The organism is Hydrogenophaga sp. R2, assembly GCF_049843595.1.
Taxonomy (GTDB): Bacteria; Pseudomonadota; Gammaproteobacteria; order Burkholderiales; family Burkholderiaceae_C; genus Hydrogenophaga.
Genome location: NZ_JBBHZN010000001.1, coordinates 897,208 through 1,718,215, shown reverse-complemented (window position 1 = coordinate 1,718,215; position 821,008 = coordinate 897,208). Strand labels below are relative to the sequence as shown.

Sequence of the window (821,008 nt, the reverse complement as noted above, 5' to 3'; positions counted from 1 at the left end):
GCTCGTGCTTTTGTTCTGGAACCCATCTGCCAACACCGCGCTCGTCGGGGCCGCGCTCGATGCAAAGTCCGGGGCACGGATCTGTTTCGAGCCCGGTCGCTCTGGGTTGATTTGGCATTAGGTGATTCCTTGCGGAGCAATCAGCCGGGACTGCATGGTCAAAGTCCGCCGCGCCCGCTTCTGTGAACTACGCGGCCAAGAATTCGCACATGTTCTATTGATGCTGCACCAACCTCAATCGTGGGATGCTGCGGATTGTCGGAGGTGATGCGAAGACCGCCGCCAGGCAATCGGAACAAGCGCTTCACCCGCTCGCCGCCGTCGTACCAGAGGGCATACACACGGCCGTCTTGCACCAAAGTCTGGGACGTGTCGATGAGCAGACTGTCCCCATCAAAGATGGCAGGCTCCATGCTGTCGCCGTCGGCAGTCATTGCAGCCAACTTACTCGGCTTGAGCTTTTGCTCTCGGATCCATTCGGCTCTGAATGCTTGCGGCATGGCCTTGGTGAACTCGATCTCGACTTGTTCATGACCGTTGCCTGCAGAAAGACGGACATCGAGTCTCGGGATCATCACGAACTCACCAGCGGGCAAGTCCTGCTCATGCTCCCAAGCCAGAATCGGGCGGAGCGATGAATCCGCGGATGAGGTTCTGGGCTGGGAGCGCCCCAATCCGTACATCACATCCCTTCCAACGAAGCTCTCCGCGTGTACTGGGTTGTCTGTCTCGTCGACCATGCCTTCGATGCTGGGAATCAACATAGTGCCGACTCCAGCGGTGATGAAGGCGGGACTGATGCCTAGCTTCTCTGCAAGCTTCACGACTCCCTGAGAAGACACGCCGCGCTGCTTCCAGTTGTTGACGGTCTGCTGGGATTCACCGAGGAGACGGCCCAACTCTCCTGATCCGATGTCAGGTGTCTTCGTCGCCAATCTGGCCGCTTCGAGCATGCGTGTGTAGCTGTCGTGCATGTTCAGATTGTTTAACAGCTTGTGAAAACATGCCGTTGACTCATGGCTACACATGGTGTGTAATAAAGGCATGGGTCACTTAAAACGCTATGTTTCTCAGCACGGGCTTACACCGCTGGCCTCGGCACTTTGCGTTTCGGTCCAGCGCTTGGCCAATTGGATCGAGCGAGGGGTGCCTGTCGACATGTGCGCAGCCGTCGAAAAGGGTACGTCCGGGGAGGTGATGCGCTGGCATCTGCGTCCGACCGACTGGCACCGCATCTGGCCTGAGCTTGTCGGGAGTGACGGTGCTCCGGAGATCGGAGAGACAGAGCAGGGGGTAGCCCATGGCTGAGGCACGCAAGTTGGACACCGCTGAAGTGCTTGCCGATTTGGCCGCTGAACTTTTCCTCATGGCAGGCAGCCATGTGAGGTGGCCAGCGTCAGCACTGGATGTTGCCGCCATGGGCGATACGGCCAAGGCCGGCTTGCTGGCAGCAGCCATATCGCTGCGGGAGCGTTTGACCAGGTCAGCTGATGGAAGGGAAGCCCTTCGCAATCTCGGCTTTGAGCAAATCCTTCAGGAGGTCGAACGTGACCGAACTGCCTGACTTCAAAACGTGGGCCTTGACCTTTGCCCATGTCCCATCGTTCTTGGCCGATTCGAGGAAATCGTGCCCCGCGAACGTCAACCGGCAGATGTACGCATCGATCGGTATGAACTGGCTTCGTGCCACCTGGGCCTCGACCAGTCCAGCCTCGACCATCAACTGCGCGTGTTCTGCGAACACACGTGGATCGACTCCCTCCAACTCCGAAAGCCCGCCGTCGGTCAGTGCTTCTGTGGCCAGCAGCATGCGCCGAATCAGGTCCATGTCTCGTTTCATGGGTCCGTCCTTCCTGAACGATGTGGGTGGGGACCACCATCGTAAGGGTCTGGACGGGCCCGCCCTTTCTCCCACCTGCTTGGCGCACGTCACGCGCTGGCCCGGCCGAGGCGCTGGCTTTTCCTCCCTGAGCCGCAAGGCGCTGGGTCGGGGCTGTGGGGTTTCTCTTCGTCATGGCTCCAGTGTGGGCCGAGCGGCGGCTGCGCGCCATCACCACGGCGGGGGTGTGCGGTGAGCGCCGTGCTCGATGCCGCGCACCAGCTGGTGCAGGCCTACCCTGGCGGCGCGGAGTCGCTGGCCCCGCGCATGGGCAAGAACGCCACCACCCTGCGGCACGAGGTGAACCGCACCGGCTCGGCCAAGCTGGGCCTGGCCGACGCGGTGTCCATGAGCGTGCTGACGCAAGACCTGCGGGTGCTCAACGCCTTCGCGGCAGAGTGCGGCTGCCTGGTGTTGCCCATGCCCACCTTGATTGGTGGCGACAGCGGGGCGATGTTGCGCGTGGCGGTGCTGGCCAAAGAGTTTGGCGAGGTGGTGGGCAGCGTGACCGAGGCAGCGGCGGACGGCCGGGTGTCGGCCAACGAGCTGCACCGGGTGCAGGAGGAGTGGTCGCAGCTGGTGGCGGCGGGGCAGCAGCTCATGTCGCACATGCAGGCCCAGTACGAGGCCGGCCGGCCCCCGGAGGTGAAGCCATGAGACCACCGGGAGAGATCCGACAAGCGCTGCTGGAAGCAGCCCGGCACCTTATGAAGCCGGACCAGGCGCCCACCGTGGCCGAGATGGCCCGCCACGCCAAGGTGGCGATGGGCGACGCCACCAACACGGTGAAGAACATGAAGCGCTACGGGGCGCTGTGCAAGGTGCGTGAGCGGCGGGTGCCGTACCGCAACCGGCCGGTGTTCGAGTACGCGCCCGCCGACATGGTGGACCAGAGCGCCGGCTTTGTTGACCTGGCGCAGGTCTTCAACGTGTGGGCGAACTGACCTAGGAGCAATCAACTTGCCAATGTGGAACCAGCTGCCGGTGGTGGAGACGCCGGCTGGGGCGAAGGCTTGCCACCCTTCGGGAGGCGGCGCATGACCGAGCGATCACCGCTGCCCCCCATCAACTTCAAGGCTCTGGCCGATGCACTGCTGTCTATGTCGGAAAGCATCGTGCCCGACTGGCTCAAGGGCGGCAAACGCAGCAACCAAGGCCACGGCCACGAATGGATCTGCGGATCCATACGGGGTGATGAGGGTAAGAGCTGCTCCGTCAACCTGAAGACGGGACGGTGGGCGGACTTTCACACCGAACACAAGGGCCCAGATCTGGTGAGCCTTTATGCCGCTATCAAAGGCTTGTCGATGGGCAAGGCTGCCGTGGAGTGCGCTCGTAAGTATGGGTTGGAGGATGTTGCGGGTGTGCAGCGCGATCCGAACTATGTAGCACCGGCCCGTCCACCCGCGCCGCCCCAGAAGTCAAAGCCCAAAGTCGAGGACGAGGGTTGGAAGACCGTCAGACCTGTCCCGGTTGGAACTCCACAGGCGAAGTTCCACCACTACCACCGCAATGAGGAGGACATCGAGCACGTGGCCGAGTACCGGCACGGTGCGGACCTGCATGGGTACGTGGTGCGCTTTCGTACCAGCGACGGTGGCAAGGACACGCTGCCGCGCACCTGGTGCGTGAGTGCGCGCGATGGCGCGGCCAAATGGCACTGGCGGCAGTTCGATGCACCCCGGCCGCTGTACTTCCCGGCGCACGAGCTGCCGGCAGGTCGCACGGTGGTGCTGGTGGAAGGCGAGAAGAAGGGCGACGCCCTGCAGCAGCTGCTGGACGCCACCACGCCCGGTGTGTATTGCGTGGCCAGCTGGCCAGGCGGGTGCAAGGCCTGGGACAAGGCCGACTGGTCGCCGTTGGCCGGCAGCCATGTGCTGCTCTGGCCGGACTGCGATGCGAAGCGCGAGAAGCTGACGCCGACCGAGCGCAAGGACAACCCGGACCCGGCCGCCCAGGCGGTGTTGCAGCAGGCCAAGCCGCTGCTCCCGCCCGAGAAGCAACCAGGAACTGAGGCGATGCTGCGCATCGGTCACCAGCTGGCCGATGCACACGGCTGCACGGTGCAGTGGCTGCCGATCCCGAAGCCAGGCGAGGTGGACGACGGCTGGGACTGTGGTGATGCCATCAACCGCGACGGTTGGGATGGCGAGCGCGTGCTCGCCTTCTTCTCGCAGGCCCATGGGTTGCCACCGCTGCCTGCAGACAAGGGCAAGGCCTCGGCCGACGATCACCCGGGTCCGCAGGCGGGTGGGGCGGGCTCAGCGCCGCCGCCAGCGCGCGATCCCCTCGCTGAAGCTGGTGACCAGGAGGATGCGTTCCAGGCGCACATCGACTTCCTGTGTGAGCAGGCGAAGTGCAAGCCGTGGGAGCTGGGGGTCAACCGGAAGATGGTGATCACCGCCCTGCGCAAGGCGCCGGCCCTGGCCGACTGCCTGGGCTTCAGCGAGCTGACCAACGCGCCCACCACCATGGTGCCCTGGCCCTGGCGCCCGAAGGCTGGACCCATGACGGACAGCGATGACCTGCGCCTGGGCGACTGGCTGTGCAGCACCTACAAGATCAAGCCGGCCAGCCGCGCGGCATTGGCCGAGGCCATCGACACTGTGGCGGATGCGAGGCGCTTCCACCCGATCCGCGACTGGCTTCGCAGCCTGGAGTGGGACGAGAAGCCTCGGCTTGGCAAGTGGCTGATGCATGTGCTGCAGATAGACCCTGCGACCCTGTCGGAGCGGCAGCGGAGGTATCTGGAGCTGATCGGCCGTTACATCCTGATGGGCCATGTGGCCCGGGTGATGCAGCCAGGCTGCAAGTTCGACTATTCGCCGGTGCTGGAAGGTGTTGCCGGTGTGGGCAAGTCCACGCTGGTGAAGGTGTTGGTGGGCGAGGAGTACTTCAGCGACACCCACTTCGACATCGGCAACGGCAAGGACGGCATGGAGCAGCTGGAGGGCCTGTGGGCCTATGAGCTGGCCGAGCTGACTGCCCTGCGCCGGGCCGACAGCGAACAGGTCAAGCAGTTCTTCTCGTCGACGGTGGACAGGTTCCGGGGCGCCTATGGTCGGTTCGTGCAGCCGCACCCGCGCCAGTGCGTGATCTGGTGTACGACGAACAAGCGCCAGTACCTGTACGACCTGACCGGCAACCGCCGCTTCTGGCCGGTGTGGGTGAGCAAGCCGGTGCGGACGGACTGGCTCAGGAAGTGGCGCGGCCAGCTGTTCGCTGAGGCCCTGACGCTGTTCCAGGCAGGCGAGCCCTACTACCCCACACGGGAAGAGGAGGTCGAGTTCTTCTATCCGGAGCAGGAAAAGCGCCTGGTGGAGACATCGGTCCAGGCCCGGTTGTACGAGCTGCTGACCCGTGAGGGATCGAACCAGGGCGAGGGCAGGGCGTCGAGCGAGCTGAACAGCCTCACCAACTTCGTGACGCTGCCCATGCTGGTGCGGGCGCTGGGCTCGGATGAGGCCAAGTCGACCAGCCTGCTCGAAGGGCAGATCCGTGGGTGGCTGGAGTCGCAGGGCTGGGAGTCCTGCAGGGAGTCCACCGGCCAGAGGCGCAGGGGTTACCGGCAGCCGAAGGAGTGGCCGCCCAAACCGGATGAGGGTGATGAGGTGCCTGCGAAGGCACCCGAACAAGGTCCAGCTGAGCCTGCGCGGGCTGCCGGCTGGGATGGAGGCGAGGACGATGAGCCGTTCTGACCAGGGATCGCAGCGCGCTGCTGCGGAAAAGGTCGTGGCTCTGGATACGCCGCGGTATCGATCGACGGCGGGAGGCGCGATTCGCGGCCGTCGGTGCGGTGCCGTGGTGGGGACGTCCTTGCATGCACCGATGACCTAGCAGCGCGGCCAGGGGTGCATGCGTGAGGACCGCCGTCCACACGTCCACGCATCCCATGGAGGCCACGGCAGGCAACGGTGAGCAGCACCAGGCCAGTCGGAGCCGCCGCATGGCCAGGCGGCAGATCACATCCCCATGAATGCGGGCAGGCGGATGTGGGCGCTCGTGTGCACACGCGTGCACGAGCTTTGTGTGTGTCTCATGAGATCAGTAGAAAGAGGTGGACGGATGGACGGGACAGCAGTGAAAGACGGCCGGGGTGTGGATGTCGGCGCCCGGATCGACGAGATCCGGAACGAGATGCCCGAGACCTACGCGGCCATCAAGCGCAAGGCCGACCAGATCGGCAACCTGGCATACCAGCTGGTGCGCGCCGGCATCAGGGGTCAGGCCAACAGCTTCTACGCCATCGAGCGGGGGTTTGTGGTCGGCACGCCCTTTGACCTGCCCAACGTGGAGGCCGAGCTTGCCAGGGTCATCCTTCAGTTCGGATGCCGCAGCCTGATCATGTGGGGCCCGCAGGCCCAGAAGGTGGTGACCGATGGCACGGATTGACTGGGTGCGCCAGCGGCTGATCCGCTGGGCTGCATGGCGAAGCCGCCGGGACATCGGCGGGCAGGGCTACCCGACACAGGCCGCCTTCACCCGGCTGGCGGTGGATGGTGGTGGGTTTCGGCCTGGTGCATCAGTGAACGTGGACGACGCCGAGGATGTGCTGACCGACAAGGCCGTCCAGTCGCTCAGGGCGGGCAAGCCGCATCTGCATCGCACCGTCGAGCTGGTCTACCTGGAAGACTCGGGCATCCGGCGGGCGGCTGTGGCGCTGTGCTGTGCCGAGTCCACCGTAAAGGCCAGGCTGGAACAGATCGACCACGACGTGGCCACCTGGTTGCGCAACCATGCCCAGGAGCGCGAGCAGGCTGCAGGGAGTTTTACACCTTAGACTTTTTGGGTAGAGTTCAGGCAACCTGCAGCGAGCGTGTCCCCTGACACCTCGCACATCGGCCAAACCCCACGAGCCTCCACCCTCGTGGGGTTTTTTTATGCCGGCATCTGCTCCAAAGCCCTGCACCCATCCTGGCTGCGGCCGCCTGGTGCGCGATGGCACAGGGCGATGCGACAAGCACCCCAAGCCCGACTGGCGGAAGAAGGTCGACGCGCCGAAGCGGATGACCGGACGAAAGCTGCAGGAAGCCCGCGCGCGCCTGTTCAGCGACAACCCGCTGTGTGTGCGCTGCTCGCAGCTCGGCCGCGTGACGCTGGCCACAGAGCGAGATCACGTCATCCCGCTGAGCGAGGGCGGCACCGACAACGACAGCAACGTGCAGGGCCTGTGCCACGACTGCCACGAGGAGAAGTCGCTCGGCGAGCGTCTGCGTGCCCAGCGCCGGGCCAGGGGGTGACCCCGGGGGGCGGTCAAAAGTCTGGGCCGACCAGGCGGAAACCGACCGCTTAGTCCTTTTTTTACGCGCGCAAGTTTCGGGAGGGGGGGTACCTCTCCCACCCACCACCCGAGGAAGTTCAACATGTCTGGAACCCGCGGGCCGCTGCCGAAGCCTTCAGCCCTCAAGCACCTGGAAGGCAATCCGGGAAAGCGTGCCCTGAACCTGGCCGATGGCGTCAACCCGCGCATCGAGGTGCCGCCGGCGCCCAGGCACCTGGGCAAGGAAGCGGCGAAGGAGTGGAAACGGATCACGCCGCACCTCCAAGAGCTGGGCCTGATCAGCTCGATCGACCGAGCCGCCCTTGCGCTGTACTGCCAGGCCTACGGCCGGCTGGCCGAGCTCGAGGAGGCGTTCAAGGGCAAGGTCGCCAAGATCCAGGCGGATGAGGGCGTCGACTACGCCGAGGCCGTGTACCGCGCCAGCCGCACGCAGACGCCCAGCGGTTACGAGCAGCAGAGCGTGATCGTCCAGCTGATCGGTAACCACCGCCTCCAGGTCCACCGCCACCTGATGCACTTCGGCCTGAGCCCGGCCGCCCGCGCGCGTGTGCAGCCGTCGAACTACCTGCAGCCTGACCTGCCGGGCTTCGAGCAGACGCCGACGAAGCCGACTGGCTTTGCCGCGTTTGCCGCCCCGACCTTGCAATGAACCGGTACGTCGAGGCCAGCCTCCAGTACGCGAGGTCGGTCATCGCCGGGAAGATCCCGGCATGCAAATGGGTTCGGCTGGCCTGCCAGCGCCAGCTCGATGACCTGGAGCGCAGCGTCTCTGACGACTGGCCCTGGGTGTTCGACCCGGCCCGGGCCGAGCGGCCCTGCGCCTTCATCGAGCTGTTGCCCCACATCAAGGGCAAGTGGGCGCGCGAAGGCCGCAAGCTGCAGCTGGAGCCGTGGCAGTGCTTCATCATCACCACGGTCTACGGCTGGGTACACCACGAGACCGGGCTGCGCCGCTTCCTGGAAGCCTACGAGGAAGAGCCGCGCAAGAACGGGAAGAGCGCGAAGGGCTCCGGGCTGCTGCTGTACATGCTGGCCGCCGATGGTGAGCACGGCGCCGAGTGCTACACGGCCGCCACCACCCGCGACCAGGCGCGCATCGTCTTCGACGACGCCAAGGCCATGGCGGCCCGGTCGCCCGGGCTGAGCACGCATCTCGGCGTGGCCATCCTGCAGCACACCCTGACCGTGGCCGCGACCGCCAGCAAGGCAGCGCCGCTGGCCGCCGAGGGCAGCACGCTGGACGGTCTGAACGTGCACTTTGCGCTGCTGGACGAGCTGCACGCCCACAAGACGCGGGCGGTGTACGACGTGATCGACACCGCGCGCGGTGCGCGTGAGCAGTCCCTGCTGTGGACCATCACCACCGCCGGCACCGACCGCAGCGGCATCTGCTACGAGCGGCGCACGCACATCACCAAGATCCTGGAAGGCGTGGTCCGCGACGACCGGGTGTTCGGGATCATCTTCACCATCGACGAGGGCGACGACTACTTCGACCCCGCCACCTGGGCCAAGGCCAACCCGAACTGGGGCGTCTCGGTCATGCCGGACGAGATGGCCGCCCAGGCCCGCAAGGCCGAGGCCATGCCCAGCGCGCTGAGCAACTTCCTGACGAAGCGGCTCAACGTGTGGGTGTCCGGTGAATCGCCCTGGATGGACATGCGCGCCTGGGAGCGCTGCGCCGACCCGGCGCTGCGCGATCTGCAGCAGTTCGCCGGCGCCCGCGCCTGGATCGGCCTGGACCTCGCCCAGAAGCGGGACTTCGCCGCGCTGTCGATCGCCTTCGAGAAAGAGGGCGTTTGGCATGTGTGCACACGTCTGTACTTGAACGAGCTGGCCATCCAGGAAAGCGGGAACGCCCACCTGACCGGCTGGGCCCGGCAGGGCTACGTGCAGGTCACCGATGGCGACCTGACCGACTTCGACGTGGTCGCCGATGACCTGCGCGAGCTGTGCCGGACCTTCGATGTGCAGGAGATCGCCTTCGACCCGGCGCTGTCCATGTACTTCGCCGGCAAGCTGATCGAGGAAGGTCTCCCGCTGGTGGAGATTGCGCAGCGCGCCATGTTCTTCACGCCGCCGCTGATCCAGGTCGAGAACCTGGTGCACGAGCGAAAGCTGCGGCACGACGGCAACCCGGTGATGGCCTGGATGGTCAGCAACCTGGTGGTGAAGGTCAGCAAGTTCAACGAGCTGCGGTCGCCCACCAAAGAGCGCCCGGAAAACAAGATCGACGGCCCGATCGCCATGCTGATGGCGCTCGGCCGAGCCCTGTCTGGTCAAGACACCGAACAATCCTTCTGGGAAACCGCCGAGTGAAGATCTTCAACTGGACGTTTGGTCGCCGCGCAAAGGAGCTGACCTATGACCAGATCGCGGGTCTCATCGACGACCGCATCGGGGGCATGGTCGCGGGCTATGCGGTCAGCGACAAGACAGCGCTGCAGGTGACGACGGTCTTGGCCTGCGTTCGCGCGATCGCGGATGGATGTGCCACCCCCAAGCTGCACGTCTACCGCGACACCGAGGACAGCCGGCGTCAGCTGGCCACCAACGTGCCCGAGTACCGGCTGCTGGCCCGTCGACCGAACGAGTGGCAGACCTCATTTGCATGGCGCCGGATGATGACCATCCATGCAGCGCTCTGCGGTGCAGGCCTCTCGATCAAGGTCCGCGGTGCCAATCGCAGAGTGCGGGAGCTCATCCCCGTCGAGCCCGGCAAGTGGGATGTGCATAAGGTGTCGCGCTACGAGCTGCGGTACCGCTGCTGGGACGAGTTCGGCCTGATCGGCGAGTTCGAGCCGGACGATGTGTTCGTGCTCAACAACCTCCAGTGGCAGTGGCACAAGCACCTGAACGCGGTCGCTCTGGCCAGGTCTGCCATCGGCCTGGCCATCGCCACGGAGCGCAGCCAGGAGAGCTTCCACGCTAACGCACTGCGGCCCAGCGGCGCCTGGAAGGTCGACAAGACGCTGACCCAGGAACAGCACGAAAAGCTGACCCGCTGGGTAAAGACCATGGCTACAAAGGAGAAGCACGGCGATCCGCTCATCCTGGACAACGGCGCCAGCTGGCAGCAGATCACCATGACCGGGGTCGATGCGCAGCACGTCGAGACGCGCCGCCTGCAGATCGAAGAGATCTGCAGAGCCTACGGTGTGTTTCCGATCATGGTCGGCCATTCGGACAAGTCGGCCACCTTCGCCAGCTCCGAAGCCTTCTTCGCCGCGCACCTGGTGCACACCCTGATGCCGTGGCACACCGCCTGGACGCAGCAGATCGACGAGTTTCTGCTCGACGGCAGTGGGCCGCTGTATGCCGAGTTCGACACGCGCTACCTGAGGGCCGGCGCCATGAAGGACCGCGCTCAGTACAACCGAACGATGACCGAGATGGGCATCTACACCCGCAACGAGATCCGGGACGAGGAAGGCAAAGACCCGCTGCCTGGCCTCGACGAGCCGTTGACACCGATGAACATGACCCAAGGAACACAAAATGCTCCGCAAGACCCACCGAGCGACCCCGCAGCTTGAGTTGCGTGAAGCCGGCGAGGGCCGGCAGATCCGGGCTTTCCCGCTGCAGATCAAGGCTGCTGGAGAAGACGGCACCGTCGAGGGCTACGGCTCGATGTTCGGTGTGCGCGATGCCTACGACGACGTCATCGCCGCTGGCGCCTTTGCCTCCAGCCTGGCTGCTCACAAGGCCGCCGGAACCATGCCCGCCATGCTTTGGCAGCACTCATCCAGCGAGCCCATCGGCGTCTGGACCGAGATGGTCGAAGACGCCAAGGGCCTGCGAATCAAGGGTCAGCTGGCCCTTGCTACCGCACGCGGCAAGGAAGCCCACGAGCTGCTCAAGATGGGCGCGCTCAACGGACTGTCGATCGGCTTCATGTCCAAGCAGTGGGCATATGACCGCGACACCGATGTGCGCACGTTGACCGAGGTGGATCTGTGGGAGGTGTCTCTCGTCACCTTCCCGGCCAACCAGGCGGCCCGCATCACCAACGTCAAGGCCGGCGACATCGCCGAGCTCAAGACCGTGCGCCAGCTGGAGCGCGCCCTGCGGGATGCGGGGCTCTCCGAAGGCGCAGCCAAGGCCTTCGTGGCCCAGGCCAAACGCATTGCTGCAGATGAGCGGGACGCTCAGGAAGCGGCGGCAGCACTCAAGGCAGCCAACCGGCTGCTGGCTTCTCTCTCCTCCTGACCCTCCTTCAAGGAACCCTCCACCATGAAAAAGACGATGCTGGCCATGATGGCCGCCCACTTCTGCGCGTTCCAGGCCCGGCTGGCCGTCTCGCCCGCCGGCTACGAGAAGCGCGAGGAACCCTCGATCAAGTCCATCGCCGACGCGCTGGACAAGATCAACACCGCCTTCACCGAGTACAAGTCGACCAACGACAAGCGACTCGACGCCCTCAAGGAAGGCAAGTCCACCGGCGACCTGGACGCCAAGCTGGCCAAGATGGACGCCGAGATGAATCGGCTCTCCGAGCTGAAGTCGGACCTCGAAAAGCTGCAGACCAAGATGTCGCGCCCGGGTGCCGCCGGTGGCAGCTCGGACAAGCCGGCCAGCCCGGAGGCCGAGGCCTACAAGACCGCCTTCCTGGGCTGGCTGCGCAACCCGGCAGACCCCGAGCGGCGGACCGCCCTGCAGCAACGCGCGAAGGATCTGCGCAAGGTGTCCGCCAAAGCCTTCGGTGACGACGATGGCTTCGAGACCCGTGCGGCCCAGACCGTGACCGGTACCGGCTCGGCGGGTGGCTTCGCCCTGCCGGAGCAGATCGAGCAGCAGATCGCCCGCCTGTCGGTGGACATCTCGCCGATTCGCCAGCTGGCCACCGTGCGTACCGTCGGCACCCCGGATTACAAGGAACTGTTCGACGTCAACGGTGCAGCCTTCGAGTGGGTCGGTGAAGCCGGTGCCCGCAACCAGACCAACACTCCGGACATGGCCGAGGTTGCCCCCACCTTCGGCATGGCCAGCGCCCGTCCGCAGGCCTCCGAAGAGTCCCTCGATGACCTGTTCTTCGACGTCGAGAACTGGCTGATTTCCTCGGCCGCAGAAGCCATCGCTCAGGGCGAGGGCGCAGCCTTCGTGGCTGGCAACGGCACCAACCGCCCCACCGGCTTCCTGTCCGGCCCGGCGCCGCTGGCCACCGCCGATGGTGCCCGCGCGTTCGGCACCCTGCAGTACGTCGCCAGCGGCCAGGCCGCAGCCATGCCGGCCAGCCTCGATGTGCTGCACGACCTGGTCTACAGCCTGCGTGCCCGGTACCGTGCCAACGCTGTCTGGATGGCCTCCAAGATCACGCTGTCGTCGCTGCGCAAGTACAAGGCCACCGATGGCCAGTACCTCTGGCAGCCCGCAGTCGTTGCTGGTCAGCCCGATGCCTTCATGGGCTACCGCGTGATCGAGGCGGAAGACATGCCGGTGGTCGCTGCCAACTCCTTCCCGCTGGCCTTCGGTGACTTCCGGGAGGGCTACCTCATCGCCGACCGCGTCGGCATGCGGATGACCCGCGACGAAATCACCACGCCCGGCTTCGTGAAGTTCTACGTGCGCAAGCGCGTGGGTGGCAAGCTGCGCAACACCCAGGCGATCAAGCTGCTGAAGATCGCGACCGCCTGATCTCCCTGAGCGGATTCCGACCCAAGGCCAGCCCGGCCAGCACCTGCTGGCTGGGCTTTTTCATTTTTCCCGGAGAACCTCATGGAGCTCAAAGTCATCAAGCCCTTCGACTGGGCGCACCAGGGTGTGCGTGTCGAGTCGTTTCAGAAGGACCAGGTCATCACCACCGAGGATGCTGACCTGATCCGCGTCGCGCTCGAAGAAAAGTGGGTGCAGAAGACCCGCGCAGCAGCCCAGACCCGTCCCGCTGGCGAGTCGGCCGACGCCAAAGGTGACCAGGAAGGCGCTGGCGGTGATACCGCCGGCGGCCAGCAACCTCTGTCCGGCACGGAGTGAGCTGACATGCGCGCAGTACGCACTCTCCTGGCGCTGGCCCTCGTCTGGGTTGCTGTCATACCGGCCCACGCCGGCGCCCTGACCGACTTCGCCGAGAACAAGCTTGTCGACGCCATGGTGCGCGGCCAGGCCATCGGCGCACCGGCCACCTGGCACATCGGCCTGGACACGGTCGCCTGCACCGAGACTGGCACCGGCACCGAGGTGGCCGGTGGTGGCTACGCCCGCGTGGCCGTAGCTGCTGGCCTGTCCACATGGGCCGGCACACAGGCGGCGGCCAGTACCACGGCCAGCTCAGGCACCAGCGGCACCACCAGCAACAACGGCGTCATCACCTTCCCGACACCCAGCGCGAGCTGGGGCACGGTGGTTTCCATGCGCTGGTGGGACGCGGCCAGCGGCGGCAACGCCTGGATCTGCCAGGCCCTGACGGTCAGCAAGACCATCAACAGCGGCGACACGGTCAGCTTCCCGGCCGGGTCGCTCACCTTCCAGATCGACAACTGAACGGCGTCACCTCCCATGGCCATCACCACCCGCGACCAGCTGATCAACGCCCTGAGCAACAACAACAGCCGCATCGTGTGGGACAAGGCCAGCATCGGCAGTGCGGTGGCGGGTCAGATCTTCAGTTTGTGGCGTGCCACCGGAACGCCGGGCCAGGGGGCCATTCCCGGAGCTGCATCCCTGGCCACCAGCGCCCGCACCGGGGCCATGGGCTTCACCAACCAGACCGCGCCGGCGACCAGCTATTACGCCTGGCAGACCATCGCAGCCGGCAACCCAGCCACCAGCGTGGAGATCCACGACCGGCTGGCCGACATGGGCGGCCTGTCGGGCATCGTGACCACGGCCCAGACGGTTGGCATCGACCTGGCGACCCTGGGCGGCGGCCTGCCAGCGGCCCGGCGTGGCGATGCCAACTACAGCGACGTGCAGTGGTGGCTGGAGTGGTACACCAGCACCGGCGCCACCGCATCGAACGCCACGGTCGCCGTGACCTACGACGACGGCAGCACCGGCAACCTGGCATTGGTCGCTGTGGGCGGTACGGTGGTGGCCAGCCGCATGATCCCGCTGGTGTCGGCCGTGCCAGGCCGCTTCATCCGCGCCGTGAACAGCGTGACGCTGTCGGCCAGCACCGGTACCGCCGGCAGCTTCGGGGTGACCGCAACCCGCCCGCGCACGGTGGTGAATGCCAACATCGCCAACAAGTACGAGCAGTTCGACTGGGCTCAGCTCGGCTTGCCCGAGATTCCGAACGATTCGTGCCTGATGATGGTCATGCTCTGCAGCACCACCACCACAGGCACTGTGCGAGGCCAGGGCAAGATCGCCCACGGGTAAGCCATGACCGTCAAGTTCGCCCAGACCGAACTGCCTGCGGGCGTTCGTGGTGGCAGTGACGTGTGGGACGCTGGCGAGGCCGGCATCCTGCTGACCGACGACTTCTTCACAGCTGCTGCGCCGCTTGGCGGCTCCGTCACCCTGGCCGCTGCAGCTCAAGCTGTTGCTGAGGGTGCTGCTGCTCTGACCCTGGCGAAGTCGCTGGCCTCTGCTGCCGTCGCCCAGGCGGCCGGCTCGGCCGCGCTGCAGAAGGCGGTGGCGCTGGCCTCGGCTGGTGGCGCTCAGGCCTCTGGCACTGCTGACCTGGTGCGCAGCGTGCAGCTGCAGTCGGCCGGGTTTGCCCAGGCGGGCGCCGGCGCCTCGTTGGCTCGTGCCGCACCGCTTGCTGCAGCCGCTGCTGCCACCGCCACGGCAGGTGCCCAGCTGGCCCTGGCGGTGACGCTGCAGGCCAGTGCTCTCGCGGTGGCTCAAGGCTCCGGTACCTTGTCGCTGCAGGTTCGGCTGGCTTCGGCTGGCGGTGGCCAGGCCGGGCCCACCAACGTGCCGCTGAGCGTGGCCAGCAACTCCGGTCTTGTAGCAGCGGCCAGCGCGCGCAGCGCCGCCAGCGCGGTGCTGTCACTCGATGTCCCGCTGAGTGCCTCGGCGCTGGCCAGGGCGCAGGCGCAGGGCTCTCTGAGTGTGGTGCTCGTGGTGGCTGCCAGTGCGGTGTCGATCGCGGGTGGCTCTGCCCAGCTGCGGCAGTCGGTGGAGCTCGTGTCGCACGGGAATGCCCTTGGCAGCGCCATGGCCGCGCTGGTGGTCACGCCAGCACAGACGCCGGCACCGGCTGGTCGCGGCTTTCGGCGAACACAGGCCGCGCCGCCTCGCAGCACCACAACGCCAGCAGCCGCTGGCCCGATCCGATCCAACCGCATGCCGCTGGCTGTGCGGCCCACTTCATCTTCATCCACCAGGCCACGCCGATGAATCCGTTCCCCCGCCGTGCCGGCCAACCGGTGGCCGAGCCGTTGACGTTGCCCGAAGTGCTCACGCACCTGCGTGAGGACGCCGGCGTGCAGGACGCCTACATCGCCGCGCTGATCTCGGTGGCCCGCGAAGCCTGCGAGGACCGCACCGAGCGCACCCTGATCGAGACGCCGCTGCTGCTCACGCTGGACGGTTTCCCGGAGGTGATCGAGCTGCGCCGCCCGCCGGTGCTGTCGGTCCAGAGCGTGAGCTACATCGACCCGGCCGGCGTGCAGCAGACGCTGGACCCGGCTGACTATCTGCTCGACCGGGTCAGCGAGCCGGGCTACCTGGTGCCGGCGCCTGGCAAGGCCTGGCCCGAGACGCAGGACCGCATTAACGCGGTCACGGTGACCTACAAGGCCGGCTACGGCGGCGCGGCGGCCGACGTGCCCCGGCCGCTGCGGCAGTGGATGCTGCTGGCCATCGGCGACATGTACGCCATGCGCAACGCCAGCTCCGACAAGCCGCGGGTGCCCAACGAGTTCGCCGACGCGCTGCTGTCGCCCTACCGCATCTGGGGGCTGTGATGGATCCAGGCGAACTCAACCGGCTCGGCCGGCTGCGGGTCTGGATCGACCAGCCCAACAACATGTTCGGGCTGGACCAGACCTTCGACGCCGGCGTGCAGCGCTGGGTCAAGCTCGATCCCATCCGTGGCCTGGTGGTCCGGCAGGGCGAGCAGATCGGCGAGCAGCCGACCCACTTCATCTGGATGCGCTACTCCGACCAGGTGCGCGCAGAGCTGATCAGCCAGACCCATGTGGTCGATGTGCTGGGCCGGCGCTTCCGGGTCATCGATGCGATCAACGTGGGCGACGCACGCGAGTGGGTTCGCCTGACCACCAAAGACATCGGGCCCACGACATGAGCCGCATGAACAAGGCCAGGTACGTCAGCGGCCAGGCGCTGGGCGGCCTGCAGGTCGAGGTCGGCCTGGAGTTCCACAAGGTTGTGGACTACGACCGCCGGCAGATGCGTGCCGCACTGAACACCGGTGCGGCGGCTGTGCGCAAAGAGGCCCGAAGGCTGTTGGCCCGGCGCTCGGTCTCGCGTCCAGGGGAAACCCCGGGCCGTCGCACGGGCAACCTGTCGCGCGCCATCGGCGTGGTCAGTCGCGGCAGCAATGGCGGCTGGGTGAAGGTGGCTCCACGTTCGATCAAGGGCAGGGTGTTCTACCCGGCCTTCCTGTTCTACGGCAGCAAAAAGACCGGCCTGGAGCCGCGCGCGAACTACATGGAGGAAGCCCTCCAGAACAAGGCCAGCACGGTTCGCGAGGAAGCGCGTGCCGCCCTCCGCAACGCCCTGGTGCCCCGATAGCCATGAACATCGATCTGATCATCAACCAGTTGCGGCAGCGCTGTCCGGCGCTCACCGGACGGGTGGCTGGTGCTGCGCAGTTTGCAGCGGTCACCGAAACCACCAACCTGCTCACCCCCTGTGCCTTTGTCATCCCGCTGGAAGACAGCCCGGAAGAGTCGCGGTCGCAGAACGGCATCCGCCAGCCGCTGGCCGAGTCTTTCGAGGTGGTGGTAGCCCTGGACAACCGCCAGGACGAGCGAGGGCAGGGATCCGGCAACGCGGTGCACAACATGCGCGCAGCCATCTGGAGCGCCCTGCTGGGCTGGCAGCCGGAGGAGCGTTACGACGCCATCACCTACGAGGGCGGCAACCTGCTGAGCATCGATCGCGCCCGGCTGTGGTGGCGGTTCGAGTTCACAACGGCCATGGAGATCGAGCCGTCCGACGGCTTTCAGGGCACCGCGCTGGCCGAGCTGCCCGACTTCCAGGGTGCCGACATGAAGTTCGACCTGGTCGAACCGGCGGCCGACCCGAACCTGAGCTACCCCGGCCCGGACGGCCGCATCGAGCACACCGTGCCGGTGCCGCCGACCGGCCGCCTGCCCTGATCCGTTCAACCGAAGGAGCCACCCATGTTTCTCGTTCCCGCCCAGGGCCGCCAGGTGGCGGACCCTGATCGTGGTGACCACCTGCCCGCCGAAGGGCGCGAGGTGGAGTTCACCCAGTACTGGCAGCGCCGCGTCGCCGATGGCGATGTGGTCGTGGGCCAGATTCCCGCAGCCGAGCCGTTCGCCAAGAAGAAGGGGTAATCCGCCATGTCGATCTCGTTCAACAACATCCCCGCCAACCTGCGCGTCCCGCTCTTCTATGCGGAGATGGACAACAGCCAGGCCGGGTATTTCACCCAGAACAAGCGCACCCTGCTGATCGGTCAGAAGCTGACCGCCGGCAGCGGCGCCTTCAATACCCCGCTGCTGGTGTCCTCCAGCGACCAGGCCAAGCAGCTCTTCGGCGTGGGCTCCATGCTGGCCCGCATGCACGAGATCTACCGCCAGCAGGACAGCACCGGCGAGGTCTGGTGCATTGCCGTGGCTGACGCCGGCGCCGGCGTGGCCGCCTCCGGCACCATCACCGTGACTGGCCCGGCCACGGCCGCCGGAACCATCAACCTGTACATCGCTGGCCAGCGCGTGCAGGTGGGTGTGGCTGCAGCCGACTCGGCCAACGCCATCGCCACCGCCATCAATGCGGCCATCAACGCCGCCACCGGCCTGCCGGTCACCAGCAGCGTCGCCACCAACGTGGTCACGGTCACCTGCCGCTGGAAGGGCCTGACCGGCAACGACATCCAGATCACCGACAGCTTCCGTGGTCAGGCGGGCGGCGAGCTGCTGCCCGCCGGTGTGGCCCTGGCCTACAGCGGCAGCGGTCTGCTCACCGGCGGCGCCACCAACCCGACGCTGACCGGCACGGTCATCACCGCGATGGGCGATGAAGAGTACGACTACATCATCCACCCCTACACCGACAGCGCCAGCCTGGACGCCCTGGACGCCGAGCTGAACGACACCACCGGCCGCTGGGCCTACAACCGGCAGATCTACGGCCACGCCTACACCGCGCAGCGCGGCAGCCTGGCCACCTTGCAGGCTGCGGGCGTCCTGCGCAACGGCCAGCACCACACCATCGCCGGTGTGGATGTGGACACGCCGAACCCGGTGTGGGAGTACGCGGCGGCCTACGGCGGCGTGAACGCGGCCGCGCTGAACGTGGACGTGGCCCGGCCCACCCAGACCCTGCAGCTCAACGGCATCCTGACGCCGCGCCCGGGCAAGCGCTTCATCTTCAACGAGCGCCAGACCCTGCTGAACAACGGCATTGCCACCAGCTATGTGGCCGGCGGTGTGCTGCGTGTGGAGCGGGCCATCACCACCTACCAGCGCAACACCTTCGGCCAGGCCGATCCGAGCTACCTGGACAGCGAGACCTTGCACACGTCTGCACACGTCATCCGCTACCTGCGCAGCCGCATCACCCAGAAGTACCCGCGCCATAAGCTGGCCAACGACGGCACCCGCTTTGGCGCCGGCCAGGCCATCGTCACGCCCAACGTGATCCGGGGCGAGCTGATCGCGGCCTACGCCGACCTGGAGCTCGACGGCATCGTCGAGAACGGCGAGGCCTTCCGCGCCAACCTGATCGTCGAGCGCAACAACAACAACCCGAACCGCCTGGACGTGCTGCTGCCGCCGGACTACGTGAACCAGCTGCGCATCTTCGCGGTGCTCAACCAGTTCCGCCTGCAGTACTGACCTCAACCCTGAAAGGACAACAACATGGCACGCGTTGCAGGCATCTGCTACATCAAGGTCGACGGCGAGCAGCTCGAAGTGCAGGGGGGCGTCGAGTGCCCCATCAGCGACGTCATGCGGGAAACCGTCATGGGCGTGGCGGGCCCGGCCGGCTTCAAGGAAACCGCCCAGCGGCCCTACGTCAAGGTCTCGGCCGTGCTGGTGCCGAACTTCCCGCGCGACAAGGTCAGCAAGGGCACCGACATGACGATCACGGCCGAGTTCCCCAACGGCTCGGTCTACACCCTCTCCGGTGCCTACCTGGAGGGTGAGCCGGTGGCCAAGGCCGACGACGGCCTCACCGAGCTGGAGTTCAGCGGTCGCAAGGGTCAGTGGCAATGAGCGTCACCGTCCAACTCAAGCGCCCGGTGAACGCCCACGGCGAGGAAGTCAGCGAGCTGACCCTGCGCGAGCCCACTACCAAGGACATCATGGAGATCGGCTTGCCGACCCTGCTGGTGCCCAGCACCGACGGCCAGTCGGTCGGCGTCGAGATCCGCCAGAAGGTGGTGGGCCGCTACGTCTCGCGCCTGGCGCAGATCCCCATGAGCAGCGTCGAGGCCCTCAACCCGGGCGACTTCGCCCGCTGCAGCGCGGCGGTGATGGGTTTTTTCGAGATGACCGATGGCGAGGAGACGACCGCGCCATCGAGCGACTGACCCGCGACGTCTTCGACCTCGCCTACTTCTGGCGCATGGACCCGGCCGCCGTGATGGCGCTGCCGGCGTCCGATTACCTGCTCTACCGCACCCAGGCCGAACGCATTGCGGCGGCCATCTCCCCACCTTGAGGGTTCACCATGGCTGACAAGTTCGCGCTGAAGGCGGTCATCTCCGCCTCGGCCAAGTCGCTGCTGTCCACGCTGAAGTCGGTCAACCTGGCCACCCGCACCACGCGCAAGCACTTGGCCGACATGGGCAGTGCGGCGGTCAACACCGCCACCTCCCTCGGTCTGCCGGTGGGCGTGCTGTCGGCCGCGCTGGCCGGCTTCTCGGTGGCCGGGCTGAAGCAGGCGGTGCTGGGCTTTGCCGAGGTCACCGGGCAGATCGACGACACCGCGCGCGGCATCGGCGTCACCGGGGTGGAATGGCAGCGCCTTGTGTACCTGTTCCAGATGGGTGGGGTGGCGGCTGACGCGGGCGCGGCCAGTATCGGTCGGCTCAACCAGGGCATCGCAGCGGCGGCCTCGGGCAAGAACAAGGAACTGGCCGGGCTGTTCCGCAAGGCCGGCATCAGCCTGCGCGACGCCAACGGCCAGCTGCGCAGCGGTGCCGACCTGCTGCCCGAGGTGGCAGACCTGTTCGCTCGCAACCGCAACGCCGCCGTGCAGGCCCGCATGGGCACGGCCCTGTTCGGCAAGAGCTGGCAGGCCCTGGCGCCGCTGCTCAATGACGGCCAGGAAGGCATCCAGAAGCTGACCGAGCGGTACCGCCAGCTCGGCCTGGGCATCGATGAGGACGCCATCCAGCGCGGCGCCGAGCTGGGCGACCAGCTCGACGACCTGCGCAACGTGGTCAACAGCTACAGCTACCAGATCACGGCCAAGCTGTTGCCGGTGCTCTCGCCCATGATCGAGCGGACCATCCAGTGGGCCGCTGCCAACCGCGAGCTGATCACCACCCGCGTGTCCACCTTCATCGCCCAGATGGGCGAGTCCATGGCCCGCATCGACTGGAACGCGGTGGCGCAGGGTGTGAACGGCCTGGTGACCGGCGTGCGCGACCTGGTGAACTTCTTTGGCGGTGCGCGCAACGCGCTGATCGCCCTGGTGCTGTTCATGAACGCGGGCGCCATCGCATCGGTGGTGGCGCTGACCGGCTCGGTCCTGCGTCTGACCTGGAGCCTGGGCGCCATGACGGTGGCGGCTATCCCATCGGCCGTGGTCTCGTTGAAGGCGCTGGGCGTGGCCATGGTCACGGCCGGGACGGCTGCCAATGTGCTGCTGGGTCTGCTGGGCAAGGTGGCGGCCGTCGGCGCGGCTGGCTTTGCTGGCTGGCAGATCGGCACCTGGCTGAACGAGAAGGCCATCAACCCACTGGCCCGCATGCTCTCCGGCGACAGCCAGGGCACCCTGGGCACCGCCCTTTACGACCTCTTCAACAAAGACCCCATGGCCCAGCCGCAGCGGCCCTCCATCGTCGCGCCGGCCAACGCTGGCCGGGTGCAGGGCGAGGTCAAGGTCAGCTTCGACAACATGCCCCAGGGCATGCGGGTGCAGCAGGCCACCAACGGCAACATCCCTCTGAACCTCGACGTGGGCTACAGCAGCGCAGCGCTGGGCCGACCCTTCTGACGCACCACCATGGCACTGAGCGAACAACTGCGGCCCGCCAGCTTCCGGGGTGTGGCCTTTGAGGTGGACTCCGGCGAGATCGAGGCCGGCCGTCGCACCCAGGTGCACGAGTACCCGCAGCGCGATCGGCCCTACCCGGAAGACCTGGGCCGGGCCACGCGCACCTTCACGGTGGCGGCCTATGTGATCGGGTCGGACTACGTCGCCCGGGCCAACCAGCTGCTGTCCGCCCTGGAAGAGCCCGGGCCTGGCACGCTGGTGCACCCGTGGCTGGGCAGCATGCGGGTGTCGCTCAGCGCGCCGGCCCGCATCAGCTTCGATAAGGAACTGGGCCTGGCCCGTGCCCAGCTGACCTTCGTCGAAGACGGTGAGCTGACTTTCCCCACGGCGGCCAGCGCCACGCCGGCGCAGTCCCGCCTGGCCGCGCAGGACCTGGAAGATGCGGCCGCCGAAGCCTTTGCCGCCAGCTTCACCGTGGACGACCAGCCGGACTTCGTGACGGCTGCAGCCGGTACCGAGATGGGGGCCGCGGTCGGCCTGATCGGCGCTGGCGCGCGCTTTCCTGGTGAGCAGGTGGTGAACTACGCCGGCGCGGCCAGCGGCCTGATCGCCCGCACCTCGGCTTTGCTGAGCAACCCCCGTCAGCTGGCTTACGAGGTGCTGGGCTTCCTGCGGCTGTCCGACCTGAGCGGTGGCCAGCAACGCTGGGGAGACATCGCCCGTTCGCTGCTGCGCCTGGCGCAGAGCCCTGGCCTGGCGCCGGGCGGTGCCATGGTGTTCACCACGCCGTCACGGCGGGCGGCCGACGCCAACACCCAGGCGGTCCGGGCGCTCATGCGCCAGGGCATCCTGGCCCAGGCGGTGGGGGCCTCCAGCTTTGTGGGTACTACGGCCGACGTCTCGCAGTCCCAGGCCTACCAGGACGTGGTGGGCATCCGCAACGACCTGGTGGCCGGCATCGACGCCGAGGCGCTGGCCACCAGCAACGACCGGGCCTTCGATGCCCTGCAGGCGGCCCGCAGCCGCGTCTGGGAAGACCTGACCACCCGCTCCCGCTCCAGTGCCCGGCTGACCACGCTGCGGCCGCCTGCTGCCCTGCCAGCCCTGGTGCTGGCTTACGACCTGTACGAGAACGCGGCACGCGACGGCGAGATCGTCGTGCGCAACCGCGTCAGCCATCCCGGCTTTGTGCCGCCCCGCGACATCCTGGTGCTCACCCGATGACCGAACCCAACAACCTGGTGAGCCTGCAGGTCAACGGCCTGGCGTTCGGTGGCTGGAAGGCGGTGCGCATCGAGGCCGGCATCGAGCGCCAGGCTCGGAGCTTCACCCTCACCATCACTGACCGCTGGCCAGGCTCCGACGGCCTGCAGCGCCGGGTTGTGCCGGGCGACGCCTGCGAGGTCCGGATCGGAGACGACTTGGTGCTGACCGGCTATGTGGATGCCACCCCCATCAGCTACGACGGCAGCAGCGTCTCGGTCAGCGTGCAGGGCCGCAGCAAGACGGCCGACCTGGTGGACTGCTGCCCCATCACCACCGGCCCGCTGGTGGCGCCGGCTTCCCGGTGGTCTGGCGGGGCAGGGCAGGGCGCCCGCAAGGCGGTCGCGGTGCCGGTGCAGGCGTCTGCACAGTGGCGCCGCCAGCGCGTGGAGACCATTGCCGCTGCCCTGGCCGCACCCTACGGTGTGCGGGTGTATGTGGATCCGGGCGTGAACACCGGCGCTCCGGTGGCCGAGCACCATGTGCAGGTGGGCGAGACGGTGTTCGAGTCCATCGACCGGCTGCTGCGCCTGCGCCAGCTGCTGTCCACCGACAACGCCACCGGCGACCTAGTGTTCATCGATGTTGGCTCGGCCGGCCGCGCCAGCACCGCACTGGAGCTGGGCAAGAACGTGCTGGAAGGTTCGGCCCAGCTGGACTTCAGCGGCGTGTTCTCCGAGTACATCTGCCGTGGCCAGCGCGCCGGCGACGACGACGCCTTCGGCAGCGAGACCAACGAAGAAGAAGCCACCGTCGAGGACGCTGGTGAGCAGTGGCAGACCGGCTCCGAGGCCCGTGTGCGCGATGCCATGGCCACCCGGCGCCGGGTGCTGTTGATCAAGCAGCACGGCCAGGCCAACGAGGGCAGCTGCCAGGACCGGGCCGACTACGAGCGCTCCAGCCGGCGTGGCAAGGCCCTGCAGGCCACCTACACCGTGGCGGGCTGGCGCCAGGCGGATGGGCAGCTCTGGCAACCCAACCAGATCGTGCAGGTGCGCGACCCGCTGATTGGCTTCGACACCGAGATGCTGGTGGCCGAGGTCACCTACCAGCTCGACGACAGCGGCGCGATCGCCCAGCTGCGCGTGGGGCCGGTGGATGGCTTCCGGCAGAAGGTGCCCAAGCCGACCAAGACCAAGACCGGTGGCAGCAACTGGTCCGACGTGAAGTGAACCCCCATGCCTGACAACAACATGCTCGCGCCGCTGGCCCGGCGGATCTCCAACCTGCTGGCCAGGGGCAGCGTGCTCGCCGCCAACTCGGCCAGCAAGCTGCAGTCGCTGCAGGTGCGGCTGCTGGCCAGCGAGGTCAAGGACGCCATCGAGCACCTGGAGCCCTTCGGCTTCACGGCCAAGCCCATGCCGGGCGCGGAGGTGGTGGCCGGCTTCATGGACGGCGACCGGTCGCACGGCGTGGTGCTGGTGGTGGCTGATCGCCGGTACCGGCTGCGCACCCTGGAAGACGGGGAGGTGGCCCTCTATGACGCGCTGGGCAATTACGTGCACTTCAAGAAAACAGGCACCCTGGCCATCAAGGCCACCACCAGCGTGGCCATCGAGGCGCCGCTGGTGACCATCACCGGCAACCTGCAGGTCACCGGAACCATCACCAGCCCGACCGACGTGGTCGGCGGTGGCAAGAGCCTCAAGACCCACACCCATTCCGGCGTGCAGCCGGGCGCCGGCTCCACCGGTCAGCCCAACTAGGAACCACCGTGATCGACGACCAACCACTGACCATCGTGCTCGATGGGCAGACGGCCCAGCTCGGCCTGGATTCGCCCGAGCCGCTGGTGCGTTCGGTGCTCATCAGCCTGTTCACCTGGCGCCGCGCCAACCCGGACGACCCGCTGCCGGCCGATGCCCGCCAGGGCTGGTGGGGCGACAGCTACCCCGTCGAGCCCAACGACCGCATCGGCAGCCGCCTGTGGCTGCTGGCCCGCTCCAAGCTCACCGAGGACACCGTGCGCCGCGCCCGCGAGTACGCCGAGGAGGCACTGGCCTGGCTGGTGCAGGACGGCGTGGCCGCCCGTGTGAGCGTGCAGGCCGAGCGCCGGGGCATCGATGCCCTGGCCCTGACCTGCCAGATCTACCGCCTCGACGGCCGCCTGGCGGCCGACGTTCGTTTCACCAATGCCTGGGGTTTCCTCAATGCCGTATAGCCGTCCCACGCTGGCCGAGCTGGTCAACCGCGTCCGCTCGGGCGTGATCTCGCGCCTGGCGCAGGACGAGGTGCTGCGCCGTGCCGATGCCGAGGTGTATGCCCGCGTGATGGCCGGCGTCACGCATGGCCTCTACGGCTTCATCGACTGGCTGTCGCGCCAGGTCATCTACGACACCGCCGAGGGCGAGATCCTGGAGCGCTGGGCGTCCATCTGGGGCGTCACCCGCAAGCCGGCAGCAGCAGCCACCGGCACCGTGACCCTCACCGGCCTCACCGGTGCCGTGGTGCCCGCCGGCAGCCCGCTGCAGGCCCTCGACGGCGTGCAGTACCTCACGGTGGCCGAGGTGACCTTCACCACCACCTCGGCCGTGGTCAGCGTGGCCGCCAGCGTGCCGGCGGCTGCCAGCAACCGGGCAACCGGCCAGACCCTGACCCTGGTCAACCCCGTGCCCGGTGTGCAGCCCGCCGGCGTGGCCTCCGCCCTGGTGGGTGGCTCCGACGAAGAGACGGACGATGCGCTGCGCACCCGCCTGATCGACCGCATCCAGACCCCGCCGCACGGCGGATCGAGCGCCGACTACCGCGCCTGGGCGCTGGAGGTTCCGGGCGTCACCCGCGCCTGGTGCTACCCGCTGGAACTGGGCCCCGGCACGGTGACGGTGCGCTTCATGCGCGACGACGACAGCGGCAGCGCCATCCCCGACGCCGGAGAGGTGGCGGCCGTGCAGACCTACATCAACAACCTGCGGCCGGTGACGGCCCAGGTCACGGTGGTGGCCCCGGTGGCCGCACCGCTCAACTTCACGATCGCGGTGTCGCCGAACACGGCCGCCGTCAAGGCAGCAGTCACGGCTGAGCTGGCCGACCTGATCCGCCGCGAAGCCGAGCCAGGCGGCACTCTGCTGCTGTCGCACATCCGCGCTGCCATCTCGGCCGCCGCCGGCGAGAACAACTACGTGATGACCGTGCCCTCGGCCGACGTGGCCAGCCCGGTCGGCACCATCACCACGCTGGGGACCATCACATGGGTCTGACGCCGGACGACTACCTGCAGCAGATCCAGTCCCTGCTGCCGCCGGGCCCGGCCTGGCCACGCGATGCCGATGCCTACGTGACCCGGCTGTTGCGCAGCCTGGCGGAGGAGTTCGCCCGCGTCGATGCACGCGCCAATGACCTGCTCGACGAAGCCGACCCGCGCACCACCGTGCAGCTGCTGCTGGACTGGGAGCGTATCGCCGGCCTGCCCGATGGTTGCGTGGTCGACAGTGGTGTCGAGCTGTCCACCGCGCAACGCCAGGCGGCGCTGGTGGGTCGCGTGACCATGGTGGGCGATCAGTCGGCGGCGTACTTCCAGCAGCTGGCCGCGAGCCTCGGCTACGCCGTACAGGTGACCGACTTCAGCCCATTCGATGTCACCGACCTGGTGTCAGAGCCCATCTACGGGGTCGCATGGGCCCATGCCTGGCAGGTGAGGGGAAGCCTCAACCAGCCAGTCGATTTCACCGCTGTGTCCACCGTGGCCGACGCCTTGTCGGCCTGGTCGAACGTGGTTCTCGAATGCGTGCTCCGCCGGTTTAAGCCGGCGCACAGCGTGCTCATCTTCAGCTACACCTAAAAAGGAGCATCCATGGACAGAGTGTTTGAGTCCGGCGCCGCAGGTCTCGCACCTGCAGCGCCGGCATCGCCGTCGAGCGGCTTCCCGACCGGGGGCAATCCCTCCGGCGGCGTGCCGGCCACCAAGCCTGGGCCGTACTGGTTCCATATGGTGACCGAGGAGATGCGCGCGGTGATCGTGGACGCGGGTCTCACGCCGGATCATTTGGCACTGAACCAGGTTCTCCTGGCGATCAAAGCACTTATCAACTCAGCTGGAGTGTCCACCTACAGCGCGACCCAAGTGCTGCCGGCTGCCGACGTCCGGAAGACGATCCTTTTTCTGGGCGGATCGGCGAACGCCACATTCACGCTGCCTGCCTTGTCATCGGTTCCTGTGGGTGGTTCCATCAGCATCAAGCACGCCACCACAGGTGTGTTCGTTCTCACTGTCCAGAGGGCCGGTACGGATGTGATTCTGCCGGGAAGCGGCTCGATCAATAGCTTCGCCATGCTGGTGGGGGACAGTGTGACGCTGGTGGCCACCGCAGGCGGTTGGCACATTGCGAACGGGAGCGTGGTGCTGGCCTACGCAAGTGGAGCCCCGCTGCTTGGTGTAAACCAATCCTGGCAAAACTTAACGGGCTCCCGCACCGCAGGCACCACCTACACGAACACCACTGGTCGGCCTATCGCCGTCTTTGCTGCTGGTCCTACCACCACTACGAGCAACGCTCTTGTGCTTTCAGTAGGCGGTGTGACCGCTGCCTCAATGGGTACGGCAGCTGCAGGTTCCTCGTTGTTCGTGACCGGAATCGTTCCGCCGGGTGCGACTTACTCGATCAGCGTATCAGGTGGTGTCTCGATCAACGCGTGGTCTGAGCTGCGATAAGGAATCCAGATGATCTACTTTAAACACCCATCCTCTGCTGAAGTCTTTGCGTATGAAACCGAGCAAGAGCGCAACGATTTCGGAGCGCCTGAGCTGGTACAGATGACAGCTGCTGAGGTCGAGTCTCACATCAACCAGCAACAGTCAAACCAGGGGCCTCGCGTGGTCACTATGCGTCAGGCCCGACGGGCGTTGCTGGAGGCCGGCCTGCTGCAGCAGGTCGACCTGGCCATCGACGCTCTTCCCGAGCCGCAGCGCAGCGCAGTGCGCATCGATTGGGAATACTCCAGCGAGGTCCACCGCGATCGCGCCTTCGTGCAGCAACTCGGCCAGGCGCTGGGCCTGAGCGACGAGCAGCTCGATGCGCTCTTCATCCAAGCGGCGGCACTGTGAAGCTGGCCTTCATCCACGCCAAGCCGGCCGACAAGATCTCGGCCCGCCTGACGCTCTGGTTCACCGGGTCCACGGCCTACCACTGTGGCCTGGTGGACGAGAGCGACGGGACGTTCTTCGACATGAGCCTGCTGCCCCGCAAGCTGCACTGGCCACGCTATCACCCGCCGAAGTGGGTGGTGCTCTACGACTTCCCCGCGCTCACCCGGGCGCAGTGCGAAGAGTTCCTCAAGCGCGACAGCACCATCACCTATGGGTGGCTGGACTACCTGCTGTTCGGCCTGCGGCCGCTGTACCACCTGGTGGGAAAGTCCACCCGCAACGCCGGCGGAATGATCTGCAGCGAGCTGTGCGCCAACTGGCTGGCCGAGGCGGGGTACAGCCCGCCGCTGCAGCTCGTGCCCAGTCCGGCCGACCTGGAGCGCTGGGCCCAGCAACAGACCACCGAACCCCGTGAACGGATCCACGATGCCTGAACCCACCTCGTCTTCCGCCGCCGGCGGCTTCGCGGCTTACAAGCTGGCCGTGGCCTTCGGCATCCCGGCCGGCCTGGCCGCCATCGTCGTCATGCTCTGGATCCAGCCCAAGACCAAACGCGAATGGACCATGGCGCTGATCTGCACCGTCATGTCCAGCACGTGTGGCGGGGCGCTGGCCATCGAGTACCTGAAGCTGCAGCACCTGGCCACCGGCGGCGTGAGCGGGCTCATGGGCATGGCCGGGATCATCTTCGCGTGCGGCCTGCCGGGCTGGGTGCTGGTGCGTGCGGCCTTCATCTGGCTGGACAAGCGCAAGTCGCTCGAACTGCCCGAGCTGGTGCGTGACGCCAAGGACGACGTGAAAGGAATCCTGCCGTGAAGCTGTCCCCCCACTTCAGCCTGGCTGAGCTGACCCGCAGCGGTATCGCGCAGCGCCTCAACCTGGACAACACGCCGCCGGCGGACGTGCTGATCGCCCTGCACACCACCGCCGACATGCTGGAGCGGATCCGCAGCACCCTGGGCGTGCCGGTGATCGTCACCAGCGGCTACCGCTCGCCCCAGGTGAATGCGGCTGTGGGCGGCGTGAGCAGCTCGGACCACCTGAGCGGCCAGGCGGCCGACATCGTGGCGCCGGCGTTCGGCACGCCGCACCTGGTGGCCACCACGCTGGCGCCGCTGATCAGCACCCTGGGCATCGGCCAGATCATTCTGGAAGGGATCCGGGGCAAGCAGTGGGTGCACGTGAGCACGCGCAAGCCGGTGAAGCCGGGCAACCGGGTGCTGACCATCACCGACGCCGGCGTGCGCGCCGGCATCCACGAGCTGAGGTCGGCATGAAGGCGCTGGCCGGCTTCTTCGAGCTGGTGCCGGGGTGGATGTGGGCGGTGCTCTGCGCCAGCGCCCTCGGCACCTCGTGCATCCACAGCCACAACTACCAGGTCGAGAAGGGCCGCCACGCCCAGACCCGGGCCGACCATGCCGAGCTGGAGGCCGAGCGCCTGCGCGAAGCCCTGCGGGAGGTCTCCCGCCTCGTCACCGTGACCAAGGAAACCCAGGATGTCTACAACCAGGAACGCAGCCAGGTGCTGGCCCTGCGCGATCGCCTGCGCGCTGCTGGCCAGCGGCTGCTCGACCAGCAAGCCGAACATGACGCCCGCATCGCGGCCGCCGGTGCCGACGGTCTACGTCGATATGCCACGACCGTCGGCGCAGATCTCGGCCGATGTCGAGCAGACGTTGAACGATTTGGACTTGAGGCGGCAGCGTGCTCTGCAGCTGCTCACGCCCTGAAGGCCAACCTGAACGCCGTGAACCAGGCGCCGTGAGCCTTTCGCCGTTGTCTCCGGGGTGAGGAATCACCCCTTTGTGCCCGCCATCCCTTCGGGGGTGGCGGGCTTTTTTATTGCCGCAAAAAAGCCCACCCCGCACGGCGAGGTGGGCTCAAGTCACTTGCGCGCTGACTTACTTACCCCGACCCCGTGGGGCGGGGGTGGGCTTCGCCGGTGTCCCGCGAGGCTCCACCACAGTGGTCCGCGGGTTGGCCCGTGCTTGGCTCACGGGGATGTACCGGCCGGTGCCGGCGTCGCGACCGATCAGGTCTTTGGTTTTGCTGGTCATGATGTCCCTTTCCGGACTAGGTAGAAAGACCGACTGCCAGAGCTCACCAAACCTGTGTACGATTCATCAGCGATGTGATCTTCACAGATCCAGCTTCCCCAAGTCGGCCAGATGAGGGGCTTCAAAGCCAGGGCTGCAACCCTGGCTTTGTCGTCTCTGGCGTGTTCACTATATCTGGGGTTGGTGCCACCCTCAAGCCACTACCTATGGTGTGTGGGTTGGGCGGATTCCTTCATGCGAAATTGGCAACACCACCTTTTCCCTCTGTGGGACGTAGCCAGCGTGACGATTTAGGTGTTGCCGTCCCAGGTGTAGCCGGGGTGCTTCTGTTGGGCGAGATGGTGTAGTTCTTGACGTCGTCGTCAGGGAACGTGCAGGCTGTCGATCAGGTTGCGCCAGACGCAGGCGGTTGGGCAACATGGTCTGGTCCCGGTGCCCAATAAGCACACCCCCACTGCGGCATCGAGTGCGCCACCTTGCCGTGCAGGCACCAGACCGCAGCCTGACCACCGATCCAATGGCCGAAGTGCTGGCAGGTCGAGCAGGGCCGCTCGCGGCCGTATCGGTGTGTGCCTTGAGGCTCATCCATTCCCGGTGATACCGATTTGATATCCACGTCGTCATTTCTCCTATGAAGGCGACCCATTGAACTATGGCGGCGAAGCAGGCGCGGATTGTATCGACGCCCTGTGGCCGCCTGCCCCGGCAGGCCGGGTCGCTGGTCGGGCCGCCGGCTCAGTCGAACTGCAGGGTGAAGATCAGGTCGAGGGCGTTTTCTTCGCCGGCGCGGGCTCGTACGGTGAAGCGCCGCGAGACGTCGTAGAAGATGGACATGGTGCCCACCGCGCCGGCCACACTGCGCTCGTAGCTGAGGTACAGGTCCTGGGTGAGGCGCTTGCCCAGGGTGACGGCGGTGGCCGGCGTGCCGTCCGGGTTGAGGCCGCTGCTGCCCACCGATATTTCGTCCAGGCCGAAGGCCTGCGCCAGCCCGCCGCGCCGGTCGCCACCGCCGGCGATCAGGGCAGCGGCGGCCTGCTGCAACACGGCCGCTTCGGCACCCGCGCCGCTGGCGGGGCGGCCCAGCACCAGCCAGGCCAGTTTCTCGCTGTCGGGCAGGTCGGGCTCCGAGAACAGCCGAACCCGCGGTGCGTTGGCCGAGCCGGTGATGATCACGCCCACCCGCTGGGCCGAATTGGGACGCACGGCGGTGATGTCCAGCGTGGGGTTGTCGAACGGGCCGTTGAAGCGCAGCACGCCGGTCTCGATGCTGAGCTGCTGGCCGTAGCTGCGGTAGCTGCCGCTGACAGTGCGCACCTCGCCCAGCAGGCGCGGTGCTGGCAGGGCCACGGTGCTGCGCAGGGTCAGGCGTCCTTCCAGCCGGGTGTCCAGGCCCTGTCCGCGCACCGTGAAGTCGCGCCCCAGGTCGAGGTCGATCTGCACGTCCGGCCGCACCCGTTGTCCGGCTGCCGGCTCGATGGCGCGTTCGGTGCCGCGCACCACCACGTCGCTGCCCAGGCTGGGCGCCAGTTCGTCGGGCAGGATGATCAGGGCGGAGTCGGTGCGCAGCGCGCCGCGCAGCTGCAGGTCGGGGCCGTTGAGGGTGGCCTGTACATCGCCCGAGAGGGTGAGTCGGCGGTCGGGGCGCGAGCTCACGCGCAGCTGGGTGGCGCGGGCCTGCAGCTGCAGGGCCGGCACCCGGCGGGTCTGGCCGTCGACGGTGGCCAGCGGAAACTCGGCCCGGCCGCTGGCGTCCAGCACGCCGCCCCGCTCGGCGCCGCCCCGGCCTTCGATGCGGAAGCGGTCGATGGTGATGCGGTCGCCCGCCAGTGTGGCCCGCAGCTGGCCGTTGACGAAAGCAATGCCGTCCACCAGCGAACGCACGGCCAGCTGGTCGGCCTGCAGGCTGCCATCGAAGCGGGGCTCGCCGCGCGTGCCGCCCACGGTGGCCTGTGCCGCCAGCGTGCCGCGCACCCGCCAGCCCGGCGGTGCCAGGGCTGACCACAGGCCGGCCTGCGGCAGGCTGGCCTGCAGCCGACCCTGCAGCGGGGCCGATGCGGGCCAGTGCCAGGCGCCGTGCTGGCTGTCGGGGGGCGCCAGCTGGGTCGACAGGTCGGCGCTGGCCTCGCCCAGGCGATCGGCCTGCCAGCGCAGACGGGCCTGCAGTTCGCGCCCTTGCCCGGTCAGGCGCAGCTCGGCCTGCCGTATGCCGGCGGTCAGGCGCTGCACGGTGGCGTTGTTCTCGTCGAAAGCCCCGTCGGTCTGCACCAGCAGGTCGCCGCTGCGCCGTGCCAGCTGCACATCGATCCGGGGCGGCTGGGTCGCCTGGGCCGGCAGGTCGATGTCCCAGCGGCCGTCGAAGGCCAGGTCACCGCCCAGGCCGGCACGGGCCAGCGGGCCGTTGCGGGCGCCGTCCACGGCGGTCAGCAGGTCGACCCAGGCCAGCGGCAGGCCGTCGAGCCGACCCCGTGTCTGCAGCGCGCCCTGGTTCCACACCAGCGTGTCCCAGCCCAGCTCGACCGACCCGGCGGTGCCGCCAGGCGCACCGGGCAGCCGGGGCTGAACCCGCCAGCGGGCCGGTTCGGCTTCGAGCCGAAGGCCGGGGGCGGACTGCCATCGCAGGCGCAGGGGCTGCAGGCTTTGCAGGGTCCCGCCCAGGGGCGGGGCGTCGCCCCGCTGCTGCGAGGCATCGACCACCACCCGTTCGAGCTGCAGGCGGCCGGCCTGCAGCAGCGGGCGCCCCGCCGATTCCACGCGACCCTGCATCTCGGCGCGCACGCTGCGCGCAGCGGGTGCGGGCTGTGTCAGCTGGGTCTGCAAGGCCAGGTCCAGCCGATCGGCCGGACCCTGCACCGTCACTTCGGTGGCGGCCACTTCCAGCCGGGTGCGCATGCCGTCCTCGTCTGGCGCCAGACCGAGCTGCAGCCGGCGGGTGGACAGGGTCAGGTCGACCGTGGGCACGCTGCCCTGCGGGGCCGATGCACCACCCGGCCAGCCCAGGGCGCCCAGCCCGCCTTGCCAGCGCAGCCGCGCCTGGCCAGCGCCGGCAGCTTCGATGTCGGGCAAGGCCCGGGCGATGGCAGGGCCGGCCAGCGGCAGCTCGCGCAGGCGCTGCAGCCAGGCCCGGGTGGCGGCGGCGTCGCTCAGGTCGAGCTGCACATCGCCGTCGCCGCGGTCGGCGGCCAGATCCACATCGCCCTGCAGCCGGGTGCCGGGCAGGGCCAGCGTCCACCGGGCCTCGGCGCGGCTGACCGGATGGACATAACGGCCCTGGCCCTGCAGCTGGGCGTCCAGCGCATCCAGCCGCAGGTCGGTCAGGTCCAGGGTGCCGCGGGTGCCACTGCCCGCCACCGGCTGCCAGCGGCCTTGGGCCTGCAGGCTGCGCAGCCGCAGCGCATCGGCAGCGCTGCGTGCAGGCTGGCGCCCGGCGGGCTGCACGGCCACCTGCCAGTCGATGGCGTCGCCTTCGTTGGCGGCGCTGTTGCGGCGGGTGCTGGCGCTGGCCCGCCCGTCCAGCGCGGCCGGGGCCAGCGTGCTCCACAGCAGCGCCGGGTTGATGGCGCTCAGCCGCGCTTCTCCGCTCCAGGCCATGGGCTGCTGCGGCGGCACGGCGGGCGCCCAGGTGCCGCTGGCCTGCAGCCGGCCGCCGCCCAGGCGGGCCTCCAGCCGCTCCAGGGTCCAGCCGGTGTCCTGCCACAGCGCCCGGGCGCTGAGCTGGTCCAGCGGCACCCGCTGTCGATCGGCCGGTCCCGGGCTGAGGTTCTGCAGGTCGGCCTGCACCGTCCAGGCCTGGTCCTGGGGGTGCACGCTCACCGTGCCGCCCAGTGTGGTGACCGGTGCGCCGGGCCACAGGCTGGCCAGATCGAGCCGGTGCAGGCGCACGTCGGCTTCGTCCAGCGGTTGCGATGCCCAGGGGCGGATGCGGGCCTTGGCGGCCAGCGTGGGGCTGGCCGGGTGGTTCTGCGCCGGCTGCAGGTGGGCGGTGAGCTGCAGCGCCGCATCGGCCCCGGCCAGCGTGCCGGCCACCTGGGCCTTGCCCCGCAGCACCAGGGGTTCGCCTCCGGGCACCTGGGTGTCGACCTCGGCCTGCAGGTCCAGCCGCAGCGGCATGGGCGCCTGGGCGCCCAGGGCGGCCTGCACCCGGTAGCGGCCGCCGGCGATGTGCAGCGTCTCGATCCGCAGACCGTGCACGTCCTGCACACCGGTGAGTTCGTGCGGCCCGAGCCGGCCATGGTCGGCCGCCGGAGCGTAGGCATAGCGCGCCTTCACCGGCCCCAGGCGCAGCGAGCGCACCCCGGTGAGCTCGATGTCGTCCACCGCCACCACGGCCGAGACCGGCAGCGGCAGCTCCAGCGACGACAGCGGCGTGACCGGCACCGGATCGGTCGGGGCGGGTCGCTGGTCGTCCACCTGCACCCGTTGTGCGCCCAGGTGTTCCAGCGCCACGCCCTGGCCCGTGAGCAGGTACAGCCAGAAGCCGTTGCCGGTGCGGATGTCCAGGTCGTGCACATCCACCCGCAGGCCGCCTTGCTGCCACTGCAGCCGGCCGATGCGGCCACCGTCGCGCACGCTGCCCTGCACCTGCTCGGCATCGAGCTGGCCCCACGGAGCGGGTGCTGTGGCACCGAATCCTTCGCCATGGCTGTAGCGCGATGTCCACTGCAGGGCCTGGGCCAGCGAGCCCTCCTGCGCGGCCCAGAACCAGCCGCCGGCCAGCAGGGCCGTGGCCAGCAGGCCGGTGCCGGCCAACGCAGCGGCTGCGCCCCGCAGCACGCGGGTCGGGAGCAGTGTGGTCGGGGTGGGCTCGCTCATGCGGATGTCAGAAGCTGAAGCCCACATTGAGGTGCAGCCGCAGCTCGCGGGTTTCCAGGCCGTAGGCCAGATCCACCTGCAGCGGCCCGACCGGGCTGTTGTAGCGCAGGCCGGTGCCCACGCCCCATTTCGGGCGCAGGTCGCCGGCGCGGTCGGCCACCGCACCGCCGTCGACGAACAGCACGTTCTCCCACGGCGAGCGCTGGCCGTTCTCGGCCCAGATGGGCCGCTGCCATTCCACGCTCATCACCGCCTTGTAGCGGCCGGCACGCACACCCCCGCCGGGCGAGGGCACGCCGATGTCGCGCAGGCCGTAGCCGCGCACCGTGTTGTCGCCACCGGTGAGGAAGAGCTGGGTTTCCGGCACCGGTGCGTTGTCGCGGGCGACCACCGCACCACCTTCCAGCCGCAGGGCCAGCCGGCCGCGGTTAGATGCCGCATCCTGGCCGTCCAGCGGCCACAGGCCCAGCCAGCGTGCCTGGGTGCGGGCAAAGGGCTGGCGGTCGGTGCCCAGCGTGGTGCCGGCGCCCAGCTCCACCGCCAGGCCGTGGCCGCTGCGCGGCGAGACCGGATCGTCGAAACGGCGGCGCGCCCAGGCGTAGTTGGCGGTGATGGACGACTCGGCGGCTTCGGGCAGCGGGAAAGGCAGGTACTGCACCACCCGGGCGCGGTCGTACTGCAGATAGACGCTGCGGTCCAGCGTTTCGCCGTCCTGGCCCTGGCCCCAGCGCAGGCGCTGGCTGGTGGTGCGGGTGAGGCTGTCGTCCAGGCGCGAGAGCTGCGCCTCGGTCAGCCACTGCCAGCCCTGCGGATCCACCGGCGAACGCCAGTCGGTGCGGGCGATCTGATCCTTCTGGTCCAGCCGGAGCTCGCTGCGGGCGCGCCAGCCGATGCCGGGCACGCGGTTGTGCAGGTGCTCGATGGACACGCGGGCGCCGCTGTCGGTGCTGGCGCCCACGCCCAGCACCAGCTTCTGGCGCCGGGCCTCGCGCAGCTGCACCTTCACCGGCAGCATGGCGGCCTGTTCGGTGGGCTCCACGTACACGAACACGGCGTCGAAGTAACCGCTGGCGGCCATGCGCTGCTGCGCAGCCTGCAGGCGCTCCAGGTCATATTCGGTGCCCGGTGTGAGGCCCGAGAGCCGGGCCAGGCGTTCGGTGATGGCGGGGTCGTAGCGTTCGGCGCCGACCACCTCGATGGCGCCGATGCGCTGCAGCGGACCGGAGTCGAGTTCGATGTAGAGGTTGGCGCGCTGGTTGGCCGCGTCGATGTCGGCCAGGCTGTTGCTGATGCGCCCGCCGGGAAAGCGCAGGGCGGTGAGCTGCCGCAGGGCCTGGTTCTTGGCACCGTCCCATTCCGACTGGGAGAAGGGCTGGTCGGCGCGGCGGGCGGCGGCGGCCTGGATGGCCTCGCGCTGGGCCTGGGCCTGGGGCAGGGTGGCGATCTCGCCCTGGAAGATGACCTGCACCGAGGCAATGCGGGTCTGCGGCCCGGGGTCCACCCGCATGCGCACCGTGCCCAGCGAGGGCGGCGCCCCGTCGTCATCGTCGTCGTCGTCGATGCGGGCAGCGTCGGTGCCGGCGTCGTTGGCCGGCGCCTGCAGCGGATCGACCTGGATCACCGGGCTGAAATGGCCCAGCGTGCCCAGCAGGTTGCGCAGGTTGTCCGGGGCCTGCAGCAGCAGGCGGTTGAGCTCGTTCACGTCCAGGCTGCGCAGGCGCCGGAAGCGTTGCAGGTCCATGTGGCGCAGCAGGGTGTCGCGCACCGCGTCGGGGGCGTCGAGCTCGATGTCGAAACGCGGTGGCACCGGGGCGCGCTGTGCCCGCGTGCGCGCAGACGAACGCGCCTCGCCCGGGGCCGCAGCCGGTGTGGAGGCGGTGGTCGGCGTGGTCAGCGTCGTCGGGGTCTGGGCGAGCGCGGCCACCGGCCACAGGAACAGCGGTAGGAGCCACAGGCCGGTCAGCAGCGGCCCGGCCCGAAGGAGAAAGGTCATGCGGGGTTCATTTCGACAGCATGCGCATCGCGTCTTCCAGGCCCTTCAAGGTCAGCGGGAACATGCGCTGGCTCACAAGCTGCTGGATGATGCTGATGCTCTGTCGATACTGCCACACGCCCTGCGGTTCCGGATTGATCCACGCAAACTTGGGGAAGGCGTGCGTGAGCCGCTGCAGCCACTCCGCGCCGGCCTCCTCGTTGTTGTATTCCACGCTGCCGCCGGGCTGCAGGATCTCGTAGGGGCTCATGGTGGCGTCGCCCACGAAGATCAGCTTGTAGTCCTTGTTGTACTTGCGGATGATGTCCCAGGTCGGGAACTTCTCGGCATAGCGGCGCCGGTTGTTCTTCCACATGAAGTCGTAGACGCAGTTGTGGAAGTAATAGAACTCCAGGTGCTTGAACTCGCCCTTGACCGCCGAGAACAGTTCCTCGACGCGCTGGATGTGTTCGTCCATGGTGCCGCCCACGTCCATGAGCAGCAGCACCTTCACATTGTTGTGCCGCTCCGGAATCATCTTGATGTCCAGCCAGCCGGCGTTGGCCGCGGTGCTGCGGATGGTGTCGGGCAGGTCGAGTTCGAGCTCGTTGCCCTCGCGCGCGAACTTGCGCAGCCGGCGCAACGCCACCTTGATGTTGCGCGTGCCGAGTTCCTGGGTGTCGTCGTAGTCGCGGTAGGCGCGCTGCTCCCACACCTTCACCGCACTCTTGCCACCGCCCTTGCCGCCAATCCTCACGCCCTGCGGGTTCTGGCCGCCGTTGCCGAAGGGTGACGTGCCGCCGGTGCCGATCCACTTGCTGCCGCCTTCGTGGCGCTCCTTCTGTTCTTCCAGCCGCTTCTTCAGCGTGTCCATCAACTCGTCCCAGTCGAGCTTGGGCGCGTTGGCCTTCTGCTCCTCCGACAGGATGCGCTCCATCTCCTGGCGCAGCCAGTCGGCCGGGATCGGCTTGGTGAAGTCCGCGATCATCTCCACGCCCTTGAAGTAGGCGGCAAAGGCACGGTCGAACTTGTCGAAGTGCTTCTCGTCCTTCACCAGCGCGGTGCGCGCCAGGAAGTAGAAGTCGTCCATGCTGCAGGCGTCCGGGTTGGTCGGCCCCACCACCTCGGCCTGCAGGGCTTCGAGCAGCGTGAGGTACTCGCGCACCGACACCGGCACCTTGGCGGCGCGCAGGGTGTAGAAGAAGTCGATCAGCATGGTGCTCTCCTTGCAGACACGGTCATGAGCCGGCCCAGTCTTCCACCTTCAGCCCCGCCACCCGCTTGAACTCGCGTGTGTTGCGGGTGACCATGATCAGGCCCAGGGCCTTGGCCTGTGCGGCCAGCCACAGGTCATTCGGGCCGATGGGGGTGCCTTTGGCGCGCAGGTCGGCGCGGATCTTTCCGTAGACCGGCGCCACGTCTTCGCCGATGGGCAGCACGCCGAAGAACTCCAGCAGGCGGCGGGCGCGCTGGTCCCGCAGACGGGAGACCGGTGCGTGCGAGACGCTGTAGAAGAATTCGCCGGTGGTGATGACCGACAGCGCTGCCTCGCCCCGCAGCAGCTTCTGCATGCGGCGGTTGATGCCCTCGTCCAGCCCCTTGACCATGAGCGAGAACACGTCCGAGTCGAGCAGGTACTTCGGCTTCATCGGATGGGCTCGTCCAGCGGCAGCAGATCGTCCACCTGGGCCATGGCGTGGTCCAGGGCGGCGGCGTCGCTGCCGGACAGCGGCGGCAGGTCGAGCAGTGCGTCGGCGGCAGTGTGCGCCAGCGGCCGCAGGACCAGCTGGTGCCCGTCCCGCACGATCTCCACCCGCTGGGCGTCGAGCTGGAATTCCTTGGGGATGCGCACCGCCTGGCTGTTGCCGGACTGGAACACGGTGGTCTCCATGACCTCCGGCGGACGCCGTGGGGTGTCGGTGTAGCGCTGGGTCATGACGTCACCTCGCGGTTGATGTATATACGTTGAGTGTATACGGGGAGATGTCGGCCGTCATGCTGGCGCAGCGCCGTCAGTCGCGCAGGGCCAGGCGGTAAAGCAGCTGCGCACGCACTTCCGGCCATTCGCCGGCGCGCAGGCTGTACATCACCGTGTCGCGGATGGTGCCGTCGCGGCGCAGGGCATGGCCGCGGATCACGCCGTCCTTCTTCGCACCCAGGCGCTCGATGGCGGCCTGCGAGGCGAAGTTGAAGTTGTCGGTGCGCCAGCCCACCACATGGCAACCCAGGGTGTCGAAGGCGTGGCCCATCATCAGCAGCTTGCAGGTGGTGTTGACGTGGGTGCGCTGCACACGCCGGGCGTACCAGGTGTAGCCGATCTCGACCCGCTTCACCTCGGGAAGGATGTCGTGGAAGCTGGTGCTGCCCAGCACGGTGCCGGTGGATTCCTCGATCACCGCAAAGGCGAAGCGGTGGCCGGCCTCGCGCATCTTCAGTGCGGTCTCGATGTAGGCGAGGGTGTGCTCGGGTTCCGGCACCGAGGTCACCCGGATGCGCCACAGCTCGCCGTCGGCAGCGGCAGCCTTCAGGCCTTGTTCGTGGGCCAGGGCCAGGGGTTCCAGGCGGATGCCTCGGTCGCGCAGGACGACGGGTTGCACGAAGGCCATGTTCACTCCTTGTCGGCGGTGGCACGGCGCCACGCGCGGGCCAGCTGCAGGCCGGCGCCGCCGCCCAGACCCACGGCCACGATGGCGCCGATACTGCCGGCGCCGTACCCCTCGGCGAACAGGTCGAAGCCCAGCCAGCGCGCCAGCCAGAAGCCGGCCAGTGCACCGCCGACGAAGCCCACCGCGTCGGACAGGCCCTCCTTCAGGAGGCGTGCGGCCTGGCTCATCGGTTTCTCTGGTTCATGAAGACCAGCTTCTCGAACAGGGTGGTGTCCTGCTCGTTCTTCAGCAGCGCGCCCACCAGCGGCGGGATCGACACCTTGTCATCGGCGCTCTGCAGGGCCTCCAGCGGGATATCCTCGGCCATGAGCAGCTTGAGCCAGTCCAGCAGCTCGCTGGTGCTGGGCTTTTTCTTCAGGCCAGGCAGGTTGCGCACGTCGTAGAAGGTCTTCATGGCGATCTTCAGCAGGTCCTTGCGCAGGGTCGGGAAGTGCACTGCGACGATCTTCTCCATGGTCTCGGCGTCGGGAAACTTGATGTAGTGGAAGAAGCAGCGGCGCAGGAAGGCGTCGGGCAGCTCCTTCTCGTTGTTGGAGGTGATGAACACCAGCGGCCGGTGCCTGGCCTTGATGAGTTCACGCGTCTCGTAGCAGTAGAACTCCATGCGGTCGAGTTCGCGCAGCAGGTCGTTGGGGAATTCGATGTCGGCCTTGTCGATCTCGTCGATCAGCAGCGCCACCGGCTGGTCGGCGGTGAAGGCCTGCCACAGCACGCCCTGCACGATGTAGTTGCGGATGTCGCCCACGCGCTGGGCGCTGTCGGCGGTGTTGAGCTGGCTGTCGCGCAGGCGGCTCACCGCGTCGTACTCGTACAGGCCTTGCTGGGCCTTGGTGGTGCTCTTGATGTGCCACTGCAGCAGCGGCATGCCCAGGGCCTGGGCCACTTCCTCGGCCAGCAGTGTCTTGCCGGTGCCGGGCTCGCCCTTGACCAGCAGCGGCCGCTTGAGGGTGATGGCCGCATTCACCGCCAGCATCAGGTCCTGGGTGGCGACATAGTTCTGGGTACCTTGGAATTTCATGGATGACCTGCAGCAGTGGTTGGCGGGGGATCGAGGCCCTGCGGGACGACTCTATAATCGCGGGTTGATCTATAGAACGCCCGGATCGGCGACCATTTCATTGTGCTAGCAAAATGAATCACCTGTTGACCACGATCGCCCGTACCTTTGTCGCCGCTGCGACGCTCGTTGCAGCCGCAGCCGCCCACGCCCAGGGCGCCACGGGCGACGTGGAAGCCGGTCGCAAGAAGGCCGAGATGTGTGTGGGTTGCCACGGCATCCCCGGCTACCAGAACAGCTTCCCCGAGGTCCACAAGGTCCCGATGATCTCCGGCCAGTCCGGCGCCTACATCGTGTCGGCCCTCAAGCAGTACCAGAAGGGCGAGCGCAAGCACCCCTCCATGCGCGGCATCGCCGGTTCGCTGTCCGAGCAGGACATGGCCGACCTGGGCGCCTTCTACGCCTCGCATGCCACCGCCACCGCGCCCGAAACCCCCAAGGCCGCCAGCCCCAAGGTGGCCGCCCTGATCGAGAAGGGTGCCTGCATCTCCTGCCACGGCGCCAACTTCAGCAAGCCGATCGACCCCAGCTACCCCAAGATCGGTGGCCAGCATGCCGACTACCTTTTCGTGGCCCTGAAGTCGTACACGGTGGAAGGCAACAACCTGATCGGCCGCAGCAACGGCATCATGGCCGGCATCGCCAAGCAGTATTCGCCGGCCGAGATGCGCGAGATCGCCAAGTACCTCGCCACCGTCGAAGGCGAACTCAAGGTGGTGCCGCAGTCGCGCTTCAAGTAAGCCGTCCGCACCCACACGAAAAAGCCGCCTTCGGGCGGCTTTTTTCATGGTCGGGCGGTGGCTCAGTCGGTGGTGGCGCGACGGCGCACCGCGTCGATGTAGGCCTGGCCATCGGGCGGCCGGCCGGCGCGCTGGCTTTCCCACAGCATGCGGCCCAGGCATTCCATGACCTCGTGGTGGGCGGCGTGCAGGTCGTCGCGCCGGGCGGCCAGCAGCTCCACCGCCTGCCGGATGCCCGGCGGCTGGTCGATGCTGCACTGCTCGCTGATGGACAGGTGCATGGACAGGTGCAGGAAGGGGTTCTCGCGCGCCGCATCGGGCTGGCTCAGGGCCGCCACGGCGGCGTCCACATCGGCCAGTTCGGCGTGGTACTCGGGGTGCTCGGCGATCCACTGGCCGGCCAGCACCTCGATGGCCTCCATGGGCTGCTGCGTGCCGAGCTTGGCATACACACCGCAGAAGAAACGGCGCACATCGGCCTGGGACGGGTTGAACATGGTGATCTCCGAAAACGGGGTCAGACGCGCCAGGCCGGCAGCTGCCAGTTGCGCCACAGGGCCAGGCCACGCAGGCCGGCCGTGACCAGCACGCAGCCCAGCAGGGCCATCCAGCCAGGGGTCTGCAGCGTCCACAGGCCCACATAGGTCCAGCCGCCGGCGAAGGCGCACACCGCATAGGGCCGGTGGTCGTGGAAGGCGGCAGGAATCTGGTTGCACACCACGTCGCGCAGCACGCCACCGGCCACGCCGGTGATCAGGCCCATGATGACCGCCACCACCGCCGGCAGCTGCTGCACCAGGGCCATGTGCACGCCGGTGGCCGCGAACAGGCCCAGGCCCAGTGCGTCGGGCCATTGCATGGCGCGTTCGGTGAGTTCGAAGTGGCGGTTGCGCAGGAAGGCCATGCAGGCCACGCACAGGGCCAGCACTCCCCACAGCAGGTCCACGTGTTCGACCCAGAAGAAGGGGCGGCGGTCCAGCAGCAGGTCGCGCAGGGTGCCGCCGCCGAAGGCCGCCAGAAAACCCACCACGCACACGCCCACCGCATCCATGCGGTGGCGGGCCGCTGCCAGCACGCCCGAGAGTGCAAAGGCGGCCGTGGCCGCCAGCTCGACCAGCAGGCGCAGCGTTTCCCCCCACAATGGAACGTTTTGCATCTGCCGATTGTCGCCGCCCGCCATGCCCGTCATCACCGATCCGTTTTTCTACCTGGTGGCCGTTCCGGCGGTGCTGCTGCTGGGCATCAGCAAGAGCGGGTTCGGGGCCGGTTTCGGCTCGCTGGCGGTGCCCATGATGGCGCTGGCGGTCACGGTGCCGCAGGCCGCTGCCATCCTCATGCCGGTGCTGCTGGTGATGGACCTGCTGGGCATGGCCGCCTTCCGCAAGGACCTGGACCGCAAGCTGCTCGCCTTCCTGCTGCCGTCGGGCCTGCTGGGCATCCTCATCGGCACGGCGCTGTTCAAGCTGCTCGATGCCCGCGTGGTGGCCGGCATCGTGGGCGGCTTCACCCTGCTGTTCCTGGCCCAGCGCCTGCTGTTCCCGCCCCGGCCCGACAGCCCGCCGCCGCCGCGCTGGGCCGGCTGGCTGCTGTCGGCCACCTCGGGGTTCACCAGCTTCATCGCCCATGCCGGCGGCCCGCCCATCAATGCCTACGTGATCCCGCTGCGGCTCTCGCCGGTGGTGTTCACCGGCACGCTGGCTTTCTTCTTTTTCTTCATCAACCTGGCCAAGTGGATTCCGTATGCCTGGCTGGGCCTGCTCGACATGCGCAACATGGCGACCTCGCTCGTGCTGCTGCCGCTGGCGCCGGTGGGGGTGTGGATCGGGGTGCGCATTGCGCACCGCATCCAGCCGGTGCTGTTCTACCGCTTCGTGTACGCCGGCATGCTGCTCACCGGCCTGAAGCTGGTGTGGGACGCCCTGGCTTGACCGGCCTGCCGGTGCTGGCGATACCATAGACCGTTCCCTCCTCGGGACAGAACAGGAGTCGCGATGCCGATCGTGGTGGTGGCCAATCCCAAAGGCGGCGTGGGCAAGTCCACGTTGTCCACCCATGTGGCGGGCTACTACGCCAGCCAGGGACATTCCGTCATGCTGGGCGACATCGACCGCCAGCAGTCATCGGCGCTGTGGCTGAGGCTGCGCCCGCCGCAGGCCCGGCCGATCAAGACCTGGGACATCTCCCACGACCTGATCGCCCGTCCCCCGCGCGACACCACCCATGTGGTGCTGGACACCCCGGCCGGCCTGCATGGCTGGCGTTTCAAGGATGTGCTCAAGATGGCCGACAAGGTGCTGGTGCCGCTGCAGCCCAGCATATTCGACATCTATGCCACGCGCGCCTTCCTGGACGAACTGCTCGAATCGCGCCGCGCCGAGCACCTGCAGATCGGCCTGGTGGGCATGCGGGTCGATCCCCGCACCATTGCGGCCGAGCAGCTGCAGACCTTCGTCTCCGGTCTGGGGCTGCCGGTGCTCACCCATCTGCGCGACACACAGAACTACATCCACCTGGCCGCCCGCGGGCTCACCCTGTTCGACGTGGCCCCCGGCCGCGTGGCCAAGGACCTGGAGCAGTGGCAGCCGATCTGCCAGTGGCTCGACCGCTGACCGCAACCCCACCCCCATCCCATGCGACATTTCAAGACCCTGGCCGAGCTGGCCGCCTGCGTCGGCCAGGAAGTGGCCAACAGCGACTGGACCACCATCACCCAGGAGCAGGTCAACCGTTTTGCCGAAGCCACCGGCGACCACCAGTGGATCCACGTGGATGTGGAACGGGCCAAGGCCGGCCCTTTCGGCGCGCCCATCGCCCATGGCTTCCTCACGCTGTCGCTGCTGCCGGTGTTCTTTGAATCGGCCATGTCCATCGAGCAGTCGGCCATGGGCGTGAACTACGGTCTGAACCGCGTGCGCTTCACCGGGCCGGTGCCGGTGGGCAGCCGCCTGCGGGCCCGTCTGACGCTGCTGGCGGCCGAGCCGGTGGCCGGCGACGGCCTGCAGATGACCTGGGGCGTGGCCATCGAGCGCGAGGGCGTCGACAAGCCGGTGTGCGTGGCCGAGTCCCTGGTGCGCCGTTACCCCTGAGCGCCCGCAAAGCCCTGCTGGCGCCAGGCTTCGAACACCGCCACCGCCACCGCGTTCGACAGGTTCAGGCTGCGTTGCCCGGCCCGCATGGGCAGGCGCAGCCGCTGCGGCAGGGCAAAGGTGTCGCGGATCTCGGGCGGCAGACCGGCCGTCTCGCAGCCGAACACCAGCCAGTCGCCGGGCGCAAACACCGCATCGAAGGCGTGGTGGCTGCCGCGTGAGGTGAAGGCGAACATGCGCGCGGCATCGGGCTGTTCGCTGGCCAGAAAGGCCGCCCAGTCGGCATGGCGGCGCACCTCGGCGTACTCGTGGTAGTCCAGCCCGGCGCGGCGCATCTGCTTGTCGTCCATCGAAAAACCCAGCGGCTCGATCAGGTGCAGCCGGCAGCCGGTGTTGGCGCACAGCCGGATCACGTTCCCGGTGTTGGGGGGAATCTCGGGGTGGACGAGCACGACGTTGAACATGGGCGGCGGATCATAGCGGCGTCAGGGGCGGCGCCCATGCCGGGGCCGGCGTGGCTGCCAGCACCAGTGCCGTCACCGAGGCCGCGCCGGCCTGGTGCAGGGCGGTGGCGGCCGCCTGCACGGTGGCGCCGGTGGTGACCACGTCGTCGATCAGCAGCAGATGCCGGCCGCTGACCGCGGCCCGTGCACGCGGGTGCACCAGGAACGCACCGTGCAGCTGCTGAAGCCGCGCGGCCCGGTCGAGGGTGCGCTGCGGCGGTCCCTCCAGGCAGCGCAGCAGGGCCTGGGGCAGGGCAGGGCGGTCGAGCCGGCGGGCCAGTTCCCAGGCCTGGTTGTAGCCCCGCTCGGCCAGCCGGCGCGGGCTCAGCGGCACCGGCACCAGCGCGTCGCACGAAGCCAGCAACCCGTCGTCTTGTGCCGCCAGGGCCATCAGCCGGGCCAGCGGACCGGCCCATCCGGGCTCGTCCTGGAACTTCAGCCGCGCCAGCAGCGTGGTCCAGGGGTAGCCGTAGCGCACCGCGGCCACGCACCGGACCAGCGGGCCAGGGGCCAGGCCATCGACCATCGGACGGGCACCGAAGCGGGCCAGGCAGTCGCGGCACACCGGCTGCGCGGGCCAGCGGCCGCACACCGCGCAGGTCGAGGGCAGGGCGGACCGGATCAGCGCCGTCGCCCAGGGAGGTCGGTGCACGGACATCGGGCCAATATACTGACGCCCCGCCATTCACGCGCCGCCGGTATCCGGCGGGTGCCGTGCCCACCGCTCTGCCCATGTCTTCCGTTTCAGCGGACCCCATCCCCCAGCCCGACGAACCGGTTCCCGGCATGGACCCGGTGGCCTGCACACGCTGGTGGCGCATGCCCCATGCGGCATCGCCCTGGCTGCACGAGGAGGTGGGCAGCCGCATGGCCGAGCGCCTGCAGTGGTTCCGCGAACCGCCCGCCAGCTGGCTGAACTGGGAACCGGTGTCCGGCGGTCTGGGTGTGCACCGCAAGCTGCGGCAGCGTTTGCCCCAGGCGGCCTGCTGGCTGCATGCAGCCCGGCCCGACCTGGCCCTGGCCGCCACCCGCGAGGCGTCTTCGTCCGGGGGCTGGACATCGTGGTGGCGCCGACGCGAACCTGCCGGCCCCTCGCTGGCCGGCGCCGACACCCGGGTCCGCATGCTCTGGGCCAACATGGTGCTGCATGCCGAGTCCAGCCCGCTCACGCTGATACGCCGCTGGCACCGCCATGTGGAGGTCGACGGCTTCCTGATGTTTTCCTGCCTGGGGCCGGACTCGCTGCGCGAGCTGCGCCAGCTCTACAGCGACCGGGGCTGGCCCGCGCCGGCCCACGATTTCACCGACATGCACGACTGGGGCGACATGCTGGTGCGGCAGGGCTTTGCCGAGCCGGTCATGGACATGGAGCGCATCACCCTGTCGTACAGCAGCGCATCGGCGTTGCTCGACGAGCTGCGCACCCTGGGGCGCAACCTGTCGTCCCGGCGACAGGCCGGCCTGCGTGGCCGGGGATGGCGCCGCCAGCTGGAGCGCGCCATCGAAAGCGAGCTGCCGCGCGGTCCGGATGGCCGGCTGCTGCTGACGTTCGAGGTCATTTACGGCCACGCCTTCAAGGCCCCGCCCCGGGTCCCCGTGGCCGCCAGCAGCACCGTGGGGGTGGACGACCTGCGCGCCATGTTGCGCAAGCCCCGGCCCTGAAGCTCTCTGCCCGGGGCGCCAAAGTGTCAATTGTCCGACCCCGATGTGACGTCATGTCAGCCGACCGGGGGGTGGACGCCGCTACAATCGCCCCCGGTTGAAATTCCCGGGGTATGTTCCCCTGCGCGAGGAGCGGCAAGCGCCGCTTCCACGTGATCCGGTGGTGGGTGTGTCTCAAGCCAGCAGTGTTTTCCGTTTCGCGACCCGTTCCGATGCCGGCATCGAATGGTCGCTGCGCAGGAACTGCTCGGTCACACCGGCCCAGCTGGGTGCCTTGTATGCATCGCTGTGTGTGGTGTCGCTGGGCGTGGCCGGTTTCTTCTGGAGCCAAGGCGCCACGCTGGTGCTGCCGTTTGCGGCGCTGGAGCTGCTGGCCGTGGCCGCGGCCTTCCTCATCTGGGCCCGGCACGCCACCGACAGCGAGCGCATCTGCCTGACCGAGGGCCGCCTGGTGGTGGAGCTGGAGTCCGGAGGTCGCCTGGAGCGCCGTGAATTTCCCCGGGACTGGGTGCGGGTCGATCCGCCACCGGGCTCGGGACAGTTGATCGAGGTGCGCGGTGCAGGTCAGTCGGTCCGGGTGGGCCGGTACCTGCGGGCGGATCTCAGGCCGGCGCTGGCGCGGGAAATCCGGCTGGCGTTGCGGGGTGCCTAGGCACCGAGGGATGAGCGGCATGTGGCCCCGAAAGGCCACCGGCCCGAAGTTTGTTGTAATCGGTATTGATATCAATCATTACTTATATTTGAGGCGCAAAAAGTGAGTACGACGAAGAAAACCGTGCAGTCCCTGCGGACCCGATGGCATTCGCTGCGCGATGCCGCCACCCTGCTGGCCCTGGGTGCGGGTGCCTGGACGTCGGTGATGGCCCAGAAGGTCAACGACCTGCCCGGCGGTCCTGCCGTCAACCAGCTCAACTTTGCGCCCCCGGTCACCAAGATCGCCGAGGAACAGCACTGGCTGCACTGGTTCATGATGGCCATCTGCGCCGTGATCTTCGTGATCGTGTTCGGCGTCATGTTCTATTCCATCCTCAAGCACCGCAAGTCGGTGGGCCACAAGTCGCAGGAACTGGCCGAGCCGATCTGGGTGGAACTGGGCTGGACCATCGTCCCGCTGCTGATCGTCATCGGCATGGCCCTGCCGGCCACCAAGGTGCTGGTCGCCCAGAAGGACACCACCAACGCCGACCTGACCATCAAGGCCACCGGCATGCAGTGGAAATGGGGCTACGACTACATCAAGGGCGAGGGCGAAGGCATCGGCTTCCTGTCCACCCTGGACAACAGCCACCGCGTCATGTCCGACAGCGGCAAGCTGACCCCGACCGACGACTACCTGCTCAAGGTCGACAACCCGATGGTGGTGCCCGTGGGCAAGAAGGTCCGCATCATCACCACCGCCAACGACGTGATCCACGCCTGGATGGTGCCGGCCTTCGGCGTCAAGCAGGACGCCATCCCCGGCTTCGTGCGCGACACCTGGTTCCGCGCCGAGAAGACCGGCGACTTCTACGGCCAGTGCGCCGAGCTGTGCGGCAAGGAACACGCCTACATGCCCATCCACGTGAAGGTGGTGACCGCCGAGGAATACACCGCCTGGGTGAACGAGCAGAAGAAGGCCATGGCCGCCAAGGCCGACGACCCGTCCAAGGTCTGGGCCCTGACCGACCTGGTCAAGCGGGGCGAGTCGGTGTACGCCGCCAACTGCGCCGCCTGCCACCAGGCCAACGGCAAGGGCGCCGGCCCGATCAAGGCCCTGGACGGCTCCGCGCTGGTGGTCGACGCCGACAAGGGCAAGATCATCAACGTGCTGCTGAACGGCCAGAACAATGGCGCCATGCCGGCCTGGAAACAGCTCTCCGACACCGAGCTGGCCGCCGTGATGACCTACGCCAAGAACAGCTGGTCCAACAAGACCGACCAGATCATCCAGCCCGCCGAAGTGCAGGCTGCCCGGAAGTGATCCGGCAACGTTTGACGATTGAGACCCCCTGAGGAAACGACCATGAGTGCAGTTCTCGACCACCACGACGCGCACGGACACGACCACGACCACCACGCCCCCACGGGCTGGCGCCGCTGGGTGTTCGCCACCAACCACAAGGACATCGGTACCCTGTACCTGCTGTTCTCCTTCGTCATGCTGATGATCGGCGGCGTGCTGGCCCTGGGCATCCGCGCCGAGCTGTTCCAGCCCGGCCTGCAGCTGGTGAACCCGCAGCTGTTCAACCAGCTCACCACCATGCACGGCCTGATCATGGTGTTCGGCGCCATCATGCCGGCCTTCGTGGGCTTCGCGAACTGGATGATCCCGCTGCAGATCGGCGCATCCGACATGGCCTTCGCCCGGATGAACAACTTCAGCTTCTGGCTGATGATCCCGGCCGCCCTGATGCTGGTCGCCTCGTTCTTCATGCCCGGTGGCGCACCCGCCGCCGGCTGGACGCTGTACGCCCCGCTGACCCTGCAGATGGGCCCCTCCATGGATGCCGGCATCTTTGCCATGCACATCCTGGGCGCCTCGTCCATCATGGGCTCGATCAACATCATCGTGACCATCCTCAACATGCGCGCCCCCGGCATGACGCTGATGAAGATGCCGATGTTCTGCTGGACCTGGCTGATCACCGCCTACCTGCTGATCGCCGTGATGCCCGTGCTGGCCGGTGCCATCACCATGACGCTGACCGACCGCCACTTCGGCACCAGCTTCTTCAACCCCGCCGGCGGCGGCGACCCGGTGATGTACCAGCACATCTTCTGGTTCTTCGGCCACCCCGAGGTCTACATCATGATCCTGCCGGCCTTCGGCATCGTGAGCCAGGTGGTGCCGGCGTTCGCCCGCAAGAAGCTGTTCGGCTACGCCTCCATGGTGTACGCCACCGGCTCGATCGCCATCCTGTCCTTCGTCGTGTGGGCCCACCACATGTTCACCACCGGCATGCCGGTGACCGGCCAGCTGTTCTTCATGTACAGCACCATGCTGATCGCCGTGCCGACCGGCGTGAAGATCTTCAACTGGATCGCCACCATGTGGAAGGGCTCGATGACCTTCGAGACCCCCATGCTGTGGGCCGTGGGTTTCATCTTCGTGTTCACCATGGGCGGCTTCACCGGCCTGATCCTGTCGGTGGCCCCGATCGACATCCAGATGCAGGACACCTACTACGTGGTGGCCCACTTCCACTACGTGCTGGTGGCCGGCTCGCTGTTCGCCATGTTCTCCGGCATCTACTACTGGCTGCCCAAGTGGACCGGCGTGATGTACAGCGAGACCCGCGGCAAGATCCACTTCTGGTGGTCGATGATCTCGTTCAACGTCACCTTCTTCCCGATGCACTTCCTGGGTCTGGCCGGCATGCCCCGTCGCTACGCCGACTACCCGATGCAGTTCGCCGACTTCAACATGATTGCGTCGGTCGGTGCCTTCTTCTTCGGTTTCGCCCAGGTCTACTTCTTCCTGGCCGTGGTCCTGCCCGCCATGCGCGGCAAGGGCCAGCCGGCCCCGCAGAAGCCCTGGGAAGGCGCTGAAGGCCTGGAGTGGGAAGTGCCGTCGCCGGCTCCTTTCCACACCTTCGAGAACCCGCCCAAGCTGGACGCCACCGCCACCAAGGTGATCGGCTGATTCCCCGGCCCGCACGAACATGACCCCTGAGCAGAAAAACCAGAACCGCCGCCTGGGCCTGATCCTGGCCTCGGTCGCTGTGGTCTTCTTCCTCGGCTTCGTGGCCAAGTTCGTGCTGCTGGGGCGCTGAGAGCGCCAACGGAACATCGACGTGGGACTGCGACGCGAAAACCTCAAGATCGTGGGCAAGCTCAGCGTGATCGCGCTGGGCATGTTTGCCTTCGGGTATGCGCTGGTGCCGATCTACCGACACATCTGCGAGGCGCTGGGCATCAATGTGCTGGCGGTGAGCGAGCGCCGCGTGCCCGGTGCCGCTCCCAGCCTGCCGGCCAACACCCAGGTCGACCGCACCCGGACCATCACGGTGGAATTCGACACCAACGTGCGCGGCCCCTGGGACTTCAAGCCGGCCGTGCGCTCGCTGCAGGTCCACCCGGGTGAGCTGACCACCGTGGTCTACGAGTTCCAGAACATCCAGAACCGGACCATGGCCGCCCAGGCCATCCCGAGCTATGCCCCCCGTCAGGCGGGCAACCATTTCAACAAGCTGGAGTGTTTCTGCTTCACGCAGTACACCCTGGCGCCGGGCGAGAAGAAGGAGTGGCCGGTGGCATTCGTCATCGATCCGCGCCTGCCCAAGGACGTGACCACCATCACCCTGTCCTACACCTTCTTCGAGGTGGGCGGCAAGGTGCCGGCAGCGCCGCAGGGCGGTCTGTCCCAGGTCGGCGCGCCCGCGCCCAAGGCCGCCGTGCCGGCGGCCAACCAGGGGGCTGTATGAGCACCCCGACGCAGCGTCCAGGCAGTGTCGCCGCCACGGTCAAGGCCGTGCTGTGGGGCTTCCTGGGCGTGCGCCGCCGTTCCGATTTCCAGGAAGACATTGCCCGACTCAACCCGCTGCACCTGATGGCAGTCGGCGTGGTGATGGCCTTCCTGTTCGTGGCGGGACTGATCCTGCTGGTGAACTGGGTCGCCGGCTGAAGCACCCGAACCACAACCCATAACAACCGATCCGCAAGACTTACAGGAGTGAGCATGTCAGCAGCAACCCACGGTTCGACGCCGTACTACTTTGTCCCCGGGCCCTCGCGGCATCCGGTGATGTCGTCCATCGGCCTCTTCTTCGTGATCCTGGGTGCCGGCCAGTGGGTCAACGGCGCGCAGTGGGGCGCCTACTCGCTGGCCTTCGGCCTGGCGTTCTGGCTGATCGTGCTGTTCCAGTGGTTCCGTGATTCGGTGCACGAGAGCGAGAGCGGTCTGTACGGTCGCAAGATCGACCTGTCGTACCGCTGGAGCATGAGCTGGTTCATCTTCTCTGAGGTGATGTTCTTCGGCGCCTTCTTCACCGCACTCTGGTGGGCACGCACCCACTCGGTGCCGGCCCTGGGCGGCATCGAGAACGCCCTGATCTGGCCCGACTTCTCGGCCGTGTGGCCCAGCGTGCAGGCCGGTGCCACCGCCTCGCCGGCCGGCATCGTGGAGCCCTTCCAGACCATGGGCCCGTTCTGGCTGCCCACCATCAACACCGCGCTGCTGCTCACCTCGGGCGTGACGCTGACCATCGCCCACCATGCGCTGCAGGCCGGCAACCGTGGCAAGACCATCGCCTTCATGTGGATGACGGTGCTGCTGGGTGTGATCTTCCTGTTCGTGCAGGGCTACGAGTACTACCACGCCTACACCGATCTGAACCTCAAGCTCAGCTCCGGCGTGTTCGGCTCCACCTTCTTCATGCTCACCGGCTTCCACGGCTTCCACGTGTTCGTCGGCATGCTGATGCTGCTGTTCATCACCCTGCGCCTGCAGAAGGGCCACTTCACCAAGGAGCGCCATTTCGGCTTCGAAGGCGCGGCCTGGTACTGGCACTTCGTGGACGTGGTGTGGCTGGGCCTGTACATCCTCGTCTACTGGATGTGAGGCAGAAGGCGCCCGGCGCCTTCTCCGGTCCCAGCCCTCATGAAAAAAGCGCCGCGAGGCGCTTTTTTTCCGTTCGGGTGGCTGTCCGTCAACGGGCCATGGGAACCCCGGTCGGCTGGATCCATCCCATGCGCCAACTCACCAGCACCACGATGAACAGCAGAATCGAGAAACCGACCCGGAAGGCCAGCGCACGGGCCATGTGGTTGGTGGGTGGCGGAGCGCCTTGCGGATCCTCTTCGGCATCGCTCGATCGGCCGCCCCGCATCATGAAGTACAGCGCTGCCGCCAGCGAACCGATGATGGCCACGAAGGCCACGATGACCAGATATTTCATGGACCGGATTATCGATCCCGGTCGGCGGCCGACCGCCGGGGTGGGACATGGCTGAAGCCTCACGCTCCCGGCGCCTGCGGTTCTGGATCGTCAGCGTGGTCACCCTGCTGGCGGTGCTGGCCACGGCCTCGCTGGGCCGCTGGCAGCTCGACCGGGCCGACCAGAAGCTGGCCCTGCAGGCCCGCATGACCGAGCGCGCTGCACTGCCGTCGTGGGACAACGCGGCGCTGCTGGGCGCGCTCACCGGACAGGACGCCGAGGCAGCCGCCCGGGCACACCACCGCGCCGTGGTGCTGACCGGTCGCTGGGTGCCGCAGGCCCAGGTGTTTCTGGACAACCGCCAGATGGCCGGGCGGGTGGGGTTCTTTCATGTGATGCCGCTGCGCATCGAGGGCAGCGAGCGGGTGGTGCTGGTGCAGCGGGGCTGGGCTCCGCGCGATTTCCAGGACCGCACCCGGGTGCCCGATGTGCCCACCCCCGACGGCACCGTGCGCATCGAAGGTCGGCTGGCCCCGCCGCCGGCCCAGCTTTACCAGCTCGGCGAGGCGGTGCCCGGGGTGATCCGGCAAAATATCGAGCTTTCCGGGTTCGCCCTGGAGACCGGTCTGAACCTGTTGCCGGTCTCGGTGCAGCAGACCAGCGACACCGATGACGGTCTGCTGCGCGACTGGCCGGCACCTGCGGTCGATGTCTCGCGCCACCACGGATACGCCTTCCAGTGGTTCTCGCTCAGCACGCTGCTAGTCCTGCTCTACCTCTGGTTCCAGATCCTTCTTCCCCGCCGACAACGCAACTCCCATGGCCCAGACGCCCGATGAACCCCTGACCATGACCGTGCACAGCCTGCCCACGCCGGACCAGGCGAGTGCCGTCTCGGCCGCCGCCACCCGGCGTGGCCGCTGGAAGATGATCGCGCTGCTGCTGGTGTGCGCCTCGCCGGTGATCGCGTCCTACCTCACCTACTACGTCATCCGCCCGGAAGGGCGCCGCAACTACGGCGAGCTGGTCCAGCCGCAGCGCGCCTTGCCCGCGTGGCAGGGCACGGACGTGCAGGGCCGGCCGGTGCCGCTGAGCTCGCTCAAGGACCAGTGGCTGCTGATCAGCGTGGCCGACACCGCCTGCAACGAGGCCTGCCAGAAACACCTGTACCTGCAGCGCCAGCTGCGCGAGACCCTGGGTCGCGAGAAGGACCGGCTGGACTGGGTCTGGCTGCGCACCGGCGATGCCCCGCTGGACCCGGCGCTGCAGCAGGCCACCGCCGCGGCCACCGTGCTCCAGGTGCCGGCCGACGAGCTCGCCCGCTGGCTGGAGCCGGCGCCGGGCCACCGGATCGAGGACCACCTGTATGTGGTCGATCCCATCGGCAACTGGATGATGCGTTTTCCGGCCGACATCGATCCGCAGAAGGCCAAGCGCGACCTGGACCGCCTGCTGCGGGCCTCGGCCTTCTGGGACCGCCCGGGGCGAGAGGACTGACATGGACCAGCCCCTGTACGACCTGGCACCGATCGCCCGCCTGATGCTGCTGGGCGTGGTGCTGGCCATCGGCCCGCTGGCCTGGGTGTGGCTGCGCAACCGGCACGCCGAGCCCGCCACCCGCCTGCGCAACCTGACCCTGGTCACCCTGTTCATCACCTTCGACCTGGTGCTGTTCGGCGCCTTCACCCGCCTCACCGATTCCGGTCTGGGCTGCCCCGACTGGCCGGGCTGCTACGGTGCGGCCAGCCCCATCGGCGCGCACGCCGACATCTCGGCCGCCCAGCAGGCCATGCCCACCGGCCCGGTCACCTTCTCCAAGGCCTGGATCGAGATGATCCACCGGTACCTCGCCACCACGGTGGGCGTGCTGATCATCGTGCTGGCGGCCGGCAGCTGGATGCAGCGCCGTCGCCTCGCGGTGCACTGGGTCTGGCCGGCCTTCACCCTGTTCTGGGTCTGTCTGCAGGGCGCGTTCGGTGCGCTCACCGTGACCATGAAGCTGTTCCCCGCCATCGTCACCCTGCACCTGCTGGGTGGCCTGGTGCTGCTGGCGCTGCTGCGGGCGCAGTCGGTCGCGTATTCGCTGGCCGATCCGGCCTCGAGCGGCCCGGTGGAGTTGCCGTCGCGGCTGCGTCTGGGCCTGATCGCGGCCTTTGCCCTCCTGTGGCTGCAGATCGCGCTGGGTGGCTGGGTCAGCACCAATTACGCGGTGCTGGCCTGCAACGAGTTCCCCACCTGCCAGGGCAGCTGGTGGCCGCCCATGGACTTCCGTTCGGGCTTCACCCTGTGGCGCGAGCTCGGCACCGAGCGTGACGGTGACACCATCACCTTTGCCGCCCTTACCGCCATCCACTATGTGCACCGACTGAGCGCCTGGGTGGTGTTTGCCGCGCTGCTGGGCGTGGCCTGGAAACTGTGGCGGGTGCCCGGCCTGCAGGGTTTCGCCCGTGGTGTCGTGGGCCTGTGTGCCCTTCAATTCCTCACCGGCCTGTCCAACGTGGTGCTGGACTGGCCGCTGCTGGCCGCCGTGAGCCACACCGGCGGTGCGGCTGCGCTGGTGGTGCTGTTCACCGGTGCCGTGGCCCGGACCCGTTCGCTGCCCGAGGTCGCCGCCGCTCCCCTGCACCTGTCCCGATCTGTCCGATGAGTTCTGCCTCTTCCCCCTCCGCCGCCGTGGCGCTGCCGTCGACCTGGCGGCAGTTCTATGCCCTCACCAAGCCGCGCGTGGTGCAGCTCATCGTGTTCTGTGCCCTCATCGGCATGGTGCTGGCCGTGCCGGGTGTGCCCAGCTGGGCACAGGTGCAGCTGGCGGCCGTGGCCTGCTTCGGCATCTGGCTCGTGGCCGGTGCCGCCGCGGCCTTCAACTGCGTGGTCGAGCAGCACATCGATGCCCGCATGAAGCGCACCGCCTGGCGCCCCACCGCCAAGGGCGAGCTCACCAACGTGCAGACGCTGAGCTTCTCGGCCGCGCTGTGCGGTGCCGGCTCGGCCCTGCTGTACTGGGCCGTCAACCCGCTGACCATGTGGCTGACCTTTGCCACCTTCGTGGGCTATGCGGTCATCTACACCGTGGTGCTCAAGCCGCTGACGCCGCAGAACATCGTCATCGGCGGCGCCTCGGGCGCCATGCCGCCGGTGCTGGGCTGGACCGCCATGACCAACGTGGTGGCGCCCGAGTCCCTGATCCTCTTCCTCATCATCTTCCTGTGGACGCCGCCGCACTTCTGGGCGCTGGCGCTGTACCGGGTGGAGGACTACCGCCGCTCCGGCCTGCCGATGCTGCCGGTCACCCACGGCTCGGACTTCACCCGCCTGCAGATCCTGCTCTACACCTTCGTGCTGTTCGCGGCCTGCCTCATGCCTTTCATGATGCGCATGAGCGGCTGGTTCTACCTGGTGGCCGCCGTGCTGCTCAACGCCGGTTTCTGTGCCTACGCCTGGAAGCTGTGGCGCGACTACTCCGACGCCCTGGCCCGCAAAACCTTCCGTTTCTCGTTGATCCACCTGTCGCTGCTGTTCGCGGCGCTGCTGATCGACCACTACCTGCCCCGAGGATTCTGATGAAAGACGCCAACCCCCGCGTCCACCCCCGTCGTCGCAGCCTGCTCGCGGCAGCCCTGGCCACCGGCGTGCTGGCCGCCTGTTCCGATGGCCAGCCGGCCGCGCCGTCGTTTGCCGGCATCGACATCACCGGCGCCGATTACGCCACCGGCTTCGATCTGGCGGACCAGTTCGGGCAGCGCCGCACGCTGGCGGACTTCAAGGGCAAGGTGGTGCTGGTGTTCTTCGGCTTCACCCAGTGCCCCGATGTCTGCCCCACCACCCTGACCGAGATCGCCCAGGTCAAGCAGGCCCTGGGTGCCGACGGCGAGCGGGTGCAGGGCATCTTCATCAGCGTCGATCCGGAGCGCGACACGCCCGAGATCATGAAGGAGTACATGGCCAGCTTCGACCCCAGCTTCCTGGCCCTGCAGGCCCCGCTGGATCAGCTCCCCGAGGTGGCGAAGAGCTTCAAGATCTACTACAAGAAGGTCGAGGGCAAGACGCCCACCAGCTACACCATGGACCACTCGGCCGGCACCTACGTGTATGACCCGCAGGGCCGCATCCGCCTCTACCACCGCTATGGCAGCGGTGTGCAGGGGCTGATCGCCGACGTGAAGCAGCTGCTGGCGGCCGCCTGATCAGGCCGGGGCGGCGGCCTTGTCGGCCGCGCTGGTGAACGAGTCGGCGTAGAACAGTTCTTCGGCCAGACCGGCCGCCACGTAGTCGCGCCGGGCCGACTCCACCACGATGGGTGCGCCGCAGGCATACACCTCGAAGCCGGCGAGATTCGGCTGGTCCTCCAGCACGGCCCGGTGCACGAAGCCGGTGCGGCCAGTCCAGCCGTCTTCCGGCAGCGCGTCCGACACCACCGGCACATAACGCAGGTTCGGCAGGGCGGCCAGCTGCGCCTCGATCCAGGCCTGCTGGTACAGGTCGGCCGGGCGGCGGCCACCCCAGTACAGCGTGGCCGGGCGCTGGATGCCCTTGAAGCGCATGTGCTCGATGATGGCCTTGATGGGCGCGAAACCCGTGCCCGAGGCCAGCAGCACCATGGGGCGGTCGCTCTCCTCACGCAGGAAGAAGCTGCCGAAGGGACCCTCGATGCGCAGGATCTCCTTCTCCTTCATGTTCGTGAACACATGGTCGGTGAACTTGCCGCCGGGCATGTGGCGCAGGTGCAGCTCCAGCACCGGCGCTTCGGCCTGGGTATGGGGCGCATTCGCCATGGAGTAGCTGCGGCGGTCACCGTCGCGCAGGATGAACTCCACATACTGGCCGGCGCGGTACTGGAAGGTGTCGCTGGCCGGCAGCTGCAGCTTGAGCACGATCACGTCGTGCGAGGCGCGTTCCAGGCTGCTCACGCGCGCCGGCATCTTCTTGATCGGGAAGGCGCCCACCTCGGTCACCTGGCGCGACTCGATCACCACGTCGCCCTGCGGCACACCGCAGCAGGTCAGGATGAAGCCGGCGGCTTCCTCGTCGGCCGACAGGGCCTTGCTCTGGTGCGGGCCATGCACCACCGTGCCCTCGACCAGCCTGCACTTGCAGGAGCCGCAGGCACCGTCCTTGCAGCCATAGGGCAGGCCGATGCCCTGGCGGATGCCGGCGGCCAGCAGGGTCTCCTGCTCCATCGCGTTGAACTGGCGCCCGCTGGGCTGCACGGTGACGGTGAATGTCATACTGACGGTCCTTCAAAAACAACCGCGCATTGTCGCAAATCCCGAATCCGCATGAGTCTGTACGGCGCATTGCCGGCCCGCTTCCGGCGCGAACGCATCCTCATCATCGGCTGTGGTGACGTGGGACAGCGGGTGGCCCGCGACCTGCAGGCCAGCCCGCTGCGCGTGCTGGCCCTGACCTCCAGCCCGCAGCGTCGCGATGGCCTGCGCCGGTTGGGCATCACGCCGCTGCTGGGCAACCTGGATGACCGCCGCACGCTGGGCCGTCTGGCCGGTCTGGCCACCCGTGTTCTGCACCTGGCCCCGCCCCCCGGCGAGGCGGGCGACTGGCGCCGCGACCCGCGCAGCCGCGAGCTGGTGCGGGCGCTGATGCAGCGCAGTGCGCCGACCGCGCTGGTGTACGGCTCCACCACCGGCGTCTACGGCGATCGGCAGGGCCGCTGGACCGACGAATCCACGCCGTGCGCACCGCTCACCCCGCGCGCCTGGCGCCGGGTGGATGCCGAGACCTCGGTGCACGGTTATGGCCGCATGACCGGTGCCCGCACCACCGTGCTGCGCATCCCTGGCATCTATGCGCCCGACCGCGAAGGCGGCACGCCCCGGGAGCGCCTCTTGCGCGGCACGCCGGTGCTGCAGCGCGAGGACGACGTGTTCACCAACCACATCCATGCCGACGACCTGGCCCGGGCCTGCCGGCTGGCGCTGTGGCGTGGACGGCCACAGCGCAACATCAATGTGGTGGACGACTCCGATCTGATGATGGGCGACTACTACGATCTGGCGGCCGATCTGTACGGCCTGCCGCGTCCACCCCGGGTGCCGCGCGACGCGGCCCGCGAGCAGCTGCCCTTGATGCTGCTGAGCTTCATGAGTGAGTCGCGGCGGCTGCGCAACGACCGCATGCGCACCGAACTGCGGCTGCGGCTGCGCCACCCCACGGTGCGCGAGGGACTCGCTGCCCGCTGAATCAGATGTGGTCGGTGAGCTTGTGCACCACGCGCCCGATCAGCAGGGCGCGTTCGTCAAAGGTCTTGCGCGGGAAACGGGCCTGATCGGAGTTGTCGGCATACATCCACCACAGCCCGCCGTCGCGCACCAGGCGGCGGAACACCAGTTCACCTTCGTAGTTGACGGCATAGACGCAGCCGTCCTGCGGATCGGTGTGCACCAGGCTGATGATGATGGTGTCGCCCTCGATCAGGCTGGGCTCCATGCCGGCCAGGTGCATGCGCATGGCCAGCAGGCGCCGGGCATCCAGCTGCCGCGCCTCCAGCCAGACCTTGGACAGGGCGATGGGCGAGGTGTCGGAGTCGTCGGTGTCGATGGACACCTGGGGTGACCCGCCGTGCAGCCGCAGCCGGACCCGGCTGATGGCCTGCACGTTGGAGCCTGGGGTGCCGACCAGGTAGGCCACCGGCAGTTCCCTGGTTTTCCAGGGGTTGCCGATGCCCAGCGACAGCCATTTGTGCTCTACGCCCAGTGCCTCGGCGATCTGGGGCAGGCTGCCCCGTGCCTGTCGCGCTCCGGACTCGATGTTGCCGATGGTTCCCTGGCTGAGGCCAGCCGCGACGGCCAGCTGGCTCTGCGTCCAGCCGCGTTGCTCGCGGGCGTATTTGACTCGTTGGGCTAAGGTTTTCACAGGCAGGATGGTGACAATGCTGCCGTGTTCCAAAAGGTCACGGCCGTGATCGGCTGGTCATCCGTTAGTGATCGAGAGGGGGAGTGCGTTCCGAGCGCCGACGCGGCTGTCGGGCTGGTGCCGGAGACCGGAATCGAACCGGTACGGTGTTTCCACCGGCAGATTTTGAGTCTGCTGCGTCTACCAATTTCGCCACTCCGGCAGAAGGGGCAACCGGAAATTATGGCACAGTGACACCATGCAATACCCCACCATCGAAGACGCCGTCGGTCGCACGCCGCTGGTAGCGCTGCAGCGCATGGGAGCCCGGGAGAACGCCGCCCGGGGCAACGTCATTCTGGGCAAGCTGGAGGGCAACAACCCGGCCGGATCGGTGAAGGATCGGCCGGCGCTGTCCATGATCCGCCGCGCCGAAGAGCGGGGCGACATCCGCCCCGGCGACACCCTGATCGAGGCCACGTCCGGCAACACCGGCATCGCCCTGGCCATGGCAGCGGCCATCAAGGGCTACCGCATGGTGCTGATCATGCCGGAGGACCTGTCCATCGAGCGGGCCCAGACCATGAAGGCGTTCGGCGCCGAACTCATCCTCACGCCCAAGAGCGGCGGCATGGAGTCGGCCCGCGATCTGGCCGAGCGCATGCAGGCCGAAGGCAAGGGGCGGGTGCTGGACCAGTTCGCCAATGCCGACAACCCCCGCGTGCACTTTGAAACCACCGGCCCCGAGATCTGGGAACAGACCGGCGGGCGCATCACCCACTTCGTCAGTGCCATGGGCACCACCGGCACCATCACCGGCGTGTCGCGCTTCCTGAAGGAAAAGAACCCGGCGATCCGCATCGTCGGCGCGCAGCCCAGCGAGGGATCGCGCATTCCCGGCATCCGCAAGTGGCCGCAGGAATACCTGCCCAGGGTCTACGACCCCAGCACGGTGGACGAGCTGGTCTATGTGACCCAGGCCGATGCCGAAGAGACAGCCCGGCGCATGGCGCGCGAAGAGGGCATCTTTGCCGGCATCTCGGCCGCGGGCGCCTGCTGGGTGGCCCAGCAGATCGCGGAGCGGGAAGAGAACGCGACCATCGTCTTCATCGTCTGCGACCGGGGCGACCGCTACCTGTCCACCGGCGTGTTCCCGGCCTGATGCCCATGGCCGGCGGCGCTGCGGAGTTCCGGTTCTGTCCGCTGTGCGCCGGGCCGCTGGCCGCATCGGCCCGGCAGGAGGACGGCGGGCTGGTCAGCCGGCTGCGTTGCGCGGCCTGCGGCTTCACCCACTGGAACAACCCCACCCCGGTGCTGGCCGCCATCGTCGAGCTCGATGGCCGGATCCTGCTGGCCCGCAACGCGGCCTGGCCGGGGCGCTTCTTCGGGCTCATCACCGGCTTCATGGAGGCCGGCGAGACACCCGAAGACGGTATCCGCCGCGAGATCGCCGAGGAGACCTCGCTGCAGGTCAGCCGGCTCGGCCTGGTCGGGGTACACGATTTTCAGCGCATGAACCAGGTGATCATCACGTACCACGCCGTGGCGCATGGCGAGGTGCGGCTGTCGCCCGAGCTGTCCGAGTACCGCCTGCTGCCGCCCGAGCAGGTGCGCTGCTGGCGCGCCGGCACCGGGCTGGCCCTGGCAGCGTGGCTGAAGTCACGCGGGATCGATCCGGTTTTCCTGGACGAAGCGCCGCGCGCCGAGCCAACGTAAAATTTGCATACTTCCTACCTGTATCCGAACACCCCACCCGATCCTGGCCATGACCGCTGACAAAGAACTCGACGCCCGGGGCCTGAACTGCCCGCTGCCCATCCTCAAGGCCAAGAAGGCGCTGGCCGACATGCTCAGCGGCCAGACGCTCAAGGTGGTGGCCACCGATGCGGGTTCGGTGCGCGACTTCCAGGCCTTTGCCAAGCAGACCGGCAACCTGCTGGTGCTGCAGGAAACCGTCAACGGCGAACACATCAGCGTCCTGAAACGCCGCTGATCGCGGCCTGCTCCCTGGCGCCATGGAAGTCCTGCTGGTCGATCCCCTGGTGCCCGAGGCCCTGGAGTGGCTGCGCCAGCGGCACGCGGTCACCTACATCCCCGAACTGGCCGACGACCCTGCCGGCCTCATGAAGGCCATGGCGCAGGCGCGCGCCGTGGTGCTCCCCACCCACGTGGTGGTCACCCGCCACATGCTGGACGCCGCACCCCGCCTCGAGGTGGTGGGGCGCCTGCAGATGTCCAGCGGCAACATCGATCTGGACGACTGCGCCCGCCGCAACATCCGCGTGCTGCAGGCGCGCAGTGCCACGGTGCGATCGAACGCCGAATACATCCTTTATGGCCTGCTCATGCTGTACCGGCGCGGCATGGTGAGTGCGCTGCTGGGCCGGCGGCTGTCGGAGGTGCGGCTGGGCCGCGAGATCGGGGGCAGCACCATCGGCCTGATGGGGCTGTCACCGGTGGCCCACGCGCTGGCGCCCATGCTGGGCTGTCTGGGCGTCAAGCTCATCGGCTACGACCCGGCGGTGCACCATGCCGCCGATGTGTGGGACCGCCTGGGGGTGGAGGCGGTGCCGGTGCAGGAGCTGCTGGAGCGCTCGGACGCGGTCACGCTGCAGATGATCCACGCACCGCGCTTCAACGGCTGGATCAACGAGCGGCTGCTCAACCACTGCAAGCCGGGTCAGCTGTGGGTGGGCATCAGCCGCGGCTCCTTGTTCGATGCCGAAGCCCTGGCGCTGGCCCTCACCGACGGCCGCATCGACGCCATGATGCTGGATGGCGCCGGCCCGCAGTTCGCGGCGCCGGGCAGCGTGCTGCACGGCATTGCGCACCTGCACCTCACGCCCCGGCTGGGCTCGCACACGCGGGAGGCCAAGATGCGGGCCAGCTGGTACCTGGTGCACCGCATCCACGAAACCCTGGCCCCGGAAGCGGCCCGCCGCGAACCCACGGTGAGCAGCGAATTCATGCCGCTGGACCGCGAGCGCTACCCCGGCGGCAGCGACCCCCAGAACCTGTCGCCCTCGCAGTGGGGCGCACTGGACATGCAGCTGCCCTGACCGTTCAGGGCAGCGTGCTGTGCTTCAACCCAGACGGGCCAGCTGTTCGCGCACCTTGGACAGGGTGCTGGTGAAGTCGGCCAGGCGCTGACGCTCCTGATCGATGACGGCGGCCGGTGCGCGGGCCACGAAGGACTCGTTGCCCAGCTTGCCCTGGGCCTTGGCGATCTCGCCCTCCAGGCGCGTGGCTTCCTTGCCCAGGCGCAGCTTCTCGGCCGCGACGTCGATTTCCATGAACAGGCACAGGCGGGTGTTGCCCACCACCGCGACCGGCGCCGACTGGGCCGCGGCAGCCCAGGTGGCCTCGTCGTCGAACACCTTCACCTCCGACAGCTTGGCCAGGGCCTGCAGCACCGGCGCGGCCTCGCGCATGAAGTCGGCATCGCCCACGGCGTACAGCGGCAGGCGCTGGGCCGGCGACACGCCCATCTCGCCGCGCAGGTTGCGGCAGGCATCCACCAGCGATTTCAGCCGGCCCACATGGGCGATGGCGGCCTCGTCGATCTTGGAGGGCTGGGCTTCGGGGTAGCGGGCCACGCTCACCGACACGCGGGCCGGGTCGGCATCGGCCGGCAGCACGCCGGCCACCGGGGCCACCTTCTGCCACAGCTCTTCGGTGATGAAGGGGATGATGGGGTGGGCCAGCCGCAGGATGGCTTCGAGCGTGCGGATCAGGGTGCGGCGGGTGGCGCGCTGCTGGGCCACGTCGCCGGTCTGGATCTGCACCTTGGCGATTTCCAGGTACCAGTCGCAGAACTCGTTCCACACGAAGTCGTAGATGGCGTTGGCCACGTGGTCCAGGCGGTACTCGGCAAAGCCCTTGGCCACTTCGGCCTCGGTCTTCTGCAGCAGCGAGGCGATCCAGCGGTCGGCCTGGGTGAAGCGCATGTAGCCGTGCGCCTTGCCGCCCACGGCGCAGTCGGCCTTGGTGTGCTCCATCAGGCCGCAGTCGTGGCCTTCGCAGTTCATGAGCACGAAGCGGGTGGCGTTCCAGAGCTTGTTGCAGAAGTTGCGGTAGCCCTCGCAGCGCTTGCTGTCGAAGTTGATGCTGCGGCCCAGCGAGGCCAGGGCGGCGAAGGTGAAGCGCAGGGCGTCGGCACCGTAGGCCGGGATGCCGTCGGGGAATTCCTTCTCGGTGTCCTTGCGCACGCGCGGGGCGGTCTCGGGCTTGCGCAGGCCGGTGGTGCGCTTGTCCAGCAGCGGGGCCAGGGCGATGCCGTCGATGAGGTCGACCGGGTCGAGCACGTTGCCTTCGCTCTTGCTCATCTTGCGGCCCTGGGCGTCGCGCACCAGGCCGTGGATGTAGACGTGGCGGAAGGGCACGCGGCCGGTGAAGTGGGTGGTCATCATGATCATCCGGGCCACCCAGAAGAAGATGATGTCGTAGCCGGTGACCAGCACCGTGCTGGGCAGGTAGAGGTCCTGGTCGCCGGTGCCGTCCGGGGCGGGTGCTGCGTCGGGCCAGCCCATGGTGCTGAAGGGGACCAGGGCGCTGGAGTACCAGGTGTCGAGCACGTCGGGGTCGCGCGTGAGCGTTTTGCCCGGGGCCTGGGCCTGGGCTTCGGCCTCGTTGCGGGCCACGATGACCTGGCCGTCCTCGGTGTACCAGGCCGGGATCTGGTGGCCCCACCAGAGCTGGCGGCTGATGCACCAGTCCTGGATGTTGTTCATCCACTGGTTGTAGGTGTTGACCCAGTTCTCGGGCACGAACTTCACCTCGCCGGACTGCACGGCGTCGATGGCTTTTTGCGCAATGCTCTTGCCGGTGGGGTCCTGCTCGCTGACTTTCGTCATGGCCACGAACCACTGATCGGTGAGCATGGGCTCGACCACCTGGCCGGTGCGGGCACAGCGCGGCACCATGAGCTTGTGCTTCTTGGTCTCGACCAGCAGGCCGGCGGCATCGAGGTCGGCCACCACCTGCTTGCGGGCCTTGAAACGGTCCAGGCCCCGGTAGGGTTCGGGGGCGTTGTCGTTGATGGTGGCGTCGAGTGCCAGCACGCCGATGACGGGCAGCTGGTGGCGCAGGCCCACGGCGTAGTCGTTGTGGTCGTGCGCCGGGGTGACCTTGACCACGCCGGTGCCGAAGGCGCGGTCCACGTAGTCGTCGGCAATCACGGGGATGGTGCGGTTGCACAAAGGCAGCACCACCTGCTGGCCGATGAGGTGGGTGTAGCGCTCGTCTTCCGGGTGGACCATGACGGCCACGTCGCCCAGCAGGGTTTCAGGCCGGGTGGTGGCCACGGTGAGAGCACCGCTGCCGTCGGCCAGCGGGTAGCTGATGTGCCAGAGGAAGCCGTCTTCCTCCTCGCTCTCCACCTCCAGGTCGCTCACCGCGGTTTTCAGCACCGGGTCCCAGTTGACCAGTCGCTTGCCGCGGTAGATGAGGCCCTGCTGGTACAGCCGCACGAAGGTCTCGGTGACCACGGACGAGAGCTTCTCGTCCATGGTGAAGTACTCGCGGCTCCAGTCCACGCTGTCGCCCATGCGGCGCATCTGGGTGGTGATGGTGTTGCCGCTCCTTTCCTTCCACTCCCACACCTTGGCGGTGAAGGCCTCGCGGCCGAGGTCGTGGCGGGTGATGCCCTGTTCCTGCAGCTGGCGCTCCACCACGATCTGGGTGGCGATGCCGGCGTGGTCGGTGCCCGGCACCCACACGGTGTTGGCGCCCAGCATGCGGTGGTAGCGGGTCAGGCTGTCCATGATGGTCTGGTTGAACGCATGACCCATGTGCAGCGTGCCGGTGACGTTGGGCGGCGGCAGCTGGATGGCAAAGCCCGGTGCGCCGGCCTGCGGCTGCCCGGTGCCCCGGTGACCGGCGCGGCCGTAGCCGCGCTGTTCCCATTCGGGGCCCCAGCGGGCTTCCAGCGGAGCGGGCTCGAACGATTTGGCCAGGGATGCCAGGCCGGGCTGGTTCACGGTGTCGGTCATGGGGGCGCCAGAGTGGCGACGGCATCCCGCAGGATGCCGTCGGTGGTGTTCGGGTAAGCGCCCGATTTTACGGTGCCCCCCGGTGTTCCCCTGGGCGGCCGGACTCGGGCAGCCTCAGCCCGGCAGGCGCGCCGCCTCGATGCAGGCGGCCAGCACGTCGCGCCGGCCGATCTGGTGCGCCAGCACCAGGATCAGGCGGGCATTGAGCAGGGCCGATGCCTCGGCGCTCAGGCCGGCGTGGGCATCGAGCAGCTGCTCGTAGAAGGTGTCGGCGTCTTCCCACTGCGGGGTGGCCGCCAGCGGGCTCAGGGCAGGGTGGTTCATGCGGATGCCTTGTTCTTGGGGCTTGACGTCACCGGTTCGCGCAGGCCCAGGGCCTGTTCCACCGCCTGCACCAGCGAGCCGTCGATGCGCTGTCCGGTGGCGGCCAGGTAGCCGTCGGGCCGCACCAGGGCCCAGGCGGGCGGGGCGGCGCCGTCGAGCATGCAGGTGGCGCGCAGGTGGCCCTTCGGATCGTGCACCTGTTCCACCGCGCCGCCCGCCTCGCGCGGGCCCAGCACCTGCACCGTGCGCAGCGGGGCATGGCCGGTCAGGCGGCGCAGGCGTTGCAGCGTGGCGGCCGGCTGCGGGCCGAACACCAGCAACAGCAGGTCGGCACCGGCCCAGTCCAGCAGGTCGTGCAGCTGGCCGGGTTGGCCGTTGGCCCACTGCAGCGCCACGTTCTGGGTGGAGCGGCCGGCGGCACTGCCGGGCCCGCCCAGCACGCAGCGGGAGCGGGTGTAGGGGTTGGCCACTGCCATGCGCCCGGTGTTGATCAGCGGACGCGCAAAGGCATGGTCGCGGGCCAGGCCGATGGCGGCGCTGCGGAAGGTGCGCTCGATGCCGTCGGCCGGCCGCAGGAAGCGGGCGGTGCGGCTGGTCACGCGCACGTTCTCCTGCGCGGCTTCCAGGCGTTCGTCGTTGAAGCTCTCCAGCAGGGCGGGGCTGGCGCGGCCCTGCAGCACCAGGGCCAGCTTCCAGGCCAGGTTGTCGGCATCGGCCACGCCGGTGTTGCCACCGCGCGCCCCGAAGGGGCTGACGATCTTGGCCGAGTCGCCCATGAAGAACACCCGGCCGTGGCGCATGGCGTGCACGCATTCGTTGCGGTAGGCGTAGGGGCCGACCCACACCACCTCCACCTGCGTGTCGGGGCCGAACTGGCGGGCCAGGCGCTCGCGCACCACGTCCTCGCGGCTCACGTGGGCGGCGTCGCTGTCGGGGGCCATCTGGTAGTCGATGCGCCACACGTCGTCGGCCATCAGGTGCTGCCACACGGCGCGGTTGTCGTTGAAGGGCGCTTCGATCCAGGTGTGGCGCTCCTGCGGCGGGCGGGTGGTGAAGCGCACGTCGGCAATGCACCAGCGGTCGTCACCGCGCTTGCCGGTGAAGGGCACGTCCAGCCAGCGGCGCAGCGGGCTGTGGGATCCGGTGGCGTCCACCACATGGCTGGCCTGCAGCGTGTAGGCGCCGTCGGGCGTTTCCACCGTCAGCACCGCGTGGTCGGCGTGCTGCTGAAAGCCGGTGAGCCGGTTGCGCCAGCGCAGGTCGACATGACCGAGCTCCTGGATGCGCTCGACCAGAAAGCCTTCGATGTAGAACTGCTGGATGTTGATGAAGGGCGGCTGCGCGCTCAGGCCGAAGCCGCCCTGCTGGCGCAGGTCGAAGCTGTAGACCTCGTGCTCGCCGGCAAAGGTGCGGCCCACGCTCCACTGCACGCCCTTGGCGGCGATGCGTTCGTAGATGCCCAGGCGGTCGAAGATCTCCAGCGACTTCTGCGTGTAGCAGATGCCGCGCGATGACGCACCCTTCACGCCCACGGTGTTGTCCTCGTCCAGCACCACGGCGGCCACGCCCAGGCGGGCCAGCGAGCAGGCCAGGGTGAGGCCGGTGATGCCTGCGCCCACGATCACCACCGCGTAGCGCCCGGGGGATGCGCCCTGCAGTTCGGGCGGCGGCACGAAGGGGTATTCGGGCAGGGTGTAGCCGCTGCCCTGGGTGAACTCGTAGCCGTTGGTGTGGGCCGGGTCGCGGTAGCTCATGGCGGGGTCCTCAGCCCTGGGCGCGGGCGGCCACTTCGGGCCGGTCGTTTTGCTGCGGCTTGAGCGGGGCGGTGGCCTGGCCGGCGGCGCGTTCGCGGCGCCACTGCTCCTTGCGGGCGTTCCATTCGGCCAGGCGGGCGTGGGCGGTCTTGCTCTCGGTGAGCATCTGGAACTCGTCGGCCAGCTGCGCGGTGAGTTCGAGCCGGATGCCGTTGGGGTCGAAGAAATAGATGCTCTTGAAGATGTGGTGGTCGGTCACCCCCAGCACCTCCACGCCGTGCGCCTGCAGCCGGGTCTTGGTGGCTTCGAGTTCTTCCACCGTGTTCACCCGGAAGCTGATGTGGTTGACCCACTTGGGTGTGTTGGGGCTGGGTTCGGCCGCCTGGTCGTCGCCGAGGTCGAAGAAGGCGATGAAGGAGCCGTCCTGCAGGCGGAAGAAGAAGTGGGTGTAGGGGCAGTACTCGCCGGTGCTGGGCACGAAGTCGCTCTGGATGATGTGGTAGAGCGGCAGGCCCAGGATGTCTTCGTAGAACTGGCGGGTTTCTTCCGCGTCGCGGGCGCGGTAGGCGTAGTGGTGCAGCTGCTGGATGGGGGCCGGTGGGGGCAGGCTGGCGGTGTGCATGGAGGTCTCCTGGCGGCAGATGCTGGAATTTACCATTGCGTAACGCATTCACCAAATCGAAATTCCTGATCGGGCCCGGATGGCAGGACCCGGGCCTCGGGCAAACGCCCTTCGCGATAATCGGTGCAACCCCGCTTACCCCCCACCGTTGCCATGCTGTTCCTGATCTCGCCGGCCAAGGCCCTCGACTACGACACCCCGCTGGGTGTCACCACCCACACCCAGCCGCTGTTCGTGAAGGAAGCCCAGGCGTTGATCGGCGTGCTGCGCGAGAAGTCGCCGCAGGAGATCGCCAGCCTGATGGACCTGTCGGACCCGCTGGCCGGCCTGAACGTGGCGCGTTACCAGGCCTGGCAACCCCGCTTCACCGCCAGCAATTCGCGCCAGGCGGTGCTGGCCTTCGACGGCGACGTGTATGGCGGTCTGGACGCCCGCTCCCTGCCCGAGGCCGACCTGCAATGGCTGCAGGAGCACCTGTGCATCCTGAGCGGCCTGTATGGCGTGCTGCGCCCGCTGGACTGGATGCAGCCCTACCGGCTGGAGATGGGCACCCGCCTCAAGACCGAGCGCGGCAGCAACCTCTACCAGTACTGGGGCGACCGCATAGCCCGTTACCTGAACGAGCGCGCCGCCGCCGACCGCACCCCGGTGGTCATCAACCTGGCCAGCGAGGAGTACTTCAAGGCCGTGGACCGCAAGGCCCTGGTGCCGCGCGTGGTGACCTGCGTGTTCGAGGAGCGCAAGGGCGACGGCTACAAGGTGATCAGCTTCATGGCCAAGCGCGCGCGCGGCCTGATGGTGCGCTGGGCCGTGACACACCGGGCCAGCCAGCCCGAGCAGCTGCAGGGCTTCGATCTGGAGGGCTACCGCTTCGTGCCGGCGGCCTCCGAGCCCGACCGCCTGGTGTTCCGCCGCGAGGCCAGGGCCTGAACCGGACCCCGCCCGTGCTGACGCAGCCCGTCACCCCCGAACTGCGCGAATGGCTGGTGGCCCAGCTGCGCGCCGGCTTCGACGAGCCCGAGGTGGTGGCCGCCATGCTGGCCTCCGGCTGGGACGAGGCGGTGGCGCGCCAGGCCCTGGCCAGCGTGCTGGCCACGCTGCCGGCCGAGCCGCCGGTGGCCGCCGTCCATGCCGTCACCGCCACCACGCCCGCCAGCCGCCTGCCCGCCATCGACCTCACCGGCTCGCCGCTGCGCGTGGATGCCGGCGACCGCTGGGTCGACATCGTGGTGAGCCTGAACCACCCGCAGGTGGTGGTGCTGGGCAACCTGCTGTCCGGCCGCGAATGCGACGCGCTGATCGAATCGGCCCGCCCTGCGCTGGCCCGCTCGCGCACCGTGGAAACGCGCACCGGTGGCGAGGAGGTGAACGCCGACCGCACCAGCAGCGGCATGTTCTTCCAGCGCGGCCAGACGCCCGAGGTGACGGCCCTCGAAGAGCGCATTGCGCGCCTGTGCCGGTGGCCGGTGTCGCACGGCGAGGGCATCCAGGTGCTGCACTACCGGCCCGGTGCCGAGTACAAGCCACACTACGACTACTTCGACCCCGACGAGCCCGGCACGCCCACCATCCTGCGCCGGGGCGGCCAGCGCCTGGCCACGCTGGTGATGTACCTCAACGAGCCCGCGCGCGGTGGCGCCACCACCTTCCCCGACGTGGGGCTGCAGGTGGCGCCGGTGCGCGGCAATGCGGTGTTCTTCAGCTACGACCGCCCGCACCCGTCCACCCGCACGCTGCATGGCGGCGCCCCGGTGATCGAGGGCGAAAAATGGGTGGCCACCAAGTGGCTGCGCGAACGCGAATTCACATGACCCTCGACCCCTCCCTTCCCACGCCCGAGCAGTCCCAGCTGGGCAAGGTCAGCACCTACGCCGACCGCTACGACCCCACGCTGCTGTTCCCGCTGCCGCGCGCCCCCAAGCGGCAGGAGATCGGCATCACCGGCGCCATCCCGTTCATGGGCTGCGACCTCTGGACCGCCTTCGAGCTCAGCTGGCTCAACCTGCGCGGCAAGCCGCAGGTGGCCATTGCCCACATCACGGTGCCGTGCGAGAGCACGCACATCGTGGAGAGCAAGTCGTTCAAGCTCTACCTCAACAGCTTCAACAACACGCCTTTCGAATCGGCCGACGCGGTGCGCGACACCATCCGGCGCGACATCAGCGCGGCGTTGTGGCAGGGCGGGCCGATGCAGGCATCGGCCGGCGTGCGGCTGGTGCTGCCGGAGCAGTTCGGCCGCGAGCCGGTGCAGGAGCTCGACGGCGTCAACCTCGACCGGCTCGATGTGGAGTGCACCCACGGCCAGCCCGCGCCCGAGCTGCTCAAGGCGGCACTCGACGAGAAGCCGGTGGAGGAAACCCTGGTCAGCCACCTGCTCAAGAGCAACTGCCTGGTGACCGGCCAGCCCGACTGGGGCAGCGTGCAGATCCGCTACAGCGGCCCGCAGATCGACCAGGAAGGCCTGCTGCGCTACATCGTGAGCTTCCGCAACCACAACGAATTCCACGAGCAGTGCGTGGAGCGCATCTACATGGACGTGATGCAGCGCTGCAAGCCGGCCCGCCTGACCGTGTACGCCCGCTACACCCGCCGCGGCGGGCTGGACATCAACCCCTGGCGCAGCAGCCACCCGCAGCAGCCGCCGGCCAACGTGCGCACCGCCCGGCAGTGAGGGCGGGGCCGGGAGGCCAGCGGCCTCGGATAAGTCAATAACAATATATTGACAGATATTTTGTTCATCGATAGAGTGACGCCATCCCACGCATCCCGCGTGGCGTCAATGCCCTGTCCGCATGAACACCCTTGCCCTCTCTGTTGACGACATGCAGGCCGCCGCCGGCGAGGCCTGCCGCCTGCTCAAGGTGCTGTCCAACCCGGACCGCCTGCTCATCCTGTGCCGTCTCGCCGAAGGCGAGATGAGCGTGGGCCAGCTCGAAGAGAGCCTGGGCATCCGCCAGCCCACGCTGTCGCAGCAGCTCACCGTGCTGCGCGAGGAAGCCCTGGTGGCCACGCGCCGCGAGGGCAAACACATCCACTACCGCATCGACAGCCCGCAGGCGCTGGCCGTGATGCAGGTGCTTCATCAGCAGTTCTGCCCCAAGGAGGCCTGAGCCATGACCATCGACTGGACCCACTTCACGCCCTGGACCTCGTTGGCGGGCGGCCTGCTGCTCGGCGTGGCCGCCGCGCTGTTCATCCTGCTCAATGGCCGGGTGCTGGGCATCAGCGGCATCCTGGGTGGCCTGCTGGCCCCGAAAAAAGGCGACACGGGCTGGCGCCTGAGCTTCGTGCTGGGCATGCTGGCCGCGCCCCTGGTGGCCGGCCTGCTGGCGCCCGAGGGCTTCCTGAAGGCGCCCCGCATCGATGCCGGCTACGGCCTGGTGGTGCTGGCCGGCCTGCTGGTGGGCGTGGGCACCCGCTACGGCTCGGGCTGCACCAGCGGCCACGGCGTGTGCGGGCTCTCGCGCCTGTCACCGCGTTCGTTGGTGGCCACGCTGGCCTTCATGGCCGCCGGCTTCCTGGTGGTCTTCCTGATCCGCCACGTCTTCTGAAAGGACCTGCCATGAACCGCCCCATGAACCGTATTTCTGAATTCCTGATCGGCCTGCTGTTCGGCCTGGGCCTGATCCTCTCGGGCATGACCGACCCGGGCAAGGTGCAGGGCTTCCTGGACCTGGCCGGTGTCTGGGACCCGTCGCTGGCCTTCGTCATGGGCGGTGCCATCGCCGTGGGCTTCTTCGCCTACGCGCTGGCCCGTCGCCGCACCACGGCCGTGCTGGGCGGCGCCATGCACCTGCCCAAGGCCACCCACATCGACCGCCGCCTGGTGCTGGGCAGCCTGACCTTCGGCGCCGGCTGGGGCCTGGCCGGCTTCTGCCCGGGCCCGGGCGTGGTGTCCATGGCCGCTGGCGAGCCCAAGGCGCTGGTCTTTGTGCTGGCCATGCTGGCCGGCATGGCGGTGTTCGAGCTGGCCGAACGCCTGGGTCGCCCGGCCGCACCGGCCACCCGCTGAGCCCGGAAGCCCCGCCATGCTCAACAGGGCCCTGCCGTTCTTCCCCATCCTGCAATGGGGACGCCGGTACGACCGGCAGGCCTTCGGCGGTGACGCGCTGGCCGCGCTCATCGTCACCGTCATGCTCATCCCGCAGAGCCTGGCCTACGCCCTGCTGGCCGGCCTGCCGCCCGAAGCCGGGCTGTATGCCAGCGTGGCGCCCTTGCTGGTGTACGCGGTGTTCGGCTCCAGCCGCGTGCTCGCCGTGGGCCCGGTGGCGGTGGTCTCGCTCATGACGGCGGCGGCCATTGCGCCCCATGCGCAGGCCGGCACCCATGCCTGGTGGGCCGTGGCCCTCACGCTGGCGTTCCTCTCCGGCCTCATGCTGCTGCTGATGGGCGTGCTGCGGCTGGGTTTTCTGGCGCAATTCCTCAGCCACCCGGTGATCGCCGGCTTCATTGCGGCATCGGGCCTGCTGATCGCGGCCAGCCAGCTGAAGACCCTGCTGGGCGTGAAGGCCGAAGGCCAGACGCTGCTGGAGCTGCTGCCCTCGCTGGTCTCGCAGCTGGGTCATTTGCATGGCCTCACGCTGGCGGTGGGCGTGGCCACGCTGGGGTTCCTTGTGTGGTCGCGCCAGCACCTCAAGCCGCTGTTGTTGCGCCAGGGCCTGTCCCCGCGCTGGGCCGACGGCCTGGCCAAGGCCGGCCCGGCGGCAGCGATTGCGGTCACCACCGCGTTGTCCTGGGCACTGGACTGGCAGGGCCAGGGCCTGCGCGTGGTCGGCACCGTGCCGCAGGGCCTGCCGCCGTTGTCGGCTCCGTCGTGGGATCTGTCGCTCTGGCAGTCGCTGCTGGTGCCGGCGCTGCTCATCAGCGTGGTGGGTTTTGTGGAATCGGTGTCGGTGGGCCAGACGCTGGCCGCACGCCGCCGCGAACGCATCGAGCCCGACCAGGAGCTCATCGCCCTGGGCGGCAGCAACCTGGCCTCGGCCTTCACCGGTGGCCTGCCGGTCACCGGGGGCTTTGCGAGATCGGTGGTGAATGCCGATGCCGGTGCGCAGACCCCCGCGGCCGGTGTCTTCACGGCTGGCGGCATCCTGCTGGTGTCGCTGTTCCTCACGCCGGCGTTGTTCCACCTGCCGCAGGCCACGCTGGCGGCCACCATCGTGGTGGCGGTGTTGTCGCTGGTGGACCTGTCGGTGCTGCGCCGCACCTGGGTGTATTCACGGGCCGACTTTGCCGCGGTGCTGGCCACCTTGCTGGTGACCTTGGGTGCGGGCGTGGAGGCCGGGCTGGTGACCGGTGTGGCCGTGTCGCTGGCGCTCTACCTGCACCGCAGCAGCCGCCCGCACATGGCCGAGGTGGGCCGCGTGCCCGGCACCGAGCACTACCGCAACGTGCAGCGCCACACCGTGGAGGTGGACCCCGCCGTGCTGGGCCTGCGGGTGGACGAAAGCCTGTTCTTTGCCAATGCCCGCGCGCTGGAAGACCGCATCAACGACGCCGTGGCCTCGCGCCCCGCGCTGCGCCACGTGGTGCTGCAGTGCTCGGCCATCAACCACATCGATGCCAGCGCACTGGAAAGCCTGGAGGCCATCGACCAGCGCCTGCGCCAGGCCGGCATGGCGCTGCACCTGTCGGAAGTCAAAGGCCCGGTCATGGACCGGCTGCAGCGGACCGATTTTCTGCAGCACCTGAGCGGGCGGGTCTTCCTCACCCACCACCAGGCGGTGCAGGCCCTGGCGGCCTGACCCTTGCTGGCAGGCCCCAGTTGCCTCAGCCGGGTCAGATCTGGCGCTGGATCAGCGCTCCCTTGAACAGCACCGGCCCGGTCGGACCGACTGCCTCCGGCACACCACCGCGCGGCTCCAGGCTGATGGCCAGGGTGGGCACGCCCTGCACCGCGGCGGGGTCGGCGGCCAGTTGCAGCAACCGTTCGCGGCTGAGCACACCGAGCGACTTCGGTCCGCTGCCCGGCGGCAGGGCCCAGAGCTGCAGCGACCGGTCTTCGGCTTCCTGGAAGCTGCCCACGCGCTGCAGGTGGAGCTGGCGCCGCTGCGGATCGAACGTGACCAGCACCGCCGCGCCCGCCTGGCTGTCGTTGAGCACGGCCACGTAGTCGGCACGCGGCATGGCGGCCAGTTGCTGCTGCAGCTGGGCATTCAGGCTGGCCTGGGTGACCAGGGCCTCGCTGCGGGCCTGAAGCTCGACCTGCGTCTGACCGAGCTGGCTGTTGAGCTGCAAGGCCACACCGACGGCCGCGACGGTGGCCAGCGCGCCAGCCAGCCCGAGTCCGGGCCACCAGCCTGCCAGCCATCCACGCGCCCGGGGCGCATCGGCCCGTGCGGTTCGAGCAGTCCGCACGGCTTGCTCTGCCTGTACCAGGTTGTCGATGCGCGTCCAGACGTGGGCGGCGGGTTGTACGGCGGGCTGCAGTTCGGTCATGCCGGTCATGCGTTCCTGCCAGAGCAGGGCGGCAGCGCGCACCGTCGGGTGTTCGCGCGCTGCCTGCTCGAAGCGCCGGCGCGCCCCTCCCTTGAGGGTGCCCAGTGCCCATGCGGCCGCCAGTCGGTCCAGCAGCTCGGGGTGTTGTGCGATGTTCATGGGCTTCTCCTCAGTGCCAGCGGGCCATGCACTGGCGCAGCTGGTCCAGACCGCGGCGGATCCAGGTCTTGACGGTGCCCAGCGGCAGGCCGAGCTGGGTGGCGAGCTCGGTGTGGCTCAGGTCGCGCAGGTAGGCCAGGGTGATCACCTCGCGCTGCTGGTGGTTCAGTTGCCCCAGGCATTGGTGCAGCGCCCAGGCTTGCTGGCTGGCCAGGGTGGTGTCCGAGGGGTCCGGTGCGTCGCCGGCCAGCGTGTCGGCCAGGTGGTCGTCGATGTCGTCGGTCTGCGACTGGCGCTGGGCCTGCGCCCGGCGCAGCAGATCGAGCGAGCGGCTGCGCACCATCATGCCCAGCCAGGCCATGGGCGGGCTCAGGCTGGCGCGGTAGTCGCCGGCCGAGCGCCAGACCTGCAGGAAGGTGTCCTGCAGGCAGTCTTCGGCCCATTCGGGCTTGCCCACCACCCGCAGCGCCAGACCGTAGAGCTTGGAGGCGGTGGCGTCGTAGAGCTGCCGCAAGGCGGCTTGGTCACGCGCTGCGACACGATCGATCAGGGACAGCAGGTGCATGTCGGGGTCGGAGTTCATGCCCGGATTGTTGCTGGAGAAGGCGTGATCCCCGACCCGTGCTTTCACCGCCTGCGCCGGGGCTGGATCGGGGTGTCCAGCTGCAATGCCGTGACCGGCGTCACCGTCACCGATCGTGGCGGTGCGTCCAGCAGCTGGTCCGGGTGCCACACGCGAACCACGGCCGGGCCTTCCGGCACGTTCTCCAGCGTGATGCGTCCCTGCGCGTCGGTGCGGGCCACCCAGGCCGAATCGGTGACGTAGATGGCGCCGCGCATCGAGCCGTGCAGATGGCACCCCAGCTGGATCGGCCCGGCCTGCGCCAGCAGTTCCTTGGCGGCGGGTGCCGGTCTGCCTTCGACCCGGCCGCCCAGCCGCAGCTCGAACCCTCCGGTGCTGGAGGCGGTCTGCAGCGCCTGCCCCATGGTGCCGCGCACATGGTGTTCGAACCGGTCCAGGTTCACGAACTCCACGGTCGACCCTGCCGGCACCACGGTGAGTGCCGGCACGAAAGCCAGCCCTTCCTGGCGCACCTGCACCTGCACCGGCGCCGGGGCCACCGGCGTGTGTCCGGTCGGCTCCACCCGCACCACCGCATCGGTCAGCGGCTGGCCATCGCGGGCCAGCACAGTGACCTGAACCGTGCCGGCCCAGGCCGACGCCGAAAGACACAGCGCCAGCAGCCCGGTCTTGCAGAAGGTCTTCATGGCCGGGTGATCACGTCGCGGTACATGGGAGCGAGCAGCGCCAGCATCTGGTTCTGCCGCGCGAACGGGATGCCGCGTGCGTTCATGCTGTCCTGCAGGACTTCCACCAGCGCATTGAAATGCGCCTTGGTGATGTCCATGTTGCGGTGGGCCAGCTTCATGTCGGGACCCTTGTAGGTGCAGGGTCCGCCGGAGAGCTGGCACAGCTGCAGCGTGAGCGACTGGGCCAGGGCGTCGGCGTTGGTGTCGCGGAACTGGTCGCCGATGCGGGCGTCGGCCTTGAGCCGCTTCACGAAGTCGTCCATCAGCGTGCGCAGGCCCTGCTGTTCGCCGAAGGCCTGGTACAGGCCGGGTGCAGGAGCGACGGGATAGGCGCTGGCGTCCGACGGTGCGGGGCGGGCGGCGGCGGTCTGGGCCAGGCAGGTGCCTGCAGCCAGCGCGGAGAGGGTCAGGGCAAACGATGCCATCAAGGTTTTCATGGGGATGTCCTGTGGGATGGGATCAGAAGGCGAACTGCGCCGAGACGTACACACCGCGCTGCTTGCGCTGGTTGGTGGTGGCCGGGACGATGGTCCCGAGGTCGACATAGGCTGCGGTCAGCGAGACGTTCTTGCTGGGGGCCCAGGCAATGAAGATGTCCTTCCAGTCACCGGCGCGCAGGCCTTCGCCCAGGCCCGCCGCGCGGCCGGCGGTCTGCAGCTTGTTGGGCATGCTGCGGTATTCCACGCCCACCGCCAGGTCGCGGCGCACCAGGTAGGCCACCGAGATCTCGGGGTGCAGCTCGTAACGGTTGTCGGCACCGCCCAGGGTGGCGCCAAAGCCCAGCAGGCCGCCCTGGTTGGCCTTGGTGGCGCGCAGCGTGCCGTTGACCAGGATGCCCTGGGCCAGGAACAGCTTGGTGGCGCTCACATACACATCCGCACCGCTGCGCTTGGCCCCCAGGGCCTGCAAGGTGCCGTCCAGCCCGGTGGAGCCCAGGTGCTTGAACTGCACGCCCACCGCGATCTGCGGCATGAGGCTGTCGCTGTCGAGCACGGCATCGCCCGCCACGCGGACCTTGGCGCCCAGGATGTCCTGCTTGAGGTGCAGGCCCGGCAGACCCAGGGCAGAGCCGGTGATGCCGGTGCGGAAGTCCTGGCGGGCGAGTGACAGCTCGAAGCGGTCGTCGATGGCCACGGCAGCGCCGTAGGCGTTGAGGGCGTAGTCATCGGTCACTGCACGGCTGGTGTGGATGGACACGCCCTTCTCGCCCTGGGTGGCCTGGGTGCCGATCACGGCCCAGGGGGTGAGCCCGCCGCCGGCCGGGCCTTCCACGGTGCTGACGCCGCCGGTGAGCACCAGCTTGCCGGTGTCGGCCAGGGCGGCTCCGGTCGAGAGCGTGGCCAGCAGGGCCAGGGCGAGGGCCCGGCCGGATGGGGATCGGAATGGGAATGGCGCAGTCGTCATGGTGTCTCCGTGTGGCTGGTCGGGAAAGCCCCCGCCGGCACCGGGCATGCATGCCCGATACCTGCCATACGCAGATCACCACCGCACTGGATTCAAACTCCGACGGATCAGCCCTGTTCGCTGAAACCCTTGAGCACCGTCAGCGGCGTGAAGTTCGCCGAGCGCTTGTCCTTCATGGCGCCGATGGCCTCGCGCACATGGGCATTGCTCCAGATGGCGCCCTGCAGCCAGCCCATCTGGCGCAGACTGTCTTCCACGCTGTGGTCGCGCGCGTAGTGCACCGCCTGCTTGGTGCCCCAGATGGCCACCGGCGGCTTGGATGCGATCTCTCGGGCGCACTGCAGCGCGGCGTCCACCGTGGCCTGGTGGCTGTCGAACACCTCGTTCACCAGGCCCAGCGCCTGCGCCCGGGCCGCGCCCAGCCGGCGGCCGGTGTAGGCCAGTTCCTTCACCACCGCCAGCGGCATCAGCTTGGGCAGGCGCTGCAGGGTGCCCACGTCGGCCACCATGCCGATGTTGATTTCCTGGATGCAGAAGAAGGCGTCGGCGCTGGCGTAGCGGATGCAGCCGGCCGTGACCATGTCCACCGCGCCGCCGATGCAGCCGCCCTGGATGGCAAAGATCACCGGGCACCGCAGGTTCTCCAGCCGGGTGAAGGTGGCCTGCATGTCGGTGAGCAGGTCGAAGATGGCGGCCCGACCCTCCGGGCTCTGGTCGTCCATCTCGATGGCGCCGGCAAAGGTCTCCAGCGCCATGCCGGCGCTGAAGTGCTTGCCGGTGCTGCTGATGACCAGGGCGCGGGCGGTGCCCTCGCGGTGCAGTTCCGCCAGCACCTCGTCGAGCTCGCGCCAGAAGGTCGGGTGCATGGTGTTCATGGCCTCGGGCCGGTCGAGCACCAGGTGCGCCACGTGGTCGGCGCCGATGGAGAGGTGAAAGCAGGTCAGGGTGTTCATGCGGGCCATTCTGCTCAGCGACCCGGGGGCAGCCAGTCGCACCTGAGACGCTGCTGCACATGGGCCCGGTGCCGCCAGCGCACATAAAAGCCTGGCAGCGACATGCCCAGCAGGCACAGGGGCACGGCCCACACGGCCTGGACCATCAGTGCCGGCATCCAGCCCATCCAGCCCATGATCCACAGCGTGAGCACGCCATCCCACAGGTGGCCTTCCAGGGGTTGCTCACGCCGATGGGCCAGATGCCACAGGCGGATGCGGTGCAGTTCGGCCAGGGTGAGTCGGGTCGGCATGGCGGGCTCCCGGTGGGGTATGGGTCGACTGTAAGAATCGAGTCAGGTTCCGTCAATCACCGATGGGAGCCACCCGACTGCCATGCGGGGTCGGCCCGCCGGCGCCGGTTCAGAACAGCCAGCCGGTCGCGGGCTCGGCCGCCGCCGGTACCGGCGCCTCGCCCGGGCGCGACAGCTTGCCCACCCGCACGCCCAGCAGCCGGATGCGCCGCGTCAGATCCACCCGCTTGAGGCACTGCCCGGCGGCCCGGCGGATGGTGGCGGCATCGGCCGTGGCCTGCTCGATGGTCAGGTCGCGGGTGACCTTGCTGAAGTCGGTGTAGGTCAGCTTGATGCCGATGGTGCGGCCCACGTAGCCCTTGCGCTGCAGGTCGGCCGCCACCTGCTCGCACAGCCGCGTGAAGATGGCACCCAGCTCGGCCCGGTCGCGCGCAGCATGCAGGTCGCGCTCGAAAGTGGTCTCGCGGCTCATGCTGACGGGCTCGCTCTCGGTCACCACCGGGCGGTCGTCGCGGCCCCAGGCGGCGTCGTGCAGCCAGGCGCCGTAGCTGCGGCCGAAGGTGGCCACCAGCCAGTCGCGTTCGCGCGCGGCCAGCTCGCCGATGGTGTGGATGCCGTGGGCCTTGAGCTTCTCGTCGGCCTTGGGCCCCACGCCATTGATCTTGCGGCAGGGCAGGGGCCAGATCAGCCGCTGCAGGTCGTCCGGCATGACGATGCTGATGCCCGCCGGCTTGTTGAATTCGCTGGCCATTTTGGCGATCAGCTTGTTCGGCGCCACGCCGATGGAGCAGGTCAGGCCGGTGGCCTGGTGGATGCTTTTCTGGATCAGCCGCGCCAGCACGCGCCCGCCTTCGCGCTGGCCGCCCGGCACGTGGGTGAAGTCGATGTAGACCTCGTCCACCCCCCGGTCCTCCATCACCGGCGCGATCTCGGTGATGGTGGCCTTGAACAGCCGCGAGATGCGCCGCACCTCGTCAAAGTCGACCGGCAGCAGGATGGCCTCCGGGCACAGGGCGGCGGCCTTCATCAGCCCCATGGCCGAGCCCACGCCCGACTGGCGTGCTTCGTAGGTGGCGGTGGTGGCCACGCCGCGGCCGGCATAGTCCTTCAGGCGTGGAAAGAAGTCGACCGGGATGCGGTCCAGCGTGTGTGGACCCCATTCCCGGTCGGGGTAGGTCTGGCGCAGCCGCGCCAGCAGGTCATCGACCCGGCGCCGCCCGCCCCCGATCACCACCGGCAGCCCGCGCAGCTGCGGGTAGCGCAGCAGCTCGACCGACGCGTAGAACGCGTCCATGTCGAGGTGCGCAATGCGACGGGGGGTATCGGGGCTCACCCCCCGAGGATAGCCAGACGCACGAAGGGCCTCAGGCCGTGGGGAAGGTGCCCGGCAGCAGGATGGACTGGTCCACCGTCTCGATGTTGGTGTGGCCGCAGAAGGCCATGGTGATGTCCAGCTCCTTGTGCAGGATCTGCAGGCACTTGGTCACGCCGGCCTCGCCCATGGCGCCCAGGCCGTAGAGCATGGGGCGGCCGATGTACACGCCGCGTGCGCCCAGGGCACGGGCTTTCAGCACGTCCTGGCCGCTGCGGATGCCGCCGTCCATGTGGATCTCGATGCGCTGGCCCACGGCATCCACGATGCCCGGCAGGGCCTCGATGCTGCTCTGCGCCCCGTCGAGCTGGCGCCCGCCGTGGTTGCTGACGATCAGCGCATCGGCACCGGAATCGGCGGCCAGCCTGGCGTCTTCCACGTCCTGGATGCCCTTGAGGATGAGCTTGCCGCCCCAGCGCTGCTTGATCCACTCCACGTCGCCCCAGTTGAGCGCCGGGTCGAACTGCTTGGCGGTCCATTCGCTCAGGCTGCCCATGTCGCCCACACCGCTCACATGGCCCACGATGTTGCCGAACTGCCGGCGCTTGGTGCCCAGCATGCCCAGCGCCCAGCGCGGCTTGCTGGCGATGTTGATCATGTTCTTGAGGGTCAGCTTGGGCGGTGCGGACAGGCCGTTCTTGAGGTCCTTGTGGCGCTGGCCCAGGATCTGCAGGTCCAGCGTGAGCACCAGGGCGCCGCAGCCGGCGGCCTTGGCCCGGTCGATCAGGCGCTCGATGAAGGCGCGGTCCTTCATCACGTACAGCTGGAACCAGAAGCCGCGCCCGGCGTGTTCGGCCACATCCTCGATGGAGCAGATGCTCATGGTGGACAGGGTGAACGGAATGCCGAACTTCTTCGCTGCGCGCGCCGCCAGGATCTCGCCGTCGGCGTGCTGCATGCCGGTCAGGCCGGTGGGGGCGATGGCCACCGGCATGGCGGTGTCCACGCCCACCATGGTGGTGCGGGTGCTGCGGTTCTCCATGTTCACGGCCACCCGCTGGCGCAGCTTGATCTTCTGGAAATCCTCGTTGTTGGCGCGGTAGGTGCCTTCGGTCCAGGAGCCGGAATCGGCGTAGTCGTAGAACATGCGGGGCACGCGCTTTTGCGCCAGCACGCGCAGGTCTTCCACGGTGGTGATCACGGTCATGTTGTCTCCAGAGGTCGGGGTCGGTGGGAGCCCGGGGCGGGTTCCGTCTGCCCGCATGGTAGTCAGGCCGGACAGTGACCGTTTGTGAAACCGGGTTCCCGGCTGTTGAAATTTTGTGCGTGAACGGCTGGAGACCGCCTGCTGAGCCCTGAGTGATAGAGCATGGTGATAACTGGCGTTGTTCATCACTGAATCGTTGTGCGTTCATCAAAATCGCACGAATGGCCCCTGCCTAGACTGTTCGGCCATGAACATTTCGACCCAATCGCTGATCCGGTCCCGGTGGCAGCACCCGGCGGATCCACCCGGCCCGGCCCGCTTTGTGCGCGAGCGCTTCGGTGTCCGCTTCCTGGAAGCCCGCGTCCTGGGGCTGCCCGCCCGCAGCATGGTGCGCCCTCGCCTGGTGGCGGTGCACGGGGCCGGCGCCGATTACACCCAGCTCAACCCGCTGCTGTATGGCCTGCAGCGGCGCGGCCTGGGCAGCCTGGCCATGAACCTTTCCGGCCACGGCGAGGCCACTGGCGGCGCTGCCGCCCACGCCAGTCTGGACGCCAATGCCCGCGAGGCCCTGCGTTTCGGCGAGCGGCTGCGCCCCGGGCTGCTGGCGATGCTGGCGGTCGACGTGGGTGCCATGGCGGGTCTGCGGCTGGCGCAGTCGCATGTGCAGACCATCCACCGGATGGTCTTTGTCGATCCCTGTCTGTACCCGGACGAGGCGGGCTCACGCCCGTTGTCCGTGGTGCTCAACGGCCCCCCGCTGCGCTGGAACCGGTCCAGCCTGCTGGGGTTCGTCAAGGGCTTTCTGGGGCATGTGATGGTCATCACCGGCGAAGACCTGCCGGTGCCGCTGCCGAGCCGGCGTGTGGAGCGTGTCGAGCCGGCCACGCCGGTCGAGGCCATCCTGCGCAGCGTGCATCCGCGCCGGGTGTCGCATCTGGTGGTGGAGGGCTGCACCGGCCCGGTGATGCCCTGGCTGCACCGGCACCCGGAGGCCGCCGATCGCAGCGCCGCCCGCCTGGCCGACTTCCTGGGGCCGATGTGATCGCTCAGGCCAGCCGCTGGCGGTGGCGGGCGATCTGATGGCGCACCTGGGCCGGCGCGGTGCCGCCCAGGGTGTTGCGGGCATCCAGCGAACCGCGCAGGCTCAGGCACTGGTAGACGTCCTGCTCGATGGCCGGGTGAAAGCCCTGCAGTGCGGCCAGCGGCAGCTCCGACAGGTCGCAACCCCGGCTGGTCGCGGCCTTGACCGCGTGGGCCACGGTCTCGTGCGCATCGCGGAACGGCAGACCCTTCTTCACCAGGTAGTCCGCCAGGTCGGTGGCGGTGGCGTAGCCCTTGCGGGCCGCCGCTTCCATGGCCTGGGCGTCCACCGTGATGCCGCCTTCCTTGGCGCCGGTGGCCGGATTCACCTGGCCGCCCACCATCTCGGCAAAGATGCGCAAGGTGTCCTTGAGCGTGTCGACCGTGTCGAACAGCGGCTCCTTGTCTTCCTGGTTGTCCTTGTTGTAGGCCAGCGGCTGGCCCTTCATGAGGGTGATCAGGCCCATCAGGTGGCCCACCACCCGGCCGGTCTTGCCACGCGCGAGCTCGGGCACGTCCGGGTTCTTCTTCTGCGGCATGATGGACGAGCCGGTGGTGAAGCGGTCGGCGATCTTCACGAAGCCGAAGTTCTGGCTCATCCACAGGATCAGTTCTTCGCTCAGGCGGCTGATGTGCACCATGCACAGCGAGGCAGCGGCGGTGAACTCGATGGCGAAGTCGCGGTCGCTCACGCCGTCCAGGCTGTTCTGGCACACCTGCGGCACACCGTGTTCGTCGACCATGCCCAGGGTGCGGGCCACGCGTTCGCGGTCCAGCGGGTAGGTGGTGCCGGCCAGCGCGGCACTGCCCAGGGGCAGGCGGTTGGTGCGGCGGCGCACGTCGGCGAACCGTTCGGCATCGCGCGCGAACATCTCCACATAGGCCAGCAGGTGGTGGGCAAAGCTCACCGGCTGGGCCACCTGCAGGTGGGTGAAGCCCGGCAGGATCACCTCCACGTGGCGGTCGGCCACGTCCACCAGCGCCTGCTGCAGTTCCTTGAGCAGGCCGACGATCAGGTCGATCTCGCTGCGCAGCCACAGGCGCACGTCGGTGGCCACCTGGTCGTTGCGGCTGCGCCCGGTGTGAAGGCGCTTGCCGGCATCGCCCACCAGCCGGGTCAGCCGGGCCTCGATGTTGAGGTGAACGTCTTCCAGGTCGAGCTGCCATTCGAAGGCCCCGGATTCGATCTCGCTGCGGATCTGCGCCATGCCGCGCTGGATGTCGGCCAGGTCGGCGGCCGAGAGGATACCCACGGCGTGCAGCATGTCGGCGTGTGCCAGACTCCCGGCGATATCGGCCTGCCACAGGCGTTTGTCGAAGAACACGCTGGCGGTGTATCGTTTGACGAGGTCGCTCATGGGTTCGGAGAACAGGGCGGACCAGGCTTCGGATTTCTTGTCGAATTGGTTGGTGGACATGGGGCGTGCCAGCGGCTGAGGTGGGAAGTCCGGGCCGCCGTGGCGCCCGTCGGGTGGGCTTGTCGGGTGGGCCGGTGGCCCGCGCATTCCCTGGAGGAACCGTCTCCCGTGAAAGATTCTCGAATTTTATCGACCTTCCAGGAGCTGCCCGGCAGCACGGCGGCCCGTCCGCTGGCCAGCATGCCCGAGCACCTGCGCGCCCGTGCCGAGGTGTTCGACGCGGTGCAGGTCGGTGTGGTGCTGCGGGCGGTCTGCTTCGTGCAGGCCATCGTCGCGGTGGCCGTCATGTTCCATTCCGCCCACTTTGCGGCGTGGCTGTACAACGCGGCGGTCATCACCGGTGCGGCCCTGCCGGCGCTGCTGATCTGGCTGCTGTCGGTCTTTGCCCTGCGTCGCGTCATGGCCCGCCTGCAGGAGTGGCAGCAATGGATGCTGGGTGCGGCCCTGGGCGCAGCGTCCGGCCTGTATGGCTGCGCGCTGCTGGTGTGGCTGGGCTTTGTCGATCACCGCCCCTGGTGGGCCAGTGCTGCCGCCGGCACGCTGGTGTCGCTGGTGCTCATGGCCGGGCTGATCTGGCGGGCGCGGGCCCGCATGCCGGCGGGCACCAAGGCCCAGCTGGCCGAACTGCAGGCGCGCATCCGCCCGCATTTCCTGTTCAACACGCTCAACAGCGCCATTGCCCTGGTGCGCGAGGAACCGGCCCTGGCCGAAGACCTGCTGGAGAACCTCAGCGAGCTGTTCCGCCATGCCCTGGCCGACACCAAGGAGGCGGTCACCCTGCGCCAGGAGCTGTCGCTGGCCGAGCACTACCTGGCCATCGAGCAGGTGCGTTTCGGCGAGCGGCTGCGGGTGGAATGGAGCGTGGACGAGACGTCGCTCGGCGCCCGCCTGCCACCGCTCATCCTGCAGCCTCTGGTGGAAAACGCGGTCAAGCACGGGGTGGAGCCCAGTCCCACCGGGGCGACGGTGCGCATCAGCACGCATCGGCGCGGGAGCATTGTGGTGATCAAGGTTACCAATACCGTGCCCGGTGGTACGGGCAAGCGCGGCAACGGGCTGGCACTGGACAACGTGCGCCAGCGCCTGGCGCTGCTGCACGACGTTCAGGGACGGTTCCAGAGCGCGCTGGTCGACGGCGTGTTCCAGGTCCGCCTGGAGATACCGGTATAACCGGCCTGCGGGCCGCACGACGGAGCAGAACATGACACTCAAGGTATTGATCGTTGACGACGAAACCCTCGCCCGGTCCCGGCTGCGCACCCTGCTGGGTGAGTGCACCGACCCCCGTGTCGACGTGCTGGGCGAGGCCGGCAATGCGGTGCAGGCCATGGAGCAGATCCAGCGTGGGCACATCGATCTGGTCCTGCTGGACATCCACATGCCGGGTGTGGACGGCATGGCGCTGGCATCCACCCTGCGCCAGATGACGGCCCCGCCCACGGTGGTGTTCGTCACCGCCTATGCCGAACACGCCGTGCAGGCCTTCGAACTGGAGGCGGCCGACTACCTGACCAAGCCGGTGCGCCGCGAGCGCCTGCAGCAGGCCCTGCAGAAGGTGGAGAAGCTGCGCGCCCCCAAGGACGGCACCGACAGCGCCATGCCCGAGTGCCTGATCATCCAGGAGCGCGGTCGCAGCGAGCGGGTGGCCCTGCAGGACGTCGTCTACCTCAAGGCCGAGCTGAAATACATCACGGTGCGCACCCGCGAGAAGGAACACATCTACGACGGCGCCCTGAGCGATCTGGAGTCCCGCTACTCGCACATGTTCGTGCGCATCCACCGCAACGCCCTGGTCTCGCGCCGCGCGGTGCGGGCCGTGGAAAAGCACAACGACCCCACCGAGGGCGAAGGCTGGACCGTGCGCCTGGACGGCGTGGAAGAGCGGCTGGCCGTGTCGCGCCGGCAGCTGGCGGCGGTGCGCGAATCGCTGATGGGCTGAGCCCGCTGCGGCAGGCCCCGGGGCTTCAGACCTCGGCGGCCTCCAGCAGGAAGCGCACCCGTCGCTGGCCCTGCCACTCGTCCGCGTCCAGGCGGAAGGCGATCTTCACCCGCTCCGGCAACGGATCGGTGTGACCGAACCAGATGCCGTCCACCGGCTCGCCCTGGTGCTTGAGCTTGAGTGCCAGGTGCTTCTCGCCCACCAGGCGCTGGCTGACCACCTGCACCTCCTCGCAGAACACCGGCGGCGCAAAGCCCTGGCCCCACACCACCGCGTGCAGCGTGTCCACCGTCTCGGGCCGGCGGAACGCCGGGTCCAGCGTGCCGTCGGCCTCGATGCGCCGTTGCAGCGTGGCGGCATCCAGCCATTCATGGGCGACCTGCTGCAGGGCCGCCTCGAAGGTGTCGATGTGGTCGGCGTCCACCGTGCAGCCGGCGGCCATGGCATGGCCCCCGAAGCGCAGCAGCACACCCGGGTGGCGTTTGGCCACCAGATCCAGCGCATCGCGCAGGTGGAAGCCGGGAATGGAGCGGCCCGAGCCTTTGAGCTCGTGTTCCTTGCCCTCGGCGCCACTCACGGCGAACACGAAGGTCGGCCGGTGCAGCCGGTCCTTCAGGCGCGAGGCCACGATGCCCACCACGCCTTCGTGGAAGTCGGGGTCGAACACCACCACCGCGGGCGGCGGCGTGTCCGATTCGTCGAACATGGATTCGGCGATCTCCATGGCCATCTCGCGCATGTCGCCCTCGATCACCTTGCGGTCGCGGTTGATGCCGTCCAGCGTGCGGGCGAGTTCGTCGGCGCGGGCCGCGTCGTCGGTGCACAGGCATTCGATGCCCAGGGTCATGTCGGCCAGGCGTCCGGCCGCATTGAGGCGGGGACCCAGCGCAAACCCGAAATCGAAGCTGGTCGCGGCCGACGCCTGCCGCCCCGCCACCGCAAACAGGGCGGCCATGCCCGGCGGCATGGCGCCGGACCGCACCCGCCGCAGCCCTTGTGAGACGAGGCGGCGGTTGTTGGCATCGAGCTTGACCACGTCGGCCACCGTGCCCAGCGCCACCAGCGGCAGCAGGGTGTCGATGCGGGGCTGGCTGGCGGCGTCGAACACGCCGCGGCGGCGCAGCTCGGCGCGCAGGGCCAGCAGCACGTAGAACATCACGCCCACGCCGGCCATGCTCTTGCTGGCAAAGCCGCAGCCGGGCTGGTTGGGGTTGACGATGATGCAGTCCTGCGGCAACACGATCTGCCCGTCCTGCTGGGCCGGCAGGTGGTGGTCGGTGACGATCACCTCCAGACCCAGGGCACGCGCTGCCCGCACGCCGTCCACGCTGGCGATGCCGTTGTCCACGGTGATCAGCACGTCGGCCCCGCGCTCCTTGACGCGGCGGGCGATGCTGGCGGTCAGGCCATAGCCGTCCACCACGCGGTCCGGCACCAGGTAGTCCACCTGGGTGGCGCCCAGCAGGCGCAGCCCGCGCAGCGCGGTGGCGCAGGCGGTGGCGCCGTCGCAGTCGTAATCGGCCACGATGCACAGCCGCTGGTGGGCGGCCATGGCGTCGGCCAGGGCCACGGCGGCCTGCTGGGCGCCGGTCAGCGACTCGGGCGGCAGCAGCTTGCCCAGCGCGTCGTCGAGTTCGTCCGGGCTGGCAATGCCGCGCGCGGCGAACAGCCGGGCCAGCAGGGGGTGGATGCCGCTTTGCTCCAGGGTCCAGGCGGCCCGGGGCGGCACGTCGCGGGTGATGATCTTCATAGGGATGCGAGCAGGTGGGCCGGGTGTTCGGCCCGGCGGAAGTGTCGGGTCCAGCCGGTGAGCCAGTGTCGGGGACGGGGGGCGAGTTCGATGGCGCGTCGCTCGCCGCACAGGATCAACCGCACCGATTCGCCGCGCCGGGTGCGTTCGAGCAGCCCGGCGAGCTCGGTGGCGTCCAGCCGTTCCCAGGCCTGGACCCAGGCCGACCAGTCGCCCTGCAGGGCCGCAGGGCGCAGGTCATCCGATGCGCGCGGGGCCGTTGCCCGAGGCCTGCCGGTCACGGCGCCTGCAGCGTCGGCCCAGAAGCCATTGACCGGCGCGAGTCCGGCCGCAGCCAGCGCATCGTTGGCCGGGTGTGTGTAGAACAGCATCTGCGCCTCGGATTGCAGGCGGCGCAGCCAGGGGGCCTGGGGCCCTCGCGGCTGCCAGGGCGCCACCGAGCGACCCCACACCCGGTCGAGGCTGGCGCACGAGAGCTGGCCCAGCCGCTCGCCACGGGCACGCCAGCGGTGGGCCGAGGTGAACGCCAGCTGCACCCCGTCCTCATGGCACAGCGGCGCCAGCGCATCGAAGAGCTGGCGCGAGCGGGTGTCGTCCAGCCAGGTGGCCGGCTGCAGTGCGACCTGGTCCATGCCCACCTGAAAGTGCACCGGGTGGAACCAGGCCTGGGGCTCGTCGGGCCGATCGCTGTCCAGCGCGGCCCAGGGCAGGGCACCGTCGTCGCCGGTCAGGCCCATGGCATCGGCCAGGGCGCGTTCGTGCGGCGGGGTGAAGCTCCATTCGTCCGATCCGAGGCTGCGCACCACCGCCAGCCGAGCCAGCAGCTCGGTCAGACGGGGCAGGCGCGCCGCGTTCAGGGCCTGCTGCGCTGCTGCGTCCAGGGCGCTGGCCCAGGGAACCAGCAGGCAGCGATCGGTGTCAGGGGCCAAGGACGGGTCAGGCATCCCGCGATTGTCGGGGATGCCACAATGCCCGCCCAAGCCTATGCAGATCCCCTACGAACTCATCCTGGGCTGGCGCTACACCCGCGCCGGCCGCGCCACCCGGCGCAATGGATTCATCTCCTTCATCTCGGGCGTGTCCATGCTGGGCATCGCGCTCGGGGTGGCTGCCCTGATCATCGTGCTGTCGGTCATGAACGGCTTCCAGAAGGAAGTGCGTGACCGCATGCTGGGCGTGCTCTCGCACATCGAGGTGCTGGACGCCAATGGCCAGGGCATTGCCGACCTGCCCGCCGTGCTGCAGACCATCGGCCGCCATCCTGCGGTGCTGGGTGCGGCGCCCTTCGTGGGCGCTCAGGCCCTGGTGGCGCGCGGCGAAGACATGAAGGGCGTGCTGGTGCGCGGCATCGACCCGGCGCTGGAGCCTTCGGTCACCGATCTGGCGGCCGATCTGTCGTCCACCGTGCTGCCGCGTCTGGTGCCCGGCGAGTTCGGCATCGTGCTGGGCGGTGAGCTGGCGCGCAGCCTGGGGGTGATGCAGGGCGATCCGGTGACGCTCATCTCGCCCAGCGGACAGGTCACGCCCGCCGGCATCGTGCCCCGGGTGCGCACCATGACGGTGGTCGGCATCTTCAACTCGGGCCATTTCGAATACGACTCCGCGCTGGCGCTGCTGCACCAGGACGATGCCGCCCGCATCTTCCGGCTGGAAGGCCCGACCGGCGTGCGCGTGAAGATCCGCGACCTGCACGCCGCGCGCGAGGTGGCGGTGGAGCTGGCCGCCAGCCTGCCGCCGGGCCTGGTGGTGCGCGACTGGACGCGCCAGAACCGCACCTGGTTTGCCGCCGTGCAGCTGGAGAAGCGGATGATGTTCATCATCCTCACGCTCATCGTGGCGGTGGCGGCCTTCAACCTGGTGTCCACGCTGGTCATGACCGTGACCGACAAGCGCGCCGACATCGCCATCCTGCGCACGCTGGGGGCCAGCCCGCGCAGCATCATGGGCGTGTTCGTGGTGCAGGGTGCCATGGTGGGCATCATCGGCACCGGCGTGGGGCTGCTGCTGGGCCTGGGTGTGGCCTTCAATATCGACACGCTGGTGCCGGCGCTGGAGCGGCTGCTGGGTGCCAGCTTCCTGCCGCAGGACATCTACCTCATCAGCCGCATGCCCAGCGATCCGCAGCAGGGCGACATCGTGCCGGTGGGCCTGATTTCCCTGGCGCTGGCCTTTGTGGCCACCCTCTACCCGAGCTGGCGCGCCAGCCGCGTGAACCCTGCCGAGGCCCTGCGTTATGAATGATGTGGTGATGCAGGCCGCCGGCCTGACCAAACGCTTCACCGAAGGCCGGCTGGACGTGACCGTGCTGCAGGGCGTGGACCTGCAGGTGCGCCGCGGCGAGACGGTGGCCATCGTCGGTGCCTCGGGCTCCGGCAAGAGCACCCTGCTGCACCTGCTGGGCGGGCTGGATGCGCCCAGCAGCGGCCGCGTGAACCTGATGGGCCAGGATCTGGCCGGGCTGGGCGCCGCGAGCCAGGGCGAGCTGCGCAACCGCCACCTGGGCTTCGTCTACCAGTTCCACCACCTGCTGCCGGAGTTCAGTGCGGTCGACAACGTGGCCATGCCCTTGTGGATCCGCCGCAGCGACCGCACCCAGGCTGCCCAGCGTGCCGCCGCCATGCTCACCCGCGTGGGGCTGGGTGAACGCCTGCAGCACCGGCCGGCCGAGCTGTCGGGCGGCGAGCGTCAGCGGGTGGCCATCGCCCGGGCTCTGGTCACGCAGCCGGCCTGCGTGCTGGCCGACGAGCCCACCGGCAACCTGGACCGCAGCACCGCCGACGGCGTGTTCGAGCTCATGGTGCAGCTGGCCCGTGAGCAGGGCACGGCCTTTGTGGTGGTCACGCACGATGAATCGCTGGCGGCGCGTTGCGACCGGCAGCTGCGGCTCACGCGCGGCGTGCTGGGCACCGGCCTCACACCTGCAGCTTGAGCCAGGCCGAGATGGAGGCCAGCTGCACCACCAGCAGGCCGTAGGCCTCGGCATCGGACACCGGCCGTTCGACCCGGATGGCCTGCCGGTGCAGCAGGTGGTAGGCCGCATGCAGCTCCACATCGAGCGCCAGCAGGGCCCGCATGAAACGCTTGCTGCGCCCACCTTCCAGTTCACGGATGAGCTGGGCCCTGGCCTTGAGTTCCAGCAGCTGCACCACCGCCTGGGTGGGCCAGCGCAGTGGATGGGCCGAGGTGTCGTGGGGTGAGGGCATGGAGGCTCCCGACAGGAAGACGAACGTGCTTCTTGGGAACACGGTTGCGGTGGAACGGTCCTCCGCCGATCTGTCGGTGTCGGACGCGTGTCGGCATGGATCGGTGAGATGTCGGGATCGAACGGCGGTTGGCCGTGACACACAGCCACCATGCAATCCATCACCGCATCCCACTGCCCTTCCCCGCGACCGACCACCCCTTCGGACGATCCACCGCCGCCAGGCCATCGCGTCGGCCCGGTGGGCTTTCATGGCCCGCCACCGGGTGCCGAACCGGGCCTGCGCGCCCAGGTCACACGCCAGCCGGCCACCGCCCCCACCGGCCGGTGCTGCTGGTCCCGTCTGCTCTGTTGCAGCCCTGATCCGGACCTGGACCCGCAGCCTGTCGAGGACCACCCCATGCCCAACTGGTCGCAGATCGGCGTCGAAAACCAGTATTCGATGGTGTCTGGAACCGCGTCGCATCTGTTGTTCAACGGGAATGAACTCGTCGCGCTGAATGAAGGTCTGAAAGACCTGTGGCTGCCCGGCGAGGAGGTGACCGGGCTGGCCCGCAGCGTGACCGATGCCCTGGAGGCGCTCACGCAGTTCAAACGCGACCTGTGGAACGATGCCGCCGGCATCTCTCGCCAGTCCATCGGCGCGCTGCTCGATCGGGCTGGACACCTGAGCACCGCGCTGAACAACCTGGATCGGTTTGCCAAGCAACAGGACAGGAGCCCCCGGTGTTCCCGGCTGCTGGCCTTGTGGTTGTGGCGGCCCGTCAGCGTCTCCCCGGATCGCCCCACCGGTGGCGCCGGCCCGGCCATCCTCACCCCCATGGACCAGATCCGTTCCAGCCTGTCGTTCGACATCCTGGCGCTGGAGTCGCTCAGGGCCCGCATCCCGGCCTGAGCGGGGACTCAGCGCACGCGGCTGAACCGCAGCGGTGGTTCCTGTCCCGAGAGGCGGATGCTCAGGCGACCGCCTTCCATCTCGAAGCCGGTGGCCTTTTGCAGGGCTGCGAGGTAGCGCCCCTCCTGCTCGGCGGCCGGACCGATGCAGGCCATGCGGGTCGATCCCATCTGGCTGAAGCTGATCTTCTGGCCGGTCTGGGTGTAGGTGCCGAAGAAGCGGTTGCACGAGGCATTGCCGGCCACCCGGCCGGATTCCGGGAAGTTCAGCGTGGCCTGGCTGGAGGCGGGCACGTCGCGCCCGCCCAGGCTCTCCAGCCGCCATTCGGTGCCCACCAGCACCGGGGCTGGCGCGGCAGAGATGCCGGCACAGCCGGCCGCCGCCAGCGGCAGGGCCAGCAGCAGGCGGCGGCCCAGGTTCAGAGGTCGGTTCATGGCGGTCTCCTGAGATACGGTGGGGTGTTGTGCCGATCATGCTAAGGCAGACCGCGCGGTCGCCGCACAATCAACCCCGCAGCCTGCAACCCGCACCATGTGGATCGACACCCACGCCCACCTTGACGCCCCCGAGCTCAGCCGCCACCCCGATGGTGTGGCAGCGCTGCGCCTGCGGGCCGCCGAGAAGGGTGTGGACCGTTGCGTGATTCCGGCCGTGCAGGCGGCCCACTTCGACACCGTGCGCCTGCTCGCGCACCAGCTGGGCGATGTGTACGCGCTGGGCATCCACCCGCTGTATGTGCCCGAGGCCCGGGAGGAAGACCTGCAGCGGCTGGACGACGCCCTGACCCGGCACCGCAGTGACCCGCGCCTGGTGGCGGTGGGCGAGATCGGGCTGGACTTCTTCGTGCCGGCACTCTGCACCCCCGACCTGCGCGAACGGCAGCAGCACTTCTATCGCGCGCAGCTGCGGCTGGCCCGCCGGCACGACCTGCCGGTCATCCTGCATGTGCGGCGCAGCGCCGATCTGCTGCTCAAGCACCTGCGCGAGGTGCCGGTGCAAGGCGGCATTGCCCATGCCTTCAACGGCAGCGAGCAGCAGGCCCGTGCCTTCATCGACCGGGGTTTCTGCCTGGGCTTCGGCGGTGCCGTCACCTTCGAGGCCGCCCGGCAGCTGCGGCGGCTGGCCACCGAGCTGCCCCTGGAGGCCCTGGTGCTGGAGACCGATTCGCCCGACATCCCGCCCCAGTGGCTCTACCGCACCGCCGCCGAACGGGCGGCGGGTGCGCCGCAGGGGCTCAACACCCCGGCCGAGCTGCCGCGCATCGGGGCGGTGCTGGCGGGGTTGCGGGGCCTGTCGCCCGCTGCCCTGGCCGAGGCAACGACGGCCAATGCGCGGCGGGTGCTGGCCCTGAGCCCGCGGGCGGCGGCCTGACCCCGCCCATAATCGTCCCATGCACCGTCCCGCCGCTTCGGCCACCCCACGTTCCGCTGCCCCCCTTCCCGAAGTCACCATCTCCGAAGACGGCGAGGTGCGTTTCCTCCACCTGGGCACCGAATGGATACAGGGCTCCATGCTGCTGGATGCGCCGTTCGACATCGAGCTGGATTACGTCCAGCGCATGATGGCCTGGCTGCTGTTCGTCGATCCCGACTCGGTGCCCCGGCGACAGGCCCTGCAGCTGGGGCTGGGGTCGGCGGCACTCACCAAGTTCTGCTTCAAGAAGCTGCGCATGGCCACCACGGCCATCGAGATCAATCCCCAGGTGGTGGCGGTGTGCCGGCAGTGGTTCAAGCTGCCGGCCGACAGCGCCCGGCTGCGGGTGCTGCTGGCCGATGCCGGGGCCGAGATCCGGCGGCCCGAACACCTGGGCCGTTTTGATGCGGTGCAGGTCGATCTGTACGACCACGAAGCCGCCGCCCCCGTGCTCGACAGCGCCGATTTCTATGCCGACTGCCGCCAGCTGCTCACCGACGAGGGCTGCCTGACCGTCAACCTGTTCGGGCGCGACGCCAGCTACGATCGTTCGCTGGCCAGCCTGTGCGAGGCTTTCGGCACGGATGCCGTCTGGGCGTTCCGGCCCACGCGCGAAGGCAACACCGTGGTGCTGGCGCAGCGTACGCCCTCGCGCCCCGGCCGCATGGAGTTGCTGGCCCGGGCCGAGGCGGTACAGACCCGCTGGGGTCTGCCGGCGGTGAAGTGGCTCAAGATGTTCAAGGCTGTGGAAGGGTGAAGCGCCATGGGTCCCAGGAAATCGGCTGAATCGGCGGTGCCAGCGGGGGCTTCGTTGCCGCCGGGCCAGCTGCTGGACTGGCGCACGCTGGTGGAGTGGCTGCGCGAGGACGGCGTGATCTCCGAGCAGGAGGCCGACCGCACCGTGGCCCGCTGCGCATCGGCCCACAGCGCCCAGCACCCGGTGCAGCGCCTGTCGGTGGTGGGCATGGCCCGCGCCGCCGACGGCCATGTGCTGGACGACCAGATGCTGACCGAATGGCTGGCCCAGCGCTGCGGCCTGAGTTACCAGCGCATCGACCCGCTCAAGGTGGACGTGGGCAAGGTGGCCGAGGTCATGAGCGCGGCCTATGCCGAGCGCCACAAGGTGCTGCCGGTGCAGGTGACCCCGACCGAGGTGGTGGTGGCCACGGCCGAACCCTTCGTGCGCGACTGGATGACCGAGGTGGAGCGCCAGACCCGCAAGAGCGTGCGCATGGTGCTTTCCAGCCCGCAGGACATTGCGCGCTACACGGCGGAGTTCTTTGCCCTGGCGCGCTCGGTGCGCGCGGCCAGCAAGAGCGGCGGCAACGGCAGCGCCATCAGCAGCTTCGAGCAGCTGGTGGAGCTGGGCAAGGGCAACAAGCAGCTCGATGCCAACGACCAGGGTGTGGTGCAGGTGGTGGACTGGCTCTGGCAGTACGCCTTCGACCAGCGCGCCAGCGACATCCACATGGAGCCCCGGCGCGACCAGGGCGTGATCCGGTTCCGCATCGACGGCGTGCTGCACCCGGTGTACCAGCTGCCGCTGGGCGTGATGAACGCCATGGTGGCCCGCATCAAGCTGCTGGGCCGCATGGACGTGGTGGAGCGCCGCCGCCCGCAGGACGGGCGCATCAAGACGCTCAAGCCCGCCGCTGCCAACGGCACCAAGGGCGACGAGGTGGAGATGCGCCTGTCCACGCTGCCCACGGCCTTCGGCGAGAAGCTGGTCATGCGCATCTTCGACCCGGAGTCCACGGTCAAGGACCTGGCGGCGCTGGGCTTCGTGCCGCACGACGCGCAGCGCTGGGAGGCGCTCACCCGCCGGCCCCACGGCATCATCCTGGTGACCGGCCCCACCGGGTCGGGCAAGACCACCACGCTGTACGCCACGCTCAAGCGCCTGGCCACCGAAGAGGTGAACGTGAGCACGGTGGAAGACCCCATCGAGATGATCGAGCCGGCCTTCAACCAGACCCAGGTGCAGCCGCACCTCGACCTCGACTTTGCGCAGGGCCTGCGCGCCCTCATGCGGCAGGACCCGGACATCATCATGGTGGGCGAGGTGCGCGACCTGGCCACCGCCGAGATGGCGGTGCAGGCCGCGCTCACCGGCCACCTGGTGTTCACCACCCTGCACACCAACGATGCGCCCTCGGCCATCATGCGGCTCATGGAGCTGGGCATCCCGCCCTACCTCATCAATGCCACCGTGCTGGGCGTGCTGGCCCAGCGCCTGGTGCGCACCCTGTGCCCGGCCTGCCGGGTGAAGGAAGACGACGAGACCACCGCCCGTTCGCGCCAGGCCCTGGCCGATCTGGTCAAACCCTGGCAGATCAGCGGCGGCTACCGGCCCTACCAGCCGGTGGGCTGCGTGGACTGCCGCATGACCGGCTTCAAGGGCCGCATGGGCCTGTACGAACTGCTCACCATGACCGAAGCCTTCAAGGACCGGGTCAGCCGCGAACCCCACATGGAAAGCCTGCGCCTGCAGGCGGTGAAGGACGGCATGCGCCCGCTGCGCCTGGCGGGTGCGGCCCGCATCGCCGAGGGCCTGACCACCATCGACGAGGTGCTGGCGACCACGCCACCGATACAGTGAGGGGGTATCTCCGAGGTGCCGATAATCGGGGCATGTCTTCCCCCACGCCGGGCACCCCGGCTTCTTCCCGACGACCGCCGCACCTCATCTCGGGCCTGATCCTGGCGGCGGCCGGCAGCATGGCCTTCTCGGGCAAGGCCATCATCGTCAAGCTGGCCTACCGCCATGGCGTGGACGCGGTCACGCTCATCATGTACCGCATGCTGTTTGCGCTGCCGCTGTTCCTGGCCCTGGCCTGGTGGGCCAGCCGGCCGCGCGACGGTGTGAAGCCGGTGCCGCTGACGCGCAAGGACTGGCTGGGCATCCTGGGCCTGGGGGTGACCGGTTACTACCTGGCGAGCTTTCTGGACTTCTGGGGGCTGCAGTACATCAGCGCCAGCCTGGAGCGGCTCATCCTCTACCTCAACCCCACGCTGGTGCTGCTGCTGGGCTGGCTCATCTACCGCCGCCGTGTGTCTCGCCTGCAGGCGGTGGCCATGGCGGTGAGTTATGCCGGCGTGCTGCTGGTGTTCGGGCACGAGGCCGGTTTTCAGGGGCCCGACGCGGTGCTGGGCACGGCGCTGGTGTTCGGCAGCGCGGTGAGCTACGCCATCTACCTGCTCTACAGCGGCGAGCTGGTGCAGCGGCTGGGCTCCATGCGGCTGGTGGGTCTGGCCACCAGCGTGGCCTGCCTGCTGTGCATTGCGCAGTTTGCAGTCCTGCGGCCGCTGTCGGCGGCCGAGGTGGCGCCCGAGGTGATCTGGCTGTCGGTGCTCAATGCCACGCTGTGCACCTTTGCGCCGGTGATCATGGTCATGATGGCGATCGAGCGCATCGGCTCGGGTCTGGCCGCACAGACCGGCATGATCGGCCCCATGTCGACGATTGCCATGGGCGTGTTCATCCTCGACGAACCCTTCAACGCCTGGATCATTGCCGGCACGGTGCTGGTGGTGGCGGGCGTGTTTCTGGTCACGCGCTTCGGCAGTCCGCAGGCGCGTTGAACCCGTTCTTTCATTTCAGGAGACTTTCATGGATCTGGGTATTGCGGGCCGCTGGGCCCTGGTGGGTGGTGCCAGCAAGGGGCTGGGCCTGGGCTGCGCCAAGGCGCTGGCCGCCGAAGGCGTGAACGTGGTGATGGTGGCGCGCGGCGCCGAAGCCCTGAATGCGTCGGCCACCGCCCTGCGCGCCGCGCACCCCGGTGTGCAGGTGCTGGCCGTGGCGGCCGACATCACCACCGCCGAAGGCCGTGCCGCCGTGTTCGCCGCACCGGGTGGCCCGGGCACGAGTTTCGACATCGTGGTCACCAATGCGGGCGGTCCGCCGCCGGGCGATTTCCGCACCTGGGACCGCGACGCCTGGATCCGCGCGGTCGACGCCAACATGCTGACCCCCATCGAGCTGATCAAGGCCACGGTGGACGGCATGGCGCAGCGCGGCTTCGGCCGCATCATCAACATCACCAGCAGTGCGGTGAAGGCGCCCATCGACATCCTGGGCCTGAGCAACGGCGCGCGCAGCGGCCTGACCGGTTTCGTGGCGGGCGTGGCGCGCAGCGGCATTGCGGCTCAGGGCGTGACCATCAACAACCTGCTGCCCGGCAAGTTCGACACCGACCGCCTGCAGGGCACGCTGGCCGGGGCTGCCGCCAAGACCGGCAAGTCGGTGGACGAGGTCCGTGCGGCCCAGATGGCGCAGGTGCCGGCCCGCCGCTTCGGCACGCCCGACGAGTTCGGCGCCATCTGCGCCTTCCTGTGCAGCCGCCATGCGGGCTACATCAACGGCCAGAACATCCTGCCCGACGGCGGTCTGTACCCCGGCACCTACTGACCGGGCAGGGCGCGCGGTGGGTCAGCGCCGCGAGCTGACCACGATGCCACCCACGATGAGCGCGAATCCCAGTGCGTGGTACGGCTGGGGATGCTCGCCCAGCAGGGCGGTCGACAGCAGCGCGGCAAACAGCGGCGTGAGGTTGGCAAAGAACCCGGCCACGGCCGGCCCCACGCGGGCCACGCCGGTGCCCCAGCAGCGGTAGGCCAGCAGCGACGGGCCCAGGGTGACGAACAGCAGGGCGGCGGCCAGCGGCCAGCCCCACTGCACATGCGACTGACCGGCCGGCAGGGCGGGCAGCAGCTGCCATTCCACCGCCGACAGCAGCCCCGACCAGGCCACACCCATCACCATCTGCGCCATCAGGAAGGCGGCCCAGTCGGCCTTGATGGCGGGCGGTTCGCTGCCCGGTGCCGGGCGGGCCAGCAGCCAGCTGTACCAGGCCCACAGGATGGCCGCCAGCAGCATGAGTGCATCGCCCGGCACCAGCCGCACCGCCAGCAGGCCGTGGATGTCGCCGCGCGAGAGCACGGCCATCACGCCGCACAGCGACAGCACCGCGCCCAGGGCAGCCCGGCCGCTCACCGGCACGCCATAGAACAGCCGGCCCAGCAGCAGCATCCACACCGGCGTGCTGGCGGCCACCAGGGTGACGTTCACCGGGGTGGAGGTCTTCAGGGCCAGGTACTGCAGCGCGTTGTAGCTGCCCACGCCCAGCATGCCCAGCAGCGCAAAGCGCCGCCAGTGGGGCCACAGGCCGCTGCCGCGCCGCAGCACCCAGCCCGCCAGCGGCAGCAGGATCACCACGGCCAGCGACCAGCGCAGCGTGTTCAGCAGGACGGGGGGCACCAGCCCGTTGACCATGCGCCCCACCACCGCATTGCCAGCCCACATGAGGGGCGGCATGAGCAGCAGCAGCACGGTGGTGGCAGAGAGGCGGGCAGTGAGCGCATTCGACATGGCCCGCACTGTATCAACCGGGTCATGCCCCGGCGGGCGTCATGGGCGGGACGCTGTCGCGCAGGCGCGGTGGTGGATTCGTGGCAGCATCGCTGCCGTGCAGCCCGGCATGTTGCCGGCCCCGACATCCGCACACCGCCACCCACAACACGAGGAGATTCCCCATGTCCGACACCACCAGCCGTGCCGTGCGCATCCATGCCACCGGCGGCCCCGAGCAGCTCGTCATCGACAACGTCACCGTCGGCGAGCCCGGCCCCGGCCAGGTGCGCATCCGCCACCATGCCATCGGCCTGAACTTCATCGACGTCTACCAGCGCACCGGCCTGTACCCCAACACCATGCCGCTGGCCCTGGGCATGGAAGGCGCCGGCGTGATCGAGGCGGTGGGCGAGGGCGTGACCCACCTCAAGGTGGGCGACCGCGCGGCCTATGCCGCCAACCCGCCCGGCAGCTACTGCGATGTGCGCGTCATGCCCGCCATGAACGTGTGCCGCCTGCCAGACGCCATCAGCTTCGAGACCGGCGCGGCCATGATGCTCAAGGGCCTGACCGCCCAGTACCTGCTCAAGCACTGCAAGCCGGTGGAAGGCCTGCAGGCCGGCGACTTCGTGCTGTTCCACGCTGCTGCCGGCGGTGTGGGCCTGATCGCCTGCCAGTGGGCCCGCGCCCTGGGCCTCAAGCTCATCGGCACCGCCGGCAGCGACGACAAGTGCCAGCTGGCCCTGGAGCACGGTGCCAGCCACGTCATCAACTACCGCACCGAAGACTTTGCCGCCCGCGTCAAGGAGATCACCGGCGGCAAGGGCGTGAAGGTGGTGTACGACTCGGTGGGCAAGGACACCTTCGACAAGTCGCTGGACTGCCTGATGCCCTTCGGCCTGATGGTGAGCTTCGGCAACGCCAGCGGTCCGGTGGCCCCGTTCGCCCCGGGCGCACTCGGCCCCAAGGGCTCGCTCTACCTGACCCGCCAGACCCTGTTCTCGCACATCACCACGCGCGAGCGCACCCAGGCCATGGCCGACGACCTGTTCCAGGCCGTCACCAGCGGCGCGGTGCACATCCGCATCGATCAGCGTTTTGCGCTGACCGACGTGCGCAAGGCCCACGAGTCGCTGGAAGCGCGCAGCACCACCGGCTGCACCGTGCTGCTGCCCTGACGGCAGCGCCGGCTCAGGCCGGCTGGGGTTGCGCCGGAGCAGCCACCGGCGCCACCTGCTGCAGTGCCCGCTCCAGGCGCTGCACCGTGGCCGGCACGTCGTGCCACTTGTCCAGGCCGAACAGGCCCAGGCGGAAGGTCCGGAAGTCCGGGCCTTCGTCGCATTGCAGCGGCACGCCGGCAGCGGTCTGCAGGCCCACGGCCAGAAATTTCTTGCTGGACTGGATGTCGGCGTCGGTGGTGTGGCTCACCACCACGCCCGGCGCCTGGAAGCCCGGCGCCGCCACGCTGGCAAAGCCGTGGCGCTCGGTGAGTGCCCGCACCGAACGCCCCAGGGCGATCTGCTCCTGGCGCACCCGCTCGAAGCCATAGGCCTCGGTCTCGGCCATGGTCTGCTGCAGCCGGGTGAGTGCGTCGGTGGGCAGGGTGGTGTGGTACGCGTGCCCGCCGCCTTCGTAGGTTTCCATGATCTGCAGCCACTTCTTCAGGTCCATGGCGAAGGTGGTGCTCTGGGTGGCGTCGATGGCGGCGCGGGCCCTTTCGCTCAGCATCACCATGGCGCAGCAGGGAGAGCTGCTCCAGCCCTTCTGCGGTGCGCTGATGAGCACGTCCACGCCGGTGGCGCGCATGTCGACCCACATGGCACCCGAGGCGATGCAGTCCAGCACGAACAGGCCGCCGGCGGCATGGGTGGCGTCGGCCACGGCGCGCAGGTAGTCGTCGGGCAGGATCATGCCGGCCGAGGTTTCCACGTGCGGGGCGAACACCACGGCGGGCTTCTCGCGGGCGATGGTGGCCACCACCTCGTCGATGGGGGCGGGCACCCACGGGGCCTGGGCATCGGTGCGGCCATCGGCCCGACGGGCCTTGAGCACGGTGTGGCTGGCCGGGATGGCGCCCATGTCGAAGATCTGGGTCCAGCGGTAGCTGAACCAGCCGTTGCGCAGCACCAGTGCGTGGCGGCCGGTGGCGAACTGGCGTGCCACCGATTCCATGCCGAAGGTGCCGCTGCCGGGCACCAGCACCGCCGAGTGCGCGCCGTACACCGACTTGAGCATGCGCCCGATGTCGGTCATGACGCGCTGGAAGCGCTGGGACATGTGGTTGAGGGCGCGGTCGGTGTAGACCACCGAGAACTCGTACAGGCCGTCGGGGTCGACGTCGGGCAGCAGGCCGGGCATGGCGTGTCTCCTGGCTGGGGTCAATCGGGGTGGGGGCCCCGTGCGGCTGCGTTGGCCGCGCGGCGGGAGGGGCAGGGTAGCACAGGCACCCTGCCGGCGCCATGTCAGCGCCCGCGCCGCACCCGCAGGATCTCGTCCAGGATCAGCGCGATGGCGCCGATGGTGATGGCCACGTCCGCGATGTTGAAGGACGGAAAGTGCCCGCCCCGGAACAGCGGGGAGAGGAAGTCGAAATGGAAGTCCAGCCAGTCCACCACATAGCCGTGGATCAGCCGGTCGATCACGTTGCCCACGGCACCGCCCAGGATGCACGACAGCGCGAAGGCGAACAGCTTCTGGCCCGGGTGCGAGCGCAGCATCCACACGATGAAGATCGTGGCCGCCACGCCGATGGCGGTGAAGAACCAGCGCTGCCAGCCACCCGCACCCGCCAGGAAGGAGAAGGCCGCACCGTGGTTGTGCACCCTCACCACATTGAAGAACGAGGTGATGCGCGTGCTGTCGCCGAGCTGGTAGTAGCCCAGGATCAGCACCTTGGTGAACTGGTCGACCAGGAAGAGGGCCAGGGCCAGGCCCAGCCAGGGCCACAGCCCGGCGCTGGATCCCTTGCCCGCCGCGCGTGCCATCAGGCCACCGTGCGGGTTTCGCCCGCGCCGAACAGGTTGCTGGTGCAGCGGCCGCAGATGCCGGGGTGCGCCGGGTCGTGGCCGACGTCGTCGCGGTAGTGCCAGCAGCGCTCGCATTTGGTGGCGGCCGACGGGGTGACCTCGATCACCACGCCCGAGCCTTCCTCGCGCACCAGCAGTGCCTTGGAGGTGATCAATACGAACTTCAGGTCGCCGCCCAGGCTGTGCAGCGCGTCGAACACCGGGCCCGAGGCCTTGACCACGATCTCGGCCTGCAGCGACGAACCCACCTCGCCGACCACACGGCGTTCCTCGATCTTCTTGTTGACCAGTTCGCGCACCTGCAGCACCTCGCCCCACTTGGCCAGCAGGGCTTCGTCGGGCTGGGGCAGATCGGCAAAGGTCTCGAAGAAGATCGAGCCCTGGTTCTTCGCGCCCGCCAGCACCGGCCAGGCTTCCTCGGCGGTGAAGCTCAGGAACGGCGCCATCCAGCGCAGCATGGCATGGGTGATGTGGTGCAGGGCGGTCTGCGCACTGCGACGGGCATGGCTGTCGGGTGCGGTGGTGTAGAGGCGGTCCTTGAGCACGTCCAGGTAGAAGGCGCCCAGGTCTTCCGAGCAGTACACCTGCAGCTTGGCCACCACCGGGTGGAACTCGTAGCGGTCGAAGTGCGAGCGCACCTCGGCCTGCATCTGCGCGGCGCGGGCCAGGGCGTAGCGGTCGATCTCCAGCAGCCGGTCCAGCGGCACGGCGTGGGTGGCGGCGTCGAAGTCGGACAGGTTGGCCAGCAGGAAGCGCAGCGTGTTGCGGATGCGGCGGTAGGCGTCCACCACGCGGGCCAGGATCTTGTCGTCGATGTTGAGGTCGCCCGAGTAGTCGGTCGAGGCCACCCACAGCCGCACGATCTCGGCGCCCAGCTTGCTGGTGACCGACTGCGGCTCCACCGTGTTGCCCAGGCTCTTGCTCATCTTGCGGCCCTGGCCGTCGGTGGCGAAGCCGTGGGTCAGCAGGCCCTTGTAGGGCGCGCGGTCGAACAGGGCGCAGCCCAGCAGCAGCGAGCTGTGGAACCAGCCGCGGTGCTGGTCGTGGCCTTCCAGGTACAGGTCGGCCTCGGGGCCTTGCGCGTGGGACGCCCCGTTTGGGTAGGCCTTGGCGTGCGAGCCGCGCAGCACGTGCCAAAAGGTGGAGCCGGAGTCGAACCACACTTCCAGGATGTCGGTGCTCTTGGTGTAGTGGGGTGCGTCGGCAGCACCCAGGATCTCTTCGGTGGTCACACGGCTCCAGGCCTCGATGCCGCCTTTCTCGACGATGTCGGCCGCCTGGTCGAGGATCTCCATGGTGCGCGGGTGCAGCTCGCCGCTGTCCTTGTGCAGGAAGAAGGGCACCGGCACGCCCCAGCTGCGCTGGCGCGAGATGCACCAGTCGGGCCGGTTGGCGATCATGTCGCGCAGTCGGGCGCGGCCGTTCTCGGGGTAGAAGTCGGTGCCGTCGATGGCGTCCAGCGCCAGCTGGCGCAGGGTGCGCGGCGCCTTGTCTTTCGTGAACACGCCTTCGCCTTCGTCCATGCGGATGAACCACTGCGCGGCGGCGCGGTAGATCACCGGCGTCTTGTGGCGCCAGCAGTGCGGGTAGCTGTGGGTGATGGCCTGCGTGGCCATGAGGCGGCCGTGCTCGCGCAGCGTCTCGATGATGACCGGGCAGGCCTTCCAGATGTGCTGGCCGCCGAACAGGGGCAGCTCGTCGGTGTAGACACCGTTGCCCTGCACCGGGTTGAGGATGTCGTCGTAGGCCATCCCGTGGGCCACGCAGCTGTTGAAGTCGTCCACGCCGTAGGCCGGGGACGAATGCACGATGCCGGTGCCGTCGCTGTCGCTCACGTACTCGGCCAGGAACAGCGGCGAGAGGCGGTGGTAGCTGTACTTGCTGCTGCCGCTGTCGATGTGGTGCAGCGGGTGGCGGAACACCTGACCGCGCAGGGCCTCGCCCTTGGCCGTGGCCAGCACCGTGCCTTCCAGGCCGTAGCGCTCCAGGCACTTCTCGACCAGGCTGGCACCCAGCAGCAGCACGCCGCGTGGCGTGTCCACCAGCGCGTATTCCAGCTCGGAGTGGGCATTGAGGGCCTGGTTGGCCGGGATGGTCCAGGCGGTGGTGGTCCAGATGACGGCAAAGGCCGGCTTGCCGGCGGGCAAGGCGCTCAGGCCGAAGGCCTGGGCCAGGCTGGCCGGGTCGTTGGACTCGAAGGCCACGTCCAGCGTGTCGCTCTTCTTGTCGGCGTATTCGATCTCGAACTCGGCCAGCGAACTGCCGCAGTCGAAGCACCAGTACACCGGCTTGAGGCCGCGGTACACGAAGCCGCGCTCGATGACCCGCTTGAAGGCGCGGATCTGCCCGGCCTCGTTGGCCGGGTCCATGGTGCGGTAGGGTCGCTCCCAGTCGCCCAGCACGCCCAGGCGCTTGAAGTCCTCGCGCTGCTGCGCGATCTGCTCGGTGGCGTAGGCGCGGCTTTTGGCCTGCATGTCGTCGCGGCCCAGGTTGCGGCCATGCAGCTTCTCGATGGCGTTCTCGATGGGCAGGCCGTGGCAGTCCCAGCCGGGGATGTACTGCGCATCGAAGCCTGCGAGCTGCTTGCTCTTGACGATCATGTCCTTGAGCACCTTGTTCAGCGCATGCCCGATGTGCAGCTTGCCGTTGGCATACGGCGGGCCGTCGTGCAGCACGAACAGCGGGGCCCCCTGGCGGGCATCGCGCAGGCGGCGGTAGAGGCCGCTCTCGTTCCACTCCTTCACCCAGCCGGGTTCGCGCTTGGGCAGGTCGCCCCGCATCGGGAAGGGCGTCTCCAGCAGGTTGACGGGGTAGGCGTTGGGGGTCGTGTCGGACATGGCGGGCGGCTCGGTGGGGGCTTCGACAGGCTCAGCCCGAACGGGTGTCGGGTACAGGGTGACGAGGGGAAGGGCTCCGTTCGCCCTGGGCCTGTCGAAGGGCGGCGACCGGTGAGGCGGACAGCCTCAAATTCGGTCGCGGGTGGTCTGCCGGTGGGTCTGCGTGTGCAGGGATGCAAAGAACGCACGGGCGTCATCGCAGTCGCGGGCAATGCCCCGGGTCAGGGCATCCAGACTGTCGTACTTGAGTTCGTCGTGCAGTTTGTGCAGCAGTTCCACGCGCACGATTTTACCGTAGGCCTCTGCGCCGGGCAGGCGACGGGCCAGCTCCGCCGGCCATTCCAGGCAATGGGTTTCGAGCAGCACGCGCCCGCCGTTCACATCGTCCGGGTCGAGCGAGGGCCGCACCCCCAGGTTGGCCACGCCGGGCAGCGGGGTGTCCCACAGGCCATGCACATGCACCGCAAAGATGCCGCTGGCCGCCGGCTTCCAGTGCGAGAAGCGCAGGTTCAGGGTGCGGAAGCCGTCGCGGGCGCCCGGTTGGGTTTCGCCCAGTTCACGGCCCAGCTTGCGGCCGTGCACCACGTGTCCGCTGATGGCATAGGGCCGGCCGAGCAGGGCGGCGGCGTCCTGCATGCGGCCTTCGGCCAGCGCCTCGCGCACCGCCGAGCTGGACACCCGCAGGCCGTGCACCTCGTAGCTCTGCATGCGGGCCACGTCGAAGCCCAGGCGGGAACCGGCCGCGTCCAGCATGGCGTAGTCGCCGGCGCGGCGCGCACCGAAGCGGAAGTCGTCGCCCACCAGCACATAGCGCACGCCCAGGGCGCCCACCAGCGTGTCTTCGATGAAGGCCTGCGGGCTCTGCGACGCCAGCCGCTCGTTGAAGGGCAGCACCACGCACTGGTCGACGCCGCAGCGGGCCAGCTCTTCGAGCTTGTCGCGCAGGGTGGCGATGCGGGCCGGTGCCAGTTCGGGCTTGCGCTGCATGGCGGCAAAGAAGTCGCGCGGGTGCGGCTCGAAGGTCATGACGCAGGTGGGCACGCCCCGGTGCCGGGCCTCGTTCTGCAGCAGGGCCAGCATGGCCTGATGCCCCCGGTGCACGCCGTCGAAGTTGCCGATGGTCAGGGCACAGGCACCGGGCAGGGCGGGCGCGCCGTTCGGGCGGTTCCAGAGACCGCGGATGATCTTCATGCAGTGAGGCGGGTATGTTCTGTGGGCAACGGCGAGCCGTCATCAAAGCTTGCTATATTGGCACAGGAAAACGCATGCCCCCGGGGGAAGTGCCTCCGGACCGGTTCGGTGACTCGTTGAACGAAGGAGCCCGTTTTGAAGGTCTTGAAGCTCTCCGCCCAAGGTCTGCCTCAGTCCTGGATCAGCCTGGAAGAGGCGGTGCTGCATTACGCGGCGGATGAGGTGCGCTGGGAAATGGGGGCCGAGATCGCGGTCTTCCATGGCGGGCACAACGCCATCACCGGGCGCCAGTCGATCATCACGGTCAACTCCATCATCGGCACCCAGGGCGTGCCGCGCATCAATCCCTTCGACCTGCGGCCCACGCTGACCAACAGCAAGCTGTTCTCGCGCGACCGCAACGTGTGCGCCTACTGCGGCGAGCATTTCCACGAGGACGACCTGACCCGCGAACACATCCAGCCGCTGGGCCAGAAGGGGCGGGACACCTGGATGAACGTGGTCACGGCCTGCAAGTCGTGCAACCACCGCAAGGGCAACCGCACGCCCGAACAGGCCCACATGCCGCTGCTGTATGCGCCGTATGTGCCCAGCCTGTGGGAGGACTTCATCCTGCGCAACCGCCGCATCCTGGCGGACCAGATGGAGTTCCTGATGTCCCACCTGCCCAAGACCTCCCGCCTGCACGCCTGAGCGCGCGGGCGGTGGCCCGGGGCGGTCAGGCGAACACGCCGGCGGTCTCGGTCATGCGGGCCGACACCTCGCCCAGGTGGTGCAGGGTGTCGCCGAAGGTCATCTCCAGCTGGGTCAGCTTCTTGAAGCAGTGGCTGACGATGTATTCGTCGGTCACGCCGATGCCGCCGTGCAGCTGCACCGCCTGCTGGCCCACGAAGCGCATCGACTGCCCCAGCTGCACCTTGGCCCGCGCCATGGCAGCGCGTCGCTCTTCGGTCGGTGCGTTGAGCTTGAGGCTGGCGTAGTAGCTCATGGAGCGGGCCAGTTCCAGTTGCATCTTCATGTCGGCCACGCGGTGGCGCAGGGCCTGGAAGGTGGCAATCGCCACACCGAACTGCTTGCGCGTGTTCATGTACTCCACGGTGATGGCCAGGGTCTTGTCCATCACGCCGACCGCTTCGGCACACACGGCGGCGGTGCCCACGTCCACGGCGTGCTCCAGCGCGGTCAGGCCGTCGCGGGTGATGAGCTGACCGGCCGCGCCGTCCAGATGCAGGTCACCCGCACGGCTGCCGTCCTGGGTGTGGTGACCGGTGGTGCGCACGCCGTTGGCGCCAGCTTCCACCAGGAACAGGGCGATGCTGCCGTCCAGTTCGGCCGGCACGATGAAGGCCTGCGCCTGATCGGCCACCGGCACCAGGTTCTTGGTGCCGCGCAGCGTGTAGCCGTTGCCCGACGCCGTGGCGGTGGTCTGGCAGCGGTCCAGGCGGTAACGTGCGCCGCGCTCCTGCTGCGCCAGCACCACCAGGGCCTCGCCACCGGCGATGCGCGGCAGCCAGGCCGACTGCAGGTCGGCACCGGCGTAGCCCTGCAGCACGGCGCTGGCGATCAACGTCTGGCCCAGGGGTTCGAGCACCATGCCGCGACCCAGCTCTTCCATCACCACCATGGCTTCCACCGGGCCCATCCCCAGGCCGCCGTGGTCGTCGCTCACATACAGGCCGGCCAGACCCAGGCCGGCCAGTTCGCCGTAGGCTTCGGCCGAGTAGCCGCCGGCAGCCACGATGGCGCGGCGGCGTTCGAAGTCGTAGCCCTTCTCGACCCATTTCTGCACGGCGTCGCGCAGCGCGACCTGGTCTTCGGAAAAATCGAAATCCATGGATGTCTCCTGATCAGCCGAGCACGGTCTGCGCGACGATGTTGCGCTGGACCTCGTTCGATCCGCCGTAGATCGTGGTCTTGCGCATGTTGAAGTAGGTGGAGGCCAGCGGGGCGTTGGCCAGCGTGCCGCCGGGGAAGTCGCCCTGCCAGCCGGCTTCCATGGCCTCGAAGATGAAGGGCAGGCTGTAGGGGCCGGCGGCCAGCATCATGAGTTCGGTGTATCGCTGCTGGATCTCGCTGCCGCGGATCTTGAGCAGGCCGGCGATGTCCAGCGAGCTCTTGCCGGACTTCTCGGCCGACAGCACGCGCAGCACCATCATCTCCAGCGCCACCACGTCCACCTCCAGCAGGGCGATCTGGTCGCGGAAGCGGCTGTCTTCCCACACGCCCTCGGCCTTGGCGATGCGCTTGAGGCGCTCCAGCTCGCGCTTGGCGCGGTTCACGTCGGCGATGTTGGTGCGCTCGTGGCCCAGCAGGTACTTGGCATAGGTCCAGCCCTGGTTCTCTTCGCCCACCAGGTTCTCGGCTGGCACCTCGACGTTGTCGAACCAGACCTCGTTGACCTCGCATTCGCCGTCCAGCAGCTTGATGGGACGCACCGTCACACCGGGCGACTTCATGTCGATCAGCAGGAAGCTGATGCCGGTCTGCGGCTTGCCTTCGGTGCTGGTGCGCACCAGGCAGAAGATCCATTCGCCGTACTGGCCCAGCGTGGTCCAGGTCTTCTGGCCATTGACGATGTACTTGTCGCCCTTGCGCTCGGCGCGGCACTTGAGCGAGGCCAGGTCCGAACCCGAACCCGGTTCGCTGTAGCCCTGGCTCCACCACACCTCGCCGCTGGCGATGCCGGGCAGGTGGCGTTCCTGCTGTTCCTTGTTGCCGAACGCCATGATGACCGGCGCGACCATGACGGGACCGAAGGGCACCACGCGCGGCGCACCGGCCAGGGCGCATTCCTCTTCGAACAGGTGGCGCTGCACCGCGTTCCAGCCCGGGCCGCCGAACTGCTTGGGCCAGTTCCAGCCCAGCCAGCCCTTCTTGCCCAGGATCCTGGCCCAGCGCTGCATGTCGTCGCGCGACAGGCGCAGGGCGTTGTGCACCTTGTGGGCGATGTCGGCGGGCAGGTTCTCCCTGACCCAGCCACGGATCTCTTCGCGAAACGCCTGCTCTTCGGGCGTGAAGGCCAAATCCATCGGATGTCTCCTGTTCAAGCCCCGCAGCATGGGGCGATCTGATACCGGGGGCAGTTTCGCACGGGCGTTCGATTCCGTCCTGTCCGGGCTGCGACAAAACCGACCCCCACCGCCGGCTTATTACACTCCCGGCCCATGTCTGCCGTCGACCAACCCATCGTCATCCTCATCTCGGGCAGCGGCTCGAACATGGCCGCCCTGGTCGAAGCCTCGAAGCAGCGCCGCTGGGCGCAGCGCTGGGGCGCTCAGGTGGTGGCGGTCATCAGCAACCGGCCCGATGCGGCCGGTCTGCTATGGGCGCGGGAGCAGGGCCTGGCCACCGCCGTGGTGGACCACCGCCAGCACGACGGCCGCGAAGCCTTTGACGCCGCCCTGATGCAGGCCATCGACGCCCACCGCCCGGCCCTGGTGCTGCTGGCCGGCTTCATGCGCATCCTCACGCCCGGTTTCGTGGCGCATTACGAGGGGCGGCTGATCAACATCCACCCCAGCCTGCTGCCGGCGTTTCCCGGCCTCAGGACGCACCAGCGCGCCATCGAGATGGGCTGCCGCTTTGCGGGTGCCACGGTGCACCGCGTCACCGCCGAACTCGACCACGGCGAGATCCTGGCCCAGGCGGTGGTGCCGGTGCTGCCCGGCGACACGCCCGAGGTGCTGGCCGAGCGCGTGCTCAGCCAGGAACACCGGATCTACCCCGAGGCGGTGGAGCGCCTGCTCAGCGCCTGACGGCGGTCACATCGACTTCGCGAACACCAGGCCGGCGTGTTCCCGCATGGCGTGGAACTTGATCTTCGGCCAGTTGGCTTCCACCGCGCGCAGCGTGGCCATGTGGTCCAGCAGCACGGTGGGCGCGTCCACCGCATCCAGCGCCACGCGGTGGGCGTTGGCGTCGATGAAGCGCTTGAGCTCCTGCTCGCCGCCATCCTCGGGGGCGCAGGTCACCCAGCGTGCCACGTTGTACGAGCTGCCGGTGATGCGCGCCTTCACGCCGTATTCGTGCTCCAGCCGGTGGGCCACCACCTCGAACTGCAGCTGACCGACCGCCCCCAGCAGCAGCACGCTGCCGGCCACCGGGCGGAACACCTGGATCGCGCCTTCCTCGCCCAGCTGGGTCAGGCCGGCGCGCAGCTGCTTGGTGCGCAGCGGATCGGCCACTTCCACGCTGCGGATGATCTCCGGTGCAAAGAAGGGCAGGCCGGTGAACTGCAGGCTCTCGCCCTCGGTGAGCGTGTCGCCCAGCTGCAGCACGCCGTGGTTGGGGATGCCGATGATGTCGCCGGCAAAGGCCTCGTCCAGCAGCTCGCGGCGCTGGCTCAGGAAGCTCACCACCGTGTTGGGGCGCAGTTCCTTGCCGCTGCGCACCACCTTCAGGCGCATGCCGCGCTCGAAGTGGCCGCTGGCCACGCGCACGAACGCGATGCGGTCGCGGTGCGCCGGGTCCATGTTGGCCTGGATCTTGAACACCACGCCGGTGAACTTGGGCTCCACCGGCTCCACCACGCGCTGGATGGCCGGGCGCTCGGCCGGCGGCGGCGCCAGATCCACCAGGGCGTCGAGCACCTCGCGCACGCCGAAGTTGTTGACGGCCGAGCCGAACAGCATGGGTGTCTGGGAGCCTGCGAGGAAGGCGTCCTTGTCGAAGGCCGGCGAGGCGCCTTCCACCAGCTCCAGCTCGTCCCTGGCGGTGCTCCATTCCATGCCGAAGCGCGCGGCGCTCTCGGCGTTGTCGAGTCCGGCCAGCACTTCCTCGTCGCCGCCGCGGCGGTCCTCGCCGGCGGCAAACACCCGCATCTGGTCCTCGCGGCGGTCGTACACGCCGCGGAAGGTCTTGCCCATGCCCACCGGCCAGGTGAAGGGCACCACCGTCATGCCGAGTTCGCGCTCGATCTCGTCCATCAGGTCCAGCGGCGCCTTGACCTCGCGGTCCATCTTGTTGATGAAGGTCAGGATGGGCGTGTTGCGCGCCCGGCAGACCTGCAGCAGGCGCCGGGTCTGGGGCTCCACGCCGTTGCCGGCGTCGATCACCATCAGGGCCGCGTCCACGGCGGTCAGCACGCGGTAGGTGTCTTCGGAGAAGTCCTGGTGGCCGGGGGTGTCGAGCAGGTTGATGACGCAGTCGCGGTACTCCATCTGCATCACCGAACTGGCCACCGAGATGCCGCGCTGCTTCTCGATCTCCATCCAGTCGGAGGTGGCGTGGCGCGCGGCCTTGCGGGCCTTGACCGAGCCGGCGATGTTGATGGCGCCCGAGAACAGCAGCAGCTTCTCGGTCAGCGTGGTCTTGCCGGCGTCGGGGTGGGAAATGATGGCGAAGGTGCGGCGGCGGCGCACCTGATCGGAAATGTCAGGCATAGCCCGCGATTATCGGTCCCGGCCCGTCTGTCCCCTGAGGGCCGACCGGGATGACGACAATACGGGGATGCATCCCAAAGCCCTCCTTGACGAATGCGCTGCCCTGATGGAGCAGGTGTTCCGTTTCGACCACCCGGCCGACGCCGTGCTGGCCCGCTTCTTCCGCGAGAACCGTTCGCTGGGTTCGCGCGAACGCGCCACCCTCTCCGACACCGTCTACGCCGCCCTGCGCGAGCGCCTGAAGTTCGAGTTTCTGGCCCGTTCCGGCAGCGGCTCCAAGTGGCGGCGCCTGGCCATCCTGGGTTTTCCGGGCGACCGCGACTTCCTCAAGAGCGCCTTGTCCGAGCCCGAAAAGGTGTGGCTCGACCAGTGCGCCACCGCCACCGACGCCGATTTCCTGCCCCAGCACCGCCACAACCTGCCCGAGTGGCTGGCCCAGGCGCTGCAGGCCCAGCTGGGTACCGAGTTCGATGCCCTGGCCGCCAGCCTGCTGCAGCCCGCGCCGCTGGACCTGCGGGTCAACAGCCATAAGGCGCGGCGCGAAGCCGTGCTGGCCTCGCTGGAGAAGACCGGCCTGCAGGGCCAGGCCACACCGTACTCGCCTTTGGGCATCCGGATGCAGGGCAAGCCTTCGCTGGCCCGCTGGGACGCCTTCACCCAGGGCGAGGTGGAGGTGCAGGACGAAGGCTCGCAGCTGCTGTCGCTGCTGGTGGCGCCCAAGCGCGGCGAGATGGTGGTGGACTTCTGCGCCGGTGCCGGCGGCAAGACGCTGGCGCTGGGTGCGGCCATGCGCAACAGCGGCCGGCTCTATGCCTTCGACACCTCGGCCCACCGGCTCGACGCGCTCAAGCCACGGCTGGCCCGCAGCGGGCTGTCCAACGTGCATCCCGTGGCCATTGCCCATGAGCGGGACGACCGGGTCAAGCGGCTGGCCGGCAAGATCGACCGGGTGCTGGTGGACGCGCCGTGTTCCGGCCTGGGCACCCTGCGCCGCAGCCCCGACCTGAAATGGCGCCAGACCCCCGAGACCGTGGCCGCCCAGGCCCGGCTGCAGCTGGCCATCCTGACCAGCGCCGCCCGCCTGCTCAAGCCGGGTGGCCGGCTGGTCTATGCCACCTGCAGCCTGCTGGTGGAGGAGAACGAGGCGGTGGCCGAGGCCTTCGGCCAGGCCCACCCGGACTTTTCGGTCCTGCCGGCCGCCCAGTGCCTGGCCTCGGCCCAGGTGCCGGGTCCGGACGCGCTGTGTGCAGGCGAAAGTGCTCAATGGCTGCGTTTGTGGCCTCATCGGCATGCAACCGACGGCTTCTTCGCTGCCGTCTGGCAGAAAAAGCCTTGAAAACCGGGGTTTGATCCCACATGACGGGAAGGGGGCGGATTCCGGCCTCTTTTCGGTTGGTGATTTGAACCCCCGCACCTAAAATCGGGTCCCATGCGAGCGCCCCTGTCCGGCGCTCCCGGCTCCTGCCTTGTTCCCTGGACAGTCTCTTAGGACTTCAATGATTGCTTCCGATTCCGGCTTGTTCACCACCCTCCACGACGGCCTGGTGAACTTCCTCAGCAACGGCATCACCGGCGCCAGCTGGTGGCAGGTGCTGATCGTGGCGCTGGTGTTCACCCACATCACCATCGCCAGCGTCACCATCTACCTGCACCGCCATTCGGCGCACCGCTCGCTGGACCTGCACCCGATTCCCTCCCACTTCTTCCGCTTCTGGCTGTGGCTGACGACCGGCATGGTGACCAAGGAGTGGACCGCCATCCACCGCAAGCACCACGCCAAGTGCGAACACGAAGGCGATCCCCACAGCCCGGTGGTGTTCGGCATCAAGAAGGTCTTCTTCGAAGGCGCCGAGCTGTACCGCGCCGAGGCCAAGAACCAGGAAACCCTGGACCGCTACGGCCACAACACCCCCAACGACTGGGTGGAGCGCCACATCTACACCGGCCGTTCGCGGCTGGGTGTGAGCCTGATGCTCATCATCAACGTCTCGCTGTTCGGTGCCCTGGGCCTGAGCGTGTGGGCGCTGCAGATGGCCTGGATCCCCATCACGGCAGCCGGCATCATCAACGGCATCGGCCACTGGTGGGGCTACCGCAACTTCGAGGCGGCCGACGCCAGCACCAACATCTCGCCCTGGGGCATCATCATCGGTGGCGAGGAACTGCACAACAACCACCACACCTACCCGACCTCGGCCAAGCTGTCGGTCAAGCCGTACGAGTTCGACATCGGCTGGATGTACATCAGCATCCTCAAGTCCATGGGTCTGGCCTCGGTCAAGAAGGTGGCCCCGCGCATGGCCTTCGGTGATGTGAAGCCGGTGGCCGACGAGAAGACGCTGGAGGCCATCATTGCCAACCGCTACGAAGTGATGGCCGGCTACGCCCGCGAGATGCGTGCCGCCTGCCAGCGCGAACTGGAGTCGCTGCAGTCCCGCAGCAGCGACACCGCGCTGGCCCAGGCCGCCCGCCGCTGGCTGCACCGCGACGACGACAAGGTGCCGGCCGAGGTCAAGCCGCAGCTGGCCCAGATCCGTGCCGAGCACCCGGTGCTCGACAAGATGGTCACCATGCGCGAGGAACTGCGCGCCCTGTGGTCCAGCACCACCGCCACCCGCGAGCAGCTGGCTGCCGACCTGCAGGCCTGGTGCCGCCGTGCCGAAGACAGCGGCATCGCTGCCCTGCGCGATTTCTCCATCCGCCTGCGTTCGGCCCACGCCTGACGCGCATGCGATGCCCGGGTGCGAGCCCGGGCAGGCAACAAAAAACCCGCTGGATCACAGCGGGTTTTTTTATTGGGGTCGGCCGAATCACTTCAGCTTGACTTCCTTGTAGTCGACGTGCTTGCGAGCGACCGGATCAAATTTCTTGATCAGCATCTTCTCGGGCGTGGTCTTCTTGTTCTTGTCGGTGGTGTAGAAGTGGCCGGTACCCGCAGTGGATTCCAGCTTGATCTTTTCGCGTCCGCCTTTGGCTGCCATGTCGGTTCTCCTTCAGCGATCAGGCCTGGCCGCGCGCGCGCAGATCCGCGAGCACAGCGTCGATACCGTTCTTGTCGATCAGGCGCAGGGCAGCGCCCGACACCCGGAGGCGAACCCAGCGGTTCTCGCTCTCGACCCAGAAACGGCGGTATTGCAGGTTCGGCAGGAACCGGCGCTTGGTCTTGTTGTTGGCGTGGGAAACATTGTTTCCCACCATGGGCTTCTTGCCCGTTACGTCGCAGACGCGTGCCATGAGGACACTCCGATCGATCAAACAGCCGGCACACAGGTGCATTGCGCATCGGTGCAGCGCCGGCCTCACCTCGCCATGAATGGGTGGCGGTAACCCATGAAGGCAGGCTTCAGCCCCCAGTGGAGCTTCCAGCTTGCCCTCGATCGCGAGTTCCCGGCAGGCCGGAAACTACAGCAAAGCCCGCGATTATAACCATGACCGGGCCGAAGTGCCCAACTGACCCGGGGAGCGGGCCGGATCAGCCGGCCTGCTGCTCCAGGTAACGCTGGGCGTCCAGGGCGGCCATGCAGCCGGTGCCGGCGCTGGTGATGGCCTGGCGGTAGACATGGTCCTGCACGTCGCCGGCGGCAAACACGCCGGGCACGCTGGTCATGGTGGCCATGCCCTGGAGGCCTGAGCGGGTGACGATGTATCCGTCCTTCATCTCCAGCTGGCCCTTGAAGATGTCGGTGTTGGGCTGGTGGCCGATGGCGATGAAGCAGCCCTTGACGGCCACCTCCTCGGTGGCGCCGGTCTGCACGTTGCGCAGGCGCATGCCGGTCACGCCGGTCTGGTCGCCCAGCACCTCGTCCAGGGTGCTGTGCAGCTTGAGCTCGATCTTGCCGGCCTTCACCTTGTCCATCAGCTTGTCGACCATGATGGCCTCGGCCTTGAAGGTGTCGCGGCGGTGCACCAGGTAGACCTTGCTGGCGATGTTGGAGAGGTACAGCGCTTCCTCGACGGCGGTGTTGCCGCCGCCCACCACGCTGCAGACCTCGTTGCGGTAGAAGAAACCGTCGCAGGTGGCGCAGCCGGACACGCCCTTGCCCATGAAGGCGGCCTCCGACGGCAGGCCCAGGTACTTGGCCGACGCACCGGTGGCGATGATCAGGGCATCGCAGCTGTATTCGCCGCTGTCGCCCTTGAGCACGAAGGGGCGGCGGGAGAAGTCGACCGCGTTGATGTGGTCGAACACCATCTCGGTCTTGAAGCGCTCGGCATGGGCCTGGAAGCGCTGCATCAGGTCGGGGCCCTGCACGCCATGGGCATCGGCCGGCCAGTTGTCCACGTCGGTGGTGGTCATGAGCTGGCCACCCTGGGCGATGCCGGTGATCAGCACCGGATTGAGGTTGGCGCGGGCGGCGTACACGGCGGCGGTGTAGCCGGCAGGGCCGGAACCCAGGATCAGGACTTTGGCGTGTTTCATATGGCACAAGCCCCAACAGGACGGCGGGGCATTTGGTTTAGAGTTGCTGGGGAGTCGATTGCTGGCGCCGAGCATGCGATGGTCGCGCGGTGCCACCCTGCGGAATTGTAGGGAAGCTGGCCCGGGCGTCGGGTCGTCAGCCGGAATACACGCATGTCCATCCTGTCCAATCTCGACCTCATCCGCCGCGTGCCCCTGTTCTCGTCCCTGACGCCCGCCCAGGCCGAGGCCATCGCCGATGCGGTGGTCAAGCGCCGTTTCAAGCGAGGCGAATGCATCGTGGAGCAGGGCAAGAAATCGAACTGCCTGGCCATCGTGCTGACCGGGCGGGCCAGGGTGGTGACCACCGACAGCCGCGGGCGTGAAGTGATCCTGGCCACCATGAACCCGGGCGACTACGTGGGCGAGATGAGCCTGATCGACAACCAGCCGCATTCGGCCACGGTGCGCTGCGAGGTGCAGACCGACGCGCTCATCCTGGGCCGGGCCGAGTTCGCCCGCTGCCTGCCGGAGAACTCGTCCATGGCCTACGCCGTCATGAAGGGGCTGGTGCAGCGCCTGCGCCATGCCGACCGCAAGATCGAGTCGCTGGCGCTGATGGACGTGTACGGCCGCGTGGCCCGCGCATTGCTCGAGTTCGCCCAGCCGGACAAGGACGGCCAGCTGGTCATCAAGGACCGGGTGTCGCGCCAGGACGTGGCCAAGATGATCGGCGCCTCGCGCGAGATGGTCAGCCGCGTCATGAAGGACCTGGAAGACCGTGGCTTCATCGAGGTCACCGAGACCGGAGCGACCATCGTCAAGGAACGCCTCACCGCCCTGGGCTGATGGCGCCTTGACGGTCGTTCCCGGGCTGGCGAGGGACCCTTGCTGCGGTAAGCTCGCCGCCCGCCTCCGATTCAGCGAATGACGTATTCACTCAACACCCTCAATGCCGAGCGTGCGCAGCAGGCGCCGTCGGGCCTGTCCCGTTTCACCCAGGAGATCGGTCTTGTGCTCGGTGCGGCAGGGTTGCTGTTCTGGCTGCTGGCCCTGCTGAGCCATTCCCTGGCCGACCCGGCCTGGAGCACCACCGGCCAGCACGCCACCGTGAGCAACTGGGCCGGCCGTGCCGGTGCCATCCTGGCCGATGCCAGCTATTACCTGTTCGGCTTTTCGGTGTGGGTGCTGTTTGCGGCCGGCGTGCGGGCCTGGCTCTCCTCCCTGGCGGACTGGCTGCGCAGCAGCCGCGACGAGCCCGTGCCGAGGGAGGTCGAGCCGTCCCGCTGGTGGCAGCGGCCTGTGGTCCGCCGTCTGGGTGGGTGGACCGCGCTGGTGCTGCTGCTGTGTGCCTGTGCCGTGCTGGAGTGGAGTCGCCTGCACCGCTGGGAATCCGCCTTGCCGGACCACGCGGGTGGCGTGATCGGCCTGACGCTGGGCCAGCCTGCGCTGCGCTGGCTCGGGTTCACCGGATCGGCGCTGGCCATGCTGGCGCTGGTGGTGATCTGCCTGCCGGTGGTGTTCCGTTTCTCCTGGGGCCACTGGGCCGAGCAGGTCGGTGCCACGCTGGAAGGCTGGTTCCAGGCCCGCCGCGAAAAGCGCGAGGCGGTGGAAGACCAGCGCATCGGCGAGAAGGCGGCCCGCGAACGGGAAGAGGTGGTCAAGGTCGAGCGGGTCGAGATCGAGGAGCACCATCCGGTGCCGGTGGTCATCGAGGCCATGCCGGTGGAGGTGCCGCAGAGCGACCGCGTGGCCAAGGAGCGGCAGAAGCCGCTGTTCACCGAGTTGCCCGACAGCAAGCTGCCGCAGGTGGACCTGCTGGACGCCGCACCGGGTCAGCAGGCCAGTGTCGATCCGCAGACGCTGGAGATGACCAGCCGCCTGATCGAGAAGAAGCTCAAGGACTTCGGCGTGGAGGTGCGGGTGGTGGCTGCGGCGCCGGGCCCGGTGATCACCCGTTACGAGATCGAACCGGCCACCGGCGTGAAGGGTTCCCAGATCGTCAACCTGGGCCGCGACCTGGCGCGTTCGCTGTCGCTGGTGTCGATCCGCGTGATCGAGACCATCCCCGGCAAGAACCTGATGGCGCTGGAGCTGCCCAACGCCAAGCGCCAGACCATCCGCCTCTCCGAGATCCTGGGGTCGTCGGTCTACAACGACGCGAAGAGCCTGCTCACCATGGGCCTGGGCAAGGACATCGGCGGCCAGCCGGTGGTGGCCGACCTGGCGAAGATGCCGCACTGCCTGGTGGCCGGCACCACCGGTTCGGGCAAGTCGGTGGGCATCAACGCCATGATCCTGTCGCTGCTCTACAAGGCCGACCCCAAGGATGTGCGCCTGCTGCTGATCGACCCCAAGATGCTGGAGATGAGCGTCTACGAGGGCATTCCGCACCTGCTGGCGCCGGTGGTGACCGACATGAAGCACGCCGCCAACGGCCTGAACTGGTGCGTGGCCGAAATGGAGAAGCGTTACAAGCTCATGAGCAAGATGGGCGTGCGCAACCTGGCCGGCTTCAACACCAAGATCGACGAGGCCAAGGCCCGGGGCGAGATCATCGGCAACCCGTTCAGCCTCACGCCGGAGCAGCCCGAGCCGCTGGAGCGCCTGCCCTACATCGTGGTGGTCATCGACGAACTGGCCGACCTGATGATGGTGGTGGGCAAGAAGATCGAGGAGCTGATCGCCCGCCTGGCGCAGAAGGCGCGTGCCGCCGGCATCCACCTCATCCTGGCCACACAGCGGCCCAGCGTGGACGTGATCACCGGCCTGATCAAGGCCAACATTCCCACCCGCATCTCGTTCCAGGTCAGCAGCAAGATCGACAGCCGCACCATCCTGGACCAGATGGGCGCCGAGAGCCTGCTGGGCATGGGCGACATGCTCTACATGCCCTCGGGCACCGGTTTCCCGGTGCGGGTGCACGGGGCTTTCGTGAGCGACGACGAGGTGCACCGCGTGGTGGCCTACCTCAAGGAACAGGGCGGCGAGCCCGACTACATCGAAGGCGTGCTGGATGGCGGCGCCGCCGATGGCGAAGGCGGGGATGTCTTCGGTGAAGGCGGCGGGGGGTCCTCCGGCGAGAAGGATCCGCTGTACGACCAGGCGGTGGAGATCGTTCTCAAGGACCGCAAGGCCAGCATCTCGTATGTGCAGCGCAAGCTCAAGATCGGCTACAACCGGGCCGCCCGGTTGCTGGAAGACATGGAGAACGCCGGCCTGGTCAGTGCCCTGACCAGCAGCGGCCAGCGCGACATCCTGGTGCCGTCGCGCAGCGAGTGAGACTGCCCCCGGCCTCCTGCTGCAACCAACCGGCCCGGTGCGGGTCTCACCCCCCATGAAATCCATCCTCAGCTTCCTGTTCGCCTCCCTGCTGGCCCTGGGCGCCCGCGCCGACAGCCTGCAGTCCCTCGATGCCTTCCTCAAGCAGGTGTCCAGCGGCCGCGCCGGTTTCACCCAGGTGGTCACGTCGCCACCGCGCAGCGGCGAGGCGAAGCCGCGCACCCGCACCTCCAGCGGCCGCTTCGAATTCCTGCGGCCGGACCGCTTCCGCTTCGAGTACGCAAAACCGTTTCCCCAGACCATCGTGGCCGATGGCCAGACGTTATGGCTGCACGATGTCGACCTGAACCAGGTGACCGCCCGCAACCAGAAGGCCGCGCTGGGCAGCACGCCGGCCGCGCTGGTGGCCGCCGGCGGCAACCTGCAGTCGCTCTCGGCGGCCTTCGACCTCAAGGCCGCGCCCGACGCCGACGGCCTGCAGTGGGTCGAGGCGCGCCCCAAGGCCACCGACGGCCAGTTGCGGCTGGTGCGCGTGGGCCTGCGCGGCCAGCAGCTGGCGGTGCTGGACATCGAGGACGGGCTGGGGCAACGCTCGGTCATCACCTTCGCCGACTGGCAGTCCGGTCCTGGCCTGAGCGGATCCGATTTCCGCTTTGTGCCGCCGCCCGGGGCCGACGTCATCCGCCCCTGAATTCATGAAGCCTGCCCAGCAGCCCCACGTTCCCCTGGCCGAGCGCCTGCGGCCCCGCAGCCTGGGCGAGGTGATCGGCCAGCAGCACCTGCTGGGCGAAGGCATGGCGCTGCGGCTGGCGTTCGAATCGGGCCAGCCGCACAGCTGCATCCTCTGGGGGCCGCCGGGTGTGGGCAAGACCACCATCGCGCGGCTGATGGCCGATGCCTTCGATGCCCAGTTCATCACCATCAGCGCCGTGCTGGGCGGCGTGAAGGACATCCGCGAGGCGGTGGAGCAGGCCCAGCTCGCGCGCGACGGGCTGGAGCAGCGCCGCACCATCGTCTTCGTGGACGAGGTGCACCGCTTCAACAAGAGCCAGCAGGATGCCTTCCTGCCGCATGTGGAGTCGGGGCTGTTCACCTTCATCGGCGCCACCACCGAGAACCCGTCGTTCGAGGTGAACTCGGCGCTGCTGTCGCGGGCGGCGGTCTATGTGCTGCAGCCGCTGTCGGAAGACGACCTGCGCCAGATCGTTCAGCGCGCCCAGGCCATCGGGGCCGTGCCGGCTGCACAAGCCGCGGCGGTCGACCGGCTGATCGCCTATGCCGACGGCGATGCCCGGCGCCTGCTCAACACCCTGGAAACGCTGGCCGTGGCCGCCGGCCGCGAGCAGCTGGCCGAGGTGACGGACGCCTGGCTGCTCAAGGTGCTGGGCGAGCGCATGCGCCGCTACGACAAGGGCGGCGAACAGTTCTACGACACCATCAGCGCGCTGCACAAGAGCGTGCGCGGCTCCGACCCCGATGCCGCCCTGTACTGGCTGGTGCGCATGCTGGATGGCGGCGCGGACCCGCGCTACATGGCGCGGCGGCTGGTCCGCATGGCGGCCGAGGACATCGGCCTGGCCGATCCGCGCGCCCTGCGCCTGGCCCTGGACGCGGCCGAGGTCTACGAGCGGCTGGGCAGCCCCGAAGGCGAGCTGGCGCTGGCCGAGTGTGTGGTGTACCTGGCCGTGGCGCCCAAATCGAACGCCGTCTACAAGGCCTACAACGAGGCGCGGGCCTTCGTGAAGAAGGATGGCACCCGTCCGGTGCCCATGCACCTTCGCAATGCACCGACCCAGCTCATGAAGGACCTCGACTACGGGCGCGGCTACCGTTATGCCCACGACGAGGAGGGCGGGTTTGCCGCCGGCGAGAACTACCTGCCCGAGGGCATGGCACCGCCCGGTTTCTACCGGCCGGTGGAGCGGGGGCTGGAGATCCGGATCGCCGATAAGCTGCGAGAACTGCAGCGGCTGAACAATCAGAAAAACTAATCCATCTCCAATCCCTCTTCTGATGCCCGGGAGGGTATAGGGTAAACCCTTGATTCCTCAGGGCAAACCCGCTCAGGTCCCCCAAAAATGGGTCGCTACAATCGCGCACCAACCCGCCCACGGCCTGTACCCAGGACGCCCATGGCGGGTTTTTTGCTAGGTTGAATCAGGGGGCTGCGCATCTTTGCGGCCCGTCCGGTCACAAACACGGAGAACCTTCATGGAAGTTTTGCTTCAGCAGATCATCAATGGTCTGGTGCTGGGCAGCATGTACGCGCTGGTCGCCCTGGGATACACCATGGTGTACGGCATCATCGGCCTCATCAACTTCGCCCACGGCGACGTGCTCATGGTGGGCGCACTCACCAGCTGGACCATCATCGGCATCATGCGTGATGCCTCGCCGGGCATGCCGGGCTGGATGGTGCTGATCATGGCCACCGTGATCGCCATGGTGGTGTGTGCCGCGCTCAACTACACGATCGAGAAGCTGGCCTACCGCCCGTTGCGCAGTGCGGCCCGACTCGCCCCCCTGATCACCGCCATCGGCATGTCGCTGCTGCTGCAGACGTTCGCGATGATCATCTGGAAGCCCAACCCCAAGTCGTACCCCAACCTGCTGTCCACCGAGCCGGTGGCCATCGGCGGTGCGGTGATCTCGATCACCCAGATCACCATCCTGGCCACCACCGTGATCACGCTGGCCTTCCTGATGTGGCTGGTCAACCGCACCAACCTGGGCCGCGCCATGCGCGCCACGGCCGAGAACCCGCGCGTGGCGGCCCTGATGGGCATCAAGCCGGACGTGGTGATCTCCGCCACCTTCATCATCGGCGCCATGCTGGCCGCCATTGCCGGCGTGATGTGGGCCTCCAACTACGGCAGCGTGCAGCACGCCATGGGCTTCATGCCCGGCCTCAAGGCCTTCGTGGCCGCGGTCATGGGCGGCATCGGCAACCTGGCCGGTGCCGTGGTGGGCGGTGTGGCCCTGGGCCTGATCGAGTCGCTGGGTGCCGGTTACCTCGGCAAGCTCACCGGCGGGGTGCTGGGCAGCCAGTACACCGACATCTTTGCCTTCATCGTGCTGGCCATCGTGCTGACCCTGCGCCCCTCGGGCCTGCTGGGCGAGCGTGTGGCCGACCGCGCCTGATCCGGAGGACTGATCATGATGAACAACCAAACCGGCAAGCTGGTCGTCTTCTTCATCGCCGCCGTGGCACTGCTGGCCCTGCCGCTGGTGCTGCAGGCCACCGGCAGCAACTCGTGGGTCCGCATCGTGGACATCGCGCTGCTGTACGTGCTGCTGGCCCTGGGCCTGAACATCGTGGTGGGCTACGCCGGCCTGCTCGACCTGGGCTACATCGCCTTCTTTGCGGTGGGCGCCTACCTGTTCGCGCTGCTGGGCTCGCCCCACCTGAGCGACACCTTCCCGGCCATCAAGGCCGCCTTCCCCAACGGCATCCACTACAACATCTGGCTGGTGATGCTGGTGGCCGCGGCGGTGGCGGGCATCGTCGGCATGATCCTGGGTGCGCCCACGCTCAAGCTGCGCGGTGACTACCTGGCCATCATCACCCTGGGATTTGGCGAGATCATCCGGATCTTCATGCTCAACATGGACCGTCCGGTGAACATCACCAACGGCCCCAAGGGCATCAGCCAGATCGACACCATCACGGTGTTCGGCGTCGACCTCGGCAAGCGGCTGGAGATCGACCTGTTCGGCTTCAGCTACACCTTCCAGCCGGTCACGCTGTATTACTACCTGTTCCTGTTCTTCGTGGTGCTGGCCATCGTGCTGTCGTACCGCCTGCAGGACTCGCGCATCGGCCGCGCCTGGATGGCCATCCGCGAAGACGAGATCGCTGCCAAGGCCATGGGCCTGAACACCCGCAACCTCAAGCTGCTGGCCTTCGGCATGGGCGCCACCTTCGGCGGCATCTCCGGTGTGCTGTTCGCCTCGTTCCAGCGCTTCGTGTCGCCCGAATCCTTCTCCCTGATGGAGTCGGTGATGGTGGTGGCCATGGTGGTGCTGGGTGGCATCGGCCACATCCCCGGCGTGGTGCTCGGCGCGCTGCTGCTGGCCGGTCTGCCGGAGCTGCTGCGCCATGTGGCGCACCCCCTGACTGCCATGACCGATGGCCGCCTGGCACCCGAGATCCTGCGCCAGCTGCTGATCGCGCTGGCCATGGTGGTCGTGATGCTGATCCGCCCGAAGGGCTTGTGGCCGGCCCCTGAGCACGGCAAGTCCCTGAACAAGTGAGCGGAGCACCTTCATGAGCGAGACGATTCTCAAAGTCGCCAATGTGTCCAAGCGCTTCGGTGGCCTGCAGGCCCTGAGCGATGTGGGCATCACCATCGAGCGCGGTCAGGTGTACGGCCTGATCGGCCCCAACGGCGCCGGCAAGACCACCTTCTTCAACGTGCTGACCGGCCTGTACACCCCGGACAGCGGCAGCTTCGAGCTGGCCGGCAAGCCTTACCAGCCCACGGCCGTGCACGAAGTGGCCAAGGCCGGCATCGCCCGCACCTTCCAGAACATCCGGCTGTTTGCCGAGATGACCGCGCTGGAAAACGTGATGGTGGGCCGCCATGTGCGCACCTCCTCCGGCCTGTTCGGTGCGGTGCTGCGCACCCCGGGCTTCAAGCGCGAGGAAAAGGCCATCACCGACCGCGCCCGCGAGCTGCTGGCCTATGTGGGCATCGAGCGTTTTGCCGACTACAAGTCGCGCACGCTGAGCTACGGTGACCAGCGCCGCCTGGAGATCGCGCGGGCCCTGGCCACCGACCCCCAGCTGATCGCACTCGACGAGCCGGCCGCCGGCATGAACGCCACCGAGAAGGTGCAGCTGCGCGAGCTGATCGACCGCATCCGCAACGACAACCGCACCATCCTGCTCATCGAGCACGACGTGAAGCTGGTGATGGGCCTGTGCGACCGCGTCACCGTGCTGGACTACGGCAAGCAGCTCTCGTCCGGCACGCCGGCCGAGGTGCAGAAGGACCCGAAAGTCATCGAGGCCTATCTGGGCACCGGCGGCCATTGATCGAGGAAGCAGACAACATGGCAAACACCCTCCTGAAAATCAAGGGTCTGAAGGTCTCGTATGGCGGCATCAAGGCCGTCAAGGGCATCGACATGGAAGTGCGCGAAGGCGAGCTGATCTCCCTGATCGGCTCCAACGGCGCCGGCAAGACCACCACCATGAAGGCGGTCACCGGCTCGCTGGCCTTCGAGGACGGCGACGTGGAATACCTGGGCCAGAGCATCAAGGGCAAGGGCGCCTGGGATCTGGTCAAGCAGGGCCTGGCCATGGTGCCGGAAGGCCGTGGCGTGTTCACCCGCATGTCCATCACCGAGAACCTGCAGATGGGCGCCTACATCCGCAAGGACAAGGCCGGCATCGCCGAGGACATCGAGCGCATGTTCGGCATCTTCCCGCGCCTGCGTGAACGCAAGGACCAGCTGGCCGGCACCATGTCGGGCGGCGAGCAGCAGATGCTGGCCATGGCCCGTGCCCTCATGAGCCAGCCCAAGGTGCTGCTGCTGGACGAGCCGTCCATGGGTCTGTCGCCCATCATGGTCGACAAGATCTTCGAGGTCGTGCGCGACGTCTCCAAGCAGGGCGTGACCATCGTGCTGGTGGAGCAGAACGCCCGCCGCGCGCTGCAGATCGCCGACCGTGGTTACGTGATGGACTCTGGCGAGATCATCATGACCGGCAACGGCCGCGACATGCTGGACGACCCCAAGGTCCGTGCCGCGTACCTCGGCGAGTGATCGCCGTGCCCCCACGCTCCGCCGCTGCGCGGGTCGCTGCCCCCCGAGGGGGCTGACCCGCCTTGGGGCGGCCCGGCGGCGGGTCGGCCCCCAAACTTACAATCAGGGGTTGGCACATCCAGTGCCCAACCCCTTTTTCATTCATGAGCCAAGCACCTTCCACCCCCGCCGCCGAGTCCGCCGCCCCCGCGGCGCACGATGAGAACCAGCTGATCGCCGAACGCCGCGAGAAGCTGCGGGCCCTGCGGGAAGCGCAGCAGCGCGGGGAAGGCGTGGCCTTCCCCAACGACCACAAGCCGGCCGACCGCGCCGAGGACCTGTTCGCGGCCCACGGCGGGACCAGCAAGGAAGACCTGGAGGCCAACCCGGTGCGCGCCAGCGTGGCCGGCCGCATGATGCTCAAGCGCGTCATGGGCAAGGCCAGCTTCGCCACCCTGCAGGACGCCTCCTTCGGCCCCAGCGGCGGCCGCATCCAGATCTACCTGAACAACGACAGCGTGGGCGAGGCGGTGCACAACGCCTTCAAGCACTGGGACATGGGCGACATCGTGGCGGCCGAGGGCGTGCTGTTCCGCACCCGCACCGGCGAACTCACCATCCACGCCGACCGCATCCGCCTCATCACCAAGAGCCTGCGCCCGCTGCCCGACAAGTTCCACGGCGTGCACGACCAGGAAATCAAGTACCGCCAGCGCTACGTCGACCTCATGACCGACGAGAGTGCCCGCGCCCGCTTCGTGGCCCGCAGCAAGGCCATCTCGGCACTGCGCAACTTCATGGTCGAGCACGGCTTCCTGGAAGTGGAGACGCCGATGCTGCACCCCATCCCCGGCGGTGCCAATGCGCGCCCCTTCAGCACGCACCACAACGCACTGGACCAGGAGATGTTCCTGCGCATCGCGCCCGAGCTCTACCTCAAGCGCCTGCTGGTGGGCGGATTCGAGCGGGTGTTCGAGATCAACCGGAACTTCCGCAACGAAGGCATCAGCGTGCGGCACAACCCGGAATTCACCATGATGGAGTTCTACGCGGCCTACTGGAACTACCGCGACCTCATGGACTTCAACGAGCAGCTCATCCGCCACCTGGTGAAGGTGGTGCGTGGTGAGGGCGAGCTGACCTACCAGGGCCGTGTGGTGGACGTGGACAGCCCGTTCGAGCGCCTCACCATCCGCGATGCCATCGTCAAGTACACCGAGGCCGGCGCCGGCGTTGACGACCGCGAATGGCTCATCCCGCAGCTGCGCAAGCTGGGCATGAGCGAGGAGAAGCACCAGCTCTCCACCCGCAGCCTGGCCGGCCTGCAGGTGCTGTATTTCGAGGAGAAGGTGGAGTCCCTGCTGTGGAACCCGACCTTCATCATGGACCACCCGACCGAGATCTCGCCGCTGGCCCGCGCCAACGACGCCAGGCCCGAGGTGACCGAGCGTTTCGAGCTCTACATCACCGGTCGGGAGTTCGGCAACGCGTTCTCGGAGCTGAACGACGCCGAAGACCAGGCCGCCCGTTTCCATGCCCAGGTGGCCGCCAAGGACGGCGGCGACGACGAGGCCATGCACTTCGACGCCGACTACATCCGTGCGCTGGAATACGGCATGCCGCCGGCCGGTGGCTGCGGCATCGGCATCGACCGCCTGATGATGCTGCTGACCGACAGCCCCAGCATCCGCGACGTCATCTTGTTCCCGGCGTTGCGCCGAGAGCACTGATCCGGAAGGTCGGGTTCGCTCAGGCGAATTCGGCCAGCGCCTTGCGCATCTTCTTCATGGCCGCCACCTCGATCTGGCGGATGCGCTCGGCGCTCACGCCGTACTCGGCGGCCAGTTCGTGCAGGGTCATGCCGCCCGAACCGTCGTCGTTCACCTTGAGCCAGCGCTCGGTGACGATGCGGCGGGAACGGTCGTCGAGCTCGCCCATGGCGCGGGCGATGCCTTCGGTGGCCAGCACGTCGCGCTGGGCCGACTCGATCATGGCGGTGGGCTCGTGGTGGGCGTCGGCCAGCCAGGCGATCGGACCGTAGGTGTCCTCGCCGTCATCGGCAGGCGAGGGGTCGAGCACCACGTCGCCGCCGGCCAGGCGGGTTTCCATCTCGCGCACCTCTTCGGGCTTGACGTTGAGGTCGCGTGCCACCACGTCGATCTCGCTGTCCGACAGCGCTTCGCGGTGGGTGTCGCCGTCGGCGGCGCCGGCCCGGAAGCCCTGCTTCATGGAGCGCAGGTTGAAGAACAGCTTGCGCTGGGCCTTGGTCGTGGCCAGCTTGACCATGCGCCAGTTCTTCAGGATGTATTCGTGGATCTCGGCCTTGATCCAGTGCATGGCGTAGCTGACCAGCCGCACGCCCTGGTCGGGGTCGAAGCGTTTGACGGCCTTCATCAGGCCGACGTTGCCTTCCTGGATCAGGTCGCCGTGCGGCAGGCCATAACCCAGGTACTGGCGCGAGATGGACACCACCAGGCGCAGGTGCGACATGACCAGCCGGCCGGCGGCGTCCAGGTCGTTGTGGTCGCGCAGGCGGCGCGCGGCGTCCTGCTCCTCTTCCAGGGTGAGCAGGGGCAGGCGGTTGACCGCCGAGATGTAGGCGTCGAGGTTGCCCAGCGGCGGCAGCGTGAGCGAACGGCTCCACGGGCTGGCCACGGCCAGGGCGGCGGGGGGTGCCACAGGGATCAGCGTTGCAGACATGGGACCTCCTCAAATCTGTTGAAATGTTAGCACTCTCTCGGAGTGAGTGCTAAAGCGGGAAGTTCCCGGCCTGAGGAGACTCCGGCGGAGGCACCGGCGGGCCGCTCAGTGGGCATGCCCGTGGTGGTCGTGTTCATCGGTGCCCGGGTCACCGGCCAGCTCGCGCCGGGCCTGTCGCAGCACGCTCCAGCCGCCTTGCAGGGCCAGACCGGCCATCAGGCTGGCCACCAGCAGGTCCGGCCAGGCCGAGCCGGTGCCGAACACGCCCACGGCGGCCAGCAGCACGGCCAGGTTGCCGATGGCGTCGTTGCGGGAGCACAGCCAGACGCTGCGCATGTTGGCATCCCCTTCGCGGAAGGCGTAGAGCATCCAGGCCACGACCACGTTGGCCACCAGCGCCACCACGGCCACCACGCCCATGGTCATGTGCTGCGGCACACCGCCTTGCCAGAGCGACCAGAGCGCGGCGCCCAGCACATACAGACCGAAGCCCATCATGGAGAGTGCCTTGACCAGGGCGGCCCGGGCGCGCCAGGCCAGGGCCGACGCCAGCACCGCCAGCGACACGCCGTAGTTCAGGGCGTCACCGGCAAAGTCGACCGCATCGGCCAGCAGCGACAGGGATCCGGACTGAAGCCCGGCGCCGATCTCCACCAGGAACATGGCGGCGTTGATGACCAGGGCGATCCACAGGATGCGCCGGTAGCGCGCCAGGTTGGCGATGGATTGGGCCGAGGGGGTGTCGTGGTGGCAGCAATGGGCGGACATGGTCTTTCCTTTCGATGCCGTATTGAAAACCCTGGAGCCGCTACAGTGTCAAGACACTTCACCCGACCGGGAGATACGCATGCAGATCAAGGAACTCGCCCGCGCCACCGGCGTGGACATCGAGACCATCCGTTACTACGAGAAGGCCGGATTGCTGCCCGCACCCGCCCGCCGCGACAACGGATACCGCGACTACGCGGAGACCCACCTCGAGCGCCTGTCCTTCATCCGGCATTGCCGCGCACTCGACATGCCGCTGGCCGAGGTGGCGCAGCTGCTGCAGTTTCTGGATGCCCCGCCGGACGACTGCAGCGACATCAACCGGCTGGTGGACGAGCAGCTGGCCCGGGTGAGGGCGCGCCTCAAAAGCATGCGGGCCCTGGAGAAACAGCTGCTCCAGCTGCGGGCCCGCTGCGCCGACACCCATTCGGGTCATTGCGGCATCCTGGACGAACTGGTGGCCGCCGCCCACGGCGAGGCCTGTGCCTGCCACGGGTCGCCACCGGTATAAGACGGCATGGCTGACCCATCTTCCGTTCCGTCGACGGTGCCCCAGGGCATCCAGATCCACCAGGCCGATCCGCAGCGGCAGCGTGCCGAGCTGGCGGCCGGGCTGCTCGCACCGCAGGCCAGCGTGTCGCCCAAGTTCTTCTACGACCGGCTCGGCTCGCACCTGTTCGACGCCATCACCGAGCTGCCCGAGTACTACCCCACCCGCACCGAGGCGGCCATCTTCCGGGATGCGCTGAGCGACATGGCGGCCCGCGTGCCGGCCGGCGCGGTGTGGATCGACCTGGGCGCCGGCAGTTGCGCCAAGGCGGCCAGCCTGTTCCGCGCGATGCGGCCGGCCGCCTATGTGCCGGTGGACATCTCGGCGGCTTACCTGACGCAGGCGCTGGCGCCGCTGCGGCGTGAGCACCCGGGCCTGCCGATGCTGGGCATCGGGCTCGATTTTTCCGGCGGCCTTGCCCTGCCGGCCGACGCCGTGCGCTGGCTCGCGGCGCAGCGCCTGCAGGCGGCACCGCGCTGCGTGTTCTACCCGGGTTCGAGCATCGGCAACTTTGCCCCTGAGGAGGCGCTGCGCCTGCTGCGCGAGTCGCACGCCGTGTGCCGGGAAGGGGGGGCCGGCTCGGGACTGCTGATCGGGGTGGACCGGGTGAAGGCCCGCGAGGTGCTGGAGCCGGCATACGACGACGCGCTGGGCGTCACGGCCGCCTTCAACCGCAACCTGCTGCTGCATGTGAACCGCCAGCTCGGCAGCGATTTCCAGCCCGCAGCCTGGGACCATGTGGCGTTCTTCCATGCACGGGAATCGCGCATCGAGATGCACCTGGCCGCCCGCCAGCCGCAGACCGTGAGCTGGCCTGGCGGTGGCCGCACGTTCGCGGCGGGCGAACGCATCCACACCGAGAACTCGTACAAGTGGGAGCCGCAGGCCTTTGCGGACCTGTTGCAGCAGGCCGGCTTTTGCATGCCGGTGCACTGGACCGACGCCCGGGGCTGGTTCAGCGTGTTCTGGGCACCAGCCTGAGCGGCGCCGGTCAGCGGACCGCGCTGCGGAAGCCGGCCAGGATGTCGTTGCGTTCCGCCGTGTAGAAGTTGCGGTAGGCCAGCTGCTGCATGCGGCGTGCGGTGGCCGGGCTGGCGCCCTTGAGCACCGGTCGGCCGTCGAACCAGGGGGCGGAATAGTCGCGGTAGGGGTGCGGCTCGAAGCCCGGGAAGGGCTCGAAGCGGGAGGCGGTCCATTCCCAGACCGTCATGCCCTGCCAGCCGCGCTGGTGGGCGGCGGCGGTCCATTCGGCCTCGGTGGGCAGGCGGCGGCCCGCCCAGCGGCACCAGGCTTCGGCCTCGTGGGCATTGAGGTGGACCGCCGGGTCGCGGGGCTGCACCGGACGCCACTCGCCCCAGCGGCGCTGGACCCACTGTCCGTCCCGTTGCTCCAGGTAGCGGGGGCGGCGGGCGCCGGTGCGGCACCGCCAGTCCCAGCCGGCGGCACTCCACCATCGGGCATCGAGATAGCCCCCGTCTTCCACGAAGGGCAGGAAGCGCGCCCAGCTCACCGGCGCGGCGTCGATCCGGAACGCCGGCAGGGCCACCCGGTGGGCGGCCCGTTCGTTGTCGAAGGCAAAACCGTCGCCGGCCCAGCCCAGCTCGACCTCGGTGGCGTCGACGGCCAGCGTCTGGCCGTCGGCCGCGGCCTCGGATGCCACGGCGCCGGCGAATGCGTGGGGCCCGATCGGGATGTCCAGCGTCTGCGCCATGTGCACCGCCGCCTCGGCGTGCATGTCCTCGTGGAAGAGCGCCAGACGGAAAAAGTAGAGGCCCTGGTCGGTCTCGTCCGCCCGCTCGAGCCAGCTCAGCGTGTCGTCCAGGCTGGCCTGCAGGTCGGCCAGCGTGTCATCCGGTGCGGGCAGCGGCAGTTGCCAGCGGGCGGCGTGGGCGACGGTGCTGGAGTTGTAGAGTGCATCGGCATCGATGCCTCGGGCCGCCTGGCGCGCGGGCCGGCGGGCTGCACACGGGTCGGCCTGCACACCCGCGTGGTGCTGTGGATGGCGGGCGATCCACCAGTCGGCAAACCAGCCGACATGACCCAGTTCCCACAGCGGCGGGTTGAGTTCCTCGCTCAGGGGCACCCGCAGGTCGGGCCCCAGCGCGCGCACGCAGTCGGCATGCAGGGCCAGGGTGCGCCGCCGGCTGTCCTGCAGGGCGGCCGCCAGCGACACCTTGTCGAGGCACCGACCCGGTGGCTGCACGCCCATGGCCGTTGCGCCTCAGCCGACGTGGATGGAGTACACGCCCCAGGGGCACCTGGCAAAGCGCTCCGGCAGGCTGAGCCGGGTCAGATCGGGGAAGCGGTCGGGCTCGTAGACCGCCCACATCGGACCCAGGCCGCCCAGGGCCAGGGGCTGGCCGTCGATGTGGGTGGCCACGATGAAGCCCAGGCGCTTGAGTTCGCCCAGGGTGAGTTCGGCGTTGTAACCGTCCACCGCCCGCAGGCCGACGGGGGTGCTGTCGGTGGCCACGGCACCGGCGGCCTCCAGCACCCGCGCCACGGTGGGGCCGCGCAGCGTGTGCTTCTGGCCGTCGTATTCCAGCGTGGGCCGGATCTCGATGGCCGGCAGGGCGGCGATGTCGGCAAAGCCGAAGGCAAACCCCTTGTCGAAGACCACGCCGTGCTTGGACATCATCTGGTCCAGCGCCTTGTTCAGCGGCGGGCGGTTGGCCTGGCGGATGGCGCCCGAGACGGTCAACAGCGCCGGCGCTGCCGATCGCGCGGGGCTGGCTGCACCGGCGGTGGCCGGCAGCAGGGTGGCGCCGGCGGCGGCCTGCAGGAAACGACGTTTGTCCATGGGGGCTCCGTGGGTGGGGTGTGATCAGTCTTCGAGCAGGCTGCGCAGCATCCAGGCGGTCTTCTCGTGCACGTCGATGCGCTGGGTCAGCACGTCGGCGGTGGGCTGGTCGTTGGCCGCGTCCACCACCGGGAACAGCGAACGGGCGGTGCGGGCGGTGGCTTCCTGCGCGGCCACGAGGTGGCGGACCATGTCGTCGGCCTTGGGCACGCCTTCGACTTCCTGGATGGAGGCCAGCTTGACGAACTCCTTGTAGGTGCCGGGCGCGGGGTAGCCCAGGGCGCGGATGCGCTCGGCAATGATGTCCAGCGCGTTCCACTGCTCGGTGTACTGGCCCATGAACATGGCGTGCAGGCTGTTGAACTGCGGACCGGTCACGTTCCAGTGGAAGTTGTGGGTCATCAGGTAGAGGGTGTAGCTGTCGGCCAGCAGCTTCGAGAGCCCGGCCGCGATCTTCTTGCGGTCTTTCTCCGGGATGCCGATGTCGATGGGAGGGATGCCGGATTTCTTGCTTGCCATGGTGATGCTCCTTGCCAAAACCGGTCATCGTAGCGGCTCGCCGTGGCGGTACCGGAAGCAGCAGATGTCCCCGATCAATCTATTGACAGATATATTGTTGTTCAATATATTCGTGTTGACTGATATTTAAGGGCCGACGACATGAACCTCCCGACCTCATCGCCCCAGCCGGTCCGGCCGGTGGTGGACCCGTTCTTCGATCCCCGCACCTGGACCGTGACCTACGTGGTGCACGCCGGCCCGGGCACGGCAGCGGTCGTGATCGATCCGGTGCTCGACTACGACCCCAAGTCCGGGCGCACCGCCACGGACTCGGCCGAGCGGGTGGCCGCGCATGTGCGCCAGCTGGGCCTGCAGCTGCAGTGGATCCTGGAAACGCATGCCCATGCCGACCACCTCTCGGCCGCGCCCTGGCTGCGCGCGCAGCTGGGCGGGCGCATCGGCATCGGCGAGCGCATCACCGACGTGCAGAAGGTGTTCGCCGGTGTGTTCCACCTGGAGGCGGGGTTCCGCACCGACGGCTCGCAGTTCGATCACCTGTTCCGTGACGGCGAGACCTTCGCGGTGGGTGACCTGCCGGTGGAGGTGATGCATGTGCCCGGCCACACGCCAGCCTGCGTGGCCTACCGGGTGGGCGATGCCGTCTTCGTGGGCGACACCCTGTTCATGCCCGACGTGGGCACCGCGCGTTGCGACTTTCCGGGCGGCAACGCGCATGCGCTGTACGCCTCGGTGCGCCGGCTGCTGGCCCTGCCACCCGAGACGCGCCTGTTCGTGTGCCACGACTACCCGCCGGCCGGCCGCGAGGTGCGTTTCGAGTCCACCGTGGCCGAGCAGCGGGCCCACAACATCCATGTACACGACGGCATCGGCGAAGACCGGTTCGTGGCGATGCGCACCCGCCGCGACGCCACGCTGGAGATGCCGGTCTTGATACTGCCGTCGGTACAGGTCAATATCCGGGCCGGACAGATGCCGCCCCCGGAAGCCAACGGCACGACCTACCTGAAGATCCCGGTCAACGCCCTCTGAGGCGGTCGGCCACGTCCCATCACATTCACATTCACTGGAGGGAAACCATGAAGAAGAACGTTGGCGGCATCGACCGCGCCCTGCGCATCACCATCGGCCTGGCCCTGGTGGCCGCCGCCTTTGCCGGCGTGCTGGGCCCCTGGGCGTACCTGGGGCTGTTGCCCCTGGCCACCGGCCTGATGGGCTGGTGCCCGCCTTACAGCCTGCTGGGCTGGAACACCTGCAAGGCACCGCAGTCCTGAGGCCGGCCGGAGCGCGCCTCAGCGCTCCAGCGGCACGAAGGGCGCCCGGGCCTCGTCGGCCAGGCCGTCGACCAGGGTCTTGAGCAGGCGCACCAGCTGCGCCTGGTCGTTGCTGTCCAGCGGCGACATCAGCCGCTTCGATGCCACCTCGGCCCGTTCCCGGGCCTGGGTGAGCAGCTGTTGTCCGGCGTCGGTCAACGCGAGCGTCTTCTGCCGCCCGCTGGCCACACGCTGCACCACGCCGCGCTCCTCCAGCCCGCGCAGCACCCGCATCACGGTGACCTTGTCGAAGGCCAGTGCCCGAGCCAGCCGCGTCTGGTCGATGCCGGGCTCGCTGTGCACGATGATCAGCACCCCGTACTGGGCGGTGGTGAGTCCCAGGTCGGCGCAGGCGTTCTCGAACACGGCGGCCGCAATCTGGTACATGCGGCGCAACAGAAAACCGGGACGCTGGTAGAGCTCGTTCGGTGTCATGGTGGGCGGCCTGCCCCCGGGAATTCACGGATGCCCGGACGAACAGGTGTCTCCTGATAATGGTTGGCATGCTAACAATCAGGAGACACGCGATGAACCCCGTTAATACCCTGAGTCGCCGCCGTGCCACGCTGGCCCTGGCCTGTGCCGTGGCCGCCGGACTGGCCGCTCCCCTGGCGCTGGCTCAGCCGCCGGCCGAAGGGCCGCTCAAGCTGATCGTGCCCTTCACGCCCGGCACCGGCATCGACCTGATCGCCCGCACCGTGGGGCCGCGCCTGTCTGAGCGCCTGAAGCGCCCGGTGGTGGTGGAGAACCGCGCCGGTGCGTCCGGCAACATCGGCACCGAGGCGGTGGTGCGTGCCCCGGCCGACGGCAGCACCCTGCTGGTGAGCGTGAACACCCTGGTGATGAACCGCAGCCTGTACCCGCAGCTGGGCTTCGACCCGGTCAAGGACCTGGCCCCGATTGCCCTGACCAGCTGGGGCCAGCTCATCCTGGTCACCCACCCGCGCAGCGGCATGACCAGCGCGACCGATCTGGTGGCCGCCGCCCGCAAGGCACCCGGCAAGCTCAACTACGCCTCGCCCGGCGTGGGCACGCCGCACCACCTGTCCATGGAGCTGTTCAAGACCACGGCCCAGGTGTTCCTCACCCACATTCCGTACCGCGGCACCGGCCCGGCCATGACCGACCTGCTGGGTGGCCAGGTGGACGCCATGTTCCTGCCCATCCATGTGGCCCTGCCGCAGGTGCGGGCCGGCAAGCTGGTGGCCCTGGGCATCGGCTCCGACAAGCGCCACCCGCTGCTGCCCGACGTGCCCACCCTGGCCGAGGCCAAGGCCGGCAACGTCAACGTGGACATGTGGTACGGCATCTTTGCCCCACGCAACATGCCGGCCGCGCAGGTGGCGCAGCTCAACCGCGAGATCAACGACATCCTGGGCAGCGAGGAAGTGCGCAAGGCCTTCAGCGCGCAGGGCATGGACCCGGCCACCGGCACACCCGAGGCCTTCGGCCAGCTGGTCGCGCGCGACGCCGACCGCTGGGCCGCCCTCATCAAGACCCAGGGCATCAAGGCGGAATGAGCATGCGCATAGCCGTTGTCGGAGGGGGCATCGCCGGTCTGGCGTTCGCCCTGGCCTTGCACCAGCGGGGTCTGGCCTGCGAGGTGTACGAGGGCGTGAGCGAGGTGCGCGAGCTGGGGGTGGGCATCACCCTGCTGCCGCACGGGGTGCGCGAACTCACCGCGCTGGGGCTGCTGGACGCCCTGCAGGCCTGCGCCATCGAGAACCGCGAGAGCGTGTTCTTCAACCGCTGGGGCCAGCGCGTGTACGGCGAGCCGCGCGGGCGCCATGCCGGTTACGAACTGCCGGAGCTGGGCATCCACCGCGGCCGCCTGCACGGCGTGCTGTGGCAGGCGGCGCTGGAGCGCATCGGCCGCGGGCACCTGCACACCGGTCACCGCTGCGTGCGCATCGAGCCTCTGGAGCGTGGCGCCCGCCTGCACTTCGACGAGGTCGAAGGCCACCGGCCGGACCCGGTGCAGGCCGACGTGGTGGTGGCCTGCGATGGCGTCAATTCCGCCGTGCGCCGCCACTTCTACCCGGCCGACCAGGTCTGCTACGGCGGCATCAACACCTGGCGCGGCACCACGGTGCACAAGCCCATCCTGGACGGCCGCAGCTACATCCGTGTGGGCTCCATCGACACCGGCAAGATGGTCATCTACCCGATCGCCGACAACGTGGACGGGCAGGGCAACCAGCTCATCAACTGGGTGGCCGAGATCCGCGACCCGCAGGCCCGCATGAACGACTGGAACCGGCCCGGCCGGCTGGAGGCCTTCCTGCCCACCTTCGCCGACTGGCGCTACGACTGGCTGGACGTGCCGGCCCTCATCACCGGGGCGCAGCAGATCTTCGAATACCCCATGGTCGACAAGGACCCGCTGCCGCGCTGGAGCTTCGGCGAGGTCACGCTCATGGGCGATGCCGCGCACCCCATGTATCCGCGCGGCTCGAACGGATCGGCGCAGGCCCTGATCGATGCCCGCACCCTGGCCGACGAACTGGCCGCCACGCCGGCCGATCCGGCCGGCGCGCTGGCCCGTTACGACGCGCTGCGCCGCCCGGCCACGGCCCGGGTGGTGGAGACCAACCGCACGCTGCCGCCGGACTTCATCATCATGAAGGTCGACGAGCTCAGCGGCGGACAGCCCTTCGACGACCTGGACCGGCTCATCAGCCAGGACGAGCTGCGCGCCATCTCGGAGCACTACAAGCAGGTGGCCGGCTTCTCGCTCAAGGCCCCGGCCTGAAGGCCGGCTGCGGGTTCAGGCCATGCCGTTGCGGCTGGCCAGTTCCACGAACAGCGCGGAATGGTCGAGGTCGGCCAGGCCATGGTCGGCCGCGTCGGCAAACAGCTGCTCGAACAGCGAGGTGATGGGGGCGGTGAAGCCCACCTCCTGCGCCGTCGCCAGGGCGTTGCGCATGTCCTTGAGCTGCACCGACACCGCGCCGCGCTTGGCGAAGTCGCGCTCGATCATGCGCTGGCCGTGCACCTGCAGGATGCGGCTGTCGGCAAAGCCGCCGGTGATGGCCTGCTTGACACGGGCCATGTCGGCGCCGCCCTTCTCGCACAGCAGCAGGGCTTCGGCCACCGCGCCGATGGTGATGCCCACGATCATCTGGTTGGCCAGCTTGGCGAGCTGACCCGCGCCGTGCGGCCCCACATGGGTGGCGCGGCCCAGCACCGCGATGATGGCCTGCACCCGCTCCACGTCGGCCGCCTTGCCGCCGGCCATGATGGCCAGCGTGCCTTGCTCGGCACCCAGCGTGCCGCCGGACACCGGGGCATCGATGTGGTGCACGCCCAGGGCGCCCAGGCGGGCGGCATGGTCACGCGCCTGCGCCGGCTGGATGGACGACATGTCCATCACGATGCTGCCCGGCCGCATGGCCTGCGCGGCACCCTGGCGGAACAGCACGTCCTCGACGATGCCGCCGTCCTCCAGCAGGGTGATGACCACATCGGCCTGGGCCACGGCCTCGGCCGGGGTGTCGGTCACGCGGGCGCCGAAGGGCAGCAGGCGCTCGGCCTTGGTGCGCGAACGGTTCCAGGCCGAGACCGTCAGGCCGGCCTCGCACAGGCGGCGCGCCATCGGAAAACCCATCATGCCGATGCCCAGCACGGCAACATGAACGGGCTGCGAGGAAGCAGGAGCGGGGGAGGTGGAAGACTGGGTCACGGCGGTGGGCTTTCAGAGGTCGGCGGATTGTAGGAGCGATGCACCACCCCGTACTGTTGCCGGACTGACAGCCCTGGCCGGCCCCGGGTGCCACAATCTTCGGCCACTGCCCTGCCGTTCAAACCCCATCCCTGCACGAGGACGGACCATGCCCACCACCCCTTCCTTCGACCCCGCCTGGCTCGACCGCGAATACAACAACCGCGCCCTGGTGCCGGAACACGGAGACATCTTTGCCCGCTGGGCGCGCGATTCGGCGCTGGCCCGCCAGGCCCCCGGTGCGCTGATCGATGTGGACTACGGCAGCGGTGCCGGCGAGCAGCTCGACATCTTTCCGGCCGAGGGTGGCGGGGCCGCTCCGGCGCCTGTGCTGTTCTTCATCCACGGCGGCTGGTGGCGCAGCCTGGACAAGGCCGATCATTCCTTCATCGCGCCGGCCTTCACCCGCCGCGGGGCCTGCGTGGTCATGCCCAACTACGCGCTGTGCCCGGCGGTGACCATTCCCCACATCACGCTGCAGATGGTGCAGGCCCTGGCCTGGACCTTCCGCCACATCGCCGCGCACGGCGGCGACCCGCGCCGCATCACCGTGGTGGGCCACTCGGCCGGCGGCCATCTGGCCAGCATGATGATGAACTGCGACTGGCCCCGGGTGGGCGCCGACCTGCCGGCCGATCTGCCCAGGAACGGCATGACCATCTCGGGCGTGCACGACCTGGAGCCGGTCATGCACACGCCGTTCGTGCAGCCCTCGCTGGGCATCACGCCGCAGCAGGTGGCCCAGGCCAGCCCGGCCCGGCTGCCGGCACCCAGGCTGCGCAAGGGCCGGGGAGCGATCGAGGCTTTTGCCGGCGGCATCGAGAGCAGCGAGTTCCGCCGCCAGACCCGCATCCTTCAGCAAGCCTGGGGCAGGAAGGTGGTGCCGGTGTGCGAGGAGCTGCCGGGCCTGAACCACTTCACCGTGGTGGATGCCCTGGCCGACCCGGCTCACCGCCTGCACGCCCGCGCCCTGGCCCTGCTGGGCCTCTGAACGCGGGCCGGCAGCGGCCTCACATCAGCAGGTGCTCGCCGGCGTTGTCGCCGCCCAGAATGACGTAGTTCACCCGGCGGATGTCCATCAGCCGGGTGCCGCCGGCGTAGCTGATGGAGCTCTGCAGGTCCTGCTCCATCTCGGTCAGGGTGTCGGCCAGCCGGCCCTTGATGGGCTCCAGGATGCGCTTGCCTTCCACGTGGCGGTACTCGCCCTTGTTGAAGTCGCTGGCCGAGCCGAAGTACTCCTTGAACTGCTCGCCGTCCACCTCCACGGTGCGGCCGGGCGATTCTTCATGCCCGGCGAACAGCGAACCGATCATGACCATGGTGGCGCCGAAGCGGATGCTCTTGGCGATGTCGCCATGGCAGCGGATGCCGCCGTCGGCCACGATGGGCTTGGTGGCCACGCGGGCACACCACTTCAGGGCCGAGAGCTGCCAGCCGCCGGTGCCGAAGCCGGTCTTCAGCCGCGTGATGCAGACCTTGCCCGGGCCCACGCCCACCTTGGTGGCGTCCGCCCCCCAGTTCTCCAGATCGATCACCGCCTCGGGCGTGGCCACGTTGCCCGCAATCACGAAGCTGGCCGGCAGCTTCTGCTTGATGTGGGCGATCATGTCGCGCACGCTGGTGGCGTGGCCGTGGGCGATGTCGATGGTGATGTACTCAGGCACCAGGCTTTCTGCGGCCAGCCGGTCCACGGTGGCCTTGTCGTGGTCCTTCACGCCCAGCGAGATGGAGGCGTACAGACCCTTCGCCTGCATGTCCCGCACGAACTGCAGGTTGTCGATGTCGAAGCGGTGCATGACATAGAAGTACCCGTTCTGGGCCATCCAGGCGCAGATGGTCTCGTCCACCACCGTCTTCATGTTGGCCGGCACCACCGGCAGGCGGAAGCGCCGCGCGCCCAGCTCCACGCTGGTGTCGCACTGCGAGCGGCTGTCCACGCGGCACTGGCGTGGCAGCAGCAGGATGTTGTCGTAATCGAAGATTTCCATGGAACCCGGCTCCTGTGATTGACTGAACGTGTGAGCGCTTGGTCTGGCCGGTTCCGCTGCGCCGCTGCTTGCGGGCAAAAAACCGGGCGCAAGAATCTTGGGCCCGGTGCGCGATTCTAGTCCGATGGCGCCCGGCGGTCTGGAGCGCCCTTTCTACAATCAACCGATGTTTCCCGAACACGCTTCCGCACCCGCCACGCTGGTGGCCGGCCTCAACGCCGAACAGGCCGCTGCCGTCACCCTGCCGGCCGAACACGCCCTCATCCTGGCCGGTGCCGGCTCCGGCAAGACCCGGGTGCTGACCACCCGCATCGCCTGGCTGCTGCAGACCGGCCAGGTCACACCCGGCGGCGTGATGGCCGTGACCTTCACCAACAAGGCCGCCAAGGAAATGATGACCCGCCTCTCGGCCATGCTGCCGGTGAACGTGCGGGGCATGTGGATCGGCACCTTCCACGGCCTGTGCAACCGCTTCCTGCGCGCCCACCATGCCACGGCCGGCCTGCCGGCCACCTTCCAGATCCTGGACACGCAGGACCAGCTCTCGGCCATCAAGCGGCTCTGCAAGCAGTTCAATGTGGACGACGAGCGCTTTCCGCCCAAGCAGCTGCAGTGGTTCATCGCCGGCTGCAAGGAAGACGGCCAGCGCCCGCGCGACGTGGTGGCCCGCGACGAGGACACCCGCCGCAAGGTCGAGCTGTATGCGCTGTACGAAGAGCAGTGCCAGCGCGAGGGCGTGGTCGATTTCGGCGAGCTGATGCTGCGCTCCTTCGAGGTGATGCGCGACAACGACGCCATCCGCGCCCATTACCAGCGCCGCTTCCGCCACATCCTGATCGACGAGTTCCAGGACACCAACCGGCTGCAGTACGCCTGGATCAAGATGTTCTCCAGCCCGCCCATCGAGGGGTTGCCGAGCGCGGGCAACGCGGTGTTCGCCGTGGGCGACGATGACCAGAGCATCTATGCCTTCCGGGGCGCCCGCGTGGGCAACATGGCCGACTTCGTGCGCGAGTTCCGGGTGCAGCACCAGATCAAGCTGGAGCAGAACTACCGCAGCGTGAGCAACATCCTCGATTCGGCCAACCACCTGATCGGCCACAACACCGGCCGCCTGGGCAAGAACCTGCGCACCGAGGCCGGTGCCGGCGAGCCGGTGCGGGTGCACGAGGCCACCAGCGACCTGGCCGAGGCGCAGTGGATGGTCGACGAGATCCGCCAGCTGGTGGCCGACGGCATGGCCCGCCACGAGGTGGCGGTGCTCTACCGCAGCAACGCGCAGAGCCGGGTGGTGGAGACGGCCCTCTTCAATGCCGGCATGCCCTACCGCGTGTACGGCGGCCTGCGCTTCTTCGAACGGGCCGAGATCAAGCACGCGCTGGCCTACCTGCGGCTGATCGAGAACCCGCACGACGACACCAGCTTCCTGCGGGTGGTCAATTTCCCGCCGCGCGGCATCGGCGCGCGCAGCATCGAGCAGCTGCAGGACGTGGCGCGGGCCAGCGGCTGCTCGCTGCACGACGCGGTGAGCGCCGTCACCGGCCGCGCGGGTGCCGCCATCGGTGGCTTCGTGGCGCTGATGGACGTGATGCGCGAGCAGAGCGAAGGCCGCAGCCTGCGCGAGACCATCGAGCTGGTGCTGGAGCACAGCGGCCTGGTGGAACACTTCAAGACCGAACGCGAAGGCCAGGACCGGGTGGAGAACCTGCAGGAACTGGTGGCCGCGGCCGACAGCTTCGTCATGCAGGAGGGCTTCGGGCGCGAGGCGGCAGCCCTCACCCAGAGCCCGGCGAGCCAGGGTCTGGACCCGGCGCTGCCGGTGCTGGACGAACCCCTGGCACCCACCGAGGGCGCACCCGGTGTGGACGCCGACACCGGCGAGACCCTCAGCCCGCTGGCGGCTTTCCTGTCGCATGCGGCGCTGGAGTCGGGCGACAACCAGGCCCAGGCCGGCCAGGACGCGGTGCAGCTCATGACGGTGCATGCCGCCAAGGGCCTGGAGTTCGATGCGGTGTTCATCACCGGGCTCGAAGAAGGCCTGTTCCCGCACGAGAACTCGCTGAGCGACCGCGACGGCCTGGAGGAGGAGCGCCGCCTCATGTATGTGGCCATCACCCGCGCGCGTCAGCGCCTCTACCTGAGCCACTCGCAGACGCGCATGCTGCACGGCCAGACCCGCTACAACCTGCGCAGCCGCTTCTTCGACGAGCTGCCCGAGGCCTGCCTGAAATGGCTCACGCCGCCGGCACCCACCGGCTGGACCGGGGCCGGCAGCGCCGGCTGGGGCGGGCACCGGGCCATGGGGCAGGCCGGCCGCGCGCCGCAGCCCGCCTGGTCCGAGGGCTTCACCCGGGCACCGGCCGCGCGCGAGCCCGAACCCGACCGGGGCACCGACATCCGCGCCGGCATGGCGGTGTTCCACAACAAGTTCGGTGAGGGCAAGGTGCTGTCGGTGGAAGGGGCCGGCGCCGATGCCCGGGCCCAGGTGAACTTCAACCGCCATGGCACCAAGTGGCTGGCCCTGAGTGTGGCCAGGCTCACCCCCATCACCTGAACCGTGACGCCGGCATGACAGCCGGCACAAATCCTGGCGGGTTTACAGACTGTGATGTGAGTCACGGAACTTTCACGGCGGGTGACGATGCTCCCGGTGTTTCCACTCCAACCCACGAGGACACACCATGGCCCATCACCCCGTCGACGACTGCAACGACGCCCCCAACGAACACTTCCAGGACGTGCTGGAGAAGGCCCGCCTGAACCGCCGCGACATCATCCGCGGCGGTTTCGGTCTGGCCGCCCTGTCCACCGTGCCGATGCTGGCCGCCTGCGGCGGCATGGGCGACGCCGAACTGCCCTCGCTGGGCTTCAACGCCGTGGGCAAGTCGCTCGCCGACGGCGTGGTGCTGCCCGACGGCTACACCTACACCGTGGTGCATGCCACCGGTGACCGCCTCTCCACCGACGTGGCCCCGTACTCCAACCAGGGTCTGGAGACCGACGACTGGTCGCTGCGCGTGGGCGATCACCACGACGGCATGGACATCTTCTTCATCGGCCGCAACGGCCGTTACAGCGAGAAGAGCACCGACCGCGCCGTGCTGGCCGTCAACCACGAAAGCTCCGCCGACTCGCACTTCTTCCATCCGCGTGGCCAGACCACCAACGGCGTGAACGGCAAGAAGTTCAACCAGTTCGGCGGCTGGGACCAGGGCAAGCGCCCCGAGCTGGAAGTGCTCAAGGAAATCAACCACCACGGCGTGTCGGTGGCCGAGATCGAGCGCGGCAAGGACGGCCGCTGGACCTACAAGACCACCTCGACCTACAACCGCCGCATCAACGGCCAGACCCGCATGCGCATCACCGGGCCGGCCGCCCACCTGCGCGACATCCAGCAGTTCATGGTCACCCGCTACGCGCCGGACGGCAAGTTCTCGCGCGGCACCCTGAACAACTGCGGCCACGGCAAGACCCCCTGGGGCACCTACCTGGCCTGTGAAGAGAACTGGGCCGCCTATTGGTACATGCCGCCCGGCTCGGCCGATGTGGACGAGCGCACCAAGGCCTCGCGCCAGCGTTACGGCGTGATCAATGCCCCGGTGGCTACCGGTGCCGCCGTGGGTTCGCAGGGCTGGGCCTCGGTGTCCGACACCGACGACCGCTTCGCCCGCTTCAACGTGTCGGCCCCGGCCGCCACCCCGGCCGGCGACTTCCGCAACGAGCCCAACACCTTCGGCTTCAACGTCGAGATCGACCCGCTGGACCGCAAGGCCGTGCCGGCCAAGCGCGTGGCCATGGGCCGCTTCGCCCACGAGGCCGCCGTGTGCGGTCTGCCCGAAAAGGGCCAGCCGCTGGCCTTCTACATGGGCTGCGACTCCACCAACGAGTACATTTACAAGTTCGTGTCCACTGCCAAGTGGGACCCGCGCGACGTGGGCGGCGGCATGGCAGCCGGCGACAAGTACCTCAACGAGGGCAAGCTGTACGTGGCCAAGTTCAACGCCGACGGCAGCGGCCAGTGGCTGGAGCTCGACATTGCCAAGCTGCCGCCGTCCTTCGTGGTGGGTGGCCGCACCTACACCTTTGCCAACCAGGCCGACGTGCTGGTCAATGCCCGCATCGCCGCCAGCGCGGCCGGTGCCACCCGCATGGACCGCCCGGAGTGGGGCGCGGTGAACCCGGTCAACGGCGAGGTGTACTTCACCCTCACCAACAACAGCGGCCGCACCGCCACCGGCACCGATGCCGCCAACCCGCGCTCGTACACCGACAGCGATGGTCGCCTGGACGGCCGCACGCCCGGCCGTGGCAACCCCAACGGCCACATCATCCGTTTCCGCGAAGCCGCCGGCGCCTCGAACGCCACCGAGTTCACCTGGGACATCTTCCTGTTCGGTGCCGAGGACAACTCGGACGCCACCAACGTCAACCTCTCGAAGCTGACCGCCGCCAACGACTTCTCGTCGCCCGACGGCCTGTGGTTCAGCAAGTCCACCGGCATCTGCTGGATCCAGACCGACGACGGTGCCTACACCGACGAGACCAACTGCATGCTGCTGGCCGCCATTCCGGGCGAAGTGGGCGACGGTGGCGAGGTGAGCATTACCAACGTGGGGGGCACCGTGCCGCAGAAGACCTTCCTGGGTGCCACCCTGGGCGAGGCCCGCCTGCGCCGCTTCCTGGTCGGCCCCAAGGGTTGCGAGATCACCGGCCTGACCGAAGCCGACGACGGCAAGACCCTGTTCGTCAACATCCAGCACCCGGGCGAGAACACCCCGGCCATCGGCACCAGCGCCGACTACACCTTCGAGAGCACCTGGCCCTCGAACGCCGGTTACGGCCCGGGCCAGCGCCCGCGCTCGGCCACCATTGCCATCCGCCGCAAGGACGGCAAGCCGATCGGCGTGTGACGACGCCCCTGCCCCTGGCGGGGCTGGGCAACAAAAAACCCGGATCGCTGACGCGGTCCGGGTTTTTTTCTGCCTTATCGGTTCAGCGGGGCATGGCGGCCGGGTGGGCCTCGGGCCCGCGCTGCTCCATGTAGCCCCGGCCGTCCTTCACACCCGTGCGGCCGGCCACCTGCCAGGCGGTGCGCTGGCCGATCAGGCTGGCGAGGAATTCGAGTTCCTCGTCGGTGTGGTTGAGTGCCGGTGCCGGCGTGATGAAGCGGCCTTCGCGCGGTCGCACTTCGCCCCAGAACGACTGGTGGTAACTGCTGATCGACTCCACCTGCTGGCCACGCGTGGCCAGATCGACCGTGCCGTAGCAGTTGCAGAAGTAGGTGCGGTTGGCCTCGTTGGCCATGACCTCGGTGTAGACGCCGGTGCCCCGGATGCCCACGGTGAGCGTGGGCGTGACGATCTGGCGGGACACACCGCTGCCGAAGGCGCTGCCCACGGCACCGGCCAGCAGCCGTATGCCGCTGACCGTGCTCAGCGAGTTGCCACGTTCCACCCGCAGGCGGGAGTTCTGCCGCACATGGAAGGCCGCATTGCCCAGCACGAAGGTCAGGCGCGAGGCCGGTCCGCTGACGATCTCGTCCCCGGTCTGCACCGACTGCCCGGCGACCAGGCGCGCGCCATTGAGCAGCACGTCTCCCACCAGTTCCACCACATTGGACCGCTGCTGCGCCGCCGCTGCCCCCCAGCCGCCCAGGGCGACCCAGGCCGCTGCGGCCTGCAAGGTCTGACGTCTGTGGAACCACGTGATCTCGGTTTCATCGCGGCCTTGCAGGACATGCTGGGTCATGGAGAGTCTCCGGATTCAGGAGGGGGTGGTGCGGACGGGTCGGGTGCATCGGCCTGGAAGCTGTCGCGCACCGAGAACCAGATGGAGGTGTGGAACATGGCGGCCATGAGCAGCACCAGCGGGTAGAGCACGGCAGACAGGCCGCCCCCCAGGGCGCCGCCCACCAGGCCCACCAGCAGGCCGGCGATCATGAACACCGCGCCCCAGCCGATGGCGTACAGGAACAGGGCGCCCTTGTTGGCCCAGCAGGCCATGAGGCTGAAGAACAGGCTCTTGCCCGGGCTCACGCCGCGCCAGTACACCAGGGCCGGTGCGTGCCAGAAGGCCATCATCACCGGCAGGTAGACCAGCATGGCCAGCCACAGGCCGGGTTCGCTCGCCATGGCCTGCACCATCTCGGGCGTGACCTCGCCGCTGCCGGCATCGGGCAGGGTGTCGGCCGTGCCGGCCAGCAGGGCTGCGGCCACCAGCACCACCAGCAGGCCGATGGCGTACAGGCCGCCCAGCATGACCATGGCACGGGTGCGTTGCGCACCGCCCCGGAAGGCCAGCACCAGCGTGGACGGCATGGGGAATCGGCCCTGTTCGGCCTCGCGGGTGGCGGCCATCAGGCCCAGCGTGGCGGCCGGCACCAGGCCCACCGACAGGGCGGTGCCCACCAGCGGCACCAGCGACAGCACCGACACGGCGGCCATGAACATGAAGAACAGGCCGCCCATGGCCAGCGGCTGGCGGAAAAAGGTGCGGATGCCTTGGCGCACCCAGGTCAGGCCGGTGCTGGCAGGAACGATGTTGAGTTTCATGCGGTCTCGCAGGCCGGATCGAGCAGGGCGCTGACGTCGGTCAGACCGCCGTCCAGACGGCCGCGCAGCACGCGTTCGAAGTGCCCGGGGTCGTGGGGCTTGAGCAGGGCGGCCTCGCGCGGCAGGTGCAGGTCCCACAGGCGCGACAGCCAGAAGCGCAGGGCGCCGGCGCGCAGCAGGGCCGGCAGCAGCTGGCGCTCGGCGGCGCTCAGCGGCCGCACCGACTGGTAGGCCGACAGCAGCGCGGCGGCACGAGCTGCGTCGTGCAGGCCGTCGCGGGACGGGTCGGCATCGTGCGAGACACACCAGTCGTTCAGGCAGACCGCGATGTCGAACAGGAAGGTGTCGCAGCCGGCGAAGTAGAAGTCGAAGAAGCCGCAGAGCTGTTCGCCGTCGAACATGACGTTGTCGCGGAACAGGTCGGCGTGGATGGGGCCGCGCGGCAGGGCCTGCCAGGCCGGCAGCGAGGCCACATGGTTCTGGTAGGCCAGCTCCGAGCGGATCAGGGCACTCTGCCCGGGCGTGAGGAAGGGCAGCACCACCGGCACCGTCTCGTTCCACCAGGACAGGCCCCGCAGGTTGGGCTGCTGCCGGTTGAAGTCGCGGCCGGCCAGGTGCATGCGGGCCAGCATGGCGCCCACGGCGGCGCAGTGCGACGCCTGGGGGGCGAGCTCGCTGCGGCCGGCGAGCCGGTCCACCACGGCCGCCGGCTTGCCCTGCACCGTGTGCAGGATCTCGCCCTTGGCATCGGCGGCGGGGTCGGGCACCGGGATACCGCGCGAGGCCAGGTGCTTCATGAGGTGCAGGTAGAACGGCAGCTGCTCGAAGCCCAGACGCTCGAACACGGTGAGCACATGCTGCAGGGTCTGCCCGTCGCGCTCGCTGGTGACGAAGTAGTTGGTGTTCTCGATGCCGCCCTGGATGCCCTTGAGCTCGGTCAGCACGCCCAGGTTCAGCCGCTGGACCAGCGCAGCGGCTTCGTCGAAGGCGACTTCGGTGTAGACGGCCATGGTGCAGCCGCCTTCAGAAGTTCAGCAAGCGCCAGCTGCTGCGGCCGGCATTGCCGGTGGGTTTGCCGCCGGTCTCGCCGGGCAGGGCGCCGGCCGGCTGGGGAGCGATCTGGTAGGCCGGAGCGCCGTTCTTGGGGGTCACGTCGATGCTCTGCGTCTGTCCGCCCACGCGCAGTTCCTGGATTTTCGTGAGGGCGTCCTCGTTGGTGATGCGCTCGATGCGGTCGCCCGGGGCGCTGGTGGCCGCAGATCGGGGAGCGTCAGGTGCCGGTGCCACGGTCTGGGCCCCGGCGGGCAAGGCCAGCAGGGCGCCGAGCAGGGCCGGCAGGAACAGGGCGGACGGGCGTTGGGCGGGGAGGTTCGGGCGCATGCCGCATTGTAGGCAGGCGGGGGCTTTCTGCGCCGGCGCCCGGGCGAGTTGGCCCACAATGCACGGATGTCTGAAAACGCCACCCTGCTGCTGATCGACGGCTCCAGCTACCTCTACCGCGCCTTCCATGCCATGCCCGACCTGCGGGCCGTGCCGGGCGACCCGTCCAGCCCGGCCACCGGGGCCATCCGCGGCATGGTCAACATGATGCAGAGCCTGCAGAAAGAGGTGCCCGCCGCCTATGTGGCCTGCGTGTTCGACGCCTCCGGCCCCACCTTCCGCGACGAGATTTACCCCGACTACAAGGGCCACCGCAGCCCCATGCCGGACGACCTGCGGGCCCAGATTCCTCCCATCCACGAGGTGGTGCGCCTGCTGGGATTCACCGTGCTGGACGTGCCGGGCGTGGAGGCCGACGACGTCATCGGCACCCTGGCGGTGACCGCCTCGCAGCAAGGCCTCAACGTGGTCATCAGCAGCGGCGACAAGGACCTGGCCCAGCTGGTGGACGAACGCATCAGCATCATCGACACCATGAACGGCAAGAAGCGCGATCTGGCCGGGGTGCAGGCCGAGTTCGGCGTGCCGGCCCGCCTGATGATCGACTTCCAGACCCTGGTGGGCGACGCGGTGGACAACGTGCCCGGCGTGGAGAAGGTCGGTCCCAAGACGGCGGCCAAATGGCTCAACGAATACGGCTCGCTCGATGCCCTGGTGGCGCGGGCCGGCGAGATCAAGGGCGTGGCCGGCGAGAACCTGCGCAAGGCACTCGACTGGCTGCCCACCGGCCGCCAGCTGCTGACCATCAAGACCGACTGCGACCTCAATGGCTACGTGCCCGGCCTGCCCTCGCTGGAGTCCATCCGCGTCGGCCAGCCCGACACCGCCGCCCTGAAGGACTTTTACGAACGCTATGGCTTCAAGGGCCTGGCCGCCCGCACCGGCGAGAAGCTGGCGGCGGCTGCACCGACGGCCGAGCCCGGCCTGTTCGACGAACCCGTGGCCCCGCCGGCCCCGGCGCGCGAGCTGCGCTACGAGACCATCCTCACCTGGGAGGCCCTGGACGCCTGGCTGGCCCGCCTGCAGTCGGCCGAGCTGGTGGCGCTGGACACCGAGACCACGTCGCTGGACGAAATGCGCGCCACCATCGTGGGCCTTTCGTTCAGCGTGGAGCCGGGCGAGGCGGCCTATGTGCCGCTGGCCCACGAAGGCCCGGACGCCCCCGAGCAGCTGCCGCTGGACGAAGTGCTGCAGCGCCTCAAGCCCTGGCTGGAAGACCCCAGGCGCCACAAGCTGGGCCAGCACGTCAAGTACGACCGCCATGTGTTCGCCAACCACGGCATCGAGGTGCGCGGCTATGTGCACGACACCATGTTGCAGAGCTATGTGCTCGAAGTGCACAAGCCGCATGGCCTGGAGAGCCTGGCCGAGCGCCACCTGGGCCGCAAGGGCATCAGCTACGAGGCCCTGTGCGGCAAGGGCGCGCACCAGATCCCGTTCGCCCAGGTGGACGTCGCCAAGGCCGCCGAATACTCGTGCGAGGACAGCGACCAGACGCTGGACGTGCACCGCGCGCTCTGGCCCCGCCTGCAGGCCGACGAGCGCCTGCGCTTCATTTACGAACTGGAGATCGCCAGCAGCGAGGCGCTGTTCCGCATCGAGCGCAACGGCGTGCTGATCGACGCGCCGACGCTCGCCGCGCAGAGCCACGAACTGGGCCAGCGCATCGTGGCGCTGGAGCAGGAGGCCTACGAGATCGCGGGCCAGCCCTTCAACCTGGGCAGTCCCAAGCAGCTGGGCGAGATCTTCTTCGACAAGCTGGGCCTGCCGGTCATCAAGAAGACCGCCACCGGCGCCCGCAGCACCGACGAGGAAGTGCTGGAAAAGCTGGCCGAGGACTATCCGCTGCCCGCCAAGATCCTGGAGCACCGCAGCCTGTCCAAGCTCAAGGGCACCTACACCGACAAGCTGGCCCAGATGGCGCTGCCCCGCACCGGCCGGGTGCACACCCACTACGCCCAGGCGGTGGCGGTGACCGGGCGCCTGTCCAGCAACGACCCCAACCTGCAGAACATCCCCATCCGCACGCCCGAAGGCCGGCGTGTGCGCGAGGCCTTCGTGGCCCCGGCCGGCCACGTGATCGCCAGTGCCGACTATTCGCAGATCGAGCTGCGCATCATGGCCCACATCAGCGGCGACGAGGCCCTGCTGCGCGCCTTCCACGAAGGCCTGGACGTGCACCGCGCCACGGCGGCCGAGGTGTTCGGCGTGGCGGTGGGCGAGGTCAGCAGCGAGCAGCGGCGCTATGCCAAGGTCATCAACTTCGGCCTGATCTACGGCATGAGCGCCTTCGGCCTGGCCAAGGCCCTGGGCATCGACAACACCGCTGCCAAGAACTACATCCAGCGCTACTTCGAGCGCTTTGCCGGCGTGCGCCAGTACATGGAGGACACGCGCGCCCAGGCCAAGGCCCAGGGCTATGTGGAAACGGTGTTCGGCCGCCGGCTCTACCTGCCCGAGATCAACAGCCCCAACGGCCCGCGCCGCAGCGGCGCCGAGCGCGCTGCCATCAACGCGCCCATGCAGGGCACGGCGGCCGACCTGATCAAGCTCAGCATGGTGGCCGTGCAGAAGGCCCTGGACGAGCAGGGCCGGGGCACGAAGATGATCATGCAGGTGCACGACGAACTGGTGTTCGAAGTGCCCGAGGCCGAGGTGGACTGGCTGCGCACCGAAGTGCCCCGCCTCATGGCCGGCGTGGCCGCGCTCAAGGTGCCGCTGCTGGCCGAGGTGGGCGTGGGCCCCAACTGGGACCAGGCGCACTGAAGCCGACCGCATCAACGATAGGGAGACCACACATGCACGACACGTACACACACGATCTCGCCGCCCTCCTGCCCGGCCAGTCCGGCGCCGAAGGCACCACCCGCCGCACCGCGCTCAAGGCCGCGCTGGGCGTGGGCTATGCCGCAGCCGCTGCACCGCTCATGGCGCAGACGGCCATCCGCACGCCGGCCGATGGTCTGACGGTGGGCGAGGTCATGATCGACGTGGCCGGCTTCTCCATGCCGGCCTACCGCGCCGCACCGGCCGGGCGCACCGGGCTGCCGGTGGTGCTGGTGCTGTCGGAGATCTTCGGCGTGCACGAGTACATCGCCGACACGGCGCGGCGTTTCGCCCGCGCCGGGTACCTCGCCATCGCGCCGGAGCTGTTCATCCGCCAGGGCGACCCGCAGTCGTACGGCGAGATGGCCAGGCTGATCGCCGAGGTGATCAGCCAGGTGCCGGACGCTCAGGTGATGGGCGATCTGGACGCCAGCGTGCGCTGGGCCGCTGCCAACGGGGGCGATGTGTCCAGGCTGGCCGTCACCGGTTTCTGCTGGGGCGGTCGCCAGACCTGGCTGTACGCCGCTCACAACCCGCAGGTGAAGGCGGCCGTGGCCTGGTACGGCCGGCTGGTCGGCCCCACCAGTGCACTCAACCCTCGCCATCCTGTGGATGTGGCCGCGTCGCTCAAGGCACCGGTGCTGGGCCTGTACGGCGCGGCCGACACCGGCATTCCGCTGGACACGGTGGAGGCCATGAAGAAGGCCCTGGCCGCCGGCAGCCCGGCCGCGCGGCAGTCGGGCTTCGTGGTGTACCCGGACGCGCCGCACGCCTTCCATGCCGACTACCGCCCCACCTTCCGCGCCGAGCCGGCGCAGGATGGCTGGAACCGTGCGCTGGCCTGGTTCCGCCAGCACGGCGCAGCCTGACGGGCCCCGGGGCGTTCAGCCCTGAACCGGGTCGGGGCCGAGGTCGAAGCGGAACTCGGCGCCTTCGCCGCGCACGCCCTGGCCCTCGATGGTGCCGCCGTGGCGCTCCACCACGCGCCGCACCGTGGCCAGCCCGATGCCGGTGCCCTCGAACTCGCTGGGACGGTGCAGCCGCTGGAACGGCTTGAACAGCAGCCCGGCGTGGGCCATGTCGAAGCCGGCGCCGTTGTCGCGGATGAAGAAGCGCGTGCGGTCGGCCCCGTCGGTGGGCGGCAGCCGGCCGATGTGGATGACCGCGTCGCTGCGGTTGCGGGTGTACTTCAGCGCATTGCCGATCAGGTTTTCCAGCGCCACCCGCACCAGACGGGCATCGCACGACACCTGCATGTCGGGCTCGATGTCGATGGTCACCTGCCGGTCGGGGTACTTGCGCAGCTCCTCCGACGCCACATGGCGGGCCAGCTCGCTCAGGTCCAGCGGATCGCGCTGCAGCATGCCCTGGCTGACCCGGGCCAGCGCCAGCAGGTCGTTGATGATGGCACCCATGCGCTGGGTCGAGCCCACCACGCGGTGGAGCAGATCGTGGTCGTCCGCCTCCAGCCGGTCGCCGGCCTGTTCGATGAGCAGCTGGGTGAAGCCGTCGATGGAGCGCAGCGGCGCCTTGAGGTCGTGCGACACCGAATACGCGAACGCGTCCAGCTCGGCGTTGAGCCGCTCCAGTTCGGCGGTGCGGTCGCGCACCCGCTGTTCCAGCGTGGCCTGCAGGCGTTCGATGTCGCGGTCGCGCTGCAGGCGCTGCAGTTCGGCCTCGGCCCGGCTCACGAAGATGGACAGCAGGGCGCGCACGTCGTCGGTCAGGGTGGCGGGCTGGCGCCACAGCACGAACAGCACGCCCACAGGCTGGCTGTCGCCGTCGCGCAGGGCCTGTCCGGCGTAGGCCTCGTAGTGGCCGGCCACCAGGCCGCGGGCGCGCGGATAGGTGCGGGTCACGGCTTCGGGGTAGACCACCAGGCCGGTCTGCAGCATCGTGTCGGCGCACGGTGTGTCGGGCAGCTCGAAGCGGAAGTTGTCGGCATGACGACCATCGCGCCACACCGCCAGGGTCTGCATGCTGCCGTCGGGCTGGCGCTCGCAGACCACCACCGAGTCGGCCTGCACCACGCGCCCGAGCTGTTCGGTCAGTGCATGGAAGAAGGCTTCGCCGGTGGCGGCGGCCACTCCCCGTGCCACGTCGGTGAGCTGCTGGCGGTGGCGCAGCTCGGCGCTGATGTCGGTCACGGTGCTGATGATCAGCGTGTCGTCCGGGTTGTCGCCCAGCACCGACGACACCAGCACCTCGAAGGTGCTGCCGTCGCTCTTCTTGCCCAGGCACTGCATGGCATCGACCCGGCGGTCGCTGAACAGGCGGTGCACATGGCGCTCGCGGTCGAGCAGATCGACCCACAGGAAGTGGTCGGTGTGGCCGAGCACCTGGTCGCGCTGCCAGCCGTAGCAGCGTTCGAAGGCGGCGTTCACGTCCAGGATGATGCCGGTGGTGGCCGACTGCGCGACCATGGGACTGGGGCTGAGCCGGAAGATGCGGGCGAAGCGGTCGAGGTGCCGGTCGCGCTCGGCTTCGGTCTGGCGGCGCCGCTCCAGCTCCTGCAGCTGCCGGTCCAGCGCCTGCTGCGTGGCCTGCCGGCTGTGCGTGACCAGCATGGCCACCACCAGCAGGGCGGCCGACTGGGCGATCCAGGTGCGCAGACCGACGTCGAAATCCGGCACCGGCCCGAGCAGGCCGCGCATCTCGGCGGCGGTGAGGATGCCCAGGGCCATGATGCCGCACAGCGACACCACCGCCAGCGCCCGCCGCCCCAGCAGCACACCGGCCCCGGCCACGGCCCCCACGAACAGGAAGTTCACGGCGGTGCGGACCGAGCCGAACGACAGCACCGAGAGCAGGGCGGTCACCAGCACGGCGGTCACCATCATCACCGCCACCATGTCGTTGGACCAGCGCCCCTTGCGCAGCATCACGTGGGCCACGGCGCTGATGGCGGCGATGAAGGCGGCCACGACGGTCTCGCGGGTCTCGCGGGAGGCCAGCACCTGTTCCAGCACCATCACGAAACTGGCGGTCACCGCCACCATGAGGGTGAGCGTGAGCAGGGTGTTGCGCACTGCCAGCGCCTCCACCCCGGGGGCGATCACCGGCGGGCGCGGGGTCTCAGCCTTGGGCACGGGCCGTCCCCGGCGTGTTGCACCAGGCGCTCCAGCTGCCCGGGTACAGGGCAGCCCGGCCGAGCCCGGCGATTTCCATGGCCAGCAGATTGGGCACGGCGCTCACGCCGCTGCCGCACTGGTGCACCACACCGGCGGCGCTGCGGCCGGCCAGCAGCCGCTCGAATTCGGCGCGCAGCACTTCGGCCGGCTTGAAGCGGCCGTCGGGCAGCAGGTTGTCCCCGAACGGCCGGTTGAGCGCGCCCGGGATGTGGCCCGCCACCGGGTCCAGCGGCTCGGTCTCGCCCCGGAAACGGGCCGCGGCGCGGGCGTCGACCAGGGTGCGGTCGGGGCGGCCCAGCAGGGCCTGCACGTCGGCCGTCTCCAGCACCGTGGTGGCCGAGGGTCGCAGGGCGAAGTCACCTTCGGGCACGGCCGGTGCCGGGCCGCTGTCCACTGCACCACCAGCGGCCTGCCAGGCGGCCAGGCCACCGTCGAGCACCGCCACGGCCTCGTGGCCGCACCACTTGAGCATCCACCACAGCCGGCCGCTGAACATGATGCCGGCGCGGTCGAGCACCACCACCTGGGTGGCGCTGTTGACGCCCAGCCGGCGCAGCGTGGCGGCAAAGGTCTCGCGGGAGGGCAGGGGGTGGCGCCCGGCGCTCGGCGGGTGGGACTTGTCGCTCAGGTCGGTGTCGAGGTCGGCGTGCAGCGAACCGGCGATGTGCGACTGTTCGAACAGTCGCCGGCCGGCCGTGGCGTCCATCAGGTCGGCGCTGCAGTCGAGCACGCGCACATCCGCGCGGGTGTGCTGCAGCTGCTGCAGTTCGGGGGCAGAGATCAGGGTGGTGAACATGGGGCTGGGCAGAAATCCGATCGGCGAATTGTGCGACAGCCCGGGCGTCTCAGTGCTCTTCGGCGGGCGCCTGGGGCACCGCCCGGTTGCGCAGCACGGTGGCGGTGATGCCGCTGGCCACGATCAGGGTCATGCCGAGCCAGCCGATCAGGGGCAGCTGGTCGCCGAAGATGAGCAGGCTGTAGAGCGCGGCAAACACGATGCCGGCGTACTGCAGGTTGGCCACCAGCAGCGTGGCGCCGCTGGAATAGGCCCGCGTCATGCAGAGCTGCCCCAGGGCGGCCAGCACCCCGATGGGCAGCAGCCACAGGGCCGATGGCCAGTGCCACGCACTGGCCCCGGTGAACAGCATGCCCACGGCGCCCACCACCACCGCGCCCAGCGAGAAGTAGAAGACGGTGCGGCTCTCGGGTTCTCCGGCTCGGGCCAGGGCAGCCACCTGCAGGTAGGCCAGGGCGGCGAACAGCCCGGACATCAGGCCCACCAGGGAGCCCAGGGCCTGATCGCCGCTGAAGGTGGGCCGCAGCAGCATGGCCACGCCGGCAAACCCGGCCAGCACGGTGATGAACAGCGGCCCCTGCGCCCGCACCGCCGTGCCCTGCTTCTGCAGCAGCAGGGCCCCGCCCAGCAGGAAGGTGGCGATCCACACACTGCTCATGTAGTTGAGCGTCATGGCGGTGGCCAGGGGCAGCACCGCAATGGCGTAGAACCAGGCGGTCAGCGAGATGGTGCCCACGATGCTGCGCCACAGGTGCATGGCCGGCACCCGCGTGCCCAGCGAGACCCCCTGGGCACGGGCCAGGCCGACCAGGAAGACCACGCCCACCACGCCCCGGTAACAGACGATCTCGAAGCTGTTGAAGTGGCTGGAGGCGAACTTGATGCACACCCCCATGGTGGCGAAGAAGAGGGATGCCAGCACCATCCACAGGGCCTGCCGGCCCACGCCGGCAGGGGCTGTGGCGGCCACGGCGGTCAAGCGGGCACCGCCGATCCCATCTGGCGCCGGTACCACTCATGGAAGTGCTGCATGCCGTCTTCCATGGGGCTCTGGTAGGGGCCGACCTCGCTGGTGCCGCGCTGCATGAGGGCGGCGCGCCCCGCATCCATGCGCTCGGCGATCTCGTCGTCCTCCACGCAGGTCTCCATGTAGGCCGCCCGCTGGGCTTCGACGAAGTCGCGCTCGAAGGCGGCGATCTCTTCCGGGTAATAGAACTCCACCATGTTGAGCGTCTTCGTGGGGCTGATCGGGTGCAGCGTGGAGACGGTCAGCACATGCGGATACCACTCGATCATGATGTGCGGGTAGTAGGTCAGCCAGATGGCGCCGTGCTCCGGCAGCTGTCCCTGGCGGTACTGCATGAGCTGCTCGTGCCAGCGCTGGTACACCGGGCTGCCGGCCTGGCCCATCAGGTTCTGGGCGCCCACCGTCTGCACCGAGTACTCGGGGCGGAACTCCCAGCGCAGGTCCTCGCAGGTCACGAAGTTGCCCAGGCCCGGGTGGAAGGGCGCGACATGGTAGTCCTCCAGATAGACCTCGATGAAGGTCTTCCAGTTGTAGTTGCACTCGTGCAGCTCGACGTGGTCGAGCACCATGCCCTCGAAGTTCAGGGCCTGGCGCGGGCCGAGGTCGGCCAGGTCGGCGGCGATGTCGCGGCCGTTGTCCTCGAACAGCAGGCCGTTCCACTCGCGCAGCTTGTAGTTGTCCAGGTTCAGGCAGGGGTCGTGCTGGAAGTGCGGTGCCCCCAGCAGCTGGCCCGCAGGGCCGTTGCCGGCCGGCGTGGCCGAGCCGCTGTAGGTCCAGCGGTGCAGCGGGCACACGATGTGGCCGCCGGCATGGCCGGGCTGGGTCTGGTTGAGGTTGCCACGGCCCTTGAGCATGACGGCCTGCCGGTGCCGGCAGACGTTGGACACCAGCTCGATGCCCGAGGGCGTGCGCATGAGTGCCCGACCGCCGTTCTCCTGCGGCAGAGCGTGGTAGTCGCCCACTTCGGGCACCGACAAGGAGTGCCCCACATAGCGGGGCCCGCGCTGAAAGATCGTCTCCAGTTCGCGCCGGAACAGCGCCTCGTCGAAGTAACTGTGAACTGGTAGTTGGCTTGCGGCCTGCTGCAGTTGAAGACTCAAATCAGACATCGTGGTCCTGACCTAAAGACTCCCCCTATGAAGGGGCAGGTAAGCGCTGTGCTCGTCAGACGAATTCGCGCGGGGTGGGTGAAGTGGTGCGTCCCTCCGGGTGTCTGGCACCCGTCAGCAGAGAAAAAAGAGCGCGGATTGTACCCCCCGGTCCTGTGGGGGGTATGCTCGCTAAAATTGCCCTTCCGCCCCGGCGGCAGCACCCGCTGCCCCGGTGCCATTCCCCGCTCACCGGACCGTCCATGCCGAGAACCGCTTCCCCCGCCGCTGCCGCCCCGGACCTGCCCGCCACCTACGAAGCAGCGCTGGAAGAGCTGGAGCAGCTGGTGGCCCAGCTGGATGCCGGCCAGCTCCCTCTTGATCAGCTGCTGGTGCGCTACCAGCGCGGTGCCGCCCTGCTGGCCTTCTGCCGCGACCGCCTCGGTGCCGTGGAGAACCAGATCCAGGTGCTCGAAGGCCAGCAGCTCAAACCCTGGGACGGCGCGTGAACGCACCCACCCCCCTTTCTCCTGCCGCCGACTTTGCCGGCTGGCGCAGCCACCAGCAGGCGGTGGTCGAGCAGGCGCTCTCGCGCTGGGTGCCGGCCGACGCACCGGCCCGGCTCGGCGAGGCCATGCGGTATGCCGTGCTCGATGGCGGCAAGCGCCTGCGTCCGCTGCTGGTGCTGGCCACCGCCGAGGCCCTGGGTGGCCATGCCGAGGCCGCGCTGCGGGCGGCCTGCGCGGTCGAGCTCATCCACGCCTACTCCCTGGTGCACGACGACATGCCCTGCATGGACAACGATGTGCTGCGCCGGGGCAAGCCCACGGTGCATGTCCAGTTCGGCGAGGCCCAGGCCCTGCTGGCCGGTGATGCCCTGCAGGCCCTGGCCTTCGAGCTGCTGGTGCCGGGCGACGGCAGCCTGCCGCCCGAACTGTCGGCCCGCCTGTGCCGTCTGCTGGCGCTGGCCGCCGGTGCCGACGGCATGGCCGGTGGCCAGGCGGTCGACCTGGCCAGCGTGGGTGTGGCGCTCGACCAGCCCGCGCTGGAAGCCATGCACCGCCGCAAGACCGGTGCCCTGCTGCAGGCCAGCGTCACCATGGGGGCGGCCACAGCGCAGGCCACGCCGCAGCAGCAGGCCGATCTGGCCGAATACGGCGAGTGCATCGGCCTGGCCTTCCAGGTGGTCGACGACATCCTGGACGTGACCGCCGATTCCGCCACCCTGGGCAAGACCGCCGGCAAGGACGCGGCGGCCGACAAGCCCACCTTCGTGTCCCTCATGGGGCTGGCGCCGGCGCAGGCCTATGCCGATGCCGTGCTGGAACGGGCCCACCAGGCCCTGCAACGCTGTGCCCTGAAGCAGGCCGACCACCTGCATGCCCTGGCCGACTGGGTGGGGAGACGGGCCTCCTGAGGCCCGGCCCCATTCTTCCCACCACCGTCAACCGAGCGATCCGATCATGAGTTCTCTGCTGACCCACATCGATTCCCCGGCCGACCTGCGCCGCCTGGCGCGCCCGCAGCTGCCGCAGCTGGCGCAGGAACTGCGCGGCTACCTGCTGGACAGCGTGTCGCGCACCGGCGGCCACCTGAGCTCCAACCTGGGCACGGTGGAGCTCACCATTGCGCTGCACTACGTCTTCAACACGCCGGAAGACCGGCTGGTGTGGGACGTGGGCCACCAGACCTACCCGCACAAGATCCTCACCGGCCGGCGCGACCGCATGCACACCCTGCGCCAGCAGGGCGGCATCAGCGGCTTTCCGCGCCGCGACGAGAGCGAGTACGACACCTTCGGCACCGCGCACTCGTCCACCAGCATCTCGGCCGCCCTCGGCATGGCGCTGGCGGCCCGGGTCAAGGGCGAGGACCGCCGCGCCGTGGCCATCATCGGCGACGGCGCCATGACCGCCGGCATGGCCTTCGAGGCGCTCAACAACGCCGGCGTGTCCAACGGCCGGCTGCTGGTGGTGCTCAACGACAACGACATGTCGATCTCGCCACCGGTGGGCGCACTCAACCGCTACCTGGCCCAGCTCATGAGCGGCCAGTTCTATGCCGCCGCCAAGAACGTGGGCAAGCAGGTGCTCAAGGGCGCACCGCCCCTGTTCGAGCTGGCCAAGCGGCTGGAGCAGCAGGCCAAGGGCATGGTGGTGCCGGCCACGCTGTTCGAGAAGTTCGGCTTCAACTACATCGGCCCCATCGACGGCCACGACCTCGATTCGCTGGTGCCCACGCTGGAGAACATCCGCCACCTGCTGGACACCGATAGCGGCCCGCAGTTCCTGCACGTGGTCACCCGCAAGGGCCACGGCTACAAGCTGGCCGAGGCCGATCCCATTGCCTACCACGGCCCCGGCAAGTTCGACCCCTCGGTGGGTCTGGTCAAGCCGACCACCCCGCCCAAGCCCACCTTCACCCAGGTGTTCGGCCAGTGGCTGTGCGACATGGCCGCGGCCGACGAGCGCCTGATCGGCATCACGCCGGCCATGCGCGAAGGCTCGGGCATGGTGGAGTTCGAGCGCCGCTTCCCCGGCCGCTACCACGACGTGGGCATCGCCGAGCAGCACGCAGTCACCTTTGCGGCCGGCATGGCCTGCGAGGGCCTCAAGCCGGTGGTGGCCATCTATTCCACCTTCCTGCAGCGCGGCTACGACCAGCTCATCCACGACGTGGCGCTGCAGAAGCTGCCGGTGGTGTTTGCGCTCGACCGCGCCGGTCTGGTGGGCGCCGACGGCGCCACCCATGCCGGCAACTACGACATCGCCTACATCCGCTGCATCCCCAACATGAGCCTGGCCTGCCCGGCCGACGAGGCCGAGTGCCGCCAGCTGCTCACCAGCGCCTTCCAGCAGGACCATCCGGTGGCCGTGCGCTACCCGCGCGGCGCCGGTGCCGGCGTGACGCCCAGGGCCGATCTGGAACCCCTGCCGTTCGGCAAGGGCGAGATCCGCCGCCAGGGCCGCGGCATCGCCATCCTGGCCTTCGGCACCCTGCTGTACCCGGCGCTGGATGCCGGCGCGGCGCTGGGTGCCACCGTGGCCAACATGCGCTGGGCCAAGCCGCTGGATGTGGAGCTGCTGCGCGAGATCGCCCGCACCCATGCCGCCATCGTCACGGTGGAGGAGGGCTGCCTGCCGGGCGGTGCCGGTGGCGCCGTGGCCGAAGCCCTGAATGCCGACGGCATCACCCTGCCGGTGCTGCACCTGGGCCTGCCCGACGAGTTCATCGAGCACGGCGATCCGGCCAGGCTGCTGGCCGGGGTCGGGCTGGATGCCGCCGGCATCGAAGCGTCCATCCGGCAGCGCTTCGGCAGCCTGGTCGAAGGCGCTGCCGGCCTGAAGGTGGTCCGCTGAGCCGGCCGATCGGTCCCCACCAGGCGGGACAAGCTGTCACTACCCTGAACGACACGGTGGTGTCCAGGGTTTACCCGGGCGGATGCCAGCCCGGCCCTTTCTAGAATCCGCGTCTCACCCCAACAGCCCACGCGCGCCCACCCGGCCGCCGGGCATCACATCAACGGAGCATCTCACCCATGGATCGTCGTTCCATCCTCAAACACACCGGCATCGCCGGCGTGCTGGCCGCCGGCATCGCCCCGGCCGTGCATGCCCAGGCCGCCATCCGCTGGCGCCTGACTTCCAGCTTCCCCAAGGCGCTGGACACCATCCACGGCGCTGCCGACGTGTTTGCCAAGAAGGTCGGTGAAATGACCGGCGGCAAGTTCCAGGTGACGGTGCACGCCCCCGGCGAGCTGGTGCCGGCGTTCGGCGTGGTCGATGCCGTGCAGGCAGGCACCGTCGAGGCGGGCCACACCGCGCCCTACTACTACTTCGGCAAGGACGACACCTTCGCCATCGGCACCGCCATCCCCTTCGGCCTGAACAGCCGCCAGCTGACCTCCTGGTACTACGAGGGCAACGGCCTCAAGCTGTTCCGCGAGTTCTACAACCAGTACAACATCGTCAACTTCCCCGGCGGCAACACCGGCGCCCAGATGGGCGGCTGGTTCCGCAAGGAAGTCAAGACCGTGGCCGATCTCAAGGGCCTGAAGTTCCGCGTCGGCGGTTTCGCCGGCAAGGTGCTCTCCCGCATGGGCGTGGTGCCGCAGAACATCCCGGGTGGCGAGATCTACCAGGCACTGGAAAAAGGCACCATCGACGCCACCGAGTGGATCGGACCGTACGACGACGAGAAGCTGGGCTTCCAGAAGGTTGCCAAGAACTACTACTACCCGGGTTTCTGGGAAGGCGGCGCCCAGCTCGACTTCTACATCAACAAGGCCGCCTTCAATGCCTTGTCGCCCGAGAACAAGGCCATCGTCGAGATGGCCGCGTCGCACGCCCACACCACCATGCAGGCCATCTACGACGCCCGCAACCCGGCCGCCCTCAAGCGCCTGGTGGCTTCCGGCGCCAAGGTGCAGGCCTTCCCCAAGGCCATCATGGATGCCGCCTTCAAGGAAGCCATGGAGCTGTACGAAGAGCTCGGCAAGACCAACCCGAACTGGAAGAAGATCTACGGCGACTACGCGGCCTTCCGCAAGGAACAGAACCTGTGGTTCCGCTTCACCGAAGCCCAGTTCGACCGTTACATGCAGGCAGCCAAGCTGCCCTGATCTGCGCCGATCTGACGTCAAAACCCCGCTTCGGCGGGGTTTTTGCTGTCATCCGTCGGTTGGCGTCCTGCTGTCAGCCAATCCACAGTCAGGTGGGGCAGACGCTGGCTACACTGCCCGGCTATCGCTTTTTACGGAAAACGCCATGTCACTTCTGCTAAGCATTTCAGGGCTGATCGACCGGTTCAACCGGCTGGTCGGCCAACTCGCCATGTGGCTGGTGCTGGCCGCCACACTCATCAGTGCCGGCAACGCCATCGTCCGCAAGGTGCTGGGCACCAGTTCCAACAGCTGGCTCGAGATCCAGTGGTACCTCTTCGGTGCCGTCTTCATGCTGGGTGCCGGCTACGCCTTCCTGGTCAATGCCCATGTGCGCATCGACTTCGTCTCCTCCCGCTTCAGTGCCCGCACCCGCAACTGGGTGGACATCGGCGGCATCCTGCTCTTTCTGGCACCGCTGTGCTGGCTCATGATTGCCGAAGGCTGGCCGCTGTTCGAGCGTGCCTGGACCTCGGGCGAGATGTCGGGCAACGCCGGTGGCCTGATCCGCTGGCCGGTCTACCTGCTGATCCCGGCCGGCTTTGCCATCCTGCTGCTGCAGGGTTTCAGCGAACTGGTCAAGCGCGCGGCCTTCCTGCGGGGTCGGGGCCCCGACGTGCTGGCCCCCAGCGGCCCCAGCGATGAAGAGCGCCTGGCACAGGAGCTCCTGGAAGAACAGAAGCGCCTGCAAGGAGCGCAGTGATCATGGTTGAATTTCTGACTGCCCAATTCGTCCCGCTCATGTTTGCGGGCCTGCTGATGTTCCTGCTTTCGGGCTTTCCGGTGGCATTCGCACTGGCCGCCACCGGCCTGACCTTCGGCTTCCTCGGCATGGAACTCGGCCTGTTCCAGCCCACGCTGTTCCAGGTCATGCCGCAGCGGGTGTTCGCCATCATGCAGAACGACACCCTGCTGGCCATCCCGTTCTTCACGCTCATGGGCATCATCCTGGAGCGCAGCCGCATGGCCGAGGACCTGCTGTCCACCGTGGGCCAGGTGTTCGGCCCGGTGCGTGGTGGCCTGGCCGTGGCGGTGATCCTGGTGGGCGCGCTGCTGGCGGCCACCACCGGCGTGGTGGCGGCGGCCGTGATCTCGATGGGCCTGATCTCGCTGCCCATCATGCTGCGCTACGGCTACAACCGCACCATTGCCACCGGCACCATCACCGCGTCCGGCACGCTGGCGCAGGCCATTCCGCCGTCGCTGGTGCTGATCGTGCTGGCCGACCAGCTCGGCCGCTCGGTGGGCGACATGTACGCCGGTGCGCTCATCCCCGGCCTGATGCTGGTGGGCGTGTACCTGCTGTTCATCGCGGCCGTGGCCATCGTCAAGCCCGCCTGGGTGCCCGCCCTGCCGGCCGAGGCCCGCATCTACAACGAACCCAACGGCGACAGCGGCCACCGCTCGCTGCTGGTGCTGCTGGTCATCTGTGCGGCTGCCAGCTTTGCCTGGGCCGAGGTGCACGAGTCCATCATCAACGCCTGGATCGGCCGCGACATGCCGGCCCCGGGTGACGAGGTGGTCATCATGTCCATCACCGTGGGCTCCTTCCTGGCGCTGGCGCTGGCCCTGCTCAACCGCCTGTTCCGCCTGGGCCTGCTGTCGCGCCTGGCCGAGCAGGTCACCTTCGTGCTGATCCCGCCGCTGGTGCTGATCTTCCTGGTGCTGGGCACCATCTTCCTGGGCGTGGCCACGCCCACCGAAGGTGGCGCCATGGGGGCCCTGGGTGCGCTGATCATGGCCGGTGCCCGCCGCAGCCTGTCGTTTGCCCTGCTCAAGCAGGCCATGGAGAACACGACCAAGCTGGCCATCTTCGTGATGTTCATCCTGATCGGCTCCACCGTCTTCAGCTTCACCTTCAATGCGGCCGACGGTCATGTGTGGGTCGAACACCTGTTCGACAAGCTGCCGGGTGGCCAGCTGGGCTTCCTGCTGGTGGTGAACTTCCTGGTGTTCATCCTGGGCATGTTCATCGACTTCTTCGAGATCGCTTTCATCGTGGTGCCGCTGCTGGCCCCGGTGGCCGACAAGCTGGGCATCGACCTGGTGTGGTTCGGCGTGATCCTGGCCATGAACCTGCAGACCTCGTTCCTCACGCCGCCGTTCGGCTTCGCGCTGTTCTACCTGCGCAGCGTGGCCGCCCGCAGCGACTACACCGATGCGGTCACCGGCCAGCGCATCCCGGCCGTGACCACCTCGCAGATCTACAAGGGCTCGATCGCCTTCATCATCCTGCAGCTCATCATGGTGGCGGTGGTGGTGGCCTATCCGGGTCTGGTGACCGACCACATGACCAAGGCCACTGTGGTGGACGATGCCGCCGTGACCGACATGCTCAACAACATGCCGGGCCTGGAGGAAGAAGCGCCTGCCGCCGACGAACCTGCCGAAGGCGAGGAGGGCGCTGCCCCTGCCGAGGAAGAAAAAGAGGAAGACCCGGCCAAGGCCTTGCTGGAAAGCATGAAGAAGTGAGCCACGCCATGCAAGTCGACGTTCAGGTGCTCGATCCCCGCATGGCCGACCAGCTGCCGGCCTATGCCACGCCCGGCAGTGCCGGCCTGGACCTGCGGGCCTGCCTGGACGCGCCGGTGGAGCTGGCACCCAATGCCTGGCAGCTCATTCCCACCGGGCTGGCCATCCACCTGGCCGACCCGGGCTTTGCGGCCATGATCCTGCCGCGCTCCGGGCTGGGCCACAAGCACGGCATCGTGCTGGGCAATCTGGTGGGGCTGATCGACAGCGACTACCAGGGCCAGCTCATGGTGAGCGCCTGGAACCGCAGCACCGCGCCGTTCACCATCCAGCCCATGGAGCGCATCGCGCAGATGGTGATCGTGCCCGTGGTGCAGGCGCAGTTCCGGGTGGTGTCGTCCTTCAGCGCGGCCAGCGAGCGCGGCACGGGCGGCTACGGCTCCACCGGACGGGGCTGACCGGCAGGGCTCGGTGACCGGTCAGTCCGGTCAGTGCAGGGTGCGCGGCGGCGCGGATTCGTCGTCGCCGTCACCCGCAGTCGGGTCCAGGTCCATGCGGAAGAAGCCGGCACCCAGGGTGCCGCGCCCGATCTCTTCTTCGGTGGCTTCCCGCACGCTGTGGATCTTCAGCCGGATGCGCAACGCAATGCCGGCCAGCGGGTGGTTGCCATCGAGCACCACATGGTCGGGGTAGATGTCGCTCACGAAGTAGAGCCGGTCGCGCGGGGCCGACGGGTTGCAGCCCTCGGGCAGGCCCTCGAAGCCCATGCCTTCCTCGATGTTCTCCGGAAAACGTTCGCGGGGTTCCAGGAACAGCAGGCGGTCGTCGTAATCGCCGAAGGCGTCCTGCGGCTCCAGGTGCAGGTCGACCGCGTCGCCGGCGCTGTGCCCCTGCAGGGCTTCCTCGATCTTGCCCAGCAGGTCGGAGCCGCCCACCAGAAATTCCACCGGCTCGTCCAGCACGTCGAGTTCTTCGCCCAAGGTGTCCTTGAGGGTCCAGGTCAGGGCCACGACGCACTGCGGCGTGACGGTCAGGGGGTGGCGGGTGTCGCTTTTCATCCGACAATTCTCCCATGACCTCTCGCCCGTCCTCGCCCGCCACGGCCTTCACCGCCCTGCCGCTGCCCCTGCTGGGTGGCCTCAGCCCCGATCGTTTCATGCAGAAGCACTGGCAGAAGAAGCCGTTGCTGGTGCGCCAGGCCATCCCGGGCGTGCAGCCGCCGCTGGGCCGGTCGGGCCTGTTCGATCTGGCGGCGCAGCCCCAGGTGGAGTCGCGGCTGATCGTGCACGGGGAGCGTGGCTGGACGCTCAAGTCCGGTCCCCTGCAGCGCCGGGCCTTGCCGCCGCTGAAGCAACCCCGCTGGACCCTGCTGGTGCAGGGTGTGGACCTGCATGTGCCCGCCGCCCATGAGCTGCTGCAGCGCTTCCGCTTCGTGCCCGATGCCCGGCTCGACGACCTGATGATCTCGTGGGCCAGCCCGGGTGGCGGCGTGGGGCCGCACTTCGACAGCTACGACGTCTTCCTGCTGCAGGTCTCGGGCCGGCGGCGCTGGCGCATCGGACGCCAGAAGGACCTCAGCCTGCAGCCCGATGTGCCGCTGAAGATCCTGGCGCATTTCGAGCCGGAAGAAGAGTTCGTGCTGGAGCCCGGCGACATGCTGTACCTGCCGCCGCGCTGGGCCCACGACGGGGACGCCGTGGGCGAGGACTGCATGACCTGCTCCATCGGCTTTCGTGCGCCACAGCGCGGTGGTCTGGCGGCCGAGCTGCTGCAGCGCATGGCCGATGAAGTGGACGATCCCGTGCTCTACCGCGATCCGGCGCAGCCGGCCACCGACACGCCGGCCGCGCTGCCGGCCGGCTTGATGGACTTCGCCCGCGAGGGCCTGGAGCGGCTGGTGAACGACCCGCAGGGTCTGGCCTGTGCCCTGGGCGAGGTGATGACCGAGCCCAAACCCAGCACCTGGTTCGACGAGCCGCAGACCGGCTGGGTGCCGGGTGCAGTGAGGCTGGATCGGCGTACCCGCATGATGTACGACGAGCGCCATGTGTTCATCAACGGCGAGAGCTTTCGGGCCGGCGGGGCCGACGCCCGCCTCATGCGCGAGCTGGCCGACCGCCGTGCCCTGCCGGCCCATCGGGTGCAGCGGGCCAGCGCCGATGCCCAGGCCCTGATGCAGGACTGGTTCGAGGCCGGCTGGCTGCACCAGGAGCCGGCATGAGCGACACGCCGGTGCCGCCCGCCGCCGCACTGCCCGAGGGGCGCGGCAGTGGCCGCGTGGATTTCGAAGCGGCCCTGCGCAGCGGTTGGTCGGCGGCTGCCGCCCAGGGCTGGAACAGCATCGTGCTGTGCGATGCCGACTTTGCCGACTGGCCGCTGGGCGAGCGCAGCACCATCAACGCGCTGGATGCCTGGGCCCGCCGGGGGCGCACGCTGCAGATCCTGGCGCGCGACTACTCGGCGCTGCGCCGGCTGCATCCGCGCTTCGTGCAGTGGCGCACCCTGTGGTCACACCTGGTGGAGGCGCACGCCTGCCCGCATGTGGACGAGGGCGAACTGCCCAGCGTGTTCTGGACCCCTGGCTGGACGCTGGAGCGCCTGGACCGGGTGCACGGCAGCTTTGTGGCCAGCCACGCACCCCAGCGCAGGGCCTTGCTGCGTGAGCGCATCCAGGCCTGCTGGCTGCGCAGCGCGCCCGGCCTGCCGGCCACCACGCTGGGCCTGTGAGGGTCAGCGCAGGTCGTCGGCCAGCACCTTGATGATGCGCTGGGCCGAGGGCGAGGCGTCCGGCTGGCCCTGGGCATTGAGCACCGACACCGTGGTGCTGTTGTCGTTGCTGCGCACCACCACGCGGTAGCGCTCCGGCTTGGACTCGGGCGAGGAGGCACCGAACATGCGGCTGAAGAAGCCGGGTTTCTCGGTCTGCTTCATGGGCTCCACATAGCGCACGAAGTAGGTGCCTTCGGTGCGGTTGCGGTCTTCCACGGTGAAGCCGGTGCGGTCCAGCGACAGGCCCACACGGCGCCAGGCGCGGTCGAAGTTGTCGTTGAACTGCACCACCGGCACATTGTTGACCGTGGCGACCTTGGCGCTGGTGGCCACCGGGGCGCTGGCCGACAGGGCCTTGGCCTCGTTCTCGGCCACGCCCAGCTTGACCATCAGGCGGCGCAGGAACTCGGCTTCCAGCTCCGGATCGGCCGGACGCGGCTGCCACACGGTCTGGTCCTTTTCGGTGGTGGAGTAGACCTCCACCATGCCGCGGTGGGTCACGAAGATCTCGGTGCCGCCATTGGCGTTGCGCTCCAGGCGGGTGCGGAACTTGTCGCGCTCGCCGGTGGAATACAGGCTGTCGAAGATCTTGCCCAGGGCGCTGCGGATGAAGTCCTGCGGGATCTTGGCGCGGTTCTCGGCCCAGTCGGTTTCCATGATGCCCAGGGTTTCCTGGTCCAGCTCCAGCAGGAAGCCGTTTTCCTGCCAGAAGTCGCGCACCGGGCCCCACAGCTGGTTGGCCGGGCGGTCCACCACCAGCCAGCGCTGGCTGCCCGAGCGTTCGATGCGCACGTCGCCGATCTTGCTGGCGGCGGTGCCCACGGTGGCAGCGGCCGGCTTGGCCGCCTCGAAGCTGCTGGCCGACACGGCCGCCCCCGGCACGTTGTAGCGGTTCTCGCGCGAGAGCTGGGTCAGGTCGGGCGGCACGTCCAGGGTGCTGCCGCGCTGCGCGCTCTTGTAGTCGATCTTGTCTTCCTGCAGGACCGAGCATCCCGAAACGACCATGGCAGCTGCGGCCAGAAGGCCCAGGCGGGGGAGGGAGTGGCGCATCAGGTGGGAGAGGTGGGACATGGGTGGGAGGCTCGCGAACGGGAACACGGAAAGGGACGACCTGCTGGACCGGCTCAGGCGATCAGGCCGCTGCTGCGCAGCGCGTCTTCGACGCCGGGTGCCAGGTGGCGCGACATGGGCGTGAGCGGCAGGCGCATGGTCTCGCCGCACAGGCCCATGCGGGCCATGGCCCACTTGAGCGGGATCGGGTTGGCTTCGACGAACAGGTGGCGGTGCACCGGCATCAGGCGGAACTGGATCTCCATGGCGCGCTTCACATCGCCGGCCAGGGCGGCCACACACAGCTCGTGCATGGCGCGCGGCGCCACGTTGGCGGTCACGCTCACATTGCCCTGACCGCCGCACAGCATGAGCGCCACGGCGGTCGGATCGTCGCCGGAGTAGACGGCGAAGCCTTCGGGCTTCTCGCGGATGAGCCACTGGGCGCGTTCGATGTTGCCGCTGGCTTCCTTGATGCCCACGATGCCGGGGATCTGCGCCAGCCGCAGCGCGGTGTCCACCGACATGTCGGCCACGGTGCGGCCGGGCACGTTGTAGAGCACGACCGGCAGCTCGCCGGTGGCCTCGGCAATGGCCTTGAAGTGCTGGTACTGGCCTTCCTGGGTGGGCTTGTTGTAGTAGGGCACGACCTGCAGCTGGCAGTCGGCGCCCACCTTGTGCGCAAAGCGGGCCAGCTCGATGGCTTCGGCCGTGGAGTTGGCGCCGCAGCCGGCCATGATGGGCACGCGGCCCGCCGACTGTTCCACCGACACGCGGATGATCTCGCAGTGCTCTTCCACATTGACCGTGGGCGACTCGCCGGTGGTGCCGACCACGCCGATGCAGTCGGTGCCTTCGGCGATGTGCCAGTCGATCAGCTTGCGCAGGGTGGGGTAGTCGACGCTGCCGTCCTCAAGGAAGGGGGTGGCCAGGGCGACGATGCTGCCGGTGATGGGTTTCATGGCGGAAAGCGGTTGGTGTGCGGTACGTCGCCAGGCGACGGGGCCGGTCGGAGCCGGGCGGCCCCAGGGCGATCCGGCATTCTACCCAGCGGAATCCAGCCGCCGGCGCTGCCCGGCGCCGGCATCGGCAGGGTCTTCCCGCAGGGCGACGATGCGCTGCACGAAGCGTTCGGGTGAGGCAAGGAAGCCGTCTTCATAGGCCACCACCCGCAGACCCTCGCAGACCCTCAGAAGTTCGCCCGGCTGCAGCAGGAAGTCGGGTCGCGAGGGGCGGCCGATCTGCGCGTGTTCGATGCCGAAGGTCTCGTAGATCAGCACGCCGCCCGGGGCCACGCTGGCCACGATGGTGGGCAGCAGCGAGCGCCACAGGTAGTTGGTGACCACCACCCCGCCGAAGGTGCGTCCGGGCAGCGGCCAGGGGCCGTTCTCGATGTCGGCCAGCACCGCTTCGCCGACGGGGCGGATGGTGTCGATGGCGGCCGGATCGCGGTCGATGCCGGTGACCGGATGACCCAGCGAGGCCAGGTGCCGCAGGTGGCGTCCATGGCCGCAGGCCACGTCGAGCACCGGTGTACCGGCAGGGATCAGGTGGGCCCAGCGCCGCACCCACGGCGACGCGGCTTCGGTGCCATGCATCAGAAACAACTCCAGAGCTGGTCGGCCAGACGGACCATGAAGTCGGGCCGGGTGTACAGGGCCAGGGTGGCCAGCAAGGCGGCCACTGCAGCGGCTGCGATCAGCAGCCGGCTCAGCAGGGTGGCGGCCTGCAACTTCATGCCGAGGCTCCGGCCGCTTGCGGCGCGCGCGCAATCGGCGCTTCGCGCACCGGCAGGTTGATCAGGCCGGCAAAGATGCCGAGCGCGATCGAGATGTACCAGACGATGTCGTAGCTGCCGGTCTGGTCGTACAGCACGCCGCCCAGCCACACGCCCATGAAGCTGCCGATCTGGTGGCTGAAGAACACGAAGCCGCCCAGCATGGACAGGTGGGCCACGCCGAAGATCTGTGCCACCGTGGCGTTGGTGGGCGGCACGGTGGACAGCCACAGCAGGCCCATGAAGGCCGAGAAGATATAGACGCTGGTGGGCGTGAGCGGTGCCCACAGGAAGACCGCGATCACGGCGGCCCGGGCAAAGTAGATGAAGGCCAGGATGTGCTTCTTGGCCATGCGCTGGCCCAGCGAGCCGGCCATGTAGGTGCCCACCACGTTGAACAGGCCGATCAGCGCCAGGGCGTAGCTGGCCACCTGCGGCGACAGGCCGTTGTCCTTGAGGTAGCTGGGCATGTGCACGCCGATGAACACCACCTGGAAGCCGCACACGAAATAGCCCGCCATCAGCAGCTGGAAGCTGCGGTAGCCGAAGGCCTCGCGCAGGGCCTGGCCGATGGTCTGTCCGCGCTGGACCGACTGGCCGCCAGCAAAGCCGGGTTCGCGCAGGCCCCAGGCCAGGGGGGCGATCAGCAGCACGGCCACACCCAGCACCAGCAGGGCGTTCTGCCAGCCCAGCTGGGCGATCAGCGCGCCTTCCACCGGCACCATGAGGAACTGGCCGAACGAGCCGGCTGCCGCCGCCACGCCCATGGCCCACGAACGCTTCTCGGCCGGGATCTGCCGGCCGATCACACCGTAGATGACCGCGTAGGTGGTGCCGGCCTGCGCGGCGCCGATGAGCACGCCGGTGGTCAGGGCAAAGCCCAGCGGCGTGGTGGTGAGCGCCATGCCGGCCAGGCCCAGGCCGTACAGGATGGAGCCGCCCACCAGCACCCTGAACGCGCCGAAACGGTCGGCCGCCATGCCGGCAAAGATGCCGCAGAAGCCCCAGGCCAGGTTCTGGATGGCCATGGCGAAGGCGAAGTTCTCGCGCGTCCAGCCCTGGGCCTGCGTGATGGGTTGCAGCCACAGGCCGAAGCCGTGGCGGATGCCCATCGACAGGGTGACGATGAGTGCGCCGCAGGCCAGCACCTGCAGGGGGGAAAGGCGGGGGGCGGAGGTCATGCCGCGATTGTGCCGCGCCGCAGCAATCGGCGCTTGTCGCACGCGCTGCTGGCCGTATCTGGATGGATATCCAGTGTTTTGGGGCCGGCGTGCTTACAATCCGCGCCCATGGCAAACACCCCTTCGACCTATTCCGAAGGCTCCATCCGCGTCCTCAAGGGGCTGGAGCCGGTCAAGCAGCGGCCGGGCATGTACACCCGCACCGACAACCCGCTGCACATCATCCAGGAAGTGCTCGACAACGCGGCCGACGAGGCCCTGGCCGGGCATGGCAAGAAGATCAAGGTCACCCTGCACGTCGACGGTTCGGTCAGCGTGGAGGACGATGGCCGCGGCATCCCCTTCGGCCTGCACCCCGAAGAGAACGCGCCGGTGGTCGAGCTGGTGTTCACCCGGCTGCATGCCGGCGGCAAGTTCGACAAGGGCCAGGGCGGCGCCTACAGCTTCTCCGGCGGCCTGCACGGCGTGGGTGTGAGCGTGACCAACGCGCTGTCCACCCGGCTGGAGGTGACCAGCTTCCGCGACGGCCAGGTGGCCCGGCTGGCCTTTGCCGGTGGCGACGTGAGCGAGCCGCTGCAGGTGGCCCCGCGCGGCGAGGGTGACCGCAAGCAGGGCACCACGGTGCGCGCCTGGCCCGATGCGAAGTACTTCGACTCGGCAGCCTTGCCCATCGGCGAGCTCACCCACCTGCTGCGCAGCAAGGCGGTGCTGATGCCCGGCGTGCAGGTCACGCTGGTGAACGAGAAGACCAAGGACACCCAGAGCTGGCTCTACAAGGGCGGCCTGCGCGACTACCTGCAGCAGACGCTGAGCGCCGACCCGGTCATTCCGCTGTTCGAAGGCGAGGGCTATGCCGACAGCCGCGACGACAGCTTTGCCGAAGGCGAGGGCGCTGCGTGGTGCGTGGCCTTCACCGAAGACGGCGCCCCGGTGCGCGAGAGCTACGTCAACCTCATTCCCACCAGCGCCGGCGGCACCCACGACAGCGGCCTGCGCGACGGCCTGTTTCAGGCGGTCAAGGGCTTCATCGAACTGCATGCGCTGCTGCCCAAGGGCGTGAAGCTGCTGCCCGAAGATGTGTTCGCCCGCGCCTCGTATGTGCTGAGCGCCAAGGTGCTGGACCCGCAGTTCCAGGGCCAGGTGAAGGAGCGGCTGAACTCGCGCGATGCGGTGCGCCTGGTGTCGGCCTATGTGAAGCCGGCGCTCGAACTCTGGCTCAACCAGCACGTGGACTACGGCCGCAAGCTGGCCGAACTGGCCATCAAGGCGGCCCAGACCCGCCAGCGCGCCGGCCAGAAGGTGGAAAAGCGCAAGGGCAGCGGCGTGGCCGTGCTGCCCGGCAAGCTGACCGACTGCGAGAGCCGCGACATCGCCCACAACGAGGTCTTCCTGGTCGAGGGCGACTCGGCCGGCGGCAGCGCCAAGATGGGCCGCGACAAGGAATGCCAGGCCATCCTGCCGCTGCGCGGCAAGGTGCTCAACACCTGGGAGGTCGAGCGCGACCGGCTGTTCGCCAACACCGAGATCCACGACATCGCCGTGGCCATCGGCGTCGACCCTCACGGCCCGAACGACACGCCCGACCTCTCGGGTCTGCGTTACGGCAAGGTCTGCATCCTGTCGGACGCCGACGTGGACGGCTCGCACATCCAGGTGCTGCTGCTCACCCTGTTCTTCCGCCACTTTCCCAAGCTGATCGAGGCCGGCCATGTGTACGTGGCCCGCCCGCCGCTGTTCCGGGTGGACATACCGGCGCGCGGCAAGAAGCCGGCGGCCAAGGTGTACGCGCTCGACGAAGGCGAGCTGCAGTCCATCCTGGACAAGGCCGCCAAGGACGGCGTGGCGCGCGAGAAGTGCCAGATCAGCCGCTTCAAGGGCCTGGGCGAGATGAGCGCCGAACAGCTCTGGGACACCACCCTCAACCCCGACACCCGCCGGCTCATGCCGGTCACCCTGGGCGGCCGCGACTTCGCCGCCACCGAAGCCCTGATGACCCAGCTCATGGGCAAGGGTGAAGCCGCGGCCCGCCGCGACCTGATGGAACTGCATGGCGACTCGGTGGAGATCGATATCTGATGTCTGACGTGAACAACCCCGAACTGCCGCTGGCCAGCCCCGGCGAACCCGACGATTCGCTCGGCGGCTACGCGCAGCGCGCGTACCTGGAGTACGCGCTCTCGGTCGTGAAGGGCCGTGCCCTGCCCGACGTGTGCGACGGCCAGAAGCCGGTGCAGCGCCGCATCCTCTACAGCATGGACCGCATGGGCCTGGGCTTTTCCGGCGCCACGGCGGCGCGCCCGGTGAAAAGCGCCCGCGTGGTGGGTGACGTGCTCGGCCGCTTCCACCCGCACGGCGACCAGGCCGCGTACGACGCGCTGGTGCGCATGGCGCAGGACTTTTCGCAGCGCTACCCGCTGATCGACGGCCAGGGCAACTTCGGTTCGCGCGACGGCGACGGCGCCGCCGCCATGCGCTACACCGAGGCCCGGCTCTCGCGCATCACCGGCCTGCTGCTCGACGAGATCGACATGGGCACGGTGGACTTCGTGCCCAACTACGACGGCTCCACCACCGAACCGAAGCAACTGCCGGCACGCCTGCCCTTCAACCTGCTCAACGGCGCCAGCGGCATTGCCGTGGGCCTGGCCACCGAGATCCCCAGCCACAACCTGCGCGAAGTGGCCGATGCCTGCGTGGCCCTCATCAAGGACCCCAAGCTGGCCGATGACGCCCTGGCTGCCCTCATCCCCGGCCCCGACTATCCCGGTGGCGGCCAGATCATCAGCACGGCACAGGACATTGCCGATGCCTACCGCACCGGCCGCGGCAGCCTGAAGGTGCGCGCGCGCTGGAAGATCGAGGACCTGGCCCGTGGCCAGTGGCAGCTGGTGGTGACCGAGCTGCCGCCGGGCACCAGTTCGCAGAAGGTGCTGGAAGAGATCGAGGAGCTGACCAACCCCAAGGTCAAGGCCGGCAAGAAGGCCCTCACCCAGGAGCAGAACCAGCTCAAGGCCAGCGTGCTGGCGGTGCTGGACGGCGTGCGCGACGAGTCCAGCAAGGACGCGCCGGTGCGCCTGGTGTTTGAACCCAAGAGCAGCCGCATCGAGCAGTCCGAACTCATCACCCAGCTGCTGGCCCACACCAGCCTGGAAACCTCGGCGCCGATCAACCTCACCGCCATCGGCCTGGACGGCCGGCCGGTGCAGAAGTCGCTGCGCCAGATGCTGCTGGAGTGGATCAGCTTCCGCCAGACCACCATCACCCGCCGCTCGCAGCACCGGCTGGGCAAGGTGCTGGACCGCATCCACATCCTCGAAGGCCGGCAGCTGGTGCTGCTGAACATCGACGAGGTGATCGCCATCATCCGCAACAGCGACGAGCCCAAGGCTGCGCTGATCGAGCGCTTCAAGCTGTCGGACCGGCAGGCCGAGGACATCCTGGAAATCCGGCTGCGCCAGCTCGCGCGCCTGGAGGCCATCAAGATCGAGCAGGAACTGAAGGAACTGCGCGAGGAGCAGGGCAAGCTCGAAGACATCCTGGCCAACCCGTCCAGCCTGCGCCGCCTCATGGTCCGCGAGATCGAGGCCGACGCCAAGACCTTTGCCGATGCCCGCCGCACCCTCATCCAGGCCGAGAAGAAGGCCGTGGTCGAGATCAAGGTGGTGGACGAACCGGTGACGGTGGTGGTCTCCAGCAAGGGCTGGGTGCGGGCACGCACCGGCCATGGCCACGACCCGGCCAGCTTCGCCTTCAAGGCCGGTGACGGCCTGTACGGCACCTTCGAATGCCGCACGGTGGACACGCTCATCGTCATGGGCAGCAACGGGCGGGTGTACAGCGTGCCGGTGGCCAGCCTGCCCGGCGCGCGCGGCGACGGCCAGCCCATCACCACGCTGATCGATCTGGAAAGTGGCACCCAGCCGCTGCATTACTTTGCGGGCCCGGCCCAGGCGGCGCTGCTGGTCAGCAGCACCGGGGGCTACGGCTTCATCGCCACGGTGGAGAACATGGTCTCGCGCCAGAAGGGCGGCAAGTCCTTCCTGAGCCTGGGCGAGGGCGAGCAACCCTGCGCGCTGTCGCATGCGGCCTTCACCTCGGGCAGCCAGCCGCTGCTGCCGGCCACGCATGTGTGCTGCGCATCCACCGGTGGCCGCATCCTGACCTTCGAGATCGGCGAGCTGCGCCAGATGGAGAAGGGCGGTCGCGGCCTGATGCTGATCGACCTGGAGCCCAAGGACACCCTGGCCGGGGCCGCGGCCTACACCCGCAGCGTGCGCATCGACGGCATCGGGCGCGGCGGCAAGGAGCGCGACGAGACGCTGGAAATCCGCAGCCTCAACAATGCGCGAGCCCTGCGCGGCCGCAAGGGCAAGGCGGCCGATCTGGGCTTCAAGCCCACCCGCATCGCGCGGGTGGAGTGACTTTCGTGACGGGTCGGGCCGGTCAGCCGATCTCGGCGATCAGCTCGATTTCCACGCAGGCGCCCATCGGGATCTGGGCCACGCCGAAGGCGCTGCGGGCGTGGGCGCCGGCCGGGCCGAACACCTCGCCGAACAGCTCGCTGGCGCCGTTGGTGACCAGGTGCTGCTCGGTGTAGCTGCCGGTGCTGTTGACCAGGCTCATGACCTTGACGATGCGGCGCACGTCGTCCAGCGTCTTGCCGCTGGCCTGGCAGGCGGCGTGCAGCGTGCCCATGAGGTCGATGGCAATGGCGCGTGCGGCGGCCTTGCCCTGTTCGGTGGTCATGTCGGCGCCCAGCTGACCGACCCAGGCCTTGCCGTCGCGCTTGGCGATGTGGCCGCTCAGGAAGATCAGGTGGCCCGTCTGCACGAAGGGCACGTAGGCCGCTGCGGGCACGGCCACCGGCGGCAGGGTGATGCCGAGCTGGCCCAGCTTGTCGTAAACGCTCATGGGGTCTCCTTGAAAAACAGCCGGCCATTCTAGGGGGGTGCTGCCCGGGGTAAGGCCTGGCGCAGCGGGCTAGGGTCGCGTGCGCACAGCGGGGGCATGGGTCACCGGTGGCACGGGGACAGGCATGCGGACATCGGATGGGCCGGAAGATGGAGAGGTGGGTGTACCGGGCGGCGGATGGTCCCGGGTGGGGCTCGGCGCACCGGGCTGGCTGGCCCTGGGCCTGGTCTGCGGCACCGTGCTGCAGCTGCAGCAGGGGTGGCTGTGGCCGTGGCCGGCATATGGCGTTCCCGTGCTGGCGCCGCTGGTGCTGGGCCGCTGGCTCTGCCGGTGGCGCCCCGGCGTTCTGTGGCTGTTGTCCGGTTGCGTGGTCGCCTTCGGTGCCGCCGGCTGGCGCGGTCTGGAGCGCCAGGCCGATCGGCTGGCCCCCGCCTTGTGGGGGCAGGAGGTCGAGCTGGTGGGCGTGGTCGCCAGCCTGCCGGTGCGCGGGCCGCAGGGCGTGCGCTGGGTGCTGGCGGTGGAGTCGGCGCTGCACCGGGGCGAGCCGGTCCGGGTGCCGTCGCGCATCACGGTGGGCCTGTGGCAGAACGCGCGCGGTGCTGCGTCCGATCCCACCGACCCGTTGCCCGAGGTGACGGTGGGCGACCGCTGGCAGCTCTCGGTGCGGCTGCGGCCGGTGCACGGCTTGGGCAACCCGCACGGGGGTGACCGTGAACTGCATGCGTGGTCGCAGGGCATCGGTGCGCAGGGCAGCGTGCGGCCCGGTGCCCGCGCGCTGGGTCCCACCGGGCAGTACCCGCTGGAGCGCTGGCGGCAGTCCATGTCCGACCGGCTGCAGCAGCGTCTGGCGCACACCGGCCAAGGCGGCGTGCTGGCGGCGCTGGCGGTGGGCGATCAGGACGCCATCGGCGCAGACGACTGGGATCTGTTCCGCCGTACCGGTGTGGCCCACCTGATGGCCATCTCCGGTCTGCACATCACCCTGTTTGCCTGGATGGCCGTGGCCATCATCCGTCGGCTCTGGCGTGTGGCCGGGCAGCACTGGCCGGCCCTGCTGCTGCGGGCACCGGCCTCCCGCGTGGCCGATGTGGGTGGCTGGCTGTCGGCTGCGGCCTATGCGCTGGCGGCGGGCTGGGGCGTGCCGGCGCAGCGCACGGTGCTGATGCTGGCCCTGGCCTTGTGGCTGCGCCAGGGCGCGCGGCACTGGCCCTGGCCGGTGCAATGGCTGGTGGTGCTGGCGGCGGTGCTGTGCCTGGAGCCCTGGGCCTGGCTGCAGGCGGGCTTCTGGCTGAGCTTCGTGGCGGTGGGCGTGCTCATGGCCACCGACGACCGCGCCGGGCACCCCGCGCAGGGACGCGGCGCGGCGGTGCGGCGCCTGCTGCGCGAGCAGCTGGTGATCACCCTGGCCCTGGCGCCCTTGTCGCTCTGGCTGTTCGGCGAAACCTCGCTGGTGGGGCTGCTGGCCAACCTGGTGGCGATTCCGTGGGTCAGCTTCGTGGTCACCCCGCTCACCTTGCTGGGCGGACCGATCCCGCCGCTGTGGGATGCGGCGGCCTGGGCCATGGCCCCTCTGCAGGCCTTGCTGCGCTGGCTGGCGGCATCCGGCATGGCCGTGTGGTCGCGGCCGGTCTGGCCGCTGCACTGGGCCCTGGCGGCCATGGGCGGTGGCGTGCTCGCGGTGTGGCCCGGGCCGCTGCTGTGGCGCGGTGCCGGCGCGCTGATGCTGGCCTGGGCCTTGGCCTGGTCACCGGACCGGCCGGCACCCGGACAGTTTCAGGTGCTGGCGCTGGATGTGGGGCAGGGCAGCGCGGTGCTGGTGCAGACGCGCACCCATGCCCTGCTGCACGACACCGGCCCGGCCTGGGTCGGGGCCGGTGATGCAGGCGCGCGCGTGGTGGTGCCCACCCTGCGCGCGCTGGGTGTGGCGCCCGACCACGTGATGGTCAGCCATCGCGACACCGACCATGCCGGTGGCAGCGCTGCCGTGCGCGCGGCCTGGCCCGGTGCGCAGTGGTCGTCGTCCGAGCCGGCCCTGGCGCCGCTACGTTGCCTGCGTGGCCAGTCCTGGGTCTGGGACGGGGTGCGCTTCGAGGTGCTCAGCCCGCTGGCGGACGACTACGGCGACGATGGCCGCGGGCGTCTGGTCAGCAACGCCATGTCGTGCGTGTTGCGAGTGGAGGCCGCCGATGGCACCTCGGCTGTGCTCACCGGCGATGTGGATGCAGCGCGCGAGACCCGCATGGCCCTGGCCGAGCCGGACCGGCGGGTCGATCTGCTCGTGGTGCCGCACCATGGCAGCCGCACGTCCAGCAGCCCGGTGCTGCTGAATGTGTGGCGTCCGTCGGTGGCCATCGTGCAGGCCGGCTTCATGAACCGGTTCGGGCATCCGGCGCCCGATGTGGTGGAGCGTTACCGGGAGCGTTCGGTGCGCCTGGTCGACACCCCGAGCTGTGGGGCCGTGGGCTGGCGCAGCAGCGTCCCCGAGGAGGTGGAATGCGAGCGGCTGCGCCGCCCGCGTCACTGGCAGGTGCCGGTGATGCCGGCCACCCAGCGCCACAGTGCGGACGCGCCATCGTGAGCCGGCGCCATGTCGAGACCGACATCGGTGTCCATCCGAAAGCCCAGGGCCCACAGCCGGATCGACTCGATCAGCCGGTGGGCCTCGATCACGGTGGCCTGGTCGCGAGGCGTCCGGGCATCGTCGGGCAGGCCGGCCTGCAGTCCCTCCAGCTGGTCCATCAGTTCGGTCCATTGGCGCAGCCAGGTGGCCTGGGCGGTCTGCAGGCGCTGCCACGACGGCGGGCCGGGGCGGTGGCGGTGAATGAGTTCCCGGTTGGCCTGCTCCAGGGCGCAGCGGCGCATGCCGGCCACCATCTGCTGCAGCTCCAGGCAGCGTTTCTGCAGCTGCCGGTTCAGGGCCGAGGGATGGGGGGCGAGCTGCACGACCGGCGGGCGGGCCAGAAGGCTTTGCACGCAACGCAGCGGAACCGGCCGCGATCCGGGCATCGCCCCGGTACCGTCATGGCGCACCGCGGCGGCTTCAGCCAGTTCGGCGGGCAGGGTGGAGGCGAAGTTCATGGCAGGTCGGGTGGGCACGGGCGAGCCGCGGTTCTCATGGGTGACCGTGGCGGCGCACCGCATCCACCGGCCGTGACCCTCAAGTTCCCGCCGGGCGACTGGCGGCGTGTGGCCCGATACTTGCTAAGCTCGAACCCAGGAGATCGCCCCCATGAGCCGACCGATGTTTGACGAAATGAACGCCTCGCCCGCCGAGGTGCGCCAGCACTACCTGCAGTACGCCCGCTGGCTGGCGCAGCAGCCGCCCGAGGTGATGGCGGCCCGGCGGCAGGAGGCCGAGGTGATCTTCCGCCGCGTCGGCATCACCTTTGCGGTGTATGGCGCCAAGGACGAGGACGGCGCCGGCACCGAGCGCCTGATTCCCTTCGACCTGATCCCCCGGATCATCCCGGCCGACGAGTGGCGGACCATGGAGGCCGGTCTGGTGCAGCGCGTGACCGCGCTCAACCGCTTCATCCACGACGTGTACCACGGCCAGGACATCATCAAGGCCGGCATCGTCCCGGCCGACCAGGTGTTCCAGAACGCCCAGTTCCGCCCCGAGATGATGGGCGTGGACGTGCCGAGCCAGATCTACTCGCACATCGCCGGCATCGACATCGTGCGGGCCCCCAACGCCGCCGGCCAGGGCGAGTACTACGTGCTGGAGGACAACCTGCGCGTGCCCAGCGGCGTGAGCTACATGCTCGAAGACCGCAAGATGATGATGCGGCTCTTCCCCGAGCTGTTCACCGAGAACCGGGTCGCCCCGGTGGCCCATTACCCCGACCTGCTGCTGGAAACGCTGCGGGCCGTGAGCCCCGCCACCACGGCCGAGCCCACGGTCGTGGTGCTCACCCCCGGCATGTACAACAGCGCGTACTTCGAGCACGCCTTCCTGGCCCAGCAGATGGGCGTGGAACTGGTCGAGGGGCAGGACCTGTTCGTGCGCGACAACTTCGTCTACATGCGCACCACCCAGGGCCCGCGCCGGGTGGACGTGATCTACCGGCGGGTGGACGACGACTTCCTCGACCCGCTGGTGTTCCGCCCCACCTCCACCCTGGGCTGCGCCGGCCTGCTGGGTGTGTACCGCAGCGGCAACGTGACCATCTGCAATGCGGTGGGCACCGGCATCGCGGACGACAAGTCCATCTACCCGTATGTGCCGAAGATGATCGAGTTCTACCTCGGTCAGAAACCCATCCTGAGCAACGTGCCGACCTTCATGGGGCGCGACCCGGAAGACCTCAAGTACATCCTGGCCCACCTGGACGAGCTGGTGGTCAAGGAGGTGCACGGCGCCGGCGGCTACGGCATGCTGGTCGGACCGGCCAGCACCCGCGCCGAGATCGAGGCCTTCCGCGAGGCGGTGGTGGCCAACCCGGCCGGCTACATCGCCCAGCCCACGCTGAGCCTCTCGACCTGCCCCACCTATGTGGACAGCGGCATCGCCCCGCGCCACATCGACCTGCGTCCTTTCGTGCTGTCGGGTCGCGAGGTGCAGATGGTGCCCGGTGGCCTGACCCGCGTGGCCCTGAAGGAGGGCTCGCTGGTGGTGAATTCCTCGCAGGGCGGGGGCACCAAGGACACCTGGATTCTCGAAGACTGAACACCCACCGAGGCCCGCCATGCTCTCCCGCACCGCTGATCACCTGTTCTGGATGTCCCGCTACACCGAGCGGGCCGAAAACACCGCCCGCATGCTCGATGTGAACTACCAGACCGCGCTGCTGCCGCAGTCGGCCGCCGTGGCCCAGGTGGGCTGGCAGGGTCTGCTGTCCATCAGCGAGCTGCTGCCGGCCTACACCGCCAAGTACGGGCAGGACATCACCTCGCGCAACGTCATGGATTTCATGGTCCGCGACGAGTCCAACCCGTCGAGCATCGTGTCGTGCCTGCACGCGGCCCGCGAGAACGCACGGGCCGTGCGCGGCGCCCTCACCACCGAGCTGTGGGAAACCCAGAACAGCACCTGGCTCAAGCTGGCCAGCTACCTCAAGACCCGCGACTTCGAGCGCGACCCGGGTGCCTTCTTCGAGTGGGTCAAGCACCGCTCGCACCTCTCGCGCGGTGTGGCCATCGGCACCATGCTGCAGGACGAAGCGTTCCACTTCTACCGCATGGGCACCTTCCTGGAGCGTGCCGACAACACGGCCCGGTTGCTGGACGTGAAGTTCCATGCCGTGGAGAGCGACTTCTTCGGTGCCGCCAGCGAGCTCGATCAGGAATACGACTTCTACCACTGGAGCGCCATCCTGCGCTCGGTGTCCGCCTTCGAGGTCTACCGCAAGGTCTACCGCGACGTGATCTCGCCCGAGCGCGTGGCCGAACTGCTCATCCTGCGCGCCGACATGCCGCGCAGCCTGGCGGCCAGCGTGGGCGAGGTGGTCAACAACCTGTCGGTGGTGGCCAACGACCACAGCGGCGAGACCCTGCGGCGCGCCGGCAAGCTCAAGGCCGACCTGCAGTACGGTCGCATCGACGAGATCCTGGCGACCGGGCTGCACGCCTTCCTCACCCATTTCCTGGATCGGGTGAACGAACTGGGCGCCCGCATCAGCCAGGACTTCCTGGTGCCCTCGCACGGCTGAGCGTGACCCGGGCGAAGGACCTTCCCGGGTCCTTCGCCGTCTGTCGACAGCCGGGAGAACGCTTGCATCGGGCCGGTTACTCAGAGTTCGGAAACCTTCCGGATCACTGAACCTGCCTGATCGCCCATGGCCAAAGTCGCACCTCCCCTGCCTGCTGCGGTACCCCACAGAGCCCCCGAGGGCCGGTCATCGCATGCGGATGACGGTGTGCCGGGCCAGGGTCTCCCCCCGGTGCCTTCCGACAGGGGGCATCGGGAGGCCGTTCATGCCGGTGCATTCCGGGCGGTCCAGCCCCGAAGCACCGCTCCGCTGGGGCAGATCGCCCCGCCCGACAGCGGCGACCGACGCGGCGCGGCCGATCTGCCCGATCTGGGCGAACGGCTGGCGCAAGCCCGGCTCGAGTTGCCAGCCGCCCTGATCCAGGCGCATGACGACGCCATGGGAGCCCTGTTCCAGCCGGCACATGGCGGCGCGGTGTCGGGCGGCGCCTTGTCGGGTCGGGCCGTGCAGGCCGCTGCCACCCTGAACTCGCTGTACCACGGCTTTCTGGCCCGCCTGCCCGCCGGGCAGGCGGGCGCAGGCATCCGTTACCAGAAGGTGGCCTCCGCATTCATGGCCCATGCCTTGCTCATCAATCAGGTGGAGCGTACCGGCGCTCTCCCGGGTGACCTGGGTGGTTTCATGCGGGGTACCCGTCGGCTGCCGCCGTCCCGGCTGGACCGTGCCCCGTCCCGCCCTCTTTCGGGGTGACCGATCATGATCCCGTCGTGGCTGTTCGGCAGCAATGCGATCCGGTGGGAGTCGTGCATGGCGCACTTCGACCAGCACGGCATGGCCCTGCCCATTGTTCCCGACGCCCTCGAACACGCCCTGCGCAGCGGTCTGAAGGTCCAGGCATCGGGCAGCTTCGCCACAGCGGGCTGGCGGGGGCATGGCCGGTGGCAGGACCTGGTCGATGACTGGGTGCGCCGTCCTGAGCCGGTGCGTGCCTGGCTCGGTATTGCGGCCAGCCGCCAGGAACCGGTGGTCGAGGTGTCCATGGTCACGCCGTCGCTGGGCGTTTTCATGCGCCATCGGTGGAGCCGGTCACAGGATGACGCCATGGAGCGCCTCAGGGTCGGTGAGGCGCACCGATCAGCGGCCCAGCTGTTGTGGGATGCCGAAAAACTGGTGCGGCTGGGCCGATGGCCCTCCGGTCAACGGCTGTTGCTGATCGACGATGACCTGGACCTGGCCCGCTGGGGGTGGCTGGACGGTGCCTCGGACCCGTCCGACACCGTTGTCCCCGACATCCGCGTCATGAAGGTCAGCCACTCGATGTACCTCGAAGTCATGTCCGTGATGGATGGCCTGCACCACGGAACGCCTGAGGCACTGGTTCATCGATTCCTGGCAAGTTCTCATCGAAGGGACATCCCGTGCAAGCACCCGTAGAAGCCCATGCCCTCATCTCTGCGCTGGGGCAGGCCCTGGGCGAGGCCTCGTTGCAGATGGACGAGGAAGGACTGGCCTTCCTGCCGCTCAGCAACGAGTTCTTCCTGCATCTGCAGGCCGATCCGGAGCGCCAGTGCTTCATCGGTTTTGCCGTGGTGGGATCGTTGCCGGTTCAGCCGCCGGTGTCGCTGCTCAAGCAGCTGCTGCAGGCCAACCGCTTCTGGCGCGAGACCGGTGGAGCCACCCTTAGCCTGGACGAGGAACAGCCCCCCAGGCTGGTGCTGGCAGACCGCTACGACTGGCCCGGCCTGGATCCCGAGGACTTCATCGAGAAGATCAACCAGTTCATCGACGTGCTGCACGAGGCGCGCTCCTGGATGGATGCGCCGGCCGAAGATGCCCGGGCCGACTGGCAACCTTCAACCCTGGGCCACTCCCTGGCCTGAACCTCCCTCCATCGCCTGCATTCACCGGAGCCTGCGCATGTCCACCGAATACCCTGTCGACCAGTGGATCACCGAGCTGGGGCGGCACTACAGCATCGAACAGCTCCGCCTCAACGAACAGGGGATCCTGGCGCTGGCCATCGGCGACGGTCTGTCGGTCCACATGCAGGCCATCGCTGCCAGCGAAACCCTGGTGTTCTACGCGTCCGTGGTGGTCATGTCGGACCCTTTGCCGCCCGATCTGCTGGTCGCCCTGCTGCAGGCCAACCGTTTCTGGCACGAGACCGGCGGAGCGACGCTCAGCCTGGACGACCAGACCCCGCCCCGGGTCATCCTGGCCCAGTCGGTGCGCTTCCAGGATCTCGACACGCCCCGGTTGATCGACGCCTTCGAGAACTTTGCCGGCGCCCTGCAGGCCATGCATGAATGGCTGGCGCCCGAGATCCCGGTGGACCGCACGCAGGTGGATTCACCCGCTTTCATGCAGCGCGCCTGAAGCAGCAGGCAGAATCGGGGTCCGCCGAGACCCCGAGATGACACTGCACATCGATCACACCACCCATTACCGCTACAGCCAGCCGCTGCTGCACAGCGTGCACACGCTGCATCTGTGGCCGGTCAGCGGGCCCTGCCAGGAGGTGGTGGACTGGTCGGTGCAGGTGCCGGGCCACCTGCACGAACAACCCCGGATCATGGGCAACCGGGTCCACGCCTTCACCCTTCGGGCCAGCCCCGATCTGCGAGACATCCGCATCCGCGCCAGTGGCCGTGTCCGTCCCCTCGGCGTGGCGCGTTTTCAGGACGATTCCGGCATCCCGCCCGCCTTCTTTCGCCACGCCTCGCCACTGGCCGAGCCGCATGAGCGCATGACCGCATGGGCTCGGAGCCTGCTGGGCATCGAGCGCGATGCACCGCCCGACGAAGCCTTGCTGATGCAGCTGCTGCGCGCGGTGAGCGGACATGTGCGTTACCGGCCCGGCAACACCGGCGTGGAGACCACAGCCCTCGAGGCCTTCGACTGGGGTCTGGGCGTGTGCCAGGACCAGGCCCACGTGATGGTGGCCCTCTGCCGGGGCCTGGGTTGGGCGGCCCGCTATGTCAGCGGCTACTTCCATGCGGTCAACGAACCCGAGCTGGCCAGCCACGCCTGGGTCGATGTGTGCCTGAACGAGCACACCGCCGAGTGGTGGAGCCTGGACGTGACCCACGCCTGTCCCACCGATGCGCGCCACGTGCGGCTGGCCGCCGGCACCGACTACATCGGCTGCATGCCGGTGCGCGGTCTTCGGCGCGGTGGTGGCGAAGAGTCCATGGATGTGCAGATCCGCATTGCGGCGCAAGCCGATTCCCCCTGAGGAGAGATGTCGATGACCTGGTTGATCGTGGGACTGGTGCTGTTTCTGGGTGTGCATTCGGTGTCCATCGTGGCACCTATGGCGCGTGACCGCTGGGCGGGTGCGCTGGGCGAGAACGGCTGGAAGGGCCTGTATTCCGTGCTGTCCCTGGCCGGACTGGTGCTGATCGCCATGGGGTACGGCGCGGCCCGCGAAGCGCCGGTGATCCTGTACACGCCGCCGGCCGGGCTGCGCCACCTGGCCGCATTGCTGATGCTGCCGGTCTTCATCCTGCTGTTGGCGGCCTATCTGCCGGGGCGCATCCAGCGGGCGGCCCGGCATCCCATGCTGGCCGCCGTGAAGTTCTGGGCCCTGGCCCATCTGCTGGCCAACGGCTCCCTGGCCGATGTGCTGCTGTTCGGCGGTTTCCTCGCCTGGGCCGTGGCGGACCGTATCTCGGTCAAGCGCCGTGCGGCGGCCGGCCTGCGGGTGGGACCGCCCTTGAAACTTTCCGGGCCGGACCGTGATCTGTGGGCTGTCATCGGCGGTCTGCTGGTGTACGGTGTGTTTGCCGGCTGGGCCCATGGCGCGTTGTTCGGGGTGCGGCCTTTCGGAGGTTGACGGACATGGGCGCACTCTGGCGCACAGGAATCGGATCGTGGTGCGTGGCCGCATCGGCCCTGGGCATCGGGTGGTGGCCGGCGGCTGCATCGGCCACCGGTGTGCGGCTGGAGCCGGTGGCGCAGGGCCTGCAGAACCCCTGGGCCATGGCCTCCATCGGCGAGGGTCGCTGGCTGGTCACCGAGCGGCCGGGACGCATGCGGGTGGTGGAGCCCGATGGCCGTCTGGGTGAGCCGCTGGCGGGCGTGCCGGCCGTGGCAGCGGTCGGTCAGGGCGGGCTGCTCGACGTCATCACCGACCGCGACTTTCCCCGCAACCGACGCGTGCACTTCTGTTACGCCGAACCCGGTGCCGGCGGCAATTCCACCGCCATGGCCAGTGCGGTGCTGGCGCCCGATCGGCGTTCGCTGCAGGACCTGCGGGTGGTGTTCCGCCAGACGCCCAAGGTGGATAGCCGGCTGCACTTCGGCTGCCGCATCGTCCAGGCCGGCGATGGCAGCCTGTTCCTGACGCTGGGAGACCGCTACCACCGCATGCAGGACGCGCAGACCCTGGACAACCACCATGGCAAGGTGGTGCGGGTGCGGCCCGATGGCGCCGCGCACGTCGACAACCCCTTTGCCCGACCGTCCGGCCCGCCATCGGGCGCACTGCCCGAGATCTACAGCCTGGGCCACCGCAACCCGCAAGGCGCCGCTCTGGGGCCGGACGGCGCGCTGTGGCTGGTGGAGCACGGCCCGCAAGGGGGCGACGAGGTCAACCGCATCGTGGCCGGTCGCAATTACGGCTGGCCGGTCATCACCTACGGCGAGAACTATGGCGGCGGCGCCATCGGCGAAGGCATCACGGCACGGGCCGGTCTGGAGCAGCCGTTGAAGCACTGGACGCCATCCATCGCGCCCTCCGGCATGGTCTGGCTGCGCAGCGACCGCTACGGCCCGTCCTGGCAGAACAGCCTGTTCGTGGGATCGCTGAAGTTCCGCTACCTGTCGCGGCTGGTGTTCGAACAAGGTCGGTTCGTGCGGGAAGAGCGGCTCCTGCCGGAGATCGGTGCCCGCGTCCGCGACGTGCGCGAAGGACCTGACGGGCTGCTGTACCTGCTCACGGACGATGCCAACGGACGGCTGCTGAGGGTGGTGCCCGGCGCCTGAGACAAGGCCTCGCTCCGGCCTGACAGTGTGGGTCAGCGGGTCAGCCAGCGCCGCGCCAGGTGGCTGCCTGCATCCACCACCGCCACCATGAGCAGCATGGCGCCCAGGATGGTGGCGGTCTTGCCCATCTGGAACAGGCCCATGTGGAAGGACAGCAGCTGGCCCAGACCGCCGGCGCCCACCACGCCCAGCACGGCCGCGGCGCGGATGTTGTTCTCCCAGCGGTAGAGCGTGTAGCTCATGAGCTGCGGCAGCACCTGGGGCAGTGTGGCGTACAGGAACACCCGCAGAGGGCCGACCCCTTGCACCCGCAAGGCATCGCCCGGGCCGGGCGGGGCGTTCTCGATGGCTTCGGCGAACAGGCGGCCCAGCACGCCACTGGTGTGCAGCGCCAGCGCCAGGGTCCCGGCGAACGGTCCCAGGCCGGCGCTGATGAGCAGCAGTGCGGCCCACACCAGCTCAGGGATGCTGCGCAGCGCATTGAGCAGCCAGCGCGTGGGCAGGCGGCCCCAGGCGCGGTCGCCGGTGTGCAGCCGGCTGGCCGGCAGGGCCAGCGCCAGCCCCAGCGCGGCCGCCAGGCCGGTGCCCAGGGCCGACATGGCCAGGGTTTCCCAGGCGCCCACGCCGACCTTGGTCAGGAATTCGGGCGACAGGTCGGGCGGGAAGAACTCGCCCACGAAGCGGCCCATGCTGCGGGCGGCTTCCATCGACAGGAACTGCCCCCACTGCAGATCGAGCGACCAGAAGCTGGCCACCACCAGCACCAGCAGCCCGGTGGTGAACCAGCAGGCCTTGCAGCGCGCCTGCCACAGGGGCGGCGGCAGCCGGTAGGGCTGGTTGGCGGCGCGGGGTTTCGGCGCGTTCATGGCTTGTTCCACTCAGCCCAGGCTGCGGCGCAGGGCACTGCTGGCCCGGTCGGCCAGGGCCACCAGGCCCATGAAGACCAGCAGCATCAGCGCCACTTCGCCACCGTTGAACATCTTCATGGAGTTGTCCAGCTGCTGACCCAGCCCGCCGGCTCCCACGAAACCCAGCACCACCGAAGAGCGGATGGCGCACTCCCAGCGGTAGACCGTGTAGCTGGTGAGCTCGGCCGCGTTGTTGGGCAGCAGGCCATAGAAGAAGGCCTGCAGCCGCCCGGCGCCGTTGCGCAGCAGGGTCTGTGTGGGGTGGGCCTCGCCGCTTTCCAGGATTTCGCCATACACCTTGCCCAGCATGCCGCCGTAGGTGAGGGCAATGGCCAGCACGCCGGCGGTGGGGCCCAGGCCCACCACCCGCACGAACACCAGCGCCCACACCAGCTCGGGGATGCTGCGCAGCACGATGAGCGTCCAGCGCACCAGCTGGCGCATCAGTGCAGGCAGCCGGTTCATGCGGCCCGACAGCGCCGAGACCGACAGCACCCGGGTGGACAGCAGGGTGAGCGGGATGGCGATCACCAGCGCCAGCGTGACGCCGGCCGTGGCCATGGCCACGGTGCGCCAGGTCTCGCGGGCCACCAGCCACAGGAATTCGCCGCTGGTGTTGAGTGGCCAGAAGCTGGCCAGAAAGGTGCCGGTGACCTTGAGGTTGCGGGGCTCCAGCAGCACCCAGGGCTTGAATTCGGTGGCCACGCCCAGCGGCCACAGCACCACCAGCAGCGCACCCATCCAGAACAACCGGCCCAGCCAGGCCGGGTCGCGGTGGGGTGTGCCGGGGTGCGGGTTGACCAGGGTGTTCATGCGCGGGCGTCCGATTGGCCGGGCCTCAGCGGCAATGCATGACCACCGGCTGCGGACCGTCATGGCCCGGCTCGGGCAGGCCGGGTGCGGGTGCCTGCAGCTCGTGCTCGAACTGCGCATACAGCGCGGCCAGGCGCTGCGGCGTGACCTCGGCCGAGGGCAGGTCGAACGCCACCTCGCCATCGCGCAGGCCGATGATGCGCGGGAAGTGCGCCAGCGCCACATCCACCTGGTGCAGCGTGGCCACCAGCGTGGCCCGGCGATCGCGGGCGCTGTTCACCAGCGTGTCGATGGCCAGGCGCGAACGCGATGGATCGAGTGCCGACAGCGGCTCGTCGATCAGCCACAGCCGGGCCGGCGAGAGCAGGGCGCGCGCCAGACCGACCCGCTGGCGTTCGCCGCCCGAGAGGCGGTCGACCCGGGCGAACAGCTTGTCGGCCAGGTCGAAACGGTCGAGTGCGTCGTGGGCCGCAGGAATGTCGGACGGGTAGAGCAGCGAACGCAGGCTGGCCAGCAGGCCCATGGCCGGCAGGCGACCGGCCAGCACGGCGGTCACCACGCGCTGGCGCGGCGGCAGCGGCGGCACCTGGGGCGCCAGGAACAGCTGACCCCGCAGGCGCTGCAGATCGGCCACCGGCAGCTGCCAGGGCGAGGCGCCGTCGAAGTGCAGCACACCCGCGCTGGGCTGGAGGGCGCAGGCCAGCAGTTGCAGCAGGGTGGTCTTGCCGGCACCCGAGGGACCGATGACCGCCACCTGCTCGCCCGCTGCGATGCGCAGCCGCAGGCCGCGCAAGGCCGGCCGCGCACCCGCCTGCGCCGCCGGGTGGCGCGCGGCCAGGTCGATCAGCTCGATGTCCACGGGTACCCCGCCAGGCGTCAGAGCAGGCCGGCGCTGCGGGCGGCGGTTTCCAGGCCCTTGTAGTTCTCGGGCCGGGTCTCGAGGTAGCGGGTGGCGCGGTTGAGCTTGAGGATCTCGGCCTGCTCGGGCACGGCAGGGTTCAGGCCGATGAGGGCGGCCTTGATCTTCTCGCGCAGGGCGGCCGGCATGTCGGCATGCACCGACCAGTTGTAGTTGAAATAGCCGGGGGTGGTGTAGAACACGTCGACCGCCTTGGTGTCGACCTTGTTCTCGCCCACGAACTTGCGCCACACGGTGATGTCGAGCGCGGCGGCGTCCACCTTGCCGCTGACCACCGAGGCGATGGTGGCGTCGTGTGCGCCGCTGTAGGCGATGCGGGCGAAGTCCTTCTCGGGGTTGATGTTGGCCTGCAGCAGGAAGCTGCGCGGCATCAGGTGGCCGGAGGTGCTGCTCTGCGAGCCGAAGGACACCTGCTTGCCCTTCATGTCGGCCAGCGTCTTGATGCCCGAATCGGTCTTGGCGATGAACACCGACTGGAACTTGGTGTCTTCCTCGCGCTGGGCAATCGGGATGATCTTGCCGCCCGAGCGCAGGTTGGCCTGCACATGGGTGAAGCCGCCGAACCAGACCAGGTCGACCTTCTTGTTGACCAGCGCCTCCACGGCGGCCGGGTAGTCGCTCACCGGGGTGAACTCCACCTTCATGCCCAGCTGTTTTTCCAGGTAGGTGGCCAGCGGCGTGAACTTGCGGATCTGCTCGGTGGCAGCTTCTTCGGGGATGGTGGTCACGCGCAGGGTCTGGGCGTGCACGGTGGCGGCGGTGGCCAGCAGGGCCAGCGAGGCGAGGCTGCGGCGCAGCAGGGAGGCGAGGGTCATGGTGTTTCCAGGCAAAGGGTGAAAACTCGGGATGGGGGCGGCCGGATCAAGAGCGGCCGGGGCGTATTAGAACCGCATTGGCGACGGCCTGAAGTCCCGGGGCTTTCACCCCGGCGACGCCGCGGTCGGCACGGGCGCCGGACAATCGGCGACCGATGCGCCCATCCCTTGTCCTCGTCACGCCGGCCCTGGCCGATGCCAACAACGGCAACTGGCAGACCGCCCGGCGCTGGTCGCGCATGCTGGCGGCCGACTGGCGCGTGACCCTGGCCAAGGCCTGGGCGCCCTCTGCACCGGCCCCCGATGCCCTGCTGGCCCTGCACGCCCGGCGCTCGGCCGACAGCGTGGCCGCCTGGGCGCAGCACCACCCGGACCGCCCGCTGGTGCTGGCCCTGACCGGCACCGACCTGTACCGCGACATCGTGGTGGATGGCTCGGCCCAGGCGTCGCTGCGCGCCGCCCACCGCCTGATCGTGCTGCAGGACCAGGCCCCCCTGAGCCTGCCCCAGGGGTTGCGTGACCGCTGCCATGTGGTGCTGCAGTCGTGCACCGCCCGCCGCACCCTGCCCAAGTCGGCCGACCGCCTGCGGGTGGTGGCGGTCGGCCATCTGCGGGACGAGAAGGACCCCACCACGCTCATGGCCGCCGCGCGCCGGCTGCACCCCGACGAGGGCATCCTCATCGACCACATCGGTGCCGCCCTGGACCCGGCCCTGGGCGAGGCCGCTGCCCGCACCGTGGCCGACTGCCCGCACTACCGCTGGCTGGGAGCCCTGCCGCACGGCCGCACCCGCGACCGCATCCAGCGGGCCCACCTGCTGGTGCACCCCAGCCGCATGGAAGGCGGTGCCCACGTCATCATGGAGGCGGTGCGCAGCGGCACGCCGGTGCTGGCCTCGCGCATGGACGGCAATGTGGGCATGCTGGGCACCGGCTACAGCGGCTACTTTCCGGTGGGCGATGCGGCGGCGCTGGCCGATGCGCTGCGCGCGCTGCGCCGCAGCCAGCACGGCCCGGCCGACCTGACCCTGCGCGACCTGCAAGCACAATGCGAACTGCGGGCGCCGCTGTTCGATCCCGCCTCCGAGCGGACCGCCCTGCGGCGTGCGCTCGATTTCACCGATTCACCCCTGCTGCCTTCCGCTGGAGCCCCGACATGACCACCGCCCGCCCTGCACAACCCCGTCTCACCAGCCTCTCGCACGGCGGCGGCTGTGGCTGCAAGATCGCCCCCGGCGTGCTGAGCGAGATCCTCAAGGGCACGGCAGCCATGCCCATCCCGAAGGAGCTGCTGGTGGGCATCGAGACCGCCGACGACGCCGCGGTCTACCAGCTCAACGACGAGCAGGCGCTGATCGCCACCACCGACTTCTTCATGCCCATCGTCGACGACCCGTACGACTTCGGGCGCATCGCCGCCACCAATGCCATCAGCGATGTGTACGCCATGGGCGGCACACCCATCATGGCGCTGGCCCTGGTGGGCATGCCGATTTCGGTGCTGTCCACCGACACCATCGGCCGCATCCTGGCCGGCGGGCAGGACGTGTGCCGTGCCGCCGGCATCCCGATCGCGGGCGGCCACACCATCGATTCGGTCGAACCCATCTATGGCCTGGTCGCGCTGGGCCTGGTGCACCCCAAGCGCGTCAAGCGCAACGCCGACGCCCGCGTGGGCGACCGCCTGGTGCTGGGCAAACCGGTGGGGGTGGGCGTGCTGTCGGCCGCGCTCAAGAAGGACCGGCTCGATGCCGAGGGCTATGCCCGCATGATCGAGAACACCACCCGCCTCAACACGCCCGGCCCCGATCTGGCGGCCATGCCGGGCGTGCACGCCCTGACCGACATCACCGGCTTCGGCCTGGCCGGCCACGCACTGGAGATGGCGCGCGGCGCCAACGCCGCGGTGCACATGGACATGGCCCGCGTGCCGCTGCTGCCCGGCGTGCGTGAACTGGCGGCGGCCGGCATGGTCACCGGCGCCTCGGGCCGCAACTGGGCGGCCTACGGCCACGAGGTGCGGCTGGGTGGCGCCCTGCAGCCGGTCGATCAGGCCCTGCTGTCCGACCCGCAGACCAGCGGCGGCCTGCTGGTGTCGTGCGATGCGGCCTCGGTGGACGAGGTGCTGGCCGTCTTCCGCCGCCATGGATTTGCCGACGCGGCCGAGGTGGGCTCCATCGTCGCGGCCGACGCCGGCGGCATCCGCCTCACGGTGGAGTGAGCCATGGCCGCGCATGACGACATCCGCGTCCTGGCCTTCGACATCTTCGGCACCGTGGTCGACTGGCACGGCAGCATCGTGCGCGAGATGCGGTCGCTGCACCCGCAGGTCGATGCCGATGCCTTCGCCCTGGCCTGGCGCGCCGGCTACCAGCCCGCCATGCAGCGGGTGCGTTCGGGCCAGCAGGGCTGGACCCGCATCGACGAACTGCACCGCCAGATCCTCGACGACATCCTGCCGCGCTTCGGGCTGGCCCATCTGGACGACGCAGCGCGCGCCCACCTCAACCGCGTGTGGCACCGGCTGGATGCCTGGCCCGACAGCGTGGCCGGCCTGCACCGGCTCAAGTCGCGGTTCGTCATCACCTCGCTGTCCAACGGCAACATCGGCCTGCTCACGAACATGGCCAAGCGCGCCGGCCTGCCCTGGGACTGTGTGCTCTCGGCCGAGGTGTTCCGCGCCTACAAGCCCGATCCGCGCACCTACCTGGGCGTGGCCGAGACCTTCGATCTGGCACCTTCGCAGGTGATGCTGGTGGCCGCGCACCAGGACGATCTGGCCGCTGCGCGCGCCTGCGGCCTGGCCACGGCCTACATCGAGCGCCCGCTGGAGTTCGGCGCCGCCCACATCAAGGACGTGTCGCCCGATGCGGCCAACACGCTGCACGCGCGCGACCTGCAGCACCTGGCCGATCAGCTCGGCTGCTGAGGCCGGCGATAACGCTGCACGAAGGCCCGGTCGATCCGGTCCTTCCAGCGCCAGACCCAGCGCCCGCCCGCTGCCAGCGGCCCCCAGCTGGCCACGGCAAACCCGGTCCCGCACGACAGCAGGTTGAGCGTGTACTGGGGCGGCCAGTGCGGCTGCAGCGGTTGGCCCAGGGCGGCGCGCCGCAGGTTGTTCGCCAGCGCCGGGCCGGCACGCACCGCGTGCACGCCGCTGCGCGGGTAGACGTGATCGGCGCGGTCGGCCACATCGCCCGCCGCGAACACCTCGGGGTGGCTGGTGCTCTGCAGGAAGCGGTTGATGGCCACATGGCCTGGAGCGTCCTGGGGCCCCAGCGCCAGCCCGCTGTCCTGCAGCCACGCCGGTGCATGGCTGCCGGTGGCCAGCAGGGCCAGATGGCACACCAGCGAGCCGGCCGGGCCCATGTGCACCGCCTGCACATCCACACCGGTGCAGGCAAAGGGCAGCACCGTGATGCCCTGCCGGTGCAGTTGCCGCAGGATGCGGCGTCGCACGCTGCCCGGGTAGCCTGGCGCCACCGGGCCACCCCCGGTCAGCAGCGACAACCGGGCGCCCCGCACCCCTGCTGCGGCCAGTCCCTGGCGGGCGGCACACACCAGCTCGATGCCCGCTGCGCCACCGCCGATCACCGCCACGGACACCGCTTCGGCCGGGTCCAGCCGCAGCCGCTGCACCGCCGCCGACCAGCCATCGACCAGACCTTCGATGGGCCGCACCGGCAAGGCATGGCGCGATGCGCCGGGCATGCGGGCTTCCAGCGCGGCCGCGTCCATCACGCCGCCGGTGTCGATGGACAACAGGTCGTAGTCCCGCAGAGCGGCGGCGCCATCGGCGGCCTCGGTGATCCGCACCTGGCGCTGCTGCGCGTCGATGCCGGTGCAGCGCCCGGGCAGCCAGCGCACACCGGCCGCCTGCGCCAGCGGGGGCAGGGCGATGCGGCAGTCCTCGGCCCGGTAATGCCCGGCGATCAGGCCCGGCACCATGCCGCTGTAGGTGAGGTGAGGTGTGGGCGAGACCAGGGTGATGTCCCAGCCGACCCAGGGGCTCTTTGCCATGTCGGCCAGCACCGCCAGGTGGGCATGCCCGCCCCCCAGCAACACCAGTCGGCGCGCGGTGGTCATCGGGGGTCGTTGGCCTGCCAGCGCAGGTCGGCCACCCAGCCCAGGCTCTTGCTGCCGGTGTTGTCGCTGTCGGCCCCGATCACGATGCGGGTGATGCGCGGCAGCGGCGCGTCCGGCGACTGCTCTTCGCCGAACAGGGCCAGAAAGTCCCGTCCCAGGTCGCGCGATTCGGTGATCCAGCGGGACAGAGGCGCGCTGCGGCCCTGCAGGGTGATGAAGCGCACCCGGCGGGTGTAGGGGTTGGCCGACTGCATCGGGGCCTGGTAGGTGCTGTCCCACACGTAGCACACGGTGGCGGTGGGCAGGTCTTCGCCGCTCATGCTGCGGGCCATGCGCAGCAGCTGGCGTTCCAGAAAGGGCACCTGGTCCATGGGGTGGTCGAAGAAGGCGCACACCTTGAGCGCCGCGTCGTCACCGCCGCGGGTGAGGATGTCGGGGGCCGCCGTGCCGCCCACCAGGGGCTGATCGAGCCGCCAGCGCCAGGCCAGGCGCAGGGTGGGCATGACGCTGCCCGGCAAGGTGTGCACCAGGGTGCCGTAGGAGGCGTCGGTGCTCACCCGGATGCCGTCGTGGCCATCCACCTGGCCGGGATCGAAGGCGGTCAGCGGCACCTGGCGTTGCCGGGCGGGCAGACCCACCACGCGCCAGTCGGGCCCCAGCATGCCGGAATGGCCCAGCAGCCGGGGCAGGGGCGTGGGCAGTGCGCCGGAGGCTTCCTGCGCCTGTGCCGTCGGCACGCACTGCAGCAGCAGTGCGGTCAGCCAGATCTGGCAGGGCAGCCGGGGTATTGATCGCATCGTGGGGGCGTCCTCCTGAGCAGCGGCGGCAATGGTAACGCGAGGGGGCAGGGTATCAGCCCCGGCGCCAGGCGTGGTAGCGCTCCAGCCAGCGCAGCACGCCCCGGGGGGCATGGGCACGCCGCCATTCGCCGGCCGCGTACTTGTTGGCCTCGGACCAGGTGGGGTAGGCGTGCACCGTGCCCAGCACCCGGTTCAGACCCAGGCCGTGCTTCATCGCCAGCACGTACTCGGCCAGCAGTTCGGCCGCGTGCGAGCCCACGATGGTCACGCCCAGGATGGTGTCGCGCCCCGGCACGGTGAGCACCTTCACGAAGCCGTGGGCCTCGCTGTCGGCCAGTGCACGGTCCAGGTCGTCGATGCCGTAGCGCGTCACCTCGAAGGGCACGCCTTGTGCAGCGGCTTCCTGTTCGTTCAGGCCGACGCGGGCCACTTCGGGCTCGATGAACACCGCCGCCGGCATGACCCGTGCATCCACCCGGAACCTTCGCAGATGCCCGAACAGCGCATTCACTGCGGCGTACCAGGCCTGGTGCGCAGCCGCGTGGGTGAGCTGCCAGCGCCCGGTCACGTCGCCCACCGCCAGGATGTGGGGGATGCGGGTCTGCAGATGGTCGTCGGTCTCCAGCACGCGGCCGTCGGCCAGGCCCAGGGCTTCCAGGCCAAAGCCCTGCAGCCGCGCCTGCCGGCCCACAGCGCACAGCAGCAGGTCGAACGGCAGTTCCCGCACCGGGCCATCGCCCTGCACCTGCAGCCAGCGCTGGCCGTCGCGCTCCACCACGCCCAGGGCACGGTGGTCGGTGAGCACCTGCACGCCGTCCCGGGCCAGCGCGGCCCGGGCCTGCTCGGACACGTCGGCGTCTTCCTTGAGCAGCAGGCGCGGGGCCTGTTCCACCAGCGTCACCCCGGCGTCCAGGCGGGCCAGGGCCTGCGACAGCTCGCAGCCGATGGGACCACCGCCCAGCACCAGCAGCCGGCGCGGCGGGGCGTCCAGCCGCTCCAGCGCGTTCCACAGGGTCTCGCTGGTCACGCAGTGCTCGCGCAGGCCGGGCAGGTCGGGCACCACGGGTGCAGCGCCGGTGGCGATCACGATGCTGCGGGCGGTGAGCCGCTGGCTGCCACCGCCATGGAGCGCCACCTCCACGGTCCAGGGGTCGACCAGCTGCGCCCGGCCCTGCAGCACTTCCACGCCCAGGCCGCTGTAGCGCGCCACGCTGTCGTGCGGTTCGATGGACCGGATCACCGAGCGCACCCGGGCCATCACCTCGCGCCAGGGCACGGCAGGCTGCACCGGCTGCAGACCCCAGCGGTCGGCGTGGCGCATCTGGTGCGCCAGCTTCGCGCTGCGGATGAGGGCCTTGCTGGGCACGCAGCCGGTGTTGAGGCAGTCACCGCCCATGGCATGGGCCTCGATCAGCGTGACACTGGCCTTCACCGTGGCGCCGATGTAGGCCGTGACCAGGCCGCCCGCACCGGCGCCGATCACGATCAGGTTGCGATCAAAACGTGTCGGGCGCTGGTCGGCCCAGGGCGAGAGCACCCGCTGCCGGCGCAGCAGGCCCATGCCCCAGCGCGCCAGCCAAGGAAAGACGCCCAGCAGCACCAGCGAGCCCAGCAGCGCCGGGCTCAGCACGTCGCGCAACGAGCCGATGGTCGCCAGCTGCGTGCCGGCATTCACGTACACCAGCGTGCCGGGCAGCATGCCGATCTGGCTGACCGCATAGAAGGTGCCCGCCCGCATGCGGGTCAGGCCCATGAGCAGGTTGATCAGGAAGAACGGCACCACCGGGATCAGCCGCAGGCTCAGCAGGTAGAAGGCGCCGTCGCGTTCGATGCCGCGCTCGATCTCGGCCAGGCGCTGGCCGAAGCGGGCCTGCACCGCGTCGCGCAGCAGGAAGCGCGACGCCAGGAAGGCCAGCGTGGCGCCCAGCGTGGACGCAAACGACACGATCAGCACGCCCCACCACAGGCCGAACAGCGCGCCGCCGGCCAGCGTGATCACGGTGGCCCCGGGCACCGACAGGGCGGTGGCCGCCACGTACACCGCAAAGTAGGCGGCCGCCAGGCCCAGCGGGTGCTGGCTGCGCAGGGCTTCGAGCTGACCCTGCGCCTCCTTGAGGGCCTGCAGGTTCAGGAAGCGGCCGAGATCGGCCCACACGAAGAGCACCACGGCGCCCAGCACCACCAGCAGCAGACCGGCTTTTTTCAGATTCACGACAATGGCCTCCGGATCGACGAAAACAGTTGGTCGTGCGCTGTACGGGTTTCTTGCATCGCGCGACCTTACACGCCCCCGCAGGCGCCATGCCCAAAACCCCCTCAGCCGCCCCTGCATCCGACGCCACCCGCTCTGCCTTGTGCCAGCACCTGCGCCAGGCGCTGGTTGCCGCCGGCTCCCCTTGGGCCCACGAGTCACTGATGCCCTTGCCCGACACCGGTCTGGCGCACGACCACATCCGCCTGGGTGATTCGGGCTGGCTGGCCCGCGTGCCCAAACAAAGCCAGCTGGATCTGCCGGCCCTGGCCAACCTGCGTTACCAGCAGGCCTGCTTCGAGCGGGCCTCGGCCAGCGGCCATGCGCCGCGCCTGCACAGCGTGCTGCCGCCGGACGATGGGCTGCCCCGGGGCGCCTTGCTGGTGGAGTGCATCCAGGGCCGGCCCGCCCGCCTGCCGCAGGACCTGCCGGCGCTGGCCCGCGCCCTGGCTGCGCTGCACATGCTGCCACTGCCCCCGGTGGCGGACCGACCGCCGCTGCGGGCACCCGCCGATCCCCTGGCTGACCTGGCCGCCGAGATCGGCCGGCAGGCCCTGCACCTGACCGACGCGGCCCTGGCGCCTGCCACCCTGCAGGCCATCCAGACCGAGCTCGTGGCGCTGGACGCCCTGGTGGCCCGCCCCGAGCGGCCGCCGGTCACGCTGGTGGCCTTCGATGCCCATCCGGGCAACTTCCTCATCCGCCCGGATGGCCAGGCCGTGCTGGTCGATCTGGAGAAGTGCCGCTACAGCCACCCCGGCCTGGACCTGGCCCATGCCACCCTCTACACCTCCACCACCTGGGACCTGCACAGCCATGCGGTGCTCACACCCGCGCAGGAGGCCGGGTTCCTGAGCGCCTGGGCGCAACACGTCGGGCACAACACCGCACACAACACTGCACGTCTGGCCGAGGCCTGCGCGGTCTGGCAGGTGCCGCTGCGCCGGGCCATGTGGCTGTGGTCGGTGACCTGGTGCGCCAAGTGGCACGCCACCTCGGGCCGCCCGCCGGTGGCCGACGGCGAGGACTGGTCGCAGCAGCGCAGCGATCCGGTCCTGGTGGCCCATGTGCGCGACCGGGTGGACCACTACCTGGACCCGGCCACGGTGCAGCGGGTGCGCGAGGGTTTTGATGCACTCCAGCGGACGTGGGAGAGCAGGGCATGACCCGATGCCCCTCGCTGTCCATCGTCGTGCCGGTGCTGGACGAGGCCGCCACGCTGGTGGCCCGGCTGCAGGCACTGGCACCGCTGCGCCAGCGCGGCGTGGAGGTGCTGGTGGTCGACGGCGGCAGCCGCGACGGCACGCCGGCCCTGGCCCGGCCCTGGGCCGATGCGGTACTGCAGGCGCCGCGTGGCCGGGCCGCGCAGATGAATGCCGGTGCCGACGCCGCGCGTGGTGCGGTGCTGCTCTTCCTGCATGCCGACACCAGCCTGCCGCCCGATGCCGATGCGGTGGTGATGCAGGCCCTGGCGGCCGGTGCCCGCTGGGGCCGTTTCGATGTGCGCATCCAGGGCCGCCACCCGCTGCTGCCGCTGGTGGCCGCGCTCATGAACCTTCGCTCGCGCTGGAGCGGCATGGCCACTGGCGACCAGGCCCTGTTCGTGCAGCGCCGCCTGTTCCTGGCGGTGGGCGGCTTTGCCCCGCTGCCGCTGATGGAGGACCTGGACCTCAGCCGCCGCCTGCGGGCCATCGCCCCGCCGGCCTGCCTGCGCCAGACGGTGCAGACCGACGGCCGCCGCTGGGACCGCCATGGTCTGTGGCGCACCGTGGGGCTCATGTGGCGCCTGCGCGCCGCCTGGGCGCTGGGGGCCGATGCGGCCGATCTGGCCCGCCGCTACGGTTACCGCCCCCGCGCCGGTGCGGCGGTGGCGGTGCTGGCCAAGGCGCCGGTGCCCGGCCTGGCCAAGACCCGGCTGGCGCCGCTGCTGGGGGATGCCGGTGCCGCCCGGGCGCAGCGCGCCCTGCTGCGCCAGACCCTGCACACGGTGCGCGCCGCCTCCCTGGGGCCGCTCACCCTGTGGTGCGCGCCCGATGTTGCACACCGGCACTTCCAGGCCTGGCAGCAGCACCGAGGTGTGCAGCTCATGCCCCAGCCCGAGGGCGATCTGGGCCGGCGCATGCACGCGGTGGTGCAGCACCACTTCGCCGTCCATGCCGGCCCGCTGATCCTGCTGGGCACCGACTGCCCGGCGCTCACGCCCGAGCACCTGCAGCAGGTGGCCGATGCCCTGCAGACGCACGACGCCGCCCTGCTGCCCGCCGAGGACGGCGGCTATGTGCTGCTGGGCCTGCGCCGCCCGGCAACCGGCGTGTTCGACGGCGTGGCCTGGAGCACGGCGGCCGTGGCCGGGCAGACGCGCCAGCGGCTGCAGGCGGCCGGTCTGTCGCTGTGGGAAGGCCCGGTGTTGTGGGACGTGGACCAGCCCGAGGACTGGCGAAGATGGCAGCAGTGGCAGCGGCGTGAGCGCATGCCGTCCCCGGCGGACGGTCAGGACGCGCCCAGCTGAACCCGACGTGCGGGGTCGGCCACGTCGGCCTCGTCGTGCGTGACCAGCACCGCCGGAATGCCGCGCTGGCGGATGTGATCGAACACGAAGGCGCGGAACTGCGCCCGCAGTGCGGTGTCCAGCCGCGAAAAGGGTTCGTCCAGCAGCAGCGCGCGCGGGCGGGCCAGCAGTGCGCGCATGAGTGCCACCCGCGAGCGTTGCCCGCCGGACAGCGAGGCCGGGTCGCGCGCGCCCATGCCGTGCAGCCCGGCCTCGGCCAGCGCCGCATCCACCTGGGCGCGGCGTTCGGCCGGCGGGCCGGGCGGCACCGCGAACAGCAGGTTCTCGGCCACGGTCATGTGGGCGAACAGCAGATCGTCCTGGAACAGCAGGCCCACGCCGCGCCGCTCGGTGGGCCAGTCGGTGATGTCCTGGCCGTCCAGCGTCACCCGGCCCTCGAACTGAAGCCCCGCCGGCAAGGTGCCGGCCACGGCCGCCAGCAGCGAACTCTTGCCGCAGCCACTGGGCCCCATCAGCGTGAGCACTTCCCCGGGCGGCACGGCCAGGTCCAGAGCGGCCAGCAAAGTCTGCCGCGGGGTGCCCAGGCGGGTGATCTGCAGCTGCAGGCTCATGCGCTTCCCGGTGCGGCAAAACGGCGGGGCCGGCCCACCCAGGCGGCCAGGGCAAAGGCGGCCACCGGCAGCAGCCACTGCAGGCCGGCAAAGGCGCCCAGCAGCGAACGCTGGCCACCGGCGGCCAGGGTCACGGCCTCGGTGGTCACGGTGTTCAGGCGGCCGGCGCCCAGGTAGAGCGTGGGCAGGTACTGCGCCACGCTGACCGCAAAACCCACCGCCAGCGACGCGGCCAGCGACCGCCGCAGCAGCGGCCACTTCACCCGCCACAGAAAGGCCCAGCGCCCGTGGCCCAGGCTGGCACACACCTGCGCATGCCGCGCATCGAAACCCTGGTAGGCCGGGCTGAGCGACAGCAGCACATAGGGCAGGACCATCAGGGTGTGGGCCAGCAGCAGGCCGGTGGCGGTGGCCTCCAGCCGCAGGCCCAGCCCCAGGCGGTACAGGCCCACCACCCACAGCACGCCCGGCAGCACCAGCGAGGCATACAGCAGCGGCCTGGCCAGGCGGTCCCAATCGGGCGGGGCGGCTTCCAGCCAGGCCACGCTCCAGGCCAGCGCCAGGGCGCTGCTGGCCAGCGCGAGCCAGAAGGTGGTGCTCAGTGTGGCGCTGCTGTCGGCCACGGTGCGCCAGGCGTCCAGGCTCCACAGCTGCGGCCACAGGTCGGGGAAGGGCCACACGCCGCTGACACTGCCCAGGGCCAGCAGGGCCAGCACCACGCCGTACAGACCCACCATCGCCACCCCTGCCACCAGACCCGCCCGTGCCCGCACGCCGTGCAGCGCGGCCACCGGGCCTGTCCGTGGCGAGGCGCCCCGCTGCCCGTGGCCCGGCGCGGGCCGGCGCATCAGCACGCGGTCGGCCAGCGCGGCGCAGACGGCCACCAGCGCCACCAGCACCATGCCGGCCGCCGCCCCGCGCGACTGCACCAGGGCATCGGCATCGAGCAGCCACTGCCAGGCCTGCATGGCCAGGGTGGGTGGCGAGGCCGGGCCGATGACCAGCGCCATGTCGACCACCGTCAGGCCATAGGCCAGCACCGCCAGCAGCGGCCAGCGAAGGCGGCGTGCCAGCTGCGGCCACACCACGCGCCGGAAGGCCGTGCCGCTGCCATAGCCCAGGGTCAGGGCCAGGGCGTGTTCGGACTGCCAGCGGCGCAGCACGTCGTCGCGCTGCAGCTGGGTGGCGGCGGTCCAGAGCAGGAAGGGCACCTCCTTGACCACCAGCGCCAGCACCAGGCCCAGGCCCCAGGGGTCCTGGGTGGTGGTCCAGGCCGGGGGCTGGTCCCAGCCGGCCAGCGGGGCCAGCAGGCGCAGCAACCAGCCGCTGGGCGCCAGCAGGAACACCAGCCCGATGGCCATGGCCGCGTGCGGCGTGGCCAGCATGGCCGGCACCGGGCGCAGCAGGCGGGCCAGCTGCCCGGTCACGAAGGCCTGCTGCAGCAGCCGGGCGCTGATCCACCAGGCCAGGGCGGTGGACGCCAGGCCGGTGAACAGGGTCAGGGCCACCGAGCGGTCCAGGCCGGGCTGGCTCAGCAGGTCGCGCCAGCCGGCGGCGTCCAGGCCGGCCTGCAGGGCCAGCACGGCCACCGTGGCGGTGGGCAGCCCGGCGAGCAGCAGCAGGGCAGTGGCCAGCGGTCGGTGGTTCAACGCGGTGCGAGAGGAAAGGACGGGACCATCAACCCACGTGGCGGCGGGCCCATTCCCGCTCCAGCGGGTCGACCCAGGACGCGTGCGGCTCCGGCAGCGTGGGCGCCGGCGCCTTCACCTGCCCGGGCAGCGGGCGGCTGCCGAACAGGGCGCGTTCGGGGGCGCCGAGCTTGCCCAGGTCGAGCACCGTGGGGTCGCCCCAGTGGGCGATGTCGGCCTTGCGGGCCTGGGCCGCCGGCGAGAGCAGGAAGTTGGCCACCACCTGGGCGGCGGGCGCGCTGCGGGCGTTGTAGGGGATGGCCACGAAGTGGGTGTTGCCGATGGTGCCCTTGTCGAACTGCCAGCTGATCACCGTGGGCGGCAGGCGGCGCGCGGCGATCTCGTTGGCGGCCTCGTTGGGGTTGAAGGTGATCGCCAGCAGCAGTTCGCCGTCGGCCATCATCTGGCGCACCGCCGCGGCGTTCTGCGGAAACTGCCGGCCCTGGCGCCACAGGTGCGGCCGCAGGGCTTCGAGGTACTTCCACAGCGGCGCGGTCTGGCTGGCCAGGGCGGCGTCGGTGACCGGGCGGGCCAGCAGGCCGGGCTCGGGCGCGAGCTCGACCAGGGCCTGCTTGACGAAGGTGGTGCCATGAAAGTCGGGCAGGCGCGGGTAGGTGATGCGCCCGGGCTGGCTGCGCGCCAGCGCCAGCAGCGCCTGCATGCTGCGTGGCGGGTCGCTCAGGCGGCGGCTGTCGGCCATGAGCGTGAACTGCGCCATGCCCCAGGGCGATTCCATGCCGTCGGTGGGCACCGAGAAATCGTTGCGGGTGGTGGGTTTGCCGGCCACGTCCACCAGCCGGAAGTTCGGCAGGTTCTCGGCCCAGGGGCCGAACAGCAGGCCCTCGCGCTTCATGGCCGCAAAGTTCTCGCCATTGATCCACACCAGGTCGACCGTGCCTTCGCCCAGCGCGCGGCCGGCGGCCTTCTCGGCCCGCACCCGCTGCACCACGTCGGCGGTGTCGTTGATCTTGACGTGCTGCAGCTCGATGCCGAACTGCGCCTTGACCTGCGTGGCCACCCACTGGATGTAGGCATTGGTCTGGGCGCTGCCGGCCCAGGCGTTCCAGAACACGGTCTGGCCGCGTGCGCTGCGTTCGACAGCGGCCCAGGCATCGGCCGTGGTCTGGGCCCGTGGCTGGCCCAGCCAGAGGGCGGCGGGTGCGGCGGTGAGGCCCAGCACGAGCTGGCGGCGGCGCGGAAGCGGTGGGGTCTGGCTCACGCAGGATCTCCTGATAACGGGCCTGCCAGCTTAATTCATGCCCGGCGGCCTTGCAGGCGCAGCCATGGCCTCACCCCGGCGCCGAAGGGATGTCCTCAGCCGGTCCACCGACCAGCTTCCCGGGCCCGACAGCGCCAGGGCGGCCAGCAGGGCGCCCCATGTGAGGTGCTGCTGCCACGCGGCCGGCGCGATGTCGGGCAGGCTGATGGCTGCCACCGCATTGACCACGCTCAGACCCAACGCGGCGAAGCGGCCACCCAGTCCCAACACCAGCAGCACCGGCAGCACCAGCTCGCCGGTCGTGCCCGACACGGCCGCCCAGGCCGGCGGCAGCAGGGGCACCTGGTATTCCTCGGTGAACAGCAGCAGGGTGGTGTCCCAGTCGCGGATCTTGGTGAGTCCGGCCAGGAAGAACACCTGCGCCAGGTACAGGCGGGCGGCCAGCGCACCGGCGGGCTGCAGGGTCTGCAGGGCGTGCTCGATGGCACACCAGGTCCGTTGGAGGGGCATGGCGATTCGGTTCATGGCGTGACTCCGGTGATGCGGCCGGTCTGCACGGCGTGCAGCAGCCAGTCCGCGAGGGGGAAGGGGGCTGCGTCGGCCTCGGCAGCCGCTGTCAGGGCCATGCCCAGCGGACGGCCCCTCAGCAGCGCGGTGGTGAAGGCGGCCTCGGCGGCGCCGATGGTGGTCACGGTGGTGCGCCAGCCTTCCCGAGCCACCCGTGCATGCCGCAGCGTGGGTTGTCCCGGGCGGTGCAGGGCGGTGACCAGCTGCTCCAGCGGCGGCTGACCGGTCAGGTGGTGCAGGATCAGGTCCGCCACCGGCCAGGGGCTGGCGAACACGGCCGTGCCCGCCGAGCAGTGCAGGCGCAGGGTGTCGGCGTCGTCGCCCTGCAGCAGGGCCAGGCTGGGCCAGTCGGTGGTGGCATCGGCAGCATCGGCAGCGCGGTGCATGGCCCATTCCACCCGCGCCACGTCGGGCAGGTAAGGCACCGACCGCCAAGCCTCACCCTCGGCCAGCCAGGCGGGCAGGGCATCGCCCCACTGCCCGATGTCGCCCGCTTGCGGCGGGTGGGCGTGCCACAGCGCGCGGGCCACCGACTGCATGGCCTCGGTACCGATGAGCTGTGTCACCACCGGGTAGGCAGCCGCCAGGGCCTGTTCGGCCAGGTGGTGGCCGTGCGCCCGGTAGGCCATGAGGCCCCGTTCGGCGCCCGCGTGCAGCAGGGGCATCAGGGCCTCGTCGGCCTGCCGGCGCCGGGCACCGGCCGGATGCGCCAGCAGTGCCTGCACCAGCAGGCCCTGTTCATGGGCCAGTGTGTTCATGCGGCCACCTCGGTGTGCAGGCGGCGGGTCTCCGCCAGGCTGTTCTGGATGCGTTCAGCCTGTGCGGCCTGGCCCATGAGCACCTCCAAGGCCGGCAGGTCGGTATCCCATTCGATCAGCGTGAGGGTGGGGCCCAGTCGCTGCAGCGCATGGCGGTAGAGCGACCACACCGGCCCGGACACCGGGCTGCCGTGGTCGTCGATGACGATGTCGCCCAGGTCGGCATGCCCGGCCAGGTGGATCTCGGACACGGTGCCGGGCTGCAGGCGGTCCACCCAGGCCTGCGCCGACCGGGCGGCGTCCTCGCACCGGCCCTGGCGCTGATCGTTCAGCGCGTTGACCATCAGGTTGTTCACGTCCAGCAGCAGGGTGCAGCCGGTGCGCCGGGTCAGTTCGCCCAGGAACGTGGGCTCGTCCATCTCGTCGCTGCGCCAGCGCACATAGGCCGACAGGTTCTCCACGCCAATCGGCCGGCGCAGACGGTCCTGCACCTGCTGCACGTTGGCGCACATCACTTCCAGGGCCTCGCGGGTGCAGGGCGAGGGCAGCAGGTCGGCCGCGTGCACGAAACCCCCGGTGGGCCACCCGCTGCGGGCGAAGCTGGCGTGATCGCTCACCCGCAGCGGATCGACCGCCTGCACCAGCTCGGCGAGCTGGTGCAGATGGTCGGGGTCGATGCCGGCTGCGGCTCCCAGCGACAGACCCACCCCATGCAGGCTGACCGCATGGTCTTTGCGTGCGGCCAGCAGACTGGCCCGTGCGGCGCCGCCAGGGGCAAAGTGGTTTTCGCTGTGCACCTCGATGAAGGCCGGCGCCACCGGGCTGTCGAACAAGGCGTGCCGGTGCGGATGCCGCCAGCCGATGCCGCAGTGCTGGAGCGCGGGCCGGCTCATGGTCAGCCTTTCTTGCCGTCGGTCTTGACCTGGTCGAGCGTGAGGCCGCCCATCTTGATGCAGGTGCCGGCCGGCACGTATTTCCATTCACCCTTGTCGTTGTCGACCTTGGCCTGGCCGGCGCACGAATGGACGCCGTTGACGCTGGCGCAGTCGTTCTGACCGGCCTTGGCGATGCCGAAACACTTCTCCTTGGACTGGGCCATGGCGGGCGTGGCGGCCAGCATCGACAGGGACATCAGGGTGGTGGCAGCAGCGGCGATGAGTTGACGTTGGTTCATGAGAGGACTCCGGTTGAGGTGGAAACATCAGCCCTGGCGGTTCCGGGATCGGATCGATGGCCCTGGCTGTACGTCAGTCGTGTGGTGTTGCGCCTTCTTACGCAGGTGCTGGAAATTTCTTCAGAGCAGGTCGGCGATCCGGTCCCAGGCCTGCGGCGGAATGCGGCCGTGGTAGCTCTCGGCGACTTGCCCCTGCTTGTCCACCAGCCAGGTGGCCGGGAGCACGCCGGGCGCACCGAAGTTGTCGGTGTGCCCGGGTGTGCCTCGCCACAAGGAAGGGTGCCTTTGCGCGGGTGGCAGCGTGATCAGCACCGCCCGTTGATAGACATCGAGCTCGCGCCGGTCGGCGTCGGTGCAGACGGTGACCAGCTCGAAGGGTTGTCCGGCCCAGCCGCGGGCGTTGGCCCGCAGCTCGGGCATCTTGTCGCGGCAGACCGGACAGCCGGTGGACCAGAACACCAGCATCACCACCTTGCCGCGCAGCGCGGCCAGGTCGAAGGGCTGGCCTTCCAGGGTGGTGCTCCTGATCAGCGGCACCGATGGCCCCTGGGCGGCCTGCACCGGCAGGGCAGGCAGGCAGGCAGCGAGTGACAGGGTCAGGACGTGGCGTCGGGTCGGCATCGGGCATCTCCTTGAAATGCCTGTCGGTCGCGGATGGCGCCGTTTCATTACACTGGCCGCCCATGTCGACTCCCGATGTCCCGTTCGACCAGCAGGTGGCCGAACTCCGCCCCTACCTCATGAAGTTCGCGCGGCTGCAGTTGCGCAACGACGCCTGGGCCGAGGACGCGGTGTCCGAAACCCTGCTGGCTGCGCTCAACAAGCCGCAGGCCTTCGAGCGCCGCTCCCAGCTCAAGACCTGGCTGGTGGGCATCCTCAAGCACAAGGTGGTGGACGCGCTGCGCCACCATGGCCGCGAGGTGTGTGTGGGCAGCGACAGCGACGACGAGCGCGAGGACCCGCTGGACCACATGGCCTTCAAGGCCGACGGGCATTTCGCCGAGGCGCCGGCCGAGTGGGGCAACCCGGAGCAGGATCTGGATCAGCGCCAGTTCATGACCATCCTGGAAGCCTGCACCGAGCGCCTGCCGCCGGTGCAGGGACGCCTGTTCCTCATGCGCGAATGGCTGGAGCTGTCGACCGAAGAGATCTGTAAGGAACTGGACCTGACACCGACCAATCTCTACGTGCTGCTGCACCGCGCCCGGCTGCGCCTGCGGGAATGCCTGGAGCAGCACTGGTTTGCACCGACCGCCCGACCATGAAAGCCCGATACCCCTTCCGCCGCACCTGCAAGGAGGCCAGCGCCCTGCTGATCGCCCGGGAAGACCGCGCGCTGCCGTGGCACGAGCGCGTGGCGCTCAAGCTGCATCTGGCGATGTGCGACGCCTGTCCCCGGTTCGAGCGCCAGCTGCTGACCATGCGCCAGGCCATGGGCCGCTGGCGTGCCTACACCGAAGAGGACTGACCGTTCCGGCTCAGTTCAGCAGCGCCTGCGCGAATTCGCGGGCGTCGAAGGTTTCCAGGTCTTCCAGCTTCTCGCCCACGCCGATGAAGTACACCGGCACCGGGTGCTGGCGGGCGATGGCACACAGCACCCCGCCCTTGGCCGTGCCGTCCAGCTTGGTCACCACCAGGCCGGTCAGGCCCAGGGCGTCGTCGAAGGCCTTCACCTGGGCCAGTGCGTTCTGACCGGTGTTGCCGTCGATCACCAGCAGCACCTCGTGGGGCGCGCTGGCCTCGGCCTTCTGCACCACCCGCTTGATCTTGCGCAGCTCTTCCATCAGGTGCAGCTGGGTGGGCAGGCGGCCGGCGGTGTCGACCAGCACCACATCGCGACCGCGCGCCTTGCCGGCGGTGACGGCATCGAAGCTCACCGCCGCCGGGTCGCCGCCCTGCTGGGTGATGATCTCCACCGTGTTGCGGTCGGCCCAGACCGCCAGCTGCTCCCGTGCGGCCGCGCGGAAGGTGTCGGCCGCAGCCAGCAGCACGCTGGCGCCGCTGTGGCTGAGGTGCCGGGTGAGCTTGCCGATGGAGGTGGTCTTGCCGGCACCATTCACGCCGGCCACCATGATCACGGTGGGGCGGTGTTCGCCGATCACCAGCGGCTTCTGCAGCGGCGCCAGCAGGTCGGCAATGGCATCGGCCAGCAGGCCCTTGACCGCCTGCGGGTCGGTGGCCCTGGCTTCCTTCACGCGGCGCTTGAGGTCGTCCAGCAGGTGGGTGGTGGCGGCCACACCGGTGTCGGCCATCAGCAGGGCCGCCTCCAGCTCCTCGTACAGGGCCTCGTCGATGCGGGTGCCGGTGAAGACGGTGGTGATCTGCCCGCCGGTCTTGCGCAGGCCGGCGCGCAGCTTGTCCAGCCAGCCCTGGCGCGGGGCTTCGGCCGCCGGCGTGGGAGCGGGAGCCGGGTCGCTCAGGCCCGCCGGCGGGGCCGAGGGTTCGGTCGCTGCGTCGGCAGGAACAGGGGATTTTTTTCGGAAGAAGGAGAACATTCAGCGGTCTCTGGAATCATCCGGATTCTATGAAACGCCTTTCTCTGCTCTCGCCGGCCCGGGTTTCGACCCTGGCATCGGCCGTGTGGCTGGCCCTGGCCGGCGCCTGCTTCGTCCCCACCGCTCACGCCCAGCCAGCGGCTGCGGCCACTGCCAGCGCCACGGTCCGGCCGGTGCAGTACACCCTGTCCAACGGCATGACGCTCATCGTGCAGCCCGACCGCCGTGCGCCCACCGTGGCCCACATGGTGTGGGTGCGGGTGGGCTCCATCGACGAGGTGGACGGCACCTCCGGCGTGGCCCATGTGCTGGAGCACATGATGTTCAAGGGCACGCCCGACCTGAAGCCCGGCGAGTTCTCGCGCCGTGTGGCCGCGCTGGGTGGCCGCGACAATGCCTTCACCAGCCGCGACGCCACCGCCTACCACCAGCAGGTGCCGGCCGACCGCCTGGAAGACGTGATGCGGCTGGAGGCCGACCGCTTTGCCCGCAACCAGTGGGACGACGCCGAGTTCTTCAAGGAGCTGCAGGTGGTCAAGGAGGAACGTCGCCAGCGCACCGAGGAGTCGCCGCAGGCCCGCATGTTCGAGGCCTTCAATGCCACGCTGTTCCAGACCAGCCCGTACCGCCGGCCCATCATCGGCTGGATGAGCGACCTGGATGCCCTCACGCCGCAGGACGCGCGCGATTTCTACCGGCGCTGGTATGTGCCGGGCAACGCGGCCGTGGTGATCGCCGGTGACGTGGAGCCCGAGCGGGTGCGGGCGCTGGCCGAGAAGCACTTCGGCCGCATCGAGGCCCGCCCGGTGCCGCCGCGCAAGCCGCGCGACGAGGTGGCGCAGACCGGCCCGCGCCGCATGGAATACCGCGCCGTGACCGAACAGTCGCTGGTGACCCTGGCCTGGAAGGCGCCGCGCTGGACCGGCGCCCAGGACGACGCCGACCGCGACGCGCTGGCCCTGACCATGCTGTCGGCCGTGCTCGATGGCTACAGCGGTGCCCGGCTCGACCGCGCGCTGGTGCAGGGCCAGGGCATGGGTGGCAAGCGCGTGGCCGACAGCGCCAGCGCTTCCTTCGGCCTGCTGGGCCGCGGTCCGCAGGTGTTTTCGCTGACCGCGGTGCCGGCCCGGGGCGTGACGCCCGAGATGGCCAGCGCCGCGCTCAAGGCCGAGGTGGCCCGCATCGCCCGCGAAGGCGTGCAGCCGACCGAGCTGCAGCGCGTCAAGACCCAGTGGCGCGCGGGCGAAATCTACAAGCGCGACTCGGTGTTCGGCCAGGCGCAGGAGCTGGGCAGCTACTGGGTGCAAGGACTCGGCCTGGACGGCAGCGACCGCCTCATGGCCGCCCTGGACGCCGTCACGCCGGCCGATGTGCAGCGCGTGGCCGCCCGCTATTTCTCCGACGACCAGCTCACCACCGGCGTGCTGGTGCCGGCCCAACCCTGATCGGTGTCCGTCATGCGTTCCTGCAAATCCCTTCTGCAACACACCCTGGTGGCTGGCCTGCTGGCCGCCGGCATCGGCGCCGCCCAGGCCGCCATTCCCATCGAACACTGGACCCAGCCGTCGGGCGCCCGCGTGTACCTGGTGCGCAGCCCGACCATTCCCATGCTGGACGTGCAGATCGACTTCGACGGCGGCAGCCGGCGCGAGCCGGCCCGCCAGGCCGGTCTGGCCTCGGCCACGGCCGGTCTGCTGTCCGGCGGCGTTGCCGCGCAGGGCGGCCAGCCCGCGCTGGACGAGAACGCGCTCAGCGAAGCCTGGGTCGATCTGGGTGCGCAGTTCGGTGCCAGTGCCGGCAGCGACCGGTTCAGCCTGCAGCTGCGCACCCTGACCCAGCCCGATCTGCTGGAGCGTGCCGTGGCGCTGGCTGCGCGCCAGATGGCCGCGCCCGCCTGGCCGCAGGCGGTGTGGCAGCGCGACCGGGAACGTCTGCTCGCGGCCCTCAAGCAGGCCGAGACCCGGCCCGGCACGCTGGCGGCGCGCACCTTCGCGCAGTCGGTGTTCGGCGACCATCCCTACGGTCAGCAGCCCACGGCCGACAGCTATCGGGCCATCGGCACCGATGACATGCGCGGCTTCTACCGCCGCCATGCCGCCGCCTGCCGCGCGCAGGTGACGATGGTGGGCGCCATCGACCGCGCCCAGGCCGAGCGCATCGCCCAGCGCCTGATGGCCGCCATCGAGCCCAACGGCTGTCAGCCCTTGCCGGCGGTGCCCGAGGTGGCGCCGCTGCAGACCGGTGTGGAGCGCTGGCTGCCCTTTGCCGGCGCGGCCCAGGCCCAGGTGCTGATCGGCCAGCCCGGCATCGCCCGCAACGACCCCGACTTCTTCCCGCTGTTCGTGGGCAACTACATCCTGGGTGGTGGCGGCTTCGTGTCGCGCCTGACCACCGAGGTGCGCGAGAAGCGCGGTCTGAGCTACAGCGTCTACAGCTACTTCTCGCCAGGTCGCCACGCCGGCCCGTTCCAGATCGGCCTGACCACCCGGCCCGACCAGGCCCGTCAGGCGGTGCAGGTGGCGCGCGACGTGGTGCAGCGCTTCGTGCAGGACGGCCCCACCGACGCCGAACTGCAGGGCGCCAAGGACTTCCTCATCAATGGCTTCGGCCTGCGCATCGACAGCAACCGCAAGCTGCTGGACAACGTGGCCAACATCGCCTGGAGCGGCCTGCCGCTGGACTACCTGGACACCTGGACCGAGCAGATCCGGCGGGTCAGCCGAGCCGACATCCAGCGCGCCTTCGCCCGGGTGGTGCAGCCCGAGCGCATGGCCACGGTGGTGGTGGGCGTGCCGGCCGAGTCGCCGCAGGCCTCGGCCCGGTAAGCTCGGGGGATGGCTTCGTCATCTCCCGGCCGCCCCCGCGCGCCCACACCCCGTTACGCCACCGCCCAGGCCCCGCACGAGGTGCGCATCCTGGGCGGCCTGTTCAAACGCAGCAAGCTGCCGGTGGCCGATCTGCCCGGGCTGCGTCCCACGCCGTCCCGGGTGCGCGAGACGCTCTTCAACTGGCTGGGGCAGGACCTGACCGGCCTGCGCTGCATCGACGCCTTTGCCGGCACCGGCGCGCTGGGCCTGGAAGCCGCCTCGCGCGGAGCAGCCGAGGTGCTGCTGGTGGAGCAGGCACCGGCACTGGTGGCATCGCTGCAGGTCACCAGCCAGCGGCTCAAGGCCAGCGCGGTTCGCGTCGAGCGTGGCGATGGCCTGAGCGCCCTGTGCCAGCGCGCCGGCCAGGGCTGGGATGTGGTCTTTCTGGATCCGCCTTTCGAGGCCGAGGCATTGTTCCTGCCGGCGGTGCAGGCCGCAGCCGCCGCCATCGGCCCGCAGGGCCTGGTGTACCTGGAGGCCGCTCGCGACTGGACCGACGAAGAACTCGCGCCGCTGGGCCTGAAGCGCCATCGCCACGCCCGTGCTGGCGCCGTGGCCTTTCACCTGCTGGAGCCCCTGGGCGGATAATCTTGCGATGACTTCTGTCGCCCACATTCGCCGCACCGCCGTGTACAGCGGCACCTTCGACCCGGTCACCCTGGGCCACCAGGACGTGATGCAACGGGCCGCCGGCCTGTTCGACGAGCTGATCGTGGCGGTGGCCCGCGCCCACCACAAGAAGACCCGCTTCGGTCTGGACGAGCGTCTGGCCATGGTGGAAGAGGCAGCGGCCGGCCTGCCGGGTCGCGTGCGCGCCCTGCCGTTCGACGGGCTGATCATGGACTTCTGCCGCCAGCACGGCGCCTGTGCCGTGGTGCGCGGCATCCGCAACCTCACCGACTTCGATTACGAGGCCCAGATGGCCGCCATGAACCGCAAGCTGCACCCCGGGGTGGAAACCGTCTTCCTGCTGCCGCAGGCCGAGCTGCAGTGCATCTCCAGCACCCTGGTGCGCGAGATCGCCACGCTCGGTGGCGACGTGTCGCAGATGGTCAGCCCGGCGGTCGCCCGCCGGCTGCTGCCCTCGCCGCTGCAGGCCTGAGGAGCGGACCATGGCCCTGATGATCACCGACGAGTGCATCAACTGCGACGTCTGCGAACCCGAGTGCCCCAACCAGGCCATCTATATGGGCGAGGAGATCTACGAGATCGACCCGGCCCGCTGCACCGAATGCGTCGGCCACTTCGACGAGCCGCAGTGTGTGCAGGTCTGCCCGGTGGCCTGCATCCCCGTCAACCCGGCCCATGTGGAAAACCGCGAGACGCTGTGGCAGAAGTACCAGCGGCTGCAGAAGGCCGGTCAGGGTTTGTCGGCCGCCGGTGATGCCGGCGCAGCACCTGGGGCCGCGTCGGCCGGCTGAGCCGGCGTCGGCCGTGGCGGCTTGGGCCGCGGGGGCTTGCTGGTGTGGATCAGGGGCGTGGCCCGGTCCATGGCGCCGGCCAGCAGGTGGGGCAGGGCGCGCAGGCTGCGGTCCAGCGCCTGAGCGATGGCAATGCGGTCGTCCGGTGACGGCTTCTTGAGCACCCAGTTCGCCACTTCGTTCTTGTTGCCCGGGTGGCCGATGCCGATGCGCAGGCGCCAGTAGTCGGGGCTGCCCAGCTGGGCATGGATGTCGCGCAGCCCGTTGTGGCCGGCATGCCCGCCACCCTTCTTGAGCTTGACCTCGCCCGGCGGCAGGTCGAGCTCGTCGTGCACCACCAGCACCTCCTCGGGCGCGATCTTGTAGAAGCGCGCCAGCGAGCCCACCGACTTGCCCGAGAGGTTCATGAAGGTCTGCGGCTCCAGCAGCCAGACCGTCTGGCCATCGACGTTGGCGCGGGCCAGCAGCCCGGCGTGGCTGCGGTCGAGCTGCAGCGACACCTTGAGCAGGCGCGCAGCCTCGTCGACCCACCAGAAGCCGGCGTTGTGCCGGGTCTGTTCGTATTCCGGGCCCGGGTTGCCCAGGCCGACGATGAGCTTGATCATGGGGCGCGATTATCCAAAACAAAGGCCCGCGAGAGCGGGCCTTTGTGAGCGAAGAGCAGGGTTCCGGCGCCGGGCCGCCCCAAGCCGGAACGCGCCCCCGTGGGGGGCAGCGACCCGCGAAGCGGCGGAGCGTGGGGGCCCCTGTTTACTTCTTCTTTTTCTTCTTGTCGTCGGCCGGCGCAGCGACCGGAGCGGCCACCACTTCCTCGACCGGCTCCACCACGGTGGCCACGGTGATGTTGGTGCGGCCATGGGTCACCAGCTTGATGCCCTTGGGCAGCTGGATGTCGCCGGTGTGGATGGTGGCGCCTTTTTCGACCTTGCTCAGATCGATGGTGATGTGCTCGGGCAGCTGGGTGGCCAGGCACTCGATCTCGATCTCGGTCATCACGTGGTTGATCAGGCACTTGTCGTTCTTGACGGCCGGCGACTCTTCACCACCCACGAAGTGCAGGGGCACCTTCTTGCGCAGGCGGGTCTTCTCGTCGACGCGCTGGAAGTCCACGTGCAGGACTTGCGGCTTGTACGGGTGGTACTGGACGTCGCGCAGCAGGACCTTGTGCACGGTGCCGGCGAGTTCCATGTCCAGGATGGACGAGTGGAACGCCTCTTTCTTCAGGGCGTGCCACAGGGCGTTGTGATCGAGTTCGATGGTGACGGCCGGGGCGGTGCCACCAAAGACGATACCGGGCGCGCGACCGGTGTTGCGCAGACGGCGGCTCGCACCCGTACCCTGCTTGGCGCGCTCAAAAGCGACGAATTGCATGACTGACTCCTGTTGAGGGGTTCCGCGACCAGAACGCCTCGGGTTGAAAAAGGCCACACCCCACGGCATGGCCTGCTTTTTGTCGCCTCAGAACAGATTGTCCTGATCGGCGAACAAACTCATGACCGACTCGCCCGAGGCGATGCGCGCGATGGTCTCGGCCATCAGCGGCGCCACGGAGAGCTGGCGGATCTTGCCGCAGGCCTGGGCGGACTGCGACAGGGGGATGGTGTTGGTCACGACCACCTCGTCCAGGGCGTTGCCCTTGGCGATGCGCTCGATGGCCGGGCCCGAGAAGATCGGGTGGGTGCAGTAGGCGTAGACGTTTTTGGCACCGCGCTCTTTCAGCACCTCGGCCGCTTTCACCAGCGTGCCGGCGGTGTCGATCATGTCGTCCATGATCACGCAGTTGCGGCCTTCGATGTCGCCGATGACGTGCATCACTTCCGACACGTTGGCCTTGGGCCGGCGCTTGTCGATGATGGCCATGTCGCAGCCCAGCTGCTTGGCCAGCGCACGGGCACGAACCACGCCGCCCACGTCGGGCGAGACCACCAGCAGGTCTTCGTAGTTCTTGGTGCGCAGGTCACCCAGCAGCACCGGCGAGGCGTAGATGTTGTCGACCGGGATGTCGAAGAAACCCTGGATCTGGTCGGCGTGCAGGTCCATGGTGAGGACGCGGTTCACGCCCACGGTCTGCAGCAGGTTGGCCACCACCTTGGCCGAGATCGGCACGCGGGCGGAACGCGGACGGCGGTCCTGGCGGGCGTAGCCGAAGTAGGGAATGACCGCGGAGATGCGCTCGGCGGATGCGCGCTTGAGCGCGTCCACCATGATGAGCAGCTCCATCAGGTTCTCGTTGGTGGGTGCGCAGGTGGACTGGATCACGAACACATGGCGGGCGCGCACGTTCTGGGTGATCTCCACCGTGACCTCGCCGTCGGAGAAGCGGCCGACGTTGGCCGCACCGAGCTGGGTGCCCAGGTGCTGGGCGATCTCGGCCGCCAGCACCGGGTTGGCGTTGCCGGTGAAGATCATGAAATCCGGGGGTTGAATCTGCATGTTGATCCCAGCTTCGCTTCGGCGATGAAAAAGCCGCCCTGCAGTTCTTGCAGGCGGCCTGAGGTCACGTCAAACGTGATGAAAAGGTTTGGCAGGGGAGGAAGGACTCGAACCCTCGCATGCCGGAATCAAAATCCGGTGCCTTTACCAACTTGGCGACTCCCCTACGCAGGACCTCTGTCTGGCTTGCGCCCGGCAGAAGACCGATATTGTCGCAGGTTGCACAACCACCGCGCCCGCTGTTGCCGCGACTTTCAGTCGCCGGCCCAACCGGCCAGGGGATGCACATCCCTGATGCTGCAGACCCGCGTGATCCATCCGGAATCGACAGGCGCCGGGACCGAAACCCCTGACCATCCTTCCGGCAGCACCGCGAAAACCGCCGTGCCCGAACCACTCATTCGCCCCTGCAGACCCTGGCCCTGGAGCCATTCGATGCAGTGCCCGACATCCGGGCAGAGCGCTTGCGCAACGGGTTGCAGGTCGTTGTGTCCCCAGGCCAGAAGTGCATCCAGCCGGTCGACTCGCCAACTTGCCGCCCCGTCTTGTGTGTCGTTTGCAGCAAAGCCTTGGAGTATAGCAGTTTTTGTGTCCCGTTTGAGGTCGGGCGAGCCGAAGATGCGTTGTGTCGAAGCACCGGTGGGCGGCTTCACCAGCAGCAACCGGGCCGGAGGCAGCCGCATTGGCGTGATCTGCTCGCCGATGCCTTCCACCCAGGCCGAATGGCCGCCCACGAAGAACGGCACGTCGGCGCCCAGCTGCACGCCGATCTCCATCAGCGCCCGGCGCGTCAGCCGCAGGTCCCACAGCCGGTTGAGGGCCAGCAGGGTTGAAGCGGCATCGGACGAGCCGCCGCCCAGGCCGGCCTCGGCCGGCAGGTGCTTGTCCAGCGTGATGTCCACGCCCTGCGTGCAGCCGGTGGCGGCCTGCAGCGCACGGGCGGCGCGCACGCACAGGTCGTTGTCGGGCAGCAGGCCCGGCGTGGTGTCGTGGCGCATCACCTGGCCGTCGTCCCGCCAGGCAAAGTCCAGCCGGTCGCACCAGTCGGTCAGTGCAAACACCGACTGCAGCAGGTGGTAGCCGTCGTCACGCCGGCCGGTCACATGCAGGAAGAGATTGACCTTGGCCGGCGCCGGAACGCCCATGAGCCGGGTGAGGGAAGGTGCTTTCAAGGGCGGACGATGATGCGCAGTTCGGCAGCGGGCTGCGGGGATCGGCGCTGGGCCTGGATGCGGCCATCGGCGAAGCCGGCCAGATCGGCCTGCCAGCCGGCGGCCTCGGTGCTGGCGCCGCGCAACCAGTCGAACAGGGCCTGTACCGGCACGGCGGTGCCGGTGAGTTCGGTGGTGAGTTCGTCCAGGCTGCCGCGCCGCGTGACCTGGTCGCCCTGGCGCAGTTCGGCGCCCTGCGGCGACCACAGCACCTGGGCCAGTGTCTGGCCCAGCGGAGAAGTGAGCAGCAGTTCGCCGGCAGTGGCCGAGCCGCGCAGCTCGAAGCCGGCGGCAAACGATTGCGGGCGGGTGCTGTCCACCTTCAGGGCCAGCCGGCCCACCCACACATCCGGCCCGGCGTCGGCGGGGCGGGGCGGTGTGGCACAGCCGGCCAGCGCGGCCGTCAGTGCCAGCGCGGCCAGCCACTGCCGGCGCCCGAGCGCCTTCATGGCTGGACCTGCAACCGTTTCAGGGTGGAGAGCAGCGTCTCGTTGTCGGACGCCGTGATCAGGCCCTCGCGCCAGATCTTGCGCGCCTCGTCCCGCCGTCCGGCCACCCACAGCGCCTCGCCCAGGTGGGCGGCGATCTCGGCGTCCGGCCGCTTGCGGTAGGCGGCACTCAGGATCTCGATGGCGCGGGGCAGGTTGCCCAGGCGGAACTCGACCCAGCCCAGGCTGTCCTGGATGAAGGGATCGTCCGGTGCCATGGACACGGCCTTCTCGATCAGCGCCTTGGCTTCCGGCAGGCGCAGGTTGCGGTCGGCCAGCGAATAGCCCAGGGCGTTGTAGGCGTGGTGGAAGTCCGGCTTGCGCCGGATCAGCTCGCGCAGCAGCCGTTCCATGTCGCCGATGCGTTCGGCTTTCTCTGCCACCATGGCCTGTTCGTACAGCAGGTCGGGGTCTTCCGGGAAACGCTTCACGGCTTCACCGTAGACCTCGTAGGCCTCGCGGAAGGCCTTGAAGTCGCGCAGCAGCTGGGCTTCGGCCAGCAGCTTCAGGCGGGCATCGCCGGGGCGGCGTTCCGGCTGGGCGCGCAGCAGGGCGCGGCCCTCGGCCATGCGGCCCTGGCGGGCCAGCAGCGAGGCGCGGCGCACCTGGGCGGCCATCACGTCTTCCGGGTTCTCGATGCGGTCCAGCCAGGCACCGGCACCTGCAATGTCGCCCTGCTTTTCGGCCACCTGGGCCGCCATCAGGAAGGCCTGGGTCTGCAGGCGGCGCATGCGCGGGTCGGTGGTGCCCTGGGTCAGGCGCAGGAACTGCCCCACCGAACCCTTGGCTTCGGCCAGGGCGTTGTCCTGCAGCTGCACCGAGGCCAGCAGCAGCCAGGCCTCGGCTTCGTCGGGCTGGCGGGTGGTGAGGGACGCCAGCTCGCGGCGGGCATCGCCGTTGCGCTGCAGGTCGATCAGCAGCCGCGCGTAGTTCAGGGCCACGGCGGTGTCGTTGGCGCTGCGCCGGCTGCTGGCATTGATCTGGCGAAGGATCAGCGGCTCGGCATTGCTCTCGCCACGCTCGAACAGTTCCAGCGCCAGCAGGGCGGGGTAGGGCGATGCCGGCTCGGCCGAGTGGCCCTGGCGGGCCGCTTCTAGCGCGGCGGCATTGCGGTTCTGTGCCAGTTCCATGCGGCCCACGGTGGTCCAGGCGGCGGCAGCGGTTTCCGGCTGGGTCAGCGAGGGCGTGACCGCCTCCCGCACCACGGACGCGGCCAGGGCCTTGTCCTGCACCCGCGCAAAGGTCTGGGGGATGGCGTTGAGGGTGTCGCTGCGCTCGGCCAGCGGGGTGTCGCGGATCAGGTCGCGCAGCACCGGTCCGGTTTCGCTCACCCGGTTGAGGGCCAGCAGGATCTGCAGCACGAAACGGTCGGCCTCCAGCGAACCCGGCAGCTCCTGGGCCCAGGCGCGGGCTGCGGCCAGTGCGGCGTCGCCGGAACGGGCCTGCAGCGCCACCTCGACCGCGCGCTGGTAGAGCTGCGGGTCCTTGGCGCGGCGGGCCGCGTCCAGGATGAGCGAGTACCCGGCGCCCGGATCGCCTTCGCGCACGTTCATCTCGCCCAGCAGCAGCTGGTAGAACAGGGGCGCGTTCAGCGACGAATTGACCACCGGCTCCGGCGGTGCTTCGGGGGCGGTCTGGGCCAGCGCGGGCGTGCTGCCCAGGGCCAGCAGCAGGGCGGCGGCCCATGAACGTTGACGGGCGGTCTGCAGGCGTGGCTGGGGGCGCGGTGCAGGGGCAGAGCCAGGGGAGCGACGGGTCATCGGCCCATGATAATGGAAGGCTTTCCGGCCCCCGGCGGCGCTCGGGCATCCCCCCGAGCGGCTGGCGGCCCGTGTCAGCCCAGGTGCGTGCATGCCCGAATTGCCCGAAGTCGAAGTCACCCGACGCAGTTTTGCCCAGCGCATCAGCGGTGCGCAGGTGCGCTCGGTGCGCATGGGCAAACCGCTGCGCTGGCCCCTGGGGGCCGATCCGGCGGGGCTGTGCGGCCAGACGGTGCACGGCGTGGACCGGCGCGGCAAGTACCTGCTGGTCCGCCTGGACGCGGCGGTGCTGCTGCTGCACCTGGGCATGTCGGGCAGCCTGCAGTTCGCCGGCGACCTGCCGCCCGCCGGACCGCACGACCACTTCGAGCTCCACACCGACCGCGGCCTGCTGCGCCTGCACGACCCGCGCCGTTTCGGGGCGGTGGTGTGCGTGCCCGACCTGGCCGACCCGCGTGCCCGCAAGCTGCTGGACGGCCTGGGCGTGGAGCCGCTGGAAGCCGGTTTCGATCCGGTGGTTTTCCACCGGGCGCTGCAGCAGCGCCGCGCCGCCATCAAGCAGGTGCTGCTGGCCGGCGACATCGTGGTGGGGGTGGGCAACATCTACGCGTCGGAGGCGCTGTTCATGGCGGGCATCCGGCCGACCGCCCGGGCCGACCGCATCAGCCGCCCGCGCGCCGCACGGCTGCATGCCGCCATCGTGCAGGTGCTGCACAAGGCGGTGGCCCTGGGCGGCAGTACCTTGCGCGATTTCTCCAGCGCCGAGGGGCAGAGCGGCTACTTCCAGCTCGATGCCCAGGTCTATGGCCGGGCCGGCGAACCCTGCCGCGTGTGTGCCACGGCCATCCGCCAGATCCGCCAGGGGCAGCGCTCCACCTTTTTCTGCCCGGGCTGCCAGAAGCCCTGACGGCCGGTCGATCCGGGGGCGCGGGCCGCACACCCGGCCGGGTATCGGGTGCTATATTGATCCGCAGCCTGCCCGCGACCCATCCACACCCATGAGCTTCATCCAGGAATTCGATCAGCATGGCGCCTGGCGCCGCCAGTTTGCCCTGCGTCTCAAGCTGCTGTCCGAATGGCTGGTCGACAACGACCTGATGGAGCCCGGGGTGCGCGAACGGCTGGACCAGCTCCATGCCCAGGTCCGCAACGACAAGATCATGGTGGCCTTCGTGGCCGAGTTCTCGCGCGGCAAGTCCGAGCTGATCAATGCCATGTTCTTCGCCGGCTATGGCCGCCGCATCATGCCGGCCAGCGCGGGGCGCACCACCATGTGCCCCACCGAACTGGGCTACGACCCCGAGATTCCCCCCTGCCTGCGCCTGCTGCCGATCGAGACCCGGCTGCAGCCGCAGTCGCTGCTGGACTGGCGCGCCGCCACCGAGAAGTGGGAACGCGTCGACCTGGACGTGAACGACCCCAAGCAGCTGGCCAAGGCCATCCAGAAGGTGTCCGAGGTGCGCCGGGTGTCGCAGGACGAGGCCCGGTCGCTGGGCTTCTGGAGCGACGAGACCCCCGAAGACAACCCCCTGCCCGGCAGCGACGGCCTGGTGGAGGTGCCCAAGTGGCGCCACGCCCTCATCAACATGGCGCACCCGCTGCTCAAGCAGGGGCTGGTCATTCTGGACACGCCGGGTCTGAACGCCATCGGTGCCGAACCCGAACTCACGGTCAGCCTGCTGCCGCAGGCGCATGCGGTGGTGTTCATCCTGGGGGCCGACACCGGGGTGACCAAGTCCGACCTCACCATCTGGCGCCAGCACCTGGCCGTGGCCTCGGCCGATGCGGCCTCGCGCCTGGTGGTGCTCAACAAGATCGACACCCTGTGGGACGCGCTGTCCACCACCGAACAGGTGCAGCTGCAGATCGCGGCGCAGCGGGTCGATTCGGCCGAGATCCTGGGTGTGTCGCCCCGCCAGGTGCTGGCGGTGTCGGCCCAGAAGGGGCTGCTGGCCAAGGTCAACGGCGACGACAACCTGCTGGACGCCAGCAACCTGCTGGAGCTGGAGCACGCCCTGGGCGAGGACCTGCTGGCCCAGCGCCGCCGCATCCTGTCTTCTGCGGTGGCCGCCGGCATCCGTTCGCTGCAGGTGGAAACCGGCCGCATGGTGCATGCCCGCACCCGTGACCTGGTGGAACAGATCCAGGAACTCGAAGGCCTGCGCGGCAAGAACGCCGGCGTCATCAAGCAGATGCGGCTGCGCATCGAGCAGGAACAGGCCGAGTTCGACGCCAGCGGCGCACGCATCCAGGCGGTGCGTTCGGTGCACCTGCGCCTGCTCAAGGACCTGTTCGCCCTGCTGGGTTCCACCCACCTGCGCAACGAGGTGTCGGCCCTGGCCAAGGCACTCAAGGCGCCCGGCATCAAGCTGGGCGTGCGCCGCGCCTACGACGACACCTTCAGCCGCCTGCGGGCCGATCTGGACAAGGCCCAGCGCATGGCGGCCGACATCCAGGCCATGCTGGACGGCAGCTTCCGCAGCCTGAATGCCGAATACGGTTTTTCGCTGCAGGTGCCCACGCCGCCCGATCTGGCCCGTTTCGGCCAGGAGCTGGTGCTGATCGAGAAGAGCCACCTGCAGTACCTCAGCCTGGGCAACGCCCTGCGCCTGGCCCAGCCCGAGTTCGCCGAACGCCTGGCCCGCGCCCTCATGAGCAGGCTGCGCACGGTGTACGACAGCGCGGTCAACGAGGTGGAGATCTGGAACAAGTCGGCAGCGGCCCAGTTCGACAGCCAGCTGCGCGACCGCCGCCGGCACTTCACGCGGCGCATCGAGGCGGTTTCGCGCATCCAGCAGGCCGCCGGCGGCCTGGACGAGCGCATCACCGAACTGCAGGGCATGCAGGCCGCGCTCACCCAGGTGGACGCCAAGCTGGCCGAACTCACCGAGCTGCTGACCGCACCGGTGGCTGAAGACACCGCCGAGCCACTGTCGGTATGAGCCGCGGGGACCTGCCACTGCCGGTCGCATGGCCGGCAGGGTTGCCGCAAGGGTTCGCCCCGGCGCTGATCGCCTGGCAGCGGCGCGAAGGCCGCCACGGCCTGCCCTGGCAGGGCACGCGCGATCCCTACCGCGTGTGGCTCTCCGAGATCATGCTGCAGCAGACGCAGGTGTCGACCGTGCTGTCGTACTACCCGCGCTTTCTGGCGCGGTTCCCCGATGTGGCCTCGCTGGCCGCTGCGCCGGTGGACGATGTCATGGCCCTGTGGAGCGGCCTGGGTTACTACAGCCGGGCCCGCAACCTGCACCGCTGTGCCCAGGCCGTCGTGAACGACTGGGGCGGCGCATTCCCGCAGCGTTCGGCCGATCTGGCCACCTTGCCCGGCATCGGCGCCTCCACCGCAGCGGCCATTGCGTCGTTCTGTTTCGGTGAACGCGTGTCCATCCTGGACGGCAACGTGCGGCGGGTGCTCACCCGCCTGCTGGCCTTCGACGCCGACCTGGCCCAGGCCGGTCCCCAGCGCCAGCTCTGGGACCTGGCCCAGGCCCTGGTGCAGCCCGATGCCGACGCCCAGGACATGGCCGCCTACACCCAGGGCCTGATGGACCTGGGCGCCACCGTGTGCACCCGCACCCGCCCGTCGTGCGCCCTGTGCCCGGTGCAGGACCGGTGCGAGGGCCGGCGCCATGGCGACCCGACCCGGTTCCCGGTGCGCACCCGCCGCCTGGTGCGCCGCTTCGAGGCCTGGTGGCTGCTGCTGATCGAACGGCCGACGGCCGATGGCTCCACCGAGCTGTGGCTGCAGAAGCGACCGGAGCGCGGCATCTGGGCCGGGCTGTTCTGCCCGCCGGTGTTCGACAACCGGGATGCGCTGGTGGAGGCGGTTCCGCCCGCCCTGGCCGACCATCTGAACGAGGGCGATGCCGTGGCCCACGCCCTGACCCACCGCGAGCTGCGGCTGCACCCGGTGGCGGTGCACTGGCCGGCCGATGCAGGCGTGCCCTGCGGCGACGATGCCGGTCGATGGGTGCGGCGCGACCAGCTGGCCACGGTGGGCCTGCCGGCGCCGGTGCGCCCCTGGCTGGAGGCCTGAGGGCGCAGCGGCCCGGGCCTCAGCCCTGGCCGGGGCGGGGCCAGTGGTCGGATTCGCGGTGCCGCACCCGCAGCGTCCACCGCCCGGCAAAGTGCCGCGCGAGTTGTTCGGCCAGGTACACCGAGCGGTGCTGGCCCCCGGTGCAGCCCAGTGCCACGGTGACATAGCTGCGGTGGTCGCGCACCATGGACGGCAGCCAGGCTTCCAGGAAGTCGGTGATCTGCGCCTGCATGCGCCGCACCTCTTCCTGCGCCTGCAGGTACTCGGCCACCGGCGCGTCGCGGCCGGTCAGCGGCTTGAGCTCGGGTTCGTAATGCGGGTTGGGCAGCATGCGCACGTCGAACACGAAATCGGCGTCCATGGGAATGCCGCGCTTGAAGGCAAACGACTCGAACACCAGCGTGAGCGGCCGCGCCTCGGGGCCGACCAGGTCCTGCAGCTCCTGGCGCAGTTGCAGCGGCCGCGCCAGGCTGGTGTCGAGCACCAGCGACTGTTCGCGCAGTTCGGCCAGCAGTTCGCGTTCGCGCTCGATGGCTTCGATCAGCGCGTTCTGGGCATCGCCGTCGGCCCGCTGCCGCACCGACAGCGGATGCGCACGGCGCGTTTCCGAGAAGCGCCGCACCAGCGTGTCGGTGGTGGCATCCAGAAAGATGGAGGTGACCTGCAGCGGCCGGTCCTGCCGCTGCCGCAGGTTCTGGAGCTTGCTCGGCAGGCCGGGCAGGGCGTCGGCACTGCGCACGTCCATGGCCACGGCCACGCGGCGGGCCTGCCGGTTCTGCTCCAGCTCCATGAAGGCGGCCAGCAGCTCGGGCGGCAGGTTGTCCACGCAATAGAAGCCCAGGTCTTCCAGCGCGGCCAGCGCCACCGACTTGCCGGAGCCGGACATGCCGGTGATGAGCACCAGCTGGCGGGGCGTGGTGGTGGTGTTCATGCGCCCAGCAGCTCGCGCGCATGCGCCAGCGAAATGTCGGACGACTCGCCGCCGCCGAGCATGCGGGCGAGCTCGCGCACGCGGGCCTCGTGGTCGATGGGCTGCACCGTGCTCAGCGTCTGCTGACCCTGGCGCTGCTTGCTGACCTGCAGGTGGTGGTGGGCGCAGGCGGCCACCTGGGGCAGGTGGGTCACGGCCAGCACCTGGCGGTCGCGGCCCAGTTGCTGCAGCAGCCGGCCCACGGTGTGGGCCACCGCGCCGCCGACGCCGGAATCCACCTCGTCGAAGATCAGCGTGGGGGCCTGGCCCAGCTGGCTGGTCACCACCGACAGGGCCAGCGCGATGCGGGAGAGTTCGCCGCCCGAGGCCACCTTGCCCACCGGGCGTGGCGTGGCGCCTGCGTGGCCGGCCACGCGGAACTCCACCGCCTCCCAGCCGTGGGCCTGGGCTTCTTCCAGGCGCGACAGACCCACCTCGAAACGGCCGCCCTGCATGCCCAGCGTCTGCATGGTGGCGGTCACTGCCTCGGACAGGCGCGGCGCGGCCTTCTCGCGGGTCTGGCTGACTTTCCGGGCAGCGGCCTCGAATGCTTTCCAGGCGGCGCGCTCGGTGGCCTGCAGGGTGTCCAGGTCCAGCGCGGCGTCCAGGCCGGCCAGCTCAGTCTTCCACTGCGCGTGCAGGGCGGCCAGTTCTTCGGGCGGGCGGCGGTAGCGGCGCGCCAGCGACACCCACTGGCCCAGGCGCTCGTCCAGCACGGCCAGGCGGGCGGGGTCGAGGTCGGTGTGGCGCTGCAGCTGGTGCAGCTCGTGCACCGAGTCCTGCACCTGGGCCAGCGCGGCTTCCAGCGATTCCAGCGGTGCGGCAAAACGCGGCTCCACCGCCACCAGCCCTTGCAGTGCCGACACCGCGCGGCTGATGAGCGTGGCGGCGCTGCCGTCGTCTTCGTCCAGCACCTGCACCGCCAGCGCGGTGGCATCGATGAGCGACTGCGCGTTGGCCAGCCGCGCATGCTGGGCATTGAGCTCGGCCCATTCGTCCGCACCGGGCGAGAGCTTGTCGAGTTCGGCGATCTGCCACTGCAGGCGTTCGGCGTCCTGCTGCAGGCTGGCCTGTTGTTCGCGGGCGGCATCGAGTGCCTTGCGGTGCTGGCGCCAGCCCTGCCAGGCCTGGCGCACCGGGGTGGTGTCGGTGCCGGCATAGGCATCGAGCAGGTCGCGCACGGCGTCCGACCGGGTCAGGCTTTGCCAGGCGTGCTGGCCGTGGATGTCCACCAGGTGGTCGGCCACGGCGCGCAGCTGGGTGGCGGTGGCGGCGCTGCCATTGATCCAGGCGCGGCTGCGGCCTTCGGTGTCCACCGTGCGGCGCAGCAGCAGGGTGTCGTCGGTGGCAAAGCCCTGCTCGTCCAGCCAGGGCGCCAGGGCCGGGGGGCAGTCGAACTCGGCGGCCACTTCGCAGCGCTGCGCGCCTTCGCGCACCACGCCGGCGTCGGCCCGGCTGCCCAGGGCCAGCTGCAGTGCGTCGATCAGGATGGACTTGCCCGCGCCGGTCTCACCGGTGAGCACGCTGAAGCCGGACGACAGGTCCAGATCCAGGCTTTGCACGATGACGAAATCCCGCAGGGCGATGCGTCGAAGGCTCATGGTGGGGCGAGTGACGGTGGGGCTGCAACAGGTCGCAAACCGCCATTGTCGTGCAGGCTCAGCCCCCTTCGTTCCAGTGGAGTTTCTTGCGCAGGGTGTCGAAGTAGCTCCAGCCCGACGGATGGAGCAGGCGAAGCGCATGTTCCGACTTGCGCACCACGATGCGGTCGCCGTGCAGCAGACTGGTGAGCGACTGCATGTCGAAGTTGGCGCTGGCGTCGCGGCCGGAGACGATCTCCACCGCGATCTCGCAGGTGTAGGGCAGCACCACCGGCCGGTTGGACAGGGTGTGCGGCGCAATCGGCACCATCACCCAGCCGCCGATGCCCGGGTGCAGCAGTGGCCCGCCGGCCGACAGCGCGTAGGCGGTGGAGCCGGTGGACGACGCGATGATCAGGCCGTCGGCGCGCTGGTTGGCCACGAAATGCCCGTCCACCTCCACCCGCAGCTCGATCATGCTGGCCACGCCGCCCCGGTTGACCACCACATCGTTGAGCGCCGTGGCCTCGAACACGCAGCGGCCGTCGCGCCAGACGCTGGCGGCCATCAAGGCGCGCGAGTCTTCCTCGAAGTTGCCGTGCAGGATGGCGCGCAGCGAATCCCGGTAGTCCTCGAAGGCGATGTCGGTGATGAAGCCCAGCCGCCCCTGGTTGATGCCCACCAGCGGCACGCCGTGGCGGGCCAGCTGCCGGCCGATGCCCAGCATGGTGCCGTCGCCGCCGACCACCAGGGCCAGATCGCACTGCGCGCCGATGGCGGCCACGCTGAGGGCCGGAAAGTTGCTCAGACCGGTGTTGAGCGCGGTCTGCTCTTCCAGCGACACCACGCAGCCCTCGTCCTGCAGGAAGTGCGCGATCTCGTCCACCGCCTTGCGCGACCCCGGTGCGTGGTACTTGCCGACGATCACCACATGGGCAAAGCGCAGCGGGCGGCGCGGCCGGCTGGCAGCGGGGCGGGACGGGGCAGGCGAGGGCATGGGCAAATTACAACATAGGGATGTGGCGCCCCAGGGGCGGCGCCCGTCCGTAAAATCCCGCCCATGCTCGACGATCGCGCCAAGTTGTTGCTCAAGGCCCTGGTGGAGCGGTACATCGCCGACGGCCAGCCCGTGGGCTCCCGCACCCTGGCCAAGGCCACCGGCATGGACCTCTCGCCGGCGACCATCCGCAACGTCATGAGCGACCTGGAGGAGCTGGGCCTGATCGCCAGTCCGCACACCTCGGCCGGTCGCATTCCCACCGCGCGCGGTTACCGGCTGTTTGTGGACACCATGCTCACGGTGCGCCGCGAGAGCCTGGTGGCGCCGGTGCCCGACATCACCGCGCCCAACATCGACCCCAGCCAGCCGCACCGCGTGATCAGCCATGCGGCCAACCTGCTGTCCAACCTGTCGCAGTTCGTGGGGGTGGTCATGGCGCCGCGGCGGACATCGGTGTTCCGCCACATCGAATTCCTGAGCCTGTCGGAGCGGCGGGTGCTGGTCATCATCGTCTCGCCCGATGGCGACGTGCAGAACCGCATCATCCATACCCAGGTCAACTTCAGCCAGTCGCAGCTGCTGGAGGCGGCCAACTTCCTCAACGCCCACTACGCCGGCCTCACCATGGAGGCGGTGCGTGAACGTCTCAAGACCGAGCTGGACGCCCTGCGCGGCGAGATCGCCGATCTGATGAAGGCTGCCGTCGACATCGGCGCCGAGCCGGAATCCGGTCAGGACGAGGTGGTGGTGGCCGGCGAACGCAACCTGCTGTCGGTGTCCGAGTTCTCCAGCGACATGGGCAACCTGCGCCGGCTGTTCGACCTGTTCGAGCAGAAGACCCAGCTGGTGCGCCTGCTCGATGTGTCGGCCCAGGCCGACGGGGTGCGCATCTACATCGGCGGCGAGAGCCAGGTGGTGCCCTACGAGGACCTGTCGGTCGTGACCGCGCCCTACGAAGTGGACGGCCAGGTGGTCGGCACACTGGGCGTCATCGGCCCGCAGCGCATGCCCTACGACCGCATGATCCAGATCGTGGACGTGACCGCCAAGCTGGTCAGCAACGCCCTGAGCCACGGCAAGTAACCGCCTACAATCCGCCGCTTTCGGGCCGTTAGCTCAGTTGGTCAGAGCAGGGGACTCATAATCCCTTGGTCGTTGGTTCAAGTCCAACACGGCCTACCAACCCGCTCCGTCATGCGGGGTGTTCGTGCAGCAGGTTTCGCGTCTCGATTTGCGAAACCACCAAAAATGCTGCTATACTTCAAGGCTTCGCGGCTGTAGCTCAGTTGGATAGAGTACTTGGCTACGAACCAAGGGGTCGTGGGTTCGAATCCTGCCAGCCGCGCCACTACAAAAAGCCTGCAGCCACAAGCTGCAGGCTTTTTTCTTGCCTGTGTTGATCGTGTTCATGCCCGTCCTTCCATGAGCAAAGCCTTCACCAAAGAGTCCGATCAGGACGACGATGACGAAGCCGGCGGCCTGCCGCCGCTGCCGCCGGGTGGCAAGAACTACATCACCCGACCCGGCTACGACCGGCTGCGCGCCGAGCTGTTCCAGCTCATGGACGAGGAGCGGCCGAAGATCGTGGAGATCGTGCACTGGGCGGCCAGCAATGGCGACCGCTCCGAGAACGGCGACTACCTCTACGGCAAGAAGCGCCTGCGCGAGATCGACCGCCGCATCCGTTTCCTGACCCGCCGGCTGGAGATCGCCGAGGTGGTCGATCCCTCGCTGCACCACGGCAACGACCAGGTGTTCTTCGGCGCCACCGTCACCTATGCCGACGAACAGGGCCAAGAGACCACGGTGACCATCATGGGCGTGGACGAGGCCGACAGCGCCAGCGGGCAGATCAGCTGGATCTCGCCGGTGGCACGCGCTCTCATCAAGGCGCGTGTGGGTGACGTGGTGAAGCTGGCCGTGCCCGGCGGACTGCAGGAGCTCGAAGTGCTCGACGTCCGCTACCCCGCACCCGCCTGAGCCGGCGCTCAGGTCTTGGCCGGCTTGAAGCGCTGGGCCTTGATGACCGAGGGCGTGCGCTTGAGGCTGCGCAGCACGTCGGCCAGGTGCTGGCGGTCACGCACCGCCACCGAGAAGCGGATGTCGGTGGCGGTCTGGGCCGGCTCGTCGCCCATGTCCACATGGGTGATGTCGCCTTCGGCCGATGCGATGGCCGCGGCCACGCGGGCCAGCACGCCCTTGCCGTTGGTGACGGTCACCACCACGGTGGTGTCGAACGCGCGCACCGGCTCGTCGGCCCATTCCACTTCGAGGAAGCGCTCGGCGTCGCGCGCGCGCAGCCGGCGCGCCACGCCGCAGTCTTCGGCGTGCACCACCAGGCCTTCGCCGCGACCCAGGTAGCCCACGATGCGGTCGCCCGGGATGGGTTTGCAGCAGCTGGCGTACTGGACCGACAGGCCCTCGCTGCCGTCCAGCGTGACCACGCCGTGGGCCAGGCTGTCTTCCTGGCCGGTGGCATAACGCTCGGTGCTGATGAGCACCGTGTCGGGCTTGACGCCGGTCTCGCTCAGCAGCACGGCCAGCTTCTTGCCCACCATGCTGGCAATGCGTTTGCCCATGCCGATGTCGGAGAGCAGCTCTTCGCGCGTGCGGTTGCCGGTGAAGCGCAGCAGCTTGTCCCAGGTGGCGGCGTGTTCGCCGTCGGCCGCCGGCAGCTGGGCGATGCCCTCGGAGCGCAGCGCCTGCCCCAGCATGCGTTCGCCCAGTTCCAGCGAATGCTCCTGCGCCACGGTCTTGAGGTGGTGGCGGATCTTGGAACGGGCGCGCCCGGTCTTCACGAACGACAGCCAGGCCGGGTTGGGCTGGGCCTTCTCGTCGGTGATGACCTCCACCACGTCGCCGTTGGACAGCTCGGTGCGCAGCGGGCGCTCCTCGCCATTGATGCGGGCCGACACGGTGCGGTTGCCCACGTCGCTGTGGATGGCGTAGGCAAAGTCCATCACCGTGGCGCCGCGCGGCAGGGCCATGATCTTGCTCTTGGGCGTGAACACATAGACCGCGTCCGGGAACAGGTCGATCTTGATGTGGTCCCAGAACTCGCTGGCGTCGTGCGTTTCCTGCTGGATGTCCAGCAGCGACTGCAGCCACTGCGTGCCCAGGCGCTGCGACATGTCGCTGTTGGGCTCGCTGGCCTTGTAGAGCCAGTGGGCCGCCACGCCGGACTCGGCCACCACGTCCATGGCATGGGTGCGCAGCTGGAATTCGATGTTGGTGCCGAACGGCCCGATCAGCGTGGTGTGCAGCGACTGGTAGCCGTTGACCTTGGGGATGGCCACGTAGTCGCGGAACTTGCCGGGCAGCGGCTTGTAGAGCTGGTGCAGGGTGCCGAGTGCGGTGTAGCAGTCGGTCAGCTCGGGCACGATGATGCGGAAGCCGTAGATGTCGGTGACCTGCGAGAACGACAGGTGCTTGCTGTCCATCTTGCGGTAGACCGAATAGAGCGTCTTCTCGCGCCCCATGATGCGCACCTGCATGCCCTCGCGGGCGAAGGCGGCTTCCACCTCGCGCTGCACCCGGCTGATCAGGTCGCGGCGGCGGGTGCGCGATTTGTTCAGGGCCTTGGACAGCACCTCGTAGCGCCAGGGCTTGAGGAAGCGGAAGGCCAGGTCCTGCAGCTCGCGGTAGGTGAAGTTCAGGCCCAGGCGGTGGGCAATCGGCGCATAGATCTCCAGCGTCTCGCTGCTGATGCGCTGCCACTTGCTGCGCGGCATGTCGCCCATGGTCCGCATGTTGTGGGTGCGGTCGGCCAGCTTGATGAGGATGACCCGCACATCCTTGGCCATGGCCAGCAGCATCTTGCGGAAGGATTCCGCCTGGTTCTGCTCGCGGGTGTCGAACTCCAGCTTCTCCAGCTTGGTCAGGCCGTCCACGATGTCGGCCACCGGTGCGCCGAAGCGCTCCACCAGCTCCTGCTTGGTCACGCCGCAATCCTCGATGGCGTCGTGCATGAGGGCGGCCATGAGGGCCTGGGCGTCGAGCTTCCACTCGGCGCACTGGGCGGCCACCGCAATCGGGTGGGTGATGTAGGGATCGCCGTTCTTGCGCAGCTGGCCCAGGTGGGCCTCGTCGGCAAAGCGGTAGGCCTGGCGGATGCTCTCGATGTCGGCGGCGCCCAGGTAGTCGAGCTTGCCCAGCAGCGCAGCAAAACTCGCGGCCGCCGCGCTCTCGGCCGGCCGTGCAATCGGGGAGGGCATGACCCCTGTCGGGGTGTCTGACATCATCCCGATACTGTAGCGTGAGATGCAATGCCGGCGCAGTCGCCCGGGTTGCGGCCGCACCGGCGAAAAAAAACACCGCCGAAGCGGTGTTTCGTGGCGGGAGCGCTGACGCTCAGACCGGCACTTTCTTGAGCATCTCCAGACCGACCTTGCCTTCGGCGATCTCGCGCAGGGCGGTCACGCCCGGCTTGTTCTTGCTCTCGATCTTGGGCGCGTGGCCCTGGCTCAGCATGCGGGCACGGTAGGTGGCCGCCAGCACCAGCTGGAAGCGGTTGGGAATCTTTTCCAGGCAATCTTCAACGGTGATGCGTGCCATGAGGGCTCCGGGGTGTCAGTGGATGTTGAGCGCCGAGAAGGTGTCGCTGCGGGCGATGCGTTGCGCCGAATACCGCAGCCTCTGCGCGTGAACGATGGCCTTGAGGTCGAACAGGGCCCGTTCAAAAACCTCATTGATTATAACGAAGTCGAATTCCCGGGCATTGGCCATCTCGGTGGCGGCGTTCTGCAGCCGCAGCTCGATCACCTCGGCGCTGTCCTCGGCCCGGCGCTCCAGACGTGAGCGCAGCTCTTCCCAGCTGGGCGGCAGGATGAACACCAGCACCGCGTTGGGAAAGATGCGCTTGACCTGGATGGCGCCCTGGAAGTCGATCTCCAGCACCACGTCGGCGCCCATCTTCATGCGCTGCTCGATGGCCTGCTTGGAGGTGCCGTAGCGGTTGCCGTGAACCTTGGCCCACTCCAGGAAGGCGTCCTGCACCACCATCTGGTCGAAGGTCTCGTTGCTGACGAAATAGTACTCGCGGCCGTGCAGTTCCTGGCCGCGGGGCGCACGGGTGGTGTGCGAGACCGAGGGCTGGACGCGCGAGTCCAGCTCCATCAGGGCCTTGACCAGGCTGGATTTGCCGGCCCCGCTGGGGGCTGCGACGACGAACAGGTTGCCGGGGTATTCCATCAGGGGGTCATTCGATGTTCTGGACTTGCTCGCGCATCTGTTCGATCAGGACCTTCATGTCCACCGAGATGCGGGTGAGCTCGATGCTGGACGACTTGGAGCCCAGCGTGTTGGCTTCCCGGTGCAGCTCCTGGATCAGGAAGTCCAGGCGTTTGCCGATTTCGCCGCCGGCCTTGAGCAGGCGTTCGATCTCGTCCAGGTGCGAGCCCAGGCGGGTGAGTTCTTCGGCCACGTCGATGCGGATGGCATAGGCCGTGGCCTCGCTCAGGGCGCGGTCGCGGGCCTGTTCGGTGGCGCCGGCCGATGCGGCATCGCTGCCCAGGGCCTCGTTCCAGCGGTCCAGGAAGCGCTGGCGCTGCTGGGCCACCAGTTGCGGAATCAGGGGGGCGGCGTCCAGGGCCAGCTGCCGGAGCTGGCCCAGACGGTCGGTCAGCATGGCGGCCAGCCGGGCGCCTTCGCGGGCGCGCGCCTTGCGCAGGGCATCGACGGCCTCGGTGGCCAGGGCCAGCAGCGGCTCGTGCTGGTCGCCGGCGGACGTGCCCTGGCGGCCGGTGAGCTGCAGCACATCGGCCACCGACAGCGGGGCCGCGGTGGGCAGCCAGGCGCGGATGGCGTCCTGCACGCCCACCAGCCGTTGCAGGTCGGCCACGGCCGGGGTGCGCAGGGCCGAGTCGTTGCGGCCTTCGGTCCAGGCCCGCAACTCCACCTTGCCGCGCTTGAGGCGGGCATTGAGCAGTTCACGCAGGGCGGGTTCGCTGCCGCGCAGCTCTTCGGGCAGCTTGAAGACCAGGTCCAGGAAGCGGCTGTTGACCGACCGGATTTCCAGCCCCAGACCGTGGCCGGCCGGTGCTCCGGCGGCCTCGGCCGACGGCGCCGCGTGGGCCGTGGCGAAACCGGTCATGCTGTAAACTGCCATCGCACTGGGCCCGATCCAAAGGAGTGGTCCGAAACGACGCGTTCCGGAAGCCTGCCGAATTATGTCAAAGGTCAAACCAGCCCCCCTGCCTCCAGACACCGTCATCGGCGGTTACCGCATCGTTCGCAAGCTGGCGGCAGGTGGCTTCGGGGTGGTTTACCTGGCCATCGACACCGAGGGCCAGCAGGTGGCGGTCAAGGAGTACCTGCCTTCGTCCCTGGCCACCCGCGGACCGGGCGAGCTGCTGCCTCAGGTGCAGCCCGAAAAGCTCTCGCTGTACCGCCTGGGCCTCAAGAGCTTTTTTGAAGAGGGCCGTGCGCTGGCCCAGATCTCCCACCAGTCGGTGGTGAGCGTGCTCAACTTCTTCCGCGAGAACGAGACCGTCTACATGGTCATGAACTACCTGGAGGGCTCGTCCCTGCAGGAATTCATCATCACCGCGCGCGAACAGAAAAAGCAGAAGGTGTTCCGCGAGTCCACCATCCGCTCGCTGTACGACGAGGTGCTGCGCGGCCTGCGCATCGTGCACCAGCACAAGATGCTGCACCTGGACATCAAGCCGGCCAACATCTTCATCACCGACGACAACCGCGCGGTGCTGATCGATTTCGGTGCCGCCCGCGAGGTGCTGAGCAAGGAAGGCAACTTCATCCGCCCCATGTACACCCCGGGCTTTGCAGCCCCCGAGATGTACCGGCGCGATTCGTCCATGGGTCCGTGGACCGACATCTACGCCATCGGCGCCTGCATCTACGCCAGCATGCAGGGCTATCCGCCCAACGACGCGCCGCAGCGGCTGGAGAAGGACCGGCTGTCCCTGGCGCTCTCGCGCCTGCGCGGCGTCTACTCGGACAACCTGATCGAGGTGGTCGAGTGGTGCATGTCGCTCGACCCGCTGTCGCGTCCGCAGTCGGTGTTTGCGCTGCAGAAGGAGCTCAGCCGCGAGACCGAGCGCAGCTACACCAAGCTGACGGTGGCCGAGAAGATGCGGCTGCAGTTCGACAACATCGTTTCCGACAAGAAGACCGGGCGAGGCCGATCCACCAACGCGGGCACCCGATTCCGATGAAGTTCTCGGTCTACCAGATCAGCCGGCAAGGGGGGCGCGAGCGCAACGAGGACCGGATGGGATACGCGTACACGCGCGAATCCGGGCTGTTCGTGCTGGCCGACGGCATGGGGGGCCACCCCGAAGGTGCCATGGCGGCGCAGCTCGCCCTGCAGACTTTCTCTGCCTACTTCCAGAAGACCGCCAACCCCACGGTGCGCGAAGTCCCCGACTTCCTCTCCAGCGCCCTGATGGCGGCCCACCACCAGATCATCCGGTACGCCGCCGAGAAGGGCATGCTGGACACGCCCCGCACCACCCTGGTGGCCGCCCTCATGGAGAGGGGCCAGATGCACTGGGTGCACTGCGGCGATTCGCGCCTGTACATCGTGCGCGACGGCGCCTTGCTCACCCGCACCCGCGACCACTCCTACATGGAGCAGCAGGCCCACATGGGCCGGACCACCGAGCACATCAACCGCAACATCCTGTTCACCTGCCTGGGTTCGCCGGCCAAACCGGTGTTCGACCTCTCAGGCCCGCTGTCGCTGCAGCAGGGCGACCGCGTCCTGCTGTGCTCCGACGGCCTGTGGGGCACGGTGACCGACGACGAGATCGCCACCGAACTCTCGCGCCACGCGCTGGAGCATTCGGTGCCCGACCTGGTGGAGACCGCGCTCAAGCGCGGCGGCCCGCGCTGCGACAACGTCACCGTGCTGGCCATGGAGTGGGAGACGGCCGAGGCCTACCAGAACTCCAGCGTCTCCACCGACGACGTGGAGGACGGTTTCTTTGCTTCCACCATCCAGTCGGGCACGCCCGACTCGACCATGGACGATCTGGACGACGCCGCCATCGAGCGCTCGATCGCCGAGATCAATGCCGCGATCCGCCGCACGGCCGAACGCAATTCCTGAGCTTTCCGAGGATTTCCCATGAGCGATGTTTCCCGGCCCGGCCAACGGGCCGCCGATGCCCTGCGCCCGGTGCGCATCACCCGCGGCTACACCATGCACGCCGAAGGTTCGGTGCTGATCGAGTTCGGCCACACCCGGGTGCTGTGCACCGCGTCGGTGGAAGAAAAGGTGCCGCCGCACAAGCGCGGCAGCGGCGAAGGCTGGGTGACGGCCGAATACGGCATGCTGCCGCGCGCCACCCACACCCGCAGCGACCGCGAGGCCGCCAAGGGCAAGCAGAGCGGCCGCACGCAGGAGATCCAGCGCCTCATCGGCCGTTCGCTGCGCTCGGTGTTCGACCTCTCCAAGCTGGGTGAACGCACCATCTCGCTGGACTGCGACGTGCTGCAGGCCGACGGCGGCACCCGCACCGCCAGCATCACCGGCGCCTTCGTGGCGGCGGCCGATGCGGTGGCGCGGCTGATGGCCGAGGGCCGCATTGCCGAGTCGCCCATCAAGGACCATGTGGCCGCCATCTCGGTGGGCATCCTGGGTGGCCGCCCGCTGCTCGATCTGGAATACGTGGAAGACTCCGCCTGCGACACCGACATGAACGTCGTCATGACCGGCGCCGGCCACTATGTGGAGGTGCAGGGCACGGCCGAGGGCGTGGCCTTCACCCGCCGCGAGATGGACGCGTTGCTGGGCCTGGCCGAGAAGGGCATTGCCGAGCTGGTGGCCCTGCAGAAGCAGGCCCTGGGCGCATGAAGCTGGTCCTGGCCTCCAACAACGCCGGCAAGCTGGCCGAGCTGCAGGCGCTGTTCGCGCCGCTGGGCGTGGAGCTGGTGCGCCAGGCCGACCTGGGCATACCCGAGGCCCCTGAGCCGCACCGCACCTTCATCGAGAACGCGCTGGCCAAGGCCCGCCACGCGGCCCGCGAGAGCGGCCTGCCCGCGCTGGCCGACGACGCCGGCCTGTGCGTGGAGGCCTTCGGTGGCCTGCCCGGGGTGGACACCGCCTTCTATGCCACGCAGCACGGCTACCCCAAGGGCGACGACCACAACGTCACTGCGCTGCTGGAGCAGATGCAGTCGGTCACCGACCGCCGCGCGGCGCTGGTCAGCACCCTGGTGGCGCTGCGCAGCGCCGACGATCCCGAGCCGCTGGTGGCCACGGGGCGGGCGCCGGGCCTGATCACCCGCGAGCGCATCGGCAGCAACGGCTTCGGTTTCGATCCGGTCATGTTCCTGCCCGAGTTCGGCAAGACCTTCGCCGAGCTGCCCACCGAGGTGAAGAACGCCCACAGCCACCGGGGCCGCGCCGCGCAGGCCATGCTGGCCCTCATGCGCGAGCGCTGGTTCGCATGAGCGATCCGCTGGACATCCGGCACTGGATGCGGCCGGGCACGCTGCAGCTGTCGTCGCTGCCGCCGCTGTCGCTCTACATCCACCTGCCGTGGTGCCTGAAGAAGTGCCCGTACTGCGACTTCAACTCGCACGAGTGGGCGGGTGAGGGCGGTCCGTCCACACCACCGGAGCAGCGTTACCTCGATGCGCTGCGGGCCGATCTGGAGGCCTCGCTGCCGCTGATCTGGGGCCGCACGGTGCACAGCATCTTCATCGGCGGCGGCACGCCCAGCCTGTTTTCGCCCGAGTCCATCGACCGCCTGCTGGGCGATGTGCGTGCCCGCGTGCGGCTGGAGGCCGATGCCGAGATCACGCTGGAGGCCAACCCCGGCACCTTCGAGCGCGACCGCTTCCGGGCCTTCCGCCAGGCCGGCGTGACGCGCCTGTCCATCGGCGTGCAGAGCTTCAACGACCAGCACCTCAAGGCCCTGGGCCGGGTGCACGACCGCGCGCAGGCGCTGGCTGCGGTGGAGGAGGCGGCGCGCAGCTTCGACACCTTCAACCTGGACGTGATGTACGCCCTGCCGGGCCAGACGCTGGCCCAGGCCGAGCAGGACATGCGCACCGCGCTGTCGCTCTCGCCGCCGCACATCTCCATCTACCACCTCACGCTGGAGCCCAACACCTACTTCGCCAAGTTCCCGCCGGTGGTGCCGGACGACGACGATGCCTACGCCATGCTGGACCGCATCACCGAGCTCACCACCGAGGCAGGGCTGCAGCGCTACGAGGTGTCGGCCTATGCGAAGCCAGGCCATGCCTGCCGCCACAACCTGAATTACTGGCAGTTTGGCGATTACCTGGGCATCGGCGCCGGGGCGCACGGCAAGCTCAGCTTTGCCCACCGCGTGGCGCGCACGGTGAAGCTGCGCGACCCGCGCCGCTACATGGAGCAGGCCCTGGCGGGGCAGGCACTGGCCAGCATGGACGAGGTGCCGCGCGCCGATCTGCCGTTCGAGTTCATGCTCAATGCCCTGCGCCTGAAGGACGGTGTGGCGCTGCAGGACTTCATGGACCGCACCGGCCTGCCGCTCTCCAGCATCGAGCCGGCCCTGCGCGAGGGCGAGCAGCGCGGTCTGCTGCTGCGCGAGGCGGGCCGTGTGGCCCCCACCACGCGCGGTCTGGACTTCCTGTCCGACCTGCAGTCGCTCTTTCTGCCCGACTGAATCTGCCCGACTGATCAGGCCTGGTCCGGCGTGCTGGCCCAGGCCGGCGCCAGCGGCAGCTGCAGTGTGGCCACCGTGCCCTGGCCCGGCGTGCTCTGCAGGCTGACCGTGCCGCCGTGCAGCTCCACGATTTCCTTGACCAGGTTCAGACCCAGCCCGGTGCCCGGGATGTTGCCCGAGGTGTCGGCGCGGTAGAAGCGCTCGAAGGCCCGGTCCAGCTGTTCGGGCGTCATGCCGATGCCCTGGTCGCGCACATGGATGCGCAGGCTGCGCGGCGTGTGGTCGAGGTCCAGATCGGCGTCGATCTGCACCGGGCTGCCCGCGGCCGAGTACTTGAAGGCATTGCTCAGCAGGTTGGTCAGCGCCTGCTGGATCTTGCCGGCGTCCGCCAGCACCTGCACCGGGGGCAGTTCGCCGATGCGGATCTTCTGGCCCAGCTCGTCGCTGGACATGGCCTGGAGCACGCCGTCCACCAGGCTCTGCAGCGGCGTGGGCACGATGTGGAAGTCCTTGCCCTGGCGGGCCTCGATGCGCGAGAGGTCCAGCAGCTCCTGGATGAGGCTGGACAGCAGCATGCCCTGGCGGTGTACCGTGGCCAGCAGGTCCTTCTGCTTGGGTGGCGGGTAGTCGCGGTGCAGCATGAGCTCGGTGAAGCCCACGATGCTGGCCAGCGGGGTGCGCAGCTCGTGCGCTGCGGTGGCCAGGAATTCGCTCTTGAGCCGGTCGATCTCGCTCTGGTGCGTGATGTCGCGCATGTAGACGATGGTCTCGCCGCTGCCGCCCAGGTTGCGCCGCACCTCGCGTTCGATGACCTTGCGAGCCGGCTGCACCAGCACGATGCGGTCGTGGGCCCGGTCGTTCACCGCTTCGGCCACGGTGCGGCAGGTGCCCGGTGATTCGCACAGCGAAGCGAACCAGCGGTCGAAGTCCGGCAGCAGGCTGCATTCGGCCGGCACCTCGCCCACCAGCGCGCGGAAGGCCGGGTTGACGCTGATGAGCTCGCCGCGCGCATCGAACACCGCAAAGCCATCGGGGCTGAGGTCGAAGGTGGCGTTCAGGCGTGCGGTGCGTTCGATCAGCCGCTGCTTGACCTCGATCTGGCTGCTCACGTCTTCCACCACATTGATGTAGTGGGTGATGCGGCCCTGCGCATCGCGCACCGGCGAGACCGACAGCTTGTTGTGGAACAGGCTGCCGTCCTTGCGGTAGTTCTTGAGGGTGATGCTGATCTCGCCGCCGCTCTGCACCGTGCGGGCCAGCAGGGCCAGGTCGTCCGGGTCGGTCAGCGGCCCTTCAAACAGGCTGGCGTTGCGGCCCAGCAGCTCGTGCGGCGCGTAGCCGGTGATGCGGCAGAACGCCGGGTTGACGTGCACGATGGGCTGCGGAAAGCGGCGCGCATCGCTGATGGAGATGCCGTTGAGCGTGCAGTCCACCGCACGGCCATAGAGCATCATGTATTCCTCGGCCTGCTGCACCTCGGTGAGGTCGCGCACGATGCAGGTGTAGCGGATCTCCGGGTCGTCGTTGATCTCGCCCAGCAGCACCTCGGCCGGGAAGGCCACGTCGCCGTGGCGCACGGCCTGCAGCTCCAGCCGGCCGATGCGGCTCTGGGTGCTGTGGATCAGCATGCCGCCCTGCATGGTGCGCGCCAGGGCCGCGCCGTCCAGCGTGGGCAGCAGGCTGGACAACGGCTGCCCGGCGATGTCGGCGGCGGCCTTGCCGAACATGCGCTCGGCCGCCGGGTTGGCGCTGTGCACGCGGCCGTCGTCCCGCACCCCGACGATGGCGTCGGCCGCGGTGTCGAGCATGGCCCGCAGGCGCCGCAGTTCGATGTCGTTGCGGGTGTCCACGGTTCAGGCCAGCATCTCGTCGACCAGATCCAGCAGCTTCAGGGGGCTGAAGGCCTTGGTGAGGTAGGCATCGGCCTCGGCCTTGCGGCCGTTTTCCAGGTCTTCCTTCTGCGCCCGTGCGGTGAGCAGGATGACCTTGGTGTGGCTGCCCAGGGCGGGGTCCTTCTTGATGCGGGCGCACACCTGGTAGCCATCGAGCTCGCCCGGCATCATCACGTCGAGCAGCACCAGGTCGGGCTTGACGCTCTGCGCCAGGTGCAGGCCCTCGCCGCCGCTGGCGGCCTCGAACAGCTCGGCGTCGTCCAGGTGCTGCAGGGTCAGGCGGATGAGTTTGCGGATGTCCGGCTGGTCGTCCACGATGAGGATGCGGTGGGTCATGTCGTGCTCCGGCTGGGTTTGCGGCTGCGGGCCAGCAGGCGGGAAAGGTCTTCGGCGTAGATCTGGGCCTGCAGCAGGTCCAGGTGGTGGTGGTTGCGTGCGGGCGCACCGGTGGGCAGCTCCAGCCGCACCGCCAGTTCGCCGTCCTCGTCGTCGATCCGCAGGTGCCCTTCGTGCAGCTGCAGGATGCGCTGGGCCAGCGGCAGGCCGATGCGCAGGCTGTGCGCGCTGCTGGCCGGCGGCAGGCCCGGCGTGGGCCGGAACAGGGTGGCGGCATGCCGGTTGAGCACGGTAGCGGTGACGGCACCCAGGCTGCGCACCACCATCTGCAGGTGCTGGCCCGAGACCGCGAAGCCCACCCGCACCGCCACCGGCTGCGAGTCGGCCACGCCGCCGCGGGCATGTTCGATGGCGTTGTGCAGGCATTCGTGCACCGCGCGCTGCAGCAGCCGCCGGCTGCCGTACACCGGGGGCAGTTCGCCCTGCTGGTCTTCGATGAGCACGCTCACGCCCCGCGCACGGGTCAGGGGGATGAGCTCGGTGCAGACGGTGCGCAGCAGCTCCGGCATGAGCACCCGGTCTTCGCCCACCAGGGCGTCGTCGCCGAACACGTCGACCAGATCGATCAGCCGGGTGAGCCGGTCGGACAGGTGCTGCACGCCATCGGCCAGGCCCTTCGGGTCCGCCGCAGCTTCGTGCGCGCGGGCCATGACCGCCTGCATGGGCGGCACGATCTCGCTGCGCAGCAGCTGCATGATCTGCGGCAGGCTCAGCCGCTCGGGGGTGGCGGCATCGGTGGGGGCATCGGTGCCGGGGCTCGGTTCGGCAGCGGCCACCGGCGTGATCAGCATGACGGCCAGACCGGCCACCGGCCGGGCCGGAAAGGCGCAGTCCAGCGCCGACACGCCCTGATCGGCGTGCACCTGGACCCGCAGCGTCACCGGCGCGTCGAGCTGGTTGCCCACCACCTGGCGGACCTGCTGGCGGATCTGGGGGTCGCTGGGCAGCACCAGGGCCGGACGGCTGGGCAGCTGGCGCGCGGCCTGGTTGGCAAACACCACCTGACCCTCGGGACCGAACAGCATCATGGGGCTGCCGATCATGTCCAGCAGGGCGAGCAGCGGATGGGAGCCAGGGGCTTGGGGCATGGGGTGCCGATCCGGCACCGCAGTGGCGACCGGATCACCTTTCTGTCCTGTTTATCGGCGACAAGCCGGGGTGGCTTGAACGTCAGCCAGCCCAAGGACCGGGCAGAGTTCACGGTTTCAGGCCACCAGTGCCACCGACTTCACCTGTGCCCACACCGCATCGCCCGCTTGCAGGCCGAGTTGCTGCAGCGCGCGCCGGGTGACCCGGGCCAGCAGCAGCGAGGGGCCGCAGCGCAGCTGCACCAGGCACTGCGAGGGATGGGCGTCGTCGGCCACCTCGCCCATGACGCAGGGCAGGTGGTTCTGGATGCTGGTGCCCTCGGGTTCGTTCAGGGTCAGGCTCACGTCCCGGGCCAGCACCCGCAGCCGCACCGCCGCACCGACCGGCACGTCCCCGTCGCGCAGCCACAGGCTGCCACCGGGAATGGCCACCCGCATCAGGTGCCAGGGCAGATCGCGTTCCACCACCTGCCCCTGCAGCAGGCTGGCGGCGCGCTCGCCGTCGAACACCGGCGGGTGGATGGCCGACATCACCTCGGCCGCCGGTCCGCTCACCTTCACCTGCCCGTGCTCCAGCACCACCAGGTGATCGGCCAGCCGCGCCAGCTCGTCGACCGAGTGGGTCACGTACAGCATGGGCAGCGAGAGCTCGTCGCGCAGGCGCTCCAGCCAGGGCAGCACGTCCTGGCGGCGGGCCGGGTCGAGGGCGGCCAGCGGTTCGTCCAGCAGCAGCACGCGCGGCTCGGTGGCCAGGGCGCGGGCGATCGCCACCCGCTGCCGTTCGCCGCCCGAGAGGTGACCGGGCCGGCGCTGAAGCAGGTGGCCGATGCCCAGCAGCTCCACCGCCGCGTCCAGCGTGGCCCGGGCCTGGGCCGAACGCACCCGCCGCTGGCCGTAGTGCAGGTTGCCCAGCACGTCCAGGTGGTCGAACAGGCTGGCCTCCTGGAACACATAGCCCAGCGAGCGCCGGTGGGTGGGCACGAAGACGCCGGCCTGGTGGTCCTGCCACACCTCGCCACCCACCACGATGCGCGCCTGCCGGGCCCGCTCCAGGCCGGCCACGCAGCGCAGCAGGCTGGTCTTGCCCGAGCCCGACGGGCCGAACAGCACGCTGATGCCCCGCCCGGGCAGCTGCAGGTCGGTCGACAGCTCGAAGCCGCTGCGCGGCAGCTGCACCCGGATGTGCAAGGCCTCGGCGCTCATGCGGGTACCCGTTCCTGGCGGCCCTTGAGCCAGGCCAGACCGACCAGCACCACGAACGAGAACGCCACCATGAACAGCGCCAGACCATGGGCCTGCGCGTACTCCATGGCCTCCACATGGCCGTAGATCTGGGTCGACACCACGCGGGTCTGGCCCGGGATGTTGCCCCCGATCATCAGCACCACGCCGAACTCGCCCACGGTGTGCGCAAAGCTCAGGATGGCGGCGGTGAGCACCCCGGTGCGGGCCTGCGGCAGGGCCACGGTGAAGAAGGCGTCCAGCGGGCTGGCGCGCAGCGTGGCCGCCACCTCCATGGGCCGGCGGCCCTGGGATTCAAACGCATGCTGCAGCGGCTGCACCGCAAACGGCAGCGAGAACACGATGGAGCCGATCAGCAAGCCGGTGAAGGTGAACGACAGCAGGCCCCAGCCCATGGCCTGGGTGAGCTGCCCCAGCGGACCCTGCGGGCCGAGCGCCACCAGCAGATAGAAGCCCAGCACCGACGGCGGCAGCACCAGCGGCAGCGTGACCAGTGCGGCCACCGGCGCGCGCCAGCGCGAGCGCGTCTGCGACAGCCACCAGGCCAGCGGCGTGGCGATCAGCAGCAGCAGGACGGTGGTGAGCGAGGCCAGCTTCGCGGTGAGCGCGATGGCCTGCCAGGCTTCGGGGGCGAGCAGGGGCATGGAGGGCGGGGATCAGTCGCTGTAGCCGTGCGCCTGGATGATCTGCAGCGCTGCGGGCGACCGAAGATAGCGCATCAGCGCCTGCGCCGCCGGGTTGTCGCGCCCGCGCTGCAGCAGGGCTGCGTCCTGTTGCAGGGGCTTGTGCAGATCGGCCGGCACCACCCAGGCCGATCCGCCGGTGAGGCGCCCGTCCACCTGCACCTGCGACAGCGCCACGAAGCCCATGGGCGCGTTGCCGCTGGCCACGAACTGGTGCGCCTGGCCGATGCTCTCGCCCTGCACGAAGCGCGGGCGGAGGCTGTCGATCAGGCCCAGGCGGGTCATCACTTCCACGGCGGCAGCGCCGTAGGGCGCGAGCTTGGGGTCGGCCAGGGCCAGGCGCGCCGGCCCTGCGCCGCGCAGCACGGTGCCTTGCGGGTCGACCACGCCGGGCGATGCGCTCCACAGCACCAGCCGGCCCACCGCGTAGGTGAAGCGGCTGCCCGGCACCACCTGGCCTTCGCGCTCCAGGCGTTCGGGCGTGGCGGCATCGGCGGCCAGCAGCACCTCGAAGGGGGCACCGTGGGTGATCTGGGCATGAAAGCGCCCGGTGGAACCGAAGGCCAGCACCGCCTTGTGACCGGTGTCCTGCTCGAAGCGGGCCGCGATCTTCTGCATGGGCACGGTGAAGTTGGCCGCCACCGCCACCGACACCTCGCCGGCGCGGGCCAGCGTGGCAGAGAGGGCGAACACGGTGCACAGGGTGGCGCAGAGGAGGGTGCGCAGGAGGGCGGTCGGCATGGCAATCTCGCTATTCCACAAATGAATAGCGAAGAAGTATAGACCTTGGCCTACCATCGGCCCATGGCTTCCCGAAAACCCCGTTCCGTCCTGCCGCTGGCCGATGTGCTGGGCCACGGCGCCAGCGACAAGCGCATCGACATCCTGCGCCGCATCGGCGAGGCGGGCTCCATCTCCGAGGCGGCCCGTGCCTCGGGAGTGAGCTACAAGGCCGCCTGGCAGGCCCTGGAAACCCTGGCCAACCTGGCCGGCGTGCCGCTGGTGGAAAAGGCGGTGGGCGGCAGCGGTGGCGGCGGGGCGCGGCTCACGGCGGCCGGGCTGCAGGTGCTGCAGGCGGCCGATGCGCTGCTGCAGTCCCGCGCCCGCACGCTGGCCGAACTGGCCCGGACCCCGAGCCGTCCGGCCGATGTCGACACCGGAGCGCTCCAGGCCCAGGCGGGTGTGCAGCGCGCCGCACTCGCCTTGCGCACCAGCATGCGCAACCAGTTCTCGTGCGTGGTGGCCTCGCTGCGGCCGGTGCAGGGCATGGTGCGGGTGCGGCTGACGCTGGCCGAGGGGCTGGTGCTGCACTCGCGCATCACCCGCGAGAGCGCGCAGCTGCTGGGTCTGCAGGCCGGCCTGCCGGTGCTGGCGCTGTGCAAGGCCACGGCGGTCACGGTGGCCGCCGTGCTGCCGGCGCGCGAGGGCAGCAACCCTCTGGAAGGCGTGGTCACCCGCGTGCCGCGCGGTGGTGGCGAGGTCGGTCTGCGGCTGGCCGAGGGTCTGCAGCTGGTGGGCTTTGCCGCGGCCGGACACGGCCTGCGGGCCGGGCAGCCCGCGCAGGCCCTGCTGGACGAATCGGCGGTGGTGCTGGCCCTGGCGGGCTGAACGGACATCCATCAGGGACATCCCGGTACCCGGTGCCTGCAACGGCCATTAGTCTGGCCCTATGACTGAAAGCGAACTCGACCCCCAACGTCTGCGGCAGGTGGTGGTGCCGGCGGTCGACGCGGTGTGCGCGCACCGCATGGCCTGCGGCCGCACGCCCGATCTGGAACAGCTCACCGCCATCCGCGAAGCCCTGGAAGACCATGTGCTGCAGGCCCTGCAGCAGGTCGACCTGACCGTGATGCCGCGCGACTGGTCGTGGGAGAAGGCCGCCGAGGCCTTCGCGGCCGACCTGGCCGAGGTGCTCATGAAGGGCCGCTGACACCTTCTTCACGCGTTGGGGTTAACCTCGACCGTTCCCATCCACCGACAGAAAGGAACGGCCATGAAAGGCGACCCGCAAGCCATTGCCCACCTGCAGGCGCAGCTCAAGAACGAACTCACCGCCATCAACCAGTACTTCGTGCACTACCGCATGCTCAAGCACTGGGGCCTGGACAAGCTGGCGGCCAAGGAATACAGCGAGTCCATCGGCGAGATGAAGCACGCCGACCAGCTGATGGACCGCATCTTCACGCTGGATGGCCTGCCCAACCTGCAGGACCTGGGCAAGCTCCACATCGGTGAAGACGTGCCCGAGATCCTGCGCAGCGACCTGGCGCTGGAAACCGCGGCCCAGGCCACCATCAAGAACGGCATCGCCCACTGCGAATCGGTGCGCGACTATGTGTCGCGCGATCTGCTGCAGCACATCCTGGACGACACCGAGGAGCACATCGACTTCCTCGAAACCCAGCTCGACCTGATCGAGAAGGTGGGCCTGCCCAACTACCTGCAGAGCCAGATGGGTTCGGTCAGCTGAGACCGCCCGCCGGGCGGGTGTTGCAGATTTGAATGAGAGTAATTATCATTTGCTCAGTTTCAGCTTCTGCCACCCGCCCGCCATGATCGTCTGCGTCTGCCACCGCGTCAGCGACAAAACCATCGCCCAGTGCGCCCGCGCCGGCATGGGATTCGACGACATCCAGCTCGAACACGGCGTGGCCACCCAGTGTGGCCAGTGCGAGGGCTGCGCCCGCGACCTGTGGGCCGAATGCGCCCCGCGCCAGCAGGTGGTGCACCTGCGTCGGGACGATCAGGCCAGTGCCTGCTTGTGAATCCGGCCGTCCTTCATGATGAGCTTGAGCGACTGCTCGGGCGTGCCCAGGAAGGCCAGGTCTTTCGACGGGTCGCCGTCCACCACCAGCAGATCGGCCAGCGCGCCTTCGGCGATCACGCCCAGCGGAGCCGGGTAAGGGTTGCGCGGGCCTGAAAGCGCCAGCAGCTCGCCGGCCGAACCGGTGGCCAGCCTGAGCGCCTCCAGCGGCGCCATGAAGCGGGCCAGCTTGGCCAGCTGCCGGCCCTGCGAGGCGGCGCCCTGCGGGTTGAACAGGATGTCGGTGCCGAAGGCCATCTTCACGCCCAGCGAGCGGCCTTCGCGGAACGCGCGCTCGGTGCCCGAGGCCACCTGCTGCTGCTTGGCGATGCTGGCCGGGTCGGTGTACTTGTTGGCGTCCTCATCGGCCAGGAAGGGCTGGATGGACCACCACACCCCCTCGTCGCGCATCAGGCGGATGGTGGCCGAATCGGCCAGCTGGCCGTGCTCGATCGACTTGACGCCCGCCCGGATCGCGCGCTGGATGCCCTGCGACGTGTACACATGGGCGCACACATAGGTGCCCCAGTCGGCGGCGGCCTGCACGGCGGCCTTCATCTCCTCTTCCAGGTACTGCGTGGCGTCCAGCGGGTCGTACATGGAGGCCACGCCGCCGCCGGCCATGATCTTGATCTGGCTGGCCCCGCGCATGAGCTGTTCGCGCGTGCGGCGCAGCACCTCGTCGCGGCCGTCGGCAATGGCGGCCGCGCCCATGCGCTCGGTGTACGAGGGGCCGTCCTGCGGCATGCGGGGCAGCTCGCTCAGGAAGCGGAAATCGCCGTGGCCGGAGGTCTGCGACACCATGGCCCCGCTGGGGTAGATGCGCGGGCCGTCGATCACGCCCCGGTCGATGGCCAGCTTCAGCCCGAACGACGGGCCGCCCACATCGCGCACGGTCGTGAAGCCGCGCATCAGCGTGGCACCGGCCTGCCGGCCTGCCATCAGGTGCACGAAGCCCACGTCCTGCGTCATGGCGGCCACCTGGCTCACGCCTACCAGTGTGGCATGCCAGTGCGCGTCGATCAGTCCGGGGATGACGGTGCGCCCGCCACAGTCGATGCGCTGTGCCTCGGCCGGGCCCTGGCCGGTGGGCACCAGGGCCTCGATGCGGCCATCGCGCACCACGATGTCGCGCCCGGTCTGCAGGCGCGGCATGCGGCCATCAAAGAACCGCAGGTTGGTCAGCAGCAGCGGCGGGCGTGCACCTGCGGTCTGGGCCTGCACATGGGTGGGCTGCAGACCCAGCCCGGCGAACAGCGCCAGCACGGCCGCGCTGCCACCCAGGAATTCGCGCCGCGACAGATCGGCCTCGATGCGCCGCATGGCCGCGCGGGTGATGGCCGCTCCGCACAGGCAGGGCTTGATGCCGGCGGGCGAGAGCGCCTCGCGGTCGGAGGTTTGCGTGTAGCAGACCATGCACATGGTGTCGTCTCCCGGATCGGCGGGCGCACCGTGCGCATCCATGCCGTCCTGCCCGGGGTTATACCGTGGCAGCACGACAGGCGGTCAAGGGGAGATGTGCTGGCGGAGACTGTGAGATTCGAACTCACGGACGGTTGCCCGTCGGCAGTTTTCAAGACTGCTGGTTTAAACCACTCACCCAAGTCTCCGGGAGGGCCGCATTCTAGCGGCCCGGGTCTGTATCGGCCGGTGGCCTGCGCTCAGGCCGGCTGGGCGGCGTCGAGCATGCCGCGGGTCTCGATGAAGCGCACCACCTCGTCCACGCCGGCCAGGGTCTTGAGGTTGGTCATGACCCAGGGGCGGCGCTGGGGGTCGGGGCGCATGCGGGCGGTGTCGGCCTTCATGACCTCCAGGTCGGCGCCCACGTGCGGGGCCAGGTCGGTCTTGTTGATGACGAACAGATCGCTCTTGGTGATGCCGGGGCCGCCCTTGCGCGGGATCTTCTCGCCGGCGGCCACGTCGATCACGTAGATGGTCAGGTCGGAGAGTTCGGGGCTGAAGGTGGCGGCCAGGTTGTCGCCACCGCTTTCGATGAACACCACGTCGGCGTCCGGAAACTGCGCCAGCATGCGGTCGATGGCTTCCAGGTTGATGGAGGCGTCCTCGCGGATGGCGGTGTGCGGGCAGCCGCCGGTCTCCACGCCCATGATGCGTTCGGCCGGCAGCGCGCCGCTCACGGTCAGCAGGCGCTGGTCTTCCTTGGTGTAGATGTCGTTGGTGATGGCGATCAGGTCGTGCCGCTCGCGCATGGCCTTGCACAGCATCTCCAGCAGGGTGGTCTTGCCCGAGCCCACCGGCCCGCCGATGCCCACGCGCAGCGGGGGCAGGGTCTTGGTGCGGCCGGGGATGTGGTGCAAGGCGGTCATGGCAGTGGGTGCGGTAGGCGTTTCAGGAGCGGAACAGGCGCGAATACTGGGTTTCGTGCCGGGCCGAGAGGATGGCCAGCGAGGGCAGGAAGGACTGGCGTTGCTCGTCGCGCAGGCTGAGCGCGGTGTCGACCGCCGCCGGTATGGCGGCCACCAGGCGGGCCAGCGTGCGCTGCCCGGCGCCCTGGCCCAACGGAACCGCCTTGAGGGCCGCCTGCACCTGGTTCTCGGCCCAGGCAAAGGCCAGGGTGGTGACGCAGTCGCGCACCGGCGCACCGCTGTGCGCAGCCGCCGCCGACCAGGCCAGCGGCCAGGTGGGCGGGGCCAGGCGGGCCGCATCGATGGCGTCGATGAGGGTGGCACCGGCGGGCCCCAGGCTGCGCGCCCAGGCCAGCAGGGAATGGCCCATCTGTTCGGTCTGCAGCCGCAGTTCGAGCGTCTCGCGGGTGTGCAGCACCCAGGTGTTGAGGGCCTGCAGGCGGGCGTGGTCGGCACTGCGCCAGGCCGGCACGGCCTGGGCCACCACCGCCAGATCGCTGCGGGCCTGGCCCAGGTGGAGCTGGTCGTCCAGCCAGTTCGCGGTGCTGGCTTCGTCGTGCACCAGACCGGCCTCCACCGCGGCTTCCAGCCCTTCGGAGTACGAGAACCCGCCCACCGGCAGGGCCGGCGAGGCCAGCCACAGCAGCGGCAGCAGGGCGGGCGGTTCAGTGGTCATGGGCGTGCGGATGGGTGTGGTCGTGGTGGCCGTGGTCATGCCCGTGGTGGTGGCCACCGGCCGCATACGCCCCGCCCTCTGGCTCGAAAGGCGCCATCAGTTCCTGCACCGTGAGGTGCATGGAGCGCAGCAGATCGGCCAGCACATGGTCGGGCTCGATCTGCAGGTGGTCGGCGTTCAGCTCCACCGGCACATGGCGGTTGCCCAGGTGGTAGGCGGCGCGCAGCAAGTCGAAGGGCTGGCCGTGTTCGGCGCACGGCGTGATGCGCAGCACCGGCTGCGGTGCCGCCACCACGCGCAGCAGGCCACCGTCCTGCGTGACCAGCACGTCGCCGCCGCGCAGCACGGTGCCGCGCGGCAGGAACACGCCCACGCGCTGCTGGTCGGACGCGAGCGCATCGAAGCGGCTCTTCTGGCGCAGATCCCAGTCCAGCACCAGCTGCGGGGCGCGGCGCAGCAGCACCGGCGCCAGGCCCTGGCCGCGGGGAATCAGTCGGGTGGCTTGCAGCATGGCGGCCTTCAGAACAGGAAGTAGCGCTGCGCCATGGGCAGCGAGCGGGCCGGCTCGCAGGTGAGCAGCACGCCGTCCGCCCGCACCGCGTAGGTCTGCGGGTCGATCTCCATGCGCGGCAGCAGCGCGTTGTGCACCATGTCGGCCTTGGTGATGTGGCGGCAGCCCTGCACGGCCGAGAGCGTCTTGTGCAGGCCATAGCGCGCACCCACGCCGGCGGCCAGCGCTGACTGCGACACGAAGCTCAGGCTGCTGCGGGCGCTGGCGCGGCCGAGTGCGCCGAACATGGGCCGGAAGTGCACCGGCTGCGGCGTGGGAATGGAGGCATTGGGGTCACCCATGGCGGCGAGTGCGATGCTGCCGCCCTTGAGCACCAGGCTGGGCTTCACGCCGAAGAAGGCCGGCTTCCACACCACCAGGTCGGCCCACTTGCCCACCTCGATGGAGCCCACGGTGTGCGAGATGCCGTGGGCAATGGCCGGGTTGATGGTGTACTTGGCCACGTAGCGGCGCACCCGGAAGTTGTCGTGGCGCGCGCTGTCCTCGGGCAGCGTGCCACGCTGGGCCTTCATCTTGTCCGCCGTCTGCCAGGTGCGGATGATGACCTCGCCCACACGCCCCATGGCCTGGCTGTCGCTGCTCATGATGCTGATGGCACCCATGTCGTGCAGGATGTCCTCGGCGGCGATGGTCTCGCGGCGGATGCGGCTCTCGGCAAAGGCCAGGTCTTCGGGAATGCCGGCATCCAGGTGGTGGCACACCATGAGCATGTCCACATGCTCGTCCAGCGTGTTCACCGTATAGGGCATGGTGGGGTTGGTGGAGGAGGGCAGGAAGTTGGCCTCGCCCACCACACGCAGGATGTCGGGCGCGTGGCCGCCGCCCGCGCCCTCGGTGTGGAAGGCGCACAGCGTGCGCGCCTTGCCGGACGGGTCCTTGGTGGCGGCAATGGTGTCCTCCACGAAGCCCGATTCGTTGAGCGTGTCGCTGTGGATGGCCACCTGCGTGTCGGTCTCTTCGGCAACCGTCAGGCACTGATCGATGGCGCTCGGTGTGGTGCCCCAGTCTTCATGCAGCTTGAGGCCGATCACGCCGGCGTCGATCTGCTCGCGCAGCGGCTCGGGCCGGCTGGCATTGCCCTTGCCCAGGAAGCCGATGTTCATGGGCAGGTCGTCCACTGCCTGCAGCATGCGTTCGATGTGCCAGGGCCCGGGCGTGCAGGTGGTGGCCAGGGTGCCGGTGGCCGGGCCGGTGCCGCCGCCGAGCATGGTGGTGATGCCCGAGGCCAGTGCCTCGTCCACCTGCTGCGGGCAGATGAAGTGGATGTGGCTGTCGATGCCGCCGGCGGTGACGATGTGCCCTTCGCAGCTGATGATCTCGGTGCCCGGGCCGATGACGATGTCCACACCCGGCTGGGTGTCCGGGTTGCCGGCCTTGCCGATGGCCACGATGCGCCCGTCCTTCAGGCCGATGTCGGCCTTGACGATGCCGGCCGCATCGACGATGACCGCATTGGTCATGACCGTGTCCACCGCCCCGTCGGCGCGGCTGCGCTGGCTCTGGGCCATGCCGTCGCGGATGGTCTTGCCGCCGCCGAACTTGACCTCTTCGCCGTAGCCGCCGGCGCGCAGCGTGAGGTCGCGCTCGATCTCGATGACCAGGCCGGTGTCGGCCAGTCGCAGGCGGTCGCCTTCGGTGGGGCCGAACATGTCGGCATAGGCCTGGCGGCTGATGTGGGCCATGTCGGTGTCCTCAAGCGTTCGGGTCGAGCGGGCCGCGCACCTGGCCCCGGAAGCCGTGCACCACCCGCGCACCGGCGTAGTCCACCAGCTCCACCGTGCGTTGCTGGCCGGGCTCGAAGCGCACGGCCGTGCCGCTGGCGATGTTCAGCCGCATGCCGCGTGCGGCCTGGCGGTCGAACGAGAGCGCGGCGTTGGTCTCGGCAAAGTGGTAGTGCGAGCCCACCTGGATCGGCCGGTCGGCGGTGTTGGTCACCACCAGGGTGATCGTGCGCCGGCCGGGGTTGAGCTCGTGACGGCCTTCGTCCAGCAGCAGCTGGCCGGGCATGAAGCGGGGTGTGGCCAGGGACATCAGCGGTCCTTGCCCGACCACCACAGGCCCACCGCCACGGCGATGACGCTGACCAGCAGGCCGACGGTGTCGGTGGCATGCCAGTGGGCGCCGGCCAGGCCGTGGCCCTCGTGGGCGCGGACCAGGGCCGGAGCGAACAGGGCCGCAAGCAGGGTGAGGTGTTTCATGGGGCTGGGTGAAGAAGGGTTCAGGGGATGGGCTGGTGCACCGTGACCAGCTTGGTGCCGTCTGGAAAGGTGGCCTCGACCTGGATGTCCGGGATCATGTCGGCGATGCCGTCCATCACGTCGTCGCGGGTCAGCACGCGGCGGCCTTCGCTCATGAGCTCGGCCACCGTCTTGCCGTCGCGTGCGCCCTCCATCACGGCGGCGGTGATCAGCGCCACCGCCTCCGGGTGGTTCAGCTTGAGCCCCCGCGCCCGCCGCCGTTCGGCCAGCAGGGCGGCGGTGAAGATCAGCAGCTTGTCTTTCTCGCGCGGTGTCAGGTCCATGCCAAGGCTCAGCAAGACCCGTGCCGGTAGGCCGGAGCCGTGGTGCATGGCATGAAAGCTGCACCTCCACCGCTGTGAACACGACCGACGCCACCGGCATGCCCCTCCAGCGCATCATCAAGGTGCGGCGGGACTACAACAGCTGGGTCGGCAGCGAAACCATGGAGGACTACGCGCTGCGCTTCACCCCGCAGCGCTTCCGCCGCTGGAGCGAATGGCGGGTGGCCAACACGGCGTTCGGTGCGGCGTCCTTCCTCATCCTGGAGGCCGTGGGTGCCACGCTGCTGGTGCAGTACGGTTTCACCAACGCGGCCCTGGCCATCCTGTGCACCGGGCTCATCATCTTCCTGGCCGGGCTGCCCATCAGCGTGTACGCCGCCCGCTACGGCGTGGACATGGACCTGCTCACCCGGGGCGCGGGTTTCGGCTACATCGGCTCCACCATCACCTCGCTCATCTACGCGTCCTTCACGTTCATCTTCTTCGCGCTGGAGGCGGCCGTCATGGCCTATGCGCTGGAGCTGGCACTCGGCATTCCACCGGCCTGGGGCTACCTGATCTGCGCGCTGGTGGTCATTCCGCTGGTGACGCACGGGGTGTCGGTCATCAGCCGCTTCCAGGTGTGGAGCCAGCCGCTGTGGATCGTGATGATGGTGGTGCCCTTCGTGGCGGTGGCCTGGATGTCGCCCGAGACCTTCACCCAGGTCGCGCACTACGCCGGTGCGGACGGACAAGGTGGTGCATTCCAGTGGCACCTGTTTGGTGCTGCGCTCACCGTGGGCATTGCGCTGATCACCCAGATGGGCGAACAGGCCGACTACCTGCGCTTCATGCCGGCGCCCGTTCCCGGTGCACGCTGGCGCTGGTGGGCCGGTGTGCTGGCCGGCGGGCCGGGCTGGGTGGTGCTGGGCGTGCTCAAGATGCTGGGCGGCGCGGTGCTGGCCTACCTGGCCATCAGCCATGCGGTGCCCACCGACCGGGCGGTGGACCCCAACCAGATGTACCTGGCGGCCTACGAGTACGTGTTCCCGCACCAGGGCTGGGCGATCGCGGCCACGGCGCTGTTCGTGGTGGTCTCGCAGATGAAGATCAACGTGACCAACGCCTACGCCGGCTCGCTGGCCTGGAGCAACTTCTTCTCGCGCATCACCCACAGCCACCCGGGCCGGGTGGTGTGGGTGGTGTTCAACACCCTGATCGCCTTCATGCTGATGGAGATGAAGGTGTTCGAGGCGCTGGGCCAGGTGCTGGGCGTGTACTCCAACATCGCCATTGCCTGGATCATGGCGGTGGTGGCCGACCTGGTGGTCAACAAGCCCCTGGGCTGGTCGCCCAGGGGCATCGAATTCAAGCGCGCCCATCTGTACGACGTGAACCCGGTGGGCGTGGGTGCCATGGTGCTGGCGTCGGTGGTGTCCATCACGGCCCACCTGGGGCTGATGGGGCCGATGGCCGAAGCCTTCTCGGCGGTGATCGCCATGGTCACCGCGTTCGTGACCGCCCCCTTGATCGCCTGGGCCACGAAAGGCCGTTACTACATTGCCCGCCCCCACGCTCCGCCGCTGCGCGATGCCGTGACTCAGCGCTGCGTCATCTGCGAGCGCGAGTACGAGGGGCCCGACATGGCCCACTGCCCCGCCTACCAGGGGCACATCTGTTCGCTCTGCTGCACGCTGGATGCGCGGTGTGGCGATCTGTGCAAGCCGCACGCGCGGCTGTCGGTGCAGTGGGCCGGGGTGCTGCGGCGCTTCATGCCGCGCCGCATCTGGCCGTACCTGGATGCCGGTCTGGCGCACTGGCTGCTGCTGATGCTGGTGATCGCGCCACTGCTGGCGGTGGTGGTGGGGCTGCTGTACCGGCAGGAGGTGCAGGCCCTGGCGCGCGGTCTGGGGCAGGCGCTGCCGGTGCTGGACGCGGCGCTGCGTTCGGGCTTTCTGCGGGTGTACCTGGTGTTGCTGGTGGTGGCCGCTACCGTGGCCTGGTGGCTGGTGCTGGCGCACAAGAGCCGCGAGGTGGCGCAGGAAGAATCCAACCGGCAGACCCGCCTGCTGATGCAGGAGATCGAGTCCCACCGCCGCACCGACGAGGCGCTGCAGCAGGCGCGCCGCGCGGCAGAGATGGCCAACCAGGCCAAGTCGCGCTACATCAGCACCATCAGCCACGAGCTGCGCACCCCGCTCAACAGCATCCTGGGTTATGCCCAGCTGCTGCAGGAGGACGAGCAGCTGGGTGGCCAGCAGGCGCATGCCATCCGCGTCATCCACCGGGGCGGTGAACACCTGCTCTCGCTGATCGAGGGCACGCTGGACATTGCCCGCATCGAGAGCGGCAAGCTGGCGCTGGAGGTGCGCCCCATGGCCTTTGCCGACACGGTGCGCGAGGTGGCCAGCCTGTTCGAGCTGCAGGCGCGCGGCAAGGGGCTGGGCTTCGGCTTCGAGCCGGCGGGCCGCCTGCCCGAAGCCGTGCGGGCCGACGAAAAACGCGTGCGGCAGATCCTCATCAACCTGCTGGGCAATGCGGTCAAGTTCACCCGTCAGGGCCAGGTGCGGCTGCGGGTGGCCTACGCGCGCGAGATGGCGCACTTCGAGGTGCACGACACCGGCCCCGGCATGACGCCGCTGGAGCTGGAGCGGGTGTTCGAACCCTTTGCGCGCGGCCAGGGCGACCGCGCCGTGACCGGCTTGGAAGCGGCGCCCGGCGCGCCCGATGCCGCCATCACCGGCACCGGGCTGGGGCTGACCATTGCCAAGATGCTGACCGACCTCATGGGCGGCGAGCTCACGGTGCGCAGTGCGCCCGGGCAGGGCTCGGTCTTCACCGTGCGCCTGTTCCTGCCCGAGCTCAGCGGCGCCGCACCGCAGCGCAGCGCCGCGGCCCATGTGGCGGGCTACGCCGGGCCGCGCCGGCGCGTGATGGTGGTGGACAACGAAGAGGCCGACCGCGAGCTGATTGCGCGCTGGCTGCTGCCCCTGGGCTTTGATGTGCTGCCGGCCCACAGCGGCCTGGACGCCCTGGCCCAGCTGGAAGGGCTCAGCCCCGGTGGCGCCGGTGCACCGCACGCCATCTTCATGGACCTGGCCATGCCCGGCATCGACGGCTGGGAAACCCTGCGCCGCCTGCGCTCGCGCGGCTGGGGCCATGTGCCGCTGGCCATCGTGTCGGCCAATGCCTTCGACCGCGGCCTGCAGAGCGACATCGAGGGCGGGCGCGGCCACCGCCCGCAGGACTTCTTCGTCAAGCCGGTGCGGCGCGACGATCTGCTGGCCTGGCTGGGCCAGCACCTGTCGCTGCAGTGGATCGCTCCGCCCGACGCGCTGCCCGGCCCCGCAGTGCCGGTGGCGCCGGCCCCGTCCTGGCCCGAGCGCAGCGAGCTGCTGCCGCTGCTGGAGCAGGTGCGCCTGGGCTACACCCGGGGCATCGTGCAGTGGCTCGACGACTGGGTGGAGCGCAGCCCGGCCCATGCCGACCTCGCCCGGCGGTTGCGCGCCATGGCCCGGGAGTTCCGTTTTGACGCCATCGAAGCACTGATCGCCAGCCTGCCCGACGCCCATGCACCCGACTGACCCGTCCCACCTGCCGACCACGGTGGTCGCCACCGCCAGCCCGCTGCGCCAGGGCGGCGCCGCCGTGGTGCTGATCGTCGACGACGTGCCCGACAACGTGGCCCCGCTGCACGACGGGCTGGACGCGGCCGGTTACACCGTGCTGGTGGCGCTGGATGGCGAATCGGCCCTGCGCCGCGCCACCCAGGCCCGCCCGGACCTGATCCTTCTGGATGCGGTGATGCCCGGGCTCGATGGCTTCGAGGTGGCCCGGCGCCTGAAGGCCCAGCCGTCCACCGCCGACATTCCCATCATCTTCATGACCGGGCTGACCGACACCGAGCACCTGGTGGCCGCGCTGGAGGCCGGCGGGGCCGACTACGTCACCAAGCCCATCAAGCCGCGCGAGGTCATGGCCCGCATGGGGGTGCATCTGCGGCAGGCCCGCCTGGCGCGCGAGGGTGCGGTCGAACGCAGCCAGGCCCGGCATGCCCTGGATGCCTTCGGCTACGCCACCATCACCGTGCGCGAGCGCGACGGTCGCCTCATGTGGCAGACCCCGCTGGCCCGCAGCCTGCTGCGCCACCACTGCGGCACCGAGGCGCCCGTCACGCCCGAGCCGGTGCTGGCCTGGCTGCGCCGCCACATGAGCGAAGCCCATGCCTACCGCGAACCGCCGCGCCTGACCCTGGACAACGGCCCGCGCCGCCTGACCTTCCGCCTGCACCAGCGCGTGGGCGACGAAGACCACGACCTGGCCGCCGACACCGGTGGCGACTGGCTCATCGTCATGCAGGAAACCTCGGATGAATCGATGCTGGCCAGCCTGTGCAGCGCCTTCGGCCTGACCGCCCGCGAGGCCGAGGTGCTGTACTGGGTGGTGCGCGGCAAGATCAACCGCGACATCGCCGACATCGTGGGCGCCAGCCCGGCCACGGTGAAGAAGCACCTGGAACGCATCCACGCCAAGATGGGCGTGGAGACCCGCACCGCAGCCGCCGCCATGGCCCTGGCGCGGGTGCCGCAGCTGCAGCAGCCGGGGAGCTGAACGCGATCCCGCTTGCCGCCGGTGCGGCATCAGGCAGGGCTGGCGGCCATTTCCTCGATGCCGCCGAAGCGATCCCACAGGGCGGTCTTGAACCACGCCGGCATGGCGTCCGTCTTCATTTCCAGTTCGGTGCCGTCGGTGGCCTCGGCCACCCAGAGGCGGTCGCTGCCCGAGTTGTCGAACACGTAGGCGCGGTCGGCGCATTCCACGGCGTCCAGCAGCAGATCGAGCGAGCGCTGGTAGCGCGACCGGATCTTGTCCTCGCTCACGTCGTGCCCGCCGCTGGCCACCCGCTGGCGCACCCGTTCCACATTGATGGTCGGGTCTTCGGTGGCCACGTAGTACAGGTAGGTCCGGAAGCCGGCGGCCCGGGCCTGGCAGAAGAAAGCCACCTTGTCGGCCGACGACATGACCGTCTCGAAGGTGAAGGACGTGCGGGTCGCCAGCAATTGCTGGCGCAGAAAGTCCGACAGCACCGAGGTTTCCAGGAAAGACCGCAGCACCGGTCCGGTGGTCTGCACCTCGAACTCAGCCAGCGGCAGACCACCCGTTTCCCGGATGGTCTTCTCGATCTCGTCGGGGTTGATGTAGACCCCCAGCCACTCGGCCGGGATGACTTCCTTGATGGTGCTTTTGCCGGACCCGTTCGGACCGGCGAACATGCGCAGCCGGGGTTGCGGGTCGGTCATCGGCCCGAGCGCACCGCAGGACGCACCCGTTTGAGGCCGATGCTGACCGGCGTGGGTGCCGGCACCGAGCCGATCAGGCGGGAGGTTCCTGCTGCCGTGGTTTCCCGCAGTTGGCCATTGACGGCCTCGATCACCTTGCCGTGCCGGGTCAGGGCCCGGGCCTGTGCCTGCTGCACAGCGCCCTTGGCCAGTTCGGGAATCCGGGATTCCAGACTTTGCAGCGTGGCTTCGTCGAGTCGGTTCATGCCAGGCTCCTTCAGGAAAGTCGTTCATCTTACCCAAGCGGCCCTGACGCCGCCGCCGTACGCCATGCGGCGTACATACGGCCTACAGGGTTCTCCCTAGCATCCTTCTCACCACCCAAGCGGGCCCGTCGGCCCCTGGTGGACACCCCAGGATCACAGGAGAAACGCCATGCCCCGCCACAACCCGATCGACTCCCAACCCCGCCGCCTGACCCTCAAGGCCCTGTCGGTGGCCGCCACCGTGGCCACGCTGGGCCTGGCCGGCCTGCCGGCCCATGCGCAGGACACCATCAAGGTGGGCGTGCTGCACAGCCTGTCCGGCACCATGGCGATTTCGGAGACCGTGCTCAAGGACACGGTGCTCATGGCCATCGACGAGATCAATGCCAAGGGCGGCGTGCTGGGCAAGAAGCTGGAGCCGGTGGTGGTGGACCCCGCTTCCAACTGGCCGCTGTTTGCCGAGAAGGCCCGCCAGCTCATCAGTCAGGACAAGGTGGCCGTGGTGTTCGGCTGCTGGACCTCGGTGTCGCGCAAGTCGGTGCTGCCGGTGTTCGAGGAGCTCAACAGCCTGCTGTTCTACCCGGTGCAGTACGAAGGCGAAGAGCTCAGCAAGAACGTGTTCTACACCGGTGCCGCGCCCAACCAGCAGGCCATTCCGGCGGTGGAATACCTCATGAGCAAGGACGGCGGTTCGGCCAAGCGCTTCGTGCTGCTGGGCACCGACTATGTGTACCCGCGCACCACCAACAAGATCCTGCGCGCCTTCCTCAAGTCCAAGGGCATCCCTGATGCGGACATCATGGAGGAGTACACGCCCTTCGGTCACAGCGACTACCAGACCATCATCGGCAACATCAAGAAGTTCGCCTCGGCCGGCAAGAAGACGGCGGTCATCTCCACCATCAACGGCGACTCCAACGTGCCGTTCTACAAGGAACTGGGCAACGCGGGCCTGAAGGCCACCGACGTGCCGGTGGTGGCTTTCTCGGTGGGTGAGGAAGAGCTGCGTGGCGTGGACACCAAGCCGCTGGTGGGCCACCTGGCGGCCTGGAACTACTTCATGAGCATCAAGAACCCGGCCAACGCCGCGTTCGTCAAGAAGTGGAGCGACTACGCCAAGGCCAAGAACATCCCGGGCCACAAGGACAAGCCACTCACCAACGACCCCATGGAGGCCACCTACATCGGCATCAACATGTGGGCGCAGGCCGTGGCCAAGGCCAAGAGCACCGACACCGACAAGGTGATCGCCGCCATGGCCGGCCAGACCTTCCAGGCCCCGGGTGGTTTCGTGTCCACCATGGACAAGGAAAACCACCACCTGCACAAGCCGGTGTTCATCGGCGAAGTGAAGGCCGACGGCCAGTTCAACGTGGTGTGGAAGACCAAGGGTCCGGTGGTGGCCGATCCGTGGAGCGACTACATCGCCGAGAACAAGGGCAAGAAGAACGTGCCCGAGAAGAAGTGAGCGTGTGGCGGTGACCGTCGCGACCCGACTCCTTGACCTGGCCCGGCGGGCCGGGGCTGTGCTGGCCCTGCCGCTGCTGCTGCTGGCGGCCGGCAGTGCCCAGGCCCTGTCGCCCACCGATGCCCTGACGCTGGCCGCCGGCCAGGGCGACGAGCGGGTCGAGACGCTCAACCGCCTGGTGACCGAAGCCGACCCGCGCGCCGTGGCCCTGATCGAGGCCCTGGCCGACGGTTCGGTGCAGGTGCAGGGCGAGACGGTGCTCATCCTGGCCGCCGATGGCAGCGCCACGGATGCCGTCACCGGCGCGGCGGTCACGCCTGACGGCACCGGCGAGGACGCGGTGGTCAACAACCGCATGCGCGGTGCACTGGCCACGGCACTGGCCGGCCGCGCGCTGTTCGGCACCGACCAGGCCGCGCAGCGCGAGGCCGCCCGCCTGATCCAGCGCGGCAACTTCGACGAACCCGATGCGGCCCAGCTGCCGCTGATCGAGAAAGCCCTGCAGGGCAACCTCGACGACATGGCCCGGGCCGATCTGCAGCGCGCCCGCGCCGCCATCCAGCTCTCCAGCGACGACACGGCCCAGCGCCTGGCTGCGGCGCAGGCCCTGGCCGGGGCGCGCGACCCTTCGCTGCGCCCGGTGCTGGACCGCCAGCTGCAGGCCGAGCAGGACCCGGCGGTCAAGGCGGCCATCAAGGCGGCGCTGGTGTCGCTGGAGCGCTCGCTGATGATCAGCAGCGGCCTGTCGCAGGCCTTCACCGGCATCAGCCTGGGCAGCATCCTGCTGCTGGCCGCGCTCGGCCTGGCCATCACCTACGGGCTGATGGGCGTGATCAACATGGCGCACGGCGAGCTGATCATGATCGGCGCCTACGCCACCTGGCTGGTGCAGGTGTTCTTCCGCCAGCACCTGCCGGAGGCTTTCGACTGGTACTTGCTGGTGGCCATGCCGGTGGCGTTTGCCACCTCGGCCCTGGTGGGTGCGGCCATGGAGCGCAGCGTGATCCGTTTCCTGTACGGCCGCCCGCTGGAGACCCTGCTGGCCACCTGGGGCATCAGCCTGGTGCTGATGCAGGCGGTGCGCAGCCTGTTCGGCGCCCAGAACGTGGGCGTGGAAAACCCCAGCTGGATGAGCGGCAGCATCACCCTCATGGGCCAGCTCACGCTGCCCTGGAACCGGGTGCTCATCATCGTGTTTGCGGCGCTGGTGCTGCTGGGCGTGGCCCTGCTCATCGGCAAGACCCGGCTGGGCCTGTTCGTGCGCGGCGTCACCCAGAACCGGCCGATCGCCTCGTGCATGGGCGTCAACACCGCGCGCATCGACACCTGGGCCTTTGCGCTGGGCTCGGGCATTGCCGGCCTGGCCGGCTGTGCGCTGAGCCAGATCGGCAACGTGGGCCCCGACCTGGGCCAGAGCTACATCGTCGATTCCTTCATGGTGGTGGTGCTCGGTGGCGTGGGCCAGCTGGCCGGCACCGTGTATGCCGCACTCGGCCTGGGCCTGCTCAACAAGTTCATCGAAGGCTGGGCCGGCGCAGTGCTGGCCAAGATCGCCGTGCTGGTCTTCATCATCGTCTTCATCCAGAAACGCCCGCAGGGCATCTTTGCCCAGAAGGGCCGGAGCGCGGAGGCATGACCCACCCCACCGCCCATTCCACCGCCAACCCCGTGGCACTGCCCGAACCCGGGCCGCTGCTCAGCCGTGCCGGCTGGAGCGCCTTCCTGATCGCGCTGCTGGTGGTGTGCGCCCTGGCACCGCTGCTGAACCTGGTGGTGCCCGCCGGCCACCCGCTGCACCTGAGCGACTACCTGGTGGGCCTGCTGGGCAAGATCATGTGCTACGCCATCTGCGCGCTGGCCATGGACCTGATCTGGGGCTACAGCGGCATCCTCAGCCTGGGCCACGGCCTGTTCTTTGCACTCGGCGGCTATGTGATGGGCATGTACCTCATGCGCCAGATCGGCCGCGACGGCAACTACCAGAGCGACCTGCCCGACTTCATGGTGTTCCTGGACTGGAAGGAGCTGCCCTGGCACTGGGCGCTGTCGGACAGCTTTGTCGCCACGCTGCTGCTGGTGGTGCTGGTGCCCGGGCTGGTGGCCTTCGTGTTCGGCTACTTCGCCTTCCGCTCGCGCATCAAGGGGGTGTACTTCTCCATCATCACCCAGGCGCTCACCTATGCCGCGCTGCTGCTGTTCTTCCGCAACGAGACCGGCCTGGGCGGCAACAACGGCTTCACCGACTTCAAGCGCATCCTGGGCATGCCCATTGCCACGCCGGGCATGCGCATGGCGCTGTTCGTCATCACCGGCGTGGTGCTGCTGGCCTTCTTCCTGGGCTCGCGCTGGCTGGTGCGCTCCAAGTTCGGCCGGGTGCTGCAGGCCCTTCGCGATGCCGAGAGCCGGGTCATGTTCTGTGGCTACAACCCGCTGGCCTACAAGCTCGCCATCTGGACGCTCTCGGCCGTGATGTGCGGCGTGGCCGGCGCGCTGTATGTGCCGCAGGTGGGCATCATCAACCCGGGCGAACTCAGCCCGGCCAACAGCATCGAGATCGCGGTGTGGGCGGCGGTGGGCGGGCGCGGCACGTTGATCGGCCCCATCGTGGGTGCCTTCATGGTCAACGGGGCCAAGAGCTGGCTCACCGTGACCTTTCCCGAGTTCTGGTTGTACTGCCTGGGCGCGCTGTTCATCGTGGTCACCCTGTTCCTGCCGCAGGGCGTGGTGGGGCTGGTGAAGAAGCTGCGCCAGCGCAGCGGGAGTTCCGCATGACGCCCGACCTGATGGAAGCCGGCGCGCAGCGCCACCAGCGCCTGACCGGCAACGCCCCGGGCACCACCGAATCCGGCGGCCGCCAGGCCAGCTTCCTGCGGCCGCTGGTGCGCGGCGAGGTCGATGTCTCGCACGGCCGCATCCTGTACCTGGAAGACGTGCATGTGAGCTTCGACGGCTTCAAGGCCATCAATGGCCTGTCGCTGGACATCGCACCGGGCGAGCTGCGCTGCATCATCGGACCCAACGGCGCCGGCAAGACCACCATGATGGACATCATCACCGGCAAGACCCGGCCCGACCGGGGCACGGTCTTCTTTGGCAGCACCATCGACCTGCTGGCCCACCGCGAGGCCGAGATCGCCACCCTGGGCATCGGGCGCAAGTTCCAGAAGCCCACGGTGTTCGAGAACCTCAGCGTGTACGAGAACCTGGAGCTCGCACTCGCCGCTGACCGCCGTGTGGGTGCTGCGCTGCGCTTCCGCCCCGATGGCGCCCAGCGCGACCGCCTGGGCGAGGTGCTGACCACCATCCACCTGGCCGATCAGGTCAATCGCCAGGCCGGGCTGCTGAGCCACGGGCAGAAGCAGTGGCTGGAGATCGGCATGCTCCTGGTGCAGGACCCCCGGCTGCTGCTGCTGGACGAGCCGGTGGCCGGCATGACGGACGAGGAAACCGAACGCACGGCCGAGCTGTTCCGGGGGCTTGCCGGGCGCCATTCGCTCATGGTGGTGGAGCACGACATGGGCTTCGTGCGCGCCCTGGGCGGCAAGGTGACGGTGCTGTGCGACGGCGCCGTGCTGGCCGAAGGTTCGCTGGACGAGGTCCAGGCCGATGAACGCGTGATCGAGGTCTATCTGGGCCGCTGAGGACAACACCCATGAGCTTGCTGGAAGTCAAGGACGTCAATCAGTACTACGGCGGCAGCCACATCCTGCGCAACGTCGGCCTGAGTGCCGCCAAGGGCGAGGTGACCGTGGTGCTGGGCCGCAACGGCGTGGGCAAGACCACGCTGCTCAAGTCGCTGATGGGGCTGGTGCCGGTGGTCAGCGGCAGCGTGGTGCTCGATGGCCAGCCCATCACCACCAGGACGCCGTACGAGCGTGCCCGGCTGGGCATGGGCTATGTGCCGCAGGGCCGCGAGATCTTCGGGCGGCTCACCGTGCACGAGAACCTGCTCATGGGCCTGGCCACCCGGCCCGGCGGCACGCCGATTCCCGAAGAGCTGTTCGAGCTGTTCCCGGTGCTGCGGCAGATGCTGGACCGCCGGGGCGGCGACCTGTCCGGCGGTCAGCAGCAGCAGCTGGCCATTGCGCGGGCGCTGGCCAGCGGCCCGCGCGTGCTCATGCTGGACGAGCCCACCGAGGGCATCCAGCCCAACATCATCAAGGACATCGGCCGCGTGATCCGCATGCTGGCCGACCGGGGCGACATGGCCATCGTGCTGGTGGAGCAGTACTACGACTTTGCCGAAGCCCTGGCCGACCGGTATGTGGTGATGGAGCGTGGCGAGGTGGTGGCCAGCGGGCCGGGCAGCGAGATGTCCACGCGCGGCGTGCGCCAGATGATCGCCATCTGAGCGCGCGCTGGTTCAGCTCACCAGGGTCTCGTCCAGCAGGCCGGGTCGTGAAGGCGTCCTGAAGCCGGCCGGCAGGGCCACGCCGCCGGACTCGACCTCGCGGCTCTCGCCCAGGCGGGGCGGGCGGGCGCGGTAACGTTCGCGCAGGTCGTCCACCTGCACCTGCAGCTCGTCGGCGTCGGGGATGCGGTCGCGGTAGCGGGCCAGCAGCTGGTGGGCCGACTCCAGCAGCTTGCCATTGAGCGTGCGGGTGCCGTCGGCCAGCAGCTGCACGGCGGTGGCGCGGGGGTCGCCCTTGAGCGTCATGCGCATGGCGTCCTCGGTCATCTTGAGGATGCGGGCATGGCCGTCGCGCAGCAGCGCGGTCCAGGCCTCGTGCCCGCCGCGCGCCGCACCGGCCAGCAGTTCGCTCAGCGAGCGGCCGGTGCCGAAACGCAGGGCCAGGGCTTCCACCACCGCCTCGGCGTCCGGTGGTGGCGAGCCGGCCTTGTGCAGCCGGGCCATCAGGCCCAGCAGGTTGCAGGCCGATTCGAAATCGAAGGCCGGATCGCTGATCAGGGCCGACAGCCGCTTGACCGTGTCCACCGCCACCTGCGGCTGCTTGTGCTGCAGCGCGTTGAGGGCGGTCACCACGTCCAGCAGGGCTTGCGGCCGCTCGGGTTCGAAGGCGCGGTCGCGCAGGCGGGTCATGTGCTCCACGCACGACAGCAGGCCACGGTGGTCGTTGTTGTCCAGCCGGGCAAAGGCCAGCAGCACCAGGGCCTGCGGGTCGAACAGCTTGCTGTCCAGGCCGGCGCGGGTGGCGCGGTCCAGCTTCTCCAGCCCCACCGCCTTGTCGCCGGCGTAGAAGGCCAGCGTGCCGTGCTTGAGCAGCCGGGTGATGGAGGACGGCGTGAGCCGGGTGGCCATCTCGAAGGTGGACAGAGCGTTCTCCAGCTGGCCCAGCTCGAACTGGGCGCGGCCCATCACGTCGTAGGCGTCGGCATAGCCGTCGTCGTCGCTGATGAGGGCCTGCAGGGTGCTCATGGCGCGGGCCGGCTGTCCGCCCTCGATCTGTGCCCGGGCCACGCCCAGGCGCGCCCAGGGCAGGGTCTTGGCCTCGATCACGGCCTCGTAGAGCTGCTTCGCGTCGTCGATGGCGCCGCTGCGCAGCATGAGCTCGGCACCGATGCGCGCGGCATACAGCCAGTAGGGCTGGCGGGCTTCAAAGCGCTGCAGGCAGAGCTGCGAAGCGGTGTCGAAGTCCTGCCGGTCGATGGCGCTGAAGATGTCCTGCAGCGCCCGCTTGCGTTGCCGCGCCTGCAGGATGCGTTCGTGCAGCCGCGCGGCGGTGTGCGGCTTGAGCAGGTAGGCGTCCAGCGCCGATTCGGCCGCCTCGGCCACCTTGCTGTAGGTGGCCTCTGCCGTGAGCATGATGAACACCGTGTAGAACGGCAGGATCTGGTTGCGCCGCAGGTCGTCCAGCAGTTCCTGGCCGGAGCTGCTGTCGCGGTCGAACTCCTGCTCGCACACCACCACGTCGAAGCGGGCGGCTTCGAGCTTGCGCCGTGCATCGTGCAGGCGCGAGCACTGCACCACGTTGCCCAGGCCGAGCTCGCGCAGCTGCGCCACCAGGATCGAGCGCGACTGGGGGTTGCCCTCGATGACCAGGGCACTGGCTTCGTGCAGCGGAAGGGGTGCGGCAGGCTGGATGAACATGCAGATGCAGCCCGGCCGCAGGATGCAGCAAGGCCAAGCTGCATTCTGGGTGCGTCCGGCCGCTGGCCATGGCCGGAAAAGACGGCCGTATCCGGGGGATTTCCGGGCTTCAGATGCGCCAGATGCGCGGCGCCTCGGTGCCCAGCCCCCAGGCAGTGGCCCGCCAGGGCGCCCACACGGTCTGGAAGGTGGCCATCAGCGGCTCCACCAGGGCGGCGGTGGCCCGCACCACCACCATGTGCGGGTTGGGCGAGGTGGCGGCCACGCGCACCGGTCCGCTGTCGGGCAGCACGGCGCGGGCGGCGTCCAGCAGCGCCTCGGTGCGTGCCCGGCCCAGCGGCTGCCCGCTGGCCAGCCACAGGCTGCCCAGGCAGCGTTGCCCGTCCAGGCCCAGCGGGCTGTCCAGCAGCCGGGTGTCGGCCGCGTCGATGAGCGACTGCTCCAGCCACAGGCCCTGCACCGACAGGCGCTGGGCGATGCGGCCCCGGTCGAAGGTCTGGCCGGCGGCCGGCAGGCCCAGGGCACACACGTCCCAGCCAATGACCTCGGCGTCGCCCTGCAACACCATCTCCACCTGGTTGAGCGCGTCGCAGCCGGGGTAGGCCAGGGTCTCCAGCGGCACCCATTCCAGCCGGGCGCCGGGCTGCAGGTCCAGCCGCACCCGTTGCGCGGCCAGCCCGGCCTCGCTGCGGTAGAAGCGGGTGGCCCCTGGCGTGGACAGCAGGGCGTGCGCGCCGCTGTGCACCGCCACACCGATGTCCAGCGTGTCGCCGCCCACCAGTCCGGCGGGCGGGTGCACCAGCACGTTGTGGCAGATGGCATCGCCTTCCGGGTAGAGGCTCTTCAGCACCCGCAGCGGGCCGCTGTGGTCGTGCTGCAGCACGGTGCGGCCGAGCTGCAGGGTGTAGTCCAGATCGAGGCGGGCTTGCCAGGGCATGCGGTGCGTCGGCTCGGTGGGTGCCTCAGGGGTGCGTCAGAAGTGCCGGCCGGCGGCGGCCAGGGCGGTCATGTTGAGCACCCGGCGCACGGTGGCGGCGGGGGTCAGGATGTGCACCGTGCGCGCCGCACCCATGAGGATGGGGCCCACGGTCACGCCGCCGCTGGTGGTGGTCTTGAGCACGTTGTAGAGGATGTTGGCGGCATCCAGGTTGGGGCAGACCAGCAGGTTGGCCGAGCCGGTGAGCGTGCTGTCGCCGAGGTAGGCGGCGCGGATCTCGGGCTGCAGCGCGGCGTCGCCGTGCAGTTCGCCGTCGCACTCGATCTCGGGGTGCGCAGCCACGAACAGGTCGCGGGCGCGGGCCATCTTGCGGGCCGAGGCGCGCTTGCTGGACCCGAAGCTGGAGTGCGACAGGAAGGCCACCTTGGGCGGCAGGCCGAAGCGCTGCACCTCCTGCGCGGCCATCCAGGCGATCTCGGCCAGCTCCTCGGCGGTGGGGTCCTCGTTCACATAGGTGTCGGTCACGAACACCGGTCCCCGGTCGGTCATGAGGGCGTTGACGGCGGCGTATTCGGCCACGCCCTCGGCCTTGCCCAGGATGCTGTCGATGCGCTCCAGGTGCGTCATGTAGCTGCCCACCAGGCCGCAGATCAGGGCGTCGGCATCCCCCAGCGAGAGCATGAGCGAACCGATGATGGTGTTGGAGCGGCGCACCGCGGCCTTGGCCACTTCGGGCGTGGCCCCGTGGCGCTTCATGAGCTGGTGGTAGTGCTCCCAGTACTGGCGGAAGCGCGGATCGTCCTCGGGGTTGACGTTCTCCACGTCCACGCCCAGGCGCATGCGCAGGCCGGCCTTCTCGATGCGTGCGGCGATCACGGCCGGGCGACCGATCAGGATGGGCCGTGCCAGCTGGTCGTCGATGGCCATCTGGGCGGCGCGCAGCGCACGCTCGTCCTCGCCGTCGGCGTAGGCCACGCGCTTGCGGTCGGCCGGCACCGCCTTGGCGGCGTTGAACACCGGCTGCATCAGGATGCCGGTCTGGTAGACGAAGCGGCCCAGCTGCTGGCGGTAGGCGTCCATGTCGGTGATGGGCCGCGTGGCCACGCCGGACTCGGCGGCCGCCTGGGCCACGGCCGGGGCGATGCGCAGGATCAGGCGCGAATCGAAGGGCTTGGGGATCAGGTAGTCGGGACCGAAGCTCAGGTCCTGGCCGGCGTAGGCACTGGCCACTTCCTCGCTGGTCTCGCTCTTCACCAGGTCGGCGATCTGGCGCACGCAGGCCAGCTTCATGGCCTCGGTGATGCGGGTGGCGCCGCAGTCGAGCGCGCCACGGAAGATGTACGGGAAGCACAGGACATTGTTGACCTGGTTCGGGTAATCGCTGCGGCCGGTGGCGATGATGCAGTCCGGCCGCACGGCCTTGGCCAGCTCGGGCCGGATCTCGGGCTCGGGGTTGGCCAGTGCCAGGATGATGGGCTGGCGCGCCATGGTCTTGACCATTTCGGCGGTCAGCACGCCGGGGGCCGAGCAGCCCAGGAACACGTCGGCCCCGTTCACCGCATCGGCCAACGTGCGCTTGTCGGTGGCCTGCGCGTAGCGCTGCTTGGACTCGTCCAGCCCGCCCGGGCGGCCCTGGTAGATGACGCCCTTGGAGTCGCACACGAAGATGCGGTCACGGCTCACGCCCAGGCCCACCATCACGTCCAGGCAGGCGATGGCGGCCGCACCCGCGCCCGACACCGCCACGGTCACCTCGCCGATGGCCTTGTTCACCAGTTCCAGCCCGTTGAGCAGGGCGGCCGCGCTGATGATGGCCGTGCCGTGCTGGTCGTCGTGGAACACCGGGATGTTCATGCGCTCGCGCAGCTGCTTCTCGATGTAGAAGCACTCGGGCGCCTTGATGTCTTCCAGGTTGATGCCGCCCAGCGTGGGTTCGAGCGCGGCAATGATCTCGATCAGCTTGTCCGGGTCCTTCTCGGCCAGCTCGATGTCGAACACGTCGATGCCGGCGAATTTCTTGAACAGGCAGCCCTTGCCCTCCATCACCGGCTTGCTGGCCAGCGGCCCGATGTCGCCCAGGCCCAGCACGGCGGTGCCGTTGGTGACCACGCCCACCAGGTTGCCCCGGCTGGTGAAGTCGGCGGCCAGGTTGGGGTCGGCCTCGATCGCCAGGCAGGGGTAGGCCACGCCGGGGGAGTAGGCCAGCGACAGGTCGCGCTGGTTGGACAGCGGTTTGGTCGGGGTGACCGACACCTTGCCGTGGCGGGGCGAGCGGTGGTATTCGAGCGCGGCGTCGCGCAGGGCTTGTTCGGCGGGTGTCATGGCTTGTCTCCGGTCGTCACGGGCGCGGGGGCGCCCAAAAAGGGATGGATTGTGCTCCTGTCGATGGATGCCCCGCTGGCGGCCGGGCATGAAAAAACCCGCCACTCGGGCGGGTTCTTCGGGAGCAGGCCCAAGGCCTTCACTTGTTGCGCTGGCCTTCGGTCAGGGTGTCGAGCTGGAAGCGGCCGCTCTTGTCCCACAGCCACACGTCGGTGTAGGTCACCCGGCCCATGCGCACCGGCGCCGGAAACGGGGCGGCCGAGCGCACGGTGCGTTCGATCTCGCGCATCACCTCGGGCACATGGCTGGGCGCGCGCATCCAGTTGAGCTGTCGTACCTCGCCCAGGTGATCCACCTCCACCTGCAGCACGCCCACGGCGTGCATCAGGGGTGGCAGCTGGCCCTTGTAGATGCGCTCGCTGTTGAGCTTGTAGATGTGCTGGGCGCCGTCCTTGCGGTACTCCAGCGGCGAGCTGGCCTGCGACACCAGCTTGGGCTTGGGTGCTGCCACCGACGGGGGCGGAGGCGGCGGGGGAGGGGGCGGCGGCGGCGGTGCCGGCGGCAGCGGCGCGGCGCAGGAGGCCAGCAGCACGGCAGTGGCAGCGCCCAGCCAGCCCCAGGGCCGGCGGAGTGCAGAGTGGCCTGCGCCGGGCTGGGCGGGCAGGGGGGCGGGCGGAATGTCTTTCATGGGTGGAACCTCGCAAGGTCGGGTGGGGCGCCGTGGGGCAATCGCTCGACCGGCCGGAGTGTAGTTCCGAACCGGGGCCGTGGTGGCCTGGTTATCACGCAATCCTGCCGCTTTGAACACGCCTTACCTCCGGACACAGGTCTGTGGCCGACGGGCGCCAGCGCCCTTGCCGCTGGTGCGGCTGGATCCTTCCGTCTGTCGCCGTGGGGCCATGGGTTCTGCGGTACCCTCACCGGCATCCCTTCAGCACCCATCCGTTTCAGATTCACATCAGCATGAAAACGCAAGCCGCCGTCGCCTGGAAAGCCGGGCAACCCCTGACCATCGAGACCGTCGACCTGCAAGGCCCCCAGTTCGGCGAGGTCCTGGTGGAGATCAAGGCCACCGGCATCTGCCACACCGACTACTACACCCTGAGTGGCGCCGATCCCGAAGGCATCTTCCCGGCCATCCTGGGCCACGAGGGCGCCGGCATCGTGGTGGACGTAGGCCCGGGCGTGACCAGCCTGAAGAAGGGCGATCACGTGATTCCGCTCTACACGCCCGAGTGCCGCCAGTGCAAGTTCTGCCTGAGCCGCAAGACCAACCTGTGCCAGCTCATCCGCGGCACCCAGGGCAAGGGCCTGATGCCCGATGCCACCAGCCGCTTCAGCATCGACGGAAAGCCCATCTTCCATTACATGGGCACCAGCACCTTCAGCAACTACACCGTGGCGCCCGAGATCAGCCTGGCCAAGATCCGCGAGGACGCGCCCTTCGACAAGGTCTGCTACATCGGCTGCGGCGTGACCACCGGCATCGGCGCCGTGCTGTTCACGGCCAAGGTGGAGGCGGGTGCCACGGTGGCCGTGTTCGGCCTGGGCGGCATCGGCCTGAACGTGATCCAGGGTGCAAAGATGGTGGGTGCCGACAAGATCATCGGCATCGACATCAACCCGGCCCGCGAAGCCATGGCGCGCCGGTTCGGCATGACGCACTTCATCAACCCCAAGGAAGTGCCCAATGTGGTCGATGCCATCGTCCAGCTCACCGACGGCGGTGCCGACTACAGCTTCGAATGCATCGGCAACACCCAGGTCATGCGCCAGGCGCTGGAGTGCACCCACAAGGGCTGGGGCCGCAGCATCATCATCGGCGTGGCCGAGGCGGGTGCCGAGATCAGCACCCGCCCGTTCCAGCTGGTCACCGGCCGCAAGTGGGAAGGCTCGGCCTTCGGCGGCGCCCGCGGCCGGACCGACGTGCCCAGGATCGTCGACTGGTACATGGAAGGCAAGATCAACATCGACGACCTCATCACCCACAAGCTGCCGCTCTCGCGCATCAACGAAGGCTTCGACCTCATGAAGCGCGGCGAGTCGATCCGCACCGTGGTCGAGTACTGACCGGGCCCGCACCGACATGACCGAGCGTCCCCGCCGCTTCGACCTGATCGCCTTCGACTGGGACGGCACGCTCTACGACAGCACCGCCGTCATCGCCCGCTGCATCCAGCTGGCGGTGGCCGATGTGGGCGGCACCGTGCCCAGCGACGAGGCGGCGCGCTACGTGATCGGCATGGGCCTGATGCAGGCCCTGGCCCATGCCGCGCCCGACGTGCCCCCCGAGCGCTACCCCCAGCTCGGCGAGCGTTACCGCCACCACTACATGGCGCACCACAACGACCTGTCGCTGTTCGACGGTGTGCTGCCCCTGCTGCAGCGCCTGCGCCAGCGCCACCACTGGCTGGCGGTGGCCACCGGCAAGAGCCGGCGCGGCCTGGACGAGGTGCTGCACACGGTCGAGCTCAAAGGCATGTTCGACGGCTCGCGCACCGCCGACAAGACCGCCGGCAAGCCCCATCCACGCATGCTGCACGAGCTCATGCGGGAGTTCGGCGTCGAGCCCGAGCGCACCCTCATGATCGGCGACACCACCCACGACCTGCAGATGGCGCTCAACGCCGGCTGCGCCAGCGTGGCGGTGAGCTATGGCGCGCACGAGCCCGCCACGTTTGCCGAACTGCAGCCGCTGGCCGTGGCCCATTCGGTGGCCGAGCTGCAGCGCTGGCTCGACGACCACGCCTGAGGTGACCGGCCATGTCCCCCGCCGACGACCTGATCCCGCTGTGCAACAGCGCCGACCTGCAGGACGGCGGTCGGGCGGTGCCGTTCGACATCAACCACGCCGGCCAGACCTGCCGGGCCTTTGCCATCCGCTGGCAGGGGCGGGTGCACGCCTATCTCAACCGCTGCACCCATGTGGCCATGGAGCTGGACTGGCAGCCCGACCGGTTCTTCGACGATTCGGGCCGCTGGCTGCTGTGCGCCACCCACGGTGCCCACTACGCGCCCGACACCGGTGCCTGCCAGGGCGGCCCCTGCCGGGGCGGTCTGGTCAAGATCGAGCTGGTGGAGGACCGTGGCGTGGTCCACTGGCGTTCACAATACCCGTTCAAACCCGTTGAATTCTGAGCCTGCGGGCACTCCCCCATGAACGAACACGACCCCTTTCCCATGACGTCTCCCGGACCCCTGGACGCCGACAAGCCGGCCCGAGCCGCACCGTCGGCGGCCCCCGCAACGGCCCCTGCCGGCTGGGAGCGGGAGACCATCGAGAAGCTGCTGTTCGCCACCCTGCGCGAGCAGCAGTCGGTGCGCCGCTGGCGGCTGTTCACCCGGCTGATGTGGCTGGTGCTGTTCGGTGCGGTGGTCTGGCTGATCTACTCGGCCGAAGCCAGCTCCACCTCCAGCAGCTCGCCGCACACGGCGGTCATCAATGTCAAGGGCGAGATCGCCGACGGCGCCGAGGCCAGTGCCGAGAACATCGTGGGCTCGCTCAAGTCGGCCTTTGAAGACAGCGGCTCCCAGGCGGTGGTGCTGCTGATCAACTCGCCCGGCGGCAGCCCGGTGCAGGCCGGCATCATCAACGACGAGGTCACCCGCCTGAAGGCGCTGCACAACAAGAAGGTGTACGCCGTGGTCGAGGAAACCTGTGCCTCGGCGGCCTACTACATCGCCGCCGCGGCCGACGAGATCTACGTGGACAAGGCCAGCCTGGTGGGCAGCATCGGCGTGCTCATGGACGGCTTCGGCTTCACCGGCCTGATGGACAAGCTGGGCATCGAGCGTCGCCTGATGACCGCCGGCGAGAACAAGGGCATGCTCGATCCCTTCAGCCCGCAGGACGACAAGCAGCGCGCCTACATCCAGTCCATGCTGGGCGAGATCCATGCCCAGTTCATCGACGTGGTCAAGAAGGGCCGTGGCGAGCGGCTGAAGGAAGGCCCCGACACCTTCAGCGGCCTGGTCTGGAGCGGCCAGCAGGCGGTGCAGCTGGGCCTGGCCGACGGCCTGGGCAACCTGGACTTCGTGGCCCGCGAGATCGTCAAGGCCGAGGACATCGTGGACTACACCCACCGCGAGAACGTGGGTCTGCGCCTGGCCAAGCGCTTCGGCGCCAGCGTGGGCGAGGGCATGTTCCACGCCGCCCGCGCCGCCGGGGTGCAGCTGCGCTGAAACGTCCGGATACGTCCGGGGAAGCGGGGGAAACCGGGACTCCCTAAGATCCCGGGTTTTCCCTGATCTGGAGGACTTCCCCGCATGACGCCCATCCGCAAGGCCGTGTTCCCCGTCGGTGGTCTCGGCACCCGCTTTCTGCCGGCCACCAAGGCCATCCCCAAGGAAATGCTGCCGGTGGTGGACAAGCCGCTCATGCAGTACGCGGTGGAAGAGGCCTACGCGGCCGGCATCCGCGAGATGATCTTCGTCACCGGCCGCAACAAGCGCGCCATCGAGGACCACTTCGACACCGCCTATGAGCTCGAGGCCGAACTGGAGGCTGCCGGCAAGGGCGCTCTGCTGGAGCTGGTGCACTCCATCAAGCCCGACGACATGGACGTGTTCTATGTGCGCCAGCCCCGCGCCCTCGGGCTGGGCCATGCGGTGCTGTGCGCCGAGCGCCTGGTGGGCGATCAGCCCTTTGCGGTGCTGCTGGCCGACGACCTGATGATGGGGCGCGACCAGCTCCAGGGCGGCCCCACCGTGCTGGGCCAGATGGTCGATGCCTTTGCCCGCAGCCCGGGCACGGTGCTGGCGGTACAGGACGTGCCCCGGGCCGACACGCGCCGCTACGGCGTGGTCGACGTGCGCGGCGCCACCGCCCCGCTGGCCGAGGTGTTCGGCATGGTGGAAAAGCCCCATCCCGACCAGGCCCCGTCCACGCTGGCCGTGGCCGGTCGCTACATCCTCACCCCGGCGGTGTTCGAGAGCATCCGCCGGCAGCCGCGCGGGGCCGGTGGCGAGATCCAGCTCACCGACGGCATTGCCGCGCTGATCGGCACCGAAAAGGTCCAGGCCTTCCGCTACGAGGGCCGCCGTTACGACTGCGGCAGCAAGGAAGGCTTTCTGGAGGCCACTATCGACCTGGCGCTGGCCAACCCCGACCTGTCGGCTTCGGTGCGGGCGCACCTGGCCAGGGTCATGGGCTGACCGGGCGGGCCGGTCGGGCGGCGGGTGTCAGCCGCCCAGCATGAACACCGCCGGCAGGTCCAGCGGCAGGGCCTGGGCCCAGCCCGGGTGCTGGCGCCAGTCGGCCACGGTGGCGCTGCGGATGGCCTGCGTCGGCAGGCCCAGCCCGGCCGCCACCGCCAGCCGCGTGCCCGGCTGCAGCGTCTGCACCAGGGCGGCCAGCAGCGCCGCATTCCGGTAGGGCGTCTCGATCAGCAGCTGGGCCTGCTGCAGGCGCAGAGCCGTGGCCTCCAGGGCCCGCAGGCGCTGGCTGCGCTCGGCACTGTCCTGCGGCACATAACCCACGAAGGCGAATTGCTGACCATTGAGCCCGCTGGCGGCCAGCGCGAGCATCAGCGACACCGGACCGGTCAGCGGACACACCTCGATGCCCAGCGCGTGCGCGGCGCGCACCACCGCACTGCCCGGGTCGGCCACGGCCGGCATGCCGGCCTCGCTGACCAGTCCCATGTCGTGGCCCTGCAGCGCCGGCTCCAGCAGGGCGCGGGCGGCGCGGTCCAGTTCGGCATCGGGCCGGTGATCGCCCTTCTTGTGGGCGGCACGGGGCAGCTCGGCGATGTGCTGGGCCTGCAGCGGCGCTGCCAGGGCATGGACGCTGTCCACCCGCTTGAGGAAGGCCCGGGTGGACTTGGCGTTTTCGGTGATCCAGTGGGTCAGGCCGCTGGCGGTGCGCAGCGTGGCGTCGGGCAGCCAGTCGGTCATCGGCAGGCTGGTGTCCACGCCGAAATCCAGCGGCGTGGGCACCAGGAACAGGCGGCCCCGGCTCATGGCAGCGTCATGCCGGCCGCGCGCAGCAATCGGCAGGTGCGGATCAGGGGCAGGCCGATGAGCGCGGTGGGGTCGTCGCTGTCGATGCGCTCCAGCAGCGAGATGCCCAGGCCCTCGCTGCGCGCGCTGCCGGCACAGTCGTAGGGCTGCTCGGTGCGTAGATAGCGTTCGATCTCCGCGTCGGAGAGGTCGCGGAACACCACCTGCACCGACGCCAGTTCCACCGAATCGAACCCGGTGGCCTCGCACACCACGGCCAGCGCGGTCTGGAACACCACGGTGCGCCCGCGCATGCGGCGCAGCTGGGCCACAGCCCTGGCATGGTCGCCCGGCTTGCCCAGCGGCTCGCCCGCCAGGTCGGCCACCTGGTCGCTGCCGATCACCACCGCCTGCGGATGCCGGCGGGCCACGGCCCAGGCCTTGGCCCGGGCCAGCCGCAGGGCGAGGTCGCGCGGCGATTCGCCGGGCAGGGGGGTCTCATCCACCTCGGGCGCCACCACCTCGAAGGGCAGGGCCAGCCGCTCCAGCAGCTCGCGCCGGTAGCGGGAGGTGGACCCCAGGATCAGGAGTCGTTCGGGCATGGGGCCACGCCGGAAGACGGGCGTGGTTTCGGACAGGTCGGCTTCGCTCATGCCCTGCATTCTCCACCGCTCCACTACACTGCCGCCCCATGAACAAACCGACCCGCACCGTCTGGAACCCGTCCCGGCTGGATGCCGCCGCGTTCGCCCAGGCCGATGCCGTGCTCGAAGGGCAGACCGCGCTGACCGAGCTGGCGCGCCTGGCCGAAGACCTTCACCTTCCGCACGATGCGCCGCTCCAGGGCCAGGTGGCCTGGACGCTGCGGGGTGAACTGCGCGAGCCGCGCGCCGGCCAGCAACCCGATGTCTGGCTCCACCTGACGGCCAGCGTCACCGTGCCCCTGACCTGCCAGCGCTGCCTGGGCCCGGTCGACACGCCGCTGGACGTGGACCGCTGGTTCCGTTTCGTGGCCGACGAGGCCGCCGCCGAAGCCCAGGACGACGACTGCGAGGAAGACCTGCTGGCCCTGGAACCCCGGCCCGACATGATCGCCGTGCTGGAGGACGAACTGCTCATGTCCTTGCCCCTGGTGCCCATGCACGACACCTGTCCTGAGCCCGTTCCGCTGGGCGATGCTGCTCCCGATACCGAAGCGAAGGCCGAGCGCCCCCATCCGTTCGCGGAGCTGGCCCGCCTGCGGGGCAAGACGCCCGGCTGACATGGCCGGGCGTGGGGCCATGGACCCGGCGCACCTTCGGGCTATAATGCTTGGCTTTGCGCCAGCGTCCGTCTGACCGACCCGTCAGGCCTCACCGAAACACAGGAGCCCATCATGGCCGTCCAGCAGAACAAGAAGTCCCCCTCCAAGCGCGGCATGCACCGTTCGCACAACGCCCTGAACGTGCCGGGCATCGCGGTTGAGCCGACCACCGGCGAGACCCACCTGCGTCACCACATCAGCCCCAACGGCTTCTACCGTGGTCGCCAGGTCCTGAAGAACAAGTCCGAAGCCTGATTCCGGGCGCCAGCCGGCACGGCTGCGCCTGCGCGTGGCCCCTGGCAGTCCGGCAGACACAGGCCCGCATGACGCATGCGGGTCTTTTTTTTGCAAGGGCGCTCGGCAGCGTCCACTCGGGATGTTGAGATGATCACCGTCGCTGTGGATTGCATGGGGGGAGACATCGGGCCGCAGGTCACGATGCCCGCCTGTGCCGCGTTTCTCGCCAGCCACCCGCAGGCCCGCCTGCTGCTGGTCGGCAGGCCCGACCTGGCCAGTGAATGGCCGCAGCTGGCCCGGCACGACCGGGTGGAGTGGGTGACCGCCACCGAGGTGGTGACCATGGACGACCCGGTCGAGGTCGCGCTGCGGCGCAAGAAGGACTCCTCGATGCGTGTGGCCATCGAGCAGGTCAAGAAAGGACAGGCCCAGGCGGCCGTGTCCGCCGGCAACACCGGCGCCCTGATGGCCATCGCCCGTTATGTGCTCAAGACGCTGGACGGCATCGACCGCCCCGCCATTGCCACGCAGATGCCCAATGCCCGGGGTGGCGCCACCACCGTGCTCGATCTGGGCGCCAACGTCGACTGTTCGGCCGAACACCTGCTGCAGTTCGCGGTGATGGGGTCTGCCCTGGTGGCCGCGGCCACCGGCAAACCCGAGCCGTCGGTGGGCCTGCTCAACGTGGGCGAAGAGGTCATCAAGGGCAGCGAGACCATCAAGAAGGCCGGCCAGCTGCTGCGCGATGCGGCGGCTTCGGGCGATCTGAACTTCGCCGGCAACATCGAGGGCAACGACATCTTCAAGGGCACCACCGACATCGTGGTGTGCGACGGCTTCGTGGGCAATGTGGCGCTCAAGGCCAGCGAGGGTCTGGCGTCGATGATCGGCGGCTTCCTGCGGGAAGAGTTCTCCAGCAGCATCTGGCGCAAACTGGCTGCCATCGTGGCCTATCCGGTGCTTTCTTCCTTCAAGAAGCGGGTGGATCACCGGCGCTACAACGGCGCTGCCCTGCTGGGCCTGCAGGGCCTGGTGTTCAAGAGCCACGGCTCGGCCGACGCATTTGCCTTCGAACAGGCGCTGGGGCGCGCTTATGATGCCGCCCACCGCGGCATGCTGGACAACGTCCGCGACCGCATCGCCCGCGCCGCGCCCCTGCTGGTCCCGGATTCGGTGCCTGGCGCCCTGAAGAACATTCCGACGATCTGATCCCCGGCGGCGCAGGCCGCCCGACCGATCCGACCGTCCCGAACCGACTGCAGTCCCATGACACGTCATTCCCGCATCACCGGAACCGGCAGCTGCCTGCCGCCCCGCCGCCTCACCAACGCCGACATGGTCGACCTGCTGGCGGCGCGCGGCGTGGAGACCAGTGACGACTGGATCGTGGAACGCACCGGCATCCGCGCCCGGCACTTCGTGGCCGACGGCGTGTTCGCCAGCGATCTGGCCACCGAGGCCGCCCGCCGCGCCATCGAGGCGGCCGGCGCCGATCCGGCGTCCATCGACCTGATCATCGTGGCCACCTCCACGCCGGACATGGTGTTCCCGTCCACTGCCGCCATCGTTCAGCACAAGCTGGGTCTGGCCGGCTGCCCGGCGTTCGACGTGCAGGCGGTGTGCAGCGGCTTCGTCTATGCCCTCACGGTGGCCGACGCCATGATCCGCAGCGGTTCGGCCAGCAAGGCGCTGGTGATCGGCTCGGAAGTGTTCTCGCGACTGCTCGACTTCAACGACCGCACCACCTGCGTGCTGTTCGGCGACGGTGCCGGCGCGGTGGTGGTGGAGGCGTCCGACACCCCGGGCATCCTGGCCACCGACCTGCACGCCGATGGCCGCCATGTGGGCATCCTGTGTGTGCCCGGCCATGTGAACGGCGGCCAGATCCTGGGCGACCCGGTGCTCAAGATGGACGGTCAGGCGGTGTTCAAGCTGGCGGTGGGCGTGCTGGAGGAGGCTGCCCGTGCCGTGCTGGCCAAGGCCGGCCGTACCGAGGCCGACATCGACTGGCTCATTCCCCACCAGGCCAACATCCGCATCATGCAGAGCACGGCCCGCAAGCTCAAGCTGCCGATGGACAAGGTGGTGGTCACCGTGGACCAGCATGGCAACACCTCGGCCGCCTCCATCCCGCTGGCGCTGGACCATGCGGTGCGTGCCGGGCAGGTCAAGCCGGGCGACACGCTCATGCTCGAAGGCGTGGGCGGTGGCTTCACCTGGGGCGCGGTGCTGGTGGATTTCTGACCGGTCCGACCCTCCGCTCAACTTTTTCCGATCAACACCATGAGTTCATCTGCTTTCGTCTTTCCCGGCCAGGGCTCGCAGGCCGTGGGCATGCTGGACGCCTGGGGCGACCACCCCGTCGTGCGCGACACCCTGCAGGAAGCCTCCGATGCCCTGGGCGAAGACATCGGTCGCCTGATCCACGAAGGCCCCAAGGAAGCCCTGGCGCTCACCACCAACACCCAGCCGGTGATGCTGGTGGCCGGCGTGGCCGCCTGGCGCGTGTGGCGTGCCGAAGGCGGCGCCATGCCGGCCGTGATGGCCGGTCATTCCCTGGGTGAGTACACCGCCTGGGTGGCGGCGGGTGCCCTGACGCTGGCCCAGGCCGCGCCGCTGGTGCGTTTCCGGGCGGCTGCCATGCAGGAGGCCGTGCCCGTGGGCACCGGCGCCATGGCCGCCATCCTGGGCATGGACGCCGAGCGGGTGCGCGCCGGCTGTGCCGAGGCGCAGGCCAGTTTCGGCGCCGGCAGCGGCGAGGTGGTGGAGGCCGTCAACTTCAACGACCCGGCCCAGACCGTGATCGCCGGCAGCAAGGCTGCGGTGGAGAAGGCCTGCGAAGTGCTCAAGGCCAACGGCGCCAAGCGTGCGCTGCCGCTGCCGGTGTCGGCCCCGTTCCATTCCAGCCTCATGAAACCGGCCGCCGACAAGCTGCGCGAGAAGCTCGCCGCCACCGTGCTGGCCCCGGCCCTGGTGCCGGTCATCAACAACATCGACGTGGCCATCGAGACCGATGCCGACCGCATCCGCGACGCTCTCTACCGCCAGGCCTTCGGTCCGGTGCGCTGGGTGGAGTGCGTGCAGGCCATCAAGGCCCGTGGCGTGACCCACGTGGTGGAGTGCGGCCCGGGCAAGGTGCTGGCCGGCATGGTCAAGCGCATCGACGCCGAGCTGCAGGGGCTGGCCCTGTACGACCCGGCCACCCTGGCCGACGTCAAGGCCGCCCTGGCCTGAACTCCGGAGACATTCCCATGACCGATTCTGTTTTCAAGGGCCAGATCGCCCTGGTCACCGGCGCCTCGCGCGGCATCGGTGCGGCCATCGCCCAGGAACTCGCCGCCCGAGGACTCACCGTCATCGGCACCGCCACCACCGAAGACGGCGCCAGCCGCATCGGTGCTGCACTGGCCGCCGTGCCGGGCGCCGGTGCCGGATCGCGCGGTGCCTGCCTGGACGTGAACGACGCCACCGCCGCCGAGGCCCTGATCGACAGCATCGTGCAGGCCCACGGCGCGCTGCACGTGCTGGTGAACAACGCCGGCATCACCCGCGACACCCTGGCCATGCGCATGAAGGACGCCGACTGGGACGCAGTGCTCGACACCAACCTCAAGGCCGTCTTCCGCATGAGCCGTGCCGTGATGCGTCCCATGATGAAGCAGCGTTACGGCCGCATCGTGAGCATCACCAGCGTGGTGGGGGCGTCGGGCAACCCGGGCCAGGCCAACTACGCGGCCGCCAAGGCCGGCGTGGCCGGCATGACCCGCGCCCTGGCCCGCGAGCTGGGCAGCCGCCACATCACCGTCAACTGCGTGGCCCCCGGCTTCATCGAGACCGACATGACGGCCTCGCTGCCCGAAGCCCAGCAGCAGGCACTGCTGGGCCAGATCCCGCTGGGGCATCTGGGCAAGCCGGCCGACATCGCCCATGCGGTGGCCTATCTGGCCAGCCCGCAGGCGGGCTACATCACCGGCCAGGAACTGCACGTCAACGGCGGCATGTTCATGGCCTGATGCCATTGCGGCCGATGCCCGCCCGGCCACCGTGTCTGGGGAGAACTCTCTAGGCCCGGCTAAAATGGCGGACTGTATTTCAACCAACCCCCCGAGGGACATATGAGCGACATCGAAGCACGCGTCAAGAAAATCATCGCCGAGCAGCTTGGCGTGGAAGAAGGTCAGGTCACCAACGAGAAAGCCTTCGTGGCCGATCTGGGTGCCGACTCGCTCGACACGGTCGAACTGGTGATGGCGCTGGAAGACGAATTCGGCATCGAGATCCCCGACGAAGACGCCGAGAAGATCACGACCGTGCAGAACGCCATCGACTACGCGCTGGCCCACCAGAAGGGCTGATCCCAGCATGAGCCGTCGCCGTGTCGTCGTGACCGGCCTGGGTTGCATCAGCCCCGTGGGCAACACGGTGGCCGATGCCTGGGCCAATCTCCTGGCCGGACAATCCGGTATCGACCTGATCACCAAGTTCGATGCGTCGAACTTTGCGTGCAAGTTCGCCGGTGAGGTCAAGGGGTTCGATCTGGAGTCCTACATCGGTGCCAAGGAGGCACGGACCATGGACACCTTCATCCACTACGGCATCGCTGCGGCCCATCAGGCCGTGGTGGACGCCGGCCTGCCCACGGGCGAGGCGCTGGATGAGGAAACGGCCACACGCATCGGCTGCATCATCGGATCGGGCATCGGCGGTCTGCCGCTGATCGAGGACACCCACACCGAACTGACGAACCGCGGCCCGCGCCGCATCTCGCCGTTCTTCGTGCCGGCCTCGATCATCAACATGATCTCCGGCCACGTGTCCATGCGCTTCGGCTTCAAGGGGCCGAACCTGGCGGTGGTGACGGCCTGCACGACCGGCCTGCACTGCATCGGCGAGGCGGCCCGCAAGATCGAATATGGCGACGCCGACGTGGTGGTGGCCGGTGGCGCCGAAGCCACCGTCTCGCCCCTGGGCATCGGCGGTTTTGCCGCCATGCGCGCCCTGTCCACCCGCAACGACGACCCCAAGACCGCGTCCCGCCCCTGGGACAAGGACCGCGACGGCTTCGTGCTGGGCGAGGGTGCCGGCGTGCTGGTGCTGGAAGAGTACGAACACGCCAAGGCGCGCGGTGCCCGCATCTACGCGGAACTGGCGGGCTACGGCATGAGTGCCGACGCCGGCCACATGACGGCGCCCAACATGGACGGCCCCCGCCGCGCCATGATCAATGCCCTGCGCAACGGCGGCGTGAACGCCGACGAGGTGAACTACCTCAACGCCCACGGCACCTCCACGCCCCTGGGCGACATCAACGAAACCCAGGCCATCAAGGCGGCGCTGGGCGAACATGCCCGCCGCATCGTGGTCAGCTCCACCAAGTCCATGACCGGCCACCTGCTGGGTGGTGCCGGCGGCATCGAGAGCGTGTTCACCGTCATGGCGGTGCACGACCAGAAGATCCCGCCCACCATCAACATCTTCAACCAGGACCCCGAGTGCGACCTGGACTACTGCGCCAACACCGCGCGGGATGCGAAGGTGGATGTGGCCGTCAAGAACAACTTCGGTTTCGGCGGCACCAACGGCACCCTGGTGTTCCGGCGCATCTGACGGCACCCCGCCGACGCCCATGCACAACGCCCCACCCGTGGACTACCCGGTGGGGCGTTTTGCTGGATGGGCCTGGTGCTGGGGTTTCCTGGGTGCGGCTCTGGTGGCCATGATGGTCGAGCGCCTGCTCTGGTGGCTGCGCCATGCCGATGTGCAGCCCCCTGGAGGGCCGGCCCTGCTGACGGTGCTCACCCTGGTGTGGTGCCTGGCGTCCTGGCGCCGCTGGCGCCATTCACCGCACGGTCTGCTGCGCTGGCAGCCCGATGCGACCGGCCTGCCGGGTGAGGGCTGGCTCTGGTGTCAGGGGCTCCAGTGCGAGCCTTGCCGGGTGCGCGGTGTGCTGGACCTGGGATCGAGCTGGCTGATCCGCGTGATCGGCGATGCCCGCAACGGCGTGCCGCGCTGGATCTGGCTGAGCGCCGCGCACGATCCCTCGCGTTGGCCGGACCTGCGCCGTGCTGTGTGGGCATCCCGGGGAAACCCTGATGCTGTGGACCGTTCGGTTATATTCCCGCGCGCATGACACCGGAAGATCACACCGCTCCGCCTCCACCTGACAGCGACGTCATGCTGGTGCAGCGCACCCTGGCGGGCGAGCAGCGCGCCTTCGAGTTGCTGGTCATCAAGTACCAGCGCCGGGTCGAGCGGCTGATCGGCCGCATGGTGCGCGATGTCGATCTGGTCGAGGACATCGCCCAGGAAACCTTCATCCGGGCCTATCGGGCACTGGCCCAGTTCCGCGGCGACGCCCAGTTCTACACCTGGCTGTACCGGATCGCGGTGAACACCGCCAAGAAGCAACTGCTGGAGCTGAAACGCGACCCGCTGGTTTTCCCTTCCCAGCTCAAATCCGGCGACGACGATGAAACTTCCGGGCCTGAACGCGAACCAAGCCTGGGAATGGCCGACACCGAGACGCCCGATGCGGTGCTGGCCAGCAAGGAGATTGCCGAGGCGGTGAATGCCGTCATGGAGTCGCTGCCGGAAGAGTTGCGCATGGCCATCACCCTGCGGGAGATCGAGGGCATGAGTTACGAAGAGATCGCAGAAGCGCTGGACTGCCCGATCGGTACCGTCCGTTCCCGCATCTTCCGCGCACGAGAGGCCATTTCCGGGCGCATCAAGCCCATGCTGGAACGTCAGGGGGGCAAACGCTGGTGACGGCGGGCTCATCTGTCGAGGGACACACCATGAACGCAACCCAACAACCCACGAGCCGACCCGACGCTGTCACCGGGCGGGATGAATGCCTGTCCGTGCTGGTTGACGCGCATGCGCAGGCCGACGAGCTGGACCGGCTCCTGGCCGGACTGGATGCCGAGGCGGCCGAAACGCTGCAGCGCTTTGAGCTGATCGGCGACATCCTGCGCAGCGGCATGCCAGCGGCGCGTTCCTGCAGCGATCCGCAACAGTTTCTGGCGCGTGTGCGTGCCGGTATTGCCCAGGAAGCCCCTCTGACCCAGCCCGAGCGGGTGTTGCAGCCGGCCGTGGCGGCGCTGCCGGTGCGCATGCCGGCCGCCAACGACGGCGTGTTCCGCTGGAAGATGGTGGCCGGCTTTGCATCGCTGGCGGCCGTGATGGCCGTGAGCTGGAACCTGATGGGTGCCGGTGCACCGGCCGGCGTGCCGGGCACTGCGGCTCCGGTGCTGGTGCAGGCGCCTGCCGGCAACCCGGGCGATGCCGACCCGCCGGAGGCCGTGCTGGTCATGACGCCACAGGGCGCCGTGGTGCGCGATCCCCAGCTGGAGCAGTTGCTGAACGAACATCGCCAGTTCGGCGGCATGACGGCGCTGCAGGCGCCCACCGGCTTCCTGCGCAATGCCACCTACGACCGGGAAGGACGCTGACCGGCCATGACCCCGATTGCTGTGTCTCCGGCTGCCCGCCGTCGTCCGTTCCTGGCCTTGCGTACCAACATGCCCGGGCACCATCCGTGGCGCCGCTGGGTCGCCGCTGCGCTGACGGCGGTGGCCACCGGCACGCTGGTGCCCGCCTGGGCGGAAGGGCCGACAGGCACGGCCCAGACGCCGGTGCGCAGCATCAATGAATGGCTCACCCGCATGCACGAGGCATCGCGCATGCGGGCCTATACCGGAACCCTGGTGGTCACGGCCGGTGCGTCCATGTCGGCCTCCAAGATCTGGCATGTGTGCGATGGCACCCGTCAGATGGAGCGGGTGGACACGCTCACCGGCGAACCCCGGACCACGCTGCGCCGTGACAACGAGGTCATCACCTTCATCCCCGAGTCGCGTACGGCGGTGGTGGAGAAGCGCGAGTCGCTGGGATTGTTCCCGGACATGCTGCGCACCCCCGAGAACCTGATTCCCGGTTTCTATTCGGTGCGCGAGCTGGGCCACCAGCGCATCGCCGGTCACCTGGCCGACATGGTCGAGATCCTGCCCAAGGACGACCTGCGTTTCGGCTACCGCATCTGGTCGGAGCAGGGCACCGGTCTGGTGGTCAAGCTGCAGACCCTGGGGCCTCAGGGCGCCGTGCTGGAGCAGGTGGCCTTCACCGAACTGCAGCTCGACGCTCCGGTGAGCATGGACAAGCTGGCCGCCTCCATGAAGGACACGCGCGGCTACGAGGTGGTGCGTCCCACCCTGAAGAAGACCACGCCAGAGGCCCAGGGCTGGCGCCTGAAGGAGCCGGTGCCGGGCTTCAGCTCCATGAGCTGCCATGTGCGCGAGACCGAGGCCTCCGCCAAGGGCGGTTCTGCGCCCATGCAGTGGGTGTTCTCGGACGGCCTGGCCTCGGTTTCCCTGTTCGTGGAGCCCTACGACCCGCGTCAGCACCTGCAGGAAAAAGCCGCCACCATGGGCGCGACCCAGTCGGTCAGCCGCCGCGTGGGGGAATACTGGGTCACCGCGCTGGGTGAAGTGCCTCGCGCCACACTCAAGCGCTTCACACGATCGCTGGAACGCGCCCGACCCTGACCGGACCGCTCCCGAGTGGCCTGCGGGCGGCCCTTCGCCCGTGCACACATCAAGAGGAAGTCGATGAACCTGTCTGAACGTCGTTCTGTTCGTGGCCTGTTGCCGGTGCTGCTGGCCACCGCCGTCCTGTCGGCCGGCGGCACCGCCGTGCTCATGCACCACCAGCCGGTGCAGGCGCAGTCTGCGGTGGTGCGAGGTCTGCCGGACTTCACGGAACTGGTCGACATGGTCGGCCCGTCGGTGGTGAACATCCGCACGCTGGAGCGCCGCGATCCGTCGTCGGGTGCGGGCAGCCCGGACGAACAGATGCTCGAATTCTTCCGCCGCTTCGGCATTCCGGTGCCGCCCGGTGCGACCCCGCGCGGCCCGCGCCAGGGGCAGGGCCAGCCCGAGGAGCGCCCGCGTGGTGTGGGGTCGGGCTTCGTGCTCAGTTCCGACGGCCTGATCATGACCAATGCCCACGTGGTGGACGGTGCCGACGAGCTCATCGTCACGCTGCCGGACAAGCGCGAGTACAAGGCCCGCGTGGTCGGCGCCGACAAGCGCACCGATGTGGCCGTGGTCAAGATCGAGGCCACCGGCCTCTCGCCGGTGAAGATCGGTGACGTCAACCGCCTCAAGGTGGGCGAGTGGGTGATGGCCATCGGTTCGCCCTTCGGCCTGGAGAACACCGTGACCGCCGGCATCGTGAGTGCCAAGCAGCGCGACACCGGCGACTTCCTGCCCTTCATCCAGACCGACGTGGCCATCAACCCCGGCAACTCGGGCGGTCCGCTCATCAACATGCGTGGCGAGGTGGTCGGCATCAACAGCCAGATCTACTCGCGTTCCGGTGGCTTCCAGGGCATCTCGTTCGCCATCCCCATCGACGAGGCGGTGCGGGTGTCCGACCAGCTCAAGGCCAACGGCCGCGTCACGCGTGGCCGCATCGGCGTGCAGATCGACCAGGTCAGCAAGGAAGTGGCCGAGTCGCTCGGCCTGGGCCAGCCCAAGGGTGCGCTGGTGCGGGGCGTGGAGCCCGACTCGCCGGCCGCGCGTGCCGGCATCGAGCCGGGCGACATCATCCTGAAGTTCGACGGCAAGGAGGTCGAGAAGTCGGTCGATCTGCCGCGCATGGTGGGCAACACCAAGCCGGGCAACCGCAGCAGCGTGACCGTGCTGCGCCGTGGCAGCCAGCGCGATCTGTCCATCACCGTGGCCGAGCTGGAGCCCGACCGTCCCGAGACCCGCGCCTCTGCCCCCGAGCCCAAGGCCGCACCGGTGACGCCGGCGCTGCAGAACCTGGGTCTGGCGCTGGCCGAACTCACGGCCGCCGAGCGCAAGGAACTGGGTCTCAAGGGCGGCGTGCGCATCGCATCGGCCGATGGTGCAGCGGCGCGTGCCGGCCTGCGCGAGGGCGATGTGATCCTGGCCATCGGCAACACCGAGGTGGCGTCGGCCAAGGAGGTGGAGACGGTCATGGCGCGCATCGACAAGGCGCGACCGGTCACCGTGCTGTTCCGCCGGGGCGACTGGGCGCAGTACGCCGTGATCCGGCCGCAGCGCTGAGGCGGTGGTGCCGGGGGTCGGCGGGGGCAATACCCCCGCAGGCTTTCCGGTTTTCGGGTCAGGTTCGGGGCGGGTGGTCGATTCGCCACAGTCTTTAATGACCCGTCAGTCGGTAATTGGCGGTGTCATGTGGGCGTTCACTGACCTATTGGCCGGGTGACCCTCCGGTTATCGATAAAATTCGGGTCCATTGCGCACGATTCAGTGCTCCAACGCTGGGTCGAATCCATGATGTGGAAGGCCCGGCAGGTGTCCACCGATCATCCACAGACGGCTTGCCGAGGTGTGGGGCGATCTGTGGACAAGCTGTAGATAAATTGCCCTGTTGCTGCCCTGCGACAAGGCGCTGCGAGGGGTTGGCGGCTGTGCGCCACGGGCTTTTTGCCTACAATGAAACCCCAACTATCGCAGTTGCCATTGATTGTTGGTTACGGGCGCGTCAGCAGCTGACGCGCCCTTTTTTATGTCCTTGGCGGACGTCGCGTTCCTTGTGCGATGGCCGCCGACCGTGTGCCTGTCCGACCTGATGAACCACATCCGCAACTTCTCCATCATTGCGCACATCGACCATGGCAAGTCGACGCTGGCCGACCGCATCATCTCGCGCTGCGGCGGACTCTCCGACCGCGAGATGAGCGAGCAGGTGCTCGACTCCATGGACCTGGAGAAGGAGCGCGGCATCACCATCAAGGCACAGACGGCCGCGCTGCAATACAAGGCGCGGGATGGTCAGGTCTACAACCTCAATCTGATCGACACCCCGGGCCATGTGGACTTCTCCTACGAGGTGAGCCGTTCGCTCAGTGCCTGCGAAGGCGCGCTGCTGGTGGTGGATGCCAGCCAGGGCGTGGAAGCCCAGACGGTGGCCAACTGCTACACCGCCCTCGACCTGGGGGTGGAGGTGCTGCCGGTGCTCAACAAGATGGACCTGCCGCAGGCCGATCCGGACAACGCCAAGCAGGAGATCGAGGACGTCATCGGCATCGACGCCACCGACGCCGTGCCGTGTTCGGCCAAGACCGGCATGGGTGTGGAAGACATCCTGGAGATGGTGGTGGCCCGGGTGCCGGCGCCGCGTGGCAATCCGGATGCGCCGCTGCGCGCCATGATCATCGACAGCTGGTTCGACAACTACGTGGGCGTGGTCATGCTGGTCCGTGTGGTCGATGGTCGCCTGGCCAAGGGCGACAGGATCAAGCTCATGGCCACCGACTCGCTCTACAACGCCGAGAAGCTGGGCGTGTTCACCCCGCACAACGAGCCGCGCGAATCGCTCGAAGCCGGCGAGGTGGGCTACATCATTGCGGGCATCAAGGAGCTCAAGGCCGCCAAGGTGGGCGACACGGTGACCGCCATCAAGACCAGCAGCGGCGCCAACCTGGCCTTCGCCACCGAGGCGCTGCCCGGCTTCAAGGAAGTGCAGCCCCAGGTGTTCGCCGGCCTGTACCCCTCCGAGGCCAGCGAGTACGACCAGCTGCGCGATGCGCTGGAGAAGCTGCAGCTCAACGATGCGGCGCTGCGCTACGAACCCGAGGTGTCGCAGGCGCTGGGCTTCGGTTTCCGCTGCGGCTTCCTGGGCCTGCTGCACATGGAGATCGTGCAGGAGCGGCTGGAGCGGGAGTTCGACCAGGACCTCATCACCACCGCGCCCAGCGTGGTGTACCAGGTGGTCAAGGGCGACGGCGAAGTCATCATGGTGGAGAACCCCTCCAAGATGCCGGACGCCGGCCGCATCGAGGAGATCCGCGAGCCCATCGTCACGGTGCATCTGTACATGCCGCAGGAATATGTGGGTGCGGTCATGACGCTGGCCAACCAGAAGCGCGGCGTGCAGCTCAACATGGCCTACCACGGCAAGCAGGTCATGCTGACCTACGACATGCCGCTGGGCGAGATCGTGCTGGACTTCTTCGACAAGCTCAAGAGCGTGAGCCGGGGCTACGCCTCCATGGACTACGAGTTCAAGGAGTACCGGGCGTCCGACGTGGTCAAGGTCGACATGCTGCTCAACGGCGAGAAGGTGGACGCGCTGTCCATCATCGTGCACCGCACCCAGTCGCAGTACCGGGGCCGCGCCGTGGCCGCCAAGATGCGCGAGATCATCAGCCGCCAGCAGTTCGACGTGGCCATCCAGGCCGCCATCGGCGGCAACGTGATCGCCCGCGAGACCATCAAGGCGTTGCGCAAGAACGTGCTGGCAAAATGCTATGGCGGTGACATCACCCGCAAACGCAAGCTCCTCGAGAAACAGAAAGCAGGCAAGAAGCGCATGAAACAGATCGGCTCGGTCGAGGTGCCCCAGGAAGCGTTTCTGGCCATCCTGCAGGTGGAAGAGTGATGCCGGCGGCCATGGGAACCCTCACCGCCGTGGTGCTGGCGGCGTTCGTCGCCTACGCGGGCGCCTGGTACACCGGCGCGGTGGAAGGCAACTTCGCCCTGCTGCTCATGCTGGCCACGCTGGTGACCGGTCTGTACTGGGTGGCCGAAAAGCTGTATTTCCTGCCGGCGCGCCGCAAGGCCGCGCAGCAGCTGGTGGATGAGCAGCAGCAACGCCAGCAGGCCCTGAGCGCCCAGGGTTTCGCGCAGGCCGACCCGGGCCTGGAATCGGCGCGACAGAAACTGCTGGCCCAGCCCTGGTGGCTGGACTGGACCGCCGGCCTGTTCCCGGTCATCCTGGCGGTGTTCATCCTGCGCTCCTTCCTGTTCGAGCCGTTCAAGATTCCGTCGGGTTCCATGATCCCCACGCTGCGGGTCGGCGACCTGATCCTGGTCAGCAAGTACCACTACGGCGTGCGGCTGCCAGTGTTCAACACCAAGATCATCGACAACCACCAGCCGCAGCGCGGCGACGTGATGGTGTTCCGTTACCCGCCCCAGCCCAGCCTGGACTACATCAAGCGGGTGGTCGGCGTGCCGGGCGACGAGGTGGCCTACCTCAACAAGAAGCTCACCATCAACGGCCAGCCGGTGCCGCGCGAGGCCCTGCCGGACTTCCTGGACCGCGACACCATGCGGTTCTCGCGGCAGTTCCGCGAAACCGTGGGCGACAAGAGCTACAACACCCTCAACGACGACGACCGTCCGGCCTTCGTGCCGGGTGCCACCGAGTTTCCCTTCAACGATGCCTGCCGCTACACGGTGGAAGGCGTGACCTGCAAGGTGCCGCCGGGTCACTACTTCATGATGGGTGACAATCGCGACAATTCGCTCGATTCGCGCTTCTGGGGCTTCGTTCCCGAGGCAAACATCGTGGGCAAGGCCTTCTTCGTCTGGATGAATTTCAGCGACCCCGGGCGGATCGGCCGTTTCGAGTGACAACGTCAACAGGGAGCTTTCTGCATGCGCCTGCAACATCGCCCTTTCCTCGCTTCGACCTCGCAGCAGCGCCAGCGCGGCCTGACCTTCGTCGGTCTTCTGGTGGTCGGCATCCTGGTCGCCATGGCAGCGCTGGTGGCCGCCCAGGTGTTCCCCACCTACGTGGAGTACCTCGCCATCCAGAAGGCGTCGGTCAAGGCTTCGCAGGGCAGCACGGTGGCCGAGGTGCGCAGCCTGTTCGACAAGGCGGCGGCCATCGACAACATCACCTCCATCAAGGGCACCGACATCAACGTCACCAAGGCCGGCAATGCGGTGGTGGTGAGCTTCTCGTACACCCGCGAAATCCACCTGGCCGGCCCGGCCTGGCTGGTGATGAAGTACGAGGGTTCGTCGCGTTGACCGGTCGATCTGCCTGCAGCCTGCGTGCATCCGGGGGAATCTCTTGAGCCCCGAACTGGTCACCCTGCAGCAGAAGCTGCAGCACCGCTTCAACAACCCGCGCCTGCTCGAGCGGGCCCTCACCCACCGCAGCTTCAGCGCCGACCACAACGAGCGGCTGGAGTTTCTGGGGGACTCGGTGCTCAACCTGGCGGTGGCCGGCCTGCTCTACGAGAAGCTGTCCAGCCTGCCCGAAGGCGATCTCTCCCGCATCCGCGCCCACCTGGTCAAGCAGGACACGCTGTTCCAGCTGGCCTCGGGGCTGGGCCTCGCCCAGGGACTCAAGCTGGGTGATGGCGAAAAGCGGTCGGGCGGCCACAAGCGCCCGTCCATCCTGGCCGATGCGCTGGAGGCCATCATCGGTGCGGTGCATCTCGATGCCGGCTTCCCGGTGGCCGAGGCTTTGGTGCGGCGCCTGTTCAGCGGTGTCGAGCTCGACGCCCGCATGACCTCGCTGGGCAAGGACCCCAAGACCGAATTGCAGGAATGGCTGCAGGCGCGCAAGATGCCGCTGCCCGCTTACCGTGTGGTGGCCATTACCGGCGAAGCCCACCAGCAGACGTTCGACGTGGAATGCGCCGTGCCGCAGGCCGGCATCAGCGAGCGCGGCATCGGTGCGTCGCGCCGGGCCGGCGAACAGGCGGCCGCAGCGGCCGTCATCCAGCGGCTGAATGCGCCTTCGCCGTCCACTTCCACCTGATGCCCATGGCCAAGACCCCACCCCCATCCCCGCCCGCCGACGATCTGGACGCCATGCTGGCGCGTGCCCTGGGCAAGCCGGCGGCGGTCGGCAACCCGGCCGATGCCGACCAGGCGCCCGCCGCCGAGCGTGAGCCGGTGGACCCTGCCGACCAGAAGTGCGGCTACGTGGCCATCGTCGGCAAGCCCAATGTGGGCAAGTCCACGCTGCTCAATGCGCTGGTGGGCCAGAAGGTGAGCATCACCTCGCGCAAGGCGCAGACCACCCGCCACCGCATCACCGGCATGCGCACCGAAGGTGCCACCCAGTTCGTCTTTGTGGACACGCCGGGCTTCCAGACCCGCCACGGCAACGCGCTGAACCGCTCGCTCAACAAGACCGTGCTGGGTGCCGTGGCCGACATGGACCTGATCCTGTTTGTGGTGGAGGCTGGCCGCTTCAACCTGGCCGACGCCAAGGTGCTCGATCTGCTGCCCCAGGGCGTGCCGGTGATCCTGATCGCCAACAAGTTCGACCTGCTGCACCGCCGGGGCGAGCTGGCGCCGTGGCTGCGCTCCATGCAGGACCGCCATCCGTTTGCCGAATACGTGCCCATGTCGGCCAAGACGCCGCGCGATGTGCAGCGCCTGCTGGCCATCTGCGAGAAGTACCTGCCGCAGCAGCCCTGGATGTTCGACCCCGAAGAGCTCACCGACCGCAGCGAGCGTTTCATGGCCGGCGAGATGGTGCGCGAGAAGCTGTTCCGCCTGACCGGTGACGAGCTGCCCTACACGTCCACCGTGGTCATCGACAAGTTCGAGGAAGAGGGCGGTCTCAGGCGCATTGCCGCCACCATCGTGGTCGAGCGCGAGGGCCACAAGGGCATGGTGATCGGCGAGAAGGGCGAGAAGCTCAAGCGCATCGGCACCGAAGCCCGCCAGGAGCTGGAGAAGCTCTGGGACTGCAAGGTCTTCCTGGAGCTGTGGGTGAAGGTCCGCTCCGGCTGGGCCGACGACGACGCGCGCGTGCGCTCCTTCGGCTACGAGTGATGAGCAAACGGGCGCACGAGGAACCGGCGTTCGTCCTGCACCGCTACGACTGGAGCGAGTCCAGTCTCATCCTGGAGGTGTTCGGCCGACGGCACGGGCGCATCGCGCTGGCCGCCAAGGGCGTCAAGCGGCCCACCTCCCAGTTCCGCCCGGTGCTGCTGCCGCTGCAGCCGCTGCTCCTGTCGTGGTCGGGTGATGCCGAGGTCCGCACCCTCAAGTCCGCGCAGTGGCAGGGCGGGCATGTGATGCCCACCGGCGACGCGTTGCTGGCCGGCAGTTACCTCAACGAACTGCTGCTCAAGCTGCTGGCGCGCGACGACCCGCATCCGCACCTGTTCGATCAATACGCCCTGGCGGTCCAGCTGCTGGCCGAGCGCGGCGGCGAACTGCAGTCGCTGGTGGTGCGTGCCTTCGAGCTGGTGCTGCTGCGCGCCATCGGCCTCTTGCCCGACCTGTCCTGCGAGGGCAGCAGCCTGGCGCCCATCGATCCGCATCAGCGTTATGCGCTCCTGCTCGAAGGTGGCCTGCGCCTGGCGCACGACGACGATGCCCATGCCCTCGCCGGCGCTGTCTGGTCGGCCCTGCACCAAGCGCTGGACCAGCCTGCGCCGCTGGTGCCGGTGATGCGTGCGGCCGCCGACGTGCACCAGACCCTTCGCATTCCGCTGCGCAACCTGCTGCACTACCATGGCGGCGTGCGGGTGTTCGGCACCCGCCAGCTGCTGCTCGATGTCCAGGCCCTGAGCCGGCGTCATGCACCCTCCAGCCACCCCGACCGTCCCGCGACGACCGCTCCTGAATCCCCATGACCCGCCCCGATCACCGCACCGCCCTGTCGGTCAACGTCAACAAGGTGGCCCTGGTGCGCAACACCCGCCACCTGGGCATTCCGTCGGTCACGCGCGCGGCCACGCTGTGCCTGCAGGCCGGTGCCCACGGCATCACGGTACATCCCCGTCCCGACCAGCGCCACATCCGCACCCACGACGTGCACGACCTGGCCGCGCTGCTCAAGGACTGGCCCGACCGCGAATACAACATCGAGGGCAACCCCTTCCACAACCTCATGCCTTTCGTGCGCGAACTGCGCCCGCACCAGGTGACCTTCGTGCCCGACAGCGAGGGCCAGTTCACCAGCGACCACGGCTGGCGCTTTCCGGACGACGCCGAGCGCCTGCGTCCGCTGATCGCCGAATGCCGTGACCTGGGTGTGCGGGTGAGCCTGTTCATGGACGCCGATGCGCCCGCCATGGCCCATGCCAGGGCGGTGGGCGCCGACCGGGTGGAGCTCTACACCGAGCCCTATGCGGCGGCTTTCGGCACGCCGCAGCAGGCCGAGCAGCTGGCGCGTTTCCGCGTGGCTGCCCAGGCGGCGCTGGACGCCGGTCTGGGCGTGAACGCCGGGCACGACCTCAACCGCGACAACCTCACGCCCTTCCTGCGCACCGTGCCGGGTGTGAGCGAGGTCTCCATCGGTCACGCGCTCATGGCCGACGCGCTGGAGCTGGGTTATGCCGCCACGGTGGTCGACTACCTGCGCTGCATCGAGCGCGCCCAGGCCTGAGCCCCGCATGATCTACGGCATCGGCACCGACGTGTGCGACATCCGGCGCATCGAGGCCACGCTGCAGCGCCAGGGCGACCGGTTCGCCCACAAGGTGCTGGGCGATGCCGAACTGGCCATCTGGCAGGCCCGCACCGCCCGCTGGCCGCGCCGGGGCCTGAGCTACCTGGCCACCCGTTTCTCGGCCAAGGAGGCCTTCTCCAAGGCCATCGGTCTGGGCATGCGCATGCCCATGAGCTGGCGACGCTGCGAGATCCTCAACCACCCGAGCGGCCAGCCTTACATCCGCCTGCACGGCGACCTGCAGACCTGGTTCGAGCAGCGGAACCTCCAGGCGCACGTGACGGTCTCCGACGAAGCCGACCATGCCGCCAGCTTCGTGGTGGTCGAAGTGCGGCCCACCACCGTTTCCTGATTCGCCCATGAGCCACCACGCCCCCCTGATCATCGATGTCGCCGGTCACCGGCTGACCCCGGCCGACCGCCGCCGCCTGAGCCATCCCCTGGTGGGCGGCGTCATCCTGTTCGGCCGCAACTGGAAGGACCGCGCCCAGCTCACCCGCCTCTGCGCCCAGATCAAGGCGGTGCGCCGCGATCTGCTGATCGCGGTCGACCACGAGGGCGGCCGCGTGCAGCGTTTCCGCACCGATGGCTTCACCCACCTGCCTCCCATGGCGGCTTTCGGCCGGGCCTGGATGTCCGGTGGCGATGCGACCTCGGCGGTGAGCGCCTGCAATGCCGCCACGGCCGCCGGCTACGTGCTGGCGGCCGAGTTGCGCGCCTGCGGCGTGGACCTGACGTTTGCGCCGGTGCTCGACCTGGACCATGGCGACAGCACCGTCATCGGGGACCGTTCCTTCGGTCGCGACCCGCACTTGGTCACCCTGCTGGCGCAGGCGCTGATGCACGGCCTGCGCCAGGCCGGCATGGCGCATTGCGGCAAGCACTTTCCCGGTCACGGCTTCGTGCGTGCCGATTCGCACCACCAGGTGCCGGTGGACCGGCGTCCGCTCAAGACCATCCTGGCCGACGATGCGGCACCCTACGAATGGCTCTCGGCCAGCCTGTCGGCGGTCATGCCGGCGCACGTGGTGTACCCGCGGGTGGATGCCCGGCCGGCCGGCTTCTCGGCGCGCTGGCTGCAGGACGTGCTGCGCCAGCGCATGGGCTTCACCGGTGCGGTGTTCAGCGACGACCTGAGCATGGCGGCGGCCCGCGTGATCGAAGGCCGCACGGTGGACTTTCCCGAGGCTGCGCTGGCCGCGCTCGACGCCGGCTGCGACATGGTGCTGCTGTGCAACCAGTCGGTGGTGGAAGAGGGCGCGCCCATCGATGCGGCCATCGAGGCCCTGTCGGCCGCTGCCCTGGACGGGCGCTGGCAACCCCGCGACGCCAGCGAGGAGCGTCGCCGTGCGCTGCTGCCATCAGGCAGCCCCGAGCGTTGGGATGACCTGATGGTCAACCCCCGCTACATGCAGGCGCTCAGCCTGCTGGATGCCCTGCCGGTCTGAGAGGGCCTGGGCCGGCTTCAGCTGTCCAGACCCAGGCGGTCCAGCAGGTCGGCCACCAGCTCCAGCCGCAGCAGCGGGTTGTCCAGCGCCATCAGGCGCTGCTTGAGCTCGGTGGGTGCGGGCAGCAGTTCGGCCCAACGGTTGGCCACCCAGCCGCAGTCGTTCCAGTGGTAAGGCTCCTGCAGCGGCAGCTGGGCCAGCACCTCGGGTTGCCGCTCACGCAGGTTCATCAGCAGCTGCTGCAGGCGGTTGCGGGCGCCGTCCAGATGATCGGGCACCGGCACCACCGGTTCGGCGGCATCGAGCGTCACGTCGGCCACCCACAGACCGTGCGGCAGCTGCTGGCGCCGGTCCACATGGAAGCGCTGCATGCCCTGGCAACGGATCATCAGCAGACCGGGCTGCGGCTTGTCCAGCGAGTCGATGCGGGCCAGGACGCCCACCGAATGGAAATCTTCCTTGGCGAAGGCCGGAGCGTCGCCACCGGCCTGGGGATCGACCCGGCGCACCTCGTGCCCCTCGCTCAGGCAGACGATGCCGAACGGGGCACCGGCCCGGTGGCAGCGGCCGATCATGTCGAGGTAGCGCACCTCGAAGATCCGCAGCGGCATCCATCCACCGGGGAACAGGACGGTGTTGAGCGGAAACAGGGGCAGCTGGGTCAGCGTCAGCGGCCCGGCCGACGAGCCTGCTGTCAATCCGGCACCACGGCGTCGGCGCTCTGGCGCTGCATCATGGCCAGCAGGTTGGCCACGGTGCCACGCAGTTCGCGCCGGTCGCAGATGAAGTCCACCGCACCCTTGGTCTGCAGGAACTCGGCGCGCTGGAAGCCCTCGGGCAGCTTCACGCGCACGGTGTTCTCGATCACGCGCGGACCGGCAAAGCCGATCAGGGCCTTGGGTTCGGCGATCACCACATCGCCCACGAAGGCGAAGCCGGCGCTCACGCCACCCATGGTCGGGTCGGTCAGCACGCTGATGTAGGGCAGGCCCTTCTTGGCCAGGCGGGTCAGGGCGGCATTGGTCTTGGCCATCTGCATGAGCGAGAGCAGGCCCTCCTGCATGCGCGCGCCGCCGGTGGCGGTGAAGCAGACGAAGGGGACCTTCTGGGCGATGGCTTCTTCCACACCGCGCACGAAGCGCTCACCCACCACCGAGCCCATGGAGCCGCCCATGAAGTCGAACTCGAAGCACGAGACCACCAGGCTGATGCCGTGCACCGCCCCGCCCATGACGATGAGGGCATCGGTCTCGCCGGTGTTCTCCAGGGCTTCCTTCAGGCGCTCGGGGTACTTGCGGCTGTCCTTGAACTTGAGCGCGTCGACCGGCAGCACTTCCTGCGCGATCTCGTAACGGCCTTCGGCATCGAGGAAGGCGTTGAGCCGGGCGCGGGCGCCGATGCGGTGGTGGTGGCTGCAGTGCGGGCAGACGTTCTGGTTCTTTTCCAGATCGCTCTTGTAGAGCACGGCCTCGCAACTCGGGCACTTGATCCACAGCCCTTCGGGCACGCTGCGCCGCTCGGTCGGATCGGTGGGGGTGATCTTCGGAGGCAGCAGTTTTTCAAGCCAGGACATGGGGTCTCTCCTTCAACGAGGCGAAATTAAACCACGCGGGTGCCGGTGCGCCGATCAGGCGTCCAGTGCCTGCCGTATGCCGCTCAGGAAGCTGGCCGCCGTGGCCACGACGCGCTCGCGGGGCTCGTTCTCGATCAGCTGGATCAGCCGGCTGCCGATGACCACGGCGTCGCTGGTGCGTCCGATGGCGCGGGCGGTGTCCGCATCGCGGATGCCGAAGCCCACCCCCACGGGAATGCTCACATGGGCGCGGATGCGCGGCAGCATGGCCTCGACCTGCGACACGTCCAGCGTGACGGCACCGGTCACGCCCTTGAGCGACACGTAGTACACGTAGCCGCTGGCCACGCGGGCCACCTCGGCCATGCGCTGGTCGGTGGAGGTGGGGGCCAGCAGGAAGATCAGGTCCATGCCGTTGGCGCGCAGGGCCTGGGCGAATTCGGTGCATTCCTCGGGCGGGTAGTCCACCACCAGCACGCCGTCCACGCCGGCCGCCGCCGCATCGCGCACGAAGGCGCCGGCGCCGTGCACCTGGTCGTAACGTTCGATCGGGTTGGCGTAGCCCATCAGCACCACCGGGGTGCTGGTGTCGCGCTGGCGGAAGGTGCTCACCATGGCCAGCACTTCACGCAGGCCGATGCCGGCCGCCAAGGCGCGGTCGCCGGCTTTCTGGATCACCGGGCCATCGGCCGACGGGTCGGAGAACGGCACGCCGAGTTCGATCACGTCGGCACCGGCCTCGGCCATGCCCCACATGAGTTCGGGCGTGATGTCGGGCTGCGGGAATCCGGCGGTCACGAAAGGAATGAGGGCCTTGCGGCCCTGCTCGCGCAGGCGGGCAAAGGTGGCGTCGATACGGCTCATCGCTTCACCTCCACCACGGCTTCGCCGCCCTTGACCGACTGGCCACGGCAGCTGGGGCGGCAATAGAAATCGGCCTGGGACAGGTCGGCCACGGTGCCGATGTCCTTGTCGCCCCGGCCCGAGAGGTTGACCAGGATCGACTGGTCCTGGCGCAGGGTGCGGGCGAGCTTCATGGCGTAGGCCACGGCATGGCTGGATTCAAGCGCCGGGATGATGCCTTCGGTGCGGCACAGGTAGTGGAAGGCCTCCAGCGCCTCGGCATCGGTGATGCCCACGTATTCGGCGCGGCCGATGTCCTTGAGGAAGGCATGCTCGGGGCCCACACCGGGATAGTCCAGACCGGCGCTCACGCTGTGGGTCTCGGTGACCTGGCCGTTGTGGTCCTGCAGCACATAGGTGCGGTTGCCGTGCAGCACACCGGGCGTGCCTTTCTGCAGCGACGCAGAATGCTTGCCGCTGTCCAGGCCTTCACCGGCTGCTTCCACGCCGATCAGGCGGGTCTGCGGGAACGGGATATAGGGATGGAAGATGCCCATGGCGTTGCTGCCGCCGCCCACGCAGGCGAGCACGGCGTCGGGCTGTTCGCTGGTGCAGCCCGCCTCCCGCAGCATCTGCGGCATCTGCACGATGCACTCCTGTCCGATCACGCTCTGGAAGTCGCGGACCATCATGGGGTAGGGATGCGGACCGGCCACGGTGCCGATGATGTAGAAGGTGTTGTCGACGTTGGCCACCCAGTCGCGCATGGCTTCGTTCAGCGCGTCCTTCAGGGTCTTGCTGCCCGACTCCACCGGCACCACGGTGGCGCCCAGCAACTTCATGCGGTAGACGTTGGGGCTCTGGCGCTTGACGTCCTCGCTGCCCATGTAGACCACGCACTCCAGGCCGTAGCGGGCACAGATGGTGGCGGTGGCCACGCCGTGCTGACCGGCACCGGTCTCGGCGATCACGCGGGGCTTGCCCATGCGGCGCGCCAGCAGGGCCTGGCCGATGGTGTTGTTGATCTTGTGGGCGCCGGTGTGGTTGAGGTCTTCGCGCTTGAGGAAGATCTGTGCGCCGCCCTGTTCACGGCTCATGCGGGCGGCGTGGTAGATGGGGCTCGGGCGGCCCACGAAGTGCGCCAGTTCGCGCCGGAATTCGGCCAGGAACTCGGGATCGTTCTGGTAACGCGCGTACGCGTCCTTCAGCTCGTTGATGGCGTGGGTGAGCGTCTCGCTCACGAAGCTGCCGCCGTAGATGCCGAAATGGCCTCGGGCGTCGGGTTGCTGGTAGGTGGTCTGCATGGGGTCTGTCCGGTGAGGATCCCCGACGGTGGCCGCGAAGGCCGCGAACATCACAGGGATCGGGAGGGGCTGGAGAGCAGGGCGTCTGCCTGGCGGACGGCGGCCACGAAGGCCTGCATCCTGCCGGCGTCCTTGATGCCTTTCGACACCTCGACGCCCGAGCTCACGTCAACGGCCCAGGGCCGTACCAGCCGGATGCCATCGGTCACGTTTGCAGGCGTGAGTCCACCAGACAAAACGAGGCGAGAGCTGGCGTTTAGTTGTGGATGTGACCAAGGGAAAGCCGTCCAGTCGAAGGAATGACCACCACCGCCGTATCCGTCGACCAGGGCATCGAGCAGGATGGCCTGGGCTGCAGCGTGGTCAGCGGCGTATTTTAGGAGATCGAAGCCCGCGCCGGCCGGTCCGGTGGGAATGCGGGCGGCCCGCATGAACGGGCGCCCCCGGGCCAGACGCACCACATCGTCGGCCGATTCGTCGCCGTGGAACTGCAGCAGGGCGCCCGGCACGGCATCCACTCCGCTCTGGATGAGGGCGGGCTCGGCATTCACGAACAGCAGCACCGGCGTCACGAAGGGCGGCAGGCGGCGGGCCAGTTCGCCGGCCCGATGGGCCGTCACATGGCGCGGGCTGGCGGCGTACAGCACGAAGCCGATGGCGTCGGCGCCGGCCTGCACGGCGGCGTCCACGTCGGCCTCGCGGGTCAGGCCGCAGATCTTGATGCGGGTGCGGTGCGGTGCGGTCATGTCAGGGCAGCCAGTCGAAGGCCGGGGTGCGGTCGGGCAGGCCGAATGCGGGATCGTAGACCGGTCCGAGAAAGTACAGGCCGTCGGGGGCAAAGGTGGGTGCCGCCGCGTCGCGGCTGCGCGCGGCCAGCACCTCGGTCATCCACGCCGGGGGCCGGTTGCCGGTGCCCACGGCCAGCAGGCAGCCCATGATGTTGCGGATCATGTGGTGCAGGAAGGCGTTGGCCTCGAACTCGAAACGCCAGTAGGCGCCGCGGCGGGAGATCTCGATGCGACGCATCTGCTTGACCGGGCTGTGGGCCTGGCAGCTGGAGGCGCGGAACGAGGTGAAGTCGTGTTCGCCCAGCAGGGCTTCAGCCGCCTGCTGCATGGCCTGCCGGTCGAGCGGTCTGAACACCCAGCCCACCTGCGACTGGTCCACGCTGGGGCGAACCGGCGATTCGAGCAGCACATACGCATAACGCCGGGCCTGTGCACTGGCCCGGGCATGGAAATGGGCGGGCACCTGGCGAGCCCACTGCACGGCAATGTCCGGCGGCAGGAAGCTGTTGGTGCCCCGGACCCAGGCGTACTCGCTGCGGTCCAGCGCGGTGTCGAAGTGCACCACCTGCATCAGTCCGTGCACGCCGGCATCGGTGCGCCCGGCGCACAGCGTGTTGATGGGGCCGGCGGCACTGAACTGCGCCAGGGCCTTTTCCAGCTGGTCCTGCACCGTGTTGCCGCCCGGCTGGCTCTGCCAGCCGTCGTAGGCGCGGCCATTGAAGCTCACGCCCAGCGCGATGCGGTGCATCGGGCCGGGCGTGTCGGGCATCGCTCGGGGGTCGGACAAAACCGATCGGTCAGGCCAGATCGGCCAGGAAGGTACGGGCCTTGCTCTGCAGGGTGCCGGAGCTCTCGTTCATGACCTCTTCGGCCAGGGAGCGGGCGCCCTCGATGTCGCCGATGGCGCGGAACTCTTCGGCCAGCGACAGCTTGGTCTCCAGCGGGTTCTCTTCGGTGAGATCACCGGCCGACGTGGTTTCATCGGGCGCCGGGGCCGGGGTGTCCAGGTCCAGGGACACGCCACCCAGATCAAAGCTCAGGGGGGCAGCAGCGGGAGCGCTGGCCGCCGGGGCCGCAGCGGCCGCCACCGGTTCGACCGCGGCCGGAAGATCGAGCTCGAAACCGGGCAGATCGATCGCGTTGTCGGCGGACGCCTCGGCGGGCGCAGGCGCGGCAGCCGGGGCGGCCGCCGTGAAGTCGATGTCGAACTCCATGTTCAACGGCGCCATGTCGTCGGCTGCCGGGGCAGGGGTCGGTGCGGCAGCCGCGGCGGCCGAGATCAGCGGTGCCGACTCGGTGGCCGCGGGGGCCGCCGTCAGCGATTCGGTGCCGGACAGGTCGGCCATGTCGGACAAGGCATCGTCCAGGCTCTTGAGGTCGTCCGGCTCCGCCGCTGCACGGGCGGGCGCGGGCGGGTCGTCGTCCAGCGACAGGTCCAGATCGACATCCAGATTGCCCATGGCGGACAGGCTGCCGGCACCTGCAACGGCCGACATGCTGCTGGCGCTGAACGGCATGGTGTTGATCGGGTCGGCGCCATCGGCGCGCATGGACGGAGCGCCCACGCCACCCGGCTGGTACAGCGGGTTGGACGGATCAAGATCGCGGCCACGGCGGCAGATCTCTTCCCATTCGTCGCCACGGCCCTGGGTGAGGCCGAAGGCTTCGGCCGCCACCACCTCGAAGGCGCGTGCGTCGCGGCGCTTGGCGTAGATCTCGCTCAGCTTGGAGTGGATGGCCACCCGCGACGGCGAGGTGCGCAGGGCTTCCTTGAGGATTTCCTCGGCCTGCAGGTCACGACCGTAGGCCAGATAGACATCGGCCTCGGCCACCGGGTCCACGTCGCCGGCCGCATCGAGCTGGCTGGGCGAATACACCATGGACGAACCGGAGGCCGCCGCTTCGGCGGTGTCGATGCGCTGACCGCCGCTGGAGCCGAAGAAGGAGTCGGGCTGCAGACGGCTTTCCAGGAAGGAGCTGTCCACCTGCGAACGGGCCTTGCGCTGGCGCATGCGGTACAGGCCGAAGCCGGCCAGCAAGGCCAGCAGGGCGGCAGCGCCCGGGATCACCATCGGGTTGTCGCGGAGCTGGTCGACCAGTCCACCGGCATCGGCCGCCATCGGTGCCGGGGCTGCTGCCGGTGCGGCTGGCGCCGCAGCGGGGGCGGCTGCGGGGGCAGCCGGAGCAGCGGCGCTCACGGCCGGGGTGGCGGGCACACCAGCAGGCGCCGGCACGTCGACACCCGACACCGCCGGTGCGGCCGGAACCGCGGGGGCCGCCGGAGCTGCCGGCGCAGCGGCTGCGGGAACGGCAGAGGCTGCCGGTGCAGCGAGCTTGGACAGCTCTTCGATGTTGCGGTTGAGTTCGGCGGCGCGTTGCTGCGCGTCCTGCGTCTGGCGGGCCTGGGCGATCCTGTCTTCACCGCCAGGGGCTGCAGCGGCAGCACCCGGCTTGCTCAGCGTGAGCTTGTCTGCCGGTGCCGGTGCGGCCTGGGTGTCCTTGACCTCGGCCTGCACCTTGCCGCTGGCCTGCTGGCCCGCCGATGCCACCGAAGCAGCGGGCGCTGCGCCGGCGAGGCGGCGCCGGAATTCATTGAAGTCCTTGCTCTGGGCGGTGATGGTCTGGCGGGCCTGCGACTCGTCCACCGCCTGCGCGGAGGCCGCCGAAGGCAGGTCCAGCACGCTGCCGGCCTTGATGCGGTTCACGTTGCCGCCGATGAAGGCCTGCGGGTTGGCCTGGAGCATGGCCACCAGCATCTGTTCCAGGGACACGTTGGCCGGCTTGTTGGCCGCTGCGATCTTGCCGGCGGTGTCGCCCGGCCGTACGGTGACCTGGCCACCACCGTTGCCGGCTGCTGCGGGTGCCGGCGCCGCAGCCCGGGGGGCGCTGGGAGCCGGCGCTGTCGTTGCAGCAGCAGGCGCCGGTGCGGGCGCCGCAGCCGGCGCTGCCGGGCGGGGGCGGGCGGCCGGTGCAGCCGCTACGGGCGGCAGGGGGGCCGGAGCCGCCGAGCCAGCGCGCAGGTTGGGCGGGTCGAACAGCAGGGTGTAGTCGCGCACCAGCCGGCCGGTGGCCCAGTTGGCTTCGAGCACCAGATCGACGAAGGGCTCATTGACCGGGCGATTGCCCACGATCCGCAGGTACTGGCGACCGTCGCTGCGGCGTTGCAGGGTGATTTCCACCCCGACCAGGGCCTGGCTGGATTCGATGCCAGCAGCCCGCAGCGCATCGGCGCCGGCCAGCCGCACCTGGAGGCTGGAGGCTTCCTGGGCGGTGATCTCGGGCACCTCGATCTCGGCACGGATGGGTTCGCCCAGCGCCGATTTCACCTGGACCGGGCCCAGGGCCAGTGCCAGGGCGTCTGTGGGCTGGGCCAGCGAGAGGGCCAGAACGGCAGCGGCAGCCACCGCATGGAGCCGTACCTTGCCGGTCAGACCTGTGCGGGATGTCGCACCGCGATCCGATGAATGGGGCAATGAACGGGGGTGGATGCGCACATGGACCTCGACAGGCAAAAAGCTGGAATTGACCATAGCATCAACAGATTACGGTGACAAGCTAACAATCCGCTTGAGTTTCCAAGCCCACCGTTTGTCACCAAGTGCGCAGAAAATCACGTTGTTGTGACACAACGTGTCGCCCTGCCGGGGGGCCGGCAGGGCGTGCCCGATCAGGCGTCGAGCAGGATGCGCAGCATGCGGCGCAGGGGTTCGGCAGCGCCCCAGAGCAGCTGGTCGCCGATGGTGAAGGCGCCGACGTATTCCGGACCCATGGCCAGCTTGCGGATGCGGCCCACCGGAATGGTCATGGTGCCGGTCACGGCCACCGGGGTGAGGTCGCGCAGGGTGGCTTCGCGGGTGTTGGGCACCACTTTCACCCACTCGTTGTCGGCAGCGATCATGGCCTCGATGTCGGCCACCGGCACATCCTTCTTCAGCTTGAAGGTCAGTGCCTGCGAATGGCAGCGCATGGCACCCACGCGCACGCAGAAGCCGTCCACCGGCACGGCTGCCGAGCCGAAGCCCTCGCCCTGACCGAGGATCTTGTTGGTTTCGGCCATGCCCTTCCACTCTTCCTTGGACATGCCGTTGCCCAGGTCCTTGTCGATCCAGGGAATCAGCGAACCGCCCAGGGGCACACCGAAGTTGGCGGTCTCGGCGGCCGAGAGCGAGCGCTGCTTGGCGATGACCTGGCGGTCGATTTCCAGGATGGCGCTCTTGGGGTCGTCCAGCAGGGCCTTCACCTCGGCGTTCAGGGTGCCGTACTGGGTGAGCAGCTCGCGCATGTGCTGGGCACCGCCGCCGGACGCGGCCTGGTAGGTCTGGGTGGACATCCACTCCACCAGGCCGGCCTTGTACAGGGCACCCACGCCCATGAGCATGCAGCTCACGGTGCAGTTGCCGCCGATCCAGTTGCGGCCGCCCTTGGACAGGGCATCCTTGATGACCGGCATGTTGACCGGGTCGAGGATGATGACCGCGTCATCCTTCATGCGCAGGGTGGAGGCGGCGTCGATCCAGTGACCGTTCCAGCCGGCGGCGCGCAGCTTGGGGAAGACTTCGGTGGTGTAGTCGCCGCCTTGTGCGGTGATGATGATCTCGCAGCGCTTCAGGGCTTCGATGTCGAAGGCGTCCTGCAGACGGGTCTCGTTGCGCGCCATGGCCGGGGCAGCGCCACCGGCATTGGAGGTGGAGAAGAACAGGGGTTCGATGAGGTCGAAGTCCTTCTCGGCCGCCATGCGGTCCATCAGCACGGAGCCGACCATGCCCCGCCAACCCACGAGTCCTACCAGTTTCGTCATGACATTGCCCTTTGTGAAAAGTTGAGAAATCCTCTTCGATCCGCCCGGCTCGTCGTGCCGGGGGAGGGCGTGACGAACCGGAGCTGGATCAGCCCTTGGTAATGGTTTTGGTGATCGCGCTCACCACCGCGTCACCCATTTCACGGGTGCCGACCTTGGTGGTGCCTTCCGACCAGATGTCGACCGTGCGTAGGCCGGAGGCCAGCACATGGGCCACCGCGGCCTCGATTCGGGCAGCGGCTTCGGGTTGGTTGAGGGAGAAGCGGAGCATCATGGCAGCGGACAGGATTGTAGCCAGCGGGTTTGCAATACCCTTACCGGCAATGTCCGGCGCGCTGCCGTGGCTGGGCTCGTACAGGCCCTGGTTGCGGGTGTTCAGCGAGGCCGACGGCAGCATGCCGATGGAGCCTGTCAGCATGGACGCTTCGTCGGACAGGATGTCGCCAAACATGTTGCCGGTGACCACCACGTCGAACTTCTTGGGTGCACGCACCAGCTGCATGGCGGCGTTGTCCACATACATGTGCTCCAGTTCCACGTCGGGGTACTGGGCATGCACCTCGGTGACCACGTCCTTCCAGAACTGGAAGGTTTCCAGCACGTTGGCCTTGTCGACGCTGGTGACCTTCTTGTTGCGCTTGCGGGCGGCCTGGAAAGCCACGTGCGCGATGCGCTCGATCTCCGGCTTGCTGTAGCGCATGGTGTCGAAGGCTTCTTCGGCGCCGGGGAAGTGGCCGTCGACGGCGGTGCGCCGGCCCCGGGGCTGACCGAAGTAGATGTCGCCGGTCAGCTCGCGGATGATGAGGATGTCCAGGCCCGAGATGATCTCGGGCTTGAGGCTCGATGCACCCACCAGCTCGGGATAGCAGATGGCCGGGCGGAAGTTGGCGAACAGCCCCATGTGCTTGCGCAGGCCCAGGATGGCCTGCTCGGGGCGCAGCGGCCGGTCGAGCTTGTCGTACTTCCAGTCGCCCACGGCGCCGAACAGCACGGCGTCGGCGGACATGGCCAGCTTCAGGGTGGACTCGGGCAGGGGGTGGCCGTGGGCCTCGTAGGCGGCGCCGCCGACCAGCGCGCTTTCCATCTCGAAGGACAGGTCCAGCGCCTGGAGCACCTTGACGGCCTCGGCCACGATTTCGGTGCCGATGCCGTCACCCGGAAGAACTGCGATTTTCATGTGATGTGTGCGTGATGCCGGCTCACTGGCCGACCATGGTGTGGGCCAGCCAGGGCTTGGTGGCCAGGCGCTGCGACTCGTAGGCGGCGATCTTGTCCTTGTGGCGCAGGGTCAGGCCGATGTCGTCGAGGCCGTTGAGCAGGCAGTACTTGCGGAACGGCTGCACGTCGAACGGGATCTCCTCGCCCTGCGGTTTGACGATCACCTGGCGCTCCAGGTCGATGGTCAGCTCGTAGCCGGGGAAGGCCGCCACTTCGTCGAACAGTCGCGCCACCGTGGCCTCGGGCAGCACGATGGGCAGCAGGCCGTTCTTGAAGCAGTTGTTGAAGAAGATGTCCGCAAAGCTCGGCGCAATCAACGCGCGGAAGCCGTACTGCTCGATCGCCCACGGCGCGTGCTCGCGGCTGGAGCCGCAGCCGAAGTTCTGCCGCGCCAGCAGGATGGACGCGCCGGCGTAACGCGGCTGGTTGAGCACGAAGTCGGGGTTGGGCTTGCGGGACGCCGGGTCCTGGCCGGGCTCGCCCTTGTCCAGGTAACGCCACTCGTCAAACAGGTTGGGGCCGAAGCCGGTCTTGCGGATCGACTTCAGGAACTGCTTGGGAATGATCGCGTCGGTGTCGACGTTGTCCCGGTCCATCGGGGCCACCAGCCCCTTGTGCAACTGAAAGGCTCGCATCACTTCTTGGCGGCGCCTTCGAGCACCTGTCCACCCTTCTGGATGTCCTGGCCCAGGCCCTGGACGGTATTGCAGCCGGCCAGTGCAAAGACGAGGGCGGCAAGGATCAGGGAGGCAATCGATTTCATGGACTTTCCTTTCAGGCAAATTGACGGACGTCGACGAAGTGGCCATGCACGGCCGCGGCCGCGGCCATGGCCGGAGAAACCAGATGCGTGCGGCCGCCGGCACCCTGGCGGCCTTCGAAGTTGCGGTTGCTGGTGGAGGCGCAGCGCTCGCCCGGCTCCAGCCGGTCGGCGTTCATGGCCAGGCACATGCTGCAGCCCGGCTCGCGCCATTCGAAGCCGGCGGCCTTGAAGATCTCGTGCAGGCCTTCGCGCTCGGCCTGGGCCTTCACCAGGCCGGAGCCCGGCACCACCATGGCCAGCTTGACGTTGCGCGCCACCTTGCGGCCGAGCTTCTTGATGACCGCGGCAGCTTCCCGCATGTCCTCGATGCGGCTGTTGGTGCAGGAGCCGATGAAGACCTTGTCGACAAAGATGTCGTCCAGGCGCTTGCCGGGTTCCAGGGCCATGTAGGTCAGGGCACGCTCGATGGCGCCGCGCTTGATGGTGTCCTTTTCCTTGTCGGGATCGGGCACCTGGCCGTCGATGCCGAGCACCATTTCGGGCGAGGTGCCCCAGGTGACCTGCGGCAGGATCTGCGTGGCGTCCAGCTCGACCACGGTGTCGAACTTCGCGTCGGCGTCGGAGTGCAGCGTCTTCCAGTAGGCGACAGCCTGGTCCCACTCCACTCCGGTGGGGGCGAGCGGACGGCCCTTGACGTATTCGATGGTCTTGTCGTCCACGGCCACCAGACCGGCGCGGGCGCCGGCCTCGATGGCCATGTTGCAGACCGTCATGCGGCCTTCCATGCTGAGCGAGCGGATGGCCGAGCCACCGAACTCGATGGTGTAGCCGGTACCGCCGGCGGTGCCGATGCGGCCGATGATGGCCAGCACCACGTCCTTGGCGGTCACGCCGCGGGCCAGCGCGCCCTCGACGCGGATCAGCATGTTCTTCGCCTTCTTGGCCAGCAGCGTCTGCGTGGCCAGCACATGCTCGACCTCGCTGGTGCCGATGCCGTGGGCCAGGGCACCGAAGGCACCGTGGGTGCTGGTGTGCGAGTCGCCGCAGACCACGGTCATGCCCGGCAGGGTGGCACCGTTCTCGGGGCCGATGACGTGCACGATGCCCTGGCGCTTGGACATGAACGGAAAGAACGCCGCCGCGCCGAACTCGGCGATGTTGCTGTCCAGCGTGGTGATCTGTTCCTTGCTGATCGGGTCGGCAATGCCGTCGTAGCCCTGTTCCCAGCCGGTGGTGGGGGTGTTGTGGTCGGCCGTGGCCACCACCGAACTCACCCGCCAGACCTTGCGACCCGCCTGGCGCAGGCCCTCAAAGGCCTGCGGGCTGGTGACTTCATGCACCAGGTGGCGGTCGATGTAGAGCACGGCGGTGCCGTCTTCTTCGGTGTGGACGACGTGTTCGTCCCAGATCTTGTCGTAGAGCGTGCGTCCCATGGCAGTGGTGTGGCAAAGCGGCCGCTTGAAGGAACCGGCGATTTTACGGGGTCTGACGTGAATGCGCCCGCCACACCCCAAGGCGTGGCGGGCGCTGGCACCGGCCGGGCGGCCGATGCAGGGCGATCACTTCTTCGCAGCGGGCACGTCGCGGCGCGGCGAGCCGGTGAACAGCTGGCGCGGACGGCCGATCTTGTACTCGGGGTCGCCGATCATCTCGTTGAGCTGGGCGATCCAGCCCACGGTGCGGGCCAGGGCGAAGATGCCGGTGAACAGGTTGACCGGGATGCCGATGGCGCGCTGCACGATGCCGGAATAGAAGTCCACGTTCGGGTAGAGCTTGCGCGAGACGAAGTACTCGTCTTCCAGGGCGATCTTCTCCAGCTCCTTGGCCAGCTTGAACAGCGGGTCGTTTTCCAGGCCCAGCTCCTGCAGCACCTCGTTGCAGGTTTCCTGCATCAGCTTGGCGCGCGGGTCGTAGTTCTTGTAGACGCGGTGGCCGAAGCCCATCAGCTTGACGCCGGAGTTCTTGTCCTTGACCTGGTTCATGAACTCGCCGACCTTGGCAATGCCGCCGTTGCGCTGGATGTCTTCCAGCATGTTCAGGCAGGCCTCGTTGGCGCCGCCGTGGGCGGGGCCCCACAGGCAGGCCACACCGGCGGCGATGGCCGCGAACGGGTTGGTGCCCGACGAGCCGCACAGGCGCACGGTGGAGGTGGATGCGTTCTGCTCGTGGTCGGCGTGCAGGATGAAGATGCGGTCCAGGGCGCGCTCGAGCACCGGATTGACCTGGTATTCCTCGCAGGGGGTGCCGAACATCATGCGCAGGAAGTTGCCGGCATAGCTCAGGTTGTTCTGCGGGTACATGTACGGCTGACCGATGCCGTACTTGTAGGACATGGCCACCAGCGTGGGCATCTTGGCGATCAGGCGGATCGCGGCGATGCGGCGGTGCTCGGGGTTATTGATGTCGGTGCTGTCGTGGTAGAAGGCCGACAGGGCGCCCACCAGACCGGTCAGCACGGCCATGGGGTGGGCGTCGCGGCGGAAGCCGCGCAGGAAGAACTGCATCTGCTCGTTGACCATGGTGTGGTTGGTCACGAGCTTGTGGAAGTCGGTGCGCTCCTGCTCGTTGGGCAGCTCGCCGTTGAGCAGCAGGAAGCAGGTGTCCAGGTAGTCGCAGTGGGTGGCCAGCTGCTCGATGGGGTAGCCGCGGTACAGCAGCTCGCCCTTGTCGCCGTCGATGTAGGTGATGGCCGACTGGCAGGACGCGGTGGACAGGAAACCCGGGTCGTAGGTGAACATGCCCGTCTGCGCATACAGCTTCCGGATGTCGATCACGTCCGGACCGATGTTGCCGCCGTACACCGGCAGGTCAACGCTCGGGCTTCCGTTGGAGAACGACAGGGTGGCTTTGTTGTCGACGAGTTTCATGCGGGTTTCCCTCTGGTGGTCAATGTGGGTTGGACCGAGCTGCACGCAGCAGACCGAGCACCTGGACGACATCGTCGTGGGCCAGCGGGCCCTCAGGTGAACGGCGTCCGAGCAGCAGATCGAGCAGATCGTTGTCGGACAGGTCCATCAGCAGACCCAGGGCCTCGGCCTGACGCACGGTCAGGGTCGAGGCGTGCCGGGCGAAGAAGCGCTCGATGAACAGATCGTTCTCGAGCAGTCCACGGCGGCACCGCCAGCGCAGCTTGCTCAGGGCGCGCTCGTCGAGCAGGGCATCGTCGACGGAGGTGGTGCTGGTCATGGTGGAGCGGGGTGTGCGCGCGGTCTCAGACCGAACGCATCACCATCATTTCCTTGATCTTGCCGATGGCCTTGGTCGGGTTCAGACCCTTGGGGCACACATCGACGCAGTTCATGATGGTGTGGCAGCGGAACAGGCGGTACGGATCTTCCAGGTTGTCCAGGCGTTCGGCGGTACCCTGGTCGCGGCTGTCGGCGATGAAGCGGTAGGCCTGCAGCAGGCCGGCCGGGCCGACGAACTTGTCCGGGTTCCACCAGAAGCTGGGGCAGCTGGTGGAGCAGCTGGCGCACAGGATGCACTCGTACAGGCCGTTGAGCTCTTCGCGCTCTTCGGGCGACTGCAGACGCTCCTTCTCGGGCGGCGTGGTGTCGTTGATCAGGTACGGCTTGATGCTGTTGTACTGCTTGAAGAACAGCGTCATGTCGACGATGAGGTCGCGCACCACCGGCAGGCCGGGCAGCGGCTTGAGCGTGATCACGCCAGGCAGCGTGTTCATGTTGGTCAGGCAGGCCAGACCGTTCTTGCCGTTGATGTTCATGGCGTCCGAACCGCACACGCCTTCGCGGCAGGAGCGGCGGAACGAGATCGACGGGTCGAGCGCCTTGAGCTTCATCAGGGCGTCCAGCAGCATGCGCTCGTTGCCATCCAGCTCGACCTCGATGGTCTGCATGTACGGCTTGGCGTCCTTCTCGGGGTCGTAACGGTAGATCTTGAAGGTGCGTTTCATGTCGTTGCTCCGGGACGTGATCAGAAGGTGCGGACCTTGGGCGGGACCGATTCCACGGTCAGCGGCTTCAGGTTCACCGGCTTGTAGCTCAGGCTGTTGTCGGCGCTGTGCCACAGGGTGTGCTTCATCCACTCGCCGTCGTTGCGGCCCAGCGGGAACTGGGCGTCGTCGGCGGGGCGCTCGTAGTCGTACACCGTGTGGGCACCGCGGCATTCCTTGCGGGCCGCGGCCGAGGTCATGGTGGCCTGGGCAGCCTCGATCAGGTTCTCGACTTCCAGCGCCTCGATGCGCGCGGTGTTGAAGACCTTGGACTTGTCCTTCAGGCCGATGTGGTTCACACGGCTGCGGATGGCGTTGATCTTGGCCACGCCCTCGTCCATGCTGGCCTGGGTGCGGAACACGCCGGCGTGCTGCTGCATGGTGGCGCGGATGTCGTTGGCCACGTCCTGGGCGTACTCGCCGTCGGTGGCGGCATCCAGGCGGGCCAGGCGCGCCAGGGTGCGGTCGGCACCGTCGGCCGGCACCGGCTTGTGGGTCTTGTTCTTGTCGTTGTACTGGACGATGTGGTTGCCGGCAGCGCGGCCGAACACCAGCAGGTCGAGCAGCGAGTTGGTGCCCAGGCGGTTGGCGCCGTGCACGCTCACGCAGGAGCATTCGCCCACGGCGTACAGGCCGTTCACCGGCTTCTGGCCGCCCTGGCCGTCGGGCACCACGACCTGGCCGTGGATGTTGGTGGGAATGCCGCCCATCTGGTAGTGGATGGTGGGCACCACCGGGATCGGCTCGCGGGTGATGTCGACGTTGGCGAAGTTCACGCCGATCTCGTAGACCGAGGGCAGGCGCTTGTGGATGGTCTCGGCGCTGAGGTAGCTGAAGTTCAGCAGCACGTGGTCCTTGTTGGGACCGCAGCCACGGCCTTCCTTGATTTCCTGGTCCATGCAGCGCGAGACGAAGTCGCGCGGGGCCAGGTCCTTCAGGGTGGGCGCGTAACGCTCCATGAAGCGCTCGCCTTCGGAGTTGACCAGGAAGGCGCCTTCGCCGCGGCAGCCTTCGGTCAGCAGCACGCCGGCACCGGCCACGCCGGTGGGGTGGAACTGCCAGAACTCCATGTCTTCCAGCGGGATGCCGGCACGGGCGGCCATGCCCAGGCCGTCGCCGGTGTTGATGAAGGCGTTGGTGGAGGCGGCGTAGATGCGGCCGGCACCTCCGGTGGCCAGCAGGGTGGTCTTGGCTTCGAGCAGGTAGACCTCGCCGGTCTCCATCTCGAGGGCGGTCACGCCCACCACGTCGCCTTCGGCGTCGCGCACCAGGTCCAGGGCCATCCACTCCACGAAGAAGGTGGTGCGGGCTGCCACGTTCTGCTGGTACAGGGTGTGCAGCATGGCGTGGCCGGTGCGGTCGGCCGCAGCGCAGGCGCGCGGCACGGCCTTCTCGCCGTAGTTGGCGGTGTGGCCGCCGAAGGGGCGCTGGTAGATGGTGCCGTCGGGGTTGCGGTCGAACGGCATGCCGAAGTGCTCGAGCTCGTACACCACCTTCGGTGCCTCACGGCACATGAACTCGATGGCGTCCTGGTCGCCCAGCCAGTCGGAGCCCTTGATGGTGTCGTAGAAGTGGTAGTGCCAGTTGTCTTCGCTCATGTTGCCCAGGCTGGCGCCGATGCCGCCCTGGGCTGCGACGGTGTGCGAGCGGGTGGGGAAGACCTTGGACAGCACGGCCACTTTCAGGCCGGCGCGTGCCAGCTGCAGCGAGGCACGCATGCCGGAGCCGCCGGCGCCGACGATGACGACGTCGAACTGACGCTTGGGGAGGGAGGAGGTGGCAGTCATGGGGTCAGATTCTCCAGAGAACTTGAACGGCCCAGCCCAGGCAGGACAGGAGCCAGACCATGGTGAACACGTGCAGCACCAGACGCACGGCGGCGGGCTTGACGTAGTCCATCCAGATGTCGCGGATGCCGACCCACACGTGGTAGGTCAGGGCCAGGAACATGGCGAAGGTCAGGGCCTTCATCCATTGCGGAGCAAAGATGCTCGCCCAACCTTCATAACCGAGCGGACCGCTGGTGAACACCACCTGCAGCAGGACGATCAGGGTGAACAGGGCCATCAGGCCGGCGGTGATGCGCTGGGCCAGCCAGTCGCGCAGGCCGTAGTGGGCGCCGGTGACGACGCGTTTGGAACCGTAGTTGACAGACATGTGCGGGAATCCTTGGAATGACCGGGAGGGCGGAGATCAGTACAGGCCGAACAGCTTGGCGCCCAGCACCACGGTCAGGCCGATGCTCAGTGCCAGGGTGACCACGGCGGACGATTTGCCGAACTGCTTGGTCACGGCGTGGCGGGCGTCCATGTAGAGGTGGCGCAGACCCGCAATCAGGTGGTGCAGGTAGGCCCAGATGAGGGCCAGCACCACCAGCTTGAACAGCCAGCCGGGCACGAAGCCGATGCCGGCGCTGAAGGCGCTGGAGAAGCGCTCGTACGAGATTTCCGACGACACCGAGGTGTCGAACAGCCACACAATCAGGGGCAGCAGCACGAACATCAGGGCGCCGCTGATGCGGTGCAGGATGGACACCCAGCCTGCGGCCGGCAGCCGGTAGGTGGTGAGGTCCTTGAAGGCGTTGATGTTGCGGAACTGGGGCCGCTGGCGGGACAACTCGGACATGGTGGGGACTTTCTTCCGTGGAGCGGGGGGATCAGGCGCTGGGCGAGCGGTGGGGGGATCGTGAGGCTGTAACCGGTTGGTAACTCAGCCCCGGCCGGCGCAAATTCTATTGCAACGCACCATGACAAAAACTGACGTCGCAGGCGGGACGTGGGCTATTGCAGTGATTGTCATGGGCCATCAGCTGAGTTCGTTGCGGTAGTGGCGGCTGTCGGTGCGGTAGAGGCCGCGCCGCAGCTCCATGGGGACATCGTTGTAGGTGTAGGCGGTGCGCTCCACGCTGAGCAGCGGGCTGCCGGCCGGCACCGCCAGCAGCTCGGCTGCATCGGCCTCGGCACCCACGGCCTTGAGCTTTTCCACCGCCCGCACCATGCGCACGCCGAACTCGGCCTCGAACAGGGCATACATGGGGCCACGGTAGTCGGACAGTGTGTCGACCGTGAGGCCCTTGAAGGGCCCGCCGGGCAGCCAGATGTCTTCCAGGATGGTGGGCGAGCCCCCGAACGACAGCACCCGGCGCACCTGCAGCACGGCGTCGCCGGTGCGCAGGTTCAGGGCGCGGGCCACCTCGGCCGGGGCGCGCAGGCGGCGGCATTCGGTGATGCGGCGCTCGGCCGGACCCTGGTCGTCCAGCGATCCGCCGTCGGGCAGCAGGCGCAGGAAGCGGTACTGGATGTGCTGTTCGGCATGGGTGGCCACGAAGGTGCCCTTGCCCTGGCGACGCACCAGCAGGTTGTCGGTGGCGAGCTCGTCGATGGCCTTGCGCACCGTGCCCTGGCTCACCTTGTAGCGGGCGGCCAGTTCCAGCTCGCTGGGGATCATGTCGCCCGGTTTCCATTCGCCACCCTGCAGGCTGCGCAGGATCAGCACCTTGATCTGCTGGTAGAGCGGGCTGAAGGCCGGTGCGGCTTCCCCGGCGGCGCCGGCCAGCGGTGCAGCGGCGTCCGCACCCGTCAGGGTGGTGTCGGAGGGCGGCAGTGATGGGGGCATGGAGCGGTGGCCGGAAAGGTCGGAAATCGCTTAATCATATCTTATATAAGACATAAGACAAATTGACGCCTCAGGGTTTGCGAGGGTACACTCCGGAGTTCTCACAACCGCCATTTCCTGGAGTTTTCACATGAGCAAGAAGCCTGTTCGCGTCGCCGTCACCGGTGCCGCCGGCCAGATCGGTTACGCCCTGCTGTTCCGCATCGCCTCGGGCGAAATGCTGGGCAAGGATCAGCCCGTGATCCTGCAACTGCTGGAAATTCCGGACGAGAAAGCCCAGAACGCCCTCAAGGGCGTGATCATGGAACTGGAAGACTGCGCCTTCCCGCTGCTGGCCGGCATCGAAGCCCACAGCGACCCCATGACCGCCTTCAAGGACACCGACTACGCCCTGCTGGTGGGTGCCCGTCCCCGTGGCCCCGGCATGGAGCGTGCCGACCTGCTGGCCGCCAACGCCCAGATCTTCACCGCCCAGGGCAAGGCCCTGAACGCCGTGGCCAGCCGCAACGTGCGCGTGCTGGTGGTGGGCAACCCCGCCAACACCAACGCCTACATCGCGATGAAGAGCGCGCCGGACCTGCCGCGCAAGAACTTCACCGCCATGCTGCGCCTGGACCACAACCGTGCTGCCAGCCAGATCGCCGCCAAGATGGGCATCGCCGTGGGCGACATCGAGAAGCTGGCCGTGTGGGGCAACCACTCGCCCACCATGTACGCCGACTACCGCTTTGCCACCGTCAACGGCCAGAGCGTGAAGGACGCCATCAACGACCACGCCTGGAACAAGGACGTGTTCCTGCCCACCGTGGGCAAGCGCGGTGCCGCCATCATTGCCGCCCGCGGCCTGTCGTCGGCCGCCTCGGCTGCCAACGCCGCCATCGACCACATGCGCGACTGGGCCCTGGGCACCAACGGCAAGTGGGTCACCATGGGCGTGCCCTCCAACGGCGAGTACGGCATCCCCAAGGACGTGATGTTCGGCTACCCGGTCACCTGCGAAGGCGGCGAGTACAAGATCGTCGAGGGCCTGCCCATCGACGCCTTCTCGCAGGAATGCATCGACAAGACCCTGGCCGAGCTGCAGGGCGAGCAGGACGGCGTCAAGCACCTGCTGTAACCGCTTGGTAACTCCGGTGAGCGCCAACCCCGCCAGCATCCTTCTGGGCGCCCAGGCGGGGGCGTTTGCGCTGCCGGTGTGCGACCACTACAGCGGCGTCGAAGCCCGCATGCGCAAGAGCCTGCAACTGCAGGCCGAGCTGCAGGCGGAGTTCGGCGCCAGCGTGGTCGACATCACCCTCGACTGTGAAGACGGCGCCCCGGTGGGCGGGGAGGCGGATCACGCCGCCCTGGTCACCGAACTGGTGCTCTCGGCCGATCCCGCTGCCCGCGTGGCGGTGCGGGTCCATCCGGTGGACCACGCGGCTTTCGAGGCCGATGTGGCCACCATCGTCGGCCGCGCCGGCCACCGGCTGTGCCACGTGATGGTCCCCAAGGTCGAGTCCGTGGCCGACGTGCAGCGGGCCGCCGCCGCACTCGACGCCGCCGGCGCCACCGGCCTGATGCTGCATGCGCTCATCGAGTCGCCGGCGGCGGTGCACCGCGCCTTCGACATCGCGGCGCACCCCCGCATCCAGAGCCTGAGCTTCGGCCTGATGGACTTCGTGTCCGCGCACGGCGGGGCCATCCCGTCCGATGGCATGGGTGTCAAGGGCCAGTTCAGCCACCCGCTGGTGCTGCGGGCCAAGCTGGACATCGCCAGCGCCTGCCATGCCCACGGCAAGGTGCCCTCGCACTGCGTGGTGACCGAGTTCCGCGACACCGCTGCCCTGCAGGCCGCAGCCCGGCGCGCTGCGCGCGAGCTGGGCTACACCCGCATGTGGAGCATCCACCCCGACCAGATCCGTCCCATCCTGGCCGCGTTCGCGCCGGCCGATGACGAGATCGACCAGGCCGCCACCGTCATCGACCGCGCTGCCGCCGTGCAGTGGGCGCCGGTGCAGGTGGACGGCCGCCTGCACGACCGCGCCAGCTACCGCTACTACTGGCAGCTGCTGGAGCGCGCCCACCGCACCGGCCGGACCATCCCCGACGCGGTGCGCCCCCTGCTGGCCCCGCACTGAATCCCTGTCTTTTTCTGGAGAACGCCATGTCCAACTTCCTCGCCGACTACCGCGCCCACACCGCCGAGCGCGCCGCCCTGGGCATCCCGCCGCTGCCGCTGGATGCCAAGCAGGTGGCCGACCTGATCGAGCTGATCAAGAACCCGCCCGCCGGCGAAGACGCCTTCCTGCTGGACCTGCTCACCCACCGCGTGCCCCCGGGCGTGGACGATGCCGCCAAGGTCAAGGCCAGCTTCCTGGCCGCTGTGGCCCATGGTGACGTGAAGGTCGGCCTGATCTCCAAGGCCAAGGCCACCGAGCTGCTGGGCACCATGGTGGGCGGCTACAACGTGCACCCCCTGATCGAACTGCTGGACGACAGCGAAGTGGCCAGCGTGGCCGCCGAGGGCCTGAAGAAGACCCTGCTGATGTTCGACTTCTTCAACGACGTGGCCGAGAAGGCCCGCGCCGGCAATGCCAAGGCCAAGGAAGTCATGCAGAGCTGGGCCGATGCCGAGTGGTTCACCAGCCGCCCTGAAGTGCCGAAGTCCATCACCGTGACCGTGTTCAAGGTGCCCGGCGAGACCAACACCGACGACCTGTCCCCGGCCCCTGACGCCTGGAGCCGTCCGGACATTCCGCTGCACTACCTGGCCATGCTGAAGAACACCCGTCCGGATGCGGCCTTCAAGCCCGAGGAAGACGGCAAGCGCGGCCCGATGCAGTTCATCGAGGACCTCAAGAAGAAGGGCCACCTGGTGGCCTACGTGGGCGACGTGGTGGGCACCGGATCGAGCCGCAAGTCGGCCACCAACTCGGTGATCTGGGCCACCGGCCAGGACATCCCCTTCGTGCCGAACAAGCGCTTCGGCGGCGTGACCCTGGGCGGCAAGATCGCCCCCATCTTCTTCAACACCCAGGAAGACTCCGGCTCGCTGCCCATCGAGGTGGACGTGAGCAAGCTCGAGATGGGCGACGTGATCGAGGTGCTGCCCTACGACGGCAAGATCACCCGCAACGGCCAGACCGTCACCGAGTTCCAGCTCAAGAACCAGGTGCTGCTCGACGAAGTGCGCGCCGGTGGCCGCATCAACCTGATCATCGGCCGCTCGCTGACCGCCAAGGCCCGCGAGTTCCTGGGCCTGCCGGCCTCCACCGCCTTCCGCCTGCCGGTCGCCCCCAAGGACACCGGCAAGGGCTTCACGCTGGCGCAGAAGATGGTCGGCCGTGCCTGCGGCCTGCCGGAAGGCCAGGGCATCCGCCCGGGCACCTACTGCGAGCCCAAGATGACCACCGTCGGTTCGCAAGACACCACCGGCCCCATGACCCGCGACGAGCTGAAGGACCTGGCCTGCCTGGGCTTCTCGGCTGACCTGGTCATGCAGTCGTTCTGCCACACCGCCGCCTACCCCAAGCCGGTGGACGTGAAGACCCACCGCGAACTGCCGGCCTTCATCAGCAACCGCGGCGGCGTGGCCCTGCGCCCGGGCGACGGCGTGATCCACAGCTGGCTCAACCGCCTGCTGCTGCCCGACACCGTGGGCACCGGCGGTGACTCGCACACCCGTTTCCCCATCGGCATCTCCTTCCCGGCCGGCTCCGGTCTGGTGGCCTTCGGCGCCGCCACCGGCGTGATGCCACTGGACATGCCCGAGAGCGTGCTGGTGCGCTTCAAGGGCCAGATGCAGCCGGGCGTGACCCTGCGCGACCTGGTGCACGCCATTCCGCTGTACGCCATCAAGGCCGGTCTGTTGACCGTGGCCAAGGCCGGCAAGAAGAACATCTTCTCGGGCCGCATCCTCGAGATTGAAGGTCTGCCCGACCTGAAGGTGGAACAGGCCTTCGAGCTGTCCGACGCCTCGGCCGAGCGCTCGGCCGCCGGCTGCACCATCAAGCTCAACCCCGAGCCGATCAAGGAATACCTCACCAGCAACATCGTGCTGATGAAGAACATGATCGCCGACGGCTACCAGGACAAGCGCACGCTGGAGCGCCGCATCCGCAAGGTGGAAGAGTGGCTGGCCAACCCCAACCTGCTCGAAGCCGACAAGGACGCCGAGTACGCCGCCGTCATCGAGATCGACCTCAACGAGCTGAAAGAGCCGGTGCTGTGCTGCCCGAACGACCCGGACGACGCCAAGGTGCTGAGCGACGTGGCCGGCACGCCCATCGATGAAGCCTTCATCGGTTCGTGCATGACCAACATCGGCCACTTCCGTGCCGCCGCCAAGCTGCTGGGTGGCCAGCGCGACATCCCGGTCAAGCTGTGGGTGGCCCCGCCGACCAAGATGGACGAGAGCGAGCTGATCAAGGAAGGCCACTACGCCAACTTCGGCGCCGCCGGTGCCCGCACCGAAATGCCGGGCTGCAGCCTGTGCATGGGCAACCAGGCCCAGGTGCGCGAGGGTGCCACCGTGGTGTCCACCAGCACCCGCAACTTCCCCAACCGCCTGGGCAAGAACACCAACGTGTTCCTGGCCTCGGCCGAGCTGGCGGCCATCGCGTCCAAGCTGGGCAAGCTGCCCACCGTGGCCGAGTACCAGGAAGCCATGGGCATCATCAACAAGGACGCCGCCAGCGTCTACAAGTACATGAACTTCGACCAGATCGAGGAGTACGCCGAAACCGCCAAGGGCGTGTCGGTCTGACGGGTTTCCGTACCCCAGGAAAAACCCCCGGCGCCGCGAGGCCCGGGGGTTTTTTGTCACACCGCGATCACGCCCTCCATCGGGGAGGTGGAGTCTTCTTCTTGAGGCGGTCCGTTCGTGATCGGGGCGGGCGCGAAGAATGTCCAGACACCCTTCGCCGCCTTCGCTGCGGCGTGGCCCACCGACCCCACGACCGACCCGCTGCAGTGCGCAAAGCCAGTGACGACCGCCATGGTCAGCTCGGCGACCGGTACAAGGGCTCGGCCGCCAACCCAGCAGGAGATCAGCGACCACCCCAGAGCCGCCAGCTTGCCGTAGGCCTCTGCCGCGGTGGCGTCGAAAGCCTCCGGATCTGTCGTGTTGGTCTGTGAGCCCGCATGGGCCGGCCCGTATCGGGCCACCGTGTTGATGGCATCGACCAACGCCACGGCGTATGCCATCAGCGCAGCCACATTGACCGCAGTCCGGGTGGCCGTCCGCCTGACTTTTCCGAGGTCGACCCGGTAGATGCCTTCGTCGTCCTTGGTGGCCACCATCTCCAGGTAGTTGGTTCCGATGGCGTCGACCAGGGAGTAGGGCTTTGCTCCCTTGGCGGTGTCATTTTTCCCGAATCCTTGCTGGGTCAACACGGTCTTGTTCAGCTTGACGCGGACTTCGTGGAGCAAGCGATGGCGTTCTTCAGAAGGGAGCTGCTCCAGCAGGAGCCTCATCTGCTCGGGCCGGTCGGGTGCACCCGTCACTCTGAGGATGTCGGAAAGGCCGTCCTCGATGGCACGGATCTCACCCGTTGTCACCGGCTCCACGTCGGGGCTGCCGCGGCTGTCCTTCAAGGCCTGTTTCAGCAATTCCAGTTGATGCCGGTTGAACTTCAGGACGCCCTTGTTCAACCGGGCCAGCTTGATGTCGCCACGCAGGGGGGCATGCCCTGTGCGCTGGAAGAAGGTTCTCGCAGCGTTCTGCACACCTGCCGTGCCGATGCCCGCTATCGCCCCCCCCATCATCCCCATGAACAGGTCCATGACATTGGCGGTGTCCTGGTTGGCGTGTCCTTCCAGCAACGACGAGCGCACCCAGAGTCCTGCAGGGTTGGTCACCATGTAGACGACCGCGAACACAAAAAACGGCAGCTCGTTGCTGGCGAATCCTCGGGCGCCCGCCATGAGCATGGTCCGGGCCTGGTCCCAGATCGCCGGCATGGGGTCGTTCCGCTTGTCCCATCCTTCGAAGTAAGGCGCCAGGCTATCGCGGGCCAGCTCGTTGGCCTTCTCCATGCCTGCCTGGTCGCTGCATATCGAGCTGTGGACATGAACCGCCAGCGCGGTCACAAAGTTGGTGAAGTTCTTGGTGTCCTTGTCGCTGCGCATGCCCATCCTGGCTCGCAGCGCGCCCACGATCGGCTCCATGCCGATGTGCAGCACGCCGGCCAGGGTGGCATAGGCCATGGCGGCCTCCCTGGTGTTGCCCGAGACAGTCAATGCAAACTGGGCGGCTCGGGCCACCATGAAGGACCCTGCGTAGGACGCCGCACCGGGCAGGGAAGCCCTCAGCGGGTCGTAGGTGGCAGCACCTGCCGGAAGGGGCGTGTTCGCCTCGGGCAGGACATTGATGACGGTATTCAGATCCAGCGACCTGACCGCTGATGCGGTGCTGTCCTCGTGCGAGCTCCCGGAATGCTCGCGGGAACTGTCTTCGGAGCCGATAGTCCCTTTGCGGCTGACCTTCGTGCTCTCGGGAAGGAACACCGACGGCGATCGCCGTACATGTTTCGGAGCCAGTCGTCGCCGCATGTACGGCCTCTTCGAACTGGCGGCCTTTCTCTTCTCCTTCCGCTGCGGCGTCATGTCGTCGGAGTTGCTGCTGGAATGGCTGGACACCTTGACGGAGCTGCTGCCGGAATGGCTGGACACTGTGATGGAACTGCTTGAAATGCTCATGGGGCTCCCCTGTTCAAGCAGATGTCGGACGGTCGGACGGTGCGTCGTCGGGATCCGGAAAGTGCGCCCACGGCGTTTCCATCTGCGCCGGCTGGAGCAGGTCCCCGCGCCATTTCTGCACCTGGGCCAGCAGCCGCTGCAGCAGGGCCGTGAGCGCGCTTTCTTCCAGTTCGCCCAAGGCGGGCAGCCGGGTGCACAGCAGCACCTGCCCGGTGACCGGATCGAAGCCGAAGCGCAGGTCGGGGTTGTCCCAGCCGGTGAGCTGCACCAGCAGCAGCTGCTCGTACACCTGCCGCGCGTGTTCGTCGCTCACCCGCCCCAGGTAGGTCAGCAGCACCGCCGAACGCCCCTCGGGCTGCCACAGCAGCTGGAAGGTTTCGCCCTGGATGGGGGTCGGACGGCTCTCGCCGAGCGCGTCGACGTCGTCGGCAGCGAGCGACTGGCTCACTTGGCGGCAGAGGGACTGGAAGGCCAGCAGGTTCATGGGGTTGTCTCCTGGGAAAAAGCGGTTGTGTGAAATTGGTGATCGTTTCGTAACGACTGGTCGCGGGCCGGTTCCTGTGTGGCGGTGGCCCTGCCGGCCGGGCAGCCCGCCGGAGCGCTGGGACATGGCTTGAGCCCGGGCCCGAAGCGCGGCATGATGGTTTTGTCCTTTCCAGGGGGAGTCCCATGCGCAAACCTGCCGTCTACAGCCCCTCGCGCCGTCCATCGGCGGCATCGGCTGTGGCGGCAGCACCGGTGGAACCGGCCGAGGCAACACCGGTGTCCCGGCCGCCGTGGCGCGAGCGGTGGCGCTCTCCCCGCACCGGATGGCTGCTGTCGGCCGGCCTGGCGGCGGCGCTGGTGGGCCTGCTGGTCTGGCAGGCCAGCCGTCCGGCACCGCTGGCGCTGACCCAGAAAGCCATCGACCAGGCGGTGCTGCGCAGCCTGTCGACCCAGGTGCTGCCGTCGCAGGCGGCCCGCGCGGCCGAGGTGATCCGCCCGGCCGTGGTGCGGGTGCAGTCCTATGGCAGCACCGATGCCGACGATGACGACGAGGACGGCGTGGGCACCGGCGTGGTCATCGTCGACAAGGGCACCATCCTGACCAACCTGCACGTGGTGGCCGATGCCCGGCGCATCCGGCTGACGTTTGCCGACGGCAGCCATTCGGCCGCCACCATCGTGGGGGCGCAACCCGAGAACGATCTGGCCGTGCTGCAGGCCCACACCATTCCGGACGATCTGGTGGCCGCCACCATGCGCTCCACCCACGACCTGCTGCCCGGCCAGGAGGTGGTGGCGGTGGGCTTTCCCTTCGGCATCGGGCCGTCGGTGTCGGCCGGTGTGGTGTCCGGCCTGGGCCGCTCCTTCAAGTCGCCCGATGGCGAACAGGAGGTGCGCAACCTCATCCAGTTCGACGCGGCGGCCAATCCGGGCAATTCGGGCGGGCCGCTGATCACCATGAGCGGCGAGGTGGTCGGCATCGTCACCGGCATCCTCAATCCCACCCAGCAGCGCACCTTCGTGGGCATCGGTTTTGCGGTGCCCATCGAGAGCGCGGCGTCCGCCGCCGGATTGCCGCCGTTCTGAACCCCATCACAGGAGCTTCCCATGACCCAGGACCCCGCCGCCGACACCGCCCAGCTCATGGAGCAGATCCTGTACGAGGTCAAACGGGTGGTGGTGGGCCAGGACCGCTTTCTGGAGCGGGTGATGGTGGCCATGCTGGCGCAGGGCCATCTGCTGGTCGAAGGCGTGCCGGGGCTGGCCAAGACGCTCACCGTCAAGACCCTGGCCGAGGTGGTGCAGGGCCGCTTCAAGCGCATCCAGTTCACACCCGATCTGGTGCCGGCCGATCTGGTGGGCACCCGCATCTACAACCAGAAGACCGGCGACTTCAGCACCGCACTCGGCCCGGTGTTTGCCAATCTGCTGCTGGCCGACGAGATCAACCGCGCACCGGCCAAGGTGCAGAGCGCCCTGCTGGAGGTGATGCAGGAGCGGCAGGTGACGATCGCCGGCGAGACCCACCGCGTGCCTGAACCCTTCCTGGTGATGGCCACGCAGAACCCGATCGAGACCGAAGGCACCTACCCGCTGCCCGAGGCCCAGGTGGACCGTTTCATGATGAAGGTGGTGGTGGACTACCCGACCGACGAGGAGGAATACGTCATCGTCGAGCGCGTCACCGGCCCGGCCATCCACGTGCGCTCGGTGGCCGACACCACCCAGCTGGCGGCGCTGCAGGCCCGCTGCCGGCAGGTGTATGTCGATCCTTCGCTGGTGCAGCACGCGGTCAGGCTGGTGTCGGCCACGCGGCAGCCCGAGCGGCATGGCATCAAGGACATGGCGCGTTTCATCACCTTCGGCGCCAGCCCGCGCGCCACCATCGGCCTGGTGGAGGGTGCCCGGGCGCTGGCCATGCTGCGCGGCCGCAGCTATGCCCTGCCCGAGGACATGACCGACCTGGTGCCCGACGTGCTGCGGCACCGCGTGGTGCTGTCGTACGAGGGCCTGTCCGACGGCCTGACCAGCGATGCGCTGATCGAACGCATCATGAAGCATGTGCCGCCGCCGGCCCGTCCGCTGGCGCCCGAGCAGCGCGCTGCCTGAAGGCCCCGACCATGTGGCCGCGCTGGTTGTCCCGCCGATCCGAGCCCGAACCGGCGTCGGCGCCCGTGCCGGTTGCCCGAGCCGAGACGGCCCGGGCCGAGGCGCTGGTGCGGCGGCTGGAGTGGACCGTGCTGCGCCGGCTCGACGGGCTGCTGCAGGGCGACCACCGGACCCTCATGCGGGGCGCCGGCCTGGACCTGGCCGACCTGCGTGAATACCAGCTGCACGACGATGTGCGGCACATCGACTGGAACGTCACCGCCCGGCTGCAGCAGCCGCATGTGCGCGTGTTCACCGAAGACCGCGAGATGGCGGCCTGGTTCCTGATGGACCTCAGCCCCTCGGTGGACTTCGGCTCGGGCACGCGGCGCAAGAGCGAGGTGGCGTTGTCCTTCGTCACCGTGCTCGGCCGCCTGATCGGCCGCCACGGCAACCGCGTGGGTGCGGTGCTGTTCGGTGCCGGCGGCCCGGGCGGCGTGGATGCGGTGGTGCCCGCCCGGGGCGGGCGCAGCCACCTGCTGCAGATCGTGCAGAAGGTGCTCACCGCGGTGGCCAGCCCGGCGCGTGATGCGGCCGGCGGCACGCAGCTGGCCGAGCTGCTGCGGGTGGCCGGCCACGTGGTGCGCCAGCGCTCCACCGTGTTCGTGGTGTCGGACTTCATCAGCGAGCCTGGCTGGGAGGCCGGCCTGGGCGCGCTGGCTCGGCGGCACGACGTGGTGGCGGTGCGCCTGTTCGATCCGCTGGAGATCGAGCTGCCCGACGCCGGCCTGCTGCCGGTGCGCGACGCCGAGACCGGCGAGCAGCTCTGGATCGACACCAGCGACCGGGGGTTCCGCCAGCGCTTTGCGCGCATTGCCGCCCAGCGCGAAGCCCAGCTGCGCGAGAGCCTGGCCCGCTGCGGCGTGGACACGCTGGAGCTGTCCACCGACGACGACCTGGCCGATGCCTTCACCCGTTTTCTGGATCTGCGCCGGCAGCGTTCGCGCAGGCGCCCCGCCCCGGTCCCGTCGGCAGAAGGAGCCACCGCATGAACACCGACGCCCTGACCTTCAATCCTGCTGCGCTGGCGGCCTGGTTCCAGCAGTCGCCGGTCACCTTCCTGTGGCCGCAGCTGCTGTGGCTGCTGCTGGTGCTGCCGCTGCTGGTGCTGCTGTACCTGTGGCTGATGTCGCGGCGGCGCAAGAGTGCGGTGCGGCTGGCCAGCCTGGCCATCGTGCGCGAGGCGGCAGGGCGCGGCCCGGGCTGGCGCCGGCATCTGCCGCCCCTGCTGCTGCTGCTGGCCATCTCTGCCAGCCTGCTGGCGGCCGCACGCCCGGTGGCCACGCTGCGCCTGCCGTCGACCCAGCAGACCATCATCCTGGCCATGGACGTGTCGGGCAGCATGCGGGCCGAGGACGTCAAGCCCAACCGGCTGGTGGCCTCGCAGGAGGCGGCCAAGGCCTTCCTGACCGGGCTGCCGCGCCATGTGAAGGTGGGCATCGTGGCCTTTGCCGGATCGGCCCAGGTGGTGCAGCCGCCCACGCTCAGCCGCGACGATCTGGTGGCCGCCATCGACCGCTTCCAGCTGCAGCGCGCCACCGCCATCGGCAGCGCCATCGTGGTGTCGCTGGCCGAGATCTTCCCCGACCAGAACATCAGCCTGGGCGACCTGACCTTCCAGCGCAACACCGATCCCTTCGCCCCCAAGGGCCGGGCCATCGACCGGCCCGCCGCGCAGGACAAGCCTTTCACGCCGGTGGCGCCGGGCTCGTATGGGTCGGCGGCGATCATCCTGCTCACCGATGGCCAGCGCACCACCGGCGTTGACACCGCCGAGGCCGCGCAGATGGCGGCCGATCGGGGCGTGCGGGTCTACACCGTGGGCGTGGGCACGGTGGACGGCGAGGTGATCGGCTTTGAAGGCTGGTCCATGCGGGTGCGGCTGGACGAAGACAGCCTCAAGCAGGTGGCCCGGGCCACACAGGCCGAGTACTTTCATGCCGGCACCGCCGACAACCTGAAGAAGGTGTACGAGTCGCTCGGTGCGCGGCTGATGGTGGAGAAGAAGGAAACCGAGATCTCCGGCCTGCTGGCCCTGGTGGGCGCCGCGCTGGCGCTGGTGGCGGCGGGCCTGTCGCTGCTGTGGTTCCATCGCGTGCTCTGAGCCGCAGCCCGGCGGCACAATCCAGGGCATGAAAAACAATGTTCTGGTGGCCGGTGGCGGCATCGGGGGCCTGGCCTGCGCGCTGGCCCTGGGGCGCTCCGGCGTGCCGGTGACCGTGCTGGAGCAGGCCCCGGCCTTCGGCGAGATCGGCGCCGGCATCCAGCTCGGCCCCAACGCCATGCGGGTGCTGTCCGACTGGGGCGTGGCCGAGGCCCTGCACGAACACGCGTCCTTTCCGGACGAGCTTCGGGTGCGCAGCGCCCAGGACGGGCAGCTGCTGGGCCACATGCGCCTGGGCGCATCGGCCCTGGCCCGCTATGGACACCCCTATGCCAGCGTGCACCGGGCCGATCTGCACCGCGTGCTGCTCTCGGCCCTGCTGGCCGGTGCGCCGGCCTCGCTGAGCCTGAATGCGCGCATCGCCAGCTTCGAGACGCAGGCCGACGGGGTGTCGCTGCGGCTGGAGGCCGGTCAGACCCTGCAGGGCGAGGCACTCATCGGTTGCGACGGCCTGTGGAGCCGCGTGCGCACCGGGCTGCTCGGACCCGAACCACCCCGGCTCACCGGCCATCTGGCCTACCGGGGCATGATCCCGGCCGACCGGCTGCCCCGCGCGCTGGCCACCAACACCGTCAATGCCTGGCTGGGTCCGCGCATGCACGTGGTGCACTACCCCATCCGCCAGGGCCGCTGGTTCAACGTGGTGGCCGTGGTGCAGGGCCGGGCCGGGCAGGGACATGCCGGCAGCGATCCGCGCCAGTGGTCGCAGGACGCGCTCACCGCCGACCTGCTGCGGGCCATGGGACCCTTGGGCACCGACCTGCAAGGCCTCATCGATGCCGTGCCCTCGTGGACGCTGTGGAGCCTGCACGACAGGGTGCCCATGACCGGCCCGCACGAGCATGCCCAGGGCCGTGTGGCGCTGCTGGGCGATGCGGCCCATCCGCTGCGGCCCTACCTGGCCCAGGGCGCGGCCATGGCGCTGGAAGATGCCTGGACGCTGGGCCAGCTGATCGACCGCCACCAGCACCCGGTGGACTGGCCGGCGGTGTTCCAGCGGTTCGCCCGCAGCCGCTGGGAGCGCAATGCCCGGGTGCAGGCCAAGTCGCTGCGCAATGGCCGCATCTTCCACGCGCGGGGCCTGGTGCGCTGGGGCCGGGATGCCGCCATGAACCTGCTGGGCGAAAAACTCATGGACAACCCGTGGCTCTACGGCGGGCCTCCGCTGCCGGCCGGATGAAGGCCATCGGACTGAGCCGCCGGGAGTGGCTGCTGGCCGCCCCGGCGATGGCAGCCAGTGTGGCCGGGGTGGCCCTGCCCGTGGCGGCGGCCGAAGGCCGGTGGCCCACACGGCCGCTGCGGCTGCTGGTGGGCTTTCCGGGCGGGTCGTCACCGGATCTCATGGCGCGCCTGCTGGCCGACCCGCTGTCCCGTGCGCTGGGCCAGCCGGTGGTGGTGGACAACCGGGTGGGGGCCGGCGGCAACCTGGCCGCCACGCTGGTGGCCCGGGCCACCGACGGCCACACCCTGGGCCTGATGATCAACGGCAACCTCACCACCGCACGGCTGCTGCAGCCCGCCACCGCCTACGACCCGGCCACCGATCTGGCCCCGGTGGCCCTGCTGGGCAGTGCGCCGCTGCTCCTGTGCGCCGGGGCGCAGGCACCCACCCCGTTCAAGGCCTTCGCGCCACATGCCCGCGAGGCTGGTGCCCGCTGGAACTTCGGTTCGCCCGGCATCGGCACGCTCGGTCACCTGGGCATGGAGCTGTTGCAGCAGCGCACTGGTCTGGCGGCGGTGCATGTGCCGTACCCGGGCAATCCGCAGGTGGTGGCGGCCTTGCTGGCCGGCGAGGTGCAGATGGCCTTGCTGCCGCCGGGCCTGGCGCTGCCGCTGGTGCGGGCCGGGCGGCTGCAGGTGCTGCTGGCCACGTCCACCGGCCGCAGTGGGCTGGCACCCGAGGTGCCGGGTCTGGCCGAGTCGGGCATCGACCTGCCGTCGCTGGAGATCTGGAATGCCGTGGCAGCGCCACGCCGCCAGCCCGGCGCCCAGGTGCAGCGCCTGGCCACCGAGCTCAACCGGCTGGTGCGGGAGCCGGCCGTGCGGGACGCCATGGCGCAGCAGGGCTGGAGCGTGGTGGGCGCCGGACCGGAAGGCCTGGCCCGGCGCATGGCGGCCGACACCGCCCTCATGGCGCCGCTGATACGGCGGCTGCAGCCGCTGGCGCTGCGCTGAAGCCGTTCAGAGCGCGGTGCGCAGCGTCCAGATCTCGGGGAACAGCACCACGTCGAGCATCTTGCGCAGGTAGCTCACGCCGCCGGTGCCCCCGGTGCCGCGCTTGAAGCCGATGACCCGTTCCACCGTGGTGAGGTGGCGGAAGCGCCAGAGCCGGAAGCTGTCTTCGATGTCGGCCAGCTCCTCGGCCAGCTGGTACAGATCCCAGTGCTGGCGGGGCTCGCGGTAGACCTGCAGCCAGGCGGCCTCCACCGCCTCGCTGGCCTCGTAGGGGCGGGTCCAGTCGCGCTCGGTGTGGCTGGCCGGCACCGGCAGGCCGCGCCGGGCCAGCAGGCGCAAGGCCTCGTCGTACAGCGACGGCGCGCGCCACGCGGCATCCACCACCGCACGCCGGTCCGGGTGGTGGGCATGGGGCTGCAGCATGGCGGCGTTCTTGTTGCCCATGGCGAACTCGATGCAGCGGTACTGGTGGCTCTGGAAGCCGCTGCTCTGGGCCAGGTAGGGCCGCAGCGCGCTGTACTCGGGCGGCGTCATGGTGGCCAGCACGTCCCAGGCGTGCACCAGCTGTTCCATGATGCGGCTCACCCGGGCCAGCATCTTGAAGGCCGGGGCAAGGTCGTCGCGTGCGACATGGGCGATGGCCGCGTGCAGCTCGTGCAGCATGAGCTTCATCCACAGCTCGCTGGTCTGGTGCTGCACGATGAAGAGCATCTCGTCGTGGGCGGGCGAGAGCGGCTTCTGCGCCGAGAGGATGGCGTCGAGCTGCAGGTAGTCGCCGTAGCTCATGTCGGCGCTGAAGTCGAGCTGGGCGCCTTCCTGGTGGACGATGGCCTCGGGCAGCGGATCGGTCGATGCGCCGTTGCCCGAGAACGGGCAGCCGCTGGCCGCAGGCGCGCGGTGGTTCGGTTCGGTCATGTCGGCCCCCTCAGGTCACGGCGTGGCGGCGGGCAAAGCGCGGCTCGCGCCATTCGCCGGTGGCCAGCACCTGGTACAGGTGCTCCACGGCCTGCCACACGTCTTCGAAGCGCAGGTACAGCGGCGTGAAGCCGAAGCGCAGGATGTCGGGGTGCGCCGCACCGTCACCGGCGCGGAAGTCGCCGATCACGCCACGCGCGATCAGTGCCTGCACGATGGCGTAGGCAGCGTGGCCTTCATCGGCAGCCTCGGTCTGGCGCACCAGGCTCACCTGCGAGCCGCGCGCCGGCTCGTCGGACGGCGTCACGCACATCAGGCCGTGACCGGCACAGCGCTCTTCCACCAGGCGGCGGAACAGATCGGTGAGTGCCAGCGACTTGCGGCGCAGCGCAGCCATGCCGCCATGGGCTTCGGCCGCCAGCACGGTGTCCACGCCGCATTCCAGCGCGGCCAGGCTGATCATGGGCTGCGAGCCGCACTGGTAACGGCCGATGCCGGGGGCGGGCTGGTAGTCGGGCGTGAAGGCGAACGGTGCGGCATGGCCCCACCAGCCGGCCAGCGGTTGCCAGAAGCGGTCGGCGTGGCGCGGGTTGACCCACACGAAGGCCGGAGCGCCCGGGCCGCCATTGAGGTACTTGTAGCCGCAGCCCACCGCAAAGTCGGCGTCCGATCCCGTCAGGTCGACCGGCACCGCGCCAGCGCTGTGCGCCAGGTCCCACACCGTCAGCACGCCCGCCGCGTGGGCAGCCGCCGTGACGGACGCCATGTCGTGCATGGCCCCGGTGCGGTAGTTCACATGGGTGAGCATGAGGATGGCGGCCTTGGGGTCCTGCAGGGCAGCCGGAATGTCGGCGGCGTCGTCCACCAGCACCAGCTCCCAGCCCTTGTCCTTGCACAGGGCTTCGGCGATGTAGAGGTCGGTGGGGAAGTTGCTGCGCTCGCTGACGATGCGCCAGCGGCCGGGCGCGTCCTGGGCGCTTTGGCGCAGGGCGGCGCTCAGCACCTTGAACAGGTTGACCGAGGTGCTGTCGGTGGCCACGGTGGTGCCGGGGCCGGCACCGATGAGGCGGCCGATCTTGTCGCCCACCCGGCGCGGGGCCTCGAACCAGCCGGCCTTGTTCCAGCTCTGGATCAGGTCCTGCCCCCATTCCTGCTGTACCACCTGCGCCACGCGGGCCGGGGCGGAGGCGGGCATGGCGCCGAGCGAATTGCCATCCAGGTAGATGGTGCCTTCAGGCACGACGAACAGGTCGCGCAGCGCGCGCAGCGGGTCTTGCGCGTCGAGCGCGCGGCAGTCCTGCAGGGAGGTGGGCAGATCGGTGTGGAGGGTGGTGGTCATGTCAGGTCTCGCAGCACCGCGCGCACCGGGGAGGCGTCGGCGGTGGTCAGTTTCAGGGGCAGGGCGATGAGCTCGTAGTCGCCTTCGGGCACGTCGTCGAGCAGCAGGTTCTCCAGCACCCGCAGGCCGTGGCGGCGCACCGCCTGGTGGCTGGGCAGGGTCTTGCTGTCGGCCGGGTCCAGGCTGGCGCTGTCGGTGCCCACCAGCACCACGCCGTGGGCCGCGAGCAGCTCGATGGTGGCCGGGTCGAAGGCGGGCAGGGCGGTGTCGAAGGTGGTCTGGGGCATCTGCCGGTACATGCGCACGAGCACGCGGGGCGGTGCGTCCACCAGCGCATGCCGGATGTGCTGCGGCAACACCAGCGGTCCCATGCCGATGGCATGCACCACACGGCAGGGGCCGAGGTAGGGCGTCAGGTCGACCTCGCCGATGGCCTGTCCGCTCGGGTCGTAGTGCAGCGGCGCATCGGCATGCGCGCCGGTGTGGGGCGACAGCGTGAGGCTGCCCACGTTCACCGGGCAGTCCGGCGTGATGGTGGCCACCCACTGCTGGGCATAGGCGGTGTCACCCGGAAACACCGGCGAGCCGGCGTGCAGAGGGGGCGAAATGTCGCGGAGCGTTTTCATGGAGCCGGGAAGGTAGCACCGGCCGAAAACGTGTGGTGTCGGTTATTTCCAACGACGGCGCAACAGGCCCGTCGCTCTCACGGGTGCCGCACCACCAGCACCTTGAGCGCCCGATCGGGCGACACATCGGCAAAGGCCGGCGGGTTGGGCAGGCGGCCTTCCACGATCAGCCCGGGTGCCTCTTGCGCCAGCGCTTCGTGCAGGAAGGATTCGGGGATTTCCGGGGCGTTCAGGCAGACCAGCGCATGGCCGCCGGGCAGCAGCAGGTCGGGCAGGCGGCGCAGCAGGCGGGGGTAGTCCTTGGTGGCCACGAAGCTGCCCTTCTGGTAGCTGGGTGGGTCGACGATGACCAGCCCGTAAGGCCCCAGCCGGTTCACCTTGCCCCAGGAGGTGAACAGGTCGTGCGCCAGAAAGCGTGCACCGCAGGGGATGCCGTTGATCTGGTGGTTGAGCTGCCCGCTGGCCAGCGCACCATGCGCCATGTCGAGGTTGACCACCTCTTTCGCGCCGGCCTGCAGGGCCACCACCGAGAACGCACAGGTGTAGGCGAACAGGTTGAGCACCTTGCGACCCGCCGCGTGCGAGCGCACCCAGCGCCGGCCCTCGGCCATGTCCAGGAACAGGCCATGGTTCTGGCCGCGCAGCAGGTGCACCCGGTAGTGGGTGCCATCTTCGGTCACGTCGTGCGCCTCGGGCACCTGGCCCGCCATCACCGTGGTCAGGGGACGGCTGGTGGGGCCGTCGGGCTGGCGGCGCTGGAACACCCAGTTCAGCGGCTGGCCGGGGTGGACCTGCGCCTGGCGTGCCGCCAGGGCCTCGCCGATGCGCCGGGCATCGTCATCGGTGGCTTCGCCGAAGCGCGTCACCAGCCAGACCGGGGCGTACCAGTCGAGCGCCCAGTCGGTGGCGTCCGCATGCAGGCCGCCGCGGCCATGGAACAGGCGTTGTGCATCAGGGCCCGGCGTTGCACGGCCAATGGCATCGATCAGGGATTGCAAGGCCGGCCTTCAATCGCCGTGCAGGGCCAGCGGCGGCAGGCCATGGCGCTGGCGCGCGCGGGCGCAGGCATCGCTGCCTTCCTCGAACTCGCGGCAGGGGCTGGGGCGCCATTCGTAAATGCCGCAGGTGGCCCGTTCGCCGACCTTGCCGGTGAGTGCGGCGCAGCGGACGGGCACGTGGTCGGTGCCGCGCATGCGCATGGTGCTGCCATTGACCTCCACCGCCAGACCGGACGGCACGCGGCCGCCCATGTCTTCCATCTCGTAGACCGCAAAGTCCACGCGGAAACAGGCGCAGCAGGCGCCACAGGAGGTGCAGGCCGACATGCCGTGCCTCAGGCGTTCACAGGCGGCCCAGCAGCAGGTACTCCATGAGCGCCTTCTGCACGTGCATGCGGTTTTCGGCCTCGTCCCATACCACGCTCTGCGGGCCGTCGATGACCTCGGCGGTGACTTCCTCGCCCCGGTGGGCCGGCAGGCAGTGCATGAAGAGCGCGTCGGGCTTGGCGCGGCGCATCATGTCTTCGTCGACACACCACTGGGCAAACGCGGCGCGGCGCACCTCGTTCTCGGCCTCGAAGCCCATGCTGGTCCACACATCGGTGGTGACCAGATCGGCACCGGCGCAGGCCTCGCGCGGGTCCTTGAATGTCTTGAAGCAGTCGCTGCGCGAGATGCCGGCCAGGGCCGGGTCCACCTCGTAGCCGCTGGGCGTGCTCACATGCACCGTGAAGCCCAGCAGCTCGGCCGCCTGCAGCCAGGTGTTGGCCATGTTGTTGCCGTCGCCCACCCAGGCCACCACCTTGCCGCGCAGGGCGTCCAGCGGGTTGCCGCCGGGGGCAGGGCGGTACTCCACCAGGGTGAACAGGTCGGCCAGGATCTGGCAGGGATGGAATTCGTTGGTCAGGCCGTTGATGACCGGCACCCGCGAGTGCGCGGCGAAACGCTCGATCTTGGTCTGCTCGAAGGTGCGGATCATCACCAGGTCGACCATGCGGCTGATCACCTTGGCACTGTCCTCGATGGGCTCGGCCCGGCCCAGCTGGCTGTCACCCGTGGTCAGGTGCACCACCGAGCCGCCGAGCTGGTACATGCCGGCCTCGAAGCTCACCCGGGTGCGGGTGCTGGCCTTCTCGAAGATCATGGCCAGGGTGCGGTCGGGGTCGGCAAACGGGTGGTGCTTCTCGAATGCCTTGAACTTGCCCTTGATGAAGGCCGCCCGCTGGAGCAGGTACGCGTACTCGTCGGCGGTCAGGTCCTTGAACTGCAGGTAGTGCTTGATCGTCATGGGGTTCATTCGGCGAGGAAGGCGTGCACGATGGGCAGCAGGATGGAGACCACTTCGTCGGCCTCGGCGGTGGTCATGATCAGCGGGGGCACCAGGCGGATCACGCTGTCGGCGGTCACGCTCAGCAGCAGGCCGGCGTCGGCGGCACGCTGGGTGATGGCACTACAGGGGCGGTCGAGCTCGATGCCGATCATCAGGCCCTGACCCCGGATCTCGCGCACGCCGGCACGGCCCGCCAGGCCCTTCTCCAGCGCGGCGCGCAGGTGGGCGCCCACGTGTTCCACATGGGCCAGCAGACCGTCTTCCTCGATGATGCGGATGGTCTCCACACCGGCACGCATGGCCAGCGGGTTGCCGCCGAAGGTGGTGCCGTGGTTGCCCGGCTGGAAGATGTTTGCCGCCTTGGGGCCGGCCACCACCGCGCCGATGGGCACGCCCGAGCCCAGGCCCTTGGCCAGGGGCATCACGTCGGGCTGGATGCCGGCCCACTGGTGGGCAAACCACTTGCCGGTGCGGCCCATGCCGCACTGCACCTCGTCGATCATGAGCAGCCAGTCGCGCTGGTCGCACAGGGCACGCACGTCCTGCAGGTACTGGGCGCGCATGGGGTTCACGCCGCCTTCGCCCTGGATGGTCTCGAAGAACACCGCCACCACGTTGGGGTTGTTCTCGGTGGCCTTCTTCAGCGCCTCGATGTCGTTGGCCGGCACCCGCACGAAACCCTCCACCAGCGGGCCGAAGCCGGCCTGCACCTTGGGGTTGCCGGTGGCCGACAGGGTGGCGATCGAGCGGCCGTGGAAGGCTTTTTCGTAGACCACGATCTCCGGGCGCTCGATGCCCTTGTCGTGGCCGAACTTGCGGGCCAGCTTGAGCGCGGCCTCGTTGGCCTCCAGGCCGGTGCTGCAGAAGAACACATTGGTCAGGCCCGAACGCTCCACCAGCATCTGCGCCAGGCGTTCCTGGTCGGGCACGTGGTAGTAGTTGCAGCAGTGGATCATCCTGGCCACCTGGTCCTGCAGGGCCGGCACCAGCTTGGGATGGGCGTGGCCCAGGGTGTTGACCGCAATGCCGGCCAGCGCATCCAGGTAGGACTTGCCGTTCACATCCCACACGCGGCAGCCCTCGCCGTGCGACAGGGCGATCGGCAGGCGCCCGTAGGTGTTCATCACATGGGGCGATGCGGCAACGGCGACGGTGGGCAGGGCGGCGTTCATGCGGTTCTCCGGAAGGCAGGGGCAGCGGGGGCCCGGTGGGTGCCAGAAAAAGAAGCGGCTCAACGCCCGACAGGTGCGGGTTGAGCCGTTGAACGCGGATTTTAGGCGCAGCCCGCAGCCGTTCTCATGACGATCCGGCATCGCTCCGATGTGGCCCGGGCCGGCCGGCGCGGCTCGGGTAATCCCTGATCTCAGGTCTTATATAAGATAGAATACCGGCGCCTGTACCGACCGGGCGATCCCCGGCGGCCGGCACACCCACCCCCTCAGGCCCTCCACCCGAAGGCTGCGTCCGAATGGCCACACCGACTGCCAAGCAAGTGTTCATCCAGGGCATCACCCGCGATGGCCGCACCTTCCGCCCCAGCGACTGGGCCGAGCGGCTGGCCGGCGTCATGAGCAGCTTTCGCCCTGGCGGCGCCCAGCCCGGCAGCCACCTGAGCTATTCCCCGTGGTGCGTGCCCAACACCATCAATGGTGTCAAGTGCGTGGTGGTCCACAGCGACCTGCGCGAGGCCGAACCCATGGCCTGGGATTTCTGCATGAACTTCGCCCGCGACAACGACCTGCAGGTGGTCGAGGGCTGCCTGATCCCCGACCGCTGAGCCCGGACGCAGGAGCGTTCAGGCAACAAAAAAGCCGTCTTGCGACGGCTTTCTGCTTTTTTGCTGGCAGCGCACCCGGTTCAAACGGCGGGCCCTGGGGCCCGGGCTGCTGGGGGGCAGGTCAGGCGGCGGCGGTGGCCAGTGCCTTGACCTTGGCAGACAGGCGGCTCTTGTCGCGAGCGGCCTTGTTCTTGTGGAAGATGCCCTTGTCGGCGATGGTGTCGACCACGGCCTGCATCTTGGCGAACAGTTCGGTCGCCTTGGACTTGTCGCCGCTCAGAACGGCTTTTTCGACGTTCTTGACAGCGGTGCGGTATTTGGAGCGCAGCGAGGAGTTCGCGGCGTTGAGCTTGACGTCCTGGCGGGCGCGTTTGCGACCGGATGCCAGGCGGGGGTTCTTTTTCTTCGGCTTGGTGGCCATGGTGTGTTCCTTGAGTGTTTGTGGATGTTGCCAGCAAAGCCCGCGATTATAGCCCTGCGGGCATCCAGCGCCAGTCCGGGCCGCCAGGACGGGGCCGGCTCGTTACACTGACCCGGTGTCGCTCTTCAAGTCCGCCTCCGTCGTCTCGCTGCTCACGCTGGCCTCCCGCATCACCGGGCTGGTGCGCGAACTGCTCATGGCGGCCACCTTCGGCGCCAGCGCCCTGACCGACGCCTTCAACGTCGCTTTCCGCATTCCCAACCTGCTGCGCCGGCTGTTCGCCGAAGGCGCCTTCAGCCAGGCCTTCGTGCCGGTGCTGGCCGCCGCCCGCGAGCAGGACGGCGACGACGCCACCCGGGTCATGATCGGCCAGATCGCCACCGTGCTGGCCTGGGCGCTCACCGTCACCTGCATCCTGGGCGTGCTGGCCGCGCCGGTGCTGGTGTATGCCATGGCGGCCGGCCTGAAGCAGTCGCCCGAGGGTTTCGAGGCGGCGGTCGTCATGACGCGCTGGATGTTTCCCTACATCGCCTTCATGTCCTTCGTGGCGCTGGCCGCGGGCATCCTGAACACCTGGCGGCGGTTTGCGGTGCCGGCGGCCACGCCGGTGCTGCTGAACGTGGCCATGATCGGCGCGGCGCTGTGGGGTGCACCGTGGTTCGCCTCCATGGGGATCGAGCCCATCCTGGCCATGGCCGGCGGGGTGCTGCTGGGCGGCTGCCTGCAGCTGGGCGTGCAGCTGCCGGCACTGGCCCGGCTGGGGCTGCTGCCCCGGGTGGGCCTCACGCCGTCGGCCCTGAAGGCGGCCTGGAACCACCCCGGCACCCGCCGCGTCACCACGCTCATGCTGCCGGCCCTGCTGGGTGTGAGCGTGGCCCAGCTGTCCCTGCTGATCAACACCCAGATCGCCTCCCACCTGGCGGTGGGCAGCGTGAGCTGGCTCACCTACGCCGACCGGCTGATGGAGTTCCCCACCGCCATGCTGGGCGTGGCCCTGGGCGTGGTGCTGCTGCCGCAGCTGGCCTCGGCCCAGGCCGCCGGCGATGCCGATCGCTACAGCCAGCTGCTGGACTGGGGGCTGCGGCTGGTGGTGCTGCTGGCCGTGCCCTGTGCCGTGGCCCTGCTGACCTTTGCCCAGCCGCTGGTGGCGGTGCTCTACCACTACGGCCGCTTCGGCGCGGGCGACGTGCAGCAGACCGCTGCTGCCCTGATGGGCTACGGCGCCGGCCTGCTGGGGCTGATCGCCATCAAGGTGCTGGCCCCCGGCTTCTATGCACGCCAGGACATCCGTACCCCGGTGAAGATCGCCATCGGCGTGCTGGTGCTCACCCAGCTGCTGAACATCGCCCTGGTGCCGCTGTTTGACCATGCCGGTCTGGCGCTGGCCATCGGCATCGGCGCCATGGTCAATGCGCTGTTCCTGCTGGTGGGTCTGGTGCGGCGTGGCGCCTACACGCCTTCGCCGGGCTGGCTGAAGTTCTCGCTGCAGGTGCTGGCGGCCAGCGCCCTGCTGGCGGTGCTGCTGATGTGGCTGTCGTCCCGCTTCGTCTGGACCGGCTTCGAAGGGCAGGCCCTGCAACGCATCGGACTGCTGGCGGTGTCGGTGATCGGTGCGGTGGTGGTGTATTTCGGGGCCTTGCTGGCGTCCGGCCTGTCGTTGCGCCAGTTCGTGCGGAAATGACGTAACCTGAACGCCTGCCGCCCGAACCGCCCATGGAACTCGACTTTTCAGCGCCCACCCCCCTGGGGTACTTCGCCACCCTGGTGAGCGACGACGACGCCTTCCCGCTTTTCGAGGCAGCGGTGTCGGTGGCCCAGGACGAATACCCCGATCTGGACGTGCAGCAGGTGCTGGGCGATGTGGACCAGATGGTGGCCCGGCTGCGCCGCCGCTGTCCCGATGACGCCGGTCCGCTGCAGCGCCTGCGGGCGCTCAACCAGTTCTTCTTCCGCGACCTGGGCTTCGGCGGCAACGTCAACAACTACTACGACCCCGACAACAGCTACCTCAATGCGGTGCTGCGCACGCGCCGGGGCATTCCCATCACGCTGGCAGTGCTGTGGCTCGAACTGGCCCACGGCATGGGGCTCAAGGCGCGTGGCATCAACTTTCCGGGCCACTTCATGGTCAAGGTCAACCTGCCCAACGGACAGGTGGTGATCGACCCGTTCAATGGCCAGTCGCTCAGCCGCGACGAACTGGCCGAGCGGCTGGAGCCCTACAAGCGCCGCAACGGTCTGGTCGACGAGTTCGACGTGCCGGTGGGCCTGTACCTGCAGGCCGCCCAGCCGCGCGACATCCTGGCCCGGCTGCTGCGCAACCTGAAGGAAATCCACCGTGCGCAGGAAGACTGGCTGCGCCTGATCGCGGTGCAGGACCGCCTGCTCATCCTGCTGCCCGACGCCTGGACCGAATACCGCGACCGGGGCCTGGCCTGGGCCGAACTGGGCGAGGCCCGGCTGGCCGTGGCCGATCTGGACATCTATGTGGTGCATGCCGACGATCCGCTGGACCGCGAGGCCATCACCCAGCGGTTGCAAGAGCTGCGGCGGGCCCTGAACTGATGTGTCTGCCGCGACCGGCGGCTTGCATTCGGGTGTGAACGGTGTTTCGGCGTGTAAGACCGTTTGACGCCCACCCGGGCCGGCGAAGAACATCCGCCCGCCTGTCAACTACCCGATCACAACAACCATGACCCACAAGATCTACCGCGCTGTCGCCTGCGCCCTCATCCCCGCCATGACCCTGGGCAGCCTGCCGCTGCAGGCCCATGCCGGCATCGTCGGCACCGAGCAGGCCCTGGTGACCCCGGCCGGTCAGGCCGACCGCGACCGCGTCAGTGGCTTCCTGGCCCGCGAAGACGTGCGCAAGGAACTCATGGCCCAGGGCGTGAATGCCGATGACGCCATCGCCCGCGTGCAGGCCATGTCCGACGTCGAGGTGGCCCAGCTGGCCCAGCGCGTGGACAAGGCTCCGGCCGGTGCCGGTGTGGTGGGCGTGCTGTTCACCATCTTCCTGATCCTGCTGGTCACCGACATCCTGGGCTTCACCAAGGTGTATCCGTTCACCCGCCCGATCCGATGACACCACCCCGACGGGGTCGTGCAACCCCCGCCCTGGCGGGGGTTGTGCTTTGCGCGGCCCTGCTGGCCGGCTGTGCCGCGCCGCCCCAGGTGGCCCAGCTCCAGAACGACTGGCCCAGCGGCCTGCCGGCCCGCACGCTGCTCACGCGCGTGCCCTTCATTCCCCAGGACGACTTTCTCTGCGGCCCGGCCACGCTGGCCATGGTGTCGCAGGCGGCGGGACGCAAGGTCACGGCCGAACAGCTCACGCCGCAGGTGTACCTGCCCGGCCGGCAGGGCGCCTTGCAGACCGAGATGCTGGCCGCTGCCCGCCGCCAGGGGCTGGTGGCCTACCCGCTGGCGCCCGACCTGCGCACGCTGCTGACCGAAGTGGCGGCCGGCGAGCCGGTGCTGGTGCTGCAGAACCTGTCCCTGCCCATGGCACCGCAGTGGCATTACGCGGTGGCGGTGGGCTACGACCGGGCGCGTGACGAGATCGTGCTGCACTCCGGCACCACGCCGCGCATGCCCATGGCGCTGTCCACCTTCGAGCGCACCTGGGCCCGCAGCGACCACTGGGCGGTGCGCGTGACCGCCCCCGACCGACTGCCCGCCACGGCCGATGCCGACGGCTGGGCCAATGCCGTGGCTGCGCTGGAACGCTCCGACGTGCAGGCGGCCCATGTGGCGTACCGCACCGGGCTGCGCCGCTGGCCGGAGCACCGCATCCTGCTGCTGGGCCTGGGCAACACCCACTATGCGCAGGGCCGGCGCGAACAGGCCGCCACTGCCTACACCGCTGCGGTGCGCTCGGCGCCCGACTTTGCCGATGCCTGGAACAACCTGGCCCAGGTGCGGCTGGAACTGGGCCAGCTGGCCCAGGCCCGGGAGGCTGCCCGACGCGCCGTGGCCATCGGCGGTCCGCGTCTGGCCGACTACCAGCAGCTGCAGGCCACCATCGAAGCGAGGCGGCAACCGTGACGCGCCTGCTGCTGGTGGGCGCCACGGGCCTGGTCGGTGGCCATGTGCTGGACCAGGCGCTGGCCGACCCGCGCTTTTCGGTGGTGGTGGCACCCACCCGGCGGGCCCTGGCGCCGCGCCCCGGTCTGGTCAACCCGGTGGTCGATTTCGACAACCTGCCCCAGGACGCCGACTGGTGGGCGGTGGACGCGGTCATCTGCACCCTGGGCACCACGGCCCGCAAGGCCGGCAGTCCGCAGGCGTTTTACCGGGTCGATCACGACCACCCGCTGGAGGTGGCGTACCTGGCGCGTCGCCATGGCGCCCGGGCCTACGCACTCAATTCGGCGCTGGGGGCCGACGCCGCCTCACGCGTGTTCTACCTGCGCACCAAGGGCGAGATCGAGCGCGACCTGCAGGCGGTGGGGTATGGCTCGCTCACGCTGGTCCGTCCGGGCTTGATCGGCGGTGCGCGGGTCGAGAGCCGGCCGCTGGAGCGGCTGGCGGTGGTGGCGTCCGGCTGGTTTCAGCCGCTGCTGCCGCGCCGGTGGCGGGTGGTGCCGGCCGAGCGGATTGCGCACCACCTGCTGCAGGCGGTGCAGGACGGCATGCCCGGCGTGCGGGTGCTGCCGTCGGAGGCCCTGATCTGAGGGGAGGGGGGTGGTCTCAGGCCACCACGACGGCAGCGCCAGTGCCGCGCTCGGCGATCGCGCCGATGGTGTGCACCGTCTCGCCCAGGCTGCGCAGGGTGGCGGCACAGGCCTCGGCCTGGTCGGCGGCGATCACCACCACCATGCCGATGCCGTTGTTGAAGGTGCGGTTCATCTCGATGTCGTCGATGCCGGCCGTGGCCTGCAGCCAGGCGAACAGCTCGCTCTGCGGCCAGCTGCCCTTCTTCAGGTGGGCCGCCGTGCCCTCGGGCAGCACGCGCGGGATGTTCTCCAGCAGGCCGCCGCCGGTGATGTGGGCCAGGGCCTTGATCGGGTGCTGGGCCAGTGCGGCCAGCACGTTCTTCACATACAGGCGGGTGGGCTTCATGACCGCTTCCTTGAACGGCAGGCCGTCCAGGGTGGCGGGCAGCTTGCCGGCCGCGCGCTCGATGCACTTGCGCACCAGCGAGAAGCCGTTGGAGTGCACGCCGTGCGAGGCCAGGCCCAGCACCACGTCGCCCGGGCGCACGTTCTGGCCCGTCAGGATCTTGCTCTTTTCGACTGCGCCCACGCAGAAGCCGGCCAGGTCGTATTCACCGGCCGGGTACATGCCGGGCATCTCGGCCGTCTCGCCACCGATGAGGGCGCAGCCCGAGAGCTCGCAGCCCTTGGCAATGCCGCCCACCACGGCGGCAGCGGTGTCCACGTCGAGCTTGCCGCAGGCAAAGTAGTCCAGGAAGAACAGGGGCTCGGCGCCCTGCACCAGCACGTCGTTGACGCTCATGGCCACCAGGTCGATGCCCACGGTGTCGTGCATGTTCCACTCGAAGGCCAGCTTGAGCTTGGTGCCCACGCCGTCGGTGCCGCTCACCAGCACCGGCTCCCGGTAGCGCTTGGGCACCTCGAACAGGGCGCCGAAGCCGCCGATGCCGGCCAGCACGCCCTCGCGCATGGTTTTCTTCGCCAGGGGCTTGATGCGGTCGACCAGGGCGTCGCCCGCGTCGATGTCGACGCCGGCGTCTTTGTAGGAGAGGGGGGTGTGGTTCTGGCTCATGGGAGGCGGATGCGGGGCACCCGAATAGAATTTGCGCTGGATTTTAAGGGTTGGCCTCGTGCGGCCGCCCGCACACCCGACCCGCATGACCTTCACCCCCACCCAGACCCGCGCCGCCGTCTGGGCCAGTCTGGCCCTGGCCATCGGCTGGCTGCTGTCCCTGCTGGCGCCGGTGCTCATGCCCTTCCTGCTGGCGATCGTGGTGGCCTACGCCCTGCATCCGCTGGTGGAGCGCTGGGCCGCTCGGGGCATTCCCCGCTGGCTGGGGGCGGGTGTGGGCATCTCCCTGCTCATGCTGGTGATGCTGGCCGTGGTGCTGCTGATCGTGCCGGTCATCACCGCGCAGCTGCCCCTGCTGCGCGACCAGGTGCCCGCCCTGCTGGACCGGGCCAACACCCACATCGTGCCGCTGGCCGCCCGTTTCGGCATCGACCTGCAGATCGACACCGCCCAGGTGCGCGACTGGCTCAAGCAGGTGGTCACCGGCCACGAGAGCCAGCTCATCGGCGGTCTGCTGTCCTCGCTGCGCATAGGCGGCAGCGCACTGGCCGCGGTCATCGGCAACCTGTTCCTCATGCCCATCGTGGCCTTCTACCTGCTGCTGGACTGGGCTGCCCTGGTGCAGCGCTTCAAGGAGCTGATCCCGCCGCGCTGGCGCGATCAGGTCCAGTCCTTCCTGGACGAGACCGACGAGGTGCTGGGCCAGTACCTGCGCGGCCAGCTGCTGGTGATGGGGCTGCTGGCGGTGTTCTACACCGTGGGCCTGGCCCTCACCGGGCTGAAGCTGGCGCTGCCCATCGGCGTGTTCACCGGGCTGGCCGTGTTCGTTCCCTACCTGGGTTTCGGTCTGGGGCTGGTGCTGGCGGTGCTGGCTGCGCTGCTGCAGTTCCAGAGCCTGTTCGGCGTGGTGGCGGTGCTGGCGGTGTACGGCGTGGGCCAGGTGCTGGAGAGCCTGTACCTGACCCCGCGCCTGCTGGGCGAGCGCATCGGCCTGCATCCCATTGCCGTCATCTTTGCCCTGCTGGCCTTCGGCCACCTGTTCGGTTTCGTGGGCGTGCTGATCGCGCTGCCGGCCAGTGCCGTGCTGCTGGTGGCCATCCGGCGGGCCCGCACCACCTACCTGGCCAGCCCGCTGTACCGCGAGAGCGCCAGGGCCGATCCGCCGCCCGAGCCCGGGCCGCCACAGGACTGAGCCCGTGGTCACCATGAAGCAGCTCGCGCTCGATATCGGCCTGGCCCCGGTGCCCACGCTCTCGAACTTCGTGCCGGTGGGCAACGAGGCGGCGCTGGAACACCTGCGTCTGTGGTCGGGCAGCCCGACCCGCTCGCCGGTGCCCACCTTCCTGTGGGGGGCCGGCGGCAGCGGCAAGACGCATCTGCTGCTGGCGGTGCGCGAGGCCTTCCGCGAACACGGGGCAAGGGTCGGCTGGATGGACGCCGGCACCCTCAACCCGCCCGACTACGACGAGTCGTGGGAAGCGGTGCTGCTGGACGATTGCCACCTCTACACCGCGGCCCAGCAGGCCATGGCCTTCAACTGGTTCGTGCATGCCCAGACGCCGCCGCAGGGCAGTGCGCGCTGGGTGCTGGCCGCCGCCGCGCTGCCGCCGGCCGACCTGCAGCTGCGCGAAGACCTGCGCACCCGCCTGGGCTGGGGCCATGTGTTCCAGCTGCACGCCCTGGGCGAGACCGAACGCCGCGCCGTGCTGCGGCGTGCCGCTGACGAGCGCGGCGTGTTCCTGAGCGACGAGGTCATGGACTTCATGCTCAACCGCTTCTCGCGCGACCTCTCCAGCCTGATGATGCTGCTCGACCAGCTCGACGCCTACGCCTTGCGCACCCAGCGGGCCATCACCATCCCGCTGATCCGCTCCATGCTGGAAAACGAATGACCTCTCCGATGCGCCTGGCCCTGTTCGACCTCGACCACACCCTGCTGCCGCTCGACTCCGACCACGCCTGGGGCGAGTTCACCGTGCGCATCGGCTGGCGCGATGCTGCCGAGTTCGGCCGCGCCAACGACCGCTTCTACCAGGCCTACAAGGACGGCACACTGGACATCCACGAATACGTGCGCTTCGCCACCGGCGCCGTGCGCGAGCGCGGCATGGCGCAGGCCCAGGCCGCCCACGAACGCTTCATGGCCGAGGTGATCCGCCCGGCCATCACCGACCCGGCACGCGCGCTGGTGCGGGCCCATCAGGCCGCCGGCGACACGGTGGTCATCGTCACCGCCACCAACGAATTCGTCACCCGGCCCATTGCCCGCGCCTTCGGTGTGGACGAGCTGATCGCCATCGACCTGGCCACCGGACCCGACGGCGCCATCACCGGCGACATCCGGGGCATCCCCTCGTTCCGGCAGGGCAAGGTGCTGCGTGTGGAACAATGGCTGGCCGATCGGGGCCTGCGCTGGTCCGATCTGCAGCACACCACCTTCTACAGCGACTCGCCCAACGACCTGCCGTTGCTCGAGAAGGTACACGAACCGGTGGCCACCAACCCCGACGAGCGCCTGAGCGCCGTGGCCCGCGAACGCGGCTGGCGCATCCTCCAACTCTTCGAATGATCAAGAAACTCATCGACAAGCTGCTCGGCAAGTCCGGCAGCGACGCCGGCGCCCGCAGCGCCCCGCGCTTCGGCAAGCGCCAGGACGTGCCGGCCAGCGTGCACGGCATCAACCCCCAGCTGGTGGACCAGCGTGCCCTGGACGTGGTCAACACCCTCAAGCAGGCCGGCTTCGAGGCCTACATCGTGGGTGGCGCCGTGCGAGACCTGCTGCTGGGCTTGCGGCCGAAGGATTTCGATGTGGCCACCAATGCCACGCCCGAGCAGGTCAAGGGCCTGTTCCGCCGCGCCTTCATCATCGGGCGGCGCTTCCGCATCGTGCACGTGGTGTACGGCCGCGGCCGCGAGCACGAAGTGATTGAGGTCTCCACCTTCCGCGCCTACCTGGACAGCAACGACGCCGAGCAGGTGGCCGGCAACGAACGCACCAGCAAGGGCGAACTGGCCGGCATGAAGCACGCCGTGGACGCCAGTGGCCGCGTGCTGCGCGACAACGTCTGGGGTCCCATCGAGCAGGACGCCGCGCGCCGCGACTTCAGCATCAACGCCATGTACTACGACCCGCAGACGCAGACGGTCGTGGACTTCCACCACGGCATCCGCGATGCACAGAAGCGCGTGCTGCGCATGATCGGCGACCCCGCCACCCGCTACCGCGAAGACCCGGTGCGCATCATCCGCGCCGTGCGTTTCGGTGCCAAGCTCAGCGCCCTGGGCTTCCAGTTCGACGCCAAGACCCTGGCGCCCCTGGTGTCCTCGCGCAAGCTGCTGGCCGACGTGCCGCAGAGCCGCCTGTTCGACGAAATGCTCAAGCTGCTGCAGACCGGCCATGCGCTGGCCAGCGTGGCACAGCTCAAGTCGGTGGGCCTGGACACCGGCATCTACCCGCTGCTCGACATCGTGGTGCAGCGCGCCGACGAGCCCTTCGTGAAGGCCGCCCTGCAGGACACCGACCGGCGTGTGGCCGAAGGCAAACCGGTGGCGCCCAGCTTCCTGCTGGCCTGCGTGCTGTGGGCCGACGTGCGCAAGGCCTGGGAGCAGCGCCTGCAGCCCCGCACCGGCCAGCGACCGGTGCCGCCGTTTGCCGCCCTGCAGGACGCGGTGGACGAAGCCTTCGAGGCCCGCATCGGCGATGTGTCGGGCCGCGGCAAGCTCGGCACCGACATGCGCGAGATCTGGATGATGCAGCCGCGCTTCGACAAGCGCGTGGGCAGCTCGCCCCTCACCCTGGTGGAGCAGCCGCGCTTCCGGGCGGGCTTCGATTTCCTGCGCCTGCGCGCCCAGACCGGCGAGGTGGACGAAGAGCTGGCGCACTGGTGGGAGACCTTCAGCATGGCCAGCGACGACATGCGCCAGGACATGCTGGACGAGCACCGCCGCTCCAGCGGCAAAGGCCAGCCCCGCCGCGTGCGCAAGGGCGATGCCGACCACCCCGAGGGCACGGCACCGGCCGGTGGCCGTACCCACCGGGTGCCGGCTCCGTCGCCTGCCCCGGCGTCGCAGGACGATGCAGCGTTCGATGCAGCGTCGGATGCAGACGGGGAGGGCGCAGAACCCTCGTCCGATCCGGCCGCACCGGCCCGCAAGCGCCGCCGCCGTCGCCGCAAGCCCGGTGGTGGTGCGGGTGGCGCTGGAGCCGACAGCGGCGGCGCTCCGGCCGGCGACTGACCTGTCCATGGGAGCGAACACCGCTTCCACCCACCGCCCCGCGCGGGATGAGGTGCGGGCCTTCGTGGCCCTGGGTGCCAATCTGGGGGATGCCGCCGCCACCGTGCAGCGCGCCCTGCAGACCCTGGGCAGCGTCCCGGGCCTGCGCCTGGTCAAGGCCTCCAGCCTCTACCGCACCGCCCCGGTGGATGCCACCGGCCCCGACTTCATCAATGCCGTGGCCGAAGTGGCCACCACCCTCAGCGCGCCCGACCTGCTGGATGCCTTGCAGGCCATCGAAGCCGCAGAAGGCCGCGAGCGGCCCTACCGCAATGCCCCGCGCACGCTCGATCTGGATGTCCTGCTGTACGGCGATGCGCGCATCGATTCGCCGCGTCTGACGGTGCCGCACCCACGCATGGCCGAGCGCGCATTCGTGCTGGTGCCGCTGGCAGAGGTGGCACCGTGGCGGGTGCCGGCTTCCGCACTGGCTGTGGTGGGTGATCAGCCGATCACCCGTTGCACCACCACCTGAGCTTCAGGGCGCCAGCCGCTCGCGCAGCCAGCCGCCGCCGTCCTGCCGCTGGTAACGCAGCCGGTCGTGCAGCCGGCTCTTGCGCCCCTGCCAGAACTCCCAGCGGTCGGGCACCAGCCGGAAGCCGCCCCAGTGGGGCGGGCGGGGCGGGTTGAGCAGGAACTGGGCGCCGTACTTCGCGGCATTGGCCACCAGCACCGTGCGGCTGTCGATCACCTGGCTCTGCGGGCTGGCCCAGGCACCGATGCGGCTGTCCAGCGGGCGGCTGTGGAAGTAGGCATCGCTTTCGGCCTCGCTCACCTTCTCCACCCGGCCTTCGATGCGCACCACCCGTTCCAGCTCCACCCAGTGGAACTGCAGGGCGGCGAAGGGGTTGCCCGCCAGTTCGCGGCCCTTGCGGCTGTCGTAGTTGGTGTACCAGACGATGCCGCGCTCGTCATAGCCCTTGATCAGCACCACGCGGGTACTGGGCCGCAGGTCGGAGCCGACGGTGGCCACCGTCATGGCATTGGGCTCGGGCAGTTCGCCGCTGATGGCTTCCTTGAGCCACTGGTCAAACTGCTGCAGGGGATCGGCGTGCGAGGCGGACTCGCTGAGTTCGGCTTTTTCGTAGCTCTTGCGCAGGTCGGCGATGTTCATGCGCGGCAGTATAGGCAGCGGGTGTTCAGGCCGGGTCCGTGGGGTCGGGCGCCAGGCGCAGCAAGCGCTCCAGCGCATGGTCGTGGATGCCGTGCTCGGCCAGGCCGTGCAGGGTCTGGCGGGCGTAATCCAGCGTGGTGCCGTAGCGGCCACAGCTCTGCGCAAAGATCTGCCGGTAGCGTTCGGGCGGCAGGGCGCCGGTGTAGCTGGGGCTGCGGCGCGAGAGGGTGAAGGCCAGCGCGCGCACCGGGCCTTGGGGCGTGTGGCACAGCACCCACTTGGGGTCGTAGGTGGGGCGGGGCATCTCGCGCGCCCACAGGGCGGGCATGCGGGCTTCCACCTCGTCGTGCGGCAGGCGCAGGGCCAGGCCGTCGCAGCAACCTCCCGGCAGCAGGGCAAACACCAGACCCGGGCACTCCTCGGTGCCGCGGTTGATGCGGCTCCACATCTTCAGGGCGCGGTGGTGGCCGTGCACCCGGGCCGGCCGGCTCTCGGCCACCTCGAATTCGGGGCGCCACACCAGCGAGGCGTAGGCAAACAGCCAGAGATCGGGCCTGGGGCCCTGGGCGCGCCACTGCGCCAGCGTCTGCTGCAGCATGCGGGCGCCGTCGCGCGGCATAGAATCAGAGGCTTTGCTCACTTCACCTCACTTCACTTTTGTCGGAGATTCGATTCATGGCCTCGCAGGATAACGATCAGGACGTTCGCGTCGCATTCGCAGTGATCATTGCCATCGTCGTGCTGCTGGTCGGCAGCGTGGTCGGCATCGGCATCCAGCGCGCCGGTGCGCCCAAGGCGGCCAAGCCTGCTGTGGCGGCCCCCGCAGCGGCGGGCACCGTGGTGGTGGAAGACGCCAGCGTGGTGGTGGAAAACGGCGTGGTGAAGTTCTACTTCGCGGTCGGTCAGGCCGATCTGGCCCCGGGCGCCGTGGACGCCCTGGCCGAAGCCATTGCGGCGGCACAGGCCGGCAATGCGCTCGCCATCTCGGGCTTCCACGATGCCACCGGCAGCGTCGAGGCCAACGAAGAGCTGGCCAAGCGCCGCGCCCAGGCCGTGCGCGACGTGCTGGCCGCTGCCGGCGTCAAGCCCGAGAGCCTGCAGCTGCGCAAGCCCGAAGTCACCACCGGCACCGGCAACAACGCCGAAGCCCGCCGGGTGGAAGTCAGCATCGTCCGCTGACACGCCTTCAGCGCAGGGCGCTGTCGCGCAGCGCCTGGTCCACCCGCTGCCGGGTCTGGGCCACCAGGTAGTCCAGGAACACCTGGGTGCGCCGCGGCATGAACTTGCGGCTGGGCAGGGCCGCGTACAGGTTCAGCCGGTCGGTGATCCAGGGTGAGAGCACCCGCACCAGCTGCCCGCTCACCAGCATCGGCGTGGCCAGTTCCACCGTGGTGGCGGTGATGCCGGCGCCATCCAGCGCGGCGTGCATCAGGGTGTCGGTGTGGTTGGCCCACAGCACCGGCTCCACCTCCACCTCGGTCGGACGGTCACCGTCGGCCGCATTCAGCAGCCGCCACACCCGGCTGCGACCCACCGACGGTTTGAGGCGCAGGCAGTCGTGGCGGGCCAGGTCTTCCGGCCGCTGGGGCATGCCACGGCGGCGCAGGTAGTCGGGCGATGCCAGCAGGATGGCCTCGGAGGTGATCACCTTGCGCGCGATCACGTTGGCATCGAAGCCGGCGCTGGTGCCCAGCAGGGTGATGTCGAAGGCCTCGATGGGCGGCTCGCGGTGCGAGGCCACCTCCACGTCCAGCCGGATCTTGGGATAAGTCTGCCGAAAGCCGGACACCAGCGGCGCCAGCACATGGGTGGCCAGCACCGGCGGCGCCAGCACGCGCAGCACGCCGGCCAGCTCGCGCGTCCGCGAACTCACCAGTTCGCCCGCTTCATCCAGGTCGATCAGCACCTGGCGGATGCGCTCCAGGTAGGCCTCGCCCGCCTCGGTCAGCGACACCCGCCGGGTGGTGCGGTGCAGCAGCCGGGTGCCCAGGTGTTCCTCCAGGTCGGCCACCAGCCGTGTGACCACGGCGGGTGAAAGGTCCAGGGCGCGGGCGGCGGCGGCGAAGCCACCTTCCTCGATGACTTTCTGGAAGGCGCGCAGGGAGCTGAGTCGGTCCATGGTGGTGGGGGTGCAGAGGGCGTGCCAAACGCCCTCTGATGCGGGTAAACCCAAAAGATTGTTGCTGATTTAGAAATATACCAATCAGTCACATGATGTTTTTCATCGTGATCGGAAACTTTACAGTCCATCCCATCGATGCACGTTTCGCGATGCGATCGGGCACCGAGGTCAGTGATCCCTCTGTTTCCTCGTCATTCAACCCTCACAAGGAGTTATCCATGAAAGCACAACGCCTCTCCCTGATCGCCCTGTCCTTCGCCGCCCTGGCCGCCGGCAACGCCTTCGCCGCCGACCCGTCCGCTGCCAAGACCCGTGAGCAGGTCCGCGCCGAGCTGGCCGAAGCCCGCGCCACCGGCAACATCATCGCCAACAGCGAAGTCCACATGACCGAGCGCGAGCTGTTCCCCGGCCGTTACGAGCAGGCCGCCGCCCCCGTGGCCGCCAAGGCCGCTCCGGCTGCCCCGGCTGTGACCACCGGCAAGACCCGCGCTGAAGTGCTGGCCGAGCTGGCCGAAGCCCGCCGCACCGGCGACATCATCGCCAACAGCGAAGTCTCGATCACCGAGCGCGAGCTGTTCCCGGGCCGCTACGCCGCCCAGGACACCCTGCAGGCGGGTCAGCCCGCTGCCACCGCATCGGCCAACGACAGCACCGTTCGCCAGTGATGCCGCACGGACCGGCTCTGCCCGGTCCTGAAGGGTCAGTCTCCCGACGCCACCGGTTCTCCGGTGGCGTTTTTTTTCGTGTGGGCCGGCAGGCCGATGCGCACCGTGAGCCCGCCGCCCGGTGTGTCCAGCAGCTCCAGCTGGCCCCCCAGCTGGTCGACGATGCTGGCCGCAATGGCCAGCCCCAGGCCGCTGCCATTGCCGCTCTGGGGGTTGAGCCGCACGAAGCGCTGCAGGGCGCGTTCGCGCTGGGCCGGGGCAATGCCGGGGCCGTTGTCGCGCACCTCCAGCACCACGCGGTCGTGGTCCAGCACCACATTGAGGTCGACCCGGCAACCCGCGTCGGCGTGCCGCAGGGCGTTGTCCACCAGGTTGTCCAGCAGCACCCGCATCTCGGCCGGGTCGGCCCAGACGTCGGCCCGGTCGCGCCGCACCAGCCCCAGGTCCATGCCGCGCGCATCGGCCTGGGCCGAAAACGCGGCCACCACCTGGGCCGCCAGGGTGTCCACCGCCACCGGCCGGGGGTGGCGCTCCTGTTCGCGCACATCCGGCTCCAGGCGTGCCATCTGCAGCAGCTGGGCCACCAGCCGGGTGGCACGGGCGATGCCGCGGTCCAGTTCGTCGAGCGCCAGGCTGCGCTGGGCGTCGGTGGCGCGGCGCGCCAGCTGGGCCTGCAGCTTGATGGCGGCCAGCGGGGTGTTGAGTTCGTGGGCGGCGTCGGCCAGCAGGGCGCGCTGTCCGCTGAGCAGGGCGTCCACCCGCGCCAGCAGCTGGTTCAGGGCCTGTCCCAGCGGCAGCAGTTCTTCCGGCAGCCGGCTGTTGTCGATGGCGGGCAGCTCCTGCAGGTTGTGGTGCTGGCGGATCTGCCGGCCCAGGGCATGCAGCGGGGCCAGGGCGCGCGACACGGCGGTGTGGATCAGCAGCGTGAGCACCAGCACCAGCAGGCACAGGGGCACCACCAGCGAGGGCAGCAGTTCGGTGAAGTCGCTGGCGCGGTCGGCCGAGGTGACGGCCACCTGGACCCGCTGGTGACGGTCCACCACGGTGTACACCCGCCAGGGCTCGCCCTGCCACTGCACCAGATGGAAGCCTGGCTGCTGCAGCGGCGGCCCGATGTCGTCCAGCGACGAATAGACCAGCTCGCCGTCCTCCAGCCAGATCTGGCTGACGAACTGCCCCAGGTCTTCCACCGGCACCTCGGCCGGCAGCGCAGACGGCACCGGCTCCACCGGCTCGCCGGTGGACGGATCGATGGCCGCGTCCACCGGCGCGCCCGCAGGGCGGTCCGGGGAGATGGGCTGGCGCCGGTGGGCGTCGGGCAGCGGTGTGATCTGCACCCCGTGCCGCACCACCGACCACGCAATCTGCTCCAGCCCGTAATCGCGGATGCGGTTGAAGGCATCCCAGGCCAGCCGGTAGGTCAGCGCGCTGCACAGCACCGAGGTCACCACCAGCGCGGTGATCTGCCACAGCAGCAGGCGCTGCCGGATGGAGTTCAACCGGCCACCTCGACCAGCTTGTAGCCCACGCCGCGCACGTTCTTGATCCAGTCGCTGCCGATCTTGCGGCGCAGGTGGTGCAGGTGCACCTCCACCGCGTTGCTGGAGGGTTCGCCCTGCCAGCCGTACAGCCGGCTTTCCAGCTGTTCACGCGACAGCACCGCGCCGGGTTGCTCCATGAGGGCGGCCAGCAGGTCGAACTCGCGCGGGGCCAGCAGCACCGGCTCTTCGCCCAGCATCACTTCGCGCCGCACCGGATTGAGCACCAGCGGGCCGACCCGCATCTCGGGCTGCGGGCGCCCCTGGCGGCGCCGCGCCAGCGCATGCACGCGGGCCACCAGCTCGTCCAGGTCGAAGGGTTTGGTGAGGTAGTCGTCGGCACCCTGGTTCAGACCCAGGATGCGGTCGCTCACCGCATCGCGCGCCGACACCACCAGCACCGCCACCTCCAGCTCGCGCGAGCGCAGCCATTGCAGCAGCTGCAGGCCGTCCAGCCCGGGCAGGCCGATGTCGAGCAGCAGCACGTCGTAGGTCTGGGTCTGCAGGGCGGCCTGGGCGGTGGGGCCGTCGCGCACCCAGTCGACCGTCATGCCGGCCTGGCGCAGGCCCTTGTCCATGCCCTGTCCGAGCATGGCGTCGTCTTCAGCAAGCAGCAGTTTCATGGCCGGCTAGTGTGCGCCAAAAGCCCCTGCCCGGTACAGCATGCGCACGCCATCTGGTACAACCCGCGCTCGTTCAGGAGCACCCATGTCCACCTTCCGCAAAGTCGTGCTGTTCACCGATGTCGACGGGCGTGCCCGTTTCCGGGAAGAAGATGTCCCGCTCGACCAGGGCACGCCGGCGGCGCGGCTGTCGGCCGTTCAGGCCGCATCGGCCCTGCAGCTGCGCGAGAGCCCGGTGGGTTTTCGCAGCAACTTTCACTGCACCGGTCAGCCGCAATGGCTGTTCGTGCTGCGCGGGGTGATGGAGATCGGCCTGCAGGACGGCAGCACCCGGCGCTTCGGGCCGGGTGAGCATTTCTATTCGGCCGACACCCTGCCGCAGGGTGCGACCTTCGACCCCCAGGTGCACGGCCACTGGAGCCGGCAGGTGGGGGAGGAGCCTCTGGTCACGCTGTTCGTGCGCGACTGAGGCCCCACCGCATCAGCGGATGCGGCCGAAGCTGGTGCGCAGCGGATCGGCCGGGCCGCCCTGCTGTCCACCCTTGCCGCCTTTGCCGCCCTTGTGGTTGCGGTTGCCGGTGCGCATGGCATCGATGCTGGTGCGCAGCGGATCGGGCTGACCGCCCGGGTTGGCCGGACGCGGGCGCGGCTCGCGGATGCGCAGGCTGCCCAGGTGGGCGTTGGGGCCGGGCTGGCGCTCGGCGCCGGGTTCGCGCTCACCGCGCTCACCCCGGTCCGGACGATCGCCCCGGTCACCACGACCCTGGCCCTGGCCTTGCCCCTGGCGCTGACCGCCCCGGCCGCCCCGGCCCTGACCGTTGCCACCGCCGTTGGCCTGCTGCGGGCGCTGACCACCCTGGCGGCGGCCATCACCACGACCTTCACCCCTGGCTTCGCGCGGCTCGCGCGGTTCACGGGGCTCGCGCGGCATGTCGCCATCGGCCTCGTCGCCGCTGCTGCGCGGACCCTGGCTGCGGCCACCGCGACCCTGGCCTTCCGAGCCCTTTTTCTCGCGGATGCGCTGCATCATTTCCTGGCGCGCGGCCTTGGCGGCGGCGGCCATCACCTCGCGGCTGGGCGGCTTGCCGGCACCGCCCCAGATGGTCTGGCGACCCATGGCGATGGGCTCGGCCTTTTCACCCGGTTCGGGCATGAACTCCTGGAAGATCTCCACCGGGATCTGCTGCTTGGTGAAGCGCTCGATCTCCATCATGAAGCCTTCTTCGTCCAGGCTCACAAGGTTGACGGCGTGGCCTTCGCGCCCGGCACGGCCGGTGCGGCCGATGCGGTGCACGTAGTCTTCGCAGACGTTGGGGATCTCGTAGTTCACCACGTGCGGCAGCTCGTCGATGTCGATGCCGCGGGCTGCAATGTCGGTGGCCACCAGGGCGCGGATCTCGCCGCTCTTGAAGCCGGCCAGCGCCTGGGTGCGGGCGCCCTGGCTCTTGTTGCCGTGCAGCGCCATGGCGCTGATGCCGTTCTTGCTGAGGTAGTCGGCCACATTGTTGGCGCCGAACTTGGTGCGGGTGAACACCAGCACCTGGCTCCAGTTGTGCTGGTTGATGATGTGCACCAGCAGGGCCTTCTTCTTGCCACGGCCCACCGGGTGGATGACCTGGCTGATGCGCTGCACCGTGGTGTTGCGCGGGGTCACCTGGATGTGCTGCGGGTCCTTGAGCAGGCCCTGGGCCAGGTCACGGATCTCGTCGCTGAAGGTGGCCGAGAACAGCAGGCTCTGCTTGTCGCGCGGCACCAGGGCCAGCACCTTCTTCACGTCGTGGATGAAGCCCATGTCGAGCATGCGGTCGGCTTCGTCCAGCACCAGGATCTGCACCTGCGACAGGTCCAGGAAGCCCTGCTGCTGCAGGTCGAGCAGGCGGCCGGGGGTGGCCACCAGGATGTCCACGCCGCGCTTCATGGCGTTGATCTGCGGGTTCATGCCCACGCCGCCGAAGACCACGGTGGAGGTCAGGTCCAGGTGCTTGCCGTAGGTCTTGACCGACTCTTCCACCTGGGCGGCGAGTTCGCGGGTGGGGGTGAGCACCAGGGCCCGGATGCCGACGCCGCCGAAGCGGCTCTGGCCGCGGGCCGAGGTGGACAGCCGCTGCAGCATGGGCAGGGTGAAGGCAGCGGTCTTGCCGGTGCCGGTCTGGGCGCCGGCGAGCAGGTCGCGGCCGGCCAGAACGGCCGGGATGGCCTCGGCCTGGATGGGCGTGGGCGTGTCGTAGCCTTGCTCGCGCACCGCTTGCACGATGGCCGGGGCCAGGTTCAGTTCGTCAAATGTCATGTCGTTTGATGCGCCCGTCCAGGGCGCCGGGATCACCGGCCACATCGGTCTGCCGTGGAGGCGGACCGCTCAGTGCAGGGTCGGTGGATTCAGGGTCTGGCGCCGCCCGGGTAAGGGTGGGGCGCCCCAGCAGGGGGCTGGTTGCGGGCCGACTGATGTGCCCGCAAGGTCCGTATTGTGGCATGCGGGGATAATCCAGGGTTCCGCGCCACCGCCGCCGGTGGCCCAACCCCTGCTTTTTTCACATCCCACACAGGCTCCCATGGCCCAATACGTCTTTTCCATGAACCGGGTCGGCAAGATCGTGCCGCCCAAGCGCCAGATCCTCAAGGACATCTCGTTGTCCTTCTTCCCCGGCGCCAAGATCGGTGTGCTCGGCCTCAACGGCTCGGGCAAGTCGACGCTGCTCAAGATCATGGCCGGCATCGACAAGGAGATCGAGGGCGAGGCCATCCCCATGCCGGGCATCCGCATCGGCTACCTGCCGCAGGAACCCAAGCTCGATCCCGAGCAGACGGTGCGTGAGGCGGTGGAAGACAGCATGGGCGAGGTGCGCGCCGCCCAGAAGCGGCTGGACGAGGTGTACGCCGCCTACGCCGAGCCGGACGCCGACTTTGACGCCCTGGCCGCCGAACAGGCGCAGCTCGAAGCCATCATTGCCACCGCCGGCACCGACTCCGAGCACCAGCTCGAGATCGCTGCCGATGCCCTGCGCCTGCCGCCCTGGGACGCCAAGATCGGCCTGCTGTCCGGTGGCGAGAAGCGCCGCGTGGCGCTGTGCTGCCTGCTGCTGTCCAAGCCCGACATGCTGCTGCTCGACGAACCCACCAACCACCTGGACGCCGAGTCGGTGGAATGGCTGGAGCAGTTCCTGCAGCGCTTCCCCGGCACCGTGGTGGCCATCACCCACGACCGCTACTTCCTGGACAACGCCGCCGAGTGGATCCTCGAACTCGACCGCGGCCACGGCATTCCCTACAAGGGCAACTACTCGACCTGGCTGGAGCAGAAGGAAGCCCGCCTGGAGCAGGAACAGCGCACCGAAGACGCCCGCACCAAGGCCATGAAGAAGGAACTGGAGTGGGTGCGCCAGAACCCCAAGGGCCGCCAGGCCAAGAGCAAGGCGCGTCTGGCCCGCTTCGAGGAGCTGAGCGACGTCGAATACCAGAAGCGCAACGAGACCAACGAGATCTTCATCCCGGTGGCCGAGCGCCTGGGCAACGAGGTCATCGAGTTCCAGGGCGTGAGCAAGTCCTTCGGCGACCGCGTGCTGATCGACAACCTCAGCTTCTCGGTGCCGGCGGGTGCCATCGTCGGCATCATCGGCCCCAACGGCGCCGGCAAGTCCACGCTGTTCAAGCTGATCACCGGCAAGGAACAGCCCGACAGCGGCACGGTCAAGATCGGCCAGACGGTCAAGGTGTCGGCGGTCGACCAGAGCCGCGACGGCCTGGCCGGCGACAAGACCGTGTGGGAAGACATCTCCGGCGGCCTGGACATGATCACCGTGGGCAAGTTCCAGATGCCCAGCCGTGCTTATTGCGGCCGCTTCAACTTCTCGGGGGGCGACCAGCAGAAGCTGGTGAAGAACCTCTCCGGTGGTGAGCGTGGCCGCCTGCACCTGGCCAAGATGCTGGCCGAGGGCGGCAACGTGCTGCTGCTGGACGAACCCTCGAACGACCTCGACGTGGAAACCCTGCGCGCCCTGGAAGAAGCCCTGCTGGAGTTCGCCGGCAGCGCCCTGGTGGTCAGCCACGACCGCTGGTTCCTGGACCGCATCTGCACCCACATCCTGGCGGCCGAAGGCGACAGCCAGTGGACCTTCTTCAACGGCAACTACCAGGAGTACGAGGCCGACAAGAAGAAGCGCCTGGGCGAAGAGGGCGCCAAGCCCAAGCGCACCCGCTTCAAGAGCCTGGCCTGATGACCGACGACGAGATCCTCACCCGCACCCGCGAGTGGGTGGAGAAGGCCGTCATCGGCCTGAACCTCTGCCCGTTCGCGCGTGCGGTCTGGGTGAAGGACCAGGTGCGGGTGGTGGTGAGCCGCGCCCGCCATGTCGATGCCTTCCTGGACGACCTGGACCGCGAGCTCGACCTGCTGGCCGGCACGCCCGCGGAGCAGATCGACACCACGCTGCTGGTGCATCCCACCCTGTTCCCGGACTTCGAGGTCTTCAATGACTTTCTCGGGGTGGTGGACGACGTGGTGGCCGAACACGAACTCGAAGGCGTGATTCAGGTCGCGCCCTTCCATCCGCAGTTCCGGTTCGAGGGCACCGAGGCGGACGACATCACCAACGCCACCAACCGTTCGCCGTTCCCCATCCTGCACCTGCTGCGGGAAGACAGCGTGGAGCGGGCGGTGGCCACCGACGCAGGCGATGCCGAGGCCATCGTCGAGCGCAACCTGCAGACCCTGCGCGATCTGGGCCACGAAGGCTGGGCCCGACTGTGGAATAAGTCCTGATGCGTTCCAGCGAAAGTTGACAGGTCCGGGCGGTGGCGGCTGCCTGCGGGGCAAAATACGGTACGGGGCATAACCCCTCATCCGACACCCCCTGGAAACTGCACCATGAATGCCACCGTCAGGCCCGACATCGACGTCTACATCCAGGACGCGCTTGCGCAGACCGAGCAATGGCTGCCCCGCTGGCTCGATCAGGTCAGCGTCGGCCTCAAGAACCTGGAGGCCACCGAGCCCGGCGTGATGGAGCGCAAGGCGCTCAACCAGGCCCGGCTGGAGGCCGACCGTCACCGCGAGTCCATGGTCCCGGCCTTCCGCAAGGAGCTGGAGACCGCTGCGCTCGGCACCCGTTCGGGCCACGCCGGTGCCGGCAAGTCGGGTGTGAGCTTCGACGAGCTGGAGCTCATGGGCGACGACCAGGTGCAGGAAACCGTGGAATTCGCCCGCCTGCAGCAGGTGGTGGAGATGACGCTGGAAGACCTGGACGTCGAGCTCACCGCCCGCATCTGCAGTGCCCTGGGTCTGCCCCAGGTCAACCCCGATGCCAACCCCTTGCGCCCGGCCGCCTTCATCGGTGCCCTGTCGCGCGCCATGAAGGCCGACAAGGTGGATGCGTCGGTCCGGGGGCGCTGGCTCAAGGCCGGTGCTGCCGCCCTGGGCGAGCAGCTCTCCGGCGTGTTCCTGGGCCTGATCGAGCGGCTGGACCAGAACGGGGTGCGCCCGGTGGGCTTCGGGGTCACACGACCCTTTGCCGCCTCGCGCGGTGGTGACACCCGTCCCCTGTCGGCCGTGACAGGTCCCCGGTCGCGCCAGGGCGAAACCACCACCATGAAGCCGGGTTCCCGCAGCGCGGCGGGCGATCCGCTGCTCACGCTGGACCAGCTGCACCGCCTGCTGGTGGGCAATCTGGGGCCCGAGGAGTCGGGGGGTGCTGCTGCGCCCGTGCCCCAGGTCAACCAGGCCATGGTGCGCAACCTGGCCAGCGAAGTGGTCTCGCTCATGATGCGCCAGATCACCGAAGACAAGCGCATCCTGCAACCCATCCGCGACATCCTGCACGGCATGAAGCCGGCCCTGCTGGACCTGGCCCGGGACGACCCGCGTTTCTTCGCCGACCGCCACAACCCGGCCCGTCGCCTGCTGGACGCCATCATCGAACGCTCGCTGGGTTTCAAGACCGAGGCCGAGTCCGGCTACGCCCCGTTCGCAGCGGAAGTGCGCGGCATCCAGCGCGCCCTGCTGCGCGCCGGTGACGATGTGCCGCAGCGCTTTCCGGGTCTGCTGGAGCGGCTGCAGCGCTTCAGCTCGCGCGCGGTGGAGCCGTCGCAGGAGGCCCGGGGCCTGGCGGTCAACACGCTGGTGCGGGTGGAACAGCGCAACCTGCTGGCTGAGCGGCTGGTGCACGAGTTCCGCGACCTCAAGGACTTTCCCAAGGCACCCGGCGTGGTGCGCCGTTTTCTCACCGGCCCCTGGGCCCAGGTGGTGGCCCAGGCCCGCCTGGAAGAGGGGGCCCGGCCCCCGCTGCTGCCGGCCGAGGCCGCATCGCGCCGCTACACCGAGGTCATCAACGATCTGCTGTGGTCGTGCCAGGTGGGTCTGGCCAGCCTGAACCGGCCCCGTCTGGTGAAGGTGATCCCGGTCATCCTGCGCACCCTGCGCGAAGGCCTGGATTCCATCGACTACCCGCGTGCGGCCACCGAAGGCTTCTTCCAGGCCCTCATGGGCCTGCACGAGGCGGCCTACAAGACCCAGCGTCCCGGCGTGCCCGAGGACAACCCGCCCAGCCGGCAGGACGCCGAGGACGTGTCGATGTGGATGCAGAGCCAGGAAGCCAAGGACACCGGCTTCTTGACCGATCTGCCGCCCGAGACCCAGCCGCCGGCCTATGTGGACACCCAGCCCCTGCCGCCCGGCGAGCTGCCGGACGCCCGCGGGGCCGATACCCGCTCGCCCGACAGCCGCATACCGGTGGAGTTCACTGTGGGTGCCTGGTTCGAGATGCCGCTCGATGGCGTGACCACCCGCTGCCAGATCACCTGGGCCAGCCCTCACGGCACGCTCTACCTGTTCAACACGGCCGCCGGCAAGTCGGTCTCCATGACGCGCCGCAACCTGGACCGCCTGGTGGAGCAGGACCGCCTGCGCATGGTGGCCCGCCAGAGCGTGGTGGACGAGGCGCTGGACGCCGTGGCCCAGCAGGCCTTGAAGAACTCGTCGTCCACCGATCCGCGCTGAGGCGGTCCCGCATCAGGCCGTCTTGCGCTGGAGCTTCTTGCGCACCAGGTGGATGTTGCTGCGCAGGGCATAGAGCTCGTCGGTGTAGCTCAGCGGCACCACCACCTTCTCCACCTTGACCTCCATGTCGTCGATCAGCCCGAGCAGGCGGTCGGCCGCCTCGCCCGATTCGTGCCGCTGCTCGATGTCGCGCAGCTCGGCGTACCAGCGGAACACGCGTGAGCGGATGCGGAAGGTGTAGAGCGGCGGGATGATGCGCGAGAGCGGCAGCGCCAGCGCAATGATCAGGCCCATGGCCAGCCACATGCGCTCGATCAGGTTGGCCAGCCAGAACGGCAGGTAGCGCTGCAGGAAAGGCTGCCCGCCCTTGATGGCGCGCTGCGCCTCGTCGGCCACCGGCACCTCGCTGTGTTCCAGGCTGGGGTACTCGCGGGCCCGGCTGAACCAGCCGGCACTGCCGTGCAGGCGCGATGCGGTCTGGGCAAACAGCTGCAGCACCGCCGGGTGCGTGTCGGCCTGGGCCAGCAGGCTGGTGGTGGAGGCCACCAGCCGCACGCGGCGCGGCGGCACGTTGGCCGAAAGGTCCACCATGCCCTGGGGCATGACCACCGGCGTGAGGTAGGCGAAGCGGCGCGAATACGCCTCGTTCTGGGTGAAGTCCATCAGCTTCACGCCGGGCGTCTGCAGCAGCATCTGCACCATGAGCGACTCGGGGGCCGAGGCGAACACCAGCGCATCGAGCTGGCCGTCCAGAAAGGCCACCGTGGCCGGCGTCTGCTCCAGCCGGCTCAGGCGCAGGTCGCGCGGGTCCATGCGGTTGACCTCCAGCAGGGTCTCGAACAGGCGCGGCACGCCGCTGCCGTCGGTGCCCACATTGACCCGCCAGCCGTGCAGGTCAGACAGCGTTTCCAGGGTGGCATTGCGGCGCAGCTTGCGGGCCCGGTCCTCGCGGTAGAACACCCACAGCGGCTCCACGAACAGGCTGCCCAGCGAGGTCAGGTCTTCGGTGTCGGTCTCGGTGATGGTGCCGGTGCCGCCCTGCACGAAACCCAGGTCCGCCTCGCCCCGGCGCAGCCGCTCCAGGTTGTCCGACGAGCCCTCGGTCTGCAGCAGCTCCACCGTGATGCCCTCGCGGGCCAGGGCCTCGGCATAGCGGCGCCCGAAGGTCTCGTAGGCGCTCTGCGCCGGGCCGGTGGCCAGCACCACGGTCTTGGGCGGGGTCGGGTTGAGCCACCAGTAAGCGGCCACCAGCAGGGCCACGGTGAGCAGGGCAAACGGCCCGAAGGACAGCAGCATCTCGCGCAGCGAGATGAGGGTGTAGCGCAGGGTTTTCGGCATGGGTGCGGACGGTATCACGTGCCGCCGCCCCGCCCTGGCGTTCGTCGGTGAATCACGTTTCGATTCGTTGCGTGGTGGATTCGTGATGACTTGAATGGGTCGACCCGGCGAGGATCGCTGGCTGCCCGGATCTCGGGTATCCGTATCTTTCCTGCCCCTCAAGCGCCACCCATGAGAACCCCCCTGTCTGCCGCAGCGCTGGCCCTGGTCTGTACAGCCGGTCAGGCGGTTCCCGTCCCCGACGCCCCGGCGTCGTCCACCCGCCCGCTGGCCACACTGCCGGGCACCCAGATCGGCCCCTGGCAGATCGGTCCGCAGTCCACCCGCTACAGCAGCCAGGACACCGATCACCGGATCGACGCCCGCCTGATCCATTCGTCCCGCTACCGCCAGCAGTTCGGCCTTGATGCCGGCTGGCTGCTCGGCGACCAGTGGGCGGCGGGCCTGAACCTGGCGGCCGGGCGCGCCGGCGACTTCCGCGACCTGGTGGGCAATCTGGCCTGGACCCCGGTGCCCGGCTGGCACGGGCGGCTGTCCCTGGGCCGCCTGCAGAGCACCGATCCCTATGCCTTTGCGTCCGGCACGGCCGACGTGCGCGTGCGCCAGAACGCCTGGCTGGCCGGACTGGTGCGGGAGGCGCCCGAGGCCGGGCCGGTGGGCGATCTGCGCTGGGCCGTGTACGGCGCCCGGGCGCAGGTGCCCACCCTGGCGCCGGTGGTCGTGCAGAGCCAGGTCGGCAACCTGCTGCAGGCCAGCAGCGATCTGCGGCTGCTCTCGGCCGGTCGGATGCTGGGCGCCGACATGGGGGTGGGGCTGTTCCCCTGGTCCACCGTGCGTCTGGACCTGGCGCTGGGTGGCGAGCGCACCCGCTACCCCATGGCCGACGGTTCGCAGCAGGCCACCAGTCGCCTGGTGGCCCGGGCCGGCTGGCAGCAGGACCTCGATGCCTGCCGCCGCGTCGGCCTGAACCTGGCGTCCACCTCGGCCAGCACCTCGGGCGGCCTGAACTGGGAGTCCGGTCGCTGGATGCTCGGCCTGTCCCGCACCCTCCATGCCGCGTCGGCACCCGACACGCGTTTGTCGATGGCCTGGCGGCTGCCGCTGGGCGGGGCAGTCGGTGCCGATGGCGGCAGCCGCTGTGCCCTGGCGCCGCTGCGTGGCAGCAGTGCGGTGTCGCGCCTGCAGCTGGTGTCGCAGCGGCCGGCCCAGCTGCCCCAGGTGGTGCTGGCCCGTGTCGACCGCAGCCTGCAGCCGCAGGCGCTGGCGTCCATCGACACCTCGCTGGTGGCACCGGGCTACGGCATCGCCATCGTGGGCGGCCAGCTGGTCTTCACGCTGGAGCGCGCCGCCCAGGGCCTGGTGGAGATCCGCACCCTGGAAAACGCTGCCACCGTGCCCAACGTGGGCGTCAACGGCCAGCCCTTGCTGCAGCTCGCCGGCGACCGGGTGACCATCCCGCTCGACAACATACCCAACCCCGGGGCGGGCCAGCAACTCACCTACGAGGCCGACTTCGCCTCGGTTGCGCCGGTCATCGTCATGCGCATCAGTTTCACCGTGAAGGGCCGTTGACCCATGTTCATGCATCGAATCCCGGGTGCCTTCATGGCGGTCGTGCAGCGTTCGCTGCGGACGGGCTGGCTGCTGCTGGCGTTTGTCCCGATGCCGGCACCGAGCCAGGTGCTGGTGGTGGGCGGCAGTGCCGGCAGCGTGCCCCAGATCGCCTTCCGGCAGGCCGAGATCGCCCGGGTGTGGAACGCCGGCAGCTTCAGCCAGGTGGCCACGGTGGCCGGCAGCAAGGGGGCCGTCACCTACAGCAGCAGCAACCTGGCGGTGGCCACGGTGCATGCGGTCACCGGGCTGGTCACGCCGCTGCGGCAAGGGCAGACCACGATCACCGCGCTGCAGGCGCCGCAGGGCTTCTTCCCGGCCGCCCGGGCCAGCTATTCGGTGCGGCTAACGGCTGCTGCCGCCGTGCTGCAGCCCTGGAGCCTGCCGCCCGTGTCCCTGGTGTCGGGCCCGTTGCCGCTGACCCCGCCGGCCTCCAGCAGCCCGGGGGCCTTCAGCTTCAGCAGCAGCGACCCCACCGTGGCCAGCATCACGGGCCAACAGCTCACGGTGCACCGCAGCGGCGAAGCCACCATCACCGCCACCCAGGCCGCCACCGACGACTACAGCGCCGCCAGCACCACGGCCCGGCTGGTGGTGAACCTGCAGACACCCACCCTCGGCGCACTGCTGCTGCCGAACGATCTGGTCTACGGCGCTGCACCGCGCACCCTGGTGGCCCCGGCCAGCGACAGCCCGGCCCCGTTCGCCTACAGCAGCAGCAACCCGCAGGTGGTGCAGGTGTCGGGCAACCAGCTGGTGGTGGCGGGCGCGGGTGTGGCCGTCATCACGGCCACCCAGCCCGCGCAGGGCGCGTACGGCGGAGGCAGCGTGAGCGCGCAGCTCACGGTCGCCAAGGGCACGCCGGTGCTCGACAGCCCCAGCGGCGCCGCCTTGCTGGAGAGCCGCTGGCAGAACGCCGACATTCCCATGATCTTCGGCCTCACGTCTGCCGGCATGGGCGTGTCGGGCGGCTCATGGTCGGTGGTGACGGGTGAGGTCAGTTCCCTGGCCACCAACCTCGCCGGCAACCTGGTGGTGCGCACCAGCAGCCCCGGGACCTTCACCCTGCGTTACACCGTGCCGGAGACCGCCAACACCTTGTCGGCCTCGCGCGATGTGTCCTTCTTTGCGTATGCCAACCAGCCGTTCCAGCTGCTGGATGTGGCGGTGATCCGGCCGGATGCCTTGCCGGACGGCACCGTCATCGGGTCGGTGACCGGGGTGTCCGTCACGCCCTTCCTGACCACCGTGAGCCTGCAGGTGTGCGCCGACCGCAGCTCCCGCTACACGTTCCGGTTTGCCGTGCCCCACGAGGAGCCCTTCGGTGTGGGCTGGGCCGATCCGGTGGCCACCGGCCTCACGCCCTCGGGCGGGGAGGTGTCGGTGGACATCGACATGGGGGGCAACCCGGGCGATCTGCAGTCACCCCGGTTCCTGCGGGTGCGGCAGCTGGGCAGCGCCGATGGCGTGTACCGCGACGTGACCCGGTCGGTCACATTGCAGGTCACGCCCATCCAGTGCCCGAGTGCACCGGTCTGATCAGGCCGGGATGCTGCTGCGGCGCTCCAGCCGGAAGATGCGCACCGCTTCGTTCATGACCTGGGCCTGGGCCTGCAGCGAGCTGGCGGCAGCGGCCAGCTCCTCGACCATGGCCGAGTTCTGCTGGGTCACCGAATCCAGCTGACCCACGGCCTGGTTGATCTGGGCGATGCCCATGGACTGTTCGTTGGTGGCGTTGGTGATGTCGCCGATCAGGCCATTGACCTGCTCCACCGCCCGCACCACGTTGCCCATGGTCTGGCCGGCGTTGTGCACCAGCTGGCTGCCCTGGGCCACCTTGTTCGACGACTCGTCGATCAGCACCTTGATCTCCTTGGCCGCCGACAGCGTGCGTTGCGCCAGGTTGCGCACCTCGCCGGCCACCACTGCGAAGCCCCGGCCCTGCTCACCGGCGCGGGCGGCTTCCACGGCGGCGTTGAGCGCCAGGATGTTGGTCTGGAAGGAGATGCCGTCGATGACCTGGATGATCTCGCCGATGCGGGCCGACGACTTGCTGATGTCGTCCATGGTGCTGACCACCTAGCCCATGGCCATGTTGCCCTCGCGGGCTACCAGGGCGGCCTTCTCGGACAGCACGGCGGCCTCGCGGGACGAATTCGCGCTCTGGGCCACGGTGCTGGTGAGCTCTTCCATGGAAGCCGCGGTTTCCTCCAGGCTGCTGGCCTGGGCCTCGGTGCGGGACGACAGGTCCTGGTTGCCGCTGGCGATCTGATTGGAGGCCACCTGGACGCCTTCGACCTCGTGCCGCACATCCGACACCACGGCCTGCAGGTTCACATTGAGCTGGTTCAGTGCCTTGGCCAGTTCACCGAACTCGCCGGTGGTGGCGCCCTTGAAGCGCGCCGACAGGTCGCCGGCGGCCATGGTGTTGGCAAAGCGGATGGCGTCGTTGAGCGGGGTGATGAGCTGGCGGCGCAGCACCAGCGCGCCTGCAGCGGCAACGGCCAGCAACACCCCCGCAGCACCGGCATGCACCGCTGCACCGTGGGAGGCGGCCAGCTCGCCGACCACCAGGCCGGCGGCCGTGAGACCCACCGACATCAAGGCGATGCGCCGGCCCAGCGTGAGCTTGAGCGCGCTGCGCAGGGTGCCGACCAGGCCGCTGTGCACCAGCTGGCCCTTGTGCAGACCCAGGGTCTGGCGGCCGGCATCGCGCTCGGCGCGCATCTGTGCATACAGCGCCTCGGCGGCCTGCACCTGTTCGCGGGTGGGCTTGGTGCGCACCGACATGAAGCCCACGGCCTGGCCGTTTTCCATGATGGGCGTGGCGTTGGCCACCACCCAGTAGTGGTCGCCGTTCTTGCGCCGGTTCTTCACCAGTGCCGACCAGGGCTGGCCGCCCTTGAGCGTTTCCCACATGTCGCGGAAGGCTTCCTGCGGCATGTCGGGGTGGCGCACGATGTTGTGCGGCTGCCCGATGAGCTCTTCCTTGTCGTACCCGCTGACCGCGATGAACGCCGGGTTGCAGTAGGTGATGTGGCTCTGCAGGTCGGTCGTGGAGACCAGGGTCACACCATCGGGAATGACGAATTCGTTGTGGGTGACAGGCAGGTTGGTACGCATGGGACCTCGCGCGGTGCTGGACTGGGAACGTTTCCCGCCGGTGGAGCCGGATCGGGTTGAGTGCAGTCTAGGGACCGCGCCAGGAGCCGATGGGGCGATATCACAGGCGATTGCCGGTCATATCGGGTGCGTCGGCCCCGGGCTTGAGCCTTTTGCGTCAAAAAATGATGACGGTTTTATTTGTCCAGGACAATCAACGCCCCTCAGCGCAGCGGCTCCATGCTGAGCACGGTGTAGGTGCCGTCGATGCGGTCGGCGGTGAAGCGCACCTTGTCGCCGGCCTTGAAGCCGTCCAGCACCTTGGGGTCGCGGGTGCGGAACACCATGGTCATGGGCGGCATGTCGAGGTTGCGGATGTCGCCATGCCGCAGGGTGACCGCGCCGGCGCCGGCATCGACCCGGCGCACCTCGGCCTCGGCCCAGGGCAGGGCGCCTGCGGCGGCAGGGGCTGCCGGGGCGGCTGCCGGCGTGGAGGCCGGGGCCGTGGTCGATCCATGGTTGTGGCCGCTGTGCTGGGCCAGGGCCAGCGACAGGGCACTGCCCAGCAGTGCGGCGGTGATCAGGTGTTTCATGGGGTTCTCCGTGAAGGGCAGCGGGCTCAGCTGCGGAAGTACGACTGGTAGACGCGCGAGCTGCCGTCCTTGAGCACCAGCACCACATCGTAGGGATCGCGCCGGTTGCCGTAGACAGGGCCGTCCATGCCGGGGCTGCCCACCGGCATGCCGGGCACCGCCAGGCCGATGGCCTGGGGCTTCTCGGTCAGCAGGCGGCGGATCTCGCGGGCGTTCACATGGCCCTCGATCACATAGCCGCCGATCAGGCCGGTGTGGCAGGAGCCGTAGCGGTCCGGCAGGCCCAGGCGGCGGCGCACGGCGGTGTTGCCGGTGTCGAAGATCTGCACCACGAAGCCGTCGGCCTTGAGGTGGTCCACCCAGTCCTGGCAGCAGCCGCAGTTGGGGTCTTTCCAGACCTGCAGCACCGGCAGCGCGTCGGGGCTTTTCTGGGCCAGGGCCATGCCGGCGAGGCCGGCCAGGGGCAGGGCGGTGGCGGCGCGCAGCAGGCGGCGGCGGGAGAGTCGAGCGATGGAGCGGTCGTTCATGGGGTCATCCTTGGGACGGTTTCACACGGATGGTGCCGCGCATGCCGGCCTCGAAATGGCCGGCGATCAGGCATGCGAATCCGAATTCGCCGGCCCGGTTGAAGTTCCAGACGATGTCGCCCTTTTTCCCCGGCGGCACATGGGCCATGTAGGGCTCGTCGTGCGCCATGCCGGGGAAGCGCTTCATCAGCTCGGCATGGGCCTGCAGTTCGTCCTCGGTGCCGATGACGATCTCGTGCATCACGGCACCGGCATTCACGGCGCGCAGCCGCAGCGTCTCGCCCTGGCGGATCTCCAGGTGCGAGGGGCTGAGCTTCATGTCGTCGGTCATGCGGATGGTGACGGTGCGGCCGACCTTGCGCGGGTCGCCGGCAATGCCCCAGGGCTTCTGCTCGGGCGGCAGATCGGCCTTGGGCTGGCCGTGGCTGTTGCCGTGGGCCAGCGCCAGGCCGGGCCAGGCCAGGGCCGCCAGGCCTGCCAGCAGGCCGGTCTGGGCGGTGCGTCGATTCGGGTGTTGCGGTTTCATGGGGGGTCCAGTCGGGTCAGTGGGGATGGCCGCCGTGGCCAGCCGGTTTGCGGGCCGTACCCTCAAGGGTAGCTTGGTCGGGCGCCGGTGCGGCGGACGGGCGTGACGCTGCGGGCGCCTGGCCCACGTCCACCGGCCGGGCCTGGGTGCCGGGCGGCATGGCGTAGTCGCCCGGGTCGCGGTAGTCGTTGGCGCCCAGGCCGGCGCGCACCTTCAAGGTGGTGAACATGCCGCCCATTTCGATCGGGCCGTAGGGGCCGCTGCCGGTCATCATGGGGAAGGTGTTGGCCGGCAGCTCCATCTGCATCTCGCCCATGTCGGCCATGCCGCGTTCGCCCATGACCATGTAGTCGGGGTTGGCGCGCTGCAGCGGGCGCACCAGACCCCGGTGGTCGGTGCCGATCATGGTGGGCACGCCATGGCCCATGGCGCCCATGGTGTGGTGGCTCTTGTGGCAGTGCATGGCCCAGTCGCCCGGCTCGTCGGCGATGAATTCGAGCTGGCGCATCTGGCCCACGGCCACGTCGGTGGTCACCTCGGGCCAGCGCGCGGTCTTGGGCACCGGTCCGCCGTCGGTGCCGGTCACCTCGAACTCGATGCCGTGGATGTGGATGGGGTGGTTGGTCATGGTCAGGTTGCCCACCCGCACACGCACCCGGTCGCCCAGGCGGGCCACCAGCGGCGTGATGCCGGGGAACACCCGGCTGTTCCAGGCCCAGATGTTCTGCTCCAGCATGGTGTTGACCTGCGGCGTCATGCTGCCGGGCTGCACGTCGAAGGCATTGAGCAGGAAGCAGTAGTCGCGCTGCACCGGCTCGATGAGCGGGTGGCGGCCCTTGGGGTGGGTCACCCAGAAGCCCATCATGCCCATGGCCATCTGCACCATCTCGTCGGCGTGCGGGTGGTACATGAAGGTGCCGGGACGCCTGGCCTCGAACTCGTAGACGAAGGTCTTGCCCACCGGGATCTGCGGCTGGTTGAGGCCACCCACGCCGTCCATGCCGTTGGGCAGGCGCTGGCCGTGCCAGTGGATGGTGGTGTGCTCGGGCAGGCGGTTGGTCACGAAGAGGCGCACCCGGTCGCCTTCGACCACCTCGATGGTCGGGCCGGGGCTCTGGCCGTTGTAGCCCCACATGTTGACCAGAAAGCCGGGCGCCATTTCGCGCACCACGGGTTCGGCCACCAGGTGGAATTCCTTGACGCCCTTGTTCATGCGCCAGGGCAGGGTCCAGCCGTTGAGCGTGACCACGGGGTGGTAGGGCCGGCCGGCACCTGTGACGCCCGGCGGGGTCCAGGGGCCGGCGGTGTCGGCCGAGGTCTGCTGCACGGGCTCGGGCAGGGCGGCCAGGGCCACGCGGCTGACGCTGGCGGCGGCCACGGCGGTGGCTGCCCCGGCGAGCCAGTGGCGTCGGCTGGAAGACGGGGGCGACGAGCCTGGGGAGGAAGGGGGGGTGTGTTTCATGTCAGTGTCCTGGGGTGGCGGCGCCGGTGCTGCCGGCGGCGGCGGTGTCGGGGGAGAGGCTGACGGCGGATGCCGGTGCACCGGCCAGCAGGGCCTGGCCGTCGGCCAGGGCGCGCCAGTAGGCCGCGCGGGCCTGCTGGGCGGTGTCGAGCGCGGCGATGCGTTCGCGGGCGCTGGCCAGCAGGTCCCAGGTGCTCTGCAGCATGCCGTTGTAGCGCAGCAGGTTTTCCTGATCGAGCGCGGTCTGCAGCCGCAAAAGGCCGTCGGTGGCCTGCCGGGCGGCGGCATGGCGCATGGCCAGTTGTTGCCAGGCCAGCCGGGCGGCCGAGCGGCGTTCGGCCGCCCGGGCCAGCAGCCTGGCCTGCCCGTGCAGCGAACGTTCGGCGGCGGCATCGCCGGGGCGCTCCAGAGCCTGTATGTGCGGCGGGCCGGACATGCCGGAGCGGGCCAGGGCCTGGTCCATCTGCTGCTGCAGCAGCGCCTCGCGGGCCGGGTCGGATGCGCGCCGTTCGCGCTCGACCTCGGTGCGCATGAGCGTGAGCTCGGCGTCGGCCTGCAGGGCCAGGGCCTCGATGCGTTCGGCAGCCACGTCCCGGCCCGGCCAGACGGCATCGGGCAGCGCCGGCAGGCCTTGCGGCAGCCGGGCGGCCAGGGCCACCACATCTTCCCCCCGCCACAGCCCCAGCCGGCCGGCCAGCGCTTCCACGGCGGCACGTTCGGCCAGCCGGGCCGACACCAGGGCCTGCCAGGCCGCGGATTCGCCCAGCTGCTCGCGCATCTGGCGCGCCTGGCTCCAGTTGCCGGCCACCACCATGCGCCGGCCCAGCTCGGCGCCGGTGCGGCTCACATCGTGGGCCTGGGCCATGAGGCGGGCGCGTTCGCGCGCGGCCACCGCGTCGATCCAGGCTTTCTGCACCGACTGCACATGGCGCGCCCAGGCGGACTGCACCTCGGCGCGTTCGCGGACATTCATCTCCGCCCGGGTGAACAGGTCGGGCTGCTGCCGCAGCGAGGCCGAGACGGCCGCCTGCAAGGTCAGCGGATCGGTGGGGGCGGCTTCGGCCGCGGGGGCTGAAGCGTCGGGCCGGGACTGTTCCCAGCGCAGCAGATCGATGTGGCCGCGCGCGAAACCGGCCACCTGTTCGTTGACGCGTTGCCACTGCGCCCGGGCGGCGGCCGCGCCATCGGGCAGCGCGGGCAGCTCGGCCGACGGTTGGGCCGGCAACAGTGGCCAGGCCGGCGCTGGCGCCGGGGTGGCGGGATCGGACGCTGCCAGGCCACCCGAGAGGGGCGCGGCGGCAGCCGGGGTCAAGGCGCAGGCGGCCGCCATGGCCAGCGCCAGGCAGGCCGGCCGGGGCCGACGGAAAGGGGTCATGGGTCATCTCCTGACAGACTGAACGGGTGCCGTGCGAAAGGCACCGGATGCGTCCATGGCGCACCGGTGACTCTGGCCCGACAGGGACGGGTTCAGCTCAGGCGATGGGGGGTTTGTGGTGCCGCTGCGGCACCAGGCTGGCGAAGTCGGTGGCCGGTGGCACCGGCGGGTGGTGCCGTGCCACGCTGCCCTCGGCCTGCCACACCGGCAGGCTGAGCACCGGGCCGTTGCACACGTCGCAGGCCACGTGGCTGGGGCAGTCGTCCCCGGCCTGGGGGGCCGGCCCGTCGTGTCCGGCGTGGCCGGCAGTCATGTCGTGGTGATCGTGGTCGCCCGGCATGGCCATCACCGCCGCTGCCTGCGCAGGGCGCTCCTGCAGCATGGACAAGGCCATGGCGTCGCCGGCCCACGCCCGCAGCGGGAGCAGCAGCATCAGCAGGACCAGGACGATCGGGCGCATGCCCGGAATGATACGGGGTGGGGTGTGCAGGTTCCGAGGGCCGCGCCCGATACCGGGGTCGGCTGTCGGGTCAGGCCTGGAGCCGGGCAGCGGCCTTGTCCAGCCACAGCCGCATGCTGTCGGTGAGGTCGCGCTGGCTGAAGGAGCAGCTCTCGGCGTCGAACAGCGCGCTCGATTCCAGCCGGTCCAGCAGGCCGTGCAGCACCTCGGCAAAGCGCGGCGGCAGCTGCTCCAGCAGATCGGTCTGGGCGCGGGCCAGCGCCACGAAGCGGCGGGTGTCGAGCTGGCCGGTCTGCAGCTCGGTGAGGGCGGCGTCGAGTCGGGCGAGGGCAGGGTTCATGGCGGTGCGGTGGACAGGGCGGTGGTGGGCAGCACGGGCGGCGGCAGGCTCAGCCCGCGCTGGGACATGACCTGGCGCAGGCGGTCCGGTCGGTCGGTGATGAGGCCGTCCACGCCCTGGTCGATGAGCCGCTCCATGTCGGCGATCTCGTTGACGGTCCAGGGGATCACCTGCAAGCCCAGCTCACGGGCTTCGGTCAGGGTGGCCTGGTCCAGATCGGTGTGGTGGGGTGACCAGATGCGCCCGCCGGCGGCACGCACCAGCGCAGGCACGCTGCCGTGGTCGCTCAGGCGCCGGCCACCGGTCCAGGCGGTGCCGGCCAGGGTGTCGAAGCGGGGCAGGCGGGCCGTGAGGTAGACCCGGGGCCAGGACGGCTCCAGCCGCCGTGCCACGTCCAGCGTGCGCCAGTCGAAGCTCTGCAGGCGCGTGCGCGCCAGCATGCCGTGCTCCCGGGTCACCTGCAGCACCGCCTGCACCAGCCGGCGCGGATCGCTGGACGCCTGCGGCCGCCGGGGGTCGATCTTGGTCTCTATGCTCAGGTGCACATGGTCGGCACCCAGTCGCTTGACCAGCCGGTACACCTCGGCCAGCGACGGCATGCGGGCGCCGTCCACCGGCTGCTGGTCCGGGAACTCGCGGGCATAGCGGCTGGCCGGGTTGATGCGGCCGACGTCCCACTGCCGGATGTCGCGCCAGGTCTGGCGCACGAACGGCGTGCCGGCGCTCTGCAGCCAGCGGCCCTGGCGGTTGCGGGTGATGTCGGGGTTGGGGGCGAGGTCGTGCGCCACCACCGGCACGCCGTCGGCGCTGAGCACCACATCGAGTTCGAGGGTGCTCACGCCGATGGACAGGGCCCGGCTGAAGCCGGCCAGCGTGTTCTCCGGCGCCAGGGCACGGGCGCCCCGGTGGCCCTGCAGATCGAAGTCGGCAGCCCCGGCTGCCGTGGTCGCGCACAGCAGTGCCCCCAGCAGCCAGAGCGCCAGACGCATGGGCCGGACTCAGTGCCCCAGGATCTTGGACAGGAAGTCCTGGGTGCGCGGCTGCCGGTTCTCGGGGTGGGCGAAGAACTCTTCCTTGGAGCAGTCCTCCAGGATGTGGCCGCCCACGTCGATGAAGATCACGCGGTTGGCCACCTTGCGGGCAAAGCCCATCTCGTGGGTGACCACCATCATGGTCATGCCTTCCTTGGCCAGGTTCACCATCACGTCCAGCACCTCGCCCACCATCTCGGGGTCGAGCGCCGAGGTGGGCTCGTCGAACAGCATGACCACCGGGTCCATGGACAGCGCACGGGCAATGGCCACGCGCTGCTGCTGGCCGCCGGAGAGCTGGCCGGGGAACTTGTCCTTGTGGGCCATCAGGCCCACGCGGTCGAGCATCTTCAGGCCCCGCACCTTGGCTTCGTCGGCGCTGCGGCCCAGCACCTTGATCTGCGCGATGGTGAGGTTCTCGGTCACGCTCAGGTGCGGGAACAGCTCGAAGTGCTGGAACACCATGCCCACCCGGCTGCGCAGCTGCGGCAGGTTGGTCTTGGGGTCGTGCAGGCCCACGCCGTTGACGTAGATCTCGCCCTTCTGGAAGGGCTCCAGGCCGTTGACGGTCTTGATGAGCGTGGACTTGCCGGAACCCGAGGGGCCGCACACCACCACCACATCGCCCTTGTTGATGGACACCGAGCAGTCGTTGAGCACCTGCACCGGGCCGTACCACTTGGAGACGTTCTTGATTTCGATCATGTTGTTCACCGATTAACGAATGATGGCGATGCGGGCCTGCAGCCGCTTGACGATCCACGACAGCGCAAAGCAGATGATGAAGTACACCACCGCGGCGATCAGGTAGACCTCTTCGGGGCGGCCGTAGATCTTGCCGGCGGTGACGAAGCCCTTGAGCATGTCGTAGGCGCCGATGGCATAGACCAGCGAGGTGTCCTGGAACAGGATGATGGTCTGCGTCAGCAGCACCGGCAGCATGTTGCGGAAGGCCTGCGGCAGCACCACCAGACGCATGTTCTGGCTGTAGGTCATGCCCAGGGCCTGGCCGGCAAACACCTGACCGCGCGGGATGGACTGGATGCCGGCCCGCATGATCTCGCTGAAGTACGCGGCCTCGAAGGCGATGAAGGTGATCACCGCCGACATCTCGGCTCCGATGGGCCGGCCGATGAGGGTGGGTACCAGCAGGAAGAACCACAGGATCACCATCACCAGCGGAATGCTGCGCATGCCGTTGACGTAGATGGTGGCCGGAATGGCCAGGATGGGGTTGCCCGAGAGGCGCATGAGCGCCAGCACCGTGCCCAGCAGGATGCCGCCGATGGTGGCCACCACGGTCAGCTGCACGCTGAACCACAGGCCGCTCAGCACGAACTTGCTGAAGACGTCCCAGTTGAAGAAGGAAAGGTCGAGTCCGCCCATGTCAGTGGCCCCCTCCGGTCTGGCCGGCCACGATCAGGCCGGGCACGCGGGCACGCCGCTCGATGAAGGCGAACACCCGGTTCACCGCAAAGGCCGAGATGGCGTAGAGCGCGGTCACGGCGATGTAGATCTCGATGCCGCGCGAGGTTTCTTCCTGCGCCTGCATGGCGAACATGGTGAGTTCGGCGATCGACACCGCAAAGGCCACCGACGAGTTCTTCAGCAGGTTCATCGACTCGCTGGTCAGCGGCGGCAGGATGATGCGGAAGGCCATCGGCAGGATCACGTAGCGGTAGGCCTGCGCGGTGGTGAAGCCCATGGCCATGGCGGCATAACGCTGGCCCCGCGGCAGGGCCTGCACGCCGGCACGCACCTGCTCGGCGATGCGGGCCGAGGTGAAGAAGCCCAGCGCCAGCACCACCAGCACGAAGCCGGAGAGCTGCTGCATGACCGGGAACATCTTGGGCAGCACGAAGTACCAGATGAAGATCTGCACCAGCAGGGGGATGTTGCGGAAAAGTTCGACCCAGGCGTTGGCCAGCCGCACCAGCCAGGGGCTGTTCGGCAGCGTTCGCAGGGTGCCGATGACCGTGCCCATGACGATGGCCACCACCCAGGCCCAGGCGGCCACGGACAGTGTCCAGCCCCAGGCTTCCATCATCCATTCCAGGTAGGTGCGGCCGCTGCCGTCGTCGGTCAGGAATACCTGCCAGTCCCAATTCATGTCGTCACCATGTGGTTGTTTTGCATTCGGTTGTGAAAACAGAAACCCCGCAGACGGGTCTCGCTGCGGGGTTCCGGTTCAGGCTGGCCCTGTCAGGCCACCATCACTTCTTGGCGTACTCTTCCACCGGCTTGTCGTTGGGGGTGGCCCAGGCGGCCTTGGTGGCTTCGGTGGCGGGCAGGCCCACGCGGGTGTTGGACGGCGGGATGGGCTGCACGAACCACTTGTCGTAGAGCTTGGCGATCTCGCCGGACTTCATCATGGCCTTGATGCTGTCGTCCACGGCCTTCTTGAAGGCGGGGTCGTCCTTGCGGATCATGATGGCGATGGGCTCGACCGACAGCACTTCGCCGACGATCTTGAAGTCGGCCGGCGCCTTGGACTTGGCGATGTTGCCGGCCAGGATCTGGCCGTCCATCACGAAGGCATCCGCACGGCCGGATTCGAGCAGCAGGAAGCTCTCGGCGTGGTCCTTGCCGAACACCTCTTCAAAGTTCACGCCGTTGCCGCGCTCGTGCTTGCGCAGCAGCTGCACCGAGGTGGTGCCGGTGGTGGTGGCCACCTTCTTGCCGTTGAGCTGGGCGATGCTGGTGATGCCGGAGCTGCCCTTGACGGCGATGCGCACTTCCTCGACGTAGGTGGTCACGGCAAAGGCCACGTCGCGCTGGCGGGCCATGTTGTTGGTGGTGGAGCCGCACTCGATGTCCACGGTGCCGTTCTGCACCAGGGGGATGCGGTTCTGCGAGGTGACGGAGAGGTACTTCACGTCCAGCTTGGGCAGGGCCAGCTGCTTCTGCACATCGGCCAGCACGCGCTGGCAGATTTCCACGTGGTAGCCGGCGTACTTGCCATCGCCCAGGGTGTAGGACAGGGCCCCGGACGAATCGCGCACGCCCATGGTGGCGGTGCCCGATGCCTTGATCTTGGCCAGCGTGTCGTTGGCCTGCGCCATGGCGCCGGTGGCCGCCAGGGCCAGTGCGAGGGTGAGTACGTGTTTTTTCATGAGTTCTCCGTCGTGATGATCGAAACGAACGCCGGGCAGGGATGGGGGCCCGGACAACCCCGGATGCGCCACCGGGTGGGTGGAAACCGACCGCGACTATAGTGCGCCGCCGCCGCCTTGCGGGCGGGGGTTTCCTTGATCCGGTATGCAAAACGCTTATGAAACCATCCGCAGGACGATGGTTCCGTCGGCTGCCGGATGCAGTTTTCGTGCCACGGTCCCGGTCGTGACAGGGGCCGGATGCGCCCGGACAAGGGTCGCCGTATGCTGATCGCGGCCCCCGACGGCCCATGACAACGACAGCAGGAGACAGCGCATGACCCACAGCCCGGCGCCCACCCGCGCGCACCACCGATTCTGGCCCAAGCGCCTGCCGCACAGCCTGAAGCCGCCGTCCACCTCGCTGTGGACCAACCTGGAGGTCAGCGCGCTGCGCTACCCCGACAAGCCGGCCCTGGTGTTCTTCGACCGCAGCACCACGTACGCGCAGCTGATGCAGCAGGCCGAGCGACTGGCCGCCCACCTGCGTTCGGTGGGGGTGAAGGATGGCGACCGGGTCATCCTCTACATGCAGAACTGTCCCCAGTGGGTGGTGGCGCATTTCGCCATCCTGCGGGCCAATGCGGTGGTGGTGCCGGTCAACCCCATGAACAAGGCCGACGAGCTGCAGCACTACATCACCGACCCGGATGCCCGGGTGGCCATCTGTGCGGCCGATCTGGCCGGCGAGCTGGCCAAGGCCGATGCCGGTCTGCCCGAGGCCGACCGCCTCTCCCACATGGTGGTGGCCCACTACGCCGACGCCATCGGTCCGGCGGCCGACATACCGCCCGCCTGGAAGGACTGGCTGGGCACCCGCCACGCTCCGCCGACCCTCACCCGGGGCAGCGTGGCCGACTGGTCGCAGGCGCTGGCCTGCACCGATGCACTGCCGGCCCACAACCGCCGCCCGGACGATCTGGCCGTGCTCCCCTACACCAGCGGCACCACCGGCCTGCCCAAGGGCTGCATGCACCCGCACCGCTCGCTCATGCACAACGCCGTGGCCAGCACGCTGTGGGGCAATGCCTCGCCCGAGACCGTGATGCTGGTGGTGGTGCCGCTGTTCCACATCACCGGCATGGTCACCGGCATGCACGCCGGCCTGTACGGTGGCGCCACCATCGTGCTCATGCCGCGCTGGGACCGTGAGCTGGCCGGTCGCCTGATCTCGCACTGGAAGGTGACCAGCTGGACCAACATCCCCACCATGGTGATCGACCTGCTGGCCAGCCCCAACTTCAGCCAGTACGACCTGTCCAGCCTGGTCTACATCGGCGGCGGTGGTGCGGCCATGCCGGCGGCCGTGGCCCAGCGCCTGTTCGACCAGTTCGGCCTGCGCTACTCCGAAGGCTACGGCCTGACCGAGACTGCCGCCCCCTCGCACAGCAACCCGCCGGACGCGCCCAAGCAACAGTGCCTGGGCATCCCGTTCATGAGCACCGACGCCCGGGTGATCGACCCCGAGACGCTGCAGGAAATGCCGGTGGGCGAGGCCGGCGAGATCATCATCCACGGCCCCGAGGTGTTCGACGGTTACTGGAAACGCCCCGAGGCCACCGAGGCCGCCTTCATCACCTTCGAGGGCAAGCGCTTCTTCCGCTCCGGCGACCTGGGCCGGGTGGACGAGGACGGCTACTTCTTCATCACCGACCGCCTCAAGCGCATGATCAACGCCAGCGGCTTCAAGGTCTGGCCGGCCGAGGTGGAGGCGCTGATGTTCCGCCACCCGGCCATTGCCGAAGCCTGCGTGATCGCCACCCAGGACAGCTACCGGGGCGAGAGCGTCAAGGCCGTGGTGGTGCTGCGCCAGGACGCCCAGGGCGTGAGCGAGCAGGACATCCTGGCCTGGTGCCGCGAGCACATGGCGGTCTACAAATGCCCCAAGAGCGTGCAGTTCGTGCCGGCCCTGCCCAAGAGCGGCAGCGGCAAGGTGATGTGGCGCCTGTTGCAGGAGCAGGAGAAGGCCGCATCGCCGGCGCCACAATGACGGGATGAACTTCTTCACCGATGCGTTGCGGCGCCTGTGGCAACCGCGCAAGCCGCTGTTCTGGCTGGCGTTCGGCTTCAATGCCCTGGCGTCCTTCATGAGCTTCTTCATCCAGACGAAGGAACCGCCGCCCACCCTGGCCCTGATGGTGGGGCTGCTGGCCCTGACCAACAGCCTGATCGGCGCCTGGCTGACCTGGCGTCTGTGGAACGACCCGCCGCAAGACCAACGACCCGACGACTGACCCTTTCCGGAGACCCGCATGTACCAAGCCCTGCAGATCACCCAGCCCGAATCCGGCTACCGCTGCGACCTGACCGAACTCGACGACTCGGCCCTGCCCGAGGGCGACGTCACGGTGCAGGTGGCCTGGTCGACCATCAACTACAAGGACGGTCTGGCCATCACCGGCCGCTCGCCGGTGGTGCGCAAGTTCCCCATGGTGCCGGGCATCGACTTCGCCGGCACCGTCATCGACAGCCAGCACCCGCGCTTCAAGGCCGGTGACCGGGTGGTGCTCAATGGCTGGGGCGTGGGCGAGACCCATCCCGGCGGCCTGGCACAGAAGGCCCGCGTCAAGGGCGACTGGCTGGTGGCCCTGCCGGCCGGTTTTTCGGAACGCGACGCCATGGCCATCGGCACCGCCGGCTACACCGCCATGCTGTGCGTGCAGGCCCTGCAGGACCACTGGGCGGCGCGTGGCGTGAATCCGGGCAGCGGCGAGGTGCTGGTGACCGGTGCCGGGGGCGGCGTGGGCAGCGTGGCCATTGCGCTGCTGGCCGCGCTGGGCCACACCGTGGTGGCGTCCACCGGCCGCCCGGCCGAGGCCGACTACCTGCGTTCGCTGGGCGCGGCCGACGTGATCGACCGCGCCACGCTCTCGGCCCCGGGCAAGCCGCTGCAGAAGGAGCGCTGGATCGGCGTGGTCGATTCGGTCGGCAGCCACACGCTGGCCAACGCCTGCGCCAGCACCCGCTACGGCGGCGCCGTGGCGGCCTGCGGTCTGGCCCAGGGCATGGACCTGCCGGCCAGCGTGGCGCCCTTCATCCTGCGCGGCGTCACGCTGTACGGCATCGACAGCGTGATGGCCCCCATGGCCCGCCGCGAAGCCGCGTGGGCGGCGCTCGACCGCCTGATCGACCGCCCCAAGCTGGCCGCCATGACCCGCGCCATCCCCCTGGCCCAGGCGCTGCAGGCGGGCCAGGACATCCTGGCCGGCCAGGTGCGCGGCCGGCTGGTGGTGGACGTGAATGCCTGACGAAACGGCCTGACGCGCCAGCAGCGTCAGGCCGCCGGCACGATCTGCCGGTAGGCGTGCCAGGTGGCATGGCCCACCACCGGGCCGGCCACGAACAGGCCGGCAAACCAGGGCAGCATGGCCAGGCCCACCAGCAGCGTGATGAGCGCGCCCCACCACAGCATCACGCCCGGGTTCTGCAGGCTGGCGCGGATGCTGGTCAGGCCGGACGACACGGCGTCGGACTGGCGGTCCAGGATCATCGGAATGCTGATGGCGCTGGTGATGAAGATCAGCCCCGCGAACAGGCCGCCCACCAGCGTGTAGGTGATCAGGAACTCGATGTTCTCGCGGCTGAACAGCTGCTGCAGCAGGTGCGCGGTATCGGGCATGGTGTTGAAGGTGACCGCGAACACCACCAGCGAGGCACGGCCCCACAGCATCTCCAGGATGAGCAGCACGCCGGCAAAGATGGCCATGGTGCCCAGCATGGGCCGCCAGGCCATGAGCGAGGCGCGCAGCGAGGGGCGGCGGCCTTCTTCCAGCGCCCGGCTGGCGTCGTACAGGCCCAGGCACAGGAACGGGCCCATGAGCAGGAAGCCGGCCGAGAGCGCCAGCACATAGGCCGGGGCGGAGCGGAACACCGCCACGAGCGCGTGACCCATGAGGAAGAAGCACAGGCCGTAGAACAGCCCGATGCGCGGGCAGCGCACGAAGTCGCGCCAGCCGGCGGCCAGCCAGCGCAGCGGGTCGCGGGCGCTCAGGTCGGCCAGCTTCAGATCGAAGACCGAGGGGCCTCGGCCCGAGGGCTCCGGTGCGTGCTGGTTGAGGGTGTCGGCCATGGTGCTGCTGGGGTTGCCAAGGCCCCATTGGGCCATTGCCCGCCGGCCCCGGCAACCGGTGTTTCCCGGGGCTACACTGCCGGCCCATGACCCAGGAATTCCAGCCGCCGTACGTGTCCGTGGCCGACATGGCCCCCTCCCTGCAAGCCCGGGGATTTGCCCTGATGGATGCGGCCGGCGTGGCGCAGTGGCTGGGTGCGGGCCCGGGCGATTTCGAGGCCCTGACCGAGCCCTGGGACCGGCTGGTGCCCGATGCCTACCTGAAGGACGGCGGGCGTTACCGCAAGCGCCGCCACAGCTGCTTCGTGGTCGACGGCAGCACCGTCACGCAGGCGCCGCACCGCGCCCACTGGCAGCCGCTGGAATACAACGCCCTGCACGGCGGCATGCAGCGCTGGTTCGAACCCATGGAGCCACAGCAGGTGGCGCATCCGCTGTGGCAGCGGCTGCTGCAGCGCCTGGGCGAGGTGACCAGCACCCTGCGTGGCCCGCAGCCGTGGTTCGTGGAGGCGCATCCGTTCCGCATCGACACCACCGACGGCATCGGCCGACCCACGCCCGAAGGCGCGCACCGCGACGGTGTGGATCTGGTGGCAGTGTTCATGGTGGGGCGCCACGCCATCAAGGGCGGCGAGAGCCGCGTGTTCGAGGCCGACGGCCCGGCCGGTCAGCGCTTCACGCTGCGGGAACCGTGGTCGCTGCTGCTGCTTGACGATGCCCGCGTCATCCACGAGACCACGCCCATCCAGCCGCTGGACCCGCAGGGCTTCGGCTGGCGCGACACGCTGGTGGTCACCTGCCGCGCCGGCGGATTCCAGGGCGACTGAAACCGCCGGTGAGGCCGGTCACACCCCGCCGGTGGGGTGGGTGGGGTCGACCCACAGCACGGTCTGCGGTTTCTCCACCGGCTCGATGTCCAGATTGACAGCCACCGCCTGACCGTCGCTGCGGCACAGCACGCATTCCAGCACCTCGGTCGGGCTGGCATTGATTTCCTGGTGCGGCACGTAGGGCGGCACATAGATGAAGTCGCCCGGGCCGGCCTCGGCGGTGAATTCCAGGTGCTCGCCCCAGCGCATGCGGGCCCGGCCCTTGACCACATAGATCACGCTCTCCAGCGGCCCGTGGTGGTGGGCGCCGGTCTTGGCGTCGGGGTGGATGGTCACGGTGCCGGCCCACAGCTTCTGGGCGCCCACCCGCGCAAAGTTGATGGCCGCCTTGCGGTCCATGCCGGGGGTGGAGGGCACATTGCCGTCCAGCTGGTTGCCCGGGATCACGCGCACGCCATCGTGCTTCCAGGCCGGGGCGACGTCCTCGTGGCCCTGCTCGTGGTCGTGGGAATGATCGTGGGGATGGTGGTCGTGGGCCATGGGTCTGTCTCCGTCATCGTTCGGTCGGACGCCAGTGTGCCAGCCGTCTGTCGGCACTGCACGGACAATCGCGACATCAGCTTTCCGGAGATCTGCCTTGCCATTGCCCGAACCCGCCCCGCGCACCCCCATGCACACCCGCCGCGTCACCTACCAGGGTTTCCGCCGCGACGACGGCCTGTGGGACATCGAGGGTGAACTGCACGACAGCAAGCCCCACGCCTTCGAGATCGAAGGCGAAGGCCAGTGGCAGCCGCACGAGGCCATCCACCACATGCGGCTGCGCGTGACCTTCGACGAAGCCATGGTGATCCGCGCCATCGACGTGGCCATGGACAGCCACCCGCACGATCCCTGCCCGCAGGCCATGGCCCCCATGCAGCGCATGGTCGGCGAGACGCTGGGCCGCGGCTGGCGCCAGATCATCCAGCGCCACCTGGGCGGCGTGCAGGGCTGCACCCACCTGCGCGAGCTGCTGTTCAACCTGGCCACCGCCGCCTTCCAGACCCGCTCGGCCTCCTTTGCCCCGCCGGCCGACGGCCGCCCGCCGCCGCACCTGGGCCAGTGCCTGGCCTGGGACTTCGACGGCCCGGTGGTGGAGAAGGTCTACCCGATGTTCGTCCGCTGGCGGCCGCCCACTGCGGCCTGACGCCTGTCTCGTGACAGCATGCCATGCATGCCGTGACGGGTATGGTTCGACCGGACCCCATAGCATCGCCCGCTTTCCAGCAGGGGAGAAGACGATGAACGAGGCGTTGATGGAGCCGGAGCGGAAGCCCTCTTTCGGTCAAGCCATCTTTCTGATGACCGGGCACATCCTGGGCAGTGCGGCCCTGTTCCTGGTGGTGGCCTGCGCAGCCTGGGGGCTGGGTCTGGCGGTGCATGTGCTCGATGCCAAGCATCCGTTTCCCGAGCGGGCACTGTCGCTCCTGCACAGTGTCGAGCTGTGGCTTCTCTACATTGACGTGGCGCTCAGCGGGGTAGTACTCTTGGTCGGCACCATTCGATTCCTGATGGACCTTGGAGGCAAGCGATGAGCAGATCACTCAGTTCCCTGAAGGAAGGCTTCCTCGGCAGCTTCCGTCTGGCCGCCGCGCTCTGCATGGCAGTCGTCGGTATCGCCTCGACCTTCGTCCATGCCGGTTCAGCGGCAGCGGTGGATGCTGCCCGCAGCCTCACCCACCGCTGATCTTTCTCAACCCACCAAGGCCGCGTAGGCCAGGGTGCGGAACAGCAGCCGGTACTCCTCGCGCTGGCCCGGGGCCTGGGCCAGGAAGATGCCCCAGGTGTCCTGCGCCGGATCGATGAAGAAGCTGGTGCCGCCGATGCCGCTCCAGTGGTTGGTGCCCACCGATCCGGGCATCAGGGCTTCGCCGGCCACCGTGCGCACCGCCATGGCCAGACCGAAGCCGTGGCCGGGCGGCAGCAAGGCATCGTTGGCTTCGGGTGCTATCGGGCCCAGGTGGTCGGCCATCGCGAACGTGAGTGTCTGCGACCCCAGCAGGCGCACGCCATCCAGCTCGCCGCCCTGCGCCAGGCATTGCAGAAAGCGGGCGTAGTCGCGCCCGGTGGACACCAGGCCGCCGCCGCCACTTTCCAGGGCTGGTGCAGTGCGCGGGTCGAACAGGCGCATGGTGATGCCGCCGTCCGGGTCCTGCGCAAAGGGCTCGGCAATGCGGCCGTGCTCCGGGGCGGGCGCGGCAAAGCCGGTGTCGTGCAGACCCAGCGGGTCGAACATCACCTGCTGCAGGTGCCGGCCCAGGGTCTGGCCGGTGACGGCCTCGATCACGCAGCCCAGCACGTCGGTGGCGCGGCTGTAGGCCCAGCGGCTGCCCGGCTGGCAGAACAGCGGAATGGCGGCCAGCGCCTCGGCAAACTCCGCGTTGCTGCGCTGGCGTGATCCGATGTTGGCCTCGGCATAGAGCCGCTGCACCCTGGAGGCACCCAGAAACTCGTACGTGAAGCCGGCGGTGTGGCGCAGCAGGTCTTGGACCGTGGGCGGGCGCACCGGGGGCTGCAGCTGCACGCCCTCGGCGGTTTCCAGCAGCACCGGCGTGTTCGCGAACGCGGGCAGGTGCTTCGCGATCGGGTCGGCCAGCGACAGCCGCCCCTGTTCCACCAGCATCAGCGCCGCCACCGACACCATGGGCTTGGTCATGGAGTAGATGCGGAACAGCGCATCGGGCCGCATGGCCGGGCCGCCCGGGGTCAGTCGGCCCACGGCCTGGTGCAGCACCACCCGGCCGCGCCGGCCCAGCAGCAGCACCGCGCCAGGAAGGCGCCCGCGCTCGACCTCGCGCTCGAACACCTGCACCAGGCGGCGGGTGCGTTCGGGGCAGAAGCCGACCGAGGCCGGGTCGGCGTGCGGCAGCTCCGGGGGTTGCGGGCCGGCCATGTCAGGCGCCGTAACGCTGGCTGGCCAGGGCGGCGCCCTTGGCCAGGGCTTCGAGCTTGGCCATGGCCACCTCGCGGCTCATGGGGGCCAGGCCGCAGTTGGTGCAGGCGATCAGGCGCTCGCGCGGCACGTACTTCAGGGCCAGGCCGATGGTGTCGGCGATCTGCTCCGGGGTCTCGATCTCGTTGCTGGCCACATCGATCACACCCACCATCACGTCCTTGCCCTGGAGCAGGGCCATCAGCTCGGGCGGCACATGCGAGTGGAAGCACTCCAGGCTGACCTGCTGGATGCTGCTGGCGGCCAGGGCCGGGAACACCTTCTCGTACTGGCGCCACTGGTCACCCAGCGTCTCTTTCCATTTCACGTTGGCCTCGATGCCGTAGCCATAGCAGATGTGCACGGCGGTGGTGCAGGTCAGGCCCTGGGCGGCACGCTCCAGCGCCTTCACGCCCCAGTCGGCGGCCTCGTCCATGTAGACGTTGAAGGCCGGTTCGTCGAACTGGATGATGTCCACGCCGTCGGCCTGCAGGGCCAGGGCTTCCTGGTTGAGCAGCTCGGCGAAGGCCATGGCCATCTTGACCTTGTCGCCATAGAAGCGGTCAGCCACGGTGTCGACGATGGTCATGGGGCCGGGCAGGGTGAACTTGAGCTTCTTCGTGGTGTGCTTGCGGGCCAGCTGGGCCTCGAAGGCGTGCACGCGGCCCTTCAGGCGCAGCGGTGCCACCACCTGCGGGACCATGGCGTCGTAGCGGTTGTTGCGGATGCCCATCTTGACCTTGTTCTCGAAGTCGATGCCCTCGACCTGCTCGACAAAGCCGTGCACGAAGTGCTGGCGGGCCTGCTCACCGTCGCCGATGACTTCCAGCCCGGCGTCCTCCTGGGCCTTGATCCACAGCAGGGTGGCGTCGGCCTTGGCCTGCAGCAGCTCGGGGCCCTGGGTCTTCCACTGGGGCCAGAGTTTTTCGGTCTCGGCGAGCCAGTGGGGTTTGGGCAGGCTGCCGGCAATCGCGGTACGGAACATGGGTGAGGTCTCCTCGTTGGGGGGGCGAAAAAGGGGTGAAGTGTCACGCAGAAGGCGTGCGCCGGATGGCGTTGGGGAAATACAGGGCGGTCAGGCTGGCGCTGTGCACCGGCGAAAAGCCTTCGGCCGTCACCGTGCCGCCGATGGCGTGGCGGCGCCAGTCCTGCACCCAGTGCAGGCTGTCGCACACCTCCACCAGGCCCACGGTCTCGCGGTCGCCGATCAGGATGCCGTGCACCCGCAGGCCCAGCCGGGCCTTGGCGTCGCGCAGCAGGGCCAGGGTGTGGTGGGTGACGCCGAACTCGCCGTCGCTGACGATGAGGATGTCGGCGTCTTCCCAGCCGGTGTCCTGCACCCGGTCGATGGCGACCTCGATGGGGGTCTGCACGTCGGTGCCGCCGTCGAAGCTCTGGCCCATCACGTCGAGCAGGCGCTCCAGCCCGTCGGGGCTCAGCGCCAGTTCGCGCTCCAGCAGTTCGTCGTGCCCGCCAAAGGCCAGCAGCCGGCAGCCGCGCCGGCCGGTCTGGGCGCTGCGCAGGGCCTGCAGCACGCAGGCCTTGGCCACGTTCTCGGGTGCACCACGCATGGAGCCCGAGGTGTCGAGGCAGACGATCATGGGCCCGCGCCCGGCCGGGGCCGGTTGCGGCCGCCGGGCCTGCGGCTCGGGCCGGGGCCGGGGGCGCTGGCTGGGGTGGGGTGCACGGTCGTCGTAGCTCTGCAGCTGCGCCTCGGCAAAGCGGGCCCGCCACAGCCGGCGCAGGGCGGGGTGGGTGAGGTTGAGGCTTTCGCTTCCGGTCATGCGGGCCAGGTCGCGGGCGCGGCGCACGCCGTCCACCGATTGCGGTTCGGGCCGGCGCTCCTGCTCGTCGGCCGGGTGGCGTGCCGCGCCGGTGTGTGGCAGCGGATCGGGCCGGGGCTGCTGCGCCGGGGGCTGGCGCGGCTCGGCGCTGCGGCGGCCCACGCCGTCGATGAAGGCGGCCAGGCGCGGCAGGCGCTGCAGCAGGGCACCGATGCGCTGCGCCTCGCGCCATTCGCGCCGGCTGAGCTGGCCCTGCAGCTCGTCCCAGCGCAGGTGCGCCAGATCGCCCAGCGACTGCAGCAGCGCCATCACCTCGTCCCAGCCCTTGCGCTGCAGGTCCCAGCTGTCGCGGAACTCGCCGGCCATGCGCTCGATGGCTTCGCTGCGCGAGACGCCGGGCGCCCGGTCGATCAGGCGGTCCAGGTGCCACAGCAGGCTCTGCATGACCTGCAGCGACAGCGGCTCGCTGCCCTGGGTGAGTTCGGTGAGGTCCAGTTCGGCCAGCAGCGGGCGCAGCGCCTGGGTGGCCTCGGGGTCGCCCAGATCGGCCTGCGCCGGGGGCAGGGCGCCGTCCAGCAGGGCCTGGCGCCAGCGGACCAGATCGGGCAGGCGTTGTTCGGGAGTGCCGCTGCTGCACACCACGGCCCAGCGCCACAGTTCGCGTGGCAGGGCATCGAGCCGGTGCCACGGCCGGTCGAATCGGGTCAGGCCACCGTCCATGCCACCGGGGCGGGTTGGGCGGGGGGCAGTGTGGCGTCCACCGGCAGCGCGGCAAAGCCGTCGCGGTGGGTCTGCAGGGCGGTGCGCAGGCCGTGCAGGCGCTGCAGGCGTTCGTGGTGCACGCTCTCGATCTGCGCGCGCCACGAGGGTGGCAGCCAGTCGTGCGCGGCGGCCGCACCCAGCACCTGATCGGCCGTGGCCTGCACCAGCGCAGTCAGCTCGCCGAGCTGGGCCAGCAGCTCCTCGCATTGCCGCGTGCGCGCCTCGATGTGCACCGGGCTGTAGCGCCGGTGGGCACGCTCGCTGGTGATGCGCACCAGTTCGCTCTGGCCGGCCTCGGGGCCGGCAATGGCCTTGGCCAGGGCCAGCTTGCCGGCGCTGTCGTCCTGGGCGTCGGCCGGGGCGCGGCGTTCGATGTCGAGCTGCTGCTCGAAGGCCAGCACCGCGCGCTCCAGCCCGTCCATGGGCAGCGGGCCGGCCTCGGCCACCCGGTGCAGGAAGAGTTCGGTCCAGCCCGGCACCTGGGCCGGTTCGTGGGCCAGCACAAATGGCAGCAGCCACAGGTCCCAGGCGCTCACCGTGGGGGCCTCGCGGCTGGCGGCCTGCACCCGCAGCAAGGCCACCAGCTGGCGCCAGCGCCGGTCGGACACCGGCTGCCCGGTGCGGGCCGCGTGTTCCCGCGCCAGGCGCAGCAGGGCGCGGACGTCATCACCCAGGGCCACGCCCGTGGCGGCCTGGCGCACGGCGTGCAGCTGGTCCAGCGACAGGCTGGCCGGGGGTGCGGCGGCGGTGTCGGCGTCCAGCAGGGCGTCGAAGTGCGCGTCGTCCACCGGCTGCACCGGCACGCGCAGCAGGAAGCGGTCGTGGAAGGCCAGCAGGCTGTCGTCCTGCGGCGGTTCGTTGGTGGCGCCCACCAGCGTGATCAGGGGCGCTGCGATGCGCTGGCTGCCGTTGTCGAACAGGCGTTCGTGCAGCAGGCCCAGCAGGGTGTTGAGGATGGCCGAATTGGCCTTGAAGACCTCGTCCAGAAAGGCCACCTCGGCATCGGGCAGGTAGCCCTCGGTCAGGCGCTCGTAGCGGTCGGCCTCCAGGGCCTTGAGGGAGAGCGGGCCGAACAGTTCTTCGGGCACCGAGAAGCGGGTGAGCAGGCGTTCAAAGTAGCGCGTGCCCGGCAGCAGCCGCTGCAGCCGCCGCGCGAGTTCGCTCTTGGCGGTGCCCGGCGGGCCGATGAGCAGCAGGTGCTCGCCAGCCAGGGCCGCCAGCAGCAGCGCCCGCGCCGCCACGTCGCGCTGCAGCAGACCGTGCTCCAGCACGGCCAGCGGTGCGGCCCAGCGGCGCTGCATGGTCACACGCGCTCGAAGATCGCGGCGATGCCCTGACCGCCGCCGATGCACATGGTCACCAGCGCATAGCGGCCGTTGATGCGCTGCAGCTCGTGCAGGGCCTTCACGGTGATCAGCGCGCCGGTGGCACCGATGGGATGGCCCAGCGAGATGCCCGAGCCGTTGGGGTTGACCTTGGCCGGGTCCAGGCCCAGGTCGCGGGTGACGGCGCAGGCCTGGGCGGCAAAGGCTTCGTTGGCCTCGATCACGTCCAGGTCGTTGACGGTCAGGCCGGCCTTCTGCAGCGCCAGCTTGGTGGCCGGCACCGGGCCGATGCCCATGTACTTGGGGTCCACGCCAGCGTGGGCGTAGGCCACCAGGCGGGCCAGGGGCTGGATGCCGCGGGCCTGGGCGGCACCGGCTTCCATCAGCACCACGGCGGCGGCTGCGTCGTTGATGCCCGAGGCGTTGCCGGCGGTGACGGTGCCGTTTTCCTTCAGGAACACCGGCTTGAGCTTGCCCAGGTCTTCCAGGGTGGCGTTGGGGCGGAAGTGCTCGTCGGTGTCATAGGCCACCTCGCCCTTGCGGCTCTTGAGCATGACCGGGACGATCTGGCCCTTGAAGCGGCCTTCCTCGGTGGCGCGCTGGGCGCGGTTGTGGCTCTCCACGGCCAGGCGGTCCTGGTCTTCGCGGGTGATGCCCCACTTGGCCGCGATGTTCTCGGCGGTCACACCCATGTGGATGGTGTGGAAGGGGTCGTGCAGGGCGCCGACCATCATGTCGACCAGGGTGGCGTCGCCCATGCGGGCGCCCCAGCGGGTGTTGAGGCTGGCAAACGGGGCGCGGCTCATGTTCTCGGCGCCGGCACCGATGGCGATGTCGGCGTCGCCCAGGGCGATGCTCTGCGCCGCCGACACGATGGCCTGCAGGCCCGAGCCGCACAGGCGGTTGACGTTGAAGGCCGGCGTGCCTTCGCCGCAGCCGCCGTGGATGGCGGCCACGCGCGAGAGGTACATGTCCTTGGGCTCGGTGTTCACCACATGGCCGAACACCACATGGCCCACGTCCTTGCCGTCCACGCCGGCGCGGGCCAGCGATTCGCGCACCACGTGGGCGCCGAGCTGGGTGGGGGGAACGTCCTTGAGGCTGCCGCCGAAGGTGCCGATGGCGGTGCGCACGGCGCTGGCGACAACGATGTCTCGGGTCATGGGGGGATCTCCGCTGAAAGCTGGGGTTGAGGGATACCCGCCATGGTACGCGGAGCGCCTCAGAAGGCCTGTCGCGCCAGCAGCCGCAGCCGCTCGGGCTGGCGGGGGTCGAAACGGGTCACGAACACCTCGCCGCTGGCCGGGAATTCGCCGGTCAGGGCGGTCATGTTGACCTGGTGGGTCACCAGCATCCAGTTGGCCGGCGCCTTGAGGCTGGCCACCGCCTGCAGCACGGCGCGGGTCTGGCTGGCCCGGTCGCCGACCTGGAAGAAGGAGTTGAGGGGCGACCACACGGTGTGGCGGCCGAAGGCGAGTTCGGCCGTGTCCACACAGCGGCACCAGGCGCTGCTGCGCACCTCGGCCAGTTCGACCCGCTCGGCGCGGAAGCGCTCGCCCAGGGCGCGCGCCTGGGCCCGGCCGGCCTCGCTCAGGTTGCGCTGGCTGCTGCAGTCGTCCAGCCGGAAACCGGGCGGGTCGCCCACGCCGGCCACGGTGACGGCATGGCGCATCAGCACCACGCAGCCGCCAGCGCGCAGCAGGTCCCAGAAGTTCGCGGCCGGCGTGGCATCGGTCTGGGCGTGCAGGGCCGTCGGCAGGGCCAGGGACAGGGCCGAGGTGGCCAGGAAGTCGCGTCGTTGCATGGGGGCTCCTTGGGGGTCAGGCGTCGCGCACGTCGGCCACCGGGTGCTGGCCGAAGTCGGGTCGGTCCAGCCAGGCCAGCACCCGGGCGGCGGCTGCGTCGGGTGGTGTGAGCTGGCCGCCGCGCTGCAGTTCCACGAAGCGGGCGCGGTCGGGGAAGGTGGCGGCATCGGCCCCGCGCAGGTGCACCTGCATGTCGGTGTCGATCACGCCGGGGGCCAGCGACACCAGCCGGGCGCCGTGCAGCTGCTGCGCCTGGTCGAGTGCGGCGCAGCGGGTGAAATGGTCCAGTCCGGCCTTGGCCGCGCAGTAGGGCGCCTGCGAGGCCATGGGGTAGCGGCCCAGGCCGGAGGAGATGTTGAGCACCTTTCGTGGCCCGCGCCAGCCCTGGTTCACCCAGCGCGCGGTGGCGGCCAGGAAGGCGCCGGTGAGCAGCATGGGCGCCTCCAGGCCCACCCGCAGGGCCTGGGCCACTTCGGTGGCGGGCACGGCTTCCAGCGGCGCCACGGCGGGAATGAGGCCGGCGTTGTTGATGAGGGTGGCGCTGTGCACCCGGGCCGGCACCTGGTCGGCCAGCCACTCGCCCAGGCGCCGGGCCACGGGTTCGGCCTCCGTCAGATCGACCGGCCACTGCAGCAGCGGCGCGCCCAGGGCATCGGCTTCGGCCTGGAGTTCGGCATTCGTCCGGCGCGACAGGCAGAGCAGCAGCCGGTCGGGCGACAGCAGCTGCCGCGCCATGGCCAGGCCCATGCCCCGCGAGGCGCCGGTGAGGAGGGTGATGTGCATGGCGAGGGGTCCGGGGCAGGTTCAGAACGGGCAGGGGCTGTGGAAGGTGAGCGTCTGGCCACCCACCGGGTGCGGCAGCGACAGCTCGCAGGCGTGCAGCAGCAGGCGGCCCGACCAGCCCTGCTGTTCGCTGGTGGCGTACAGCGGGTCGCCCACGATGGGGTGGCCGATGGCCTGCAGGTGCACCCGCAGCTGGTGGGTGCGGCCGGTGACGGGTTCGAGTTCTACACGGCTGGTGATGACCGGGCGGTGTGCCGGGGCATCGGGCTGCCAGGGTGGTGCGTCCAGCCGGTGCCAGCGCGTGAGGCTGGGCTTGCCGTGCTGGTGGTGCACGATGCTGCGCGGCCGGTTGAGCCAGTCGATCATGAGCGGCAGGTCGATCTCGCCCTGTGCATCGGCCAGCTCGCCCGCCACCACCGCCTGGTAGCGCTTGTGCACCCGGCGCTTTTCGAAGGCCATGCTCAGGGCCCGCTGCATGGCCAGTCCGCGTGCCATGACCAGCAGGCCCGAGGTGGCCATGTCCAGCCGGTGCACGATGAGCGCATCGGGCCACAGGGCCTGGGCGCGGGTGCTCAGGCAGTCCTGCTTGTCCGGGCCTCGCCCGGGCACGGCCAGCAGGCCGGCCGGCTTGTCCAGCACCAGCAGGTGCTCGTCGAGGTACAGCGGGGTCATGGACGGCCGGCGGCCAGGGTGGCGCGCAGGTCGGCAGCGTCGATGCGGCGGGCCGCACCGAAGCCGGCGATCTGCCGGCCTTGCAGCGGGTGCAGCAGCACGAAGCGGAAGTCGGGCAGCTCGGTCATGGCGGCGGCATCGGGAAAGCGCGCCAGGTAGTCCTGGCGGGCGGCGATCAGGGCGTCGCCGCTGGCGGTCTCGGCCTGCACCGACAGGCTCACGCGGTGCAGCGCGTGCACCGGTTCACCGTCCACCTCGCCGGCGTCGATCAGCACGGCGGCGCGCGGGTCGGCCTGCATCTGCGCGGTGTGGGGTGACAGCGCGCTGACGTGGATCACCAGGCACTGCAGCGCCGGGCTGACCGCATACGGCACCAGCGACACGGCCGGTGCACCGGTCTCGTCGCGTGTGGCCAGGGCGATGGTGCGGCGCTGCCAGAGCATCTGGCGCAGGGCATGGGTGAGCCGGGGTTCGTGGGTGGGTGCGTTCATGCATCGATGCTAAACCTCGGCCGGGGAGGGGCCGGCGACCTGCGGGGACAATACGCCCCATGCTGCTGCTGGCCCCCATGGAAGGATTGCTCGACGCCACCCTGCGCGATGTGCTCACGCGCCTGGGCGGCATGGACCGTTGCACCAGCGAGTTCATCCGCATCACCCACATGCTGCTGCCCGAGCGCTCGTTCACCCGCGTGGTGCCCGAGCTGCTGCAGGGCGGACGCACCCGGGCCGGCGTGCCGGTGCGCCCCCAGCTGCTGGGTTCCGACCCGGCCTGCATGGCCGACAACGCCGCCCGTCTGGCCACCTTCGATCCGCCCGGCATCGACCTGAACTTCGGCTGCCCGGCCAAGACGGTGAACAACAGCCGGGGCGGCGCCATCCTGCTGGATGAGCCCTGGCTGGTGCACCAGATCGTGCGTGCGGTGCGGCGTGCGGTGCCGGCCCACCTTCCGGTCTCGGCCAAGATGCGCCTGGGCTTCAACGACGATGCCCGCGCCGAGGACAACGCCCTGGCCATCACCGAGGCCGGGGCCAGCGAACTGGTGATCCATGCCCGCACCAAGGCCGACGGCTACCGCCCCCCGGCCTGGTGGGAGCGCATCGCCCAGGTGCGCGAGTCGCTGCCCGAGCAGCGCCCGGTGCTCATTGCCAACGGCGAGATCTGGAGCGTGGCCGACGCACAGCGCTGCCGGGCGGTCTCGGGCTGCGAGCACCTCATGATCGGACGCGGCCTGGTGGCCGACCCGGGCCTGGCCCGCGAGCTGGCCGGTGGTCCGCCGGCGGCCTGGGGCGAGATCGAGCCGCTGCTGCTGCCCTTCTGGGAGCAGGTGAGCGCCCGGGTGGAGCGGCGCCACCGGGCCGGGCGCCTGAAGCAGTGGCTGAACTACCTGCGCCGCCGGCATCCGGGGGCGCAGCAGGCGTTTGACGAGCTGCGGCTGTCCAACGATGCGGCCTTTGTGGAGGCCTGGCTGGCCGGGCGCGCCGCCTGCAGAAATGCGGCAACCGTGTTAACTTCTGCGCCCCTGTTGCCGACACCCGATCCCGTATGACTTCCCTGCCTTCCCGTCTGGACGCCCTGGGCAACGAGCGCCTGGCCGGCATGCGCCGAGGCCTCGAGAAAGAGAGCCTGCGTTCCCAGCCGGACGGCAAGCTGGCCCTGACCCCGCATCCGGTGGCGCTCGGCAGTGCGCTGACCCACCCGCACATCACCACCGACTACAGCGAATCGCAGCTCGAACTCATCACCGGGGTGCATGCCAGCGTCGAATCGACCCTGGCAGAACTCACCGAGGTGCACCAGTACACCGTGCGCACCCTGCGCAGCCAGGGCGGTGCGGCCGGCGAAGAAATGCTCTGGGCGTCCAGCATGCCCTGCGGCCTGCCCACCGACGAGACCATCCCGCTGGGCCGCTACGGCAGCAGCAACGTGGGCCGTGCCAAGAGCGTCTACCGCATGGGCCTGGGCCACCGCTACGGCCGGCGCATGCAGACCATCTCGGGCATCCACTACAACTGGTCGCTGCCCGGTGTGGACAACGATGGCTACTTTGCCCTCATCCGCAACTTCCGCCGCCACGCCTTCCTGCTGCTCACGCTGTTCGGCGCCTCGCCCGCGGTGTGCTCCAGCTTCGTGGAGGGCCGCCAGCACGAACTGCAGCCCGTGGGCAGCTGCGGCACCCTGCACATGCCCCACGGCACCTCGCTGCGCATGGGCCGCCTGGGCTACCAGAGCGAGGCCCAGGCCACGCTGGCGGTGAGCTACAACGGCCTGGAGGGTTATGCCGCCTCGCTGCACGACGCGCTCACCCGCCCCTGGCCGGCCTACGAGGCCGTGGGCATCCGCAACCCGGGCGGCGACTACAACCAGCTCGCCACCACGCTGCTGCAGATCGAGAACGAGTTCTACGGCACCATCCGCCCCAAGCGGGTCATCTTCCCCGGCGAGCGTCCGCTGCACGCGCTGCGGGAACGCGGTGTGGAATACATCGAGGTGCGCCTGCTCGACCTCAACCCCTTCGAGCCCATCGGCATCTCGGCCAGCACGCTGCGTTTCATCGACGTGTTCCTGCTGCACTGCCTGCTGTCCGACAGCCCGCCGGACACACCGGCCGAGATCCGCGAGCTGGCCCACAACCAGCACCTCACGGCGGCCCGGGGCCGCGAGCCCGGCCTGCAGCTCATGCGCGGCGGGCAGCCGGTGGCGCTGGTGGACTGGGGCACCGAGATCATCGACCAGCTCATGCCGCTGGCCGAGCGGCTGGATGCCCTGCACGGCGGCCCCGAGCATGTGATGGCGGTGTCGCAGGCCCGCGAGGCCCTGCATGCCCCCGAGACCCTGCCCTCGGCCCGCGTGTTGCGCGCCATGGCCCAGCAGCACGACAACTCCTTCATCGGTTTCGTGCGGGCGCAATCGGCCGAGATCCACCGCCAGCTGCTGGCCCTGCCCTGGAGCACCAAGCAGCAGGCCCGGTTCGAAGCCATGGCGGCGCAGTCGGTGCTGGACCAGCGCGCCATCGAGGCGGCCGACTCGCTGCCGTTCGAGATCTACCGCCAGGAATACGTGTCGCCGCAGCGGCTGGGCCGTCCGCGTCAGGCAGCCTCCGAGGCCCTGCCCATTCCTTGAGCAACCCAGAAAAGGTCCTTGTGCCACAGGCACTTGCCGCACCCGTACACGGCTGACCCGGACTTGTCCACACCCTTGTCCCCATTTTCCGGGGACAACTGTGCAGCCGGGTCGATCAGGCCTCGCCGCCGAAGCGCTTGATCAGGTTGGCGATGTACTTGTCGACCAGCTTCTCGAACTCGGCCTCCACCACCGGGGCCACCACCATCTTCATCAGGCCGGGCAGCGGCACGTCCACCGTGCCTTCGATGGCGAGTTCGAGCGAGGTGGTCTTGCCCTCGCCGGTGATCTTCCAGTGGCCGCCCACCAGGGCGTTGCCTTCGCCCTTGACCGGCGTCCACTTGACGGTGCCGGTGCCCTTGGCGGCGTCGAACTTGCTGGTGTACTTGCTGGCATACACCGTCTGGATGTTGACCTGGGCCGTGCCCACCTTTTCCATTTCCCAGCGGTAGACGCCGCCACCCAGGTCCACCAGCTGCTCCACCTTGGGGAAGTGGCTGACCGATTCCGGCACGTCGGACAGCACCGCAAACACATCGGCCGCCGCGGACTTGACGGCGAACTCGTAACCCAGATCGATCTTGACGGTGATGCTCATGTGGCTCTCGGCTGAAGGGATGCGGACCATTCTAGGCAGCGCCCCCGGCCCCGGCGCTCGGGGCTTACACCAAGGCGGGCAGGGCACAATCCCGGCTCCGCCAACACGAACAAGTCCATGAGCATCCAGTGGTTCCCCGGTCACATGCACCTCACCCGCAAGGCCATTGCCGAGCGGGTCAAGGCCATCGACGTGGTGATCGAGATGCTCGATGCGCGCCTGCCGGGGTCGAGCGCCAACCCGCTGCTGGCCGAACTCACCGGCCACAAGCCCACGCTGAAGGTGCTCAACAAGCAGGACATGGCCGACCCGGCGCGCACCGAGCAGTGGCTGGCCCACTACCGCGCCCAGCCCGGCACCCGGGCCATTCCGCTGGATGCCAGCCACACCTCGCCGGCCCGCGCCCTGGTGGCCGAGTGCCGCGAGCTCGCCCCGCTGCGCGGCGGCATGGTCAAGCCGCTGCGGGTGCTGATCTGCGGCATTCCCAACGTGGGCAAGAGCACGCTCATCAACACCCTCATGGGCAAGCGCGCGGCCAAGACGGGTGACGAAGCCGGCGTGACCCGCAACGAGCAGCGGGTGGCCCTGGCCGACGACTGCTACCTGTTCGACACGCCCGGCGTGCTGTGGCCGCGCATCGTGGTGCCCGAGAGCGGCACCCTGCTGGCCGCCAGCGGCGCGGTGGGCCGCAACGCCTACGACGACGAGACCGTGGCGCTGGACCTGCTCGATCTGCTCAAGGTGGACTACCCGGCCCTGCTGGAGGAGCGTTACCGCTTCGGCCTGGATCCGGCGGCGCTGGCGCAGGCCCATGCGGATGCGCTGATGGAATCCATCGGCCGCCAGCGCGGCGCCCTGGTGGCCGGCGGCAAGGTCAACCTGACCAAGGCCGCGGAGCTGGTGATCGCCGATTTCCGGCAGGGGCACATGGGGCGCATCACCCTGGAAACGCCGCCGCAGTTTTTGCGCTGGCTGGCCGCCGGTGAAGCGGCCGATGCGGAGCGCCAGAAGCAGCGACCGGACCGGCCCAAGGCCCGGCCGGCCCGCCGCCGCTGAACGTTCACTTCACCGTGATGGTGATGCGCTCGCTGCTCACCACCGGGTGGTGGGGAATGTGGTTCTGGTCGGCCAGCACCAGCTGCAGGGTGTGCACGCCCGGCGCCAGGTTGACCGTGGTCTCGGTCTGACCCAGACCGAAGTGGCGGAAGTTGTCGTTGGCCGGCAGCGGGGCGTTGGCGTCCCAAGCGGCCACGTCCACCAGCAGGTGGTGGTGGCCGGTGCCGGCTTTTTCCAGGCCGGCCGGTGCCACGCCCATGCCGGAGAGGCCGAACACCACCTTCACCGGATTGCTCACCGTCATGCCGTTGCGCAGGTTCAGAAAGTAGACCCGGGCGCCAGGCGCGGAAGCCACCTTCTGGTAGCCGCTGCTCAGCTGGGGTGTGCTGGCCGTGACCTGGGGCGGCGCCGTGGGCGGTGCCTTCATGGCCTGCATCATGGCCATGTGTTCGGCGTGCATGGCGGCGTGGGCCGGATCGTTGTGCATGGCCTGCATGCCGCCGTGGTTCGGTGCGGCGCAGCCGGCCAGCAGGGCGCTGCCGAGGGCGCCGCCGAGGGCGATCAGGGAGAGGTGTTTCATGGAGCGTCTCCTGGGTGGTGGTGACGCGCCAGCATACGCCGCTGCACCATCCCCCGTGCCTTCATCGGCTGAAGATGGCGTGGGCGATCAGCCCGGTGGCCACCGCCACCAGCAGGAACTCGCCGTCCACCTGCACCCACTGATGGCCGCGCGGCGGGGCATACAGATGCCGGTGGTGGCGGTGGTCGATCACCACATGGCGCTGCTGCACCACATGGCGCGGCAGGTACTGGCCCTTGTGCCAGCGCGGCCCGCCCCGGTAGGCGCGCGGGCCGCCGTGGTAGTGGTGGTGTTGCTGGACGATGCGCACATCGGGCCGGTGGTCATGGCGATGGTCGCGCCGGTCATCCCAGCGGTCGTGGCGTTGCTCGTAGCGGTGGTCCCGGCCGTGGCCGCGACGGTCGTCGTCGGCCAGGGCCAGCGTGCCCATGCCGAGCGTGCTGGCAGCGATCACCGAGGTCATGAGTTGGCGAAGGGTCATGGCGGGTCTCCTGTGGATTGCGGAGCCTTCATGCTCGCTGCGCCATGTGAATGCCCTGTCAATGCCGTGCGCCGGCACCGCAAAGACCGGCGGCGGTCTGTTACCCGGCCGCGGTGCGGTGCCGCCAGACCAGCAGCAGGTTGTTGGCCGGCATGCCGATGCGCTGCGCCAGCACCAGCCCGGCGGCCTCGGCCTGCGCCTGCACCTCGTGCAGCCAGCGCAGGCCCCAGGCGGGATCGCGTTCGCGCAGGCTCTGGTCGAAGGCCAGGTTGCCGGGCGAGGTGTCCACCCCGCGCTCCAGGTAGGGGCCGTAGGTGATCAGTGGCCCGGTCGGGCGCAGCACGCGGGCGCTGCCCCGCATCAGGCCGGCACACACCGGCCAGGGCGCGATGTGCAGCAGGTTGGCGCAGTACACCGCATCGAAGCAGGCGGTCCAGTCCGGCCGGGGCGGGCCGGGCCAAGGGGTGGCGGTCACGTCCAGCGGCAATGGCGGGAGCACCGAGGGCAGGTGGGCCGTGCGTGCCGCGATGGCGGGCAGGGTCTGGGCCAGGTGTTCGGTGGGTTGCCAGGTCCAGCCGGGCAGGGCCGGGGCCATGTGTTCGGCGTGCTGTCCGGTGCCCGATGCCAGCTCCAGCAGGGCGCCGCTGGCGGGCAGCAGGCGCTGGAGCTGTTCCAGGATGGGTTGTCGGTTGCGGTCGGCGGCGGGGCTGAAGGGCAGGGTTTCCGGCATGCCCCGATTCTGGCGAGAATGCGCGCCATGGATACCCCCCGCCGCCTGCTTCGCCTGACTTCGGTGATCGGCCTGCTGGCCCTGCTGCAGGGCTGCGCCATGAGCTGGATCCGCCATGCCGCCCCGCAGGACGCCTCCACGCCCGAGTTCACCGTGGTGGCCGGGCGCATGAACTACATCGTCGATGGCCAGTTGATGGCGCCCTACGGCAGTGCCCCGCGCTGGGGCGCGCCCAACCTGATCGCGCTGCGCATGGAAGACGGCAACCCCTATGTGTTTCCGCAGGTCGACGAGGCCACGGGCGCGTTCCGGCTCAAGGTGCCGCCGGGTGCCTATGTGGTGAGCCAGATCGGTCCGCCCATACAGCCCGATCGGCACACCACCTGGCCGCGCCTGGTGCTGTGCGTGCCGACCACCCAGGGCGAGGTGCTGAACGTGGGCCATCTGCAGCTGCAGGGCACCCGCTACCGCGAGACCTACACCCTGAGCACCGGCAGCGAGCAGGTCTCGCAAGGGGTGCGTTACCGGTTCGCGGTGGTGGACGAGGGCGGCCCCGGGCGCCGGTCGCTGTTCCGCGAGGTGCCCGATCTGCCCATCGGCCAGCGGCTGCAGGAGCGCTGGCAGCAGGACAAGGCCGGCCTCATCCGGCAGGTCTGCGGCTAGATCGGCGTCGACCGGGCCAGCAGCCGCTCGCGCACCGTGGTAGGCACGGCCTGCAGCGACACCAGGTCCACCCGCACCCCCAGCAGGCCTTCCAGGGCCTCGCGCAGCGGCGAGGGATCGAACGCCGCGTCGCCGGCCTGGGCCAGCAGATCGATCTCCGTGCCGGGGCTGTCCTCGCCCCGCACCACCGAACCGAACACCCACAAGCCCTCCACCCCGTGTTGCCGGGCCAGCGCCTGCACCTGCGGTCGCAGCCGGTTCAGGGTGGCGGAGGGGCGTTCGGGCGCGGCAGATGGAGGGATCTCGGACAGCGACATGGACATCTCCGATCGGAGGGACATAAGTCTTGATGCAATCATCATTTTTTGATGAATGATCGATTCATTACCCCTTGGGGTAGGGGTTGATCCGCCGAGCGGCGGCCGCCCCGTACCATCCCCGCCCATGACCCATGCCGTTGCCCGCCTGCGCCAGACCCGTCTGGCCGCCAGCACCAAGCCCTTCAATGCCCGCGGCTCCAGCCTGGTGCGCTGCGATGGCTGCCGCCTGCCGGCCAGCCACTGCGTGTGCGCATGGCGCCCCACCGTGCCCACCCGCGCCGGCATGTGCCTGCTCATGGGCGACATCGAATCGCTCAAGCCCAGCAACACCGGCTGGCTGATCGCCGATGTGGTGCCCGACACCTTTGCCTTCGGCTGGTCGCGCACCCAGCCCGACCCCGGTTTCGTGGCCCTGCTGGCCGACCCGGCCTGGCAACCCGTGGTGGTGTTCCCGGGCGATCTGGTGGAGCCGGAGCGGGTGGTGAGCGACCTGTCGGGCCTGAGCTGCGCCGCCCCGGGTGCCGCTGCCTCAGGCGCTGTGGTGCCCGGCCCGCGCCCGCTGTTCGTGCTGCTGGACGGCACCTGGACCGAGGCCCGCAAGATGTTCCGCAAGAGCCCGCATCTGCAAGCCCTGCCGGTGCTCAGCCTCGACCCCGGCCATGCGTCCACCTACCGGCTGCGGCGCTCGCAGTTCGACCACCATTTCTGCACCGCCGAGGTGGCCGCCATGTGCCTGCACATGGCCGGTGACGAAGCGGCGGCCGCTGCGCTGTCGGCCTGGCTGCACGTGTTCAGCCACCACTACCTGCGCTGCCGCCAGAACCAGCCGCCGGACACCGGCAGCGAAGCCCACGCCCAGCTGGGTCATGCCGCCTGATCAGCCCACCGTCCTGCTCACCGGCTTCGACCCGTTTGCCGGTGCCACGCGCAACCCCAGCCGGGAGGCCGTTCAGGCCCTGCACGGCAGGGTGCTGGCGGGCCACCGGGTGCAGGCACTGGAACTGCCCACCGTGTTCGGAGCCGCCTGGGACACCCTGCAGACCGCCCTGGCGACCCACCGGCCTGCGCTGGTGGTGTGCGTGGGCCAGGCCGGCGGCCGCAGCGGTTTTCACATCGAGCGCGTGGCCATCAACGTGGACGACGCCACCCTGCCCGACAACGCCGGCCAGCAGCCCCACAACCGCCCGGTGCTGCCTGGCGCACCCGCGGCCTACTTCAGCAGCCTGCCGCTGCATGCCGTGGTGGACGGCCTGCGCGCCCAAGGCCTGCCGGCCGAGGTGTCCAACAGCGCCGGCACCTTTGTGTGCAACCACGTGTTCTACTGCCTCATGCACGCCCTGGCCACCGAGCCATACATGCAGGGCACGCGCGGCGGCTTCGTGCACGTGCCGTGGCTGCCGGAGCAAGGGAGTCCGGGCATGGCGCTGGCGGATGTGGTGAGGGGGCTGCAAGTGGTGGTGGAAGTCAGCCTGGAGGGCTGAACCATCAGGGGTTGATTCCAATTAAAGGTCTATGTGACCGTGAGTCGCATCAAGACCCATCCGGCAAAGCCCACGTTCGGACCGACCTTGGCACCCAAGCCAAATTCATCGGAAGGTCTTCAGGTGTACGCGCATACACCTTGCAAGTTCAGCTGTTGCCCAAGGTCGCAACGATCAACCCAGCTCGTGCAGCAGCTGTTCAACGGCGCGCATCAAGCCGGGCAAGGCGGTCTGGGTGATGTTCCAGACGGTCTCCGGATTGATCGTGGCGTAGCCGTGAATCAACTGGTTGCGGAAGGCCACGATCTGCGGCACGTCGGGTATCCGCGCAGCAGTGAAGGCATCCACCTTGGCCAGCTGGTTGAGCGCTTCGCCGATGACCTCGAACTTGCGTTCGACCGCAGCCCGAACCAGCTCGCTGCCGACATAGGCCTGAACATCCATGCCGGCCGTGAACGACTGGATGGCCGACGCAGCCTCGCGAACATCCCACAAGAACGCACGCGGATCACGCTGCATACACGGGCTCGCGATGGCGGTTGATGCTGGCCAGCACATAGGGGTTGCGGACCGCACCGGGCTCGACAAGGTCAACATGGCGGCCCAGCAGCTGTTCCAGCTCGGCCTTGGCGCCGTAGAAGCTGCGCAGATCGGGCTGAGCATCGGCCGCAAACTCCACCAGAAAGTCGGCATCACTCGACTCGGGTGCAAAGTCATTTCCACGCGCCGCTGATCCGAACACCTCCAGCCGGCGGATGCCGTAGCGCTGGCAGATGGCCGCTATGGATGTGCGGTGTCGGGCGATGGCGGGGTGCATGGGCGGGAGTGTACTGATGGGCCACCGGGACGGGGAGGGCAATCGGTTGTGATGAATATTCCCAGGCTCTGATTTCGCGGTAACAGTCACTTCCCCCACGAATCCTTCAACCCCGTCACCCGGTTGAACACCACCTTCCCCCCCACCCCGTGGTCCACCCGGTCGGCCACGAAGTAGCCGTGGCGCTCGAACTGGAACTTCTGGTCTGGCTTCGCGGCGGCCAGTGACGGTTCCACGTAGGCGGTCACCACCTTCAGGCTGTCGGGGTTGAGGGCGTCCAGGAAGTTCTTGCCGCCGGCATCGGGTTGCGGGTCGGTGAACAGGCGGTCGTAGAGGCGCACTTCGGCGCTCACGCCGTCGGCCACGCCGACCCAGGTGATGGCGGCCTTGGCTTTGACGCTGTCGGCGCCGGGGGTGCCGCTCTTGGTGCCGGGGATGACCTTGGCGTGCACTTCGGTCACCTTGCCTTGCGCATCCTTGGCGCAGCCGGTGCATTCGATGACGTAGCCGCCTTTGAGGCGCACCACGTTGCCGGGGAACAGGCGCTTGTAGCCCTTGGGAGGCACTTCTTCAAAGTCCTCGCGCTCGATCCACACGGCCTGGCCGATCTGGAACACGCGGTCGGGCGGCGGGGTCTGGCCTTCAGCTATCGCCGAGTGGGGCAGGGCCGGCTGGGTGCAGGGCTCGGTGTAGGTGTCGGACCCGAACACCTCGGCCCAGTTGGTCAGCACCAGCTTGACGGGGTCGAGCACGGCCATGCCACGGTGGGCCTTGTTCTCCAGGTCTTCGCGCAGGCAGCCGTCCAGGGTGCTGTAGTCGATCCAGCTGTCGCTCTTGGTCACGCCGATGCGTTCGGCAAACAGCTGGATGGCCTCGGGCGTGTAGCCGCGCCGGCGCAGGCCCACGATGGTGGGCATGCGCGGGTCGTCCCAGCCGCTCACCTTGTTCTCGTTCACCAGCTGGGCCAGCTTGCGTTTGCTGGTGATCACATAGGTGAGGTTGAGCCGCGCAAATTCGTACTGGCGCGGGGGCGGGGCCTGCAGCAGGCCGCATTCGGTCAGGCGCTCCAGCAGCCAGTCGTAGAACGGGCGCTGGTCTTCAAACTCCAGCGTGCAGATGCTGTGGGTGATCTGTTCCAGCGCGTCCTCGATGGGGTGCGCAAAGGTGTACATGGGGTAGATGCACCAGGCATCGCCCGTGTTGTGGTGGGTGGCGCGGCGGATGCGGTAGATGGCCGGGTCGCGCAGGTTGATGTTGGGCGACTGCATGCTGATCTTCGCGCGCAGCACGGCGGCGCCGTCGGCCAGCTGGCCGTCCCGCATCTCGCGGAAGCGGGCCAGGTTCTCTTCGGGCGTGCGGCTGCGGAAGGGGCTGTCCACACCCGGCTTGTTGAAGTCGCCGCGGTGGATGCGCATCTCCTCGGCCGTCTGTTCGTCCACGTAGGCGTGGCCGGCGTTGATGAGGGCTTCTGCCGCGCGGTACATGAAGTCGAAGTAGTTCGACGCGTAGTACAGGTGATCCTCGGTCTTGCCGTTGAAGCGGCTCTGCCAGCCAAAGCCCAGCCACTGCACGGCGTCCAGGATGGAGTCGACGTATTCCTGCTCTTCCTTCTCGGGGTTGGTGTCGTCGAAGCGCATGTGGCACACGCCGCCGTAGTCGCGCGCCAGGCCGAAGTTCAGGCAGATGCTCTTGGCATGGCCCACGTGCAGGTAGCCGTTGGGTTCGGGGGGGAAGCGGGTGCGGATCTTCGCCGGGTCGGGCACGCCGGCAGCGTGGTGGGCGGCGTCGCCGGGCGTGCCGCCCCAGCGGCGGGTGGCGTAGGTGCCCTGGTCCAGATCCTTCTCGATGATCTGGCGCAGGAAGTTGCTGACCTTGTGTTCGCCCTCAGGGCTGGCGGGGGTGTTGTTCGGGTGCGGGGTGGAGCTCATCCGGCCATTCTAGGCACCCGCATGGCCCCCCGTTGCCGCGCTCAGATGCTGCCCAGGGTGATGAGCTGCAGCACATCGGGCTGCAGCAGTTCTTCCAGCGCCGGGTCGGGGCGGTTGATCCAGGCCACGGCCAGCACCAGGCCCAGGGCCAGGGCGGCCAGTCCCCAGCGCTGGCGGCGCGTGCGGCGTGCCGCCTCGGTGCCGGTCGGGCCCCCGGCGCTGGCGGTCTGCCAGGCCAGCTGGGCCGCATGGCGTTGCGCCCACTGCGCCATCACGCGGTCCTGCAGGGCCTGGGTGGCGGCGGCGTCCGGTGGCGGGCTGTGCTGCAGGCTGGCCTGCAGCCGGCGCTGCAGTTCGGTATCGGACGGGTTCATGCGGTGCCTCCGGGCGTGAGGGCGCTGCGCAGCTGCCGCTTGGCCCGGTGCAGCAGCTGGTGGGCGGCGTTGGCGTCGATGCCCAGGGCCTGGCCGATGGCGGCAGCATCGGCGTCGGCATAGGCCCACAGCGCCAGGGCCAGGCGCTGCCGCGGGGGCAGCCCGGTCAGGGCGGTGTGCAGCTGGTGGTGCTGGCGGGCGGCGTCCAGCGGGTCGGATGTGGCGCTGTCGGCGGCGGGCGGCTGCTGGTCCTGCAGGGCCAGCAGCTCGTCGGGGTCGGTGGCCCATTCGCGGCGGCGGGCCAGCTGGCTGCGGCAGCGGTTGAGCACGATGGTGTGGAAGTAGGTGCCGATCTGCGCCGATTGCTGGTCGTCGGGCCGGGCGCTCCACAGGCGCAGAAAGCTGTCCTGCACCACGTCCTCGGCGTCTTCGTGCCGGCCCAGCACCTGCCGGGCCAGCGCCAGGGCCGGCGGCGTGAGACGGGCCACCAGGGCGCGCGCGCTGGCCGGGTCGCCGCCGGTGGCGGCACGCCATTCGGCCCAGCCGTCCCCGGCCGGGGCCAGGGCGCGGCGGGCGCGCTGCAGCAGGCCCGCCATGGCGGTCAGCAGGCTGTCCGGGTGCAGGGATGGCGCCAGAGGGGAGGCGGGCGGATGTGCGGTGGCGGTGTTCATCGCAGTGGCAGTTTCTCGCGCAGGGCGGCGCGTTCCTCGGGGCTCATTGTCTCCAGCAAGGCGCGGCGCTGGCGCAGCAGTTCGCGCCGCTCCGCCGGGCTCATGGACTGGATCTGTTCCCGGCGCTGTGCCGCCAGTGCCTGGCGCTGCTCGGGGCTGAGCTGTTGCCACTGCGCGCGCGCATCGCCGATCAGGGCCTGGCGCTGCTGTGGGCTGAGGTCCTGCAGCCGCTGGCGCAGTTCGCGCCGAAAGGCCTGGCGCTGCTCGGGGCTGGCGTTCTGCAGCTGGCGGCGCAGGGCTTCGCGCTGGTGGGCCTGCTCCGCCGGGTTCAGGCGCGACCAGGCCTGCGGGTCGGGCACGGCCGGGGCCTGGGCGCGGGCCGGAGCGGGCAGGCTGGCGGTGAAGACCGCTGCGACCAGCAGCGCGGCAACCGACCCGTGCCGGGCCGTGGAGGGTGATGGGGGGCGGATCGCAAGCAGCATGGCGCTGAAACCCGCTTCGAGGCGCGTTCTTACGCACCGGTCGGCAAAACCCGGCCGCTGGCCGGGGCATGGGAAACCACGGCGTAAGCGACGACCGCGTGCGGCGGTTTCAGTGCCAGCCCCGACCACGGGGTGCGCACCGGGATGGTCCCGGTGCCGCGTCTGACCAGGAGTCCCCATGAATCCCGAATCGATGTTTCGCCGAGCTGCCCCGATGGCCATGTTCCTGGCGCTGGCCGCCCTGACCGCGCAGGCCCAGGCCCAAGGCCACTGGCAGGATGCCCAGGCCGACCGGGTGGATGCCCGGCAGGACCACCAGGCCGACCGCATTCGCCAGGGCGTGGCGTCGGGCGAGCTGACCCGGCCCGAGACCGCCCGGCTGGTGGAGCAGCAGCGCCACATCCGTCGCCTGGAGCGGCGCACCGAGGCCGACGGCCAGGTGACCGCCCGCGAAGCGGCCCGGGTGGAAGCCGCACAAGACCGCGCCAGCCGCCGCATCCACCACGCGAAGCACGACGGCCAGGCCCGGCCCCGCGCGCGCTGAGTCGGCTCAGGGCGCCGGGCCGTCGTCCCGCTGCCAGCCACCGTCGCCCGGACGGTGCTGCTGGCGCGCCAGATCGGCCTGCATCTGGCGCTCGAACTGCTCGCGGGCCTCGCGCACCCGGCGGATCAGGTCGTCCTGGTTGTGACGATCGGCCCGCGCGGTGCGCAGGAAGCCCTCTGAATAACGCCGGAAGTCGTCGGCCAGCGTGCGGGCGTGGAAGGGCTCGAAGTCCAGCGCCTCCAGCACCGCGCGGCCGCTGCGCAGCGAGCTCTCGAACAGTTCGCGCTGCACATGGTGCACGCCGTCTTCCATCAGGTCCATGGCATGCACCGCGTCGCGCGCCCGGGCCACGATGCGCAGCGCTGGCCAATGCTCGCGCACCAGGGCCACCACCCGGCTGGCCTGCTGCGGGTCGTCGATGGCCACCACCATCACCCGGGCCTGTCCGGCCCCGGCAGCGGCCAGCAGGTCGGCTTCGGTGGCATCGCCGAAATGCACCGCAAAACCGGCGCGCCGGGCGCTGTCCACGGTGTCGGCGTCGTGGTCGATCACGGTGGGCCGGATGCCGGTGGCCAGCAGCAGGCGGGCCACGATCTGCCCGTAGCGGCCAAAGCCGGCCAGCAGCACCGGGGCATGCTCGGGCTCGATGGCATCGGTCGGACGGGCCGGGGTGTCGTCGGTCGCCAGCCAACGGTCGTGCACCATGAGCAGCAGCGGCGTGGTGGCCATGGACAAGGCGGCGATCAGGGTGAGCAGGGCGGCGGTGTCGGCCGGCAGCGCACCGCTGAGCTGCCCTGCCGCCAGCACCACGAAGGCAAATTCACCCACCTGCGACAGCAGCACCGCCAGCAGGGTGCGCTGCCGGGGGTGCAGCCCGATGAAGCGACCCAGCAGCCACAGGCCCACCGCCTTGAGCGCCACCACCAGCAGCAGGCCCAGCAGCACCTGCAGCGGCTGGCTGGCCAGCAGGCCCAGCTGCATGCCCAGGCCCACCGCCATGAAGAACAGCCCCAGCAGCAGGCCCTTGAAGGGCAGCAGGTCGCTCTCCAGTGCATGGCGGTAGGGTGATCCGGCCAGCAGCACGCCGGCCAGGAAGGCGCCCAGCCCCATCGACAGGCCCACCGCCTGCATCAGGGCGGCCACGCCCAGCACCAGCAGCAGGGCCAGGGCGGTGAACAGTTCGCGCACCGGCAGCGTCGCCACGAAGCGCATGGCCGGGTAGGCGGCATACCGGCCCAGCAGCACCACCGCCACCACGGCGCCGGCCTGCAGGCCGAGCTGGGTCAGGCCACCGCCGGCCGCGCCGTGCCCGCCGGCGCCCGCTGCGGCAGCGCTGCCCAGGGCGGCAGCCAGGCCCAGCAGCGGTATGGCCGCGATGTCCTGGAACAGCAGCATCGAGAACCCGTGGCGGCCCACCGGCAGGGCCATCAGGTGGCGTTCCTGCAGCAGACCCACCACGATGGCGGTGCTGGACAGCGCCAGCGCGCTGGCCGCCACCAGCGCGGCCTGCCAGCTCCAGCCCAGCAGCAGTCCCAGGGGCATCAGCAGGGCGGTGCACACCACCATCTGTGCCGTGCCGCCGCCGAACACGGCACGTCGCATGGCCCACAGGCGCTGGGGCTCCAGCTCCAGGCCGATGACGAAGAGCATCAGCACCACGCCCAGTTCGGAGGTGTGCAGCAAGGCCGCCGGGTCCGACACCAGGCCCAGCCCCAGCGGGCCGATGGCCACGCCTGCCACCAGGTAGCCCAGCACCGATCCCAGGCCCAGGCGCACCGCCAGCGGCACGAACACCAGCGCCACCGCCAGGAAGACGATGGCCTGGTTCATGCGGCCCGCTCCAGGGAGGCCAGCAGCGCATCGGCCTGCTGCCGCAGATCGCTGGCGGCCTGCGCTCGCGCTTCATGGGGGAGCCGGTGGCCGCCGTGCAGCACGAAGGGCGGCGCCCAGTGCATGCCGCAGAAGCGGGCGGTCTGTTCGATGGCGGGGATGTAGTCGGCCAGGGGCCGGCCATGTTCGCCGCCCGGGCCGTACATGGCGGGCGTGCCGCCGGCACTGGCCACCCACCAGGCGGTCTTGCCGGCCAGGGCGCGCGTGGCGGGGCCGGGTTCGTGCCCGGTGTGGGCATGGCCGTAGGCCCAGCCGTGGGTGAGCACGGTGTCGAACCAGTGCTTGAGCAGCCCCGGCACGCTGTACCAGTACACCGGGCACAACCAGACGATCAGGTCGGCCTCGCGCAGGGCCTGCTGTTCGGCCGCCACGTCGATGTCGAAATCGGGGTAGCGGTCGTACAGCGAATGCACCGCCACGTCCGGCAGGTCGGTCAGCGCCTGCAGCAGGCCCCGCGTGGCCACCGAGCGGGCCGGGCGGGGATGGGCATGGACGATCAGGGTGCGGGGCATGGTCGGTGACGATAGCACCGAGCCCGCCCCGCCGGTGCGCCTTACCAGGTCGGCCGGATGCGGTAGACGGCGGTGGTGCCGCTGGACTCGTGTCCCACCACCAGCAGCGGCTCGCCGGTGGGCGAATCGTCGGCCGCAATGTAGGTCAGGCCCTCCGGACCCCGGTCGCCGCCGGTGCCATTGCGGGTGTTGAGGTAGCTCACCTGGCGCGGCTTGTTCGGCTCGCTCACGTCGTACACCGCCACGCCACCCACGCGCTCCAGACCGATGAAGGCAAAAGTCCTGGGGCCGAAGCGGGCCACGGTCACGCCTTCGGGTTCCGGGCCTTTGCTGGCGCTGCGGCTCTCCAGCGTGTTGTTGTCGTTGCTGGCATTGAAGGCCACGTTGGGCAGGCTGGTGGTCAGGCGCTCGAAGTCTTCGCCCGAGTCGGCCACGCGCTGCACGTCGCTGCTCCAGATGCTGAAGGAGCGGCCACCGAAGCTGTAGAGCTCGGTGCACAGGCCCTGGGCGTTCTTGCCGGTGCTGCCGCCGTTGGGGCTGGTGGTGATGCGCAGGCGGCCGAGGCTGGCGTCCTTGATCAGGTTGGCGGCGTCGCTGAACACGGTCGGGTCCAGGCCGGCAGCGCAGTGCTGGGCCACACGGGTCTCTTCGTTGAAGCCGGGCCAGTCGGCGCGGGCATCGCCTTCGTTGGCGGTGATCAGCCAGGTCCTGCCCTTGGCCTGGAAGGACGCGATGGCATCGGGCAGGTACATGCCCTTGACCGGCACCGGGCCGATCTTGATGGCGCCGTCGCGGTCGGACGGGTCCATGCCCATGCCGGCCACGTTGTGGTTCTTGAAGCCCAGCGGCTTGATGTCGGTGATGCGGGCGTTGCGCACATCCAGCACCGCGATCGCGTTGTTCTCCTGCAGCGTCACCCAGGCGGTGCGGCCGTCGTCGGACACGGTGATGTATTCCGGCTCCAGGTCCTGCGCCACGCTGGCGTTGGGGCCGTAGATGCGCACGCCGGCAGCGCGCAGGCGCTGCACCTCGCCATTGAGGGCGCGGAAGTCGGCGCTCAGCACGGTGCGCTCGATGCGGGTCGCGTCCGGCTTGAGCTTGCCCAGGCGGATCACGCTGATGCTGCCCTCGGGGTCCTGTGAGGCGGGCTGGTTGTAGCTGTCGGGCTCGCCTTCGTTGGCCACCAGCAGGGTGCGGCCGTCGGGGGTGAAGGTCAGCATGTCGGGCAGGGCGCCCACGGTGTCGGTGCCCAGGGGCTGCAGGTCGCTGGCGCGCAGCCAGGCCACCACGCCGGGGGCGGTCTTGGGATTCGCTTCGATGGCCAGGGCCACGATGCCGTTGTGCACCGCCACGCTGTTGACCGCGGCCAGGCCGGCGCCGAAGGTGGACGCCGGAATGGAGGTGATCAGCGTCGGCGCCTCGGGGTGGCTGAAATCCAGCACGTCGATCGAGGCCAGGGCACCGTTGACCACGAACAGGCGCTGGCTGATGGGGTCGAAGGCGGTGATCTCGGCCGAGGACGCGCCGCCGGCATGGGCATAGCCGCCGATCTTCTCCAGCTCCAGGCCCACCGGCGGGCCCTGGGGTGGTTCTTCCATGCCGCCGCAGGCGCTCAGCACGGCGGCGGTGATCAGGGTGGCGAGCACCGGCGCGATCAGGCCGGCAGGGGTGCGGTGGGCAGGGCGATGAGAGAGGTGGCGCATGGCGGGGTGGGTTCGTTGCAAACCCCGCTGTTGTAGGTCGTTCGCATGACAGGCCAGTGACACCCCTGGGGGTGTCTGAGGTCCGGTGCCTTACTGCCCGAAACGCGGTCCGTCGACCAGGAAGGCGGTTTCCTCGTCGGTGCTGCGGCGGCCCAGCGCCGCGTTGCGGTGCGGAAAGCGCCCGAAGCGCAGCACGATGTCGCGGTGCAGCCGGGCGTACTGCAGGTGGCCGGCCAGGTCGTCCCGGGCCACGCTGTGGTCGGCGGGCGTGGCGTCCAGCAGCGCCTGGAAGCAGCCGATGCAGCGGTCCTGCAGGGCCAGGTCTTCGGCGTGCATCAGCGGCATGAAGACGAACACCTGGCCGATCGGGGGCAGTTCCCGGTGCCGGCCCTGGTCCAGCAGGTCCAGCGCCAGCGCGCAGGCCCGGGCATCGCCGGCAAAGGCGGTGGCCTGGCCCCGGTGCAGGTTGCGGGTGAACTGGTCCAGCAGCACCAGCAGCGCCAGCCGGCTGCGCGGCGGGTGTTCCCAGTCGCTCAGCCCGCCGGCCAGCGCCTGCGCCACCAGCGGCCCGAAGCGCTGGCGGATGGTGTCGTCCACCGCCGGGTCGCTGCCGAACCACAGCGGCTTGCGCGGCACCACGGGCCAGCCCTGGGCCAGGCTGTCGCCGAACCAGAAGTCCAGCACGGCGTCGGGTTGGGACGGGGCGGGGGCGGAAGCAGACGTCATGGCGATACGGGTAGGGGTTTACGACTTGAAACGACTTTGACCTGGCGTGCGGCAGTGTGTCACCGAAGCCGGCTTGTAATCCAGTCCACGCTGCAGGCATTTCCCTGGGCGCACCCTCTCAGGAGCTTTCCATGCAAACCGCCCTTCGTGTCCCCGCCATCACCCGTTCCCTCGACGGCTGGGCGCGCGGCCTGATGGCTGCCGTCATGTCCGCCGGTGCCTGGGCCGCCACGGCCGTGGTCAGCGAGGCAGAAGCCCGCGACAACGTGTACTGGTCCATCGGCATCCAGTCGCCCGGCGTGGCGGTGGGCGTGGCCAATGCACCCCCGGTGGTCTATGGTCCGCCGGCCTACTACTACCAGCCGCGCCCGGTGGTGGTGTACCCGCGTCCGGTGGTGGTGGCACCCCAGCCCATCTACTACTACGACGACCACCGTCCCCGCTACTGGAAGAAGGACCGCCACTGGCACAAGGGCCATGGCCATGGGCACGGCCGTGGCCGGGGCCATGACCGCTGGGACGACTGACGCCCCCGGCCCCCGCCTTTACCCGCCCGATACCCGGGCGATACCCCCCTGAAGCGCTCCCTCGGGGAGCGCTTCCTACAATTCCGGCATGACCCGTACTCGCTGGATGTTGTTGGTGCTGCTGCTGGCCTTGCTGGCCGGCGGCGGATGGTGGTGGTTCAGCCGTGGCAGCGCCTCGGCGGTGCAGTACCGCAGCGCCACCATCGAACGCGGCAACCTGCAGGCCACGGTGTCGGCCAGCGGGGCGGTCAACCCGGTGACCCAGGTGTCGGTGGGCACCCAGGTGTCCGGCCAGGTGCGCGACGTGTTCGTCGACTTCAACTCCGAGGTCAAGGCCGGCCAGCTGATCGCGCAGATCGACCCCCAGACCCTCGAATACCGCCTCAATTCCTCCCTGGCCGATCTGGACGCCGCCAACGCTGCGGTCGCCATCGCCCAGGCCAATGCCGCGTCGGCCCGCGCCAATGTGTCGCGCGCCCGCACCGACCTGGCCGAGGCCCAGCGCAACCACGAACGCAACCTCAGCCTGGTGGCCCAGGGCTTCATTGCCCAGAGCGAGGCCGACCGCACCCGCGCCGCCCTGGCGTCGGCCCAGGAATCGCTCAAGGCGGTGGAGGCCCTGGTGGGCGTGAGCGAGGCGCAGATCGCCAGCGCGCGCGCCAACGTGAAGCAGCGCGAGGCGGCGGTGTCGCAGGCCCGGGTGGATCTGGCGCGCACCCGCATCACCTCGCCGGTGGACGGCATCGTCATCAAGCGCACGGTGGAGCGCGGCCAGACCGTGGCCGCCAGCCTGCAGGCGCCCGAGCTGTTCGTGATTGCGCAGAACCTGTCCGAGATGCAGGTGGACGCCAGCATCGACGAGGCCGACGTGGGCCGCATCCGGCCCGGCCAGAAGGCCACCTTCACCGTGGACGCCTTCCCCGGCCGCACCTTCGAGGGCCAGGTCAGGCAGGTGCGCAAGGCGGCCACCAATGTGTCCAACGTCATCACCTACATCGCCGTGGTGGGCTTTGCCAACGGCGACAGCCGCCTGCTGCCCGGCATGACCGCCAACGTGCGGGTGGTCACCGACCAGCGCGAGAACGTGCTGAAGGTGCCCAACGCCGCGCTGCGGGTGCGCCTGCCCGGCCCCGAGGCCGGGAACGGCGCCGCCAGCGGCCCGCGCGGTGGACCGCCGCGCGGCCGCATCCACCTGCTGGACGACAACAACCAGACCGTCACCGTGGCTGTGGGCACCGGCGTGACCGACGGCAGCTTCACCGAGGTGGTGCTCAAGCCCGACAGCCCGGATGCGGCCCGCGTGGTGGAAGGGGCGAAGGTCGTCACCGGCGTGCAGGGCGGTGCGGCCCCGGCGGCGGCCCGCTCGCGCCAGCCGGCTCCGCGCCTGCCGTTCTGAGGCTGCCGCCATGGCCCTTATCGAGATCCGCGACCTGCACAAGACCTACGGCGCCGGCGACCAGGCGGTGCATGCGCTCGATGGCGTGTCGCTGGACATCCAGGCCGGCGAGTTCGTGGCCATCATGGGTGCCTCGGGCTCGGGCAAGAGCACGCTGCTCAATGTGCTGGGCTGCCTGGACCGGCCCGACACCGGCGAATACCGCCTGGCCGGCGAGCCGGTGCAGGACCTCTCCCCTGACCGCCTGGCCGAGGTGCGCAACCGGCGCATCGGCTTCGTGTTCCAGCAGTTCAACCTGCTGCCCCGCACCTCCGCCCAGGAGAACGTGGAGCTGCCCCTGGTGTACGGCGGCGTGCCTGCGCCACAGCGGCGCGAGCGTGCGCTGGCCGCGCTGGCCCAGGTGGGCCTGGCCGAGCGGGCGCACCACACGCCCTCGCAGCTCTCCGGTGGTCAGCAGCAGAGGGTGGCCATTGCGCGGGCGCTGGTGAACCAGCCTTCGCTGATCCTGGCCGACGAACCCACCGGCGCGCTCGATTCGCGCACCAGCGACGAGGTGATGCAGCTGCTGGCCGGCCTGCACGCCGGCGGCATCACGGTGGTGATGGTCACGCACGAGAGCGACATCGCCGCCTGGGCGCAGCGCCGCCTGGTGTTCCGCGACGGGCGCATCGTGGAGGACGCCCTGCAGGTGCCGGTGCACGGCAGCCCGCGCGAGGTGGCGGCATGAACACGCTGACCGCCATCCGCAGCGCGTGGCGCTCGCTCAAGGCCAACAAGCTGCGCAGCATGCTCACCATGCTGGGCATCATCATCGGCGTGGCGGCCGTCATCACCATGATCGCGGTCGGCGGCGGTGCCACGCAGCGGGTGCAGGAGCAGATGAAGTCGCTCGGCTCCAACGTGATGCTGGTGCTGCCAGGCAGCCTCTCGGCCGCCGGCGTGCGCCAGGGCGCCCAGACCCGTTCCCGCTTCACCGAGGAAGACGTGCAGGCCATCATGGCCGAGATCCCCGAGGTGCAGGCCGCCGCGCCCGGCTCGCGCACCACCGCGCAGGCCGTGGCCCAGAACGCCAACTGGAACACCACCATCTTCGGCACCACCAACGAGTACCTGGACGTGCGCGACTGGGCGCTGGCCAGCGGGCGCCTGTTCGAGCCGGCCGAGCAGAGCAGTTCGGCCAAGGTGGCCTGGATCGGCCAGACCGTGGCGCGCGAACTCTTCGGCGACCAGGACCCGGTGGACCAGGTCATCCGGGTGCGCGGCGTGCCCTTCACCATCGTCGGGGTGCTGGAGCGCAAGGGCCAGAACGCCTCGGGCCAGGACCAGGACGACATCGTGGTCATGCCCATGTCCACCTTCCGCAACCGCATCTGGAACGCCGGCGGCAATGTGCGGCGCATCTGGACCATCTTCGTGAAGGTGCGCGAAGGCCAGGACATGAAGGCGGTCGAGCAGAGCGTGCGCGACCTGCTGCGCCAGCGGCTTCGGGTGTCGGAGGAGGGCGACGACACCTTCTCGGTCAACAACCTGTCCGAGGTGCTGCAGGCCCAGGAAGAGGCCAGCCGGGTCATGACCTGGCTGCTGTCGGCGGTGGCCGGCGTGAGCCTGATCGTGGGCGGCATCGGCATCATGAACATCATGCTGGTCAGCGTGACCGAGCGCACCCGCGAGATCGGCCTGCGCATGGCGGTGGGCGCGCGCGGGCGCGACATCCTGGCGCAGTTCCTGATCGAGGCGGTCACGCTCAGCCTGATCGGTGGCGCCATCGGCGTGGTGCTGGGGGCAGCGGCCACCTGGGCCACGGCCGAGGTGGCGGGCTGGCAGGTCAGCATGTCGGCCCAGGCGGTGGCGCTGGCGGCCGGCTTTGCCGCCCTGGTGGGCGTGTTCTTCGGCTACTACCCGGCGCGCCGGGCTGCCGGCCTGCTGCCGATCGAGGCGCTGCGCCACGAGTGACCGCCGCAGTCCCGCGGGTGCCGCCCGGTGCCGGGTAGGATGGCGGGCTGTCTCCCTACTGGATTGCACACATCCCCATGGATCTCATCCTCCTGCTCAAGGCCGCCATCATGGGCGTGGTCGAGGGCCTGACCGAATTCATCCCCGTCTCGTCCACCGGCCACCTGATCCTGGCCGCCGCCCTGCTCAAGATGCCGGGCGAGAAGATCAAGCTGTTCGAGGTGGTCATCCAGACCGGCGCCATCCTGGCCATCGTCTCGCTCTATGCCGAGCGCATGTGGTCCACCCTGGCCGGCCTGCCGCGCGGCGACCGGGTGGCGGTGCGCTTCACGGCCAACGTGTCGATCGGCTTCTTCCCGGCCGCGCTGCTGGGCTTCCTGTTCATCGGGCCGATCAAGGCGGTGCTGTTCAACCCGCTGGTGGTGGCATCGAGCTTCATTGCCGGCGGCCTGGTGATCCTGTGGGCCGAGCGGCTGCAGGCGCAAGGGGCCCGGGCCCGCATCGAGCAGATCGACGACATGCGCTGGACCGACGCACTCAAGGTGGGTCTGGTGCAGTGCGTGGCGCTGATCCCGGGCGTGAGCCGCTCGGGCGCCACCATCATCGGCGGCATGCTGCTGGGCCTGAACCGCCGCACCGCCACCGAGTTCAGCTTCTTCCTGGCCATCCCGGTGCTGTTCGGGGCGGCCGCCTACGACCTCTACAAGAACCACCACCTGCTCAGCCGCGCCGACATCCCGATGTTCGCGGTCGGTCTGGTGGCGGCGTGGCTCTCGGCCTGGGTCTGCGTGCGCTGGCTGCTGCGCTTCGTCTCCACCCACACCTTCGTGCCGTTCGCGTGGTACCGCATCGTGTTCGGCGGCCTGATCCTGCTCACCGCCTGGGGCGGCTGGATCGACTGGACCCCCTGATGCGCCTCAGCGCTGCAGCGGCGGCTGCAGCGTGAACCAGAACTTGGCGCCCTGGCCCGGCGCCGATTCGGCCTTGAGCAGGCCGCCGTGGCGCACCACGATGCGCCGCACCGTGGCCAGGCCGATGCCCAGGCCCACGAACTCGTTGGGACCGTGCAGGCGCTGGAAGGGCTGGAACAGCTTGGCGGCCCGGCCCATGTCGAAGCCGGCCCCGTTGTCCGACACGCAGAAGGCGCGCACGCCGTCCAGGCTGTCCAGCGTGACCCGGATGCGGGCCTGCGGTGTGCGGGCCGAATACTTCCAGGCGTTGTGCAGCAGGTTCTGCAGCAGCGCCTCCACCAGGGGCGGATCGGCCAGGGCCTGAAGGCCGGGCTCCACTTCCCAGTGCACCAGCCGCTCCGGCTCGGTGGCCGAGAGCTCGCACAACAGCCGCTGGGCCATGTCGCTCAGGTTGACCGGCTGGCGCAGCAGCTCGCCGCGCGACACCTGCGACAGCTTGAGCAGGCCGTCGATCAGCTCGCCCATCTTCTTGCTGGCCAGCATGATGCGGTCCAGGTGCTGCCGGCCCGCGGCGGTCAGGCCGTCTTCGTCCTCCACCACCGCCGAGGCAAAGCCGTTGATGATGCGCAGCGGCGAGCGCAGGTCGTGCGCCACCGCGTACGAATAGCTCTCCAGCTCGTCGTAGGCGGCCTGCAGCGCCTGGGTGCGTTCGCGGATGCGTTCTTCCAGCGTGGCATTGAGCTGGCGGATCTCCAGTTCGGCCTGCTTGCGGGCGGTGATGTCCAGCGTCACGCCCAGCGCCCGGATGGCGTGGCCGGCGGCATCGCGCTCGAACTCGGCCCGGACCGAGAACCACCGGTACTCGTCGCGGATGCGCAGCCGGTACTCGATGTTGTAGGGCAGCAGGCCCTTGACCGCGGCCGCCCAGGTGCGGTCGACCATGGGCAGATCGTCGGGGTGGGTGATGGCGCGCAGCTCCTCGGCCTGGAGTTCGGCGGCCGGCAGGTCCAGCACCACATGCGAGCCCGAGAGCGTGAGGAAGCGGCGGGAGCGCAGGTCGGCCTGCCAGCTGGCCATGCCGGCCATCACATGCGACTGGTTGAGCAGGCGTTCGGTGGTGCGCAGGGCCTGTTCCACCGACTTGATGTGCGAGATGTCCTGCACCACGGCGATCAGGTAGTCGGGGGCGCCGTCGCTCTGGCGGACCAGGGCCACCGTGAGCTGCACCCACACCACCCGACCGGACCGGTGCAGATAACGCTTCTCGATCGAGTAGTGGTCGATGTCGCCGCGCAGCGTGCGCTGCAGCAGTTCCAGGTCGACGGCCAGATCGTCCGGGTGGGTGAAGTCCTCGAAACGGGTCTGCAGCAGCTCGGCCTCGGTGTAGCCGATGAGTTCGCAGTAGGTGCGGTTGACGCGGATCCAGCGCCCGTCGATGTGGCTGTGGGCCATGCCCACGGCACTCACCTCGAAGGTGTCGTTCAGGCGTTGTGCGGTGCGGCGCACCAGCTCGGTGGCCCGGCGCAGGGCCCGGTTCTGCCGCTGCATGAGGGCGATGGCGCCCACCACCACCACCTGTGTGATCAGGTGCCACAGGTTGAGCCAGAAGGCCTCGGCCGGGTCGTCGAAGGCCAGGCTGAAGTAGGGCTTGACCAGCGCATAGTTGATCACCAGCATGCCCACCACGGTGCTGAACATGCCGGCCCTGAACCCCCCGTACAGGGCGGAGAGGGCCGCCGCCAGCGACAGCGTGATGAAGCGGCCCCCCGATTCGGCCGGCGCCAGCGCCATGCGCAGCCAGGCCGCCAGCAGGGTGAGCACCAGGGCCACCAGCAGGCGCAGCCACAAGGGGTGCTTGTCCGGGCGCCACTGCATGAGCACGCGGCCCAGCCGCACTGGCCACGGGCGACGGTATCCGGGGCCCCCGAAGTCCGTCGCCGGCGCATCGATGCCGGGCATGGAATCGGGGTGGGGCGTGCGGGGCGGCATGGTGGGGTGGTGGGCTCGGTCGTCGAGCATATACCCAGCCGCTTCGGGTGGGTGCGCTGCCGTCAGGTCAGCGCGTGGCCAGGTCGGCCAGCACCCGCTCCAGGGCGGCAGCGGTCTCCTGCGGCTTCTCCATCGGGAACAGGTGGCTGCCTTCGATCATCTGCAGCCGCTGCGGGCGGTCGCGCCCGACCAGCCGGAGCGTCATGGCCATGCCGACCTGCCGCATTTCCTGCGAGTCGGTGCCGCCGATGAAGCCCACCGGGCACTGCAGCGGGTGTCGCCGCAGCAGCCGGTCGAGGTTGTGGGGCAGGGTGTTGTAGATGGCGGTCTCCACGTCGCGGTCGAAGGCCAGCACGCGGCGCGGGCCCTGTGGCGTGTCGGCATCCACCGTGCCGTGGTCGATGTAGTCGGCCAGCACCTGCGGATGCCAGGCCGCGAAGCTGCGCTTGCCGGCAAAGTGGGCCAGGGCAGCGTCCCGGTCGGGCCACTGGTGGCGGCGCTTGCGGCTGATCTTGCCGGGCGAGAGCGACCCGACCAGCTGGGTGCGCTTGATCAGCTCCAGCGTGCGGGCACGCCAGCCGCCCAGCACCGGCGAGTCGATCAGCACCACGCCGCGCACGCCGTGCCCGCCCAGCTTCGCATGGCGGGCCGCGCACATCACGCTCAGGAAGCCGCCCAGCGAATGGCCCACCAGCCAGGCCGGCTGGCCGTGGCGCTGGATCTCGGCGCCGGCAAAGTCGGCCAGCTGCTGCACCAGGTGCGGCCAGTTGCTGGTGACCGGGTAGGCCGGGTCGTGGCCGAACTTCTCCAGGGCGCGCACCTGGTGGCCGCGCGCGCGCAGCGACTTGAACAGCACCCCGTAGGTGCTCGCCGGGAAGCTGTTGGCGTGCGAGAAGATGATCATCAGATCAGCTTCTCTTGCGGCGTGGAGATTTTCTTGAGCGGCTGGCTGCGGGTGCTGCAGCCCATCAGCGGCACCTCGGTGGGGCTGCCGTCCCAGACCGGGCGGTCGATCTCGTCGAACACCTGGCGCAGCTTCTCGCCCCAGGTGCTGCGCACCATGCGGAAGTAGGGGTTGTTCTCGTCGATGCAGGTGATGCGGTCGGAGCTCAGGCGGCCGGCCTCGTAGACGGCCATGTCCAGCGGCAGGCCCACCGACAGGTTGGACTTGAGGGTGGAGTCCATGGACACCAGCACGCACTTGGCGGCCTCGTCCAGCGGGGTGTCGGGGTTGATCACCCGGTCCAGCACCGGCTTGCCATACTTGGACTCGCCGATCTGGAAGAACGGCGTCTCGCCGGTGGCCTCGATGAAGTTGCCGGCGGCGTACATCTGGAACAGGCGCATGCCCTCGCTGCCGATCTGGCCGCCGAACAGCATGGACACATTGAAGTCCACCCCGGCGCGCTTGAGCGATTCGCCGTCGCGCTCGTACACATGGCGGATGGCCGAACCCAGCACCCGGGCCGCGTCGAACATGCTGGTGGCGTTCCAGATGGTCAGCGGTTCGGCGTCGTCGCCGTCGTCCAGCCGCTCCACCTGCAGGATCTCGCGCACCGACTGCGCGATGCTCAGGTTGCCGGCCGAGAGCAGGCACATGAAGCGGTCGCCCGGCCGCTCGTAGATGATCATCTTGCGGAAGGTGCTGATCTGGTCGAGACCGGCGTTGGTGCGGGAGTCCGACAGGAACACCATGCCGGCCTTGAGTTTCACGGCGACGCAGTAGGTCATGGGGTGCCGATCAGTTTCTTGAGTTGGTAGAGCTGGTCCAGCGCGTCGCGCGGGCTCAGGGCGTCGGGGTCGATGGCGGCCAGCGCGGCCACCACCGGATGGGGTTCGGGGGCTTCCTCGGGCGGGGGCGGGGCAAACAGGTCCACCTGCACGCGGCTTTCCTGACTGTGCGCCTCCAGCGCGGCCAGTGCCTGCCGCGCATGCGTCACCACCGGCGCGGGCACACCGGCCAGGCGGGCCACCTGGATGCCGTAGCTGCGGCTGGCCGGGCCCGGTTCGATGTGGTGCAGGAACACGATGCCGCCGCGACCACCCTCGGTGGCGCTCACATGCACGTTCACGGCGGCGTGGTGGCTGGCCGGGAATTCGGTGAGCTCGAAATAGTGGGTGGCGAACAGGCAGAAGCAGCGCGAGCGGTCGTGCAGGTGGGCGGCGATGCCGCCGGCCAGGGCCAGGCCGTCGAAGGTGGAGGTGCCGCGCCCGATCTCGTCCATCAGCACCAGGCTCTCGGGCGTGGCGGCGTGCAGGATCTGCGCCGCCTCGGTCATCTCCACCATGAAGGTGGACTGGGCGTTGGCCAGGTCGTCGGCCGCACCGATGCGGGTGTGGATGGCGTCGATGGGCCCCAGGCGGACCGAGGCCGCCGGCACATGGCTGCCCATGCTGGCCAGCAGCACGATCACCGCCACCTGCCGCATGTAGGTGCTCTTGCCGCCCATGTTGGGGCCGGTGATGACCTGCATGCGCGCCTTGGGACCGAGCACCGTGTCGTTGGCGATGAAGGCGCCGCCGGTGGTCTCGTTCAGGCGCGCTTCCACCACCGGGTGGCGGCCACCCCGGATGTCGATGCAGGGCTCGCTCACGAACTGCGGCTCGCACCAGCCCAGCGTGAGCGAACGTTCGGTCAGGGCGCACAGCACGTCCAGCGCGGCCAGCGCCCGCGCCAGGCGGGAGAGCGCCGGCACATGGGCCTGCAGCGCATCGAGCAGCTGCTCGTAGAGCCACTTTTCGCGCGCCAGGGCACGCTCCTGGGCGCTCAGGGCCTTGTCTTCAAAGGCCTTGAGTTCGGGCGTGATGAAACGCTCGGCGTTCTTGAGCGTCTGGCGGCGGCGGTAGTCGTCGGGCACGCGGTCGAGCTGGCCCTGCGTCACCTCGATGTAGAAGCCGTGCACCTTGTTGAACTGCACCCGCAGGTTGGCAATGCCGGTGCGCGCGCGTTCGCGGGTTTCCAGGTCGATCAGGAAGCCGTCGCAGTTGTTCTGGATGCCGCGCAGCTCGTCCAGGTCGGCATCGAAGCCGTCGTTGATGACGCCGCCATCGCGCACCAGCGCGGCCGGCTCGGACAGCAGGGCGGCACTCAGCAGCTCGGCACAGCCGTGCGGGGGCTGCAGGTCGGCCGCGATGCGGCCCAGCAGGCTGGCGGGCTCCGGCTGTGCAGCGGCCAGTTCGGCCGCCAGGGCGGCGGCGCGCTGCAGCGTATGGCCCAGGCCCACCAGTTCGCGTGGCTTGACCTGGCGCAGCGCGGTGCGGGCGGTGATGCGCTCCACGTCGCTGGCGCCCTTGAGCTGCTGGCCCAGGCGCTGCCACAGCGCGGATGCGGTGGTGGGCGAACCCTGCTGGAGCGCAGCGATGGCAGAGAGCCGCCCGCGCGCGATGGTGCGGTCGCGCGGCGGCTCCAGCAGCCACTGGCGCAGCAGCCGGCTGCCCATGCCGGTGTGGCACACATCGAGCAGGCTCAGCAGCGTGGGGCTGGATTCGCCGCGCAGGGTCTGCACCAGTTCCAGGTTGCGGCGGGTGTTGGGCGGCAGGTCGATGCGGTCGTCGGGCCGGGCCACCTGCAGGCTGCGCACATGGGTGAGGGCCCGGCCCTGGGTGTGTTCGGCGTGGGCCAGCAGGGCAGCGGCGGCGGCATGGGCATCGGGCAGGTCCTGGGCGTCCCAGGCGGCCAGGCTGGCGGCCTGCAGCTGCTCCAGCAGCTTGCGCTGGCCCAGGGTGGCGTCAAAGGTCCAGGCCGGGCGCACCACGGCCACCAGCCGCTGCGGGGCTGCGGTGGCGGCCAGGGCCTGCACCCGTTTCTCGAAGGTGGGCGTCACCTCGGCGCTGTAGAGCAGTTCGCCAGGGCCGATGCGGGCCACCCAGTCGGCCAGCGCGTCCGAATCGCACTGGGCCAGGAACACCACGCCCTGGGTCACCGACATCCAGGCCAGACCGCAGCCGGTGCGGGCGCCGGGGTGCACCGCCATCAGGATGGCCTCGGTCTTGTCGGACAGCAATTCGGCGTCGGTCAGGGTGCCGGGGGTGACCACGCGCACCACCTTGCGCTCCACCGGGCCCTTGCTGGCGCCCACGTCGCCCACCTGCTCGCAGATGGCCACCGATTCGCCCAGGCGGATCAGGCGCGAGAGATAACTGTCCACCGAATGGAAGGGCACGCCCGCCATGGAGACCGGCCGGCCGGCCGACTGACCCCGGTGGGTGAGCGTGATGTCCAGCAGCCGCGCGGCCTTCTCGGCGTCGTCGTAGAACAGCTCGTAAAAGTCGCCCATGCGGTAGAAGACCAGCGTGTCCGGGTAGGCGGACTTGATGGTCAGGTACTGCTGCATCATGGGCGTGTGCAGCGACAGGTCGAGGTTCGCTGCGGCGCCGGCGGCGGTTTCCGTGGGGCTGGGCATCGGGGATGGCGGGTCGGAGACGGCGCAAAACCGCCGATCTTAGGGGATAGGGCCGGCCGCCAATGGCGCACCACCGCAGTCGGGCTTCCGGGGCTTAAGTCAACCTTCACGCAGGCGGTCCTAGCATGCGGCGGTGTTCGTTCAACCCCACCCACGAAAGAGGTCACACATGGATCAGTCGAAGAAGAGTTTCCTGGGCGCATCCAGCCGCCGCGTGTTCATGATGCAGGTGGCAGCCGGCGGCACGGCCCTGATGGCGGGTTCGGCCGCACTCGCCCAGGCCCCGGCCATGGTCGATCCGGCGTCGCCGCAGGCCCAGTCCCTGGGTTATGCCGCCGACACCACCAAGGTGGACGCCAAGAAGTACCCCAAGCACGCCGCCACCCAGCAGTGCAGCAACTGCCAGCTGTTCCAGGGCAAGGCCACCGACGCGGCCGGCGGCTGCGGCATCTTCCCGGGCAAGCAGGTGGCCGCCAAGGGCTGGTGCTCGGCCTACGTGAAGAAGGCCGGCTGATCGCCGGTTGAAACGGCCCGGGATCAGGGGCGGTGCCAGCGCCGCCTCAGGTCCCAGGCATGCAGCAGGCCCGAAGCCGCCAGCCCGCCCAGGGTGAGCGGCCATGGCCAGCCGGCCAGGGCGCTGCGCAGCGCCAGCATCAGGCACAGGCCCGAGGACAGGTTGGGCAATACATCCATCGGCGCGACACCCGCGCCGGTGCGCTGGTGGTGCAGGGTCAGCACCACCGCCTCCAGCACGGTGAGCACCAGGATGCCGTCGAGCAGGAGCATCAGGGCGTCGGCAGGCAAGGTCACGCGGTGACTGGGGCTGCGTCAGACACGGGCCATGCCCAGCAGGTGTCCCACGTCCTTGAGGAAGATGCGCACATGGGCCATGGGCTTCTTGCGCACCAGCTTCTTGTTCATGTAGGACTCGAAGGTGAGCTGCTGCACGTCGCGGTCCTCGCAGATCTTCACGAAGCGCTCGCGCCGCTTCTCGCTGCCGTACCAGAACCACTGCATGATGCCCAGCACCTTGAACACGGTGCCGTGCTCGCGCAGGAAGCGCTTGCGGGCCAGCTTGAGGCTGGCGGGGTCGCCGGTGGCCAGCAGCTCGTGCACCGACTGCGCCGCCAGCTGACCACCCAGCATGGCGTAGTAGATGCCTTCGCCCGATGCCGGGGCCACCACGCCGGCGGCGTCGCCGGCCAGCACCAGATCGCGGCCGTTGTCCCAGCGGGGCAGGGGCTTCATGGGAATGGGTGCGCCTTCGCGCCGCAGGGTCTCCAGGCCGTCCAGGCCGCTGGCCTTGCGCATGCGGGCCACCGATCCCTTGAGCGAGAAGCCCTTGTCGGCGCTGCCGGTGCCCACGCTGAGCGTGCCGCCGTGCGGGAACACCCAGCCATAGAAGTCGGGCGAGAAACGGCCCTGGTAGTACACGTCGCAGCGGGCGCCGTCGTAGTCGGCACGGCGCTCGGCCGCCTCCGGGGCGCGCACGATCTCGTGGTACGCAAACACATAGCGGGTCTTCTCGGCGCCGGGCACGCCGCCCTGGCGCGCCACCTCGGAGCGGGCGCCGTCGGCGCCGATCACGCTGCGGGCGCGCACGCTCTGTGGCGTGCTGCTGCCCTTGGGCAGCCAGCTCACGCGGGTGGTGCCGTCGGCATCGCGCTGCAGCTGGGTGAACTGCCCGCTGTGGCGCACGGCGCCGGCCTGGCGGGCGCGTTCACGCAGCCATTCATCGAACTCGGCCCGGTCGACCATGCCGACAAAGCCGTTCTCGATGGGGATGTCCACATGCTTGCTGGACGGCGCGATCATGCGGGCGCACTGGGCCTTGGCCACCAGCATGTGGTCGGGGATGTCGAAGTCGCGGATCAGCCGGGGCGGGATGGCGCCGCCGCAGGGCTTGATGCGGCCCTCGCGGTCCAGCAGCATCACCGCATGGCCCTGGCGGGCGAGTTCCTGGGCGGCGGTGGCGCCGGCCGGGCCGCCACCGATCACCACCACGTCGAAGATGTCGTCGGCATTCATGCTGCGGGCCTCTGTTGCTGGCCGAGAGCGGCCGTGGGAACGGGGAAGGCATCGGTGCGCCGGGGGGTGGCGGCCGCTGCGCGGAAGGACGGTTGCACGGTGGACACCCGGGCGGCCAGTGCGGCAGCGCCCACGAAGGCCAGGGCCTCGATGCCGAACACCAGGGCGTAGGCGGTGCCGGTGTCGGCCAGCAGCGCCCGCGACAGGTCGGCCGCCGCGGTGCCCAGCAGGCCACCCAGGGCAAAGCCGATGGCCTGCGCCGCGCCCCACAGGCCCATGCGCACGCCTTCGCGGCCGTGGCGGCCCTGCGAGGCCAGGGCCATCATGGAGCCGATGGCGCCGATCGAGAACGCACCGTTGCACAGGCCCAGCAGGAACACATTGGCCGACAGCGGCCAGCCCGGGCCCCGCAGGCCGGCCAGCGTGAGCCCGCCCAGGGCCAGGGCCGAGGTGATGCAGCCGCCCACCGCCCAGGCGCGCAGCGAGCCCACATGCCGCCAGCCGGGCACATGGGTCCAGCGGTGCCCCAGGGCGCCGGCAGCCGCCACCAGCAGCATGCCGCTCAGCACGCCGGCGTTCTGCAGGCCCGAGAGCCGGGTGGATTCGCCCGGGGTGAAGCCGAACACGGTGCCGGCAAAGGGCTCCAGGATCAGGTCCTGCGCGCTGAAAGCGATCATCGAGACGAACACGAACACCGTGAAGCGGCGCGCCACCGGCTCGTCCCAGATCTGTGAAAGCGCCTGCCGGAAGGCCGGGCGTGGTGCGTCGGCCGGGGTGGTGTCCGCTGGCCGGTCGACCGTGCCTTCGAGCCCGCGCAGCACCACCAGCGTGACCACGAACGCCAGCAGCGACACGCCGGTGCTCACCGCCACCAGCCGCTGCGGCGAGAACGGGTCGATCAGGCGGCCGGTGATGCCGGCCGTGAGGGCAAAGCCCAGGATCATCATCATCCAGACCAGCGTGGCCGCGCCGGCACGCCGCCCCTCGGGCACCCGCTTGGCCAGCAGCACCAGCAGCGAGGTGCCGGCCGCGCTCACGCCCAGGCCCACCAGCACGAAACCCAGCGTGGCCACCAGCACGCCCATCCAGGGCTGGCTGGCCAGCCACAGGGTGCTGGACGCTGCCACCACCCCGCCAGTGCCCAGCACCGCCATGCCGCCCACGATCCAGGGTGTGCGTCGCTGGCCCACGTCCGATCCGAAACCCATGCGCGGCCTGGCCATCTGCACCGTGTAGTGCAGGGCCACCAGCAGGCCGGGCAGCAGGGCGGGCAGGGCGAGTTCCACCACCATCACCCGGTTCAGGGTGGAGGTGGTCAGCACCACGATGGAGCCCAGGCAGGCCTGCACCAGGCCGATGCGCACGATGCGGGACCAGCCGAAGTCGTTCATGGTGCGGCCCCCAGGCTGCGCAGCGCGAAGGCGCTGACCATCATGCCGGCCACGAACAGGGGCACGCCGAAACCGCTGTACCACAGGGCCCGTTCGGTCGGGCTGGCCAGAAAGCGCCGCATCAGCACGCCCTGCACCAGCAGCAGCGCGGCCACGCCGGCCGCGTGCAGCGGGCGCTCCCAGTGCAGCAGCAGGCCGATCACCAGCACCTGGGGCACCGCCATGAACCAGCAGGCCACGCGGGCCGCGCGGTCCACGCCCAGCTGCACCGGCAGCGAACGCACGCCCATGCGCCGGTCACCGGCCACGGCCTTGAAATCGTTGAGGGTCATGATGCCGTGGGTGCCGGCGCTGTAGAGGGCGGCCAGCACCAGCGATTCGCCGCCGGGCATGGCACCACCGGCCATCACGGCCGCGCCGGTGATCCAGGCAATGCCTTCGTAGCTGATGCCGCAGGCCGCGTTGCCCCACCAGCCGTTTTCCTTCAGGCGCAGGGGTGGCGCGCTGTAGGCCCAGGCCAGCAGCAGGCCGATGGCCGCCGCCCCGAAGCCCCAGGGGCCGAGCACGGTGGCCACCAGCAAGGACAGGGCCGTCCAGGCCACCGCCAGGTACAGGCCCCAGCGGCCCGGCATGCGGCCCGACGGGATGGGGCGCTGCGGCTCGTTGATGGCATCCACATGGCGGTCGAACCAGTCGTTGACGGCCTGGCTGGTGGCGCACACCAGCGGACCGGCCAGGGCCACGCCCACCAGGGCCAGCCACCAGCGCCCGTCCATGGACACACCGGAAGCCACCACCCCGCAGGCAAACGCCCACATGGGCGGAAACCAGGTGATGGGCTTGAACAGCTCGGTGACGGCGGAGAGGGCGGGGCGGGACATGCCGGCCGTTGTACGCCGGTCCACCCCTGGTGTCAATTCAGATTGACACTTGATCTGTCATTCGGCCGGATCGGGGGCCGCGGCATCGTCGCCCGGGCTGTCCTTGATGCCGAAGCGGCGCAGCTTGATGTAGAGGCTCTGGCGGGACAGGCCCAGCATCTCGGCGGCCGACGCGCGGTTGTCGCCGGTCAGATCCAGCGCGGCCTCGATGCACAGCTGCTCGATGAGGTCGGTGGTCTCGCGCACGATGTCGCGCAGCGGCAGGCGGCCCACCAGCTCGGTGAGCTGGCTGGCCGAGCGCGGCAGCTCCTTGCCGCCGCGGCCGTCCAGGCCCAGGCGCCGGCCCACGTCGCGGATGGTGAAGCCCAGGCAGCGCTGCACGCCGTTGTGCACCGCCACGGCCGAGAGCTCGACATCGGTGGTGGAGCCGAACTCGCCGCGCATCTGGGTGCCGAACAGCCGCACCGTGCCGTGCTGGCGCAGGTTGGTGATGAGCACCCGCATGTCCACGCCGGTGCGGCCCAGCCAGCGGTCCAGCATCTCGCCGCGGGCCTGTTCTTCGGTGCCGAGCTGGCCCAGGTCCAGGAAGCTGCGGTTGGCACTCAGGATGCGGCCGTCCAGGTCGGTGACCACCACCGCATCGGGGGCGCCGTCGATCACCTGCAGCAGCTGCTGGCGGCCGGCTGCCAGGGCCGGGGCCATGCTGTCCAGCGGGCGGGTGAAGCGCAGCAGGAAGTGCTGCTGGTTGTCCTGGCGGAACTGCGAGGCGGCCACCAGCATGTCTTCGGTGCCGTCGCGCAGGCGCACGCTGCAGGGGTCGGCGCGGCCGCTCACCCGCAGGCGTTCGATCATCTCGCGCAGGGCGTGGGCACTGGGCTCGTCCAGCCCGTCGGTCAGCGACCAGCTGGGCGCGCGCATGCGTTCGCCGAACAGCTCGTAGGCGGCCGGGTTGGCCTCGGCCAGCCGGTCCATGGCGCCCGCCAGGATGAGCACCGGCTCGGACGCCATCTGGAACAGCAGGCGGTAACGCGTCTCGACCTGGCGCAGCCGCCAGTAGTCGCGCTCCATGGACAGCTGGGCCGTGACCAGCCGTTGCTGCAGGGTGATCTGGTTGCGCAGGTCGTGGCCGAAGGCCAGGCGCCAGGCGCCCTCGCCGCGCTCCACGGTGTCGCGCTCGATGGCCACCAGGGTGTAGGACACCGGCCATTCGCTGCCGTCGGGCAGGGTGTGGTTGACATGGCGCCAGCGCATGACTTCGGGCGCGCCGGTCTGGGCGGCGGGTGCCTCGACCTGGCCCATGAGCTGCTCGATCTTGGGGCGGCTTTCGGCGGCCACCGTGTCCACCCAGGACTGGCCCAGCCAGGCGGAGAGCTGCAGGCTGGACGGTGCCTCGCCCCGGCAGGCGAGGTCGACGATGGTCCCGGCGGGGTCGAGCACCAGGACGATGTCGGTGGCGGTGCTGACCAGCTCGGCCACCACATCGGCAGCCAGACCACTCAGGAAGCGCTCAGGGGCATCAAAAAATCGCTCGGCAGACTCGGACGTCGCCTGGGGCATGTTGTTCTTTCTTTAGGAACCAGGTCAGGGGCTGACGGGCCATCAGGCGTGCGGTTGTCCGCAGACGAGACGTTCGGCCATCCGGGGAGCAGATGCGCCATCCGTGATGATCTCGTCGGCCGCAATGCGTTCCCAGGCGTCGGGATGGACAGCGAAAACAGGGCCGCCGGCGATTATAGAGACGCAACGGTTGAGGCTTTGCCGGCGCACCGATTCGATGGCGTGCGCCAGCGGCTCCAGACCTTCGAGGCTGCCCACGGTGAAGCCGACCACGTCGTACCAGGTGGACTGCACCTGCCAGGACACCGGCTCGGTGGGCAGGAAGTGCGCGTCGACGTCCCAGCCGGCGCGCATGAAGAACTCGCTCACGATGCTCAGCCCCAGGGTGTGCACCTCGCCCGGGGCGGAGGTGAGCAGGATGCGCCGGCCATCGCGGGTGAGGGCCTGGCGCTGCTGCACCAGCGAGGCGCTGTGGTCGCGCACCACCTGCTGCAGCCGGCCCAGGCCGATGGCCACGTCGGTGCAGGTGCATTCGTCGGTGACCCAGCGGTGGCCCAGCAGGCGGGCCACCGGGGCCAGCAGGTCCAGGAAGATGGTCTCCACCGGCACACCCCGCTCGCGCAGCGCACGGACGCAGTCGTTGATGGCCCGGTCGTCGGCGTGCAGCACCAGCTGCGCGAACAGCAGCACCTCGTCGGACTGCACCGAGGCCGGGTGACCCGAGCGGCCCGGCATGCGCCAGGGCGAATGGCCATGGTTGCGCACCAGCCGGGGAATGATGTCCAGCGCCAGGGTGCGGGTGATCAGGTGGGCACGCGAGGTGTCCAGGGCGGCCGGAGCGCTGTCCGGCGGATCCCTGGAATCGGGCTGGTGTTGCTGGGCCATGGTCGTCTCCTGCGAATCGGCTGAATCACCGAGGGCCGGAATTGCTTGCGACCTAAGGCTCGTGGTGCCGGCTGCACGGAGCGACCGGCTGAGATGCCGTCCGGAACTGGCTGGTGGCCGTTCACGGCATGGGAAAACTGTACTCCCTTGGTTTCGGGTGTCAAATTCTTTTTGCGTCAATTTAAGTTGACACTTGGGCGTGTACCACCTAAATTGGGTCATCACGTTCCAGGAGACAGGCTTCATGCCCACCCGCACCGCACCGTCCCCTCTGGGCCGGCCGCTTTACACCCCGGCGCAGCGCCAGCGCCGTGATGCCTCCGCCTGGACCCTGGTCCAGGGCGTGCTGGCCCCGGTGCAGTTCGTGGTGTTCCTGGTGAGCCTGGGTCTGGTGCTGCGTTTCCTGGCCACCGGTCAGGGCGAGTGGGCAGCCACCGTGTCGGTGGTGGTCAAGACCCTGACCCTCTACCTGATCATGGTCACCGGCTGCATCTGGGAGAAGGTGGTGTTCGGGCAGTACCTGTTCGCACCGGCCTTTTACTGGGAAGACGTGTTCAGCATGCTGGTGCTGGCCCTGCACACCGCCTACCTGGCCGCGCTGGCCGGGGGCTGGCTGGACGCCCGGGGCCTGATGCTGCTGGCGCTGGCGGCCTATGCGGCCTATGTCGTCAATGCGGCGCAATTCATCATCAAGCTGCGCATGGCGCGGCTGCAGGGGGTTCCGGCATGAATGCGTCCATCCCCATCCGGTCGCTCGACGCGCCAGGCCCCTCCGGTGGCTGCTCCGACGCGCCCGTGCTGCGCGAACGCGGCCAGCGCGAGGTGTTCTGCGGCCTGACCGGCATCATCTGGCTGCACCGCAAGATCCAGGACGCCTTCTTCCTGGTGGTGGGTTCCCGCACCTGCGCCCACCTGATCCAGAGCGCGGCCGGCGTGATGATCTTTGCCGAGCCCCGGTTTGCCACCGCCATCATCGACGAGCGCGACCTGGCCGGCCTGGCCGACTGCAACGACGAACTCGACCGCGTGGTCGACCGGCTGCTGGAGCGCCGCCCCGACATCCGCCTGCTGTTCCTGGTGGGTTCGTGCCCGTCGGAGGTCATCAAGCTCGACCTCTCGCGCGCCGCGCAGCGCCTGACCACCCGCCACCACCCGGCCACCCGGGTGCTGAACTACTCGGGCAGCGGCATCGAGACCACCTTCACCCAGGGCGAGGACGCCTGCCTGGCCGCCATGGTGCCCACGCTGCCGGCCCCCGATGCGCTGGCCGCCCCCGAGCTGATGGTGGTGGGCGCCCTGGCCGATGTGGTGGAAGACCAGTTCGCCCGGCTGTTCGCGCAGCTGGGCATCGGCCCGGTGCGCTTCTTTCCGCCGCGCCATGCCAACGACCTGCCGCCGGTGGGCGCCAACACCCGCTACCTGCTGGCCCAGCCCTTCCTGGGCGACACGGCTGCCGCCCTCGAAAAGCGGGGTGCGAAGCGCCTGCCGGCCCCGTTCCCGCTGGGCGAGGAGGGCACCACCGCCTGGCTGCTGGCCGCCTGCGAGGCCTTCGGTGTGCCGCGTGAACGCTTCGAGGCCGTCACCGCCGCGCCGCGCCAGCGTGCCCAGGCGGCGCTGGCCCGCCAGCGCGAGGTGCTGGCCGGCCGCTCGGTGTTCTTCTTTCCCGATTCGCAGCTGGAGATCCCGCTGGCCCGCTTCCTGGGCCGCGAGCTCGGCATGCAGCTCGGCGAGGTGGGCACGCCCTACCTGCACCGCGCCCACCTGGCCGACGAGCTGGCCCTGCTGCCCGCCGGCACCCCGCTGTCCGAAGGCCAGCACCTGGAGCGCCAGCTCGACCGCTGCCGCGCCGCCCGCCCCGATCTGGTGGTGTGTGGCCTGGGCCTGGCCAACCCGCTGGAGGCCGAGGGCCTGACCACCAAGTGGGCCATCGAGCTGGTCTTCACCCCCATCCATGGCTACGAGCAGGCCGGCGACCTGGCCGAGCTGTTCGCCCGCCCGCTGCGCCGCCGCGCCCTGCTGGTGCCGGACGAAGCCGCCGAACGCTGGCTGGAGGCCTGACATGCAGCTCACCCTCTGGACCTACGAAGGACCGCCCCACGTGGGCGCCATGCGCATTGCCACCGCGCTGGCCGACGTGCACTACGTGCTGCACGCGCCGCAGGGCGACACCTACGCCGACCTGCTGTTCACCATGATCCAGCGCGACGCCCAACGTCCGCCGGTGACCTACACCACCTTCCAGGCCCGCGACCTGGGCGGCGACACCGCCGAGCTGTTCCAGGCCTCGGCCCGCGAGGCCGTGGAGCGCTTCAAGCCCAATGCCCTGCTGGTGGGCGCTTCGTGCACCGCCGAACTCATCCAGGACGACCCGGGTGGCCTGAGCAAGGCCCTGGGGCTGGACATTCCGGTGGTGGCGCTGGAGCTGCCCTCGTACCAGCGCAAGGAAAACTGGGGCGCTGCCGAAACCTTCTACCAGGTGGTGCGCCAGCTGGCCGATCCGCAGCGCCGGCCCCTGGCCCGCGAGCCGGGGCAACGCGCCCGCTGCAACATCCTGGGTCCGGCCGCGCTGGGCTTCCGCCACCGCGACGACCTGACCGAGATCACCCGCCTGCTCGACCAGCTGGGCATCGATGTGCATGTGGTGGCCCCGCAGGGCGCCACCGCGGCCCAGCTCGCCACCCTGGGCGAGGCGCACTTCAATGTGGTGCTCTACCCCGAGATCGCTTCGGTGGCGGCCGGCTGGCTGCAGCGCACCTTCGGCCAGCCCTTCACCCGCACCGTGCCCATGGGCATGGGCGCCACCCGCGACTTCATCCGCGAGGTGGCCGAGCTGGCCGGGGTCGATCCCGAGCCGGTGCTCCAGGGGCAGGGCGCCCGCGCCCCCTGGTACGCCCGCTCGGTCGACTCCACCTACCTCACCCACAAGCGCGTGTTCGTGTTCGGTGATGCCACCCATGCGGTGGCCTCTGCGCGCATCGCCGCCGAGGAGATGGGCTTCACCGTGGTGGGCATCGGCACCTACAGCCGCGAATTCGCCCGCGAGGTGCGCGCCTGCGCCACCCGCCTGGGCATCGAGGCCCTGATCAGCGACGACTACCTGGAGGTCGAGGCCCGCATCGCCGAACTCCAGCCCGAGCTGGTGCTGGGCACGCAGATGGAGCGGCACATCGCCAAGCGCCTGGGCATTCCGTGCGCCGTCATCTCGGCGCCGGTGCATGTGCAGGACTTCCCGGCCCGCTACTCGCCGGTCATGGGTTTCGAGGGCGCCAACGTGCTGTTCGACACCTGGGTCCATCCGCTGATGATGGGCCTGGAAGAACACCTGATCGGCATGTTCCGCGGCGACGCCGAATTCCACGCCGATGCCGCGCCGTCGCACCTGGGGGGTGCGGTGCGGCCGCAGCCGGCGGCTGTGCAGACCGAACCCGAACCGGTACTGGTCGCCGTGGCAACCGCCCCCGCTGCAGCCCCCGACGGCCCGCTGGCCTGGCAGGCCGACGCCGAGCGCGAGCTGCGCAAGATTCCGTTCTTCGTGCGCGGCAAGGCCCGCCGCAACACCGAGCTGTACGCCAGGGACAAAGGCCTGCCCTCCATCACCCTGGAGACCCTCTACGATGCCAAAGCCCACTTCAGCCGCTGAAGCCGCCCCGGGCCTGCGCGTGGTGCTGGTCACCATGGACAGCCACCTGGCGAGTGCGGCCGAGCGGGCCCACCGCACGCTCTCGCGCCAGTTGCCCGGCGTGTCGCTGGCGGTGCATGCGGCCAGCGAGTGGGCGGACGATGCGGGTGCGCTGCAGCGCTGCGTGGCCGACATCGGCCGGGGCGACATCGTGATCGTCTCCATGCTCTTCATGGAAGACCACTTCCTGCCGGTGCTGCCCGCACTCCAGGCCCGCCGCGCCGCGTGCGATGCCATGGTCTGCCTGATGTCGGCCAGCGAGGTCACGCGCCTCACGCGCATGGGCCGTTTCGACATGAGCGGCCCGGTCAGCGGCCCCATGGCCCTGCTGCGCAAGCTGCGCGGCAAGCCGGCCACCGACGCCGACACCAGCCCGCAGGACCGCAACAACGCCGGCGCGCGCCAGATGAAGATGCTGCGCCGCCTGCCCAAGCTGCTGCGCTTCATCCCCGGCACCGCGCAGGACGTGCGGGCCTATTTCCTGGCCATGCAGTACTGGCTGGCCGGCTCCGAGGCCAACATGGTCTCGCTGGTGCACAGCCTGATCGCCCGTTATGCCGACGGCCCGCGCCGCGCACTGCGCGACCTGGCCAGCCCGGCCGATCCGCTGGAGTACCCGGAGGTGGGCGTGTACCACCCGCGCATGGCGCAGCGCTTGTCGGCCAGCCTGTCCGATCTGCCCGGCGTGGCCACCCGGGGCGAACGCGGCACCGTGGGGCTGCTGGTCATGCGCTCCTACCTGCTGGCCGGCAACACCGGCCACTACGACGGCGTGATCGCCGCCATGGAAGCGCGCGGCCTGCGTGTGGTGCCGGCCTTTGCCACCGGCCTGGACAACCGCCCGGCCATCGACGCCTTCTTCTTCCGCGATGGCCGCCCGGCCATCGACGCGCTGGTCTCCCTCACCGGCTTCTCGCTGGTGGGCGGCCCGGCCTACAACGACGCCGCCTCGGCCGAAGACGTGCTGGCCCGGCTCGACGTGCCCTACCTGTCGGTGGCCCCGGTCGAGTTCCAGACGCTGGACCACTGGGGTGCCTCCGAGCGCGGCCTGCTGCCGGTGGAGAGCACCATGATGGTGGCCATCCCCGAGCTGGATGGCGCCACCGGCTCCATGGTATTCGGTGGCCGTGGCAGCCCGTCGGCCGTGAGCTGCAACGGCTGCTCGCGCCAGTGCCGCTTCGACCACGCCGACCTGGCGCACGACATGCAGGTGTGCAGCGAGCGCGCCGATGCGCTGTCGGCCCGGGTGGGCCGCCTGATCGACCTGCGCCGCCGCGAGCGCGCCGACCGCAAGGTGGCCGCCGTGCTGTTCAACTTCCCGCCCAACGCCGGCAACACCGGCACCGCGGCCTTCCTGGGCGTGTTCGAGTCGCTGTTCAACACCCTGCACGCCATGAAGGCCGACGGCTACACGGTGGAGCTGCCGGCCTCGGTGGACGCGCTGCGCGAAGCCCTGATCGGCGGCAATGCCCAGCAACACGGCGCCCCGGCCAATGTGCATACCCTGATCGACGCCGACGACCATGTGCGGCGCGAACGCTGGCTCAAGGCCATCGAGAAGCAGTGGGGCCCGGCCCCGGGCCAGCAGCTGAGCAACGGCAGCCAGATCTTTGTGCTGGGCGCGCAGTTCGGCAACGTGTTCGTGGGCATACAGCCCGGCATGGGCTTCGAGGGCGACCCGATGCGCCTGCTGTTCGAGCACGGCTTTGCCCCCACCCATGCCTTCTGCGCCTTCTACCGCTACCTGCGCGAGGACTTCAAGGCCGACGCCGTGCTGCACTTCGGCACCCACGGCGCCCTGGAATTCATGCCTGGCAAGCAGGCCGGCCTGACGGCCGACTGCTGGCCCGACCGCCTGATCGGCGACCTGCCCAATCTCTACCTCTACGCTTCCAACAACCCCTCCGAAGGCACCATCGCCAAGCGCCGCGCGGCCGCCACGCTGATCAGCTACCTCACCCCCCCGGTGGCCCAGGCCGGTCTGTACAAGGGCCTGGTGGAGCTGAAGGAAGTGCTGGAGCGTTTCCGCGGTCTGGAGCCCGACGCCAGTGGCGAACGCGAGCGCACCGAGCTGCTGGCCATGATGCAGGCCCAGGCCCAGGTGCTCGAACTCGCCGCCGCCGAGCCGGTCTGGACCGAGCTGCCCGCCGCCACCGCCGACGCCGCCGTGGCCCGCCTGACCGAATCGCTGCTCGAGCTGGAATACACGCTCATCCCCTGCGGTCTGCATGTGGTGGGCCAGGCGCCCACGCCGGCCGAGCGGGTGGACCTGCTGCTGTCGTGCGCCGAGGCCTCGCATGGCGAAGCCGCCGGCTCGCAGCGCCTGCGCCCCGCGCTGACCGCACTCACCCAGGGGGCCACGCTGGATGCTGCCCTGCAGGCGCTGGCGTCCGAACAGCGCACCGATGCCGACCGCGCCACACTCGCGGCCCTAGCCAGCACCGACGCCCTGCTGGTGCAGGACCACGAGATGCAGGGCATCCTGCGCGCGCTCGATGGCCGCTTCCTGCGGCCCGCACCGGGTGGCGACCTGCTGCGCACCCCCGACATCCTGCCCACCGGCCGCAACCTGCACGGCTTCGACCCCTTCCGCATGCCCAGCGCCTACGCCGTGAAGGACGGCGCCCGCCAGGCCGAGCGCCTGATCGAGCGCCACATGGCCGACGGCAACCTGTTCCCCGAATCCATCGCCATGGTGCTGTGGGGCACCGACAACCTCAAGAGCGAGGGTGGCCCCATTGCCCAGGTGCTGGCGCTGCTGGGCACCCGGCCGCGCTTCGACGGTTATGGCCGCCTGGCCGGTGCCGAGCTGATCCCGCTGGCCGAACTCGGCCGCCCCCGGGTGGACGTGGTGATCTCGCTCTCCGGCATCTTCCGCGACCTGCTGCCGCTGCAGATCCGCCTGCTGGCCGAGGCCGCCTTCCTGGCCGCCAGCGCCGACGAGCCGCTGGAGCAGAACGCGGTGCGCCGCCATGCGCTGGCCTACATGGCCCAGCACGGCTGCGACCTGGAGACCGCCTCGCTGCGCGTGTTCGGCAATGCCGAGGGGGCCTATGGCGCCAACGTGAGCAGCCTGATCGACAACAGCCGCTGGGACAACCCGGACGAACTCGCCGAGACCTACAGCCGCCGCAAGGGCTTCGCCTACGGCCGCGCCGGCCGTCCGGTGCAGCAGGGCGCCCTGCTGCAGAGCATGCTGGCCGACGTGCAGCTGGCTTACCAGAACCTCGATTCGGTGGAGCTGGGCGTGACCACGGTGGACACCTACTTCGACACCCTGGGCGGCGTGAGCCGCGCCATCCAGCGCGCCAAGACCCGGGTGCAGGGCAGCAGCGCGCAGGTGGCACCGGTCTACATCGGCGACCAGACCCGCGACAGCCACGGCGGCGGCACGGTGCGCACCCTGAACGAGCAGGTGGCCCTCGAAACCCGCACCCGCATGCTCAACCCCAAATGGACCGAGGGCATGCTGCAGCACGGCTACGAAGGCGTGCGCCAGATCGAGGTGCACCTCACCAACACCATGGGCTGGTCGGCCACCACCGGGCAGGTGCAGCCCTGGGTGTACGAGCAGCTCACCCAGGCCCTGGTGCTCGACCCCGCCATGCGCCAGCGCCTGGCCGAACTCAATCCCACCGCGTCGGCGCGTGTGGCCCACCGCCTCATCGAGGCGTCGGAACGCCAGTTCTGGAACCCCGATCCCCAAGTGTTGCAAGCCTTGCGACAAGCCAGTGAAGAACTGGAAGACCGCCTGGAAGGCGTGTTCGAAGGAGCCCCCGCATGATGGAAACCAGCATCCCCGTGACCGAGCTGAGGCGCACCCCGGTCCGGTCCGGACGTCCTCCCGACGGCGAGGGCAGCCTGCAGGTGCAGCTCGACCCGAACATCAAGATCGGCAATGCCAAGGTCTTTGCCATCTACGGCAAGGGCGGCATCGGCAAGAGCACCACCAGCTCCAACCTGTCGGCCGCGTTCTCGCACCTGGGCAAGCGGGTGCTGCAGATCGGCTGCGACCCCAAGCACGACAGCACCTTCACCCTGACCAAGAAGATGCTGCCCACCGTGATCGACGTGCTGGAGACGGTCGACTTCCACCCCGAGGAACTGCGGGTCGAGGACTTCGTCTTCCCCGGCTACAACGGCGTGATGTGTGTGGAAGCCGGCGGCCCGCCGGCCGGCACCGGCTGCGGTGGCTACGTGGTGGGGCAGACGGTCAAGCTGCTCAAGGAGCACCACCTGCTCGAAGACACCGACGTGGTCATCTTCGACGTGCTGGGCGACGTGGTGTGCGGCGGCTTTGCGGCCCCGCTGCAGCACGCCGACCGGGCCATGATCGTCACGGCCAACGATTTCGACTCCATCTTCGCCATGAACCGCATCGTGCAGGCGATCGGGGCCAAGGCCAAGAACTACGGTGTGCGGCTGGGCGGCGTGATCGCCAACCGCAGCGCCGGCACCGACCAGATCGACAAGTACAACGCCCAGACCGGCCTGAAGCTGGCCGCGCGTTTCCCCGACCTGGACGCCATCCGCCGCAGCCGCCTGAAAAAGTCCACCCTGTTCGAGATGGAAGACTCGCCCGAGGTGCAGGCCGTGCGCGACGAATACATGCGCCTGGCCGCCGCCATGTGGCTGGGGGGCGACCCGCTGCCCGCCGTGCCCATGCGCGACCGCGACATCTTCGACCTGCTGGGTTACGACTGAAAGGCGCCGCCATGGACATGCGCAACGCCTCCAGCCGCTACCTCGACCGCCGCGACGAGATCGAGACCTACTTCGACCGCACGGCCGTGCAGGCCTGGGAGCGCCTGACCTCCACCGCCCCGGTGGGGCGCATCCGCGCCACCGTGCGCGCCGGCCGCGACCAGATGCGGGAGAACCTGCTGAGCTGGCTGCCGCAGGACATGCAGGGCCTGCGCCTGCTGGACGCCGGTTGCGGCACGGGCGCACTGGCCGCCGAGGCGGCGCGGCGCGGCGCCGACGTGGTGGCCATCGACCTGTCGCCCACCCTGGTGCAGCTGGCCCGCGACCGCTGGAACGAGACACCGCAGCCCAGCGGCTGCGGCCGCATCGACTTCCAGGCCGGCGACATGCTCGACGAGAGCTTCGGCGGCTTCGACCATGTGGTGGCCATGGACTCGCTCATCCACTACGACACCGACGACATGGTGAGTGCGCTGGCGCGGCTGGAGTCGCGCACCCGCCGCAGCATGCTGTTCACCTTTGCACCGCGCACGCCGCTGCTGGCGGCCATGCACAGCGTGGGGCGCCTGTTCCCGCGCAGCGACCGCTCGCCTGCGCTCACGCCGGTGGCCCAGCCCATGCTGCGCGCCGGCCTGTCGGTGGCGCTGTCGCCGCGCGGCTGGATCGAAGGGCGCAGCCAGCGTGTGGCCAGCGGCTTCTACACCTCGCAGGCCTGGGAGTGGCGCCGGTGAACCTGATGCGCATGCTCTCCCCGGCGTGGGCGGTGCAGCTCACGCGCCGCTACGCGCCCTTTGCGGACGCGGCCTCGGCCGATCTGCCGCTGGGGCGGCTGCTGCGCCTGTCGCTGTTCCAGGCCGCCATCGGCATGACCATGGCGCTGCTGGTGGGCACGCTCAACCGGGTGATGATCGTGGAGCTGGGCGTGCCGGCCTGGTGGGTGGCACTGTCGGTGGCGCTGCCGCTGGTGTTTGCGCCGCTGCGCGCCCTCATCGGTTACCGCAGCGACACCCATCCCTCGCCCATGGGCCTGCGCCGCATGCCCTACATGTGGATGGGCACGCTGCTGATGTTCGGCGGCCTGTCCATCATGCCGTTTGCCCTGCTGCTGCTCACGGTCGACGATGCCGGCGTGTGGGCCGGCCGCATCGGCGCGGCGCTGGCCTTCCTGCTGGTGGGCGCGGGCATGCAGATCACGCAGACCGCCGGCATGGCGCTGGCCAGCGACCTGGCCCCGGTGGACAAGCGCCCGCGCGTGGTGGCGCTGCTCTACGGCACGCTGCTGGTGGGCATGATCGTGGGCAGCGCGCTGCTGGGCCACATCCTGCAGGACTTCAGCCCCACCCGCCTGGTGCAGGTGGTGCAGGGCGCGGCGGTGGTGGTGGCGGTGCTCAACGTCACCTCGCTGTGGAAGCAGGAGCCGCGCCAGGCCCGCCGCGGCGCGCGCGCGCCGGACGGCTTCAGCCGCAGCTGGCAGCGCCTCATGGCCATCCCGCGCATCCGCCGCTTCCTGTGGACCGTGGGCCTGGGCACCGTGGCCTTCAGCATGCAGGACATCGTGCTGGAACCCTTCGGCGGCCAGGTGCTGGGCCTGGACGTGAGCCTGACCAGCGCACTCACCGCCATGAGCGCGGGCGGTGCCCTGCTGGCCTTCGTGTTTTCGGCGCGTTTCACATCACGCGGGCTCGACTCCATCCGCCTGGCGGCACTTGGGACCCTGCTCGGCCTGCCAGCCTTCGCCTGCGTGATCTTTTCTGCCCCGCTGCAGTCGCCACTGATGTTCCAGTGCGGTGCAGCCCTCATCGGCTTTGCCGGCGGCCTGTTCTCGGTCGGCATGCTGCTGACCGCGATGGACCTGCCCGAGCCGGAACACACCGGCCTGGTGCTGGGCGCCTGGGGCGCGGTGCAGGCCACGGCGGCCGGCCTGTCCATGGCCGTGGGCGGCGTGCTGCGCGACGTGATCGACGGCATGGTGCACGCCGGCTGGCTGTCCGGCCCGCTCGATTCGCCGGCCACCGGCTACAGCGTGGTGTTCCACGTCGAGATCTACCTGTTGTTCGTGGTGCTGATCGCCCTGGGTCCCCTGGTGCGCCGCTCCACCGCCTCTGCCCGGCCCGAGCGCCGCCACCAGCCCATCGGCCTGGCCGAACTGCCCGGCTGAACCGACCCATCCCGGTTGCCATCCCGTCACCCCTTCACCCACCGAACTGCCACCGCAGCCCAGCCCCGCCCACAAGGAGTCCATCATGGAAACAGGCGCCATCACCCAGTACGTCGACGTCGCGCAGCTCGTGCTGTACGCCTTCTGGCTGTTCTTCTTCGGCCTCATCTGGTACCTCCAGCGCGAGAGCCACCGCGAGGGCTACCCCATGGACCCGGGCCGCGAGAACGGCCCCAAGATCACCGGCTGGCCGGTGGCCGAGCCCACCGCCTACAAGCTGGCCGATGGCCGCGAGGTGCTCAGCCCCGACCACAACCGCCCGGACGGTGCCTACAGCGCACAACCCACCCATGGCTGGAACGGCGCCCCGCTGGAGCCGGTGGGTGATCCGCTGCTGGCCGGCGTGGGACCGGGCGCCTGGGCGGCCCGTGCCGACCACCCCGACATGCTGCTGCACGGCGGACCCAAGATCGTGCCGCTGCGGGTGGCCACCGACCATGGCGTGGCCCGCCAGGACACCGATCCGCGTGGCCTGCCGGTGCTGGGCGCCGACGGCGAGACCGCCGGCCGCGTCAAGGACATGTGGGTGGACCGCTGCGAGATGATGTTCCGCTACATCGAGGTCGAGCTGGTGGCCGGCCGCAGCGTGCTGCTGCCCATCACCTTTGCCCGCATCCGCAAGGACCGCGTGGAGGTGCATGCCCTCATGTCCGACCAGTTCGGCAACGTGCCGGCCCTGAAGAACCCCGACCAGGTGACCCTGCTGGAAGAGGAAAAGATCTGCGCCTACTACGGCGCCGGCACCCTGTACGCCACGCCGCAGCGCCAGGAGCCGCTGGTATGAACCCCGGCCACGAACACGAGTTCGAAGCGGCGCCCGGTCTGCCCGAGCCGCTGCCACAGGGCGAGCAGCTCCTGTGGCAGGGCCGCCCGGACTGGCGTTCGCTGGCCGTTCATGCCTTCCATGTGCGCAAGGCGGCGATCTATTTCGCCGCCATGCTGACCATCCAGGTGCTCTACCTGCTGGGCGAGGCCGGTCCGTTCCCGATCGCCTCGGTCGCCACCAGCCTGCTGCTGGCCTCGGTGGCCCTGGCCCTGCTGGCGGCCACCGCGTGGATGTCGTCGCGCACCACGCTCTACACCGTGACCGACCGGCGCATCGTCATGCGCATCGGCATCGTGCTCACGCTCACCTTCAACCTGCCGCTCAAGCGGATTGCGTCGGCGGCCCTCAACCCGCACGGCCGCACCGGCGACATCGCGCTCAACCTGGTGGCCAACGAGCGCATCGGCTACTTCCACCTGTGGCCGCATGCGCGTGCCTGGGAAGTGCGCCGCCCGCAACCCACGCTGCGCTGCATCACCGATGCCGCTGCCGTGGGCGCGCTCATCCAGCGCCAGTGGATGGCGGTCCATCCCCAGGCCCAGGTGGTGCAGCCCGAGGTGGCTTCGCCCGCCGTGCCGCCCATGGCCGAGCCGCAGCGCCAGCCCGAGGTGGTGACCGCATGAGCTCCCACCACCACGACGCGCCGTTCGGCAACGTCACGCCCTGGCCGATCTATGCCCTGGGCGCGCTGCTGCTGACCACGCTGGGCGTGGTGGCCTGGGAACGCATGGCCCACCTGAAGGCCGCCGACCGGCCGGCGGTGCAGGCCCCCGCCGCCGACGTGCTGTGGCAGCGCCAGCTGCGCTTTGCCGACACGGCGCAAGGCCACATTGCCGTGACCGACCATGTGTCCGGCCAGACCGTGGCCACCTTCGAGGGCCAGCAGGGTTTCCTGCGCGGCAGCCTGCGGGCGCTGGCCCGCAGCCGCCAGCGCGCCGGCCAGGGACCGGAGCAGCCCTTCGTGCTGACCGGCCACACCGACGGCCGTCTGGTGCTGCTCGACCCGGTCACCGGCGACCGCATCAACCTCGAATCCTTCGGGCCGACCAACGCCGCCGTGTTCGCACAGCTGCGTCCCTCGGCCCCCGTACCGACCCCGACCACCGGAGGCACACCATGATCGACAGCCACCAGGACCCGCTGGACCAGCTGATGGCCCACCTCAGCACCACCGAGGACGCCACCGCCCTGGCCGCGCGCAGCACCATGCTCACGCCGCGCTTTTACACCACCGATTTCAAGGCCATGGACCGGCTCGACGTGAGCCCGGTGCGCGCCGAGTGGGACGCCATGATGGCGGAGTACGAGGGCGACACCAACCACGACCACTTCAAGCGCGATGCGGCCTTTGCCGAAGAACTGCGCACGCTCATGCCCCAGCTCACGCCCGAGCTGCGCCAGGAGTTCCTGGACTTCCTCATCAGCTCCTGCACCTCGGAGTTCTCGGGCTGCATCCTCTACAACGAGATCCGCAAGCACGTCAGCAACCCCGACATCAAGCAGCTGATGGCCTACATGGCGCGCGACGAGTCGCGCCACGCCGGCTTCATCAACCAGTCGCTCAAGGACTTCAACCTCGGCATCGACCTGGGCAACCTCAAGAAGGTCAAGGCCTACACCTACTTCAAGCCCAAGTACATCTTCTACGCCACCTACCTGTCGGAGAAGATCGGCTACGCCCGCTACATCACCATCTTCCGGCAGCTGCAGCGCCACCCGGACAAGCGCTTCCACCCGATCTTTCGCTGGTTCGAGCGCTGGTGCAACGACGAATTCCGGCACGGCGAATCCTTCGCGCTCATCATGCGCGCCCAGCCCGGGCTGCTGCGCGGTGCCAACAAGCTGTGGATCCGCTTCTTCATCCTGGCGGTCTACGCCACCATGTACGTGCGCGACCACACCCGACCGCTGCTGCACGAGGCCATGGGCCTGGAGTCGACCACCTACGACTACGAGGTGTTCCGCATCACCAGCGACATCTGCCGCCAGGTCTTCCCGATCGAGGTGGACATCGACAACCCGGTGTTCCGGCGCGGGCTGGAGAGCCTGCTGCAGACCTCGCTGGCGGCCGACCGGGCGCGGGCGCGGGGCGGCCTGGTGGGCCGGCTGCAGCTGGCCGGCTGCGCCGTGCGGGCGGCCTTCACCTTCGGCCGGCTGTTCCTGCAACCGGTGATCCACCACGAGCTGCCGCGCGAGATCCGCATGCAGCCGGTGTGGTGAACCGCACCGGGCCGGCGCCATGGCCGACGCGCTCGTGACCGTCATCGCCCCGGCGCTGTTTGCCCTGCTGTGCTGGTGGTTCGGCACGGGTGCCATCCTGTGGCTGGTGCGGCGACCGCCGGCCACCTTTGCCTGGAGCATGGCCGCCCTCACCGTGTTGCTGGGCCTGAGCTTCTGGACCGCGCGCCTGAGCATGCGCGATCCGTCGGAGCAGGGCGCCTACCTGGCCTTTGCCAGCGTGATCGTCATGTGGAGCTGGCACGAGATGGCCTTTCTGACCGGCTGGCTGGCCGGGCCCCGGCGCCGGGCGCTGGACGCCGGCCTGCGCGGCTGGCCGCGCTTCGTGCAGTCCACCCAGGCCGTGCTGTGGCACGAGCTGGCACTGGCTGCCCACCTGGCGGTGCTGTGGTGGATGCAGCCGGCGCAAGGCAGCCATGTGGCGCTGTGCACCTTTGCCGTGCTGTGGTTCATGCGCTTCTCGGCCAAGCTCAACCTGTTCCTGGGCGTGCCCGAAACCGGCGAGCAGTACCTGCCGGCGCGGCTGCGGTACCTGGCCAGCTATTTCCGGCGCGGGCCGCTGAGCCTGTTCTTCTTCCTCAGCGTGGGCGTGTCCATCGCCATCTGGGTGGGGCTGGTGTGGCAGGCCCAGCATGGCGAGACCGTGGTCTCCACCGGCTGGGTGCTGCTGGCCGCACTGCTGGGCCTGGCCATCGTCGAACACCTGATCATGGCGTTTCCCACGCCCATGCAGAAACTCTGGTCCTGGGCCATGCCATGAACGCCTACCGCACCCCCGACGGCTTCATGGACGGCTTTCCGCCGCCCTCCGGACCGGCGCCCATCCCGGGCCCGGCGGCCCGGGGCAACCCGGATGCGCCGCACGCCATCGTGATCGGCAGCGGCTTCGGCGGGCTGGCGGCGGCGGTGCGCCTGGGCGCCAAGGGCTGGCGCGTGACGGTGCTGGAAAAACTCGATGCCCCCGGTGGCCGCGCCTATGTGCACCGCCAGGCCGGCCACGTGTTCGACGCCGGCCCCACCATCATCACCGTGCCGTATCTGTTCGAGGAGCTGTGGGCCCTGTGCGGGCGCAGCTTCCACGACGAGGTCACGCTCAAGGCGCTCGACCCGTTCTACCGCATCCGTTTTGCGGACGGCAGCCACTTCGACTACAGCGGCATCCTGGAGAAGCAGCGCGCCGAGATCGCGCGCATCCATGCGCCGGACCTGCCGGGTTACGACCGCTTCGTGGCCGAGGCCGACCACTGCTACCGCCTGGGCTTCGAGGCGCTGGGCGACAAGGCCTTCGACACCGTGGGCGACCTGCTGCGGGCCAGCCCCGCCATCCTGAAGATGCGTGGCTGGCGCAGCCTGCACGGCATGGTGGCCAGCCATGTGAAGCACCCCAAGCTGCGGGCCGCACTCAGCCTGCAGAGCCTGCTGATCGGCGGCAACCCGTTTTCGGTCACCTGCATCTACAGCCTCATCAATGCGCTGGAGCGCCGCTTCGGCGTGCACTGGGCCATGGGCGGCACCGGGCAGCTGGTGCAGGGCCTGGTGGGCCTGCTGCAGGGGCAGGGCAGCACGTTGCGCTGCAACGCCGAGGTGCGCCGCATCGAGGTGGAGGGTGGCCAGGCCACCGGCGTCACGCTGGCCAGCGGCGAACGCATCGCGGCCGACATCGTGATCTCCAACGCCGACACCGCCTGGACCTACCGTCACCTGGTGGAGCCCGAACACCGCCACCACTGGACCGACCGCCGCGTGGAGCGGGGCCGTTATTCCATGAGCCTGTTCGTCTGGTACTTCGGCACCCGCCGCACCTACGACGACGTGCCGCACCACATGATGCTGCTGGGACCACGCTACCGCGAGCTGCTGGCCGACATCTTCAAGAACCACCACCTGGCCGACGACTTCAGCCTTTACCTGCACCGGCCCACCGCCAGCGACCCGTCCATGGCGCCGCCCGGGCACGACACCTTTTATGTGCTGGCGCCGGTGCCGCACCTGGACAGCGGCACCGACTGGTCGGTGCGCGCAGCTCCCTACCGCGAGGCCGTGGCCCGCGTGCTGGAGAACACGGTGCTGCCGGGCTTCCAGAAAGAGATCAGCGCCTCGCTCATCACCACCCCGCAGGACTTCCACGACCGGCTGCTGTCCTACAAGGGCGCGGCCTTCGGCCTGGAGCCGTTGCTGCTGCAGAGCGCCTGGTTCCGCCCGCACAACCGCAGCGAAGACGTGCCCGGCCTGTACATGGTGGGCGCCAGCACCCACCCGGGCGCCGGCGTGCCGGGCGTGCTCATGTCGGCCAAGGCGCTGGATTCGGTGGTGCCGCACGCCGTGGCCCACCGGGCGCTGCATCCCTTGTGAACCTTGTCCCCATGACCGTGTCCGCCGCCCTGTCCCCGCCGGAGGCGTCCCGCCCGGCCGACCCCGCTGCCGACCTGCAGGCCTGCGTGGCGCTCATGCGCACCGGCTCGCGCAGCTTCTTCGCGGCCAGCCGCCTGCTGCCGCCCCGGGTGCGGCCGGCGTCCATTGCGCTGTATGCCTTCTGCCGGGTGGCCGACGACATCGTCGACGAAGGCGGCCTGTCGCTCGAGGACAGCCGTGCCCTGCTGGCCGGCCGGCTGGACGCGATCTATGCCGCCCGCCCCGGCCCGGCGGTGGAAGACCGGGCCCTGGCCGCCGTGGTGCAGCAGTACGGCCTGCCCCGGCCGTGGCTGGATGCCCTGCTGGATGGCTTTGCCTGGGACGCCACCGGCCGCACCTACGACACGCTCGAAGAGGTGCATGACTACGGCGCCCGTGTGGCCGGCAGCGTGGGCGCCATGATGTGCTGGCTGATGGGGGTGCGCAGTCCGCAGGCCCTGGCCCGGGCCTGCGAGATGGGCGTGGCCATGCAGCTCACCAACATCGCCCGCGACGTGGGCGACGACGCCCGCAACGGCCGCCTGTACCTGCCGCGCCAGTGGCTGCGCCAGGCCGGCATCGACCCCGATGCCTGGCTGGCTGCGCCCCACGGATCACCCGCCCTGCAGTCGGTGGTGCTGCGCCTGCTGGACGAGGCCGACCGCCTGTACCGCCAGGCCACACAGGGGGTGGCGCTGCTGCCGCGCGACTGCCGCGCCGCCATCCTGGCGGCCCGCCACATCTATGCCGACATCGGCAGCCAGATGCGCCGCCAGGGCATCGACCCGGTGCAGCAGCGCAGCGTGGTGCCCACCGGGCGCAAGCTGGCGCTGGCCGCACTGGCCTCGGTGCAGGCCTGGCAGCTGGCGCCGCGCCGCAACCCGTCGGCCCTGCAGGCCGACCCGCTGGCGGCGGTGGCCTACCTGGTGGACCACGCGGCCGGCAGCGACGAGCTGCCGTCGTCCTTGCCCCGCCCCCTGCGGGCGCGGGTGATCTGGATGATCGAGATGTTCGAGCGGGTGGAGATCCAGCGCCTGGAACAGCGCATCGCGCAGCGTCAGAAGACCGCGTGATCGCCGCGCTCCGGTGCGGCTTCGCCCCGGGCCAGGGCGGCATAGTGGTCCCACAGCGTGTCGCTGCCGAAGGACGGCGTGGCGGCCTCGTCGTAGCGCCCCTGGGCCGCGTCCCACACCAGCATGGATTCGGTGGCGTAGTAGCGGCCGATCTGCGCCAGCTGCGCCTTGTCGGCCAGTGAGGGCCGGATGCGCGAGGCCAGCCGCAGCCCGCCGATCACACCGTCCAGCACCCACACCGGCACCTCTCTGAAGCGGGGTGGAAGACCCAGCAGCGCAAACAGGCGCTCGCCCTGTTCGCGCGGCGTGATGGCCGGCCCCGGGCCACCGATGGGCAGCACCCGGTCAAAACGCTGCGGGTCGCTCAGGCAGCCGGCGATGAAGTCACCCAGGTCGCGGTCGCTGATGGGCTTGCAGGCGGTCAGCCGGCCATCGCCCATCAGCAGAAAGGGCTGCCCGCGCCGCAGCCGTTCCACCTGGCCCGAGAGCGACTTGAAGAAGGCCGTGGGCCGCACGATGCTGTAGCGCAGGCCGGAGGCCATCAGCGCCTGTTCGGCCGCGAGCTTGGCCTGCTGGAAGGCCAGCAGAGGCTTCTGCACGCACAGCGCCGACAGCATCACCATGTGCGGCACACCCTGCTGCTGTGCGGCCTGCAGCGCCTGGCGCGTGGCGCCGTGGTCGATGGCCCAGGCGTCGGCCGGTGCGCCGCTGCGCGAGGCCATGCACGACACCAGCGCATCGAAGCGTTCACCGGCCATGCCGTCCTGCACGATGGACGCCGCCCTCGTGGGGTCGCCGATGCGCACGGTGCAGCCCGGCAGCAGCGCGCCAGCGGCCGTGGCATCGAGTCTCCCGGCCACGCCGCTGCGCGGGCGCACCAGGCACACCACCTGGTGGCCCTGCCGGCGCAGCGCCTGCGCCGTGGCCTGGCCGATGGTGCCGGTGGCACCCAGCAGCAGCACGCGCTGGCCGGACGGGGTGGTCATGCGTCGGTCACCGGGTGGGCGCCGGTCCGTCGGCCGGGTAGACGCAACGGAATCCGATGTAGACCGCGTAGAAGCGCGCCGGCTTCCAGGCATCCACACCGGTGCGCATCTGGCTGGCGCCGTACCACCACGAGCCGCCCATGGTGCGGCGCTCGGGGCCGTCGCTGCCGGGTCGCTGGTCGCTGGCCCATTCCCACACATTGGCCCCCATGTCGAACAGGCCGTTCACGCCCACGCGGGTGGCGCCGGTGGGCGCGGCGGTGGGCCAGCGGTCGGGGCCGGCGTTGTCGCTGGTGTTGGCGCCTTCCGGGCTGCTGCCGGTGGGGTAGGGGTAGGTGGTGCCGCGCTGCAAGGGCGCCGGGGGCGATTCGCGCTGCTCGGTGTAGGCGGCGCTGTCCCACTCGGCGGCGGTGGGCAGGCGGCCACCGGCCCAGCGGCAGAAGGCGGCGGCTTCGTCGAAGTTCAGGTGCACGGCGGGCAGGGCATCGCTGGCGGGGCGGCCTTCGGGCATGCGCCAGGTCCAGCCGGGTCGGCGGGTCCAGCCGCCGGCAAATTCGAAGCCGCCGCCTTCGGCCTCGGCCCGGGTGCGGGTGCCGGTGTCGGCCACGAAGCGGGTGAAGCGGGCGATGCTGACCTCGGTGCGGTCCCAGCGCAGGGCGCCCAGGGTCACGGTGTCGGGGGGCGTGGTGGACGCTGCGGCAGCAGCTGCTGCAGCGGCGCACAGCACCAGCAAGGCGGACAGGGCATGGCGTTTCATGCCGCGATCATGCCGCGCACCACAAGGCCGTCAGGTGCGCCGGGGCATGCGCCAGGGCAGCATGGCCTGCACGATGGGCGACACCAGCCGGGGCACATGCAGGGTCTCGTGGAAGCAGGTCACGGTCTCGCCCAGCAGGCTGTGGCGCAGGGCGGCGCGCTGGTAGAAGGGCGTGTCCTCCAGCTGCTCGTGCACCGTCACCGGGCCGTCGCTGCGCAGCCGGCGGGCGATGCGCCAGGCGGTGCGCGGCAGCGTTTTCTGCGGCGGCGCCTCGAAGGGCGTGATCTCGCCGTCGGTGCCGAAGCGCAGGGCCAGCAGCCGGGCGTCGGGCCGGGTGGGTTCCAGGTCGTAGAGCACGGCGGTGCTGCCGTCGGCCATGAGGCTGCGCGACCAGTCCCATTCGGTGAAGGCGCGGTCGATGGGTTCGTCGCCCTCGTTGGAGTCCAGGTAGGCCTGGCCGCGCCAGCGCTGCTCGGGCAGGCTCAGGTCGACCTCCACCCGGGCCTGCGGCGCCAGCGGCCCCCAGCGGTGGCGGCCGGCGGCGTCCAGCGGCGTGCTGAACGAGAACAGCTGCATCGGGTGCACCTGGATGCGCCCGCGCACCCGCCGGGGCAGGGGCACGCCGACCTCGTCGATGTCGATCACCAGGCTGTCGCCGTTCCAGCGCAGCTGGCTCGGGCCGATGCGGAACTCGGTGCGGGTGCGGTGGTTGAGCGCGGCGCCGCGCTCGGTCATGGTCCAGCGCCGGGCGTGGCGGCTGTAGAGCGCCACGTTGAGCGCGCAGAAGTTGTCGGGGTCGGTGATGGCGCCGCCCCGGCGTGCCCAGGCGTAGTAGGGCGAGAACACGCTGCCCACGAAGGCGATGATGGTCAGGCCGTACTGGCCGTCGTCGCTCAGGGCGTCGAGGTACCACCAGAGGTAGCCACCCGGGGGAACCACCGGGTCGAACCTCGGCTCGCCAGCAGGGCCTCGGCCGCCCGAAGGCCAGAGAGGGCCGCCATCGGCACCCCCGGGCCCGGATGGACGCTCCCCCCCGCCAGAAAAAGGCCATCCACCGGCGTCGCGGCGTTCGGCCGGGCGAAGGCCGACATCCAGCCGTGGGTCGCCTGGCCATACAGGGCTCCCCCGGTGGCCGGGAAGAGGCGATGGAAATCCACCGGTGTGGTGAGCACCGACGGCGGATTCGCCTGCCGGATGCGAAGCCCACAGCGGCGCAGCAGGTTGAAGGCGGCGGTCTGACATGGTTCGATCTCCTGCGGGGTGAATCGGGACGGCTGGTCGCCCAGGGCGGGCGCATTCACCAGGCACAGCAGGCGCTCGGCACCCGAGGGGTCGGTGCCGGTGCCACGGTCCTGCGCGCACACATACACGGTGGGCTGCGCGGGCAGCCGGCCGCGGCCGAAGATGTCGCTGAACTCGCTGGCGTAGTCGCTGCGGAAGAACACGTTGTGCCGGTCCAGCGGCAGGCCGCTGGTGGGCGTGTGGATGGACCAGGTCAGGGCCGAGAGCGAGCGCGGCTGCGCCCGGGTGGGCACGCTGTCCTGCACCTGCGGGCCCAGCAGGCCGCCGCGCAGCGCGGCGATGTCGCCATTGAAGACCACGCTGTCGGCGGCCAGCCGCTCGCCGCTGGCCAGCAGCACGCCGCTGGTGCGGCCGCGTTCGGTCTGGATGCGGGCGCAGGGGCTGTGGTAGCGGAACACCGCGCCGTGCTGGCGCGCCAGCCGCTCCAGGCAGCGCGCCAGGGCGTGCATGCCGCCGTCGATGGACCACACGCCGTCCAGCTCCACCTGGGCGATCAGCATCAGCGTGGCCGGCGCTTGCCAGGGTGATGATCCGGTGTAGGTGGCATAGCGGCCGAAGAGCTGGCGCAGGCGCGGGTCGTGAAAGTGCCGGCCCAGGCTGCGCCACAGGCTGGCCATCGGTCCCAGCCCGGCCAGCACGCCGATGCCTCGGGGGCCCAGGCGTGCCGACAGGCCCAGCATGCCGGGCATGCGGTCGCGGATGTAGGGGCCTTCCAGGGTGCGGTAGACCTCGCGGGCCTGGGCGCAGAAGGCGGTGAAGCGCTGCGCTTCGGCGGCGCCGGCGAAGGCGTGGACCGCCTCGGCAGAGCGGGCGGCGTCGGCATGCAGGTCCAGGGTGCTGCCGTCGTCCCACCAGTGGCGGGCCAGCACGCTCAGGGGGCGCAGCTGCAGCTCGGTGTCCAGGTCGGCGCCCACCGAACCCAGGATCTGGTCGAACACCCAGCGCATGGTCATGACGGTGGGGCCGCTGTCGATGGGTGCACCGTCCACCTCGATCTGCCGCACCTTGCCGCCGGGGCCGGCCGCGGCCTCGACCACGGTCACGTCCATGCCCTGGGCGGCCAGCTGCAGGGCGGCCACCAGACCGCCCATGCCGGCGCCCACGACGACCACGCGTTGACGGTTCATGACAGGGCCTCGGCGGTGTCGATGGCGTTCGGTGCCGGCCAGGCCCCTTGCCGGGCCAGCAGCCGCATGCGCACGAACAGGGATTCGGAGAAGTACTGGTGCCGGTAGGCCGCCTCGATGGCGGTCTGGTGGGCACCCTGACGCGCATAGGCGTTCATGGCGGCGGTGTCGCGCCACAGGCTGAAGGTGCACTGGCGCACCAGCGGGGCTTCGCCCAGGCCCATGGCCAGGGTGCAGCCGTCGGCCCGCTGCATGGCGTTCTGGGCCGGTGGTGCATTGCGCCAGAAGGCCATGGCCTTGGCCGGGCGGATGCTGGCGCGGGTGAGCACCGCCAGCGGGCTGGGCTCGGCCGATCCGGCACCGGCATCGGCGTGCTCGCCCAGCTGGCTGGCCGGCGTGGCGCCCCAGGCCTGGCCGTCCCAATGGCCCCGGGCCGACACCACTTCGAGCAGGCCGCTCCAGTGCTGGGCGGCGCGCTCGCGCATGGCCTGCACATGGCCACCCTGCAGGAAGGCATCGGCCTGGCCGGCGTGGTCGAACACGGCAATGAGGCCCTGGTGGCTGGCACTCGGTCGCAGGCCGAAGCCTCCACCATGCCCGCTGCCCATGACCTTGGCAAAACAAAGGCCCGGCGTCTCCTTGAGCGCGCCGGGCCCCTGCATGAGCCGCATCCAGCCCCAGCCCTGGTGTTCGCGCAGGTAGTTCACCAGCACGACCACCACCACCCCCGAGAGGGTGATCACGTCCTGGGCGACCTCGGCCATGGTGGGTGCCCAGTGGGTGGTCCGGGGGGACTCAGGGTTTGGCCGGCGGTGCGGCCGGTGTGGCCGCTGCCGCCGCGTCCGCCGGTGGTGCGGCGGTGTAGGGCCGGTAGGCCGCCAGCTCGGGGTGGTCCTTCAGCATGGACTGGCCCAGCAGCGGCTTGTAGGCACCCTGGTGGCAGGTGGCGCAGTTGGCCTTGGCCACGTCGCCCAGTTCACCCTTGCGGTGGGCCGGGAAGACCTGGGTCAGCGGCTCCATGTAGGACAGGTTCACCTCGCGCGCCATGCGGATGCCGTGCCAGGCCGTCACGCGTTGCGGCGGGCCGCCCTGCCAGCCACCGAAGTTGGCGCTGTTGTGGCAGTAGGTGCAGTTCACGCCCAGACCGGACGACATGTGCTCCATGAGGGCATAGGTCTTCTCGGTGCGCTGGATGCTCTCGCCCTTGCCACCGCTGACCGGCAGTGCGCCCTTGGCCTGCACCCGGATCGGCTCGCTGCCCAGCAGGTACGGGGTGAACGGGTCGTAGGGCAGGGAGGCCAGGCCCACCGAGTCGGCCGGCGTGTTCTGCCCGGCCTTGTCGCCCATGAAGTTGGAGCCGTAGGGTTCGGACTTGGCGGTGAACCAGACCTCCTTGGGCACCGGCTGGCCACGGTGGCAGGTGTAGCAGGTCACGCCGGTTTCCTTGACGTGGCTCTTGTAGCTGCTGTTGATGAACTGCGTCATCTGGACCATCTTGCGGGCCACCACCTTGGTGTAGAGGCTGTCGTCCGCAAAGTTGGCACCGGCGTGGCAGTAGGTGCAGCCCTGCTCGGGCGCGACCCAGGCGGTCATGGCCACCATGAGGCGGGTGAACTCGCCCACGCTGAGGTCGCCCAGCACCTTGACGTTCTGGTAGACCGCGCCGGCCTTGGGGCCGCTGGCATCGGCCGGCGGCTGGGCCTCGGGCACCACGTTGGCCTTGTCGACCTCGATGAGCGTGCGCGGGTTGTAGACCTGGACCATGCCGGTGCCCCGGTAGCCGTGCTGCACGGTTTCCATGGGCGGCCGCTCGCAGGCGGCCAGCAGCGTGAGGGAGGCCAGGGCCGCCACGCGCAGCCAGCGGCTGGCGGTGAAGGATGTCGTGTTCATCACTTGCCTCCGTTCATGAGGGCCGGGTCCATGACCTCGGGGAAGACCATCGGGTAGGGCGGTGCCACGCCATGCTTGATGGCCCACAGGTACCAGTTGTCCACCACGGTGCCGGTCAGCAGGATGCCGATGCCGCCGGTGAGCGGGCACAGCACGGCGAACCACCAGGCCCAGCGGTGGATGGATTCCATGGTGGCGTTGAAGCCCATGGTCCAGCGCCAGAACAGGGCGGCGCGCTCGCTGGCCGTGCCGCGGTCGGTGATCTGCTCGATCTCGCGTTCACCGCCGTAGCGGCCCACCGCCAGGATGGTCGCGCCGTGCATCGCGAACAGCAGCGTGGAGCCGTACAGGAAGGCGATGGACAGGGCGTGGAACGGGTTGTAGAACAGGTTGCCGTAGCGCAGACTGAAGGCGGCCGTCCAGTCCAGGTGGGGGAAGATGCCGAAGGGCACGGCCTCGCTCCAGGTGCCCATGAGCACCGGGCGGAAGAGGCCCAGCACCAGGAACAGCCAGATGGCGGCCGCAAAGGCCCATGGCACGTGGGTGCCCATGCCCAGCTCGCGGGCGCGGCGGTAGGTGCGGGCCCACCACAGCAGGATGGAGACGGTCAGGAAGGCACCGCAGATCTGCCACCAGCCACCCTGGTTGAGCGGGGCCAGGCCCAGGCCGTGTTCCGGTCCCGGCGGCTCCAGCGACAGCCAGAAGAGCTGGCGCACGAACTGGATCGGGTCGTAGTTGACCGAGGCCAGCATGTTGAAGCCGATGATGTTGAAGGCCAGCAGACCCAGGATCAGCGAGGCCAGGCCCAGACCACCCAGGTAGATCGGACCGACCTGGGCATTGCCCAGCCGACCGAACAGGTGGACGATGGCCGGTTCCTTGCCGGTGCGCGGGCTGTTGCCGTGTCCCAGCGGCACCCCGTGGTGCAGCGGGCCCACGGCCTGGACCGTGGTGAAGAGGTTCTGGTATTGCGCCATGGTGTTCTCCCTGCGGTTACTTCAGCGGCCACTGCGACCAGATGGGCAGGTTCAGCCACCAGCCCCACCACTCGGGCCATCCGCGGCTCCAGAACGGACCGCTGATGACGATGCACAGGGCACTGAACAGCACGGCCGCCAGCGCCAGGAACAGACCCAGCCGGTGGATGCCCAGGGTGCCCACCGAGTAGCCGATGATGTCGCGGAAGAAGGTGTCTTCGTGCTCCGGCGTCTTCACCTCGGTGCCGGGGGCCGGGTTGGTGGCCGACAGCACCAGGGCACCGTGCAGCGACAGCGCGAAGGTGGTGGCGAAGAAGAAGCTCACCGCCAGCATGTGCGCCGGGTTGTAGTGGAAGTGCAGGTACTGGTAGCCCACGTTGGACACCCAGTCCAGGTGGCTGAAGATGCCGTAGGGGAAACCGTGTCCCCAGGCACCCAGCAGCACCGGCCGCACCACCACCAGGGTGACGTAGGCCAGGATGGCCACCGAGAAGGCCGCGGGCACGTGGTAGCCCATGCCCAGTTTTCGGCAGATCTCGACCTCTCGCAGCGCCCAGGAACCGAAGGCGCCGATGGCGCACACGGTGATGAGCTGCCACAGGCCGCCTTCCATCAGCGGCGCAAAGCGCAGGCCGTAGGACAGGTCGGGGGGCGCGATGCTGATCTGCCAGAGGTTCCAGGTCGGTCCCTGCGATGCACCCCAGAGGATCATCGCAGTGCCCAGCAGCGTGAAGAACATGGTCGTCACGCCGAAGAAGCCGACATAGAACGGCCCCACCCAGAAATCGAACAGGTCGCCGCCAACCAGGGTCCCGCCTCGAACCCGGTATTTCTTTTCAAAATTGAGCATGGCCATGGTGCGGCCCTCCTGTCTCAGGTGGATGGAGTTCTTTGTGCTTGTGTGGGGTGAGGGTCTGCGGTGCAAGTGCCGGTCCGGCCCGTTGTGACGGACCGGCACTTGCGTGCCGCGATGACCGTCAGGTCTTCGGTGCCGGGGTGGCGGCGGGCATCACCGCCGCAGAGGCCGGCTTGGCTTTGGGACCGTCGAGCCAGTTGAACTTGTTCGTGCTCAGCAGGATGAGGTGGATCATTGCTGCGAGGGTGAACAGGAAAACGCCTTGGACGACCATCGCGCGCAGCGGGTCGTAGAGTCGCCAGATTCGCCACATATGTGTGCTCCTTAAATGATGTGAGACATGAGCGTGTAAACCGCGGCATGCACGCCCGAGAAGATGCTGGCCTTGTGCTCGGCCCCCGGCAGCCACACCTGCCAGTGCAGGCCAACGAGTTGGCCCAGCAATGCCAGCGACAGCAGCAACAGGAAACAGGGCGCAAAGATCAGCAGGAAAGACAGCTTGTCCCCCCGGCTGGATGGCTTCTGGGCCGCATAAGTCAGGTCGTTCATGACAGTTCTCCACTCATGGATGGGTCAGGCTATGGATCAGAGCCAGGGCCGCCAGAACCACACCAGCAGGTGGGCCACCACGGCAATCGCCGTGAACCCCACAAAGCCTTGCATGTAGTACTGATGGAACTCCTGAGCCTCGTCATCCGTCAGGCCGGATATGGATGTCCGTTGTGACATGTGATGCTCCTTCTCAAAAAGGCCTTGTGGCCTGCGTTGCGCCCAACCCGCGCAACCTGGGCAGCCGGGGCGGAATGCCTCGACATCTCTGACGGGCGTTCACGGCGCTCATGCCGGAACTCCCAGGCCGAGCTCGCGCCCGGCGTTGTTCACATGGCTGCTGTCCACCACGGCCGCACCGGCCTGGCGGGCGGCACGCTCCGAGCCGTCGCGCAGACGGCGGGCGGCCGAGATCTGCACCAGCACCGGCTGCAGCGCCACGATGGCCTGCAGGCGGGCCTGGGCCGCGTCGTCCCACGGGGTCTGTGCGGCGTCCTCGTTCAGGCGCGCCGGCGTGGCATCGCCCCGGTCCATGTCGGTGCCCAGCGGCAGGATGTGGAACAGCGCGTCGAACAGCGCGTTGCACACCTCCTGGATCAGGTAGGTCGCGCCGCTGTAGCCCATGAAGGGGGTGCCGGTGTGGCGGCGGATGATGGCGCCGGGGAAGGACGCCGGAATGAAGGCCGAGCGCATCGGGCCCTGGCTGCCGGCTTCGGCCAGGTACATGCGTTCGTTGTAGCTGCCGAACAGGATCAGCGGCATCTGCTGCTTCACCAGCTCGCGCACGGCGGCGTTGTCGGTCTTTTCGCCGGCCTTGCGCGAGACCGCAAAGCGGCAGGGCAGGCCCATCTCGTCTTCCAGGAAGTGGCGCAGGCCGCGCGCATACGTCTCGCCGGCCACCACCGCAAAGCTGGCGGTGGCAAAGAAGTCCTGGGTGACGCTGCGCCAGAGGTCCCACACCGGCTTGATGGTGGTGTGCTTCTCGCGCTCGATGAAGGGCTCGGGATCGAGGCCCAGCAGCTCGCCCAGCGTGCGCAGGAACTGCGTGGTGCTGTGCAGGCCGATGGGGGCCTGCAGGTAAGGGCGCTCCAGCGTCTCGCAGAGCTGGCGGCCGAACTCGCGGTACATGCAGATGTTCACATCCGCCTCGACCAGGCGCGACACCTCCGAGAGGTGCGAACCCAGCGGGAAGACCATGTTCACCTCGGCACCGATGCCCTGCACCAGGCGGCGGATCTCGGCCAGGTCGCTCGGGCTGTTGAAGGTGCCGTAGCAGGGGCCGATGATGTTGACGCGCGGTTTTTCACCGGCCGGGCGCTCGGCCAGCGGCGTGCGGGCCGGCACCTTCTTCATGCCGTACTCGCTCCACAGCCAGGTCATGGCGCGGTTGGCGCACTGCCACTGGTCTTCGTCGATGGTGCGCGGCAGAAAGCGCATCAGGCCGGTGCCTTCGGGGGTGACGCCGCCGCCGATCATTTCGGCGATCGAGCCGGTCACCACCACGGCCGGCAGTTCGGGGTCGAGCACCGCGTGGGCACGCTTCATGGCGCCCTCGGTGCCTTCACGGCCCAGCTGTTCTTCGGCCAGGCCGGTCACCACGATGGGCAGCTCGTGCGGGGGCAGGGCGTCGGTGTAGTGCAGCACGCTGGTCACCGGCAGGTTCTCGCAGCCCACCGGGCCGTCGATGACCACCTGCAGGCCCTTGATGGCAGTGAAGACGTACACGGCTCCCCAGTAGCCGCCGGCGCGATCGTGGTCGAGGATCAGCATCAGCCCATCTCCTCGGCCTTGCGGCGCTTGGCCTGCTTCTCGAGCATGCGGCGGTTGTCCTTGCGGAACTCCGGGTGCTCGGTCGGCACGCCTTCCCACACGCCGGCCCGGTCGCCCTGGCCCACGTTGCCGAAGAAGTCGGCCATGGCATCGAAGCGCTGCTGGTTGGCCATGGCGGCATTGATCACCTGCACCAGCGAACCGGCACCGGCCACGCCCATGAGCGGGCGGGCGGAAATGAGGTTGGTGTAGTACAGCGACGGAATGCGGGCCTGCTTGGCCGCCTGCACCACCGGGGTGGTGCCGATGGCGAGCTGCGGCTGGTATTCGCGCACGGCAGCCAGGTCCTGCTCGAGCGAGGCGCGGAACTGCACCTGCACGCCCTGGGCGCGCAGCCAGTCGGCGTCGGCCTGGTTCCACGGGGTGGCCGGGCAGGCGCTGCCCACGTAGCGCAGGTCGGCACCGCAGTCCACCAGCAGGCGGCCCACCAGCAGCTCGGAGCCTTCGTAGCCCGACAGGGTGATGCGGCCCTGGATGCGCTGCTGCGACAGCACGCCGCGGATGGCGCCCAGGGTGGCGTTGCGGGCGGCGTCGATGCGCTCCTGCGACACGCCGGCTGCCGCGCCGATGGCGCCCAGCCAGTCGTGCGTGCCGGCTATGCCCACCGGGGCCGAGCCCACCACGGGGCGGCCGGCAGCCTCGAACTCACGGACGCTGGCGGTGTAGAAGGGGTGGATGGCGGCCACGGCCACGCCGTCGAGTGCGGCGTACAGCTCGCGCCATTCGCGGGTCGGCACCGTGGCGCCCACGGCCAGGCCCATGGGGGCGATCATCTGGCCGATCAGCATGGGGTCGGCCGGGAACATCTCGCCCAGCAGGGTGATGGCGGGCAGGCTCTGGCGGCCCCGGCTGGGGGCCTGCACCGGGCCGGCCATGATCTCTTCGCGGGCGAAGCGCAGCATGGCGCCCGAGAGCACGTCCTTGGCCTCGGCATGGGTCGGCACGCCGAAGCCCGGCACGTCGATGCCGATCACGCGCACGCCGTCGATCACCTTGGGCAGCAGCTGCAGCGGCACGCCGCTGGCGGTGGGCACGCACAGGTTGATGACCACGATGGCATCGAGCTGCGCCGGATCGGCGATGTCGTGCACCGCCTCGCGGATGTCCTCGAACAGCTTGCCGGTGACCAGCGTTTCGCTGTTGAAGGGCACGTAGCCCACGCTGCGGCGGGCGCCGTAGAAGTGGCTGGTGAAGGTCAGGCCGTACACGCAGCAGGCCGAGCCGGACAGGATGGTGGCGGTGCGCTTCATGCGCAGGCCCACGCGCAGCGAGCCGAAGGCCGGGCACATGCTCTGCGGCTGGTCGTGCGGGCCGGCGTCCGGGTTCTTGGGGTAGTCCTGGGCGTACTGCTGCAGCACCTCGCTCTTGCCGGCCTGGCGGGCCGCGGCCAGCAGCGTCTCGCCGCCGCTGTGGCAGCCCATGCCGTCGCCCTCGATGGCCGTGGGCACGTTCAGCGGGACGATGGGGATGGTGGTGCTGCCCATGGCTTCAGGCCTCGTCGTAGATGACTTCCAGGCTGGGGCGGCTGGTGTCGGTGCGGCCGCACATGTCGAACTGCGTGGCCGGCTCCAGCACATAGTCGCGGCCGGTACTGGAGGCCGAGAACAGGCCCAGCAGGGCGTCCTGGCTCAGCGGGCTGGGCTTGTTGGGCACCGAGGTGGCCACGTTGCTGGCCAGCTCGGCGAACATCGGGCCCCAGGGCGAATCGGGCCGGCCGATGATTTCGTAGCTGGCGCTCTTGCGGCGGATGTCGTCGTTGGCCGGGATGGTGGCCAGCACCGGAATGCCGGCGGCCTGGGCAAAGGCCGAGGCCTCGCCGGTGCCGTCGTCGCGGTTGATGACCATGCCGGCCACGCCCACGTTGCCGCCGAGCTTGCGGAAGTACTCGACCGCGCTGCACACGTTGTTGGCCACGTACAGGCTCTGCAGGTCGTTGCTGCCGACCACGATGACCTTCTGGCACATGTCGCGGGCGATCGGCAGGCCGAAGCCGCCGCAGACCACGTCGCCCAGGAAGTCGAGCAGCACGTAGTCGAAGCCCCACTCGTGGAAGCCGAGCTTCTCCAGCGTCTCGAAGCCGTGGATGATGCCGCGCCCGCCGCAGCCGCGGCCGACCTCGGGGCCACCGAGCTCCATGGCGTACACGCCGTCGCGCTTGAAGCACACGTCGCCGATCTGCACCGCCTCGCCGGCCAGCTTCTTCTTGCTGCTGGTCTCGATGATGGTGGGGCAGGCACGGCCGCCGAACAGCAGGCTGGTGGTGTCGCTCTTGGGGTCGCAGCCGATCAGCAGCACCTTCTTGCCCTGCTGGGCCATCATGTAGCTCAGGTTGGCCAGCGTGAAGCTCTTGCCGATGCCGCCCTTGCCGTAGATGGCAATGATCTGGGTTTCCTTCTTGACCTCGCCGGTGTGCACCGGGTCCGGGTCGATGGAGGCCTCCTGCCGCAGGCGCTCCTGGAAATGGACCGGATGGCTCTTGAGTTCAGGTGCGTTCATGCGTTGCTCCAGTCGAGGACCATCTTCAGACACAGGGGATCGCCGAACGCCGCTTCGTAAGCGGCGTGGGCGCGCACCGGGGATTCGGTGTGGGTGATCAGGCCGTCCAGGCTCAGGCGCCCGGTGTTGACCAGCTCGGTCACGGCCAGCAGGTCGGCGCGTTTCCATTCGGCGGCCACGCGGATCGAGGCCTCGCGCATGAAGGCCGGTGCGTAGGCGAACGACAGGTCCTGGCGGTAGAAGCCGGCCAGCACCACCTCGCCGCCCTTGACCAGGCGCGGGATGACGGTGTGCAGCACGCCGGCGTCGCCGCTGACGTCGTAGATGGCGTGGTACTGGGCGGCGGTGTCCTCGTCCGGGTGCACCACGGTGTAGCCCTCGGCACCGCTGCGGCGGGCGGCCTGGGTTTCCCAGACCACCGGGGCGGGGGCACCGGCGGCCACGGTCAGGCGGGCCAGCAGGCGGCCCATGACGCCGTGGCCCACGATCAGGTCGGGCGGGGTGCCCGGGTCGCGGCTGCCGCCGTGGCTGACCGTGTGGTAGGCCGTGGCGGCCAGGGCCAGCAGCACGGCGCTGGCGCCCTGGGCGCTGCCTTCATGGAGCTTGACCACGCGGTCGGCCGGCACCACCAGGCGCGAGCCGGCGCCGCCAAACAGGTTGTGCACGCCTTCAAAGCTGTAGGAGCCGGGCACGAACACCCGGTCGCCCAGGGCAGGGGCCTGCTGGCCGGTCAGGTCGCCATGCACGCGGACCACGCGGCCCACCGTCTCGTAGCCGGGCACCAGCGGGTAGCCCATGCCGGGGAAGGGCGGCATGCTGCCGTCCCACAGCAGGCGCTCGGTGCCGGTGCTGATGCCGCTGTGTTCCACCTGCACCTCCACGTCGCCCGGCTGCGGCGGCCGCAGGGGCAGCGACCGCACCGAGAGCTGGCACGGTTGCTGGAAGACGATGGCGGCGGCGTTCATGTGATGTATTTAATGGTTGACAAAATGTAGTGTCATTCTTTATTGACACTCGTGCCTGCATCCAAGGGTAAACACCTAGTTTTTTGGCCCAGCAAGAGGGCGGCGTGCACCGGCTGGTGGCCCGGCAGCCGGCGCACCTGCTCGAAGCCGGCCTCGGTCATGAGCTGCATGAGTTCGGTCGGCGTGCGCAACCGCCCCGAGCCCATGGCCAGCAGGTAGAAGTGGAAATACGGGTCGGGCGTGGCCGGCTGGCCGTCCACCTCCGCCATGGGCTCGGCCAGCAGCAGCTCGCCGCCCACCGGCAGGGCGTCGTGGATGGCGCGCAGCAGGCGGCGCACGGCGGCGTCCGGGTGGTCGTGGGCCACACGCACCAGGGTGATCAGGTCGGCGCCCCGGGGCAGGGTGTCGTGCAGGAAGCTGCCCGGATGGCATTCGATGCGCCCGGCCAGGCCCTGGGCCTGCACCCGCTGGCGGGCCAGCTGCGACACCGGCGGCAGGTCCAGGTGCATCAGCGACAACGCCGGGTAGCGACGGGCCAGGGCGCACACCCAGCCGCCCAGGCCACCGCCCACGTCCAGCACGGTGCGGTGGCGGCTGAAGTCGTGGCTGTCCAGCAGCTCGTCGATCACGAAGCGCTGCGAGCTGGCCATGAGGGCCGAATAGCGTTCGAACTGGGCGGTGGGCGCGGGCGCCTGCGCGCGGCCGTCCTGGTGGTCGGTGTAGGGCCACCAGGCGTGCATCTGGGCGCCGTCGGGGTCGCGCAGCAGGGCCAGCGGATCGTGCAGGTCGCGGTAGAGGGTGGCGTTGTGTTCCACCATGTCGCGGATGCCGGCGTGCACCGCCAGCGGCGCACCCAGCGGGCCCAGCCCGTAGCGGCGGATGCCGCGCCGCTCCAGCAGCTGCAGGGCCACGGCGGAATCCAGCAGGCGCTGCAGGTGGGCCGCCGGCACACGGGCGCCGGCTGCGATCTCGTCCAGGCTGTGGGGGCGCTCGGCCAGCCGCTCGAACAGCTGCAGGCGAACGCAGCCCAGCAGCACCTGCGAATGCACGAAGCCGGCCATGAGGTCGAACAGCTGCTTTGAGCGCCGCTTGACCAGCCAGCGGGTGAACACGCTGCGACCGGCCCAGCGGCCCAGGGCGGGGCTGGTCATCCAGCGGTCCACCTGCTGCGCCCAGCGATCACCCCAGCCGCTGGCAGCGGCCGGTGGGGTGACGGGCTGGAGGGCACTCATGGCAGGGCTTCGTGCGGGATGTCGGGCGGGATGTCAGGCCACGGCCGGGCGGTGCATCACCCGGGTGGGGTGGCGGCGCTCGCGTTCGATGCGTTCGCTGGTGGCTGGTGGAATGAGGCGGGCTGCCTCGTGCAGCACCAGGGCCTGCATGGCCCGGCGGGCCGGGCCTTCGGGCACCGAGTCGACCGCAGCCGTCATGAGCGCCTGGAAGTGGTCCATGGCGCCGCCCAGGCCCAGGTCGGCCGCCGCGCTGGGGCGGTGGTGGGTGGCATCCTGGCCGGCCGGCTTGCCCAGCTGGTCGGCCTCCATCAACACGTCGCGGATGTCGTCGGCCACCTGGTAGGCCTCGCCCAGGCATTCGCCCAGGGCGCGCCAGCCGGCGGGGTCGGCACCGGCGGCCAGGGCGCCGGCGCAGGTGGAGGCCACGAACAGCGCGCCGGTCTTGGCCCGCTGGTAGGCCGCCAGTTCCACCTGGGGTTCGCATTCCCAGGCCTGGCCGGCCACGATGCCGTCCGGGGCACCGGTGCCGCTGCACACCAGCTGCAGCAGGCCGGGCAGGCGGTCGATGTGTTCGGGCGATTGCCGTGCGCCATGGGCCAGGGCCTGGTATGCCAGCACGATGAGGGCATCGCCGGTGAGCAGGGCCAGCGGTTCGCCATACAGACGGTGCACCGTGGGCTGGCCGCGCCGGGTGTCGGCGTCGTCGAAGGCGGGCATGTCGTCGTGCACCAGCGAGGCGCAGTGCAGCAGCTCGATGGCCACCGCGGCCGAATCGGCCAGGGCCGGGGCGCTGTCGCCGCAGGCCCGGGCCACCGCCAGGCAGAGCTGGGGCCGGATGCGTGCGCCACCGGGAAACACCGCGTGCCGCATGGCCGCCAGCAGCCGGGGCGGGGCGCTGGGGCTGTGGGCCCGCAACAGTTGCGATTCGAGCGCTTGCTGTATGCGTGACATCAGGTCCATGGCGGCCTCGGTGGTGGTGCTGTCAGAAAGATTCGACAGATTGAGTGTCAATCTAACATGACACTTCGGAATGTCAATGAACTTTCGTATCCCGAATCCAGCGCCCGCCAGCGCCCCGAGCGGTGGTTTGTGTCATCCAGACGGCTGTGGTAAAAGTGTCAATTCAAATTGACATGCCACGTCGGCATGCCAAGGTCCACCCGAGGAACACGCGTTGAACACCCCTGGCCTGGTGCTGGATTCGGTGACCTGCTCCCGCGGCGGCCGCACCCTGTTTGACCGACTGGACCTGCAGCTCGCGCCCGGCCAGTGGCTGCAGGTGCAGGGTGCCAACGGCGCCGGCAAGACCAGCCTGCTGCGGCTCATCAGCGGCCTGTTGCCGCCCTCGGCCGGCGAGGTGCGCTGGCGCGGCGAGCCGGTGGCCACCCAGCGCGACCGCTGGTGCCGCGAGCGCCTGTACCTGGGCCACGAGGCGGCCCTCAAGGACGATCTGGACCCGCTGGAGAACCTGCAGGTCGCCAGCCTGCTGGCCGGCTGGCCCGCCAGCCGCGCCCAGGCCCGGGCGGCGCTGGCCGATGCCGGTCTGCGCGGCTGCGAACGCACGCCGGTGCGCCGGCTGTCGCAGGGCCAGCGCCGGCGCTGCGGCCTGGCGCGCCTGCTGCTGTCGCGCAGTGCACCGCTGTGGGTGCTGGACGAACCCTTCAATGCGCTGGATGCCGACGCCTGCGCCTGGCTGGCCGAGCGGCTGCAGGACCACCTGCAGCGCGGTGGCCTGCTGGTGCTCACCAGCCACCAGAGCGTGCCCCTGCCGCCGCCCGAGCAGGAGCTGCAGCTGTGAACACCCTGGCCACTGCGGTCGACCCGGCCCTGGCAGCGCGTGACGCCGCCGCGCCGGGCTTGCTGGACGGCCTGCGCGCCATCTTCCTGCGCGACCTGCGCATCGCCCTGCGCCGGCGCAGCGACACCCTGGCCGCACTCGTGTTCTTCGTGCTGGTGGTCAGCCTGTTCCCGCTGGGCGTGGGGCCCGAGCCCGGCCTGCTGCGCACCATGGCCCCGGGCGTGGTGTGGGTGGCCGCGTTGCTGGCCTGCACGCTGCCGCTCTCGCGCCTGTTCGCCGACGACCATGCCGACGGCACGCTGGAGCAGCTGCTGCTCTCGCCGCACCCGCTGGCCTTGCTGGTGCTGGGCAAGGTGGCCGCGCACTGGGTGGCCGGCGTGCTGCCGCTGGTGCTGGTGGCGCCGGTGCTGGCACTGCAGTTCGGTCTGCCGGCCTCGGCCATCGGCGTGCTGCTGGTCTCGCTGCTGCTGGGATCGCCGGTGCTCAGCCTGGTGGGTTCGCTGGGCGCGGCGCTCACGCTGGGCCTGCGGGGTGGCGGCGTGCTCATGTCGCTGCTGGTGCTGCCCCTGCTGGTGCCGGTGCTGATCTTTGGTGCCGGCGCGGTGCAGGCCCATCTGGCCGGCATCGGTGTGGCCGGCCATTTTTCGCTGCTGGGGGCGCTGCTGCTGCTGGCCCTGCTGGCCGCGCCCACCGTCACCGGCGCCGCGCTGCGCATTGCCCTGGAGTGAGGCCATGAACCGATCGAGCTTCTTTCATTTCGCGGCCCCGGCCCGCTTCCATGCGCTGGCCGGCCGGCTCATCCCCTGGTTCGGTTCGGCCGCCCTGGTGCTGGCAGTGCTGGGCCTGTACGTGGGCTTCTTCGTCGCCCCGAGCGACGCCCAGCAGGGCGAGGCCTACCGCATCATCTATGTGCACGTGCCGGCGGCCTGGATGTCGATGTTCGTGTACTTGGTGATGGCGGTCTGGGCCGCGGTGGGGCTGATCTTCAATGCCCGGCTGGCCAGCGTGATGGCCCTGGCGCTGGCGCCCACCGGCGCGCTCATGACCTTTCTCGCGCTGTGGACCGGCGCCCTGTGGGGCCAGCCCACCTGGGGCACCTGGTGGGTGTGGGACGCGCGGCTCACCTCCGAGCTGGTGCTGCTGTTCCTCTACATCGGGTTCATGGCGCTGCACGGGGCCATCGACGACCCGCGCCGCGCCGATCGCGCCGCCGGCCTGCTGGCCCTGGTGGGCGTGGTCAACCTGCCCATCATCTATTTCTCGGTGCAGTGGTGGAACACCCTGCACCAGGGCGCCTCGGTCACGCTGAACAAGGCGCCCAGCATGGCCGCGCCCATGCTGCTGGGCATGCTGCTCATGGCCCTGGCCGCCTGGGCCTACTGCATCGCCATGGGCCTGTCGCGCGCCCGCGTGCTGCTGCTGGAACGCGAACGCCACACCGACTGGGCCCGTGCGGCCCTGCGCACATCAACGGAGGCCGCATGAACACCCTTGCCGACTTTCTGGCCATGAACGGCCATGGCCTGTATGTGTGGGGCTCGCTGGGCATGTGCGCGGCGGTGCTGGTGGCCGAGGTGGCCCTGCTGCGGCTGCGCCGGCGCCTGCTGGAGCGGGCCGTGACCGACGAACTCGACGACGCCGTGGCGGCCCCGGAGCGCAACACCCTGCACGGAGGCCGCGCATGACGCCGCGCCGCCGCCGCGCCCTGGCTCTGGTGGTGGGCCTGTGCACCGTGGGCGCCGCCAGCGCCCTGGTGCTCAACGCCTTCCGCAGCAACCTGGTGTTCTTCTACAGCCCCACGCAGGTGGCCGCCAGCGAGGCCCCGCGCGAGCGCAGCTTCCGGGTGGGCGGGCTGGTGGAAGAGGGCAGCCTGGTGCGCGATGCCCAGGGCCTGACCATCCGCTTTGCCGTCACCGACACCGTGCAGCGGGTGCCGGTCACCTACACCGGCCTGCTGCCCGACCTGTTCCAGGAGGGCAAGGGCGTGGTGGCCCAGGGCCGCCTGGGGACCGACGGCGTGTTCCGTGCCGACCAGGTGCTGGCCAAGCACGACGAGAACTACATGGCGCCCGAGGCGGCCGATGCGCTGGCCAAGGCCCGCGCCGGCCAGACGGTGGTGCTGCCGGAGGGCCGGCCATGATCCCGGAACTCGGTCACTTTGCGCTGGTGCTGGCGCTGGTCATGGCGCTGGTGCAGTCGGTGCTGCCGCTGTGGGGCGCGCAGACCGGCCACACCGGCTGGATGCGCCTGGCCGCGCCCGCCGCCACCGCGCAGTGCCTGCTGCTGGTGGTGGCCTATGCCTGCCTCACCCAGGCCTTCGTGGCGAGCGACTTCTCGGTCAAGCTGGCGGCCCAGCATTCGCACACCGCGCTGCCGCTGATCTACCGCATCACCGCCGTGTGGGGCAACCACGAAGGCTCCATCCTGCTGTGGTCCCTGGTGCTCTCGGGCTGGACCCTGGCGGTGGCCCACCGCAGTGCCGCGCTGGATCTGCCCATGCGCGCCCGGGTGCTGGGCGTGATGGGGCTCATCAGCGTGGGCTTCCTGCTGTTCACCCTGTTCACCTCCAACCCCTTCGTGCGGCTGGACGTGCCGCCGCTGGACGGCCAGGACCTGAACCCGCTGCTGCAGGACCCGGGCATGGCCATCCACCCGCCCATGCTCTACATGGGCTATGTGGGCTTCGTGGTGGCCTTTGCCTTTGCGGTGGCGGCCTTGCTGGCCGGCCGGCTCGATGCCGCCTGGGCGCACTGGTCGCGGCCCTGGACGCTGCTGGCCTGGATGTTCCTGACCGTGGGCATCGCCCTGGGCAGCTTCTGGGCCTATTACGAGCTGGGCTGGGGCGGCTGGTGGTTCTGGGACCCGGTGGAAAACGCGTCCTTCATGCCCTGGCTGGTGGGCACGGCGCTGATCCATTCGCTGTCGGTGTCGGAGAAGCGCGGCGCCTTCCGCCGCTGGACCGTGCTGCTGGCCATCCTGGCGTTTTCGCTGTCGCTGCTGGGCACCTTCATCGTGCGTTCGGGCGTGCTCAGTTCGGTCCATGCCTTTGCCACCGACCCGGCGCGGGGCGTGTTCATCCTGGCCTTCCTGGCCATCGTGGTGGGCGGCTCGCTGGCGCTGTTTGCCTGGCGCGCCCCCGGCATCGGCGCGGGCGACCGCTTCGAGCCGGTCAGCCGCGAGTCCTTCCTGCTGGCCAACAATGTGCTGCTGCTGAGCGCGGCGGCGGCGGTGCTGCTGGGCACGCTGTACCCGCTCATCATCGATGCGCTGGGCCTGGGCAAGCTGTCGGTGGGCCCGCCGTACTTTCAGGCGGTGTTCGTGCCGCTGATGGCACCGGCGCTGTTCCTCATGGGGCTGGGCCCGCTGGCCCGCTGGCGCAGCGCGCAGCTGCCCGACCTGCTGACCCGGCTGCGGGTGGCGGCTGCGGTGGCGGCACTGGGGGCGGTGGCCGCTGCGGCCCTGCTGGGGGTGTGGACGCCGATGGCCGGCCTGGGCCTGTTCATGGCGGCCTGGGTGGCGGCCAGCACCCTGGCCGGTGCCTGGCAGCGCCTGCGGGACCATCCCGCGCCAGGGCTGCTGGCCCGCCTGGGCGCCCAGAACGGCGCCTGGTGGGGGCTGCAGCTGGCCCACCTGGGCGTGGCGGTGTTCGTGGCCGGCGTGACCGTGGTCAGCAGCCTCAGCACCGAATCGGATGTGCGCATGGAGCCCGGCCAGACGGTGGAGGCCGGTGGTCACCGCTTCACCCTGCGCAGCGTGGAGCTGGTGCAGGGCCCCAACTACACCGCCGGCCGCGCCACCATCGACGTGGTGCGTGACGGTGAGGCCGTGGCCACCTTGCGGCCCGAGCGCCGCATCTACACCGTCAGTCGCATGCCCATGACCGAGGTCGCCATCGACCGGGGCGTGCTGCGCGACCTGTACGTGGCCCTGGGCGAGCCGGTGAGCGCCACCGCCTGGAGCGTGCGCCTGCACCACAAGCCGCTGGTGAACTGGATCTGGGGCGGCTGCCTGCTCATGGCCCTGGGCGGCCTGCTGGCAGCGGCCGATCGCCGCTACCGCGTGGCACGCCAGCGCCGTGCGGCCACCGACCTGCCCGCACCGGCCCGGCCGGCCCAGGAGGGCTTCGCATGAAGCGCTTCCTGTGGCCGCTGGTGGTGTTTGCGGGGCTGGTGGCGCTGCTGGGCGCCGGCCTCATGAAGAACCCGCGCGAGGTGCCGTCGCCCCTGGTGGGCCGTGCCGCGCCGGCCTTCGTCCTGCCCACCCTGGCCGACCCGGCACAGCAGCTCGGTCCGCAGCAGCTGCGGGGTCGGGTCTGGGTGCTCAATGTGTGGGCCTCGTGGTGCGTGGCCTGCGAGGCCGAGCACCCGGTGCTGGTGGACATGGCCCGGCGCACCGACGTGACGCTGGTGGGCCTGAACTACAAGGACAAGCGCGAGGCCGCGCTGGTCTGGCTCTCGCGCCACGGCAATCCCTACCGCGCCAGCCTGCTCGATGCCGACGGCCGGGTGGGCCTGGACTTTGGCGTGTACGGCGTGCCCGAGACCTACGTGATCGACCGCGACGGCGTGATCCGCCTCAAGCACACCGGGGCGGTCACGCCCGAGGTGGTGCGGGACACGCTGCTGCCCCTCATCCGGCAACTGGAGGGCTGACGCCATGACCCTGCAACGCGCCTGTCTCTGTCTGGCCCTGCTGCTCCCCTGGTGGGGCATGGCGGCGGCGCAGGAACGCGCGGTGCGCGCGCCCATCACCGACCCGGTGCTCGAAGCCCGCGTGCTGAAGGTGGCCGAGGAACTGCGCTGCCTGGTCTGCCAGAACGAGACCGTGGCCGCCAGCCAGGCCGAACTGGCGGTGGACCTGCGCGACCAGATCCGGCGCCAGCTGAGCGAAGGCCGCACCGAGGCCGACATCCAGCGCTTCATGGTCGAACGCTACGGCGACTTCGTGCTCTACCGCCCGCCGCTCAAGGCCGGCACCGTGCTGCTGTGGGTCGGCCCCTTCGTGCTGCTGGCAGCGGGTCTGCTGGCCCTGTGGCGCCAGCTGCGCCGCCAGGCCCGGCGCGCCGAGGCACCGCTGTCGGCCGCCGACTGGGAGCGCGCCCGCCAGCTGCTGGCCCCACCGGGAGAACGGCCATGACCGGCACGACCACCTTCATGGCGCTGGCCGCGCTGCTGCTGCTGGCCGCGCTGTGGCCGCTCGTCAACACCCTGCGGGACCGCAGCAGCCCACGGCCCCATTCGGTGCAGGCCAGTGCGGCCCCGGTGGCCCTGCTGCGCCAGCAGCAGGCGCGCATCGAGGCCGAGCACCGCAGCGGCCAGCTCGACGAGGCGGCTTATGCCCGCGCCCAGGCCGATCTGGCGCGGCGCGTGCTGGAAACCAGCGCCCTCACCGAGCCGCCGGAACAGACCGGCTACCGCATGGCCACCGCCGGCATGCTGCTGCTGGGGGTGCCGGCGCTGGCCACCGCGCTGTACCTGCAGCTGGGCCATCCGCAGGCGGTGCAGACCGCGGCCCGCCAGGCCGGCGATGCGCCCCAGGCCACCCTGGCCGATGTGGACGCCATGGTGCGCCAGATGGCCCAGGCGCTGGAGAACCCGCCCCCCGGTCAGGCGCCCGATGCCAACGCCTGGGCCCTGCTGGCCCGTACCCAGGCCGGCCTGCAGCGCTGGGCCGACGCCGACCGGTCGCTGCAGCGTGCGCTGGCCCTGCAGCCCGACCAGGTGGACTGGCTGGCCGACCGCGCCGACATCCTGGGCCTGGTGGGCACGCCCGGTGCGTCCACCGAGGCGGCCCGGCTGGTGGAGCGCGCCCTGCGCCTGAACCCCGACCATCCCAAGGCGCTGGCGCTGGCCGGTGGTGCCGCCTGGGAGCGCCAGGACATGGCCGCCGCCGAAGCCCACTGGCGCCGCGCCCGCCGCCAGGTGCCCGACGGCAGCTCGTTCGCCGCCAACCTCGACCGCAGCCTGCAGGCGGTGGCCGAGCAGCGCGGTGCGCTCAAGACCCCGCAGGCTCCGCTGGCCGATGCCTCGCCGGCCGTGGCCGCACCCGTGGCCACGCCTGCCGCGCCGTCGGCGGTGCTCATGGGCCGCATCGAACTGGCGCCGGCCCTGCAGTCGCGCCTGCAGCCCGGGGACACCCTGTTCATCATCGCCCGGGCCGCGCCGTCGGCCACGGCGGGTGCGGCCCCGGCCTCGCGCATGCCGCTGGCGGTGATCCGCCGGCCGGCCACGGCACAGGCCAGCGATTTCCGGCTCGACGATGCCCTGGCCATGTCGCCGGGCCACAGCCTGTCCAGCCATTTCGGCCAGAAGACGCCGGTGGTGGTGGAGGCGCGCATCAGCCGCTCCGGCCAGGCGCTGCCGCAGCCGGGCGATCTGCTGGGGCGCAGTGCGGTGTTCACCGCCAGCGCCCAGGGCGTGCGGGTGCTGATCGACCGCGTGCAACCCTGAGCGCAGCGGCTCGGGCGCGCCGGTCAGGCGTCCGGGTCGGGCAGGATCAGGGCGCTCACGCTGAGCGGGTCTTCCTCGTGGGCCAGGTGGCCCAGGTCGGGCAGCAGGCTCAGGCGACCGCGTGACCCCGGTGGCAGGGCCGCCAGGATGCGGGGTGCATGCGACGGCGGCACGGTGTGGTCGCGCTCGCCCACCACCAGGTCCAGCCGCACCGCCAGGCGCGGCAGGTCGGCCGCCAGCCGGGGCAGGTCCCAGTTGGCCATCATGGCCAGCGCGCCCCGGGCATGGGCCGGGCTGCTCACCAGGCGCTGGTAGAGCGCCTGGCCGGTGGCATCGAGCCGCGAGCCGGTGCCTTCCAGCAGGCGCGCCAGCACGGTGGGATCGCGCGCCCGCCAGGCAAACAGCTGCGGCACCAGCGGCAGGGCCGCCATCAGCTTGGCGGCCGGCGAAAACCATTGCCCGGCCAGCCCGCCCAGGGGCAGCACGGCTGCGTTCAGACCCACGATGCGGCCCGGCCGTGCGTGCCCGTCCAGCGCCATGCGGATGGCCACGGCCGCGCCGGCCGAGTGCCCCACCAGCAGGTCGGGGGCCGGCGTGTCCAGCGCCTGCAGCAAGGCCCCCAGGGCGCGGGCCATGCCGCTCAGGCCCAGCTGGGGCGAGCCGGCGCCACCGGGCGGCATGCCGGTGAAGGCATGGCCGGGCAGATCGACCGCGACCACCGTGGTGTGCGCGGCCAGCAGCGGCGCCAGGTCGCGCCAGCTGTGGGTGGAGGCACCCGTGCCGTGCAGCAGCAGGCAGCAGCCGCTGCTCCGGGTGGCGCCGGGCCAGGTCTGCACATGGCAGTGCAGGCCACCGGCCTGCACGAAGCGGCTGCGGTCCGCATGTGGCCAGCCGGGGCCGTCGCGGCGCCAGTCGAGGTCGTGGCTCATGGCGGCCGCCTCAGGTGCCGGGTTGCACCGACCGCACCACCGCGGACAGGCCGGCTGCCCCGGCGTGCGGGAGCGGCACGTAGCGGGCGCCCATGCCCTCGGCCACCGTGCGTGCCGTGTCGGCCGGCTGGGGCGAGGTGTCGATCAGCAGGGTGGTCAGGCCGGCGGCGCGCAGCTGCGCGGCCTGGGCCAGGGCGTCGGCTCCGGCCTGGGCGCGGCCGGGCGAGCCGTCGCGGGCGATGTTGGCGCGGCCGTCGGTCAGGAACACCAGCACCGGCGTGTCGCCGCTGCGCTGCAGCTGCAGGGCCAGGGCATGCGCGGACTCGATGGCGGCGGCCAGTGGCGTGCCGCCGCCACCGGGCAGGGCGGCCAGCTCGCGCCGCGCTCGGGCCAGCGAACGGGTGGGCGGCAGCAGCACCTCGGCCTGCTGGCCCCGGAAGGCCAGCACCGCCACCCGGTCGCGCCGCACATAGCAGTCGGCCAGCAGCAGCTCCACCGCGCCCTTGGCCTCGGCCAGCCGGTGCAGGGCGGCCGAGCCGGAAGCGTCCACCACGAACAGCGTGGTCACCGGCCGGTGCTGGCGGTGGCGCACCACATGGAAGTCTTCGCGCCGCACCCGCAGCCGCTCGGGCTCGCCGGGCGGGCGGCGCAGGGTCTGCCAGGGCGCGGCGGCGCGCAGCGTGTCCAGCACGTGCAGGCGCTGACCGCGCCGGGGATCGCCCCGGCGGGTGCCCACCGGGCGGCCGCGCGGCGTGTTGCGCAGTACCGCACCGGCCTGGCCGGCACCCCGGCTGGGCGGCTGCCCGGCCAGCACGCCGGCCTGCAGGGCGGCCAGCAGGCCGGGTGGCAGCACGGCGCGCACGGCCTCGATCAGGCGGTCCTGCAGCGGGTCCTGCGGCGTGTCGGGGGTGTCGGCCTCGGTGTCGCGGTCCGGGTCTGCAGGGTCATGGGGTGGATCGTCGCGCGGCGGTGGATCGGGTGGAAGCTCGTCCTCCGCCGGCGGGTCTTCCGCCGCTTCCGGGGGCAGCCGGGTGGCCCGGTGGGCCAGCACCAGCCGGGCCGCGATCTCGGCATGGGTCTGGCCGACGGCGGGGCTGCCGTCGAGCGCGGCGGCGGCCCGCGCCACGCGCACCGCCATCAGCGGGGCCCGCAGCGAGGCCACGCCCCATACCAGGGCGGTGGCGCACAGGGCCTGCAGGATGTCCTCCGGCAGCTGCACCGAGGCCAGGCGCTGGCGCGCGGCGGCCACGTCGGCCGGGGTCCAGTCGTGGGCGGCATCGGCGTCGGGTGGCAGGCCACGGTCGGCGCGCAGGTCCAGGTGCAGGGCCAGGCGCTCGGTGAGGGTCTGCGGCACGGCTTCGTCGGGCCGGTCGGCATCGGGCGTGGATTCGTCCAGGGCCACCAGCAGCCAGCGGGCGCTCTGGCGCTGCGACAGGCCGTCGCGCTGCAGCCGCACCTCGCCATGGTCGAGCACCGAGGCCAGCAGCGAGGCGGTGAGCGCCGGCACGCGTTCGGCGCTGGTCAGCAGCAGGGCGCCGCCATCGGCCCGGGCCAGCAGGCCGGGCTGCACCACCGGGCGCGCGGCCTGCAGCGTGGCGGCCAGGTCCAGGCCGCCCAGCAGCGCGGACTCGCCGGCGTGCAGGGGCAGCCGCTGCCAGGGGCTGCCGACGGGCAGCAGGCGGCGCAGCAGCGCCAGCCAGGCATCGCGCTGCGGGCCGGCCGGGCCTTGCAGGTGAATGCCGCCCAGACCCGAGGGGTCGACGGCCAGCAGCGCCGCCGCCAGTGCCGCGTCGGCACCGATGGCCGGGCGCTCGCTCAGGGTCATGCGCCCATCAGTTCGGACACCGCGCGGTCCACCCGGCTGGTGGAGCCGGTGCTGTCCAGCGGGTTGCGGCGCAGGCGGTGGCGCAGGGCCGGGGCGGCCACGCGCTTGAGATGGGCGTCGCCCACTGCGGCATCGCCGTCAAGGGCGGCCAGTGCGCGCGCGGCGCGCATGAGCGTGAGGTCACCGCGCAGGCCGTCGGTGCCCAGCGCCATGCACAACGACGAGATGCGCTCCCGGGCGGCGTCGGGCACCTGCACCGAGGCCAGGCGCTTGCGGCCGGCCACGATCTGGCGGCGCACCCGCTCGTCCTCTTTCTTCCAGGCGTCCACGAAGGCCGCGCGGTCCTGCTCGTAGGCGTCGCGGCGGCGCACCACCTCGACCCGGTCGGCCAGGCCGTCGGGGGTGCGCACCTCCACCGACAGGCCGAAGCGGTCCAGCAGCTGCGGCCGCAGTTCGCCTTCTTCGGGGTTGCCGCTGCCCACCAGCACGAAGCGCGCCGGGTGGCGGATGCTCAGGCCCTCGCGCTCCACCACGTTCTCGCCCGAGGCGGCCACGTCGATCAGCAGATCGACCAGGTGGTCCTCCAGCAGGTTGACCTCGTCGATGTACAGGAAGCCCCGGTGCGCCTGCGCCAGCAGCCCGGGCTCGAAGGCCTTGACGCCCTGCGACAGCGCGCGCTCCAGGTCGAGCGCCCCGACCACGCGGTCTTCGGTGGCGCCCAGCGGCAGGTCGACCACCGGCACCGGGATGCTGTGGGTGCGCGGCGCACGCCCCTCGGGCTTGAGCGTGGCGCACTGCTCGCAGCGGCTGGTGGTGTCGGCCGGGTCGCAGCCGTAGTGGCAGCCCACGACGGCCTTCATGGGCGGCAGCAGGGCGGCCAGGGCCCGCACGGCGGTGCTCTTGCCGGTGCCCCGGTCACCCAGCACCAGCACACCGCCGATGCTGGGATCGACCGCCGCGATCAGTATGGCGGTCTTCATCTCGTCCTGGCCGACGATGGCGGAGAAAGGGTAGGGCTGGGCCATATCGGTTCAGTATGTCACACAAAATGGACATATCGACAGGTTGACACCCGGGGTCAACCCCGGGCCTTGTCGATGCCGCGCACGGCGGCCCGGATGGCTTGTGCCAGCGGGCCGACCTGCTGGCTGTCGTCCAGCAGCACCAGCTGCAGACGTTGCCGCACCGGCCCCAGCCGCAGCCGCAGCAGGTCCTCGGCGGACCGCTCGCCCTGGGCGGCGGGTGCCTGACCGTCCAGCCCGTCCTGCAGCACCTGGGCGAACTTGGCGGCCTCGAAGCGCCGCACGATGGTGCCGCGACCGGCCGCCACCAGTTCGTTGGCCCAGGGCGAGCCGTCGAGTTCCTGCGAGGCCACGAAGGCCGCGAAGTGGGGCACCACCGCCAGGGTGGACGGCAGGTCGATCAGCACCGCATCGCCGCTGGGGCGGTGCACCACGGCGGTGACGCCCACACCGCGGCCGGTGTCCGGCCCGGCCGTGCCGTTGGCCAGTCCGGCCGGCTTGCCCGCCAGGGTGTCGGGTCCGGGCGGCACCGGGGCGGCATCGGCGGCGCTCAGCCGGGCCGAGCCGATCCACCAGTCCGGCCCCAACCGGTCCCGCAGGGCCTGCCGCAGCGCGGTGATGCTGGCGTTGTCCAGACCGTCCACCACCCGGGGCAAGGCCACCAGCAGTTGCCGCACCCGCTGCACGGCGGGCGGTTCGGTGCCGTCCGCTTCGGCCGCCAGCGCCAGCAGCTGGCGGGCCGGTTGTTCGGGGTCCAGCCGGTGACCGGTGGGGCGCAGGAAGTTCAGGCCGTAACCCACGGCCAGTGCCTCGCCCACATGGAAACGGTCGGCCCGCGCCCGGGTGTCGCGCACGCTGCGGGTGAGCAGCCACAGGCCCAGCAGCAGCGCCAGCAGGGTCACGCCCAGCGACTCCACCGGCCCGAGCCAGACCGGTGCTTCGTCCCCGCGCAGCGAAGCCAGGAGCTGGAAACCGGCCGACGCCAGCGGGATGGTCACGGCCAGCAGCTGGGTCCAGGGCCAGCCGCGCACGCGTTCGATCAGGGAGCTGAATCCGGCCATGGTGTCAGGCTCCCGAGGACAGCAGTTCGCGGATGCGGTGCTCGGCCACTTCGGCCGGCACCACATGCACCTGCAATGCCGATGACTGCCGCAGGGGGTCGGCGCCGCCGACCTGGGCCACCACGTCGCGGAATTCGTTGAGCACCTGCACGAAGCGCTCGGTGGCCAGCCGGGCGGGTGACGGTGCGCCATCGGCACCGGGTTCGGCACTCAGGGTTTCGTGCACCACGTTCAGCGTGGTGGGCACGTCCAGCAGCACGGCAGGGCCCTGGGGGTCGGCCTGCAGCAGCCGCAGTTCGATGGGCCGACTCCAGACGCCCTCGGGGGTGTGGCGGATGCGGTCGAACACCACCGTGTGCATCTGCAGCCCGGTGCAGCGGCGGGCGATCAGGGCCGCGCCGGCGGCCGGGGTGCTGCAGACGCTGTGGTCCTGGCACGGAATGGCCACCACCAGGCCGTGCAGCGGCGGCAGACGGTCCAGGGGCCGGCCATCGAGCTGGACGGTGAACAGGCTGTGTTCGGTCACCGGGGCCACGCCGGCCTGGCGCAGGCTGCGCAGCAGCGGCTGCAGGAAGTTGAAGTAGTAGCCGGTGGCCAGGCCCCGCGCCACGCTGAACAGGCTGGTGGCGTTCGGCGTGGCCGGTTCGTTGCCACGCACCACGGCCACCGCCACCCACAACGCCGCCAGGGTGGTCAGCACGGTGGCCGCATGGCCGGCCCAGGGCACCTCCACCCCGTGATGCCAGGCTTGCCACGCGGCATGGATCTGGATGAGCAGCACGGCCGCACCGGTGAGCACGGCGGGCAGGAAGCGCGGTTGCAGGATGACCTGCAGCAGACCTGCGCCAACATGGTGCAGGAAGGGGGAGCGGCGGGGGTTTGTCATGGGGGCTGCAGGCGAGTGACGGCCGTCGGATGCGGGTAGACCCATACCCCACGGTGCAGGGCTTCATGCACAATGTTTTACATCAACCCAGGTCGACCGCAAGAACCGCCGGCGCTGCTCCACGGCAATCCCCAATGCCATCACCCTTGCCTTACGCCGCCTTCTTCGACGGTCTCCCGCTGCCCGCTGCAGTCACCCGCCGAAGCGACGGGCGACTGGTGGATGTCAACCAGGCCTGGCTCACGCTGACCGGGCTGCAGCGCACCGATGCCATCGGCCGTACCACGCTGGAACTCGGTCACTGGCCCGATCCGGCCGACCGCGCCGCGTTTCTGTCCCAGGTGCCCTGCGAACACCAGCTGCTGCAGCTCATGCTGCGCCCCGGGCGCATGTACAGCGTGCGCATGCACACCTCGCTGATCGAGTCGACCGACGAGCTGCTGATCCTCAACGTCTTCACCGACGCCACCCACGAGGCGGCCACCGACGAAGCCCTGCGCTTCAGCGAACAGGCACTCGCCCAGGCCAACCGCCTGCTGCAGCACCGGCTGGAGCTGTACGCCGAGATCGAGCAGGTGGCCCGGGTGGGTTACTGGACCAATGCCGGCAGCGAGCAGCATGTGTTCTGGTCGCCCGGCATGTACGCCATGACCGGGCTGCAGCCGGTCGACCTGATCACCCGCCGCGAGGGACGCGGGCGCATCCACCCGGACGACATGCCGGCCTGGCTGGCCGCCCGCGACGCCGCCGACGGCAGCGAGGTGGAGTTCCGCTGGCTGCACCCCGACGGCCGCACCCGCTGGTACCGCAGCCGCATCGGGCGCACCGTGGTCGACGGTCAGCCCATGACCGATTTCGGCGTGGTGCACGACATCACCGATGAACGCGAGGTCCGCCTGCAGCTGGCCGAGCAGCTGCGCCTGCTGCGCAACATCGCCGAACGCGTGCCGGGCCTGACCTACCAGGCCCGCCGCAACCCGGACGGCACCGCGCAGATCACCTACGTCAACGACCGCGCCCTCGACATGCTGGAGTTCACGCCCGAAGAACTCATGGCCGACGTGCGCAAGCTGTACTCGCGGGTGCATCCCGACGATCTCAAGGCCACGCTGGCATCGGTCGATGTCTCGGCCCGCGAGCTCACGCTCTGGAGCCATTCCTACCGCGTGGTGCTGCCGCGCCAGGGGCTGCGCTGGCACCAGGTGAACGCCGCCCCCCAGCGCGAGCCCGATGGCAGCGTGGTGTGGCATGGCTACACCACCGACATCACCGAAGAGCGCCAGGCCCAGCAGCGGGCCGAGCGGCAGCAGCGCATGCTCGATGCGGTGCGCGAGGCCCAGGCCCTGTTCATCGAGGCCGAGGACAAGCGGCGGGCCTTCGAAGGCCTGCTGGAGACCTTTCTGAAGGTCACCGGGAGCCATTACGGCTTCATCGGCGAGGTGCTCCACGACGGGCCCGACCGACCGTACCTGCGCACCCATGCCGTCACCGACATCTCGTGGGACGAGGCCTCGCGCCAGCACTACCAGGCGCACCGCGAGAGCGGCATGGTGTTCCGCAACCTGCGCACCCTGTTCGGCCATGCCATGACCACCCGCGAGCCGGTGATCTCCAACCACCCGGCCCACGATCCGCGCCGGGGTGGTCTGCCGCCCGGCCATCCGCCGATGGAGTCCTTTCTGGGCGTGCCGCTGATGGTGGGCGAGCAGATGGTGGCCATGGTGGGTCTGGCCAACCAGGATGGCGGGTACGAGGAGGACGACATCCAGTTCCTGGCGCCGCTGCTGGGTGCCGTGCGGCAGCTGGTGCTGGCGCACCGCGCCCTGGTGGCGCGCAGAGAGACCGAGGCCGCCCTGCAGGCCGAACGCCAGCGGCTGGCCTGGATCCTGGAGGCCACGCGCCCGGGCATCTGGGAGGCCGACCTGGGGGTCGGTTCGTTGCAGGTGGATGCCCGCTGGGCCGAGATCGTGGGCTACACGCTGGAGGAGCTCCAGCCGATCAACCTGTCCACCTGGGAGCGGCTGACCCACCCGGACGACCTGGCCGAAGCCCTGAGGCTGAGCAACCTGCACATCGAGGGCCAGCTGCCCTACTACGAGTGCGACATCCGCATGCGCCACAAGCAGGGACACTGGGTGTGGATCAACACCCGGGGGCGGGTGCACCGCCGCACCGAAGACGGCACCGTGATGTACATGTCGGGCACCCACATCGACATCACCGACCGCGTGACCGCGCAGGAGGAGGTGCGTGCTCTCAATGCCAGTCTGGAACAGCGGGTGCGCGAGCGCACCGCCCAGCTGGAGCGCTCCATGCGCGACATGGAAGCCATCTCGTACTCCATCGCGCACGATCTGCGGGCGCCCCTGCGCTCGGTCAACGGCTTCGTGACGCTCATCCAGGAGACCGAGGGCGAGCGACTGAGTCCCGAGGGGGCCGACATGTTCGCGCGCGTGGTGCGGTCGTCGGCCAACATGGGCCGCATGATCACCGACATGCTGGAGCTGCTGCGGGTGGTGCAGGTGGACATGGCCCCGGTGCCGGTGGACATGGTGGCGCTGACCCGTTCGGTGGTGGAGGCCCTCACGCCCGAGGACGGTCCCTGGCATGTGCAGGTGGGCCACATGCCGGCGGCACTCGGCGATGCCACCCTGCTGCGCCAGGTGCTGAGCAACCTGGTGGACAACGCCATCAAGTATTCGCAGCACCTGCCGGGCCCGAAGGTCACGGTGGGCTTCGACATTCCGCAGGAAGCCTACTTCGTGCGGGACAACGGCATGGGCTTCGACATGGCCCGTGCCGGCAAGCTGTTCGGGCTGTTCCAGCGCCTGCACCCGGGGTCGGAAGTGCCCGGCATGGGCGTGGGTCTGGCCATCGTGGCCCGCATCATCGAGCGGCACGGGGGCCGCGTGTGGGCCGAATCCGCGCCAGGGCAGGGCGCGGTCTTCTGGTTCAGGCTGCCGCTGGCCTGAGCCGGCTCAGAACGGCGCGGCGTTGTCGTCGGAGGCCTCTGCGGCGTCGTCGCCCGGTGCGGCCGAGGCATCGCCGGAGGCGTCGGCTGCGCCGGCCTGCTTGCGCCGCACCGACATGCGGGCCTGGCGCACCGCGGCCTTGTCACCGGCGCTGGCGAACTTGCTGTACTTGCCGGTGAGTGCGATCAGCTGGCCGTAGATCTTGGGGTTGGCGGCCAGGCATTCCTTCTGTTCCATGAAGTCCGACTCGCCGGTGAAGTTGCCGATCAGGCCACCGGCCTCGGTCACCAGCAGCGAGCCGGCGGCCACGTCCCACGGCGACAGCCCCATCTCGAAGAAGCCGTCGGAGAAGCCGGCGGCCACATAGGCCAGGTCCAGCGCGGCCGAGCCCGGGCGGCGAACGCCGGCCACCTTGGGCATCACGTCGCCCAGCATCTGCAGGTAGGTCTGGAAGGCGTCGCCCGGGCGGAACGGGAAGCCGGTGGAAATGAGGCAGTCGCGCAGGGTGTTGCGCTTGGCCACCCGGATGCGGCGCTCGTTGAGGTAGGCGCCGCGTCCGCGCGTGGCGCAGAACAGGTCGTTGCGGGTGGGGTCGTACACCACGGCCTGCTCGATGCGGTTGCCCACCATGAGCGCGATGCTCACGCAGTACACCGGAAAGCCGTGGATGAAGTTGGTGGTGCCGTCCAGGGGGTCGATGATCCAGACATGGTCTGCGCCGCCCTTTTTGCCCGGGCGCTGGCCGGATTCCTCGGCCCAGATGCCGTGATCGGGGTAGGCGGTGAGCAGGGTCTCGATGATGGCGGCCTCGGCGGCCTGATCGATCTCGGTCACGAAGTCGTTGGTCTGCTTGACCGAGACCCGGACCGACTCCACGTCCAGCGCGGCGCGGTTGATGATGGCACCGGCGGTGCGGGCGGCCTTGATGGCCACGTTGAGCATGGGGTGGAGGTTGGACGACATGAGTTGTAGGCCCGCGTGCGTGGCACACGGGCGAAAGAGCGGAGGAGGTTCGGGGAGCCGGCACCGGCGATGCGGGCGGCGACAATATCCAAGATTTTACCTGCCCGGCCCCACCTCCATGCGCACCCGCTTCATCCTCATCCAGACCAGCCATGCCGGCAACGTGGGCGGTGCTGCCCGCGCCATGAAGGTCATGGGCTTCGACGACCTGGTGCTGGTGGCCCCGCGCTGGCCCAATGTGCTGCGGCGCGAGGAGACCATCCAGCGCGCCAGCGGCGCCATCGACGTGCTGGAAAACGCCCGCGTGGTCGACACGCTGGACGAGGCCCTGGACGGCATCACCCACCTGTGCGCCACCGCCATGACGCCGCGCGACTTCGGCCCGCCCACCCGGGCCCCGCGCGAGCACTTTGCCACCCTGGCCGCCGAGCCGCCGGCCGGCGTGGCCTTCCTGTTCGGCAGCGAACGCTTCGGCATGCGCAACGAAGACGTCTACCGCTGCCATGTGGCCCTGTCGATTCCCACCGCGCCGAACTTCGGCTCGCTCAACCTGGCCGCCGCGGTGCAGCTGCTGGCCTACGACTGGCGCCAGGCCCTGGGCGGCTTTGCGGTGCAGCCGGCCGTGGCCGAGCGGCCCGCGGCCGACGCGGCCGCGGTGGCCGGCATGCTGGCCCACCTGGAGCAGGCGCTGGTGGCGGTGGACTTCCTCGACCCGGCCGCGCCCAAGAAGCTCATGCCCCGCCTGCAGCAGATGTTCAACCGCGCTGCACCCACCGAGGAAGAAATCCACATTCTTCGCGGTGTTGCCAAGGCGATGCTGCAGACCGCCGACCGGGCGAAGGGCTAGACTGCCGCCATGTTTGCCCGCCTCCGCTCCGACATCCAGTGCATCCTTGAACGCGATCCTGCCGCGCGCAGCGCCTTCGAGGTGCTCACCTGCTACCCGGGTCTGCACGCGGTGCTGTTGCACCGCCCGGCGCACTGGTGCTGGAACCACGGCCTGCGCTGGCCGGGGCGGTTCATCTCGCACATCGCGCGGTTCCTCACCGGCATCGAGATCCACCCGGGCGCGAAGATCGGCAACCGCGTGTTCTTCGACCATGCCATGGGCACCGTGGTGGGCGAGACCGCCGAGATCGGTGACGGCTGCACCATCTACCAGGGCGTGACCCTGGGCGGCACCTCGCTCTACAAGGGCACCAAGCGCCACCCCACGCTGGGCCGCGACGTGGTGGTGAGCGCCGGTGCCAAGGTGCTGGGCGGCTTCGAGGTGGGGGATGGCGCCAAGATCGGCAGCAATGCGGTGGTCATCAAGCCGGTGCCGGCCGGTGCCACTGCGGTGGGCATTCCGGCCCGCATCATCCCCAGCAAGCAGGGCGAGAGCGCCGACGTGACCGAAGACGCCAAGCCCAAGTTCCAGGCCTACGGCATCACCCAGGAAGACGACCCGCTGCAGCAGGCCCTGCGCGGCCTGGTCGACTCCGCCGCCAGCCAGGAACACCAGATCGCGCTGCTGTGGCAGGCCATCGAGAAGCTGGCCGAAGCCCGCGAGCGCGACTGCGTGCCGAAAGACGCCGCGCGCCAGGAGTGCTTCGAGGCCGACAAGCTCAATCAGCTCGTCGGCAAGTAAGGCTCAATGGTGGTGGCCGTGCGCGCCATGCGCGTGGCCGTGCTGCACTTCCTCGGGTGAAGCGGCGCGCACATCGATCACCGTCAGCGTGAAGGTCAGGTCTTCGCCGGCCAGGGGATGGTTGGCGTCCAGGTGCACCGTGTCGCCCTTGATCTTCTTGACGGTGAAGATCTTGCGCACGCCCTGGTTGTCCACGCCCTCGATCTGACCGCCCACTTTCACGCCGGGCGGGAATTCGGCCTTGGGGATGGTGGTGATCAGGGTCTCGTCGCGCTCGCCGAAGGCCAGCGAGGGCTGCAGCGTCACGGTGGTGCTGAAGCCGGCTTCCTGGTTTTCCAGCGCCAGTTCGATGCCGGGCAGCGTGTTGCCGTAGCCGCCGTGCAGGTAGGCGCGCGGCGTCTTGCCGTCTTCCAGCACCTTGCCTTTGCTGTCGGTGGCCTTGAAACGCAGGGTGACGACGGTGTCCTTGGTGATCTTCATGGTGGGGTCCGTTTCAGGAGGCTGCACGTGCGGGGCGCACGGCGGATTTGGGGCGGAAGGCCTTGACGACCTCGTCGCGGGTTTCCAGGTAGGGGCCGCCGATCAGGTCGATGCAGTAGGGCACGGCGGCAAAGATGCCGTTGACCCGCTGCGTGCCGTCGGGGTTCTTCAGGCCCTCCAGCGTCTCGGCAATCGCCTTGGGCTGGCCGGGCAGGTTGATGATGAGGCTCTGGTCGCGGATGACCGCCACCTGGCGCGACAGGATGGCCGTGGGCACGAAGGCCAGGCTGATCTGGCGCATCTGCTCGCCGAAACCCGGCATCTCCTTGTGGGCCACGGCCAGCGTGGCCTCGGGTGTCACGTCGCGCAGGGCCGGGCCGGTGCCGCCGGTGGTGAGCACCAGCGAGCAGCCGGCGTCCACCAGCTCGATCAGCGTGGCGCTGATGCGGTCGGCCTCGTCGGGGATCAGGCGCGGCTCGAAGGTGATGGGGTTGTGCAGCGCGCGGGTCAGCCAGTCCTGCAGGGCGGGCAGGCCCTGGTCCTGGTAGACGCCGGTGCTGGCGCGGTCGCTGATGGAGACGATGCCGATGCGCACGGCATCGGCGGCAGGGCGGGTGTCAGTCATGGTCGGCGGTGTCGGTGTCGTCCTGGGCATCGGCGCGGGCCAGTGCGGCCTTGACCTGCTGGAAGATGTCGCGGTAGGCCCGGCCGTGGCGCACGGCCTCGCCGGGGCGTTCCTGCGCCGCGGTGGCCTGGGCGTCCTTGCGGGCCTGGCGGATGAGGGTGCGCAGCTGCTGGGCGTCGGCCTCGGTGTCGATCTTGAGCCAGTCGGTGAGTGCCTGGTCGTCGGCCACCAGCCGGTCGCGCCACTGTTCGGCCTGGTGCAGGCGCAGCGTCTCGGCGGCCGAGGGCTTGCGCTGTTCTTCCAGCGCGGCCTCGATGGCGGCCACGGCCTCGTCGTCGAGCTTGCGCATGAGCTTGCCGATGAACTGCATCTGGCGGCGCTTGCCTTCGAAGTCGGTGATGCGCCGGGCCTCGGCCAGCGCATCCAGCAGCTTGTCGCCCAGGTCCAGCCGGGCCATCAGGTCGCTGCGCAGGGTCAGCAGGTCCTGTCCGAGCTGCTGCAGGTGGTCGCTGTGCTTCTTGAGGTCGGTCTTGCTCATGTCGACCGAACCCTTGAGCTCGCGCTTGAGCTCCAGGTCGAGTTCGCTGCCCAGGGCAACGAACTGGCCACGGACGAAATAGCCTTTGGTGGGTTTGCGGGACATCGGAGGGGGCACTGCGCCAGCGGCAGCGCCGGGTGAAGGGCGGCCCGTATCATAGCGGCCGACATGAAAAACCCCGCCCACACCCAGCCGCTTGCCGGCTTCCAGTACGCCCGCAGCCAGTTCGAGGAACTGGTCGATCTGGCCCTCTCTCATGCCCGCAGCCTGGGCGCTGCCGATGCCGCGGCCGAGGTGTCGGAGGGCGCCGGACTCAGCGTCTCGGTGCGCAAGGGCGAGCTGGAGAACGTGGAGCGCAACCGCGACAAGTCGCTGGGCGTCACGGTCTACCTGGGCCAGCGCAGGGGCAATGCGTCCACCTCCGACTTCTCGCCGGCCGCCATCCGGCAGACGGTGCAGGCCGCCTACGACATCGCCCGCTTCACCGCCGAAGACCCGGTGGCCGGCCTGCCCGACCCGCAGGACGTGGCCGACCGCTACCCCGATCTGGACCTGTTCCACCCCTGGGCGCTCACCTCGGAAGAGGCGGTGCGCATCGCCCTGGAATGCGAGGACGCAGCCCTGTCGACCAGCCGCCAGATCACCAACAGCGAAGGCGCGGGCGTGTCGGCCCAGCAGTCGCATTTCTTCACCGCCCACATGCGCGGCGGCGAGCGCGGCCGGCCCGGCATCTTCAGCGGCGGCTACGCCAGCTCGCGCCACAGCCTGTCGGTGTCGCCGATTGCGGGCAAGGGCGCGAAGATGCAGCGCGACTTCTGGTACAGCAGCCAGCGCGCCCCGCAGGACCTGGCCAGCCCGCAGGCGGTCGGTCGTTATGCCGCGCAGCGCGCCTTGTCGCGCCTGGGCGCCCGCAAGATCCCCACCACCGAATGCCCGGTGCTGTTCGAGTCGCCCATGGCCGCCGGCCTGCTGGGGGCCTATGTGCAGGCCACCAGCGGCGGTGCCCTCTACCGCAAGACCACCTTCCTGGCCGACAGCCTAGGCAAGCAGGCGCTGGCCCGCCACATCGACATTGCCGAAGACCCGCACCTCGTCAACGGCAAGGGCAGCGCCCCGTTCGACGACGAGGGTGTTCGCACCAGCGCCCGCAAGGTGGTGTCGGCCGGGCGTGTGAAGGGCTACTTCCTGTCCACCTACTCGGCCCGCAAGCTGGGCATGCGCACCACGGGCAATGCCGGCGGATCGCACAACCTGGTGATGACCAGCCGCCTCACGCGGCCCGAGGACGATCTGGATGCCCTCATCCGCCGCATGGGCCGGGGCCTGCTGGTCACCGAGCTCATGGGGCAGGGCGTCAACTACGTCACCGGCGACTACTCTCGCGGCGCCGCCGGCTACTGGGTGGAGAACGGCGAGATCGCCTACCCGGTGCAGGAGATCACCATCGCCGGCAACCTGCGCGACATGCTGCTGGGCATCGAGGCCATCGGCGCGGACGCCTACAACTACGGCGCCAAGACGGTGGGCTCGGTCCTGGTCAACCGCATGAAGGTGGCCGGCAGCTGACCGGCCCCCATCCCCGCTTCAGCGCTTGCGCTGCACGAACAGGTTGCGCCTGGCGTCTTCCGGGTAGGCAAAGGTCACCTTGCCCTTGCGCACCTGGCCCATGATCAGCATGTTGCTGGTCAGGGCCTCCTTGTCGTCCGGCGTGAACGGCCGGTCGTAGGTGGCCACCACGCCGTAGTAGGTGCGGGGCAGGTTTTCCAGCGCCTGCTTGACGGCCGGGCCGTCGAGCTTGCCGCGCACCGCAAAGATGGCATAGGTCAGCAGGTACATGGCGTCGTACGACTGGGCTGCGGCCATGGGCACCGGCGGCGGTCCCTGGAACTTGCGCGCATACGAGGCCAGGAAAGCGGCGCGGCGCTCGTTGCTGGGCTCGGCGATGAAGCTCTGCGCCATGAGCGCGCCTTCCGCCGCGGCGCCGCCACCGGCAATGAAGAACGGGAACGACAAGGTCCAGCCGCCCACCTGCGGAACGTCCCAGCCCATGGCCTGACGGCCCAGCGCGATGGTGGCGTTCTCGGGGCCCACGGTGTAGCTGAAGATCACGTTGGCACCGGCCTGGCGGGCTTTCTGCAGGCCGGCGGTGAGGTCCTTGACCCCCAGGTCGAAGCGCTCCACGTGCACCGGCTTGAGCTGGTGGGTGGCCAGTGCGGCCTCCACGTCCTTCAGGCCGGATTCGCCGTAGGGCGTCTTGTCGGCAAAGATGGCCACCTTGGTCCAGCCCCGGCGGATCAGGTCGTTCACCACGAAGGGGGCCTGCAGGGCATCGCTGGGGGCGTTGCGGAAGACATAGCTCTCGGGCGCCGGGAACTGGCGCGTGACCGGTGCGCCGGCCGAGCAGGGCACCAGCAGCGGCACCTTGGCCTGCTGGAACAGCTCGATGGACTTGAGCGCCACGCCGGTGTTGCAGAAGCCGATGGCGGCCAGCACACCCGAATCCAGCATGGCCTGCGAAGCGGCGCGGCCGGCGTCGGGCTGGGCCTTGTCGTCGTGCACCACCAGCTCGATGGGGCGACCCAGGTAGCCGCCCGCCGCGTTGATCTCGTCGGCGGCCATCTGCGCCCCGTTGAGCACCGGCCGGCCAAAGTCGGACGACGGACCGGTCAGCGGCGCGATCAACCCGATGCGGATGGGCGCCGGCGACGGCGGGGTCTGGGCTGCCGCCGGCCAGGCCATCAGGCTGGCCAGGGCCGTCAGCAGGGCACAACCGGCCTTTCGCACATGTTTCATGGAGACCTCCTGGATCAAGGGCTGACCAAAATACGCCGGGGTGCGGTGCGCTACCCCTGGGGGGTTGTCAGCCCGCCAGGGCGGCCTTGACCGCTGCCGACACGGCACCCATGTCGGCCTTGCCGGCGAGTCGCGTCTTGACCGCGCCCATCACACGGCCCATGTCGCCGGGGCCGGCGGCACCGAGCTCGGCCACGATGGCGCGCACCTCGGCCGCCACCTCGTCGGCCGACAGGCGTTGCGGCAGGTAGGTCTGCAGCACGGCCATCTCGGCGGCTTCCTGGGCCGCCAGATCGGCGCGGCCGCCCTGTTCGAAGGCGGCGATCGAGTCCTTGCGCTGCTTGACCAGCTTGTCGACCACGGCGATCACGGCCGCGTCGTCGAGCTCGATGCGTTCGTCCACCTCGCGCTGCTTGATGGCGGCCTGCAGCAGTCGCAGGGTGTCGCGGCGCTGGTTGTCCTTGGCCAGCATGGCGGCCTTGATGTCCTGGGCGAGTTGGTCCTTGATGGGCATGGTGGGTCCTGGGTGAGCGGTGGTTCGGGGGCCCCAGACATCAAAAAAGCCCGCCTGAGCGTCCTCGGGCGGGCTTCTGTCCGGGACCGGGGTCCGGGAGAAAGCGATCAGTACAGCTTCTTGGGCAGCTGCATGGAGCGCACGCGCTTGTAGTGGCGCTTGACGGCAGCGGCCTTCTTGCGCTTGCGCTCGGCGGTGGGCTTTTCGTAGAACTCGCGGGCGCGCAGGTCGGTCAGCAGGCCGAGCTTTTCGATGGTGCGCTTGAAGCGACGCAGAGCAACGTCGAACGGCTCGTTGTCTTTAACACGGATGGTGGTCATTGGGCAGTGATTTCCAGAATGTGCTGCAAGAGGATGGTCGGGAAGATCGGGCCCGGCCTTCGTAGCAGCGATGTGTCCCGTCATTAACTAGTATTGGCCGACGGGAATTTGCCAGCAAAGCCTGCGATTATAGCCATCTGCCGGATGTTGACCATCCGGGCCGGTCCGGGCGATCAGAGCGCCTGGGCGCAGGCATGGGCGCTGGCCCAGGCCCACTGGAAGTTGTAGCCCCCCAGCCAGCCGGTCACGTCCACCACCTCGCCGATGAAATACAGCCCCTTCTGGCGCGATTCCAGGGTCTGGGACGACAGGTCGCGGGTGTCCACCCCGCCCAGCGTGACCTCGGCCTTGCGGTAGCCCTCGGTGCCGGTGGGCGTGAGTTCCCAGCGCGAGAGGCGCTGGGCCAGCCGGGCCAGGGCCTTGTCGGGGGTTTCCGCGACCGGGCGCTGCCAGTCCGGGTCGGTGGCGGTCCAGGTGTCGGCCAGGCGCGACGGCACCCAGGTGGCGAGTTCGTTGGCCAGCCGCTTGCGCGACCGCAGCTTGGCCTGCAGCAGCTCGGCCTGCAGGTCGGTGCCGGGGGCCAGGTCCAGCCGCACCGGCTGGCCGGGCTCCCAGTAGCTGGAGATCTGCAGCACCGCCGGGCCCGAGAGGCCCCGGTGGGTGAACAGCAGATCCTCGCGGAAGGTGGTGCGTTGTTTTTTCTCGCCGGTCTCGATGTCCACCGGCAGGGCCAGGCCGGCCAGCTCGGCAAAGGGCGCCCAGGCGTTGCCGTCGAAGGTGAGCGGCACCAGCCCGGGGCGGGGCTCGATGAGCCGCAGGCCGAACCGGGTGGCCAGCCGGTGGCCGAAATCGCTGGCACCGATCTGCGGAATCGACAGCCCGCCGGTGGCCACCACCACCGACGGCGAGCGCACCGTCCCGTTGCCGGTGTCCACCTCGTAACGGCCCTCGCCATCCAGGCGCACGTCGTGCACCGCGCAGGGCTGCCATCGGGTCACGCCACCGGCTTCGCACTCGCGCAGCAGCAGCTGGATCAGGTCGTCGGCCGAGCGGTCGCAGAACAGCTGGCCCTTGTGCTTTTCATGGAAGGGCACGCCGTGGCGCTGCACCAGATCGATGAAGTCGGCCGGCGTGTAGCGTGAGAGTGCCGAGCGGCAGAAGTGCGGGTTGCGGCTGACGAAGTGCTTGTGCGGGGCCTGCGGGTCCAGGTCGCGGTTGGTGAAGTTGGCGCGTCCGCCGCCGGAGATGCGGATCTTCTCGGCCACCTTGGGGCTGTGGTCGATGAGCAGCACCCGGCGTCCGCGCTGGCCGGCCACCCCGGCGCAAAAAAGGCCGGCAGCGCCGGCCCCGATGATGATGGCGTCGAATTCCTGCATGGCGCGCAGTGTAGGCGCCCGCCACCCCGAGCCTCAGGCGTTGCGGCGGCTGCGGTCGGCCAGCACGGCGGCGTCGCGGGTGAGGCGGTCGATCTCGCTGGTGATGTCGGTCAGCACGTTGGCCACCACCGCGAACTCGCGGCCGTGGGCGCCGGCCCGGGCCGCCACCACCTGGGCATTGAAGCTCACCACGCGGGCTTCGCGGGCGATGCCCTGGATGTCGGTCACGATGCCGCTGAGCTCGCGCATGAGGGCTTCCGACTGGGCACGCCCCACCTCGTCGAAGGCGGTGGTGGCGGTGTTGAGGGCATCGAGCACCGGATCGGTGAGCTGCACCAGTTCGGCCAGCGAACGCCCGGCCAGGCGGCCATTGCCCTCGCCGATGCGGTCCAGCGTGGTGCGCACCCGGTCGATGAAGGCATGGATGGTCGGCCCCACGCCCTGCGAACCCTGGTAGGTGCTGGCGATGCGCCGTGCCGCGGCCGGCTCCATGCGGCGGGGCGTGGCCTCCAGGTGCACCTGGCTTTCGGTGAAGACCTGCAGGCTGCGGCGGGCCGCCTGCAGCCGCTCGGCATCGCCCTGGGCGGCCAGCATGGTCTGCAGGATCATGCGCTGCGACAGCATGCGCTGCCGTGCGGCCAGGTTCACCAGCGACAGGCCGGCGGCGTGCGCGGGTGCGGTCGATGGCGGCGTGGCCGATGTCGCCGGTGATGCCGGTGTGGCTGCCTGGGTCGGGGGTGTCGGAGAGGGGGGCAGGTCGGACAGGTTCATGTCCGCTCTGCTAGCAAGCAGCGGGCCATGCTGCTTGCGTCGCTCAGGCGGTGTGGCGCGCCGCTTCGGTGTGCGACGGGCTGGATGCCAGCGACAGCAGGCCCTGCAGCACGTCGCCCACCACGATCACCGCCGGGCTGCCCAGGCCTTCGCGCTGCAGGCAGGCGCACAGGTCGCCCAGGGTGGTGATGGCCTGGCGCTGTTCGGGCAGGGTGGCGTTCTGGATGATGGCCAGCGGCGTGGAGGGGGGCAGGCCGGTCAGCAGGTCGGCCTGGATCTGCGCGGCACCGCTCACGCCCATGTAGATCACGAGAGTGAGCTTCGCGGTGCGGGCGGTGGCGGCCAGGGTCTGCCAGTCGGTGCCTTCGTCGCCGGGTTTGGCATGGCCGGTGACGAACACCACGCCGTGGGCATGGTCGCGGTGGGTCAGCGGCACGCCCAGCGAGGTCATGCCCCCCAGGCCGGCGGTGATGCCGTTGACCACCTGCACCTCGATGCCGTGTTCCTGCAGGTGTTCCACCTCTTCACCGCCACGGCCGAAGATGAACGGGTCGCCGCCCTTCAGGCGCACCACCACCTCGCCCTCGCGGGCCGCCATGACCATGAGCTTGCCGATGAAGGCCTGCGGCGTGCTCTTGCAGCCGCCGCGCTTGCCCACGTGCACGATGCGCGCCGTGGGGCTGGCATGGGCCAGCACGCCGTCGCCCACCAGGTCGTCCACCAGCAGCACGGTGGCCGAGCCGATGGCCCGCACCGCCTTGAGGGTGAGCAGCTCGGGGTCGCCGGGGCCGGCGCCCACCAGGGTGACGGTGCCGGGACGGAAGTCGGTGGGCGGGTTCATGCCGGGTTCACGGGGTTGCGGGTTCATGGGCCAGCAGGTGCAAGATGTGTTCCACCTGCAGGGCAATGGGTTCGGGCACCGCCAGGCGGTGGTCGAGCACCGAGGCGATCCAGCGCGCCGTGCTGTCGGCGTCGATCTCGGCCGGCAACTCGGGCAGGCGGGCCAGCGGGCCGTCCTGCGCGGGCTGCACTTCGGTGCGCACGCCGTCCACAAAGGCCTCCATGCGGGGCGTGCGGCGGGCGTCGGCCACCGGCTCGCCTTCGGTGCCGCGCAGCAGCAGGGCACGGGTGCCGGTGAGTGCAAAGGTGTCGGCCATGCTGACGGCGTATTCGGGGTGGGTGTAGCTGCCCACCACCACGGCCGGCCCCTGGCAGGGGTTCATGAGCTTGACCAGGCTGTGGCCCGGGTTGCGCAGGCCGACCACGCGGCGCACATCCAGCAGGCGCTGCAGGCCGGGCAGCAAGAGCCCGGTGGGCAGGAAGGCCACCTCGCCCGGCATCACCGCGTCCACCGCCGTGCGGGCCGGATGCCCGAGTGCGGCGAGCACGGCTTCGCTGGTGACGCGGCGGTCTTCGGTGGCGGTGCCGTGCACCACCACGGCCGCGCCCCGGCGTGCCAGCAGCAAGGCCAGCAGCGGTGTGAGCACCGGCAGCTTGCGCGCACCGTTGTAGCTCGGCAGCACCACGGTGGGGTGGCCGGCGTCGGGCACGCGCTGCAGGCGCTGGTGGGTGGCGTCCAGGAAACCGGCCATCTCGGTCGGCGTCTCGCCCTTGATGCGCATGGCCAGGCAGAAGGCGCCCAGCTCCAGATCGGACACGCGGCCGTCCAGCACGCGGCCCATGAGGTCGGTGGCCTGTTCGCGCGACAGGGCCCGGGCGCCGTCCTTGCCGCGCCCGATCTCCTTGATGTAGGCGGCGATGCCGCTGGATTCAGCCATGGACCGGATTGTGGTTCAGGCTTGATGACTTGCCGTAATAAGGCCACTTGGGGCGATGGCCCGGATGCGCCGGCGCAGTTCGGGCACGCAGGAGCCGCAGCCGGTGCCGCAGCGCAGGCCCGCCTGCAGCGCCTGCAGCCGGGCGTCTTCCCCCTGATCGGCGGGCTGCTGCTGCAGGGCGGCGTCGATGGCGGCGGCGTCCACCGCGAAGCAGCTGCACACCTGCGCGCTGCGGGCGCACTGCGGCTGGGGAGCCTGGGCGCCGGGGGTCAGCAGCAGGCGGGCATCGGCCTGCAGCGGGTCCTGCTGCAGCAGCAAGGGCAGCAGCCAGGCCTCGGCCCGGGTGTCGCCGGCCAGCAGGAAGCCCTGCAGCAGGCGCTGGTCGCCGCTGGTGTGCGGCAGCACCCGGCGCCAGTGACCGCGTGCGGCGTCGGCATACACCAGGGTCTGCGGTGCATCCAGGCGCAGCAGCGCGGTGATGCGGTCCAGCAGCTCCGGCTCGGGCGCGGCGGTGTCGGCAGCGCGCAGCAGCACGCCGGTGCGCGCATGGCCGAAAGGCACGCAGCTGGCAAAGGCCAGCTCGGGCAGCAGCCGGCGCAGGGTTTCGCGCGCGGTGAGGGCGCTCTCGGCCGGCAGCCAGGCAGCGGCCAGCAGCGACCAGCCCAGGCGCGCCGGCTCGATGCGCACTGCCGCGTGCTTGAGCTCGGGCTGTTTCGACTGCGGACAGTGGGCCGAGGTGGTGAGCGCATTCACCCCGGCCAGCGGCCGGCCGTCCACCCCGCGCCCGCTGAGGTATTCGCTGCCCCAGTGCATGGCCATGAAGGCCTGGCCGAGGGCCACGCCGTCGTCCGGCCGCACCGGCACCACCACCTGGCCGCGCTTGCTGCGCACCTGCACCAGGGCCCCGGGCGGCAGACCCAGGGCCTGAAGGTCGTCCGGGTGCAGGTCGATGCAGGGCTCGGGCACATGGCCGAACAGCCGGCCCAGGGTGCCGGTGCGCGTCATGCCGTGCCAGTGGTCGCGCAGCCGCCCGGTGGTGAGCGAGAACGGGAACTCGGAGACGCGCTCCTCGGCCACCGGCCGGTAAGGCAGGGCAGCAAAGCGCGCGCGACCATCGGTGGTGGGGAACACGCCATCGCCGTACAGGCGTGCCCGGCCCGTGGTCTGGCCCTCGGGCAGGGGCCACTGCTGTGGCGCCTGCTCCAGCGCGGCGTAGCTCAGGCCGGTGATGTCCAGGTCCCGGCCGCGCGTGCTCTCGCGGTGTTCGTTCCACACGGCCTCGGGTCGGTCATAGGGGAAGAGCGTGGGCTGGCCGGGGCGCAGCCGGGCTTCGAGGCGCTGCGCCAGATCGACGCCGATCTGCCAGTCGTGCCGAGCCTGCCCGGGCGCCGGCACGGCCGGGCGCACCCGGGTGATGCGGCGCTCGCTGTTGGTGACCGTGCCGTCCTTCTCGCCCCAGGTGGTGGCCGGCAGCAGCAGGTCGGCGAAGTCGGCGGTGGCGGCGGTGGCAAAGGCTTCCTGCACCACCACGAACTCGGCCCGCTCCAGTGCACGGCGCACGGTGGTCTGGTCGGGCATGGACTGGGCCGGGTTGGTGCAGGCTATCCACAGCGCCTTGACCTCGCCGTCGGCGGCGGCCTGGAACATCTCCACCGCCGTGCGGCCGGGGCGCGCGGGCACGTCGGGCAGGCCCCACAGCGCGGCCACCTCGGCGCGGTGCTGCGGGTTGGCCAGGTCGCGGTGGGCCGAGAGCAGGTTGGCCAGGCCGCCCACCTCGCGCCCGCCCATGGCATTGGGCTGGCCGGTCAGGCTGAACGGCCCGGCGCCAGGCCGCCCGATCTGGCCGGTGGCCAGGTGCAGGTTGATCAGGCTGGCGTTCTTGGCGGTGCCGCTCTGGCTCTGGTTGAGGCCCTGGCAGTACAGGCTCAGGGTGGCGGCGCGCTGCGGTGTGGGCGACTCGGCACCGCCCCAGGCGAACCAGCGGGCGGCCGTCAGCAGGTCGTCGGCGTTCACGCCGCAGACCTGGCCCACCCGCTCGGGCGTGCAGCCGCCCACCAGTTCCTGCAAGGCCTCGAAGCCGCTGGTGTGGGCGCGGATGTAGGCCTCATCCACCCAGCCCCGGGCCAGCATCTGGTGCAGCAGACCGTGGAACAGCATCACGTCGGTGCCGGGGCGGATGGCCAGGTGCAGGTCGGCCTGGGTGGCGGTGTCGGTGCGGCGCGGGTCGACCACCACCATCTTCATCGGTGGCTGCTGCCGGCGCGCGTCCTCGATGCGGCGGAACAGCACCGGGTGGGCATAGGCCGCGTTGCTGCCGGCCACGAACAGGCAGCCGGCGTGCTGCACGTCGTCGTAGCAGGCGGGCGGGGCATCGGCGCCCAGGGTGAGCTTGTAGCCCGCCACCGCGCTGCTCATGCACAGGCGGGAGTTGGTGTCGATGTGGTTGCTGCCCAGCAGGCCTTTGACCAGCTTGTTGAAGACGTAGTAGTCCTCGGTCAGCAGCTGGCCGCTCACGTAGAAGCCCAGCGCGTCGGCGCCGTGCTGCTGCACGATGCTGCTGATGCGGTCGGCCGCCATGTCCAGCGCGGCGTCCCACGCAATGGCCTGGGTCGGCCCGCCGCGCCGGGCCCGGTGCAGGGGCTGCAGCAGCCGGGTCTGGCGCATCACCACCGGGTCGGCGGTGAGGTGCAGCGTCTGGCCCTTGGAGCACAGGCGGCCGGCGTTGGCCGGGTGGTCCGGGTCGCCACTCACGCCGGTGATGCGCTCGCCCTCGCTGTGGATGATCACCCCGCAGCCCACGCCACAGTAGGGACAGGTGGACCGGGTGGATCGGGCAGGGCCGGCCGGCGCTTCGGTCATGGTGTGCAGGGGCTGCGCCGGGCCGGGCCGGCCAGGGGACGGGTCTCGGTGAGTGCCCGGTTGGCCAGCTCGTCGGCATCCAGATGCACCACGCCGTCCTGCAGCGACACCGCAAACGGGGTGGTGCAGCCTTCGTCGGGTTCCTGCGCGCAGCCGTTGTCCAGCCCGATGGTCCAGTTGTGCAGCGGGCAGGCCACCCGGTGCCCGAACACGATGCCCTGGCTCAGCGGGCCGCCCTTGTGCGGACAGCGGTCGAGCAGGGCGAACACCTGGTCGTCGGTGGTGCGGAACACGGCCACGTCCAGACCCTGGGGGCGCTGCACGCAGCGCGAACCGGCCACCGGGATGTCGTCGATCCGGGCCACCGGGATCCAGCGGCGGGTGGGGTCGGACGTGTGGCTCATGCGTCGCTCCTCTCGGTCGCCAGGGGCTGGATGGGGATGAACTGGCGCGTGTCCACCGCCGCCTTCTCGTGCTCGAACCAGGGGTCGGGCTCGCCCTCGAGGGCGGCCTGCAGCTGGGCCCACAGGGCCTTGCGGCCGGCGGGGTCGTCCAGGATGCGGCGCTTCACATGGTCCATGCCGACGCGGTTGACGTAGTGCACCGTGCGTTCCAGGTACCAGCCTTCCAGCCGGTAGAGCTGCATGAAGGCGCCGGTGTACTCCAGCACCTCCTCGGCGGTCTGCAGCTTGGTGAAGAACTGGGCCACCTCGGTCTTGATGCCGCCGTTGCCGGCGATCACCATCTCCCAGCCGCTGTCCACGCCGATGATGCCCACGTCCTTGATGCCGGCCTCGGCGCAGTTGCGCGGGCAGCCGCTGACCGCGAACTTCACCTTGTGTGGCGCATACATGCGCCACATGGCGCGCTCCAGGTCCTTGCCCATCTGGGTGCTGTCCTGGGTGCCCATGCGGCACCACTCGCTGCCCACGCAGGTCTTGACCGTGCGCAGGGCCTTGGCATAGGCGTGGCCGCTGGGCATGCCGATGTCGCGCCAGACCGCCTGCAGGTCTTCCTTCTTCACACCCAGCAGGTCGATGCGCTGGCCGCCGGTGACCTTGACCGTGGGAATGTTGTACTTGTCCACCACGTCGGCGATGCGGCGCAGCTCGGCCGCGGTGGTCTCGCCGCCCCACATGCGCGGGATCACGCTGTAGGTGCCGTCCTTCTGGATGTTGGCGTGCATGCGCTCGTTGATGAAGCGGCTCTGCGGGTCGTCGCGCGCTTCCTTGGGCCAGGTGCTGATGAGGTAGTAGTTGATGGCCGGGCGGCAGGTGGCGCAGCCATCCGGCGTGCGCCAGCCCAGGGTGGCGAACACGTCGGCCATGCGCACCAGGTGCTGGTCGCGGATGGCGTCGCGCACCGCCTGGTGGCCGTGGGTGGTGCAGCCGCACACCGGCTTGAGGCGCGGCGTGGCCGAGTAGTCGCCACCGGCCGTGGACATGAGGATCTGCTCCACCAGGCCGGTGCAGGAGCCGCAGCTGGCGCTGGCCTTGGTGTGCTTGCGCACGTCTTCCAGGGTGAACAGGCCCTTGTCCTTGATGGCCTTGCAGATGGCGCCCTTGGTCACGCCGTTGCAGCCGCAGACCTCGTCGGCGTCCGCCATGGCGGCGGCCTTGTTGTGGCCCTGGTGGCCCACGTCGCCGATGTTCGATTCGCCGAACATCAGCTTGTCGCGGATGTCGCCCACGCTGCGCCCCTCGCGCAGCAGCTTGAAGTACCAGCTGCCGTCCACCGTGTCGCCGTACAGGCAGGCGCCCACCAGCTTCTCGCCGCGCAGCACCAGCTTCTTGTAGACGCCGCCGGCCGGGTCGCTCATGACGATGGTTTCGGTGCCGTCGCCGCCCATGAAGTCGCCGGCCGAGAACAGGTCGATGCCGGTCACCTTGAGCTTGGTCGAGGTGAGCGAGCCGCTGTAGCGCCCGATGCCGAATTCGGCCAGGTGGGTGGCCAGCACCTTGGCCTGCTCGAACAGCGGCGCCACCAGACCGTAGGCCACGCCCCGGTGGGCGGCGCATTCGCCCACGGCATAGATGCGCGGGTCGGTGGTGGTCTGCAGCGTGTCGCTCACCACGATGCCGCGCTCCACATGCAGGCCGGCCTGCTGGGCCAGCGCGGTGTTGGGGCGGATGCCCACCGCCATGACCACCAGCTCGGCCGGCAGCTCGGTGCCGTCCTTGAAGCGCACCGCGCCCACCCGGCCGGTGCCGTCGTCCAGCAAGGCCTCGGTCTGTGCGCCGATCAGGAACTTCATGCCGCGCGCCTGGAGCGACTGCTGCAGCATGCGGCCGGCCACCTCGTCAAGCTGGCGCTCCATCAGCCACGGCGCCACATGCACCACGCTCACGTCCATGCCGCGCTTCATGAGGCCGTTGGCGGCCTCCAGGCCGAGCAGGCCGCCGCCGATGACCACCGCATGCCGGTGGCGGGTGGCGGCGTCGATCATGGCCTGGGTGTCGGCGATGTCGCGGTAGGCCAGCACGCCCTGCAGCTCGCGCCCCGGCACCGGCAGCATGAAGGGGTTGGAGCCGGTGGCCAGGATCAGTCGGTCGTAGCCGGCCTCGATGGCGGTGCCGTCGGCGGCGGTGGCCTTCACCACGCGCCGGACCCGGTCGACCGCTGTGACCGTGCTGCCGGCGTGCAGGGTGATGCCGTGCTCGCGGTACCAGGCCCAGTCGTTGAGCACGATCTGCTCCAGCGTCTGCTCCCCGGCCAGCACCGGCGAGAGCAGGATGCGGTTGTAGTTGGGGTGGGGTTCGGCCCCGAAGACGGTGATGTCGTAGAGATCGGGGGCGATCTTGAGCAGCTCCTCCAGCGCCCGCACGCCGGCCATGCCGTTGCCCACCATCACCAGCTTCATCTTCTGTTTGACGCGCATGTCCATGTCGGTCTCCTCAGGCGGTTTTTTCCACGTGGCCCTGGCGGGTGTGGAGGAAGTCGATCACCGCCTTGCGGCAGCGCTGGTAGCGCAGGTCGTCGGCCAGGGCCAGGCGGTTGCGCGGGCGCTCGATGTCCACCGTCAGCACCTCGCCGATGGTGGCGGCCGGGCCGTTGGTGAGCATCACGATGCGGTCGCTCAGCAGCACCGCCTCGTCCACGTCGTGCGTGACCATGACCACGGTGCTGCGGGTGCGGGCCACGATCTCCAGCAGCTCGTCCTGCAGCCGTGCGCGGGTGAGGGCGTCCAGCGCGCCGAAGGGTTCGTCCATCAGCAGCACCTGCGGCTCCATGGACAGCGCACGGGCAATGCCCACCCGCTGCTTCATGCCGCCCGAGATCTCGCCCGGCCGTTGGGTGGCCGCGTGCGACAGGCCCACCAGCTCCAGCGCGGCAGCGGTGCGTTCGCGCAGGCGGGCCTTGTTCTCGGTGGCGCCAAACACCCGCTCAACCGCCAGGTACACGTTGTCGGCACAGGTCAGCCAGGGCAGCAGCGAGTGGTTCTGGAACACCACGGCGCGCTCCGGCCCCGGCCCCTTGATCTCGCGGTCGGCGCACAAGAGCACGCCGGCGGTGGGCCGGGTGAGGCCGGCGATCAGGTTGAGCAGGGTGGACTTGCCGCAGCCCGAGTGGCCGATCAGGGTGACGAACTCGCCCTGCGCCACGGTGAGGTGGATGTCGCGCAGCGCGGGGAAATCACCCTGGCGGGTGCGGAAGGTCTGCTCCACCGACTGGATGTCGATGAAGCGCTCCGGGTGCATGGGAACGGCGGTGCTCATGCCTTGACCTCCTCGTAGGTGAACAGGGATGCCAGGCGGATGAGGGCGAGTTCGAGCAGCAGCCCGACCACGCCGATCACACCGATGGCGATGATGATGGAGGCCACGTTCAGGTTGTTCCACTCGTCCCAGACCCAGAAGCCGATGCCCACGCCGCCGGTGAGCATTTCGGCGGCCACGATCACCAGCCAGGCCGTGCCCACCGCCAGCCGCACGCCGGTCAGCAGGTAGGGCAGCACGGCCGGGAACAGGATGCGGGTGAAGACCTTCCACTCGCTCAGATTGAGCACCCGGGCCACGTTCATGTAGTCCTGCGGCACCCGCTGCACGCCCACGGCGGTGTTGATGACCATGGGCCAGATGGAGCAGATGAAGATGGTCCAGATGGCCGCCGGGTTGGCGCCCTTGAACACCAGCAGGCCGATGGGCAGCCAGGCCAGCGGCGAGACCGGCCGCAGCAGGCTGATGATGGGGTTGAACATGCGCCCCAGGAACTCGAAGCGGCCGATGGCGAAGCCCGCCGGGATGCCCACCAGCGCGGCCAGGCCGAAACCGAGTGCCACCCGCTCCAGCGACATCAGCACGTTCCAGCCCACGCCCTGGTCGTTCGGCCCGGCCTGGTAGAACGGATCGGAGAACACCTGCAGGGCCTGGGTCCAGGTCTGGCCCGGGGTGGGTATGCCGTTGTCGCCGGTGCTGGCGATCAGCGACCACACCAGCACCAGGAAGAGCAGCCCGAGCACCGGGGGCACCACGCGGCGCCAGAAGCCGGCCATCAGCAGCGAAGAACGTGATGCCACCGCGCTCATGCTCAGGCCTTGATCTTGAAGCCGTCGGCGTACTTGGCCGGGTCCTTGCCGTCCCACACCGCGCCGTCGATGAACTTCGCGCTGCGCATCTCCGACTTGGGCAGCGGCGTCCTGGTGGCGTCGGCGGCCTGCTTGTAGATGTCGATGCGGTTGACCGCCTTGGCCACGGCCAGGTAATCCGGGTGGCTCTTGAGCAGGCCCCAGCGCTTGTGCTGGGTCAGGAACCACATGCCGTCGGACAGGTAGGGGAAGTTCACCAGCCCGTCGTTGTAGAACTTCATGTGGTTGGGGTCGTCCCAGGTCCTGCCCATGCCGTTCTGGTAGCGGCCCAGGATGCGCTGGTTGATGGCGTCCACGCCGGTGTTCACGTAGGCGCGCTGGGCGATGGTCTCGGCCATGCGGTTCTTGTTGACCAGGCCGGCGTCGATCCACTTGCCGGCTTCCAGGATGGCGGCCGTCACCGCGCGGGCGGTGTTGGGGTACTTCTGCACGAACTCGGCCGTGGTGCCCAGCACCTTCTCGGGGTGGTCCTTCCAGATGTCCTGCGTGGTGTTGGCCGTGACGCCGATGCCGTCCATGATGGCCCGGTGGTTCCAGGGTTCGCCCACGCAGAAACCGTCCATGTTGCCCACCCGCATGTTGGCCACCATCTGCGGCGGCGGCACCACGATGGCGCGCGCGTCCTTGAACGGGTCGATGCCGGCGCTGGCCAGCCAGTAGTACAGCCACATGGCATGGGTGCCGGTGGGGAAGGTCTGGGCGAAGGTGTATTCGCGCTTCTCGGTAGCCATGAGCTTGGCCAGGCTGGGGGCGTCCACCGCGCCCTTCTCGGCCAGCTTCTTCGACAGCGTCAGGGCCTGACCGTTGTGGTTCAGACTCATCAGCACCGCCATGTCCTTGCGCGGGCCGGCGGTGCCGAGCTGCAGGCCGTAGATCAGGCCGTACAGCACATGGGCCATGTCGAGTTCGCCATTGACCAGCTTGTCGCGCACGCCGGCCCAGCTGGCTTCCTTGTTGGGCACGATCTTCACGCCGTATTTCTTGTCCAGGCCCAGCTCCGCGGCCATCACCACGCTGGCGCAGTCGGTCAGCGGGATGAAGCCGATCTTCACCTCGGTCTTCTCCGGTGCGTCCGACCCGGCGGCCCACACCGGCTGGTAGCCCAGGCTGCCGAACAGGGCAGCGCCGCCCAGGGCCGCGCCCTGGCGCAGAAAGTCGCGGCGGTCGCTCGCAGCGGGCGCAGGGGTGCTGGCGGTGGTGTCCGTGGCCGGGGCGGTGCGGGGCGGAAGGGTCATGGCGGGCTCCTGGGTGGGCAGATGGAAAAACGGGTCCGGAAAAACACAACGGCGCCCATCGCCAGGGCCTGCAGGGCAGGCCGGCAATGGACGCCGTTGTCCGAGTCCGGGGTGGACGTTCGACCGGCAGACCGCCGTTGGCCCGCTTGTCGTGCCCATACCCATGCAGATACCGTGCCAGCCGCAGGGTCTTGTGCGCAGGGCGGTGCCAAGTCCTTGATTTGCCTGGGTTCGTGGCCCCGTCGGGCGGTGGGTGCGGCGGCTGGGCGAGCGGTGGGCGGGGGGCCTGTTTTGGTGCGCCGCACAAATCCGGTGCGGTCCCGGTGCGGTCCCGGCCTGGCCGGGTCAGCCGCGCGAGGGCAGCACCTCGGCCATGGCCAGCACCGCTTCGGCCACATCGATGAGCCGGCGGTTCTGGTTCATGGCCATCTGGCGCATGGTCTTGTGGGCCTGGTCTTCCGAGAGCTGCCGGTGGGCCATGAGCAGGCCCTTGGCGCGCTCGATGGTCTTGCGCTCGTTCAGGGTGGCGCGCACCGCGTCCAGCTCGTCGCCCATGCTCTGCAGGCGCCGGGCCTGCTCGCGCACCAGCTCCAGCAGCGACGGGTCCATGGGCGCGCGGAAACCGTCGCCCGCACCCGCCAGACCGGCCGGCAGGCCGGGCTCGGCGGCATCGTCGAAGAAGTCGGGGGCTTCCTGGCCCGGCTCGGTGCGCAGGCTGGCCGCCATGCGTTCCAGGCCGGCCAGATCGCGGGCGGTGCTTTCCAGCCGCAGGCTGCACAGGCCCTGCAGCTCGGCGGCCAGGGCGTCCTCCACCGTCTTCATGGCGTCGATGCGCCGGGTGCAGGCGTCGAACCAGGGCTGGCTGAGCGCCGCGTCCAGCGTGCCGCCGGAGGCCGTGGTGCACAGGATGCGGCGCATGCGCTCCAGCGGCATCAGGTGCTCGGGCTGCTGCGCGGCCTGCCACAAGTCCCGGATGGCCGGGCTGGCCAGGTCGGTGCAGACCTGCAGGCAGCGCTCCTGCGACTCGATGAAGTGCAGCAGGCGCTGCTGGCTGTCGGCGTCGGCCCGCCCGGCCGCAAACAGCGCCGAGCCGGTGGCCCGCTCCTGGCCGGCGAACTCCTTGCCCTGCAGGAAGTTCAGGAAGGCCACCAGGTGGCGCGATATCTCCGGGTCCCAGGCGCTGTCGGCCGCCTCGAACACCACGCCCAGCAGCGCCTGGATCAGCCGGGCATAGGCCGCCACGGTGCGGTCGGTGCTCCACTGGCACTGCGCCACCCGTTCGCGCAGGCGGGGCAGGGCGCTCATGCCCTGCATGGCGTAGGCAATGCGGCCGAACAGCCGCGCGCGGTGGCCGCTGCGGGCAGCGTCGGTGTCGAGCTGCTCGAAGGCCCGCAGCACCTGGTCCTGCAGGGCCTCGCTCTGGGCGACCTGCGCGCTGCGCTCGGCGGCCCAGCGCTGCCCGCGCGAACCCAGGTACAGGTTGGACAGCCCGCGCTCGCGCTGCAGGGCATGCACCAGCCGGCCGATGGCGCCCACCAGTTCGCTGGTCAGGGCCAGCCGCTGCAGGCCGGCGATCTCGCTGCGGCGCGCGGCGATCAGGAAGCTCAGGGCCGATTTCATGGACCGGTGGGCCAGCAACATTCGTGCCGCCCGTACACTCCCCGCCCATGCTGATCCTGGGAATCGAGTCGTCCTGCGACGAAACCGGTGTGGCGCTGGTGGATGCCGGCGGCACCGGCACACCGCGCCTGCTGGGCGCTGCGCTGCACAGCCAGATCGAGATGCACCAGGCCTATGGCGGCGTGGTGCCCGAGCTGGCCAGCCGCGACCACATCCGCCGCGTGCTGCCGCTGACCGACGCGGTGCTGGCCCAGGCGGGCCGCTCGCTGACCGAGGTCGATCTGGTGGCCTGCACCCGGGGCCCGGGTCTGGCCGGGGCCCTGCTGGTGGGCGCCGGCGTGGGCGCCGCGCTGGGATTTGCGCTGGGTCGCCCGGTGCTGGGCGTGCACCACCTCGAAGGCCACCTGCTGTCGCCCTTCCTGAGCGCCGATCCGCCCGAGTTTCCCTTCGTGGCCCTGCTGGTGTCGGGTGGCCACACCCAGCTCATGCGGGTGGACGGGGTGGGGCGCTACGAGCTGCTGGGCGAGACCATCGACGACGCCGCCGGCGAAGCCTTCGACAAGTCGGCCAAGCTGCTGGGCCTGGGCTACCCCGGTGGCCCGGCGCTGGCCCGGCTGGCGCTGCAGGGCAGCGAGACGGCCTACAAGTTTCCCCGGCCGCTGCTGCACAGCGGCGACCTCGATTTTTCGTTTGCCGGCCTCAAGACGGCGGTGCTCACCCAGGTGAAAAGGCTGGCTCATGCGGCCCCCGAGGGGCCGGCCACCAGCCGGCTGGCCGATCCGCTGTCGGCGCAGCAGAAGGCCGACGTGGCCGCCAGCGTGCAGGCCGCCATCGTGGACGTGCTGGTGCGCAAGTCGCTGGCCGCGCTCGATGCCACCGGCCTCAAGCGCCTGGTGGTGGCCGGCGGCGTGGGCGCCAACACGCGCCTGCGCGAACAGCTCGATGCCGCCTGCGCCCGCCGCGGCGCCCGGGTGCACTACCCGGAACTGCACCTGTGCACCGACAACGGCGCCATGATCGCCATGGCCGCTGCCCTGCGCGCACGCCACGGGCTGCTGTCGGACGCCGAGCTGCAGACCACCTCGGCCCTGCAGGGCCGTTTCGATGTGCGGCCCCGCTGGCCGCTGGCCGAACTCTCCACCCCCGCCTGATCGTTCCTCCATGCGCCTGAAGACCGTTTCCCGGCGGCTGGCCGCCGGCCTGCTGCTGTCCCTGCCCCTGTGGCCCTCGCTGGCCAGCGCCCAGACCGCGCCCGCCCCCGAGCCGATCCGCATCGCCCTCATCGAGGGCCTGTCCGGCCCGGCCGGTCTGGCCGGCGAAGCGGTCTGGCGCAACCTGGTGTGGGCCACCGAACGGGTCAATGCGCGCGGCGGCGTGCCGCTGCCCGGTGGGGCCCGGCCGCTGCGCATCGAACGCTTCGACAGCAAGGGCCAGACCGAAGAGGCCTTGTCGGCCCTGCGCTCGGCCAGCGACCGCGGCATCGCCATCGTGACCCAGGGCAATTCGTCGGCGGCGGCGAGTGCGCTGATCGACGCCATCGGCAAGCACAACGAGCGTCAGCCGGGCCAGCGCATGCTGCTGCTCAACTACGCGGCGGTCGACCCGGCGCTCACCAACGAGCGTTGCAGCTACTGGCACTTCCGCTTCGACGCCCATGCCGACATGCGGCTGAACGCGTTGATGGAGCTCATCCGCGAGGACAAGGCGCTGCAGTCCATCTACCTCATCGGGCAGGACTACAGCTTCGGCCAGGGCGTGCTGCGCCAGGCCCGCCGCCTGCTGGAGCAGCAGCGCCCGGACGTGCGCATTGCCGGCGACGAGCTGCACCCCATGTCCCGCATCAAGGACTTCCTGCCCTACGCCACCAAGATCAAGGCCAGCGGGGCGCAGGCGGTGCTCACCGGCAACTGGGGCAACGACCTCACGCTGCTGGTCAAGGCGGCGCGCGAGGTCGGCTTCGAGGGCCGCTTCTACACCTTCTACGGCAATGCGCTGGGCGCGCCGGCGGCCATCGGCGAGGCCGGCATCGGCCGGGTGGTGGCCGTGGCCGACTGGCTGCCCAATGTGCCCGGTGCGGCGTCCGAGGCCTTTTACCGCCAGTTCCGCCAGCGCTTTCCCGACCCGGCCGACGACTACCCGCACCTGCGCATGCAGCTCATGATCGAGGCGCTGGCCCAGGCCATCGAGCGCGCCGGTCGCGTGGAGGCCGGCGCCATCGCCGCCCAGCTGGAGCGGGCCGACGTGTCCCTGGCCGGGCAGCGGGGCCGCATGCGCGCCGACGACCACCAGTTCCAGCAGCCGCTGGCCGTGGGCGTGATGGACCGGCAGGGGCAGAGCGGCGTGCCCTTCGACGTGGAAGGCTCCGGTTACGGCTTTCGCGTGGTGCGCCAGATCCCGGCCCACCAGGCCGCCATGCCCCATACCTGCCGCCTGCAGCGGCCCTGAACCCAAAGGATTTTTGATGAGAGCCGTGGTGCAACAACTGGAAGGCTCGCGCATCCGCGAGGTGGCCAACGCCGGCATCGGGCGCGACGACGTGCTCAAGTTCTGGTTCGGCGAGAGCGACGAGGTCACGCCCGAGGTGGTGCGGCAGGCGGCGGTGCAGTCGCTGCAGGCCGGCGAGACCTTCTATGCCCACAACCTGGGCCTGCCCGAACTGCGCCAGGCCATTGCGGCCTACACCGACCGGCTGCACCCGGGGCGGGGCGCGGCCCACTGGTTCGACCGGGTGGCCGTGACCTCGGGCGGCGTGAACGGCCTCATGGTGGCGGCCCAGGCGCTGGTGGACGCCGGCGACGAGGTGGTGGTGGTCTCGCCGGTCTGGCCCAACCTGGTGGCGCAGCCGCAGATCATGGGTGCACGCACCGTGCAGGTGCCGCTGCAGGCCCGCGGCGGCGCCTGGCAGCTCGATCTGGATGCGCTGTGCCAGGCCATCACCCCGGCCACCCGGCTGCTGGTGGTCAACGCGCCCAACAACCCCACCGGCTGGACGCTGAGCACGCCGGAGCAGCGCGACATCCTGGCCCACTGCCGGCGCACCGGCACCTGGATCCTGGCCGACGAGGTGTACGAGCGCCTGTACTACGGCGACGACACGCCCGACGGCGCGGCGCCGTCGTTCCTGGACGTGGCCGAACCGGACGACCGCCTGATCGTGGCGCACAGCTTCTCCAAGAGTTTCCTCATGACCGGCTGGCGCCTGGGCTGGCTGGTGCTGCCCCCGGCCCTGACCGAGCCGGTGGGCCGCCTGATCGAGTTCAACACCTCCTGCGCCCCGGTGTTCGTGCAGCGCGGCGCCATCGCGGCGCTGGCCCACACCGATGCCATCACGCCGGCCCTGGTGGCCCGCCTGCGCGCCGGGCGCGACACCCTGGTGCCCCTGCTGCAGGGCCTGCCGGGGGTGGAGCTGGCCATGCCCCGGGGCGGCATGTACGCCTTCTTCCGCCTGCAGGGCCATGCCGACTGCATGGACACCGCGCGGCGCCTGGTCACCGAGGCCGGGCTGGGTCTGGCGCCGGGCAGCGCCTTCGGCCCGGCGGCCGCCGGCTGGCTGCGCTGGTGCTTTGCCAGCCGGGAGCTGCAGCGGCTGGAGCAGGGGGTGGATCGCCTGAAGGGCTGGCTGGGGCTATAATGCGCGGTTGCTGCGGCCTTGGCCGTGGCTTTCACGCCTGTTGCGGCCCCGGCTGCGGCAGGACGCCCGTCCCCCACCAGGAAGATCCATGATCGCCAAAGAAGTCAAGGCCGACGTCATCGCGGCCAACGCCCGTGCCGCCAGCGACACCGGCAGCCCCGAAGTGCAGGTTGCTCTGCTGACCGCCCGCATCAACGAACTGACCCCCCACTTCAAGACCCACGCCAAGGACCACCATGGCCGTCGCGGTCTGCTGCGCATGGTCAGCCGCCGCCGCAAGCTGCTGGACTACCTCAAGTCCCGTGATGCCGACCGTTACGTCGCGCTGATCCAGAAACTGGGCCTGCGCAAGTAATTGCCACAGGGTGCACCCACGAAAAACGCCTGAGTTGGTTCGCTGGCTCGGGCGATTTTTGTTTGTTGCACCCGGTTTTTCGTTTTTTCACCCTCCGGAGCCTTTCACGACAGAGCGAAGCTGTGTCATTCCAGATGCGTTGAACACCCCGTGGCGCGGGGTTCAGGGTCTCTGGAATGGCATCGTGTTCTGGGTGAATGTTCCGGCCCCCGTGCAGACGTCTGCACTCCATGGCCCGGCCGTGCCGGGCCCGCTTCAAGGAGCCCACCCATGACCATGTTCAACAAAGTCACCAAGACCTTCCAGTGGGGCCGTCACACGGTCCGCATGGAAACCGGCGAGATCGCCCGCCAGGCCAGCGGCGCCGTGCTGCTCGACATCGAAGGCACCGTGGTGCTGGCCACCGTGGTGGCCCGCACCGAGGCCAAGGCCGGCCAGGACTTCTTCCCCCTGACGGTGGATTACCTGGAGAAGACCTACGCCGCCGGCAAGATCCCGGGCAGCTTCTTCAAGCGCGAAGGCCGCCCCAGCGAGTTCGAGACGCTGACCAGCCGCCTGATCGACCGCCCCATCCGCCCGCTGTTCCCCGAAGGCTTCTTCAATGAAGTCCAGGTGGTCATCCACACCGTGTCGCTCAACCCCGAGGTCGACGCCGACATCGCCGCCATGATCGCCACCAGCGCCGCGCTGGCCGTCTCCGGCATCCCGTTCAACGGCCCCATCGGTGCCGCCCGCGTGGGCTACATCAACGGCCAGTACGTGCTCAACCCGGGCCAGACCGAGCGCAAGGACAGCCAGATGGACCTGGTGGTCGCCGGCACCGCCTCGGCCGTGCTGATGGTCGAGTCCGAAGCCGACCAGCTGTCCGAAGACATCATGCTGGGCGCCGTGGTGTTCGGCCACGAGCAGGGCAACATCGCCATCAACGCCATCAACGAGCTGGTGCGTGAAGCCGGCAAGCCGGAGTGGACCTGGCAGGCCCCCGCCAAGGACGAGGCCCTGATCGCCAAGGTCCAGGCCCTGGGCCAGGCCAAGCTGGAAGCCGCCTACCAGATCCGCAACAAGCAGGCCCGCACCCAGGCCTGCCGCGCCGCCTACGCCGACGTCATGGCCGGCCTGAAGGCCGACGGCGTCGACTTCGACAGCGTGGCCGTGGAAGGCCTGCTGTTCGAGATCGAGGCCAAGATCGTGCGTGGCCAGATCCTGGCCGGCGAGCCCCGCATCGACGGTCGCGACACCCGCACCGTGCGCGGCATCGAGATCCGCAACGGCGTGCTGCCGCGCACCCACGGTTCCGCCCTGTTCACCCGTGGCGAGACCCAGGCCCTGGTGGTTGCCACCCTCGGCACCGACCGCGACGCGCAGAAGATCGACGCCCTGGCCGGCGAGTACGACGACCGCTTCATGCTGCACTACAACATGCCCCCGTTCGCCACCGGCGAAACCGGCCGCGTGGGCAGCCCCAAGCGCCGTGAGATCGGCCACGGCCGTCTGGCCAAGCGCGCCCTGGTGGCCGCCCTGCCGAGCAAGGAAGAATTCCCCTACACCATCCGCGTGGTGTCCGAGATCACCGAGTCCAACGGCTCGTCGTCGATGGCCTCCGTCTGCGGCGGCTGCCTGGCCCTGATGGATGCCGGCGTGCCCATGAAGGCCCACGTGGCCGGCATCGCCATGGGCCTGATCAAGGAAGGCAACCGCTTCGCGGTGCTGACCGACATCCTGGGTGACGAGGACCACCTCGGCGACATGGACTTCAAGGTCGCCGGCACCACCAACGGCATCACCGCCCTGCAGATGGACATCAAGATCCAGGGCATCACCAAGGAAATCATGCAGGTCGCGCTGGCCCAGGCCAAGGAAGCCCGCATGCACATCCTGGGCAAGATGCAGGAAGCCATGGGCGAGGCCAAGACCGAGATCAGCAGCTTCGCGCCCAAGCTCTACACCATGAAGATCAACCCGGAGAAGATCCGTGACGTGATCGGCAAGGGCGGCGCCGTCATCCGTGCGCTGACCGAAGAGACCGGCTGCCAGATCAACATCGAGGAAGACGGCACCATCACCATCGCCGCCACCGAATCGGCCAAGGCCGACGAGGCCAAGCGCCGCATCGAGCAGATCACCGCCGAAGTCGAGATCGGCAAGGTCTACGAAGGCCCGATCACCAAGATCCTGGACTTCGGTGCCCTGGTCAACCTGCTGCCCGGCAAGGACGGTCTGCTGCACATCAGCCAGATCGCCCACGAGCGCGTGGAGAAGGTCACCGACTACCTGTCCGAAGGCCAGATCGTCAAGGTCAAGGTGCTCGAGACCGACGAGAAGGGCCGCATCAAGCTGTCCATGAAGGCCCTGCTGGACCGCAACAGCGGCGAGCAGCAGCAACAGCAGCAGCAATAAGCGGCGTCCGACCGCAGGGGAGACCGTGATGTCCATGATGCAGGCCGTCGAGATCCGTGGCTTCGGTGCACCCGAGGTGCTCCAGATGGGCGAGCGCCCGGTGCCGGTGGCCGGCGCGGGCGAGGTGCTGATCCGCGTCAGCGCCTCGGGCGTGAACCGCCCCGATGTGCTGCAGCGCACCGGCAACTACCCGGTGCCGCCGGGTGCGTCCGACATCCCCGGTCTCGAAGTGGCCGGCGTCATCGAGTCCGGTGATGCCGCTGCCCTGCAGGCCGCCGGCCTGAAGGTGGGAGACCGCGTCTGTGCCCTGGTGGCCGGCGGCGGTTACGCCCAGTGGTGCGTGGCCCCGGTGGGCCAGTGCCTGCCGGTGCCCCAGGGCCTGTCCGATCTGGAGGCCGCCGGCCTGCCCGAGACCTTCTTCACCGTGTGGAGCAACGTGTTCGACCGCGGCCGCCTGCAGCCCGGCGAGACCCTGCTGATCCAGGGCGGCACCAGCGGCATCGGCGTGACCGCCATCCAGATGGCCAAGGCCATGGGCGCCACGGTGATCGCCACCGCCGGCAGCGACGACAAGTGCGCCGCCTGCCTGAAGATGGGCGCCGACCACGCCATCAACTACCGCACCCAGGACTTTGCTGCCGTGGCGCGCGAGCTCACCGGCGGCCAGGGCGTGAACGTCATCCTGGACATGGTGGCCGGCAGCTACGTGGCCCGCGAGGTCGAGTGCCTGGCCGAAGATGGCCGCCTGGTCATCATCGCGGTGCAGGGCGGCATCGACGCCGGCTTCAATGCCGGCCTGGTGCTGCGCCGCCGCCTCACCATCACCGGCTCCACCTTGCGCCCGCGCCCGGTGGCCTTCAAGGCTGCCATCGCGCAGTCGCTGCGCCAGCATGTCTGGCCGCTGCTGGAGTCCGGCCGCATCCGCCCCGTCATCCACCAGGTGTTCCAGCCGGCCGACGCCGCGCAGGCCCACACCCTGATGGAGAGCAACACCCACATCGGCAAGCTCATGCTGCAGTGGGCCTGATCCCGACGTTGTGCAAGCCATGAAGAAACTGATCGCAGGCAACTGGAAGATGAATGGTGGCCTGGCCGCCAACGAAGCCCTGGTGCGCGCCATGCTGGCCGGCATCGGGCAGCCCGCCGCGCAGGTGGCCCTGTGCGCTCCGGCGCCGTACCTGGCGCAGCTGCAGGGCCTGCTGGACGGCAGCCCGATCGCCTGGGGTTCGCAGGATGTGTCCGCGCACGAGCAGGGCGCCTACACCGGCGAGGTGTCGGGTGCCATGCTGCGCGACTTCGGCTGCCGCTACGCCATCGTCGGCCACTCCGAGCGCCGCCAGTACCACGGCGAGACCGATGCGGTGGTGGCCCAGAAGGCCCAGCGTGCGTTGTCCGCCGGCATCACGCCCATCGTCTGCGTGGGCGAGACCCTGGCCGAGCGCGAAGCCGGCCAGACCGAAGCCGTCGTCAAGCGCCAGCTGGCCGCCGTCATCCATGTGGTGGCCCACTGCACCAGCGAGATCGTGGTGGCTTACGAGCCGGTCTGGGCCATCGGCACCGGCAAGACCGCCACGCCCGAGCAGGCCCAGCAGGTGCACGCCGTGCTGCGCCAGCAGATCGCGGCGGCCACGGCCCACCCGGAGCGCGTCCAGATCCTGTACGGCGGCAGCATGAACGCCGCCAATGCCGCCAGCCTGCTGGCACAGCCCGACATCGACGGTGGCCTCATCGGCGGCGCGTCGCTCAAGGCGGCCGATTTCCTCCAGATCGTGGCGGCCGCCGGCTGACATCCGCCAGCCCCCGTCACCGCATCCCTTCCGACATTCCGAAAAGCTGTCCCATGAACATCGTCCTGACCCTCCTGCTCGTCGTCCAGATCGTGTCCGCCCTGGCCATGATCGGCCTCATCCTCATGCAGCACGGCAAAGGTGCCGACGCCGGTGCCGCCTTCGGTGGCGGCGGCGGTGGTTCGGCCAGCCTGTTCGGCGCCTCCGGCAGTGCCAACTTCCTGTCCCGCACCACCGGCGTGCTGGCCACCATCTTCCTGGTGACCACCCTGGGCCTGGCCTATTTCGGCAACCTGCGCACCGTAGCGCCCAGCGCCGGCAGCGTGCTGGAAAACACCACGGTGCCGGCCACCCCGGCCCAGCAGATCCCGGGTTCCGCCCCCGCCAGCGGCGTGGCTCCTGCCGCTCCTGCCGCACCGGCCACCGGTGCCGACGCCATCCCTGCCAAGTGAACGTGACACGCGCCTCGAAAAAGGCGCGTGACCCTCTCGAAACAGGGGTTGTTTCAGGGTAAACTCTATGGGTTGTCCGGTTGGTGCACAGCGGTGGTGCCAGCAGGACAAGTCAACCAGCCGACGTGGTGAAATTGGTAGACACGCTATCTTGAGGGGGTAGTGGCGAAAGCTGTGCGAGTTCGAGTCTCGCCGTCGGCACCAGATCTTTGGACAACACGGCAGCACGCCGTGTCAGCGGATAGACCCAAGATGAGCCTCGACCAATACCTGCCCGTGCTTCTGTTCATCCTGGTGGGCATTGCAGTCGGGATCATTCCGCAGGTTCTGGGTTACATCCTCGGCCCCAACCTTCCCGACGCCGAGAAGAATTCTCCTTACGAGTGCGGCTTCGAAGCCTTCGAAGACGCCCGCATGAAGTTCGATGTGCGCTACTACCTGGTGGCCATCCTCTTCATCCTGTTCGACCTCGAGATCGCCTTCCTGATTCCCTGGGCGGTGGCCTTTTCCGACATCGGCATGACCGGCTTCCTGGCCGGCGTCGTGTTCCTGGCCATCCTCACCGTGGGCTTTGCCTACGAGTGGAAAAAGGGCGCCCTCGACTGGGAATGATCGGGTCCGCCCCCCGGGGCGATCACTGCGGAGCTATGCATGATTGAAGGTGTGTTCAAGGAAGGTTTCGTCACCACCAGCTATGACGCGGTGGTGAACTGGGCCAAGACCGGCTCCCTGTGGCCCATGACCTTCGGTCTGGCCTGCTGCGCGGTGGAGATGATGCATGCTGCGGCCGCCCGCTACGACATCGGCCGCTTCGGCTCGGAGGTGTTCCGCGCCAGCCCGCGCCAGTCCGACCTGATGATCGTGGCCGGCACCCTGTGCAACAAGATGGCGCCGGCCCTGCGCAAGGTCTACGACCAGATGGCCGAGCCGCGCTGGGTGCTGTCCATGGGCTCCTGCGCCAACGGCGGCGGCTACTACCACTACAGCTACTCGGTGGTCCGCGGCTGCGACCGCATCGTGCCGGTGGATGTGTATGTGCCCGGATGTCCGCCCACGGCCGAGGCGCTGCTGTACGGAATCATCCAGCTGCAGCAGAAGATCCGCCGCACCCAGACCATCGCCAGGGCCTGAGCCTGCCCCCACGACAGCCGATGCGCGAGTTCACGCCCATGACCGACACCGATTCCTCTCCCCGCGCCATGGCGCCTGCCGCGCTCCAGCAGAGCCTGTCCGAGCTGCTCGGCGACCGCGCCCAGTCGCTGACCCTGGAGCGTGACGAGCTGACCCTGACTGTCAAGGCATCCGACTACGCCGCCGTCATGGCCCTGCTGCGCGACGCGCCGGCCGCCCGCTTCGAGCAGCTGGTGGACCTGTGCGGCATCGACTACTCCACCTATGGCGACGGTCGCTGGGAAGGCCCGCGTTTTGCGGCCGTGTCCCACCTGCTGTCGGTGTCGCTGAACCAGCGCCTGCGGGTGCGCGTGTTCTGCACCGACGACGACTTCCCGGTGCTGCCCTCGGTCACGTCCCTGTGGGCCAGCGCCAACTGGTACGAGCGCGAGGCCTTCGACCTGTACGGCATCGTGTTCGAAGGCCACGAAGACCTGCGCCGCATCCTGACCGACTACGGTTTCATCGGCCACCCGTTCCGCAAGGACTTCCCGCTCTCGGGCCACGTCGAGATGCGTTACGACGCCGAGCGCCAGCGCGTGATCTACGAGCCGGTGAGCATCGAGCCGCGCGAGATCACGCCGCGCATCATCCGCGAAGACAACTACGGCGGCCTGCACTGAAGGCGCGAGGCACCCCGACATGGCAGAGATCAAGAACTACACCCTGAACTTCGGTCCCCAGCACCCGGCCGCCCACGGCGTGCTGCGCCTGGTGCTCGAGCTCGACGGCGAGGTGGTGCAACGCGCCGACCCGCACATCGGCCTGCTGCACCGCGCCACCGAGAAGCTGGCCGAGCACAAGACCTTCATCCAGTCGCTGCCCTACATGGACCGGCTGGACTACGTCTCGATGATGTGCAACGAGCACGCCTACTGCCTGGCCATCGAGAAGCTGCTGGGCATCGAGGTGCCGGTGCGGGCGCAGTACATCCGCGTGATGTTCAGCGAGATCACCCGCCTGCTCAACCACCTGATGTGGCTGGGCTCGCACGGCAACGACTGCGGCAGCTCGACCATCCTGATCTACGCCTTCCGCGAGCGCGAAGACCTGTTCGACATGTACGAGGCGGTGTCGGGCGCGCGCATGCACGCGGCCTACTTCCGTCCGGGCGGTGTCTACCGCGACCTGCCGGACAGCATGCCCCAGTACCAGGCCAGCAAGGTGCGCAACGCCCGCGCCATTGCCGAGCTCAACGAGAACCGCCAGGGTTCGCTGCTGGACTTCATCGACGATTTCACGAAGCGTTTCCCGACCTACCTCGACGAGTACCACACGCTGCTGACCGACAACCGCATCTGGAAGCAGCGCACCGTGGGCATCGGCGTGGTCACGCCCGAGCGCGCACTCAGCCTGGGCATGACCGGCCCCATGCTGCGGGGCTCCGGCATCGCCTGGGACCTGCGCAAGAAGCAGCCCTACGACGTGTACGACCGGCTGGATTTCGACATCCCGGTGGGCCGCACCGGCGACTGCTACGACCGCTACCTGGTCCGCATGGAGGAGATGAACCAGTCCAACCGCATCATCAAGCAGTGCGTGGACTGGCTGCGGGCCAACCCCGGCCTGGTCATCACCGACAACCACAAGGTGGCACCGCCGGCCCGTGAGGCCATGAAGAGCAACATGGAGGAGCTGATCCACCACTTCAAGCTCTTCACCGAAGGCTTCCACGTGCCCGAGGGCGAGGCTTATGCCGCCGTCGAGCACCCCAAGGGCGAGTTCGGCATCTACATGGTCAGCGACGGCGCCAACAAGCCCTACCGCCTGAAGATCCGCGCCCCCGGCTTCGCCCACCTGGCCACGCTGGACGAGATGGCGCGCGGCCACATGCTGGCCGACGCGGTGGCCATCATCGGCACCATGGACATCGTTTTCGGAGAGATCGACCGATGAACACCCCCGTCGTTTTTTCGGAAACCACCATCGCGCGCTTCGACCGCGAGGTCGCCAAGTACCCGGACGACCAGCGGCAGTCGGCCGTAATGGCCTGCCTGTCCATCATCCAGCAGGAGCAGGGCCACGTGAGCGCTGCCGCCGAGGCGGCCCTGGCCACCTACCTGCGCATGGAGCCGATCGCGGTCCATGAGGTGACCACCTTCTACAACATGTACAACCAGCAGCCGGTGGGCAGGTTCAAGCTCAACGTCTGCACCAATCTGCCGTGCCAGCTGCGCGACGGCCAGAAGGCGCTGCACCACCTCGAGAAGAAGCTGGGCATCACCATGGGCGAGACCACGGCCGACGGCCTGTTCACGCTGCAGCAGAGCGAGTGCCTGGGCGCCTGCGCCGACTCGCCGGTGATGCTGGTGAACGACCGCCACATGTGCAGCTTCATGAGCAACGACAAGCTCGACCAGCTGATCGACGGCCTGCGGGCCTCGGAGGGCCAGGCATGAACGCAGAGCAGATCCTTTCGCAGTTCCGCGCCACCGGCGTGCAGACCTGCTTCCACGGCCGCCACATCAACCCGCAGATCTACGCCGGGCTCGATGGCAGCAACTGGTCGCTCAAGGACTACGAAGCACGCGGCGGCTACCAGGCCCTGCGCAAGATCCTGGGCCAGGATGGCAGCGAGCCCATGACCCAGGACCAGGTGATCGCCACCGTCAAGGAATCGGCCCTGCGCGGTCGGGGTGGCGCCGGCTTCCCCACCGGCCTGAAGTGGAGCTTCATGCCGCGCCAGTTCCCGGGCCAGAAGTACCTGGTGTGCAACTCCGACGAGGGCGAGCCGGGCACCTGCAAGGACCGCGACATCCTCATGTACAACCCGCACATCGTCATCGAAGGCATGGCGATCGCGGCCTTCGCCATGGGCATCACGGCGGGCTACAACTACATCCACGGCGAGATCTTCGAGGTGTACGAACGCTTCGAGGCCGCGCTCGAAGAAGCCCGTGCTGCCGGCTACCTGGGCAACCGCATCATGGGTTCGGACTTCAGCTTCCAGCTGCACGCCTTCCATGGCTTCGGTGCCTACATCTGCGGCGAGGAAACCGCGCTGCTGGAATCGCTGGAAGGCAAGAAAGGCCAGCCGCGCTTCAAGCCGCCGTTCCCGGCCAGCTTCGGCCTGTACGGCAAGCCCACCACCATCAACAACACCGAGACCTTCGCGGCGGTGCCCTGGATCATCCGCAACGGCGGCCAGGCCTACCTGGAGTGCGGCAAGCCCAACAACGGCGGCACCAAGATCTTCTCGGTCAGCGGTGACGTGGAGATGCCGGGCAACTACGAGGTGCCGCTGGGCACGCCGTTTGCCAAGCTGCTGGAACTGGCCGGCGGTGTTCGCAAGGGCCGCACCCTGAAGGCGGTCATCCCCGGTGGCTCGTCGGCCCCGGTGCTGCCGGCGCACATCATGATGGAGTGCACCATGGACTACGACTCCATCGCCAAGGCCGGCTCCATGCTGGGCTCGGGCGCGGTGATCGTCATGGACGACTCGCGCGACATGGTGGAGTCGCTCAAGCGCCTGTCCTACTTCTACATGCATGAATCGTGCGGTCAGTGCACCCCGTGCCGCGAAGGCACCGGCTGGCTGTGGCGCATGGTCGACCGCATCGACCGCGGCCAGGGCCGCCCCGAGGACATGCAGCTGCTCGACAACGTGGCCGAGAACATCATGGGCCGCACCATCTGCGCCCTCGGCGATGCGGCGGCCATGCCGGTGCGCGCCATGATCAAGCACTTCCGCCACGAGTTCGAGGCCAAGATCGCCGCCGCTGCGGCCCAGGCCTCCTGATCGGTACCCGGTCGACGCACACGGAACATTCCCATGGTTGAAATCGAACTCGACGGCCAGAAGGTCGAAGTGCCGCCCGGCAGCATGGTCATGCATGCCGCCGAAAAGGCCGGCACCTACATCCCGCACTTCTGCTACCACAAGAAGCTCTCCATCGCGGCCAACTGCCGCATGTGCCTGGTGGATGTGGAGAAGGCGCCCAAGCCCATGCCCGCCTGCGCCACGCCGGTCACGCAGGGCATGATCGTGCGGACCCAGTCCGACAAGGCCGTCAAGGCCCAGAAGTCGGTCATGGAGTTCCTGCTCATCAACCACCCGCTGGACTGCCCCATCTGCGACCAGGGCGGCGAGTGCCAGCTGCAGGATCTGGCCGTGGGCTACGGCGGATCCGGCTCGCGCTACCAGGAAGAAAAGCGCGTGGTGTTCCACAAGAACGTGGGCCCGCTGATCTCCATGGAGGAGATGAGCCGCTGCATCCACTGCACCCGCTGCGTGCGCTTCGGCCAGGAGATCGCCGGCGTCATGGAGCTGGGCATGTCGCACCGTGGCGAACATGCCGAGATCGAGACCTTCGTGGGCCAGTCGGTCGACTCGGAACTCTCGGGCAACATGATCGACATCTGCCCGGTCGGCGCGCTCACCAGCAAGCCCTTCCGCTACAGCGCCCGCACCTGGGAACTCTCGCGCCGCAAGAGCGTGAGCCCGCACGACTCCACCGGTGCCAACCTGATCGTGCAGGTCAAGAACCACCAGGTCATGCGCGTGGTGCCGCTGGAGAACGAAGCCGTCAACGAGTGCTGGATCGCCGACCGTGACCGCTTCTCGTACGAGGCCCTCAACGGCCCCGACCGCCTGACCGCCCCCATGCTCAAGCAGGGCGGCGAGTGGAAGACCGTGGACTGGCAGACCGCCCTGGAATACGTGGCCAACGGCCTGCGCCAGGTGCGCACCGAGCACGGTGCCGGCGCCATCGGCCTGCTGGCCAGCCCGCACAGCACGGTGGAAGAACTGGCCCTGGCCGGCGCCCTGGTGCGTGGCCTGGGCAGCGAGAACATCGACACCCGCCTGCGCGCCGCCGACTTCGGCAACGCCGCAGCGGCCGGTCAGGCCCGCTGGCTGGGCCGTCCCATCGCCGAACTCTCCAGCCTGCAGCGCGTGCTGGTGGTGGGTTCGAACCTGCGCAAGGACCATCCGCTGTTCGCCCAGCGCATCCGCCAGGCCGTGCGCCACGGTGCGCAGCTCAGCGCCCTGGTCGACGCCGCACCCGACTGGGCCATGGCCGTGCGCCACCCGCTGGTGGTCGACAGCCTGCACTGGTCGGCTGCGCTGGCCGGTGTGGCCGCAGCGGTCGCCGCCGACAAGGGCGTGACCGCCCCGGTCGCGGCCGAGATCAACGACACCCACCGTGCCATCGCCGCCTCGCTGGCCGGTGGTGAACACAAGGCCGTGCTGCTGGGCAACGCCGCCGCCCACCACGAGCAGGCCGGCAGCCTGCTGGCCCTGGCCCGCTTCATCGCCGAGCACACCGGTGCCACCGTGGGCTACCTGACCGAGGCCGCCAACACCGTGGGCGCCCAGCTGGTGCGCGCCGTGCCGGGGCAGGGCGGCCTGAACGCCGGCCAGATGCTGCGTGGTGGTGTCAAGGCCGCCGTGCTGCTGAACACCGAGCCGGCCCACGACAGTGCCGTGGGCGCTGCCGGTCTGGCTTCGGCCGACATGGTGGTCACCCTGAGCCCGTTCAAGACCAACCTGGACATCAGCGACGTGCTGCTGCCCATCGCGCCGTTCTCCGAGACCTCCGGTTCCTTCGTGAATGCCGAAGGCCGGCTGCAGAGCTTCCACGCCGTGGTGCGTCCGCTGGGCGAAACCCGCCCGGGCTGGAAGGTGCTGCGCGTGCTGGGCAACCTGCTGCAGCTGCCGGGCTTCGACGCCGAGTCGTCGCAGGCCGTGCTGGCCGCGGCGCTGCCGGGCGTGGAGCTGGGCGCTGTCGTGCCGGCTGCCCGCCTGTCCAACGACACCCGCGCCGCCATCACCACGGCACCGGCCTCCAGCCGTCCGTGCGTGGCATCCATCTACCAGCTCGATGGCCTGGTGCGCCGTGCCCCGTCGCTGCAGCTCACGGCCGATGCGCGCCGCGCCGCGACCGCCGAAGCCGTCGAAGGAGTGACCGCATGATCGACGCGATGTACAACGGCGGCCTGGGCCTGGTGGCCGCCCCGTGGTGGACCACCGCCGCGTGGCCGGTGATCTGGAACCTGCTCAAGATCGTGGCCGTGCTGGCCCCGCTCATGGGCGCCGTGGCCTACCTCACGCTGTGGGAGCGCAAGCTGCTGGGCTTCATGCAGGTGCGGCACGGCCCCAACCGGGTCGGTCCCTTCGGCCTGCTGCAGCCGATCGCCGATGCGCTCAAGCTGCTGACCAAGGAACTCATCCGCCCCAGCGCCGCCAGCAACGGCCTGTTCCGCCTGGGTCCCATCATGGCCATCATGCCGGCCCTGGCCGCCTGGGTGGCCATCCCCTTCGGCCCCGAGACGGTGCTGGCCAACGTGAACGCCGGCCTGCTGGTGATCCTGGCCATCACCTCCATCGAGGTGTACGGCGTGATCATTGCCGGCTGGGCGTCCAACTCCAAGTACGCCTTCCTGGGCGCGCTGCGCGCCTCGGCCCAGATGGTGAGCTACGAGATCGCCATCGGCTTCTGCTTCCTGGTGGTGGTCATGACCGCTGGCAGCCTGAACCTGGCCGAGATCGTGGCCTCGCAGGGCCGTGGCATGGCGGCCGAAGAAGGCCTGAACTTCCTGTCCTGGAACTGGCTGCCGCTGCTGCCCATCTTCCTGGTCTACCTGATCTCGGGTGTGGCCGAGACCAACCGCCACCCCTTCGACGTGGTCGAGGGCGAGGCCGAGATCGTGGCCGGTCACATGGTCGAGTACTCGGGCATGGGCTTTGCCATCTTCTTCCTGGCCGAGTACGCCAGCATGTGGCTGGTCTCCATCCTCGCGGTGCTGATGTTCCTGGGTGGCTGGCTGCCCCCCATCGACAGCCAGCTGTTCAACGCCATTCCGGGCTGGATCTGGCTGGGCCTGAAGACCTTCTTCGTGGTCTCGCTGTTCATCTGGATCCGCGCCACCTTCCCGCGCTTCCGCTACGACCAGATCATGCGTCTGGGCTGGAAGATCTTCATTCCCGTGACCCTGATCTGGTTGCTGCTGGTCGGCGCCCTGATGCAGTCCCCCTGGAACATCTGGAAATAAGCCGGGGTACCCACCATGTCCATCACCACCTCGTTCGCACCGTCCACGGCCGTGGCGCCGTTCTCGTTCCGCGATTTCCTCAAGAGCTTCCTGCTGGTGGAGCTGTTCAAGGGCATGGCCCTGACCGGCCGCTACGCCTTCAAGCGCAAGGTCACGGTGCAGTTCCCGGAAGAGAAGACGCCGCTGTCCCCGCGCTTCCGTGGCCTGCATGCGCTGCGCCGCTACGAGAACGGCGAGGAACGCTGCATCGCCTGCAAGCTGTGCGAGGCGGTCTGCCCCGCCATGGCCATCACCATCGAGGCCGGCGTGCGTGACGACGGCAGCCGCCGCACCACCCGCTACGACATCGACCTGACCAAGTGCATCTTCTGCGGCTTCTGCGAAGAGAGCTGCCCGGTCGATTCCATCGTGGAGACGCACATCTTCGAATACCACGGCGAGAAGCGCGGCGACCTGTACTTCACCAAAGAGATGCTGCTGGCGGTCGGTGACCGCTACGAGCCGCAGATCGCAGCCGCCAAGGCCGCCGACGCGCCTTACCGCTGACCTCGGGCCCGCCCGAGCAACCAAGACCTCCCCATGGACTTCCAGACCGGTTTCTTCTACCTGTTCGCGGCCGTGCTGCTGTTTGCGGCATACCGCGTCATCACCGCGCGCAACCCGGTGCACGCGGTGCTCTACCTGATGCTGTCGTTCTCCCAGGCCTCGGCCCTGTGGCTGCTGCTCAAGGCCGAGTTCCTGGGCATCACGCTGGTGCTGGTCTACCTGGGTGCGGTCATGGTGCTGTTCCTGTTCGTCGTGATGATGCTCGACATCAACATGGACGCGCTGCGGCAGGGTTTCTGGAAGCATTTCCCGGTGGCGGCCCTGCTGGGCGGCATCGTGGCGGCCGAACTGATCGCGGTGCTGTGGGTCGGGTTCCCGTCCATGCCGGTGAGCGCGGCCGTGCCGGCCCAGCCCGAGGTGTCCAACACCCATGCCCTGGGCGTGCTGCTCTACACCGAATACCTCTATCCCATCCAGGTGGCTGCGGTCATCCTGCTGGTGGCCATGGTGGCCGCCATTGCCCTGACCCTGCGCCAGCGCAAGGACAGCAAGGCCATCAACCCCTCGCTGCAGGTGCATGTGCGTGCGGCCGACCGCCTGGTGGTGGTGCCGATGGCCGCCACCCGCAAATCCGCTGAACCGACGCCGGCCGAGGAGGGCAAGGCATGAGCTTGACACTGGGCCACTTCCTGTCGGTGGGCGCGATCCTGTTCGCCCTGTCCGTCATCGGCATCTTCCTCAACCGCAAGAACCTGATCGTGCTGCTCATGGCCATCGAGCTGATGCTGCTGGCGGTCAACATGAACTTCGTGGCCTTCTCGCACTTCCTGGGCGACATGCACGGCCAGGTGTTCGTGTTCTTCATCCTCACCGTGGCGGCCGCCGAGTCGGCCATCGGCCTGGCCATCCTGGTGCTGCTGTTCCGCAATCGCGCGTCCATCAGCGTCGAGGAACTCAACAGCCTCAAGGGCTGACGTCCGCACCCGCCGGACCCGACGGAACCGCATTGGCAAGACCATGAGCAACACCCTCTCCGCAAGCACCCTGCTGGCCGTTCCGCTGGCACCCCTGGTCGGCGCCGCGCTGGCCGGCATCCTGGGCACCGCCTTCGGTGGCAACGTGATCGGGCGCCGCGCCTCTCACAGCGCCACCATCCTGGGCGTGCTGGTGGCCTTCGTGCTGTCGGCCATGACCCTGGCCGACGTCATGAACGGCGCCCGCTTCAACGCCACCATCTACGAATGGATGGTGGTGGGCGGCCTGAAGATGGAGATCGGCTTCCTGGTCGACGGCCTGACCGCCATGATGATGGTGGTGGTGACCTTCGTCTCGCTGATGGTGCACATCTACACCATGGGCTACATGGAGGAAGACGCCGGCTACAACCGCTTCTTCGCCTACATCTCGCTGTTCACCTTCTCCATGCTCATGCTGGTCATGAGCAACAACCTGCTGCAGCTGTTCTTCGGCTGGGAAGCGGTGGGTCTGGTGTCCTACCTGCTGATCGGCTTCTGGTACAACAAGCCGACCGCCATCTTCGCCAACATGAAGGCCTTCCTGGTGAACCGGGTGGGCGACTTCGGCTTCATCCTGGGCATCGGCCTGATCGTGGCCTACACCGGCACGCTGAACTACGGCGAGGTGTTCGCCAAGGCCGACCAACTTGCCGGTGTTGTCTTCCCGGGCACCGGCTGGCTGCTGGTCACCGTGATCTGCATCTGCCTGTTCATCGGCGCCATGGGCAAGAGCGCGCAGTTCCCGCTTCACGTGTGGCTGCCCGACTCCATGGAAGGCCCCACCCCCATCTCGGCCCTGATCCACGCCGCCACCATGGTGACCGCCGGCATTTTCATGGTCGCGCGCATGTCGCCGATCTTCGAGATGTCGGACGCGGCGCTCAACTTCATCCTGGTGATCGGTGCCATCACGGCGCTGTTCATGGGCTTCCTGGGCATCATCCAGAACGACATCAAGCGCGTGGTGGCGTACTCCACGCTGTCCCAGCTGGGCTACATGACCGTGGCCCTGGGGGCGTCGGCCTACTCGGTGGCGGTGTTCCACCTCATGACCCACGCCTTCTTCAAGGCGCTGCTGTTCCTGGCCGCCGGCTCGGTGATCATGGGCATGCACCACAACCAGGACATCCGCTGGATGGGCGCCGTGCGCAAGTACATGCCCATCACCTGGATCACCTCGCTGCTGGGCACGCTGGCGCTGATCGGCACGCCGCTGTTCTCGGGCTTCTATTCCAAGGACTCCATCATCGAGGCGGTGCACTTCAGCAACCTGCCCGCCGCCGGTTTTGCCCACTTCGCGGTGCTGGCCGGCGTGTTCGTGACCTCGTTCTACTCGTTCCGCCTGTACTTCCTGGTGTTCCATGGCCAGGAGCGCTACGACCAGAACCCGGACGCTCACCACGATGACCACCACGACGCGCACGACGACCATGGCCACCACGGCGACGGCAAGCCGCACGAATCGCCCTGGGTGGTGACGCTGCCCCTGGTGCTGCTGGCCATCCCGTCGGTGCTGATCGGTTACTTCACCATCGAGCCTCTGGTCTTCGGCAAGTTCTTCGAGGACGCCATCTACGTGAACAGCCAGGCCCACCCGGCGCTGGTGAAGTTCGCCGAGATCTTCCACGGCCCCATGGCCATGGCCCTGCACGCCCTGAGCACGCCGCCGCTGTACCTGGCCCTGGCCGGTGCGGTGACCGCCTGGTACATGTACCTGATCAACCCGGCCGTGCCGGCTGCGATTGCCCGCGCGCTCAAGCCGCTGATCACGGTGATGGAGAACAAGTACTACCTCGACTGGTTCAACGAGAACGTGCTGGCCAAGGGCGCGCGCGGTCTGGGCATCGGCCTGTGGAAGGGCGGTGACCGGGGCGTGATCGAGGGTGGCGTGGTCAACGCCAGCTGGAAGCTCATCGGCCTGATCTCCAGCGTGGTGCGCCGCGCCCAGACCGGCTTCCTGTACCACTACGCCTTCATGATGCTGGTCGGTGTGCTGCTGCTCATGACCTGGTTCGTCTGGCTGGCCAAGTAAGCGCCCCCGGTCACAACAACAAGAGGAAGAACAACATCATGGGTCTGCTGAGTCTTGCCATCTGGACGCCCATCTTTTTCGGCGCCGTCCTCCTGGCCTTCGGCCGCGACGATCAGGCGCACGTGGTCCGCTGGATCGCCCTGATCGGCGCACTGGCCGGCCTGCTGGTCACCGTGCCGCTGTACAGCGGTTTCGAGCTGGGCACGGCGGCCATGCAGTTCGTCGAGAAGTCGGTCTGGATCGAGCGCTTCAACGTGCACTACCACCTGGGTGTGGACGGCATCTCGCTGTGGCTGGTGCTGCTGACCGCCTTCATCACGGTGGTGGTGGTGGTGGCCGGCTGGGAAGTGATCACCGAGCGCGTCAACCAGTACATGGGCGCCTTCCTGATCCTCTCGGGCCTGATGATCGGCGTGTTCGCCGCGCAGGACGCCATGCTGTTCTACGTGTTCTTCGAGGCCACGCTGATCCCGATGTACCTGATCATCGGCATCTGGGGCGGCCCCAACAAGATCTACGCGGCCTTCAAGTTCTTCCTCTACACGCTGCTGGGCTCGCTGCTGATGCTGGTGGCCCTGATCTACCTGTACACGGTGTCCGGCGGCAGCTTCGCGCTGGCCGACTGGCACAAGCTGCCGCTGGGTTCCCAGGCCCAGACCCTGCTGTTCTTCGCCTTCTTCGCGGCCTTCGCGGTCAAGGTGCCGATGTGGCCGGTGCACACCTGGCTGCCCGACGTGCACGTGGAGGCCCCCACCGGCGGCTCCGCCGTGCTGGCAGCCATCATGCTCAAGCTGGGTGCCTACGGCTTCCTGCGCTTCTCGCTGCCCATCCTGCCCGATGCCTCGCACCAGTGGGCCGGCCTGATGATCGGCCTGTCGCTGGTGGCGGTGATCTATGTGGGTCTGGTGGCCATGGTCCAGCAGGACATGAAGAAGCTGGTGGCCTACTCGTCGGTGGCCCACATGGGCTTCGTGACCCTGGGCTTCTTCGTGTTCAGCGACCTGGGTGTGTCGGGCGCCATCGTGCAGATGATCGCCCACGGCTTCGTGTCGGCGGCCATGTTCCTGTCCATCGGCGTGCTGTACGACCGCGTGCATTCGCGCGACATCGCGGCCTATGGCGGCGTGGTCAACACCATGCCCCGCTTTGCCGCCTTTGCCCTGCTGTTCACCATGGCCAACTGCGGCCTGCCGGGCACCGCCGGTTTCGTGGGCGAGTGGATGGTCATCCTGGCGGCGGTCAAGGCCAACTTCTGGATCGGCCTGCTGGCCGCCTCCGCGCTGATCTTCGGTGCGGCCTACTCGCTGTGGATGTTCAAGCGCGTCTACCTGGGCGCCCCCGGCAACGACGACGTGCGCGCCCTGACCGACATCAACGCCCGCGAGTTCACCGTGATGGCGGTGCTCGGTCTGGCCGTGCTGTTCATGGGCGTGTACCCCAAGCCTTTCACCGACGTGATGGACGCCTCCGTGGCCGAGCTGCTGCGCCACGTGGCCGTGTCCAAGCTGCCGAACTGACCGGTCCCGCGCCAAGACGACTCAAGAGAACCCGAACATGATCGACAACCTCAGCTGGATCGCGGCCTATCCGGAAATCATGCTGCTGGTGATGAGCTGCCTCATCGCCCTGGTGGACCTGGGCGTGCGTTCGCCGCTGCGCGGCGCCACCTACCTGCTCACCCTGGCCACGCTGGGCTGCCTGGCTGTGCTGCTGGGCATGGAGGCGGCGTCCGGCCGCACCATCGAGGGCTTCGGCGGCATGATCGTCAGCGACCCCATGGGCAACTGGCTCAAGTGCTTCGCCACCGTGGCCATGATGGTCACGCTGGTGTATGGCCGCGCCTACGCCGGCTCGCGCGACATGATGCGCGGCGGCGAGCTGTTCATCCTGTCGATGTTCGCGCTGCTGGGCATGTACGTGATGATCTCGGGCCACAACTTCCTGGTCATCTACCTGGGCCTGGAACTGCTGACCCTCTCCAGCTATGCGCTGGTGGCCCTGCGCCGCGACGACCTGGCCGCCACCGAGGCCGCCATGAAGTACTTCGTGCTGGGTGCCCTGGCCAGCGGCTTCCTGCTCTACGGCCTGTCCATGGTGTACGGCGCCACCGGTTCGCTGGACGTGTCCGGCGTGCTGCAGGCCATTGCCGGTGGCGAGGCCACGCTCAAGGGCTCCAAGCAGGTGCTGGTGCTGGGCCTGGTGTTCGTGGTGTCGGGTCTGGCCTTCAAGCTCGGCGTGGCGCCGTTCCACATGTGGGTGCCCGACGTCTACCACGGCGCCCCGACCGCCATCACCCTGGTAGTGGGCGGCGCGCCCAAGCTGGCGGCTTTTGCCATCGTCATCCGCCTGCTGGTCGAAGGCATGGCCCCGCTGGCCTTCGACTGGCAGCAGATGCTGGCGGTGCTGGCGGTGCTCTCGCTGCTGGTGGGCAACCTGGCCGCCATTGCCCAGAGCAACCTCAAGCGCATGCTGGCCTTCTCCACCATCGCGCAGATGGGCTTCATGCTGCTGGGCCTGCTGGCCGGTGTGGTGGGGCAGGACAGCGGCAACATGGTCAACGCCTACAGCTCGGCCATGTTCTATGTGGTGACCTATGTGCTGACCACGCTGGCCACCTTCGGCGTGATCATCGTGCTCTCGCGCAGCGGCTTCGAGTCGGACGAGATCGCCGATCTGGCCGGCCTGAACCGCCGCAGCCCGTTCCACGCCGGCATCATGGCCATCTGCATGTTCTCGCTGGCCGGCATCCCGCCCATGGTGGGCTTCTATGCCAAGCTGTCGGTGCTGCAGGCGCTGCTGGCCTCGGGCCAGGGCTTCTACATCGGTCTGGCGGTGTTCGCCGTGGTCATGTCGCTGGTGGGCGCGTTCTACTACCTGCGCCTGGTCAAGGTGATGTACTTCGACGAAGGCACCCAGACGGCCGCCATCGAAGGTTCGGCCGATGCCCGCGCCGTGCTGTCGGTCAACGGCGCCCTGGTGCTGGTGCTCGGTGTGGTGCCCGGCGGTCTCATGACCCTGTGCGCGCAGGCCGTGGCCTCGCTGTTCGCCTGACGCGGTCGCCGGCCCGCATGCGCCTTGAACTTGCCGGCCCGGCCCGGCTCTGAACAGCACCATGGACACCACCACCTCCGTCTGGCTGGTGCTGCTGAGCGCCTTGCTCGCCGCCAACATGCCCTTCATCAATGACCGCTGGCTGGCGGTCATCCCGCGCAGCGCGCCCAAGTCGCTCTGGATGCGGCTGCTGGAACTGCTGTTCTGGTATGCCGTGGTCGGCGCCATCGGCCTGGGCCTGGAGCACCGGGCCGGGCAGATTGCCCCGCAAGGCTGGGAGTTCTATGCCACCACGGCGTCGCTCTTCCTCACGCTGGCCTTTCCCGGCTTCGTCTACCGTTACCTGATGCGCCGCCGCGCATGAGCGCCGACTCGGACCCCGACAGCCACCTCCGCGAGGAGCGCCTGCACCGCGAGCCCCTGCTGCAGGGGCATTTCCTGAAGGTGGTGCGCGACACCGTGCGGCTGCCGAACGGCCGCGAAGCCACCCGCGAATTCGTGCTGCACCCCGGTGCGGTGATGGTGGTGGCCCTGTCCGACGACGGCCGCCTGCTCATGGAGCGGCAGTACCGCCACCCCATGCAGCAGGTGATGCTGGAGTTTCCGGCCGGCAAGCGCGATCCGAACGAGGACAGCCTGGCCTGCGCCCGCCGCGAGCTGCAGGAGGAAACCGGCTACACCGCCCGCGAATGGGCCTTTGCGGGTCGCCATGCACCCACCATCGCTTACTCGGACGAGGTGATCGACATCTGGTTCGCCCGCGGCCTGCAGGCCGGTGATCGCCGGCTGGACGAGGGCGAGTTCCTGGATGTGTTCCTGGCCGATCCGGCCGAGCTCATGGCCGCGTGCCACGAAGGCCGGCTCATCGACGGCAAGACGATCACCGGCCTGCTGTGGTGGCAACAGGTGATGAATGGGTCATGGATTCTGGAGTGGCGGGATAATCCCGCCGCATGAAGGTCCTGGATCTCCAATGTGGCCACCAGCACGGTTTTGAAGGCTGGTTCGCCTCCGAAGACGACTTTGCCAGCCAGCTCCAGCGTGGCCTGGTCAGCTGCCCGCTGTGCGGCGATGCCCGCATCGAGAAGAAGCTCTCGGCCCCGCGCCTGAACCTGCGCACCTCGCGCCACGAACCTGCGCCCGAGGTGCCGGCGGCCGAATCACCGCCCGCCGATCCGCGCACCAGCCCTCAGGCCATGCAGGCGCACCTGCTCGCCACCCTGCGCCGCCTGGTGGCCGAGTCGGAAGACGTGGGCGAGCGGTTCGCCGACCAGGCCCGCGCCATGCACCACGGCGACGTGGAGCGGCGCAACATCCGGGGCCGCACCACGCCCCGGGAAGCCATCGAACTGCTGGAAGAGGGCGTGGACGTGCTGCCGCTGCCGGCCTTGCCGGCGCTGAAGGAAACGCTGCAGTAGTCGGCCCTGGGCTTCAGGGGTAGAGGCCGCGCAGGTCGCGCGCATGCAGGATGCGCTTGCAGGCCACGATGAAGGTGGCGGTGCGCAGGCTCACGCGGTTCTCTTCGGCCACCTGCCACACGGCGCTGAAGGCCTCGCGCATGATCTTGACCAGGCGTTCGTTGATCTCGGCCTCGCTCCAGAAGAAGCTGGAGAAGTCCTGCACCCATTCGAAGTAGCTCACGGTGACGCCGCCGGCGTTGGCGATCACGTCGGGCAGCACCAGCACGCCACGCTCGTGCAGGATGTCGTCGGCCTGCGGGGTGGTGGGGCCGTTGGCGCCCTCGATCACCATGCGGGCCTGGATGCGGCCGGCGTTGAGCTCGTGGATCTGGCCTTCCAGGGCGGCCGGTATGAGGATGTCGCAGGGCACGTCCCAGAAGGCATCGGGCGCCATGACCTCGGCGCCGGCAAAACCGGCCACGCTGCCGGCCCGGGCCACATGGGCCAGCAGGGCGGGCACATCCAGGCCCGCTTCGCGGTAGATGGTGCCGCCATGGTCCTGCACGGCCACCACGCGGGCACCGGCTTCGGCAAACAGCTTGCCGGCCACGCCGCCCACGTTGCCGAAGCCCTGCACCGCCACGCGGGCACCCGCAATCGGCATGCCGATGCGGCGGGCGGCTTCCTCGCCCACGGTGAACACGCCGCGCCCGGTGGCCTCGCGGCGGCCGAGCGAGCCGCCCAGGTCGACCGGCTTGCCGGTGACCACGCCGGTGGCGGTGGCGCCTTCGTTCATGGAATAGGTGTCCATCATCCAGGCCATCACCTGCTCGTTGGTGTTGACATCGGGTGCCGGGATGTCCTTGCTGGGGCCGATGATGATGCCGATCTCGCTGGTGTAGCGGCGGGTCACGCGCTCCAGTTCACCGCGGCTGAGCTGGCGGGGGTCGACCCGGATGCCGCCCTTGGCGCCGCCGTAGGGCACGTTCACTGCCGCGTTCTTGATGGACATCCAGGCCGACAGGGCCATGACCTCGGAGAGGGTCACGTCCTGGTGGAAACGCACGCCGCCCTTGCCGGGGCCGCGCGAGGTGTTGTGCTGCACCCGGTAGCCCTCGAAGTGGGCCACCGAACCGTCGTCCAGGTGGATGGGCACGTCGACGATCAGGGTGCGCTTGGGGCGCTTCAAGGTGTCCACCCAGCGGCCCAGCGGGCCGAGGTAGGGGGTGACCCGGTCGACCTGCTGGAGGTAGGTGCCCCAGGGGCCGAGGGCGTTCGGGTTGAGGTAGGAGGGCAGTGCCTGGGTGAAGGCAGCGGGGGATGCAGCCGGGGTGGTGGCGGGGTGGGAGGCAGCGGTCATGGTGTGTTCCTGCTTGGTCCGCCCCGCGATGGCAGGGCGCAGCGGGACTGTAGGAGCCTGCCCGGCCGCTGTCCAAGGCCGCTACGCCATCCTGTCATGCATTTCATGCATGGAACTGCAGGGCGGCCAGACCGGCATACACGCCGCCCCGGGCCACCAGTTCATCGTGCGTGCCCTGTTCCACCACCCGGCCCTGGTCGAGCACCACGATGCGGTCGGCCTGCTGCACCGTGGCCAGCCGGTGCGCAATGACCAGGGTGGTGCGGTCGCGCATGGCGGCGTCCAGCGCCTGCTGAACCATGCGTTCGCTCTGGGCATCGAGCGCGCTGGTGGCTTCGTCCAGCAGCAGCAGCGGCGGGTTCTTGAGCATGGCCCGTGCAATCGCGATGCGCTGCCGCTGCCCGCCCGAGAGGCGCACACCCCGCTCGCCCAGGAAGGTGTCGTAGCCCTGGGGCAGGCGTTCGATGAACTCGTCGGCAAAGGCGGCGCGGGCGGCGGCGCGCACCTCGTCGTCGCTGGCCTCGGGCCGGCCGTAGCGGATGTTGTCGAGCGCGCTGCCCGAGAAGATCACCGGGTCCTGCGGCACGATGCCGATGCGCGAGCGCAGGTCGTGCAGGCTCATCTGGCCTATGGGCACGCCGTCGATGCAGATGCGGCCGCGCACCGGGTCGTGGTAACGCAGCAGCAGGCCCAGCACCGTGGTCTTGCCGGCGCCGCTGGGGCCCACCAGGGCCACGGTGGTGCCGGGTTCCACGGCGATGTCCAGCCCCAGCAGGGCCGGCTGCGTGGGCCTTGACGGGTAGTGGAAGTCCACCGACTCGAAGCGCACCGAGCTGCCGGTGCGTGGCAGCGGCACGCGCACCGGATCGGCCGGCTCCTGCACCGGCGAGGTGCCCGAGAGCAGCTCCATCAGCCGCTCGCTGGCGCCGGCGGCGCGCAGCAGGTCGCCATAGACCTCGCCCAGCACCGCCACCGCGCCGGCCAGGATGATGATGTAGACCACCGTCTGCCCCAGGTGCCCGGCGCTGATGGTGCCGGCCAGCACCGCCTGCGTGCCCTGGTACAGGCCCCACAAGAGCAGCGCGGCGGTGGAGATGATGATGAAGGCCACCAGCGCCGAGCGTGCCCGGGTGCGGCGCACGGCGGTCTGGAAGGCGCTCTCGGTGGCGCCGGCAAATCGATCGGCCTCGCGGGCCTCGGCGGTGTAGCTCTGCACCACCGGCACCGCATTGAGCACCTCGGCCGCGATCGCGCTGGAGTCGGCCACCCGGTCCTGGCTGGCCCGCGACAGGCGCCGGATGCGCCGCCCGAACAGCATGCTGGGCACCACCACCAGCAGCAGGATGAGGGCCACCTGCAGCATCACATACGGGTTGGTCCAGACCAGCATGATCAGCGCGCCCAGGCCCATGACGCTGTTGCGCAGCCCCAGCGAGAGCGAGGAGCCCACCACGGTCTGCACCAGGGTGGTGTCGGTGGTCAGGCGCGAGACCACCTCGCCGGTCTGGGTGGTCTCGAAGAAGGCCGGACTCTGCCGCAGCACGTGGGCATAGACCGCGTTGCGCAGGTCGGCGGTGATGCGTTCGCCCAGCCAGCTCACCAGGTAAAAACGCGCCGCCGAGAACACGCCGAGTGCCACCGCCACGCCGAACAGCAGCAGGAAGTGGCCGCGCAGCTGCAGGGTGGCCCTGCCCCGGTCGCCGGACACCAGGCCACCGTCGATGAGCTGGCGCAGCGCCACCGGGAACACCAGCGTGGCCGCAGCGGCCAGCACCAGGAACACCAGGGCCAGCGCGATGCGGCCCCGGTAGGGTCGGAGGAAGGGGATGAGGCCGCTGAGGGAGCGGGGGCTGGCGCCGCGCGGGCGCTCGCTGGAGGCGTGGGAAGGCATCGGGCGATTCTGCGCCGTTCGGCCCGTGTTTTCACCGACATGGATTCTGGTACGGGTGGGTGTACCCTAGCCGGGCGAGTCACCAGAACCCGGAGGAGAACCCCATGAAATCCGCCCTGAAGACCCTGATCGCCACCGCCGCCCTGGGCCTGCTGGCCACCGCCGCCCAGGCCCAAGGCCCCACCTGCAACGCGGCCGCCGCCGAGAAGAAGCTGGCCGGTGCCGCCAAGACCAGCTTCCTGAAGAAGTGCGAGAAGGACGCCTCGGCCGTGTGCACCAACGCCGCTGCCGAGAAAAAGCTCAACGGCGCGGCCAAGACCAGCTTCACCAAGAAGTGCGTGAAGGACTCGGTGGGCTGATCGCCCACCGGGCGGCTGCGCGCCTCACAGCCGCAGCCGCTGCGCGTAGCCGGTCATCTCCAGGTAGCCGTGCCCTTTGGTGCGGCCGGCCTCGTCCCTGAGGGCCGACAGGCCTTCCCAGTACACCGTGCCGGTGCTGGCACGGCTGTCGAGTTCCTGCGCGTCGGCCAGGGCCACCACGGTGTGGCGTCCGGCCGGTGAACTCACTGCCCATTCCACCGGGTAACGCGCCCGGGTGAGCGGGCTGGTCCAGAACCGGCGCGGCTCGAAGCGCACCTCGCCCGGCCGGGCGCTGCGGGCGCCCAGCGGGTGGGCGCCGTCGGATGCCCGGCGCACCGAGCCACCGGTCCAGACCGCGCTGCCGTCGGCGCGCCGCAGCTGGAACGCGGTCAGGCTGTCGCCGTTGTCCAGGTTCATGCCGATCCAGTCCCAGCCCACGGCCTCGGGGTGCAGGATGGCCTCGCTCCATTCGTGGTCCAGCCAGGCCGTGCCGGTGATGGGCAGCACCTGACCCTGCAGCGTCAGCCGCCCCTGCACCGCCAGGTGCGGCTGCGTCACATAAAAGCTGGCCTGTGACGGGTCGGGCCCCTTGCGCGAGAAACCGGCGTCGCCCTGCAGCAGCCAGGCCTGCTGCGGCACGGCTTCGATGTCGATGGACAGCTCCCGGCCCGGCAGGCGGCTGCGGTAACGGCCGTCGGCCTCGCGGCGGATGAACCAGTCACCCAGCACCACATGGGTGTCGGTCTCGCTGGCAAAGGCGGTGGGTGCCGGGCCACTGCCCGGGGGCTCACCGTTCCAGCGGCCGATGCGCTCGTCGTGCAGCAGCCGGCCCGAGGCCACGTCGGTGATGGCCGCATGCGCAAACAGCAACTGCCGCGCGGCCAGCCGGCTGCGCAAGGGCAGGGCGGGGTCGACCCGGCTGCGGAAGAAGGTGAGCTGAAAACCCAGCTCGCGACCGCCCGCTGCGGTGGCACGGCCGGTCATGTACCACCACTCGGTGCGGGTGCTGTTGTGGCTGCCGTGGTCGCGCGGGAACACCAGCGGGCGCGGGCGCAGCGCATCACCGGGGCGGTGCCCTGGCTCGGCCGATGCGCCTGGCCAGCACAGGGCAGCGGGCGCCAGCAGCAGGGCGCGGCGCAACAGGGACGGGGGCAGTGCTGGGCGTGATGTCATGTTCACCAGTCCTGTTTGACGGCCTGTACCGCGTCGCGGCTGGCGGCGGCCCGCCCGGCGATCCAGGCGGTGGCGGTGCCGGCCAGCACCACGGCGGCGCACAGGGCGATCAGGCGCAGCCAGGGCAGCACCAGGTCCATGGTCCAGTGAAAGCTCTGCGGGTTGACCACATGCACCAGCACCACGCTCACCGCCAGCCCCAGCAGCAAGCCGGCCAGGGCACCCAGCGCGGTCCAGGCCAGGCCTTCCAGCGCCACCACGCCCAGGATCTGCCGGCGTGTCAGGCCCAGGTGGGCCAGCAGGCCGAATTCGCGCTGGCGGGCCAGCACCTGGGCGCTGAAGCTGGCGGCCACGCCGAACAGGCCGATGCCGATGGCCACCATCTGCAGCCAGGTGGTCACCGCAAAGCTGCGGTCGAAGATGCGCAGCGAGATGGCCCGGATCTGCGAGGCCTGGGCGAACTCGATCAGGTGCTGCGCGCCCTGCTGCTCGGCCAGCGCCTCGATGGCGGCCCGGGCTGCTTCCGGCGGGGTGCCCTCAGCCGGGTGGATGGCCAGGTCGTGCACCGTGGTGTCGCCACTCAGGCGGATGAAGTCGTCGCGGTCGATCACCAGGCTGCCGTGCTGGCGGGCGTAGTCGCGCCAGATGCCCACCACCCGGTAACGGGCCTCGCGGGCTGCCGGGGCGCTCATGGCATTGGCCAGCGCGGGCAGGTCGGCGCCCAGCCGCGCACCGTGCAGGTCGACCATGGCCTCGCTGGCGTACACCGCCACCGTGCCCGGCGGCAGGGGCTCGCGCAACGGGCCGCTCACCATGGGCAGGGTGCCGGCCGCCCGGTCGGTGCCCGGCATGGGACGCACGATGAGCGTGACGGCCGGGCGCTGCGGGTCCAGCAGCAGTGGCAGGGTGCGCAGCGGCTCCAGCCGCTGCACCTGGGGCAGGGCAGCCACGCCGGCCAGCAGGGCGGGCGGCAGGGCCTGCCCTTCGGCCGCACCGCCGGCCAGCCGCACATACAGCGGGGCCGGCAGCAGGGTGTCGAGCCAGCGCGTGACCGAGTCGCGGAAGCTGGCCACCATCACCGTGAGCGCCACCGACAGGGCCAGGCTGGCCACCACGCCGCTGGTGGCCACAGCAGCGGTCTGGCGCAGGCGGCGCGAGCGCTCCACCGCCAGCATCGGCAGCACATGCCGCCCGGCCCAGGGGGCCAGCCGGTCCAGCAGCAGGCCCACCAGCACCGGCAACGCCGCCACGCCGCCCAGCAGCAGCAGCGCCACCGACACATAGGCCGCCAAGGGGATGCCGGCCACCGGCGGCAACAGCGCCAGCAGCATCGCCAGCACCAGCAGGCCCACGGCCACGGCCTGCCGCCACCGGCCGGGCGGTGCGCTCGATCCCAGGCCCTTGAGTGCCTGCGCCGGGGCCAGCCCGGCCGCCGACCGGGCCGGCCACCAGCCACCCACCAGGGCCGCGATCACGCCCAGCACGCCGTACAGCCCGGCTGCCGGTGCGCTCCATTGCAGGGTGGGCGCCACCCCGCTGAAGTAACCCCCGCCCAGATCGCCCCCGGCCAGGCGCAGGGCCAGCCAGGCCAGACCGGTGCCCAGCAGCAGGCCAGCCGCGCTGCCCGCCGTGCCCAGCACGGTGGCCTCGGCCATGACCAGTCCTTGCCGCTGCCCGGCGGTCAGGCCCAGCACGCCCAGCAGGGCCAGCTGCGGCTGCCGCCGTGCCACCGAGAGCGCCAGCACCGAAAACACCAGAAAGGCGCCGGTGAACAGCGCCACCAGCGCCAGCACGGTCAGGTTGACCCGGTAGGCCCGCGACAGCTGGCCGCTGCGCTCGCCCACGGCGGCCGGGGCTTCCAGCAGCAGGTGGGGCGGCAGGGTGGCGGGGGGCAGCACCTGGGTGATGGTCTGGCCGGCCTGCAGGCGCAGGTCGACGCGGCTGAGCCAGCCGCCCTGGCCGGCCAGGTCCTGCAGGGCGGCGATGTCCATCACCAGCAGCGGCGCGCCAGGGGTGCCCACATGGCCGGCCCGCCGCACCGGCGTGCGTTGCAGGCCCTGCTGCAGCTGCAGCGGGCCTTGCCAGCCCTCCAGGGCACGCTCGGCGGCTGCGTTGGCGAACACCGCGTCGGGGGCAAACAGGTCGAGCCGGCCGGCGTCGTCCGAGAGGCGCGGCATGAGCGCGGGCGACACGCCGGCCACCTTCAGGGCATCGACACCGATCACGCGCACCGCCAGCCGTTCGCCTTCGGCCCCGACCAGCTGCATCGGCAGCTCCAGCACCGGGCTGGCCAGTGCCACGCCGGGGCGGGCGGCCAGATCGTCCAGCCAGGTGTCGGGCAGCAGGCCCTGGCGCGAGCGCAGGGCCACGTCGGGCTGGCCCTGCACCTGGCTGGTGGCGCGGGCGAATTCGTCCAGCGCCGAGGCATTGATCAGGTGCACCGCAAACGCCAGCGCCACGCCCAGCATGACCGCCACCACCGCCGCCAGCGTGCGCCACGGGTGGTGGCGCCATTCCTGCCAGGAGAAGGTTAGGAGCAAGGGGAGCATCGCCCGAGCTTACGGGTATCGGTCGCTGTGGCTTAATAACGGGGTTTTCAACTTTTCACGTCTCACCGCCATGGGCAACAAGATCGTCACCGAAGCAGACCGCAAGGCCACCCCGCGTCCGAAAGCCGTCAACGGCACCACCCTGCGCACCGCAGGCCGTGGCCAGAAGATCAGCCTGGAGCGTGGCAAGGCCACCCGCAGCAAGAAGAACCCGGGCAAGCGCCCGCACAGCGGCGGCTGATCCACCGGTTGCACTCCCTCAGGCCCGCCCCGTGCGGGCCTTTGTCTTTCTCCCCATCACCGTCCCTCCATGCAACGCCGCTCGCTGCTGTCTTCCGCGCTGGCCCTGGTGCCGGCGATCGCCCTGCCGGCCCGTGCCCGGACGCCGGCCACCCTGCGCCTGCTCACGCACGACTCGTTCGAGCTGCCGCCGGAACTGCTCAAGGCCTTCGAGCGCGAGGCCGGCGTGAAGCTGCAGGTCATCAAGGGGGGTGATGCCGGCGAGATGCTCAACCGCCTCATCCTCACCCGCCGCCAGCCGCTGGCCGACGTGGTGTTCGGCATCGACAACGCGCTGCTGCCGCGTGCGCTGGACGCCGGCGTGCTCGACGCCTACGACGGCCCGGCGGCGCGGCGCCCCTCGGCCGCGCCCCTGGACGGTGGTGTGGTGCCGGTGGACTACGGCTATGTGGCGCTCAACATCGACCGGGCCTGGTTCGCCTCGCGCAACCGGGCGCTGCCCACGTCCCTGCAGGAGCTCGCCACACCCGCCTGGCGCAACCTGCTGGTGGTGCAGAACCCGGCCACCTCCAGCCCGGGGCAGGCCTTCCTGCAGGCCACCATCGCCGGCATGGGCGAACAGGCGGCCTTCGAGTGGTGGGGCCGGATGCGGGCCAACGGCGTGAAGGTGGTGCGTGGCTGGACCGAGGCCTACTACACCGAGTTCACCCGCAACGGCGGCACCCGTCCCATCGTGGTGAGCTACGCCGGCAGCCCGGCGGCCGAGGTGTTCTTTGCCGACAAGCCGCTGGACACATCCCCCACCGCCAGCTTGTTCCTGCCGGGCGGCGTGTTCCGCCAGGTCGAGGGCGTGGCCCTGGTCAAGGGCGGCAATCCGGCCGTGCGCGAGGCGGCCGGCCGCTTCATCGAGTTCCTGCGCTCGGCGCCGGTGCAGCAGGCGCTGCAGACCAGCATGTGGATGTACCCGGCCGAGGCCGACGCGCCCCTGGTGGAGGTGATGCGCCGCCATGCCCCCCGGCCGGAGCGCTTCGACAACCCGCCGCCGGCCCAGGCACTGGCGCAGGCCCGCGCCTGGCAGGACCGCTGGACCCGCGTGGTCCTGAAGTGACGCCCCCATGGCCCGTGGCCTGCTGGCGGCCATTCCGCTGAGCTTTCTGGCGCTGCTGGCGGCAGCGCCGGTGCTGCGCCTGCTGGCCGAGGGCTGGGCGCAAGGCCCCGGGCTGATGTCGGTCTGGGCCGACGACTTCCTGCGGGGCCGGCTGCTGTGGTCGCTGGCGCAGGCCGCCATCACCTGCGTGCTGGCCCTGTGCCTGGGCCTGCCGCTGGCCTGGGTGCTGGCGCGCTGGGAGTTTGCCGGTCGCTCGCTGGTGCTGCGCCTGCTGATGCTGCCCTTCGTGGTGCCCACGCTGGTGGCGGCCCTGGGCGTGCTGGCCCTGTGGGGGCCGCGCGGCTGGTTCGGCGCACCGCTGGCGCAGATGGGCATCGACCTCACCGACACGCCCTGGCTGCTGCTCTACGGCAACCTGTTCTTCAACCTGTGCCTGGTGGTGCGCGCCGGCGTGGACGCGCTGGAGCAGGTGAGCGCCACCCGGGTGGCAGCCGCGCGCTCGCTGGGCGCCACACCGTGGCGGGCGTTCTGGCGGGTGGAATGGCCGGCCGTGGCCCCGTGGCTGATGTCGGCGCTGTGCCTGGTGTTCCTGTACTGCTTTGCCGGCTTCGGGCTGGCCCTCATCCTGGGCGGGCAGCGCTGGGCCACGCTGGAGGTGGAGATCTACACCCTGGTGGCGCACGAGCTGGCGCTGGGCCAGGCCGGCGTGCTGGCGGTGTGGGGCCTGCTGCTGTCGGGCTCGGTGGCGCTGGCCTATGCGGTGCTGGAGCGGCGGCTGGCCGCGCCCGGCGCGGTCCGCCCTCTGCCTCGGGTGCGGCCGGCGGGCGCGGCGCAGCGGCTGGCACTGGCGGCGGCGCTGACCGTGCTGGCGATGGTCTGCCTGCTGCCGCTGCTGGCCATCGTGCTGCGGGCGCTGCAGGCGCTGGTGTGGGGGCAGGGGCTGGCGGTGCTGGCCGATCCGCAGACGCTGACCGCCCTGGGCAACACGCTGCGCTTTGCGGGCATGGCCCTGGTGCTGGCCACGGTGCTGGGGCTGCTGCACGCGGTCACGGCACGGGCGGCCGGTGCGCCGGGGCTGGCCTGGCGGGCCGCGGCCTACCTGCCGTTCGTGGTGTCGCCCATCACGGTGGCCTTCGGGCTGCTGCTGCTCTACCCGGATGCCACGGCCAGCCTGTTCCTGCTGGTGGCGGCCTATGCTCTGCTGGCCTATCCCTTCGTGGCGCGCTCCATCGGCGCGGCGCTGGACCAGTTGCCGGCCCATCCGGCGCAGGCGGCGGCGACCCTGGGCGCCTCGCCCTGGCGGGTGTGGTGGCGGGTCACGCTGCCCATGGTGCGGCCGGCGCTGCGGCGCGGCATGGCGTTTGCGGCGGCCACGGCGCTGGGCGAGTTTGCGGTCTCGCTGTTCCTGTCGCGCCCCGAGTGGCTGACGCTCACCACCCTCATCCACCAGCGCCTGGGCCGGCCCGGTGCCGCCAGCCTGGACGCCGCGCTGGTGCTCTCGCTGCTGCTCATGCTGCTGGCGCTGGCGGCCTTCCTGCTGATCGATCCGCCGCAGCGTCGTTCCACCCCCCTGACTGCACCCGACCATGCTTGAGATCTGCGACATCCACCGCCAATGGGACCACCGGCCGTTGCTGGCCGGTGTGAGCCTGCAGGTGCCGCCCGGCCAGACCGTGGCCTTGCTGGGCGCATCGGGCAGCGGCAAGAGCACCCTGCTCAAGATCGTGGCCGGGCTGGAAGCGCCCGAGCGCGGCAGCGTGCGTTTTGATGGTCAGGACATCACGGCCGTGCCGCCGCACCGGCGCGGCTTCGCGCTCATGTTCCAGGACTTCGCGCTCTTCCCGCACCTGGACGTGCAGGACAACGTGGCCTTCGGCCGGGTGGAGCAGGGCGTGGGCCGCACCGATGCGCGCGCGCAGGCCCGCGAGCTGCTGCAGCGCTTCGGCCTGGGCGACCATGCCCGCAGCCGGGTGTGGACGCTCTCGGGCGGCGAGCAGCAGCGGGTGGCGCTGGCGCGGGCGCTGATCACCCGGCCGCGCGTGCTGCTGCTCGATGAACCCTTCTCGGCACTCGATGCCGCGCTGCGGGTGCAGCTGCGCGAGGAGTTCGCGCGCCACATCGCGGACGCCGGCATGTCGGCCCTGCTGGTCACCCACGACGAGGCCGAGGCCCGCGCCATGGCGCAGTCGGCCTGGCAGCTCCAGGGCGGGCGGCTGCAGCCGCTGTGGTGACGCAGAATGGCCGCTTCGTCATCACCGCAAGGAGCACGCGCATGGGCTGGTTCTCGAAGAATACCGACGGCTTTTTCCTGAGCACCACCACGCCGCCGGGCATCGAAGCCTCGCAGTACCTGGGCGTGGTGCACGGCGAGGCCATCATCGGCGCCAACATCTTCCGCGACATGTTCTCGTCCATCCGCGACGTGGTGGGCGGCCGGGCGGGCGGCTACGAGAAGGCGCTCTCGGGCGCGCGTGACGCTGCTGTGGAAGACCTGATCGAGTCGGCCCGAGAGCTGGGCGCCGATGGCGTGATCGGCATCGACTTCGACTACGAGGTGCTGGGCGAGACCAACGGCATGATGATGGTGGCCGTCAGCGGCACGGCCATCCGCCGCTGACGTCGGCCCGGTTTCAACCGCCGCGCAGGGCGCGCAGCAGCTTCTGCCCGGCGCGCCCGCTGGGCTCCATGCCCAGGCGTTCCTGTTCGGTGCGGATGGCCTGGCGGCTGCGTTCGCCCAGCATGCCGTCCACCGTGCCGATGTCGTGGCCGCGCGCGATCAGCAGGCTCTGCACCTCGCGGCGTTCGGCGCGCGACAGGCCCGGGTCGTCGGTGGGCCAGGGCGTGACGAAGGGGCCGCCACCACGCAGCCGATCGGCCAGGTGGGCGATGGCCAGGCCGTAACTCTCGGACGCGTTGTAGCTGAACACCGCATCGAAATTGCGCGTGACCAGGAAGGCCGGGCCGGTGGGGCCGGCCGGGGTCATGAGGCCGGCCGAGCCGTCGGCGGGCAGGGCGCTGCCGTCCACGCGCTTGAGTCCGCGTGCGCTCCAGTCGGCCATGCTGCGCTTGGTGCGACGGCCTTCGCCGGCGGTGCTGAAGCCGGCGGGCAGCTTCACTTCAAAGCCCCAGGGCTGGTCGGCCTTCCAGCCGGCGCGGGCCAGGAAGTTGGCGGTGGAGGCCAGCGCGTCGGGCACGCTGTCCATGAGGTCGGCGCGCTGGTCGCCGTCGAAGTCGACCGCCAGCCGCTCGAAGGTGCTGGGCATGAACTGGGTGTGGCCGAAGGCACCGGCCCACGAGCCCTGGAAGCGCTCGGGGGCGATGTGGCCGGCCTGCAGGATGCGCAGCGCCGCGTACAGCTCGGTGCGGAAGTAGGCCTGCCGGCGGCCGATGCACGACAGCGTGCCCAGCGAGCGCACCAGCGACAGGCTGCCGAAGCTCTGGCCAAAGTTGCTCTCCACGCCCCACACCGCCACCACCGTGGCCGGGTCCACGCCGTAGCGCTGCTGCACCTGCTGCAGCACCTCGGCGTGCTGGGCCAGGCGGGCGCGGCCGTCTGCCACGCGTTCCTCGTCCACCAGACCGGCCAGGTAGTCCCAGACAGCGGTGCGGAACTCGGGCTGGAAGTTGAGCCGGTCGATCACGCCCATGTCGGGCTGCAGATCGCGGGTGTGGCGGTTGAAGGTGTCTTCGCTCACACCGGCCGCGCGGGCCGGGGCACGCAGCTGGTTCAGGCAGCTGGCGAATTCGCCCGGGGCGGGCGGCGTGGCCGGGGGCGGCGGGGTCTGGGCCAGGGCCAGCAATGGCAGGGACAGCAACAGGGCGGGCAGGTGTCGAAGGCGCATGCGGATGGGATCGGGGCGGCGGTTCAAGGTTCAGCGGTTCGAAGTTTCAAGGTGTCAGGCCAGCCAGGTGCTGCCGTGCTCGGGCACCATGGCGTGCCAGCGCAGTTCGCGCTCGATGCGCTGGCGCAGGGCGTCGGACGCACCCGGATCGCCATGGGTGACGAACACCCGGTGCGGCGGCTTGGGCATGGCGCGCAGCCAGTTCATGAGCTGGTTGGCATCGGCATGGGCCGAGGCCGACGAGAGCTGCACCACCTCGGCCCGCACCGGAATGTCCTGCCCGTGCATGCGCAGCGAGGCACCGCCGCTGGCCAGCGTGGCGCCCCGGGTGCCCGGTGCCTGGTAGCCGGTCAGCAGCACCATGTTTCGGTGGTCGCCCAGGTACAGGGCCAGGTGGTGCAGCACCCGTCCGCCGGTGGCCATGCCGCTGGCGGCCAGGATCACCTTGGGGCCATGCTGGCGCGCGATGGCTTTCGATTCTTCGGCGCTGCGCGCCATGCGGGCCACGGCGGCCATGTCGCGGCACTGCGCGGCATTGAGCCGGTGTTCGCCCAGGTGGCGGCCGAACAGCTCGGTGCTGTGGATGGCCATGGGGCTGTCCAGGTACACCGGCAGGCTGTGGGGCAGGTCGCCCCGGGCCTTGAGCTGGGCAATGGCGTGCAGCAGGGCCTGGGCGCGTCCGACCGCGAACACCGGCACCACGGCCGTGCCGCCGCGCGCGCTCACCCGCTGCAGGGCCGTGGCCAGTTCGGCCAGCACGTCCTCGTGCGGGTGCACCCGGTCGCCGTAGGTGGATTCGCACACCACCACGTCGGCGGCCGGTGGCGGGTCGGGCGGGAGCATGAGCATGTCGTCCGGCCGGCCCAGGTCGCCCGAGAACAGCAGGCGCCGGCCGCCCACCTCCAGCAGCAGGCTGGCGGCCCCCAGGATGTGGCCGGCCGGCTGGAAGCGCGCCGTCCAGCCGCGCACCGGTTCGAAGGCCTGGTGCATGGGCGCGGTGCGCAGCAGCCTGAGCGAGCGCAGCGCGTCGTCCTCGGTGTAGAGGGGCAGGGCCACCGCATGCTTGCTGAAGCCCTTGCGGTTGGCAAAGGCGGCGTCCTCTTCCTGGATGTGGCCGCTGTCGGGCAGCAGGATGCCGGCCAGATCGCGCGTGGCCGGCGTGCACCACACGTGGCCCGCAAATCCTTCGCGGGCCAGCAGCGGCAGGTAGCCGCTGTGGTCGAGGTGGGCATGGGTCAGCAGCACGGCGCCGATGTGGTTCGGCATCACCGGCAGCGGATCGCGGTTGCGCAGCCGCAGCTGCTTGTAGCCCTGGAACAGGCCGCAGTCGACCAGAACGCTCTGGCCATCGTGTTCGACCAGGTACCTGGAACCGGTGACGGTACCGGTTCCGCCCAAGAAGCGGATGTGAACGGTCATGCGGGGCAGTGTATCCCCGCCCCTGTCGGGCCCGGGCTTCAGCCCAGCGCCGCGTCGAGCAGCAGCATGAACACGAAGCCGGCCAGCAGCGTCACCGACGCCCACGACTCGAAGCCGTTGCGGTGCGTCTCCGGAATGATCTCGTGGCTGATGACGAACAGCATGGCGCCCGCCGCCAGTGCCAGGCCCACCGGGTAGAAGGCCGGCACGCTGCCCAGCACCAGCAGGCCCAGGATGGCGCCCAGCGGCTCGGCCAGGCCGGTGAGTGCCGCCACGCCCCAGGCCCGGCTCGCGCTCTGGCCCATGGCGCGCAGGGCCATGGCCACGATCAGGCCCTCGGGCATGTTCTGCAGGCCGATGGCCAAAGCCACCGATGCACCCACCGATGTACCCACCGATGCCCCCGCACTGCCGGCCGCATCGGCACCCAGGCCGGCGTAGGCGGCGCCCACCGCCAGACCCTCGGGCACGTTGTGGATCAGGATGGCCAGCACCATCAGACGGGCGCTGCGGGCGGCGGTGTCGGCCCCGGCGTGCTGGCTGGCGTGGCCCTGGGCGGCCGGCGGCAGCACCGCGTGTTCGTGCGGGGTGATGCGGTCGATGGCCAGCATCAGGCCCATGCCCAGCGCCAGGCCCAGGCCGGTGAGCGCGGCCGAGCCGGTGCGCTCACCGGTGAGGGCCTGCCCGGCCTCCAGCGAGGGCAGCAGCAGCGCGAAGATCGATGCCGCCAGCATGATGCCGGCCGAGAACGCCAGCAGCGCCGATTCCTGCAGCTTGCTCACCCGCTGCACCACGAACACCGGCAGGGCCCCCACGGCCGTGGCCACGGCCGCCAGCAGCGAGGCCTGCACACCGGCGGCCATGGCGCTGCCATGATCGGCGGCATCCCACCAGGCCCGGGTAGGCGCCCAGAAGGTGCTGAGCGCCGCCAGCCCGGCCATGACCAGCAGGCCTGCGCCGAGCGCCAGCAGCGCGTTGCGCAGGGCGTGCGGCGGCACCGGCAGCTCCAGGGCCTGCAGCATGGGTCGGACTTGTCGGATCAGTTCGGTCATGGGTACGCTCCATCGGGAATGACAAAGAGTTTGTCAAAAACTATCGAACAGGTCGAATTGATATGCCCAATCAAAACCATAGACCGCGCTGGCGGCGGGCCCTGCTGACGCTGGTGGCGGTGCTCACCGCCCTGGCCGCTGCCTGGACCACCTGGCAGGCCTGGGTGCTGCTGCGCCTGCCCTACAACGAACAAGGCCGTCATTTCGACGGCCTGGTGGTGCACCACGAGGGCACCGGGGAGGTGCTGGCGGGGGTGGCGGTGGGTCTGTGGCTGGTGGTCAGCGGGCTGGCGCTGCTGATCCGGCGAATTCGAAAGGATTGAGCGGCGCGACACCCAGTGCCCGGAAGTCACCGACGTTGCGGGTGACCACCGTCAGGCCGTGCACCTGTGCCGTGGCGGCGATCATGGCGTCCTCGTACAGCGTGTCGGACCGGCCGTGCATCAGGCGTGCCCATGCCCGGAACACCGTCGCATCCATGGGCAGCACATTCCAGACGGACGCCACCTGATCCAGCCAGCTTTCGATGGCCGTGGCCTTGGTGGTGTCCTGTTGCCGGGTCAATTCGATGCCGGCCTGTATCTCGCCCAGCGTGACCGCCGAGATGAACAGGTGGCTGTCGGGTTGCGCCTGCAGCCAGGCCAGCACAGCGCCATGGGGGCGCGGTCGGCGCAGTTCCGAGACCACGTTGGTGTCGAGCAGAAACACCGGCTCAGTCCCAGTTGGGCAGCTGGCGCCGACGGGCCTGACCCCGTGCCGCCGGCGGCCACTCGGCCCGGTGTTCGTCCGACAGCAAGAGGTCTTTCAGCGAGGGCCGGGTGCTCTGCTGCATCTGTCGCCACTGGGCCACCGGCACCAGCACGGCGGCCTCCTCACCCCGACGGGTGACCAGCTGGGGCCCGTCGGCGAGACAGGCATCCAGGAATTCGCTGAAACGGGCTTTGGCGTCCTGAACCGGCCATGCGTTCACGGTGCACCTCCAGATTGCAATTTGACTAGTCAGATGACCAGTCTGATGGACCCCGCCAGCCCCGTCAAGGCCGTTCAGCTGAAGAAGCTCTTGGCCTTCTCGAACCAGCCCTTGTCGTTCGGGCTGTGCTTGTGGCCGCCCTTCTTGAACGATTCGTCCAGTTCCCTGAGCAGCTTGCGCTGGTGCTCGGTGAGTTTGACCGGGGTTTCCACCGCCACGTGGCAGTACAGGTCGCCGGGGTAACTGCTGCGCACGCCCTTGACGCCCTTGCCGCGCAGGCGGAAAGTCTTGCCGCTCTGGGTGCCTTCGGGCAGGTCGATGGTGGCCTTGCCCTGCAGGGTGGGCACGTCGATCTCGCCGCCCAGGGCCGCCGTGGTCATGCTCACCGGCACCTGGCAGTGCAGGTCGTCGCCGTCGCGCTCGAAGATGTCGTGCTTGCGCAGGCGGATCTCGATGTACAGGTCGCCGGCCGGACCACCGTTCTGGCCGGGCTCGCCGTTGCCGGTGGAGCGGATGCGCTGGCCGTCGTCGATGCCGGCCGGGATCTTGATCTCCAGCGTCTTCTGGCGCTTGATCTTGCCGTGGCCGTTGCAGGCGGTGCAGGGGTCGGGGATGACCTTGCCCTTGCCCTGGCAGGTGGGGCAGGTCTGCTGCACGCTGAAGAAGCCCTGGCGCATCTGCACCGCGCCCTGGCCGTGGCAGGTGCCGCAGGTCTTGGCGCTGGTGCCGGGCTTGGCGCCGGTGCCGTTGCAGGTGTCGCAGTCGTCCCAGCTGGGGATGCGGATCTGGGTGTCCTTGCCGGTGGCGGCTTCCTCCAGCGTGATCTCCATGGCGTACGACAGGTCGGCGCCCCGGTAGACCTGCCGGCCGCCCCGGCCGCGGGCGCCACCGAAGATGTCGCCGAAGATGTCGCCGAAGGATTCGCCGAATCCGCCGAAGCCCTCGGCCCCCGGGCCGCCGCGCATGTTGGGGTCCACGCCGGCATGGCCGTACTGGTCGTAGGCCGCCTTCTTCTGCGGGTCCGACAGCATCTCGTAGGCTTCCTTGGCCTCCTTGAACTTCTCCTCGGCGCTCTTGGCGGCCTCACCCTGGTTGCGGTCCGGGTGGTACTTCATCGCGAGCTTGCGATAGGCCTTCTTGATCTCGTCGTCGGAGGCGTTCTTGGGAACACCGAGCACTTCGTAAAAGTCGCGTTTGGACATGGTGGTGGGCGGTCTTGGGCGGGGGGTGTTTCAAGACGAACGCCGCGACCGGTTGCCCGGGCGCGGCGGCGCAAGGAGAAAGCGGCGATCAGCTCTTCTTGACTTCCTTCACTTCGGCGTCGACCACGTCGTCGTCGGCCGGGCGGGACGAGGCGGTCTGCTCGCCACCGGCGGCGCCGGCTGCGGCACCTGCGGCGGCCTGTTCGGCCTGCTGGGCGGCATACACCTTCTCGCCCAGCTTCTGGCTGGCGGTCATCAGGGCGGTGGTCTTGGCCTCGATGTCGGCCTTGTCCTCGCCCTGGGCAGCTTCCTCGACGGCCTTGATGGCGTCCTCGATGGCGGTCTTCTCGGCGGCTTCGAGCTTGTCGCCGTGCTCGCCCAGCGACTTCTTCACGCTGTGCACCATGGCCTCGGCCTGGTTGCGGGCCTGCACCAGCTCGACCTTCTTCTTGTCGTCGGCGGCATTCAGCTCGGCGTCCTTGACCATCTGCTGGATCTCTTCTTCCGACAGACCCGAGTTGGCCTTGATGGTGATCTTGTTTTCCTTGCCGGTGCCCTTGTCCTTGGCGCCCACGTGCAGGATGCCGTTGGCGTCGATGTCGAAGGTCACCTCGATCTGCGGCATGCCGCGCGGTGCGGCCGGGATGCCCTCGAGGTTGAACTCGCCCAGCAGCTTGTTGCCGGCAGCGATCTCGCGCTCGCCCTGGAACACCTTGATGGTCACGGCCGGCTGGTTGTCATCCGCCGTGGAGAACACCTGGCTGAACTTGGTCGGGATGGTGGTGTTCTTGGCGATCATCTTGGTCATGACGCCGCCCATGGTCTCGATGCCCAGCGACAGCGGGGTCACATCCAGCAGCAGCACGTCCTTGCGGTCGCCACTCAGCACCTGGCCCTGGATGGCGGCACCCACGGCCACGGCCTCGTCGGGGTTGACGTCCTTGCGCGGGTCCTTGCCGAAGAACTCCTTGACCTTCTCCTGCACCTTGGGCATGCGGGTCATGCCGCCGACCAGGATCACGTCGTGGATGTCGCCCACGCTCACGCCGGCGTCCTTGATGGCGGTGCGGCACGGCGCGATGGTGCGCTCGATCAGCTCTTCCACCAGGGCTTCGAGCTTGGCGCGGGTGAGCTTGATGTTCAGGTGCTTGGGGCCCGAGGCATCGGCCGTGATGTAGGGCAGGTTGATGTCGGTGGCGGCCGAGCTGGACAGCTCGATCTTGGCCTTCTCGGCGGCTTCCTTCAGGCGCTGCAGGGCCAGCACGTCCTTGGACAGGTCGACGCCTTGCTCCTTCTTGAACTCGCCGATGATGAAATCGATGATGCGCTGGTCGAAGTCTTCACCGCCCAGGAAGGTGTCACCGTTGGTGGACAGCACCTCGAACTGCTTCTCGCCGTCGACGTCGGCGATCTCGATGATGGACACGTCGAAGGTGCCGCCGCCCAGGTCGTACACGGCGATCTTGCGATCACCCTTTTCGCTCTTGTCCAGGCCGAAGGCCAGGGCCGCTGCGGTGGGCTCGTTGATGATGCGCTTGACCTCCAGACCCGCGATGCGGCCGGCGTCCTTGGTGGCCTGGCGCTGGGCGTCGTTGAAGTAGGCCGGCACGGTGATGACGGCTTCGGTCACGGCCTCGCCCAGGTAGTCCTCGGCGGTCTTCTTCATCTTGCGCAGGATGTCGGCCGACACCTGCTGGGCCGAGATCTTCTTGCCGCGCACTTCCACCCAGGCGTCGCCGTTGTCGGCGGCCACGATGGAGTAGGGCATGAGGTCGATGTCCTTCTGCACTTCCTTCTCGGCGAACTTGCGGCCGATCAGGCGCTTGATGGCGTACAGCGTGTTCTTGGGGTTGGTCACGGCCTGGCGCTTGGCCGAGGCGCCGACCAGCACTTCACCGTCTTCCTGGTAGGCGACGATGGACGGGGTGGTGCGGGCACCTTCCGAGTTCTCGATGACCTTGGTGGTGTTGCCGTCCATGAAGGCCACGCACGAGTTGGTGGTGCCGAGGTCGATGCCGATGATGCGTCCCATGTTGTGACTCCGTGAAATGGAAAGAGGGTGTGAAAAACGATGTGGGGAAGGTGTGGATAACCGGTGGACTTTTCAAGACCCCGGTGGCAGCGCGCCTTATCGGGGGGCCGCCACGGTGACCAGGGCCGGGCGCAGCACGCGGTCGGCGATCAGGTAGCCCTTCTGCAGCACGGTGACCACCGTGTTGGCTTCCTGCTGGGCCGGCACCATGCTGATGGCCTGGTGCTGGTGGGGGTCGAAGCGGGTGCCGGCGGCCGGGGCGATCTGCACCACCTTGTGGCGCTCCAGGGCGCTGGTCAGCTGCTTGAGGGTGGCTTCGGAGCCTTCGCGCAGCTGCTCGCGGGTGGCCTCCTGGATGGCCAGGCCGGCTTCCAGGCTGTCGGCCACGGCCAGCAGGCTCTCGGCAAACGATTCCACCGCGAACTTGCGGGCCTTGGACATGTCGTCCTCGGCGCGGCGGCGGGTGTTCTCGGCGTCGGCCCGGGCCCGCAGCACCTGCTCCGCCAGATCGGCGTTCTGGGCCTTCAGGGCGGCCAGCTCGTTGTGCAGGGCGGCCAGGGCGTCCTGCTCGTTCGCGGCAGCGGCGGCCTCGGCTTCTTCGGGCGGCATCGGGTCCTGGCGGGAGGTGTCGGGGGAAGAGGGCTGGCTCATGGATGACAAAGGGTGGGAAGGCTGCGCCTGGGCGCGACCGCAGGGACATGGGGACGGGTGGCCCGATTTCAAGAGGGGCGCCGGGCCGGGCGCCATACGTGACAGTCCGCGCCGGGCACAGAGGCCAGAATCCGGGGTTTTTCATCCCACGGACACCTGCCATGAAGCTGTTTCGCCACGGGCCTGCGGGCGCCGAGAAGCCCGGTCTGATCGACGCCGACGGCGTCCAGCGCGATCTCTCAAGCCACCTGGCCGACATCGAGCCGGCCACGCTGGGCCCCGATTCTATGGCCCGGCTGGCGGCCCTCGACCCGGCGACGCTGCCGGTGGTGCCCGCCGGCACCCGCATCGGCCCCTGCGTGGGCCGGGTGGGCAACATCGTGGCCATCGGCCTGAACTACGCCGACCACGCCGCCGAAGCCGGCCTGAAGGCCCCGGGCCAGCCCATCGTCTTCAACAAGCACAACAGCGCCATCAGCGGCCCGGACGACGACATCTGGCTGCCGCCAGGCTCGCAGAAGATGGACTGGGAGGTCGAGCTGGGCATCGTGATCGGCCAGCCCACCTTCCATGTGGGCGAGGACCAGGCCCTGCGCCATGTGGCCGGCTTCTGTCTGGTCAATGACGTGTCCGAACGCGCCTGGCAGATGGAATACGAGGGCCAGTGGGTCAAGGGCAAGAGCTACCCCACGCACTGCCCCATCGGCCCCTGGCTGGTGACCCCCGACGAGCTGGGCAATCCGCAGGACGTGGACCTGTGGCTCGATGTGAACGGCCAGCGCCGCCAGACCGGCAACACCCGCACCATGATCTTCGGCGTGGCCCACATCGTGAGCTACCTCAGCCGCTTCATGGCCCTGCAGCCCGGCGACGTGATCCCCACCGGCACCCCGCCCGGCGTGGGCATGGGCCACAAGCCGCCGCTCTACCTGAAGGCGGGCGACGTGGTCACGCTGGGTGGCCGGGGTCTGGGACAGCAGCGCCAGCGGGTGGTGGACAGCCCCGTCTGACCTGAGCCCAGCGCCCGGCGAACTGCCGCACCTCGCCCAGCCGGCGGGCCAGGTCGGCGCCCGGCGCCGTGAGCCGGTAGCCCTGGCCGTCGTGCTCGATCAGGCCGGCGCCGCGCAGCTCCTTGAGCCGGGTGTTGAGCGTGTTGGGGGTGATGCCGCCCACGCTGTCCTGCAGCAGGCGGAAGGTCTGGGCATGGCCGTCGGACAGTGCCCACAGCACACGCATGGCATAGCGGCACTCCAGCAGATCGAACAGCTGGCCGACAGCCTCGGGGTCCTTGCTCATGCGTTTCCTCCTGCGGGCATTCGCTGGCGGCCACTATAAATGGCGGAGCAGGCTTCAGGCGTCGCTGTAGAGCTTGCGCAACAGGCGCACCAGGGTGGCCTGCTCGCGCGGGGTGAGCGCCCGGGCGGCCTCGGCCTCGGCGGCGCTGGCGGTGGCACAGGCCGCCTGGTGCAGGGCCTGCCCGGCCGGGGTGAGGTGCAGGCCCACGGCCCTCCGGTCCACCGGGTGCGGGCGGCGTTCGATCAGCTCGCGCTGCTGCAGGCTGCCCACCAGGCCCACCAGGTTGGGCGGCTGTATGGCCAGCGCTGCGCAGATCTGGCGTGAGGTGATGCCCGGGTTCTGCGCGATCAGCGTGAGCACCGAAAAGTCCACCGGCCGCAGCCCGTGTGGCGCCATGTGCTCCATGAAGCGGCCCACCACGGCCAGCGAGGCCCGCCGGGCGTGGTAGCCCAGCAGCGACTCCAGGATGCCGGTGTCGACACCCTTGTCCTCGGGGCTGCAGCCGCTCATGAACAGCGGTCGATGATGTCCTGCGGCACCGCAATGGCGCGGATGCGGTCGGGGTTGGCCGGGTCGCGTTCGCAGAAGGCGCGGGTCTCGGTGCCTTCGCACAGCAGGGTGTCGCCGCGCATGACCTTGTGTTCGTGGATGAACACCTTGGCGCGCCATTCGCTCACCCGGGTGTGGATCTGCAGCCGCTCGCCGTAGGTGGCCGGCTTCATGAAGCGGGTGTGGATCTCCAGCAGCGGGGTGCCGATGATGCCGGTGGTCTTGACCAGCTCGCGCCAGGGCGGCACGCCGCACTGCACGAAGAAGTTCAGCGACGAGGCGTCCATCCACTTGCTGAAGTTGGGGAAGAAGACGATGCCGGCCGGGTCGCAGTCGCCGAACATCACCTCGACTTCGTAAATGACGGTCTTGCTCATGGGGTCCTTCTGCCGGTTCAGCGCGGGGCCATGCGCAGCGCGCCGTCCAGGCGGATCACCTCGCCATTGAGGTGGGTGTTGGTGACGATGTAGGCCGCCAGCGAGGCGAACTCCTCCGGGTGGCCCAGGCGCGGCGGGAACGGGATGCTGGCCGCCAGCGACTGCTGCACCGGCTCGGGCAGGCTGCGCATGAGCGGGGTGGAGAACAGGCCCGGAGCGATGGTGCACACCCGGATGCCGTGCTGCGCCAGGTCGCGCGCCATGGGCAGCGTCATGCCCACCAGTCCGCCCTTGGAGGCGCTGTAGGCCTGCTGGCCCACCTGGCCGTCGAACGCGGCCACGCTGGCGGTGAACAGCATCACGCCGCGTTCGCCGTCGGCCAGCGCCTCCAGCTTCGCGCAGGAGGCGGCAAACAGCCGCGCGGCGTTGTACGAGCCGATCAGGTTGACGCTGATGACGCGGCTGAAATCTTCCAGCGGGGCGGGGCTGCCGTCCTTCTGCACCACGCGTTTGGCGGTGCCGATGCCGGCGATGTTCATGAGGATGCGGGCCGGGCCGTGGGCGGCGGTGGCGGCATCCAGAGCAGCCTGCAGGCTGGCGGTGTCGGTGATGTCGCAGGCCAGGCCCAGGCCGCCGATGTCGGCGGCCACGCGGCGGGCGTTGTCGGCGTTCACGTCGAGCACGGCCACCTTGGCGCCCTGCCGGGCCAGTTCGCGGGCGGTGGCTTCGCCAAGGCCCGATCCGCCGCCGGTGACGAGGGCGGCGTGTCCTGAAATCTGCATGGGGTGTCTCCTGTGGGAATGGGTGGTCAGCGGGGCTGGAGGATGTTCGGGGCGCTGCCGTCGTGCAGGGCTTCGACCAGCGCGGCCCGGTGCTGCAGCACGGCACGCTGGTTGATGGAGCCCTTGTCGGTGACCTCGCCCCGGTCGATGGAGGGCGGCTCGGCCAGCAGGACCAGGCGTGCCACGCGGTTGGCGCTGCCGGTGGCCTGGGCGGCCAGGTCGTTGAGTACCTGCTGGAAGTGGGCCAGCACGGCGGGGTGGGCCAGCACCTGGGCCAGCGGGGCATCGCCGGGCAGGCCGGCCAGCGTGCGCACGGCGGCGGTGGGGAAAAGCATGGCGCCCACCTCGTTGCGGTTCAGGCCGGTGATGACCGCGTCCTGCACGAAGGGTGCGCCGGCCGCGATGATGCGGCCGCGCAGCGGCCCCACGCTCACGAAGGTGCCGGTGGCCAGCTTGAAGTCTTCGGCAATGCGGCCATCGAAGCGCAGGCCCCGGTGGTGGTTGTCCGGGTCGATCCAGGCCACGGCGTCACCGGTGCAGAAGAAGCCTTCCTCGTCGAACGACTCGGCCGTGGCCTCGGGGTTGCGCCAGTAGCCCGGGGTGATGTTGGGACCCCGGTAACGCACCTCGGTCTTGCCCTGGCAGGGCACCAGCTTGAGTTCCAGGCCGGGCGTGGGCAGGCCCAGGTCGCCCGAGCGCACCTCGGGGCTGGTGATGTACAGGCCGAACGGGCCGGACTCGGTCATGCCCAGGCCGGTGCCCATGACGATGCGCTCGCCGATCTCGGCCTCCTGCACCTGGTGCAGCAGGTCCCACACCGGCTGGGCCAGGGCGGCGCCGGCATAGAAGAACAGGCGCACCCGGCTCAGCAGGTTGCGGCGCAGGTCGGCGTCGGTCTTCATGGCGTGGGCGATCGCCTCGAAGCCGGTAGGCACATTGAAGTAGACCGTGGGCGCGATCTCGCGCAGGTTGCGCAGCGTCTCGGCCATGAGGGCCGGGGTGGGCTTGCCGTCGTCGATGTACAGCGTGCCGCCGTTGTAGAGCGTCAGCCCCACGTTGTGGTTGCCGCCGAAGGTGTGGTTCCAGGGCAGCCAGTCCACCAGCACCGGCGGCTGGGCCGGGTCGGCCAGCACCGGAATGCTGGCAATGATCTGCTGCTGGTTGGCACACCACATGCGGTGGGTGTTGATCACGCCCTTGGGCAGCTTGGTGGAGCCCGAGGTGAACAGGAACTTGGCGATGGTGTCGGGCCCGGTGGCCTGCATGGCGGCGTCCACCGCCGGGGTGGGGGCGGTGGCGCGCAGCGCGGCAAAGCGGGTGGTGGCGCGGCCGGGCACGGTGCCGGTGGTGGTGACGAGTTCCACGTCCTCACCGACGGCGGCCAGCAGGGCGCGCTCGTAGCGCGGCGCGTCGCTGGCGAACACCAGACCCGGCGTGAGCGTGCGCACGATGTGGCGCAGCTTCTCGAAGTCCTGGCTGACCAGCGAATAGGCCGGCGAGGCCGGTGCCCACGGTATGCCGGCGTACAGGCAGCCCAGGGCCAGCTGCGCGTGTTCCAGGTCGTTCTCGCTCACGATCAGCACCGGGCGCTCGGCATTCAGCCCCCGGTCCAGCAGGGCCTGGCCGATGCAGCGCGCAGCATCCAGCGCATCGGCATAGCTCAGGTGCTGCCAGTCGCCGGTGCGGCCATCCGCCAGGCGTTCCCGGCGCGCCATGAAGCTGCGCTGCGGCGCCACCTGCGCCCAGTGCAGCAGCCGGTCGGTCAGGCGGTGGGCGTAAGGCGGCAGCGGCTGCTCGGCCTGCAGGTAGGTGGTGCCCTCGGGCGTGTCGCGGCGCAGGCCCCGGGTCACGCCGAAGGCCAGGGAGCGGTAGCGGGGCAGGGCGGTGGGGGCGCTGGCGGTGGTCATGGCTCAGCCCTTCTTCACCTTGGCGCCGCGGCCTTCCAGGAAGTCGCGCACCCGGGCCTTGGCCTCGGGCGCGTCCTGCACGATGGCGGACATGAGTGCCTCGGTGAAGAAGCCGTGGTCGGCCGGCTGTTCGGCAATGCGGGGCAGGGCGTGCATGAGCGCGTAGTTGGTCAGCGGCGCGTTGCTGGCGATGCGGGTGGCCAGCTCCAGCGCCTTGTCCAGCGCCGTGCCCTGCGGCACCACGTACTGCGACAGGCCGATGCGTTCGCCGTCCTCGGCGTTGTAGACGCGGCCGGTGAGCATCATGTCGGTCATGCGGGCCGCGCCGATCAGGCGCGGGATGCGCACCGACCCGCCGCCGCCCACGAAGATGCCGCGCGTGCCTTCGGGCAGCGCATAGAAGGTGCTGGCATCGGCCACGCGCACATGGCAGCTGCTGGCCAGCTCCAGCCCGCCGCCCACCACCGCGCCGTGCAGGGCGGCCACCACCGGCACGCGGCCACGCTCGACCTCGTTGAGTGCGGCATGCCACAGGCGCGAGTGCTGCAGGCCGCCGCCGGCATCGCGCTCCTGCAGTTCCGACAGGTCCAGCCCGGCGCAGAAGTGTTCGCCCGCGCCGGTGACCACGGCCGCGCGCACGCTGGCCGGCAGGTTCTGGAAGGCGTCGCGCAGGGCCATGACCAGGCCGTCGCTCAGCGCGTTGCGCTTGGCCGGGCGGTTGAGCGTGATCAGCGCGATCTGCTGCTGGTCGCCACGCAGCTCGAAGGACAGGTCGGGGAAGGTCGGGGTCATGGTGAAGCGTCGTGGTAGGGAATGAAAGACCGGCACTGCGGGTTTGCCGGCTTGTGCATGCCTGGCATTGTGGTTATAAAAAATAACCAAATCAATCGGCCCGGAGCGCTTTGTTCACCGGGTTTTCCCGTACCGGAGACACCCATGAATGCCCGCGCGAGCTTCGCCACCCTGGCCGACATCGAATCCCTGGAGCGCCAGCCGTCCCCGGCCGACACCACGCCGTACGGACTGATCCGCGACGCCGCTGCCCGCTTTCCGCAGCGCGTGGCCTTCACCTGGCTGCCCGACGCCGAACTGTCCACACCGCCACAGACCACCACCTACGCGCAGCTGCTGGCCGACATCCACCGCGCGGCCAACGCGCTGCGTGCCCTGGGCGTGGGACCGCACGATGCCGTGGCCCTGCTGGCGCCCAACATGCCGCAGGCCCATGCGGTGCTGTGGGGCGCGCAGCTGGCCGGTCGGGTGTGCCCCATCAACACGCTGCTGCAGGCCGACCACATTGCCGCGCTGCTGCAGGCCAGCGGGGCCAGGGTGGTGGTGGCCCTGGGCCCGCACCCCGAACTGGCGGTGTGGCCGGCGGTGCAGAAGGCCTGCGACGGGCTGGAGGTGGTGAAGGTGGCCATCGACGCCGGCACGCCGGCCCCCGACGCCCACGACCTGGCGGCGCTCATGCAGGCCCAGCCCGACACCCTGAGCTTCGAGCCCGACCTGGACCCGGACCGCGTGGTGGCCCTGTTCCACACCGGCGGCACCACCGGCGCGCCCAAGCTGGTGCAGCACACCGGCCGCAACGAAGCCCACACCGCCCGCTGGGCACCGCGGTTCTACGGCGCCGATGAACACAGCGTGGAGATCAACGGCTTTCCGCTGTTCCACGTGGCCGGTGCCTTCGTGTACGGCCTGTCCATGCTGTCGGTGGGCGCGCGCCAGGTGCTGCCCACCCTGAGCGGCATGCGCAACACCGGCTTCGTGCAGCGCTACTGGCAGTTCTGCCAGCGCGAGGGCGTGACCCACCTGGCCTGCGTGCCCACGGTGCTGGCCACCCTGCTGAATGTGCCGGTGGATGCCGACATCGCCACCGTGCGGGCGGCCTTCACCGGCGGCTCGCCGCTGCCGGCCGAGCTGGCCCAGCGCTTCGAGACCGCCACCGGCATACCGGTGCGCAACATCCTGGGCATGACCGAATGCGCCGGGCTGGTCAGCATCGAACCGCTGGCCGGGCCGCGCACCCCGGGATCGGCCGGCCTGCGCCTGCCCTTCACCGAGGTGCATGCCGTGCCCTGGCGCAACGGCGAGGCACAGCTGGGCGAGCGCTGTGCGCCCGGTGCCACCGGCGTGATCGTGCTGCGTGGCCCGCACATCGGTCCGGGCTATCTGGATCAGCGCCGCAATGCCGGCCTGTTCGAGGGCGGCTGGGTGGTCTCGGGCGATCTGGGCCATGTCGACGCCGAGGGCCGCATCCACATCACCGGCCGCGCCAAGGACGTGATCATCCGGGGCTCGCACAACATCGACCCCGGGCTGGTGGAGGACGCCTTCATGGCCCACCCGGCGGTGCTGCAGTGCGCTGTGGTGGCCGAGCCCGACCCCCACGCCGGCGAGGTGCCGGCGGCCTTCGTGGTGCTGCGCCCCGGCGCCACGCTGGACGCGGCCACGCTGCTGGCCGAGGTGGCGCCACAGGTCTACGAACGCCCGGCCTGCCCCAAGCGCGTGGTGGTGGTGCCCGCGCTGCCGCTCACCGCCATCGGCAAGGTGTTCAAGCCGGCGCTGCGGCTGCAGGCCATCGAGCTGCGCCTGACCGACATGGCCCGCGATCTGGCGCCCGAACGGGCCGTGGCGGTGCAGGCGCGGGAGGAGGGCGGCGTGCAGCGCGCCCGCATCACACTCGCCGGGCCGGCGGACGCCGCGCTGGCCGACCGACTGCTGGCGGCACTGGCGGCGGTGGCGGTGCCGGTGGAGATCGCCTTCGGCTGAGTCGAGGGAGCGTTGTCAGGCGCTCACCAGCCCCCGGTGGCCAGCCAGCGCTCGATCTGCTCGAACTTGTCGATGCCCCAGAACGGCTCGCCGTCCACCACCACCGTGGGCGAGCCGAAGATGCCGGCGGCCAGCGCGGCGTCCACCTCGGCACGCAGCAGGCGCGCGGCGTCTTCGCCGGCCGCGGCCTCGGCGAGTTCGGCGCCCAGCACCGGCGCCAGGCTCTGCGGCGTGGACAGGTCCAGCCCCTGGCCCCAGTACGCGGCATACATGCGGTGGGCCACCTCGGCCGCCCGCTGTGGCTGGTGGGCCGCCACCCAGGCCATGGCGCGGGCGCAGGCCAGCGGCTGCATCACCGGGTCGGCCGGCTGGCGCTGCATGGGCACCCGGTGCTCGCGGGCGTAGCGCAGCACGTCGCGTTCGGTGTAGGGGCCCTTGAGCGGGGTGTCCAGCAGGGGTTTGAGGCCCATGACCTTCATCACCGACACGCCCAGCAGCATGGGGTGCCAGCGCACGGTGCGGCCATGGCGGGCGGCCAGATCCTCGATGCGCAGCGAGGCGAAGTAGCCGTAGGGCGAGATGAAGTCGAAGTGGAAATCGAGCGGGGCAGGGGCGGTCATGGCCGCATCTTCGCCGCTGAGGGCGGTGGCCGGCTATGCCGTCTTACCCGGGGGTGACCTGCATCCATTGCAAAACGGCATATCTGAAAGACCGGTCGGGGTCTGGCGGTGTCGGCCGCTCGGGCGCACAGTCGACCACTCAAAAATCACCCTTCTGGAGACACGCATGAAACTGATTCCCCGTCGCGCGGCCCTGGCCGCTCTGGGTGCCGTGGCCGGCCTGGCCTTCGCCGGCAACGCCATGGCCCAGACCGTGACGCTGCGCCTGCACCAGTTCCTGCCGCCGCAGGCCCCCATCCCGTCCAAGGCCATCGTGCCCTGGGCCCAGAAGATCGAAGCCGAATCCGGCGGGCGCATCAAGATCCAGCTGTTCCATGCCATGCAGCTCGGCGGCACGCCGCCCCAGCTGTTCGACCAGGCCCGCGACGGCGTGGCCGACATCACCTGGACGGTGCTGGGCTACACCCCCAACCGCTTCAACAAGACCGAGGTGTTCGAGCTGCCCTTCATGACCGGTTCGGCCGAGCAGTCCTCGCGCGCCATCCAGGAATACGTCGAGAAGTTCGCCATGGACGAATTCAAGGACGTCAAGCTGCTGGCCGCCCACACCCACGGCCCCGGCCTGTTCCACACCAAGCAGCCGGTGACCGGCCTGGAGAGCCTGCGCGGCATGAAGATCCGCGGCGGCTCGCGCATCATCAACAACATGCTGGTCAAGCTGGGCGCCACGCCGGTGGGCATGCCGGTGCCGGCCGTGACCGACGCGCTGTCCAAGGGCACCATCGACGGCACCACCATCCCCTGGGAGGTGACGCCCTCGCTCAAGGTGACCGAGCTGGTGAAGAACCACACCACGTTTGCCGGTGCCGAGGGTCTCTACACCCAGACCTTCGCGCTGTCCATGAACAAGGCCGCCTACGACAAGCTGCCGCCCGACCTGAAGAAGGTCATCGACAACAACTCGGGCATCGAGACCGCTGCCTTCTTCGGCCGCGCCATGGACGAGGGCGACAAGGCCGGCCGTGCGATTGCCGAGAAGGCCGGCAACAACATCGTGGCCCTGGACGTGGCCGAGACCCAGCGCTGGCGCCGCACCGCCGGTGCGGTGGAGACCGACTGGATCAACGAGGTCAAGGCCAAGGGCATCGACGGCGCCAAGCTGGCCGCCGAAGCGCGTGCCCTGATCAAGAAGCACCAGCGATAATCCGCGCTCGCTGCGACCGCGCGGCACCAACCCTGCCGCGCCCCGCCGAAGTCCTGCCGACCCCGCGCCGGACCTCGGCTTTTTTTTGAACGGGTGACACCCTTGAAGCTGCTCTCATTCCTGGCGCAGGTCTGCGCCGTGCTGGCCGGCCTGCTGCTGACCGCCATCACGCTGGTGACCTGCCTGAGCCTGATCGGCCGCAACACCACCGGCCAGACCCTGGTGGGCGACTACGAACTCACGGCGGTGGTGGCCGGTGCGGCGGTGGCCCTGTTCATGCCCTGGTGCCAGATCCAGCGCGAGCACATCATCGTGGACTTCTTCACCGCCCGCATGCCGGCCGGTGTGAACGCGATGCTCGACCGCTTCGGCGCCCTGGTGCTGGGCGTGGTGATGGGCCTGCTGGCCTGGCGCACCGGCATCGGCGCACTCAGCGCCCACAGCACCCAGACCACCACCATGATGCTGGGCTTTCCCGAGTGGATCGCCTACACCGCCATGGTGCCGCCGCTGGCCCTGACCGCCGTCATCGCGCTGGTGCAGAGCTTCTCTTCCGTGCCGACCCAGGAGCAAGGCCAATGAGTTCGATTTCCATGGCCGGCCTGATCTTCGGCTGCATGCTGGCGCTGATGGTCATCCGCGTGCCGATCGCCATCTCCATGTTCGTGGCCGGCTGCTTCGGCTACATCGCCCAGGTCGGTCTGCCGCCGTTCTTCAACAACCTCAACGGCATGGCCTATGCGCGCTTTGCCAGCTACGACCTGTCGGTCATTCCGCTGTTCATCCTGATGGGCAACTTTGCCACCCAGGGCGGCATCTCCAAGGCGCTGTTCCAGTTCGCCAGCGTGGTCATGGCCCGCTTCAAGGGCGGTCTGGCCATGGCGGCCGTGATGGCCAGCGCGGCCTTCGGTGCCATCTGCGGCTCGTCCATTGCCACGGCGGCCACCATCACCCAGGTGGCCCTGCCCGAGATGAAGCGCCACGGCTATTCGGGCCGGCTGTCCACCGGCACGCTGGCGGCCGGCGGCACGCTGGGCATTTTGATCCCGCCCTCGGTGCCGCTGGTGATCTACGCCATCCTGACCGAGCAGAACATCGCCAAGCTGTTCGCGGCCGCCACCATCCCGGGCGTGATCGCCATGCTGGGCTACATGATCGCCATTGCCGTGTACGTGCGGCTGTTCCCCGGCCACGCCCCCGAGCACGCCACCGAGCATCCCCGCATGACCACCGAAGCCCTGTGGGGCGTGCTGCCGATCGCGGCCGTGTTCCTGCTGGTGTTCGGCGGCATCTATGGCGGCCTGTTCACCCCCACCGAGGGCGCGGGCGTGGGGGCTGCGGCCACCTTCATCGCGGCCCTGCTCAAGCGCGAGCTCACCTGGGCCAAGATCCGCCACTGCTTCCTGTCCACCGCCGCCAGCAGCGCCATGATCTTCCTGATCTTCATCGGCGCCGACCTCATGAACTCCTCGCTGGCCCTGACCCAGGTGCCGGCGCAGCTGGCCGAGGTCATCAAGGGCTGGGACGTGGCCCCGGTGATGGTGGTGACCGGCATCCTGCTGTTCTATGTGATCCTGGGCGCGGTCATGGACGAGCTGTCCATGATCCTGCTGACCATTCCCATCTTCTTCCCGGTCATCATGGGTCTGGACTTCGGCATGCCGGCGGAATCGGTGGCCATCTGGTTCGGTGTGATGGTGCTCATGACCGTGGGCTTCGGCCTGCTGGCTCCGCCCGTGGGGCTCAACGTTTACGTGGTCAACGGCATGGCCAAGGACGTGCCCATTGCCGAGAGCTACAAGGGCGTGATGCCCTTCCTGGCCAGCGATGTGCTGCGCACCACGCTGCTGCTGACCTTCCCGTCCATCACGCTGTGGCTGGTGCAGTTCGTGGGCTGACGGGGGAGGGACGCCCATGGAACGCATCGCCCTGATCGGCTTCGGCGAAGTCGGCCGCATCTTCGCCGCCGGCCTCATGGCCGCCGGCGTGCGGCACATCGGCGCCTGGGACCTGAAGTTCGCCGATCCTGCTGTGGCCGACCAGGCCCGTGCCGCCGGTGTGCAGGTGGCCGCCGGCATGGCCGGGCTCTGCGCGCAAGGCCCCGGACTGATCATCTCGGCCGTGACCGCGTCCAACGCGCTGCAGGTGGCCCGCGAGGCCGCGCAGCACCTGGCCCCGGGCACGGTATTCCTCGATCTCAACTCCGCATCGCCGGGGACCAAGCAGCAGGCCGCGGCGGCCGTCGATGCGGCCGGTGGCCGCTACGTGGAGGCCGGTGTCATGACCTCGGTGCCGCCCTACGGCATCCGCGTGCCCATGCTGCTGGGCGGTGCACACGCTGCCACGTTGCTGCCGCAGCTGCAGGCCTGGGGCATGCAGGCCCAGGTGGCGAGCGACCGGCTGGGCGTGGCCTCGGCCACCAAGATGTGCCGCAGCGTGATGATCAAGGGCCTGGAAGCCCTGGTGCTGGAGAGCTACGCCACCGCCCGCCACTACGGCGTGGAGGACGCCATGATCGCCACCCTGCAGGAGACCTTTCCCGGCATCGACTGGCAGCGCCAGGGCAGCTACTTCTTCAGCCGTGTGGCCCAGCACGGCCGGCGCCGCGCCGAAGAAATGCGCGAGGTGGCGCAGACGGTGCGCGAGGCCGGCTTCGAGCCCTTCATGGCCAGCGCCATCGCCGACAAGCACCAGTGGATGGCCGATCAGGCCCGCGCCGGTCATTTCGACGGCCTGAGCAATCCGGCCTGGGCCGACTACGCCGACCGCCTGCTGGCGGCCCGTCCGCACCCACCGACCGATCCGGTCTAGTCCGTGCTCAGCACCTCCGCCATGGTGCGGCGGATGAGCTCCAGCGTGGTCTGCTGCGTCAGCGTGGCCGGCCGCTGCTGGCTGATGGCCAGGCTCAGCCGGGTGCGCAGCGGCGGCACCGTGGGCCGCAAGCGGTAGGCCGAAGGCCGTATCGATCCCAGCACCGCCTGGCGCGAGAGCAGGGCAGCGCCCGCACCGTCGGCCACCAGCTCCAGGATGGCGGGCACTCCGTCGATCTCCAGCGCCACCTGCGGCTTGCAGCCGATGGCGGCCATCTCGGTCTCCACCAGCATGCGCACCGCGTTGGGCCGGCTGGGAATCACCAGCGGCATCTGGGCCACCTCGTCCAGCGGCACCGGGGCCGGCGGCGGGTCTTCGGCCAGACCGGGCGGGCGGGGCTGCACCAGCCACAGGGTTTCTTCGTGCAGGGGGTGAAGATCCAGCTCGGGCAGGGGCTGGGCGTTGTAGAGCACCGCAATGTCCAGTCGCCCGGTCAGCAGCCATTCCTGCATGGTCACCGACAGGCCTTCGCTGATGGACAGGCTGGCCTGCGGCAGCTGCTGGCGGAAAGCGCGGGTGAGTGGCACCGCCAGCACCTTGGCCAGGCTGGGCGGCAGGCCGATGGCGACCCGCCCGGCGAGTGCGCCGCGCACCCGGCCCAGCTCCTCGCGCGCCCGCTCCACCTGGTGCAGGATGCCGCGCCCGTGTTCGAGCAGCAGCTTGCCGGCCTCGGTGGGCGTGGCACCGCGCCCGTTGCGCACCAGCAGGGTCTGGCGCAGCTCCACTTCCAGCAACCGCACCTGGCGCGAGAGCGCGGGCTGGGCCACGTCGAGCGCGATGGCCGCCCGCGTGAAGCTGCCGAGTTCGGCCACGCGCACAAAGTATTCGAGCTGCTTCAGATCCATGATGGCCAGATCATAGTTATTTGCTTTTGTTCTAGCTGCTAGGGCCGGGCTCGGCTTTGCCCGGGACGGGGGGCTGGACACAATCACCGCAAGGTCCCATCACCATGAATCCCACACCCATCCGGGGCATCTCTTCCATGGCCACGCGCGCCCTGCTGGCCGAACTCACCACCGCCTGGACGACTGCGTCCGGGCAGGCGGTGCAGATCGAGTCGGTGGGTGGCGTGGATGCCGCCCGACGCGTGGCCACCGGCGAAGCCTTCGACATCGTGGTGCTGGCCAGCGACGCCATCGACCGGCTGATCGCGGCCGGCCACCTGGCCCCGGGCCGGATCGATCTGGTGCGCTCGGCCGTGGCCGTGGCGGTGCCGCAGGGCCAGCCAGTGCCGGCCCTGGCCAACGAAGCGGCCTTGCGCGCCGCGGTGCAGGCCGCGCCCACCCTCGGGTATTCCACCGGCCCCAGCGGCGTGGCCCTGCAGGCGCTGTTTGCGCGCTGGGGCCTGGCCGACGAACTGGCTGCCCGCACGGTGCAGGCGCCGCCGGGCGTGCCGGTGGCGTCCCTGGTGGCGCAGGGCCGGGTGGCGCTGGGCTTCCAGCAGCTCAGCGAGATGTTGGGCGTGTCCGGCATCACCCTGGCGGGCACGCTGCCGGCCGATGTGGCCATCGTCACCACCTTCAGCGCCGCCGTGCCCGCCGGCGGCCTGCCGCGCGTGCAGGGCCTGATCGACCACCTGAATTCCACGGCCGCCGCCGAGGTCAAGCGCCGCCACGGCATGGACCCGGCCTGAGCCCCTTCATTCCTTCGGAGACATTCCCATGATCATCGACTGCCACGGTCACTACACCACGGCGCCCAAGGCGCTGGAGAACTGGCGCAACGCGCAGATTGCGGGCATCAAGGACCCGGCCGTCATGCCCAAGGCGGCCGACCTGAAGATCAGCGACGACGAGCTGCGCGAGTCCATCGAGACCAACCAGCTGCGCCTGATGAAGGAGCGCGGCAGCGACATCACCCTGTTCAGCCCGCGCGCCAGCTTCATGGCCCACCACATCGGCGACTTCCAGGTCTCCAGCACCTGGGCCGCCATCTGCAACGAGCTGTGCTTCCGCGTGAGCCAGCTGTTCCCGCAGCACTTCGTGCCGGTGGCCATGCTGCCGCAGAGCCCGGGCGTGGACCCGGCCACCTGCATCCCCGAGCTGGAGAAATGCGTGCGCGAATACGGCGCGGTGGGCATCAACCTCAACCCCGATCCCTCCGGCGGCCACTGGACCAGCCCGCCCCTGACCGACCGCCACTGGTACCCCATCTACGAAAAGATGGTGGAGCACGACCTGCCGGCCATGATCCATGTCAGCACCAGCTGCAACGCCTGCTTCCACACCACCGGCGCGCACTACCTGAACGCCGACACCACGGCCTTCATGCAGCTGATCCAGGGCGACCTGTTCAAGGACTTCCCCACGCTGAAGTTCCTCATTCCCCACGGCGGTGGCGCGGTGCCCTACCACTGGGGTCGTTTCCGCGGTCTGGCGCAGGAGATGAAGAAACCCCTGCTCACCGAGCATGTGCTCAACAACGTGTTCTTCGACACCTGCGTCTACCACCAGCCCGGCATCGACCTGCTCAACACCGTGATCCCGGTGAAGAACGTGCTGTTCGCCTCCGAGATGATCGGCGCGGTGCGCGGCATCGACCCCACCACCGGTCACTACTACGACGACACCAAGCGCTACATCGAGGCCAGCACCATCCTGTCGGCCGACGACAAGGCCGCCATTTACGAGAAGAACGCCCGCCGCGTGTTCAGCCGCCTCGATGCGCGCCTGAAGGCCCAGGGCCACTGAACCGGAGAACCACCATGTACGAACTCGGCGTCGTTTACCGCAACATCCAGCGCGCCCCGCAGGAGGCCGCCGACGGCCTGGCCGCCCTGGGCAGTGCCACCGTGCACGAGGCCATGGGCCGCGTGGGCCTGCTCAAGCCCTACATGCGCCCCATCTACCCCGGCGCGCAGGTCAGTGGCACGGCGGTCACGGTGCTGCTGCACCCCGGCGACAACTGGATGATGCATGTGGTGGCCGAACAGATCCGCCCCGGCGACGTGGTGGTGGCGGCCGTCACCGCCGAATGCACCGACGGCTACTTCGGCGACCTGCTGGCCACGTCCTTCCAGGCGCGTGGTGCGCGGGCACTCATCATCGACGCCGGTGTGCGCGACGTGCGCACCCTGCAGGAGATGAACTTCCCGGTCTGGAGCAAGTGCATCAGCAGCAAGGGCACCATCAAGGCCACGCTGGGCTCGGTCAACATCCCGGTGGTGTGCGCCGGCATGTGGGTCACCCCGGGTGACGTGATCGTGGCCGACGACGACGGCGTGGTCTGCGTGCCCGCCGCCCGTGCCATGGACACCCTGGCCGCCGCCCGCAAGCGCGAGAGCTTCGAGGGCGAGAAGCGCGCGAAGCTGGCCAGCGGCATCCTGGGCCTGGACATGTACCAGATGCGCGAGCCCCTGGCTGCGGCCGGCCTGAAATACATCGACTGACCCATCGAACGAACCCCCATGAGCCTCCCCACCACTGGCGACTTCACCAAGACCCCCGGCTGGCTCGACTGGTACCAGGGCCCCAGCCGACCGCGTTTTGCCCTGCCGCCCGGCAGCGTGGACGCGCACTGCCATGTGTTCGGCCCCGGCGCCGAGTTTCCCTACGCCCCCGAGCGCAAGTACACGCCCTGCGACGCCAGCAAGGCCCAGCTGTTCGCCCTGCGTGACCAGCTCGGTTTTGCCCGCAACGTCATCGTGCAGGCCACCTGCCACGGTGCCGACAACCGCGCCCTGGTCGATGCCTGCCGCAGCAGCAACGGCCGCGCGCGTGGCGTGGCCACGGTGCGCCGCTCGGTCACCGACACCGAACTGCAGGACCTGCACGATGCCGGCGTGCGTGGCGTGCGCTTCAACTTCGTCAAGCGGCTGGTGGACTTCACGCCCAAGGACGAGCTGATGGAGATCGCCGGCCGCATCAAGGCCCTGGGCTGGCACGTGGTGATTTACTTCGAGGCGCAGGACCTGCCCGAGCTGTGGGACTTCTTCACCGCCCTGCCCACCACCGTGGTGGTGGACCACATGGGCCGGCCCGACGTGAGCAAGCCGGTGGACGGCCCCGAGTTCGCGCTGTTCCTGAAGTTCATGCAGCAGCACCCCAATGTGTGGAGCAAGGTGAGCTGCCCCGAGCGACTGTCCGTCGCGGGGCCCCGAGCGCTCGACGGCGAGCAGGCTGCCTACCGCGATGTGGTGCCCTTTGCCCGCCGGGTGGTCGAGACCTTCCCCGACCGCGTGCTCTGGGGCACCGACTGGCCGCACCCCAACCTCAAGGACCACATGCCCGACGACGGCCTGCTGGTCGATTTCATTCCGCACATCGCGCCCACCGCCGAGCTGCAGCGCAAGCTGCTGGTGGACAACCCGATGCGCCTGTACTGGCCCGAGGAGGTCTGACATGGCCCTGGACAAGCCCTACCTGGGGGTGCCCGGCACCACCATTTTTGATGCCGACCAGTCCCGCAAGGGTTACTGGCTCAACCAGTTCTGCATGAGCCTGATGAAGGCCGAGAACCGCGAACGTTTCAAGAAGGACGAACGCGCCTACCTCGACGAATGGGCCATGACCGAAGACCAGAAGCAGGCCGTGCTCGACCGCGACCTCAACCGCTGCATTGCGCTGGGCGGCAACATCTACTTCCTGGCCAAGATCGGTGCCACCGACGGCAAGAGCTTCCAGCAGATGGCCGGCTCCATGACCGGCATGAGCGAAGACGAGTACCGCCAGATGATGATCAATGGCGGTCGCGACCCGAAGTGGGGAAGGACCTGAACATGGCACGCATCACCGCATCGGTCTACACCTCGCACGTGCCCGCCATCGGCGCCGCACTCGACCTGGGCAAGACCCACGAACCCTACTGGCAGCCGGTGTTCGCCGGCTACGACTTCGGCAAGCAGTGGCTCAAGGACCAGAAGCCCGACGTGATCTTCCTGGTCTACAACGACCACGCCACCGCCTTCAGCCTGGACATCATCCCCACCTTTGCCATCGGCACGGCAGCCAGCTTCCAGCCGGCCGACGAGGGCTGGGGCCCGCGCCCGGTGCCGGTGGTGCAGGGGCACCCCGAGCTGGCCTCGCACATCGCGCAGAGCGTGATCCAGCAGGACTTCGACCTCACCATCGTCAACCGCATGGACGTGGACCACGGCCTCACCGTGCCGCTCTCCCTGATGTGCGGCCCGCAGGACCCGGTGCAGGGCGCCTGGCCGTGCCCGGTGATCCCGTTTGCGGTGAATGTGGTGCAGTACCCGGTGCCCAGCGGCCGCCGCTGCTTCCAGCTGGGCCAGGCCATCCGCCGCGCCATCGAGAGCTTCGACCAGGACCTGAACGTGCAGATCTGGGGCACCGGGGGCATGAGCCACCAGCTGCAGGGGCCGCGCGCCGGCCTCATCAACCGCGAGTTCGACAACGCCTTTCTGGACCGGCTGATCGCCGACCCCGAGGGCCTGGCCGCCGTGCCCCACATCGACTATGTGCGCGAGGCCGGCAGCGAAGGCATCGAGCTGGTGATGTGGCTGATCGCGCGCGGCGCCATGAGCGACGTGGCCGGCGGACCCGGCGCCCGTCCGCCGCGCGTGGCGCACCGCTTCTACCATGTGCCCGCCAGCAACACGGCGGTGGGCCACCTGATCCTGGAGAACACCTGACATGACCGACAAGACCATCAAAGTGGCGCTGGCCGGTGCCGGCGCCTTCGGCATCAAGCACCTGGACGGCATCAAGAACATCGCGGGCGTGGAGGTGATCTCCCTCATCGGCCGCGAGCTGGACAAGACCCGTGAAGTGGCCGCGAAGTACGGCATCGGTCACGTCACCACCGAGCTGTCGGAGTCGCTGGCCATCCCCGAGCTCGATGCCGTCATCCTGTGCACGCCCACCCAGATGCACGCCGAACAGAGCGTGGCCTGCCTGAAGGCCGGCAAACATGTGCAGGTGGAGATTCCGCTGGCCGACAGCCTGGCCGGCGCGCAGGCGGTGGTGGACCTGCAGAAGCAGACCGGGCTGGTGGCCATGTGCGGCCACACCCGCCGCTTCAACCCCAGCCACCAGTACGTGCACCAGAAGATCCAGCGCGGCGAGTTCAACATCCAGCAGATGGATGTGCAGACCTATTTCTTCCGCCGCACCAACACCAACGCCCTGGGCCAGCCGCGCAGCTGGACCGACCACCTGCTGTGGCACCACGCCGCGCACACGGTGGACCTGTTCGCCTACCAGTGCAACAGCCCCATCGTGGCCGCGCACGCCATGCAGGGGCCGATCCATCCCGCGCTGGGCATCGCCATGGACATGAGCATCCAGCTCAAGGCCGCCAATGGTGCCCTCTGCACGCTGTCCCTGAGCTTCAACAACGACGGTCCGCTGGGCACCTTCTTCCGCTACATCGGCGACACCGCCACCTACATCGCCCGCTACGACGACCTGTTCACCGGCAAGGACGAAAAGATCGACGTCAGCCAGGTGGACGTGAGCATGAACGGCATCGAGCTGCAGGACCGCGAGTTCTTTGCCGCCATCCGCGAAGGCCGCGAACCCAACGCCAGCGTGGGCCGCGTCTTCGACTGCTACCGCGTGCTGCACCAGCTGGAGCAGCAGCTGGCGCAGCAGGGCTGAGGGCGGGCGCTGGTCAGGGGCGCCAGGCCGGCACGGCCCTCACGACGTGCAGAGGGCCCCGATCTGCGACAGGAAACTGGCGTTCACCGCCTTGACGATGGCGACAGGGCCGCTGGTCTGGTTGAAGAACTCCGGGCACTGCAGCTGGCCCAGGCACTGCGCTGCGGCCTCGGTGAGGTTGCCGTTGGCTTGAAGCTGCATCAGGCGGTTGATGACGTCGTTCAGGTAGTCGTCTGCGTACTGAGCCGCCCCGGTGGCATTGAGGCAGGCGGTGAACGCATCCTGCACCCAAAGGAATACGGTGTTGCGGGTGGGATTGCTCGGATGCTGCGTCGGGGGGGGATGCAGTCGTTGGAGTTGGGGTTGCAGGGCGATGAGCTGAACGGGTGGAATTCAGCCGACAAGGCACTGGGCGCCGCCACGGCTGCGATGAACGCGCCGATCAGTGTCGACATGGTCGTGACCGCGACGATCTTTTGTCTCAGCGACATCTGGTTCCAGTGGTTGCGCACGTTCTGGCTGAAGTTGATCAACCACGTCAGTGCCGCCGCTGCCGCCCCTCCCGCCGGTGCCGCTGGTGCCCCCGTGATGTGCACCAGGGTCTCGTTCCTCGTGTCCTGCGTTGACAGTTGATCGGTGTTGCCCTCGGTGCCTTCCGCGCCGCCGCCGAGCAATCCCGGCCCGTCCGGAGTTCCCTGGCGCCCTGTGCCGACGGCAAAGCAGGCCCGTGATTGAAAGGCGTCTTGCGATGGAGGTGGCGTGCTGGCAGGAGTTTTCGGTGCGGTATGGGTTAGCTTTGTGATCCAAGAATTCATGGCGGTGCTCGACAGGTTGAGGTGTAGTGGGTGAAAGGGGGAGGGGTGCCGGCGATCAGTGCACCTGCATCAAGGCGTCCAGCTGCTGTTGGGCCAGCGCCTGCAGCGGGGCGTATTGCGGGTCTGACCGGGCGGCGTCCACGCTGGCATGCAGGAGTTCGCGGGCCCGTTCACGCTGGCCGACGGCGGCCAGGCATTCGCCGGTGCGCAGCAGCGGGCCGGGGGTGGGCTGGTCGCCCTGGGCGAGCAGGCACAAGGTGAATGCGGCCAGTGCGGGTTCGAACTGCTCCATGCGCTGCAGGCACGAACCCAGCCGGTACGAGGCCGACGGGTCCTGGGGTTCCAGGGCCATCAGCTGCAGGGTCAGGGGCAGGGCCTGGTCCCATGCCTCGTCATCGAACAGGGCGTCGATGGCGCGGCGCAGCGCCGCGCTGTCTTCGATCCCGCCGCGCAGTTCCGGATCGGTCAGGAGGTGATTCATGGTTTGGAGAGATGTTGTGGGCGACGGGCACTGAGTGGTCTTCCTCAGCGGTCTCGTTCCCCGGATGAGCGGCGCTCGATAATCGGCCGTCCCCCTTGATCGTTCCGCTTGCCATGCCACCACGCACCCTCGGTCCCTTCCAGGTCTCGGCCATCGGCCTGGGCTGCATGAACATCTGCCACGCCTACGGCCCGCCGATTGCCGATGAGGAGGTCGAGCGACTGCTGCTCACCGCGCTCGACCTGGGCGTGACCCACTTCGACACCGCCGCGCTGTACGGTTTTGGTGCCAGCGAGCGGGCGGTGGGGCGCGTGCTCTCGGCCCACCGCAGCCGCTTCACCCTGGCCAGCAAGTGCGGCATGCAGGGTGTGGACCTCCAGGGCGATGGGCAGCTGGTGCGCGTGATCGATGGCCGCCCGGACACCCTTCGGGCGACCTGCGAGGCCGCGCTGCAGCGCCTGCGCACCGATGTGATCGACCTGTATTACCTGCACCGCTGGGACCGCCGGGTGCCCATCGAAGACAGCGTGGGCGCGCTGGCCGATCTGGTGCGGGCCGGCAAGATCCGGGCGATCGGCCTGAGCGAGGTCTCGGCCCCCACCTTGCGGCGGGCCCATGCGGTGCACCCGATTGCGGCCCTTCAGACCGAGTACTCGCTGTGGACCCGCAACCCGGAGATCGCGGTGCTGCAGGCCTGCCGCGAGCTGGGGGTGGCCTTCGTGGCCTTCAGCCCGCTGGGCCGGGGCTTTCTGGCCGGGCCGGTCGATCCGTCCACCTTCCATGACAAGGACATCCGCCGTTCCATGCCGCGCTTCCAGGGCGCGCACTGGACCGCCAACCAGGCCTTGCTGACCGGGTACCAGGCCCTGGCCCGTGAAGTGGGCTGCACGCCGGCCCAGCTGGCCATTGCATGGTTGCTGCACCAGGGGAACGACATCCTGCCGATTCCCGGTACCGCCCGCCTGGACCACCTGCGGGACAACCTGGGCGCCGCCTCGGTGCGGCTGGACGCTGGACAGCTGCAGCGGCTGGAGGCGCTGTTCGGCGGGAATGCGGTCAGCGGTGACCGGTATGGCGAACAGGCCCGGACCGAGGTGGATACCGAGTCCCTTTGAACAAAAAAAAAGCTGTGCAGTGCACAGCCTTGGGTCCGATCTGCGGGGGGCATGCCCCCGGGTGATCAGAGCGAGTCGATGAAGCTGCGCAGCTTGTCGCTGCGGCTGGGGTGCTTGAGCTTGCGCACCGCCTTGCTCTCGATCTGGCGGATGCGTTCGCGGGTCACGTCGAACTGCTTGCCCACTTCTTCCAGCGTGTGATCGGTGGACATCTCGATGCCGAAGCGCATGCGCAGCACCTTGGCCTCGCGCGGGGTGAGGCTGTCGAGGATCTCCTTGACCACCTCGCGCAGGCCGGCCTGCATGGCGGCTTCGATGGGGGCGGTGTTGGCCTGGTCCTCGATGAAGTCGCCCAGGTGCGAATCGTCGTCGTCGCCGATGGGGGTTTCCATCGAGATCGGCTCCTTGGCGATCTTCATGATCTTGCGGATCTTGTCCTCGGGCATCTCCATCTTCTCGGCCAGGATGGACGCATCGGGCTCGAAGCCGAACTCCTGCAGGTGCTGGCGGCTGATGCGGTTCATCTTGTTGATGGTCTCGATCATGTGCACCGGGATGCGGATGGTGCGCGCCTGGTCGGCGATCGAGCGGGTGATGGCCTGGCGGATCCACCAGGTGGCGTAGGTCGAGAACTTGTAGCCGCGGCGGTATTCGAACTTGTCCACCGCCTTCATCAGGCCGATGTTGCCTTCCTGGATCAGGTCCAGGAACTGCAGGCCGCGGTTGGTGTACTTCTTGGCGATCGAGATGACCAGGCGCAGGTTGGCCTCGATCATTTCCTTCTTGGCGTCGCGCGAGGTGGACTCGCCCTGGTTCATCCGCTTGTGGATGTCCTTGAGGTGGGCCAGCGGCACGACCACGCTGTTCTGGATCTCGATCAGGCCCTTCTGCAGCTCCTGCACCGGCGGGATGTTGCGCTCGAGCACCGTGCTCCAGGGCTTGCCGGCCGCGGCCTGCTTCTCCACCCACTGGAGGTTGAGCAGGTTGTCCGGGAACTCGGCAATGAACTTCTCCTGCGGCATGCCGCACTTGTCCACGATGATGCGGCGCAGTTCGCGTTCCTTCTTGCGCACTTCGTCGACCTGGGTGCGCAGCGTGCTGCACAGCTTCTCGATGGCCTTGGCGGTGAAGCGGATGGTCATCAGCTTCTCGGTCAGCGCCTGCTGGGTCTTGATGTAGCTGGCGCTGCCGTAGCCTTCCTTGTCGTAGATCTTGTGCAGCTTCTCGAACAGGGCGCGCATGGCGTCGAAGCGCTCCAGCGCCTCGCGCTTGAGTTCCTCGAGCTTGCGGGTCAGGGCCTTGGAGCCGCCCTTGCCGTCGTCGTCGTCGGCCTCGTCGTAGTCGTCGAAGTCTTCCTCGGCCACGTAGTCGTCGGCCTCGTCGGCGTCGGCAAAGCCGTCCACCACGGTGGAGATGACGACCTTGCCTTCGCGGATCTCCTCGGCCATGGTGAGGATCTCGGCGATGGTGGCCGGGCTCTCGCTGATGGCGGCCATCATGTCGTTGAGGCCGCCTTCGATGCGCTTGGCAATCTCGATCTCGCCCTCGCGGGTCAGCAGCTCCACCGTGCCCATCTCGCGCATGTACATGCGTACCGGGTCGGTGGTGCGGCCGAATTCGCTGTCCACGGTGGACAGGGCGGCTTCGGCTTCTTCTTCGGCTTCTTCCTCGGTGGCGGCGGTCGGGCCGGTGTTGTTCAGCAGCAGGGTTTCGGCGTCCGGCGTCTGTTCATAGACGGCCACGCCCATGTCGTTGAGCAGCGAGACCACCACCTCCAGGGTCTCGGCCTCGACCAGCTTGTCGGGCAGGTGGTCGTTGATCTCGCCGTGGGTCAGGTAGCCGCGGGTCTTGCCCAGCTTGATCAGGGTCTTGAGGCGTTCGCGGCGGCTGCGGGCTTCCTCTTCGGACAGGACGGTCTCGTCCAGGCCGAATTCCTTCATCAGCGCGCGCTCCTTGGCCTTGCTGATCTTCATGCGCAGCGGCTTGGCCTTCTCGGTGGGCTGCGCCTCGCCGCTGGCTTCCTCGACCACCTCTTCGGTCAGATCGTCCTCGATGTCGCTCAGGTCGGCATCGTCCAGATCGCTCTCTTCCTTGGCCGCCGCCTTGGGCTTGCGACCGCGCTTGGCGGCCGGCTTGTCGGCGGCTGGTGCTGCGGCCTTGGCCGGGCGGCCGGGCTTCTTCTTGGCAGCGGGTGCTGCCGCTGCTTCCAGCAGGGTGTCGTCCACGACCTCGGCCTTGGCCTTGGCGGCCTTGGTGGTCTTGGCAGGAGCGGCCTTGGCCGCAGCCTTGGCAGGAGGTTTCGTCGTCACAGCAGATGCTTTCTTCGGCGCTGGCGCCGGGGCTGCCGCAGCAGCGGCCTTGCGGGCAGGTTTGGGGCTGGCGACAACGGGCGCACTCGACTTCTTCGCGGGCATGGACACCTCAAAAAAACGTCAACAGGAACCGGCAGACACGGACCTCAAACGCCGGCGGGGCCGCGGGAGCGGACTCGTCAGGAATGGGCTGGGAACACGACCCGTCCACGGACCCGGCATGAGCCGGCGGGGGCGGGCCTGCAAGCTGGTGGGGCGAACATTTGGTGTGCAGTCCTTGCGGGGAGTGCCGGGGCCCGTGGGGCGCCCGGTTGGCCAGGAGGGTCTTCCATGCAGCCCCGTTCAGGGGGCCAGGCCGTTGCCGGAGGTGCTGCTGTCGCGCTTGCGGTGCAAGCTGTGGATTATACCGGCGCACCGGCCACCAGGGCCTGCAGCTGTGCATTCACGCGACGGTATTCCTCCAGCGCGGCGGTGTCGCCGGCAGCCACCCGGTCGGCCAGGGTGCGGGCCTCGGCTTCCAGGAAGTCGCGGCGCAGCAGCTGCATCACCCCGGCCAGCTCGGCCAGTTCGGCCTGGGCGTCGTTGCCGGCGGTGGCCTGTTCCACCTGGGCACACACATAGGCCTCGTGCTCGTGGCCGCGCAGGGCCTCGCGCAGGGCGGCCCAGGGCTGCGGCCCGTGCTCGTGCAGCTGGCCTTCCAGCCAGGCGAACACCGGGCCGTGCGGCGCGTCCAGCAGGCCCAGGCGGTGGTGGTCGTCGGCCGACAGCGTGTCCCAGGCATGGGCATTGGCCAGCAGCAGGCCCACGGCCCGGTCGGCCCGGCTGGCAATGCCGCGCCGCTGGCCGGGCAGGCGCCGGGCGGCCGGGCGGGGGGCGCTGCCGTAACCCTGGCTGCTGGGCCGGTGGGCCGGGGCTTCGCTGCGGCTGCCGTCGCGCGCCGGTGCCCGGGAACGGGGCGCATCGGTGCGGGGCGCGCCGCGCACCGGGGCCTGCCACAGCTGCAGGAGGTCCTGGCTGTCCAGCGCCACCGCGTCGGCGATCTCGCCGATCAGCTGGCGTTTCAGCGCACCATCGGGCAGGGCGGTCCACAGCGGCCGGGCCTGGCTGGCCAGGCGGGCGCGGCCTTCGGCGGTGGCCAGATCGCAGTCGGCCGAGGCCGACTCCAGCAGAAAGCGCGACAGCGGCACCGCGTCCTTGACCCGGGCGGCAAAGGCCTCGGTGCCGTGCTCGCGGATGAAGCTGTCCGGGTCGTGCTCGGTGGGCAGGAACAGGAACTTCACGCTGCGCAGGTCGGTGGCCAGGGGCAGGGCGGCGTCGAGCGCCTTGCGGGCGGCGCGGCGGCCGGCGGCATCGCCGTCGAAGCTGAAGACCACCGCGTCGGTGAAGCGGAACAGCTTCTGCACATGGTCGGCGGTGCAGGCCGTGCCCAGGGTGGCCACGGCGTTGGCAAACCCCAGCTGGGCCAGGGCCACCACGTCCATGTAGCCCTCGGTGACCAAGGCGTAGCCGGCATTGCGGATGGCGGTGCGGGCTTCGAACAGGCCATAGAGCTCGCGCCCCTTGCTGAACACCGGGGTCTCTGGCGAGTTGAGGTACTTGGGTTCGCCCTTGTCGAGCACGCGTCCGCCGAAACCGATGCACTCCCCTTTGACATTGCGGATGGGGAACATGATGCGGTCGCGGAAGCGGTCGTAGCGCCTGGCCTGGCCGCTGGCGTCCTTCTCGTCGGCGTGTTCGATGACCAGGCCCGACTCCACCAGCAGCGGCTCCTGGTAGTCCGGGAACACGCTGGCCAGGTGCCGCCAGCCCTCGGGGGCATAGCCCAGGCCGAAGGTCTTGGCGATCTGGCCCGAGAGGCCCCGGCCCTTGAGGTAGTCGATGGCGCGCTGGGCGCCACGCAGGTCCTTCTGGTAGGCCTGGGCGGCCTTCTCCAGCACACTGGTCAGGGTGGCCTGCTTCTGGCGCTCCTGGGCGGCACGTTCACGGTCCTGGGGCGAGGCTTCGTCCTGCGGCACCTGCAGGCCCACCTGCTGGGCCAGGTCCTTCACCGCCTCGATGAAGCTCATGCCGGCGTGCTCCATCAGGAAGCCGATGGCATTGCCGTTGGCCCCGCAGCCGAAGCAGTGGTAGAACTGTTTGGAGGGGCTGACGCTGAACGACGGCGATTTTTCGCCGTGGAACGGGCACAGTCCCATCAGGTTGGCGCCACCCTTCTTCAGCTGGACGTACCGCCCCACCACGTCGACCACATCGACCCGGTTCAGCAGCTCCTGGATGAAAGTTTGAGGAATGGCCACCGGGGTATTCTCGCGCAAGCCCCTGCGGGCCGACCTGCCGTTCCAACGATATCCGGAGACCCGACCGTGACCCAGCCGACCGCCGCCCCCAGCATCTTCGACCAGGACCTGCCGCGCAACGAGGCCAACTTCGCGCCGCTCTCGCCCCTGAGCTTCATCGAGCGGACGGCGGAGGTCTACCCGGACCGGCTGGCCATCGTGCACGGTTCGCTGCGCCAGACCTGGGGTCAGACCTATGCCCGCTGCCGCCAGCTGGCCAGCGCCCTGCAGCGGGCCGGCGTGGGCAAGAACGACACCGTGGCCGTCATGCTGCCCAACACCCCGCCCATGGTGGAGGCGCATTTCGGCGTGCCCATGGCCGGCGCGGTGCTCAACGCCCTGAACACCCGGCTCGACCCCGAGACCATCGCCTTCATGCTCGACCACGGCGAGGCCAAGGTGGTCATCGTCGACCCCGAGTTCAGCGGCACCATGGCCCGTGCGCTGGCCCTGCGCCAGTCGACCCGGCCGCTGCTCATCATCGACGTGCAGGACGAGCTCTTCAGCGGCGGCCACGGCCCCATCGGCAGCACCACGTACGAGGCCTTCCTGGCCGGCGGCGATGCCGGCTTCGTGTGGCAGCTGCCCGGTGACGAGTGGGATGCCATCTGCCTGAACTACACCAGCGGCACCACAGGCAACCCCAAGGGCGTGGTCTACCACCACCGGGGCGCGGCCATCAACGCCATCTCCAACGTGCTGGAGTGGGACATGCCCAAGCATTCGGTCTACCTCTGGACCCTGCCCATGTTCCATTGCAACGGCTGGTGCTTTCCGTGGACGGTGGCGGCCCGGGCCGGCGTGAACGTCTGCCTGCGCCGGGTCGAGGCCCAGGCCATCTTCGATGCCATGCGCCAGCACGGCGTCACCCACTACTGCGGCGCGCCCATCGTGCACGGCCTGCTGGTCAACGCACCGGCCGCCCTGAAGGCCGGTGTGCCGGCCGGCGTGAAGGCCATGGTGGCGGGTGCCGCGCCGCCGGCCTCCATGATCGAAGGCATGGAGCAGATGGGCTTCGACCTGACCCATGTGTACGGCCTGACCGAGGTGTATGGCCCGGCCACGGTGTGCGCCAAGCACGAGGCATGGGACACGCTGGACATCGGCGAACGCGCCCGCCTCAATGCCCGCCAGGGCGTGCGTTACCACCTGCAGCGCGACGTGCGTGTGCTCGACCCGCAGACGATGCAGCCGGTGCCCCAGGACGGCGAGACCATGGGCGAGATCATGTTCAAGGGCAACATCGCCATGAAGGGTTACCTGAAGAACCCCAAGGCCACGGCGGAAGCCTTTGCCGGCGGCTGGTTCCACAGCGGTGACCTGGCGGTGCAGTACGGCGACGGCTATTTCAAGATCAAGGACCGCAGCAAGGACATCATCATCAGCGGCGGCGAGAACATCTCGTCCATCGAGGTCGAGGACGTGCTCTACCGCCACCCGGACGTGCTGGCCGCTGCCGTGGTGGCCCGCCCCGACCCCAAGTGGGGCGAGACCCCGTGCGCCTTCGTGGAGCTCAAGGCCGGCGCCACCACCCGCCCCGAGGACATCGTGGCCCACTGCAAGCAGCACCTGGCCGGCTTCAAGGTGCCGCGCGCCGTGGTGTTCGGCGAGCTGCCCAAGACCAGCACCGGCAAGATCCAGAAGTTCGAGCTGCGCAAGCAGGCCGGGTCGGCCGCCGCCATCGACGTCTGATCAGTCGCCCCGGACCTCGCCCTCGCGGCGCGGGTCGGCACCGCCCAGCCAGCGGCCCTCGCGCTGCACCAGCGCCTGCGTGCCGCTGGTGAGCTCGGTCTGCTGCACCGTGTGGCCCCGCTGGCGCAGCGTGTCCAGCGTGGTGGCGGAAAAGCGGTCCGGCTCCAGCAGCAGCGGCCCGCCCAGCGTGCCGAAGTTGGGCAGGTCGGCCGCGGCCTGCGGGTGCAGGCCCCACTGCAGCACCCCGTGCAGCATCTTGGCGGTGTAGGCAATGATGAAGGGGCCGCCCGCGCTGCCGGTGGTCATCAGCGGTTCGGCCGTGCGGGCATCGAACACCAGCGTGGGCGACATCGACGAGCGCGGCCGCTTGCCCGGCTCGACCCGGTTGGCCACCGGCAGGCCCTGCGCGTCGCGCGGGCTGAAGCTGAAATCGGTCAGCTGGTTGTTGAGCAGGAAGCCGCCCGGCCGCGACGGGTCGGTGGTCACCATGCGCCGGCTGCCGAAGGCGGCCTCCACCGTGGTGGTCATGGCCACCATGCGGCCCCGGGCGTCCACCACGCTCACATGGCTGGTGCCCCGTTCGGGCTGATCGGGCATGGGCGCCCAGCTCAGCGTGGTCCGGCCCGGCCGGCCCGGACCCACCCGGGGCGCCCGCTGCGGGCCGATGAGCCGGGCGCGCTGGTCCAGGTAGTCGGCATCGAGCAGGCTGCCCCAGCGGCCGGCCGGGGCGGGCACGAAGTCGGGGTCGGCCACGTACTGGGCCCGGTCGGCCATGGCCAGCCGCGAGGCCTCGTTGAAGAAGTGCAGCCACTCGGCACCGGGCAGCCCGTCCTGCAGCGGCCAGACGGCGGCCGGCGTGCGGGCCAGCAGGCCCAGGGTCTGGCCCACGGCCAGTCCGCCCGAGCTCGGTGGCGGAAAGCCGCAGACGCGCAGCTCGCGTCCGCCGGCCGCATGCCGGTGGCACAGCGGGGCACGCCGCAGCGGCCGGTAGTCGCGCAGGTCGGTCAGGGTCAACGCGCCGGGCAGGGGCGCGCGCTGCACCGCCGCCACGATGGCGCGGGCCACCGGCCCGTCCTGCAGGGCACGCGGCCCCAGCAGGGCGATCTGCCGCAGCACCTCGGCGTATTCGGGGTTGCGCAGCCGGTGGCCCACCGGGTGGGGCGATCCGTCGGGCCGGTAGAAGTAGGCCCGGGCGACCGGGTCCTGGCGCAGCGCCGGGTCGGCCGACAGCAGGGTGTGCAGCCGCGGGCCCACCTCGAAGCCTTCCCGGGCCAGCCGGATGGCGGGCTCGAACAGCTGCACCCAGGGCAGGCGGCCGTGGTCGCGGTGGGCCAGGGCCAGCACGGCCACCGCGCCCGGCACGCCCACGGCACGTCCGCTGGTCACGGCCTGCGGGTAGGGCAGGGGCCGGCCGGCCTCGTCCAGGAACAGCTGTTCGGAGGCGGCGGCCGGCGCGGTCTCGCGGCCGTCGTAGGCCACCACGCGGCGGCCGTCGAAATGCAGCAGGAAGGCGCCGCCGCCGATGCCGCTGGACTGGGGTTCCACCAGCCCCAGCACCAGCTGCACCGCGATGGCAGCGTCAATCGCGCTGCCGCCTGCGCGCAGGGCGTCCAGCCCGGCCTGCGCCGCCAGGGGGTGGGCAGCGGCCACGGCCTGGCGGGCATGGCTGGAGCCGGTGCGGGCCGTGAAGCCGGAGGCCGCTTCGGGCATGACCGGTGCGGCAGCCGACGGGGCGCTGGCGGCCGGGGCCACCGGCGCAGACGGCGATGTAGAGGGTGAAGCCGGGCGCACCGGCGGGCTGGCCACCCCGCCGGCGCAGGCCGCCAGCAGGGCGGTCGCCAGCAGGGCCACCGCGGCAGCCCGGCGCTGACCAGGCGCAGGCGAAGGCAAGGGGGTTGATCGGGCCGTCATCGCCCGAGTCTGCATGGGGCGGGCCGCCGCATCAACCGGCGGCCGCAACACCCGAGCTCAGCGCGGGGCCAGGCGGATGGCCCCATCGAGGCGGATCACCTCGCCATTGAGCATGTCGTTCTCGATGATGTGTTTGGCCAGCTTGGCGTAGTCGGCCGGGGTGCCCAGGCGGCTGGGGAAGGGCACGCTGGCGGCCAGGGCGTCCTGCACTTCCTGCGGCATGCCGAACAGCATGGGGGTGCCGAAGATGCCCGGGGCGATGGTCATGTTGCGGATGCCGTTGCGGGCCAGATCGCGGGCGATCGGCAGGGTCATGCCGACCACGCCGCCCTTGGACGCGGCGTAAGCGGCCTGGCCGATCTGGCCGTCGTAGGCGGCCACGCTGGCGGTGCTGATCATCACGCCACGCTCGCCGGTGGGCTCGGGATCGTTCCTGCACATCGCATCGGCGGCCAGGCGGATCATGTTGAAGCTGCCCACCAGGTTGACCATGATGGTCTTGGTGTAGACGGCCAGCGAATGGGCGCCGTTCTTGCCCACGGTCTTTTCGGCGGGTGCGATGCCGGCGCAGTTGATGAGGCCCATGAGCTTGCCCATGGAGGTGGCCTTGGCCACCACGGCCTGGCCGTCGGCTTCCTGGCTCACGTCGCACTTGACGAAGGCGCCGCCGATCTCGCGGGCCACGGCTTCGCCCTTCTCGACCTGCATGTCGGCAATCACGACCTTGCCGCCGGCCGCGGCCAGCATGCGGGCCGTGCCTTCGCCCAGACCCGACGCGCCGCCGGTGACGATGAAAACCTTGCCTTGAATCTCCATGGGGTGCTCCTCGGGTGGATGCCGCGCGACGGGCGCGGATTGACGTTGACGTAAACGTCAATTATGGCCTACAAAAAACCCGCCAGCGGCGGGTTTCGTGGGGGTCAATCCGGCGTACTCACTTGAAGCCGACGCGGTCCAGCATCTGCTGCACCTTGGTCATGTTCTTGGCCACGGCCGCCAGCGGCACGTTCTCGGCCTTGAAGTTCTCGCCGCCCATGGCCTTGAGCGCCGAGTTGTCGACCTTCACGCCCTTGGCGGCGGCGAACTCGTTGTTGCCGTCGGCAAAGTACTGCTGGGCGAACGGGCTGGCCAGGTACTCCATGAACTGCACGGCAGCGTCGCGGTTCTTGGCGTGCCTGGCCACGGCCGCACCGGCGATGTTGACGTGGGTGCCGGTGGTGCCCTGGTTGGGGAACACCACCCGCACCCGCTCGACCACGGCGCGGTCTTCGGGTTTGTTCGACTTCACCAGGCGGGCCATGTAGTAGGTGTTGGTCAGCGCCACGCCGCACTCGCCGGAGGCCACGGCCTTGATCTGGTCGGTGTCGCCGCCCTTGGGTGCGCGGGCCATGTTGTCCACCAGGCCCTTGAGCCAGGCCTCGCCCTTCTGGTCACCCAGGCGTTCCACCACGGTGGAGAACAGCGAGAGGTTGTAGGGGTGCGAGCCGGAGCGGGTGCAGAGCATGCCCTTGAGCTTGGGGTCGGCCAGCTGCTCGTAGGTGGCCACGTCGGCCGCCTTCACCCGGATCGGGTCGTAGACGATGACGCGGGCGCGGGTGGAGAAGCCGGTCCAGGTCACGCCGTCGGCGGTGGGCGCGGCGCGCAGATTGGCCGGAATGGCGGCGTCGAGCTTGGCCGACTTGATGGGCTGGAACAGGCCCTGGGCATCGGCGGCGGCCATGCGGGCGGCGTCCACCAGCAGCACCACGTCGGCCGGCGAGGCGGCGCCCTCGGCACGCAGGCGCGCCACAATCCCGGCGTCGTCGGCGTCGACCCGGTTGATCTTGATGCCCGTGGTCTTGGTGAAGGTGTCGTACATCACCTCGTCGGTCTGGTAGTGGCGGGCCGAGTAGATGTTGAGCACCTTGTCCTGCGCCAGGGCGGGCAGGGCGGCGCTGGCGGCCAGGGTCAGGGCGATGGCAGAAAGGCGGAGTTTCATGGGTGCAGGGCGCTGGGTTGGAACAGGGTGGGGAGTGACGGGTGCTGCACTGCGGCAGAATGGTGGTCATGCTAACACAAACGCGAATTGTTCTTAATAACTTTATGGGCATCAGGGCTTCATGGCTGGCCGTCGTGCTGGCGGCGCTGCTGGCCGGCTGTTCGAGCGTGGCGGTCCGGCCGGACGTGACCGTGCCGCCGGTGGTGGGTCAGCCCGCCGATGCACCTCCCGGGGTCGATCCCGTCGTGCAGCCACCCGTGGTGGCCCAGCGTCCCCCCCGCCTGGGCCTGGCCCTGGGCGGCGGTGCGGCCCGGGGCTTCGCCCACGTGGGGGTGATCCAGGTGCTGGAACAGAACGGCATCCGGCCCGACCTGGTGGTGGGCACGTCGGCCGGCAGCCTGGTGGCCGCCCTGTACGCCAGCGGCATGAACGCCACCGAGCTGGAGCGCGCGGCCCTGGCCATGGAAGAGGCCACCCTGACCGACTGGACCCTGCCGTTCCTGGGGCGGGGCATGCTGCGGGGCGAGGCCCTGAGCCGCTATGTGCGCAAGGCGGTCAACGGCAAGCTGATCGAGCAGATGCAGATCCCGCTGGGCGTGCTGGCCACCGACCTGTCCAACGGCCAGGGCATCGTCTTCCGGCGCGGCGACACCGCGCAGGCGGTGCGGGCGTCCAGCGCGGTGCCGGGGGTGTTCTCGCCGGTGCCGATTGCCGGCCGGGAGTATGTGGATGGCGGCCTGGTGGCGCCGGTGCCGGTGCGCCAGGCCCGGGACATGGGCGCCGAGGTGGTGCTGGCCATCGACATCTCCAGTGCGCCCGACGGCAACCGGGCCGACGGCAGCCTGGAGGTGCTGCTGCAGACCTTCGCCATCATGGGCCAGAGCATCAACCGCCACGAGCTGGCCGACGCCGACGTGGTGGTGCGGCCGGCCCTCAAGGGCGTGGGCAGCGCCGACTTTGCCGCCCGCAAGCGCTCCATCGAGGCCGGTCGCGCCGCCATGAAGGCCGCCCTGCCGCAGCTGCAGGCCCAGCTGGCCCGGCTGCGGCCCCGCTGACACGGCTGCGGGGCATAAAAAAAGCCCTCACCGTGGGGTGAGGGCTTTGAAGGGGTCCCGTGAAACCGTTTCCATCAGCGACCCGAGGAGACAACCAGAAACTGGGGTTGATGAAGCACGATTCAAGTATCAACGGGCCGGGACCGGGGCAGTCCCCCGATCAGCGGCCCGTTTGCCCGGCTGATCTGCGGGTCGATCAGCGCTTGCGGGCGGCGGTCTTGCTGGCGTTGACGGCGGTGGCGGTCACGGTGTTGAAGTTGGCCTCGGCCATTTCGGTGGCCTGCTTGACGGCCTTCTGCACCGATTCCATGGCGTTGTTGGCGGCGGACACGGCGCTCTTCATCACGGCCACGGCGGTCTCGGAACCGGCGGGGGCGTTCTTGGCGGCGTTGTCGACAACAGCCAGGATCTTCTTCTGGGTGTCGGCGGCGGTGGCTTCAGCGGCCTTGGAGAACTCGGCGCCGGTACCGGCGGCGATGTCGTACAGGTGACGGCTGTAGGCCACGGTCTTCTCGGCCAGGGGCTGCATCAGGCTGGCTTGCAGCGACAGCAGTTCCTGGGCGTCCTTCACGCTCAGCAGGGCCTGGGCGTTGGAAGCGGATTCGGTCAGTGCGGCCTTGGTGGCCTGCACGTTCAGTTCCACCAGCTTTTCCACGCCTTCGAAGGCTTTGTGGGTGAGACCGAAGAGGGTCTCGAGGTGGGCTTTCTGGGCGGCAACGATTTGTTCGGCGGTCAGCATGTTCAGGCTCCTGAGGTGGGTGGGTGACAAGGGTCTGTTGAAGGCTGCCGGTCGGGCCGTGTGGGCCGTTTCCGCTTTGCTGCGCTGCAACATGAATCGAATGATAGGGGCTGCTCCCAGGGTCTGCAAGCACTTTTTGCTGCATTGCACCATTTTTGAGGGGTTTGCCTAATTCCGAGCCCGGGCGCACGTTGGCAGGGGCACCCGACAATCCTGGCGTGCACGCCTTCTACGCCGACCATTTCGTCCTGCCGCTGCCCCCCGGGCACCGTTTCCCCATGGCCAAGTACGCCCGGCTGCGCGAGCGGCTGGCGCAGGAGCTGCCCGGCATCGAGCTGCACGAAGCCCTGCCCGCCACCGATGGCGAACTGGCCCTGGTGCACACCCCGGCCTACATCGACGCCATTGCCCACGGCACGCTGGCACCGGCCCTGCAGCGCGAGATCGGATTTCCCTGGAGCCCGGCCATGGCCGAGCGGGCGCGGCGCTCGGTCGGCGCCACCCTGCAGGCCGCGCGGCAGGTGATGGCCCAGGGCGGCGTGGCGGCCAACCTGGCCGGGGGCACCCACCACGCCTATGCCGACAAGGGGGGCGGCTTCTGCGTCTTCAACGACTTTGCCGTGGCCGCGCGCCTCATGCAGGCCGAGCACGCGCGTCAGCGGGGCAGGGCGCCCCTGCGGGTGGCGATCATTGACCTGGACGTGCACCAGGGCAACGGAACGGCCCGCATCTTTGCGGACGATCCGTCGGTGTTCACGCTGTCGCTGCACGGCGCCCGCAATTTCCCGTTCCGCAAGGAGCCGAGCGATCTGGACGTGGAACTGCCCGATGGCTGTGCCGATGCCGAGTACCTGGACGCGGTCGACCGTGCGCTGGACGAACTGGCCCACCGCTTCGAGCCCGGTCTGGTGCTCTACCTGGCCGGTGCCGACCCGCACGAGGGCGACCGGCTGGGCCGGCTCAAGGTGTCGTTCGATGGCCTGGAGGCGCGCGACCGCCGCGTCATGGACTGGGCCTGGCAGCGCCGCCTGCCGGTGGTGATGGCCATGGGCGGAGGCTACGGGCACGACCTGGAGGTCACGGTGCAGGTGCAGGTCAACAGCTACCGCGTGGCGCATGAATACCACCTGCGCCATCTGCGCCGGGCCGCGCCCGCGGCGACAGTGGCCTGATGCCGGCGCTGGCACAATCGCGCCCCATGTCGTCCAGCCCGTCACCCCGTCCACAGGCCCTGCCGCGAAGCCACTACCGGGCCTTCCGCGCCATCGGCACCCGCTGGGCCGACAACGATGTGTACGGCCACGTGAACAACGTCGTGTACTACAGCTGGTTCGACACGGCCGTGAATGCGCACCTGATCGAGGCCGGCGCGCTGGACATCCACCACGGCGAGGTGATCGGCCTGGTGATCGAGACCCAGTGCAACTACTTTGCCCCGCTGGCCTTCCCGCAGACCGTGTGGGCCGGGCTGCGGGTGGCCCACCTGGGCACCTCCAGCGTTCGCTACGAGGTGGGCCTGTTTGCCGACGGCGAGGACCTGTGTGCCGCCTGCGGCCATTTCGTGCATGTGTATGTGGACCGCCAGACGCGCCGCCCGGTGCCGCTGCCGGACCGACTCAAAACCACCCTGGAGACCCTGCGATGACTTTTGTGTCCACCGCCCTCATCGACGCCGCCAGCGTCGATGCGGCCATCACCAGCCGCATGTCGGCCCGCGCCTTCCTGCCCCAGGCCGTGCCGCGCGCCACCATCGAGCACATCCTGCAGGTGGCCAGCCGGGCGCCGTCGGGCACCAACACCCAGCCCTGGAAGGTGTACGTGCTGCAGGGCGCCAGCCGCGACAGCCTGGTGGACAAGGTGTGTGCCGCCCACGACGCGCTGCGCGCCGACCCCTCGCTGGCCGAGCAGTACCGCGAGGAATACGACTACTACCCCGAGAAATGGGTCAGCCCCTACATCGACCGCCGCCGCGAGAACGGCTGGGGCCTGTACGGCCTGCTGGGCATCGGCAAGGGCGACAAGGACAAGATGCACCAGCAGCACCAGCGCAACTTCCGCTTCTTCGATGCGCCGGTGGGCCTGATGTTCACGCTGGACAAGGTGATGGGCCGCGGCTCGCTGGTGGACTACGGCATGTTCCTGCAGAACATCATGGTGGCCGCCCGTGGCCAGGGCCTGCACACCTGCCCGCAGGCCGCCTGGAACGGGTTTGCCAGGATCATCCTGCCCCACATCGGCGCCGCCGACAACGAGATGCTGGTCTGCGGCATGGCCCTGGGCTTTGCCGACCCGGCCGATCCGGTCAACGGCTTCCACACGCCCCGCGAGACGGTGGCCTCCTTCACCACCTGGCTCTGAGCCGCACCCTGATTTTTTTTCCGGAGTTCCTGATGACCATGATCACCACCCCCAGCGGCCTGCAGTACGAAGACACGGTTGTCGGCCAGGGCGAAGAAGCCCGCGCCGGCCGCCCGGTGCAGGTGCACTACACCGGCTGGCTCTACAACGACGGCCAGCAGGGCCGCAAGTTCGACTCCAGCAAGGACCGGGGTCAGCCCTTCGAATTCCCGCTCGGCGCCGGCCACGTCATCAAGGGCTGGGACGAAGGCGTGCAGGGCATGAAGGTGGGCGGCACCCGCCGCCTGGTGATCCCGGCCTCGCTGGGCTACGGTGCACGCGGTGCCGGCGGCGTGATCCCGCCGAATGCCACGCTGCTGTTCGAGGTGGACCTGCTGGCCGTCTGAGCCGGATCAGCAGGACACGGAGGAGTCCGATGATGAACAAGAAACTGCTGCCAGCCGTGCTGGCGGGCTGGCTGTTGCCGGCCGTGGCCTTCGCGGCCGATCTGGACGGCAGCCAGCTGTCGGTGCTGTGGGGTGTGCCCTTTGCCGGCGTGCTGCTGTCGATTGCGCTCATGCCGCTGCTGGTGCCCTCGTTCTGGCACCACCACTTCGGCAAGGTGGCCGCGGCCTGGGGCCTGGCCTTCCTGGTGCCGTTTGCGCTGACCTTCGGCTTCCCGGCCGCTGGTGCGGCGGTGGTGCACGCCGCGCTGGCCGAGTACATCCCCTTCATCATCCTGCTGACCGCGCTCTTCACCGTGGCCGGCGGCATCTTCGTGCGGGGCAACCTGCACGGCAGCCCGGGGCTCAACACCGGCCTGCTGGCCACCGGTGCGGTGCTGGCCAGCTTCATGGGCACCACCGGTGCCTCCATGCTGCTCATCCGCCCGCTGATCCGCGCCAACGACAACCGCAAGCACCAGGTGCACGTGGTGGTGTTCTTCATCTTCATCGTGTCCAACGCCGGCGGTGCGCTCACCCCGCTGGGCGATCCGCCGCTGTTCCTGGGCTTCCTCAAGGGCGTGGACTTCTTCTGGACCGTGACCCACCTGTGGGGCCAGACCCTGTTCATGGTGGGCAGCCTGCTGGCGCTGTTCTATGTGATCGACTGGTACCACTACCACAAGCGCGAAGAGATCCGCCCGGTCGACCCCACCCCCGACACCACCCGCCTGGGCTTCGAGGGCGGCGTGAACTTCGCGCTGCTCGGCGGCGTGGTCGCCCTGGTGCTGCTGAGTGGCCTGTGGAAGTCGCCGGTGGCCTTCAACATCGCCGGCACCGAGGTGGGGCTGCCGGGCATCGTGCGCGATGTGGGCCTGATCCTCATCACCCTGATCTCCTTGAGCATCACGCCCAAGAGCGCCCACGACGGCAACCAGTTCGGCTGGGGCCCCATGCTGGAAGTGGCCAAGCTGTTTGCCGCCATCTTCCTGACCATCATCCCGGTGATCGCCATGCTGCGGGCGGGTGTCGACGGCCCGTTCGGCGCCATCGTGCGCGCCGTGACCCGGGCCGACGGCACGCCCGACCCGGCCATGTACTTCTGGGCCACCGGCGCGCTCAGCTCCTTCCTGGACAACGCGCCCACCTACCTGGTGTTCTTCAACACCGCCGGTGGCGACCCGGCCGTGCTCATGACCACGCTGGCCACCACGCTGGTGGCGGTGTCGGCCGGTGCCGTGTTCATGGGCGCCAACACCTACATCGGCAACGCGCCGAACCTGATGGTCAAGGCCATCGCTGAAGACCGGGGCGTGAAGATGCCCAGCTTCTTCGGCTACATGCTCTGGTCGTGCGGCATCCTGCTGCCGCTGTTCGGCCTCATGACCTGGATCTGGTTCGTCTGAGCCATTCCCCGCTTTCACCCACCACATTCAAGGAGACCCACCCATGAGCCAGAAACCGGCCATCTTCATCGCCCGCAAGGTGTTCCCCGAGGTGGTGGCCCACCTCGGCCAGCACTTCGAGGTGGAGATGAACGAGTCCGACGAGGTGCTGCCGCCGGCCGAACTGATCGCCCGCCTGCAGGGCAAGCAGGGCGCCCTCACCACCGGCAGCGAGCGGGTGGATGCGGCCCTGCTGGCGGCCTGCCCCCAGCTGAAGATCGCGGCCAACATTGCCGTGGGCTTCAACAATTTCGACGTGCCGGCCATGAGCGCGGCCGGCGTGCTGGCCACCAACACGCCCGACGTGCTGACCGAGACCACCGCCGACTTCGGCTTCGCCCTGGTCATGGCCACCGCCCGCCGCGTGACCGAGAGCGAGCATTTCCTGCGCGCCGGTCTGTGGAACAAGTGGAGCCTGGACATGTTTGCCGGCGCCGAGGTGCACGGCAGCACGCTGGGCATCCTGGGCATGGGCCGCATCGGCCAGGCCATTGCCCGCCGTGGCGCGCATGGCTTCGGCATGAAGGTGATCTACCACAACCGCTCGCGCCTGGACGCTGCACTCGAAGCCGAATGCAAGGCCAGCTATGTGGACAAGGCCACCCTGCTGGCGCAGGCCGACCACCTGATCCTGGTGCTGCCGTACAGCGCGTCGTCGCACCACGCCATCGGTGCGGCCGAGATCGCGCAGATGAAGCCCACGGCCACCCTGATCAACATCGCGCGCGGCGGCATCGTGGACGACGCGGCCCTGGCCGTGGCCCTGCGCGAGCGCCGCATCGCCGCAGCCGGCCTGGACGTGTTCGAGGGCGAGCCCAAGGTCCACCCGGACCTGCTCACCGTGCCCAACGTGGTGCTCACGCCCCACATCGCCAGCGCCACCATCGCCACCCGCAAGGCCATGGCCATGCTGGCGGCCGACAACGTGATCGGCTACCTCACCCGGGGTGAGCCGAAGACGCCGCTGAACGCCGAGATCATCGGCAACGGCGCCCGGGGCTGACGCATGGACGGCGTGCTGCTGGCCGTGGCCGGGCTGCTGCTGGTCGGGCTGGTGGCCACGGTGCTGCTGGTCTGGCGCTCGCAGGCCGCGCTGGCCGAACTGACCCGGCAGTCGGCGCAGCTGCAGGCGCGCGTGGCCGAGCTGGAGCCGTCGCGCCAGCAGGGCGAACGCGAGCTGCGGCGTGAACTGGCCGATGCCTCGCGCGAACAGCGGCAGGAACTCACCCATGCACTGGGCAGCTTCCAGGAGGCGCTGCTGCGCCAGGGGGCCGAGGCCACGCGCACCCAGAACGCGCAGATCGACGCTTTCTCGCAGCAGCTGGTGCAGTTGCGCGGCACGCTGGGCGACACCCTGGTCAAGCAGCTGCAGGACCTGTCGGAAGCCAACGCCCGCCGCCTGGCCGAGGTGCGCGCCACGCTGGAAACCCAGCTGGCCCAGCTGCAGCAGGGCAATGCCGCCAAGCTCGACGAGATGCGGGCCACGGTGGACGAAAAGCTCCAGAGCACGCTGCAGGCCCGCCTGGGCGAGAGCTTCAAGCAGGTGGCCGACCGGCTGGAGCAGGTGCACAAGGGCCTGGGCGAGATGCAGACCCTGGCGCAGGGCGTGGGCGACCTCAAGCACCTGCTGAGCAACGTCAAGACGCGCGGCATGTTCGGCGAGGCCCAGCTGGCGGCCTTGCTGGAACAGGTGTTTGCCCCCGATCAGTACGCCACCCAGGTGGCCACCCGCCCGGGCAGCCGCAACGTGGTGGACTTCGCCATCCGCCTGCCGGGCCGGGGCGACGACGGCGCGCCCTGCTGGCTGCCCATCGACGCCAAGTTCCCCAACGAAGACTACGAACGCCTGCTGGACGCCCAGCAGCGCGCCGACGCCGAAGGTGCCGAGCTGGCCGCACGCGGGCTGGAGCAGCGCATCCGGCTGGAGGCGAAAAGCATGGCCGACAAGTACCTGGAGCCCCCGCACACCACCGACTTCGCCATCCTGTTCCTGCCCACCGAAGGCCTGTACGCCGAAGTGCTGCGCCGCCCGGGGCTGATGGAGCAGCTGCAGCGCGAACACCGGGTCACGCTGGCCGGGCCGACCACGCTCATGGCCATGCTCAATTCGCTGCAGATGGGCTTTCGCACGCTGGCGCTGGAGAAGCGCAGCTCCGAGGTGTGGCAGGTGCTGGGCGCGGTCAAGACCGAGTTCGGCAAGTTCGGCGACGTGCTGGCCAAGGTCAAGAGCCAGACCCAGACCGTGCTGAACACGCTGGACAGCGCCGAGGTGCGCAGCCGCGCCATGGGCCGCGCGCTCAAGGCCGTGGAAGCCCTGCCGGTGGACAAGGCTGAGCGCCTGCTGCCGTCCGACCCGGCCGACCGCGACGGCGGCTGATCCTGCCCCGGCCAGGGGGCGTCAGCCGGGGTTCAGGCGGGAACCCCGGGGGGTGACTTATGATCTTAAGTCTTTCTTAAATCATGGCAGCACCCCCGCACCACCCCTCACAGCCCGGCCTGTCCCTGGCCGCGCGCAGCGCCTTCGTGGCGCTGCCGCTGCTGGGCTTGTGCCTGCTGGTGGGTCTGCTGCTGGTTCATGACCTGCCCTGGGTCTGGCGGGTGGACTGGGTGCCGGCCCTGGGCATCGAGGCCGCTTTCCGGGTGGACGGCCTGTCGGTGCTGATGCTGCTCATGATCACCGGCGTGGGCACGGCGGTGTTCGTCTACGCCGGGGGCTACGTGGCCGGCGACCCGAACCAGCACAAGCTGTACCTGCTGCTGTCGCTGTTCATGCTGGCCATGGTGGGCTGCGTGACGGCCGACAACCTCTTTGTGCTGTTCCTGTTCTGGGAGATGACCAGCCTCACCTCGTTCGCGCTGGTGGGTTTTCACCACCACCAGGCGGCAAGTCGGCAATCGGCCCAGCAGGCGCTGCTGGTCACCGGCACCGGCGGGCTGGCCCTGCTGGCCGGCTTCATCCTGCTGGCGCAGGTGATGGGCACCTCGCGCATCAGCGACATCGTGGCCCGCCTGCCGGAGGTGGCCAGCACGCCGGCCCTCACCGCCGCGCTGGTGCTGATCCTGGTGGGCGCCTTCACCAAGAGCGCGCAGTTCCCGTTCCATTTCTGGCTGCCCAATGCCATGGCCGCGCCCACACCGGTGTCGGCCTATCTGCATTCGGCCACCATGGTCAAGCTGGGCGTCTACCTGCTGGCCCGGCTGGACCCGGGCTTTGGCGAGTGGCCGCTGTGGATCTGGTCGCTCAAGCTGGCCGGCAGCATGACGGCGGCCTGGGGCATGGTGCTGGCGCTGCGCGAGCGCGACCTCAAGCGCATCCTGGCCTGGTCCACCGTGGCCACGCTGGGCACGCTCGTCACGCTGGTGGGCCTGCCCGGCGAGAGCGCCACCGTGGCGGTGGGCGCATTGCTGCTGGCCCACGCGCTGTACAAGGCGCCGCTGTTCTTCGTGGCCGGCAACATCGACCACGGCACCGGCACCCGCGTCATCGACCGGCTGGGCAACCTGCGCCATGCCATGCCCTGGACGGCGGTGGCTGCGCTGCTGGCCGGCGCCTCCATGGCCGGCATGCCGCTGTCGCTGGGCTTCATCGCCAAGGACGTGATCCTGGTGGCCAAGACCGAGGGCGACGTGGCGGCGTTCGCCAACGTGGCCAACACCATCTTCGGTGCCATCGCGGTGGCGGTGGCTGGCGTGGCCGCCATCCGGGTGTTCTGGCGCCACCCTGGCACCAACGAGACGCCGGCTGACGCGCACGAGGGTGGTCTGGCGCTGGTGGCACCGCCGCTGGCGCTGGCCTTTCTGGGCGTGATCCTGGGCCTGTTCCCCTGGCTGCTGGACGACCTGCTGGCCCAGGCTGCCGTGGCCATGACCCCGACCGACAACGCGGTGCTGCTCGACCTGACGCCGTCGTACGGGCCGATGCTGGGCTCGCTGGCCATCACCCTGGGCATCGGCGTGGCGGTGTACCTGCTGTGGGATCCGCTGCACCGCATCTTCGAGCGGGTGGATCGCTGGCTGGGCCGGGTGTCGATGGCGGCCACCTACGAGCGTTCGCTGGTGGCCATTCCGCGCCTGGCCGCCGGCATCACGCGGCTGTTCCAGCACGGTCGGCTGCCCGGTTACGGGGTGCTGATGCTGGGCGCCGTGGCCGCCGCCCTGCTGGGCCTGGTGGCAGCGGGGGCAGGGCGGTGGATGTGGCCGGCCTGGGGCGTGGCCCCGGGCGCCGGTCTGCTGGGCGCGGGCGCGCTGATCATGTTCGGCGCCGTGGCCTCGCTGTTCGTGCGCGACCGCCTGGTGCTGCTGCTGACGGCCGGGCTCACCGGCTTCGGCAGCGCGGTGTTCTTCCTGTTTGCCGGTGCGCCGGATGTGGCCTTCACCCAGTTCGTGGTGGAGGCGGTGCTGGTGATCGTGGTGGCCTCGGTGCTGCTGACGCTGCGCCGGCTGGGGCGCGGCAGCGGCCTGGCCGACGGCTGGCGCCCGGGCGCAGCCCTGGTGGCCTGTGGCATGGGCCTGGCCTCGGCCCTGTTGCTGCTGCTGGCCAGCGCGCCGGCGCTCGATGCGGCGCTGCCGGATTTCTTTGCCCGCGCCAGCGTGCCCGAGGCCTTTGGCCGCAACGTGGTCAACGTCATCCTGGTGGACTTCCGGGCGCTGGACACGCTGGGCGAGGTCACCGTGGTGATGCTGTCCTTCCTGGCGGCCTGGGGCCTGCTCAGGGCCGCCCGCCGTGAACCCAGGGAGGGTGCATGACCCCGCCGCGCCTGGTCATCCTGGCGGTGCTGGCCCGCCCGCTGTATGCGCTGATCCTGCTGGCCTCGGTGTGGGTGCTGCTGCGCGGCCACAACGAGCCGGGGGGCGGCTTCATCGGCGGGTTGCTGGCGGTCAGTGCCACCGTGCTGTGGGCGGTGGCGCAGGACGTGCGGGCCGCGCAGGCCCGGCTGCCCATGGGCGACCCGGTCCGGCTGGCCGCCCTCGGCGCCGGCCTGGCCGCCGCGTCGGGCCTGCCGTCGCTGATGGAGGGTGGCGCCTACCTGACCCACTGGTGGGGCAGCCTGGACCTGTTCGTGACTTCGGTGAAGGTCTCCACCGTCATGCTGTTCGACCTGGGCGTGTACCTGTGCGTCTGGGGCGGTCTGTCGGGCTATGCCCTGGGCCTGCTGGGGCTGGACGACCCCGATCAGGAGGACGCGCCTTGATTTACTGGACCGCTCTGACCGTGGGCCTGACCGTGGCCGCCGGCACCTACCTGGCCTTGTCGCGCGACGTGTTCCGCAGCGTCATGGGTTTTGTGTTGATGGGCGCGGGCGTCAACCTGGCGCTGTTCGCCTCGGGCCGGCTCGGGTCGGCGCTGCCGGCGGTGGTGCCGCCGGGCCAGCAGGCCCTGAGCGAGGCCGCCAACAGCCTGCCGCAGGCCCTGGTGCTGACCGCCATCGTCATCGGCCTGGCGCTGGCCTGTTTTGCGCTGGTGCTGGTGGTGCGGCTGGTGCAGCGCACCGGCAGCGACGACGCGCAGACCCTGCGCCAGGCCGAGCCGGTGCCGACGGATCCAATCAAGCCGCCGGAGTCGGTGGCATGAGCGTGCTCGTGATTGCACCGGTGCTGGTGCCGCTGACCACGGCGGTGCTGACCGCCGCCGTGCGCGAACGTCCGCGCCTGCAGACCACCCTGAGCGCGGTGGGCGTGGCATTGCTGCTGCTGTGCAGCGTGGCCCTGGTGGAGCAGGTGCTGGGCGGCGGGGTGCCGTCCATGGCCTTCGGTGGCTGGGCCGCGCCCTACGGCATCGAGTTCCGGGTGGACCGCACCAGCGCGGCGTTGCTGCTCATCACCGCCCTCATGGGCGCGGCCTGCCTGCTGTTCATGACCAGCGATGCCGACCCCGGCAGCCACCAGCCGCTGCGCCTGCCCCTGCTGCATGGCCTGCTGGCCGGCGTGGGGGGCGCCTTTGCCACCGCCGACCTGTTCAACCTGTATGTGTGGTTCGAGGTCATGCTGATCTGCTCGGTGGGCCTGTTTGCCATCGGCGGGCGTACCGACCAGCTCGACGCCACCTGGAAGTACCTCAGCCTCAACCTCATGGGCACGCTGCTGCTGCTGCTGGCGGTGGGCATGGTGTATGCCGCCACCGGCCACCTGAACTACGGCGCGCTGGCCCAGGCCTCGCAGGGCCTGTCGCCGGCAGCCGGGCCATTGGGTGCGCTGGTGCTGGGTGCGCTGCTGCTGGCGTTTCTGGCCAAGTCGGGGGCCTTCCCGCTGTACGCCTGGCTGCCGGCGGCCTACCACACGCTGCCCGCGCCGGTGCTGGCGCTGTTCGCCGGCCTGCTGACCAAGGTGGGTGTGTACGCCGTGCTCAAGGCCACCACCGACATGCTGCCCGGCGCCATGACGCCCTGGCTGGCCGAGGCCCTGGGCTGGGTGGCGGCCGCCACCATGCTGCTGGGCGTGCTGGGTGCGGCCTACCACTGGGACATGCGGCGCATCCTGGCCTTCCACATCATCAGCCAGATCGGCTACATCCTGCTGGCCATCGCCCTGGGGGGCGACGCCGGGCAGGCCGCCACGCTGTTCTACACGCTGCACCACATCGTGGTGAAGGCCAACCTGTTCCTGGTGGCCGCACTCATCTGGCGGGCCACCGGCAGCTACGACCTGCGCCACATCGGCGGCCTGTACGCCGCGCAGCCGGCGCTGGCCCTGCTGTTCCTGGTGCCGGCGCTGTCGCTGGTGGGCATTCCGCCGCTCTCGGGCTTCTGGGCCAAGCTGCTGGTGCTGCAGGAGGCGCTGGCGCAGGGCCGGGTGGTGTGGACCGTGATCGCGCTGGCGGTGAGCGTGCTCACCCTGTACTCGATGATGAAGATCTGGATGCAGGCCTTCTGGAAACCTCACCCCGATCCGCACTGGCGCCCCGACACATCGGCCCGCGTGGCGCCTGCCTGGGTGGCCTGCCTGCTGCTGGCGGCCATCACCCTGGCCATCGGCCTGAACCCGCAGTGGCTGATCGACTATTCGCAGGCCGCCGCGCTGCAGCTGGGGAGGCAGCCATGACCCGCGTGAGTGCCACCCTGGGCCTGACCGCCCGTTTCCTGCGGGCGCTGGTGCTGTCGGCCTGGCAGACGGTGCGCGTGATCTTTCGCGCCAGCACCGATGCCCGGCGCGCGCCGGTGCCGGCCTTCGTGCGGGTGCGCTTCGCGCCCATGACCGAGACCGGCGCCGCGCTGCTGGGCTGCATGGTGTCGCTCACACCGGGCACCACCACGCTGGACATCGACATGGCCCGCCACGAACTGCTGGTGCATGTGCTGGACCAGGCCGACATCGACGGGCTGGTCGATGGCATCCGGGCGGATTTCGAGCCGGGCCTGCTGGCGCTGTTCGGCACCGGGGAGGGCGCATGAGCGGCTGGGTGGTGACCGCGCTGATCGTGGCCTGCCTGGCGTCGCTGGCGCTGGCCACGGTGCGCCTGCTCAAGGGCCCGACCAGCGCCGACCGCATCGTCGCGCTCGACATCTTCCTGGCCGCCTCGGTGGCGCTGTGCGTGGCGGCCTCGCTGGCCACCGGGCGCACCGTGTTCCTGGACGTGGCCATCGGCCTGGCGTTGGTGGGCTTTGTGGGCACGGTGGGCTGGGCCCGCCTGGTGGACCGCAGCGCCGACCTGCCTGAGGCATCCGATGCCCGGAACCGTGCGGAGGACCGTTCATGAGCCTGCTGGCCACCCTGTTGTTGCTGGCCGGTGCGGCCCTGCTGGTGATCGCGGCCTGGGGCGTGATCGCGCTGCCCGACGCGCTGGCCCGGCAGCACGCCGCCACCAAGGCCGGCACCCTGGCGCTGGTGCTGGTGTGCCTGGGCGCGGGCCTGGCCATGGCCCACGCAGGGGACGGGGGCGAATGGGCCTGGCGGCTGGCCCTGATCGTGGTGTTCCTGTGGATCACGCTGCCGCTGGCTTCGCACCTGCTGGCCCGCGCCGCCGTTCGGGAATCGCCGGAGCAGCGCGCCCAGGCCGAACAGGCCGAGCTGCGGTCGACCCGCTGAGGGCCGCCCGGCTCAGGCGGCGACGTCGAAGCCCAGGCCCTTGAGGTAGGCGTCCATGGTCTGGCCGCCGGCCGTCACCAGGTCGAAGGCAGCCGGGTCGAGCAGCCAGTTCTGGATCAGGCCGTCGACCATCACATGCAGGCCCAGGGCGGCGGTGGCCATGTCCACCGGCAGGGCGAGTTCGGCCCGGCGCGCCGCCTCGGTCAGGGCGGTGCGGGTCATGGCCATGCATGCGTTGCGCACCCGCAGGTGGCGGTCGCGCACCGCCTGCATCTCGGTCACGTACTCGACCTTGTGGGTGGCCACCTCGAACACGCGCCGGGTCTGCGCGTCCAGCGCGGTCTGGCGCAGCGCGTTCATCATGGACTGGCGCAGGCCCTGCAGCGGGTCCTGGGTGTGGCTGGCGTTCTCGGCGGCCGATGCCAAGGTGGCCTCCAGCGGCATGGTCACGCGCTCCATCATGGCGTTGAAGAGGTCGGCCTTGTCCTTGAAATGCCAGTAGATCGCCCCCCGGGTGGTGCCGGCGGCGGTGGCAATGTCGTTGAGCGAGGTGCGGGACACACCACGGGCCTGGAACAGCTGTTCGGCAGCGTCCAGCAGGCTGTTGCGGGTGGCCAGGGCCTCGGTTTTGGTGCGGCGGACCATGGAGGGTGCAGGGGCGGGAAAGTCGGGCGGAGGGTGAACAGCCCGTCAATATACATACATTCGTGTGTGTATGTATACTGCGCCGTTTTCCGCCGCCGACATCCATCCGCCGAGGTTTTCATGCCGTCGAACCCCACCCTCCGTCTCTCTCAACGTGGCCGCTTCGTCGGCGTTCTCGGCACCGTGGCCCTGGCCGCGCTGCTGGCGGCCTGCGGCGGCGGACAGCCGGCAGCCGGCGGCCCGCCCGGTGGCGGCATGCCCCCGGCCGAGGTGGGCGTGGTCACGGTCACGCCGGGCGATGTGGGTCTGCTCACCGAACTGCCGGGACGGCTGGAAGCCTCGCGCACGGCGCAGGTGCGGGCCCGGGCGGCCGGCATCCTGCTCAAGCGCGAGTTCACCGAGGGCAGCGATGTGAAGGCCGGCCAGCGCCTGTTCAGCATCGACCCGGCCCCCTACCAGGCCGCCCTGCAGACCGCCCAGGCCAGCCTGGCCCGGGCCGAGGCCAACCTGGCCCAGGCCCGTGCGCTGGCCGAGCGTTACGCCCCGCTGGTGAAGGAAAACGCCATCAGCCAGCAGGAATACGCCAGCGCCGTGGCGGCCCAGAAAACCGCCGAGGCCGATGTGGCCGCCGGCAAGGCCGCGGTGCAGACCGCCACCATCAACCTGGGGTACGCCAGCGTCACCGCGCCCATTGCCGGCCGCATCGGCCGCGCACTCGTGACCGAAGGTGCGCTGGTGGGGCAGGGCGAGGCCACGCAGCTGGCGGTGGTGCAGCAGATCCATCCGGTGTACGTGAACTTCACCCAGTCGGTCTCCGAGGTGTACCGCCTGCAGAAGGCCCAGAAGGAGGGCCGCCTCAAGGGCGCCGGCGACCAGGCCGCCCGCGTGCGCGTGGTGCTGGAGGACGGCACCGAGTACGGCCGCCCCGGCAAGCTGCTGTTCTCCGATCTGACGGTGGACCAGGGCACGGGCCAGATCACGCTGCGCGCCGAAGTGCCCAACCCCGACGGCACCCTGCTGCCCGGCATGTATGTGCGGGTGCGGCTGGAGCAGGCCACGGCGGGCGACGCCATCACCCTGCCGCAGCAGGCCGTCACGCGGTCGGCCCAGGGCGATTCGGTCATGGTGGTCGATGCCGAAGGCAAGGCCAGCCGCCGCACCGTCAAGGTCGGCGGCCAGCAGAACGGCCAGTGGGTCATCCTGGACGGCCTGAAGGCCGGCGAGCAGGTCATGGTGGACGGCTTCCAGAAGCTGCGCCCGGGCGCCACCGTCAAGCCGGTGCCCTGGACCAGGCCCGGCACCGGTGATGCCGCCAAGCCTGCAGGCCAGCCGGCCGCTCCCGCACCCAAGGCCGGCTGAGGAGCGCACGCATGGCGAAGTTCTTCATCGACCGGCCCATCTTCGCGTGGGTGATCGCGCTCTTCATCATGGTGCTGGGCGCGGTGTCCATCACCCAGCTGCCCATTGCCCAGTACCCGCCGGTGGCGCCGCCCTCGGTGGTGATCACCGCCACCTACCCCGGTGCCTCGGCCAAGACGCTGGAAGACAGCGTGCTGTCGGTCATCGAGCAGGAAATGAACGGCTCGCCGGGCCTGATCTACATGGAAGCCGTGGCCCAGGCCAACGGCACCGGCACCATCACGCTGAGCTTCCAGCCCGGCACCAACCCCGACCTGGCCCAGGTGGACGTGCAGAACCGGCTCTCGCGCGCCTCGCCACGCCTGCCCTCGGCCGTGACGCAGCAGGGCGTGCGGGTGGACAAGTCGCGCACCAACTTCCTGCTGTTCGCCATCCTCTCCAGCAGCAACCCGGCCTGGGACCCGGTGGCCCTGGGCGACTACGCCTCGCGCAGCGTGCTGCCCGAGATCCAGCGCCTGCCCGGCGTGGGCCAGGCCCAGCTGTTCGGCACCGAGCGCGCCATGCGCATCTGGATCGACCCGGCCAAGCTGCTGGGCTTCAACCTGAGCGCGGCCGACGTGAACAACGCCATCCGTGCCCAGAACGCCCAGGTGTCGGCCGGCGAGATCGGCGCGCTGCCCATCGTCGACGGCCAGGGCATCTCGGCCACCGTGGTGGTGGACGGCCAGCTGGGCTCCATCGAGCAGTTCGGCAGCATCGTGCTGCGCGCCAATGCCGACGGCTCCACCGTGCGCCTGAAGGACGTGGCCCGCATCGAGCTGGGCGCACAGACCTATGCCACCTCGGCCCGCCTGAACGGCCAGCCGTCCACCGGCATCGGCGTGCAGCTCTCGCCCACCGGCAACGCCCTGGCCACGGCCAACGCGGTGCGCGCCAAGATGGCCGAGCTGGAGCGCTTCTTCCCCGAAGGCATGAGCTGGGCCATTCCCTACGACAGCTCGCGCTTCGTGAAGATCTCCATCGAGCAGGTGGCCAAGACCCTGGCCGAAGCCATCCTGCTGGTGTTCCTGGTGATGTATGTCTTCCTGCAGAACTTCCGCTACACGGTGATTCCCACCATCGTGGTGCCGGTGGCGCTGCTGGGCACCTTTGCCACGCTGCTGGCCATGGGCTTCTCGATCAACGTGCTCACCATGTTCGGCATGGTGCTGGTGATCGGCATCGTGGTGGACGACGCCATCGTGGTGGTGGAGAACGTCGAACGCATCATGAGCGAGGAGGGCCTGCCGCCCCTGCAGGCCACGCGCAAGGCCATGGGCCAGATCTCGGGCGCCATCGTCGGCGTGACCGTGGTGCTGATCGCGGTGTTCGTGCCGCTGGCCTTCTTCAGCGGCTCGGTGGGCAACATCTACCGCCAGTTCGCGGCGGTCATGGGCGTGTCCATCGCGTTCTCGGCCTTCATGGCGCTCTCGCTCACGCCGGCCCTGTGCGCCACGCTGCTCAAGCCGGTGGAAGCCGGCCACCACGAGGAAAAGAAGGGCTTCTTCGGCTGGTTCAACCGCTTCTTCAACCGCACCACCGACCGCTACGCGTCCGGCGTGGGCCGGCTGCTGCCGCGTGCCGGCCGCACGCTCATCGTGTACGTCGCCATCGTGGCCGCTGCGGCCGTGGTCTACATGCGCCTGCCCACGTCCTTCCTGCCGCAGGAAGACCAGGGCACCATGCTGGTCAACGTGCAGCTGCCGCCGGGTGCCACCCGCGAACGCACGCTGGACGTGATGAAGCAGGTCGAGGGCTTCATGCTGAAGCAGCCCGAGGTGCAGAGCATGGTCAGCGTGCTGGGCTTCAGCTTCTCGGGCCAGGGCCAGAACGCCGCGCTGGCCTTCATCACCCTGAAGGACTGGGCCGAGCGCGAGTCGCCGGCCAGTTCGGCACAGGCGGTGGCGGGTCGCGCCTTCGGTGCGCTCTCGGGCATCCGCGATGCGTCCATCTTCCCGCTCAGCCCGCCGCCCATTCCCGAACTGGGTTCGTCGTCCGGCTTTGCCTTCCGCCTGCAGGACCGCGCCGGTCTGGGCCGCGATGCCTTGCTGGCCGCACGCAACCAGCTGCTGGCCGCTGCCTCGCAGAGCAAGGTGCTGACCCAGGTGCGCCCCGACGGCCTGGAAGACGCGCCCCAGCTGCGGCTGAACATCGACCGCGAGAAGGCCGCAGCCCAGGGCGTGGGCTTTGACGCCATCAGCACCGCCATCGGCACCGCGCTGGGTTCGAGCTACATCAACGACTTCCCCAACGCCGGCCGCCTGCAGCGCGTGGTGGTGCAGGCCGATGCGGCTGCCCGCATGCAGCCCGACGATGTGCTGCGCCTGAACGTGGTCAACCGCGACGGCAGGGCGGTGCCGCTGTCGGCCTTCACCACCACCGAATGGGTCAACGGCCCCATGCAGACGGTGCGCTACAACGGCTACCCGTCCATCCGCATCAGCGGCAGCGCCGCGCCGGGCTACAGCACCGGCGCCGCCCTGGCCGAGATGGAGCGTCTGGCCGCGCAGCTGCCGCAGGGCTTCGGCTACGAGTGGACCGGCCAGTCGCGCGAGGAAAAGCTCGCCGGCGCCCAGGCCATCGTGCTGTACGCCTTCGCCATCCTGGCGGTGTTCCTGTGCCTGGCCGCGCTGTACGAGAGCTGGAGCATCCCGCTCTCGGTGATCCTGGTGGTGCCGCTGGGCGTGATCGGCGTGCTGCTGGCCACGCTGGCGCGGGGCTATGCCAACGATGTGTACTTCCAGGTCGGCCTGATCACCATCATCGGCCTGTCGGCCAAGAACGCCATCCTGATCATCGAATTCGCCAAGGACCTGCAGGCCCAGGGCAAGGGCGTGATCGAGGCGGCACTGGCCGCGGCCCGGCTGCGCTTCCGCCCCATCGTCATGACCTCGCTGGCCTTCACGCTGGGCGTGGTGCCGCTGTTCATCGCCTCCGGTGCCGGCTCGGCCAGCCAGCGCGCCATCGGTACCGGCGTGATCGGCGGCATGATCACCGGCACCGTGCTGGCGGTGGTGTTCGTGCCGGTGTTCTTCGTGGTGGTGCGGTCCATCTTCAAGGGCAGCGAGCGCCAGCGTCTGCGCGACGCCGAGGCCGCTGCCGAGCACGGAGTCCACTGACATGAGACCCAACCTGTCTTCTCTGCACCGGCCTTCGCTGGCCGCCCTGGGCGTGGCCGCGCTGCTGGCCGGCTGCTCCATGATCCCCGAGCTGCCCAGGCCCCAGGCCGGGGTGCCACAGGCCTATCCCATGGCGCAGGCCGATGCGGCGGCGGCCCGGCCGGCGGCCGACCTGGCCTGGTCGGGCTTCGTCACCGACGCCCGACTGCGCGACGTGGTGCAGCGCGCCCTGACCAACAACCGCGACCTGCGCGTGGCCACGCTCAACATCGAGCAGGTGCGCGCCCAGTACCAGATCCAGCGGGCCAACCAGTTCCCCACCGTCAACCTGGCCGCCACCGGCAACCGCCAGCCCAACACCAGCGGCGGCATCACCAGCCTGTACAGCGTGGGCCTGGCCACCAGCGCCTGGGAGATCGATTTCTTCGGTCGCCTCTCCAGCCTGAAGGAAGCCGCGCTGGCCCAGTTCCTGGCCAGCGAGGAGGCCCGGCGCGCCGCGCAGACCAGCCTGGTGGCCACCGTGGCCAGCACCTGGCTGAGCCTGCAGGCCAACGAGTCGCTGCTGGCGCTCACCCGCCAGACCCTCAAGACCCGGGAAGACTCGCTGCGTCTCACGAAACTGCGCTTCGACAACGGCGCGGCTTCGGCGCTGGACCTGCGCCAGGCCGAGTCGCTCACCGCCTCGGCCCAGGCCGCGCTGGCCCAGGCCGAGCGCGCCCGCCTGCTCGATGTGAACGCGCTCAACCTGCTGGTGGGCGAGCCGGTGCCGACCAGCCTGCTGACCCCGGCCACGCCGGACGCCGCGCTGCCCGTGGCGGTGCTGGCCGAGGTGCCGGCGGGTCTGCCGTCCGATCTGCTGACCCGCCGCGCCGACGTGCGCCAGGCCGAGCAGCAGCTGGTGGCGGCCAATGCCAACATCGGCGCGGCGCGCGCGGCCTTCTTCCCGCGCATTTCGCTCGCCGCCAGCGTGGGCACGGCCAGCAGCGACCTGTCGGGCCTGTTCAAGGACGGCAGCTGGGGCTTCACCCTGGCGCCGCAGGCGCTGCTGCCGATCTTCGATGCCGGGCGCAACCAGGCCGGGCTGGACTCGGCCAAGGCCGGCCGCGAGATCGCGCTGGCCCAGTACGAGAAGGCCATCCAGACCGCCTTCCGCGAGGTGGCCGATGCACTGGCCGGGCAGGCCACGCTGGGCGAGCAGCTGCGCGCCCAGGAAGCGCAGGCCACCGCCGAGGCCGACCGCTTCCGCCTGGCCGAGCTGCGTTACCGCAACGGCGTGGCCAGCTTCCTCGATGTGCTGGATGCCCAGCGTTCGCTGTTCGCCACCCAGCAGGCCCTGGTGCAGACCCGGCTGGCGCAGCAGCAGAACCGCGTGGCCCTGTACCGCGCCCTGGGCGGCGGCTGGGCCGAGTGATCAGCTCTTGAGGTCGTAGAAGCGCACGATGGCGTCCCAGGCGGCCTGGGCGTCGTCCACGTACTCGAACAGGTCGAGGTCTTCGGGCGAGATGGTGCCTTCCTCGACCAGCAGGTCGAGGTTGATCAGGCGCTTCCAGTAGTCGGTGCCGAACAGCACGATGGGCACCGGCTTGGACTTGCGGCACTGCACCAGGGTGATCACCTCGAACAGCTCGTCCAGCGTGCCGAAGCCGCCCGGGAATGCCACCAGCGCCTTGGCCCGCATCATGAAGTGCATCTTGCGCAGCGCGAAGTAGTGGAACTTGAAGCTGAGCTCGGGCGTGATGTAGGGGTTGGCCGACTGCTCGTGCGGCAGCGCGATGTTCAGCCCCACGTTGAGCGCGCCTTCGTCGTGCGCGCCCCGGCTGGCGGCTTCCATGATGCCGGGGCCGCCCCCGGTGCAGATGTAGAGGCGGTCATCGGGAGCGCAGCAGCTGCTGTGCCGGGCCACGATGCGGGCAAAGGCCCGCGCTTCGTCGTAGTAGCGCGCATTGCGCACCAGCGCCTGGGCCTTGCGGATGGCCTGTGCATCGCCGCCGGCCTGGGCCTCGTTCAGGCGGGCCTGGGCTTCCTCGCTGTCGCGGAAGCGGGCGCTGCCGAACACCACCACCGTGTTCTCGATGCCCAGGGCCTGCTGGGCCAGATCGGGCTTGAGCATCTCCAGCTGCAGGCGGATGCCGCGCGTCTCGCGCCGGAGCAGGAACTCGGGGTCGTTGAAGGCCAGGCGGTAGGCGTCGGCCTCCAGCGGCTGGCCGCTGTCGGCATGGGCCTGCAGTTCGGCCCAGGCATCGGCCAGGCGGCGTTCGTTGAGCTTGTGGGGTGACATGGTGGCGTGGCGGTGGGTGGAGGGAGCAAGAACGACAAAGGCTCCCTGAGGAGCCTTCGGTGCGGGTCAGCGGGCGCGCAGGCCGTGCATCAGACGCGCTTGCGGTATTCGCCGGTGCGGGTGTCGATCTCGATCTTGTCGCCCTGGCTCACGAACAGCGGCACGGGCACTTCGAAACCGGTGGCAATCTTGGCCGGCTTGAGCACCTTGCCCGAGGTGTCGCCCTTGACGGCGGGTTCGGTCCATGTGATCTCGCGCACCACGCTGGTGGGCAGTTCCACCGAGATGGCCTTGCCTTCGTAGAACACCACCTCGACGGCCATGCCGTCTTCCAGGTAGTTCAGGGCGTCGCCCATGTTCTCGGCTTCCACTTCGTACTGGTTGTATTCGCTGTCCATGCACACGTACATGGGGTCGGCGAAGTAGGAGTAGGTGCACTCCTTCTTGTCCAGGATGATCTGGTCCATCTTGTCGTCGGCCTTGAACACGACTTCGGTGCCGATGTTGCCCAGCAGGCCCTTGAGCTTCATGCGGACGGTGGCCGCGCCACGGCCGCCACGGGCGTATTCGGTGCGCAGGACGATCATGGGGTCCTTGCCGTGCATGATGACGTTGCCGGCGCGGATTTCTTGGGCGATTTTCATAGGGGATTTCCGATGGAGGTGTCCGGGGTCGGCCGCCACGGATGCAGGCCGGCCGGTTTTTCGCAAAACCCTGGATTTTAGTGCTTTTCGGTGTCGGTCCCGCCAGACTGGCGTGCCTGGACGAATGCCTGCAGCTGCTGCACCAGGTCGGCCTGCGCCAGCAGGCGCGCCCGGGCCGCCTGCACCACGGCGCCCCACTCGGCCAGCGTGGCCTCGTCCGGCCAGACCACGGCCGCCGGTGCGATGCCGTTCCAGTGGTGGTGGAACGCCCGCAGGCCGGGCGGGGCCTGCAGCCAGTCCAGAAAGGCGGCCAGCTTGGCATGGTGGGCATCGTCGTGCTGCGGGTAGATGTGCCAGACGAAGGGCCGACCTGCCCACAGCGCCCGCACCAGCGAATCCTCGCCCCGCACGAAATTGAGGTGGCTGCTGCGCAGCAGGCGGTCGAAGTCCACCTGGGGCACGGCCGGCAGCACCATGCGCTGTGCGCCGGGGGCCAGCGGCAGCGTCCGGCTGGCGGCCTCGGCACGGCCGGGGGTGACCAGCCAGTCCACGCCGTCGGCCAACGCCATCACCGGCGCCAGGCTGGCCGGCTCGTAGCAGAACAGCAGCACCCGGCGGGTATCCGGGCGCAGCGGCAGGCCCAGCGAGGCCAGCCAGGCGGCGTCGGCCGCCGCGTCCGGGGCCACGGCATGGACCTCGCGCAGCAGGCCGCCGGTGCCGGCGGTGAAGCCGGGGTAGAAGAACCATTTGGTCAGGCCCTGGCCCGGGCCGTGCAGCACCGGCGAGGGCAGGCGGTGGTGGCGCTCCACCCAGGCCTCGGCGCTCAGGTACTCCAGGTTCAGCCACACCGGGTCGTGCCGGCGGGCGGCCACGAAGGCCTCGGGCAGCTCGCAGCCGAAGGCCTCGATCCAGACATCGCCCGGTGCAGCGTCCAGCGCAGCGACATCGAACGGCTCGGCCCACGGCAGTACGGTCACGCCCGGGTGGCCCTGCGGCGCCATCCAGGCCAGCGGCCCGGGCTGGTCGATCCACAGCCGCACGGCGTGTCCCTGCCCGGCCAGGTTGACCGCCAGCCGCCAGCACACGCCGATGTCGCCCAGGTTGTCGATGACGCGGCAGAACAGGTCCCAGCGCTGGGGGCGGTCGGAATCGGGCGGGCAGATGGGTGACATGGCTGCGCATCTTGCCGCAAGCCACGGGCCACAATACGCGCCATGTCCGAGGCGCATTCCGAACAATTGTTGAATGAAGTGGCCGCGCTGCCCGCGCTGCCGGGGGTCTACCGCTATTTCGACGCGCAGGGCCAGCTGCTGTATGTGGGCAAGGCCCGCAACCTCAAGAAGCGGGTGTCGAGCTATTTCCAGAAGGACCACGGCGGCACCCGCATCGGCCACATGGTGGGCCGCATCGCGCGCATGGAGACCACCGTGGTGCGCAGCGAGGCCGAGGCCCTGCTGCTGGAAAACAACTTGATCAAGACGCTCCAGCCGCGCTTCAACATCCTGTTCCGCGACGACAAGAGCTACCCCTACCTCAAGATCACCGGCACCCGCGAGACCTTCCGCACCGCGCCGAAGCTGCCGTCGCCTTCGGTGGCGTTCCCGCGCATGGCGTACTACCGCGGCGTGGTGGACCGCCGCCACAGCTATTACGGCCCGTACCCCAGCGCCTGGGCGGTGAAGGAGTCCATCACCCTGCTGCAGAAGGTGTTCCGGCTGCGCACCTGCGAAGACACGGTGTTCACCAACCGCACCCGGCCCTGCCTGCTGTTCCAGATCAAGCGCTGCAGCGGCCCCTGCGTGGACCACATCACCACCGAGGACTACGCCCGCGACGTGCAGGACGCCGAACGTTTCCTGCGCGGCGAGACCCAGACCGTGCTGCAGGGCCTGGAGCAGCGCATGCTGGCCCATTCGGAGCGGCTCGAATTCGAACAGGCGGCCGAGATCCGCAACCAGATCAGTGCGCTGTCCCGGGTGCTGCACCAGCAGTCCATGGACACCACCACCGACCAGGACGTGGACATCCTGGCGGTGCGGGTGCAGGGCGGCCGCGCCTGTGTCAACCTGGCCATGGTGCGCGGCGGGCGCCACCTGGGCGACCGGCCTTACTTTCCTGCGCATGTGGACGATGCGAGCGCCATCGACGAACTGCTGAACGAAGGCGATGCAGCCGCCGCAGCCACCGCCACCGATGCCGCCGAGCGCACCGCGCTGCGCGTGCTGGAGGCCTTCATCGCCCAGCACTACATCGGCACCGCCGTGCCCACCGTGCTGGTGACCAGCCACGCCGTCTCGCGCGAACTGCTCGATGCCCTCGGCGAGCAGCTGGGCACCAAGGTGAACGCGGTGCACAACCCGCGCGAGCACCGCCGGGTGTGGCTGGAACTGGCGCAGAAAAATGCCGACATCGCCCTGGCCCGTCTGCTGGCCGAGGAGGGCAGCCAGCAGGCCCGCACCCGCGCCCTGGCCGATGCACTGCACCTGCCGGACGATCAGCTCGAGGCCCTGCGCATCGAGTGCTTCGACATCTCGCACACCGCGGGCGAATCGACCCAGGCGTCCTGCGTGGTGTTCGAGGGCCACAAGATGCAGAACAGCCAGTACCGGCGCTACAAGATCGACGGCATCACACCCGGCGACGACTATGCCGCCATGCGCCAGGTGCTGACCCGCCGATATGGCCGCATCGCGCAGGCGCTCAAGGCCGAGGCCGGCGAGGCGGTGGAGGCCGCCGTGCCGCCACCGGAGGACGACGACGCTCCCGCTGAAGCGGCACCCGAGCCGACGCCCGACAACGCCACGGCTCCCGCCGGCCCGCGCATGCCCGACCTGGTGCTGATCGATGGCGGCAAGGGCCAGGTGGGCGTGGCCCGCGAGGTGTTCCAGCAGCTGGGTCTGGACCTGGCCTGCATCGTGGGCGTGGAGAAAGGGCAGGGCCGCAAGGTGGGCCTGGAGGAGCTGGTGTTTGCCGATGGCCGACCCAAGGTCTACCTGGGCCACGACTCGGCCGCGCTCATGCTGGTGGCCCAGATCCGCGACGAGGCGCACCGCTTCGCCATCACCGGCATGCGGGCGCAGCGGGCCAAGGTGCGCACCGGCGGCAGTCGCCTGGAAGACATCCCCGGGGTGGGCCCCAAGAAGCGGGCCCGGCTGCTGCAGCGCTTCGGCGGTGTGCGCGGCGTCGCTTCGGCCAGTGTGGAAGACCTGGCCACGGTGGAAGGCATCTCGCCCGATCTGGCCGATGCCATCTACCGCGCCCTGCACTGAGATCCATCCACCATAATCGCCGCCATGTTCTTCAACCTGCCGACCATGCTCACCTGGGCCCGCATCGTGGCCATTCCGCTGATCGTCGGCGTGTTCTATTGGGACGGGGTGAGCCCGGCGCGGCAGAACCTGATCGCCACGGTGCTGTTCGTGGTGTTCGCGCTGACCGACTGGGCCGACGGGTACCTGGCCCGGCGCATGAACCAGACCTCGGCCTTCGGTGCCTTCCTCGACCCGGTGGCCGACAAGTTCCTGGTGTGTGCCAGCCTGCTGGTGCTGGTGCACCTGGAGCGGGCCGACGTGTTCGTGGCGCTCATCATCATCGGCCGCGAGATCGCCATCTCGTCGCTGCGCGAGTGGATGGCCATCATCGGCGCCACCAAGAGCGTGGCGGTGCACATGATCGGCAAGGTCAAGACCACGGTGCAGATGGTGGCCATTCCCTTCCTGCTGTTCGACGGCGTGCTGCTGGGCCTGATCGACACCCGGCTGTGGGGCGTGTGGCTGATCTGGGCCTCGGCCGTGCTCACGGTGTGGTCCATGGTCTATTACCTGCAGAAGGCGCTGCCCGAGATCCGCGCCCGGTCCCGCTGATGACCGTCGCCCCCCGAGAGTCCGCCTGGCTGCGGGCCATGCCCTGGATCTTCGTGCTCATCTGGAGCACCGGCTTCATCGTGGCGCGCTACGGCATGCCCAACTCCCCGCCGCTGAAGTTCCTGGCCACCCGTTACGCCTTCTCGGTGGCCTGCCTGCTGCCGTGGGTGCTGCTGGCCGGTGTGGCCTGGCCGAAAAGCCGCTCGCAGTGGCTGCACCTGGCCATCACCGGCGTGCTCATGCACGCCTGCTACCTGGGCGGTGTGTGGATGGCCGTGAAGGCCGGCATGGGCTCCGGCCTGTCGGCACTGGTGGTGGGTCTGCAACCGGTGCTCACCGCCATCTGGCTCTCCAGCACCGGGTCGAGCGTGACGCGCCGCCAGTGGCTGGGGCTGGTGCTGGGCTTCGGTGGTCTGGTGCTGGTGGTGTCCAACAAGTTCGGCGCTGGCGGTCCGGGCGATCAGGCCACCTGGGCCAACCTGGCCATGGCGGTGGTGGCGCTGGTGGCCATCACGGCGGGCACGCTCTACCAGAAGCGTTTCGTGCAGCCCTGCGATGTGCGCAGCGCCAACGCGGTGCAACTGCTGGCCGCGCTGGTGGTCACGCTGCCGCTGGCCTTGCTGGAGACCGAGTCCATGCAATGGAACGGCGAGCTCATCGGTGCGCTGGCCTGGAGCGTGCTGGTGCTGTCGGTGGGCGGCAGTTCGCTGCTGTACATGCTGATCCAGCGCGGTGCGGCGGCCTCGGTGGCCAGCCTCATGTACCTGGTGCCGCCGTGCACCGCGCTCATGGCCTGGCTGCTGTTCGGCGAACCGATCACGCCCACCACGCTGCTGGGCACGGCCATCACCGCCTTCGGCGTGAGCCTGGTGGTGCGTTCACCCAGCCCGGCGAGCTCAACGCGCTGAGCGGGTGGCCGGCTTCCAGGGCTGGCCCTTGAAGCGGCGCACCAGGTGGTCCAGCAGCAGGCCGATGCGCCGTGGCACATGCGGCCGCCAGGGCGCCAGCCACAGGATGTCGGCCTCCGGCATGCTCCACGCGGGCAGCACCCGCACCAGATCGCCGCTGGCCAGCAGCGGGGCCACGTCCCACAGGCTGCGCAGCATGATGCCGTGGCCGGCCAGGCACCAGTCCCGCACCAGTTCGCCCGAGTTGCACAGCAGCGGCCCGCTCACCGGTATGTGGCGTGCGGCCTCGTCGCCGCTGCGGCGCAGGCGCCAGTGGTCAAAGCGCTGACCGCCCGGGCCGGTGTTCTCGCGCACCACCAGGCAGTCGTGCGCCGACAGATCGTCCGGGCTGCGGGGCACGCCCCGGCGCTGCAGGTAAGCGGGTGCGGCCACCAGCACGCGCTGGTTGGGCGCCAGCTTGCGCGACACCCATTCGCCCGCGTGGCGCCCCGGCGCGTCCCACAGCCAGATGGCGCCATCAAAGCCTTCCACCGCCAGATCGGGCAGGGATTCGGTGAGCTGCAGCTCGATCTGCACCCCGGGGTGCGCCACCTGGAACGCGGCCAGCTCCGGCCCCAGCCAGCGGCGCCCGAAACCCAGTGTGGCGGCCAGCCGGATCGGGCCGCTGGCTTCGGCGCGGCGCTCCAGCAGCTCGCCTTCCAGCGCGGCAAAGCCCTGCAGCAGCGTGGCGGCCCGTTCGCAGAAGGCCTCGCCCTCGGCCGTGGCACTCACCCGGCGCGTGGTGCGCTGGAACAGCCGCACACCCAGCCGCGACTCCAGCGCCGCCAGCCGCCGCGTGATGGCCGATGGCGTCACGCCCAGCTGCCGGGCGGCCAGGGCCAGGCTGCCATGCTGGCGGATGGCCAGCGTCATGTCCAGGTCGTGGCGGTCGGTGACGGTTTCCATTGATGATTGCAGAGCACGAATCGATTGCCGCATTATTGCGAATCGAACCGGTACAGTCACGACCAGCACTCACCCGCCAGAAAGGATTCACCATGAGCAAGCACCGCATCGCCGTCATCGCCGGGGACGGCATCGGCACCGAAGTCATGCCTGAGGGCCTGCGCGTCCTGGAGGCGGCCGCCACCCGTTTCGGCATCGACCTCCAGTTCGACCACTTCGATTTCTCCAGCTGCGACTACTACGAGAAGCACGGCCAGATGCTGCCGGACAACTGGAAGGACCAGATCGGCGGCCACGACGCCATCTACTTCGGCGCCGTGGGCTGGCCCGACAAGGTGCCCGACCATGTGTCGCTGTGGGGTTCGCTGCTGATGTTCCGCCGCGAGTTCGACCAGTACATCAACCTGCGCCCGGCCAAGCTCATGCCCGGCGTGACCGCGCCGGTGGTGCGCCGCGACGGCACGCCGCGCCAGCCGGGCGAGATCGACATGGTCATCGTGCGCGAGAACACCGAGGGCGAATACAGCAGCATCGGCGGCCGCATGTACGCCGGCACCGAGCGCGAGATCGTCATGCAGGAGACGGTGATGTCGCGCCACGGCGTGGACCGCGTGCTGCGCTACGCCTTCGAGGTGGCCCGCTCGCGCCCGAAGAAGCACCTGACCAGCGCCACCAAGAGCAACGGCATCGCCATCACCATGCCCTACTGGGACGAGCGCGTGGCCGAGATGGCCAGGCAGTACCCGGACGTCACGGTGGACAAGTTCCACATCGACATCCTGACCGCGCACTTCGTGCAGCGGCCCGACTTCTTCGACGTGGTGGTGGGCAGCAACCTGTTCGGCGACATCCTCTCCGACCTGGGCCCGGCCTGCACCGGCACCATCGGCATCGCGCCGAGTGCCAACCTCAACCCCACGCGCCAGCACCCCTCGCTGTTCGAGCCGGTGCACGGCTCCGCACCCGACATCGCGGGCAAGGGCATCGCCAACCCCATCGGCCAGATCTGGTGCGGCGCCATGATGCTGGACTTCCTGGGTCACCGCGATGCACACGATGCGGTGATGGCCGCCATCGAGTCCACGCTGCAGCCCGGCAGCGGTGCGCCCCGCACCCGCGATCTGGGGGGTACGGCAGGCACGGCCGACGTGGGTCGCGCCATTGCCCAGGCAGTGAGCCGCTGAACGCCGGCGGGTATCGGGATTGCGTCTAGAATCCGCCGTTCGCGCGGCTGTGCCCTTGCAGCTTCTGATGTATTGACACGTTCCAAGGCGCGTGGGTGTAATCCCCGGACGCAACGCAGTGCCCATGTCGGCCTCTGATTGCGCTCTGGATGCTGGCTCAGGTTCAGGTGACCACGTATCGATCGCCTGCCCATGCCCGCCCGGGTCACCTGCCATCCGCACGATTCATCCAATTCACTTCCAAGAGGGGCCTTTCGTGAACAAAACCGAACTCGTCGAACACATTGCCAAGCACGCCGACATTTCCAAGGCGGCCGCCACCCGGGCACTCGACTCCACCATCACCGCGATCCGCACCACCCTGAAAAAGGGCGGCACGGTGTCCCTCGTCGGTTTCGGTTCCTTTGCTGTGACCAAGCGCCCCGCCCGCAAGGGCCGCAATCCCCGCACCGGCGCCGAGATTAAAATCAAGGCCGCCAAGGTGCCCAAGTTCCGCCCGGGCAAGGCACTGAAGGACGCATTGAACTGAAGCGCTGCGGCGTTTCGGTGGGGTGCTTAGCTCAGTCGGTAGAGCGGCGCCCTTACAAGGCGTAGGTCGGCGGTTCGACCCCGTCAGCACCCACCACCAAGAAGGCGAACACGGGTTCGCCTTTTTTGTTTCAGATTCAGGATTCCAGGCATGTTCGACACCATCCGCGATCACAAGAAGTTCCTCATGGGCTTCCTGCTGATCCTGATCATTCCCTCCTTCGTCCTGTTCGGCATCGAGGGTTATTCGCGGTTCAACGAAGGTGGCCCGCCGGTGGCCACGGTCAATGGCAAGGACATCACCCGGATGGAGTGGGACCGCTTCCACCAGGAGGAGTCGCAACGCGTGCGCCAGGCCATGCCGCAGATCGACGCCAAGCTGCTCGACAGCGAGGAAGCCCGCTACGCCACGCTGGAGCGCCTGGTGCGCCAGCGCGTGGTGGCGGCTGCCGCCACCCAGGCCCATCTGTACACCAGCGACGCGCGCCTGGCTGCCTACCTGCAGCAGGACCCTGCCATTGCCGGCCTGCGCAAGCCCGACGGCACGCTGGACGTGGAGGCCTATCGCCAGCTGCTGGCCCGCCAGGGCATGACGCCCGAGGGCTTCGAGGCCTCCGTGCGCAACGAGCTGTCTCAGCGCCAGGTGACCGAAGGCCTGCTGGCCTCGGCCTTCACCCCGGCCGGCGCGGCCAAGCCGTCGCTCAACGCCTTCTTCGAACAACGCCAGGTGCGCGTGATCCCGTTCAGCGCAGCCGATCAGGCCAGCCGCGTGAAGATCACCGATGCCGACGTCGAGGCCTTCCACAAGGACAACCCGCAGCTGTTCCAGGCGCCCGAGCAGGCCGACATCGAATACCTGGTGCTGGATGCCGCCGCCCTGGAGCGCTCGGTCACGCTCAACGAGGCCGACGTGCGCGCCTATTACGAGCAGAACGCCCAGCGCCTCTCCGGCGACGAGCAGCGCCGTGCCAGCCACATCCTGCTGAGCGTGCCCGCCGGCGCTTCCGCCGCCGACAAGGACGCCGTCAAGGCCAAGGCCCAGGCCCTGCTGGAGCAGGTGCGCAAGGAGCCGCAGAAGTTTGCCGAGCTGGCCAAGGCCAACTCGCAGGACCCGGGTTCGGCCGAGCAGGGCGGTGACCTCGACTTCTTCGGTCGTGGTGCCATGGTCAAGCCGTTCGAGGACGCGGTGTTCGGGCTCAAGAAGGGCGACATCGCCGATCTGGTGGAAACCGAGTTCGGCTTCCACATCATCCGCCTGACCGACATCAAGGCCCCGCCGCGCCGCAGCTTCGAAGAGATGCGCGCCGGCATCGAGGCCGACCTGCGCAAGCAGCAGGCCCAGCGCCTGTTTGCCGAGTCGGCCGACATCTTCAGCAACACGGTGTACGAGCAGGCCGACAGCCTGCAGCCGGCGGCCGAGCGCCTCAAGCTCACGGTGCAGACCGCCAAGGGCCTGACGCGCCAGGGCAACGGCCAGGCGGGCGTGCTGTCCAACCCCCGCCTGCTGGAGGCGGTGTTCTCCACCGAAGCCATCAACAGCAAGCGCAACATCGAGGCGGTGGAGACCGGCGCCAACCAGCTGGTCTCGGCCCGCGTGGTGCAGCACCGCGCGGCCCGTACGCAGGACCTGGCCGAGGTGCGTGAACAGGCCACGGCGGCCCTCAAGGCCCGCCGTGCCGGCGAGCTGGCGCGGGCCGAAGGCGAGAAGCGCCTGAAGGACCTGCAGGCCGGCACGGCCAGCGGCAACCTGCCGGCCTCGGCCACCATTTCGCGCGGCATCCAGACCAGCCTGCCGCCGCAGGTGCTCAATGCCGCCCTCAGCGCCGACCCGGCCAGCCTTCCCAAGTGGATCGGCGTGTCTCTGGGCGACCGCGGTTATGCCGTGGTGCAGGTGGAGAAGGTGCTGCCGGCCACCGAGCGCAATGCGCAGCAGGTGGCCCAGGAGGTGCAGCAGTACGGCCAGTGGTGGAACGCTGCCGAGGCGGCTGCGCTGTACGAGATGCTCAAGGAGCGCACCAAGGCCAAGATCCTGGTGCCGCGTCCGGCGGCTGAAACAACAGCGTCCCGCTGAGCCGGGGCGCCCTCAAGTCGGGCTATAATGCAAGGCTTGCGGTGGCTGTAGCTCAGTTGGTAGAGTCCAGGATTGTGATTCCTGTTGTCGTGGGTTCGAGTCCCATCAGCCACCCCAGATGAATGTTCAAAGCCCGGCTTCTGCCGGGCTTTGTCGTTTCCGGGCCTGCAGGTTCAGCGGCCGGTCAATGCACGCTCTCCGGCGCCGGGTGCCACAGGCGCGATTCCGGCAGTTCGATGCCCAACCCCGTGCTGACCCCGGCCTGCGCCACGATGCCGTCCCAGTGCCCGTGCAGGCGCTGCACCACCAGGCGCAGCGGCGGTGGCACGGCCGGGTGCTGGGACAGCAGGTACAGGTTCGAGCGGATCTTGCGCGCCATGAGCAGGCGCTGCTGGGCGCAGCCACACTGCGCGTGGCCGGTCAGCAGGGCCAGGGTGCCGGCGAGCATGGCGTCGGCGGCCGCCATGATGTACTCGTCGTTCGGGGTCGGGGGATCGGTGTCGGGTGCCATCGGAGCCTTTCGAAGATCGATGGCTCCATATTAAATGAGAATCGTTATCAATCAAAACCCCTGACGCCGGTCGGGGTGGGCCGGTGGCGGGGCTTCTTCCAGCGGCGCGGGGCCGGTCATGAGCTCGCCCGGCATGGACGGCGGGCAGGCGATGCGGGCCAGCACGAACAGCATGTTCTGCAGCAGCTTGGCCATCTGCGCCCGGGACGCCCGGTTGTTGTGGGCCGCCGTCAGCGCGATGCCGGGAATGCAGGTTTCCACGTCTTCGTCCACGGTGGCGGCCGCGCGTTCGAGCAGGGGGTCGCGGCGCATGGCCAGGCGGGCCTCCACCAGGAAGAGGGCGCGTTCGAGCAGCTGGAAATCGTCGAAGGCCACTTCCCAGACCACCTGCCGGCCCTCCAGCCGTTCACTGACGGTGCAGCCCAGCGGCAGCTGCCAGGTGCGGCGGGGTGCCCGCTGACCCAGCAGGCGCCGTGCGCCCTGCCAGAGCGAATCCGCGTCGGCCACGAAGACCTGCAGCGCCTGGCGGATCTGCAGCGCCAGGTCGGACTGGGTGGAGTGACCGTGCATGACCACCACCCAGTCGGTGTCCAGGCGCGAGGCGTCCACCGATTCGCGGCGCGGGCTGATCTGGTCGCCCACCGTGACCGCCATGGCGCGCACGTCGTCGCGGGCGCTCCAGGGGGTCATGATCAGGGTGACGCCGGGCGCACTCAGCATCTGTGGCTCGTTCAGCAGCAGGGGGCCGCTGGCGATCAGGCGCAGCAGCGAGTCGGCCGATTCCCGGCGTTCGCGCCGCTCGCCCCCGAGCACGGCGGTGACGATGAAGGGTTCTCCCTTGTGCATGGCGGGCGCCACGCACACCATCAGCTGCACGGCGCTGTCGGCGTGGGAATAGACCTCGCTCTGTGCCTTGGGCAGCAGCCAGCCGTGCTGGGCCAGCGTCTGGTGGACGATGGCGGGCGTGACGGTCAGCGGGGAGCTCATGCGGTCCTTGGGGCGGTCGGATGGAGGCGGTATGGCTGTTCCATCGACCCCCGGGACCGGGCCTTGAGCGTGAATTTGTTCTCAATCGTTACCGGATCGGCCCGGCAGGCCCGGTCAGCCCCGGATGGGGCCCGGCGCCACCAGCTGGCCGATGGCGGTGCGCAGGCGCGGCGGCATCTGCTGCACCCGCTGGACCACCTCGTGCGCGCTGTAGCGGTGCCCCGCCGGCAGCACGTGCAGGCGCACGTCCAGCATTTCCAGGCGTTCGCCCGGTTCGATGAGGGGGTTGTTGGACTTCATGTCGCGGGCATCCACCAGTGTCACCGCGCCCTGGCCGATGACTTCGATGGCGCTGTCGCGTTCGATGACCAGGGCGGTGTCCTCGTCCACACCCACGCCCAGCAGTTCCGGGCGCTGGGTGATGGCCGACAGCAGCCGCGCCAGGCGCCCGCGTTCGGAGAAGTGCTGGTCGACGATGGCGCCGCCGATGAAGCCCAGGCCGATGTCGAGTTCGGCGGCCTCCTTCTCGGGCAGGCGCACCGCCTCGCCACGCACCAGCATGTGGCGCGACAGCGCAGCCGCGCCGGCGCTGGTGCCGCCGATGCAGCAGCCGCGCAGGTGGAAGGCCACATGCAGGGCGCGGAAGGCGTCGGTCTCCCACAGCAGGTCCATCAGGCGGCGCTGATCGCCCCCGGAGATGAAGATGCCGTCGGCTTCCAGGATGAGGTCGGTGACGGTGCTGGTGTCGGCGGCCGCCCGGTCGGGGATGGGGATGGGGGCGCAGTCGGACACCCCGAGTTCGCCGAAGGCGCGCTGGTAGTTGTCCCAGGCGCGTTCGGGGGCGCTGCTGGCGGCACTGAGCACGCGGATGCGGCTGCCCGGCCCGCCGCACAGTTCGGTGAAGCGCTTGAGGATGACCTTGTCATGCAGCCGGTCCTCGGCGCCGCCGATGACCACCAGGCGGCCGGTACGGCGGGATTGGGCGTCGGCCGTGGTGGCCACCAGGCCCATGCCCATCAGGGGAACGTCGCGTCGTCGCAGCATGGCGCGCGATTGTAGGGGGGGTATCTGAAGGCCGAATGAAGGTGCTGCGGCATGATCGCCGCATGAGTCTTCTTCACGACACGGCTGACCACCAGCCCGGTGCGGTCCGGGCCGTTCTGCTGGCCGCCGGATCGGCCTCGCGCATGGGCCTTCGACCCAAGTGCCTGCTCGAGCGCGACGGCACACCCCTGGTGGTGCGCCTGATCCAGCAACTGCACCAGGCCGGTGTGGCACACGTGGTGGTGGTGCTGGGGCACTACGCGGACCGCATCGGCGCCGCACTCGATGCCATGCCGGAGTGTCCGGGCCTGCAGTTGCATCGCGTGCTCAACCCCGACCCGCACGCCCCGCAGGACGCGTCGCTGCGGCTGGGGCTGGCGGCGTTGCCCCAGGGAACCGACACCGTGCTGGTGCAGCTGGCCGACCAGCCCTTGCTCACTTCGGACGATGTGGGTGCCTTGCTGTCGGTGTGGGCGCAGCGGGCACCGGGCGTGGGGTTCCTGCAGCCGGTGCATGCCGGCCAGCCGGGGCACCCGGTGGTGCTGTCGTGGCCGGTGGCCCAGGCCCTGCGCGATGCACCGCCGGGCCAGGGCGGTCGGCAGTGGCAGCAGGCGAATCCGGAGCAGGTCTGGCGCTGGCAGGCACCCCATGAGCGCTTCTCGTCCGACGTGGACCGCCCGGAAGACATCGAGCGGCTGGCCCGGGCCGGCGTGACCCTGCGCTGGCCGCCGCAGTAGCGTCAGCGGATCAGAGGAAGCGCTCCAGCAGCCGGCGCGATGCGCGGTCCAGCCGGGTGCGGTCGGGCACCTCGAACACCAGGCCGTGGCTGCTGGTGATCAGCAGGCGCCGCTGACCCGGCAGGCGGCGGATGTCTTCCTCCACCTTGAGCACCAGCCGGGTCGGGCCGCGGTCGGTCTGCACGTCCCAGGTGCTGGGCGTGGCAAAGGTGCTGACCGAAACGATGCGCTGGATCACCGGCACCATGTCGCGATCGGACAGGGCGTCGCGCACCGCCTGCTGGTGCTCGGCCGGCAGCGCCGACAGCACCGGGATGAACACCTGCTCGGTGCCGTCGGACGCCACCAGCGAGATGGCCTCGTCCGGGGCGTTGAGCGGAAAGGCGCGCACCGCCTGCACGCCGGGGTGCTCGGTGCCGTCGGGCAGGCGGCAGACCCACTGGCCGTGGGCATTGCGTCGGAGTTCGAAGTCGGGGGCGCTCATGCGGCAACTCAGTTCTGGGCGGTGGGGTGGGCCGAGGGCTGGGGCAGGTGGCGGGCCAGCAGGGCGTCCTCGTGTTCGGCGTCTTCCTCGGCGGCCTGCCGGGCCTGGGCCTCGTACAGCCGCCAGTAGTGCCCCTGGCGGGCGATCAGCTCGTCGTGCGGGCCGACCTCCACCACCTCGCCCCGGTCCATGACCACCAGGCGGTCGGCCTTGCGCAGCGTGGACAGGCGGTGGGCGATGGCGATCGTGGTGCGGCCCTGCACCAGGTTGTCCAGGGCTTTCTGGATTTCCTTCTCGGTCTCGGTGTCCACCGCCGAGGTGGCCTCGTCCAGGATCAGGATGTGCGGATCGATCAGCAGGGCGCGGGCGATGCTGATGCGCTGGCGTTCGCCGCCCGACAGGCCCTGGCCGCGTTCGCCCACCAGCGAGTCGTAGCCCTGCGGCAGCCGCAGGATGAAGTCGTGCGCATGGGCGGCGCGGGCGGCCGCCACGATCTCGGCGCGGGTGGCGCCGGGCTTGCCGTAGGCGATGTTCTCGGCCACGGTGCCGAAGAACAGGAAGGGCTCCTGCAGCACCAGGCCGATGTGGCGGCGGTAGTCGGCCACCCGGAAGCGGCGGATGTCGGTGCCGTCGAGCTGGATGCTGCCGGCGCTCACGTCGTAGAAGCGGCAGATCAGGTTGACCAGCGTGCTCTTGCCGGAGCCGCTGTGGCCCACCAGGCCGATCATCTCGCCGGGGCGGATGTCCAGATCGAGGTTGCGGATGACCGAGCGGTTGCCGTAGCGGAAGGCGATGTCGCGCATGGACAGGCCACCCTTCACGGTGGGTGCGTCCACCGGGTCGCTGGGTTCCGGCACGTTGGACACGTGGTCCAGGATGTCGAAGATGCGCTTGGCACCGGCGGCCGCCTTCTGCGTGACCGAGACGATGCGGCTCATGGAGTCGAGCCGGCCGTAGAAGCGGCCGATGTAGGCGATGAAGGCGGTCAGCACGCCCACCGTGATGTCGCCCTTGCTGATCTGCCAGATGCCGAAGGCCCACACCACCAGCAGGCCCACGTCGGTCAGCAGGGTGACGGTGGGCGAGAACAGGCTCCAGGTCTTGTTGATGCGGTCGTTGACCGCCAGGTTCTGGGTGTTGGCTTCCTTGAAGCGGTCGGACTCGCGCTTCTCCTGCGCGAAGGCCTTCACCACCCGGATGCCCGGGATGGTGTCGGCCAGCACGTTGGTCACGTCGCCCCAGACGCGGTCGACCTTCTCGAAGCCGGTGCGCAGCCGGTCGCGCACCAGGTGGATCATCCAGGCAATGAAGGGCAGGGGCAGCAGGGTGACCAGCGCCAGCCAGGGGTTGATGGAGAACAGGATCACCGAGGTCATGCCCAGCATCAGCACGTCGGTGAGGAAGTCCAGCGCGTGCAGCGACAGGAACACCGAGAGCCGGTCGGTTTCCGAACCGATGCGGGCCATGAGGTCGCCGGTGCGCTTGGCCCCGAAGTAGTCCAGCGACAGGCCCAGCAGGTGGTCGAAGGCGCTGGTGCGAAGGTCGGCCGCGATGCGTTCGGACACCAGGGCCAGCAGCCAGGTGCGGGCCCAGCCCAGCGCCCAGGCCAGCAGGCCGGCACCCAGCAGGCCGCTGAGCAGCAGCGTCACGTAGGCGGTGTCGATGCGCTGGCCGTTCTGGAACGGAATGAGCACATCGTCCATCAGCGGGATGGTGAGGTAGGGCGGCACCAGCGTGGCGGCGGTGGACGCCAGCGTGAGCAGGAAGCCGGTGAGCAGTTGCCAGCGGTAGGGCCGGGCGAAGCGCCACAGGCGCAGCAGCACCCAGGTGGACGGCACCTCGGCGCGTTCGCGGGCACAGGTCTCGCAGTCGTCGCTCTCGGGGGGCAGCACCGACTGGCAGGTGGGGCAGAGCAGGGGCGCGTCCTCGCCGGGCGCATCGGCCTGCGGGGCCTGCAGCATGGCGATCTGCCGGTCGAACTGCCGCACCAGGCGCAGCGCCGCCGGGTTCTGGGCCAGGGTGAAGCGCCAGCTTGCCAGGCGCTGGTGTTCGTCGTGCAGCGACAGGGTGGCCACGCCGGCGTGGTCGGTGTGGCGCAGGGCCAGCCCCGCTCTCAGCGGCTGGTCGTGCGCGGTGCCGTCGGCCTGGCGGTGGCGCAGCAGACCGGGGTGGAGCTCGAGTTCGCTCCGGGCGAAGTGGCCGGCCTCGTCCAGGTCGACGGTCAGGCGGGCCAGCGGTGCGGCGGGGGAGGGGGTGGAAACGGGCGGCATGGGCACTGTCATGGGTGCGGAATTGTCGGTCACTTCGCGTGTGCAACACGAGTCCAGCATTTCTTAACACGCGCTAAGCCCCGGCGGGCCCGGCTCAGCGGAGAATACGGGCCGCAAACCCGCGCACGGTGCGCCATCCGGACAGCCCATCAACTGCTTTTTATGGATTCCAACCGATTTGCCATCACCATCCTCCAGCACCGGTTCCTGGGGGGACCGAACGCCTGGACCTACCGTTCGGCCATGGAGGTCTGGCTGGACCTGGGGCCGCTGGAGGAGCGACCATCCAACACCATCGACGGGCTGACCGACCGCCTGCTGGCCTGGCTGCCGGGGCTGGAGTCCCATCACTGCGGGGTGGGTGAACACGGCGGCTTCATCCAGCGCCTGCGCGAAGGCACCTGGGCCGGTCACGTGCTGGAGCACTGCGTGATCGAGCTGCTCAACCGGGCCGGCATGCCCACCGGCTTCGGCCAGACCCGCAGCACCAGCCGCACCGGCGTCTACCGCATGGTGTTCCGCGCCCGCAACCAGCCCACCGGCGAGGCCGCCCTGCGCCACGGCCACGCGCTGCTGGAAGCCGCCATCAACAACGAAGCCTTCGACGTGCCGGCGGCGGTCGAGGCCCTGCGCGCGGTGGTGGACGACACCTGGCTCGGCCCCTCCACCGCCGCCATCGTGCAGGCCGCCACCGACCGCCGCATCCCGCACCTGCGCCTGAACGACGGCAACCTCGTGCAGATCGGCCACGGCGCCAGCCAGCGCCGCATCTGGACGGCCGAGTCCGACCTCACCAGCGCGATTGCCGAGAACATCGCCTGCGACAAGGACCTCACCAAGACGCTGCTCATCGCCTGCGGCGTGCCGGTGCCCGAAGGCCGCGTGGTGGCCAATGCCGCCGAGGCCTGGGAGGCCGCTGAAGACATCGGCGTGCCGGTGGTGGTCAAGCCCAGCGATGCCAACCACGGCCGTGGCGTGTCGCTGGAGCTCAGCGACAGGAGCGACATCGAACAGGCCTTTGCGATCGCCGATGCCGAGGGCAGCGACGTCATCGTCGAGAAGTTCATCCCCGGCAACGAGCACCGCCTGCTGGTGGTGGGCGGCCGGGTGGTGGCGGCCAACCGGGGCGAGAGCCTGTGGATCACCGGCGACGGCCGGAACACGGTGCGCACGCTGGTCGACCTGCAGCTCAACAGCGACCCGCGCCGGGGCGACGCCGAAGAGTTCCCGCTGGAGACCATCATCCTCGACCGCGAGCCCGCCATGTGCCTGCTGCTGCAGCGCCAGGGCCTGGGGCCCGATGCCGTGCCCGCCGCCGGCCAGCGCGTGCTGGTGCAGCGCAACGGCAACATGGCCTTCGACTGCACCGACGAGGTCCATCCCGAGGTGGCCTACATGGCCGGTCTGGCCGCCCGCACCGTGGGCCTGGACATTGCCGGCATCGATCTGGTGACCACCGACATCGGCCAGCCGCTGCACGCCGTGGGCGGCGCCATCGTGGAGGTCAATGCCGGCCCCGGCCTGCTCATGCACCTCAAGCCCGCCATCGGCCAGCCGCGCCCGGTGGGCGAGGCCATCGTGCGCCAGCTGTTCCCGGTCGACGACGCCATGGCCGGCCGCATCCCGCTGGTGGGTGTGGCGGGTGAAGAGGGCAGCACCCTGCTGGCCCGGGCCGCCGCCCACCTGATGTGCCTGGGCACCGGGCAGGCCCCGGCCGGGCTCGCCTGCCGCGACGGCATCTACCTGGGCCGGCGCCGGCTGGAAGCGGCCGAGGCCGGCTACTGGCACCAGTGCGAGCGTCTGCTCATGAACCGCGAGATCCGCAGCCTGGTGGTGCAGGTCTCTGCCGGTCTGATCCTGGACCAGGGTCTGCCGTACGACCGCTGCCTGGTCGGCGTGGTGACCGATCTGTCCGGCTGGGAAACGCTGGCCCGCCACGACGTGCAGGGGCCCGAGGGCGTGGCCCGTGCCCTGCGCACGCAGGTCGACGTGGTGCTGGACCACGGCGCCTGCGTGCTGAACCTGGACCAGCCCGATGTGGTGGCCCTGGGCCGGCATTGCGACGGTGCCGTCTATGGCTTTGGCTCCACCCCGCCGACCCCTGAGAGCGGCATCCGGCGGCTGGCCCGCCCGCAGGACGGTGGCGTGGCGCTGGTCGAGGAGGGCCGGGTGGTCGCCCGGGCACAGCTGCCCGGCGGCACGGCCCCGGCCGACCTGATGGCCCTGTGCGGCGCCGCCGCTGCCGCCTGGGCGGCCGGCATGGCGCCTGCCCTCATCGTGGCCGGCCTCGAACACTTCGACATCCCGGCTGTTGCCTGAAGAACCCCGCTCGCGTCCAACCCAAGAACACGACCCGATCCATGGAAATCTCTCGCATCCGCGCCCTGCGCGGACCCAACCTCTGGACCCGCCAGACCGCCATCGAGGCCATCGTCCACTGCACTCCCGAAGAGCGTTCGCTGGCCGGCATGCCGGCTTTCGAGCCGGCCTTGCGGGCCCAGTTTCCGCAGCTCGGCCTGTGGCGCCACGACCGGCAGGAAATGTCGATGGCCAACGTGCTCAAGCTGGTGGCGCTGGCCCTGCAGGCCCAGGCCGGCTGCCCGGTGAGCTTCTCGCGCTGCACCGAGACGGTGGAAAAAGGCACCTACCAGGTGGTGGTGGAATACACCGAGGAGCCGGTGGGCCGCGAGGCCTTCCGCCAGGCCGAACGGCTCATTGCCCATGTGCGCGCCGGCCATCCCAAGCCGTTCGATGTGGAGACGGTGATCGCCGGTCTGCGCGAGCTCGACGAGGACGTGCGCCTGGGCCCCTCGACCGGTTCCATCGTCAACGCTGCCGTGGCTCGGGGCATCCCGTTCCGCCGGCTCACCTCGGGCTCGCTGGTGCAGTTCGGCTGGGGTTCGAAGCAGCGGCGCATCTGGGCGGCCGAGGTGGATGGCACCAGCGCGGTCTCCGAGACCATCGCCCAGGACAAGGACCTCACCAAGACCCTGCTGCGGGCCGCCGGCGTGCCGGTGCCCTGGGGGCGCCCGGTGGAGAAGGCCGAAGACGCCTGGGCCGTGGCGCTGGAAGTGGGCCTGCCGGTGGTGGTGAAACCGCAGGACGGCAACCAGGGCAAGGGCGTGACGGTGAACATCGTCGACCGCGACCACCTGGAGCTGGCCTGGCGCGTGGCCTCCGAATACGGCACGCCCATGATCGAGAAGTTCCTGCCCGGCAGCGACTACCGGCTGCTGGTGGTGGGCGAGAAGCTGATTGCCGCTGCCCGCCGCGATCCGCCCCAGGTCATCGGTGACGGCGTGCACACCGTGGCCCAGCTGGTGGAGCAGGTCAATGCCGATCCCAGCCGTGGCGACGGCCACGCCACCGCGCTGACCCGCATGCGCATCGACGAGATCGCCCTGGCGCGGCTGAAGATCCAGGGCCACACCCCCGACACCGTGCCGGCCAAGGGCGAGCGGGTGGTGCTGCGCAACAACGCCAACCTGTCCACCGGCGGCACCGCCACCGACGTCACCGACGATGTGCACCCCGAGGTCGCGGCCCGCGCCGTGGCCGCGGCCCGCATGATCGGCCTGGACGTGTGCGGCGTGGACGTGGTGTGCGAGACCGTGCTGCGGCCGCTGGAAGAACAGAGCGGCGGCATCGTCGAGGTGAACGCCGCGCCCGGCCTGCGCATGCACCTCAAGCCCTCCTTCGGCAAGGGCCGCGCGGTGGGCGAGGCCATCATCGACCACCTGTATCCGCCCGGTGACAACGGCCGCATTCCGGTGGTGGCGGTGACCGGCACCAACGGCAAGACCACCACCGCCCGCATGATCGCCCACATCGTGGCCGGCAGCGGCCTGCGCGTGGGCATGACCAACACCGACGGCGTGTATGTGAACGGCCGCCAGACCGACAGCGGCGACTGCGCCGGCCCGCGCAGTTCACGCAACGTGCTCATGCACCCCGAGGTGGACGCTGCCGTGTTCGAGACCGCGCGCGGCGGCATCCTGCGCGAGGGCCTGGGCTTCGACCGCTGCCAGGTGGCGGTGGTGACCAACATCGGCGCCGGCGACCACCTGGGCCTGAACTACATCACCACGGTGGAAGACATCGCGGTGCTCAAGCGCGTGATCGTGCAGAACGTGGCACCGGGCGGCTACGGCGTGCTCAATGCGGCCGACCCGCACTGCCAGCGCATGGCCGAGGTCTGCACCGGCCAGGTCATCTTCTTTGCCGTGGATGCGCGCAACCCGGTGCTGGCCACCCACCGCGAACAGGGCCGGCGTGCCGTGTGGGTGGAAGACGGCCACATCGTGGCGGGTGAGGGAGCCCAGCGCCACACCGTGGCCCTGAAGGATGTGCCCATCACCTTCGGCGGGCGCATCGGCTTCCAGGTGGAGAACGCCATGGCCTCGCTGGCGGCTGCCTGGGGCCTGGGTCTGGACTGGGATGTGATCCGCCAGGGCATGGCGAGCTTCCGCACCGACGTGGGCAATGCACCGGGCCGCTTCAACCTCATGAACCACCGGGGCGCCACCGTGATCGCCGACTACGGCCACAACCCGGACGCCATGCGTGCCCTGGTCTCGGCGGTGGACGCCATCCCGGGCGAGCGCCGCATGGTGGTCATCAGCGGTGCCGGCGACCGCCGCGACGAGGACATCCGCGAGCAGACGCAGATCCTGGGCGCGGCCTTCGACGAGGTCATCCTGTACGAGGACGCCTGCCAGCGTGGCCGGTCGCCGGGCGAGGTGGTGGGCCTGCTGCGCGAGGGCTTGAGCGGCGCCAGCCGGACCCGGCGCATCGACACCATCCAGGGCGAGTTCGTGGCCATCGACACCGCGCTGGACCGCCTGCAGAAGGGCGACCTCTGCCTGATCCTCATCGATCAGGTCGAGGAGGCGCTGGCGCACCTGCGTCAGCGCTGCGACGGCGTGGCCTGATCGCTCAGGCGGCGGCGGGGCGACGGCGGCCCAGCCGCCCCAGCCGTCCCAGCCTCGCTTCCACGGCGTGGTGGAAGGCCGCCCCGAGCAGGTTGCAGGCCAGCCAGGCCAGCAGCACCCCCAGGGACTGCATCACCGGGTCCTGGGGCGCGTGGCGGCTGAACCAGGCGTTCACCACCAGCGCCACCGGAAAATTCAGCAGGAACACCGAGTACGAGATGCGGCTGAGGTACGCCAGCACCGCGCTGCGCGGCCAGGTGTGCAGCCAGCCGCTGCGCCGTGACCACACCAGGCTGACGGCCACCAGCAAGGCCAGCGCAATGCGGGTGCGCCATTCCAGCGCGAGCGCCAGCAGGCACAGACCCACCATCAGCCACCCCAGGCGCCGGCCTGGTCCGGCGTCGGCCGGGTCGCTGATCCACCAGGCCAGAACGCCCATGCCGTAGGCGCCAAAGAAGTAGATGGCCCAACTGTCCCAGTCGGCGTCGCGGTTGAAGTGGAACAGCGACAAGGCCACGACCAGCAGCACCACCAGCCGCACCTGGCCGGATGCCCGCTCGGGTCCGGCCGGACCGAGGCGGCGCACCAGCCACAGCAGGCCCAGCAGCACCGCGTAGAGCTGGAAATCGATGGCCACGTACCAGACGCCGGCCGACAACGAATCCACGTCCAGCAGCGTGTGCACCAGCAAGGCGTGGGTGACGAACTGCCAGAGGTCCGGGCGGTCCGGCAGCGAGTCGTGGGTCATCCAGAAGCGCGCGACCTCGGTGCAGACCATGGCCACCAGCAGCGAGGCGAGGTAGGGCAGGGCCACCCGTGCATACCGCTGCCACAGGAGCGGCAAGGCCGAGGGCGCCTGCAGCGTGCCCTGGGGTGCCAGGCTGCGCGCCGCCAGAAAGCCCGCCACCACCAGGAACATCTGCACCGCCATGCGCGCGTCCTGGCTGAACCATTCCACCAGCTCGGGCAGCAGCCGGTGGGTCCAGTCGGACATGGGCCCGTAGAAGGCCAGGTGGTGCAGCACGATCAGCTGCGCACCCACCGCCTTGAGGGCGTCGATGTAGGGCAGCCGGTCGTTCACTCGGCGTGCCAGTGCAGCGGGAAGACGTAGTTCTCGGTCAGGGCACGGGCCGCCATGAGCGGAAGCAGCCGCGCCACGAACACCTCGCCGACCCAGCGGCGTTCGGTCGGGCTGTCATGCCCGGATTCCCGCACCAGCCGGATGCAGCTGAAGCTGGCGATGCCGTCCTCCACCGACAGCCAGGCCGGCGGTTTGGGCACCGGATCGGTGTCGACGGGCACTGCGCCGAACGCGCTTTTCCAGGCGTCCAGGAAACGTTCGAAGTAGCCCACGGTGCCGGCCCGCCAGACCTCGGCCACATAGAAGTTCCAGGCGCCGGCCGACTCGGTGATGAAGCCCCAGTCGAATTCGTGCACCGACAGCTCGCCCTGGGCCATCACGCCGATGCGGCGCACGTCGTCGCGGGCCGCGAACTCGGCGGTGAGCGGCCCGGCCCCGCCCGGCAGGCCACGCACCAGGCGGTCGATGGCTTCCGGGGGCGTGCGGAACAGCGGATCGGGTTCCTCCCAGGGCGAGCGCGCCCGCCGCAGCAGGCGGTCGGTGGCGTTCACGCTGTACTGGGCCAGGATGCAACGGTCCATGAAGGCCTTGCGGCCCTCGGGGGTGGAGATCTCCTGCACCACCTGGTCGAAGGCATCGTCGGCCCGCAGGGCGCCGGTCTCGCGCATGTGCAGCACGATGTCCAGCATGGAGCTGCGGGTGATGTGGTCCACCGCGTAGGCCAGGTCGCCCCCTTCGTACTCGACCATGGCCTTCTGGATCCAGGCCATCAGCTCGGCCCCCTCCAGCCCCGCCGGGGCACGCGGCATGTCGTTGAAGAGGGCGCGCATGACGCGCACCGTGTCGAGGTCGGTGGCCATGAAGGGCGATGTGGGCTCGGTGGACGGGGTTCGGGATACCGGTGCCCCGTATTATCCCCGGCTCAGTTCACCAGCACCAGTTTGCCCTTGACAGACCGTGAACCCATCACGGCATACGCCTGCGGCAGCTCGCTCATGGGCAGGGTGCGGTCGATCATGGGCTTGATCCGGCCGGCGCCGTACAGGCCGGCCAGGGTCTGCATCATGGCGGCGTTGGCCTGCGGTTCCCGCTTGGCAAAGTCGCCCCAGAAGACGCCCACGATGCTGGCGCCCTTGAGCAGGGCCAGGTTGAGCGGCAGGCTGGGGATGGGGCCGCTGGCAAAGCCCACCACCAGGTAGCGGCCACGCCACGCGATGGAGCGGAACACCGGCTCGGCAAAAGCCCCGCCCACCGGGTCATAGACCACGTCGGGGCCCTTGCCCCCGGTCAGGCGCTTGATCTCGTCGCGCAGGCTGCCCTCGGGCGTGTGCACGCTGTAGTTGAGGGTTTCGTCGGCACCCAGCTCGCGGCACAGGGCGCATTTGTCGTCGCTGGAGGCAGCGGCAATCACCCGCGCACCGGCCGCCTTGGCCAGCTGGATGGCGGCCGTGCCCACGCCGCCGGCCGCGCCCAGCACCAGCACGGTCTCGCCGGCCTTCAGCGCTGCCCGGTCCATGAGGGCATGCCAGGACGTGGCATAGATCATGATGAAGGCCGCCGCGTCCACCGCCGGAAAGCCGTCGGGCAGGGGCATGCACAGGGCCGCCGGGGCCAGCGTGTGGGTGCCGAAGCCGCCGGTGCCGCTCAGGCAGGCCACCTTCTGGCCGACCTTCAGGTGCTTCACCCCTTCGCCCACCGCCTGCACCACGCCGGCGTATTCCGAGCCGGGCACGAAGGGCAGGGCCGGCTTCATCTGGTACTTGTTCTGCACGATCAGCAGGTCGGGGAAGTTCAGGCTGGCGGCCTCGATGGCGATCAGCACTTCGCCCGGACCCGGGGTCGGGGTGGGCAGCTCCTTCCATTGCAGCGCTTCGACGCCGACGGGGTTCTCGCAGAGCCAGGCTTGCATGGGTGTCTCCTTGTGATGGGCAGCGGCCATGATAGGGACGCCCCAGCGCCTGCGCACGGGTGTCCTTGTCCCGGGCGCGACGGGGTGCGCCGCCTAGAATCGCGGCATGAAAATCCTCATCTCCAACGACGACGGCTACCAGGCGCCCGGCATCACTGCCCTGTACGAAGCCCTCAAGGACCTGGCCGACGTGGAGGTGGTGGCCCCCGAACACAACAACAGCGCCAAATCGAACGCGCTGACGCTGCATTCGCCACTGTATGTGCAACGGGCACCCAACGGCTTTCGCTACGTCAACGGCACGCCGGCCGACTGCGTGCACATCGCGCTCACCGGCCTGCTGGGGTACCGGCCCGACCTGGTGGTGTCGGGCATCAACAACGGCGCCAACATGGGCGACGACACCATCTATTCCGGCACCGTGGGCGCCGCCATGGAAGGCTATCTGTTCGGCATTCCGGCCATTGCCTTCTCCCAGACCGAGAAAGGCTGGGCCCACCTGGACGCGGCAGCCGACAAGGCCGCCGAGCTGGTGCGCCGGCTGCTGCCTTCGCTGGAGGGCGCCCAGATCCGCCAGGACCCGTGGCTGCTCAACGTGAACATTCCCTGCCGCCCGGCCAGCGAGATCCGCGGCTTCAAGGTCGCCCGCCTGGGCCGGCGGCATGCCGCCGAGGCGGTGATCACCCAGGTCAACCCCCGGGGCGACACCATGTACTGGATCGGCAGCGCCGGCCCCGCCAAGGACGACGTGGACGGCACCGACTTCCATGCCACCCAGCAGGGCTACGCCACCATCACGCCGCTGCAGGTGGACCTGACCGACCACGACCGGCTGGCCTACTGGGCCCCCACGGCGGCGGCCCTGAGCGGGGGCGAGCGGTGACCCAGTCCCCCGGCGGACGCCAGCGACCGGGATTCCCGGCCCGGCTGCCGTCCTCGTCCCCGGCCCAGGTGCGCCGCACGGCCGCCGAGGCGCCCGCAGCCAGGGTGGCCCCGCCGACCGGGGTCGGCATGGACTCGTCGGCAGTGCGCATGGCCATGGTGCGCCGGCTGCAGGCCGGGGGTGTGTCGCACCCGGCCGTGCTGGCCGCACTCGGCGCGGTGGAGCGGCACCGTTTCGTCGACACCGCCCTGGCCACCCAGGCCTACGAAGACACCAGCCTGCCCATCGGCCTGGGGCAGACCATCAGCAAGCCCAGCGTGGTGGCCCGCATGATCGAGCTGATCTGCCAGGGCCCGGCCGGCGTGGCCGGACGCGTGCTGGAGATCGGCACCGGCTGCGGCTACCAGGCCGCCGTGCTCAGCCGCGTGGCCCGCGAGGTGTACAGCATCGAGCGGCTGCGGGGCCTGCACGACAAGGCCCGCGAGAACCTTCGGCCGCTGCGCCTGTCCAACCTGCACCTCCTGTTCGGCGACGGCATGCTGGGATTCCCGGCCGGCGCACCCTATGCGGCCATCATTGCGGCGGCCGGCGGCAACGACCTGCCCTCGGCCTGGATCGATCAGCTGGCGGTGGGTGGCCGGCTGGTGGCCCCCGCCGTCACTGCTGCGGGCCGGCAGAACCTGGTGGTGATCGACAAGACCGCTGCCGGCATCGTCCGGACCGAGCTGGAGGCCGTTCATTTCGTGCCCCTAAAATCGGGCATTGCCTGACGCGCCACCCCCTGGGTGCGCCACGCCTCCCACACACCGGGCCCGCCTCTGCGGGTCCGTCAGACCTTGCTGGAGTCCTCATGAATCAAGCGCTTCCCATGACCACCGGCACCGGCCGAGCGGCGGGCCGACCGGTCCGCGCCGGCACCCTCGCGAGCATGGTGGTGGCTGCCCTGCTGGCGGCCGGTTGCAGCACCACCCGCGTCAGCGGGCCTGCACCGGTGGAAGACCGGGGCTTTTCCCGGTCCGAGACCGTGGCCGCCAAGCCCGGTGCCGAAAACGCCGGCAAGCCCGGCTACTACACCGTCAAGGCCGGCGACACCGTCTACCGCATCGCCCTGGACAACGGCCAGAACTGGCGCGACATCGCCGCCTGGAACAACCTGGCCAACCCGTCCTCCATCGAGATCGGGCAGGTGCTCCGCGTGGCGCCGCCCGCGGCTCCCGCAGCGCCGGCTGCGCCCGTGGTGGCCGCAGCGCCGGTGAGCAGCGGCGGCGTGGTGGGCCGCCCCCTGAGCGAGACGAGCCAGCCCGCGCCGTCCCCGGCCCCGGCACCCGCGCCGGCCGCAGCGCCGACCCCTGCACCGGCACCGGCGCAGGCCGCCACGCCGGCGGGTGACGAGCTCAATTTCGTGTGGCCGGCCAACGGCCCGATCGTGGCCCAGTTCGACGAAGCCACCAACAAGGGTGTGGGCATCGGTGGCCGCATCGGCGATCCGGTGGTGGCCGCCGCCGACGGCCGCGTGGTGTATGCCGGTGCCGGCCTGCGTGGCTACGGCAACCTCATCATCCTCAAGCACAACAACACCTACCTCACCGCCTACGCCCACAACCAGGCGCTGCTGGTGCGTGAAGACCAGGCGGTGAAGCAGGGCCAGAAGATCGCCGAGATGGGCAGCAGCGACGCCGACCGCGTCAAGCTGCACTTCGAGGTGCGGCGCCTGGGCAAGCCGGTCGATCCGCTGGGCCACCTGCCCAAGCGCTGAGGCCACCGCCATGGCCTGGCCGGTGCTGGTCTTCGACATCGAGTCCATCCCGGACATCGAGGGCCTGCGGGCCCTGCGCGGCGAGCCGGCCGACAAGCCCGATGCCGAGGTGTACGCCGGCTGGCTGGAAGAGCGCAAGGCCCGCAACCAGAGCGACTTCATGCCGCTGCACCTGCAGCGGGTGCTGGTCATCAGCTGCGTGTTCCGCAACGCCGAAGGCCTGCGCATCCACTCCTTCGTCGACCGCGACGGCCAGAGCGAAGGCAAGGTGGTCCAGACCTTCTTCAACGCGGTCGAGAAGCATTCGCCCCAGCTGGTGAGCTGGAACGGCGGCGGCTTCGACCTGCCGGTGCTGCACTACCGGGGGCTGCGCCACGGCGTGGAGGCCAGCCGCTACTGGGACATGGGCGAGGACGACCGCGAGTTCAAGTGGAACAACTACATCAGCCGCTACCACATGCGCCATCTGGACCTGATGGACCTGCTGGCCATGTACACCCCCAAGAACAATGCGCCGCTGGACGCACTGGCCAAGCTGTGCGGTTTTCCCGGCAAGCTGGGCATGGACGGCTCGCAGGTCTACAGCCAGTACCTGGCCGGCCAGACCGAGGAGATCCGCCGCTACTGCGAGACCGACGTCATGAACACCTACCTGGTGTATTGCCGGTTCCAGAAGATGCGCGGCGGCTTCACGCCCGAGGAATACGACCGCGAGATCGCCTACGTGCGCGAGACCCTGGGCCATCTGGCGCCGGACGAGCCGCACTGGCAGGAATACCTGGCCGCCTGGGCCTGAAGGGCGTGCGCCCGGCCTGAGACAATCGGGGGATGCAATCCGACGCCCCCGAACAAAAAACCCCTGAACTGCCCGACGGCTGGCTGGCCGTCGAATCCCTCGACATCGAAGCCCAGGGCATTGCCCACCGGCCGGACGGCAAGGTGGTCTTCATCGAAGGCGCGCTGCCCTTCGAGCAGGTCAGCGTGAGCGTGCACCGGCGCAAGAACAACTGGGAAGCCGCCACCGCCACCGCCATCCACCGCGAATCGTCGCAGCGGGTCCGCCCGGGCTGTCCGCACTTCGGTCTGCATGCCGGCGCCTGCGGCGGCTGCAAGATGCAGCACCTGCACGAGAGCGCGCAGGTGGCCATCAAGCAGCGGGTGCTGGAAGACAACCTGTGGCACCTGGGCAAGGTCAAGGCCGAGACGCTGCTGCGCCCCATCGAAGGGCCGGCCTGGGGCTACCGTTACCGCGCACGCCTGTCGGTGCGCCATGTGCACAAGAAGGGCGAGGTGCTGATCGGCTTTCACGAGCGCAAGAGCCGCTACGTGGCCGACATGCAGGTCTGCCACGTGCTGCCGCCGCACGTGAGCGCCATGCTCATGCCGCTGCGCGACCTCATCTTCGGCATGGACGCGCGCGAGACCTGTCCGCAGATCGAGCTGGCCTGCGGCGACGAGGTCACCGCCCTGGTGCTGCGCCACCTGGAGCCGCTGACCGAGGCCGACCTGGGCCGCCTGCGCGCCTTCGCGGCGGCGCAAGGCGTGCAGTGGTGGCTGCAGGCCAAGGGGCCCGACACGGTGAAGCTGCTGGACGAGGGGGGACCGCAGCTCTCGTACAGCCTGCCCGAGTTCGGCATCACCATGCCGTTCAAGCCGACCGATTTCACCCAGGTGAATCCGCAGATCAACCGCGTGCTGGTGGGCCGGGCCCTGCGGCTGCTGGATGCGCAGCCCACCGAGCGGGTGATCGACTGGTTCTGTGGCCTGGGCAACTTCACCCTGCCGATCGCCACCCAGGCCGGCGAGGTGCTGGGCATCGAGGGCAGCGAGGCGCTGGTCAAGCGTTCGCACGAGAACCTGGCGTTCAACCAGACTGGCCGGGCACGCCCGCTGGCGCCCACGCGCTTCGTGGCCCGCAACCTGTTCGAGATGACGCCGGAGCTGCTGGTGGCCGACGGCGTGGCGGACAAGTGGCTGGTGGACCCGCCGCGCGAGGGCGCCTTCGCCCTGGCCAAGGCGCTGGCCGATCTGCACCAGGAGCCGCAGCGGGCCGGTGGCTGGACGCCGCCCCGGCGCATCGTCTATGTGAGCTGCAACCCGGCCACGCTGGCGCGGGACGCGGGTCTGCTGGTGCACCAGGCGGGCTACCGCTGCGTGGCGGCAGGGGCGGTGAACATGTTCCCGCACACGGCCCACGTGGAGAGCATGGCGGTGTTCGAGCGCGCGTGAGGCGCGGCCCTGCCCGTCGGGGCGGGCCGGTCAGGACTTGTCGGCCGGCTTGGCCTCGGTCGCATCCTTGGACGGCTCGCCGCCTTCGCGCGGCATGCCGACGATACTGTTCTCGCGCATGTACTGGTCCATCTCCTTCCAGCCCTCGAACACGGCGGACTTGCCGGCCTTGGGGTTGGATTCGAAGCACGACTCGATGCTGCGGATGGCGTGACGGCAGGCGCTCCCGATGGCACGCCCTTCGGCTTCCTTGCGGGCCAGCACCTGGGACGCCGTCTCGATGCCCAGGGCATCGCAGCCGGCCAGCAGGGCCAGGGCGGAGAGGCTGATCAGGAGGCGGGAAGATCGCATGGCGTGGGCTCGGTCGTGGGGCCGGGGATGTGTTCTGTATCGGCAGCACCCGCCCCGACTTGATACCTGTGGCGTACGCCCGGCCATGAAAAAGGGGCCCGAAGGCCCCTGGGTGAGGAAGCGGTCAGGCCGCTGCCGTCACTCGCGTTCGCCGCCGAACACACCCAGCAGGGTCAGCAGGCTCTGGAACACGTTGAACAGGCTCAGGTACACGCCCAGGGTGGCGGTGATGTAGTTGGTTTCCTCGCCGTCCACCACGCGCTTGAGGTCGTACAGGATGAAGGCCGAGAAGATGCCGATCGCCAGGACGGACAGGGTGATCATCAGCGCGCTGGACTGGATGAGCACGTTGGCGATGCCGGCCACCAGCAGCATGATCATGCCGATGAACAGGAACTTGCCCATGTTCGACAGGTCGCGCTTGATGACGGTGGACAGCGAGGCCATGCCGAAGAAGATGGCGGCCGTGCCGCCGAAGGCGGTCATGATCAGGCTGGCGCCGTTGGAGAAGCCCAGCACGTTGGCGATCAGGCGCGAGAGCATCAGGCCCATGAAGAAGGTGAAGGCCAGCAGCACCGGCACGCCGGCGGCAGAGTTCTTGGTCTTCTCGATGGCGAACATGAAGCCGAAGGCGCCGCCCAGGAAGACGAGCAGGCCCATGAAGCCGGTCAGGCCGGCGGTGATGCCGGTGGCCACGCCCACCCAGGCGCCCAGCACGGTGGGCACCATGGACAGCGCCAGCAGGGCGTAGGTGTTGCGCAGCACGCGGTTGCGCTGGGCGGCGGAGCCGGCAATGGTGGCGCCGAAGCGGCCGCTGGACTGGATGTGTTCGGACATGGCAAGACTCCTTGTCGTCGTTGGGATGTTGACTCTGAGCATTAATTGCCCATTAAGTTTCCGGATTGTAGGGGGCGCCGGGGTGCCATCCCCCGAAGACCACGAAAAAGCAGGGCGGTCAGGGGACTTGTGACCGGGATCCACCCAATCCGCGCGGTATCGTCGGGGTTTGTGCCGTTTGAAGGCATGCAACCCCCGGAGAAGCGTTCCATGAAGACCAAAGACATGCTCGAAGCCGCCGACGTGAAGGCGATTGCTGCCGCCGCCGAGGCCGAAGCCCAGAAGAACAACTGGCCGGTGACCATCGCCATCGTGGACGACGGTGGCCACCTGCTGTGGCTGCAGCGCATGGACGGCGCCGCCGCCATCTCGGCCCACATCGCACCGGCCAAGGCCCACACGGCGGCGCTGGGCCGTCGCGAGAGCAAGATCTACGAAGACGTGATCAACCAGGGCCGCGTGTCCTTCCTGAGCGCGCCGCTGCTGCAGGGCATGCTGGAGGGCGGTGTGCCAGTCATGAAGAACGGCCAGTGCATCGGCGCCGTGGGTGTGAGCGGCGTGAAGTCGACCGAAGACGCCCAGATCGCCCGCGCCGGCATTGCCGCGCTGGGCCTGTAAGCCGGTCTCCGAAAAAAGGCCTGGCTACCGACGCCGCGGCGTCGTGGCTGGCCAACACGACCCGGCAGGACCCGCAGGCGCGGCGTCCGGGGTCGCCCCACGAAAAACTATTTGGTCAGGATCAGTTTGCCCTGGCGGGTGGCCTGCAGCCGGTAGACCGCACCGTTGTGCTCGATGGCCACGCTGCGCTGGCCCTGCAGGATGCGTTCGCTGGGCACCACGCCGGCGGGCGCCTGCGGGACCGCACCGGCACGCTGGCTCTGGTCGGGCCGATCCGTGTGTCCGGACAGCGATGCCGTGGTCATGGCGCCGGCTCCGTGATGAACCCGATCTTGCGCACGCCGGCCCGCTGGGCAGCAGCCATGGCCTGGGCCACGCGCTCGTAGCGCACCGCCTTGTCGCCGCGGATGTGCAGCTCGGGCTGCGGCTCCATGGCGGCGGCCTGCGCCAGGCGGGCCGCGAAATCCTCGTCCGCCACGCGCTGGTCGTTCCAGAAGTACTGGCCCTGGGCATCCACCGAGAGGCGGATGTTCTCGGGCTTGTCCTGCACCCGCTCCACGCTGGCCTGGGGCAGCTCCACGTTCACCGAGTGCTTGATGACCGGCACGGTGATGATGAAGATGATCAGCAGCACCAGCATGACGTCGATGAACGGGATCATGTTGATCTCCGCCAGCACCTCGCCGCTGTCGTCCTGGGTTCCGATGGCCATGGTCAACCCCGCTTCATGGGCAGCACCTTGCCGTCGGCACCCACGGCCACGCGGGCACCGGTGACGAAGTAGGCGTGCAGGTCGTGGGCGAAGCGGTTGAGCTGGTGCAGGATGCCCTTGTGGCCCCGCACCAGGGCGTTGTAGCCCAGCACCGCCGGGATGGCCACCAGCAGGCCCAGGGCGGTCATGATGAGTGCCTCGCCGATGGGGCCGGCCACCTGGTCGATGCTGACCTGGCCCGCAGCACCAATGCCCAGCAGCGCGTGGTAGATGCCCCAGACCGTGCCGAACAGGCCCACGAAGGGCGCGGTGGAGGCCACCGAGGCCAGCACCGACAGGCCGCTCTGGCCGCGCGCGGTGAAGTCGTCCACGCTCTTGCGCAGCGAACGCTCGATCCAGTCGCTCACGTCCAGGCTGTCGTGCAGCTGGGGGCGGGCCTGACCGTCCTTGTGGGTGATGTGGCGGGCGGCCTCGCGGCCTTCGGTGGCCAGGGCGCGGAAGGGATTGGCTTCGGGGTCGCCGAGCTTGTCCAGCCCTTCGGCAAAGTCGGCGCTGTGCCAGAAGCCTTCCACGGCGCGCGCCTGGGCCCGCTGGGCGCGCTGGTCCAGCACCTTCCACAGGATGATGACCCAGGTGGCCAGGCTCATGGCCAGCAGCACCAGGGCGACCGAGCGGGTGACCCAGTCGCCCTGGGTCCAGACGTGGGCGAGGCCCGAGGTGGCGAAATCGTTGTTCATGGTGTTGACGTGTTGACGTTCATTCAAGGACGAAATTGATCGGGACGGTGACCCACATGGCCTCGGGCGTGCCGCCGCGCTTGCCGGGCACATAGCGCCAGCGCAGCACGGTCTGCAGGGCAGCCTGGTCCAGCCGCTCGAAGCCGCTGGAGGTGCGCACCTCGGCCCGCGAGGCGGTGCCGTCGGTCTCGATGAACACCCGCAGCGTGACCTTGCCCTGCTCCCCCAGCCGGCGCGAGAGGGCCGGGTAGGGCGGGCGCGGGTTGTTCAGGTAGTCGGCGTTGGTGCTGGGCAGCACCACGGCCGGGGGCGCGGGTGGCGCAGGCGGCGCCGCAGGTGCCGGGGCCACTGCCGGTGCGGCCACCGGCTCGGCCGGCGCGACCTGGGGCGCCAGCGGCGAGGGCGTCGGGCTCGGGCTGGCCACCGGCTCGGGGCGCGGTGCGGGAGCGGGAGCCACGCGGGGCGCCGGCGCTGCCCTCGCTGGCGAAGGCGGTGCGGCAGGTGTGGGAGGTGCCGGGGGAATCTGCGGCTGGGGCGCCTCGATGAACTCGGCCATCACCTCCACCGGCACCACCAGCTCCACGGCGCGGCGCAGCAGACCGCTCTGCAGCGCCCACACGCCGGCCAGGTGCAGCCCGACCACGGTGGAGACGACGGCGATCCGTCGGGAGGTCTGACGCGACATGGGCAATGCGGTGGGGGAAGGGGGCTGTGACATCACAGCGGCGGGCGAGCTCATAGTTTAGGCGGCGCCCCGTCCCGGAACACCCATCGCGCGGCCAGCACGATCAGCAGCAGGCTCAGGCCGAAGGCGGAGAGGGCAACGGTCATGGCATTCCTTGGGAAAAGTGGACGGGATCATGGGACGAATTATAAATGAGAATAGTTCGTATTTGAATGGATGGGCCAAAAATTCAGTCCGGGCGCAGCAGGTCCAGCCCGGCCGCCTCGGCCGGGGAGCGGCAGCCACACAGGGCCTGCGCCGCCACGAACTCGTCCCGCAGCCGGCGCAGCACCCGGGCCACGCCCATGGCCCCGTCCTCGGCCAGCCCGGCCAGTACCGGACGGCCCACCAGCACGGCGCTGGCGCCCAGCGCCAGCGCCTTGATCACGTCGGTGCCGCGGCGGATGCCGCCGTCCACCAGCACCGGCACCGCGCCGGCCACGGCCCGCACCACGGCCGGCAGGGCATGGGCGGTGGCGACCGTGGTGTCCAGGGTGCGGCCACCGTGGTTGGAGACGATCAGCCCGTCGATGCCCAGGGCCACGGCCGCGGCCGCATCGGCCGGGTGCAGCACGCCCTTGAGCAGCAGGGGCAGACGGGTGTGCCGCCGCAGCCAGGCGATGTCGTCGTGCGTGGGCGCGCGGGCCAGCAGGGCATCCAGCGGCTCGGCCGGGGGCGGCGCCAGGTTCACCGCCGACAGGTGGGGCGGCAGCGAAAAACCGGTGCGCAGTTCGCGGTCGCGCACGCCCTGCACCGGCGCGTCGATGGTCAGCACCAGGGCCTCGAAGCCGGCGGCTTCGGCCCGGCGCACCAGGGTCAGGGTGTCCTCGGGCCGGGGCTGCAGGTAGAGCTGGAACCACAGCGGGCCGCGCTGGGCATCGGCCCGCACCGCACCGGCCACCGATTCCAGCGGCTGGCTGGCCTGGCAGCTCAGCACCAGGCCCACGCCCTGGCTGGCGGCGGCCAGCGCGGTGCCTTGCTCGCCGTGCGGGTGAGCCAGCATCTGGTGGGCCATGGGCGCCACCAGCAACGGCGTCGGCCAGGTGCGGCCGTGCAGGTCGATGCGGGCATGGCTGCCGGCCAGGGAGTGCAGGGTGCGCGGCCACAGCCGCAGGTCCTGCCAGGCCTGCTGGTTGGCCCGCAAGGTGATCTCGTCGCCGGCGCCGCCCAGCAGGTAGGCGGCATGGCCCGGGTCCATGCGCTCGATGGCCCCTGCGCTGCTCACAGCTGGCTCCATTGGCGCAGCAGGTTGTGGTACACGCCGGTGAGCGCGGTGGTCTCGCTGCTGTCCCCGTGGCGGGCGCGCAGGCGCAGCAGGTTCATGTCGAGGTCGAACAGGATCTGCCGTTGTCCTTCGTCGGGCACCAGGCTCTGCACCCAGAAGAAGCTGGCCAGCCGCTCGCCCCGGGTGACCGGGGTCACCTCGTGCACCGTGCTGGCGGGGTAGAGCAGGGCATGGCCGGCCGGCAGCTTGAAGGCCCGTGCACCCAGGGTGTGGTGGACCACCAGTTCGCCGCCGTCGTAGCTCTGCGGGTCGGACAGGAACACGGTGCACGAGAGGTCGCCACGCATCCAGTCGCCACCGGCACCGGCCGGCTGGCGCAGCACGGCGTTGTCCACATGGCGGCCGTAGTGGTCGCCGGTGGCCTGCTCACCTGGAGCCGGGGCGGTGTAGCGGTTGAACAGCGCCGGCAGCACCCGCCGGGGCAGGGCGGCCGAGACGAACAGCGGGTCGCGCTCCAGTGCCCGCGCCACCAGCGCCTGCAGCCCGCGCGAGGTCTCGCTGTCCTGCTGCAGCTGCCGGTTCTGCTTGAGGGCAGCGGCCTGGCCACCGGCGGTGCTGCTGCCGTCCACCCAGGGCGCATCCAGCCCCAGGCTGGCGCGGGCCTGCCGCACTTCGTCGGGGGTGAGCAGCTGGGGCAGCGACAGCAGCATGGCGGGTCAGAACAGGCTGGTCAGCGTGAGCTGCACCTTGCGGGCCGCACCCGGCACATAGAAGCCCGAGTACAGGCTGTCGGCGTACAGCTTGTTGGTCAGGTTGCTGATGTTGAGCTTGAGCGTGTGGCGGTCGGAGATGACGTACTCGGCCATGGCGTCCACCGTGGTGAAGGCCGGCGCCACGTTGACGCGGCTGGTGGCCGGTGTCTGCTCGCTGCGGTAGTTCAGGCCCAGGCCCAGGCGCAGCGGCTGCGTGACGCGGTAGGTGGTCCACAGGCTGGCGCTGTGCTTGGGCGTCAGGCCCGGGCGATCGCCCTGGCGCGGACCGTTGCCGGTGGTGGCACCGGCATCGATGCGGGCGCTGGGGATCCAGGTGTGGTTGTAGAACACCTCCCACTGCGGGGTGAAGCGGCCCGCCAGGTTGAACTCCATGCCGGTGGCGTGCCGTTTGCCCGAGAGCAGGTACTGGCCGGCCACGGTGTCGGGGTCGGTGTTGCGCTCGTTGTACTTTTCGGAGCGGAACAGGGCCACACCGAGCAGCGCCTTGTTCTCGAACAGGTCGAACTTGGCGCCCACCTCGATGTTGCGGCTCTTCTCCGGCGGCGTGTTGGCCAGGTAGGCGTTGTTGCTGCCCGGTGTGAAGGCACCCAGGGCGTACTGGTAGGTGTCACCCGAGGTGTTGTACGAGGTGCCCACCGACGCGTAGTACGAGGCCGTGGCGCTGGGCTGGAAGATCAGGCCCACCCGCGGGCTGACCAGGTTCTCGCTGATGTCGAAGGTGTTGCCGTTGGGGTCGGCATAGCCGGCCTTGAAATGGTCGAAACGCAGACCGCCCACCAGCTTGAGCTGCTCGGTCAGCGAGACCGTGTCCTGCACATAGGCACCGATGCTGGTGGTGTCGAAGGTGTTGAGGGGAATCGCTCCCCGGGTGTCGGGCCGGATGGCGCCGTCGTTGGGGTTGCCCACGGTGGTGTTGCTGCCCAGGCTGGGTCCGCCGAAGTTCTGGTTGCGCCGGGCGTCTTCCTGGCTCAGGTCGATGCCGGCCAGCAGCTGGTGCTTCAGGCCCAGGGCTTCGAATCGGGTGCTGTAGTCGCTCTGCAGCTGGGTCAGGTCGCTGTAGCCGACCCGGCCCTTGGCGGCGCCCGTGGTGCGGCTGATCACCGAGTTGGGGTTGATGTTGGCCAGGGTGGTGCCAGCGCCGAAGCGCACCACGGTGCCCCACAGCTCGCGTTCGTACTGGCCATGGCGCAGCGTGGTCTTGAGCTCGGTGTCCTGGTCGAAGCGGTGCAGGTGGCTCAGCGTGACGGCCGTGGTGCGGGTGCGGTTGTAGTCGCTGGCAAAGCCATAGAAGTTGTCGGCCGGCAGCACCGGGATCACCAGGTTCTGGCCGTTGCCCAGCGGGGTGGTGAACCAGGGGTGGTTGTAGATCGGGTTGCCGTCGGTCTGCAGGTGGTAGATGCCGGCCGAGAACTCGTCGCGCAGGCCGATGCCCCAGCGGTAGGTGGCGGCCAGGCCCCGCTTGTTGTCGGTGGCGCCCTTGTTGTCGGCGTTCTGCACCATGGCATTGATGCGCAGCGCGGCATCGTCGTCGGTCTTGAGGTTGAAGTCGCCGCTCAGCCGCAGCTCGCGGCCGGTGCCGATGGTGGTGTTGATCTCGTGCTGGTCCATCAGGAAGGGCTGCTTGCTCACCTGGTTGATCACGCCACCGGTCGATCCCCGGCCGAACAGCATGGAGGCCGAGCCCTTGAGGATTTCCACCCGGTCCAGGTTGAAGGTGTCGCGCTCGACCAGGGGTGCATCGCGCAGGCCGTCGACAAAGATGTCACCGGCCTGGCTGAGCGAGAAGCCGCGCATGCGCACGTCTTCCTCGCCGGTCTCGCCGGCCTGGAAGGTCACGCCGGCGGTGGTGCGCAGCACCTCGCGGAAATCGTCCAGGTTGCGGTCGTCCATCAGGCGCTCGGTCATCACCGTGACCGACTGGGGAATGTCCTTGATGGCCTGCCGGCCCTTGCCGATGCTGGTTTCGGTGGCCTTGAGCGTGTTCTTGGCATCGCTGCCGATGGCGGCGTCGCGCACTTCGACGGTGCTCAGGGTCGGGCCGGAAGGGGTCTGGGCGGCGGTCGGGGCGGCGTTCTGGGCGTGGGCCGTCAGCGAGGCGGCCAGCAGCAGCGTGGCCATGGACAGGGGGGCGAGGGGGAAGGGTGCAGAGCTCGGGTGGGACATGGTGGCAGTCAGGTCGAGGGTGGTCGGCTGGCTGCAACGCGCCCGGGGGCTGCGGTGGTGGCTGGCTGGTGTGTGTCAGTATATTACAAATAGGAATCGATCTCATTTGCATGCAGTTGCTGCGATGCAACAGTTCGCCTATCGGCCAAATAGCAACTATCAATCCAGTAGCACGATAGATCCCTTCTAAAATCAGGGTTATCGCCAGGGTCCCACACTGTCCTGGACAAACGATTTCTCCCATCCCGTAACCCAACCAAGGAACCACCATGTCCCTGATCAACACCACCGTCCAGCCCTTCAGCGCCACCGCTTTCCACAACGGCAAGTTCGTGCCGGTCACCGACGCCAGCCTCAAGGGCGAGTGGTCGGTCCTGATCTTCATGCCCGCCGCCTTCACCTTCAACTGCCCGACCGAAGTGGAAGACGCCGCCGACAACTACGCCGAGTTCCAGAAGGCCGGTGCCGAGGTCTACATCGTGACCACCGACACCCACTTCGCCCACAAGGTGTGGCACGAGACCTCCCCCGCCGTGGGCAAGGCCCAGTTCCCCCTGATCGGTGACCCCACCCACCAGCTGACCCGTGCCTTCGGCGTGCACATCGAAGAAGAAGGCCTGGCCCTGCGTGGCACCTTCATCATCAACCCGGAAGGCGTGATCAAGACCGCCGAGATCCACGACAACGCCATCGCCCGCGACGTCAAGGAAACCCTGCGCAAGCTCAAGGCCGCCCAGTTCGTGGCCAAGAACCCCGGCCAGGTGTGCCCCGCCAAGTGGCAGGAAGGCGCCAAGACCCTGACCCCGTCGCTGGACCTGGTCGGCAAGATCTGATGATCTGAGGCGCTGACTGGCCCCGCCAGTACCGCAGCCCGATGGGTGACGACCGCCCGGTCTCACCCATCCAACGGCGGCACTGAACACCGCAACCCCTACCAGGAGATCCCCATGCTTGATTCCCAGCTGAAGTCCCAGCTGCAGGCCTACCTTGGCCGTCTGCAGCGTCCCATCCGCCTGATCGCCTCGCTCGACGACAGCCAGGGCGCCACCGAGATGCGCGAACTGCTGGCCGAGATCGCCGAACTCTCCGATCTGGTGAGCTTCGACGACAGCGGTACCGATGCCCGCAAGCCGTCCTTCCTGATCGCTCCGCAGGGTTCCGACCGGGGTGTGCGTTTTGCCGCCATCCCGCTGGGCCACGAGTTCACCTCCCTGGTGCTGGCCCTGCTGTGGACCGGTGGCCACCCGCCCAAGGAAGAGGCCGAGACCCTCGACGCCATCGATGCGCTCAAGGGCGACTTCAATTTCGAGGTCTACATGAGCCTGTCGTGCCACAACTGCCCGGACGTGGTGCAGGCGCTCTCGCTCATGGCCATCCGCAACCCGGCCATCAAGACCGTGGTCATCGACGGCGGTCTGTACCAGGCCGAGGTCGAGGAGCGCCAGGTGCTGGCCGTGCCCATGGTCTACCTCAATGGCGAGGTGTTCGGCTCCGGCCGCATGACGCTGCAGGAGATCGTGGCCAAGCTCGACGTGAACGCCGACGAGCGCGAAGCCGCCAAGCTCGACGCCAAGGACCCGTTCGATGTGCTGGTGGTGGGCGGTGGCCCGGCCGGTGCGGCCGCTGCCGTGTACGCCGCCCGCAAGGGCATCCGCGTGGGCGTGGCCGCCGAGCGCTTCGGTGGCCAGACCAACGACACCATGGGCATCGAGAACTACATCTCGGTCATCGAGACCAACGGCCCGAAGTTCGCCGCCGATCTGGAAGCCCAGGTCCGCCACTACGACGTCGACCTCATGAACCTGCAGCGCGCCGAGAAGCTGATCCCGGCCAGCGAGCCGGGCGGCATGGTGCAGGTGCAGATGGCCAATGGCGCCGTGCTCAAGGCCCGCAGCGTGATCCTCTCCACCGGCGCCCGCTGGCGCAACGTGAACGTGCCCGGCGAGAACGAGTACCGCAACAAGGGCGTGGCCTATTGCCCGCACTGCGACGGTCCGTTGTTCAAGGGCAAGGACGTGGCCGTGATCGGCGGCGGCAACTCGGGCGTGGAAGCCGCCATCGACCTGGCCGGCATCGTGCGCCACGTGACCCTCATCGAGTTCGCCGACGCCCTCAAGGCCGACGCCGTGCTGGTGAGCAAGCTGCGCAGCCTGCCCAACGTGACCATCCATGTGAACGCCCAGACCACCGAGATCACCGGTGCCGGCGGCAAGGTCAATGGCCTGAGCTACAAGGACCGCGTCAGCGGCGAGATCCGCCACGTGGCGCTGGAAGGCGTGTTCGTGCAGATCGGTCTGGTGCCCAACACCGAATGGCTCAAGGGCACGGTGGAGCTCAGCCGCTACGGCGAGATCGTGGTGGACGCCAAGGGCCACACCAACGTGGAAGGCGTGTTCGCCGCCGGCGACTGCACCACGGTGCCGTACAAGCAGATCGTGATCGCCGCCGGTGACGGTGCCAAGGCGGCACTCAGCGCCTTCGACCACCTGATCCGTCAGCCCGCTGTCGAGGCCGTGGCCGCCTGACACGGTCTGCACCCATGAAAAAAGCCGCCCCGAGGGGCGGCTTTTTTGTGGGCCGAAGCCTGCTTACTTGGCCGGTGCCGGCTCGGTGGCCGGAGCCGCCGGGGCTGCCGGAGCCGCCGCCGGGGCGGCAGGGGCTGCGGTGGCTTCCGCCGGCTTGGCCGGTGCGTCGTGGCTGGTCGACGGGATTCCGTGCGACTCGCCGCTCATGTCGATGTCGCCACCCTTCATGAGGATGAACAGCGCCGCAGCGGAAAACACGACGAAGGCAATGAAGATCTTGATCATGGTCGGTCTCAGTCGTCGGCGTAGATGTCGACGTCCTTGGTCTCTTTGACGAACAGGGTGCCGATGATCACGGTCGCCGAGGCGATGATGATCGGGTACCACAGGCCGTTGTACATGTTGCCGGTCTGGGCCACGATGGCGAACGCGGTGGTGGGCAGCAGGCCGCCGAACCAGCCGTTGCCGATGTGATACGGCAGCGACATGGAGGTGTAGCGGATGCGGGTCGGGAACATCTCCACCAGCATGGCGGCGATGGGGCCATAGACCATGGTCACCAGGATCACCAGGTAGGTGAGGATGGCGATGATCATCAGCTTGTTGACCTTGGCCGGGTCGGCCTTGGCCGGGTAGCCGGCGGCCTTCAGGGCCTCGCTCACCGACTTCTTGAACTCGGCATCCTTGGCCTTGGCCTGATCGGCCTGCAGACCCTTGGAGGTGTAGCCGGTGATCACGGTGTCACCCACCTTGATGGTGGCCACCGAACCGGCCGCACCGGGCTCGTTCTCGTAGCTCACCGACGAAGCGGCCAGCACCTGCTTGGCGATGTCGCACGAGCTGGTGAACTTGACGGTGCCGGTCGGGTTGAACTGGAACGAGCACTCGGCCGGATCGGCCACCACGACGACCTTGTTGGACATCTGGGCAGCGTGCAGGTCAGGGTTGGCGGCCTTGGTCAGGGCGGTGAACACCGGGAAGTAGGTCAGGGCGCCCAGCAGGCAGCCGGCCAGGATGATGGGCTTGCGGCCGATCTTGTCGGACAGCGCGCCGAACACCACGAAGAACGGGGTGCCGATGATCAGCGAGGCAGCGACCAGGATGTTGGCGGTGGCGCCATCGACCTTGAGGGCCTGGGTCAGGAAGAACAGGGCGTAGAACTGGCCGGTGTACCAGATCACGGCCTGACCCATCACCAGGCCGACCAGGGCCAGGATCACGATCTTGAGGTTCTTCCACTGGCCGAACGACTCGGACAGCGGCGCCTTGGAGGTCTTGCCCTCGGCCTTCATCTTCTGGAAGGCCGGCGATTCGTTCATCGACAGGCGGATCCAGACCGACACGGCCAGCAGCAGGATGGAGACCAGGAACGGCACGCGCCAGCCCCAGTCGGCGAAGGCCTCTTCACCCACCAGGGTGCGGGTGCCCAGGATCACCATCAGCGACAGGAACAGACCCAGCGTGGCCGTGGTCTGGATCCAGGCGGTGTAGGCGCCGCGCTTGCCGTGCGGGGCGTGCTCGGCCACATAGGTGGCGGCACCGCCGTACTCACCGCCCAGGGCCAGGCCCTGCAGCAGACGCAGCACGATCAGGATGATGGGCGCGGCCACGCCGATGCTGGCGTAGTTGGGCAGGATGCCCACGATGAAGGTCGCACCACCCATCAGCAGGATGGTCACCAGGAAGGTGTACTTGCGGCCGATCATGTCGCCCAGGCGGCCGAACACCAGCGCGCCGAAGGGGCGCACGATGAAGCCGGCAGCGAAGGCCAGCAGCGCGAAGATGAAGGCCGAGCCGGCATCCAGGCCGCTGAAGAACTGCTTGGCAATGATCGCGGCCAGCGATCCGTACAGGTAGAAGTCGTACCACTCGAACACCGTGCCCAGCGAGGACGCAAAGATCACCTTGCGTTCTTCGGCGGACATCGGGCGGTTTTCTGCTTTCGCCATGATGGGTCTCCGTTGAATGAATCCACCGGCTCGACGAACCGGTTGCCGAGGATTCTCAAAACGGGGACTGACCGACTTCTGACACGGCGGGTGTCAATCCGCCGGTGTTTTCACCTAGCGTTTCGGGGGCTTCGCGCAAGCGTCGCGTAAGCCCGTTGAACAAGCCCCGCCCTCAGTACTCGAGCCGCTCGGGCCGCACTTCCTGCAGGATGGTGATGGCGATCTCCTCGATCGACTTGGTGGTGGTGGACAGCCAGCGGATGCCCTCGCGGCGCATCATGTTCTCGGCCTCCGAGACCTCCATGCGGCAGTTCTCCAGGCTCGCGTAGCGCGAATTGGGCCGGCGCTCGTTGCGGATCTCGCTCAGGCGTTCGGGCGCAATGGTCAGACCGAACAGCTTCTTGCGGTGCGGCACCAGGGCCGGGGGCAGCTTGCGGCGGTCGAAGTCTTCCGGAATGAGCGGGTAGTTCGATGCCTTCAGCCCGTACTGCATGGCCAGGTAGAGCGAGGTGGGTGTCTTGCCGCTGCGGCTCACCCCCACCAGGATCACATCCGACCCTTCCAGGTCCTTGTGGCTCTGGCCGTCGTCGTGTGCCAGCGAGAAATTGATGGCCTCGATGCGGTCGTGGTAGGCCTTGCTCTTGGAGGCGTCCGAGAAGCGGCCCACCCGATGGTTGCTCTTGATGGAGAGCTCGGCTTCCAGCGGTTCGACGAAGGTGCCGAACATGTCCATCATCATGCCCCGGCAGTGCTGGCGGAACACATCGAGCACCTCGTCGTTCACCACGGTCAGGAAGACCAGTGGCCGCTTGCCTTCCAGTTCGGCCGCATGGTTGATCTGGCGCACCGCCTGGTGGGCCTTGTCCACGCTGTCCAGGAAGGGCAGCCGCACGCGGCGCATGGTGACCTCGAACTGGGCCAGGATGGCGTTGCCGAAGGTCTCGGCGGTGATGCCGGTGCCGTCTGAGACGAAGAACACGGTGCGGTTGGCCATGGGGCGGCGTCCTACAATGCGGGTTGTTGCGTGGGGCGATCATAGGGCCCTGCGCTGAGCGATCTGCCTGCCTTGCCCGGTGCCCGACCCACAACAGAACTACAGGTCATCCGCTGGTGCATGGAGCCCCCCGGTTTTTCAACCTCAGGAGTCTTCCCATGTCCCAACTGTTCGGCGCGACCGACCTGGTCGTCCCCTTTGAAAAGCTCAGGATGAGCGATGTCGAGGCCGTCGGCGGCAAGAACGCCAGCCTCGGCGAGATGATCTCGCAGCTGCCCAGCGGCGTGAAGGTGCCCACCGGCTTTGCCACCACGGCGCACGCCTTCCGCCAGTTCCTCAAGCATGACGGTCTGGCCGACCGCATCAATGCCCGCCTCGATGCCCTCGACACGGAAGACGTGCGCGCCCTGGCCCAGGCCGGTGCCGAGATCCGCGCCATGGTCGAGGCCCAGCCGTTCCCGGCCGACCTCGAGCAGGCCATCCGCGCCGAGTTCGCCACCCTGAGCGCCGGCAACCCCCAGGCGTCGTTCGCGGTGCGTTCCTCGGCCACGGCCGAAGACCTGCCCGACGCCTCGTTCGCCGGCCAGCAGGAGACCTTCCTGAACGTGGTGGGCATCGACGAGGTGCTGCACAAGATGAAGGAGGTCTTTGCCTCCCTCTACAACGACCGCGCCATCAGCTACCGCGTGCACAAGGGCTTCGCCCATGCCGACGTGGCCCTGTCGGCCGGCGTGCAGCGCATGGTGCGTTCCGACCTGGGCGCGGCCGGCGTGATGTTCACCATCGACACCGAATCCGGCTTCGAGGACGTGGTCTTCATCACCTCCAGCTACGGCCTGGGCGAGACGGTGGTGCAGGGCGCCGTCAACCCCGACGAGTTCTATGTGCACAAGCCCATGCTCAAGGCGGGCAAGCGCGCGCTCATCCGTCGCAACCTGGGCAGCAAGCTGATCCAGATGACCTTCAGCACGCCCGAAGAGAAGGCCGCCAGCGGCAAGCTGGTCAAGACCATCGACGTGCCGGTGGAGCAGCGCAACCGTTACAGCCTGAGCGACGCCGACGTGGAGCAGCTGGCCCGCTATGCGCTGGTCATCGAGCAGCACTACGGCCGCCCGATGGACATCGAGTGGGGCAAGGACGGCACCGACGGCCAGCTCTACATCCTGCAGGCCCGCCCCGAAACCGTGAAGAGCCAGTCCGCCGGCAAGACCGAGGTGCGCTACAAGCTCAAGGGCAAGGGCGCGGTGCTGGCCAGTGGCCGGGCCATTGGCCAGAAGGTGGGCACCGGCCCGGTGCGCCTGGTGCACAACATCAGCGAGATGGACAAGGTCCAGCCCGGCGACGTGCTGGTGACCGACATGACCGACCCCAACTGGGAGCCGGTGATGAAGCGGGCCAGTGCCATCGTCACCAACCGGGGCGGTCGCACCTGCCACGCCGCCATCATCGCCCGCGAACTGGGCATCCCGGCCGTGGTGGGCTGCGGCAACGCCACCGAGCAGCTCAAGGACGGCACCCTGGTCACGGTGAGCTGCGCCGAGGGCGACACCGGCCAGATCTACGACGGTCTGCTGGAGACCGAGGTGACCGAGGTCCAGCGCGGCGAGATGCCCGAGACCGACGTCAAGATCATGATGAACGTGGGCAACCCCCAGCTGGCCTTCGACTTTGCCCAGATCCCCAACGGCGGCGTGGGCCTGGCGCGGCTGGAGTTCATCATCAACAACAACATCGGCGTGCATCCCAAGGCCATCCTGGACTACCCGGCGGTGGATGCCGACCTGAAGAAGGCGGTGGAGTCGGTGGCCCGCGGCCACGCCAGCCCGCGCGCCTTCTATGTGGACAAGGTGGCCGAGGGCGTGGCCACCATCGCCGCAGCGTTCTGGCCCAAGCCGGTGATCGTGCGCCTGTCGGACTTCAAGTCCAACGAGTACCGCAAGCTGGTCGGTGGCAGCCGCTACGAGCCGGACGAGGAAAACCCCATGCTGGGCTTCCGGGGTGCGGCGCGCTACATCAGCCATGACTTTGCGGAAGCCTTTGCCATGGAGTGCGAGGCCCTCAAGCGGGTGCGCGAGGACATGGGCCTGACCAACGTGCAGGTCATGGTGCCCTTCGTGCGCACGCTGGAGCAGGCCCGCAAGGTCACCGAGCTGCTGGCCGCCAAGGGCCTCAAGCGCGGCGAGCACGAGCTCAAGCTGATCATGATGTGCGAGATCCCCAGCAACGCGGTGCTGGCCAAGGATTTCCTGCAGTACTTCGACGGCTTCTCCATCGGTTCCAACGACCTGACCCAGCTCACCCTGGGCCTGGACCGCGATTCGGGTCTGGAGCTGCTGGCGCACGACTTCGACGAGCGCGACCCGGCGGTCAAGGCCCTGCTCAAGCTGGCGATCGGCGCCTGCAAGGCCGAGGGCAAGTACGTGGGCATCTGCGGCCAGGGCCCCAGCGACCACCCTGACTTTGCCCAGTGGCTGCGCGACGAGGGCATCAGCTCGATCTCGCTCAACCCGGACTCGGTGGTCGACACCTGGCAGCTGCTGGCCGGGCAGGGCAGCTGAGGCCTGTACCGCTCCTGAAAACGGCGACTTCGGTCGCCGTTTTTCATGGGGGTCCGCACCGTGGAATGCGTCACGGGAAAACCCTCATGGGGTTTGACCTGCACTGACGGCTTCCTGACGGGTTTTGTAAGAACTCGGTAAGGTGATAAATCAGAATCGCGGCAACGTTAAGAAACCCTTATGTTGCTGCTCATCTCCTCGGTCAAGCTCGTCGCAGAGATCGCCCTGCTGTCTTTGCTCGGCCAATGGGTCCTGGGTCTGCTGGCCGGTCAGAAGCGCGAACAGAACCTGTTTTACCAGGTGCTGCAGGTCCTGACCCGTCCCTTCGTGCGGCTGACCCGTTTCATCACGCCCAGTTTCGTGCTCGAACGCCACCTTCCCCTGGTGGCGTTCCTGCTTCTGGGCTTCCTGTGGCTTGCGGTCACCATTGCCAAGATCAACCACTGCTTGAAGATCGGGGTGCAGTTGTGCCAATGAAACTGGGTCGTACCTTCATTCGCTGGCAGATCAGGGCGCTGCTGGTGCTCAACCGCCGTGAGCAGGCCCTGCAGGCCGTGGATGGGATGCTGGCCCAGGCGCCTGACGATGTATACGGGCTCTCCACCAGGGCCCACCTGCTGGCGGCACTGGGTCGAAAGCCCGAAGCCCTGTCGGTCCTTCAGCGGCTGGTGCGGCTGTGCCCGGATCAGGCAGCCCACTGGTTCAACCTGGGCTTCCTCAGCGAGGAACTGGGACTTCTGCCAGCCGCCGAAAAAGCCTTCCGGCGCGCCACCGACATCGATCCGAAGCTCGACCGAGGCTGGTACGGCCTGGCGCTCGCGCTGATCCGGCAACGCAAGTTCGACGATGCAATCGTCGCCTTGCGCAAGAACACCGAACTGCAACCCATGAGTCCTTACGGCTGGTACCAGCTGGCCCGGGTTCATGTCGACCGGCAAGAGCCCGAGGAGGCGGTGAAGATCATCCGCCACCTTCGAGGGTTCGAGCCCAAGGTGGCTGCCCAGCTGGAGCGCGAAACGGGTCTGGGAACTTCCCGGGCCTGATTCGCGCCCCCGCGGGGCGGCAGACAAAAGGGGTGCCGGTGCGAACCGGTCACCGAAAAACGCGGACCGGTTGCAGGCCATCCAGTGGAGACGGATGGTGTTCGTGACGTGCCCGAGAGGGTTTGTTGATGGAGGTCGATCACATGGAACTGACTGAGAACCACCACCGCTACTGGCGGAAAAACCTCAACGTCACCGCCATATTGCTTGCAATCTGGTTTGTCGTGACGTTTGTCGTGAGCTTCTTTGCCCGCGAACTGAGCTTCAACTTTTTTGGTTGGCCGTTCAGTTTCTGGATGGGAGCCCAAGGCTCGCTGGTGGTGTATTGCCTGATCATCGGGTTCTACGCCTGGTACATGAACAAGCTCGATATCGAACACGGTGTCGAGGAAGTCGAGGAGTGAACCATGGCAGGCATGTTTGAAACTGCGGGCGCCGGGGGCGGCTCCAACAAGGCCTTCAAGGCCCAGCTCAACAAGGTGTACGGCTGGTACACCGGGGGCTTCGCCATCTTCGTGGTGGCGCTGGCCATCCTGGAGCAGATGGGGCTGTCGCGGGAGTGGATCGGCTTCATCTTCCTGCTGGCCACCATCGGCCTGTATGCAGGCATCGGCATCATGAGCCGCACCACCGACGCAGCCGAGTACTACGTGGCCGGACGCCGCGTGCCAGCCGTTTACAACGGCATGGCCACGGGCGCTGACTGGATGTCGGCAGCGTCCTTCATCGGCATGGCCGGTACCCTCTACCTGACCGGCTACAGCGGCTTGGCCTTCATCATGGGCTGGACCGGTGGCTACTGCCTGGTGGCGCTGTTCCTGGCGCCGTACCTGCGCAAGTTCGGTCAGTTCACCATCCCGGACTTCCTGGGTGAGCGCTACGGCGGCAACCTGCCGCGTTTCCTGGGTATCGCAGCCGCGATTCTGTGCTCCTTCACCTACGTGGTGGCGCAGATCTACGGCGTGGGCCTGATCACTTCGCGCCTGACCGGCGTGGCCTTCGAGCTGGGCATCTTCCTGGGTCTGGGCGGCATTCTGGTCTGCTCGTTCCTGGGCGGCATGCGTGCCGTGACCTGGACCCAGGTGGCCCAGTACATCATCCTGATCGTGGCCTACATGATCCCGGTGGTGTGGCTGTCGGTGAAGCAGACCAACGTGCCCGTGCCGCAGGCCATTTATGGCGCGCAGCTCGAGAAGGTGACGGCCAAGGAAAAGATCCTGATCGATGATCCGAAGGAGAAGGAAGTCCGCGACATCTTCAAGGCCCGCTCTGCCGCCCTGGCCGAGAAGCTGAAGGACCCGGCCGCCGCCCTGGCTGCCGACAAGGCTGCCGCCGAGAAGAAAGTGGCTGATCTGAAGGCTGCCAGCGCTCCGGTTGCCGAGATCGCTGCTGCCGAGAAGGCGCTGGCCGACCTGCCGAAGGATGAAGCTGCCGCCAAGGCCGCCTGGACCCGTGCCAAGGCTGCCGCCGACGCCAAGTCCAACCCGCTGAACAACATGCCACGGCATGCTGCCCAGTTCTCGGGTGACCCGAACGGCGACGAGAAAGCCCAGGCCGCGTTCAACACCTCGCGTCTGAACTTCCTGGCCCTGATCTTCTGCCTGATGGTGGGTACAGCTGCACTGCCGCACATCCTGATGCGCTACTACACGGTTCCCAGCGTGAAGGAAGCGCGTCAGTCGGTGACCTGGTCGCTGTTCTTCATCTTCCTGCTGTACTTCACGGCGCCGGCCCTGGCGGTTCTGGTCAAGTACGAGGTGTTCCACGTTCTCGTGGGTACCCCGTTCGACCAGCTGCCCCAGTGGGTGGCGGCGTGGAACAAGGTGGACGCCTCGCTGCTGTCGGTGACCGACATCAACAAGGACAACATCCTGCAGCTCAACGAGATGACCATCGGTGGCGACATCATCGTGCTGGCTACTGCCGAAATCGGTGGCCTGCCATACGTGGTGTCGGGTCTGGTGGCCGCTGGCGGCCTGGCTGCTGCGCTGTCCACCGCCGACGGCCTGCTGCTGACCATCGCCAACGCGCTGTCGCACGACCTGTACTACAAGATGATCGACCCGAACGCCTCGACCGCCCGCCGCGTGACCATCTCCAAGGTCCTGCTGCTGGTCGTGGCCCTGGCTGCTGCTTATGTGGCTGCCCAGAAACCGGCTGACATCCTGTTCCTGGTTTCCGCAGCGTTCTCGTTCGCAGCGGCGGCGTTCTTCCCGGCTCTGGTGCTCGGCATCTTCTGGAAGCGTGCCACCGGCATCGCTGCCTCGCTGGGCATGATCGCTGGTCTGGGCATCACCTTCTATTACATGGTGACCAACCAGCCCTGGCTGCGTGGCGTGTTCGGTGTGACCTCGCCGGTCGAACTGTGGTTCGGCATCCAGCCCATCTCGGCTGGCGTCTTCGGCGTGCCGGTCGGCTTCGCCGTGATCATCCTGGTGAGCCTGGTGACCCCGGCGCCCAACAAGAAGATCCAGGAGCTGGTGGAGCACGTGCGCTACCCCAACCTGAAGATGTCCTGAGCCCTCGCGGGCCCCTGACACCCCCGTCCGGACCACCCGGACGGGCCCCGAACCCGGCGCGGCCGCCAAGCCCGCCGGGTTTTTTGCTAGAATCGCGGGCTAGCCTTGCTGCACCCCAGTTGACGCCGGGGGCAGCTTTCTACCCAAAAGGAGAGTCCATGCGTCATTACGAAATCGTGCTGCTGATCCACCCGGATCAAAGCGAACAGGTCCCCGCCATGCTGGAGCGCTACAAGGGCATGATCACCGCCGGCGGCGGCAAGATCCACCGTGTTGAAGACTGGGGTCGTCGCCAGATGGCCTACCAGATCAACAAGCTGTCCAAGGCCCACTACCTGTGCGTGAACATCGAGGCCGGTCAGGCCGTGATGGCCGAACTGGAGCATGCCTTCAAGTTCAACGACGCCGTGCTGCGTCACCTCACCGTGCAGCGCAAGAAGGCCGAGACCGGTCCTTCGGCCATGATGCGCACCGTCGAGCGTGAAGAGGCCCGCAAGGCCGCGCAGCAACCGCAGGAACAGGCTGCCTGATTGCCGGCAGCGCGCCTCAGGGAGTGAACCGGTTCGGCGTGACGGCGGTGGTGGTGCAGGTGCAGAGCCTGCGCTACACCCCGGCAGGCATCCCGGCCGTGAATCTGGTGCTCGAGCACGAGTCACAGGTCGTCGAACTCGACACCCCCCGCCTGGTGAAACTTCAGCTGAGGGCCGTGGCCTTCGGCGCACTCGCAGAAGTGCTGTCCCGACAGGGCATGGACACGATCTGCCGGTTTGAAGGTTTCCTGGCGAATGCGCGCAACGGCAAAGGCGTGGTGTTCCACATCCAAGATTTCAGCAAGACATAGGAAGGCCCATCATGGCTGCACCCAAGCGTTTCAACAAAGACAAGCGCCCCAAGCGCAACACCCAATCGCTGCTGTTCAAGCGCAAGCGTTTCTGCCGCTTCACCGTGGCCAAGGTCGAGGAAGTCGACTACAAGGACGTGGACGTCCTGCGTGACTTCATCGCCGAGAACGGCAAGATCATCCCCGCGCGCCTGACCGGCACCCGTGCCATCTACCAGCGCCAGGTCACCACCGCCATCAAGCGTGCCCGCTTCCTGGCCATGCTGCCCTACAGCGACCAGCATCGCGTCTGAAGAGGAGCCTGACATGCAAATCATCCTGCTCGACAAAGTTGTCAACCTCGGCGCCCTGGGCGATGTGGTCAAGGTCAAGGACGGCTATGCCCGCAACTTCCTGATCCCCACCGGCCGCGCCCGCCGTGCCACCCAGTCCGCCATTGCCGAATTCGAAGCACGCCGTGCCGAACTCGAAAAAGTGGCTGCCGCCAAGCTGGCCGAAGCCCAGGCCCTGGGCGAGAAGCTCGCCGGCGTGACCGTCAAGCTGAGCCAGAAGGCCGGCGTGGACGGCCGTCTGTTCGGTTCCGTCACCAACCACGACGTGTCCGAAGAGCTGAACAAGCAAGGCTTCGCCGTGGTCAAGTCGCAAGTGCGCATGCCCAACGGTCCGCTGAAGATGGTCGGTGACTACACCGTGAGCGTGAACCTGCACACCGACGTCACCGTCGATGTGGCTGTGAGCGTCCTGGGCGAAACCGCCTGACCCTTCTCCGGTCCCGATCAAAGCCGCTGTCCTTCGGGGCAGCGGCTTTTTTCTTGGGAGTCGGCGGTTATCCCGGCTTCTCCACCCAAGACCCACCGGTTTTCCACAGGCTTGTCCCCTGACAGAGCCCGGTTCTCTCCGTACCATGATCGGCTTGCCCTGATCGCTCACCATGTCCGCCGCCTTCCCCAGCCCCTTCCCCGATTTCGATGCCGCCATGGACGATCTGCCCACCGATCGCCAGGTGGCGCAGCTGCGGGTGCCTCCGCACTCCATCGAGGCCGAATCCAGCGTGCTGGGTGGCCTGCTGCTGGACAACGGCGCCTGGGACCGGGTGGCCGATCTGGTCACCGATTCCGACTTCTACCGCTACGAACACAAGCTGGTCTATTCGGCCATCGCCTCGCTGGTCAACGGCAACAAGCCGGCCGACGTGGTCACCGTCTTCGAGCACCTGCAGAGCCTGGGCAAGGCCGACGAGGTGGGCGGTCTGGCCTACCTCAACTCCCTGGCGCAGTACGTGCCGAGTGCGGCCAACATCCGGCGCTATGCCGAGATCGTTCGTGAGCGGGCCATCCTGCGCAAGCTGGTGACGGCCAGCGACGAGATCGCCACCGCCGCCTTCAACCCGCAAGGCAAGCCGGTCGACAAGATCCTGGACGAGGCCGAGCAGAAGATCTTCCACATCGGCGAGGAAGGCTCCCGCATGAAGGAAGGCTTCCAGGGCATGGACAAGCTGGTGGTGGACCTGCTGGACCGTGTGCAGGAGATGGCCGACAACCCCAACGACATCACCGGTGTGCCCACCGGCTTCGTCGACCTGGACCGCATGACCTCCGGCCTGCAGCCGGGCGACCTGATCGTGCTGGCGGCGCGCCCGTCCATGGGCAAGACGGCGTTTGCCATCAACATCGCCGAGCACGTGGCGCTCAACGAAGGCCTGCCGGTGGCGGTGTTCTCGATGGAAATGGGCGCCTCGCAGCTGGCGGTGCGTATCGTCGGTTCCATCGGCCGCATCAACCAGAGCCACCTGCGCAGCGGCAAGCTCACCGACGAAGAATGGCCGCGCCTGACCGAGGCCATCGAGAAGCTGCGCAACGTCTCGCTGCACATCGACGAGACGCCCGGTCTGAACCCCAGCGTGCTGCGCGCCAACGCGCGTCGACTGGCGCGCCAGTGCGGCAAGCTGGGCCTGATCGTGGTGGACTACCTGCAGCTCATGAGCGGCAGCAGCTCCGAAGGCGAGAACCGCGCCTCCGAGCTCGGCGAGATCTCGCGGGGCCTGAAGATGCTGGCCAAGGAACTGCAGTGCCCGGTGATCGCGCTCTCGCAGCTCAACCGCTCGGTCGAGACCCGCACCGACAAGCGCCCCATGATGAGCGACCTGCGCGAATCCGGCGCCATCGAGCAGGACGCGGACATCATCATGTTCATCTACCGCGACGAGTACTACACCAAGGACGCCTGCAAGGAGCCCGGTGTGGCCGAGATCATCATCGGCAAGCAGCGTAACGGCCCCACCGGGACCGTCAAGCTGGCCTTCCTGAACATGCTCACCCGCTTCGAATCACTCGCCGGCGGCGGTGATTACTGATCTTCAGAGCACTTCGCTCGCAAAGTCGGCCAGGCGCGAACGCTCTCCGCGCGCCAGCGTGATGTGCCCGCCGTGCGGCCAGCCCTTGAAGCGGTCGACCGCGTAGGTCAGTCCGCTCGATCCTTCCGTGAGGTAGGGCGTGTCGATCTGGGCCAGGTTGCCCATGCAGATGATCTTGGTGCCCGGGCCGGCGCGGGTGATGAGGGTCTTCATCTGCTTGGGCGTGAGGTTCTGCGCCTCGTCGATGATGACGTACTTGTTCATGAAGGTCCGGCCGCGCATGAAGTTCATGCTCTTGACCTTGATGCGGCTGCGGATGAGCTCGTTGGTGGCCGCACGGCCCCACTCGCCGGCGTTGCCGCCGTCGCCCTTGGCCAGGAACTCCAGGTTGTCGTCCAGGGCGCCCATCCAGGGGCCCATCTTTTCTTCCTCGGTGCCGGGCAGGAAGCCGATGTCCTCGCCCACGCTGACCGTGGCGCGGGTCATGATGATCTCGGTGTAACGGCGGTCGTCCAGCACCTGGGTCAGGCCGCTGGCCAGGGCCATGAGCGTCTTGCCGGTGCCGGCGGTGCCGGCCAGCGTCACGAAGTCGATCTCCGGGTCCATGAGCAGGTTCATGGCGAAGTTCTGCTCGCGGTTGCGGCTGGTCACGCCCCACACCGCATTCTTGAGGTGGGTGTAGTCCTTCAGCGTCTTGAGCACCGCGGTCTTGTCGCGGATCTCGGTGACGCGGGCGTACAGCGACGGCTCGCCCGGTGCCTCGAAGTACACGAACTGGTTGATGTGGAACTGCCCCACCGCCGGGCCGCTGACCCGGTAGAAGGTGTGGCTGCCGCTCTGCCAGCTCTCGATGGTCTTGCTCTGGCGGGTCCAGAAGTCCTGGGGCAGGGCCAGGGCGCCGGAGTAGAGCAGTTCGCCGTCGTCCAGCGTCTTGTCGTTCTCGTAGTCTTCGGCGGCCAGACCCAGGGCACGGGCCTTGACCCGCATGTTGATGTCCTTGGACACCAGGATCACTTCGCGGTCCGGGCGCTTGTCGCGCAGGGCACTGACCACGCCCAGGATCTGGTTGTCGGCCTTGCCCTGCGGCAGGCTGGCCGGCAGCGAGTTGTCCAGCGGTTCGGTCTGGAAGAACAGCAGGCCGCGCGCCGACTGGTGGCCGGTGGCCGAGAGCCGCAGGCCCTGGGTCATGTCGCCGCCCTGTTGCGCCACCAGGGCGTCGAGCGTGCGGCTGGTCTGGCGCCCGTTGCGGGCCACCTCCGTCATGCCTTTCTTGTGGCCGTCGAGTTCCTCCAGCACGATCATGGGCAGGAAGATGTCGTGTTCCTCGAAGCGGAACAGGCTCATCGGGTCGTGCAGCAGCACGTTGGTGTCCAGCACGAACAGGCGTCGGGCACCGCTGCGGCTGCCCGAACCACTGCGGCGACGGCGGGTGGCGGGGTCGGCGGGTGCTGCTGCCGGCACGGCCGGTGCAGGCGCCTCCACGGCCTTGCGGGCGGGCTGCCGGCCCGTCGCTGCAGCCGGTGCCGGCTCAGGCTGCGCCGGTGCCTTGGCCGCGGGCTTGCGGCGCCCGCGTGCTGCGCTGGCACCGGCATCGGCCATCACCGGCGAAGCCGGTGCGACCGGAGCGTTCGGTGCGGCTGCATCGGCCCGACCTGTCCGCGCCGGCCGGCTGTTGCGGCTCACAGGGGGTGCGTCCGGGGCCGGCACCGGCTCGGCCGCCTCGGTGGACAGGGTCTTGTAGGCATCTGCCGACAGCAGGGCGGCGCGTTTGGAGGGGGCGGGAGGCAGGGGCATGAGAGCGTGTCAGCGGTGGCCGAAAAAACAAAAAGCCGCCAGGCATGCCGGGCGGCTTAGTGGACTGCGTGAGGAGCAGGAGGAGGGAGCGACGTGACGGGGACCCGGGGTCATGAACCCATTATGCATGAGCACCATGAAGCCCGGCACCCCGCGCCAACGGGTCCTGCCAGGGCGTCACGCCGCCTTCTTGAGGGCCTTGACGGCCTTGAGCACTTCCTCGACGTGGCCCGGCACTTTCAGGCCGCGCCACTCCTGGCGCAGCACGCCGTCGGGGCCGATCAGGAAGGTGCTGCGCTCGATGCCCTTGACCTTCTTGCCGTACATGATCTTGTTCTTGACCACGCCGAACATGTGGCACATCTTCTCTTCGGTGTCGGCGATCAGTTCGAAGGGCAGTTCGAGCTTGGCCTTGAAGTCGTCGTGCGACTTCATGTTGTCGCGCGAGACGCCGAACACCTGGGCGCCGGCCTTCACGAAATCCTTGTACTTGTCGCGGAACTGCATGGCTTCGGTGGTGCAGCCCGGGGTGTTGTCCTTGGGGTAGAAGTACAGCACGATCGTCTGCCCCAGGTGGCTCTGGTTGCTCACCTTGACGCCGCCGGTGGCCAGCGATTCGAATTCCGGAATGGGTTTGTTGACAACGACGGCCATGCTGCGGGGACCCCTGACTTGAGTGGATGGTGATGCGTTGTGCTCCGTTGCCCGGTGCCACCGGGGCGATCAAGGGACCCGGGGTTGCGACATGGAACAACCCCGCATTTTAACCCGAACGGGTACTTGCACCCGTGTCGGGGTGCTCACGGGTCGATCAGCAGCGCTGCCACCACCCGGCGACCTTCCCCGGCCAGGATGTTGTAGGTGCGGCAGGCGGCGGCCGTGTCCATGGTCTCCACGCCCACCCGGCGCGAGATCAGCGGCGCCAGCAAGGCCGGCGCCACGAAGCGCAGGCGCCGGCCGCTGCCCAGCAGCACCAGCTCCGGCAGCGGGCCTTCCGCGGGCAGCAGCGATTCGAAATGGGCGGCGGTCAGGTCCTCCAGCCGGGTGCAGGGCCAGGCTTCGGGGTCGCCGTCGGGGCGGACCACGATGCTCTGGTGGTGCCGTTGCCCGTTGACCGCCACCCAGCCGTCGCCATGGGCGGTGATGGCGGTGGTGTCGGGGCGGTCGGCGTGGAGTTTCATGGGCGGAAGCGGCCGGAACAGGCGTTGAACTGTGGTCAAATCCGAGGTTTTCCCTGGATTTGACGACTATAGCGCCGGTGCGAAGCCTTCGCCGGCCGACCTCCACCGTTCCGAGGACAAACCCTTTGAAGCCCATCCAGAAGTCCGCCAAGCTCGCCAACGTCTGCTACGACATCCGTGGTCCGATCATGGACGCGGCGCGGCAGATGGAGGAAGAGGGCCACAAGATCATCAAGCTCAACATCGGCAACCTGGCGGTGTTCGGCTTCGATGCGCCCGAGGAAATCCAGCAGGACATGATCCGCAACCTGCCGAACTCGGCGGGTTACTCGGACAGCAAGGGCATCTTTGCGGCGCGCAAGGCGGTCATGCACGAGACCCAGACCCAGGGCGTCAAGGGCGTGACGCTCGACGACATCTACCTGGGCAACGGCGCCAGCGAGCTGATCGTGATGGCCACCAACGCCCTGCTGGACGACGGCGACGAACTGCTGCTGCCGTCGCCCGACTACCCGCTGTGGACGGCGGCGGTCAGCCTCTCGGGCGGCACCCCGGTGCATTACCGCTGCGACGAGTCCAACGGCTGGATGCCCGACCTGGACGACATCCGCGCCAAGATCACGCCGGCCACCAAGGGCATCGTGGTCATCAACCCCAACAACCCGACCGGTGCGCTGTACTCCACCGAGCTGCTCAAGGCCATCGTGGCCCTGGCGCGCGAGCACGGGCTGGTGATCTTTGCCGACGAGGTCTACGACAAGGTGCTGTACGACGGTGCCAGGCACGTCGCCCTGGCCAGCCTGTCGGAGGACGTGCTCACGCTGACCTTCAACTCGCTGTCCAAGAGCTACCGCTCGTGTGGCTACCGCGCCGGCTGGATGGTGGTGTCGGGCGACAAGAAGCCGGCGCGCGACTACATCGAGGGCCTGAACATGCTCTCGAACATGCGGCTGTGCGCCAACGTGCCGGGGCAGTGGGCCATCCAGACCGCCCTGGGCGGCTACCAGAGCATCAACGACCTGGTGAACGAGGGTGGCCGCCTGCGCCGCCAGCGCGACCTGGCCTACGAGCTGATCACCGCCATTCCGGGCGTGACCTGCGTCAAGCCCACGGCCGCGCTCTACATGTTCCCGCGCCTGGACCCGAAGCTGTACCCGGTGCAGGACGATCAGCAGCTGTTCCTGGAACTGCTGCAGGAAACCCGGGTGATGCTGGTGCAGGGCTCCGGCTTCAACTACCCGGACAACCAGCATTTCCGCATCGTGTTCCTGCCGCACGAGGACGACCTGCGCGAGGCCATCGGCCGCGTGGCCAGGTTCCTTGAAAACTGGCGCAAGCGCCACGGCACCTGATTCATTCCAACGAGCAACGACATGAAACCGATTCAAGTGGGCCTTCTGGGCATCGGCACCGTGGGCAGCGGCACCTTCCAGGTGCTTCAGCGCAACCAGGAGGAGATCCGCCGCCGCGCCGGCCGTGGCATCCAGATCAGCATGGTGGCCGACCTGGACGTGGCGCGTGCCCGCTCCATCGTGGGCGAGGGTGTGCAGGTGGTGGGTGATGCCCGCGCCGTGATCGCCAACCCCGACATCGATGTGGTGGTGGAACTCATTGGCGGCTACGGCATTGCCAAGGCGCTGGTGCTGGAGGCCATTGCGGCCGGCAAGCATGTGGTCACCGCCAACAAGGCGCTGCTGGCCGTGCACGGTACCGAGATCTTTGCGGCGGCCGCTGCCAAGGGCGTGATGGTGGCCTTCGAGGCGGCGGTGGCCGGCGGCATTCCCATCATCAAGTCGCTGCGCGAGGGCCTGACCGCCAACCGCATCCAGTGGATCGCCGGCATCATCAACGGCACCACCAACTTCATCCTGTCCGAGATGCGCGACAAGGGCCTGGACTTCGACGTGGTGCTCAAGGAAGCGCAGCGCCTGGGCTACGCCGAAGCCGACCCGACCTTCGACATCGAAGGCGTGGACGCGGCCCACAAGGCCACGCTCATGAGCGCCATTGCCTTCGGCATCCCGGTGCAGTTCGACAAGGCCTACGTGGAGGGCATCACCCAGCTGGGCGCGGCCGACATCCGCTACGCCGAGCAGCTGGGCTACCGCATCAAGCTGCTGGGCATCACCAAGCGCGTGGCCAGCGGCATCGAGCTGCGGGTGCACCCCAGCCTGGTGCCGGCCAAGCGCCTGATCGCCAATGTGGAAGGCGCCATGAACGCCGTGGTGGTGCAGGGTGATGCCGTGGGCACCACGCTGTACTACGGCAAGGGCGCCGGCAGCGAGCCGACCGCCAGCGCGGTGGTGGCCGACCTGGTGGACATTGCCCGCCTGCAGACCGCAGACCCGCTGCACCGCGTGCCTTATCTCGCCTTCCAGCCCGACGCCATGAGCGACACCCCGGTGCTGCCCATGAGCGAGGTGGTGACCAGCTACTACCTGCGCCTGCGCGTGGCCGACGAGGCCGGCGTGCTGGCCCAGGTGACGGCCCTGCTGGCCGGCGCCGGCATCAGCATCGACGCCGTGCTGCAGCGTGAAGCCGACGAGGTGGGCGGCGAGGGCGCCACCAGCACCGACCTGATCATCCTGACCCACGACACCCGCGAAGGCACCATGAACGACGCGCTGGCCCGGCTGCAGCAGCTGCCCACCGTGCTGGCGCCCATCGTGCGCATCCGCAAGGAAGAGCTGAACTGATGCGCTACCTGTCGACCCGCGGTCATGCCGACCGCAAGCGTTTCTGCGAGATCCTGCTGGAGGGCCTGGCGCCCGACGGCGGCCTGTACCTGCCCGAGCACTACCCGCAGCTCGATGCCGCCGCGCTGGAGCGCCTGCGCGGCGTGTTCAACGGCGGCCAGGCGGGTGGCTATGCCGCGCTGGCCTTCGAGATCCTCAGCCTGTATGTGGACGACATCCCGGCCGACGACCTGCGGGCCATCTGCCAGCGCACCTACACCGAGGCGGTGTTCGGCACGCCGCAGATCGTGCCGCTGAAGACGCTGGAGCCGGGCTTCCACCTGGAGGCCCTGTCCAACGGCCCGACCCTGGCCTTCAAGGACATGGCCATGCAGCTGCTCGGCCAGCTCTTCGAGTACGAGCTGGGCCGCCGTGGCGAGCAGCTCAACATCCTGGGCGCCACCAGCGGCGACACCGGCAGCGCGGCCGAATACGCCATGCGCGGCAAGAAGGGCGTGCGCGTCTTCATGCTCAGCCCGCACGGCCGCATGAGCCCGTTCCAGCAGGCGCAGATGTTCAGCCTGATGGACGAGAACATCCACAACATCGCGGTCGAAGGCGTGTTCGACGACTGCCAGGACATCGTCAAGAACGTCAGCAACGACCTGGAGTTCAAGCGCCGCTGGCGCATCGGCACGGTCAACTCCATCAACTGGGCGCGTCTGCTGGCCCAGGTGGTGTACTACTTCGCCGGGTACTTTCAAGCCACGGCCAGCAATGCCGAGCAGGTGAGCTTCACCGTGCCCTCGGGCAACTTCGGCAACGTGTGTGCCGGTCATGTGGCCCGCATGATGGGTCTGCCCATCCGCCACCTGGTGGTGGCCACCAACGAGAACGATGTGCTCGACGAGTTCTTCCGCACCGGCGTCTACCGGGTGCGCGGCAGCGCCGACACGCACGAGACCTCCAGCCCGTCCATGGACATCTCCAAGGCCAGCAACTTCGAGCGCTTCGTGTTCGACCTGCTGGGTCGCAACGGTGATCGCACCCGTGCCCTGTTCGGCGCCGCGCTGAGCCGGGAAGGTCGCTTCAGCCTGGCCGACGACCCGAGCTTCCCGCAGGCCGCCACACGTTATGGCTTCCTGAGCGGCCGCAGCACCCATGCCAACCGGCTCGACACCATCCGCGACGTGGCGCAGCGCCACGGCGTGGTGATCGACACCCACACGGCCGACGGCGTGAAGGTGGCCCGCGAACACCGCGAGGCCGGCGTGCCCATGGTGGTGCTGGAAACCGCGCTGCCCATCAAGTTCGCCGAGACCATCGTCGAGGCGCTGGGTCGCCCGCCCGAGCGGCCGGCCGGCTTCGACGGCATCGAGGACCTGCCGCGCCGCGTGCAGGTGATGCCGGCCGACACCGCCCGGGTGCAGGCCTACATCGAACAGCACTGCGCGGCATGAAGGTCGTCGGCTTCGCCGGCTTTTCGGGTTCCGGCAAGACCACCCTGGTCGAACAGCTGATCCCGGCGCTGCGCCTGCGCGGCGCCCGGGTGTCGGTCATCAAGCATGCCCACCACAGCTTCGACATCGACCGCCCCGGCAAGGACACCTGGCGCCACCGCGAGGCCGGCGCCGTGGAGGTGGTGGCCGCCTCGCCCAGGCGGTTGGTCATCATGCGCGAGTACACCGAAGAGGCCGAGCACGATGTGCACGCGCTCATCGCCCGCCTGAGCGCCGGTGTGGACTGGGTGCTGGTGGAAGGTTTCAAGCGCAGCTCGCTGCCCAAGATCGAGGTGTGGCGCGAGGACAGCGGCCAGCCGGTCATCTACCCCGGCCACGATCGCGTGGTGGCGATTGCCACCAACAGCCCGCAGGCCCTGCCGGTGCCGACCCCGCTGCCCTTGCTGGATCTGGACGTGGCCGATGACGTGGCCGCGTGGCTGGTCGACAATGCCAAGCGTTTCGAATACACCCCGCCGGTCCACGCTGCCCCATGACGACCCCCGCCCGTTCCCCCCTGATGCCGCTGGAAGACGCGCTGGCCGCGCTGCTGCGCCATCTGCCGGCGCAGCCGGCCACCGAGTCGGTGGCCACCTTCGACGCCGACGGCCGCGTGCTGGCCGAGGACCTGGTGTCGCCGCTGCAGGTGCCGCCGCAGGACAACTCGTCCATGGACGGTTATGCCGTGCGCTCGGCCGACGTCACCGCCCCCGGCGTGGTGCTGCCGGTGACCCAGCGCATCCCGGCCGGCCATGCCGGCCATGCCCTGGAGCCGTGCACCTGCGCCCGCATCTTCACCGGCGCGCCCATGCCGCCAGGCGCCGACGCGGTGGTCATGCAGGAAGACACCCGCGCCGTGGGGGGCGATTTCCACGCGGTGCACATCGACGCCGTGCCGACCCCGGGCCAGTGGGTCCGCCGCAGCGGCGAAGACGTGATGCAGGGCGCCGTGGTGCTGCAGCGCGGCCACCGCCTCGACCCGGCCGCGCTCGGCCTGGCGGCGAGCCTGGGCCGGGACCGGCTGCAGGTGGCGGTGCGGCCGCGCGTGGCGCTGTTTTCCACCGGCGACGAACTCGTCATGCCGGGCGAGGTGGCCCCGCAGGACATGAAGCCCGGCGCCATCTACAACTCCAACCGTTTCTTCCTGCGCAGCCTGCTGCACCGCATGGGCTGCGAGGTGAGCGACCTGGGCATCGTGCCCGACCGCCGCGATGCGACCCTGGCCGCGCTGCGCTCGGCGGCCGACCACCACGACCTCATCCTCACCAGCGGCGGCGTGTCGGTGGGCGAAGAAGACCACATCAAGCCCTCGGTGCAGGCGCTGGGCCAGCTCGACCTGTGGCAGATCGCCATGAAGCCGGGCAAGCCCTTCGCCTACGGCCAGGTGCGGCGCGATGCGGGCGCGGGTGCCGATGCGGCACAGGGCTGCCACTTCATCGGCCTGCCGGGCAACCCGGTCTCCAGCTTCGTGACCTTCCTGCTGCTGGTGCGGCCCTTCCTGCTGCGGCTGCAGGGGCGTGATGCGGCCGCCTGCGGCCTGCCGCCGGCCCAGCGCCTGCCGGCCCATTTCAATCTGCCGCGCGCCGACAAGCGCCGCGAGTTCCTGCGGGTGCGCCGCAATGCCCAGGGTGGTCTCGACCTGTTCCCCAACCAGAGCTCGGGCGTACTCACCTCGGCGGTGTGGGCCGATGGCCTGGTCGACAACCCGTCGGGCACCACCATTGCGCACGGTGACACCGTGTCCTTCATTGCCTTGTCCGATCTGCTCGCATGAACATCCAGCTGCGATTCTTCGCCTCCATCCGTGAAGCCGTGGGCACCGGCAGCGAGTCGCTGAGCACCCCGGCCACCACCCTGGCGGCCCTGCGCGACGAACTGATCGCCCGTGGCGGCCCCTGGGCCGAGGCCCTGGGCCGCGAGCGTGCGGTGCGCGTCTCGCTCAACCAGACCATGGCCGACGAGGCTGCTGCGCTGGTGGAGGGCGCCGAGGTGGCCTTTTTCCCGCCCGTGACCGGGGGCTGACATGGGCCAGCCGCGCGTCTCCATCCAGACCCAGGACTTCGACCTCGGCGCCGAGGTGGCCGCCCTGCGGGCCCACGACAAGGGCGTGGGGGCGGTCTGCAGCTTCGTGGGCACGGTGCGCGACCGCAACGACGGCCAGTCGGTCAGCACGCTGGAGCTGGAGCACTACCCGGGCATGACGGAGAAGGCCATCGAGGCCATGATCGACGAGGCCCACCGCCGCTTCGACATCCTGGGCGCGCGGGTCGTCCACCGCGTGGGGCTGATGCAGCCGCTGGACCAGATCGTGCTGGTGGCCGTGACCTCGGCCCACCGGGGCCAGAGCTTCCAGGCCTGCGAGTTCATCATGGACTACCTCAAGACCCAGGCCCCGTTCTGGAAAAAAGAGCAGACCCCCGAGGGCGCGCGCTGGGTGGATGCCCGGGTCAGCGACGACGCCGCGCTGGCCCGCTGGGGCATCACCGCCAGCAACGCCTGATCTGCGTCAAACCCCCGGCCCGCGGGCTGCGGCAAGCTGGAGGGCATCACTTGAAATGAAACGGTTCGGCGCCATGTGCCGAGCAATCCCGTTTTCCGGAGTGTTGCCCCATGCGACTCGACAAACTCACCACCAAGTTTCAGGAAGCCCTGTCCGAGGCCCAGAGCCTCGCGCTGGGCAATGACCACGCCTACATCGAGCCAGTCCACGTGCTGGCCGCCATGCTGCGCCAGAGCGACGGCCCGCAGTCGCTGCTGCAGCGGGCCGACGTGAACGTGAAGGGCCTGGCCGCTGCCGCCGAGGCCGCCATCAAGCGCCTGCCGCAGGTGCAGGGCGCCGAGCAGGTGACCGTGGGCCAAGAGCTGGCCCCGCTGATGCAGGCCACCGAGAAGGAAGCCATCAAGCGCGGCGACCAGTACGTGGCCAGCGAGCTGTTCCTGCTGGCCGTGGCCGATGCCAAGGGCGAGCTGGGCCGGATGGCCAACGAGAACGGCCTGTCGCGCCGCAGCCTGGAAGCCGCCATTGCCGCCGTGCGGGGCGGGCAGGGCGTGGACAGCCCCGAGGCCGAAGGCCAGCGCGAGGCCCTCAGGAAGTACACGCTGGACCTCACAGAACGCGCCCGTGCCGGCAAGCTCGATCCGGTGATCGGCCGCGATGACGAGATCCGCCGCGCCATCCAGGTGCTGCAGCGGCGCAGCAAGAACAACCCGGTGCTCATCGGCGAACCCGGCGTGGGCAAGACCGCCATCGTGGAAGGCCTGGCCCAGCGCATCGTCGCCGGCGAGGTGCCCGACAGCCTCAAGGGCAAGCGGGTGCTGGTGCTGGACATGGCCGGTCTGCTGGCCGGTGCCAAGTTCCGCGGCGAGTTCGAGGAACGCCTGAAGGCGGTGCTCAAGGAAGTGAGCCAGGACGAGGGCCGCATCATCCTGTTCATCGACGAGATCCACACCATGGTGGGCGCCGGCAAGGCCGAGGGCGCCATGGACGCCGGCAACATGCTCAAGCCGGCGCTGGCGCGTGGCGAGCTGCACTGCATCGGCGCCACCACGCTGGACGAGTACCGCAAGTTCATCGAGAAGGACGCCGCGCTGGAGCGCCGCTTCCAGAAGGTGCTGGTGGACGAGCCCACGGTGGAGGCCACCATTGCCATCCTGCGGGGTCTGCAGGAGCGTTACGAGAAGCACCACAACGTCGACATCACCGACCCGGCCATCGTGGCTGCGGCCGAACTCAGCCACCGTTACATCACCGACCGTTTCCTGCCCGACAAGGCCATCGACCTGATCGATGAGGCAGCCGCCAAGATCAAGATCGAGCTCGACTCCAAGCCCGAGGTGATGGACAGGCTCGACCGCCGCATGATCCAGCTCAAGATCGAGCGCGAGGCGGTGCGCAAGGAAACCGACGAGGCCTCGCAGAAGCGCCTGGCCCTGATCGAGGAAGAGCTGCTCAAGCTGCAGCGCGAATACGCCGACCTGGACGCCATCTGGACCGCCGAGAAGGCCAGCGTGCAGACCTCGGGCACCGTGCGCGAGGAGATGGACAAGGTCAAGCTCGACATCGAAGCCCTCAAGCGCAAGGGCGACCTCACCAAGGTGGCCGAGCTGCAGTACGGCCGCCTGCCCGAACTGGAAAAACGCCTGAAGGAAGTGCAGGCCCAGGAAGCGGCCGGCGGCAGCGCGGGCGGCAACCGCCTGCTGCGCACCCAGGTGGGCGCGGAAGAGATTGCCGAGGTGGTGGCGCGTGCCACCGGCATCCCGGTGTCCAAGCTGATGCAGGGCGAGCGCGACAAGCTGCTGCAGATGGAGGGCAAGCTGCACGAGCGCGTGGTGGGCCAGGACGAGGCCATCGGCGCCGTGGCCAACGCCATCCGGCGTTCGCGCTCCGGCCTGTCCGACCCGAACCGCCCGACCGGCTCCTTCCTGTTCCTGGGCCCCACCGGCGTGGGCAAGACCGAGCTGTGCAAGGCCCTGGCCGGCTTCCTGTTCGACAGCGAAGACCACCTGGTGCGCATCGACATGAGCGAATTCATGGAGAAGCATTCGGTGGCCCGGCTGATTGGTGCGCCGCCCGGCTACGTGGGCTACGAGGAGGGCGGCTACCTGACCGAGGCCGTGCGCCGCAAGCCGTATTCGGTGCTGCTGCTCGACGAGGTGGAGAAGGCCCACCCGGATGTGTTCAACGTGCTGCTGCAGGTGCTGGACGACGGCCGCCTGACCGATGGCCAGGGCCGCACCGTGGACTTCAAGAACACGGTCATCGTCATGACCAGCAACATCGGCTCGCACCTGATCCAGAGCATGGTCGGCCAGCCCTACGACGAGGTGAAGGACGCGGTCTGGGGCGAGCTCAAGAACCACTTCCGGCCCGAGTTCCTCAACCGCATCGACGAGACCGTGGTGTTCCACGCACTCGACGCCAGCCACATCGAGTCGATTGCCGGCATCCAGCTCAAGGCCCTGCAGGCCCGCCTGCACAAGATGGACCTGCGGCTGGACGTGTCGCCGGCCGCCCTGGCCGAGCTGGCCAAGGTCGGCTTCGACCCGGTGTTCGGTGCCCGCCCGCTCAAGCGCGCCATCCAGCAGCGCATCGAGAACCCGCTCTCGCGCCTGCTGCTGGAAGGCCGCTACCCGCCCAAGTCGGTCATTCCGGTGGGGGTGGACCCGGTGCGCAACCCCGGGGTGTTCGAGTTCGGCGAGGCCGTGGCCATGGCCTGACCGCCTGACGGCTTGAAGGCGCCGCCGGTAACCCGGTGGCGCCCGACCGTCGGCTGCCTGGGCCGGCGCAGGCCCTGGGCCGCTCCGGGCATTCCCGACCGGCGGTTGCGGCAGGTATAACCGTGATCCCTGTCACGAATACCCCACGGGGTTGCCTGAGCCGACCTGCTGCCGCCGCCCATGAACGAGCCGTCGCCCCTGTTGCAAAGGTGCTTCAGCGAGGTGCTGGACGAGAGCCCGCGTCTGCTCGGCCGTTGCCTGGAGGCCATGATCCAGGCGCTGATCGGGCCGCAACAGCGCAGCGGTGACGTGCTGGTGGCCGACGGCTCGTCGGCGGCCTGGTCGGGCCTCATGCACCACCGCACGGCCTGGGTGAAGGCCTTCCCGGCCCGGCTGCGCGAGGCCTTCGAGCGCGGCGACGACGGTGCCGATTCCGGCACCATTCCCCTGCAGTCCGACTCGGCGCTGCTCGCCCTGGTGGACGAGGCCGACTACAACGAGCAGATCGAATTCAAGCGCATGCTGCAGCAGCTGCAGCCGCTGGTGGAACACGAGCTGGCCGCGCTGGACGCCCGCATGAGCTCGCTGGTGGGGCTGGCCACGGTGCACGCCGACCGCAACCCGCTGCGGCCCTCGGTGATGGCCCGCGAGCTCTACCGCCTGATGCAGGGCAGCGAGCCTGACCGCGAAGTCCGCACCCGCTGGCTGCGCCAGCTGGCCGTTCCCCTGGGGGCGGAACTCAGGCAGCTGTATGCCGACGTGGCCCTGCGCCTGCAGCAGGCCGACGTGCAGGAGGCCGGCTACCGGGTGCGGCTGGTCAGCGACCCGACCGGCCCCCGTGTGCCCGACACCCCGGACGACTCCCGCTACGGCCTCACCACCGAATGGTTCGATCTGCCGGGAGCCGACCCGGCGCCTGCCCCGGTCGATGCGTCCGATGCCCCGTTCACGCAGGCCGATCTGGCCCTGAGCCGATCGCCCGTCGACCCCGAGGTCTACCACCGCTTCCTGGCCGAGCCGGCCGCCACGCCCGCGCCCCCGCTGACCGGCGACTACCACCGCGCCGTGGAACGCGCCTGGTCGGAGCTGCAGTCGGCCCTGGCGGCCTACCGCCACGACGAGGCTGCCCTGCTGGCCCAGCGCCGCCAGCATGCGCACCTGCCGGCGGTGGACCGTCCCTCACGCCAGGTGAGCACCGAATCGCCACTGATGCACAGCGTGTGGGGCGAGTTCGCCAACCCCCATGTGCGGTCGCAGACGCTGCTGGCGCTGAAGCGCCAGGCCCGCCGGCAGGACCAGCCCATGGGCCTGGATGTGGTGCGCCTGCTGGTCAACCAGGTGGCCCGCGATCCCTTGCTGCTGGCCCCGGTGCGCGAGGCCGTGATCGCGCTGGAGCCGGCGCTGCTGAAGCTGGCGGTGGCCGATCCCCGGTACTTCGGGCAAGTGGACCATCCGGCGCGCCGGCTGATCGAGAGCGTGGCCCAGCGCAGCTTCCGCTTCAACGACGAGTTCGCCACCGATTTCCAGAGCTTCATGCGCCCGGTGGCGCAGGGCTTCACCTCGCTGCTGGAGCGGCCCGAGGTGGCGCCGGCCGACTTCGCCCAGGTGCTCTCGGCCCTGCAGGCCGGCTGGGCCTTGCTGGATGCCCGGGAGCACGAGCAGCGCGAACGCAGCCTGCAGGCGGCGCGCCACGCCGAGGAACGCCAGAACCTGGCCGATGCGGTGGTGCGGGAACTCAGCCAGCGCCCGGACATCGACCATGCGCCCGCCTTCCTGGTCGAGTTCCTGTATGGCCCCTGGGCGCTGGTGATCGCATCGGCCGCCCTGGACAGCCCCGGCGTGCCCGATCCCCACGGCTACCGCAAGGTGGTGACCGAGCTGATCTGGAGCATCCGCCGCGACCTCACCCTGCGCATGCCGGCCCGCCTGTTCGAGGTGCTGCCCGGCATGCTCCAGACCCTCAGGCACGGCCTGGCCCGGCTGGAGCAGGACGAAGCGGCCTTCCAGCCCTTCTTCGAGACCCTCATGCGCCTGCACGAGCCGGTGCTGCGGCTGCGCCGGGCGCGGGTGCGGCGCACCCTGGGCGAGGTGGCGCCGCCCGACTACCCGGTGCTCACCGACGTGCTGCCCCCGGCCAGCGCCGAACAGCGCCAGCCGCGGCCGGCCGAGCAGCCCTGGCTGGCGCCGGCCGAACTGGCCGCCACCGGTTTCGAGGACACCCAGGCCATGGAGCCGGCCCCGGCCGATCCGGTGCCGACCACGGCGCCCGTCACGATGCCGGTCACGGCGGCTCCCTTGGCATCGGCCACAGCAAAGACGGCGGCCGATGTCGCCCGCCTGGTGGAGGGTGAGTGGTTCGACCTGCTGTCCGGCGGCGAATGGCTGCGCGCCCAGCTGGTCTGGGCCAGCGTCCGGGGCACCCTGTACATGTTCATCAGCCGGGGGGGACGCTCCCACTCCATGACCCGGCGCACCTGCGACCGCCTGCTGCGCGAGCGGCAGCTCCGTCCGGTGGGGCGCCGCGAGGTGGTGCTGGAGGCGCTGCAGGCCGTGGCCCGGGAGCCCGCCGCGTCCGATCGGGACGCCTGGGTGCCTGCCGAGGTGGCCGATTCGCTCGAACGCCCCTAACATCGCGGGATGTCCACCGCCACCCTGACCGCCGATGCCCATCGGCAGGATCCCCCCTTGAATCCCGTTCCCCTGCGCCAGGATGCCGCCGTCATCGGCCTGGTGGGCCTGGCCCACGGCACTTCGCACTTCTCGCACCTGCTGCTGGCGCCGCTGTTCCCGGTGTTCATCCGCGATTTCGGCCTGTCGTTCTCGGACGTCGGACTGCTGATGACGGTGTTCTTCATCATCTCCGGCGTGGGCCAGGCGCTGGCCGGCTTTCTGGTGGACCGGGTGGGTGCCCGGCCGGTGCTGTTTGCCGCCATCAGCTGCTTCCTGGTGGCCTCGCTGGTGGCTTCGCAGGCCACCAGCTACGCCGGCCTGATGGCAGTGGCCATGCTGGCGGGTCTGGGCAATGCGCCCTTCCACCCGGCCGACTTCACCATCCTCAACCAGCGGGTGTCGCCGCAGCGCCTGGGCTATGCCTTCAGTGCCCACGGTCTCACCGGCAACCTGGGCTGGGCCCTGGCCCCGGCCTTCCTGGTGGGCATCTCCGCGCTGTCCGACTGGCGCACCGCCTACCTGGGTGCTGCCGTGCTGTACGTGTGCGTGCTGGCCCTGCTGTTCTGGCAGCGGGACAAGCTGCGCACCGAGGTCGTGCCGCGCAGCACGGCGGCCACGCGCGCGGCCAGCGGGGGCGATCTGGCCTTCATGCGGCTGCCGGTGGTGTGGTGGTGTTTCGCCTTCTTCCTGCTCTCCACCATGACGCTAGCCGTGGTGCAGAGCTTTGCCCCGTCCATCATGAAGGCGGTGCACGGGGTCAGCGTCGAGGTGGCCACGCTCACCGTCAGCGCCTACATGCTGTGTGGCGCCCTGGGCATGCTGGTGGGCGGTTTCGTGGCGGCCGCCAACCCGATGTCGAGCGACCGCATCGTGGCGCTCGCCATGGCGGCCGGCGCGCTGCTGCTGCTGGTGTGCGCCACCGGCTGGCTGGGCGGGCAGGGCACGCTGGTGGCCCTGGCCATCACCGGTTTTGCCGTGGGCGTGGGTGGCCCCAGCCGCGACATGATGATCAAGAAGGCCACGCCCAAGGGGGCGACCGGCCGGGTGTACGGCACGGTCTATTCCGGGCTGGATCTGGGCTTTGCCCTGTCACCCGCGCTGTTCGGCCTGCTCATGGACCGGGGCTGGTACGCCACCACGCTGGCCGGTGCGGCGCTGGTGCTGGGGCTGTCGGTGGTGGCGGCGGTCGGCGTGGGCCGTCGCACCTGAGTCTTGCCGGGGTGGCGGTCTCGGCCAGAATCGGGGCATGACGACTCAACAGCTGGCCGGACACCTCATCGTTGAATGCCTTGTGGCCCAGGGCGTGACCCACACCTTCGGGGTGCCGGGTGAGAGTTACCTGGCGGTGCTTGACGGGTTTCACCGCCACCGCGATCACATCCGCTTCATCACCAACCGGCAGGAGGGCGGGGCGGCCTTCATGGCCGAGGCCCAGGGCAAGCTCACTGGCCGTCCCGGCGTGTGCTTCGTCACCCGGGGACCGGGTGCCACCAATGCCTCCATCGGCGTGCACACCGCCTTCCAGGACAGCACCCCGATGGTGCTGTTCGTGGGCGACGTGGCCAGCGATGCCCGCGACCGCGAAGCCTTCCAGGAGCTGGACTACACCCACTTCTTTGGTCCGTCCACGCGCGGCATGGCCAAGCGGGTGGAGCGCATCGACGACCCCGAGCGCATTCCCGAATACATCGCCCGCGCCTTTGCCACCGCCATGAACGGCCGTCCCGGCCCGGTGGTGCTGGTGCTGCCGGAGGACATGCTCACCCGAGCGGTGCAGGCCCGACCGCTGCCGCGCGTGGAGCCGGTGCAGGCCTGGAGCGACCCCGGCGCCCTGCGTGAGCTGCGCAGCCTGTTGCTGGCGTCCCGGCGCCCGCTGGTGCTGGCCGGCGGCGGTGGCTGGACGCCGCAGTCCGCCGCCGCGCTGCAGCGCTTCGCCGAAAACTGGCAGCTGCCGGTGGCCAACACCTTCCGCTTCCAGGACACCTTCGACAACCACCATCCGCAGTACGCCGGCGACGTGGGTCTGGGCATCAACCCGGCGCTGGCCCGGCGCATCCACGAGAGCGACCTGATCATCGCGCTGGGCCCGCGCCTGGGCGAATCCACCACCGGTGGCTACACGCTCATCCAGGCGCCCACGCCAGCCCAGAAGCTGGTGCACATCCATGCCAGCGCCGAGGAGCTGCACCGCGTCTACCAGCCGGTGCTGGCCATCCAGTCCAGCATGAACGCCGCCGCCCGCAGCCTGGAGGTGCTGACCGCGCCGCCGCAACTGCCCTGGACCGACTGGACCCAGGCCTGCCACGCCGACTACCTGGCCAACATCGATGTCGGCAACGGCGGCGTGCAGCTGCCCGGACCCGTCGACATGCCGGCGGTCATCCACAGCCTGCAGCGCCTGCTGCCCCAGGACGCGGTGCTCACCAACGGCGCGGGCAACTTTGCCAGCTGGCTGCACCGCTTCTACCGTTACGCCGGTCTGGCGCGCGGGCACAAGACCCAGCTCGCGCCCACCAACGGCGCCATGGGCTATGGCGTGCCGGCCGGCATTGCCGCGGCCATCCTCACCGGCCGCACCGTGTTCACCATCGCGGGCGACGGCGATTTCCTCATGAACGGCCAGGAGCTGGCCACTGCCGTGCAGCACGGGGCCAAGACCATCGTGCTGGTGGTCAACAACGGCAGCTACGGCACCATCCGCATGCACCAGGAGCGCGAGTACCCGGGCCATGTGAGCGGATCGTCGCTGGGCAATCCGGACTTCTGCGCGCTGGCCCGCGCCTATGGCTACGCGGCCGAACGCGTGGAGGCCACGGCGCAGTTCGAGCCTGCGCTGCAGCGCGCGCTGCAACAGCCTGGCGGCACGGTGATCGAGCTGATGCTCGATGCCGACGTGATCACCACGCGCGCCACGCTCGGCAGCATCCGCGAGGCCGCCCTGGCACGCACCGCAAAGGCATGAAAAAGCGGGCATGAAAAAAGCCGGCGTGAGCCGGCTTTTCTGCGTGTGGCGGAGGGCTGCTGCAGCAGCCCGGACCATCACTTGAGGTGGTCGTTGACCAGCTTGGTCATCTCGAACATGGAAGCCTGGGCCTTCTTGAAGATTTCCTTCAGCTTGGCGTCGGCGTTGATCATGCGCTTGTTGACCTCGTCCTGCAGCTTGTTCTTCTTGATGTAGTCCCACACCTTCTTGGTCACTTCGGTGCGCGGCAGCGGGTTGCTGCCCACGATGGCGGCCAGTGCGGCGCTGGGGGTCAGGGCCTTCATGAAGGCGGCGTTGGGGGTGCGCTTCTTCGCCGGAGCGGCCTTCTTGGCGGCCGGGGCCTTCTTGGCCGGAGCGGCCTTCTTCGCCGGGGCAGCCTTCTTGGCGGGGGCGGCGGCCTTCTTGGCCGGAGCGGCTTTCTTCGCCGGAGCGGCGGCCTTCTTGGCCGGGGCTGCCTTCTTCGCGGGAGCGGCCTTCTTGGCCGGGGCTTTTTTCGCAGTTGCCATGGTTGAAGTTCCTTCTAGAAGTGGACTTTGTCCCGGCGGAAAACGCGCTTTCACACCGGTGCCACGCATGCTAATGGAGATGCAGGGCCAATCCAAGGTGGCCAACACGTGTTTTCCCTCTGAAAACGCGTGTTTTTGAAGACGAAAACAACACTCTGCGAAGCCCGGGTCCGCCCGGTGTGCCCGAGGCAGCGGATCGCCCGTGCTTTGTCGCGAGAATCCGGGCTTCTTCCGACCGCACTGCCTGCCATGAACGACACCCGATTCACCCCCACCTGCGACCTGTGCGATGCCCACAAGAACGACACCTCCGGTGCCTTTCGCGTGCTGCCGCCGGTGTTCCACGATTACGGCGGCCGCACCCGGTTTGCCGGCCCGGTGCACACCGTGCGCTGCTTCGAGGACAACACGCCGGTGAAGGCCGCGGTGGAGAGCGCAGGGCAGGGCCGCGTGCTGGTGGTGGACGGTGGCGGATCGCTGCGCCGTGCGCTCATCGGCGGCAACCTGGCCGCCGCTGCAGCCCGCAACGGCTGGGCCGGCGTGGTGATCGACGGCTGTGCCCGTGACGTGGCGGAACTGCGCGCATGTGATGTGGGCATTCGTGCCCTGGCGCTCATGCCGCTGCCCACCGAGCGGCGCACCGAGGGTCAGACCGGCGTGCCGGTCCAGCTGCAGGGGGTGTGGGTGCGCCCGGGCGACTGGCTGTATGCCGACGAGGACGGCATGGTCGTGGCCGACCGCCCGCTCTGAGCTGCGGTCAGACCGTCAGGCGGCCAGGCCCTTGTAGAGCATGTAGGCCGCCAGCAGGTACAGGATGCCGGCGAACGCCCGCTTGAGCGATTTCACCGGCAGCGCATGCGCCGCCTTCACGCCCAGCGGTGCCATGAGCACGCTCATGCTGGCGATCACGATGAGCGCCGGCAGGTAGATGTAGCCCACCGAGGCCGCCGGCAGACCGCTCACGTTCTGGCCGGCCACGATGTAGCCGATGGCATTGGCCAGCGCAATCGGGAAGCCCAGCGCCGCGCTGGTGGCCACCGCGTTGTGGATGACCACGTTGCACCAGGTCATGAAGGGCACGCTCACGAAGCCGCCGCCGGCACCCACCAGACCCGAGAGGAAACCGATCACGCCGCCGGCGCCCAGCAGGCCGGGCGTGCCGGGCAGGGTGCGTGTGGGTTTGGGTTTCTTGTCGAGCAGCATCTGCGTGGCCGAGAAGCTGACGAAGGCCGCAAAGAACAGGGCCAGCCAGCTGCCCTTGAGCACCGCGAACACCCCCAGGCTGGCAATGGCCGCACCCAGCACGATGCCGGGTGCCAGGCCCTTGACGATGTCCCATCGCACGGCACCGCGCTTGTGGTGGGCCCGCACGCTGGAGACCGAGGTGAAGATGATGGTGGCCATGGACGTGGCAATCGCCATCTTGACGGCCAGGTCCGGCTCGACGCCGCGTCCGGTGAGGATCAGCGTGATGAAGGGCACCATGAGCATGCCGCCTCCGATGCCCAGCAGTCCGGCCAGGAAGCCGGTGCCCAGGCCGAGCACGGCGAGTTCAGCGATCAGGAGGGGTTCGAGAGGCATGAAAGGTGTCTGCAAGTGCCGCCGGGCCGGCATCCTGAACCGGGGTTCAGGTGGGCGAGGGCAGCGGGGCTTCGGGTTCGTCTGACGCGAGACGCTCGCACCAGCCGCGCAATGTACCAAGCCCGTGCTCGATGAGCATTGGTTGCAGGAACTATAAGGCCCGGCAGCACCGCAGACGGGTGCCATTGTAGGGTGCGCGACACCGCGTGGTCGCGGTGTTTCAGATCAACCGACCGTCCTTGTCCAGCGTCTGGTCCAGGCGGCGCATCAGCTCTTCCACACGGGCCTGGGTCTGGGGGTCCAGCGGGTCCTGATCGAACGGGCCGGCATCGTGGGACGGTGCGCTTTCGGTCTGCGCGAACGAGGAGGCCTGGAACTCGGCTTCCTTCTGAGACAGCTCGAACGCCAGGTTGAGCGAGGCCAGCACGGCGATGCGGTCGCGCGCCTTGACCTTGCCCGCATCGCGGATGCGGCACATGGCGGTGTCGACCCGTTCCACCGCATCGAGCAGGGCCGACTCACCGCCTTCGGGGCAGGCCAGCAGGTAGCTCTGGCCCATGATCTGGACCTCGATCTGCTTGGTGGCGGGCTTGTTCATGCGCTGTCCTTGGTGGCGCCGGCGGCGGCCGGCAGGCGTTCGAGCAGCGCGTCGATGCGCGCCCGGGCCGCCAGCAGCCGGGACTTCAGCGAATCCCGCTCGGCCTGCAGCAGACCCACCTGCTCGGTGAGCAGGGCGTTGGTGCGCTGCAGCTCTTCATGCCGCAGCAGCAGGCGTTCCACCCGGTCGGTGAGCTGTTCGATGTGTCGGTTGCTGGTCATGGTCAGGGCCCCGCGAAGGGCTCATTGTAGGGTTCGCGTCATCCATGGCGGCTTAGAATCCGCCCTGTTGGTGCTCGCTGCCCGGATTCTCGGGCAGCAGTTCAACGGGAAGCAGGAGGGGAACCCCCAGGGGTGTACCTAACCTGCGCTGCCCCCGCAACGGTAAGCAGACGAGACCCCCGATCGCTTCGACAGAAGCGCCATCGGTGCTCCGCTTCCATCACGCAGCCACTGGGCGCCCGCAAGGGTGCCTGGGAAGGCGATGGAGGTTGTTCTGCCAGCCCGGATACCGGCCAACAAGGTGGTGGTGTGTGCCTCTGGCCCGCGCCGCCGTGACGTCCATGCACCGTCGGGGAAGGCGGTGAGGACAGCCTGTCATCGTCAACTTTCATGAAAACGCTCCCTTTGCGCGCCCGCCGGGCCGCGCTGCCGCTGGCCGTTCTGGCCGGCACCGTCGCGTCTGCGCACGCCCAGTCCGCCGATGTCCGCACCTTGTCGACCACCGTCGTCTCTGCCACCCGTTTCAGCGAGGACCTGCAGGCCCTGCCGCTGGGGGTGAGCGTGCTGACCAGCGACGACATCCGCCGCTCCGGGGCCTCCACCGTCAACGAGGCGGTCATGCGGCTGCTGGGCGTGCCCGGCCGGCAGGACCTGTACGGCGGTGGCGACTACACGCTCGACCTGCGCGGCTTCGGCAGTACCGCCGACAGCAACCAGGTGGTGGTGCTCGACGGCGTGCGCCTGAACGAGGCCGACCTGGGCGGCACCCGCCTGGCCGGCATTCCCATCGACGGTGTGGAGCGGATCGAGGTGCTGCGTGGCAGCGGTGCCGTGCTCTATGGCGAAGGCGCCACGGGGGGCGTGATCGTCATCACCACCAAGGCCGGCCTGGGCATGGAGCGCCGCTCCCGGGCCAGCCTGCAGGCGGGCGCCGGCTCCAACAGCCTGCGCGACCTGCGGGGCAGCGCCACCCTGGTGCACGGCGGCTTTTCGCTGGACCTCAATGCCCAGCAACGCACCGCCGACAACCACCGCGAGAACTTCCGCTCGGAGTCGGATGGCGGTGGCGTGACGGCCCAGTGGAGCAACGATGCCACCCGGCTGGGCGTGCGCTATGGCCGTGACGCCCTCGACACCGGGCTGCCGGGGTCCCTCACCGCAGCCCAGTACGCGAGCAACCCCTACCAGGCAGCGCCCGGCAGCCGCACCAACCGGGCATCCATCCGCAACGAGCGGGCGGGCCTGTTCGCCGAAACGCTGGTGGGTGACTGGCAGCTGGCGGCCGACGTGGGATGGCGCGACAAGTCGCTGGCCAGCGTGTCGCCGACCTTCATCTATGCCTACACGGTGGATGCGCGCCAGATCGGGCTGCGGGCGCGCCATGCCTCGCGCTGGGCCGGTGCGTCCAACGTGCTGGTGATGGGACACGACCGGGGCGACTGGAGCCGCGATGTGGCCGGCACCTCGGGCAGCCAGGCGGACCAGACATCCAAGGGCTGGTACCTCAAGGACGATCTCACCCTGGCCGGCGGGACGCGCCTGTCGGCCGGTGTGCGCACCGAATCCATCGACAAGCGCCTGAGCCGCACGGCCGGCCCGGTGCAGCTGGCCGACCGCGAAAACGCCTGGGAACTGGGCTTGAGCCAGCCGCTGTCCGGCAGCACCACCGCCTGGGCCCGCATGGGCAACAGCTTCCGGCTGGCCAATGTCGACGAGTTCAGCTTCACCAACCCGAACGTGGCGATCCGGCCCCAGACCTCGCGCGATCTGGAAAGCGGCCTGCGCTGGACCACGGCGTCGGCTCGCGCCGAGCTGAGGCTCTACCGCAGCAACCTGACCGACGAGATCGGCTACGACCCGAACGCGATCGGCCCTAACTCGGCCTTCGGCTTCAACGGCGCCAACATCAACCTGGACCCGACCCGCCGCACTGGCGTGGAGGCCGAGACCGACTGGACGCTGCAGCCGGGCCTGACAGTGGGTCTGCGCTGGGCCTACCGCCGCTCGACCTTCCGCAGCGGTCCGAACGCGGGGCGCGACGTGCCGCTGGCACCGCGCCAGGTGCTGGCCGTCCGCGCCAGCTGGAGCCCGGCGGAAAACCACCGGGTCAGCGGCGGTCTGAACCGGGTCGGCACCCAGTCGCCCGACACCTCCGGCACCTGCCGCATGCCGGCCTACACCACGGCCGATGCGCGTTACGCCTACCAGTCGGGATCGGTGGAATGGTCGTTGTCGGTGGCCAACCTGTTCGACCGCAACTACTACACGCAGGCCTTCCGCTGCGTGGGCGGGCAGCCGTCGGCGATCTACCCCGAGGCGGGCCGCCAGTTCGTGGCCGCCGTGCGCGTGGCATTCTGACGGCCATGACCCCGCGCCCCGGCCCGCAACGCATCGTCTGCCTCACCGAGGAGACCACCGAATGGCTCTACCTGCTGGGGCAGGAGAGCCGCATCGTGGGCATCTCGGGCTACACGGTGCGGCCGCGCCGGGCGCGCGACGAAAAGCCCCGGGTGAGCGCCTTCCTGAGCGCGAAGATCGACAAGATCCTGGCGCTGGAGCCGGACTGCGTGTTCGGCTTCTCCGACCTGCAGGTCGATATCGCCTCGGCGCTCATCAAGGCCGGGGTGCAGGTGACGGTGTTCAACCAGCGCAGCATCGACGAGATCCACACCATGCTGTTCCAGGTGGCCGCCATGGTGGGCTGTGCCGATGAGGGCCTGGCCTGGATCGAGGCCTCGCGCCGTCGGCTGGACGCCATCCGCGCCGACGTGGCGGCGCTGCAGGCCCAGGGCCGGCGCCGCCCGCGCGTGTTCTTCGAGGAGTGGGACGAGCCCGCCATCAGCGCCATCCGCTGGGTGTCCGAGCTGGTGGGCGTGGCCGGGGGCGACGACATCTTTCCGGAGCTGTCGCGGCAGTCGCTGGGGCGCGACCGCATCATTGCCGACGGCGCCGAGATCGTGCGGCGTGCGCCCGACATCATCGTCGGCTCCTGGTGCGGCAAGAAGTTCCGCCCCGAGAAGGTGGCGGCCCGCGCCGGCTGGCAGGACGTGCCGGCGGTGCGCCACCAGCAGCTGTTCGAGATCAAGTCGGCCGACATCCTGCAGCCCGGCCCGGCCGCGCTCACGGATGGCGTCGACCAGCTGCACCGCATCGTGCGGCAATGGATGCTGAGCCATGGCTGAGGCAGCACCCATGGGCATCGCCCGCACCGAATTCATCCTGGGCGGCCAGAAGAGCGGCAAGTCCCGACGGGCCGAACTGATGGCCCAGGCCTGGCTGCAGGCCGACCCCGGCCACGCCGCCGTGCTGCTGGCCACCGCCCAGGCCCGGGACGACGAGATGCGCCAGCGCATCGAACGCCACCAGCGCGACCGCGCCGAACGGGTGCCCGGCATGACCACGCGCGAGGTGGGCGCCGATCTGGCGCAGGCCCTGCGCCAGCTCAGCCGCCCCGGCACCCTGCTGGTGGTGGACTGCCTCACCCTGTGGCTCACCCAGCTGCTCATGCCGCTGGACGGCCCGCCGCAGGACGCCGGGCCACCGGTGGCCGACCTGTGCGCCGCCTTGCCCGATCTGGCCGGGCCGGTGGTGCTGGTGGGCAACGAGATCGGCCTGGGCGTGATCCCGATGGGGCGCGAGGTGCGCGCCTTCGTGGATGCCCTGGGCCGGCTCAACCAGGACGTGGCCGCGGTGTGCGACCGCGTCACGCTGATGGCCGCCGGCCTGCCCCTCACCCTGAAGGCGCCTGCATGATCCGACCGACCTGGCTGACCCTGCGCACCAGATGGCTGTCGTGCCTGCTGTGGCTGTGTGCGCTGCCCGCGCTGCAGGCTGCGCCGGTGCGCGTGACCGACGATCGGGGCATCACCCACCAGTGGGCACAGCCGCCGCAGCGCATCGTCTCGGTGCTGCCCTCGCTCACCGAAACCGTGTGCGAGCTGGGCCAGTGCCACCGCCTGGTGGGGGTGGACCGCTATTCCAACCATCCCGCCTCGGTGCGGCGCCTGCCGCAGGTGGGCGGCGGCATCGATCCGCAGATCGAGTCCATCGTGGCCCTGCGGCCGGACGTGGTGCTGATGTCGTCTTCCTCCCGCGGCGTGGACCGGCTGGAGGCCCTGGGCCTGAAGGTGCTCACTTTCGAGGCCCGCAACGCACCCGAAGCCCGCCGCGTCATGTTGCGCCTGGGCGAGCTGCTGCAGGTGAACGACGCCCCCCGCGTGTGGCAGGCCATCGAGGACGGGGTGGACCAGGTGGCCCGCGCGCTGCCGCGCACCGACCGGCCGTTGCGCGCCTATTACGAGGTCAGCACCGGCGGCTATGCGGCCGGGCCTTCGTCCTTCATCGGCGAACTCATGACCCGCCTGGGACTGCAGAACGTGGTGGGGCCCGAGCAGGGCCCGTTCCCGCGCATCAATCCCGAGTTCGTGGTGCGGGCCGATCCCGACCTGATCCTGATCGGCGTGCGCAATGCCCAGGGTCTGGAGAACCGGCCCGGCTGGCGCAGCATGCGGGCCATGAAGGCGCAGCGGGTCTGCGTGTTCACCGCCGACGAGTCCGACGTGCTGGTGCGCCCCGGCCCGCGCATGGCCGAGGCGGCCCGCATCATGGCCCGCTGCATCCAGCAACAGGGGGCGCGGTGAGCGGTGCCCGCCACAGCCTGTGGCTGGCCGCCGCGTTGCTGCTGCTGGCGGGCGGCCTGCTGCTGCTGGGCGCCGGCGTGGGCAGCACCGGGCTGGACAGCGTGTGGCGGGCCCGTACCGATCCGGTGGCCTGGCAGATCCTGTGGGACATCCGCCTGCCCCGCACCCTGGGCGCCTGGCTGGCCGGCGGCCTGCTGGGGCTGGCGGGGGCCCTGGCGCAGGGCCTGTTCCGCAACCCGCTGGCCGATCCCTTCCTGCTGGGCAGTGCGTCCGGTGCGGCGCTGGGCGTGGCGCTGGCACTCACCCTGTTCGGCACCTCGGCCATGGCCGCCTCGTGGGTGGTGCGGCTGGGCCTGACCGGTGCGGCCTTTGCCGGCGCGGTGGCGGGCGTGCTGCTCACCCTGATGCTGGCACGCGGCGTGCAGCAGACGCTGCGGCTGCTGCTGGCCGGCGTCATCGTCGGCGTGGTGCTGGGGGCGGCCCGCGACCTGCTAACCACCGCCGCCCCCGACACCCTGCAGGCCATGCAGGGCTTCATGCTGGGCAGCACCGGTTTTGTGGGCTGGTCGGCCTGCGGCGTGATGGCCGCAGCCCTGCTGGCCAGCCTGCTGCTGTCCATCGCACTGGGCCGCGTGCTGGACGGACTGGCCCTGGGCGAGTCCACCGCCATCAGCCTGGGCCTGCCGCTGGCCCGGGTGCGGCTGGTGCTGGTGGGCACGCTGGCGCTGGCCACCGGTGCTGCCGTGGCCCAGACCGGGCTGATCGCCTTCGTGGGCCTGGCCGCGCCGCACCTGGTGCGCGCCCTGGTCAAGACCACCCATGCCCGCCTGAGTGCGCTCAGCGCCCTCATGGGCGGGGTGCTGCTGACGGCCGCCGACATCGGCGCCCGCTGGTTCATCGCGCCCCAGGAACTGCCGGTGGGCGTGCTCACGGCGGTGCTGGGCGGCGGCTATCTGCTGTGGCTGATGCACCGGCGCCAGATCGGAGGGATGTCGTGAGCCCGGCGCTGGCCACGCGGTCCTTGTCGGTGGCACTTGGCGGCCGTCCGGTGCTGCACGGCATCGATCTGGCGCTGCCCACCGCCCGCTGGACCAGCGTGGTCGGCCCCAACGGTGCCGGCAAGTCCACCCTGCTGCGCGCCATGGCCGGGCTGTTGCCCCATGGTGGCGAGGTGTCGCTGCTGGGGCGGCCGCTGGCCGCCTGGTCGGGCCGGGAACGCGCCCGCCGCCTGGCCTGGCTGGGGCAGGGCGAATCGGGCGCCGATGACCTGAGCGTGTGGGACGTGGCCATGCTGGGCCGTCTGCCTCACCAGCCCTGGCTGGCCAGTCCCACCGACGCCGACCGCGCCGCCGTGCAGCAGGCCCTGGTGGCCACGCAGGCCTGGGACTGGCGCGAGCGGCCGCTGGGGGCCTTGTCGGGCGGTGAACGCCAGCGTGTGCTGCTGGCGCGCCTGCTGGCGGTCCAGGCCGACGTGCTGCTCATGGACGAGCCGCTGGCCAACCTCGATCCGCCGCACCAGGCCGACTGGCTGGACCTGACCCGCCGCGAGGTGGCGGCCGGGCGCACCGTGGTCACGGTGCTGCACGAAATCGGCATGGCCCTGCACGCCGACGAGATGGTGATCGTGGACCAGGGCGTCATCCGCCACCGCGGGCCGGCCAGCGACCCCGCCACCCGCGCCGCACTGGAGGCGGTGTTCCACCACCGCATCCGCATCCTGCAGGCCGGCGACCAGTGGGTCGCCGTCCCGTGCTGAACCCACCCTGAGCCCAAGGAGACTTTCATGCAGCTCGAATCCCCCCCGACCGAACACGTGCGCCAGGAACCGACCGAAGAACGCCGGGGACTGCTGCTCATCCACACCGGTGACGGCAAGGGCAAGAGCACGGCGGCCTTCGGGCTGGCCCTGCGCGCCCACGGCCGGCGCCATGTGCACGGTCGCGACGTGAAGATCTACCAGTTCATGAAGGTGCCCAGTGCCCGCTTCGGCGAACACCGCATGTTCGAACAGCTGGGCATTCCCATCGAAGGGCTGGGTGACGGCTTCAGCTGGAAGAGCCAGGACCTGGAGCACTCCGCCGAGCTGGCCCGCCAGGGCTGGGAACGGGCGCGACAGACCATCCTGGGCGGCCAGCACTTCCTGGTGGTGCTCGACGAAATCACGTACCCCCTGCTTTATGGCTGGCTGCCGCTGGACAATGTGGTCCGCACGCTCAAGGAGCGGCCGCGCGATGTCCATGTCTGCCTGACCGGACGGCGCTGTCCCGCCGAGCTGATCGAGATCGCCGACACCGTGACCGAGATGACCCTGGTCAAGCATGCCTACAAGGCCGGCATTCCCGCCCAGCGCGGCATCGAAGACTGATTTTTCTGGAGCCCTCATGAACCCCACCCTCAACGACACCGCCGCACAACCCGTGCGCATCGTGCCCCGCCCGGCAGTCACCGCCGCCGACGGTACCGGGCGCTGGTCCGAGGACGACGTGGCCGCCCTGTTCGAGCTGCCGTTTGCCGACCTGATCTTCCGCGCCCAGACGGTGCACCGCGAGCACTTCAGCGCCAGCGAGGTCGAGCTCGCCACGCTGCTGTCGGTCAAGACCGGTGGCTGCCCGGAAGACTGCGGCTACTGCCCGCAGTCGGTGCATTTCGACACCGGTCTGACCGCCGGCAAGCTGATGGCGGTGGACGCCGTGCGCGAGGCCGCCGAGCGCGCCAAGGCCGCCGGCGCCACCCGGTTCTGCATGGGTGCGGCCTGGCGGGCGCCCAAGGACCGCGACGTGGAGGCGGTGGCCGAGCTGGTGCGCGCCGTCAAGGACGTGGGCCTGGAAGCCTGCGCCACCCTGGGCATGCTCGACGAGGGCCATGCCGAGACCCTGCGCGACGCCGGCCTGGACTACTACAACCACAACCTGGACAGCGCGCCCGACTTCTACGGCGACATCATCACCACCCGCGACTACCAGGACCGCCTGGACACGCTGGAGCGGGTGCGGGGCGCGGGCGTGAAGGTCTGCTGCGGCGGCATCGTCGGCATGGGCGAGTCGCGCCGCCAGCGCGCCGGTCTGGTGGCCCAGCTGGCCAACCTGTCGCCCGACTACCCGGAGTCGGTGCCGATCAACAACCTGGTGAAGGTGGAAGGCACGCCGCTGGCCGATCAGCCCGATCTGGACCCGCTGGAATTCGTGCGCACCATCGCCGTGGCCCGCATCACCATGCCGCGCGCCCGGGTGCGGCTGTCGGCCGGACGCCAGCAGATGAGCGAGGCGGTGCAGGCCCTGTGCTTCCTGGCCGGCGCCAACTCCATCTTCTACGGCGAGAAGCTGCTGACCACCGGCAACCCCGACGTGGCCGCCGACATGGCGCTGCTGGACAAGCTGGGCATGACGGCGCGGCGCGCCTGATCACCCGACGCGAATGCTCTCTGCGCTGCCCGATCCGCTGATCACCATCCCCCTGGCCCTGCTGGTGGCGCTGGCGGTGGACCGTGCCTGGGGCGAACCCCCGGCCCGCTGGCACCCGGTGGTCTGGATGGGGCGCTGCCTGGGCTGGGCCGGCCAGCGCATCGCACCGGCGGCAGCCGACGCGGATGCGCCGCCGCCATGGCGCACCGTGTGCGCCGGCGCACTGGCGTGGTGGCTGGGCGCCGGCGCCGTGGGCACGGTGGCGTGGGGGCTGCAGGCGGCCATCGGTCACCTGCCGGTGCTGCTGGCGGTTCTGGGGCTGGGGCTGCTGCTCAAGCCGCTGCTGGCGTGGCGCATGCTGGCCGACGAGGTCCGGGCGGTCGAACAGGCCTTGGGCGAAGGGCTGCAGGCCGGGCGTCAGCGGCTGTCCTGGCTGGTGAGCCGGGACGTGAGCCGGCTGGACGCGGTGCAGGTGCGCGAGTCGGCCATCGAGACCCTGGCCGAAAACCTCAACGACTCGGTGGTGGCCCCGCTGCTCTGGTTCGCGCTGGCCGGGTTGCCCGGCGCCGCCGTCTACCGGTGGGCCAACACGGCCGATGCCATGTGGGGCTACCGGGGCGAACGCGGCGGGCGCATCTGGACCTGGGCCGGCGCCTGGGCCGCCCGTGCGGACGACGTGATGTCGTGGCTGCCGGCCCGCATCACGGCCGCCTTGCTCTGGCTGGCCGCTCCCACCGGCATGAGGGGCCTGGACTGGTCGCAGGTGCGGCGGGATGCGGCACTCACGCCGTCGCCCAACAGCGGCTGGCCGATGTCGGCCATGGCCCATCTGGCCGGCTGGCGCCTGTCCAAGCCCGGTCACTACGTGCTGCATGCGCAGGGCAGGGCGGTCGCCGCGCCGGATGTGGCGCAGGCGGTGCGGCTGGGCGGGCGTGCGGTGGGCCTGGTGGCCTGGACCTGTGGCGCCGCCGCGCTGTGGGCCGTGGCGGGGTGGCCGGCATGAAGCGGCTGCACGGCGGACCCGATGGCGGTCCCGCGCTGCGCTGGGACTTTTCCGTCAATGCCAATGCCTGCGGCCCTTGTCCGCCGGCGCTGGCGGCACTGCAGCGCGCCGACCGCAGCCGGTACCCCGATCCGGCCTACACCGCCCTGCGCCAGACCCTGGCCCGGTTTCATGGCCTGCCCGCGTGGCGGGTGCTGGTGGGTGGCAGCGCGAGCGAACTCATCCTGCGCATCAGCCAGCGGGCTGCGCGTGGCGGCGTGCGGCGGGTCTGGTGGCCGGCGGCGGCCTACGGCGACTACGGCCATGCGGCCGGGGTGGCGGGTCTGCAGCGCTGCGACCGGCCCGATCGGGCCGGGCTGGTCTGGCTGTGCGAACCCGCCAGCCCCACCGGCCAGGCAGAACCCCTGCTGGCCACGGCGCCGCGCGGCCTGCGGGCCTCGTCGGCATGGTGGGTGCTGGATGCGGCCTACGAGCCCCTGCGGCTCAGCGGCGCCCCCAGCCTGGGCCCGGCCGAGCGCGACGCCCTGTGGCAGCTCTGGACGCCCAACAAGGCGCTGGGCCTGACCGGCGTGCGGGCCGCCTATGCGCTGGCCCCTGTGCATGCCCGTGACGAGGTCGACGCACTCGAAGCCGCCGCGCCGTCGTGGGTGCTGGGGGCCGACGGCGTGGCCCTGCTCACGGCCTGGACCTCGCCGGGCGTGCAGCGCTGGCTGGCCGATTCGCTGCCGGTGCTGCGCGACTGGAAGGCCCGGCAGCTGGCGTGGCTGCACCAACAGGGCTGGACCTGCCTGCCCGGCGACACCCCTTTCATGTGCGTGCAGCCGCCCGCCGGCCTGGACTTGTCGCCGCTGCGGGCCCGGGGCATCGCCTTGCGGGATGCGACATCGCTGGGGCTGCCGGGCTGGTGGCGCATGGCGGTGCTGCCGCCCATGGCCACCGCGGCGCTGGCCACCGCACTGGACGGCTGCGGGGTGGGGGCATGACCGCCCGCTGCGTGATGGTGCTGGGCACTACCAGCGGCGCCGGCAAGAGCTGGCTGGCCACCGCCCTGTGCCGGCACTACGCACGCCAGGGCCTAAAGGTGGCCGCCTTCAAGGCCCAGAACATGAGCAACAACGCCCGCGTGGTGGCCGGTGGCGAGATCGGGTCGGCGCAGTATTTCCAGGCCCTGGCCGCCCGTGCCGAACCCGATGTGCGCATGAACCCGCTGCTGCTCAAGCCCGAGGCCGACACCCGCAGCCAGGTCGTGCTGCTGGGCGAGGTGAGCCAGCCCCTGTCCGACATGCCGTGGCGTGGCCGCAGCCTGCATGTGTGGCCGGCCATTGCGCAGGCGCTGGACGCGCTGCGCGCCGAGAACGATGTGGTGGTGATCGAGGGCGCCGGCTCGCCGGCCGAAATCAACCTGATGGACAGCGACATCGTGAACCTGCGCGTGGCCCGCCATGCCGACGCCCGCTGCCTGCTGGTGACCGACATCGACCGCGGCGGGGCCTTTGCGCACCTCTACGGCACCTGGGCGCTGCTGCCCGAGGCCGACCGGGCGCGCATCGACGGTTTCGTGCTCAACCGCTTCCGGGGCGATGCCGGCCTGCTGGCGCCCGGCCCCGAGCAGCTGCAGCAACTCACCGGTGTGCCCACGGTGGCGGTGCTGCCCATGTGGTGGCAGCACGGTCTGCCGGAAGAAGACGGCGTGTATGACTCGGCCCCCACGCTCGGCACTGGCGTGTCCTCGCTGGCCCCCGGGGGGGCGCGTTCCGCCTTGGGGCGGCCCGGCGGCGGAACAGGGCCGCTGACCGTCGCGGTGCTGGCCTGCCCGCGCATCAGCAACCTCGACGAATTCCAGCCCCTGCGCAACCTGCCCGGCGTGTGCCTGGTGTGGGCCCGCAGCCCGGCCGATTGCGCCGGGGCCGACTGGATCGTCCTGCCCGGCAGCAAGGCCACGGCCAGCGACCTGGCCTGGATGCGCGAGCAGGGGCTGGACCGGGCGGTGGCCGCCCATGCCGAGGCCGGCCGGCCGGTGCTGGGCATCTGCGGCGGTCTGCAGATGCTGGGCGAAGCCCTGATCGACACCCACGGCATCGACGGCAACGCGCCCGGCCTCGGGCTGCTGCCGCTGGTGACCACCTTCGAGCCCGCCAAGACGGTGCGCCGCACCGAAGCCACCCTGGGCGACTGCAACGGCAGCCACCCCTCGCCGTGGGCGGCGCTGAGCGGCCTCACGGTGGCCGGCTACGAGATCCACCACGGGCAGACCTGCCTGCACCCGGCCATGCAAGCCGCCGGGCACAGCGCCACCGAAGTGCTGCCCGGGCTGGCCTGGATGCACCCGCGCGGCCACATCCTGGGCCTGTACCTGCACGGCCTGTTCGAAGACACGCGGGTCCTGCAGGCCCTGTTCGGCACCGGCGCGTCCGGGCTGGACCCGGTGTTCGAGGGCCTGGCCGATTTCATCGACACCCATTTCCAGCCCGGTGTGCTGGACCGACTGATCCATCCCCCCGCCTCACCATGACCGACGACGCCCTGCTCATCCCCCCGATCGCCGACCTCACCGACGAGGCGCTGAGCGCCGACCTGCAACACCGCATCGACAACAAGACCAAGCCGCCCGGGTCGCTGGGCCGCATCGAGGCGCTGGCGGTGCGCATCGGCAGCATCCTGGGGACCGCGACGCCCGTGCTGCAGCAACCGCAGATGCTGGTCTGTGCCGGTGACCACGGACTGGCCGCGCGCGGCACCTCGGCCTTTCCGTCCGACGTGACCTGGCAGATGGTCGAGAACTTCCTGTCCGGCGGCGCGGCGGTCAGCGTGCTGGCCCGCCAGCACGGCATCGGCCTGACGGTGGTCGATTGCGGCATGCGCCGTGAACTGCCGGCCCGTCCTGGCCTGGTGGTGGCCCGCGTGGGCCCCGGCACCCGCGATGCGCTGGAGGGCCCCTCCATGAACCGCACCGAATGCGCCCAGGCCATTGCGCAGGGACGGGCGGTGGTACGCGGGTTGCCGGGCAACGCGCTGCTGCTGGGCGAGATGGGCATCGGCAACACCTCGGCGGCGTCGCTGCTGCTGGCCCGTCTGGCCGGGCTGGACATTGCCGAGGTCACCGGTGCCGGCACCGGCCTGGACGCCGAGGGCGTGCAGCGCAAGATCGGCATCCTGCGCGCCGTGCTGGCCCGCCATCCGGGCGCGGTCGACCCGCTGCAGGCGCTGGCGGCCTTCGGCGGCTTCGAGATCGCCACCCTGGTGGGGGCGGTCATCGAGGCGGCGCTGCAGCGCCGCGTGATCGTGGTGGACGGGTTCATCGCCACATCGGCGGTCATGGTGGCCGCCGCCTTGCAGCCCGCGGTGCTGCAGCGCTGCGTGTTCGCGCACCGGTCCGGCGAGCGGGGGCATGCCCTGATGCTGGCGCACCTCAAGGCCGAGCCGCTGCTCGACCTGGGTCTGCGGCTGGGCGAGGGCTCGGGTGCCGCACTGGCCTGGCCGCTGCTGGAAAGCGCCTGCGCCATCCTGCGCGAGATGGCCAGTTTCGAATCGGCCGGCGTCTCGCGCGGCGAGGCCACGGAGCCGGCCCGGTCATGATCCAGGCCGTGCGCCACTTCCTGCTGGCACTCCAGTTCTTCACCCGCATCCCGGTGACCGGGCGGCTGGCGCAGTGGGTGGGCTACAGCCCCGGGATGCTGCGGGCCAGCACGGCGCATTTTCCCGGGGTGGGCTGGCTGGTGGGTGGCCTGAGCGCGGCAGTGCTGGGGGGCCTGCTGACCGTGCTGCCGGACGTGCCCGCGGCCCCGTGGGTGGCAGCGGTGGCCTGCACCGTGTTCAGCGTGCTGCTCACCGGGGCCTTCCACGAGGACGGCCTGGCCGATCTGGCCGATGGCCTGGGCGGCAGCCATGACCGGGAACGCGCGCTGGACATCATGAAGGACTCGCGCATCGGCAGCTTCGGCGCCATCGCGCTGCTGCTGGGCCTGTTCAGCAAGCTCGCCCTGCTGGCCTTGCTGGTGCAGGTGGATGCGGTCGTTGGCGTGGCAGCGTGCTGGCTGGCCCATGTGGTGTCGCGCACCGCGCCGCTGTTCATCATCCGCAGCCTGCCGCATGTGGGCGACACGCCGCGATCCAAGAGCAAGCCGCTGGCCGACCGCATCGGCATGGCCAGCCTGCTCGCCGGCCTGGTCTGGTGCGCTGGCGCGGTCGGGCTGGTGGCCGTGCTGTGGCCGCAGACCCCCTGGCTGGCCGGCCTGCTGGGCGCGGTGGCGGGGTGGGGCTGGATGTATCGCCTGCTGGCCCGGCGGCTGCAGGGATTCACCGGCGACGGGCTGGGCGCCACGCAGCAGGTCTGCGAGGTCGGATTCCTGCTCGGGGCGGCCATCGCCCTGGGGGCAGGCTGAGGCGCCGCATGAATCTCTGGCTGCTGCGCCATGCGCAGGTCGATCTGCCGTCCGGGCTGTGCTACGGCGCGACCGATGCCCCGGCACTGGCCGGCGCCACGGCGGGTGCGGCCTTCGAGCTGGCGCAGCTGCTGCCGGCGCGGCCCGGGCTGGTGTGGATGTCGGGTCTGCAGCGCACCCATCAGCTGACCCATGCCCTGCGCCGGCACCGCCCGGATCTGCCCGAGCCCCGCCAGGACCTGCGCCTGAACGAGATGCACTTCGGGCAATGGGAGCAGCAGCCCTGGGACGCCATTCCCCGCACCGCCTTCGATGCCTGGATGGCCGACTTTGCCCACCACCGTTTTGGTGGTCAGGAATCGACCCAGGCGGTGATCGACCGGGTGGCTGCTGCGCTGGACGACACCCGCCAGGCGCTGGCGGCGACCACCAGCACGCACGCGGTGTGGGTGACGCATGCCGGCGTCATCCGGGCGGCGCAGTTCATCCGCACCCATGGCTGCCGCACCGTGAGGGACGCCACCGAATGGCCCCGCGAAGCCCCCGCACCGGGCGGCTGGACGCTGCTGCGCTGGTGAGCGGCAGCGGCGCGACAGGCCTCAGGCCCGGGTCTTGTCCTTGAAGCCGCAGAGGTGCGATACCCGGCAATCCGGGCACTGCGGCTTGCGGGCCTGGCACACGTAGCGCCCGTGCAGGATGAGCCAGTGGTGCGAGTCCACCGCGTATTCGGCCGGCACCCGTTTTTCCAGCTGCAGCTCGACCGCGAGCGGCGTCTTGCCCCGCGCCAGGCCGGTGCGGTTGCTCACGCGGAAGATGTGCGTGTCCACCGCCATGGTGGGCTGGCCGAAGGCCACGTTCAGCACCACGTTGGCCGTCTTGCGGCCCACGCCCGGCAGGGCCTCCAGGGCCTCGCGGGTGGACGGCACCTCGCCCCCGTACTGCTCCACCAGGATGCGGCAGGTCTCCATCAGGTGGCGGGCCTTGCTGCGGTACAGGCCGATGGTGCGGATGTAGGACTCCAGCCCTTCCAGGCCCAGGTCCAGGATGGCCTGCGGCGTGTTCGCCACCGGGAACAGCTTGCGGGTGGCCTTGTTCACCCCCACGTCGGTCGCCTGGGCCGACAGCAGCACGGCGGCCAGCAACTCGAACACGCTGGTGTATTCCAGCTCGGTCTGTGGCTGCGGGTTGGCCTCGCGCAGGATGGCAAAGAACGACTCGATCTGTGTGCGGTTCATGGGCGCGCAGTCTAGCCCGCTGCGTGGCCCCGTGCAGATTGGCGACAATGGCGGTTTTCCATCTGCCGGTCCCTGCCATGCCGTTCACCACGCCGTTTGCCGATCGACTCAACCACGTCGAGACCTCCGCCATCCGCGAACTCTTCAAGCTGCTGGGCAAGCCCGGCATCATCAGTTTTGCCGGCGGCTTCCCGGACAGCGCGCTGTTCGACGTGGAGGGCATCCGTGCGGCCGCCAACGAGGCGCTCACCCACGAGCCAGGCGCCACCCTGCAGTACGGCGCCACCGAGGGCTACCAGCCGCTGCGGGAGCAGATCGCCGGCTTCATGGCGTCCAAGGGTGCGTCGGGCGTGGCCGCCAGCGACCTGATCGTCACCACCGGCAGCCAGCAGGCACTGGACCTGCTGGGCAAGACGCTGATCTCGCCGGGCGACAAGGTCATCGTCGAAGGCCCGACCTTCCTGGCCACCATCCAGTGCTTCCGCCTGTACGGCGCCGAGCTCATCACCGTGCCGGTGGACGGGCAGGGCGCCCGCACCGATGTGCTGGAGTCGCTGATCGCCGAACACAAGCCCAAGTTCGTCTACCTGATCCCCACCTTCGGCAACCCCAGCGGCGCCCTCATGACCCTGGAGCGCCGCAAGGCGGTGCTGGAAATGGCGGTGCGGCACGACACGCTGATCGTGGAAGACGATCCCTACGGCGACCTGTATTTCGGCGAGGCGCCCCCGCCCAGCCTGCTGGCCCTGGCCGACAGCATGCCCGGCGCGCGCGACCGGCTGGTGCACTGCGGATCGCTGAGCAAGGTGCTCAGCCCGGGCCTGCGGGTGGGCTGGATGGTCGCTCCCCAGGAACTGCTGGCCAAGGCCACCATGTGCAAGCAGTTCAGCGACGCCCACACCAGCACCTTTGCCCAGGCCACGGCCGCGCGTTATCTGGCGGCGGGTGGCATGCCGGCCACGCTGGCCAAGGTACGCCGCGTGTACGCCGAGCGTGCCGGCACCATGGCCCAGGCCCTGCGGCAGCAGCTGGGCGGTGCCATCGATTTTGTGGAGCCGCAAGGCGGCCTGTTCATCTGGGCCCGCCTGACCGGCGAGGGCGGTCGCGTGGCCGATGGCGCTGCGCTGGCCAAGGCGGCCATTGATCAGGGTGTGGCCTTTGTGCCCGGTGCGCCGTTCTATGCCCGCCAGCCCGACGCCGCCACGCTGCGCCTGAGCTTTGCCACCGCGCCGGTCGAGCAGATCGTCGAGGGCGTGGCCCGTCTGGCACGGGCCTGCTGATCAGTGTCCGCACAGGGCCGGTGCAAGACCGCAGCCGGCCAGCGAAGGCTCCCGCAGCCGTGGTGCGTCCGGCTCGCGGCCACCCCAGGGAGTGCGCGTGGCCGGGCAGGGTGCCACCAGGTCTGACAGCTGGGTCCGCACGCCGGTGTCCACCCAGCCACCGGTGGCCGGATCGAGGCGCTGGATGCCGTCGGCGGTGGCCACGAAGAAGCCGCCGTCCAGGGCCGGCATCATGGCAATGACGCGGTCGTGCAGGATCTCGGGTGCCATGGGCAGCAGCCGGTCGATGGCCGCGTCGTGCACCTGCGACTGCAGGTCGTACCGGTGAAGGCGGTTGTCCGCCGCTGTCCAGTGGATGCAGCCCTCGTGGTAGGCCATGGCGCCCCGTGACAGCGAGGGCATGGACAGCCGTACCAGCAGGCTGGTGGCGCCGTTGGATGGCTGGATGCGGTAGAGGTCACCCAGGGAATCGACGCCGTAGAGCATGCCGTCCGGCGCAGCGTCCAGACAGCGGATCTGCAGCGGCAGATCCAGGATGCCGATCCAGATGGTGTTGCCGTTGATGGGGTCGATGCGCAGCAGGTGCTGACCACCGATGCCGAAGAACTCGCGCTGGTGCGACCGGGCGACGGTCGAGAGCGGTGTGTCCACCTCGCACATCACGAAGTGGTCCCCGGTTTCCATGCACAGCAGCGCCAGCCCGTGCTGGCGGGTGAGGCAGTAGCGCTCGGTCACGGTGGACAGCACCTGGTACCGGGCGTCGAGGCCGATGCCGGAAGCGTCCACGCGGATCCCGATGGTGAGCTGCGAGACGCACGAGGCGCCCGCCGTGTCCGACAGGTTGAGCGAGAAGATCTCTTCCAGCACGGTCTCCCGCTGGCCCGCCAACAGCCGCTCCAGGCAGGGTGGCCGAGGCTCGTAGCGGAACTGTCCGTCCGTGGCGACCGTCAGATCGCCATGCAACCCGGCCACGGGGCAACCCGGCCGGACCGCCACCGAGCCGAACCAGATGCCGGTCACCCGGCAGGTGGGGAAGGCCGCCAGGGGCATCAGGCGGCCTGCGATCCGCAGGGTGCCTGGCGAGGTCGTGGACATGAAGTTCGGCGACGCAATGTTCATGGTGACGGCTCCAGGTGGATGGTGGCGGACCGAAGAGGCAGTCGATACGTTCTGTGACCTTTCGCGAGGGCAGTGTTCCCATCCGGGATGGGTATTCCAATACTCCAATCTGAGTATTTGTCCTGCACAAACCACCGCCCGGAGCGGGTCTGGGACCTTCCGGCACAATTTGCCCATGCCCGTCTCCCTGATCCAAGAAGTGGTGCCCGAATCGCCCCCCGAGGGCGAGTTCGTGCGGTTCCCCGGCTCGCCGTTCGAGCTCTTCCTGCCGTACCCGCCGGCAGGCGATCAGCCCGAGGCCATCGACAAGCTGGTGGAGGGGGTGAACGACGGCGAGGTGTTCCAGACCCTGCTGGGCGTGACCGGCTCCGGCAAGACCTTCACCATGGCCAACGTGATTGCCCGCCTGGGGCGCCCGGCCATCGTGTTTGCGCCCAACAAGACGCTGGCCGCCCAGCTCTACAGCGAGTTCCGCGAGTTCTTTCCCCGCAACGCGGTGGAGTACTTCGTCAGCTACTACGACTACTACCAGCCCGAGGCCTATGTGCCGCAGCGCGACCTGTTCATCGAGAAGGACAGCGCCATCAACGAGCACATCGAGCAGATGCGGCTGTCGTGCACCAAGAGCATCCTGGAGCGGCGCGACGTGGTCATCGTGGCCACCGTCTCGGCCATCTACGGCATCGGCAAGCCCGAGAGTTACCACCAGATGGTGATGACGCTGCGGGTGGGCGACAAGGTGGGCCAGCGCGACCTGATCGCCCAGCTGGTGCGCATGCAGTACGCCCGCAACGAGCAGGACTTCTCGCGCGGCAAGTTCCGGGTGCGCGGCGACACCATCGACGTGTTCCCGGCCGAACACTCCGAGATGGCCATCCGCATCGAGCTGTTCGACGACGAGATCGAGAGCCTGCAGCTGTTCGACCCGCTCACCGGGCGCGTGCGGCAGAAGATCCCGCGCTTCACCGTGTTCCCGAGCAGCCATTACGTGACGCCGCGCGAGCAGGTGCTGGGTGCCGTGGAGAGCATCAAGCTCGAGCTCGATCAGCGCCTCAAGGAGCTGGTGGGCATGGGCAAGCTGGTGGAGGCGCAGCGGCTGGAGCAGCGCACCCGCTTCGACCTGGAAATGCTCAGTGAGGTGGGCCACTGCAAGGGTATCGAGAACTACTCGCGCCACCTGGCCGGCTCGCTGCCGGGCGAGCCGCCGTCCACGCTGACCGACTACCTGCCCAAGGACGCGCTGATGTTCCTGGACGAAAGCCATGTGCTCATCGGCCAGTTCGGCGGCATGTACAACGGCGACCGGGCCCGCAAGACCACGCTGGTGGAGTACGGCTTCCGGCTGCCGAGTGCGCTGGACAACCGGCCGCTGCGCTTCGAGGAGTTCGAGCAGCGCATGCGGCAGGTCATCTTCGTGTCGGCCACGCCGGCCGACTACGAGAACAGCCACGCCGGCCAGGTGGTGGAGCAGCTGGTGCGGCCCACCGGCCTGGTCGATCCCGAGATCGAGGTCCGACCCGCCACCCACCAGGTGGACGACGTGCTGCAGGAAATCCGCATCCGGGTCGAGAAGAACGAGCGGGTGCTCATCACCACGCTGACCAAGCGCATGGCCGAGCAGCTGACCGACTACCTGACCGAGAACGGCGTGAAGGTGCGCTACCTGCACAGCGATGTCGACACGGTGGAGCGGGTCGAGATCCTGCGCGACCTGCGCCTGGGCACCTTCGACGTGCTGGTGGGCATCAACCTGCTGCGCGAAGGCCTGGACATTCCGGAGGTGTCGCTGGTGGCCATCCTGGACGCCGACAAGGAAGGCTTCCTGCGCTCCGAACGCAGCCTGATCCAGACCATCGGCCGTGCGGCCCGCAACCTGCACGGCCGCGCCATCCTGTACGCCGACAAGGTGACCGAATCGATGCGCCTGGCCATCGACGAGACCGAGCGGCGCCGGGCCAAGCAGATCGCCCACAACGAGGCCCGCGGCATCCAGCCCAAGGCGCTGAACAAGCGCATCAAGGACCTGATCGACGGCGTCTACAGCGAAAAGGCGGGCAAGGAAGCCGATCGCCTGGCGGCCGAGAGCGCGCAGCGCGCGGCGGTCGATGCCATGGACGAACGCGACGTGGCCCGCGAGATCAAGCGGCTGGAAAAGCAGATGCTCGAACACGCCCGCAACCTCGAATTCGAGAAGGCCGCGCAGGCACGGGACCAGCTGGCCCGTCTCAAGGCCCAGGTGTTCGGTGCCACCGGCACCGACGCGGTGGCCTGACCCGCCCCGGGCTGGATACCCCAGGGCGTTTGTTTTTGCCTATCGACCCCATAGACACGCTTGTTGCGTTTGTCTTGGACAAACTCGTTTCGATCGCTACAATGCCGATCAAAACACTAGGCTTTTCATCTATACTCGACGAAAACAGTCGGGAAAGCCTTCGATAAAGACCAACAGGTCGGGCGGGGTGGGAACGGGGTCCGGGGCGAAAGCCTTCTGACCAAACCACGATGGTCAAGCCAACAACCGAAGGAGCTTGAAGATGCGCCTCACTACCAAAGGCCGCTTTGCGGTCACCGCCATGATCGATCTGGCCCTGCGCCAGAACAACGGCCCGGTCACGCTGGCTGCCATCAGCCAGCGGCAGCAGATTTCGCTGTCGTACCTGGAGCAGCTGTTCGGCAAGTTGCGCCGGCACGAGCTCGTGGAATCCACCCGGGGTCCCGGCGGCGGCTACACCCTGGGCCGCAAGGCATCCGACATCACCGTGGCCGACATCATCGTGTCGGTGGACGAGCCCATCGACGCCACCCAGTGCGGCGGCAAGGAAAACTGCCTGGGCGAGGGCAACCGCTGCATGACGCACGAGCTCTGGGCCCAGCTCAATGCCAAGATGGTCGACTTCCTCGACTCCGTGTCGCTGCAGTCGCTGGTGGACGAGCAGCTGGCCAAGGGCGTGGTGGTCGAGAACGCCCCCATGATCAAGCGCGCCATCTCGTCGGCCCCGGTGGTCAAGCCCATCCGCGTGAATGCGCCGAACTCCGTGTTTGCCCTGGGAGGCGCCGCCTTCTCGAAGTGATTTTTCCCGACCGTCGCCACCTGCGCGACAGGGCCATTGCCAGGCTTCAGCGCCGCGTCAGCGGCCGGTCGGACTCTCCCATCTTTCAGCCAGCCTACGTCTGCCAGCCATGAGCACTCCTCACTTTCCCATCTACATGGACTACAGCGCCACCAACCCGTGCGATCCGCGCGTGGTGGACGCGATGATTCCCTGGTTGCGCGAGCATTTCGGCAACCCGGCATCCCGCAGCCATGCCTGGGGCTGGGAGGCCGAAAAGGCGGTCGAGACCGCCCGTGAGCAGGTGGCCGCCCTGATCAATGCCGACCCGCGCGAGATCGTCTGGACCAGTGGCGCCACCGAGTCCAACAACCTGGCCATCAAGGGTGCCGCCCAGTTCTACAAGGGCAAGGGCAAGCACCTGATCACCGTCAAGACCGAGCACAAGGCCGTGCTCGACACCATGCGCGAACTGGAGCGCCAGGGCTTCGAAGTCACCTACATGGACGTGCAGCCCGACGGTCTGCTCGACCTCGACGCCTTCCGCGCTGCCATCCGCCCGGACACCATCCTGGCCTCGGTCATGTTCGTGAACAACGAGATCGGCGTCATCCAGGACATCGCTGCCATCGGCGCCATCTGCCGCGAGAAGGGCGTGATCTTCCATGTGGACGCTGCCCAGGCCACCGGCCGTGTCGACATCGACCTGCAGACCCTGCCGGTCGACCTGATGAGCCTGACCTCGCACAAGACCTACGGCCCCAAGGGCATCGGTGCCCTGTATGTGCGCCGCAAGCCGCGCATCCGCATCGAGGCGCAGATGCACGGTGGCGGTCACGAGCGCGGCATGCGTTCGGGCACGCTGCCCACCCACCAGTGCGTGGGCATGGGCGAGGCCTACCGCATCGCCAAGGCCGAGATGCACGAGGAAAACCGCCGCATCAAGGCGCTGCAGGACCGCCTGCTGGCCGGCCTGAAGGACATCGAGGAGGTGTTCATCAACGGCCACGAGACCCGCCGCGTGCCGCACAACCTCAACATGAGCTTCAACTATGTCGAGGGCGAGTCGCTGATCATGGGCATCAAGGGCCTGGCGGTGTCGTCGGGCTCGGCCTGCACCTCGGCCAGCCTGGAACCCAGCTATGTGCTGCGCGCCCTGGGCCGCAGCGACGAGCTCGCCCACAGCAGCCTGCGCATGACCATCGGCCGCTGGACCACCGAAGAAGAGATCGATTACGCGATCGCCACCATCCGCGAGAACGTGGCCAAGCTGCGCGAACTCTCGCCCCTGTGGGAAATGTTCAAGGATGGTGTCGATCTCTCCACCATCCAGTGGGCCGCCCACTGAAACGCACGCGACCAACACGCATCAGGAGAACAACATGGCTTATTCCGAAAAGGTCGTTGACCACTACGAAAACCCCCGCAACGTCGGCTCCTTCGACAAGGGCGACGACACCGTGGGCACCGGCATGGTGGGCGCCCCGGCCTGCGGCGACGTGATGAAGCTGCAGATCAAGGTCAACCCGTCCACCGGCGTGATCGAGGACGCACGCTTCAAGACCTACGGCTGCGGCTCGGCCATTGCATCGAGCTCGCTGGTGACCGAGTGGGTCAAGGGCAAGACGCTGGACGAGGCGGCTGCGCTCAAGAACAGCCAGATCGCCGAGGAATTGGCCCTGCCGCCGGTGAAGATCCACTGCTCCATCCTGGCCGAAGACGCCATCAAGGCGGCAGTGGACGACTACCGCAAGAAGCACGGCGCTGCCAGCTGATCACCATGGCCGTCACGATTTCTGAAGCCGCTGCCCGCCACGTCACCCGCTACATCGCCAAGCGGGGCAAGGGTGTGGGTGTGCGCCTGGGCGTCAAGACCACGGGCTGTTCCGGCCTGGCCTACAAGCTGGAGTACGCCGACGAGATCGCGCCGGAAGACGTGGTGTTCGAAGAGAACGGCGTCAAGGTACTGGTGGATCCCAAGAGCCTGGCCTACATCGACGGCACGCAGCTCGACTTCGTGCGCGAGGGCCTGAACGAGGGCTTCCGCTTCCACAACCCGAACGAGCGCGACCGCTGCGGTTGCGGCGAGAGCTTCAGGGTCTGATCCCGGCCGACAGCCTCCATCCATCGCCGCCCGTGCGCTCGCGCCCTGGCGGCGTTTCTTTTCCATGAACCTGCAATCCAACGACTTCGAGCTGTTCGGGCTCAGCCCGGCCTTCGGCATCGACCGCGCCCTGGTGGACGAGCGCTGGAAGGACCTGCAGCGCCAGGCCCATCCCGACCGGTTTGCCACGTCGGACGCCGCCTCGCAGCGGCTGGCCATGCAATGGTCGGTGCGCATCAACGAGGCCTACCAGCGCCTGAAGGACCCGCTCAAGCGCGCGGCCTACCTGTGCGAGCTGCACGGTGCGCCCATCGAGGCCGAGAGCAACACCGCCATGCCGGCGGACTTCCTGATGCAGCAGATGGAATGGCGCGAAGCGCTCGACGACGCCAGCGATACCGCTGCGCTCGAAGACCTGGCCGACGAAGTGGCGGCCGCGCGGCGGCAGAAGGTGGAGGCGCTGCGCGTCACCGCCGACGAGCAGCACGACTATCCGGCGCTGGCGCGTCAAGTCAGAGCCCTCATGTTCATTGAGCGCTTTGCCCGCGATGTCGAGGCGCGCCTCGATCAGCAGGGACAATAGGCGATTTCCCGGTAGGACATTTTTTCCATGGCGCTTCTGCAGATTTCCGAACCCGGCCAGTCGCTCGACCCGCACCAGCGGCGCGTGGCGGTGGGCATCGACCTGGGCACCACCCATTCGCTGGTGGCCTCGGTGCGGCACGGTGTGGCCGAGTGCCTGCCGGCCGAAGACGGTCGGGTCATCCTGCCCAGCGTGGTGCGTTACCTCGATCCGGCCCAGGGCGGCTCGGGCCGTCAGATCGGTTTCGACGCGCTGGCCGCGCAGGTGCAGGACCCGGCCAACACCATCAGCTCGGTCAAGCGGCTCATGGGCCGCCGGCGCGATCAGGTGGGTGATGTGGACAAGCTCTCGTATGCCGTGGTGGACGAGAACGGCATGGCCGTGGTCGAGACCGTGGCCGGGCGCAAGACCCCGATGGAGGTGAGCGCCGAGATCCTGGCCACGCTGCGCTTCCGCGCCGAGGACAGCTTCAACGACGACCTGTATGGCGCCGTCATCACCGTGCCGGCGTACTTCGACGATGCCCAGCGCCAGGCCACCAAGGACGCCGCGCAGCTGGCCGGCATCAACGTGCTGCGCCTGATCAACGAACCCACCGCCGCCGCCATCGCCTACGGCCTGGACAACGGCGCCGAAGGTGTCTATGCCATCTACGACCTGGGCGGCGGCACCTTCGACATCTCCATCCTGCGGCTGACCCGCGGCGTGTTCGAGGTCATGGCCACCGGCGGTGACTCGGCCCTGGGGGGTGACGATTACGACCAGGCCCTGGCCGGCTGGGTGCTGGCACAAGCCGGCCTGAGCCTGCCCGACAACGCCTCCGAGCGCGCCGGTCTGCACCGCGAGGCCCGCCGCGTGAAGGAGGCCCTGACCGATGCCGATGCGGTGGTCTTTGCCGCCACCGTGGCCGGCCAGCACATCCAGCGCGAGGTGACCCGGGCCGACTTCGATGCCTGCACCCGCGCCCTGACCGACCGCACCATGGCCGCCGTGCGCAAGGTGCTGCGCGACGCCGGCGTGACCCGCGACGAGGTGCAGGGCGTGGTCATGGTGGGCGGCTCCACCCGCATGCCGGTGATCCGCCGCACCGTGGGCGAGTTCTTCGGCCGCGAGCCGCTGATCAACCTCAACCCCGACGAGGTGGTGGCGCTGGGCGCCGCCATCCAGGCCAACGCCCTGGCCGGCAACAGCCGCGACGGCGACCTGCTGCTGCTGGACGTGATCCCGTTGTCCCTGGGCATCGAGACCATGGGTGGCCTGGTCGAGCGCATCGTGCCGCGCAACACGCCCATTCCGGCCGCACTGGCCCAGGACTTCACCACCTACCAGGATGGCCAGACCGCCTTGTCGCTGCACGTGGTGCAGGGCGAGCGCGATCTGGTGGCCGACTGCCGCAGCCTGGCCCGCTTCACCCTGCGCGGCATCCCGCCCATGGCGGCCGGTGCCGCCCGCATCCGAGTCACCTTCACGGTAGACGCCGACGGCCTGCTGTCGGTCAGTGCCAGGGAGCAGGGCAGCGGCGTGGAAGCGCGCATCGACGTGAAGCCGGCCTACGGCCTGAGCGACGAACAGATCGCCGCCATGCTGCAGGACAGCTTTGCCACCGCCCAGCAGGACATGCAGGCGCGCGCGCTGGTGGAAGCCCGCGTGGACGCCGACCGCATGCTGGTGGCCACCCGCTCGGCGCTGGCGGCCGACGGCGATCTGCTGAGCGCCGAAGAACGCGCCACCATCGACGCCCTCATGACCGCGCTGCAGACCGCCGTGGCCAGCGAAGACGCCGCCGTGGTCGAAGCCGCCACCGACGCGCTGGCCAAAGGCACCGAGGCCTTTGCGGCGCAGCGCATGAACCGCGGCATCCAGCAGGCCCTGGCCGGCAAGAAACTCGAAGAAGTCTGAACACCCCCCACCATGCCCACGATCAAGATCCTGCCCCACGCCGAATACGCCCCCGAAGGCAAGACCATCACCGCGCCTGCCGGCACCTCCATCTGCGAGGCCCTGCTGGACAACGGCGTGAACATCGAACACGCCTGCGACATGAGCTGCGCCTGCACCACCTGCCATGTGGTGGTGCGCGAAGGTTTCGCCAGCCTGAACGAGGCCGACGAGACCGAAGACGACCTGCTCGACCGCGCCTGGGGCCTGGAGCCCAACTCCCGCCTGAGCTGCCAGGCCATCCTGGCCCAGAAGGACGTGACGATCGAGATCCCCAAGTACACGATCAACCACGCCAAAGAGAATCATTGACCCCCATGCGCCAGATCGTTCTCGATACCGAAACCACCGGCCTGTCGGCCGACAACGGCGACCGCATCATCGAGATCGGTTGCGTCGAGCTGCTCAACCGCAAGCTCACCGGTCACAACCTGCACCACTACGTCAACCCGGAGCGCGACAGCCACGAGGACGCGCTCAAGGTGCACGGCATCAGCAACGAGTTCCTGCGCGACAAACCCAAGTTCGCCGCCATTGCCGACGAGCTGATCGAGTACCTGCGCGGTGCCGAACTCATCATCCACAACGCGCCGTTCGACATCGCCTTCCTGAACAAGGAGATGGAACGCCTGGGCCGCCCGCCCATCACCAGCGTGGTGGCCGGCGTGACCGACAGCCTGGTCATGGCCAAGGAGATGTTCCCCGGCAAGCGCAACGGCCTGGATGCCCTGTGCGACCGCCTGGGCGTGGACAACTCCGGCCGCACGCTGCACGGCGCGCTGCTGGACGCCGAGCTGCTGGCCGACGTCTACATCAACATGACGCGCGGCCAGGATGCGCTGCTCATCGACAGCAGCGACGCCCCCGGCGAAGCCGGTGTGGCCGAGGTGATCGACCTGCGCGTGTTCGACCTGCCGGTGCTGCAGGCCAACGAGCAGGAAGCGCAGGCCCACGAAGGCGTGCTGGGCGATCTGGACAAGGCCAGCAAGGGCAAGACGGTGTGGCGCACGCTGGGCGCTGCAGCCGCCGCCTGAAAAAAATCGGGCTGGCTTCAGAACACCCCGAAAAGCTGGCTATAATCTGAGGCTTCCGACAGATTCGGTGAGTTGCTTAAGCAGCAGTTCACCTCCCTGATCGGGCGGTTAGCTCAGTGGTAGAGCACTGCCTTCACACGGCAGGGGTCGCAGGTTCGAACCCTGCACCGCCCACCAGACAAAAGCCCTTGGACCTTCGTTCCAAGGGCTTTTTTGTTGCTCGTGACCTACGCCGCTGTCGATGCGCTCGCGCCAGCCAGACTCAGCGTTTGGCTTGTGTGCCGGCCCCAGGCCAAAGACGGGCGAAATCAAACGAAAGCTGTCGGTGGTGCTGGATGCACAGCAGGTAGACCGTCGCACTGGCGTTCATGGCCGTGTAGAGCACCAGATAGTCGCCATGCAGGTACTCGCGCAGGGCACCGGCTGCGCCGGCTGGCAGCGCTGCCAGCTGGGCCAGTGCCTCGGCCGACTGCGGCGGGTTGTCGAGGTGGCGGCGGCCGATGCGGGGGAACCGGGCCAGATTGGGGATGACCGTGGCGCGCAGTTCGGCCAGCAGCCGGTCGAACGCGAAGGCCGCGTCGGCTTCCGTCAGGAACGCCTCGATGGCGTCCAGGCGCTCCAGGAAGCTGGCGGTCAGTTCGACCCGGTACAGGTCATCAGCCACGTTTCCTGGGCGTCCTGGTGATCTTGGGGGTGGCTGCGGCTGCGCGTCGCTGCTGAAGCTGGGCAATGGCGGCATCAGCCCCGTGGGTGCGGCCAGCTTCAATGTCGGCCAGGCCGCGCCGTGCATCCTCGATCAGCAGCAGGTGGATGCGCTCGTTCTCCAGCCGGTGGTAGTAGTCCAGCCGGTCAGCATCGATCAGGGCGACGTAGCTCTCGCCGTTCTTGGTGATGATCTTTTCGGCGCCGGCCTTGACCTGGTCGGCCAGCTCGGAGAGGTTGGCACGTGCCTGAGTGAACGGCACCACATCGCTGACTGAAATGCCCATGGCGGACTCCTGTGCGCGGAAGATTACAGAATCCTGTGCAGTCTAACCCGGCCTGGAACCGGGGGGGCGCCGCTCATCCAGAAGACAGGCGCGCCTGCGTCGACGTCGGCCGTGAGCGGTGCTGGGCCAGATTCATCACCAACGCCTGGCCAGCGCTTACAGTCAGGGGTATTCGTCCGTCAGCCGCGGTGCAGCGCAACAATTGCAGGTCACACGGACTGACAGGAGATCTCCATGAACGCCACGTCGCCCATTCAGCCGAGCGAAACCTCCATTCCGCTGGAGCGTGATGTGTTCCTGCGCACCCTGGTGCGCGAACTGGCCGGCACCCTGGAGAACGTGGTGGGCCTGGACGAAGCGTCCGGCTTCATCAGCGTGGTGGGCCAGCGGGTGGGGGAGTGGATCGATGCCGAGTACCGGCAGGCGCTGCATACCCCGCAGCTCACCCGCGATCAGGTGGCGGCCGTGCTGGTGGACCTCAAGCGCCGCATCCAGGGCGACTTTCATGTCATCGAGGTCACAGAGGACCGCATCGTGCTTGGCAACCGCGCCTGCCCCTTCGGCGACAAGGTGCTGGGGCGTCCGTCGATGTGCATGATGACCTCCAACGTGTTCGGCACCATCACGGCCCAGAACCTGGGGCGCTCCAAGGTGGTGCTCAACCAGACCATTGCCCAGGGATCGCCCACCTGCCGGGTCACGGTGTTCTTCAAGGCCAGCACGGATGCCGACGCGGCTGACGGTCGCGAGTACTTCCGTGTCTGACCGCCAGCGACGCGCCTCGCTGCTGTCGCTCAAGCCGCTGGAACGCCTGTTTGCGGGCCTGCCCGACCCCATCGTCCTGATCGACGAGACCGGTCTGCTCCAGCACGCCAACCGCGCCGCCTTGCGCCTGCTGGGGCGCACCGAGGCCGATTTCGGGGTGCAGTCCCTGGCCACCATGGTCGCCGACGACGCCGCCCGCTGCGCCGCGTTGCTGCGCCAGGGCCGGCGCAGCACGGTCCCCACCCCGGGCCGGCTCGACTGGCGTGTGGCCGATGGCCGCGTGCTGCCCTGCCGTGTGGAGATCGCCCTGCTGGATGCTGCCTCCGTCGACACCGGAGCCCTGCTGTGGTGCCGGCTCACCGAGCTGCGGCTGGGCAACTCGCAGTTCGAGGTGCTCAACCAGCAGATCGATGCGCTCAAGCGCGAGGTGTCGCGCCGGCAGGTCGCCGAATCGGAAATGCGCCAGCAGAGCGAGCGGCTGGAAACCGTGCTGCAAGGCGTGACCGAAGGCGTGGTCGCGACCGACCTCAATGGCCTGGTGCTGTTCATGAATCAGGTGGCCGCCGATCTGACCGGAGCACCACGGGCCTTGTCGCTCGGCCGCTCGATCAAGGACGTGGTGCAGTGGACCGCAGACGACGCGCTGGCACCGCAGGCGGCCATCGCCCAGGCCCTGCAGCAGGGTGCGCGCAACCTGCGGCTGGAGAAGGTGCGCCTGCAGCACCGCGATGGCTCGGACGAATGGGTACAGGTGTCGGTGTCGGCCCTGCAGAACGAATCGGGCGGACGCAGCGGCGCGGTGATGGTGCTGCGGTCGTTGGCCGACGAGGTCAAGGCCGAGGCCCAGCGCCGTTCGCTGGAACTGCAGCTGCGCGAGTCGCAGAAGATGGAAGCGCTGGGCACCATGGCGGGTGGCATCGCGCACGACTTCAACAACATCGTCGCCGCCATCCTGGGCAATGTGGAACTGGCCCTGGGCGACGTGCCGGCCGGCAGCGCCGGTGCGGTGAGCCTGCAGGAAATCCGCAAGGCCGGCCGACGCGCCCGCGACCTGGTGCAGCAGATACTGGCCTTTGGCCGGCGCCAGAGCAACCAGCGGTCGGTGGTGCGGCTGCCCGCCTTGCTGACCGAGGCCGAGGCCATGCTGCGTGCAGCCGTGCCACCCGGCGCCCAGCTGCGGCTGGATGCCGGGCCGGACCTGCCGCCGCTCATGGCCAATCCCACGCAGATCGAGCAGGTGCTGCTCAACCTCATCGGCAACGCCCTGCAGGCACTGCACGGCCGGCCCGACGGCCGCGTGACCGTGGCCGCACAAGCCTGGCACGGCGACATCGGCCCGGCCGCACCAGGCGAGCTGCAGGTCCTGCCGCCCTGCGGCTGGTCGGGCAACGGCGTGTGCCTGGTGGTGCAGGACAACGGCAGCGGCATGGACGCGGCCACGCTCTCGCGCATCTTCGAGCCCTTCTTCACCACCAAGCCGGTGGGGCAGGGCACCGGCCTGGGCCTGGCGGTGGTGCACGGCATCCTGGCCGAACATGGCGCCGTGCTGCGCGTGGCCAGCACCCCGGGTGCGGGCACCACCTTCAGCCTGTGGCTGCCCGCCGCGCTCTCGGCCCAGTCGCTGCAGAAAGACCTGGCCGCGCACATCGATCCCACCCCTGCGCCGGCACCCAGCACACCGCACCCGGTGTCCCGCATCCTGTACGTGGACGACGACGAATCCATGACCTTCCTGGTGCGGCGCTTTCTGGAGCGCAACGGCTACCAGGTGCACACCTGCGAAACGCCCATGGATGCGCTGCAGGTGCTGGCCGCCGGCGCCGATCGCTTCGACCTCTGCATCACCGACCACAACATGCCCGGCATGTCCGGCCTGGACCTGGCTGCTGCCATGCAGGCCCAGGGCTACCGTCTGCCGGTGGTGATCGCCTCCGGCTTCATCAGCGAAGAACTGCGCACCCGCAGCACCGAGATCGGCGTGGCCGAACTGCTGCACAAGCCCGACACGGTGGAGGAGCTGTGCCGCAGCATCGAGCGGGTGCTGACCACGGCGCGCACCGGCCTTTGAACTGCGAGGCTCAGGTCTGCAGGAACCTGATCAGCCGTTCCAGTGTGCCCACCCGCAGGCGGGCCGAGTCCAGTAGCGGTCTGGAGAAGTGCTGACCGAACAGCTCAGCGGCATGTGCCTCGCATCCGAACCGTTGGTGGAATTGCCGCTTGCAATGAGGCGTCGTGGCTGGCGGCGGCAGACCCGCCGTGTGAAGCAGCAATGCTTCGAGGCAGGGCGTGGCTTCAAAAATCTCGATGCCCAGTCGGCGAGCCCGCTGCCGCTGCAGGTCGCCCCAGTCGGTGTCGGTGTCCAGCAGCGCCCCGACCTGGTCGTAGGCCGCTTGCAGACTTTGCCGATGGGTGTGCTCCAGCACATGTGCACCGCCTTTGCCTTTGGCGGTTTTCACACTGACCTGCTTGCTGCCACGCACCACATAGATGGACTTGATGTGGTTCAGAAACGCCTGCTCGGCCAGACCTTCTCCCACCAGAAGGGCGGTCTTGCGCTGGGCACGCAAGCCGGCTCCGACGAGTCGGTTCATCAGAGACGCGGCACCGCGCCGTAAGCGCCCGCCATGTACTTGGCGTGAAAGTTGTCGTCGTTGCGGATGCCTTGAACGGCGTCCATCCGCCACGCAGCGCTCTCGCAGGCGTCATTCTTCTCCACCAGCATCACCTGGGACTTGTGCAGGACATGCAGCACCTCCACCGCGTGGCAGGTGAACAGGATCTGAGCCCTGTGCGGATTGGTCTGCTCGTGCGCGAAGAGATCGAGGATGGGCTCCAGCATGTGGGGATGCAGATCGTTCTCGAATTCGTCGATCACGACCAGCCCGCCATGGGCCAGTGCCGGCAGCAGTCGGCCCAACAGCACGAAGGCGCTCTGCGTGCCGCTGGATTCGTCGAAGAGGGACAGCTCGTGGGCGTGCTGGTCCCGGTCGGTGTGCACGCCAAACGGCAGCCACACCTTGCGCGGCTCCTCGCCCGCCTGCTGCACGCTGAATTCGCGCAACTGCACATCGCTCAGGCCCAGGTCCCAGGCCTTGAGCAAAGCCACCATCTGGTCCCGCTGGGCCGCGTTGGTGGCAAAGTGCTGCGCCACCTCGGGCAGGTCGCGGTCGGCGTGAAAGCCCCGACGGCCAGTGGCCTGCACATTGGTCTGCAAGTGCAGTCGGGTCAGTTGCAACGCCTGTTCCACACCGTACTGGGCCGCCGTGGCCACCAGCGACGCGTTGGGCCGCACCTTCACGGCTTCGGAAGCCGGCATGCCGAAGTCCTGTTGCTTGACCTGGTACTGCTGCGCAACCGCATCCCAGTCCCGCACGAACACATAGCTGAAGCCTTTGACCCGATGCCGGTACAGCGCCTCGTGCAGCACCCGCTGCGGCGTGAGCCGCAACACGTAGCGCCAGAGCTGGCCGTCGGCGTCTTCGGCTTCGATATCGAACTCGGTAGGCTGATCGGTCGCCGCAAAGTGCGGCGCGACCGGAATGGGCGCATCCACCGGGGCACCAAACGAATGCCGCATGAACCAGGCCAGAAAGACCACCGGCTTGATCAGGGCCGTCTTGCCCGAACCGTTGGCGCCCAACACCGCAGTCGCCGTGCTCAAGCGATGGCCACCGGCGGACACGGCTTCCCAGCCCACGGCCGGTACCTTGCGGTTGAGCCGGAAGCTCACCTCGACCGGATCGCGAAAGCTTTGAAAGTTGGAGAAGGCGTAGCGGTGCAGCATGGTGGCACGATGCGCAAGAAGGGGGGGATGAGTGGCTGTGAAGGCCAATAATCTACAAGATTTTGTAGAAAACGTCTTTAAATATGGTTTCCGATCGACAAATGGCCCCTTCCGTACAGACTGGCGCCAGCATTCACCACAGACCCGTCGCGCAAGATCCCGCCCAGGCCGCAAGGCCCGGTGCTTCAAAACACCGTCGGACAAGAGGTTGCAGCCCCCACCTGAAAGCGCGGGTATTTGCACGGAGCCTCGACCATGCCCGAGTTCAACCCCGGCACGCCTGTGCCATCCCCAACCCCCTCGCTGGTTCGCCACCCTGACCAGGGTTGCGTCTGCCTCTCCGACGCCGGCCAACCCGCGTGCCTGGAGGCGGCCTGGGAAATCGAGGCGTTGGCGCGGCTGCTGCCCCGCGTGCTGGGGCAGGGCGTCGACACCGACATGGCGCTGCAGATGCGCGGGCTCGGTGCGCGTGGCGGCGCTGGCCGGTGTGGTGATGTCGGGGCTGGACGACGAGATGGCGCCCGACGCAGTGCTGAGCGCCGCTGTGGGCAGCGAAGCCACCTGCTTTGCCGCCCCCGCAAGCCTCCCTTGACCGCTCGGCAATGGCCGGCCGGTTGCCGGCCCCGGACACTGCGGGCTTGTTGTTGTGGAGGCTGCCCATGTACCAGTTGCTCAGTGCCCGGCCCAGTCCGTATGCGCGCAAGGTGCGCATCCAGCTGGCCGAGAAGGGCATTCCGTTCGAGCTCATCACCGAGGTGCCGTGGAACAGCGACACCCAGACGCCGCGCTGGAATCCGCTGGAAAAGCTGCCGGTGCTGATCTGCCCGGACGGCAGCAGCGTGTTCGAGTCGCGGCTGATCAACGAGTGGATCGAGGCGAAGCACCCCGAACCTTCGCTGATGCCGGCCGACATGGATGCGCGCTTTGCGGTCAAGCGCATCGAGGTCATCTGCGATGGCGCGTGTGACGCGCTCATCCTGCAGCTGTTCGAGAACGCCCGCCCGGAAGACCACCGAAGCCAGCCCTGGATCGACCGGCAGCGCCGCAAGGTGGACGGTGCCCTGCGCGAGCTGGCCCGTGGGGTGGGTGATCGCGAGTTCTGCGTGGGTGACCGTTTCACGCTGGCCGACGTGGCCACCGGCACGCTGCTGGGTTACCTGAAGGTGCGCTGGCCGCACCTGGACTGGCCGCAGCGGTACCCCGACCTGGCCGCGTTCAGCGACCGCATGGAGCAGCGCCCTTCGTTTGCGGGCAGCCGCCCCACCACTCAGGTGATCAGCGACCGGGTGGTTTGACGGGAGGGGTGCCGCCCGCCGCAGCGGCTGCCGCAGCTGCGGCGGCCCGCAGCTTGTCCTTCTTGCTCGGGCGCTGGCCCTTGATGCCGCCATGGCCCGGGCCGGGTTCGGGCGGGCTCTCCTGAGGCTCGAAGCCGGGCAGCACTTCCAGCGGCAGGCTCATGCCCTGGCGTTTCTGGATCAGGTTCCACTGCGCCAGCGCAGCGGCGGTGACGAAGCTGATGGCCTGGCCGCTGCGGCCGGCGCGGCCGGTGCGGCCGATGCGGTGCACATGGTCGTCGGCGGAGCGGGGCAGGTCGTAGTTGACCACCAGGGGCATGTCTTCGATGTCCAGGCCGCGCGAGGCCAGGTCGGTGGTGACCACCACGTCCCAGCGCTTCTGCCGGAACTCGGCCAGCACCTCCTGCCGCGCGCCCTGGCTCAGACCGCCGTGGAACGGGGTGGCGTAGCGGTCTTGCTTGTTGAGCTTGGCGGCCACATGGTCGGCCGCATGCTGGCTGGCCACGAACACCAGGGCGCGGTCGGGCTGCAGGGTGTCGAGCAGGTGCCTGAGCAAGGCGGTGCGGCGGGTGCTGTCGACCGCAATGGCGCGTTGCAGCACCGGGGGCGCGTCGGCACCTTCGGCGGGCAGGTCGATGCGATGGGGCTGGTGCAGCAGGCGTTCGGCCAGGGTGCGGATGCGCTCGTCGAAGGTGGCCGAGAACATGAGCGTCTGTCGCTGGGCCGGCAGCAGGGCCAGCACCTCGTCGAGCTCAGTGGCAAAGCCCAGATCGAGCAGGCGGTCGGCCTCGTCCAGCACCAGGGTCTGCACCGCGTCCAGCCGCAGGGCGTTGTGGCGCACCACGTCCAGCAGGCGGCCGGGGGTGGCCACCACCACATCGGCCCCGCCACGCAGTCCCATGAGTTGAGGGTTGATGGACACGCCACCGAACAGCACGGCGGTGCGTTGCCCGGCATTCAGCGGCTGGGTCAGCGCCCGCAGCACCTCGCCCACCTGGGCGGCCAGCTCGCGCGTGGGCACCAGCACCAGGGCGCGGGTGCGGCGCTGCGGCACCGGGGTGGAGAGCAGGCGCTGCAGCAGCGGCAAGGCAAAGGCGGCGGTCTTGCCGGAGCCGGTGGGGGCGGTGGCCAGCAGGTCCTGCCCGGCCAGCGCGGATGGCAGGGCGGCTTGCTGGATGGGGGTGGGTGCCTCGAAGCGGAGGGCGCGGGCGCTGTCGGCCAGCGAGGGCATCAGCCCCAGGGTGGAGAAGTTCATGCGGTCAAGGCGGAGTGACCCACCAGTATGCGGCCGGCTACCATGCCGGCCATGAAAAAAGCTTCGTCATCCGGTGGCCTGGTGTATTCCACCGAGGCCGGTCGCATGTGCCCCGAATGTCGCCAGCCCCTGGCCGCCTGCCGTTGCGGGCAGCCTGCGGTGCCGCAGGGCGATGGCATCGTGCGGGTCTCGCGCGCCACGGCGGGGCGCGGTGGCAAGACCGTGACCGTGGTGCGCGGCGTGCTGTTGCTGCCCGAGCCGCTGGCCGCGCTGGGCAAGCAGCTCAAGGCGGTGTGCGGCACCGGCGGCACGGTGAAGGACGGGGTGATCGAGATCCAGGGCGACCATGTGGAGCGGGTCATGGCCTGGCTGCAGAAGGCCGGCCACACGGTGCGCCGCGCCGGCGGCTGACCCGCCGGCCTTCACAGGCGCGTTCAGCGCAGCACTTCCAGCAGGCGGTCCAGGCCGCCCTGTTCGATGGACACCATGGCCTGCTCGCGCACGGCGGGCTTGGCGTGGTAGGCCACCGACAGGCCGGCCACGCCCATCATCGGCAGGTCGTTGGCGCCGTCGCCCATGGCAATGCACTGCGAAGACTCGATGCCCAGCAGCGAGGCCACTTCCAGCACGGTGCGGCGTTTCTCGGCTCCGTCGCAGATGTCGCCCCAGGGCTGATCGACCATGCGGCCGGTGAGCTCGCCGCAGTTCGGGCCGCTGGCGATCTCCAGCACGTTGGCCCGCACAAAGTCGATGCCCAGCCGGTCGCGCACCACGTTGGCAAAGTAGGTGAACCCGCCGGACACCAGCAGCACCTTCAGCCCGGCGGCCTTGCAGGCCTGCACCAGGGACTGTGCGCCGGGGTTGAGCTGCAGGCGCTCGGTCAGCACGCGCTCCATGTCGGCCACGGTCACGCCGCGCAGCAGGGCCACGCGGCGGCGCAGGCTGTCCTTGTAGTCGGTGATCTCGCCGCGCATGGCGGCTTCGGTGATGGCCGCCACCTCGGCCTTGCGGCCCACGGCGTCGGCAATCTCGTCCACGCACTCGATGTTGATGAGCGTGGAGTCCATGTCGAAGGCGATCAGCTTGAAGTCGGACAGCTTCAACGGCGGCGTGAAGCCGCGCACGGTGAGGCCGGGGGCAACGGTGTGGGCAGTGGTCATGGTCAGATGGTTTCAGCGGACTTGATGGGTTGGCCGAGCGAGCGCAGCACGTCGCGCACCAGCTGCACGCGGTCTTTCACCTCGGGCAGGGCCTTCTCGATGCGCAGCTTCTCGTTGCCGGCCAGCTTGATGTGCTTGTTCTTCTGGATGAGCTCGATGATGCGCATCGGCTCGATGGGCGGGTTGGGCCGGAAGGTGATGTTCGTCACCCCGGGTGCCGCGTCCACCTTCACCACGCCGTAGGGCGCGCTGAGCACGCGCAGGCGGTGCACGTCGATCAGCGTCTGGGCCTGCGGCGGCAGTTTGCCGAAGCGGTCGACGATCTCCTCCAGCAGCGCGTCCACCTGGTCGGTGGTCCTGGCGGTGGCCAGCTTCTTGTAGAACGACAGGCGCAGGTGCACGTCGCCGCAGTAGTCGTTGGGCAGCAGGGCGGGGGCGTGCAGGTTGATGTCGGTGGTGACCGACAGCGGGCTCAGCAGGTCGGGCTCCTTGCCGGCCTTCAGGGACCGCACGGCCTCCGACAGCATCTCGTTGTAGAGCTGGAAGCCCACCTCCAGCATGTTGCCGCTCTGGTTCTCGCCCAGCACCTCGCCGGCGCCGCGGATTTCCAGGTCGTGCATGGCCAGGTAGAAGCCGCTGCCCAGTTCTTCCATCTGCTGGATAGCGTCCAGCCGCTGCTGGGCCTGCTTGGTCAGGCTCTCGATCTCGGGCACCAGCAAGTAGGCATAGGCCTGGTGGTGGCTGCGGCCCACGCGGCCGCGCAGCTGGTGCAGCTGGGCCAGGCCGAACTTGTCGGCACGGCTGATGACGATGGTGTTGGCGGTGGGCACGTCGATGCCGGTCTCGATGATGGTCGAGCACAGCAGCACGTTGAAACGCTGGGCCACGAAGTCGCGCATGACGCGCTCCAGGTCGCGTTCGGGCATCTGGCCATGGGCCACGGCAATGCGCGCCTCGGGCAGGAACTCTTCGAGCTTCTGCTTGCGGTTCTCGATGGTCTCCACCTCGTTGTGCAGGAAGTAGACCTGCCCGCCGCGCTTGAGCTCGCGCAGCACCGCCTCGCGGATGACGCCCTGGCCCTCGTTGCGCACGAAGGTCTTGATGGCCAGCCGGCGTTGCGGCGCGGTGGCGATCACGCTGAGGTCGCGCAGGCCTTCCAGCGCCATGCCCAGCGTGCGGGGAATGGGCGTGGCGGTGAGGGTGAGCACGTCCACCTCGGCGCGCAGGGCCTTCATGGCCTCTTTGTGGCGCACGCCGAAGCGGTGCTCCTCGTCGATGATGAGCAGGCCCAGGTTCTTGAACTGGGTCTTCTCGCTCAGCAGCTTGTGCGTGCCCACCACGATGTCCACCGAGCCGTCGGCGATGCCCTTCATGGCGGCGGTGATCTCCTTCTGGGTGCGGAAGCGGCTCATCTCGGCCACCTTCACCGGCCACTTGGAGAAGCGGTCCACCAGGGTCTGGTAGTGCTGCTCGGCCAGCAGCGTGGTGGGCGCCAGGAACGCCACCTGCTTGCCCCCGGTCACGGCCACGAAGGCGGCCCGCAGGGCGACCTCGGTCTTGCCGAAGCCCACATCGCCGCAGACCAGGCGGTCCATGGGGCGCGGGCTGATCATGTCCTGGATGACGGCGTGGATGGCGGCGCGCTGGTCGGCCGTCTCGTCGAAGCCGAAGTCGTTGGCGAAGGTCTCGTAGTCCTGCGGCGAGTAGCGGAACGGGTGGCCCTGGCGCGCGGCGCGGCGGGCATAGATGTTGAGCAGCTCGGCCGCGGCGTCGCGCACCTGTTCGGCGGCCTTGCGGCGGGCCTTCTCCCACTGGCCGCTGCCCAGCTTGTGCAGCGGGGCCTCGTCGGCACTCACGCCGGTGTAGCGGCCGATCAGCTGCAGCTGGCTCACCGGCACGTACAGCACGGCCTTGTCGGCGTATTCCAGGTGCAGGAACTCCTGCAGCGCGGGCGTGCCGTCGGCGTTCTTCTCGCCCATGTCCAGGTTGACCAGGCCCCGGTAGCGGCCGATGCCGTGCTGGGTGTGCACCACCGGGTCGCCCACATTGAGCTCGGAGAGGTCCTTGATGAGGGCCTCGACATCGCTGACCTGTTCCTGCTTGCGGCGGCGGCGGGTGGTGGGGCCGGCCGAGAACAGCTCGGTCTCGGTGACGAAATCGATGCCGCCTTCCACCCACGCAAAACCGGCGTTCAGCGCGGCGGTGGCCATGCCGACCTTCTCGTCGCTGGCCTGGAACTCGGCCAGAGAGTCGAACACCGGCGGGTTCAGGCCGCTGGCGCGGATGAAGTCGAGCAGGCTCTCGCGGCGGCCATCGCTCTCGGCCAGCAGCAGCAGGCGGTTCGGGCTGGCCCGCAGGTGGGCCTGCAGGTGGGCCAGCGGGTCTTCGGCACCACGCACCACCGACAGCGTGGGCAGGGTCTGCACGAAGGCGCTGTGGGTCACGTCGCCCACGCCGGGGCGCAGGGCCAGCTGGGCGTGCTGGTTGGCCAGGGTGTAGAACTGCTCGGCCTGCAGGAACAGCGCCTCGGGCGGCAGCACCGGACGGTCCGGGTCGCCCTGCAGCAGGCGGTGGCGGTCGCGGGTGTCCTGCCAGAAACGCTGGAAGGCCGGCTCCAGATCGCCGTGCAGCACCACCGTGGCCTGTTCGCCCAGGTAGTCGAACACGGTGGCGGTCTCTTCAAAGAACAGCGGCAGGTAGTACTCGATGCCGGCCGTGGCCACGCCGTTGCCGATGTCCTTGTAGATGCGGCTCTTGGTCGGGTCGCCCTCCAGCAGCTCGCGCCAGCGGCTGCGGAACAGGGCGCGGGCCGCGTCGTCCATGGGGAACTCGCGGCCGGGCAGCAGCCGCACCTCGGGCACCGGGTACAGGCTGCGCTGGCTGTCGGGGTCGAAGGTGCGGATGCTGTCGATCTCGTCGTCGAACAGGTCCACCCGGTACGGCACCGGGCTGCCCATGGGAAAGAGGTCGATCAGGCCGCCGCGCACCGCGTACTCGCCCGGGCTCACCACCTGGGTGACATGGTTGTAGCCCGCCAGGGTGAGCTGGGCCTTCAGCCGCGCCTCGTCCAGCTTCTGCCGGACCTTGAACTCGAAGGTGTAGCCCGCCAGGAAGGACGGCGGGGCCAGCCGGTACAGCGCGGTGGTGGCGGGCACCAGCACCACGTCGGCGCCGGCTTCGTGGTCGCGCTGGGAAATGCGCCACAGCGTGGCCAGCCGTTCGCTGATCAGGTCCTGGTGCGGCGAGAAGGTGTCGTAGGGCAGGGTTTCCCAGTCGGGGAACAGGGTGACGCGCAGATCGGGTGCAAAGAAGGCCAGTTCGTCGATCAGGCGCTGGGCATCGTTGGCATCGGCGGTGACGATGGCGGTCAGGCGCGATGCAGAACGTTCACGCGTGGCCAGCTGCGCCAGCAGCAAGGCGTCGGCCGACCCGCCGGGGTGGGGCAGGGTGTGGCGTTTGCCGGGGGAGAGTTTGGGCAGGTCCATGGATGAGGGCCGGCTGGTGCCGGCGGCCGTGCAAGACAAACACCCCCTGCGCGGTCCGCAGGGGGTGTGATGGGTGGATTTTAGAATGGCCGTCTTCATGACCGACCCTGCCCATCCCAATCCCGACCACGGCTCCCCGGCCTGCCATGCGGTGCTGCCCTGCGCGGGCAGCGGTTCGCGCGCCGGCACGGCCATCCCCAAGCAGTACCAGATGCTGGCCGGCCAGCCGCTGGTGCTGCACACCCTGCAGGCCTTGGCCCGGGTGGACCGGATTTCGTCCCGCGTGGTGGTGGTGCAGCCGGGTGATGCGTTCTGGCCCGGCTGGTCGGGCACCTTGCCGGCCCGCACCGAGGTGGTGGAGCGTGGCGCTGCCACCCGCGCCGGCAGCGTCTTCAACGGCCTGCTGGCCCTGCGCGAGCGCGGCGTGCCCGACACCGACTGGGTGCTGGTGCACGACGCCGCCCGCTGCCTGGTGGAGCCCTCGGCCATCGATGCCCTGATCGACGCCTGCCTGCCCGATGCGGTGGGCGGCCTGCTGGCACTGCCGCTGCCCGACACCCTCAAGGCCAGCGTGGGCGGCCGGGTGAGCGCCACGGTGGACCGCAGCGACAAGTGGCTGGCGCAGACGCCGCAAATGTTCCGCCTGGGGGCGCTCATCGACGCCCTGCAGGCCCGGCAGGCCGACGGTTTTGCCGGCATCACCGACGAGGCCAGTGCCATGGAGCAGGCCGGTCACCACCCGCTGCTGGTGCCGGGTTCGGCCCGCAACATCAAGATCACCTACCCCGAAGATTTCGCACTGGCCGAGGCCGTGCTCAGGAGCCGCTCATGAACCCCTGGTTGTCGATGCGTGTGGGCGAGGGCTGGGACACCCATGCCCTGGTGCCCGGCCGCCCGCTGGTGCTGGGGGGCATCACCGTGCCCCACACCCATGGCCTGCTGGGCCATTCGGATGCCGATGCCCTGCTGCACGCCATCACCGACGCCCTGCTGGGTGCGGCGGCGCTGGGCGACATCGGCCGGCATTTCCCCGACACCGATCCGGAATTCAAGGGCGCCGATTCGGTGGTGCTGCTGACCGAGGCCGCGCGCCGGGTGCGGGCGGCGGGCTTCGAGATCGTGAACGTGGACAGCACCATCGTGGCCCAGGCACCCAAGCTGGCGCCGCACATCCCGGCCATGGTCGAGCGCATTGCCCAGGCCCTGGGTCTGGATGCCGGCCGCGTCAACGTCAAGGCCAAGACGGCGGAGCGGCTGGGCCCGGTGGGGCAGGGGCTGTCCATCGAGGCCCGGGCCGTGGCGCTGCTGACAGCCGCCTGACCCGGGGACGCTTCAGCTGGGCGCCTTGACCAGCTTCATGTGCGCGGCCAGGCCGCCGGTGCTGCTGTTGGCCAGCGCAAAGCGGCCGCCCATGCGGGCCACGGCCCGCTCCACGATGGCCAGGCCCAGGCCGGTGCCGGTGGCCGAGGTGCGCGAGGTGTCGCCCCGGTAGAAGGGCTGGGTCAGCTGGGCCAGCTGGTCGGCCGGCACACCTTTGCCATGGTCCCGCAGCTTGACCAGCACCGCGTCGTCCATGGGCTTGGCGGCAATATCGATCTGCAGCACGCCGGTCACCGGGTTGCGGCCGTAGCGCTGGGCGTTTTCCACCAGGTTGGTGAACACCCGTTGCAGCTCCACCGGGTCGCCCATGACGCGGGTGTCCGCCGGGATGTTGATGTTGACCACCTGCCCCTCGTTCTGACCCAGCGAGAACACGGCGGCTTCCACCACCTGGTTCAGGCTCACCTCCTGCAGCTGGATGTGGTCGGGTCGGGCGTAGTCGAGGAACTTGTCGATGATGGCGTTGACCTGGTCGATGTCGGCCGCCATGTGTTCGCGCGCCGAGGGATCGGCCACGCTCATCTCGGTTTCCAGGCGCAGCCGGGCCAGCGGCGTGCGCAGGTCGTGCGAGATGCCGGCCAGCATCAAGGCGCGGTCCTGCTCGATCTTGGACAGCCGCTGGGCCATGCGGTTGAAGCCGATGTTGACCTCGCGGATCTCGCTGGTGGCCACGGCCTCGCTGAGCTGGCTGGCATTGAAATCGCCTTCGCGTACGCGGCTGGCAGCGAACGACAGCATCTTCAGCGGCCGGTTGATCAGCCGGGCGATCAGCGCCGCGCCGGTCAGCGAGAGCAGGGCGGCGGTGGCCAGCCAGATCAGCCAGGTGGTGCCGGCCACCGGCCCCACGCGGGACGGGTCGGTGAGCAGCCAGTACGGGTCGCCGTCGATGCTGAAGCCCACCCACAGACCGGGCTTGCCGTTGACCTCGCGGGCCACCACGGTGTCGGGCCCCAGGCGGGCCTTCAGGCGGTCGGCCACGCTGCGGCTGAGCGGGTCGGAGTCGTGCAGCTCGAAGGTGTCGGTGGGTTCGCGCGGGGCAATGTTCAGGCCTTCCTCGGTGGCCAGTGTCTTGACCAGCGAGACCCGGGCGATCGAGTCGGAGTGCACCAGCGCCGCCCGGCTGAGGTTGACCAGCGAGGCCAGCTGCTGGGCACTCTGCAGCGCGCGCGGCTCGTATTCGAGCGCGCGGAAGGTCTGCAGCCAGGCCACGATGCAGCCGATCAGCAGCAGCGTGAGGAAGAAGAAGGTGCGCCAGAACAGGCTCACCCCCCGCGTGGGACGCACCTCCAGCGGCGCCGGCGCCGTCTCGAGGTTGCCGGTCTCCGACGACTCGAACGAGATGCGCGATTCGAAGCTCATCAGGCGTTGCCGTCCGGCACGAACACATAGCCCACGCCCCACACCGTCTGCAGGTAGCGCGGCGAGGTGGCGTCTTCCTCGATCAGCTTGCGCAGGCGCGACACCTGCACGTCCAGGCTGCGGTCGAAGGGCTCGAACTCGCGGCCACGGGCCAGCTGGGCCAGCTTCTCGCGCGACAGCGGCTGGCGCGGGTGGCGCACCAGGGCCTTGAGCATGGCGAACTCGCCGGTGGTCAGGGGCAGGTCGGCGCCGTCCTTGCGCAGGGTGCGCAGGCTCAGGTCGAACTCGAACGGACCGAACTTGACCACTTCCTGGTCCTGCGACGGGGCGCCGGGCACCTCGGTGGGCGGGCGGCGGCGCAGCACGGCGTGGATGCGGGCCAGCAACTCGCGCGGGTTGAAGGGCTTGCCCAGGTAGTCGTCGGCACCCACCTCCAGGCCCACGATGCGGTCCACGTCCTCGCTCTTGGCGGTGAGCATGATGATGGGGGTGCGGTCGCCGTTGGCGCGCAGCCGCCGGCAGATCGACAAGCCGTCCTCGCCGGGCATCATGAGGTCCAGCACGATCAGGTCCACCGAGTCGCGCTGCAGCACCCGGTTCAACGCCTTGCCGTCTTCGGCCAGCATGACCTCGAAGCCTTCCTGCATGAGGTAACGGCGCAGCAGATCGCGGATGCGGACGTCGTCGTCGACGACCAGAACCTTGTTGGGGCGGGTGTTGGAAGTGGGCATTCGGTGGCTCTCGAAAATGTAACAAACGCGAGTATGGCAGCGCCAAGTGCTTGTCAGCAATGGGATTTTGTTTTCCTGACAGGCTGTTACAGAAGTTGCGGGTACACCCTCCAGTGTCAACGGATCGCCTCGCACAATGCCCCGTCACACCCTGCAAGGCAACCACGATGAAAGCAACCGCATGGATGGGCGCCGGCCTTCTGGCCCTGCCCCTGCACCTGGCCTGGGCCAACGGCGACCGCAACGCTGCGGAGGCCGCCAACCCGCCCGGTATGGCCACCGGCACTCCAAACGATGCCGGCATGGTCGTGCCCCTGAGCCCGCCCGTGGTCGAGACCGATGCCCCGGTCGAGACCCGGCCGACGCCCCGCCTGCGCGATTCGCTCAGGCAGTCGGCCGACAACGGCAGCGAGCCCTTCCAGCCCTATCGGCTGTCGCTCGAAGAGCGTCAGCGCATGCGGGAGCAGCTGCGCCACCATGGCACCATCGAGTTCCGCCTCAAACCCTGAAAGCCTGCATGAACCGAGTCGTCGTTTCCGCTTTCCTTGCCTTCTTTGCCCTGACGCAAGCGCCGGCCTGGGCGCAGGCTGCGCCGGTGCAGCAGCAGATCAGCCTGAGCGCCAGCGGCCATGTGGAGGCGCCGCAGGACTGGCTGACCGTGCGCATGGGCCTGACCCGCGAGGGCGCCGACGCTGCCACGGTGCAGAACCAGCTCAAGGCCGCCATCGACGCGGCACTCACCACCGCCCGGGCCCAGGCCCGCAGCCGGCAGATGGAGGTGCGCAGCGGCGCCTTCGGGGTGTCGCCCCGCTACGGCCGCGACGGCAAGATCAACGGCTGGCAGGGATCGGCCGAGGTGGTGCTGGAGGGGCGTGACGTGGCGCTGATCACCGCCACCGCCGGCAAGCTGCCCACGCTCACCGTCAACAGCATGGGTTTCTCGCTCTCGCGCGAGGCGCGCCGCCAGCTTGAATCGGAGGTGCAGGCCCAGGCCATCGAACGCTTCCGGGCCCGTGCGGCAGAAGTGACCAAGGCCTTCGGCTTCAGCAGCTACACGCTGGGCGCGGTGAGCATCTCGTCCACCGACGAGGGCGCCCGACCCATGCCGCGCATGATGGCCATGGAAGCCAAGGCCGCCATGGCCGATGCGCCATTGCCGGTGGAAGCCGGCACCGACACGGTGTCGGTCACCGTGTCGGGCTCCATCACCGTCCGTTGATTCCGCGCGGCTTACTGGGCGGCCCAGCCGCCGTCCATGTTCCAGGCCACGCCGCGCACATTGGCGGAGGCCGGACCGCACAGGAACACCGCCAGTTCGCCCAGCTCGTCCGGCGTGGTGAACTGCATCGAGGGCTCCTTCTCGCCCAGCAGCAGCCGAGTGGCTTCCTCGTTGCTCACGCCCAGCGCGGCGGCGCGGGCATCCACCTGTTTCTGCACCAGCGGCGTCAGCACCCAGCCCGGGCAGATGGCATTGCAGGTCACGCCGGTGGTGGCGGTCTCCAGGGCGGTGACCTTGGTCAGGCCCACGATGCCGTGCTTGGCCGCCACATAGGCCGACTTTTCGGCCGACGCCACCAGCCCGTGGACGGAAGCGATGTTGATGATGCGGCCCCAGTTGGCCTCACGCATGGCCGGCAGGGCCAGGCGCGTGGTGTGGAAGGCGCTGCTGAGGTTGATGGCGATGATGGCGTCCCAGCGCTCCACCGGGAAGTTCTCCACCTTGGCCACATGCTGGATGCCGGCGTTGTTGACCAGCACGTCCACGCGACCGAACTCGCGGGCGGCGAAGGCCATGAGGTCCTCGATCTCGGCCGGCTTGCTCATGTCGGCGCCGTGGTAGGCCACCTTCACGCCCAGCGCAGCGATCTCGGCCTTGGCGGCCTCCACTTCGCCGAAGCCGTTGAGGACGATGTTGGCGCCCTGGCGGGCCAGCGCCTTGGCGATGCCAAGGCCGATGCCGCTGGTGGATCCGGTGACGAGGGCGGTCTTGCGCGCGAGCATGGGGTTCTCCTGTTCCTTTACGATGGGGGTCAGCTTTTCGCGGTCGATTATCAAGGACCGCCGATACCCTCTCCGGTGACCCTCACGCCATGACCGAACCCGTTCTCCAGCACCTTGTCGTTGTTCCCGAAGGCACGCCCGGCGGCCCGCGCCGCATGGCCTGGTGGGACTGGCCCTGCACCGGCACCGACAACGGCCACGTGGTGGTGTGCGTGCATGGCCTGTCCCGCCAGGGACGCGACTTCGATGTGCTGGCGCGTGCCCTGCAATCGCACGCCCGCGTGGTGTCGGTCGACGTGGCCGGGCGGGGCCACAGCGACCGGCTGGCCGATCCGGCGGGCTACCAGGTGCCCACCTACGCCACCGACATCGCCCAGCTGCTCATGGCGCTGCGCCAGCAGCGGCCGGATGCGCGCATCGACTGGGTCGGCACCAGCATGGGCGGCCTGATCGGCATGGCACTGGCGGCGCAGCCCGGCCTGGGCATCCGCCGGCTGGTGCTCAACGATGTGGGTCCGGCCATCCAGTGGGAGGCGTTGCAGCGCATCGGCAGCTACGTGGGCACCAACCCCTCGTTCGACACCGAGCAGCAGGCCATCGATTACCTGGCGACCATCTCCACCGGCTTCGGCCCGCACACGCCCGAGCAATGGGCAGCCTTGTCGCGCCCCATGCTGCGGCAGCGGGACGGCCGCTGGTGGCTGCACTACGACCCCGCCATTGCTGCACCCTTCCGGCAGATGGCGGCCGATGCCCAGGCCGCCCAGGCATCGGCCCAGGCCGGTGAGGCGTTGCTGTGGTCGCTGTTCGACGCCATCACCTGCCCGACGCTGCTGCTGCGCGGCGCCGACTCCGATCTGCTGTCGGCCGCCACCGCGCAGGCCATGGCGCAGCGCGGACCGCGTCCCCGGGTGGTCACCTGGCCGGGGGTGGGGCATGCGCCCACCCTGGTGAGTCCGGACCAGGTGGCGGTGGTGCGCGATTTCCTGCTGGCCGACTGATCTCCCGGCCATGAAACGCGCTGCACCCACTGGGCCGAACGAGGCCCCCGCTGCCGCATCGGCCATCGTCGCGGCCACGGCGGCGAGCCTGCCCTCGGGCGACCAGGCCCTGCAACGTTCCCGCGCCTTCGCCGAGCCATTGCTCTCGGGCGAGACGCTGGACACCGGCGAGAACACCCTTGCCCACGCCGACGCCGTGGCCCGCATCCTGGCCGACATCGGCGGTTCCGAGGCCATGCAGGCGGCGGTGTACCTGGTGTATGCGTGCCAGCACCTCAACCGGCCGCAGGAGGTGATCGCCAAGGCATTCGGTGAACACTTCGCGGCGCTGGCGGTGGAGACCACCAAGCTGGTGCAGCTGCAGCGGCAGGCCCGTCAGCGTGCCACCGAGCAGCAGGCCGACGCGGCCGGCGGCAAGGCCTCGGCCACCGGGCTCACCGCCGGCCAGACCGAGAACGTGCGCAAGATGCTGCTGGCCTTCTCGCGCGATCTGCGGGTGGTCATGCTGCGGCTGGCCTCGCGCCTGCAGACGCTGCGCCACCACGCGGCCAGCAAGCTCGATCCGGGTCAGGCCCTGGCCAGCGAGTCGCTGCACGTGTTTGCGCCGCTGGCCAACCGGCTGGGCATCTGGCAGATCAAGTGGGAGATGGAGGACCTGGCCTTCCGTTTCCTGGAGCCCCAGACCTACAAGGACGTGGCCCGCCTGCTCGACGAAAAACGGGCCGAGCGCGAGGCCCATGTCGACCAGGCCCGCCAGCAGCTGCAGCTGGCCTTGCTGGAGCAGGGCATATCGGCGTCGGTGCAGGGCCGGCCCAAGCACATCTACAGCATCGTCAAGAAGATGCGCGGCAAGGGGCTGGGCTTCGACCAGGTGTTCGACATCCGCGCCCTGCGGGTGATCGTGCCGCAGCTGGCCGACTGTTATGCGGTGCTGTCCTGGGTGCACGCCCATTTCACGCCGGTCCCGGACGAGTTCGACGACTACATCGCCAAGCCCAAGCCCAACGGCTACCAGTCGCTGCACACCGTGGTGCGCGACGCGCAGGGCAGGGCGTTCGAGATCCAGATCCGCACCCAGGCCATGCACGACCATGCCGAGCACGGCGTGGCCGCGCACTGGGCCTACAAGGAGGCCGGCGCCAAGGGTTATGCGGGTGTGTCGGCCAGTTCCGAATACGACGCCAAGATCGCGGTGCTGCGCCAGCTGCTGGCCTGGGAGCGCGATCTCAGCGGTGCGGCCCCGGGGCTGTTCGACGACCGCATCTATGTGCTCACGCCGGACGCCGCCATCGTGGAGCTGCCGCAGGGCGCCACACCGGTGGACTTTGCCTACACGGTGCACACCAACCTGGGGCACCGCTGCCGGGGCGCGCGGGTGGACGGCGCCATGGTCACGCTCAACACGCCGCTGCAGAACGGGCAGACGGTGGAGATCACCGCGGCCAAGGAAGGCGGTCCGTCGCGCGACTGGCTGAATCCGGAACTCGGTTACCTGGTGAGCCATCGCGCCAAGGCCAAGGTGCGGGCCTGGTTCAATGCGCTGGCCCTGCAGGAGACCACCGCCCGTGGTCGCGATGCGGTGGAGAAACTGCTGCAGCGCGAGGGCCGCACGGCGCTCAAGTTCGACGATCTGGCCACCGCGCTGGGCCTGGCCTCGGCGCAGGAGCTGTTCGAGCAGGTGGGCAAGGACGAGCTGTCGCTGCGCGCCATCGAGACCCACCTTCGCCCTGTGGAACCCCAGGCGGCGCCGGAGGCTGCCAGCAGCTGGGTGCGCAAGCCGCGCCGCCAGGCCGGTGGTGATGCCGGCCGGGTGCTGGTGGTCGGCGTGGAGTCGCTCATGACGCAGCTGGCCAAGTGCTGCAAGCCGGCGCCCCCGGACGACATCGGCGGCTTCATCACCCGGGGCAAGGGCGTGAGCGTGCACCGCAGCGACTGCTCCGATTACCAGCACCTGTGCCGCAAGGCACCGGACCGCGTGATCGCCGTGGAATGGAGCGGCCAGGGATCGTCCGGCCGCGACGGCAAGCCCACGGTGTATCCGGTGGATGTGGGCATCGAGGCGCTGGACCGCCAGGGCCTGCTGCGCGACATCTCCGACGTGTTCGCCCGCGAAAAGATGAACGTGATCGGCGTGCAGACCCAGACCGTGCGCGACATCGCCTGGATGACCTTCACCATCGAGGTGACCGATGCCCGGCAGGTGGCCCGTGCCATGGCCGTGGTCAGCGACGTGCCCGGGGTGCGGATGGTGCGCCGCAAGTGAGCGTGCTTGTGCGTGCTATACTGCGAGGCTTGCAACGATTTCAGGCGCGTAGCTCAGCTGGTTAGAGCACCACCTTGACATGGTGGGGGTCGTTGGTTCGAGTCCAATCGCGCCTACCACACACCGATGTGGAATCCACAGGGCCTGGCGGCATCGCCAGGCCCTGTTTCTTTTTTGGCGGCGGCCACACACGCCCGCTGCTGGAACCCTGTCTTGTCGGGCCTTGTCCCGGAGCTGGGGGACGTCCCGGTCCTTTCGGTCCGAGGGCCTCGTTGTTGCACAGGGAAAACCCATGCACACTCCCGGGGCGGGGTTTCTAGAATTCCGAAGCTCTCCGAGATGGCCCCGCTGCCATTGTGTTCCCGCTCTGAAAGTTCCCAGTGCACAAATCCAAGGCCGACACCGCCCGCCCCGCCGAATCGGTGCGGGTGATCAAGAAGTACCCCAATCGCCGGCTGTACGACACCGACACCTCGTCCTACATCACGCTGGCAGAGGTCAAGGCACTGGTCATGGACAGCGAGCGATTTGTCGTGCGGGACGCCAAGACCAACGAAGACCTGACCCGCAGCATCCTGCTGCAGATCATCCTGGAGGAAGAAACGGCCGGTGTGCCCATCTTCACCGAGCAGGTGCTGGCCAACATCATCCGGTTCTATGGCCATGCCATGCAGGACTTCATGGGCTCTTACCTGGAGAAGAACGTCCAGATCTTCATGGACCTGCAGCACAAGATGGCCGAGCAGTCGTCCGGCATGAACCCGGAGGCCTGGAAGCAGTTCATGAATGCCCAGTCGCCCATGATGCAGGGCATGATGGGCACTTACATGGAGCAGTCGCGCAGTGCCTTCGCGCAGATGCAGGAGCAGATGCAGAAGAACAGCGAGCAGATGCTGGCGGCCTTCGGCCTCAAGCGCTGAACCATCCGCCGGCATGGGTCTGAGACAATCGGGCCCATGAGCGAATCCCTTCAGACACCGGGCGCCTCCGTGCCCAAGGTCGGTTTCGTGAGCCTGGGCTGCCCCAAGGCCCTGACCGATTCCGAACTCATCCTCACGCAACTCAGCGCCGAGGGTTACCAGACCTCCAAGACCTTTGCCGGCGCCGACCTGGTGATCGTCAACACCTGCGGATTCATCGACGACGCGGTGCGCGAAAGCCTGGACACCATCGGCGAGGCGCTGGCCGAGAACGGCAAGGTCATCGTCACCGGCTGCCTGGGCGCGCGCGAAGGCGAGGGCGGCGGCAACCTGGTGCGCCAGATGCACCCCAGCGTGCTGGCCGTCACCGGCCCGCACGCCACGCACGAGGTGATGGAGGCGGTGCACACCCACCTGCCCAAGCCGCACGACCCGTTCGTGGATCTGGTGCCGCCACAAGGCATCAAGCTCACGCCACGCCACTACGCCTACCTCAAGATCAGCGAAGGCTGCAACCACCGCTGCACCTTCTGCATCATCCCCAGCATGCGGGGCGATCTGGTGAGCCGACCCATCGGCGATGTGCTCACCGAAGCCCGCAAGCTGTTCGAGGCCGGCGTGAAGGAACTGCTGGTGGTGAGCCAGGACACCTCGGCCTACGGGGTGGACGTGCAGTACCGCACCGGCTTCTGGGACGGCAAGCCGGTCAAGACGAAGATGTTCGATCTGGTGCGCACGCTGGGCGAACTCGCCAAACCCTTTGGTGCCTGGGTGCGGCTGCACTATGTGTATCCGTACCCGCACGTGGACGACATCATCCCGCTCATGGCCGAAGGCCTGGTGCTGCCGTACCTGGACGTGCCGCTGCAGCACAGCCATCCCGATGTGCTCAGGCGCATGAAGCGTCCGGCCAGCGGCGAACGCAACCTGGAGCGCATCGCCCGGTGGCGCGAGATCTGTCCCGAGATCGTGGTGCGCAGCACCTTCATCGCCGGTTTTCCGGGCGAGACCGAAGCCGAGTTCCAGCACCTGCTCGACTTCGTGCGCGAGGCGCAGATCGACCGCGCCGGCTGCTTTGCGTACTCGCCGGTGGAAGGCGCAGCCGCCAATGCCCTGGCCGATCCGGTGCCCGATGCCATGCGCGAGGAGCGCCGTGCCCGTTTCATGGCCGTGGCCGAGGGCGTGTCGGCCGAGCGTCTGCGCCGTCGGGTCGGTGCCACCCTGCAGGTGCTGGTGGACTCGGCCCCGGGCCTGGGCAAGAAGGGCGGTGTGGGCCGCAGCTACGCGGACGCGCCCGAGATCGATGGTGTCGTGCGGCTGCTGCCGCCCGAGAAGATCAGCAAGACCCTGAAGGTGGGCGAGTTCACGCGGGCCCGCGTGGTGGCCGCCGAAGGGCACGACCTGCTGGCGGTCCCGATTTGACGGACCGCCTGTGCGCCCATGCCGGACCTGTGGTCCGCATGGGCGTTGCCGTGTGTGGCTGCGCTGTGTGCGCTGTCATCACGGCAAAGAAAAAGGCCAGCAAACTTGCGTTTGCTGGCCTTTATGATTGGTGCCCAAGAGAGGACTCGAACCTCCACGCCTCTCGGCGCTAGTACCTGAAACTAGTGCGTCTACCAATTCCGCCACCTGGGCATCTCAGGAAGACCGCAAGTATAGCATCAAAAAATTGATCGACAAAACAGTGAACGAAAAAAACAGCCTGCTGGCCGAATTCGAAGGCGTCGTCTCGGGTCATCGCGATGGACACGGCTTCGTGATCAGGGACGATGGACAGGCCGACATCTATCTCCCTTCCAACGAAATGCGCGCGGTGCTGCACAAGGACCGCGTCAAGGCCCGCATCGTGCGGCTGGACCGCAAGGGCCGTCCGGAAGGACGCGTCACCGAGATCCTGGAGCGGTCTGACGCGCCCATCATCGGCCGCCTGCTGCAGGAAAGCGGCGTGTGGCTGGTGGCGCCGGAGGACAAGCGTTACGGCCAGGACGTGCTGATTCCCAAGGGGGCCACCGGCTCGGCCAAGCCGGGTCAGGTGGTGGTGGTCGAACTCACCGAGCCGCCGGCCCTGTACGGCCAGCCGGTGGGCCGCATCAAGGAGGTGCTGGGCGAGATCGATGACCCCGGCATGGAGATCGAGATCGCGGTGCGCAAGTACGGCGTGCCGCACGCCTTCTCCGAGGCTGCGCTGGCCCAGGCGCGTGCGCTGCCCGACCATGTGCGCGCTGCCGACCTCCAGCACCGCGTCGATCTGCGCGACGTGCCGCTCGTGACCATCGACGGCGAGGACGCCCGCGATTTCGACGACGCCGTCTACTGCGAGCCGGCCAAGGTCGGGCGCGGCAAGGGCTGGCGCCTGCTGGTGGCCATTGCCGATGTGAGCCACTATGTGGAGACCGGTTCGGCCATCGACGTGGACGCCTACGACCGCGCCACCTCGGTGTATTTCCCGCGCCGGGTGATCCCCATGCTGCCGGAGAAGCTGTCCAACGGCCTGTGCTCGCTCAACCCCGGGGTGGAGCGGCTGTGCATGGTGTGCGACATGCTCATCAACGCCAAGGGCGAGATCCACGCCTACCAGTTCTACCCGGCGGTCATGTTCAGCCATGCGCGCTTCACCTACACCGAGGTGGCGTCCATCCTGCAGAACACGCGAGGCCCCGAGGCACAGGCCCGCAAGCCGCTGGTGCCGTACCTGCTGAACCTGCACGATGTGTACCGGGCGCTGCTGCAGGCCCGCCAGGCGCGTGGTGCGGTGGACTTCGAGACGGTGGAAACCCAGATCGTGTGCGACGAATCCGGCCGCATCGAACGCATCGTGCCGCGAACCCGCAACGATGCCCACAAGCTGATCGAGGAGGCCATGCTGGCGGCCAACGTGTGCTCGGCCGAGTTCATCGAGCAGGGCAAGCACACCGGGCTGTTCCGCGTGCACGAAGGCCCCACACCCGAGAAGCAGGAAATCCTGCGCAACTACCTCAAGGCCATGGGGGTGCAGCAGACGATCACCGACAACCCCAAGCCCATGGAGTTCCAGCAGATCGCGGCGGCCACCAAGGACCGGCCCGAGGCCCAGCAGATCCACACCATGCTGCTTCGCTCCATGCAGCAGGCCATCTACACCCCGGTCAACAGCGGGCACTTCGGCCTGGCGTTCGAGGCCTACACCCACTTCACCAGCCCTATCCGCCGTTACCCGGACCTGCTGGTGCACCGCGTCATCAAGGCCATCCTGACGCAACGGCGCTACCAGCTGCCGGCCCTGCCCACGCCGGGCGAGGCCCATGCCAAGCTCAGCAAGCGGCTGGCCAGCCGCGCGCGCCCCTCCGATGTGCCGCCGCGCAAGCTGCCGGCCGACACCCTGGCCTGGCAGGCCGCCGGCCTGCACTGCAGCGCCAACGAGCGCCGTGCCGACGAGGCCAGCCGCGACGTGGAGGCCTGGCTCAAGTGCAAGTACATGCGCGAGCACCTGGGCGAAGAGTTCAGCGGCGTGGTGAGTTCGGTCACCAGCTTCGGCCTTTTTGTCACGCTCGACGCCATGTATGTGGAAGGCCTGGTGCACATCACCGAGCTGGGGGGCGAGTACTTCCGGTTCGACGAGGCCCGCCAGGAGCTGCGCGGCGAGCGCACCGGCATCCGCTATGCCCTGGGCACGCGGGTGGACGTGCAGGTCAGCCGGGTCGACCTGGATGGTCGCCGCATCGACTTCCGCCTGGTCACGCCCGACGACGACCTGGTGGGGCGCGCCATGCGCGAGAAAGCGGGCGCCGAGGCATCCGGTGCGCGGGAGCGCAAGGCGCGCCGTGCCGACAAGGCGCCCATCACCGACATGAAGACGGCGGTGCGCAAGGCCGCCAGCAAGAAGGCCGCCAAGACCGGCGGCAACGGGAAATCCCGCAAGGGCCGCCGGGGCTGATCGCCCCGCGACCTACACTCACGCCCATGCGCATCGTTCTGTTCCTGCTCGACACCCTGTTCTTCTTTCTGGTGGCCGCCGCCCTCCTGCGGGCCTGGATGAATCTGCAAAGGGTGCAGATGTCGGTGCAGCCCGGGCGTTTCGTCATGGCCATCACCGACTGGATCGTCAAGCCCGTGCGCCGGGTGTTGCCGCGCGCCCTGGCCCAGTCCCGCATCGACTGGGGCAGCCTGGTCTCGGCCGAACTGCTGGCCCTGCTGCATGCCATCCTGAGCTTGCTGCTGGTGCAGGGCGCCATGGCGTTCCAGCAGGCCGACTGGCTGGCGGCTGTGCCGCTGATGTCCGGTGTCTTCCTGCTGCGCACCGTGCTGCAGGGGCTGATGCTGCTCCTCATCGTCTACGCCGTGCTGAGCTGGGTGCAGCCGCACTCGCCGGTCATGGGCATGCTGGACCGCCTGCTGGCACCGCTGCTGCGCCCCATCCGCAACGTGGTGCCGCTGGTGGGGGGCGTGGACCTGTCGGTCCTGCTGCTGATCGTGCTGCTGCAGGTCGGCCTGATGGTGGTGGGCTGAAGCCCGCCGGGCCCCTCAGACCGGGCTGACGCTGCGGGCCAGGGCGGCCGCCGTGAGCGTGCCCTGGCTCGGATCCCACGCATCGGCGATGGCCCCGTGTGCATGCACCGCGCGGCAGACCTGCCGGGTCACCGCCTCGGGCTGCCGCGCGATGGCCGCAGCCACCATGCCTGCCAGCACATCGCCGGTGCCTGCCGTGGCCAGGCGCGCATTGCCGCTGGCATTGATCCAGGGCCGGTCCTGCGGGGTGGCCACCACGGTGCCGGCACCCTTGAGCACGCACACCACCTGCAGGCGCTGCGCCAGCCCGCTGGCGGCGCCCAGCCGGTCCGACATCACATCGGCGGTGCTGCAGCCCAGCAGACGGGCCGCTTCCAGCGGGTGCGGCGTGATGACGGTACGCATCCACCCACGGCGCTGCAGGGCCTCCCGCAGAGCCGGATCCCGGGCCACGGCATTCAGGCCGTCGGCGTCCAGCACCAGCCGCGCCGCGTGCGCCAGCACGGTCGCCAGCCCGTCGGAGACGGTCGCCCCCCCGCCACAGCCGGCCACCACGGTCAGGCTGGCCAGCAGCTCCGGATCCAGCAGGGCGGGAGCGTGGCGCAGCATCAGCTCGGGCTGCATCGGGTCCCACTCGGGCGCGGCAGGCGTTGCCGGCACCCCCAGGTAGACCCGGCCGGCGCCGCCATGCAGCGCGGCCCGTGCTGCCAGCACCGCTGCTCCCGCCATGCCCTGACCGGTGCCGGCCAGCGACTGTCCCGGCAGGACCGCCACGTCCCCATAGCTGCCCTTGTGGGCGGTGTGCGGGTGGTCGGACTTGTCGTCGTGGGGCATGTCGAAGCCGCCCCAGCGGGCCGCCACCGGCGCGTCGTCGGGAATGGCCACGCCCAGGTCGTCGAGCCAGACCTCACCGGCCAGGTCGCGCCCGTGGCCGGTGAGCAGACCGGGCTTGAGCGTGAGCATCGACAGCGTGACCCGTGCGGCACGCCGGGTTCGTGCGGGCCCGTCCCAGCGCCCGGTGTCGGCGTCCAGCCCGGAGGGCAGGTCGATGCACAGCACCGGGCGGGGGTCGGCGGCCAGCGACCAGGCGGCAGAGGCCAGGGGTCCGGGTTCCAGCGCGCGGGCACCGATGCCCAGCAGCGCGTCGATCAGCACGTCGGCGTCCTGCCCCCAGGGGGCGGACCCGTCCGGTGCTTCGGGCAGCGGTCGCAGGTCGACCCCGGCGGCCTGTGCCTGTTGCAGCGCATCGGCGGCATCGGCGGGCAGGGAGCGTCCTGGCGCCTGCAGCAGCCATGCCCTGACACGACCCTGGCCCAGCGACTGCAGATGCCGCTGCAGCGCAGCTGCAGCCACCAGCCCGTCGCCGCCGTTGTGGCCCGGTCCGCAGACCACATCGATGTGCCGGGCCTGTGGCTGCCACGCCCGCAGCAGCCGCGCCACCGAGTGGCCGGCGCGGTCCATCAGGGTGCCGGGCGGGTGCAGGGCCAGGGCGCCGGCCTCGATGACGCGGGTGGTGGCCACGTCGTGCAGGCGTTCCTGCTGCGAAGGATCCAGACGGCGGGGCAGGGTAGGGGTCATGCAGCGTGCGTCCTGGGCCGGTCAGGCCGTGTTCAGAGCCCTCGGCGGGTGGGCAGGAACGGACGGGCGTCCAGGGTGGGGGCCTGTCCGGACATCTCGTCGGCCAGCAGGCTGGCCGCGCCGCCCGCCTGGCTCCAGCCGGCTTCACCGTGACCCACGTTCAGCCACAGGCCGGGCACCCGGGTGGGGCCGATCAGGGGCGGCCCTTCGGGCAGCACCGCCTGGGTTGCCTGCCATTCCTGCAGGCTGCTGCGTGGGCCCCCCATGCGCGCCGCGCCCGGAAACCAGTCCAGCAGCGCGTCGTAGAGCTGGCGCAACGTGTCTGCGTCGGGAGGCGCATCGGCCCTGGACAGCAGCCGTCCGCCGCTCACCCGGACCCGTTGACCCAGCCGGGTGATGCTGATGCCGGTGGCGGCGTCCAGCACCCCCGAGACCGGTGCGTCCAGCGGCTCCCGCAGCGGCGCGCTCACCGAACACGCCTGCACGCCCATCACCGGCAGGCGCAGACCGTGGTCATGCAGCAGAGCCCTCGCGCCGGTGCCGTTGCAGAGCACCACCACATCGAAGGGCTCGCCCGGCAGCCCGGCGCGTTGCACCTCGATGCCGCCCTGAGGACGCTGCACCAGGGCCGACACCGCCTGCCCCATCTCGAACCGGCAACCCGACTCCAGCGCCGCCTGCCGGACCAGCAGTGCCCATTCGCGCGCATTCGCCACGCCGGCGGCCGGCAGTTCGATGGCGCCCGCCAGCGGGGTGTCGGCGCGCAGGGCCGGCTCGATCTGGCGTGCGGCGGCGGCGTCGAGTTCGCGGCACGGGGTGCCCCATTGGCGAAGCCGCGCCACCACCGGCTGCGCCCAGTCCTGCTCGCGCCGGGACCGCAGCAGCACCAGCAATCCATCGGACCGGTCGTGGTCGAGCTGCAACCGGTTCTGCAGTTCGGCCATGACCTCCTGGCTGCGAACCGACAGGGCATGGAGCGCGGCCAGGTCATCGTCGTTCCGGGCCGACGGCGTCTGGCGCCGCCACTGCAGCAGCCAGCCCCAGCGGGACAGGCCGGGCCAGCCGCGCAGGGTCAGGCGGGTGCCGGCGCCGCTGGCTGCGGTGCCGAAGCCCCGTGTCGGTCCGCGCCAGGGCTGGTGCCAGCCGGCGCCGGTCAGGCCGCCCGGGGCAAAGCTGGCTCCCTCCGCGGCGCGGGAGGCCCGCTCGAACACCGTGACGGCGTGGCCTTCCTCGGTCAGGCGATGGGCTGCGGCGATGCCGACAACCCCTGCGCCGATGATGGCGACCTTCATGCATCACCCCCCGCGTGGGACAGGCGTGCAGGCAGGTGGGCGGGGGGGTGCAAGGGCATGGGTCGGGAGGGGGAGAAGGTGACTGCTATAATCGACAGGCTTTGCACCCCACGGTGCAGGCCAATCGCAAACCAGCCCGACCAGGTGTCGGACCTGTCGATGACCCAACCCTTTCAGGGCGGCGCGGCAGACCGATCGGGGCTGGATTTTAGACACAACCTCTGGAAAGAAATCCCATGTCGATCTCCATGCGCGAAATGCTGGAAGCCGGTGTCCATTTTGGCCACCAGACCCGCTTCTGGAACCCCAAGATGGCCCCCTACATCTTCGGCCATCGCAACAAGATTCACATCGTCAACCTCGAGAAGACGCTGCCCCTGTTCGAAGAGGCGCAGAAGTTCGTGCGCCAGCTCTCCGCCAACCGCGGCACCATCCTGATGGTGGGCACCAAGCGCACCTCGCGCGAGATCGTGGCGGCTGAAGCCCGCCGCGCCGGCGTTCCCTTCGTCGACCAGCGCTGGCTGGGTGGCATGCTGACCAACTTCAAGACGGTCAAGACCTCCATCAAGCGCCTGAAGGACATGCAGGCCCAGCAGGAAGCCGGCCTGGACAGCATGACCAAGAAAGAGCAGCTGCTGTTCGCCCGCGAAATGGAAAAGCTGGAGAAGGACATCGGCGGCATCCAGGACATGACCGCACTGCCGGACGCCATCTTCGTGATCGACGTGGGCTTCCACAAGATCGCCGTGCTGGAAGCCCAGAAGCTGGGCATCCCGCTGGTGGGTGTGGTGGACACCAACCACTCGCCGGCCGGCATCGACTACGTGATCCCTGGCAACGACGACTCGGCCCGCGCCGTGGCCCTGTACGCCCGTGGCATCGCTGACGCCATCCTCGAAGGCCGCGCCAACGCCGTGACCGACGTGGTCAAGGCCGTGGCTGCCGAAGGCGCCGACGAGTTCGTGGAAGTCAAGGACGGCGCTGCCGCCTGATCGCCCACCGCGTGCGCAGGAGGGGCTCGCGTAGCCCCTTTTTCACACCCTGCCGCCGGATACACACCGAATTTCAACCGCCTGCCCGGGTGTCCTGGCAGGCCACAGGAGAAAGCAACATGGCAATTACCGCAAGCATGGTCGCCGAACTGCGCGCCAAGACCGACGCCCCCATGATGGAGTGCAAGAAGGCCCTGACCGAGGCCGGCGGCGACATGGCCAAGGCCGAAGAGCTGCTGCGCGTCAAGCTGGGCACCAAGGCCGGCAAGGCGGCCAGCCGCGTGACCGCCGAAGGCGTGGTCGCTTCCCACATCGACGGCACCACCGGTGCCCTGATCGAAGTCAACTGCGAGACCGACTTCGTCACCAAGAACGACAGCTTCCTGGCCCTGGCCGCCGCCGCTGCCCGCCTGATCGCCGAGCACAACCCGGCCGACATCGAAGCCCTGGGCGCGCTGCCCTACAGCCAGGACGGCTTCGGCCCCACCCTGGAAGAGGTCCGCAAGGGCCTGATCGGCAAGATCGGCGAGAACATGTCCTTCCGCCGCTTCAAGCGCTGGGCCAACGGTGGCCAGCTGGCCGGTTACCTGCACGGCACCCGCATCGGCGTGGTGGTGGAGTTCGACGGTGACGCCGTGGCCGCCAAGGACGTGGCCATGCACGTGGCCGCCATGAAGCCGGTCTCCCTGACATCGGCCGACGTGCCCGCCGACCTGATCGAGCGCGAGCGCTCGGTCGCCGCCGCCAAGGCCGCCGAATCCGGCAAGCCGGCCGACATCGTGGCCAAGATGGTCGAGGGTTCGGTGCAGAAGTACCTGAAGGAGGTCTCCCTGACCGACCAGGTCTTCGTGAAGGCCGCTGACGGCAAGCAGACCGTGGGCGCCTACCTCAAGAGCGCCGGCACCAACGTCAAGGGCTTCACCCTGTACGTGGTGGGCGAGGGCATCGAGAAGAAGGTGGACGATTTCGCCGCCGAAGTGGCCGCCCAGGTGGCTGCCGCCAAGGGCGCCTGACACCGGCCTGCCGGGCAACCGGCAAGCTCTCACTGCAACGGGCCGCAAGGCCCGTTGTCACATCCGGCGACGACTCGACGGCCGCCTGCTGGCCGCTACACTTCGCCGGTGACATTTCCGGATTCCAAGAACCGCTCTGCGCAAGGTCATTCATGCCAGCCTACAAACGGATACTGCTGAAGCTGTCGGGGGAGGCCCTCATGGGCGACGACGCATTCGGCATCAACCGCGCCACCATCGTCCGCATGGTGGATGAAATCGCCGAAGTCACCCGCCTGGGCGTCCAGGTCGCCATCGTCATCGGTGGCGGCAACATCTTCCGCGGCGTGGCCGGCGGCTCGGTCGGCATGGACCGGGCCACGGCCGACTACATGGGCATGCTGGCCACGGTCATGAACTCCCTGGCCCTGGCCGACACCATGGAGAAGGCCGGTCTGGTGGCCCGCGTGATGTCGGCCATTGCCATCGAGCAGGTGGTCGAGCCCTATGTGCGCCCCAAGGCCCTGCAGTACCTGGAAGAGGGCAAGGTGGTGGTGTTTGCGGCCGGTACCGGCAACCCCTTCTTCACCACCGACACGGCAGCCGCCCTGCGCGGTGCCGAGATCGGTGCCGAGGTGGTGCTCAAGGCCACCAAGGTGGACGGTGTCTACACCGCCGACCCGAACAAGGACAAGACCGCCACCCGCTACACCACCATCAGCTTCGACGAGGCCATGGCCCGCAACCTGCAGGTGATGGACGCCACCGCCTTCGCCCTGTGCCGCGACCAGAAGCTGCCGGTCAAGGTGTTCTCGATCTTCAAGCCGGGCGCGCTGCGCGCCGTGGTCACCGGTGCCGACGAAGGCACCCTGGTCCACGTCTGAGACGCCCCGTTGTTCCATCTTTCCCCGGAGATTCCATGACCATTGCCGACATCCGCAAGAACGCCGAGCACAAGATGCAGCAGTCGATCGAGGCGTTCAAGAACAGCCTGACCAAGGTGCGCACCGGTCGCGCCAACCCCCAGCTGCTCGACACGGTGCATGTGGACTACTACGGCTCCATGCTGCCGCTGTCCCAGGTGGCCAACCTGTCCCTGCTGGACGCCCGCACCATCGGTGTGGCGCCGTGGGAAAAGGGCATGGGCGCCAAGATCGAGAAAGCCATCCGTGAATCCGATCTGGGTCTGAACCCGGCCACCCAGGGCGACCTGATCCGCGTGCCCATGCCGCCCATGACCGAAGAGCGCCGCCGCGAGCTGACCAAGGTGGTCAAGGGCGAGGGCGAGGCCGCCAAGATCGCCATCCGCAACCTGCGCCGCGACGCCAACGAGGCGGTCAAGAAGCTGGTCAAGGACAAGCTGGCCTCCGAAGACGACGACCGCCGTGCCCAGGAAGACATCCAGAAGCTGACCGACCGCATGATCGCCGAGGTGGACAAGCTGGTGGCTTCCAAGGAACAGGACATCATGGCCGTCTGACCGTCCCCCCGACCCCTGCATCTGCCGACCGCGCCACCGTGACCCACGCCCCCCCCACTTCCACCAGCCGCGTGCCCGCCCATGTGGCCATCGTCATGGACGGCAACGGACGCTGGGCCCGGCAGCGCTGGATGCCGCGGGTGGCGGGTCACAAGCAGGGGGTGGAGGCGTTGCGCCGGGTGGTGCGTGCCAGTCTGGAGCGCGGCATCCAGGTGCTGACCGTGTTCGCGTTCTCCTCCGAGAACTGGAGCCGTCCTGCGGACGAAGTCTCCGGCCTGATGGACCTGCTGGTGCTGGGCCTGCAGCGCGAGGTGCCCAGCCTGTCCGAGAACGGGGTGCGGCTCCACTTCCCGGGTGACCGCGACGGTCTGTCGGCCCGGGTGGTGCAGGGCCTGTATGCAGCCGAGCAGCAGACCGCCCACAACCGCCGCATGGTCCTCAACGTGTGCTTCAACTACGGCGGACGCTGGGACGTCGTGCAGGCAGCCCGGCGGCTGGCCGCCGAAGGGCGCGAGATCACCGAGGACAGCCTCTCGGGTGCCATGGCGCTGTCCCATGTGGCCGACCCCGACCTGCTGATCCGCACCGGGGGCGAGGTGCGCATCAGCAACTTCCTGCTCTGGCAGTCGGCCTACACTGAGTTCGTCTTCACCGACACCCTGTGGCCGGACTTCGACGCCGAGGCACTCGACCGCGCCCTGGCCGAATTCGCCCGGCGCGAACGCCGCTTCGGCAAGACGTCCGAACAGGTGGCGGACGCCCAGGCGCCCGCCATGGCCGACACCCGTCTCCATGCTTAAACAGCGCGTCATCACCGCAGTGGTCCTGCTGGCCATCCTGCTCCCCGCGCTGTTCCATGCCTCCATCGCACCGTTTGCCGGCTTCACCCTGTTGCTGATCGTGGCTGCGGGCTGGGAGTGGTCGCGCCTCAATGGCTGCGGACCGCTGGCCTCGCGCCTGATCGGCCTGGGCCTGGGGGCGGTGCTGCTGGCCCTGTGGCTCTCTGGCGGTCTGGAGCGCGACTGGCGCGCGCTGTGGTTGCTGGTGGGCGGCCTGTGGCTGGCGCTGGCGGTGGTCATGCTGTGGCGCGGCGTGGCGGGCTGGGGGCGCTGGCCCGCGCCGCTGCGCCTGTGGCTGGGTCTGTTCCTGCTGGCCTGTGCCTGGCTGGCCCTGGTGCAGGCGCGCCTGCAGAGCCTGAGCTTTCTGCTGTCGGTGCTGCTGCTGGTCTGGGTGGCCGACATCGCGGCCTATGCCGGCGGACGCACCCTGGGGCGCCGCAAGCTGGCGCCCAGCATCAGCCCCGGCAAGAGCTGGGAAGGCGCCATCAGCGGCCTGCTGGGCGTGATGCTGCTGGCCGGTGGCTGGGTGCTGGCCGATGCGTCCGGCTGGGGCGACGGCCACAGCCTGTATGCGCGCCTGGCCGCACACGGCTGGCTGGTGGCCCTGCCGGCCTTGCTGGGCCTGACCGCCATGAGCGTGGCGGGCGATCTGGTGGAGTCGCTGGTCAAGCGCTCGGCCGGCGTCAAGGACTCCAGCCAGTTGCTGCCTGGCCATGGCGGCGTGCTCGACCGGGTGGATGCCCTGGTGCCGGTGCTGCCCCTGGCCATGATGCTCTCCACCTTCTGACACTGTCCCATCGCATGCAGACCCTTACCGTCCTGGGCTCCACCGGCTCCATCGGCACCAGCACCCTGGATGTGGTGGCCCGCCATCCTGACCGTTACCGCGTTCATGCGCTGACCGCGTCCACCCAGGTCGACCTCATGCTGGCGCAGTGCCAGCGCTTCCGTCCCGCCGTGGCGGTGATGGCCGGCGAGCCGCAGGCAGCGGCGCTGCGCGAGCGCTGCCGGGCCGAAGGCCTGGCGGTGGAAGTGCGGTCGGGCGAGGCTGCCCTGTGCGAGGTGAGTGCCGATCCGGCGGTCGACATGGTGATGGCCGCCATCGTGGGCGCCGCCGGCCTGGCGCCGGCACTGGCCGCTGCCCGCGCCGGCAAGAAGCTGCTGCTGGCCAACAAGGAGGCGCTGGTGGTCGGGGCCGACCTGTTCATGCAGGCGGTGCGGGAGGGCGGGGCCACCCTGCTGCCCATCGACAGCGAGCACTCGGCCATCTTCCAGTCGCTGCCCGAAGACCCGTCCACCTGGGACCGGCGGGTGGACCGCATCGTGCTCACCGCCTCCGGTGGTCCGTTCCGCACCCGCGACCCGGCCACCCTGTCCGATGTCACGCCCGATCAGGCCTGCGCCCATCCCAACTGGGTCATGGGCCGGAAGATCTCGGTGGACTCGGCCACCATGATGAACAAGGCACTGGAAGTGATCGAGGCGCGTTACCTCTTCGGTCTGCCGCCCGAACGCATCGAGGTGGTGATCCATCCGCAGAGCGTGGTGCATTCCATGGTGCAGTACCGCGATCACTCCATCGTGGCCCAGCTCGGCACGCCCGACATGCGGGTGCCGATCGCCTATGGGCTGTCGTGGCCCGAGCGCATCGAGTCCGGCGCTCAGCCGCTCGATTTCTCCAAGCTCGCATCGCTCACCTTCGAAAAGCCGGACGCTGCCCGTTTCCCCGGCCTGCCGCTGGCCTGGGAGGCCCTGGCCGGGCCCACCGGCACCACGGCGGTGCTCAATGCTGCCAACGAGGTGGCCGTGGCGGCCTTCCTGGAGGGTCGTCTGCGGTTCGACCGCATCCATGCGGTCAACCGTGCAACTTTGACCAGCCTCGTGCCCTCCAAGCCGGGCAGCGTGGATGACCTGATGGCCATCGACGCCCAGGCCCGGTCGATGGCCCAGTCCCACGTCCGGCACTTCGAATCCACTTCCTGAGCGCTCCGCCATGCTGACCGTCGTTGCCTTCATCGCTGCCCTGGGCCTGCTGATTGCCGTGCACGAATACGGTCACTACCGGGTGGCGGTGGCCTGCGGCGTGAAGGTGCTGCGCTTTTCGGTCGGCTTCGGCAAACCCCTGTTCACCTGGCGCCGGGCCGGCAGTCCCACCGAGTACGTGATCGGTGCGCTGCCCCTGGGCGGCTATGTGCGCATGCTGGACGAGCGCGAGGGGCCGGTCGACCCGGCCGAGCGCCACCTGGCCTTCAACACCCAGTCGCTGAAGAAGCGCGCCGCCATCGTGGCGGCCGGCCCGGCGGCCAACCTGCTGCTGGCGGTGCTGCTGTACGCCGTGGTCAACTGGGTCGGGGTGCAGGAGCCGCAGCCGGTGCTCTCCGGGCCGGTGGCCGGGTCGCTGGCCGAGAAGGCCGGGCTCCAGGGCGGCGAACGCGTGGTGCGTGCCGCCTTCGCCGAGGACGAGCCCACGGCCGTGCGCTCCTTCGAGGACCTGCGCTGGCGACTCACCCAGGGTGCGCTGGACGGCCGCGACATGACCCTGTGGGTGGGCCGGAACCCGGAGGATGCCGGGCGCCCGGTGCTGCTGCCGCTCTCCAGCCTGCAGGTCCGCGAAGCCGATGCTTCGCTGTTCCAGCGCATCGGCATCACCGCACCGTACAGCCCGCCCGAGGTGGGGGAGGTCATGGACGGTGGTGCGGCCCAGGCGGCCGGCCTGAAGGCCGGCGACCGGGTGCAGTCGGTGGACGGCATCGCGGTCAAGGATGGCCAGCACCTGCGCACCCTCATCCGCAGCGGCGTGGGCCCCGCCGGCGAGGAGCGCACCCAGCAGTGGCGTGTGCTGCGGCAGGGGCAGCTGGTGGATGTCGAGGTCCGGCCGGCGCCCGAGCAGCGCGATGGCGTGTGGCTCGGCCGTGTCGGCGCCTACATCGGCGGGTTGCCCGCCATGACCACCGTGGACCACGGCCCGGTGGACGGGCTCTGGCAGGGGGTGGTGAAGACGGCCGAGGTGTCCTGGCTCACGCTCAAGATGATGGGCCGCATGCTGATCGGCGAAGCGTCGCTGAGCAACCTCAGCGGACCCCTCACGATTGCCGATTACGCCGGCAAGTCGGCCAGCCTCGGCATCACCCCTTACATCCTGTTCCTGGCCCTCATCAGCGTCAGTCTGGGCGTGCTCAACCTGCTGCCACTGCCGGTCCTCGATGGGGGGCACCTGATGTATTATCTTTGGGAGGGTGTGACGGGGCGTCGCATCTCCGACGTCTGGATGGATCGCCTGCAGCGGGGCGGCGTCATGGTTCTCATGGCGCTCATGTCCATCGCCTTGTTCAACGATGTGGCCCGCCTCGCAGGCTGAACGCTTCCTTCTCATGAAATTCAAGAAATCCGGTTTTCGCGGCCTCACGCTCACCGTGCTCGCGTCAACCCTGATGGCGGCCTTGCCCGCCTGGGCGGTCGATCCGTTCACCGTCCGCGACATCCGCGTCGAAGGTCTGCAGCGCGTCGAGCCCGGCACCATCTTCGCGTCGCTGCCGTTCCGCATCGGCGACCAGTACAACGACGACAAGGGTTCCAGCGCGATCCGCTCGCTGTTCGGCCTGGGTCTGTTCAGCGATGTGCGCATCCAGGTCGATGGCGACGTGCTCACCGTGATCGTGGAAGAGCGTCCCACCGTGGCCGACGTGAGCTTCTCCGGCATCAAGGAGTTCGACGCCGAGACCCTGCGCAAGTCGCTGCGCGACATCGGTCTGGCCGAAGGCCGCCCGTTCGACAAGGCGCTGGCCGACCGTGCCGAGCAGGAGCTCAAGCGCCAGTACATCACCCGCAGCATGTACGCCGCCCAGGTGGTGACCACCGTCACCCCGACCGAGCGCAACCGCATCAACCTGAACTTCAGCGTGGTCGAGGGCGACATCGCGCGCATCACCGACATCCGCATCGTCGGCAACCGCGCCTTCTCGGAGTCCACCCTGCGCGATCTGTTCGACCTCAACACCGGCAACTGGCTGAGCTGGTACACCAAGTCCGACCGCTACTCGCGCGCCAAGCTCAACGCCGACATCGAGACGCTGCGTTCCTACTACCTGACCCGCGGCTTCCTCGAGTTCCGCATCGACTCCACCCAGGTGGCCATCACCCCGGGCAAGGACGAGATGTCCATCACGCTCAACATCACCGAGGGCGACCGTTACGTGGTGTCGTCGGTGGCACTGGAAGGCGAGTACCTGGGCCGCGAGAACGAGTTCAAGACCCTGGTCACGCTCAAGCCCGGCGAGGCCTACAACGTCGAGGATCTGACCGCCACCACCAAGGCCTTCACCGAGTACTTCGGCGCCTTCGGCTATGCCTTCGCCCAGGTGGAAGCCACGCCCGACATCGACCGGGCCAACAAGCGGGTGGCCTTCGTCATCCGCGCCCAGCCCTCGCGTCGGGTGTACGTGCGCCGCATCAACGTGGAAGGCAACAACCGCACCCGCGACGAAGTCATCCGCCGCGAGTTCCGCCAGTTCGAATCGGCCTGGTACGACAGCGACCGCATCCGCCTCTCGCGCGACCGCGTGGACCGCCTGGGTTTCTTTACCAACGTGTCCATCGACACCCAGGCCGTGCCGGGTTCGCCGGACCAGGTGGACCTGACCGTGGCGGTGGCCGAAAAGCCCACCGGCAACCTGACCCTGGGCGCCGGCTACGGCCAGGCCGAGGGCCTGTCGCTGGTGGCCGGCATCCGGCAGGAAAACGTGTTCGGCTCCGGCAACTACCTGGGCATCGACGTCAACACCAGCAAGTTCAACCGGCAGGTGGTGCTGAGCACGACCGACCCGTACTTCACGCCCGACGGCGTGTCGCGCAGCTTCGACGCCTACTACCGCACGACCCGCCCCTACGGCACCCAGACCCAGGACCTGGGCGACTACCGCCTGATCACCAAGGGCGTGAGCACCCGGTTCGGCGTGCCCTTCACCGAGCAGGACACGGTGTTCTTCGGCGTGGGTGTGGAGCAGACCACCATCGAGGACGGCAGCTTCCTGCCCGATGCTTACGCCAGCTACCGCGACCAGTTCGGTGCCACCAGCAACACGCTCCCGCTGACCGTGGGCTGGGCCCGCGATTCCCGCGACAGCGCCCTGGTGCCCACCACCGGCCGTTACCAGCGCTTCAACACCGAGGTGGCCGTGGCGGGTGACGCCCGCTACGTCAAGGCCAACTACCAGTTCCAGCAGTACATCCCGCTGAGCAAGAAGTACACCCTGGCCTTCAACACCGAGCTGGGTTACGGCAAGGGCTTTGGCGGCAAGCCATACCCCATCTTCAAGAACTTCTTCGGCGGTGGTCTGGGGTCGGTGCGCGGCTTCGAGCAGGGTACCCTGGGCCCGCTCTCCAACGTCCGCAACACCAATCCGGTGCAGCAGCTCAACATCGGCGGCAACCAGAGCTTCGCCTTCAACGCCGAATTCATCACCCCGTTCCCGGGTGCCGGCAACGACCGCACGCTGCGCATGTTCGGCTTCTTCGACGTGGGCAACGTGGCCAACTCGGAGGTGGCCGGATCGCCCGGCCTGTTCTCGGACCTGCGCGCCTCGGTCGGTATCGGCCTGAGCTGGATCTCGCCGGTGGGTCCGCTGCGGTTCGCCATCGCCAGTCCCATCCGCAAGCAGCCGCAGGATAAAATCCAGCGTTTCCAATTCCAGATCGGAACCTCGTTTTGATGAACATGTCTTCGTTTGCCCGCCGTCTTGTCCTGTCCTTGTTCATGGGTCTGGCCCTGCTGGCCGGTCCGGCCATGGCACAGGCCACCAAGATCGGCGCCATCAACGTCGAGAAGATCCTGCGCGAGTCGAACACCGCCAAGGCGGTGTCGGCCAAGCTGGAGCAGGATTTCTCCAAGCGTGAGCGCGACATCCGCACGGCGGCCGACCAGTTCCGCGCTGCGGTGGAAAAGTTCGAGAAGGAGGGTCCGACCATGGCCGAGAGCCAGCGGGCCAATCGCCAGCGCCAGCTCGCCGAGCAGGAGCGCGACATCCAGCGCCGCCAGCGCGATTTCCAGGAAGAGCTCAACCTGCGCCGCAACGAGGCCCTGCAGCAGGTGGTCGAGAAGCTCAACCGTGTGGTGCGCCAGATTGCCGAATCGGACAAGTACGACCTGATCGTCTCCGAGGCCTACTACATCAACCCGCGCGTGGACATCACCGACAAGGTCATGTCCGCCCTCGACAGCGCGAAGTGACGGGCGGCGCATGGCCGCGCTGCTGAACCACATCGTGCAGGCCCTGGGTGGGGCACTGCACGGATCCCCCGACCGAAGCATTCATCGGCTGGCACCGCTGGACACAGCAGGGCCGGCCGATCTGTCGTTCGTGTCCCATCCCCGTTATGCCCGGCAGATCGACACCACCCAGGCGGGTGTGTTGATCGTGCCGCCGGCCTTGCAGGCGGCCGCCAGCGCGCGGGGCGACTGCATCGTCACGGACGACCCCTACCTGTACTTTGCCCGCCTGACCCAGTGGTGGAAGCAGCAGCATGCCGCTGCCCAGCCGGCGGGCATTCACCCGTCTGCGGTGGTGGATGCCTCGGCGGTGGTCGGGGAGGGCGTGAGCATCGGCCCGTTTGCCGTGGTGGGCCCGGGGGTGCGTCTGGGCAACGGCGTGTCGCTGGGCGCACACACGGTGCTCGAGGCCGGTGTGGCAGTGGGGGAGGGCAGCCGCCTGTATGGCCAGGTGACGGTGCGCGAGGCCTGTTCCCTCGGGCAGCGCTGCATCGTGCATCCGGGCGTGGTGATCGGCGCCGACGGGTTCGGCTTTGCTCCGCATGGCGGGCAATGGATCAAGATCGAGCAGCTGGGCGCGGTGCGCATCGGCGACGATGTGGAGATCGGCGCCAACTGCTGCATCGACCGCGGTGCACTGGACGACACGGTGATCGGCAACGGGGTGAAGCTCGACAACCTGATCCAGATCGGCCACAACGTGAAGATCGGCGATCACACGGCCATGGCCGGCTGCGTAGGCGTGGCGGGCAGTGCCACCATCGGCGCGCGCTGCACCGTGGGCGGTGGCGCCATCGTGCTGGGGCATCTGACGCTGGCCGACGGGGTGCACATCTCGGCCGCCTCGGTGGTCACGCGCTCCATCCTGCAGCCGGGCCAGTACACCGGCATGTTCCCCATCGACGACAATGCCGCCTGGGAAAAGAACGCCGCTTCGCTCAAGCAGCTCAACCGCCTGCGCGAGCGCCTCAAGGCCGCCGAACACGCCATCGCGCAGGCCCTTCACAAGAACACCGACTGACCACCATGGACATCCACCAGATCCTCAAGCTGCTGCCTCACCGTTACCCGATCCTGCTGGTGGATCGCGTGCTGGAGATCGAATCCGGGCAGCGCATCAAGGCGCTGAAGAACGTCACCATCAACGAGCCTTTCTTCACCGGCCACTTTCCGCACCGCCCGGTCATGCCGGGCGTGCTGATGCTCGAAGCCATGGCCCAGGCGGCAGCGCTGCTGACCTTCCACACCCAGGGAGTGGCCCCGGACGACAAGACGGTGTATTACTTTGCCGGCATCGACGGCGCGCGCTTCAAGCGCCCGGTGGAGCCGGGTGACCAGCTCGTGATGGACGTGTCGCTGGAGCGCGCCAAGGCCGGCATCTACAAGTTCAAGGGCACCACCCGCGTGGGTGACGAGGTGGCCTGCGAGGCCGAGCTGATGTGCACCATGCGCACCATCGCCTGAAGCCCGACGGAGACCCGACGTGAGCCTCATCCATCCGACCGCGCTGGTCGACCCGGCCGCCCAGCTCGACAGTTCGGTGTCGGTCGGTCCCTACACCGTGATCGGCCCGCACGTGCGCATCGGCGCAGGGACCACCGTGGGTGCCCATTGCGTGATCGAGGGCCACACCACCATCGGCCGCGACAACCGCATCTTCCAGTTCAACTCGCTGGGCGCGATCCCCCAGGACAAGAAGTACGCGGGCGAACCCTGCGAGCTGGTCATCGGCGACCGCAACACCATCCGCGAGTTCTGCACCTTCAACATCGGCTCGCCCGGTGACAAGGGTGTCACCCGCGTGGGCGACGACAACTGGATCATGGCCTACGTGCACCTGGCGCACGACTGCACCGTGGGCAACAAGACCATCTTCGCCAACAACAGCCAGCTGGCCGGCCATGTGGAGGTCGGCGACTGGGTGATCCTGGGCGGCTTCACCGTGGTGCACCAGTTCGTGCGCATCGGGGCACACGCCATGACCGCCATGTGCTCGCTGCTGTTCGCCGATCTGCCGCCCTTCGTGATGTGCCAGGGCCAGCCGGCCCAGGCCCGTTCCATGAACTTCGAAGGGCTGCGCCGCCGGGGTTTCTCGCCGGAGCGCATCTCGGCGGTGAAGGCCATGCACAAGCATCTCTACCGCGACGACCTCACGCTGGACGCGGCCGCCCAACGCATCGAGGCGCTGACCGCCGAGAAACCCGAGGCGGCGCCCGACGTGGCCATGATGCTGGACTTCCTGCGCGGCACCTCGGCCCAGCGCGGCATCGTGCGCTGAGGTCCGACGTGGGCGATGCGTTGCGCCTGGCCCTGGTGGCGGGCGAGACATCGGGCGATCTGCTGGCGGGCCTGTTGCTGGGCGGGGTTCGTGAACGCTGGCCGCACGCCACCACCGGCGGCATCGGTGGACCGCAGATGCAGGCCCAGGGCTTCGAGGCCTGGTGGCCCAGCGAGAAGCTGGCAGTGCGTGGCTACGTGGAGGTGCTGCGCCACTACCGCGAGATCGTCGGCATCCGCCGGCAGCTGCAGCAGCGGCTGCTGCAGGGAGTCCGGCCCGACCTCTTCATCGGTGTGGATGCGCCCGATTTCAACCTCGATCTGGAAGCCGGCCTCAAGGCCGCCGGCGTGCCGACCATGCACTTCGTGTGCCCCTCGGTGTGGGCCTGGCGGCCCGAGCGCATCGAGAAGATCCGCCGCAGCGTCGACCATGTGCTGTGCATCTTCCCGTTCGAGCCCGAACTGCTGCAGCGCCACGGCATTGCCGCCACCTACGTGGGGCACCCGCTGGCGCAGGTGATTCCGATGGAGCCGGACCGGCTGGCGGCGCGTCGCCAGCTGGGTCTGCCGGACCGGGCGCCGGTGGTGGCCCTGCTGCCCGGCAGCCGCCAGTCCGAGCTGCAGTACCTGGGCGAGCGCTTCGTGCAGGCAGCGGTGTCGATGGCGCGCCAGCGCCCCGATCTGCATTTCGTGCTGCCGGCCGTGCCCGCACTGCGCGCCCGCGTGGATGCGCTGGTGCAGGCCAGCGGGCTGGGTGAACGCATCACCGTGGTCACCGGCCGGTCGCATGCCGCTCTGGCGGCCTGCGACGTGACGCTGATCGCCAGCGGCACCGCCACGCTGGAAGCGGCACTCTTCAAGCGGCCCATGGTCATTGCCTACAACATGAACTGGCTCTCGTGGCAGATCATGAAACGCAAGCAGCTCCAGCCCTGGGTGGGCCTGCCCAACATCCTGTGCAACGATTTCGTGGTGCCCGAGTACCTGCAGGACCGCGCCACGCCCGAGGCCCTGGCCCAGGCCACCCTGCGCTGGCTGGACGACACCGCCGCTGCGGCGGCACTGCAGGCGCGCTTCACCGATCTCCACCACCAGTTGAGCCGGGACACCGCCCGGCTGGCCACCGATGCGATCGCGCAAATCGTCGCTGCCTGAGCAGGCCACGCTGGCCTGGGATGTGCCCGGTCTGGTGGCCGGTGTGGACGAGGCCGGCCGTGGCCCGCTGGCCGGCCCGGTGGTGGCGGCCGCCGTCATCCTGGACGACCTGCGTCCCATCCCCGGTCTGAACGATTCCAAGAAGCTCAGTGCTGCGCGCCGCGAGGTGCTGTTCGACGAGATCCGGGCCAAGGCCCTGTGCTGCTCGGTGGCCGAGGCCTCGGTGGAGGAGATCGACCGGCTCAACATCCTGCAGGCCACGATGCTGGCCATGCGCCGTGCGGTGCAGGGCCTGCGCCTGAAGCCGGCCAAGGTGCTGGTGGACGGCAACCGGCTGCCGCCGCTGGAGGTGCTGGCCGAGGCCATCGTCGGTGGCGACGCCAAGGTGGCGGCCATCTCGGCGGCATCCATCCTGGCCAAGGTCACGCGCGACCGGCAGCTCATCGAGCTGCACCAGCGCCACCCGGAATACGGTTTTGACCGCCACAAGGGCTACGGCACGGCCGACCACCTGGCGGCGCTGCGCCGCCATGGCCCGCTGCCGGTGCACCGGCGTTCCTTTGCGCCGGTGGCCCAGGCCCTCACTGCGTCCGACCGGAGCCCTGCATGACCGAACCCCAGCGCATCACCTCGCGCGACAACCCGCTGCTGCGCCAGTTGCGCCAGCTGGCGCAGGACAACACGGCCTACCGCAAGCAGGGCGCCGTGTGGCTGGAGGGCGATCACCTGTGCCGGGCGCTGCTGGCGCGCGGCCATCGGCCGGAGGTGGCGGTGTTCACCGAGGCCGGCTGGGCCGGGGCAGCGGATGCGCTGCGCCGCGCGGCACAGCGGCAGGTGGTGCTGCTGCCCGACGCGCTCATGGCCGGCATCAGCGGGCTGGAGTCGCCCGCGGCCATGGGTTTCCTGTGGCGGTTGCCGCAGCAGCACGGCGTGCGGGTGCAGGCCCCTGCGGTGGTGCTCGACCGCCTTCAGGATGCCGGCAACGTGGGGTCCATCCTGCGCAGCGCGGCCGCGTTCGGGTTCACGCAGGTGCTGGCCCTGCGCGGCACGGCTGCGCTGTGGTCGCCCAAGGTGGTGCGGGCCGGCATGGGTTCGCACTTTGCGCTGCATCTGGTGGAGGGCCTGGCGGTGGACGATCTGCAGGCGCTGCAGGTGCCCCTGCTGGTGACCAGCTCGCACCTGGGCGACCTGCTGCACCGGGCCGCCTTGCCCTGGCCCTGCGCCTGGGTGATGGGCCACGAAGGGCAGGGCGTGGGCGAGGGACTGATGGCGCGTGCGTCCGCCCATGTGCGGATCGCCCAGCCCGGTGGCGAGGAGTCGCTGAACGTGGCGGCGGCGGCGGCGATCTGCCTGCACGCCAGCGCGGCGGCCCGCGTTGGCTGACGACCCGCTGGCGGCTGCCGCGTTCGATGGGCAGCGCGCGGGGAAAACCCCTCGGCGCGGGCTATAATTCCGCGGTTTACCCGCAATCAGCGCACGCCCAGCGCGCCCCGGCTTCTCACCCCAGGATTTCCCCGCCGCCTTCGGCATCCGGCCTGTCCGGATCCAGCGGAGAGTGGTCCTGCGCGGCACCTGCCGCCGGCGCTCCGGTCCTGCCGCCCCACAACTGGAGAACTCCGTGCTGCCCGTCCACCCGAAAGCCCTTCTCGCGCTCGCCGACGGCACGGTCTTTACTGGCATCTCCATCGGCGCTTCCGGTCAGACCACGGGTGAGGTGGTGTTCAACACCTCCATCACCGGCTACCAGGAAATCCTCACCGATCCGAGCTACTGCCGCCAGATCGTCACGCTGACCTACCCGCACATCGGCAACACCGGCATCAACCGCGAAGACGTGGAAGCCGACCGGGTGCACGCGGCCGGCCTGATCATCAAAGACCTGCCCCTGCTGGCTTCCAACTTCCGCTCGGAGGAGACGCTCAGCGACTACCTGCGTCGCGAGAACACGGTGGCCATTGCCGATCTCGACACCCGCGCGCTCACGCGCCGCCTGCGCACCCACGGCGCCCAGAACGGCTGCATCGTGGCACTCGCTCCCGGCGAAGACATCACCGACGCGCACCGCGCCGCCGCCGTGGCCGCTGCCCAGGCCGCGCCCAGCATGGCCGGCCAGGACCTGGCGAAGGTGGTGTCGGCCAGCGAGCCCTACGCCTGGACCCAGACCGAATGGCAGCTCGGCTTCGGTTACGGCGAACAGATCGCCCCGCGCTTCCATGTGGTGGCCTACGACTTCGGCGTCAAGCACAACATCCTGCGCATGCTGGCCGCCCGCGGCTGCAAGATCACCGTGGTGCCGGCCCGCACCCCGGCCGCCGACGTGTTCAAGCTCAAGCCCAACGGCGTGTTCCTGTCCAACGGCCCTGGCGACCCGGAGCCCTGCGACTACGCCATTGCCGCCGCGCGCGAGATCATCGACGCCGGCATCCCCACCTTCGGCATCTGCCTGGGCCACCAGATCATGGCCCTGGCCAGCGGTGCGAAGACCTTCAAGATGAAGTTCGGCCACCACGGTGCCAACCACCCGGTCAAGGACCTCGATTCCGGCCGTGTGTCCATCACCAGCCAGAACCACGGCTTTGCGGTGGACGAGGCCACGCTGCCCGCCAACCTGCGCGCCACCCATGTGAGCCTGTTCGACGGCACGCTGCAGGGCCTGGCCCGCACCGACCAGCCCGCGTTCTGCTTCCAGGGCCACCCGGAGGCGTCGCCCGGCCCGCACGACATCGGCTACCTGTTTGACCGCTTCACCGCGCTGATGACCCAGGCCCAGGAGAATAACTAATGCCCAAGCGCTCAGACATCCAGACCGTCCTCATCATCGGCGCCGGCCCGATCATCATCGGCCAGGCCTGCGAGTTCGATTACTCCGGCGTGCAGGCCTGCAAGGCCCTGCGCGAAGAGGGCTACCGCGTGGTGCTGATCAACAGCAACCCCGCCACCATCATGACCGACCCGGCCACGGCCGACGTCACCTACATCGAGCCCATCACCTGGCAGACGGTCGAGAAGATCATCGCCAAGGAGCGGCCCCTGGCCACCGGCGGCTTCGCCATCCTGCCCACCATGGGCGGACAGACCGCGCTGAACTGCGCGCTTGATCTGTGGCGCAACGGCGTGCTGGCCAAGTACGACGTGGAGCTGATCGGCGCCACCCCCGAGGCCATCGACAAGGCCGAAGACCGCCTGAAGTTCAAGGACGCCATGACCAAGATCGGTCTGGGCTCCGCGCGTTCGGGCATCGCCCACAGCATGGAAGAAGCCTGGGCGGTGCAGAAGACCGTGGGCTTCCCGGTGGTCATCCGCCCCAGCTTCACCCTGGGTGGCACCGGCGGCGGCATTGCCTACAACCCGGAAGAGTTCGAGACCATCTGCAAGCGCGGCCTGGAAGCCTCGCCCACCAACGAGCTGCTGATCGAAGAGTCGCTGCTCGGCTGGAAGGAGTACGAGATGGAAGTGGTCCGCGACAAGGCGGACAACTGCATCATCGTCTGCTCGATCGAGAACCTGGACCCCATGGGCGTGCACACCGGTGACTCCATCACCGTGGCCCCGGCCCAGACGCTGACCGACAAGGAATACCAGATCCTGCGCAACGCCAGCCTGGCCGTGCTGCGCGAGATCGGCGTGGACACCGGCGGCTCCAACGTGCAGTTCTCGATCAACCCCAAGGACGGCCGCATGGTCGTCATCGAGATGAACCCGCGCGTGTCGCGCTCTTCGGCCCTGGCCTCCAAGGCCACCGGCTTCCCGATCGCCAAGGTGGCGGCCAAGCTGGCCGTGGGCTACACGCTGGACGAGCTGCGCAACGAGATCACCGGCGGCGCCACCCCGGCGTCGTTCGAGCCCTCGATCGACTACGTGGTCACCAAGATCCCGCGTTTTGCCTTCGAGAAGTTCCCCACCGCCGACAGCCGCCTGACCACCCAGATGAAGTCGGTGGGCGAGGTCATGGCCATGGGCCGCACCTTCCAGGAGAGCTTCCAGAAAGCCCTGCGCGGCCTGGAGGTGGGCGTGGACGGCATGAACGAGAAGACCCAGGACCGCGAGACCCTGGAGCGCGAACTCGGCGAGCCCGGCCCGGAGCGCATCTGGTACGTCGGCGACGCGTTTGCCGCCGGCTGGTCGGTCGACGAGGTGCACCAGTTCACCAAGATCGACAAGTGGTTCCTGGTGCAGATCGAAGAGATCGTCAAGCTCGAGCTGGCCATGGACCAGCTGGTGGCCGAGAAGGGTACCGGCGCACTGCAAAGCCTGGACGCCACCACGCTGCGCAGCCTCAAGAAGAAGGGCTTCTCCGACCGCCGCCTGGCCAAGCTGCTGTCCACCACCGACACCGCCGTGCGCCAGCAGCGCCTGGCCCTGGGCGTGCGCCCGGTCTACAAGCGGGTCGACACCTGTGCGGCCGAATTCGCCACCAACACCGCCTACCTGTATTCCACCTACGAGGGCCACGGTGACGCCGAGTGCGAGGCCGAGCCCACCGGCAACAAGAAGATCATGGTGCTGGGCGGTGGTCCCAACCGCATCGGCCAGGGCATCGAGTTCGACTACTGCTGCGTGCACGCGGCGCTCGCCATGCGCGAGGACGGGTACGAGACCATCATGGTCAACTGCAATCCCGAGACCGTGTCCACCGACTACGACACCTCCGACCGCCTGTACTTCGAGCCGCTGACGCTGGAAGACGTGCTGGAGATCGTCGACAAGGAAAAGCCGGTCGGCGTGATCGTGCAGTACGGCGGCCAGACCCCGCTGAAGCTGGCGCTGGGCCTGGAAGCCAACGGCGTGCCCATCATCGGCACCAGCCCCGACATGATCGATGCCGCCGAGGACCGCGAGCGCTTCCAGAAGCTGCTGCACGACCTGGGCCTGCGCCAGCCGCCCAACGCCACCGCCCGCACCGAGGCCGAGGCGCTGGAGAAGGCCGCAGCCCTGGGCTACCCGCTGGTGGTGCGCCCGAGCTATGTGCTGGGCGGCCGCGCCATGGAAATCGTGCACGAGCAGCGCGATCTGGAGCGCTACATGCGCGAGGCGGTGAAGGTCAGCAACGATTCCCCGGTGCTGCTGGACCGCTTCCTGAACGACGCCATCGAATGCGACGTGGACGCCGTGCGCGATGCCTCGGGTCGCGTGTTCATCGGCGGCGTGATGGAACACATCGAGCAGGCCGGCGTGCACTCGGGCGACTCCGCCTGCTCGCTGCCGCCGTACTACCTGAGCAAGGCCACCGTGGACGAGCTCAAGCGCCAGACCGCCGCCATGGCCCAGGGCCTGAGCGTGGTGGGCCTGATGAATGTGCAGTTCGCGATCCAGGAAGTGGAAGAGAACGGCCAGAAGAAGGACGTGATCTTCGTGCTGGAGGTCAACCCGCGTGCCTCGCGCACCGTGCCCTTCGTCTCCAAGGCCACCGGCATCCAGCTGGCCAAGGTGGCCGCGCGCTGCATGGCCGGCCAGACCCTGGACGCCCAGGGCATCGGCGCTGAAGTCACGCCGCCGTACTTCAGCGTGAAGGAGGCCGTGTTCCCGTTCGTGAAGTTCCCGGGCGTGGACACCATCCTGGGCCCCGAGATGAAGTCCACCGGCGAGGTCATGGGTGTGGGCAAGAGCTTCGGCGAGGCCTTCGTGAAGAGCCAGCTGGGGGCCGGCACCAAGCTGCCGCGTTCGGGCCGCGTCTTCATGACGGTCAAGAACGGCGACAAGCCGCGTGCCGTGGAAGTGGCGCGCCAGCTGGTGGAGCAGGGCTTCGAGCTGGTCGCCACCCGGGGCACCGCCGCTGCCATCGCAGCCGCCGGCATCCCGGTGCAGACGGTGAACAAGGTGGCCGAAGGCCGCCCGCACATCGTGGACATGATCAAGAACGGCGACATCGCCCTGGTCATCAACACGGTGGAAGAGCGCCGCAACGCCATCACCGACTCCCGCGCCATCCGCACCTCGGCCCTGCTGGCCCGCGTGACCACCTTCACCACCATCGCCGGCGCCGAAGCGGCGGTGGAGGGCATGAAGTACCTGGACCAGCTGGATGTGATCTCGGTGCAGGAGATGCACGCGCAGCTCTGAGGCCTCCCGGCCGGCGCCCGCCGGCCCCTGCCTTTCGCGGCATAATGCCGCGTTAATGAACACCGCCGAGCGGCAACGCCCGGCGGTTTGCTTTTGGAGACACCCACATGGCCACCATCCCCATCACCAAGCGCGGCGCCGAGAAGCTCAAGGAAGAGCTGCACCGCCTGAAAACCGTGGACCGCCCCGCGGTCATCAATGCCATCGCCGAGGCGCGCGCGCAGGGTGACCTGAGCGAGAACGCCGAGTACGACGCTGCCAAGGACCGCCAGGGCTTCATCGAAGGCCGCATCGCCGAAGTCGAGGGCAAGCTGTCGGCCGCACAGATCATCGATCCGTCCACGGTGGACGCCGGTGGCCGGGTGGTCTTCGGTGCCACGGTGGATCTGGAAGATGAGGACAGCGGCGCCAAGGTCACCTACCAGATCGTGGGCGAGGACGAGGCCGACCTCAAGCTGGGCCTGGTCAACATCAGCAGCCCGATCGCCCGCGCGCTGATCGGCAAGGAAGAGGGCGACACCGCCGAGGTGCAGGCCCCGGGCGGCGTGCGCCGCTTCGAGATCGTGGCGGTGCGCTACGTCTGAGCGCCATGCTGCAGCGCCTGCCCCTGATGCTCGCTGCCCTCTGGTGGGGCGGCATCAGCGCCCTGAGCTTTCTGGCGGTGCCGCTGCTGTTCGCTCAACTGGGCAACCCGGCCGTGGCCGGGCCGGTGGCGGCCAAGGTTTTCTCGCTGCAGTGCTGGGCTGGTGTCGTGATCGGCGGCCTGCTGCTGGTGCTCATCAAGCGGGACAAGCCCACACCCGAGGCCTTCAACACCCTGGGCCTGGTGTGCCTGGCCATGTTGCTGGCGCTGGTGCAGGAATTCGGTGTGGCCCAGAAAATCGTCACCGCACGCGCCAGCGGCGGTGACCTGCGCCTGTGGCACGGCGTGGGCAGCCTGATGGTGCTGGGACAGTGGTTGTGCGCCGGCGCCATCCTTTGGCGGTTGTCCCGCCAGCCGTCCGACACGCAATGAAGTGGCCCAGGGCACCGCGGAACCGGCTCAGCCGGGCCGCCGGTGCCGCCCCCTCAGGGGGTGACGCCGCAGGCGGCGCGGGGGGGATCAGCTTCTTTCTGCCGATTCCAGCGTGTTGACCATCAGCATGGTGATGGTCATGGGCCCCACGCCGCCGGGCACCGGCGTGATCCAGCCGGCCACGTCCTTCACGCCGTCGAAGTCGACATCGCCGCACAGCTTGCCGGCGTCGTTGCGGTTCATGCCCACGTCGATGACCACGGCGCCCGGCTTGACCATGTCGGCGGTGAGCACGTTGCGCTTGCCCACGGCGGCCACGATCACGTCGGCCTGCAGGGTCTGGGCCTTCAGGTCCCGGGTGGCGCTGTGGCAGATGGTCACGGTGGCGTTCTTCTGCAGCAGCATCAGCGCCATGGGCTTGCCCACGATGTTGCTGCGGCCGATCACCACCGCGTGCTTGCCGCGCAGGTCGAAGCCGATGTGCTCCAGCATCTTCATGCAGCCGTAGGGCGTACAGGGCCAGAAGCCGGGCATGCCGGTCATGAGAGCGCCGGCACTGGCGATGTGGAAGCCGTCCACGTCCTTGGCCGGGTCGATGGCCTCGATCACCTTCTGCGCGTCGATGTGTGCCGGCAGCGGCAGCTGGACCAGGATGCCGTGGATGGCCGGATCGCGGTTCATGGCATCCACCCGGGCCAGCAGCTCGGATTCGGTCAGGGTGTCGGCCCAGGTCTCCAGCATCGAATGCATGCCGGTGTCCTGGCAGGCCTTGACCTTGTTGCGCACATAGACCTGGGAGGCCGGGTTGTCGCCCACCAGGATCACGGCCAGGCCGGGTGTGACGCCCCGGGCCTTGAGGGCCTGGACGCGGGCGGCCACATCGGCGCGGAGCTGGCGGGAGAGGGCGTTGCCGTCGATGAGTTGTGCGGTCATGCCTTGGCGGGCGTCTGGCCCAGAGCGATCTTGAGCAGGTCGGCCACGGTGTTGGCGCCCAGCTTTTCCATGATGTTGGCGCGGTGGGCTTCCACCGTCTTGATGCTGATGCCCAGATCGTCGGCGATCTGCTTGTTCAGGCGGCCGGCGACGATGCGCTCCAGCACCTGGGCCTCGCGGCTGGTCAGCTTGGACAGCAGGGCGTCGCGGCTGGCGGCCTGCTGGTGGGTGGCGAAGGCTTCGCGCGCGTGTTCGAGCATGCGTTCCACCAAGCTCACCAGCTGGTCTTCCTTGAAGGGCTTCTGGATGAAGTCCAGTGCGCCCTTCTTCATGGATTCCACCGCCATCGGCACGTCGCCATGGCCGGTGATGAACACGATGGGCAGCGGGGACTGGCGTTCCAGCAGGCGCTCCTGCAGTTCCATGCCGCTCATGCCGCCCATGCGGATGTCGGCGATCAGGCAGGCGACTTCGCGGGCGTCGTACCGGCTGAGAAACGCTTCGGCAGATTCAAAGCAGCGGACCCGGAAGTCCTTGCCTTCCAGCAACCATTGGAGGGAATCGCGAACGGCCTCGTCGTCATCGACGACATAGACGGTGCCTTTTTTGGGGATCAGACTCATCTCGCTCTTTCGGTGTCCGTCAGGGTCTGCGCGGCCGCTGCGTCGGCGGCCTGCGGTTGTAGTCGCGAGGCGATGGGTATCCAGAAGCTGAAGCAGCAACCCACCACATCCTCGCCATTGTAGAGGTTCTCCACCCGCATCCTGCCGTGGTGGGACTCCACGATGCTGCGGCACAGCTTCAGGCCGATGCCCATGCCCTCGCTCTTGGTGCTGTAGAAGGCCTCGTAGATGCGCTCGATCATGTCGGCGGGCACGCCCTTGCCGGAATCGCGCACTTCGAACTCGATCACGTCCTGGTCGTCGTGCCGGCGCGGACCGACCCGCAGCTCCACGTAGCGCTCGCCCGGTGGCCGGTTGGCCTCGGCAATCGCCTCCCCGGCGTTCTTCATGAGGTTGATCAGCACCTGCTCGATCAGGATCGGGTCGACCATGAGCGCCGGCAGCCGGGCCGCCACATAGGACGTCAGCCGCACCTGCTGGCGCCGCAGTTCGATGTCGGCCAGCTCGATGGCGTTGCTCACCATCTGCGCCACGTCCGACAGCATGGGGTTGGGCTCGCTGCGTTTCACGAAGGCCCGGATGCGCTGGATGATCTGGCCCGCCCGCTGCGCCTGCCGGGACGTCTTCTCCAGCGCGGCCAGCAGGTCGTCGGTGCTGATGCGGTCGTCCTTGAGCCGCGAGATCATGCCGTTGCAGTAGTTGCTGATGGCGGTCAGCGGCTGGTTGAGCTCGTGCGCCACGCTGGAAGCCATTTCGCCCATGGTGATCAGGCGGCTGGCGGTCTGGGCACGCTCGGACTGGCGGGCGGCCAGTTCCTCGGCGTTGCGCCGGGGGGTGATGTCGCTGGCAATCACCATCTGGGCCAGGCGCCCGTCCACCCAGGTGAGGTAACGGGTGCGCACCTCCAGCCAGCGGTCGAGTTCGGGGGCGAACACCTCGGCGTTCTCGGCGCCGGCGTCCGTCAGCGTCTCGGTGGGCATGCCGGCAAAGGCATCGACCGCATCGCCATCGTCCGGGGACGGTTGCGGCTGGTGGCCGGCCAGGTCCACCAGCCGGCGGTGCCCGTGGCCCCGGGTGCCGAACCACAGGCGGTACATCTTGTTGGCAAACAGCAGCTCGTCGCTGCCCAGGGGGGCCACCGACACGGCGGAGTCCAGCGACTCCAGCACCGTGGTGAAACGCTCGTAGGAGGCCGACAGTTCCTCGCGCACCCGCTTGGGCTCGGTGATGTCGGTCATCGAGGTCATCCAGCCGGTCTGCACGCCCTTGGGGTCCACCAGGGGCGACACGTACATGCGGGCATCGAAGATGGTGCCGTTGCGCCGCTGCACCCGCACCTCGAAGCCGCCCGGGGTGGATCGGCCATTGAGTTCGTCTTCCAGCCGGGCCAGCAGCAGGTCGTGGTCGCTCTCGGGCCAGTACGGGAACGGCGCGGTGCGGCCGACCAGCTCGGCCTCGGTCCAGCCGGTCATGGAGCAGAAGGCCGGGTTCACATAGGTGATGCGGCCCTGCATGTCGAGCGCGCGCATGCCGGTGAGCATGGAGTTCTCCATGGCGCGGCGGAAGTTGGTCTCGGTCATGAGCGCCTGCTGGGCCTGCACGCGCCGACGGGTGTGGCGCCAGGTGCCCAGCAGCATCCACACGGTGAGCACCGACAGGGCACCGATGACCCAGAAGAAGCCGGTGCCGACGATGTCCTGCGAGGTGCGGTAGCCCTGCGCCTTGAGGATGAGCCCGTTGCCCACCGGCGAGACCGGCACCTCGTGCTCCATGGGCGGATTGGCCCAGGGCAACAGGCGCAGCACGGTGTTGGGCGTCTGCAGCGTGCCGGCCAGCACCTGGCCGCTGTCGTCGACCAGCGCCACGGCGTAGCGGGCCATGATCTCCGGCGGCATGCCGAAGCGCATGAGGCCGTCCACCGAGTACTCGCCCATGACCGTGCCGTTGAAGCGGCCCTGCTCGGTCAGCGGCACCTGCAGCATCAGCGTGGCGTTGCGCGGGTTGTTGCCCATGGGGCGCGAATAGATCGGCTGGCGCAGGTCGCGGGCCAGGTCGAAGGAGCCGTCGGTCTCGGCCGGGCTGAGCGTGGTGCCGGTGGGGCGGATGAGGTCGGGCGGGGCGCTGGGCGAGGCGTAGCTGGCCTGCACGTTGCGGCGCCCGTCGACCCAGCTGATGGCCAGCAGCTCGGGAAACTGGCTCACCAGGGTCTCGGCCTGGAAGGTGAATTCCTCGGTGTCGATCTCGCGGTTGTCGATCTCGCGCGCCAGCCGCATCAGCTGTTCCTGCCGCTCCAGCAGGCGCAGCCGCAGGCGCTGCTGGGCGTACTCCACATCGCGGGTCACGGCCTCCTGTTCGCGCTCCAGCTCCTCGTAGCGCAGATAGGCAATTGCCACCACGATGGCGGTGAGGAACAGCAGCACCGACAGCAGCGGTGCCAGCGTGGCAAAGCGGTCCTGGCGCGAGGGCGGCAGGCGCCGCCACCAGCGTTTGATCCAGGGCACCGAGGCCGGTTGAGGAGAGGAATTCGTGACCACCGGGCGAGTCTACGTGAGGGCCTGCGCGGGTCCGGCGTCGGCGTGACACATCCTTCGCAGTTCGCAATATGAAATCACCATCCGGATATTGAAACGGCTTTTGATCTGTGAAAGAATGCCGCCGTTCGGCAGGGAGCGGCCCTGTCCATACCAACACGCCACAGGAGACACGCATGTCAGCGAACGACGCCCGCCCCGGTACCACCGCGTCCGATCTGGACGCCCAGGAAACCCGCGAATGGATGGAGGCGTTGACCGCCGTCATCGAACGCGAAGGCCCTGAACGCGCCCACTACCTGCTGGAGCAGCTGCTGGAAGAGGCCCGTCAGCACAGCGTGGACATGCCGTTCTCCGCCACCACCGGCTATGTCAACACCATCGAGCCCGGTGAAGAAGCGCACAACCCCGGCAACCTCGAACTCGAAGGCCGCCTGCGCGCCTACATGCGCTGGAACGCCATGGCGATGGTGGTCAAGGCCAACCGCCTGAACCCCGCCGATGGTGGAGACCTGGGCGGCCACATCAGTTCCTTCCAGTCGCTGGCCCACATGTTTGCGGTCGGCTTCAACCACTTCTGGCACGCCGACAACACCGATGCCGGCGGCAACCACGGCGGCGACCTGCTCTACATCCAGGGCCACAGCGCGCCGGGCATCTATGCCCGCGCCTTCATGGAAGGCCGCCTGAGCGAGGAACAGCTGCTCAACTTCCGCCAGGAAGTGGCGGGCAAGGGCATCTCCAGCTACCCGCACCCCAAGCTGATGCCGGAGTTCTGGCAGTTCCCCACGGTGTCCATGGGCCTGGGCCCGCTGATGGCCATCTACCAGGCGCGTTTCCTGAAGTACCTGCACGCCCGCGGCATCGCCGACACGTCGCAGCGCAAGGTCTGGGTGTTCTGTGGCGACGGCGAGATGGACGAGCCCGAGAGCCTGGGCGCCATCGGCCTGGCCGCGCGCGAGAAGCTCGACAACCTGGTGTTCGTCGTCAACTGCAACCTGCAGCGCCTGGACGGCCCGGTGCGCGGCAACGGCAAGATCATCCAGGAGCTCGAGGGCGAGTTCCGGGGTTCCGGCTGGAACGTCATCAAGCTGCTGTGGGGCCGTGAGTGGGACGCCCTGCTGGCGCGCGACAAGGACGGCGCCCTGCGCAAGATCATGATGGACACCCTGGACGGCGACTACCAGGCCATGAAGGCCAACGACGGGGCGTTCGTCCGCAAGAACTTCTTCGGCCGCGACCCGCGCACCCTGGAGCTGGTCTCCAAGATGAGCGACGAGGACATCTGGGCCCTGCGCCGGGGCGGCCACGACGCCCAGAAGGTGTACGCCGCCTTCCACCGCGCCTACCACCACGAGGGCCAGCCCACCGTGCTGCTGGTCAAGACGGTCAAGGGCTACGGCATGGGCAAGGCCGGTGAGGGCAAGAACACCGCCCACCAGACCAAGAAGCTGTCGGACGAGGACATCCGCTACATGCGCGACCGCTTCAACCTGCCGATTCCGGACAGCGAGCTGCCCAAGATCCCGTTCTACAAGCCGGCCGACGACACGCCGGAAATGAAGTACCTGCACGAGCGCCGCAAGGCCCTGGGTGGCTACCTGCCCAAGCGACGCCCGGTCAGCTCCGAGAGCTTCACCGTGCCGGCACTGGACAACTTCAAGGCGGTGCTGGAACCCACGGCCGAGGGCCGCGAGATCAGCACCACCCAGGCCTATGTGCGTTTCCTGACCCAGCTGCTGCGCGACCAGGCCCTGGGCCCGCGCGTGGTGCCCATCCTGGTGGACGAGGCCCGCACCTTCGGCATGGAAGGCCTGTTCCGCCAGATCGGCATCTACAACCCGGCAGGCCAGAAGTACACCCCGGTCGACAAGGACCAGGTCATGTACTACCGCGAGGACCAGGCCGGCCAGATCCTGCAGGAAGGCATCAACGAGGCCGGCGGCATGGCCAGCTGGATCGCAGCCGCCACGTCCTACAGCACCAACAACCGCATCATGGTGCCGTTCTACGTGTACTACTCGATGTTCGGCTTCCAGCGCATCGGCGATCTGGCCTGGGCCGCCGGCGACATGCAGGCCCGCGGCTTCCTGCTGGGTGGCACCTCCGGGCGCACCACGCTCAACGGCGAAGGCTTGCAGCACGAGGACGGTCACAGCCACATCCTGGCCGGCACCATCCCCAACTGCGTCTGCTACGACCCGACCTTTGCGCACGAGGTGGGCGTCATCCTGCACCATGGCCTCAAGCGCATGGTGGAGAAGCAGGACAACATCTTCTACTACCTGACCCTGCTCAACGAGAACTACGCCATGCCGGGCCTGAGGGCCGGCACCGAGGAGCAGATCATCAAGGGCATGTACCTGCTCAAGGAAGGCGCCAAGCTGACCCCGCGCGTGCAGCTGCTGGGTTCGGGCTCCATCCTGCGGGAGAGCCTGTTTGCGCAGGAGATGCTGGAGAAGGAGTGGGGCGTGTCGGCCACCGTGTGGTCGTGCCCGAGCTTCAACGAGCTGGCCCGCGACGGCATGGACGTGGAGCGCTGGAACCTGCTGCACCCGCTGGAAACCCAGCGCGTGCCCTTCGTGACCCAGCAGCTCGCCGGCCACGCCGGCCCGGTGGTCGCGTCCACCGACTACATCAAGAGCTTTGCCGAGCAGATCCGCCCCTACCTGCCCAAGGGCCGCACCTACAAGGTGCTGGGCACCGACGGCTTCGGTCGCAGCGACTTCCGCAGCAAGCTGCGCGAGCACTTCGAGATCAACCGCCACTACATCGTGGTGGCGGCCCTCAAGGGTCTGGCCGAGGAGGGCACCGTGCCCATGTCGCAGGTGGCCGAAGCCATCCGCAAGTACGGCATCGACGCCGACAAGATCAACCCGCTCTACGCCTGATCCCGGGAGACACACATGGCACTGGTGGAAGTACAAGTCCCGGACATCGGGGATTTCGATGAAGTGGCAGTGATCGAGCTGCTGGTCAAGCCCGGCGATGCGGTCAAGGCCGAACAGAGCCTGATCACGGTGGAGTCCGACAAGGCCTCGATGGAGATTCCGTCGTCGGCCGCCGGCGTGGTCAAGGAACTGCGCGTGAAACTGGGGGACAAGGTCAAGCAGGGCTCGGTGGTGCTGGTGCTGGAGGCCGAAGGTGCCGCTGCGGCGCCCGCGCCCGCTGCCGCGCCTGCCGCCGCACCTGTGGTTGCGGCCGCTCCTGCTCCGGCTGCCGCCGCTCCCGCGGCTGCTGCCGGCCCGGTCGAGGTGCGTGTGCCCGACATCGGCGACTTCAAGGACGTCGCCGTCATCGAGTTGCTGGTCAAGCCCGGCGACACCATCCAGGCCGAGCAGAGCCTGATCACGGTGGAGTCCGACAAGGCCTCGATGGAGATCCCGTCGTCGGCCGCCGGTGTGGTGCAGTCGCTGGCGGTGAAGATCGGCGACAAGGTCAACATCGGTGATCTGGTGGCGGTGCTGCAGGGCAGCTCGGCCGCTGCTGCTCCGGCCCCGGTGGCCGCACCGGCTCCGGTGCAGGCACCGGCACCGGCGGCTTCGCCTGCCGTGGCCGCTGCCGCCGCGCCCGTGGCGGCCGCTGTGGCGGCCCCGGCGCACCAGCCGGGCGGTGCCCCGCTGGGCCTGCCGCACGCCTCGCCCTCGGTGCGCAAGTTCGCCCGTGAACTCGGCGTGCCGCTGGCCGAGGTCAAGGGCTCCGGCCCCAAGGGCCGCATCACGCTGGACGATGTGCAGCAGTTCACCCGCTCGGTCATGGCGGGTGCGGTGCAGACCCAGGCGCAGGCCGCCAAGGCACCGGCTGCTGCGGCCGGTGGTGGCGGCAGCGAGCTGGGCCTCATCCCATGGCCCAAGGTCGACTTCGCGAAGTTCGGTCCGATCGAGCGCAAGGAACTGGGCCGCATCAAGAAGATCAGCGGCGCCAACCTGCTGCGCAACGCGGTGATGATCCCGGCCGTCACCAACCACGACGACGCCGACATCACCGACCTGGAGGCCTTCCGCGTGGCCACCAACAAGGAGAACGAGAAGAGCGGCGTGAAGGTCACCATGCTGGCCTTCCTGATCAAGGCCTGCGTGGCCGCGCTCAAGAAGTTCCCCGAGTTCAACAGCAGCCTGGACGGCGATGCGCTGGTCTACAAGCAGTACTGGCACATCGGCTTTGCCGCCGACACGCCCAACGGCCTGGTCGTGCCGGTCATCAAGGACGCCGACAAGAAGGGCATCCTGCAGATCAGCCAGGAAATGGGCGAGCTGGCCAAGAAGGCCCGCGAGGGCAAGCTGGGCCCGGCCGACATGAGCGGTGCGACCTTCACCATCTCCAGCCTGGGTGGCATCGGCGGGCGTTACTTCACGCCCATCATCAACGCGCCCGAGGTGGCCATCCTGGGCGTGTGCAAGAGCCAGATGGAGCCGGTGTGGGACGGCAAACAGTTCGTGCCGCGCCTGATGCTGCCGCTCTCGCTCACCTGGGACCACCGCGTCATCGACGGCGCGGCGGCCGCACGCTTCAACGCGTACCTGGGCCAGATCCTCGGCGACTTCCGTCGCGTGCTGCTGTAAAGGAACCCGAACATGGCAACCATGGACATCAAGGTTCCCGACATCGGTGACTTCGCCGAGGTGGCGGTCATCGAACTGCTGGTCAAGCCCGGCGACACCATCAAGGCCGAACAGAGCCTGATCACGGTCGAGTCCGACAAGGCCTCGATGGAGATCCCGTCGTCGCACGCCGGTGTGGTCAAGGAGCTCAAGGTCAAGCTCGGCGACAAGGTCGCAGAAGGCTCGGTGGTGCTCACGCTGGAAGTGGCGGGTGCCGCACAGGCGCCAGCCCCCGCTGCGGCACCTCCGGCCGCTGCCCCGACCCCCACTGCGGCGTCCGTTGCAGCCCCGACGGCCGCCACCTTTGCCGGCAGTGCCGATCTGGACTGCGACCTGCTGGTGCTGGGCGGCGGCCCCGGTGGCTACTCCGCCGCGTTCCGCGCCGCCGACCTGGGCCTGAAGGTGGTCATCGTCGAGCGCTACGCCACCCTGGGCGGTGTGTGCCTGAACGTGGGCTGCATCCCGTCCAAGGCGCTGCTGCATGTGGCCGCCGTCATGGACGAGGTGAGCCACATGGCCGACCTGGGCGTGGAGTTCGGCCGGCCGGTGCTCAACATCGACAAGCTGCGTGGTCACAAGGAAAAGGTGATCGGCAAGCTCACCGGCGGTCTGGCGGCCATGGCCAAGATGCGCAAGGTCACCACGGTGCGCGGCTACGGCGCCTTCGTGGGCCCCAACCACCTGGCGGTGGAAGAAACCACCGGCAGCGGCCAGGAGAAGACCGGCGCGAAGAAGGTTGTGGCCTTCAGGAAGTGCATCATCGCCGCCGGCTCGCAGGCGGTGCGGCTGCCCTTCATGCCCGACGATCCGCGCGTGGTGGACTCCACCGGTGCGCTGGAGCTCAAGGATGTGCCGAAGAAGATGCTCATCGTCGGCGGCGGCATCATCGGCCTGGAGATGGGCACGGTCTACAGCACGCTGGGCGCCCGCCTGGACGTGGTGGAGATGATGGATGGCCTGATGCAGGGCGCCGACCGCGATCTGGTCAAGGTCTGGGAAAAGATGAACAAGCACCGTTTCGACAACGTGATGCTCAAGACCAGGACCGTGGGCGCCCAGGCCACGCCCGAAGGCATCAAGGTGCAGTTTGAGGGCCTGGATGGCACGAAGAGCGAAGGCCTGTACGACCTGGTGCTGCAGGCGGTGGGCCGCACGCCCAACGGACGCAAGATCGCGGCCGAACAGGCCGGCGTGGCCGTGACCGACCGGGGCTTCATCAACGTCGACATCCAGATGCGCACCAACGTGCCGCACATCTTTGCCATCGGCGACATCGTCGGCCAGCCCATGCTGGCCCACAAGGCGGTGCACGAGGCGCATGTGGCGGCCGAGGTGGCGGCCGGCGAGCTGCTGGGCGACAAGGAGCTGGCTGCCAGCGCCTTCAACGCCCGGGTGATCCCGAGCGTGGCCTACACCGACCCCGAGGTGGCCTGGGTGGGCCTGACCGAGGACCAGGCCAAGGCCCAGGGCATCAAGGTGAAGAAGGGCCTGTTCCCGTGGGCGGCTTCCGGCCGTGCCATTGCCAACGGGCGCGACGAGGGTTTCACCAAGCTGCTGTTCGACGACTCGCCCGAGGCCCATGGCCACGGCAAGATCCTGGGCGGCGGCATGGTCGGCACCCACGCCGGCGACATGATCGGCGAGATCGCGCTGGCCATCGAGATGGGGGCCGACGCGGTGGACATCGGCAAGACCATCCACCCGCACCCCACGCTGGGCGAGAGCATCGGCATGGCGGCCGAAGTGGCGCACGGCTCGTGCACCGACGTGCCGCCGGCGCGGCGCTGAGGCAGCCGCCTGCTCCAACAAGAAACCCGGCCAAGGCCGGGTTTTTTCATGGGCAGGCGCCGGGCCGAGCTCGGGGGATCATGGCTCCTGCTGCTGGGGCAGCACGCGGCGGGCACCGTTGAAGCGGGCATTCCAGTAGGCGATGCGCATGTCTTCCACCCGCACCTGGGCGCCGGCCCGGGGGGAGTGGATGAACTTGCCGTCGCCCACGTAAATGCCCACATGGCTGAAGGCGCGGCGCATGGTGTTGAAGAACACCAGATCACCGGGCTTGAGTTCGCTGCGGTCGATCACCTGGGTGGCGGCGGCCTGCTCGTCGGAGCGACGCGGCAGGATCTTGCCGACCGACTGTTCGTACACGGCGCGCACGAAGCCGCTGCAGTCGAAGCCGCTGTCGTGGCTGTCGCCGCCCCACTTGTAGGGCACGCCCAGGAAGGCCATGGCGTTGATGACCAGACTGGACGCCTGTTCGCTCATGGAGGCCCGGGCCTGCTGCACCTGAGCGCCCAGGCGGTCGATCAGCCCTTTTTCGGCCAGCAGCGCATCCATGTCCTGGTAAGCCTGGGAGCCGCCCTGGGCACCACCCTGGGTCTGCGACCAGACCGTGTGCGGGGCGCACAGGGCCGAGGCGGCGATCAGCAGGGCAGGGAGGTGGCGGGTCATGGTGCGCGAGGGTAACGGCAGCCAGCGCCAGCGTCAAGCGAGAAAAACGCTGTAAGCGCTTGATTCAGTTCTGTTTTTTGGTCACAGACCGGGAAGGCGGCGTGGGCAGGTCCACCATCACCGGCTGACCCGGCGTGGTGCAGCCGGTGTCGCAGCAGCGGCCGGGCTGGCGGTTGCGGGTGATGGGGCGGGCCGGGTCGTGCGGGGCCGGCGCGGCTTCGCCCTGGCTGGTCAGGCCGCGCTCCAGCAGGCGCTCGACCAGCTCCACCTTGTTCCCCAGCGGGTAGTGGCGCCAGATTTCCTGCTTCATGGCCGCCGGGGAGCCGCCACCGTGCAGGCTGATCACGCTGTACCAGCCGCCCTGGTAGCCGGCGGTGAGGTCTTCGATGAAGCGGGCGGTCTGGATGCGCTGCTCGTAGGGAATGTCGGGGTGGGCACGCAGCACGTCCGAGAGGCGGGCAGCGGTTTCGGGGTTGTGGTCTTCGTCGGGGCCGGGCAGGGTGACGATCAGCCCGCCGCTCACCGTGTGGGCAATGCGGTGCATGTCGTAGATCTTGGTGGCCAGCAGCAGCTTGCCGATGTTGGCGAACACCGGGTCGGGCATGAAGACGCTGCAGTGTTCGTCCTGGCGGCCGTACACGCTGGCGGTCACGCCGCAGGCGTAAAAGCCTTCGGTGATGGTGATGAGCTCCACCATCTGTTCGCGCAGGTGGCTCTCGGCGCCGGGGTCGAAGCCGTTGGCCTCGCACATCAGGGCCCCTGCGCCGATCAGCAGGTCGCCGAAGCCGGCCCGCGCCGCGATGCAGGTCTGGCGGTGGTGGGTGGCGTAGCTGTAGGTCAGGTGGCCGCTGTGTTCCCATTCGCCGGCCAGGAACACCTGGTCCCAGGGCACGAACACCCGGTCGAAGATGCACACGCCGGTGCTCTGGCCGTACTTGCGCGAGAAGAGGGCGTCGCCGTGCTCCAGCTTTTCGCCCGGGCGCCCGGCCGGGCGGGCCACGATGGTCAGGCCGGGGGCATCCACCGGCACCGCGCAGCAGACCGCAAAGTCGGCGTCCTCGGCGCCCATGTTGCGGCAGGGCATGACCAGCAGCTCATGCATGTAGGGCGCGCCGGTGACGATGGCCTTGGTGCCGCTGATGACGATGCCCCGGGCGTTGCGTTCCACCACGTGCACATAGGTGTCCGGGTTGGCCTGCTGGTGCGGGCGGCGGCTGCGGTCGCCCTTGGCGTCGGTCATGGCCACGCCCAGGGTCAGGTCCTGGGTCTGCACGCGGTGCAGGTAGGCCAGGAACCGGTCGCGGTGGGTCCGGCTGCCGCCGGCATCGTCCAGCCGGGCCGCCAGCTGGGCGATGGCGTTCAGCGCATCGTGGGTGAGGTAGCGCTGGGCGCAGCCGGTTTCCTGGCAGATCAGGCGCACCGCTTCGAGCTTGTTGAGCAGGTCGCCGGTGCTGGTGCTCAGGTGGGTCATGCGGTTGACCACGCGGCCGCTGCTCTGCTCGACCGGGGTCATGAGCGTGGCCAGCTCGGGGCGGTGGGCCAGATCGTAGGTCAGGGCCACGGCATTGATGCCGGGCTGGAAGGCCGGCTCGTCGGCCACCGATGCCACCCGCCGGCCGTCCACGAACACGGTGGGCCGCAGGCGGCGCAGGGACTCGCGGTAGTCGGCGCCAGTCATCAGCGGAGAGGTATCTGCAGCGGTGTTCATGGAATCCAGTCCTGTGGAAATCAGTGCACGTCGATCATCACGTTCGACATCGGTCATGTATTTGAACATTGTTCAAATAATTGATCAATGATGATTTATTTCAACATCCAGCGCGTCGTCGGTACACTGAAAGCATGAATGTGCAGCTCGACGAACTCCGTCCGGTGCCCAGCGAGGCCGAGCGTGAAGCCGCCCAGCGGCAGCTGGAACTGCGGCAGCAGCGCCAGCTGGCCATGTCCGACACCCGGCGCGCGCTGGTGCTGGATGCCGCGCGCAGCGTGTTTGCCGAAAAGGGACTGGAAGGTGCGGGCATCCGCGAGATCGCCCGCCGCGCCGGTTACACGCCGGGTGCGCTTTACAGCTACTTCGACAGCAAGGAGGCCATCTACGCCGCGCTGCTGTCCGAATCGCTCGACCGCCTGCACGCCGAGGTGGCGGCGGCCCGGGCGCCCAAGGGGCAGCCGCAGCGGCTGCTGGCCGAGCGGGCGAATGCCTGGTTCGGTTTTTATGCGCGCAATCCGCGCGACCTCGACCTGGGCTTCTACCTGGTGCAGGGCCTGGCGCCCCGAGGGCTGAATCCGGAGCTGGACCGGGCGCTCAACCAGCGCCTGATGGACGCTTTGCGGCCTTGTGAGCAGGCACTCGAAGACCTGGGTCTGCCGTCCGACCTGGCGTTGCAGGAAAACGCCGCGTTGTTCGCCCATGGCGTGGGCTTGCTGCTGCTGCAGCACACCGGGCGCATCCGCCTGTTCGGGCAGTCGGCGCCGTACCTGTTCCAGCAGTACGTGGACCGGCTGATCGAGCGGGTCATGCCGCAGGCGGCCGGCCCGGGCGCCCAGCCCGACCTGTTTGCCGGCTGATCCGGTGCGGCCGGCTGCGAGAATCGGATCTTTTGATCTGCCGGATGCCCCATGCTGCTTGACGTCGAAGAATCCCAACTCGTGCTGGTCGATTACCAGGAACGCCTGATGCCGGCCATGTTCGAGTCGGCCACCGTGCTCGACAACGCCCACCGGCTGGCCCGCATGGCCCGGCTGCTGGAAGTGCCGGTCTGGGGCACCGAACAGAACCCGGCCAAGCTGGGACCGAACCCGGCGGCCATCCGCGAGGCCTGCCGCAAGACGCTCTCCAAGATGCATTTCAGCGCCGTGGCCGATGGTCTGGCCGACTGGCTGCGGCCACCCGCACGGCCGGCCGGCGGCAATGCCCGCAGCCTGCCCAAGCACCTGCAGAAACCGGCGGCCCCCAGCCAGCCGGAGCGGGGCACCATCGTGGTGGCCGGCTGCGAAGCCCATGTGTGCCTGCTGCAGACCGCGCTGGAGCTGATCGAGCAGGAGTTCGATGTGTGGGTTGTGACCGATGCCTGCACCTCGCGCACCGAGCGCAACCGCGATGCCGCCTTCGACCGCCTGGCCGGCGCCGGCGCGGAGCTGGTCACGACCGAGATGGTGGCCTTCGAATGGCTGCGCACCGCGGACGATCCGCGCTTCAAGGATGTGCACGGCCTGATCAAGTGAGGAAGCGGTGGTGGGGGCCCATCAGGGTTCCCACCGTCAGCCGACTGCAAGCGGGCTGCTCATAATTAAGAATTCAGATCGTTCAGCGATCCAGCCCCCCGACCAACGAGGAGACAACACATGGGTTCGTCCGCCAAGTCCGCGAATTACGCCGACTTCCACCGCCGCTCGCTCGAAGACCGCGACGACTTCTGGACCGAGCAGGCGGCCCTGATCGACTGGCACCGCCCGTTCGACCGGGTCTGCAACCACGACAACCCGCCCTTTGCGCGCTGGTTCGAGGGCGGGCTGACCAACCTGTGCCACAACGCGGTGGACCGGCATCTGAAGGACCGGCCCGATCAGAACGCGCTGATCTTCGTCTCGACCGAAACCGACCAGGAGCGCGTGTACTCCTTCCGCGAGCTGCACGTGGAAGTGCAGCGCATGGCCGCCGTGCTCAAGGCCCAGGGCGTGCGCAAGGGCGACCGGGTGCTGATCTACATGCCCATGATTCCCGAGGCGGCGTTTGCCATGCTGGCCTGCGCCCGCATCGGCGCCATCCATTCGGTGGTGTTCGGCGGCTTCGCCAGCCATTCGCTGGCCTCGCGCATCGAGGATGCGTCGCCCGTGGCCATCGTGAGTGCCGACGCCGGCTCGCGCGGCGGCAAGGTGGTGGAGTACAAGCCGCTGCTGGACGAAGCCATCCGGCTGTCCAGCCACAAGCCGTCGTCGGTGGTGCTGGTCGACCGGGGCCTGGCCCCCATGGCCATGGAGGCCGGCCGCGACCACGACTACGCCAGCCTGCGCGCACAGCACATGGACGCGCAGGTGCCCTGCGAGTGGCTCGAATCCACCGAGATCAGCTACACCATCTACACCAGCGGCACCACCGGCCGGCCCAAGGGCGTGCAGCGCGACGTGGGTGGCTACGCCGTGGCGCTGGCGGCCAGCATGAAGCACATCTTCATGAGCCAGCCGGGCGAGACCTATTTCTCCACCAGCGACATCGGCTGGGTGGTGGGCCACAGCTACATCGTGTATGGCCCGCTGATCGCCGGCATGGCGACCATCATGTACGAGGGCCTGCCCATCCGCCCGGACGGCGGCATCTGGTGGAGCCTGATCGAGAAGTACAAGGTCAGCGTCATGTTCAGCGCGCCGACCGCGGTGCGCGTGCTCAAGAAGCAGGACCCGGCCTACCTCAAGAAGTACGACCTCTCCAGCCTGAAGGCGCTGTTCCTGGCCGGCGAGCCGCTGGACGAGCCCACCGCGCGCTGGATCGCCGACGGCCTGGGCGTGCCCATCATCGACAACTACTGGCAGACCGAGAGCGGCTGGCCCATCCTGACCATTGCCAACGGCGTGGAGCGCAAGGACAGCAAGTTCGGCAGCCCGGGCATCCCCATGTACGGCTACAGCGTGAAGCTGCTGCACGAGAGCACCGGCGAGGAACTCACCGGGGCCGACGAAAAGGGCGTGGTGGTCATCGAAGGGCCGACGCCCCCGGGCTTCATGCAGACGGTGTGGAAGGACGATGCCCGCTTCGTCAACACCTACTGGAAGAGCATCCCGGGCAAGCTGGTCTACAGCACCTTCGACTGGGGCATCCGCGACAAGGACGGCTACTTCTACATCCTGGGCCGCACCGACGACGTGATCAACGTGGCCGGTCACCGCCTGGGCACCCGCGAGATCGAGGAGAGCATCTCCAGCCACCCCAACGTGGCCGAGGTGGCGGTGGTGGGCGTGGCCGACAACCTCAAGGGCCAGGTGGCCATGGCCTTCGTGGTGGCCAAGGACAGCACCACCCTGGGCGATGCCCAGGCCCAGCTCAAGCTCGAAGGCGAGATCATGAAGCTGGTGGACAGCCAGCTCGGCGCCGTGGCCCGGCCGTCGCGGGTGCGCTTCGTGTCGGTGCTGCCCAAGACCCGCAGCGGCAAGTTGCTGCGCCGGGCCATCCAGGCGGTCTGCGAAGGCCGCGACCCCGGCGACCTGACCACCATGGACGACCCGGGCGCCCTGCAGCAGATCCGCGATCTGTTCGCCTGAGCGGCGTCGGCTGCGTCGGTATCTGGCTATGATGGTTTGCTTATATAGCCAGACGCCGAAACAGGACCCGCCATGGAAGACATGATCGGAACCACCGCCCAGGTCGAAAAGGCCCGGGTCTTCGAGCTGGCCGCCGAACTCTTCGGCGTGCTGGCCACCCCCATGCGCCTGCGCATCCTGAGCGCGCTGTGCGACCAGGAAAAGTCGGTCTCCCAGCTGCTGCAGGAGATCGACACCACCCAGCCCAACCTGTCGCAGCACCTCAACCTGCTGTACCGCTCCGGCATCCTGGCGCGGCGCAAGGAGGGCACCCAGGTGATCTACCGGGTGCAGAGCGAACAGGCCGTCACCCTGTGCCGCACCGTCTGCACCCAGATCGCCATCGAGATGGACGAGCCCGGTTCGGTGCCGGCCACCCAGCGCCTGACCCCGCGCGGTGGGGTCTGAGGGCCGCCGTTTTTAATTTCTTGCCCTTGCGGCCGATCTAACTGGCACAATTCGGCCTGCAGCCAGTCCTTCCACAGTCACTGTCGCATCCGCCAATCGGTCCAGCCGTGTCGCGGAAGGTTTTTTCAACCAGCTAATGTTCCCTGCAGGGGAACGGAGGTCAGCGGATTCATGAGCGATACGCCATCGAGCGCAGGCAACGTCTATGTTGCCTACAAGAGCAACTCCTACCTGTTCGGCGGCAACGCCCCCTACGTGGAGGAGATGTACGAGAACTACCTGCAGAACCCGGGCAGCGTGCCCGACAACTGGCGCAGCTACTTCGACGCCCTGCAGCACGTTCCCGCTGTCGACGGCTCTGACGCCCGCGACGTTCCGCACCTCCCCGTCGTCAATGCCTTTGCCGAGCGCGCCAAGCAGGGTGGCACCAAGGTGGTCATTGCCGCCGGCGCCGACTCCGACCTGGGCCGCAAGCGCGTCTTCACCCAGCAGCTGATCGCCGCCTACCGCAACGTGGGCCAGCGCTGGGCCGACCTCGACCCCCTCAAGCGCACCGAGCGCCCGGCCATTCCAGAGCTCGAGCCGTCGTTCTACGGCTTCAGCGATGCCGACCTCGAGACGGTGTTCAACACCAGCAACACCTTCTTCGGCAAGGAAACCATGCCGCTGCGCGAGCTGCTGAACGCGCTGCGCGAAACCTACTGCGGCTCCATCGGCGCCGAGTACATGTACATCACCGACCAGGCCCAGAAGCGCTGGTGGCAGGAAAAGCTGGAGAGCATCCGCAGCAAGCCGAACTTCACGGCCGACAAGAAAAAGCACATCCTGGAGCGCCTGACGGCGGCCGAAGGCCTGGAGCGTTACCTGCACACCAAGTACGTCGGCCAGAAGCGCTTCTCGCTGGAAGGCGGCGAGAGCTTCATCGCCGCCATGGACGAGCTGATCCAGCAGGCCGGTGCCAAGGGCATCCAGGAAATCGTGATCGGCATGGCCCACCGCGGCCGCCTGAACGTGCTGGTCAACACCCTGGGCAAGATGCCCAAGGACCTGTTCGCCGAGTTCGACCACACCGCACCCGAAGAGCTGCCCGCCGGTGACGTGAAGTACCACCAGGGCTTCAGCTCGGACGTGTCCACCCCTGGCGGCCCGGTGCACCTGAGCCTGGCCTTCAACCCCTCCCACCTGGAAATCGTGAACCCGGTGGTCGAGGGTTCGGTGCGTGCCCGCATGGACCGCCGTGGCGATGCGCTGGGCGCCCAGGTGCTGCCGGTGCTGGTGCACGGCGACGCCGCCTTTGCCGGCCAGGGCGTCAACCAGGAAACCCTGGCACTGGCCCAGACCCGTGGCTACTCCACCGGCGGCACGGTGCACCTGATCATCAACAACCAGATCGGTTTCACCACCTCCGACCCGCGCGACCTGCGCTCCACCCTGTACTGCACCGACATCGTCAAGGGTGTGGAGTCGCCGGTGCTGCACGTCAACGGCGATGACCCGGAAGCCGTGGTGCTGGCGGTCCAGCTGGCGCTGGAGTACCGCCTGGAGTTCCGCAAGGACGTGGTGGTCGACATCATCTGCTTCCGCAAGCTGGGCCACAACGAGCAGGACACCCCCAGCCTGACCCAGCCGCTGATGTACAAGAAGATCGCGGCCCACCCCGGCACGCGCAAGCTGTACGCCGACAAGCTGGCCGCCCAGGGTCTGGGCGAGTCGCTGGGCGACGACATGGTCAAGGCCTACCGGGGCGCGCTGGACGAAGGCCGTCACACCGTCGATCCGGTGCTGACCAATTTCAAGAGCAAGTACGCGGTGGACTGGGCGCCCTTCCTGGGCAAGAAGTGGACCGACGCGGCCGACACCGCCATTCCGCTGACCGAGTGGAAGCGCATCGCCGAACGCCTGACCACCATCCCCGAAAACGTCACCCCGCACCAGCTGGTCAAGAAGGTCTATGCCGACCGCGCGGCCATGGGCCGTGGCGAGATCAATGTGGACTGGGGCATGGGCGAGCACATGGCCTTTGCCACCCTGGTGGCCAGCGGCTATGCGGTGCGCCTGTCCGGCGAGGACTGCGGCCGGGGCACCTTCACCCACCGCCACGCGGTCATCCACGACCAGAACCGCGAGAAGTGGGACGAGGGCACCTACATCCCGCTGCAGAACGTGGCCGAGAACCAGGCCCCGTTCGTGGTGATCGACTCCATCCTGTCGGAAGAGGCGGTGCTGGGCTTCGAGTACGGCTACGCCGGCTCCGACCCGAACACCCTGGTGATCTGGGAAGCCCAGTTCGGCGACTTCGCCAACGGCGCCCAGGTGGTGATCGACCAGTTCATCGCTTCCGGTGAAGTGAAGTGGGGCCGCCTGAACGGCCTCACCCTGATGCTGCCGCACGGCTACGAAGGCCAGGGCCCCGAGCACAGCTCGGCCCGCCTGGAGCGCTTCATGCAGCTGGCCGCCGACACCAACATGCAGATCGTGCAGCCCACCACGGCCAGCCAGATCTTCCATGTGCTGCGCCGCCAGATGATCCGCCCGCTGCGCAAGCCGCTGGTGCTGTTCACCCCCAAATCGCTGCTGCGCAACAAGGACGCCACCTCGCCGCTGTCGGAGTTCACCAAGGGCGGTTTCCAGACCGTGCTGCCGGAACAGAACGCCGATGTGGTGAAGAAGGCCGACAAGGTCAAGCGCGTGATCGTGTGCTCGGGCAAGGTCTATTACGACCTGGTCAAGAAGCGCGAGGAGAAGGGTGCCGACGATGTGGCCATCGTGCGTATCGAGCAGCTCTACCCGTTCCCGCACAAGGCGTTCGCGGCCGAGATCAAGCGCTTCCCCAACGCCACCGACATCGTGTGGTGCCAGGACGAGCCGCAGAACCAGGGCGCCTGGTTCTTCATCCAGCACCAGATCCACGAGAACATGCTCGAGGGTCAGAAGCTGGGCTACGCCGGTCGTGCCGCATCGGCCTCGCCGGCCGTGGGTTACGCCCACCTGCACCAGGAACAGCAGAAGCACCTGATCGAGGCGGCCTTCGCCAAGCTCAAGGGTTTCATCCTCACCAAATAAGTCGGTCCGTGGCTGACCCCGCGCGCGGCATCGTGCCGCAGCGGGGCTTCACGCGCGGCACAACCCGAACACACGCATCCCAGGAAACAACATGGCAATCGTTGAAGTCAAAGTTCCGCAGCTCTCTGAATCCGTGGCCGAGGCCACCCTGCTGCAGTGGAAGAAGAAGGTCGGTGAGGCAGTGGCCGCCGACGAGATCCTGATCGAGATCGAGACCGACAAGGTCGTGCTCGAAACCCCGGCCCCCGCTGCCGGCGTGCTGGTGGAAATCCTGCAGGGCGACGGTGCCACCGTGGCCGCCGACCAGGCCATCGCCCGCATCGACACCACCGCCGTGGTGGGCGCGGCTCCGGTCGCCGCTGCACCGGCACCCGCGCCGGTGGCAGCGCCTGCTGCAGCCCCGGCCGCCGCCGCTGCCGTGGGTGGTGCCAAGGCCGGTGTGGCCATGCCCGCCGCCGCCAAGCTCATGGCCGACAACGGTCTGGCCGCCGGCTCGGTGGCCGGTTCCGGCAAGGACGGCCGCGTGACCAAGGGCGACGTGCTCGGCGCCCTGGCCAACCCGCCCGCCGCTGCGCCCAAGGCCGCGCCGGCCGCTGCCATCCCGACCGGCGCACCCACCAAGGCGCTGCCGCAGGTGCCGGTGGTCACGCCCGACCTGGGTGACCGCCCCGAAGAGCGCGTGCCCATGACCCGCCTGCGCGCCCGCGTGGCCGAGCGTCTGCTGCAGTCGCAGGCCACCAACGCCATCCTGACCACCTTCAACGAGGTCAACATGGCCCCGGTGATGGAGATGCGCAAGAAGTTCCAGGAGAAGTTCGAGAAGGAGCATGGCGTCAAGCTGGGCTTCATGAGCTTCTTCGTGAAGGCGGCCGTGCACGCCCTCAAGAAGTTCCCGGTGCTCAACGCCTCGGTGGACGGCAACGACATCGTCTACCACGGCTACTTCGACATCGGCATCGCCGTGGGTTCGCCGCGCGGCCTGGTGGTGCCCATCATCCGCAACGCCGACCAGCTCAGCTTTGCCGACATCGAGAAGAAGATCGCCGAATTCGGCCAGAAGGCCAAGGACGGCAAGATCGGTCTGGACGACCTCACCGGCGGCACCTTCTCCATCAGCAACGGCGGCACCTTCGGCTCCATGCTGTCCACGCCCATCATCAACCCGCCGCAGTCGGCCATCCTGGGCGTGCACGCCACCAAGGACCGCGCGGTGGTGGAGAACGGTCAGATCGTGATCCGGCCCATGAACTACCTGGCCATGTCCTACGACCACCGCATCATCGACGGCCGCGAGGCCGTGCTGGGCCTGGTGGCCATGAAGGAAGCGCTGGAAGATCCGGCCCGCCTGCTGTTCGACATCTGAGGACATGACGATGAGCCAACAATTCGACGTCATCGTCATCGGTGGTGGCCCCGGCGGCTACATCGCTGCCATCCGCGCGGCCCAGCTGGGCTTCAAGGTGGCCTGCATCGACGAGTGGAAGAACGCGGCCGGCGGCCCGGCCCCGGGCGGCACCTGCACCAACGTGGGCTGCATCCCGTCCAAGGCGCTGCTGCAGTCGTCCGAGCATTTCGAGCACGCCAACAAACACTTCGCGGACCACGGCATCACCGCCACCAACGTCAAGATCGACATCGCCAAGATGATCGGCCGCAAGGACACGGTGGTGAAGCAGAACAACGACGGCATCCTGTACCTGTTCAAGAAGAACAAGGTGTCCTTCTTCCATGGCCGCGGCTCGTTCGTGAAGGCGGTGGACGGCGGCTACGAGATTGCCGTGGCCGGTGCCCAGAACGAAACGCTGACGGGCAAGCAGGTGATCGTGGCCACCGGCTCGAACGCCCGCGCGCTGCCGGGCGTGCCGTTCGATGAAGAACTGGTGCTGTCCAACGACGGCGCGCTGCGCATCGGTGCCGTGCCCAAGAAGCTGGCCCTGATCGGCTCGGGCGTCATCGGCCTCGAGATGGGCTCGGTCTGGCGCCGCCTGGGTGCCGACGTGACCATCCTGGAAGGTCTGCCGACCTTCCTGGGCGCGGTGGACGAGCAGATCGCCAAGGAAGCCAGGAAGGCCTTCGACAAGCAGGGCCTGAAGATCGAGCTGGGCGTGAAGGTCGGCGAGATCAAGACCGCCAAGAAGGGCGTCACGGTGAACTACACCAACGCCAAGGGCGAGGCCGTGGCGCTGGAGGCCGACAAGCTGGTGGTGTCGATTGGCCGCGTGCCCAACACCAACGGCCTGAATGTCGAGGCGGTGGGCCTGCAGCTGGACGAGCGTGGCGCCATCGTGGTGGACGCCGACTGCCGCACCAACCTGCCCGGCGTCTGGGCGGTGGGTGACGTGGTGCGTGGCCCGATGCTGGCCCACAAGGCCGAGGAAGAGGGCGTGGCCGTGGCCGAGCGCATCGCCGGCCAGCACGGGCATGTCAACTTCAACACCATTCCCTGGGTCATCTACACCAGCCCGGAAATCGCATGGGTGGGCCGCACCGAGCAGCAGCTCAAGGCCGACGGCGTGGCGTACAAGGCTGGCACTTTCCCGTTCCTGGCCAACGGCCGCGCACGGGCGTTGGGCGACACCACCGGCATGGTCAAGTTCCTGGCCGATGCGGCCACCGACGAGATCCTGGGCGTGCACATCGTGGGCCCCATGGCCTCCGAGCTGATTGCCGAAGCCGTGGTGGCCATGGAGTTCAAGGCCAGCGCGGAAGACATCGCCCGCATCTGCCACGCCCACCCGTCGTTGTCGGAAGCCACCAAGGAAGCCGCTCTGGCGGTGGACAAGCGCACGCTCAACTTCTGATCGACGTCTGCACGTGAGCGTCCGCAGCGCCTACGAGGCCGCGCTGAAAGAGCGCGGCTACACCACCGACCCCGCCCAGCAGCGTGCCATCGACGCGCTGGAGCGGTGCGCGTCCGAATGGGCGGTCTACAAGCAGAAGCGGTCCAACTCGCTCAAGAAGCTGTTCAACCGGCCGGACGTGCCACGCGGTGTGTACATGTTCGGCGGGGTGGGGCGCGGCAAGAGCTTCCTGATGGACTGCTTCTTCCAGGCCGTGCCCATCCGCCGCAAGACGCGGCTGCACTTCCACGAGTTCATGCGCGAGGTGCACCGCGAGCTGCGCGATCTGCAGGGCACGGTGAACCCGCTGGACGTGCTGGGCCAGCGCATGGCCCAGCGCTACAAGCTGATCTGCTTCGACGAGTTCCACGTGGCGGACGTGACCGACGCCATGATCCTGCACCGCCTGCTGGACGCGCTGTTCAAGGCCGGCGTGGGCTTCGTCACCACCTCCAACTTCCACCCCGACGGCCTGTACCCCGACGGTCTGCACCGCGACCGCATCCTGCCGGCCATCGAGCTGCTCAAGAGCCGGCTGGAGGTGATCAATGTCGACAACGGCACCGATTACCGCCAGCGCACGCTCAACCACATCGAGCTCTACCACTGCCCGCTGGGGCCGCAGGCCGACGAGGCCATGGAGCGCACCTTCAACGAGCTGGCCGAGGCGGGCGATCAGGACGCGGTGATGACCATCGAGTCACGCCAGATCCGGGCGGTGCGCCGGGCCGGCGGCGTGATCTGGTTCGATTTCCGCACCCTGTGCGGTGGCCCACGTTCCCAGAACGATTACCTGGAAATCGCCAGCCAGTTCCACACGGTGCTGCTGTCGAACGTGCCGCAGATGGCGGTGCGGCAGGCCTCTGAGGCCCGTCGCTTCACCTGGCTCATCGATGTGCTGTACGACCGCCGCGTCAAGCTGGTCATGTCGGCCGCCGTGCCGCCGGAGCAGCTCTACACCGAAGGGCCGATGTCGCATGAGTTTCCGCGCACCGTGTCGCGGCTGACCGAGATGCAGTCGCAGGAATTCCTGTCGCTGGAGCACCGGCTGGTGGACACCGGCCTGACCTGAGGCGCCAGCCTCAGAGCGGGTCGAGCTTGACGACCGCGATCGACAGGTTGTCGCCGCCGCCCTTGGCCCGGGTGCGGGCCTTCTGGATCAGGAACTCGCAGGCCTCGCGGGGGGTGAGCATGGACACGGTACTGGCCATCTCTTCCGGGTTGAAGTAGTGCCAGATGCCGTCGCTGCAGGCCAGGAGCACGTCGCCGGCCTGCAGGCGGCGGATGGTGTGCAGGTCCACCGGTGGGTCGTTTTCGGTGCCCAGGCACCCCATGAGGATGTTGGAGTGCGGGTGGTCCATGGCCTCCTGCTCGGTCAGCTCGCCCTGGTTCACCAGCGACTGCACATACGAATGGTCCAGCGTGCGGAAGTGCAGCTTGCCCTGGCGGAAGTGGTAGATGCGCGAGTCGCCGGCGTGCACGCAGTGGGCGCCCCCGTCGGGGGTGAGCACGAAGGCCGCCACGGTGCTGTGCGGCTCCTGTTCGGCCGCCACGGCGGTGAGCTTGATGACGATGTGCGATTCCTCGACGATCTTGCGCAGCAGGGCGTCCGGATCATCGGTCTCGGGGTCGAAGCGGTTGAACAGCTGCTGGGTCGTCAGCATGACCTGGTCGGAGGCCTTGCGCCCGCCGCTGCGGCCACCCATGCCGTCGGCCACCACCGCCAGCACACAGCCGGGAATGCGCTTGTGGCTGAGCAGGGCCACCTGATCCTGCTGGTAGTCGCGGTCGCCCCGGTGAAGGCCGGTGGATGCCTGGATGCGGTAGCCTTGGGTCATGAAGCTGCGTCGCCTTGAGGTCGGGATGGCTGTCGGAGTGACGGCGTGAATGGTACCCCCGAGTGTGGCCGCCCGGCGCCCGTATCCCCGCAAGAACCGGCCGCAGGTCTCGTCGACGCCACACGGGCGGCGCTGACGCCGGAATCGCTGCAGCAGCGCTGGGGTCCGGGTTTCCGCCACCGCCCGGGGCAGCAGGTCATGGCCGAGGCCGTGGCCCGGGTGCTGGGCACCGGCGGCGCCCTGGCGGTCCAGGCCGGCACCGGGGTGGGCAAAACGCTGGCCTACCTGGTGCCCCTGCTGCTCAGCGGGCGCCGCGCCATCCTGTCCACCGCCACGCAGGCCCTGCAGGACCAGCTGTTCCACCGCGACATTCCCGCCGTGACCCGCGCCCTGGGCCTGCCGGTGCGGCTGGCCCTGCTCAAGGGCCGCTCGGCCTATGTGTGTCTGCACCGCCTGCGCAACCAGACCGCCATGCATGTGCCCGGGCGCGACCCGGCCGACACCGTGCTGCTGGCCCAGCTGCTGCACTGGGCCAGCAGCAGCACCAGCGGCGACCTGGCCGAGGTGCCGGCACTGGAGGCCCGAGCGGCGCTGCGCCCGCTGGTCACCTCCACCCGGGACAACTGCCTGGCCACCGAATGCCCCGATCTCGACCGCTGCGCCGTCTACCGGGCCCGGCGCAGCGCGCTGGAGGCCGACTGGGTGGTGGTCAACCACCATGTCTTCATGGCCGATCTGGATGTGCGCGAGTCGGGGGTGGTGGCCCTGCTGCCGCAGGCCGAGGCCATCGTGTTCGACGAAGCGCACCAGCTCAACGACACCGCCATCGGTTTCCTGGGGCGCCGGGTCACGTCGGCCCGCTGGACCGATCTGGCCCGCGACCTGCTGTCGGTCACCCGTGTCCATGCGGCCGGGGTGCGCCCATGGTCGGCCTGGGCGCTGGACCTGGAGCGCTGCAGCCGCACCCTGGGCGAACTCGCCGGCAGCACCACGGCCACCGACACCCGCATTCCCTGGGATGGGGGTGCCCCGGCGGGCGTGGACGCCGCCGCCTGGAACCAGGCCTGCGTGGCGCTGGACCGGGTGCTGGGCTGGCTGCACGAGGGCCTGCAGGCCACCGCTGAGGCCGCCCCCGATCTGGTCCGGCTGGCTGCGCGGGTGGCTGAGGCGCGCACCGACTGGCGTCGGCTGGTCGGCGAGCCCGCAGCCCCCGGCGAGGTGCGCTGGCTCAGCCGCCACACCGCGCGCCGCTGGGAGGTGCACCAGACCCCGGCCGACAGCGCCGGCCTGTTTCCCGGTCTGCTGGCGGCGCGCCCGGAGGTCAGCTGGATCTTCACCTCGGCCACGCTGGGACACGACGAATCCCTGAGCTGGTTCACGCGCAGCCTGGGACTGGCCGAGCCCGATGGAACCCCGGTCGGCGGCGTGCAGGTGCTGCGGGTGGACACGGCCTTCGACCATCTGCGCCAGGCGGCCCTGCATGTGCCGCCCGATCTGCCGGAACCCGGCGAGCCCGGTCACCTGGAAGCCCTGGGACAGCGCCTGGCCGGGTGGGTGGGGCGGCTGGGTGGCCGCACCCTGGTGCTCACCACCACCAACCGGGCGGCGCGCCAGCTGGCCGAGGCCTTGCGCCTGCAAAGCCGGCAGGAGGGCTCGGGCCTGGCTGGGCTGCTGGTGCTGGCGCCCACCGCCTCGGCCCGCCGCCATGCGCTGGAGACATTCCGGCGCCCGGGCGATCGGCCCATGGTGCTGATCGCCTCGGGCGGCTTGTGGGACGGTGCGGATCTGCCCGGCGACGCCCTGCAGCTGGTGGTGATCGACAAGCTGCCGTTCCCGCCGCCGGACGATCCGCTGGTGCAGGCGCGGGTGCAGCGGGCACGGGATCAGGGGGTGGACGGCTTCAAGGCGGTGCACCTGGCCGAAGCGGCCCTGGCGCTGGGGCAGGGGGCCGGACGGCTGATCCGCAGCGAGACCGACCGCGGTGTGGTGGTGCTGGCCGATGGCCGCGTGCTGCGGCGTTCTTACGGGCCGATGCTGCTGTCGGCCATGCCGCCCATGCGCTGGCTGGCGAGCGAGGAAGAACTGCGGGAAGAGCTGGAAGCGCTGGTCAGGGACCGCGCGCTCACCAGACCTTCCACCACGGGTTTTCCCGGGTTCTGAAACCCTGGCGCAGGAAATCGCTGTTGGGGTAGTTCGTCTGCATGATGCGGCGCGTGTCGTCGCGCAGCTGGGTCATGCCCAGGGCGTCGTAGGACTGCATCAGGATGAACAACGCCTCTTCCAGGGCCGGTGCGTCGGAGAACTCCGTCAGCGCCAGCTGGGCGCGGTTGATGGCCGCCACATGGGCGCCCCGGCTGTAGTAGTAGCGGGCCACATGCACCTCGTACTGGGCCAGCGAATTGACGATGTAGGTCATGCGCTGGCGGGCGTCGGGGGCGTACTTCGAGTCGGGGAAACGCTCGGCCAGTTCGCGGAAGGCCTCGAAGGATTCCTTGGCGGCCTTCTGGTCGCGCTCGGACAGGTCCTGGCGGGCCAGGGCGCCGAACAGGCCCAGGTTGTCGTTGAAGTTGACCAGGCCCCGCAGGTACAGGGCGTAGTCCATGGCCGGGCTGGTGGGGTGCAGGCGCTGGAAGCGATCGAGTGTGGCCAGGGCCTGGGCCGGCTCGGCGGCCTTGTAGTGGGTGTAGGCCTTGTCCAGCTGGGCCTGCTGGGCCAGCGGCGTGCCGGCAGCGCGACCTTCGAGTTTTTCCAGCAGGTTGGCCGCCTTCTCGTAGTTGCCGGCCTGGCGCTCGTCGGTGGCTTCGCGGTAGAGCTTGTTGGGGCTCCAGTTGGCCGTCTCGTCCACCGGAGCGGTGGAGGCGCAGCCCTGCAGTGCCAGCACGGCGGCCGCAGCCAGGGTCACGGCCGATAATCTCAAGCTCACATTCACAGGCATACCTCGACGACGGAACGACAGTTGGAAACGCAAAGTATATCGACGGGGTGTCCGGACGATCCGGGTATCGACGGGGCCGAGCAGCGCACGCTGGCGGTGCCGGTGGAGTGGCACGGACAGCGCATCGACCGGGCGCTGGCGGCGCTGGTGCCGGAGTTTTCCCGCAGCCACCTGCAGCAGCTGCTGCTGGAGGGCGCGGTGCGCTGGCGCGGACAGCCCGTGGCCAAGGTGTCGGCCCGGGTGCAGGCGGGTGATTCGATCGACATCGAGCTGCGTCCCACGGCCCAGGCCAGCGCCTTCCTGCCCGAGCCCATGGCGCTGGACGTGGTGCACGAGGACGAACACCTGCTGGTCATCCACAAGCCGGCCGGCCTGGTGGTGCACCCGGCCGCCGGCCACTGGAGCGGCACCCTGCTCAACGGGCTGCTGGCCTACCACCGGGGCGCGGCCGACCTGCCGCGGGCCGGCATCGTGCACCGCCTGGACAAGGACACCTCGGGCCTGATGCTGGTGGGCAAGACCCGCGTGGCGGTGGACGCCCTGGTGCGGGCCATCGCGGCGCGCGAGGTGAGCCGCCAGTACCTGGCCCTGGCCCATGGCGCCTGGCGCGGTGCCAGCCCGCTGGACGTGGACCGGCCCATCGGGCGCGACCCGCAGCACCGGCTGCGCATGGCGGTGGTGGCCGGCGGCAAGCCGGCCCGCACCACGGTGGTCCGCCTCGACTCCCGGGACGATGCCTGCCTGGTGGCCTGCCGGCTGCACACCGGGCGCACGCACCAGATCCGGGTGCACATGGCGTCGCTGGGTCACACCCTGGTGGGCGATGCGGTGTACGGCGGCCGACCCGCGTTCGGCCTGCAGCGGCAGGCGCTGCACGCGGCCTCGCTGGGGCTGGCGCACCCGGTGCATGGCGGCTGGCTGAGCTTCTGGTCGCCACCCCCGGCGGACCTGGCGCAGGCCTTGTCGGACAGCGGCCTCCGCTACAATCCGCCCATTCCCGGACAACCCCTGCTGGCTGACCTGGCCGACTGACCGGCCCCCTCGCCACCGCAGCGCATCCCGTCCGCTGACCCGCTCCGGCCCTCCGGCAGCCCCCCTCCCTCCGGCCCGCAGCCGGACCTTGACCGAGCGACACCATGAACACCACGGATGCCCTGCGTGTCCTTGAGACGGCCTTGATCTGTGCCACGCAGCCACTGACCGTGCGTGAGCTGGGCACGCTGTTCGATGGCGAGATCGCCCCCGACACCCTCAAGTCCATGCTGGCCGACCTGCAGCTGCAGTGGACCGGCCGTGGTGTGGAGCTGGTGCAGGTGGCCAGCGGCTGGCGCTTCCAGAGCCGGCCCGAGCTGCGGCCCTTCCTGGACCGGCTGCATCCCGAGAAGCCGCCCAAGTACTCCCGCGCCGCCATGGAAACGCTGGCCATCATTGCCTACCGGCAGCCGGTGACCCGCGGCGACATGGAAGACATCCGGGGGGTCACGATCAATTCCATGATCCTCAAGCAGCTGGAAGACCGGGGCTGGATCGAGGTGATCGGCCACCGCGAGACGGTGGGTCGGCCGGCCCTGTTTGCCACCACGCGCCAGTTCCTCGACGACCTGGGTCTGGCGTCGCTGGACCAGCTGCCTCCGCTGGAGGCCAGCGAAGTGCAGGAATCCGCACTCGACCGCCTCGATTTCGATGCGCTGTCCCAGCGCTTGCCCGACGAAGCCCTGGACGACGCGCCTGTGGCCGACCTGCTGACCGAATCCGCCGACACCGGCGCCGAAGATCCCACCAAGGAAACCCATGACGACGCCGGACACACCCCGCCCAACGACGGCTGAGGCCGCGCCGGCCGACGAGTCGGCACTGAAGTTCGACGACGTCATCAGCGGCGCCTTCGATGCCGAGCAGGAGGCCGAGCCCGCCGCACCCACCAAGCGGGTGCTGGCGCCCCAGGCCGAATCGCCCAAGCTGCACAAGGTGCTGGCCCAGGCCGGCATGGGTTCGCGGCTGGAGATGGAGCAGCTGATCCTGGAAGGCCGCATCTCGGTCAACGGCGAGCCCGCCCATGTGGGCCAGCGCATCCAGTGGGGCGACGTCATCAAGGTCAACGGCAAGCCGGTCCGGGTGCGCATGACGCCGCCGCCGCCGCGCGTGCTGGCCTACCACAAGCCGGCCGGCGAGGTGGTGTCGCACGACGATCCCCAGAACCGGCCCACCGTGTTCCGCCGCCTGCCGCGCCTGCAGACCGGCAAGTGGCAGTCGGTCGGCCGCCTGGACCTCAACACCGAGGGCCTGCTGCTGCTCACCAGCTCCGGCGAGCTGGCCAACCGGTTGATGCATCCCCGCTTCGGCCTGCAGCGCGAGTACGCGGTGCGGGTGCTGGGTGCCCTGTCCAACGAAGAAAAGCAGCGCCTGCTCGACGGCGTCAACCTGGACGACGGTCCGGCGCAGTTCGCCTCCATCGAGGACGGCGGTGGCGAAGGCGCCAACTGCTGGTACCGCGTCACCATCGCCGAAGGCCGCAACCGCGAGGTGCGCCGCATGTTCGAAGCCGTGGGCCACGCGGTCAGCCGGCTCATCCGCATCCGCTACGGCGCCATGATGCTGCCGCGCGGCCTCAAGCGCGGCGCCTGGATCGAACTGGACGAACGCGACATTGCGCGCCTGACCGCCGCCGCCGGCATGGTGCCGGCTGCAGAGCCGGCCCGTGGCCCGCGCCCCGGCGCCTCGCGCGGCAGCCCGTCGCGTGGCGGCCAGCGCACCGGCCGCGGCCCGTCGCGACCGACCCTGGCGTCGCCCGAGCCGGCACCGGCCGGGCGCAAGCCCCGGGGATCGGCGCCCGGTGCGGGCCGCCAGGGTGCTGCCCAGCCCGACCCCATGAAGACCTCGCTGGGCTACATCGGCCACGACGCCGTGGCCCGCAAGCGCCAGCAGGACGCCGGCCGCGGCAAGGGCGCCCAGCCCGGCCGTGGCGGCCAGGGCGGCGGCAAGCGCCGTGGGCCGGGTCGCTGAGACGCCCTGGCCCTGTTGAGGGCGGTGTGACGCGATGTAGAATCGCGGGCTCTGCGCCAACCGGTGCAAATCGTTGAATTTCCTTCAAAACTTCAGGTATCAGGATTCCCCATGGCCATCGAACGCACCCTCTCGATCATCAAGCCCGACGCCGTCGCCAAGAACGTGATCGGCCAGATTTACGCCCGCTTCGAGGCCGCCGGCCTGAAGATCGTGGCCGCCAAGATGGTCCACCTCTCGCGCGGCGAAGCCGAGCAGTTCTATGCCGTGCACAAGGCCCGCCCGTTCTTCAAGGACCTGGTGGACTTCATGGTCTCCGGCCCGGTGATGATCCAGGCCCTGGAAGGCGAGGGCGCCATCGCCAAGAACCGTGACCTGATGGGCGCCACCGATCCCAAGAAGGCCGCTCCCGGCACCATCCGCGCCGACTTCGCCGACAGCATCGACGCCAACGCCGTGCACGGCTCCGACGCTCCCGAAACCGCTGCCCAGGAAGTGGCCTTCTTCTTCCCCGGCATGAACGTCTACTCGCGCTGATCCGCGCGCAGACCATGGTGTCATGACGGTCAATCTGCTCGACTTCGATCTCGACGGGTTGACCGCCTTTTGCGAGCAGCTGGGCGAAAAGCGTTTCCGCGCCGTCCAGTTGTTCCGCTGGATTCACCAGAAGGGTGAATCCGATCCCTCCCGTATGACCGACCTCGCGAAGAGCCTTCGCGAAAAGCTGCCCTCGGCAGCCGCGGTCAAGACCCTCCCCGTGCTCTCCCGCCAGGACTCCGCCGACGGCACCATCAAGTGGCTGTTCGATGTGGGCGACGGCAATGCGGTGGAGACGGTGTTCATCCCCGAAGACGATCGCGGCACGCTGTGCGTGTCGTCCCAGGCCGGCTGCGCCGTGGGCTGCCGCTTCTGTTCCACCGGCCACCAGGGCTTCTCGCGCAACCTCACCACCGGCGAGATCCTGGCCCAGCTGTGGCAGGCCGAGTTCTTCCTGCGCCAGCACCTGAAATCGGCCGAACGCGTGATCACCAACGTGGTCATGATGGGCATGGGCGAGCCGCTGCAGAACTACCACGCGCTGGTGCCGGCGCTCAAGGTCATGCTGGACGACCATGCCTATGGCCTGTCGCGCCGCCGGGTCACGGTGTCCACGTCGGGTGTGGTGCCCATGATCGACCGGCTGGCCACCGACGTGCCGGTGGCGCTGGCGGTGTCGCTGCACGCGCCCAACGACGCGCTGCGCGACTCGCTGGTGCCCCTGAACCGCAAATACCCGCTGGCCGAGCTGCTGGATGCCTGCCTGCGCTACCTGCCGGCCGCGCCGCGCGACTTCATCACCTTCGAGTACTGCATGCTCGATGGCGTCAACGACACGCCCGAACATGCCCGCGAACTGCTGGAACTGCTGCGGGGGCATGGTGAACGGGGTGTGCCCTGCAAGATCAATCTGATACCGTTCAATCCGTTCCCGGATTCGGGCCTGCGCTGTTCCCCGCGCGCCGTGGTGCAGCAGTTCGCCCGCATCCTGAGCGACGGTGGTCTGGTGACCACGGTCCGCAAGACCCGGGGCGACGACATCGATGCGGCCTGTGGTCAGCTCGCCGGTGACGTGCTGGATCGGACCGATGCGGCACGGCGTCTGGCCCGCATGCGCACCGAAACCACCGCCCCGATCCGCATCGTCCGACCCGGCAGTTGATTTGAAAAGACAGGCATGACCCACAGCACACGCGGCTTTTCCCTTCCCCTCCGACCCGTCCTGCTGCTGGGCAGCATCGGCCTGGCCCTGCTGGCGGGCTGCGCCCAGAATCCTTCGGGCATCCCGGCGGCCAGCACCAGCTCGGTCGAGCCGGTCACCGCGTCCGACGAACCCGCTGCCCGCCGCCGCGCCCGCATCCGGCTCGAACTGGCGGCCAGCTACTTCGGCCAGGGGCAGGACACGGTGGCGCTGGACGAGATCAAGCAGTCCCTGCTGGCCGACCCGACCTATGCCGACGCCCATGCCCTGCGGGGCCTGGTCTACTCCCGCATGAACGAGCTCGGCCTGGCCGAAGCCAGTTTCCAGCGGGCGCTGCAGCTCAATCCGCGCGATCCGAACGTGGCGCACAACTACGGCGTGTTCCTGTGCGACCAGCGCCGTTACCCCGCCGCCACCGAGATGTTCAGCCGGGCCATGGCCAGCCCCACCTACGGCGGCCGTGCCCAGACGCTGCTCGCCCAGGGGGTGTGCCAGCTGCGTGCCGGTCAGCCGCAGGAGGCCGAGGTCAGCCTGGCGCGCTCGTACGAACTCGACCCGGGCAACCCGATCGCGGCCTACAACCTGGCGTCCCTGCTGTACCGCCGGGGCGAGCTGCAGCGGTCCCAGTTCATCATCCGCCGCGTGAACAACTCCGAGCTGGCCAACGCCGAGACCCTGTGGCTGGGCATCAAGGTGGAGCGCAAGCTGTCCAACCTGGACGCAGCCCGCCAGCTGGCCCAGCAGCTGTCGCGCCGGTATCCGGAGTCCACGCAATGGGCGGCCTACCAGAGGGGTGCATTCGATGAGTGATACGCAACAGCCGGGTGACGTTGCCGCCAGCCCGTTGCTGCTGAAACAGGCCCGCGAAGCGGCCGGCCTGCACGTGGCCGCGCTGGCCGCCGCGCTTAAGGTGCCGGTGCGCAAGCTGGAGGACCTGGAAGCCGGCCGCTACGACCAGCTGCCGGACATGACTTTTGCCCGGGCGCTGGCGTCCAGCGCCTGCCGCCACCTGCGGATCGATCCGGCACCGGTGCTGGCGCAGCTGCCGGCGGCAGCCAGGCCGGTGCTGGGCCTGTCGGGTACCGCCCTGAACGCGCCGTTCCAGGGCAGCGCCGACCCGGTGCCGTTCAACCCGGCGGGCTGGCTGTCCCGGCCGGCCGTGCTGGCGGCCATCGCGCTGCTGTTGGGGGCCCTGGTGATCGTCTTCCTGCCCAAGGCCGACGAGCCGGCAGCGGTGTGGGGCGAGCCCGCCGGCAACGGAGCGGCCAGCGCGCCCGCGGCGGCGGTGCAGCCCGCCGTGGCCGATCCGGCCGCCGCACCCGCTGAGCCGACCCCGGCCGCACCCACGCCCGGCACGCCGGCTCCCGCCGAGCCTGCAGCGCCCACGCCGCCGTCGGTGGTCACCACTCCGGCCACCACCCCTGCCACCACCCCGGCGGCCGTGCCCGCTGCGCCCGTCGCCGAAAGCCCGCCGCCTCAGCCGGCGTCGCCTGCGGCCGGCGTGCTGTCGGTGGCGGCACGCGGCGAGACCTGGATCGAAGTCACCACCCCGGCCGGCGAGACCGTGGTGCGCCGCCTGCTGACCGCTGGCGAGTCGATGGAAGTCAACCGCGCGCCGCCGTACAACGTGGTGATCGGCCGCGCCGAGGTGGCCCGCGTCACGCTGCGGGGTCAGGCGTTCGATCTGCCGCCGCCGTCGCCCAATGGCGTGGCCCGTTTCGAGGTGAAGTGAACATGTCCGACCAAGCCTGCGAGCCCATCGCGCTGTTCCAGCCCCCGGTGCGCCGCACCCGCCAGGGCGTGGTCCGCTGGGGCGACCATGTGGTGACCGTGGGTGGCGACGCGCCGGTGCGCGTGCAGTCCATGACCAACACCGACACGGCCGACGCCATCGGCACGGCCATCCAGGTCAAGGAACTGGCCCAGGCCGGCTCGGAGCTGGTGCGCATCACCGTCAACAACGACGAGGCCGCCAGGGCGGTGCCGCACATCCGCGAACAGCTCGACCGCATGGGCGTTCCGGTGCCCCTGATCGGCGACTTCCACTACAACGGCCACCGCCTGCTGACCGACCACCCGGCCTGCGCCGAGGCGTTGTCCAAATACCGCATCAACCCGGGCAACGTGGGCCGGGGCGACAAGGGCGACCGGCAGTTTGCCCAGATGGTCGAGATCGCCGCCCGGCATGACAAACCCATCCGCATCGGCGTGAACTGGGGCAGCCTCGACCAGGACCTGCTGGCCCGGCTCATGGACGAGAACGCCGGCCGTGCGCAGCCCTGGGACGCCCGCCAGGTGATGTACGAGGCGCTCATCACCTCGGCCATCACCTCGGCCCGCCGGGCCGAAGAGATCGGCCTGCGGGGCGACCAGATCGTGCTGTCGTGCAAGGTGAGTGCGGTGCAGGACCTGATCTCGGTGTACCAGGCGCTGGCGCAGCGCTGCGACTACGCGCTGCACCTGGGCCTGACCGAGGCCGGCATGGGCACCAAGGGGGCTGTGGCTTCCACGGCGGCGCTGTCGGTGCTGCTGCAGCAGGGCATCGGCGACACCATCCGCATCTCGCTCACCCCGCAGCCGGGCGAGTCGCGCACCCAGGAGGTGGTGGTGGGTCTGGAGATCCTGCAGGCCCTCGGTCTGCGCACCTTCGTGCCGGCCGTCACGGCCTGCCCGGGCTGTGGCCGCACCACCAGCACCACCTTTCAGGAGCTGGCCAAGCAGATCGACGACTACCTGCGGGCCTCCATGCCGGTCTGGCGTGAGCGCTATCCGGGCGTGGAGAACCTCAAGGTGGCCGTGATGGGCTGCATCGTGAACGGCCCCGGCGAGAGCAAGCATGCCGACATCGGCATCAGCCTGCCCGGAACCGGCGAAGCGCCGGCCGCCCCCGTCTTCATCGACGGCCAGAAAGCCCTGACCCTGCGCGGCGAGGGCATCGCCCGCGAATTCCAGACCATCGTCGACAACTACATCCAGAAACGCTTCGGCGCGGCTGCCTGAGGCCCGACCGGACACCGACCTTTCCCCATGGCCGAGAAACTGACCGCCGTCAAAGGCATGAACGACATCGCCCCTCCCCAGTCTGCGCACTGGGAGTGGCTCGAAGACCAGCTGCGCAGCCTGATGGCCCGCTACGGCTACCGGAACCTGCGCACCCCCATCGTCGAACCCACCGCGCTGTTCGTGCGCGGTCTGGGCGAGGTGACCGACATCGTCGAGAAGGAGATGTACTCCTTCGAGGACAAGCTCAATGGCGAGCACCTGACCCTGCGGCCGGAAAACACCGCTGGCGTGGTGCGTGCCGCGCTGGAACACAACCTGCTGTACGACGGCCCCAAGCGCCTGTACTACATGGGCCCCATGTTCCGCCACGAGCGCCCGCAGCGGGGCCGCTACCGCCAGTTCCACCAGTTCGGCGCCGAGGCGCTGGGCTTTGCCGGCCCCGATGTGGATGCCGAGCTGATCATCATGGCCAGCGACCTGTGGGCCGCCCTGGGTCTGGAGGGCATCGCTCTGGAGATCAACAGCCTGGGCCAGCCGGCCGAGCGGCTGGCGCACCGCCAGGCCTTGATCGCCTACCTCGAAGCCCACGCCGAGCAGCTGGACGAGGACGCGAAACGCCGCCTGCACAGCAACCCGCTGCGCATCCTGGACACCAAGAACCCGGCCATGCAGGCCCTGGTCAATGCCGCTCCCCGGCTGATGGACCACCTGGGTGCCGAATCCCTGGCGCATTTCGAGCGGCTGAAATCGCTGCTGGATGCCCATGGCGTGACCTACACCGTCAACCCGCGTCTGGTGCGCGGCATGGACTACTACAACCTGTCGGTGTTCGAGTTCGTCACCACCCAGCTCGGCTCGCAGGGCACGGTGTGCGCCGGTGGCCGCTACGACGGCCTGTTCGAGCAGATCGGCGGCAAGGCAGCCCCGGCCGTGGGCTGGGCGCTGGGCATGGAGCGCATCCTGGAGCTGCTCAAGGAGCAGGGGCGACTGCCCGAAGCCCCGGTGCCCGATGTGTACGCCGTGGTGCCGGATGCCGCCGCCATGGACCAGGTGATGCCGGTGCTGCGCGCCCTGCGCCAGCGCGGGTGCCGGGTGCAGATGCACGCGGCCGGCGCCGAGGGCATGGGCAGCATGAAGTCGCAGTTCAAGAAGGCCGATGGCAGCGGTGCCCGCATGGCACTGATTTTTGGCGAGCAGGAGCTCGCCCAGGGTCAGGTGGCGGTCAAGCCGCTGCGGGGCGAGCGCACCGAAGGCGGTCAGCAGCTGATGGCCTTGTCCGATGTGGATGCGCTGGCCGCCGAACTTCGACGCTGACGCCCACGGGCCGCCGGCCGGCCCACCTACAATGCCGCGTCCGGCCGCCCTGGCGCGCCACCCGACGATTTCCCGTTTTTCCCCAACCCCGCTTCCATGGCCAAACACCTCGACCTCGAAGAGCAGGAACAGCTCGACCAGATCAAACACTTCTGGTCCAAGTACGGCAACGCCATCACCTGGGTGCTCATCGTGGTGCTCGGCGGCTTTGCCGCCTGGAACGGCTGGAACTGGTGGCAGCGCAGCCAGTCGGCCAAGGCCTCGGCCCTGCACGCCGAGATCGAGCGCGCCGCCCAGGCCAAGGATGCCGCCCGCCTGGACGCCGCGCTGGCCGACATGCAGTCGCGCTTCAAGAGCACCGCTTTCGCGGGCCAGGCCACGCTGCTGGCCGCCAAGGCCCGGTTCGAGGCCGGGCAGGTCGACCAGGCCCGTGCCGCCCTGGACTGGCTGGTGAGCAACAGCAAGGACGAGGCCTACCGCTCCGTCGCCCGTCTGCGACTGGCCGGCATCGACATCGACGCGGGTCAGTTCGATGCGGCCCTGCGCACGCTGGAAGCACCGTTCCCCGCCGCGTTCGACGCCATGGCGGCCGATCGCCGTGGCGACGCCCTGCTGGCCAAGGGTGACGCCGCCGGCGCCAAGGCCCAGTTCGAGAAGGCCTGGGCCGGGTTCAGCGCCGACACCGAATACCGCCGTCTGGTCGAGGTCAAGCTGGCCTCGCTGGGTGTCGACAAATCCCCGACCGCCAGCCAGGAAGGCCGCTCTTCATGATGCCGATGACCCGTCTGCAACGCCCCCTCCGGCTGTGTGCCGGCCTGCTGGCAGCCGCCGTGCTGGCGGCCTGTTCATCCAGCCCCAAGGCACCGGAGCCGGCCCCGCTGGCCCCGGTGGCGGCCCTCATGAGCACCCGTCTGGCCTGGAATGTCCAGGTGGGGCAGGGCAGCGAGACGCTGCAGCCGCTGGTGGCGGCTGGCCGCGTGTTCGCGGCGTCATCCGGCGGCACGGTGCTGGCGGTGGACGCCGGCACGGGCAACGTGGTCTGGCGGGTGTCCCTCGACCAGCCGCTGTCGGCCGGTGTGGGCAGCGACGGCACCACCGCTGCCGTGATCAACCGCGACAACCAGCTGATCGCCCTGCGCGACGGGCGCGAGATCTGGCGCGTGCGCCTGCTGACCCGCTCCTTCACGGCACCCCTGGTGGCCGGCCAGCGGGTGTTCGTGCTGGGTGCCGACCGCTCGGTGAGCGGCTTCGATGCGGCCAACGGTGCGCGCCTGTGGTCCCAGACCCGCAGCGGCGACCCGCTGGTGCTGAGCCAGCCGGGCACGCTCACGGCCGTGGGCGACACGCTGGTGGCCGGCCTGTCGGGTCGCCTGGCCGGTCTCAATCCCGACAACGGCGCGGTCCGCTGGGAAGTGCCGGTGGCCACCGGCCGGGGCACCAACGAGGTGGAGCGCCTGGTCGACATCCTGGGCCCGGCCAGCCGCATCGGCAGCAGCATCTGCGTGCGCGCCTACAGCGCGGCCGTGGGTTGTGTGGACGCCGACCGCGGCAGCGTGGTCTGGACCCGCCAGACCTCCGGCGTGACCGGTGTCCATGGCGATGACCGCCAGATCTACGGCAGCGATGCCGAAGGCCGCCTGCAGGCCTTCAACCGCGCCACCGGCCAGCCCGCCTGGACCGTGGACCGCCTGCGCTGGCGCAAGCTGTCGGCCCCGCTGGCCCTGGGCCGTGTGGTGGCCTTCGGCGACAACTCGGGCCTGGTGCACCTGGTGTCGCGCGAAGACGGCAGCGAGATGACCCGCCTGACCACCGATGGCTCGCCCATCGTGGTGGCGCCTGTTCTGGCCGGCGATGCGCTGGTGGTCCAGACCCGCAACGGCGGGCTGTACGCCTGGCGTCCCCAGTAAGCCATTCCGTTCCCTGCATGTCCGTCAAACCTGTCATCGCCCTGGTGGGCCGTCCCAACGTCGGCAAGTCCACCCTGTTCAACCGGTTGACGGCATCGCGCGATGCCATCGTGGCCGACTACGCCGGCCTCACCCGTGACCGCCACTACGGCAATGGCCGTGTGGGGCGGCGCGAGTACATCGTCATCGACACCGGCGGTTTCGAGCCGGATGCCGGCGAGGGCAGCATCTACCGTGAAATGGCCAAGCAGACCCGGCAGGCCGTGGCCGAGTCGGACGTGGTCATCTTCGTGGTGGACGCCCGCGCCGGCCTGAGCGCCCAGGACCACGAGATCGCCCAGTACCTGCGCCGGCTGGGCAAGCCCTGCGTGCTGGTGGCCAACAAGGCCGAAGGCATGACCCAGGGTCTGCAGCTGGTGGAGTTCTTCGAGCTGGGCCTGGGCGAGGTGCTGCCGGTGTCCGGCGCCCACGGCCAGGGCGTGCGTTCCATGCTGGAGCAGGCGCTGGAGGCCATTCCCGGCCTGCCGCCCGAAGACGAGGAAGAACCCGAGGTCGACACCCAGGTCATCCGTCTGGCGGTGGCAGGGCGCCCCAATGTGGGCAAGTCCACCCTGATCAATGCCTGGCTCGGCGAGGAGCGGCTGGTCGCCTTCGACATGCCGGGCACCACGCGCGATGCCATCACCGTGCCGTTCGAGCGCCAGGGCCAGAAATACGAGCTGGTGGACACGGCCGGCATCCGCAAGAAGGGCAAGGTGTTCGAGGCCATCGAGAAGTTCTCGGTCGTCAAGACGCTGCAGGCCATCGAGAACGCCCATGTGGTGCTGCTGCTGCTGGACGCCACCCAGGGCGTGACCGACCAGGACGCCCACATCGCCGGCTACATCCTCGAGAGCGGCCGCGCCGTGGTGCTGGCCATCAACAAATGGGATGCGGTCGATGCCTACCAGCGGGAGCAGATCGAACGCCAGGTGGAGAACCGGCTGTCCTTCCTCAAGTTTGCGTCCCTGCACCTGATCTCCGCGGCCAGGCGCCAGGGGCTGGGGCCGGTCTGGAAGTCGATCGCCCAGGCGCACGCTTCGGCCATGCGCAAGATGCCCACCCCGCAGCTCACCCGGCTGCTGCAGGAGGCCGTGGCCTTCCAGGCGCCGCAGCGCAGCGGCATGTTCCGTCCCAAGATGCGGTATGCCCACCAGGGCGGCATGAACCCCCCGGTGATCGTGATCCACGGCAACTCCCTGGAGCACGTGCCCGATGTCTACAAGCGATTCCTGGAGGGCCGCTTCCGCAAGGCCTTCGACCTGGTGGGAACGCCGCTGCGCATCGAGTTCAAGACCTCGGCCAATCCCTACAAGGACGACTGATTAACCCCTGTCCGCCCGGGGCAGGGTGGTATGGTATGTTCCGCCATCCAACAACCTGAACACGGAGCATATCGTGAGCAACAACAAAGGCCAGCTCTTGCAAGATCCCTTCCTGAACCAGCTGCGTCGGGAACATGTGCCGGTGTCCATCTACCTGGTCAACGGCATCAAGCTGCAGGGGCAGATCGAATCCTTCGACCAGTACGTCGTGCTCCTGCGCAACACCGTGACGCAGATGGTCTACAAGCACGCCATCTCCACCATCGTGCCGGGCCGCCCGGTGCAGTTCTCGGTCGGTCATGCCGACGAGCCTGCGGCGTCCTGATCGGCCTGCCAGCCTTCGGGGCCCGCGCCAACCAGTGCCGGGCCGGTAGCGCCCGGCGCGTTACCCCAGTTCCGCATTGAGTTCCTCCCCCACCCGCCCTGACAGCGCGCCCTCGGTCGTGCTGGTCGGGGTCGACTTCAACACCCCCCATTTCGACAGCGGTCTGATCGAGCTGGGCCTGCTGGCCCAGACCGCCGGCTACACCGTGGCCGAGCGCATCACCTGCAAGCGCCGAGCGCCCGATCCAGCCCTTTTCGTGGGCTCCGGCAAGGCCGACGAGATCGCTCTGGTGGCACAGACCACCGGTGCCGCCGAGGTGCTGTTCGACCAGGCCTTGAGTCCGGCGCAGCAGCGCAACCTGGAGCGCCATCTGGGCCGCCCGGTGAACGACCGCACCCTGCTGATCCTGGAGATCTTTGCCCAGCGCGCGCGCAGCCACGAAGGCAAGCTGCAGGTCGAGCTGGCGCGCCTGCAGTACCTGTCCACCCGGCTGGTGCGGCGCTGGTCGCACCTGGAGCGCCAGAGCGGCGGCATCGGCATGCGCGGTGGCCCGGGCGAGACCCAGATCGAGCTCGACCGCCGCATGATCGGCGAGGCCATCAAGCGCACCCGTGACCGGCTCGACAAGGTCAAGAAGCAGCGGGCCACCCAGCGCCGCCAGCGCGAGCGTCGCGACGCCTTCAACATCTCGCTGGTGGGTTACACCAACGCCGGCAAGAGTTCGCTCTTCAACGCGCTGGTCAAGGCCCGCACCTATGCCGCCGACCAGCTGTTCGCCACCCTGGACACCACCACCCGACAGCTCTACCTGGGCGATGCGGGCCGTTCGGTCTCGCTGTCCGACACGGTGGGTTTCATCCGCGATCTGCCCCACGGCCTGGTGGATGCCTTTGCGGCCACGCTCAAGGAGGCGGTGGACGCCGACCTGCTGCTGCACGTGGTCGATGCCTCCAACCCCGACCACCCGGAGCAGATTGCCTCGGTGCAGTCGGTGCTGCACGACATCGGGGCGGATCAGGTGCCGCAGGTGCTGGTCTTCAACAAGGTGGATGCGCTGCCCCCGGAGCGCCGGCCGCTGCAGGCGGTGGACACCACCGAGGTCGACGGCCAGACCGTGCCCCGCGTTCACCTGAGCACCCATTCGGGGGAGGGCCTGCCGGCGTTGCGGGCCCTGCTGGCCGAGCGCGCGGTCCAGGCGCTGGGCCCGCATGACCCCACAAGTCCTCACGCGTTGCCCGATTCCGGGAACCTCTCCGGCTGATTGGGCACAATGTCGTTTTACGTTGAAAAGAGCAGCCACCCCATGGATGTGAATATGCAAGGCCAGGCCAACCCCGACGTTCCCCGCCGCCGGCCCCGCCGACTGCAGGACTGGCTCCGCCGGTTCGGCATGTTCAACCTCAACGATCCCCGCTGGGGCCGTGGCGACGACCAGAACAATGCGTCGGGCAACGAGGGCGGCGATCGCCCCGACCAGCGCCAGCCCCGCGGCCAGGGGCCCAACCAGGGCCCGCCGGACCTGGACGAGCTCTGGCGCGACTTCAACCGCAAGCTCGGCGGGCTGCTGGGCGGCAACAAGGGCCGGGGCGGTGGCTTCGGCAATGGCGGCAACGGGGGGCAGGGTGGCTCGGGTCAGGGTTTCAACCCCAACCCCAAGGCGGCTGGCATCGGTGTGGGCCTGATCGGTGGCGTGGCCTTGCTCATCTGGCTGGGCACCGGCTTCTTCATCGTGCAGGAAGGCCAGCAGGCGGTCATCACCCAGTTCGGCCGTTACCACAGCACCGTGGGTGCCGGCTTCAACTGGCGCCTGCCGTTCCCGGTGCAGCGCCATGAAACCGTGTTCGTCACCCAGATCCGCTCGGTCGATGTGGGCCGCGACAACGTGGTGCCGGCCACCGGCCTGCGCGAGTCGGCCATGCTGACGGCCGACGAGAACATCGTCGAGATCAAGTTCGCGGTGCAGTACCGCCTGAACGACGCCCGCGCCTTCCTGTTCGAGAGCCGCGACCCCGATCTGGCCGTGGTCAAGGCGGCCGAGACGGCGGTGCGCGAGGTGGTGGGCAACATGCGCATGGACGCGGCCCTGGCCGAAGAGCGCGACCAGATCGCGCCCCGCGTGCGCACCCTCATGCAGAACATCCTCGACCGCTACAAGGTGGGCATCGAGGTGGTGGGCATCAACCTGCAGCAGGGCGGCGTGCGTCCGCCCGAGCAGGTGCAGGCGTCCTTCGACGACGTGCTCAAGGCCGGCCAGGAGCGCGAGCGCGCCAAGAACGAGGCCGAGGCCTACGCCAACGATGTGGTGCCGCGTGCCCGGGGTACCGCGTCGCGCCTGATCGAGGAGGCCGAAGGCTACCGCGCCCGCATCGTGGCGCAGGCCGAGGGTGACTCGCAGCGCTTCCGCTCGGTGCTGGCCGAGTACCAGAAGGCCCCGCAGGTCACGCGTGAACGCATGTACACCGACGCCATGCGCGACATCTACGCCAACGTCACCAAGATCCTGGTGGACTCCCGTCAGGGCTCCAACCTGCTGTACCTGCCGCTGGACAAGCTGATGCAGGCGGCCGCGCAGCAAGGCACCGGCAGCAGCCCCTCCGCCATGCCGCAGCCGCCGGTGAGTGCGCCGGTCGCGCCGTCGCCGCGCAGCACCGACAACGCTGCCCGCTCCCGCGAGCGCGAGTCGCGCTGATCACCGAACCCACGAGGCAAGAGCTACAACATGAACAAACTGGGTTTCATCGTCACTTCCTTCATCGTGGCCCTGGCCATTGCCAGTTCCATGCTGTTCGTGGTCGACCAGCGTCAGTTCGGCGTGGTCTTCCAGCTCGGTCAGATCAAGCAGGTTGTCACCGAACCGGGGCTGAACTTCAAGCTGCCGCCGCCGTTCCAGAACGTGTCCTACATCGACAAGCGCCTGCTCACGCTGGAAAGCGCCGACACCGATCCCATGCTGACGGCCGAGAAGCAGCGCGTGGTGATCGACTGGTATGTGCGCTGGCGCATCAGCGATCCGCAGGCCTACATCCGCAACGTGGGCGTGAACGAGCGCGCGGGCGCCCAGCAGCTCAACCGCGTGGTCCGCAACTCGTTCCAGCAGGAGATCAACCGACGCACGCTGCGCGAGCTGCTCTCCAGCCGCCGCGACGAGCTGATGGAATCGGTCAAGCGCGAGGTGCTGTCGGCCGTGAACAGCGCCAACCAGCCCTGGGGCATGGACGTGGTGGACGTGCGCATCACCCGCGTCGATTACGCCGAGAGCATCACCGCGTCGGTCTACCAGCGCATGGAGGCCGAGCGCAAGCGGGTGGCCAACGAACTGCGGTCCACCGGTTTTGCCGAAGGCGAGAAGATCCGCGCCGACGCCGACCGCCAGCGCGAAGTGATCGTGTCCGAGGCCTACCGCGATGCCCAGCGCATCAAGGGTGAGGGCGATGCCAAGGCCGCCGCAGCGTTCTCCTCGGCGTTCGGTCAGGACCCGGCGTTTGCCCAGTTCTACCGCAGCCTGGAGGCCTACCGAGCCAGCTTCAACGGCAAGGGCGACCTGATGGTGGTCGATCCCTCGTCCGATTTCTTCAAGGGCATGCGCAGCAGCAACGTCGCGCCGGCCCGCTGATCTTCTTCCCCACCAGCCCGCTGGTCCGGCGGGCTGGCCCGTCCGGGCCGGTAGAATCGCGTTTTTAACAGCGCCCGATACTTCCATGTCCGCCTGGGTCCTACCGGATCACATCGCCGATGTCCTGCCTTCCGAGGCGCGCCACATCGAAGAACTCCGCCGCAGCCTGCTGGACACCGCCCGTGGCTACGGTTACGAGCTGGTGATGCCGCCGCTGATCGAGCACCTGGAGTCCCTCCTCACCGGCACCGGCGAAGCGCTGGACCTGCACACCTTCAAGCTGGTCGACCAGCTCTCGGGCCGCACCCTGGGCCTGCGGGCCGACAGCACGCCGCAGGTGGCCCGCATCGATGCCCACCTGCTCAACCGCCAGGGCGTGGCCCGCCTGAGCTACTGCGGCCCGGTGGTGCACACCCGCATCGACCGGCCTCTCGCCAGCCGCGAGCCGCTGCAGTTTGGCGCCGAGATCTATGGCCATGCCGGCCTGGAAGCCGATCTGGAGGTCATCGAACTGGCCCATGCCTGCCTGCGGGCAGCCGGCGTCGGGCCGCTGCTGCTGGACCTGGCCGACGTGCGCGTGATCGACGCGGTGCTGGCGCCGGTGTCGCTGTCATCGGCGCGCATTGCGGACATCCACGCCGCCCTGACCGCCAAGGACGTTCCGGCCCTGCAGCAGCTGGCTGAAGGCCTGCCCGAATCCGTGGGGCGCGACCTGGCCTTGCTGCCCGGCCTGTTCGGTGATGCATCGGTCCTTCAACGGGCCCGCGCCCAGCTCACGCCGTCGCCCGCTTTGCATGCGGCCCTGGACAGCCTGGACTGGCTGTGCCGCCATGTCACCGGCATGGAGGTGAGCGTGGATCTGGCCGATCTGCGCGGCTATGCCTACTACACCGGCATGCGGTTCGCGCTGTTTGCCCGCAGCGGCGCGGCCACCGATCTGGTCCGTGGCGGTCGCTACGACGAGGTGGGTGCCGTGTTCGGTCGCAAGCGGCCGGCCGTGGGCTTCAGCCTGGACCTCAAGGAACTGGTGGCTGCCGTCCAGCCGCGCCCGCTGGTGGCCGCCATCCGCGCGCCCTGGGGCATGGACGCCGGCCTGCGCGAAGCCGTGGCCCGCCTGAGGGCCGAAGGACACACGGTGGTCTGTGCCTTGCCGGGGCACGATCACCAGGTCGATGAATTCCATTGCGATCGGGAGCTGGTGCCGGATGCGGCCCGCCCCGGCGCCTGGACCGTACGCCAACTCTGAACGGAAATCTGGACATGACGAACAAAGGCAGCGCCGCAACGCCCGGGCGCAACGTAGTGGTGGTCGGCACCCAGTGGGGTGACGAAGGCAAGGGCAAGCTGGTCGACTGGCTGACCGAGACCGCGCAGGGCGTGGTGCGGTTCCAGGGCGGTCACAACGCCGGCCACACCCTGGTCATCAATGGCGTCAAGACCGCACTGCACCTCATCCCCAGCGGCATCATGCGTGCCGGCGTCAAGTGCTACATCGGCAACGGCGTGGTGCTGTCGGTGACCAAGCTGTTCGAGGAGATCGCGGGTCTGGAGAAAGCCGGCGTCGAGGTGCGTTCCCGCCTGCGGGTGAGCGAAGGCTGCCCGCTGATCCTGCCGTTCCATGCCGCCATCGACATCGCCCGCGAGGCCGCCAAGGTCAAGGCCGGTACCGAGAAGATCGGCACCACCGGCCGTGGCATCGGCCCGGCGTACGAAGACAAGATCGCCCGCCGCGCCCTGCGCGTGCAGGACCTCAAGTACCCCGAACGATTCGCCACCAAGCTGCGTGAGCTGCTGGACCTGCACAACCATGTGCTGACCAGCTACCTGCACTCGGCCGACTTCCCCTGGGACGACAAGATCGCGCCCTACATGAAGGACGGCGCCATCCAGTTCGAGCCGGTGTATGCCGAGGCCATGCAGCAGGCCGAGCTGCTCAAGCCCATGATCGCCGACGTCTCGCGCGAGCTGAACGAGGCCCACAAGGCCGGCGTGAACCTGCTGTTCGAAGGCGCCCAAGGCACGCTGCTGGACATCGACCACGGCACCTATCCCTTCGTGACCTCCAGCAACTGCGTGGCCGGCAACGCCGCGGCCGGTGCCGGCGTGGGGCCGCAACTGCTGCACTACGTGCTGGGCATCACCAAGGCGTACTGCACCCGTGTGGGTGGCGGTCCGTTCCCCACCGAACTGGAGTGGGAAAAGGAAGGCACGCCGGGCTGGCACATGTCCACCGTGGGTGCCGAGAAGGGTGTCACCACCGGCCGCTCGCGCCGCTGCGGCTGGTTCGATGCCGCGCTGCTCAAGCGCTCGGCCCAGGTCAACGGCCTCTCGGGCCTGTGCATCACCAAGCTGGACGTGCTGGACGGCCTGCCGGAGCTCAAGCTGTGCACCGGCTACAAGCTCGACGGCGAGGTGATCGACATCCTGCCCATGGGGGCCGACGACATCGCCCGCTGCGAACCCATCTACGAAACCCTGCCGGGCTGGACCGAGTCGTCGGTGGGCGTGACCCGCTACGAAGATCTGCCGGCCAACGCGCGCCGCTACCTGGAACGCATCCAGGCCACCACCGGCGTGCCGATCCATGTGGTGTCCACCAGCCCGGACCGCGACCACACCATCCTGCTGCACCACCCGTACCACGGCTGAGCCGCGCCGATCCGCCCCACAGGAGCCCGCATGCTGACCGAAGACGGCAAACACCTCTACGTCTCCTACGACGAGTACCACAACCTGATCGAGAAGCTGGCCATCAAGGTGCACCAGTCGGGCTGGCAGTTCGACACCATCCTGTGCCTGGCGCGGGGCGGCATGCGCCCGGGGGACATCCTCTCGCGCATCTTCGAGAAGCCCCTGGCCATCATGTCCACCAGCTCCTACCGGGCCGCCGCCGGCACCCTGCAGGGCAATCTGGACATTGCCCGCTACATCACCACGCCCAAGGGCGAGATCGCCGGGCGCGTGCTGCTGGTGGACGATCTGGCCGATTCGGGCCACACGCTCAATGCGGTGATCGGTCTGCTCAAGAACAACTACCCGCCCATCACCGAACTGCGCAGCGCGGTGATCTGGACCAAGCAGGTGTCCACCTTCACGCCCGATTACTCGGTGGAATACCTGCCCACCAATCCCTGGATCCACCAGCCCTTCGAGAGCTACGACACCATCCGGCCGGAGCAGCTGCTGGCCAAGTGGAAAGTCTGAGGGTTCCGGCCGCATGAGCGACGCGCTGCCCACCCGCCTGATCCACCACCCCTACACACCGCCCGAGGGCTTCGAGGCGGTGCAGCCCGGGGTGCACAAGGCCTCCACGGTGTTCTTCGCCGATGTGCAGGCGCTGCGCACCAACGACTGGAAGGACAAGTCCGGCTACACCTATGGCCTGCACGGCACGCCCACCAGCTTCACGCTGGAAGAACGGCTGGCCACCCTGGAGGGAGGCCGCTACTGCGTGCTGGCCCCCAGCGGCCTGTCGGCGCTCACGCTGGTGGACATGGCTTTCCTGCGCCAGGGCGACGAGCTGCTCATCCCCGACAACGCCTACGGTCCCGGCAAGGCATTTGCCGCCGGCGAGCTGGCCGCCTGGGGCATTGCCCACCGCTTCTACGATCCCATGGACCCGGCCGATCTGGCCGCGCGCATCACGCCGGCCACCCGGCTGGTGTGGTTCGAGGCGCCGGGTTCGGTCTCGATGGAGTTTCCGGACCTGCCGGCCCTGAGCGCCGTGGTGCAGCAGGCCAATGCAGGGCGCGAGCGGCCCATCGTGCGCGCGCTGGACAACACCTGGGGTGCCGGCATCGCCTTCAACGCCTTCGAGCTGGGCATGGACGTGTCCATGCAGGCCCTCACCAAATACCCCAGCGGCGGTGCCGACGTGCTCATGGGGTCGGTCATCACCCGCGATGAAGCCCTGCACCGCCAGGTGCTGCTGACCCACATGCGGCTGGGCCTGGGGGTGGGGGCGAACGACATCGAGCTGGTGCTGCGCGGTCTGCCCAGCATCGAGCTGCGTTACCGAGCCCAGGATGCTGCCACCCGGCAGCTGGCGCAGTGGATGCAGGGCCAACCCGGCGTGAGCCGCGTGCTGCACCCCGCCTTGACCGGTTCACCCGGGCACGAGGCCTGGCAGCGCGATGCCCGGGGCGCCGCCTGCCTGTTCAGCGCGGTGTTCGATCCGTCCATTTCCCAGCAGCGCATCGACGCCTTCTGCAACGGCCTGCGCCTGTTCCGCCTGGGCTGGAGCTGGGCCGGTCCGGTGAGCCTGTGCGCCCCCTACCAGATGACCATGATGCGGACCCAGGGTTGGCCGCACGGCGGGGGTCTGGTACGCTTTGCCGTCGGCCTGGAAGCGGTGGAAGACCTGCAGGCCGATCTGGCCCAGGCGCTGCCGCTGCTGCTGACCTGATTCCTTCCCACCTAGCCTGAAAGACCGCATTGGCCACACCGAACTACGGATACGAGAAGCGCCAGCGCGAGCTGGCCAAAAAGCAGAAGAAGGAAGAAAAGCTCAAGGCCAAGGCGGCCCGCAAGCACGAGCCCGGCCACGAGGGCGAGGACGGCCAGCCTGATCAGGACGCCGCCGATCCGTCCTCCGCCGAACCCTCGCGGGACTGAATCCCTCAGCCCGGCAGGCCCAGCAGCTCACGGGCCGCCGCCTGCATGCTGGCGCCGGAGCGGTCGGCCAGCGTCTGAACCCTGGCCTGTCCGTACTGCACGAAGTTGCGCCGGATCGATGCGGCGTACATCGGGTCGTAGTGCTGCAGCAGCAGCTCCAGCACCACCTCGGGTGTGTGTCCCGCGCGCACCCGGTCCACCCAGCCGCTCACCACCTCGCGCCCGCGCAGCCCGGTGAGCGCCTGCAGCCGCTGGCAGAAGTGCTCCGGGTCCTGGACGAAGAAGTCGTAGTCTTCCAGCAGCAGGGCCACGCGCTCGGCATCGGACAGCTGCAGGTCGATGCAGGAGCTGGCCCGCATGGCGTCCATCAGGGCGTCGGGCACCCGCAGGTTGCCCACCTTCTTGCTCTCGCTCTCCACGAACACCGGGCGCCCCGGGTCGAACCCCTTGAGGCTGGACCACAGCAGCGAGTCGAAGCGCTTCTGGCTCGGCTGCGGCTGGCCCGGCAGATGGCCCAGGACCGAGCTGCGGTGGCAGGCCAGGCCTTCCAGATCGAGCACCTGCGCGCCCTCGGCGGCCAGGGCATGCAGCAGGCGCGTCTTGCCGCTGCCGGTGGGGCCGCAAACCACGCGGTAGCTCAGGGTTGGGGCGAGCCGGTCGAGGTCTTCCACCAGCGCGGCGCGCCAGGCCTTGTAGCCGCCCTCGATCAGCGTGACCTGGAAGCCGATGGCCCCCAGGATGGTGGCCAGCGCGCCGCTGCGGTTGCCGCCCCGCCAGCAGTACACCAGCGGACGCCAGCCCTTGGGCTTGTCCATCACCTCGCGTTCGATGTGCGCCGCGATGTTGCGGGCCGAGAGTGCCGCACCGCGCTTCTTGGCCTCGAAGGGGTTGACCTGCTTGTACAGCGTGCCGATCTCGATGCGCTGCGCGTTGTCCAGCGTGGGCCAGTTGACCGCGCCGGGCACATGGTCGAGGGCGTGCTCGTCTTCGGAGCGGGCGTCGATGATGGTGTCGAAGTCGGCCAGGCGGGGCAGGGCCTCGGTGGCGGGCAGGGTCTGAACGGGCATCCCGGGATTATCGACGGGGGATCAGAGGCCTCAGCGCAGGCCACACGTTGCCCAGCATGATGGGCTGCGCCGACTCGTTGGGGTGGATGCGGTCGGCCTGGAACAGCCGGGTCGGGTCGGGCAGATCGGCCACGCCCGCCAGGAAAAAGGGCACCAGGGCGGATTTCTGGGCATCGGCCACCGCCTTGTAGAGCTGCCGGAACTCGGCCGCGTAACGGGCGCCGTAGTTGGGCGGCATCTCCATGCCCAGCAGCAGTACGCGGGCGCCGGCCTCGCGCGCGGCCCGGGCCATGGCGTCGAGGTTGTCGCGGGTCATGTCCAGCGGCAGGCCGCGCAGGGCGTCGTTGCCGCCGAGCTCGATCACCACCACGGCCGGGCTGTGCTGCTTCAGCAGGGCCGGCAGCCGCGAACGGCCCCCCGAGGTGGTGTCCCCGCTGATGCTGGCATTGACCACCCGGGCCTGAACTTTTTCGGCCTGCAGCCGCTCCTGCAACAGGGCGACCCAGCCCTTGCCCCGCTGCAGGCCATATTCGGCGCTCAGCGAGTCGCCCACCACCAGCACCACCGGGGCGGCGGCGGGTGGCGTCTGGGCCTGGGCCGGGAGACCGCCCGCGCACAAGGCCAGCAGCAGGGCGCTACAGTGGCGGCGGTTCAAACTGTGGCGATTCAAACGGGAAAGAGCGTTCATGTCCGAAGTGATGATTGCGGTGCAGCATGTGTTCAAGACGGTCACCGATTCGACCGGCACGCTGACCATTCTGCGGGATATCGATTTCACCCTCGCCCGGGGCGAGACGGCGGCCATCGTCGGCGCGTCCGGCTCGGGCAAGAGCACCTTGCTCTCGATCATTGCCGGTTTGGATACCCCGAGCAGCGGAACGGTTCACATGGCCGGCACCGACCTGTTCGCCCTGACCGAAGACCAGCGGGCTGCCTTCCGTGCGGCGCACCTGGGCTTCGTGTTCCAGAGCTTCCAGCTGCTGGCCAACCTGACCGCGCTGGAGAACGTGATGCTGCCGCTGGAGCTGGCCGGCCGGCGCGATGCCCGTGCGGCCGCCGGGCGCATGCTCGAGCGCGTGGGCCTGGGCCAGCGGCTGGCGAGCTATCCCAAGGTGCTGTCGGGCGGCGAGCAGCAGCGGGTGGCGCTGGCCCGGGCCTTCGTCATGAACCCGGCCGTGCTGCTGGCCGACGAACCCACCGGCAGCCTGGACTTCGCCACCGGCCAGACCATCATGGAGCTGATGTTCGACCTCAACCGCGAGCAGGGCACCACGCTGGTGATGGTGACGCACGACCGCAGCATCGCCGAGCGTTGCGAGCGGCGCATCACGATTGCCGCGGGCGAGGTGGCGGAGATCGCGGTTTCGGCCGGCTGAGCCGGGGGCGGGATAATCGCCCGATGTCTTCTCCCAAAACCTCGCCCTCGGCCGCCAAGGTGCTGTTCGGCTTTCACGCGGTGGGCGTTCGCCTCAAGACCGCTCCGGCCTCGGTCATCGAGGTCTATTTCGAATCCACCCGGCGCGATGCGCGCATGCGCCAGTTCCTGGAGCGCGCCCGCGAGGCCGGCGTGCGGCTGATCGAGGCCGATGCCCTGCGCATCGCCAAGCTGGCCGGCAGCCACGGTCACCAGGGTGTGGCCGCGCGGGTGCAGCCCATCGAGCAGGCGCGTTCGCTGGACGATCTGCTGGAGCAGCTGGAGCCCACCGGCGAGCCGCCCCTGCTGCTGGTGCTCGACGGCATCACCGACCCCCACAACCTGGGCGCCTGCCTGCGGGTGGCCGACGGTGCCGGGGCACACGCGGTGATCGCGCCCAAGGACCACGCAGCCGGCATCAATGCCACCGTGGCCAAGGTGGCCAGCGGTGCGGCCGAGACCATGCCGTACTTCATGGTGACCAACCTGGCGCGCACCCTGGGCGAGCTCAAGGAACGCAACATCTGGGTCATCGGCACCAGCGACGACGCACCCCGCACCCTCTACCAGGCCGACCTGAAGGCCCCGGTGGCCCTGGTGCTCGGCGCCGAAGGGCAGGGCATGCGCCAGCTCACCCGCAAGACCTGCGACGAGCTGGTGAGCATCCCCATGCGCGGCGCGGTGGAGAGCCTGAACGTGTCGGTGGCCAGCGGCGTGTGCCTGTACGAGGCACTGCGCCAGCGGGGTTGATCACCCCTGCATCGACTCGATCTGCTCGCTCAGCTCCAGCCAGCGCATCTCCAGCGTGTCCAGTTCGTCCTGCACGGCCTTGAGCTGCCGTCCGGCATCGGCGATGTCGGCCGGGCTCATGGGCTGGCCCAGGCGTTCTTCGAGGGCGGATTTGTCGGTGTTGAGGCGGGCCATGCGCTGGTCGATCTGGTCCAGCTCCTTGCGCAGGGGTTTGGTGCGGTCGGGCTGGCGTGACGGTTTGGCCTGGGCGGCCTGCTGCACCCGCTGCGCTTCGCGGGCGGCTTCCTTGCTGGCCTCGCGCTGGGCCTCGCGGGACTGCTTGGCCACGTCCAGCAGGTAACGCTGGTAGTCGTCCAGGTCGCCGTCGAACGGGGCGATGCCGCCGCGCGAGACCAGCCAGAACTCGTCGCACACGGCGCGCAGCAGGGCCCGGTCGTGGCTGACCAGCATCACCGTGCCTTCGAACTCGTTGAGCGCCATCGACAAGGCTTCGCGGGTGGCCAGGTCGAGGTGGTTGGTGGGCTCGTCCAGCAGCAGCAGGTTGGGGCGCTGCCAGACGATCATGCACAGCACCAGGCGAGCCTTCTCGCCGCCGCTCATGGTGCCCACGGCCTGCTTGACCTGGTCGCCGGTGAAGTTGAAGCTGCCCAGGAAGCTGCGCAGGTCCTGCTCGCGCGTGGGCTGGCCCACCAGGGTGCCGGCGGCCGTGCTGTCCTTGACCAGCCGGATCATGTGTTCCAGCGGCGTGTCGGCCGGGCGCAGCACATCGAGTTCCTGCTGGGCGAAGTAGCCGATGTTCAGGCCCTTGCCTTCGGTGATCTGCCCGGCCAGCGGCTGCAGGGTGCGGGCGATGGTCTTGACCACGGTCGACTTGCCCTGGCCGTTGGCGCCCAGGATGCCGATACGCTGACCCGCCAGCACCGAGCGGCTCACATCGCGCACGATGGTGACGGGCTCGCCCGCGTCGCTGGCCGCCGGGTAGCCGAAGTCCACATCGGCCAGGGCCAGCATGGGGTTGGGCAGGTTCTGCGGCTCGGCGAACTCGAAGTTGAAGTCGGCCTCGGCCAGCACCGGGCCGATCTTCTCCATGCGCTCCAGGGCCTTGACGCGGCTCTGCGCCTGCTTGGCCTTGCTGGCCTTGGCCTTGAAGCGGTCGATGAACTTCTGCAGGTGCGCCATCTTCTCCTGCTGGCGCGCATAGGCGGCCTGCTGCAGGGCCATCTGCTCGGCCCGCATGTCCTCGAATCGGCTGTAGTTGCCGCCGTAGCGGTTGAGGCGCGCGTGCTCGATGTGCACCGTGACGTTGGTGACCGCGTCCAGGAACTCGCGGTCGTGGCTGATGACCAGCAGCGTGCCGTCGTAGCGCTGCAGCCAGGCTTCGAGCCAGACCAGCGCGTCCAGGTCGAGGTGGTTGGTGGGTTCGTCCAGCAGCAGCAGGTCGCTGGGGCACATCAGCGCCCGAGCCAGCTGCAGGCGCATGCGCCAGCCGCCGGAAAAGCTGTTGACCGGGCGTTCCAGCTCGTCGGTGCGAAAGCCCAGGCCCAGGATCAGCGCCTGTGCCCGGGCCGACGCATCGTGTTCGCCCGCATCGTGCAGGGCCATGTAGGCATGGGCCATGCGCTCGCCGTCGCCGCTGTCCTCGGCGGCCTGCACCTCGCGGCGGGCTTCCAGCAGTGGCGTGTCGCCTTCGATGACGAAGGTGGTGGCGCTCTGGTCGGTCTCGGGCATGTCCTGGGCCACCTGCGCCATGCGCCATTGCGCAGGCACGCTGAATTCGCCCTTGTCCTCGTGCAGCTGGCCGTCCAGCAGGCGGAACAGGCTGGATTTGCCGGCGCCGTTGCGGCCCACCAGGCCGACCTTCTCGCCGGGGTTGATGGTCACGCTCGCACCGTCGAGCAAGACTTTGGCGCCGCGCCGCAGCACCACATCGCGCAAGGTGATCATGCCGTCAGTGCCTCGCGGGTGATGAGCAGCACCTGGTCGTCACCGGCGCTCACCGGCAGCCAGACCACGTCCAGGTCGGGAAAGGCGCGCTCGAAGTGTTCGCGCTCGTTGCCGATCTCCAGGACCAGCACGCCCTCGGGCGACAGACAGGCCGGCGCATCGGCGAGCAGCCGGCGGATGAAGTCCATGCCGTCCTCGCCGCCGGCCAGGGCCAGCTCGGGCTCGGCCCGGTATTCGGCGGGCAGGGCGGCCATGCTCCGGGCGTTCACATAGGGCGGGTTGCACAGGATCAGGTCCCAGGGGCCGGGGCAGGCGGTCAGGCCGTCGGATGCCACCAGCGTGATGCGGTCCTGCAGCCCGTGGCGCTCGACGTTCAGGCGGGCCACCGCCAGCGCGTCGGGCGACAGGTCGGCCCCGCACACCGTGATGTCGGGCCAGGCCATGGCGGCCAGCACCGCCAGGCTGCCGTTGCCGGTGCACAGGTCGAGCACCTGCTGCGTGCGGTCGCTCAGCCAGGGGTCGATGCTGCCGTCGGCGATCAGCTCGGCGATGAAGCTGCGCGGCACGATGCTGCGCCGGTCGATGTGGAAGGGCACGCCCTGCAGCCAGGCTTCGCCGGTGAGGTAGGCGGCCGGCTCGCGCGTGTCGATGCGGCGCTGCACCAGGGCCAGGGCCCGGTCCACGGCGGCGGCCTCCAGCGGGGACGGGTCGGCATCGATGTCGGTGTCCAGCGGCAGGCCCAGCGACCACAGCACCAGCCAGGCCGCTTCATCCCGGGCGTTGGTGGTGCCATGCCCGTAGGACAAAGCGGCGGCATCGAGGCGCGTGGTGGCCTCGCTCAGCAATTGGTTCAGGTTCACGGGTGGTGCGGCGTCAGGAGCCCGGGGCGGCATTCAGCCGCTCCAGGGTGCGCCGGTAGATGTTCTTGAGGGGGTCGATGTCGGCCACGGCCACGTGTTCGTCCACCTTGTGGATGGTGGCGTTGGGCGGGCCGAGCTCGATCACCTGCGGGCAGATGCGGGCGATGAAGCGCCCGTCGCTGGTGCCGCCGGTGGTGGAGAGTTCGGTGGCGATGCCGGTCTCGTCCGCAATGGCGGCGCGCACGGCTTCCACCAGGGTGCCGGGCGGGGTGAGGAAGGGCAGGCCGCCGACGGTCCAGGCCAGGTCGAAATCCTGCCCCGGGTGCAGGCCGTGACGGGCCAGCGTGTCCAGCACCCGCTGCTGCAGGCCTTCGGCGGTGGACTCGGTGGAGAACCGGAAATTGAAGTCGATCACCACGGTGCCCGGGATCACGTTGCTGGCACCGGTGCCGCCGTGGATGTTGCTGATCTGCCAGCTGGTGGGCGGGAAGAAGGCGTTGCCCTCGTCCCAGCGGGTGGCGGCCAGCTCGGCCAGCACGGGGGCGGCCAGGTGGATGGGGTTGCGGGCCAGGTGCGGGTACGCAATGTGGCCCTGGATGCCCTTGACCGTGAGCTTGCCGCTCATGGTGCCGCGGCGGCCGTTCTTGATCATGTCGCCGGTGCGCTCCACCGAGGTGGGTTCGCCGACGATGCACCAGTCCAGCCGCTCGCCCCGGGCCTGCAGGCGGCGGCAGACCTCCACCGTGCCGTCCACCGCCGGGCCTTCCTCGTCGCTGGTGAGCAGGAAGGCGATGTCGATGGCCGGATCGGCATGGGCGGCCAGGAACTCCTCGCAGGCCACCACCATGGCCGCCAGCGAGGCCTTCATGTCGCTGGCGCCGCGCCCGTACAGCCGGCCGTCGCTGTGGGTGGGCGTGAAGGGGTCGCTGGACCAGGCAGTGGCCGGGCCGGTGGGCACCACGTCGGTGTGGCCGGCAAACACCAGCGTGGGTTGCCGGCCGTTGCCGCGCCGCGCCCACAGGTTGCTCACCCGGAAGTCGTCTGGGCCGCTGTCCATGCGTTCCAGCCGGAAGCCCAGCGCGGCCAGCCGCTCGCCGATGAGTTCGAGACAGCCCTCGTCGCGCGGGGTGACCGAGGGGCGGGCGATCAGGGCTTCGGTGAGCAGCAGGGTATCGGACATGGATGGGTCAGAACTTCACGTCCAGCGTGAATTCGGTGAAGGTGGCCTTGTCCTCGTCCTCGGCGGTGTCCACGTGCAGTTCACCGGCGCGGCTGGCCTCGAAGTCGTTCTGCAGGCGCCACAGCAGGTTGTTGGGCGAGTCGGCGTGGGACAGGCCTTCGGCCCGGCTGACGATGCCTTCGTGGATGAGGCGGGCAATGTCCTGCTCGAAGGTCTGCGAACCTTCGGCCAGCGATTTCTCCATGGCCTCGCGCACGCCGCCGAAGTCGCCCTTGTGCACCAGGTCGGCCACCAGCGCGGTGTTGAGCATGACCTCCATGGCCGGCACCCGCGAGCCGGTCTCGGTGCGCAGCAGGCGCTGCGACACCACGGCGCGCAGGGCGGACGACAGGTCGCTTAGCAAGGTGGGACGCACCTCGGCCGGGTAGAAGCTCAGGATGCGGTTGAGCGCGTGGTAGCTGTTGTTGGCGTGCAGCGTGGCCAGGCACAGGTGGCCCGACTGCGCATAGGCGATGGCGGCCGACATGGTGTCGCGGTCGCGGATCTCGCCGATCAGGATGACGTCCGGTGCCTGGCGCAGGGCGTTCTTCAGCGCCACCTGCAGCGAGGCCGTGTCCGAGCCGATCTCGCGCTGGTTCACCACCGACTTCTTGTTGGCGTAGGTGTATTCGATCGGGTCCTCGATGGTGAGGATGTGGCCGGTCGCGTTCTCGTTGCGGTGGTCCAGCATGGCCGCCAGCGTGGTGCTCTTGCCGGCGCCGGTGGAGCCCACCATCAGGATCAGGCCGCGCTTTTCCATGACCAGATCGGCCAGGATGGGCGAGACATTGATGTCGTTCAGGCGCGGGATGTTGCTGGGCACGAAACGGATCACCACCGAGTAGGTGGCGCGCTGCCGGAAGGCGCTGATGCGGAAGTTGCCCAGGCCGTCCAGCGTGACGCCCATGTTGAGCTCGCCGGTCTCGACCAGCTCCTCCATGCGGGTGGGCGAGACGATCTCGGAGAGGAGGTTGCGCGGCGCGTCCAGCGGCAGCACCTGGCTGTTGATGGGGATGGTCTGGCCGTGGATCTTGATCATGGCCGGGGCGTAGGACGTGAGGTACACGTCCGATGCCTTCTTCTCGGCCATCAGGCGCAGGATGCGCTCCATGGTTCCACTGCTCATGGCCTTCCTTTCGTTCAAGGTCAGGTTGCTTGCCGCGCCGGTGCTCAGTCGCGCAGCAGGTCGTTCAGGCTGGTCTTGGCGCGGGTCTGGGCATCCACCCGCTTGACGATGATGGCCGCGTACAGGCTGTACTTGCCGCCGTCCTTGGGCAGGCTGCCGCTGATGACCACCGAGCCGGCCGGCACGCGGCCGTAGCTCACCTCGCCGGTGGCGCGGTCGTAGATGGGGGTGCTCTGGCCGATGTACACGCCCATGGAGATGACCGAGTTCTCTTCCACGATCACGCCTTCCACCACCTCGGAGCGGGCGCCGATGAAGCAGTTGTCCTCGATGATGGTCGGGTTGGCCTGCAGGGGTTCGAGCACGCCGCCCAGACCCACACCGCCGGACAGGTGCACGTTCTTGCCGACCTGGGCGCAGCTGCCCACGGTGGCCCAGGTGTCGACCATGGTGCCTTCGTCCACATAGGCACCGATGTTCACGTAGGACGGCATCAGGATGGCGCCCTTGGCAATGTAGCTGCCGCGGCGGGCCACGGCCGGCGGCACCACGCGCACGCCGGTGGCCTTCATCTGCTCGGGGTCGAGGTGGGCGAACTTGGTCTGCACCTTGTCGAAGAAGCCCAGGTCGCCGGCGCGCATGACGGCGTTGTCCTTCAGGCGGAACGACAGCAGCACCGCCTTCTTGATCCACTGGTGGGTGGTCCACTGGCCCACGCCTTCGCGGGTGGCCACGCGCAGGCGGCCCTTGTTCAGTTCGGCGATCACATGTTCCACCGCGTCCAGCACCTCTTTCGGGGCCGAGGCCGGGGACAAGGTGGCGCGCTGCTCCCAGGCGTTGTCGATGAGGGTCTGGAGTTGTTGGGTCATGGTGGTTCCGGGGATGGATGAAAGAAGAGGGTGGCTCAGGCGTTGCGCCGGGTGAATTCAACGATGCGGCGGGCCGCTTCCAGGCACTCGGCGACCTCGGCCACCAAGGCCATGCGCACACGGCCGGCGCCCGGGTTGAAACCCAGCGCCGTGCGGGCCAGGTAGCTGCCGGGCAGCACCGTCACATTGTATTGAGCGAGCAGTTCGCGGGCGAAGGCTTCGTCCGCGCTCAGGCCGGGCACGGCCGTGGCCCAGCGCCCGGGCACGCCGGCCCACAGGTAAAACGAGGCATCGGGCAGGGCGACATCCAGCACCCCGGCCAGCAGCGGCGTGACCTGGGCGAACTTCTCGCGGTACTGGCGCCGGTTGTCCTGCACGTGGGCCTCGTCGTTCCAGGCCGCCACGCTGGCCGCCTGCACCACCGGGCTCATGGCGCCGCCGTGGTAGGTGCGGTAGAGCAGGAAGGGCTTGATGAGCGAGGCGTCGCCCGCCACGAAGCCGCTGCGCAGGCCGGGCACATTGCTGCGCTTGGACAGGCTGGTGAAGGCGATCAGGCGGCGGAAGTCGGTGCGGCCCAGGCGCTGCGCGGCCTCCAGTCCGCCCAGGGGCGGTTCGTCGCGGAAGTAGATCTCGCTGTAGCACTCGTCCGAGGCAATGACGAAGCCGTGGCGGTCGCTCAGCTCGAACAGGCGCTCCCACTCGGACAGCGGCATCACCGCGCCGGCCGGGTTGCCCGGCGAGCACACATAGACCAGTTGCGTGCGGGCCCAGGTGGCCTCGGGCACCCGGTCCCAGTCGGCGGCGAAGTTGCGCGCCGGGTCGCTGGGCACATAAAAAGGCTCGGCCCCGCTGAGGTAGGCCGCGCCCTCGTAGATCTGATAGAACGGATTGGGAAAGACGACGGTGGCGCCTTCGCGGGTCGGGTCCACCACGGTCTGTGCAAAGGCAAACAGGGCTTCGCGCGAACCATTCACCGGCAGCACCTGGGTGGCGGCATCGAGCTTCACGCCGTAGCGGCGTTGCACCCAGCCGGCGCAGGCCTCCCGCAAGGCAGGCTCGCCGGCGGTGGCGGGGTAGCTGGAGAGGCCCTTGTCCAGCGCACCGGCCAGGGCCTGCTTGAGGAAGTCCGGGGCCGGGTGGCGGGGTTCGCCGATGCCCAGGCTGATGGGCTTGAGGTCTGCCGGCGGCGTGACACCGGCGAACAGGGCCCGCAGCCGCTCGAACGGGTAGGGCTGCAGGCGGGAGAGCTTGGGATTCATGGCCCGCGATTATCGGGCCTCGGACAAGACCCCGTTCAGCCGCGGCGGGCTGCAGCGGCGCGGGCGCCGAGCGCCTTGGCCACGGCCCGCATCTGGCGCTGGCGCAGGTACTGGAAGCCTTGGTCCAGGGACAGCATGACGGTCATGAGGATGGTGGTCACGATCACCAGCGAGGGCAGGCGGAACGAGCTGATGACGTCGCTGCCCTGCGGGATGGCCGAGCGCGTGTCGGTGGTGCACACGAACTCTGCGGCGGCCATGCCGGTGTAGTGCATGGCGCACACCGCCACGCCCATGGCCAGTGCGGCCAGCACCCGGCGAGACAGGTTGGGGGTGTTGAAGGCCAGCCACAGGGCCACGGTGGAGGCCACCACCGCGATCACCACGGACAGCGCCACCAGCGCCACGTTCCAGCTGATGAAGCCATAGATCTTCAGGCCGAACATGCCCAGGTAGTGCATGACCACCACGCTCAGGCCCAGGCCGGTGCCGGCTGCCGCCAGGCGCGGCAGGCTGTCCGGGTTGTGGGCGGCGTAGCGCACCGCCAGCGAGGCGGCCACCACCACCACCACCAGCGAGGTGAAGGTTTCGGTCATGGCGTAGCTGCTGCCCACGTCCATCTGCAGGGCCAGCATGCCGATGAAGTGCATGGACCACACACCGATGCCGCCCAGGGCCACGCCCACGGTGACCAGGTTGCTCAGGCTGATGCGGCCGTTGCGGGTCTTCACGCGGCTGGCGGCGGTCAGGGCCACGAAGGAGCCGATCACGGCAAACAGGAAGGACAGGGCGACCAGACCAAGGTCGAACTGGGTGACGACGGGTGTGTTCATGTGGAAACGGTACGTTTTGAATTGAACCGATCGGTTCAATGTGGAACTGTTGATGTACCAATTATGTGACTGCATGTAAGTCCGTCGGGGGCCTTGCCACTGGTTCGAGGGCTATTCGCCCGCTTTTTCCCCGAATCGGTGCAATCCGTCACAGCGGTGCCGGCCCATCGGGGGGCAACCCCCGGCAGTTATGATTTCCGGCTGCCGTCTTTCCTACCGCTGCCGTGCGACTCAATTCCATCAAGCTGTCCGGCTTCAAGTCATTCGCCGAACCCACCAACTTCATGCTGCCGGGCCAACTGGTCGGCGTGGTGGGGCCGAACGGCTGCGGCAAGTCCAACATCATGGACGCAGTGCGCTGGGTGCTGGGCGAGTCCAAGGCATCCGAGCTGCGCGGCGAGTCCATGCAGGACGTCATCTTCAATGGCACCAACAACCGCAAGCCGGCCAGCCGGGCCAGCGTGGAACTGGTGTTCGACAACAGCGACCACCGGGCCGGCGGCCAGTGGGGCCAGTTCGCCGAGATCGCCGTCAAGCGCGTGCTGACCCGCGACGGCAACAGCAGCTATTACATCAACAACCAGCCGGTGCGCCGCCGCGACGTGCAGGACGTGTTCCTGGGCACCGGCCTGGGCCCGCGGGCCTACGCCATCATCGGCCAGGGCACCATCAGCCGCATCATCGAGAGCAAGCCCGAAGAGCTGCGCCTGTTCCTCGAAGAAGCGGCCGGCGTGTCCAAGTACAAGGAACGCCGGCGCGAGACCGCCAACCGCCTCAACGACACGCGCGAGAACCTCACCCGGGTCGAGGACATCCTGCGTGAACTCAATGCCAACCTGGAAAAGCTGGAAAAGCAGGCCGAGGTGGCAGCCCGTTATCACACGCTGCAGGACAGCGCCACGCTCAAGCAGCACCAGCTCTGGTTCCTCAAGCGCAGCGAGGCCGAGGCCGACCAGGCCCGCATCCGCACCGACGCCGCCCAGGCCGTGAATGATCTGGAGTCGCGCACCGCCGACCTGCGCCGCATCGAGTCCGAGCTGGAGACCATCCGCCAGGCGCACTACGCGGCGGGCGACCAGGTCAACCAGGCCCAGGGCAAGCTGTACGAGGCCAGCGCCGAGGTCGGCAAGCTCGAGGCCGAGATCCGCTTCGTGGTGGAAGGCCGCCAGCGCGTGGAGCAGCGGCTGCAGCAGCTCAAGGAGCAGATGGCGTCCTGGGGCACCCGCAGCGACGATGCGCAGGCCGAGCTGGAGCAGATCGCCGAGCAGCTGGTGGCCGCCGAAGAACAGTCGATGGTGCTGGCCGCCCAGGGCGAAGACCAGTCCGGTGCCCTGCCGGGTCTGGAAGACGCGCTGCGCGCCGCCCAGAACCGCGCCAACGAACAGCGGGCCAGCGTGGCCCAGGTGCAGCAGCAGATCCAGGTGCTGGCCGCCGAGCAGCGCAGCATCGAGGAGCAGAGCCGGGGCCTCAACCTGCGCCGCGAACGCCTGCTGGGCGACCGCAACGCCCTGGCCGCGCCCGACGAGGCCCGCCTGAGCAGCCTGCAGGCCCAGCACGACGAGGCCCGTGAAGCCGCCGAACTGGCCGCCGCCCGCCTGCATGAGCTGCAGGACAGCGTGCCCCAGCTCGACGACGAGCGCCGCATGGCGCAGCAGACCGTCAACACCGAATCGTCGAAGCTGGCCGATCTGAGTGCCCGCCTGGAGGCGCTGCGCGCCCTGCAGGAAAAGGTGCGCACCGACGGCAAGCTCAAGCCCTGGCTGGCCAGGCATGGCCTGGACACCCTGCAGGCGCTGTGGAGCCGCATCCACATCGAGACCGGCTGGGAAAACGCCCTGGAGGCTGCGCTGCGCGAGCGGCTGGCCGCGCTGGAGGTGTCGCGGCTGGACATGGTGCGGGCCTTCGCCAGCGACGCCCCGCCCACGCGCCTGGCCTTCTACCACCCGCCCTCGGGTGCCCCCGCCGCGGCGGCTCCAGCCGGCTTCAGGCCGCTGTCGGGCCTGCTGCGCCTCAACGACGCCGGGCAGCAGGCGCTGCTGGCCGACTGGCTGCACGGTGCGCTGGTGGCCGATTCGCTGGAGGAGGCCCTGGCCCGCCGCAGCGAACTCCAGCCCGGCCAGACCCTGTATGTGGCCAGCGGCCATGCGGTCACCGCGCACAGCGTGAGCTTTTATGCGCCCGACAACGAGCAGGCCGGCCTGCTGGCCCGGGCCCAGGAAATCGAGAACCTGGACAAGGCCCTCAAGGCGCAGCAGCTGATCGCCGAACAGGCGCGTGCGGCGCTGGTGCGCGCCGAAGCCGCCTACAGCGATGCCTCGCAGCGCCTGGTCGGTGCCCGCCGCGAGGCCGCCGAGGCCCAGAACCGCGCCCACGAACTGCAGGTGGAAACCCTGCGCCTGAGCCAGCTGGCCGAGCAGACCCGCGCCCGCAGCGAACAGATCGGCCGCGACCTGGCCGAGGTCGACGCCGCGCTCGATGAGCTGCAGGAACGCCGCGTGACCGCCGAGGCCCGCTTCGAGGAACTGGACATGCAGCTGGCCGACAGCCAGGAGCGCCATGCCCAGCTCGACGACAAGGTGATCGAGGCCGAGCGGGCGCTGGGCCAGGCCCGCGAGCAGCAACGTTCGCTGGAGCGCCGCGCCCAGGAGGCCACCTTTGCATTGCGCAGCCTGCAGGCGCGCCAGGGCGAACTGCAGCGGTCGCTGGAGACGGCGGCCAGCCAGGCCCGTTCGCTGGCCGACGAAGAACAGCGTGCCCGCGACGAGCTCTCGCGCCTGACCGATGCCGCCGCCCAGGCCGGTCTGCAGAACGCCCTGCAGGCCAAGCAGGAGCGCGAACAGGCGCTGTCCGCCCTGCGCAGCCAGTACGACGACCTGACCCTGAAGCTGCGCGCCAGCGACGAACGCCGCCTGCAGCTGGAGCGCGAACTGGAGCCGCTGCGCAGCCGCATCACCGATTTCCAGCTCAAGGAACAGGCCGCCCGCCTGGGCGTGGAGCAGTACAGCCAGTTGCTGGACGAGGCCCAGGCCGATCTGGCGGCCGTGGGCCAGAGCATCACCGAAGGCAACGTGCGCCTGACCGGCCTGCAGAGCGAGATCGACCGCCTGCACCGCGAGATCCAGGCCCTGGGTGCGGTCAACCTGGCCGCGCTGGACGAGCTCACCGCCGCCCGCGAGCGCAAGACCTTCCTGGATGCGCAGTCGGCCGACCTGGTGGAGGCCATGACCACGCTGGAAGACGCCATCCGCAAGATCGACAACGAGACCCGCGAACTCCTGGGCAGCACCTTCGAGACGGTCAATGGCCACTTCGGCAAGATGTTCCCGGAGCTGTTCGGCGGCGGCAACGCCCGCCTGGTCATGACCGGCGAGGAGATCCTGGACGCCGGCGTGCAGGTGATGGCCCAGCCGCCGGGCAAGAAGAACCAGACCATCCACCTGCTCTCGGGTGGCGAGAAGGCGCTGACCGCCATCGCGCTGGTGTTCGCCATCTTCCAGCTCAACCCGGCGCCGTTCTGCCTGCTCGACGAGGTGGACGCCCCGCTGGATGACGCCAACACCGAGCGCTACGCCCGCCTGGTGACCGCCATGTCCGGCGACACCCAGTTCCTGTTCATCAGCCACAACAAGATCGCCATGGAAATGGCCCGGCAGCTCATCGGCGTGACCATGCAGGAGCAGGGCGTCTCCCGCATCGTGGCCGTGGACATGGAGTCCGCCGCCGGCATGCTGCAGGCCAGCTGACACACCCCTCTATGAGCAATCTTCAAATCGGACTGGCGATCATCGGGGGCCTGGTGCTGGCCGCCGTGGTGGCCTACAACGCCTGGATCACCCGCCAGAACGCGCCCCGCACCGCCCGCGAACGCCCCGCGCCCCTGCCGGCCGCCGATGCCGCAGACCCGGTGGCCGATGTGGGCGAACGCATGGTCGATCCGCTGGCCGGCCGCATCGATCCGGTGCTGGACGCCGACCTGGCCGACACGGTGCCGGCCGCACTGGCCGATGCCTTGCCGGATGCCGCCATGCCGGCGCGCCGCGAGCCTGCGGTGGCGCTGGAGCGCCGGCCCGGTCTGGATGCGCTCATCGATGTCATTGCCCCCATCACGCCCGAGGCCGAGGTGTCCGGCGATGCGGTGCTGGCGGCCCTGCCGTCCACGCGCCGGGTGGGCAGCAAGCCGTTTGCGGTGGAGGGGCTGTCGGCCGTGGGCGAGTGGGAGCCGCCGCGCCCGGGCCAGCGGTACCGGCAGCTGCAGGCCGGCGTGCAGCTGGCCAACCGGGCCGGTGCCCTCAACGACATCGAGTTCTCCGAGTTCGTGGTCAAGACCCAGGCCTTTGCCGATGTGCTGTCGGCGGCGGTGGAGTTCCCCGACATGCGCGCCGAAGTGGCCCGTGCCCGCGAGCTCGACGCCTTTGCCGGCGACCACGATGCCCAGCTGGGCTTCACCCTGCGCGCCCGCCGCGCCGCCTGGAGCCCGGGTTATGTGGCCCAGAACGCGGCCCGCCAGGGCTTCGTGGCGGGCGCCTTGCCTGGGCGCATGGTGCTGGCGGGCAGCCAGCCCGGGCAGGCCCCGGTGCTCAGCCTCACCTTCGATCCCCAGGCCGCCATGGCCGACGACCCCGAGCAGAGCGCGCTGCGCGAAGTGACGCTGTCGCTCGAGGTGACCCATGTGCCGCGCAGCGAGCAGCCCTTCGTGCAGCTGCGCCAGGCGGCGCAGGCCCTGGCCCAGGCCATGGACGGCGTGGTGACCGACGATGCCGGGCAGCCACTGAGCGATGACGCCATGGACCGCATCGGCGCCGACCTGGAAGCCCTGTACGACGCGCTGGACGCGCGTGACCTGTCGGCCGGCTCGCCCCAGGCCCGACGCCTGTTCTCCTGACCCCATGACCACGCCCGACCTGTTTGCCGACCAACCCGCTGCCGGCGGCAGCGGTGCGCCGGCCGATGACCAGGCGCAGCGCGCCGCCGAACTGCGGCAGCAGCTGCACCACCACGCCTGGCGCTACTACACGCTGGACGACCCCGAGATTCCGGACGCCGAGTACGACCGGCTGTTCCGCGAGCTGCAGGCCATCGAAGCTGCGCGCCCGGATCTGCTCACACCCGACTCCCCCACGCAGCGCGTGGGCGGCGCCATCCTGAAAGAGCTGCTGCCGGTGCGCCACGCGGTGCCCATGCTCAGCATCCGCACCGAGACCGACACCGAGGCCAGCGGCGCCGAAGCCTTCGATGCCCGCGTGCGCCGTGAGCTGGGCCTGGGCGAGGCCGACGGCCCGGTGACGTATGTGGCCGAGCTCAAGTTCGACGGCCTGGCCATGAGCCTGCGTTACGAGGACGGCGTGCTGGTGCGCGCCGCCACCCGGGGCGACGGCGAGACGGGTGAAGACGTCACGCACAACGTGCGCACCATCGGCCAGATCCCGCTGCGCCTGCCACCAGGCGTGCCGGCGGTGCTGGAGGTGCGTGGCGAGGTCTATATGGCCCGTGCCGACTTCGAGGCCCTGAACGAACGCCAGCGCGAGAAGATCGCCGCCGGTGCCAAGGGCGAAAAGACCTTCGTCAACCCGCGCAACGCGGCCGCCGGTGCGGTGCGCCAGCTCGATTCCTCCATGGCGGCCCAGCGCCCGCTGAGCTTTTTCGCCTACGGCTGGGGCGAGGTCAGCGACCCGTCCGCCCTGGGTGATGGCCAGTACGCCGCCCTCATGCAGCTCAAGGCCTGGGGCTTTCCGGTGGCGGCGCAGACCACGCTGTGCAGCGGCGCTGCCGAGCTGGTGGCCTTCCACCGCCGCATCGGCGATCAGCGCGACGCGCTGCCCTTCGACATCGATGGCGTGGTCTACAAGGTCGACTCGCTAACGCTGCAGCAGCGCCTGGGCTTCGTCACCCGCGAGCCGCGCTGGGCCGTGGCCCACAAGTACCCGGCGCAGGAACAGGTGACCACGGTGCTGGCCATCGACGTGCAGGTGGGCCGCACCGGCAAGCTCACCCCGGTGGCCAAGCTGGCCCCGGTGTTCGTGGGCGGGGTCACGGTCACCAACGCCACGCTGCACAACGAGCTGGAAGCCCGCCGCAAGGACGTGCGCGTGGGCGACGCCGTGGTGGTGCGCCGCGCCGGCGACGTGATCCCCGAGGTGGTGTCGGTGCTGGCCGAGCGCCGCCAGGGTGAGCCCGATCCCTTCACCATGCCGGCCTGCTGCCCGGTGTGCGGCAGTGCCGCCGTGCGCGAGGAGGGCGAGGCCGACCACCGTTGCACCGGCGGCCTGTTCTGTGCGGCCCAGCGCAAGCAGGCCATCCTGCACTACGCGCAGCGCCGGGCGGTGGATATCGAGGGCCTGGGCGACAAGCTGGTGGAGCAGCTGGTGGATGCCGGCCTCATCAACACCTTGCCCGATCTGTACAAGCTGGGCTTCACCGCGCTGGCGGCGCTGGAGCGCATGGCCGAGAAGTCGGCGCAGAACGTGCTGGACGCGCTGGAGAAGAGCAAGCAGACCACGCTGCCGCGCTTCCTGTTCGGCCTGGGCATCCGCCATGTGGGCGTGGCCACCGCCAAGGACCTGGCGCGCCACTTCGGCGGCATCGACCGCATCATGGACGCCAGCGTGGACCAGCTGCTGCAGGTCAACGACGTGGGGCCGGTGGTGGCGCAGAGCATCCGCACCTTCTTCGACCAGCCGCACAACCGCGAGGTGGTCGAGCAGCTGCGCGCTGCCGGCGTGGCCTGGCCGGAAGGCGAGGGCGCGCAGAACACGCCGCAGCCGCTGCTGGGCAAGACCTTCGTGCTCACCGGCACCTTCCCCACGCTCAAGCGCGACGACGCCCGGGCGATGCTGGAAGCCGCCGGCGCCAAGGTGGCCGGCTCGGTGAGCAAGAAGACCGACTATGTGGTGGCTGGCGAGGAGGCCGGCAGCAAGCTGGACAAGGCCCGTGAGCTGGGCGTCGCCGTGATCGACGAGGCCGGCATGCTGGCCCTGCTGCAGGCCGCCTGATTCACTTGAAGCGGTAGTGGTCCCGGTTGAGCACGGCGGCGATTGCCGTGACCTCCTCCGGGAAGAGCTGCAGGTTCAGCTCCACGTTGCACTGCTCCACCATGCCGCGCAGGTAGCCGGCCGTGCTGATGCGTCCGGCCGGCCGGTAGATGGCACTGCCATTGCCCCCCACCTTGCGGATGTGGCACTCGGCACAGCGGTGTTCGGCCAGCAGTTTCTGGCCCAGGACCAGATCGGCCTCCTGGAAGATGGCCGGCCCCTGCGCCCTCGGGGCCAGGGGCATGAGGCCTGCTGCGGCCAGCAGGGCTGCAGCGGTCTGGCGGGCCAGGGTGGTGGGTCGGTGCATCAGGATCTCCCGTGTTGGCATGGCCCTGAGCTTGCCACGCCCGGCGGCCGGGCCATACTTGGCGGTTTCCCGAACCTGCCTGCTCTCACCATGGCCGTCCGAACCATCCTGCGCATGGGCGAGGCTCATGCCAAGAATCGTGTCTCCCGGCTGCAGCAAGGCGAAGAAAACCGCCTGATTGGCTTGCGAACCGGAATGGGGTTGCACGTTGGCCGATTCGGCGCCGAACAGATCTGTCACACGGCGGATGGCCAATCGCTCGGCTTCATCAACGATGTCGCAGCCGCCGTAATAGCGCTTGCCTGGATAACCCTCTGCGTATTTGTTGGTGAGTTGGGAACCAACCGCTTCCATGACCGCAGGGGAAGTGTAATTTTCCGATGCAATCAGTTCGATGTGCTCTTCCTGGCGCTGATTCTCTCGTTGGATCACGTCCCAGATTTCTGGATCGATGCTCCGGATGGTGTGGGTTGGGCGGTCGAACACGGCGCTGGATGTGCTTTCGCGATGGTCCGGCTTGAATCGATTGATTGCGGGATTTCGATTCAATTCGCCGGCGGATGGTGGAACTGACAATTTCTTATGCTAGTTCGATTTCCGGGTTCGTACCATGATCGATAGGTATTCAATTCATGATGAATTTGGGTGCCATTAACACGTCTGCAGGTCCTGCAACATGGGCGCGAATGATCTGGGCGGGGGCGCGACCGAATGTCAACGGAACATGCACCCTGAACCGACAGGACTCAGGGGTGTATCGCCTGATGGGATGGAGCGTGGGGTGGCGCCCAGCGCAGGTCATCGACGGCCGCCACGGTTTCTCGCCCGGGTCGGCGCCGATTCCCAGGACCGCGGTATCGATCAGCACATCAAGGACGCCCGGCAGCGCCTTGCGGCGGCGGTGTCGGCGCGGTCCTCAGCCGGCCAGGGCTTCGAGCAGTTCGGTCTCGATCTCGATCTGGCGCTTGTTCACCTGCAGCGGTGCGCCGCTGATGAGGAAGGTGTCCTCCACCCGCTCGCCCAGCGTGGTGATCTTGGCCAGCTGCACGCTGATGTCGTGCCGCGCCAGCACCCGGGTGATGCCGTAGAGCAGGCCGGCGCGGTCGCTGGCCGAGATGGACAGCAGCCAGCGCTGGGCCTTGTCGTCGGGCCGCAGGTCCACGCGGGGCGTGACCGGAAAGTTCTTCACCCGGCGTGAGAGTCGACCGAGTGTGGGCGGCGGCAGCGGACCGCGGTCGTCGATCACGCGGGCCAGCCGGTTCTCCACCATGGCGGTGAGCTCCCGGTAGTGCTCGGCCAGCTCGGGCACCACCACCTGGAAGGTGTCCAGCGCATGGCCGGTCTGGGTGGTGTGCACCCGCGCATCCAGGATGCTGAAGTGCGCCATGTCGAAGTAGCCGCAGATGCGTGCGAACAAATCCGGCTGGTCGGGGGCGTACACCAGCACCTGCAGCCCCTCGCCTTCGGGTGACAGGCGTGCGCGCACGATGCTGCGCTGGCGCGCTTCCTCGGTCTGGCGCTCCGGCCGGGCCAGTTCGCGGGTCAGCATGCGGGTGTGCCAGGCGATGTCGTCGGCCTCGTGGCGCATGAAGTAGCTCACGTCCAGCGTGTCCCACAGGCTCTTGTGGGCGTTGTGGGGCAGGGCGTGCAGGGCCAGCATCTGCAGGGCCTCGCGCTTGCGGCTCTCCACCTCGGCGCCGGCGTCGGGGGCACGGCCACCCAGGGCGCGCAGGGTGTAGCGGTACAGGTCTTCCAGCAGCTTGCCCTTCCACGCGTTCCAGACCTTGGGGCTGGTGCCGCGGATGTCGGCCACGGTGAGCAGGTACAGCGCGGTCAGGTAGCGCTCGTTGCCGACGCGGCGGGCAAAGGCGGTGATGACGTCCGGGTCGCTCAGGTCTTCCTTCTGGGCCAGCCGGCTCATGGTGAGGTGCTCGTTCACCAGGAACTCGATCAGGCGGGCGTCCTCGCGCTCGATGCCGTGCTGGCGGCAGAAGGTGCGCACGTCCCTGGCACCCAGCTCGGAGTGGTCGCCACCCCGGCCTTTGGCGATGTCGTGGAACAGCGCGGCGGCATACAGGATCCAGGGCTTGTCCCAGCCGGCGGCCAGCTGGGAGCAGAACGGGTACTCGTGCGAATGCTCGGCAATGAAGAAGCGCCGCACGTTGCGCAGCACCATCAGGATGTGCTGGTCGACCGTGTAGACATGGAACAGGTCGTGCTGCATCTGCCCCACGATGTTCCGGAACACCCACAGGTAGCGGCCCAGCACCGAGGTCTGGTTCATCAGCCGCATGGCATGCGTGATGCCTTGCGGCTCCTGCAGGATGCGCCGGAACTGCTCGCGGTTGACCGGATCGCTGCGGAACTTGCCGTTCATGACCGAGCGGGCGTTGTAGAGCGCGCGCAGGGTGCGGGCCGACAGGCCCTTCACGCCCACCGTGGTCTGGTAGATGTGGAAGGTCTCCAGGATGGCGTGCGGCTGCTGCAGGTAGAGGTGGTCGCTGGCCACCTCCAGCATGCCGCCCTTCTCGAAGAAGCGTTCGTTGATGGGGCGCAGGCGCTGCACACCGGTCTCGGTGCTGGCCAGGCGCTCCTCGATGTTGAGCAGCAGGATCTGGTTGAGCTGGGTCACCGCCTTGGCGGCCCAGTAGTAGCGCTTCATGAGCGCCTCGCTGGCGCGGCGCAGGCCGCGCGGGCGGGCCTCGCCGGGCGGCGGTGTCTGGTGGCTGTAGCCGAAGGACTCCGCCACGGCGGTCTGCAGGTCGAACACCAGCCGGTCTTCGCGGCGGCGGGCCAGCAGGTGCAGCCGGGCGCGGATGAGGCTGAGCAGGGCTTCGTTGGCCTTGATCTGGCGGGCCTCCAGCGGCGTGGCCAGGCCCTTGCGGGCCAGCTCGTCCCAGCTGCGGCCCAGGCCGGCCGCCTTGGCCACCCACAGGATGATCTGCAGGTCGCGCAGCCCGCCGGGCGATTCCTTGCAGTTGGGCTCCAGCGAATACGGCGTGTTCTCGAACTTGTGGTGGCGCTGGCGCATTTCCAGCGTCTTGGCCACGAAGAAGGCCTTGGGGTCCATGGCCTCGCCCAGCCGCTCCACCAGCGCCCGAAAGGCCTTGCGGCTGCCGGCGATCGGCCGGCACTCCAGCAGCGAGGTCTGGACCGTGACGTCTTTTTCCGCTTCGGCCACGCATTCCTCGAGCGTGCGCACGCTGGAGCCGATCTCCAGGCCCACGTCCCAGCACGATCCGATGAAGCCTTCGAGTCGCGCCTTCAGGGCGTCGTCCTGCTCGGGCTGGCAGCCCTCGGGCAGCAGCACCAGTACGTCGATGTCGGAATAGGGGAACAGCTCGCCCCGGCCGTAGCCGCCCACGGCCACCAGGGCGGTGTCGGCCGAAAAACCGGCGTGCTCCCACAGCTGGAGCAGGGTGCGGTCGGTCAGCGCCGCCAGGTTCTGCAGGGCACGCCGCACACCCCGGGTGGAGGCGCCCTGCACACCGAGCTGGGCAAACAGCTCGTCCTTGTCGTCACGGTAGCGCTGCCGCAACTCCGCCAGCGGTGCCATGCAGGGCCCTCCGCGTCAGGCGGCCGCCGCAGCGGCTTCGCCCACGAAGGCGGGGGCGGGCGGGCTGCCGGCGGACAGGGTGAGCACCTCGTAGCCGGTGGGCGTGACCAGCACGGTGTGTTCCCACTGGGCCGACAGCGAACGGTCGCGGGTGACGATGGTCCAGCCGTCACCGGCTTCCTTGATGTCGCGCTTGCCGGCGTTGATCATGGGCTCGATGGTGAAGGTCATGCCCGGCTTGAGCTCTTCCATGGTGCCGGGGCGGCCGTAGTGCAGCACCTGCGGCTCTTCGTGGAAGCGCTGGCCGATGCCGTGGCCGCAGAACTCGCGCACCACCGAAAAGCCGTTGGACTCGGCATAGGTCTGGATGGCATGGCCGATGTCGCCCAGGCGGATGCCCGGCTTCACCATCACGATGCCCTTCCACATGGCCTCGAAGGTCACCTGGCACAGGCGGCGGGCCTGCACGCTGGCGGCGGCCTCGCCGCCCACCAGGTACATGCGGCTGTTGTCGCCGAACCAGCCGTCCTTGATGACGGTCACGTCCACATTCAGGATGTCGCCCTTCTTGAGCGGCTTGTCGTTCGGGATGCCGTGGCACACCACGTGGTTGATCGAGGTGCACAGGTGGCCGGGGTAGGGCGGGTAGCCCGGCGGCTGGTAGCCGATGGTGGCCGACACCGTGCCCTGCTGCTTCATGTACTCGGCGGCCAGCCGGTCGATTTCCAGCGTGGTCACCCCGGGCTGGATCAGCGGGGTCAGGTAGTCCAGAACCTCGGAGGCCAGCCGGCAGGCGGTGCGCATGCCGGCAATGCCGGCCTCGTCTTTGTAGGTGATGCTCATGGGGGCGGATTATCCCACCGGCACCCCGGATCGCGGGGCTGGCAGGGGCATGGCGGCAGGGGGCGGCGGGTAAAATCCCGGGTTTTCCGCCCACCCGGTGGGTCAACGCACCTCAGGCTCCCAACGTGTCCCTGCACCTGCGCTTTTTTGACGGCGGCAATGCCGTCAGCGACTTCAAAGTCCAGCAACTCCTGCCCCGTCTGCAGGCCGTCTCCGACAAGATCACCCAGCTCAGTGCCCGCTTCGTGCACCTGGCCAGCTTCGACGCCGAGCCCGACGCCGCGCTGGTGCAGCGCCTGGGCCAGTTGCTGACCTACGGCGAGCCGGTCACCGAGGCCCATCAGGCCCTGGCCGCGCAGGACGCCCCGGCCCTGCTGGTCATGCCCCGCCTGGGCACGGTGTCGCCCTGGGCCTCCAAGGCCACCGACATCGCCCGCAACTGCGGCCTGGTGCTGCACCGGGTGGAGCGGCTGGTGGAGTTCCGCATCGGCCTCAAAAGCGGCCTGCTGGGCAAGGCCAGCCTCAAGCCCGAGCAGCTGCAGGCCGTGGCCGCCGTGCTGCACGACCGCATGACCGAGACCGTGGTGGTGGAGCGTGATCAGGCGCGTGCCCTGTTCACCGAACTGCAGGCCGCGCCCATGGAGCATGTGGATGTGCTGGGCGGTGGCCGTGCTGCGCTGGTGCAGGCCAACACCGCCTGGGGCCTGGCCCTGGCCGAGGACGAGATCGATTACCTGGTGACCGCCTTCCAGGGTCTGGGCCGCAACCCGACCGACGTCGAGCTGATGATGTTCGCGCAGGCCAACTCCGAGCACTGCCGCCACAAGATCTTCAACGCCCAGTTCACCATCGACGGCGCGCCGCAGGACAAGAGCCTGTTCGGCATGATCCGCCACACCCACCAGACCAGCCCGCAGCACACGGTGGTGGCCTATTCGGACAACGCCTCGGTCATGGAAGGCCACCCGGTGCAGCGCCTGGTGGCCCGCTTTGATGGCCAGCAGCTGCCGCGCTACCAGATTGAGGCCGCCACCCACCATGTGCTGATGAAGGTGGAAACCCACAACCACCCGACCGCCATCTCGCCGTTCCCCGGTGCCTCCACCGGCGCCGGCGGCGAGATCCGCGACGAGGGTGCCACCGGCCGGGGCTCGCGCCCCAAGGCCGGCCTGACCGGCTTCACCGTCAGCCGCCTGTGGGGCGGCCTGAGCGACCAGCCCGGCGGCAAGCCGGAGCACATCGCCAGCCCGCTGCAGATCATGACCGAGGGCCCGCTGGGGGGTGCCGCCTTCAACAACGAGTTCGGCCGGCCCAACCTGCTGGGCTACTTCCGCGAGTACGAGCAGCAGGTCGACGGCGTGCAGCGCGGCTACCACAAGCCCATCATGATCGCGGGCGGCCTGGGCAGCATCGACGCCACCCAGACCCGCAAGATCGAGTTCCCGGCCGGCACCCTGCTGGTGCAGCTGGGTGGCCCGGGCATGAAGATCGGCATGGGCGGCGGCGCCGCCAGCTCCATGGCCACCGGCACCAACGCCGCCGACCTCGACTTCGACTCGGTGCAGCGCGGCAACCCCGAGATCGAGCGCCGGGCGCAGGAGGTCATCAACCACTGCTGGCAGCAGGGCGAGCGCAACCCCATCCTGGCCATCCACGACGTCGGCGCCGGCGGCCTGTCGAACGCCTTCCCCGAGATCACCAACGACGCCGGGCGCGGTGCCCGCTTCGACCTGCGTGCCGTGCCGCTGGAGGAAAGCGGTCTGGCGCCCAAGGAAATCTGGTGCAACGAGAGCCAGGAACGCTATGTGCTGGCCATTGCCCCCGAGTCGCTGGAGACCTTCCGCGCCTTCTGCGAGCGCGAGCGCTGCCCGTTCGCGGTGGTGGGTGTGGCGACCGAGGAGCGCCAGCTGCAGCTGGTGGACGAGGGCGCCGAAAGCCCGGTCGACATGCCCATGGCCGTGCTGCTGGGCAAGCCGCCCAAGATGCACCGCGACGTGAAGACCGTGGCCCGCCAGTCGCCGCCGCTGGACCTGACCGACATCGACCTGCAGAAGGCCGTCATCGACGTGCTGAGCCACCCCACCGTGGCCTCCAAGCGCTTTCTGGTGACCATCGGTGACCGCACCGTGGGCGGCCTGAGCCACCGCGACCAGATGGTCGGCCCCTGGCAGGTGCCGGTGGCCGACTGCGCCGTGACGCTGGCCGACCACACCGGTTTTGCCGGCGAGGCCATGAGCATGGGTGAACGCACCCCGCTGGCCGCCACCAGCCCGGCCGCCAGCGGCCGCATGGCGGTGGCCGAGGCCATCACCAACCTGCTGGCCGCGCCCATCGAACTGCCCCGCGTCAAGCTCTCGGCCAACTGGATGGCGGCCTGCGGCGAAGCCGGCGAAGACGCCGCGCTGTTCGAGACCGTCAAGGCCGTGGGCATGGAACTGTGCCCGGCACTCGGCGTGTCCATCCCGGTGGGCAAGGACAGCCTGTCCATGCGCACCCAGTGGCAGGCCGACGGCCAGACCCGCAAGGTCACCGCCCCGGTCAGCCTGATCGTGAGCGCCTTCGCCAGCCTGCCCGACGTGCGCGGCACGCTCACGCCGCAGCTGAACCGTGACCTGGAGGACACCACGCTGGTGCTGGTCGATCTGGGCAAGGGCCGCCACCGCATGGGCGGCAGCATCCTGGCCCAGACCCTGGGCCATCCCGGCGGCGAGGTGCCCGACCTGGACAGCCCGCAGGACCTGATCGCCCTGGTGGACGCGGTGAACGCCCTGCGTTCGCAAGGCCGCCTGCTGGCCTACCACGACCGCAGCGACGGCGGCCTGCTGGCGGCGGTGGCCGAAATGGCCTTTGCCGGCCAGGTGGGCGTGGCGCTGAACGTGGACCTGCTGGTCACCGAAGGCGACGGCATCAGCGACAGCCGCGCCGAGGTGGGCGACGCCAAGAACTGGACCAAGCAGGTCAGCGCCCGCCGCGAGGAACTCACCCTGCGCGCCCTGTTCAACGAGGAACTGGGCGTGGTGCTGCAGGTGCGCACCGCCGAGCGCAACGAGGTGATGCAGGTGCTGCGCGAGCATGGCCTCTCCAAGTTCAGCCACTTCATCGGAAAGACCCGTCCGGCCAGTTCGCCCATGGACGCCGGCAAGGGGGAACTGCAGGTCTGGCGCGACACCAAGGTGGTGTTCGGCGCCCGCCTGCACGACCTGCAGCAGGTCTGGGACAGCGTGAGCTGGAAGATCAACCAGCAGCGCGACAACCCGGCCTGCGCCGATGCCGAACACGCCGCCGCCGGCGATCCGGCCGACCCGGGCCTGCACAGCCACCTCAGCTTCGACCCGGCCGAGGACGTGGCCGCGCCCTTCCTGAACCTGGCCCGTCCGCGCGTGGCCATCCTGCGCGAGCAGGGCGTGAACTCGCACGTGGAAATGGCGCATGCCTTCACGCTGGCCGGTTTCGACGCCTTCGACGTGCACATGACCGACCTGCAGTCCGGCCGCGCCAAGCTGGCCGACTTCCAGGGCGTGGTGGCCTGTGGCGGCTTCAGCTACGGCGACACGCTGGGCGCCGGCATCGGCTGGGCCCGCTCCATCACCTTCAATGCCGCGCTGGCCGACCAGTTCAAGGCCTTCTTCGGCCGCACCGACACCTTCGGTCTGGGTGTGTGCAACGGCTGCCAGATGTTTGCCGAACTGGCCGACATCATCCCCGGTGCCCAGGCCTGGCCGCGCTTCACCACCAACCAGAGCGAACGCTTCGAGGCGCGCCTGTCGCTGGTGGAGGTGCTGGAGTCGCCCAGCCTGTTCCTGCAGGGCATGGCCGGCACCCGGCTGCCGATCGCCGTCGCCCACGGCGAGGGCTATGCCAACTTCCGCCACCGGGGCAACCCGGCGCAGGCCATTGCGGCCATGCGCTTCGTGGACCACACCGGCGCCGCCACCGAGCGCTACCCGTTCAACCCGAACGGCAGCCCGGGCGGCCTGACCGCCGTGACCACCGCCGACGGCCGCTTCACGGCCATGATGCCGCACCCCGAGCGCGTGTTCCGCAACATCCAGATGAGCTGGACCGACCAGGACCCCTCGGCCTACAGCGGCTGGATGCGCCTGTGGCGCAACGCCCGCCGCTGGGTGGGTTGATCGCACGGCATCAAGGATTGCCGTTTACCGGTAAGCGGTATATCCTCGTGGTTCATTGATCCATGATCGTTTCGTTCGCCGACGACGACACGGAGGCGGTGTTCTCGGGGAAACGCGTGCGGCGGTGGGCACAGCTGCTGACCGTGGCCCAGCGAAAGCTTCAGTTGCTGGATTCGGCCGTTACCCTGGAAGCCCTGCGGGTACCGCCAGGCAACCGCCTGGAGGCCTTGCGGGGCGACCGTGCCGGCCAGCACAGCATCCGGATCAACGACCAGTTCCGTGTCTGCTTCGTCTGGGCTGCCGATGGTGTGCGGGACGTGCAGATCGTGGACTACCACTGAAGGAAATGCCATGACGAAAAAGACGATCCGCAACGGCATGCGTCCTGTCCATCCGGGCGAAATCCTGCGCGAGGAGTACCTGGTGCCGCTCAACCTGAGCGCCAATGCACTGGCTCAGGCCCTGAAGGTGCCGGCCTCCCGCATCAACGACATCGTGCTGGAACGGCGGGGCATCACGGTCGATACGGCCATGCGGCTGGTGCGTTACTTCGGCGGCGATGTCCAGACCTGGATGAACCTGCAGACGGCGTACGAAATCAAGCGCGCCGAGCAGCAGCTGGCCGATCGCATCGCGAACGAAGTTGCGCCCATGGCGGCCTGAGCCGTCTTTCTCCAACCATCAGACCCTTTCACCATGGCCGGAACCAGCCTGCTCGCCCTCATCGACGACATCGCCACCCTGCTCGACGATGTGTCGGTCATGACCAAGGTGGCCGCCAAAAAGACCGCCGGCGTGCTGGGCGACGACCTGGCGCTCAATGCCCAGCAGGTCACCGGCGTGAAGGCCGACCGGGAACTGCCGGTGGTCTGGGCTGTGGCCAAGGGCTCGGCCGTCAACAAGGCCATCCTGGTGCCGGCGGCGCTGCTCATCAGCGCCTTCCTGCCCTGGCTGATCACGCCGCTGCTCATGCTGGGCGGCCTGTTCCTGTGCTTCGAGGGGGCCGAGAAGCTGCTGCACAAGTTCCTGGCCGGCTCGGCCGATGACGATGCGAAGCACCGCGCCGAGCTGGTGCGCGCCGTGCAGGACGAGCAGGTGGACCTGGTGGCTTTCGAGAAAGACAAGATCAAGGGCGCGGTGCGCACCGATTTCATCCTGTCGGCCGAGATCATCGTCATCTCGCTGGGCGCCGTGGCGGCGGCCGGCATGGCCGAGCGCGTGGGCGTTCTGGTGGCCATCTCAGTGCTCATGACGGTGGGCGTGTACGGCCTGGTGGCCGGCATCGTCAAGCTGGACGATCTGGGTCTGTACCTCAACCGGCAGGCCGCGGCCTGGCAGCAGGCCCTGGGGCGGGGCATTCTGGCCTTTGCGCCCTGGCTCATGAAGGCGCTGTCGGTGCTGGGCACGGCCGCCATGTTCCTGGTGGGCGGCGGGATTCTGGTGCACGGCGTGCCGGCGGTGGGCCATGCCATCGATGGCTGGGCGGCCGGTCTGGGCGCCTGGGGTGGCCTGTTGTCCAGTGTGGCGGGTGGCCTGGTGGGCTTGTTGTGCGGTGCGGTGGTGGCCGGCGTGGTGACCCTGGTCTCGCGCCTGCGCGGCCGCAGCCACTGAGCCATGGCGCCGCGCAATCCGGCATCGGTCCCGGCCGAACACTGGCGGCGCGACGCCGGCCCCGATTCGGTGGCCGTGCTCGACATCCCCGGGCTGGTGGAGCGGGGCCGTGTCTTCGACATCGACATCACCCTGCTGGTGGATGCACCGGCAGCCCTGAAGGGCGCCTGGCACGAACTGTCGGTGGAGTTCGACGGGCAGCGGCAGTGGTCCCGCCGCATCGACACCCGCAACCCGGGTCAGACCGACTCTCTGGAGTACCACCAGCAGGTGCGGCTGGCGCCGGAGCAGGCCCTGCGTGTGCGGGCCCAGGCCCGCGTGCAGGGCGCGCGCATCCGCCAGCTGCTGATCGAGGCCCGCGAAGACCGCTGAATGGCGGTGCGGGTCAGGCCGGGGTGACCGGCCGGGTCTTGTAGAAGCGGATCGGGCTGCTGGCCGTCTGCTGCGCGATGTCGCGCACGCTCTGTGCCACGCCGGGCTTGAGCTGGCCCACCACATGCATCTCGCAGGGCTTGCAGTCGAAGCGCAGGGTGAGCTTCTCGTTGCCGTGGGTGATGGTCATGGGCTCGGCCTTGACCGTGCCCTGCACGCCGGTCACGCCCTTGGCCTGCTTGGGGCACAGGCTCAGGCTGAAGCGCACGCAGTGCTTGGTGATCATCAGGCTGACCTCGCCGGTCTCCTCGTGGCTCTCGTAGGCCGAGGCGATCACCTTCACGCCATGGCGGGCGTAGAAGTCGCGCGCCTTGTGGTTGTAGACGTTGGCGAGGTACGTGAGGGTGTCTTCCGGGTAGGGCACCGGCGGGTCGACCGGCACCGCGCGTGGCAGCCGGGTCCAGGCCTGGGCCCGGGCGGCTTCCAGCGCCGCCACCGCATCGCGGCGCAGCGGGTTGAGCAGCGAGGCCGGCACGAACCACGGCTGCGAGAGATCGAGCGTGATGTCGATGGGCTCGAAGATGGTTTCGCCCAGGCGGCCCAGCGCCTCGCGCAGCTTGCCGGCGGCCTGGGCCGCGTCGCGGGCCGGCTCCAGCGCGGCCTTGAGCGTGGCCGATCCGGTGTGGCCATCCTCGTCGGTCAGATCCAGCCTCAGGCCGCCGGATGCCTCGGACAGCTTCATCCACACGCCGATGCGCCGCTCGGCGCTCTTGCGGTCCAGGGCCCGCACCCAGGCCATGTCGCGGTTGCGGTTGACCACGGTGCCGCGCTTGAGGTGGCGCAGGCCCTCCAGTTCGTCCTTCGGGAACACCCGCCAGCGGCCCTCCGCCCCGGCGGCTTCGGCCCGGTTGATCTGCAGGCCCACCAGCTCCTTGTGCAGGTCCAGGTAGCACAGGCCGTCACCGTTGTGGATGACGGTGGCCGGGTCGTCGGTCTGGATCTCGACCCAGCGGTCGCCCACCTGGGTCACCCAGCCAATGGGGCGGCCGGGGTTCTTGGGCGTGTCGAAGGCGCCGATGTCCTCCTTGCGGCCCTGCACGAAGTAGTCGGTGAACTCGCGGTTGAAGTTCTGGTCCGGGTCGGGCGTGAAGTTGAAGCTGCAGCGGCCGCTGGAGGCGCGGGCCAGTTCCGGGCGCTCCTCCAGGATCTCGTCGAACAGGCGGCGGTAGTGGGCGGTGATGTTCTTCACATAGCCCAGGTCCTTGTAGCGGCCCTCGATCTTGAAGCTGCGGGCACCGGCGTCGATCAGTTCGCGCAGGTTGTCGCTCTGGTTGTTGTCCTTCATGGACAGCACGTGCTTGTCGTGCGCCACGATGCGGCCCTGGCTGTCCTTCACCTCGTAGGGCAGGCGGCAGGCCTGCGAGCAGTCGCCCCGGTTGGCGCTGCGCCCGGTGTGGGCATGGCTCACATAGCACTGGCCGCTGTAGGCCACGCACAGCGCGCCGTGGATGAAGAACTCCAGCGTGCAGCGCTCGGGGTCGGTGGCGGCGCGGATGGCAGCGATCTGGGCGAGCGTGAGCTCGCGCGCCAGCACGATCTGCGACAGCCCGGCGTCCTGCAGGAAGCGGGCTTTCTCGGGCGTGCGGATGTCGGTCTGGGTGCTGGCGTGCAGCTGGATCGGCGGCAGGTCGATCTCCAGCAGGCCCATGTCCTGGATGATGAGCGCGTCCACCCCGGCGTCATGCAGCTGCCAGGCCAGCTTGCGGGCCGGCTCCAGCTCGTCGTCCCGCAGGATGGTGTTCATGGTGACGAAGATGCGGCTGCCGAAGCGGTGGGCGTGGCGCACCAGCCGGCCGATGTCCTGCACGCTGTTGTCGGCCGCGGTGCGGGCACCGAACGAGGGACCGCCGATGTAGACCGCATCGGCGCCGTGGTTCACGGCCTCGATGCCGATGTCGGCGTCGCGGGCCGGGGAGAGCAGTTCGATCTGGTGGGGCAGCATGGGGGACGGCGGGCAGAATCAGGGGCGGCGGCCGGCAGGCGGCCGAAGAAAACCCGATATTGTCCCGGAGAAGCCCCATGTCCGCATCCCCCACCTTCGTTCTGGTCCATGGTGCCTGGCACGGGGCCTGGTGCTGGCGCCGCGTGCTGCCGCTGCTGCGCGCCGCCGGTGCCGAGGCCCACGCGGTCACGCTCACCGGCGTGGGCGAGCGGGCCCACCTGCTCGCCCCGGCCGTGGACCTGCACACCCACATCCAGGACGTGATCGGCCTGATCGACGCCGAGGAACTGCGCGACGTGGTGCTGGTGGGCCACAGCTACGCCGGCATGGTCATCACCGGCGTGGCCGACCGGCTGGAGGCGCAGCGGCCCGGCACGCTGTCCCGGCTGGTGTACCTGGATGCCTCGGTGCCCGACCCCGGCACCGCCTGGAGCACGCCGCACAGCCCGGAAACGCGGCAGGCCCGCACCGAGGCCGCAGCGGCCTGCGGCGGCCTCAGCTTTCCACCGCCCGATGCCTCGGTGTTCGGCCTGGACGGCGCCGACCGCGACTGGGTCAACCGCCGTCAGACGCCCCAGCCCTTCGCCCTGTACCACCAGCCGCTGCACTTCGATGCCGCCCGGGTGGCCCGTCTGCCCCGCACCTTCATCGACTGCACGTCGCCTGCGCTGCCCACCATCGCGCCGGCCCGCGTCAAGGTGCGGCAGGAGCCCGGCTGGCAGGTGCTGGAAATGACGACGGGGCACGACCCGATGGTCAGTGCCCCGGCTGAACTGGCGCGCCTGCTGCTGCAGGTCGCATCGGCCTGATCCGGCTTACTGGATCTTGGCCTTTTCGCGCAGGCCCTGCTGGAAGGCGTTGAGCTTCTGGCCCTGCAGCTGCTGCACGATCTGCGGCTTGACCTCGTCGAGCTTGGGCAGCTCGGCGTCGCGGATGTCGTCCACACGGATCACGTGCCAGCCGAACTGGGTCTGCACCGGAGCGTCCGACAGCTGACCCTTGCCCAGCTTGAGCATGGCCTGGGAGAACTCGGGCACATAGCTGGCGGCCGGGGCCCAGTCGAGGTCGCCACCGTTGGCGCCCGAACCCGGGTCCTTGGACTGCTTCTTGGCGATGTCTTCGAACTTGGCGCCGCCCTTGATGGAAGCGATGATGGCCTTGGCCTCGTCTTCCTTCTCCACCAGGATGTGGCGGGCCTTGAATTCCTTGCCGCTGTTGGCGGCCACGAACTTGTCGTACTCGGCCTTGACGTCCGCGTCGGTCACCGGGTTCTTCTTCTGGAAGTCGGCGAAAAGGGCGCGGATCATGAGCGTCTGGCGGGCGAGCTCCATCTGGGTCTTGAACTCGTCGGTGCCGGCGATGCCGCGCTTCTGGGCTTCCTGCATGAAGATCTCGCGCAGGATGACTTCTTCCTTGAGCTGGGCACGCACCGTGTCGTCCACCGGGCGGCCAGCGGCGGCCACCTGGGCGGCCAGTGCATCGATGCGGGAGGTGGGAACCGGCTTGCCGTTGACGATGGCCACGTTCTGGGCGAAGGCACCGGTCGCGGTGGAGATCAGCACGGCCGCAGTCAGGGCCGACAGGGACAGTTTCATGGAGTTCCTAGGGGGTTGAAATCTCGATGGCCAGCGCGTGCAGGCCCGCGGCTGTGAAGTCGCGCAGGGCATCATACACAAGGCGATGACGCGCCACGCGGCTGCGCCCGACGAACGCCGGCGCGTCGATCCGCACCCGGAAATGGGTGCCCTGACCGCGTCCGTTGGAGCCTGCATGACCCGCATGCGCAGCGCTTTCGTCCAGCACTTCCACCCGGGTCGGATGCAGGGTCTGGCGCAAACGTTCCTCGATGGCGGCGGCGGTGATGTCCTGCATCATGATTTGCCTGCCGTTTCATCCTTGAGGTGGCGGGCGATGTAAACGCCTTGTCCCACGATGAACACCACCGGGAAGATGTAGCCCCACAGCTTGAAATTCACCCAGTCCTCGGTGCTGTAGTAGGCCGCCACCCAGCCGTTG

The 821,008-nt window shown here is 69.2% G+C and carries 808 protein-coding genes, 11 tRNA genes, 3 pseudogenes and 1 riboswitch (1 of these 823 cut by a window edge); of the genes and pseudogenes, 472 read left to right on the top strand and 350 right to left on the bottom strand.

Features of this window, described 5'->3' with window-relative positions; translation table 11 throughout:
• Positions 1-158: 158 nt before the first annotated feature.
• Complete coding sequence (locus WD026_RS08420; RefSeq protein ID WP_425723168.1) at positions 159-974, bottom strand: LexA family transcriptional regulator; 816 nt, start codon at positions 972-974, stop codon at positions 159-161.
• Positions 975-1,026: 52 nt separating this feature from the next.
• Between WD026_RS08420 and WD026_RS08415 the strand changes: the two genes are divergently transcribed.
• Positions 1,027-1,308: a transcriptional regulator gene (locus tag WD026_RS08415; protein ID WP_425723167.1), complete on the top strand. Its 282-nt coding sequence runs from the start codon at positions 1,027-1,029 to the stop codon at positions 1,306-1,308.
• Between the two features lie 175 nt (positions 1,309-1,483).
• On the opposite strand, the gene WD026_RS08410 is transcribed toward WD026_RS08415, so the two are convergent.
• The gene (locus WD026_RS08410; protein WP_425723166.1) at positions 1,484-1,840 is read right to left on the bottom strand and encodes a DUF2513 domain-containing protein; all 357 of its coding nucleotides are present in this window, start codon (positions 1,838-1,840) and stop codon (positions 1,484-1,486) included.
• 231 nt (positions 1,841-2,071) lie between these two features.
• Here WD026_RS08410 and WD026_RS08405 point away from each other — a divergent pair, with 231 nt between their 5' ends.
• From WD026_RS08405 to WD026_RS08230, 36 genes are all read left to right on the top strand, one after another.
• Entirely contained in the window at positions 2,072-2,536 is a 465-nt protein-coding gene (locus tag WD026_RS08405; protein WP_425723165.1) for a phage regulatory CII family protein, read from the top strand.
• Between the two features lie 50 nt (positions 2,537-2,586).
• On the top strand, positions 2,587-2,823 hold the full coding sequence (locus tag WD026_RS08400) for a hypothetical protein (protein ID WP_425723164.1): 237 nt from the start codon (positions 2,587-2,589) through the stop codon (positions 2,821-2,823).
• 93 nt (positions 2,824-2,916) lie between these two features.
• Positions 2,917-5,577, top strand: a complete 2,661-nt coding sequence (locus tag WD026_RS08395; RefSeq protein ID WP_425723163.1) for a VapE domain-containing protein — start codon at positions 2,917-2,919, stop codon at positions 5,575-5,577.
• A 400-nt stretch (positions 5,578-5,977) separates the two neighbouring features.
• Positions 5,978-6,271 carry a hypothetical protein gene (locus WD026_RS08390; RefSeq protein WP_425723162.1) on the top strand — a complete coding sequence of 98 codons (294 nt, stop codon included), beginning with the start codon at positions 5,978-5,980 and terminating at the stop codon, positions 6,269-6,271.
• Positions 6,258-6,659: a hypothetical protein gene (locus tag WD026_RS08385; protein WP_425723161.1), complete on the top strand. Its 402-nt coding sequence runs from the start codon at positions 6,258-6,260 to the stop codon at positions 6,657-6,659. Before WD026_RS08390 ends, WD026_RS08385 begins: the two co-directional genes overlap by 14 nt.
• 226 nt (positions 6,660-6,885) lie before the next feature.
• Entirely contained in the window at positions 6,886-7,119 is a 234-nt protein-coding gene (locus WD026_RS08380; RefSeq protein ID WP_425723160.1) for an HNH endonuclease, read from the top strand.
• A 123-nt stretch (positions 7,120-7,242) separates the two neighbouring features.
• Positions 7,243-7,809: a phage terminase small subunit P27 family gene (locus tag WD026_RS08375; protein ID WP_425723159.1), complete on the top strand. Its 567-nt coding sequence runs from the start codon at positions 7,243-7,245 to the stop codon at positions 7,807-7,809.
• Positions 7,806-9,479, top strand: a complete 1,674-nt coding sequence (locus WD026_RS08370) for a terminase large subunit (RefSeq protein WP_425723158.1) — start codon at positions 7,806-7,808, stop codon at positions 9,477-9,479. The genes WD026_RS08375 and WD026_RS08370 overlap by 4 nt, the downstream gene beginning before the upstream one ends.
• Positions 9,476-10,696, top strand: a complete 1,221-nt coding sequence (locus tag WD026_RS08365; RefSeq protein WP_425723157.1) for a phage portal protein — start codon at positions 9,476-9,478, stop codon at positions 10,694-10,696. Before WD026_RS08370 ends, WD026_RS08365 begins: the two co-directional genes overlap by 4 nt.
• Positions 10,659-11,369, top strand: coding sequence for an HK97 family phage prohead protease (locus WD026_RS08360; protein ID WP_425723156.1), 711 nt, complete (start codon positions 10,659-10,661; stop codon positions 11,367-11,369). The genes WD026_RS08365 and WD026_RS08360 overlap by 38 nt, the downstream gene beginning before the upstream one ends.
• A 24-nt stretch (positions 11,370-11,393) precedes the next feature.
• Positions 11,394-12,794, top strand: coding sequence for a phage major capsid protein (locus WD026_RS08355; protein WP_425723155.1), 1,401 nt, complete (start codon positions 11,394-11,396; stop codon positions 12,792-12,794).
• A gap of 81 nt (positions 12,795-12,875) precedes the next feature.
• Positions 12,876-13,130 carry a hypothetical protein gene (locus WD026_RS08350; protein ID WP_425723154.1) on the top strand — a complete coding sequence of 85 codons (255 nt, stop codon included), beginning with the start codon at positions 12,876-12,878 and terminating at the stop codon, positions 13,128-13,130.
• 6 nt (positions 13,131-13,136) lie between these two features.
• Complete coding sequence (locus tag WD026_RS08345; RefSeq protein ID WP_425723153.1) at positions 13,137-13,637, top strand: phage tail fiber protein; 501 nt, start codon at positions 13,137-13,139, stop codon at positions 13,635-13,637.
• Positions 13,638-13,652: 15 nt separating this feature from the next.
• Positions 13,653-14,477: a hypothetical protein gene (locus WD026_RS08340; RefSeq protein WP_425723152.1), complete on the top strand. Its 825-nt coding sequence runs from the start codon at positions 13,653-13,655 to the stop codon at positions 14,475-14,477.
• Between the two features lie 3 nt (positions 14,478-14,480).
• Positions 14,481-15,443: a hypothetical protein gene (locus WD026_RS08335; protein ID WP_425723151.1), complete on the top strand. Its 963-nt coding sequence runs from the start codon at positions 14,481-14,483 to the stop codon at positions 15,441-15,443.
• On the top strand, positions 15,440-16,012 hold the full coding sequence (locus tag WD026_RS08330) for a head-tail connector protein (protein WP_425723150.1): 573 nt from the start codon (positions 15,440-15,442) through the stop codon (positions 16,010-16,012). The genes WD026_RS08335 and WD026_RS08330 overlap by 4 nt, the downstream gene beginning before the upstream one ends.
• A complete protein-coding gene (locus tag WD026_RS08325) occupies positions 16,012-16,353 on the top strand; it encodes a phage head completion protein (RefSeq protein ID WP_425723149.1) in 342 nt (113 codons plus the stop codon). Before WD026_RS08330 ends, WD026_RS08325 begins: the two co-directional genes overlap by 1 nt.
• A 5-nt stretch (positions 16,354-16,358) precedes the next feature.
• Positions 16,359-16,802: a hypothetical protein gene (locus WD026_RS08320; protein WP_425723148.1), complete on the top strand. Its 444-nt coding sequence runs from the start codon at positions 16,359-16,361 to the stop codon at positions 16,800-16,802.
• Positions 16,803-16,804: 2 nt separating this feature from the next.
• Complete coding sequence (locus WD026_RS08315; protein ID WP_425723147.1) at positions 16,805-17,392, top strand: phage tail terminator protein; 588 nt, start codon at positions 16,805-16,807, stop codon at positions 17,390-17,392.
• 24 nt (positions 17,393-17,416) lie between these two features.
• Positions 17,417-17,593, top strand: coding sequence for a DUF2635 domain-containing protein (locus WD026_RS08310; RefSeq protein WP_425723146.1), 177 nt, complete (start codon positions 17,417-17,419; stop codon positions 17,591-17,593).
• Between the two features lie 6 nt (positions 17,594-17,599).
• Positions 17,600-19,096: a phage tail sheath subtilisin-like domain-containing protein gene (locus WD026_RS08305; protein WP_425723145.1), complete on the top strand. Its 1,497-nt coding sequence runs from the start codon at positions 17,600-17,602 to the stop codon at positions 19,094-19,096.
• A 24-nt stretch (positions 19,097-19,120) separates the two neighbouring features.
• Positions 19,121-19,477 carry a phage tail tube protein gene (locus WD026_RS08300; protein WP_425723144.1) on the top strand — a complete coding sequence of 119 codons (357 nt, stop codon included), beginning with the start codon at positions 19,121-19,123 and terminating at the stop codon, positions 19,475-19,477.
• A complete protein-coding gene (locus WD026_RS08295; RefSeq protein WP_425723143.1) occupies positions 19,474-19,794 on the top strand; it encodes a phage tail assembly protein in 321 nt (106 codons plus the stop codon). The genes WD026_RS08300 and WD026_RS08295 overlap by 4 nt, the downstream gene beginning before the upstream one ends.
• A gap of 140 nt (positions 19,795-19,934) precedes the next feature.
• Positions 19,935-21,428 carry a hypothetical protein gene (locus WD026_RS08290; RefSeq protein ID WP_425723142.1) on the top strand — a complete coding sequence of 498 codons (1,494 nt, stop codon included), beginning with the start codon at positions 19,935-19,937 and terminating at the stop codon, positions 21,426-21,428.
• Between the two features lie 9 nt (positions 21,429-21,437).
• Positions 21,438-22,652, top strand: coding sequence for a DNA circularization protein (locus WD026_RS08285; RefSeq protein ID WP_425723141.1), 1,215 nt, complete (start codon positions 21,438-21,440; stop codon positions 22,650-22,652).
• Entirely contained in the window at positions 22,649-23,863 is a 1,215-nt protein-coding gene (locus WD026_RS08280; RefSeq protein WP_425723140.1) for a phage baseplate assembly protein, read from the top strand. Before WD026_RS08285 ends, WD026_RS08280 begins: the two co-directional genes overlap by 4 nt.
• A 6-nt stretch (positions 23,864-23,869) precedes the next feature.
• The gene (locus WD026_RS08275; RefSeq protein ID WP_425723139.1) at positions 23,870-24,397 is read left to right on the top strand and encodes a phage baseplate assembly protein V; all 528 of its coding nucleotides are present in this window, start codon (positions 23,870-23,872) and stop codon (positions 24,395-24,397) included.
• A gap of 8 nt (positions 24,398-24,405) precedes the next feature.
• Positions 24,406-24,852, top strand: a complete 447-nt coding sequence (locus tag WD026_RS08270; protein ID WP_425723138.1) for a phage GP46 family protein — start codon at positions 24,406-24,408, stop codon at positions 24,850-24,852.
• Positions 24,842-25,888: a baseplate J/gp47 family protein gene (locus tag WD026_RS08265; protein ID WP_425723137.1), complete on the top strand. Its 1,047-nt coding sequence runs from the start codon at positions 24,842-24,844 to the stop codon at positions 25,886-25,888. The genes WD026_RS08270 and WD026_RS08265 overlap by 11 nt, the downstream gene beginning before the upstream one ends.
• Positions 25,879-26,469: a YmfQ family protein gene (locus tag WD026_RS08260; protein WP_425723136.1), complete on the top strand. Its 591-nt coding sequence runs from the start codon at positions 25,879-25,881 to the stop codon at positions 26,467-26,469. Before WD026_RS08265 ends, WD026_RS08260 begins: the two co-directional genes overlap by 10 nt.
• A 12-nt stretch (positions 26,470-26,481) precedes the next feature.
• Complete coding sequence (locus WD026_RS08255; RefSeq protein WP_425723135.1) at positions 26,482-27,339, top strand: hypothetical protein; 858 nt, start codon at positions 26,482-26,484, stop codon at positions 27,337-27,339.
• A 9-nt stretch (positions 27,340-27,348) separates the two neighbouring features.
• Positions 27,349-27,732 (top strand): hypothetical protein, encoded by a 384-nt coding sequence (locus WD026_RS08250; protein WP_425723134.1) that lies wholly within the window; start codon positions 27,349-27,351, stop codon positions 27,730-27,732.
• Positions 27,729-28,208 (top strand): hypothetical protein, encoded by a 480-nt coding sequence (locus tag WD026_RS08245; protein ID WP_425723133.1) that lies wholly within the window; start codon positions 27,729-27,731, stop codon positions 28,206-28,208. The genes WD026_RS08250 and WD026_RS08245 overlap by 4 nt, the downstream gene beginning before the upstream one ends.
• Entirely contained in the window at positions 28,201-28,590 is a 390-nt protein-coding gene (locus WD026_RS08240; protein WP_425723132.1) for a hypothetical protein, read from the top strand. Before WD026_RS08245 ends, WD026_RS08240 begins: the two co-directional genes overlap by 8 nt.
• The gene (locus WD026_RS08235; protein ID WP_425723131.1) at positions 28,587-29,051 is read left to right on the top strand and encodes a D-Ala-D-Ala carboxypeptidase family metallohydrolase; all 465 of its coding nucleotides are present in this window, start codon (positions 28,587-28,589) and stop codon (positions 29,049-29,051) included. Before WD026_RS08240 ends, WD026_RS08235 begins: the two co-directional genes overlap by 4 nt.
• On the top strand, positions 29,048-29,539 hold the full coding sequence (locus WD026_RS08230) for a hypothetical protein (protein WP_425723130.1): 492 nt from the start codon (positions 29,048-29,050) through the stop codon (positions 29,537-29,539). Before WD026_RS08235 ends, WD026_RS08230 begins: the two co-directional genes overlap by 4 nt.
• 1,027 nt (positions 29,540-30,566) lie before the next feature.
• Here the strand turns inward: WD026_RS08230 and WD026_RS08225 are convergent.
• From WD026_RS08225 to WD026_RS08190, 8 genes are all read right to left on the bottom strand, one after another.
• Entirely contained in the window at positions 30,567-34,640 is a 4,074-nt protein-coding gene (locus WD026_RS08225) for a translocation/assembly module TamB domain-containing protein (RefSeq protein ID WP_425723129.1), read from the bottom strand.
• A gap of 7 nt (positions 34,641-34,647) precedes the next feature.
• Positions 34,648-36,633 carry an autotransporter assembly complex protein TamA gene (locus tag WD026_RS08220; protein ID WP_425723128.1) on the bottom strand — a complete coding sequence of 662 codons (1,986 nt, stop codon included), beginning with the start codon at positions 36,631-36,633 and terminating at the stop codon, positions 34,648-34,650.
• Between the two features lie 7 nt (positions 36,634-36,640).
• Positions 36,641-37,828, bottom strand: coding sequence for a vWA domain-containing protein (locus WD026_RS08215; RefSeq protein WP_425723127.1), 1,188 nt, complete (start codon positions 37,826-37,828; stop codon positions 36,641-36,643).
• 22 nt (positions 37,829-37,850) lie between these two features.
• Positions 37,851-38,261, bottom strand: a complete 411-nt coding sequence (locus WD026_RS08210; RefSeq protein ID WP_425723126.1) for a type II toxin-antitoxin system VapC family toxin — start codon at positions 38,259-38,261, stop codon at positions 37,851-37,853.
• Positions 38,258-38,548, bottom strand: coding sequence for an antitoxin (locus tag WD026_RS08205; RefSeq protein ID WP_425723125.1), 291 nt, complete (start codon positions 38,546-38,548; stop codon positions 38,258-38,260). Before WD026_RS08205 ends, WD026_RS08210 begins: the two co-directional genes overlap by 4 nt.
• 76 nt (positions 38,549-38,624) lie before the next feature.
• Positions 38,625-39,218 carry a GNAT family N-acetyltransferase gene (locus WD026_RS08200; protein ID WP_425723124.1) on the bottom strand — a complete coding sequence of 198 codons (594 nt, stop codon included), beginning with the start codon at positions 39,216-39,218 and terminating at the stop codon, positions 38,625-38,627.
• Positions 39,219-39,220: 2 nt separating this feature from the next.
• On the bottom strand, positions 39,221-39,445 hold the full coding sequence (locus WD026_RS08195; RefSeq protein WP_425723123.1) for a hypothetical protein: 225 nt from the start codon (positions 39,443-39,445) through the stop codon (positions 39,221-39,223).
• Entirely contained in the window at positions 39,442-40,296 is an 855-nt protein-coding gene (locus tag WD026_RS08190) for an AAA family ATPase (RefSeq protein WP_425723122.1), read from the bottom strand. The genes WD026_RS08195 and WD026_RS08190 overlap by 4 nt, the downstream gene beginning before the upstream one ends.
• Before the next feature lie 113 nt (positions 40,297-40,409).
• Here WD026_RS08190 and WD026_RS08185 point away from each other — a divergent pair, with 113 nt between their 5' ends.
• Positions 40,410-41,075: a c-type cytochrome gene (locus tag WD026_RS08185; RefSeq protein ID WP_425723121.1), complete on the top strand. Its 666-nt coding sequence runs from the start codon at positions 40,410-40,412 to the stop codon at positions 41,073-41,075.
• A gap of 62 nt (positions 41,076-41,137) precedes the next feature.
• Here the strand turns inward: WD026_RS08185 and WD026_RS08180 are convergent, their stop codons facing one another.
• Positions 41,138-41,572, bottom strand: coding sequence for a DUF1841 family protein (locus tag WD026_RS08180; RefSeq protein ID WP_425723120.1), 435 nt, complete (start codon positions 41,570-41,572; stop codon positions 41,138-41,140).
• A 20-nt stretch (positions 41,573-41,592) separates the two neighbouring features.
• Positions 41,593-42,231 carry a trimeric intracellular cation channel family protein gene (locus WD026_RS08175; RefSeq protein ID WP_425723119.1) on the bottom strand — a complete coding sequence of 213 codons (639 nt, stop codon included), beginning with the start codon at positions 42,229-42,231 and terminating at the stop codon, positions 41,593-41,595.
• Between the two features lie 22 nt (positions 42,232-42,253).
• Between WD026_RS08175 and WD026_RS08170 the strand changes: the two genes are divergently transcribed.
• From WD026_RS08170 to WD026_RS08160, 3 genes are all read left to right on the top strand, one after another.
• Positions 42,254-43,003, top strand: coding sequence for a sulfite exporter TauE/SafE family protein (locus WD026_RS08170; RefSeq protein ID WP_425723118.1), 750 nt, complete (start codon positions 42,254-42,256; stop codon positions 43,001-43,003).
• A gap of 63 nt (positions 43,004-43,066) precedes the next feature.
• Complete coding sequence (locus WD026_RS08165) at positions 43,067-43,684, top strand: division plane positioning ATPase MipZ (RefSeq protein WP_425723117.1); 618 nt, start codon at positions 43,067-43,069, stop codon at positions 43,682-43,684.
• Between the two features lie 21 nt (positions 43,685-43,705).
• The gene (locus WD026_RS08160; RefSeq protein WP_425723116.1) at positions 43,706-44,161 is read left to right on the top strand and encodes a MaoC family dehydratase; all 456 of its coding nucleotides are present in this window, start codon (positions 43,706-43,708) and stop codon (positions 44,159-44,161) included.
• On the opposite strand, the gene trmL is transcribed toward WD026_RS08160, so the two are convergent.
• Positions 44,152-44,625 (bottom strand): tRNA (uridine(34)/cytosine(34)/5-carboxymethylaminomethyluridine(34)-2'-O)-methyltransferase TrmL, encoded by a 474-nt coding sequence (gene trmL, locus WD026_RS08155; protein WP_425723115.1) that lies wholly within the window; start codon positions 44,623-44,625, stop codon positions 44,152-44,154. The two genes, WD026_RS08160 and trmL, sit on opposite strands and share 10 nt — an antisense overlap.
• A 10-nt stretch (positions 44,626-44,635) precedes the next feature.
• Positions 44,636-45,316, bottom strand: a complete 681-nt coding sequence (locus WD026_RS08150) for a ComF family protein (RefSeq protein WP_425723114.1) — start codon at positions 45,314-45,316, stop codon at positions 44,636-44,638.
• 80 nt (positions 45,317-45,396) lie between these two features.
• Between WD026_RS08150 and WD026_RS08145 the strand changes: the two genes are divergently transcribed.
• The 8 genes from WD026_RS08145 to WD026_RS08110 all read left to right on the top strand — a co-directional run bounded on the left by WD026_RS08145 (position 45,397) and on the right by WD026_RS08110 (position 51,865).
• A complete protein-coding gene (locus WD026_RS08145) occupies positions 45,397-46,326 on the top strand; it encodes a biotin synthase (RefSeq protein WP_425723113.1) in 930 nt (309 codons plus the stop codon).
• A gap of 169 nt (positions 46,327-46,495) precedes the next feature.
• Positions 46,496-46,978, top strand: coding sequence for a DUF2244 domain-containing protein (locus WD026_RS08140; protein ID WP_425723112.1), 483 nt, complete (start codon positions 46,496-46,498; stop codon positions 46,976-46,978).
• Positions 46,979-47,110: 132 nt separating this feature from the next.
• Positions 47,111-48,286, top strand: coding sequence for a cytochrome c oxidase subunit II (coxB, locus tag WD026_RS08135; RefSeq protein ID WP_425723222.1), 1,176 nt, complete (start codon positions 47,111-47,113; stop codon positions 48,284-48,286).
• A 42-nt stretch (positions 48,287-48,328) separates the two neighbouring features.
• Positions 48,329-49,948, top strand: coding sequence for a cytochrome c oxidase subunit I (gene ctaD, locus WD026_RS08130; RefSeq protein ID WP_425723111.1), 1,620 nt, complete (start codon positions 48,329-48,331; stop codon positions 49,946-49,948).
• A gap of 19 nt (positions 49,949-49,967) precedes the next feature.
• Positions 49,968-50,078 (top strand): cytochrome oxidase small assembly protein, encoded by a 111-nt coding sequence (locus tag WD026_RS08125; protein ID WP_425723110.1) that lies wholly within the window; start codon positions 49,968-49,970, stop codon positions 50,076-50,078.
• 21 nt (positions 50,079-50,099) lie between these two features.
• The gene (locus WD026_RS08120; protein ID WP_425723109.1) at positions 50,100-50,729 is read left to right on the top strand and encodes a cytochrome c oxidase assembly protein; all 630 of its coding nucleotides are present in this window, start codon (positions 50,100-50,102) and stop codon (positions 50,727-50,729) included.
• Positions 50,726-50,929 carry a DUF2970 domain-containing protein gene (locus WD026_RS08115; RefSeq protein WP_425723108.1) on the top strand — a complete coding sequence of 68 codons (204 nt, stop codon included), beginning with the start codon at positions 50,726-50,728 and terminating at the stop codon, positions 50,927-50,929. The genes WD026_RS08120 and WD026_RS08115 overlap by 4 nt, the downstream gene beginning before the upstream one ends.
• Positions 50,930-50,983: 54 nt before the next feature.
• Positions 50,984-51,865, top strand: coding sequence for a cytochrome c oxidase subunit 3 (locus WD026_RS08110; protein ID WP_425723107.1), 882 nt, complete (start codon positions 50,984-50,986; stop codon positions 51,863-51,865).
• An 88-nt stretch (positions 51,866-51,953) separates the two neighbouring features.
• Here WD026_RS08110 and WD026_RS08105 read toward each other — a convergent pair whose 3' ends face one another.
• A complete protein-coding gene (locus WD026_RS08105; RefSeq protein WP_425723106.1) occupies positions 51,954-52,202 on the bottom strand; it encodes a twin transmembrane helix small protein in 249 nt (82 codons plus the stop codon).
• 47 nt (positions 52,203-52,249) lie between these two features.
• On the opposite strand from WD026_RS08105, the gene WD026_RS08100 reads away from it, so the two are divergent.
• From WD026_RS08100 to WD026_RS08080, 5 genes are read left to right on the top strand one after another with little or no spacing between them, the layout of a single operon-like run.
• The gene (locus WD026_RS08100) at positions 52,250-53,020 is read left to right on the top strand and encodes an SURF1 family protein (protein WP_425723105.1); all 771 of its coding nucleotides are present in this window, start codon (positions 52,250-52,252) and stop codon (positions 53,018-53,020) included.
• Positions 53,001-53,678 (top strand): SCO family protein, encoded by a 678-nt coding sequence (locus WD026_RS08095; protein WP_425723104.1) that lies wholly within the window; start codon positions 53,001-53,003, stop codon positions 53,676-53,678. Before WD026_RS08100 ends, WD026_RS08095 begins: the two co-directional genes overlap by 20 nt.
• Position 53,679: 1 nt before the next feature.
• Entirely contained in the window at positions 53,680-54,828 is a 1,149-nt protein-coding gene (locus WD026_RS08090; protein WP_425723103.1) for a COX15/CtaA family protein, read from the top strand.
• The gene (gene cyoE, locus WD026_RS08085; RefSeq protein WP_425723102.1) at positions 54,825-55,742 is read left to right on the top strand and encodes a heme o synthase; all 918 of its coding nucleotides are present in this window, start codon (positions 54,825-54,827) and stop codon (positions 55,740-55,742) included. The genes WD026_RS08090 and cyoE overlap by 4 nt, the downstream gene beginning before the upstream one ends.
• The gene (locus WD026_RS08080; protein WP_425723101.1) at positions 55,742-56,365 is read left to right on the top strand and encodes an SCO family protein; all 624 of its coding nucleotides are present in this window, start codon (positions 55,742-55,744) and stop codon (positions 56,363-56,365) included. The genes cyoE and WD026_RS08080 overlap by 1 nt, the downstream gene beginning before the upstream one ends.
• Here the strand turns inward: WD026_RS08080 and WD026_RS08075 are convergent, their stop codons facing one another.
• Positions 56,366-57,406 (bottom strand): CDP-6-deoxy-delta-3,4-glucoseen reductase, encoded by a 1,041-nt coding sequence (locus tag WD026_RS08075; protein WP_425723100.1) that lies wholly within the window; start codon positions 57,404-57,406, stop codon positions 56,366-56,368.
• 51 nt (positions 57,407-57,457) lie between these two features.
• On the opposite strand from WD026_RS08075, the gene WD026_RS08070 reads away from it, so the two are divergent.
• Positions 57,458-58,375, top strand: coding sequence for an SDR family oxidoreductase (locus tag WD026_RS08070; RefSeq protein ID WP_425723099.1), 918 nt, complete (start codon positions 57,458-57,460; stop codon positions 58,373-58,375).
• A 1-nt stretch (position 58,376) separates the two neighbouring features.
• On the opposite strand, the gene WD026_RS08065 is transcribed toward WD026_RS08070, so the two are convergent.
• Both WD026_RS08065 and WD026_RS08060 read right to left on the bottom strand, forming a co-directional pair.
• On the bottom strand, positions 58,377-59,048 hold the full coding sequence (locus tag WD026_RS08065; RefSeq protein ID WP_425723098.1) for an XRE family transcriptional regulator: 672 nt from the start codon (positions 59,046-59,048) through the stop codon (positions 58,377-58,379).
• A gap of 115 nt (positions 59,049-59,163) precedes the next feature.
• A tRNA-Leu gene (locus WD026_RS08060) sits at positions 59,164-59,250 on the bottom strand.
• A 36-nt stretch (positions 59,251-59,286) separates the two neighbouring features.
• Here WD026_RS08060 and cysM point away from each other — a divergent pair.
• The 4 genes from cysM to WD026_RS08040 are packed head-to-tail and all read left to right on the top strand — an operon-like array spanning position 59,287 to position 62,086.
• Positions 59,287-60,189, top strand: coding sequence for a cysteine synthase CysM (gene cysM / locus WD026_RS08055; RefSeq protein WP_425723097.1), 903 nt, complete (start codon positions 59,287-59,289; stop codon positions 60,187-60,189).
• A 5-nt stretch (positions 60,190-60,194) separates the two neighbouring features.
• The gene (locus WD026_RS08050; RefSeq protein WP_425723096.1) at positions 60,195-60,743 is read left to right on the top strand and encodes an NUDIX domain-containing protein; all 549 of its coding nucleotides are present in this window, start codon (positions 60,195-60,197) and stop codon (positions 60,741-60,743) included.
• Positions 60,744-60,792: 49 nt separating this feature from the next.
• Complete coding sequence (locus WD026_RS08045; protein ID WP_425723095.1) at positions 60,793-61,020, top strand: sulfurtransferase TusA family protein; 228 nt, start codon at positions 60,793-60,795, stop codon at positions 61,018-61,020.
• A 22-nt stretch (positions 61,021-61,042) separates the two neighbouring features.
• Positions 61,043-62,086, top strand: a complete 1,044-nt coding sequence (locus tag WD026_RS08040; protein ID WP_425723094.1) for an NAD(P)-dependent oxidoreductase — start codon at positions 61,043-61,045, stop codon at positions 62,084-62,086.
• Positions 62,087-62,110: 24 nt separating this feature from the next.
• Here WD026_RS08040 and WD026_RS08035 read toward each other — a convergent pair whose 3' ends face one another.
• From WD026_RS08035 to WD026_RS08020, 4 genes are all read right to left on the bottom strand, one after another.
• Positions 62,111-65,017: a valine--tRNA ligase gene (locus WD026_RS08035; protein WP_425723093.1), complete on the bottom strand. Its 2,907-nt coding sequence runs from the start codon at positions 65,015-65,017 to the stop codon at positions 62,111-62,113.
• 114 nt (positions 65,018-65,131) lie between these two features.
• The gene (locus WD026_RS08030) at positions 65,132-65,341 is read right to left on the bottom strand and encodes a DUF2783 domain-containing protein (RefSeq protein ID WP_425723092.1); all 210 of its coding nucleotides are present in this window, start codon (positions 65,339-65,341) and stop codon (positions 65,132-65,134) included.
• On the bottom strand, positions 65,338-67,095 hold the full coding sequence (locus tag WD026_RS08025) for an FAD-dependent oxidoreductase (protein WP_425723091.1): 1,758 nt from the start codon (positions 67,093-67,095) through the stop codon (positions 65,338-65,340). Before WD026_RS08025 ends, WD026_RS08030 begins: the two co-directional genes overlap by 4 nt.
• A gap of 10 nt (positions 67,096-67,105) precedes the next feature.
• On the bottom strand, positions 67,106-67,717 hold the full coding sequence (locus tag WD026_RS08020; RefSeq protein ID WP_425723090.1) for a VOC family protein: 612 nt from the start codon (positions 67,715-67,717) through the stop codon (positions 67,106-67,108).
• Between the two features lie 153 nt (positions 67,718-67,870).
• Between WD026_RS08020 and yaaA the strand changes: the two genes are divergently transcribed.
• From yaaA to WD026_RS07985, 7 genes are all read left to right on the top strand, one after another.
• Positions 67,871-68,647 (top strand): peroxide stress protein YaaA, encoded by a 777-nt coding sequence (gene yaaA, locus WD026_RS08015; RefSeq protein WP_425723089.1) that lies wholly within the window; start codon positions 67,871-67,873, stop codon positions 68,645-68,647.
• A gap of 17 nt (positions 68,648-68,664) precedes the next feature.
• Positions 68,665-69,528, top strand: a complete 864-nt coding sequence (locus tag WD026_RS08010; RefSeq protein WP_425723221.1) for a 2OG-Fe(II) oxygenase — start codon at positions 68,665-68,667, stop codon at positions 69,526-69,528.
• Positions 69,525-70,388, top strand: a complete 864-nt coding sequence (gene queF / locus WD026_RS08005; protein WP_425723088.1) for an NADPH-dependent 7-cyano-7-deazaguanine reductase QueF — start codon at positions 69,525-69,527, stop codon at positions 70,386-70,388. Before WD026_RS08010 ends, queF begins: the two co-directional genes overlap by 4 nt.
• 121 nt (positions 70,389-70,509) lie before the next feature.
• On the top strand, positions 70,510-70,827 hold the full coding sequence (locus tag WD026_RS08000) for an ArsR/SmtB family transcription factor (protein ID WP_425723087.1): 318 nt from the start codon (positions 70,510-70,512) through the stop codon (positions 70,825-70,827).
• A 3-nt stretch (positions 70,828-70,830) separates the two neighbouring features.
• Positions 70,831-71,268 (top strand): YeeE/YedE family protein, encoded by a 438-nt coding sequence (locus WD026_RS07995; RefSeq protein WP_425723086.1) that lies wholly within the window; start codon positions 70,831-70,833, stop codon positions 71,266-71,268.
• A 23-nt stretch (positions 71,269-71,291) separates the two neighbouring features.
• Entirely contained in the window at positions 71,292-71,729 is a 438-nt protein-coding gene (locus WD026_RS07990) for a DUF6691 family protein (protein WP_425723085.1), read from the top strand.
• A 16-nt stretch (positions 71,730-71,745) separates the two neighbouring features.
• Positions 71,746-73,458 carry a SulP family inorganic anion transporter gene (locus WD026_RS07985; RefSeq protein WP_425723084.1) on the top strand — a complete coding sequence of 571 codons (1,713 nt, stop codon included), beginning with the start codon at positions 71,746-71,748 and terminating at the stop codon, positions 73,456-73,458.
• Positions 73,459-73,492: 34 nt separating this feature from the next.
• On the opposite strand, the gene WD026_RS07980 is transcribed toward WD026_RS07985, so the two are convergent.
• The 9 genes from WD026_RS07980 to WD026_RS07940 all read right to left on the bottom strand — a co-directional run bounded on the left by WD026_RS07980 (position 73,493) and on the right by WD026_RS07940 (position 80,791).
• Entirely contained in the window at positions 73,493-74,311 is an 819-nt protein-coding gene (locus WD026_RS07980) for an anti-sigma factor (RefSeq protein ID WP_425723083.1), read from the bottom strand.
• A gap of 10 nt (positions 74,312-74,321) precedes the next feature.
• A complete protein-coding gene (locus WD026_RS07975; RefSeq protein ID WP_425723082.1) occupies positions 74,322-74,894 on the bottom strand; it encodes an RNA polymerase sigma factor in 573 nt (190 codons plus the stop codon).
• A gap of 44 nt (positions 74,895-74,938) precedes the next feature.
• A complete protein-coding gene (locus WD026_RS07970; protein ID WP_425723081.1) occupies positions 74,939-75,580 on the bottom strand; it encodes a plastocyanin in 642 nt (213 codons plus the stop codon).
• Positions 75,577-76,059, bottom strand: a complete 483-nt coding sequence (locus tag WD026_RS07965; protein ID WP_425723080.1) for a group I truncated hemoglobin — start codon at positions 76,057-76,059, stop codon at positions 75,577-75,579. Before WD026_RS07965 ends, WD026_RS07970 begins: the two co-directional genes overlap by 4 nt.
• A gap of 22 nt (positions 76,060-76,081) precedes the next feature.
• Positions 76,082-77,026, bottom strand: a complete 945-nt coding sequence (locus tag WD026_RS07960; RefSeq protein WP_425723079.1) for a DUF3034 family protein — start codon at positions 77,024-77,026, stop codon at positions 76,082-76,084.
• Between the two features lie 107 nt (positions 77,027-77,133).
• Complete coding sequence (locus WD026_RS07955) at positions 77,134-77,979, bottom strand: enoyl-CoA hydratase-related protein (RefSeq protein ID WP_425723078.1); 846 nt, start codon at positions 77,977-77,979, stop codon at positions 77,134-77,136.
• 14 nt (positions 77,980-77,993) lie between these two features.
• Entirely contained in the window at positions 77,994-78,272 is a 279-nt protein-coding gene (locus tag WD026_RS07950) for a hypothetical protein (protein WP_425723077.1), read from the bottom strand.
• A gap of 109 nt (positions 78,273-78,381) precedes the next feature.
• Positions 78,382-79,566 carry a Y-family DNA polymerase gene (locus WD026_RS07945; RefSeq protein ID WP_425723220.1) on the bottom strand — a complete coding sequence of 395 codons (1,185 nt, stop codon included), beginning with the start codon at positions 79,564-79,566 and terminating at the stop codon, positions 78,382-78,384.
• 70 nt (positions 79,567-79,636) lie between these two features.
• Positions 79,637-80,791 (bottom strand): alpha-hydroxy acid oxidase, encoded by a 1,155-nt coding sequence (locus WD026_RS07940; protein WP_425723076.1) that lies wholly within the window; start codon positions 80,789-80,791, stop codon positions 79,637-79,639.
• Positions 80,792-81,038: 247 nt separating this feature from the next.
• Here WD026_RS07940 and WD026_RS07935 point away from each other — a divergent pair, with 247 nt between their 5' ends.
• Positions 81,039-81,833, top strand: coding sequence for an alpha/beta hydrolase (locus tag WD026_RS07935; protein WP_425723075.1), 795 nt, complete (start codon positions 81,039-81,041; stop codon positions 81,831-81,833).
• Positions 81,834-81,837: 4 nt separating this feature from the next.
• Here the strand turns inward: WD026_RS07935 and argH are convergent, their stop codons facing one another.
• On the bottom strand, positions 81,838-83,289 hold the full coding sequence (gene argH / locus WD026_RS07930) for an argininosuccinate lyase (RefSeq protein ID WP_425723074.1): 1,452 nt from the start codon (positions 83,287-83,289) through the stop codon (positions 81,838-81,840).
• Positions 83,290-83,397: 108 nt separating this feature from the next.
• Here argH and WD026_RS07925 point away from each other — a divergent pair, with 108 nt between their 5' ends.
• Together WD026_RS07925 and WD026_RS07920 are read left to right on the top strand one after the other, a co-directional pair.
• A complete protein-coding gene (locus WD026_RS07925; RefSeq protein ID WP_425723073.1) occupies positions 83,398-84,459 on the top strand; it encodes a sensor histidine kinase in 1,062 nt (353 codons plus the stop codon).
• A gap of 31 nt (positions 84,460-84,490) precedes the next feature.
• Complete coding sequence (locus WD026_RS07920; protein ID WP_425723072.1) at positions 84,491-85,228, top strand: LytR/AlgR family response regulator transcription factor; 738 nt, start codon at positions 84,491-84,493, stop codon at positions 85,226-85,228.
• A gap of 25 nt (positions 85,229-85,253) precedes the next feature.
• Here the strand turns inward: WD026_RS07920 and recJ are convergent, their stop codons facing one another.
• Together recJ and WD026_RS07910 are read right to left on the bottom strand one after the other, a co-directional pair.
• Complete coding sequence (gene recJ, locus WD026_RS07915; RefSeq protein WP_425723071.1) at positions 85,254-86,978, bottom strand: single-stranded-DNA-specific exonuclease RecJ; 1,725 nt, start codon at positions 86,976-86,978, stop codon at positions 85,254-85,256.
• Positions 86,975-87,922 (bottom strand): phosphoglycerate mutase, encoded by a 948-nt coding sequence (locus WD026_RS07910; RefSeq protein WP_425723070.1) that lies wholly within the window; start codon positions 87,920-87,922, stop codon positions 86,975-86,977. Before WD026_RS07910 ends, recJ begins: the two co-directional genes overlap by 4 nt.
• A gap of 40 nt (positions 87,923-87,962) precedes the next feature.
• Between WD026_RS07910 and WD026_RS07905 the strand changes: the two genes are divergently transcribed.
• Together WD026_RS07905 and lolD are read left to right on the top strand one after the other, a co-directional pair.
• Positions 87,963-89,219: a lipoprotein-releasing ABC transporter permease subunit gene (locus WD026_RS07905; protein ID WP_425723069.1), complete on the top strand. Its 1,257-nt coding sequence runs from the start codon at positions 87,963-87,965 to the stop codon at positions 89,217-89,219.
• Positions 89,212-89,907 (top strand): lipoprotein-releasing ABC transporter ATP-binding protein LolD, encoded by a 696-nt coding sequence (lolD, locus tag WD026_RS07900; protein WP_425723068.1) that lies wholly within the window; start codon positions 89,212-89,214, stop codon positions 89,905-89,907. Before WD026_RS07905 ends, lolD begins: the two co-directional genes overlap by 8 nt.
• Here the strand turns inward: lolD and WD026_RS07895 are convergent.
• Positions 89,891-90,181 carry a hypothetical protein gene (locus tag WD026_RS07895; protein ID WP_425723067.1) on the bottom strand — a complete coding sequence of 97 codons (291 nt, stop codon included), beginning with the start codon at positions 90,179-90,181 and terminating at the stop codon, positions 89,891-89,893. The two genes, lolD and WD026_RS07895, sit on opposite strands and share 17 nt — an antisense overlap.
• A 150-nt stretch (positions 90,182-90,331) precedes the next feature.
• On the opposite strand from WD026_RS07895, the gene WD026_RS07890 reads away from it, so the two are divergent.
• Entirely contained in the window at positions 90,332-91,075 is a 744-nt protein-coding gene (locus WD026_RS07890) for a hypothetical protein (RefSeq protein ID WP_425723066.1), read from the top strand.
• An 8-nt stretch (positions 91,076-91,083) separates the two neighbouring features.
• Here WD026_RS07890 and WD026_RS07885 read toward each other — a convergent pair whose 3' ends face one another.
• Positions 91,084-91,509, bottom strand: coding sequence for an META domain-containing protein (locus WD026_RS07885; protein WP_425723065.1), 426 nt, complete (start codon positions 91,507-91,509; stop codon positions 91,084-91,086).
• Positions 91,510-91,606: 97 nt separating this feature from the next.
• On the opposite strand from WD026_RS07885, the gene WD026_RS07880 reads away from it, so the two are divergent.
• Genes WD026_RS07880 through WD026_RS07860 form a run of 5 tightly spaced genes read left to right on the top strand, consistent with a single transcriptional unit; the run spans position 91,607 to position 96,896 of the window.
• Entirely contained in the window at positions 91,607-92,446 is an 840-nt protein-coding gene (locus WD026_RS07880) for a TatD family hydrolase (RefSeq protein WP_425723064.1), read from the top strand.
• 19 nt (positions 92,447-92,465) lie between these two features.
• Entirely contained in the window at positions 92,466-93,245 is a 780-nt protein-coding gene (locus WD026_RS07875; protein ID WP_425723063.1) for a spermidine synthase, read from the top strand.
• A 6-nt stretch (positions 93,246-93,251) separates the two neighbouring features.
• On the top strand, positions 93,252-95,087 hold the full coding sequence (locus tag WD026_RS07870) for a GspE/PulE family protein (protein ID WP_425723062.1): 1,836 nt from the start codon (positions 93,252-93,254) through the stop codon (positions 95,085-95,087).
• A 32-nt stretch (positions 95,088-95,119) separates the two neighbouring features.
• Positions 95,120-96,070 carry a DMT family transporter gene (locus tag WD026_RS07865; protein ID WP_425723061.1) on the top strand — a complete coding sequence of 317 codons (951 nt, stop codon included), beginning with the start codon at positions 95,120-95,122 and terminating at the stop codon, positions 96,068-96,070.
• Positions 96,071-96,098: 28 nt separating this feature from the next.
• Complete coding sequence (locus WD026_RS07860) at positions 96,099-96,896, top strand: SDR family oxidoreductase (protein WP_425723060.1); 798 nt, start codon at positions 96,099-96,101, stop codon at positions 96,894-96,896.
• Positions 96,897-96,917: 21 nt separating this feature from the next.
• Here WD026_RS07860 and WD026_RS07855 read toward each other — a convergent pair whose 3' ends face one another.
• Entirely contained in the window at positions 96,918-97,856 is a 939-nt protein-coding gene (locus tag WD026_RS07855) for a DMT family transporter (protein WP_425723059.1), read from the bottom strand.
• Positions 97,857-98,020: 164 nt separating this feature from the next.
• Between WD026_RS07855 and WD026_RS07850 the strand changes: the two genes are divergently transcribed.
• On the top strand, positions 98,021-99,016 hold the full coding sequence (locus tag WD026_RS07850) for a quinone oxidoreductase family protein (protein ID WP_425723058.1): 996 nt from the start codon (positions 98,021-98,023) through the stop codon (positions 99,014-99,016).
• Between the two features lie 13 nt (positions 99,017-99,029).
• Here WD026_RS07850 and WD026_RS07845 read toward each other — a convergent pair whose 3' ends face one another.
• The 4 genes from WD026_RS07845 to WD026_RS07830 form a co-directional block, all read right to left on the bottom strand.
• Complete coding sequence (locus WD026_RS07845; RefSeq protein WP_425723057.1) at positions 99,030-100,196, bottom strand: aminotransferase class V-fold PLP-dependent enzyme; 1,167 nt, start codon at positions 100,194-100,196, stop codon at positions 99,030-99,032.
• A 104-nt stretch (positions 100,197-100,300) separates the two neighbouring features.
• The gene (lspA, locus tag WD026_RS07840) at positions 100,301-100,822 is read right to left on the bottom strand and encodes a signal peptidase II (protein WP_425723056.1); all 522 of its coding nucleotides are present in this window, start codon (positions 100,820-100,822) and stop codon (positions 100,301-100,303) included.
• Positions 100,822-103,701 (bottom strand): isoleucine--tRNA ligase, encoded by a 2,880-nt coding sequence (gene ileS, locus WD026_RS07835; protein ID WP_425723055.1) that lies wholly within the window; start codon positions 103,699-103,701, stop codon positions 100,822-100,824. Before ileS ends, lspA begins: the two co-directional genes overlap by 1 nt.
• A 126-nt stretch (positions 103,702-103,827) precedes the next feature.
• Positions 103,828-104,892 carry a bifunctional riboflavin kinase/FAD synthetase gene (locus WD026_RS07830; RefSeq protein WP_425723054.1) on the bottom strand — a complete coding sequence of 355 codons (1,065 nt, stop codon included), beginning with the start codon at positions 104,890-104,892 and terminating at the stop codon, positions 103,828-103,830.
• 135 nt (positions 104,893-105,027) lie between these two features.
• Here WD026_RS07830 and WD026_RS07825 point away from each other — a divergent pair, with 135 nt between their 5' ends.
• Entirely contained in the window at positions 105,028-105,585 is a 558-nt protein-coding gene (locus tag WD026_RS07825) for an HNH endonuclease (RefSeq protein ID WP_425723053.1), read from the top strand.
• 25 nt (positions 105,586-105,610) lie between these two features.
• Here the strand turns inward: WD026_RS07825 and WD026_RS07820 are convergent, their stop codons facing one another.
• Positions 105,611-106,726, bottom strand: a complete 1,116-nt coding sequence (locus WD026_RS07820) for an acyl-CoA dehydrogenase family protein (protein WP_425723052.1) — start codon at positions 106,724-106,726, stop codon at positions 105,611-105,613.
• Between the two features lie 13 nt (positions 106,727-106,739).
• On the bottom strand, positions 106,740-107,921 hold the full coding sequence (locus tag WD026_RS07815) for an acyl-CoA dehydrogenase family protein (protein ID WP_425723051.1): 1,182 nt from the start codon (positions 107,919-107,921) through the stop codon (positions 106,740-106,742).
• 135 nt (positions 107,922-108,056) lie between these two features.
• Here WD026_RS07815 and purN point away from each other — a divergent pair, with 135 nt between their 5' ends.
• Entirely contained in the window at positions 108,057-108,647 is a 591-nt protein-coding gene (purN, locus tag WD026_RS07810) for a phosphoribosylglycinamide formyltransferase (protein WP_425723050.1), read from the top strand.
• 6 nt (positions 108,648-108,653) lie between these two features.
• On the opposite strand, the gene WD026_RS07805 is transcribed toward purN, so the two are convergent.
• Entirely contained in the window at positions 108,654-110,273 is a 1,620-nt protein-coding gene (locus WD026_RS07805) for a peptide chain release factor 3 (protein WP_425723049.1), read from the bottom strand.
• 67 nt (positions 110,274-110,340) lie between these two features.
• On the opposite strand from WD026_RS07805, the gene WD026_RS07800 reads away from it, so the two are divergent.
• Positions 110,341-111,609 (top strand): RsmB/NOP family class I SAM-dependent RNA methyltransferase, encoded by a 1,269-nt coding sequence (locus tag WD026_RS07800; protein ID WP_425723048.1) that lies wholly within the window; start codon positions 110,341-110,343, stop codon positions 111,607-111,609.
• Between the two features lie 160 nt (positions 111,610-111,769).
• Positions 111,770-112,996, top strand: coding sequence for a DesA family fatty acid desaturase (locus WD026_RS07795; RefSeq protein WP_425723047.1), 1,227 nt, complete (start codon positions 111,770-111,772; stop codon positions 112,994-112,996).
• Between the two features lie 87 nt (positions 112,997-113,083).
• Here WD026_RS07795 and rpmG read toward each other — a convergent pair whose 3' ends face one another.
• The 3 genes from rpmG to trxB all read right to left on the bottom strand — a co-directional run bounded on the left by rpmG (position 113,084) and on the right by trxB (position 114,693).
• Positions 113,084-113,254, bottom strand: a complete 171-nt coding sequence (rpmG, locus tag WD026_RS07790; RefSeq protein WP_086121134.1) for a 50S ribosomal protein L33 — start codon at positions 113,252-113,254, stop codon at positions 113,084-113,086.
• A 19-nt stretch (positions 113,255-113,273) separates the two neighbouring features.
• Positions 113,274-113,507 (bottom strand): 50S ribosomal protein L28, encoded by a 234-nt coding sequence (gene rpmB, locus WD026_RS07785; protein ID WP_056269541.1) that lies wholly within the window; start codon positions 113,505-113,507, stop codon positions 113,274-113,276.
• Between the two features lie 238 nt (positions 113,508-113,745).
• Positions 113,746-114,693 (bottom strand): thioredoxin-disulfide reductase, encoded by a 948-nt coding sequence (trxB, locus tag WD026_RS07780; RefSeq protein WP_425723046.1) that lies wholly within the window; start codon positions 114,691-114,693, stop codon positions 113,746-113,748.
• Between the two features lie 153 nt (positions 114,694-114,846).
• On the opposite strand from trxB, the gene WD026_RS07775 reads away from it, so the two are divergent.
• From WD026_RS07775 to lysS, 9 genes are all read left to right on the top strand, one after another.
• The gene (locus WD026_RS07775; RefSeq protein ID WP_425723045.1) at positions 114,847-115,521 is read left to right on the top strand and encodes a Crp/Fnr family transcriptional regulator; all 675 of its coding nucleotides are present in this window, start codon (positions 114,847-114,849) and stop codon (positions 115,519-115,521) included.
• 78 nt (positions 115,522-115,599) lie between these two features.
• A complete protein-coding gene (locus WD026_RS07770) occupies positions 115,600-117,954 on the top strand; it encodes a DNA translocase FtsK (protein WP_425723044.1) in 2,355 nt (784 codons plus the stop codon).
• A 55-nt stretch (positions 117,955-118,009) separates the two neighbouring features.
• On the top strand, positions 118,010-118,645 hold the full coding sequence (gene lolA, locus WD026_RS07765) for an outer membrane lipoprotein chaperone LolA (RefSeq protein WP_425723043.1): 636 nt from the start codon (positions 118,010-118,012) through the stop codon (positions 118,643-118,645).
• A gap of 4 nt (positions 118,646-118,649) precedes the next feature.
• Positions 118,650-119,945 carry a replication-associated recombination protein A gene (locus WD026_RS07760; protein WP_425723042.1) on the top strand — a complete coding sequence of 432 codons (1,296 nt, stop codon included), beginning with the start codon at positions 118,650-118,652 and terminating at the stop codon, positions 119,943-119,945.
• A gap of 220 nt (positions 119,946-120,165) precedes the next feature.
• Entirely contained in the window at positions 120,166-121,095 is a 930-nt protein-coding gene (locus WD026_RS07755) for a branched-chain amino acid ABC transporter permease (RefSeq protein WP_425723041.1), read from the top strand.
• Positions 121,096-121,110: 15 nt separating this feature from the next.
• Positions 121,111-122,208 carry a branched-chain amino acid ABC transporter permease gene (locus WD026_RS07750; RefSeq protein ID WP_425723040.1) on the top strand — a complete coding sequence of 366 codons (1,098 nt, stop codon included), beginning with the start codon at positions 121,111-121,113 and terminating at the stop codon, positions 122,206-122,208.
• Between the two features lie 13 nt (positions 122,209-122,221).
• Positions 122,222-122,992, top strand: a complete 771-nt coding sequence (locus WD026_RS07745; protein ID WP_425723039.1) for an ABC transporter ATP-binding protein — start codon at positions 122,222-122,224, stop codon at positions 122,990-122,992.
• 17 nt (positions 122,993-123,009) lie between these two features.
• The gene (locus WD026_RS07740; protein ID WP_425723038.1) at positions 123,010-123,726 is read left to right on the top strand and encodes an ABC transporter ATP-binding protein; all 717 of its coding nucleotides are present in this window, start codon (positions 123,010-123,012) and stop codon (positions 123,724-123,726) included.
• Positions 123,727-123,869: 143 nt separating this feature from the next.
• Complete coding sequence (gene lysS, locus WD026_RS07735; RefSeq protein WP_425723037.1) at positions 123,870-125,435, top strand: lysine--tRNA ligase; 1,566 nt, start codon at positions 123,870-123,872, stop codon at positions 125,433-125,435.
• 19 nt (positions 125,436-125,454) lie between these two features.
• On the opposite strand, the gene rpoH is transcribed toward lysS, so the two are convergent.
• A complete protein-coding gene (gene rpoH, locus WD026_RS07730; protein WP_425723036.1) occupies positions 125,455-126,405 on the bottom strand; it encodes an RNA polymerase sigma factor RpoH in 951 nt (316 codons plus the stop codon).
• A 105-nt stretch (positions 126,406-126,510) separates the two neighbouring features.
• Positions 126,511-127,173, bottom strand: coding sequence for a cation transporter (locus tag WD026_RS07725; RefSeq protein ID WP_425723035.1), 663 nt, complete (start codon positions 127,171-127,173; stop codon positions 126,511-126,513).
• A 79-nt stretch (positions 127,174-127,252) separates the two neighbouring features.
• Between WD026_RS07725 and cadR the strand changes: the two genes are divergently transcribed.
• Complete coding sequence (gene cadR / locus WD026_RS07720) at positions 127,253-127,684, top strand: Cd(II)/Pb(II)-responsive transcriptional regulator (RefSeq protein ID WP_425723034.1); 432 nt, start codon at positions 127,253-127,255, stop codon at positions 127,682-127,684.
• Between the two features lie 6 nt (positions 127,685-127,690).
• Positions 127,691-128,704 carry an L-histidine N(alpha)-methyltransferase gene (egtD, locus tag WD026_RS07715; protein WP_425723033.1) on the top strand — a complete coding sequence of 338 codons (1,014 nt, stop codon included), beginning with the start codon at positions 127,691-127,693 and terminating at the stop codon, positions 128,702-128,704.
• Positions 128,705-128,714: 10 nt separating this feature from the next.
• Here the strand turns inward: egtD and senA are convergent, their stop codons facing one another.
• Genes senA through WD026_RS07700 form a run of 3 tightly spaced genes read right to left on the bottom strand, consistent with a single transcriptional unit; the run spans position 128,715 to position 131,042 of the window.
• Positions 128,715-129,932 carry a selenoneine synthase SenA gene (senA, locus tag WD026_RS07710; RefSeq protein ID WP_425723032.1) on the bottom strand — a complete coding sequence of 406 codons (1,218 nt, stop codon included), beginning with the start codon at positions 129,930-129,932 and terminating at the stop codon, positions 128,715-128,717.
• A gap of 12 nt (positions 129,933-129,944) precedes the next feature.
• Positions 129,945-130,523 (bottom strand): molybdopterin-dependent oxidoreductase, encoded by a 579-nt coding sequence (locus WD026_RS07705; RefSeq protein WP_425723031.1) that lies wholly within the window; start codon positions 130,521-130,523, stop codon positions 129,945-129,947.
• 24 nt (positions 130,524-130,547) lie between these two features.
• Positions 130,548-131,042, bottom strand: coding sequence for a Dps family protein (locus WD026_RS07700; RefSeq protein WP_425723030.1), 495 nt, complete (start codon positions 131,040-131,042; stop codon positions 130,548-130,550).
• 141 nt (positions 131,043-131,183) lie between these two features.
• On the opposite strand from WD026_RS07700, the gene WD026_RS07695 reads away from it, so the two are divergent.
• Together WD026_RS07695 and WD026_RS07690 are read left to right on the top strand one after the other, a co-directional pair.
• Entirely contained in the window at positions 131,184-132,074 is an 891-nt protein-coding gene (locus WD026_RS07695; protein WP_425723029.1) for an MBL fold metallo-hydrolase, read from the top strand.
• Between the two features lie 47 nt (positions 132,075-132,121).
• Positions 132,122-132,316: a YgaP family membrane protein gene (locus tag WD026_RS07690; protein WP_425723028.1), complete on the top strand. Its 195-nt coding sequence runs from the start codon at positions 132,122-132,124 to the stop codon at positions 132,314-132,316.
• 18 nt (positions 132,317-132,334) lie between these two features.
• Here the strand turns inward: WD026_RS07690 and WD026_RS07685 are convergent, their stop codons facing one another.
• A complete protein-coding gene (locus WD026_RS07685; protein ID WP_425723027.1) occupies positions 132,335-132,790 on the bottom strand; it encodes a MarR family winged helix-turn-helix transcriptional regulator in 456 nt (151 codons plus the stop codon).
• 92 nt (positions 132,791-132,882) lie between these two features.
• Here WD026_RS07685 and WD026_RS07680 point away from each other — a divergent pair, with 92 nt between their 5' ends.
• Complete coding sequence (locus WD026_RS07680) at positions 132,883-133,875, top strand: tripartite tricarboxylate transporter substrate binding protein (protein WP_425723026.1); 993 nt, start codon at positions 132,883-132,885, stop codon at positions 133,873-133,875.
• A 2-nt stretch (positions 133,876-133,877) separates the two neighbouring features.
• The gene (locus WD026_RS07675) at positions 133,878-135,107 is read left to right on the top strand and encodes a flavin-dependent oxidoreductase (protein WP_425723025.1); all 1,230 of its coding nucleotides are present in this window, start codon (positions 133,878-133,880) and stop codon (positions 135,105-135,107) included.
• Positions 135,108-135,122: 15 nt separating this feature from the next.
• Here WD026_RS07675 and WD026_RS07670 read toward each other — a convergent pair whose 3' ends face one another.
• On the bottom strand, positions 135,123-136,037 hold the full coding sequence (locus WD026_RS07670; protein WP_425723024.1) for an NAD(P)-dependent oxidoreductase: 915 nt from the start codon (positions 136,035-136,037) through the stop codon (positions 135,123-135,125).
• A gap of 148 nt (positions 136,038-136,185) precedes the next feature.
• On the opposite strand from WD026_RS07670, the gene WD026_RS07665 reads away from it, so the two are divergent.
• Entirely contained in the window at positions 136,186-137,067 is an 882-nt protein-coding gene (locus WD026_RS07665; RefSeq protein ID WP_425723023.1) for an alpha/beta hydrolase, read from the top strand.
• Between the two features lie 19 nt (positions 137,068-137,086).
• Here WD026_RS07665 and WD026_RS07660 read toward each other — a convergent pair whose 3' ends face one another.
• Positions 137,087-138,064 (bottom strand): GMP reductase, encoded by a 978-nt coding sequence (locus tag WD026_RS07660; RefSeq protein WP_425723022.1) that lies wholly within the window; start codon positions 138,062-138,064, stop codon positions 137,087-137,089.
• A 166-nt stretch (positions 138,065-138,230) separates the two neighbouring features.
• Here WD026_RS07660 and WD026_RS07655 point away from each other — a divergent pair, with 166 nt between their 5' ends.
• Positions 138,231-140,618 carry a UvrD-helicase domain-containing protein gene (locus tag WD026_RS07655; protein WP_425723021.1) on the top strand — a complete coding sequence of 796 codons (2,388 nt, stop codon included), beginning with the start codon at positions 138,231-138,233 and terminating at the stop codon, positions 140,616-140,618.
• 127 nt (positions 140,619-140,745) lie between these two features.
• A complete protein-coding gene (locus WD026_RS07650; RefSeq protein WP_425723020.1) occupies positions 140,746-142,974 on the top strand; it encodes a PhoX family protein in 2,229 nt (742 codons plus the stop codon).
• A gap of 82 nt (positions 142,975-143,056) precedes the next feature.
• On the opposite strand, the gene WD026_RS07645 is transcribed toward WD026_RS07650, so the two are convergent.
• From WD026_RS07645 to WD026_RS07630, 4 genes are read right to left on the bottom strand one after another with little or no spacing between them, the layout of a single operon-like run.
• Positions 143,057-143,812, bottom strand: a complete 756-nt coding sequence (locus WD026_RS07645) for an iron dicitrate transport regulator FecR (protein WP_425723019.1) — start codon at positions 143,810-143,812, stop codon at positions 143,057-143,059.
• On the bottom strand, positions 143,809-144,615 hold the full coding sequence (locus WD026_RS07640; RefSeq protein WP_425723018.1) for a BPSS1780 family membrane protein: 807 nt from the start codon (positions 144,613-144,615) through the stop codon (positions 143,809-143,811). Before WD026_RS07640 ends, WD026_RS07645 begins: the two co-directional genes overlap by 4 nt.
• The gene (locus WD026_RS07635) at positions 144,612-145,625 is read right to left on the bottom strand and encodes a homoserine kinase (RefSeq protein WP_425723017.1); all 1,014 of its coding nucleotides are present in this window, start codon (positions 145,623-145,625) and stop codon (positions 144,612-144,614) included. The genes WD026_RS07640 and WD026_RS07635 overlap by 4 nt, the downstream gene beginning before the upstream one ends.
• A 13-nt stretch (positions 145,626-145,638) precedes the next feature.
• The gene (locus tag WD026_RS07630) at positions 145,639-145,995 is read right to left on the bottom strand and encodes a hypothetical protein (protein WP_425723016.1); all 357 of its coding nucleotides are present in this window, start codon (positions 145,993-145,995) and stop codon (positions 145,639-145,641) included.
• Between the two features lie 66 nt (positions 145,996-146,061).
• Between WD026_RS07630 and polA the strand changes: the two genes are divergently transcribed.
• Positions 146,062-148,821: a DNA polymerase I gene (polA, locus tag WD026_RS07625; protein ID WP_425723015.1), complete on the top strand. Its 2,760-nt coding sequence runs from the start codon at positions 146,062-146,064 to the stop codon at positions 148,819-148,821.
• A 32-nt stretch (positions 148,822-148,853) separates the two neighbouring features.
• On the top strand, positions 148,854-149,750 hold the full coding sequence (locus WD026_RS07620; protein ID WP_425723014.1) for a dienelactone hydrolase family protein: 897 nt from the start codon (positions 148,854-148,856) through the stop codon (positions 149,748-149,750).
• Between the two features lie 15 nt (positions 149,751-149,765).
• Here the strand turns inward: WD026_RS07620 and WD026_RS07615 are convergent, their stop codons facing one another.
• Genes WD026_RS07615 through WD026_RS07600 form a run of 4 tightly spaced genes read right to left on the bottom strand, consistent with a single transcriptional unit; the run spans position 149,766 to position 154,944 of the window.
• A complete protein-coding gene (locus tag WD026_RS07615; RefSeq protein WP_425723013.1) occupies positions 149,766-151,970 on the bottom strand; it encodes an ATP-binding protein in 2,205 nt (734 codons plus the stop codon).
• Positions 151,957-152,808 (bottom strand): sulfurtransferase, encoded by an 852-nt coding sequence (locus tag WD026_RS07610; protein WP_425723012.1) that lies wholly within the window; start codon positions 152,806-152,808, stop codon positions 151,957-151,959. Before WD026_RS07610 ends, WD026_RS07615 begins: the two co-directional genes overlap by 14 nt.
• Before the next feature lie 49 nt (positions 152,809-152,857).
• Positions 152,858-153,733 (bottom strand): DMT family transporter, encoded by an 876-nt coding sequence (locus tag WD026_RS07605; RefSeq protein WP_425723219.1) that lies wholly within the window; start codon positions 153,731-153,733, stop codon positions 152,858-152,860.
• Positions 153,734-153,783: 50 nt separating this feature from the next.
• Positions 153,784-154,944 carry an aromatic ring-hydroxylating oxygenase subunit alpha gene (locus WD026_RS07600; RefSeq protein WP_425723011.1) on the bottom strand — a complete coding sequence of 387 codons (1,161 nt, stop codon included), beginning with the start codon at positions 154,942-154,944 and terminating at the stop codon, positions 153,784-153,786.
• Between the two features lie 242 nt (positions 154,945-155,186).
• On the opposite strand from WD026_RS07600, the gene xseB reads away from it, so the two are divergent.
• From xseB to dut, 7 genes are all read left to right on the top strand, one after another.
• Positions 155,187-155,432: an exodeoxyribonuclease VII small subunit gene (gene xseB, locus WD026_RS07595; RefSeq protein ID WP_425723010.1), complete on the top strand. Its 246-nt coding sequence runs from the start codon at positions 155,187-155,189 to the stop codon at positions 155,430-155,432.
• Positions 155,429-156,340: a polyprenyl synthetase family protein gene (locus tag WD026_RS07590; RefSeq protein WP_425723009.1), complete on the top strand. Its 912-nt coding sequence runs from the start codon at positions 155,429-155,431 to the stop codon at positions 156,338-156,340. The genes xseB and WD026_RS07590 overlap by 4 nt, the downstream gene beginning before the upstream one ends.
• 46 nt (positions 156,341-156,386) lie before the next feature.
• A complete protein-coding gene (gene dxs, locus WD026_RS07585; RefSeq protein ID WP_425723008.1) occupies positions 156,387-158,282 on the top strand; it encodes a 1-deoxy-D-xylulose-5-phosphate synthase in 1,896 nt (631 codons plus the stop codon).
• A 179-nt stretch (positions 158,283-158,461) separates the two neighbouring features.
• Positions 158,462-159,544 carry a TRAP transporter substrate-binding protein gene (locus WD026_RS07580; protein WP_425723007.1) on the top strand — a complete coding sequence of 361 codons (1,083 nt, stop codon included), beginning with the start codon at positions 158,462-158,464 and terminating at the stop codon, positions 159,542-159,544.
• A gap of 145 nt (positions 159,545-159,689) precedes the next feature.
• Complete coding sequence (locus tag WD026_RS07575; protein ID WP_425723006.1) at positions 159,690-160,286, top strand: TRAP transporter small permease subunit; 597 nt, start codon at positions 159,690-159,692, stop codon at positions 160,284-160,286.
• Between the two features lie 2 nt (positions 160,287-160,288).
• Positions 160,289-162,055, top strand: a complete 1,767-nt coding sequence (locus WD026_RS07570; RefSeq protein ID WP_425723005.1) for a TRAP transporter large permease — start codon at positions 160,289-160,291, stop codon at positions 162,053-162,055.
• Between the two features lie 8 nt (positions 162,056-162,063).
• Positions 162,064-162,513 carry a dUTP diphosphatase gene (gene dut / locus WD026_RS07565; RefSeq protein WP_425723004.1) on the top strand — a complete coding sequence of 150 codons (450 nt, stop codon included), beginning with the start codon at positions 162,064-162,066 and terminating at the stop codon, positions 162,511-162,513.
• Positions 162,514-162,543: 30 nt separating this feature from the next.
• On the opposite strand, the gene WD026_RS07560 is transcribed toward dut, so the two are convergent.
• On the bottom strand, positions 162,544-163,089 hold the full coding sequence (locus WD026_RS07560; protein WP_425723218.1) for an FKBP-type peptidyl-prolyl cis-trans isomerase: 546 nt from the start codon (positions 163,087-163,089) through the stop codon (positions 162,544-162,546).
• Between the two features lie 38 nt (positions 163,090-163,127).
• Between WD026_RS07560 and WD026_RS07555 the strand changes: the two genes are divergently transcribed.
• Together WD026_RS07555 and WD026_RS07550 are read left to right on the top strand one after the other, a co-directional pair.
• A complete protein-coding gene (locus WD026_RS07555; RefSeq protein ID WP_425723003.1) occupies positions 163,128-164,276 on the top strand; it encodes a JmjC domain-containing protein in 1,149 nt (382 codons plus the stop codon).
• The gene (locus WD026_RS07550) at positions 164,273-164,782 is read left to right on the top strand and encodes a hypothetical protein (protein ID WP_425723002.1); all 510 of its coding nucleotides are present in this window, start codon (positions 164,273-164,275) and stop codon (positions 164,780-164,782) included. Before WD026_RS07555 ends, WD026_RS07550 begins: the two co-directional genes overlap by 4 nt.
• 3 nt (positions 164,783-164,785) lie before the next feature.
• On the opposite strand, the gene bamC is transcribed toward WD026_RS07550, so the two are convergent.
• The 5 genes from bamC to WD026_RS07525 all read right to left on the bottom strand — a co-directional run bounded on the left by bamC (position 164,786) and on the right by WD026_RS07525 (position 168,832).
• Entirely contained in the window at positions 164,786-165,874 is a 1,089-nt protein-coding gene (gene bamC, locus WD026_RS07545) for an outer membrane protein assembly factor BamC (protein ID WP_425723217.1), read from the bottom strand.
• A gap of 74 nt (positions 165,875-165,948) precedes the next feature.
• The gene (gene dapA / locus WD026_RS07540; RefSeq protein ID WP_425723001.1) at positions 165,949-166,836 is read right to left on the bottom strand and encodes a 4-hydroxy-tetrahydrodipicolinate synthase; all 888 of its coding nucleotides are present in this window, start codon (positions 166,834-166,836) and stop codon (positions 165,949-165,951) included.
• A gap of 81 nt (positions 166,837-166,917) precedes the next feature.
• Complete coding sequence (locus WD026_RS07535; protein ID WP_425723000.1) at positions 166,918-167,472, bottom strand: class I SAM-dependent methyltransferase; 555 nt, start codon at positions 167,470-167,472, stop codon at positions 166,918-166,920.
• The gene (locus tag WD026_RS07530; RefSeq protein ID WP_425722999.1) at positions 167,472-167,612 is read right to left on the bottom strand and encodes a hypothetical protein; all 141 of its coding nucleotides are present in this window, start codon (positions 167,610-167,612) and stop codon (positions 167,472-167,474) included. Before WD026_RS07530 ends, WD026_RS07535 begins: the two co-directional genes overlap by 1 nt.
• Entirely contained in the window at positions 167,609-168,832 is a 1,224-nt protein-coding gene (locus tag WD026_RS07525) for an MFS transporter (protein WP_425722998.1), read from the bottom strand. Before WD026_RS07525 ends, WD026_RS07530 begins: the two co-directional genes overlap by 4 nt.
• A 108-nt stretch (positions 168,833-168,940) precedes the next feature.
• Between WD026_RS07525 and WD026_RS07520 the strand changes: the two genes are divergently transcribed.
• Together WD026_RS07520 and parC are read left to right on the top strand one after the other, a co-directional pair.
• A complete protein-coding gene (locus WD026_RS07520) occupies positions 168,941-170,908 on the top strand; it encodes a DNA topoisomerase IV subunit B (RefSeq protein ID WP_425722997.1) in 1,968 nt (655 codons plus the stop codon).
• A complete protein-coding gene (gene parC / locus WD026_RS07515) occupies positions 170,908-173,253 on the top strand; it encodes a DNA topoisomerase IV subunit A (RefSeq protein ID WP_425722996.1) in 2,346 nt (781 codons plus the stop codon). The genes WD026_RS07520 and parC overlap by 1 nt, the downstream gene beginning before the upstream one ends.
• A 22-nt stretch (positions 173,254-173,275) precedes the next feature.
• Here parC and WD026_RS07510 read toward each other — a convergent pair whose 3' ends face one another.
• The gene (locus WD026_RS07510) at positions 173,276-173,743 is read right to left on the bottom strand and encodes a RidA family protein (protein ID WP_425722995.1); all 468 of its coding nucleotides are present in this window, start codon (positions 173,741-173,743) and stop codon (positions 173,276-173,278) included.
• Between the two features lie 187 nt (positions 173,744-173,930).
• Between WD026_RS07510 and WD026_RS07505 the strand changes: the two genes are divergently transcribed.
• The gene (locus WD026_RS07505) at positions 173,931-176,321 is read left to right on the top strand and encodes a ComEC/Rec2 family competence protein (protein WP_425722994.1); all 2,391 of its coding nucleotides are present in this window, start codon (positions 173,931-173,933) and stop codon (positions 176,319-176,321) included.
• Here the strand turns inward: WD026_RS07505 and WD026_RS07500 are convergent.
• A complete protein-coding gene (locus WD026_RS07500; protein ID WP_425722993.1) occupies positions 176,261-176,839 on the bottom strand; it encodes a hypothetical protein in 579 nt (192 codons plus the stop codon). The two genes, WD026_RS07505 and WD026_RS07500, sit on opposite strands and share 61 nt — an antisense overlap.
• A 133-nt stretch (positions 176,840-176,972) precedes the next feature.
• Here WD026_RS07500 and WD026_RS07495 point away from each other — a divergent pair, with 133 nt between their 5' ends.
• The 9 genes from WD026_RS07495 (at position 176,973) to WD026_RS07455 (ending at position 184,380) form a co-directional block, all read left to right on the top strand.
• On the top strand, positions 176,973-178,412 hold the full coding sequence (locus WD026_RS07495; protein WP_425722992.1) for a circularly permuted type 2 ATP-grasp protein: 1,440 nt from the start codon (positions 176,973-176,975) through the stop codon (positions 178,410-178,412).
• 19 nt (positions 178,413-178,431) lie between these two features.
• A complete protein-coding gene (locus tag WD026_RS07490) occupies positions 178,432-179,394 on the top strand; it encodes an alpha-E domain-containing protein (RefSeq protein WP_425722991.1) in 963 nt (320 codons plus the stop codon).
• A 231-nt stretch (positions 179,395-179,625) separates the two neighbouring features.
• Positions 179,626-180,144, top strand: a complete 519-nt coding sequence (locus tag WD026_RS07485) for a hypothetical protein (protein WP_425722990.1) — start codon at positions 179,626-179,628, stop codon at positions 180,142-180,144.
• A 6-nt stretch (positions 180,145-180,150) separates the two neighbouring features.
• Positions 180,151-180,828, top strand: coding sequence for a hypothetical protein (locus WD026_RS07480; RefSeq protein WP_425722989.1), 678 nt, complete (start codon positions 180,151-180,153; stop codon positions 180,826-180,828).
• Positions 180,813-181,274 carry a type III secretion system chaperone gene (locus tag WD026_RS07475; RefSeq protein WP_425722988.1) on the top strand — a complete coding sequence of 154 codons (462 nt, stop codon included), beginning with the start codon at positions 180,813-180,815 and terminating at the stop codon, positions 181,272-181,274. Before WD026_RS07480 ends, WD026_RS07475 begins: the two co-directional genes overlap by 16 nt.
• Positions 181,275-181,311: 37 nt before the next feature.
• On the top strand, positions 181,312-181,770 hold the full coding sequence (locus WD026_RS07470; protein ID WP_425722987.1) for a type III secretion system chaperone: 459 nt from the start codon (positions 181,312-181,314) through the stop codon (positions 181,768-181,770).
• Between the two features lie 37 nt (positions 181,771-181,807).
• Positions 181,808-182,629, top strand: a complete 822-nt coding sequence (locus tag WD026_RS07465) for a transglutaminase family protein (RefSeq protein ID WP_425722986.1) — start codon at positions 181,808-181,810, stop codon at positions 182,627-182,629.
• 12 nt (positions 182,630-182,641) lie between these two features.
• The gene (locus WD026_RS07460) at positions 182,642-183,229 is read left to right on the top strand and encodes an NnrU family protein (RefSeq protein ID WP_425722985.1); all 588 of its coding nucleotides are present in this window, start codon (positions 182,642-182,644) and stop codon (positions 183,227-183,229) included.
• A gap of 5 nt (positions 183,230-183,234) precedes the next feature.
• Positions 183,235-184,380: a PQQ-dependent sugar dehydrogenase gene (locus tag WD026_RS07455; protein WP_425722984.1), complete on the top strand. Its 1,146-nt coding sequence runs from the start codon at positions 183,235-183,237 to the stop codon at positions 184,378-184,380.
• A gap of 32 nt (positions 184,381-184,412) precedes the next feature.
• Here the strand turns inward: WD026_RS07455 and phnE are convergent, their stop codons facing one another.
• The 4 genes from phnE to WD026_RS07435 are packed head-to-tail and all read right to left on the bottom strand — an operon-like array spanning position 184,413 to position 187,835.
• Positions 184,413-185,246 (bottom strand): phosphonate ABC transporter, permease protein PhnE, encoded by an 834-nt coding sequence (gene phnE, locus WD026_RS07450; RefSeq protein ID WP_425722983.1) that lies wholly within the window; start codon positions 185,244-185,246, stop codon positions 184,413-184,415.
• 12 nt (positions 185,247-185,258) lie between these two features.
• A complete protein-coding gene (locus WD026_RS07445; RefSeq protein WP_425722982.1) occupies positions 185,259-186,101 on the bottom strand; it encodes a PhnE/PtxC family ABC transporter permease in 843 nt (280 codons plus the stop codon).
• Between the two features lie 25 nt (positions 186,102-186,126).
• On the bottom strand, positions 186,127-186,960 hold the full coding sequence (locus WD026_RS07440) for a phosphonate ABC transporter ATP-binding protein (RefSeq protein WP_425722981.1): 834 nt from the start codon (positions 186,958-186,960) through the stop codon (positions 186,127-186,129).
• A 17-nt stretch (positions 186,961-186,977) separates the two neighbouring features.
• Positions 186,978-187,835, bottom strand: coding sequence for a putative selenate ABC transporter substrate-binding protein (locus WD026_RS07435; RefSeq protein WP_425722980.1), 858 nt, complete (start codon positions 187,833-187,835; stop codon positions 186,978-186,980).
• A gap of 155 nt (positions 187,836-187,990) precedes the next feature.
• Here WD026_RS07435 and senB point away from each other — a divergent pair, with 155 nt between their 5' ends.
• From senB to WD026_RS07420, 3 genes are read left to right on the top strand one after another with little or no spacing between them, the layout of a single operon-like run.
• Positions 187,991-188,995 carry a selenoneine biosynthesis selenosugar synthase SenB gene (senB, locus tag WD026_RS07430; RefSeq protein WP_425722979.1) on the top strand — a complete coding sequence of 335 codons (1,005 nt, stop codon included), beginning with the start codon at positions 187,991-187,993 and terminating at the stop codon, positions 188,993-188,995.
• Positions 188,992-190,056 carry a selenide, water dikinase SelD gene (gene selD, locus WD026_RS07425; RefSeq protein WP_425722978.1) on the top strand — a complete coding sequence of 355 codons (1,065 nt, stop codon included), beginning with the start codon at positions 188,992-188,994 and terminating at the stop codon, positions 190,054-190,056. The genes senB and selD overlap by 4 nt, the downstream gene beginning before the upstream one ends.
• Before the next feature lie 3 nt (positions 190,057-190,059).
• Complete coding sequence (locus WD026_RS07420) at positions 190,060-190,764, top strand: haloacid dehalogenase type II (RefSeq protein WP_425722977.1); 705 nt, start codon at positions 190,060-190,062, stop codon at positions 190,762-190,764.
• Here WD026_RS07420 and WD026_RS07415 read toward each other — a convergent pair.
• The 3 genes from WD026_RS07415 to WD026_RS07405 are packed head-to-tail and all read right to left on the bottom strand — an operon-like array spanning position 190,749 to position 194,933.
• Positions 190,749-191,921 carry an FAD-dependent oxidoreductase gene (locus WD026_RS07415; protein ID WP_425722976.1) on the bottom strand — a complete coding sequence of 391 codons (1,173 nt, stop codon included), beginning with the start codon at positions 191,919-191,921 and terminating at the stop codon, positions 190,749-190,751. The genes WD026_RS07420 and WD026_RS07415 overlap by 16 nt on opposite strands.
• Positions 191,918-192,718 (bottom strand): DUF3047 domain-containing protein, encoded by an 801-nt coding sequence (locus WD026_RS07410; RefSeq protein WP_425722975.1) that lies wholly within the window; start codon positions 192,716-192,718, stop codon positions 191,918-191,920. Before WD026_RS07410 ends, WD026_RS07415 begins: the two co-directional genes overlap by 4 nt.
• Positions 192,719-192,773: 55 nt before the next feature.
• Entirely contained in the window at positions 192,774-194,933 is a 2,160-nt protein-coding gene (locus tag WD026_RS07405) for an FAD-dependent oxidoreductase (RefSeq protein ID WP_425722974.1), read from the bottom strand.
• An 89-nt stretch (positions 194,934-195,022) separates the two neighbouring features.
• On the opposite strand from WD026_RS07405, the gene WD026_RS07400 reads away from it, so the two are divergent.
• Positions 195,023-196,138 (top strand): phosphotransferase family protein, encoded by a 1,116-nt coding sequence (locus WD026_RS07400; protein WP_425722973.1) that lies wholly within the window; start codon positions 195,023-195,025, stop codon positions 196,136-196,138.
• The gene (locus tag WD026_RS07395; RefSeq protein WP_425722972.1) at positions 196,135-197,481 is read left to right on the top strand and encodes a TIGR04283 family arsenosugar biosynthesis glycosyltransferase; all 1,347 of its coding nucleotides are present in this window, start codon (positions 196,135-196,137) and stop codon (positions 197,479-197,481) included. The genes WD026_RS07400 and WD026_RS07395 overlap by 4 nt, the downstream gene beginning before the upstream one ends.
• On the opposite strand, the gene WD026_RS07390 is transcribed toward WD026_RS07395, so the two are convergent.
• The 8 genes from WD026_RS07390 to WD026_RS07355 form a co-directional block, all read right to left on the bottom strand.
• A complete protein-coding gene (locus tag WD026_RS07390) occupies positions 197,463-198,092 on the bottom strand; it encodes an ATP-binding cassette domain-containing protein (RefSeq protein WP_425722971.1) in 630 nt (209 codons plus the stop codon). The two genes, WD026_RS07395 and WD026_RS07390, sit on opposite strands and share 19 nt — an antisense overlap.
• A complete protein-coding gene (locus WD026_RS07385) occupies positions 198,089-199,741 on the bottom strand; it encodes an ABC transporter permease (RefSeq protein ID WP_425722970.1) in 1,653 nt (550 codons plus the stop codon). The genes WD026_RS07390 and WD026_RS07385 overlap by 4 nt, the downstream gene beginning before the upstream one ends.
• 28 nt (positions 199,742-199,769) lie before the next feature.
• Positions 199,770-200,999, bottom strand: a complete 1,230-nt coding sequence (locus WD026_RS07380; protein WP_425722969.1) for an ABC transporter substrate-binding protein — start codon at positions 200,997-200,999, stop codon at positions 199,770-199,772.
• Positions 201,000-201,029: 30 nt separating this feature from the next.
• Positions 201,030-201,524, bottom strand: a complete 495-nt coding sequence (locus tag WD026_RS07375) for a DoxX family protein (RefSeq protein WP_425722968.1) — start codon at positions 201,522-201,524, stop codon at positions 201,030-201,032.
• Entirely contained in the window at positions 201,521-202,324 is an 804-nt protein-coding gene (locus WD026_RS07370; protein ID WP_425722967.1) for a putative DNA-binding domain-containing protein, read from the bottom strand. Before WD026_RS07370 ends, WD026_RS07375 begins: the two co-directional genes overlap by 4 nt.
• The gene (locus tag WD026_RS07365; protein WP_425722966.1) at positions 202,321-203,217 is read right to left on the bottom strand and encodes a DUF692 domain-containing protein; all 897 of its coding nucleotides are present in this window, start codon (positions 203,215-203,217) and stop codon (positions 202,321-202,323) included. Before WD026_RS07365 ends, WD026_RS07370 begins: the two co-directional genes overlap by 4 nt.
• 2 nt (positions 203,218-203,219) lie before the next feature.
• A complete protein-coding gene (locus WD026_RS07360; protein WP_425722965.1) occupies positions 203,220-203,498 on the bottom strand; it encodes a DUF2282 domain-containing protein in 279 nt (92 codons plus the stop codon).
• 120 nt (positions 203,499-203,618) lie between these two features.
• A complete protein-coding gene (locus WD026_RS07355) occupies positions 203,619-204,119 on the bottom strand; it encodes a TlpA family protein disulfide reductase (protein ID WP_425722964.1) in 501 nt (166 codons plus the stop codon).
• A gap of 62 nt (positions 204,120-204,181) precedes the next feature.
• Between WD026_RS07355 and WD026_RS07350 the strand changes: the two genes are divergently transcribed.
• Both WD026_RS07350 and WD026_RS07345 read left to right on the top strand, forming a co-directional pair.
• Positions 204,182-204,763, top strand: coding sequence for a sigma-70 family RNA polymerase sigma factor (locus WD026_RS07350; RefSeq protein WP_425722963.1), 582 nt, complete (start codon positions 204,182-204,184; stop codon positions 204,761-204,763).
• Positions 204,760-204,966: a zf-HC2 domain-containing protein gene (locus WD026_RS07345; protein ID WP_425722962.1), complete on the top strand. Its 207-nt coding sequence runs from the start codon at positions 204,760-204,762 to the stop codon at positions 204,964-204,966. The genes WD026_RS07350 and WD026_RS07345 overlap by 4 nt, the downstream gene beginning before the upstream one ends.
• Before the next feature lie 10 nt (positions 204,967-204,976).
• Here the strand turns inward: WD026_RS07345 and ftsY are convergent, their stop codons facing one another.
• Complete coding sequence (gene ftsY, locus WD026_RS07340) at positions 204,977-205,993, bottom strand: signal recognition particle-docking protein FtsY (protein WP_425722961.1); 1,017 nt, start codon at positions 205,991-205,993, stop codon at positions 204,977-204,979.
• Positions 205,994-206,022: 29 nt separating this feature from the next.
• Between ftsY and WD026_RS07335 the strand changes: the two genes are divergently transcribed.
• From WD026_RS07335 to WD026_RS07315, 5 genes are read left to right on the top strand one after another with little or no spacing between them, the layout of a single operon-like run.
• Positions 206,023-207,438: a M16 family metallopeptidase gene (locus WD026_RS07335; protein ID WP_425722960.1), complete on the top strand. Its 1,416-nt coding sequence runs from the start codon at positions 206,023-206,025 to the stop codon at positions 207,436-207,438.
• A gap of 12 nt (positions 207,439-207,450) precedes the next feature.
• Positions 207,451-208,818: a M16 family metallopeptidase gene (locus WD026_RS07330; RefSeq protein ID WP_425722959.1), complete on the top strand. Its 1,368-nt coding sequence runs from the start codon at positions 207,451-207,453 to the stop codon at positions 208,816-208,818.
• A 9-nt stretch (positions 208,819-208,827) separates the two neighbouring features.
• Complete coding sequence (rsmD, locus tag WD026_RS07325; RefSeq protein ID WP_425722958.1) at positions 208,828-209,448, top strand: 16S rRNA (guanine(966)-N(2))-methyltransferase RsmD; 621 nt, start codon at positions 208,828-208,830, stop codon at positions 209,446-209,448.
• Between the two features lie 7 nt (positions 209,449-209,455).
• The gene (coaD, locus tag WD026_RS07320; protein WP_425722957.1) at positions 209,456-209,962 is read left to right on the top strand and encodes a pantetheine-phosphate adenylyltransferase; all 507 of its coding nucleotides are present in this window, start codon (positions 209,456-209,458) and stop codon (positions 209,960-209,962) included.
• 10 nt (positions 209,963-209,972) lie between these two features.
• Positions 209,973-210,281, top strand: a complete 309-nt coding sequence (locus tag WD026_RS07315; protein ID WP_425722956.1) for a YfhL family 4Fe-4S dicluster ferredoxin — start codon at positions 209,973-209,975, stop codon at positions 210,279-210,281.
• On the opposite strand, the gene pth is transcribed toward WD026_RS07315, so the two are convergent.
• The 7 genes from pth to WD026_RS07280 form a co-directional block, all read right to left on the bottom strand.
• Entirely contained in the window at positions 210,221-210,886 is a 666-nt protein-coding gene (gene pth / locus WD026_RS07310; protein ID WP_425722955.1) for an aminoacyl-tRNA hydrolase, read from the bottom strand. The two genes, WD026_RS07315 and pth, sit on opposite strands and share 61 nt — an antisense overlap.
• A gap of 145 nt (positions 210,887-211,031) precedes the next feature.
• A complete protein-coding gene (locus WD026_RS07305; protein WP_425722954.1) occupies positions 211,032-211,652 on the bottom strand; it encodes a 50S ribosomal protein L25/general stress protein Ctc in 621 nt (206 codons plus the stop codon).
• A gap of 87 nt (positions 211,653-211,739) precedes the next feature.
• Positions 211,740-212,714: a ribose-phosphate pyrophosphokinase gene (locus WD026_RS07300; protein WP_425722953.1), complete on the bottom strand. Its 975-nt coding sequence runs from the start codon at positions 212,712-212,714 to the stop codon at positions 211,740-211,742.
• Between the two features lie 89 nt (positions 212,715-212,803).
• A tRNA-Gln gene (locus tag WD026_RS07295) sits at positions 212,804-212,880 on the bottom strand.
• A gap of 88 nt (positions 212,881-212,968) precedes the next feature.
• Positions 212,969-213,859: a 4-(cytidine 5'-diphospho)-2-C-methyl-D-erythritol kinase gene (ispE, locus tag WD026_RS07290; RefSeq protein WP_425723216.1), complete on the bottom strand. Its 891-nt coding sequence runs from the start codon at positions 213,857-213,859 to the stop codon at positions 212,969-212,971.
• Between the two features lie 23 nt (positions 213,860-213,882).
• A complete protein-coding gene (locus WD026_RS07285; protein WP_425722952.1) occupies positions 213,883-214,374 on the bottom strand; it encodes a lipoprotein insertase outer membrane protein LolB in 492 nt (163 codons plus the stop codon).
• On the bottom strand, positions 214,371-216,173 hold the full coding sequence (locus WD026_RS07280; RefSeq protein ID WP_425722951.1) for a tetratricopeptide repeat protein: 1,803 nt from the start codon (positions 216,171-216,173) through the stop codon (positions 214,371-214,373). Before WD026_RS07280 ends, WD026_RS07285 begins: the two co-directional genes overlap by 4 nt.
• Positions 216,174-216,264: 91 nt before the next feature.
• Between WD026_RS07280 and mutM the strand changes: the two genes are divergently transcribed.
• From mutM to mutY, 3 genes are all read left to right on the top strand, one after another.
• Positions 216,265-217,080 carry a bifunctional DNA-formamidopyrimidine glycosylase/DNA-(apurinic or apyrimidinic site) lyase gene (mutM, locus tag WD026_RS07275; RefSeq protein WP_425722950.1) on the top strand — a complete coding sequence of 272 codons (816 nt, stop codon included), beginning with the start codon at positions 216,265-216,267 and terminating at the stop codon, positions 217,078-217,080.
• Between the two features lie 91 nt (positions 217,081-217,171).
• Positions 217,172-219,115: a dynamin family protein gene (locus WD026_RS07270; protein WP_425722949.1), complete on the top strand. Its 1,944-nt coding sequence runs from the start codon at positions 217,172-217,174 to the stop codon at positions 219,113-219,115.
• On the top strand, positions 219,112-220,209 hold the full coding sequence (gene mutY, locus WD026_RS07265; protein ID WP_425722948.1) for an A/G-specific adenine glycosylase: 1,098 nt from the start codon (positions 219,112-219,114) through the stop codon (positions 220,207-220,209). Before WD026_RS07270 ends, mutY begins: the two co-directional genes overlap by 4 nt.
• Before the next feature lie 19 nt (positions 220,210-220,228).
• Here mutY and rapZ read toward each other — a convergent pair whose 3' ends face one another.
• From rapZ to WD026_RS07250, 3 genes are read right to left on the bottom strand one after another with little or no spacing between them, the layout of a single operon-like run.
• Positions 220,229-221,140: an RNase adapter RapZ gene (gene rapZ / locus WD026_RS07260; protein WP_425722947.1), complete on the bottom strand. Its 912-nt coding sequence runs from the start codon at positions 221,138-221,140 to the stop codon at positions 220,229-220,231.
• On the bottom strand, positions 221,137-222,780 hold the full coding sequence (gene recN / locus WD026_RS07255; RefSeq protein ID WP_425722946.1) for a DNA repair protein RecN: 1,644 nt from the start codon (positions 222,778-222,780) through the stop codon (positions 221,137-221,139). Before recN ends, rapZ begins: the two co-directional genes overlap by 4 nt.
• A 58-nt stretch (positions 222,781-222,838) precedes the next feature.
• The gene (locus WD026_RS07250; protein WP_425722945.1) at positions 222,839-223,756 is read right to left on the bottom strand and encodes an NAD kinase; all 918 of its coding nucleotides are present in this window, start codon (positions 223,754-223,756) and stop codon (positions 222,839-222,841) included.
• A gap of 63 nt (positions 223,757-223,819) precedes the next feature.
• Here WD026_RS07250 and hrcA point away from each other — a divergent pair, with 63 nt between their 5' ends.
• The 4 genes from hrcA (at position 223,820) to greB (ending at position 225,739) form a co-directional block, all read left to right on the top strand.
• Positions 223,820-224,842: a heat-inducible transcriptional repressor HrcA gene (hrcA, locus tag WD026_RS07245; protein ID WP_425722944.1), complete on the top strand. Its 1,023-nt coding sequence runs from the start codon at positions 223,820-223,822 to the stop codon at positions 224,840-224,842.
• A gap of 22 nt (positions 224,843-224,864) precedes the next feature.
• Positions 224,865-224,941, top strand: a tRNA-Ile gene (locus tag WD026_RS07240).
• 89 nt (positions 224,942-225,030) lie between these two features.
• Positions 225,031-225,107 (top strand) — tRNA-Arg (locus tag WD026_RS07235).
• Positions 225,108-225,181: 74 nt separating this feature from the next.
• A complete protein-coding gene (gene greB, locus WD026_RS07230; RefSeq protein ID WP_425722943.1) occupies positions 225,182-225,739 on the top strand; it encodes a transcription elongation factor GreB in 558 nt (185 codons plus the stop codon).
• A gap of 8 nt (positions 225,740-225,747) precedes the next feature.
• Here the strand turns inward: greB and WD026_RS07225 are convergent, their stop codons facing one another.
• The 4 genes from WD026_RS07225 to WD026_RS07210 form a co-directional block, all read right to left on the bottom strand.
• Positions 225,748-227,973 (bottom strand): RelA/SpoT family protein, encoded by a 2,226-nt coding sequence (locus WD026_RS07225; protein ID WP_425722942.1) that lies wholly within the window; start codon positions 227,971-227,973, stop codon positions 225,748-225,750.
• 136 nt (positions 227,974-228,109) lie between these two features.
• Complete coding sequence (gene rpoZ / locus WD026_RS07220) at positions 228,110-228,313, bottom strand: DNA-directed RNA polymerase subunit omega (protein WP_086119124.1); 204 nt, start codon at positions 228,311-228,313, stop codon at positions 228,110-228,112.
• A gap of 15 nt (positions 228,314-228,328) precedes the next feature.
• Complete coding sequence (gmk, locus tag WD026_RS07215) at positions 228,329-228,949, bottom strand: guanylate kinase (RefSeq protein ID WP_425722941.1); 621 nt, start codon at positions 228,947-228,949, stop codon at positions 228,329-228,331.
• Between the two features lie 7 nt (positions 228,950-228,956).
• A complete protein-coding gene (locus WD026_RS07210) occupies positions 228,957-229,865 on the bottom strand; it encodes a YicC/YloC family endoribonuclease (RefSeq protein WP_425722940.1) in 909 nt (302 codons plus the stop codon).
• 61 nt (positions 229,866-229,926) lie between these two features.
• Here WD026_RS07210 and WD026_RS07205 point away from each other — a divergent pair, with 61 nt between their 5' ends.
• From WD026_RS07205 to hemW, 5 genes are read left to right on the top strand one after another with little or no spacing between them, the layout of a single operon-like run.
• Positions 229,927-230,934, top strand: a complete 1,008-nt coding sequence (locus WD026_RS07205) for a serine/threonine protein kinase (protein ID WP_425722939.1) — start codon at positions 229,927-229,929, stop codon at positions 230,932-230,934.
• Positions 230,931-231,830: a PP2C family protein-serine/threonine phosphatase gene (locus tag WD026_RS07200; RefSeq protein WP_425722938.1), complete on the top strand. Its 900-nt coding sequence runs from the start codon at positions 230,931-230,933 to the stop codon at positions 231,828-231,830. The genes WD026_RS07205 and WD026_RS07200 overlap by 4 nt, the downstream gene beginning before the upstream one ends.
• An 18-nt stretch (positions 231,831-231,848) precedes the next feature.
• Positions 231,849-232,577 (top strand): ribonuclease PH, encoded by a 729-nt coding sequence (gene rph, locus WD026_RS07195; RefSeq protein WP_425722937.1) that lies wholly within the window; start codon positions 231,849-231,851, stop codon positions 232,575-232,577.
• Positions 232,574-233,176 (top strand): RdgB/HAM1 family non-canonical purine NTP pyrophosphatase, encoded by a 603-nt coding sequence (rdgB, locus tag WD026_RS07190; RefSeq protein ID WP_425722936.1) that lies wholly within the window; start codon positions 232,574-232,576, stop codon positions 233,174-233,176. The genes rph and rdgB overlap by 4 nt, the downstream gene beginning before the upstream one ends.
• The gene (gene hemW, locus WD026_RS07185) at positions 233,173-234,381 is read left to right on the top strand and encodes a radical SAM family heme chaperone HemW (protein WP_425722935.1); all 1,209 of its coding nucleotides are present in this window, start codon (positions 233,173-233,175) and stop codon (positions 234,379-234,381) included. The genes rdgB and hemW overlap by 4 nt, the downstream gene beginning before the upstream one ends.
• A gap of 14 nt (positions 234,382-234,395) precedes the next feature.
• Here the strand turns inward: hemW and WD026_RS07180 are convergent, their stop codons facing one another.
• The 6 genes from WD026_RS07180 to modA form a co-directional block, all read right to left on the bottom strand.
• Positions 234,396-236,231, bottom strand: a complete 1,836-nt coding sequence (locus WD026_RS07180; RefSeq protein ID WP_425722934.1) for a PAS domain S-box protein — start codon at positions 236,229-236,231, stop codon at positions 234,396-234,398.
• Between the two features lie 3 nt (positions 236,232-236,234).
• Positions 236,235-236,609 carry a response regulator gene (locus tag WD026_RS07175; RefSeq protein ID WP_425722933.1) on the bottom strand — a complete coding sequence of 125 codons (375 nt, stop codon included), beginning with the start codon at positions 236,607-236,609 and terminating at the stop codon, positions 236,235-236,237.
• On the bottom strand, positions 236,606-237,757 hold the full coding sequence (locus WD026_RS07170; RefSeq protein ID WP_425722932.1) for a hypothetical protein: 1,152 nt from the start codon (positions 237,755-237,757) through the stop codon (positions 236,606-236,608). The genes WD026_RS07175 and WD026_RS07170 overlap by 4 nt, the downstream gene beginning before the upstream one ends.
• 117 nt (positions 237,758-237,874) lie before the next feature.
• Entirely contained in the window at positions 237,875-238,960 is a 1,086-nt protein-coding gene (modC, locus tag WD026_RS07165; protein ID WP_425722931.1) for a molybdenum ABC transporter ATP-binding protein, read from the bottom strand.
• A complete protein-coding gene (gene modB / locus WD026_RS07160) occupies positions 238,957-239,643 on the bottom strand; it encodes a molybdate ABC transporter permease subunit (protein ID WP_425722930.1) in 687 nt (228 codons plus the stop codon). Before modB ends, modC begins: the two co-directional genes overlap by 4 nt.
• A gap of 12 nt (positions 239,644-239,655) precedes the next feature.
• Complete coding sequence (modA, locus tag WD026_RS07155; RefSeq protein WP_425722929.1) at positions 239,656-240,423, bottom strand: molybdate ABC transporter substrate-binding protein; 768 nt, start codon at positions 240,421-240,423, stop codon at positions 239,656-239,658.
• A 63-nt stretch (positions 240,424-240,486) separates the two neighbouring features.
• Between modA and WD026_RS07150 the strand changes: the two genes are divergently transcribed.
• The 4 genes from WD026_RS07150 (at position 240,487) to WD026_RS07135 (ending at position 242,447) form a co-directional block, all read left to right on the top strand.
• Entirely contained in the window at positions 240,487-241,290 is an 804-nt protein-coding gene (locus WD026_RS07150; protein ID WP_425722928.1) for a TOBE domain-containing protein, read from the top strand.
• A 61-nt stretch (positions 241,291-241,351) separates the two neighbouring features.
• A complete protein-coding gene (locus WD026_RS07145; RefSeq protein ID WP_425722927.1) occupies positions 241,352-241,612 on the top strand; it encodes a hypothetical protein in 261 nt (86 codons plus the stop codon).
• A gap of 63 nt (positions 241,613-241,675) precedes the next feature.
• Complete coding sequence (gene bfr / locus WD026_RS07140) at positions 241,676-242,152, top strand: bacterioferritin (protein WP_425722926.1); 477 nt, start codon at positions 241,676-241,678, stop codon at positions 242,150-242,152.
• An 82-nt stretch (positions 242,153-242,234) separates the two neighbouring features.
• Positions 242,235-242,447: a (2Fe-2S)-binding protein gene (locus WD026_RS07135; RefSeq protein ID WP_425722925.1), complete on the top strand. Its 213-nt coding sequence runs from the start codon at positions 242,235-242,237 to the stop codon at positions 242,445-242,447.
• Here WD026_RS07135 and WD026_RS07130 read toward each other — a convergent pair.
• The 9 genes and pseudogenes from WD026_RS07130 to WD026_RS07090 form a co-directional block, all read right to left on the bottom strand.
• Positions 242,426-243,949 carry an amidohydrolase family protein gene (locus WD026_RS07130; protein WP_425722924.1) on the bottom strand — a complete coding sequence of 508 codons (1,524 nt, stop codon included), beginning with the start codon at positions 243,947-243,949 and terminating at the stop codon, positions 242,426-242,428. The genes WD026_RS07135 and WD026_RS07130 overlap by 22 nt on opposite strands.
• A 58-nt stretch (positions 243,950-244,007) precedes the next feature.
• Positions 244,008-244,095, bottom strand: a tRNA-Ser gene (locus WD026_RS07125).
• Between the two features lie 51 nt (positions 244,096-244,146).
• On the bottom strand, positions 244,147-244,812 hold the full coding sequence (gene ureG, locus WD026_RS07120) for an urease accessory protein UreG (protein WP_425722923.1): 666 nt from the start codon (positions 244,810-244,812) through the stop codon (positions 244,147-244,149).
• A 22-nt stretch (positions 244,813-244,834) separates the two neighbouring features.
• Entirely contained in the window at positions 244,835-245,566 is a 732-nt protein-coding gene (locus WD026_RS07115) for an urease accessory protein UreF (RefSeq protein ID WP_425722922.1), read from the bottom strand.
• A pseudogene (ureE, locus tag WD026_RS07110) lies at positions 245,520-246,038 on the bottom strand (urease accessory protein UreE); the annotation flags it as partial. The gene WD026_RS07115 and the pseudogene ureE, both read right to left, overlap by 47 nt.
• A gap of 8 nt (positions 246,039-246,046) precedes the next feature.
• Complete coding sequence (gene ureC / locus WD026_RS07105) at positions 246,047-247,780, bottom strand: urease subunit alpha (protein ID WP_425722921.1); 1,734 nt, start codon at positions 247,778-247,780, stop codon at positions 246,047-246,049.
• Between the two features lie 10 nt (positions 247,781-247,790).
• Positions 247,791-248,129 (bottom strand): urease subunit beta, encoded by a 339-nt coding sequence (locus tag WD026_RS07100; protein WP_425722920.1) that lies wholly within the window; start codon positions 248,127-248,129, stop codon positions 247,791-247,793.
• Positions 248,129-248,296 carry a hypothetical protein gene (locus WD026_RS07095; protein WP_425722919.1) on the bottom strand — a complete coding sequence of 56 codons (168 nt, stop codon included), beginning with the start codon at positions 248,294-248,296 and terminating at the stop codon, positions 248,129-248,131. The genes WD026_RS07100 and WD026_RS07095 overlap by 1 nt, the downstream gene beginning before the upstream one ends.
• Before the next feature lie 20 nt (positions 248,297-248,316).
• Positions 248,317-248,619 carry an urease subunit gamma gene (locus WD026_RS07090; RefSeq protein WP_425722918.1) on the bottom strand — a complete coding sequence of 101 codons (303 nt, stop codon included), beginning with the start codon at positions 248,617-248,619 and terminating at the stop codon, positions 248,317-248,319.
• 98 nt (positions 248,620-248,717) lie between these two features.
• Between WD026_RS07090 and WD026_RS07085 the strand changes: the two genes are divergently transcribed.
• Both WD026_RS07085 and WD026_RS07080 read left to right on the top strand, forming a co-directional pair.
• Positions 248,718-252,182, top strand: coding sequence for a hybrid sensor histidine kinase/response regulator (locus WD026_RS07085; RefSeq protein ID WP_425723215.1), 3,465 nt, complete (start codon positions 248,718-248,720; stop codon positions 252,180-252,182).
• Positions 252,169-253,209, top strand: coding sequence for a response regulator (locus WD026_RS07080; protein WP_425722917.1), 1,041 nt, complete (start codon positions 252,169-252,171; stop codon positions 253,207-253,209). Before WD026_RS07085 ends, WD026_RS07080 begins: the two co-directional genes overlap by 14 nt.
• Positions 253,210-253,238: 29 nt before the next feature.
• Here WD026_RS07080 and WD026_RS07075 read toward each other — a convergent pair whose 3' ends face one another.
• Both WD026_RS07075 and WD026_RS07070 read right to left on the bottom strand, forming a co-directional pair.
• A complete protein-coding gene (locus WD026_RS07075) occupies positions 253,239-253,898 on the bottom strand; it encodes a zeta toxin family protein (protein ID WP_425722916.1) in 660 nt (219 codons plus the stop codon).
• Positions 253,895-254,143: a hypothetical protein gene (locus WD026_RS07070; RefSeq protein ID WP_425722915.1), complete on the bottom strand. Its 249-nt coding sequence runs from the start codon at positions 254,141-254,143 to the stop codon at positions 253,895-253,897. Before WD026_RS07070 ends, WD026_RS07075 begins: the two co-directional genes overlap by 4 nt.
• A gap of 169 nt (positions 254,144-254,312) precedes the next feature.
• On the opposite strand from WD026_RS07070, the gene urtA reads away from it, so the two are divergent.
• Genes urtA through urtE form a run of 5 tightly spaced genes read left to right on the top strand, consistent with a single transcriptional unit; the run spans position 254,313 to position 259,962 of the window.
• Positions 254,313-255,611: an urea ABC transporter substrate-binding protein gene (gene urtA, locus WD026_RS07065; protein WP_425722914.1), complete on the top strand. Its 1,299-nt coding sequence runs from the start codon at positions 254,313-254,315 to the stop codon at positions 255,609-255,611.
• 37 nt (positions 255,612-255,648) lie between these two features.
• Complete coding sequence (urtB, locus tag WD026_RS07060; RefSeq protein WP_425723214.1) at positions 255,649-257,247, top strand: urea ABC transporter permease subunit UrtB; 1,599 nt, start codon at positions 255,649-255,651, stop codon at positions 257,245-257,247.
• Positions 257,244-258,383, top strand: a complete 1,140-nt coding sequence (gene urtC / locus WD026_RS07055) for an urea ABC transporter permease subunit UrtC (RefSeq protein ID WP_425722913.1) — start codon at positions 257,244-257,246, stop codon at positions 258,381-258,383. The genes urtB and urtC overlap by 4 nt, the downstream gene beginning before the upstream one ends.
• Positions 258,380-259,252, top strand: a complete 873-nt coding sequence (gene urtD / locus WD026_RS07050) for an urea ABC transporter ATP-binding protein UrtD (RefSeq protein WP_425722912.1) — start codon at positions 258,380-258,382, stop codon at positions 259,250-259,252. The genes urtC and urtD overlap by 4 nt, the downstream gene beginning before the upstream one ends.
• Before the next feature lie 17 nt (positions 259,253-259,269).
• Positions 259,270-259,962, top strand: coding sequence for an urea ABC transporter ATP-binding subunit UrtE (gene urtE, locus WD026_RS07045; protein ID WP_425723213.1), 693 nt, complete (start codon positions 259,270-259,272; stop codon positions 259,960-259,962).
• A gap of 12 nt (positions 259,963-259,974) precedes the next feature.
• Here the strand turns inward: urtE and WD026_RS07040 are convergent, their stop codons facing one another.
• The 4 genes from WD026_RS07040 to WD026_RS07025 form a co-directional block, all read right to left on the bottom strand.
• On the bottom strand, positions 259,975-261,660 hold the full coding sequence (locus tag WD026_RS07040; protein ID WP_425722911.1) for a response regulator: 1,686 nt from the start codon (positions 261,658-261,660) through the stop codon (positions 259,975-259,977).
• Between the two features lie 109 nt (positions 261,661-261,769).
• Positions 261,770-262,597, bottom strand: coding sequence for an urease accessory protein UreD (locus tag WD026_RS07035; RefSeq protein ID WP_425722910.1), 828 nt, complete (start codon positions 262,595-262,597; stop codon positions 261,770-261,772).
• Positions 262,598-262,633: 36 nt separating this feature from the next.
• Positions 262,634-264,919, bottom strand: a complete 2,286-nt coding sequence (locus WD026_RS07030; RefSeq protein ID WP_425722909.1) for an NADP-dependent malic enzyme — start codon at positions 264,917-264,919, stop codon at positions 262,634-262,636.
• A 139-nt stretch (positions 264,920-265,058) separates the two neighbouring features.
• Positions 265,059-265,607 (bottom strand): hypothetical protein, encoded by a 549-nt coding sequence (locus tag WD026_RS07025; protein WP_425722908.1) that lies wholly within the window; start codon positions 265,605-265,607, stop codon positions 265,059-265,061.
• 275 nt (positions 265,608-265,882) lie between these two features.
• On the opposite strand from WD026_RS07025, the gene WD026_RS07020 reads away from it, so the two are divergent.
• From WD026_RS07020 to galU, 5 genes are all read left to right on the top strand, one after another.
• Positions 265,883-266,989 (top strand): S-(hydroxymethyl)glutathione dehydrogenase/class III alcohol dehydrogenase, encoded by a 1,107-nt coding sequence (locus WD026_RS07020; protein WP_425722907.1) that lies wholly within the window; start codon positions 265,883-265,885, stop codon positions 266,987-266,989.
• Between the two features lie 16 nt (positions 266,990-267,005).
• The gene (locus tag WD026_RS07015; RefSeq protein WP_425722906.1) at positions 267,006-267,671 is read left to right on the top strand and encodes an HAD family hydrolase; all 666 of its coding nucleotides are present in this window, start codon (positions 267,006-267,008) and stop codon (positions 267,669-267,671) included.
• A gap of 11 nt (positions 267,672-267,682) precedes the next feature.
• On the top strand, positions 267,683-268,057 hold the full coding sequence (locus tag WD026_RS07010) for a Rieske (2Fe-2S) protein (RefSeq protein WP_425722905.1): 375 nt from the start codon (positions 267,683-267,685) through the stop codon (positions 268,055-268,057).
• A gap of 42 nt (positions 268,058-268,099) precedes the next feature.
• Positions 268,100-269,101 carry a S49 family peptidase gene (locus WD026_RS07005; protein WP_425722904.1) on the top strand — a complete coding sequence of 334 codons (1,002 nt, stop codon included), beginning with the start codon at positions 268,100-268,102 and terminating at the stop codon, positions 269,099-269,101.
• 84 nt (positions 269,102-269,185) lie between these two features.
• Complete coding sequence (gene galU, locus WD026_RS07000; RefSeq protein ID WP_425722903.1) at positions 269,186-270,073, top strand: UTP--glucose-1-phosphate uridylyltransferase GalU; 888 nt, start codon at positions 269,186-269,188, stop codon at positions 270,071-270,073.
• Positions 270,074-270,100: 27 nt separating this feature from the next.
• Here the strand turns inward: galU and WD026_RS06995 are convergent, their stop codons facing one another.
• Together WD026_RS06995 and WD026_RS06990 are read right to left on the bottom strand one after the other, a co-directional pair.
• Positions 270,101-270,880 (bottom strand): SAM-dependent methyltransferase, encoded by a 780-nt coding sequence (locus WD026_RS06995; protein ID WP_425722902.1) that lies wholly within the window; start codon positions 270,878-270,880, stop codon positions 270,101-270,103.
• Positions 270,877-271,461 (bottom strand): Maf family protein, encoded by a 585-nt coding sequence (locus WD026_RS06990; protein WP_425723212.1) that lies wholly within the window; start codon positions 271,459-271,461, stop codon positions 270,877-270,879. The genes WD026_RS06995 and WD026_RS06990 overlap by 4 nt, the downstream gene beginning before the upstream one ends.
• Before the next feature lie 89 nt (positions 271,462-271,550).
• Between WD026_RS06990 and WD026_RS06985 the strand changes: the two genes are divergently transcribed.
• The 22 genes from WD026_RS06985 to nagZ all read left to right on the top strand — a co-directional run bounded on the left by WD026_RS06985 (position 271,551) and on the right by nagZ (position 291,052).
• Positions 271,551-272,120 (top strand): YceD family protein, encoded by a 570-nt coding sequence (locus WD026_RS06985; RefSeq protein WP_425722901.1) that lies wholly within the window; start codon positions 271,551-271,553, stop codon positions 272,118-272,120.
• Between the two features lie 114 nt (positions 272,121-272,234).
• Positions 272,235-272,417 carry a 50S ribosomal protein L32 gene (rpmF, locus tag WD026_RS06980; protein WP_005794249.1) on the top strand — a complete coding sequence of 61 codons (183 nt, stop codon included), beginning with the start codon at positions 272,235-272,237 and terminating at the stop codon, positions 272,415-272,417.
• Positions 272,418-272,546: 129 nt separating this feature from the next.
• On the top strand, positions 272,547-273,608 hold the full coding sequence (gene plsX / locus WD026_RS06975; RefSeq protein ID WP_425722900.1) for a phosphate acyltransferase PlsX: 1,062 nt from the start codon (positions 272,547-272,549) through the stop codon (positions 273,606-273,608).
• Between the two features lie 57 nt (positions 273,609-273,665).
• The gene (locus WD026_RS06970) at positions 273,666-274,643 is read left to right on the top strand and encodes a beta-ketoacyl-ACP synthase III (protein ID WP_425722899.1); all 978 of its coding nucleotides are present in this window, start codon (positions 273,666-273,668) and stop codon (positions 274,641-274,643) included.
• Between the two features lie 39 nt (positions 274,644-274,682).
• A complete protein-coding gene (gene fabD, locus WD026_RS06965) occupies positions 274,683-275,633 on the top strand; it encodes an ACP S-malonyltransferase (protein ID WP_425722898.1) in 951 nt (316 codons plus the stop codon).
• A gap of 17 nt (positions 275,634-275,650) precedes the next feature.
• A complete protein-coding gene (gene fabG / locus WD026_RS06960; RefSeq protein ID WP_425722897.1) occupies positions 275,651-276,412 on the top strand; it encodes a 3-oxoacyl-ACP reductase FabG in 762 nt (253 codons plus the stop codon).
• Positions 276,413-276,514: 102 nt separating this feature from the next.
• Positions 276,515-276,754, top strand: a complete 240-nt coding sequence (gene acpP, locus WD026_RS06955) for an acyl carrier protein (protein ID WP_086119172.1) — start codon at positions 276,515-276,517, stop codon at positions 276,752-276,754.
• Between the two features lie 7 nt (positions 276,755-276,761).
• Complete coding sequence (fabF, locus tag WD026_RS06950; protein WP_425722896.1) at positions 276,762-278,006, top strand: beta-ketoacyl-ACP synthase II; 1,245 nt, start codon at positions 276,762-276,764, stop codon at positions 278,004-278,006.
• Positions 278,007-278,025: 19 nt separating this feature from the next.
• Positions 278,026-278,529 carry a hypothetical protein gene (locus WD026_RS06945; protein ID WP_425722895.1) on the top strand — a complete coding sequence of 168 codons (504 nt, stop codon included), beginning with the start codon at positions 278,026-278,028 and terminating at the stop codon, positions 278,527-278,529.
• On the top strand, positions 278,526-279,167 hold the full coding sequence (rpoE, locus tag WD026_RS06940; protein ID WP_086119174.1) for an RNA polymerase sigma factor RpoE: 642 nt from the start codon (positions 278,526-278,528) through the stop codon (positions 279,165-279,167). Before WD026_RS06945 ends, rpoE begins: the two co-directional genes overlap by 4 nt.
• 29 nt (positions 279,168-279,196) lie before the next feature.
• On the top strand, positions 279,197-279,853 hold the full coding sequence (locus WD026_RS06935) for a sigma-E factor negative regulatory protein (protein WP_425722894.1): 657 nt from the start codon (positions 279,197-279,199) through the stop codon (positions 279,851-279,853).
• 6 nt (positions 279,854-279,859) lie between these two features.
• A complete protein-coding gene (locus WD026_RS06930) occupies positions 279,860-280,945 on the top strand; it encodes a MucB/RseB C-terminal domain-containing protein (protein WP_425722893.1) in 1,086 nt (361 codons plus the stop codon).
• Positions 280,946-281,008: 63 nt separating this feature from the next.
• Positions 281,009-282,493: a DegQ family serine endoprotease gene (locus WD026_RS06925; RefSeq protein WP_425722892.1), complete on the top strand. Its 1,485-nt coding sequence runs from the start codon at positions 281,009-281,011 to the stop codon at positions 282,491-282,493.
• 526 nt (positions 282,494-283,019) lie between these two features.
• Entirely contained in the window at positions 283,020-284,831 is a 1,812-nt protein-coding gene (gene lepA, locus WD026_RS06920; RefSeq protein WP_425722891.1) for a translation elongation factor 4, read from the top strand.
• An 11-nt stretch (positions 284,832-284,842) separates the two neighbouring features.
• Complete coding sequence (gene lepB / locus WD026_RS06915; RefSeq protein WP_425722890.1) at positions 284,843-285,808, top strand: signal peptidase I; 966 nt, start codon at positions 284,843-284,845, stop codon at positions 285,806-285,808.
• A 24-nt stretch (positions 285,809-285,832) separates the two neighbouring features.
• Positions 285,833-286,210, top strand: a complete 378-nt coding sequence (locus WD026_RS06910; RefSeq protein ID WP_425722889.1) for a DUF4845 domain-containing protein — start codon at positions 285,833-285,835, stop codon at positions 286,208-286,210.
• 43 nt (positions 286,211-286,253) lie between these two features.
• Positions 286,254-286,949, top strand: a complete 696-nt coding sequence (gene rnc / locus WD026_RS06905; RefSeq protein WP_425722888.1) for a ribonuclease III — start codon at positions 286,254-286,256, stop codon at positions 286,947-286,949.
• Complete coding sequence (era, locus tag WD026_RS06900; protein WP_425722887.1) at positions 286,949-287,977, top strand: GTPase Era; 1,029 nt, start codon at positions 286,949-286,951, stop codon at positions 287,975-287,977. The genes rnc and era overlap by 1 nt, the downstream gene beginning before the upstream one ends.
• Entirely contained in the window at positions 287,974-288,786 is an 813-nt protein-coding gene (recO, locus tag WD026_RS06895; RefSeq protein ID WP_425722886.1) for a DNA repair protein RecO, read from the top strand. Before era ends, recO begins: the two co-directional genes overlap by 4 nt.
• Entirely contained in the window at positions 288,783-289,541 is a 759-nt protein-coding gene (locus tag WD026_RS06890) for a pyridoxine 5'-phosphate synthase (protein WP_425722885.1), read from the top strand. The genes recO and WD026_RS06890 overlap by 4 nt, the downstream gene beginning before the upstream one ends.
• 7 nt (positions 289,542-289,548) lie before the next feature.
• Complete coding sequence (acpS, locus tag WD026_RS06885; protein ID WP_425722884.1) at positions 289,549-289,956, top strand: holo-ACP synthase; 408 nt, start codon at positions 289,549-289,551, stop codon at positions 289,954-289,956.
• A gap of 7 nt (positions 289,957-289,963) precedes the next feature.
• Positions 289,964-291,052: a beta-N-acetylhexosaminidase gene (nagZ, locus tag WD026_RS06880; RefSeq protein ID WP_425722883.1), complete on the top strand. Its 1,089-nt coding sequence runs from the start codon at positions 289,964-289,966 to the stop codon at positions 291,050-291,052.
• Positions 291,053-291,069: 17 nt separating this feature from the next.
• Here nagZ and WD026_RS06875 read toward each other — a convergent pair whose 3' ends face one another.
• The 19 genes from WD026_RS06875 to WD026_RS06785 form a co-directional block, all read right to left on the bottom strand.
• Complete coding sequence (locus WD026_RS06875; protein ID WP_425722882.1) at positions 291,070-291,750, bottom strand: LON peptidase substrate-binding domain-containing protein; 681 nt, start codon at positions 291,748-291,750, stop codon at positions 291,070-291,072.
• Positions 291,747-292,625: an acetyl-CoA carboxylase, carboxyltransferase subunit beta gene (gene accD / locus WD026_RS06870; RefSeq protein ID WP_425722881.1), complete on the bottom strand. Its 879-nt coding sequence runs from the start codon at positions 292,623-292,625 to the stop codon at positions 291,747-291,749. Before accD ends, WD026_RS06875 begins: the two co-directional genes overlap by 4 nt.
• Positions 292,626-292,679: 54 nt before the next feature.
• A complete protein-coding gene (gene trpA, locus WD026_RS06865; protein ID WP_425722880.1) occupies positions 292,680-293,489 on the bottom strand; it encodes a tryptophan synthase subunit alpha in 810 nt (269 codons plus the stop codon).
• Complete coding sequence (gene trpB / locus WD026_RS06860; protein WP_425722879.1) at positions 293,486-294,772, bottom strand: tryptophan synthase subunit beta; 1,287 nt, start codon at positions 294,770-294,772, stop codon at positions 293,486-293,488. The genes trpA and trpB overlap by 4 nt, the downstream gene beginning before the upstream one ends.
• Positions 294,773-294,822: 50 nt before the next feature.
• Positions 294,823-295,518: a phosphoribosylanthranilate isomerase gene (locus WD026_RS06855; protein ID WP_425722878.1), complete on the bottom strand. Its 696-nt coding sequence runs from the start codon at positions 295,516-295,518 to the stop codon at positions 294,823-294,825.
• Position 295,519: 1 nt separating this feature from the next.
• Complete coding sequence (gene truA / locus WD026_RS06850; RefSeq protein ID WP_425723211.1) at positions 295,520-296,308, bottom strand: tRNA pseudouridine(38-40) synthase TruA; 789 nt, start codon at positions 296,306-296,308, stop codon at positions 295,520-295,522.
• A 49-nt stretch (positions 296,309-296,357) separates the two neighbouring features.
• On the bottom strand, positions 296,358-298,964 hold the full coding sequence (locus WD026_RS06845; protein WP_425722877.1) for a FimV/HubP family polar landmark protein: 2,607 nt from the start codon (positions 298,962-298,964) through the stop codon (positions 296,358-296,360).
• A gap of 263 nt (positions 298,965-299,227) precedes the next feature.
• Positions 299,228-300,358, bottom strand: a complete 1,131-nt coding sequence (asd, locus tag WD026_RS06840) for an aspartate-semialdehyde dehydrogenase (RefSeq protein ID WP_425722876.1) — start codon at positions 300,356-300,358, stop codon at positions 299,228-299,230.
• Positions 300,359-300,446: 88 nt separating this feature from the next.
• On the bottom strand, positions 300,447-301,535 hold the full coding sequence (gene leuB, locus WD026_RS06835; protein WP_425722875.1) for a 3-isopropylmalate dehydrogenase: 1,089 nt from the start codon (positions 301,533-301,535) through the stop codon (positions 300,447-300,449).
• A 22-nt stretch (positions 301,536-301,557) separates the two neighbouring features.
• Complete coding sequence (gene leuD / locus WD026_RS06830; protein ID WP_425722874.1) at positions 301,558-302,211, bottom strand: 3-isopropylmalate dehydratase small subunit; 654 nt, start codon at positions 302,209-302,211, stop codon at positions 301,558-301,560.
• Positions 302,211-302,339 carry an entericidin A/B family lipoprotein gene (locus WD026_RS06825; RefSeq protein ID WP_425722873.1) on the bottom strand — a complete coding sequence of 43 codons (129 nt, stop codon included), beginning with the start codon at positions 302,337-302,339 and terminating at the stop codon, positions 302,211-302,213. Before WD026_RS06825 ends, leuD begins: the two co-directional genes overlap by 1 nt.
• Positions 302,340-302,350: 11 nt before the next feature.
• Entirely contained in the window at positions 302,351-303,772 is a 1,422-nt protein-coding gene (gene leuC / locus WD026_RS06820; RefSeq protein WP_425722872.1) for a 3-isopropylmalate dehydratase large subunit, read from the bottom strand.
• A 126-nt stretch (positions 303,773-303,898) separates the two neighbouring features.
• Positions 303,899-305,206, bottom strand: coding sequence for a citrate synthase (locus tag WD026_RS06815; RefSeq protein ID WP_425722871.1), 1,308 nt, complete (start codon positions 305,204-305,206; stop codon positions 303,899-303,901).
• A gap of 19 nt (positions 305,207-305,225) precedes the next feature.
• Positions 305,226-305,525, bottom strand: coding sequence for a succinate dehydrogenase assembly factor 2 (locus tag WD026_RS06810; RefSeq protein ID WP_425722870.1), 300 nt, complete (start codon positions 305,523-305,525; stop codon positions 305,226-305,228).
• A gap of 25 nt (positions 305,526-305,550) precedes the next feature.
• On the bottom strand, positions 305,551-306,252 hold the full coding sequence (locus tag WD026_RS06805) for a succinate dehydrogenase iron-sulfur subunit (RefSeq protein ID WP_302175856.1): 702 nt from the start codon (positions 306,250-306,252) through the stop codon (positions 305,551-305,553).
• Between the two features lie 20 nt (positions 306,253-306,272).
• On the bottom strand, positions 306,273-308,078 hold the full coding sequence (gene sdhA, locus WD026_RS06800) for a succinate dehydrogenase flavoprotein subunit (RefSeq protein ID WP_425722869.1): 1,806 nt from the start codon (positions 308,076-308,078) through the stop codon (positions 306,273-306,275).
• A 4-nt stretch (positions 308,079-308,082) separates the two neighbouring features.
• Positions 308,083-308,448: a succinate dehydrogenase, hydrophobic membrane anchor protein gene (gene sdhD / locus WD026_RS06795; protein ID WP_086119199.1), complete on the bottom strand. Its 366-nt coding sequence runs from the start codon at positions 308,446-308,448 to the stop codon at positions 308,083-308,085.
• A gap of 36 nt (positions 308,449-308,484) precedes the next feature.
• Complete coding sequence (gene sdhC / locus WD026_RS06790; RefSeq protein WP_425722868.1) at positions 308,485-308,916, bottom strand: succinate dehydrogenase, cytochrome b556 subunit; 432 nt, start codon at positions 308,914-308,916, stop codon at positions 308,485-308,487.
• A 180-nt stretch (positions 308,917-309,096) separates the two neighbouring features.
• The gene (locus WD026_RS06785) at positions 309,097-309,906 is read right to left on the bottom strand and encodes a GntR family transcriptional regulator (protein ID WP_425722867.1); all 810 of its coding nucleotides are present in this window, start codon (positions 309,904-309,906) and stop codon (positions 309,097-309,099) included.
• A 130-nt stretch (positions 309,907-310,036) separates the two neighbouring features.
• Between WD026_RS06785 and WD026_RS06780 the strand changes: the two genes are divergently transcribed.
• Genes WD026_RS06780 through acnB form a run of 3 tightly spaced genes read left to right on the top strand, consistent with a single transcriptional unit; the run spans position 310,037 to position 314,653 of the window.
• A complete protein-coding gene (locus tag WD026_RS06780) occupies positions 310,037-311,023 on the top strand; it encodes a malate dehydrogenase (protein ID WP_425722866.1) in 987 nt (328 codons plus the stop codon).
• 16 nt (positions 311,024-311,039) lie between these two features.
• Positions 311,040-312,026, top strand: a complete 987-nt coding sequence (locus tag WD026_RS06775; protein WP_425722865.1) for an HpcH/HpaI aldolase/citrate lyase family protein — start codon at positions 311,040-311,042, stop codon at positions 312,024-312,026.
• 26 nt (positions 312,027-312,052) lie between these two features.
• Positions 312,053-314,653 carry a bifunctional aconitate hydratase 2/2-methylisocitrate dehydratase gene (gene acnB / locus WD026_RS06770; protein ID WP_425722864.1) on the top strand — a complete coding sequence of 867 codons (2,601 nt, stop codon included), beginning with the start codon at positions 312,053-312,055 and terminating at the stop codon, positions 314,651-314,653.
• 56 nt (positions 314,654-314,709) lie between these two features.
• Here the strand turns inward: acnB and WD026_RS06765 are convergent, their stop codons facing one another.
• Complete coding sequence (locus WD026_RS06765; RefSeq protein WP_425722863.1) at positions 314,710-316,587, bottom strand: hypothetical protein; 1,878 nt, start codon at positions 316,585-316,587, stop codon at positions 314,710-314,712.
• A gap of 13 nt (positions 316,588-316,600) precedes the next feature.
• Positions 316,601-317,071: a CesT family type III secretion system chaperone gene (locus WD026_RS06760; protein WP_425722862.1), complete on the bottom strand. Its 471-nt coding sequence runs from the start codon at positions 317,069-317,071 to the stop codon at positions 316,601-316,603.
• A 185-nt stretch (positions 317,072-317,256) separates the two neighbouring features.
• Between WD026_RS06760 and WD026_RS06755 the strand changes: the two genes are divergently transcribed.
• The 6 genes from WD026_RS06755 to WD026_RS06730 are packed head-to-tail and all read left to right on the top strand — an operon-like array spanning position 317,257 to position 323,560.
• Entirely contained in the window at positions 317,257-318,159 is a 903-nt protein-coding gene (locus WD026_RS06755; protein ID WP_425722861.1) for a S1C family serine protease, read from the top strand.
• A gap of 21 nt (positions 318,160-318,180) precedes the next feature.
• On the top strand, positions 318,181-319,182 hold the full coding sequence (locus WD026_RS06750; RefSeq protein WP_425722860.1) for an AAA family ATPase: 1,002 nt from the start codon (positions 318,181-318,183) through the stop codon (positions 319,180-319,182).
• A gap of 11 nt (positions 319,183-319,193) precedes the next feature.
• Positions 319,194-320,213 (top strand): DUF58 domain-containing protein, encoded by a 1,020-nt coding sequence (locus tag WD026_RS06745; protein ID WP_425722859.1) that lies wholly within the window; start codon positions 319,194-319,196, stop codon positions 320,211-320,213.
• The gene (locus tag WD026_RS06740; protein WP_425722858.1) at positions 320,210-321,325 is read left to right on the top strand and encodes a VWA domain-containing protein; all 1,116 of its coding nucleotides are present in this window, start codon (positions 320,210-320,212) and stop codon (positions 321,323-321,325) included. Before WD026_RS06745 ends, WD026_RS06740 begins: the two co-directional genes overlap by 4 nt.
• Positions 321,326-321,353: 28 nt before the next feature.
• Positions 321,354-322,565 carry an FAD-dependent monooxygenase gene (locus WD026_RS06735; RefSeq protein WP_425722857.1) on the top strand — a complete coding sequence of 404 codons (1,212 nt, stop codon included), beginning with the start codon at positions 321,354-321,356 and terminating at the stop codon, positions 322,563-322,565.
• A complete protein-coding gene (locus WD026_RS06730) occupies positions 322,562-323,560 on the top strand; it encodes a Bug family tripartite tricarboxylate transporter substrate binding protein (protein ID WP_425722856.1) in 999 nt (332 codons plus the stop codon). The genes WD026_RS06735 and WD026_RS06730 overlap by 4 nt, the downstream gene beginning before the upstream one ends.
• A 6-nt stretch (positions 323,561-323,566) precedes the next feature.
• Here WD026_RS06730 and kynA read toward each other — a convergent pair whose 3' ends face one another.
• From kynA to WD026_RS06695, 7 genes are all read right to left on the bottom strand, one after another.
• Positions 323,567-324,475: a tryptophan 2,3-dioxygenase gene (gene kynA, locus WD026_RS06725; RefSeq protein ID WP_425722855.1), complete on the bottom strand. Its 909-nt coding sequence runs from the start codon at positions 324,473-324,475 to the stop codon at positions 323,567-323,569.
• Positions 324,476-324,485: 10 nt separating this feature from the next.
• Positions 324,486-325,814, bottom strand: coding sequence for a kynureninase (gene kynU / locus WD026_RS06720; RefSeq protein WP_425722854.1), 1,329 nt, complete (start codon positions 325,812-325,814; stop codon positions 324,486-324,488).
• A complete protein-coding gene (gene kynB / locus WD026_RS06715) occupies positions 325,811-326,440 on the bottom strand; it encodes an arylformamidase (RefSeq protein ID WP_425722853.1) in 630 nt (209 codons plus the stop codon). Before kynB ends, kynU begins: the two co-directional genes overlap by 4 nt.
• Positions 326,441-326,517: 77 nt before the next feature.
• A complete protein-coding gene (locus WD026_RS06710) occupies positions 326,518-327,438 on the bottom strand; it encodes a class I SAM-dependent methyltransferase (RefSeq protein WP_425722852.1) in 921 nt (306 codons plus the stop codon).
• Positions 327,439-327,447: 9 nt separating this feature from the next.
• The gene (locus WD026_RS06705; RefSeq protein ID WP_425722851.1) at positions 327,448-327,765 is read right to left on the bottom strand and encodes a YkgJ family cysteine cluster protein; all 318 of its coding nucleotides are present in this window, start codon (positions 327,763-327,765) and stop codon (positions 327,448-327,450) included.
• A 16-nt stretch (positions 327,766-327,781) separates the two neighbouring features.
• A complete protein-coding gene (argF, locus tag WD026_RS06700; protein WP_425722850.1) occupies positions 327,782-328,726 on the bottom strand; it encodes an ornithine carbamoyltransferase in 945 nt (314 codons plus the stop codon).
• Between the two features lie 5 nt (positions 328,727-328,731).
• On the bottom strand, positions 328,732-329,940 hold the full coding sequence (locus WD026_RS06695; protein WP_425722849.1) for an aspartate aminotransferase family protein: 1,209 nt from the start codon (positions 329,938-329,940) through the stop codon (positions 328,732-328,734).
• A 296-nt stretch (positions 329,941-330,236) separates the two neighbouring features.
• Here WD026_RS06695 and WD026_RS06690 point away from each other — a divergent pair, with 296 nt between their 5' ends.
• On the top strand, positions 330,237-330,545 hold the full coding sequence (locus tag WD026_RS06690) for a DUF3579 domain-containing protein (protein ID WP_425722848.1): 309 nt from the start codon (positions 330,237-330,239) through the stop codon (positions 330,543-330,545).
• 121 nt (positions 330,546-330,666) lie between these two features.
• On the opposite strand, the gene rpsT is transcribed toward WD026_RS06690, so the two are convergent.
• On the bottom strand, positions 330,667-330,966 hold the full coding sequence (gene rpsT / locus WD026_RS06685; protein WP_086119220.1) for a 30S ribosomal protein S20: 300 nt from the start codon (positions 330,964-330,966) through the stop codon (positions 330,667-330,669).
• A 115-nt stretch (positions 330,967-331,081) separates the two neighbouring features.
• On the opposite strand from rpsT, the gene murJ reads away from it, so the two are divergent.
• The 5 genes from murJ (at position 331,082) to WD026_RS06660 (ending at position 335,639) form a co-directional block, all read left to right on the top strand.
• Entirely contained in the window at positions 331,082-332,647 is a 1,566-nt protein-coding gene (gene murJ / locus WD026_RS06680) for a murein biosynthesis integral membrane protein MurJ (RefSeq protein WP_425722847.1), read from the top strand.
• Positions 332,648-332,679: 32 nt separating this feature from the next.
• Entirely contained in the window at positions 332,680-333,531 is an 852-nt protein-coding gene (locus WD026_RS06675; RefSeq protein WP_425722846.1) for a SirB1 family protein, read from the top strand.
• A gap of 127 nt (positions 333,532-333,658) precedes the next feature.
• Positions 333,659-334,051: a PA2779 family protein gene (locus tag WD026_RS06670; protein ID WP_425722845.1), complete on the top strand. Its 393-nt coding sequence runs from the start codon at positions 333,659-333,661 to the stop codon at positions 334,049-334,051.
• A gap of 44 nt (positions 334,052-334,095) precedes the next feature.
• Positions 334,096-335,010, top strand: a complete 915-nt coding sequence (locus tag WD026_RS06665) for a PA2778 family cysteine peptidase (RefSeq protein WP_425722844.1) — start codon at positions 334,096-334,098, stop codon at positions 335,008-335,010.
• A complete protein-coding gene (locus tag WD026_RS06660; RefSeq protein ID WP_425722843.1) occupies positions 335,007-335,639 on the top strand; it encodes an NAD-dependent epimerase/dehydratase family protein in 633 nt (210 codons plus the stop codon). Before WD026_RS06665 ends, WD026_RS06660 begins: the two co-directional genes overlap by 4 nt.
• A gap of 16 nt (positions 335,640-335,655) precedes the next feature.
• Here the strand turns inward: WD026_RS06660 and purM are convergent, their stop codons facing one another.
• Complete coding sequence (purM, locus tag WD026_RS06655) at positions 335,656-336,693, bottom strand: phosphoribosylformylglycinamidine cyclo-ligase (RefSeq protein WP_425722842.1); 1,038 nt, start codon at positions 336,691-336,693, stop codon at positions 335,656-335,658.
• 85 nt (positions 336,694-336,778) lie between these two features.
• Between purM and WD026_RS06650 the strand changes: the two genes are divergently transcribed.
• Genes WD026_RS06650 through folK form a run of 5 tightly spaced genes read left to right on the top strand, consistent with a single transcriptional unit; the run spans position 336,779 to position 341,443 of the window.
• Complete coding sequence (locus WD026_RS06650) at positions 336,779-337,885, top strand: AI-2E family transporter (protein ID WP_425722841.1); 1,107 nt, start codon at positions 336,779-336,781, stop codon at positions 337,883-337,885.
• Between the two features lie 13 nt (positions 337,886-337,898).
• Positions 337,899-338,585 (top strand): DnaA regulatory inactivator Hda, encoded by a 687-nt coding sequence (gene hda, locus WD026_RS06645; RefSeq protein WP_425722840.1) that lies wholly within the window; start codon positions 337,899-337,901, stop codon positions 338,583-338,585.
• An 8-nt stretch (positions 338,586-338,593) separates the two neighbouring features.
• On the top strand, positions 338,594-339,262 hold the full coding sequence (locus tag WD026_RS06640; protein ID WP_425723210.1) for an HAD family hydrolase: 669 nt from the start codon (positions 338,594-338,596) through the stop codon (positions 339,260-339,262).
• Complete coding sequence (gene pcnB, locus WD026_RS06635; protein ID WP_425722839.1) at positions 339,259-340,929, top strand: polynucleotide adenylyltransferase PcnB; 1,671 nt, start codon at positions 339,259-339,261, stop codon at positions 340,927-340,929. The genes WD026_RS06640 and pcnB overlap by 4 nt, the downstream gene beginning before the upstream one ends.
• 7 nt (positions 340,930-340,936) lie before the next feature.
• Positions 340,937-341,443 carry a 2-amino-4-hydroxy-6-hydroxymethyldihydropteridine diphosphokinase gene (folK, locus tag WD026_RS06630; protein WP_425722838.1) on the top strand — a complete coding sequence of 169 codons (507 nt, stop codon included), beginning with the start codon at positions 340,937-340,939 and terminating at the stop codon, positions 341,441-341,443.
• 3 nt (positions 341,444-341,446) lie between these two features.
• On the opposite strand, the gene pdxH is transcribed toward folK, so the two are convergent.
• Together pdxH and WD026_RS06620 are read right to left on the bottom strand one after the other, a co-directional pair.
• Entirely contained in the window at positions 341,447-342,082 is a 636-nt protein-coding gene (pdxH, locus tag WD026_RS06625) for a pyridoxamine 5'-phosphate oxidase (RefSeq protein WP_425722837.1), read from the bottom strand.
• 25 nt (positions 342,083-342,107) lie between these two features.
• The gene (locus WD026_RS06620; protein ID WP_425722836.1) at positions 342,108-342,701 is read right to left on the bottom strand and encodes a gamma-glutamylcyclotransferase; all 594 of its coding nucleotides are present in this window, start codon (positions 342,699-342,701) and stop codon (positions 342,108-342,110) included.
• A gap of 56 nt (positions 342,702-342,757) precedes the next feature.
• Between WD026_RS06620 and WD026_RS06615 the strand changes: the two genes are divergently transcribed.
• Positions 342,758-343,261 carry an OmpA family protein gene (locus WD026_RS06615; RefSeq protein ID WP_425722835.1) on the top strand — a complete coding sequence of 168 codons (504 nt, stop codon included), beginning with the start codon at positions 342,758-342,760 and terminating at the stop codon, positions 343,259-343,261.
• Positions 343,262-343,268: 7 nt separating this feature from the next.
• Here WD026_RS06615 and WD026_RS06610 read toward each other — a convergent pair whose 3' ends face one another.
• Entirely contained in the window at positions 343,269-344,201 is a 933-nt protein-coding gene (locus WD026_RS06610; RefSeq protein ID WP_425722834.1) for a LysR family transcriptional regulator, read from the bottom strand.
• 221 nt (positions 344,202-344,422) lie between these two features.
• Between WD026_RS06610 and WD026_RS06605 the strand changes: the two genes are divergently transcribed.
• Positions 344,423-344,869, top strand: a complete 447-nt coding sequence (locus tag WD026_RS06605; protein WP_425722833.1) for a DUF4148 domain-containing protein — start codon at positions 344,423-344,425, stop codon at positions 344,867-344,869.
• A gap of 35 nt (positions 344,870-344,904) precedes the next feature.
• Here WD026_RS06605 and WD026_RS06600 read toward each other — a convergent pair whose 3' ends face one another.
• On the bottom strand, positions 344,905-346,368 hold the full coding sequence (locus WD026_RS06600) for a sensor histidine kinase (RefSeq protein WP_425722832.1): 1,464 nt from the start codon (positions 346,366-346,368) through the stop codon (positions 344,905-344,907).
• A complete protein-coding gene (locus WD026_RS06595) occupies positions 346,365-347,030 on the bottom strand; it encodes a response regulator (protein WP_425722831.1) in 666 nt (221 codons plus the stop codon). Before WD026_RS06595 ends, WD026_RS06600 begins: the two co-directional genes overlap by 4 nt.
• Before the next feature lie 85 nt (positions 347,031-347,115).
• Here WD026_RS06595 and WD026_RS06590 point away from each other — a divergent pair, with 85 nt between their 5' ends.
• Entirely contained in the window at positions 347,116-347,499 is a 384-nt protein-coding gene (locus tag WD026_RS06590; protein ID WP_425722830.1) for a hypothetical protein, read from the top strand.
• A gap of 12 nt (positions 347,500-347,511) precedes the next feature.
• On the opposite strand, the gene WD026_RS06585 is transcribed toward WD026_RS06590, so the two are convergent.
• Positions 347,512-349,317: a DEAD/DEAH box helicase gene (locus tag WD026_RS06585; RefSeq protein WP_425722829.1), complete on the bottom strand. Its 1,806-nt coding sequence runs from the start codon at positions 349,315-349,317 to the stop codon at positions 347,512-347,514.
• Positions 349,318-349,579: 262 nt separating this feature from the next.
• Here WD026_RS06585 and ettA point away from each other — a divergent pair, with 262 nt between their 5' ends.
• The 3 genes from ettA (at position 349,580) to WD026_RS06570 (ending at position 354,018) form a co-directional block, all read left to right on the top strand.
• Complete coding sequence (gene ettA, locus WD026_RS06580) at positions 349,580-351,241, top strand: energy-dependent translational throttle protein EttA (RefSeq protein ID WP_425722828.1); 1,662 nt, start codon at positions 349,580-349,582, stop codon at positions 351,239-351,241.
• Positions 351,241-351,786: a DUF1415 domain-containing protein gene (locus tag WD026_RS06575; protein ID WP_425722827.1), complete on the top strand. Its 546-nt coding sequence runs from the start codon at positions 351,241-351,243 to the stop codon at positions 351,784-351,786. Before ettA ends, WD026_RS06575 begins: the two co-directional genes overlap by 1 nt.
• 105 nt (positions 351,787-351,891) lie before the next feature.
• Positions 351,892-354,018, top strand: coding sequence for a DUF1631 family protein (locus tag WD026_RS06570; protein WP_425722826.1), 2,127 nt, complete (start codon positions 351,892-351,894; stop codon positions 354,016-354,018).
• Between the two features lie 12 nt (positions 354,019-354,030).
• On the opposite strand, the gene WD026_RS06565 is transcribed toward WD026_RS06570, so the two are convergent.
• Positions 354,031-355,356 (bottom strand): TAXI family TRAP transporter solute-binding subunit, encoded by a 1,326-nt coding sequence (locus tag WD026_RS06565; protein WP_425722825.1) that lies wholly within the window; start codon positions 355,354-355,356, stop codon positions 354,031-354,033.
• Between the two features lie 171 nt (positions 355,357-355,527).
• On the opposite strand from WD026_RS06565, the gene WD026_RS06560 reads away from it, so the two are divergent.
• Both WD026_RS06560 and WD026_RS06555 read left to right on the top strand, forming a co-directional pair.
• On the top strand, positions 355,528-356,928 hold the full coding sequence (locus tag WD026_RS06560) for a hypothetical protein (RefSeq protein ID WP_425722824.1): 1,401 nt from the start codon (positions 355,528-355,530) through the stop codon (positions 356,926-356,928).
• 9 nt (positions 356,929-356,937) lie between these two features.
• Complete coding sequence (locus WD026_RS06555; RefSeq protein ID WP_425722823.1) at positions 356,938-358,506, top strand: Ig-like domain-containing protein; 1,569 nt, start codon at positions 356,938-356,940, stop codon at positions 358,504-358,506.
• On the opposite strand, the gene WD026_RS06550 is transcribed toward WD026_RS06555, so the two are convergent.
• The 14 genes from WD026_RS06550 to WD026_RS06485 all read right to left on the bottom strand — a co-directional run bounded on the left by WD026_RS06550 (position 358,507) and on the right by WD026_RS06485 (position 369,496).
• On the bottom strand, positions 358,507-359,034 hold the full coding sequence (locus tag WD026_RS06550; RefSeq protein WP_425722822.1) for a methyl-accepting chemotaxis protein: 528 nt from the start codon (positions 359,032-359,034) through the stop codon (positions 358,507-358,509).
• Between the two features lie 12 nt (positions 359,035-359,046).
• On the bottom strand, positions 359,047-360,090 hold the full coding sequence (locus WD026_RS06545) for a methyl-accepting chemotaxis protein (protein ID WP_425722821.1): 1,044 nt from the start codon (positions 360,088-360,090) through the stop codon (positions 359,047-359,049).
• Between the two features lie 203 nt (positions 360,091-360,293).
• A complete protein-coding gene (locus WD026_RS06540; RefSeq protein WP_425722820.1) occupies positions 360,294-360,662 on the bottom strand; it encodes a copper-binding protein in 369 nt (122 codons plus the stop codon).
• A 26-nt stretch (positions 360,663-360,688) separates the two neighbouring features.
• A complete protein-coding gene (locus tag WD026_RS06535; protein ID WP_425722819.1) occupies positions 360,689-361,189 on the bottom strand; it encodes a DUF411 domain-containing protein in 501 nt (166 codons plus the stop codon).
• 4 nt (positions 361,190-361,193) lie between these two features.
• Positions 361,194-361,715: a cupredoxin domain-containing protein gene (locus WD026_RS06530; protein WP_425722818.1), complete on the bottom strand. Its 522-nt coding sequence runs from the start codon at positions 361,713-361,715 to the stop codon at positions 361,194-361,196.
• 16 nt (positions 361,716-361,731) lie between these two features.
• Positions 361,732-363,177 carry a multicopper oxidase family protein gene (locus WD026_RS06525; protein WP_425722817.1) on the bottom strand — a complete coding sequence of 482 codons (1,446 nt, stop codon included), beginning with the start codon at positions 363,175-363,177 and terminating at the stop codon, positions 361,732-361,734.
• A gap of 1 nt (position 363,178) precedes the next feature.
• Complete coding sequence (locus tag WD026_RS06520) at positions 363,179-364,552, bottom strand: hypothetical protein (protein WP_425722816.1); 1,374 nt, start codon at positions 364,550-364,552, stop codon at positions 363,179-363,181.
• Between the two features lie 97 nt (positions 364,553-364,649).
• Positions 364,650-365,012, bottom strand: a complete 363-nt coding sequence (locus WD026_RS06515) for a hypothetical protein (RefSeq protein WP_425722815.1) — start codon at positions 365,010-365,012, stop codon at positions 364,650-364,652.
• A gap of 70 nt (positions 365,013-365,082) precedes the next feature.
• Complete coding sequence (locus tag WD026_RS06510; protein ID WP_425722814.1) at positions 365,083-365,352, bottom strand: hypothetical protein; 270 nt, start codon at positions 365,350-365,352, stop codon at positions 365,083-365,085.
• A complete protein-coding gene (locus WD026_RS06505; protein WP_425722813.1) occupies positions 365,349-366,341 on the bottom strand; it encodes a glycerophosphodiester phosphodiesterase in 993 nt (330 codons plus the stop codon). Before WD026_RS06505 ends, WD026_RS06510 begins: the two co-directional genes overlap by 4 nt.
• Positions 366,342-366,350: 9 nt before the next feature.
• On the bottom strand, positions 366,351-367,088 hold the full coding sequence (locus WD026_RS06500) for an amino acid ABC transporter ATP-binding protein (RefSeq protein WP_425722812.1): 738 nt from the start codon (positions 367,086-367,088) through the stop codon (positions 366,351-366,353).
• A 12-nt stretch (positions 367,089-367,100) separates the two neighbouring features.
• On the bottom strand, positions 367,101-367,769 hold the full coding sequence (locus tag WD026_RS06495; RefSeq protein ID WP_425722811.1) for an amino acid ABC transporter permease: 669 nt from the start codon (positions 367,767-367,769) through the stop codon (positions 367,101-367,103).
• A gap of 1 nt (position 367,770) precedes the next feature.
• The gene (locus WD026_RS06490; protein WP_425722810.1) at positions 367,771-368,493 is read right to left on the bottom strand and encodes an amino acid ABC transporter permease; all 723 of its coding nucleotides are present in this window, start codon (positions 368,491-368,493) and stop codon (positions 367,771-367,773) included.
• 103 nt (positions 368,494-368,596) lie between these two features.
• A complete protein-coding gene (locus tag WD026_RS06485) occupies positions 368,597-369,496 on the bottom strand; it encodes an amino acid ABC transporter substrate-binding protein (protein WP_425722809.1) in 900 nt (299 codons plus the stop codon).
• A gap of 316 nt (positions 369,497-369,812) precedes the next feature.
• Here WD026_RS06485 and WD026_RS06480 point away from each other — a divergent pair, with 316 nt between their 5' ends.
• Genes WD026_RS06480 through WD026_RS06470 form a run of 3 tightly spaced genes read left to right on the top strand, consistent with a single transcriptional unit; the run spans position 369,813 to position 372,783 of the window.
• Positions 369,813-371,525: a long-chain fatty acid--CoA ligase gene (locus tag WD026_RS06480; RefSeq protein ID WP_425722808.1), complete on the top strand. Its 1,713-nt coding sequence runs from the start codon at positions 369,813-369,815 to the stop codon at positions 371,523-371,525.
• Between the two features lie 4 nt (positions 371,526-371,529).
• Positions 371,530-371,769 carry a hypothetical protein gene (locus tag WD026_RS06475; protein ID WP_425722807.1) on the top strand — a complete coding sequence of 80 codons (240 nt, stop codon included), beginning with the start codon at positions 371,530-371,532 and terminating at the stop codon, positions 371,767-371,769.
• An 18-nt stretch (positions 371,770-371,787) separates the two neighbouring features.
• Complete coding sequence (locus WD026_RS06470; RefSeq protein ID WP_425722806.1) at positions 371,788-372,783, top strand: MDR family oxidoreductase; 996 nt, start codon at positions 371,788-371,790, stop codon at positions 372,781-372,783.
• A gap of 26 nt (positions 372,784-372,809) precedes the next feature.
• Here the strand turns inward: WD026_RS06470 and WD026_RS06465 are convergent, their stop codons facing one another.
• Positions 372,810-373,604 (bottom strand): DUF2189 domain-containing protein, encoded by a 795-nt coding sequence (locus WD026_RS06465; RefSeq protein WP_425722805.1) that lies wholly within the window; start codon positions 373,602-373,604, stop codon positions 372,810-372,812.
• Between the two features lie 86 nt (positions 373,605-373,690).
• On the opposite strand from WD026_RS06465, the gene WD026_RS06460 reads away from it, so the two are divergent.
• The gene (locus WD026_RS06460) at positions 373,691-374,431 is read left to right on the top strand and encodes a 2OG-Fe dioxygenase family protein (protein ID WP_425722804.1); all 741 of its coding nucleotides are present in this window, start codon (positions 373,691-373,693) and stop codon (positions 374,429-374,431) included.
• An 18-nt stretch (positions 374,432-374,449) separates the two neighbouring features.
• Here the strand turns inward: WD026_RS06460 and WD026_RS06455 are convergent, their stop codons facing one another.
• Positions 374,450-374,974 carry a cupin domain-containing protein gene (locus WD026_RS06455; RefSeq protein WP_425722803.1) on the bottom strand — a complete coding sequence of 175 codons (525 nt, stop codon included), beginning with the start codon at positions 374,972-374,974 and terminating at the stop codon, positions 374,450-374,452.
• Positions 374,975-375,071: 97 nt separating this feature from the next.
• Between WD026_RS06455 and WD026_RS06450 the strand changes: the two genes are divergently transcribed.
• The 3 genes from WD026_RS06450 to WD026_RS06440 all read left to right on the top strand — a co-directional run bounded on the left by WD026_RS06450 (position 375,072) and on the right by WD026_RS06440 (position 376,163).
• Positions 375,072-375,623 (top strand): DUF2889 domain-containing protein, encoded by a 552-nt coding sequence (locus tag WD026_RS06450; protein ID WP_425722802.1) that lies wholly within the window; start codon positions 375,072-375,074, stop codon positions 375,621-375,623.
• A gap of 94 nt (positions 375,624-375,717) precedes the next feature.
• Entirely contained in the window at positions 375,718-376,011 is a 294-nt protein-coding gene (locus tag WD026_RS06445) for a hypothetical protein (protein ID WP_425722801.1), read from the top strand.
• Positions 376,008-376,163 carry a hypothetical protein gene (locus tag WD026_RS06440; protein ID WP_425722800.1) on the top strand — a complete coding sequence of 52 codons (156 nt, stop codon included), beginning with the start codon at positions 376,008-376,010 and terminating at the stop codon, positions 376,161-376,163. The genes WD026_RS06445 and WD026_RS06440 overlap by 4 nt, the downstream gene beginning before the upstream one ends.
• A 6-nt stretch (positions 376,164-376,169) precedes the next feature.
• On the opposite strand, the gene WD026_RS06435 is transcribed toward WD026_RS06440, so the two are convergent.
• Genes WD026_RS06435 through WD026_RS06395 form a run of 9 tightly spaced genes read right to left on the bottom strand, consistent with a single transcriptional unit; the run spans position 376,170 to position 385,030 of the window.
• On the bottom strand, positions 376,170-377,369 hold the full coding sequence (locus WD026_RS06435) for a serine hydrolase domain-containing protein (RefSeq protein ID WP_425722799.1): 1,200 nt from the start codon (positions 377,367-377,369) through the stop codon (positions 376,170-376,172).
• Between the two features lies 1 nt (position 377,370).
• Complete coding sequence (locus WD026_RS06430; RefSeq protein ID WP_425722798.1) at positions 377,371-378,393, bottom strand: methionine synthase; 1,023 nt, start codon at positions 378,391-378,393, stop codon at positions 377,371-377,373.
• 43 nt (positions 378,394-378,436) lie between these two features.
• Complete coding sequence (locus WD026_RS06425; protein ID WP_425722797.1) at positions 378,437-379,912, bottom strand: VWA domain-containing protein; 1,476 nt, start codon at positions 379,910-379,912, stop codon at positions 378,437-378,439.
• On the bottom strand, positions 379,897-381,255 hold the full coding sequence (locus WD026_RS06420) for an AAA family ATPase (RefSeq protein ID WP_425722796.1): 1,359 nt from the start codon (positions 381,253-381,255) through the stop codon (positions 379,897-379,899). The genes WD026_RS06425 and WD026_RS06420 overlap by 16 nt, the downstream gene beginning before the upstream one ends.
• Positions 381,256-381,257: 2 nt before the next feature.
• Positions 381,258-382,442 (bottom strand): beta-ketothiolase BktB, encoded by a 1,185-nt coding sequence (bktB, locus tag WD026_RS06415; RefSeq protein WP_425722795.1) that lies wholly within the window; start codon positions 382,440-382,442, stop codon positions 381,258-381,260.
• 59 nt (positions 382,443-382,501) lie between these two features.
• On the bottom strand, positions 382,502-383,083 hold the full coding sequence (locus WD026_RS06410) for a histidine phosphatase family protein (RefSeq protein WP_425722794.1): 582 nt from the start codon (positions 383,081-383,083) through the stop codon (positions 382,502-382,504).
• A 16-nt stretch (positions 383,084-383,099) separates the two neighbouring features.
• Positions 383,100-383,867 (bottom strand): SDR family NAD(P)-dependent oxidoreductase, encoded by a 768-nt coding sequence (locus WD026_RS06405; RefSeq protein WP_425722793.1) that lies wholly within the window; start codon positions 383,865-383,867, stop codon positions 383,100-383,102.
• Between the two features lie 21 nt (positions 383,868-383,888).
• On the bottom strand, positions 383,889-384,539 hold the full coding sequence (locus WD026_RS06400; RefSeq protein ID WP_425722792.1) for an RluA family pseudouridine synthase: 651 nt from the start codon (positions 384,537-384,539) through the stop codon (positions 383,889-383,891).
• Positions 384,536-385,030: a pyridoxamine 5'-phosphate oxidase family protein gene (locus tag WD026_RS06395; protein WP_425722791.1), complete on the bottom strand. Its 495-nt coding sequence runs from the start codon at positions 385,028-385,030 to the stop codon at positions 384,536-384,538. Before WD026_RS06395 ends, WD026_RS06400 begins: the two co-directional genes overlap by 4 nt.
• A 59-nt stretch (positions 385,031-385,089) precedes the next feature.
• Between WD026_RS06395 and WD026_RS06390 the strand changes: the two genes are divergently transcribed.
• Both WD026_RS06390 and gshA read left to right on the top strand, forming a co-directional pair.
• On the top strand, positions 385,090-386,088 hold the full coding sequence (locus WD026_RS06390; RefSeq protein ID WP_425722790.1) for a tRNA dihydrouridine synthase: 999 nt from the start codon (positions 385,090-385,092) through the stop codon (positions 386,086-386,088).
• Entirely contained in the window at positions 386,085-387,662 is a 1,578-nt protein-coding gene (gshA, locus tag WD026_RS06385; RefSeq protein ID WP_425722789.1) for a glutamate--cysteine ligase, read from the top strand. The genes WD026_RS06390 and gshA overlap by 4 nt, the downstream gene beginning before the upstream one ends.
• A 115-nt stretch (positions 387,663-387,777) precedes the next feature.
• Here the strand turns inward: gshA and WD026_RS06380 are convergent, their stop codons facing one another.
• On the bottom strand, positions 387,778-388,260 hold the full coding sequence (locus WD026_RS06380; RefSeq protein ID WP_425722788.1) for an SRPBCC family protein: 483 nt from the start codon (positions 388,258-388,260) through the stop codon (positions 387,778-387,780).
• A 117-nt stretch (positions 388,261-388,377) separates the two neighbouring features.
• On the opposite strand from WD026_RS06380, the gene ylqF reads away from it, so the two are divergent.
• On the top strand, positions 388,378-389,316 hold the full coding sequence (ylqF, locus tag WD026_RS06375; protein WP_425722787.1) for a ribosome biogenesis GTPase YlqF: 939 nt from the start codon (positions 388,378-388,380) through the stop codon (positions 389,314-389,316).
• A gap of 4 nt (positions 389,317-389,320) precedes the next feature.
• Here ylqF and WD026_RS06370 read toward each other — a convergent pair whose 3' ends face one another.
• The 3 genes from WD026_RS06370 to WD026_RS06360 form a co-directional block, all read right to left on the bottom strand.
• Positions 389,321-389,896 carry a DUF4399 domain-containing protein gene (locus tag WD026_RS06370; RefSeq protein ID WP_425722786.1) on the bottom strand — a complete coding sequence of 192 codons (576 nt, stop codon included), beginning with the start codon at positions 389,894-389,896 and terminating at the stop codon, positions 389,321-389,323.
• Between the two features lie 61 nt (positions 389,897-389,957).
• Positions 389,958-390,377, bottom strand: a complete 420-nt coding sequence (locus WD026_RS06365; RefSeq protein WP_425722785.1) for an RcnB family protein — start codon at positions 390,375-390,377, stop codon at positions 389,958-389,960.
• A gap of 100 nt (positions 390,378-390,477) precedes the next feature.
• Positions 390,478-391,107, bottom strand: a complete 630-nt coding sequence (locus WD026_RS06360; protein WP_425722784.1) for a DUF938 domain-containing protein — start codon at positions 391,105-391,107, stop codon at positions 390,478-390,480.
• Positions 391,108-391,134: 27 nt separating this feature from the next.
• Between WD026_RS06360 and WD026_RS06355 the strand changes: the two genes are divergently transcribed.
• Entirely contained in the window at positions 391,135-391,770 is a 636-nt protein-coding gene (locus WD026_RS06355; RefSeq protein WP_425722783.1) for a hypothetical protein, read from the top strand.
• Here WD026_RS06355 and WD026_RS06350 read toward each other — a convergent pair.
• Positions 391,767-392,087, bottom strand: a complete 321-nt coding sequence (locus WD026_RS06350) for a nucleotidyltransferase family protein (protein WP_425722782.1) — start codon at positions 392,085-392,087, stop codon at positions 391,767-391,769. The genes WD026_RS06355 and WD026_RS06350 overlap by 4 nt on opposite strands.
• Before the next feature lie 127 nt (positions 392,088-392,214).
• Between WD026_RS06350 and WD026_RS06345 the strand changes: the two genes are divergently transcribed.
• Together WD026_RS06345 and pcp are read left to right on the top strand one after the other, a co-directional pair.
• Positions 392,215-392,967 (top strand): tRNA-uridine aminocarboxypropyltransferase, encoded by a 753-nt coding sequence (locus tag WD026_RS06345; protein ID WP_425722781.1) that lies wholly within the window; start codon positions 392,215-392,217, stop codon positions 392,965-392,967.
• Entirely contained in the window at positions 392,957-393,571 is a 615-nt protein-coding gene (gene pcp / locus WD026_RS06340) for a pyroglutamyl-peptidase I (protein WP_425722780.1), read from the top strand. The genes WD026_RS06345 and pcp overlap by 11 nt, the downstream gene beginning before the upstream one ends.
• A 174-nt stretch (positions 393,572-393,745) precedes the next feature.
• Here pcp and WD026_RS06335 read toward each other — a convergent pair whose 3' ends face one another.
• The 6 genes from WD026_RS06335 to WD026_RS06310 form a co-directional block, all read right to left on the bottom strand.
• A complete protein-coding gene (locus WD026_RS06335; RefSeq protein ID WP_425722779.1) occupies positions 393,746-394,090 on the bottom strand; it encodes a DUF86 domain-containing protein in 345 nt (114 codons plus the stop codon).
• Entirely contained in the window at positions 394,080-394,388 is a 309-nt protein-coding gene (locus WD026_RS06330; protein ID WP_425722778.1) for a nucleotidyltransferase family protein, read from the bottom strand. The genes WD026_RS06335 and WD026_RS06330 overlap by 11 nt, the downstream gene beginning before the upstream one ends.
• Before the next feature lie 86 nt (positions 394,389-394,474).
• A complete protein-coding gene (locus tag WD026_RS06325) occupies positions 394,475-396,316 on the bottom strand; it encodes a glutamine--tRNA ligase/YqeY domain fusion protein (protein ID WP_425722777.1) in 1,842 nt (613 codons plus the stop codon).
• A gap of 41 nt (positions 396,317-396,357) precedes the next feature.
• Positions 396,358-396,690 (bottom strand): hypothetical protein, encoded by a 333-nt coding sequence (locus WD026_RS06320; RefSeq protein WP_425722776.1) that lies wholly within the window; start codon positions 396,688-396,690, stop codon positions 396,358-396,360.
• The gene (locus WD026_RS06315) at positions 396,687-397,361 is read right to left on the bottom strand and encodes an RNA polymerase sigma factor (protein WP_425722775.1); all 675 of its coding nucleotides are present in this window, start codon (positions 397,359-397,361) and stop codon (positions 396,687-396,689) included. The genes WD026_RS06320 and WD026_RS06315 overlap by 4 nt, the downstream gene beginning before the upstream one ends.
• Positions 397,358-397,843, bottom strand: coding sequence for a DUF3106 domain-containing protein (locus WD026_RS06310; protein ID WP_425722774.1), 486 nt, complete (start codon positions 397,841-397,843; stop codon positions 397,358-397,360). The genes WD026_RS06315 and WD026_RS06310 overlap by 4 nt, the downstream gene beginning before the upstream one ends.
• A gap of 178 nt (positions 397,844-398,021) precedes the next feature.
• Here WD026_RS06310 and WD026_RS06305 point away from each other — a divergent pair, with 178 nt between their 5' ends.
• Positions 398,022-398,387 (top strand): hypothetical protein, encoded by a 366-nt coding sequence (locus WD026_RS06305; protein ID WP_425722773.1) that lies wholly within the window; start codon positions 398,022-398,024, stop codon positions 398,385-398,387.
• A 6-nt stretch (positions 398,388-398,393) separates the two neighbouring features.
• Here the strand turns inward: WD026_RS06305 and WD026_RS06300 are convergent, their stop codons facing one another.
• The 4 genes from WD026_RS06300 to WD026_RS06285 form a co-directional block, all read right to left on the bottom strand.
• On the bottom strand, positions 398,394-400,217 hold the full coding sequence (locus WD026_RS06300) for a monovalent cation:proton antiporter-2 (CPA2) family protein (protein WP_425722772.1): 1,824 nt from the start codon (positions 400,215-400,217) through the stop codon (positions 398,394-398,396).
• Complete coding sequence (locus tag WD026_RS06295) at positions 400,214-400,789, bottom strand: NAD(P)H-dependent oxidoreductase (RefSeq protein WP_425722771.1); 576 nt, start codon at positions 400,787-400,789, stop codon at positions 400,214-400,216. The genes WD026_RS06300 and WD026_RS06295 overlap by 4 nt, the downstream gene beginning before the upstream one ends.
• 41 nt (positions 400,790-400,830) lie before the next feature.
• The gene (locus WD026_RS06290) at positions 400,831-402,513 is read right to left on the bottom strand and encodes a choice-of-anchor I family protein (protein ID WP_425722770.1); all 1,683 of its coding nucleotides are present in this window, start codon (positions 402,511-402,513) and stop codon (positions 400,831-400,833) included.
• Between the two features lie 69 nt (positions 402,514-402,582).
• On the bottom strand, positions 402,583-403,218 hold the full coding sequence (locus tag WD026_RS06285; RefSeq protein ID WP_425722769.1) for a DUF924 family protein: 636 nt from the start codon (positions 403,216-403,218) through the stop codon (positions 402,583-402,585).
• 131 nt (positions 403,219-403,349) lie between these two features.
• On the opposite strand from WD026_RS06285, the gene WD026_RS06280 reads away from it, so the two are divergent.
• From WD026_RS06280 to WD026_RS06260, 5 genes are all read left to right on the top strand, one after another.
• A complete protein-coding gene (locus tag WD026_RS06280) occupies positions 403,350-403,745 on the top strand; it encodes a hypothetical protein (protein WP_425722768.1) in 396 nt (131 codons plus the stop codon).
• A gap of 88 nt (positions 403,746-403,833) precedes the next feature.
• Complete coding sequence (locus WD026_RS06275) at positions 403,834-405,141, top strand: efflux RND transporter periplasmic adaptor subunit (protein WP_425722767.1); 1,308 nt, start codon at positions 403,834-403,836, stop codon at positions 405,139-405,141.
• A gap of 10 nt (positions 405,142-405,151) precedes the next feature.
• Positions 405,152-405,868 (top strand): ABC transporter ATP-binding protein, encoded by a 717-nt coding sequence (locus WD026_RS06270; RefSeq protein ID WP_425722766.1) that lies wholly within the window; start codon positions 405,152-405,154, stop codon positions 405,866-405,868.
• Positions 405,865-407,094 (top strand): ABC transporter permease, encoded by a 1,230-nt coding sequence (locus tag WD026_RS06265; protein ID WP_425722765.1) that lies wholly within the window; start codon positions 405,865-405,867, stop codon positions 407,092-407,094. The genes WD026_RS06270 and WD026_RS06265 overlap by 4 nt, the downstream gene beginning before the upstream one ends.
• Positions 407,095-407,171: 77 nt before the next feature.
• Positions 407,172-408,005 carry an undecaprenyl-diphosphate phosphatase gene (locus WD026_RS06260; protein ID WP_425722764.1) on the top strand — a complete coding sequence of 278 codons (834 nt, stop codon included), beginning with the start codon at positions 407,172-407,174 and terminating at the stop codon, positions 408,003-408,005.
• Positions 408,006-408,011: 6 nt separating this feature from the next.
• Here the strand turns inward: WD026_RS06260 and WD026_RS06255 are convergent, their stop codons facing one another.
• Genes WD026_RS06255 through mutS form a run of 4 tightly spaced genes read right to left on the bottom strand, consistent with a single transcriptional unit; the run spans position 408,012 to position 414,397 of the window.
• Positions 408,012-410,024, bottom strand: coding sequence for a PAS domain S-box protein (locus WD026_RS06255; RefSeq protein ID WP_425722763.1), 2,013 nt, complete (start codon positions 410,022-410,024; stop codon positions 408,012-408,014).
• A 37-nt stretch (positions 410,025-410,061) separates the two neighbouring features.
• Positions 410,062-410,898 carry an alpha/beta hydrolase gene (locus tag WD026_RS06250; protein WP_425722762.1) on the bottom strand — a complete coding sequence of 279 codons (837 nt, stop codon included), beginning with the start codon at positions 410,896-410,898 and terminating at the stop codon, positions 410,062-410,064.
• Complete coding sequence (locus WD026_RS06245) at positions 410,898-411,725, bottom strand: peptidase (protein WP_425722761.1); 828 nt, start codon at positions 411,723-411,725, stop codon at positions 410,898-410,900. The genes WD026_RS06250 and WD026_RS06245 overlap by 1 nt, the downstream gene beginning before the upstream one ends.
• Positions 411,722-414,397 carry a DNA mismatch repair protein MutS gene (mutS, locus tag WD026_RS06240; RefSeq protein WP_425722760.1) on the bottom strand — a complete coding sequence of 892 codons (2,676 nt, stop codon included), beginning with the start codon at positions 414,395-414,397 and terminating at the stop codon, positions 411,722-411,724. The genes WD026_RS06245 and mutS overlap by 4 nt, the downstream gene beginning before the upstream one ends.
• A gap of 169 nt (positions 414,398-414,566) precedes the next feature.
• Here mutS and WD026_RS06235 point away from each other — a divergent pair, with 169 nt between their 5' ends.
• Positions 414,567-414,911, top strand: coding sequence for a high-potential iron-sulfur protein (locus WD026_RS06235; RefSeq protein ID WP_425722759.1), 345 nt, complete (start codon positions 414,567-414,569; stop codon positions 414,909-414,911).
• Positions 414,912-414,934: 23 nt separating this feature from the next.
• Here the strand turns inward: WD026_RS06235 and WD026_RS06230 are convergent, their stop codons facing one another.
• Genes WD026_RS06230 through WD026_RS06205 form a run of 6 tightly spaced genes read right to left on the bottom strand, consistent with a single transcriptional unit; the run spans position 414,935 to position 421,139 of the window.
• Positions 414,935-415,207 carry a hypothetical protein gene (locus WD026_RS06230; RefSeq protein WP_425722758.1) on the bottom strand — a complete coding sequence of 91 codons (273 nt, stop codon included), beginning with the start codon at positions 415,205-415,207 and terminating at the stop codon, positions 414,935-414,937.
• Positions 415,208-415,225: 18 nt separating this feature from the next.
• On the bottom strand, positions 415,226-416,425 hold the full coding sequence (locus WD026_RS06225; protein WP_425722757.1) for a geranylgeranyl diphosphate reductase: 1,200 nt from the start codon (positions 416,423-416,425) through the stop codon (positions 415,226-415,228).
• The gene (locus WD026_RS06220; protein ID WP_425722756.1) at positions 416,422-417,816 is read right to left on the bottom strand and encodes a BCD family MFS transporter; all 1,395 of its coding nucleotides are present in this window, start codon (positions 417,814-417,816) and stop codon (positions 416,422-416,424) included. Before WD026_RS06220 ends, WD026_RS06225 begins: the two co-directional genes overlap by 4 nt.
• Positions 417,813-418,697, bottom strand: coding sequence for a chlorophyll synthase ChlG (gene chlG / locus WD026_RS06215; protein WP_425722755.1), 885 nt, complete (start codon positions 418,695-418,697; stop codon positions 417,813-417,815). Before chlG ends, WD026_RS06220 begins: the two co-directional genes overlap by 4 nt.
• Before the next feature lie 57 nt (positions 418,698-418,754).
• A complete protein-coding gene (gene ppsR / locus WD026_RS06210) occupies positions 418,755-420,254 on the bottom strand; it encodes a transcriptional regulator PpsR (RefSeq protein WP_425722754.1) in 1,500 nt (499 codons plus the stop codon).
• Positions 420,255-420,296: 42 nt separating this feature from the next.
• Positions 420,297-421,139 carry a cobalamin B12-binding domain-containing protein gene (locus WD026_RS06205; RefSeq protein ID WP_425722753.1) on the bottom strand — a complete coding sequence of 281 codons (843 nt, stop codon included), beginning with the start codon at positions 421,137-421,139 and terminating at the stop codon, positions 420,297-420,299.
• A 244-nt stretch (positions 421,140-421,383) separates the two neighbouring features.
• Here WD026_RS06205 and bchF point away from each other — a divergent pair, with 244 nt between their 5' ends.
• From bchF to WD026_RS06135, 14 genes are all read left to right on the top strand, one after another.
• Entirely contained in the window at positions 421,384-421,869 is a 486-nt protein-coding gene (gene bchF / locus WD026_RS06200) for a 2-vinyl bacteriochlorophyllide hydratase (protein WP_425722752.1), read from the top strand.
• Positions 421,866-423,197 carry a ferredoxin:protochlorophyllide reductase (ATP-dependent) subunit N gene (locus WD026_RS06195; RefSeq protein WP_425722751.1) on the top strand — a complete coding sequence of 444 codons (1,332 nt, stop codon included), beginning with the start codon at positions 421,866-421,868 and terminating at the stop codon, positions 423,195-423,197. Before bchF ends, WD026_RS06195 begins: the two co-directional genes overlap by 4 nt.
• A gap of 1 nt (position 423,198) precedes the next feature.
• Positions 423,199-424,779: a ferredoxin:protochlorophyllide reductase (ATP-dependent) subunit B gene (gene bchB / locus WD026_RS06190; RefSeq protein ID WP_425722750.1), complete on the top strand. Its 1,581-nt coding sequence runs from the start codon at positions 423,199-423,201 to the stop codon at positions 424,777-424,779.
• On the top strand, positions 424,754-428,602 hold the full coding sequence (locus WD026_RS06185) for a magnesium chelatase subunit H (protein WP_425722749.1): 3,849 nt from the start codon (positions 424,754-424,756) through the stop codon (positions 428,600-428,602). Before bchB ends, WD026_RS06185 begins: the two co-directional genes overlap by 26 nt.
• Complete coding sequence (bchL, locus tag WD026_RS06180; protein WP_425723209.1) at positions 428,602-429,522, top strand: ferredoxin:protochlorophyllide reductase (ATP-dependent) iron-sulfur ATP-binding protein; 921 nt, start codon at positions 428,602-428,604, stop codon at positions 429,520-429,522. Before WD026_RS06185 ends, bchL begins: the two co-directional genes overlap by 1 nt.
• 11 nt (positions 429,523-429,533) lie before the next feature.
• The gene (gene bchM / locus WD026_RS06175; protein ID WP_425722748.1) at positions 429,534-430,253 is read left to right on the top strand and encodes a magnesium protoporphyrin IX methyltransferase; all 720 of its coding nucleotides are present in this window, start codon (positions 429,534-429,536) and stop codon (positions 430,251-430,253) included.
• Between the two features lie 5 nt (positions 430,254-430,258).
• Positions 430,259-431,680, top strand: a complete 1,422-nt coding sequence (locus WD026_RS06170; RefSeq protein ID WP_425722747.1) for a BCD family MFS transporter — start codon at positions 430,259-430,261, stop codon at positions 431,678-431,680.
• Positions 431,681-431,765: 85 nt separating this feature from the next.
• On the top strand, positions 431,766-432,524 hold the full coding sequence (gene puhA / locus WD026_RS06165) for a photosynthetic reaction center subunit H (protein ID WP_425722746.1): 759 nt from the start codon (positions 431,766-431,768) through the stop codon (positions 432,522-432,524).
• Positions 432,521-433,189 carry a photosynthetic complex putative assembly protein PuhB gene (gene puhB, locus WD026_RS06160; RefSeq protein WP_425722745.1) on the top strand — a complete coding sequence of 223 codons (669 nt, stop codon included), beginning with the start codon at positions 432,521-432,523 and terminating at the stop codon, positions 433,187-433,189. The genes puhA and puhB overlap by 4 nt, the downstream gene beginning before the upstream one ends.
• On the top strand, positions 433,186-433,686 hold the full coding sequence (puhC, locus tag WD026_RS06155; protein WP_425722744.1) for a photosynthetic complex assembly protein PuhC: 501 nt from the start codon (positions 433,186-433,188) through the stop codon (positions 433,684-433,686). The genes puhB and puhC overlap by 4 nt, the downstream gene beginning before the upstream one ends.
• Entirely contained in the window at positions 433,683-434,786 is a 1,104-nt protein-coding gene (acsF, locus tag WD026_RS06150; protein ID WP_425722743.1) for a magnesium-protoporphyrin IX monomethyl ester (oxidative) cyclase, read from the top strand. The genes puhC and acsF overlap by 4 nt, the downstream gene beginning before the upstream one ends.
• A 19-nt stretch (positions 434,787-434,805) precedes the next feature.
• Entirely contained in the window at positions 434,806-435,564 is a 759-nt protein-coding gene (gene puhE, locus WD026_RS06145) for a putative photosynthetic complex assembly protein PuhE (RefSeq protein ID WP_425722742.1), read from the top strand.
• Positions 435,561-437,156 carry a phytoene desaturase gene (locus WD026_RS06140; protein WP_425722741.1) on the top strand — a complete coding sequence of 532 codons (1,596 nt, stop codon included), beginning with the start codon at positions 435,561-435,563 and terminating at the stop codon, positions 437,154-437,156. Before puhE ends, WD026_RS06140 begins: the two co-directional genes overlap by 4 nt.
• 11 nt (positions 437,157-437,167) lie before the next feature.
• Positions 437,168-438,268, top strand: coding sequence for a phytoene/squalene synthase family protein (locus WD026_RS06135; protein ID WP_425722740.1), 1,101 nt, complete (start codon positions 437,168-437,170; stop codon positions 438,266-438,268).
• On the opposite strand, the gene WD026_RS06130 is transcribed toward WD026_RS06135, so the two are convergent.
• The 17 genes from WD026_RS06130 to WD026_RS06050 form a co-directional block, all read right to left on the bottom strand.
• Positions 438,253-439,254, bottom strand: a complete 1,002-nt coding sequence (locus tag WD026_RS06130) for an NAD(P)H-binding protein (RefSeq protein WP_425722739.1) — start codon at positions 439,252-439,254, stop codon at positions 438,253-438,255. The genes WD026_RS06135 and WD026_RS06130 overlap by 16 nt on opposite strands.
• 7 nt (positions 439,255-439,261) lie before the next feature.
• Entirely contained in the window at positions 439,262-440,011 is a 750-nt protein-coding gene (locus WD026_RS06125; protein WP_425722738.1) for a formylglycine-generating enzyme family protein, read from the bottom strand.
• Between the two features lie 30 nt (positions 440,012-440,041).
• Positions 440,042-440,950 carry a carotenoid 1,2-hydratase gene (locus WD026_RS06120; RefSeq protein WP_425722737.1) on the bottom strand — a complete coding sequence of 303 codons (909 nt, stop codon included), beginning with the start codon at positions 440,948-440,950 and terminating at the stop codon, positions 440,042-440,044.
• Positions 440,905-442,440, bottom strand: coding sequence for a 1-hydroxycarotenoid 3,4-desaturase CrtD (gene crtD, locus WD026_RS06115; RefSeq protein WP_425722736.1), 1,536 nt, complete (start codon positions 442,438-442,440; stop codon positions 440,905-440,907). The genes WD026_RS06120 and crtD overlap by 46 nt, the downstream gene beginning before the upstream one ends.
• A complete protein-coding gene (locus tag WD026_RS06110; RefSeq protein ID WP_425722735.1) occupies positions 442,437-443,204 on the bottom strand; it encodes a hypothetical protein in 768 nt (255 codons plus the stop codon). The genes crtD and WD026_RS06110 overlap by 4 nt, the downstream gene beginning before the upstream one ends.
• 31 nt (positions 443,205-443,235) lie before the next feature.
• Complete coding sequence (gene pufC / locus WD026_RS06105; protein WP_425722734.1) at positions 443,236-444,330, bottom strand: photosynthetic reaction center cytochrome PufC; 1,095 nt, start codon at positions 444,328-444,330, stop codon at positions 443,236-443,238.
• A complete protein-coding gene (pufM, locus tag WD026_RS06100) occupies positions 444,330-445,307 on the bottom strand; it encodes a photosynthetic reaction center subunit M (RefSeq protein ID WP_425722733.1) in 978 nt (325 codons plus the stop codon). Before pufM ends, pufC begins: the two co-directional genes overlap by 1 nt.
• A 16-nt stretch (positions 445,308-445,323) precedes the next feature.
• On the bottom strand, positions 445,324-446,163 hold the full coding sequence (pufL, locus tag WD026_RS06095; protein ID WP_086119320.1) for a photosynthetic reaction center subunit L: 840 nt from the start codon (positions 446,161-446,163) through the stop codon (positions 445,324-445,326).
• A 121-nt stretch (positions 446,164-446,284) separates the two neighbouring features.
• On the bottom strand, positions 446,285-446,476 hold the full coding sequence (pufA, locus tag WD026_RS06090; protein ID WP_086119321.1) for a light-harvesting antenna LH1, alpha subunit: 192 nt from the start codon (positions 446,474-446,476) through the stop codon (positions 446,285-446,287).
• Between the two features lie 11 nt (positions 446,477-446,487).
• The gene (locus WD026_RS06085; protein ID WP_425722732.1) at positions 446,488-446,712 is read right to left on the bottom strand and encodes a hypothetical protein; all 225 of its coding nucleotides are present in this window, start codon (positions 446,710-446,712) and stop codon (positions 446,488-446,490) included.
• A gap of 36 nt (positions 446,713-446,748) precedes the next feature.
• Complete coding sequence (gene pufB, locus WD026_RS06080) at positions 446,749-446,892, bottom strand: light-harvesting antenna LH1, beta subunit (protein WP_086119323.1); 144 nt, start codon at positions 446,890-446,892, stop codon at positions 446,749-446,751.
• 108 nt (positions 446,893-447,000) lie between these two features.
• Positions 447,001-448,482 (bottom strand): chlorophyllide a reductase subunit Z, encoded by a 1,482-nt coding sequence (gene bchZ, locus WD026_RS06075; RefSeq protein WP_425722731.1) that lies wholly within the window; start codon positions 448,480-448,482, stop codon positions 447,001-447,003.
• A complete protein-coding gene (gene bchY / locus WD026_RS06070; RefSeq protein WP_425722730.1) occupies positions 448,482-450,026 on the bottom strand; it encodes a chlorophyllide a reductase subunit Y in 1,545 nt (514 codons plus the stop codon). The genes bchZ and bchY overlap by 1 nt, the downstream gene beginning before the upstream one ends.
• Before the next feature lie 4 nt (positions 450,027-450,030).
• The gene (locus WD026_RS06065; protein WP_425722729.1) at positions 450,031-451,038 is read right to left on the bottom strand and encodes a chlorophyllide a reductase iron protein subunit X; all 1,008 of its coding nucleotides are present in this window, start codon (positions 451,036-451,038) and stop codon (positions 450,031-450,033) included.
• Positions 451,035-452,003, bottom strand: a complete 969-nt coding sequence (gene bchC, locus WD026_RS06060) for a chlorophyll synthesis pathway protein BchC (protein WP_425722728.1) — start codon at positions 452,001-452,003, stop codon at positions 451,035-451,037. The genes WD026_RS06065 and bchC overlap by 4 nt, the downstream gene beginning before the upstream one ends.
• A gap of 32 nt (positions 452,004-452,035) precedes the next feature.
• Positions 452,036-453,235 (bottom strand): methyltransferase, encoded by a 1,200-nt coding sequence (locus WD026_RS06055; protein WP_425722727.1) that lies wholly within the window; start codon positions 453,233-453,235, stop codon positions 452,036-452,038.
• Between the two features lie 33 nt (positions 453,236-453,268).
• The gene (locus tag WD026_RS06050) at positions 453,269-454,186 is read right to left on the bottom strand and encodes a polyprenyl synthetase family protein (protein WP_425722726.1); all 918 of its coding nucleotides are present in this window, start codon (positions 454,184-454,186) and stop codon (positions 453,269-453,271) included.
• Positions 454,187-454,409: 223 nt separating this feature from the next.
• Between WD026_RS06050 and ccmA the strand changes: the two genes are divergently transcribed.
• The 9 genes from ccmA to ccmI are packed head-to-tail and all read left to right on the top strand — an operon-like array spanning position 454,410 to position 461,482.
• Positions 454,410-455,033 carry a cytochrome c biogenesis heme-transporting ATPase CcmA gene (gene ccmA / locus WD026_RS06045; protein WP_425722725.1) on the top strand — a complete coding sequence of 208 codons (624 nt, stop codon included), beginning with the start codon at positions 454,410-454,412 and terminating at the stop codon, positions 455,031-455,033.
• 59 nt (positions 455,034-455,092) lie between these two features.
• On the top strand, positions 455,093-455,761 hold the full coding sequence (gene ccmB / locus WD026_RS06040) for a heme exporter protein CcmB (RefSeq protein WP_425723208.1): 669 nt from the start codon (positions 455,093-455,095) through the stop codon (positions 455,759-455,761).
• Between the two features lie 4 nt (positions 455,762-455,765).
• Positions 455,766-456,518: a heme ABC transporter permease CcmC gene (ccmC, locus tag WD026_RS06035; protein ID WP_425722724.1), complete on the top strand. Its 753-nt coding sequence runs from the start codon at positions 455,766-455,768 to the stop codon at positions 456,516-456,518.
• Positions 456,515-456,718: a heme exporter protein CcmD gene (gene ccmD, locus WD026_RS06030; protein ID WP_425722723.1), complete on the top strand. Its 204-nt coding sequence runs from the start codon at positions 456,515-456,517 to the stop codon at positions 456,716-456,718. The genes ccmC and ccmD overlap by 4 nt, the downstream gene beginning before the upstream one ends.
• Positions 456,715-457,173: a cytochrome c maturation protein CcmE gene (ccmE, locus tag WD026_RS06025; RefSeq protein ID WP_425722722.1), complete on the top strand. Its 459-nt coding sequence runs from the start codon at positions 456,715-456,717 to the stop codon at positions 457,171-457,173. The genes ccmD and ccmE overlap by 4 nt, the downstream gene beginning before the upstream one ends.
• On the top strand, positions 457,170-459,164 hold the full coding sequence (locus WD026_RS06020) for a heme lyase CcmF/NrfE family subunit (protein ID WP_425722721.1): 1,995 nt from the start codon (positions 457,170-457,172) through the stop codon (positions 459,162-459,164). Before ccmE ends, WD026_RS06020 begins: the two co-directional genes overlap by 4 nt.
• Positions 459,161-459,685 (top strand): DsbE family thiol:disulfide interchange protein, encoded by a 525-nt coding sequence (locus WD026_RS06015; protein ID WP_425722720.1) that lies wholly within the window; start codon positions 459,161-459,163, stop codon positions 459,683-459,685. The genes WD026_RS06020 and WD026_RS06015 overlap by 4 nt, the downstream gene beginning before the upstream one ends.
• A gap of 4 nt (positions 459,686-459,689) precedes the next feature.
• The gene (locus tag WD026_RS06010; RefSeq protein ID WP_425722719.1) at positions 459,690-460,169 is read left to right on the top strand and encodes a cytochrome c-type biogenesis protein; all 480 of its coding nucleotides are present in this window, start codon (positions 459,690-459,692) and stop codon (positions 460,167-460,169) included.
• The gene (gene ccmI, locus WD026_RS06005; RefSeq protein WP_425722718.1) at positions 460,166-461,482 is read left to right on the top strand and encodes a c-type cytochrome biogenesis protein CcmI; all 1,317 of its coding nucleotides are present in this window, start codon (positions 460,166-460,168) and stop codon (positions 461,480-461,482) included. Before WD026_RS06010 ends, ccmI begins: the two co-directional genes overlap by 4 nt.
• Positions 461,483-461,505: 23 nt before the next feature.
• On the opposite strand, the gene bchO is transcribed toward ccmI, so the two are convergent.
• Genes bchO through WD026_RS05980 form a run of 5 tightly spaced genes read right to left on the bottom strand, consistent with a single transcriptional unit; the run spans position 461,506 to position 467,205 of the window.
• Positions 461,506-462,411: an alpha/beta fold hydrolase BchO gene (gene bchO / locus WD026_RS06000; protein ID WP_425722717.1), complete on the bottom strand. Its 906-nt coding sequence runs from the start codon at positions 462,409-462,411 to the stop codon at positions 461,506-461,508.
• A gap of 10 nt (positions 462,412-462,421) precedes the next feature.
• Entirely contained in the window at positions 462,422-464,236 is a 1,815-nt protein-coding gene (locus tag WD026_RS05995) for a magnesium chelatase subunit D (protein WP_425722716.1), read from the bottom strand.
• On the bottom strand, positions 464,233-465,261 hold the full coding sequence (gene bchI / locus WD026_RS05990) for a magnesium chelatase ATPase subunit I (RefSeq protein ID WP_425722715.1): 1,029 nt from the start codon (positions 465,259-465,261) through the stop codon (positions 464,233-464,235). The genes WD026_RS05995 and bchI overlap by 4 nt, the downstream gene beginning before the upstream one ends.
• Before the next feature lie 53 nt (positions 465,262-465,314).
• Complete coding sequence (locus WD026_RS05985; protein WP_425722714.1) at positions 465,315-466,319, bottom strand: hypothetical protein; 1,005 nt, start codon at positions 466,317-466,319, stop codon at positions 465,315-465,317.
• 4 nt (positions 466,320-466,323) lie between these two features.
• The gene (locus WD026_RS05980; RefSeq protein WP_425722713.1) at positions 466,324-467,205 is read right to left on the bottom strand and encodes an STING domain-containing protein; all 882 of its coding nucleotides are present in this window, start codon (positions 467,203-467,205) and stop codon (positions 466,324-466,326) included.
• Positions 467,206-467,351: 146 nt separating this feature from the next.
• On the opposite strand from WD026_RS05980, the gene WD026_RS05975 reads away from it, so the two are divergent.
• On the top strand, positions 467,352-470,177 hold the full coding sequence (locus tag WD026_RS05975) for a PAS domain-containing protein (RefSeq protein ID WP_425722712.1): 2,826 nt from the start codon (positions 467,352-467,354) through the stop codon (positions 470,175-470,177).
• 6 nt (positions 470,178-470,183) lie between these two features.
• On the opposite strand, the gene WD026_RS05970 is transcribed toward WD026_RS05975, so the two are convergent.
• Positions 470,184-471,140 (bottom strand): inositol monophosphatase family protein, encoded by a 957-nt coding sequence (locus WD026_RS05970; protein WP_425722711.1) that lies wholly within the window; start codon positions 471,138-471,140, stop codon positions 470,184-470,186.
• A 118-nt stretch (positions 471,141-471,258) separates the two neighbouring features.
• Between WD026_RS05970 and WD026_RS05965 the strand changes: the two genes are divergently transcribed.
• Together WD026_RS05965 and cysE are read left to right on the top strand one after the other, a co-directional pair.
• Positions 471,259-471,987 (top strand): RNA methyltransferase, encoded by a 729-nt coding sequence (locus WD026_RS05965; RefSeq protein ID WP_425722710.1) that lies wholly within the window; start codon positions 471,259-471,261, stop codon positions 471,985-471,987.
• 9 nt (positions 471,988-471,996) lie between these two features.
• Positions 471,997-472,770, top strand: coding sequence for a serine O-acetyltransferase (gene cysE / locus WD026_RS05960; RefSeq protein ID WP_425722709.1), 774 nt, complete (start codon positions 471,997-471,999; stop codon positions 472,768-472,770).
• A 3-nt stretch (positions 472,771-472,773) separates the two neighbouring features.
• Here cysE and WD026_RS05955 read toward each other — a convergent pair whose 3' ends face one another.
• The 3 genes from WD026_RS05955 to yjgA are packed head-to-tail and all read right to left on the bottom strand — an operon-like array spanning position 472,774 to position 474,518.
• Positions 472,774-473,250 (bottom strand): FKBP-type peptidyl-prolyl cis-trans isomerase, encoded by a 477-nt coding sequence (locus tag WD026_RS05955; RefSeq protein ID WP_425722708.1) that lies wholly within the window; start codon positions 473,248-473,250, stop codon positions 472,774-472,776.
• 13 nt (positions 473,251-473,263) lie between these two features.
• Positions 473,264-473,875 carry a molybdopterin adenylyltransferase gene (gene mog, locus WD026_RS05950; protein ID WP_425722707.1) on the bottom strand — a complete coding sequence of 204 codons (612 nt, stop codon included), beginning with the start codon at positions 473,873-473,875 and terminating at the stop codon, positions 473,264-473,266.
• The gene (gene yjgA, locus WD026_RS05945; protein ID WP_425722706.1) at positions 473,868-474,518 is read right to left on the bottom strand and encodes a ribosome biogenesis factor YjgA; all 651 of its coding nucleotides are present in this window, start codon (positions 474,516-474,518) and stop codon (positions 473,868-473,870) included. Before yjgA ends, mog begins: the two co-directional genes overlap by 8 nt.
• A 63-nt stretch (positions 474,519-474,581) precedes the next feature.
• On the opposite strand from yjgA, the gene pmbA reads away from it, so the two are divergent.
• Positions 474,582-475,979 (top strand): metalloprotease PmbA, encoded by a 1,398-nt coding sequence (pmbA, locus tag WD026_RS05940; RefSeq protein ID WP_425722705.1) that lies wholly within the window; start codon positions 474,582-474,584, stop codon positions 475,977-475,979.
• An 18-nt stretch (positions 475,980-475,997) separates the two neighbouring features.
• Here the strand turns inward: pmbA and WD026_RS05935 are convergent, their stop codons facing one another.
• The 14 genes from WD026_RS05935 to WD026_RS05870 all read right to left on the bottom strand — a co-directional run bounded on the left by WD026_RS05935 (position 475,998) and on the right by WD026_RS05870 (position 492,264).
• Positions 475,998-477,206 (bottom strand): ABC transporter substrate-binding protein, encoded by a 1,209-nt coding sequence (locus WD026_RS05935; protein WP_425722704.1) that lies wholly within the window; start codon positions 477,204-477,206, stop codon positions 475,998-476,000.
• Between the two features lie 67 nt (positions 477,207-477,273).
• The gene (locus WD026_RS05930) at positions 477,274-477,720 is read right to left on the bottom strand and encodes a GatB/YqeY domain-containing protein (protein WP_425722703.1); all 447 of its coding nucleotides are present in this window, start codon (positions 477,718-477,720) and stop codon (positions 477,274-477,276) included.
• Positions 477,721-477,827: 107 nt separating this feature from the next.
• Complete coding sequence (rpsU, locus tag WD026_RS05925) at positions 477,828-478,040, bottom strand: 30S ribosomal protein S21 (RefSeq protein ID WP_056273869.1); 213 nt, start codon at positions 478,038-478,040, stop codon at positions 477,828-477,830.
• Positions 478,041-478,213: 173 nt separating this feature from the next.
• Positions 478,214-479,416 carry an NAD(P)/FAD-dependent oxidoreductase gene (locus WD026_RS05920; RefSeq protein ID WP_425722702.1) on the bottom strand — a complete coding sequence of 401 codons (1,203 nt, stop codon included), beginning with the start codon at positions 479,414-479,416 and terminating at the stop codon, positions 478,214-478,216.
• Between the two features lie 33 nt (positions 479,417-479,449).
• A complete protein-coding gene (locus WD026_RS05915; protein WP_425722701.1) occupies positions 479,450-480,187 on the bottom strand; it encodes a methyl-accepting chemotaxis protein in 738 nt (245 codons plus the stop codon).
• 43 nt (positions 480,188-480,230) lie between these two features.
• The gene (gene cobA / locus WD026_RS05910; RefSeq protein ID WP_425722700.1) at positions 480,231-481,055 is read right to left on the bottom strand and encodes a uroporphyrinogen-III C-methyltransferase; all 825 of its coding nucleotides are present in this window, start codon (positions 481,053-481,055) and stop codon (positions 480,231-480,233) included.
• Positions 481,036-481,965, bottom strand: a complete 930-nt coding sequence (gene ybiB / locus WD026_RS05905) for a DNA-binding protein YbiB (RefSeq protein ID WP_425722699.1) — start codon at positions 481,963-481,965, stop codon at positions 481,036-481,038. The genes cobA and ybiB overlap by 20 nt, the downstream gene beginning before the upstream one ends.
• Before the next feature lie 15 nt (positions 481,966-481,980).
• Positions 481,981-484,824 (bottom strand): molybdopterin-dependent oxidoreductase, encoded by a 2,844-nt coding sequence (locus tag WD026_RS05900; RefSeq protein ID WP_425722698.1) that lies wholly within the window; start codon positions 484,822-484,824, stop codon positions 481,981-481,983.
• The gene (gene nirD / locus WD026_RS05895; protein ID WP_425722697.1) at positions 484,821-485,228 is read right to left on the bottom strand and encodes a nitrite reductase small subunit NirD; all 408 of its coding nucleotides are present in this window, start codon (positions 485,226-485,228) and stop codon (positions 484,821-484,823) included. The genes WD026_RS05900 and nirD overlap by 4 nt, the downstream gene beginning before the upstream one ends.
• The gene (gene nirB / locus WD026_RS05890) at positions 485,225-487,708 is read right to left on the bottom strand and encodes a nitrite reductase large subunit NirB (RefSeq protein ID WP_425722696.1); all 2,484 of its coding nucleotides are present in this window, start codon (positions 487,706-487,708) and stop codon (positions 485,225-485,227) included. Before nirB ends, nirD begins: the two co-directional genes overlap by 4 nt.
• A 10-nt stretch (positions 487,709-487,718) precedes the next feature.
• A complete protein-coding gene (locus WD026_RS05885) occupies positions 487,719-488,540 on the bottom strand; it encodes an ABC transporter ATP-binding protein (RefSeq protein ID WP_425722695.1) in 822 nt (273 codons plus the stop codon).
• Positions 488,537-489,349: a nitrate ABC transporter permease gene (ntrB, locus tag WD026_RS05880; protein WP_425722694.1), complete on the bottom strand. Its 813-nt coding sequence runs from the start codon at positions 489,347-489,349 to the stop codon at positions 488,537-488,539. The genes WD026_RS05885 and ntrB overlap by 4 nt, the downstream gene beginning before the upstream one ends.
• 2 nt (positions 489,350-489,351) lie before the next feature.
• On the bottom strand, positions 489,352-490,644 hold the full coding sequence (locus WD026_RS05875) for a CmpA/NrtA family ABC transporter substrate-binding protein (RefSeq protein WP_425722693.1): 1,293 nt from the start codon (positions 490,642-490,644) through the stop codon (positions 489,352-489,354).
• Between the two features lie 345 nt (positions 490,645-490,989).
• The gene (locus tag WD026_RS05870; RefSeq protein WP_425722692.1) at positions 490,990-492,264 is read right to left on the bottom strand and encodes a nitrate- and nitrite sensing domain-containing protein; all 1,275 of its coding nucleotides are present in this window, start codon (positions 492,262-492,264) and stop codon (positions 490,990-490,992) included.
• Between the two features lie 47 nt (positions 492,265-492,311).
• Between WD026_RS05870 and tsaD the strand changes: the two genes are divergently transcribed.
• The 26 genes from tsaD to WD026_RS05740 all read left to right on the top strand — a co-directional run bounded on the left by tsaD (position 492,312) and on the right by WD026_RS05740 (position 517,112).
• Complete coding sequence (gene tsaD / locus WD026_RS05865; protein WP_425722691.1) at positions 492,312-493,415, top strand: tRNA (adenosine(37)-N6)-threonylcarbamoyltransferase complex transferase subunit TsaD; 1,104 nt, start codon at positions 492,312-492,314, stop codon at positions 493,413-493,415.
• A 10-nt stretch (positions 493,416-493,425) separates the two neighbouring features.
• On the top strand, positions 493,426-494,709 hold the full coding sequence (locus WD026_RS05860; protein ID WP_425722690.1) for a branched-chain amino acid ABC transporter substrate-binding protein: 1,284 nt from the start codon (positions 493,426-493,428) through the stop codon (positions 494,707-494,709).
• A gap of 16 nt (positions 494,710-494,725) precedes the next feature.
• The gene (locus WD026_RS05855; protein WP_425722689.1) at positions 494,726-495,895 is read left to right on the top strand and encodes a pyridoxal phosphate-dependent aminotransferase; all 1,170 of its coding nucleotides are present in this window, start codon (positions 494,726-494,728) and stop codon (positions 495,893-495,895) included.
• Positions 495,896-495,983: 88 nt separating this feature from the next.
• Positions 495,984-496,250 carry a 30S ribosomal protein S15 gene (rpsO, locus tag WD026_RS05850; protein WP_086119366.1) on the top strand — a complete coding sequence of 89 codons (267 nt, stop codon included), beginning with the start codon at positions 495,984-495,986 and terminating at the stop codon, positions 496,248-496,250.
• A 270-nt stretch (positions 496,251-496,520) separates the two neighbouring features.
• A complete protein-coding gene (gene pnp, locus WD026_RS05845; RefSeq protein WP_425722688.1) occupies positions 496,521-498,647 on the top strand; it encodes a polyribonucleotide nucleotidyltransferase in 2,127 nt (708 codons plus the stop codon).
• A 37-nt stretch (positions 498,648-498,684) separates the two neighbouring features.
• Positions 498,685-499,674 (top strand): NAD(P)H-quinone oxidoreductase, encoded by a 990-nt coding sequence (locus WD026_RS05840; RefSeq protein WP_425723207.1) that lies wholly within the window; start codon positions 498,685-498,687, stop codon positions 499,672-499,674.
• Positions 499,675-499,693: 19 nt separating this feature from the next.
• On the top strand, positions 499,694-500,434 hold the full coding sequence (tpiA, locus tag WD026_RS05835) for a triose-phosphate isomerase (protein WP_425722687.1): 741 nt from the start codon (positions 499,694-499,696) through the stop codon (positions 500,432-500,434).
• A 53-nt stretch (positions 500,435-500,487) separates the two neighbouring features.
• On the top strand, positions 500,488-500,886 hold the full coding sequence (secG, locus tag WD026_RS05830) for a preprotein translocase subunit SecG (RefSeq protein ID WP_425722686.1): 399 nt from the start codon (positions 500,488-500,490) through the stop codon (positions 500,884-500,886).
• 119 nt (positions 500,887-501,005) lie between these two features.
• A tRNA-Leu gene (locus tag WD026_RS05825) sits at positions 501,006-501,090 on the top strand.
• 48 nt (positions 501,091-501,138) lie between these two features.
• Positions 501,139-501,498 carry an NADH-quinone oxidoreductase subunit A gene (locus WD026_RS05820; protein ID WP_086119370.1) on the top strand — a complete coding sequence of 120 codons (360 nt, stop codon included), beginning with the start codon at positions 501,139-501,141 and terminating at the stop codon, positions 501,496-501,498.
• Between the two features lie 39 nt (positions 501,499-501,537).
• Positions 501,538-502,017, top strand: coding sequence for a NuoB/complex I 20 kDa subunit family protein (locus WD026_RS05815; protein ID WP_009520160.1), 480 nt, complete (start codon positions 501,538-501,540; stop codon positions 502,015-502,017).
• 38 nt (positions 502,018-502,055) lie between these two features.
• Complete coding sequence (locus WD026_RS05810; protein ID WP_425722685.1) at positions 502,056-502,679, top strand: NADH-quinone oxidoreductase subunit C; 624 nt, start codon at positions 502,056-502,058, stop codon at positions 502,677-502,679.
• Positions 502,680-502,698: 19 nt separating this feature from the next.
• The gene (locus WD026_RS05805; protein ID WP_425722684.1) at positions 502,699-503,952 is read left to right on the top strand and encodes an NADH-quinone oxidoreductase subunit D; all 1,254 of its coding nucleotides are present in this window, start codon (positions 502,699-502,701) and stop codon (positions 503,950-503,952) included.
• The gene (gene nuoE / locus WD026_RS05800) at positions 503,949-504,455 is read left to right on the top strand and encodes an NADH-quinone oxidoreductase subunit NuoE (protein ID WP_425722683.1); all 507 of its coding nucleotides are present in this window, start codon (positions 503,949-503,951) and stop codon (positions 504,453-504,455) included. Before WD026_RS05805 ends, nuoE begins: the two co-directional genes overlap by 4 nt.
• Positions 504,452-505,795, top strand: a complete 1,344-nt coding sequence (gene nuoF, locus WD026_RS05795; RefSeq protein WP_425722682.1) for an NADH-quinone oxidoreductase subunit NuoF — start codon at positions 504,452-504,454, stop codon at positions 505,793-505,795. Before nuoE ends, nuoF begins: the two co-directional genes overlap by 4 nt.
• Positions 505,796-505,828: 33 nt before the next feature.
• Positions 505,829-507,970: an NADH-quinone oxidoreductase subunit NuoG gene (gene nuoG / locus WD026_RS05790; protein WP_425722681.1), complete on the top strand. Its 2,142-nt coding sequence runs from the start codon at positions 505,829-505,831 to the stop codon at positions 507,968-507,970.
• Positions 507,967-509,049 carry an NADH-quinone oxidoreductase subunit NuoH gene (gene nuoH, locus WD026_RS05785; protein WP_425722680.1) on the top strand — a complete coding sequence of 361 codons (1,083 nt, stop codon included), beginning with the start codon at positions 507,967-507,969 and terminating at the stop codon, positions 509,047-509,049. The genes nuoG and nuoH overlap by 4 nt, the downstream gene beginning before the upstream one ends.
• A gap of 15 nt (positions 509,050-509,064) precedes the next feature.
• Positions 509,065-509,595: an NADH-quinone oxidoreductase subunit NuoI gene (nuoI, locus tag WD026_RS05780; RefSeq protein ID WP_425722679.1), complete on the top strand. Its 531-nt coding sequence runs from the start codon at positions 509,065-509,067 to the stop codon at positions 509,593-509,595.
• Positions 509,596-509,628: 33 nt separating this feature from the next.
• Positions 509,629-510,264 carry an NADH-quinone oxidoreductase subunit J gene (locus WD026_RS05775; protein WP_425722678.1) on the top strand — a complete coding sequence of 212 codons (636 nt, stop codon included), beginning with the start codon at positions 509,629-509,631 and terminating at the stop codon, positions 510,262-510,264.
• Positions 510,261-510,569, top strand: a complete 309-nt coding sequence (nuoK, locus tag WD026_RS05770; protein WP_086119378.1) for an NADH-quinone oxidoreductase subunit NuoK — start codon at positions 510,261-510,263, stop codon at positions 510,567-510,569. The genes WD026_RS05775 and nuoK overlap by 4 nt, the downstream gene beginning before the upstream one ends.
• Before the next feature lie 43 nt (positions 510,570-510,612).
• A complete protein-coding gene (gene nuoL, locus WD026_RS05765) occupies positions 510,613-512,643 on the top strand; it encodes an NADH-quinone oxidoreductase subunit L (RefSeq protein ID WP_425722677.1) in 2,031 nt (676 codons plus the stop codon).
• A 38-nt stretch (positions 512,644-512,681) separates the two neighbouring features.
• Positions 512,682-514,160 (top strand): NADH-quinone oxidoreductase subunit M, encoded by a 1,479-nt coding sequence (locus WD026_RS05760; RefSeq protein ID WP_425722676.1) that lies wholly within the window; start codon positions 512,682-512,684, stop codon positions 514,158-514,160.
• A 37-nt stretch (positions 514,161-514,197) separates the two neighbouring features.
• A complete protein-coding gene (nuoN, locus tag WD026_RS05755) occupies positions 514,198-515,694 on the top strand; it encodes an NADH-quinone oxidoreductase subunit NuoN (protein WP_425722675.1) in 1,497 nt (498 codons plus the stop codon).
• Between the two features lie 61 nt (positions 515,695-515,755).
• Positions 515,756-516,058 (top strand): DUF2818 family protein, encoded by a 303-nt coding sequence (locus tag WD026_RS05750; RefSeq protein WP_425722674.1) that lies wholly within the window; start codon positions 515,756-515,758, stop codon positions 516,056-516,058.
• On the top strand, positions 516,055-516,651 hold the full coding sequence (locus WD026_RS05745) for an NUDIX domain-containing protein (protein ID WP_425722673.1): 597 nt from the start codon (positions 516,055-516,057) through the stop codon (positions 516,649-516,651). The genes WD026_RS05750 and WD026_RS05745 overlap by 4 nt, the downstream gene beginning before the upstream one ends.
• Positions 516,648-517,112 carry a DUF1178 family protein gene (locus tag WD026_RS05740; RefSeq protein WP_425722672.1) on the top strand — a complete coding sequence of 155 codons (465 nt, stop codon included), beginning with the start codon at positions 516,648-516,650 and terminating at the stop codon, positions 517,110-517,112. The genes WD026_RS05745 and WD026_RS05740 overlap by 4 nt, the downstream gene beginning before the upstream one ends.
• Before the next feature lie 13 nt (positions 517,113-517,125).
• Here WD026_RS05740 and WD026_RS05735 read toward each other — a convergent pair whose 3' ends face one another.
• Positions 517,126-518,454 carry a Glu/Leu/Phe/Val family dehydrogenase gene (locus tag WD026_RS05735; RefSeq protein ID WP_425722671.1) on the bottom strand — a complete coding sequence of 443 codons (1,329 nt, stop codon included), beginning with the start codon at positions 518,452-518,454 and terminating at the stop codon, positions 517,126-517,128.
• A gap of 103 nt (positions 518,455-518,557) precedes the next feature.
• Positions 518,558-520,345: an ABC transporter transmembrane domain-containing protein gene (locus WD026_RS05730; RefSeq protein ID WP_425722670.1), complete on the bottom strand. Its 1,788-nt coding sequence runs from the start codon at positions 520,343-520,345 to the stop codon at positions 518,558-518,560.
• A gap of 104 nt (positions 520,346-520,449) precedes the next feature.
• On the opposite strand from WD026_RS05730, the gene WD026_RS05725 reads away from it, so the two are divergent.
• Positions 520,450-520,704, top strand: coding sequence for a PsiF family protein (locus WD026_RS05725; RefSeq protein ID WP_425722669.1), 255 nt, complete (start codon positions 520,450-520,452; stop codon positions 520,702-520,704).
• A gap of 24 nt (positions 520,705-520,728) precedes the next feature.
• Here the strand turns inward: WD026_RS05725 and WD026_RS05720 are convergent, their stop codons facing one another.
• Positions 520,729-521,877 carry a lipocalin-like domain-containing protein gene (locus WD026_RS05720; RefSeq protein ID WP_425722668.1) on the bottom strand — a complete coding sequence of 383 codons (1,149 nt, stop codon included), beginning with the start codon at positions 521,875-521,877 and terminating at the stop codon, positions 520,729-520,731.
• Positions 521,878-521,879: 2 nt separating this feature from the next.
• On the bottom strand, positions 521,880-524,426 hold the full coding sequence (locus tag WD026_RS05715; protein ID WP_425722667.1) for an FtsX-like permease family protein: 2,547 nt from the start codon (positions 524,424-524,426) through the stop codon (positions 521,880-521,882).
• Positions 524,427-524,496: 70 nt separating this feature from the next.
• On the opposite strand from WD026_RS05715, the gene WD026_RS05710 reads away from it, so the two are divergent.
• The 5 genes from WD026_RS05710 to WD026_RS05690 all read left to right on the top strand — a co-directional run bounded on the left by WD026_RS05710 (position 524,497) and on the right by WD026_RS05690 (position 528,391).
• Complete coding sequence (locus tag WD026_RS05710) at positions 524,497-524,667, top strand: hypothetical protein (RefSeq protein WP_425722666.1); 171 nt, start codon at positions 524,497-524,499, stop codon at positions 524,665-524,667.
• Between the two features lie 69 nt (positions 524,668-524,736).
• On the top strand, positions 524,737-525,774 hold the full coding sequence (locus tag WD026_RS05705; protein WP_425722665.1) for a thiamine ABC transporter substrate-binding protein: 1,038 nt from the start codon (positions 524,737-524,739) through the stop codon (positions 525,772-525,774).
• 7 nt (positions 525,775-525,781) lie between these two features.
• A complete protein-coding gene (locus WD026_RS05700; RefSeq protein WP_425722664.1) occupies positions 525,782-527,368 on the top strand; it encodes an ABC transporter permease in 1,587 nt (528 codons plus the stop codon).
• Entirely contained in the window at positions 527,361-528,005 is a 645-nt protein-coding gene (locus WD026_RS05695) for an ABC transporter ATP-binding protein (RefSeq protein WP_425722663.1), read from the top strand. The genes WD026_RS05700 and WD026_RS05695 overlap by 8 nt, the downstream gene beginning before the upstream one ends.
• Positions 528,006-528,046: 41 nt before the next feature.
• Entirely contained in the window at positions 528,047-528,391 is a 345-nt protein-coding gene (locus tag WD026_RS05690; protein WP_425722662.1) for a heavy metal-binding domain-containing protein, read from the top strand.
• 13 nt (positions 528,392-528,404) lie between these two features.
• Here WD026_RS05690 and WD026_RS05685 read toward each other — a convergent pair whose 3' ends face one another.
• From WD026_RS05685 to WD026_RS05675, 3 genes are read right to left on the bottom strand one after another with little or no spacing between them, the layout of a single operon-like run.
• Positions 528,405-529,616 carry a lytic murein transglycosylase gene (locus tag WD026_RS05685; RefSeq protein ID WP_425722661.1) on the bottom strand — a complete coding sequence of 404 codons (1,212 nt, stop codon included), beginning with the start codon at positions 529,614-529,616 and terminating at the stop codon, positions 528,405-528,407.
• 54 nt (positions 529,617-529,670) lie between these two features.
• Positions 529,671-531,035 (bottom strand): MBL fold metallo-hydrolase, encoded by a 1,365-nt coding sequence (locus tag WD026_RS05680; protein ID WP_425722660.1) that lies wholly within the window; start codon positions 531,033-531,035, stop codon positions 529,671-529,673.
• Positions 531,036-531,073: 38 nt separating this feature from the next.
• Positions 531,074-532,087: a ZIP family metal transporter gene (locus WD026_RS05675; protein WP_425722659.1), complete on the bottom strand. Its 1,014-nt coding sequence runs from the start codon at positions 532,085-532,087 to the stop codon at positions 531,074-531,076.
• A 62-nt stretch (positions 532,088-532,149) separates the two neighbouring features.
• On the opposite strand from WD026_RS05675, the gene WD026_RS05670 reads away from it, so the two are divergent.
• On the top strand, positions 532,150-532,410 hold the full coding sequence (locus WD026_RS05670) for a hypothetical protein (protein WP_425722658.1): 261 nt from the start codon (positions 532,150-532,152) through the stop codon (positions 532,408-532,410).
• On the opposite strand, the gene WD026_RS05665 is transcribed toward WD026_RS05670, so the two are convergent.
• The 5 genes and pseudogenes from WD026_RS05665 to grpE form a co-directional block, all read right to left on the bottom strand.
• Complete coding sequence (locus WD026_RS05665; RefSeq protein ID WP_425722657.1) at positions 532,367-532,795, bottom strand: type II toxin-antitoxin system VapC family toxin; 429 nt, start codon at positions 532,793-532,795, stop codon at positions 532,367-532,369. The two genes, WD026_RS05670 and WD026_RS05665, sit on opposite strands and share 44 nt — an antisense overlap.
• Before the next feature lie 4 nt (positions 532,796-532,799).
• Positions 532,800-533,057 (bottom strand): type II toxin-antitoxin system Phd/YefM family antitoxin, encoded by a 258-nt coding sequence (locus WD026_RS05660; RefSeq protein WP_425722656.1) that lies wholly within the window; start codon positions 533,055-533,057, stop codon positions 532,800-532,802.
• A gap of 74 nt (positions 533,058-533,131) precedes the next feature.
• The gene (dnaJ, locus tag WD026_RS05655) at positions 533,132-534,259 is read right to left on the bottom strand and encodes a molecular chaperone DnaJ (RefSeq protein ID WP_425722655.1); all 1,128 of its coding nucleotides are present in this window, start codon (positions 534,257-534,259) and stop codon (positions 533,132-533,134) included.
• A gap of 88 nt (positions 534,260-534,347) precedes the next feature.
• Positions 534,348-536,312, bottom strand: a pseudogene (gene dnaK / locus WD026_RS05650) (molecular chaperone DnaK); the annotation flags it as partial.
• A 75-nt stretch (positions 536,313-536,387) separates the two neighbouring features.
• A complete protein-coding gene (grpE, locus tag WD026_RS05645; RefSeq protein ID WP_425722654.1) occupies positions 536,388-536,942 on the bottom strand; it encodes a nucleotide exchange factor GrpE in 555 nt (184 codons plus the stop codon).
• 161 nt (positions 536,943-537,103) lie between these two features.
• Here grpE and WD026_RS05640 point away from each other — a divergent pair, with 161 nt between their 5' ends.
• Entirely contained in the window at positions 537,104-537,952 is an 849-nt protein-coding gene (locus WD026_RS05640; protein WP_425722653.1) for a fumarylacetoacetate hydrolase family protein, read from the top strand.
• Here the strand turns inward: WD026_RS05640 and WD026_RS05635 are convergent.
• Genes WD026_RS05635 through WD026_RS05610 form a run of 6 tightly spaced genes read right to left on the bottom strand, consistent with a single transcriptional unit; the run spans position 537,891 to position 542,645 of the window.
• Positions 537,891-538,238, bottom strand: a complete 348-nt coding sequence (locus WD026_RS05635) for a winged helix-turn-helix transcriptional regulator (protein WP_425722652.1) — start codon at positions 538,236-538,238, stop codon at positions 537,891-537,893. The two genes, WD026_RS05640 and WD026_RS05635, sit on opposite strands and share 62 nt — an antisense overlap.
• Positions 538,239-538,292: 54 nt before the next feature.
• Positions 538,293-538,748, bottom strand: a complete 456-nt coding sequence (locus WD026_RS05630; protein WP_425722651.1) for a MarR family winged helix-turn-helix transcriptional regulator — start codon at positions 538,746-538,748, stop codon at positions 538,293-538,295.
• Positions 538,745-539,164, bottom strand: coding sequence for an acyl-CoA thioesterase (locus tag WD026_RS05625; protein WP_425722650.1), 420 nt, complete (start codon positions 539,162-539,164; stop codon positions 538,745-538,747). The genes WD026_RS05630 and WD026_RS05625 overlap by 4 nt, the downstream gene beginning before the upstream one ends.
• Before the next feature lie 17 nt (positions 539,165-539,181).
• Positions 539,182-539,946, bottom strand: coding sequence for an SDR family NAD(P)-dependent oxidoreductase (locus WD026_RS05620; RefSeq protein WP_425722649.1), 765 nt, complete (start codon positions 539,944-539,946; stop codon positions 539,182-539,184).
• Between the two features lie 26 nt (positions 539,947-539,972).
• Complete coding sequence (locus WD026_RS05615) at positions 539,973-541,853, bottom strand: feruloyl-CoA synthase (protein WP_425722648.1); 1,881 nt, start codon at positions 541,851-541,853, stop codon at positions 539,973-539,975.
• A gap of 3 nt (positions 541,854-541,856) precedes the next feature.
• Positions 541,857-542,645 carry a crotonase/enoyl-CoA hydratase family protein gene (locus tag WD026_RS05610; RefSeq protein ID WP_425722647.1) on the bottom strand — a complete coding sequence of 263 codons (789 nt, stop codon included), beginning with the start codon at positions 542,643-542,645 and terminating at the stop codon, positions 541,857-541,859.
• 144 nt (positions 542,646-542,789) lie between these two features.
• On the opposite strand from WD026_RS05610, the gene WD026_RS05605 reads away from it, so the two are divergent.
• A complete protein-coding gene (locus tag WD026_RS05605; protein ID WP_425722646.1) occupies positions 542,790-544,625 on the top strand; it encodes an AMP-binding protein in 1,836 nt (611 codons plus the stop codon).
• A 23-nt stretch (positions 544,626-544,648) separates the two neighbouring features.
• On the opposite strand, the gene WD026_RS05600 is transcribed toward WD026_RS05605, so the two are convergent.
• On the bottom strand, positions 544,649-545,245 hold the full coding sequence (locus WD026_RS05600; protein WP_425722645.1) for a 2-hydroxychromene-2-carboxylate isomerase: 597 nt from the start codon (positions 545,243-545,245) through the stop codon (positions 544,649-544,651).
• 166 nt (positions 545,246-545,411) lie between these two features.
• Here WD026_RS05600 and WD026_RS05595 point away from each other — a divergent pair, with 166 nt between their 5' ends.
• From WD026_RS05595 to WD026_RS05580, 4 genes are all read left to right on the top strand, one after another.
• Positions 545,412-546,449 (top strand): TRAP transporter substrate-binding protein, encoded by a 1,038-nt coding sequence (locus tag WD026_RS05595; RefSeq protein ID WP_425722644.1) that lies wholly within the window; start codon positions 545,412-545,414, stop codon positions 546,447-546,449.
• A gap of 93 nt (positions 546,450-546,542) precedes the next feature.
• A complete protein-coding gene (locus WD026_RS05590) occupies positions 546,543-547,031 on the top strand; it encodes a TRAP transporter small permease (protein WP_425722643.1) in 489 nt (162 codons plus the stop codon).
• The gene (locus WD026_RS05585; RefSeq protein WP_425722642.1) at positions 547,028-548,347 is read left to right on the top strand and encodes a TRAP transporter large permease; all 1,320 of its coding nucleotides are present in this window, start codon (positions 547,028-547,030) and stop codon (positions 548,345-548,347) included. Before WD026_RS05590 ends, WD026_RS05585 begins: the two co-directional genes overlap by 4 nt.
• 16 nt (positions 548,348-548,363) lie before the next feature.
• Positions 548,364-549,260, top strand: coding sequence for a DUF1932 domain-containing protein (locus WD026_RS05580; protein WP_425722641.1), 897 nt, complete (start codon positions 548,364-548,366; stop codon positions 549,258-549,260).
• Here WD026_RS05580 and WD026_RS05575 read toward each other — a convergent pair.
• The gene (locus WD026_RS05575) at positions 549,257-550,165 is read right to left on the bottom strand and encodes a LysR substrate-binding domain-containing protein (RefSeq protein ID WP_425722640.1); all 909 of its coding nucleotides are present in this window, start codon (positions 550,163-550,165) and stop codon (positions 549,257-549,259) included. The genes WD026_RS05580 and WD026_RS05575 overlap by 4 nt on opposite strands.
• A gap of 104 nt (positions 550,166-550,269) precedes the next feature.
• On the opposite strand from WD026_RS05575, the gene WD026_RS05570 reads away from it, so the two are divergent.
• From WD026_RS05570 to WD026_RS05540, 7 genes are read left to right on the top strand one after another with little or no spacing between them, the layout of a single operon-like run.
• The gene (locus WD026_RS05570) at positions 550,270-550,953 is read left to right on the top strand and encodes a substrate-binding domain-containing protein (RefSeq protein ID WP_425722639.1); all 684 of its coding nucleotides are present in this window, start codon (positions 550,270-550,272) and stop codon (positions 550,951-550,953) included.
• Between the two features lie 28 nt (positions 550,954-550,981).
• Positions 550,982-552,010, top strand: a complete 1,029-nt coding sequence (locus WD026_RS05565; protein WP_425722638.1) for an amidohydrolase family protein — start codon at positions 550,982-550,984, stop codon at positions 552,008-552,010.
• 14 nt (positions 552,011-552,024) lie between these two features.
• On the top strand, positions 552,025-552,708 hold the full coding sequence (gene ligK, locus WD026_RS05560; protein ID WP_425722637.1) for a 4-carboxy-4-hydroxy-2-oxoadipate aldolase/oxaloacetate decarboxylase: 684 nt from the start codon (positions 552,025-552,027) through the stop codon (positions 552,706-552,708).
• An 18-nt stretch (positions 552,709-552,726) separates the two neighbouring features.
• Entirely contained in the window at positions 552,727-553,659 is a 933-nt protein-coding gene (locus WD026_RS05555; protein WP_425722636.1) for an amidohydrolase family protein, read from the top strand.
• A 1-nt stretch (position 553,660) separates the two neighbouring features.
• The gene (gene ligA / locus WD026_RS05550) at positions 553,661-554,035 is read left to right on the top strand and encodes a protocatechuate 4,5-dioxygenase subunit alpha (protein WP_425722635.1); all 375 of its coding nucleotides are present in this window, start codon (positions 553,661-553,663) and stop codon (positions 554,033-554,035) included.
• A gap of 2 nt (positions 554,036-554,037) precedes the next feature.
• Positions 554,038-554,913 carry a class III extradiol dioxygenase subunit beta gene (locus tag WD026_RS05545; RefSeq protein WP_425722634.1) on the top strand — a complete coding sequence of 292 codons (876 nt, stop codon included), beginning with the start codon at positions 554,038-554,040 and terminating at the stop codon, positions 554,911-554,913.
• A 1-nt stretch (position 554,914) separates the two neighbouring features.
• Complete coding sequence (locus WD026_RS05540; protein ID WP_425722633.1) at positions 554,915-555,880, top strand: Gfo/Idh/MocA family oxidoreductase; 966 nt, start codon at positions 554,915-554,917, stop codon at positions 555,878-555,880.
• 39 nt (positions 555,881-555,919) lie between these two features.
• Here WD026_RS05540 and WD026_RS05535 read toward each other — a convergent pair whose 3' ends face one another.
• The gene (locus WD026_RS05535; RefSeq protein ID WP_425722632.1) at positions 555,920-556,081 is read right to left on the bottom strand and encodes a hypothetical protein; all 162 of its coding nucleotides are present in this window, start codon (positions 556,079-556,081) and stop codon (positions 555,920-555,922) included.
• On the opposite strand from WD026_RS05535, the gene WD026_RS05530 reads away from it, so the two are divergent.
• Positions 556,070-556,513 carry a hypothetical protein gene (locus WD026_RS05530; protein WP_425722631.1) on the top strand — a complete coding sequence of 148 codons (444 nt, stop codon included), beginning with the start codon at positions 556,070-556,072 and terminating at the stop codon, positions 556,511-556,513. The genes WD026_RS05535 and WD026_RS05530 overlap by 12 nt on opposite strands.
• A gap of 237 nt (positions 556,514-556,750) precedes the next feature.
• On the opposite strand, the gene WD026_RS05525 is transcribed toward WD026_RS05530, so the two are convergent.
• A complete protein-coding gene (locus tag WD026_RS05525; RefSeq protein WP_425722630.1) occupies positions 556,751-557,176 on the bottom strand; it encodes a hypothetical protein in 426 nt (141 codons plus the stop codon).
• Between the two features lie 113 nt (positions 557,177-557,289).
• Between WD026_RS05525 and WD026_RS05520 the strand changes: the two genes are divergently transcribed.
• Positions 557,290-558,291 carry an aldo/keto reductase gene (locus WD026_RS05520; protein ID WP_425722629.1) on the top strand — a complete coding sequence of 334 codons (1,002 nt, stop codon included), beginning with the start codon at positions 557,290-557,292 and terminating at the stop codon, positions 558,289-558,291.
• 65 nt (positions 558,292-558,356) lie between these two features.
• On the opposite strand, the gene rpoD is transcribed toward WD026_RS05520, so the two are convergent.
• The gene (rpoD, locus tag WD026_RS05515; protein ID WP_425722628.1) at positions 558,357-560,705 is read right to left on the bottom strand and encodes an RNA polymerase sigma factor RpoD; all 2,349 of its coding nucleotides are present in this window, start codon (positions 560,703-560,705) and stop codon (positions 558,357-558,359) included.
• Between the two features lie 299 nt (positions 560,706-561,004).
• Positions 561,005-562,900 carry a DNA primase gene (dnaG, locus tag WD026_RS05510; protein WP_425722627.1) on the bottom strand — a complete coding sequence of 632 codons (1,896 nt, stop codon included), beginning with the start codon at positions 562,898-562,900 and terminating at the stop codon, positions 561,005-561,007.
• A 66-nt stretch (positions 562,901-562,966) separates the two neighbouring features.
• Between dnaG and WD026_RS05505 the strand changes: the two genes are divergently transcribed.
• The gene (locus WD026_RS05505) at positions 562,967-564,631 is read left to right on the top strand and encodes an acyl-CoA synthetase (protein WP_425722626.1); all 1,665 of its coding nucleotides are present in this window, start codon (positions 562,967-562,969) and stop codon (positions 564,629-564,631) included.
• Here WD026_RS05505 and WD026_RS05500 read toward each other — a convergent pair whose 3' ends face one another.
• The 3 genes from WD026_RS05500 to WD026_RS05490 all read right to left on the bottom strand — a co-directional run bounded on the left by WD026_RS05500 (position 564,632) and on the right by WD026_RS05490 (position 568,520).
• Complete coding sequence (locus tag WD026_RS05500; protein WP_425722625.1) at positions 564,632-566,542, bottom strand: gamma-glutamyltransferase family protein; 1,911 nt, start codon at positions 566,540-566,542, stop codon at positions 564,632-564,634.
• Positions 566,543-566,599: 57 nt separating this feature from the next.
• On the bottom strand, positions 566,600-567,358 hold the full coding sequence (locus WD026_RS05495) for a 3-hydroxyacyl-CoA dehydrogenase (RefSeq protein WP_425722624.1): 759 nt from the start codon (positions 567,356-567,358) through the stop codon (positions 566,600-566,602).
• A 118-nt stretch (positions 567,359-567,476) separates the two neighbouring features.
• Positions 567,477-568,520 carry an extracellular solute-binding protein gene (locus WD026_RS05490; protein ID WP_425722623.1) on the bottom strand — a complete coding sequence of 348 codons (1,044 nt, stop codon included), beginning with the start codon at positions 568,518-568,520 and terminating at the stop codon, positions 567,477-567,479.
• A 104-nt stretch (positions 568,521-568,624) separates the two neighbouring features.
• On the opposite strand from WD026_RS05490, the gene WD026_RS05485 reads away from it, so the two are divergent.
• Positions 568,625-569,575: a patatin-like phospholipase family protein gene (locus tag WD026_RS05485; RefSeq protein WP_425722622.1), complete on the top strand. Its 951-nt coding sequence runs from the start codon at positions 568,625-568,627 to the stop codon at positions 569,573-569,575.
• Positions 569,576-569,771: 196 nt separating this feature from the next.
• Here WD026_RS05485 and WD026_RS05480 read toward each other — a convergent pair whose 3' ends face one another.
• On the bottom strand, positions 569,772-570,314 hold the full coding sequence (locus tag WD026_RS05480; protein ID WP_425722621.1) for a phasin family protein: 543 nt from the start codon (positions 570,312-570,314) through the stop codon (positions 569,772-569,774).
• Positions 570,315-570,532: 218 nt separating this feature from the next.
• Here WD026_RS05480 and WD026_RS05475 point away from each other — a divergent pair, with 218 nt between their 5' ends.
• From WD026_RS05475 to WD026_RS05410, 14 genes are all read left to right on the top strand, one after another.
• Positions 570,533-571,486 carry a histone deacetylase family protein gene (locus WD026_RS05475; protein ID WP_425722620.1) on the top strand — a complete coding sequence of 318 codons (954 nt, stop codon included), beginning with the start codon at positions 570,533-570,535 and terminating at the stop codon, positions 571,484-571,486.
• A gap of 26 nt (positions 571,487-571,512) precedes the next feature.
• The gene (locus WD026_RS05470) at positions 571,513-571,959 is read left to right on the top strand and encodes an acyl-CoA thioesterase (protein ID WP_425722619.1); all 447 of its coding nucleotides are present in this window, start codon (positions 571,513-571,515) and stop codon (positions 571,957-571,959) included.
• Complete coding sequence (locus WD026_RS05465) at positions 571,956-572,672, top strand: nitroreductase (RefSeq protein WP_425722618.1); 717 nt, start codon at positions 571,956-571,958, stop codon at positions 572,670-572,672. Before WD026_RS05470 ends, WD026_RS05465 begins: the two co-directional genes overlap by 4 nt.
• Positions 572,673-572,710: 38 nt before the next feature.
• Positions 572,711-573,058, top strand: a complete 348-nt coding sequence (locus WD026_RS05460; RefSeq protein ID WP_425723206.1) for an FKBP-type peptidyl-prolyl cis-trans isomerase — start codon at positions 572,711-572,713, stop codon at positions 573,056-573,058.
• A 32-nt stretch (positions 573,059-573,090) separates the two neighbouring features.
• Complete coding sequence (locus tag WD026_RS05455; protein ID WP_425722617.1) at positions 573,091-574,500, top strand: sodium:proton antiporter; 1,410 nt, start codon at positions 573,091-573,093, stop codon at positions 574,498-574,500.
• Between the two features lie 43 nt (positions 574,501-574,543).
• Positions 574,544-575,542 (top strand): 2-hydroxyacid dehydrogenase, encoded by a 999-nt coding sequence (locus WD026_RS05450; RefSeq protein ID WP_425722616.1) that lies wholly within the window; start codon positions 574,544-574,546, stop codon positions 575,540-575,542.
• 3 nt (positions 575,543-575,545) lie between these two features.
• Positions 575,546-576,916 (top strand): DNA recombination protein RmuC, encoded by a 1,371-nt coding sequence (gene rmuC / locus WD026_RS05445; protein ID WP_425722615.1) that lies wholly within the window; start codon positions 575,546-575,548, stop codon positions 576,914-576,916.
• 83 nt (positions 576,917-576,999) lie between these two features.
• Positions 577,000-579,285 carry a hydrogen gas-evolving membrane-bound hydrogenase subunit E gene (gene mbhE, locus WD026_RS05440; protein ID WP_425722614.1) on the top strand — a complete coding sequence of 762 codons (2,286 nt, stop codon included), beginning with the start codon at positions 577,000-577,002 and terminating at the stop codon, positions 579,283-579,285.
• Positions 579,282-579,731: an MnhB domain-containing protein gene (locus tag WD026_RS05435; protein ID WP_425722613.1), complete on the top strand. Its 450-nt coding sequence runs from the start codon at positions 579,282-579,284 to the stop codon at positions 579,729-579,731. Before mbhE ends, WD026_RS05435 begins: the two co-directional genes overlap by 4 nt.
• Positions 579,728-580,111 carry a sodium:proton antiporter gene (locus WD026_RS05430; protein ID WP_425722612.1) on the top strand — a complete coding sequence of 128 codons (384 nt, stop codon included), beginning with the start codon at positions 579,728-579,730 and terminating at the stop codon, positions 580,109-580,111. The genes WD026_RS05435 and WD026_RS05430 overlap by 4 nt, the downstream gene beginning before the upstream one ends.
• Entirely contained in the window at positions 580,108-581,577 is a 1,470-nt protein-coding gene (locus WD026_RS05425; protein WP_425722611.1) for a complex I subunit 5 family protein, read from the top strand. The genes WD026_RS05430 and WD026_RS05425 overlap by 4 nt, the downstream gene beginning before the upstream one ends.
• The gene (locus WD026_RS05420; protein WP_425722610.1) at positions 581,574-581,927 is read left to right on the top strand and encodes a Na+/H+ antiporter subunit E; all 354 of its coding nucleotides are present in this window, start codon (positions 581,574-581,576) and stop codon (positions 581,925-581,927) included. The genes WD026_RS05425 and WD026_RS05420 overlap by 4 nt, the downstream gene beginning before the upstream one ends.
• Entirely contained in the window at positions 581,924-582,232 is a 309-nt protein-coding gene (locus WD026_RS05415) for a monovalent cation/H+ antiporter complex subunit F (RefSeq protein ID WP_425722609.1), read from the top strand. Before WD026_RS05420 ends, WD026_RS05415 begins: the two co-directional genes overlap by 4 nt.
• Entirely contained in the window at positions 582,229-582,561 is a 333-nt protein-coding gene (locus tag WD026_RS05410; RefSeq protein ID WP_425722608.1) for a cation:proton antiporter, read from the top strand. Before WD026_RS05415 ends, WD026_RS05410 begins: the two co-directional genes overlap by 4 nt.
• A gap of 12 nt (positions 582,562-582,573) precedes the next feature.
• On the opposite strand, the gene WD026_RS05405 is transcribed toward WD026_RS05410, so the two are convergent.
• Positions 582,574-583,206, bottom strand: coding sequence for a TetR family transcriptional regulator (locus tag WD026_RS05405; protein WP_425722607.1), 633 nt, complete (start codon positions 583,204-583,206; stop codon positions 582,574-582,576).
• 120 nt (positions 583,207-583,326) lie between these two features.
• Between WD026_RS05405 and WD026_RS05400 the strand changes: the two genes are divergently transcribed.
• The 3 genes from WD026_RS05400 to WD026_RS05390 are packed head-to-tail and all read left to right on the top strand — an operon-like array spanning position 583,327 to position 589,134.
• Positions 583,327-584,565: an efflux RND transporter periplasmic adaptor subunit gene (locus WD026_RS05400; protein WP_425722606.1), complete on the top strand. Its 1,239-nt coding sequence runs from the start codon at positions 583,327-583,329 to the stop codon at positions 584,563-584,565.
• A gap of 11 nt (positions 584,566-584,576) precedes the next feature.
• On the top strand, positions 584,577-587,723 hold the full coding sequence (locus tag WD026_RS05395; RefSeq protein WP_425722605.1) for an efflux RND transporter permease subunit: 3,147 nt from the start codon (positions 584,577-584,579) through the stop codon (positions 587,721-587,723).
• Between the two features lies 1 nt (position 587,724).
• Positions 587,725-589,134, top strand: coding sequence for an efflux transporter outer membrane subunit (locus WD026_RS05390; protein ID WP_425722604.1), 1,410 nt, complete (start codon positions 587,725-587,727; stop codon positions 589,132-589,134).
• On the opposite strand, the gene WD026_RS05385 is transcribed toward WD026_RS05390, so the two are convergent.
• The 3 genes from WD026_RS05385 to earP form a co-directional block, all read right to left on the bottom strand.
• A complete protein-coding gene (locus tag WD026_RS05385) occupies positions 589,135-590,001 on the bottom strand; it encodes a TIGR00730 family Rossman fold protein (protein ID WP_425722603.1) in 867 nt (288 codons plus the stop codon). It abuts the gene before it with no gap.
• Positions 590,002-590,090: 89 nt separating this feature from the next.
• Positions 590,091-590,645 (bottom strand): elongation factor P, encoded by a 555-nt coding sequence (gene efp / locus WD026_RS05380; protein ID WP_425722602.1) that lies wholly within the window; start codon positions 590,643-590,645, stop codon positions 590,091-590,093.
• A gap of 77 nt (positions 590,646-590,722) precedes the next feature.
• The gene (gene earP / locus WD026_RS05375) at positions 590,723-591,817 is read right to left on the bottom strand and encodes an elongation factor P maturation arginine rhamnosyltransferase EarP (RefSeq protein WP_425722601.1); all 1,095 of its coding nucleotides are present in this window, start codon (positions 591,815-591,817) and stop codon (positions 590,723-590,725) included.
• Between the two features lie 42 nt (positions 591,818-591,859).
• Between earP and uvrC the strand changes: the two genes are divergently transcribed.
• Genes uvrC through WD026_RS05360 form a run of 3 tightly spaced genes read left to right on the top strand, consistent with a single transcriptional unit; the run spans position 591,860 to position 595,416 of the window.
• The gene (gene uvrC / locus WD026_RS05370; protein WP_425722600.1) at positions 591,860-593,914 is read left to right on the top strand and encodes an excinuclease ABC subunit UvrC; all 2,055 of its coding nucleotides are present in this window, start codon (positions 591,860-591,862) and stop codon (positions 593,912-593,914) included.
• Between the two features lie 24 nt (positions 593,915-593,938).
• Complete coding sequence (gene pgsA, locus WD026_RS05365; protein WP_425722599.1) at positions 593,939-594,508, top strand: CDP-diacylglycerol--glycerol-3-phosphate 3-phosphatidyltransferase; 570 nt, start codon at positions 593,939-593,941, stop codon at positions 594,506-594,508.
• Positions 594,508-595,416: a DMT family transporter gene (locus WD026_RS05360; protein ID WP_425722598.1), complete on the top strand. Its 909-nt coding sequence runs from the start codon at positions 594,508-594,510 to the stop codon at positions 595,414-595,416. Before pgsA ends, WD026_RS05360 begins: the two co-directional genes overlap by 1 nt.
• Here WD026_RS05360 and WD026_RS05355 read toward each other — a convergent pair.
• Complete coding sequence (locus WD026_RS05355) at positions 595,405-596,361, bottom strand: LysR family transcriptional regulator (protein ID WP_425722597.1); 957 nt, start codon at positions 596,359-596,361, stop codon at positions 595,405-595,407. The genes WD026_RS05360 and WD026_RS05355 overlap by 12 nt on opposite strands.
• Positions 596,362-596,453: 92 nt before the next feature.
• On the opposite strand from WD026_RS05355, the gene WD026_RS05350 reads away from it, so the two are divergent.
• The 5 genes from WD026_RS05350 to WD026_RS05330 all read left to right on the top strand — a co-directional run bounded on the left by WD026_RS05350 (position 596,454) and on the right by WD026_RS05330 (position 600,261).
• Complete coding sequence (locus WD026_RS05350) at positions 596,454-597,545, top strand: tartrate dehydrogenase (protein WP_425722596.1); 1,092 nt, start codon at positions 596,454-596,456, stop codon at positions 597,543-597,545.
• Between the two features lie 256 nt (positions 597,546-597,801).
• Positions 597,802-598,074 carry an HU family DNA-binding protein gene (locus tag WD026_RS05345; protein ID WP_066158910.1) on the top strand — a complete coding sequence of 91 codons (273 nt, stop codon included), beginning with the start codon at positions 597,802-597,804 and terminating at the stop codon, positions 598,072-598,074.
• 20 nt (positions 598,075-598,094) lie between these two features.
• Positions 598,095-598,170, top strand: a tRNA-Val gene (locus tag WD026_RS05340).
• Between the two features lie 54 nt (positions 598,171-598,224).
• Complete coding sequence (locus tag WD026_RS05335; protein WP_425722595.1) at positions 598,225-600,144, top strand: SurA N-terminal domain-containing protein; 1,920 nt, start codon at positions 598,225-598,227, stop codon at positions 600,142-600,144.
• Positions 600,145-600,185: 41 nt separating this feature from the next.
• Positions 600,186-600,261 (top strand) — tRNA-His (locus WD026_RS05330).
• 67 nt (positions 600,262-600,328) lie between these two features.
• Here the strand turns inward: WD026_RS05330 and WD026_RS05325 are convergent.
• From WD026_RS05325 to WD026_RS05315, 3 genes are all read right to left on the bottom strand, one after another.
• Entirely contained in the window at positions 600,329-600,655 is a 327-nt protein-coding gene (locus WD026_RS05325) for a hypothetical protein (protein ID WP_425722594.1), read from the bottom strand.
• 51 nt (positions 600,656-600,706) lie between these two features.
• Positions 600,707-601,642, bottom strand: a complete 936-nt coding sequence (locus WD026_RS05320; protein WP_425722593.1) for a hypothetical protein — start codon at positions 601,640-601,642, stop codon at positions 600,707-600,709.
• Positions 601,643-601,756: 114 nt separating this feature from the next.
• Positions 601,757-602,686: a cyanophycinase gene (locus WD026_RS05315; RefSeq protein WP_425722592.1), complete on the bottom strand. Its 930-nt coding sequence runs from the start codon at positions 602,684-602,686 to the stop codon at positions 601,757-601,759.
• Between the two features lie 62 nt (positions 602,687-602,748).
• Between WD026_RS05315 and WD026_RS05310 the strand changes: the two genes are divergently transcribed.
• Positions 602,749-603,423: a nucleotidyltransferase family protein gene (locus WD026_RS05310; protein ID WP_425722591.1), complete on the top strand. Its 675-nt coding sequence runs from the start codon at positions 602,749-602,751 to the stop codon at positions 603,421-603,423.
• A 10-nt stretch (positions 603,424-603,433) separates the two neighbouring features.
• On the opposite strand, the gene WD026_RS05305 is transcribed toward WD026_RS05310, so the two are convergent.
• A complete protein-coding gene (locus tag WD026_RS05305; protein WP_425722590.1) occupies positions 603,434-603,907 on the bottom strand; it encodes a DUF1854 domain-containing protein in 474 nt (157 codons plus the stop codon).
• Positions 603,908-603,915: 8 nt separating this feature from the next.
• The gene (locus WD026_RS05300; protein WP_425722589.1) at positions 603,916-606,177 is read right to left on the bottom strand and encodes an ABC transporter ATP-binding protein; all 2,262 of its coding nucleotides are present in this window, start codon (positions 606,175-606,177) and stop codon (positions 603,916-603,918) included.
• A 162-nt stretch (positions 606,178-606,339) separates the two neighbouring features.
• Here WD026_RS05300 and cphA (WD026_RS05295) point away from each other — a divergent pair, with 162 nt between their 5' ends.
• Together cphA (WD026_RS05295) and cphA (WD026_RS05290) are read left to right on the top strand one after the other, a co-directional pair.
• Positions 606,340-608,496 (top strand): cyanophycin synthetase, encoded by a 2,157-nt coding sequence (cphA, locus tag WD026_RS05295; RefSeq protein WP_425722588.1) that lies wholly within the window; start codon positions 606,340-606,342, stop codon positions 608,494-608,496.
• 41 nt (positions 608,497-608,537) lie between these two features.
• On the top strand, positions 608,538-611,108 hold the full coding sequence (gene cphA / locus WD026_RS05290) for a cyanophycin synthetase (protein ID WP_425722587.1): 2,571 nt from the start codon (positions 608,538-608,540) through the stop codon (positions 611,106-611,108).
• A 4-nt stretch (positions 611,109-611,112) separates the two neighbouring features.
• Here the strand turns inward: cphA (WD026_RS05290) and WD026_RS05285 are convergent, their stop codons facing one another.
• The 3 genes from WD026_RS05285 to WD026_RS05275 form a co-directional block, all read right to left on the bottom strand.
• A complete protein-coding gene (locus tag WD026_RS05285; RefSeq protein ID WP_425722586.1) occupies positions 611,113-612,189 on the bottom strand; it encodes an acyltransferase family protein in 1,077 nt (358 codons plus the stop codon).
• Positions 612,186-613,049, bottom strand: coding sequence for a hypothetical protein (locus WD026_RS05280; RefSeq protein WP_425722585.1), 864 nt, complete (start codon positions 613,047-613,049; stop codon positions 612,186-612,188). The genes WD026_RS05285 and WD026_RS05280 overlap by 4 nt, the downstream gene beginning before the upstream one ends.
• A gap of 62 nt (positions 613,050-613,111) precedes the next feature.
• Positions 613,112-614,098 carry an NADPH:quinone oxidoreductase family protein gene (locus WD026_RS05275; RefSeq protein WP_425722584.1) on the bottom strand — a complete coding sequence of 329 codons (987 nt, stop codon included), beginning with the start codon at positions 614,096-614,098 and terminating at the stop codon, positions 613,112-613,114.
• 106 nt (positions 614,099-614,204) lie between these two features.
• Between WD026_RS05275 and surE the strand changes: the two genes are divergently transcribed.
• From surE to rlmD, 5 genes are all read left to right on the top strand, one after another.
• Positions 614,205-614,981, top strand: coding sequence for a 5'/3'-nucleotidase SurE (gene surE, locus WD026_RS05270; protein ID WP_425722583.1), 777 nt, complete (start codon positions 614,205-614,207; stop codon positions 614,979-614,981).
• Entirely contained in the window at positions 614,978-615,751 is a 774-nt protein-coding gene (locus tag WD026_RS05265; RefSeq protein ID WP_425722582.1) for a protein-L-isoaspartate(D-aspartate) O-methyltransferase, read from the top strand. The genes surE and WD026_RS05265 overlap by 4 nt, the downstream gene beginning before the upstream one ends.
• Positions 615,752-615,909: 158 nt before the next feature.
• Positions 615,910-616,737, top strand: a complete 828-nt coding sequence (locus tag WD026_RS05260) for a peptidoglycan DD-metalloendopeptidase family protein (RefSeq protein ID WP_425723205.1) — start codon at positions 615,910-615,912, stop codon at positions 616,735-616,737.
• Positions 616,738-616,747: 10 nt separating this feature from the next.
• On the top strand, positions 616,748-617,533 hold the full coding sequence (locus tag WD026_RS05255; protein ID WP_425722581.1) for a 3'-5' exonuclease: 786 nt from the start codon (positions 616,748-616,750) through the stop codon (positions 617,531-617,533).
• Positions 617,534-617,565: 32 nt separating this feature from the next.
• A complete protein-coding gene (gene rlmD, locus WD026_RS05250; protein WP_425722580.1) occupies positions 617,566-618,966 on the top strand; it encodes a 23S rRNA (uracil(1939)-C(5))-methyltransferase RlmD in 1,401 nt (466 codons plus the stop codon).
• Between the two features lie 30 nt (positions 618,967-618,996).
• Here the strand turns inward: rlmD and WD026_RS05245 are convergent, their stop codons facing one another.
• Both WD026_RS05245 and WD026_RS05240 read right to left on the bottom strand, forming a co-directional pair.
• Positions 618,997-619,317, bottom strand: coding sequence for a hypothetical protein (locus WD026_RS05245; protein ID WP_425722579.1), 321 nt, complete (start codon positions 619,315-619,317; stop codon positions 618,997-618,999).
• A gap of 138 nt (positions 619,318-619,455) precedes the next feature.
• Positions 619,456-620,154 (bottom strand): Bax inhibitor-1/YccA family protein, encoded by a 699-nt coding sequence (locus tag WD026_RS05240; RefSeq protein ID WP_425722578.1) that lies wholly within the window; start codon positions 620,152-620,154, stop codon positions 619,456-619,458.
• 210 nt (positions 620,155-620,364) lie between these two features.
• On the opposite strand from WD026_RS05240, the gene WD026_RS05235 reads away from it, so the two are divergent.
• Complete coding sequence (locus WD026_RS05235; RefSeq protein ID WP_425722577.1) at positions 620,365-620,772, top strand: GlcG/HbpS family heme-binding protein; 408 nt, start codon at positions 620,365-620,367, stop codon at positions 620,770-620,772.
• A 107-nt stretch (positions 620,773-620,879) separates the two neighbouring features.
• Here WD026_RS05235 and hemP read toward each other — a convergent pair whose 3' ends face one another.
• From hemP to WD026_RS05200, 7 genes are all read right to left on the bottom strand, one after another.
• Positions 620,880-621,077 (bottom strand): hemin uptake protein HemP, encoded by a 198-nt coding sequence (gene hemP, locus WD026_RS05230; RefSeq protein WP_425722576.1) that lies wholly within the window; start codon positions 621,075-621,077, stop codon positions 620,880-620,882.
• On the bottom strand, positions 621,074-621,484 hold the full coding sequence (locus WD026_RS05225; RefSeq protein WP_425722575.1) for an ExbD/TolR family protein: 411 nt from the start codon (positions 621,482-621,484) through the stop codon (positions 621,074-621,076). The genes hemP and WD026_RS05225 overlap by 4 nt, the downstream gene beginning before the upstream one ends.
• Positions 621,485-621,486: 2 nt before the next feature.
• Positions 621,487-622,221 carry a MotA/TolQ/ExbB proton channel family protein gene (locus WD026_RS05220; RefSeq protein WP_425723204.1) on the bottom strand — a complete coding sequence of 245 codons (735 nt, stop codon included), beginning with the start codon at positions 622,219-622,221 and terminating at the stop codon, positions 621,487-621,489.
• Positions 622,222-622,240: 19 nt separating this feature from the next.
• Positions 622,241-622,906: an energy transducer TonB gene (locus tag WD026_RS05215; protein WP_425722574.1), complete on the bottom strand. Its 666-nt coding sequence runs from the start codon at positions 622,904-622,906 to the stop codon at positions 622,241-622,243.
• A gap of 229 nt (positions 622,907-623,135) precedes the next feature.
• On the bottom strand, positions 623,136-624,182 hold the full coding sequence (locus WD026_RS05210) for an alpha-hydroxy acid oxidase (RefSeq protein WP_425722573.1): 1,047 nt from the start codon (positions 624,180-624,182) through the stop codon (positions 623,136-623,138).
• Positions 624,167-624,880, bottom strand: a complete 714-nt coding sequence (locus tag WD026_RS05205) for a Fe2+-dependent dioxygenase (protein WP_425722572.1) — start codon at positions 624,878-624,880, stop codon at positions 624,167-624,169. Before WD026_RS05205 ends, WD026_RS05210 begins: the two co-directional genes overlap by 16 nt.
• Before the next feature lie 6 nt (positions 624,881-624,886).
• A complete protein-coding gene (locus WD026_RS05200; protein ID WP_425722571.1) occupies positions 624,887-627,106 on the bottom strand; it encodes a TonB-dependent receptor in 2,220 nt (739 codons plus the stop codon).
• Positions 627,107-627,375: 269 nt separating this feature from the next.
• On the opposite strand from WD026_RS05200, the gene ahpC reads away from it, so the two are divergent.
• Both ahpC and ahpF read left to right on the top strand, forming a co-directional pair.
• Positions 627,376-627,939 (top strand): alkyl hydroperoxide reductase subunit C, encoded by a 564-nt coding sequence (gene ahpC / locus WD026_RS05195; protein WP_425722570.1) that lies wholly within the window; start codon positions 627,376-627,378, stop codon positions 627,937-627,939.
• Between the two features lie 114 nt (positions 627,940-628,053).
• Positions 628,054-629,631, top strand: a complete 1,578-nt coding sequence (ahpF, locus tag WD026_RS05190) for an alkyl hydroperoxide reductase subunit F (RefSeq protein ID WP_425722569.1) — start codon at positions 628,054-628,056, stop codon at positions 629,629-629,631.
• Positions 629,632-629,694: 63 nt separating this feature from the next.
• On the opposite strand, the gene WD026_RS05185 is transcribed toward ahpF, so the two are convergent.
• The 3 genes from WD026_RS05185 to ppsR (WD026_RS05175) form a co-directional block, all read right to left on the bottom strand.
• Positions 629,695-629,916 (bottom strand): hypothetical protein, encoded by a 222-nt coding sequence (locus WD026_RS05185; RefSeq protein ID WP_425722568.1) that lies wholly within the window; start codon positions 629,914-629,916, stop codon positions 629,695-629,697.
• 8 nt (positions 629,917-629,924) lie between these two features.
• Positions 629,925-631,580 carry an MFS transporter gene (locus WD026_RS05180; protein WP_425722567.1) on the bottom strand — a complete coding sequence of 552 codons (1,656 nt, stop codon included), beginning with the start codon at positions 631,578-631,580 and terminating at the stop codon, positions 629,925-629,927.
• A gap of 172 nt (positions 631,581-631,752) precedes the next feature.
• Positions 631,753-632,574, bottom strand: a complete 822-nt coding sequence (gene ppsR / locus WD026_RS05175) for a posphoenolpyruvate synthetase regulatory kinase/phosphorylase PpsR (protein ID WP_425722566.1) — start codon at positions 632,572-632,574, stop codon at positions 631,753-631,755.
• 158 nt (positions 632,575-632,732) lie between these two features.
• On the opposite strand from ppsR (WD026_RS05175), the gene ppsA reads away from it, so the two are divergent.
• The 10 genes from ppsA to dnaB all read left to right on the top strand — a co-directional run bounded on the left by ppsA (position 632,733) and on the right by dnaB (position 641,888).
• Positions 632,733-635,132, top strand: a complete 2,400-nt coding sequence (ppsA, locus tag WD026_RS05170) for a phosphoenolpyruvate synthase (protein ID WP_425722565.1) — start codon at positions 632,733-632,735, stop codon at positions 635,130-635,132.
• Positions 635,133-635,312: 180 nt separating this feature from the next.
• Positions 635,313-635,609, top strand: coding sequence for a hypothetical protein (locus tag WD026_RS05165; protein WP_425722564.1), 297 nt, complete (start codon positions 635,313-635,315; stop codon positions 635,607-635,609).
• Complete coding sequence (locus WD026_RS05160) at positions 635,606-636,175, top strand: tetratricopeptide repeat protein (RefSeq protein WP_425722563.1); 570 nt, start codon at positions 635,606-635,608, stop codon at positions 636,173-636,175. Before WD026_RS05165 ends, WD026_RS05160 begins: the two co-directional genes overlap by 4 nt.
• Positions 636,176-636,318: 143 nt before the next feature.
• The gene (locus WD026_RS05155; protein ID WP_425722562.1) at positions 636,319-636,579 is read left to right on the top strand and encodes a DUF4212 domain-containing protein; all 261 of its coding nucleotides are present in this window, start codon (positions 636,319-636,321) and stop codon (positions 636,577-636,579) included.
• A 3-nt stretch (positions 636,580-636,582) separates the two neighbouring features.
• Positions 636,583-638,694, top strand: coding sequence for a sodium:solute symporter family protein (locus WD026_RS05150; RefSeq protein ID WP_425722561.1), 2,112 nt, complete (start codon positions 636,583-636,585; stop codon positions 638,692-638,694).
• A gap of 158 nt (positions 638,695-638,852) precedes the next feature.
• Positions 638,853-639,224, top strand: a complete 372-nt coding sequence (gene rpsF, locus WD026_RS05145) for a 30S ribosomal protein S6 (RefSeq protein ID WP_086119486.1) — start codon at positions 638,853-638,855, stop codon at positions 639,222-639,224.
• A gap of 23 nt (positions 639,225-639,247) precedes the next feature.
• Complete coding sequence (gene priB, locus WD026_RS05140) at positions 639,248-639,535, top strand: primosomal replication protein N (protein ID WP_425722560.1); 288 nt, start codon at positions 639,248-639,250, stop codon at positions 639,533-639,535.
• A gap of 11 nt (positions 639,536-639,546) precedes the next feature.
• Positions 639,547-639,828 (top strand): 30S ribosomal protein S18, encoded by a 282-nt coding sequence (gene rpsR / locus WD026_RS05135; RefSeq protein WP_166226943.1) that lies wholly within the window; start codon positions 639,547-639,549, stop codon positions 639,826-639,828.
• 13 nt (positions 639,829-639,841) lie between these two features.
• Complete coding sequence (gene rplI, locus WD026_RS05130) at positions 639,842-640,294, top strand: 50S ribosomal protein L9 (RefSeq protein ID WP_425722559.1); 453 nt, start codon at positions 639,842-639,844, stop codon at positions 640,292-640,294.
• Between the two features lie 172 nt (positions 640,295-640,466).
• Positions 640,467-641,888 (top strand): replicative DNA helicase, encoded by a 1,422-nt coding sequence (dnaB, locus tag WD026_RS05125; protein WP_425722558.1) that lies wholly within the window; start codon positions 640,467-640,469, stop codon positions 641,886-641,888.
• Positions 641,889-641,891: 3 nt separating this feature from the next.
• On the opposite strand, the gene WD026_RS05120 is transcribed toward dnaB, so the two are convergent.
• From WD026_RS05120 to WD026_RS05110, 3 genes are all read right to left on the bottom strand, one after another.
• Positions 641,892-643,682 (bottom strand): PhoH family protein, encoded by a 1,791-nt coding sequence (locus tag WD026_RS05120; RefSeq protein WP_425722557.1) that lies wholly within the window; start codon positions 643,680-643,682, stop codon positions 641,892-641,894.
• A 177-nt stretch (positions 643,683-643,859) separates the two neighbouring features.
• Complete coding sequence (locus tag WD026_RS05115; protein ID WP_425722556.1) at positions 643,860-644,336, bottom strand: peroxiredoxin; 477 nt, start codon at positions 644,334-644,336, stop codon at positions 643,860-643,862.
• 146 nt (positions 644,337-644,482) lie between these two features.
• Positions 644,483-644,863: an Mth938-like domain-containing protein gene (locus tag WD026_RS05110; protein WP_425722555.1), complete on the bottom strand. Its 381-nt coding sequence runs from the start codon at positions 644,861-644,863 to the stop codon at positions 644,483-644,485.
• Positions 644,864-644,988: 125 nt separating this feature from the next.
• Between WD026_RS05110 and WD026_RS05105 the strand changes: the two genes are divergently transcribed.
• From WD026_RS05105 to WD026_RS05055, 11 genes are all read left to right on the top strand, one after another.
• Positions 644,989-646,215, top strand: a complete 1,227-nt coding sequence (locus WD026_RS05105; RefSeq protein WP_425722554.1) for a pyridoxal phosphate-dependent aminotransferase — start codon at positions 644,989-644,991, stop codon at positions 646,213-646,215.
• A 21-nt stretch (positions 646,216-646,236) separates the two neighbouring features.
• Positions 646,237-647,559 (top strand): homoserine dehydrogenase, encoded by a 1,323-nt coding sequence (locus WD026_RS05100; protein ID WP_425722553.1) that lies wholly within the window; start codon positions 646,237-646,239, stop codon positions 647,557-647,559.
• Positions 647,559-648,998, top strand: a complete 1,440-nt coding sequence (gene thrC, locus WD026_RS05095) for a threonine synthase (protein WP_425722552.1) — start codon at positions 647,559-647,561, stop codon at positions 648,996-648,998. Before WD026_RS05100 ends, thrC begins: the two co-directional genes overlap by 1 nt.
• Positions 648,995-649,534 (top strand): molybdopterin-guanine dinucleotide biosynthesis protein B, encoded by a 540-nt coding sequence (gene mobB / locus WD026_RS05090; RefSeq protein ID WP_425722551.1) that lies wholly within the window; start codon positions 648,995-648,997, stop codon positions 649,532-649,534. The genes thrC and mobB overlap by 4 nt, the downstream gene beginning before the upstream one ends.
• Positions 649,531-650,811 carry a gephyrin-like molybdotransferase Glp gene (gene glp / locus WD026_RS05085; protein ID WP_425722550.1) on the top strand — a complete coding sequence of 427 codons (1,281 nt, stop codon included), beginning with the start codon at positions 649,531-649,533 and terminating at the stop codon, positions 650,809-650,811. Before mobB ends, glp begins: the two co-directional genes overlap by 4 nt.
• Complete coding sequence (gene moaD, locus WD026_RS05080) at positions 650,808-651,059, top strand: molybdopterin converting factor subunit 1 (protein ID WP_425722549.1); 252 nt, start codon at positions 650,808-650,810, stop codon at positions 651,057-651,059. The genes glp and moaD overlap by 4 nt, the downstream gene beginning before the upstream one ends.
• Before the next feature lies 1 nt (position 651,060).
• Positions 651,061-651,537, top strand: a complete 477-nt coding sequence (gene moaE, locus WD026_RS05075; RefSeq protein ID WP_425722548.1) for a molybdopterin synthase catalytic subunit MoaE — start codon at positions 651,061-651,063, stop codon at positions 651,535-651,537.
• Positions 651,538-651,647: 110 nt separating this feature from the next.
• Positions 651,648-654,254: an ATP-dependent chaperone ClpB gene (clpB, locus tag WD026_RS05070; RefSeq protein ID WP_425722547.1), complete on the top strand. Its 2,607-nt coding sequence runs from the start codon at positions 651,648-651,650 to the stop codon at positions 654,252-654,254.
• A gap of 180 nt (positions 654,255-654,434) precedes the next feature.
• Entirely contained in the window at positions 654,435-656,882 is a 2,448-nt protein-coding gene (locus WD026_RS05065; protein ID WP_425722546.1) for a DUF1631 family protein, read from the top strand.
• A 9-nt stretch (positions 656,883-656,891) separates the two neighbouring features.
• On the top strand, positions 656,892-658,133 hold the full coding sequence (locus WD026_RS05060) for an MFS transporter (protein ID WP_425722545.1): 1,242 nt from the start codon (positions 656,892-656,894) through the stop codon (positions 658,131-658,133).
• Positions 658,134-658,170: 37 nt separating this feature from the next.
• Positions 658,171-659,886: a thiamine pyrophosphate-binding protein gene (locus WD026_RS05055; protein ID WP_425722544.1), complete on the top strand. Its 1,716-nt coding sequence runs from the start codon at positions 658,171-658,173 to the stop codon at positions 659,884-659,886.
• A 77-nt stretch (positions 659,887-659,963) separates the two neighbouring features.
• Here WD026_RS05055 and WD026_RS05050 read toward each other — a convergent pair whose 3' ends face one another.
• Positions 659,964-660,413 carry an SWIB/MDM2 domain-containing protein gene (locus WD026_RS05050; RefSeq protein WP_086119503.1) on the bottom strand — a complete coding sequence of 150 codons (450 nt, stop codon included), beginning with the start codon at positions 660,411-660,413 and terminating at the stop codon, positions 659,964-659,966.
• A gap of 249 nt (positions 660,414-660,662) precedes the next feature.
• Between WD026_RS05050 and rraA the strand changes: the two genes are divergently transcribed.
• A complete protein-coding gene (rraA, locus tag WD026_RS05045; RefSeq protein WP_425722543.1) occupies positions 660,663-661,163 on the top strand; it encodes a ribonuclease E activity regulator RraA in 501 nt (166 codons plus the stop codon).
• Positions 661,164-661,178: 15 nt separating this feature from the next.
• Here the strand turns inward: rraA and WD026_RS05040 are convergent, their stop codons facing one another.
• The 3 genes from WD026_RS05040 to WD026_RS05030 form a co-directional block, all read right to left on the bottom strand.
• The gene (locus tag WD026_RS05040; protein WP_425722542.1) at positions 661,179-661,994 is read right to left on the bottom strand and encodes a sulfite exporter TauE/SafE family protein; all 816 of its coding nucleotides are present in this window, start codon (positions 661,992-661,994) and stop codon (positions 661,179-661,181) included.
• 220 nt (positions 661,995-662,214) lie between these two features.
• A complete protein-coding gene (locus tag WD026_RS05035; protein WP_425722541.1) occupies positions 662,215-662,592 on the bottom strand; it encodes a cell division protein ZapA in 378 nt (125 codons plus the stop codon).
• Entirely contained in the window at positions 662,589-662,813 is a 225-nt protein-coding gene (locus WD026_RS05030; protein ID WP_425722540.1) for a DUF904 domain-containing protein, read from the bottom strand. Before WD026_RS05030 ends, WD026_RS05035 begins: the two co-directional genes overlap by 4 nt.
• A 51-nt stretch (positions 662,814-662,864) precedes the next feature.
• Positions 662,865-663,125, top strand: a riboswitch (cobalamin riboswitch).
• 78 nt (positions 663,126-663,203) lie between these two features.
• Here WD026_RS05030 and WD026_RS05025 point away from each other — a divergent pair.
• The 14 genes from WD026_RS05025 to WD026_RS04960 are packed head-to-tail and all read left to right on the top strand — an operon-like array spanning position 663,204 to position 676,817.
• Positions 663,204-665,171, top strand: a complete 1,968-nt coding sequence (locus WD026_RS05025) for a TonB-dependent receptor (protein WP_425722539.1) — start codon at positions 663,204-663,206, stop codon at positions 665,169-665,171.
• A 5-nt stretch (positions 665,172-665,176) separates the two neighbouring features.
• The gene (locus WD026_RS05020; RefSeq protein ID WP_425722538.1) at positions 665,177-665,995 is read left to right on the top strand and encodes a cobalamin-binding protein; all 819 of its coding nucleotides are present in this window, start codon (positions 665,177-665,179) and stop codon (positions 665,993-665,995) included.
• Positions 665,988-666,566, top strand: coding sequence for a bifunctional adenosylcobinamide kinase/adenosylcobinamide-phosphate guanylyltransferase (locus WD026_RS05015; RefSeq protein ID WP_425722537.1), 579 nt, complete (start codon positions 665,988-665,990; stop codon positions 666,564-666,566). The genes WD026_RS05020 and WD026_RS05015 overlap by 8 nt, the downstream gene beginning before the upstream one ends.
• A complete protein-coding gene (locus WD026_RS05010; protein WP_425722536.1) occupies positions 666,563-667,453 on the top strand; it encodes an ABC transporter substrate-binding protein in 891 nt (296 codons plus the stop codon). Before WD026_RS05015 ends, WD026_RS05010 begins: the two co-directional genes overlap by 4 nt.
• Complete coding sequence (locus tag WD026_RS05005) at positions 667,450-668,451, top strand: FecCD family ABC transporter permease (RefSeq protein WP_425722535.1); 1,002 nt, start codon at positions 667,450-667,452, stop codon at positions 668,449-668,451. Before WD026_RS05010 ends, WD026_RS05005 begins: the two co-directional genes overlap by 4 nt.
• A complete protein-coding gene (locus tag WD026_RS05000) occupies positions 668,448-669,209 on the top strand; it encodes an ABC transporter ATP-binding protein (protein WP_425722534.1) in 762 nt (253 codons plus the stop codon). The genes WD026_RS05005 and WD026_RS05000 overlap by 4 nt, the downstream gene beginning before the upstream one ends.
• 27 nt (positions 669,210-669,236) lie before the next feature.
• Entirely contained in the window at positions 669,237-669,818 is a 582-nt protein-coding gene (gene cobO, locus WD026_RS04995; protein WP_425722533.1) for a cob(I)yrinic acid a,c-diamide adenosyltransferase, read from the top strand.
• Positions 669,819-669,834: 16 nt separating this feature from the next.
• Complete coding sequence (bioB, locus tag WD026_RS04990; protein WP_425722532.1) at positions 669,835-670,854, top strand: biotin synthase BioB; 1,020 nt, start codon at positions 669,835-669,837, stop codon at positions 670,852-670,854.
• 13 nt (positions 670,855-670,867) lie between these two features.
• Positions 670,868-671,857 (top strand): adenosylcobinamide-phosphate synthase CbiB, encoded by a 990-nt coding sequence (gene cbiB, locus WD026_RS04985; RefSeq protein ID WP_425722531.1) that lies wholly within the window; start codon positions 670,868-670,870, stop codon positions 671,855-671,857.
• Complete coding sequence (locus WD026_RS04980; RefSeq protein WP_425722530.1) at positions 671,854-672,840, top strand: aminotransferase class I/II-fold pyridoxal phosphate-dependent enzyme; 987 nt, start codon at positions 671,854-671,856, stop codon at positions 672,838-672,840. The genes cbiB and WD026_RS04980 overlap by 4 nt, the downstream gene beginning before the upstream one ends.
• Entirely contained in the window at positions 672,837-674,369 is a 1,533-nt protein-coding gene (locus WD026_RS04975; protein ID WP_425722529.1) for a cobyric acid synthase, read from the top strand. The genes WD026_RS04980 and WD026_RS04975 overlap by 4 nt, the downstream gene beginning before the upstream one ends.
• The gene (gene cobT / locus WD026_RS04970; protein ID WP_425722528.1) at positions 674,366-675,433 is read left to right on the top strand and encodes a nicotinate-nucleotide--dimethylbenzimidazole phosphoribosyltransferase; all 1,068 of its coding nucleotides are present in this window, start codon (positions 674,366-674,368) and stop codon (positions 675,431-675,433) included. The genes WD026_RS04975 and cobT overlap by 4 nt, the downstream gene beginning before the upstream one ends.
• The gene (locus WD026_RS04965; protein WP_425722527.1) at positions 675,430-676,239 is read left to right on the top strand and encodes an adenosylcobinamide-GDP ribazoletransferase; all 810 of its coding nucleotides are present in this window, start codon (positions 675,430-675,432) and stop codon (positions 676,237-676,239) included. The genes cobT and WD026_RS04965 overlap by 4 nt, the downstream gene beginning before the upstream one ends.
• Positions 676,240-676,247: 8 nt before the next feature.
• Entirely contained in the window at positions 676,248-676,817 is a 570-nt protein-coding gene (locus tag WD026_RS04960; RefSeq protein ID WP_425722526.1) for a histidine phosphatase family protein, read from the top strand.
• 21 nt (positions 676,818-676,838) lie between these two features.
• On the opposite strand, the gene nth is transcribed toward WD026_RS04960, so the two are convergent.
• The gene (gene nth / locus WD026_RS04955) at positions 676,839-677,474 is read right to left on the bottom strand and encodes an endonuclease III (RefSeq protein ID WP_425722525.1); all 636 of its coding nucleotides are present in this window, start codon (positions 677,472-677,474) and stop codon (positions 676,839-676,841) included.
• Positions 677,475-677,551: 77 nt separating this feature from the next.
• Here nth and WD026_RS04950 point away from each other — a divergent pair, with 77 nt between their 5' ends.
• Complete coding sequence (locus WD026_RS04950; protein WP_425722524.1) at positions 677,552-678,754, top strand: PLP-dependent aminotransferase family protein; 1,203 nt, start codon at positions 677,552-677,554, stop codon at positions 678,752-678,754.
• Here WD026_RS04950 and WD026_RS04945 read toward each other — a convergent pair whose 3' ends face one another.
• Positions 678,755-679,873 carry a hypothetical protein gene (locus WD026_RS04945; protein ID WP_425722523.1) on the bottom strand — a complete coding sequence of 373 codons (1,119 nt, stop codon included), beginning with the start codon at positions 679,871-679,873 and terminating at the stop codon, positions 678,755-678,757.
• A gap of 175 nt (positions 679,874-680,048) precedes the next feature.
• On the opposite strand from WD026_RS04945, the gene uvrB reads away from it, so the two are divergent.
• The 10 genes from uvrB (at position 680,049) to WD026_RS04895 (ending at position 688,759) form a co-directional block, all read left to right on the top strand.
• Positions 680,049-682,145: an excinuclease ABC subunit UvrB gene (uvrB, locus tag WD026_RS04940; RefSeq protein ID WP_425722522.1), complete on the top strand. Its 2,097-nt coding sequence runs from the start codon at positions 680,049-680,051 to the stop codon at positions 682,143-682,145.
• A gap of 262 nt (positions 682,146-682,407) precedes the next feature.
• A complete protein-coding gene (gene iscR / locus WD026_RS04935; RefSeq protein ID WP_302175315.1) occupies positions 682,408-682,944 on the top strand; it encodes a Fe-S cluster assembly transcriptional regulator IscR in 537 nt (178 codons plus the stop codon).
• 109 nt (positions 682,945-683,053) lie between these two features.
• Positions 683,054-684,271 carry an IscS subfamily cysteine desulfurase gene (locus WD026_RS04930; RefSeq protein ID WP_425722521.1) on the top strand — a complete coding sequence of 406 codons (1,218 nt, stop codon included), beginning with the start codon at positions 683,054-683,056 and terminating at the stop codon, positions 684,269-684,271.
• A gap of 34 nt (positions 684,272-684,305) precedes the next feature.
• Positions 684,306-684,698: a Fe-S cluster assembly scaffold IscU gene (gene iscU / locus WD026_RS04925; RefSeq protein ID WP_425722520.1), complete on the top strand. Its 393-nt coding sequence runs from the start codon at positions 684,306-684,308 to the stop codon at positions 684,696-684,698.
• Positions 684,699-684,703: 5 nt separating this feature from the next.
• Complete coding sequence (gene iscA, locus WD026_RS04920; protein ID WP_086119527.1) at positions 684,704-685,027, top strand: iron-sulfur cluster assembly protein IscA; 324 nt, start codon at positions 684,704-684,706, stop codon at positions 685,025-685,027.
• 64 nt (positions 685,028-685,091) lie between these two features.
• Positions 685,092-685,610 (top strand): Fe-S protein assembly co-chaperone HscB, encoded by a 519-nt coding sequence (hscB, locus tag WD026_RS04915; protein WP_425722519.1) that lies wholly within the window; start codon positions 685,092-685,094, stop codon positions 685,608-685,610.
• 27 nt (positions 685,611-685,637) lie between these two features.
• Positions 685,638-687,509 (top strand): Fe-S protein assembly chaperone HscA, encoded by a 1,872-nt coding sequence (gene hscA / locus WD026_RS04910; protein WP_425722518.1) that lies wholly within the window; start codon positions 685,638-685,640, stop codon positions 687,507-687,509.
• Positions 687,510-687,521: 12 nt separating this feature from the next.
• The gene (fdx, locus tag WD026_RS04905; protein ID WP_086119530.1) at positions 687,522-687,860 is read left to right on the top strand and encodes an ISC system 2Fe-2S type ferredoxin; all 339 of its coding nucleotides are present in this window, start codon (positions 687,522-687,524) and stop codon (positions 687,858-687,860) included.
• 5 nt (positions 687,861-687,865) lie between these two features.
• The gene (gene dnaQ / locus WD026_RS04900) at positions 687,866-688,582 is read left to right on the top strand and encodes a DNA polymerase III subunit epsilon (protein WP_425722517.1); all 717 of its coding nucleotides are present in this window, start codon (positions 687,866-687,868) and stop codon (positions 688,580-688,582) included.
• 102 nt (positions 688,583-688,684) lie between these two features.
• A tRNA-Val gene (locus tag WD026_RS04895) sits at positions 688,685-688,759 on the top strand.
• An 85-nt stretch (positions 688,760-688,844) separates the two neighbouring features.
• Here WD026_RS04895 and WD026_RS04890 read toward each other — a convergent pair.
• Positions 688,845-689,246 (bottom strand): type II toxin-antitoxin system RelE/ParE family toxin, encoded by a 402-nt coding sequence (locus WD026_RS04890; RefSeq protein WP_425722516.1) that lies wholly within the window; start codon positions 689,244-689,246, stop codon positions 688,845-688,847.
• A complete protein-coding gene (locus WD026_RS04885) occupies positions 689,239-689,571 on the bottom strand; it encodes a type II toxin-antitoxin system Phd/YefM family antitoxin (protein ID WP_425722515.1) in 333 nt (110 codons plus the stop codon). Before WD026_RS04885 ends, WD026_RS04890 begins: the two co-directional genes overlap by 8 nt.
• A 234-nt stretch (positions 689,572-689,805) precedes the next feature.
• Between WD026_RS04885 and WD026_RS04880 the strand changes: the two genes are divergently transcribed.
• Positions 689,806-690,336 (top strand): methanogen output domain 1-containing protein, encoded by a 531-nt coding sequence (locus WD026_RS04880; RefSeq protein ID WP_425722514.1) that lies wholly within the window; start codon positions 689,806-689,808, stop codon positions 690,334-690,336.
• Positions 690,329-692,404: a PAS domain-containing hybrid sensor histidine kinase/response regulator gene (locus WD026_RS04875; RefSeq protein WP_425722513.1), complete on the top strand. Its 2,076-nt coding sequence runs from the start codon at positions 690,329-690,331 to the stop codon at positions 692,402-692,404. The genes WD026_RS04880 and WD026_RS04875 overlap by 8 nt, the downstream gene beginning before the upstream one ends.
• Positions 692,405-692,414: 10 nt before the next feature.
• Here WD026_RS04875 and WD026_RS04870 read toward each other — a convergent pair whose 3' ends face one another.
• Both WD026_RS04870 and WD026_RS04865 read right to left on the bottom strand, forming a co-directional pair.
• A complete protein-coding gene (locus WD026_RS04870) occupies positions 692,415-692,927 on the bottom strand; it encodes a hypothetical protein (protein ID WP_425722512.1) in 513 nt (170 codons plus the stop codon).
• A complete protein-coding gene (locus WD026_RS04865; RefSeq protein WP_425722511.1) occupies positions 692,927-694,120 on the bottom strand; it encodes an AAA family ATPase in 1,194 nt (397 codons plus the stop codon). Before WD026_RS04865 ends, WD026_RS04870 begins: the two co-directional genes overlap by 1 nt.
• 659 nt (positions 694,121-694,779) lie before the next feature.
• On the opposite strand from WD026_RS04865, the gene WD026_RS04860 reads away from it, so the two are divergent.
• Positions 694,780-695,415: a glutathione S-transferase family protein gene (locus WD026_RS04860; protein WP_425722510.1), complete on the top strand. Its 636-nt coding sequence runs from the start codon at positions 694,780-694,782 to the stop codon at positions 695,413-695,415.
• Here the strand turns inward: WD026_RS04860 and WD026_RS04855 are convergent.
• Positions 695,396-696,670, bottom strand: a complete 1,275-nt coding sequence (locus tag WD026_RS04855) for a DEAD/DEAH box helicase (RefSeq protein ID WP_425722509.1) — start codon at positions 696,668-696,670, stop codon at positions 695,396-695,398. The two genes, WD026_RS04860 and WD026_RS04855, sit on opposite strands and share 20 nt — an antisense overlap.
• Before the next feature lie 51 nt (positions 696,671-696,721).
• On the opposite strand from WD026_RS04855, the gene WD026_RS04850 reads away from it, so the two are divergent.
• A complete protein-coding gene (locus WD026_RS04850; RefSeq protein ID WP_425722508.1) occupies positions 696,722-697,081 on the top strand; it encodes a translation initiation factor Sui1 in 360 nt (119 codons plus the stop codon).
• Positions 697,082-697,104: 23 nt separating this feature from the next.
• On the opposite strand, the gene serB is transcribed toward WD026_RS04850, so the two are convergent.
• Both serB and mfd read right to left on the bottom strand, forming a co-directional pair.
• The gene (gene serB, locus WD026_RS04845; protein ID WP_425722507.1) at positions 697,105-697,830 is read right to left on the bottom strand and encodes a phosphoserine phosphatase SerB; all 726 of its coding nucleotides are present in this window, start codon (positions 697,828-697,830) and stop codon (positions 697,105-697,107) included.
• 2 nt (positions 697,831-697,832) lie between these two features.
• A complete protein-coding gene (mfd, locus tag WD026_RS04840) occupies positions 697,833-701,315 on the bottom strand; it encodes a transcription-repair coupling factor (protein WP_425722506.1) in 3,483 nt (1,160 codons plus the stop codon).
• 97 nt (positions 701,316-701,412) lie between these two features.
• Here mfd and ispD point away from each other — a divergent pair, with 97 nt between their 5' ends.
• Positions 701,413-702,147, top strand: coding sequence for a 2-C-methyl-D-erythritol 4-phosphate cytidylyltransferase (gene ispD / locus WD026_RS04835; protein WP_425722505.1), 735 nt, complete (start codon positions 701,413-701,415; stop codon positions 702,145-702,147).
• A gap of 8 nt (positions 702,148-702,155) precedes the next feature.
• Positions 702,156-702,635, top strand: coding sequence for a 2-C-methyl-D-erythritol 2,4-cyclodiphosphate synthase (gene ispF, locus WD026_RS04830; RefSeq protein ID WP_425723203.1), 480 nt, complete (start codon positions 702,156-702,158; stop codon positions 702,633-702,635).
• A gap of 12 nt (positions 702,636-702,647) precedes the next feature.
• On the opposite strand, the gene WD026_RS04825 is transcribed toward ispF, so the two are convergent.
• Together WD026_RS04825 and ompR are read right to left on the bottom strand one after the other, a co-directional pair.
• Positions 702,648-704,054 (bottom strand): ATP-binding protein, encoded by a 1,407-nt coding sequence (locus WD026_RS04825; protein WP_425722504.1) that lies wholly within the window; start codon positions 704,052-704,054, stop codon positions 702,648-702,650.
• Entirely contained in the window at positions 704,054-704,785 is a 732-nt protein-coding gene (gene ompR / locus WD026_RS04820; RefSeq protein ID WP_425722503.1) for a two-component system response regulator OmpR, read from the bottom strand. Before ompR ends, WD026_RS04825 begins: the two co-directional genes overlap by 1 nt.
• Positions 704,786-704,952: 167 nt before the next feature.
• Here ompR and WD026_RS04815 point away from each other — a divergent pair, with 167 nt between their 5' ends.
• Together WD026_RS04815 and WD026_RS04810 are read left to right on the top strand one after the other, a co-directional pair.
• Positions 704,953-705,294: a hypothetical protein gene (locus WD026_RS04815; protein WP_425722502.1), complete on the top strand. Its 342-nt coding sequence runs from the start codon at positions 704,953-704,955 to the stop codon at positions 705,292-705,294.
• Between the two features lie 8 nt (positions 705,295-705,302).
• Entirely contained in the window at positions 705,303-706,004 is a 702-nt protein-coding gene (locus tag WD026_RS04810; protein ID WP_425722501.1) for an SIMPL domain-containing protein, read from the top strand.
• An 11-nt stretch (positions 706,005-706,015) separates the two neighbouring features.
• Here WD026_RS04810 and WD026_RS04805 read toward each other — a convergent pair whose 3' ends face one another.
• A complete protein-coding gene (locus tag WD026_RS04805) occupies positions 706,016-706,786 on the bottom strand; it encodes a 3-hydroxybutyrate dehydrogenase (protein WP_425722500.1) in 771 nt (256 codons plus the stop codon).
• 89 nt (positions 706,787-706,875) lie between these two features.
• Between WD026_RS04805 and WD026_RS04800 the strand changes: the two genes are divergently transcribed.
• The 5 genes from WD026_RS04800 to rimO all read left to right on the top strand — a co-directional run bounded on the left by WD026_RS04800 (position 706,876) and on the right by rimO (position 712,392).
• Positions 706,876-707,787: an alpha/beta fold hydrolase gene (locus WD026_RS04800; RefSeq protein ID WP_425722499.1), complete on the top strand. Its 912-nt coding sequence runs from the start codon at positions 706,876-706,878 to the stop codon at positions 707,785-707,787.
• Positions 707,788-707,797: 10 nt separating this feature from the next.
• Positions 707,798-710,050: a RelA/SpoT family protein gene (locus WD026_RS04795; RefSeq protein WP_425722498.1), complete on the top strand. Its 2,253-nt coding sequence runs from the start codon at positions 707,798-707,800 to the stop codon at positions 710,048-710,050.
• Between the two features lie 42 nt (positions 710,051-710,092).
• Positions 710,093-710,169 (top strand) — tRNA-Val (locus tag WD026_RS04790).
• A gap of 261 nt (positions 710,170-710,430) precedes the next feature.
• The gene (gene phaR, locus WD026_RS04785; RefSeq protein ID WP_425722497.1) at positions 710,431-710,970 is read left to right on the top strand and encodes a polyhydroxyalkanoate synthesis repressor PhaR; all 540 of its coding nucleotides are present in this window, start codon (positions 710,431-710,433) and stop codon (positions 710,968-710,970) included.
• 36 nt (positions 710,971-711,006) lie between these two features.
• A complete protein-coding gene (gene rimO / locus WD026_RS04780; protein WP_425722496.1) occupies positions 711,007-712,392 on the top strand; it encodes a 30S ribosomal protein S12 methylthiotransferase RimO in 1,386 nt (461 codons plus the stop codon).
• Positions 712,393-712,520: 128 nt separating this feature from the next.
• Here rimO and WD026_RS04775 read toward each other — a convergent pair.
• A tRNA-Leu gene (locus WD026_RS04775) sits at positions 712,521-712,605 on the bottom strand.
• Positions 712,606-712,654: 49 nt separating this feature from the next.
• Between WD026_RS04775 and rnr the strand changes: the two genes are divergently transcribed.
• Complete coding sequence (gene rnr / locus WD026_RS04770) at positions 712,655-714,883, top strand: ribonuclease R (protein WP_425722495.1); 2,229 nt, start codon at positions 712,655-712,657, stop codon at positions 714,881-714,883.
• Positions 714,884-714,909: 26 nt separating this feature from the next.
• Positions 714,910-715,455 carry a YggT family protein gene (locus WD026_RS04765; protein WP_425722494.1) on the top strand — a complete coding sequence of 182 codons (546 nt, stop codon included), beginning with the start codon at positions 714,910-714,912 and terminating at the stop codon, positions 715,453-715,455.
• A gap of 15 nt (positions 715,456-715,470) precedes the next feature.
• Here the strand turns inward: WD026_RS04765 and WD026_RS04760 are convergent, their stop codons facing one another.
• On the bottom strand, positions 715,471-717,033 hold the full coding sequence (locus WD026_RS04760) for an NAD(P)H-hydrate dehydratase (RefSeq protein ID WP_425722493.1): 1,563 nt from the start codon (positions 717,031-717,033) through the stop codon (positions 715,471-715,473).
• Between the two features lie 32 nt (positions 717,034-717,065).
• Positions 717,066-718,325 (bottom strand): FAD-dependent oxidoreductase, encoded by a 1,260-nt coding sequence (locus WD026_RS04755; RefSeq protein ID WP_425722492.1) that lies wholly within the window; start codon positions 718,323-718,325, stop codon positions 717,066-717,068.
• Positions 718,326-718,561: 236 nt separating this feature from the next.
• Here WD026_RS04755 and rpsB point away from each other — a divergent pair, with 236 nt between their 5' ends.
• The 20 genes from rpsB to WD026_RS04655 all read left to right on the top strand — a co-directional run bounded on the left by rpsB (position 718,562) and on the right by WD026_RS04655 (position 739,400).
• Positions 718,562-719,317, top strand: a complete 756-nt coding sequence (gene rpsB / locus WD026_RS04750; RefSeq protein WP_425722491.1) for a 30S ribosomal protein S2 — start codon at positions 718,562-718,564, stop codon at positions 719,315-719,317.
• A 119-nt stretch (positions 719,318-719,436) separates the two neighbouring features.
• Positions 719,437-720,330 carry a translation elongation factor Ts gene (gene tsf / locus WD026_RS04745; RefSeq protein WP_425722490.1) on the top strand — a complete coding sequence of 298 codons (894 nt, stop codon included), beginning with the start codon at positions 719,437-719,439 and terminating at the stop codon, positions 720,328-720,330.
• A 152-nt stretch (positions 720,331-720,482) separates the two neighbouring features.
• Positions 720,483-721,193, top strand: coding sequence for a UMP kinase (pyrH, locus tag WD026_RS04740; RefSeq protein ID WP_425722489.1), 711 nt, complete (start codon positions 720,483-720,485; stop codon positions 721,191-721,193).
• A gap of 35 nt (positions 721,194-721,228) precedes the next feature.
• Positions 721,229-721,789, top strand: coding sequence for a ribosome recycling factor (gene frr / locus WD026_RS04735; protein WP_086119554.1), 561 nt, complete (start codon positions 721,229-721,231; stop codon positions 721,787-721,789).
• 38 nt (positions 721,790-721,827) lie between these two features.
• Positions 721,828-722,589 carry a polyprenyl diphosphate synthase gene (gene uppS / locus WD026_RS04730; protein WP_425722488.1) on the top strand — a complete coding sequence of 254 codons (762 nt, stop codon included), beginning with the start codon at positions 721,828-721,830 and terminating at the stop codon, positions 722,587-722,589.
• On the top strand, positions 722,582-723,415 hold the full coding sequence (locus WD026_RS04725) for a phosphatidate cytidylyltransferase (protein ID WP_425722487.1): 834 nt from the start codon (positions 722,582-722,584) through the stop codon (positions 723,413-723,415). The genes uppS and WD026_RS04725 overlap by 8 nt, the downstream gene beginning before the upstream one ends.
• A gap of 14 nt (positions 723,416-723,429) precedes the next feature.
• Positions 723,430-724,611, top strand: coding sequence for a 1-deoxy-D-xylulose-5-phosphate reductoisomerase (gene ispC / locus WD026_RS04720; RefSeq protein WP_425722486.1), 1,182 nt, complete (start codon positions 723,430-723,432; stop codon positions 724,609-724,611).
• Positions 724,612-724,621: 10 nt separating this feature from the next.
• Complete coding sequence (rseP, locus tag WD026_RS04715) at positions 724,622-725,986, top strand: RIP metalloprotease RseP (protein WP_425722485.1); 1,365 nt, start codon at positions 724,622-724,624, stop codon at positions 725,984-725,986.
• 13 nt (positions 725,987-725,999) lie between these two features.
• Positions 726,000-728,336 carry an outer membrane protein assembly factor BamA gene (bamA, locus tag WD026_RS04710; protein WP_425722484.1) on the top strand — a complete coding sequence of 779 codons (2,337 nt, stop codon included), beginning with the start codon at positions 726,000-726,002 and terminating at the stop codon, positions 728,334-728,336.
• Between the two features lie 5 nt (positions 728,337-728,341).
• Complete coding sequence (locus WD026_RS04705) at positions 728,342-728,854, top strand: OmpH family outer membrane protein (protein WP_425722483.1); 513 nt, start codon at positions 728,342-728,344, stop codon at positions 728,852-728,854.
• Positions 728,855-728,864: 10 nt separating this feature from the next.
• Complete coding sequence (gene lpxD, locus WD026_RS04700) at positions 728,865-729,914, top strand: UDP-3-O-(3-hydroxymyristoyl)glucosamine N-acyltransferase (RefSeq protein WP_425722482.1); 1,050 nt, start codon at positions 728,865-728,867, stop codon at positions 729,912-729,914.
• Between the two features lie 5 nt (positions 729,915-729,919).
• The gene (fabZ, locus tag WD026_RS04695) at positions 729,920-730,357 is read left to right on the top strand and encodes a 3-hydroxyacyl-ACP dehydratase FabZ (protein ID WP_425722481.1); all 438 of its coding nucleotides are present in this window, start codon (positions 729,920-729,922) and stop codon (positions 730,355-730,357) included.
• Between the two features lie 19 nt (positions 730,358-730,376).
• The gene (gene lpxA, locus WD026_RS04690) at positions 730,377-731,171 is read left to right on the top strand and encodes an acyl-ACP--UDP-N-acetylglucosamine O-acyltransferase (RefSeq protein WP_425722480.1); all 795 of its coding nucleotides are present in this window, start codon (positions 730,377-730,379) and stop codon (positions 731,169-731,171) included.
• An 8-nt stretch (positions 731,172-731,179) separates the two neighbouring features.
• Positions 731,180-732,325 (top strand): lipid-A-disaccharide synthase, encoded by a 1,146-nt coding sequence (gene lpxB, locus WD026_RS04685; RefSeq protein WP_425722479.1) that lies wholly within the window; start codon positions 731,180-731,182, stop codon positions 732,323-732,325.
• Positions 732,297-732,935: a ribonuclease HII gene (gene rnhB / locus WD026_RS04680; RefSeq protein WP_425722478.1), complete on the top strand. Its 639-nt coding sequence runs from the start codon at positions 732,297-732,299 to the stop codon at positions 732,933-732,935. Before lpxB ends, rnhB begins: the two co-directional genes overlap by 29 nt.
• Positions 732,932-733,708, top strand: coding sequence for a TrmH family RNA methyltransferase (locus tag WD026_RS04675; protein WP_425722477.1), 777 nt, complete (start codon positions 732,932-732,934; stop codon positions 733,706-733,708). Before rnhB ends, WD026_RS04675 begins: the two co-directional genes overlap by 4 nt.
• Positions 733,709-733,943: 235 nt before the next feature.
• Positions 733,944-735,107 carry a glutamine-hydrolyzing carbamoyl-phosphate synthase small subunit gene (carA, locus tag WD026_RS04670; protein WP_425722476.1) on the top strand — a complete coding sequence of 388 codons (1,164 nt, stop codon included), beginning with the start codon at positions 733,944-733,946 and terminating at the stop codon, positions 735,105-735,107.
• Positions 735,107-738,385, top strand: a complete 3,279-nt coding sequence (carB, locus tag WD026_RS04665; protein WP_425722475.1) for a carbamoyl-phosphate synthase large subunit — start codon at positions 735,107-735,109, stop codon at positions 738,383-738,385. The genes carA and carB overlap by 1 nt, the downstream gene beginning before the upstream one ends.
• A gap of 107 nt (positions 738,386-738,492) precedes the next feature.
• Positions 738,493-738,969 (top strand): transcription elongation factor GreA, encoded by a 477-nt coding sequence (greA, locus tag WD026_RS04660; protein WP_086119566.1) that lies wholly within the window; start codon positions 738,493-738,495, stop codon positions 738,967-738,969.
• Positions 738,970-738,974: 5 nt separating this feature from the next.
• Positions 738,975-739,400: a DUF4149 domain-containing protein gene (locus WD026_RS04655; protein ID WP_425722474.1), complete on the top strand. Its 426-nt coding sequence runs from the start codon at positions 738,975-738,977 to the stop codon at positions 739,398-739,400.
• A gap of 87 nt (positions 739,401-739,487) precedes the next feature.
• Here the strand turns inward: WD026_RS04655 and folD are convergent, their stop codons facing one another.
• From folD to WD026_RS04640, 3 genes are read right to left on the bottom strand one after another with little or no spacing between them, the layout of a single operon-like run.
• Positions 739,488-740,333 (bottom strand): bifunctional methylenetetrahydrofolate dehydrogenase/methenyltetrahydrofolate cyclohydrolase FolD, encoded by an 846-nt coding sequence (folD, locus tag WD026_RS04650; protein ID WP_425722473.1) that lies wholly within the window; start codon positions 740,331-740,333, stop codon positions 739,488-739,490.
• Complete coding sequence (locus WD026_RS04645) at positions 740,330-740,956, bottom strand: response regulator transcription factor (protein WP_425722472.1); 627 nt, start codon at positions 740,954-740,956, stop codon at positions 740,330-740,332. Before WD026_RS04645 ends, folD begins: the two co-directional genes overlap by 4 nt.
• Positions 740,953-743,490 (bottom strand): PAS domain-containing sensor histidine kinase, encoded by a 2,538-nt coding sequence (locus WD026_RS04640; RefSeq protein WP_425722471.1) that lies wholly within the window; start codon positions 743,488-743,490, stop codon positions 740,953-740,955. The genes WD026_RS04645 and WD026_RS04640 overlap by 4 nt, the downstream gene beginning before the upstream one ends.
• Before the next feature lie 173 nt (positions 743,491-743,663).
• Between WD026_RS04640 and aceE the strand changes: the two genes are divergently transcribed.
• From aceE to lpdA (WD026_RS04625), 3 genes are read left to right on the top strand one after another with little or no spacing between them, the layout of a single operon-like run.
• Positions 743,664-746,378: a pyruvate dehydrogenase (acetyl-transferring), homodimeric type gene (gene aceE, locus WD026_RS04635; RefSeq protein WP_425722470.1), complete on the top strand. Its 2,715-nt coding sequence runs from the start codon at positions 743,664-743,666 to the stop codon at positions 746,376-746,378.
• A 15-nt stretch (positions 746,379-746,393) separates the two neighbouring features.
• The gene (aceF, locus tag WD026_RS04630; RefSeq protein WP_425722469.1) at positions 746,394-748,049 is read left to right on the top strand and encodes a dihydrolipoyllysine-residue acetyltransferase; all 1,656 of its coding nucleotides are present in this window, start codon (positions 746,394-746,396) and stop codon (positions 748,047-748,049) included.
• 12 nt (positions 748,050-748,061) lie between these two features.
• Positions 748,062-749,876: a dihydrolipoyl dehydrogenase gene (lpdA, locus tag WD026_RS04625; protein WP_425722468.1), complete on the top strand. Its 1,815-nt coding sequence runs from the start codon at positions 748,062-748,064 to the stop codon at positions 749,874-749,876.
• A gap of 78 nt (positions 749,877-749,954) precedes the next feature.
• Here lpdA (WD026_RS04625) and WD026_RS04620 read toward each other — a convergent pair whose 3' ends face one another.
• A complete protein-coding gene (locus WD026_RS04620) occupies positions 749,955-750,539 on the bottom strand; it encodes a C40 family peptidase (protein WP_425722467.1) in 585 nt (194 codons plus the stop codon).
• Between the two features lie 64 nt (positions 750,540-750,603).
• Positions 750,604-752,247: a 4-hydroxyphenylacetate 3-hydroxylase family protein gene (locus tag WD026_RS04615; protein WP_425722466.1), complete on the bottom strand. Its 1,644-nt coding sequence runs from the start codon at positions 752,245-752,247 to the stop codon at positions 750,604-750,606.
• A gap of 134 nt (positions 752,248-752,381) precedes the next feature.
• Between WD026_RS04615 and WD026_RS04610 the strand changes: the two genes are divergently transcribed.
• The 8 genes from WD026_RS04610 to zapE all read left to right on the top strand — a co-directional run bounded on the left by WD026_RS04610 (position 752,382) and on the right by zapE (position 763,217).
• Complete coding sequence (locus WD026_RS04610) at positions 752,382-753,107, top strand: TetR/AcrR family transcriptional regulator (RefSeq protein ID WP_425722465.1); 726 nt, start codon at positions 752,382-752,384, stop codon at positions 753,105-753,107.
• A 51-nt stretch (positions 753,108-753,158) separates the two neighbouring features.
• Positions 753,159-753,764 (top strand): isochorismatase family protein, encoded by a 606-nt coding sequence (locus WD026_RS04605; RefSeq protein WP_425722464.1) that lies wholly within the window; start codon positions 753,159-753,161, stop codon positions 753,762-753,764.
• Positions 753,765-753,884: 120 nt separating this feature from the next.
• The gene (locus WD026_RS04600) at positions 753,885-755,795 is read left to right on the top strand and encodes a propionate--CoA ligase (RefSeq protein WP_425722463.1); all 1,911 of its coding nucleotides are present in this window, start codon (positions 753,885-753,887) and stop codon (positions 755,793-755,795) included.
• Positions 755,796-755,867: 72 nt separating this feature from the next.
• Entirely contained in the window at positions 755,868-756,242 is a 375-nt protein-coding gene (locus WD026_RS04595; protein ID WP_425722462.1) for an ArsR/SmtB family transcription factor, read from the top strand.
• A gap of 171 nt (positions 756,243-756,413) precedes the next feature.
• Positions 756,414-759,305, top strand: a complete 2,892-nt coding sequence (locus WD026_RS04590) for a 2-oxoglutarate dehydrogenase E1 component (RefSeq protein ID WP_425722461.1) — start codon at positions 756,414-756,416, stop codon at positions 759,303-759,305.
• A gap of 91 nt (positions 759,306-759,396) precedes the next feature.
• Positions 759,397-760,668, top strand: a complete 1,272-nt coding sequence (gene odhB / locus WD026_RS04585) for a 2-oxoglutarate dehydrogenase complex dihydrolipoyllysine-residue succinyltransferase (RefSeq protein ID WP_425722460.1) — start codon at positions 759,397-759,399, stop codon at positions 760,666-760,668.
• Between the two features lie 10 nt (positions 760,669-760,678).
• Positions 760,679-762,106, top strand: a complete 1,428-nt coding sequence (lpdA, locus tag WD026_RS04580) for a dihydrolipoyl dehydrogenase (RefSeq protein ID WP_425722459.1) — start codon at positions 760,679-760,681, stop codon at positions 762,104-762,106.
• 13 nt (positions 762,107-762,119) lie between these two features.
• Positions 762,120-763,217 (top strand): cell division protein ZapE, encoded by a 1,098-nt coding sequence (zapE, locus tag WD026_RS04575; RefSeq protein ID WP_425722458.1) that lies wholly within the window; start codon positions 762,120-762,122, stop codon positions 763,215-763,217.
• 10 nt (positions 763,218-763,227) lie between these two features.
• Here the strand turns inward: zapE and WD026_RS04570 are convergent, their stop codons facing one another.
• The gene (locus WD026_RS04570) at positions 763,228-763,983 is read right to left on the bottom strand and encodes a PP2C family protein-serine/threonine phosphatase (RefSeq protein ID WP_425722457.1); all 756 of its coding nucleotides are present in this window, start codon (positions 763,981-763,983) and stop codon (positions 763,228-763,230) included.
• 45 nt (positions 763,984-764,028) lie between these two features.
• On the opposite strand from WD026_RS04570, the gene WD026_RS04565 reads away from it, so the two are divergent.
• Positions 764,029-766,143 carry an ATP-dependent DNA helicase gene (locus WD026_RS04565; protein ID WP_425722456.1) on the top strand — a complete coding sequence of 705 codons (2,115 nt, stop codon included), beginning with the start codon at positions 764,029-764,031 and terminating at the stop codon, positions 766,141-766,143.
• Here WD026_RS04565 and WD026_RS04560 read toward each other — a convergent pair.
• Positions 766,106-766,918, bottom strand: a complete 813-nt coding sequence (locus tag WD026_RS04560; RefSeq protein WP_425722455.1) for an outer membrane protein assembly factor BamD — start codon at positions 766,916-766,918, stop codon at positions 766,106-766,108. The genes WD026_RS04565 and WD026_RS04560 overlap by 38 nt on opposite strands.
• 21 nt (positions 766,919-766,939) lie before the next feature.
• Here WD026_RS04560 and WD026_RS04555 point away from each other — a divergent pair, with 21 nt between their 5' ends.
• From WD026_RS04555 to WD026_RS04455, 21 genes are all read left to right on the top strand, one after another.
• The gene (locus WD026_RS04555) at positions 766,940-767,950 is read left to right on the top strand and encodes an RluA family pseudouridine synthase (protein WP_425722454.1); all 1,011 of its coding nucleotides are present in this window, start codon (positions 766,940-766,942) and stop codon (positions 767,948-767,950) included.
• A 104-nt stretch (positions 767,951-768,054) separates the two neighbouring features.
• Complete coding sequence (gene scpB / locus WD026_RS04550; RefSeq protein ID WP_425722453.1) at positions 768,055-768,747, top strand: SMC-Scp complex subunit ScpB; 693 nt, start codon at positions 768,055-768,057, stop codon at positions 768,745-768,747.
• Entirely contained in the window at positions 768,692-769,921 is a 1,230-nt protein-coding gene (locus tag WD026_RS04545) for a pseudouridine synthase (RefSeq protein ID WP_425723202.1), read from the top strand. The genes scpB and WD026_RS04545 overlap by 56 nt, the downstream gene beginning before the upstream one ends.
• Positions 769,922-770,032: 111 nt before the next feature.
• Positions 770,033-770,458 (top strand): nucleoside-diphosphate kinase, encoded by a 426-nt coding sequence (ndk, locus tag WD026_RS04540; protein WP_086119589.1) that lies wholly within the window; start codon positions 770,033-770,035, stop codon positions 770,456-770,458.
• 22 nt (positions 770,459-770,480) lie between these two features.
• Positions 770,481-771,620 carry a 23S rRNA (adenine(2503)-C(2))-methyltransferase RlmN gene (gene rlmN, locus WD026_RS04535; RefSeq protein ID WP_425722452.1) on the top strand — a complete coding sequence of 380 codons (1,140 nt, stop codon included), beginning with the start codon at positions 770,481-770,483 and terminating at the stop codon, positions 771,618-771,620.
• Positions 771,621-771,635: 15 nt separating this feature from the next.
• Positions 771,636-772,469: a type IV pilus biogenesis/stability protein PilW gene (pilW, locus tag WD026_RS04530; protein ID WP_425722451.1), complete on the top strand. Its 834-nt coding sequence runs from the start codon at positions 771,636-771,638 to the stop codon at positions 772,467-772,469.
• Positions 772,462-773,391: a helix-turn-helix domain-containing protein gene (locus WD026_RS04525; RefSeq protein WP_425722450.1), complete on the top strand. Its 930-nt coding sequence runs from the start codon at positions 772,462-772,464 to the stop codon at positions 773,389-773,391. Before pilW ends, WD026_RS04525 begins: the two co-directional genes overlap by 8 nt.
• A gap of 2 nt (positions 773,392-773,393) precedes the next feature.
• Complete coding sequence (gene ispG, locus WD026_RS04520; protein ID WP_425722449.1) at positions 773,394-774,659, top strand: flavodoxin-dependent (E)-4-hydroxy-3-methylbut-2-enyl-diphosphate synthase; 1,266 nt, start codon at positions 773,394-773,396, stop codon at positions 774,657-774,659.
• Positions 774,660-774,686: 27 nt separating this feature from the next.
• A complete protein-coding gene (gene hisS, locus WD026_RS04515) occupies positions 774,687-775,976 on the top strand; it encodes a histidine--tRNA ligase (protein WP_425722448.1) in 1,290 nt (429 codons plus the stop codon).
• A gap of 96 nt (positions 775,977-776,072) precedes the next feature.
• The gene (locus WD026_RS04510; RefSeq protein WP_425722447.1) at positions 776,073-776,747 is read left to right on the top strand and encodes a YfgM family protein; all 675 of its coding nucleotides are present in this window, start codon (positions 776,073-776,075) and stop codon (positions 776,745-776,747) included.
• A 5-nt stretch (positions 776,748-776,752) separates the two neighbouring features.
• Positions 776,753-777,883, top strand: a complete 1,131-nt coding sequence (gene bamB / locus WD026_RS04505; protein WP_425722446.1) for an outer membrane protein assembly factor BamB — start codon at positions 776,753-776,755, stop codon at positions 777,881-777,883.
• Positions 777,884-777,900: 17 nt separating this feature from the next.
• On the top strand, positions 777,901-779,247 hold the full coding sequence (gene der / locus WD026_RS04500; protein ID WP_425722445.1) for a ribosome biogenesis GTPase Der: 1,347 nt from the start codon (positions 777,901-777,903) through the stop codon (positions 779,245-779,247).
• A 55-nt stretch (positions 779,248-779,302) separates the two neighbouring features.
• A complete protein-coding gene (gene hfq / locus WD026_RS04495) occupies positions 779,303-779,572 on the top strand; it encodes an RNA chaperone Hfq (RefSeq protein ID WP_425723201.1) in 270 nt (89 codons plus the stop codon).
• Positions 779,573-779,648: 76 nt separating this feature from the next.
• A complete protein-coding gene (gene hflX / locus WD026_RS04490; protein ID WP_425722444.1) occupies positions 779,649-780,833 on the top strand; it encodes a GTPase HflX in 1,185 nt (394 codons plus the stop codon).
• A gap of 42 nt (positions 780,834-780,875) precedes the next feature.
• Positions 780,876-782,261 carry an FtsH protease activity modulator HflK gene (hflK, locus tag WD026_RS04485; RefSeq protein WP_425722443.1) on the top strand — a complete coding sequence of 462 codons (1,386 nt, stop codon included), beginning with the start codon at positions 780,876-780,878 and terminating at the stop codon, positions 782,259-782,261.
• 30 nt (positions 782,262-782,291) lie between these two features.
• Positions 782,292-783,185 (top strand): protease modulator HflC, encoded by an 894-nt coding sequence (hflC, locus tag WD026_RS04480; RefSeq protein WP_425722442.1) that lies wholly within the window; start codon positions 782,292-782,294, stop codon positions 783,183-783,185.
• Positions 783,186-783,270: 85 nt separating this feature from the next.
• Entirely contained in the window at positions 783,271-784,431 is a 1,161-nt protein-coding gene (locus WD026_RS04475; protein ID WP_425722441.1) for an ATP phosphoribosyltransferase regulatory subunit, read from the top strand.
• A gap of 14 nt (positions 784,432-784,445) precedes the next feature.
• A complete protein-coding gene (locus WD026_RS04470) occupies positions 784,446-785,834 on the top strand; it encodes an adenylosuccinate synthase (protein WP_425722440.1) in 1,389 nt (462 codons plus the stop codon).
• Between the two features lie 30 nt (positions 785,835-785,864).
• On the top strand, positions 785,865-786,389 hold the full coding sequence (locus tag WD026_RS04465; RefSeq protein ID WP_425722439.1) for a phosphoribosyltransferase: 525 nt from the start codon (positions 785,865-785,867) through the stop codon (positions 786,387-786,389).
• Between the two features lie 13 nt (positions 786,390-786,402).
• Positions 786,403-787,590: a PLP-dependent transferase gene (locus WD026_RS04460; RefSeq protein ID WP_425722438.1), complete on the top strand. Its 1,188-nt coding sequence runs from the start codon at positions 786,403-786,405 to the stop codon at positions 787,588-787,590.
• 29 nt (positions 787,591-787,619) lie between these two features.
• Complete coding sequence (locus tag WD026_RS04455; protein ID WP_425722437.1) at positions 787,620-787,799, top strand: hypothetical protein; 180 nt, start codon at positions 787,620-787,622, stop codon at positions 787,797-787,799.
• A gap of 5 nt (positions 787,800-787,804) precedes the next feature.
• Here WD026_RS04455 and mnmH read toward each other — a convergent pair whose 3' ends face one another.
• Both mnmH and WD026_RS04445 read right to left on the bottom strand, forming a co-directional pair.
• On the bottom strand, positions 787,805-788,866 hold the full coding sequence (gene mnmH / locus WD026_RS04450) for a tRNA 2-selenouridine(34) synthase MnmH (protein WP_425722436.1): 1,062 nt from the start codon (positions 788,864-788,866) through the stop codon (positions 787,805-787,807).
• Between the two features lie 7 nt (positions 788,867-788,873).
• Positions 788,874-789,554 carry an arylesterase gene (locus WD026_RS04445; protein ID WP_425722435.1) on the bottom strand — a complete coding sequence of 227 codons (681 nt, stop codon included), beginning with the start codon at positions 789,552-789,554 and terminating at the stop codon, positions 788,874-788,876.
• On the opposite strand from WD026_RS04445, the gene WD026_RS04440 reads away from it, so the two are divergent.
• Complete coding sequence (locus tag WD026_RS04440) at positions 789,553-790,242, top strand: ABC transporter ATP-binding protein (protein WP_425722434.1); 690 nt, start codon at positions 789,553-789,555, stop codon at positions 790,240-790,242. The genes WD026_RS04445 and WD026_RS04440 overlap by 2 nt on opposite strands.
• Before the next feature lie 23 nt (positions 790,243-790,265).
• Positions 790,266-791,030 (top strand): 23S rRNA (guanosine(2251)-2'-O)-methyltransferase RlmB, encoded by a 765-nt coding sequence (gene rlmB, locus WD026_RS04435; protein WP_425722433.1) that lies wholly within the window; start codon positions 790,266-790,268, stop codon positions 791,028-791,030.
• Here the strand turns inward: rlmB and WD026_RS04430 are convergent, their stop codons facing one another.
• From WD026_RS04430 to WD026_RS04400, 7 genes are read right to left on the bottom strand one after another with little or no spacing between them, the layout of a single operon-like run.
• A complete protein-coding gene (locus WD026_RS04430; protein WP_425722432.1) occupies positions 791,031-792,974 on the bottom strand; it encodes an ABC-F family ATP-binding cassette domain-containing protein in 1,944 nt (647 codons plus the stop codon).
• Positions 792,971-793,834, bottom strand: a complete 864-nt coding sequence (prmB, locus tag WD026_RS04425) for a 50S ribosomal protein L3 N(5)-glutamine methyltransferase (RefSeq protein WP_425722431.1) — start codon at positions 793,832-793,834, stop codon at positions 792,971-792,973. Before prmB ends, WD026_RS04430 begins: the two co-directional genes overlap by 4 nt.
• 13 nt (positions 793,835-793,847) lie before the next feature.
• Entirely contained in the window at positions 793,848-795,014 is a 1,167-nt protein-coding gene (gene dapE, locus WD026_RS04420) for a succinyl-diaminopimelate desuccinylase (RefSeq protein WP_425722430.1), read from the bottom strand.
• Positions 795,015-795,021: 7 nt separating this feature from the next.
• Positions 795,022-796,179 (bottom strand): PilT/PilU family type 4a pilus ATPase, encoded by a 1,158-nt coding sequence (locus WD026_RS04415; protein WP_425722429.1) that lies wholly within the window; start codon positions 796,177-796,179, stop codon positions 795,022-795,024.
• A gap of 44 nt (positions 796,180-796,223) precedes the next feature.
• The gene (gene dapD, locus WD026_RS04410) at positions 796,224-797,048 is read right to left on the bottom strand and encodes a 2,3,4,5-tetrahydropyridine-2,6-dicarboxylate N-succinyltransferase (RefSeq protein WP_086119616.1); all 825 of its coding nucleotides are present in this window, start codon (positions 797,046-797,048) and stop codon (positions 796,224-796,226) included.
• A 35-nt stretch (positions 797,049-797,083) separates the two neighbouring features.
• On the bottom strand, positions 797,084-798,307 hold the full coding sequence (gene dapC / locus WD026_RS04405; protein ID WP_425722428.1) for a succinyldiaminopimelate transaminase: 1,224 nt from the start codon (positions 798,305-798,307) through the stop codon (positions 797,084-797,086).
• Positions 798,308-798,342: 35 nt separating this feature from the next.
• Entirely contained in the window at positions 798,343-799,140 is a 798-nt protein-coding gene (locus WD026_RS04400; RefSeq protein WP_425722427.1) for an MHYT domain-containing protein, read from the bottom strand.
• 224 nt (positions 799,141-799,364) lie between these two features.
• Between WD026_RS04400 and smc the strand changes: the two genes are divergently transcribed.
• The 3 genes from smc to ligA (WD026_RS04385) are packed head-to-tail and all read left to right on the top strand — an operon-like array spanning position 799,365 to position 806,129.
• Positions 799,365-802,883, top strand: coding sequence for a chromosome segregation protein SMC (smc, locus tag WD026_RS04395; protein ID WP_425722426.1), 3,519 nt, complete (start codon positions 799,365-799,367; stop codon positions 802,881-802,883).
• 11 nt (positions 802,884-802,894) lie between these two features.
• Positions 802,895-804,022 (top strand): cell division protein ZipA C-terminal FtsZ-binding domain-containing protein, encoded by a 1,128-nt coding sequence (locus WD026_RS04390; RefSeq protein ID WP_425722425.1) that lies wholly within the window; start codon positions 802,895-802,897, stop codon positions 804,020-804,022.
• A 4-nt stretch (positions 804,023-804,026) separates the two neighbouring features.
• On the top strand, positions 804,027-806,129 hold the full coding sequence (ligA, locus tag WD026_RS04385; RefSeq protein ID WP_425722424.1) for an NAD-dependent DNA ligase LigA: 2,103 nt from the start codon (positions 804,027-804,029) through the stop codon (positions 806,127-806,129).
• Between the two features lies 1 nt (position 806,130).
• On the opposite strand, the gene WD026_RS04380 is transcribed toward ligA (WD026_RS04385), so the two are convergent.
• The 4 genes and pseudogenes from WD026_RS04380 to map all read right to left on the bottom strand — a co-directional run bounded on the left by WD026_RS04380 (position 806,131) and on the right by map (position 810,874).
• Positions 806,131-806,475 (bottom strand): hypothetical protein, encoded by a 345-nt coding sequence (locus WD026_RS04380; RefSeq protein WP_425723223.1) that lies wholly within the window; start codon positions 806,473-806,475, stop codon positions 806,131-806,133.
• A gap of 114 nt (positions 806,476-806,589) precedes the next feature.
• Positions 806,590-806,961: pseudogene (glyA, locus tag WD026_RS04375) on the bottom strand (serine hydroxymethyltransferase); the annotation flags it as partial.
• A 430-nt stretch (positions 806,962-807,391) separates the two neighbouring features.
• Positions 807,392-810,031, bottom strand: a complete 2,640-nt coding sequence (locus WD026_RS04370) for a [protein-PII] uridylyltransferase (protein ID WP_425722423.1) — start codon at positions 810,029-810,031, stop codon at positions 807,392-807,394.
• Positions 810,032-810,046: 15 nt separating this feature from the next.
• Entirely contained in the window at positions 810,047-810,874 is an 828-nt protein-coding gene (gene map / locus WD026_RS04365; RefSeq protein WP_425722422.1) for a type I methionyl aminopeptidase, read from the bottom strand.
• Positions 810,875-810,999: 125 nt separating this feature from the next.
• Between map and purL the strand changes: the two genes are divergently transcribed.
• The 5 genes from purL to WD026_RS04340 all read left to right on the top strand — a co-directional run bounded on the left by purL (position 811,000) and on the right by WD026_RS04340 (position 816,990).
• The gene (gene purL, locus WD026_RS04360) at positions 811,000-815,007 is read left to right on the top strand and encodes a phosphoribosylformylglycinamidine synthase (RefSeq protein ID WP_425722421.1); all 4,008 of its coding nucleotides are present in this window, start codon (positions 811,000-811,002) and stop codon (positions 815,005-815,007) included.
• Between the two features lie 62 nt (positions 815,008-815,069).
• Entirely contained in the window at positions 815,070-815,348 is a 279-nt protein-coding gene (locus WD026_RS04355; RefSeq protein ID WP_425722420.1) for a type II toxin-antitoxin system RelE/ParE family toxin, read from the top strand.
• A 10-nt stretch (positions 815,349-815,358) separates the two neighbouring features.
• Positions 815,359-815,670: a HigA family addiction module antitoxin gene (locus WD026_RS04350; RefSeq protein WP_425722419.1), complete on the top strand. Its 312-nt coding sequence runs from the start codon at positions 815,359-815,361 to the stop codon at positions 815,668-815,670.
• A gap of 33 nt (positions 815,671-815,703) precedes the next feature.
• The gene (locus WD026_RS04345; RefSeq protein ID WP_425722418.1) at positions 815,704-816,618 is read left to right on the top strand and encodes a DUF808 domain-containing protein; all 915 of its coding nucleotides are present in this window, start codon (positions 815,704-815,706) and stop codon (positions 816,616-816,618) included.
• A gap of 3 nt (positions 816,619-816,621) precedes the next feature.
• On the top strand, positions 816,622-816,990 hold the full coding sequence (locus tag WD026_RS04340) for a hypothetical protein (RefSeq protein WP_425722417.1): 369 nt from the start codon (positions 816,622-816,624) through the stop codon (positions 816,988-816,990).
• 13 nt (positions 816,991-817,003) lie between these two features.
• Here WD026_RS04340 and WD026_RS04335 read toward each other — a convergent pair whose 3' ends face one another.
• Complete coding sequence (locus WD026_RS04335; protein ID WP_425722416.1) at positions 817,004-818,992, bottom strand: peptidase U32 family protein; 1,989 nt, start codon at positions 818,990-818,992, stop codon at positions 817,004-817,006.
• Positions 818,993-819,069: 77 nt separating this feature from the next.
• On the opposite strand from WD026_RS04335, the gene WD026_RS04330 reads away from it, so the two are divergent.
• A complete protein-coding gene (locus WD026_RS04330) occupies positions 819,070-819,801 on the top strand; it encodes an alpha/beta fold hydrolase (RefSeq protein WP_425722415.1) in 732 nt (243 codons plus the stop codon).
• 6 nt (positions 819,802-819,807) lie between these two features.
• On the opposite strand, the gene WD026_RS04325 is transcribed toward WD026_RS04330, so the two are convergent.
• The 3 genes in view from WD026_RS04325 to WD026_RS04315 are tightly spaced (at most 7 nt apart) and all read right to left on the bottom strand, a layout consistent with a single transcriptional unit that may run on beyond the window.
• Positions 819,808-820,587 carry a foldase protein PrsA gene (locus WD026_RS04325; RefSeq protein ID WP_425722414.1) on the bottom strand — a complete coding sequence of 260 codons (780 nt, stop codon included), beginning with the start codon at positions 820,585-820,587 and terminating at the stop codon, positions 819,808-819,810.
• A gap of 7 nt (positions 820,588-820,594) precedes the next feature.
• Entirely contained in the window at positions 820,595-820,867 is a 273-nt protein-coding gene (locus tag WD026_RS04320) for a BolA family protein (protein WP_425722413.1), read from the bottom strand.
• A protein-coding gene (locus WD026_RS04315; RefSeq protein WP_425722412.1) for a septation protein A crosses the window boundary here: on the bottom strand, positions 820,864-821,008 show its end. 398 nt of this gene lie beyond the right edge of the window; only the last 145 of its 543 coding nucleotides appear in the window; the start codon falls outside the window, past its right edge; it ends in the stop codon at positions 820,864-820,866. Before WD026_RS04315 ends, WD026_RS04320 begins: the two co-directional genes overlap by 4 nt.

Coding starts and splice junctions, on each gene's coding strand:
- WD026_RS07935 (WP_425723075.1), top strand. CDS start 81,039: ATGAACATTTCGACCCAATCGCTGATCCGGTCCCGGTGGCAGCACCCG.
- WD026_RS06135 (WP_425722740.1), top strand. CDS start 437,168: ATGACCGTGTCCGCCGCCCTGTCCCCGCCGGAGGCGTCCCGCCCGGCC.
- bchO (WP_425722717.1), bottom strand. CDS start 462,411: ATGAGCCACGACCTCGACTGGCGCCGCGACGGCCCCGGCTGGCCACAT.
- ompR (WP_425722503.1), bottom strand. CDS start 704,785: ATGCCCACTTCCAACACCCGCCCCAACAAGGTTCTGGTCGTCGACGAC.
- WD026_RS07630 (WP_425723016.1), bottom strand. CDS start 145,995: ATGCGCCCGAACCTCCCCGCCCAACGCCCGTCCGCCCTGTTCCTGCCG.
- WD026_RS06750 (WP_425722860.1), top strand. CDS start 318,181: ATGACCCAGGACCCCGCCGCCGACACCGCCCAGCTCATGGAGCAGATC.
- WD026_RS05640 (WP_425722653.1), top strand. CDS start 537,104: ATGAAGCTGTTTCGCCACGGGCCTGCGGGCGCCGAGAAGCCCGGTCTG.
- WD026_RS07285 (WP_425722952.1), bottom strand. CDS start 214,374: ATGAAGGCGCTCGGGCGCCGGCAGTGGCTGGCCGCGCTGGCACTGACG.
- dapA (WP_425723001.1), bottom strand. CDS start 166,836: ATGAAACCCATCACCGGCAGCATCGTCGCCCTGGCCACCCCCTTCCTT.
- rdgB (WP_425722936.1), top strand. CDS start 232,574: ATGAAGCTGGTCCTGGCCTCCAACAACGCCGGCAAGCTGGCCGAGCTG.
- cobT (WP_425722528.1), top strand. CDS start 674,366: ATGACCGACGACGCCCTGCTCATCCCCCCGATCGCCGACCTCACCGAC.
- der (WP_425722445.1), top strand. CDS start 777,901: ATGTCCGTCAAACCTGTCATCGCCCTGGTGGGCCGTCCCAACGTCGGC.
- ylqF (WP_425722787.1), top strand. CDS start 388,378: ATGAGCATCCAGTGGTTCCCCGGTCACATGCACCTCACCCGCAAGGCC.
- WD026_RS05715 (WP_425722667.1), bottom strand. CDS start 524,426: ATGCTCCCCTTGCTCCTAACCTTCTCCTGGCAGGAATGGCGCCACCAC.
- WD026_RS07075 (WP_425722916.1), bottom strand. CDS start 253,898: ATGACCGACCCGCAACCCCGGCTGCGCATGTTCGCCGGTCCGAACGGG.
- WD026_RS07620 (WP_425723014.1), top strand. CDS start 148,854: ATGCACGACACGTACACACACGATCTCGCCGCCCTCCTGCCCGGCCAG.
- WD026_RS04885 (WP_425722515.1), bottom strand. CDS start 689,571: ATGGGCATTTCAGTCAGCGATGTGGTGCCGTTCACTCAGGCACGTGCC.
- lepB (WP_425722890.1), top strand. CDS start 284,843: ATGGGAACCCTCACCGCCGTGGTGCTGGCGGCGTTCGTCGCCTACGCG.
- nagZ (WP_425722883.1), top strand. CDS start 289,964: ATGAGCCACCACGCCCCCCTGATCATCGATGTCGCCGGTCACCGGCTG.
- dapC (WP_425722428.1), bottom strand. CDS start 798,307: ATGAATCCCAAGCTCTCCCGCCTGCAGCCCTACCCGTTCGAGCGGCTG.
- WD026_RS07550 (WP_425723002.1), top strand. CDS start 164,273: ATGAGCGACACGCCGGTGCCGCCCGCCGCCGCACTGCCCGAGGGGCGC.
- cysE (WP_425722709.1), top strand. CDS start 471,997: ATGTTTGCCCGCCTCCGCTCCGACATCCAGTGCATCCTTGAACGCGAT.
- WD026_RS05280 (WP_425722585.1), bottom strand. CDS start 613,049: ATGGCCACCGACCTCGACACGGTGCGCGTCATGCGCGCCCTCTTCAAC.
- WD026_RS08215 (WP_425723127.1), bottom strand. CDS start 37,828: ATGCTGATCGACTTCTTCTACACCCTGCGCGCCGCCAAGGTGCCGGTG.
- aceE (WP_425722470.1), top strand. CDS start 743,664: ATGTCAGCGAACGACGCCCGCCCCGGTACCACCGCGTCCGATCTGGAC.
- WD026_RS06530 (WP_425722818.1), bottom strand. CDS start 361,715: ATGAAACCGCAACACCCGAATCGACGCACCGCCCAGACCGGCCTGCTG.
- WD026_RS07775 (WP_425723045.1), top strand. CDS start 114,847: ATGTCCATCCTGTCCAATCTCGACCTCATCCGCCGCGTGCCCCTGTTC.
- urtD (WP_425722912.1), top strand. CDS start 258,380: ATGACGCCCGACCTGATGGAAGCCGGCGCGCAGCGCCACCAGCGCCTG.
- WD026_RS07555 (WP_425723003.1), top strand. CDS start 163,128: ATGACCTCTCGCCCGTCCTCGCCCGCCACGGCCTTCACCGCCCTGCCG.
- WD026_RS05595 (WP_425722644.1), top strand. CDS start 545,412: ATGAAACTGATTCCCCGTCGCGCGGCCCTGGCCGCTCTGGGTGCCGTG.
- pmbA (WP_425722705.1), top strand. CDS start 474,582: ATGAAAAACCCCGCCCACACCCAGCCGCTTGCCGGCTTCCAGTACGCC.
- WD026_RS07975 (WP_425723082.1), bottom strand. CDS start 74,894: ATGAACTCCGACCCCGACATGCACCTGCTGTCCCTGATCGATCGTGTC.
- gshA (WP_425722789.1), top strand. CDS start 386,085: ATGACTTCCCTGCCTTCCCGTCTGGACGCCCTGGGCAACGAGCGCCTG.
- WD026_RS05545 (WP_425722634.1), top strand. CDS start 554,038: ATGGCACGCATCACCGCATCGGTCTACACCTCGCACGTGCCCGCCATC.
- WD026_RS07015 (WP_425722906.1), top strand. CDS start 267,006: ATGACCGAGCGTCCCCGCCGCTTCGACCTGATCGCCTTCGACTGGGAC.
- WD026_RS07330 (WP_425722959.1), top strand. CDS start 207,451: ATGCGTTCCTGCAAATCCCTTCTGCAACACACCCTGGTGGCTGGCCTG.
- WD026_RS06555 (WP_425722823.1), top strand. CDS start 356,938: ATGCATCGAATCCCGGGTGCCTTCATGGCGGTCGTGCAGCGTTCGCTG.
- nuoG (WP_425722681.1), top strand. CDS start 505,829: ATGGTTGAAATCGAACTCGACGGCCAGAAGGTCGAAGTGCCGCCCGGC.
- WD026_RS07525 (WP_425722998.1), bottom strand. CDS start 168,832: ATGACCTCCGCCCCCCGCCTTTCCCCCCTGCAGGTGCTGGCCTGCGGC.
- accD (WP_425722881.1), bottom strand. CDS start 292,625: ATGTCCTGGCTTGAAAAACTGCTGCCTCCGAAGATCACCCCCACCGAT.
- WD026_RS08050 (WP_425723096.1), top strand. CDS start 60,195: ATGGCCGGCGGCGCTGCGGAGTTCCGGTTCTGTCCGCTGTGCGCCGGG.
- WD026_RS05810 (WP_425722685.1), top strand. CDS start 502,056: ATGACCGACACCGATTCCTCTCCCCGCGCCATGGCGCCTGCCGCGCTC.
- WD026_RS05040 (WP_425722542.1), bottom strand. CDS start 661,994: ATGCCTCTCGAACCCCTCCTGATCGCTGAACTCGCCGTGCTCGGCCTG.
- WD026_RS08230 (WP_425723130.1), top strand. CDS start 29,048: ATGAAGGCGCTGGCCGGCTTCTTCGAGCTGGTGCCGGGGTGGATGTGG.
- bamA (WP_425722484.1), top strand. CDS start 726,000: ATGAAATTCAAGAAATCCGGTTTTCGCGGCCTCACGCTCACCGTGCTC.
- sdhA (WP_425722869.1), bottom strand. CDS start 308,078: ATGACTGCCACCTCCTCCCTCCCCAAGCGTCAGTTCGACGTCGTCATC.
- WD026_RS08105 (WP_425723106.1), bottom strand. CDS start 52,202: ATGAAATATCTGGTCATCGTGGCCTTCGTGGCCATCATCGGTTCGCTG.
- cyoE (WP_425723102.1), top strand. CDS start 54,825: ATGAGTTCTGCCTCTTCCCCCTCCGCCGCCGTGGCGCTGCCGTCGACC.
- WD026_RS06995 (WP_425722902.1), bottom strand. CDS start 270,880: ATGAGCCGGGGCCGCCTGTTCCTGGTGCCCACGCCGCTGGATTTCGGC.
- WD026_RS05690 (WP_425722662.1), top strand. CDS start 528,047: ATGGGCTGGTTCTCGAAGAATACCGACGGCTTTTTCCTGAGCACCACC.
- WD026_RS05700 (WP_425722664.1), top strand. CDS start 525,782: ATGGCCCGTGGCCTGCTGGCGGCCATTCCGCTGAGCTTTCTGGCGCTG.
- rpmB (WP_056269541.1), bottom strand. CDS start 113,507: ATGGCACGCGTCTGCGACGTAACGGGCAAGAAGCCCATGGTGGGAAAC.
- WD026_RS06805 (WP_302175856.1), bottom strand. CDS start 306,252: ATGAAACGCACCTTCAAGATCTACCGTTACGACCCCGAGAAGGACGCC.
- WD026_RS05205 (WP_425722572.1), bottom strand. CDS start 624,880: ATGCTGCTGTCGCTGCCCCAGCTGCTCACCCCCGACGAAGTGCGGCAG.
- WD026_RS07970 (WP_425723081.1), bottom strand. CDS start 75,580: ATGAAGACCTTCTGCAAGACCGGGCTGCTGGCGCTGTGTCTTTCGGCG.
- WD026_RS06760 (WP_425722862.1), bottom strand. CDS start 317,071: ATGAACCTGCTGGCCTTCCAGTCCCTCTGCCGCCAAGTGAGCCAGTCG.
- cadR (WP_425723034.1), top strand. CDS start 127,253: ATGCAGATCAAGGAACTCGCCCGCGCCACCGGCGTGGACATCGAGACC.
- bfr (WP_425722926.1), top strand. CDS start 241,676: ATGAAAGGCGACCCGCAAGCCATTGCCCACCTGCAGGCGCAGCTCAAG.
- urtA (WP_425722914.1), top strand. CDS start 254,313: ATGCCCCGCCACAACCCGATCGACTCCCAACCCCGCCGCCTGACCCTC.
- ileS (WP_425723055.1), bottom strand. CDS start 103,701: ATGTCCGACACGACCCCCAACGCCTACCCCGTCAACCTGCTGGAGACG.
- acnB (WP_425722864.1), top strand. CDS start 312,053: ATGTCCAACTTCCTCGCCGACTACCGCGCCCACACCGCCGAGCGCGCC.
- modC (WP_425722931.1), bottom strand. CDS start 238,960: ATGAGCGCCGAGGCCTTGCACATCCGGGTGCAGCTGCCGCGCAGCGGC.
- WD026_RS07410 (WP_425722975.1), bottom strand. CDS start 192,718: ATGCGATCAATACCCCGGCTGCCCTGCCAGATCTGGCTGACCGCACTG.
- WD026_RS06430 (WP_425722798.1), bottom strand. CDS start 378,393: ATGTTCCGTACCGCGATTGCCGGCAGCCTGCCCAAACCCCACTGGCTC.
- greB (WP_425722943.1), top strand. CDS start 225,182: ATGAGCAAAGCCTTCACCAAAGAGTCCGATCAGGACGACGATGACGAA.
- rlmB (WP_425722433.1), top strand. CDS start 790,266: ATGTCTTCTCCCAAAACCTCGCCCTCGGCCGCCAAGGTGCTGTTCGGC.
- WD026_RS07520 (WP_425722997.1), top strand. CDS start 168,941: ATGGCAAACACCCCTTCGACCTATTCCGAAGGCTCCATCCGCGTCCTC.
- WD026_RS05935 (WP_425722704.1), bottom strand. CDS start 477,206: ATGAAACATGTGCGAAAGGCCGGTTGTGCCCTGCTGACGGCCCTGGCC.
- WD026_RS05575 (WP_425722640.1), bottom strand. CDS start 550,165: ATGGATCTGAAGCAGCTCGAATACTTTGTGCGCGTGGCCGAACTCGGC.
- ligA (WP_425722635.1), top strand. CDS start 553,661: ATGGCCCTGGACAAGCCCTACCTGGGGGTGCCCGGCACCACCATTTTT.
- WD026_RS04475 (WP_425722441.1), top strand. CDS start 783,271: ATGTCCGCCTGGGTCCTACCGGATCACATCGCCGATGTCCTGCCTTCC.
- WD026_RS07820 (WP_425723052.1), bottom strand. CDS start 106,726: ATGGATTTCGATTTTTCCGAAGACCAGGTCGCGCTGCGCGACGCCGTG.
- WD026_RS05485 (WP_425722622.1), top strand. CDS start 568,625: ATGGGCATCAGGGCTTCATGGCTGGCCGTCGTGCTGGCGGCGCTGCTG.
- trpA (WP_425722880.1), bottom strand. CDS start 293,489: ATGAGCCGTATCGACGCCACCTTTGCCCGCCTGCGCGAGCAGGGCCGC.
- WD026_RS06365 (WP_425722785.1), bottom strand. CDS start 390,377: ATGACCCTTCGCCAACTCATGACCTCGGTGATCGCTGCCAGCACGCTC.
- ftsY (WP_425722961.1), bottom strand. CDS start 205,993: ATGTTCTCCTTCTTCCGAAAAAAATCCCCTGTTCCTGCCGACGCAGCG.
- WD026_RS04355 (WP_425722420.1), top strand. CDS start 815,070: ATGATCGTTTCGTTCGCCGACGACGACACGGAGGCGGTGTTCTCGGGG.
- leuC (WP_425722872.1), bottom strand. CDS start 303,772: ATGGGACGCACGCTCTACGACAAGATCTGGGACGAACACGTCGTCCAC.
- nth (WP_425722525.1), bottom strand. CDS start 677,474: ATGAACCGCACACAGATCGAGTCGTTCTTTGCCATCCTGCGCGAGGCC.
- WD026_RS07280 (WP_425722951.1), bottom strand. CDS start 216,173: ATGACCCGTCGCTCCCCTGGCTCTGCCCCTGCACCGCGCCCCCAGCCA.
- WD026_RS05115 (WP_425722556.1), bottom strand. CDS start 644,336: ATGGCCGTCGTTGTCAACAAACCCATTCCGGAATTCGAATCGCTGGCC.
- WD026_RS07830 (WP_425723054.1), bottom strand. CDS start 104,892: ATGAAGATCATCCGCGGTCTCTGGAACCGCCCGAACGGCGCGCCCGCC.
- WD026_RS07030 (WP_425722909.1), bottom strand. CDS start 264,919: ATGACACCCGCCGAACAAGCCCTGCGCGACGCCGCGCTCGAATACCAC.
- WD026_RS06320 (WP_425722776.1), bottom strand. CDS start 396,690: ATGAACCCGTCCGATACCGAACTGCAGCGCCGGCTGCAGGCCAGCCTG.
- WD026_RS08045 (WP_425723095.1), top strand. CDS start 60,793: ATGACCGCTGACAAAGAACTCGACGCCCGGGGCCTGAACTGCCCGCTG.
- WD026_RS04620 (WP_425722467.1), bottom strand. CDS start 750,539: ATGACCCGCCACCTCCCTGCCCTGCTGATCGCCGCCTCGGCCCTGTGC.
- WD026_RS05555 (WP_425722636.1), top strand. CDS start 552,727: ATGAGCCTCCCCACCACTGGCGACTTCACCAAGACCCCCGGCTGGCTC.
- WD026_RS08370 (WP_425723158.1), top strand. CDS start 7,806: ATGAACCGGTACGTCGAGGCCAGCCTCCAGTACGCGAGGTCGGTCATC.
- rpsB (WP_425722491.1), top strand. CDS start 718,562: ATGTCGATCTCCATGCGCGAAATGCTGGAAGCCGGTGTCCATTTTGGC.
- WD026_RS04460 (WP_425722438.1), top strand. CDS start 786,403: ATGAGCGACGCGCTGCCCACCCGCCTGATCCACCACCCCTACACACCG.
- truA (WP_425723211.1), bottom strand. CDS start 296,308: ATGCACCGCATCGCGCTGGGCGTGAGCTTCAATGGCCGCGCCTACGAC.
- hscA (WP_425722518.1), top strand. CDS start 685,638: ATGGCGCTTCTGCAGATTTCCGAACCCGGCCAGTCGCTCGACCCGCAC.
- WD026_RS07580 (WP_425723007.1), top strand. CDS start 158,462: ATGGATCGTCGTTCCATCCTCAAACACACCGGCATCGCCGGCGTGCTG.
- WD026_RS07740 (WP_425723038.1), top strand. CDS start 123,010: ATGGCAAACACCCTCCTGAAAATCAAGGGTCTGAAGGTCTCGTATGGC.
- WD026_RS06705 (WP_425722851.1), bottom strand. CDS start 327,765: ATGTCGGCCTGCACCTCCTGTGGCGCCTGCTGCGCCTGTTTCCGCGTG.
- ppsR (WP_425722566.1), bottom strand. CDS start 632,574: ATGGCCAACCGCACCGTGTTCTTCGTCTCAGACGGCACCGGCATCACC.
- WD026_RS05235 (WP_425722577.1), top strand. CDS start 620,365: ATGAAGACCAAAGACATGCTCGAAGCCGCCGACGTGAAGGCGATTGCT.
- WD026_RS04340 (WP_425722417.1), top strand. CDS start 816,622: ATGGCGCCGCGCAATCCGGCATCGGTCCCGGCCGAACACTGGCGGCGC.
- WD026_RS06480 (WP_425722808.1), top strand. CDS start 369,813: ATGACCCACAGCCCGGCGCCCACCCGCGCGCACCACCGATTCTGGCCC.
- WD026_RS08325 (WP_425723149.1), top strand. CDS start 16,012: ATGGATCCAGGCGAACTCAACCGGCTCGGCCGGCTGCGGGTCTGGATC.
- WD026_RS07375 (WP_425722968.1), bottom strand. CDS start 201,524: ATGAACCGAATCGCCATGCCCCTCCAACGGACCTGGTGTGCCATCGAG.
- WD026_RS04725 (WP_425722487.1), top strand. CDS start 722,582: ATGCTTAAACAGCGCGTCATCACCGCAGTGGTCCTGCTGGCCATCCTG.
- WD026_RS07875 (WP_425723063.1), top strand. CDS start 92,466: ATGCACCGTCCCGCCGCTTCGGCCACCCCACGTTCCGCTGCCCCCCTT.
- WD026_RS05010 (WP_425722536.1), top strand. CDS start 666,563: ATGATCCGACCGACCTGGCTGACCCTGCGCACCAGATGGCTGTCGTGC.
- WD026_RS07895 (WP_425723067.1), bottom strand. CDS start 90,181: ATGCCCTCACCCCACGACACCTCGGCCCATCCACTGCGCTGGCCCACC.
- WD026_RS06890 (WP_425722885.1), top strand. CDS start 288,783: ATGACCCGCCCCGATCACCGCACCGCCCTGTCGGTCAACGTCAACAAG.
- nuoE (WP_425722683.1), top strand. CDS start 503,949: ATGAACACCCCCGTCGTTTTTTCGGAAACCACCATCGCGCGCTTCGAC.
- WD026_RS06570 (WP_425722826.1), top strand. CDS start 351,892: ATGAATGCCACCGTCAGGCCCGACATCGACGTCTACATCCAGGACGCG.
- secG (WP_425722686.1), top strand. CDS start 500,488: ATGAACATCGTCCTGACCCTCCTGCTCGTCGTCCAGATCGTGTCCGCC.
- WD026_RS04570 (WP_425722457.1), bottom strand. CDS start 763,983: ATGACCCAAGGCTACCGCATCCAGGCATCCACCGGCCTTCACCGGGGC.
- iscA (WP_086119527.1), top strand. CDS start 684,704: ATGGCCGTCACGATTTCTGAAGCCGCTGCCCGCCACGTCACCCGCTAC.
- WD026_RS07750 (WP_425723040.1), top strand. CDS start 121,111: ATGATGAACAACCAAACCGGCAAGCTGGTCGTCTTCTTCATCGCCGCC.
- pgsA (WP_425722599.1), top strand. CDS start 593,939: ATGTTCTTCAACCTGCCGACCATGCTCACCTGGGCCCGCATCGTGGCC.
- mnmH (WP_425722436.1), bottom strand. CDS start 788,866: ATGCCCGTTCAGACCCTGCCCGCCACCGAGGCCCTGCCCCGCCTGGCC.
- WD026_RS07085 (WP_425723215.1), top strand. CDS start 248,718: ATGCCCCTCCAGCGCATCATCAAGGTGCGGCGGGACTACAACAGCTGG.
- WD026_RS08275 (WP_425723139.1), top strand. CDS start 23,870: ATGCCTGACAACAACATGCTCGCGCCGCTGGCCCGGCGGATCTCCAAC.
- rpsO (WP_086119366.1), top strand. CDS start 495,984: ATGATCGCCAAAGAAGTCAAGGCCGACGTCATCGCGGCCAACGCCCGT.
- glp (WP_425722550.1), top strand. CDS start 649,531: ATGACGACCCCCGCCCGTTCCCCCCTGATGCCGCTGGAAGACGCGCTG.
- WD026_RS06020 (WP_425722721.1), top strand. CDS start 457,170: ATGATCCCGGAACTCGGTCACTTTGCGCTGGTGCTGGCGCTGGTCATG.
- rlmN (WP_425722452.1), top strand. CDS start 770,481: ATGACGGTCAATCTGCTCGACTTCGATCTCGACGGGTTGACCGCCTTT.
- WD026_RS07315 (WP_425722956.1), top strand. CDS start 209,973: ATGGCCCTGATGATCACCGACGAGTGCATCAACTGCGACGTCTGCGAA.
- WD026_RS06370 (WP_425722786.1), bottom strand. CDS start 389,896: ATGAAACACCTCTCCCTGATCGCCCTCGGCGGCGCCCTCGGCAGCGCC.
- WD026_RS05035 (WP_425722541.1), bottom strand. CDS start 662,592: ATGAACAAGCCCGCCACCAAGCAGATCGAGGTCCAGATCATGGGCCAG.
- WD026_RS08290 (WP_425723142.1), top strand. CDS start 19,935: ATGGCTGACAAGTTCGCGCTGAAGGCGGTCATCTCCGCCTCGGCCAAG.
- WD026_RS08220 (WP_425723128.1), bottom strand. CDS start 36,633: ATGACCTTTCTCCTTCGGGCCGGGCCGCTGCTGACCGGCCTGTGGCTC.
- mbhE (WP_425722614.1), top strand. CDS start 577,000: ATGGCAGCACCCCCGCACCACCCCTCACAGCCCGGCCTGTCCCTGGCC.
- WD026_RS06825 (WP_425722873.1), bottom strand. CDS start 302,339: ATGAAATCGATTGCCTCCCTGATCCTTGCCGCCCTCGTCTTTGCACTG.
- ccmC (WP_425722724.1), top strand. CDS start 455,766: ATGAACCGATCGAGCTTCTTTCATTTCGCGGCCCCGGCCCGCTTCCAT.
- WD026_RS06855 (WP_425722878.1), bottom strand. CDS start 295,518: ATGACCGCACCGCACCGCACCCGCATCAAGATCTGCGGCCTGACCCGC.
- WD026_RS08170 (WP_425723118.1), top strand. CDS start 42,254: ATGCCCGTCATCACCGATCCGTTTTTCTACCTGGTGGCCGTTCCGGCG.
- WD026_RS06295 (WP_425722771.1), bottom strand. CDS start 400,789: ATGCCCCGCACCCTGATCGTCCATGCCCATCCCCGCCCGGCCCGCTCG.
- WD026_RS07145 (WP_425722927.1), top strand. CDS start 241,352: ATGACTGAAAGCGAACTCGACCCCCAACGTCTGCGGCAGGTGGTGGTG.
- WD026_RS05840 (WP_425723207.1), top strand. CDS start 498,685: ATGCAGGCCGTCGAGATCCGTGGCTTCGGTGCACCCGAGGTGCTCCAG.
- WD026_RS04325 (WP_425722414.1), bottom strand. CDS start 820,587: ATGAAACTGTCCCTGTCGGCCCTGACTGCGGCCGTGCTGATCTCCACC.
- WD026_RS07365 (WP_425722966.1), bottom strand. CDS start 203,217: ATGAGCCGGCCCGCGCTCCAGCACTGCGGCATCGGCTGGCGGCATCCG.
- WD026_RS07940 (WP_425723076.1), bottom strand. CDS start 80,791: ATGACCGTGATCACCACCGTGGAAGACCTGCGCGTGCTGGCGCAAAAG.
- WD026_RS05570 (WP_425722639.1), top strand. CDS start 550,270: ATGAATCCCACACCCATCCGGGGCATCTCTTCCATGGCCACGCGCGCC.
- WD026_RS04795 (WP_425722498.1), top strand. CDS start 707,798: ATGAAACGCGCTGCACCCACTGGGCCGAACGAGGCCCCCGCTGCCGCA.
- dnaB (WP_425722558.1), top strand. CDS start 640,467: ATGTCCGCCGCCTTCCCCAGCCCCTTCCCCGATTTCGATGCCGCCATG.
- selD (WP_425722978.1), top strand. CDS start 188,992: ATGACCACCGCCCGCCCTGCACAACCCCGTCTCACCAGCCTCTCGCAC.
- WD026_RS08100 (WP_425723105.1), top strand. CDS start 52,250: ATGGCTGAAGCCTCACGCTCCCGGCGCCTGCGGTTCTGGATCGTCAGC.
- WD026_RS06270 (WP_425722766.1), top strand. CDS start 405,152: ATGGCCCTTATCGAGATCCGCGACCTGCACAAGACCTACGGCGCCGGC.
- WD026_RS07870 (WP_425723062.1), top strand. CDS start 93,252: ATGGGTCCCAGGAAATCGGCTGAATCGGCGGTGCCAGCGGGGGCTTCG.
- WD026_RS06435 (WP_425722799.1), bottom strand. CDS start 377,369: ATGGCCGGCCCGCAACCCCCGGAGCTGCCGCACGCCGACCCGGCCTCG.
- WD026_RS05325 (WP_425722594.1), bottom strand. CDS start 600,655: ATGGCACCCGACACCGATCCCCCGACCCCGAACGACGAGTACATCATG.
- WD026_RS07755 (WP_425723041.1), top strand. CDS start 120,166: ATGGAAGTTTTGCTTCAGCAGATCATCAATGGTCTGGTGCTGGGCAGC.
- bchY (WP_425722730.1), bottom strand. CDS start 450,026: ATGGGCAGCACCACCATCCCCATCGTCCCGCTGAACGTGCCCACGGCC.
- WD026_RS06110 (WP_425722735.1), bottom strand. CDS start 443,204: ATGGCCGAGGTCGCCCAGGACGTGATCACCCTCTCGGGGGTGGTGGTG.
- WD026_RS05025 (WP_425722539.1), top strand. CDS start 663,204: ATGAAAACGCTCCCTTTGCGCGCCCGCCGGGCCGCGCTGCCGCTGGCC.
- rseP (WP_425722485.1), top strand. CDS start 724,622: ATGCTGACCGTCGTTGCCTTCATCGCTGCCCTGGGCCTGCTGATTGCC.
- WD026_RS04370 (WP_425722423.1), bottom strand. CDS start 810,031: ATGGCACCGCTGGCGGAGTTGCGGCAGCGCTACCGTGACGACAAGGAC.
- WD026_RS05110 (WP_425722555.1), bottom strand. CDS start 644,863: ATGAAACTCCACGCCGACCGCCCCGACACCACCGCCATCACCGCCCAT.
- urtC (WP_425722913.1), top strand. CDS start 257,244: ATGACCCACCCCACCGCCCATTCCACCGCCAACCCCGTGGCACTGCCC.
- WD026_RS05635 (WP_425722652.1), bottom strand. CDS start 538,238: ATGAGCAAGGACCCCGAGGCTGTCGGCCAGCTGTTCGATCTGCTGGAG.
- WD026_RS05900 (WP_425722698.1), bottom strand. CDS start 484,824: ATGACCGAAGCGCCGGCCGGCCCTGCCCGATCCACCCGGTCCACCTGT.
- WD026_RS07985 (WP_425723084.1), top strand. CDS start 71,746: ATGCTCAACAGGGCCCTGCCGTTCTTCCCCATCCTGCAATGGGGACGC.
- WD026_RS08410 (WP_425723166.1), bottom strand. CDS start 1,840: ATGAAACGAGACATGGACCTGATTCGGCGCATGCTGCTGGCCACAGAA.
- argF (WP_425722850.1), bottom strand. CDS start 328,726: ATGACGATCAAGCACTACCTGCAGTTCAAGGACCTGACCGCCGACGAG.
- WD026_RS08355 (WP_425723155.1), top strand. CDS start 11,394: ATGAAAAAGACGATGCTGGCCATGATGGCCGCCCACTTCTGCGCGTTC.
- pcnB (WP_425722839.1), top strand. CDS start 339,259: ATGATCAAGAAACTCATCGACAAGCTGCTCGGCAAGTCCGGCAGCGAC.
- pth (WP_425722955.1), bottom strand. CDS start 210,886: ATGATCAAGCTCATCGTCGGCCTGGGCAACCCGGGCCCGGAATACGAA.
- lpdA (WP_425722468.1), top strand. CDS start 748,062: ATGGCAACCATGGACATCAAGGTTCCCGACATCGGTGACTTCGCCGAG.
- WD026_RS08250 (WP_425723134.1), top strand. CDS start 27,349: ATGATCTACTTTAAACACCCATCCTCTGCTGAAGTCTTTGCGTATGAA.
- WD026_RS07800 (WP_425723048.1), top strand. CDS start 110,341: ATGCATCCCAAAGCCCTCCTTGACGAATGCGCTGCCCTGATGGAGCAG.
- WD026_RS06930 (WP_425722893.1), top strand. CDS start 279,860: ATGACCCCGATTGCTGTGTCTCCGGCTGCCCGCCGTCGTCCGTTCCTG.
- WD026_RS06125 (WP_425722738.1), bottom strand. CDS start 440,011: ATGAAACGCCATGCCCTGTCCGCCTTGCTGGTGCTGTGCGCCGCTGCA.
- WD026_RS07890 (WP_425723066.1), top strand. CDS start 90,332: ATGCAATCCATCACCGCATCCCACTGCCCTTCCCCGCGACCGACCACC.
- WD026_RS08350 (WP_425723154.1), top strand. CDS start 12,876: ATGGAGCTCAAAGTCATCAAGCCCTTCGACTGGGCGCACCAGGGTGTG.
- fabG (WP_425722897.1), top strand. CDS start 275,651: ATGACCGATTCTGTTTTCAAGGGCCAGATCGCCCTGGTCACCGGCGCC.
- cbiB (WP_425722531.1), top strand. CDS start 670,868: ATGCTCTCTGCGCTGCCCGATCCGCTGATCACCATCCCCCTGGCCCTG.
- map (WP_425722422.1), bottom strand. CDS start 810,874: ATGAGCATCACCTACAAAGACGAGGCCGGCATTGCCGGCATGCGCACC.
- WD026_RS07645 (WP_425723019.1), bottom strand. CDS start 143,812: ATGACCCAGCATGTCCTGCAAGGCCGCGATGAAACCGAGATCACGTGG.
- WD026_RS05680 (WP_425722660.1), bottom strand. CDS start 531,035: ATGACCGTTCACATCCGCTTCTTGGGCGGAACCGGTACCGTCACCGGT.
- WD026_RS08180 (WP_425723120.1), bottom strand. CDS start 41,572: ATGTTCAACCCGTCCCAGGCCGATGTGCGCCGTTTCTTCTGCGGTGTG.
- yjgA (WP_425722706.1), bottom strand. CDS start 474,518: ATGTCCCGCAAACCCACCAAAGGCTATTTCGTCCGTGGCCAGTTCGTT.
- WD026_RS05410 (WP_425722608.1), top strand. CDS start 582,229: ATGAGCCTGCTGGCCACCCTGTTGTTGCTGGCCGGTGCGGCCCTGCTG.
- WD026_RS06695 (WP_425722849.1), bottom strand. CDS start 329,940: ATGAACGCCGCCCTGCCCACCGTCGCCGTTGCCGCATCGCCCCATGTG.
- WD026_RS05185 (WP_425722568.1), bottom strand. CDS start 629,916: ATGATCAAGATCTTCATTGCCTTCGTCGTGTTTTCCGCTGCGGCGCTG.
- mfd (WP_425722506.1), bottom strand. CDS start 701,315: ATGGACCTGCCCAAACTCTCCCCCGGCAAACGCCACACCCTGCCCCAC.
- recN (WP_425722946.1), bottom strand. CDS start 222,780: ATGAGCCTTCGACGCATCGCCCTGCGGGATTTCGTCATCGTGCAAAGC.
- ispE (WP_425723216.1), bottom strand. CDS start 213,859: ATGGGCGTTCCGGCGCCGGCCAAGGTCAATCTCTTCCTGCATGTGACC.
- WD026_RS05605 (WP_425722646.1), top strand. CDS start 542,790: ATGAATGCCCGCGCGAGCTTCGCCACCCTGGCCGACATCGAATCCCTG.
- WD026_RS04560 (WP_425722455.1), bottom strand. CDS start 766,918: ATGCCTGTGAATGTGAGCTTGAGATTATCGGCCGTGACCCTGGCTGCG.
- WD026_RS05395 (WP_425722605.1), top strand. CDS start 584,577: ATGGCGAAGTTCTTCATCGACCGGCCCATCTTCGCGTGGGTGATCGCG.
- mutM (WP_425722950.1), top strand. CDS start 216,265: ATGCCCGAATTGCCCGAAGTCGAAGTCACCCGACGCAGTTTTGCCCAG.
- senA (WP_425723032.1), bottom strand. CDS start 129,932: ATGGGCGTGCAGCCACCGGGTCGGTGCCTCGACAAGGTGTCGCTGGCG.
- WD026_RS04645 (WP_425722472.1), bottom strand. CDS start 740,956: ATGAGTCTGATCCCCAAAAAAGGCACCGTCTATGTCGTCGATGACGAC.
- era (WP_425722887.1), top strand. CDS start 286,949: ATGCCCATGGCCAAGACCCCACCCCCATCCCCGCCCGCCGACGATCTG.
- yaaA (WP_425723089.1), top strand. CDS start 67,871: ATGCTGTTCCTGATCTCGCCGGCCAAGGCCCTCGACTACGACACCCCG.
- purN (WP_425723050.1), top strand. CDS start 108,057: ATGTCTGCCGTCGACCAACCCATCGTCATCCTCATCTCGGGCAGCGGC.
- WD026_RS05210 (WP_425722573.1), bottom strand. CDS start 624,182: ATGGAGCCAGCTGTGAGCAGCGCAGGGGCCATCGAGCGCATGGACCCG.
- WD026_RS07005 (WP_425722904.1), top strand. CDS start 268,100: ATGACGTCTCCCGGACCCCTGGACGCCGACAAGCCGGCCCGAGCCGCA.
- uvrC (WP_425722600.1), top strand. CDS start 591,860: ATGTCCGAGGCGCATTCCGAACAATTGTTGAATGAAGTGGCCGCGCTG.
- WD026_RS05215 (WP_425722574.1), bottom strand. CDS start 622,906: ATGTCGCGTCAGACCTCCCGACGGATCGCCGTCGTCTCCACCGTGGTC.
- WD026_RS04930 (WP_425722521.1), top strand. CDS start 683,054: ATGAGCACTCCTCACTTTCCCATCTACATGGACTACAGCGCCACCAAC.
- WD026_RS06525 (WP_425722817.1), bottom strand. CDS start 363,177: ATGAAACACACCCCCCCTTCCTCCCCAGGCTCGTCGCCCCCGTCTTCC.
- moaD (WP_425722549.1), top strand. CDS start 650,808: ATGAACATCCAGCTGCGATTCTTCGCCTCCATCCGTGAAGCCGTGGGC.
- WD026_RS06015 (WP_425722720.1), top strand. CDS start 459,161: ATGAAGCGCTTCCTGTGGCCGCTGGTGGTGTTTGCGGGGCTGGTGGCG.
- nirD (WP_425722697.1), bottom strand. CDS start 485,228: ATGAGCCACACGTCCGACCCCACCCGCCGCTGGATCCCGGTGGCCCGG.
- WD026_RS06225 (WP_425722757.1), bottom strand. CDS start 416,425: ATGAATGCCGACGACATCTTCGACGTGGTGGTGATCGGTGGCGGCCCG.
- WD026_RS06010 (WP_425722719.1), top strand. CDS start 459,690: ATGACCCTGCAACGCGCCTGTCTCTGTCTGGCCCTGCTGCTCCCCTGG.
- clpB (WP_425722547.1), top strand. CDS start 651,648: ATGCGACTCGACAAACTCACCACCAAGTTTCAGGAAGCCCTGTCCGAG.
- WD026_RS04380 (WP_425723223.1), bottom strand. CDS start 806,475: ATGCACCGACCCACCACCCTGGCCCGCCAGACCGCTGCAGCCCTGCTG.
- WD026_RS06520 (WP_425722816.1), bottom strand. CDS start 364,552: ATGACCCCTTTCCGTCGGCCCCGGCCGGCCTGCCTGGCGCTGGCCATG.
- WD026_RS04465 (WP_425722439.1), top strand. CDS start 785,865: ATGCTGACCGAAGACGGCAAACACCTCTACGTCTCCTACGACGAGTAC.
- WD026_RS07150 (WP_425722928.1), top strand. CDS start 240,487: ATGGCTTCCCGAAAACCCCGTTCCGTCCTGCCGCTGGCCGATGTGCTG.
- WD026_RS07010 (WP_425722905.1), top strand. CDS start 267,683: ATGTCCCCCGCCGACGACCTGATCCCGCTGTGCAACAGCGCCGACCTG.
- ureC (WP_425722921.1), bottom strand. CDS start 247,780: ATGGCCCACATCAGCCGCCAGGCCTATGCCGACATGTTCGGCCCCACC.
- WD026_RS05580 (WP_425722641.1), top strand. CDS start 548,364: ATGGAACGCATCGCCCTGATCGGCTTCGGCGAAGTCGGCCGCATCTTC.
- ndk (WP_086119589.1), top strand. CDS start 770,033: ATGGCCATCGAACGCACCCTCTCGATCATCAAGCCCGACGCCGTCGCC.
- WD026_RS04335 (WP_425722416.1), bottom strand. CDS start 818,992: ATGCTGCCCCACCAGATCGAACTGCTCTCCCCGGCCCGCGACGCCGAC.
- WD026_RS07335 (WP_425722960.1), top strand. CDS start 206,023: ATGAAACGCCTTTCTCTGCTCTCGCCGGCCCGGGTTTCGACCCTGGCA.
- uvrB (WP_425722522.1), top strand. CDS start 680,049: ATGCCCGTCTCCCTGATCCAAGAAGTGGTGCCCGAATCGCCCCCCGAG.
- WD026_RS07815 (WP_425723051.1), bottom strand. CDS start 107,921: ATGGATTTGGCCTTCACGCCCGAAGAGCAGGCGTTTCGCGAAGAGATC.
- WD026_RS04350 (WP_425722419.1), top strand. CDS start 815,359: ATGACGAAAAAGACGATCCGCAACGGCATGCGTCCTGTCCATCCGGGC.
- crtD (WP_425722736.1), bottom strand. CDS start 442,440: ATGAACCGTCAACGCGTGGTCGTCGTGGGCGCCGGCATGGGCGGTCTG.
- WD026_RS04320 (WP_425722413.1), bottom strand. CDS start 820,867: ATGATGCAGGACATCACCGCCGCCGCCATCGAGGAACGTTTGCGCCAG.
- WD026_RS05310 (WP_425722591.1), top strand. CDS start 602,749: ATGAGTCTTCTTCACGACACGGCTGACCACCAGCCCGGTGCGGTCCGG.
- WD026_RS06575 (WP_425722827.1), top strand. CDS start 351,241: ATGACCGACGACGAGATCCTCACCCGCACCCGCGAGTGGGTGGAGAAG.
- WD026_RS06690 (WP_425722848.1), top strand. CDS start 330,237: ATGGCCACACCGACTGCCAAGCAAGTGTTCATCCAGGGCATCACCCGC.
- WD026_RS05155 (WP_425722562.1), top strand. CDS start 636,319: ATGGAACTGACTGAGAACCACCACCGCTACTGGCGGAAAAACCTCAAC.
- WD026_RS05815 (WP_009520160.1), top strand. CDS start 501,538: ATGATTGAAGGTGTGTTCAAGGAAGGTTTCGTCACCACCAGCTATGAC.
- WD026_RS08095 (WP_425723104.1), top strand. CDS start 53,001: ATGGCCCAGACGCCCGATGAACCCCTGACCATGACCGTGCACAGCCTG.
- nuoN (WP_425722675.1), top strand. CDS start 514,198: ATGATCGACAACCTCAGCTGGATCGCGGCCTATCCGGAAATCATGCTG.
- WD026_RS07635 (WP_425723017.1), bottom strand. CDS start 145,625: ATGGCCGTCTACACCGAAGTCGCCTTCGACGAAGCCGCTGCGCTGGTC.
- WD026_RS05420 (WP_425722610.1), top strand. CDS start 581,574: ATGACCCGCGTGAGTGCCACCCTGGGCCTGACCGCCCGTTTCCTGCGG.
- WD026_RS06345 (WP_425722781.1), top strand. CDS start 392,215: ATGACCCATGCCGTTGCCCGCCTGCGCCAGACCCGTCTGGCCGCCAGC.
- WD026_RS06615 (WP_425722835.1), top strand. CDS start 342,758: ATGGCCTCGCAGGATAACGATCAGGACGTTCGCGTCGCATTCGCAGTG.
- lysS (WP_425723037.1), top strand. CDS start 123,870: ATGAGCCAAGCACCTTCCACCCCCGCCGCCGAGTCCGCCGCCCCCGCG.
- puhC (WP_425722744.1), top strand. CDS start 433,186: ATGAGCTCCCACCACCACGACGCGCCGTTCGGCAACGTCACGCCCTGG.
- kynB (WP_425722853.1), bottom strand. CDS start 326,440: ATGAAAACGCTCCGCGACATTTCGCCCCCTCTGCACGCCGGCTCGCCG.
- sdhD (WP_086119199.1), bottom strand. CDS start 308,448: ATGTCTGTCAACTACGGTTCCAAACGCGTCGTCACCGGCGCCCACTAC.
- WD026_RS05670 (WP_425722658.1), top strand. CDS start 532,150: ATGCCCAATCAAAACCATAGACCGCGCTGGCGGCGGGCCCTGCTGACG.
- rimO (WP_425722496.1), top strand. CDS start 711,007: ATGAGCGAATCCCTTCAGACACCGGGCGCCTCCGTGCCCAAGGTCGGT.
- WD026_RS06740 (WP_425722858.1), top strand. CDS start 320,210: ATGAACACCGACGCCCTGACCTTCAATCCTGCTGCGCTGGCGGCCTGG.
- WD026_RS06540 (WP_425722820.1), bottom strand. CDS start 360,662: ATGAAACACCTGATCACCGCCGCACTGCTGGGCAGTGCCCTGTCGCTG.
- WD026_RS04825 (WP_425722504.1), bottom strand. CDS start 704,054: ATGAGCTTCGAATCGCGCATCTCGTTCGAGTCGTCGGAGACCGGCAAC.
- WD026_RS08070 (WP_425723099.1), top strand. CDS start 57,458: ATGAGTCTGTACGGCGCATTGCCGGCCCGCTTCCGGCGCGAACGCATC.
- acsF (WP_425722743.1), top strand. CDS start 433,683: ATGATCGACAGCCACCAGGACCCGCTGGACCAGCTGATGGCCCACCTC.
- WD026_RS05450 (WP_425722616.1), top strand. CDS start 574,544: ATGAGCCAGAAACCGGCCATCTTCATCGCCCGCAAGGTGTTCCCCGAG.
- WD026_RS06500 (WP_425722812.1), bottom strand. CDS start 367,088: ATGATCGAAATCAAGAACGTCTCCAAGTGGTACGGCCCGGTGCAGGTG.
- WD026_RS06745 (WP_425722859.1), top strand. CDS start 319,194: ATGTGGCCGCGCTGGTTGTCCCGCCGATCCGAGCCCGAACCGGCGTCG.
- WD026_RS05535 (WP_425722632.1), bottom strand. CDS start 556,081: ATGCAGCTTCAAGCCAACGGCAACCTCACCGAGGCCGCAGCGCAGTGC.
- WD026_RS05405 (WP_425722607.1), bottom strand. CDS start 583,206: ATGGTCCGCCGCACCAAAACCGAGGCCCTGGCCACCCGCAACAGCCTG.
- WD026_RS06765 (WP_425722863.1), bottom strand. CDS start 316,587: ATGAGCATTTCAAGCAGTTCCATCACAGTGTCCAGCCATTCCGGCAGC.
- hrcA (WP_425722944.1), top strand. CDS start 223,820: ATGCTCGACGATCGCGCCAAGTTGTTGCTCAAGGCCCTGGTGGAGCGG.
- WD026_RS06335 (WP_425722779.1), bottom strand. CDS start 394,090: ATGCAGCGTGATCCGCGTGCGTTCTTGTGGGATGTTCGCGAGGCTGCG.
- WD026_RS05300 (WP_425722589.1), bottom strand. CDS start 606,177: ATGCCGCCCGTTTCCACCCCCTCCCCCGCCGCACCGCTGGCCCGCCTG.
- WD026_RS06195 (WP_425722751.1), top strand. CDS start 421,866: ATGAATGCGTCCATCCCCATCCGGTCGCTCGACGCGCCAGGCCCCTCC.
- WD026_RS05915 (WP_425722701.1), bottom strand. CDS start 480,187: ATGAACCTGTCCGACCTGCCCCCCTCTCCGACACCCCCGACCCAGGCA.
- WD026_RS07605 (WP_425723219.1), bottom strand. CDS start 153,733: ATGGTGCTGGCATCCCTCTTCTTCGCCACCATGGGGGTGTGCATCAAG.
- WD026_RS07370 (WP_425722967.1), bottom strand. CDS start 202,324: ATGAACACACTGGCCCATGAACAGGGCCTGCTGGTGCAGGCACTGCTG.
- WD026_RS05820 (WP_086119370.1), top strand. CDS start 501,139: ATGAGCCTCGACCAATACCTGCCCGTGCTTCTGTTCATCCTGGTGGGC.
- ntrB (WP_425722694.1), bottom strand. CDS start 489,349: ATGAGCGCGGTGGCATCACGTTCTTCGCTGCTGATGGCCGGCTTCTGG.
- cphA (WP_425722587.1), top strand. CDS start 608,538: ATGGAAATCTCTCGCATCCGCGCCCTGCGCGGACCCAACCTCTGGACC.
- nirB (WP_425722696.1), bottom strand. CDS start 487,708: ATGGACATGCGCGTCAAACAGAAGATGAAGCTGGTGATGGTGGGCAAC.
- WD026_RS06565 (WP_425722825.1), bottom strand. CDS start 355,356: ATGCCGAAAACCCTGCGCTACACCCTCATCTCGCTGCGCGAGATGCTG.
- WD026_RS06970 (WP_425722899.1), top strand. CDS start 273,666: ATGACACGTCATTCCCGCATCACCGGAACCGGCAGCTGCCTGCCGCCC.
- WD026_RS05470 (WP_425722619.1), top strand. CDS start 571,513: ATGTCGTCCAGCCCGTCACCCCGTCCACAGGCCCTGCCGCGAAGCCAC.
- WD026_RS05225 (WP_425722575.1), bottom strand. CDS start 621,484: ATGGCCATCGGAACCCAGGACGACAGCGGCGAGGTGCTGGCGGAGATC.
- WD026_RS05275 (WP_425722584.1), bottom strand. CDS start 614,098: ATGCAAGCCTGGCTCTGCGAGAACCCCGTCGGCGTCGAAGCGCTGCAA.
- WD026_RS08030 (WP_425723092.1), bottom strand. CDS start 65,341: ATGAACCACCCTGCCCTGAGCCCGCTGGCGGCCACCCCGCAGTGGGAA.
- WD026_RS06050 (WP_425722726.1), bottom strand. CDS start 454,186: ATGTCACGCATACAGCAAGCGCTCGAATCGCAACTGTTGCGGGCCCAC.
- WD026_RS07470 (WP_425722987.1), top strand. CDS start 181,312: ATGTCCACCGAATACCCTGTCGACCAGTGGATCACCGAGCTGGGGCGG.
- bchC (WP_425722728.1), bottom strand. CDS start 452,003: ATGAACGCCGCCGCCATCGTCTTCCAGCAACCGTGCCAGCTCTCGGTG.
- cobO (WP_425722533.1), top strand. CDS start 669,237: ATGCAGCTCGAATCCCCCCCGACCGAACACGTGCGCCAGGAACCGACC.
- leuB (WP_425722875.1), bottom strand. CDS start 301,535: ATGAAAATCGCAGTTCTTCCGGGTGACGGCATCGGCACCGAAATCGTG.
- coaD (WP_425722957.1), top strand. CDS start 209,456: ATGACTTCTGTCGCCCACATTCGCCGCACCGCCGTGTACAGCGGCACC.
- rpoD (WP_425722628.1), bottom strand. CDS start 560,705: ATGCCCGCGAAGAAGTCGAGTGCGCCCGTTGTCGCCAGCCCCAAACCT.
- WD026_RS07860 (WP_425723060.1), top strand. CDS start 96,099: ATGGATCTGGGTATTGCGGGCCGCTGGGCCCTGGTGGGTGGTGCCAGC.
- WD026_RS05625 (WP_425722650.1), bottom strand. CDS start 539,164: ATGAGCAAGACCGTCATTTACGAAGTCGAGGTGATGTTCGGCGACTGC.
- ppsR (WP_425722754.1), bottom strand. CDS start 420,254: ATGCCCCAGGCGACGTCCGAGTCTGCCGAGCGATTTTTTGATGCCCCT.
- WD026_RS08300 (WP_425723144.1), top strand. CDS start 19,121: ATGGCACGCGTTGCAGGCATCTGCTACATCAAGGTCGACGGCGAGCAG.
- WD026_RS05150 (WP_425722561.1), top strand. CDS start 636,583: ATGGCAGGCATGTTTGAAACTGCGGGCGCCGGGGGCGGCTCCAACAAG.
- rplI (WP_425722559.1), top strand. CDS start 639,842: ATGCAAATCATCCTGCTCGACAAAGTTGTCAACCTCGGCGCCCTGGGC.
- rraA (WP_425722543.1), top strand. CDS start 660,663: ATGAACGACACCCGATTCACCCCCACCTGCGACCTGTGCGATGCCCAC.
- WD026_RS04615 (WP_425722466.1), bottom strand. CDS start 752,247: ATGAACACCGCTGCAGATACCTCTCCGCTGATGACTGGCGCCGACTAC.
- trmL (WP_425723115.1), bottom strand. CDS start 44,625: ATGTTCAACGTCGTGCTCGTCCACCCCGAGATTCCCCCCAACACCGGG.
- WD026_RS05425 (WP_425722611.1), top strand. CDS start 580,108: ATGAGCGTGCTCGTGATTGCACCGGTGCTGGTGCCGCTGACCACGGCG.
- nuoK (WP_086119378.1), top strand. CDS start 510,261: ATGAGCTTGACACTGGGCCACTTCCTGTCGGTGGGCGCGATCCTGTTC.
- WD026_RS06330 (WP_425722778.1), bottom strand. CDS start 394,388: ATGCACCCCGCCATCGCCCGACACCGCACATCCATAGCGGCCATCTGC.
- WD026_RS07990 (WP_425723085.1), top strand. CDS start 71,292: ATGAACCGTATTTCTGAATTCCTGATCGGCCTGCTGTTCGGCCTGGGC.
- ispD (WP_425722505.1), top strand. CDS start 701,413: ATGACCGACCCTGCCCATCCCAATCCCGACCACGGCTCCCCGGCCTGC.
- rpoZ (WP_086119124.1), bottom strand. CDS start 228,313: ATGGCACGCATCACCGTTGAAGATTGCCTGGAAAAGATTCCCAACCGC.
- WD026_RS04870 (WP_425722512.1), bottom strand. CDS start 692,927: ATGAACCGACTCGTCGGAGCCGGCTTGCGTGCCCAGCGCAAGACCGCC.
- WD026_RS07705 (WP_425723031.1), bottom strand. CDS start 130,523: ATGGACAAACGTCGTTTCCTGCAGGCCGCCGCCGGCGCCACCCTGCTG.
- plsX (WP_425722900.1), top strand. CDS start 272,547: ATGATCACCGTCGCTGTGGATTGCATGGGGGGAGACATCGGGCCGCAG.
- lpdA (WP_425722459.1), top strand. CDS start 760,679: ATGAGCCAACAATTCGACGTCATCGTCATCGGTGGTGGCCCCGGCGGC.
- WD026_RS04655 (WP_425722474.1), top strand. CDS start 738,975: ATGCTGCAGCGCCTGCCCCTGATGCTCGCTGCCCTCTGGTGGGGCGGC.
- WD026_RS06350 (WP_425722782.1), bottom strand. CDS start 392,087: ATGTCGCTGTCCGAGATCCCTCCATCTGCCGCGCCCGAACGCCCCTCC.
- WD026_RS05030 (WP_425722540.1), bottom strand. CDS start 662,813: ATGACCAGCAACCGACACATCGAACAGCTCACCGACCGGGTGGAACGC.
- WD026_RS07640 (WP_425723018.1), bottom strand. CDS start 144,615: ATGAAACTCAACATCGTTCCTGCCAGCACCGGCCTGACCTGGGTGCGC.
- lpxD (WP_425722482.1), top strand. CDS start 728,865: ATGGCCGCGCTGCTGAACCACATCGTGCAGGCCCTGGGTGGGGCACTG.
- rpsR (WP_166226943.1), top strand. CDS start 639,547: ATGGCTGCACCCAAGCGTTTCAACAAAGACAAGCGCCCCAAGCGCAAC.
- pcp (WP_425722780.1), top strand. CDS start 392,957: ATGCCGCCTGATCAGCCCACCGTCCTGCTCACCGGCTTCGACCCGTTT.
- WD026_RS08080 (WP_425723101.1), top strand. CDS start 55,742: ATGAAAGACGCCAACCCCCGCGTCCACCCCCGTCGTCGCAGCCTGCTC.
- WD026_RS08240 (WP_425723132.1), top strand. CDS start 28,201: ATGCCTGAACCCACCTCGTCTTCCGCCGCCGGCGGCTTCGCGGCTTAC.
- WD026_RS07435 (WP_425722980.1), bottom strand. CDS start 187,835: ATGACCCTCGCCTCCCTGCTGCGCCGCAGCCTCGCCTCGCTGGCCCTG.
- WD026_RS07530 (WP_425722999.1), bottom strand. CDS start 167,612: ATGAAGTTGCAGGCCGCCACCCTGCTGAGCCGGCTGCTGATCGCAGCC.
- WD026_RS04760 (WP_425722493.1), bottom strand. CDS start 717,033: ATGACCCCTACCCTGCCCCGCCGTCTGGATCCTTCGCAGCAGGAACGC.
- WD026_RS07600 (WP_425723011.1), bottom strand. CDS start 154,944: ATGTCTGATTTGAGTCTTCAACTGCAGCAGGCCGCAAGCCAACTACCA.
- WD026_RS07850 (WP_425723058.1), top strand. CDS start 98,021: ATGTCCGACACCACCAGCCGTGCCGTGCGCATCCATGCCACCGGCGGC.
- puhE (WP_425722742.1), top strand. CDS start 434,806: ATGGCCGACGCGCTCGTGACCGTCATCGCCCCGGCGCTGTTTGCCCTG.
- WD026_RS05565 (WP_425722638.1), top strand. CDS start 550,982: ATGATCATCGACTGCCACGGTCACTACACCACGGCGCCCAAGGCGCTG.
- WD026_RS07455 (WP_425722984.1), top strand. CDS start 183,235: ATGGGCGCACTCTGGCGCACAGGAATCGGATCGTGGTGCGTGGCCGCA.
- WD026_RS08385 (WP_425723161.1), top strand. CDS start 6,258: ATGGCACGGATTGACTGGGTGCGCCAGCGGCTGATCCGCTGGGCTGCA.
- bchL (WP_425723209.1), top strand. CDS start 428,602: ATGGAAACCAGCATCCCCGTGACCGAGCTGAGGCGCACCCCGGTCCGG.
- WD026_RS07725 (WP_425723035.1), bottom strand. CDS start 127,173: ATGTCCGCCCATTGCTGCCACCACGACACCCCCTCGGCCCAATCCATC.
- WD026_RS05760 (WP_425722676.1), top strand. CDS start 512,682: ATGGGTCTGCTGAGTCTTGCCATCTGGACGCCCATCTTTTTCGGCGCC.
- WD026_RS08375 (WP_425723159.1), top strand. CDS start 7,243: ATGTCTGGAACCCGCGGGCCGCTGCCGAAGCCTTCAGCCCTCAAGCAC.
- WD026_RS05885 (WP_425722695.1), bottom strand. CDS start 488,540: ATGAGCACCGCCGTTCCCATGCACCCGGAGCGCTTCATCGACATCCAG.
- WD026_RS04595 (WP_425722462.1), top strand. CDS start 755,868: ATGGAAGACATGATCGGAACCACCGCCCAGGTCGAAAAGGCCCGGGTC.
- fabD (WP_425722898.1), top strand. CDS start 274,683: ATGAGTTCATCTGCTTTCGTCTTTCCCGGCCAGGGCTCGCAGGCCGTG.
- WD026_RS04345 (WP_425722418.1), top strand. CDS start 815,704: ATGGCCGGAACCAGCCTGCTCGCCCTCATCGACGACATCGCCACCCTG.
- WD026_RS05980 (WP_425722713.1), bottom strand. CDS start 467,205: ATGACAAACCCCCGCCGCTCCCCCTTCCTGCACCATGTTGGCGCAGGT.
- WD026_RS08025 (WP_425723091.1), bottom strand. CDS start 67,095: ATGAGCTACCGCGACCCGGCCCACACCAACGGCTACGAGTTCACCCAG.
- WD026_RS05180 (WP_425722567.1), bottom strand. CDS start 631,580: ATGGCGAAAGCAGAAAACCGCCCGATGTCCGCCGAAGAACGCAAGGTG.
- lspA (WP_425723056.1), bottom strand. CDS start 100,822: ATGGCACGCGCGGCGGGCAAGGGATCCAGCGCCGGGCTGTGGCCCTGG.
- WD026_RS06475 (WP_425722807.1), top strand. CDS start 371,530: ATGAACTTCTTCACCGATGCGTTGCGGCGCCTGTGGCAACCGCGCAAG.
- WD026_RS06815 (WP_425722871.1), bottom strand. CDS start 305,206: ATGAAACTCGTCGACAACAAAGCCACCCTGTCGTTCTCCAACGGAAGC.
- queF (WP_425723088.1), top strand. CDS start 69,525: ATGACCCTCGACCCCTCCCTTCCCACGCCCGAGCAGTCCCAGCTGGGC.
- pufB (WP_086119323.1), bottom strand. CDS start 446,892: ATGTCACAACGGACATCCATATCCGGCCTGACGGATGACGAGGCTCAG.
- WD026_RS07910 (WP_425723070.1), bottom strand. CDS start 87,922: ATGCCTGACCCGTCCTTGGCCCCTGACACCGATCGCTGCCTGCTGGTT.
- WD026_RS07210 (WP_425722940.1), bottom strand. CDS start 229,865: ATGGCAGTTTACAGCATGACCGGTTTCGCCACGGCCCACGCGGCGCCG.
- WD026_RS07745 (WP_425723039.1), top strand. CDS start 122,222: ATGAGCGAGACGATTCTCAAAGTCGCCAATGTGTCCAAGCGCTTCGGT.
- rsmD (WP_425722958.1), top strand. CDS start 208,828: ATGGCTTCGTCATCTCCCGGCCGCCCCCGCGCGCCCACACCCCGTTAC.
- purM (WP_425722842.1), bottom strand. CDS start 336,693: ATGAGCCAGAACCACACCCCCCTCTCCTACAAAGACGCCGGCGTCGAC.
- WD026_RS05335 (WP_425722595.1), top strand. CDS start 598,225: ATGTTCGACACCATCCGCGATCACAAGAAGTTCCTCATGGGCTTCCTG.
- WD026_RS04610 (WP_425722465.1), top strand. CDS start 752,382: ATGAATGTGCAGCTCGACGAACTCCGTCCGGTGCCCAGCGAGGCCGAG.
- WD026_RS08175 (WP_425723119.1), bottom strand. CDS start 42,231: ATGCAAAACGTTCCATTGTGGGGGGAAACGCTGCGCCTGCTGGTCGAG.
- WD026_RS05585 (WP_425722642.1), top strand. CDS start 547,028: ATGAGTTCGATTTCCATGGCCGGCCTGATCTTCGGCTGCATGCTGGCG.
- WD026_RS05480 (WP_425722621.1), bottom strand. CDS start 570,314: ATGCTGACCGCCGAACAAATCGTTGCCGCCCAGAAAGCCCACCTCGAG.
- acpP (WP_086119172.1), top strand. CDS start 276,515: ATGAGCGACATCGAAGCACGCGTCAAGAAAATCATCGCCGAGCAGCTT.
- WD026_RS05160 (WP_425722563.1), top strand. CDS start 635,606: ATGAAACTGGGTCGTACCTTCATTCGCTGGCAGATCAGGGCGCTGCTG.
- WD026_RS04975 (WP_425722529.1), top strand. CDS start 672,837: ATGACCGCCCGCTGCGTGATGGTGCTGGGCACTACCAGCGGCGCCGGC.
- WD026_RS06505 (WP_425722813.1), bottom strand. CDS start 366,341: ATGCGTCTGGCGCTCTGGCTGCTGGGGGCACTGCTGTGCGCGACCACG.
- WD026_RS08040 (WP_425723094.1), top strand. CDS start 61,043: ATGGAAGTCCTGCTGGTCGATCCCCTGGTGCCCGAGGCCCTGGAGTGG.
- WD026_RS07225 (WP_425722942.1), bottom strand. CDS start 227,973: ATGCCCTCCCCGATTGCACGGCCGGCCGAGAGCGCGGCGGCCGCGAGT.
- WD026_RS07980 (WP_425723083.1), bottom strand. CDS start 74,311: ATGAACATCGCACAACACCCCGAGCTGCTGGACCGACTGGCGGCCGCA.
- pnp (WP_425722688.1), top strand. CDS start 496,521: ATGACCATGTTCAACAAAGTCACCAAGACCTTCCAGTGGGGCCGTCAC.
- cobA (WP_425722700.1), bottom strand. CDS start 481,055: ATGAACCCGCAACCCCGTGAACCCGGCATGAACCCGCCCACCGACTTC.
- iscU (WP_425722520.1), top strand. CDS start 684,306: ATGGCTTATTCCGAAAAGGTCGTTGACCACTACGAAAACCCCCGCAAC.
- moaE (WP_425722548.1), top strand. CDS start 651,061: ATGGGCCAGCCGCGCGTCTCCATCCAGACCCAGGACTTCGACCTCGGC.
- acpS (WP_425722884.1), top strand. CDS start 289,549: ATGATCTACGGCATCGGCACCGACGTGTGCGACATCCGGCGCATCGAG.
- pilW (WP_425722451.1), top strand. CDS start 771,636: ATGACCCACAGCACACGCGGCTTTTCCCTTCCCCTCCGACCCGTCCTG.
- bktB (WP_425722795.1), bottom strand. CDS start 382,442: ATGACCCGAGACATCGTTGTCGCCAGCGCCGTGCGCACCGCCATCGGC.
- WD026_RS08000 (WP_425723087.1), top strand. CDS start 70,510: ATGAACACCCTTGCCCTCTCTGTTGACGACATGCAGGCCGCCGCCGGC.
- phnE (WP_425722983.1), bottom strand. CDS start 185,246: ATGAACGCGCCGAAACCCCGCGCCGCCAACCAGCCCTACCGGCTGCCG.
- WD026_RS04860 (WP_425722510.1), top strand. CDS start 694,780: ATGTACCAGTTGCTCAGTGCCCGGCCCAGTCCGTATGCGCGCAAGGTG.
- dapD (WP_086119616.1), bottom strand. CDS start 797,048: ATGACCCAACAACTCCAGACCCTCATCGACAACGCCTGGGAGCAGCGC.
- WD026_RS07400 (WP_425722973.1), top strand. CDS start 195,023: ATGCCCAAAACCCCCTCAGCCGCCCCTGCATCCGACGCCACCCGCTCT.
- xseB (WP_425723010.1), top strand. CDS start 155,187: ATGCCGAGAACCGCTTCCCCCGCCGCTGCCGCCCCGGACCTGCCCGCC.
- WD026_RS08190 (WP_425723122.1), bottom strand. CDS start 40,296: ATGAAATTCCAAGGTACCCAGAACTATGTCGCCACCCAGGACCTGATG.
- WD026_RS07070 (WP_425722915.1), bottom strand. CDS start 254,143: ATGAACCGACTCGACGAAGCCACGCTGCAAAGTCTGGAATCCCGGATT.
- WD026_RS05500 (WP_425722625.1), bottom strand. CDS start 566,542: ATGACGGCCCGATCAACCCCCTTGCCTTCGCCTGCGCCTGGTCAGCGC.
- WD026_RS06255 (WP_425722763.1), bottom strand. CDS start 410,024: ATGCTCGACGACCGAGCCCACCACCCCACCATGCCGCCCCGCACGCCC.
- WD026_RS06275 (WP_425722767.1), top strand. CDS start 403,834: ATGACCCGTACTCGCTGGATGTTGTTGGTGCTGCTGCTGGCCTTGCTG.
- ettA (WP_425722828.1), top strand. CDS start 349,580: ATGGCCCAATACGTCTTTTCCATGAACCGGGTCGGCAAGATCGTGCCG.
- WD026_RS04525 (WP_425722450.1), top strand. CDS start 772,462: ATGAGTGATACGCAACAGCCGGGTGACGTTGCCGCCAGCCCGTTGCTG.
- WD026_RS07270 (WP_425722949.1), top strand. CDS start 217,172: ATGAGCTTCATCCAGGAATTCGATCAGCATGGCGCCTGGCGCCGCCAG.
- WD026_RS08195 (WP_425723123.1), bottom strand. CDS start 39,445: ATGAGCCAGGCCGCACGCCTCCTGAAGGAGGGCCTGTCCGACGCGGTG.
- WD026_RS05360 (WP_425722598.1), top strand. CDS start 594,508: ATGACCGTCGCCCCCCGAGAGTCCGCCTGGCTGCGGGCCATGCCCTGG.
- WD026_RS05165 (WP_425722564.1), top strand. CDS start 635,313: ATGTTGCTGCTCATCTCCTCGGTCAAGCTCGTCGCAGAGATCGCCCTG.
- WD026_RS08185 (WP_425723121.1), top strand. CDS start 40,410: ATGAATCACCTGTTGACCACGATCGCCCGTACCTTTGTCGCCGCTGCG.
- WD026_RS06315 (WP_425722775.1), bottom strand. CDS start 397,361: ATGAACACCGCCACCGCACATCCGCCCGCCTCCCCTCTGGCGCCATCC.
- WD026_RS06590 (WP_425722830.1), top strand. CDS start 347,116: ATGTCCACCTTCCGCAAAGTCGTGCTGTTCACCGATGTCGACGGGCGT.
- WD026_RS06400 (WP_425722792.1), bottom strand. CDS start 384,539: ATGACCCCGCTGTACCTCGACGAGCACCTGCTGGTGCTGGACAAGCCG.
- WD026_RS06515 (WP_425722815.1), bottom strand. CDS start 365,012: ATGCGCCCGATCGTCCTGGTCCTGCTGATGCTGCTGCTCCCGCTGCGG.
- WD026_RS05965 (WP_425722710.1), top strand. CDS start 471,259: ATGCGCACCCGCTTCATCCTCATCCAGACCAGCCATGCCGGCAACGTG.
- WD026_RS07345 (WP_425722962.1), top strand. CDS start 204,760: ATGAAAGCCCGATACCCCTTCCGCCGCACCTGCAAGGAGGCCAGCGCC.
- WD026_RS06360 (WP_425722784.1), bottom strand. CDS start 391,107: ATGCCGGAAACCCTGCCCTTCAGCCCCGCCGCCGACCGCAACCGACAA.
- WD026_RS07200 (WP_425722938.1), top strand. CDS start 230,931: ATGAAGTTCTCGGTCTACCAGATCAGCCGGCAAGGGGGGCGCGAGCGC.
- WD026_RS07845 (WP_425723057.1), bottom strand. CDS start 100,196: ATGCCCGGCCTGCTGCCCGACGTCGACCCCGACGGCCTGTACGAGTTC.
- mobB (WP_425722551.1), top strand. CDS start 648,995: ATGAAGGTCGTCGGCTTCGCCGGCTTTTCGGGTTCCGGCAAGACCACC.
- WD026_RS05240 (WP_425722578.1), bottom strand. CDS start 620,154: ATGTCCGAACACATCCAGTCCAGCGGCCGCTTCGGCGCCACCATTGCC.
- WD026_RS07950 (WP_425723077.1), bottom strand. CDS start 78,272: ATGCCGACCCGACTCACCCTGGCCGAACTGCACCGCATCCGCCTGTGG.
- WD026_RS08295 (WP_425723143.1), top strand. CDS start 19,474: ATGAGCGTCACCGTCCAACTCAAGCGCCCGGTGAACGCCCACGGCGAG.
- hda (WP_425722840.1), top strand. CDS start 337,899: ATGAAGCAGCTCGCGCTCGATATCGGCCTGGCCCCGGTGCCCACGCTC.
- WD026_RS06910 (WP_425722889.1), top strand. CDS start 285,833: ATGCGCCTGCAACATCGCCCTTTCCTCGCTTCGACCTCGCAGCAGCGC.
- WD026_RS06265 (WP_425722765.1), top strand. CDS start 405,865: ATGAACACGCTGACCGCCATCCGCAGCGCGTGGCGCTCGCTCAAGGCC.
- WD026_RS06620 (WP_425722836.1), bottom strand. CDS start 342,701: ATGCCGCGCGACGGCGCCCGCATGCTGCAGCAGACGCTGGCGCAGTGG.
- WD026_RS05735 (WP_425722671.1), bottom strand. CDS start 518,454: ATGACCGCTGCCTCCCACCCCGCCACCACCCCGGCTGCATCCCCCGCT.
- WD026_RS04675 (WP_425722477.1), top strand. CDS start 732,932: ATGACCGAACCCCAGCGCATCACCTCGCGCGACAACCCGCTGCTGCGC.
- WD026_RS08285 (WP_425723141.1), top strand. CDS start 21,438: ATGGCACTGAGCGAACAACTGCGGCCCGCCAGCTTCCGGGGTGTGGCC.
- WD026_RS08090 (WP_425723103.1), top strand. CDS start 53,680: ATGGACCAGCCCCTGTACGACCTGGCACCGATCGCCCGCCTGATGCTG.
- WD026_RS07305 (WP_425722954.1), bottom strand. CDS start 211,652: ATGCAATTCGTCGCTTTTGAGCGCGCCAAGCAGGGTACGGGTGCGAGC.
- WD026_RS05220 (WP_425723204.1), bottom strand. CDS start 622,221: ATGAACAACGATTTCGCCACCTCGGGCCTCGCCCACGTCTGGACCCAG.
- WD026_RS07960 (WP_425723079.1), bottom strand. CDS start 77,026: ATGACGACTGCGCCATTCCCATTCCGATCCCCATCCGGCCGGGCCCTC.
- WD026_RS05385 (WP_425722603.1), bottom strand. CDS start 590,001: ATGTCACCCCACAAGCTCAACGAACGCCGCCTGGCCGATGCCTGGGCC.
- WD026_RS04815 (WP_425722502.1), top strand. CDS start 704,953: ATGAAAGCAACCGCATGGATGGGCGCCGGCCTTCTGGCCCTGCCCCTG.
- leuD (WP_425722874.1), bottom strand. CDS start 302,211: ATGCGAGCCTTTCAGTTGCACAAGGGGCTGGTGGCCCCGATGGACCGG.
- WD026_RS07995 (WP_425723086.1), top strand. CDS start 70,831: ATGACCATCGACTGGACCCACTTCACGCCCTGGACCTCGTTGGCGGGC.
- rph (WP_425722937.1), top strand. CDS start 231,849: ATGAGCGATGTTTCCCGGCCCGGCCAACGGGCCGCCGATGCCCTGCGC.
- WD026_RS07905 (WP_425723069.1), top strand. CDS start 87,963: ATGCAGATCCCCTACGAACTCATCCTGGGCTGGCGCTACACCCGCGCC.
- WD026_RS05020 (WP_425722538.1), top strand. CDS start 665,177: ATGACCCCGCGCCCCGGCCCGCAACGCATCGTCTGCCTCACCGAGGAG.
- WD026_RS05540 (WP_425722633.1), top strand. CDS start 554,915: ATGACCGACAAGACCATCAAAGTGGCGCTGGCCGGTGCCGGCGCCTTC.
- nuoH (WP_425722680.1), top strand. CDS start 507,967: ATGATCGACGCGATGTACAACGGCGGCCTGGGCCTGGTGGCCGCCCCG.
- WD026_RS05055 (WP_425722544.1), top strand. CDS start 658,171: ATGACGACTCAACAGCTGGCCGGACACCTCATCGTTGAATGCCTTGTG.
- rpsF (WP_086119486.1), top strand. CDS start 638,853: ATGCGTCATTACGAAATCGTGCTGCTGATCCACCCGGATCAAAGCGAA.
- WD026_RS06325 (WP_425722777.1), bottom strand. CDS start 396,316: ATGAGCTCCACCCCGCACCCGAACAACACCCCCGCCAGCCCTGAGGGC.
- WD026_RS07535 (WP_425723000.1), bottom strand. CDS start 167,472: ATGCATGGCACCGAAGCCGCGTCGCCGTGGGTGCGGCGCTGGGCCCAC.
- pyrH (WP_425722489.1), top strand. CDS start 720,483: ATGCCAGCCTACAAACGGATACTGCTGAAGCTGTCGGGGGAGGCCCTC.
- WD026_RS06605 (WP_425722833.1), top strand. CDS start 344,423: ATGAAAGCACAACGCCTCTCCCTGATCGCCCTGTCCTTCGCCGCCCTG.
- WD026_RS07610 (WP_425723012.1), bottom strand. CDS start 152,808: ATGTTCACCACCCTGATCTCTGCCCCCGAACTGCAGCAGCTGCAGCAC.
- WD026_RS05315 (WP_425722592.1), bottom strand. CDS start 602,686: ATGCTGCGACGACGCGACGTTCCCCTGATGGGCATGGGCCTGGTGGCC.
- bchM (WP_425722748.1), top strand. CDS start 429,534: ATGGACATGCGCAACGCCTCCAGCCGCTACCTCGACCGCCGCGACGAG.
- WD026_RS07700 (WP_425723030.1), bottom strand. CDS start 131,042: ATGGCAAGCAAGAAATCCGGCATCCCTCCCATCGACATCGGCATCCCG.
- ahpC (WP_425722570.1), top strand. CDS start 627,376: ATGTCCCTGATCAACACCACCGTCCAGCCCTTCAGCGCCACCGCTTTC.
- WD026_RS07170 (WP_425722932.1), bottom strand. CDS start 237,757: ATGCCCCAAGCCCCTGGCTCCCATCCGCTGCTCGCCCTGCTGGACATG.
- WD026_RS05995 (WP_425722716.1), bottom strand. CDS start 464,236: ATGACCCTGAGCGAGCGCCCGGCCATCGGTGCCGACGCGGCACTGGCG.
- WD026_RS06170 (WP_425722747.1), top strand. CDS start 430,259: ATGCGCATGCTCTCCCCGGCGTGGGCGGTGCAGCTCACGCGCCGCTAC.
- WD026_RS06935 (WP_425722894.1), top strand. CDS start 279,197: ATGAACGCAACCCAACAACCCACGAGCCGACCCGACGCTGTCACCGGG.
- WD026_RS07250 (WP_425722945.1), bottom strand. CDS start 223,756: ATGCCCTCGCCTGCCCCGTCCCGCCCCGCTGCCAGCCGGCCGCGCCGC.
- WD026_RS05870 (WP_425722692.1), bottom strand. CDS start 492,264: ATGAAATCGGCCCTGAGCTTCCTGATCGCCGCGCGCCGCAGCGAGATC.
- WD026_RS06390 (WP_425722790.1), top strand. CDS start 385,090: ATGCTGCTGCTGGCCCCCATGGAAGGATTGCTCGACGCCACCCTGCGC.
- WD026_RS05495 (WP_425722624.1), bottom strand. CDS start 567,358: ATGGAGATTCAAGGCAAGGTTTTCATCGTCACCGGCGGCGCGTCGGGT.
- rpoE (WP_086119174.1), top strand. CDS start 278,526: ATGACACCGGAAGATCACACCGCTCCGCCTCCACCTGACAGCGACGTC.
- WD026_RS08125 (WP_425723110.1), top strand. CDS start 49,968: ATGACCCCTGAGCAGAAAAACCAGAACCGCCGCCTGGGCCTGATCCTG.
- WD026_RS07855 (WP_425723059.1), bottom strand. CDS start 97,856: ATGTCGAATGCGCTCACTGCCCGCCTCTCTGCCACCACCGTGCTGCTG.
- WD026_RS06460 (WP_425722804.1), top strand. CDS start 373,691: ATGACCCAGGAATTCCAGCCGCCGTACGTGTCCGTGGCCGACATGGCC.
- ligK (WP_425722637.1), top strand. CDS start 552,025: ATGTACGAACTCGGCGTCGTTTACCGCAACATCCAGCGCGCCCCGCAG.
- WD026_RS04880 (WP_425722514.1), top strand. CDS start 689,806: ATGAACGCCACGTCGCCCATTCAGCCGAGCGAAACCTCCATTCCGCTG.
- WD026_RS04415 (WP_425722429.1), bottom strand. CDS start 796,179: ATGAGCAGTGGAACCATGGAGCGCATCCTGCGCCTGATGGCCGAGAAG.
- ligA (WP_425722424.1), top strand. CDS start 804,027: ATGACCACGCCCGACCTGTTTGCCGACCAACCCGCTGCCGGCGGCAGC.
- WD026_RS07865 (WP_425723061.1), top strand. CDS start 95,120: ATGTCTTCCCCCACGCCGGGCACCCCGGCTTCTTCCCGACGACCGCCG.
- WD026_RS05305 (WP_425722590.1), bottom strand. CDS start 603,907: ATGAGCGCCCCCGACTTCGAACTCCGACGCAATGCCCACGGCCAGTGG.
- WD026_RS07360 (WP_425722965.1), bottom strand. CDS start 203,498: ATGAACCAACGTCAACTCATCGCCGCTGCTGCCACCACCCTGATGTCC.
- WD026_RS08395 (WP_425723163.1), top strand. CDS start 2,917: ATGACCGAGCGATCACCGCTGCCCCCCATCAACTTCAAGGCTCTGGCC.
- argH (WP_425723074.1), bottom strand. CDS start 83,289: ATGTCCACCAACCAATTCGACAAGAAATCCGAAGCCTGGTCCGCCCTG.
- rpmG (WP_086121134.1), bottom strand. CDS start 113,254: ATGGCAGCCAAAGGCGGACGCGAAAAGATCAAGCTGGAATCCACTGCG.
- rmuC (WP_425722615.1), top strand. CDS start 575,546: ATGGACGGCGTGCTGCTGGCCGTGGCCGGGCTGCTGCTGGTCGGGCTG.
- WD026_RS08360 (WP_425723156.1), top strand. CDS start 10,659: ATGCTCCGCAAGACCCACCGAGCGACCCCGCAGCTTGAGTTGCGTGAA.
- WD026_RS05955 (WP_425722708.1), bottom strand. CDS start 473,250: ATGAAGATCACCAAGGACACCGTCGTCACCCTGCGTTTCAAGGCCACC.
- WD026_RS05350 (WP_425722596.1), top strand. CDS start 596,454: ATGAGCAAGCACCGCATCGCCGTCATCGCCGGGGACGGCATCGGCACC.
- WD026_RS08420 (WP_425723168.1), bottom strand. CDS start 974: ATGCACGACAGCTACACACGCATGCTCGAAGCGGCCAGATTGGCGACG.
- WD026_RS05730 (WP_425722670.1), bottom strand. CDS start 520,345: ATGCCTTCCCACGCCTCCAGCGAGCGCCCGCGCGGCGCCAGCCCCCGC.
- WD026_RS06550 (WP_425722822.1), bottom strand. CDS start 359,034: ATGGACGACATCAGCAAGTCGTCGGCCCGCATCGGCGAGATCATCCAG.
- WD026_RS05460 (WP_425723206.1), top strand. CDS start 572,711: ATGATCACCACCCCCAGCGGCCTGCAGTACGAAGACACGGTTGTCGGC.
- trpB (WP_425722879.1), bottom strand. CDS start 294,772: ATGCAGACCACCTACCAGCAACCCGACGCCCGAGGCCATTTCGGCATC.
- WD026_RS04965 (WP_425722527.1), top strand. CDS start 675,430: ATGATCCAGGCCGTGCGCCACTTCCTGCTGGCACTCCAGTTCTTCACC.
- WD026_RS05695 (WP_425722663.1), top strand. CDS start 527,361: ATGCTTGAGATCTGCGACATCCACCGCCAATGGGACCACCGGCCGTTG.
- modA (WP_425722929.1), bottom strand. CDS start 240,423: ATGCCGACCGCCCTCCTGCGCACCCTCCTCTGCGCCACCCTGTGCACC.
- WD026_RS04855 (WP_425722509.1), bottom strand. CDS start 696,670: ATGAACTTCTCCACCCTGGGGCTGATGCCCTCGCTGGCCGACAGCGCC.
- nuoL (WP_425722677.1), top strand. CDS start 510,613: ATGAGCAACACCCTCTCCGCAAGCACCCTGCTGGCCGTTCCGCTGGCA.
- WD026_RS07655 (WP_425723021.1), top strand. CDS start 138,231: ATGTTTCCCGAACACGCTTCCGCACCCGCCACGCTGGTGGCCGGCCTC.
- WD026_RS06730 (WP_425722856.1), top strand. CDS start 322,562: ATGAAGGCCATCGGACTGAGCCGCCGGGAGTGGCTGCTGGCCGCCCCG.
- WD026_RS07675 (WP_425723025.1), top strand. CDS start 133,878: ATGCGCATAGCCGTTGTCGGAGGGGGCATCGCCGGTCTGGCGTTCGCC.
- surE (WP_425722583.1), top strand. CDS start 614,205: ATGAAAATCCTCATCTCCAACGACGACGGCTACCAGGCGCCCGGCATC.
- WD026_RS05435 (WP_425722613.1), top strand. CDS start 579,282: ATGACCCCGCCGCGCCTGGTCATCCTGGCGGTGCTGGCCCGCCCGCTG.
- WD026_RS08205 (WP_425723125.1), bottom strand. CDS start 38,548: ATGACCCAGCGCTACACCGACACCCCACGGCGTCCGCCGGAGGTCATG.
- WD026_RS05015 (WP_425722537.1), top strand. CDS start 665,988: ATGGCTGAGGCAGCACCCATGGGCATCGCCCGCACCGAATTCATCCTG.
- WD026_RS07660 (WP_425723022.1), bottom strand. CDS start 138,064: ATGGAAATCTTCGATTACGACAACATCCTGCTGCTGCCACGCCAGTGC.
- WD026_RS06650 (WP_425722841.1), top strand. CDS start 336,779: ATGACCTTCACCCCCACCCAGACCCGCGCCGCCGTCTGGGCCAGTCTG.
- WD026_RS05390 (WP_425722604.1), top strand. CDS start 587,725: ATGAGACCCAACCTGTCTTCTCTGCACCGGCCTTCGCTGGCCGCCCTG.
- WD026_RS04800 (WP_425722499.1), top strand. CDS start 706,876: ATGACCGAACCCGTTCTCCAGCACCTTGTCGTTGTTCCCGAAGGCACG.
- WD026_RS04805 (WP_425722500.1), bottom strand. CDS start 706,786: ATGCTCGCGCGCAAGACCGCCCTCGTCACCGGATCCACCAGCGGCATC.
- WD026_RS08310 (WP_425723146.1), top strand. CDS start 17,417: ATGTTTCTCGTTCCCGCCCAGGGCCGCCAGGTGGCGGACCCTGATCGT.
- tsf (WP_425722490.1), top strand. CDS start 719,437: ATGGCAATTACCGCAAGCATGGTCGCCGAACTGCGCGCCAAGACCGAC.
- dapE (WP_425722430.1), bottom strand. CDS start 795,014: ATGTCCGATACCCTGCTGCTCACCGAAGCCCTGATCGCCCGCCCCTCG.
- WD026_RS08320 (WP_425723148.1), top strand. CDS start 16,359: ATGAACAAGGCCAGGTACGTCAGCGGCCAGGCGCTGGGCGGCCTGCAG.
- rpmF (WP_005794249.1), top strand. CDS start 272,235: ATGGCCGTCCAGCAGAACAAGAAGTCCCCCTCCAAGCGCGGCATGCAC.
- aceF (WP_425722469.1), top strand. CDS start 746,394: ATGGCACTGGTGGAAGTACAAGTCCCGGACATCGGGGATTTCGATGAA.
- WD026_RS05525 (WP_425722630.1), bottom strand. CDS start 557,176: ATGAATCACCTCCTGACCGATCCGGAACTGCGCGGCGGGATCGAAGAC.
- sdhC (WP_425722868.1), bottom strand. CDS start 308,916: ATGTCCGAGTTGTCCCGCCAGCGGCCCCAGTTCCGCAACATCAACGCC.
- WD026_RS07945 (WP_425723220.1), bottom strand. CDS start 79,566: ATGGACGCGTTCTACGCGTCGGTCGAGCTGCTGCGCTACCCGCAGCTG.
- WD026_RS07090 (WP_425722918.1), bottom strand. CDS start 248,619: ATGGACCTGACACCGCGCGAGAAAGACAAGCTGCTGATCTTCACCGCC.
- WD026_RS06510 (WP_425722814.1), bottom strand. CDS start 365,352: ATGAACCCTGCCCTCGCCCGACTCGACGCCGCCCTCACCGAGCTGCAG.
- WD026_RS06985 (WP_425722901.1), top strand. CDS start 271,551: ATGAACAAACCGACCCGCACCGTCTGGAACCCGTCCCGGCTGGATGCC.
- dxs (WP_425723008.1), top strand. CDS start 156,387: ATGAGTTCTCTGCTGACCCACATCGATTCCCCGGCCGACCTGCGCCGC.
- WD026_RS05875 (WP_425722693.1), bottom strand. CDS start 490,644: ATGACCCTTCCGCCCCGCACCGCCCCGGCCACGGACACCACCGCCAGC.
- fabF (WP_425722896.1), top strand. CDS start 276,762: ATGAGCCGTCGCCGTGTCGTCGTGACCGGCCTGGGTTGCATCAGCCCC.
- WD026_RS05060 (WP_425722545.1), top strand. CDS start 656,892: ATGTCCACCGCCACCCTGACCGCCGATGCCCATCGGCAGGATCCCCCC.
- WD026_RS07100 (WP_425722920.1), bottom strand. CDS start 248,129: ATGTCCCTGGCCACACCCCGCTTCATGCCCGGCCAGCTGCTGCTGGAC.
- scpB (WP_425722453.1), top strand. CDS start 768,055: ATGAACACCACGGATGCCCTGCGTGTCCTTGAGACGGCCTTGATCTGT.
- trxB (WP_425723046.1), bottom strand. CDS start 114,693: ATGAAACACGCCAAAGTCCTGATCCTGGGTTCCGGCCCTGCCGGCTAC.
- grpE (WP_425722654.1), bottom strand. CDS start 536,942: ATGAGCCAGCCCTCTTCCCCCGACACCTCCCGCCAGGACCCGATGCCG.
- folD (WP_425722473.1), bottom strand. CDS start 740,333: ATGACCGCACAACTCATCGACGGCAACGCCCTCTCCCGCCAGCTCCGC.
- WD026_RS04445 (WP_425722435.1), bottom strand. CDS start 789,554: ATGAACGCTCTTTCCCGTTTGAATCGCCACAGTTTGAACCGCCGCCAC.
- WD026_RS08200 (WP_425723124.1), bottom strand. CDS start 39,218: ATGGCCTTCGTGCAACCCGTCGTCCTGCGCGACCGAGGCATCCGCCTG.
- WD026_RS07695 (WP_425723029.1), top strand. CDS start 131,184: ATGAACCTCCCGACCTCATCGCCCCAGCCGGTCCGGCCGGTGGTGGAC.
- pufM (WP_425722733.1), bottom strand. CDS start 445,307: ATGGCGCAATACCAGAACCTCTTCACCACGGTCCAGGCCGTGGGCCCG.
- WD026_RS04390 (WP_425722425.1), top strand. CDS start 802,895: ATGAGCAATCTTCAAATCGGACTGGCGATCATCGGGGGCCTGGTGCTG.
- WD026_RS07570 (WP_425723005.1), top strand. CDS start 160,289: ATGGTTGAATTTCTGACTGCCCAATTCGTCCCGCTCATGTTTGCGGGC.
- WD026_RS08400 (WP_425723164.1), top strand. CDS start 2,587: ATGAAGCCGGACCAGGCGCCCACCGTGGCCGAGATGGCCCGCCACGCC.
- WD026_RS07955 (WP_425723078.1), bottom strand. CDS start 77,979: ATGAACACCCTGACCTGCTTTCACCTCTCCATCGGCGCCGACCACGTG.
- WD026_RS06300 (WP_425722772.1), bottom strand. CDS start 400,217: ATGAACCAGGCCATCGTCTTCCTGGCGGTGGCGCTGGTGTTCGTGCCG.
- WD026_RS06425 (WP_425722797.1), bottom strand. CDS start 379,912: ATGGACGGTGGCCTGACCCGATTCGACCGGCCGTGGCACCGGCTCGAT.
- WD026_RS06260 (WP_425722764.1), top strand. CDS start 407,172: ATGGATCTCATCCTCCTGCTCAAGGCCGCCATCATGGGCGTGGTCGAG.
- frr (WP_086119554.1), top strand. CDS start 721,229: ATGACCATTGCCGACATCCGCAAGAACGCCGAGCACAAGATGCAGCAG.
- ccmE (WP_425722722.1), top strand. CDS start 456,715: ATGACGCCGCGCCGCCGCCGCGCCCTGGCTCTGGTGGTGGGCCTGTGC.
- WD026_RS06495 (WP_425722811.1), bottom strand. CDS start 367,769: ATGGGCGGACTCGACCTTTCCTTCTTCAACTGGGACGTCTTCAGCAAG.
- WD026_RS07965 (WP_425723080.1), bottom strand. CDS start 76,059: ATGAAAACCTTGATGGCATCGTTTGCCCTGACCCTCTCCGCGCTGGCT.
- tsaD (WP_425722691.1), top strand. CDS start 492,312: ATGCTGATCCTGGGAATCGAGTCGTCCTGCGACGAAACCGGTGTGGCG.
- bchI (WP_425722715.1), bottom strand. CDS start 465,261: ATGGCCCAGCCCTACCCTTTCTCCGCCATCGTCGGCCAGGACGAGATG.
- WD026_RS04755 (WP_425722492.1), bottom strand. CDS start 718,325: ATGAAGGTCGCCATCATCGGCGCAGGGGTTGTCGGCATCGCCGCAGCC.
- puhB (WP_425722745.1), top strand. CDS start 432,521: ATGAACCCCGGCCACGAACACGAGTTCGAAGCGGCGCCCGGTCTGCCC.
- fabZ (WP_425722481.1), top strand. CDS start 729,920: ATGGACATCCACCAGATCCTCAAGCTGCTGCCTCACCGTTACCCGATC.
- WD026_RS07680 (WP_425723026.1), top strand. CDS start 132,883: ATGAACCCCGTTAATACCCTGAGTCGCCGCCGTGCCACGCTGGCCCTG.
- WD026_RS06410 (WP_425722794.1), bottom strand. CDS start 383,083: ATGCAACGACGCGACTTCCTGGCCACCTCGGCCCTGTCCCTGGCCCTG.
- efp (WP_425722602.1), bottom strand. CDS start 590,645: ATGAAAATCGCCCAAGAAATCCGCGCCGGCAACGTCATCATGCACGGC.
- WD026_RS04605 (WP_425722464.1), top strand. CDS start 753,159: ATGCTGCTTGACGTCGAAGAATCCCAACTCGTGCTGGTCGATTACCAG.
- WD026_RS07650 (WP_425723020.1), top strand. CDS start 140,746: ATGGCCCATCACCCCGTCGACGACTGCAACGACGCCCCCAACGAACAC.
- lepA (WP_425722891.1), top strand. CDS start 283,020: ATGAACCACATCCGCAACTTCTCCATCATTGCGCACATCGACCATGGC.
- bioB (WP_425722532.1), top strand. CDS start 669,835: ATGAACCCCACCCTCAACGACACCGCCGCACAACCCGTGCGCATCGTG.
- WD026_RS06220 (WP_425722756.1), bottom strand. CDS start 417,816: ATGAACGACTTCGGCTGGTCCCGCATCGTGCGCATCGGCCTGGTGCAG.
- ahpF (WP_425722569.1), top strand. CDS start 628,054: ATGCTTGATTCCCAGCTGAAGTCCCAGCTGCAGGCCTACCTTGGCCGT.
- dnaQ (WP_425722517.1), top strand. CDS start 687,866: ATGCGCCAGATCGTTCTCGATACCGAAACCACCGGCCTGTCGGCCGAC.
- rpoH (WP_425723036.1), bottom strand. CDS start 126,405: ATGTCTGCAACGCTGATCCCTGTGGCACCCCCCGCCGCCCTGGCCGTG.
- WD026_RS06585 (WP_425722829.1), bottom strand. CDS start 349,317: ATGACATTTGACGAACTGAACCTGGCCCCGGCCATCGTGCAAGCGGTG.
- hemP (WP_425722576.1), bottom strand. CDS start 621,077: ATGACCACGGCATCGCTGTCCGGACACACGGATCGGCCCGACCAGAGC.
- WD026_RS08035 (WP_425723093.1), bottom strand. CDS start 65,017: ATGACCGACACCGTGAACCAGCCCGGCCTGGCATCCCTGGCCAAATCG.
- hflC (WP_425722442.1), top strand. CDS start 782,292: ATGAACAAACTGGGTTTCATCGTCACTTCCTTCATCGTGGCCCTGGCC.
- WD026_RS05675 (WP_425722659.1), bottom strand. CDS start 532,087: ATGACCGAACTGATCCGACAAGTCCGACCCATGCTGCAGGCCCTGGAG.
- rpsU (WP_056273869.1), bottom strand. CDS start 478,040: ATGACCACCATCCGTGTTAAAGACAACGAGCCGTTCGACGTTGCTCTG.
- WD026_RS07665 (WP_425723023.1), top strand. CDS start 136,186: ATGCCCACCACCCCTTCCTTCGACCCCGCCTGGCTCGACCGCGAATAC.
- WD026_RS06380 (WP_425722788.1), bottom strand. CDS start 388,260: ATGAGCATCACCGTCAAGATCGATCTGGGTTACGAGTTCGCCGTCAAG.
- WD026_RS07115 (WP_425722922.1), bottom strand. CDS start 245,566: ATGACCACGGCCACCACGACCACACCCATCCGCACGCCCATGACCACT.
- WD026_RS05120 (WP_425722557.1), bottom strand. CDS start 643,682: ATGCCCCTGCCTCCCGCCCCCTCCAAACGCGCCGCCCTGCTGTCGGCA.
- WD026_RS05245 (WP_425722579.1), bottom strand. CDS start 619,317: ATGCGATCTTCCCGCCTCCTGATCAGCCTCTCCGCCCTGGCCCTGCTG.
- WD026_RS04470 (WP_425722440.1), top strand. CDS start 784,446: ATGACGAACAAAGGCAGCGCCGCAACGCCCGGGCGCAACGTAGTGGTG.
- WD026_RS04430 (WP_425722432.1), bottom strand. CDS start 792,974: ATGATCACCTTGCGCGATGTGGTGCTGCGGCGCGGCGCCAAAGTCTTG.
- WD026_RS08305 (WP_425723145.1), top strand. CDS start 17,600: ATGTCGATCTCGTTCAACAACATCCCCGCCAACCTGCGCGTCCCGCTC.
- ccmI (WP_425722718.1), top strand. CDS start 460,166: ATGACCGGCACGACCACCTTCATGGCGCTGGCCGCGCTGCTGCTGCTG.
- WD026_RS05705 (WP_425722665.1), top strand. CDS start 524,737: ATGCAACGCCGCTCGCTGCTGTCTTCCGCGCTGGCCCTGGTGCCGGCG.
- nuoF (WP_425722682.1), top strand. CDS start 504,452: ATGAACGCAGAGCAGATCCTTTCGCAGTTCCGCGCCACCGGCGTGCAG.
- WD026_RS04705 (WP_425722483.1), top strand. CDS start 728,342: ATGTCTTCGTTTGCCCGCCGTCTTGTCCTGTCCTTGTTCATGGGTCTG.
- WD026_RS08255 (WP_425723135.1), top strand. CDS start 26,482: ATGGACAGAGTGTTTGAGTCCGGCGCCGCAGGTCTCGCACCTGCAGCG.
- WD026_RS08265 (WP_425723137.1), top strand. CDS start 24,842: ATGCCGTATAGCCGTCCCACGCTGGCCGAGCTGGTCAACCGCGTCCGC.
- rnhB (WP_425722478.1), top strand. CDS start 732,297: ATGCGATCGCGCAAATCGTCGCTGCCTGAGCAGGCCACGCTGGCCTGG.
- polA (WP_425723015.1), top strand. CDS start 146,062: ATGTCTGAAAACGCCACCCTGCTGCTGATCGACGGCTCCAGCTACCTC.
- bamB (WP_425722446.1), top strand. CDS start 776,753: ATGACCCGTCTGCAACGCCCCCTCCGGCTGTGTGCCGGCCTGCTGGCA.
- WD026_RS07205 (WP_425722939.1), top strand. CDS start 229,927: ATGTCAAAGGTCAAACCAGCCCCCCTGCCTCCAGACACCGTCATCGGC.
- WD026_RS07495 (WP_425722992.1), top strand. CDS start 176,973: ATGAGCCGACCGATGTTTGACGAAATGAACGCCTCGCCCGCCGAGGTG.
- WD026_RS06245 (WP_425722761.1), bottom strand. CDS start 411,725: ATGACCTACTGCGTCGCCGTGAAACTCAAGGCCGGCATGGTGTTCCTG.
- WD026_RS07080 (WP_425722917.1), top strand. CDS start 252,169: ATGCACCCGACTGACCCGTCCCACCTGCCGACCACGGTGGTCGCCACC.
- WD026_RS04950 (WP_425722524.1), top strand. CDS start 677,552: ATGCCGTTCACCACGCCGTTTGCCGATCGACTCAACCACGTCGAGACC.
- hflK (WP_425722443.1), top strand. CDS start 780,876: ATGGATGTGAATATGCAAGGCCAGGCCAACCCCGACGTTCCCCGCCGC.
- WD026_RS04850 (WP_425722508.1), top strand. CDS start 696,722: ATGAAAAAAGCTTCGTCATCCGGTGGCCTGGTGTATTCCACCGAGGCC.
- WD026_RS04960 (WP_425722526.1), top strand. CDS start 676,248: ATGAATCTCTGGCTGCTGCGCCATGCGCAGGTCGATCTGCCGTCCGGG.
- senB (WP_425722979.1), top strand. CDS start 187,991: ATGCGCCCATCCCTTGTCCTCGTCACGCCGGCCCTGGCCGATGCCAAC.
- WD026_RS07390 (WP_425722971.1), bottom strand. CDS start 198,092: ATGAGCCTGCAGCTGCAGATCACCCGCCTGGGCACCCCGCGGCAGACT.
- mutS (WP_425722760.1), bottom strand. CDS start 414,397: ATGCCCAGCCCCACGGAAACCGCCGCCGGCGCCGCAGCGAACCTCGAC.
- WD026_RS04865 (WP_425722511.1), bottom strand. CDS start 694,120: ATGCTGCACCGCTACGCCTTCTCCAACTTTCAAAGCTTTCGCGATCCG.
- WD026_RS08075 (WP_425723100.1), bottom strand. CDS start 57,406: ATGACATTCACCGTCACCGTGCAGCCCAGCGGGCGCCAGTTCAACGCG.
- WD026_RS07760 (WP_425723042.1), top strand. CDS start 118,650: ATGAAGCCTGCCCAGCAGCCCCACGTTCCCCTGGCCGAGCGCCTGCGG.
- WD026_RS05610 (WP_425722647.1), bottom strand. CDS start 542,645: ATGACCCCGACCTTCCCCGACCTGTCCTTCGAGCTGCGTGGCGACCAG.
- WD026_RS04765 (WP_425722494.1), top strand. CDS start 714,910: ATGCGCATCGTTCTGTTCCTGCTCGACACCCTGTTCTTCTTTCTGGTG.
- ureG (WP_425722923.1), bottom strand. CDS start 244,812: ATGACCGCCTTGCACCACATCCCCGGCCGCACCAAGACCCTGCCCCCG.
- WD026_RS06440 (WP_425722800.1), top strand. CDS start 376,008: ATGAGCAGATCACTCAGTTCCCTGAAGGAAGGCTTCCTCGGCAGCTTC.
- WD026_RS08115 (WP_425723108.1), top strand. CDS start 50,726: ATGAGCACCCCGACGCAGCGTCCAGGCAGTGTCGCCGCCACGGTCAAG.
- WD026_RS06780 (WP_425722866.1), top strand. CDS start 310,037: ATGAGCAAGAAGCCTGTTCGCGTCGCCGTCACCGGTGCCGCCGGCCAG.
- WD026_RS07040 (WP_425722911.1), bottom strand. CDS start 261,660: ATGTTCATCCAGCCTGCCGCACCCCTTCCGCTGCACGAAGCCAGTGCC.
- bamC (WP_425723217.1), bottom strand. CDS start 165,874: ATGCGCCACTCCCTCCCCCGCCTGGGCCTTCTGGCCGCAGCTGCCATG.
- WD026_RS08020 (WP_425723090.1), bottom strand. CDS start 67,717: ATGCACACCGCCAGCCTGCCCCCACCGGCCCCCATCCAGCAGCTGCAC.
- WD026_RS05615 (WP_425722648.1), bottom strand. CDS start 541,853: ATGACCACCGCCAGCGCCCCCACCGCCCTGCCCCGCTACCGCTCCCTG.
- WD026_RS06235 (WP_425722759.1), top strand. CDS start 414,567: ATGGATCAGTCGAAGAAGAGTTTCCTGGGCGCATCCAGCCGCCGCGTG.
- WD026_RS05255 (WP_425722581.1), top strand. CDS start 616,748: ATGGCCTGGCCGGTGCTGGTCTTCGACATCGAGTCCATCCCGGACATC.
- WD026_RS06535 (WP_425722819.1), bottom strand. CDS start 361,189: ATGAACGACCGCTCCATCGCTCGACTCTCCCGCCGCCGCCTGCTGCGC.
- WD026_RS08345 (WP_425723153.1), top strand. CDS start 13,137: ATGCGCGCAGTACGCACTCTCCTGGCGCTGGCCCTCGTCTGGGTTGCT.
- WD026_RS08210 (WP_425723126.1), bottom strand. CDS start 38,261: ATGAAGCCGAAGTACCTGCTCGACTCGGACGTGTTCTCGCTCATGGTC.
- WD026_RS06640 (WP_425723210.1), top strand. CDS start 338,594: ATGCGCCTGGCCCTGTTCGACCTCGACCACACCCTGCTGCCGCTCGAC.
- pufL (WP_086119320.1), bottom strand. CDS start 446,163: ATGGCCATGCTCAATTTTGAAAAGAAATACCGGGTTCGAGGCGGGACC.
- WD026_RS08260 (WP_425723136.1), top strand. CDS start 25,879: ATGGGTCTGACGCCGGACGACTACCTGCAGCAGATCCAGTCCCTGCTG.
- WD026_RS05985 (WP_425722714.1), bottom strand. CDS start 466,319: ATGGCCGGATTCAGCTCCCTGATCGAACGCGTGCGCGGCTGGCCCTGG.
- ispC (WP_425722486.1), top strand. CDS start 723,430: ATGCAGACCCTTACCGTCCTGGGCTCCACCGGCTCCATCGGCACCAGC.
- WD026_RS06810 (WP_425722870.1), bottom strand. CDS start 305,525: ATGACCAGCACCACCTCCGTCGACGATGCCCTGCTCGACGAGCGCGCC.
- cphA (WP_425722588.1), top strand. CDS start 606,340: ATGGATTCCAACCGATTTGCCATCACCATCCTCCAGCACCGGTTCCTG.
- WD026_RS07445 (WP_425722982.1), bottom strand. CDS start 186,101: ATGAACACCCTGGTCAACCCGCACCCCGGCACACCCCACCGCGACCCG.
- bchB (WP_425722750.1), top strand. CDS start 423,199: ATGCAGCTCACCCTCTGGACCTACGAAGGACCGCCCCACGTGGGCGCC.
- WD026_RS07415 (WP_425722976.1), bottom strand. CDS start 191,921: ATGACCACCGCGCGCCGACTGGTGTTGCTGGGGGGCGGGCATGCCCAC.
- WD026_RS06610 (WP_425722834.1), bottom strand. CDS start 344,201: ATGGACCGACTCAGCTCCCTGCGCGCCTTCCAGAAAGTCATCGAGGAA.
- parC (WP_425722996.1), top strand. CDS start 170,908: ATGTCTGACGTGAACAACCCCGAACTGCCGCTGGCCAGCCCCGGCGAA.
- hscB (WP_425722519.1), top strand. CDS start 685,092: ATGAACCTGCAATCCAACGACTTCGAGCTGTTCGGGCTCAGCCCGGCC.
- cysM (WP_425723097.1), top strand. CDS start 59,287: ATGCAATACCCCACCATCGAAGACGCCGTCGGTCGCACGCCGCTGGTA.
- WD026_RS06055 (WP_425722727.1), bottom strand. CDS start 453,235: ATGAGTGCCCTCCAGCCCGTCACCCCACCGGCCGCTGCCAGCGGCTGG.
- WD026_RS07095 (WP_425722919.1), bottom strand. CDS start 248,296: ATGAAACACCTCACCCTGCTTGCGGCCCTGTTCGCTCCGGCCCTGGTC.
- WD026_RS06465 (WP_425722805.1), bottom strand. CDS start 373,604: ATGGCCGACACCCTCAACCAGCACGCACCGGAGCCCTCGGGCCGAGGC.
- WD026_RS05455 (WP_425722617.1), top strand. CDS start 573,091: ATGAACAAGAAACTGCTGCCAGCCGTGCTGGCGGGCTGGCTGTTGCCG.
- WD026_RS06205 (WP_425722753.1), bottom strand. CDS start 421,139: ATGGCCCAGCAACACCAGCCCGATTCCAGGGATCCGCCGGACAGCGCT.
- WD026_RS06420 (WP_425722796.1), bottom strand. CDS start 381,255: ATGCAGCGCCGCTGGGCCGCACCGCTGGCCGTGCTGGAGCACGGTCTG.
- WD026_RS07355 (WP_425722964.1), bottom strand. CDS start 204,119: ATGCCGACCCGACGCCACGTCCTGACCCTGTCACTCGCTGCCTGCCTG.
- WD026_RS08415 (WP_425723167.1), top strand. CDS start 1,027: ATGGTGTGTAATAAAGGCATGGGTCACTTAAAACGCTATGTTTCTCAG.
- WD026_RS08330 (WP_425723150.1), top strand. CDS start 15,440: ATGAATCCGTTCCCCCGCCGTGCCGGCCAACCGGTGGCCGAGCCGTTG.
- tpiA (WP_425722687.1), top strand. CDS start 499,694: ATGAAGAAACTGATCGCAGGCAACTGGAAGATGAATGGTGGCCTGGCC.
- WD026_RS05740 (WP_425722672.1), top strand. CDS start 516,648: ATGAAGGTCCTGGATCTCCAATGTGGCCACCAGCACGGTTTTGAAGGC.
- pufA (WP_086119321.1), bottom strand. CDS start 446,476: ATGTGGCGAATCTGGCGACTCTACGACCCGCTGCGCGCGATGGTCGTC.
- ybiB (WP_425722699.1), bottom strand. CDS start 481,965: ATGGCTGAATCCAGCGGCATCGCCGCCTACATCAAGGAGATCGGGCGC.
- WD026_RS08315 (WP_425723147.1), top strand. CDS start 16,805: ATGAACATCGATCTGATCATCAACCAGTTGCGGCAGCGCTGTCCGGCG.
- WD026_RS06405 (WP_425722793.1), bottom strand. CDS start 383,867: ATGCACATCACCCTCCTCACCGGCGCCTCGCGGGGCATGGGCCTGGCC.
- nuoI (WP_425722679.1), top strand. CDS start 509,065: ATGTCCATCACCACCTCGTTCGCACCGTCCACGGCCGTGGCGCCGTTC.
- WD026_RS07490 (WP_425722991.1), top strand. CDS start 178,432: ATGCTCTCCCGCACCGCTGATCACCTGTTCTGGATGTCCCGCTACACC.
- gmk (WP_425722941.1), bottom strand. CDS start 228,949: ATGGAATACCCCGGCAACCTGTTCGTCGTCGCAGCCCCCAGCGGGGCC.
- WD026_RS05200 (WP_425722571.1), bottom strand. CDS start 627,106: ATGTCCCACCCGAGCTCTGCACCCTTCCCCCTCGCCCCCCTGTCCATG.
- WD026_RS04440 (WP_425722434.1), top strand. CDS start 789,553: ATGTCCGAAGTGATGATTGCGGTGCAGCATGTGTTCAAGACGGTCACC.
- WD026_RS05745 (WP_425722673.1), top strand. CDS start 516,055: ATGAGCGCCGACTCGGACCCCGACAGCCACCTCCGCGAGGAGCGCCTG.
- bchZ (WP_425722731.1), bottom strand. CDS start 448,482: ATGCTGATCCTCGACCACGATCGCGCCGGCGGCTACTGGGGAGCCGTG.
- WD026_RS06310 (WP_425722774.1), bottom strand. CDS start 397,843: ATGCTGCTTGCGATCCGCCCCCCATCACCCTCCACGGCCCGGCACGGG.
- WD026_RS04810 (WP_425722501.1), top strand. CDS start 705,303: ATGAACCGAGTCGTCGTTTCCGCTTTCCTTGCCTTCTTTGCCCTGACG.
- WD026_RS07920 (WP_425723072.1), top strand. CDS start 84,491: ATGACACTCAAGGTATTGATCGTTGACGACGAAACCCTCGCCCGGTCC.
- WD026_RS06280 (WP_425722768.1), top strand. CDS start 403,350: ATGCAAACCGCCCTTCGTGTCCCCGCCATCACCCGTTCCCTCGACGGC.
- WD026_RS06065 (WP_425722729.1), bottom strand. CDS start 451,038: ATGAACGCACCTGAACTCAAGAGCCATCCGGTCCATTTCCAGGAGCGC.
- greA (WP_086119566.1), top strand. CDS start 738,493: ATGGCCACCATCCCCATCACCAAGCGCGGCGCCGAGAAGCTCAAGGAA.
- WD026_RS05775 (WP_425722678.1), top strand. CDS start 509,629: ATGGACTTCCAGACCGGTTTCTTCTACCTGTTCGCGGCCGTGCTGCTG.
- WD026_RS06490 (WP_425722810.1), bottom strand. CDS start 368,493: ATGAATTGGGACTGGCAGGTATTCCTGACCGACGACGGCAGCGGCCGC.
- WD026_RS06560 (WP_425722824.1), top strand. CDS start 355,528: ATGAGAACCCCCCTGTCTGCCGCAGCGCTGGCCCTGGTCTGTACAGCC.
- dnaJ (WP_425722655.1), bottom strand. CDS start 534,259: ATGTCCAAACGCGACTTTTACGAAGTGCTCGGTGTTCCCAAGAACGCC.
- WD026_RS07880 (WP_425723064.1), top strand. CDS start 91,607: ATGTGGATCGACACCCACGCCCACCTTGACGCCCCCGAGCTCAGCCGC.
- WD026_RS06945 (WP_425722895.1), top strand. CDS start 278,026: ATGCACAACGCCCCACCCGTGGACTACCCGGTGGGGCGTTTTGCTGGA.
- kynA (WP_425722855.1), bottom strand. CDS start 324,475: ATGACCGAACCGAACCACCGCGCGCCTGCGGCCAGCGGCTGCCCGTTC.
- pufC (WP_425722734.1), bottom strand. CDS start 444,330: ATGAACACGACATCCTTCACCGCCAGCCGCTGGCTGCGCGTGGCGGCC.
- WD026_RS06670 (WP_425722845.1), top strand. CDS start 333,659: ATGACCCACAAGATCTACCGCGCTGTCGCCTGCGCCCTCATCCCCGCC.
- WD026_RS06395 (WP_425722791.1), bottom strand. CDS start 385,030: ATGAACGCACCCACCCACGAACCCCGGCTCACCCATGCCCTGCGCCAG.
- WD026_RS05465 (WP_425722618.1), top strand. CDS start 571,956: ATGACTTTTGTGTCCACCGCCCTCATCGACGCCGCCAGCGTCGATGCG.
- WD026_RS06545 (WP_425722821.1), bottom strand. CDS start 360,090: ATGCGTACCAACCTGCCTGTCACCCACAACGAATTCGTCATTCCCGAT.
- WD026_RS07300 (WP_425722953.1), bottom strand. CDS start 212,714: ATGCAGATTCAACCCCCGGATTTCATGATCTTCACCGGCAACGCCAAC.
- pdxH (WP_425722837.1), bottom strand. CDS start 342,082: ATGAACATCGCCGACCTGCGCAAGAGCTACGAAAAAGCCGAACTCAGC.
- WD026_RS07135 (WP_425722925.1), top strand. CDS start 242,235: ATGATCGTCTGCGTCTGCCACCGCGTCAGCGACAAAACCATCGCCCAG.
- WD026_RS07690 (WP_425723028.1), top strand. CDS start 132,122: ATGAAGAAGAACGTTGGCGGCATCGACCGCGCCCTGCGCATCACCATC.
- WD026_RS07465 (WP_425722986.1), top strand. CDS start 181,808: ATGACACTGCACATCGATCACACCACCCATTACCGCTACAGCCAGCCG.
- lolA (WP_425723043.1), top strand. CDS start 118,010: ATGAAATCCATCCTCAGCTTCCTGTTCGCCTCCCTGCTGGCCCTGGGC.
- rlmD (WP_425722580.1), top strand. CDS start 617,566: ATGCAATCCGACGCCCCCGAACAAAAAACCCCTGAACTGCCCGACGGC.
- WD026_RS05970 (WP_425722711.1), bottom strand. CDS start 471,140: ATGTCGTCCAACCTCCACCCCATGCTCAACGTGGCCATCAAGGCCGCC.
- WD026_RS07175 (WP_425722933.1), bottom strand. CDS start 236,609: ATGACCCACCGCATCCTCATCGTGGACGACCAGCCGGACATCCGCAAA.
- iscR (WP_302175315.1), top strand. CDS start 682,408: ATGCGCCTCACTACCAAAGGCCGCTTTGCGGTCACCGCCATGATCGAT.
- WD026_RS07025 (WP_425722908.1), bottom strand. CDS start 265,607: ATGAAAGACATTCCGCCCGCCCCCCTGCCCGCCCAGCCCGGCGCAGGC.
- WD026_RS05415 (WP_425722609.1), top strand. CDS start 581,924: ATGAGCGGCTGGGTGGTGACCGCGCTGATCGTGGCCTGCCTGGCGTCG.
- WD026_RS08280 (WP_425723140.1), top strand. CDS start 22,649: ATGACCGAACCCAACAACCTGGTGAGCCTGCAGGTCAACGGCCTGGCG.
- WD026_RS06485 (WP_425722809.1), bottom strand. CDS start 369,496: ATGAAAAAACACGTACTCACCCTCGCACTGGCCCTGGCGGCCACCGGC.
- WD026_RS06305 (WP_425722773.1), top strand. CDS start 398,022: ATGAATCCCGAATCGATGTTTCGCCGAGCTGCCCCGATGGCCATGTTC.
- WD026_RS06595 (WP_425722831.1), bottom strand. CDS start 347,030: ATGAAACTGCTGCTTGCTGAAGACGACGCCATGCTCGGACAGGGCATG.
- egtD (WP_425723033.1), top strand. CDS start 127,691: ATGGCTGACCCATCTTCCGTTCCGTCGACGGTGCCCCAGGGCATCCAG.
- WD026_RS05630 (WP_425722651.1), bottom strand. CDS start 538,748: ATGAGCGGCTGCAGCCCCGAGGACAAGGGTGTCGACACCGGCATCCTG.
- WD026_RS07130 (WP_425722924.1), bottom strand. CDS start 243,949: ATGGATGCGCACGGTGCGCCCGCCGATCCGGGAGACGACACCATGTGC.
- WD026_RS05600 (WP_425722645.1), bottom strand. CDS start 545,245: ATGACCGCCCCTGCCCCGCTCGATTTCCACTTCGACTTCATCTCGCCC.
- ppsA (WP_425722565.1), top strand. CDS start 632,733: ATGTCCCAACTGTTCGGCGCGACCGACCTGGTCGTCCCCTTTGAAAAG.
- rpsT (WP_086119220.1), bottom strand. CDS start 330,966: ATGGCCACCAAGCCGAAGAAAAAGAACCCCCGCCTGGCATCCGGTCGC.
- WD026_RS06925 (WP_425722892.1), top strand. CDS start 281,009: ATGAACCTGTCTGAACGTCGTTCTGTTCGTGGCCTGTTGCCGGTGCTG.
- WD026_RS04945 (WP_425722523.1), bottom strand. CDS start 679,873: ATGAACATTGCGTCGCCGAACTTCATGTCCACGACCTCGCCAGGCACC.
- WD026_RS05750 (WP_425722674.1), top strand. CDS start 515,756: ATGGACACCACCACCTCCGTCTGGCTGGTGCTGCTGAGCGCCTTGCTC.
- WD026_RS06085 (WP_425722732.1), bottom strand. CDS start 446,712: ATGAACGACCTGACTTATGCGGCCCAGAAGCCATCCAGCCGGGGGGAC.
- WD026_RS07575 (WP_425723006.1), top strand. CDS start 159,690: ATGTCACTTCTGCTAAGCATTTCAGGGCTGATCGACCGGTTCAACCGG.
- WD026_RS06470 (WP_425722806.1), top strand. CDS start 371,788: ATGTACCAAGCCCTGCAGATCACCCAGCCCGAATCCGGCTACCGCTGC.
- WD026_RS05860 (WP_425722690.1), top strand. CDS start 493,426: ATGCGCCTGAAGACCGTTTCCCGGCGGCTGGCCGCCGGCCTGCTGCTG.
- WD026_RS05260 (WP_425723205.1), top strand. CDS start 615,910: ATGGTGGTGGCTGCCCTGCTGGCGGCCGGTTGCAGCACCACCCGCGTC.
- WD026_RS08340 (WP_425723152.1), top strand. CDS start 13,653: ATGGCCATCACCACCCGCGACCAGCTGATCAACGCCCTGAGCAACAAC.
- WD026_RS06675 (WP_425722846.1), top strand. CDS start 332,680: ATGGAACTCGACTTTTCAGCGCCCACCCCCCTGGGGTACTTCGCCACC.
- WD026_RS04980 (WP_425722530.1), top strand. CDS start 671,854: ATGAAGCGGCTGCACGGCGGACCCGATGGCGGTCCCGCGCTGCGCTGG.
- WD026_RS05400 (WP_425722606.1), top strand. CDS start 583,327: ATGCCGTCGAACCCCACCCTCCGTCTCTCTCAACGTGGCCGCTTCGTC.
- WD026_RS05355 (WP_425722597.1), bottom strand. CDS start 596,361: ATGGAAACCGTCACCGACCGCCACGACCTGGACATGACGCTGGCCATC.
- ctaD (WP_425723111.1), top strand. CDS start 48,329: ATGAGTGCAGTTCTCGACCACCACGACGCGCACGGACACGACCACGAC.
- WD026_RS05100 (WP_425722553.1), top strand. CDS start 646,237: ATGAAACCGATTCAAGTGGGCCTTCTGGGCATCGGCACCGTGGGCAGC.
- WD026_RS05520 (WP_425722629.1), top strand. CDS start 557,290: ATGCCACCACGCACCCTCGGTCCCTTCCAGGTCTCGGCCATCGGCCTG.
- WD026_RS08165 (WP_425723117.1), top strand. CDS start 43,067: ATGCCGATCGTGGTGGTGGCCAATCCCAAAGGCGGCGTGGGCAAGTCC.
- WD026_RS05720 (WP_425722668.1), bottom strand. CDS start 521,877: ATGACATCACGCCCAGCACTGCCCCCGTCCCTGTTGCGCCGCGCCCTG.
- WD026_RS07020 (WP_425722907.1), top strand. CDS start 265,883: ATGAAAACGCAAGCCGCCGTCGCCTGGAAAGCCGGGCAACCCCTGACC.
- WD026_RS05930 (WP_425722703.1), bottom strand. CDS start 477,720: ATGCCCATCAAGGACCAACTCGCCCAGGACATCAAGGCCGCCATGCTG.
- WD026_RS05620 (WP_425722649.1), bottom strand. CDS start 539,946: ATGCAGATTTCAGGACACGCCGCCCTCGTCACCGGCGGCGGATCGGGC.
- WD026_RS06130 (WP_425722739.1), bottom strand. CDS start 439,254: ATGACCACCCCGTCCGGCCAGCGCGTGCTGCTGCTGGGTGCCACCGGC.
- WD026_RS06785 (WP_425722867.1), bottom strand. CDS start 309,906: ATGCCCCCATCACTGCCGCCCTCCGACACCACCCTGACGGGTGCGGAC.
- dut (WP_425723004.1), top strand. CDS start 162,064: ATGCAAGTCGACGTTCAGGTGCTCGATCCCCGCATGGCCGACCAGCTG.
- WD026_RS06455 (WP_425722803.1), bottom strand. CDS start 374,974: ATGGCCCACGACCACCATCCCCACGATCATTCCCACGACCACGAGCAG.
- mutY (WP_425722948.1), top strand. CDS start 219,112: ATGAGCCGCGGGGACCTGCCACTGCCGGTCGCATGGCCGGCAGGGTTG.
- WD026_RS07460 (WP_425722985.1), top strand. CDS start 182,642: ATGACCTGGTTGATCGTGGGACTGGTGCTGTTTCTGGGTGTGCATTCG.
- recJ (WP_425723071.1), bottom strand. CDS start 86,978: ATGAAGATCATCACCCGCGACGTGCCGCCCCGGGCCGCCTGGACCCTG.
- WD026_RS07770 (WP_425723044.1), top strand. CDS start 115,600: ATGACGTATTCACTCAACACCCTCAATGCCGAGCGTGCGCAGCAGGCG.
- WD026_RS08225 (WP_425723129.1), bottom strand. CDS start 34,640: ATGAGCGAGCCCACCCCGACCACACTGCTCCCGACCCGCGTGCTGCGG.
- modB (WP_425722930.1), bottom strand. CDS start 239,643: ATGCCCCTGCTCGCCCCCGAAGCCTGGCAGGCCATCGCGCTCACCGCG.
- WD026_RS04400 (WP_425722427.1), bottom strand. CDS start 799,140: ATGAACACACCCGTCGTCACCCAGTTCGACCTTGGTCTGGTCGCCCTG.
- WD026_RS06250 (WP_425722762.1), bottom strand. CDS start 410,898: ATGATCATCTTCTCGCACGCCAACAGCTTCCCGGCGAGCACCTACGGG.
- WD026_RS05065 (WP_425722546.1), top strand. CDS start 654,435: ATGAACGAGCCGTCGCCCCTGTTGCAAAGGTGCTTCAGCGAGGTGCTG.
- kynU (WP_425722854.1), bottom strand. CDS start 325,814: ATGACCACCACCCTCCACACCGATCTGCCCACCTCCCTGCAGGACTGC.
- WD026_RS04590 (WP_425722461.1), top strand. CDS start 756,414: ATGAGCGATACGCCATCGAGCGCAGGCAACGTCTATGTTGCCTACAAG.
- WD026_RS06185 (WP_425722749.1), top strand. CDS start 424,754: ATGCCAAAGCCCACTTCAGCCGCTGAAGCCGCCCCGGGCCTGCGCGTG.
- WD026_RS05725 (WP_425722669.1), top strand. CDS start 520,450: ATGAAATCCGCCCTGAAGACCCTGATCGCCACCGCCGCCCTGGGCCTG.
- asd (WP_425722876.1), bottom strand. CDS start 300,358: ATGACGAAACTGGTAGGACTCGTGGGTTGGCGGGGCATGGTCGGCTCC.
- ccmD (WP_425722723.1), top strand. CDS start 456,515: ATGAACACCCTTGCCGACTTTCTGGCCATGAACGGCCATGGCCTGTAT.
- puhA (WP_425722746.1), top strand. CDS start 431,766: ATGGAAACAGGCGCCATCACCCAGTACGTCGACGTCGCGCAGCTCGTG.
- folK (WP_425722838.1), top strand. CDS start 340,937: ATGGGAGCGAACACCGCTTCCACCCACCGCCCCGCGCGGGATGAGGTG.
- bchF (WP_425722752.1), top strand. CDS start 421,384: ATGCCCACCCGCACCGCACCGTCCCCTCTGGGCCGGCCGCTTTACACC.
- mog (WP_425722707.1), bottom strand. CDS start 473,875: ATGACTGACACCCGCCCTGCCGCCGATGCCGTGCGCATCGGCATCGTC.
- WD026_RS05685 (WP_425722661.1), bottom strand. CDS start 529,616: ATGCGCCTTCGACACCTGCCCGCCCTGTTGCTGTCCCTGCCATTGCTG.
- WD026_RS08380 (WP_425723160.1), top strand. CDS start 6,886: ATGACCGGACGAAAGCTGCAGGAAGCCCGCGCGCGCCTGTTCAGCGAC.
- WD026_RS08160 (WP_425723116.1), top strand. CDS start 43,706: ATGCGACATTTCAAGACCCTGGCCGAGCTGGCCGCCTGCGTCGGCCAG.
- WD026_RS05855 (WP_425722689.1), top strand. CDS start 494,726: ATGAGAGCCGTGGTGCAACAACTGGAAGGCTCGCGCATCCGCGAGGTG.
- ispG (WP_425722449.1), top strand. CDS start 773,394: ATGTCCGACCAAGCCTGCGAGCCCATCGCGCTGTTCCAGCCCCCGGTG.
- hisS (WP_425722448.1), top strand. CDS start 774,687: ATGGCCGAGAAACTGACCGCCGTCAAAGGCATGAACGACATCGCCCCT.
- WD026_RS07420 (WP_425722977.1), top strand. CDS start 190,060: ATGGCCGCGCATGACGACATCCGCGTCCTGGCCTTCGACATCTTCGGC.
- WD026_RS08110 (WP_425723107.1), top strand. CDS start 50,984: ATGTCAGCAGCAACCCACGGTTCGACGCCGTACTACTTTGTCCCCGGG.
- WD026_RS05050 (WP_086119503.1), bottom strand. CDS start 660,413: ATGGCAACTGCGAAAAAAGCCCCGGCCAAGAAGGCCGCTCCCGCGAAG.
- WD026_RS05920 (WP_425722702.1), bottom strand. CDS start 479,416: ATGCAGGAATTCGACGCCATCATCATCGGGGCCGGCGCTGCCGGCCTT.
- WD026_RS05710 (WP_425722666.1), top strand. CDS start 524,497: ATGGGCAACAAGATCGTCACCGAAGCAGACCGCAAGGCCACCCCGCGT.
- WD026_RS08145 (WP_425723113.1), top strand. CDS start 45,397: ATGTCTTCCGTTTCAGCGGACCCCATCCCCCAGCCCGACGAACCGGTT.
- WD026_RS08335 (WP_425723151.1), top strand. CDS start 14,481: ATGACCGTCAAGTTCGCCCAGACCGAACTGCCTGCGGGCGTTCGTGGT.
- WD026_RS05805 (WP_425722684.1), top strand. CDS start 502,699: ATGGCAGAGATCAAGAACTACACCCTGAACTTCGGTCCCCAGCACCCG.
- WD026_RS07795 (WP_425723047.1), top strand. CDS start 111,770: ATGATTGCTTCCGATTCCGGCTTGTTCACCACCCTCCACGACGGCCTG.
- WD026_RS07480 (WP_425722989.1), top strand. CDS start 180,151: ATGATCCCGTCGTGGCTGTTCGGCAGCAATGCGATCCGGTGGGAGTCG.
- galU (WP_425722903.1), top strand. CDS start 269,186: ATGACGCCCATCCGCAAGGCCGTGTTCCCCGTCGGTGGTCTCGGCACC.
- WD026_RS06285 (WP_425722769.1), bottom strand. CDS start 403,218: ATGACGTCTGCTTCCGCCCCCGCCCCGTCCCAACCCGACGCCGTGCTG.
- WD026_RS05320 (WP_425722593.1), bottom strand. CDS start 601,642: ATGAGCTCCCCGCTGACCGTCACGCCCGCCATCGTCCACCAGACGCTG.
- WD026_RS07350 (WP_425722963.1), top strand. CDS start 204,182: ATGTCGACTCCCGATGTCCCGTTCGACCAGCAGGTGGCCGAACTCCGC.
- WD026_RS07685 (WP_425723027.1), bottom strand. CDS start 132,790: ATGACACCGAACGAGCTCTACCAGCGTCCCGGTTTTCTGTTGCGCCGC.
- WD026_RS04330 (WP_425722415.1), top strand. CDS start 819,070: ATGTCCGCATCCCCCACCTTCGTTCTGGTCCATGGTGCCTGGCACGGG.
- lolD (WP_425723068.1), top strand. CDS start 89,212: ATGAATGATGTGGTGATGCAGGCCGCCGGCCTGACCAAACGCTTCACC.
- WD026_RS06355 (WP_425722783.1), top strand. CDS start 391,135: ATGGATACCCCCCGCCGCCTGCTTCGCCTGACTTCGGTGATCGGCCTG.
- odhB (WP_425722460.1), top strand. CDS start 759,397: ATGGCAATCGTTGAAGTCAAAGTTCCGCAGCTCTCTGAATCCGTGGCC.
- WD026_RS06735 (WP_425722857.1), top strand. CDS start 321,354: ATGAAAAACAATGTTCTGGTGGCCGGTGGCGGCATCGGGGGCCTGGCC.
- WD026_RS07395 (WP_425722972.1), top strand. CDS start 196,135: ATGACCCGATGCCCCTCGCTGTCCATCGTCGTGCCGGTGCTGGACGAG.
- hemW (WP_425722935.1), top strand. CDS start 233,173: ATGAGCGATCCGCTGGACATCCGGCACTGGATGCGGCCGGGCACGCTG.
- WD026_RS07805 (WP_425723049.1), bottom strand. CDS start 110,273: ATGCCTGACATTTCCGATCAGGTGCGCCGCCGCCGCACCTTCGCCATC.
- WD026_RS05490 (WP_425722623.1), bottom strand. CDS start 568,520: ATGAAACTCCGCCTTTCTGCCATCGCCCTGACCCTGGCCGCCAGCGCC.
- carB (WP_425722475.1), top strand. CDS start 735,107: ATGCCCAAGCGCTCAGACATCCAGACCGTCCTCATCATCGGCGCCGGC.
- serB (WP_425722507.1), bottom strand. CDS start 697,830: ATGACCACTGCCCACACCGTTGCCCCCGGCCTCACCGTGCGCGGCTTC.
- WD026_RS06140 (WP_425722741.1), top strand. CDS start 435,561: ATGAACGCCTACCGCACCCCCGACGGCTTCATGGACGGCTTTCCGCCG.
- WD026_RS06445 (WP_425722801.1), top strand. CDS start 375,718: ATGAACGAGGCGTTGATGGAGCCGGAGCGGAAGCCCTCTTTCGGTCAA.
- fdx (WP_086119530.1), top strand. CDS start 687,522: ATGCCCACGATCAAGATCCTGCCCCACGCCGAATACGCCCCCGAAGGC.
- WD026_RS07510 (WP_425722995.1), bottom strand. CDS start 173,743: ATGAGCGTTTACGACAAGCTGGGCCAGCTCGGCATCACCCTGCCGCCG.
- WD026_RS04600 (WP_425722463.1), top strand. CDS start 753,885: ATGGGTTCGTCCGCCAAGTCCGCGAATTACGCCGACTTCCACCGCCGC.
- chlG (WP_425722755.1), bottom strand. CDS start 418,697: ATGTCCCGCCCCGCCCTCTCCGCCGTCACCGAGCTGTTCAAGCCCATC.
- WD026_RS06990 (WP_425723212.1), bottom strand. CDS start 271,461: ATGCCCGAACGACTCCTGATCCTGGGGTCCACCTCCCGCTACCGGCGC.
- thrC (WP_425722552.1), top strand. CDS start 647,559: ATGCGCTACCTGTCGACCCGCGGTCATGCCGACCGCAAGCGTTTCTGC.
- WD026_RS06755 (WP_425722861.1), top strand. CDS start 317,257: ATGCGCAAACCTGCCGTCTACAGCCCCTCGCGCCGTCCATCGGCGGCA.
- rapZ (WP_425722947.1), bottom strand. CDS start 221,140: ATGAACACCACCACCACGCCCCGCCAGCTGGTGCTCATCACCGGCATG.
- WD026_RS07885 (WP_425723065.1), bottom strand. CDS start 91,509: ATGAACCGACCTCTGAACCTGGGCCGCCGCCTGCTGCTGGCCCTGCCG.
- WD026_RS04510 (WP_425722447.1), top strand. CDS start 776,073: ATGGCCAAACACCTCGACCTCGAAGAGCAGGAACAGCTCGACCAGATC.
- earP (WP_425722601.1), bottom strand. CDS start 591,817: ATGTCACCCATCTGCCCGCCCGATTCCGACCGCCCCCAGCGCTGGGAC.
- WD026_RS07035 (WP_425722910.1), bottom strand. CDS start 262,597: ATGCCCTGGCAAGCCCGCCTCGATCTGGACTACACCCTGCAGCTCGGC.